At 71.3% G+C, this 917593-nt stretch carries 810 protein-coding genes, 17 pseudogenes and 1 riboswitch (2 of these 828 only partly in view); of the genes and pseudogenes, 395 read left to right on the top strand and 432 right to left on the bottom strand.

Features of this window, described 5'->3' with window-relative positions; genetic code table 11:
- The 4 genes in view from OG505_RS09025 to OG505_RS09010 are tightly spaced (at most 19 nt apart) and all read right to left on the bottom strand, a layout consistent with a single transcriptional unit that may run on beyond the window.
- Positions 1-351, bottom strand: partial view of an acetyl/propionyl/methylcrotonyl-CoA carboxylase subunit alpha gene (locus tag OG505_RS09025; RefSeq protein WP_405432476.1) — the 5' end (the start) only. The gene continues 1092 nt to the left of window position 1, outside the view; only the first 351 of its 1443 coding nucleotides appear in the window; the start codon lies at positions 349-351; its stop codon lies beyond the left edge, outside the window.
- A gap of 19 nt (positions 352-370) precedes the next feature.
- Entirely contained in the window at positions 371-1051 is a 681-nt protein-coding gene (locus OG505_RS09020) for an acetyl-CoA carboxylase biotin carboxyl carrier protein (protein WP_405432474.1), read from the bottom strand.
- Positions 1048-2802, bottom strand: a complete 1755-nt coding sequence (locus tag OG505_RS09015) for an acetyl-CoA carboxylase carboxyltransferase subunit alpha (RefSeq protein ID WP_405432472.1) — start codon at positions 2800-2802, stop codon at positions 1048-1050. Before OG505_RS09015 ends, OG505_RS09020 begins: the two co-directional genes overlap by 4 nt.
- The gene (locus tag OG505_RS09010) at positions 2799-3137 is read right to left on the bottom strand and encodes a TcmI family type II polyketide cyclase (protein ID WP_405432471.1); all 339 of its coding nucleotides are present in this window, start codon (positions 3135-3137) and stop codon (positions 2799-2801) included. The genes OG505_RS09015 and OG505_RS09010 overlap by 4 nt, the downstream gene beginning before the upstream one ends.
- Before the next feature lie 444 nt (positions 3138-3581).
- Between OG505_RS09010 and OG505_RS09005 the strand changes: the two genes are divergently transcribed.
- The 5 genes and pseudogenes from OG505_RS09005 (at position 3582) to OG505_RS08985 (ending at position 8880) form a co-directional block, all read left to right on the top strand.
- Positions 3582-4394, top strand: a complete 813-nt coding sequence (locus OG505_RS09005; RefSeq protein WP_405432469.1) for a BTAD domain-containing putative transcriptional regulator — start codon at positions 3582-3584, stop codon at positions 4392-4394.
- Between the two features lie 93 nt (positions 4395-4487).
- Positions 4488-4835 carry a TcmI family type II polyketide cyclase gene (locus tag OG505_RS09000; protein WP_405432468.1) on the top strand — a complete coding sequence of 116 codons (348 nt, stop codon included), beginning with the start codon at positions 4488-4490 and terminating at the stop codon, positions 4833-4835.
- 24 nt (positions 4836-4859) lie between these two features.
- Positions 4860-5970, top strand: a pseudogene (locus OG505_RS08995) (FAD-dependent oxidoreductase).
- Positions 5971-6301: 331 nt separating this feature from the next.
- Positions 6302-7354: a hypothetical protein gene (locus tag OG505_RS08990; RefSeq protein WP_405432467.1), complete on the top strand. Its 1053-nt coding sequence runs from the start codon at positions 6302-6304 to the stop codon at positions 7352-7354.
- A gap of 320 nt (positions 7355-7674) precedes the next feature.
- Positions 7675-8880 (top strand): low temperature requirement protein A, encoded by a 1206-nt coding sequence (locus tag OG505_RS08985; RefSeq protein ID WP_405432465.1) that lies wholly within the window; start codon positions 7675-7677, stop codon positions 8878-8880.
- Between the two features lie 41 nt (positions 8881-8921).
- Here the strand turns inward: OG505_RS08985 and OG505_RS08980 are convergent, their stop codons facing one another.
- Complete coding sequence (locus OG505_RS08980; RefSeq protein WP_405432464.1) at positions 8922-9749, bottom strand: hypothetical protein; 828 nt, start codon at positions 9747-9749, stop codon at positions 8922-8924.
- Positions 9750-9998: 249 nt separating this feature from the next.
- On the opposite strand from OG505_RS08980, the gene OG505_RS08975 reads away from it, so the two are divergent.
- Both OG505_RS08975 and OG505_RS08970 read left to right on the top strand, forming a co-directional pair.
- Entirely contained in the window at positions 9999-10205 is a 207-nt protein-coding gene (locus OG505_RS08975) for a hypothetical protein (protein ID WP_405432462.1), read from the top strand.
- Between the two features lie 299 nt (positions 10206-10504).
- Positions 10505-11464, top strand: coding sequence for a TIGR03557 family F420-dependent LLM class oxidoreductase (locus OG505_RS08970; RefSeq protein ID WP_405432461.1), 960 nt, complete (start codon positions 10505-10507; stop codon positions 11462-11464).
- Positions 11465-11853: 389 nt separating this feature from the next.
- Here the strand turns inward: OG505_RS08970 and OG505_RS08965 are convergent, their stop codons facing one another.
- Positions 11854-12756: a LysR family transcriptional regulator gene (locus OG505_RS08965; RefSeq protein ID WP_405432459.1), complete on the bottom strand. Its 903-nt coding sequence runs from the start codon at positions 12754-12756 to the stop codon at positions 11854-11856.
- Positions 12757-12857: 101 nt separating this feature from the next.
- Here OG505_RS08965 and OG505_RS08960 point away from each other — a divergent pair, with 101 nt between their 5' ends.
- Positions 12858-14069, top strand: a complete 1212-nt coding sequence (locus OG505_RS08960; protein WP_405432458.1) for a M20 family metallopeptidase — start codon at positions 12858-12860, stop codon at positions 14067-14069.
- A 408-nt stretch (positions 14070-14477) separates the two neighbouring features.
- Here the strand turns inward: OG505_RS08960 and OG505_RS08955 are convergent, their stop codons facing one another.
- The 4 genes from OG505_RS08955 to OG505_RS08940 form a co-directional block, all read right to left on the bottom strand.
- Positions 14478-16571, bottom strand: coding sequence for an amino acid transporter (locus OG505_RS08955; protein ID WP_405432457.1), 2094 nt, complete (start codon positions 16569-16571; stop codon positions 14478-14480).
- Between the two features lie 99 nt (positions 16572-16670).
- The gene (locus OG505_RS08950) at positions 16671-17057 is read right to left on the bottom strand and encodes a hypothetical protein (RefSeq protein WP_405432456.1); all 387 of its coding nucleotides are present in this window, start codon (positions 17055-17057) and stop codon (positions 16671-16673) included.
- A gap of 479 nt (positions 17058-17536) precedes the next feature.
- Positions 17537-18307, bottom strand: a complete 771-nt coding sequence (locus OG505_RS08945) for a DUF5995 family protein (RefSeq protein WP_405432454.1) — start codon at positions 18305-18307, stop codon at positions 17537-17539.
- 134 nt (positions 18308-18441) lie between these two features.
- The gene (locus OG505_RS08940; protein WP_405432452.1) at positions 18442-21339 is read right to left on the bottom strand and encodes an AAA family ATPase; all 2898 of its coding nucleotides are present in this window, start codon (positions 21337-21339) and stop codon (positions 18442-18444) included.
- Between the two features lie 192 nt (positions 21340-21531).
- Here OG505_RS08940 and OG505_RS08935 point away from each other — a divergent pair, with 192 nt between their 5' ends.
- Positions 21532-23742: an AAA family ATPase gene (locus OG505_RS08935; RefSeq protein WP_405432451.1), complete on the top strand. Its 2211-nt coding sequence runs from the start codon at positions 21532-21534 to the stop codon at positions 23740-23742.
- 4 nt (positions 23743-23746) lie between these two features.
- Here the strand turns inward: OG505_RS08935 and OG505_RS08930 are convergent, their stop codons facing one another.
- Together OG505_RS08930 and OG505_RS08925 are read right to left on the bottom strand one after the other, a co-directional pair.
- Positions 23747-23938, bottom strand: coding sequence for a hypothetical protein (locus OG505_RS08930; RefSeq protein ID WP_405432450.1), 192 nt, complete (start codon positions 23936-23938; stop codon positions 23747-23749).
- Positions 23939-23970: 32 nt separating this feature from the next.
- Positions 23971-24537: a dienelactone hydrolase family protein gene (locus tag OG505_RS08925; RefSeq protein WP_405432448.1), complete on the bottom strand. Its 567-nt coding sequence runs from the start codon at positions 24535-24537 to the stop codon at positions 23971-23973.
- A 586-nt stretch (positions 24538-25123) separates the two neighbouring features.
- Here OG505_RS08925 and OG505_RS08920 point away from each other — a divergent pair.
- The 6 genes from OG505_RS08920 to OG505_RS08895 all read left to right on the top strand — a co-directional run bounded on the left by OG505_RS08920 (position 25124) and on the right by OG505_RS08895 (position 30199).
- Positions 25124-25882 (top strand): class I SAM-dependent methyltransferase, encoded by a 759-nt coding sequence (locus OG505_RS08920; protein ID WP_405432446.1) that lies wholly within the window; start codon positions 25124-25126, stop codon positions 25880-25882.
- Between the two features lie 37 nt (positions 25883-25919).
- Positions 25920-26396, top strand: coding sequence for a fluoride efflux transporter FluC (locus tag OG505_RS08915; protein ID WP_405432444.1), 477 nt, complete (start codon positions 25920-25922; stop codon positions 26394-26396).
- Positions 26393-26755, top strand: coding sequence for a fluoride efflux transporter CrcB (crcB, locus tag OG505_RS08910; protein WP_405432443.1), 363 nt, complete (start codon positions 26393-26395; stop codon positions 26753-26755). The genes OG505_RS08915 and crcB overlap by 4 nt, the downstream gene beginning before the upstream one ends.
- A gap of 89 nt (positions 26756-26844) precedes the next feature.
- Positions 26845-27369, top strand: a complete 525-nt coding sequence (locus OG505_RS08905) for a PadR family transcriptional regulator (RefSeq protein ID WP_405432441.1) — start codon at positions 26845-26847, stop codon at positions 27367-27369.
- Entirely contained in the window at positions 27366-28046 is a 681-nt protein-coding gene (locus tag OG505_RS08900; protein ID WP_405432439.1) for an ABC transporter ATP-binding protein, read from the top strand. Before OG505_RS08905 ends, OG505_RS08900 begins: the two co-directional genes overlap by 4 nt.
- A complete protein-coding gene (locus tag OG505_RS08895) occupies positions 28043-30199 on the top strand; it encodes an FtsX-like permease family protein (protein ID WP_405432437.1) in 2157 nt (718 codons plus the stop codon). The genes OG505_RS08900 and OG505_RS08895 overlap by 4 nt, the downstream gene beginning before the upstream one ends.
- 3 nt (positions 30200-30202) lie before the next feature.
- Here the strand turns inward: OG505_RS08895 and cobA are convergent, their stop codons facing one another.
- The 13 genes from cobA to OG505_RS08830 form a co-directional block, all read right to left on the bottom strand.
- A complete protein-coding gene (gene cobA, locus OG505_RS08890) occupies positions 30203-31876 on the bottom strand; it encodes a uroporphyrinogen-III C-methyltransferase (protein ID WP_405432435.1) in 1674 nt (557 codons plus the stop codon).
- Complete coding sequence (locus OG505_RS08885; RefSeq protein WP_405432434.1) at positions 31873-32469, bottom strand: precorrin-8X methylmutase; 597 nt, start codon at positions 32467-32469, stop codon at positions 31873-31875. The genes cobA and OG505_RS08885 overlap by 4 nt, the downstream gene beginning before the upstream one ends.
- Entirely contained in the window at positions 32466-32663 is a 198-nt protein-coding gene (locus tag OG505_RS08880) for a DUF362 domain-containing protein (RefSeq protein ID WP_405432433.1), read from the bottom strand. The genes OG505_RS08885 and OG505_RS08880 overlap by 4 nt, the downstream gene beginning before the upstream one ends.
- On the bottom strand, positions 32651-34375 hold the full coding sequence (cobJ, locus tag OG505_RS08875) for a precorrin-3B C(17)-methyltransferase (protein WP_405432431.1): 1725 nt from the start codon (positions 34373-34375) through the stop codon (positions 32651-32653). Before cobJ ends, OG505_RS08880 begins: the two co-directional genes overlap by 13 nt.
- Positions 34363-35724 carry a precorrin-6y C5,15-methyltransferase (decarboxylating) subunit CbiE gene (gene cbiE / locus OG505_RS08870; protein ID WP_405432430.1) on the bottom strand — a complete coding sequence of 454 codons (1362 nt, stop codon included), beginning with the start codon at positions 35722-35724 and terminating at the stop codon, positions 34363-34365. Before cbiE ends, cobJ begins: the two co-directional genes overlap by 13 nt.
- On the bottom strand, positions 35721-36872 hold the full coding sequence (locus OG505_RS08865) for a cobalt-precorrin-5B (C(1))-methyltransferase (protein WP_405432428.1): 1152 nt from the start codon (positions 36870-36872) through the stop codon (positions 35721-35723). Before OG505_RS08865 ends, cbiE begins: the two co-directional genes overlap by 4 nt.
- Positions 36869-37702: a precorrin-4 C(11)-methyltransferase gene (cobM, locus tag OG505_RS08860; protein WP_405432426.1), complete on the bottom strand. Its 834-nt coding sequence runs from the start codon at positions 37700-37702 to the stop codon at positions 36869-36871. Before cobM ends, OG505_RS08865 begins: the two co-directional genes overlap by 4 nt.
- Positions 37699-38520, bottom strand: a complete 822-nt coding sequence (cobI, locus tag OG505_RS08855) for a precorrin-2 C(20)-methyltransferase (RefSeq protein ID WP_405432424.1) — start codon at positions 38518-38520, stop codon at positions 37699-37701. The genes cobM and cobI overlap by 4 nt, the downstream gene beginning before the upstream one ends.
- Positions 38517-39872, bottom strand: a complete 1356-nt coding sequence (locus OG505_RS08850; RefSeq protein WP_405432422.1) for a cobyrinate a,c-diamide synthase — start codon at positions 39870-39872, stop codon at positions 38517-38519. The genes cobI and OG505_RS08850 overlap by 4 nt, the downstream gene beginning before the upstream one ends.
- Positions 39866-40477, bottom strand: a complete 612-nt coding sequence (cobO, locus tag OG505_RS08845; RefSeq protein WP_405432420.1) for a cob(I)yrinic acid a,c-diamide adenosyltransferase — start codon at positions 40475-40477, stop codon at positions 39866-39868. Before cobO ends, OG505_RS08850 begins: the two co-directional genes overlap by 7 nt.
- A gap of 73 nt (positions 40478-40550) precedes the next feature.
- Positions 40551-42809 carry a VWA domain-containing protein gene (locus OG505_RS08840; RefSeq protein WP_405432419.1) on the bottom strand — a complete coding sequence of 753 codons (2259 nt, stop codon included), beginning with the start codon at positions 42807-42809 and terminating at the stop codon, positions 40551-40553.
- The gene (gene cobN / locus OG505_RS08835) at positions 42806-46474 is read right to left on the bottom strand and encodes a cobaltochelatase subunit CobN (protein WP_405432418.1); all 3669 of its coding nucleotides are present in this window, start codon (positions 46472-46474) and stop codon (positions 42806-42808) included. The genes OG505_RS08840 and cobN overlap by 4 nt, the downstream gene beginning before the upstream one ends.
- A 282-nt stretch (positions 46475-46756) precedes the next feature.
- Positions 46757-46886: riboswitch (cobalamin riboswitch) on the bottom strand.
- A gap of 97 nt (positions 46887-46983) precedes the next feature.
- A complete protein-coding gene (locus tag OG505_RS08830; RefSeq protein ID WP_405432416.1) occupies positions 46984-47130 on the bottom strand; it encodes a hypothetical protein in 147 nt (48 codons plus the stop codon).
- Between the two features lie 65 nt (positions 47131-47195).
- On the opposite strand from OG505_RS08830, the gene OG505_RS08825 reads away from it, so the two are divergent.
- Together OG505_RS08825 and OG505_RS08820 are read left to right on the top strand one after the other, a co-directional pair.
- A complete protein-coding gene (locus OG505_RS08825) occupies positions 47196-47495 on the top strand; it encodes a DUF5919 domain-containing protein (RefSeq protein WP_405432415.1) in 300 nt (99 codons plus the stop codon).
- A complete protein-coding gene (locus tag OG505_RS08820; RefSeq protein WP_405432414.1) occupies positions 47492-48295 on the top strand; it encodes an inositol monophosphatase family protein in 804 nt (267 codons plus the stop codon). The genes OG505_RS08825 and OG505_RS08820 overlap by 4 nt, the downstream gene beginning before the upstream one ends.
- Positions 48296-48316: 21 nt before the next feature.
- Here the strand turns inward: OG505_RS08820 and OG505_RS08815 are convergent, their stop codons facing one another.
- Positions 48317-48652 (bottom strand): hypothetical protein, encoded by a 336-nt coding sequence (locus tag OG505_RS08815; RefSeq protein ID WP_234589536.1) that lies wholly within the window; start codon positions 48650-48652, stop codon positions 48317-48319.
- A gap of 131 nt (positions 48653-48783) precedes the next feature.
- Here OG505_RS08815 and OG505_RS08810 point away from each other — a divergent pair, with 131 nt between their 5' ends.
- From OG505_RS08810 to OG505_RS08790, 5 genes are all read left to right on the top strand, one after another.
- Positions 48784-49356, top strand: a complete 573-nt coding sequence (locus OG505_RS08810) for an RNA polymerase sigma factor (RefSeq protein WP_405432413.1) — start codon at positions 48784-48786, stop codon at positions 49354-49356.
- On the top strand, positions 49349-50089 hold the full coding sequence (locus OG505_RS08805) for a hypothetical protein (protein ID WP_405432412.1): 741 nt from the start codon (positions 49349-49351) through the stop codon (positions 50087-50089). The genes OG505_RS08810 and OG505_RS08805 overlap by 8 nt, the downstream gene beginning before the upstream one ends.
- A gap of 65 nt (positions 50090-50154) precedes the next feature.
- Entirely contained in the window at positions 50155-50703 is a 549-nt protein-coding gene (locus OG505_RS08800) for a hypothetical protein (protein ID WP_405432411.1), read from the top strand.
- Positions 50704-50828: 125 nt separating this feature from the next.
- Positions 50829-52991, top strand: a complete 2163-nt coding sequence (helR, locus tag OG505_RS08795; protein WP_405432409.1) for an RNA polymerase recycling motor ATPase HelR — start codon at positions 50829-50831, stop codon at positions 52989-52991.
- Positions 52992-53009: 18 nt separating this feature from the next.
- Positions 53010-53672, top strand: a complete 663-nt coding sequence (locus OG505_RS08790; protein WP_405432407.1) for a hypothetical protein — start codon at positions 53010-53012, stop codon at positions 53670-53672.
- 67 nt (positions 53673-53739) lie between these two features.
- Here OG505_RS08790 and OG505_RS08785 read toward each other — a convergent pair whose 3' ends face one another.
- Positions 53740-54636 carry an aldo/keto reductase gene (locus tag OG505_RS08785; RefSeq protein ID WP_405432406.1) on the bottom strand — a complete coding sequence of 299 codons (897 nt, stop codon included), beginning with the start codon at positions 54634-54636 and terminating at the stop codon, positions 53740-53742.
- Positions 54637-54709: 73 nt separating this feature from the next.
- Positions 54710-55996: an MFS transporter gene (locus OG505_RS08780; protein WP_405432404.1), complete on the bottom strand. Its 1287-nt coding sequence runs from the start codon at positions 55994-55996 to the stop codon at positions 54710-54712.
- A gap of 162 nt (positions 55997-56158) precedes the next feature.
- Between OG505_RS08780 and OG505_RS08775 the strand changes: the two genes are divergently transcribed.
- Positions 56159-57148, top strand: a complete 990-nt coding sequence (locus tag OG505_RS08775; protein WP_405432402.1) for a LacI family DNA-binding transcriptional regulator — start codon at positions 56159-56161, stop codon at positions 57146-57148.
- A 79-nt stretch (positions 57149-57227) separates the two neighbouring features.
- A complete protein-coding gene (locus tag OG505_RS08770) occupies positions 57228-57962 on the top strand; it encodes an alpha/beta hydrolase (RefSeq protein ID WP_405432400.1) in 735 nt (244 codons plus the stop codon).
- A 4-nt stretch (positions 57963-57966) separates the two neighbouring features.
- Here OG505_RS08770 and OG505_RS08765 read toward each other — a convergent pair whose 3' ends face one another.
- On the bottom strand, positions 57967-59091 hold the full coding sequence (locus tag OG505_RS08765) for an FUSC family protein (RefSeq protein WP_405432398.1): 1125 nt from the start codon (positions 59089-59091) through the stop codon (positions 57967-57969).
- A 387-nt stretch (positions 59092-59478) separates the two neighbouring features.
- Between OG505_RS08765 and OG505_RS08760 the strand changes: the two genes are divergently transcribed.
- The 17 genes from OG505_RS08760 to OG505_RS08680 all read left to right on the top strand — a co-directional run bounded on the left by OG505_RS08760 (position 59479) and on the right by OG505_RS08680 (position 76152).
- Positions 59479-60285 (top strand): LppM family (lipo)protein, encoded by an 807-nt coding sequence (locus tag OG505_RS08760; RefSeq protein WP_405432396.1) that lies wholly within the window; start codon positions 59479-59481, stop codon positions 60283-60285.
- A gap of 144 nt (positions 60286-60429) precedes the next feature.
- Positions 60430-60765 carry a hypothetical protein gene (locus OG505_RS08755; protein WP_357497067.1) on the top strand — a complete coding sequence of 112 codons (336 nt, stop codon included), beginning with the start codon at positions 60430-60432 and terminating at the stop codon, positions 60763-60765.
- 11 nt (positions 60766-60776) lie between these two features.
- Positions 60777-61385 carry a glycine zipper family protein gene (locus tag OG505_RS08750; protein ID WP_405432394.1) on the top strand — a complete coding sequence of 203 codons (609 nt, stop codon included), beginning with the start codon at positions 60777-60779 and terminating at the stop codon, positions 61383-61385.
- A complete protein-coding gene (locus OG505_RS08745) occupies positions 61382-62080 on the top strand; it encodes a carboxypeptidase-like regulatory domain-containing protein (RefSeq protein WP_405432392.1) in 699 nt (232 codons plus the stop codon). The genes OG505_RS08750 and OG505_RS08745 overlap by 4 nt, the downstream gene beginning before the upstream one ends.
- A 23-nt stretch (positions 62081-62103) precedes the next feature.
- Positions 62104-63339, top strand: a complete 1236-nt coding sequence (locus OG505_RS08740; RefSeq protein WP_405432390.1) for a phage tail sheath family protein — start codon at positions 62104-62106, stop codon at positions 63337-63339.
- A 3-nt stretch (positions 63340-63342) separates the two neighbouring features.
- Positions 63343-63825 carry a phage tail protein gene (locus OG505_RS08735; protein WP_354862842.1) on the top strand — a complete coding sequence of 161 codons (483 nt, stop codon included), beginning with the start codon at positions 63343-63345 and terminating at the stop codon, positions 63823-63825.
- Positions 63800-65158: a hypothetical protein gene (locus OG505_RS08730; RefSeq protein ID WP_405432388.1), complete on the top strand. Its 1359-nt coding sequence runs from the start codon at positions 63800-63802 to the stop codon at positions 65156-65158. The genes OG505_RS08735 and OG505_RS08730 overlap by 26 nt, the downstream gene beginning before the upstream one ends.
- Positions 65158-66060, top strand: a complete 903-nt coding sequence (locus OG505_RS08725; RefSeq protein ID WP_405432386.1) for a hypothetical protein — start codon at positions 65158-65160, stop codon at positions 66058-66060. The genes OG505_RS08730 and OG505_RS08725 overlap by 1 nt, the downstream gene beginning before the upstream one ends.
- Positions 66057-67679, top strand: coding sequence for a contractile injection system protein, VgrG/Pvc8 family (locus OG505_RS08720; RefSeq protein WP_405432384.1), 1623 nt, complete (start codon positions 66057-66059; stop codon positions 67677-67679). Before OG505_RS08725 ends, OG505_RS08720 begins: the two co-directional genes overlap by 4 nt.
- Positions 67679-68017, top strand: a complete 339-nt coding sequence (locus tag OG505_RS08715) for a hypothetical protein (RefSeq protein WP_405432382.1) — start codon at positions 67679-67681, stop codon at positions 68015-68017. Before OG505_RS08720 ends, OG505_RS08715 begins: the two co-directional genes overlap by 1 nt.
- A complete protein-coding gene (locus OG505_RS08710) occupies positions 68014-68445 on the top strand; it encodes a GPW/gp25 family protein (protein ID WP_354862851.1) in 432 nt (143 codons plus the stop codon). The genes OG505_RS08715 and OG505_RS08710 overlap by 4 nt, the downstream gene beginning before the upstream one ends.
- Positions 68442-71105 carry a putative baseplate assembly protein gene (locus tag OG505_RS08705; RefSeq protein ID WP_405432380.1) on the top strand — a complete coding sequence of 888 codons (2664 nt, stop codon included), beginning with the start codon at positions 68442-68444 and terminating at the stop codon, positions 71103-71105. The genes OG505_RS08710 and OG505_RS08705 overlap by 4 nt, the downstream gene beginning before the upstream one ends.
- On the top strand, positions 71086-71643 hold the full coding sequence (locus OG505_RS08700) for a phage tail protein (protein ID WP_405432378.1): 558 nt from the start codon (positions 71086-71088) through the stop codon (positions 71641-71643). The genes OG505_RS08705 and OG505_RS08700 overlap by 20 nt, the downstream gene beginning before the upstream one ends.
- The gene (locus OG505_RS08695) at positions 71640-72572 is read left to right on the top strand and encodes a hypothetical protein (protein WP_405432376.1); all 933 of its coding nucleotides are present in this window, start codon (positions 71640-71642) and stop codon (positions 72570-72572) included. Before OG505_RS08700 ends, OG505_RS08695 begins: the two co-directional genes overlap by 4 nt.
- Positions 72569-73027 (top strand): hypothetical protein, encoded by a 459-nt coding sequence (locus tag OG505_RS08690; protein ID WP_405432374.1) that lies wholly within the window; start codon positions 72569-72571, stop codon positions 73025-73027. The genes OG505_RS08695 and OG505_RS08690 overlap by 4 nt, the downstream gene beginning before the upstream one ends.
- An 87-nt stretch (positions 73028-73114) precedes the next feature.
- Complete coding sequence (locus OG505_RS08685) at positions 73115-73867, top strand: hypothetical protein (RefSeq protein WP_405432372.1); 753 nt, start codon at positions 73115-73117, stop codon at positions 73865-73867.
- A gap of 50 nt (positions 73868-73917) precedes the next feature.
- Positions 73918-76152 (top strand): hypothetical protein, encoded by a 2235-nt coding sequence (locus OG505_RS08680; protein WP_405432370.1) that lies wholly within the window; start codon positions 73918-73920, stop codon positions 76150-76152.
- A 26-nt stretch (positions 76153-76178) separates the two neighbouring features.
- On the opposite strand, the gene OG505_RS08675 is transcribed toward OG505_RS08680, so the two are convergent.
- From OG505_RS08675 to OG505_RS08650, 6 genes are read right to left on the bottom strand one after another with little or no spacing between them, the layout of a single operon-like run.
- The gene (locus tag OG505_RS08675) at positions 76179-77129 is read right to left on the bottom strand and encodes a PmoA family protein (RefSeq protein ID WP_405432369.1); all 951 of its coding nucleotides are present in this window, start codon (positions 77127-77129) and stop codon (positions 76179-76181) included.
- Positions 77126-77815, bottom strand: coding sequence for a hypothetical protein (locus OG505_RS08670; protein ID WP_405432367.1), 690 nt, complete (start codon positions 77813-77815; stop codon positions 77126-77128). Before OG505_RS08670 ends, OG505_RS08675 begins: the two co-directional genes overlap by 4 nt.
- The gene (locus OG505_RS08665; protein ID WP_405434432.1) at positions 77799-78698 is read right to left on the bottom strand and encodes a carbohydrate ABC transporter permease; all 900 of its coding nucleotides are present in this window, start codon (positions 78696-78698) and stop codon (positions 77799-77801) included. Before OG505_RS08665 ends, OG505_RS08670 begins: the two co-directional genes overlap by 17 nt.
- Positions 78698-79681 (bottom strand): carbohydrate ABC transporter permease, encoded by a 984-nt coding sequence (locus OG505_RS08660; protein WP_405432365.1) that lies wholly within the window; start codon positions 79679-79681, stop codon positions 78698-78700. The genes OG505_RS08665 and OG505_RS08660 overlap by 1 nt, the downstream gene beginning before the upstream one ends.
- Before the next feature lie 31 nt (positions 79682-79712).
- On the bottom strand, positions 79713-81059 hold the full coding sequence (locus OG505_RS08655; protein WP_405432363.1) for an ABC transporter substrate-binding protein: 1347 nt from the start codon (positions 81057-81059) through the stop codon (positions 79713-79715).
- A gap of 19 nt (positions 81060-81078) precedes the next feature.
- Positions 81079-82209 carry a LacI family DNA-binding transcriptional regulator gene (locus OG505_RS08650; protein WP_405432361.1) on the bottom strand — a complete coding sequence of 377 codons (1131 nt, stop codon included), beginning with the start codon at positions 82207-82209 and terminating at the stop codon, positions 81079-81081.
- 238 nt (positions 82210-82447) lie between these two features.
- Between OG505_RS08650 and OG505_RS08645 the strand changes: the two genes are divergently transcribed.
- The 8 genes from OG505_RS08645 (at position 82448) to OG505_RS08610 (ending at position 92055) form a co-directional block, all read left to right on the top strand.
- Positions 82448-83776: a Gfo/Idh/MocA family protein gene (locus OG505_RS08645; RefSeq protein WP_405432359.1), complete on the top strand. Its 1329-nt coding sequence runs from the start codon at positions 82448-82450 to the stop codon at positions 83774-83776.
- Between the two features lie 25 nt (positions 83777-83801).
- The gene (gene uxaC / locus OG505_RS08640) at positions 83802-85235 is read left to right on the top strand and encodes a glucuronate isomerase (protein WP_405432357.1); all 1434 of its coding nucleotides are present in this window, start codon (positions 83802-83804) and stop codon (positions 85233-85235) included.
- Positions 85232-86536 carry an enolase C-terminal domain-like protein gene (locus tag OG505_RS08635; protein WP_405432354.1) on the top strand — a complete coding sequence of 435 codons (1305 nt, stop codon included), beginning with the start codon at positions 85232-85234 and terminating at the stop codon, positions 86534-86536. Before uxaC ends, OG505_RS08635 begins: the two co-directional genes overlap by 4 nt.
- A complete protein-coding gene (locus OG505_RS08630) occupies positions 86527-88020 on the top strand; it encodes a mannitol dehydrogenase family protein (RefSeq protein ID WP_405432352.1) in 1494 nt (497 codons plus the stop codon). Before OG505_RS08635 ends, OG505_RS08630 begins: the two co-directional genes overlap by 10 nt.
- A gap of 55 nt (positions 88021-88075) precedes the next feature.
- Complete coding sequence (locus tag OG505_RS08625) at positions 88076-89251, top strand: Gfo/Idh/MocA family protein (RefSeq protein ID WP_405432350.1); 1176 nt, start codon at positions 88076-88078, stop codon at positions 89249-89251.
- A gap of 212 nt (positions 89252-89463) precedes the next feature.
- Entirely contained in the window at positions 89464-89796 is a 333-nt protein-coding gene (locus OG505_RS08620) for a hypothetical protein (RefSeq protein WP_405432347.1), read from the top strand.
- A gap of 111 nt (positions 89797-89907) precedes the next feature.
- The gene (locus OG505_RS08615) at positions 89908-91263 is read left to right on the top strand and encodes a polysaccharide lyase family 1 protein (RefSeq protein ID WP_405432345.1); all 1356 of its coding nucleotides are present in this window, start codon (positions 89908-89910) and stop codon (positions 91261-91263) included.
- Between the two features lie 69 nt (positions 91264-91332).
- Positions 91333-92055, top strand: coding sequence for an HD domain-containing protein (locus OG505_RS08610; protein WP_405432342.1), 723 nt, complete (start codon positions 91333-91335; stop codon positions 92053-92055).
- A gap of 38 nt (positions 92056-92093) precedes the next feature.
- Here OG505_RS08610 and OG505_RS08605 read toward each other — a convergent pair whose 3' ends face one another.
- The 16 genes from OG505_RS08605 to OG505_RS08530 form a co-directional block, all read right to left on the bottom strand.
- Complete coding sequence (locus tag OG505_RS08605) at positions 92094-92900, bottom strand: BTAD domain-containing putative transcriptional regulator (protein ID WP_405432340.1); 807 nt, start codon at positions 92898-92900, stop codon at positions 92094-92096.
- A gap of 138 nt (positions 92901-93038) precedes the next feature.
- Positions 93039-94166 carry a hypothetical protein gene (locus tag OG505_RS08600; RefSeq protein ID WP_405432337.1) on the bottom strand — a complete coding sequence of 376 codons (1128 nt, stop codon included), beginning with the start codon at positions 94164-94166 and terminating at the stop codon, positions 93039-93041.
- A gap of 13 nt (positions 94167-94179) precedes the next feature.
- Positions 94180-96525, bottom strand: coding sequence for a hypothetical protein (locus OG505_RS08595; RefSeq protein ID WP_405432334.1), 2346 nt, complete (start codon positions 96523-96525; stop codon positions 94180-94182).
- 11 nt (positions 96526-96536) lie between these two features.
- The gene (locus tag OG505_RS08590) at positions 96537-97973 is read right to left on the bottom strand and encodes a baseplate J/gp47 family protein (protein WP_405432331.1); all 1437 of its coding nucleotides are present in this window, start codon (positions 97971-97973) and stop codon (positions 96537-96539) included.
- A complete protein-coding gene (locus OG505_RS08585) occupies positions 97966-98469 on the bottom strand; it encodes a hypothetical protein (RefSeq protein WP_405432329.1) in 504 nt (167 codons plus the stop codon). The genes OG505_RS08590 and OG505_RS08585 overlap by 8 nt, the downstream gene beginning before the upstream one ends.
- Position 98470: 1 nt before the next feature.
- On the bottom strand, positions 98471-98794 hold the full coding sequence (locus OG505_RS08580) for a hypothetical protein (RefSeq protein WP_405432327.1): 324 nt from the start codon (positions 98792-98794) through the stop codon (positions 98471-98473).
- 10 nt (positions 98795-98804) lie between these two features.
- On the bottom strand, positions 98805-100832 hold the full coding sequence (locus OG505_RS08575) for a hypothetical protein (protein ID WP_405432325.1): 2028 nt from the start codon (positions 100830-100832) through the stop codon (positions 98805-98807).
- Complete coding sequence (locus OG505_RS08570; protein WP_405432323.1) at positions 100829-101470, bottom strand: hypothetical protein; 642 nt, start codon at positions 101468-101470, stop codon at positions 100829-100831. The genes OG505_RS08575 and OG505_RS08570 overlap by 4 nt, the downstream gene beginning before the upstream one ends.
- Positions 101470-101970, bottom strand: coding sequence for a hypothetical protein (locus OG505_RS08565; RefSeq protein ID WP_405432321.1), 501 nt, complete (start codon positions 101968-101970; stop codon positions 101470-101472). The genes OG505_RS08570 and OG505_RS08565 overlap by 1 nt, the downstream gene beginning before the upstream one ends.
- Positions 101971-101972: 2 nt before the next feature.
- Positions 101973-103448 (bottom strand): hypothetical protein, encoded by a 1476-nt coding sequence (locus OG505_RS08560; protein WP_405432319.1) that lies wholly within the window; start codon positions 103446-103448, stop codon positions 101973-101975.
- Positions 103445-106795, bottom strand: coding sequence for a hypothetical protein (locus tag OG505_RS08555; RefSeq protein ID WP_405432316.1), 3351 nt, complete (start codon positions 106793-106795; stop codon positions 103445-103447). Before OG505_RS08555 ends, OG505_RS08560 begins: the two co-directional genes overlap by 4 nt.
- Positions 106796-106797: 2 nt before the next feature.
- Entirely contained in the window at positions 106798-107052 is a 255-nt protein-coding gene (locus OG505_RS08550; RefSeq protein WP_088989350.1) for a hypothetical protein, read from the bottom strand.
- A gap of 30 nt (positions 107053-107082) precedes the next feature.
- A complete protein-coding gene (locus OG505_RS08545) occupies positions 107083-107511 on the bottom strand; it encodes a hypothetical protein (protein WP_234582446.1) in 429 nt (142 codons plus the stop codon).
- Positions 107512-107527: 16 nt separating this feature from the next.
- Positions 107528-108697: a hypothetical protein gene (locus tag OG505_RS08540; RefSeq protein WP_405432314.1), complete on the bottom strand. Its 1170-nt coding sequence runs from the start codon at positions 108695-108697 to the stop codon at positions 107528-107530.
- A 37-nt stretch (positions 108698-108734) separates the two neighbouring features.
- Positions 108735-109676, bottom strand: a complete 942-nt coding sequence (locus OG505_RS08535) for a hypothetical protein (RefSeq protein ID WP_405432312.1) — start codon at positions 109674-109676, stop codon at positions 108735-108737.
- A gap of 457 nt (positions 109677-110133) precedes the next feature.
- Positions 110134-110583 (bottom strand): ribonuclease domain-containing protein, encoded by a 450-nt coding sequence (locus OG505_RS08530; protein WP_405432310.1) that lies wholly within the window; start codon positions 110581-110583, stop codon positions 110134-110136.
- Positions 110584-110844: 261 nt separating this feature from the next.
- On the opposite strand from OG505_RS08530, the gene OG505_RS08525 reads away from it, so the two are divergent.
- The 5 genes from OG505_RS08525 to OG505_RS08505 all read left to right on the top strand — a co-directional run bounded on the left by OG505_RS08525 (position 110845) and on the right by OG505_RS08505 (position 115589).
- Positions 110845-111618 carry a hypothetical protein gene (locus tag OG505_RS08525; protein WP_405432309.1) on the top strand — a complete coding sequence of 258 codons (774 nt, stop codon included), beginning with the start codon at positions 110845-110847 and terminating at the stop codon, positions 111616-111618.
- 221 nt (positions 111619-111839) lie between these two features.
- Entirely contained in the window at positions 111840-112418 is a 579-nt protein-coding gene (locus tag OG505_RS08520; protein ID WP_405432308.1) for a carboxymuconolactone decarboxylase family protein, read from the top strand.
- A 75-nt stretch (positions 112419-112493) separates the two neighbouring features.
- The gene (locus OG505_RS08515) at positions 112494-113657 is read left to right on the top strand and encodes a M20/M25/M40 family metallo-hydrolase (protein WP_405432307.1); all 1164 of its coding nucleotides are present in this window, start codon (positions 112494-112496) and stop codon (positions 113655-113657) included.
- A 47-nt stretch (positions 113658-113704) separates the two neighbouring features.
- A complete protein-coding gene (locus OG505_RS08510) occupies positions 113705-114856 on the top strand; it encodes a glutamate--cysteine ligase (RefSeq protein ID WP_405432306.1) in 1152 nt (383 codons plus the stop codon).
- A 133-nt stretch (positions 114857-114989) separates the two neighbouring features.
- Complete coding sequence (locus OG505_RS08505; protein WP_405434430.1) at positions 114990-115589, top strand: nitroreductase family protein; 600 nt, start codon at positions 114990-114992, stop codon at positions 115587-115589.
- Here OG505_RS08505 and OG505_RS08500 read toward each other — a convergent pair.
- From OG505_RS08500 to OG505_RS08470, 7 genes are all read right to left on the bottom strand, one after another.
- A complete protein-coding gene (locus OG505_RS08500; RefSeq protein ID WP_405432303.1) occupies positions 115573-117117 on the bottom strand; it encodes an NAD(P)-binding domain-containing protein in 1545 nt (514 codons plus the stop codon). The two genes, OG505_RS08505 and OG505_RS08500, sit on opposite strands and share 17 nt — an antisense overlap.
- A 124-nt stretch (positions 117118-117241) precedes the next feature.
- Positions 117242-119374, bottom strand: a complete 2133-nt coding sequence (locus OG505_RS08495; RefSeq protein ID WP_405432301.1) for a DEAD/DEAH box helicase — start codon at positions 119372-119374, stop codon at positions 117242-117244.
- A complete protein-coding gene (locus tag OG505_RS08490) occupies positions 119371-120414 on the bottom strand; it encodes a ParA family protein (protein ID WP_405432300.1) in 1044 nt (347 codons plus the stop codon). The genes OG505_RS08495 and OG505_RS08490 overlap by 4 nt, the downstream gene beginning before the upstream one ends.
- On the bottom strand, positions 120411-121589 hold the full coding sequence (locus tag OG505_RS08485; RefSeq protein ID WP_405432299.1) for an ATP-binding protein: 1179 nt from the start codon (positions 121587-121589) through the stop codon (positions 120411-120413). Before OG505_RS08485 ends, OG505_RS08490 begins: the two co-directional genes overlap by 4 nt.
- Before the next feature lie 14 nt (positions 121590-121603).
- On the bottom strand, positions 121604-122917 hold the full coding sequence (gene brxD / locus OG505_RS08480; protein ID WP_405432298.1) for a BREX system ATP-binding protein BrxD: 1314 nt from the start codon (positions 122915-122917) through the stop codon (positions 121604-121606).
- Positions 122914-125646: a BREX-2 system phosphatase PglZ gene (gene pglZ, locus OG505_RS08475; RefSeq protein ID WP_405432296.1), complete on the bottom strand. Its 2733-nt coding sequence runs from the start codon at positions 125644-125646 to the stop codon at positions 122914-122916. Before pglZ ends, brxD begins: the two co-directional genes overlap by 4 nt.
- Positions 125643-129407, bottom strand: a complete 3765-nt coding sequence (locus OG505_RS08470; protein WP_405432293.1) for a hypothetical protein — start codon at positions 129405-129407, stop codon at positions 125643-125645. The genes pglZ and OG505_RS08470 overlap by 4 nt, the downstream gene beginning before the upstream one ends.
- Before the next feature lie 265 nt (positions 129408-129672).
- On the opposite strand from OG505_RS08470, the gene OG505_RS08465 reads away from it, so the two are divergent.
- The 3 genes from OG505_RS08465 to OG505_RS08455 are packed head-to-tail and all read left to right on the top strand — an operon-like array spanning position 129673 to position 132159.
- Positions 129673-130287 carry a hypothetical protein gene (locus tag OG505_RS08465; RefSeq protein ID WP_405432292.1) on the top strand — a complete coding sequence of 205 codons (615 nt, stop codon included), beginning with the start codon at positions 129673-129675 and terminating at the stop codon, positions 130285-130287.
- A gap of 25 nt (positions 130288-130312) precedes the next feature.
- Positions 130313-131608, top strand: coding sequence for a hypothetical protein (locus OG505_RS08460; RefSeq protein ID WP_405432291.1), 1296 nt, complete (start codon positions 130313-130315; stop codon positions 131606-131608).
- Positions 131609-131658: 50 nt separating this feature from the next.
- A complete protein-coding gene (locus OG505_RS08455) occupies positions 131659-132159 on the top strand; it encodes a Pycsar system effector family protein (RefSeq protein WP_405432289.1) in 501 nt (166 codons plus the stop codon).
- Positions 132160-132189: 30 nt separating this feature from the next.
- On the opposite strand, the gene OG505_RS08450 is transcribed toward OG505_RS08455, so the two are convergent.
- From OG505_RS08450 to pglX (OG505_RS08415), 8 genes are all read right to left on the bottom strand, one after another.
- Complete coding sequence (locus tag OG505_RS08450; RefSeq protein WP_405432286.1) at positions 132190-133797, bottom strand: GMC oxidoreductase; 1608 nt, start codon at positions 133795-133797, stop codon at positions 132190-132192.
- Between the two features lie 23 nt (positions 133798-133820).
- Positions 133821-134519, bottom strand: coding sequence for a hypothetical protein (locus OG505_RS08445; protein ID WP_405432285.1), 699 nt, complete (start codon positions 134517-134519; stop codon positions 133821-133823).
- On the bottom strand, positions 134509-134976 hold the full coding sequence (locus tag OG505_RS08440; protein WP_405432284.1) for a hypothetical protein: 468 nt from the start codon (positions 134974-134976) through the stop codon (positions 134509-134511). The genes OG505_RS08445 and OG505_RS08440 overlap by 11 nt, the downstream gene beginning before the upstream one ends.
- A 122-nt stretch (positions 134977-135098) precedes the next feature.
- The gene (locus OG505_RS08435) at positions 135099-136145 is read right to left on the bottom strand and encodes a hypothetical protein (protein ID WP_405432282.1); all 1047 of its coding nucleotides are present in this window, start codon (positions 136143-136145) and stop codon (positions 135099-135101) included.
- A gap of 202 nt (positions 136146-136347) precedes the next feature.
- Positions 136348-136965, bottom strand: a complete 618-nt coding sequence (locus OG505_RS08430) for a restriction endonuclease (protein WP_405432279.1) — start codon at positions 136963-136965, stop codon at positions 136348-136350.
- Positions 136966-137191: 226 nt separating this feature from the next.
- A complete protein-coding gene (locus tag OG505_RS08425) occupies positions 137192-138505 on the bottom strand; it encodes a hypothetical protein (RefSeq protein WP_405432277.1) in 1314 nt (437 codons plus the stop codon).
- On the bottom strand, positions 138495-139727 hold the full coding sequence (locus OG505_RS08420; protein ID WP_405432275.1) for a hypothetical protein: 1233 nt from the start codon (positions 139725-139727) through the stop codon (positions 138495-138497). The genes OG505_RS08425 and OG505_RS08420 overlap by 11 nt, the downstream gene beginning before the upstream one ends.
- Entirely contained in the window at positions 139724-141733 is a 2010-nt protein-coding gene (gene pglX, locus OG505_RS08415; protein WP_405432273.1) for a BREX-2 system adenine-specific DNA-methyltransferase PglX, read from the bottom strand. The genes OG505_RS08420 and pglX (OG505_RS08415) overlap by 4 nt, the downstream gene beginning before the upstream one ends.
- 54 nt (positions 141734-141787) lie before the next feature.
- Between pglX (OG505_RS08415) and tnpC the strand changes: the two genes are divergently transcribed.
- Complete coding sequence (tnpC, locus tag OG505_RS08410; protein WP_405434428.1) at positions 141788-143152, top strand: IS66 family transposase; 1365 nt, start codon at positions 141788-141790, stop codon at positions 143150-143152.
- On the opposite strand, the gene pglX (OG505_RS08405) is transcribed toward tnpC, so the two are convergent.
- The gene (gene pglX / locus OG505_RS08405; RefSeq protein ID WP_405432271.1) at positions 143112-144806 is read right to left on the bottom strand and encodes a BREX-2 system adenine-specific DNA-methyltransferase PglX; all 1695 of its coding nucleotides are present in this window, start codon (positions 144804-144806) and stop codon (positions 143112-143114) included. The genes tnpC and pglX (OG505_RS08405) overlap by 41 nt on opposite strands.
- A gap of 72 nt (positions 144807-144878) precedes the next feature.
- Positions 144879-145118, bottom strand: coding sequence for a winged helix-turn-helix domain-containing protein (locus tag OG505_RS08400; protein ID WP_405432270.1), 240 nt, complete (start codon positions 145116-145118; stop codon positions 144879-144881).
- 318 nt (positions 145119-145436) lie between these two features.
- Between OG505_RS08400 and OG505_RS08395 the strand changes: the two genes are divergently transcribed.
- Both OG505_RS08395 and OG505_RS08390 read left to right on the top strand, forming a co-directional pair.
- Positions 145437-145715, top strand: a complete 279-nt coding sequence (locus tag OG505_RS08395) for a DivIVA domain-containing protein (RefSeq protein ID WP_405432269.1) — start codon at positions 145437-145439, stop codon at positions 145713-145715.
- The gene (locus OG505_RS08390) at positions 145712-146014 is read left to right on the top strand and encodes a hypothetical protein (protein ID WP_405432266.1); all 303 of its coding nucleotides are present in this window, start codon (positions 145712-145714) and stop codon (positions 146012-146014) included. Before OG505_RS08395 ends, OG505_RS08390 begins: the two co-directional genes overlap by 4 nt.
- Here the strand turns inward: OG505_RS08390 and OG505_RS08385 are convergent.
- From OG505_RS08385 to OG505_RS08355, 7 genes are all read right to left on the bottom strand, one after another.
- Positions 145995-146276 (bottom strand): hypothetical protein, encoded by a 282-nt coding sequence (locus OG505_RS08385; RefSeq protein ID WP_405432264.1) that lies wholly within the window; start codon positions 146274-146276, stop codon positions 145995-145997. The two genes, OG505_RS08390 and OG505_RS08385, sit on opposite strands and share 20 nt — an antisense overlap.
- Before the next feature lie 130 nt (positions 146277-146406).
- A complete protein-coding gene (locus OG505_RS08380) occupies positions 146407-147090 on the bottom strand; it encodes a hypothetical protein (protein ID WP_405432263.1) in 684 nt (227 codons plus the stop codon).
- A 12-nt stretch (positions 147091-147102) separates the two neighbouring features.
- On the bottom strand, positions 147103-147279 hold the full coding sequence (locus OG505_RS08375) for a hypothetical protein (RefSeq protein ID WP_405432262.1): 177 nt from the start codon (positions 147277-147279) through the stop codon (positions 147103-147105).
- A 13-nt stretch (positions 147280-147292) separates the two neighbouring features.
- On the bottom strand, positions 147293-147991 hold the full coding sequence (locus tag OG505_RS08370; protein ID WP_405432260.1) for a hypothetical protein: 699 nt from the start codon (positions 147989-147991) through the stop codon (positions 147293-147295).
- 66 nt (positions 147992-148057) lie between these two features.
- On the bottom strand, positions 148058-148294 hold the full coding sequence (locus OG505_RS08365; protein ID WP_405432258.1) for a hypothetical protein: 237 nt from the start codon (positions 148292-148294) through the stop codon (positions 148058-148060).
- A gap of 308 nt (positions 148295-148602) precedes the next feature.
- The gene (pglW, locus tag OG505_RS08360) at positions 148603-153021 is read right to left on the bottom strand and encodes a BREX system serine/threonine kinase PglW (protein WP_405432256.1); all 4419 of its coding nucleotides are present in this window, start codon (positions 153019-153021) and stop codon (positions 148603-148605) included.
- Positions 153022-153167: 146 nt separating this feature from the next.
- Positions 153168-153650 (bottom strand): MarR family winged helix-turn-helix transcriptional regulator, encoded by a 483-nt coding sequence (locus OG505_RS08355; RefSeq protein ID WP_405432254.1) that lies wholly within the window; start codon positions 153648-153650, stop codon positions 153168-153170.
- 91 nt (positions 153651-153741) lie between these two features.
- Here OG505_RS08355 and OG505_RS08350 point away from each other — a divergent pair, with 91 nt between their 5' ends.
- The 4 genes from OG505_RS08350 (at position 153742) to OG505_RS08335 (ending at position 157131) form a co-directional block, all read left to right on the top strand.
- The gene (locus OG505_RS08350; RefSeq protein ID WP_405432253.1) at positions 153742-154317 is read left to right on the top strand and encodes an NADPH-dependent F420 reductase; all 576 of its coding nucleotides are present in this window, start codon (positions 153742-153744) and stop codon (positions 154315-154317) included.
- A gap of 123 nt (positions 154318-154440) precedes the next feature.
- A complete protein-coding gene (locus OG505_RS08345) occupies positions 154441-155343 on the top strand; it encodes a dioxygenase (RefSeq protein WP_405432251.1) in 903 nt (300 codons plus the stop codon).
- Positions 155344-155605: 262 nt separating this feature from the next.
- Entirely contained in the window at positions 155606-156199 is a 594-nt protein-coding gene (locus OG505_RS08340; protein WP_405432250.1) for a TetR/AcrR family transcriptional regulator, read from the top strand.
- A 74-nt stretch (positions 156200-156273) separates the two neighbouring features.
- Positions 156274-157131, top strand: coding sequence for an alpha/beta fold hydrolase (locus OG505_RS08335; RefSeq protein ID WP_405432248.1), 858 nt, complete (start codon positions 156274-156276; stop codon positions 157129-157131).
- Between the two features lie 14 nt (positions 157132-157145).
- Here OG505_RS08335 and OG505_RS08330 read toward each other — a convergent pair.
- From OG505_RS08330 to OG505_RS08320, 3 genes and pseudogenes are all read right to left on the bottom strand, one after another.
- A pseudogene (locus OG505_RS08330) lies at positions 157146-157376 on the bottom strand (ABC transporter ATP-binding protein); the annotation flags it as partial.
- 1558 nt (positions 157377-158934) lie between these two features.
- Complete coding sequence (locus OG505_RS08325) at positions 158935-161169, bottom strand: MMPL family transporter (RefSeq protein ID WP_405432246.1); 2235 nt, start codon at positions 161167-161169, stop codon at positions 158935-158937.
- 650 nt (positions 161170-161819) lie between these two features.
- Complete coding sequence (locus OG505_RS08320; RefSeq protein WP_405432245.1) at positions 161820-162143, bottom strand: transposase family protein; 324 nt, start codon at positions 162141-162143, stop codon at positions 161820-161822.
- 156 nt (positions 162144-162299) lie between these two features.
- Here OG505_RS08320 and OG505_RS08315 point away from each other — a divergent pair, with 156 nt between their 5' ends.
- The 6 genes from OG505_RS08315 (at position 162300) to OG505_RS08290 (ending at position 166857) form a co-directional block, all read left to right on the top strand.
- Positions 162300-162752 carry a hypothetical protein gene (locus OG505_RS08315; protein WP_405432244.1) on the top strand — a complete coding sequence of 151 codons (453 nt, stop codon included), beginning with the start codon at positions 162300-162302 and terminating at the stop codon, positions 162750-162752.
- Between the two features lie 98 nt (positions 162753-162850).
- Positions 162851-163903 carry a sensor histidine kinase gene (locus tag OG505_RS08310; RefSeq protein ID WP_405432242.1) on the top strand — a complete coding sequence of 351 codons (1053 nt, stop codon included), beginning with the start codon at positions 162851-162853 and terminating at the stop codon, positions 163901-163903.
- A gap of 2 nt (positions 163904-163905) precedes the next feature.
- Positions 163906-164565 (top strand): response regulator, encoded by a 660-nt coding sequence (locus OG505_RS08305; RefSeq protein WP_405432240.1) that lies wholly within the window; start codon positions 163906-163908, stop codon positions 164563-164565.
- A gap of 53 nt (positions 164566-164618) precedes the next feature.
- A complete protein-coding gene (locus OG505_RS08300) occupies positions 164619-165332 on the top strand; it encodes an ABC transporter ATP-binding protein (RefSeq protein ID WP_405432238.1) in 714 nt (237 codons plus the stop codon).
- Positions 165329-166132, top strand: a complete 804-nt coding sequence (locus OG505_RS08295; protein ID WP_405432237.1) for a hypothetical protein — start codon at positions 165329-165331, stop codon at positions 166130-166132. Before OG505_RS08300 ends, OG505_RS08295 begins: the two co-directional genes overlap by 4 nt.
- The gene (locus tag OG505_RS08290; protein ID WP_405432235.1) at positions 166129-166857 is read left to right on the top strand and encodes a hypothetical protein; all 729 of its coding nucleotides are present in this window, start codon (positions 166129-166131) and stop codon (positions 166855-166857) included. Before OG505_RS08295 ends, OG505_RS08290 begins: the two co-directional genes overlap by 4 nt.
- A 151-nt stretch (positions 166858-167008) precedes the next feature.
- Here OG505_RS08290 and OG505_RS08285 read toward each other — a convergent pair whose 3' ends face one another.
- Positions 167009-168787 (bottom strand): ABC transporter ATP-binding protein, encoded by a 1779-nt coding sequence (locus tag OG505_RS08285; RefSeq protein ID WP_405434426.1) that lies wholly within the window; start codon positions 168785-168787, stop codon positions 167009-167011.
- A 94-nt stretch (positions 168788-168881) separates the two neighbouring features.
- On the opposite strand from OG505_RS08285, the gene OG505_RS08280 reads away from it, so the two are divergent.
- A complete protein-coding gene (locus OG505_RS08280) occupies positions 168882-169310 on the top strand; it encodes a MarR family winged helix-turn-helix transcriptional regulator (protein ID WP_405432232.1) in 429 nt (142 codons plus the stop codon).
- A 201-nt stretch (positions 169311-169511) separates the two neighbouring features.
- Positions 169512-171296 carry an N-acetylglutaminylglutamine amidotransferase gene (locus tag OG505_RS08275; protein ID WP_405432231.1) on the top strand — a complete coding sequence of 595 codons (1785 nt, stop codon included), beginning with the start codon at positions 169512-169514 and terminating at the stop codon, positions 171294-171296.
- Positions 171297-171306: 10 nt separating this feature from the next.
- Here the strand turns inward: OG505_RS08275 and OG505_RS08270 are convergent, their stop codons facing one another.
- From OG505_RS08270 to OG505_RS08260, 3 genes are all read right to left on the bottom strand, one after another.
- A complete protein-coding gene (locus tag OG505_RS08270) occupies positions 171307-172440 on the bottom strand; it encodes a glutamate--cysteine ligase (protein WP_405432229.1) in 1134 nt (377 codons plus the stop codon).
- Between the two features lie 123 nt (positions 172441-172563).
- Positions 172564-173772 carry an RNA polymerase sigma factor gene (locus OG505_RS08265; protein ID WP_405432227.1) on the bottom strand — a complete coding sequence of 403 codons (1209 nt, stop codon included), beginning with the start codon at positions 173770-173772 and terminating at the stop codon, positions 172564-172566.
- Positions 173773-173774: 2 nt separating this feature from the next.
- On the bottom strand, positions 173775-174128 hold the full coding sequence (locus OG505_RS08260) for a YciI family protein (RefSeq protein WP_405432225.1): 354 nt from the start codon (positions 174126-174128) through the stop codon (positions 173775-173777).
- A 278-nt stretch (positions 174129-174406) separates the two neighbouring features.
- On the opposite strand from OG505_RS08260, the gene fxsA reads away from it, so the two are divergent.
- Genes fxsA through OG505_RS08245 form a run of 3 tightly spaced genes read left to right on the top strand, consistent with a single transcriptional unit; the run spans position 174407 to position 177527 of the window.
- A complete protein-coding gene (gene fxsA / locus OG505_RS08255) occupies positions 174407-174598 on the top strand; it encodes an FxSxx-COOH cyclophane-containing RiPP peptide (RefSeq protein ID WP_354859636.1) in 192 nt (63 codons plus the stop codon).
- A 2-nt stretch (positions 174599-174600) separates the two neighbouring features.
- The gene (locus OG505_RS08250; RefSeq protein ID WP_405432224.1) at positions 174601-175830 is read left to right on the top strand and encodes an FxsB family cyclophane-forming radical SAM/SPASM peptide maturase; all 1230 of its coding nucleotides are present in this window, start codon (positions 174601-174603) and stop codon (positions 175828-175830) included.
- On the top strand, positions 175827-177527 hold the full coding sequence (locus tag OG505_RS08245; RefSeq protein ID WP_405432222.1) for an aKG-HExxH-type peptide beta-hydroxylase: 1701 nt from the start codon (positions 175827-175829) through the stop codon (positions 177525-177527). Before OG505_RS08250 ends, OG505_RS08245 begins: the two co-directional genes overlap by 4 nt.
- Before the next feature lie 260 nt (positions 177528-177787).
- Here OG505_RS08245 and fxsT (OG505_RS08240) read toward each other — a convergent pair whose 3' ends face one another.
- Entirely contained in the window at positions 177788-181699 is a 3912-nt protein-coding gene (gene fxsT / locus OG505_RS08240; RefSeq protein ID WP_405432221.1) for an FxSxx-COOH system tetratricopeptide repeat protein, read from the bottom strand.
- A gap of 12 nt (positions 181700-181711) precedes the next feature.
- Complete coding sequence (locus OG505_RS08235) at positions 181712-182953, bottom strand: TIR-like protein FxsC (RefSeq protein ID WP_405432219.1); 1242 nt, start codon at positions 182951-182953, stop codon at positions 181712-181714.
- A 133-nt stretch (positions 182954-183086) separates the two neighbouring features.
- On the opposite strand from OG505_RS08235, the gene OG505_RS08230 reads away from it, so the two are divergent.
- Complete coding sequence (locus OG505_RS08230) at positions 183087-184409, top strand: flavin monoamine oxidase family protein (protein WP_405432218.1); 1323 nt, start codon at positions 183087-183089, stop codon at positions 184407-184409.
- A 110-nt stretch (positions 184410-184519) separates the two neighbouring features.
- On the opposite strand, the gene OG505_RS08225 is transcribed toward OG505_RS08230, so the two are convergent.
- Entirely contained in the window at positions 184520-187159 is a 2640-nt protein-coding gene (locus tag OG505_RS08225) for a discoidin domain-containing protein (protein ID WP_405432217.1), read from the bottom strand.
- Positions 187160-187413: 254 nt separating this feature from the next.
- Positions 187414-188616, bottom strand: a complete 1203-nt coding sequence (locus tag OG505_RS08220; protein WP_405432216.1) for an ROK family protein — start codon at positions 188614-188616, stop codon at positions 187414-187416.
- Between the two features lie 237 nt (positions 188617-188853).
- Here OG505_RS08220 and OG505_RS08215 point away from each other — a divergent pair, with 237 nt between their 5' ends.
- The 10 genes from OG505_RS08215 (at position 188854) to OG505_RS08170 (ending at position 198859) form a co-directional block, all read left to right on the top strand.
- Positions 188854-190152: an extracellular solute-binding protein gene (locus tag OG505_RS08215; RefSeq protein ID WP_405432215.1), complete on the top strand. Its 1299-nt coding sequence runs from the start codon at positions 188854-188856 to the stop codon at positions 190150-190152.
- A gap of 70 nt (positions 190153-190222) precedes the next feature.
- Complete coding sequence (locus OG505_RS08210) at positions 190223-191215, top strand: carbohydrate ABC transporter permease (RefSeq protein WP_405432214.1); 993 nt, start codon at positions 190223-190225, stop codon at positions 191213-191215.
- The gene (locus tag OG505_RS08205; protein WP_007460899.1) at positions 191208-192047 is read left to right on the top strand and encodes a carbohydrate ABC transporter permease; all 840 of its coding nucleotides are present in this window, start codon (positions 191208-191210) and stop codon (positions 192045-192047) included. The genes OG505_RS08210 and OG505_RS08205 overlap by 8 nt, the downstream gene beginning before the upstream one ends.
- 29 nt (positions 192048-192076) lie before the next feature.
- Complete coding sequence (locus OG505_RS08200; RefSeq protein WP_405432211.1) at positions 192077-193453, top strand: GH1 family beta-glucosidase; 1377 nt, start codon at positions 192077-192079, stop codon at positions 193451-193453.
- A gap of 158 nt (positions 193454-193611) precedes the next feature.
- Positions 193612-194109, top strand: a complete 498-nt coding sequence (locus OG505_RS08195) for a 2Fe-2S iron-sulfur cluster-binding protein (RefSeq protein ID WP_405434424.1) — start codon at positions 193612-193614, stop codon at positions 194107-194109.
- Positions 194106-195089 carry an FAD binding domain-containing protein gene (locus OG505_RS08190; protein WP_405432210.1) on the top strand — a complete coding sequence of 328 codons (984 nt, stop codon included), beginning with the start codon at positions 194106-194108 and terminating at the stop codon, positions 195087-195089. Before OG505_RS08195 ends, OG505_RS08190 begins: the two co-directional genes overlap by 4 nt.
- Positions 195086-197176, top strand: coding sequence for a xanthine dehydrogenase family protein molybdopterin-binding subunit (locus OG505_RS08185; protein WP_405432208.1), 2091 nt, complete (start codon positions 195086-195088; stop codon positions 197174-197176). Before OG505_RS08190 ends, OG505_RS08185 begins: the two co-directional genes overlap by 4 nt.
- Before the next feature lie 28 nt (positions 197177-197204).
- Positions 197205-197570: an ArsR/SmtB family transcription factor gene (locus OG505_RS08180; protein WP_405432207.1), complete on the top strand. Its 366-nt coding sequence runs from the start codon at positions 197205-197207 to the stop codon at positions 197568-197570.
- A complete protein-coding gene (locus tag OG505_RS08175) occupies positions 197570-198211 on the top strand; it encodes an SRPBCC family protein (RefSeq protein WP_405432205.1) in 642 nt (213 codons plus the stop codon). Before OG505_RS08180 ends, OG505_RS08175 begins: the two co-directional genes overlap by 1 nt.
- Positions 198212-198343: 132 nt before the next feature.
- On the top strand, positions 198344-198859 hold the full coding sequence (locus tag OG505_RS08170) for an NUDIX domain-containing protein (RefSeq protein WP_405432204.1): 516 nt from the start codon (positions 198344-198346) through the stop codon (positions 198857-198859).
- Positions 198860-199077: 218 nt separating this feature from the next.
- Here OG505_RS08170 and OG505_RS08165 read toward each other — a convergent pair whose 3' ends face one another.
- Complete coding sequence (locus tag OG505_RS08165; protein ID WP_405434422.1) at positions 199078-201024, bottom strand: ABC transporter ATP-binding protein; 1947 nt, start codon at positions 201022-201024, stop codon at positions 199078-199080.
- A gap of 182 nt (positions 201025-201206) precedes the next feature.
- Here OG505_RS08165 and smpB point away from each other — a divergent pair, with 182 nt between their 5' ends.
- The 5 genes from smpB to OG505_RS08140 all read left to right on the top strand — a co-directional run bounded on the left by smpB (position 201207) and on the right by OG505_RS08140 (position 205011).
- Positions 201207-201698: an SsrA-binding protein SmpB gene (gene smpB / locus OG505_RS08160; protein WP_405432203.1), complete on the top strand. Its 492-nt coding sequence runs from the start codon at positions 201207-201209 to the stop codon at positions 201696-201698.
- 128 nt (positions 201699-201826) lie between these two features.
- On the top strand, positions 201827-202252 hold the full coding sequence (locus OG505_RS08155; protein WP_405432202.1) for a molybdopterin-binding protein: 426 nt from the start codon (positions 201827-201829) through the stop codon (positions 202250-202252).
- Positions 202249-203040: a molybdate ABC transporter substrate-binding protein gene (gene modA, locus OG505_RS08150; protein ID WP_405432200.1), complete on the top strand. Its 792-nt coding sequence runs from the start codon at positions 202249-202251 to the stop codon at positions 203038-203040. The genes OG505_RS08155 and modA overlap by 4 nt, the downstream gene beginning before the upstream one ends.
- 43 nt (positions 203041-203083) lie before the next feature.
- A complete protein-coding gene (locus tag OG505_RS08145) occupies positions 203084-203920 on the top strand; it encodes an ABC transporter permease (RefSeq protein WP_405432199.1) in 837 nt (278 codons plus the stop codon).
- Complete coding sequence (locus OG505_RS08140) at positions 203917-205011, top strand: ABC transporter ATP-binding protein (RefSeq protein ID WP_405432197.1); 1095 nt, start codon at positions 203917-203919, stop codon at positions 205009-205011. The genes OG505_RS08145 and OG505_RS08140 overlap by 4 nt, the downstream gene beginning before the upstream one ends.
- A 53-nt stretch (positions 205012-205064) precedes the next feature.
- Here the strand turns inward: OG505_RS08140 and OG505_RS08135 are convergent, their stop codons facing one another.
- The 3 genes from OG505_RS08135 to OG505_RS08125 form a co-directional block, all read right to left on the bottom strand.
- Positions 205065-205478, bottom strand: coding sequence for a type II toxin-antitoxin system Phd/YefM family antitoxin (locus tag OG505_RS08135; protein WP_405432195.1), 414 nt, complete (start codon positions 205476-205478; stop codon positions 205065-205067).
- A 42-nt stretch (positions 205479-205520) separates the two neighbouring features.
- On the bottom strand, positions 205521-206093 hold the full coding sequence (locus OG505_RS08130; protein WP_405432193.1) for a GNAT family N-acetyltransferase: 573 nt from the start codon (positions 206091-206093) through the stop codon (positions 205521-205523).
- A gap of 158 nt (positions 206094-206251) precedes the next feature.
- The gene (locus OG505_RS08125) at positions 206252-207517 is read right to left on the bottom strand and encodes a hypothetical protein (RefSeq protein ID WP_405432191.1); all 1266 of its coding nucleotides are present in this window, start codon (positions 207515-207517) and stop codon (positions 206252-206254) included.
- Between the two features lie 170 nt (positions 207518-207687).
- On the opposite strand from OG505_RS08125, the gene OG505_RS08120 reads away from it, so the two are divergent.
- Positions 207688-209247 (top strand): NAD(P)/FAD-dependent oxidoreductase, encoded by a 1560-nt coding sequence (locus OG505_RS08120; RefSeq protein WP_405432189.1) that lies wholly within the window; start codon positions 207688-207690, stop codon positions 209245-209247.
- A 31-nt stretch (positions 209248-209278) separates the two neighbouring features.
- On the opposite strand, the gene OG505_RS08115 is transcribed toward OG505_RS08120, so the two are convergent.
- The 5 genes from OG505_RS08115 to OG505_RS08095 all read right to left on the bottom strand — a co-directional run bounded on the left by OG505_RS08115 (position 209279) and on the right by OG505_RS08095 (position 215171).
- Complete coding sequence (locus tag OG505_RS08115) at positions 209279-209704, bottom strand: hypothetical protein (RefSeq protein ID WP_405432187.1); 426 nt, start codon at positions 209702-209704, stop codon at positions 209279-209281.
- Positions 209705-210002: 298 nt separating this feature from the next.
- The gene (locus OG505_RS08110; protein ID WP_405432185.1) at positions 210003-211226 is read right to left on the bottom strand and encodes a cellulose binding domain-containing protein; all 1224 of its coding nucleotides are present in this window, start codon (positions 211224-211226) and stop codon (positions 210003-210005) included.
- 35 nt (positions 211227-211261) lie between these two features.
- Positions 211262-212740, bottom strand: coding sequence for a cellulose binding domain-containing protein (locus OG505_RS08105; protein ID WP_405432183.1), 1479 nt, complete (start codon positions 212738-212740; stop codon positions 211262-211264).
- Complete coding sequence (locus tag OG505_RS08100; RefSeq protein WP_405432182.1) at positions 212737-213717, bottom strand: pectinesterase family protein; 981 nt, start codon at positions 213715-213717, stop codon at positions 212737-212739. The genes OG505_RS08105 and OG505_RS08100 overlap by 4 nt, the downstream gene beginning before the upstream one ends.
- A gap of 206 nt (positions 213718-213923) precedes the next feature.
- The gene (locus OG505_RS08095; protein WP_405432181.1) at positions 213924-215171 is read right to left on the bottom strand and encodes an MFS transporter; all 1248 of its coding nucleotides are present in this window, start codon (positions 215169-215171) and stop codon (positions 213924-213926) included.
- Between the two features lie 122 nt (positions 215172-215293).
- On the opposite strand from OG505_RS08095, the gene OG505_RS08090 reads away from it, so the two are divergent.
- The 4 genes from OG505_RS08090 to OG505_RS08075 all read left to right on the top strand — a co-directional run bounded on the left by OG505_RS08090 (position 215294) and on the right by OG505_RS08075 (position 219514).
- On the top strand, positions 215294-216226 hold the full coding sequence (locus OG505_RS08090) for a LysR family transcriptional regulator (RefSeq protein ID WP_405432179.1): 933 nt from the start codon (positions 215294-215296) through the stop codon (positions 216224-216226).
- A 215-nt stretch (positions 216227-216441) separates the two neighbouring features.
- Entirely contained in the window at positions 216442-216816 is a 375-nt protein-coding gene (locus OG505_RS08085; protein ID WP_405432177.1) for a YciI family protein, read from the top strand.
- Entirely contained in the window at positions 216816-218069 is a 1254-nt protein-coding gene (locus OG505_RS08080) for an RNA polymerase sigma factor (protein ID WP_405432175.1), read from the top strand. Before OG505_RS08085 ends, OG505_RS08080 begins: the two co-directional genes overlap by 1 nt.
- Positions 218070-218278: 209 nt before the next feature.
- Entirely contained in the window at positions 218279-219514 is a 1236-nt protein-coding gene (locus OG505_RS08075; protein WP_405432173.1) for a cellulose binding domain-containing protein, read from the top strand.
- A gap of 125 nt (positions 219515-219639) precedes the next feature.
- Here the strand turns inward: OG505_RS08075 and OG505_RS08070 are convergent, their stop codons facing one another.
- Together OG505_RS08070 and OG505_RS08065 are read right to left on the bottom strand one after the other, a co-directional pair.
- Positions 219640-220122 (bottom strand): hypothetical protein, encoded by a 483-nt coding sequence (locus OG505_RS08070; RefSeq protein WP_405432171.1) that lies wholly within the window; start codon positions 220120-220122, stop codon positions 219640-219642.
- A 54-nt stretch (positions 220123-220176) separates the two neighbouring features.
- Positions 220177-220953 (bottom strand): group II truncated hemoglobin, encoded by a 777-nt coding sequence (locus tag OG505_RS08065; protein ID WP_405432169.1) that lies wholly within the window; start codon positions 220951-220953, stop codon positions 220177-220179.
- 71 nt (positions 220954-221024) lie between these two features.
- Between OG505_RS08065 and OG505_RS08060 the strand changes: the two genes are divergently transcribed.
- From OG505_RS08060 to OG505_RS08050, 3 genes are all read left to right on the top strand, one after another.
- Positions 221025-221363: a winged helix-turn-helix transcriptional regulator gene (locus tag OG505_RS08060; RefSeq protein ID WP_405432167.1), complete on the top strand. Its 339-nt coding sequence runs from the start codon at positions 221025-221027 to the stop codon at positions 221361-221363.
- An 85-nt stretch (positions 221364-221448) separates the two neighbouring features.
- Positions 221449-222318 (top strand): maleylpyruvate isomerase N-terminal domain-containing protein, encoded by an 870-nt coding sequence (locus tag OG505_RS08055; protein ID WP_405432166.1) that lies wholly within the window; start codon positions 221449-221451, stop codon positions 222316-222318.
- 64 nt (positions 222319-222382) lie between these two features.
- Positions 222383-223024, top strand: a complete 642-nt coding sequence (locus OG505_RS08050) for a DUF7003 family protein (RefSeq protein ID WP_405432165.1) — start codon at positions 222383-222385, stop codon at positions 223022-223024.
- 373 nt (positions 223025-223397) lie between these two features.
- On the opposite strand, the gene OG505_RS08045 is transcribed toward OG505_RS08050, so the two are convergent.
- The 5 genes from OG505_RS08045 to OG505_RS08025 are packed head-to-tail and all read right to left on the bottom strand — an operon-like array spanning position 223398 to position 226550.
- On the bottom strand, positions 223398-223586 hold the full coding sequence (locus OG505_RS08045; protein WP_405432164.1) for a hypothetical protein: 189 nt from the start codon (positions 223584-223586) through the stop codon (positions 223398-223400).
- On the bottom strand, positions 223583-224269 hold the full coding sequence (locus tag OG505_RS08040) for a hypothetical protein (protein ID WP_405432163.1): 687 nt from the start codon (positions 224267-224269) through the stop codon (positions 223583-223585). Before OG505_RS08040 ends, OG505_RS08045 begins: the two co-directional genes overlap by 4 nt.
- Entirely contained in the window at positions 224262-224648 is a 387-nt protein-coding gene (locus OG505_RS08035; RefSeq protein WP_405432161.1) for a hypothetical protein, read from the bottom strand. The genes OG505_RS08040 and OG505_RS08035 overlap by 8 nt, the downstream gene beginning before the upstream one ends.
- Positions 224649-224708: 60 nt before the next feature.
- Complete coding sequence (locus OG505_RS08030) at positions 224709-225536, bottom strand: hypothetical protein (protein WP_405432160.1); 828 nt, start codon at positions 225534-225536, stop codon at positions 224709-224711.
- A gap of 15 nt (positions 225537-225551) precedes the next feature.
- Positions 225552-226550 carry an NADPH:quinone oxidoreductase family protein gene (locus tag OG505_RS08025; RefSeq protein ID WP_405432158.1) on the bottom strand — a complete coding sequence of 333 codons (999 nt, stop codon included), beginning with the start codon at positions 226548-226550 and terminating at the stop codon, positions 225552-225554.
- 107 nt (positions 226551-226657) lie between these two features.
- Here OG505_RS08025 and OG505_RS08020 point away from each other — a divergent pair, with 107 nt between their 5' ends.
- The gene (locus OG505_RS08020; protein WP_405432157.1) at positions 226658-227281 is read left to right on the top strand and encodes a TetR/AcrR family transcriptional regulator; all 624 of its coding nucleotides are present in this window, start codon (positions 226658-226660) and stop codon (positions 227279-227281) included.
- A gap of 212 nt (positions 227282-227493) precedes the next feature.
- On the opposite strand, the gene OG505_RS08015 is transcribed toward OG505_RS08020, so the two are convergent.
- Positions 227494-227715 (bottom strand): hypothetical protein, encoded by a 222-nt coding sequence (locus tag OG505_RS08015; protein WP_405432155.1) that lies wholly within the window; start codon positions 227713-227715, stop codon positions 227494-227496.
- A gap of 208 nt (positions 227716-227923) precedes the next feature.
- Here OG505_RS08015 and OG505_RS08010 point away from each other — a divergent pair, with 208 nt between their 5' ends.
- The 6 genes from OG505_RS08010 to OG505_RS07985 all read left to right on the top strand — a co-directional run bounded on the left by OG505_RS08010 (position 227924) and on the right by OG505_RS07985 (position 231366).
- The gene (locus tag OG505_RS08010) at positions 227924-228736 is read left to right on the top strand and encodes a GntR family transcriptional regulator (protein WP_405432154.1); all 813 of its coding nucleotides are present in this window, start codon (positions 227924-227926) and stop codon (positions 228734-228736) included.
- The gene (locus tag OG505_RS08005; protein WP_405432153.1) at positions 228733-229458 is read left to right on the top strand and encodes a PP2C family protein-serine/threonine phosphatase; all 726 of its coding nucleotides are present in this window, start codon (positions 228733-228735) and stop codon (positions 229456-229458) included. Before OG505_RS08010 ends, OG505_RS08005 begins: the two co-directional genes overlap by 4 nt.
- 32 nt (positions 229459-229490) lie before the next feature.
- The gene (locus OG505_RS08000; RefSeq protein WP_405432152.1) at positions 229491-230027 is read left to right on the top strand and encodes a DUF6817 domain-containing protein; all 537 of its coding nucleotides are present in this window, start codon (positions 229491-229493) and stop codon (positions 230025-230027) included.
- Positions 230020-230460 (top strand): pantetheine-phosphate adenylyltransferase, encoded by a 441-nt coding sequence (coaD, locus tag OG505_RS07995; protein WP_405432151.1) that lies wholly within the window; start codon positions 230020-230022, stop codon positions 230458-230460. Before OG505_RS08000 ends, coaD begins: the two co-directional genes overlap by 8 nt.
- A complete protein-coding gene (locus tag OG505_RS07990) occupies positions 230454-230798 on the top strand; it encodes a cupin domain-containing protein (protein ID WP_405432149.1) in 345 nt (114 codons plus the stop codon). Before coaD ends, OG505_RS07990 begins: the two co-directional genes overlap by 7 nt.
- 61 nt (positions 230799-230859) lie before the next feature.
- Positions 230860-231366, top strand: a complete 507-nt coding sequence (locus OG505_RS07985) for a GNAT family N-acetyltransferase (RefSeq protein ID WP_405432147.1) — start codon at positions 230860-230862, stop codon at positions 231364-231366.
- A gap of 22 nt (positions 231367-231388) precedes the next feature.
- On the opposite strand, the gene OG505_RS07980 is transcribed toward OG505_RS07985, so the two are convergent.
- The 6 genes from OG505_RS07980 to OG505_RS07955 form a co-directional block, all read right to left on the bottom strand.
- Positions 231389-231883 (bottom strand): aminotransferase class I/II-fold pyridoxal phosphate-dependent enzyme, encoded by a 495-nt coding sequence (locus OG505_RS07980; protein WP_405432145.1) that lies wholly within the window; start codon positions 231881-231883, stop codon positions 231389-231391.
- Positions 231884-231927: 44 nt separating this feature from the next.
- Positions 231928-232872, bottom strand: coding sequence for an acyltransferase domain-containing protein (locus OG505_RS07975; RefSeq protein ID WP_405432144.1), 945 nt, complete (start codon positions 232870-232872; stop codon positions 231928-231930).
- 9 nt (positions 232873-232881) lie between these two features.
- Entirely contained in the window at positions 232882-233196 is a 315-nt protein-coding gene (locus OG505_RS07970) for a hypothetical protein (protein ID WP_405432143.1), read from the bottom strand.
- Between the two features lie 225 nt (positions 233197-233421).
- On the bottom strand, positions 233422-234225 hold the full coding sequence (locus tag OG505_RS07965; RefSeq protein ID WP_405432142.1) for a sugar phosphate isomerase/epimerase family protein: 804 nt from the start codon (positions 234223-234225) through the stop codon (positions 233422-233424).
- A gap of 56 nt (positions 234226-234281) precedes the next feature.
- The gene (locus OG505_RS07960) at positions 234282-235436 is read right to left on the bottom strand and encodes a dihydrodipicolinate synthase family protein (protein ID WP_405432141.1); all 1155 of its coding nucleotides are present in this window, start codon (positions 235434-235436) and stop codon (positions 234282-234284) included.
- Entirely contained in the window at positions 235433-236584 is a 1152-nt protein-coding gene (locus tag OG505_RS07955) for a Gfo/Idh/MocA family protein (RefSeq protein WP_405432139.1), read from the bottom strand. Before OG505_RS07955 ends, OG505_RS07960 begins: the two co-directional genes overlap by 4 nt.
- Before the next feature lie 740 nt (positions 236585-237324).
- Here OG505_RS07955 and OG505_RS07950 point away from each other — a divergent pair.
- Positions 237325-238398 carry a LacI family DNA-binding transcriptional regulator gene (locus OG505_RS07950; protein ID WP_405432138.1) on the top strand — a complete coding sequence of 358 codons (1074 nt, stop codon included), beginning with the start codon at positions 237325-237327 and terminating at the stop codon, positions 238396-238398.
- Between the two features lie 52 nt (positions 238399-238450).
- Entirely contained in the window at positions 238451-238936 is a 486-nt protein-coding gene (locus tag OG505_RS07945) for a GNAT family N-acetyltransferase (protein WP_405432137.1), read from the top strand.
- 16 nt (positions 238937-238952) lie between these two features.
- Here OG505_RS07945 and OG505_RS07940 read toward each other — a convergent pair whose 3' ends face one another.
- Positions 238953-240227 (bottom strand): MFS transporter, encoded by a 1275-nt coding sequence (locus OG505_RS07940; RefSeq protein ID WP_405432135.1) that lies wholly within the window; start codon positions 240225-240227, stop codon positions 238953-238955.
- A gap of 329 nt (positions 240228-240556) precedes the next feature.
- Positions 240557-242890, bottom strand: a complete 2334-nt coding sequence (locus tag OG505_RS07935; RefSeq protein ID WP_405432133.1) for a beta-L-arabinofuranosidase domain-containing protein — start codon at positions 242888-242890, stop codon at positions 240557-240559.
- A 318-nt stretch (positions 242891-243208) separates the two neighbouring features.
- Between OG505_RS07935 and OG505_RS07930 the strand changes: the two genes are divergently transcribed.
- Positions 243209-244258 carry a S66 peptidase family protein gene (locus OG505_RS07930; RefSeq protein WP_405432132.1) on the top strand — a complete coding sequence of 350 codons (1050 nt, stop codon included), beginning with the start codon at positions 243209-243211 and terminating at the stop codon, positions 244256-244258.
- Between the two features lie 66 nt (positions 244259-244324).
- Here OG505_RS07930 and OG505_RS07925 read toward each other — a convergent pair whose 3' ends face one another.
- From OG505_RS07925 to OG505_RS07900, 6 genes are all read right to left on the bottom strand, one after another.
- Complete coding sequence (locus OG505_RS07925) at positions 244325-246064, bottom strand: IucA/IucC family protein (protein ID WP_405434421.1); 1740 nt, start codon at positions 246062-246064, stop codon at positions 244325-244327.
- A 101-nt stretch (positions 246065-246165) separates the two neighbouring features.
- Entirely contained in the window at positions 246166-246807 is a 642-nt protein-coding gene (locus OG505_RS07920; protein ID WP_405432131.1) for a GNAT family N-acetyltransferase, read from the bottom strand.
- The gene (locus OG505_RS07915; RefSeq protein ID WP_405432129.1) at positions 246804-248081 is read right to left on the bottom strand and encodes a lysine N(6)-hydroxylase/L-ornithine N(5)-oxygenase family protein; all 1278 of its coding nucleotides are present in this window, start codon (positions 248079-248081) and stop codon (positions 246804-246806) included. Before OG505_RS07915 ends, OG505_RS07920 begins: the two co-directional genes overlap by 4 nt.
- A 26-nt stretch (positions 248082-248107) precedes the next feature.
- Positions 248108-249685: a pyridoxal phosphate-dependent decarboxylase family protein gene (locus OG505_RS07910; RefSeq protein ID WP_405432128.1), complete on the bottom strand. Its 1578-nt coding sequence runs from the start codon at positions 249683-249685 to the stop codon at positions 248108-248110.
- 96 nt (positions 249686-249781) lie between these two features.
- Positions 249782-250639 (bottom strand): siderophore-interacting protein, encoded by an 858-nt coding sequence (locus OG505_RS07905; protein WP_405432127.1) that lies wholly within the window; start codon positions 250637-250639, stop codon positions 249782-249784.
- Between the two features lie 4 nt (positions 250640-250643).
- Complete coding sequence (locus OG505_RS07900) at positions 250644-251678, bottom strand: ABC transporter substrate-binding protein (RefSeq protein WP_405432125.1); 1035 nt, start codon at positions 251676-251678, stop codon at positions 250644-250646.
- A gap of 145 nt (positions 251679-251823) precedes the next feature.
- Between OG505_RS07900 and OG505_RS07895 the strand changes: the two genes are divergently transcribed.
- From OG505_RS07895 to OG505_RS07875, 5 genes are read left to right on the top strand one after another with little or no spacing between them, the layout of a single operon-like run.
- The gene (locus OG505_RS07895; protein WP_405434420.1) at positions 251824-252858 is read left to right on the top strand and encodes a FecCD family ABC transporter permease; all 1035 of its coding nucleotides are present in this window, start codon (positions 251824-251826) and stop codon (positions 252856-252858) included.
- A gap of 43 nt (positions 252859-252901) precedes the next feature.
- The gene (locus OG505_RS07890) at positions 252902-253930 is read left to right on the top strand and encodes a FecCD family ABC transporter permease (RefSeq protein WP_405432124.1); all 1029 of its coding nucleotides are present in this window, start codon (positions 252902-252904) and stop codon (positions 253928-253930) included.
- Between the two features lie 23 nt (positions 253931-253953).
- Entirely contained in the window at positions 253954-254757 is an 804-nt protein-coding gene (locus OG505_RS07885) for an ABC transporter ATP-binding protein (protein ID WP_405432122.1), read from the top strand.
- Positions 254754-256805, top strand: a complete 2052-nt coding sequence (locus tag OG505_RS07880; RefSeq protein ID WP_405432121.1) for a penicillin acylase family protein — start codon at positions 254754-254756, stop codon at positions 256803-256805. Before OG505_RS07885 ends, OG505_RS07880 begins: the two co-directional genes overlap by 4 nt.
- Positions 256795-257367, top strand: coding sequence for a GNAT family N-acetyltransferase (locus tag OG505_RS07875; RefSeq protein WP_405432120.1), 573 nt, complete (start codon positions 256795-256797; stop codon positions 257365-257367). The genes OG505_RS07880 and OG505_RS07875 overlap by 11 nt, the downstream gene beginning before the upstream one ends.
- A 117-nt stretch (positions 257368-257484) precedes the next feature.
- Here OG505_RS07875 and OG505_RS07870 read toward each other — a convergent pair whose 3' ends face one another.
- The 5 genes from OG505_RS07870 to OG505_RS07850 form a co-directional block, all read right to left on the bottom strand.
- A complete protein-coding gene (locus OG505_RS07870) occupies positions 257485-258093 on the bottom strand; it encodes a bifunctional 4-hydroxy-2-oxoglutarate aldolase/2-dehydro-3-deoxy-phosphogluconate aldolase (RefSeq protein ID WP_405432119.1) in 609 nt (202 codons plus the stop codon).
- Complete coding sequence (locus OG505_RS07865; RefSeq protein ID WP_405432117.1) at positions 258090-258257, bottom strand: hypothetical protein; 168 nt, start codon at positions 258255-258257, stop codon at positions 258090-258092. Before OG505_RS07865 ends, OG505_RS07870 begins: the two co-directional genes overlap by 4 nt.
- Before the next feature lie 3 nt (positions 258258-258260).
- Complete coding sequence (locus OG505_RS07860) at positions 258261-259277, bottom strand: sugar kinase (protein ID WP_405432115.1); 1017 nt, start codon at positions 259275-259277, stop codon at positions 258261-258263.
- A 94-nt stretch (positions 259278-259371) separates the two neighbouring features.
- Positions 259372-260025: a S1 family peptidase gene (locus OG505_RS07855; RefSeq protein ID WP_405432114.1), complete on the bottom strand. Its 654-nt coding sequence runs from the start codon at positions 260023-260025 to the stop codon at positions 259372-259374.
- Positions 260026-260106: 81 nt separating this feature from the next.
- Positions 260107-260679, bottom strand: coding sequence for a nucleosidase (locus tag OG505_RS07850; protein ID WP_405432112.1), 573 nt, complete (start codon positions 260677-260679; stop codon positions 260107-260109).
- Positions 260680-260867: 188 nt separating this feature from the next.
- On the opposite strand from OG505_RS07850, the gene OG505_RS07845 reads away from it, so the two are divergent.
- A complete protein-coding gene (locus tag OG505_RS07845) occupies positions 260868-261296 on the top strand; it encodes a Rieske (2Fe-2S) protein (RefSeq protein WP_405432110.1) in 429 nt (142 codons plus the stop codon).
- 18 nt (positions 261297-261314) lie between these two features.
- Here the strand turns inward: OG505_RS07845 and OG505_RS07840 are convergent, their stop codons facing one another.
- Positions 261315-264122: an Hsp70 family protein gene (locus OG505_RS07840; protein ID WP_405432109.1), complete on the bottom strand. Its 2808-nt coding sequence runs from the start codon at positions 264120-264122 to the stop codon at positions 261315-261317.
- A gap of 201 nt (positions 264123-264323) precedes the next feature.
- Between OG505_RS07840 and OG505_RS07835 the strand changes: the two genes are divergently transcribed.
- Both OG505_RS07835 and OG505_RS07830 read left to right on the top strand, forming a co-directional pair.
- Positions 264324-265016 carry a response regulator transcription factor gene (locus OG505_RS07835; RefSeq protein WP_405432107.1) on the top strand — a complete coding sequence of 231 codons (693 nt, stop codon included), beginning with the start codon at positions 264324-264326 and terminating at the stop codon, positions 265014-265016.
- Positions 265009-266022, top strand: coding sequence for a sensor histidine kinase (locus tag OG505_RS07830; protein WP_405432105.1), 1014 nt, complete (start codon positions 265009-265011; stop codon positions 266020-266022). The genes OG505_RS07835 and OG505_RS07830 overlap by 8 nt, the downstream gene beginning before the upstream one ends.
- An 11-nt stretch (positions 266023-266033) precedes the next feature.
- On the opposite strand, the gene OG505_RS07825 is transcribed toward OG505_RS07830, so the two are convergent.
- From OG505_RS07825 to OG505_RS07815, 3 genes are read right to left on the bottom strand one after another with little or no spacing between them, the layout of a single operon-like run.
- Positions 266034-266771, bottom strand: a complete 738-nt coding sequence (locus tag OG505_RS07825) for a class I SAM-dependent methyltransferase (protein WP_405432103.1) — start codon at positions 266769-266771, stop codon at positions 266034-266036.
- Positions 266768-267448, bottom strand: a complete 681-nt coding sequence (locus OG505_RS07820; protein WP_405432102.1) for a DUF2064 domain-containing protein — start codon at positions 267446-267448, stop codon at positions 266768-266770. The genes OG505_RS07825 and OG505_RS07820 overlap by 4 nt, the downstream gene beginning before the upstream one ends.
- Entirely contained in the window at positions 267445-268119 is a 675-nt protein-coding gene (locus tag OG505_RS07815; protein WP_405432100.1) for a glycosyltransferase family 2 protein, read from the bottom strand. The genes OG505_RS07820 and OG505_RS07815 overlap by 4 nt, the downstream gene beginning before the upstream one ends.
- 145 nt (positions 268120-268264) lie before the next feature.
- On the opposite strand from OG505_RS07815, the gene OG505_RS07810 reads away from it, so the two are divergent.
- A complete protein-coding gene (locus tag OG505_RS07810; RefSeq protein WP_405432098.1) occupies positions 268265-269758 on the top strand; it encodes a hypothetical protein in 1494 nt (497 codons plus the stop codon).
- 532 nt (positions 269759-270290) lie between these two features.
- On the opposite strand, the gene OG505_RS07805 is transcribed toward OG505_RS07810, so the two are convergent.
- Positions 270291-271355 (bottom strand): NAD-dependent epimerase/dehydratase family protein, encoded by a 1065-nt coding sequence (locus tag OG505_RS07805; RefSeq protein ID WP_405432096.1) that lies wholly within the window; start codon positions 271353-271355, stop codon positions 270291-270293.
- A 238-nt stretch (positions 271356-271593) separates the two neighbouring features.
- On the opposite strand from OG505_RS07805, the gene OG505_RS07800 reads away from it, so the two are divergent.
- Positions 271594-272961, top strand: a complete 1368-nt coding sequence (locus OG505_RS07800) for a molybdopterin-dependent oxidoreductase (protein WP_405432095.1) — start codon at positions 271594-271596, stop codon at positions 272959-272961.
- A complete protein-coding gene (locus tag OG505_RS07795; protein ID WP_405432094.1) occupies positions 272954-273487 on the top strand; it encodes a hypothetical protein in 534 nt (177 codons plus the stop codon). The genes OG505_RS07800 and OG505_RS07795 overlap by 8 nt, the downstream gene beginning before the upstream one ends.
- Here OG505_RS07795 and OG505_RS07790 read toward each other — a convergent pair.
- From OG505_RS07790 to OG505_RS07760, 7 genes are all read right to left on the bottom strand, one after another.
- On the bottom strand, positions 273454-274161 hold the full coding sequence (locus OG505_RS07790) for a RibD family protein (RefSeq protein ID WP_405432093.1): 708 nt from the start codon (positions 274159-274161) through the stop codon (positions 273454-273456). The two genes, OG505_RS07795 and OG505_RS07790, sit on opposite strands and share 34 nt — an antisense overlap.
- Positions 274158-274856, bottom strand: a complete 699-nt coding sequence (gene ribA, locus OG505_RS07785) for a GTP cyclohydrolase II (RefSeq protein WP_405432092.1) — start codon at positions 274854-274856, stop codon at positions 274158-274160. The genes OG505_RS07790 and ribA overlap by 4 nt, the downstream gene beginning before the upstream one ends.
- 58 nt (positions 274857-274914) lie before the next feature.
- A complete protein-coding gene (locus OG505_RS07780; RefSeq protein WP_405434419.1) occupies positions 274915-275853 on the bottom strand; it encodes a lysylphosphatidylglycerol synthase transmembrane domain-containing protein in 939 nt (312 codons plus the stop codon).
- A 64-nt stretch (positions 275854-275917) separates the two neighbouring features.
- Positions 275918-276742, bottom strand: coding sequence for a class I SAM-dependent methyltransferase (locus OG505_RS07775; protein WP_405432090.1), 825 nt, complete (start codon positions 276740-276742; stop codon positions 275918-275920).
- On the bottom strand, positions 276739-277767 hold the full coding sequence (locus OG505_RS07770) for a glycosyltransferase family 4 protein (protein ID WP_405434418.1): 1029 nt from the start codon (positions 277765-277767) through the stop codon (positions 276739-276741). Before OG505_RS07770 ends, OG505_RS07775 begins: the two co-directional genes overlap by 4 nt.
- Positions 277768-277829: 62 nt before the next feature.
- Positions 277830-278228, bottom strand: coding sequence for a 6-pyruvoyl trahydropterin synthase family protein (locus OG505_RS07765; protein ID WP_405432089.1), 399 nt, complete (start codon positions 278226-278228; stop codon positions 277830-277832).
- Positions 278229-278230: 2 nt separating this feature from the next.
- Positions 278231-279214, bottom strand: coding sequence for an NAD(P)-binding protein (locus OG505_RS07760; RefSeq protein WP_405432088.1), 984 nt, complete (start codon positions 279212-279214; stop codon positions 278231-278233).
- A gap of 94 nt (positions 279215-279308) precedes the next feature.
- On the opposite strand from OG505_RS07760, the gene OG505_RS07755 reads away from it, so the two are divergent.
- The 5 genes and pseudogenes from OG505_RS07755 (at position 279309) to OG505_RS07735 (ending at position 286368) form a co-directional block, all read left to right on the top strand.
- Positions 279309-280196, top strand: coding sequence for a CDP-alcohol phosphatidyltransferase family protein (locus tag OG505_RS07755; protein ID WP_405432087.1), 888 nt, complete (start codon positions 279309-279311; stop codon positions 280194-280196).
- A gap of 125 nt (positions 280197-280321) precedes the next feature.
- Positions 280322-281926, top strand: a pseudogene (locus tag OG505_RS07750) (sulfatase-like hydrolase/transferase); the annotation flags it as partial.
- A gap of 257 nt (positions 281927-282183) precedes the next feature.
- On the top strand, positions 282184-282900 hold the full coding sequence (locus OG505_RS07745; protein ID WP_405432085.1) for a DUF4386 domain-containing protein: 717 nt from the start codon (positions 282184-282186) through the stop codon (positions 282898-282900).
- 54 nt (positions 282901-282954) lie between these two features.
- A pseudogene (locus OG505_RS07740) lies at positions 282955-284112 on the top strand (choice-of-anchor A family protein); the annotation flags it as partial.
- 696 nt (positions 284113-284808) lie between these two features.
- Positions 284809-286368 (top strand): hypothetical protein, encoded by a 1560-nt coding sequence (locus tag OG505_RS07735; protein ID WP_405434416.1) that lies wholly within the window; start codon positions 284809-284811, stop codon positions 286366-286368.
- Between the two features lie 81 nt (positions 286369-286449).
- Here OG505_RS07735 and OG505_RS07730 read toward each other — a convergent pair whose 3' ends face one another.
- Positions 286450-287052 (bottom strand): helix-turn-helix domain-containing protein, encoded by a 603-nt coding sequence (locus OG505_RS07730; RefSeq protein ID WP_405432084.1) that lies wholly within the window; start codon positions 287050-287052, stop codon positions 286450-286452.
- A 74-nt stretch (positions 287053-287126) separates the two neighbouring features.
- Here OG505_RS07730 and OG505_RS07725 point away from each other — a divergent pair, with 74 nt between their 5' ends.
- The 3 genes from OG505_RS07725 to OG505_RS07715 all read left to right on the top strand — a co-directional run bounded on the left by OG505_RS07725 (position 287127) and on the right by OG505_RS07715 (position 291554).
- Positions 287127-288689 (top strand): FAD-dependent oxidoreductase, encoded by a 1563-nt coding sequence (locus OG505_RS07725; protein WP_405432083.1) that lies wholly within the window; start codon positions 287127-287129, stop codon positions 288687-288689.
- Positions 288690-288899: 210 nt separating this feature from the next.
- Positions 288900-290624: a hypothetical protein gene (locus tag OG505_RS07720; protein ID WP_405432082.1), complete on the top strand. Its 1725-nt coding sequence runs from the start codon at positions 288900-288902 to the stop codon at positions 290622-290624.
- A 153-nt stretch (positions 290625-290777) separates the two neighbouring features.
- Positions 290778-291554: a methyltransferase domain-containing protein gene (locus tag OG505_RS07715; protein WP_405432081.1), complete on the top strand. Its 777-nt coding sequence runs from the start codon at positions 290778-290780 to the stop codon at positions 291552-291554.
- Between the two features lie 130 nt (positions 291555-291684).
- Here OG505_RS07715 and OG505_RS07710 read toward each other — a convergent pair whose 3' ends face one another.
- From OG505_RS07710 to OG505_RS07700, 3 genes are read right to left on the bottom strand one after another with little or no spacing between them, the layout of a single operon-like run.
- Positions 291685-292458 carry a nucleotidyltransferase domain-containing protein gene (locus OG505_RS07710; protein WP_405432079.1) on the bottom strand — a complete coding sequence of 258 codons (774 nt, stop codon included), beginning with the start codon at positions 292456-292458 and terminating at the stop codon, positions 291685-291687.
- A 49-nt stretch (positions 292459-292507) separates the two neighbouring features.
- Entirely contained in the window at positions 292508-293902 is a 1395-nt protein-coding gene (locus OG505_RS07705) for a hypothetical protein (protein WP_405432077.1), read from the bottom strand.
- Positions 293903-293907: 5 nt separating this feature from the next.
- Positions 293908-294384 (bottom strand): hypothetical protein, encoded by a 477-nt coding sequence (locus OG505_RS07700; protein ID WP_405432076.1) that lies wholly within the window; start codon positions 294382-294384, stop codon positions 293908-293910.
- Positions 294385-294485: 101 nt separating this feature from the next.
- Here OG505_RS07700 and OG505_RS07695 point away from each other — a divergent pair, with 101 nt between their 5' ends.
- From OG505_RS07695 to OG505_RS07685, 3 genes are all read left to right on the top strand, one after another.
- Positions 294486-295301 (top strand): copper resistance protein CopC, encoded by an 816-nt coding sequence (locus OG505_RS07695; protein WP_405432075.1) that lies wholly within the window; start codon positions 294486-294488, stop codon positions 295299-295301.
- A 250-nt stretch (positions 295302-295551) separates the two neighbouring features.
- Entirely contained in the window at positions 295552-295821 is a 270-nt protein-coding gene (locus OG505_RS07690) for a hypothetical protein (protein WP_405432074.1), read from the top strand.
- Positions 295818-296228 carry an RICIN domain-containing protein gene (locus OG505_RS07685; RefSeq protein ID WP_405432073.1) on the top strand — a complete coding sequence of 137 codons (411 nt, stop codon included), beginning with the start codon at positions 295818-295820 and terminating at the stop codon, positions 296226-296228. The genes OG505_RS07690 and OG505_RS07685 overlap by 4 nt, the downstream gene beginning before the upstream one ends.
- A 91-nt stretch (positions 296229-296319) precedes the next feature.
- Here the strand turns inward: OG505_RS07685 and OG505_RS07680 are convergent, their stop codons facing one another.
- Complete coding sequence (locus OG505_RS07680) at positions 296320-296706, bottom strand: DUF2267 domain-containing protein (RefSeq protein WP_405432072.1); 387 nt, start codon at positions 296704-296706, stop codon at positions 296320-296322.
- Positions 296707-296797: 91 nt separating this feature from the next.
- Between OG505_RS07680 and OG505_RS07675 the strand changes: the two are divergent.
- From OG505_RS07675 to OG505_RS07665, 3 genes and pseudogenes are all read left to right on the top strand, one after another.
- Positions 296798-296884, top strand: a pseudogene (locus OG505_RS07675) (SAM-dependent methyltransferase); the annotation flags it as partial.
- Positions 296885-297221: 337 nt separating this feature from the next.
- A complete protein-coding gene (locus OG505_RS07670) occupies positions 297222-297554 on the top strand; it encodes an STAS domain-containing protein (RefSeq protein WP_405432071.1) in 333 nt (110 codons plus the stop codon).
- On the top strand, positions 297554-297979 hold the full coding sequence (locus OG505_RS07665; protein ID WP_405432069.1) for an ATP-binding protein: 426 nt from the start codon (positions 297554-297556) through the stop codon (positions 297977-297979). Before OG505_RS07670 ends, OG505_RS07665 begins: the two co-directional genes overlap by 1 nt.
- A gap of 10 nt (positions 297980-297989) precedes the next feature.
- Here the strand turns inward: OG505_RS07665 and OG505_RS07660 are convergent, their stop codons facing one another.
- A complete protein-coding gene (locus OG505_RS07660; RefSeq protein WP_405432068.1) occupies positions 297990-299534 on the bottom strand; it encodes a PP2C family protein-serine/threonine phosphatase in 1545 nt (514 codons plus the stop codon).
- Between the two features lie 191 nt (positions 299535-299725).
- Between OG505_RS07660 and OG505_RS07655 the strand changes: the two genes are divergently transcribed.
- Positions 299726-300103 (top strand): nuclear transport factor 2 family protein, encoded by a 378-nt coding sequence (locus tag OG505_RS07655; protein WP_405432066.1) that lies wholly within the window; start codon positions 299726-299728, stop codon positions 300101-300103.
- A 23-nt stretch (positions 300104-300126) separates the two neighbouring features.
- Here the strand turns inward: OG505_RS07655 and OG505_RS07650 are convergent, their stop codons facing one another.
- Together OG505_RS07650 and OG505_RS07645 are read right to left on the bottom strand one after the other, a co-directional pair.
- Positions 300127-300597, bottom strand: a complete 471-nt coding sequence (locus OG505_RS07650) for a molybdenum cofactor biosysynthesis protein (protein WP_405432065.1) — start codon at positions 300595-300597, stop codon at positions 300127-300129.
- Positions 300598-300697: 100 nt separating this feature from the next.
- Positions 300698-301318, bottom strand: a complete 621-nt coding sequence (locus OG505_RS07645) for a hypothetical protein (protein ID WP_405432064.1) — start codon at positions 301316-301318, stop codon at positions 300698-300700.
- A 62-nt stretch (positions 301319-301380) separates the two neighbouring features.
- Between OG505_RS07645 and OG505_RS07640 the strand changes: the two genes are divergently transcribed.
- Positions 301381-301506 carry a hypothetical protein gene (locus OG505_RS07640; protein WP_405432063.1) on the top strand — a complete coding sequence of 42 codons (126 nt, stop codon included), beginning with the start codon at positions 301381-301383 and terminating at the stop codon, positions 301504-301506.
- Between the two features lie 18 nt (positions 301507-301524).
- Here OG505_RS07640 and OG505_RS07635 read toward each other — a convergent pair whose 3' ends face one another.
- Both OG505_RS07635 and OG505_RS07630 read right to left on the bottom strand, forming a co-directional pair.
- Positions 301525-301833, bottom strand: coding sequence for a hypothetical protein (locus OG505_RS07635; protein WP_405432062.1), 309 nt, complete (start codon positions 301831-301833; stop codon positions 301525-301527).
- 18 nt (positions 301834-301851) lie between these two features.
- Positions 301852-302226, bottom strand: coding sequence for a cupin domain-containing protein (locus OG505_RS07630; protein WP_405432060.1), 375 nt, complete (start codon positions 302224-302226; stop codon positions 301852-301854).
- A gap of 437 nt (positions 302227-302663) precedes the next feature.
- On the opposite strand from OG505_RS07630, the gene OG505_RS07625 reads away from it, so the two are divergent.
- From OG505_RS07625 to OG505_RS07615, 3 genes are all read left to right on the top strand, one after another.
- A complete protein-coding gene (locus OG505_RS07625; protein WP_405432058.1) occupies positions 302664-303377 on the top strand; it encodes a hypothetical protein in 714 nt (237 codons plus the stop codon).
- A 65-nt stretch (positions 303378-303442) separates the two neighbouring features.
- Positions 303443-303847: a hypothetical protein gene (locus OG505_RS07620; RefSeq protein ID WP_405432057.1), complete on the top strand. Its 405-nt coding sequence runs from the start codon at positions 303443-303445 to the stop codon at positions 303845-303847.
- 787 nt (positions 303848-304634) lie between these two features.
- Positions 304635-305870 carry an IS110 family transposase gene (locus OG505_RS07615; protein WP_405427134.1) on the top strand — a complete coding sequence of 412 codons (1236 nt, stop codon included), beginning with the start codon at positions 304635-304637 and terminating at the stop codon, positions 305868-305870.
- Positions 305871-305947: 77 nt separating this feature from the next.
- On the opposite strand, the gene OG505_RS07610 is transcribed toward OG505_RS07615, so the two are convergent.
- Positions 305948-306328, bottom strand: coding sequence for a hypothetical protein (locus OG505_RS07610; protein WP_405432056.1), 381 nt, complete (start codon positions 306326-306328; stop codon positions 305948-305950).
- Between the two features lie 164 nt (positions 306329-306492).
- Positions 306493-307680, bottom strand: coding sequence for an LLM class flavin-dependent oxidoreductase (locus tag OG505_RS07605; protein ID WP_405432055.1), 1188 nt, complete (start codon positions 307678-307680; stop codon positions 306493-306495).
- A 193-nt stretch (positions 307681-307873) separates the two neighbouring features.
- Here OG505_RS07605 and OG505_RS07600 point away from each other — a divergent pair, with 193 nt between their 5' ends.
- From OG505_RS07600 to OG505_RS07575, 6 genes are read left to right on the top strand one after another with little or no spacing between them, the layout of a single operon-like run.
- Positions 307874-308851, top strand: a complete 978-nt coding sequence (locus OG505_RS07600) for an aliphatic sulfonate ABC transporter substrate-binding protein (protein ID WP_405432054.1) — start codon at positions 307874-307876, stop codon at positions 308849-308851.
- Positions 308848-309681: an ABC transporter permease gene (locus OG505_RS07595; protein WP_405432053.1), complete on the top strand. Its 834-nt coding sequence runs from the start codon at positions 308848-308850 to the stop codon at positions 309679-309681. Before OG505_RS07600 ends, OG505_RS07595 begins: the two co-directional genes overlap by 4 nt.
- Positions 309654-310385: an ABC transporter ATP-binding protein gene (locus tag OG505_RS07590; RefSeq protein WP_405432051.1), complete on the top strand. Its 732-nt coding sequence runs from the start codon at positions 309654-309656 to the stop codon at positions 310383-310385. Before OG505_RS07595 ends, OG505_RS07590 begins: the two co-directional genes overlap by 28 nt.
- A 15-nt stretch (positions 310386-310400) precedes the next feature.
- A complete protein-coding gene (locus tag OG505_RS07585) occupies positions 310401-311807 on the top strand; it encodes a selenium-binding family protein (RefSeq protein ID WP_405432050.1) in 1407 nt (468 codons plus the stop codon).
- A complete protein-coding gene (locus OG505_RS07580) occupies positions 311804-312433 on the top strand; it encodes a hypothetical protein (RefSeq protein WP_405432048.1) in 630 nt (209 codons plus the stop codon). Before OG505_RS07585 ends, OG505_RS07580 begins: the two co-directional genes overlap by 4 nt.
- Positions 312434-312475: 42 nt before the next feature.
- On the top strand, positions 312476-313492 hold the full coding sequence (locus OG505_RS07575) for a methyltransferase (RefSeq protein ID WP_405432047.1): 1017 nt from the start codon (positions 312476-312478) through the stop codon (positions 313490-313492).
- Positions 313493-313577: 85 nt separating this feature from the next.
- Here OG505_RS07575 and OG505_RS07570 read toward each other — a convergent pair whose 3' ends face one another.
- A complete protein-coding gene (locus tag OG505_RS07570; protein WP_405432045.1) occupies positions 313578-314429 on the bottom strand; it encodes an alpha/beta fold hydrolase in 852 nt (283 codons plus the stop codon).
- A 225-nt stretch (positions 314430-314654) separates the two neighbouring features.
- On the opposite strand from OG505_RS07570, the gene OG505_RS07565 reads away from it, so the two are divergent.
- The 5 genes from OG505_RS07565 to OG505_RS07545 all read left to right on the top strand — a co-directional run bounded on the left by OG505_RS07565 (position 314655) and on the right by OG505_RS07545 (position 320158).
- Entirely contained in the window at positions 314655-315521 is an 867-nt protein-coding gene (locus tag OG505_RS07565) for a metallophosphoesterase family protein (RefSeq protein WP_405432044.1), read from the top strand.
- Positions 315522-316209: 688 nt separating this feature from the next.
- Positions 316210-316728 (top strand): NUDIX domain-containing protein, encoded by a 519-nt coding sequence (locus OG505_RS07560; protein WP_405432043.1) that lies wholly within the window; start codon positions 316210-316212, stop codon positions 316726-316728.
- A gap of 192 nt (positions 316729-316920) precedes the next feature.
- Positions 316921-317817, top strand: coding sequence for an alpha/beta hydrolase (locus tag OG505_RS07555; protein ID WP_405432041.1), 897 nt, complete (start codon positions 316921-316923; stop codon positions 317815-317817).
- Positions 317818-318099: 282 nt separating this feature from the next.
- Complete coding sequence (locus OG505_RS07550; protein ID WP_405432040.1) at positions 318100-319086, top strand: hypothetical protein; 987 nt, start codon at positions 318100-318102, stop codon at positions 319084-319086.
- Entirely contained in the window at positions 319076-320158 is a 1083-nt protein-coding gene (locus OG505_RS07545) for an alpha/beta hydrolase (protein ID WP_405432039.1), read from the top strand. The genes OG505_RS07550 and OG505_RS07545 overlap by 11 nt, the downstream gene beginning before the upstream one ends.
- Positions 320159-320165: 7 nt before the next feature.
- Here the strand turns inward: OG505_RS07545 and OG505_RS07540 are convergent, their stop codons facing one another.
- The 3 genes from OG505_RS07540 to OG505_RS07530 all read right to left on the bottom strand — a co-directional run bounded on the left by OG505_RS07540 (position 320166) and on the right by OG505_RS07530 (position 324754).
- Positions 320166-323105: a phosphatidylglycerol lysyltransferase domain-containing protein gene (locus tag OG505_RS07540; protein WP_405432038.1), complete on the bottom strand. Its 2940-nt coding sequence runs from the start codon at positions 323103-323105 to the stop codon at positions 320166-320168.
- A 373-nt stretch (positions 323106-323478) separates the two neighbouring features.
- Complete coding sequence (locus OG505_RS07535) at positions 323479-324630, bottom strand: helix-turn-helix domain-containing protein (RefSeq protein ID WP_405432036.1); 1152 nt, start codon at positions 324628-324630, stop codon at positions 323479-323481.
- Entirely contained in the window at positions 324617-324754 is a 138-nt protein-coding gene (locus tag OG505_RS07530; protein ID WP_405432034.1) for a hypothetical protein, read from the bottom strand. The genes OG505_RS07535 and OG505_RS07530 overlap by 14 nt, the downstream gene beginning before the upstream one ends.
- Positions 324755-324951: 197 nt before the next feature.
- On the opposite strand from OG505_RS07530, the gene OG505_RS07525 reads away from it, so the two are divergent.
- Both OG505_RS07525 and OG505_RS07520 read left to right on the top strand, forming a co-directional pair.
- Positions 324952-325701, top strand: coding sequence for a helix-turn-helix domain-containing protein (locus OG505_RS07525; RefSeq protein ID WP_405432032.1), 750 nt, complete (start codon positions 324952-324954; stop codon positions 325699-325701).
- 26 nt (positions 325702-325727) lie between these two features.
- Positions 325728-326198 carry an NUDIX hydrolase gene (locus tag OG505_RS07520; RefSeq protein ID WP_405432031.1) on the top strand — a complete coding sequence of 157 codons (471 nt, stop codon included), beginning with the start codon at positions 325728-325730 and terminating at the stop codon, positions 326196-326198.
- Here OG505_RS07520 and OG505_RS07515 read toward each other — a convergent pair.
- Positions 326186-326743, bottom strand: a complete 558-nt coding sequence (locus OG505_RS07515) for an HD domain-containing protein (RefSeq protein WP_405432030.1) — start codon at positions 326741-326743, stop codon at positions 326186-326188. The genes OG505_RS07520 and OG505_RS07515 overlap by 13 nt on opposite strands.
- A 115-nt stretch (positions 326744-326858) precedes the next feature.
- On the opposite strand from OG505_RS07515, the gene OG505_RS07510 reads away from it, so the two are divergent.
- Positions 326859-328457: a restriction endonuclease gene (locus OG505_RS07510; protein ID WP_405432029.1), complete on the top strand. Its 1599-nt coding sequence runs from the start codon at positions 326859-326861 to the stop codon at positions 328455-328457.
- 486 nt (positions 328458-328943) lie between these two features.
- On the opposite strand, the gene OG505_RS07505 is transcribed toward OG505_RS07510, so the two are convergent.
- The 3 genes from OG505_RS07505 to OG505_RS07495 form a co-directional block, all read right to left on the bottom strand.
- Positions 328944-329606, bottom strand: a complete 663-nt coding sequence (locus tag OG505_RS07505; RefSeq protein WP_405432027.1) for a tetratricopeptide repeat protein — start codon at positions 329604-329606, stop codon at positions 328944-328946.
- A gap of 130 nt (positions 329607-329736) precedes the next feature.
- The gene (locus OG505_RS07500) at positions 329737-332124 is read right to left on the bottom strand and encodes a discoidin domain-containing protein (protein WP_405432026.1); all 2388 of its coding nucleotides are present in this window, start codon (positions 332122-332124) and stop codon (positions 329737-329739) included.
- Between the two features lie 188 nt (positions 332125-332312).
- On the bottom strand, positions 332313-334166 hold the full coding sequence (locus tag OG505_RS07495) for an adenylyl cyclase (RefSeq protein WP_405432024.1): 1854 nt from the start codon (positions 334164-334166) through the stop codon (positions 332313-332315).
- A gap of 172 nt (positions 334167-334338) precedes the next feature.
- On the opposite strand from OG505_RS07495, the gene OG505_RS07490 reads away from it, so the two are divergent.
- Entirely contained in the window at positions 334339-334980 is a 642-nt protein-coding gene (locus tag OG505_RS07490; RefSeq protein WP_405434415.1) for a GNAT family N-acetyltransferase, read from the top strand.
- Between the two features lie 15 nt (positions 334981-334995).
- On the opposite strand, the gene OG505_RS07485 is transcribed toward OG505_RS07490, so the two are convergent.
- Positions 334996-335754, bottom strand: coding sequence for an alpha/beta fold hydrolase (locus OG505_RS07485; protein ID WP_405432022.1), 759 nt, complete (start codon positions 335752-335754; stop codon positions 334996-334998).
- A 59-nt stretch (positions 335755-335813) separates the two neighbouring features.
- On the opposite strand from OG505_RS07485, the gene OG505_RS07480 reads away from it, so the two are divergent.
- On the top strand, positions 335814-338855 hold the full coding sequence (locus OG505_RS07480) for a BTAD domain-containing putative transcriptional regulator (RefSeq protein WP_405432020.1): 3042 nt from the start codon (positions 335814-335816) through the stop codon (positions 338853-338855).
- Between the two features lie 15 nt (positions 338856-338870).
- Here the strand turns inward: OG505_RS07480 and OG505_RS07475 are convergent, their stop codons facing one another.
- From OG505_RS07475 to OG505_RS07465, 3 genes are all read right to left on the bottom strand, one after another.
- The gene (locus OG505_RS07475) at positions 338871-339425 is read right to left on the bottom strand and encodes a dihydrofolate reductase family protein (RefSeq protein WP_405432019.1); all 555 of its coding nucleotides are present in this window, start codon (positions 339423-339425) and stop codon (positions 338871-338873) included.
- A 73-nt stretch (positions 339426-339498) separates the two neighbouring features.
- Positions 339499-340065 carry a hypothetical protein gene (locus tag OG505_RS07470; protein ID WP_405432018.1) on the bottom strand — a complete coding sequence of 189 codons (567 nt, stop codon included), beginning with the start codon at positions 340063-340065 and terminating at the stop codon, positions 339499-339501.
- Positions 340066-340270: 205 nt separating this feature from the next.
- The gene (locus OG505_RS07465; RefSeq protein WP_405432016.1) at positions 340271-340840 is read right to left on the bottom strand and encodes a DJ-1/PfpI family protein; all 570 of its coding nucleotides are present in this window, start codon (positions 340838-340840) and stop codon (positions 340271-340273) included.
- A gap of 52 nt (positions 340841-340892) precedes the next feature.
- Here OG505_RS07465 and OG505_RS07460 point away from each other — a divergent pair, with 52 nt between their 5' ends.
- Positions 340893-341837 (top strand): GlxA family transcriptional regulator, encoded by a 945-nt coding sequence (locus OG505_RS07460; protein WP_405432014.1) that lies wholly within the window; start codon positions 340893-340895, stop codon positions 341835-341837.
- Between the two features lie 204 nt (positions 341838-342041).
- On the opposite strand, the gene OG505_RS07455 is transcribed toward OG505_RS07460, so the two are convergent.
- A complete protein-coding gene (locus tag OG505_RS07455; RefSeq protein ID WP_405432012.1) occupies positions 342042-343442 on the bottom strand; it encodes a cellulase family glycosylhydrolase in 1401 nt (466 codons plus the stop codon).
- Positions 343443-343554: 112 nt separating this feature from the next.
- Entirely contained in the window at positions 343555-344418 is an 864-nt protein-coding gene (locus OG505_RS07450) for a hypothetical protein (protein WP_405432011.1), read from the bottom strand.
- A 126-nt stretch (positions 344419-344544) separates the two neighbouring features.
- Between OG505_RS07450 and OG505_RS07445 the strand changes: the two genes are divergently transcribed.
- Complete coding sequence (locus tag OG505_RS07445) at positions 344545-345522, top strand: aldo/keto reductase (RefSeq protein WP_405432009.1); 978 nt, start codon at positions 344545-344547, stop codon at positions 345520-345522.
- A gap of 19 nt (positions 345523-345541) precedes the next feature.
- On the opposite strand, the gene OG505_RS07440 is transcribed toward OG505_RS07445, so the two are convergent.
- From OG505_RS07440 to OG505_RS07430, 3 genes and pseudogenes are all read right to left on the bottom strand, one after another.
- On the bottom strand, positions 345542-345811 hold the full coding sequence (locus tag OG505_RS07440; protein WP_405432008.1) for a DUF2071 domain-containing protein: 270 nt from the start codon (positions 345809-345811) through the stop codon (positions 345542-345544).
- A 21-nt stretch (positions 345812-345832) separates the two neighbouring features.
- Positions 345833-346089, bottom strand: a pseudogene (locus OG505_RS07435) (DUF2071 domain-containing protein); the annotation flags it as partial.
- 142 nt (positions 346090-346231) lie between these two features.
- On the bottom strand, positions 346232-347365 hold the full coding sequence (locus OG505_RS07430; protein ID WP_405432007.1) for an epoxide hydrolase family protein: 1134 nt from the start codon (positions 347363-347365) through the stop codon (positions 346232-346234).
- 64 nt (positions 347366-347429) lie between these two features.
- Between OG505_RS07430 and OG505_RS07425 the strand changes: the two genes are divergently transcribed.
- Positions 347430-348428: a helix-turn-helix transcriptional regulator gene (locus OG505_RS07425; RefSeq protein WP_405432005.1), complete on the top strand. Its 999-nt coding sequence runs from the start codon at positions 347430-347432 to the stop codon at positions 348426-348428.
- A gap of 65 nt (positions 348429-348493) precedes the next feature.
- Here the strand turns inward: OG505_RS07425 and OG505_RS07420 are convergent, their stop codons facing one another.
- Positions 348494-350077, bottom strand: coding sequence for a DHA2 family efflux MFS transporter permease subunit (locus tag OG505_RS07420; protein ID WP_405432004.1), 1584 nt, complete (start codon positions 350075-350077; stop codon positions 348494-348496).
- Between the two features lie 207 nt (positions 350078-350284).
- On the bottom strand, positions 350285-351115 hold the full coding sequence (locus OG505_RS07415; protein WP_405432002.1) for an AraC family transcriptional regulator: 831 nt from the start codon (positions 351113-351115) through the stop codon (positions 350285-350287).
- 50 nt (positions 351116-351165) lie between these two features.
- Here OG505_RS07415 and OG505_RS07410 point away from each other — a divergent pair, with 50 nt between their 5' ends.
- Positions 351166-351588, top strand: coding sequence for a DUF2000 family protein (locus OG505_RS07410; RefSeq protein ID WP_405432000.1), 423 nt, complete (start codon positions 351166-351168; stop codon positions 351586-351588).
- Positions 351589-351716: 128 nt separating this feature from the next.
- Here OG505_RS07410 and OG505_RS07405 read toward each other — a convergent pair whose 3' ends face one another.
- Together OG505_RS07405 and OG505_RS07400 are read right to left on the bottom strand one after the other, a co-directional pair.
- The gene (locus OG505_RS07405; RefSeq protein ID WP_405431998.1) at positions 351717-354251 is read right to left on the bottom strand and encodes an FtsX-like permease family protein; all 2535 of its coding nucleotides are present in this window, start codon (positions 354249-354251) and stop codon (positions 351717-351719) included.
- Positions 354248-355006 (bottom strand): ABC transporter ATP-binding protein, encoded by a 759-nt coding sequence (locus OG505_RS07400; protein ID WP_234583728.1) that lies wholly within the window; start codon positions 355004-355006, stop codon positions 354248-354250. Before OG505_RS07400 ends, OG505_RS07405 begins: the two co-directional genes overlap by 4 nt.
- 147 nt (positions 355007-355153) lie before the next feature.
- On the opposite strand from OG505_RS07400, the gene OG505_RS07395 reads away from it, so the two are divergent.
- The 9 genes from OG505_RS07395 (at position 355154) to OG505_RS07355 (ending at position 365374) form a co-directional block, all read left to right on the top strand.
- Positions 355154-356356: a sensor histidine kinase gene (locus OG505_RS07395; RefSeq protein ID WP_405431997.1), complete on the top strand. Its 1203-nt coding sequence runs from the start codon at positions 355154-355156 to the stop codon at positions 356354-356356.
- On the top strand, positions 356353-356991 hold the full coding sequence (locus tag OG505_RS07390; protein WP_405431994.1) for a response regulator: 639 nt from the start codon (positions 356353-356355) through the stop codon (positions 356989-356991). The genes OG505_RS07395 and OG505_RS07390 overlap by 4 nt, the downstream gene beginning before the upstream one ends.
- A 106-nt stretch (positions 356992-357097) precedes the next feature.
- Complete coding sequence (locus tag OG505_RS07385; protein ID WP_405431992.1) at positions 357098-358123, top strand: fibronectin type III domain-containing protein; 1026 nt, start codon at positions 357098-357100, stop codon at positions 358121-358123.
- A 53-nt stretch (positions 358124-358176) separates the two neighbouring features.
- Positions 358177-359580, top strand: coding sequence for a Si-specific NAD(P)(+) transhydrogenase (gene sthA / locus OG505_RS07380; protein WP_405431990.1), 1404 nt, complete (start codon positions 358177-358179; stop codon positions 359578-359580).
- Between the two features lie 72 nt (positions 359581-359652).
- Positions 359653-362400: an AAA family ATPase gene (locus OG505_RS07375; protein ID WP_405431988.1), complete on the top strand. Its 2748-nt coding sequence runs from the start codon at positions 359653-359655 to the stop codon at positions 362398-362400.
- 46 nt (positions 362401-362446) lie between these two features.
- Positions 362447-362731, top strand: a complete 285-nt coding sequence (locus OG505_RS07370) for a hypothetical protein (RefSeq protein ID WP_405431986.1) — start codon at positions 362447-362449, stop codon at positions 362729-362731.
- A complete protein-coding gene (locus OG505_RS07365; protein ID WP_405431984.1) occupies positions 362728-363261 on the top strand; it encodes a hypothetical protein in 534 nt (177 codons plus the stop codon). Before OG505_RS07370 ends, OG505_RS07365 begins: the two co-directional genes overlap by 4 nt.
- Before the next feature lie 47 nt (positions 363262-363308).
- Positions 363309-363899, top strand: a complete 591-nt coding sequence (locus OG505_RS07360) for a hypothetical protein (protein WP_405431983.1) — start codon at positions 363309-363311, stop codon at positions 363897-363899.
- Positions 363900-363916: 17 nt separating this feature from the next.
- Positions 363917-365374, top strand: coding sequence for a hypothetical protein (locus OG505_RS07355; protein WP_405431981.1), 1458 nt, complete (start codon positions 363917-363919; stop codon positions 365372-365374).
- A 64-nt stretch (positions 365375-365438) separates the two neighbouring features.
- Here the strand turns inward: OG505_RS07355 and OG505_RS07350 are convergent, their stop codons facing one another.
- The 9 genes from OG505_RS07350 to OG505_RS07310 all read right to left on the bottom strand — a co-directional run bounded on the left by OG505_RS07350 (position 365439) and on the right by OG505_RS07310 (position 378989).
- On the bottom strand, positions 365439-366866 hold the full coding sequence (locus OG505_RS07350) for an endo-1,4-beta-xylanase (RefSeq protein WP_405431979.1): 1428 nt from the start codon (positions 366864-366866) through the stop codon (positions 365439-365441).
- 33 nt (positions 366867-366899) lie between these two features.
- Positions 366900-368240, bottom strand: coding sequence for a PHB depolymerase family esterase (locus OG505_RS07345; protein WP_405431977.1), 1341 nt, complete (start codon positions 368238-368240; stop codon positions 366900-366902).
- A 254-nt stretch (positions 368241-368494) separates the two neighbouring features.
- A complete protein-coding gene (locus tag OG505_RS07340; protein ID WP_405431975.1) occupies positions 368495-370633 on the bottom strand; it encodes an alpha-glucuronidase in 2139 nt (712 codons plus the stop codon).
- Between the two features lie 43 nt (positions 370634-370676).
- The gene (locus OG505_RS07335; protein ID WP_405431974.1) at positions 370677-371363 is read right to left on the bottom strand and encodes a hypothetical protein; all 687 of its coding nucleotides are present in this window, start codon (positions 371361-371363) and stop codon (positions 370677-370679) included.
- The gene (locus tag OG505_RS07330; protein ID WP_405431972.1) at positions 371360-372892 is read right to left on the bottom strand and encodes a GH39 family glycosyl hydrolase; all 1533 of its coding nucleotides are present in this window, start codon (positions 372890-372892) and stop codon (positions 371360-371362) included. The genes OG505_RS07335 and OG505_RS07330 overlap by 4 nt, the downstream gene beginning before the upstream one ends.
- An 80-nt stretch (positions 372893-372972) precedes the next feature.
- On the bottom strand, positions 372973-374616 hold the full coding sequence (locus OG505_RS07325) for an extracellular solute-binding protein (protein WP_405431970.1): 1644 nt from the start codon (positions 374614-374616) through the stop codon (positions 372973-372975).
- A gap of 45 nt (positions 374617-374661) precedes the next feature.
- A complete protein-coding gene (locus OG505_RS07320) occupies positions 374662-375600 on the bottom strand; it encodes a carbohydrate ABC transporter permease (protein WP_405431968.1) in 939 nt (312 codons plus the stop codon).
- Positions 375597-376589 carry an ABC transporter permease gene (locus OG505_RS07315; RefSeq protein ID WP_405431966.1) on the bottom strand — a complete coding sequence of 331 codons (993 nt, stop codon included), beginning with the start codon at positions 376587-376589 and terminating at the stop codon, positions 375597-375599. The genes OG505_RS07320 and OG505_RS07315 overlap by 4 nt, the downstream gene beginning before the upstream one ends.
- Positions 376590-376598: 9 nt before the next feature.
- Positions 376599-378989, bottom strand: coding sequence for a glycoside hydrolase family 3 N-terminal domain-containing protein (locus OG505_RS07310; RefSeq protein ID WP_405431964.1), 2391 nt, complete (start codon positions 378987-378989; stop codon positions 376599-376601).
- A 315-nt stretch (positions 378990-379304) separates the two neighbouring features.
- On the opposite strand from OG505_RS07310, the gene OG505_RS07305 reads away from it, so the two are divergent.
- The 3 genes from OG505_RS07305 (at position 379305) to OG505_RS07295 (ending at position 382802) form a co-directional block, all read left to right on the top strand.
- Entirely contained in the window at positions 379305-380339 is a 1035-nt protein-coding gene (locus OG505_RS07305) for a LacI family DNA-binding transcriptional regulator (protein ID WP_405431962.1), read from the top strand.
- A 14-nt stretch (positions 380340-380353) separates the two neighbouring features.
- Complete coding sequence (locus OG505_RS07300) at positions 380354-381364, top strand: acetylxylan esterase (protein ID WP_405431960.1); 1011 nt, start codon at positions 380354-380356, stop codon at positions 381362-381364.
- A gap of 268 nt (positions 381365-381632) precedes the next feature.
- Positions 381633-382802: a cellulose binding domain-containing protein gene (locus tag OG505_RS07295; RefSeq protein WP_405431958.1), complete on the top strand. Its 1170-nt coding sequence runs from the start codon at positions 381633-381635 to the stop codon at positions 382800-382802.
- 414 nt (positions 382803-383216) lie between these two features.
- On the opposite strand, the gene OG505_RS07290 is transcribed toward OG505_RS07295, so the two are convergent.
- From OG505_RS07290 to OG505_RS07245, 10 genes are all read right to left on the bottom strand, one after another.
- Positions 383217-383681, bottom strand: a complete 465-nt coding sequence (locus tag OG505_RS07290; RefSeq protein ID WP_405431956.1) for a MaoC family dehydratase — start codon at positions 383679-383681, stop codon at positions 383217-383219.
- 15 nt (positions 383682-383696) lie between these two features.
- Positions 383697-384845: an acyl-CoA dehydrogenase family protein gene (locus OG505_RS07285; RefSeq protein WP_405431954.1), complete on the bottom strand. Its 1149-nt coding sequence runs from the start codon at positions 384843-384845 to the stop codon at positions 383697-383699.
- Between the two features lie 60 nt (positions 384846-384905).
- Complete coding sequence (locus OG505_RS07280; RefSeq protein WP_405431953.1) at positions 384906-387020, bottom strand: LuxR C-terminal-related transcriptional regulator; 2115 nt, start codon at positions 387018-387020, stop codon at positions 384906-384908.
- 238 nt (positions 387021-387258) lie between these two features.
- Positions 387259-387870 carry a TetR/AcrR family transcriptional regulator gene (locus OG505_RS07275; RefSeq protein ID WP_405431951.1) on the bottom strand — a complete coding sequence of 204 codons (612 nt, stop codon included), beginning with the start codon at positions 387868-387870 and terminating at the stop codon, positions 387259-387261.
- Positions 387871-388148: 278 nt separating this feature from the next.
- Entirely contained in the window at positions 388149-389435 is a 1287-nt protein-coding gene (locus OG505_RS07270; protein WP_405434413.1) for an ABC transporter substrate-binding protein, read from the bottom strand.
- Between the two features lie 83 nt (positions 389436-389518).
- A complete protein-coding gene (locus tag OG505_RS07265) occupies positions 389519-390634 on the bottom strand; it encodes a branched-chain amino acid ABC transporter permease (protein WP_405431949.1) in 1116 nt (371 codons plus the stop codon).
- Positions 390631-391509: a branched-chain amino acid ABC transporter permease gene (locus OG505_RS07260; protein WP_405431948.1), complete on the bottom strand. Its 879-nt coding sequence runs from the start codon at positions 391507-391509 to the stop codon at positions 390631-390633. The genes OG505_RS07265 and OG505_RS07260 overlap by 4 nt, the downstream gene beginning before the upstream one ends.
- A gap of 28 nt (positions 391510-391537) precedes the next feature.
- Positions 391538-392260, bottom strand: coding sequence for an ABC transporter ATP-binding protein (locus OG505_RS07255; protein WP_405431947.1), 723 nt, complete (start codon positions 392258-392260; stop codon positions 391538-391540).
- Positions 392261-392318: 58 nt separating this feature from the next.
- Entirely contained in the window at positions 392319-393101 is a 783-nt protein-coding gene (locus tag OG505_RS07250) for an ABC transporter ATP-binding protein (RefSeq protein WP_405431945.1), read from the bottom strand.
- 131 nt (positions 393102-393232) lie between these two features.
- Entirely contained in the window at positions 393233-394129 is an 897-nt protein-coding gene (locus tag OG505_RS07245; protein ID WP_405431943.1) for an alpha/beta hydrolase family protein, read from the bottom strand.
- 182 nt (positions 394130-394311) lie between these two features.
- Here OG505_RS07245 and OG505_RS07240 point away from each other — a divergent pair, with 182 nt between their 5' ends.
- Complete coding sequence (locus tag OG505_RS07240; protein ID WP_405431942.1) at positions 394312-396573, top strand: catalase; 2262 nt, start codon at positions 394312-394314, stop codon at positions 396571-396573.
- Positions 396574-396757: 184 nt separating this feature from the next.
- Here the strand turns inward: OG505_RS07240 and OG505_RS07235 are convergent, their stop codons facing one another.
- The gene (locus OG505_RS07235) at positions 396758-397627 is read right to left on the bottom strand and encodes an LLM class F420-dependent oxidoreductase (RefSeq protein WP_405431941.1); all 870 of its coding nucleotides are present in this window, start codon (positions 397625-397627) and stop codon (positions 396758-396760) included.
- Positions 397628-397904: 277 nt separating this feature from the next.
- Here OG505_RS07235 and alr point away from each other — a divergent pair, with 277 nt between their 5' ends.
- Together alr and OG505_RS07225 are read left to right on the top strand one after the other, a co-directional pair.
- Positions 397905-399059, top strand: coding sequence for an alanine racemase (alr, locus tag OG505_RS07230; protein ID WP_405431939.1), 1155 nt, complete (start codon positions 397905-397907; stop codon positions 399057-399059).
- Positions 399056-400075: a D-alanine--D-alanine ligase family protein gene (locus OG505_RS07225; RefSeq protein ID WP_405431938.1), complete on the top strand. Its 1020-nt coding sequence runs from the start codon at positions 399056-399058 to the stop codon at positions 400073-400075. The genes alr and OG505_RS07225 overlap by 4 nt, the downstream gene beginning before the upstream one ends.
- Before the next feature lie 16 nt (positions 400076-400091).
- Here OG505_RS07225 and OG505_RS07220 read toward each other — a convergent pair whose 3' ends face one another.
- From OG505_RS07220 to OG505_RS07205, 4 genes are all read right to left on the bottom strand, one after another.
- Positions 400092-400616 carry a hypothetical protein gene (locus OG505_RS07220; protein ID WP_405431937.1) on the bottom strand — a complete coding sequence of 175 codons (525 nt, stop codon included), beginning with the start codon at positions 400614-400616 and terminating at the stop codon, positions 400092-400094.
- Positions 400613-402082, bottom strand: coding sequence for an ATP-binding protein (locus OG505_RS07215; RefSeq protein WP_405431936.1), 1470 nt, complete (start codon positions 402080-402082; stop codon positions 400613-400615). Before OG505_RS07215 ends, OG505_RS07220 begins: the two co-directional genes overlap by 4 nt.
- Positions 402079-402774, bottom strand: a complete 696-nt coding sequence (locus tag OG505_RS07210; RefSeq protein ID WP_405431934.1) for a response regulator — start codon at positions 402772-402774, stop codon at positions 402079-402081. The genes OG505_RS07215 and OG505_RS07210 overlap by 4 nt, the downstream gene beginning before the upstream one ends.
- 68 nt (positions 402775-402842) lie before the next feature.
- Positions 402843-403850 carry a phosphatase PAP2 family protein gene (locus OG505_RS07205; protein ID WP_405431933.1) on the bottom strand — a complete coding sequence of 336 codons (1008 nt, stop codon included), beginning with the start codon at positions 403848-403850 and terminating at the stop codon, positions 402843-402845.
- Between the two features lie 300 nt (positions 403851-404150).
- On the opposite strand from OG505_RS07205, the gene OG505_RS07200 reads away from it, so the two are divergent.
- On the top strand, positions 404151-404654 hold the full coding sequence (locus OG505_RS07200; protein ID WP_405431931.1) for a winged helix-turn-helix domain-containing protein: 504 nt from the start codon (positions 404151-404153) through the stop codon (positions 404652-404654).
- A 91-nt stretch (positions 404655-404745) separates the two neighbouring features.
- Here OG505_RS07200 and OG505_RS07195 read toward each other — a convergent pair whose 3' ends face one another.
- A complete protein-coding gene (locus tag OG505_RS07195) occupies positions 404746-409158 on the bottom strand; it encodes a S8 family serine peptidase (protein WP_405431930.1) in 4413 nt (1470 codons plus the stop codon).
- Between the two features lie 244 nt (positions 409159-409402).
- On the opposite strand from OG505_RS07195, the gene OG505_RS07190 reads away from it, so the two are divergent.
- Together OG505_RS07190 and OG505_RS07185 are read left to right on the top strand one after the other, a co-directional pair.
- On the top strand, positions 409403-410002 hold the full coding sequence (locus OG505_RS07190; RefSeq protein ID WP_405431929.1) for a winged helix-turn-helix domain-containing protein: 600 nt from the start codon (positions 409403-409405) through the stop codon (positions 410000-410002).
- Between the two features lie 365 nt (positions 410003-410367).
- On the top strand, positions 410368-411924 hold the full coding sequence (locus tag OG505_RS07185; protein ID WP_405431927.1) for an OFA family MFS transporter: 1557 nt from the start codon (positions 410368-410370) through the stop codon (positions 411922-411924).
- Between the two features lie 66 nt (positions 411925-411990).
- Here the strand turns inward: OG505_RS07185 and nrfD are convergent, their stop codons facing one another.
- The 4 genes and pseudogenes from nrfD to OG505_RS07165 all read right to left on the bottom strand — a co-directional run bounded on the left by nrfD (position 411991) and on the right by OG505_RS07165 (position 417971).
- On the bottom strand, positions 411991-413007 hold the full coding sequence (nrfD, locus tag OG505_RS07180; protein ID WP_405431926.1) for an NrfD/PsrC family molybdoenzyme membrane anchor subunit: 1017 nt from the start codon (positions 413005-413007) through the stop codon (positions 411991-411993).
- Positions 413004-414047, bottom strand: a complete 1044-nt coding sequence (locus tag OG505_RS07175; RefSeq protein ID WP_405431924.1) for a 4Fe-4S dicluster domain-containing protein — start codon at positions 414045-414047, stop codon at positions 413004-413006. The genes nrfD and OG505_RS07175 overlap by 4 nt, the downstream gene beginning before the upstream one ends.
- A 3-nt stretch (positions 414048-414050) precedes the next feature.
- Positions 414051-417326 (bottom strand): formate dehydrogenase, encoded by a 3276-nt coding sequence (gene fdh, locus OG505_RS07170; protein WP_405431921.1) that lies wholly within the window; start codon positions 417324-417326, stop codon positions 414051-414053.
- 148 nt (positions 417327-417474) lie between these two features.
- A pseudogene (locus OG505_RS07165) lies at positions 417475-417971 on the bottom strand (PrsW family glutamic-type intramembrane protease).
- 200 nt (positions 417972-418171) lie between these two features.
- On the opposite strand from OG505_RS07165, the gene OG505_RS07160 reads away from it, so the two are divergent.
- Positions 418172-418570, top strand: a complete 399-nt coding sequence (locus OG505_RS07160; RefSeq protein ID WP_405431919.1) for an NUDIX hydrolase — start codon at positions 418172-418174, stop codon at positions 418568-418570.
- A gap of 716 nt (positions 418571-419286) precedes the next feature.
- Positions 419287-420816, top strand: coding sequence for a TROVE domain-containing protein (locus OG505_RS07155; protein WP_405431918.1), 1530 nt, complete (start codon positions 419287-419289; stop codon positions 420814-420816).
- Positions 420817-420912: 96 nt separating this feature from the next.
- Here the strand turns inward: OG505_RS07155 and OG505_RS07150 are convergent, their stop codons facing one another.
- Positions 420913-421662, bottom strand: a complete 750-nt coding sequence (locus OG505_RS07150; RefSeq protein ID WP_405431917.1) for a glyoxalase — start codon at positions 421660-421662, stop codon at positions 420913-420915.
- A 164-nt stretch (positions 421663-421826) separates the two neighbouring features.
- Between OG505_RS07150 and OG505_RS07145 the strand changes: the two genes are divergently transcribed.
- Genes OG505_RS07145 through OG505_RS07130 form a run of 4 tightly spaced genes read left to right on the top strand, consistent with a single transcriptional unit; the run spans position 421827 to position 425084 of the window.
- Entirely contained in the window at positions 421827-422753 is a 927-nt protein-coding gene (locus OG505_RS07145; protein ID WP_405431916.1) for a hypothetical protein, read from the top strand.
- Entirely contained in the window at positions 422750-423202 is a 453-nt protein-coding gene (locus tag OG505_RS07140) for an ABA4-like family protein (RefSeq protein ID WP_405431915.1), read from the top strand. Before OG505_RS07145 ends, OG505_RS07140 begins: the two co-directional genes overlap by 4 nt.
- 53 nt (positions 423203-423255) lie before the next feature.
- Positions 423256-424461 carry a sensor histidine kinase gene (locus tag OG505_RS07135; protein ID WP_405434411.1) on the top strand — a complete coding sequence of 402 codons (1206 nt, stop codon included), beginning with the start codon at positions 423256-423258 and terminating at the stop codon, positions 424459-424461.
- The gene (locus OG505_RS07130) at positions 424458-425084 is read left to right on the top strand and encodes a response regulator (RefSeq protein WP_405431914.1); all 627 of its coding nucleotides are present in this window, start codon (positions 424458-424460) and stop codon (positions 425082-425084) included. Before OG505_RS07135 ends, OG505_RS07130 begins: the two co-directional genes overlap by 4 nt.
- A gap of 21 nt (positions 425085-425105) precedes the next feature.
- Here the strand turns inward: OG505_RS07130 and OG505_RS07125 are convergent, their stop codons facing one another.
- On the bottom strand, positions 425106-426896 hold the full coding sequence (locus tag OG505_RS07125) for a gamma-glutamyltransferase family protein (protein ID WP_405431913.1): 1791 nt from the start codon (positions 426894-426896) through the stop codon (positions 425106-425108).
- 177 nt (positions 426897-427073) lie between these two features.
- On the opposite strand from OG505_RS07125, the gene OG505_RS07120 reads away from it, so the two are divergent.
- The 5 genes from OG505_RS07120 to OG505_RS07100 all read left to right on the top strand — a co-directional run bounded on the left by OG505_RS07120 (position 427074) and on the right by OG505_RS07100 (position 430046).
- Positions 427074-427472, top strand: coding sequence for a YbaB/EbfC family nucleoid-associated protein (locus tag OG505_RS07120; protein WP_405431911.1), 399 nt, complete (start codon positions 427074-427076; stop codon positions 427470-427472).
- Positions 427459-427650 (top strand): hypothetical protein, encoded by a 192-nt coding sequence (locus OG505_RS07115; protein ID WP_405431910.1) that lies wholly within the window; start codon positions 427459-427461, stop codon positions 427648-427650. The genes OG505_RS07120 and OG505_RS07115 overlap by 14 nt, the downstream gene beginning before the upstream one ends.
- Positions 427647-428840: a WXG100 family type VII secretion target gene (locus tag OG505_RS07110; protein ID WP_405431908.1), complete on the top strand. Its 1194-nt coding sequence runs from the start codon at positions 427647-427649 to the stop codon at positions 428838-428840. Before OG505_RS07115 ends, OG505_RS07110 begins: the two co-directional genes overlap by 4 nt.
- Positions 428837-429184, top strand: a complete 348-nt coding sequence (locus OG505_RS07105) for a hypothetical protein (protein WP_405431906.1) — start codon at positions 428837-428839, stop codon at positions 429182-429184. The genes OG505_RS07110 and OG505_RS07105 overlap by 4 nt, the downstream gene beginning before the upstream one ends.
- Positions 429185-429815: 631 nt before the next feature.
- Complete coding sequence (locus OG505_RS07100) at positions 429816-430046, top strand: DUF4926 domain-containing protein (protein WP_405431905.1); 231 nt, start codon at positions 429816-429818, stop codon at positions 430044-430046.
- A gap of 113 nt (positions 430047-430159) precedes the next feature.
- Here the strand turns inward: OG505_RS07100 and OG505_RS07095 are convergent, their stop codons facing one another.
- Both OG505_RS07095 and OG505_RS07090 read right to left on the bottom strand, forming a co-directional pair.
- Positions 430160-430510 (bottom strand): hypothetical protein, encoded by a 351-nt coding sequence (locus OG505_RS07095; RefSeq protein WP_405431903.1) that lies wholly within the window; start codon positions 430508-430510, stop codon positions 430160-430162.
- Positions 430511-430606: 96 nt separating this feature from the next.
- Entirely contained in the window at positions 430607-431056 is a 450-nt protein-coding gene (locus OG505_RS07090) for a VOC family protein (protein ID WP_405431902.1), read from the bottom strand.
- Between the two features lie 109 nt (positions 431057-431165).
- Here OG505_RS07090 and OG505_RS07085 point away from each other — a divergent pair, with 109 nt between their 5' ends.
- Entirely contained in the window at positions 431166-431600 is a 435-nt protein-coding gene (locus OG505_RS07085; protein ID WP_405431900.1) for a TIGR03668 family PPOX class F420-dependent oxidoreductase, read from the top strand.
- Between the two features lie 15 nt (positions 431601-431615).
- Here the strand turns inward: OG505_RS07085 and OG505_RS07080 are convergent, their stop codons facing one another.
- The 3 genes from OG505_RS07080 to OG505_RS07070 are packed head-to-tail and all read right to left on the bottom strand — an operon-like array spanning position 431616 to position 433424.
- The gene (locus tag OG505_RS07080) at positions 431616-432527 is read right to left on the bottom strand and encodes a TIGR03619 family F420-dependent LLM class oxidoreductase (RefSeq protein WP_405431898.1); all 912 of its coding nucleotides are present in this window, start codon (positions 432525-432527) and stop codon (positions 431616-431618) included.
- 40 nt (positions 432528-432567) lie between these two features.
- Entirely contained in the window at positions 432568-433011 is a 444-nt protein-coding gene (locus OG505_RS07075) for a DUF2267 domain-containing protein (protein WP_405431896.1), read from the bottom strand.
- A gap of 14 nt (positions 433012-433025) precedes the next feature.
- Entirely contained in the window at positions 433026-433424 is a 399-nt protein-coding gene (locus OG505_RS07070) for a hypothetical protein (protein WP_405431894.1), read from the bottom strand.
- A 115-nt stretch (positions 433425-433539) separates the two neighbouring features.
- Between OG505_RS07070 and OG505_RS07065 the strand changes: the two genes are divergently transcribed.
- The 3 genes from OG505_RS07065 to OG505_RS07055 are packed head-to-tail and all read left to right on the top strand — an operon-like array spanning position 433540 to position 436832.
- Positions 433540-433812, top strand: a complete 273-nt coding sequence (locus OG505_RS07065) for a hypothetical protein (protein WP_405431893.1) — start codon at positions 433540-433542, stop codon at positions 433810-433812.
- Positions 433805-434416: a DUF6879 family protein gene (locus OG505_RS07060; RefSeq protein ID WP_405431892.1), complete on the top strand. Its 612-nt coding sequence runs from the start codon at positions 433805-433807 to the stop codon at positions 434414-434416. The genes OG505_RS07065 and OG505_RS07060 overlap by 8 nt, the downstream gene beginning before the upstream one ends.
- A 4-nt stretch (positions 434417-434420) precedes the next feature.
- A complete protein-coding gene (locus OG505_RS07055) occupies positions 434421-436832 on the top strand; it encodes an ATP-binding protein (RefSeq protein ID WP_405431891.1) in 2412 nt (803 codons plus the stop codon).
- A 37-nt stretch (positions 436833-436869) separates the two neighbouring features.
- On the opposite strand, the gene OG505_RS07050 is transcribed toward OG505_RS07055, so the two are convergent.
- A complete protein-coding gene (locus OG505_RS07050) occupies positions 436870-437121 on the bottom strand; it encodes a hypothetical protein (RefSeq protein ID WP_405431890.1) in 252 nt (83 codons plus the stop codon).
- Positions 437121-437420 carry a DivIVA domain-containing protein gene (locus OG505_RS07045; protein WP_405431889.1) on the bottom strand — a complete coding sequence of 100 codons (300 nt, stop codon included), beginning with the start codon at positions 437418-437420 and terminating at the stop codon, positions 437121-437123. Before OG505_RS07045 ends, OG505_RS07050 begins: the two co-directional genes overlap by 1 nt.
- A 231-nt stretch (positions 437421-437651) precedes the next feature.
- Here OG505_RS07045 and OG505_RS07040 point away from each other — a divergent pair, with 231 nt between their 5' ends.
- The 3 genes from OG505_RS07040 to OG505_RS07030 all read left to right on the top strand — a co-directional run bounded on the left by OG505_RS07040 (position 437652) and on the right by OG505_RS07030 (position 441041).
- Positions 437652-438536: a helix-turn-helix domain-containing protein gene (locus OG505_RS07040; RefSeq protein WP_405431887.1), complete on the top strand. Its 885-nt coding sequence runs from the start codon at positions 437652-437654 to the stop codon at positions 438534-438536.
- Positions 438533-438736, top strand: coding sequence for a DUF397 domain-containing protein (locus tag OG505_RS07035; protein ID WP_405431885.1), 204 nt, complete (start codon positions 438533-438535; stop codon positions 438734-438736). Before OG505_RS07040 ends, OG505_RS07035 begins: the two co-directional genes overlap by 4 nt.
- Before the next feature lie 877 nt (positions 438737-439613).
- Positions 439614-441041, top strand: a complete 1428-nt coding sequence (locus OG505_RS07030; RefSeq protein ID WP_405431883.1) for a hypothetical protein — start codon at positions 439614-439616, stop codon at positions 441039-441041.
- Positions 441042-441413: 372 nt separating this feature from the next.
- Here the strand turns inward: OG505_RS07030 and OG505_RS07025 are convergent, their stop codons facing one another.
- The 8 genes from OG505_RS07025 to OG505_RS06990 form a co-directional block, all read right to left on the bottom strand.
- Positions 441414-442100, bottom strand: a complete 687-nt coding sequence (locus tag OG505_RS07025) for a DUF6308 family protein (RefSeq protein ID WP_405431881.1) — start codon at positions 442098-442100, stop codon at positions 441414-441416.
- Complete coding sequence (locus OG505_RS07020) at positions 442097-443248, bottom strand: hypothetical protein (RefSeq protein ID WP_405434410.1); 1152 nt, start codon at positions 443246-443248, stop codon at positions 442097-442099. Before OG505_RS07020 ends, OG505_RS07025 begins: the two co-directional genes overlap by 4 nt.
- A gap of 17 nt (positions 443249-443265) precedes the next feature.
- Complete coding sequence (locus tag OG505_RS07015) at positions 443266-444858, bottom strand: protein kinase domain-containing protein (protein ID WP_405431880.1); 1593 nt, start codon at positions 444856-444858, stop codon at positions 443266-443268.
- A 45-nt stretch (positions 444859-444903) separates the two neighbouring features.
- A complete protein-coding gene (locus OG505_RS07010; RefSeq protein ID WP_405431878.1) occupies positions 444904-445692 on the bottom strand; it encodes a hypothetical protein in 789 nt (262 codons plus the stop codon).
- 26 nt (positions 445693-445718) lie between these two features.
- The gene (locus tag OG505_RS07005) at positions 445719-448778 is read right to left on the bottom strand and encodes a type I restriction endonuclease subunit R (protein ID WP_405431876.1); all 3060 of its coding nucleotides are present in this window, start codon (positions 448776-448778) and stop codon (positions 445719-445721) included.
- 164 nt (positions 448779-448942) lie between these two features.
- Positions 448943-451075: an AIPR family protein gene (locus tag OG505_RS07000; RefSeq protein ID WP_405431875.1), complete on the bottom strand. Its 2133-nt coding sequence runs from the start codon at positions 451073-451075 to the stop codon at positions 448943-448945.
- A 63-nt stretch (positions 451076-451138) separates the two neighbouring features.
- Entirely contained in the window at positions 451139-452440 is a 1302-nt protein-coding gene (locus OG505_RS06995; protein ID WP_405431874.1) for a restriction endonuclease subunit S, read from the bottom strand.
- Positions 452437-454398 (bottom strand): N-6 DNA methylase, encoded by a 1962-nt coding sequence (locus OG505_RS06990; protein ID WP_405431872.1) that lies wholly within the window; start codon positions 454396-454398, stop codon positions 452437-452439. The genes OG505_RS06995 and OG505_RS06990 overlap by 4 nt, the downstream gene beginning before the upstream one ends.
- Before the next feature lie 140 nt (positions 454399-454538).
- On the opposite strand from OG505_RS06990, the gene OG505_RS06985 reads away from it, so the two are divergent.
- Positions 454539-454850, top strand: a complete 312-nt coding sequence (locus OG505_RS06985; protein WP_405431871.1) for a hypothetical protein — start codon at positions 454539-454541, stop codon at positions 454848-454850.
- Entirely contained in the window at positions 454847-455248 is a 402-nt protein-coding gene (locus OG505_RS06980; protein ID WP_405431870.1) for a hypothetical protein, read from the top strand. Before OG505_RS06985 ends, OG505_RS06980 begins: the two co-directional genes overlap by 4 nt.
- Positions 455249-455250: 2 nt before the next feature.
- Here OG505_RS06980 and OG505_RS06975 read toward each other — a convergent pair whose 3' ends face one another.
- Positions 455251-457173, bottom strand: coding sequence for an N-6 DNA methylase (locus OG505_RS06975; protein ID WP_405431868.1), 1923 nt, complete (start codon positions 457171-457173; stop codon positions 455251-455253).
- 84 nt (positions 457174-457257) lie between these two features.
- Between OG505_RS06975 and OG505_RS06970 the strand changes: the two genes are divergently transcribed.
- The 12 genes from OG505_RS06970 (at position 457258) to OG505_RS06915 (ending at position 470619) form a co-directional block, all read left to right on the top strand.
- Complete coding sequence (locus OG505_RS06970) at positions 457258-457818, top strand: DUF4352 domain-containing protein (protein ID WP_405431867.1); 561 nt, start codon at positions 457258-457260, stop codon at positions 457816-457818.
- Positions 457819-457945: 127 nt separating this feature from the next.
- Positions 457946-458209, top strand: coding sequence for a hypothetical protein (locus tag OG505_RS06965; protein WP_405431865.1), 264 nt, complete (start codon positions 457946-457948; stop codon positions 458207-458209).
- Between the two features lie 82 nt (positions 458210-458291).
- Positions 458292-460745: an AAA family ATPase gene (locus OG505_RS06960; RefSeq protein ID WP_405431864.1), complete on the top strand. Its 2454-nt coding sequence runs from the start codon at positions 458292-458294 to the stop codon at positions 460743-460745.
- A 376-nt stretch (positions 460746-461121) separates the two neighbouring features.
- Positions 461122-461598 (top strand): hypothetical protein, encoded by a 477-nt coding sequence (locus OG505_RS06955; RefSeq protein WP_405431863.1) that lies wholly within the window; start codon positions 461122-461124, stop codon positions 461596-461598.
- A gap of 40 nt (positions 461599-461638) precedes the next feature.
- Positions 461639-463438, top strand: coding sequence for a glycoside hydrolase family 15 protein (locus OG505_RS06950; protein WP_405431861.1), 1800 nt, complete (start codon positions 461639-461641; stop codon positions 463436-463438).
- Between the two features lie 100 nt (positions 463439-463538).
- A complete protein-coding gene (locus OG505_RS06945) occupies positions 463539-464207 on the top strand; it encodes a response regulator transcription factor (RefSeq protein ID WP_405431859.1) in 669 nt (222 codons plus the stop codon).
- A gap of 4 nt (positions 464208-464211) precedes the next feature.
- The gene (locus OG505_RS06940) at positions 464212-465402 is read left to right on the top strand and encodes a sensor histidine kinase (protein WP_405431858.1); all 1191 of its coding nucleotides are present in this window, start codon (positions 464212-464214) and stop codon (positions 465400-465402) included.
- Positions 465403-465514: 112 nt separating this feature from the next.
- Positions 465515-466006: a DUF2231 domain-containing protein gene (locus OG505_RS06935; RefSeq protein ID WP_405431857.1), complete on the top strand. Its 492-nt coding sequence runs from the start codon at positions 465515-465517 to the stop codon at positions 466004-466006.
- A gap of 319 nt (positions 466007-466325) precedes the next feature.
- Positions 466326-466811 carry a DUF2231 domain-containing protein gene (locus OG505_RS06930; RefSeq protein WP_405431856.1) on the top strand — a complete coding sequence of 162 codons (486 nt, stop codon included), beginning with the start codon at positions 466326-466328 and terminating at the stop codon, positions 466809-466811.
- A 125-nt stretch (positions 466812-466936) separates the two neighbouring features.
- Positions 466937-468820 carry a Xaa-Pro dipeptidyl-peptidase gene (locus OG505_RS06925; protein ID WP_405431855.1) on the top strand — a complete coding sequence of 628 codons (1884 nt, stop codon included), beginning with the start codon at positions 466937-466939 and terminating at the stop codon, positions 468818-468820.
- A gap of 233 nt (positions 468821-469053) precedes the next feature.
- Positions 469054-469947, top strand: a complete 894-nt coding sequence (locus OG505_RS06920) for a DUF1996 domain-containing protein (protein ID WP_405431854.1) — start codon at positions 469054-469056, stop codon at positions 469945-469947.
- A 72-nt stretch (positions 469948-470019) separates the two neighbouring features.
- The gene (locus OG505_RS06915; protein ID WP_405431853.1) at positions 470020-470619 is read left to right on the top strand and encodes a DUF305 domain-containing protein; all 600 of its coding nucleotides are present in this window, start codon (positions 470020-470022) and stop codon (positions 470617-470619) included.
- Positions 470620-470740: 121 nt separating this feature from the next.
- Here the strand turns inward: OG505_RS06915 and OG505_RS06910 are convergent, their stop codons facing one another.
- Positions 470741-471637, bottom strand: a complete 897-nt coding sequence (locus tag OG505_RS06910) for an acetyltransferase (RefSeq protein WP_405431851.1) — start codon at positions 471635-471637, stop codon at positions 470741-470743.
- A 233-nt stretch (positions 471638-471870) separates the two neighbouring features.
- The gene (locus OG505_RS06905) at positions 471871-472032 is read right to left on the bottom strand and encodes a hypothetical protein (protein WP_405431850.1); all 162 of its coding nucleotides are present in this window, start codon (positions 472030-472032) and stop codon (positions 471871-471873) included.
- Between OG505_RS06905 and OG505_RS06900 the strand changes: the two genes are divergently transcribed.
- A complete protein-coding gene (locus OG505_RS06900; RefSeq protein ID WP_405431849.1) occupies positions 472031-472237 on the top strand; it encodes a hypothetical protein in 207 nt (68 codons plus the stop codon). The genes OG505_RS06905 and OG505_RS06900 overlap by 2 nt on opposite strands.
- Positions 472238-472298: 61 nt before the next feature.
- Here the strand turns inward: OG505_RS06900 and OG505_RS06895 are convergent, their stop codons facing one another.
- From OG505_RS06895 to OG505_RS06880, 4 genes are all read right to left on the bottom strand, one after another.
- Positions 472299-472670: a hypothetical protein gene (locus tag OG505_RS06895; RefSeq protein ID WP_405431847.1), complete on the bottom strand. Its 372-nt coding sequence runs from the start codon at positions 472668-472670 to the stop codon at positions 472299-472301.
- Positions 472671-472812: 142 nt separating this feature from the next.
- Complete coding sequence (locus tag OG505_RS06890; protein WP_405431845.1) at positions 472813-473253, bottom strand: DUF1801 domain-containing protein; 441 nt, start codon at positions 473251-473253, stop codon at positions 472813-472815.
- A gap of 235 nt (positions 473254-473488) precedes the next feature.
- Positions 473489-473704, bottom strand: a complete 216-nt coding sequence (locus OG505_RS06885) for a hypothetical protein (RefSeq protein ID WP_405431844.1) — start codon at positions 473702-473704, stop codon at positions 473489-473491.
- 113 nt (positions 473705-473817) lie between these two features.
- Complete coding sequence (locus OG505_RS06880) at positions 473818-474114, bottom strand: hypothetical protein (RefSeq protein WP_405431843.1); 297 nt, start codon at positions 474112-474114, stop codon at positions 473818-473820.
- 250 nt (positions 474115-474364) lie between these two features.
- Here OG505_RS06880 and OG505_RS06875 point away from each other — a divergent pair, with 250 nt between their 5' ends.
- The 3 genes from OG505_RS06875 to OG505_RS06865 are packed head-to-tail and all read left to right on the top strand — an operon-like array spanning position 474365 to position 477083.
- Entirely contained in the window at positions 474365-475180 is an 816-nt protein-coding gene (locus tag OG505_RS06875; RefSeq protein ID WP_405431842.1) for a CPBP family intramembrane glutamic endopeptidase, read from the top strand.
- Entirely contained in the window at positions 475177-476454 is a 1278-nt protein-coding gene (locus OG505_RS06870; protein ID WP_405431840.1) for a sensor histidine kinase, read from the top strand. The genes OG505_RS06875 and OG505_RS06870 overlap by 4 nt, the downstream gene beginning before the upstream one ends.
- Positions 476442-477083, top strand: coding sequence for a response regulator (locus OG505_RS06865; RefSeq protein ID WP_405431839.1), 642 nt, complete (start codon positions 476442-476444; stop codon positions 477081-477083). Before OG505_RS06870 ends, OG505_RS06865 begins: the two co-directional genes overlap by 13 nt.
- Positions 477084-477189: 106 nt before the next feature.
- On the opposite strand, the gene OG505_RS06860 is transcribed toward OG505_RS06865, so the two are convergent.
- Positions 477190-478083, bottom strand: a complete 894-nt coding sequence (locus OG505_RS06860) for an NAD-dependent epimerase/dehydratase family protein (protein ID WP_405431837.1) — start codon at positions 478081-478083, stop codon at positions 477190-477192.
- A 117-nt stretch (positions 478084-478200) separates the two neighbouring features.
- Between OG505_RS06860 and OG505_RS06855 the strand changes: the two genes are divergently transcribed.
- The 3 genes from OG505_RS06855 (at position 478201) to OG505_RS06845 (ending at position 479736) form a co-directional block, all read left to right on the top strand.
- Entirely contained in the window at positions 478201-478611 is a 411-nt protein-coding gene (locus tag OG505_RS06855; protein WP_405431835.1) for a VOC family protein, read from the top strand.
- Between the two features lie 148 nt (positions 478612-478759).
- Entirely contained in the window at positions 478760-479215 is a 456-nt protein-coding gene (locus OG505_RS06850) for a pyridoxamine 5'-phosphate oxidase family protein (protein WP_405431834.1), read from the top strand.
- Between the two features lie 101 nt (positions 479216-479316).
- Positions 479317-479736 (top strand): PPOX class F420-dependent oxidoreductase, encoded by a 420-nt coding sequence (locus tag OG505_RS06845; RefSeq protein WP_405431833.1) that lies wholly within the window; start codon positions 479317-479319, stop codon positions 479734-479736.
- A gap of 154 nt (positions 479737-479890) precedes the next feature.
- Here OG505_RS06845 and OG505_RS06840 read toward each other — a convergent pair whose 3' ends face one another.
- On the bottom strand, positions 479891-480238 hold the full coding sequence (locus OG505_RS06840; RefSeq protein WP_405431831.1) for a hypothetical protein: 348 nt from the start codon (positions 480236-480238) through the stop codon (positions 479891-479893).
- 94 nt (positions 480239-480332) lie between these two features.
- On the opposite strand from OG505_RS06840, the gene OG505_RS06835 reads away from it, so the two are divergent.
- A complete protein-coding gene (locus tag OG505_RS06835) occupies positions 480333-481280 on the top strand; it encodes a M14 family zinc carboxypeptidase (RefSeq protein WP_405431830.1) in 948 nt (315 codons plus the stop codon).
- 138 nt (positions 481281-481418) lie between these two features.
- On the opposite strand, the gene OG505_RS06830 is transcribed toward OG505_RS06835, so the two are convergent.
- Together OG505_RS06830 and OG505_RS06825 are read right to left on the bottom strand one after the other, a co-directional pair.
- Positions 481419-481610 carry a DUF397 domain-containing protein gene (locus OG505_RS06830; protein WP_405431829.1) on the bottom strand — a complete coding sequence of 64 codons (192 nt, stop codon included), beginning with the start codon at positions 481608-481610 and terminating at the stop codon, positions 481419-481421.
- The gene (locus OG505_RS06825; protein ID WP_405431827.1) at positions 481601-482401 is read right to left on the bottom strand and encodes a helix-turn-helix transcriptional regulator; all 801 of its coding nucleotides are present in this window, start codon (positions 482399-482401) and stop codon (positions 481601-481603) included. Before OG505_RS06825 ends, OG505_RS06830 begins: the two co-directional genes overlap by 10 nt.
- Positions 482402-482640: 239 nt before the next feature.
- Here OG505_RS06825 and OG505_RS06820 point away from each other — a divergent pair, with 239 nt between their 5' ends.
- From OG505_RS06820 to OG505_RS06805, 4 genes are all read left to right on the top strand, one after another.
- Complete coding sequence (locus OG505_RS06820; protein WP_405431826.1) at positions 482641-483069, top strand: hypothetical protein; 429 nt, start codon at positions 482641-482643, stop codon at positions 483067-483069.
- Complete coding sequence (locus OG505_RS06815; protein ID WP_405431825.1) at positions 483069-483317, top strand: flavin reductase; 249 nt, start codon at positions 483069-483071, stop codon at positions 483315-483317. Before OG505_RS06820 ends, OG505_RS06815 begins: the two co-directional genes overlap by 1 nt.
- Before the next feature lie 177 nt (positions 483318-483494).
- Positions 483495-484106: a hypothetical protein gene (locus OG505_RS06810; protein ID WP_405431824.1), complete on the top strand. Its 612-nt coding sequence runs from the start codon at positions 483495-483497 to the stop codon at positions 484104-484106.
- A 5-nt stretch (positions 484107-484111) separates the two neighbouring features.
- Complete coding sequence (locus tag OG505_RS06805; RefSeq protein WP_405431823.1) at positions 484112-486454, top strand: VWD domain-containing protein; 2343 nt, start codon at positions 484112-484114, stop codon at positions 486452-486454.
- A 111-nt stretch (positions 486455-486565) separates the two neighbouring features.
- Here the strand turns inward: OG505_RS06805 and OG505_RS06800 are convergent, their stop codons facing one another.
- A complete protein-coding gene (locus OG505_RS06800; RefSeq protein WP_405431821.1) occupies positions 486566-486943 on the bottom strand; it encodes a hypothetical protein in 378 nt (125 codons plus the stop codon).
- The gene (locus OG505_RS06795) at positions 486940-487317 is read right to left on the bottom strand and encodes a hypothetical protein (RefSeq protein ID WP_405431819.1); all 378 of its coding nucleotides are present in this window, start codon (positions 487315-487317) and stop codon (positions 486940-486942) included. The genes OG505_RS06800 and OG505_RS06795 overlap by 4 nt, the downstream gene beginning before the upstream one ends.
- A gap of 147 nt (positions 487318-487464) precedes the next feature.
- On the opposite strand from OG505_RS06795, the gene OG505_RS06790 reads away from it, so the two are divergent.
- Entirely contained in the window at positions 487465-490224 is a 2760-nt protein-coding gene (locus OG505_RS06790) for a BTAD domain-containing putative transcriptional regulator (protein ID WP_405431817.1), read from the top strand.
- A gap of 73 nt (positions 490225-490297) precedes the next feature.
- On the opposite strand, the gene OG505_RS06785 is transcribed toward OG505_RS06790, so the two are convergent.
- Complete coding sequence (locus OG505_RS06785) at positions 490298-492364, bottom strand: cellulose binding domain-containing protein (protein WP_405431816.1); 2067 nt, start codon at positions 492362-492364, stop codon at positions 490298-490300.
- A 422-nt stretch (positions 492365-492786) separates the two neighbouring features.
- Between OG505_RS06785 and OG505_RS06780 the strand changes: the two genes are divergently transcribed.
- From OG505_RS06780 to OG505_RS06750, 7 genes are all read left to right on the top strand, one after another.
- The gene (locus OG505_RS06780) at positions 492787-494121 is read left to right on the top strand and encodes a PHB depolymerase family esterase (protein WP_405431815.1); all 1335 of its coding nucleotides are present in this window, start codon (positions 492787-492789) and stop codon (positions 494119-494121) included.
- Between the two features lie 184 nt (positions 494122-494305).
- Positions 494306-494584, top strand: coding sequence for a hypothetical protein (locus OG505_RS06775; RefSeq protein WP_405431814.1), 279 nt, complete (start codon positions 494306-494308; stop codon positions 494582-494584).
- The gene (locus OG505_RS06770; RefSeq protein ID WP_405431812.1) at positions 494571-494891 is read left to right on the top strand and encodes a type VII secretion target; all 321 of its coding nucleotides are present in this window, start codon (positions 494571-494573) and stop codon (positions 494889-494891) included. The genes OG505_RS06775 and OG505_RS06770 overlap by 14 nt, the downstream gene beginning before the upstream one ends.
- A complete protein-coding gene (locus OG505_RS06765) occupies positions 494888-496171 on the top strand; it encodes a WXG100 family type VII secretion target (RefSeq protein ID WP_405431810.1) in 1284 nt (427 codons plus the stop codon). Before OG505_RS06770 ends, OG505_RS06765 begins: the two co-directional genes overlap by 4 nt.
- Before the next feature lie 4 nt (positions 496172-496175).
- Entirely contained in the window at positions 496176-496406 is a 231-nt protein-coding gene (locus OG505_RS06760; protein ID WP_405431809.1) for a hypothetical protein, read from the top strand.
- A gap of 41 nt (positions 496407-496447) precedes the next feature.
- Positions 496448-497002, top strand: a complete 555-nt coding sequence (locus OG505_RS06755; RefSeq protein ID WP_405431808.1) for a Uma2 family endonuclease — start codon at positions 496448-496450, stop codon at positions 497000-497002.
- Positions 497003-497045: 43 nt separating this feature from the next.
- On the top strand, positions 497046-497753 hold the full coding sequence (locus OG505_RS06750; RefSeq protein WP_405431806.1) for a vancomycin high temperature exclusion protein: 708 nt from the start codon (positions 497046-497048) through the stop codon (positions 497751-497753).
- A 43-nt stretch (positions 497754-497796) separates the two neighbouring features.
- Here the strand turns inward: OG505_RS06750 and OG505_RS06745 are convergent, their stop codons facing one another.
- From OG505_RS06745 to OG505_RS06730, 4 genes are all read right to left on the bottom strand, one after another.
- The gene (locus OG505_RS06745; protein ID WP_405434408.1) at positions 497797-498777 is read right to left on the bottom strand and encodes a LacI family DNA-binding transcriptional regulator; all 981 of its coding nucleotides are present in this window, start codon (positions 498775-498777) and stop codon (positions 497797-497799) included.
- Between the two features lie 90 nt (positions 498778-498867).
- Positions 498868-499707: a carbohydrate ABC transporter permease gene (locus OG505_RS06740; protein ID WP_405431804.1), complete on the bottom strand. Its 840-nt coding sequence runs from the start codon at positions 499705-499707 to the stop codon at positions 498868-498870.
- Positions 499704-500702 carry a carbohydrate ABC transporter permease gene (locus OG505_RS06735; protein ID WP_405431803.1) on the bottom strand — a complete coding sequence of 333 codons (999 nt, stop codon included), beginning with the start codon at positions 500700-500702 and terminating at the stop codon, positions 499704-499706. Before OG505_RS06735 ends, OG505_RS06740 begins: the two co-directional genes overlap by 4 nt.
- 52 nt (positions 500703-500754) lie before the next feature.
- Positions 500755-502050 (bottom strand): extracellular solute-binding protein, encoded by a 1296-nt coding sequence (locus tag OG505_RS06730; RefSeq protein ID WP_405431802.1) that lies wholly within the window; start codon positions 502048-502050, stop codon positions 500755-500757.
- Between the two features lie 250 nt (positions 502051-502300).
- Here OG505_RS06730 and OG505_RS06725 point away from each other — a divergent pair, with 250 nt between their 5' ends.
- A complete protein-coding gene (locus tag OG505_RS06725; RefSeq protein WP_405431801.1) occupies positions 502301-503926 on the top strand; it encodes a glycoside hydrolase family 43 protein in 1626 nt (541 codons plus the stop codon).
- Between the two features lie 33 nt (positions 503927-503959).
- On the opposite strand, the gene OG505_RS06720 is transcribed toward OG505_RS06725, so the two are convergent.
- Positions 503960-504838, bottom strand: coding sequence for a dihydrodipicolinate synthase family protein (locus tag OG505_RS06720; protein WP_405431799.1), 879 nt, complete (start codon positions 504836-504838; stop codon positions 503960-503962).
- Positions 504839-504908: 70 nt separating this feature from the next.
- Between OG505_RS06720 and OG505_RS06715 the strand changes: the two genes are divergently transcribed.
- From OG505_RS06715 to OG505_RS06695, 5 genes are all read left to right on the top strand, one after another.
- Positions 504909-505832 carry a LysR family transcriptional regulator gene (locus OG505_RS06715; protein WP_405431797.1) on the top strand — a complete coding sequence of 308 codons (924 nt, stop codon included), beginning with the start codon at positions 504909-504911 and terminating at the stop codon, positions 505830-505832.
- A 117-nt stretch (positions 505833-505949) separates the two neighbouring features.
- Positions 505950-507167 carry a chitosanase gene (locus OG505_RS06710; protein WP_405431795.1) on the top strand — a complete coding sequence of 406 codons (1218 nt, stop codon included), beginning with the start codon at positions 505950-505952 and terminating at the stop codon, positions 507165-507167.
- Between the two features lie 130 nt (positions 507168-507297).
- Positions 507298-507690: a MerR family transcriptional regulator gene (locus OG505_RS06705; protein ID WP_405431793.1), complete on the top strand. Its 393-nt coding sequence runs from the start codon at positions 507298-507300 to the stop codon at positions 507688-507690.
- Positions 507660-508007 (top strand): thioredoxin, encoded by a 348-nt coding sequence (trxA, locus tag OG505_RS06700; RefSeq protein ID WP_405431791.1) that lies wholly within the window; start codon positions 507660-507662, stop codon positions 508005-508007. The genes OG505_RS06705 and trxA overlap by 31 nt, the downstream gene beginning before the upstream one ends.
- A 134-nt stretch (positions 508008-508141) precedes the next feature.
- A complete protein-coding gene (locus OG505_RS06695; RefSeq protein ID WP_405431790.1) occupies positions 508142-510034 on the top strand; it encodes an ABC transporter ATP-binding protein in 1893 nt (630 codons plus the stop codon).
- A gap of 63 nt (positions 510035-510097) precedes the next feature.
- Here OG505_RS06695 and OG505_RS06690 read toward each other — a convergent pair whose 3' ends face one another.
- Together OG505_RS06690 and OG505_RS06685 are read right to left on the bottom strand one after the other, a co-directional pair.
- Complete coding sequence (locus OG505_RS06690; protein WP_405431789.1) at positions 510098-510604, bottom strand: PepSY domain-containing protein; 507 nt, start codon at positions 510602-510604, stop codon at positions 510098-510100.
- A 129-nt stretch (positions 510605-510733) separates the two neighbouring features.
- Positions 510734-511183, bottom strand: coding sequence for a GNAT family N-acetyltransferase (locus tag OG505_RS06685; protein ID WP_405431788.1), 450 nt, complete (start codon positions 511181-511183; stop codon positions 510734-510736).
- Between OG505_RS06685 and OG505_RS06680 the strand changes: the two genes are divergently transcribed.
- Complete coding sequence (locus OG505_RS06680) at positions 511182-512162, top strand: LysR substrate-binding domain-containing protein (RefSeq protein ID WP_405431787.1); 981 nt, start codon at positions 511182-511184, stop codon at positions 512160-512162. The two genes, OG505_RS06685 and OG505_RS06680, sit on opposite strands and share 2 nt — an antisense overlap.
- A 36-nt stretch (positions 512163-512198) precedes the next feature.
- Here OG505_RS06680 and OG505_RS06675 read toward each other — a convergent pair whose 3' ends face one another.
- From OG505_RS06675 to OG505_RS06665, 3 genes are read right to left on the bottom strand one after another with little or no spacing between them, the layout of a single operon-like run.
- On the bottom strand, positions 512199-512753 hold the full coding sequence (locus OG505_RS06675; protein ID WP_405431786.1) for a DUF5872 domain-containing protein: 555 nt from the start codon (positions 512751-512753) through the stop codon (positions 512199-512201).
- A gap of 28 nt (positions 512754-512781) precedes the next feature.
- Positions 512782-514071, bottom strand: coding sequence for an ATP-binding protein (locus OG505_RS06670; RefSeq protein WP_405431785.1), 1290 nt, complete (start codon positions 514069-514071; stop codon positions 512782-512784).
- Positions 514068-514751 (bottom strand): response regulator transcription factor, encoded by a 684-nt coding sequence (locus tag OG505_RS06665; protein ID WP_405431783.1) that lies wholly within the window; start codon positions 514749-514751, stop codon positions 514068-514070. The genes OG505_RS06670 and OG505_RS06665 overlap by 4 nt, the downstream gene beginning before the upstream one ends.
- Before the next feature lie 102 nt (positions 514752-514853).
- Between OG505_RS06665 and OG505_RS06660 the strand changes: the two genes are divergently transcribed.
- A complete protein-coding gene (locus OG505_RS06660; RefSeq protein WP_405431781.1) occupies positions 514854-515339 on the top strand; it encodes a septum formation initiator in 486 nt (161 codons plus the stop codon).
- 229 nt (positions 515340-515568) lie between these two features.
- Here OG505_RS06660 and OG505_RS06655 read toward each other — a convergent pair whose 3' ends face one another.
- Complete coding sequence (locus OG505_RS06655) at positions 515569-515730, bottom strand: hypothetical protein (protein ID WP_405431780.1); 162 nt, start codon at positions 515728-515730, stop codon at positions 515569-515571.
- Between the two features lie 480 nt (positions 515731-516210).
- Between OG505_RS06655 and OG505_RS06650 the strand changes: the two genes are divergently transcribed.
- The 3 genes from OG505_RS06650 (at position 516211) to fxsT (OG505_RS06640) (ending at position 522100) form a co-directional block, all read left to right on the top strand.
- On the top strand, positions 516211-516576 hold the full coding sequence (locus tag OG505_RS06650) for a hypothetical protein (protein WP_405431779.1): 366 nt from the start codon (positions 516211-516213) through the stop codon (positions 516574-516576).
- A gap of 48 nt (positions 516577-516624) precedes the next feature.
- The gene (locus OG505_RS06645) at positions 516625-518121 is read left to right on the top strand and encodes an effector-associated domain 2-containing protein (RefSeq protein ID WP_405431778.1); all 1497 of its coding nucleotides are present in this window, start codon (positions 516625-516627) and stop codon (positions 518119-518121) included.
- 88 nt (positions 518122-518209) lie between these two features.
- Positions 518210-522100 carry an FxSxx-COOH system tetratricopeptide repeat protein gene (gene fxsT, locus OG505_RS06640; RefSeq protein ID WP_405431776.1) on the top strand — a complete coding sequence of 1297 codons (3891 nt, stop codon included), beginning with the start codon at positions 518210-518212 and terminating at the stop codon, positions 522098-522100.
- Between the two features lie 23 nt (positions 522101-522123).
- Here the strand turns inward: fxsT (OG505_RS06640) and OG505_RS06635 are convergent, their stop codons facing one another.
- On the bottom strand, positions 522124-523998 hold the full coding sequence (locus OG505_RS06635; protein ID WP_405431775.1) for an HEXXH motif domain-containing protein: 1875 nt from the start codon (positions 523996-523998) through the stop codon (positions 522124-522126).
- A gap of 354 nt (positions 523999-524352) precedes the next feature.
- Positions 524353-525474: an effector-associated domain 2-containing protein gene (locus OG505_RS06630; protein WP_405431773.1), complete on the bottom strand. Its 1122-nt coding sequence runs from the start codon at positions 525472-525474 to the stop codon at positions 524353-524355.
- A 419-nt stretch (positions 525475-525893) separates the two neighbouring features.
- On the opposite strand from OG505_RS06630, the gene OG505_RS06625 reads away from it, so the two are divergent.
- Together OG505_RS06625 and OG505_RS06620 are read left to right on the top strand one after the other, a co-directional pair.
- Entirely contained in the window at positions 525894-526715 is an 822-nt protein-coding gene (locus tag OG505_RS06625) for a DUF6745 domain-containing protein (protein ID WP_405431772.1), read from the top strand.
- A gap of 248 nt (positions 526716-526963) precedes the next feature.
- The gene (locus OG505_RS06620) at positions 526964-527671 is read left to right on the top strand and encodes a hypothetical protein (RefSeq protein ID WP_405431770.1); all 708 of its coding nucleotides are present in this window, start codon (positions 526964-526966) and stop codon (positions 527669-527671) included.
- Here OG505_RS06620 and OG505_RS06615 read toward each other — a convergent pair.
- The 3 genes from OG505_RS06615 to OG505_RS06605 form a co-directional block, all read right to left on the bottom strand.
- A complete protein-coding gene (locus OG505_RS06615) occupies positions 527656-528120 on the bottom strand; it encodes a DUF3237 domain-containing protein (protein WP_405431769.1) in 465 nt (154 codons plus the stop codon). The genes OG505_RS06620 and OG505_RS06615 overlap by 16 nt on opposite strands.
- A 71-nt stretch (positions 528121-528191) precedes the next feature.
- On the bottom strand, positions 528192-528659 hold the full coding sequence (locus tag OG505_RS06610) for a MarR family winged helix-turn-helix transcriptional regulator (RefSeq protein WP_405431767.1): 468 nt from the start codon (positions 528657-528659) through the stop codon (positions 528192-528194).
- Positions 528656-529894: a flavin-dependent oxidoreductase gene (locus OG505_RS06605; protein ID WP_405431766.1), complete on the bottom strand. Its 1239-nt coding sequence runs from the start codon at positions 529892-529894 to the stop codon at positions 528656-528658. The genes OG505_RS06610 and OG505_RS06605 overlap by 4 nt, the downstream gene beginning before the upstream one ends.
- A gap of 259 nt (positions 529895-530153) precedes the next feature.
- Here OG505_RS06605 and OG505_RS06600 point away from each other — a divergent pair, with 259 nt between their 5' ends.
- The 5 genes from OG505_RS06600 to OG505_RS06580 all read left to right on the top strand — a co-directional run bounded on the left by OG505_RS06600 (position 530154) and on the right by OG505_RS06580 (position 534693).
- On the top strand, positions 530154-531128 hold the full coding sequence (locus tag OG505_RS06600) for an ABC transporter substrate-binding protein (protein ID WP_405431764.1): 975 nt from the start codon (positions 530154-530156) through the stop codon (positions 531126-531128).
- A gap of 6 nt (positions 531129-531134) precedes the next feature.
- Entirely contained in the window at positions 531135-531905 is a 771-nt protein-coding gene (locus OG505_RS06595) for an ABC transporter permease (protein WP_405431763.1), read from the top strand.
- Positions 531902-532717 carry an ABC transporter permease gene (locus tag OG505_RS06590; RefSeq protein WP_405431762.1) on the top strand — a complete coding sequence of 272 codons (816 nt, stop codon included), beginning with the start codon at positions 531902-531904 and terminating at the stop codon, positions 532715-532717. The genes OG505_RS06595 and OG505_RS06590 overlap by 4 nt, the downstream gene beginning before the upstream one ends.
- Positions 532710-533525, top strand: coding sequence for an ABC transporter ATP-binding protein (locus tag OG505_RS06585; protein ID WP_405431760.1), 816 nt, complete (start codon positions 532710-532712; stop codon positions 533523-533525). Before OG505_RS06590 ends, OG505_RS06585 begins: the two co-directional genes overlap by 8 nt.
- Before the next feature lie 217 nt (positions 533526-533742).
- Positions 533743-534693 carry a PaaX family transcriptional regulator C-terminal domain-containing protein gene (locus tag OG505_RS06580; RefSeq protein WP_405431758.1) on the top strand — a complete coding sequence of 317 codons (951 nt, stop codon included), beginning with the start codon at positions 533743-533745 and terminating at the stop codon, positions 534691-534693.
- A gap of 15 nt (positions 534694-534708) precedes the next feature.
- On the opposite strand, the gene OG505_RS06575 is transcribed toward OG505_RS06580, so the two are convergent.
- From OG505_RS06575 to OG505_RS06555, 5 genes are all read right to left on the bottom strand, one after another.
- Positions 534709-536415, bottom strand: coding sequence for a CocE/NonD family hydrolase (locus OG505_RS06575; RefSeq protein WP_405431756.1), 1707 nt, complete (start codon positions 536413-536415; stop codon positions 534709-534711).
- 189 nt (positions 536416-536604) lie between these two features.
- Entirely contained in the window at positions 536605-537474 is an 870-nt protein-coding gene (locus tag OG505_RS06570) for a carbohydrate ABC transporter permease (RefSeq protein ID WP_405431755.1), read from the bottom strand.
- A complete protein-coding gene (locus OG505_RS06565) occupies positions 537471-538424 on the bottom strand; it encodes a carbohydrate ABC transporter permease (RefSeq protein ID WP_405434406.1) in 954 nt (317 codons plus the stop codon). Before OG505_RS06565 ends, OG505_RS06570 begins: the two co-directional genes overlap by 4 nt.
- Before the next feature lie 71 nt (positions 538425-538495).
- On the bottom strand, positions 538496-539764 hold the full coding sequence (locus tag OG505_RS06560) for an ABC transporter substrate-binding protein (RefSeq protein ID WP_405431753.1): 1269 nt from the start codon (positions 539762-539764) through the stop codon (positions 538496-538498).
- A gap of 562 nt (positions 539765-540326) precedes the next feature.
- The gene (locus OG505_RS06555) at positions 540327-540905 is read right to left on the bottom strand and encodes a hypothetical protein (protein ID WP_405431751.1); all 579 of its coding nucleotides are present in this window, start codon (positions 540903-540905) and stop codon (positions 540327-540329) included.
- A gap of 141 nt (positions 540906-541046) precedes the next feature.
- Between OG505_RS06555 and OG505_RS06550 the strand changes: the two genes are divergently transcribed.
- The 12 genes from OG505_RS06550 to OG505_RS06495 all read left to right on the top strand — a co-directional run bounded on the left by OG505_RS06550 (position 541047) and on the right by OG505_RS06495 (position 558893).
- The gene (locus OG505_RS06550; RefSeq protein WP_405431749.1) at positions 541047-541655 is read left to right on the top strand and encodes a class I SAM-dependent methyltransferase; all 609 of its coding nucleotides are present in this window, start codon (positions 541047-541049) and stop codon (positions 541653-541655) included.
- Between the two features lie 158 nt (positions 541656-541813).
- A complete protein-coding gene (locus OG505_RS06545) occupies positions 541814-542629 on the top strand; it encodes a thioesterase II family protein (RefSeq protein WP_405431747.1) in 816 nt (271 codons plus the stop codon).
- Positions 542626-549300, top strand: coding sequence for a condensation domain-containing protein (locus OG505_RS06540; RefSeq protein WP_405431745.1), 6675 nt, complete (start codon positions 542626-542628; stop codon positions 549298-549300). Before OG505_RS06545 ends, OG505_RS06540 begins: the two co-directional genes overlap by 4 nt.
- A gap of 12 nt (positions 549301-549312) precedes the next feature.
- Positions 549313-550701, top strand: coding sequence for an MFS transporter (locus tag OG505_RS06535; protein WP_405431743.1), 1389 nt, complete (start codon positions 549313-549315; stop codon positions 550699-550701).
- On the top strand, positions 550698-550928 hold the full coding sequence (locus OG505_RS06530; protein ID WP_234591281.1) for an acyl carrier protein: 231 nt from the start codon (positions 550698-550700) through the stop codon (positions 550926-550928). The genes OG505_RS06535 and OG505_RS06530 overlap by 4 nt, the downstream gene beginning before the upstream one ends.
- On the top strand, positions 550925-552562 hold the full coding sequence (locus OG505_RS06525) for a hypothetical protein (RefSeq protein ID WP_405431742.1): 1638 nt from the start codon (positions 550925-550927) through the stop codon (positions 552560-552562). Before OG505_RS06530 ends, OG505_RS06525 begins: the two co-directional genes overlap by 4 nt.
- Positions 552559-553587 carry a 3-oxoacyl-ACP synthase III family protein gene (locus OG505_RS06520; RefSeq protein ID WP_405431741.1) on the top strand — a complete coding sequence of 343 codons (1029 nt, stop codon included), beginning with the start codon at positions 552559-552561 and terminating at the stop codon, positions 553585-553587. Before OG505_RS06525 ends, OG505_RS06520 begins: the two co-directional genes overlap by 4 nt.
- A gap of 36 nt (positions 553588-553623) precedes the next feature.
- Entirely contained in the window at positions 553624-555507 is a 1884-nt protein-coding gene (locus OG505_RS06515; RefSeq protein WP_405431740.1) for an HAD-IIIC family phosphatase, read from the top strand.
- Positions 555500-555748: an acyl carrier protein gene (locus tag OG505_RS06510; protein WP_405431739.1), complete on the top strand. Its 249-nt coding sequence runs from the start codon at positions 555500-555502 to the stop codon at positions 555746-555748. The genes OG505_RS06515 and OG505_RS06510 overlap by 8 nt, the downstream gene beginning before the upstream one ends.
- Complete coding sequence (locus tag OG505_RS06505) at positions 555745-556683, top strand: thiamine pyrophosphate-dependent dehydrogenase E1 component subunit alpha (RefSeq protein ID WP_405431737.1); 939 nt, start codon at positions 555745-555747, stop codon at positions 556681-556683. The genes OG505_RS06510 and OG505_RS06505 overlap by 4 nt, the downstream gene beginning before the upstream one ends.
- Positions 556676-557689: an alpha-ketoacid dehydrogenase subunit beta gene (locus tag OG505_RS06500; RefSeq protein WP_405431735.1), complete on the top strand. Its 1014-nt coding sequence runs from the start codon at positions 556676-556678 to the stop codon at positions 557687-557689. The genes OG505_RS06505 and OG505_RS06500 overlap by 8 nt, the downstream gene beginning before the upstream one ends.
- Positions 557682-558893: a 2-oxo acid dehydrogenase subunit E2 gene (locus tag OG505_RS06495; protein WP_405431734.1), complete on the top strand. Its 1212-nt coding sequence runs from the start codon at positions 557682-557684 to the stop codon at positions 558891-558893. Before OG505_RS06500 ends, OG505_RS06495 begins: the two co-directional genes overlap by 8 nt.
- Here the strand turns inward: OG505_RS06495 and OG505_RS06490 are convergent.
- From OG505_RS06490 to OG505_RS06480, 3 genes are all read right to left on the bottom strand, one after another.
- The gene (locus OG505_RS06490) at positions 558808-560052 is read right to left on the bottom strand and encodes an MFS transporter (RefSeq protein WP_405431732.1); all 1245 of its coding nucleotides are present in this window, start codon (positions 560050-560052) and stop codon (positions 558808-558810) included. The two genes, OG505_RS06495 and OG505_RS06490, sit on opposite strands and share 86 nt — an antisense overlap.
- A 75-nt stretch (positions 560053-560127) precedes the next feature.
- The gene (locus OG505_RS06485; RefSeq protein ID WP_405431731.1) at positions 560128-560607 is read right to left on the bottom strand and encodes a hypothetical protein; all 480 of its coding nucleotides are present in this window, start codon (positions 560605-560607) and stop codon (positions 560128-560130) included.
- Between the two features lie 182 nt (positions 560608-560789).
- The gene (locus OG505_RS06480) at positions 560790-561392 is read right to left on the bottom strand and encodes a TetR/AcrR family transcriptional regulator (protein WP_405431729.1); all 603 of its coding nucleotides are present in this window, start codon (positions 561390-561392) and stop codon (positions 560790-560792) included.
- A 142-nt stretch (positions 561393-561534) separates the two neighbouring features.
- Between OG505_RS06480 and OG505_RS06475 the strand changes: the two genes are divergently transcribed.
- Complete coding sequence (locus tag OG505_RS06475; protein WP_405431727.1) at positions 561535-562554, top strand: aldo/keto reductase; 1020 nt, start codon at positions 561535-561537, stop codon at positions 562552-562554.
- Positions 562555-562617: 63 nt separating this feature from the next.
- Here OG505_RS06475 and OG505_RS06470 read toward each other — a convergent pair whose 3' ends face one another.
- From OG505_RS06470 to OG505_RS06455, 4 genes are read right to left on the bottom strand one after another with little or no spacing between them, the layout of a single operon-like run.
- The gene (locus OG505_RS06470) at positions 562618-562809 is read right to left on the bottom strand and encodes an MbtH family protein (RefSeq protein WP_405431726.1); all 192 of its coding nucleotides are present in this window, start codon (positions 562807-562809) and stop codon (positions 562618-562620) included.
- The gene (locus OG505_RS06465) at positions 562802-565936 is read right to left on the bottom strand and encodes a type I polyketide synthase (protein ID WP_405431725.1); all 3135 of its coding nucleotides are present in this window, start codon (positions 565934-565936) and stop codon (positions 562802-562804) included. Before OG505_RS06465 ends, OG505_RS06470 begins: the two co-directional genes overlap by 8 nt.
- Complete coding sequence (locus OG505_RS06460) at positions 565933-569220, bottom strand: amino acid adenylation domain-containing protein (RefSeq protein ID WP_405431723.1); 3288 nt, start codon at positions 569218-569220, stop codon at positions 565933-565935. The genes OG505_RS06465 and OG505_RS06460 overlap by 4 nt, the downstream gene beginning before the upstream one ends.
- Entirely contained in the window at positions 569217-571607 is a 2391-nt protein-coding gene (locus tag OG505_RS06455) for a non-ribosomal peptide synthetase (protein ID WP_405431721.1), read from the bottom strand. The genes OG505_RS06460 and OG505_RS06455 overlap by 4 nt, the downstream gene beginning before the upstream one ends.
- Positions 571608-572016: 409 nt before the next feature.
- Here OG505_RS06455 and OG505_RS06450 point away from each other — a divergent pair, with 409 nt between their 5' ends.
- Positions 572017-574359 carry a BTAD domain-containing putative transcriptional regulator gene (locus tag OG505_RS06450; RefSeq protein WP_405431719.1) on the top strand — a complete coding sequence of 781 codons (2343 nt, stop codon included), beginning with the start codon at positions 572017-572019 and terminating at the stop codon, positions 574357-574359.
- Between the two features lie 110 nt (positions 574360-574469).
- Here the strand turns inward: OG505_RS06450 and OG505_RS06445 are convergent, their stop codons facing one another.
- The gene (locus tag OG505_RS06445; protein ID WP_405431718.1) at positions 574470-575543 is read right to left on the bottom strand and encodes a glycerophosphodiester phosphodiesterase family protein; all 1074 of its coding nucleotides are present in this window, start codon (positions 575541-575543) and stop codon (positions 574470-574472) included.
- 869 nt (positions 575544-576412) lie between these two features.
- On the opposite strand from OG505_RS06445, the gene OG505_RS06440 reads away from it, so the two are divergent.
- Entirely contained in the window at positions 576413-577456 is a 1044-nt protein-coding gene (locus tag OG505_RS06440) for a polysaccharide deacetylase family protein (protein WP_405431717.1), read from the top strand.
- A gap of 183 nt (positions 577457-577639) precedes the next feature.
- On the opposite strand, the gene OG505_RS06435 is transcribed toward OG505_RS06440, so the two are convergent.
- Both OG505_RS06435 and OG505_RS06430 read right to left on the bottom strand, forming a co-directional pair.
- Entirely contained in the window at positions 577640-578047 is a 408-nt protein-coding gene (locus OG505_RS06435; protein ID WP_405431716.1) for a four-helix bundle copper-binding protein, read from the bottom strand.
- Positions 578048-578149: 102 nt separating this feature from the next.
- Positions 578150-578449, bottom strand: coding sequence for a hypothetical protein (locus OG505_RS06430; RefSeq protein ID WP_405431715.1), 300 nt, complete (start codon positions 578447-578449; stop codon positions 578150-578152).
- Positions 578450-578663: 214 nt separating this feature from the next.
- Between OG505_RS06430 and OG505_RS06425 the strand changes: the two genes are divergently transcribed.
- The 4 genes from OG505_RS06425 (at position 578664) to OG505_RS06410 (ending at position 584698) form a co-directional block, all read left to right on the top strand.
- A complete protein-coding gene (locus tag OG505_RS06425) occupies positions 578664-580166 on the top strand; it encodes an FAD-binding oxidoreductase (protein WP_405431713.1) in 1503 nt (500 codons plus the stop codon).
- A 174-nt stretch (positions 580167-580340) separates the two neighbouring features.
- On the top strand, positions 580341-582416 hold the full coding sequence (locus OG505_RS06420) for a copper resistance protein CopC (RefSeq protein WP_405431711.1): 2076 nt from the start codon (positions 580341-580343) through the stop codon (positions 582414-582416).
- 245 nt (positions 582417-582661) lie between these two features.
- A complete protein-coding gene (locus OG505_RS06415; protein ID WP_405431709.1) occupies positions 582662-584128 on the top strand; it encodes a PepSY-associated TM helix domain-containing protein in 1467 nt (488 codons plus the stop codon).
- 198 nt (positions 584129-584326) lie between these two features.
- Entirely contained in the window at positions 584327-584698 is a 372-nt protein-coding gene (locus tag OG505_RS06410) for a helix-turn-helix transcriptional regulator (RefSeq protein ID WP_007461709.1), read from the top strand.
- 28 nt (positions 584699-584726) lie between these two features.
- On the opposite strand, the gene OG505_RS06405 is transcribed toward OG505_RS06410, so the two are convergent.
- Both OG505_RS06405 and OG505_RS06400 read right to left on the bottom strand, forming a co-directional pair.
- Positions 584727-585545 carry an SAM-dependent methyltransferase gene (locus OG505_RS06405; protein WP_405431707.1) on the bottom strand — a complete coding sequence of 273 codons (819 nt, stop codon included), beginning with the start codon at positions 585543-585545 and terminating at the stop codon, positions 584727-584729.
- Positions 585546-585621: 76 nt separating this feature from the next.
- On the bottom strand, positions 585622-586635 hold the full coding sequence (locus OG505_RS06400; protein WP_405431705.1) for a PaaX family transcriptional regulator C-terminal domain-containing protein: 1014 nt from the start codon (positions 586633-586635) through the stop codon (positions 585622-585624).
- A gap of 282 nt (positions 586636-586917) precedes the next feature.
- On the opposite strand from OG505_RS06400, the gene OG505_RS06395 reads away from it, so the two are divergent.
- On the top strand, positions 586918-588306 hold the full coding sequence (locus tag OG505_RS06395; protein ID WP_405431703.1) for a PHB depolymerase family esterase: 1389 nt from the start codon (positions 586918-586920) through the stop codon (positions 588304-588306).
- Positions 588307-588717: 411 nt separating this feature from the next.
- Here OG505_RS06395 and OG505_RS06390 read toward each other — a convergent pair whose 3' ends face one another.
- Positions 588718-589332 carry a dihydrofolate reductase family protein gene (locus OG505_RS06390; protein ID WP_405431702.1) on the bottom strand — a complete coding sequence of 205 codons (615 nt, stop codon included), beginning with the start codon at positions 589330-589332 and terminating at the stop codon, positions 588718-588720.
- Here OG505_RS06390 and OG505_RS06385 point away from each other — a divergent pair.
- Positions 589264-589698 carry a DNA alkylation repair protein gene (locus OG505_RS06385; RefSeq protein ID WP_405431700.1) on the top strand — a complete coding sequence of 145 codons (435 nt, stop codon included), beginning with the start codon at positions 589264-589266 and terminating at the stop codon, positions 589696-589698. The genes OG505_RS06390 and OG505_RS06385 overlap by 69 nt on opposite strands.
- An 86-nt stretch (positions 589699-589784) precedes the next feature.
- On the opposite strand, the gene katG is transcribed toward OG505_RS06385, so the two are convergent.
- Both katG and OG505_RS06375 read right to left on the bottom strand, forming a co-directional pair.
- Positions 589785-592061 carry a catalase/peroxidase HPI gene (katG, locus tag OG505_RS06380; RefSeq protein ID WP_405431699.1) on the bottom strand — a complete coding sequence of 759 codons (2277 nt, stop codon included), beginning with the start codon at positions 592059-592061 and terminating at the stop codon, positions 589785-589787.
- A gap of 23 nt (positions 592062-592084) precedes the next feature.
- The gene (locus OG505_RS06375) at positions 592085-592513 is read right to left on the bottom strand and encodes a Fur family transcriptional regulator (protein WP_405431697.1); all 429 of its coding nucleotides are present in this window, start codon (positions 592511-592513) and stop codon (positions 592085-592087) included.
- A 444-nt stretch (positions 592514-592957) separates the two neighbouring features.
- Between OG505_RS06375 and OG505_RS06370 the strand changes: the two genes are divergently transcribed.
- Positions 592958-593986: a glycoside hydrolase family 11 protein gene (locus OG505_RS06370; RefSeq protein ID WP_405431696.1), complete on the top strand. Its 1029-nt coding sequence runs from the start codon at positions 592958-592960 to the stop codon at positions 593984-593986.
- Positions 593987-594088: 102 nt separating this feature from the next.
- On the opposite strand, the gene OG505_RS06365 is transcribed toward OG505_RS06370, so the two are convergent.
- From OG505_RS06365 to OG505_RS06350, 4 genes are all read right to left on the bottom strand, one after another.
- Positions 594089-594508, bottom strand: coding sequence for a VOC family protein (locus OG505_RS06365; protein WP_405431695.1), 420 nt, complete (start codon positions 594506-594508; stop codon positions 594089-594091).
- 86 nt (positions 594509-594594) lie between these two features.
- Entirely contained in the window at positions 594595-596334 is a 1740-nt protein-coding gene (locus OG505_RS06360) for a multicopper oxidase family protein (RefSeq protein WP_405431694.1), read from the bottom strand.
- Positions 596331-596783, bottom strand: coding sequence for a DUF6220 domain-containing protein (locus OG505_RS06355; protein WP_405431693.1), 453 nt, complete (start codon positions 596781-596783; stop codon positions 596331-596333). The genes OG505_RS06360 and OG505_RS06355 overlap by 4 nt, the downstream gene beginning before the upstream one ends.
- 9 nt (positions 596784-596792) lie before the next feature.
- Positions 596793-597782: a carboxymuconolactone decarboxylase family protein gene (locus OG505_RS06350; RefSeq protein ID WP_405431692.1), complete on the bottom strand. Its 990-nt coding sequence runs from the start codon at positions 597780-597782 to the stop codon at positions 596793-596795.
- Between the two features lie 143 nt (positions 597783-597925).
- Between OG505_RS06350 and OG505_RS06345 the strand changes: the two genes are divergently transcribed.
- Positions 597926-599053: a sensor histidine kinase gene (locus OG505_RS06345; RefSeq protein WP_405431691.1), complete on the top strand. Its 1128-nt coding sequence runs from the start codon at positions 597926-597928 to the stop codon at positions 599051-599053.
- Positions 599050-599712 carry a response regulator gene (locus tag OG505_RS06340; RefSeq protein ID WP_405431690.1) on the top strand — a complete coding sequence of 221 codons (663 nt, stop codon included), beginning with the start codon at positions 599050-599052 and terminating at the stop codon, positions 599710-599712. The genes OG505_RS06345 and OG505_RS06340 overlap by 4 nt, the downstream gene beginning before the upstream one ends.
- A gap of 35 nt (positions 599713-599747) precedes the next feature.
- Here the strand turns inward: OG505_RS06340 and OG505_RS06335 are convergent, their stop codons facing one another.
- The 4 genes from OG505_RS06335 to OG505_RS06320 form a co-directional block, all read right to left on the bottom strand.
- Positions 599748-602744, bottom strand: a complete 2997-nt coding sequence (locus OG505_RS06335) for a glycosyl hydrolase family 95 catalytic domain-containing protein (protein ID WP_405431688.1) — start codon at positions 602742-602744, stop codon at positions 599748-599750.
- Positions 602745-603159: 415 nt separating this feature from the next.
- Positions 603160-604698, bottom strand: coding sequence for a polysaccharide lyase family 1 protein (locus OG505_RS06330; RefSeq protein ID WP_405431686.1), 1539 nt, complete (start codon positions 604696-604698; stop codon positions 603160-603162).
- Between the two features lie 79 nt (positions 604699-604777).
- Positions 604778-604927 (bottom strand): hypothetical protein, encoded by a 150-nt coding sequence (locus OG505_RS06325; protein ID WP_405431685.1) that lies wholly within the window; start codon positions 604925-604927, stop codon positions 604778-604780.
- A 228-nt stretch (positions 604928-605155) separates the two neighbouring features.
- Positions 605156-606475, bottom strand: coding sequence for a hypothetical protein (locus OG505_RS06320; RefSeq protein ID WP_405431683.1), 1320 nt, complete (start codon positions 606473-606475; stop codon positions 605156-605158).
- 600 nt (positions 606476-607075) lie between these two features.
- Between OG505_RS06320 and OG505_RS06315 the strand changes: the two genes are divergently transcribed.
- Positions 607076-608809, top strand: coding sequence for a cellulose binding domain-containing protein (locus tag OG505_RS06315; RefSeq protein ID WP_405431682.1), 1734 nt, complete (start codon positions 607076-607078; stop codon positions 608807-608809).
- On the opposite strand, the gene OG505_RS06310 is transcribed toward OG505_RS06315, so the two are convergent.
- Positions 608799-609827 (bottom strand): DUF1731 domain-containing protein, encoded by a 1029-nt coding sequence (locus tag OG505_RS06310; protein WP_405431680.1) that lies wholly within the window; start codon positions 609825-609827, stop codon positions 608799-608801. The two genes, OG505_RS06315 and OG505_RS06310, sit on opposite strands and share 11 nt — an antisense overlap.
- A gap of 168 nt (positions 609828-609995) precedes the next feature.
- On the opposite strand from OG505_RS06310, the gene OG505_RS06305 reads away from it, so the two are divergent.
- Positions 609996-610928, top strand: a complete 933-nt coding sequence (locus tag OG505_RS06305; protein ID WP_405431679.1) for a hypothetical protein — start codon at positions 609996-609998, stop codon at positions 610926-610928.
- 42 nt (positions 610929-610970) lie between these two features.
- On the opposite strand, the gene OG505_RS06300 is transcribed toward OG505_RS06305, so the two are convergent.
- The 3 genes from OG505_RS06300 to OG505_RS06290 all read right to left on the bottom strand — a co-directional run bounded on the left by OG505_RS06300 (position 610971) and on the right by OG505_RS06290 (position 615536).
- Positions 610971-612053: a glycosyltransferase family 2 protein gene (locus OG505_RS06300; RefSeq protein WP_405431678.1), complete on the bottom strand. Its 1083-nt coding sequence runs from the start codon at positions 612051-612053 to the stop codon at positions 610971-610973.
- A 60-nt stretch (positions 612054-612113) separates the two neighbouring features.
- On the bottom strand, positions 612114-613898 hold the full coding sequence (locus OG505_RS06295; protein WP_405431676.1) for a hypothetical protein: 1785 nt from the start codon (positions 613896-613898) through the stop codon (positions 612114-612116).
- Positions 613899-614069: 171 nt separating this feature from the next.
- Positions 614070-615536, bottom strand: coding sequence for an endo-1,4-beta-xylanase (locus tag OG505_RS06290; RefSeq protein WP_405431675.1), 1467 nt, complete (start codon positions 615534-615536; stop codon positions 614070-614072).
- 1453 nt (positions 615537-616989) lie between these two features.
- On the opposite strand from OG505_RS06290, the gene OG505_RS06285 reads away from it, so the two are divergent.
- Positions 616990-617271 carry a hypothetical protein gene (locus OG505_RS06285; protein ID WP_405431673.1) on the top strand — a complete coding sequence of 94 codons (282 nt, stop codon included), beginning with the start codon at positions 616990-616992 and terminating at the stop codon, positions 617269-617271.
- 60 nt (positions 617272-617331) lie between these two features.
- On the opposite strand, the gene OG505_RS06280 is transcribed toward OG505_RS06285, so the two are convergent.
- From OG505_RS06280 to OG505_RS06265, 4 genes are all read right to left on the bottom strand, one after another.
- A complete protein-coding gene (locus tag OG505_RS06280) occupies positions 617332-618267 on the bottom strand; it encodes a peptidase inhibitor family I36 protein (RefSeq protein WP_405431671.1) in 936 nt (311 codons plus the stop codon).
- 5 nt (positions 618268-618272) lie between these two features.
- On the bottom strand, positions 618273-619052 hold the full coding sequence (locus OG505_RS06275) for a peptidase inhibitor family I36 protein (RefSeq protein ID WP_405431670.1): 780 nt from the start codon (positions 619050-619052) through the stop codon (positions 618273-618275).
- Between the two features lie 54 nt (positions 619053-619106).
- Positions 619107-619964, bottom strand: coding sequence for a peptidoglycan-binding protein (locus OG505_RS06270; protein WP_405431668.1), 858 nt, complete (start codon positions 619962-619964; stop codon positions 619107-619109).
- 206 nt (positions 619965-620170) lie between these two features.
- Complete coding sequence (locus OG505_RS06265; RefSeq protein ID WP_405431666.1) at positions 620171-621097, bottom strand: NBR1-Ig-like domain-containing protein; 927 nt, start codon at positions 621095-621097, stop codon at positions 620171-620173.
- Between the two features lie 137 nt (positions 621098-621234).
- On the opposite strand from OG505_RS06265, the gene OG505_RS06260 reads away from it, so the two are divergent.
- On the top strand, positions 621235-621651 hold the full coding sequence (locus OG505_RS06260) for a hypothetical protein (RefSeq protein WP_405431665.1): 417 nt from the start codon (positions 621235-621237) through the stop codon (positions 621649-621651).
- A gap of 87 nt (positions 621652-621738) precedes the next feature.
- Here OG505_RS06260 and OG505_RS06255 read toward each other — a convergent pair whose 3' ends face one another.
- From OG505_RS06255 to OG505_RS06235, 5 genes are all read right to left on the bottom strand, one after another.
- On the bottom strand, positions 621739-622176 hold the full coding sequence (locus OG505_RS06255; RefSeq protein WP_405431664.1) for a dihydrofolate reductase family protein: 438 nt from the start codon (positions 622174-622176) through the stop codon (positions 621739-621741).
- A 137-nt stretch (positions 622177-622313) separates the two neighbouring features.
- Complete coding sequence (locus OG505_RS06250; protein WP_405431662.1) at positions 622314-623513, bottom strand: RNA polymerase sigma factor; 1200 nt, start codon at positions 623511-623513, stop codon at positions 622314-622316.
- A 19-nt stretch (positions 623514-623532) separates the two neighbouring features.
- Positions 623533-623886, bottom strand: coding sequence for a YciI family protein (locus OG505_RS06245; protein ID WP_405431661.1), 354 nt, complete (start codon positions 623884-623886; stop codon positions 623533-623535).
- A gap of 39 nt (positions 623887-623925) precedes the next feature.
- A complete protein-coding gene (locus OG505_RS06240; RefSeq protein ID WP_405431660.1) occupies positions 623926-624339 on the bottom strand; it encodes a DUF6069 family protein in 414 nt (137 codons plus the stop codon).
- A gap of 98 nt (positions 624340-624437) precedes the next feature.
- The gene (locus tag OG505_RS06235) at positions 624438-624650 is read right to left on the bottom strand and encodes a hypothetical protein (RefSeq protein ID WP_405431659.1); all 213 of its coding nucleotides are present in this window, start codon (positions 624648-624650) and stop codon (positions 624438-624440) included.
- 30 nt (positions 624651-624680) lie between these two features.
- Between OG505_RS06235 and OG505_RS06230 the strand changes: the two genes are divergently transcribed.
- Positions 624681-625217, top strand: a complete 537-nt coding sequence (locus OG505_RS06230) for a hypothetical protein (protein ID WP_405431657.1) — start codon at positions 624681-624683, stop codon at positions 625215-625217.
- A 119-nt stretch (positions 625218-625336) separates the two neighbouring features.
- Here OG505_RS06230 and OG505_RS06225 read toward each other — a convergent pair whose 3' ends face one another.
- Positions 625337-625771, bottom strand: a complete 435-nt coding sequence (locus OG505_RS06225) for a glutaredoxin domain-containing protein (RefSeq protein WP_405431656.1) — start codon at positions 625769-625771, stop codon at positions 625337-625339.
- Between the two features lie 222 nt (positions 625772-625993).
- Here OG505_RS06225 and OG505_RS06220 point away from each other — a divergent pair, with 222 nt between their 5' ends.
- The 3 genes from OG505_RS06220 to OG505_RS06210 all read left to right on the top strand — a co-directional run bounded on the left by OG505_RS06220 (position 625994) and on the right by OG505_RS06210 (position 628669).
- Positions 625994-627157: a hypothetical protein gene (locus tag OG505_RS06220; protein ID WP_405431655.1), complete on the top strand. Its 1164-nt coding sequence runs from the start codon at positions 625994-625996 to the stop codon at positions 627155-627157.
- A gap of 201 nt (positions 627158-627358) precedes the next feature.
- Entirely contained in the window at positions 627359-627964 is a 606-nt protein-coding gene (locus tag OG505_RS06215) for a response regulator transcription factor (protein ID WP_405431654.1), read from the top strand.
- Between the two features lie 120 nt (positions 627965-628084).
- Positions 628085-628669 (top strand): response regulator transcription factor, encoded by a 585-nt coding sequence (locus tag OG505_RS06210; RefSeq protein ID WP_405431653.1) that lies wholly within the window; start codon positions 628085-628087, stop codon positions 628667-628669.
- A 26-nt stretch (positions 628670-628695) separates the two neighbouring features.
- Here the strand turns inward: OG505_RS06210 and OG505_RS06205 are convergent, their stop codons facing one another.
- From OG505_RS06205 to lanKC, 4 genes are all read right to left on the bottom strand, one after another.
- Positions 628696-630471, bottom strand: a complete 1776-nt coding sequence (locus OG505_RS06205) for an ATP-binding cassette domain-containing protein (protein WP_405431651.1) — start codon at positions 630469-630471, stop codon at positions 628696-628698.
- A complete protein-coding gene (locus tag OG505_RS06200) occupies positions 630468-632195 on the bottom strand; it encodes an ABC transporter ATP-binding protein (RefSeq protein WP_405431650.1) in 1728 nt (575 codons plus the stop codon). Before OG505_RS06200 ends, OG505_RS06205 begins: the two co-directional genes overlap by 4 nt.
- Before the next feature lie 75 nt (positions 632196-632270).
- Positions 632271-632390, bottom strand: a complete 120-nt coding sequence (locus OG505_RS06195; protein WP_013734295.1) for a SapB/AmfS family lanthipeptide — start codon at positions 632388-632390, stop codon at positions 632271-632273.
- Positions 632391-632395: 5 nt separating this feature from the next.
- Complete coding sequence (gene lanKC / locus OG505_RS06190; RefSeq protein WP_405431648.1) at positions 632396-634990, bottom strand: class III lanthionine synthetase LanKC; 2595 nt, start codon at positions 634988-634990, stop codon at positions 632396-632398.
- A gap of 490 nt (positions 634991-635480) precedes the next feature.
- On the opposite strand from lanKC, the gene OG505_RS06185 reads away from it, so the two are divergent.
- Positions 635481-637223: an RICIN domain-containing protein gene (locus tag OG505_RS06185; RefSeq protein ID WP_405431647.1), complete on the top strand. Its 1743-nt coding sequence runs from the start codon at positions 635481-635483 to the stop codon at positions 637221-637223.
- A 103-nt stretch (positions 637224-637326) separates the two neighbouring features.
- Here OG505_RS06185 and OG505_RS06180 read toward each other — a convergent pair whose 3' ends face one another.
- The 3 genes from OG505_RS06180 to OG505_RS06170 form a co-directional block, all read right to left on the bottom strand.
- Positions 637327-637683, bottom strand: coding sequence for a DNA polymerase ligase N-terminal domain-containing protein (locus OG505_RS06180; RefSeq protein ID WP_405431646.1), 357 nt, complete (start codon positions 637681-637683; stop codon positions 637327-637329).
- A 62-nt stretch (positions 637684-637745) separates the two neighbouring features.
- On the bottom strand, positions 637746-638402 hold the full coding sequence (locus OG505_RS06175) for a response regulator (RefSeq protein ID WP_405434404.1): 657 nt from the start codon (positions 638400-638402) through the stop codon (positions 637746-637748).
- A 5-nt stretch (positions 638403-638407) separates the two neighbouring features.
- Entirely contained in the window at positions 638408-639256 is an 849-nt protein-coding gene (locus OG505_RS06170) for a sensor histidine kinase (protein WP_405431645.1), read from the bottom strand.
- Between the two features lie 112 nt (positions 639257-639368).
- Between OG505_RS06170 and OG505_RS06165 the strand changes: the two genes are divergently transcribed.
- Genes OG505_RS06165 through OG505_RS06155 form a run of 3 tightly spaced genes read left to right on the top strand, consistent with a single transcriptional unit; the run spans position 639369 to position 641466 of the window.
- Entirely contained in the window at positions 639369-640082 is a 714-nt protein-coding gene (locus OG505_RS06165) for an ABC transporter ATP-binding protein (protein WP_405431643.1), read from the top strand.
- On the top strand, positions 640079-640828 hold the full coding sequence (locus OG505_RS06160) for a hypothetical protein (RefSeq protein ID WP_405431641.1): 750 nt from the start codon (positions 640079-640081) through the stop codon (positions 640826-640828). The genes OG505_RS06165 and OG505_RS06160 overlap by 4 nt, the downstream gene beginning before the upstream one ends.
- Positions 640825-641466, top strand: coding sequence for a hypothetical protein (locus OG505_RS06155; RefSeq protein ID WP_405431640.1), 642 nt, complete (start codon positions 640825-640827; stop codon positions 641464-641466). Before OG505_RS06160 ends, OG505_RS06155 begins: the two co-directional genes overlap by 4 nt.
- A 25-nt stretch (positions 641467-641491) precedes the next feature.
- On the opposite strand, the gene OG505_RS06150 is transcribed toward OG505_RS06155, so the two are convergent.
- Both OG505_RS06150 and OG505_RS06145 read right to left on the bottom strand, forming a co-directional pair.
- Entirely contained in the window at positions 641492-642094 is a 603-nt protein-coding gene (locus OG505_RS06150; protein ID WP_405431639.1) for an alkaline phosphatase PhoX, read from the bottom strand.
- A 155-nt stretch (positions 642095-642249) separates the two neighbouring features.
- On the bottom strand, positions 642250-642966 hold the full coding sequence (locus tag OG505_RS06145) for a TetR/AcrR family transcriptional regulator (protein WP_405431637.1): 717 nt from the start codon (positions 642964-642966) through the stop codon (positions 642250-642252).
- Between the two features lie 103 nt (positions 642967-643069).
- Between OG505_RS06145 and OG505_RS06140 the strand changes: the two genes are divergently transcribed.
- Together OG505_RS06140 and OG505_RS06135 are read left to right on the top strand one after the other, a co-directional pair.
- A complete protein-coding gene (locus tag OG505_RS06140) occupies positions 643070-644053 on the top strand; it encodes an NAD(P)-dependent alcohol dehydrogenase (protein WP_405431635.1) in 984 nt (327 codons plus the stop codon).
- Positions 644054-644209: 156 nt separating this feature from the next.
- Positions 644210-645412, top strand: coding sequence for an MFS transporter (locus OG505_RS06135; protein ID WP_405431633.1), 1203 nt, complete (start codon positions 644210-644212; stop codon positions 645410-645412).
- A gap of 441 nt (positions 645413-645853) precedes the next feature.
- On the opposite strand, the gene OG505_RS06130 is transcribed toward OG505_RS06135, so the two are convergent.
- The 4 genes and pseudogenes from OG505_RS06130 to OG505_RS06115 form a co-directional block, all read right to left on the bottom strand.
- Positions 645854-646705 (bottom strand): DMT family transporter, encoded by an 852-nt coding sequence (locus tag OG505_RS06130; protein ID WP_405431631.1) that lies wholly within the window; start codon positions 646703-646705, stop codon positions 645854-645856.
- Positions 646706-646745: 40 nt separating this feature from the next.
- On the bottom strand, positions 646746-647912 hold the full coding sequence (locus tag OG505_RS06125; RefSeq protein ID WP_405434402.1) for an MGDG synthase family glycosyltransferase: 1167 nt from the start codon (positions 647910-647912) through the stop codon (positions 646746-646748).
- Between the two features lie 30 nt (positions 647913-647942).
- Positions 647943-648740: pseudogene (locus OG505_RS06120) on the bottom strand (polysaccharide deacetylase family protein); the annotation flags it as partial.
- 48 nt (positions 648741-648788) lie between these two features.
- Positions 648789-650234, bottom strand: coding sequence for an acyltransferase (locus OG505_RS06115; protein WP_405431629.1), 1446 nt, complete (start codon positions 650232-650234; stop codon positions 648789-648791).
- Between the two features lie 262 nt (positions 650235-650496).
- On the opposite strand from OG505_RS06115, the gene OG505_RS06110 reads away from it, so the two are divergent.
- The 3 genes from OG505_RS06110 to OG505_RS06100 all read left to right on the top strand — a co-directional run bounded on the left by OG505_RS06110 (position 650497) and on the right by OG505_RS06100 (position 656288).
- Positions 650497-651780 (top strand): NRAMP family divalent metal transporter, encoded by a 1284-nt coding sequence (locus OG505_RS06110; RefSeq protein WP_405431627.1) that lies wholly within the window; start codon positions 650497-650499, stop codon positions 651778-651780.
- Positions 651705-653585 (top strand): tetratricopeptide repeat protein, encoded by a 1881-nt coding sequence (locus tag OG505_RS06105; RefSeq protein WP_405434401.1) that lies wholly within the window; start codon positions 651705-651707, stop codon positions 653583-653585. The genes OG505_RS06110 and OG505_RS06105 overlap by 76 nt, the downstream gene beginning before the upstream one ends.
- 348 nt (positions 653586-653933) lie before the next feature.
- On the top strand, positions 653934-656288 hold the full coding sequence (locus OG505_RS06100) for an AbfB domain-containing protein (protein WP_405431626.1): 2355 nt from the start codon (positions 653934-653936) through the stop codon (positions 656286-656288).
- 142 nt (positions 656289-656430) lie between these two features.
- Here OG505_RS06100 and OG505_RS06095 read toward each other — a convergent pair whose 3' ends face one another.
- The 7 genes from OG505_RS06095 to OG505_RS06065 form a co-directional block, all read right to left on the bottom strand.
- Entirely contained in the window at positions 656431-657549 is a 1119-nt protein-coding gene (locus OG505_RS06095) for a Gfo/Idh/MocA family protein (protein ID WP_405431625.1), read from the bottom strand.
- Positions 657519-658229 carry a ThuA domain-containing protein gene (locus OG505_RS06090; protein WP_405431623.1) on the bottom strand — a complete coding sequence of 237 codons (711 nt, stop codon included), beginning with the start codon at positions 658227-658229 and terminating at the stop codon, positions 657519-657521. The genes OG505_RS06095 and OG505_RS06090 overlap by 31 nt, the downstream gene beginning before the upstream one ends.
- A 196-nt stretch (positions 658230-658425) precedes the next feature.
- Positions 658426-658947, bottom strand: coding sequence for a hypothetical protein (locus OG505_RS06085; protein ID WP_405431622.1), 522 nt, complete (start codon positions 658945-658947; stop codon positions 658426-658428).
- A gap of 143 nt (positions 658948-659090) precedes the next feature.
- Positions 659091-659450, bottom strand: a complete 360-nt coding sequence (locus OG505_RS06080; RefSeq protein ID WP_354855523.1) for a hypothetical protein — start codon at positions 659448-659450, stop codon at positions 659091-659093.
- Positions 659447-660010 (bottom strand): hypothetical protein, encoded by a 564-nt coding sequence (locus OG505_RS06075; RefSeq protein ID WP_405431621.1) that lies wholly within the window; start codon positions 660008-660010, stop codon positions 659447-659449. Before OG505_RS06075 ends, OG505_RS06080 begins: the two co-directional genes overlap by 4 nt.
- Positions 659977-660519: a MauE/DoxX family redox-associated membrane protein gene (locus OG505_RS06070; RefSeq protein WP_405431620.1), complete on the bottom strand. Its 543-nt coding sequence runs from the start codon at positions 660517-660519 to the stop codon at positions 659977-659979. Before OG505_RS06070 ends, OG505_RS06075 begins: the two co-directional genes overlap by 34 nt.
- Positions 660520-660529: 10 nt before the next feature.
- Positions 660530-661039 carry a hypothetical protein gene (locus tag OG505_RS06065; RefSeq protein ID WP_405431618.1) on the bottom strand — a complete coding sequence of 170 codons (510 nt, stop codon included), beginning with the start codon at positions 661037-661039 and terminating at the stop codon, positions 660530-660532.
- Between the two features lie 563 nt (positions 661040-661602).
- Here OG505_RS06065 and OG505_RS06060 point away from each other — a divergent pair.
- From OG505_RS06060 to OG505_RS06045, 4 genes are all read left to right on the top strand, one after another.
- Complete coding sequence (locus tag OG505_RS06060; RefSeq protein WP_405431617.1) at positions 661603-664866, top strand: BTAD domain-containing putative transcriptional regulator; 3264 nt, start codon at positions 661603-661605, stop codon at positions 664864-664866.
- A gap of 302 nt (positions 664867-665168) precedes the next feature.
- On the top strand, positions 665169-665828 hold the full coding sequence (locus OG505_RS06055; RefSeq protein ID WP_405434400.1) for a response regulator transcription factor: 660 nt from the start codon (positions 665169-665171) through the stop codon (positions 665826-665828).
- A 107-nt stretch (positions 665829-665935) separates the two neighbouring features.
- Positions 665936-666556, top strand: a complete 621-nt coding sequence (locus OG505_RS06050; RefSeq protein WP_405431615.1) for a TetR family transcriptional regulator — start codon at positions 665936-665938, stop codon at positions 666554-666556.
- A 123-nt stretch (positions 666557-666679) separates the two neighbouring features.
- The gene (locus OG505_RS06045; RefSeq protein ID WP_405431613.1) at positions 666680-668179 is read left to right on the top strand and encodes an FAD-dependent monooxygenase; all 1500 of its coding nucleotides are present in this window, start codon (positions 666680-666682) and stop codon (positions 668177-668179) included.
- A 27-nt stretch (positions 668180-668206) separates the two neighbouring features.
- Here OG505_RS06045 and OG505_RS06040 read toward each other — a convergent pair whose 3' ends face one another.
- The gene (locus OG505_RS06040; RefSeq protein WP_234581098.1) at positions 668207-668353 is read right to left on the bottom strand and encodes a hypothetical protein; all 147 of its coding nucleotides are present in this window, start codon (positions 668351-668353) and stop codon (positions 668207-668209) included.
- A 107-nt stretch (positions 668354-668460) separates the two neighbouring features.
- The gene (locus OG505_RS06035) at positions 668461-668844 is read right to left on the bottom strand and encodes a hypothetical protein (RefSeq protein ID WP_405434399.1); all 384 of its coding nucleotides are present in this window, start codon (positions 668842-668844) and stop codon (positions 668461-668463) included.
- A 178-nt stretch (positions 668845-669022) separates the two neighbouring features.
- On the opposite strand from OG505_RS06035, the gene nhaA reads away from it, so the two are divergent.
- Both nhaA and OG505_RS06025 read left to right on the top strand, forming a co-directional pair.
- Positions 669023-670345: a Na+/H+ antiporter NhaA gene (gene nhaA, locus OG505_RS06030; RefSeq protein ID WP_405431611.1), complete on the top strand. Its 1323-nt coding sequence runs from the start codon at positions 669023-669025 to the stop codon at positions 670343-670345.
- Between the two features lie 70 nt (positions 670346-670415).
- The gene (locus OG505_RS06025; RefSeq protein WP_405431610.1) at positions 670416-670862 is read left to right on the top strand and encodes a CBS domain-containing protein; all 447 of its coding nucleotides are present in this window, start codon (positions 670416-670418) and stop codon (positions 670860-670862) included.
- Between the two features lie 3 nt (positions 670863-670865).
- On the opposite strand, the gene OG505_RS06020 is transcribed toward OG505_RS06025, so the two are convergent.
- Positions 670866-672155 (bottom strand): SLC13 family permease, encoded by a 1290-nt coding sequence (locus OG505_RS06020; protein WP_405431609.1) that lies wholly within the window; start codon positions 672153-672155, stop codon positions 670866-670868.
- A 253-nt stretch (positions 672156-672408) separates the two neighbouring features.
- Here OG505_RS06020 and OG505_RS06015 point away from each other — a divergent pair, with 253 nt between their 5' ends.
- Positions 672409-672963 (top strand): DM13 domain-containing protein, encoded by a 555-nt coding sequence (locus tag OG505_RS06015; RefSeq protein WP_405431608.1) that lies wholly within the window; start codon positions 672409-672411, stop codon positions 672961-672963.
- A 133-nt stretch (positions 672964-673096) separates the two neighbouring features.
- Here OG505_RS06015 and OG505_RS06010 read toward each other — a convergent pair whose 3' ends face one another.
- Together OG505_RS06010 and OG505_RS06005 are read right to left on the bottom strand one after the other, a co-directional pair.
- A complete protein-coding gene (locus tag OG505_RS06010; RefSeq protein ID WP_405431606.1) occupies positions 673097-674587 on the bottom strand; it encodes an RICIN domain-containing protein in 1491 nt (496 codons plus the stop codon).
- Between the two features lie 65 nt (positions 674588-674652).
- Complete coding sequence (locus OG505_RS06005; protein ID WP_405431604.1) at positions 674653-676092, bottom strand: glycoside hydrolase family 43 protein; 1440 nt, start codon at positions 676090-676092, stop codon at positions 674653-674655.
- Between the two features lie 547 nt (positions 676093-676639).
- On the opposite strand from OG505_RS06005, the gene OG505_RS06000 reads away from it, so the two are divergent.
- The gene (locus OG505_RS06000) at positions 676640-677953 is read left to right on the top strand and encodes a ricin-type beta-trefoil lectin domain protein (RefSeq protein WP_405431602.1); all 1314 of its coding nucleotides are present in this window, start codon (positions 676640-676642) and stop codon (positions 677951-677953) included.
- 95 nt (positions 677954-678048) lie between these two features.
- On the opposite strand, the gene iolB is transcribed toward OG505_RS06000, so the two are convergent.
- The 7 genes from iolB to OG505_RS05965 form a co-directional block, all read right to left on the bottom strand.
- Entirely contained in the window at positions 678049-678873 is an 825-nt protein-coding gene (iolB, locus tag OG505_RS05995) for a 5-deoxy-glucuronate isomerase (RefSeq protein ID WP_405434397.1), read from the bottom strand.
- A 46-nt stretch (positions 678874-678919) separates the two neighbouring features.
- Positions 678920-680104, bottom strand: coding sequence for a glycoside hydrolase family 88 protein (locus OG505_RS05990; protein WP_405431601.1), 1185 nt, complete (start codon positions 680102-680104; stop codon positions 678920-678922).
- A gap of 86 nt (positions 680105-680190) precedes the next feature.
- On the bottom strand, positions 680191-680868 hold the full coding sequence (locus tag OG505_RS05985) for a hypothetical protein (RefSeq protein WP_405431600.1): 678 nt from the start codon (positions 680866-680868) through the stop codon (positions 680191-680193).
- A gap of 5 nt (positions 680869-680873) precedes the next feature.
- Complete coding sequence (locus OG505_RS05980) at positions 680874-681770, bottom strand: carbohydrate ABC transporter permease (protein ID WP_405431599.1); 897 nt, start codon at positions 681768-681770, stop codon at positions 680874-680876.
- Positions 681770-682675 carry a carbohydrate ABC transporter permease gene (locus OG505_RS05975; protein ID WP_405431597.1) on the bottom strand — a complete coding sequence of 302 codons (906 nt, stop codon included), beginning with the start codon at positions 682673-682675 and terminating at the stop codon, positions 681770-681772. Before OG505_RS05975 ends, OG505_RS05980 begins: the two co-directional genes overlap by 1 nt.
- A 76-nt stretch (positions 682676-682751) precedes the next feature.
- On the bottom strand, positions 682752-684056 hold the full coding sequence (locus tag OG505_RS05970; protein ID WP_405431595.1) for an ABC transporter substrate-binding protein: 1305 nt from the start codon (positions 684054-684056) through the stop codon (positions 682752-682754).
- A gap of 41 nt (positions 684057-684097) precedes the next feature.
- Positions 684098-686092, bottom strand: a complete 1995-nt coding sequence (locus OG505_RS05965) for a DUF2264 domain-containing protein (protein WP_405431593.1) — start codon at positions 686090-686092, stop codon at positions 684098-684100.
- A 381-nt stretch (positions 686093-686473) separates the two neighbouring features.
- Between OG505_RS05965 and OG505_RS05960 the strand changes: the two genes are divergently transcribed.
- The 5 genes from OG505_RS05960 to OG505_RS05940 all read left to right on the top strand — a co-directional run bounded on the left by OG505_RS05960 (position 686474) and on the right by OG505_RS05940 (position 694411).
- On the top strand, positions 686474-687613 hold the full coding sequence (locus OG505_RS05960; RefSeq protein WP_405431591.1) for a substrate-binding domain-containing protein: 1140 nt from the start codon (positions 686474-686476) through the stop codon (positions 687611-687613).
- Between the two features lie 94 nt (positions 687614-687707).
- Entirely contained in the window at positions 687708-689000 is a 1293-nt protein-coding gene (locus OG505_RS05955; RefSeq protein WP_405431589.1) for a serine/threonine-protein kinase, read from the top strand.
- An 84-nt stretch (positions 689001-689084) separates the two neighbouring features.
- A complete protein-coding gene (locus OG505_RS05950; protein WP_405431587.1) occupies positions 689085-690860 on the top strand; it encodes an extracellular solute-binding protein in 1776 nt (591 codons plus the stop codon).
- A 531-nt stretch (positions 690861-691391) separates the two neighbouring features.
- On the top strand, positions 691392-692885 hold the full coding sequence (locus tag OG505_RS05945; RefSeq protein WP_405431586.1) for an endo-1,4-beta-xylanase: 1494 nt from the start codon (positions 691392-691394) through the stop codon (positions 692883-692885).
- Between the two features lie 116 nt (positions 692886-693001).
- Positions 693002-694411: a ricin-type beta-trefoil lectin domain protein gene (locus OG505_RS05940; RefSeq protein ID WP_405431584.1), complete on the top strand. Its 1410-nt coding sequence runs from the start codon at positions 693002-693004 to the stop codon at positions 694409-694411.
- Positions 694412-694487: 76 nt separating this feature from the next.
- On the opposite strand, the gene OG505_RS05935 is transcribed toward OG505_RS05940, so the two are convergent.
- The 7 genes from OG505_RS05935 to OG505_RS05905 form a co-directional block, all read right to left on the bottom strand.
- Positions 694488-695507 (bottom strand): LacI family DNA-binding transcriptional regulator, encoded by a 1020-nt coding sequence (locus tag OG505_RS05935; RefSeq protein ID WP_405431583.1) that lies wholly within the window; start codon positions 695505-695507, stop codon positions 694488-694490.
- A gap of 76 nt (positions 695508-695583) precedes the next feature.
- A complete protein-coding gene (locus OG505_RS05930) occupies positions 695584-697311 on the bottom strand; it encodes an IlvD/Edd family dehydratase (protein ID WP_405431581.1) in 1728 nt (575 codons plus the stop codon).
- Between the two features lie 49 nt (positions 697312-697360).
- Entirely contained in the window at positions 697361-698245 is an 885-nt protein-coding gene (locus tag OG505_RS05925) for a carbohydrate ABC transporter permease (RefSeq protein ID WP_405431579.1), read from the bottom strand.
- Positions 698246-699187, bottom strand: a complete 942-nt coding sequence (locus tag OG505_RS05920) for a carbohydrate ABC transporter permease (RefSeq protein WP_405431577.1) — start codon at positions 699185-699187, stop codon at positions 698246-698248.
- A gap of 77 nt (positions 699188-699264) precedes the next feature.
- Complete coding sequence (locus OG505_RS05915; RefSeq protein WP_405431576.1) at positions 699265-700605, bottom strand: ABC transporter substrate-binding protein; 1341 nt, start codon at positions 700603-700605, stop codon at positions 699265-699267.
- A 104-nt stretch (positions 700606-700709) separates the two neighbouring features.
- Positions 700710-702884: an alpha/beta hydrolase-fold protein gene (locus tag OG505_RS05910; protein ID WP_405431575.1), complete on the bottom strand. Its 2175-nt coding sequence runs from the start codon at positions 702882-702884 to the stop codon at positions 700710-700712.
- Between the two features lie 169 nt (positions 702885-703053).
- Entirely contained in the window at positions 703054-703998 is a 945-nt protein-coding gene (locus tag OG505_RS05905; RefSeq protein WP_405431573.1) for a LacI family DNA-binding transcriptional regulator, read from the bottom strand.
- Here OG505_RS05905 and OG505_RS05900 point away from each other — a divergent pair.
- On the top strand, positions 703991-704218 hold the full coding sequence (locus tag OG505_RS05900) for a hypothetical protein (RefSeq protein ID WP_405431571.1): 228 nt from the start codon (positions 703991-703993) through the stop codon (positions 704216-704218). The genes OG505_RS05905 and OG505_RS05900 overlap by 8 nt on opposite strands.
- Positions 704219-704766: 548 nt before the next feature.
- A complete protein-coding gene (locus OG505_RS05895; protein WP_405431570.1) occupies positions 704767-706290 on the top strand; it encodes an alpha-N-arabinofuranosidase in 1524 nt (507 codons plus the stop codon).
- Positions 706291-706619: 329 nt separating this feature from the next.
- Here OG505_RS05895 and OG505_RS05890 read toward each other — a convergent pair whose 3' ends face one another.
- From OG505_RS05890 to OG505_RS05865, 6 genes are all read right to left on the bottom strand, one after another.
- Positions 706620-708137 carry an aldehyde dehydrogenase family protein gene (locus OG505_RS05890; RefSeq protein ID WP_405431567.1) on the bottom strand — a complete coding sequence of 506 codons (1518 nt, stop codon included), beginning with the start codon at positions 708135-708137 and terminating at the stop codon, positions 706620-706622.
- Positions 708134-709342 (bottom strand): fumarylacetoacetate hydrolase family protein, encoded by a 1209-nt coding sequence (locus OG505_RS05885; protein WP_405431565.1) that lies wholly within the window; start codon positions 709340-709342, stop codon positions 708134-708136. Before OG505_RS05885 ends, OG505_RS05890 begins: the two co-directional genes overlap by 4 nt.
- A complete protein-coding gene (locus OG505_RS05880; RefSeq protein ID WP_405431563.1) occupies positions 709339-710520 on the bottom strand; it encodes a mandelate racemase/muconate lactonizing enzyme family protein in 1182 nt (393 codons plus the stop codon). Before OG505_RS05880 ends, OG505_RS05885 begins: the two co-directional genes overlap by 4 nt.
- An 8-nt stretch (positions 710521-710528) precedes the next feature.
- Positions 710529-711359, bottom strand: a complete 831-nt coding sequence (locus tag OG505_RS05875; RefSeq protein ID WP_405431562.1) for a carbohydrate ABC transporter permease — start codon at positions 711357-711359, stop codon at positions 710529-710531.
- Entirely contained in the window at positions 711356-712309 is a 954-nt protein-coding gene (locus OG505_RS05870; protein WP_405431560.1) for a carbohydrate ABC transporter permease, read from the bottom strand. The genes OG505_RS05875 and OG505_RS05870 overlap by 4 nt, the downstream gene beginning before the upstream one ends.
- Before the next feature lie 75 nt (positions 712310-712384).
- Entirely contained in the window at positions 712385-713632 is a 1248-nt protein-coding gene (locus OG505_RS05865) for an ABC transporter substrate-binding protein (protein ID WP_405431559.1), read from the bottom strand.
- 164 nt (positions 713633-713796) lie between these two features.
- Between OG505_RS05865 and OG505_RS05860 the strand changes: the two genes are divergently transcribed.
- The 3 genes and pseudogenes from OG505_RS05860 to OG505_RS05850 all read left to right on the top strand — a co-directional run.
- Positions 713797-714585 (top strand): IclR family transcriptional regulator, encoded by a 789-nt coding sequence (locus OG505_RS05860; RefSeq protein WP_405431557.1) that lies wholly within the window; start codon positions 713797-713799, stop codon positions 714583-714585.
- Positions 714586-714642: 57 nt separating this feature from the next.
- On the top strand, positions 714643-714948 hold the full coding sequence (locus OG505_RS05855; RefSeq protein WP_405431555.1) for a hypothetical protein: 306 nt from the start codon (positions 714643-714645) through the stop codon (positions 714946-714948).
- A gap of 161 nt (positions 714949-715109) precedes the next feature.
- Positions 715110-715214: pseudogene (locus OG505_RS05850) on the top strand (RICIN domain-containing protein); the annotation flags it as partial.
- Positions 715215-715530: 316 nt separating this feature from the next.
- Here OG505_RS05850 and OG505_RS05845 read toward each other — a convergent pair.
- From OG505_RS05845 to OG505_RS05835, 3 genes are all read right to left on the bottom strand, one after another.
- Entirely contained in the window at positions 715531-716448 is a 918-nt protein-coding gene (locus tag OG505_RS05845) for an NADP-dependent oxidoreductase (RefSeq protein ID WP_405431553.1), read from the bottom strand.
- Between the two features lie 100 nt (positions 716449-716548).
- The gene (locus tag OG505_RS05840; RefSeq protein ID WP_405431551.1) at positions 716549-717742 is read right to left on the bottom strand and encodes an FUSC family protein; all 1194 of its coding nucleotides are present in this window, start codon (positions 717740-717742) and stop codon (positions 716549-716551) included.
- Between the two features lie 161 nt (positions 717743-717903).
- Entirely contained in the window at positions 717904-721089 is a 3186-nt protein-coding gene (locus tag OG505_RS05835) for a penicillin acylase family protein (protein WP_405431549.1), read from the bottom strand.
- A 344-nt stretch (positions 721090-721433) separates the two neighbouring features.
- On the opposite strand from OG505_RS05835, the gene OG505_RS05830 reads away from it, so the two are divergent.
- Positions 721434-722699 carry a prolyl oligopeptidase family serine peptidase gene (locus OG505_RS05830; RefSeq protein WP_405431548.1) on the top strand — a complete coding sequence of 422 codons (1266 nt, stop codon included), beginning with the start codon at positions 721434-721436 and terminating at the stop codon, positions 722697-722699.
- 14 nt (positions 722700-722713) lie between these two features.
- Here OG505_RS05830 and OG505_RS05825 read toward each other — a convergent pair whose 3' ends face one another.
- From OG505_RS05825 to OG505_RS05790, 8 genes are all read right to left on the bottom strand, one after another.
- Positions 722714-723925: an FAD-dependent monooxygenase gene (locus tag OG505_RS05825; RefSeq protein WP_405431546.1), complete on the bottom strand. Its 1212-nt coding sequence runs from the start codon at positions 723923-723925 to the stop codon at positions 722714-722716.
- The gene (locus OG505_RS05820) at positions 723922-725094 is read right to left on the bottom strand and encodes an FAD-dependent monooxygenase (protein ID WP_405431545.1); all 1173 of its coding nucleotides are present in this window, start codon (positions 725092-725094) and stop codon (positions 723922-723924) included. Before OG505_RS05820 ends, OG505_RS05825 begins: the two co-directional genes overlap by 4 nt.
- Positions 725091-726008: a thiopeptide-type bacteriocin biosynthesis protein gene (locus tag OG505_RS05815; protein ID WP_405431543.1), complete on the bottom strand. Its 918-nt coding sequence runs from the start codon at positions 726006-726008 to the stop codon at positions 725091-725093. The genes OG505_RS05820 and OG505_RS05815 overlap by 4 nt, the downstream gene beginning before the upstream one ends.
- Positions 726009-726078: 70 nt before the next feature.
- Complete coding sequence (locus tag OG505_RS05810) at positions 726079-727581, bottom strand: hypothetical protein (protein ID WP_405431542.1); 1503 nt, start codon at positions 727579-727581, stop codon at positions 726079-726081.
- Entirely contained in the window at positions 727578-729500 is a 1923-nt protein-coding gene (locus tag OG505_RS05805; protein WP_405431540.1) for a TOMM precursor leader peptide-binding protein, read from the bottom strand. Before OG505_RS05805 ends, OG505_RS05810 begins: the two co-directional genes overlap by 4 nt.
- Positions 729490-731121: a hypothetical protein gene (locus tag OG505_RS05800; RefSeq protein ID WP_405431539.1), complete on the bottom strand. Its 1632-nt coding sequence runs from the start codon at positions 731119-731121 to the stop codon at positions 729490-729492. Before OG505_RS05800 ends, OG505_RS05805 begins: the two co-directional genes overlap by 11 nt.
- Positions 731118-733700, bottom strand: coding sequence for a lantibiotic dehydratase (locus tag OG505_RS05795; protein WP_405431537.1), 2583 nt, complete (start codon positions 733698-733700; stop codon positions 731118-731120). Before OG505_RS05795 ends, OG505_RS05800 begins: the two co-directional genes overlap by 4 nt.
- Positions 733697-734839 (bottom strand): hypothetical protein, encoded by a 1143-nt coding sequence (locus OG505_RS05790; RefSeq protein WP_405431536.1) that lies wholly within the window; start codon positions 734837-734839, stop codon positions 733697-733699. The genes OG505_RS05795 and OG505_RS05790 overlap by 4 nt, the downstream gene beginning before the upstream one ends.
- 239 nt (positions 734840-735078) lie before the next feature.
- Here OG505_RS05790 and OG505_RS05785 point away from each other — a divergent pair, with 239 nt between their 5' ends.
- Positions 735079-735588, top strand: coding sequence for a hypothetical protein (locus OG505_RS05785; protein WP_405431534.1), 510 nt, complete (start codon positions 735079-735081; stop codon positions 735586-735588).
- Complete coding sequence (locus tag OG505_RS05780) at positions 735585-735740, top strand: hypothetical protein (protein WP_405431533.1); 156 nt, start codon at positions 735585-735587, stop codon at positions 735738-735740. The genes OG505_RS05785 and OG505_RS05780 overlap by 4 nt, the downstream gene beginning before the upstream one ends.
- 70 nt (positions 735741-735810) lie before the next feature.
- On the opposite strand, the gene OG505_RS05775 is transcribed toward OG505_RS05780, so the two are convergent.
- Together OG505_RS05775 and OG505_RS05770 are read right to left on the bottom strand one after the other, a co-directional pair.
- On the bottom strand, positions 735811-735990 hold the full coding sequence (locus tag OG505_RS05775; RefSeq protein WP_405431532.1) for a thiazolylpeptide-type bacteriocin: 180 nt from the start codon (positions 735988-735990) through the stop codon (positions 735811-735813).
- 235 nt (positions 735991-736225) lie between these two features.
- A complete protein-coding gene (locus OG505_RS05770; RefSeq protein WP_405431530.1) occupies positions 736226-737731 on the bottom strand; it encodes a SagB family peptide dehydrogenase in 1506 nt (501 codons plus the stop codon).
- Between the two features lie 301 nt (positions 737732-738032).
- On the opposite strand from OG505_RS05770, the gene OG505_RS05765 reads away from it, so the two are divergent.
- Complete coding sequence (locus OG505_RS05765; protein ID WP_405431528.1) at positions 738033-739553, top strand: class I adenylate-forming enzyme family protein; 1521 nt, start codon at positions 738033-738035, stop codon at positions 739551-739553.
- A gap of 122 nt (positions 739554-739675) precedes the next feature.
- Positions 739676-740284, top strand: a complete 609-nt coding sequence (locus OG505_RS05760) for a DNA-binding response regulator (RefSeq protein WP_405431526.1) — start codon at positions 739676-739678, stop codon at positions 740282-740284.
- 58 nt (positions 740285-740342) lie between these two features.
- On the opposite strand, the gene OG505_RS05755 is transcribed toward OG505_RS05760, so the two are convergent.
- The 4 genes from OG505_RS05755 to OG505_RS05740 form a co-directional block, all read right to left on the bottom strand.
- The gene (locus tag OG505_RS05755) at positions 740343-741536 is read right to left on the bottom strand and encodes a sensor histidine kinase (RefSeq protein ID WP_405431525.1); all 1194 of its coding nucleotides are present in this window, start codon (positions 741534-741536) and stop codon (positions 740343-740345) included.
- Positions 741537-741658: 122 nt separating this feature from the next.
- Positions 741659-742357 (bottom strand): hypothetical protein, encoded by a 699-nt coding sequence (locus OG505_RS05750; protein ID WP_405431523.1) that lies wholly within the window; start codon positions 742355-742357, stop codon positions 741659-741661.
- A 36-nt stretch (positions 742358-742393) separates the two neighbouring features.
- Positions 742394-744652 carry a TOMM precursor leader peptide-binding protein gene (locus OG505_RS05745; protein ID WP_405431522.1) on the bottom strand — a complete coding sequence of 753 codons (2259 nt, stop codon included), beginning with the start codon at positions 744650-744652 and terminating at the stop codon, positions 742394-742396.
- A gap of 1 nt (position 744653) precedes the next feature.
- Positions 744654-744845, bottom strand: coding sequence for a hypothetical protein (locus tag OG505_RS05740; RefSeq protein ID WP_405431521.1), 192 nt, complete (start codon positions 744843-744845; stop codon positions 744654-744656).
- A 287-nt stretch (positions 744846-745132) separates the two neighbouring features.
- Here OG505_RS05740 and OG505_RS05735 point away from each other — a divergent pair, with 287 nt between their 5' ends.
- The 3 genes from OG505_RS05735 (at position 745133) to OG505_RS05725 (ending at position 747652) form a co-directional block, all read left to right on the top strand.
- Positions 745133-745738 (top strand): response regulator transcription factor, encoded by a 606-nt coding sequence (locus OG505_RS05735; RefSeq protein WP_405431519.1) that lies wholly within the window; start codon positions 745133-745135, stop codon positions 745736-745738.
- Between the two features lie 133 nt (positions 745739-745871).
- Positions 745872-746834: an ABC transporter ATP-binding protein gene (locus OG505_RS05730; protein WP_405431518.1), complete on the top strand. Its 963-nt coding sequence runs from the start codon at positions 745872-745874 to the stop codon at positions 746832-746834.
- On the top strand, positions 746831-747652 hold the full coding sequence (locus OG505_RS05725) for an ABC transporter permease (RefSeq protein WP_405431516.1): 822 nt from the start codon (positions 746831-746833) through the stop codon (positions 747650-747652). The genes OG505_RS05730 and OG505_RS05725 overlap by 4 nt, the downstream gene beginning before the upstream one ends.
- Positions 747653-748096: 444 nt before the next feature.
- Here OG505_RS05725 and OG505_RS05720 read toward each other — a convergent pair whose 3' ends face one another.
- Complete coding sequence (locus OG505_RS05720) at positions 748097-749218, bottom strand: hypothetical protein (protein WP_405431514.1); 1122 nt, start codon at positions 749216-749218, stop codon at positions 748097-748099.
- Positions 749219-749557: 339 nt separating this feature from the next.
- On the opposite strand from OG505_RS05720, the gene OG505_RS05715 reads away from it, so the two are divergent.
- The 3 genes from OG505_RS05715 (at position 749558) to OG505_RS05705 (ending at position 753011) form a co-directional block, all read left to right on the top strand.
- A complete protein-coding gene (locus tag OG505_RS05715) occupies positions 749558-751018 on the top strand; it encodes a multicopper oxidase family protein (RefSeq protein WP_405431512.1) in 1461 nt (486 codons plus the stop codon).
- A gap of 72 nt (positions 751019-751090) precedes the next feature.
- Positions 751091-751930 (top strand): 2-amino-3,7-dideoxy-D-threo-hept-6-ulosonate synthase, encoded by an 840-nt coding sequence (locus tag OG505_RS05710; protein WP_405431511.1) that lies wholly within the window; start codon positions 751091-751093, stop codon positions 751928-751930.
- Positions 751902-753011 (top strand): 3-dehydroquinate synthase II family protein, encoded by a 1110-nt coding sequence (locus OG505_RS05705; protein ID WP_405431510.1) that lies wholly within the window; start codon positions 751902-751904, stop codon positions 753009-753011. Before OG505_RS05710 ends, OG505_RS05705 begins: the two co-directional genes overlap by 29 nt.
- Positions 753012-753197: 186 nt before the next feature.
- On the opposite strand, the gene OG505_RS05700 is transcribed toward OG505_RS05705, so the two are convergent.
- Both OG505_RS05700 and OG505_RS05695 read right to left on the bottom strand, forming a co-directional pair.
- The gene (locus tag OG505_RS05700) at positions 753198-753971 is read right to left on the bottom strand and encodes a hypothetical protein (RefSeq protein WP_405431508.1); all 774 of its coding nucleotides are present in this window, start codon (positions 753969-753971) and stop codon (positions 753198-753200) included.
- Between the two features lie 199 nt (positions 753972-754170).
- Positions 754171-755646 (bottom strand): endo-1,4-beta-xylanase, encoded by a 1476-nt coding sequence (locus OG505_RS05695; RefSeq protein WP_405431506.1) that lies wholly within the window; start codon positions 755644-755646, stop codon positions 754171-754173.
- 641 nt (positions 755647-756287) lie between these two features.
- On the opposite strand from OG505_RS05695, the gene OG505_RS05690 reads away from it, so the two are divergent.
- The 3 genes from OG505_RS05690 (at position 756288) to OG505_RS05680 (ending at position 759140) form a co-directional block, all read left to right on the top strand.
- Positions 756288-756866 (top strand): hypothetical protein, encoded by a 579-nt coding sequence (locus OG505_RS05690; protein WP_405431505.1) that lies wholly within the window; start codon positions 756288-756290, stop codon positions 756864-756866.
- A 255-nt stretch (positions 756867-757121) separates the two neighbouring features.
- Positions 757122-757724, top strand: coding sequence for a lytic polysaccharide monooxygenase (locus tag OG505_RS05685; RefSeq protein WP_234581010.1), 603 nt, complete (start codon positions 757122-757124; stop codon positions 757722-757724).
- 171 nt (positions 757725-757895) lie between these two features.
- Positions 757896-759140: a PQQ-dependent sugar dehydrogenase gene (locus OG505_RS05680; RefSeq protein ID WP_405431503.1), complete on the top strand. Its 1245-nt coding sequence runs from the start codon at positions 757896-757898 to the stop codon at positions 759138-759140.
- A gap of 589 nt (positions 759141-759729) precedes the next feature.
- On the opposite strand, the gene OG505_RS05675 is transcribed toward OG505_RS05680, so the two are convergent.
- From OG505_RS05675 to OG505_RS05625, 11 genes are all read right to left on the bottom strand, one after another.
- Positions 759730-761292, bottom strand: a complete 1563-nt coding sequence (locus tag OG505_RS05675) for a beta-1,3-glucanase family protein (protein WP_405431501.1) — start codon at positions 761290-761292, stop codon at positions 759730-759732.
- A 370-nt stretch (positions 761293-761662) separates the two neighbouring features.
- Entirely contained in the window at positions 761663-762409 is a 747-nt protein-coding gene (locus OG505_RS05670; protein ID WP_405431499.1) for a GntR family transcriptional regulator, read from the bottom strand.
- Between the two features lie 89 nt (positions 762410-762498).
- Positions 762499-763701: a dipeptidase gene (locus tag OG505_RS05665; protein WP_405431498.1), complete on the bottom strand. Its 1203-nt coding sequence runs from the start codon at positions 763699-763701 to the stop codon at positions 762499-762501.
- A 33-nt stretch (positions 763702-763734) separates the two neighbouring features.
- Positions 763735-764724, bottom strand: a complete 990-nt coding sequence (locus tag OG505_RS05660) for an ABC transporter ATP-binding protein (RefSeq protein ID WP_405431496.1) — start codon at positions 764722-764724, stop codon at positions 763735-763737.
- The gene (locus OG505_RS05655; RefSeq protein ID WP_405431495.1) at positions 764708-765691 is read right to left on the bottom strand and encodes an ABC transporter ATP-binding protein; all 984 of its coding nucleotides are present in this window, start codon (positions 765689-765691) and stop codon (positions 764708-764710) included. The genes OG505_RS05660 and OG505_RS05655 overlap by 17 nt, the downstream gene beginning before the upstream one ends.
- Positions 765688-766524, bottom strand: coding sequence for an alpha/beta fold hydrolase (locus tag OG505_RS05650; RefSeq protein WP_405431494.1), 837 nt, complete (start codon positions 766522-766524; stop codon positions 765688-765690). The genes OG505_RS05655 and OG505_RS05650 overlap by 4 nt, the downstream gene beginning before the upstream one ends.
- Positions 766521-767702, bottom strand: a complete 1182-nt coding sequence (locus tag OG505_RS05645) for a M24 family metallopeptidase (protein ID WP_405431493.1) — start codon at positions 767700-767702, stop codon at positions 766521-766523. The genes OG505_RS05650 and OG505_RS05645 overlap by 4 nt, the downstream gene beginning before the upstream one ends.
- Before the next feature lie 3 nt (positions 767703-767705).
- Positions 767706-768587, bottom strand: coding sequence for an ABC transporter permease (locus OG505_RS05640; protein ID WP_405431491.1), 882 nt, complete (start codon positions 768585-768587; stop codon positions 767706-767708).
- Positions 768588-768705: 118 nt separating this feature from the next.
- Entirely contained in the window at positions 768706-769659 is a 954-nt protein-coding gene (locus OG505_RS05635; RefSeq protein ID WP_405431489.1) for an ABC transporter permease, read from the bottom strand.
- Between the two features lie 31 nt (positions 769660-769690).
- On the bottom strand, positions 769691-771316 hold the full coding sequence (locus OG505_RS05630) for an ABC transporter substrate-binding protein (RefSeq protein WP_405431488.1): 1626 nt from the start codon (positions 771314-771316) through the stop codon (positions 769691-769693).
- Positions 771313-772413, bottom strand: coding sequence for a dipeptidase (locus tag OG505_RS05625; RefSeq protein ID WP_405431487.1), 1101 nt, complete (start codon positions 772411-772413; stop codon positions 771313-771315). Before OG505_RS05625 ends, OG505_RS05630 begins: the two co-directional genes overlap by 4 nt.
- Positions 772414-773055: 642 nt before the next feature.
- Here OG505_RS05625 and ygiD point away from each other — a divergent pair.
- A complete protein-coding gene (gene ygiD, locus OG505_RS05620; protein ID WP_405431486.1) occupies positions 773056-773937 on the top strand; it encodes a 4,5-DOPA dioxygenase extradiol in 882 nt (293 codons plus the stop codon).
- Positions 773938-774009: 72 nt separating this feature from the next.
- A complete protein-coding gene (locus OG505_RS05615; RefSeq protein ID WP_405431485.1) occupies positions 774010-775065 on the top strand; it encodes a zinc-binding dehydrogenase in 1056 nt (351 codons plus the stop codon).
- A 28-nt stretch (positions 775066-775093) separates the two neighbouring features.
- Here OG505_RS05615 and OG505_RS05610 read toward each other — a convergent pair whose 3' ends face one another.
- Positions 775094-775441, bottom strand: coding sequence for a hypothetical protein (locus OG505_RS05610; RefSeq protein WP_405431484.1), 348 nt, complete (start codon positions 775439-775441; stop codon positions 775094-775096).
- Between the two features lie 341 nt (positions 775442-775782).
- Here OG505_RS05610 and OG505_RS05605 point away from each other — a divergent pair, with 341 nt between their 5' ends.
- From OG505_RS05605 to hypE, 13 genes are read left to right on the top strand one after another with little or no spacing between them, the layout of a single operon-like run.
- A complete protein-coding gene (locus OG505_RS05605) occupies positions 775783-777192 on the top strand; it encodes a hypothetical protein (protein WP_405431482.1) in 1410 nt (469 codons plus the stop codon).
- Positions 777189-777785, top strand: a complete 597-nt coding sequence (locus OG505_RS05600) for a hydrogenase maturation protease (protein WP_405431480.1) — start codon at positions 777189-777191, stop codon at positions 777783-777785. The genes OG505_RS05605 and OG505_RS05600 overlap by 4 nt, the downstream gene beginning before the upstream one ends.
- Positions 777778-778134, top strand: coding sequence for a hydrogenase/urease maturation nickel metallochaperone HypA (locus OG505_RS05595; RefSeq protein ID WP_405431479.1), 357 nt, complete (start codon positions 777778-777780; stop codon positions 778132-778134). Before OG505_RS05600 ends, OG505_RS05595 begins: the two co-directional genes overlap by 8 nt.
- Positions 778134-778673, top strand: coding sequence for a hemerythrin domain-containing protein (locus OG505_RS05590; RefSeq protein WP_405431477.1), 540 nt, complete (start codon positions 778134-778136; stop codon positions 778671-778673). The genes OG505_RS05595 and OG505_RS05590 overlap by 1 nt, the downstream gene beginning before the upstream one ends.
- Positions 778670-779791: a hydrogenase expression protein HypE gene (locus OG505_RS05585; protein WP_405431476.1), complete on the top strand. Its 1122-nt coding sequence runs from the start codon at positions 778670-778672 to the stop codon at positions 779789-779791. The genes OG505_RS05590 and OG505_RS05585 overlap by 4 nt, the downstream gene beginning before the upstream one ends.
- Positions 779788-781587, top strand: a complete 1800-nt coding sequence (locus OG505_RS05580) for a nickel-dependent hydrogenase large subunit (RefSeq protein ID WP_405431475.1) — start codon at positions 779788-779790, stop codon at positions 781585-781587. Before OG505_RS05585 ends, OG505_RS05580 begins: the two co-directional genes overlap by 4 nt.
- Positions 781580-782179: a hypothetical protein gene (locus OG505_RS05575; RefSeq protein ID WP_405431473.1), complete on the top strand. Its 600-nt coding sequence runs from the start codon at positions 781580-781582 to the stop codon at positions 782177-782179. The genes OG505_RS05580 and OG505_RS05575 overlap by 8 nt, the downstream gene beginning before the upstream one ends.
- Positions 782176-782811, top strand: a complete 636-nt coding sequence (locus OG505_RS05570) for a DUF5947 family protein (protein WP_405431471.1) — start codon at positions 782176-782178, stop codon at positions 782809-782811. The genes OG505_RS05575 and OG505_RS05570 overlap by 4 nt, the downstream gene beginning before the upstream one ends.
- Positions 782812-782822: 11 nt before the next feature.
- The gene (locus OG505_RS05565) at positions 782823-783029 is read left to right on the top strand and encodes a hypothetical protein (RefSeq protein WP_354973771.1); all 207 of its coding nucleotides are present in this window, start codon (positions 782823-782825) and stop codon (positions 783027-783029) included.
- Positions 783030-783056: 27 nt separating this feature from the next.
- A complete protein-coding gene (locus OG505_RS05560; RefSeq protein WP_405431469.1) occupies positions 783057-783158 on the top strand; it encodes a DUF6893 family small protein in 102 nt (33 codons plus the stop codon).
- A 22-nt stretch (positions 783159-783180) separates the two neighbouring features.
- A complete protein-coding gene (locus OG505_RS05555) occupies positions 783181-783453 on the top strand; it encodes a HypC/HybG/HupF family hydrogenase formation chaperone (RefSeq protein WP_405431467.1) in 273 nt (90 codons plus the stop codon).
- Between the two features lie 13 nt (positions 783454-783466).
- Positions 783467-784594 (top strand): hydrogenase formation protein HypD, encoded by a 1128-nt coding sequence (gene hypD, locus OG505_RS05550; protein WP_405431465.1) that lies wholly within the window; start codon positions 783467-783469, stop codon positions 784592-784594.
- A complete protein-coding gene (gene hypE / locus OG505_RS05545; protein WP_405431464.1) occupies positions 784591-785742 on the top strand; it encodes a hydrogenase expression/formation protein HypE in 1152 nt (383 codons plus the stop codon). The genes hypD and hypE overlap by 4 nt, the downstream gene beginning before the upstream one ends.
- 38 nt (positions 785743-785780) lie before the next feature.
- Here the strand turns inward: hypE and hypF are convergent, their stop codons facing one another.
- From hypF to OG505_RS05510, 7 genes are all read right to left on the bottom strand, one after another.
- The gene (gene hypF, locus OG505_RS05540) at positions 785781-788102 is read right to left on the bottom strand and encodes a carbamoyltransferase HypF (protein WP_405431462.1); all 2322 of its coding nucleotides are present in this window, start codon (positions 788100-788102) and stop codon (positions 785781-785783) included.
- 9 nt (positions 788103-788111) lie between these two features.
- Positions 788112-788777, bottom strand: coding sequence for an SIS domain-containing protein (locus OG505_RS05535; RefSeq protein ID WP_405431461.1), 666 nt, complete (start codon positions 788775-788777; stop codon positions 788112-788114).
- A 173-nt stretch (positions 788778-788950) separates the two neighbouring features.
- Positions 788951-789193 (bottom strand): HypC/HybG/HupF family hydrogenase formation chaperone, encoded by a 243-nt coding sequence (locus tag OG505_RS05530; protein WP_405431459.1) that lies wholly within the window; start codon positions 789191-789193, stop codon positions 788951-788953.
- Positions 789190-789804, bottom strand: coding sequence for an SIS domain-containing protein (locus OG505_RS05525; RefSeq protein WP_405431458.1), 615 nt, complete (start codon positions 789802-789804; stop codon positions 789190-789192). Before OG505_RS05525 ends, OG505_RS05530 begins: the two co-directional genes overlap by 4 nt.
- A 10-nt stretch (positions 789805-789814) precedes the next feature.
- Complete coding sequence (locus OG505_RS05520; protein WP_405431456.1) at positions 789815-790225, bottom strand: helix-turn-helix transcriptional regulator; 411 nt, start codon at positions 790223-790225, stop codon at positions 789815-789817.
- A gap of 171 nt (positions 790226-790396) precedes the next feature.
- Positions 790397-791671 carry an Ig-like domain-containing protein gene (locus OG505_RS05515; RefSeq protein WP_405434396.1) on the bottom strand — a complete coding sequence of 425 codons (1275 nt, stop codon included), beginning with the start codon at positions 791669-791671 and terminating at the stop codon, positions 790397-790399.
- A gap of 141 nt (positions 791672-791812) precedes the next feature.
- A complete protein-coding gene (locus OG505_RS05510; RefSeq protein ID WP_405431455.1) occupies positions 791813-792052 on the bottom strand; it encodes a hypothetical protein in 240 nt (79 codons plus the stop codon).
- A 141-nt stretch (positions 792053-792193) separates the two neighbouring features.
- On the opposite strand from OG505_RS05510, the gene OG505_RS05505 reads away from it, so the two are divergent.
- Together OG505_RS05505 and OG505_RS05500 are read left to right on the top strand one after the other, a co-directional pair.
- Complete coding sequence (locus OG505_RS05505) at positions 792194-793483, top strand: D-alanyl-D-alanine carboxypeptidase family protein (RefSeq protein ID WP_405431453.1); 1290 nt, start codon at positions 792194-792196, stop codon at positions 793481-793483.
- 90 nt (positions 793484-793573) lie between these two features.
- Positions 793574-794620 carry a zinc-dependent alcohol dehydrogenase family protein gene (locus tag OG505_RS05500; RefSeq protein WP_405431452.1) on the top strand — a complete coding sequence of 349 codons (1047 nt, stop codon included), beginning with the start codon at positions 793574-793576 and terminating at the stop codon, positions 794618-794620.
- A 76-nt stretch (positions 794621-794696) separates the two neighbouring features.
- On the opposite strand, the gene OG505_RS05495 is transcribed toward OG505_RS05500, so the two are convergent.
- Genes OG505_RS05495 through coxB form a run of 9 tightly spaced genes read right to left on the bottom strand, consistent with a single transcriptional unit; the run spans position 794697 to position 803356 of the window.
- On the bottom strand, positions 794697-796406 hold the full coding sequence (locus tag OG505_RS05495; RefSeq protein WP_405431450.1) for a cytochrome bc complex cytochrome b subunit: 1710 nt from the start codon (positions 796404-796406) through the stop codon (positions 794697-794699).
- The gene (locus OG505_RS05490) at positions 796403-797266 is read right to left on the bottom strand and encodes a Rieske 2Fe-2S domain-containing protein (RefSeq protein WP_405431448.1); all 864 of its coding nucleotides are present in this window, start codon (positions 797264-797266) and stop codon (positions 796403-796405) included. Before OG505_RS05490 ends, OG505_RS05495 begins: the two co-directional genes overlap by 4 nt.
- Positions 797263-798048, bottom strand: coding sequence for a c-type cytochrome (locus tag OG505_RS05485; protein WP_405431447.1), 786 nt, complete (start codon positions 798046-798048; stop codon positions 797263-797265). Before OG505_RS05485 ends, OG505_RS05490 begins: the two co-directional genes overlap by 4 nt.
- Before the next feature lie 3 nt (positions 798049-798051).
- A complete protein-coding gene (locus OG505_RS05480; RefSeq protein ID WP_355392089.1) occupies positions 798052-798438 on the bottom strand; it encodes a c-type cytochrome in 387 nt (128 codons plus the stop codon).
- Positions 798438-799370: a cytochrome c oxidase assembly protein gene (locus tag OG505_RS05475; protein ID WP_405431445.1), complete on the bottom strand. Its 933-nt coding sequence runs from the start codon at positions 799368-799370 to the stop codon at positions 798438-798440. Before OG505_RS05475 ends, OG505_RS05480 begins: the two co-directional genes overlap by 1 nt.
- Positions 799367-799768, bottom strand: a complete 402-nt coding sequence (locus OG505_RS05470; RefSeq protein ID WP_405431444.1) for a hypothetical protein — start codon at positions 799766-799768, stop codon at positions 799367-799369. The genes OG505_RS05475 and OG505_RS05470 overlap by 4 nt, the downstream gene beginning before the upstream one ends.
- The gene (locus tag OG505_RS05465) at positions 799768-800397 is read right to left on the bottom strand and encodes a heme-copper oxidase subunit III (protein WP_405431443.1); all 630 of its coding nucleotides are present in this window, start codon (positions 800395-800397) and stop codon (positions 799768-799770) included. The genes OG505_RS05470 and OG505_RS05465 overlap by 1 nt, the downstream gene beginning before the upstream one ends.
- Positions 800394-802322, bottom strand: coding sequence for a cytochrome c oxidase subunit I (ctaD, locus tag OG505_RS05460; RefSeq protein WP_405431441.1), 1929 nt, complete (start codon positions 802320-802322; stop codon positions 800394-800396). Before ctaD ends, OG505_RS05465 begins: the two co-directional genes overlap by 4 nt.
- 5 nt (positions 802323-802327) lie before the next feature.
- Positions 802328-803356 carry a cytochrome c oxidase subunit II gene (gene coxB, locus OG505_RS05455; protein ID WP_405431440.1) on the bottom strand — a complete coding sequence of 343 codons (1029 nt, stop codon included), beginning with the start codon at positions 803354-803356 and terminating at the stop codon, positions 802328-802330.
- Between the two features lie 192 nt (positions 803357-803548).
- On the opposite strand from coxB, the gene ccsA reads away from it, so the two are divergent.
- The 5 genes from ccsA (at position 803549) to OG505_RS05430 (ending at position 808148) form a co-directional block, all read left to right on the top strand.
- On the top strand, positions 803549-804307 hold the full coding sequence (gene ccsA, locus OG505_RS05450; protein ID WP_405431439.1) for a cytochrome c biogenesis protein CcsA: 759 nt from the start codon (positions 803549-803551) through the stop codon (positions 804305-804307).
- The gene (locus OG505_RS05445; protein WP_405431437.1) at positions 804304-804714 is read left to right on the top strand and encodes a cytochrome c maturation protein CcmE; all 411 of its coding nucleotides are present in this window, start codon (positions 804304-804306) and stop codon (positions 804712-804714) included. Before ccsA ends, OG505_RS05445 begins: the two co-directional genes overlap by 4 nt.
- Positions 804704-806647 (top strand): heme lyase CcmF/NrfE family subunit, encoded by a 1944-nt coding sequence (locus OG505_RS05440; RefSeq protein WP_405431436.1) that lies wholly within the window; start codon positions 804704-804706, stop codon positions 806645-806647. Before OG505_RS05445 ends, OG505_RS05440 begins: the two co-directional genes overlap by 11 nt.
- On the top strand, positions 806644-807207 hold the full coding sequence (locus OG505_RS05435) for a TlpA family protein disulfide reductase (RefSeq protein ID WP_405431434.1): 564 nt from the start codon (positions 806644-806646) through the stop codon (positions 807205-807207). The genes OG505_RS05440 and OG505_RS05435 overlap by 4 nt, the downstream gene beginning before the upstream one ends.
- 62 nt (positions 807208-807269) lie before the next feature.
- Positions 807270-808148, top strand: a complete 879-nt coding sequence (locus OG505_RS05430) for a cytochrome c-type biogenesis protein CcmH (protein ID WP_405431433.1) — start codon at positions 807270-807272, stop codon at positions 808146-808148.
- A gap of 35 nt (positions 808149-808183) precedes the next feature.
- Here OG505_RS05430 and OG505_RS05425 read toward each other — a convergent pair whose 3' ends face one another.
- Positions 808184-809101, bottom strand: coding sequence for a mycofactocin-coupled SDR family oxidoreductase (locus OG505_RS05425; RefSeq protein ID WP_405431432.1), 918 nt, complete (start codon positions 809099-809101; stop codon positions 808184-808186).
- Positions 809102-809243: 142 nt separating this feature from the next.
- The gene (locus OG505_RS05420) at positions 809244-810800 is read right to left on the bottom strand and encodes a PucR family transcriptional regulator (RefSeq protein ID WP_405431430.1); all 1557 of its coding nucleotides are present in this window, start codon (positions 810798-810800) and stop codon (positions 809244-809246) included.
- A gap of 132 nt (positions 810801-810932) precedes the next feature.
- Here OG505_RS05420 and OG505_RS05415 point away from each other — a divergent pair, with 132 nt between their 5' ends.
- Entirely contained in the window at positions 810933-812195 is a 1263-nt protein-coding gene (locus tag OG505_RS05415; protein WP_405431429.1) for an NAD(P)/FAD-dependent oxidoreductase, read from the top strand.
- 104 nt (positions 812196-812299) lie between these two features.
- Here OG505_RS05415 and OG505_RS05410 read toward each other — a convergent pair whose 3' ends face one another.
- Positions 812300-813064, bottom strand: a complete 765-nt coding sequence (locus OG505_RS05410) for a FadR/GntR family transcriptional regulator (RefSeq protein ID WP_405431428.1) — start codon at positions 813062-813064, stop codon at positions 812300-812302.
- 187 nt (positions 813065-813251) lie between these two features.
- On the opposite strand from OG505_RS05410, the gene OG505_RS05405 reads away from it, so the two are divergent.
- The 8 genes from OG505_RS05405 to OG505_RS05370 all read left to right on the top strand — a co-directional run bounded on the left by OG505_RS05405 (position 813252) and on the right by OG505_RS05370 (position 820883).
- Positions 813252-814493, top strand: a complete 1242-nt coding sequence (locus tag OG505_RS05405; protein ID WP_405431427.1) for an ABC transporter substrate-binding protein — start codon at positions 813252-813254, stop codon at positions 814491-814493.
- 69 nt (positions 814494-814562) lie between these two features.
- The gene (locus tag OG505_RS05400) at positions 814563-815504 is read left to right on the top strand and encodes a carbohydrate ABC transporter permease (protein ID WP_405431426.1); all 942 of its coding nucleotides are present in this window, start codon (positions 814563-814565) and stop codon (positions 815502-815504) included.
- Positions 815501-816316: a carbohydrate ABC transporter permease gene (locus OG505_RS05395; RefSeq protein WP_405431425.1), complete on the top strand. Its 816-nt coding sequence runs from the start codon at positions 815501-815503 to the stop codon at positions 816314-816316. Before OG505_RS05400 ends, OG505_RS05395 begins: the two co-directional genes overlap by 4 nt.
- Before the next feature lie 7 nt (positions 816317-816323).
- Complete coding sequence (gene dgoD / locus OG505_RS05390; RefSeq protein WP_405431423.1) at positions 816324-817472, top strand: galactonate dehydratase; 1149 nt, start codon at positions 816324-816326, stop codon at positions 817470-817472.
- 2 nt (positions 817473-817474) lie between these two features.
- Positions 817475-818113, top strand: a complete 639-nt coding sequence (locus tag OG505_RS05385) for a bifunctional 4-hydroxy-2-oxoglutarate aldolase/2-dehydro-3-deoxy-phosphogluconate aldolase (RefSeq protein ID WP_405431422.1) — start codon at positions 817475-817477, stop codon at positions 818111-818113.
- Positions 818110-819063 (top strand): sugar kinase, encoded by a 954-nt coding sequence (locus OG505_RS05380; RefSeq protein ID WP_405431420.1) that lies wholly within the window; start codon positions 818110-818112, stop codon positions 819061-819063. Before OG505_RS05385 ends, OG505_RS05380 begins: the two co-directional genes overlap by 4 nt.
- A 34-nt stretch (positions 819064-819097) precedes the next feature.
- Positions 819098-820327 (top strand): D-mannonate dehydratase ManD, encoded by a 1230-nt coding sequence (gene manD, locus OG505_RS05375; RefSeq protein ID WP_405431418.1) that lies wholly within the window; start codon positions 819098-819100, stop codon positions 820325-820327.
- Positions 820317-820883: a gluconokinase gene (locus OG505_RS05370; RefSeq protein ID WP_405431417.1), complete on the top strand. Its 567-nt coding sequence runs from the start codon at positions 820317-820319 to the stop codon at positions 820881-820883. The genes manD and OG505_RS05370 overlap by 11 nt, the downstream gene beginning before the upstream one ends.
- Before the next feature lie 620 nt (positions 820884-821503).
- On the opposite strand, the gene OG505_RS05365 is transcribed toward OG505_RS05370, so the two are convergent.
- Positions 821504-821911, bottom strand: coding sequence for a nitroreductase family deazaflavin-dependent oxidoreductase (locus tag OG505_RS05365; protein ID WP_405431415.1), 408 nt, complete (start codon positions 821909-821911; stop codon positions 821504-821506).
- On the opposite strand from OG505_RS05365, the pseudogene OG505_RS05360 reads away from it, so the two are divergent.
- Positions 821816-822250: pseudogene (locus OG505_RS05360) on the top strand (hypothetical protein); the annotation flags it as partial. The gene OG505_RS05365 and the pseudogene OG505_RS05360 overlap by 96 nt on opposite strands.
- Here OG505_RS05360 and OG505_RS05355 read toward each other — a convergent pair.
- From OG505_RS05355 to OG505_RS05345, 3 genes are all read right to left on the bottom strand, one after another.
- Positions 822251-823045: an alpha/beta fold hydrolase gene (locus OG505_RS05355; protein ID WP_405434395.1), complete on the bottom strand. Its 795-nt coding sequence runs from the start codon at positions 823043-823045 to the stop codon at positions 822251-822253.
- A gap of 97 nt (positions 823046-823142) precedes the next feature.
- A complete protein-coding gene (locus tag OG505_RS05350; protein WP_222952845.1) occupies positions 823143-823712 on the bottom strand; it encodes a DJ-1/PfpI family protein in 570 nt (189 codons plus the stop codon).
- An 87-nt stretch (positions 823713-823799) separates the two neighbouring features.
- Positions 823800-824543, bottom strand: coding sequence for a GntR family transcriptional regulator (locus OG505_RS05345; protein WP_405431413.1), 744 nt, complete (start codon positions 824541-824543; stop codon positions 823800-823802).
- Between the two features lie 355 nt (positions 824544-824898).
- On the opposite strand from OG505_RS05345, the gene OG505_RS05340 reads away from it, so the two are divergent.
- From OG505_RS05340 to OG505_RS05310, 7 genes are all read left to right on the top strand, one after another.
- Positions 824899-826305, top strand: coding sequence for an extracellular solute-binding protein (locus OG505_RS05340; protein ID WP_405431412.1), 1407 nt, complete (start codon positions 824899-824901; stop codon positions 826303-826305).
- Positions 826306-826352: 47 nt separating this feature from the next.
- Positions 826353-827252, top strand: coding sequence for a carbohydrate ABC transporter permease (locus OG505_RS05335; protein WP_405431411.1), 900 nt, complete (start codon positions 826353-826355; stop codon positions 827250-827252).
- The gene (locus OG505_RS05330) at positions 827252-828163 is read left to right on the top strand and encodes a carbohydrate ABC transporter permease (RefSeq protein ID WP_405431410.1); all 912 of its coding nucleotides are present in this window, start codon (positions 827252-827254) and stop codon (positions 828161-828163) included. The genes OG505_RS05335 and OG505_RS05330 overlap by 1 nt, the downstream gene beginning before the upstream one ends.
- Positions 828163-829230 (top strand): ABC transporter ATP-binding protein, encoded by a 1068-nt coding sequence (locus OG505_RS05325; RefSeq protein WP_405431408.1) that lies wholly within the window; start codon positions 828163-828165, stop codon positions 829228-829230. The genes OG505_RS05330 and OG505_RS05325 overlap by 1 nt, the downstream gene beginning before the upstream one ends.
- Positions 829230-830306, top strand: a complete 1077-nt coding sequence (locus tag OG505_RS05320; protein ID WP_405431407.1) for an ABC transporter ATP-binding protein — start codon at positions 829230-829232, stop codon at positions 830304-830306. The genes OG505_RS05325 and OG505_RS05320 overlap by 1 nt, the downstream gene beginning before the upstream one ends.
- Positions 830307-830570: 264 nt before the next feature.
- Positions 830571-832031 (top strand): NAD-dependent succinate-semialdehyde dehydrogenase, encoded by a 1461-nt coding sequence (locus tag OG505_RS05315; protein ID WP_405431406.1) that lies wholly within the window; start codon positions 830571-830573, stop codon positions 832029-832031.
- Positions 832032-832169: 138 nt separating this feature from the next.
- On the top strand, positions 832170-833387 hold the full coding sequence (locus tag OG505_RS05310; RefSeq protein WP_405431405.1) for an iron-containing alcohol dehydrogenase: 1218 nt from the start codon (positions 832170-832172) through the stop codon (positions 833385-833387).
- Between the two features lie 152 nt (positions 833388-833539).
- On the opposite strand, the gene OG505_RS05305 is transcribed toward OG505_RS05310, so the two are convergent.
- Complete coding sequence (locus tag OG505_RS05305; protein WP_405431403.1) at positions 833540-833875, bottom strand: STAS domain-containing protein; 336 nt, start codon at positions 833873-833875, stop codon at positions 833540-833542.
- A gap of 150 nt (positions 833876-834025) precedes the next feature.
- Entirely contained in the window at positions 834026-835888 is a 1863-nt protein-coding gene (locus OG505_RS05300) for an NAD-binding protein (RefSeq protein ID WP_405434394.1), read from the bottom strand.
- A gap of 183 nt (positions 835889-836071) precedes the next feature.
- Here OG505_RS05300 and OG505_RS05295 point away from each other — a divergent pair, with 183 nt between their 5' ends.
- Together OG505_RS05295 and OG505_RS05290 are read left to right on the top strand one after the other, a co-directional pair.
- Entirely contained in the window at positions 836072-839980 is a 3909-nt protein-coding gene (locus OG505_RS05295; RefSeq protein ID WP_405434393.1) for a Pls/PosA family non-ribosomal peptide synthetase, read from the top strand.
- Complete coding sequence (locus OG505_RS05290) at positions 839977-841317, top strand: M1 family metallopeptidase (RefSeq protein WP_405431401.1); 1341 nt, start codon at positions 839977-839979, stop codon at positions 841315-841317. The genes OG505_RS05295 and OG505_RS05290 overlap by 4 nt, the downstream gene beginning before the upstream one ends.
- Positions 841318-841643: 326 nt before the next feature.
- On the opposite strand, the gene OG505_RS05285 is transcribed toward OG505_RS05290, so the two are convergent.
- Positions 841644-842285 (bottom strand): DedA family protein, encoded by a 642-nt coding sequence (locus OG505_RS05285; RefSeq protein WP_405431399.1) that lies wholly within the window; start codon positions 842283-842285, stop codon positions 841644-841646.
- A gap of 237 nt (positions 842286-842522) precedes the next feature.
- A complete protein-coding gene (locus OG505_RS05280; RefSeq protein ID WP_405431397.1) occupies positions 842523-843722 on the bottom strand; it encodes a low temperature requirement protein A in 1200 nt (399 codons plus the stop codon).
- Positions 843723-843894: 172 nt separating this feature from the next.
- Between OG505_RS05280 and OG505_RS05275 the strand changes: the two genes are divergently transcribed.
- Both OG505_RS05275 and OG505_RS05270 read left to right on the top strand, forming a co-directional pair.
- Complete coding sequence (locus tag OG505_RS05275; protein ID WP_405431395.1) at positions 843895-844029, top strand: hypothetical protein; 135 nt, start codon at positions 843895-843897, stop codon at positions 844027-844029.
- A gap of 250 nt (positions 844030-844279) precedes the next feature.
- Entirely contained in the window at positions 844280-845293 is a 1014-nt protein-coding gene (locus OG505_RS05270) for an RNA polymerase subunit sigma-70 (RefSeq protein ID WP_405431393.1), read from the top strand.
- Between the two features lie 48 nt (positions 845294-845341).
- On the opposite strand, the gene OG505_RS05265 is transcribed toward OG505_RS05270, so the two are convergent.
- The 3 genes and pseudogenes from OG505_RS05265 to OG505_RS05255 all read right to left on the bottom strand — a co-directional run.
- Positions 845342-845488, bottom strand: a complete 147-nt coding sequence (locus OG505_RS05265; RefSeq protein ID WP_405431391.1) for a hypothetical protein — start codon at positions 845486-845488, stop codon at positions 845342-845344.
- Positions 845485-846069, bottom strand: coding sequence for a dihydrofolate reductase family protein (locus tag OG505_RS05260; protein ID WP_405431390.1), 585 nt, complete (start codon positions 846067-846069; stop codon positions 845485-845487). The genes OG505_RS05265 and OG505_RS05260 overlap by 4 nt, the downstream gene beginning before the upstream one ends.
- 336 nt (positions 846070-846405) lie before the next feature.
- Positions 846406-846585: pseudogene (locus OG505_RS05255) on the bottom strand (IS6 family transposase); the annotation flags it as partial.
- A 212-nt stretch (positions 846586-846797) separates the two neighbouring features.
- Here OG505_RS05255 and OG505_RS05250 point away from each other — a divergent pair.
- Positions 846798-847310 carry a MarR family winged helix-turn-helix transcriptional regulator gene (locus OG505_RS05250; protein WP_405431388.1) on the top strand — a complete coding sequence of 171 codons (513 nt, stop codon included), beginning with the start codon at positions 846798-846800 and terminating at the stop codon, positions 847308-847310.
- Positions 847311-847569: 259 nt separating this feature from the next.
- Here the strand turns inward: OG505_RS05250 and OG505_RS05245 are convergent, their stop codons facing one another.
- From OG505_RS05245 to OG505_RS05230, 4 genes and pseudogenes are all read right to left on the bottom strand, one after another.
- The gene (locus OG505_RS05245) at positions 847570-848454 is read right to left on the bottom strand and encodes a glycine betaine ABC transporter substrate-binding protein (RefSeq protein ID WP_405431387.1); all 885 of its coding nucleotides are present in this window, start codon (positions 848452-848454) and stop codon (positions 847570-847572) included.
- 77 nt (positions 848455-848531) lie between these two features.
- Positions 848532-849425, bottom strand: a complete 894-nt coding sequence (locus OG505_RS05240; protein ID WP_405431385.1) for an ABC transporter permease — start codon at positions 849423-849425, stop codon at positions 848532-848534.
- Positions 849422-850669 (bottom strand): glycine betaine/L-proline ABC transporter ATP-binding protein, encoded by a 1248-nt coding sequence (locus OG505_RS05235; protein ID WP_405431383.1) that lies wholly within the window; start codon positions 850667-850669, stop codon positions 849422-849424. Before OG505_RS05235 ends, OG505_RS05240 begins: the two co-directional genes overlap by 4 nt.
- Before the next feature lie 427 nt (positions 850670-851096).
- A pseudogene (locus OG505_RS05230) lies at positions 851097-852425 on the bottom strand (NAD(P)/FAD-dependent oxidoreductase).
- A 134-nt stretch (positions 852426-852559) separates the two neighbouring features.
- Here OG505_RS05230 and OG505_RS05225 point away from each other — a divergent pair.
- Both OG505_RS05225 and OG505_RS05220 read left to right on the top strand, forming a co-directional pair.
- Positions 852560-852718, top strand: coding sequence for a hypothetical protein (locus OG505_RS05225; protein WP_405431381.1), 159 nt, complete (start codon positions 852560-852562; stop codon positions 852716-852718).
- 13 nt (positions 852719-852731) lie between these two features.
- Positions 852732-854483 (top strand): glycoside hydrolase family 15 protein, encoded by a 1752-nt coding sequence (locus OG505_RS05220; RefSeq protein WP_405431380.1) that lies wholly within the window; start codon positions 852732-852734, stop codon positions 854481-854483.
- A gap of 53 nt (positions 854484-854536) precedes the next feature.
- Here OG505_RS05220 and OG505_RS05215 read toward each other — a convergent pair whose 3' ends face one another.
- From OG505_RS05215 to OG505_RS05160, 12 genes and pseudogenes are all read right to left on the bottom strand, one after another.
- The gene (locus OG505_RS05215) at positions 854537-855547 is read right to left on the bottom strand and encodes an SDR family oxidoreductase (protein WP_405431379.1); all 1011 of its coding nucleotides are present in this window, start codon (positions 855545-855547) and stop codon (positions 854537-854539) included.
- A gap of 55 nt (positions 855548-855602) precedes the next feature.
- Entirely contained in the window at positions 855603-856043 is a 441-nt protein-coding gene (locus OG505_RS05210) for a PPC domain-containing DNA-binding protein (RefSeq protein WP_405431377.1), read from the bottom strand.
- Positions 856040-856408 carry a hypothetical protein gene (locus tag OG505_RS05205; protein ID WP_405431376.1) on the bottom strand — a complete coding sequence of 123 codons (369 nt, stop codon included), beginning with the start codon at positions 856406-856408 and terminating at the stop codon, positions 856040-856042. Before OG505_RS05205 ends, OG505_RS05210 begins: the two co-directional genes overlap by 4 nt.
- Position 856409: 1 nt before the next feature.
- Positions 856410-857498, bottom strand: coding sequence for an enolase C-terminal domain-like protein (locus tag OG505_RS05200; protein WP_405431374.1), 1089 nt, complete (start codon positions 857496-857498; stop codon positions 856410-856412).
- A complete protein-coding gene (locus OG505_RS05195) occupies positions 857495-860575 on the bottom strand; it encodes an FAD-binding and (Fe-S)-binding domain-containing protein (RefSeq protein ID WP_405431372.1) in 3081 nt (1026 codons plus the stop codon). The genes OG505_RS05200 and OG505_RS05195 overlap by 4 nt, the downstream gene beginning before the upstream one ends.
- A complete protein-coding gene (locus tag OG505_RS05190) occupies positions 860572-862365 on the bottom strand; it encodes a thiamine pyrophosphate-dependent enzyme (protein WP_405431370.1) in 1794 nt (597 codons plus the stop codon). Before OG505_RS05190 ends, OG505_RS05195 begins: the two co-directional genes overlap by 4 nt.
- Positions 862366-862499: 134 nt before the next feature.
- Entirely contained in the window at positions 862500-862682 is a 183-nt protein-coding gene (locus tag OG505_RS05185; RefSeq protein WP_405431369.1) for a hypothetical protein, read from the bottom strand.
- Between the two features lie 56 nt (positions 862683-862738).
- Positions 862739-863017: a TrkA C-terminal domain-containing protein gene (locus OG505_RS05180; RefSeq protein WP_405431367.1), complete on the bottom strand. Its 279-nt coding sequence runs from the start codon at positions 863015-863017 to the stop codon at positions 862739-862741.
- A 28-nt stretch (positions 863018-863045) separates the two neighbouring features.
- Positions 863046-863618: pseudogene (locus OG505_RS05175) on the bottom strand (cation:proton antiporter); the annotation flags it as partial.
- 199 nt (positions 863619-863817) lie between these two features.
- Complete coding sequence (locus OG505_RS05170) at positions 863818-864381, bottom strand: GerMN domain-containing protein (RefSeq protein WP_405431365.1); 564 nt, start codon at positions 864379-864381, stop codon at positions 863818-863820.
- Positions 864378-865733 carry a sensor histidine kinase gene (locus OG505_RS05165; RefSeq protein WP_405431363.1) on the bottom strand — a complete coding sequence of 452 codons (1356 nt, stop codon included), beginning with the start codon at positions 865731-865733 and terminating at the stop codon, positions 864378-864380. Before OG505_RS05165 ends, OG505_RS05170 begins: the two co-directional genes overlap by 4 nt.
- Positions 865730-866419, bottom strand: coding sequence for a response regulator transcription factor (locus OG505_RS05160; protein ID WP_405431362.1), 690 nt, complete (start codon positions 866417-866419; stop codon positions 865730-865732). The genes OG505_RS05165 and OG505_RS05160 overlap by 4 nt, the downstream gene beginning before the upstream one ends.
- Positions 866420-866552: 133 nt before the next feature.
- On the opposite strand from OG505_RS05160, the gene OG505_RS05155 reads away from it, so the two are divergent.
- Complete coding sequence (locus OG505_RS05155; RefSeq protein WP_405431360.1) at positions 866553-866990, top strand: STAS domain-containing protein; 438 nt, start codon at positions 866553-866555, stop codon at positions 866988-866990.
- A 132-nt stretch (positions 866991-867122) separates the two neighbouring features.
- Positions 867123-867740 carry an STAS domain-containing protein gene (locus tag OG505_RS05150; RefSeq protein WP_405431358.1) on the top strand — a complete coding sequence of 206 codons (618 nt, stop codon included), beginning with the start codon at positions 867123-867125 and terminating at the stop codon, positions 867738-867740.
- Positions 867741-868155: 415 nt separating this feature from the next.
- On the opposite strand, the gene OG505_RS05145 is transcribed toward OG505_RS05150, so the two are convergent.
- Entirely contained in the window at positions 868156-868530 is a 375-nt protein-coding gene (locus tag OG505_RS05145) for a DUF488 domain-containing protein (RefSeq protein WP_405431356.1), read from the bottom strand.
- Between the two features lie 431 nt (positions 868531-868961).
- Here OG505_RS05145 and OG505_RS05140 point away from each other — a divergent pair, with 431 nt between their 5' ends.
- The 3 genes from OG505_RS05140 to OG505_RS05130 all read left to right on the top strand — a co-directional run bounded on the left by OG505_RS05140 (position 868962) and on the right by OG505_RS05130 (position 871408).
- The gene (locus OG505_RS05140) at positions 868962-869390 is read left to right on the top strand and encodes a LuxR family transcriptional regulator (RefSeq protein ID WP_405431355.1); all 429 of its coding nucleotides are present in this window, start codon (positions 868962-868964) and stop codon (positions 869388-869390) included.
- 347 nt (positions 869391-869737) lie between these two features.
- Positions 869738-870166 carry an RrF2 family transcriptional regulator gene (locus tag OG505_RS05135; protein WP_405431353.1) on the top strand — a complete coding sequence of 143 codons (429 nt, stop codon included), beginning with the start codon at positions 869738-869740 and terminating at the stop codon, positions 870164-870166.
- A gap of 27 nt (positions 870167-870193) precedes the next feature.
- Positions 870194-871408 carry a globin domain-containing protein gene (locus tag OG505_RS05130; RefSeq protein WP_405431352.1) on the top strand — a complete coding sequence of 405 codons (1215 nt, stop codon included), beginning with the start codon at positions 870194-870196 and terminating at the stop codon, positions 871406-871408.
- A gap of 122 nt (positions 871409-871530) precedes the next feature.
- Here the strand turns inward: OG505_RS05130 and OG505_RS05125 are convergent, their stop codons facing one another.
- Complete coding sequence (locus tag OG505_RS05125; protein ID WP_405431351.1) at positions 871531-871689, bottom strand: universal stress protein; 159 nt, start codon at positions 871687-871689, stop codon at positions 871531-871533.
- Positions 871690-871702: 13 nt separating this feature from the next.
- A pseudogene (locus tag OG505_RS05120) lies at positions 871703-872264 on the bottom strand (transposase family protein); the annotation flags it as partial.
- 150 nt (positions 872265-872414) lie between these two features.
- On the opposite strand from OG505_RS05120, the pseudogene OG505_RS05115 reads away from it, so the two are divergent.
- Positions 872415-872732 (top strand): annotated as a pseudogene (locus OG505_RS05115) (pyruvate dehydrogenase (acetyl-transferring), homodimeric type); the annotation flags it as partial.
- A 613-nt stretch (positions 872733-873345) separates the two neighbouring features.
- Here OG505_RS05115 and OG505_RS05110 read toward each other — a convergent pair.
- The gene (locus OG505_RS05110; RefSeq protein WP_405431349.1) at positions 873346-873843 is read right to left on the bottom strand and encodes an LURP-one-related/scramblase family protein; all 498 of its coding nucleotides are present in this window, start codon (positions 873841-873843) and stop codon (positions 873346-873348) included.
- Positions 873844-874189: 346 nt separating this feature from the next.
- Between OG505_RS05110 and zwf the strand changes: the two genes are divergently transcribed.
- Together zwf and OG505_RS05100 are read left to right on the top strand one after the other, a co-directional pair.
- A complete protein-coding gene (zwf, locus tag OG505_RS05105) occupies positions 874190-875683 on the top strand; it encodes a glucose-6-phosphate dehydrogenase (RefSeq protein WP_405431348.1) in 1494 nt (497 codons plus the stop codon).
- Between the two features lie 115 nt (positions 875684-875798).
- The gene (locus tag OG505_RS05100; RefSeq protein ID WP_405431346.1) at positions 875799-876362 is read left to right on the top strand and encodes a YbaK/EbsC family protein; all 564 of its coding nucleotides are present in this window, start codon (positions 875799-875801) and stop codon (positions 876360-876362) included.
- Positions 876363-876373: 11 nt separating this feature from the next.
- Here the strand turns inward: OG505_RS05100 and OG505_RS05095 are convergent, their stop codons facing one another.
- Entirely contained in the window at positions 876374-877345 is a 972-nt protein-coding gene (locus tag OG505_RS05095) for an EamA family transporter (RefSeq protein ID WP_405431345.1), read from the bottom strand.
- A gap of 102 nt (positions 877346-877447) precedes the next feature.
- Between OG505_RS05095 and OG505_RS05090 the strand changes: the two genes are divergently transcribed.
- Positions 877448-878413, top strand: a complete 966-nt coding sequence (locus tag OG505_RS05090) for a LysR family transcriptional regulator (RefSeq protein WP_405431343.1) — start codon at positions 877448-877450, stop codon at positions 878411-878413.
- Positions 878414-879060: 647 nt separating this feature from the next.
- Positions 879061-879603, top strand: coding sequence for a hypothetical protein (locus OG505_RS05085; RefSeq protein WP_405431342.1), 543 nt, complete (start codon positions 879061-879063; stop codon positions 879601-879603).
- Here OG505_RS05085 and OG505_RS05080 read toward each other — a convergent pair.
- Positions 879593-880741, bottom strand: a complete 1149-nt coding sequence (locus OG505_RS05080) for an acetyl-CoA carboxylase biotin carboxylase subunit family protein (protein ID WP_405431340.1) — start codon at positions 880739-880741, stop codon at positions 879593-879595. The genes OG505_RS05085 and OG505_RS05080 overlap by 11 nt on opposite strands.
- 322 nt (positions 880742-881063) lie before the next feature.
- Between OG505_RS05080 and OG505_RS05075 the strand changes: the two genes are divergently transcribed.
- Positions 881064-882359, top strand: a complete 1296-nt coding sequence (locus OG505_RS05075) for a homoserine dehydrogenase (protein WP_405431338.1) — start codon at positions 881064-881066, stop codon at positions 882357-882359.
- 40 nt (positions 882360-882399) lie between these two features.
- On the opposite strand, the gene OG505_RS05070 is transcribed toward OG505_RS05075, so the two are convergent.
- From OG505_RS05070 to OG505_RS05035, 8 genes and pseudogenes are all read right to left on the bottom strand, one after another.
- Positions 882400-883377 carry an ABC transporter substrate-binding protein gene (locus tag OG505_RS05070; RefSeq protein WP_405431336.1) on the bottom strand — a complete coding sequence of 326 codons (978 nt, stop codon included), beginning with the start codon at positions 883375-883377 and terminating at the stop codon, positions 882400-882402.
- A 54-nt stretch (positions 883378-883431) separates the two neighbouring features.
- Positions 883432-883785, bottom strand: a pseudogene (locus OG505_RS05065) (amino acid ABC transporter ATP-binding protein); the annotation flags it as partial.
- A gap of 26 nt (positions 883786-883811) precedes the next feature.
- A pseudogene (locus OG505_RS05060) lies at positions 883812-884075 on the bottom strand (alpha/beta fold hydrolase); the annotation flags it as partial.
- Complete coding sequence (locus OG505_RS05055; protein WP_405431335.1) at positions 884072-884221, bottom strand: hypothetical protein; 150 nt, start codon at positions 884219-884221, stop codon at positions 884072-884074. The pseudogene OG505_RS05060 and the gene OG505_RS05055, both read right to left, overlap by 4 nt.
- A 67-nt stretch (positions 884222-884288) precedes the next feature.
- Positions 884289-885494, bottom strand: coding sequence for an IS110 family transposase (locus tag OG505_RS05050; protein WP_405434360.1), 1206 nt, complete (start codon positions 885492-885494; stop codon positions 884289-884291).
- A gap of 801 nt (positions 885495-886295) precedes the next feature.
- A complete protein-coding gene (locus OG505_RS05045) occupies positions 886296-886514 on the bottom strand; it encodes a hypothetical protein (RefSeq protein WP_405431333.1) in 219 nt (72 codons plus the stop codon).
- Between the two features lie 267 nt (positions 886515-886781).
- Positions 886782-887564: a hypothetical protein gene (locus OG505_RS05040; protein WP_405431332.1), complete on the bottom strand. Its 783-nt coding sequence runs from the start codon at positions 887562-887564 to the stop codon at positions 886782-886784.
- A gap of 471 nt (positions 887565-888035) precedes the next feature.
- Positions 888036-888524 (bottom strand): GNAT family N-acetyltransferase, encoded by a 489-nt coding sequence (locus OG505_RS05035; protein WP_405431331.1) that lies wholly within the window; start codon positions 888522-888524, stop codon positions 888036-888038.
- Between the two features lie 61 nt (positions 888525-888585).
- Between OG505_RS05035 and OG505_RS05030 the strand changes: the two genes are divergently transcribed.
- Positions 888586-889011, top strand: coding sequence for a MarR family winged helix-turn-helix transcriptional regulator (locus OG505_RS05030; RefSeq protein WP_405431329.1), 426 nt, complete (start codon positions 888586-888588; stop codon positions 889009-889011).
- A gap of 54 nt (positions 889012-889065) precedes the next feature.
- Entirely contained in the window at positions 889066-889905 is an 840-nt protein-coding gene (locus tag OG505_RS05025; RefSeq protein ID WP_405431328.1) for an alpha/beta fold hydrolase, read from the top strand.
- A gap of 284 nt (positions 889906-890189) precedes the next feature.
- Here OG505_RS05025 and OG505_RS05020 read toward each other — a convergent pair whose 3' ends face one another.
- On the bottom strand, positions 890190-891137 hold the full coding sequence (locus OG505_RS05020; RefSeq protein ID WP_405431326.1) for a helix-turn-helix domain-containing protein: 948 nt from the start codon (positions 891135-891137) through the stop codon (positions 890190-890192).
- A 103-nt stretch (positions 891138-891240) separates the two neighbouring features.
- Between OG505_RS05020 and OG505_RS05015 the strand changes: the two genes are divergently transcribed.
- The 3 genes from OG505_RS05015 to OG505_RS05005 all read left to right on the top strand — a co-directional run bounded on the left by OG505_RS05015 (position 891241) and on the right by OG505_RS05005 (position 893616).
- Complete coding sequence (locus tag OG505_RS05015; protein ID WP_405431325.1) at positions 891241-892305, top strand: saccharopine dehydrogenase NADP-binding domain-containing protein; 1065 nt, start codon at positions 891241-891243, stop codon at positions 892303-892305.
- Positions 892306-892687: 382 nt separating this feature from the next.
- Positions 892688-892954, top strand: coding sequence for a hypothetical protein (locus tag OG505_RS05010; protein WP_405431323.1), 267 nt, complete (start codon positions 892688-892690; stop codon positions 892952-892954).
- A gap of 11 nt (positions 892955-892965) precedes the next feature.
- A complete protein-coding gene (locus tag OG505_RS05005; protein ID WP_405431321.1) occupies positions 892966-893616 on the top strand; it encodes a hypothetical protein in 651 nt (216 codons plus the stop codon).
- On the opposite strand, the gene OG505_RS05000 is transcribed toward OG505_RS05005, so the two are convergent.
- Together OG505_RS05000 and OG505_RS04995 are read right to left on the bottom strand one after the other, a co-directional pair.
- Entirely contained in the window at positions 893568-893693 is a 126-nt protein-coding gene (locus OG505_RS05000) for a hypothetical protein (protein WP_405431319.1), read from the bottom strand. The genes OG505_RS05005 and OG505_RS05000 overlap by 49 nt on opposite strands.
- 155 nt (positions 893694-893848) lie before the next feature.
- Positions 893849-894415 (bottom strand): TetR/AcrR family transcriptional regulator, encoded by a 567-nt coding sequence (locus OG505_RS04995; RefSeq protein WP_405431317.1) that lies wholly within the window; start codon positions 894413-894415, stop codon positions 893849-893851.
- Between the two features lie 18 nt (positions 894416-894433).
- Between OG505_RS04995 and OG505_RS04990 the strand changes: the two genes are divergently transcribed.
- A complete protein-coding gene (locus OG505_RS04990; RefSeq protein WP_405431316.1) occupies positions 894434-895594 on the top strand; it encodes a hypothetical protein in 1161 nt (386 codons plus the stop codon).
- A 1240-nt stretch (positions 895595-896834) separates the two neighbouring features.
- Here the strand turns inward: OG505_RS04990 and OG505_RS04985 are convergent.
- A complete protein-coding gene (locus tag OG505_RS04985) occupies positions 896835-897233 on the bottom strand; it encodes a hypothetical protein (protein ID WP_405431315.1) in 399 nt (132 codons plus the stop codon).
- Positions 897226-897768: a phosphopantetheine-binding protein gene (locus tag OG505_RS04980; RefSeq protein ID WP_405431313.1), complete on the bottom strand. Its 543-nt coding sequence runs from the start codon at positions 897766-897768 to the stop codon at positions 897226-897228. The genes OG505_RS04985 and OG505_RS04980 overlap by 8 nt, the downstream gene beginning before the upstream one ends.
- Positions 897769-898021: 253 nt before the next feature.
- Here OG505_RS04980 and OG505_RS04975 point away from each other — a divergent pair, with 253 nt between their 5' ends.
- Together OG505_RS04975 and OG505_RS04970 are read left to right on the top strand one after the other, a co-directional pair.
- The gene (locus tag OG505_RS04975) at positions 898022-898330 is read left to right on the top strand and encodes a phosphopantetheine-binding protein (RefSeq protein WP_405431312.1); all 309 of its coding nucleotides are present in this window, start codon (positions 898022-898024) and stop codon (positions 898328-898330) included.
- Positions 898331-898657: 327 nt separating this feature from the next.
- Complete coding sequence (locus OG505_RS04970; RefSeq protein ID WP_405431311.1) at positions 898658-901636, top strand: AfsR/SARP family transcriptional regulator; 2979 nt, start codon at positions 898658-898660, stop codon at positions 901634-901636.
- A gap of 6 nt (positions 901637-901642) precedes the next feature.
- Here OG505_RS04970 and OG505_RS04965 read toward each other — a convergent pair whose 3' ends face one another.
- Positions 901643-903112: a class I adenylate-forming enzyme family protein gene (locus tag OG505_RS04965; protein WP_405431309.1), complete on the bottom strand. Its 1470-nt coding sequence runs from the start codon at positions 903110-903112 to the stop codon at positions 901643-901645.
- A gap of 358 nt (positions 903113-903470) precedes the next feature.
- Here OG505_RS04965 and OG505_RS04960 point away from each other — a divergent pair, with 358 nt between their 5' ends.
- From OG505_RS04960 to OG505_RS04950, 3 genes are all read left to right on the top strand, one after another.
- Complete coding sequence (locus OG505_RS04960) at positions 903471-905249, top strand: condensation domain-containing protein (protein WP_405431308.1); 1779 nt, start codon at positions 903471-903473, stop codon at positions 905247-905249.
- Positions 905250-905302: 53 nt separating this feature from the next.
- Positions 905303-906274 (top strand): TauD/TfdA family dioxygenase, encoded by a 972-nt coding sequence (locus OG505_RS04955; RefSeq protein ID WP_405434392.1) that lies wholly within the window; start codon positions 905303-905305, stop codon positions 906272-906274.
- A gap of 364 nt (positions 906275-906638) precedes the next feature.
- On the top strand, positions 906639-907409 hold the full coding sequence (locus OG505_RS04950) for a thioesterase II family protein (protein ID WP_405431306.1): 771 nt from the start codon (positions 906639-906641) through the stop codon (positions 907407-907409).
- 126 nt (positions 907410-907535) lie between these two features.
- On the opposite strand, the gene OG505_RS04945 is transcribed toward OG505_RS04950, so the two are convergent.
- Complete coding sequence (locus tag OG505_RS04945; RefSeq protein ID WP_405431304.1) at positions 907536-908150, bottom strand: LuxR C-terminal-related transcriptional regulator; 615 nt, start codon at positions 908148-908150, stop codon at positions 907536-907538.
- Between the two features lie 20 nt (positions 908151-908170).
- The gene (locus OG505_RS04940; RefSeq protein ID WP_405431303.1) at positions 908171-908773 is read right to left on the bottom strand and encodes a response regulator transcription factor; all 603 of its coding nucleotides are present in this window, start codon (positions 908771-908773) and stop codon (positions 908171-908173) included.
- A gap of 436 nt (positions 908774-909209) precedes the next feature.
- Here OG505_RS04940 and OG505_RS04935 point away from each other — a divergent pair, with 436 nt between their 5' ends.
- From OG505_RS04935 to OG505_RS04905, 7 genes are read left to right on the top strand one after another with little or no spacing between them, the layout of a single operon-like run.
- A complete protein-coding gene (locus OG505_RS04935; RefSeq protein WP_405431302.1) occupies positions 909210-910208 on the top strand; it encodes a class I SAM-dependent methyltransferase in 999 nt (332 codons plus the stop codon).
- A complete protein-coding gene (locus OG505_RS04930; RefSeq protein ID WP_405431301.1) occupies positions 910205-911020 on the top strand; it encodes a 2-keto-4-pentenoate hydratase in 816 nt (271 codons plus the stop codon). The genes OG505_RS04935 and OG505_RS04930 overlap by 4 nt, the downstream gene beginning before the upstream one ends.
- Entirely contained in the window at positions 910956-911948 is a 993-nt protein-coding gene (locus OG505_RS04925) for an acetaldehyde dehydrogenase (acetylating) (protein WP_405431299.1), read from the top strand. The genes OG505_RS04930 and OG505_RS04925 overlap by 65 nt, the downstream gene beginning before the upstream one ends.
- The gene (gene dmpG, locus OG505_RS04920) at positions 911945-913009 is read left to right on the top strand and encodes a 4-hydroxy-2-oxovalerate aldolase (RefSeq protein WP_405431298.1); all 1065 of its coding nucleotides are present in this window, start codon (positions 911945-911947) and stop codon (positions 913007-913009) included. Before OG505_RS04925 ends, dmpG begins: the two co-directional genes overlap by 4 nt.
- Complete coding sequence (locus tag OG505_RS04915; protein WP_405431297.1) at positions 913002-913229, top strand: acyl carrier protein; 228 nt, start codon at positions 913002-913004, stop codon at positions 913227-913229. Before dmpG ends, OG505_RS04915 begins: the two co-directional genes overlap by 8 nt.
- Complete coding sequence (locus OG505_RS04910; protein WP_405431296.1) at positions 913222-914283, top strand: histidinol-phosphate transaminase; 1062 nt, start codon at positions 913222-913224, stop codon at positions 914281-914283. The genes OG505_RS04915 and OG505_RS04910 overlap by 8 nt, the downstream gene beginning before the upstream one ends.
- On the top strand, positions 914280-915212 hold the full coding sequence (locus OG505_RS04905; RefSeq protein WP_405431294.1) for an LnmK family bifunctional acyltransferase/decarboxylase: 933 nt from the start codon (positions 914280-914282) through the stop codon (positions 915210-915212). Before OG505_RS04910 ends, OG505_RS04905 begins: the two co-directional genes overlap by 4 nt.
- A gap of 379 nt (positions 915213-915591) precedes the next feature.
- Here OG505_RS04905 and OG505_RS04900 read toward each other — a convergent pair whose 3' ends face one another.
- Together OG505_RS04900 and OG505_RS04895 are read right to left on the bottom strand one after the other, a co-directional pair.
- A complete protein-coding gene (locus tag OG505_RS04900; RefSeq protein WP_405431293.1) occupies positions 915592-916878 on the bottom strand; it encodes an MFS transporter in 1287 nt (428 codons plus the stop codon).
- Positions 916879-916883: 5 nt separating this feature from the next.
- A protein-coding gene (locus OG505_RS04895) for an amino acid adenylation domain-containing protein (RefSeq protein WP_405431291.1) crosses the window boundary here: on the bottom strand, positions 916884-917593 show its 3' end. It continues 6451 nt past the right edge of the window; the window shows 710 of its 7161 coding nt (coding positions 6452-7161); its start codon lies off the right edge, out of view; the stop codon is at positions 916884-916886.

Genomic DNA, 917593 nt, shown 5'->3' with positions numbered 1-917593 from the left:
GGACTTGTCGGCCAGCGCCGCCATCACCGCCGGCGGCGGGCCGATGAACGTCAGGCCGTTGTCCGCGCAGATCTCGGCGAAGTCGGCGTCCTCGGACAGGAAGCCGTACCCGGGATGCACGGCCTGCGCGCCCACCTGCCGGGCCGCCTCCACGATCGCGGCGGCGTTGAGGTAGCTGCGCCGGCTCGACGCCGGCCCGATCCGCACGGCCTGGTCGGCGAGGCGTACGGCAGCCGAGTCGGCGTCGGCGGCGGAGTAGACCACCGCCGTACGCACGCCCAGCTCCCGACACGCCCGCAGCACCCGCAGCGCGATCTCACCCCGGTTGGCGATCAGCACGGTCTCGAACATTTTTCACCCATCCCCGCCGTCAGGCCGGATCCAGCTCGACCAGTGGCTGGTCGTACTCCACCGGTTGGCCGTCCTCGACGAGGATCGCGGCCACCCGCCCGGCCCGGTCGGCGGTCACCTCGTTCATCAGCTTCATCGCCTCGACGATCGCGACCGGCTGGCCGGGGCGGACCAGGTCGCCCACCGCGACGAACGGCCTCGCACCGGGCTCCGGCGCGCGGTAGAAGGTGCCGACGATCGGGGCCCGGACCGCCGCGCGCCCGGGAACCGGCGGCCGGATCAGCGCGGCCGACGGGCCGGGCACGCCCGCGCCCGCCGACGGCGTGGCACCGGTTGGCGGCAGTGCCGGGGGTACGTCCGGCCGGCCGGCCGCCTCGTCCGGGTGCCACTGGACGTCCAGCACCGTCGTCCCGCTGCGCAACCGGATCCGACGCACCGGACCGGGGAGTTCGGCGAGCAGGTGCCGCGCCTGTCGACGCAGCCCGGCCAGCACCTCCTCGGCGTCCGCGTCGGCCCTCGGTTGCCCGTCCGCCGGCTGACGGCCGGCCGGGAGCACACCGTGGCGGGCGTCGGCGGGCTCGGGGCCGGTCTGCGCCGCGCTCCGACCGTCGGCGTCGGTGCGGCCCTCGTCGGTGCGGCGCTCGGCGTCCGGCCGACCGTTCGCGCTGTCCACGGTGGAGACCGTGGGCGCGGCGGTCATCGGGCACCCGCCCGGGCACCGGCGCGAGTGGCGCCGAACCGGCGGAACCGCTGCCGGCGCAGGCGGACCAGCATGGCGGGCGGCACGTCCAGCAGCGGCAGCAGGTTCGCCAGCAGCGCGGCGCGGAGCCGTCGGGCGGTCTCCGCGGGGTCGTCGTGGGCGGCCGTCGCCGGTTCGGGGACGATCTCGTCGACGACGCCGAGGCGACGCAGGTCGGGTGCCGTCAGCCGGAGCGCGCGGGCGGCCTGCGGCGCGGCGGAGCGGTCCGGCCAGAGGATGGCGGCGCAGCCCTCCGGGCTGATCACCGAGTACACCGCGTGTTGGAGCATCAGCACCCGGTCGGCGACGGCGAGGGCCAGCGCGCCACCGCTGCCGCCCTCGCCGGTGATCACGGCGAGGACGGGGGTGGGCAGCACGGTGAGGGTGAGGATGTTCTCCGCGATGGCGGCCGCCTGACCCTGTTCCTCGGCGCTGATCCCCGGGTCGGCGCCGGGGGTGTCGACGAGGGTGACCACCGGCAGGCCGAGGCGGGCGGCGAGACGCATCAGTCGCAGCGCCTTGCGGTGCCCGGCGGGGCTGGCCATCCCGAAGTTGCGCGCGACCAGGTCGGCGGTGGTGTGCCCCTTCTGGTGGCCGATGACCATGACGTGCCGGCCGGCGAGCCGGGCGATACCGCCGACGATGGCGGGGCAGTCCCCGCCGAGCCGGTCGCCGTGCAGCTCGACGAACCCGTCGAAGACCGAGTCGAGATAGTCCAGGGCGGTGGGTCGACCCGGGTGGCGGGCCGTGCGCACGGTGTCCCACGCGTCGCGTACCGCAGGTGTCGGGCCGTCGTCGGCCGGGCGGTGGCCGTCGGCCTCCGCCTGCCGGACCGTCGGGGCCGCGCCGGCCAGGCGTTCGTGGTGCCGCGCCGGCTCCTGACGGGGTACGGGCACACGCGCCGGACGGCCGGCGCGGGCCGCGGCCAGCAGTGCCGACAGTCGACCCCGCAGCGACCGGCGCTGCACCACCATGTCCACCTGACCGTGGCGCAGCAGGAAGTCGGCGGTCTGGAAGCCCTCGGGCAACGCCCGGCCGGTGACCTGGCGGATCACCCGTGGTCCGGCGAAACCCATCCGCGCGCCGCTCTCGGCGAGCACCAGGTCGGTGTTGGTGGCGAACGACGCCGCCACCCCGCCGTAGGTCGGGTCGGTGAGCACGCTGACGGTGAGCAGACCCGCCTCGCGCAGCGCGGCGATGGCCTGGCTGACCGTGGCCATCTGCATCAGCGACAGGGCGCCCTCCTGCATCCGCGCCCCACCGGACGCGGTGACCAGGATGAGTGGCAGGCGATCGTCCAGCGCCCGCTCGGCGGTTCGGGTGATGAGTTCACCCACCGCGCAGCCGAGGCTGCCGCCGAGGAAGCGGAAGTCCATCACGGCCAGAGCGGCCGGCTGTCCGCCGATGGTGGCGGTGCCGCAGAGGACCGCCTCGGCCAGGCCCGTGCTGACCCGCGCGGCGCTGAGCCGGTGCGGGTAGGGCACCACGTCGACGAAGTCGAGCGGGTCCGCCTCGGGCAGCCGGTCGGGCAGGAGCCGCAGGGAGCCCGGGTCCACGAGCTGCCGCAGTCGTTCCGGAGCCCCGAGCCGGGTGTGTTCACCGCACTCCGGGCAGACGTCCAGGTTGCGTCGCAGCCGCTTGCGGTAGAGCAGGCTCGCACAGCCGGCGCAGCGGGACCAGAGTTGCTCCGCATGCCCGGCGGTGGCGGTCACGAGCGCCCCCCGGTGTCCGGGGCGTCGAACCGGTAGAAGCAGTGCGCCATCGCGTCGCGCGGTGAGCGCCAGGTCGGCAGGTACGGCGAGACGTACGGCCGCAGCCGCTCGCTGACCCGGACGAACTCGGGGTGCCCACGGGCGGCCTCCACCGCCTCCTGCGCCGGATGCTCGGTGTCGAGCAGGTGCACGTAGAGGTCGTGCAGTCGGTACAGCGAGCGGTGCCGGACGCCGACCAGGCGCGGCAGCTCGGTCGCGTCCGACTCGGCGAAGATGTCGGCGACCTGTTCCTCGGCGGTCGGTACGACCTTCGCGACGATCAGCGATCGGTCCATGGCTGGGCCTCCCCCTACGGCGTCCGGGCCGGCCGGTGAACCTCCGGACGCGCTGGACGACTGCCGCCACGATGCGGCAGTCGTCGTCACGGCGGCGTCACCGCAGCGGACCGACCGTCCACGCTGCACGGTGACGCTGCGTTGACGCAACCTGTGTATGAGCTATGTGTCCCATGTTTGTCCTCCGACCCGGAGGAATGGCGTTTCAGCAGTTCAGAACTGATCTCACGGTTGCCTGCGACCGAGGGAAGGCCAATATCGGCGTTGACTCACCGTGACCATTATTGATAATCTTCACGGTGGTCAGCCCGGCGGCTCCGGCGGGCGGTGCCGCGCCTTCACAGCCGTTGTCGCATTCCATCGACGGGGTCGACGGTGGCGAGGCGGCAGCCGATCCGGGACACAGCAGACAGTCGGGACGAGCGTTCCGCAGGGGGTGCCGCCGTGGTCGTTGAGCCGTCCGTGCCGACCGCCGCAGGTTCCGGCGAGGCCGACCTCGCACTGCACCTGCTCGGCGGCTTCCGGCTCCTGCACGCCACCGCGCACATCGTGGTGCCGCGCGGCCTGCAACGGGTGATCGCGCTGATCGGGCTGCGTCCCGGCGCCACCCGCAGCCAGCTGGCCGGGCTGCTCTGGCCCGACGTGTCGGAGGATCGGGCGCTGTCGTCGCTGCGTACCGCGCTGTGGCGGCTTCGGCAGGACCCGTGCTGCCCAATGGTCGTGGCCGGCGACACGGTCCGACTGGACCCGGCGGTACAGCTCGACGTGGACGACCTCGTCCAGACGGCCGCCCGCGTCCGCAACGGCGACGACCCGCGGACCACCGCCGGTGCGCTCGCCGCCGGTCGGCACGACCTGCTGCCCGGCTGGTACGACGACTGGGTGCTGCTGGACCGGGAACGGCTGCGACAACTGCGCCTGCACATGCTGGAGCAGGTGGCCGCGCAGCACCTCGCGGCGGGGCGACACGGCGAGGCGTTGGAGGCCGCGTTGGAGGCGATGGCCGCCGAGCCGCTGCGCGAGACGCCACACCGGCTGGTGGTACGCATCCATCTCGCCGAGGGCAACGCCTTCGAGGCCGTGCACGCCTTCTACGTCTACCGCGACCTGTTGCGCCGGGAGCTGCGCCTGGAGCCCAGCCCGGCGATGAGCGCCCTGCTCGACGACACGCTCGCCCCGATCCGGGCGGCCACCCGCCCCGCGACCGTCGGCCAGGAGACCGCCGCCCGGCCGTCACCGGCCGGGCGGCGCACGTGACGGTGACGTGACACACCCTGCGGCACGGTGGGCGCAACGAGCACGTGACCACCGGCCCACGGGTCGGGATCGGGCACCGGCGGAAGGGTTCCCATGAGTCGTCTACTGATCGTCAGCCGGATCATCCCAGGCGCGGAGGAGCGGGTCGCCCAGATCTTCGCCGAGTCCGACGCCACCGAACTGCCCGGTCTGACCGGCGTCACGCACCGGTCCCTGTACTGCCTGCACGACGTGTTCGTGCACCTCATCGAAACCTCGGACGTCGACCCGGGCGCCCTCGCCGCCGCCCGCAACCACCCGCGCTTCCAGCAGGTCAACGAGCGGCTCGCGGCCCACACCTCGCCATACCTGTCGACCCGGCGCTCCCCCCGCGACGCCATCGCCGACTGCTTCTACCGGTGGGACGCGGCCGACGTGGCAGCGCCCCACCCGGCCGGCTGACATGTCCACCCCCCGCCGCACGTCCTGATCATCGGCGCCGGCACCGGCGGGCTGTGCCTCGCGCACGGGCTGCGCCGCGCCGGGATCAGCGTCGCCGTCTACGAACGCCACCACCACAGCGCCGAAGGGCTGCTCGGTTACCGGGTGGGCATCGGCCCCACCGGCAGCCGGGCGCTGCGCGAGTGCCTGCCGCCGAAGCTGTTCGCCACGTTCCTGGCCACCTGCGCCCGGCCGCCGAGCTACTTCAACGTCGTCACCCAGCGGCTGCGCCAGACCGCCTCGTTCGAGTTGCGGCCGGCCGTCGACCCGGTGCGCACCGAACACTCGGTCGCCCGGACGGTGCTGCGCCAGGTGCTGCTGACCGACCTGGGCGACGTGGTGCGCTTCGACAAGACCTTCGTCCGGTACGAGCAGCACGACGACGGCACGGTCACCGCGTACTTCGCCGACGGGACCAGCGCCACCGGCGACCTGCTGGTGGCCGCGGACGGCACGCACTCGGCGGTCCGCCGCCAGTACCTGCCACACGGGCCTGGCCCGGCCTGTCGGCGCAGACCAGCGCCGACTACATCAACCTGATCATCTGGAGCAGGGCCCGCCGTTCCCGGCCGACGTGCTGCAACGCCGAGGTGAGGACCTGAAACGCGTCGCGCTGGACCTCACCCCCAACTGGCATCCGCACCTGCGGGAGCTGTTGCGGATGAGCGATCCGGACAGCGCCCTGCCGATCAAGGTGAGCACGTCCGAGCCGACGCCGCCCTGGAAGAGCAGCACCGTCACCCTGCTCGGCGACGCCATCCAACCCATTACCCCGGGGCGTGGGGTGGGCGCGAACACCGCGCTGCGCGATGCCCGCCTGCTCTGCGCGCACCTCACCCGCGCCGCCGCCGGGGACAAGACGCTGGTGCAGGCGGTGGCGGACTACGAGGCCGCCATGGTGCCGTACGGCTTCGCGCGGGTCGCCGAGTCGCTGCACCGCAGCGGCACCAGCGGCGACGACCGAATGTACCGGCCGGTGGTGGGCCGACTCGCGCTACTCGGTGCGCGCGGGTACTTCGGAGTGACCAGCCGGGTGCCCCCGCTGCCGCGCCGCTTCGTCGACGACTTTCACACCTACGAGGGCGACCAGGACTGAACGCGGCACCACCGACCCGGGCACGGCGACACGCGCCGGCCCGGGTCACTGCGTGTGCGGCGGTCACCGCGGGAGCCCGGCCCTGGTCGTCGCGCGCACCGTTGGCGAACGGTGCGCGGGCCGACACCGGTCGCGCCCTGCCGTGGCTGCGACGCTGCGTCACCCCTCAGGCACCGCACGAGGTGACCGTCTCCGCCACGGTGCCGACGACCGGTCCTCTCGGTCGTCGGCAAAGCGCGTGTGCAAAGCTGCGGCGAGTTTTTCTCGTGACTTTTTCAACGAGCAGAGAGGGAGGTTCGCCGTGGAGTGGTCTATCGGACACTCGCTGATAGTGATACTGGCGTTGTTGCTGGGCCTGGCCGCCGGATGGTTGCTGCGCGGCCGGCAGGACACGCGGGCCAGCGGACGGGGTCAGTCGATCGTGGACGGTGACCCCGTCGCCGGCCTGGCCGTGATCGACGCTCCGGTGCCACCGGCCGCCACCGACGAGTCCACCCCGGCGGCGGCTGTGGACGCTCCCCCGGCCGCGGTCACCGAGGAGCCGGTCCCGGTGGACACGGTCAGCGCACCCGCCGCGGTGACCACGCGGGACGACTCCGCCCCGGACGCCGTCGACACGGGCGACATGGCCCTCACCGACGCCCCGCCGCTCGCCCCCGCCACCGAGCGGACCGACGCGGTCGACGAGCAGCCGGCGTTCACGGCGGACCCGGAGCCGGTCGCGGTCGACGAGCCGCCCGCCCCGGCGACGGTGATCGCCCCGCGCCAGCCGATGGACGACAGCACCGACACCCTGCCGTCCGAGGCGCCCCACACCGAGGCGCCCCACACCGAGGCGCCCCAGACCGAGGCGATCCCGGCGGCGATCACGCAGGCGGAGACCAGCCCGGCCGAGACCACCGACACCGAGGCCGGCCCGGCGGAGGTCACGCAGGCCGAGACCACGTACGCCGAGGCCAGCCCGGCCGAGGTCACGCAGGCCGAGACCACGTACGCCGAGGCCAGCCCGGCCGAGGCGACGCCGGCGGTTGCGGCGAGCGCGACCTCGGCGGACGTCGAGGACGCCGAGCCGGTGCGGGCCGCCCCGCCGGCCCGGACGGCCGACACCACGGCGACGCAGGCGGACACCGAGCCGACGGGCCCGGCGGACGACTTCCGCCGGATCCAGGGGGTCGGGCCGAAGATGGCGGCCGCGTTGCAGGCGGCCGGCGTACGTACCTACAGCCAGCTCGGCGAGCTGGACGAGCCGGCGCTGCGCGACCTGATCCGGGCCGCCGGTCTGCGTGCGGCGCCCGCGCTGGCCACCTGGCCGCAGCAGGCGCGGGTGCTGGCCGGCGCCGGTGACCAGGCGACCGCGGTATTGCCGGGCGACAGCCAGGGCTGAGTGCCGACAGTGAACCCCCGGGCGCCCGTCTTCTCGACGGTCGGGCCCGGGGGTTCCGCCGTTTCGGCGAAGCGGTCGGGAGGTTCCGTCGTTCCGGTGAAGCGGTCGGGGCCGAGCGCCAAGCCGTGATCGACCCGGTGTCGCGGAAACCGGGCCATCCAACCGCCCGGACGCACCGGCGTCAGAAAGCCGAGGCGATCAACCGCCTCCCGATCGGAGGACGACCGGACGAATCCCCACTGGCGCGGTCGGCCGCTGGCTAGCGTCGGTCGAGGTGGGCCGGACGGCTTGCCGAGTCCACCGGCACCGCAGGAGCAATCGTGCACCTCTCCGCGCCGGGGCCAGGGCACCGCAAGACCCGACCGCCGGTGCGCGACCCGGATGCCTCCCGCCGGGTGACGCTGCTCGAACTCTTCTTCGACCTGGTGTACGTGGTCGCGCTCGCGCTCATCTCGCGCGGCATGGTCAACCAGCTCGACTGGCATCGGGCCGGTCAGTCGTTGATCCTGCTGGCCGCCGTCTGGTGGACGTGGGCGATCACCACCCTCGTCACCGACCTGTACGACCCGGAACGCAGCGAGATCAAGCTGCTGGTCAGCGCCGTGATGTTCGGCGCCCTGTTGATGACCACCGCGATCCCGGAGGCGTTCGGCGCACGGGGAATCGTCTTCGCCGCCACGTACGTGACCATCCACCTCGGGCGCGGGCTGTTCCTGATGCCGGCCGTGCGCCGGGAACCGCAGACCCAACGCAGGGCCGTGCGCATCTTCGTCTGGTTCGCGGTGTCGGCGATCCCCTGGATCATCGGCGCGTTCGTCAGCGGCAACGCCCGGCTGGCGTTCTGGGCCACCGCGCTCGCCATCGACTACGGCGGCTTCCGGCTCGCGTACCCGGTGCCCGGTTTGGGGGTGGTGCCGGAGCCGCAGCGCAACGTCACGGCCGAGCACCTCTCCGAGCGGTACCAGCAGTTCTTCACCATCGCCCTCGGCGACGCCATCCTGACCATCGGCACCGGGTTCAACCTGGCCCACTCCGAGGCGCAGAAAATCGCGTCGTTCGCCGTGGCGTTCGCGACCACCCTGCTGCTCTGGCGGATCTACGTCCACAAATCCGGCCAGCTGCTGCCGACGGCCATCAAGATGTCCGGAGCGCCGGGCAAGTTCCTGTTCACCGCGCCGTACACCCACCTGCTGATGATCGCCGGAGTGGTGGTCACGACCTCCGGGTTCGACCTGGTGCTGCACGACGACCCCGGCGGTACGCCGCCGGCCTGGGCGGCGGTGATCCTCGGCGGTCCGGCGCTGTTCCTGGTCGGCCGGTCCTCATTCGAGTACGAGGTGTTCAGCCGGGTGTCGCCGTCGCGGGCCGGCGGTCTCCTGGCGTTGCTGACCATCGCACCGGCGGTGCTGTACCTGCCGCCGTTGTGCGCCTCCCTCGGCGCCCTGCTGGTGCTGGCCGGCGTCGCTTACGCCGACTATCGCCGCAGTCGCGGCAAACCGCCGGAGGCCCCCGCCCCGCCCCACTGAACCCCCCGCGCTGGGCACCACCCGGCCGACCCGGCGGTGGCTCACACCAGCGCTCCCGCGTACCCCCGGACCCGCAACCGTTGCCCGGCGGCGTCGCCCAGGCGCACCTGAAGGCCCAGCGGAGCGGCGGCCCGGCGTACGTCGTCCAGGTGCAGCGAACCGTGCCGGTCCACGGTCAGCACCGGCGGCTCCTCCAACTCGCACTCGGGCGCGTGGAAGGAGAGCAGGGTCACCGAGGTGGTGAGGTAGCCGGGGTAGGCGGCACGGGCGGCCGCCTCGTCCGGGTGGGCGAGCACCACCAGGTCGTCGAGGTGGGCGAAGTCGGCGGCGAGCGCGCCGGCCTTCCAGTGCGCCGGCTCCTCGACGGCTCCGGTGTGGTGTCGGGACCGGTTCGCCGACGTGATGTAGAGGTGATCGGTGCCGGTCTCGGCGAGCGCCCGGTCGAAGAACGTGTTGGACGGGCAGGTCAGACCGGGAGCGATCACCTGGGTGGTACGCAGGCCGCGGGCGAGCTGGGTGACGTGCTCGGGCAGCCGGACGGCGGCGGGGCCCCGGAAGCCGAACGGCCCGGCGCCGTAGAGGGCGTCCATCAGCGCCCGCACCCGGGCGATCGGCAACCGGGGCGAGATCCGGGACCAGTCGAACATTCCCGGGATCCGCCCGATGGCGGTGGTGATGCTGCCGATCTGGTGGACCGGGCGGCCCTTGGCCAGGTTGACCCGGCGGACGGTAGCCGCGTCCGGCCGGGTGACGAGCGCGTAGAAGTTGGCGAACGCCGCCGCGACGACCGCGCCGCCGGCGAGCGCGCGGGCCGCGACCGCGACGTCCTCGGGGCGGTCGATGTACAGGGATGGGGTCGGGGCGTTCATGGGTCCTCCTCGGCGGGGCCGTGAGGCAGTTCTACGTCCGGTGGCCCGCGCGGCGGCCGGGTCGGTCGGCGATCCGATAGCCGACCGTCGGGACGCGATGCGGGCGGCCGATGCCGGTGCGGTACCGACGGCGAACGGCATGGGCCGGACGGAGGATCCGGGGGTGTCGGACGCCCACCGTTAGCCGCGCGACCCGATTGGGTACAACGCCTGCACCTCAGATCCACCACATTCCTTCAGGAGGCAGCGATGCGCGGCACCTCGATACTCGGAGTCATCGTCGTGATCTGGTTGGTGATCGGCGCCATCGCCGGCGGTCAGCGGGGCTACTACGGCGGCGACGACACCAACTGCGCCGAGGCCGGCACGATCCTGGTCACGATCGTGGCCGGACCACTGAACTACATCGGGGCCAACCCCAAGGTCGACTGCAAGCTGCCCGAGCCGTCCAAGTAGGACGTACGCGACTCACCGGCCCGCGCCCGTTCAGGGCGCGGGCCGTCTGCTGCCCGGGGTCCAGGGGGCGCCGCGCCGCGTCCCGCCTACGGGTCCGGGTTCCCGGCCAGGAGCAGGTCGACGGGACGTCGGTCGCCGTCGAGCTTCAGGGAGTCCCACCAGCGATTGATGAGCGGGCCGGGCGGGCACCGCCACACCGCGCAGCGCGTCCTAGGAGGCTGGTTTGGACGCCGGCGTTTGTCGGTCCCGAAGGCGGGAACCGACCGGCGTCAGCGGGCGGACGGAATCGGGAGTGTGCCATGCAGATCGGCTACAAGCTGGCCTCGGAGGGCTTCGGACCGCAGGAGATCATCCGGCAGGCCGTCCGGGCCGAGCAGGCCGGTTTCGACTTCGTCGAGATGAGCGACCACTTCCACCCCTGGCTGGACGCGCAGGGCCACTCGTCCTTCACCTGGAGCGTGCTCGGCGCGATCGCGGCGCGAACCACCACGCTGCGCCTGGCCACCGGCGTGACCTGCCCGACCGTGCGCTACCACCCGGCGATCATCGCGCAGGCCGCGGCGACCATGGCGCTGATCTCCGACGGACGCTTCACCCTCGGCGTCGGGGCCGGCGAACGGCTCAACGAACACGTCGTGGGTCAGGGCTTTCCCAGCGTGCGGGGTCGGCACGAACGGCTGCGTGAGGCGCTGGAGATCATCCGGCTGCTCTGGCAGGGCGGCTACCAGTCATACGAGGGACGACACCTGCAACTGGAGGACGCCCAGGTCTTCGACCTGCCGGACACCCCGCCGGCGATCGCGGTCGCGGCGAGCGGAGAGGCATCGGCCCGGCTCGCCGCCGAACTGGGCGACGGGCTGTTCGCCACCGATCCGGACGCCTCGATCGTCGAGCACTACCGGCGTGCCGGCGGATCGGGCCCCCGCTACGCCGAGGTGCCACTGGCCTGGGCCACCGACGAGCAACAGGCGGTGCAGGCGGTGTTGCAGACCAGCCGGTGGATGGTCACCGGCTGGAAGGTGATGAGCGAGCTGCCGAACCCGGTCAACTTCGACGCGGCCAGCGCGCACGTGGAGGAGAAGCACATCCGCGAGCTCTTCGCCGTCGGCCCCGATCCCGAGCCGCACGTGGCGAAGGTCCGGTCGTACGTCGACGCCGGCTTCGACCACGTCGTTCTGCAGAACGCCGGTGGCGACCCCGACGGCTTTCTCGACTTCTTCGCCACCGACCTCTCCGGCCGGCTGCGCTCCCTGAGCTGACGCCGCCAGCTCAGGCGCTGGGCTGCGGGCCCCGGGGCCCGCACACGACCAACGCCGGGAGCGGTGCACGGGACCACGCCGGGAGCGTCTGGTTCCGGGTTGTGGCCGGCGCCGGGAGGAGACCGACCTGCGGATGTACCGCGCCCTGGCCGAGACGGAGGCGCCCTCGGGGGGAAGGTCACGCTGCAGGCCACCGTTCTGCGGCTGGAAGCCGCCGCGGTCGACGAGGCGCTGGACCTGTTCGACTCGCTGATGGCCACCTGGCTGATCAGTCCGGTGCGGCGGGCCACGGACGAGGCCCGGCTGGGGGTTATCCCTGGTTGGAGAAGGCGCCCGCGGCGCTGGTCGCGGTGGCCCGCACAGTGCTGGCGCTGCTGGACACCACTTGATTAGGGCAGCTCAACGGCTGGCTGATTGGTGTGCAGCGCGTCGCGGAAGGCCTGCAAGGTTGGGCCGGGTGGGCCTGGGCGGGCAAGTCGGACGAGGGCGCTGCGTCGCTGGCGTTGTTCGCGCAGGTCCACAGCGACGAGTTGCCGAGCGCTCAGCTCGGGTTCGGCGAGGGTGGGAGTGAGGAGAGCGGCACCGACCCCGCGTACCAGAAGAGTTTTTGCTGTTGCCAGCGCCCAGATTTCGACGACGGCCGGGGCAGCAGATCTGGTGGCCATTCTATGGACCCGCTGGTCGTAGTCGACCGGGAGGTCGAGGAACGGCCGGGCCGCCAGCACCGCGTCCAGGAAGTCGATGGGCTCGGGGAGAGAGGCCAAGGGGTGGGTTGGGGCGACAACTAGGAGCAGCGATTCCTGGGTGGTGAGAAGCACCTCGGCGCGGGCTGGAAGATCGTCGAGCAGCGGCGGCCACGGAGCGTAGATCGCCTCGACAGTCCGATCGGCGAGCAGCCGGCGCAGTTCGCCGGCTTCGGCCGTTAGCACGCGTAACCGTAGGTCGGGTAACCGGGAGACAAGGTCGGCGACGGCAGCCGCGAACGGTCCGGCGCTGAGCGAGGCGGTGACGCCGAGCGTGAGCGACCTACCCAAGGTGCCGGAGGTGGCTATGGAACGTCCCTCGCGCAGCGCTTCGACGGCTCGGTCTGCGTATGGCAGAAAGGCGCGGCCCAGGTCGGTGAGCTTAGCGCCGCGGGGTCCGCGGTCAAAGAGGCTGCCGCCGAGGTCTGCTTCAAGCGCCGCGATACGCGCGCTGATCGTGGGTTGGCTGACATGCATCGAGGCGGCGACCCGGCCAAAGCTGCCGGCAACGGCGACTGCGAGGAAGGTCTCGAGTGCCCGAAGATCCACTCGCGCACCTCCTGCCGCAACCGTCGGTCATAGGGATCGTTAATGGGTGGCATTCTAACTAGGCCCTGGCTGGACGGCGCGTCGCCGGGTGTGATCGATCCATGGACCACGTCATTGATGCAGGCAGAAACGACCCGGACAGCGTTGCTGATGCCATTCGGCAGCAGGTGAACCGCCACGCCGACGCCCTGATCGGGCTGAGTCATCGGATTCACGACCATCCGGAAACTGCGTTCGAGGAACACCGGGCCAGTAGCTGGCTGGCTGATGTGCTGCACTCCTCGGGTTTCACCGTGTCCGGCGCGGTAGCCGGGATGGACACCGCTTTCGTCGCAACCGCCGGGGACGGTCCACTGCACATCGCACTGTGTGCCGAGTACGACGCGCTGCCCGGCATCGGCCACGCGTGTGGTCATAATGTGATCGCGGCAAGTAGCGTCGGCGCCGCGCTCGCCCTTGCCGCTGTTGCGGACACCATCGGGGCGACCGTTACGGTCATCGGCTGCCCCGCCGAAGAGTACGGGGGCGGCAAGATTCGGCTGCTCGATGCCGGGATCTTCGATCCGATCCACGCCGCGCTCATGGTGCATCCCAGCCCGTACGATGATCCCGCGCCCCGTACCACCGCGCTGAGTGCCTTCGGAGTGTCCTACCAAGGCGTGGCGGCCCATGCCGGGGCCTTTCCGGAGCGGGGCGTGAACGCTCAGGACGCGATGACCGTTGCCCAGGTCGCGCTCGGGCTGATGCGACAGCAGCTACCCGAGGGCCGCCAGGTGCATGGCATCGTCACGAGTGGCGGCGACGCCCCCAACATCATCCCGGCCCTTGCCGCAGGCCGGTTCATGGCCCGCTCCGCCACGCTCGACGAACTCGGTTCGCTACGGCTGCGGGTGGACGACTGTTTCCAGGCCGGCGCCATTGCCAGCGGCGCTCAGCTCGATCTGCGGGACGAGTTCCCGCCCTACGCCGAGTTGCGCCACCATGCGGGGCTTACGACTCTTTACCGCGATTCGGCGACTGCGCTGGGACGGCGCTTTGACGATAGCGTGCCGCGCAGTCGGACCGGTCCGAGCACCGACATGGGCAACGTGTCCCACCGGCTGCCCGCGATCCACCCGTTGATCGGGCTCGACGCGCGCGGCGCGGTCCCACACCACCCCGACTTTACCGCCGTCGCCGCCGGACCATCGGCTGATAGCGCCGTCCTTGACGGTGCGCTCGCGCTCAGCGGGACCGTCATTCGGCTCGCGGCGCTGCCTGACCCGTACGCGTTCCTTGGCAACCAGGCGCCTCGGAATATCAGCCAATCCTGACCTCATCGGTTACCTAGGGCATGTGGACCACCCCCCGTCGCCTGCGGGAAGCCGCAGAATGTTGAGAGGTGCTGGTAGCTAAGCGTGCACAGGCATCAGAAATCATGCAGGTACTAACGCCGTCTGATCATTGGAGTGCCCCAAACAACGCCGATGAACACCACCATTCCGCGCGACCTGCAAGAACCATCGGGACCGCCGTCGAGGTCGTGCCGGGCGGTCTCCTCCTCGGTACGTGGACATCAAATGCCTGCCTTCCTGGGTACGTGACGTGACCGCGCCATCGGGGCGTGGGGTGCTCGACGTGCCGCCGACCACCAAAAGCCACCATAAGACGCAATACGGACAGGAAGGTGAACGTGAATAGTGCTGTTATTCATCTTTAACGCCACCAGACGGTGCGCGCGGTCAGCCGCCAACGTGGATGCCGGGCCGACGCAGCGGGTCCGGCTCGGTACGCCGAATGATCTCCCGTACCACCGGCGGGGTGTCCCCCCGGCCGAGGATCAGGTAGCGCAGCAGGTGCGCGATGGGGCTGCCCTCCGACCACTCGAAGTGCGCGTGCGGGCGTACCCCGGTGGCGTCGCGCAGCGCCAGCAGGATCGCGGCGATCGCGTTCGGCGCGGCCGGGCTGCTGGCCCGCAACACGCGGAAGCCGGCCACCTCGACGCCGTGCACCCGCAGCACCTGGCTGAACCCCGACGGATCCACCACGTCGATCTCCAGGAACAGCACGTCCGCGGCCCCGGGCACAGGGTTCATGCCCCGCTGCGCCCGCTCCTTGATCGTGTACTCCTTCACCGAGCCGCCCTGGCGCTTGTTCGCGATGAGGTGCAACTGCCCGTCATGAGCCAGCGACTCGGCGACGAACCGGCGGGCCGGCTCGTCGAACTCGATCCGCTCGGCGCGCAGCTCCGTCGTCCGGGTGACGCGGGAGATCAGCGACACCGCGATGATGCCGAGGATGAACAGCGCCGAGATGGTGATGCCGTCCGGCTTCTCGATGACGTTCTCCACCAGGGCGTACACCAGCACGAGCGTCAGCACGGTAAAGCCGATGGCGCCGCCGCGCTGGCGGCTCCGGACCGCCGAGATGGCCACCGCGACCGCGCCGGAGACCATCATCGCCAGGATGCCGGTGGCGTACGCGCCGGCCTGGGCGTTGACGTCGGCGCGGAAGGCGACCGTGATGGCGACGCTGACGACGGTGTAGACGACCACCACCGGGCGTACGGCACGCGCCCACTCCGGGGCCATGCCGTACGAGGGCAGGTAGCGGGGCACGATGTTGATCAGCCCGGCCATTGCCGACGCGCCGGCGAACCAGAGGATGAGCACGCTGCTCACGTCGTAGACGGTGCCGAACACCTCGCCGAGATAGGTGTGCGCCAGAAAGGCCAGCGCCCGACCGTTCGCGGGGCCGCCCGGGCGGAACTCGGCAGCGGGAATGAGCGCGGTGGTCACGAAGGTCGTCGAGATCAGGTACACCGACATGATCAGCGCGGCGGTGGTGAGCAGCCGGCGGGTGTTGCGGATCCGGACGGCCAGCCGGGCCGGCCGGTCCGGGCCGTCGGCCGACACCAGCGGCATCATGCTGACGCCGGTCTCGAAGCCGGACAGCCCCAGCACCAGCAGCGGGAACGCCAGCACGGCCGTGAGCAGGATGTGACCCGCCCCGCCGCCGGCGGTCAGCGCGGTTCTCCAGTCCGACACGATGGCGGGGTCCTCGACGATCCGAGCCACCGCGACCACCACGATCACCGCGTTGAGGACCAGGAAGACCGCCACCAGCGGGATGGCCACCACGACGGCCTCGCGGAAGCCGAGCAGGAACACACCGCCGAGGACGAGCAGCAGCGCGACCGTGACCAGCACCGGCACCGCCGGGCCGTGCAGGGAGTCCGGCAGGTACGGGTTCTCCAGCAGGTGCACGGTGGCGTCGGCCGAGGACAGGGTGATCGTGATGATCCACGAGGTGGCCACGAACCCGAGCAGCACGAGCACGAAGATCTTGCCCCGCCAGAACGGCAGCAGTCGCTCCAGCATCGCCACCGAGCCCTGCCCGTGCGGGCTCTCCTGGGCCACCCGGCGGTACATGGGCAACATGCCGAACAGGGTCAGCGCGACGATCAGCAGGGTCGCCAGCGGGGACAGCGCGCCGGCGGCCACCGCCGCGATGCCCGGCAGGTACGACAGGGTGGAGAAGTAGTCCACGCCGGTCAGGCACATCACCTGCCACCACGCGTGCCGGCGGTTCTGCCCCTCGGCCGTCTCCGGGCCCGGCGGCTGCACCTGGTGCTCGAAGAGCCACCGCCGCAGCGGGCTGGCCGGCGGCGCCGACCGGGCCGGGCTGGCGACCTGCTCGGGCACCACGACGCCCCGCCGGCCGCCCGAGTGCGGGCGGGCCGGGTCGCGGGCGGCGCGCAGGGCCGGGTCCGGTCCGGTCGGCGTATGGCGTCGTCCGCTCCAGCGTCGCGGTCTCGCCCGGTGCTCGTCAGCCATCGCCCGTCCCACCCTCGCAGGTCCTGATCCGACGGTAGGTGGTAGCCGGCGGTCCGACCGGCGAACCGGGTACGCGAATGGCCTGCTCAGGGCAGGTCCTCATCCGGCGAGCAGCCGTGCCAGGACCGGCGGGTCGGCAACGGTGACGGTGGCCGCCGGATGCCGGGGCCAGCCGCCGGGCGCCAGGGCCGGCACCGGTACGCCGAAGCGCAGGCAGACCCCTCCCGCCGTGCTGCTGCCGAAGCTCACGCCGCCATCGGCCAGCGACAGGTGGGGGCCGATCACCCGCCACCAGCGGTACGGACCACCCACCTCGGCGTCGATCACGTTGTCCCGGCCGGTGCGCAGCCGCCACGGCCCGTACCGGATCAAAAGGTCCTGGTCGGTGACGGCGACCCAGGCCGTCGCCGGCCGGACGCCCAGCAGCGCCAACGGCCAACGGAACGCCGGGTCGAAGCGGAACGGGAACCGGGCCACGGCGGTCATCGCGCACCGGGACGGGCGGCGGGTCGCGGCACCGGGCCGCCCGGCCGCAGCGGACCGGGCCGTGCGGGGCGGGGTCGGGCGGCGGGCCGGCGCCGGGCCAGGACGGTCATGGCGCGGGCGTACCCCGTACGAGCCGACCGACACCCATGGCCGGTGTCCTGTCGACGACCGCGCCCACACCGCACTCCACCACCGTGCCGTGGCCCGTCCCCCGCGTCGCCGCTGGGCCGGCCGGCGGCCCGTCCCGTCACCGTCGGCCGGCGCAGCGAGCCCGGCCCGCACCGGCTCCCCCGCCGCCGGCCGGCACCCCCCGGGCCGGCCGACGACGGCAGACGGTCGACACCCCCCGGGCCGACCGGCTGACTCCCCGCCGTCGCCGGTGAGCACCGGTCGACCCGCGGGCGGTGGAGCTGGTGGGGCGGACGCGCCCCCGCGCTCCGCCGCCCCCACGGGCGGAGCGCGGGGACCCCCCGTCCCGGCTACTGCAGGAACGCCCCGAGGGGCGAGAGCAGCAACCGGCCGAGCGCCGCGGCGTTGTCGTCCAACCGCGTGCGCTCACACTCGCGGGCCTCCGGATCGTGCCGGCACCGCCAGATCTTCTGCGCGTTGCGCCAGGCGACATCGCGGGTGTACTCGACCAGTTCCCCCTGGTACCAGTCGTCGATGTCGCCGTTGAGCATGTCGATGAGCAGCTGCCACCGCTCCAGATAGCCTCGGCGCAGGCCGGGGATCTTGTCCGCGAAGATGTTGTTGATCTCGAGGTAGTCGTGGTGCTGGTCGGTGCCGTCGACCGGCTCCGACTCCAGATGGTCGAACGTCGTCACCAACGCGAACGGCAGATCGAAGTTGATGTGCGCGTTCACACCGGCCGCCGCCGACGGCAACGGGCGGGCGTCCGGCCCGCGCATCCGCGAGAACAGACACGACCACGCCTTCGGCGTGCCGGGGCTGGAGTCGGTCCACAGCCGCAGGGCGTCGAAGTAGCGGGCCGCGAACTCGACGTCCAGCCGGGAGAGGAACGCCGGGTCGACGAAACGGTCGTCGTACAGGCCGTCCAGCACGCTGCTGGTGATCGTCAGGTAGAGCTTGTTGAAGTCGGCGAGCGGGCAGCTCGCCTCCAGCGGCGGCAGCCGCACCAGCATGTCCTGGAGCTTGGTGAGGTGATCGACCACCGCTGGCACGTCCGCCGGATGGTCGGCCAGCAGGTCGACGATGTCCCGGTGCACGGGCCCCCAGACGGGTTCGGTCATCTCTCCTCCATAGTGGTCGTGACGCCCCCGTGACGCCGTCGACGGGGCTCAGCCTCTCAGCCGCGGACCGCCGCCCGGATCAGTAGAACGACGTATCCCGGCGCGCACACGCGCCGGGATACGTACCGGTGCCGTCAGCCGCGGGAGTTGCGCAACATGATCGCGCTGGCCTGGACGCGGGTGCGGACCTGGAGTTTGTCGAAGATGTGCGACACGTGCACACCGATGGTCCGCTCGCTGATGAACAGCCGCTGCCCGATCTCCTTGTTGGTCAACCCCTCGGCGACGAGCGCGAGCACCTCCCGCTCGCGCGCGGTGAGAGCCGCCAACTCGTCGTCGACCGGCTCGGCCGACGCGGCGGCGCGCGCGCCGTCGGCGTCGCGCTCCTCCAGCGACACCCGGGCCCGCCCCGCCAACTCCCGGATCTCCGAGGTCAATGGCACCGCGCCCAACCCCTGCGCCACCCGGTACGCCTCGCGCAGCAGCTTGCCCACAGTGGCCACCCGACTGCGCCGGGCCAGCAGAGCCTCCGCCTGCCGCAGCCGGGAGTACGCCGCCGGATAGGGGTGGTTCCGACCGTCCCACTCGGCGACCGAGGTGGCCCACAGCTCCGGGTCGCTGCCGTCGAGGCGGCTCACCTCGGCGGCGCACAGGGCCAGGAAGCCCTCCACCACCGAGCGCACCGGTCGAGCCGCTCCGGCGCTCTTGCGAGCCATCCGGTCGGCGACATCCCGCAGCCGGCGTACGGCGGTCGGGTCCACGGCCACGGTGCGGCTGGAATGCGCCTCCGCCTCGGCGCGCAGCCCGTGCCAGACCAGGGCGGACAGGATCATCACGTCGTCGGAGCGGCTCTCGGTGAGGCCGCGCTGCACCGCCAGCCGGGCCATGTCGTGCCGGCCCTCCCACATCGCCAACCCGGACCGCAGCGTGAGCAGCGGGATGACGTGGCGCGCTCCACCGCCGGCGAGCAGGGTCGCCACCGCGTCGAGGTCCCGACCGGCGGCCTCAATGTCGCCGTAGCCCACCGAGAGCCGGCAGCGGGCGAGCAGCAACTCGACGGCGTCCGCGCCGGACGGTCGGTGCCGCAGGGCCACGGCGACCACCTTCTCCGCCTCGGCCCACTGGCCCACCCGGAACAGCCCGTTGATGGCGATGGCCAGCAGTCGGGTGCCCCAGGTGCGGCCCAGCCCCAGCTCGGCCACCCGCTCGGCGCCCCGCCGTGCCACCACCACGCCCTCTTCGAGGATGTTCAGCGGCCCGGTCAGCAGCTCCGCCAGGTGCAGGTAGGCGCACGCCACATCCTCTGGCTGGCCGGCGCGCTCGGCGGTGTCGAGGGCGTCGCGCATGACCGCCAGACCGGCGTCCGGGTCTTCCAGGAAGGCGTCGCTGAAGCCCAGCGCCGAGCTGGCCAGCACGACCTCGGTGGCGGAACCCTCCACGTTCTCGGCCAGCGCCAGCGCCTCGCGCGCCCGCTCGCCGGCGTCGGCGTAGCGGCCCAGGTGCAGCAACAGCTCGGCCAGCCGCGCCGCGGCGGCGGCCCGGTCCCGCGGCGAGCAGTCCGCCGCCTCCAGCGCCCGCTCGTACTCCTCCTCGGCCAGCGCCGAGCGACCGGCGGCGGCCAGGTAACGGGCCCGACGGATGTGCAAGGCGCAGCTCGGCTCGCCGCCCCGCAGCGCGGCCAACTCCTCCAGCAGGGCCAACGCGCGGGCGTGCTCCCCACAGTGGTGGGCCGCCTCGGCGGCGTTGCCGAGCAGCTCGATCCGGTCCACCTCCACCGAGCCGGAGTCGCCGGCCAGGTGCAACGCCGCCGTCCAGTGGCGGTGCGCCTCGGCGTAACCGTGCAGCCGCTCAGCCTCCTGCGCGGCGGCCACCGCCGCCGGCAACGCCCGCGCCGGCTCACCGGCCAGCCGCCAGTGATGCGCCAACCGGGCCTGGTGCAGCTCGCCCGGCGCCGCGGTCAACGCCTCGGCGTAGCGGCGGTGCAGCCCGGAGCGCTCGGCCGGCAGCAGCTCGTGCGCCAGCACCTCGGCGACCAGGCGGTGCCGCAGCCGGTAGCCGTCGTCCGCGCCGACCAGCAGCCGGTGCGCGACCGCGGCGCGCGCGGCGTCGATCAGCTCGTCCTCCGGCAGCCGCAGCACCTCGGCCAACAGCCAGTGCTGCACGGGCTCGACGCCCGCCGCCACCGCGTGCACCACAGCGTGCGCGTGCTGCGGCAGCGCGTCCACCCGGTCGAGGAAGATCTCGCGCAGCGTCTCGGACAGCCCGTCCCGCCCGTCGCGCAGGTCGCGGGCCAACTCCTCGATGACGAACGGGTTGCCGCCGCTGCGCTGCCACACCTGCTCGGCGGCGTCGGGCGCGAGCGCCCGGCCGACCACGGCGGCGGCGAGCTGCTCGGTGCCGGCGCGGTCCAGCGGGGACAGGTCGAGCACCCGGACCGTCCGCAGCCGGCGCAGCTCGGTGAGCACCCGGCGCAGCGGGTGCGCGCCCTGCAACGACTCGGCCCGCACCGCGGCCAGCACCGAGAGCTGGAGGTCACCGAGACCGGCCAGCAGATAGAGCAGCAGCTGGCGGGTGCTGCGGTCGACCCACTGGAGGTCGTCCAGGATCAGCACCAGCGGTCGCCCCTCGGCGATCAGGTGCAGGCCCCTGGAGACGCGTTCCAGCAGGGCGCCGGCGCCATCCGGGCCGCCGGTCTCGTCGGCGAACATCTGCAACAGCCCGCGCACCGACGAGGAGGTGCGCGCCTGCGCCGCGGACAGGTCCGCGTCGAAACGCCGCAGCGCCTGCAGCAACGGGTGCAGCGGCGAGGCGTCGCCGATGTCCAGGCAACTGCCGGTCAGCACCAATGCGCCCTGGTCGCGCAATCGGGCACCGATCTCACCGAGGAGGCGGGTCTTGCCCACACCGCTCTCACCGGTCAGGAAGACGGCGGCCGTCTGCCCCTGTGCCACGTCACCGAGCAGCGCCGACCGAACCGCCTGCACCAGCTCGGCCCGGCCCACGAGCGGTGCGGTGTCCACATCGCTGGCCATGGGACGCAGCCTAATCACACGCCCCCGTACCGTTCTACGGCCATCTGCCGCTTGTGGTACTCCTCGCGTCGACATTGCGACTAATGGTTGCGAGTGGCCGACATACGTCGTTCTGCCGATCCCCCGTCAGCCCAGGAATGCCAATCTCCGAAGGTCGTCAGCCATCAGCGGGGCAAGGACCGGTGCGCACCCATGATCACTATCGTCGCCGACACGCAGCGGACCGACCGCCCACACTGGCCGGTGCCCGAGGAGAGACGGACGGTCACCGTGCTGTTCGCCGACATCGTCGGCTCCACCGCACTGGTCGACCGGCTCGACCCGGAGGACGTCCGTGCGCTGCAACGGGCGTACTTCGACACGGTCGCCGCTGTGCTGCGCCGCTGGCACGGCGTGGTCGAGAAGTACGTCGGCGACGCGGTGATGGCACTGTTCGGGGCGCGACACTCCGACGGCTTCGACGCGTACCGGGCGGTGCGGGCCGGGCTGGAGATCCAGGCCGCGCTGGATCGCCGGCCGATCCTGCGCGACATCACCCTGCGGCTACGTGTCGGGGTCGCCACCGGCGAGGCGGTGGTCGACCTGGGCGGCGCGGTCAGCGGCGGCCACGGCGTCGCCAGCGGCGCGGTGATCACCACCGCGGCCCGCCTGCAGGAGTACGCCGCACCCGGCACCGTCGCGCTGTGCGCCGTCACGGCGCGGGCCACCGCTGGTCTCATCGTGCAGCGTCAACTGGCGCCGGTGTCGGTCGCCGGCCGGGTGCCGCCGATGCCGGTGTGGCATGCCGCCGGCCTGGCGCGACCGGGCGCCGACCGGCACGACGGCCCGCTGATCGGGCGACGCCGCGAACTGGCCAGCGTCACCGACCAGCTGACCCGGGCGCTGCACGATCGCGACCCGCGCTGGGTGTCCCTGGTCGGTCCGAGCGGCAGCGGCCGCAGCCGACTCCTGCACGAGCTGGCCCGCGGGCTGCGCACGGTGGACGGGATGCCGGTGCGCTGGTGCCTGGTGGGCTGCCCGCCGTACCCCGACCAGGTGCTCGCGCCGGTCGCCGAGCTGGTCCGCGGCGTCGCCGGCATCCGCCACGGCGACGGCCCGGCGGCGGTCCGTGACCGCCTGACCGACGCTCTGACACCGCTGTACCCGCCGGACCGGGTCGCGGCGGCGATGGTGGCGCTGCAATCGCTGCTGACCACCCCGGACGGGTCGACCGAGGCGCTGGCCGCCGCGGCGGTCTGCCGGGACGCGCTGCTGCGCCTGGCCGCCCACCGACCGTTGGTCGTCGCCGTGGACGACGTGGACCGTGCCGCGCCGGCCGTGAGCCACTTCCTGCACACGCTGTTCACCGCGGCGACGGCGCGCGGGCTGCCGCTCGCGGTGCTCACCGTGCATCAGCCGCAGTGGGCCGACACCCGCCCCGGCCCGGCCCGCCGCGTGCCGATCCGCCCGCTGGCCACGGTGCAGTCCGGGCGGCTGCTGCGCCACCTGCTCACCCGGGCTGGGCAACCGGTGGCCCTGGTCGACCGGCTGCTGCCACTGGTGGCGGGCCGTCCCGGCCACGCGGTGGCGTACGTGCGGTCAATCGTGGATGGCGCCGACCGGGTGACGCTCCCGCTGCCCGACGCCGTCCGCCGGGCCGTCGGCGCGGAACTGGACCACCTCGACGGCGAACGACGGGCGGTGCTGATGGCTGCTGCCACCCTCGGCGGTCCGGTCTCCCGCGCTGCCGTCGACCAGACCCTCGGTTGGGTGCCCGGCCGATCCGCACCGGCCCTACGCGGACTGGTCGCGGCCGGGCTGCTGCTCCCCCGGCGCACCGACGGGTACGTGTTCGCCGCGCCCGCGCTGCGCCAGGTCGCCGCCGAGCGGTTGCCCCGCGCGTTGCGGGCCGCCTTCGTCCGTCGTGCCGCCGAAGCGCCGCGCCCCGACACCGTCCGCCCGGACGCCCTCGACCCCACCACGGTCCGTCGCACCGCGGACCGTCCCGCCGACGTGGTGCGTCTCGACGCCGTCAGCTCCCGCGTAGACCGCCTCGACGCCGTCTTCGCGGAGGTGGCCCCGACGGTCTCATCACGCCGACGTCTCTCGACGGCGCCGATGGCCACCGCACCGGCCGCCTCGGGTCGCGGGGCCAACCGCCCGGCGGATGCCCGCCGCCTGCGCGCGGTCGCGTCCGCCAGCGACGTGCCACCGACCCGAGCGTCCGCGACGCCGACCACCACGGGCGGGCACTGGCTCGCGGACGTGGCCCGGGCCCCGGCGACGATCCGTGCGGTGCCCGCTGTGTCGGGGCCGGCCGAACGCGGCGGGCCGGTCGACGTCGGCCCACCGGCCAGAATCGTACGCGCCGCATCCCGCCCGCCGTCAATTCATTGGCCTACCGGCCTGGCCGCCGCCGCCTGAGGGGTCAGGTCGGTCGCCCGCCGAACTGCCAGTGGTGCACCTCGACGTCGGCGTACCGGCCCACGGTCAGGATGGCGCGCGTCGCGCCCGGGGTCGGCGCCCGCACCAGCGCGGCGGTGCCGAGCCAGGTGTCGCCGTCGTCGGACAGCAGCGGCCCGTACGCGATCAGCTCGTCCCGCACACCAAGCGCGTCCACCCCTGCTGAACGTCGGGCGGCCCGGCGGGCGCTCAGTCGGCGGCGAGGAAGGCCAGCACCCGGGGCCAGACCTGCGCGGCGGCGTCCGGGGTGTACTCGGCGACGTCCGGGTCGGTGAACAGGTGCCCGGCGCCGGGATAGCGGAACACGCTCAGGTCGGCGCCGGCGTCGGTCATCGCCCGCTGCCACTCGTCGACCTCGTCCGGCGTGTCGTACGGGTCCGGGTCAGCGATGTGCAGCTGCACCGGCAACCCGGGCCGGGCCGGGTCCGGCACGCCGCCGGTGCCGTGCAGCAGGAGCAGGCCGGCGGCGTCGGGGCGCTCGGCGAGAAGCGCCCCGGCGACGCCGGCGCCCATCGAGAAACCGGCCAGGACCGTCTGCGGCGGCAGGTCGCGCAGCGCCGCGCGGGCCCGGTCGAGCACCACCTCTTGGCCGATCTTGTCGAGCAGCGCGAAGCCCTCCTCGACGGTGTCGGCGGCCGGGACGCCGTACAGATCGGGGGCGGCGACCCGGTGCCCGGCGGCGCGCAACCGGTCGGCGGCGGCACGAACGGCGGGCCGCAGCCCGTACACGGAGTGGAACAGCACGACGTGTCGCATCAGGCCATCCTGCCGCAGCCGGGCGCGGGCTCGGCGGCGGCACGCGGGGCGGGCATCAGAGCAGCGCCGTCAGCCGGGCCACCAGGGCCGCCGACGGTGACATCGCGGCGACCTCCGGGCGGACCTGCCCGGCGGCCGTCCGCAGGCTCTCTCGCGGATCCTATGTCGACACCGCTGGGCGCGTTGCCCCGCTGACCGCGCGCCGCCGCGCCGTCAATGGAAGGTGGTGAGTCGCCGCTCAGCCGCGGTCGCGCTGGTCGACGATGCGGCGCATCTTGCCCATCGAACGTTCCACCGAGTCCGGGGCGAGCGCGCAGCTCGTCGATGTCGGCGCGCTCGATCGGCTCCAGCTCGTGCGGACGCGGGGTGCGGTCCTGCATCGCCTGCCTCCTTGCGCGACGGTCCCGGTGCGGGCTGCGGGTACCGTACGCCGGCCGTCGGCCGAGGGCGCGAGGTGAGGGCGCCGGGTCGGGCGGGCTGCCCGACCCGGCGTCACTCCGATCATCGCCCCGCCATCATCCTGCAATTGCAAAAGATGTGCAACAAGGTCTGGACCGGACTCGTTCGAGTAACTAGCCTGACCTTCATGAGTCCTTACATCACGGATCCGTCGGCATGGCAGGAGAGCTGGGACCGTCAGCAGGAGGCCTACCTACCGGACCGGGAACACCGCCTCGCCACCATGCTCGACACCGTCGACGCGGTCCTCGACGGCCGCCCTCCGCGGCTGCTCGACCTGGCCGGCGGCACCGGCACCATCTCGCTGCGGACGCTGGCGCGCTTCCCGGGCGCCGAGGTGACGCTGGTGGACCTCGACCCGGCACTGCTCGCCATCGCCGGCGCCTCGCTGGCCGGCCGGGCCACGATCGTCACCGCCGACCTCGCCACTCCCGACTGGCGCTCGACGCTCCCCCACCGGGAGTACGACGCCGTCCTCACCGCCACCGCCCTGCACTGGCTGCCGGCCGACCGGCTGCGCGTGCTCTACGCCGACCTGCGCGACGTGCTGCGCCCGGGTGGGATCTTCGTCAACGCCGACCACATGCCCGACGACACGCTGCCGGAGCTGACCAAGCGGCTGCTGGACCGGGCGCGGGACCGGCGCGACGCCCGCTACGCCGCCGGCTCGGTGCTGTCCTGGTCCAGCTGGTGGGAGCGGGCCGCCGCCGACCCGACGCTCGCCCCGCTGGTCGCCCAGCGACACGCCATCTACCCGACCGGGCACAGCCCGGAGTGGAACCCGCCGGTCTCCTGGCATCTGGCCGCCCTCACCGAGGCCGGGTTCAGCGAGGTCGGCACGGTGTGGCGCGGCGGGCCGGACGCCGCCGTCGCGGCGGTACGCTGACCAGCCGTCACGGCGCCCGTGCTGGTAGGAAGGACCCGTGTCAGAGCCGTTCGAGCCGCGTACCGACCCCGACGTCGATCTGAGTGTCACCGCCGACCGGCGCGAGCTCGGCGCGCGACCCGCGACGGTGCTCGCCACGATCGCGGCCGGTGGTGTGCTCGGCGCGCTGAGCCGGGCCGGTCTGCAACACGTCGTCCCGCACGCGCCGACCACTTTCCCGTGGGCGACGTTCGGCGTCAACGTGTCCGGCTGCCTGCTGATCGGCGTGCTGATGGCGGTGCTCGGTCACCTCGGCGGTGGGCACCCGCTGGCCCGCCCGTTCCTCGGGGTCGGGATGCTCGGCGGCTTCACCACGTTCTCCACCTACGCGGTGGACGTCCAGCAGGCCCTCGTGGCGGGCGCACCGGGCGTCGCGCTGGCGTACCTGGCCGCGACGGCGCTCGGGGCGCTCGTCGCGGTCGGGCTGGGCGACGCCGCCGCCACCGGACTGCTGCGGCGTCGGGCGGCCCGATGACCGTGCTGCTCATCGCCCTGGGCGCGGCAGTCGGCGCACCGCTGCGTTACCTCGCCGACCGGGCCGTGCAGTCCCGCCACGCCTCGGCGTTTCCCTGGGGCACGTTCAGCGTCAACGTGGTCGGCTCGCTGCTGCTCGGCGCTCTGGTCGGGTGGCCGGTCGACCCCGTGGTCGGCGCGCTGCTCGGCACCGGGTTCTGCGGCGCCCTGACCACCTACTCCACTTTCAGCTACGAGACCCTGCGGCTGGCCCGGGGCGGCGACCGGTTCCTCGCCCTGGCCAACGTGCTGGGCAGCGTCGCCGCCGGGCTCGCCGCGGCCGCCGTCGGCTACGCCCTGGCCCGCGCCCTCACGGGCTGACCTCTGGAAGCCATGCTCTGAGCAGGGGACCCACCGAGTACACACCAAGGGTATATACGCGAGGTATACCCTCGGGGTAGTCTCCTGGCATGAGCGTGCCACTGACTCTTCTCGGCCTCCTCGAACGGGAGCCCAGCCACGGCTACGACCTGAAGCGCGACTACGACGCCTTCTTCGGCCGAGGCAAGCCGCTGCCGTTCGGCCAGGTCTACTCCACCCTCAGCCGCCTGGCCCGCGACGGCAAGGTGGTGATCAGCGACGTCGCGCCCGGCTCCGGCCCCGACCGCAAGCGCTACGTCATCACCGACGTCGGCGCGACCGAGGTCGAGCAGTGGCTCACCCAACCGGTCGACCCGGAGCCACACCTGCAGACGGTGCTCTTCGCCAAGGTCGTGCTCGCGCTGATGCTCGACCGTCCCGCCGCCGAATACCTCGACACCCAGCGCAGCGCGCACCTGCACCGGATGCGCGAGCTGACCGAGATCAAGCGCACCGGCAACCTGGTCGACGCGCTGCTCGCCGACCACGGCCTGTACCACCTGGAGGCGGACCTCCGGTGGATCGAGATGACCGGCGCCCGCCTGGACGCCCTGCGGAAAGAGGTGCGGCCATGAGCGTGGTGATCGAGGCACGGGACGTGGAATTCGCCTTCGGCCAGACACCCGCCCTGCGCGGCGCGAGCGTCGCCGTGGAGGCGGGCGAGATCCTCGCCATCATGGGCCCCAGCGGCTCGGGCAAGTCCACCCTGCTGCACTGCCTGGCCGGCATCCTCGTGCCGGACTCCGGCGAGATCCTGTTCGACGGGGCCCGGGTCGACGCCATGCCCGAAACCCAGCGCAGCAGCCTGCGACGCGACCGGTTCGGCTTCGTGTTCCAGTTCGGTCAACTCGTCCCCGAGTTGACCGCTGTGGAGAACGTCGCACTGCCGCTGCTGCTCAGCGGCGTACACCGCAAGCAGGCGCTGCCGAAGGCGAGTGCCTGGTTCGCGCGCCTCGGGCTGGACGGCCTGGAGCACCGCCGCTCGGGCGAGCTCTCCGGCGGGCAGGCGCAACGCGTCGCCCTGGCCCGGGGCCTGGTCGCCGAGCCGCGGGTGCTCTTCGCCGACGAGCCGACCGGCGCGCTCGACTCGCTCACCGGCGAGCAGGTGATGGACCTGCTGGTCAGCGCGGCCCGCGAGCAGGGCACCACGGTCATCCTGGTGACTCACGAGGCCAGGATCGCCGCGTACGCCGACCGCGAGGTCATGGTCCGCGACGGGCGCGTCAACGCGCCGGACCGGATCGCCTCATGATCCGCTTCGGGCTCCGCCTCGCCCTGGCCGGCGGCCGGGAGGCGCTCACCCGCCTGCTCGTCATCGCCGCCGCCGTCGCGATCGGCAGCGGGCTGCTGCTGACCACCCTGGCCGGGGTCAACGCGGTCGACGCCCAGCTCACCCGGTACGCGTCGATCTATCCCCAGGCCTCCACCGCCGGCACCGCCGATCCACTGTGGTGGTCGGTCCGGGACGACTTCTTCCACGGCAAGCCGATCCTCCGGATCGACGTCGCCGCGACCGGGCCGAGCGCGCCCACCCCGGCCGGCATCCCGGCCACCCCGGGCCCCGGTGAGTTCTACGTCTCACCGGCGCTGCGGGAGCTGTTCGCGGCACAGCCGGCCGACCAGCTGGCCGACCGGTACCCGGGGCGGGACCTCGGCACGGTCGGACCGTCCGGGTTGACCTCACCGGACACGCTGCTCGCCATCGTGGGCGGCACGCCGGACAGCGTGGGCAAGCTGCCCAACTCCCGGCAGGTCGACAACATCGATGACAAGCCCGCCCTCCCCGAGACCACGGTGAACCTGATCCTGGGCGTGATCGCCGGCGGGCTGCTCTTCCCGGTGCTGATCTTCATCGGCACCGCCACCCGGCTCAGCGCCGCCCGCCGGGAGCAGCGTTTCGCCGCGATGCGCCTGGTCGGCGCGACACCCCGGCAGATCTCGACGGTCGCCGCGGTGGAGGCGGCGGCCGCAGCCGTCGCCGGCACCGCCGTCGGTTTCGGCCTGTTCTACGCCTTCCGCGAGCCGCTCGCGGGTATCCCGTTCACCGGCATGCCGTTCTTCCCCGGCGACATGTCCCTGGGCCTGCTGAACATCCTGCTGGTGGCGCTCGGCGTCCCGGCCGGCGCTGCGGTGGCGGCCCAGGTCTCGCTGCGCCGGGTACGGATCTCCCCGCTGGGCGTCACCCGCTGGGTCACGCCACGGGCACCGCGCGCGTACCGGCTGATCCCGATGGTGCTCGGCGTTGCCGTGCTGGTGTTCGCGCTCGGCTACCGACCCGAGTCGTCCGACGGCCAGACCGCGATCTTCCTGCCCGGCCTGCTGCTCATCATGGCCGGCCTGGTCCTCGCCGGCCCGTGGTTGACAATGGTCGGCGCCCGGGTGATGGCCCGGTACGCCAACCGCCCGGCCACGCTCATCGCCGCGCGACGCCTCGCCGACAACCCGAAGGCCGGCTTCCGGGCGATCAGCGGCATCATGCTCGCGCTCTTCGTCACGAGCGTGGCCGTCGGCGTGATCACCACGATCATCGCCAACCGCGGCCCGGCGCCGGTCGGCTCGACCGACGCCGGCACGGTGACCACAGTCTTCAACGAGAAGACGTCGTCGGTGCCCGACACGCTCTTCGCCGAACTGCGCGCGATCACCGGCGTGCGGTCCGCGACCGCGATCCGGGAGGCCCCGGACATCAACACCGGCGGCGAGGGCGGGGTGATCGCCTGCGCCGACCTGCCGAGCGCGTACGGCAGGTGCGCCCAGGGCGCCGTCGTCATCGAGGTGCCGATGGGTCTGAGCCGTTGGGAGGAGTCGGCGTCGTCCACAACGGAGTGGCGCGCGGCGTCGATCACGCTCGACGAGTTGCAGCGGCTGCCGGTGAGCTCGGTCGTCGTGGGCACGGACGGCTCGGCTGCGGCCATCGAACGCGTCCGCACCGTGCTGGAGGTCGCCTTCCCGACCTTCTGGACGGGGCCGAACGTGCCCGGCGACTTCGAGTCGGACTTCGCTGACACGCTGCGCGGCTGGGAACAACTGGCCAACGTCGTCATCATCGCCAGCCTGGCGCTCGGTGGGTGCAGTCTCGCGGTCAGCGTCATCGGTGGCCTGACCGAACGCCGCCGTCCGTTCAGCCTGCTGCGCCTCAGCGGCGCTCCGGTGCGGGTCCTGCGCCGGGTGGTCGCGTTGGAGAGCGCCGTACCGATGCTCGCCGTCGCCGCCCTCGCCATCGGCATGGGCCTGCTCGCCGCGCACCTGTTCCTGCGGGCACAGATGCACTACACGCTCGTCGCGCCCCAGCCGCGCTTCTACGTGATCGTCGTCGTCGGACTGGTCGCCTGTCTCGGCGTCATCGCCTCCACGATGCCGCTGCTGGAACGCGTCACCGGCCCGGAGACCGCCCGGAGCGAGTGAGGGTCACGGCCCGGTGGCCGCGACGGCGACCACCGGGCCGACGACGAAGACGGCAGGCGGGCCCACGGACTCGCGGGCGGCGGCCGCGCCGATCTCGTCCAACCGGGCCGACACCGACTTCTGGCCGGGCAGCCCCGCGTCCTGCACCGCCAGCACCGGGGTCTCCGGGGCACGACCGTGCTCGACCAGCACCGCAGCGATCTTCGCGATGGTGTCCACGGCCATCAGCAGCACGACGGTGCCCCGGGCGCGGGCCAGCGCCGCCCAGTCCACGAGCGAGTCGGGGTGCCCGGGCGGCAGATGCCCGGAGACCACTGTGACGTCGTGCGCCACGCCCCGGTGCGTGACCGGCACGCCGGCGAGGGCCGGCGCGGCGAGAGCGCTGCTGACCCCGGGCACGACCGTCACCGGCACGCCGGCCGCCCGGCAGGCCAGCACCTCCTCGTGGCCGCGTCCGAAGACGTACGGGTCGCCGCCCTTGAGTCGGACCACCCGCCGGCCGGCACGGGCGTGCGACACCAGGGCCGCGTTGATCGCGTCCTGGGCCATCGACGGGCCACGGGGCATCTTGGCGGCGTCGATGACCAGCACGTCGGGGCGCAGCCCGGCGAGCAGTCCCTGCGGGGCGAGCCGGTCGACCACGACGACGTCCGCGGCGTCGAGCAGGGCCTTTGCGCGTACCGTGATCAGGTCGTCGGGGCCGGGCCCGCCGCCGACCACGGCGACCGAACCGTGGTCGTGGTGGTGGTCGTGCCCGTGGTGATGGTGGTGGTCGTGCCCGTGGTGATGGTGGTGGCCGACCGGGTCGTCGGGGTGGTCGTGTGGGCGTTGCGGACGACCCACCTTGTCCGCGAAGCCGGGCATCAACACCCGGTACGCGCAGGTGTCGCAGTTCATCCGGATGTCCCCGCCCAGCGCCTCGGCGTGGCGTTCGAGCACCAGATCCGCCAGGGCGTCGCAGTCGCCGATCACCTCGGCCACCCGGACCTCCAGGTCGGGGTGCGCGGCGGCGAACTCCGCCGACTTGGCGACGATCCGGTCCGGCAGCACCCCGGCGAACAGGAAGTACGGCGCCACGACGATCCGCCGCGCGCCGAGCCGGCGCAACCGGTCCAGCACCGCCGGCACCGACGGCTGCGCCAGGGAGATGAAGCCCGGCTCGACGCCCGCGTAGCCGCGTCCTTCCCAGAGCAGCCGGGCGACCTTGGCCACCTCGGCGTTGGCGTCCGGGTCGGTGGAGCCCCGCCCGATCAACGCCACCCACGTGCCGGCCCGGTCGGCAGCCGCCAGCGCCGCGCCGGCCCGGTCGGTGTGGCCCAGCGCCGCGTCGATGCGCTGTTCGAGGGCGTCGTGCAGCAGCGGGTGCGGGCCGAGCGGACGTCCGTAGCGGTAGGTCAGCCCGGGGTGGCGTTGCTGCTCGCGTCCCATGGCGGCGGGGATGTCGCCCTTGCCGTGCCCGGCGGCGGTGAGCACCAGCGGCAACGCGACGAGGGCCCGGTGCCCGCGCGCGACGAGCGCGCCGACCGCGTCGGTCAGCGGCGGGCGGGACAGCTCGATGAAGCCGCCCTCGACGTCCGCGACGTCACCGCGACGGCGGACCCGCTCGACGAGCGCGGCGAACTGGTCGACCCCGGCAGCGCTGCGCGTGCCGTGCCCGACGATGACCAGACCGGTCATGACTTCTCCTCGGTGTAGAGCAGGGCGTTGAGGGCGGCGGCGGCGACCGCCGAGCCACCCTTCTCGCCCACGTTGGACACCCCGGGCAGGCCGCTGGCCCGCAGCGCCGCCTTCGACTCGGCGGCGCCCACAAAACCGACCGGCAGGCCGACGACCAGCGCGGGCGCGGCGTCCAGGGTGAGCAGTTCGACAAGCGCGGTGGGCGCGCAACCGACCACCCACACCGCGCCGGGACCGACCCGGTCCAGCGCGATCCGCACGGCGGCGGCCGAGCGGGTGATGCCGGCCGCGCGGCCCAGTTCGGCGGCGGCCGGCTCGGCGACCGGGCAGACCAGCTCCAGGCCGGCGCGGGTGATGCCGGCGGCGACCATCGCCACGTCGGTGACCACCGGCATGCCGGCACGCAGCGCGGCCAGCCCCGCCTCCAGGGCGGCCTCGTCGCAGACCAGCTCCTGGACGTACGCGAGGTCCGCGCTGGCGTGGACCACCCGTTCGGTCACCGCTCGGCTCAGCGGCGGCAGGTGCGACAGGTCGACCCGCTCGCGCAGGATGCGGTACGACTCGACCTCGATCGGATGCACCACCCGGCTCATCGGGCTCCTTCGCAGGGGTCGGGCTCGGCGACGCGGATCGCGTCGACCGGGCAGATCTCCAGGCACTCCAGGCAGCCGGTGCAGCGGTCGGCACGTACCGTCAGGCCGCCGGCAACCGGCCGGATCGCGTGCGTGGGGCAGGTCAGCAGGCAGGCGCCGCAACCCTGGCAGGCGCCGATCGTCACGAGCGCCACCGGTACCCCCGGGGCGTGACCATCCGGCCGGCGACCAGCCTGGTGTCGCTGTTGCCGACCACGACGACGCTGTACATGTCGACGATGGCCGGGTCGAGCGTGGCCAGCGTCGCCAGGTGCACCCGCTCGCCGCGGCGGCTGGCGTTGCGCACCACGCCGACCGGGGTGTCCGGTGGCCGGTGCGCGGCGAGGATGCCGAGCGCCTTGCCGAGCTGCCAGTCGCGCGCCCGGCTGCGCGGGTTGTAGAACAGCGTCACGAAGTCGCCCTCGGCGGCGGCGGTCACCCGCCGCTCGATGACCTCCCACGGGGTGTGCAGGTCGGACAGGCTCACGTAGGCGTGGTCGTGGCCGAGCGGCGCTCCGAGCAGCGCCCCGGCGGCGAGCGCGGCGGTCACCCCGGGCACACCGACCACGTCGATCCGCTCGTCGGCGTACTCCAGGGCGGGGCTCGCCATCGCGTACACCCCGGCGTCGCCGGAGCCGATCAGCGCGACCGCCCGGCCGGCGGCGGCCTCGTCGACGGCCGCGCGGGCCCGGGCCTCCTCCGCGCCCAGCCCGCTGGACAGCACCCGAGTGCCCGGCCGCAACACGTCCCGCACCTGGTCGAGGTACTGATCCAAGCCGACCACCACCGCCGCGCGACGCAGCTCCGCGACCGCGCGGGGGGTCCGCAGGTCGGCGGCGCCCGGCCCGAGCCCCACGACCGCCAGCCGGCCGCGCGGCGCGTGCCGCGCCACCGCCACGGTGGCCATCGCCGTCGCGGTTTTGCCGACCAGCAGCGTCGCGTCGGACCGGCCGTCCGGGCCGAGCAGCGCCGCGGCCTCGGCGACGCTCGGCGTGCCGACCGCCGCGCGGACCACCTCGCTGGGATTCGGCACGTCGACAGTTGCCAGCCGCGTCGCCGGCCAGGTCACCAGGGGTACGCCGAGCGCGTCGGCGGTGCTGCGGATGCCCGCCTCGTCGGCTTTCACGTCGGCGCTGGCCAGGCAGCGCAGGCTCGCCGGGTCGAGGCCGGCCTCGGCCAGCACCCGGCGCAGCAGCTCCGCCACCTCGGCGGCCGGCACGCCCCGACTCGCGCCCACGCCGGCGACCAGCGACGGTGGCCGCAGCACTGCCGTCCGCCCGTCGATCGGTACCACCCGGTCGGTGACCAGCACCCGGTACCCGTCGCCCGGCACGTCCTCGTCGACGGCCCGCACGTTCGGCGGCAGGGCGGGCAGCGGCCAGTCGGCGTCGACGATCAGCCGGACCGGTTCGCCGTCCAGGATGGCCCGGGACACGGCGGCCACCGCGCCCTGCACCGGCCAGCCGAGGGTGTCCAGGCCGGGCAGTCCGACCGCGTCGGTGGCGGTGGTGATCACCGGTCGGGCGTCCAGCAGCGCGCCGACGGCTTCCGCGAGGTCGTTGCCGCCGCCGGCGTGGCCGCCGAGCAGCGCCACCGCGTGCCGGGCGGCCTCGTCGACGACCACGACGGCCGGGTCGGTGCGCTTGTCATCGAGCAGCGGCGCGAGGATGCGCACCACCGCGCCGGTGGCCAGGAACGCCACCACGGCGTCGTAGCGCGCCCAGGCGGTCCGCAGCGCGTCAGCGACGCTCTCCCCCTCGACGACCCGCGCGTGCGGCCAGGCGGCGGCGACGGTGTGGGCGTGTCGTCGGCCGGCGGCGGTGGCCGCGACCAGGCCGACGCGGGTGGTGACGGTCAGGTCGGGCACGGGCGCTCCCCGGTGAGGACGACCACCGGGTTGGTGGCCGCGAGGCGGATCGACCCGCCGGGCAGGTCGGCGAGGCGGGAGGCGGAGAGCTGGCTGCCCTCGACGGTGTAGCCGGCGGCGCGCAGCAGGCCCACGGCCGGCGCGACGCGGTCCAGCGCGGCCAGGGTGAGCACCACCCGCTCGGGTCGGCGGGCCACCACTGCCGCGAGGACGTCGGTGCCGCCACCGCCGACGAAGACCGCGTCCGGCTCGGGCAACCCGGCCAGCGCCGCCGGGGCCCGCCCGACGATGATCCGCACGTCGACGGCGTGCGCGGCGGCGTTGTCCCGGATCATCGCGGCACTGGCGGCATCCTGCTCCACGGCGAGCACGGCGGCGCCGAGCAGCGCGCACTCGATGCCGACTGAGCCGCTGCCCGCGCCGACGTCCCAGACCAGCCGGCCCAGGCGAGGCCGCAGCCGGGCGACGACGAGGGCACGCACCTCGGACTTGGTGATCATGGAGTCGCGGTGGGCGTACCGGTCCTCCGGCAGCGCCCAGCCGCCGGCCGGCGCGGCGGCCGGCTGGTTGTCCACCCGCAGCCCAGCCGGCGTGACCAGGTCCGGCGCAGCGGTCACGGGCTCGGCAGACACGGCGGGCGCGGACACGACGGGCGCGGCGGGCGCGGCGATGCTGAGCAGGACGTGCGGGTCGGACCAGGCGCCGGCGGCGGCCTGCTCGGGGGTCACCGCGCGGACGCGTTCGGCGTCGGTGCCGAGGTGTTCGGCGACCACCAGCCGTCGGGACCAGCCGATCAGTCCGGCGCCCAGTTCGGCGGCGCCGACGCCCGGCGCGGTGAGCACCGCGACCAGTGGCAGCGCCCGGCAGGCGTTCAGGGCCGGTCGCGGGTCGCGGCCGTGCGCGGTGACCACGGCCGCGCCGTCCCAGGGCAGCCCGGCACGGGCGAACGCGGCGGCCACACTGGACACCGCTGGCGCCACCCGCAGCGGCAGCCCGGCGACGCGCAGCCGCCGGACGATGCCGAACAGGCCGGGATCGCCGCTGGCCAGCACCACGGCCGGCACACCGGCGGCCACGGCGGCGCTCAGCCGCCGTACGGCCGGGGCGAGCGGCCCGAGGACGACGGTGTCCACACCGGGCGGCACGGAAACGGTGGCCAGGTGCCGGGCCGCTCCGACGACCAGCCCGGCCCCGGCCAGCGCGGGCGCGAGCGCGGGGTGCGGTGGCGCTCCGGCCGCGTCCACCCCGACCACGGTCACCACCGGGTGCGGGGCGGCCTCGGTGACCAGCGGGTCCGGGGAAGCCAGGTTCGCCAGCGGGTCGGCGGCCGCCGCGGTCGGCCGGCTCATCGCGGCCACCGGCCCGACGAGGCGACCACCCGTGCGCCCGCGAAGTCGACCATCGCCACGTCCACGGTGACCGTCGGCCCGGCGAAGCGCCGCAGCACCTGCCCGACCCGCTGACAGAGCAGGTCCCCGGCCGGGCCGAGCAGCCCGGCGGCCTCCCACAGCTCGTACGCGTGCCGTCCGGTGTTCGCCTCGGTCACCGCGGTGACCAGCGCCGGATCACCGCCGGCGTCGGCCGTCACCGCGCCGAGCAGCGACAGGTCCACCTTCGAGCGGGTGTAGTGGGTCATCAGGATGCCGGCGGCGAGTTTGGCGAGCTTGCCGGCCATGCCGACGAAGACCACCCCGGTCATCGCGTCGCCCACGGCGGCGGTGACGGCCGCGCCGGTGAAGTCGCCCACCTCGACGAAGCACACCTCGGGCAGCTCGGGCAGCAGCGCGCGGGCGGCCCGCTCGGTACGCCCGCCGGTGCACAACACCACCGTCCGCTCCCCCTGGGCGGCCATCACGTGCACGGCCTGTACGACGCTGGCCCGCCAGGAGGCGGTGGAGAAGGGACGGACGATCCCGGTGGTGCCGAGGATCGAGATGCCGCCGAGGATGCCGAGCCGCCGGTTGGTGGTCTTGCGGGCCATGATCTCGCCCCGGGGCACGCTGATGACCACGCGGACCCCGACCTCGGTGAGGTCGACGACCTCGGCCACCGCCGCGCCGATCATCCGGCGTGGGGTGTCGTTGATGGCCGGGCCACCGACCGCGAGCCCGAGGCCCGGCTTGGTGACGGTGCCGACCCCGGGACCGCCGGCCAGGCGCAGCCCGGGGACGTCGGTGAAGTCCACGGTGGCGGTCAGCTCCGCGCCGTGGGTGACGTCCGGGTCGTCACCGGCGTCCTTCACGACCACCGCCTCGGCGCGCGCCGGTGGGCTGCCGGTCACCTCGCAGCGTTCGACCGGGAACCGCACCCGGCGGCCGGCGGGAAGGCCGATCTCCACCTCGGGCGGGGCCACGCCGGTGACGAGCGCCGAGACGGCCGCCTTGGCCGCCGCCGTGGCGCAGGCTCCGGTGGTCCAACCCGTCCGCAGCGCGGTGGGCCGGACCTTCGCCGTACGCGGCAGGTCCGGCTCGCGCAGCGGCGGCTCGGCGTACGTCACGGTGTGCCTGTTCCCCCGGCGCGGACGCCGGACTGGCGGCGCAGCTCGGCACGGGCGATCGGCTCGGCGCGACGGAAGGTGTGGAAGTGCCCGGGGTGGTACAGGTGCGAGCGGGTCCCCTCGGCGGCCAGCGCCGGCCCGACCAGAAAGAGCGTGTGCTTCCACAGCTTGTGCTGCTTGGCCGTGGCCTCCAGGGTGCCGACCGTGCAGCGCACGACCAGCTCGTCGGGCCAGGTCGCCTGGTACGCCACCACGGCCGGGGTGTCCGTCGGGTAGCCGCCGGCCAGCAGCTCGGCCTGCACCTGACCGGAGCGGGCGGCGGAGAGGAACAGCGCCATGGTGGTGCCGTGCCGGGCGAAGTCGCGGACCCGCTCGCCGGGCGGCATGGGGGTCTTGCCGCCTTCGAGGCGGGTGAGGATCACCGACTGGGCAACCTCGGGCACGGTCAGCTCCCGCCCGACGAGCGCCGCGACGGCGGTGAACGACGACACTCCGGGCACGATCTCGACGGCCAGGTCGAGCGTCCGGCACAGGTCCAGTTGCTCCTGCACCGCGCCCCAGAGCGCCGGGTCGCCGGAGTGGATGCGGGCCACGGTCAGCGCCTGCTCGGCGGCGCGCTGGTAGAGCGGGAGCACGCCCTCGATGGGCAGCTGCGACGAGTCGACGATCTCCGCGTCGGGGCGCGCGTGGTCGAGGACGTCGGCGTGCACCAGGCTGGCCGCCCAGATCACGATGTCCGCCGCGGCGATCACCCGGGCGGCCCGCAGGGTCAGCAGGTCCGCCGCACCCGGGCCGGCCCCGACGAACCACACCTTGCCGTTGCTGGTCACAGCTTTCCTCCTCGGTGGTCGCGGCGGGCGGGCACCAGCAGCGTCGACAGGTACGGCAGGTCGTGCGCGGTGTCGTCGACTCCGCCGACGTGTTCGCCGGGCAGGCCGAGGCTGCGCCCGAGAACCGCGTCGTCCAGGCGGCCCTGTCGGCGCAGTTCGGCGAGCAGCTCCGGGTGCCGCCGCCAGCCCTTGTAGGCGACCACGGTGCCCGGCCCGGCGAGGGCATCGGCGAACAGCGCCAGACCGGCGGTGGCCGGCAGCAGGGTGAGCGGTTCGCGTCCCTCGCAGAGCGCAACGCCGCTGCGGGCGGCCAGCTCCTGCATGGCGGTCACGCCGGGCACGGTCGCCACCCGCACGGTGGGGCGCAGCGCGCGGACGCTCTGCGCCAGGTAGCCGAAGGTGGAGTAGACGTTGGGATCGCCGATGGTGGCGAAGGCGAGGGACCGCGCGCCCGCGTCGACCGCGTCGACCACGCTCCGGGCGGCGTCGTCCCAGGCCGCCGTCCGGCGGGCGGTCACCCCACCCCGGTCGTCGAGGGCGAACGGCAGCCGACGCAGCCGGTCCGCCGGCACGTACTCCCGGACGGTCGCCTCGGCCCGTCCGGCCTGCGCGCCCGGTGGCGTCGCACCGGCGGTCGCGGTCGGCGCGACCCGGTCCGCCAGCACGGGTACGAAGACCACGTCGGCCTCGCGCAGGATCCGCACGGCCTTGACGGTGAGCAGTTCCGGGTCACCCGGCCCGACACCGACGCCGGTCAGCGTGGCGTCGGCGGGACACCCGTCGACGGTCGGCGTCGCGTGGGCGCGCTGCGCGCTCATCGGCACGCCTCGACCAGCCGGCGGGCCGCGCCGGGGTGGCCAGCCCAGTGGGTGTGCAGGTAGGAGGCGTGCACGCGGCCGGCGACGAAGCCGTGGTCCGTGCCGTTCCAGCGCCACGCCGGCCGCTCGCCGTGGCCCGGGTCGGTGGCGGTGCGGTGGAACTCGTGGCCGCGTACCGGCTCGCCCGCGCGGGCCACCGGGGAGTCGGTGACGGCCAGGGCCTCGCGGTAGCCGAGGGTGAGCCGGCCGGTCATCCGGGCGGTGAGGTCCAGCCGACCGCACATCGGTACGCCGTCCAGGGCCCGCCCGAGGTAGAGCAGCCCGGCGCACTCGGCCACGACCGGCCCGTCGAAGTCGGCCAGCTCGGCCCGGAGCGTGGCGTTGCCCGCGAGGGCCTCCGCGTACGCCTCGGGGAACCCGCCGCCGATCACGACCGCGCGGGTGCCGGCGGGCAGGGCCGGGTCGCGCAGCGGGTCGACGGTTACCACGTCCGCTCCGGCGGCGGTGAGCAGCTCGGCGGTCTCCGCGTACGAGAAGGTGAAGGCCGGGCCACCGGCGAGCGCGACGAGCGGGCGTTCTTCGCCGGCCGGACCGCCGACGGCGACGACCGGGTTCCAGGCTGCGGCGGTCAGCGGCGCGGCGGTGCGGGCCAGGTCGAGGACGGCGTCGAGGTCCACGGTGGCCTCCACCAGTTCGGCGAGGGCGGTGACGATCGCGAGGGACTCGGGGGCCCGCTCGGCCACCGGGACCAGCCCGAGGTGCCGGGCCGGCGCGGCGACCTCGGCGGCGCGGGTGACCGCCCCGAGCACCGGTACGCCCACCTCGGTGAGGGCGTCGCGCAGCAGCGTCTCGTGCCGGGGCGAGCCGACCCGGTTGAGGATCACCCCGCCGATGCGGACCGCCGGGTCGAAGGCGGCCATGCCGAGGGTCAGCGCGGCGGCCGAGCGCCCCTGCGCGGTGGTGTCCAGAACCAGCAGCACTGGCGCGTCGAGGAGGCGGGCGACGTGTGCGGTGGAGGCGAAGTCGCGTCGGCCCACCGCGCCGTCGTGCAGGCCCATCACACCCTCCACCACGGCGATGTCGGCGGGCGTCGGGACGCTCGCGCCGTGGCGCAGCAGACCGGCGATCCGTTCGGCCCCGACCAGGAACGGATCGAGGTTCCGGCCCGGCCGCCCGGCGGCGAGGGCGTGGTAGCCGGGGTCGATGTAGTCCGGGCCGACCTTGTGCGGGCTGACCGTCAGGCCGCGACGGCGCAGCGCGGCGAGCAGACCGGTGGCGACGGTGGTCTTGCCGTGGCCACTGGCCGGCGCGGCGACGACCACTCGGGGCAGCGCCCAGGGAACGCTCACCACTCGATGCCCTTCTGGCCCTTCTGGCCGGCGTCCATCGGGTGCTTGACCTTGGTCAGCTCGGCCACCAGGTCGGCGGCGGCGATCAGGCGCGGGTCGGCGTCCCGGCCGGTGATGACGACGTGCTGGAAGCCGGGGCGGTCGGCCAGGGTGGCGACCACCTCGTCGACGTCCACCCAGCCCCACTTCATCGGATAGGTGAACTCGTCCAGCACGTACAGCCCGTACCGCTGGGCGGCCAGGTCGCGCTGGATCTGCCGCCAGCCCTCCAGGGCGTCGGCGGCGTGGTCGGCCTCGCCGCCGCGCTGGATCCAGGACCAGCCCTCGCCCATCTTGTGCCAGGTGACCGGTGCGCCCTGGCCGGTACGCTCGTGCACCTCGCCGAGCGCCCGGAAGGCGTTCTCCTCCCCCACCCGCCACTTGGCGCTCTTGACGAACTGGAACACCCCGACCGGCAGGCCGGCGGTCCACGCCCGTAACGCCAACCCGAAGGCAGCGGTCGACTTCCCCTTCATCTGTCCGGTGTGGACGATCAGCAGTGGCCGGTGCCGTCGCTGCCGGGTCGTCAACCCGTCAGCAGGCACCACGCTCGGCTGTCCCTGCGGCATCAGTCCGTCCCCCGTCCGGCGGGCACTCCCGCGATCTTGCAGTTTCTGTTGGTCATATGCGCAGTTCGTCCCTTCATGTCGCGACAGGAACTGCAAGATCGCGGCGGTGGGAGTGGGGCTGGGTGAGGGTGGTCAGGGTGTGTAGCGGGGCGTTCAGCTGGGTGGCCAGGCGGCGGGCGAGGTTCAGGCGGATCGGGCCGGACTCGCAGTCCACGACGACGCAGGGGGCGCCCGTTGCCGCGAGGACCGCCGCCGCTCCGGCCGCCCGGTCCAGGGGGCGGGTGCCCGCCGTGGCTCTGCCGTCGGTGACGATGAGGACCAGGGGGCGGCGCTTCGGGTCACGTCGGCGCTCCAGCCGCAGCAGGTCGGCGGCGGCGAGCAGGCCCTCGGCCAGCGGCGTCCGACCACCGGTGGGCAGCTCGGCCAGCCGTGTCGAGGCGGCCAGCACCGACGAGGTGGCCGGCAGCAGCGTCCGCGCACCGCTGGCCCGGAAGGCCATCACCGCGACCTTGTCCCGCCGCTGGTAGGCGTCGGTGAGCAGCGCGAGGACCGCGTCCTTCACGGCGGTCATCCGCTGCCGGGCGCCCATCGACCCGCTGGCGTCCACCACGAACAGCACGAGGTTGCCCTCCCGCCCCTCCCGGACCGCCTCGCGCACGTCGTCCGGGCGCAGTCGCAGCGGGCCGGTCAGCCTCCCCCGGGCCGCCTGGTGTGGCGCGGCGGCGCGAATCGTGGCCGGCAGGTGCAGCGCGCCGACCCGAGCGGCCGGCACCCGGGCGCCGGTGGTGCGTCCCCGCCCGGTGCGGGCGCGCGACCGCCGCCCGGGCACGCCGTCACCGACGCCGGGCGCGGTGAGCAACCGGGCCCGCAGACCACCTCGGGGTACGGCCACCGACTGACCCTGTCCACCGGAGCCCCACTGCCGGGTCGGGTCGTCGTCGCCGGCCTGCGCCCCGGCGCTCCGACGGCGCCCGCCCCAGTCGTCGGTCGAGGACGATCCGTCGTCCCGCCCGTTCGGCGACTCGACGCGCCCGTCCGGACCGGCGTCGGCACCTGCTCCCGAGCGCTCGGCCGCGCCGGATTCGCCCTGGTCAACAGGGTCGCCACTGCCGTCGGAGCTGCCACCGTCGGGGCCGCTGCGGTCGGCGCCGCCGCCACCGCCCTGCGGACCACCGCCGTCCGGGCCACGACGGTCAGAGCCGCCGTCGTCCGGGCCGCCGCGCCCACCGCCCGGGCCGCCACCGTCCGAGCCGTCGGGGCGCGATCCAGCGGGGCCACCGTCGTGCGGGCCACCCTCGTCGTCCGGGTCGTCGGGGTGGGCGTCCTGGGCACGCTGCAACGCCTCGTCGAGGCGCTTCTCATCCAGGCCCGGCGTGTCGAACGGGTCACGGCGGCGGCGGTGCGGCAGGGCTAGGCGGGCGGCGACCCGTACGTCGTCGATGGTGACCCGGTCCCGTCCGTGCCAGGCGGCGTGGGCGAGAGCGGTACGGGCGGTGACGATGTCGGCGCGCATGCCGTCCACGTCGAACGCGGCGCACACCTCGGCGATCTGCCGCAGCGCGGCGTCCGGAAGGCGTACCCCGGGAAGCCGGCTGCGGGCGGCGGCCACCTGGGCGGCGACCTGGGCATCGGCGTCGGCCCACCGGGCGGCGAAGCCCGCCGGGTCGGCGTCGGCGGCGAGTCGGCGACGCACCACCTCGACCCGCACCTGCGGATCCCGGCTGGCACCCACCTCGACGGTGAGCCCGAACCGGTCGAGCAGCTGCGGGCGCAGCTCCCCCTCCTCCGGGTTCATGGTGCCGACCAGCAGGAAGCGGGCCGCGTGGCTGACCGAGACACCCTCGCGCTCAACGTGGCTGCGGCCCATCGCCGCGGCGTCGAGCAGCAGGTCGACGAGGTGGTCGTGCAGCAGGTTGACCTCGTCGACGTAGAGGACGCCCCGGTGCGCGGCGGCGAGCAGGCCCGGTTCGAAGGCGCGTACCCCCGCACCGAGGGCCTTCTCCAGGTCGAGCGAACCGACGACCCGGTCCTCGGCGGCGCCGACCGGCAACTCCACGAGACGGGCCGGACGGGTCTCGGCGATGGCGTCGGCCGGGTGCGGCCCGTCCGGGCAGCCCGGGTCCGGCTCGGCGGGAGCACAGCCGAAGCGACAGCCGGCGACGTGGCGGACCGGGGGCAGCAACGCGGCGAGAGCCCGCACGGCGGTGGACTTGGCGGTGCCCTTCTCGCCGCGCACGAGGACCCCGCCGATCGCCGGGGAGACGGCGTTGAGCAGCAGCGCCAACCGCATGTCGGCCATGCCGAGCACCGCGCTGAACGGGTAGGTGATCATGCTCGGTCCTCCAGGTCGCCCTCGCTGGCCAGGTACGTGTCCCGGAGTCGGTCCAGGGTGGCCGGCTCCGGCTTGGCCCACAGCCCCCGGTCGGCGGCCTCCAGCAGCCGCTCGGTGATGCCACGCAGCGCCCACGGGTTGGACTGCTCCAGGAACTCCCGGGTCGTGTCGTCGAACAGGTACGCGGCGGCCAGGTGCTCGTACATCCAGTCGTCGACCACGCCGGCGGTGGCGTCGTAGCCGAACAGGTAGTCCACGGTGGCCGCCAGCTCGAACGCGCCCTTGTAGCCGTGTCGGCGCATCGCGGCGATCCACTTCGGGTTGACCACCCGGGCCCGGAACACCCGCCGGGTCTCCTCGCCCAGCGTGCGGGTGCGCACGTCGTGCGGCATCGCCGAGTCACCCACGTACGCCTGCGGTGACGTGCCGGTGAGGTGACGGACCATCGCCACCATCCCGCCGTGGTACTGGAAGTAGTCGTCCGAGTCGACGATGTCGTGCTCGCGGGTGTCCTGGTTCTTCACCGCCACCGCGATCCGGGCGAAGGAGCGTTCCATGTCGGCGCGCGCCTCCCGCCCGTCCAGGCCCCGGCCGTACGCGTAGCCGCCCCACACCGCGTACACCTCGGCCAGGTCGGCGTCGCTGCGCCAGGTCCGGGCGTCGATCAGCGGCAGCAGGCCCGCGCCGTACGCCCCAGGCTTGGAGCCGAAGATCCGGGCGGTGGCCCGCCGCTCGTCACCGTGCTCGGCGAGGTCGGCGGCGACGTGCGCCCGCACGTAGTTGTCGTCGTGCGGCTCGTCGAGCGCGGCGACCCGCCGCACGGCGTCGTCGAGCAGCGCCACGACGTGCGGGAACGCGTCGCGGAAGAAGCCGGAGATGCGCACGGTCACGTCGACGCGCGGCCGGCCCAGCTCGGCGGTCGGCACCACCTCGACGCCGGTGACCCGCCGGGACCGGTCGTCCCAGACCGGGCGGCAGCCCAGCAGCGCGAGCACCTCGGCGATGTCGTCGCCCTGGGTGCGCATGGCGCTGGTGCCCCACACGGTCAACCCCACCGATCGGGGGTACGTGCCGGTGTCGGCGAGGTGCCGGGCGAGCAGCGAGTCCGCGAGGGCCACCCCGACGTCCCAGGCGTTGCGGCTGGGGATGGCCTTGGGGTCGACGGAGTAGAAGTTGCGGCCGGTGGGCAGCACGTTGACCAGGCCCCGGGTGGGTGAACCGGACGGTCCGGGCGGCACGAACCGCCCGTCGAGGGCCCCGAGGGTGTGGGTCAGCTCGTCGGTGGTGCGCGCCAGCCGGGGCACCAGTTCGGTGGCCGCGAAGCGCAGCACCGCGGCGACGTCCGGGATCGGTTGCCCGGTCACCTCCGCGACCACCGCGTCGACCGCATCCGCCGCCCAGTCCAGGGTTTCCATGCCGACGACCAGCCGCCGCGCGAGGCCCTCGATCAGGTCGACGGCGTCGGCGGCCGTGGCGGCGGGCCCGTCCACCGCGTCGGTCAGCGCCGTGGGCAGGACGATCCGCCGCCCGGGCGACGCGAGCAGCTCCCGCTCGTCGAGGCCGTACGCGGCGGCGAGCGCCTGCCGCAGGCCGGGCAGGGCGTGGGCGCCGCCCCAGATCTGCGGGGCGCGCAGCACGGCGAGCACCAGGTTGACCCGGGGTTCGCCGGTCGGCGCGTCGGCGAGGATGTGCAGCCCGTCGCGGATCTGCACGTCCTTGACCTCGCAGAGGTACCCGTCGAGGTGCAGCACGAAGTCGTCGAAGTCGTCGGCGTCGGGCATCGCCTCGGCGTGCAGGTCGTGGTGCAGCTCGGCGGCACGGACCAGGTCCCAGATCTGGGCCCGCACGGTCGGCACCTTGGCCGGGTCGAGGGCCTGCACGGTGGCGTACTCGTCGAGCAGTTGCTCCAGTTTGGCCAGGTCGCCGTAGGTCTCGGCGCGGGCCATCGGCGGCACCAGGTGGTCGATCACCACGGCGTGCGCGCGCCGCTTGGCCTGGGTGCCCTCGCCGGGGTCGTTGACGATGAACGGGTAGACCAGCGGCAGGTCACCGAGGACCGCGTCGGGCGCGCAGTCGGCCGCCAGGCCGAGGCCCTTGCCGGGCAGCCACTCCAGGGTTCCGTGCTTGCCCAGGTGCACCACGGCGTCCGCGCCGAACCCGCCGTCCGCGACCGACGCGGCCAGCCAGCGGTACGCGGCCAGGTAGTGGTGGCTCGGCGGCAGGTCCGGGTCGTGGTAGATGGCGATCGGGTTCTCCCCGAAGCCGCGCGGCGGCTGGATCAGCAGCACCACGTTGCCGAAGCGCAGCCCGGCGAGCACGATGTCGCCACCGTCGGTGTACAACTCGCCGGGCGGCTCACCCCAGTGCTCCCGCATCCGCTCGCGCAGCTCGGCCGGCGCCGCCTCGAACCACCGCCGGTACGTCTGCCCGGGCACCCGCGCCTCGGCGGCGGCCAACTGCTCCGGGGTGAGCCACTCCACGTCGTGCCCACCGGCGGCGATCAGGGCGTGGATCAGCGCGTCGCCGTCGTCGGGTGGCGGCGCGTCACCCAGGTGGTAACCCGCCTCGGCCAGCGCGGCGAGCAGCCGGACCGCCGAGACGGGGGTGTCCAGCCCGACGGCGTTGCCGACCCGGGAGTGCTTGGTGGGGTACGAGCTGAGCACCACGGCGACCCGCTTGTCGGCGTTGGGCACGTACCGCAGCCGGGCGTGCCGCACCGCGATGCCGGCCACCCGGGCGGCCCGCTCCGGGTCGGCGGCGTAGACCGAGAGGCCGTCGGCGTCGATCCGCTTGAACGAGAACGGCACGGTGACGATCCGGCCGTCGAACTCGGGGATGGCCACCTGCATCGCCGCGTCCAATGGGGATAGCCCGGCGTCGCTGCCGGCCCACTGCTCCCGGGTGCTGGTCAGGCAGAGCGCCTGGATGACGGGCACGTCCAGGGCGGCGAGCGCGCCGACGTCCCACGCGTCCTCGTCGCCACCTCCGGACGCGTGGGCGGCGACCGCGCCGCCGGCCGCGAGCACGGTGACCAGCAGCGCGTCACAGCGGGCGAACAGCCCGAGCGGGCCCGCGCCCGTGGTCAGGCCCCGCAGGGAGCCGCAGAAGATCGGCAGCGGGTTGCCCCCGGCCTCCCGCACGGCCTCGGCCAGGACGTCGACGAAGGCGGTGTTGCCAGCGAGGGCGTGCGCCCGGTAGAAGACGATCCCCACCGTGGGCCGCTGCGGGTCGGTCGGGTGGTCGCCGTGCACGCCGTACGCCGGGGTGGGCGCGGGCGGGGCGAACCCCTCGCCGGTGAGCAGCACCGTGTCGCAGAGGAACCGGGCCAGATGCCCGAGGTTGTCCGGCCCGCCCTCCACCAGGTACGCCAACGCCTGGGTGACCACTCCGGACGGCACCGTGGAGACCGCCATCAGCTCCGCGTCGGGCACCGCCTCACCGCCGAGCACGACCGTCGGCACGCCGCTGGCCAGCACCGCGGCGAGGCCGTCCGGCCACGCCTGCCGACCCCCGAGCAGGCGTACGACGGCGAGGTCGACCCCGTCGAGCAGGGCGGGCACCTCGTCGGCCGCCACCCGCGCCGGGTTGGCGAGCCGGTAGTCGGCGTCACTGGCGCGGGCGGCCAGCAGGTCGGTGTCGGCGGTGGAGAGCAGCAGAACGCGCACGGCAGGCTCCGGACGGTAACGTCGGCACGCTCGCGAGAGCGGCCTGGCGACGTGGGATGGGCGCAGGGTTCAGCGGAGGCCGCGGTCCGGCCGGCTCAGCGGCCTGCGGCCGGGAGCGACGGGCGGCGCGGTCCGGAACTCAGCGGTGAACGGAGTCGATGCCGATCGCGGCGACGGCACGGCCGCGGTGCGGAAGACGGCAGCAGCCGTCGATGATGGAGACGCCAAGCGTCATCGGGTCCTCCTCGGGTGTCCACGCCCTGGGGTACGTCCCGACGGCCGAAGTATCCTGGCTTCCGGATCGATGCTCTCCCCCGGCCTTCCAACCGCAGACACACGGCCGTGACTCACGAGGGGGGATCGCTCCCCGGTGACAGTGGCGGGACCGCGTCGGATTCGCACCGACTTCCTTCACTGCCGTCAGGCCGCGAATGCTGCCACACCGGTCGGCCGCCGGTCAACGCCACCCCTCCGCACGCCAACGGCCACCATCAATTGACATATTGCGATCAGAGGTCCTGCTGGCGAAGTTCACCGATCGGCCGACAGTGGCGGGGTCGACGAGTCAGAGACAGCCAGCCCAGGAAGCGCGCGTGCATCTCGGCGAGGTCGGGGTGACCGCCCAGGTTGAACTGGTCGTGGATCGCCTCGTTCATGCAGGACGCGAGATAGAGGGCCAGCGCGAGGGAGTGACCATAGAACTCGCCGACGAGATCGAGTTGTGCCGGGGCATCTCAGCGCGCTCACCGAACTCAACATTCAGAACCTGACGCGCCGGATCCGCACCCAGCTCGCGCCGGGCGTGCGTGACCGCCTCGCCGTCCGCGTGTACGACGAGTCGATCCGTGCCAACGTCCTCCTGATCGACGACCGGCTCTGCATCGTCCAGCACTATCTGCCGCGAATGCGCGGCGTCGATTGCCCGACGATGGTGATCGAACGCACCGCGCAGACCTCCGGCCTGTACGCGGTATTCGACGATATTTTCACCTCGCTCTGGGAGCGCAGCCGCCAGCTATGAACGACTACGCCGATCTCCTTCCGCTTGCACACGAGGCCGTCGACCTGGCGCGTGGCCTGATGCGGACTCTCCAGCCCGGTGCTCTCACCTTCAAGGACGACCGTGACATGGCCTCCGAGTTGGACTACACCATCGAGCGACAGGTTCGCGAGCATCTGGCCGCGAAGGCACCCGACATAGGGTTCCTCGGCGAGGAGTACGGCAGCAGCGGCAACACCAGCACACTCACGTGGGCCCTCGACCCGGTGGACGGGACCGTCAATTTCATCCACGGCTCACCGCTGTGCGCGATCTCGCTCGGTCTCGTCCACCGCACCCGGTCCGTCCTCGGCGTCATCGACCTGCCGTTCCTCGGCACCCGCTACCACGCCGCCGAGGGACACGGCGCATACGCCAACAACGACCGCATCGGCGCCAGCCGAGTCAGTGACCTGAGGGACGCCGTCATCGCCATCGGCGACTACGCCGTCGGCGCCGATGCCAGCCGGAAGAACGCCGATCGACTCGCCATTACCGAGGAACTCACCGGGCAGGTCCAGCGGATACGCATGCACGGCTCCGCCGCGATCGATCTCGCGTGGTTGGCTCAGGGCAGGGTCGACGCATTCATCATGCTCAACAACAAACCGTGGGACACCGCCGCCGGTGTGGTGATCGCTCGGGAGGCTGGCGCTCAGGTGGTCGACCTCGATGGCACTGCCCACAGCACCCGCGCGACCGCCACGGTCGGCGGCAACGAACTGCTACTGCCGGACATCCTCACGCTCGTCGAGCGGTCCCTGGCACGCGCGGCAGCCTGACCGGGACAAGAGGCCGGCGGCTCAGCGGGCGTGCCGCTCCGGGTGGGCCCGGTTCCACACGCGCATCCGCTCCGGGTAGCCGGTGCGGGCCGCCTCGTACAGCGGCACCGCGTGCTTGCGGGCGATGGCGCCCGCCGCGCGGGGTGTGCCGGTGCGGCGACGGATCCATTCGCCGTCGTGGGCGATCGCCACCACCGTGGTGTCGGTAGCGGTGGTCTCCGGTTCCAGGTAGAACTCCACCCCCCGGCGGCTGGCGACGAACGACTCCAGCGCGGCGAGGTCGTCCCGGGTGGCCTCGCGGTCCAGCTTCGTCGGGGTCGCCTCGGTGCCCCGTGACCGCCGGTTGAACCAGCCCATGCCCAGCCCCTCTCCTCGGACGCCTCTCCAGTTCAGCACCGATTCCTGGCAATACGCTGCACGCCGGGTGGGAGAAATCTGACCTGGCGGGGCGCAGACGGAACCCGGTGCGCGTGAGCGGTGTCACCAGTGTGATCGAACCGGAGGTTTCCCTGGACGACGACGTGCTCGTCACCCGCGCTCGGGCCGGCGACCTGGAGGCGTACGACCTCCTGGTCGCCCGGCACACCGCGTCCGCGCACCGGACGGCGGTGCTGCTCGGCGCGGGCTCGGACTCCGAGGACGTCATCCAGGAGGCGTTTGTGAAGGGGTACCGCAAGCTGTCCCGCTATCGGGGAGAGTCGTCCTTCCGATCCTGGCTGCTGGCGATCGTCGCCAACGAGACCCGCAACCTGCACCGCTCACGCACGCGCCGCGATGGCCTGGTCCTGCGAGCGGCGGCGATCCCGACGGCAGAGGTCGCCGAGGACGACGCGGTCGGGGCGGTCCTCGCCGGTGAGCGCCGCGCCGCGCTGGTGGCGGCCCTGCGGCAACTTCCGGTACGCGACCGTGAGGTGATCGTCTGCCGGTTCTTCCTCGACCTCAGCGAGGAGGAGACGGTGGCGACCCTGGGTTGGCCCCGGGGCACGGTGAAGTCGCGGACCTCGCGGGCACTGGCGAAGCTGCGCGCCCTGCTCGCCGACGAGGAGGTGCGCCATGGGTGACCTCGATCGGAGGGCGGGCGACCTCGAAGCGGAGCTGCGCGACCTGTCCGCCTGGCTGGCGACGCCCGACGCGCCGGACGTGACCGCGGGCGTACGGGACCGGCTCGTCAGGGGCGTACGGCGGCGTCGCCGTTGGCGCTCCTACGCCGCGGCGGCGCTCGCGGCCCTGCTGGTCGCGGTGCTGCCGCCGACGCGTACCGCCATCGCCGGCGCCCTCGGGGAGGTGCTGCGCTTCGCCGGCGTCAGCATCGCCACCTCGCCCACGCCGTCGCTGCCCACGGGCGAGCCGTCGCCGTTGCCGTCGCAGCGGACGGTCGGGCTGGACGAGGCGCGACGGGCGGTGCGCTTCCCGATCCGGATGCCGTCCACGCTGGGTCCACCGGAGCGGGCGTTGGTCGCCGACCCGGATGGCGCCGGCGCCTGTCGGGTGGCGACGTTGCTCTACGACGGCGGCAGGCTGCGCCTCGACGCGTTCGACGGTCGCCTCGACCTGATCTTCCACAAGCGGACCAACCGACCGGAAGTGACGTGGACGCAGGTCAAGGGCAACTTCGCCATCTGGGTCGACGGTCCCCACGTCGTGTCGTACGTGGACCGGTCGGGGCTGGTCCGCAAGGAGACCGCACGGCTCTCCGCCTCGACGCTCATCTGGGAGGAGGCCGACGTGACCTATCGACTGGAGGGTGAACTCAGCGAGGCCGAGGCGCTCGCGATCGCCCGCTCGCTCACCTAGGAACCTGGCCGGCCCGAGAGGTGTCTCTCTGGTGCGAGGCACCTGATTTCCGTGAAGGGAGCGCAATGGGCACTTGGGGCAGGTTCCTGCTGGGGTCGGTTCTCCTGCTGGCGGGCTGTGCGGCCGCTGACCCGACCACCACGGCGGCCGGCGGCGCGTCCACACCGGCGGCCGGCGGCGCGGCAGCACCGCCGGCCGCCACGGCATCGGCGGCGACCGGCTGCGCGTCGCGGGTCGAGACGGGGTCGCTGCCCGACTGGGCGGACGCGGGGTTCCACGGCGACACCCGCGCGCCGCACGTCTTCGGCGCGAGGGGCGACATCGTGGCGGTGCTGTTCGCTCACCCGCTGGCGCTGGCCCGGCCGGACGGATCGAACAACAAGATCCTGTGGGTGGCCCGCTCCGCCATGACGTCGCCCGACCCGAGCGCGCCGGCCACGCTGGTGATCACCGCGACGCTGGACGGCACCGACACCACTGTGACGCGGGAGGTCGCCGGCGGGCCAGGCCCGTCGATCATCGACATGCCGAGCGCGGGTTGCTGGCATTTGGAGCTCCGCTGGAGCGGGCGGACCGACACGATGGATCTCGTCTACGCCGAACGGAAGCCCTGAGGACGGGGGACAACTCTCCCCGCCATATCCAACATATATCGCATGGGGGGACTTGCGGCAAGGCCCCCGGTGTACCGCAGAATTGCCCGTCCAAGGCCAGGACCTGCGGAAACGGGAGCCAACACATGCACAAGTCGTCGGCGGCGGCCAGCGTTTTCGACCTTCCCGACAACCTCGCCGCCAAGGCCGACCCGGCGCTGATCGCCCGTGACGAGCAGCACTTCGCCGTCATCGCGGCGAGCTTGGAGGAGTCGATCGCCGACCTGTCCGACCGCCTCGACGTCGAGCGCCGGGCACCCGCCGGCAAGGGTCGCCAGGCGGTCGTGCGGGACGAGGAGATCCGCCGGCTGACCGGTCGCCTGCGTGCCCTGCGTCGCTTCGGTCTGGACCTGTGCCTCGGGCGCATCGTCAGCGCGGACGACCCCGAGCCCGTCTACATCGGACGCTTCGGCCTCACCGACGGCAACGGTCGGCGGCTGCTGCTCGACTGGCGCTCCCCGGCGGCCGAGCCGTTCTTCGGTGCGACCCACGCGAACCCGATGGGACTGGCGAGCCGGCGTCGGTACCGCTGGACGCTCGGCCGGGTCAGCGACTACTGGGACGAGGTGTTCACCTCCGACGGGTTCGAGGGGCACGCGGCGCTCGACGACCAGTCCGCGTTCATCGCCAGCCTCGGCGGCAACCGGTCGGCCCGGATGCGCGACGTGCTCGGCACCATCCAGGCCGACCAGGACGCCATCATCCGAGCCGGATCGCGGGGCGCTCTCGTCGTCGACGGTGGTCCGGGCACGGGCAAGACCGTCGTGGCGCTGCACCGCACCGCGTACCTGCTCTACTCCGACCCCCGCCTCGGGCACCGCCGCGGCGGCGTGCTGTTCGTCGGGCCGCACCAGCCCTACCTGGCGTACGTCGCCGACGTCCTGCCGAGTCTCGGCGAGGAGGACGTGCAGACCTGCACCCTGCGCGACCTTGTACCCCAGGGCGCCGCGGCGACTGTCGAGGCCGACCCGGACGTGGCCCGCCTGAAGTCCTCCGCGGACCTGGTCCGGGCGATCGAGGCGGCCGTGCGGTTCTACGAGGAGCCGCCGACCACGGCGATGACGGTCACGGCCGGCGACACCGACGTGCGGCTGAGCGCGGACGACTGGGCCCAGGCGTTCGAGGCGCCCGGACCCGGCACCCCGCACAACGAGGCGCGTGACGAGATCTGGGAGGAGCTGCTGGCGATCCTGCTCGGCAGGTACGACGGCGACGAGTCGGACGACCTAATACGCGGGTCGCTGGTGCGCAACCGGGATCTGCGCACGGCGATCAACCGCGCCTGGCCGCTGCTCGAAGCGACCGACATCGTCGCCGACCTGTGGTCGGTGCCCGCCTATCTGCGCAGGTGCGCCCCCTGGCTCGACCCCGAGGACATCCGCCGGCTCCAGCGCGTCGACGCCCGCGCCTGGACGGTGTCCGACCTGCCGCTGCTGGACGCGGCACGGCAGCGGCTCGGTGACCCGGAGGCGTCGGGGCGTACCCGCCGCCACGAGGCCACCATCGCCGTCGAACGCGCGCGCATGGCGACGGTCGTCGACGAGCTGATCGAGGCCCACGCCTACGACGACGGTGAGGGTGTGCTGTCGAGCCTGCGCCAACTGGACCTGCAGGACGCGCTGGTCGACGAGGCAGTGCTCCCCAGCGCCGACGCGGATCTGCTGGCCGGCCCGTTCGCGCACATCGTCGTGGACGAGGCGCAGGAGCTGACCGACGCGCAGTGGCAGATGCTGCTGTCGCGCTGCCCGTCGCGCAGCTTCACCATCGTCGGCGACCGCGCCCAGGCCCGGCACGGGTTCACCGAGTCGTGGCAGGAACGACTCGCACGCGTCGGCCTCGACCGGGTAACCCTGACCTCGCTGAGCATCAACTACCGGACGCCGCGGGAGGTCATGGCGGAGGCCGAGCCGGTCATCCGGGCCGTGCTCCCGGACGCGAACGTGCCGACCTCGATCCGCGGCAACGGGATTCCGGTGACCCACGGATCGGTGCGCGAGCTGGACGCGATTGTCGACGGCTGGCTCGCGGAGCACGCCGACGGGATCGCCTGCGTCATCGGCGAGCCCACATTCCAGCCGGCGACGAATCGCGTCCGGTCGCTGAGCCCGGAGCTGTCCAAGGGGCTGGAGTTCGACCTGGTCGTCCTGGTCAACCCGAAAACGTTCGGCGAGGGCGTCCAGGGGGCGGTCGACCGGTACGTCGCGATGACCCGCGCGACCCAGCGACTCGTCGTCCTCACCGGGTCCTGACCTCGTAGGCTGCCGGGCGTGTCGAAGGACGTGCGGGAGGCGGCGGCGTACGACAACGCGCGCTGGTGCGACGCCGTGTGCGCCAGCCACGGACTGGCCGGTCGGATCGACGTCGAGGCGTGGTCGGTGCCCCACCGCTCACCGCCCTGGTATCCGGACGCGGTCACCCTGCGCCCCGGCGTCGACCCCGAGGCGCTGCTGGCGCGGATCGACGTCGGGCCCGGCGCGTCGGTGAAGGACAGCTTCGCCGACCTCGACCTCTCGGCGTACGGGTTCCGGGTGCTCTTCGACGCGCAGTGGATCCACCGCCCGCCGACCGGTACGCCGGCCGTTCCGCCGCTCACCCCGGTCACCACCGGGCGAGGGCTGGCGGCCTGGGCGAGCGCGCACGGCGGCGGGGAGCTGTTCCGCCCGGCGCTGCTGGCCGATGCGGGCATCCGGGTGCTGGCCCGTTACGACGAGCGGGGCGCTGTCGTCGGCGGGGCGGTGGTCAGCGGCGACGACCCGGCCGGCGTCTCCAACGTGTTCACCCACACCGACGACCCGGACGAGATCTGGCACGCGATTGCGGCCACCCTGCCCGGCGTACCCCTGGTCGGCTACGAAAGCACCCCCGACCTGGCACCCGCCCGCCGAGCCGGCTTCCTCCCCGCGGGCCCCCTCCGGGTCTGGCTCCGATGATCATGAAGTTGTCGGCGCGTCACGCCGGCATCGGCGGCGACAACCTCATGATCACCGGGGACAGGGCTCAGGTCAGGCGGGTCAGGTCCTCGGGGGTCAGGGTCAGGGAGGCGGCGGCGATGTTCTCCCGCAGGTGGGCCGGGTCGCCGGTGCCGGGGATCGCGAGGACGTGCGGGCCCTGGTGCAGCGTCCAGGCCAGGCGTACCTGCTGGGGGGTGACGCCGTGGGCCCGGGCGACCGCCTCGACGGCCGCGCCCTGCGTGGCGCTCGCACCCGCCTCCCGACCGGTGCCGGCCAGCGCGAAGAAGGGCACGTAGGCGATGCCCCGCTCGCCGCAGGCGCGGACGAAGGCGTCCTGCTCCCGGTACGCGTCCACGCCGTAGTTGTTCTGCACGCAGACCACAGGCGCGATGCCCGCCACCTCGTCCACCTGCTCGGGCCGGACGTTGGACAGCCCGAGGTGCCGGATCAGCCCGGCGGCGCGCAGCTCGGCCAGGACGCCGAACCGCTCGGCCAGCGGCATCGCGCCCGGCCCCCGGCCGAGCCGCAGGTTCACCACATCCAGCCGGTCGCGGCCGAGGCGGCGCAGGTTCTCCTCGACCTGGGCGCGCAGCTGCGCGGGAGTCTCCGCCTCGCCGAATCCGGTCACCGGGTCGTAGCCGAAGCCGACCTTGGTGGCGATGACCAGATCCTCGGGGTACGGGGCGAGCGCCGCGCGGATCAGCTCGGTGGCGTACCTGGCGGGGCCGGTGCCCACCCGCAGGGTTCCTCCGGGCGAGACGTAGAACGCCGCCGTGTCGATGTGGTTGACGCCGAGCTCCACGGCGCGGCGCAGCAGCGCGATCGCACGCTCGCGGTCGGGGTTCGCGGTGATCCGCATCGAGCCGAAGCCCATCCGGTGCACGGTGCGGTCGCCCAGGGTCCAGCTGCCCGCCGCAGCGGCGGTGATCTCGTCGGTTGGCATCGGGCGACCGTAGCCAGCGCGGGCGCGCGACGCACTCGGCCGCGCACCCGATACCGCCACGCCGCGATCCGGGTTAGTTTTTCTGTGCTGCCGGAGCCCGCTCGTCGGCTGCTGCCGGAGCCTTCTCGTCGGCTCGCGGCTGGCGCAGCGCCGGCACCAGCGCCAGCGTCGGCAGGAGCAGCAGCGGCACCACCAGCAGCGCCCGCAGGATGCCGACGTGGTCACCGAGCAGGCCCAGCAGCGGCGGTCCGCCAAGGAAGGCCGTGTAGCCGATCACCGCGACCACGCTGACCCGCACCGCCGCGTGCGCCTCCTCGTCGGCCGCCGCGCTCATGCCGACCGGGAAGCCCAGCGACGCGCCGAGCCCCCACAGCGCGACGCCGACGATGGCCACCGGCCCCGAGCCGGCCAGCACGGCCAGACCGGCGCCGGCAGCGGCGAGCAGCAGGGTGCCGCTGAGCACCGGCACCCGACCCCAGCGGTCCAGCGCGATGGTGCCCGCGGTGCGCCCGATGGTCATACCGAAGACGAACACGCCGAAGACCGCCGCTCCGGCCGCCTCGCTCAGGTCCCGACCGTCCACGAAAGCGACCGCCAGCCAGTCGTTGGCGCTGCCCTCGGCGAACGCCGCCACCAGCACGAACAGCCCGATGAGCAGGGTGCGCGGCTCCCGCCAGGCGGCGAGCTGGGCCCGGCGGCGGCCGGCCGGGCTGGTGTCCGCCGTCTGGTTGGCCGCATCGACGGCCGGTCGGGGCAGGAACATCCGGGAGGCGAGCACGGTGCCGACGAGCACCACCACCGCCACCGCGGCGAGGTGCCCGCCGACCGGCACGTCCAGGCGGGCGGCCCCGGCGCCGAGGCCCGCGCCGGCCACCGACCCGAGACTCCAGGCCGCGTGGAAGCGAGGCATGACGGTACGCCCCAACCGCCGCTCCACCGTGGCGCCCTCGACGTTCATCGCCACGTCGCAGGCGCCGGAGCCGTAGCCGAAGGCGACCAGCCCCAGCCCGACGACGACGGACGACCCGGCGACCGTCGCGCCCAGCCCGGCCACGATCAGGCCGACCGCGACCAGCACGGTGGCGATCGTCACGGTGCGGGCCGAGCCGAGGCGCTGGGCGAGCAGCCCGGAGGTCGGCATGGCGAGCAGCGCGCCCACGCTCATCGCCAGCAGCAGGAGGCCGAGGCGCCCGGCGGAGAGGTCCAGCGCCTCGCGGACGGCCGGCACCCGGGAGAACCAACTGCCGACGGCCAGGCCGTTCAGGGTGAAGGTGACGGCGACGCCGTTACGGGCGAGCCGGACGATCCGTGCCGGAACGGTGGTGTCCGGGGCGACGGCCGGGCTGGTGGGGGCGCTCACAGGGGTGGTTCCTTCTCCTCGGGGTGATCTCCTGGCACGATCGCACACCTGAGAGCGCTACCACCACAAGCGGGCACCGCCCCTTACCGGAAACGCGCAGGCCGGGGGATGATTCCTGGCAGGTGTACGCCCGCCCCGGGCGGGCGCCGGGGGGAGGGCACGATGACGGCAGCGGCACACCGGCCGGCGACTCTGGAGGACGTCGCCCGGGCCGCCGGGGTGTCCCGGTCCACGGCCTCGCGGGTGATCGCCGGGACGGGGTTCGCCTCGCCGGACGCCCGGGAGCGCGTGGTGACGGCCGCCGACCAGCTGGGTTACGTGCCCAACCCGGCCGCCCGGGCGCTGGTGCGTGGCGGCGGCGTACGGCTGGTGGTGGCCGCCGCCGGGGAAAGCGCGGCGGTGCTGGACGACCCGTACGTCCACCGGGTCGTCGGCTCGGCCGCCCGGGTGTGCGCGCCGGCCGGCGTCGGGGTGGCGCTGCACTGGCTGTCGCTGGGCGACCCACGCGGCCTGGACCGGCTCGCCGCCGACCGCAGCGTGTGCGGCGTCGTGCTGGTCAACACCACCGAGGCCCTGCTGGAGGCCGTACCCCGGTCGCTGCACGGCCGGATCGCCTCGATCGGCATCGGCTCGGCCGAGGTGCCGTCGTTCGACGTCGACAACACCGCCGGCGCCGGCGCGGTGCTACGCCACCTGTACGCGACGGGCCGCCGCCGGATCGCCATGGTGACCGGCCCGGCGTGGCTACCGTGCTCGCAGCGCCCCGTGCAGGCGTACCGCCACCTGATGCGCCAGGCCGGCCTGCCCGAGCGGGTGGTGGACGGCGACTTCACGGCGGCGCGTGGCCGCGCGGCGGCCGGCGAGGCGCTGCGCCGCTGGCCCGACGTGGACGCGATCTTCGCGATCAGCGACGAGACCGCGTTCGGGGTGATCGCGGCGCTGCGCGACGGCGGTGTGCGGGTGCCCGGCGACGTCGCGGTGGCCGGCTTCGACGACATCCCGCTGGCCGGCATGACCGCGCCGGCGTTGACCACCGCGAGCCACCCTGTGGGTCGAATCGCCACCGCGGCGGCCACCGCCGTGCTGGCCGGCCCCCCGGCCGCACCGGTGACGCTCTTCCCGTCCGCCCTCGTGACCCGCGACAGCGCCTGAGCTGGCCGACCGTCGGTTAACCGGCGGCCGGTCGGGTAACCGCCTCGCACCTTTCGCCGACCGCGAGGAGTGGTGGCCCGTGTCCGACTCCGCGCCGCCGACCGGAGCGTCCGCGCAGGGGCCTCGGCACGGCCGGTTGACCACCCGCCCGCACCCGCCGGTGGTGTCGGGCCCCACCGGTCTCGTGCCGCTGCCCGGCGGTGACGGCGGCCGTCCGGCGATGGCGTACGTGCCGGAGCCGGCGGCCGACGGGGCCGCGTACCGGCTGGTGGTGCTGCTGCACGGGGCGGGCGGCGTCGCGCGGCAGGGCCTGGACCTGCTGCTGTCGGTGGCGGACGCGCACCACCTGCTGCTGGTCGCCCCGCAGTCGTCCGGGGCCAGTTGGGACCTGCTCGCCGGCGGCTTCGGGGTGGACGTGCAGCACGTCGACGCGCTGGTGGCCAGCGCGTTCGACGGCTACCCGGTCAGCGGTGTGACGTTGGGCGGCTTCTCCGACGGGGCCTCGTACGCCCTCTCGTTGGGTCTGGCCAACGGCGACCTGGTCGACGGGGTGCTGGCCTTCTCCCCCGGCTTCGCCGCGCCGCCGCTCGTCCGCGGCCGGCCGCGGATCTTCGTCTCGCACGGGGTGGACGACCGCGTCCTGCCGATCGACGTGTGCAGCCGCCGCTTCGTGCCGCACCTGCGCGGCCTCGGCTACGACGTCACCTACGAGGAGTTCCCCGGCGGCCACGACGTCCCCGCCCCGATCCGCGCGAGCGCCACCGGATGGCTCACCGCCCGTCGAGGGGAAGACCCGAGCGGCGGGACGCGGTGACGGGTCACACGGCGGGCAGGCCGAGGGCCTCGTCCACGCGGGCCAGAACGGCGGCGTCGTCGTCGGGGTGCACGCCCCGCAGCAGGTCGATGGCTGTCGCCCGGATCTGACCGATGATCATGGCGAGTGGGAGGGTCTGGGTCGACCCGAAGAGCTGCCCGGCCGTGTGGACGGCGGCCAGCGCCGCCTCGTCCGCCCGCGCGGCGTGCCGGTCGGCGGCCTCCTCCTGCCCGTCCAGGTCGGCGGCGAGCGCCGCGCCGGCCTCCCGAACCGCGTCGACCAGGCAGCGCAGCGCCTCGCCCAGCTCGGGCGGCGTGGGGGTTCGCAGTCGGCTGAGCGTCACCCCGGCGCGGGCCAGCACCCGGACGTTGCGGACCACGTAGTCGGTCTGCCGGATCGACTCGTCCACCGATCGCAGTCGGCCGATGTGGCGACGTCGGCGCACGTTGAGCCGCAGCGCCTCACCGGCGGCCAGCACGCCCTCGCGCAGCCCGCCGACCCGCGCGTCCATGCCCCGGGCCCGCGTCAGCGCGGCCATCGCCGCCGACTCGTCGCGACCGTCCAGCGCGTCGGCGATCCCGCCCACCAGACCGGCCAGCTCGTCGAAGGTCCGCCGCACCTCGGCGACGAGTGGGGCGAGCGGGTGCCGGGCGTCGACGAGGAGGCTGACGGCGAGCGCCACCGCGCCGCCGACCAGCGCGTCGACGAAGCGGAACGGCACCAGCGCCCCGTCCGGCGGCGCGACCACCACCAGGTAGAGCGCGGAGACCGCGGCCTGGACCAGGGTCACGCCGGTGGCGCCGAAGGCGACCGCGAGCAGGACGGTGAGCAGGATGACGGTGCCGACCGTCCACGTGCTGCCCGGGCCGAGCGCCTGCACGACCAGGTCCGCGACGAGCACTCCGGCGGCCACCCCGAGCACCACCTCGACGGCCCGCCGGATCCGCTGCCCGCGGGCCTGACCGAGCACGATCAGCGCGGCGGCCGGCGCGAAGAAGGGCTGCGGATGCCCGAGCAGGCGGGTGGCGAGCAGCCAGGCCACGGTCGCCGCGACGGTCGCCTCCAGCACCGGCCGCCAGCCCTGCCGCAGCCGGTGACCGACGACCCGCAGGCCCCCGAACCACGCCATCGCCCACCTCCGCCACCTCGACCGCACGCCGGCCCGTCCATGGTCATCCGCGCCTTTCCGGCAGCCCGGAGCGCCCCTCGCGATCGTCTACCATCGCGCGCCGGACCCGCTCACCGGGCTGCTCGACGGTCCCCGCGCCGTCCTGCCGCGCTCGGTGGTCGACGTGCCGTACGCGCCGCGGATCGAGGCCCGGATCGGCGCATCGGCCTACTGGCCCCGGCCCAAGATTCAGCTGGGGTCGGGCCCGTCGGGACGCAAAACTCCAGTTTATTCTTTCGCGCCGCTTCCCACCTCGGTCGAATGCGACAGTACGCCGGTACAATCGGCGACTGCGTTGTGACCGATCGCTGACTGCTCATGGTGAAAGCGATCACACACACTGAGCGCATGAACAGGAGAGTCAACCGCGGTAGGGCACTGCGCGTCGCGGTGTGCCTCCTGCTTCTCGCCGCGTTGAGCGGCTGCATGCAACTCAACATCGGGCTCACCGTCAACGCCGATGACACGGTGGACGGGCAGTTGTTGCTGACCGCCCAGAAGTCCCTGCTGAGCTCCCGGAACAAGAACATCCCGGCGGCCTTCGCCGAGCTGCGGCAGAACATTCCGGCGCTGCCGCCGGGCGAGGAGACCAGCTACCAGGACAGCAAACTGTTCGGCACCCAGATCAGTTACCGCAGGGCACCGCTGGCGAGCTTCGACAGCGACAGCGTCAAACTGGTCCGAGACGGCGACTTCTACCGTTTCACGTTGCCGCTGGACCCGACGAAATACGGCGGCACAATTGCCCAGCAGAATCCTCAACAACAGCAGGCTTTCCTCAAGCTGATGTCGTTCGAGATCTCGGTGACGTTTCCCGGCCGGGTGATCGACACCAATGGCACCGTCAACGGCCGGTCGGTCACCTGGAAGGTCGACTCCAACCAGGACAAGCCGATGGAACTGCGGGCCGTCGCCGAGGCGCCGCCGCGCCCCTCGGCCGCACCGGCAGCCGCCGACTCCGACTCCGGCGGCTTCCCGTGGCTGCTGGCCGGCGGCGGCGTACTCCTGCTGCTGGTGCTCGCCGCGGTGGTCGTACTCCTGCTGCGCCGCCGTCGCCCGACGGCGCCGGCCGCACCCGGCGCGACCCCACCGGGGCCGACCGCACCCGGGCCGACCTCGCCGGGCCCGCCCGCCGGCGCTCCCGGGCCCGGCTGATCCATTCGGTGGCCGGCCCCGCCGGCCACGTCCGGCCCCGGCCGCCCGCGACGACGGCGACCGGCGCCGGTGCTCCCCCCGCGGAGCACCGGACCTCACCACCACCACATCCCGGTCGCACCATCGCAGAAAAGGGGGATCGCCATGAACGATCTCTTCACCTGGGCCGCCCTGGGGACCATCGCCGGCGCGAGCGCCGCCACCCTGCTGGCCACCAACGTCATCGGCGGGCTCCTCGGCCCGAGCGGCGACAAGCTCCGCAAGTGGATCGCCATCGTCATCGCGCTGCTGCTGTCCTACCTGACCGCCGCCTTCGCCGACGAGGCCGGCGGCGAGAAGTGGGTCATCGCGTTCTTCAACGCGCTGGTGATCTTCTCCGCCGCGCTCGGCGTCAACCAGTTCCCGCCCGGCAACCGGCAGGCGACGCCCACCCAGCTCGCGAGCGGTCGCGAGCCCCGTGTCTTCCGCTCCTGGGTCTGAGGGGTGACGTCATGATCTTCGGAATTCTCAGCGCGGCGATCCAGGTCGCTGTCGGCGCCGTCCTCGGCCTCCTGGCCGGCGGCCCGGTCGGCCTGCTCATCGGCGCCGTCGTGGGCCTGCTGGTCGGCGCGGCGTTCGGCTGGGCGGTCACCTCCGCCGGGGTGTACGCGCCAGACGCCCGCGGCATCTTCCTGTTCGTCGTCGACCACACGTGGAGCCTGCTCAACACGGTCGTCGGGGCCATCTACCTGGCCGTGCACCTGATCTTCGGGCACTCCCTGGACCGGCCCACCTCGACCGGCAGCGGCCGGGTCAGCGTGGTGGAGGGCGTCTCACCCCGCTACGCCACCACCATCGGCACCGTCTGCGCCGGCTCCAGCTCGGGCATCCAACGCCACGAGGACGTGCACATCTTCCAGGCGCGTCTGCTCGGCCCGCTCTACATCCCGCTGGTGCTGGCGAACTACGTGCTGTTCACCATCGCGCCGGTCTGGCTGCTCTACCACGACCACACCAACGCGCCGATCAACCGGTTCACCCGCTACTTCGAGATCGGCGTCTACCCGCACGTGTGGAACGAGGCCATCGCGTACCGGATCCAGGGGACGCCGCCGCGATGACCACCGACGGGCGCGGACCGATCGAGACAGCCACCGCCGAGCTGGCCGCATGGCTGACCGGCGCGGCGGGGGAACCCGTCCCGATCGGCCCGCCCCACGCGGGCGTCGACGCCGACGGGTTGACCCTGTGGCCCCTCGAACTGCGCCCGGCCCGACAGACGCGCTCCAGCGGCGCGGTCCGCGAGCCGTACCGCTTCACGGTCCGCTACCTGCTCTGCGTGGCCGGACCGGCCGGGCTGGCCGTCCTGGACCGGGTACTCACCGCCGCGACCAGCGACGGCAGCTACCCGGTGGTGCTGGAGGCCGGCGACGCCGCGCTGTGGACCGCGTTCGACGCCGCGCCCCGACCGGCGCTGCTGATCGACGTGCCGACGCAGGTGGACCACCCGACGCCGGCCGCGCCACCGGTCCGGCAACCGCTGCGGCTGCGCCAGCTGTCGATGCGCACCCTCGCCGGCCGGGTGGTCGGCCCCGAGGACCAACCGCTCGCCGCCATGCGCGTCGAGCTGCCCGGCACGGCGTCCGCGACCCGCACCGGCCCCGACGGCCGGTTCCTGATCGCCGGGGTCCCGCACGACCCCGAACACCCCGGCCCGGTACGGCTGCGGCTGCGCGGGCGCGGTCTCGTGCTCACCGCCGACGTCGACGCGGACGAGGACGACATCGTCATCGTCTGCGCGCCACCGACCCACTGACGCCCACCCGCACAGGAGGATCGATGCCCAGCTACTTCTCCCCCGGCATCTACGTCGAGGAGGTCCCCAGCGGCGCCCGACCGATCGGACCGGCGAGCACCAGCATCGCCGCGTTCGTCGGCGTCGCCCCGAACCGCGGCGCCCACCTGGGCAAGGCGGTACCGGTCAACAACTGGACCGAGTTCCTGCGGCTCTTCGCCGACGGGAACCAGGTCGAGAGCACCCCGCTGGCCCGGGCCGTGTTCGGTTTCCTGGACAACGGGGGCGCCCGCTGCTGGGTGGTCAACGTCGGCGAGGGCGGCGCGATCACCGGCACCGGCCAGCGGCGCGGTGGCCTGCAACTGCTGGAGGCCATCGACGAGATCTCCATCATCGCCGCTCCGGGCTTTCACGACGTGGTGTCCCACGAGGCGCTGCTCAGCATGGCCGAGCGCACCCGCACCATGGTGGCGATCTGCGACCCGGCACCCGACATCGACGACATCTCCGCGCTGACCCGGGTCGCCACCGCGTCGTCCGGAAAGCCGCCCAAGCCCGCCGAGGGCGCGGCCACCAGCGCGGGACCCGGTGGGTCCGGCGGCGGCGAGGGACCGGCGTACCGGCCCCGGCAGTCCGAGTTCGGCGCGTTCTACTACCCGTGGATCGAGGTACGCGACCCGATCAGCGGCGAGTTGGAACTCACCCCGCCGAGCGGGCACCTCGCCGGCATCTGGGCCCGCACCGACGCCCTGCGCGGCGTGCACAAGGCGCCGGCCAACGAACCCGTGCGCGGCGCGGTCAACCTGGGCTACCTGGTCACCCGCCCGGAGCACGACGTGCTCAACCCCAAGGGCGTCAACGTGATCCGCTACTTCGCCGGCGAGGGCATCCGCGTCTGGGGCGCCCGTACGCTCGCCGCCGAGGCCAGCGAGTGGCGCTACCTCAACGTACGGCGGCTCAGCATCGCCATCGAGCAGGCCATCGCCAACGGCACCCGCTGGATGGTCTTCGAGCCGAACGACTTCACCCTCTGGCGCTCGATCCGGCGCGACATCGGGGCGTTCCTGACCCGCGTGTGGCGCGACGGCGCGCTGCTCGGGCGCAGCCCCGAGGAGGCGTTCTTCGTCAAGTGCGACGAGGAGACCAACCCGGTGGACGTCCGCGACGCCGGCATGGTGATCGCCCACATCGGCATCGCCGTCGTCAAGCCCGCCGAATTCGTGGTGTTCAAGTTGAGCCAGTGGGCCGGCGGCAACGAGACCGAGACGATCGGAGGCTGACACATGCCCACCACCGCCACCCCGCAGCCGGGCGCCCCGGTCGACCCGTACCGGGCGTACAACTTCCGGCTTCTCATCAACGGCGTCACCAACGGCCACTTCACCGAGATGAGCGGACTGGAGGTGAACATCCCCGGCCAGCCGTACCGCGAGCACGGCCCCGGACCGACGCGGATGGTCCCCGGTCAGGCCGAGTACGAGCCGGTGACCCTGCACTTCGGCCTCACCGCGTCCCGCGAGCTGTGGGACTGGGTGAACGCCACCGCCCAGGGCACCCTCAACCGCCGCAACGTGTCGGTGGTGCTGCTGGACTCCGCGGGCACCGCCGAGGTGCTGCGCTGGAACCTGATCGACGCCTGGCCCACCCGGTGGCGCGGGGCGCACCTCAACACGGTCAGCCACGAGATCGCCATCGCCTCGCTGACGCTGCGCTACGAGGGCCTGGAGTTGGAGACCGGCGGTGCCGCCGCGCCGACGCCCGCGTAGCTGGCTGGCCGGTCGGCTCCGCTCGGCGGCCGGCGCGGTGCACCGCCTCGCCGGCCTCGTCGAGAACACCGGCCTGCCTCCGGCGCCTACGCAGGAGGTGCCCCGTCGTCTCGGGGAGCCGCCCCAGCACTGGCTGAACCTGGTCGCCGCACACGCCCCCGGCCTGCTGCGCGAACTGGACCTCGACGCGACCCCTACCGATGTCGAACAGACGCCCGGCCGCGACGACCGGGGAGAAGGTGGCCTGCGATCGCCCACTCACGCTCACCCTTACGAGGTCGACGGAGGAACCGGCTCTGCCGATGAGACGTACCCGCGCTGCGCCGAGCGGGCCGGCCGCCGCGCTCGCGGCCCGGCCGCCCAGCCCGGCGGCGACGCACGCGGCATCCGGGCAGCCGGTACGACGGACGACCGCGGGGCGACGGACGGCCCGAGCACGGTGGGCGGCAGTGGTGCACCCGAGGGCCACGGCCTCAGCAGGGCCGCCGACCTCGACGCTGGAGACGGCCTCGGCCGGACAGGCGGCCTCGCCGGGACGGGCGGGCCAGACGGCCTCGCCGGGACGGGCGGGCCAGACGGCCTCGCCGGGACGGGCGCGGTGGGGCCGGACGGGAGACCGGACGGATGGCGGCCGGCGGGCCGGGCCGGGAGGTCGGGTCGGGTGCCCGACGCCTCTGGCTCGGGCACCTCGGGGATCGCCAGCACTCGTGGCGGCTTCGACGCCAGCCACCTGTCGGGCGGGCACGGCGTGCCGACGGCGTCCCCGCCGGCGAATCGGCGCTTGTCCGGCCGGATCCTGGATGCCTGGCCCGCGCGTCCGTCATCGGGGCGGGGCGCGGCGACCCGGGCGGCCACGGCGGCCACGCCCGCCGCACCGGTGGGACCGGTACGACGTGACACCACCACCGACGCACACGACCCGACCCGGGCAGGCGTGCCCGCCGCCCCGCCCAGCCGGCGCGGCTCCCCGCCCGGGATCGCAGAGCACTTCGGCCCCTCCAGGGACACCTTCGGGCCCCGGATCACCACCGCGCCCACCGCCGATGGGGCGACGGTGGGCGGCGCTGGCAGCGGATTGTGGCCCGCCCTACCGGCCGAACGAGCACAGCAGGACCGCGTACGGGCCACACAGCGCGCCGAGCCCAACCGCAGCCAGCGCGAGCAGCGTGAGCCGACTGTGGCGCACTTGTCGGTCGGCACGGTGTGGCCGGCGTCCACGGCCGTCGACCCGTGGCCGGAGCTGCCGGACGACACTCCGCTGTGGACGGCGCCCGGGGCGGCGCTCGACGCCGGCCACGTGGACCGCCTGGATCGGGAACAGGCGGGCGGCTGATGGAACGCGTCGCCTTCCTCATCGACTCCTCCGGGGAGCGGGTGGACTGCCTGCTCAACCCGGAGACCGTGCAGGTGACCCGGCTCGCCGGCGTACGTCATCGGGGCGCGGGCGGCGGACAGCTCACCGGGTCCGGACTGGCCGACGACCCGCTGGTCTTCACCGGCGGCGGCCGTACGGAGCTGGTGCTCGACCTGCTGTTCGACGTCGACTTCGTCCAGGCCCAGGTCCGCCCCACCGACGTACGGGTGCTGACCCGGCCGCTGTGGATGCTGGCCGAGAACTCCACCGCCGAACACGGGTGGCTGCGCCCGCCGCTGGTCCGGCTGGTCTGGGGCAAGACCTGGAACGTGCCCGGCGTGATCATCGCGGTGGCCGAGCGGTTCGACGCGTTCACCGGTACGGGTTCGCCCCGGCGCTCGTGGCTGCGGCTGAAGCTGGTCCGGGCCGCCGAGACGGCCGACCAGGCGCAGGCGGGATTCGCCGAGGAGTTGGCGGCGGTGAGCACCCCGGCCGCCGCCGGAGGCAGCGCCGTGGTCGCCGCCGGTGACGGTGCCGCCGAGCCGGGTAACTCCGGGGTGCGCTTCGATCTGTTGGCCAACGACGCGCTCGGGTCGCCACTGCGGTGGCGGTTGCTGGCCGAGCACAACCGGATCACCGACCCGTTCGCGGTGCCCGCCGGCACCACCCTCGCGGTCCCCAGCAGCGCGCCGGGCGGTGGCGGGCCGGAGTCGACGCTGGCCACGATGGCGCGGGCGGTGGCCGGCGCGGTGGGCGCCGGCGCGTCGTTCGTGGGCGCCTCGATCGCCACCGCGAGCTGGGCCACGCCGACCGGCACGACGATCGCCAGCACCAACCCGGACAGCACGCCGCCCGGCACCGGCCCGGGGAGTACGCCATGACCAGCGTCGCGCCCCGCGCGCTGACCGTTCTGCTGGACGGCGTGGAACTGAACGCCACGGCCCGCCAGCGGATCCGCTCGCTGCGGGTGGCCGCCCGGCTCGACCAGCCGACCCAGGCCGAGCTGGTGCTCGCCACCGCCGCCGGGAGCGGCGCTCTCGACCCGGCGACGCGGCCGGGCACGACCCTCGACGTGCGGCTCGCCGATCATCCCGACGCGCTGTTCACCGGTGAGGTCACCGCCGTGGAGGTCGAGTACTCCGCCGACGGCGCGGCCGTGCTGCGCCTGCGGGCGTACGACGCGCTGCACCGCCTGCGCAAGCGCCAGGACCTGCGGGTCTTCACCTCGGTGACGGCGGCGGAGCTGGCCCGTGAGCTGTGCGGCGAGGTGGGGCTGACCGTGACGGCGGACAGCGACGGGCCGCGACTGGAACGGCTGCTCCAGCACCGGCACAGCGACCTGGAGCTGCTCCGGGAGGTCACCGGCCGGGCCGGGCTGCACCTGGCCGTCGACGGCGACGACGTCCGGCTGATCACCCTGGCCGGCTACGGGGAGCCCGTCGCGCTGAAGTTGGGCGGGGGTGTGCACACCCTGCGGCTGTCCACCAACGCGGACCAGGCCAGCGGCGCCAGCGCCGCGCTGGGTTGGCATCCGCAGCGGGCCGAGCCGATCAGCCAGCAGGCCGACGAGGCGCGCTGTGGCCGACCGGCCGGTGACCGGCCAAACCCGGCCGACGTCGGGGCGGACGGGGTACGCACCGCCGTCGACCAGCCGGGGCGCAGCGACGACGAGTTGGCGGCCCTGGCCCAGGCACGACTGGACCTGCGCGCCGCCGCGCTGGCCACCGCCGAGGGGCTGGCCGAGGGCGATCCGGCGCTGCGGCCGGGCCGGCGGATCGACCTGACGGGTGTGCCCGACCCGCTGGCCGGGGCGTACGTGCTGACCGAGGTGGTGCACACCGTGGACGGCGACGGGCACCTGACCCGGTTCTCCACCGTGCCACCGGCCGCCGCTGCCACGGTGGCGGGTGGCACGGTGGCGGGTGGCACGGCGGCGGGCGGGGCGGTCGTCACCCTGGGCACCGTCACCGACGTGGCCGACCCCGACGGGTTGGGCCGGGTGCGGCTGACCCTGCCGGCGTACGGGGACCTGGACGCCGGCTGGCTCGGTGTGCTCTGTCCCGGTGCGGGACGCGGCAAGGGCCTGGTGGCGCTCCCCGATCCGGACGACACCGTTCTGGTGGTGCTGCCCGGCGGCGAGCCCGCCTCGGGCATCGTGCTGGGCTCGCTGTTCGGCGCCGTCGAGCCGTACGACGCGGGTGTCGACGACGGGAAGTCCCGCCGCTGGTCCCTGCGGACCGCCGGCGGGCAGTCGATCGTCGTGGACGACGTCCAGCGCAGCCTGCGGCTTGCCACCGAGGGCGGCAGTTGGCTGGAACTCACCCCCGACCTGGCCACCCTGCACGCGGCGAGCGACCTGGTGATCTCCGCGCCGGGCCGGGCCATGGTGGTCCGCGCCCGCAGCGTGGACTTCCTGCACGCCGAGGCGCCCGAGGACGCGACCACCGCGGCGCAGCAGGCCCGTTCGCTCGCCCGCGCCCATCACGAAGGAGGCGGCTGATGCGCTGGATCCACCGCGACTCGGTGATCACCTGCGACCACGACGGCCGGGTCGAGAACCAGCCCTCGCAGCGCTGGGTGACCGTCACCGCCGTGCCGGTGCTGGTGGACAACGACCCGGAGGGACGAAAGATCGTCGCCTGCCCGAACTACGGCCCGACCATCAAGCCGTGCGCGAAGACGCTTACCGTCCGGGTCGGCTACAGCGACTGGCTGCGCGTCGACGGGCACCGGGTGGTGCTCTCGCACCTGGAGGGGTTCACCGACGGCACACCACCCGGAGCGGTCCACCACCGCGTCCGCGACCCGCGACAGCGGTTTGTGGGGGCGGACCGATGAGGGCCTTCCGTTTCGTCGGCGCGGGCTTCGACGCCGGTCGGGGCGGCGGGCTGGCGCTCACCGCTGCCGGCGGCCTGGCCATGACCGAGGGCGACGAGAGCGTACGCCAGGCACTGTTTCTGTTGTTGTCCACGACGCCTGGCGAACGGCTGATGCGACCCGGGTACGGCTCCCGGCTGCACCGGTTGGTCTTCGCGCCCAACGACGACACGACGGCCGGGCTGGCCATCCACTACGTCCGGCAGGCCATCGCCCGTTGGGAGCCCCGGGTGGAGGTCATCGACACCGACGCCGGACCGGACCCGGACGACGCGTGGCGGCTGGTGATCCGGCTGGACTACCGGGTGCGGGCCAGCCTGACGCCCGGGCAGCTGGTGTTCTCCGTGGATCTGCTCCCCGCCGACGACGAACCGGGAGGACAGTCATGACACTGCCCGTGCCGCACCTGGACGACCGTGGGTTTCTCGACCTGGTCACCGAGGCCCGCGAGCGGATCCAACAGTCCTGCCCCGCCTGGACCGACCTGTCGGCGCACGACCCGGGCATGGCGCTGGTGGAGGCGTTCGCGCACCTCACCGAAGTGATGATCTATCGGCTGAACCAGTTGCCGGAGAAGGCGTACGTCTCGTTTCTGAACCTGCTCGGGGTGGCGCGGCACGCGCCCACCGCGGCCTGGGCGGACGTCGTGTTCACCCGCGCCGGCATCGACCGGGGCGCGGTGCGGATCCCGGCCGGCCTGCGGGTCGCGGCGGCGCGCGGCGCCGATCCCCGACCGGTCCTGTTCGTCACCACCGAACCGGCCGTGCTGGCGGCCGGGGAGGCGTCGGTGACGGTCCGGATGCACCACTGCGAGCCCGTCGAGGCGGAGCTGCTGGGTGTCGGCACCGGCCAGCCGGGCCAGGTGCTGCGGGCGGCGCACGCTCCCCTCACCCACACCGGCGAGCCGCTGGACCTGCTGCTCGGGGTGGAGGTGCCGGCCGGCTCGGTGGAGCTGGGGGTGGCAGCCCGCGAGCACGACGACCGCACGTTCGAGATCTGGCAGCCGGTGGACAGCTTCGCCGGGCTCGGTCCCCAGGCCAAGGCGTACCTCGTCGACCGCTGCTCGGGGACCGTCACCTTCGCCCCGGCCCTCGACCTGCGCCCGCCCGCCGGTGCGGGCGAGGCCGTCGGGCCGGGCGAGGCCGCAGGGCCCGCCGGCGCGGGCGGGGCGGTGACGGTGGCGGCGGTGCCGCCGGCCGGGCGACAGGTCCGGCTCTGGTACCGGGCCGGCGGCGGTCCGACCGGCAACGTGGCGGCCGGCACGCTGACCAGCCTGCGCGATCCACTGCCCGGGGTACGGGTCGACAACCCCGCGCCCGCGGCCGGCGGCCGGGAGATGGAGGCGCTGGAATCGGTGCTGCTACGCGGCCCGTACGAGTTCTTCGCCCAGCAGCGCGCCGTCACCGCCCGCGACTTCGAGGTGCTGGCCACCAGCTCCGGCGCGGTGGCGCGGGCCCGCGCGTTCACCCGCTCGGCCGTCTACAGCTTCGCCCGGCCCGGTGAGGTCGAGGTGGTGCTGGTGCCGTACGTGCCGCCGACGGCCCGCCCGGGCGGCCGACTGCCGGTGGCGGTGCTGCGCGAACACGAGGTGCCCGAGGCCCGCCACCGCGTCGAGGCGGACCTGGAACAGCGCCGGATGGTCGGCATCCGCTCGCGGGCCACCTGGGCCCGGTTCAAGGCGGTGTCGGTGCGGGCCCGCGTGGTGGTGCGCCGGGAGGAGGACGTGGACGCGGTCCGGCGACGCATCCACGACCGGCTGCACCAGACGCTCAGCCCGCTGCCCACCGCGCTCAACCCGACCGGCTGGCCGTTCGGTGAGCCGCTGCGCGCGTCCAATGTGTACCGGCTGTTGGAGCACGCCGAGCCGGGCGTGCGCTACGTCGAGTCGGTGCGGTTCGTGGTCGACGAGGCGCCCGACGCCGACGTCCGCGCCCTCGCCGTCGACCAGTACCAGCCGCACACCTGGTACGCCGGACGCGGCCCGGTGCTGTTCCGCTCCAGCAACGCGGGCGCCGGCTGGGAGCCGGCCGGTCGGTTCGACGACGAGACGGTGCTGCGAGTGGCGCCCGCTCCCGCGCCGGTGCGACCGGGCATCATCGCGCGCCCCGGCTCGGTGGCCGTGGTGACGCTGCGCGCCTCGGGCGGCTCCCGGGTGCACCTGAGCACGGACCTGGGTGAGACGTGGTCGCTGCTGACCGACCTGGACTCGCGCATCTCCGACGTGGCGTGGCTGGACCGCGACGGCGCCGGCGCGCTGCTGGTGGCGACCGACAGCGGCCTGTACGAGGTGTCGCTGCTGCCCGGCGCGGTGCCGCTGCAGATCCTCGTCGAGGAGTCCGACGCCGACCGGGGCTTCTACGCCGTACGCGCGTTCGTCTCCGAGCGGGGCGCGCCCGGTGTGGCGGTCGCCGCGCAGGCCGGCTTCGGGGTGTACCTGTCCACCGCCGGTGGCCGGCCGGGCAGCTTCGCACACGTGGGCCTCTCCAACGTGGACAACCGGGTCCTCGCGGTGCAGTACGACGGCCCGGCCACCCTGCTGTGGAGCGGCGCGGGCGAGCCGGACCCGAAAAAGCCCGGCCAGGGCTGCCACCGCACCCGGCTGTTCGAGTCCGACGTGCAGTGGCAGACCGTGCAGACCGGCTGGATCGGCGGGACCTGCCGGGACCTGGCGTTCGCCGGCTCGCAGGTCCTCGCCGCCACGCAGAGCGGCGGGGTGCTGCGGCTGGACACCCTCGCGGCCCAGCCGCAGTGGCAGCCGGTGTCGGTCAACTGCGGGCTGCCGCTGCGCGACCGGACCCGGTTCGTGCCGGTGGACGCCGTCGCCGTGAGCGGCCCGGCGACCGTCGGCGCGAACGGTCCCACGGCGGACGACCGACTGGTCCTGGCCGGCGGTGAACGCGGCGTGTACCGCAGTGCCGACGCCGTCAACTGGACCGCCAGCGCCAACCAGGCCACCGCCGACGTGGTGACCGTCCCGGACACGTGGCTGCTCTGCTCCGGCGAGCACGACATCGAGGTGGTGCGCCAGGATGCGACGCTCGGCGATTGAGCGGCTGCTGCCCGCCGCCTACCAGCGGGCGTGCGTGCCGGGCAGCGTGCTCTGGGCGCTGCTGGACGTCATGGAGGGGCTGCACGCTCCGGACGAGGCGATCCTCGCCGAGGTGGACGCCCTGTTCGATCCCTACCGGGCGCCCGACCACCTGCTCGTTCGATTGACCCGCTGGGTGGCGATGGACCACGTGGTGGCCTCGCCCCGACCGGACGCCCCGCTGCCGCTGCCGGTGGGCCGGCTCCGTGACCTGGTGGCCAACGGCGCGCTGCTGGCCCGGTGGCGCGGCACCCCGTACGGGATGCGCCGAGCCCTGGAGCTGGCCACCGGGTTGCCGGGGTTCGTCATCGACGAACCCGACGAGCGGCCCTTCCACATCGTGGTGCGGGTGCCGGCGTCCGCCGCCGGTCAGCTCGCCGTGATCACCCGAATCGTCGAGGCGGAGAAGCCCGCGTCGACCACCGCCGAGATCGTCGTCGCCGCTTCGTCGCCACCCACCCCGTCGAGCGCGGCACCGTCCGCGAAGGAGCCGTCATGACCACCGAATGGACCGTCGTCGCCGCCGCGTCGCAGTTCACCCTGGATGCCGCCAACCACGGCGAGCTGACCTTCACCGTCTCCAATCCGGGCCTGGCCCCGGACACCGTGGTCTTCGACGTGGCGCCCGGTGAGGGTAGCCAGCGGGCCTGGTTCACGGTCACCGAGCCGCAGCGGGTGGTCCCCGGGCAGGGCTCGGTGTCCTTCCTGGTCCGCCTCGCCGTACCGGCGGGCACCGCGCCGCGCCGCTACGACATGACCGGGTTCGCGTACTCGGCGAACACCGCGCCGGAGGAGAGCTCGCGCTCCAGCGGCCGGGTGACGTACGAGGTCCGGGCGGTCGCCGCGCCGAAGCGGACGCCGTGGCCGTGGATCGCCGCCGCGGCGGCGCTGGTGCTCGTGGTCGCCGGCGTGGTCGGCTACCTGCTGACCCGTCCCGACGGCACACCCACGCCGGGGGCGCCACGGGTCGTGACGGTGGAGGCGGAGAGTCTGGTCGACGGCGCTCGGATCGAATCCCCGGCGAATACCGCCGCGGCGGTCGGGGCGCAACCGAACTGCTGCGACGTGACCTGGTCGGGCGACAAACAGCTGTTCTTCACCGGCCTGGCACCCGGTGACCGGGTGAGCGTCACCGTCGAGCTGCCCGCCGACGCCCTCTGGCGGTTCTCCACCAAGCGCACCACGTCGTTCGACTATGCCAACACGATCTGGCAGGTCGACGGCGCGCAGCTCGGCGGCACCTTCCTCGGCTTCACGCCGAAGGTCGTCCTGCAGGACTTCACCGACGTGGGCACCGTCCGGCTCGGGCGGGGTCGGCACACGCTCACGCTGGTCGCGGTGGGCAAGACGCAGGGCTTCGACAGGTACTTCGCGGGCGTGGACCAGATCCGGTTCACCGAGGTGACCGGGGCGGTCGCGCAGCGATGAGCGGTCGGCAGAAGGTGCTGCTGGTGACCGTGGCGGCGCTGCTGGTGGCGTTCTTCGTCCTCGCCGTCGGCGTCTCCGGCGGCGACCGGGGCCGCGCGGACGATCCGCCGGGGGTCGTCGAGCGGCTGGGCCGCCTGGCCGGCGCGGGCACGAGCGTCGACCCGGCGACCGTGCAGGCCGACTGCGACCGCACCGGCGACGTGCTCAGCTTCGTCGGCGGCTGCGCGGTACGGGTCGCCGACCCGGGCGAGCTGCGGACGCTGGTGCTGCGCAGTGACCGCCCGTTCGTGGTGCGCGCTCCGGCGCCCCGCGACGCCGACCTCACCGTGCGCTCCGAGGTCGAGCCGGACGACGCCGGCGAGGCGGTCGCCCGGATCGCCGTCGACCGTGCGGTCACCGTGCTGCTGAGCTGTCCGGGAGGTGTCGGATGCACGGTCACCGTCGCCGCCGACTGACCCGTCCCCCGGCCGGGCCCGGCTCCGCGTCGGCCGCCGGCTCCGGCCCCGCGCCCGCCGGCCGGCACGACCCCGAGGAGGCCCGACATGGGTGACCTGCGCAAGCCCTTCCTGCTGCTCGCGCTGGTCGCGGTCACGCTGGTGGTCCTCGTCGAGGTCGGATCGTCACTGCTCACCGGGGGTGGGGACGCCACCGGCGCGCTGCTGGCCGGCGCGGCGGACCTCGGCGTGGAGGTGGACGCCGGCGGGATCAGCGAGCCCTCCGGGCGGGGTACGAGCTACCTGGCGCTGATCGACGTGGTGGCGCTGTGGACCACCGGCCTGTTCTGCCTGAGCCTGGTCGTGCCCGAGCGGGTGCAGGGCCGGATCCAGGGCGTGGCGACGCTGATCTTCTCGATCCTGCTCATCCTGGGCTCGCTCGTGCTGCTGATCATCGCCTTCGTGGAGCTGACCATCATGGTGTCGCTGTTCCTGGCCGTGCCGTTCGGCACCCTGGCGTACCTGGCGTTGTGGGGTTTCTTCCCGGTGGGCGAGGCGAGCCTGCTGCTGGGGCTGGCGCTGCTGCTGAAGCTGGTCTGGGCGGTGCTGCTGCTGCTCGCCCAGCCGCGGTTCGCGCAGAACAAGGGCCTCGTGCTGCTGGCGCTCACCACCGGACTCTGCACCGTCGTGCTGGAGTTCCTGCACCGGCTCGCCCCGGTCATCGTGGTGAGCATCCTCGACGACGTGGGCGCGCTGGTCTTCGCCATCGTGGCCATCATCTGGGGTCTGGTCCTGCTGATCGGCTCGATCCCCGCCATCGTCAAGTCCGTGCGGGTGACCGCCGCCCTGCCCACCCGCTGACCTTCGCGGTATCGCCAGCGCGACGGCGAATTGTCTGTGACCCTGACGGCGTGGACGGGAAGCCGGCGTGCGAGGCGGTGGAGCTCCGCGTGCACGGCATCTCCGGGGTGGGCGCGGAGCGGATCCTCGACCACCCGATGGTGGTCCGCGTCGCAGGGGACTGGCACGCGGGCTTCTTCCGACCACGCCCCGGCAGCGGTACCGCCGGCGGCGCCGCCGCCGGGGTTGCCGTCGAGGCGTACCGCTGGGGGTCCCTGACCGCCGGCGTCGCCGTCCGGACGGCCTCGATGCTGCTGTTGCTGCCGTTCATGCTGAGCAACCTGGCAATCTGGATGCGACCGCCCGGGCGGGACCGGTGGGGGCTGCTCAGCGTGCTGTGCCGCCTGCTCGCCGCCACCCTCACCGCCACCTTCGTGTTGGCGATCGTCGGCGTCACCCTGGATCTGATCGGCTGGCAGTGCGTCCCGTACCCGGGGTGCCGCGCCGGCCGTCCCTACCTGGCCTGGCTCCACTCGCTGCCGTCCGGCCCGCGGCTGGCCCTGCTGTCGATCGTTCCACTGCTCGCGCTGCGGGTTGTCTGGGCGATCGGCGCCCGGTCCGCGCGGGCGTTCGAGGGTTTCGGCCCGTCGTCCGCCCAGGACACCTCCGGCGGGACCGACGACCTCGACGACGCCGGTTTCTGGTACGACGAACAGACGGCCGGTTGGCTGCGTCAGATCCACGTCGCGCTCGGCGTCGGCACCCTGGACCTCAGTCTGCTCGCGGGCACCTCGCCGGGCGGCCTCGGCGCACCCGGGCATGTCGTGCAGTTCGTCGCAGCCGTCGGGCTGCTCGTGCTCTGTGTCGTCCTGCTCTGCCGGCCCGTACCCACGAGCACGGCACGGAGCCGGCGCCTGCTGCGGCCGCTGTGGGCGGTCGTCGTCGCGGTGACCGCGCTGTGCCTCGGCTCGGCCGTCCTCGCCGGCGGGACGCCGTCCGGTACCGGCAAACTGCCCGGCTACGAGGGCGCCGCCGCCGGGGTGGTCGCGGTGCAGGGTGTCCTGCTCGTCGTCCTGACGGCCGTCACGTACGCCCGCCAGCGCGGCGCGCAGCAGCGCGAGCACCACCGTCCCTTCCTCTACGGGCTCGGCACGCCGATCGTGGCAGCGGCGGCGGTGAGCGTCGGCGCGGCCTTCACCGCCAGCCTGGTCTACCGGACCGCCGACACCCTCGACCACGGTGACATTCCCGACCCGATCCGACCCAACGCGGCCACCATCGGCCCGCTGGAGCCGCCGGTCGCCTACTGGTGGGCGGCGCTCGCCGGCCTCGCCGCGCTGCTGATCGGCGCGGCGGCCACCTGGGCCACGCTCCTGCTGAGCCGTCGGCGGCGGCGCGGGCTGGCCGCGAGCATCATCGAACGGGACTATCCGAACGCGTCGCCGGAGGACGCTCGCCGGCTGCGGCTGGTCCGGGAAACCATCGCGCGGTCCCAGGCCGCCGAGGAGCTGGGACCGGTGCTGATCGCGTTTCTGGTGATCGCGTCGCTCGGCCTGGCCACCGTCGCCCTCGACGTGATCGGGATCGGTCCCACCCAGCTCGCCGCCCGCCTCGGCACCGGGGGTGGTGCGGCGGGGGTGCTCGTGGCATATCTGACCGACGCCGGTGTCTGGGTGATCAGCCTGCTGGTGATCAGCCTCCTGATCCTCGGTTTTCGCGCCTACCGGTCGTCCCAGACCCGGCGGCTGGTGGCGGTGCTGTGGGACCTCGGCACCTTCTGGCCGCGTACGGTGCACCCCTTCGCGCCGCCCTGCTACGCCGCCCGCGCCGTGCCGGAGCTGGCGAAACGGGTCACCGGGCTCGCCAGGGGCGGCCCGGTGGTCCTCTCGGGGCACAGCCACGGCTCGGTGCTCGCCGCCGCCACGATCCTGCAGCTACCGCCCGCCGTGCTGGCCAGTGTCTCGTTGCTGACCTACGGCTCGCCGCTGGGGCGCACGTACGCCCGGCTCTATCCCGCGTACCTGGGACCGCCGACGCTCGTCGACCTGGGCGAGCGGATCGGGTGGCGGTGGCGCAACCTGTGGCGGGACACCGATCCCATCGGTGGGCCGGTCTTCGCCGCCGACGCACCACCGCCGCGCGCCGAGCCGGCGGCCGGCGACGTCGACATCCGGCTCCGCGATCCCCGAAGCCTGACCATCGACCCGGCGGACACCGTGCCACCCCCGATCGAGCGGCACTGGCCGTACCACACGCATGCCGCGTACCAGGTGGCGATCAGCGAGATGGTTGACCGGTCCTCCTGACCGCGTGGTTGCCTCCCAGGGGTCTCCTACCGAACGGTGTGACCCCCGGACGAGCGGACCAGGGCCCCGGCGGTGGCGACGTCCAGGGCACCGTCGGCGACGACCACCCGGTGTCGGCCGCGCCGCGTCGCGCCGGCCGCGATGGTCACCGGTTGCGCGAACGCGAAGGCCACCCCCACCCCCGGGTACATGGCGGTCCGCAGGAACCATCGGTCGCCGTCGCCGAGACCATCGAAGACCAGGGTGTACGCCCGACCGTCCGGCCCGGCGCCGACGAGGGCGACCCACGGCTCGGCGGAACCGTTGACGGCCTGCTCCCCCGTCGCGCTGGCGCTGAACACTCTGGCGGGCTCGGCCGAGACCGCCCGCCAGAAGAACCCGCCGTAGCCGGCCCCGCCGGGGCGACCGTTGGTGGCCGGGCTGCCCAGCCGCACGTCCTGCCCGGCGGGGGCACTGAGCGTGTAGTCCAGCTCCAGCCGCCAGGCCGGCAGCTCCCCCGCCGGCCCCTGGCCGGTCAGGCCGACGGCGGCGAGGTGGCGGCGCTCGTCGAGCAGCACCGCCCCTTTCGGGTCGCGCCATTGCAGCCGGTGGGCCAGTCGGTCCGCGGACCGCTGCGACCAGCCGGTGTGCGCGATCCGTCCGTGGTCGTCACGCCACGTGTAGCCGACGTCGCGCACGTAGGTGCGCCCGCCCCAGAGGTTGGTGCCGTTGACGTCCGGCACGGCGAGGGACGCGCCGAGGTGCCACCCGTGGTCGGCGGGGAGCGCGTCGGTGACCACCGTGCCGCCGAGGGTGCGTACCGGGTGCAGGTACGGCCGGGGCCCGTGCCGCGCGTCCAGCGCCGGGTCCACCACGTACCGGGCCACCTCCGTCCCGCCGACCAGCAGCCGCACCGGCTCCTCGGCGGCCGTCTCGACCGGGTCGGGGCCGGTGCGGGCCGCCGCGTCACCGCCGACGGCGGCCGGGTCGGCGCTCACGGCAGCTCCGGCGGGGCGGGACTCGGCCGGGGCCCGGCGACGCCAGCCGGGACCGGCCGGCCGCCGCCGACACCGACGCGAGCCGGCCGGCGGCCGGCGACGGCGTGTAGGGCGGCCACGGTGTAGCCGACGAGGATCGGCACCGCGACCGGCGTGACCAGGACGGCGAGCAGCCCGGCCAGCGCGGTCACCCCGGTGAGCGCGGCCCAGCGGGTCGGCGCGTCGAGGCAGGCGCGGGCGGCCCAGCGGGCCGCGACCCGCCACCGCCCGCCCCCGTCGCCGCCCACCTCGACGACGACCAGCCCGGCGTACCCGGCCAGACCGGCCGCGACCAGCGCGGTCACCGCCAGCGCCGGCGGGCCGCCCGGCACCCGGCCGGCGGCCAGCGCCGCCAGGTCGGCGGCGAGCAGCCCGGCCACGACGAGCGCGAGAAGACTGACCGGCACGCCGGGCAGCACCGCGCGGCCGAACCGGCGCGCGGTGTCCCGCGCCGACGGCCAGCTGCCGGTACGCGTCCAGTCGTGCACGGCCGCGCTGGCCGTGCCGACGGCCGCGGCGGCGGTGAGCACCGGCGCCGCCGCCAGGGTCAGCAGGATGCCGAGCAGCGCGAGGTCGGCGGCGTCACGGGCGACGTCCCGCCAGTCCCGCCGCCCGACGGCGTCGACCGGTTCAGCCCTTGATGCCACTGGTGTTGATCCCCTCGACGAGCATCCGCTGGAACGCGACGAAGAACAGGAAGACCGGCAGCAGCGACAGCACCGACATGGCGAACATCGGCCCGACCGCGCTCTGACTGGTCGAGTCGATGAACAGGGTCAGCGCGACCGGCACGGTGTAGTCCTGGAGCTGGGACAGGAAGACCAACTGGCGGAAGAAGTCGTTCCAGGTCCAGATGAACGAGAAGATCGCGGTGGTGACCAGCGCGGGACGGCTCAGCGGCAGGATGATGTGCCGGAAGATGCCGTACGGGCCGGCGCCGTCGATCCGGGCCGCCTCGTCCAGCTCGCGCGGGACGCCGCGCATGAACTGCACCATGAGGAAGACGAAGAACGCCTCGGTGGCCAGGAACTGCGGGATGATCAGCGGCAGGTACGGCCACTCGCCGCCGACCAGTCCCAGGGTCCGGAACAGGATGTACTGCGGCACGATCAGCACGTGCCCGGGCAGCAGCAGCGTGCCGATCATGACGGCGAACCACATGCCGCGCAGCCGGAACCGCAGCCGGGCGAAGGCGTACGCGGCCAGCAGGCAGGAGAGCCCGTTGCCGACGACGGTGAGCAGGCTGACCATCGCGCTGTTGAGGAAGAACCGGCCGAAGGTGACGTCGAAGTTGGACCACCCGGCGGTGTAGTTGCCCGGGGTGAACCGCTCGGGCAGCAGCCCGACGTTGTTGACGATCTCCTCCTGGGACTTCACCGACGTGCCCACCATCCAGATCAGCGGATAGAGCACCACGGCGACGATCACCACGAGGATCAGCAGCCGCAGCAGGGACCGGCCGCTGGGCCGTCGACGTGCGGTCGGCGGCGCTGTGGTCGGCGCTGCGGCCGCCGGATTCACCGCCACCATCACCGGTCCTCCCCGTCGGAGTAGTGCACCCAGAACCGTCCGGTGCTGAACAAGATCGCGGTGATGACCGCGATGGCGAGCAGGAACACCCAGGCCATCGCCGAGGCGTAGCCCATGTTGAGGTCGGTGAAGCCGGTGATGTAGAGGTTCAGCGTGTACATGAGGGTGGAGTCGACCGGGCCGCCGGTGCCGTTGCTGAGCACGAACGCGGCGGTGAAGCCCTGGAAGCCGTTGATCGTCTCCAGCACCAGGTTGAAGAAGATGACCGGGGAGAGCATCGGCAGCGTGACGTTGCGGAACTGGCGGAATCTGCCGGCGCCGTCGACCGAGGCGGCCTCGTACAGCTCGGTGGGCACCTGCTTGAGCCCGGCCAGGAAGATCACCATCGGTGCGCCGAACTGCCAGATCGCGAGCACCATCAGCGTTTCGAGGGCCCAGTCGGGGTCGTTGACCCACGGCCTGCCGGTGATGCCGACGAGGCTCAGCAGCGAGTTGAACGCGCCGTCGCGGTTGAACATGTTGACCCAGACGATGGCCAGCGCGACGCTGCCGCCGAGCAGCGACGGCAGGTAGAACAGCCCACGGAACAGCCCGACACCGCGCCAGGCACGGTTGAGCAGCAACGCCACGCCGAGCGCGGCGGCCAGCTTCAGCGGCACCGCGACCAGCGCGAACGTCAGGGTGACCCGCACCGCGTGCCAGTACGACGGGTCGGCGGTGAACATCCGCTCGTAGTTGGCCAACCCCACCCACCGCACCTCGGAGAACGGGGTGAGGATGTCGTAGTTGGTGAAGCTCAGGTAGAGCGACAGCAGCATGGGGACCGCCGTGACACCCATCAGGCCGATGAGCCACGGCGACAGGAAGACGTACCCCGCCAGACCTTCGCTGTGCCGGATGCTGCCGGGCCCACGCCTGTCGGCGTGGGCCCGGTCGGATCCGGGGCCGCGTCGGGTCGGGTCGGGCGCCGTGGTCAACGCCACGAACAGCTCCTCTCCTCGCCTGGTGCGGCGGTCAGGCGATGGCGGACTTGCACGCCTCGACGAACTGGGCGGCGGCCTGCGCGGAGGTGGCCCGGCCGTACTGCACGTTCTCGGCGGCCTTGACCAGCTCGGACTTGACCTTGCTGTGTCCCTTGATCGGCACCTGCGGGGACTGGCCGAACTTCTGCGCCAGCTCGGTCTCGACCACGATGGACTGCTTCATCGCCGGGTCGGTGGTGTCGTCGCTGACCACCCGGCGCAGGTCCAGGTTGGACGGCAGGCCGCGGTCGGTGCCGAGCAGCTTGACCGCCTCCTGGTCGTTGTTCAGGAAGTCGATCACGTCGACCGCGACGTCCTTGTTCTTGCTGCCCTTGAACACCGACCAGTACATGGAGGCCCGGGCCCACTGCGCGCTGGGGTCACCGGGATAGGCGACGACCCCCAGCTCGTCCTTGGTGTTCTTCTTCAGGTCGGGCATCTGGTTGGCCCAGACCCAACTGGTGCCGGCCTTGCCGGTGACCACCAACTGCTTGGTGACGTCGCTGGAGTTGCCCTCGTGGATGACGTCGGCGGTCGGAGTGGCCTTGCGGTCCCGGGCGCCCTTCCACAGGTCGAACCACGCGGTCACGTCCTCGGCCGCGAAGCCCAGCTCGTTGCCCTGGTAGAGGTCCTTGCCCTGCTGGCGCAGCCAGATCCAGTACGCCTTGTAGTCGGCGCTCGGGTCCTGCGTGCCAGGCACACCGGTCTTCTCCGACACCTGGGCGGCCCAGGCGATGTGCTGCTCCCAGGTCATCCCGGTGGTGGGCTCGGGCAGGTTGTGCTTGGTCAGCAGGGTCTTGTTGTAGACCAGTCCCTGGGTGTTCTCCCCGGCGGCCACCCCGGCGAGCTTGCCGCCGACCACGCCGTACTCCAGCAGGCTCTTGGGGAACTTGGTGACGTCGAGCTTGCCGGAGTCCTGGTAGCTCTTCAGGTCGAGCGTGGTGCTGCGGGCCGCGTACTCGGCGAGGTAGTTGTCGTCGATCTGGAACAGGTCCGGCGGGTTGCCGCCGGCGGTGAGCGTGGCGAGCTTGTCGAAGTAGCCCTGGTTGGCCTGCCAGGTCTTCTCGAAGGTCACGTTCGGGTGCTTCCTGGTGTAGAGGGCCAGGGCGTCCTCGGTCAGCTTGGCGCGGGCGTCGCCGCCCCACCAGAAGATCGAGAGCTTGACCGGGGCGTTCGGGTCGGCGGCGCCGTCGTCGTCTCCGCAGGCTGCGGCGCCGAACATCAGCGGCGCGGCGACGGTCGCGGCGAGCAGGCCGCGCAGGAGTCGCCGCCGGGGCACCGGGGTACCGTGATGGCGCCCGACGGGCGTGTCAGTGGTGGGGGGCGTTGCGGGGTGCATGTGCGCTCACTCCTCGGCATTAGGAGGCGACGGCGTCACCGGTGGCCGCGGTCGGGTCGCCCGGGCCCGCAGGGCAATGCGGGTCCGGGCCAGGCGGCGCGGCCAGGGGACGTGCCGGTCGGGCGTGCGGGCCCGGGCCGGTCGAGTCGCGGATGACCAGGTCGGTCTGGAGCATTACCTGTGCGGTGGTACGACGGACGCCGAGCGCCGTGCCGGCACCGGGGCTCCGCGCGCCGCGCGGTGACTCGATGTCCTGTTGCAGCAGCATGTCGACGGCCGTCCGGCCGGCGGCCCCGGTGGGTGTGGCCACCGTCGTCAGTTTGGGGCGGGTGAGCCGGCTCAGGGTGATGTCGTCGACCCCGACGACGCTCACCTCCTGTGGCACCCGGACCCCGAGCGCGTCCAGCCCCTCGATGAGGCCGATCGCCATCAGGTCGTTGTAGGCGAGCACGGCCGTCACGCCACTGCGCCGCACCTGGTCGGCGACGGCGAGGCCGCCGGTCTCGGTGGGCGCGTTGGGGCCGAGCACGGTCAGCTCCGCGCCGCCGCTGCGGGCGGCCGTGGTGGCGGCGCGGCGCATCTCCCGGTTGGTCCACGAGCTGCGTGGGCCGCCGAGCAGCGCGATGCCGCGGTGACCGAGACCGATCAGGTGCTCGATCGCCGCCCGGGCACCCTGCCCGACGTCCATCAGGACGCAGGGCAAGCCGGTCACCTGGCGGTTCACCACCACCAACGGCACCTCCCGGCTGAGCTGCTCGATCAGGCTGTTGCTCATCCGCGGACTGCACAGCAGCACCCCGTCGACCTGCTTGGCGAGCGCGTGGACCAGCTCCTCCTCGGCGGTCGGGTCCTCGTTGGTGTCGGCCACGAAGACGTGGTAGTCGCGATGGCGGGCCTGGCTCTCCGCCGCCTTGATCAGCGGCGGGAAGAACGGGTTCGCGATGTCCGCGATGATCAGGCCGATGTTGTGCGTCCGCCCGGTGATCAGGGCCCGGGCGGCGCGGTTCGGCCGGTAGCCCAGGTCCTCCGCGCAGGCCAGCACCCGGACCCGGGTCTCGGGGTTGACCAGGTGCGGGGCCGAGAAGGTGCGGGACACGGTGGAGATGTGCACCCCGGAGGCGCGGGCGACGTCCCGGATGGTGACTGGCACGGCGGGCCCTTCGTCCGATGTGGCGACGGTCACGTGGGTGCCGCCAATTAATGCAAACGGTTGCGCCAGTGTCAACGGTCAATGGTTGCGGTTCTGTTGCGCCAACGCTCCACGTGGTGACCTACAACGCCGCATACACGGACATTTATCGCCGATTGCGTCGTCGCCGTTGACACCATCGCATCGATCGTGGTTACTTCACTGCAAACCTTTGCAGGGATCACCTGGGGGCGATCGCATGTCACCGAGATCCGACGGGCGAGTCCGCTACGCCGTCGTGGGCACCGGCGCACGGGCCGAGATGTTCGCCCGGGCCCTGGTGCTCGACCACGCCGACACCACCGAGCTGGTCGCCTTCGCCGACGTCAACCAGGCCCGGATGGACGCGCACAACCGCTGGCTCGCCGAGCTGGGTCACCGCCCGGTGCCGACGTACCCGGCCGGTGAGTTCGCGGCCATGCTGGACTCCGAGCGGGTCGACGTCGTGCTGGTGACCAGTGTGGACGTCACCCACGACGAGTACGTGGTGGCCGCGCTGCGCGCCGGCCGGAACGTCGTCACCGAGAAGCCGATGACCGTCGACGCCGCCCGCTGCCGGCGCATCCTGGACGCGGTGACCGAGACCGGCGGCCGGGTGACCGTCGCCTTCAACTACCGCTACAACCCGCTGCACGAGCAGGTCCGCCGCCTGCTCGCCGACGGCGCCGTCGGTGAGATCGGCTCGGTGCACTTCGAGTGGCTGCTCGACGTGCGGCACGGCGCCGACTACTTCCGGCGCTGGCACCGCGACAAGGCCACCTCCGGCGGGCTGATGGTGCACAAGGCCAGCCACCACTTCGACCTGGTCAACTGGTGGCTGGGGGCCACCCCGGTCGAGGTGTACGCCGCCGGCCGCCTGTTCTTCTACGGCGAGGACGGTCGCCGGCACGGCTACGCCCGCGACTACGAGCGGGCGTACGGCTCCCCCGCCGCCGTCGACGACCCGTTCGCGCTGCGGCTGGACGCCCACCCCCGGCTGCGTGAGCTGTACCTCGACGCCGAAGCCGAGGACGGCTACCAGCGCGACCGCAACGTGTTCGCCCCGGGCGTGAGCATCGAGGACGACATGGCCGTGCTCGCCCGCTACTCCACCGGCGCCACGATGACGTACCACCTCACGGCATACGCCCCCTGGGAGGGTTACCGGGTGATGGTCAACGGCAGCCGGGGGCGCCTCGAACTGGAGGTGACCGAGAACGACTTCGTCGACCGGGGCACGGCGGGCGCGGTCAAGGGCGCCGCGCTGCACGGCGTCGAGGCGCCGGCCGAAGGGGGCGGCGCGACGCTCACCCTGCGCCCGTTCTGGGAACCGCCCCGGCAGATCCCCGTCGAGGGTCGTACCCGCCACGGGCACGGCGGCGCGGACGCCCGGATGACCGCGGTGCTCCTGGGCGGCCAACCCGATCCGCTGGGCCGCGCCGCGACAGCCGACGACGGCGCGCTGGCCCTGCTCACCGGCCTGGCCGCCAACCGGTCCTTCGAGACCGGGCAACCGGTCCGGGTCGCCGATCTGCTCACCCCCCGCTGATCCAGGAGACGAGGAGCCCGACCCCGTGCCGACGTCCGACCACACCGACCTGCTCCTGCCCGCCGACCCCGGGCAGCGCGCGATCGCCCGAGAGCTGTACGCCCTCGCGGCGCAGCAGCCGATCATCTCGCCGCACGGGCACGTCGACCCGACCCTGCTCGCGCAGGACCAGCCCTTTCCCGACCCGGCGCGGCTGCTCATCGTGCCCGACCACTACCTGACGAGGATGCTGCTCAGCCAGGGCGTCCCCCCGTCGGACCTGGGCGTGCCGACCCGCGACGGCAGCCCGACCGAGACCGACGGCCGGGTGATCTGGCGGCGCTTCACCGCCCACTGGCACCTGTTCCGGGGAACCCCGTCGCGGCTCTGGCTGGAGCAGACCTTCCGCACCGTGTTCGGGGTGCGCACCCCGCTGCGCCCAGCCACCGCCGACACCGTCTACGACGAGATCGCGGCCCGGCTCGCCGAGCCGGACTTCCGGCCCCGGGCGCTGTTCGAGCGGTTCGGAATCGAGGTGCTCGCGACCACCGAGTCGCCGCTGAACGACCTCGCGCAGCACGCCAAGCTCGCCGCCGACGGGTGGGGCGGGCCGGGCGGCCGGGTGGTCACCACGTTCCGCCCGGACGACGTGGTGGACATGGAGTACGAGGGCTGGCCGTCCAACGTGGCACGCCTCGGCGCGCTGACCGGCGAGGACACCGGCACGTACACCGGTTATCTGGCCGCGCTGCGGGCCCGGCGGGCCGCGTTCATCGCGGCCGGAGCGACCTCCTCGGACCACGGCCACCCCACCGCCCGCACCCTGGACCTGACCCCGGCCGAGGCCGCCCGCCTGTATGACCGGGGCCTGCGCGGCGCGGCCGACGCGGCGGACGCGGAGGCGTTCCGGGCGCACATGCTCATGGAGTTCGCCCGGATGTCGCTCGACGACGGCCTGGTCATGCAGCTGCACCCCGGCGCGGTGCGCAACCACAACCGCTGGCTGTACGACCGGCACGGCCGCGACGTGGGCGGTGACGTGCCGCAGGCCACCGAGTACGTGCACGCGCTCGCCCCGCTGCTGGAGCGCCACGGCAACGACCCCCGGCTGCGGGTGGTGCTCTACACGCTCGACGAGGACACCTTCACCCGCGAGCTCGCGCCCCTCGCGGGTGGCTACGCCGCGCTGCTGCTCGGCGCGCCCTGGTGGTTCCTGGACTCCCCCGAGGTGCTGCGCCGGTTCCGGGAGACGGTCACCGAGAGCGCCGGCTTCTACAACACCACCGGGTTCGTCGACGACACCCGGGCGTTCTGCTCCATCCCGGTACGCCACGACGTGGCCCGCCGGGTCGACGCCGGCTTCCTGGCCCGGCTGGTCGCCGAGCAGCGGCTGCCGCTGGACGAGGCCGCCGAGACGATCGTCGACCTGGCGTACCGGCTGCCCAAGCGGGTCTTCAACTTCGAAGGGGTTGACCAGTGAGTGTCACCATCACGTCCGTCGAGGTGCACGACGTGCGGTTCCCGACCGCCGCGCGGGGCGACGGATCCGACGCGATCAACCGGGGCGACTACTCGGCGACGTACGTCGAGCTGGGCACCGACGCCGGGCCGGTCGGCGCGGGGTTCACCTTCACCAACGGCCGGGGCAACGAGATCACCTGCGCGGCGGTGCGGGCGCTGGCCCACCACGTCGAGGGGCGGACGGTCGAGGAGATCACCGCCGAGCCCGTGGCGTTCTGGCGTTCGCTCAGCGCCGACGTGCAGTTGCGCTGGCTGGGGCCGGAGAAGGGCGTCATCCACATGGCGACCGGCGCGCTCGTCAACGCCGTCTGGGACCTGCGGGCCAGGATCGCCGGCAAGCCGATGTGGCGGTTCCTCGCCGAGCTGCCCACCGACGAGCTGGTCGCCAGCGTCGACTTCACGCACATCACCGACGCGCTCACCCCCGACGACGCCGCCGCCATCCTCGACAAGGGATTGATCGGATCCGATGGCCGGCTCGCGGAACTCAAGCAGAGTGGTTTCCCTTCCTATACCACCTCGGTCGGTTGGCTCGGCTACCCCGACGACAAGGTGCGGGCGTTGACCCGGCAGGCGTACGACGACGGGTGGCGGGCGATGAAGATGAAGGTGGGCGGCCCGCTCGTCGACGACCTGCGCCGGGCCCGGATCATCCGCTCCGAGATCGGCCCGGACGCGCTGCTGATGATGGACGCCAACCAGGTGTGGGACGTCGACGAGGCGATCACGGCAATGACCGCCCTCGCCGAGGTGGACCCGTACTGGATCGAGGAGCCGACCCACGCCGACGACATCCTCGGGCACGCCCGGATCGCCCGCGCCGTCGACGAGCTGACCGGCGGCCGGTGCCGGGTGGCCACCGGTGAGGTCGCCGCCAACCGGGTGATCTTCAAACAGCTGCTCCAGGCCGAGGCGATCGGCGTGATGCAGATCGACGCGTGCCGGGTCGGCGGCGTCAACGAGGTCCTGGCCGAGCTGCTGCTGGCGGCGAAGTTCGGGGTGCCGGTCTGCCCGCACGCCGGCGGCGTCGGCCTCTGCGAGTACGTCCAGCACCTGGCGATCTTCGACTACCTGCGGGTGGGCACCGCCCTGGACGGTCGGATGATCGAGTACGTCGACCACCTGCACGAGCACTTCGCCGACCCGGTACGCACCCGCGGCGGTCGCTACCTGCTGCCCGAGCGCCCCGGTTACAGCGCCACCATGAAACCGGCGTCGATCGCCGAGTTCCGCTTCCCGGACGGTCCGGCATGGCGGTGACCGTCGGCGCGTCCCGCCTCGGCCTGGGGGTGCTGCGCCACCTGCCCGTCGAGTCCCGTCCCCTCGTCCGGCCGGGCACCGTGCCGACGGGCGTCGTACACCTGGGGTTGGGCGCGTTCCACCGGGCGCACCAGGCCGTCTACACCGAGGCGGCGGTCGGCGCGGCCGGCGGCGACTGGGGCATCGTGGCCGTCGCCCCGCGCAGCACCGCAGTGGTCGAGGCGCTCGCCGCCCAGGACAACCTGTTCAGCGTCAGCGCCCTCTCCGCCGCCGGCACCGCCACCCGGGTGGTGGGCGCGCTCAGCGGCGTACGACATGCTCCCAGCGACCCGGACGCCGTGGTGGCCTTGCTCGCCGACCCGGCGGTCCGCGTCGTGACGCTCACCGTCACCGAGAAGGCGTACCAGCTCGATCCGGTGACCGGCCGACTGTCCCCGGACGCCGCGCTCACCGCGGACCTCGCCGGTCATCAGGCCCCGACGACCGTGCCGGGGCTGCTGCTGCGCGGGCTGGCCGCCCGCGCCGCCGCCGACGCCGGCCCGCTGGCGCTGGTGAGCTGCGACAACCTGCCGGCCAACGGCCGGCGGCTGCGCGGTCTGGTCGACCAGGCGGTCGAGCGGGCCGCCGGGGTGCCCGCCGGGCTCGTCGACTGGGTGGTCGCCAACGTGACCTGCCCCGGCACCATGGTGGACCGCATCGTGCCGGCCAGCACCCCGGAGACCATCGACGCGGCCCGCCGGGCGCTCGGCGTGACCGACCTGGCCGCGGTGGCCGCCGAACCGTACGCGCAGTGGGTGATCGAGGACGACTTCCCCGGCGGCCGGCCCGGCTGGGAGCACGCGGGGGCGGTGCTCACCGACGACGCCGGCCCGTGGGAGCGGCTGAAGCTGCGCACCCTCAACGGCGTGCACTCGGCAGTGGCGTACCTCGGCGCGCTGGCCGGCCGGGAGACCATCGCCGACGCCCTGGAGATCCCGCACCTGACCGACGTGCTGCGCCGGCTGATCGCCGAGGACGTCGCGGCCAGCTTCACGCCGCCGGACGGGGTGCGCGTGGTCGACTACGGCGAGCAGGTTCTCGCCCGGTTCGCCAACCCGGCGATCCGGCACCGCACCCTCCAGGTCGCGGTGGACGGCTCACAGAAGCTGCCGCAGCGCATCCTGCACACCATCGCCGACCTGCGCGCGGCCGGCCGGTCCGCGCGCTGGGGCGCGCTGGTCGTGGCGTCCTGGTTGCGCTTCGCCCTGGGGTACGCCGACGACGGCGGACCGCTGCCGTTGCAGGACCCCCTCGCGGGGCCGATCCGGGCCGCCCTGGACGCCGGCGCGCAGAGCCCGGCCGGCGCGGTGGACGCCGTCTTCGCGCTGCGCGAGGTCATCCCGGCCGAGGTGGCCGAGGACGACGAGGTACGCGCCGAGGTGATTGCCTGGCTCACCGCGCTCGGTCGACACGGCGTCGAGGCGACCCTGGCCGGCGCCCGGTGAGCGGTGCCGCGCGGGCCGGCGCCCCGGGGACCTCGACAGTCTCGGCCGGCGTCTCGTGAACGGGTCGGTGCCGCCGCCGACGGTGGCGGTGATCGGGGCGAACGGGCACGGCCACTGGCACCGGCGGGTGATCGCGCCGCTGCACGCCGACGGCCGGCTGCGGCTGGTCGCCCTGGTCGACGTCCAACCGGTGCGCGACGAGCGGGAGGCGCCGGTGCCGATCGGGGTCGGGGTGTTCACCGACCACCGGGCGATGCTCGCCGTCGCCCGACCCGAGGTGGTGGTGATCTGCACGCCGCCGCACACGCACCTGCCGATCGCCCGCGACGCCCTGGAGGCCGGCGCGGACCTGCTGTTGGAGAAGCCGCCGGTGCTGTCGCTGGCCGAGCATGACGAGCTGACCGACGCGCTGGCGGCGACCGGCCGGGTGGCCCAGGTCGGTTTCCAGGCGCTCGGTTCGGCGGCGCTGACCGCGCTGACCGACGGGCTGGCCGCCGGCCGCCTCGGCGCGGTCACCGGCATCGCGACCGTCGCGACGTGGCAACGGCCGGACGCCTACTACACCCGCTCCCCGTGGGCCGGCCGCCGCAGCGTGGACGGCCGGCCGGTGCTGGACGGCGCGTTGGCCAACCCGTTCGCGCACGCGGTGATGCAGTGCCTGGCCGTCGCCGAGGCGCTGGGCGGGGCGCCACCGTGGCCGGTCGCCATCGAGGTGGAGCGCTACCGGGTGCGGCCGATCGAGGTGGAGGACACGGCGGTGCTGCGGGTGCGGTTCCGCGCCGGCCCACCGGTGCTGGCGGCGGTCACCCTGGCATCCGAGGAGTTCGTGGCGGGCGAGGTGGTGGTGACCGGCACAACGGGACAGGCCGTGCTGGAGTACCCGACGGACCGGTTGCGCCTGCCCGGTGACGTGGTGACCCGCCGCGTCCCCGGTCGACGGGGCCTGCTGGAGAACCTGCTCGCCCACCGCGTCGACCCGGCCGCAGTGCCGCTGATCGCTCCGCTGGCCCGTACCGCGCCGTTCACCGCCCTGCTGGACGCGTTGCGGGCCGCACCCGAGCCCCGACTGCTCGACGGGGAGCTGGTCGACGTGGTGGGCGACGGTGACGAGCGGGTGTTGCGGATCCGTGGCGTGGTCGCGGTACTGCGTCGGGCGGCCGAGCAGGGCGCGCTGCCCAGCGAGCAGGGCGTGCCGTGGGCCGTGCCGGCGTACCGCGCGGACCTGGCGTAGTGGTGGCGCCCTGCGGTGGCGAGGGTGCTCCGGTTGTCCTTTGCTCTGCTTCAACCGAGGCAACACTTTTGCCCCGCAGGTGTTGCCTGGGTTGAAGCAGAGCAAAGGAGGCGACGGGTCAGTGCCCGCCCCTGCTCCGGCACTCGGGGCAAACACCCGACGTCAGGAGAGACGGCCCTCGGAGCGACTGTCCGTGCGATAACGTGCGTCCCATGGGAACAGTCGACCTGGCCCTGGCCGTCGCGGTCGGCGTGGCCAACCTGGTCGTCGCCGCCGTGCTGCTCGCCATGAGCCGCGGTGGCACCGTGGCACCCCGGATCCTCGGCCGCCCGCAGCCGCTCCCCCGCCTGCGGGCCGCGATGCACGCCTGCCTGGGGCTGGGGCTGGGGGTCGGCTGGCTCGCCAAGGACATCTTCCCGCCCCACTCCACGGGCGACGCGGTGCTGTTCACCACGGTGCGAATCCTGCTGGTGACTGGCGTCGTCACCGCTCTGCTGGTCGCGTTCCGGCACGTGCGACCCGCGCGGGACGAGGCCGCACGCTAGCCGCAGGCACGACTGCAACATTCCTGCAAACAATTTATATTGACCGATACAAAACCGCGAACCTACCGTTCCTGGTGAATGCCGAACCACCACCAGCGAATGGAAAAATCAATGCGCGCACCCCTCATCGGGGCGACGGTGATCGCCGTCCTGGTCGGTGCCACACCGGCCGCCGCCGCTCCCCACCCCGACACTTCCGCCGCCGACCGGCTCTCCTGGCCGGCCCGTCACCTCGGTCGGCAGGCCCTGCCCGAGCGCGACGGCTGGGCGGCCGACGGCACCGGCACCACCGGCGGTTCGACCGCGGCGCCCGAGCGGACGCGGGTGGTTCACGATCGGGCGGAACTGGTCGACGCCCTCGGCGGTGACAACGCCAGCAACGCCACCGACGCCACTCCGAAACTGATCTTCGTGGACGGTGCTGTCGACGGCTTCACCGGGCCCGCGGGCACGCCGCTGAGCTGTGCCGACCTGGCCGACCCGGCGTACCGGCTGGATGCCTACCTGGCCGCGTACGACCCGGCGGTCTGGGGTCGGGTGGCGCCGGCCGGGCCGCTGGAGGAGGCGCGGGTGCGCTCGGTGGCGAACCAGACCCGCCAGACCCAGATCAACGTCGGGCCGAACACCACTATCGTCGGCCTGCGCGGCGCCCGGCTGACCGGTCTCACCCTCATGATCGACCGGGCGTCCAACGTCATCGTGCGCAACCTGACCTTCGTCGACGCCCGAGACTGCTTCCCCGCGTGGTCGCCCACCGACGGCGACACCGGCAACTGGAACAGCCAGTACGACCAGATCTCGGTACGCCGCAGCGAGCATGTCTGGGTCGACCACAACACGTTCACCGACGGCGACAACCCGGACAGCGCCCAGCCGAGCTACTTCGGCCGGCCGTACCAGGTGCACGACGGGTCGCTGGACATCACGCACACCGCCAGCGCAGTCACCGCCTCCTGGAACCGCTTCACCGGACGGGACAAGCTGATGCTGATCGGCTCGTCCAACACCGTCGGCCCGGACGTGGGTCGGCTGAAGGTCACCCTGCACCACAACCTCTTCGACGGCGTCCTGCAACGGCTGCCGCGGGTGCGGTTCGGTCAGGTCGACGTCTACAACAACCTCTACCGGCTGGGCGGCGACGGCTTCCAGTACGCCCTGGGCGTCGGTGTGCAGTCGGCGATCTACGCGCAGAACAACTTCTTCTTTCTCGACGCGGGCGTCGACCCGGCCGACCTGCTCTACGACTGGGGCGGCACCGCGCTCACCGAGCGGGGCTCCTGGGTGCGCCAGGGCGTCGGCCCGGCCCGGCCGGTCGACCTGCTGGCGGCGTACAACGCGGCGCACGAGCCCGACCTGGGCGCCGACGCCGGCTGGACACCCACCCTGCGCCGCGACCCGGTCCTGCCGGCGACGCTGCTCCCGCTCCTGGTGGGCCCGCTCGCCGGCGCCGACCGGCTGCCGCTGTGACGACTCGCCGTGGTCGGGTCAACGACGCACGGGCCCATCGATGGGGGGAAGATCGGCTATAAGTGACGCATGGACTTCCCGCCGCACCTGGGCAGCATGCCGATGCACGCGATCACCGAGATCCACGGCGAACCGGGCCTGCTGGAGCGCTTCCGGCTGGAGGTCCAGCGCTTCGACGACGGCGAACGCGCCCGCCTGTCCGCGGCGCTCGACCTCGCCTCCGAGCTGCACCGCGACGACCGGCGGGTCCGCGAGCCGTACCTCAACCACCTGCTCCGGGTCGCCATCCGGCTCATGCACCACTACCAGGTCCGCGACGTGGACGTGATCGTCGCCGGCCTGCTGCACGACGCGGTGGAGGACCACCCGGCCGAGCTGGCCGAGGGCGGCGGCGACCCGACCGCCGCGGCGCTGGCCACGCTCGCCGCGCGGTTCGGGCCGCGGGTGGCCACCCTGGTCGCCGCCGTCACCAATCCGGTGTACGACCCGCAGCGTGACCGCAACGACCAGTACCGGGAGCACCTGGCGGTCAGCCTGGACCGGGAACCCTGGGCGCGGGTGATCAAGGTGTCGGACTTCACCGACAACGGCGTCGGGGTGATCCACACCGTCGGGCCGAAGGTCGTCTCGTCGGCCCGCAAGTACCGGCCGCTGGTGCCGCTCTTCCGGGATCTGATCGGCCGTCCGGACACCCCGCTCTCCCCGGCGGTGAAGGCCCACATCTTCGGCCAGCTCGACCTTGCCGAGGAGCGGTTCAGCGCCATCCTCGACCGGCCGGCCCACTCACGCTGAGCTGAGCTGGCGCGCGCCCGCGACGCTGCCCCGGCGGGTCACGCCTGGGCAGCGCCGCCGACCGCCGACCTGGGCGCGGACCCGTCCCGGCGCAGGCCCTCGCGCACCAGGTGCTCCAGCCAGGAGGTCGGGGCGACACCCAACTCCCGGCCCAGGTCGGAACGGAACAGCTCCAGCCGGCGTACCGCCTCGTTGATGTTGCGTTCGGCCAGGTGCACGGCGATCAGCACGCGGGTGGCGCTCTCCCGCAACGGTTCCAACTGCACGGCGGTCAACGCCACCTGTACCGCCTCGCTGAAGCGACCCTGCGCGGTGAGCCGTTCGGCGAGCGCCTCCAGCGCGTACAGCTGGGTCTGGCGCAGCCGCTCCCGCTCGGTCAGCACCCAGTCGTCGTACCACCCGGGCAGCAGTTCGCCCGTCGCCAGCGCCGGCGCCCCCGCGCCGACACCCGCCGGCGCCCCGCCGGCCAGCAGCGCCGCGGACGCCGCGCCCAGCGTGGCGACGTCGCTGGTCACACCGGCGGCCAGGGACAGCCGGTCGTCCTCCTCGACGAGGGGCTCGGGGGTGACCCGGTGCAGCCGCCAGAGCATGGTGCGCAGGTTGGCGCGGGCCCGCTCCTCGTGCGAGCCGGGCCAGAGGGTGCCGGCAGCCTCCCAGCGGGCGCACCGCTGGCGTACGCCGAGGTAGGCGAGCAGCCGACGCGCGCCCTGCGGCACCACGACGGACCGGCCGTCGCGTTCCAGCCCGAACCCGCCGAGCAGACGCAGCGTGTACCGGGTTGGTCGCGCCGCACCGGCCTCCTGCGCCCCGGAGTGGAGGTCCTGCGTCACCTCGTGAACTGCCATCCCTGCGCCCTTCGCACCCGAACACCGGTGTGGGAGTTCCACGCTCGGGTGTGGGCGGTCGGCACGCCAGCGCAGTGTCGTCACACCGACCCGGCGAACGGCGGGGATCAGCCGTTCGCCGGAGCGACGGCCGGCCGTTCAGCGCAGCTTGCTCAGCGTCCGGGCGTAGCCGGTCCACTCGGCGGCGTCGCCGACGTCGGCGCGTACCCCGGCCTCCTTCATGATTCCGAGCACCCGCTCGGCTGGCGCCTCGGCCAGCTTGCCGAGCGTGCTGATCCCGGCGCGGGTCAGCGCCGCGCGGGCCTTGGTGGGCACCCCGGCGAGCATGGCGATGTCAGCGTCGGCGACGTTCTCCAGTTCCGCATCGATACCCAGCGCGGCGGAGACCGCCGACTGGGCGCCCGCCGTGGTCCGGACGATGGCCGCCTCCCGTTCGCTGACCTCGACGACCATCGCGTCCACGCTCGGGTAGCTGCTGTCCGCCGGCAGCACCTTGAGCACGTCGCGGATCGTCCGGCCGTCGGCCACCTGGTCCTCACCGAAGGTACGGATGAACTCCACCACCTTCACCTCGCGCGGGAAGCGCTGCCGGACGTCGGCGTTCTCGACGGCGTACCGGTCGAGGTAGGCGGCGCCCCGGACCTTCGGGCCGGCGACCACGTCCACGCCGAGGGTCTCGACGGCGGGTAGCACGATCGTGCCGGCCTTGGTCTGCCAGATGCTGACCTTCTTGTCCATGAACATCGTGGTGCCCATGTACCGGCCGAAGTCGAGCGTGCCGATGTAGTTGGGGATCTGCTCGATCTGGTACGGGCCGGGGCTGACCTTGGTCTCGTGCACCGTGGAGTGCAGGCGGTTGATCTCGGCGCGGATCTCGTCGAGCAGGTGGCGCAGGCTCACCCGCATCGCTGCCATGCAGGAGAACGCCTTGGCCAGGTCGGTGCCGAGGTGGTCGAGGTCGTGCTCGATGCGGTGGAACCGTTCGTTGAAGCCCTGCTCGCCGGGGGTCTGCCCGGCCTGGACGACGTCCTCGCCGTCGACCCAGTCGCTGTGCGCGAAGGTGCGGGCGAACGGTGGTGGCGCGCAGCCCGGCTCCACCGCCGGGAACGGCTCGGCGTAGCTGAACACCCGCTTCGCGGTGCCCACGTTCTCGTAGATCCAGGAGGAGACGAGCACGCTGGCGTCCGAGGCCGGGATGCCGTGCTTGGTGAACGCCTCGTACAGCTCGGTGACGGTCACCCCGTCGTAGTTGATCTCGCTCGCCATGGTGGTGTCCCTCTCAGAGCTGGTCGTACACGCCGCGGTGCCGGCGCTGCTGGAAGGTGCGGAAGGTGCGGGCCACCGCGGGGCGCAGCGGCTCGGCGTCGCCGTCGGCGTCGAGGTCGACGTGGTCACGCCGGATGCCGAAGGTGTTGATCTCCACGCCGAGCGGGCAGACCCTCGTCAGCGTGTTCATCAGCCGCTCGTACTGGGCCAGGGTCAACGCCACCGAATCGGGCAGCTCCACCCGGAACTCGTACGGGTCGGTCAGCCCGGTGCGCACGTAGGAGAGCGCCACCACCGCGACCAGACCGGCGTGGGTGGGGCGCAGCGTGGTCCGCGCGCCGACCGCCTTGATGTCCGCGCTGCCGCCGCCGAGCCCCACGGTGTACCAGCGAAAGCCGGTGGCCCGCCGCTCGGCCAGGTTGAGCCCGGCCTGGGGCAGTCCGATCACGCTGCACACCAGCAGCACCCGGTTGCCGGTGTCGACCAGCGGCAGCGCGGCGGCGAGATGCTGGTCGCGCAGCAGGCCGACCAGCCGGGCCAGCCGGTCGGCGGCGGTCGGCTGACCGGCGATCAGCGCGGACGCCAGCGCCGCCGGCAGCTCGATGGTCTCCACCAGCTCGTCGGGGAGCCGGTTCAGCGCGGCCACCACGGGCGCCGGGTCGCGCACGGCGGGCAGGCCGGCGGCGGCCAGCACCTGGTCGACCGGCTGCCCGGCCGGCCGGGTCGGTACGCCCGCCCACCGGGTCCGGGCCGCCGCGTCGGTCATCGGCGTCCACGCCGGCTCCCCCGCGCCCGTCCAGGCCGTCGCTGCGGCGGCCAGGCCGGCCAGCAGCAGCGCGTTGCCACCCGGATCGCCCGGCGCGTGGAACTGCGCCTCGACTGCCGCGTCGGCGCCGACCGTGGCGACCGTCGGCGCGGTCACCGCCAGCCCACGGGTGGGCAGGTGCGACAGGTACATCCTGGTGGTGCTGATCCGGTGGGCGGTCTGCACCCCGCACACGCGCCACAGCCAGGCCAGCTCACCGTCGGCGGCCACCGTGGGCACACCGGCGGCCCGGGCGGCGGCGATCAGGGCCTCGGCGGTCCGGTCGCCGGTGACCGCGCGACCGGTGTCCAGCACCCGGTTGCGCAGGTCGGTGGCCTGCGCCGGGGTCGGCCAGCTCACGTCCACGCCGAGACCCAGCTCGTACCGGCTGCCACCGGCGTCGTCCTGGGCCCGGGTCACCTGCCACACGATCGTCGAGCCGAGGGCCCGGCAGACCCGCCCGGCCCGGTCCAGCGCGGTGGCCAGCGGCGGCGCGACGGCGTGCGCGCTGTCGAAGGCGTACGACTGCCGCAGGCTGGCGCGCAGCGCCGTGACCTCGGCCAGCCGGCCGGACGGCAGCGCCCGGCCGGCGTGCGTGGTGTTGTTCGGCGGGGTGTTGGCGGGCAGCACCAGGCGGTCGCGGCGCAATTGGGCGAGGAAGTTCGTGCGGTGCTGCGGATCACCGGCGGCGACCAGCCGGATCGCCACCGCGAACCGGTCGTCGTCCTCGCGCAGCGTGAACCGGGCGCCGCCGGGCAGGTCGGCGAAGAGCCCCGCGTTCGGGTCGGTGTCCGCGCCGGGGCCGTTGAGCAGCCGGCGGATCGCGTCCGGAGTGGGCAGCAGGAACCGCCGGTAGAGCCCCAACCGGTGGGCGTACGCGGCGTCCGGTTCGCGGGCCGGCGGCGCCAGCCGGCGGGCGTACACGTCGCCGCTGGCCGGCTCGTGCACCAGCTCGTCGACGAACCGGGCCACCCCGACGTCCGCGCCGATCCGGTCCAGCGCATCGCGTCGGGCGTGCGCGAGGGTCCGGTACGCGTGCACCTCCCGGGCCGCGCGGCGCAGCCGGTGCTTCTCGTACGACACCAGGTAGAGCAGCCGGCCCAGGTTGCCCTCCAGCACGGCCAGCTCGACCAGCCCGGTGAGCGCCGCACCGGTGAGCGCGGTGGCGGCGGCGCCGTCGACGGCCCGCTCGGCTGTCACGGCGACGGTGAACGGCGCCACCAACGGCTCGTCGGCGGTGTCCGGCGCGTACGCCGGCACCGACGCCCCGGCGGCGGACCAGGGCGCGAAGACCACCGGCGGGAGCACCCGCTGGCCCGCGCCGCCGGGGTCGACGGTGACGCTCACCCGGACGGTCTCCTCGACCAGGTCACGGCGCAGCACGACGGTGAGCAGGGGGTGTCGGCTGGTCCAGTCCACCGCGGCGGCGCCGGTGGTGGCGAGCGGCACGACGACCCGGCGGACGGTCCCCGGGTAGGGGCCCTCCAACTGGTCGACGAGGTTGCGTTCGACGGACGGGTCGGCGCCGTCCACCGGCACCCGGATGTCGGTCATCGCGCCCCCGCTCAGACGATCCGGAACGGCCGGGGATCGTCCCGGTCGACGTAGACGGGCACCTGGTTGGCGGCGAGCACCGCATTGTCGCCGACCGGCAACCGCTGCACGCCGTCGCCGGTGGGCGCGCTGCCGGTCACCACCACCGCCGAGTCGGCCGGGAAGCGCACGAGGCGCAGCCCGCGTACGTCGGCGACGCCCGGCTCGTTCATCAGCGTCCAGATCACCTCGGCGGCCCGGACCGGCTCACCGAAGGGCAGCTCGTCGACGTAGCGGCGCAGCCGCGCGTGCAGCCGGGCGCGCAGCTCGGTGGCGGCGGTGGACGCGTTCACCGTCTCCTTCGAACCGGTGGGCAGCGGCAGGCCACGGATCACCAGGTCCGCCTCGACGCCGATGCCGACCTCGTCGGCCCGGTCCACCGAGGCGAAGATGCCCACCGGGCGCAGGTCCTCGATGACCGACTCGACGGCGGCGTGCAGCCCGTCCGGCCCGTCCCAGATGGCGGCGGCGGTCGGTGCGACGAGCACCGTGACGTAGTACGGGTTGCCCAGGTCGCGTTCGGTGCTGAAGACCCGCTCGATGAAGTTGAAGTTGCCGAAGATGGACTGGTTGAGGTCCAGCCCGCCCCGGCCGTCGAAGACCTGCACCTGACGTACGCCGGGGACGGTGGCCACGGCCAGGCCGATCGCCTCGGCCGTCCAGATCGAGCGGGGCGCGGCCAGCAGCAGTTGCCGGTAGCGGGCGTCGGAGACCTGCTGCTCACCCCCGGTCAGCGCGACGGTGTGGGTGATCTCGACCAGTTCCTTGCCGGCGGCCTGCTCGGCGTCGTCGAGATCGGCCAGCAGGGTGTCGGCCCGGTTCCAGCGGTCGATCCTCTGGTTGGCCTGCGTCGGGTCGAGGTTGTGCGCCGGGCCGGGATAGAAGGCGGCGACGGCCGGTTCGCGCTCGCCGACGGCGGCGGAGAGCACCACTGTCTCGTCCAGTGCCACGTGGTGCCCGCCGGGGGTGGACAGCCGGGCGCCCCGAGGCAGCGTGAGCGGGCTGTGGCCGGTGGGCAGCGCGGCCTTCAGCTTCAGTTTCACCGTGCCCCGCGCGGGCAGGTACGGCCGGGCGATGCCGAGTTCCTCGCCGAGGCGGGTCAACGCGTCGGCGGTCGCCGACACCACGTACGAGTTGTCGTAGACGGCGCCGAGCGCCGCCCACAGCCGGGCGTCCTCCAGGGCGGCCAGTTCGAGGACCTTTCGCAGCACCGCACCGCTGGTCAGGTCGACGTCCTCGCCGAAGAGCAGTCGGGCGGTGGCCAGCTTCTCGGCGAGCAACCGGGCGAAGGACTTCGGCACGAAGCCGCTCTCGACGATGCCGAAACCGGTCGAGCCGGTGGCCCGCAGTGCGGCGGCGTCGACGGCCAGGACGTCGGCCAGCTCGGCCGGGAGGGTGGGATCAGACACTGGGCAGCTCCCCGAGATGCACCGAGAGCCGGTCGTCGGTGATGGTTTCGAACTGGACCTGCACCTGGAGGGTGCGGGACGAGCGCAGCGCGGCGGCCGCCGCGTCGTCGGCACGGCCCGCGCCGAGTCGGCCGTCGTCGAGGTTCACGTCGACGATCTTGCGGACCCGGGGGTCGCGGTCGAGCAGCGTGATGATGCCGATGCGGACCTGCTCGCGGATGAGGTTCGGCTCGATCTGCTCGGCGAGGGCGTTGAGCCCGTCGAAGCCGAAGGTGGCGTCGAAGACGTTCGAGCCGCGCAGCGTGGTCAGCGCCACCGCGAGGCTCTGCGCCACGTTGCCGGTGCCCTCGACTAGGGCCAGTGCCCGGCCGTTCGGGCCGTCGTCGAAGACGATGTCGCGGGCCAGGTCCACCCCTGCCATGGTGGGTTCGAAGGCGAGGCCCCAGCCGAGGTAGCGGCGCTGGGCAGCCTGCCGTTCGCGCTCGGTGCGGTCCATCTCAGACCGCCTTCAGTTTGCTCTGCCCGGCGGTGGCGGCCAGTCCGGGGCTGGAGCCGTCGGTGGCGCCGCTGAGCGAGTCCAGCGCCACGGCGACGCTGCCGACCGTGAGCTTGCCCGCTGTCCCGGTCGCGGACGTCACCGTGCTGCACTGCTTGGTGGAGTTGCTGGTGGTGATGGTGCAGCCGGCCACCGACCTGCCGTTGATGCCGTCGAGGCGGACCACCGGCTTGTGGTCGACGGTCAGCCTGCCCTGCCCGGTCGGAGAGACCTTCCCCTGGTTGGGGCAGTGCACGTTGCTCGACGTGGTGAGCACGAATGCCATGTCGCTCTCCTCAGTGGACGTTCATCGCGTTGTCGACCTGGACGTCGACGTCGTCGGCGGCGATGTTGACGGTGCCGCCGCTGATGTTCACCGCGCCGTCGCCGGCGTCCAGGTCGATCCGGGTGCCGGTGATGGTGATCGAGCCGTCCTGCTTCATGACGATCGACGATCCGCCGGCGGCGTGCTCGATGGTGATGCTGTCGGCCACGTCAGCGCGTGGCGGGCGCTGCCCGCGCCCGTGCAACTGGGCGCGGCCCACCCGCACGGTCAGCTCGCCCAGCTCGATGACCCGGTTGCCGTCGCCGTCGGTGAGGTCGTGCGTGACCTTGCCGTCGTGGTCGGCGGGCACCACCGTGTCGCCGATCGACGAGCGGCTGTTCGTGGCCACCCCGACCGGCAGGGACAGCCACCAGTCCCCCGGCTGCGACACCGGGGCGTGCCCGGTGGGCCAGAGCGCGCCCACCTCGACGGGGTCGTCGGGGGCGCCGTTGCGGTAGGCCAGCGCCACCCGGGTGCCCGGGTAGCGGGGCAGGATGAGCCCGCAGCCGCCCCACGCGAACGGGGTCAAATAGGTCACCCCGGGCAGCGGCGCGGGCTGCTCCCGGCGTACCGGCAGACGGCGGGCGGCGTTGGGCCGGCCGTCCGGGCGGACCAGGCCCTCCCACACCGTCTCGGTCTGCGCGGGCGGCTCGACCGCGCCGCTGGCGTTGGTGGCGGCGGCGCGCACCTCGCCGATCTCCAGGCCGCGCGTCTCGCCCCGGGCGGCGCGGGCCGCGCGGCGCACCGCCTCGGCGGCGGCCACCCCGGGCGACGACGCCGGGCCGGCGGGCTCGGCGACGGCCACACCGGACGCGTCGCTCCAGGTGTCCCACGCCTGGGCGCCCGAGGTGACCTCGACGCCCTGCACGACCGTGACGAACCCGGCGGTACGCGAGAGGGTGTGCCGGGCCGCGCTGAGGTAGAGCACCTTCGCTCCCGCGCCCAGCTCCCCCGTCGACGGGGCGAAGGGCGCGGCGAACGAGCCGAGCAGCGCCGCGCCGACACTGCCCAGCGTGGTGGCCTCGTCGGTCGCCGGCGGATCGAAGCGCACCAGGTCGCCGGGCTTCAGGTCGGGGCGGCCCTTGAGGGTCAGCGTCCACGCCCTGCGCCGCGGTGCGGCCGTGCCGCCGGCCTCGGTGGCCGCGTACGGGTCGGTGTCCTGGGTGCCGTTCTCGGTGCACTCCAGCAGGCCGGTGGCGAGGGTCAGCGGCTTCGGCTCCCCCTGCGGGTACGGGATCGGCCGCTTCCCGACGTGCACGGTGCCGTCGCGGATCAGCAGCATCCCCCGCCCGTACGCGTTGAGCGACTGCTGCAACGCGCCGCCGATGCGCTCCAGCGCGGCGCGGTAGAGCAGCCCCGCCCCGAAGGCGACCCGCTCGTCGCCGGCCGCCTCGGTGGCGCCCCGGGTCATCGTGCCGTCGGGGTTGGCGCCCCACCCGGTCACGTCGACCCGGGTCCGCTCGCCGATGGCCTGGATCGCGGCGCTGAAGGTGGCCGCCTCGAACCGTTCGGCGACGCGCTGCCCGAGCCGGGCGTACGCCTGCTCGACGAGGGTCAGCTCGGTGTCGTACGTCCGCTCGCCGGTGAGCCGGCGCACCTTCGTCACCCGCAGCACGGCGACCAGCGCCTGGGTCAGCTCGGCCGGGGTCGGGCCGGCGTTGACGCCGACCAGGTTGGTGAAGAACGCACCGACGGAGGTGTTGGCGTCGCGCCAGTACAGGTGCAGTTTCGCCACCAGCGGCGGCTGCCCCTCGGCGGTGCGCAGCGCGGCGAAGTGCTCGTCGATCAGCCCCTGGACGGTGATCGTGTACGCGCCGGGGCCCAGCCCGTCGGGCAGCGCGGCGTCGATGGCCGCGTAGTAGTCGGCGCTGGACAGGGTGAGCGCGACGTCGGGGCTGAGCCCGGTCGAGGTCTCCCGGTGAAACGTCAGGGTCCAGCCGGCGTCGTTGCCGACCGCGCCCTGGCGCACCTGGCCGGTCTGGAACGGCGTGAGCGTCACCGCAGCACCCTCCGCATCTTCTTGTCGAGCAGGTAGCGGTAGCGCAGCCTGCCGGGGCCCAGCTCGGACTCGACGCGCTGCGCGGGTGGGCGGCGACGCCAGACGAACTCGTTGATCGGCGGCGGTCCGAAGGTGTCGACCGCGCGGTCGGCGGGCCGCCAGGCCACGGTCAGCGTGGAGCCGTAGTCGCCGGAGCCGCGTACCGTGCCGGCGTGCAGCAGCCAGGCGAGCACGACCACCTCGACGGCGACCCCGGTGGTGCCGGTCGAGGCGCCGGCGTCGGGGCAGACCCGGCGCAGGCCCGCGGCGAGCGGCACCGAGCCGAGGATCCGGGTGCCCTGGCGGACGACCAGGCGCAGCGGCACCCGACCGACCAGCGCCGGTGGCCGGGGCACGGCCGGGGGCGCGGGTCGGGGCGTCAGGTCGTCGGCGGAGGTGCTCACCACGGCGAGCGGGTCGGTGTTCAGCCACTGCCGGGCCAGCCCGGTGGGCAGGATCAGCACCGCGTGCACGCCGGCGCCCAGCTCGACGCGGTGCGGCAGGCCGGCGGTGAGGCTCTGCCGGACCTCGGTGAACCCGGGGGGCACCTCGATGGGCGTCTCCGGCAGCAGGTAGCGGTCGATCGGGAACGGTGGCATCAGTTGCCCAACCCGTCGGCGAGCGCGCCGACTCCGATGCTGGCCACGTCGAGCAGCTTGCCGAGCAGGCTGGGACGGGGCACGTGGACGAGGGTGATGGTGGTGTCCAGGACGTCGCGGCGGGCGGCCGAGGCGTTGAAGGTCAGTGACTGCACCTGCATGTCGGTGCGGATGGTCATCGACGTGACGAGGATGAGCCCGCCGAACTTCCCCCCGGAGTACGCCGCGAGGGCGGTGCCGCGCTTGCTGGCCTCGGCCATCGTCTCCAGGGCGAACTTCCAGGCGTAGCGTTCCGCGCCGACGAGCACCCCGGTCAGCGTGATGGTGTCGTCGTGGGTGGCCACGATGGCCTTGTGCGCCGTCGAGCCGATCGGCGGCAGGTGGTAGGTCTGGGCGAGGGAGATGGAGGTGACCGCCCAGAGCGGGATCGGCAGCACCCCGTCGCTGATGATCGCCGACGGCACCGTGTCGTACCGCATGAAGCTGCTGGTGATGGCCATGCTCAACGCCCTCCGACGGGTGGCAGCGGCACCGGCGTGCCGGTGGGTTGGACGGCCAGGCCCAGGTCGCGCAGCGCCTGGGTGATCTCGCGGACCTCACCCGCGGCACTGGTGACCCGCAGCCGCAGCCGCCGTTCCGCCAACGCCGCGCTGATGCGGGCGGGTCGGGTGGACGCGGAGCCGCGCCGGTTGATCCGGTCGATCTCGGCGGCGGCGTCCTCCATCCGGGAGATCGCGTCGAGGATGCGCGGGTCGGGGGTGAAGCCGGGGTCGTCGCGTTGCAGCCGCGCGATGGCGTCGCGGAAGTCGGCGGCGTCGCGGCGCAGGTTGACCACGAGGTTGTCGGTGAGGGCGCTGACCCCGGCGACGCTGCTCGAGCGGTGCGACTTGTCGTCGAGGAGCCACACCCAGCCGTCGTGGCCGATGCCGACGAGGTCGGTGCCGGCGACCTTGACGTTGGCGTCCGGTCCCTTGAGGAACAGCTCGATGCTGCTCAGCGAGAACGCGGCGCTGTACTCACCCAGCACGCCCCGGCCGTAGGTGACCATGTCGTGGCGCAGGTAGGCGCGGAAGCCGGGGCCGTCGTCGGCACGGCCGCCCCGGTCACGGAACCGCCGCCACAGGGTGGCCAGGGCCTCCGGGTTGTGCACGGCGAGCTGCTGGGTGAGCCAGACGTCGCCGCCGGCCACCACGGCCCGCAGCTCCGGGTCACCGATGCGGGCCAGGGCCTCGGCGAGACGGGCGTCGCTCATCTGCAGGCCGCGCGAGCGGGCCCGACCGAGGTCGTCGACGGCGGTGCGCAGCCGGGCCAGCTCGTCGGGGGTGAGCCGGCCGCCGAGGCGGGCCTGGAGGTCGGCGACGGCGGCCCGCTTGCCACCCTCGCTCTCGGCGGCCACCGCGCGCCAGAGCGCGGCCGGTTCCAGCTCGGCGGCGCGGCGCAGCGCCGCCTGCCGGTCCGCCGGCATGGCCCGGAACGCGTCACCGACGATCGCGGCCGGCTCGGCGTGCCGGCCGGCCGCGCCGCCGCCGTCGAACTCGCGCAGCAGCGATTCGGCGTACGCGCCAGCGTCGTCGGCCAGCCGCAGCGGCGCGTCACCGACGATGCCCTCGCGAGGTCGGCTCAGCTCGCGCATCTCGGTGCTGAGCTGGTCGAAGTACTCCCCGAGGGTCGCCACCCGCACCCCGTCGGGCAGGGTGCCACCCTCCAGCACGTGGTCGAGGATCGCGGCGATGTTGTCCCGCAGGACGGCGATGCGTTCCAGCCGGTTGAGCGCGTTGCCCAGGTGCAGGTCGCCCACGTCGTCGACGATGCGGCGGATGAGGTGCTCCAGCAGCCGCTGGGACCGCACCTCGCCGGCCTCGCTGTGCTCGGCGATCGTCCGCATGAACCGGCGCAACCGGGGGTTCGCGTCGGCGGCGGCGTGCACGGCGGCGGCGTCGAGGAACCGGCCGGCGCGGAACCGGCGGGGCCCGGTCACGGCCGCACCACCGGCACGCGCGGGCCGGACGCGGCGGCGTGCTGCGAGTCGAGCACCATGAGGATGAACCGGGCACCCTCCGGGCCGCCGACCGCGCCGCTGAGCATCGCCTCCCGCTCCACGTACGCGAGGATCGGCTCCATCAGCTTCTGCACGACCCGTTCCAGCACCTCGTTGAGCAGGATCTCGGTGAGGAACCCCTGGAGCAGGTCGCGGGAGGCGGCTTCGACGATCTGCCGGGTGACCCGGCGTACCACGTACCCCCGGGCGGCGCGCAGCCCGGCGCGGACGCCGAAGCGCAGCGCGACCCGGCCGCCGCGCACGGCCGCGCCGCCGATGGTGCCGGCCTCCGGGATCAGCGACAGGGCCAGCCCGAGGTACGCGGCGAACAGCTCGACCTCGACCTCGGTGCGGGTGAGCACCAGCTCCGGGTCGAGCATGGAGGAGTAGAGGCGGGCCCGCTGGTGGGCGTGCGCCACGTCGACGGCGGCGACGGCCACCCCGACCACGAAGCCCAGCGGCGGGCAGAGCAGCGACAGCGCGATGATCCCCACCATGATGGCGAACGCGCTGAGCGCCTCCCGGCCCAGTTCGGTGCTGAACAGGCTGTCGACGCCGGTGGCGTAGTAGAGGTTGCCGCCGAAGAACTCGCCGATCTGCTGGTGCGTGACCAGGTGGATGCCCTGCAACGCGAAGCGTCCGCCGGCGATGGTGGCCGACGGGATGTGCTCGCTGATCCGGCTGGACCGGAAGGCGAAGCGCGCGTCGGTGCGGGCGCGGCCCAGCATCTCGGTGTTGGTGCGCCGCATGTCCTGCAGTACCCGCCACAGCTCGTCGCGGATCGCCGACCGGTTGCCGGCGAAGCGGGCCAGCACGTCGGGCAGGTCGGTGATCTGCTTGACCAGCGGGTCGACGCCCTCGGCCTCGCCGCGTTGGATGACCAGCGCCTGTTCGATCTCGGCGAGGGTCCACAGCACCGCGTGGGAGTCGCGGATGCGCGGGACGCCGTCGCGTTCGACGATCTCACCGGCCGCGCCGGGGCTGGTCAGGGCGGTCTCGGTGGCGAGGAACGCGGTGGAGATGGCGCGGGCCGCGCCGTACCAGGCGGTGGACGGGTTGGCCATGCTCACGGTGGCGAGGACGCCGCCGCCGGCGTCGGTGTGCTCGGCCGTCCACCGGGCCGCCTCGTGCCGGCGCAGCCGCTCGCGCAGCCCCTGCAGTTCGGCGTAGTCGGTGAGCTGGGAGACGATCAACCGCTCGAAGATCGGCGCGTACCGGTCGAAGTGGGTGATCCGCGCGTTGATGCCGGTCTGCGAGCTGAGCAGCAGTTGCACCAGCATGGCCTGGCTGCCGACGATGAACAGCTGCCCCACCGCGGCCTTGACGGCCGGGCTGAGCGCCTGGACGAAGTGCAGGTTCCAGGAGGCGGACGTGTCGATCCAGCCGCCCTGGACGCGGGCGAAGTGCTCGGGTTGGCTGTAGCGGCGCATGACTAGTTGGGCGAGGTGGTCCAGGCGGGGCACCACGCCGGCCAGGTGGCGCAGGAACTGCACGGCCGGTGAGGCGACCGGCCGGAAGTCCAGCGGCCCGAGGCGGCCGGAGCCCTCGGGGACGGGTCGGGTGAACGCCTCGCGCTCGGCCGCGCCGACGAGCAGGCTGATCGCCGCGGCCCGGCCGCGCAGCACGGCGGCGGCCTGGAGGCAGAAGTTCGCCGGATAGCGGCACGGCTCGCCCATCTGCAGCCGGAACGCGATGTCGTCCATCAGCCGACGCAGCTCGTCGCCGTCCGGCCCGAGGGCGGCCAGCTCCGGCTCGCCGTTGAATGCCGCACACGCGGGCATCGTCGAGTGCCCGCCCCCGACGACGGGGAATCGGCTGCCCTCGGCGCCGGCCGGCGCGCTCGGGCTGCTCGGGTCGAAGACGAACCCGCCCCGCCGAGCGCCGCCGCTGCCGTCCCCGGTACCGCCGGCGCCACCACCCGGGCCGGTGCCGGTGCCCGGGCCGCCGGGGCCGCCGGGGCCGCCGGGGCCGCCGGGGCCGCCGGGGCCGCCGGGGCCGCCGGGGCCGCCGGGGCCGCCGGGGCCGCCGGGGCCGCCGGGGCCGCCGGGGCCGCCGGGGCCGCCGGGGCCGCCCGACCCGCTGCCGGACCCGGTGCCCGTGCCCGCCCCGGTGCCGGTGCCCGCGCCCGCGCCCGTCCCCGTGCCGGTACCCGTGCCCGCGCCGGTGCTCGTGCCGCCGCCGGGTGGCGCGTTCGGGTCCGGCGGGGGCGCCGGGTGCTGCTCGATGGTGATCGGCAGCAGGTTGGCCGTGCCGGTCCAGTGCAGGGTGGCGTCGGTCTCTTCGGTGCCGACCAGCAGCAGGGACACCCCGCCGATGCTGACCACCACCAGGCACGTCGGCGTCGCCCCGCCCACCGAGGCAAGGATCGCGTCGACCCGCCGGGTCACCTCCGCGTCGACGGCCCGCTCGATCTGCGCCTGGTACTCCTCGGCGCTGGTGGTCTCGCCGCGCGGCGAAGCGGTCCGCAGCCGCTGCCGGATGTCGGCGCTCAACTCCTCGTCCACCATGGCGACCAGCGCGCTCCGATCGGCGACCGGCCGCCGCTGCACCGTCCCGGGCTGCGGGCTGGGCACCCGCTCCTCCACTTCGAAGTGCGGCTGCGGGGTGGCCCGGAACACCGTCTCGCCGAAGCGCTCGAAGGTGAGCGCCGACCAGGGCGTGGTGTTCACCATGATCGCCCAGACCGGGCGTCCGTCCGAGCCGACGACGCGGGCGATCACTCCCTGCGGGGTGCCCGACGGCAGGCCGCCGTGCTGGCGTACCGCCTCCCGGCCCAGCTCGCCGAGGTGACTGGCCAGGTAGGCGGCCGGGCGCAGCAGCCACTGGTAGGTCACCCGGGGCGGCTCGTCGCCGTCCACCGGCACCTCGGCCGCGTCACCACCGTCGTCGTAGGACGGCACCCGGTAGACGGCCAGCAGGTGCCGCATCCGCTGCGGGTCGAACAGCTCGGTCGCCGGTCGGCTCAGCGGCGCGGCCACCCCGGCGGGTAGCCCCGGGTCCAGCCGCGCCGCGCCGACCACCTCGTCGATGCGCCGGCGCAGCCGGGCCTCGAAGGCCCGCCGGTCGTCCGGGGACACCCGCTCGGCGGCCGCGCCGGTCCACCGGAAGTCCGGCGCTTCGGCGCGTACCTCCAGATAGCCGCCGCGCGGCGCGACCACCTCCTGCCGGGAGCGTTCCAGGGCGCGGGCCAGGGCCGCGCCGAGCGCCTCGGTCACGGCCGCCGGCCGCTCGGTCACCGACCGGGCGACCAGCCGGATCCGCACCGGCACGTGCACCGAGATGGCCACCGTCAGAACCGCCCGTCCAGGTGCTCAGCGAGGCGGGCCAGCGCGAGGTCGGCGAGCGCGTCGGCGTCGAGGGCGCCTCCGGCCGCGACCACCTCGATCTCCACCGGGAAGTGGTACGCGATGACCGCGCGATCGTCCTCGGCCACCTGCTCGGCCTCCGCCTCGCTGCCGGCCGCCGGCAGCACCAGCTCACCCGCGTGCACCAGGGCCAGCCCGGTACGGGTGACCCGGGCGGCGCGGCCAGCTCCGGTCGCCATCTGCTACCTCCGGTTCCTCGTCGGTGTCGGTTACGGCAGGACGGACGGGTCGCCGGTCTTCGGGTCGACCGAGGCGGCCAGGCTGAAGCCGCTGAAGGTCGCCGCCGGGGCGCCGGAGATGGTGGCGGTGGTGGGTGTCGCGCTGGTGATCAGGCAGTCCCGCAGCACGAAGGACGAGAACGCCCAGTCGTCGCCGGTGTGCTCCAGCAGCGCGATGTCGAACAGCTCGCCGTCGAGCGCCAACTTGGTGAGCCGGCCGGCGACGTCCCCGATCGCCTTGACGGTCATCGTGAAGTTCATCGACACCGGCGCGTGGATGACGCCCATGTGCGTCACCTCGCACGAGTGCAGCGCCTCGACGTTGAGCGAGAAGGACGGGCTGAACGAGTCGATCGGGCTGATCAACACCGTCTCGGTGCCCTTGGTGTACTGCACCGCGAGGCGGGTCTTCCACTCCATGGTCTGGTTCCTCCGGTCAGAACTTGGCCACGAGCGTGACCAGCAGGCGGCTCACGGCCGGGCCGTACGTGACGGTGACGACCAGGTCGACGGTGCGGTCGGCCCGGGCGGCGGTGACGATCGAGGTGTCGGTGGCGGTACGGGCGGCCTCGGGGATGGTGAGGATGTCGAGCACCGGGATCTCGACGCGGTAGTCGTCGATCACCGCCTGCCGCTTGAGCGGGCCGAGGATGCCGTCCACCTGGGTCTTGAGCAGGGTCATGCCCGGCTTGGTGATGCGGGCGTCGCCGACCAGGCCGATGAGACCGGCGCGGAGCATGAACTCGATCGCATCGAGGGTGCGGACCAGGTCGACGTGCAGCAGGCTCGCATCGGTGGTGAACAGCCGCCCGTCGGCGAAGTGCAGGCTCTCGCCGGTGATCAGCGTCGGGTCGATGATCGGGGTGAGGTTGGCCTCGGAGAGGCCCTTGATCTCGGCCGGGCTGTACTGCTTGGCCACACCGATGGCCACCCCACGGATCTTCTTCAGCACGATGCTGTGGTGCACCGGCAGGCCGGCCACGGCCGCCATGGCGGCGGTGGCGGCGTCGCCGTCGGCGCCCCGGGCGGCGATCATCACCATCCGGCTGGTGCTGCTCTTGAGCGGGTTCGCCGCGGTGGTGATGTCGGTGACGTAGCTGGGGCTCTTCTCGGTGGCCGGGTTGACCATGGCGAAGCCGATCCGCCGCTGGCCGGCGGCCGACATCGTCTCGACGTGCGCCTTGAGCGCCTGCAACCCGGTGGGCGCTCCGGCTCCGGCCGGGTTGCCGACGGTCGACTCGTTGGCCAGCGACACCATGGTCACGTCGTCGGCGGCCTCCAGACCGCCGAGCGCGGCGGCGTAGTCGTCGCCGGCGACCTTGACCCCGTACACCTTCGCCGGCCGTGGGTCCTGCAGGAACGCCAGTTCCAGGGAGTTGTAGAGGGCGTTGCGGACCACGTTGCCGGCCTGCCGGCGGGCGAAGTTGGTCACGGCGTCGTCGAGGGTCTCGATCCGGACCGGCGTGTTCGCCGGGGCGGAGCCACCGTCGGCCGTGGACGGCGCCTTGCCCACCACGGCGATGACGCCCGGCGAGCGCTGGGCCAGCGGCGCCGGTGGCGGCACGATCCGGACCTCGATGAACGGGAATGCTGCTGTCGGTGCCACGGGTCCTCCCGGACGAAGTTGCTGCTGGTCTGGGTTCTCAGGTCGTCACGGCGGCCAGTCCGATGCCGCTGCGGGCGAGCCACTGGCCGGCGCGGGCGAACCGGGTGGCCCGCTTCTGCGCGGCGGTGCCGGCGTCACCGCCGGGCCAACCGTCGTCGTCGAACGTCTCGATGGGGACCACCCAGACGGCGACCACCCGGTGCCGCCGCCGGACGTCGTCGGGTGCGGACACGTCCAGGCCCAACTCCTCGGCGCGGGCCCGGACCAGCCGCGTCTCGACGAGCAGGTCGGCGAGGGAGAAGCCCCGGTCGCGGATCAGCACGGCGGCGGCGAACGGCAGCGGACGGGGTGTGGGCGGCGCGGCCGGCGGCGCCGCGTAGCGCAGCCGTACGGTGGCGCCGGCGGTCTGCCCGCGCATCCGCGCCACCAGGTCACCCGCGTTCGCGGCGCCGACGCCCGCGAGCAGCCGGTCCAGGTGCGCGTCGGTGAACGCGGCCGGCTGGTGCAGGCCGGCGCGCAGCCGGGCCACCAGTCGGGTACGACGCTCGGTCTCCAACAGCGCCGGGTCGGTCGGCAACGCGCCGAGGTCGGCGATGATCTGCGGGTCGACGTCGAAGGCCGGCACCGCCACGTCGAGGTCCTCGACCCGGTCCCGGGCGAGGCTCGTGCGCACCACCAGGCTGCCCCGCCAGAGCGCGTCGATGCGCAGCGCCGACCCGCCGAGGCCGTGCAGCCGGACGCGCAGTTCGGTACGGGTGGTGCCGCCGGAGCCCAGCCACTCCCCCTCGGCCAGGGTCGCGGGCGCGGCGGCGAAGCCGAGGGTCAGCTCGTCGAAGACCGCCGCGTACGGGGGCGCGACCGGCATCGCCTCGGTGTCGTACGCGGCCTCGACCAGGTGGGCCAGCGACGCGTCGTCGAAGACGGTGGCGCGGGTGCCCGGATCGGCCAACCGCACCAGCACCCCGTCGACGAAGTCCACCGCACCGGCCTCCCCGCTGCCCCGGCCAGGGCACGCCGCCCGGCTGGGCACGAGGATCGCGAAGGGGCCGTCACCCGAGCGTCACCACCACCGTCACCGCGCCTCGCAGGCGGCCCCGACTGTCGGAAACTGAGCACCCGCACAGTCAGCGGCGGCTTTTCGGCTGGCTGTCCTCAGCCCGGCCGTCCTCGGCCCATCGGCTGGCTGTCCTCGGCCCGGCCGTCCTGGCGTGGTCTCGCCACGAGGCGCGATCCGGTGCCCCCGGCACTGTCCGGCCCCGATCACTCCTGAGAGCGACATACCGCAGAGTCATATTCATTCCGCAGAGTCATAACGCTCATCGGAGCAACCACCCCGACGGCCGTCACCGACCGCGACCGGCCGTATGTGCCTCCCGATCCGGCCGGGGCGACGCCTCGAGGGCCGGCCGACCGCGACCGGCCGGCCCTCGGGTCGGTCAGAGCCGGTAGAAGTCGGTGTAGTGGTTGGGCGAGAACCAGGTGACCCCGGTGCTGCGGTTCACCACGATCCGGTACGCGTCGCGGGCGGCGCCCTGGGTACGCGGGTACACGTCGTACTCGTAGTAGGTGGCGTTGGCGGGCAGTTGACCCTCGTTGTTGTAGAACCGGCCGCCGGCGAAGTTGGAGAGCCCGCCACTCCAGGAGTACCAGCCGCGGCTGGTCGGGAAGCCCTTGGCGGACCAGCCGGAGCGGGCGGTCACCGCGTCCGCGCAGCGGCTGATGGTGCAGGAGCTGTAGACCGCCGCCGACGCGGAGTCGGTCAACCGTGGGGCCACCACGGACGGGCCGACCAGCGCGGCGGCGACCATGGTGAGGAGCAGGGCGAGGGTGGTGGTACGCCGGCGGATCGCGCCGAGCGTGGCCAGCGGGGACACGAGGGTGGACACAGGCTGCCTCCAGACCATCCGATCCATTGATCCGCGTGATTGGCGGACGGGACTCAGTCTCGCCGGTGCCGGCCGTCAGCGACAGCCCGCGCCACCCAACTGCTCCACAATGATCGGTGAACCCCGGACGATGGGCCCGCACCAGCGGGCGCACCGCGCGCATCCCCGCGCCGACCCAACCGGGGCCATCGGCGCGGCTACGGGCATATCGGTCATTGGTTGTTAGCGTGGCAAGCGGATCGGTGACCGTGAAGGGGTGCCATGACGGACGCTCCCGAGGAGAGGCCGAGGCCCGCGGATCTGTGGCGTCGGCGGGGCGTGCGTGGGCTGACCATCGTCTGGGACGTGAGTGTCCGGGGTTGGCGGTGGTGGGCACGGACGTGGGATCGGCTGGTGGCGGCGCTCCAGGACGAGGCACCCGTCGGGGCCGGGGCCGGACCGTCCCCACCGGGTCCGCTCATCGAACAGCGCGACGCGCCTCGGCCGATCGCGGTCCCCGCGCGGGGATACGTCTACTCGTTCTACGTCCGGGCCACGTTCGCCTGGTCGTCACCGGCCAGCCTGCGCGCCGAGGTGTTGAGCTGGTACGTGCAGTACTTCCAACCGAACGCCATCCAACGGCTGACCCGGCTCGCCGCCGACGCCGCCCGGGACCTGCCGCCGCACCGGGCAGCCGACCTGGAGGTGGCGTTGCAGCGGGCGCTCGCCGACGAGCCCGAGTGGCGCTACCAGCGCGGTGACGTCCTCATCACCTGCCGACCGGACGCCGCCGTCCGGCTCGACGAGCGGATCATGCCGGCGCTCCAGCCGCACGTCGACCGAATGGTGAAACTGGAGTACCAGTTCGACGAGCAGTTGCGCAGGGCGACGTACGCCGAGGAGCTGAGCCGACGGTGGACGACGCTCCTGGGCGACCACCTCGACGCGGACGCCGACCAGGAGGTGGCCGACGCCCGCCAGCACCTGCTCGCCGCCCAACGGGAGGCCGCGCGGTGGATCGGCGAACTCCTTCATCTCCGCGCTACCAAATCTTGAACTGGCCGGCATCGGCACCGACAGCTAACCCACTCCCATCCATGATCGGCGCGCCGTCCGGGTCGGTCGTGGGAAAGAGCATGAATGAAGAAAGACCTTCGTCGGACGGGATGAGATCGTGGCGGCGCGGCGCCTGTCACGCCGCCCCGCTCGGGCAGTCGTCGCCGGCCGAGGCGTCCTCCGGAGTCGGGCCGCGGTTCACGGCTGGAGGGCAGATCACCATGGCGCACATCGATCTCGGGATCGACGAGAAGGAGTTTCCCGGCGTCACCGGACCGATGCGGTACCGTCCGGAAACGGCGAAGCCGCTCAACGAGTTGGCCGAGGTGCTGCTGCGCGCCCCGCACACGCTTCCGCCCGGCGAGCGCGAGCTGATCGCCGCGTACGTCTCCGGGCGCAACGAGTGCACCTTCTGCTGCGCGTCGCACTCGGCGTTCGCCGCCGCGCAGCTCGATGAGGGCATGACCCTCGTCGACCAGGTACGCGCGGATCTCGACAGCGCCCCCATCTCGGCCAAGCTGCGGGCGCTGCTGCGCATCGCCGGCGCGGTGCAGATCAGTGGCCGCAACGTCACCACCGAGCTGGTCGCCGACGCCCGCGCCGAGGGCGCCACCGACCTGGAGATCCACGACACCGTCCTGATCGCCGCCGCGTTCTGCATGTTCAACCGGTACGTCGACGGGCTCGGCACGTTCGCACCCGAGGGCCAGGAGGCATACGCCGGGATGGCACACCGGATCGTCGACTTCGGCTACGGGTCGGAGCCGAGACACCGGCCCTCTGAGCACAACCACGGGTGACCGCACCCTGATCCCCCTGCGATGGTCGATGGGCACGCCTGATGAAACCCGTCGGCCGTGCGGTTGGAGGGATCGATGGACCATCCCCGCTTCCTGCTCGACGCCGCCCAGCGGCTCCGAGCTGACATGGTCGACCGGCTGAGCACACTCGTTGCGCGCGAGTCGGCGCCGGGCTCGCTGCCTGAGCTGGAGTCCTGTGCCGACCTGCTCGCCGACTGGGGCAAGGACGTGCTCGGCCGGCCCGCCCACCGGGTCGTGATCGACGGCCTGCCGCACCTGCTGTGGCCGGCCGTCGACCAGCGCGTGCTGCTGCTCGGCCACTTCGACACCGTCTTTCCGGTGGGCACGATCCGGTCCCGGCCCTTCACCGTCCGCGGGGACGTGGCGACGGGGCCCGGGGTGTGCGACATGAAGGCCGGCATCGTGCAGATGTTCACGGCCCTGAGCCTGATCGAGGACACCTCGTCGGTCGGCGTGCTGCTGACCTGCGACGAGGAGAGCGGGTCCGGCACGTCGCGGCACCTGATCGAGCGTGCGGCGCGGCGCTCGGGCGCGGTTCTCGTCTGCGAGGCGGCCACCCCGGACGGGCACCTGAAGGTGGCCCGCAAGGGTGGCTCGGTCTACCGGCTCACCGTCTCCGGTCGGGCGGCCCACGCCGGCGTCGAACCCCAGCGCGGCGTCAACGCGACGGTCGAGGTCGCCCACCAGGTGCTCACCCTGGGCACGCTCGGCGCGGCCGACAGCGGCGGCACCTCCGTCACACCGACCCTGCTCTCGGCCGGCACCACGACGAACACGGTGCCCGAGCGCGCCAGCCTGGCCGTCGACGTCCGGGCCTGGACGAGGGACGAGCTGGAACGCGTCGATCACGCCATCCGCGGGCTCGTCCCGTTCCTGCCCGAGGCGACGCTGGCCGTGCAGGGTGGGATCAACCGCTACCCGATGGCCCCGGAGCTCGCGCGGCCACTGTTGGAGGTGGCCCAGTCGATCGCCCGCCGGCTGGGCATCCCGCGCCTGACCGGCGCGTACGCCGCCGGCGCGTCCGACGGCAACTTCACCGCCGCGCTGGGCGTACCGACCCTCGACGGCCTGGGCGCGGTCGGCGGCGGAGCGCACGCCGCCGACGAGTACGTCTGCCTCGACCGGATGCCCGAACGGACGGCGCTGCTCGCCGGACTCATCGACGCGCTGTCCACGATGGAGCATTTCAGGGCGCGACCCATCGACGACATACCGTAACGTGCTTCTCGCCGGTGCGTGACCGGCAGCGAGGGGCCGGCGTCGGCATGCCTACGGGACAGCACTCGGAATCGCTCATTCCCCCGCTCGGCGTCGAGGAGGAATTCCTCGTCGTCGACGCCGACCGGGGCGAGGTCGTACCGGCGGCGGCCGCCGTCGTCGACGGTGCGCGCCCGATGCTCGGTCCTCGGGTGGGCGGTGAGATCACCACGCTGCAGCTCGAAACCCGCACCGACCCGTGCCAAAGCCTCGACGATCTCGCCGCACAGCTCGTCGAGGGCCGGACCGCCATCCAGACCGCGGCCCGTTCGGCGGGCCTGCGGGTGATCGCCAGCGGCTCACCGGTGCTGGGCCGTGCCGTGCCGCCGCCGCTGACCGAGGGGTCACGGCAGGATCGGGGCACCGCCACCTTCCGTGGGCTGCACGACGAGCTGGCGATCTGCGCCGTGCACGTCCACGTGCAGCAGCCCGACCGGGACCGGGCCGTGCTGATCGGCAACCACCTGCGCGCACACCTGCCGGTGCTCATCGCCCTGACCGCAAACTCGCCCTACTGGGCCCAGCGCGACACCGGCTACGCGAGTTGGCGCAGCGTCACGTGGGGGCGCTGGCCGGTGGCCGGCCCGCCGCCGTACCTGACGTCCGCGCGGCAGTACGACGACCACGTGGACATGCTCCTCGACGCGGGCGCGCTGGTCGACCACGGCACGATCTTCTGGGATCTGCGTCTGTCCGCACACCACCCCACGCTTGAGGTACGGGTGGCCGACGTCCCCGTCACCGCTGCCGAGTCCGCGGCGCTCGCCGCCCTGGTGCGGGCCCTGGTGGTCGTCGCCGGGGAGGCCGTCGATGAGGGCGACGAGGGGCCTCGACTGGTTCCCGAGCTGCTGCGGCTCGCGTACTGGCGGGCCGCCCGCGACGGGATGGGTGGCCACGGCGTCGACGTCGGCACGGGCCGGCTGCTGCCCGCGGCCGCCCTGGCCGAGCGGCTGGTCGAACGCGCCCGGCCGGCGTTGGACGCGGCGGGTGACCGCGAACGGGTGCAGGCCTGGCTGAAGCGGCTCGACGTGGACGGCGACGGCGCGACCCGTCAGCGTGCCGCCCAGGCGGTGCGCGGCCGGCTGACCGACGTGGTCGACGAACTCGTCAGCCGGACCGCCCCCGACGTGCCCGCCCAGAAAGAGGGCACGCCTGCGTAACGACAGGCGGCGTCGGCTTCGAGATGCTGGACGAACCGGAGACCGGCACACCTCATCACGGAGGTCACAGGTGAACGACATCGACCTGGTACCCAGGGTCCCCGTCCAGCACCACCGCCGGCCGCCGGCCGAGATGGTGCGCGAGGCGGAGGCGTTCGCACAGCGGATGGCGCAGCGCCGGTCGGTGCGGGACTTCGCCAGTGACCCGCTGCCCGACGGGGTCGTCGAGGCCGCGATCCGGGCGGCGTCGACCGCGCCCAGCGGCGCCAACGTGCAGCCGTGGCGGTTCGTCGTCCTGACCGACCCGGCCCGCAAACGCCGGCTGCGCGAGGCCGCCGAGGCCGAGGAACAGGCGTTCTACGACCGCCGCGCCTCGCCGGAGTGGCTGGGTGCGATCGCCGGGCTCGGCACCGACTGGCGCAAACCGTTCCTGGAGACCGCACCGGCCGTCATCGTCGTGTTCGAGGTGCATCAGGGGCCACACAGCCCGAAGCCGTACTACGTCAAGGAGTCCGTCGGCATCGCGGTCGGCCTGCTGATCACCGCGCTGCACCACGCCGGCCTGGTCACGCTGACCCACACGCCCAGCCCGATGCGGTTCCTCAACGAGGTGTGCGAGCGACCTGCGGAGGAGCGCCCGTACGTCGTGATGCCCGTGGGTTATCCCACCCCGGACGCCCACGTCCCCGACCTGGCCCGCAAACCCCTCGACGAGATCATGATCCGCTGGTGAGATCCCCGGTCAGGAACTCGACCAACGGCTCGACGTGCCGGTCCGGGCGCCGCCACTCGGCCAGCAGATCCTCCAGCAGGTGCTGCTCGTGGACGAGGTCCGAGCCGCGGTAACGCCGGATCACCGGGTGGATGAAGGCGCTCTCCCGGGCCCGGTCGGGCGTCGGGTGCCGGTCGATGGCGAAGACGTCGCCGTAGTCGTCGCGGCCCCACCGCAACGCGAGCGTGTACCACTGCGTGGCCGCCGCGAAGCGCTCCACGGCGTAGTCCTCCGGCAGGTCCTCGTAGTGGTGGATGTCGCCGGTCGCGTCGTCGCGGACGAAGACGTCGCAGAGGTACTCGAACTGGGTCCACAGCGCCGACGACCAGTTGACGCGGTCGAGCATCAGCTTCGTCAGCGACACGGGATCGGCCGGCGTCGTCGCGTACGACAGCGGCGCGCCCTCGTAGCGCTCCCGCAAAATGCGGGTGAACGTCCGCAGGTTGTACCGGAAGCCGTCGATGAACGGCGACGACGCGTGCTTCGCGTCCCGCGCCTGCGCGATCGTTCCGGCGAAGTACAGGTCGTCGATGTTGCTGGACTGCCAGTCGGGGCGCAGGCCGGGCATGCGGCCGTCGCGCACCAGGTCGGGTCGGGACGTCTCGTCGAACATCGTCGTGTCCATCCGGAACCCGGTGCACCGCAGCACCGTGTGGTAGTCCAGCTCGGCGGTCTCCCCTTCGGCGTGGGTGTACGTGATGGACACCCGGAACCGCCCGTCCACGGGCCGGATCTCGTCGATCGTGCAGTCCAACACCGAGTGCAGCGTCTTGAACTGGTAGCTGTCGAGGATCGCGCCGTACTGGCCACGTACGTCCCCGGGGTGCTTGGTGTTCCACGCCAGTCGCAGGGGCTGCCGGCTGGCGAGGTGCACCATCGACGCTCGGCCGAGGATGGCCGACGCGGTCTCGAAAGCCGAATTGCCCTTACCGATGATCAGAACCCGCTGACCGTCGTACGCCGTGGGGTCGACGACCATGTCCTCGTACCCGATGGCATGCTCGATGCCCTTGATGGCCGGCACGAAGGGCCGGCCCCAGCCGGTCGCGACGACCAGGCAGCGCGCGCGCACCTCTCCCTGGTCGGTGCCCACGACGAAGCCGTCGCCGCTGCGCGTGATCCGCTCGACAGTCGTGCCGAACCGGATGTTGAGCGCATGGACCCGCTGGAACTCGGCGAGATAGCGCACCAGGTCGTCGGCGGCCGGCAGGTACTCCTCGCTGAAGCGCGGAAACAGCAGATCCGGGGAGTCGTTGAGCAGCGAGTTCCAGTCCCAGCGCAGGCGGATCTCCGGATCGGTGCTGTCGGTGTGCACCTTGTTCAGCGAGATGAGCCGACGGTGGCGCGGGAACCGCCGGAAGAAACCGCCGGGCTCGTCGCCACTCTCCAGCGTCAGGTAGTCGGCGCCGTGCTGCTGGAGGTAGTAGCTCAGTTGAAGGCCGGCGGGTCCCGCCCCGACGATGACGTACCGGTGTTCACTGCTGAGCATCCTGCGGCCCTTCGACGGAGGGATGGATCCATCGACCATGGGATGCCAAGCGACACCTGTCAATGCCACCCATCGACCTGCATTGGTCGCCGAGAGCGGCACCAGCGCGTGGTCGCCGGCTCGATCATGCGTAGGGGAAGTGCGTCATTCGAGTGGGTTGAGTGAGCACCGAACGGGCCGCGGGGATGTCCGCCAGTCGAGTGGCCAGTGTGGCGACGGCGAGCCGGTCCGGCAGCGCTGCACTGAACTTGAGGCCAGCAACCGCCCTGTCGGAGACCTCTGGCAAGCAGATCCGCTCGGCGGCGTCCGCCAGTGCCATTCGCATCGTCTGGTTGTCGACGTCTGTCCGCAGCCGAATCGACGCGTCGTCGTATCGCTGGGTTGGGTCGACGAGTTCGCTCAGCGTGGCGATAAGGGTGGCGTTCGCACGAAAGCCAGCCCAGGTCCACCACCTCACCTCGTCATCGCCGTCTCTGGCGATCACCGTGCCAGCGGGATGTACGATCGACGTCGCGCCGTCCCGGAGATCGGCCAGTCTGGTCTTCGCCCGGCCAGTGAGGGCGACAGGCGGTTCGGCGCCGAGCAACACGTCGCGCATGGCGCGGACCATCTCGTACGACAATCCCTGACGGGACCCATTCGTCATCCACAGGGCCTTCCCGCCGCCGTCCGCGGGCTCGACGAAACATCGGCGACGTTTCCAGTCGACGTGGGTAACCCGCCAACTGCGGCCGGCGAGTAACAACAGCCGAGGGCCAGACACCTTCGCCGTCAAGAGCGCGGGATCGGTTCGGCCGATCTCGGTACGACCAGCCAGAACGGTGAACTGCGGTGGGGCGGTGAAAACCGCCAGCATGTCCATGAAGTGCCGGCGCCCAAAGCGCAACTCCGCCTCCGGGCCGATGAAGAGCATCCCGGAGTCGATATCGAGGTACCCATGCTCAACGAGGTGCCGCACGATCACGTCCGCGCTCTCGTCGAATGGCGTCAGCCCGTTCCACTCCTGGGACCAGAGGTTGTCGCCGATTCGATGTCGCTGCAGGGACAGCGCCAACATCTGCTGCGCGACGATGTGTCGTGGTTCGGGTGGGGGCACGACTGCCTCGACCCAACCCTGCGCCCAGAGGTTCAGGAGGCCGGCGGCGTGCAGCAGTCCTTCCTCGTTCAGTGCCAGGAACAGACAGTTGCGGGTGCTGCCGGGACGCCGACCCGTCCGGCCGATCCGCTGCAGGAAGGCAGCGACGCTGCGCGGAGCGTTGATCTGGATTACCCGATCAAGGTCGCCGACGTCGATGCCCAGCTCGAGGGTGCTGGTGGCGACGATGACGCACTCGCGCTCCTGAGCAAAGGCTTCCTCCGCCCGCCGCCGCTCGTCGACCGAGAGAGACGCATGGGAGAGGAACGTCGTCACGTTGAGGGCGCGTAGGCGTTGACCAAGGTCCTCGACCAGCGCACGAGAGTCGCAGAAGACCAGACGTTTCTGTCCGTGATGAAGTGCGGCGATCACCTTCGCCGCGTTGTGCACAGACCCGACGTAGTCCAGCTCAACCTCGCCGACGAGGGGTGGCACGGGCGTCGCCGAAGCCGTCGCGGGGGGAAGGTCCGGTGCCACCACCCGCGCGGGCCTCTGGCCACGACCCGAGCCCTGCAACCATGCCAGCAGTTGATCCGGGTTGCCGACCGTCGCCGACAGGCCGATTCGCTGCACCGATCGCCCCGCCACCCGGCTGAGACGTTCCAGCACGGCCAGAAGGTGCCAACCCCGATCATCACCGGCAAACGCGTGCACCTCGTCGACGACGATCGCCTGGAGCTGACCGAAGAACACGTCGTGGTCGACGACTGAGCTGACCAGCATCGACTCCAGAGACTCCGGGGTCGTCAGCAGGATGTCCGGACGCTCGCGCAGGATCGCCCGACGCCGCCCCGTCGTCACATCACCATGCCAGAGCGCCGCCCGACGCCCGAGCCAGGCCGTGTAGGTCTCCAGCCGGGGCAGAAGGTTGTTGAGGAGTGCCTTCAACGGGCAGACGTAGAGGACGGACGTGCCTGACCAGCTCTCCTGCGCCATCCGGGACAGGAGCGGGAACACCGCCGCCTCGGTCTTTCCACCGGCGGTGGGCGCGAGGAGAAGCGCATCCTCTCCCGCCAGCAGTGGCTGCACGGAAGCGTCCTGCAGTGGCCGCAATGCCGGCCACTGCAGAGAGTTCACGACGTGATGCAGTACGACCGGGTGCAGCAGATCCGCGCCGGTCATGAGGTGTGTGCGGGCAGATCGTCGAGCCGCTCCAATACCTTCTCACTCAAGGACTTGAAGTCGTGGTAGCACCGTTGCACCAGGGTCTGGGTGCTGCCAAGAGCGCCATCGGCCGAGCGGAGATCAAACATCGGCTTTCGTGCATCGTGGGCCAGCGGCATCAGACTTTGGTAGTTGCGCAGCGTTGCAACCTCGTACGAGCCGCTACTCACCGCACTTGGCTGGTTCAGGACTGAGCTCGAGAAGACGACCGGCACCCGGTCGAGCCAACGCTGGTATGCCTTGACCGGCCGGTCAAGCCTCATTTTCGGCTGCATGACCACGTAGCCCAGGGGTGTCATGGTTCCGCGAGGGGCTGAGATGTCTGGTGGGACATGAGGGAGAACGTTCGTCTGCCATACCCGCCGCCAGTCGCGTAATGCGGGGCCCAGGTTGCGTAGACCCCGCAGTGAGAAGAGGTCGGCTGCCAGGGGCATCAGGACCGTGTCGGCGGCAAGCAGCGCCGCTCGATTGATCGCGCCGAGATTTGGGCCGACGTCGACCAGCACGATCTCGGCACGCACCCTGCGAGCGGCATCAGTAATCAACCGGTGAAAGGCCGTGGTCGTCCGAAGAGCCGCAGGATCGCCAATTAGACTGTTTGGCCATGCCGCCGAGAGCTTGTCCTCGAAGGCACTCAGGTTGAGATCACCGGGTACCAGCCAGAGCCCGTCGATGATGGTGATCGGGTCGTTGAAGCGGACATCGCCCAGACCCTGCATGATCGGCTGGACCGCTGACGCCACCGTGCCCGAATCACGGTACGCACGCAGGAGAAGTTTTTGTTGGCCCTCCGCAAGCGGCCAGTTCGACTCGAGTCCTTCCTGCCAGATCTCGCTCAACTCATCCTCGTCGAGGAAGGCCGCGGTGAGGTTTGACTGCGGGTCCAGATCCACCGCTAGTACGCGATGCCCCAGACGCTGGAGCATGTGCGCGAGGTGGTAAGTCAATGTCGTCTTGCCGACGCCACCTTTGTTGTTGAACAGCGCAACGGAGATCATGAGGCGCTCCCGACAACGACGGTCCAGGAGGAATCGTCGACCAGGAACTCGGGCGGAGGGTTGGCGTTGCGCGCGAGGGATGCTCGAATCCGGCCGATACCCCGTCCGAACTGGTTCACATAGCCCAACGACTTCATTGCAGCGGCCAGCGACGGGTTCCGGTAGTCATTGACTCGGTCGAAGTTGTCGGCCCGAACCTGACCGAATGGACCGCCGGGGTTGGTCACCTCGACGCGGTCGTCGAACCAGGCGATACGTACGGGCGCGTTCGAGGACTCGTAGTTACGGTGCATCAGGGCGTTCATGCAAACCTCCCGCAGCGCCTCGATGGGATAGTTCGGGCGCTGCTCCTCGCGAAACCCGCTCACCTCGACCAGGCGGGTCCGGAGGTGCCCCTTCAAGACGCTCTCGAGTCGCTCGGCGACATCAATGACGTTGATCCGAAGCTCGTGCTCGTCCTGAATGGCACCGCCCACGTCGGTGCCCTCGTACCGGACGAACTGGAGGTAGGCGCCGGGAATTCGGTTGGTCGGATCGAGGCCAACGAGCAACAGACCGAGCACCGTCGGGGAACCGTCCGGGTCGGCGAGGCGGAGAGACGCGAGCTGTTGTGCCGTCGACCGGTGGTTCTCCTCGATCACAGACGCGTCAACCGCCTGACGCAGGTACTCGGATCGAAACAGCTCCAGGTCCAGTTCGTCGAGCGTGCCACCGACGATGGGGCGGACGTCAAACGGGGTGTCGTAGGCGCGGCGCCGCTCGGAGAGCACTCGCTCGTCCGTGCTGCTTGCCGTACGGGTGGAGGGGCCCGGCCGGACGTAGACGACGTTGTCGAATCGGACCGGCGGCGTATGGGAGGCGTTCACCCGTATCCGGATGACCTGTTCGCCCCGGTAGGGCTCGCGGGTGACGACCATCGACGGCCGGTCGAGGATGCGCCCCTCGTCACGGATGTTGGTGAAGGTCAGCAGTGCCTCGTCCGAGGTGTCCACCCCACTGACCGGCTGGCCGTGTTTGTCGACACCAATGAGCAGGTCGCCCCCTCCGAGCTGCGGCAAGTCGTTCGACAGCGCGCAGATCGCCTTCCTGATCGCGTTGCGATCCTTCGCTTCCCGCTTGAACTCGAGTGCGGCGTTCTCCTGCGTGCCGAGGAGTGAGGCGAGGTCGTTGCTCATGAACTGATTCTTTCCTAGAGGTCGAGCGAGATCTCGTCGGCGCTCATGGCGTTTCGCTCGACGTCCGTCAGCTCGGCCGTGGCCAGGGTGAGCGCATAGTGTTGCCGAGGGTCGAAGTCGGGAAACTGGTCCACCCGGTCAAGCACCTCTCCCACAAGCTTCTTCAGGAACAGGCGTGGCGCCACCCCCACCTTGCCGCCCAACCCGCCGGCGACCGCACGGGCCAGGGCATCGAGGTACGCATCGTCGACCAGCGCGGACACCCGCTCCGGCGCCGCCGATCCGTCCGCGTACAGGTCGCGGACGCGACCGCCCAACTCGATGAGCGAGTCGACGCTGAAACCCGGCAGACGGATCTGCACCGCGCGCGGGTTGTCGAAGCGCGGTTCGGTGGTGAAGTCGACCGCGAGCCGCTGGGCCAGCGGTGCGAGCCGCTGCACGCCCTGCGGGCCATCGTAGAAGGCCGGGGTGCCGGTGATGACCAGATACAGCCCGGGGAACCGCCCCGAGTGCACCTCGTCGATGAGCTGCCTGAGCGCGTTCAACGCCTTGTCGCGGGCGTCCGACCGGACCCGTTGCAGCGTCTCCACCTCGTCCAGCACCAGCAACAGACCGGGATGGCCGCTGTCACGCAGCACCGCGAGCAGGCCCTGCAGGAAGCTCAGTGCCGCGAAGTGGTCGAGGTCGCCACGGACACCGGCGACCCGCCGAGCGGCGGCGGCGACGTGCGGCTGTCCGCCGAGCCAGGCGAGCACCGCGTCCGCGGTAGCCGAGTCGCCCAGTGCGGTGGCGGCCCGGTAGCCGCGAAGCGCCGCGGCGAAGGCGGGGGCGCTGCGGCTGACCGTCGCGAGGCGCTGGTCAAGCAGGCCCTCAACCGCCCGGTCGAGGGCGGAGGTGTCATCGGGCGCGACGTCCCCCGCTGCCAGGACGTCTTCTTCCAGCGCGTAGAACCATCCGTCCACCACCGGTCGCAGGGCACTGGCCGAAAACGTTGAGGTGGTGAGCCGCTCGGTGAGCCGCCGGTAGACCGTCTCAAGCTTGTGCAACGGCGTCTCGTTCTCCGAGACCTGCACCTCCGCGGTCGCGAGGTTGGCCCGTTTCGCCCGCTCGGCGATCCACCGCGTGAAGAACGTCTTTCCGGATCCGTACTCGCCACGGACCGCCTTGAAGACGGAGCCGCCGGCGGCGACGGTGTCCAGGTCCGCCCCGATCGCGGCACCGAACCGGTCCAGCCCCACGGCGAAGAGATCCAGTCCGGCCGACGGCACCGCACCTCGCCGGAGTGCGTCGATCACCTCACGCCGGCGGGCCGGGCTGACCGCACTCACGAAGACCCTCCGGGCAGCCGAAACTGCTCCCGCAGCAGGCGGATGTCCAGCCGGACGGTCCGATTGTTGTCGGTCAGCGACAGCACCGGGTAGTTGTCCACGTTGAAGATCCGCTGCAGGGTGGTGGCGAATCCGGTGGCACGAGCCGGCACCTCACCGGCCCGCTGGGCCAGCACGGCCACCGGCAGCACGCCCTTGGCGTCCACCAGCGCCCGCAGCGCCGCCTGAATCTTCTTGACCTCCAACCGGCGCGGGGTCAGGCCATGCTGCGCCTCGAACAGCTCGGTGGCGAGCAACGCGCCCACCAGGTCACCGTCGCCAGCAGCCGGCGCCGCCGCGGGCGCGGGGGTGCTTTCGGGTACGTCGAACAGCGCCTCGCCTGCGGCCGCGGGTGCCTTCCGGCGCGGCTTCGGTACGGACGTCTGCCGCGCCGAAGCTACCGGCACCGGATCCGCAGTCGTCGGTTCCCACCAGTCCGGCCGGCGCTCCTCGACGGGCGCCCAGCCGGCCGGCGGCTCGGTCACGTTGGGCAGCAGGTAGGCCAGCAACGGAATGGTCACCTCGGCCAGCGAGGCGCCGCCGTGGTAACCGGCCTTGCTCGGGCGGTACCGCAGCAGCGGATCCCACAGCGCGATGATGCGGCTCCCGTCGGCGACGACGCGGGGGCCGGTCAGCTCGACCTCGCCGGAACCGGCGGGCCCTGCGCCGGTGCGGTGCCGCGCGGAAGCGGCGTCGAGCGCCTTGACGTGCTCGCCGCCCCGCTCGAGCACGTGGCCGTGGTCGCTGGTGATGACGACCGCCCGCCCGGAGGAACGGGCCTGGTCGAGCAGGCTCCGCAGGAAGCCGAGGTCATCGAGCTGCCAGCCGCCCTCGTTGCCCTCCCGACCGTACGCCAGGGAGTCGTCCACCGTGTTGATCACGACGGCGACGACGGGCGCCGGGCCAGCCACCGCCTCAGCCAGGCCGCCGGCCAGCACCTCCCCCGCTCCGCCGCGCGCCGGGCCCTTGTGGAAGATCCGCGAGTCCCTGCCCCACCGACCATCGGCGAAGAGCCTGATCTCGTGGTCCTGCTTACCGGCGCGCAGCGCGCCGGCGAAGAGCGACGTGCGGGAAACCGCGGTCAGCGTGGGCAGGGCGGCCACGATGCCCCGCCGCCGGCCCCCACCGAGCGGGTCGTACTCCACCCAGTGCGGGGACAGCTGATCGGCCAGTTGCACGGCGACCGCGGCGCTCATGCCGTCGAGCACGACGAGCAGCACCGGCCGGTCCGCGCGGATCAGCGGGTCGATCACCCGCGGGAGCAGGTTCTCCACCGTCAGCAGGCCACCGTCGTTGCCGGGGCCCGCGGTGGCCCAGGCAGCCAGCCGGCCGGCGAAGGCGCCGTCGAGGTCGCGGCGACGTTGTTGCGCCCGCTCATGGATCTCCCGGAACGCGTGCTGCAGCTCCGGGTGGACCTCCTCGCCGGCCCAGACGTGGTTGAGCGCGAGGTCCACCCAGCCCCATTCGGCGATCTGCCGGTCCACGCCGTCCGCGACGCTCTCCGGCGCTGCCACCGCCGTGCCCAACCAGCGGACGAGCCGTTGCGCCATCCGGATGCGGCGGACCCGCTCGGCCTCGGCGTCGGCGAGCCGGTGCCCGGCGAGGTGCTCGACGGCCTGGTCGAGGGTCGGGTCCGCCGGGTCCCGCAGACCGGCGAGCAGCGCCTGGGCGGCGGCGGCGATCCGCCGGGTGAACCCGGTCCGCAGGATCGGGCTGTGGCCGGCGCTGCCGACCGCGTTGAACTGGATGAGCAGTTGCTCGGCGCGGTCGAGGACGGCGTGCCCCTGTCGCTGCACCTCCGGCACCGGTGCGCTGAGCAGCGCGCTGACCACTTGCACTGTGGCCGCCGCGAAACCGCGCAGGGTCGAGTCGTCGTTGAGGTTGCCGAAGTACTGGTCGACGCGCCCCTGGGCGCGTACGGCGTCGGCGCTGTCGGTGCTCCAGAGCGCGTCGCAGACCAGGCCCAGCGGCAGCGCTTCCGGCCCGTGTCCGGCCGTGATGAGCGCGAACAGCGCCTTGGCCGGTCGGCCGAACTGCTCCACCAGCCAACGGGCAAGCCCGTCCCGTTCGGCCTCCCGCAGCAACCCGTACGCCTCGACGGCGCCCGGTTCCGCGCTCCAGCGCAGCAGGGTCGTCACATCGAGGTCGTCCGGGTCCTCACCCCGACGATCCAGGCCGAGACGCACCGCGGCGAGGTGCCGCAGCGCGACGTCCCGGGTCAGCACGCGGGTAGTGAGCTTCGGCCAGCCCGCCGGCGGCATCGCGTCGAGCAGCGCCACACCGGCCCACGACTCGCGTTCCAGCGCGCTGTCCGGCAGCTGCGCGCCGAACGCGTCGACGACCAGGTCCCACGGCTCGACGCTGATGACCCGCTGCCGGAAGATCCGGCTCCGCACGCCGTGGTGCAGCACGGACTCCGGAATGTCGGTGAGCAGGACCAGCACCTCGTCGCCCCGCTCGGCGACGAGATGCTCCCAGACGGCGAGCGGCGACACGCACGGCACGACCCGGACCGGACGTCCATCGGGCAGCAGCACCATGGGGTCGTGCGGCCACGCCGGTTCGGCCCGCACGACCAGCACCGGGTACGCGTCACCGTTGCGGTGCCGTTCGAGCTGCTGCGCCACCTTCTGCCGCAGCGCCACCGGGTTGATCCGCAGCGCCTGAGCGGCGGCAGGTGCCTGAGTCACGGCACGATTCTCCAGGTCACCTCGATGCTCGCGTCACCCTGGTCAGCGGCGAAGGCACGCAACTGCTCCACGGCTCGGTCGAGGTCGCCGGCCGTCACCGAGACACGACCGCTCGGCTTGTCGACAGCGAACTCCGGATCCCGAGGGGTGTGCTGGTCAATTGGGCGGCGCGGTTGGACGAATTCGGGCTTGTCCTGGTCACCTTCGGGAACGTCGACGACTGGCACCTTGCGGGTGGCGCGACGCAACAGTGCGGTCGCGTCGGCCTGGGCGCGGCGCAGGGCCGGGGCGAGTGGCGCGGTCAGCTCGTCAGCCTGCGCCACCCGGCGCAGCTCGGCGAAGATCGCAGCCGCTTCGGCCGCGTGCGGCTCAGGCAGACCAGCCACGATCTCGAAGGTGTCCCAGGGCGCGGCGGCCAACGCCGCCGACACCTGCGAAGCACTGCTGATGCTTCGACCGGTGCGGTCGGCGGGGCCGGCGAGTTCCGCGCGGGCGAGCCGTTCGACCGCCTCCACCGCCGACCGTCCGTTGACCAGCGTCTCCAACAGGTCAGCGGCGGCCCTGGCCGTGGCGAGCCGGCCGGACTCCTGATCCATCTTCAGCCAGCTTGCGTGCTGCTGTAGACGGGCGACCAGCCCGTGGGCGGCTTCACGATGACGAGTCGCATTGGTGACCAGGTCCCGGCCGAACATCGCCACCAGCCGACCCCGGCGCAGGGCGAGCGGCTGAACTCCGAAGACCGCGGCGGACCGGGCGCGGGCGATGTCCCAGTCCTCCTCGCCGGGCAGACGCTGCTCGCGCAGCGTGTGATCGGCGGTGACCCTGCCTGGTTCCGGAGCGGGGATCACCTCGCTGCCGTGCAGGTGGAACGCACGGTCGGTCTGCTCAGCGAAGGTCGCCACCACCAGCTGCGCGACGATCGGGTCGAGGCCCCGGGGGCTCGGGTCGTCGATCCAGCGCAGGAGGTCGGCCACCCGCAGGTCGCCCGTGATGCCCTCGGCGGCGGCCCGGCGGTGGAAGTGCTGGGTCCACTGCCCCTCGATGACGAACGCCGCCTCGTGCATGGTGCCCAGCTGAAGCGGGTTGGCGATCCGGCGGAGGATCTGGCGGTTTGCCCGGTCGACCTCGACGCGTCCCTCCGGTGACTCGACGGCCCGCCGGACGTGGTCGAGGACGACCTTGACGTCGGGCAGGCGTACGGCCTCGCCCTTGCGGTCGGGGTCGAAGTCCGGGTGGGCCGGGAACTGCTGGCCGAGCATCTGGTCGCCGATGCTGCGCAGCGCATCGTTGAAGGTGGCGCCCATGGGCAGCTTCGGCTCCAGGGCGCGGGTGAGCGACTGGAGGTGGTCGTCGAACCCGAGCTGCACATCGGTTGGCTGCTTGCCCGCCAGCCCGTACGCCTGGCGCAGCACGGCCTGCATCTTGGCCAGCAGCGCGCTGCGCTGGTTGGTCAACGCGGCGTGCGCCCGGCGCCGGTCGTCGGGGTTGAGGTGCTCGGCGTGGCTGTCGAAGCGCTGCCCTTCGAGCAGCTTGTCGATGATGACGAGCTTGCCCAGCTCGGTACGGCGCTCGATGGTCAGCGCGGCGGGGATCCAGCAGACGGTGCGCGGGCTCATCCGGCTGGTCAGCTCCTGCACCCGCTGCCGGTCGTCGGCCGGGCCGTGGCTGCCGTCGTCGAACGGGTAGTCGATGATCATCCGCCAGCCGGCCGGGTCGTTCGGGTGGAACGCCTCGTCGCGGATGTCGTGCGGGTCGCGGACGTTGCCGTAGACCAACTCAATCGTACGGCGACTCCCCCGCCAGGTCAGCCCCGCCTCGGCGAAGAACGAGTCGCTCCACGGCACGCCGAGTTGCTGCCAGAGCAGCCGCTGGACGATGTGCTTGCGGGCGCCCTCGTTGTCGTAGTGCTTGGCGGTGGCGAGGACGCTGTCGACGTCCACGCCGACCAGCTCCAGCGACACGATCGGGTCGTCGCCCTCGCCGATGCGAATCTCGGCGAACCGGCCGGCCCAGTCGGCGAGCTTCCGATTGACCTGGGCGACCTCACCGCCGGGGATCGGGCTGGTGATGCTGCCGTGGTTGAGCGCCGAGAGGCGTCGGGCGGTGAGGTTGCGCAGCGCCGGAACGCTGGGGGCCAGGGCGGCGAGCAGCAGCGTCTTGATCAGCCGGTCGTCGCCGGTGAAGGCCCGGATCCGCCCGGCCATCTCGGCGGGCTGTACGTCGCCGCGGCGGGCGGCGTCCAGGTCGTCGTCGGTGAGGTCGTACTGGCCGAGCAGGTAGGGGCGCAGCTTCAGGTCGTAGAGCTTCTGGGCCATCTCGAACTCGGCCTTGAGCTTCTCGGTGAAGGGCTGGTCGCCGCCGCCGCTGATCACGTCGTAGAGGTCGCCGAGCGGGACGAGCTGACCGAGGCGCAGGGTGTCGCGGCGGTCGACCAGGAGCTGCCGCATCAGCTTGAGCGCGGTGCGGGAGCGCTGCAGCGCGCTGGAGACGTGCACCAGCGTGGAGAGGAACGCCGGGCTGAACGGGTACGTCGACCGGAAGGCGTCGATGTCGGCGCCGCTGCCGGAGTCGGTGCCGAGCAGGGTGTCGAAGACCTCCCGGCGTACCTTGGTGGTGGCGTCGAAGGCCCTGCCGATCGCCTCGCCAGCCGTGGTGTCGCGGGGTTTGAGCAGCCGGCGACGGGCGATCTCGGGGAGGTTGCGGTCCTCCAGCTTGATGACGTCGAACCGGCCGCTGGCCAGGTTGAGGGTGTCCTGGTAGCTCAGCTCGTTGGCGCCGGTGACCTCCTCGCCGACGAGTTCGCGCAGGTCACGCTGCCGGGCGATGAAGCTGACCACCGGAATGGGCCGGCGGGTGTCGCCGCCCTCGACGAAGTTGGTGATCTTCTGGATCTCGCGGGAGACGAACTGCTGGTCGCCGATGGAGTTGGCCAGCCAGAGGATCAGCTCGTCGAGGAAAAGGATCAGGCCGTGGTAGCCGAGTTCCTTGGCGTGCCGGCTGATCTCGGTCAGGCCCCGGTCGAGCGAGACGAACGCTTCGGCATCCTCCCGGGCGTTGCTGAAGAAGCCCTTGTTCCAGCTGGTGAGCAGATCGTTGACGAGCTTGCGGCGCAGCTCGTCGGAGTACGCGCCGGCGAACGCCTGGTCCAGCCGCTCGGACGTCCAGAAGGTTTCGCTCTCGCCCCACTCGTCCTCGGCGTCCCCGCCGGGCAGGCCGTCGATGAACTGCTTGTCGCCGATCTTCTCGCGCAGCGAGGCGGCCTGCTCCAGCAGCGAGTCGGTGCGGTGCACCGCCGGAATGGGCGCGTCGGGATGCAGCGCGCGGACCCGGTCGACGTAGCCACCGAGCACCCGCTGCTCGAGCGAGCGGGCGTCGAGCAGGTGATACGGCACCAGCAGGAACTTGCGCCCGTCCAGCCAGACGCTGTGCTTGGCGACCAGCGGGGCCAGCTCGTCGCGGCCACGGGCGGCTGCCTCGCCGCGCAGGAGCGCGTGCAGCACCGCCATGAAGTGTGACTTACCGGAACCGAAGGAGCCGTGCAGGTAGGCGGCCTTCGACGCGTGTCCCTCGATCGCGGAGCGGATCAGCCCGAGCGCCTCGTCGAAGTTACCGACCAACCGATCCGTGACGACGTAGTCGCGCAGGGTGGCATCAGCGTCGGCGACGCTGTCGGCGAGCTTGAGCACGAAGTCGCTCATGCTCGTGCGCTCCGGGATGTCGATGAACTCCCGGAGCAGCGGCGCAGGGCTGGGCGAAGACATGCCGCTCACCGTATCCCGCGTGACCAGCCACAGTGAGGGCGGACGGGCCGACGGTGGGCAACGCTTCGACAGGCCCGGCCCTGGGCATTCGGTGATTCAACCTCGGCCGACATGCTCAGACCATCGCGGTGCAAGCCTCTTCTCAGACGTATCCACTGTGGTCCGAGCGGGGGGTGACCGCGCCGCACTCCAGCCGATAGCATCACCAGCGAGTCTATGCACCTGCCCGAAGCCCAACCCGCCTACTGCGTCCAAGGGGAGCAATATGCCAGAGTCGTACTCGTGGAATTTCTTCGGAGATCCCAGTGAGACCGAGCCGTCGGACAGGCTGCCGTCCGACGTGAAGATCGAACGTTTCGCGCTCAGCTTCATTCTGGTTCCGTTCAACAACTTCCCGGCTCCGAGCATCACGGCGGTAAACATTCATCCGGACACCTGGAACACGCTGATGTTCCCCTATGGAGGGCTCCGGCTCGACGACGCCGAAGTAGCATCGGACGCAAGCACCTTCCACGATCTCTCGGCGGTCCTGCGCCGACTGATCGGCGCAAATCTTGACGATTACCTCTCGGGTGCCCGCACGGAACTCGCCGAGTACTATTCGCAGGTCCCGGACCTGAAGGACCTCGCCCCGGTCTATCGCAATTTCTCGTTGAAGTTCTCGAAGTCTGCCGAAAAGTGGACCGCCTACATCTTCACCTACCATCCCTGTCCGCTGTCGCAACTCGCGGTCCCCGACGTCGCACGGCGCGAGATTCCCCTCACCAAAGACCGGATCGGCGAGGCCCTCAAGACAAACCAGGTCGAGGGCGTGTCGCTCGAGGAGAACGTCGCAGCACTCCTCCGCACAAGGATCGTCGACTTTTGGTCGCAGGACTGAAAACCCACTGACCTCCGAGGTTATCGTGGCATACCACCTCCTTGACGACCTGCCCGACGAACTCACTCTAGTTCCGCGCCCAGTGCAAGTGTGGATTCTCCTGACCCTGGAGATAGTAGTCAAAACCCCCTCGGGGCGATTCATGGTGGCCAAGCAGCCGTACTACTCGGACGCCGCCGATCCAGAATCGTTGTTCGAAGGGGCCTGGGCCCCGCCATTCATAGGAGTACCGGTACCGCAGCGGTACGACGTGGCCGGTTCCCCGAAGGTGCTGCGTCAGAGGTTCACCGAAGTCGAACAGAACATACGACCGATCGAGCTGATCGAGCAGTTTCTCTATGAGATGGGCATCGAGAACCCGGCGATCGAGGAACGGTCATCGTTCGCGGAAATAAAGAGTTCGCCGCGCAACCCGCACGTCGTGAAGGCCTACAAGATCAGGCGGTTCTCGGTCCGCAGCGACCTTTCCACCAGCAAGAGCAATCTGGCGGATCCGGACGGACGCAAGGGATTCGTATTTATTCCCCTCGACGAGATGGACCGGTATATCGTTCAAGGTAGGGCCGCCGACGGGAAGCCCCTGTGGACCTTCCTGGGTCTCCCGCTGATGACAAACCTCGCGACGGTACTCACCTGGCCCTCCGAGATCAACCGACTCCGAGCCTCGGCAATCGAGATCGCACCGGAATACTTCTTCCATGATCAGTCGGGGCTGGTGGTCGTCCTGGACCTCAGCGGGTACGGACGCACGGTCCGCTACGTCACGGAAAACATGAACAGCCTGGACGCGAGCGGGGTCGAGCTTGCGGATTTCTTCCGCGCCAAGCTCGCCCAATGGTTCGCCGAACTCCTCGGTGCCATCGGCGCTAGGCAGATCCAGCATGCCGGCGACGGCTTCGTGTGCGGGCTGAACCACGTCAGTGAGCGCGGTCTTACGACCCTGGGTGCCGAGCTGAGGGCATTCCAGGACCGGATAGACGGCATCAGCGCGAGGCTCCCCCGCGAGTACCAGCTCGGGACACGTCTCGCAATCCACAGCGGCCAGTTCCGCTATGGGCGCGTGGGCGGTCCGCTGTCCGCCGTACCCGGATTCGACGGCGAGACGATCGTGACCGCGGTCCGGTTGGAGCAGGCGCTGGCCGTACAGGCTCAACGCCATGCCGTTAAACACGTTGCCGTCACAACTCTGGACGAGGCCGCCGAACTGCTGCTGTTCGACGGCGCCGACTGGTCGCCCACCCCTGAAGAGATCGAACTCAGCTCAAAGGAGTTCACGACCCGTACCCGGGTCTGGCTCCGGGGTGCCCAGGTAGCTCCGTGAAGTCCCCTCCGCGCGTTCCCGCCCGGAGCGGCGGGTTGATGGGAGAGCCGATGCCGGAAGACCTCAAAGCTGCCTTTGTCGCCAGGCTTCTCGATGAGACGCGACAGGAGCTGATCAGGGCGGAGGGCAAGACGAGCCTGCTCCTGGCGGCGCTGATCGCCGGAGGTGGCGCGGTACTCGGGGGCATCACGGCACGGGCGGCGACCCCCCTGGAGCATCCGTGGCCCGTCAGGGTGACGGCCTTCTGCGCTCTCGCCGCCGTCCTCGCCGGCGCGGTCAGGTTGGCCTCAGCCGTCTGGCCACGTCTCGGGCGCTCGCCGGGCGGGGCCGTCGACTACTTCGGCGACGTGGCCAGCCTCAGCGACGTCACCTCCGTCGCTCAACGTCTAGACATTGACAAGGCCGAGATCGTGGACCGCGACACGCGACAGCTGTGGGCCCTGTCAAGGATCGTCATGGCCCGGTACCGGGCGATCAGAACCTCCATGCAGCTGATCGGGCTGGGAATCGCCTTCGGAACCTGCTCACTGCTCATCATCGCCTTCCTCTAGACAGGCAAGGGGGTTTGCCGCTGTCCACGGCTATCCGGCGCCGCTGGCAAGCCGAGCCCCGAGGTCCTGTGCGAGGGCGACCATGGTCAGGGTGGGGTTCCACGAGCCGGCCGTCGGCCACAGAGCGCCACCGGTCACGTACACGTTGTCCGTACCCCGGAGTCGGTAGTTCAGGTCGACCGGATCATCGTGGCCGGGGCCGATCCAGAGTGTTGATCCTTCATGTACCAACCCTGCCAGGCGCCGGTCACTCACCGACGGCCGCTGACTCGACCAGTGCCCGTCAAAGGGACCACCGTGCCAGTACTGAGCACCACCCGGCGCACCATCCGACACCACCCGCTCGATGACGCCGAACATGGCGGCGTCCATCGCGTTCCAGGTCAGCCTGTCTCGCTCGCTCAGCTCAAGGTGCACCCGTACGCCTGAGGCGGCCAGCGCCAGGCGGCACCTGCCATTCGGACTGCCGACTTCACCCACAGCGGCACCCGTGAACACCACGAACTCCTCCGACCCGAGCAGCTGTCGCCGCACCGGAAACGCATAACAGTCGGGGGCATGGTGGCGGAGGGCCTGATACGCCTGCGCCGGCACCTGGCTCCGGACCGCAGTGAGCTGCACGTGGTATTGCGACCTCTCGCACTTTCCCGCCACATACAACGCAGCCAGTTCCGACGGCTCGAGCCCCGCCCCGAAGCGGAAGTTCTCCACGGGCACCCGCGCGGTCAGCCGGCTCAGGAAGTGCGCGGTGAGTCTGGTGCCCGCATTGGGGACCATGGGTAGGTCCCTCATCACCAGCTCCGCCGACGGTATCGCTCCAGCCGCCAGGATGAGCCTGGCTCTGCCCAGCGGCAGCCGTCCCCGCGACGTTTCAAGAGCGACGGCCCTGCCCGACCTCTGTTGGATCCGCTCCACGAGACAACTTGTCGCGACGGACAGAGATGATCCGGCGCCCTTCGCCGCCAACGCCCTCTGCCTATGGGCCAGTCGAAGCAGCGGGACCGGAACCGCAAACTTCTTGAAGAGACCAACTGCCCCGCCAGCGCCGACCGCCAGGTGGGCAGGCTCGGCTCGGGTCATGGTGGGGACGCGATCGAGGTTCTGCACCAGCATGTCCTGCAGACCGCGCTGCAGACGACCGTAGACCGGGACGTGACCTGCCGGGCCGCTGGCAGACGGGCCATCCCCGATCCGATCGGCAGGGATGACGCCAAGGAAGTCCTCGGCTTCCCCGAGGCGCTTCTCGACCGCCGCCACCACCTGCGCCGGCCAGCCCTCCAGCTCCGCGATGCTAGGGCGGGGGCACCAGCCGCTCCACGTGATGCTCTTGCCGCCCAGGTACGGCAGGACGCCACGAATCCAGAGCGCATCCGCAGTGTCGTCCGGCACCTCCCACGGATAGACCTCGGATGTCTCCCCGAGGAGTGGGGCGAAGACCTCGTCCAGGCCCTGCAGGTTCTCCGGCAGAAGGAAACGCCCGCGCTCCAAGAGCAGGACCCGCGCCCGGGGGTCGATGGTCGTTGTCGCGGTCGCGAAGGCCAGCGCGCACGGTCCGCTGCCGATGACCACGTAGTCGAAAGCCGGGTTACTGCGGACGCGGCTCCACTCGGTGTCGGAGAGGAAGAAGACGTCCTCCATGAGCGTCGGTCCGCTGGCTGCGGTCACCGCGCGGCCATGGCAGCGTTGAACTGCGCGGTCAGTTCCCGAAGCTCCTCCCTGGCGACCATGGGACGGACCCGGCGGGCACCCCGGAAGCCAGGTTTTCCGACGAGGATGTCAGCCACGCCGGGAAGGTGCGGACTCAACACCGCCAGCGTGGCGCAGAACGTGTCCACGGGAATGGGCGTCGAGTGGAACACGCCGGCGGGAAGATCGTGCCAACTCCCGGACGAGAAGATCAGGTCACTGTCGAAGAGCGGCCGGGCGACCATCGGACGATCGCCTTCCTGGACGATGTCCGGCCCGCCGCGTCCCGTGGGAGCCACCTGATACGTACGAAGGTGATCATCGGCTGAGTTCTCCCGCTCGCGGTTCACCTCCGAGATCTCGAACTGGTTTTCCAGATAGGTCCCGCAGATAATGCGTGAATAGAGATGGAACGAATGCTGGTGGATCTCCGGATGCCCGTCGAGCGCGGGCCGTAGGTGCTGTGGCCAGACGTGGAGCCGGATCAGGCCCAATCCCTCGACGAACTCGACCTCGAAGACAGCGAAACCGTTGGGGTGCCAGCTTCCGGAGACGGTGGCACCACTGAGGAACCCACCCAGCGAACCGAACCGCTCGCTCACGGCACGCTCGGCGACCCTGAGGAAATCAAGGTATTCGTCACGGCTCTCCTGGCCGGCAAGGTCATCGGACACGCGACTGATCCTTCCGTGTGGCGAACGGACAACTTCCCTGCGTGAGCAGTTCGACGGCGGCCGCGACGAAAAGCGCTCCCGGCCGGTAGTTGGCGTATCCGCGGCCGTCGAAGACAGGCGGTGGATCTTCGGCCGGAGGACTGTAGAGCACCTCGCCCAGTGCCAGTCGCGGCCCCGCGGGCGGGGGTGCGTGTTCTGGCCGGGCAACTGCCACGGTGATACTGTCCAACCCTTCGCGCAACGCGGCGAGGCATCGGTGCATGCCGTCAAGGAGCACCAGCTCTCCCCGGTATGGCTCGACGATGGGGCTGATCAGGATGCTCAGCTCACCTCGCACGTCGATCTGAACCGGAGCGTAGGGAGCTACCGCTTCGGCGAGGTATAGCCTCAGCAGCTGCTCGGCGTCCCGTGCCCGACGACTGGAGGCCATCGGGATGACGGTGGCGATCTCGTTCAACGAGAGCCGTTGGTGCGCCACGCGGACATCGACGTACTGGGGCCAATGCCGCAGCATTGACGTCCGGAGAGCACCCGCTGCGACGGCCGCCGACACAGGCCGCAACTGTCGTGCGGCCCGGCTCAATAGGGCCGCCAAGGCGGCGTCAACAGTCTGGAGCTGTCACCGTCCAGCACTGACAGCGCCAGGTAGGACCCGGATCCGTCGGTGATCTCCACGAGAGAACCGTCGAACGCACCGATATCACCGGTGAACAGTTCTCCACGGGACCGCAGGTGACTGATCACCACAGCGAGGGAGTGTCCTTTCGGGAGCGTGCCGGGCAGGTTGGACTCGATGACCTCCACGGTCAACACGGTCGGCATGTAAGCGTTGTGAGTGTCATCCACCACCCTCCCCCGGACGTGCACGTCGTCGCACCGCGTCCGTACGTTTCGCAGACCCCGCAGTGCCACCTCGCGGCGATCGGCGTAGCGGAAGAAGGAACAGAGCAGCCAGCCGTCCGCCCTGATCCGAATCTGCCAACCTTTGCCGTACTCGTAGACTCTCGTCTCGGAATTCGTGCGTGTTGCCGCGCTCATCGCGCCGACAAGTTCGGAGATGTCCGCCGTCGAGCCGGTGAAGACGAGGTCGACGTCGTTCGGCCTCTGACCATATTCCGCTTCCGGCACGAGGTTCAGTGAGCCGGTCACGGCGACACCGACGTTGTCGACTGTTCCGCCGAGCAAGGCACGGGCAGATCGCCACGTGCTGGCAACAGCCTCGAGTGCGGCGACCTGACCGGTCTTCTGCCCGATCCCCTCGGCGCAGGGGAGGTAGCGCTTGATGCGGTGCACCCCGATGATCGACTTCGCCCGGAACATTTGGGCGTCGTCGAAGAACGATCCCGTGGCATCCCGAATCCGGTAGCGGCGCTCCTCGGGCAGGCCCAGCCCGTCCCGTACGTATGCCTTTCGGTAGTTGCGGCCCAGGAGCCGCTGGCGCCCGGCGTCGTCCGGTAGGTAGGTGACCTCGCCGACGACGAAGCCGGGCGGGTGGTGCCACCCGTGCACGGCAACGATGGTGTCGTCATCGAGCAGAAGATGGTCCTGGTCGACCGGGCAGCCAACCATCCCCTCAGCAGCAGGGCTCGTTGATGTGACCAGGCCCTGGTCCTGGCGATCCGCCACTGCCTCCTCCTTTGGCCACTGCTGCACCCGTTGACGGTGGCGGTGACGAAATCGGTGAGCCAGACAATGCATCGTTAGTCGTCGATAGTAAGCCGACGGTGAGCGAATGAATCCCCAGGGCCGCTGTCAGCTATCCGTCACCCGTAGGCACACTGCCCCACCGTCGCGTCTGGGCCGCGTGCCCTTGGTGAGGTGGGTCAGGTCACGCGATCCCCCTCGGCGGCGTCCCCGTCCACGCCCACATCTCCAGGGCGTGCCGATCGACCAGCGTGATGTTGAGCTGCCGGGCCAACTGGATGCCGTCGCCTGCGGTGAAGTAGCTGTTCGTCACGAGCATGCAGATCTCGCCACCGTGGATGTCCCGGCAGGTGCCGGCGAACCGTTGGATCGCGGCACTGCCCACCCGGTTGGTGAGGCTCTGCCGTTTGCACTGCACCACCACGCGGCGGCCGTCGGGGGCGATCGCCGTGACGTCCGCTCCCCGGTCAGCGGAGCCGCCACACACCTGCACCTGCCGAAACCCGGACGCGACCAGGATTCGCGCGAACCACTGCTCGAACTCGGGCCCGCTCACCGCATCGGTCACCGCGATCAGCCTGTCCCGCTGGGCCTGGTCGGCCCGCTCGCGGGCACGCTGCTTCGACACGAAGTAGGCCACCGCGACCGCCGCCGCGACGACGAGGCTCGCCAGGAAGACCGACCAGTACGGATGCCGCTGTATGAAATCCACGACCATTCCGAGCACCACGACGACGGCGATGGCACCCAGCACCAGCCCCCAGCCGTTGGCCGACCTGCCACCACCGGACACGTGACGCACCGTCGATCTCCGCCGAACACTGCCGGGGCGCCGCCTGCGGTAGTGCGCCCGAACCCGGGCGCCGTTCTTCCTGGTGTGTGACCTGACGTACGGCACGAGGCACCTCCCGGGTCGAGGGAGCCTCAGTCTCGCGGCCGGATCCGACAGTTGGCGTGCACGTGCGCCGATATTGTCAGGTACCCGTCAGTTCAGTGCCGCTCACGCCCGACGTCAGAGAGTCGTTCAGTCAGGCAGCGACTGCGGGGAACACTACGAGCGATCCGTCGCTGCTTCGTTCGATCTCAATGGCAACGTCAGCTTGGTGCACTCCCACGTTGAGGCCATCACCCAGGGCGCGAAGGCGGTAGGCCGCTTTGAGCAGGTCGTCGACCTCTCCCTGCGTGAACATGATGCTTCGGAAGCCGCCGGGGCGCTTCAGCTCGAGAGTCGACAGTCGAAGCAGGACTGAGTTGACGCCTGAATCCAACTCGTCGACGCGGCGCTCGTCGTCGCGCAGGGTCCCGATAAAGCTCTTGAACGGATTGTTCGTTCCCGCCTGCTGGGCGTGTTCAACTGCTTGAAGTACGAGCACTCGGCGTTTGAGCGCAATGGCGAGTCGCGCGAACTCCACGTGTGCGCGGAATGCGCCACCTTCCTCGTCGATGCCCGGGAACGACTTCGTCAATGGGCCGATCTCCACCGGGCCGTCAGGCAGCGCAGCCAGCGCACCTTGCCATTTTGCGAGCCGACGCTTGGTTCGTTCGATCGCCGTGTTGATCGCGTACGACGAGGAATCCAGCCCTAACGACAGGCCGATTCTGCCCTGGTCGAGGAGAACGGACGTCGCCTTGTCGATCGCGTCTCGGCAACCGTCCAGCTCGCTGCGTTCGTCTTCGAGTTTGTCTTCGTGCAACTGCTCCAGGAGGTCGGTGATCCGCTCGATCGCTTGCTGACGTTGGTGATCAGCGTAGGCGCTGACGCCGACCGCGACGGCCATCAGCACAAGTGGCGCGGCCACTGTCAGCGCTCCGGCGCTGGCCGCGGCCACACCGGCGGTGGTGGCCGAACCGGTTGCCGCGCCTGCGACAGCGGCCCTGCCACAGACCGGCACGAACGTGGCCTGGCCTGCGATGCCGGTGGAGTTGACCAAGGCGCTGTGAATGCCTCCTGCAGCTGCCTTCGAAGCCATGGGCTGGACAAGTCCTTTACCGACCTGCGCGGCGACCTTCGCCGGCACCACCATTCGGTAGAGCACCTCACCGGTGGAAGCGGCGTTCAGCGTCGGAGTCGCCGACTTCGCTGTCTGCGTCACGAGTTGCGACAACTGCTGGGCGAGCGGGCTGGCTGCATGAAGTTGAATACCACCGTTCCGATCGCGCCTGGTCGAGATCGGATGCGCTTCCAGCGTGGCGATGGGGGAATCGGCCAGTGCTGCCAGGACTGTTCTCAGTTCTGCCAGTCGGGCCGGTGTCATGCCCCGGTCGCCCAGCACGTCCGGCACGCTCACGGACTCCGTGGCGAGTGTCCATACCGGCACGGGTGCCTTGTCATCAGTGGTCACGTCTTGTCCCCTCCCCAAACTGACATTCACCATAGGCATCGGGCTGGCGGCCTTTCGTCGGCGCAGCCGTCCAGTCCGAAGTGCCCTGACCGTGTAGCAGGATGACGTGGTTGTCTCCGCAGATGGCCGGCCACGCCCGGTCCGTGCATCTCGATACGACCAGGACGGGCGTCGCATCGATGCCGTGCGCCGCGAGGCGGTGGCGGTATTCGAGGACCTGACCGAGGCCCAGCCGGAGCTGCTCGACCTCGTTGTCCCCGACCACGCTCTTCACCTCGGCGATGAACTGCCGCCCGTCGGCGTCCCGCCAGGCCAGATCCACCGGTACGCCGTGCAGCCCCGCTCCGACCCGCACGCCGAGCCCGGCGAGGTGGTCGATCAGCGCCAGGCACAGCCGATCGTGCTCACTCACCCCGGCCCGGTAGGCGTCCGCGTCGAACGACCGCTGCGCCGGCAGGTCCGCGCTCACCGTTGACGTGGTGTACGGGCGGTCGAAGCCCTGATCCTCGCTGTCAGCAGGGAAAGCATCGACGTCGAGCAGCGATTCGGCCGCCAGCCAGGCCCGAGCCACCGCCTCGGGCTGATAGTCGCGGGCGAAGGGGAAGGATCCGGCGGACACCCAGGCGTTGAGCATCCTGGCGGCGGCTATCACGGATGGCTGGCTCAGTAACCACGTCGCCGTGGCGATGTCCGGACAGTCCAGCACGAACTTCGCCTCGGCGAGGGTCTTCAGAGCATCCTCGTTGGCTTCCACCCCGCGCTCGGCCCATGTCTCCAGGCGAACTGCCCCGGCTTCCAGGGCGAGGCCCACCGGCACCGAGGCGATCCTCAGGACGACCCCGTTTCCGGCCTCGTAGATCCGGAGTGTTTCCAGTCCGCCGACGGTCAGCCGCAGGAACGGGTCACGGCCGGCATGCCGCAGCAGGAGCCAGTGCTCCCCGGCGGTGCGGGCTGCCTCGGGCACGGTCATCCGTATGAACCAACCGGCCAACGCCCATGCCGCCTGTTGCTGTTCGTTCAGTCCGTCCCGCCAGTAACCGTCGAAGGCAGCCGGAGCCGGGTCGAGCGGCGTCGGCTCCGGTTCGGCGAAGGCCCAGGCGGCAATCTCCTCCGGAGCCACCAGATTCCACAAACGAGAGTGGCGACGGGAGGCCAACCATTCGGCGACATCTGCCACGTCTTCGGCAACCCACCAGTCGGTCGACACCGCCTCTGTGGTCACGACTTCGCCTTGCGGCCACGGGTGGCCTTGGCCGGGCGCCACGACGTGAGCGCGTCGTCGGTGAGGTGCAGGCGGTTGGTGGTCTCGGCGAGGAAGCCGGCGTAGATGTCGGCCGGCGAGGCGCCCCACTCCGGGTCGAACTCGCCGTGCCACTGGCGTACCCAGGGCAGGATCTCGCGCAGCCCCGCGACCAGCGGCAACAGCCGGTCGATGGCCCAGCCGTCCTCCTGCTCCCGGGCCACGATCAGCGTCGCGAGGGCCTGGGCCTGCTCGCGGTGGTCCCAGCCGGCCCAGCCGACCAGCAGCGACGGGTCACCGTCGCGGCTGGCACCCGGGTACGACACGAACCGCTCCTTGGGTACGTCGAGCTTGCCCCGGTGCTTCCAGTAGCTGGTCTTGAGGAAGTCCGCCGAGGTGTACTTCGGCGGCACCGGGATCTGCTTGCGGAACTCCCGCTTCGCCGCCTCGTCGGGCAGCGCGTCCTCCTGCCGCTGCAGATCCCACACCTGCTCCCAGTCGGTGCGCTTGCTCAGGCCGGAGTCCTTGTAGCGCAGCGCGGCCAGGTGCGGCACGTGCTCGTCGGCGACCAGGTCGGCGATCACCTTGCCCAGGTCCTGACCGGGCGCGTAGAGGTTGGCGACGGTGAGCACGTCGGCGTCGCGGCGCAGCTCGTCGGCGAGCTGGGCGGTGGTCAGCGGACGCGGCTGCTCCAACCCGTCGACGTGCTGGTACCACAGCTCCCGCGCCTCGCACCGGTCCAGCAGCCAGTCGCGCAGCGCCTTCGCCTGCATCGCGTCCCAGCCCTCGCTGGCCCAGCGTCGCTTGCACTCCGGCCGCTCGATCAACCCGATGTTGCGGTTGCCCTCGATGACCGCGATCCGCCGCTCCACGATCGCCCGGTACTCATCCGACCAGTGCGCCGGCAGCTCCGTGATCGGCATTGAGGAGTGCCGGGCGAACCACTGCGTCTCCGTCTCACCCGCGGCCACCTTGCGGGCGAGCACGATCTCGAACGCCCGCTCCCCCAGCTTCAACTCCGGCACCGAGCCGGCCGGGGCGGTCAACTCCTCGTCCAACAACCCGTAGAGCGAGTAGACCTGCCAGTCCAACTCCTCCTGCAACGCAATCATCCGCGCCCGGACCGAGTGCCATTCTTCGCGGGCGGCAGCCAGCCGCTCGCGGGTAGGAACTCCAGAATCCGCGGCCGCCGCCGGGCTCACGGTGGCGAGCCGCTGCGCCAGGCCGTCGATCTCCCGGCTCAGTTCGAGGGGGTACGCCGACGGCAGCGGAAACTCCTGCAACTTGGTGCCAGTGAACTCGAAGAAGTGTTCCCACTCATAGCGGGCGGTCGAACGCTCACCACCCCTATTGCCCTTGTCCTGACTAACCTGCTTGAGCCAGAAGCAAGCCGTCGAACTATTCAGCATTCCCAACAGCCGAAGGTGTTCATCTTCTGATGCGCCACTCGGAAGTTTGATCACGGGCGCGGTGCGGTTGAAGACTCTTCCAGTACGGTCTAGGGAGAACTGATTGTGCGTCGCTACAAACGACATTCCGATTCCCATCCGGACCGAAAATCGCTCCGGATGCCAACGGCTCCACTCGAACCACGTGAGACCGATGTCCTCATGCGTTCCCCCCGGCTCGCGCCTGAGGGAAAGCGGTCCTCTCGTCAGCCACAAGAGGCGATGAACCGCGTGATCCTGGATCGACGCCTTGAGGGTGGTGTCATATGGGAAAAGCGATTCCGTTACAGGGGCAAGCTGCCAGTCACGTACCGAATCCCCCTCAACCACCTGTACAATCGATTGCACATCGACCCCATATCTCGGCCACGTATCGAGAGGTGCGAAGTAGCTCTCATCGGAACCAGTGTGAGTGACACGACCAACGGCCCGAACCAGGTGACCCACTTTGGTGACTTCAGCCGAAGCGAGGTACGTGTTCAGCTTGAGGTGAGTCGCTGATCGGGTCTCGATGTCCACTGTGGTTGTGTTGGGTGGCATGATCCTTGGGTGTCCTCCCAGCCGCAGCAGCCTTCGTATGAGGACCTGGTGGGGATGCTTGTTGAGCTGCGGGTCAGGGTTGAGCGGCTCGAGGCGGAGAACGCCGAGTTGCGGCGTCGGTTGGGGTTGAACTCGACGAACTCTTCCAAGCCGCCGTCCTCGGATGGGTTGGGCAAACCGAAACCGCGTTCCGGGAAGGGTTCTGGTCGGCGGGCAGGTAAGGAGCCGGGTTCGCCGGGTTCGACGCTTGCGTTGGTGGCGGACCCGGATCACACGGTGGTGCATCGACCGGACCGGTGTGTGAACCCTGTTTGCGGCGCGGATCTTGGTGGCGGTGTGGAGTACGGGCGTCAGCGGCGGCAGGTGTTCGACCTGCCGGAGCCGAAGCTGGTGGTCACCGAGCATCAGTTCGTGGCGGTGTTGTGCACCTGTGGGCAGGTCAGCCAGGGCGAGGTGCCGGCGGGGGTGACCGGCCGCGCGCAGTACGGGCCGGGTGTGAAGGCCGCGGCGGTGTATGGGCGTGGTGCGCAGTTCCTTTCGTTCGCGCGGGTCGCGGGGCTGCTGGGTGACCTGTGCGGCGCGTCGGTGTCGACCGGTTTCGTGCACGCGGTGGTCACCGAAGCGGCCCGCCGGTTGGGCCCGTTCACCTCCCACCTGGCCGCGTTGCTGCACGTGGAGCGGGTGTTGCACGTTGATGAGACCCCGGCCCGGGTCGATGGCGGGTTCAAGTACGTGCACGTGGCCTGCACCCCGATGCTGACGTCGTTTCACGTCGGCGGCCGCGGCAAGGCCGACATCGACGCCGGTGGGGTACTACCCGGCTTCGACGGCACCATCGTGCGCGACGGCTACGCCGCCTACCAGCATCTGAGCGACGCCGAGCACGCCTGGTGCGGCGCCCACCTGATCCGTGACCTACGCGGCGTCCACGAGCAGGACCCGGCCGGGCAGGCATGGGCGGAGGTAATGGCCGACACGCTGCTGATGGCCAAGACGATGACCGAGCAGGCCGTCGCGGCTGGCCGGGAAGCGTTGACCGACGCGGAGATCAGCCACGTCCGGGCCTGCTACGCCGGCGCGATCGCCTACGGCCGTCAGCAGAACCCACCCGATCGTCAGGGCGAGGTGTCGAAGGCCGGCAAGCTGGTCGAGCGCTTCCACACCCATCGCGGCATGATTCTGCGGTTCGTCGTCGACCTGGCCGTGCCGTTCACGAACAACCAGGCCGAACGTGATCTTCGTCCGGTCAAGCTTCAACAGAAGATCTCCGGCACCTGGCGCACGCTGCAAGGACTCGCCGACTTCGCCGCCGTCCGGTCCTACCTGTCCACCGCCGCGAAACACGGCCAAGACGCCCTCGACGTACTCAAACAGCTGTTCACCACCGGCCCGTGGATCCCCGCTGCTCTCTCAAGCTGAATACGTACGAAGCGAGCTGTTCCATTACATCTGCGGCACCTCCGCCCGAAAGACTCACGGGGAATTTCTGAAGGGCAGCACGAGGAACATCGACTGAACTAATCCAAGACGACTCCGTTCCTGGGCGATTAACTTGGTCGACAATCGCTTGCCATACTAAACCCAGCCTTGGGTCCGCCGGGACGCCTGACTCGCCACGGATTCCGAGCAACGCGCGGATCTTATCCGATCTATTACGCTTGCGGGCTCTTCCCATAAGAATTACCGTCGGCGTGCCATGCCCCGGGATGTAGGCACCAGAGGTATCCACAATGTGTGTCAGATCAACTTCGTGGGCAAGGTATCCTTCAATCAACTTCTTGCCAAACTCACGCTTCATGAACGAGTTGGCAGTGATCTGGCCGACGTACCCCGCGCCACGACCATCAGCACCCGAGGGCTTCGCCAGGTCGAAGAACCGCTGCACAAACGGCACCGACAGCGCGTATTGGCGGTGGCAAACCTGAGGATACGCCCGGCGATAGCGTCGGTTAGCCGCATCGTCGCTCGGCGCAATGTAGGGCGGGTTGCCGACGACGACGTGCCACTGGCCCTCTCCAAGGATGCCGAGGTGCTCCTGCACATCCTCAGTAGAGTAGTTCCACTCAATCACCTCGCCGGTCTCACTGATCATTGCCAACTGCTCCTCCCTGTCGAGGGAGTCACCGACCGCGAGGTGGATCGGCAAGGCGTATCCAGCCGCGTCAGCTAGCGTCTTGAAGCCACAACCACCAAGGGCAGCAATGAGGAGGCGGAAGCGGGCGACGGCTACCGCGAACGGATTGATGTCGACGCCGTGCACAGCGTCGAGGGCGAGGCGCACTCGCTCGTGAGGGTCGCGGTTGGGGGCGTGCAGCTCCCACTCCTTGAGGAGGCGGTGGAAGGCGCCGAGGACGAAGTGGCCGGAGCCGCAGGTGGGGTCGATCATCTTGACGACGTCGTGGCCGAACTCGGCGATGGCCGGAGTCAAGGTCAGGTCGAGGATGAACTCCTCGACGAACTCCGGGGTCTGAAGCAGCGCGTAGGTCTTGCGGGCCGCCTCGGAGAGGTCCTGGTAGAGGTCGCCGAGGAAGCGGGTGTCCCGCTCCGGGTCGGTGAAGTCGTGAACCAGGTTGCCGGCCTCGCCGCGCCGACGCCAGAAGCCGATCAGTTCCTTGGCCGCGTCGTGCGACAGCGGAACCTGATAGAGCGGGTTGTGCCGCTTGTCGAACAGCGACTTGCCGGCCTGGGTGCTGGCGATGGCGTCGAAGCCCCGCTCCAGCCAGCCGCGCAGCGTTTCCTCGGGCCGGTCGCGGAAGAACTGCGCCTCGGCCTCCTCGGCCAGCACGAGGCGGTCCCCCGGACCCGCCAGATAGGGGTCGGGCAGCAGGCCGTTGTCCTCGCAGAAGCGTACGAAGACGGTGCCGAGCACCCAGGCCACGGCGACCTGGGTGACCCGCTCGTCTCGCCAGGCCGCCCAGGTGGCGGCGGTACGCCCGACCTTGAAGGCGTGGTCGTACTCGCCACGCAGTCGGAGGCGCACCTCCTCGACCGACTCGGCCTGCTCCCGCAGGTCCTTTTCCAGGTTCTTGACCTGCTTCTGCAGGTCGGACAAGAGCAGCTTCCGGTCGATCACGCGACGACTCTAGTCGTCCCACCGACGGGACGGTGCTACCCGTAAAGCCCGTTTCGGCCGACGGCCCGCTACCTACGGCTCCCGCATCCAGAGCTTCGGGTCGTTGACGAAGACGCCCTTGCCCTGATGCCGCCAGATCACGCGCAGCGCTTCAAGCCGGACGTAGACCTGCTTGACCGTCGACGGACTGACCTTGTGCGTCGCGGCGAGCTGGGTGATCGAGGGCAGCTTGTCCCCCGGCCTGAGCCTCTTCGCCCTGATGTCGGCGACGATCTCGTCGGCAATACGGATGTAGTCGGCGGTAATCGGCATGACTCCCCCTGCGTGGCACGCCAATTCGATCACGCAAGGACACCCGGCAACAACTCTATGTTTGACTCAGGCGACTGGGACAGCTAAGTTGGCTTCTGCCTCTCCCCTTGCGTGGCAACAAGGAGCAGAGGCATCCCCCTGGTCGGGGCGGGTGCGCTTGCCCGCCCCGACCCGTCGGACTGCTCTGCCGTCGTACCGCTGAATTGAGCTGCGGCGGCCAAGCGGGCCGGTCGCCCGCGGCCCCCGCGCGGACGGCCCGCCCTTCCACACCCCTGCCGGGAGCCTCCGCGCTCCCGCCTGCCCGCAGAGAGGATCGTCGTGGCTCAGGTGTATCGAGGTGGCCAGCCCTACCCGGCCGGTCATCCGGGCCGGTTGACGCCCCACGAGGTGCGGACCCGCGCGTTCGCCGCGCGCCGGCGCGGCATCGACCCCGATGAGGTACGCGAGTTTCAGGCCCGGGTGGCCGACGAGCTGGCCATGCTGAACGAGTCGGTACGGCTGCTCAGCCAGGAGAACGACCGGATCAGGCGGGCGCTTCGTGACTGGCAGACCATGCACGCCCGAGAGTGCCGGCCACCGAACTCCGGCCACTGGTGACCGCGCGCCCCTCCCCCGGCGACCTGCTGATCGTCGACGGCCGTGCCTCGGTGCAGTTCGCCGGGGACCGCGCCCTGACCTTCCGCGTCGTGTCGGTCTCCGACCAACCGACGTACCACGGCTGGATCTGGCTGACCGGCTACCTCCTCAATCGGCGCGGCGACGCGACCGCCAAGCGCGAGGTCTACGTCCTGCTCGCCGGCCTCCGCCCCGCGCCCGAGCCGGTGGCCGAGGGGAGTACGACGCCGGGTCGGAACAGGTCACGCGCTCCGGTCAGGGTCAGAAGCGCCAGTCGTTGAGGGAGATGTCATCCGTCCAGTCGGAGCCGACCAGCGTCCCGTCGGGAAAGGCGGTGGCTGCCTCGTCCGGCTCAATGCCGGCGTCGAGAAGTTCGACGATCGAGTCGTACAGCCCTGACAGCTGCCCCTCGCTCGCCTGCCCCACCCTGGCGGCGACGTCCCTGCGCAGGCCGACACGGAAGTTGAGCAGGCCAAAATGGGAGGTGAGGTAGCGCTGGTCCCGCACCTGCGGAGTTCCTGTGGCGATGACGATCTCGCCCATGCCCTGCCCGTGGTGAACAGGGCATGGGCGAGATCGTCCGTCGTAACTCCAGAACCGCGTTTGGTGAGATCAGCCCTGCGGGGAAACGCAATGGCGCGGCAGGAGGCCGTGAACCTGTTCCGATGCGGCATCACGCACCCACCACGTCCGCCGTCCTGGGCCTCACCTGGTCGACCTGCACCGCCAGCCAGCGGAAGTCGCCGTTGCGGCCGTTCAGGCGGGCGAAGTCCCGCCAGATCAGCGGGTAGTCACCGAGCAGGTCGCGCTGATTCGCCGCGAAGTAGCTGCCCTCGGTCCCCCAGCGGAGCCTGCCGCGAAGCCTGCGCCCCTCGTGCAGGCGGAACTCGCCGTCCCGAATCGGCCGAGAGCCGGCCGGCGGGCTCCACATCCCACGGTCGTTGGTGAGCAGGACGGCCAGACCGTTCATCGGGGCGGGGCCGGGACGGCAGAACCGTTCCAGCCGGGCGACGTCGACCACGAAGCCGAGCCGGGCCAGGTCCGGGGCGCCGTGGTGGCGCAGCCGGAACTTCTCGCCGGTGCGAGGGTCAACGCCGTCCCAGAGCGCGGTGAAGTACTTGAACTCGATCGCCGTCCGGCCATTCGGGCCACAGCAGAGCAGATCCAGGTACGCGTTCTCCTCCTGCCGGACTTCGAGCCGCACCTGGACCTCGTTGTCCAGGCAGTGCACCGCCCAGGCGAAGGCGTGCTGGAAGTCCGCCTCCGAGTGGAACACGGTCCGCTCGGCCCGCAACGCGTCCATCACCACCGCCAGCGGGAGCGATCCAGCGATTCGCAGCTCTGCCTGCTGATCCACGGTCCTATACCGTCAGCGGTGGTTGTGGTTGCCGGCGGCGGGCTTGCCACCGACTCCGCGGCAGGTCGGGCAGGTTTCGTCGACGTAGTAGGCGTTGCCGCGGTCCATGCGCGTACGACGCACGACACCGGTGCCCCGGCAGGTTCCGCACTTCATGCAGTTGTCGCAGTTCGGGTCATAGCCAGGCATGGTTCCTCCGTCGTCAGATGCTCGGTCGGGGAAGCGGGAAGTAGGGCTCCAGCTCTGCGCTCACCCAGTGGGGCGGTGACTGCAGCGCCAGGCCGACATTGACGAAGACCTCGTAGAGCGAGGCGGCCTGCTTCCACTGCCTGCGGGAGCGGGTCGGGTCGTCGTCGCTGTACGGGGCGTCGATCAGGGCCAGGTACGCGCCCGAGCCGTCGCGGCAGACGTGGATGGTGTTGGAGTCACGGTCCGCGGTCATCGTGGCGACGTGGCGCACCTCGCCCGGTGCCAGCTCACGCAGCCCGGACCGCTCCGACGGCGGCGGCGGGATCGTCGGGAGCCAGTTGTTGACATCGCCGCCGGTGTCGACCCACCGGCTCCACTCGTAGCCGCGTACTCGCAGGGGCGGGACGCCATGCTGCCGCAGGAACTGGATGCCCCCGTCTAGCACGGCCTTGGCATCGACGCCCTCGAAGCCCAGGCCGACCAGCTCGGCCACGGCCCGGCTCGCCCCGTAGGCGGCCCAGCCTCCGATCGGAGTCACTTGCCGGGCCAGCGCGGCGGTCAGGCCAGCCGGATCCGACTGCCTCAGCGGCCACAGCGTCGACAGCATGCCCCATGCCTCTTCGGGCCCCAACCCACTGCTCTCGCCGTACCACTCGTAGCGTCCGAATTTGTCCATCATCGACACGATCTGCGCAGGCAAAGCCGAGGACATTCAGATCTCCTCATTTCCTTTGCTCATTTCCGCATTTCTCCCATCGTCGCGGCGCGCGGTTGGCGTTCACCCACCTCGGCGGGTGAAGACGACAGGCGGGGCCGGACGCCCCCGGGCAATCCAGAGGATCAGGGTGATCGGCCAGAACATCGCGGCGATGGCAGTCCGAGCGACCCACTCGATACCGAGTCCTCCATCTCCCACCAGTTTGTTGCCCTGCCATCCCAGCCCGGCACGGTGGCGGATCACCATCACGGAGATGAACCAGCCCACGAGATAGACCAATAGCAAGGTGCAATCCATTATCGACCTCCGATGCATTCGCGCCGGCAAGTCATCCTCTCGGCTCGATCCCGCTCGTCGCTCTGAGCAATCAGGACGAATGGCGTGGTCGGCAATGAGGAAGAACTCGGGTGACCGCGGGGCATCACCGTAAGGCAGCGGATCGACCGCGCTCAAGGTCTTCGGCCGACTACAGTCTGATATGGACGATCCGGTCCCGTGGATGAGACCGGATCAGGTGTGCGGGGGCATTCCTCGGTCAGGGAAAACTGGCCGAACAGACAACGCCAGGGCCCACCCGCCCTACCTGATGCACCCGGCCAGGGCGATCAGACGACGGCGCTGCGGTGGGCGTTGACCACCCAGGCGTCCGGCAGGGCGATCCACTCGTTGTCGCCCACCCGCACCACCGCACCGTCCAGTTTGGGCAGCAGCGCCGGGTCCTCCATCGGGCAGAGCAACCACACGCCCCCCGCCCCAGCCCGTGCCGCGTCGGCCAGCTCGTAGAGCCGGTCCATCGCCCGGTACCGCGCCAGCACCGCCGCGTCGTGCAGCAGCACCGGCCCGTCACCGACGCGCAACTCCGCCCGCAGCGAAGGCACGGTGAGCTGCCACGCCTGCTCGACGTACTCCCCCAGCTTGATCGCCGCCCGGGAACCCTCCTCGGCGATGTCCGCGCCGAGCACCGTCTCCCAGGTCGGCTTCGGCCGGGCGTCGACCAGCGCGTGCAGGTGGTCCAGGAAAAGCGCTGCCACGTTGACCGGCCGAGCGTCGAAGCGCCGGGCCAGTTCCTCCCGTGCCAGCCCGTACCGGGACAGTCGTACCGTCAACGCCCGGAACCCGCCGGCGGACCTCGCACCGGTCAGCCGCTCCTCGGCCCGCATCGCCGCCGCCAGCTCCGGCGACTCGGCCGTCCACCGGCTCGGCGCGGCGGTCACCGACGGCCGCCGCTGCAGGATCGACACCGACGACGAGGCGGCTCGCGGCGGCGGTGGCACGTACCTGTCGCGGTCCCAGCGCAGCTCGAAGCCGGCTTCGGCGAGCAGCCGGTCCAGCTCGGGATGTGGCGGCAGCGGATCCAGCTCCGGGAAGCGGGCGGTCACCCGGTCGGCGACCTGCGTCGGGGTGAGCCCGCGCCGCCCTTCGCTGGCGGGGGGCACCACGCCGGCCTGGGCCAGCCGCAGCGCCCGTACCGGATCCAGGTCGCGCGGGTAGAGCTCCAGCCGCGCGGTCGCGGCGGCCCGCTCCGAGGCCACCGCGGCGAGCAGCACCCGCCGCCGTTCGTCGATCGCGTCGGCCGCGCCGCCGGGCGCGGTGACCGCCGCGAGGGTACGCAGCACCGTCGCCGGGCTGGGCAGCACCTCGCTGGCGGCGAGCTTGTCGGCGGCCTTGCCGAGCGCGTCGGCGTAGTCGAGCAGGGCCGGCGCGGCCGGGGTGTCCGGCGCGTCGTCCTCGGCGGCCTCCAGCGCGACCAGCAGCCGGTCGCCGCGCGGGTGCGGCTTGCCATTGATGTCGGCGCGGGCGTGCCGGCGCAGCAGCAGGCGCGGCTCCTCGGCGAGCGCGTCGACCTCCACGGCGGCCCGCACCGCCGCGACCGCGACCGCGAGACGCAACGCATCCCCGGTACGCACCGAGCCGCGGCTGCTCAGCAGGGCCGCGGCCAGCTCGGCGACGCCCATCACCCGGCCGCCGTCGCGCAACAACTCGACGATCTGGGTACGCACGCTGCCGACCACCGGGATGTCGTCCCAGCGTTTGCGCTGCTTGCCGAGGATCTGCGCGATCCGGGCGGGAGTGACGCCGAGCGGCTTGGCCACCTGCGGGTGCTGCGGCCACAGTGGGAGGTCCGGCAGGGCGCCGGTGGCGTCGGGCAGGTGCAGCGCCAGCCGGGTGGCCTCGACGTCGTTGGGGTTGCGGCTGGCCGGGACGAGCAGGGTGGCGATCGCGTCCAGTCCGACGCGTACCAGATCGGGGTCGCCGTCCCCGGCGGCGGCCTCGGTGGCAATCTCCTCCGTCGCGGCCTTGCGGGCGGCGGGCGTGGTGGGAATGGTCTCCCGCTCCCCCAGCCGGCCACGCCACTCCTTCACCCGGCGCTGCAGCTCCTGGCGGGTCTTGGCGCCCAGGCCGGGCAGGTGGGCGAGCTTGTTGGCGACGGTGAGCAGCTCGGCGACGGTGGTGGCGTCGAGGCGGTGGGCGGCGGACACCGCGCGTGGGGTGAGCCCGGCGGCCTCCAGAGCGGTCGCGCGGGTCGCCTTGGTAGCGGCCTCGTCGCGGGCGGCCTCGGCCGCCTTCTCGTCCGGTTCGTCGGCCTCGATCTCGGGGTGGTCGGTGCCCACCGGGGCGCTCGCGTCGGAACGGCGGAACACCTGCTGCCATGCGTCGCGCAGGTCCTTGAGCGAGGCGAACCGCTGGCGGTGGTCGCGGTGCAGGGCGCGCTGGAGGAACTCGACCAGGCCGTCGCGAACCGCCGGGTCGAACGCCTCGACGGCGAGCACCGGCCGGCCCTCGGTCAGCTGCGGCTCGGTGCCGCCGTCACCCCAGACGGGCAGCTCACCGGAGGCCATCTCGTGCAGGGTGACCCCGAGCGCGTACCACTCGGCGTGCTTGTCGTAGACCTGCCGAGTAGCGGTGCCGAGGAACGGGTCGAGGTAACGCGGCGTGCCGGCGTTGATCTCCTTGACCGAGACCCCGGCCAGGGAGAAGTCGAAGAGCACCAGCTGCCGGGTGCGATTGGGGCGAATCCGGATGGCGATGTTGTCGGGCTTGATGTCGCGGTGGTAGACGCCCTCACCCTCGAGGTAGTCCAGCGCGCCGAACAGGTAGTCGCTGTAGGTCTCCAGCTCGTCGACGGTGAGCCGGCCGTCGTCGCGCAGCTTGCGGGCGAGGGTACGGTCACCGGCGTGCTCCAGCACCACGACGGTGCGGTTGCCGATCTGCAGCGGCTCGGGCCGGGCCAGCCGGATCACCCGGGAGTCGGTGAGCGGGCCCAGCACCCGGGCCTCGTGAGCCAGTCGAGCACCCTTCTCGTCGGAGAGCCCGACCTTGAGCACCTCCTCCCGCCGGGTGCGCTCGTTGAAGCCGAGGAACGCCCGGCAGGTCGAGCCGGTGCCGAGGCTGCGAACGATCTTCCACTCGCCGACCCGGTCGCCGCCGCGCGCTTCGAGAGGGTCGACCTGCTCGGGCTCCGGCTCCTCTGGGTGCACCGAGGCCGGCGGTGGGGCGGTCAGCTCGTCCTCGACGACCTGGAGCATTTCGACGAAGTCGGCGACCGTGGTGAGACGCTGGGTCGGCACCGGAGCGGTAGCGGCCTGGATCAGCTCATCGGCGAACTCGCTGATGCCGTCGGCGACCGCGGCGGCCCGCAGGCCGTTGTCCCGGGCCAGCCGGGCGAGCAGCTCCGGGCGCTTGGCCGCCGGCGGCTGGCCGGTCAGGATCAGGTATGCCAGCGCGCCAAGTCCGAAGACGTCCATCGCGACCGCGTCGGGCTTCGGAGCGGTCAGCTCGGGCGCGAGGTACGCCTCCGCCGAGCGCTCGATGTGCGAGGCCGCGTGCGAGGAGAGGGTGATCGGGTCACCACTGCTGCCGCCGCTGGTGTCTGCGCCGCGGGTCGCTGCCTGCCAGTCGCTGATCTGCAGCTGGGGCATCAGCCAGGCTTCGTCCTCGCTGCCACCTCTCCTGACGCGCCCCGGGCTGACCAGCACGCTGCGGGCCGACAGGGCTCGGTGGTGCAGCCGCCGGCGGTGCGCGTACGCCACGGTCTCGGCGAGCTGGCGGATCATCGCCAGCCGGCTCAGCGCGTCCAGGCGGTCACCGTACTGGGCCATGTAGTGGTCCAGGCGCACCGAGCGGGGGTCGTACCGGAAGATCAGCGCGGGGCCGGCCTCGTGCGACTCCATCGAGTCGACCTGCACGATGCCCGGGTGGTTGATGCCGTGCAATGCGAGCATCTCGCGCTTCGCGGCGCGTTCGATGCTGGCCCGCTCGGTCTGCACGGCGTTGCGTTCGACCAGGTAGATCCGCACCCGGCGGCGCTCCCGCTCCAGGTCGCGGTGCCGGGCCTGATGGTCCTGCCACGTCGGGCCGACGTCGAACGGACGGGTCTCCAGGTCCCACGCGCCGATCTGGTAGTGCCGGCGGCTACGGGCGATGCCAACAGCCTTGAGGAGCTCCGGTAGCGCCGCCGACATCTCCTTGGTGACCCGCTGGCGCTCGTCCTGTGGGGGCCGCTGCAGCAGCGAGCCGACCGTCGGCAGCGAGCCGGGCTGGTGGCCCGGTGCCGGCTCCGGGCCGAAGATGCCGTGCAGGTGGTGCTCGGAGAGGCCGACGTGCAGGCCAGGCTTCGACAGGAAGACCGCCGCCTGCACGAACGGGATCCTGACCGGCGGCCCCTTGCGCTGGGTCGCGGCGACCTGGAGCAGGGACTTGAGCTTCTTAGCCTTCATGTCCGCCAGGTGCAGCGGGTTGTCGAAGGTACGGGTGCCGCTCCCCGACGGTCCCTGCAGGATCCAGTTGGAGCCGCTGGAGATCAGTCGACCGTTCAGGCTCTTGACCTCGATGAGGTAGAGCCCACCCGGGGCGGCGACCAGCAGATCAACCTCGTACGGGTGCCCGGTCTGGGCCGTGAACGTGAAGTTCGACCAGGCGCGGTAGGGCTCGGTGTCCGGCAGTAACGCCTGCACGTGCGCCAGCGCCTCCCGCTCGTGCGCGAACTGCGACGGCGTGATCGTCGTCCACCGGCCCTCCTGCATTCCAGAGATCCTAGGGCCACGTGACCAGGCGGCCGTTGCCCGGCGCTCTCCCATCGGTCAGCCTCATCGGGTCAGCGGCCACGTTCGCCGTACGCCTGCGGCGCGCCACCTCAAGCAGGACGTCGTAGACGTGCGGCGGTGCGGCGCTAATACGGGGCGGTCATCACACCGCCGGGGTCCAGCCGGTCGAGGATCGCGTCGGTGATCCCGGCCAGCTGCGCAACCTGCTCCGGCGACAGCACCTCGAACACGTGGTGCTGGACGTTGGCGACATGCCCGGGCGCGGATGCCTCCACCTTCTGCCGGCCTGCCTCGGTCAGCCGGGCGTTGGTGGCCCGCCCGTCCTGCGGGCAGGGGAACCGCTCGACCAGGTCACGGTCCTCCAACCGCCGGACCGCGTGGGACAGCCGCGGTAAGGTGGCGTTAGTACGCGCGGCGAGGGCGGTCATCCGCAGCGTGCGCCCGGGTGCCTCCGACAGCATCGCGAGCACCATGTACTCGAAGTGGGTCAGCCCGGCGTCACGGCGCAGCTGCGAGTCCAAGGCGCCGGGGAGCAGTTCCATCACCGCGACCAGTTGCACCCATGTCGTCAACTGCTCGCTGGTCAACCACTGCTTGTGCTTCTCCACTCTCACACCCTACCCAAATAGTTGACAGCGCAAGTAAATCTGCTATGGTTTTACTTGAAGGTTCAACCATCTGTTTCGAGAGGAATTCCCCGTGGCACACATCTCCATCATCGGCGCCGGCAACATGGGCCAGGCCATCTCCAGCGTCGTCACCAAGAGCGGCAACACCGTCGAACTGCTCGGCAGGGCCGACACCGACCAGCCGGTCACCGGCGACATCGTCGTCCTCGCGATCCCCTACCCGGCCGTCGACCAGGTGCTCGCCGAACGTGGTGAGCAGCTCGCGGGCAAAATCGTGGTCGACATCACCAACCCGCTGAACTTCGAAACCTTCGACTCCCTCACCGTCCCCGCCGACAGCTCCGCCGCCGCCGAGATCGCCGCCAAGCTGCCGGGATCCCGGGTGCTCAAGGCGTTCAACACCAACTTCGCCGGCACGCTGGCCGCCGGCACCGCCGGCCCGTTGACCACGACCGTCCTGGTCGCCGGCGACGACGCTGACGCCAAGTCCACCCTCATCGGTGTGATCAGCGCGGCCGGCCTGAAGGCCCTCGACGCCGGCGCGCTCAAGCGGGCCCGGGAGTTGGAGGCCCTCGGCTTCCTGCAGATCGGCCTTGCCTCGAACGAGAAGGTCTCCTGGACCGGCGGCTTCGGCATCGTGGCCTGACCCGCCCGGACGCCATCTGGCCGCGTTGGCCCACTGGCGCCGGCAGTCAGGACAGGGGTCAGGCCCGTGACGCCATCACCCACCAGGTCTCGACCACACCGCACAATCTCCGAGGAGACACTGATGGCCAACCACGCCGCCGGCACCACCGCGGCCGCCGACAAGCTCATCCCCGCCCAGCACCCGTTCACCACGCACCTGCAGCGGGCCGCCACCGTCGAGGCCGCTCAACGGCACCGGCGGTGGACACCGGCCGACGGGCCGCTACCCGCGCTCTACCTCAGCCACGGCGCCCCGATGCTGTTCGAGATGACCGACTGGATGACCCAGCTGCACACCTGGGCTCGGGCTCTGCCCAAACCGCGGGCGATCCTGATCGTCTCCGCGCACTGGGAGTCCGCGCCGCTGAGCATCACCAGCACCCGGCCGGTCGATCTGGTCTACGACTTCGGCGGCTTCCACCCGATGTACTACCGGATGCGCTACGACACTCCACCCGCGGTGGACCTCGCCCAGCAGGTCGTCGCGCTGATGCCGGACACCGAGAAAGTCCACGAGCACCACAACCGCGGTCTGGACCACGGCGCCTGGGTGCCGCTGAAGATCATGTACCCAGACGCGGACATCCCGGTATTGCAGCTGAGCATGCCCACCCATGACCCGGACCGGCTGATGGCGCTGGGCCGACGGCTCAGGACGCTGCGGGAGTCCGGAGTGCTGGTGATCGGGTCGGGCTACATGACCCACGGGCTGCCGTTCATCGACTGGCAGAACCTCGACAAGGTGCCCGGCTGGTCGTCTGACTTTGACCACTGGGCTGCCGGGGCGCTGGCCCGCGGTGACGTTGACGAGCTCGCCGGGTTCCGATCCAATGCCCCGGGCATGCCCTACGCCCACCCCACCGTCGAGCACTTCACCCCGCTGTTCGTCACCCTCGGCGCCGCCACCGACCCCACCGCAGCACCGACCACGATCATTGACGGCTACTCTCTCGGCCTGGCCAAGCGGTCCCTCGAGGCCGTCTGACCCCGGCCGCCTCGCGCGGGGCGGCCGGCCGCCCCGGCCGACATCGCGGAGTTGGCCCTTTTCCTGAGCCGCCCGCACGGCCGGTTCGGACCGACGACGAGGTCCTCGCGTCGGACGTGCGCGGTGCGCCGCATGGAGCCTTCAACCTCCTGGCGGCCCTGGCCGTGCGGGCGGGGCTCACCGTCGACACGGAGGAACGGGGCGGGAGGTGTTGGGTGCGCCAGCCTTGCCAAATCCGTACGACCGTGCTTTTGTGTTTCCCATGGGCAAGGGGGACGAGACGCGACTCGCGGTGCTCGACCAGGCGGTCGAGGTCGCGCGCCGGGTCGGTTTGAGTGGGCTGACCATCGGCTCACTCGCGGAGCAGACGCAGCTCTCCAAGAGCGGGCTGTTCGGGCACTTCCGCTCCAAGGAGGCGCTTCAGCTCCAGGTCCTCGAGCATGCCCGCGCCGGGTTCGAGGACGCCGTGGCCCGGCCGGCCCTACGCGCCGCTCGTGGCGAGCCGAGGGTGCGCGAGCTGCTGGACCGGTGGCTGGAGTGGGACGCCCGACCCGGTGGCTGCCCGTTCGTGGCGGCCGCGACCGATTTCGACGACCAGCCCGGTGCGGTGCGCGACCGGCTGGTCCACGATCAACGCGACATGTTCGACATGATCGCGACGATCTTCCGCGGCGGCGTCAGCGATGGCCAGTTCCGCGTCGACGCCGACCCGGAGCAGTTCGCTCAGGACTTCTACGGCGTGATCCTCGCCTGTCACCACGCGCTCCGGCTGCTCGGCGACGAGCGGGCGGAGAGCCGGGCCCGACGCGCCGTCGAGGCGTTGCTGGTCGCAGCCCGCACGACACCATCCCCCTGAACAGACCCCGCACGACCCATCTCCCCCGAACGGAAGAGGTATCACCAGTGGTCTCCGTGGCTCCGCAGAAAAGCATGACCGTTCGTCTTTTTTCCGCGCCGACGCCGGTCCGTGCCAGCTTCCGGGTGCTGGAGCACGCCGCACCGGCGATCGGTGCCCGGTGGGCCGAGCGGATCTGGTTCACCCTGCCCCGTCCGCGCGACACTCCGGCAACCCGACCTGGCCTACCCGCACCGGGCGACCCCTTCGCCGTCGAAGTGGACGGGCACCAGGTGGTCGGGGAGGCGTGGGGTGCGGGACCTGTCGTCTACCTGATGCACGGATGGGCCGGCCGGTGGGAGCACCTCGCCCCGTTCGTGCCGCCGCTGGTCGCCGCCGGCCACCGGGTCGTGGCCTTCGACGCACCCAGCCACGGCCGATCGGCCCCGGGCCGGTACGGGGCGCGCTCGTCGTCCATTCCCGAGTTCGTGGCGGCGCTGGCCGGGGTCGTCGCCCGACACGGGCCGGCGCACGCCGTCATCGCACACTCCATGGGTGCCACCGCGGCGGCGGTCGCGCTCTGCGACGGCCTGCCCGTCGGCCGGGTCGCCCTGCTCGCCCCGATGGCCAGCCCCGCGTCGTACGCGCGGCAGTTCGCGGCCGTACTCGGTCTCGGTGAACGCACCCACCGGCGGCTCGTCGCCCGCATCGAGCGGCGGGTGGGCGCACCGATGCACCACTTCGACGTGCCCCTGCTCGGCCGGGGGGCCACCGTGCCGCCGGCCCTGATCGTCCACGACCGCGACGATGCGTCCACCCCGGTCGCGGACGGCGAGGCCATCGCGGCGGCCTGGACCGGCGCCCGGTTGCACGTCACCTCCGGCCTCGGACACCGGCGCCTGCTGCGCGATCCCGCCGTGGTGGCCGAGGTGGTCGACTTCGTCCGCCGCTGAGTGCCGAACCCGGCTCAGGCGGCGAGGGTCGCGTAGCGGCCGTTGCGGTGCAGCAGGCTGTCGTGGGTGCCGGCCTCGACGATTCGGCCGTGGTCGAGCACCGCGATCTGGTCGGCGTCGCGGACCGTGGACAGGCGGTGGGCGATGGTGACCGTGGTGCGCCCCTGCGCGAGCACGTCGAACGCTCGCTGCACGGCTCGTTCGGTCTCGGTGTCCAGCGCGCTGGTGGCCTCGTCGAGGACCAGGTCGCGCAGCACGGCGTCACGGCGCGGTTGACCGGCCGCGAGCTGCGGGTAGCGGCGAGCGATCCGGTCGACCAGCCAGTCGTGGAAGCCCTCCCGGTCGGGATCCCAGTAGCCGGCCGGGACCAACACCGGTACGGGTGTGTCCGGTTCGCGGTGCACGGGCAACTCCCGGGCCATCCGCAGCGCGAGGATCGACTTGCCGGAGCCGGCCGGGCCCAACAGCAACAGCCGCCCAGAGGGTACGTCCGGTAGCAGCTCCACAGTGACTCGTCGCCGCCGGCGAGGTCCACCGGGGCGGCGGCGCTGGATCGGCCGATGGCCCGCCAGGAGGGGAGGAACCGATCGGGAACGGTGCGCCACCGCACCGGCAGCGGATACGGCTCGTCGACGGTACGCAACAGCGCCTCGTCCGTCGGGACGCGACGGATCAGCCCCACCAGTTCGTCGGCGGCAGCGCGCCGGTGGGCAGCGGCCTCGGCAAGACCGGCCGTGTCGGTGCGGAAGACCTGATCCAGCAGGACGTAGACGGCGGTGACGACGCCCCAGGTCCAGTTGACCTTCTCGAAGTCGTACCGCAGCCACACCCACGCCGTGCCGCCGACCGCCAGCGCGGCAACGACGCTCAGCGATCCCCACTTCCACCCGCGACGCCGCACCGCACGATTGTCATCGACCAGGGCCCGCCAGGACACCCCGCCCGCTTCGTACAACGAGAATCACGTGATCCTGGTTTGACGTCCGCGCTGCCGCCACCCACGACGAGCAGTTCGGAAACGACAATCGAGATTGCTCTATCCCCATGGCGGACTGCACTATCCATATAGGTGCGGATGCCGGAAGCACGTTGTCCTAAAACTGGTTCGGCATGCGGAACTGGTTGTGCAGAGGTGCGGCAAAACTGCAGCTCGTCCGCGAGGCGCACCGCCGTTATCTCCATTGACCGGCCCGGGTAGGAATGGCAGCAGGCTCCGGCGAGAATGTGACGCGCTGCGGCGGCAAAGAGAGCCTGGCCCGTCCGGTCCCATACAGAGCAGGATCGAGTGCCCCGTTCCCGGACAGTCGTATTTCGGCGGACACGCCGAACCCGTAACCACGGAACTCGTTGATCATCGAGTTTATGTCCAGAGTGTAGAACCGGACATGGTCGACAGTGAGGTTCTGGAACGAGCTCATGGTCGGATTTCCCCCTCGGCCGGAGACGGCCGGACGCGGCCGGTGAATCGATGCGTGACCGACCCGCCGTTCCACGTTGAACGGCTGCCGACACTGGCATTACGAATTCGGACGCCGGACCGCGGAGGAATGGAAATGCGGCTATTCAGCGCCGCTTTCCCCACGACCAGGCATGTTCTGAAGGATGTGCCGCGCCAATACAGGGCACCTCACAAACCGCGTAAGCGCACCCCACCTTGCAACACGGTGATCGGCCCGAACAGTCGCCAATCAGCGGCATGTCAAACCGGCGATATCACATTGGCCTTTCTCGCCTTCGGGGCCAACCATAGACACAGAATCCCGGCGTCGACAAGGGGGGCTCCCCAGGGTCGGGAGCCCCGGGTCAGCCGCCCCCGTGGCGGCGCACCGCGTCTGCCGGCGCCCGATTCTCGACGGTCTGCGGCACCGCCGGCGGCACTGGCGGCAGGGTGCGCTCGCGCAGGCCGAACCGCTCGTGCAGCCGACGCAGCGGCCGCGGCGCCCACCAGTTGGCGCCGCCCAGCAGCGTCATCGTCGCGGGCACCAGCAGGCAACGCACGATCGTGGCGTCGATCAGCACCGACAGGGTCAGGCCCAGGCCGAGTTGCTGCACACTGCCAGTGCGCCCACTCGCGAAGCACACGAACACGATGACCATCAGTAGCGCGGCCGAGGTGATGATCCGGCCGGTCTGCTGCAGCCCACGGCGCACGGCGGTGTCACTGTCGTGCCCAGCGTCCACGTACTCCTTGATTCGGCCGAGCAGGAACACCTCGTAGTCCATCGACAGGCCGAAGGCGAACGCCACCACGATGACGATGACGAACGGGTCGAGACCGCCCACCACCAGCATGTTCAACGGTCCGGCCAGGTACCCGTGCTCGAAGACCGCCACCATGACGCCGAAGGTGGCGCCCAGCGAGACCGCGTTTGCGAGCACCGCCTTGATCGGCACACTCACCGACCCGGTCATCGCGAACAGCAGGACGAGCATGGCCAGCACCGTGATGGCTATGCCGAGCGGGAGCGCCTTGCGGATCACCGACAGCGTGTCGACCAGCACCGCGGTGTCCCCGATGACCCACGACTGGCCGCCGTCCGGTCGGTCGGCCCGCAGCCGGTGCACCAGGCCCTGGGCCTCGGCACTCTGCGGCTCGCCCTTCACCTCGAACTGGACGCTGGCCAGTGTGTCGCTGAGGGGCTGGGCGACGCCGACCGCGGCGACGGCCGGATCCGCGGCCCAGCCGGTCGCCCATCGCTGCAGGTCGGCGGCGTCACCCGTGGCCACTACCCGCACGGCGGGTCGTTGCGCGACGTTGAAGCGGTCCTGCAGCGCGGTGGCGACCTGCTTGGCCTCGATGCTGTCCGGCAGGTTTTCGAGCTGCGGGAACTTGATCACCGCACCGAGCAGGGGCGAGCCGGCGAGCAGCAGCAACGCAACGGTCAGCGCCGCCACTACACCGGCACGCCGCTGTACCAACCGGGACAGCACGGCGAAGAACCCGCGTTCGTCGGACGCCTCACCGGCCGCTACTTGGCGCTGCCTGTGGCGCGACGGCTTGATCCACCGGCCGACCAGCCCCAGCAGGGCAGCGGTGAACGTCAGCGCCGTCAGCATGGCGACGACCGCGATCGAGATGCCGGCGGCGGCGAGCGCACGCAACTGGGTCACCTCGAACGCGAGCAGCCCGGTCAGCGCTCCGGCGACGGTCAGCGCGCTGAACATGATGGTCCGCCCGGCGGTGGCCCAGGCGCGCGAGACCGCGACCTCCACCGACACCCCGGACAACAGTTCCTCACGGACTCGCGCCACCAGCAGCAGCCCGTAGTCGATGGAGAGGCCCAGGCCGAGCAGGGTGGTCACCGTGACCACGTTCTGGTCGAGGTCGACGAAGGTGCTGAACCCGAGCAGGAGCAGCATCGACCCGGCCATCGAGACCACTGCGGCGAGCACCGGCATTGACGCGGCGACGATGCCGCCGAAGACCACGATCAGCACCAGCAGGGTGATCGGCAGCGAGATGAGCTCGGCCCGCTGCACGTCGGACTGGACGGCCCGGTTCGTCTCCCGGTTGAGCGCGGCGTTGCCGCCTACCTTGACGACGGCCGACTGCTGACCGGCAGCGCGCAACTCCTCCTCGACACTGTGCAATTGCACAGTCAGGTCGTCGATCGCGGCGCTCTTCGCCGCCGGATCGGCGGATTTCAGGACGATCGTCACGATCAGCGCCCGCCGGTCGGCGGCGATCTGGCGGGCGGCCTGCGGCGTCTGGGCGTACGGCGAGTCCACCCGCAGCACCGCCGGGTCCTGCCCGAGGTCGCCCACCAGGCGGTTCACCACGTCACGCACCCCGGCGGACGGGACGTCGACACCGTCGATCAGGGCGAGGACCTGGCCGCCATCAGCCGCGCCGACGGCGATCCGCCGCAACCCCTCGGCCGACTCGGTCGAGCCGGAGGCGGTGGCGTCGGCGAGCCGGCTGAACACCGGCCCGGAAGCCAGGGCACCACCCAGCACCGCCACGAGCCACAGGCTCACCACCAGCCAGCGATGCCGGAAACACCAATGCCCCACCGCCGCCACGAAGCCGGATGCCATGCGCGCGATCCCCTCCTTTTCACAAGTCCTGCGGTGCCGCGGGCACAGATTCATTCACGACCGCAATCACCCCCGGACCGGCTTGCGCCGCCACAGTACCGCAGCCCACATCGGAAATGTCGGACTCCTATCGGTACGCATTTTGCGTTTCCCGGTCGACATGGAGGCCGATCCACAAAATCGATGACCGTGGCTGATCTGGTCGAGGTTTCCGCGCTGACGCGGCGCGGATCGCGCAGGTCAGCCCGGGGCCCGGGGGTCAAGGACAGCACCCAGACCGGTGCAGGGCAGACGGCTTCGGGGTGACGTCGCCGCCGCTGGTCTCGATGAGAACCCGACACGCCGCGCCGCACGCGGTCGCCTACTGGGCGCCGGGCTCGGTGCGCCCTGACTCCACAAGCAGCGCGGCAGCCACCATCTGATCCCCGCAATGACCAGCGACTATCAGCAATACGGCGGCCCGGCGAGCTTGGACGTGCGGACGCCGCATGCACAAAGCGACCCTCCACGTGTGACATACGTCATTGACAGACGGCGATCAGACTAGACAATTCTGCGCCCGATCGGCTAGTCCTCGGCAATCCGGAAATAGGCCCGAAATCAACTGCGAGGCTCTTGCGGCAATCATCTGGCGCTATATTGAGGTGATCTCAGCGACTTTCCGGTAGGTATTTGTACTCGAAGTGGGTTAGGTGTAGCGCGGCGGCGACGATGTCACCGATGCGGCGTGGGCTGATTGTCGTGTGGCGTAGGGTTTTCCAGCGTCCGATCAGGATGGCGAAGCCGCGTTCTCCTTGCCAGCGCAGGCCGCGTAGCAGTCGGTTGTAGGCGCGGTTGTCGGGTGCGAGCCGGCTACCGTCGGCGGGTTGCTTGATCGGGGTTTTGATGCCGTGGCCTGCGCTTTTGTAGCCGGAGTCCAGGCTCCGGCCACCGTCGGCGAGACGCCACGACAGCTCACCGTCGATTCCGGACAATCGGCCACCATCGGCGCGTGTGACTGCGACCGGTGCGAAGTGGACCTTCGTATCAAAGTCGACGGGGTCACGTCATTCGACGCACGGATCTCTGCGACCCCGGATTTCTGGACGCTGAGTAATCTCAGCTCCGTCGCATCGATAACCGTCATGAACATGGACGACTGGTATCAGTACGTGCTGGTCGAGCCGCGGCGGATGTCCATGCCCGTGCCGTTCGAGGTGGCGCAGATCGAGCTGACGGCGCTGCCGGACGGGCCGAAACTGGCCGTCTTCGGTCACGAACCGCAGTACTACGCGGCGCAGGTCCGCCCGCCGACCACCTGCGCGACTACGACCCGGCGCCCACTGCTGGACCGGGAGGCCACTTACTACACCGTGCTCAAGGAGCTCAGCAAGGATCGGCTGAACGGCATCATGGAGACCAGCCTGCCAACGTCTGCCGAGATCGCCGAACGGCTCAGCCCCACCCACGGCAGCATGACCAGCCGGGCCGTCGACGCGCACATCAAGTATGTGAGCGACAAGCTGCGCCTGCCCAAGGGCGCCAACCGGGACGCCCTGGTCGCGTTCGCGATCCGGTCCAGCCTGGTGAGTCTGCACCCCTGACGTCACAGTCCGCCGAGTACGGTGTGGTGGTGCAACGGCGCTCCCCAACCGGCCGTGCAGGACCCCGATGGCCACTGGCCGACGGTGCGGCAGCCCTGGTGGTGATCGCGGTGTTCTGGCTGTCCCCCCTGGTCGCGGCGGGCACCTGGCCGCGAGCCGCCCTCGGCGCCGCACTGGCGCTGGTCACCGCCGCGTGCGTGCTGCTCCGGCAGCGGTTTCCTGCGGCGGTGACCGCGGGAGCGGGAGTGGCCACCGTCGCCGGCGGCCTGCTCGGCGTCTGTGCGGACCCGATGCTCGCCACCGCCTGGTGCCTCTACGCCCTGGCGCGCAAGCGGTCCGTGCGAATCCGTAACAGCGCCGTAGCCCTGGTCTGTCTGTTCGCCCTGCTGCTGGCGGTGACCGGGGTGGACACCGGCAGTCCGGACCAGCCCGGCAGCCGGGTGGTGCTCGCCGCCGCCGCGCTGACCGCCGCCTGGCTGCTCGGCACGGCGGTCGGCCGAGAGATGGAGTCCGCGCGGGAGGCCGAGCGCGCCCGGGTACAGCTGGACGTGGCGCGGGAGGTGCACGACGTGGTCGGCCACGCCCTCGGGGTGGTCTCCGCGCAGGCCAGTGTCACCCGCAGCCTGCCCGACGCCGACGAACGGGAACTGCGCGGCACGCTGGGGGACATCGAGACCCACGCCCGGGAGGCCCTGCACGAGATACAGGCCCTGGTGCGGGGCCTGCGGAATCCCGGGACCATCCAGGGCGGGCCCGGCCCGACCGGTCGCGTCCCGAGCATCGCCGAACTCTCGCCGATGATCGACGACGCCCGTGCGGCCGGGCTCACCATCGACGCCCACCTCGACGTCGTCCCGGAGGCGGGCGACGGCACCCGGTTGGTGGTGTTCCGCATCGTCCAGGAGGCCCTGAACAACGTGATCCGTCATGCCCCCGGCGCCCGATGCTCGGTCCGGGTCAGCCACGCCGACGAGGAGATCCAGGTGTGGGTCCGCGACCACGGCTCGTCCATCCCCGGCGCGGGCACCGGGTCCGGGCTCGGGCTGCAGGGTATGCGTGAGCGTGCGGCGCTGGCGGGTGGGACCGCGTCCTGGCGGCGGCCACCGGGCGGTGGGTTCGAGGTCAGTGCCCGGCTGCCGGTGGCGGGGTAACGATGACGGCCGAGGTCACCGTCTTCCTCGCCGACGACGACGCGGGGTTCCGGCAGGCGTACCGGAGGCTGTTCGACCGTACCGACGGCTTCCGGGTCGCCGGGGAAACCGGCGACGGCGCCGAGGCGGCCCGGCTGATCGCGGCCCGGCGGCCGGCCGTGGCGCTGCTCGACGTACAGATGCCGGGAATGGACGGTCTCGAGGTGGCGCGGGGCGTCCTGGCCACCACGTCCACGAAGGTGATCATGCTGACCACCTTCGACCTGGACGAGTACGTGCACACGGCGCTGTCGCTGGGCGCCTCTGGGTTCCTGCTGAAGAACGCGGCACCGCAGGAGGTGCTGCAGGCGGTGCGGACGGTGCACGCCGGTCACGCCATGCTCGCGCCGGAGGTGACCGGGCGGCTGCTGGAACGACTGGCCCCGCCGCCGCCGGAACGCGCCCACGCCTTCGCTGGGCAGGTGCTCTCCGAACGTGAGCTGCAGGTGGTCCGTTTCGTGGCGCGCGGCTACTCCAACCAGCAGATCGCTGACGAGCTGTTCCTGAGCCTGGAGACGGTGCGGACCTACCTGCGGCGGATGTTCGCCAAGCTGGGCGTCAACGACCGGACCCACCTGGCCGTGCTCGCCTACGAGGCGGGCCTGCTGCGCGATTCGCGGTAGGTGTCTACTTCCGGGTGACGCGGGCGGCGGCCGCGGCGTCGCATGCTTTCGTCGTGATCGAATTCAAAGGCGTGACCAAGCGGTACGGGAAGAAGGTCGCCGTCGCCGAGGTCACGTTCTCGGTGCGGCCCGGCAAGGTCACCGGGTTCCTCGGGCCCAACGGCGCCGGCAAGTCCACCTCACTGCGCGTGTTGCTGGGCCTGGACCACGCGACGTCCGGCACCGCGCTGATCGACGGCAAACGCTACCGGGATCTGCGCTACCCGCTACGTACGGTTGGGGCGCTGATCGACGGCGCCCAACCGGCCCCGGACCGTCGCGGCGTCGATCATCTGCTCTGGATCGCCCGGTCCAACCGGATCCCCCGCTCCCGGGTCGGGGAGGTCCTCGACGCGGTCGGTCTCACCGACGCCGCCAAGCAGCGAGTGAGCAAGTACTCGCTGGGTATGCGGCAGCGGCTCGGCATCGCCGCCACCCTGCTCGGTGACCCTGCCGTGCTGATCCTCGACGAACCGGTGAACGGCCTGGACCCGGACGGCATCCGCTGGATCCGCAACTTCCTGCGCGACTACGCCACCCAGGGCCGGACCGTGCTGCTCTCCAGCCACCTGATGACCGAGATGGCCGACACCGCCGACGACGTGGTGGTGATCGCGAACGGTCGGATCGTCGCGGACGGCTCGCTGCCGGAGATCACCGCGGGCCACTCGTCCCTGGAGGCCGCGTTCTTCGCCCTCACCGGCGAGCAGAAGCAGGTGTGGGCATGAGCGTGCTGTTCGCCGCCGCCGGGGCGGAGCTCTCCAAAATCAGATCATCGCGGATCGTCTGGCTGATCACCGGTGCGGTCATCGCGCTGCACCTGCTGATCGGCCAGGCGAACCTGCGCAACACCTCGACCGCGGTCGAGGGCATCACCCCGGACGGGCTGATCGAGATCTTCGCCGATGAACGCCAGCCCGCCGGAGAGGCGCTGATCGACCTGCTCGTCTCCTTCTCGCTGCAGATCGTGGTGATGTTCCTGCCGATCATCGCGGTGGTGATCGCCGGGCAGGAGTTCCGGGCAGGGCAACTGGCCCAGTCCGTCCTGGCGGTGCCACGGCGGGGCCTGCTGATGGCCGCGAAGGCGATCGCGCTTGTCGTGTTCATGGCGGGGGTCGCGATCCTGGTCGAGCTGATCAGCAACGCCTACATGTTCCTGGCCGTCAAGGACTGGGATCCCGGTCTGCTGCTCGGCGCTGACACTCTCGCCGATCACGGCAAGCTGCTCGCCCTCGCGGTGCTGGTCTCGCTGGTCAGCTTCGCGATCACCACGCTGACGCGCAGCACCCTGATCGGCATCGTGGTGTCGGTGCTGCTGATGGCCCTGGCGATGACGCAGGTGCTGGCGCGGACGGTTCCGGCGGTGGACGCCCTGCTGCCGGTCAGCGCCGGGCGCAACCTGCTGCTCGACCCTGCCGACGCCGACCTGTCGTCGAGCGCGGGGTACGCCGCCATCGTCCTGGTGGCGTGGGCGCTGCTGTCCACCCTGGCCGCCGGTCTCCTGCTGAGCCGCCGGGACGCCCGATGACCGCCGTGGGCACCGTTCGGCCGGCGATCCGGATGACCGATCTCGTGGCGGCGGAACTCACCAAGATCCGCAGTCTGCCAGCGACGTGGATCTCTTTGGCCGTCGCGGTGGTCGCCAACGCCGCGCTCGGCTTCATCGCGGCCACCGACGTGATCCGTCTCGCCGGTGACAGCAGCCCGACCAGCATCGCCCAGATCGGCACGCTGATGCTGGCGCCGGTCTACGCGTTCCTGGCGATCGCGGTCTTCGCGGCCGGCACCGAGTACCGGGGCGGGCACTTGCGCCTGAGCCTCGCCGCCGTACCCGGCCGCAGCCGCTTCCTCACCGCCAAACTGCTGGCCGCACTGGCGGCGAGCCTGGTCGCGGCGGTTCTGGTGGTGCTTCCGAGCCTGGTGCTGCGGGACGCGCTGGGCGAGCTCGGTCGCTACCTGGTGGCGTACCTGCTGTTGGCGCTGATCGGGTACGGCCTCGCGTTCACCGTCCGCTCGGTGGTCACCCCGATCGCGGTTCTCTCCGCCTTTCCGATCCTGATCTCGACCACGCTGGGCGGTCTCTGGCCGGAGGCCGTCCGGCTGCTGCCGCACGAGGCGGCGCTGAGCCTGTTGGACATGCCGGCGGACCCGGCCACCGCGCTCAGCCCGGGCGCCGGCCTGCTGGTCCTCGCGGCGTGGGCGGCCGGGTCCGTGGCGACCGCTTGGATTCTGGTGACCCGGCGCGACGTCTGACCCGGCCTTCCGTCAGAGCGCTCGCCATGACGGTCGATCACGAAGTTTCACTTCCAGCCGCCTCCGACGCGGACATTTGCGTGGACAGATCCGAAGCGGTGACGGTGAGCGGGGCCGTCGGCCGTCGCCACCTGGCGGTAAGAGCCGACGCTCAGGCCGCCAGTGTGGCGTAGCGGCCGTTGCGGTGCAGCAGGCTGTCGTGGGTGCCGGCCTCGACGATCCGGCCGTGGTCGAGCACCGCGATCTGGTCGGCGTCGCGGACCGTGGAGAGCCGGTGCGCGATGGTGATCGTGGTGCGTCCCTGCGCGAGCACGTCGAACGCTCGCTGCACGGCTCGTTCGGTCTCGGTGTCCAGCGCGCTGGTGGCCTCGTCGAGGACCAGGATGCGCGGGTCGCGCAGCAGCGTACGGGCGATGGCGAGTCGTTGCTTCTCGCCGCCGGAGAACCGGTGCCCGCGGGAGCCGACCACCGTGTCGTACCCGTCGGGGAGGCCGGCGATGAGGTCGTGGATCTGGGCGGCGCGGGCGGCGGCCTCGATCTCGGCGTCGGTGGCGTCCGGCCGGGCGTAGCGCAGGTTCTCCCGGACGGTGGTGTGCAGCAGGTACGTCTCCTGGCTGACGACGCCGACGATCGCGGCCAGGTCGGTCAGGCGCAGGTCGCGCAGGTCGACGCCGTCGATGGTGATGCGGCCTGCGGTCGGGTCGTGCAGGCGGCTGACCAGCCCGGCGAGGGTGCTCTTGCCGGAGCCGGTCTCGCCGACCAGGGCGAGGCTGGTGCCGGCGGGCACGTCGAGGGTGATGCCGGCGAGCGCGGCGGTGTCGCTGCCCGGGTAGCCGAAGGTGACGTCCTCGAGGCGCAGGTGGCCGCGGACCCGGGTGGGGTCGAGGCGGACCGGCTCGGTGGGGTCGGCCACGTCGACCGGCAGGTCGAGGTATTCGAAGATCCGGGCGAACAGCGCCAGCGAGGCGGTCAGCGACACGCCCACGTTGAGCAGGCCCATCAGGGGCCGGAACAGACCGCCCTGCAGGGCGGTGAAGGCGACCAGGGTGCCGATGCTCAGCGTGCCGGCGGTGCCGGGCAGGCCGGCGGCGAGGTAGATGACCGCCGGTACGGCGGCGAAGATGATGCTCATCGAGGCCATCCGCCAGCGGCCGGCCAGCTCGCTGCGCAGCTCCAGGTCGACGAGTCGGGCCGACGAGGCGGTGAACCGGTCGATCAGGGCGGGGCCGGTGCCGAGGGTCTTGGCGAGCTGCACGCCGCTGACCGACAGCCCCTCCTCGACGGTGACGTTGAGGTCGGCGAGTTCGCGCTGGCGCTGGTCGGTGATCTCGCGGCGCATCCGGGCGACCCGGCGGGTCAGCCAGACGGCCGGCGGCAGCACCACGAGCGAGACCAGGGAGAGCTGCCAGGAGAGCGCGACCATGGCGACGGCTGTGGCGACCACGGTGGTGAGGTTGGCGGCGACGGCGGTGGCGGTGGAGGTGACCACCGACTGCATGCCGCCGATGTCGTTGGTGATGCGGGACTGCACCTCGCCGGTGCGGGTACGGGTGAAGAAGCCCAGCGACTGCCGTTGGAGGTGGCTGAACACGTCGGTGCGCAGCCGGTGCATGACCCGCTGCCCGACCTGGGTGGAGATCCAGGTCTGCACGACGCCGAGGGCGGCGGTCACGGCGGCCACGGCGACCATGCCGACGACCAGCCAGACCAGCAGGGTCACGTCACCCTGCGGGAGGGCACGGTCGATCACGGCACGCAGCAGGAACGGGCTGGCCATCGCGACGATCGAGGAGAGCACGATGATCACGGTGACGATGACCAGGGCGGGTCGGTGTGGGGTGAACAGGCGGCCGATGCGGCGCAGGGACACCTGGCGGGCCTGCGTCTTCTCCTCCGCGCTGACGGTGCGGTGGCCGCGGTCGCGGCCCATGGGGGTGCGTTCCAAGGGGCACTGCCTTCCAGTCGGATATGCTGAGGTTACCTCAACATGAGGGAACAACAGTATCGGCTGCTACCGTATTCCGGTGACCGAGGACACCAGCGACAGCGGCGACGAGAGCCTGGCCGAGACGTTCTGGGCGGTCGCGTCCCGTCTGCGCCGACAGACCCGGGAGTCGTTGGCGCCGTGGGACATCACCCCCAGCCAGTCCCGGGCGCTCGGGGTGCTCGGCCGGCACGGGGAGGTACGCCCCGGCACGCTCGCCGAGCACCTGCACATCGCGCCCCGCTCGGCCACCGAGGTCGTCGACGACCTCCAGACCCGGGGCCTCGTCGAGCGCCGACCCGACCCGGCCGACCGCCGGGCCACCCTGGTCGCACTCACCGCCGAGGGCAACCGCGTCAGCGCCGCCATCCGGGCCGCCCGCCGCGCCGAGGCCGACCGCTTCTTCGGCCACCTGCCCGACGCCGACCGCGCCGAGCTGGCCCGCATCCTGCGCACCCTGCGCGCCTGATGCAAGGAAGGGCACCTTATTAACGCCTGGTGTATAGGAAGGGGCCCTTCCTAACGCTGCGACCCACTGCCGCACGGTTTAGCCAGCCGGTGTCCGGGTAGCCAGGCGCTCCGTTCGCCCTCGCCGGGACCGGCCATGACCGGCCGGGGCGACGTGACAGGAGGCGCCCATGTCTGCCCTGAACCACCACCACCGCGCCTGATGTGCGGGATCAGCGGGGAGGCGCGGTTCGACGGCCGGTCACCCGACGCGGCGGCGGTCACCCGGATGACCGAGGCGATGCGTTCGCGCGGCCCGGACGACGAGGGCCGGTACGCCGACGACTGGGTGATCCTCGGGCACCGGCGGCTGACCATCATCGACCTGTCCGATGCCGGCGGTCAGCCGATGGTGCGCGACGATCTGGGCCTGGCACTGGTCTTCAACGGGTGCATCTACAACTACCCGCAGCTGCGCGAGGAACTGCGGAACGCCGGGTACTCCTTCCACTCCACCAGCGACACCGAGGTGATCCTGGTGGCGTACGCCCACTGGGGTGAACGCTTCGTCGACCACCTGGTCGGCATGTTCGCGATCGGGCTGGTCGACCGGCCCCGGCGGCGGCTCGTCCTGGCCCGCGACCGGCTCGGCATCAAACCGCTCTACCTCGCCGAGACCCCCGGGCGGCTCCGGTTCGCCTCCACCCTGCCCGCGCTGCTGCGCGCCGGCGACGTCGACACCGGCATCGACCCGGTGGCGCTGCACCACTACCTGTCCTGGCACTCCATCGTGCCGGCGCCCAGGACCGTGCTGCGGGGCGTCCGCAAGCTGCCGCCCGCCACGGTGCGGGTGATCGAGGCCGACGGGCGCGGCCGAGAGCAGGTGTACTGGCAGCCCGACTACGTGCGGGAGCCGGCCGACGCCGGGATGGACGCCGCCGACTGGCGGGCCGCCATCGGAGACGCGCTGCGCGCAGCCGTACGCCGGCGGCTGGTCGCCGACGTCCCGGTCGGGGTGCTGCTCTCCGGCGGTCTGGACTCCAGCCTCATCGTGGCGTTGCTCGCCGAGGCCGGCCAGGAGCACCTGCGCACGTTCAGCATCGGCTTCGACAGCCGGGGCGACGAGTCCGGCGACGAGTTCCACTACTCCGACCTGGTGGCCCGCGCGTACGGCACCGACCACCACCGGATCCGGCTCGCCGACGACGACCTGACGCCCGCCGTACGACGGGCCGTGCTGGCCATGACCGAGCCGATGGGCAGCCACGACGTGGTCGCCTTCCACCTGCTGTCGGAGCAGGTGGCGCGGCATGTGAAGGTGGCGCAGTCCGGGCAGGGCGCCGACGAGGTGTTCGCCGGCTACGGCTACCACCAGCCGCTGACCGGGACGCCCCGCCACGGCGCCGCCGAGACGTTCGCCGCCGCCTTCTTCGACCGTGACCACGACGAGCTGCGCGCCATCGTCGGCCCGGCGTACGAGCTGAAACACGACGCCAGCCGTGACCTGCTCACCGGTCACCTCGCCACGCCCGGTGCGCAGACCGCGCTGGACGCCGTCCTGCGCCTGGACACCCACCTGATGCTCCCCGACGACCCGGTGAAGCGGGTGGACAGCATGTCCATGGCCTGGGGGCTGGAGGTGCGTACGCCGTTCCTCGACCAGGACCTGGTCACCCTCGCCGCGCACTGCCCACCGGAGCACAAGGTGGCCCAGGGCGGCAAGGGTGTGCTCAAGGAGGTCGCCCGGGAGGTGCTGCCGGCCGAGGTGATCGACCGGCCGAAGGGCTACTTTCCGGTGCCGGCGCTGCGCAACGTGGACGGGCCGGTGCGCGAGCTGGTCGCCGAGGCGTTGCAGGCCCCGGTCGCCCGCGAGCGGGGCCTGTTCCGCCCCGAGTACGTGGCGCGGCTGCTCGCCGAGCCGGACCGGGCCGAGGCCGCGGCGGGCAGCAACAAGCTGTGGCAGCTCGGCCTGCTGGAACTGTGGTTGCAGACTCACGACATCCGTTGAGAACGGCCCGTCAGCTTGCGGCGGTGTGGGTGGCGAGGTCGTCGATGACCGCGCGCAGGTCGCCGGTGTGCTCCAGCACCCGTCGCTGTCGGGTCGCGCCGGTGCCGTCGCGGCGCAGCCGGGCCAGTTGGGCCAGCACGTAGCCGAGATCGCCGTGGCGCAGCAGCGCCGGGGCGATCGCCGCCATCAGCTCGTCCACCAGATCCCAGGCCGGTCGGGTGCCGCCGGCGCGCAGGTCGATCAGCTCGCCGTCCAGGCCGTCGTGGGCCGCCCGCCAGTGCGCGGCGGCGACGAGGCAGTCGCGCACGGGCGGGGCGAGCACACCGGCGCGTACGTCGTCGGCCAGTGTCGCGACCAGGCTGCGGACCAGGGCGGCGACCAGCACGGCGTCGTCCACGGTCGGACAGACGTCACCGACACGGACCTCCACCGTCGGGTACGCCGACGACGGCCGGGCGTACCAGTAGACCATCGCCGCGTCCAGCATGATGCCGGCGGCGATCAGCTCGTCGACGGTGCGGTCGTAGTCGGCGGCGGAGTCGAAGTGCGGCGTGGGGCCGATGCTGGGCCAGCGTTCCAACTGCATCGACCGCCAGCTGGCGTGGCCGGTGTCGTACCCGTCGTGCAGCGGCGAGTTGGTGGTGATCGCCTGCACCACCGGCAGCCACACCCGCAGGTGGTTGCAGACCTGCACGGCCAGCTCCCGATCCGGCAACCCCACGTGCACGTGACAGCCGCAGACCGCCGGGTCGTGCGCCACCGGCCCGTACCGGCGGGACATCGCGTGGTAGCGCGGCCGGTCGGGCACCGTCCGGTGCGGCTCGGCCACCGGCGTGGCGCCGACCGCCACGAGCCGGGCCCCGGCCGCGGCGGCGGCCTCGACGGCGGATCGGCGCAGCGCCACCAGGTGGGTGCGCAGCTCGGCGAGATCGGCGCAGACCGGGGTGACCATCTCCACCATGCTGTGCCGGAACTCCTGGCGGCTCTGGTCGCGGGCCGGGCCGCGCAGCGCGGCCAGCACCTGGTGGGCCACCGGCAGGTTCCGGCCGCTGTCCGGGTCGAGCAGCAGGAACTCCTCCTCGACGCCGAGGGTGAGGATGCCGAGGGCGGGCACGGTGTCGACGGTCGTCGGACGGTACGCCATGGCCGCCTCCATCCGCTGCTGCGGCCACGGGTGGACACCCCGGCCGACGGGCGGCTCGGTTTCCCGGCCCGGGCCGGGAGCAAACGCGCGGTCGGCCCGGCGACACGGCCGACAGGCGCGCGGTCAGTCCGGCGACACCGCCGCCGCCCGAGCGGTAAGGAAGGCCCGTTCAGCCGAATTGTCGGTCAACGCGGCGGCCGTCCGGTACGCCTCGACGGCCTCGCCGCCCCGGCCCAGCCGGGCCAGCAGGTCGGCGCGGACGACGTGCCGCACGTGGTAGCCGGGCAGATCGAGGCGGTCCACCTCGGCCAGCGCCGCCGCCGCACCGGCGACCTCGGCGAGCGCGACGGCCCGGTTCAGCGCCACCACCGGGCCGGGGGCGACCATCGTCAGGTGGTCGTACAGGGCGAGGATCTGACGCCAGTCGGTGTCGGCGGCGCGCGGCGCGGCGCTGTGCACGGCGGCGATCGCGGCCTGGATCTGGTACGGGCCCGGCCGGTCGCGGCGCAGGCAGCGACGCACCAGCGACTGCCCCTCGGCGATCAGGGCGCGGTCCCACCGGTCCCGGTCCTGTTCGGGGAGCGGCACCAGTTCGCCGTCCGCCGTGGTCCGCGCGCCCCGGCGGGACTCGGTGAGCAGCATCAGCGCGAGCAGGCCCAGCGCCTCCGGCTCGTCCGGCATCAGCTCGACGAGCAGCCGGGCCAGCCGGATCGCCTCGACGCACAGCTCGGCACGGACCAGGTGCGGGCCGGCGCTGGCCGTGTACCCCTCGTTGAAGATCAGGTACAGCACGGCGAGCACGGCGTGCAGCCGGTCGGGCAGGTCCGCGTCGCGCGGCACCCGGTACGGGATGCGGGCGTTGCGGATCTTCGACTTGGCCCGGACCAGTCGCTGCGCCATCGTCGCCTCCGGCACCAGGAACGCGCGGGCGATCTCGGCGGTGCGCAGGCCGCCGAGCAGACGCAGGGTGAGCGCGACGCGGGTGGCCGGGGCGAGCGCCGGATGGCAGCAGGTGAAGATCAGACGTAGCCGGTCGTCGCGCACAGGCCCCTCCTCGTCGGGTGGGTCGGCGGCGTACAGCAGGGCCGCCTGGGCGTGCCGGTCGGCGCGGGTCGCCTCCCGGCGCAGCCGGTCGATGGCCTGGTGGCGGGCCGTCGTGATGATCCAACCGGCCGGGCTGGGCGGCGGGCCGGTGTCCGGCCACCGTCGCAGCGCGATGGCGAAGGCGTCCTGGACGGCCTCCTCGGCGAGGTCGATGTCGCCGAGGAGGCGCACCAGCACGGCGACCGCGCGGCCGTACTCTGCGCGGAACACCGCCTCCACGTCGGGCACGGTCAGTCTCCGGCCCCGGGCCGGAAGGGGCGGACCTCGATCGGCAGGGTGGTGGCCAGCGCGTAGCGGCGACCCCAGTGCAGGGCGGCGTCCAGGTCCGGCACGTCGATGATGGTGACGCCGCCCAGGTACTCCTTGCCCTCCACGAACGGTCCGTCGGTGACCAGGACGTCACCGTCGCGGGCGCGCAGCACCGTGGCGGTTTCCGGCCCGTGCAGACCCTGACCGAAGACCCAGGACCCGGCGGCTGCCAGCTCGTCGTGCAGCTCGCCGACGTCGCGCATCACCTGGGCCAGGAACTCCGGCTCCGGCACCCCACCCTGCGGCTGGTGCATGCTGAGCAGGTACAGCGTCATCGTTCCTCCTCGTGGCGGCCGGCGCGGCGCCGACCTCTCATCCTCCATACGAACGACCACCGCCCACCTCGACAGGCTGGCCGGAAAAAATCGGCCGCCCGTCCGCGGGTGTGCGACAGTGCGCCGGCGGCCCCGGTCGTACGCCAGGTAACGGCACGGTGGCCAGCGCGTACGGGCTGCGGTGTCGCGCCGTCCGGGGCCGGGTGCGATGGTGTAGAAAGGCGGAGTGAGCGCAGCGGTGACTCAGGTGCCGGTCTTCGACCGAAGGACGGTCCACGGTGGCTGACCACGACCAGCCGCCCATCGGACGCACTGTCGGCACCGCTCTGGTGCAGCTCGGCGACGTACCTCTGGCGGATTTGCTGGCCGGCGCCGGTGACGGCGTCCTGGCCCACGTGCTGGGCACGCTGGCCGCCGAGAGTGAGCCGGGCCGGCCCGGCGACGTGTCGGCGTTCGAGTCGAGCTTCTGACCGTGCCGGCCGACGCCCCGCCGTCGGCCACCCGACACCGCCCTGCCGTGGCCGCGCCCCGCATCCGCCAGGTGGTGCTGAAAATTCACTCACGGTGCAACCTGGCCTGCGACTACTGCTACGTCTACCGTCACGTCGACCAGGGTTGGCGGACTCGGCCACGGGTCATGGCCCCCGGCACCGTAAGCCGGGTCGCCGACCGGCTCGCCGCCCACGTGGCCCGGCACGGCACCGACCGGGTCCGGGTGGTGCTGCACGGCGGGGAGCCGCTGCTCGCCGGCCCCGCCGTGCTCGACCGGACGGTACGCACGCTGCGCGCCGCGATGCCCTCCGGCGTCGTACTCGACGTGGCGATGCAGACCAACGGGCTCCTGCTCGACGAGGCGGCGCTCGACCTGTGCCACACGCACGGCATCGACGTCGGGGTGAGCGTGGACGGCGACCGCGCCGCCAACGACCGCCACCGCCGCCACGCCGACGGCCGGGGCAGCTTCGCCGAGGTGGCCGCCGCGTTGCGTCTGCTGGCCCGGCCCGAACACCGCGCCCGCTACGCCGGTCTGCTCTGCACCGTCGACCTGGCCAACGACCCGATCGCCGTCTACGAGGGCCTGCGGGAGTTCGACCCGCCCCGACTGGATCTGCTGCTGCCGCACGGCAACTGGAGCGCTCCCCCACCCGGGCGCCACCCGGACGACCCGGCCACCCCGTACGCGGACTGGCTGATCGCCGTCTTCGACCGCTGGTACGCCGAGACGCCCCGGCGTACCGGCATCCGGCTGTTCGAGTCAGTGATCGCGCTGCTGCTGGGCGGACGCAGCGGCACCCAGGCGCTGGGCGCCGCCGAGCCGGACGTCATGACGATCGAGACCGATGGCACGATCGAGGGCACCGACACGCTCAAGACGACCACCGCGTCGGCGATGCGGACCGGCTTCGACGTCTTCCGGCACAGCTTCGACGAGGCGTTGCGTCACCCGTCGCTGGCCGGGCGTCCCACCGGGACCGCGGCGCTCGCGCCGGCCTGCCGGGCCTGCCCGGTCGTCGACGTCTGCGGTGGCGGCCTGTACGCGCACCGCTTCCGCGACGGCACCGGCTTCGCCCACCCGTCCGTCTACTGTGTCGACCTGTTGCGGCTGATCCAGCACGTGCGGACGGTGGTGACCGCCGACCTGGACGCGCTGCGCCGTCGCGTCGCCGGGGCGAGCGTGCCGACGCCGGTGGCACGCCCGTGACGGGCCCGCTGTCGGCGGTGCAGCTCGCCGGGCTGGCCGGGGGCCACGGCGACGCCGCAACGGTCGCGGTGTTGCGGTGCGGGCAGCTCGGTCGCCGTCGGCTGCTGACCGTCGCCGCGGCCCGCGCCTTCCGTGGCGAGCCACTGGTGCGGCAGAGCCTGGAGCTGCTCACCCGCGCCGAACACGCCGACCCGGCGACGGTCGCCGCGATGCTGACCCATCCACCGGTGACCGGATGGGCCCGCGCCGCGCTCGACGGCACCGCCGGTCCCGCCTACCTGGCCGCTCTCGCGGCGGCGGCGGCGACCCGCGCCGGCCTGACGTTCACGCTGACGCTGCCCCGGCCGGCCGACGGTGTGCTGCCGCTGCCCACCGTCGGCGCGGCGACGGACCTGCCCTTCGACAGCCCGGTGCGGCTGTCCGGCGAGGCCGGCACGCTGCGGATCGACGCCGCCAGCGGCGACGCGGACGGGGTACGGATCGAGGCGGGCGGTGGCCGGCTGCTCGACGCGGGCGGTGGCGGGACCGGCTGGCTGCCGGTCCGCAGGACCACACCGTTCGACGCGGTCGAGGTGCTGGTCGACGACCAGGACCCGTGGCGCGACTGCTACCACCGGCCGTCGGCGCCCCGACTGGACGACGTGTCGGCCGACCGACTGGCCCGGCTCGCCGCCGAGGCCGGGCGGTGGCTGCGTGCCCATCTTCCGGCGCACGCCGACGCGCTGGCCGGGCTGCTGCGCACACTCGTGCCGCTGCGACCGCCGTCCTCGGGCAACCCGGTGAGCGCCACCAGCAGGGACGCGCTCGGGGCCATCGCGCTCTCGGTGCCCGCCGACGCGCGGACCCTGGCGCTGTTGCTCGTGCACGAGTTGCAGCACACCAAGCTCGGCGCGCTGGTCGATCTGGTCCCGCTGCACCGCCCGGGTGGGCCGGCCCGCTACCGGGCGCCCTGGCGACTGGACCCACGCCCGGTCGGCGCGCTGCTGCAGGGCGCGTACGCGCACCTGGGGGTGGCCGAGGTGTGGCGTTGCCGGCGGCACGAGGGCACGGCCGCAGCGTTCGAGTACGCGTACTGGCGGGAGCAGACCATCCGCGCGGTCCGGCAGCTCACCGACGCGGCCGAGCTGACCGCGGCCGGCCGGTCCTTCGTGGCCGACATGGCGAGCACCCTGCGCGGCTGGCGTGACCCGGCCGACGGCGCGGTCGAGGCGGCGGTGCGGGACGTGGCGGACGCCAGCGCGGTGCGCTGGGGCCTGGCCAACCTGCTCCCCGACCCGGACGGGGTGGCCCGCCTGGCACACGCGTGGCGACAGGGCGTGCCGCCGGAGGCCGGTCGCGCGGCGTCGACAGTCGTCCCGGCCGCGGCCCGCCCCGCCCTCACCGTGGGCAGCGGTCCCGAGGGCGCCGTCCGCCATCGACTCCTGGGCACCGGCGGACCGCCCGCGTCGAGCCCGAGCGACCAGGCGTACGCGGCGGGCAACTCCGAGGACGCGTTGGCCGGGTACCGGCGACGTGTCGCCGCCGACTGCGGGGACGTCGACGCCTGGGTGGGGCTGGCCCTGACCGCCCACCACACCGGGCAGCCGGTCGCGGCCGGGGTGCTGACTAGCCGGCCCGAGCTGGTGCGGGCGCTGAGCCACGCGCTTCCCGACGCCGACCCGCTCGCGCTCGCGGCCTGGCTGGCGCAGCCCGCCTGACCGGTCGGCTGCGGACAGTAACGCCGCCCCGCCCCGCCCCACCCCGCCCCGGCCCGCCCCGGCCCGCCCCGGCCCGCCCCGGCCGCGAGGCCAGGGGGCAGTTGCGTCCTTTGCTCTGCTTCAACGGGCGCAACACTCGCGGCCAAGCGGTGTTGCGTGGAGTGAAGCAGAGCAAAGGACGCACGAGAGATGGCCGACGCGGGACCGCGGCGGGGCGGCGCGGGACGGCGGGACGGCGCGGGACGGCGGGACGGCGCGGGTCAGAGCAGCGCCGGTTCGATGTAGGCGTTGGAGCGTTCCCGTTGGCGGGCCTGCATCACCCGGGGGTTGTCACCGCCGAAGAGCTGCACCAACTGGCCGAACGCCTCGTCGTAGAGCGCCCGGCCGGCGTCCGCCTCGCTCTCGGTGGCCTGCCGGCTCAACGCCAGGTTGACCGAGGCGGACAGCGTGTCCGGGTGCTCGGCGCCCAACGCCCGGGTCAGCTCCACGTACGCGGTGGTGTCCAGCAGCAACGCGTTGTCGCGGTCACCGAGGGCGAACAGGTCGTTGGCCAGGTTGAGGGTGGCCAGCAGGGTGTGCGGGTGCCGCTCGCCGAGGTTGGTCAGCAATTGGTCGCGGACCCGCTGGGACAGCTCGCGGGCCTGGGTGTGGTCGCCCTGCTTGCGCAGCAGCACGCCGAGGTTGTTCAGGCAGGCCAGGGTGATGGCGTGCGACTCGCCGAGCACCTCGTTGTAGCCGTCGCGCAGGCGGCGTGCCACCCGCAGGGCGGTCTGGTTGTCGCCCACCGCCGACCAGGTGGTGGCCAGGGCCATCTCGGCGGAGAGCGCGTCGGCGTGCTCACCGCCGAGGGTGCGCTGGTAGCGGACCACGGTCCGTTCGATCAGCCGGTGCGCGTCGGCGAAGCGCCCGAGCTGGCGCAGGGTGAGCGCCAACTCCTTCGCCGTCCGCAGGGTCTCCGGATGGTCGGCACCGATCACCTTCTGCTGGGTGGTGTAGGTGCGTTGCAGGACGCTGTGCGACCGCCACAGTTCGCCGGTGTCACGCAGGCCGCGCCCGTAGTTGCTGGCCGAGGCCAGGGTGGACGGATCCTCCTCACCGAAGCGGTCCCGCCGCCGCTCGTGGATGTGCTGGTCGAGGGCGGCGGCGCCACGGAAGTCGCCGACCAGGCGCAGCGACACGGCGAGGTTGTTCTCCGCGGTCAGCGTACGGCCGCTGTCGTCGCCGAAGCTGCGCACGCTCAGCTCCAGGGTGCGCCGGTCCTGTGCCTCGGCCTCGTGGTACAGGCCCTGGGCGCGCAGGTCCGCACCGAGGCTGCGGGCCGTCATCAGGGTGTAGAGGTGCTCCTCGCCGAAGATCCGCCGTTGCCGGTCGTAGACGTCCCGGTCGATCTCGTACGCCCCGTCGAAGTGGCTCTGCGCGCGCAGGACGTTCGCCAGGTGGAAGCGCATCCGCAGCTTGGTGGGGTCGTCCTCGTCGGTGTCGCGCCACGCGGTAAGCGACTCCTCGGCGAGCGCGCGGCTGGTGTCGTAGTCACCCCGACGGTAGAGGTAACGCACGATGTCCACGACCAGCTGCCGGGCCTCGTCCATGGTGGACAGGTGCAGGCCGCTGGGGCGTACGTGCGGCCACAGCTCGGCGTACCGCGGCCAGTTGACCGGCTTGTCGGGGTCGTGTGGGCTGGCGGCGGCGAGCAGCAGTTGCGCCTCCCGGCGGGCCTGGTCGGGGTCGGCCAGCTGGTCCTGGATGACGAGCTGGACCAGCCGGTGGATCCGCACCGAGTTGTTCTCCGCGTCGACCTGGGCCAGGCCGTAGCGGCCCAGTTCGGCGGTGACCAGGCCCTGCAGGATCGGGTCGGTCAGCGTCGGGTCGATCGGGGCCATGAAGCTGGCGAAGCGGTCGCCGGTGAGCATCGCGACCGGGATCGGCTCCGGCGCGTAGAACGAGCACAGTTCCAGGAGCCGGGCCGCCGCCGGCTTCTCCTCGCGCAGCTGGCCGAGGGTGAACAGCCAGGTCGCGGCGAGCGCCTTGGAGTAGCCGGCGGACTGCCGGCCGTCGAGGATGCGCAGCAGGCCGGGGGTGTCCAGCGAGCTGAGGTACTTCTCGACCTGCATGGCGCTGGCCCGCAGGTACGCCGCGCCCTGCTCGACGGCGAGTGGCAGGTCGCCCAGCTTCTCGGCCACCTGGGCGGCCTCGGCGTCGGTGAGCCCGCGGACCCGGTCGCGCAGCAGTTGGACGCTCTCGGCGCGGTCGAAGACGGTCAGCTCGGTCGCGGTGGCGTACTCGCTCCAGCTCTGGTCGCGGGTCGTGAGCAGGACGTGGCCGGGCCCCTGCGGCAGCAGCGCCCGGGTGGCGCGGGTGGGCTTGTCGGCGTTGTCCAGGACGATCAGCCAGCGCCGGTCGGGCCCGGCGCGGCGCAGCGTGTCGAGCACCCGGCGGGCCGCCTCGGCGCCGCCGCCCGTGCCCAGCCCCAACGCCTGGCCGAGGTCGGCCAGACCACCGCGGATGCGGTCCTCGCTGTCCGCCGGGATCCACCAGACCAGGTCGTAGTCGCGGCCGAAGCGCAGCGCGTACTCGGCGGCGAGCTGGGTCTTGCCGACGCCGCCGAGGCCGTGCACGACCTGCGTGGCCGAGTCCGGCGAGGTGGTGAGCCGGTCGCGCAGCGCCTCCAGCTGGGCGGCGCGGCCGACGAAGGGCGTGCCGTGCTGACGGACGTTGGAGATCGCCGGGAACGGGCCGGGGAACCGGCCGACCCCGCGGCCGCCGGCCGTGACCGTCGCCGTTCCCGCCGCCTCCAGCAGCCGGGTCCGCGCCGTGGACGGGTCGCTGTCGGTGAGGTCGACCGGGCTGTGCTCGCTGTACGGGGCGGTGAGCCGCGACTCGTCGACCCGCAGCGGCACCAGCACTCCCCCGCCGCCGAGCTGGTCGCGGCCGGTGGCGGTCTTCCACACCTCACCCGCGAGGGGGGTGCTCGCGTAGTGCCGGGTGAGCACGGCCAGGACCCGGCTGGCGCCGCTGACCGCCCGGTCGAACTCGGCCCGCCCGCCCGCGAGCAGCGGCACGTCCAGCGCGCGCCGGTCCACCCGCAGCCCGGCGTCCTCCAACTGGTCGGTGATCCACTCGGCCCAGAGCCGGTCGGCGGAGGCGTAGCTGAGCAGCACGGCCTGCTCGGCGGTGAGCCGGCTCCGTTCGAACTCGGCCAGCGAACGGCGACGGTCCGTCTCGCCGATCGGGTGCAGCTGGGTGATCCGCCCGTCGGTGATCACCGAGGCGAGCTGCTCGTACGCGGCCAGCAGGGTGCCGACCTGCTCGGGCCGGTCGCCGAACGCGGCGAGGATCTCCTCGTACGCGTAGAACGTGCGGTACGGCACCTCGATGGTGTTCCAGTAGCGGGCGGCCGCCGCGTCGGAGAGGTGATCCAGGAACGGGGCGAACTCGGCGCGGACCAGGTCCCGGCCGGTCTCCAGCTTGCGCAACTCGGCGTCCTCCACGCGCATCGGCACCGGCAGCAGCAGCGGCGGGTCGTCCGGGCGCTGGCTGCGGATGGAGCGGGCCACCGCCGCCGCGCCGCGGATGCTCTGGGTGGACATGGTGAAGCAGTTGACGACCAGGTCGGGCAGTTGGACGGTGCAGATGCCGGCGACGTCGCTGAGGCCGGTGCGGCTGTCGATCAGCACCACGTCGTACTCGGCGCGCATCTGCGCCCGGACCGCGTCGATGAACGACGCTCCGCCCTGCCGCTCGTAGAAGTTGGCCCAGTCGAAGGTGCTCACCAGCCGGGAGTACGCCGAGTCCTGCTGCCCTGCGGCCACAAAGTCGATCACGCCGCCGTGGCTGAAGTCCCAGTTCAGCGAGACCGCACGACGTTGGATCTTGGCATGACCGGTGAGGAGTTCCTGGGAGTCCTCGTCGCGGTTGCGCTGCATCGTGGCGATCGAGTAATCCCAGATCATCTCGATGACGCCGGGGGTGGCGCGCAGCTCCTTGTCGCGCAGGAACGGATGGAAGTAGCGGTGCAGGCCCGGAGACTCCAGGTCCCAGTCGACGACCAGCACCTGCAACCCCTGGCTGGCCAGGATCCAGGCCACGTTGGCCAGCGCCATCGTGCGGCCGGTGCCGCCCTTGTACGAGTAGAAGGTCACGATCTGGCCGCGTGCCGTCTCGTTCACCGCCATGGCGTGCCTCCCCTAGGGACCTTCGAGGATCGGGCGAAGACCGGAGCCGTCGGTGGGCGGCTCCTGGTAGACCGTGCCCGTGCGGTAGATCCGGCCCTGCTCGACCACCAGCACGTCCTCCAGTTCCTCCTGGAAGCGTGCGGAGGTCGCGATCTCGGTGCGCCACACGTCGCGGGTGTTGTGCAGCACGTGATGCGGAAGCACCCGGGCCAGGGTGTCCCACATCTTGCGGTTGCCGCCGGCGGCCGCGTCGTCGGCGGCCGTCCACGGCACCAGCACCGGCGCCCGCGGCGAGTCCACGTCCCGGTCGTAGCCGATCAGGCTGACCTGGTAGCGCGGCAGGTCGGCCGACCAGACGTCGACCACCAGCACGACGATCTGGTTGTGCGCCCGCGCCCACTCCCGGACCGCCGCCAGCTCCTCGGCGTCCTCCACCGTCCAGCCGTAGCTCTTGGTGGTGGCGATGGCCCCGGCCCAGCTGCCGATCGGCACCTCCAGCTCGGGCCGGTACGGCCGCCAGTCCCGCGAGACCGCGCCGTAGCGGTCCTCGGCGCCGGGCCGGCTGCCGGCCAGCTCGGCGGAGCTGCCGGCGACCAGCACGATGTGCACGTGCCGGGCGCTGGTGGCCCGCTGCACCGCCGTCGACACGCTTGGGCCATGGTGCGCCTGCGGCCTCGCCGGCCGGTCGAAGGCACTGGTCACCTTGGACAGCACGGGACGCTGCGCCGGCCGGCGCAGGGTGTGGTCGCGCGCGGTCTGCACGATGTGCCGGGCGAGCGCGTCGACGAAGTCCTTGTAATCGTCCTCGTGCCGTTTGCGCTGCTTGAGGGTGAGCAGGCCGTCCTGGGCGTAGGCGGTGCCGGTGTGGAAGTTGCGGTACTGGAAGTCGGCGACCGCCCTGGGCAGCCGGTCGCACGGGAGCCACTGCACCGGCACGATCGCGGGTGGACGAACGTGGAACTGCCGCTCGTGCTCGTCGATACGGTCGACGAAGACCTGGAACTCCCGACCGCAGTAGTCGCTGACGACGTACCGGGGCGAGGTGAGCGCGATGAGGCAGGCGCTGGTGGACAACGCGTCGGACAGGGTGTCCGGCCAGGTGCTGCCGAGCGGGATGCGCCCGTCGACGAACCCTGCCTCGTCCCAGTGGAGGGCGGCCAGCCCGGCCACCGCCTCGCTGAGGTCGACGAAGAACTCCTGGATCTGGCTGTTGCGGTTGTCCTCCTGGGCGTAACTCAGGAAAAAGAGTGGCACGCCCGCCTCCGCTCACGGGTTCCACGACCGGTAGGCACAGTATAGGACCGTCGATGCCACCCCACCCGGGCCGCGATCATCGCCGCACGCCCGTGGAGAGTCATATGCCCGACGCTTTGGGGTAGACCCTGGCGTGTCCGAGGGCATCCGGGTGGTCGTGGTCGGCGCCGGCTTCTCCGGTCTCGCCGCCGCGTCGGCGCTGCACCGGGCCGGCGCGTGCGTGCGGGTACTGGAGGCCCGTGACCGCGTCGGCGGGCGGGTGCTGACCCGGTGGCTGCCCGACGGGACCCAGCTCGACCTGGGCGCCCAGTGGATCGGCCCGATCCAGGACCGGATGTACGCGCTGGTCGCCGAGCACGGGCTGGTCACCTTCGCCTCGGCGGCGCTCGGCGCGTCCACCCTGCTGTGGGCCGGCGAGCGGCGACCCGACCCGCCGGCGCAGGTTGCCCGGGTGCTCGGACTGCTCGACGAGTACGCCTCCGGCGTGGACCCGGCCGAGCCGTGGCGGGCGCCGCAGGCCGCGCGGTGGGACGCGACGACGCTCGGCGGTTGGTTGCGCGTCACGGCCGGAGACGCCGACACGGCCGACTACCTGGGGCGGCTGCTCGCCGGCGGGCTGCTGGCCACCGGCGCGGACGAGCTGTCCCTGCTGCACCTGCTGTTCTACCTGCGCAGCGCGGGCGGCACCGGGCCACTGCTGGGCATGGCCGGCGGCGCGCAGCAGGACCGGATCGTCGGCGGCCCGCCGGCGCTGGCCGAGCGGATGGCGGCCGGTTTGCCGCCGGGGACGCTGCGGCTGGGCGCCGCGGTGCGCACGATCCGGCAGGACGCGGACGGGGTGACGGTGTGCACCGACGACGGGCGCGTCGACGGCGACGCCGTGGTGGTCGCGCTGGCGCCGGCGCTGGCCGGCCGGATCCGGTACGACCCGCCGCTGCCGGCGTCGCGCGACGGCCTGACGCAGCGGATGCCGATGGGGTCGGCGTGGAAGGTGCACGCCGTCTACCCCGAGCCGTTCTGGCGTGCCGACGGGCGCTCCGGCGTGTCCACCAGCAGCGCCGGACCGCTCACCGAGACGGTGGACAACTCCACCCCGACCTCGCCGCGCGGCGTGCTGACCGGGTTCAGCTACGCCGGCGACGCCGCCGCGCTGCGGGAGATGTCCCCGGCACGACGGCGGGAGTGCGTGCTGGACGCGTTCGCCGCCGTGGTCGGGCCGCGCGCGGCTGATCCGGTGGCGCTGGTGGAGTACGACTGGTCGGCCGACGAGTGGACGCGGGGCTGCTTCGGCGGCGTGCTGACTCCGGGGGCGTGGCGCACGTACGGGCCGCGGTTGCGGGCGCCGGTCGGGCGGGTGCACTGGGCGGGCACCGAGACGGCGACCCGCTGGGCCGGCTACCTGGAGGGGGCGGTACGCGCCGGTGAACGCGCGGCGGCCGAGGTGCTGGCGTACTGAGGCAGGACCGTGGCCGGCCCGGTCTTCGGCGGGACCGGGCCGGCTCGGCCCTCGGTGCCACCCGCGCCAGTCCGGTCGCTCGCGCGAGCGGGCCGGCGCGGGCGCCCCGGTCAGGGGTAGGTGGTCAGGTACACCTGCTGGGTGGCCGCGTTCGCGGTCCCGCCGGCGTTGTTGATCACCCGGTTGATGGTGCCGACACCGCCGAGCGAGACGGTCACCATGTTGGTGAACCGCACGTTCGAGGTGGTGGGCGCCTCGATGGCCCGGTCCGCGACGACGGCCGGGTTGACGTTGAAGTAGCAGTAGCTGCCCAGGCCCCACGCCCCGTGGCTGGTGACCGAGTCGGCCACCTTGTACGCGGCGTACCCCCGGGTGGACCCGTTCATCCAGGCGGCCTGGTTGGGCGGGTCGTACGGCATCTCGTTCTGGTAGAAGTACGTCCGGCCGCCGTTGCCGTTCCAGACGGTCTGGTACTTCTGGTAGTGCTCGACGAAGAGGCCGTACATGGTGACGTTGTCGCCGTTGACGGTCAGTCCGGTGTCGGCGGTGTTCAGGGTCCACCCGGTCGGTACGCCGCTGGCGGCGTGGTCGGCCCGCCACAGCCACATGTGGTCACCGATCACGTTGTCGCTGTTGACGGTCAGCGTGTTGGTGGCCTTGCCGACGTGCGGCCCGCCGATGCGGAAGAACACGTCGTGCAGCGACGTCGGGTTCGTGGCGTGGCTCGCCGTCGAGCCGGACGGCCCGACCTCCATGAGCACCGGCGAGTTGGTCGTGCCGGCCTCGAACATCAGGCCGGCGACCTTGACGCCGTCCACATCGGCCACCCGCATGCCCACGCTGCCGTTGTCGGCCTGGATGGTGGCCAGGCCGAGGCCGAGCACGACCGTGTCGGCCCGGTTGACCTGGATCGGCTCGGTCACGTGGTGCACGCCCGGGGTGAAGAGCAGGTGCCGACCCTGGGCGAGGGCGGCGTTGATGGTGGCCGCGCTGGTGCCGGGCTGGACGACGAAGAACTGCGACAGCGAGATCGACGAGCCGGCCGGGGTCCTGTTGTACCAGCTGGTGCCGGTCGAGTTGGTGCGCAGGGCGGGCACGAAGACCCGGTACTCACCGGTGCCGTCGACGTACAGGAACGGCTTCTCCCGCACCTGCGGGGTCTGCGCGATAACGGTGTGCGACGGGTTGGGAAAGCTCGGCGCCGGGGCGCCGTTGACGCCCTGGAAGACCATGTTCCACACCGAGCCGGTCCAGCCGTTGCCGAACTCGCTGTTGCGGGAGTACCACTGCTGCTGCGAGCCGGAAACTACCAGGCCGTCGATGCGGGTGTCGGCCAGCAGGCCGCCGCTGGACCAGCCGTCGCCGCCGTTCCAGAGCTGGATCTGGTTCTGCGCGCCGCGCAGGTGCATCCGCCGGTACGGCGCGGCCTGCGACACCGCCCAGCGCTCCACGGTCTGCCCGGCGGGCAGGGTGACCGAGAGGTTCTCCGCGGCCCGCCAGAAGTTCTGGGTGGCGTTGCCGCCCATCCAGAACGCCTCGGTGCGGACGTGGCCGTTGAGGTTGACGTCGTCGGGGCTCATGCCGAGCCCGGCGACCTGGGTGAAGAAGCCGAGGTTGACATCGGCGGTGTAGGTGCCGGGCTTGAACAGCACGGCGTAGCGCTGCGGGCCGAACTGGTTGGTCTCCTGCTGGGTGAAGAGGGTGTTCAGTCGACTCTGGATCGTCGACGTCGGCGTGCCCGGGTCGAAGACGTACGTGTTCGGCCCGAGGTTGGGGTTGTACGGGTCGGTGGCGCCGACCGGGGGTTCGGTGGTGCCGCCGCCAGTCGTGTTGACCGCCAACTCCCACAGTGAGTAGCCGTAGGCGGTGCCCCGGGCGGTGCCGTACACCCGCAGGTAGCGACCGCTGCCGGTGACGGTGAGGCTCTGCGTGCCACCGGTGGCCGTCGTGGTCGAGTAGATGGTGGTCCAGGTGGACCCGTCCGCGGAGGTCTGGAGCTGGAAGGCCCGGGCGTACGCGGCCTCCCAGGTGAGCGTCACCCGGCAGATCGTGCGGGTGCTGCCGAGGTCGACGCGCAGCCACTGCGGGTCGCTGGCGGCGCTGGCCCAGCGGGTGCCGGTGTTGCCGTCGACGGCGGCGGACGCCGGGGTGCCGGCGTTCTCGGTGGACGAGGCGGTCACCGGGCTGCCCTGCGCGACGTTGGCGCTGCCGCAGGTGGACGTGTCACCGCCGGTCTCGCCGTAGACCTGGAACTCCCAGAGCGAGTAGCCGTAGCCGGTGCCCCGGGCGGTGCCGTACATCCGCACGTACCGGCCGGCGCCGGTGACGGTCAGGTTCTGGGTGCCGCCCGCGCCGGTGGTGGTCGAGTAGATCGTGGTCCAGGTGGCGGCGTCGTCGGAGGTCTGGAGCTGGAAGGCGCGGCCGTAGGCGCCCTCCCAGAGCAGGTTGACCTGGCTGATGGTGGCCCGCGCGCCCAGGTCGACCTGGAGCCACTGGGGGTCGCTGAAGGCGCTGGCCCAGCGGGTGCCGGTGTTGCCGTCGACAGCTGCCGACGCGGGGGTGCCGGCGTTCTCAGTGGACGAGGCGGTCGCCGGGCGTCCCTGCGACAGCAGGGTGGGGGCGGCCTGCGCCGGGGCGGTGGCCACGGCCGGGGTCAGGGCCGCCACCAGGGCCACGGCGACTCCGGCCAGGAGGTGCCGGACGGTCCGCCGCCGGGGACGCGGGCGTACGGATGTAGCACGAGATGTCATGACATCGCCTGTCGATAGGGCGTTACGGACGCCGGGGTGGGGGATCGGTGTTCGCCCGTGGTGCCGTGGGTGGTGCCGCCGATGCGACGCCGCGGGGAGGAGAGCGCTCTCGTAGGAGTGTTGCGGCGAGATTGCGACGGCGTCAAGACATCGATCTATAACTTCGTTATTTATCCCGAGGATCAGGTTTTGTGTAATTCCCACCCCCGACCACCGTCCCCCGACCCCAACCACTCCCCGAGGAGGAGGCAGGGTCAGGCGCGGCGGACGCCGCCCTCGGTGAGGAAGCGGACGATCGGGAGGGTCGCCGCGCCCAGGGCCACCGCGTCCACGCCGAGGCGGCACAGCTCGATCGACGCCTGCTCGTACGGCTGGCGCAGCGCCTGCCGACCGGCGGCCTCGCGCACGGCCGGCAGCAGGTCGCCCAGCGCCATCGCGGCCCACCCACCGAGGACGACCCGCTCCGGATTGAACAGGTTGATCAGGTTGGCCACCCCCGCGCCGAGGTAGCCGGCGGTGTCGTCCAGCACCCGGCGGGCGGTGGCGGACGACTCGGCGGCGGTGACCAGCGCGGCGAGCTGCGACTCCTCGTCCTCGCCCGGCACGGCGCGACCCCGACGCGCCTCGCGGTAGCGGTCGATGATCGCCTCCGCCCCCACGTACGCCTCCAGGCAGCCGCGCGCGCCGCACCGGCAGGCCCGGCCGCCGTACACCAGGGTGGTGTGCCCCCACTCCCCCGCGCTGCTGGACGCGCCCCGGTAGGTGGCGCCGTTGGTCACCACGGCCGCGCCCACGCCGGAGCCGACCAGCGCGAAGACGGCGTGCCGGGCGCCGCGCCCGGCGCCGAACCACATCTCGGCCTGGCCGAGGGTCTTCGCGCCGTTGTCGATGTGCAGCGGCAGGTCGGTGCCGGCGCCGATGAGGCGCTCCAGCGGCACCCGGTCCCAGCCGAGGGCCTGGGCGTGCACGACGGCCTCGACGCCCTGCTCGACCACGCCGGAGACGCCGATACCGACGCCGAGCACGTCGGCGGTGGCCACCCGGGCCTGACCGGTCACGGCCTCGATGCCGGCCAGCACGTGCCCGGCCACCACGTCGGGCTCGGTGCGCGCCGGGTCGAGCGGGTACTCGATGCTGGCGAGCAGGGTCATCGCGAAGTCGAACAGCTCTACCCGGACCCGGGTCTCGCCGACGTCCACGCCGATCACGAAGGCGTACCGGGGGGCGACCCGCAGCAGCATGCTGGGGCGACCGCCGTCGGACTCGGCGGCGCCGGCCTCGGCGACGATGCCCTCGTCGAGCAGGTCGGCCACCACGTTGCTCACCGCCGGCTGGCTCAGCCCGGTGCTGCGCACCAAATCCTGCCGGGTGAGCGGGGCATCGAGGAAGAGCTTCGTCAGCAGGGCGGACCGGTTGCGCAGCCGGACGCTCCGGTTGGTGGCACGCGCCAGCTCCACTCGTCACCTCGTTCCCGTCGGCCGTTGGTGGCGACTGTAACCGCACCGTGCTTGACGGCCCACCGGCCAGCAACTTTAATGACGACATTCATTAAGCCGTGATGTAACTCGCGGGAAACGCCGACGGACCCCCGACGGCGCCTCCGGAGAAACCCCGTCCGCAGCCGGCAACCGTCGCCGCACCCCTATCGACGACGGCGGTCGGCGGACCCCCACCACGCACCGGAAGGGCTGACCGTGTCGAGACGACACCTCGGGATATTCACCGCCGCCGTACTGGCCGCCGCATCGCTGACCGCCTGCGGCGGCTCCGGCGACGACTCCGCCGCATCGCCCAAGACCCTCACCTACTGGGCCAGCAACCAGGGCGCCAGCCTGGAGGCCGACAAGACCACCCTCCAGCCGGAGCTGGACAAGTTCGAGAAGCAGTCCGGCATCAAGGTCAACGTCGAGGTCGTCCCCTGGTCGGACCTGCTCAACCGGCTGCTCGCCGCCGCCGCCTCGGGCAAGGGCCCGGACGTGGTGAACATCGGCAACACCTGGTCGGCGTCGTTGCAGGCCACCGGCGCGCTCGTCGAGTTCGACGACGCCGCCCTGCAGGCCGTGGGCGGCAAGGACCGGATCGTGCCCGCCGCGCTCGCCGCCGCCGGCGCCCCCGGCAAGCCGCCGGCCGCCGTGCCGCTCTACAGCATGGCGTACAGCCTGTACTACAACAAGAAGGCGTTCGCCGACGCCGGCATCACCGCGCCCCCGACCACCTGGGAGCAGCTCGCCGAGTACGGCAAGAAGCTCAGCACCGGCGGCAAGTGGGGCCTGGCGATCGAGGGCGCCAACCCGTCGGAGAACGCGCACCACGCCTTCACCTTCAGCCAGCAGTACGGCGGTGAGTGGTTCGACTCGGCCGGCAAGCCGACCTTCGACACCCCGCAGAACGTCTCGGCCATCAAGCGCTACATCGACTTCATGGCCGCCGACAAGATCACCAACCCGAGCAACGCCGAGTACGCGCAGAACCAGTCGGTCTCCGACTTCGCCAACGGCAAGGCCGCCATGCTGCTCTGGCAGTCCGCCGGCTCGAACCTCAAGACCCAGAACATGCCCGCCGACGCGTACGGGGTGGCCCCGGTGCCGTTCCTGGCCAGCCCGCCGGCCGGCGGCAAGAAGGTCAACAGCATGGTCGCCGGCATCAACATGGCGGTCTTCAAGCACACCAAGAACAAGGACGGCGCGCTGAGCTTCGTCAAGTTCATGACCAGCGACGAGGAGCAGACGATCCTCAACAAGACGTACGGCTCGCTGCCGGCGGTCAAGACCGCGGCATCCGATCCGGCGTTCAGCGCCCCGGAGCAGAAGAGCATCCAGGAGACGCTGGTCACCACCGCCGCCCCGCTGCCGCAGGTGCCCGACGAGAGCACCTTCGAGACCCTGGTCGGCACGGCGATGAAGGAGTTGTTCGCCGACGCGGCGAGCGGCAAGCCGGTCACCGAGCAGTCGGTGAAGGCGAAGCTGACCGACGCGCAGCAGAAGATGCGCTGACCCACGCAGCGCCGGTGGCCGTGGTCGGGCGACGAGCCCGGCCACGGCCACCGCCTCCGAGAGGACCCCGATGGCAACCAGCACCACCGCGCCGGACGCCGACCGGCGCGTGCCCCGGGCCGGGTCACCCGCCCGGGGGGCCGCCCGCCGACCGCGCGGCCCCCGCCGCTCGCTCCTGCCGTACCTGCTGCTCGCCCCGGCCATCGTGCTGGAACTCGCCATCCACGTGATCCCGATGGTGGTCGGGGTCTGGATGAGCCTGCTGGAGCTGACCCAGTTCCACATCCGGGACTGGTCCACCGCGCCCTTCGTCGGGCTGGAGAACTACCGCGCCACGCTCGATCTGAACTCCGCCGCCGGCAAGGAGCTGCTGCACTCGTTCTGGGTGACCCTGATCTACAGCGTGCTCTCGGTCGGGTTCGCCTGGCTGCTCGGCATCGCGGCGGCCGTCGTGCTGCAGAAGCCGTTTCGCGGGCGGGCCATCCTGCGGGCGCTGTTCCTCACCCCGTACGCCCTGCCGGTCTACACCGCAGTGATCACCTGGAGCTTCCTGCTGCAGCGCGACACCGGCCTGGTCAACCACGTGCTCGTCGACCAGCTCGGGCTGCTGGGCGAGCGGCCGTTCTGGCTGATCGGCGACAACAGCTTCGCCTCGCTGCTGGTGGTGTCGGTCTGGCGCAACTGGCCGTTCGCGTTCCTCTGCCTGATGGCCGGCCTGCAGAACGTGCCGGGCGAGCTGTACGAGGCCGCGGCGATCGACGGCGCGGGATTCTGGCGCCGACTGCGCTCGGTCACCCTGCCCATGCTGCGGCCGGTGAACCTGGTGCTGCTGCTGGTGCTGTTCCTGTGGACGTTCAACGACTTCAACACCCCGTACGTGCTCTTCGGCGGCTCCGCACCCGAGCAGGCCGACCTGATCTCCATCCACATCTACCGCAGCTCCTTCAAGACCTGGGACTTCGGGTCGGGCTCGGCGATGTCGGTGGCGCTGCTGCTGTTCCTGCTGGTCGTCTCGGCCGCGTACCTGCTGATCACCAACCGCCGGAGGGACGACCATGCGTGAGACCGCCGGTGAGCGCTGGGGCCGGCGCATCGTGCTGACCCTGCTCACCCTCTTCGTCGTCATTCCGCTCTACGTGATGGTCACCTCGGCGGCGAAACCGCTGCGGGACGTGCAGAACGGCTTCACCTGGTGGCCCAGCCGGCCCACCCTGCAACCGTTCGTCGACATGTGGAGCACCGTTCCGCTGGCCCGCTACCTGGTCAACAGCCTGGTGGTGTCGAGCGTCGCGGCGGTCTGCTCGGTGGCCGTGGCGATCTTCGCGGCGTTCGCCGTCAGCCGGTACCGCTTTCGCGGCCGGGGTGTCTTCTCGGTGACGGTGCTGTCCACCCAGATGTTCCCCGGCATCCTGTTCCTGCTGCCGCTGTTCCTCATCTACGTCAACCTGGGCAACGCCACGGGCATCGAGCTGTACGCCAGCCGCACCGGCCTGATCATCACGTACCTGACCTTCTCGCTGCCGTTCTCGATCTGGATGCTGGTCGGCTACTTCGACTCGATCCCGCGTGGGCTGGACGAGGCGGCGCAGGTCGACGGGGCCGGGCCGCTGCGCATCCTGTTCCGGGTCATCCTGCCGGCCGCCGTGCCCGGCGTGGTCGCGGTGACCGTGTACGCGTTCATGACCGCCTGGGGTGAGGTGCTCTTCGCCTCCGTGATGACCGACGAGGGCAGCCGCACCCTGGCCGTCGGCCTGCAGGGCTACTCCACCCAGTTCAACGTCTACTGGAACCAGATCATGGCCGCCTCGCTGGTGGTCAGCATCCCGGTCGTCGCCGGATTCCTGGCCTTGCAGCGCTATTTCGTCGCCGGCCTCACCGCCGGCGCGGTCAAGTGAGTCACCCCATCCCAGAGGAGAGCCTTCCCGTGCCCGACCTGTCCAAGCTGCCACCCGACTTCCTCTGGGGCGTCGCCACGGCGGCGTACCAGATCGAGGGGGCCGTCGACGTCGACGGCCGGGCGCCGTCCATCTGGGACACCTTCTCGGCCATCCCCGGCAACGTCGACAACGGCGACACCGGCGCGGTGGCCTGCGACCACTACCACCGGTGGCCGCAGGATCTCGCGTTGCTGCGCCGGCTCGGCGTGGACGCGTACCGGTTCTCGGTGGCCTGGCCCCGGGTGCTGCCCGACGGCGTCGGCCGGGTCAACCCCGCCGGGCTGGACTTCTACGACCGGCTCGTCGACACGCTGCTCGCCGACGGGATCCGGCCGTTCGTCACGCTCTACCACTGGGACCTGCCGCAGGCCCTCCAGGATCGCGGCGGTTGGCCGGAGCGCGCCACGGCCGAGGCGTTCGCCGACTACGCGGCGGTGGTCGCCGCCCGCCTCGGCGACCGGGTGGCCGACTGGAACACGGTCAACGAGCCGCTCTGCGTGTGCTGGATCGGGCACCTGGAGGGAAAGATGGCCCCCGGCGAGCGGGACCTGACCCGCGCCGTGCACGCCTCGCACCACGCGCTGCTCGGGCACGGCCTGGCCACCCAGGCGATCCGGGCCAACGCCGCCCGACCGGCGTCGGTCGGTCTGGTGCTCAACCTCAGCCCGATCGAGCCGGCGACCGACCGACCCCAGGACGTCGCGGCGGCCCGGCGGGCCGACGGGCACGTCAACCGCTGGTGGCTGGACCCGATCCACGGGCGCGGCTACCCCGCCGACATGATCGACACGTACGGGGTCGAGCCGCCGGTGCGCGGTGACGACCTGGCGGTGATCGCCACGCCGACCGACTTCCTCGGGGTGAACTACTACTTCCGGCAACTGGTCGTCGACGATCCGACCGGCCCGGCGCCGTACGCGAAGCAGGTGCCGGTGCCCGGTTCGGTGGAGACGGCCATGGGCTGGGAGATGTACCCGGCGGGCCTGGAGCGGCTGCTCGTCGACGTGCACGAGGAGTACCGGCCGGGCCGGATCATCGTCACCGAGAGCGGCTCGGCGTGGCCGGACGAGGTCACCGCCGACGGCACGGTCGAGGACAAGGAGCGCACCGACCACCTGGAGCAGCACCTGGCGGCGTGCGCGTCGGCGGCGGCCCGGGGGGTGCCGCTGGACGGCTACTTCGTGTGGTCGCTGCTGGACAACTTCGAGTGGGCGTACGGCTATGACAAGCGCTTCGGACTGGTGCACGTCGACTACGCCACCCAGCGGCGGACGGTGAAGGCGAGCGGCCTGCGCTACGCGGAGCTGATCCGCGCCCACCGACACCTCGCCCGCGCCACCGACGCCGCCGCGCCGGTGGCCTGAGGCCGCGAGTCCCGGGCGCCGCAGCCGGCGGCGCCCGGGGCGCACCACGGCGGGCTCTCTGCGTAATTCGTCCGCTTATGTCCGGCTGCCGCTAGTCTGGGCCGGTGCGGGGCGGACCGGAGAACGAGACGACGACCGACGAGCGTCACTCGTCCCGGGTGGCGTTCGAGGTGAACGGCGACCGCCGTGAGCTGACGCTGGACAACCGCACCACCCTGCTCGACGCGCTGCGCGAGCACCTGGGCCTGACCGGGGCGAAGAAGGGCTGCGACCACGGCCAGTGCGGCTCCTGCACGGTGCTGCTGGACGGTCGCCGGGCCAAGAGCTGCCTCGTCTTCACGGTCACGGTGGACGGCCGATCGGTGCTGACCGTCGAGGGGCTCGCCGGTCCGGACGACCTGTCCCCGTTGCAGGCCGCGTTCGTCGCGCACGACGCGTTCCAGTGCGGCTACTGCACCCCCGGGCAGCTCTGCTCGGCCCGGGGCATGCTCGACGAGGTCGCCCGGGGCTGGCCCAGCGCGGTCACCGACGACCTCGACGCGCCACCCGAGCTGACCGACGCCGAGATCCGCGAGCGGATGGCCGGCAACCTCTGCCGCTGCGCCGCGTACCCGCACATCGTCGCGGCCATCCGCGAGACGGCGACCACGTCGTGAGGCCGTTCCGCTACCACCGGCCGGCCGACGTGGCCGACGCCGTCGCCGTGCTGGCCGGCCAGCCGCACGCGGCGTACCTGGGCGGCGGGACCAACCTGGTGGACCTCATGAAGCTCGGGGTGCAGCGGCCCGAGCTGCTGGTGGACGTGACCCGACTGCCGCTGGACACGGTCGAGGAGCTGCCCGACGGCGGGCTGCGCATCGGCGCGACCGTGCGCAACAGCGACCTCGCCGCCCACCCCGCGGTTCGCCGCGACTACCCGGTGCTGGCCCGCGCCCTGCTCGCCGCCGCGTCCGGTCAGCTACGCAACCTGGCCACGACCGGCGGCAACCTGTTGCAGCGCACCCGCTGCGTCTACTTCCAGGACACCGGCAAGGCGTGCAACAAGCGCGACCCGGGCAGCGGCTGCGCCGCCCTGCACGGGCAGAACCGCGACCTGGCCGTGCTGGACTGGTCCGAACAGTGCGTGGCCACCCACCCGTCGGACCTGGCGGTCGCCCTCGCCGCGCTGGACGCGGTGGTGGAGGTGCACGACGCCGACGGCCCCCGGGACGTCCCGCTCGCCGAGCTGTACCGCTCCCCCGGCGCGCATCCGGAACGGGAGACGACTCTGGCGCGGGGCGCGCTGATCACCGCCGTGCGGCTGCCCGCGTTGCCGGCCGCGCGCCGTTCGGCGTACCTGAAGGTGCGCGACCGGGCGTCGTTCGCCTTCGCCGCCGGCTCGGTGGCCGCGGTGCTCGACCTCGACGGGGACGTGGTCCGCGACGTCCGCCTGGCGTACGGCGCGGTGGCGCACCGGCCGTGGCGGGCGTACCGGGCCGAGGAGGAGCTGCGCGGTCGGCTGTTCAGCCCGGAGCTGGCCGCGCGGGCCGCCGACGCCGAGTTGACCGAGGCCCGGCCGCTACGGCACAACGGCTTCAAGCTGCCCCTGACCCGGGCCATCACGGTGCGGGTGCTCAGCGAGTTGGCGGCGTCGTGAACACCGGCGCGGTCGGTCGGGCGCATCCCCGGCTGGAGGGTCGGGAGAAGGTCACCGGCACGGCCCGGTACGCGGTGGAGTACCCGGTGGACGGCGTCACGTACGGCTGGGCGGTGCCGGCGGCAGTGGTCCGGGGCCGGATCACCCGCGTCGACACCGAGGAGGCGCTGGCGTCGCCCGGCGTGCTCGCCGTACTGCACCACGGCAACGCGCCCCGGATCGCGCCCGGCCCGCAGCCGGAGCTGTGGTTGTTGCAGGAGCCGGCGGTGCACTACCGGGGGCAGTTCGTCGCGGTGGTGGTGGCCACCAGCCTGGAGGCGGCCCGCGAGGGTGCCCGACTGGTGCGGATCGACTACGACGCCGCGCCGCACAGCACCGTGCTCACCGACGACCACCCGGGCCTGTACAAACCGGAGCACGTCAACCCCAGCTATCCGACGGACACGGCCGAGGGGGACTTCGACGCCGGGTACGCGGCCGCGCCGGTGCGGGTGGACGTCACCTATCGGACACCGGCGTACCACAACAATCCGATGGAGCCGCACGCCACGACGGCGCGGTGGCACGACGGGCGGCTGCTGGTGCACGACTCAACCCAGGGCGCCGTGCCGGTGCAGACCGCGCTGGCCGAGCTGTTCGAGCTGCCCCAGGAGTCCGTGCGGGTCATCGCCGAGCACGTCGGCGGCGGCTTCGGCAGCAAGGGCTCCGCCAAGGCGGCGGTGGTGCTCGCCGCGCTCGCCGCCCGGCACGTGGACCGCCCGGTCAGGCTGGCGCTGACCCGCCAGCAGCTGTTCGGGCCGATCGGCTACCGCACGCCCAGCATCCAACGGATCCGCCTCGCCGCCGACACCGACGGCCGGCTCACCGCGGTCTGTCACGACGCGATCAGCCAGACCTCGACCGTCCGGGAGTTCGCCGAGCAGATCGCCGTCTACACCCGCAGCATGTACGCGGCGCCGCACCGACGCACCACTCACCGCCTGGTCCGCCTCGACGTGCCCACGCCGTTCTGGATGCGCGCCCCCGGCGAGTGCCCCGGCGCGTACGCCCTGGAGTCGGCGATGGACGAACTGGCCGTCGCCGTGGGGGTCGACCCGGTGGAGCTGCGGATCCGCAACGACGCCCAGGTCGACCCCGACCAGGGGGAGTCGTTCACCAGCCGCAATCTGGTGGCCTGCCTGCGCGAGGGGGCGCAACGGTTCGGCTGGACCGGCCGGGATCCCACGCCCCGGGCCCGGGGCGACGGGCGGTGGCTGATCGGCACCGGCGTGGCCGGGTCGAGCTACCCGGCCCGGGCGAGACCATCGTCGGCGGCGGCCACCGCCCGGCCCGACGGCACCTTCCTGGTACGGATCGACGCCACCGACATCGGCACCGGCGCCAGGACGGCGCTCTGGCAGGTGGCCGCCGACGCGCTGGGGGTGCCGCCCGAGCGGGTCGAGATCCGCATCGGCGACACCGATCTCCCGGTGGCTCCGGTGGCCGGGGGCTCGATGGGCACCGCCTCGTGGAGCTGGGCCGTGATCCGGGCCTGCGAGGCGATGCGCGGGAAGCTGCGCGAGGGCGCACCGCCGGGTACCGAGGTCAGCGCCGAGGCGGACACCACCGACGAGGTGAGCGGGCAGCCCAGCCGACCCCGGTACGCGTACGGGGCGCAGTTCGTCGAGGTGCGGGTGGACGCGGACACCGGCGAGGTGCGGGTGAACCGGCTGCTCGGGGTGTTCGCCGCCGGCCGGGTGGTGAACCCGACGACGGCGCGCAGTCAGCTGATCGGCGGCATGACGATGGGGCTGTCGATGGCGCTGCACGAAGAGGGCCTGCTCGACGAGCGCTACGGCGACTGGGTCAACCACGACCTGGCCACGTACCACATCACCGGCTGCGCGGACGTCGAGGCCGTCGAGGCGTACTGGCTGGATGAGCGGGACGACGAGCTGAATCCGGCCGGGGTGAAGGGCATCGGCGAGATCGGCATCGTCGGCACCGCGGCGGCGGTCGCCAACGCCGTCCACCACGCCACCGGCGTCCGCATCCGGGACCTGCCGATCCGGTTGGACAAGCTGGTCGGAGTTTCAGGCTTGGCTTAAATAAGCTGGTAGTGATATAACTGTCGCCGTGCACGCCTTCGACGTGCTGGGCGATCCGGTCCGGCGCCGCATCCTGGAGCTGCTCGCCGACGGCGAGCAGACCGCGGGCGCGGTCAGCGCGGTCATCCGCGACGAGTTCGGCATCTCCCAGCCCGCCGTGTCACAGCACCTCAAAGTGTTGCGGGACAACGGCTTCGCCACCGTGCGACCAGAGGGCGCCCGGCGCCTGTACGCGGTCGATCCACGCCCGTTGCGCGAGGTCGACGGCTGGTTGGAGCACTTCCGCCGGTTCTGGGCGCCACCCCTGGCGGCACTCGCCACCGAGCTGGCCCGGGGCCGACGCGAACGTCGCCTGCACGGGCCCGCCGATCCATCCGAGGAGAGGAACACCTGATGTTCGACGCGACCGAGCAGATCAACGCCGTCCAGCGGCAGGTCGGCAGCCGCACCCTGGCCGCGGGCGAGGCCCGGGTGACCACGATCAGCCAGACCTACCAGGCGACGGCCGAGGACCTGTGGGACGCCTGCACCAACGCCGAGCGCATCCCCCGCTGGTTCCTGCCGATCAGCGGCGACCTGCGGCTGCACGGCACGTACCAGCTTCAGGGCAACGCCCACGGCACCATCGAGAGCTGCGAGCCTCCGCACCGCTTCACCGCCACCTGGGAGATGGGCGGCGAGGTGAGCTGGATCGAGGTGCGGGTCACGCCGGTCGGCGACGAACGGGCCCGCCTCGACCTGGACCACATCGCGCACGTCGACCAGGACCGGTGGGCACAGTTCGGGCCGGGCGCCGTCGGCGTCGGCTGGGACCTGGGCCTGCTCGGTCTTGCCACCTACCTCTCCGGCGACGGCGGCGGCGTCCGACCGGAGGACAGCGCCGAGTGGATCGCCTCCGCCGAGGGACGACGCGCCATGGAGCTGAGCAGCCAGCTGTGGTGCGAGGCGAGCATCGCCGCCGGCACCGACGCCGACGAGGCCAAGGCCGCCGCCGAGCGCACCACCGCCTTCTACACGGGCGCCCCGCAAGCCTGAGCGGCTCCGCCGGCGGCGGCCGACGCGCCGCCGTCGTCCGGCGCACTGGTCTCCGCCATCCGAGGTGGGCGGCTGCGATCCCCGCCCGACGGCGCCGCTGACCGCGCGGGGGCCCGGGTAACGTGCTGCGGCATGACCGGCATGGCGTACTCGCACTGCTCCTACTGCGGCACCGCCTACCCGGCGGCGGCCGGATGGCCGCGGATCTGCGCGGTCTGCGGCGAGACCGTCTGGCGCAATCCGCTGCCCGTCGCGGTCGCGGTGCTCCCGGTCCGCACCGCCGAGGGCCTCGGGGTGGTGGTCGTGCGCCGGGACATCGAACCGGCCCGCGGGCTGCTCGCGCTGCCCGGCGGCTTCATCGAGTACGGCGAGGAGTGGTCCGACGCGCTCGTGCGTGAGCTGCGGGAGGAGACCGGGCTGATCGCGGCGGCCGAGGACGCCCGGCTCCTGGCCGTGCACGGCGCCCCGGCGGGCGGCACCATGATGGTCTTCGGAGTGCTGCCCGAGCGGGCCGTCGAGGACCTGCCGCCGTCGGCGCCCACGGAGGAGGCCACCGAGTGGCTGGTGCTCACCGACCCGGTCGAACTGGCGTTCTCCACCCACACACGGGTCCTCGCGGATTTCCTCAAGGGTGCCCAGCCCGCCTGACGGGCGGGATCCTCGGCTGTCGCGTGGACCTGGGCGTCGGACCGCGAGCAGAGACCTACGCGTCGCCTCCTTTGCTCTGCTTCAACCCACGCATCGGATCCGGACACCGGGTGTTGCGCGGGTTGAAGCAGAGCAAAGGACGGCCTGGACCCACCCGCTGTGGCAGAGCCCCAGTGATCGATTGATGAGCAGGAGTCGGGGCGCACGATGGGGTGGAGTCAGTGGTTTGCGGCGTCGGTGGCGCCGGCTCGGTAGCCGCTGGCCTGCAACTCGAACAGCTCGCGGTAGAGGCCGCCGGCCGCCATCAGCTCGTCGTGGTTGCCCTGCTGGACGAGGCGACCCCGGTCCATGACGAAGATCCGATCGGCGTGCCGGACGTTGGCCAGCCGGTGGGTGATCAGGACGACGGCCCGGTCGGGCCGACGGCGCAGGTGCTGGAACAGGGCATGTTCGGCGCGGGCATCCAGGGCTGCCGACGGCTCGTCGCAGATCAGCAGGGCGGCGTTGCGGTAGAGCCCGCGGGCGGCGACGAGCCGCTGCCACTGCCCGCCGGACAGCTCGTGACCGTTCTTGAACTCCCGGTCCAGCAGGGTGTCGTAGCCGTGCGGCAGACCGACGATCATGTCGTGGGCGGCGGCCGCGGCGGCGGCCTCCTGCACGTCGGGGCCGGGCTGGTCGGGCGTACGGTCGTGCCGGCCGACGCGGATGTTCTGCCCCGCGGTGAACGGGAACTTCCAGTACTCCTGCGTCATCACGGCCACCTGCGCGCCGAGCGTCCGCGGATCCAGTTCGGCGGCGTCGACGTCGTCCCAGCGGATCGTCCCGCCGGTCGGCTGGTAGAGCCCGGCGATCAACTTGGCCAGGGTGGTCTTGCCGGAGCCGTTCTCGCCGACCAGCGCGATCACCTCACCGCGTCGGATCGTCAGGCTGACCCGGTCCACCGCGGGCGCGTCGGTGTCGGGGTAGCGCAGGCTCACCTCATGCACGTCGATCGTCTCGACGCCGTCGACCACCTGGTCGCCGCCGACGGGCACCCGGCCCTGCGCCCGGGTCAGGAAATCCCGGTAGTCCTGGTAGTAGAGGGCGTCCTCGTACAGCGAGTTGGTGGCGACGACCGCGACGCCCAGGCTGGTCCGGGCGGACTGCAGGGCGAGCAGGGCGGTGGCCGCGGCGGCGAGGGCGACCATACCGGCCAGCAGCAGACCGCCGAGCACGGCGTACACCCCGAAGGTGGCCAGGCCCGCCACGCTGGCGCCGGCCACGCGGGTGCCGGCCTGCGAGCGCACCAACCGCAGTTGGGCGCGGGTCTCGACAGCCATCACGCCGCAGTACTCGGCGAGCAGGAAGTCACGCATCTGGTAGGCGCGCACCTCGGCTGCGGTGTGCCGGTTGGCCATCAGGTGGGCGAGCATCCACATCCGCCGGCGGCGGGTGATCCGGGCCAGCATCGCCAGGTACTCCCGGCGGGCCATCCGCACCGCCGTGATCGCCTGGGGCACGGCCGCGAGCAGCAGGCACGGCAGCAGCAGCGGCTGGATGACGGTGACCGCCACGGCGGTGGCGAGCATCCCGACGACGCCGGTGACCAGGTTGACGGTGTGGTCGACGATCCACGCCGCCTCGCCCATCCCCCGGTCGCGGACCCGGTCCATCTCCTCGGCGAACCCGGCGTCGTCGAACGCGGCCAGATCCACGGCGGTGGTGGCCTCGAACAGCCGCAGCTCCACCTGGTAGTTGATCTGCGGGGTGAGCCGTGCCTGGGCCCAACCGGCCGCGATCGTCAGGCCGCCGCGCGCCGACACCGCCGCCGCGGCCACGACCAGCGCCGGCAGGGCGGAGCGCACCCGGTCCGGGGTGGGACCGGCGGCGAAGAGTTCCCGCAGCACGCTGGTCGTGGCGAGCAGGCCGAAGGTGGTCATCACGCCGGCGGCGACGTTCAGGCCGATGGAGGCGACCGTGTCCATGCGGTTGGTGGCCCAGGCCAGCGCCACCGCCTCCCGCACCAACCTCGGCAGACGTCGGGCCACCGCCCAGAAGCTGGTGTGCGCGAACGTGTTCGCGTGGTGCATCCAGGCGGCGTCCTCCAGCTCCGGAAGCATGGAGCCGTCGCTGGGCGGGTCGATCGGCTGGTCGTCGTCGTGGGGCGCGGTGCGCGGGCGGGCCATCGAGTCCACGGACGCTCCTCGGGGGGCGGGAAGCACGAACGCCGCCCGAGACTACTGCCAGCGACCGTTCGATGTCTTTAGGTAGTCGGCGCGTCGTACGGGTGTTTCACAAAGTCGGCGCGACGTCCTCGGCGATCGGCAGCAGCACCCAGCCCCAGACCCGTGCCGGATATCGTCGCCGGGTGAGCCCGTCCAAGCAGCCCGAGCGTCGACTGATCGCCTCGAACAAGAAGGCCCGGCACGAGTACACCGTGCTGCGCACGTACGAGGCCGGCATCGTGCTGGTCGGCACCGAGGTGAAGTCGCTGCGCGAGGGACGGGCGTCGCTGGTGGACGCGTTCGCGCACGAACGCGACGGCGAGATCGTGCTGTACGGGCTGCACATCGCCGAGTACAGCTACGGCACCTGGACCAACCACGCGCCGCGCCGCAACCGCAAGCTGCTGCTGCACCGCTCCGAGATCAGCCGGATCCTGGAGAAGGTCCGCGAGGGCGGGGTGACGCTGGTGCCGTTGTCGATGTACTTCGACAACGGCTGGGCCAAGGTCGAGCTGGCCCTGGCCAAGGGCAAGCGCGCGTACGACAAGCGGCAGACCCTCGCCGAACGTGACGCCAACCGCGAGATCGCCCGGGAGTTGGGCCGACACCTCAAGGGCCACCCCCGCCGCCACTGACCGGCATTTCTCCGCGCGGCACGCCACCTGACGGATAGCAGATGCTGGCATATCGAGCGGCAAAGCCACGCGAATGCGGGTGGCGTGGGGCCTATACCCTCGCGGATGCGGGCCGCTAGGGTGAGGCGGTGACGACGTTCCGGATCGGCGCGGCGGCCGAACTGCTCGGCGTCAGCGCCGACACCATCCGCCGCTGGGTGGACGCCGGGCGGCTGCCCGCCGGGCGGGACGAGCACGACCACCGGATCATTGACGGCGTCGACCTCGCGGCGTTCGCCCGCACGCAGGCCGCCGACCCGGACGCGGGCGCCGAATTCTCCTCGGCCCGCAACCGGTTGCGCGGCATCGTCGTCGACGTCCGCAAGGACACGGTGATGGCCCAGGTCGACATCCAGGCCGGCCCCTTCCGGGTCGTGTCGCTGATGAGCCGGGAGGCCGTCGACGACCTCGACCTGAGGGTCGGTTCGGTCGCCGTCGCCGTCATCAAGTCGACCACCGTGGTGGTGGAGCGCGCCGCGCCCACCACTCCGGCCGGAGCAAGGGGGGTCGGATGAGTCGTCGGACCAGATTCGTCGCGGTGGCGCTGGCGGTGACCGTGCTGGCGACGGCCGGCTGCGACCGCACCGGCGACCCGGCATCCGGGGGCGACACCCGGGACGGTCGGGCAGCGGGCACGGTGACCGTGTTCGCCGCCGCCTCGCTGACCGAGTCGTTCACCCGGATCGCCAGCGACTTCGAGGCCGCCAACCCGGGCGTCACCGTCACCCTCAACCTGGCCGGCAGCTCCGCCCTGGCCAACCAGATCGCCCAGGGCGCTCCGGCGGACGTCTTCGCGTCGGCCGCGCCGAAGAACATGGCGACCGTGACCGAGGCCGGCGACGCCGACGGCACGCCGTTCGTCTTCGCCCGCAACCAACTGGTGATCGCGGTGCCCAGCGGCAACCCCAAGGGCGTGACCGGTCTCGCCGACCTGGCCCGCCCGGGAGTGAAGGTGGCGCTCTGCGCCGACCAGGTGCCCTGCGGCGCGGCGGCGCGGACCGCCCTGACGGCGGCAGGTGTCGGGCTGACCCCCGTCACCCTGGAACAGGACGTCAAGGGAGCGCTGGCGAAGGTCAAGCTCGGCGAGGTCGACGCGGCCCTCGTCTATCGCACGGACGCCCGCGCCGCGAGCAGCGACGTGACAGGTGTCGAGTTTCCCGAGTCGGCGCGGGCGATCAACGACTATCCGATCGTCGCGCTGAAGGACGCGCCGAATCCGGCCGGCGCGCGGGCCTTCGTCGCGTACGTCCGCTCGACGCCGGCACAGACGGTCCTCGCCGCAGCCGGCTTCCAGGCGCCATGAGACGGGCCTTCCCGGCACCGTGAGGCGAACCCTTCCCAGCGCCGTGCGACAGACCCTTCCCGACAGCGCGCGGCGGCTTCCCGACGTCGCGCCGCGCCGACGGGGGCGGGTGCCGGCGGCGCTGCTGATCCCGGCGGGGCTGGGCCTGCTCTTCCTCGTCCTGCCGCTGGCCGGGCTGGTGGTCCGGGCGCCGTGGACGACGCTGCCGCAACGGCTCACCGCGCCGGGGGCGCTGACGGCGCTGCGACTGTCGGTGCAGACCGCGACCCTGGCCACCCTGTTCTGCCTGCTGCTCGGGGTGCCGCTGGCCTGGCTGCTGGCCCGGGTCGAGTTTCCCGGCCGCCGGCTGGTCCGCGCCCTGGTCACCGTGCCGCTGGTGCTGCCACCGGTCGTCGGCGGCGTGGCGCTGCTGCTGGTCTTCGGCCGCCGCGGGCTGCTCGGCGGCTGGCTCGACGCCACGTTCGGCGTCACCCTGCCGTTCACGACCGCGGGCGTGGTGCTGGCCGAGGCGTTCGTCGCCATGCCGTTCCTCGTCATCGCCGTCGAGGGTGCGCTGCGCGCCGCTGACCACCGCTACGAGGAGGCCGCCGCGACCCTCGGCGCCGGGCGGTGGACCACCTTCACCCACGTCACGCTGCCCCTGGTGGCACCGGGTCTGGCCGCCGGCGCGGTGCTGTGCTGGGCGCGGGCGCTCGGCGAGTTCGGCGCCACCATCACCTTCGCCGGCAACTATCCCGGGCGTACGCAGACGATGCCGCTGGCCGTCTACCTGGCGTTGGAGACCGACCTGGAGTCCGCGATCGTGCTCAGTCTGGTGCTGCTGATCGTCTCGGTGAGTATCCTGGCCGCGCTGCGGGACCGCTGGCTGGCCAGCCCGTGACCGCGCCGCTGGACGACGAGACCAGCAACGCGCCGCTGCTCGACGCCCGGCTCGTCGTCGACCGGGGCGCCTTCCGGTTGGATGTGCCGCTGCGGGTCGCGTCGGGCGAGGTCGTCGCGCTGCTCGGGCCGAACGGCGCCGGCAAGACCACCGCGTTGCGCGCGCTGGCCGGGCTGCACCCGCTCACGGCCGGGCACGTCACCCTCGACGGTGTCGACCTGGATCGGCCGGCGAGCCGGGGCTGGGTGCCCACCGAACGCCGCCCGATCGGCGTGGTCTTCCAGGACTACCTGCTCTTTCCGCACCTCAACGCGCTGGACAACGTGGCCTTCGGGCCGCGCCGGCACGGCGTCGACCGACGGGCGGCGCGGGCCACGGCCCGGGGCTGGCTCGACCGGGTGGGTCTGGCCGGCCACGCGCACCGCCGGCCCCGGCAGCTCTCCGGCGGGCAGGCGCAGCGGGTGGCGCTGGCCCGCGCGCTGGCCGTCGGGCCGTCGCTGCTGCTGCTCGACGAGCCGCTCGCCGCCCTGGACGCCCGCACCCGCCTGGACACCCGCGCGGAGCTGCACCGCCACCTGGCCGCGCACCCGGGCGCCACGGTGCTGGTCACCCACGATCCGCTGGACGCGTTGGCGCTGGCCGACCGCCTGGTCATCGTCGAGGGTGGGCGCGTGGTGCAGGAGGGGGACGGCCCGAGCGTCACCGCCCGCCCGCGCACCGACTACGTGGCCCGGCTGGTCGGGTTGAACCTCTATCGGGGTCGGGCGCAGGGCCACACGGTACGTGTCGCGCCGAAGCTGACCCTCAGCGTGGCCGACCGGCTCGACGGGGACGCGTTCGTCGCGTTCCGCCCGGCGGCGGTGGCCCTGCACCCGGCCCGGCCCGACGGCAGCCCCCGCAACACCTGGGCGGGCACCGTCACCGGCGTGCAGCGCCACGGCGACAACGTACGCGTGCAGGTGGACGGGCCGATCGGCGTGGCCGCCGACGTCACGCCGGCCGCCGCGGCGTACCTGCGGCTGATCCCCGGCCAGCCGGTCTGGGTCGCGGTCAAGGCGACCGAGACCCACGCCTACCCGGCCACGACCTGACACCCGCGCTGCGCGATGTGCCGGGGCCGGCGACGGCCCTCGACGAGCGGCGGTCAGTCGGTGAGCAGGTCGGCGTGCGCAGCACGCAGCCGGGACAGCGCCGGGTCGCTGCCCGGGACGACGCGGCGGTCCAGCTCGGCCCACACCTCGGCCAGCGCCGCGCGGACCGCCCCCAGCTCGGCGGCGTGCCGCTGGCTGCTGCGACGGTGCTGCTCGTCGAGGCGGCGGGCCCAACCGGCGGTGACCGCGGCAAGCCGGTCGGCGTCGGCGCGGGCCTGCGCGCCGCTGCGGGCGGCGGCGGCGGGAACGATCGCGGCGACCGGACGGGGATCGCCGTCGCGGGTGACGACGGTGACGGCGTCGGTCAGCTCGGCCAGCGCGACGAGCTGGCTGAACCGGGTGCGCGCCTCACGCAGCGGCACGGAACGCGGCGGGTCGGATCCAGGGGTGAGCGCGGGGACGGCCATGAATGCATGGTGCCGCCCGGGTACGACAGAAATCCGCCGTCGTCACTGGACGGCGGGCGGTTGCGGTGTGGGCTGGGCCAGCCACTCGTCGGCCAGCACCGACCAGACCTCCAGGTCGATGCGCCCGCGTGGGCTCGGGTAGACCTGGCGCAGGGTGCCGTCGTGGCGCAGGCCGAGCCGCCGGGCCAGGGCGATGCTGCGGGTGTTGGCCGCGTTGGTACGCCACTCGACCCGCTGGATGCCGCGCTCGCGGACCGCCCAGTCGACGATCCGGCGAATCGCGGGGGCCATCATTCCTCGCCCCTGCGCGTCCGGTTCCAGCCAGCAGCCGACCTCGCAGACGCCCAGCGTGACGTCGAACGACACGAACATGACCCCGCCGGCCAGGCTGCCGCGCCACCACAGGCCCCAGATGCCGCCGGCGTCGGTGGCCCAGCGGTCGGCGTAGCGCTGCAACACCGCGCGGGCCGACGGCAGGTCGGTGGCGACGAAGGACGGCGACACCCAGGGGCGGATGTGATCGCGGGCCCGGTCCAGGTGGGCGAGGAACTCCTCGGCCCGCCACGGCTCCAGCGGGCGCAGCTCGACGTCCTCGGTCAGCGGCAGGGCGAACACCAGGCCTCCCCCGAACGTTGATTGCACGACGGGTAGCAGGCTCGCACAGGTCCGCCGGCTCGCACAGGCCGGGTCTTGATCAGCCAGGCGCCGAGATCGTCGAGGCGCACCCGTGCCTCGGTCATCGCCTCATCCTGCGCCGACCGGCGGCCACCCAATCAGATGATCATATGGGTCCAGTAGGTGAGCCAGAGCACGAACAGCGCACCCTGCACCACGGCGAGGGCCGCCGTCAGCCACACGTCGACACCGGCGCGACGGGCCCAGCGGGTCAGCACCAGCGCCACCGGGAACGCCGCCAGCAGGTAGCGCAGCAGGCTCTTGTAGACCGCCGGGCCCATCGACAGCGGCACCAGCACCATGAGCACGCCGTAGACCAGATACGGCAGCTCCCGGCGACGGAACCCGGCGACCAGCACGGCCAGCACGACCAGGGCGAAGAGGACCCGTCCGGCGTCGCGCGGCTCTCCGGCCAGAGCGTCCACCACCACCGGCACCGGGTTCTGCGCCTCGACCCCCCAGCCGACCTGTTGGGCGTGCTGGTAGGCGAACCAGTCCCCGCCGCGCCACCGACAGAACGCCATGAAGGTGAACCATCCGGCGGGCAGCAGCAGCAAGGGCCAGCCGATCCGCAGGTATCCGAGCAGGGCGCGTGGGCCCAGCCGCCAGTCGTGCTGACGCAGCAGCACCAGCGCCAGCGGCAACGCGACGAGCAGCCCGAGAGACCGGCTCGTCGCCAGGAAGTAGCCGAGCACGCCGACCAGCAGCCACCGCCGTCGCTCGGCGTAGTAGAACACGGCCAGCGCGAGGCAGACGAACAGCGACTCGGTCAGCGCGGCCTGGAAGAGGAAGGCCGTCGGCAGCAGCACCAGGTAGCGGGTGAACCGACGGGCCGCGTCCGGGTCGCCGAGCAGCAGCTCGGCCAGCCGGTAGCCGTACACCAGGGCGCCCAGGAACGCGACGTTGCTGATCACCAGCAGGGCCAGCGCGTTGTCGCCGCCGAGCAGCGCGCCGACCGGCCGGGCGAGGAAGGGGTAGAGCAGCGGGAAACCGAAGTCGCCCCATGGCCGGCCGGCCAGCGGCAGCTCGCTCAGCCGCAGGTAGAGCAGCGCGTCCCAGGCGAACCAGAAGGAGATCCACCGATGGCCGGAGACCTCCCGCTGCTGCGCCCACATCATCGCCTCGTCCGGCGGCGGCGCACCCCCGATGCCGTCCCAGGCATGCAGGACCAGCAGGCCGAGCAGGGTCAGCAGCAGCTTCGCGCCGAGAAAGAGCCCGATGAGGTACGGCCAGGGCGCCGGAACGCGGCGGGCCAGCCGCGCGCCCGCTCCGGCCGCGCCGGCCAGCCGGGCCGCCCCCGCCACCCCGGCGGGCCGGGCAGCCAGCATCGCTGCGTGCCGCCGGCCGCTTCGCCACCGGTGCATCCGCCCCGCTCCCCCGGTCCGCCGACCCACCCGCCGCGTGAGGGTGCCGCCCCTTTCGTTGTACGCCCCGGTGCGCCCCGCCGGGGCGAAACGACCACGACCAGCAGGTGACATCCCGGGCATAACGGGTACGCGCCGCGCCTCAACCATCGGCAGGGAGTACAGGCGGCATGAGCGAACAGCACGGAACGGTGGTCATCGGCGCGGGGCCCGCGGGGCTCACCGCGGCGTACGAGTTGCTCCGGCACGGGCGGCCCGTCCGGGTCTTCGAGGCCGACGAGGTGGTCGGCGGGATCAGCCGGACCGTGGAGCGCGACGGGTGGCGCTTCGACATCGGCGGGCACCGGTTCTTCACGAAGGTGCCCCGGGTGGAGGCGTTCTGGCACGAGATCCTGCCCGACGAGGACTTCCTGACCCGCCCCCGGATGAGCCGGATCTTCTACCGGGGCGCCCTGTTCAACTACCCGCTGAGCGCGACGAACGCGCTGCGCAACCTGGGGCTGCCGGAGGCGGTGCGCTGCCTGGGCTCGTACGCCCGGGCCCGCCTGCGCCCGCCGAAGGACCAGTCGCACTTCGAGGGCTGGGTGTCGGCCCGGTTCGGCTGGCGGCTGTACTCGATCTTCTTCAAGACGTACACCGAGAAGGTCTGGGGCATGCCGGCGGACCGGTTGCAGGCCGACTGGGCCGCGCAGCGGATCAAGAACCTGTCGCTGGCCACGGCGATCCGCAACGCGGTGCTGCCCCGCCGCCGTAGCACCGACGTGACCAGCCTGATCGAGGAGTTCCAGTACCCGAAGTACGGGCCGGGGATGATGTGGGAGCGCTGCGCCGAGGAGGTGCGTCGGCGCGGCGCGGAGGTGTCGACCGGCACCTGGGTGACCGCCGTGCACCGCGACCCGAAACGACGACGGGCGATCAGTGTGACGCTCAACGGAGCGGGCGGGCAGCGCACCGAGCCGGCCGACGACGTGATCTCGTCGATGCCGATCTCGGAACTGGTCGCCGCGCTGCGTCCGCCGGCGCCCCCGGAGGTGCTGGCCTGCGCCGCCGACCTGCGCTACCGCGACTTCCTGACGGTGGCCCTGGTGGTGCCGGCCGAGTTCTCGTTCCCGGACAACTGGATCTACGTGCACGACCCGGCGGTGCGGGTGGGCCGGATCCAGAACTTCGGATCGTGGTCGCCCTACCTCGTCAAGGACGGGCGCACCTGCCTGGGCCTGGAGTACTTCGTCTTCGAGGACGACGAGATGTGGCGTACCCCGGATGCCGACCTCGTGGCCCTGGCCACCGCGGAGCTGGAGCGGTTGGGTTTGGTCCGCCCCGGTGTCGTGGAGGCCGGGCACGTGGTGCGGATGCCCAAGGCCTACCCGGTGTACGACGAGCGCTACCAGCACAACGTGGACGTGATCCGGGCCTGGCTGGCCGAGGCCGTGCCGAACGTGCACCCGGTGGGGCGCAACGGCATGCACCGCTACAACAACCAGGACCATTCGATGCTCACCGCGATGCTGACCGTCGAGAACATCGCCACCGGCGCCACGCACGACGTCTGGTCGGTCAACGTGGAGCAGGACTACCACGAGCAGTCGGCCGGGAGCGGCGGTCGGCGGGGCACGGGCCGCGACGCGCCGGTGCTGCCCAGCCGGATCGTCACCGCCCCGATCGCCGCTCCCGAGGGCGCCCGCGCGGCCGGAGACGGCGACCGATCCGCGCAGGCGCCGCTGGTCTGACGGACCGGAGCTCGTTACACGAACGCTGGCGTCAGATCGGGCCGCTGGTGTAGATCACCGTGCTGCTCTCGTTGCCGATGAACGGCTTGTTGACGGCCCACAGCAGACCCTTTTCGTACTCCGGCACGTCGAAGTCGCACATGACCCAGCCGGCGTCGGCTCCGCTGCTGTTGAAGCACTGCCGACTCCAGCTCGGTCCCTGGATCGTGCCGGCGGCGGACGCGCCGTTCGCCTTGGTGTCCTTCACCCAGACCCGGTCCCCGTACGCGGCGAAGCACGCCTTGGCACCGGTCGTCGACACGCACCACACGTCGACACCATTGGCCGCCGGCGGCGCACCGCTCGGCTTGCCCGTGGCCGCCGACGCCGCCGAGGCGGTTCCGACCAGAACGAGGGCCACGGTCGCCGGCACCATGATCAGAGCACCGGCCCGCCGCATATTCGGCTTCTTGCGCATTTACGTCAACTCCCCAGCATTCGCCATGATCGTCTTTCCGGTGCACCGTAGCAGCCGGGCTACTGGCGAGCGAAGCCGATGTGGACGGTGGCTCACCGTGGGCGTGCACCGACCGGGCTCCGGCGTAGCAGTTCGTCCCGACGACAGGCGCAGAGGATCCGAGGCCGACGGTGGCCGCGTTGTCTGGCCGTAGGTTCACCGGGTGACCGGGTACGACATCGCCGCCACTGCCCTCGATCGAGGTGCTGCTCCTGTCGTCTGCGAGCGCGGCCCGGTCACGCCGCCACAGGGGTGGCTGTCACTTCAGGTGGGCGGCGAGCGGGATGTTCTGCGCCCTGAGGGCGGTGGCGATCAGGCCGGCGATCTGTCTGGCGCCGGCGGCCTCGAAGTGGGTGTGGTCGTTGCAGAAGAACGCGCCGACCGCGCCCGTCGAGTAGTCACCGTTGTTCGGGCAGAGCCTGAGCGTGTTGTAGAGCGCCACGCTCTTGGCGTGCAGGTCGATGACCGGTACGCCGTTGGCGGCGGCCGCAGCCGTCGTCTCGGTGACGAAACCGCGATTGCCGACGGCGGTGCCGCCGCTGCACGTGATCGCCGCCACCGGGGTGACGAAGATCGGCTTCACCCCTCTGGCTTTGGCAGCCGTCGCCATGACGCCGAGCAGTTCCTTGAAGCGATTGGCGCCTACGTGTCGCGGGCAGGCCGAGTCACCGTCGTTGATGCCGAACTGGATGATCAGATAGTCACCGGGCTTGAAGCCGCTGCCGGTGTCCAGCATCGCCGACCACCGCGCGCTGTAGGCAGTCGAGCTGAGCGTGCACTCGCCGGCCGAGTTCTTGGTGGAGGTCACATTGCCCTCGTACAGCCACGTCTGGATGCTGCGACCGCCGACGGCACTGTTCTGCACGGTGACGTTCGAGGTGAAGTAGGACGCGAACTGGCTGCCCCAGCCGATCGGACAGGAACTGGCATTCATCATCGTGGAATCGCCGGCCATCCACACCTTGATCGGCGCGGGTGCCGATGACGTGGAAGGGGTCGCCTGCGGTGTGCTCGGCTCGGGGCAGGGCGTTGGCCCCGGCGTCGGTGTCTGTGCGGTGGGGGTCGCTGCCGGTGGGCCGGCACAGGTGATGCCGTTGAACGAGAACGACGACGGCACCGGGTTGCTGCCGCGCCACGAGCCGGCGAAGCCGAAGGTGACCGATGCGCCGGAGCCGACGGCACCGTTGTAGCTCACGTTGGTGGCGGTCACCGCCGTGCCGGTGACCGTGACGGTGGCGTTCCACGCCTGCGTCACGCCCTGCCCGGGGGCGAGACTCCAACCCAGGGCCCAGCTGGTCACCGCGTCACCGAGGTTGGTGACGACGACATCGGCTCCGAATCCGCCGGTCCACTCGCTGGTCACCCGATAGACGACACCGCACGCCGGGGTGGCGGCCTGGGCGGTGGCGATGCCGAGCCCGCCGGCCACGACGGTCAGGACCGTTGCCGCCAGGACCACGAGACGCGATCGGCCAACCTTCATCGGGTTACTCCTGCCTTGATCGGAGACGCTCGCCGTCAGGTGGTGGCGGCGCACGGGGAGCCGTTGAGGGCGAAACCGGTCGCTCCGCCGAGCGGGCTGTCGGTGACAAATCCGAAGCTGGTCGAACCGGCGGCCGGGATCACCGCGTTCCAGGAGGCGTTCACCGCCGTGGCCGCATTGCCGGACTGGGTGACGGTGGAATTCCAGGACTGCGTGATCCGCTGACTGCCTGGCAGGGACCAGGTCAGTGTCCAACCGTCGACCGGGACGGTGGAGGTGTTGCTGAGCGTCACGTCGAACTGGGCACCCGTACCCCAGTCACCGGTCTTGCGGTAGGTGACCGCGCAGGCCCCGCCCGCAGGAGTGGTCGGCGCAGGAGTGGTCGGCGCAGGAGTGGTCGGCGCAGGAGTGGTCGGCGCAGGAGTGGTCGGCGCAGGAGTGGTCGGCGCAGTCGTGGGGGCCGGGGTCGTGGGGGTCGGGGTCGTGGTCAGTCGTGCGCCCAGGACCGGGGCCAGCCGGTCGGTGATGGCCTGGTGGCCCGCGTCGTTCGGGTGCACCGAGTCGCTCAGGCCGCCGGACGGCAGCCAGCCGGTGGTGTCCACGTAGAACACGTTGGCGTCACCCGCGGCGTTGCGTGCCCGCACCGCCGCCTCCGTCTCCGTGGCATAGCGACCGATGAACGTCCGCATGGCGAAGAGCTTGGCGTTCGGAAACCTGGCCCGGATCCTGGTGAGGAAGGTGGTGTACGTCGCCTGGAAGGCCGCGGCGCTCACGCCATGGCTCTTGTCGTTGGTCCCCAGGTTGATCACCACGCCGTCGGCCGTGTAGCGGGAGAAGTCCCACGGGTCGGTGCCGGCCTGGCCACCTGACGACATCCAGTAGCGTGTCTCCTGCGCCCAGCATCCATCGGTCGTCTCGGCCAGACACATGCCACCGATCGCGATCTGGGTGTGGTCGTAGCCGAGCCTCTCACCGACCTTGAAGCCGTAGTCGGTCACGGCGAGCTGACTGCTCGTGGCGCCCGCGGTGATCGAGTCACCGACGAACTCGACCAGCTTGGGGCGGGCCGGTGGCGCGAATGTGCCCGCGCCCGACTCCAGGATCAACCCCTGGAAGACCGCGTCACCGGTGTACGAGCCGGCCACCTGCCGGTAACTGACGATCAACGTGTGGTTGCCGGCCGCCAGCGCGGTCGGCGTCAGGTTGATCGTGCCGGAGCCGGTGAAGGACGTGAACGCCCTACCGTCGATGCTGGCCCACAGCTGGATGGTGTTGCGCTGCCGGAGCTTCACCGTCTTGCCGGTGAACCCGACCCGCAGGTACGCGCCGGCCCAGTAGGGCACGTAGGCCGAGGCGTTCGTCTTGTTCCACCGGCCGACGAAGCTGATGTTCGAGTCGGTCGGCGTGCCGTCACCGACCGCGGCCTGGGCGTTGAGGGCCGGCAGACCTGCGGCGAGCACCCCCGCGGCGACTGCGATGAGGGCCGCGGTACGCAGGGAACGAATCTTCGTCATCGGATGGGGTTCCAGCCGTCGTTACCCGCCAGGTAGGCGGTGGGTGTGTACTGGGTGGCGGTGGAGGCGCTCATCTGGGGGCGGTCGGCGTTGATGACGGCGCCAGCCCCGGTGCTGCTGTACTCGGCGAACCGGGCGGTCCTCCACGAGAAGCCGGACATGTCGGTCCAGGGATCGTTGCGGATGTGTGCGCCCATCGCGACGCCCCGGTAGAGGACCTGACCGCGGGCGTTGACGTCGCCGCTGGGATGCCAGGGCCGGCCGAGATAGACGGTCCTGGCGGGCGCGTTGCTGGTCAGTGTGGTTCCCCAGAAGAGGAAGCCGAACTTGTTGTTGATGTCGGTGGCCGCGGCGGTGAGGTAGCCGTTGTTCGACGACGAGCCCCGGGTGAGCGAGTGCACGGTGCCGTTCTGGAAGACCATCGTGCCCCGCCCGAAGATGAAGTCGACGTCGCCCTCCACGTAGGAGTTACGGACGTAGAGACGCCGGACCGAGCTGACACTTGGTGCGTTGACCAGCAGGGTGTCCTGGTTGCCGAGGATGCGGACGTTGTCGAACTGCACCCGGTCGCCGGAGGTGTTGACGGCGACGGCCTGCTCGGCGTCGAGGGTGTTGGCGGCCTCGTTGAAGTCGTTCGACATGGTCAGATTGCTGATCATGGTGTCGTTGGCGTTGACGAAGACCGAGGCACTGCCGGACGTGCCGTACGTACCGCCCCCGGGCTTGGTTTGGCCGGCCGCGTGCCCTTCGACGATCACCACCTGGGCGGCGGAGCTGCCGGCGCCGGCCAACGTGAGGTGGGGCTTGTTGGCGGGAATGGTGACCACGCCCCGGTAGGTGCCGGGTTTGATGGTGATGGTGACCGGAACGCCGTTGTTCGCCGCGACACTGTCGATCGCCGCCTGCACGGTCGTGTAGTTGCCGCTGCCGTCGGCGGCGACGGTGATGGTGGCGGACGCGGACGCGGCAGAAGCCATCGAGACTGCGGTGGCGAGAGCGCACACCGTCACCACCGCCACCGAGCGCACGCGAAGAACCCTGCCGGATGTGGTCATGAGCGTTCTCCGATCTCACCGGGCCTCCGCCGAAGATCATGCCGACCGGCGAACGACGGAGTTAAGTTAACGTTAACATCGATGACTGGAAATATGAAGCTGGCGGGCGCGGAGGGTGAGCCACCCGTTCACCCGACCTGAACGTCTCTGGCGGACGCGGCGGGTTCGGTGGCGACCGACGGTGTCCTCCTGGGCAGCAGGAGCGGGGTGGCGAGCAGGAGAACGCCGGAAATGGTGATCGCCGCGAGAGGGCTGGTGCGGGTCGCGAGGACGCCCCAGATCACCACCAGGGCCGCCTGGACGAGTCTGCTGACGGCACTCCACGTCGTGAGGACTCGGACGGTGTGGCCGAGCGGGGTGCGGTGCAGTCGTTCGGTCGCGTAGATCGGGTTGAAGACGCCCATGCAGGTGATCAGCAGGCCCTCGACGACGATCACGGTGAGAAGTCCGGGGATGCCCGGCTGGACGAACGCGAGGCCGAGGGGGAAGACCGAGCGCAACCACCCGGAGACGATCATGACGCGGTGCCGGCCGTGGCGAGCCACGAGGCGGGCGGACAGGCGGGCGCCCACCAGCCCGCCGAGCGCCGGGACGCCGAAGGCGAGGCCGTACTGCCAGGCCGGGAGGTGGTACTGGCCCAGCAGGAGGACAGCCAGGAGCGGGGCGGTAGCCATGATGAGGCCGCCGACCAGGATGGAGTTGAGGAACAGCCCTCGCAGGGCACGGTCGTGCAGGATGAACCGCCAGCCGATGAGAAGATCGGCGCCGCGCAGCCGGCCGGCACGGTCCTGGGGCAACGCGACGTCGCCGCCACGGATGCGCAGGACAGCGAGCGCCGACAGCACATAGCTCAGGGCGTCGGCCGCGACGGTGACGACCGGGCCGAGCAGCCCGACGAGCGCGCCACCGAGGGGCGGGCCCACCGCGATCGCCGCCCAGTTCGTGGCCTCGAACCGCCCGTTCGCCACCACCAGGTGATCGCTCTGGACGAGATACTTGAGGTACGCGCCGGACGCGGCGGCGAAGGCGATGCTCGCCGTCCCGGAGAGGACCGAGACGACCAGCAACTGGCCGTACGACAGCAGACCGAAGGCGTACGCGAGCGGGACGCTCGCCATGGCCACGAACCGGAGCAGGTCCATGGCGACCAGCACCGGTCGCTTCGCCCGGCGCTCGACCCACGGACCGAGCGAGAACGCCACGACCGCCGCGACGGCCGGTCCGGCCGCCGCCAGGATCGACACGGCGAACGCGGGCGAGTGCAGGACGCGAACCGCGATCAACGGGAACGCGCCGAAGGCTATCCACGTGCCGTACGTGCTGACGGCGTAGGCCGACCACAGCCAACCGAAACCGGACCCCAACCGCGCGCGCATCTGCCCCCTCGTGACAACCGACGTTCGGGTCCGGGCAGCAGACCAGCGCCGCCGACGTCGGCGCAAACAACCGACGTCTGGGCGTGTCACAACCATCTGTTGTGCAGGTGGATGATGGCCCGGTGGATACCGAGGCGGTGCGATCGTTCGTCCGGGCGGCCGAGTTCGGGCAGTTGCAGCACGCGGCCGAGGAGCTGGGCGTGACCCAGCAGGCCGTGTCGAAGCGGATCGCGGCGCTTGAACGCGCCCTCGACGTCCGGTTGTTCACCCGTACTCCCCGCGGGGTCGAGCTGACGCTCGACGGCCAGGCATTCCTCCCGCACGCCCGGGGCATCGTGGCCGGGATGGACCGCGCCCTCGCCGCGATCAGACCGGGCTCGCGGGCCCTGCGGATCGACGTTCTCGGCCTGCGGTCCGCGCAGGCCGTCGTCCTGCACGACTACTGGCGGTCACATCCGGAAACCAAGCTCGACGTGGTGACCCTGCGGGTCAACGACCCGCGCGCGGCGGTCGCCGCCGTCCAGGCGGGTGACATCGACGCCTCGTTCCGCTCGGTCACCGACCCGACCACGCTGCCGCGCGACGTGCGGATGATCCACGCGTTCGACTCACCCCTGGAGTTGCTCGTCGGCCCGCGACACCCTCTCGCCTCCGCGCGCACTCTGACACCGGCCCAGCTGCGCGGGCACCGGATCTGGGTCCCCGGCATCGCGCCGGGAAGCGAGTGGTCGGACTTCTACGACCAGCTCGCCACCGAGTTCGACCTGCGCATCGACGCCGCCGGCCCGAACTTCGGCAACGAGGTGCTGCTCGACATCCTCGCGGACTCCGCTGACGTGGCGACCTTCGTCGGCACGCGCGACAGGTACGTCTGGCCGACGAACCACGACCTGCGCCGCATCCCGATCGGGAAGCCCACGCTCGCGTACCCGCTCTCGCTCATCCTGCCGCGTGCGAACCCGCACCCTGGGTTGCGGGCGGTCATCGACCACTGCGCGAGCCTGGCGCCGCTGCCCGCCACGACCTGGCGGCCGTCCTGGGCGCCGACGCGGTGACACCGGCGATATGTCGCACCGGCAGATCCGGTGCCGGTCAGCGTGGACTCCGCCCGCTGCCGAGCTGCGACAATGCGCGTTCGGCGGCCACCGCAGCGGGGCTCGTCGCGGCGGCGCGACAAAAGATCTTCCGGGGCCGTGTCGATACGCCGGCCGCCCGTTCGACAGGTGAATGCGCAGGTCGAGAGGCGGCCCTGCCGGAGGAGGAGAACGCGATGTCGACGTACATGCTGATCATGCGAGGCACCGACGAGTCGAACGCTGCCATGATGGCCTCGATCGACGAGGCGATGGCCACGACCCGCACGTTCATCGAGGAGATGGTCACCGCCGGCGTCCTCCTCGCGGCCGAGGGGCTGGACGATCCGGCCCGGGGTGTCGTGGTCGACTTCGGCGGCGAGGCCCCGGTGGTCACGGACGGGCCGTACGGCGAGACCAAGGAACTGTTCGGCGGCTACTTCCTGCTCGATGTCGCCTCGAAGGAGGAGGCGGTGGAATGGGCCCGGAGGTTCCCGGCGGTCCGCGGATCCAAGATCGAGGTCCGTCGGGTGGCCGGGGCCGACGAGGTCCCGGGCGACGGTCAGCCCTGATGGGCACGGCCGACGTCGAGGCCGTCTGGCGGATCGAGTCGGCGCGGATCGTCGCCGCGCTGACCCGGCTCACAGGCGACTTCGGGCTGGCCGAGGACGCCGCCCAGGAGGCGGTGGCCGAGGCGCTGGTGTCGTGGCGGCGCGCCTTGCCGGCCAATCCGGCCGGTTGGCTGATGGCCACGGCCCGCCGGCGGGCCATCGACGCGATCCGCCGCCGAAGCGCGCTCCGGGAGCGGTACGCCCTGCTGGCGGTCGACGCGGCGGTCGACTCGGCAGTCGGCTGGGCGGCGGGCTCGGGGCTCGACGAGGACATCGACCCCGACCGGATCGACGACGACGTGTTGGCGCTGATGTTCGTGAGCTGCCACCCGGTGCTCTCCCCCGAGGCCCGGGTGGCGCTGACCCTGCGCGTGGTCGCCGGCCTGTCCAGCGAGGAGATCGCCCGCGCGTTCCTCGTGCCCGTGCCGACCGTGCAGGCCCGCATCACCCGCGCCAAGAAGACCATCGCGGCGGCCCGGGTGCCGTTCGAGCTGCCGCCGGCCGCCGAGCGTCGGGAACGGCTCGGAGGCGTGCTCAGCGTCCTGTACGTGATCTTCACCGAAGGGTCGACGGCCACGTCGGGCGACCGGTTGCTGCGCCCCGACGTCGCGTACGAGGCGATCCGGCTGGCCCGTACGCTGGCCGCGCTCGCGCCGGACGAGCCGGAGGCGCACGGTCTGCTCGCGTTGTGCGAGCTGACGGCCGCGCGCTTCCCGGCCCGGACCGGCCCGGACGGCTCGCCGGTCCTGCTGGAGGACCAGGACCGACGGCGGTGGGACGTCTCCGCGATCCGTCGCGGGCTGGCCGCGCTGGGCAGGGCGGCGTCGACGCGTGGGCTCGGCCCCTACGGTCTGCAGGCCGCGATCGCCGCCACCCACACGTCGGCGCCGTCGATCGAGGCGACCGACTGGGACCGGATCGTCGTGCTCTACGAGGCTCTCGGCCGAGTCGCGCCCTCACCGGTGGTCGACCTCAACCGGGCCGTCGCCGTGGCCATGGCCTCGGGCCCGGCGCCGGCTCTGGCCATCGTGGACGAGCTGATCGCCGCGAACCGGCTCCCCGGATCCCACCTGGTCCCGACCGTACGCGGCGAGCTGCTGGCCCGGCTCGGACGGCGACCGGAGGCGCGCGCCGAGCTGGAGCTGGCCGTCCGCCTGTGCGCCAACCAGCGCGAACGCTCGGTGCTGCTGCGCAAGGCGGCCACGCTGGGTTGACGTTATATTGACACTTTTCGTTACGGCAGTGATAGTAACTGCGTACCGCTCCCATCGGATCGCCTGTGGGGACCCCGCCGGGTGGTCGACGCGTTCGCCTCGACCTGGCCCGTGGCCTGCGCTGACCCTTGCGGTCGCAGCGTGAACGAGCAGCCACCACCGCCGCCGCCGCCGCGGGGAGCCCACCGCGACATCCGTTGGAGGGGTGCATGAGAAGGAGATCGAAGATCTACGCGGGGCTGGTGACAGTCGTCGTCCCGGTCGCCTCGGTGATCATGGCGCTCGGCGCGACGCCGGCCGATGCCGCCGTCGGTGGTTCCGGACCCTATCCGGCCGACTACGAGACCTCGGCCAGCCTGGCCAACCACACGATCTTCCGGCCGCAGACGCTCCCGTCCGAACGCCTGCCCATCGTCGTCTGGGGTAACGGCGGGTGCTCAGCCAACGGTCTGTCCCAGGGTAATTTCCTGCGCGAGATCGCCTCGCACGGCTTCCTGGCCATCGCCAACGGCGCCCCGAACGGATCCGGCTCCACCACCTCCCAGATGCTCACCCAGTCCATCGACTGGGCCGTCGCGGAGAACTCCCGGCAGGGCAGCAAGTACTTCAACAAGCTCGACACCACCAAGGTCGCCGTCGCGGGCTTCTCCTGCGGAGGGCTCGAGGCGTACGCCGTCTCGGCCGACCCGCGCGTCACCACGACCGGGATCTTCAGCAGCGGCTTGCTGAACGACGCCGACGACTACCAGCTCAGGCGGCTGACCAAGCCAATCGCCTACTTCATCGGGGGGCCCAGCGACATCGCCTATCCCAACGCCATGGACGACTGGGGCAAGCTGCCAGCCGGGCTGCCCGCCTTCATGGGCAATCTGAACGTCGGTCATGGCGGCACCTACGACCAGGCCAACGGCGGCGAGTTCGGCCGCGTCGCGGTGCTCTACCTCAAGTGGCGCCTGAAGGGTGACACCACCGCCGGCGCCAACTTCGTCGGCCCCGACTGCGGCCTGTGCCGCAGCCAGTGGACCGTGCAGCAGAAGAACCTGACGCTCGACGGCGGCACGCCGCCCACCACGCCGCCACCCACGACACCTCCGCCCACCACGCCGCCACCCACCACGCCCCCGCCGACCACGCCGCCGCCCACCGGCACCCCGGCCTGCACCGCGGTCTACGCCGTCCAGGACCAGTGGAACGGCGGATTCGTCGCCACCGTGACAGTCACCGCGGGGACGTCCGCGCTCACCGGCTGGCGGGTCACCCTCACCCTGCCGAGCGGAGCTTCGGTCAGCTCGCTGTGGAACGGCGTGGCCAGCGGTAGCAGCGGCACCATCACCGTCGCCAACCAGAGCTACAACGGACGACTGGCGGCGGGTCAGGCCACGAGTTTCGGGTTCCAGGGCACCGGCAACGGCAGCGGTGCCACCGCGACCTGCACCGGCAGCTGACGCTTGTTGGCTCGGCGCGGGGGCGCCGGCCGCCGAGATCCACTCGGCTTCCAGGAAGTCGGGGTGTCCGCTGACCGGGGATGACCGGTTTCACGGAAGCCGAGTGGATCACGCGGCGGGACAGGTCAGTTCTGGCGCCACACCTGGAACGTCTGCTGCACTCGCCACGTGCCGTCGGGTTGCCGTGCCTCGTTGCGCCAGCGGAACTCGTCAGCGCCGATGTCGGAGAAGGTCCACCGCAGATCGCCGCCGTCGAGCACGATCTGCTCGCCGACGCGGGCCGCCCGAAAGGTGTGCGTCCGATGCCGGCCCGGCCCCACCCAGGTCGAGCGCCAGATCCCCGGACCGGCCGTGGGGTCGGGGAACCGCACGCTCACGCCATGTTCGACTCCGGGCAGGATCCAGACATCAGTGGTTGCCCGACCGGCCAACGCGTACCCGAAGTGCCACTCGCCCCGGCGGACGGTCGAGGAACCGTCGGGGTCGTACTCGGTGCAATCCAGCGCCCAGGAGCCCGTGAACTGCCCGAACAGGCTGAGGTCGACGCCATCGGCCGGCCCGTCCGCGAGGAAGGCGGTACCAACGGCGAGGGATGCGGGGCGCGGCATGCCCCGAACGATAGCCAGCGGGGCGGACACCCGCCCGCCGACGCGGGCACGCTCTCAGGAGGGCTGCGGGCTGAGGTAGGGCGGGGCCACACCCCAACCCCACAGTGGTACGGGCGCCTGCCGCACCGGGTCCGCGTCCGGCTGCGAATTGTGTACGGCCAGCCGCGTGCCCCACTCCAGGTAGCTCGTGAAGGCGGCCCGGAACTCGGGATCGTCGGGCAGGTCGGCCTCGTCGGCGGCGTCCATCATCAGGTTGACCCACCGTCGACGCTGCGCTTCGCTGATCGCCCTGCCCAGATGCTTGCCGACCATGTGGCGGTAGCCACCGCGCTCGGTGGTGTAGGCAGCCGGCCCACCGAAGACCTCGGCGAGCCAGATTGCCACGTACCGGGCGTGGTCCGGATCCATGCGGGCGAACATCGGCGCGAGGAGGTCGTCGGAACGGACCAGGCGGTAGAAGGCGTCGCACAGCTTCGTGAACGCGTCGGCGCCACCGGCCCACTCGTACAGGCTCGGCGGAGTGGCGCCACCGGAGCCGGCGACCGAGGTTCGGGCGTAGTGCCGCATCTCCTCGATGTCCTCGACGTACGGCCTGATCGCGGCGATGAACTGCCCGAACACCGGGCCGCCCCGGAATCCGTTCAGGTGCCGGTCGACCGATGTCCAGGTGATGCGCAGCACGTAGCAGGCGGTGTCGTCCAGGGAGTGGCTCAACTCGTAGTCCACGCATTCCGGCGCCGCCCGCAGCGCGGCAGCGGCCCGCTCGTACGCCGCCTCGAAGCCCTCCAGCCGCTCCGGCGGCACGCGGTACCTGATGTACTCGATGACCATGGGCACAGCCCAACACCCGCGACGACGATGATCAAGTACGCACCATCTGGTGCGTACCGAAGGAGACCACGATGGCCAAGCGTTACCACTGCCCCGTGGAGTACGCCGTCGACGTCATCGGCGGCAAGTGGCGACCGGTGATCCTGGCCCACCTCAAGGAGGGCGTGCACCGCTATGGCGAGCTGCGCCGCCGGATGCCCGACGTCAGCGAGAAGATGCTGACCCAGCGGCTGCGCGAGCTGGAGGCCGACGGGCTGATCCTGCGACACGACCACGGGACGACGCCACCGCACGTGGAGTACCGACTGACCGAGGAGGGCCTCAGCCTGGCCCCGGTGTTGCAGGCCCTCTACGACTGGGGCGCCGCGCGGGCGGCACGTACCGGCACCACCATCGAGGAGACCGCCTGAGCGGTTCCACCGGCTCTGGTGCCGTGGCGGATGAGCGCACGTTGGAAGAAGTCCCCGGCGGAGCGAATGCTCGATACTGCTCGACGTGAGTGAGACCGCAGGCCCGGCCCGCTGGAGTCTGGCCAACGCGGCGCTGCGGGCGGCTGCCGACCGGTTCACCGACCTGGTGGCCACCGCGTCCTCCCCCACGGTCAGGGTCACCGCCGACTGGACCCTGGCCGACACCGTCGCGCACGTGGTGTCGATCGCGGTGCTGTACGTGTCCACACTGGAGGGCACCGGTGTTGCCATCCGGATGCCGGGCCTGGAGGACATGCTCGCCGTCACGAACGTCGACACGGTCGCCGTCGTCAACCGCCACGTGCTCGCCCACTTCACCGAGCGCGATCCGGAAGTCCTGCTGTCGCAGCTCAACACCGCTGTCGCCCGCCTCCTGGCCACGACCACGGATCCGCGGTCGACGGTGAGCTGGCTGGGCAACGCGCGGGTGACGGTCGGCGGCCTGTTCGCCCATCTGACAAACGAACTACTCGTACACGGCTGGGACATCGCGCGGGCGCTGCGCCGACCGTGGCCGATGCCGGACGCACACGCCGCGCTCTACTGGGACCTGTTCATGTTCGACATGCTGCGTGACTCGTACGGGGTGCTGCTCAACACCGCGCTGCCGATGCCTCGCCACCCCGTGTCGGTGCAGTTCCGATCGCGGTTCACGTCGACGACGACGCTGACGCTTGGCGACCGCAGGGTGTGGATCGCGCCTCCCGACGGCCCGTTCGACGTGCGCGTGCGGTTTCGGCCCGCCCGGTTCAACCTGATGATGTTCGGCCGGATCAGCATCGCTCAGGCGGTGCTGCGGCGCGACGTCGTCATCGGCGGGCCGAGGCCGTGGAGGCTGCCCGCCTTCCTCCGGGTCGTGCACATGCCCAACGGTCGGCTCGCGCCGAGGCCATGATCTTGCGTCGCGTCAGACCGCGCGCCTGATCGTGCTGGAGAATCCGCGGCTAGACTGCGCGACCGTGCGCTCCGGCGAGATTCTCGACCAGCTCGACGCCGCGGCCGGAGACTTCAGGTTCCCGGACCTGGGCCACGGCTACTACTACGCGGTGGATGCACGGCTGCACGCTTTCCGCGACGCGCAGCGGTGGGCGCTCATCGTCGAGGCGGTTGGTTACTCGCCCAGGGCCGGCAACCTCGTCGACGTCCTGTATGTCTTCGGCAACTGTCTCACTGAGGGGCAGCCGGGCCACGGCAACGTGGACTTCCTCGATCGGGTCGACAACCCCGACGAGATCGAGGACATTGACGAGCCCGAGATCTACTGCGGAAACCCGATTGTCGTACACGGCCGGCGAATGCCGGTGGCAGCCGAGCCGGGCGAGGAACTGGTCGACGTGCTTCGCCGGCTCGTACCGGAGCACCGGGAGTTGCTCCTGGCCGACGAGGTCGAGCTGCGGCGGCGGATTCCGGCCGACCTCCCGGAGATCCTGCGGTTGGATCAGTGGCACCACCCGGACCCCGCCCAGGACGCCCTGCCCAGTCGATCAGTGACCTTCCGCCAGCTCGCCGACGTGCTGGCGACGGGAGATGTGCGACGGTACGCACCAGCCCTGCCACCCAACACGCACTGGTCGAACTGGCCGGAGTCCGGGAACCTGTAGCCCTCGGGGCCGTGCCGTACGGAAGGCGTGCCGGCGTGCCCCCACACCAACTCGACTGGGGCGACTGACCTGGCCCACTGTCGTCGGCGTGTGGGTGCGCCGGGCGCCGGGCGCGAATCAGGGTCGGGACGCGTCTGCAATGGTGGTGCTCTCCTGCTCGTCACGTCGACCGGCTTACGGTTCAGCGTCCGGTCGACCGGAGGCGACGCGGTGAAGTGCGCGTGCAGTTCGCTGCGGCTACGCAGCGGCGGCGGGTTGAGCGGGTGGAACGGATGCGTGACATGGGTTTGCTCGGCGTACAGATCGGCCAGGTCCTCGTACGGACCGTCGCAGACGCCGTTCACCAGTCGGAGGAAGGTTTCGCGTGGGCTGCTCATGCCAGGCTTCCCTCTGCTCGGTCGATGTCGATGACGGGAAAGGCACGGCGCACGTCTGCCAGGAACTCGTTCCGCCGCGCGGCGTAGGTGCTGACGGCCGCCCAGAGCGCCTCCAACGCGGCCTGCAGGGGGTCCGACTCGCCGGCTGCCACGAGTGCCGGCAGCGCCATCGCGACCGGGTTCACCGGGGCGTCGAGAGCCGCGCCGAGCGGATCAGCCGGGCCGTGACCGGCCGGACGCAACGAGACGACGGCGTACGTGACGGGTGGCTCGCCCAGGATCCGCGTCCACAGCGCTGTGGGGTCGGCGAACTCGGCGGGCAGCGGCCCGCCCGATCCAGGGCCGCCCACGCCGGTGCCATCCAGTCGAGGTCCGCGAGCCCGGCGACGGTGAACGCCCGCCGCGCCGCCCAGATCGCGATCTGCCGCTGCGTGGCGGCGTCGGCAGCCGCCACCCCGTCGACCAGGTCCCGGTCCAGCAGGACGAGGCCCTGAATATTGCCGCGCACCTGTCGGAGCCGCTCACTCGGCAGACGGCCGCCCCAGCGCCGCAGCTCATCGCGCCTGCGGTACTCCTCGTCGCGACGCTCTCGCTCCAACCGCCTGAGCTGTTCGGCTTCGACCTGCTCCCACAGGCTCGGCGCGGGCGGTAACCCGGCTGCCCAGCCGTGCCAGTAGGCAGCGGCTTGGCTGGTCTGGCGCAGGATCGCGTCGGCGCGTGCCACGGCGTCGCTCGGGTCGTCGCCCGTCGAGCCCTCCGGCCAGAAGCACAGCAGGTAGCGGTCCGGCCTCCGATCCATGTACGTGTAGTCGCCGTCGTCCAGCTCGTCGGGGTCGAGCCCGCCGAACAGGTCGCTCCCCTCATCCATGCCCCCGGGCGCAGTACCGCACGCGGTAGGCCAGCAGCCGGCCGGTGTCCTGCCCTTCGGGGATCAGCGGCAGCTGGGCGAGTGGCTCGTCGCCCCAGGGAACCAGGTCGACCACCGCGTCCCTCGGCCGAAACGACAACTCCACCACCTCCTCCCACTCCTCCGTCGCGGCCGACGGCTCACCGTCGTACACCTCAATCCGGAAGTGGACCCGCCCAGAGTGCGTGCCGGTCATCAGGAGCAGCGCGCCGGGGTCGCCGGCCCCGCAGAGGCCGTTCGCCTGCCCGGCGAACGCCCCCTTCATGTTCGGCAGCTCTCGGCTCGTCACGTAGATCTGCCCGTAGTCGACCGGAGCCGGGCCGTCGAAGAGAACGCGCATCGGCCGATGCCGCCACCGACCGGCGGGCGTCCGCTGCCCCCGTCGGCCGTCCGAGCACTTTCACCCTCGGTGGCGTGGCAGGTCCGTCCAGTGGGCCACTGTGGCATCGTCCGGGACCTGAGCGTCAGGCCCAGGGTCCATCTGGGCTTCGGCCTGCCGGACGCGGTCGATGACACCGGACGGGCCGTGGGCGGTGAGCAATTCCAGTACGCCGGGCCAGTTGGTCAGACCGTACGGGCTGACGATCCGGCTGGCGCCGTTGCTGAGCAACGCGATTCCGTTCAGGTCGTCAAGGGCGTGGCTGCCGGTCACCGCCTCCTGTGCCGCGCGCGGGTCGTCCTTGGCGATCCAGTAGCCGCCCGGCCGGTTGCGGCGCGCGCGCAGGGCCTCGGCGCAGGAGGCGCGGACACGGTCGTACGCGGGAGTTCCGGGTGTGACGCCACTCAGCGGCGCTGAGCACTCCCGCCTGGCGATCACCTCGCGCTCGTCGGTGACCAGCTCCGGGCCACCGCCCACCTGGTCGAGGACCAGGAACGAGTCCGCGAGCAGGAGATGCTCCAGGCGTCCCCGGTGGGCGCGGACCATCAGGACGGTGGCCTGCGGGCTGCACGGGTTCGCGATGTCGCAGCTGGCACTGTGCGCGACGGCGATCTCGCCGATGGCGGCGGCGAGGATGCCCGCGAGGTCCCGTCCGTCGTCTCGCGACAGGCCACCGAGCAGCGTGCTGCCGAGACGGTGGGTGTACCAGGCGACTCCGTGCGCGCAGAGCCCGTCGGCTCCCGGAATGCCGGCACCGTCCAGCAACACGACGGCTCCCGGGACAGCACCGACGAAGTCCTCGTTCGGCCGGGCGGCCCTACCGGCGCTCGTGGCCAGGCTGACGTGCACTCGTGGGCTCCTCGCTCAGAGTCGTAGCGCGAGCTTGCCCACCGTAGTCCGTGCTTCCAGTTCCGCGAGTGCCTTCGGCCCTTCGGCGAGCTGGTAGGTGGTGGGCTGCCCGGGCCCGAGCACCCCGGCGGCGATGAGTCCGAACAGCTCACCCATGAGCTCACCGAAGATGTGCGGTGCGGCCTGAATGAGAATGCCGATATTGAGGCCGATGACGTGGAGCTGGTGCCTGTAGACCAGGTCCCAGTTGGTGATCGCGGCCTCTCCGCCAGCCAGGCCATAGACGACGACCCGACCGGTGACCCGCTTGGCCGCGGCCAAACTGGCGTCAAGGGTTGCTCCACCGACCGACTCCAGCACCACATCGACGCCCGCGCCTCCGGTCAGTCGCAGGACGTCGGTGGCCAGGTCGGTGCTACGGGAGTCGACGACGTGGTCGGCGCCCAGGGCTCGTACCGTCTCGTGCTTGGCACGTGAGGCAGTGGCAATCACTGCCGCGCCGTAGTGCTTGGCGATCGTCACCGCAGCTTGACCGGTTCCGCCGGCAGCAGCGTGGATCAGCACGGTCTGTCCCGCAACGAGGCCACCCAGGGGCTTGAGCGCAGCGAGTGCGGTCGGCCAGTTCACCAGCAGGCCCAGCGCCTGCTCGTCGGTCCAACCCGGCGGGACGGGGACCGCTGCGGCCGCAGGCAGCACCATGTACTCGGCAAATGCGCCACCGCCGATCGAGACGCCGACGACGTGAGTGCCGATTTCCAGACCAGTCACTCCTTCGCCGACGGCGGTGACTTCACCGGCGCCTTCGATTCCGGCTAGATATGGCGGCTGCGGGCCGCCCGCGAACCTGCCGTGAGCCTGCGAGATGTCGACGAAGTTGACGCCGGCGGCGACGACCCGGAGCAAGACCTCGCCCGGGCCTGGCTTCGGTACGGGCGCGTCACTGATCAGGCGCAAATCTTTAGGGCCAGTCAGGGACCTCTGCTGGAGGGCGCGCATGGTCGGGGCAGTGCTCATGGCAACGGTCTCCTTATTGGTCGATCGACCAACAAATCCTGCATGGCACCGCCGTGGCGGTCAAGGTAATCTTGGTCGGTCGACCAAAAACTTCGGAGAACCGTCTGATGGCAGCACGCGGCAGGCCGCGCACCTTCGACCCGAACACGGCGCTGCGCCGGGCGCTGGAGGTGTTCTGGGAGCGGGGCTACGAGGGAACCTCACTGAGCGACCTGGCGCAGGCCATGGGAATCGCCTCGGGCAGCATCTACGCCTGCTTCGGCAGCAAGGAAGATCTGTTTCGCAAGGTCATGGCGCTCTACGGCACGACCTCAGGCGAGCCGCCCCGACGCGCGCTGCAGGAGCAGCCGACCGCCCGGGCCGCGATCCACGCCATGCTGCGCGCCACCGCTGATGAGATCACCCGCTCGGCGAAGCCGCACTACTGCATGCTCGTCCTGGCTGCGCCCACCGGAGCGGCGGAGAACCATGCGGTCCGGGAGTTCCTTGCCGACGGACGGCGCGGCCAGCACAGTGCCATCAAGGAGCGGCTTGCGCGCGGTGTCGCCGACGGTGAGTTCACCACGTCGTCCGTCGAGCTCGACGCCCTCGCCCGCTACTACGCCACGGTGGTGCAGGGCCTGTCCGTACAGGCGCGCGACGGGGCCACACGCGCCGAGTTGGAACGGGTCATCACCTGCGCAATGGCCGCATGGGACGCATTGACATCCACCAGCCCGTCTCGCACCTAGGAATCCAGGACCGAGATTCAGGTTCCGAGCTGATGCACAGAAGGCGGTGCCCTCCCCAGGAGCAAGCCGACCTCGTCGCCTACCTCGCCAGCCCAATCTCCGGCCACCTGACCGGCGCCACCCTCCGGATGGACGGTGGCAGGTACGACCGGTAGCCGCGGAGGACGCCTCCCACCACCGACGTGTCGTCGACGACGGCGGGGCGGTGCAGGTCAGAGGTCTTGCCTGACCTTCGCGATGTCCAGATCCAGCAAGGGGCCGAAGAACCTGGTGAATTCCTCCAGGGAGTCCGATCGGAAGATCTCCCCCGTACCGTCCAGGATGGCCATCGCGCCCGAAGGAAGGTCGAACAGGTACCCGACAACCTCGTCGTCCCTCATGAGAACGAAGACCTGCGGCACGTCCGCCACGACAACCGTCGGGATCTCCGGCATCGACGGCTTGCTCGTGGGACGCAGCTCTTCTGGCTCGCCGCAATTTCCTGTCACGGACATCCTCTTCCCTGAGACACCCACTGCGCAGGTTCGATGGGCGACCCGACCTAGGCCCTCCCACGGGATTGTCTGGGGACAATCTTCAAGAGATAGTGTGGGGACGATCTGAGTCAGAGTCAAGGATTGTCTTGGGACAACCGGGAAGGGCGTGGACGTGCCGGTGCACTCGCGCTACCTGAACATCGCGTCCATGATCCGAGAGCGGATCGAAGCCGGAGAATGGGAGCCGGGTGCGCGGCTTCCGACCCTCAACGATCTCGCGGCCGAGTACGACGCCAACCGCGACACCGTCGGCCGGGCCATCGCCCTCCTGGAGACCGAGGGCTACGTGTGGGCCGTCCAGGGTCGGGGCATTGCCGTTCGATACGGCACGATGCGGCCACGTCGACCCCGCGGCGACCTGGTCAAGCGCAACGAGCAGGCATCCGGCTACTCGTTTCCTTCGGCGAGCAGCCAGGAGGTATGGCTTCGCCACGGAACGGCCGTCAACGCACCCGCCACACTGGACGATCCCCGCATCGCCAAACTGCTTGGCGTGGAGCCGGGGACCGAAGTGCTTCGCCGCTTTCGGGTTACCGGGCCAGCGTCCGAGGCCCCATTTCAGATCAACATCTCGTGGATTCACCCACGCGTCGCTGCCATCGTCGCCGACCTGGACGCGAGCCCGGCGGCTGGCGAGTGGCTGCACCACATCGAGAATGCCGGCCACTGGCCCATCAGTTGGATGGAGATTCATCGCGCCCGGATGCCCAGCAGAGACGAAGCAGCCCTCCTGGAGATTCCCACCAACCTGCCCGTCCTGGAGATCGTGCGGGTCGGCACCTCGGGAGGCGACAAGAAGCCGGTCGAGGTGACCGAATACGTCGTGGCGAGCGACCGAGTCGAAACGGTCCACGTCCTGCACCGCGACACGAACGCCAAGGAGCCGTGGCCCGACGCCGGACCGGTAGAAGGGTCATGACCGTGGCCCTCAGCATGGGAGCCGCCAGCCGGACGCACCAGGGCCTCGTTCGCAAACGGAACGAGGACTCCCACAGCCAAGGACAATGGCTCTACGTCGTTGCGGACGGCCTCGGCGGCCACGTCTCCGGTGATGTCGCGAGCAGCACAGTCATCGCCGCCGTGCAGGCGTACGACCGCCTGGTGGATCCGGAGGATCTTGCGGACTTCCTGGGACGGGCCATCCGCGAAGCGAGTGAGGCGTTACGCCGGAAAGTCCGCGAGGATCCGAAGCTGGCGGGGATGGGAACGACATTTGTCGCCTTGCTGTGCTCTGGCAGTCATGCGGTCGTGGCGAACGTTGGGGACTCCCGCGCCTACCTGATCCGACGCCACGGCTCCCATGACAACGCCCTGATCCAGATCAGCGAGGATCACACCTACAAACATCTCATCGCCGGCGCTGACGCGGTGCCCAACCTCCCCGAGAAGCTGGCCCGCTTCCTCGACGGACGGGACGACGGCCGGTCGGCCGACCTGACGCCTCTCCAGCTTCAACCCGGCGACCGAGTCCTGTTGTGTTCTGACGGACTGAGTTCGTACGTGCCACACGAGCACATACGAGCTGCGCTCGACTCCCAGGGCGAGCCCGGGGAGATCTCCGACCGACTCGTGACCCTGGCGATCGACCAGGGTGGGCACGACAACATCACCGTAATCGTCATTGACGTAACCCAGGGCTGACGAATCCGACCGCCAATCCCTACAGTCGGGCCATGAGCACCGACGACGGCGTACGGGTCTGGCTCCGCCGGCAGGGAGCGGAGCAGATCGCGCATCCCGGCGGCAACCTGTACGCCCACCTGTGTCGGGTCAACGAACGACTGACCCTGCTCGGCTGCGGCAGTGACGTGCAGGCGGCGGGCCTCACCCACGCCGCCTACGGCACCGACGGCTTCGATCGCGCTCTGCTTGATCCGGCCGACCGCGCGGTGTTGCGGGATCTCGTCGGCGCGGACGCTGAGCAGCTTGTCTATCTCTACGGCGCCTGCGACCGTGGGCGTAGCTGGCGGGCGCTGGCCAGGACCGGCCAGGTGTTCGACCGCTTCACAGGTCAGGTGCGAACGCCGGATCCGGCTCAACTGCAGTCTCTCGTGGACCTGAGCATCGTCAACGAACTGGACGTCATCGAGCAGGATCCGGCCGTGGCGGGCCGGCACGGCGCCTACTTCCGGGAACGGTTCGCCTCCTGGGCCGCACTGGCCAGCGAGCAGGTCATCCTCGATGCGCAGCGGGTACTGCACAGTGACTGACGGTCGCGCACCCATACGAGCCGTCTACCCCGGCAGCTTCGACCCCTTCACTTCGGGGCATGCGAACGTGGTGAACCGAGCACGCAAGATCTTCGACGAGGTGATCGTGCTCGTCGCCGTCAACAGCTCCAAACATCCGGGACTCGACGTAGAGGAACGAGCGGCCGCGGTCCGGGCAATTCTGCCGGCCGGCTGGACCTCCGTCACCGTTGCGGCATGGAGTGGGCTGACCTCCACCTACTGCCGTCGCCACGACATCGGAGTAATAGTCCGCGGCGTACGGAACACGACCGACCTTCAGGCCGAGTATCAGCTCGCCGTGATGAACCAGGCATTGCGGGTCCCCACGGTGTTTCTGCCCGCGCAGCCCGAACTGGCCGCGGTGTCGTCGACAGTGGCCCGCACCATGAAGGGAATACTTCCGCCATGCTGATCATCGAAGGCGCGGGGCGGTGGACCGCACCCGCCGGAGCCGCCAACGACTGGGTCGAGCAGCTGAGAACGCCCGACCTGTCGGTCGGAACGTACTGCATCCCGGCGGGCGGTCTCGACGACCAGAGCCCGCACACCGAGGATGAGATCTACGTGGTCACCGCGGGACAGGCCCGGATCGTGACCCCGGATGGCACGGCCGAGGTGGGGCCGGGTTGGGTGATCTTCGTGCCGGCCGGGGAGGAACACCGGTTCGTCGACGTGACCGAGGACCTGGCGCTGCTGGTGGTGTTCGGCCCGGCCTACGGCTCGCGCGCTCCGGGCCGGCGAGCCCAGTAGGCGGCCGTACCTCGGAATTGCTTGTGTTGGGCCTGCCCGCAACGATGGGTAGCCTGCCGGGATGGTAAAGGTTGTCACCTACCTGGAGATGAACGACGCCAAGGACCTGCGTCCTGGGAAAATCGTGCCGGAGCTTCTCCTACGGCGCGTTGACGGTGGCCTGCCGCTCGTGCGCGCCACACATGCTCAGGTCGGATCCCCCTACGGGTGGCGCAGTGCGTCCCGCACGAACGACGAGTGGCAGGAACTGGTGCGGTGTCGTCCGCTGCGCCAGTACTGGTTCATCACCCTGAAGGACGAGACCGTGGGCGTCGCCAATGTGGAACCTCAGCCTGGCGGAGATGTGGAGATCACCGCCTTTGGGCTGTTGCCGGAACATGTCGGGAGGGGTCTCGGCGGCCATGCGCTGACGCTGACCATCCGGCAGGCCTGGGACAGTGCGGCAGTGGAATCCCCGGCTGTCCGCAGGGTGTGGCTGCACACCTGCTCGTTCGACCATCCGAATGCCTTACCCAACTATCAGCGACGCGGCTTCACCGTCTATCGCACCGAGGTCGAAGCCGAGTGATGTCGGGTGCCGCACCGCAGCGCTACTGACGGTAGGTGGAGAGGAAGGTACGGATCCGGGAGACGGCGTCGTCGAGAACGTCCGTGGAGGCCAGGAAGACCAGGCGGAGGTGGTCTGGTGTGTCGAGGTTGAAGCCGGTGCCGTGGGAAATCAGGAGGTGCTGCTGCTCCAAGAGGTCGATCACCAGGCGCTCGTCGTCGTGGATCTTGTGAACTTTGGGGTCGAGACGGGCGAAGAGGTAGAGGGCGCCGGCCGGCTTGACGCAGTCGACGCCGGGGATGTCGACGAGGCACTGCCAGGCGTGGTCGCGCTGCTCCAGCAGGCGACCTCCGGGGCGGGCCAGCTCCTCGATGCTCTGGTAGCCGCCGAGCGCCGTCTGGATGGCGTGCTGGGCCAGCACGTTCGGGCAGACGCGCATGTACCGCACCAGAAGCACCCACGGCACCAGCCGGAACGCGACCAGGCGCCCCCAGGCCCGCATCCAGTCCGTGACCTCCGGGCCTTCGACGGCTCGCACCGGATCAGGGCGGGCATGAAACGCCGTTGTGCCTACGGGCCCGCTCAGATCGCGAAGCGGCCCTGACGCCACTGCCAGTGACGGCCGGCCGTCAGGTGGTCGACGATCGCCCGTTGCAGGGCGGTGCGGCGCGGTAGTTGGTCGAGCGGCGTGCTCAGGGTGCGGAACACGAAGCGCCGCACCTCGACGTCGGCGTCCAGCCCTTCGGGCTCCTCGTAGGGCTCCAGCTCGAATCGTCGTTGGAAGCGGATGATGTTGGAATCCTCGGGAAGGTAGTCCCGCAGCTGCGGGTCGAGCAGCCACGAGCCGCACGAGAACGCCGTGTAGCGCTCGTCGGGAAAGTGGCGCGGGAAGAAGGCGCGGGCCTCGTCGAGCGACGCCGAGACCGCTTCCGGGGTCAACGGCCCCGAGTCGGGGATGTGCAGGCCGATGGCGCCGTCGCCGCGGTGGTGCTGCAACCGGCCCAGCTCGTAGACGGCGCCACGCATGTGCAACGTCAACCAGCTCTGCATGACGGGCCACCCCTCGCGACGCATCCGCCGGTCGATGGCGAGGTTGCGACCCAGGTCCGCGAGGGTCACCCAGGACACGGCGTCGGGGATGCCATGGTCGCGGTGGTAGTCCCGGACGACACCGACGAGGGCGAGGTACGCGTACACGTAGAGATGCTGCCAGGCGGGGCCCCGTTCGCGTGGCAGCTCCGGGCCGGGCGGCAGCCACACGTAGCCGCCGAGATCGGCGCGGACCAGGGCGATCGAGCGGTCGAGCAGCCAGCGCAGCTCCGGAGTCCACAGTGGCAAATCGGGGTCGGGCCAGCCGGCCATGATCTCGGCGGCGTCGTCCGGGCGGACCGCGAGCCGGTCGAGCATCGCGAGCGCGTCGGCCCTGGCGGGCAGCGGAGCCGACGGCCGGTCGCCGGCGAGGCGGTGCACACGCTCGACCGCCTCGACGGGCACCCCGAGCCGGGCGGCGGTATCGTCCACGTCCACCGGGCGACTCTACCGCCGGCCGGCGGTCCCGCGCGGCCGGCATCTCCTCGCCAGCGTCACGCGAGACGCCTCCAGAGCAGAGTGAGCATTGCGGGCCAGGCCGAGCAGTGGGGCGACGCCGATCCCGGCGAGCGTGCAGGCGACCGCGACCAGCGCCGGCGGCAGCCAACACCAGGCGGGCACCCTCCGCGCGGTCCGGCCGCGGCGGCGGGCCACCGCCTCGGTCGCCATCGGCACCACCAGCACCGGCAGCGCGGCGGCCAGCAGCGTCAACCAGGGCGGCGCGAGACGGTCGAAGCCACAGGCCGGCACCCGCGAGCACACCCAGCAACGCCGGCCCGATCAGCAGCCCCACACACCAGGCCAGGTCCCGCCGCCGGGCGAGACCCACGCTGAAATCAGGCCGGGCGGCCATCGCCGCACCGAGCACCAGGGTGGCCGGCGCGGTGCCGATGCCCAGCCAGGCGCCGGCCGCCGACGGCCAGCGCCGTCCGTGCGTCGTCCCGCGAGGACGTCCGCGCGCCGGTCGGCCCGCCGTCGGACAGTCGCTCAGACAACGTGGCGCAGGTAACCGGCGATCGCCGCGTCCAGCACCTGCGCGCCGGGACGCGCCCACACCTCGGCGGAGAAGACCTCCACCTCGATCGGCCCGCGGTAACCGGCGGCGTCGACCGCCTCGCGCAGCCGGCGCAACTCGATGCACCCGTCGCCGGGCAGCGCCCGGCCGAGCAGCACCCCCTCGGGCAGCGGGGTCACCCAGTCGCAGACCTGGAACGCGGCGATCCGCGCGCCGGCCCGCGCGATCTGCGCGTACACCGTGTCGTCCCACCACACGTGGTATGCGTCGACGACCACGCCGACCACCGCCGGGTCGAACCGCTCAGCGATGTCCAGTGCCTGGCCGAGGGTGGCGATCACGCACCGGTCGGCGGCGAACATCGGGTGCAGCGGCTCGATGGCCAACCGGACGCCGGCCGCGGCCGCGTGCGGGGCCAACTCGCCGATCGCGTCGGCGACCCGACGCCGGGCACCGTCGATGTCCCGACTACCGGCCGGCAGACCGCCGGAGACCAGCACCAGCTCGGGTGCGCCCAGCGCGGCGGCCTCCTCGATGGCCCGCAGGTTCTCCGCACGCCAGTCGTCCGCGGAGAAGAAACCACCCCGGCACAGGGACGTGACGACGAGGCCGGCGTCGCGGACCAGTTTCGCCGAACGGGCCAGCCCGTACCCGGCCACCGGCTCCCGCCACAACCCGATGCCCGGCACGCCGGCCGCCACACAACCGGCGACCACGTCGGGCAGCGCCCAGTGCTGTGCGGTGGCCTGATTGAACGAGAAGCGCGCGAGACTCACTGGGCTGATCGTCGCTCGCGACTGCGGGGCTCGCAAACCCGGCTCGATCCTCGCGCTCACTGGACGACCCCGGCCACGGTGAAGAACGCCCGCGCGCGGGCGGCGGCCAGGTCGGCGTCGGGCAACAGCCCGGCCGCGTCGGCCAGGGTGAGCAGGGTCGCCAGGTGCGCCGGGGACCGCCCGGACTGCGCGCCGCCGACCATGGTGAAGTGGTCCTGGTGACCGGCCAGCCAGGCCAGGAACACGATCCCCGTCTTGTAGTGCCAGGTCGGCGCCGCGAACAGGTGCCGGGCCAGCGGCACGGTCGGCGCGAAGATCTCGTCGTACGCCGCCAGGTCACCCCGGTCGAGGGCCGCCAGCGCGGCGGCGGCGGCCGGCGCGATCGCCGCGAACACCCCGAGCAGCGCGTCGGAATGGCCCACCTCGTCACCCCGGATCAGCTCCGGGTAGTGGAAGTCGTCGCCGGTGTAGAGACGTACCCCCGCCGGTAGCCGGCGGCGCAGCGCGACCTCCCGGCCGGCGTCCAGCAGCGACACCTTGATGCCATCCACCGTGGACTGGTGCGCCTTGATCAGCTCGACGGCCGTGTCGGCGGCCAGATCCAGATCGGCGGATCCCCAGTAGCCGGTCAACGCCGGGTCGAACATCGGCCCCAGCCAGTGCAGCACCACCGGCTCGCCGGCGGCGGTCAGCAGCTCGTCGTACACCCGCAGGTAGTCCTCGGGGCGGCGGGCGGCGGCGGCCAGGTGCCGGCTGCACATCAGCACCGGCCGGGCGCCGGCCGCGCGGACGTCGTCGAGCTGTTCGCGGTACGCGGCGACGACCGCCGCCAGGGTGGCCGGGCCGGCCGGCAGCTGGTCGGTGCCGACACCCGCGACGATCCGGCCGCCCACGGCGCGGGCCTCGGCGGCGCTGCGCCGGATCAGCTCCCGGGTGGCCGGGTAGTCCAGCCCCATCCCCCGCTGGGCGGTGTCCATCGCCTCGGCGACCCCCAGCCCGTACGACCACAGGTGCCGCCGGAACGCGAGGGTGGTGTCCCAGTCCACGACCGCCGGGGCCCCCGGCCCGTTCTCCGCACCCGGGTCGGCGACCACGTGCGCGGCGGCGTACGCGATCCGGCCGGTCGCCGGGGCGGCCGGGCGGGCGAAGCGGGCCCCCCCGGCCAGCCGGTGTCGCCGCCCGCCCGGCAGCACCACGTCGGCGGCGCTCATGCGCGCAGCTCCGGCACCTGGACGCGGACGCCCTCGCGGGCCGCGCGCAGCCCCAGCTCGGCGAGCTGTACGCCGCGCGCGCCGGCCAGGAAGTCCCACTGGAACGGCTCGCCGGCCACGACGTGCCGCAGGAACGCCTCCCACTGCACCCGGAAGCCGTTGTCGAACTCCTCGTTGTCGGGCACCTCGGTCCACTGGGCGCGGAAGTCCTCAGTGACCGGCAGGTCCGGGTTCCACACCGGTTTCGGGGTGACCGCCCGGTGCTGCACCCGGCAGTTGCGCAGTCCGGCGACGGCGCTGCCCTCGGTGCCGTCGACCTGGAACTCCACCAGCTCGTCGCGGTACACCCGCACGCCCCAGGACGAGTTGATCTGCGCGATGATCCCGCCGTCGAGTTCGAAGATGGCGTACGCGGCGTCGTCGGCGGTGGCCGCGTAGGTGCGGCCGTCCTCGTCGACGCGCTCGGGCACGTGGGTGGCGGTCACGCAGGAGACCGCGTTGACCCGGCCGAACAACTCCTGGAGCACGTAGTGCCAGTGCGGGAACATGTCGGACGTGATCCCGCCGCCGTCCTCGGCCCGGTAGTTCCAGGACGGGCGCTGGGCCGGCTGCCAGTCGCCCTCGAAGACCCAGTAGCCGAACTCGCCCCGCACCGAGAGGATCCGGCCGAAGAAACCGCCGTCGATGAGCCGCTTGAGCTTGCGCAGACCGGGCAGGAACAGCTTGTCCTGCACGACGCCGGTGCGGACGCCGGCCGCGTCGGCGGCCCGGGCCAGGTCGAGCGCGCCGGCGGTGTCCTCGGCCAGGGGCTTCTCGGTGTAGATGTGCTTGCCAGCCTCGATCGCCTGACGGATCGCCTTCTCGCGCTGCTGGGTGACCTGGGCGTCGAAGTAGATCTCGACGTCGTCGCGGGCCAGCGCCGAGGTCAGGTCGGTGGTCCAGTCGGTGAGGCCGTGCCGTTCGGCGAGCTCGCGGAGCTTCGTCTCGTTGCGCCCGACCAGGACCGGTTCCGGCCAGATGGTCGTGCCGTCGGCCACCGTCACGCCGCCGGACTCGCGGATGGCCAGCAGGGACCGGACGAGGTGTTGGCGGTAGCCCATCCGTCCGGTCACGCCGTTGACGATGATGCCGATGGACCTGCGGGTCATGGTGCTCCTTCCGTCATGCTGGTCGTGCCGATCCGCGTTCAGTGGTTGGCGGACGTACTCCCGGGCGGCGACGAACCACCAGGCGACGAAGAAGGCGACCAGCACCAGCGCCGGTCGCCACAGCGAGTCGGCGAGGGCCGCCGCGCGCCGACCGAGCGTCGGGCGTGGTGGACGGCCACCGCCGGGCGGCGTTGCACCACCCTGGACGACGTCAAGCCGTCGACGACTGCCGCACCGACTTTTCCGGGTGTGGAGGCGGCTGCCCGCGCACCGCTCGCCTGGTCGGCGGCGGCCGGCCGGCCCGCCGTGTCCAAAGAGTTCTCGGTCACGCGGAACCTCCTCGGGGCCGGGCACGACACTCGTGGAGCGGGCCGGTCGGCGGATCAGGCAAACGCTTTCCTGGAGCGTAGGCGGCCCCCGCACACCGGGCAAGGCCTTTCCTCGAGCGTCAGCAACGGCTGGCGCAGCGCGATCGCGGCGGCGTGGAGCGCGGCCAGCGCCGCCGGCCCGCCGGACCGCAGCGCCGAGAAGCCGGTCACCGCCGGCGGTACGCGGCGCGCACCTCCGCGCCCGGCGCTCCCCCGTCAGGCAGCGCCGCCGCCGCGGCGTACGCCGCCGGATCGGCCAGCACCTCGGGTGGGAAGGTCAACACCGGGCCTCCCTGCGGGAAAGGGCTTTCTCTGCGGTACGGTGACTAGCCGGCGCGGCGAAACGCCGTCAACAGACCGAGGGGGCGGGCCATGGCGACCCTGTCCGACGTGGCCCGCCGCGCGGGCGTCTCACCCGCCACCGCCTCCCGCGTCATCAACGGCAGCAGCAAACCGGTCACCGACGAGCTGCGCGAGCGGGTGCTCGCCGCCGTCGCCGAGTTGCAGTACGTGCCCAACGCGCACGCCCAACTGCTGGCCCGCTCGCACCGCAGCGCGGTCGGCGTGATCGTGCACGACGTCTCCGACCCGTACTTCGCCGAGATCACCCGAGGGCTGCAACGGGTCGCCACCGACCAGGGCCGGCTGCTGATGATCTGCAACAGCTACCGCGACCCGGACCGCGAGCTGGAGTACGTGGAGCTGCTGCGCGGCCACCAGGTGGCGGCACTGATCCTGGCCGGCTCCGGGTACCACGACGAGGCGTTCACCCGGCAGCTCAACGAGAAGCTCGCCGCGTACGAGGCCACCGGCGGGCGGGTCGCGGTCATCGGCCGCCACGAGCACTCCGGCGACGCCGTCATGCCGGACAACCGGGCCGGTGGTCACCTCGCCGGTCGCGAACTGTGCGAGCTGGGGCACCGGGCGATCGGCGTGGTCGCCGGCCCCCGCATCCTCACCACCACCACCGATCGGCTGGCCGGGCTCCGGCAGGCCCTCGCCGAGCAGGGCCGCGAGCTGCCCGAGCGCCGCGTCCGGTACGCCGAGTTCGACCGCGACGGCGGCGCCGAGGCCACCGCCCGGCTGCTCGACGCCGACCCCGGGTTGACCGCGATCGTGGCCCTCAACGACTCGATGGCCATCGGCGCCCTCGCCACCCTGCGGGCCCGCGCGCTTGCGGTGCCGCAGCAGGTCTCCGTGATCGGCTTCGACGACATGCCGATCGCTCGGGACGTGACACCCGGGCTGACCACCGTGCGGCTGCCGCTCGTCGACATGGGAGTCCGGGCGATGTCCCTGGTGCTCGGCGCGGAGGCGCCGGCGCCCCGGGTCGAGGTGCTCCCCGCCGAGCTGATCCGCCGGGACACGGCCGGGCCGGCGCCGGCCCATCGGCGCGAGACGTCCGCGTCGGCGCCCCGCGCCCGGCGAGCCGACGCCGCCTCCTGACCGGGGTCGGCCCCCGCGGCGTCCCCGGAGCGCCCCGCGTAGCCTGCGTCCCGTGCGGATCCGTGAGTTCGACGACCAGGACTGGTCGCAGGTGTGGCCGATGATCGAGGACGTGGTCCGGGCACAGGAGACCTTCCCCTACGACCCGGACATGACCGCGGACACGGCGTACCGCGTCTGGGTGGAGGCCCCGCCCGGGCGGACCGTCGTCGCGATCGACGGCGAGCGGGTGCTCGGCACCGCGAAGATGGGCACCAACCGGCCCGGGCCGGGCGCGCACGTGTCCACCGCCAGTTTCCTGGTCGCCGCCGACGCGCGGGGCCGGGGTGTGGGCACCGCGCTGTGCCGCGACGCCCTGACCTGGGCACGGCGACGGGGGTACGCCGGCATGCAGTTCAACGCCGTGGTGGAGAGCAACCGTGCGGCGGTCGAGCTGTACCGCAGGGAGGGCTTCGACGTGGTCGGCACCGTACCGGGCGCGTTCCGCCACCCCACCCTCGGCCGGGTCGGTCTGCACGTCATGTACCAGGAGTTCTGACCGCCCCCGCCGGTGGTCAGCCGGCCTGACCCACCGGGACGGCCGGAGGCGACAGATGCGTCTGCCCGCCAGCGCGGCAAATCGGGGTGAACAGCCCGCCGACCGCTACCAGCAGGCAGCCCGCTCCGGCCACGAACGCGACAGCCGCGACGCCGTACCGGCCGGCGGTCCAGGTCAGGATCGCGGCGCCGGCCGGCCCGAGGGCGTAGTGCGTGCTCCAGAACGCCGAGGTGACCCGGCCGAGCAGATGGTCGGGGGTGATCTCCTGGCGCAGCGACATCGAGCAGATCCCGCCGACGCTGAGACAGCACAGGTAGACGGCGGTCAGCGCGATGACCGCCGGCACGGTCGTCGCCATGCCGGCGCCCGCCACCGCGAACCCGCAGACGGCGTGCGCGCCGATCCAGGTGGCGCCGAAGCCGCGCCGGCGACGCAGCGGGGCCACCAGCAGCGCCCCGGCGACCGTGCCCAGCGCCGCCAGGCCGAGCACCGCGCCGACCGTGCCCTCGGTGCCGCCGAGGTCGTGCGTGACGTGGTAGATCAGCACGTCGGTGAAGCCGTAGGTCAGGAAGATGAACACCGACAGCAGGACGGTCAGCGCGCGGAGCACGGGCTGTCGCCACAGGAACCGCGCCCCGGCCAGGAACTCGGCCAGCGGGCGTTCCCGGGGCAGCGGCACGACGTCGGCGGCCGGAACGCCGCGCAGCCGGACCAGCCGCAGGCCGGCCGCCGAGAGCGCGAAGCTCGCCGCGTTGACGGCGATGGCGACCGCCGGGCCGAAGCGGGTCGACACCACACCGGCGAGCAGCGGCCCGAGAACGGCGGCCGCCGCGAACGTCGCCTGGAGCCGGCCGTTGGCCTCGGTGAGCCGGTCGGAGTCGACGAGGTTGCGCACCGCGGTCACCGCCGCGACCTGGAACAGCATGCCGGCCGCCTCGCAGATCGGCAGCACGACGAACAGCAGCCAGACCTGCGGGCCCGCGAGCCAGGCCAGCGGCACCAGGGCATAGAGGACCAGACGGGCCAGGTCCGCGACGATCATCAGCGTACGGCGGTCGTACCGGTCGACCAGCACCCCGCCGAAGATCCCGGCGACCACGGACGCCGCGCCGGCGACGGCGGTGAGCAGGCCCATCTGCGCCACCGACCCGGTCGCCTGCAACACCAGCAGCGGCACCGCCAGGTAGGCGAACGCGTCACCGGCCGCGGAGAGCGACTGCGCGATCCAGTACGTGCCGAAGGAGCGGTCCCGCCACAGCGGAACCCGCTGAGGGCGGGCAGCTCGGCTCATCCCGCCGAGAGTAACGGCGCTCGTGGTGCCGTGCTGACCGTCCCACCGGCGCCGCCCACGACGTCTGGGCGAACAGAGACGGCCCCGAAAAGGACTCCCGGGGCCGTCCTGGGGCGTACGCGGGGGCGGGTCAGCCCTGACGCAGCGGCGCGAGCGCGGCGCTCCAGGCCACGATCTTCAGCGCACCCGAGGTCGAGCCATCTCGCCGCCGTACGTCGGCGGTTCCTCCGCCACGTCGAGGGCCTCGACCTGGCCCAGCTGGCCCACGCGTTCGGGCGCGCGGGGACGGCCGACTGAGCGAGGCCGGGCCCTCGACGTGGCGACCACCGCTAGGCGTTGGCCACGAGCCGCCAGCGGTTGTCCGCGCTGCCGTTGTCGGAGTCCTGTACGGCCTGCGCGCCACGCGCGGTGGACCCGTTGAGGATGCCGAGCAGCTTGCCGCTGTTGACGTTGCGGATCTTGTAGGTGCCGTCGCCGTTGTCCACCAGGGTCCACCGGTGGTCGGCGGTGCCGTTGTCGGCCCACTGCAGGACGCGGGCGTTGTCGGCGGTGGACATGTTCTCCACGCCGAGGACCTTCCCGCTGTTGACGTTGCGGAACCGGACGGCGTTGCCGTCGGTCACCACCACCCAGTTGTGGTCGGCGGTGCCGCTGTCGTCCCACTGCAGAGCCAGCCCACCGTCGGCGGTGGACATGTTCTGGATGCCGAGCACCATCCCGCTGCCGACGTTGACCAGCCGGTGGCTGCCCCCACCGCTGCTGCCGCTGGTGTTCCAGTAGACGGTGTAGTTGAAGCCGTGGGCGTCGTGGAACGGCCCGAGGTTGACGGTGGACCCGTTCGCGGTGGCGGTGAACGCCAGCGAGCTGGTGCTGGTCCGCGCGATGGACGAGACGTTGAGTGCCGGCGGCGCGCTCAGCGTGGTGTTGCCGTAGTTGCCGCAGAGCACGCTCGGGCCGTAGGTGACGGCGGCGATGCTGGGGTTGTCGTTGGTCGGCTGCACGACGACACGCATCGGCAGACGCACCGTGATGGTGTCCCCGGCGGCCCAGGTGCGCGTGACCGTGGCGTAGCTGCCGGGCGTCGTGGTGACGGACTGCGCCACCCCATTGACGCTGATCGTCGCGCCGCTGGTCCACGCCGGAATGCGGACGCGGACGCTCCACGAGCCGCTCATCGTGCCGCCGAGGGTGAGCGTGGTGGTGTCGCTCACCGGGTACGTGGTGCTCTGCGTGACCGTGATCCCCCGCTGCGACCAGTCCAGCTCCGAGGGCACGAACAGGTTCACGGTCAGCGTCGTGCCGCTGTAGAAGTAGATGGAGTCCATCAACTTCGTGTTGATCTCCACGCCGGTGCCCTGGCAGCACCAGAACGAGTTGTAGTCGGTGCTCCAGGTGCCGCCGCCCCACGCCGGGCCCACACCCCGCCGGCCGCCCGGCTTGAGCGGGGTGAAGTAGGTGATGTGACCGTGGCTGTCGGCCGGGTTCTGCGCGCCGATCAGGTGGTTGATCGTGGCGCGCTCGTAGTAGTCGAAGTAGTCGGTCCGGTTCGGGTCGAGCAGCCACAGCTCCCGCGTCAGCTTGAGCATGTTGTAGGTGTTGCACTGCTCGCAGGTGTCGTTGCTGAGGTACCCGGCGATCGCGTTGGGCGCCCGGAAGTGTTCGGCCTGGCTGTTGCCGCCGATGACATAGGAGTGCGCGCCGACGGTGATGTTCCACGCGTTGCTGGCGATGTCCCGGTAGCGGGTCGTCCCGGTGGCCTTGAACTCGCGGGCGGCGCCGACCCACTTGGGCACCTGCGTGTTGGCGTGCAGTCCGTTGAGCTGGTCCTGGTTCGAGGCCAGGGGGTTGAACACGGCGGCGTGGTCGAACCGCTGGGCGGTGGTGAGCCACCGGGTGTCACCGGTCTGCTGGTAGATGTCGGTCAGCACCTCGTTCATGCCGCCGAACTCGGTGCCGAGCATCGACTGCATCTGGCTGGAGCTGAGCCGGGACGTGCGGGTGTCGACCCAGCCGGCGAGGGCCAGCAGCACCGTGCGGGCCTGGGTGTTGCCGGTGTAGCGCCAGACGTCGAGCAGGCCGGCGAGCGTCTTGTGGATGCAGTAGTAGGGCACGTTGCCGTTGGACAGCGTCCGTGCCTCGAGCGCGGTGAAGTCGGACTCCGGGAAGCCGGAGAGGTATCCCGAGCCGAACCCGGCCGCGCCGTTGTTCGCCTGGCACTTGGCCATCTCGGCGACCATGTAGTTCGCCTTGTCCCGGCAGGTGGTGTCGCCGAGCACCGCGTAGGCATGGGCCCACGCGGTCAGGAAGTGCCCCTGCATGTGGGTCCGGAAGGGGAAGTTCGGCGCGTCCCAGCCGCCGTTGGTGGCGGCGCCGTTGGTGGAGAGCCGGTGGTTGGCGCGGAAGTTGTAGAGCATCCGGTCGACGTCGACGATGCGCAGATAGTTCAGGGTGCGGGTCTGGTTGTCCAGCCAGCGGCCGGCGGTCAGTCGCACCTGACCGAAATCGAAGGGGTAGGCGCCGACGCCGATGTCCGACCGCGCTGGCGGGACCACGGCAGCGGCGGCGGGACCCGCGCCGAGCGTCGTGGCTCCGGTCGCGGAGAGCACGGCGGTGGCGCCGGCCGCCTGCAGCACGCGGCGTCGGCTGAGGGGCAGGGACGACATGGGACCTCCAGATGAGCGCTACCGGCGACGGGCGACAACCGGGCGGGACGGGCTCGGTGGGATGCAGGGGTCCGAACGTTAGCGTTCACATCCGTGTCCGGCATGTTACGGCCCACCGGCCCACGAATTCAAGATGGTAACTGTAGTCGTACGCCGTACACCTGTACACGAGCTGCAAGAGCGGGCGCGGCAAGGGGATGCGGTAGGGCGTTCCACCTCGTGTTATCGATAACACCCAGGGAACACGGCAAGGCCGGTCCCGGGTCAGCGCACCCGAAACGGGATGCGCGCCGAGGGCGTCGCTGGTGGAATCTCGGGATGAAGCATGATCTTGTGAGTCCCCCGAAGGCACGACCGGGTGACCGCATCGCGGTCCTGTCACCGTCCTTCGCCGCGGCCGGCGCGTACCCCGAGATCCACGAGCAGGCCATGCGACGGCTCGCCGACCTGACCGGCCTCGTCCCGGTCGAGTACCCGACCACCCGCACGGTCGGCGCGAGCGCGCAGGCGCGCGCGGCGGACATCAACGCCGCCTTCGCCGATCCCCGGGTACGCGCCATTCTCGCCGTCATCGGAGGCGAGGACCAGATCACGGTCATCCCCCACCTGGACGCCGGCCTCGCCCGCGCCGACCCGAAGCCGTTCCTGGGCACCAGCGACAACACCAACCTGCACCAGTGGCTCTGGGGGCTCGGCATCGCGAGCTTCTACGGAGGGTCCTCTCAGGTGCACCTCGGCCCCGGGCCCGCCGTGGACGACATCCACGCCCGGTCGCTGCGGGCCGCGCTCCTCACCGGCGAGCGGTTGGAGATCACCGATCCGGGCGAGTCCGAGGACATCGGGATCGACTGGGCCGACCCACGGGCGTTGCAGTCGTTCGGGGAACGCGAACCCACAAAGCCGTGGAGCTGGTACGGGCCGCGCCGCACGGTCACCGGCCCGGCCTGGGGTGGGTGCCTGGAGGTCCTCCAGTGGACCCTCACGGCGGGACGTTTCCCGTTTCCTCCGGAGGTTCTGCGCGGCGGCGTGCTGATCATCGAGACGTCGGAGGAGCTCCTTCCCGCCCGCGAGGTCGGTTGGATCGTCCGCGCGATGGGTGAACGCGGTCTCCTCGGCGCCATCGACGCGGTCCTGCTCGCCCGTCCCCCGGTCTCCGACCACACTCGTCGACCCGCCGCCGAGCAGAGGACGCGTCTACGCGAGCAGCAGCGCGACACGGTCGTCGACGTGGTGAACCGCTACAACCCGGAGGCGGTCGTCTGCGTCGGCGTCCCGTTCGGCCACACCAGGCCGCAGTGGATCCTCCCCCACGGCGGCCCGATCACCGTCGACGGCGTGGAACGGCGGATCGTCGCCGACTACCGATGAGGAGGTACGCCGTCCACGGACCGGCCGGCGGTCGGACTCTCGGAGCCCGCCGGGACGCGGACGGCGTCAGCGGGCCGGAGCGTGGGCGGCCAGCGGATTCGTGAGGGTGCCGACGAACTGAAGGGCGGCCGACGGGTCGGCCAGGTCGATCATCTGCTGGTTGTCGCGCAACTGGAGGCGGTTGAGGCAGGACAGCGCGAATTCGGGGGCGAACAGGTCGTAATGGCGGACCCGCTCGGCCAGGTGCGGCACCCGCTCGAAGTAGTCGGCGGCGCAGGTCGCGACCGTGCCCCAGAAGGCGCCCTCGGTGAGCACGCCGGCCTCGACCAGCACCGCGTTGAGGTGCCGCAGGAAGCAGTCGACCACGTCGGTGAAGATGGTCAGCAGCTTGGTGTCGTCGGGCACGTCGACCCGGATCCGCTCCACCGCCTCCGGAAGCTCGACGTCGGCGCTGAGCACCGCGATCTCCTCGGCGATGTCCTTGAAGATCACCCGCTGGACGATGTCGTGCTCGTCCAGGACCAGGATGACGTTCTCGCCGTGCGGCATGAAGGCCAGGTCGTGGGCGTAGAAGCTGTGCAGCAGCGGGGTCAGGTAGGCGTCCAGGTAGCGGCGCAGCCACACCTCGGGTGCCAGGCCGGACCGGTCGATCAGCGCCGCCGCCAGCGAGCCGCCGGCGTCGTCGACGTGCAACAGCGCGGCCATCGTGGACAGCCGCTGCCCCGGGGCCAGGCCGGGCACCGGGCTCTCGCGCCACAGCGCGGCCAGCATCTTGCGGTACGGGGAGGTCCGCTCGGTGGCCGCCTCGTACTGCCGGTGCCGGTAACCGACCGCGGCCCGCTCCCGGATGACGGTCAGCCCGGTGCCGGTCAACACCTCGTCGCCGGCGATCAGGTCGGCCAGCCAGTCGTTGATCGCCGGGGTCGCGGCCATGTACGCGGCCGACAACCCGCGCATGAAGCCCATGTTCAGCACCGACAGCGCGGTCTTGACGTAGTGCCGGCCCGGCTCGGTGACGTTGAAGAAGGTCCGGATGGACTGCTGCGCCAGGTACGAGTCCGGCCCGGGGCCCAGGTGCACCAGCCGACGCTGGGCCACCTCCCCCGCGAACGTCACGGCCAGCCTGTTCCACCACTGCCACGGGTGCGCCGGGATGAGGTGGTAGTCGGCGAGGTCCAGGCCGAGGTCCGCCATCGTGGCGGCGAACCGGGCCCGGGTCTCGGCGTCCAGCTCGCCGGCGATGAGCGTGTCGTAGTCCAGGCCTGCGGCGCTGCTGAACGTCGAATGGTCCCGGTGCGCGGCCAGCCATTCCAGGCGTACCGGGGTGGCGGCCTCGGGGGCGTAGCGGTGGTACTCGTCCACGCCGAAGCCGAGCCGGCCGTTGTTGGCCACGAAGCAGGGGTGGCCCTCGGTCATCGACGTCTCGATGGCCTGGAAGTCCGCCCCGGCCAGCTCGGCGGCGCTCGGCAGGGACCGGGCCAGCTTGTACGCGGTACCGGCGAGGGTGGAGGTGATCTCCTCCAGATAGACCGGGAGCACCCGCGCGGACAGGCCGAGGGTGCCGCGCAGCTCGACGATCAGGTCCACGGCGTCGGGTGGCAGCGCGACGCCGTCCCGGTGCCGGGTGATGCTGTCGGCGTCGACCTGCCAGTGGGCCAGGGCGAGCACCCGGGCGACGAACCGGTACGTGACGGCGCCGTCGTCGCTGCGGACCTCGTACCACTGCCGGTCGTCGGGGCCGGGCACGGGCACCGGGGTGAGCAGCCGTTCGTGGGTGAACTCGGCGAGCGCCTTGCGGACCAGCATCCGGTTGGCCCGCGCCCAGCGGTACGGGGTGAGGTGCGCGACCGGGTCGCCGGGGGCGGCCTGGCCGGCTGCGGTCGGCGGGGTGGGGACGGCGGTGCTGGTCACGCCGGGGCTCCTTCGTGTCGGGTGGCGGCAGCGGGCTCGGCGGCGGCGGTGGGCCCGGCGGCGGGCTTGGCGGCGGCGGTGGGCCCGGCGGTGGCCTCGAACTGGGCGCGCGTGCAGACGCTGAGCAGCGCGTCCTTCTCCGGCTTGGCGATCGGGCCGACGACGGCGAAGCCGACGGTGGCGTTCAGCGCGTGCACGGCGGTGTTGCGCACGTCCGGCTCGACCACCACCCGCACGGTCGCCAGGTCGGCGAAGAGCCACGCCATGACGGTACGGATCACCGCGCGGGTGAAACCGTGCACGGGAGCGCTGGCGGGCGCGCACAGGAAGTGCATGCCCACGTCGCCGGGCCGGGCGTCGTACCGGCCGACCAGTTCGACGTGCGCCGGGTCGTAGCGTTCGGCCAGGAAGGCCGGTTCGCCCCGCCACAGGCCGAGGTACGCGTCGTGGTGCGGGTGGGCGGCGATACGCCGGTACTCCTCGACGACCTGGGCCTCGTCGGCGTCCTGCATCAGCCAGAACGCCGCCTTCGGGTGGGTCACCCAACCGTGCAGCAGCGGGGCGTCGGCCTCCGGATCGAGGGTACGCAGGGCGAACGCGCCGAGCCGGTCGTCGACGCGGGTGAAGACCACGCTCACGAAATCACCCCGAACTCCTGGAAGGTGATGCTCTTCTCGATCGGGTAGTGCTCCCGGCCGAGCAGCTCGCGGATGATCCAGGAGTTGCGGTACGCGCCCATGCCCAGATCCGGTGAGGTGATGCTGTGCGTGTGGGTGCCCGCGTTCTGCAGGAAGATGCCCCGCCCGCTGTGGTCGATGCTGTAGTTGCGGGCCACGTCGAAGCGGCCGTGCGCGTCCCAGCGGATCCGTTCGCGCACCGGGGCCAGGAACTCCGGCACCCGGTAGTGGTAGCCCGTGGCCAGCACGAGTCCCTCGGTGCGCAGGGTGAAGTCCCGCTCCTGCTCTACGTGCCGCAACCCGAGCGTGTACTCCCCGTCGCGGTGGACGGCGTCGACCAGTTCGGTGTTGGTCAGCAGCCGGGTACGCGCCGGCCCGTCGACGGTGTGCGCGTAGAGCAGGTCGAAGATGTCGTTGATCAGGTCGGCGTTGATGCCCTTGAACAGGCCCTTCTGCTCGGCCTCCAGCCGGTAGCGGGTCGCCTCGGGCAGCGCGTGGAAATAGTCCACGTAGTCCGGTGAGGTCATCTCCAGTGTCAGCTTGGTGTATTCGAGCGGGAAGAACCGGGGCGAGCGGGTGACCCAGTTCAGCTGGTAGCCGTACCGGTCGAGGTCGCCGAGCAGGTCGTGGTAGATCTCGGCGGCGCTCTGCCCGCTGCCCACCACCGTGATGCTGCGCTTGGTGCGCAGCGCGTCCCGGTGCTCCAGGTAGCGCGAGTTGTGCACGGCATCCCCGCTCAGCCCGGCGACGGCGGCCGGCAGGTGCGGCGGGGTGCCGGTGCCGAGCACCAGGTGCCGGGCCCGGTAGGTGACGGTCTCGGACTCGCCGGTGGTGGCCCGCACCACGTACCGCTCGTCGGCGCTGTCGTACTCCACCGTGGTCACCGTCTGGCCGAAGCGCAGGTTCGGCAGCTTCGCCGCCGCCCACCGGCAGTACGCGTCGTACTCGCTGCGCAGCGGGTAGAAGCTCTCCCGGATGTAGAACGGGTAGAGCCGGCCGATCTCCTTGAGGTGGTTGAGGAACGAGTACGGCGAGGTCGGGTCGGCGAGGCTCACCAGGTCGGCGATGAACGGGGTCTGCAACCGGGCCGACTCCAGCAGCATGCCGGGGTGCCAGGCGAGGCTCGGCCGGGCCTCCAGGAACACCCCGTCCAGCTCGTCGATCGGCGCGGTGAGACAGGCCAGGCCCAGGTTGTACGGGCCGAGCCCGATGGCGACGAAGTCGTGGGTGGACATCTTCTTCTCCTGGCGCGGGTCCGGGGTCAGCCGACGGGGCAGGTCAGGTCGGCGGCGACGTTGTCGCGCACGTACCGGCCGGCGTGGCTGGCGATCAGTTCGAGCACGTGGCTGACGTCGTCGACGGTCGTGGCCGGGTTGAGCAGCGTGAACTTGAGGAAGTGCCGGCCGTCCACCCGGGTGCCGGCGACCACGGCGAGTCCGGAGGCGGCCAGCGCCTCCCGGGCGTACAGGTTGGCGCCGTCGGCCAGCTCGCGGCCCGGGCCGGTGGGCAGGTAGCGGAAGACCACGGTGCTCAACTGCGAGCGGGTCTCCACCGCGAAACGCGGGTCCTGGCTGACGAGCTGCCAGGCCTCGGCCGCAGTGTCGACCACCTCGTCGAAGAGCGCGCCGAGCGCGTCCGGGCCCATCACCCGCAGGGTCAGCCAGAGCTTGAGCGCGTCGAACCGGCGGGTGGTCTGCAGGCTCTTGTCGACCTGGTTGGGGATCTGCTGCTGCACCATGCGCGCGGGGTTGAGGTAGTCGGCGTGGTACGTGGCGTGCCGCAGCGTCCGCCGGTCGCGGACCAGCAGGGCGCTGGAGCTGACCGGCTGAAAGAACGACTTGTGGTAGTCGACGGTCACCGAGTCGGCCCGTTCGATGCCGTCGAGCAGGTGCCGGCGGGTCGGCGAGACGAGCAACCCGCAGCCGTACGCGGCGTCGACGTGCAGCCAGACGCCCGTCGCCGCGCAGATCCCGGCCAGCTCCGCGAGCGGGTCGATGGAGCCGAAGTCGGTGGTGCCGGCGGTGCCGACGACGGCCATCACGGACAGTCCGGCCTGCCGGCACCGGGTGATCTCGTCGCGGACGGCGGCGGGCCGGATCCGCCGCTGCGCGTCGGTGGGTACCGTGATCACCGCGTCCGGGGCGAGACCGAGGAGCTTGGCGGACTTCTGCACGCTGAAGTGCCCGGCGGCGGACGTGAGCACGCGCAGTCGGGGCAGCAGCTCCAGGCGGGCCGCCGGGGTGATCACGGCGGCGCACGCCTCCTCCCGGGCCAGCAGCAGCGCCTGGAGGTTGGACTGGCTGCCCCCGCTGGTGAACACGCCGTCGGCGTCCGGGCCGAGGCCGACCCGGGCGGCGGTCCAGTCGATCAGTCGACGCTCGATGAGCGTGGCGCCGGCGCTCTGGTCCCAGGTGTCCAGGGAGGAGTTCACCGCGCTCAGCACCGCCTCGCCGAGCAGCGCCGGGATGACCACCGGGCAGTTGAGGTGGGCCAGGTAGCGAGGGTGGTGGAACCAGACGGCGTCGCGCAGGTAGGCGTCCTCCAGCTCGTCCAGGGCCGCGCCGGCGTCGCCCAGGGGCCGGTCCAGGTCGACGGTGTTCACGAGGGAGGCCAGCTCGGCGGGAGCGACGCCGGTGGCGGGCCGGTCCACCGTGGCGACCCGGCGGGCGACCCGGTCGACGCCGTCGGCGATCGCCCGCCGGTACTGCTCGACCGAGCCGTCGTGCAGCAGCTGCGCCCGCGCCGCGGGCAGCACGCCGGTCGAGACCGGTGGTGCGGCGGCCTGCGCGCCGGTCGGCACGGGCGGGTCGGTCTCGACGGGGTACGTCGGCACGGTCACGGGAGGTCCTCCACGTTCTCGACGATGGGCAGCCGGAACCCTCCCCGGGCGCGTCCGCGTGCCGGGGGACATGCTGCGTGTGTGGTGGGGCGCTACTCAGGCGGTGGCGCCGGCCAGCGCCTCGGCGCGCAGGTCCTCCTCGGAGAGCCCGCGCCGCCAGTAGCCGGCGAAGGTCACCCGTCGACGGTCGAAGCCGCGCTCGCCGACCAGGTGCCGGCGCAGCGCCCGCACCACGCCGGACTCGCCGGCGATCCAGGCGTACGGGGTGCCGGCGGGCAGCCGGGCGGCGCGGAGCGCGCTGAGCAGCAGGTCACTGCCGGGCGTCGTGCTGCCGCGTACGATCCAGCGGATCTCCGCGTCGGCGTCGGTGGGCAGCTCGGTGATGTCCGCCGCGTCCGGGACCTCGATCCAGGCACGCACCCGGGTGCCGGCGGGCAGCCAGGCCAGGATTCCGGCGGTGGCCGGCAACGCGGTCTCGTCGGCCGCCAGCACCACGAGATCGGTGTCGTCCGGCGGGCGGAAGCAGACGCTGCGGTTGTCGTACACCGCAGGGCCGAGCAGCAGCACCCGGTCACCGAACCCCGCCAGGCTGGCCCACCGCGAGGCGGGACCGGTGCCGCCGTGGCCGACGAAGTCGATGTCCACCTCGCCGGCCGCCGGGCGGTGCTCCCGGATGGTGTACGAGCGCATGACCGCACGGACGTCCGGCGCAAGGGCCCGCCAGGCGCCGAACCAGTCCCCGCCCCGCTCGACCGGGACGACCGGGGCGTCCTGACCCGGGTGCGGCAGGAACAGCGAGACGCTCTGGTCCCGCCCGCCGCCGGCGAAGTCGGTCAGCTCCGCGCCGCCGAGGGTGACCCGGATCAGCGAGGCGCCGACCCGCCGGGCCCGCACGACGTGCGCGGCGAAGAAGCGGTACTGCAGGGCGACGGGTTCGACGGTGCTGGCGCTCATGGTGTCAGCCGACCTTCTTCGCGTTCCGGATGGCGGTGGCGAGGTTCTCCAGCAGCGGCGCGGCACCGGCGTACGAGAAGCGGGGCACCGCGTCCCACGGGGCCACCTGGTTGGCCCGTACGGCGGGCAGCTGCTGCCAGGTCGGCTTGGCGGTGAGGTCCTTGGGTTGCAGGGCGGTGCTGCGGTTGTCCAGCAGGATCAGGTCGGCGGGGAACTTGCCGGCGTTCTCCCAGCTGAGCGCCTCGAAGTAGTCGCCGGCCTCGAGCTTGGTGGGCACCACGATGTCGACGCCCAACTCGGCGAAGTACATGAGGTCGGTGCTGACCTTGGGGTTGGAGACGTAGAACAGGTCGGGGCTGCCGGAGCAGGCCATCACCTTGATGCCCGGGTTGGCCTTGACGGCCTGGCGGACGGCGTCGGCGGCGGCGGCGAAGCGGGTCTTCGCGTCGGTGACCTTCTTGGCCGAGAGGTCGGCGCCGAGCGACTGCGCCAGCTCGGCGTACCGCTCGATGGGCTTGGTCATCGGCACCCGGGCGGTGGTGATCGCCACGCTGGGCGCGAGCGGCAGGATCTTGTCCTTGCTCTCGTCCGGCACGTACCAGAGGGCGTCCGGGTCGTACATGTGGGTGACGAGCAGCTCGGGGCGCAGGGCGGCGTACTTCTCCAGGCTGAACTCGCCCCAGGAGTTGCCGAGGATCTCGACGCCCTCGACGTTCAGGTCGCCGGCCTGCGGATCGGCCGTGCCATCGGCCCGCTTGGTCTCCCCGAACACCCCGACGAGCTGCTTGTCGAGACCGAAATCGACCAGTGCTGCCGCCACTCCGGTGAAGGCCACCACGCGCGCCGGGCGGGCCGGCGCCTCGATCTTCTTGGTGCGGTCGTCGGTGAACGACCAGGGGCCACCAGCATTGCCGCTGCCAGCGGGCTTGGCGGCGTCGTCCTTGCCGCAGCCGGCCAGCAGCGCGGCCAGCGTGGCGGCACCGCCGGCGGCCAGCAGGCCACGACGAGAGAGGCGACGGGCGGACAGTGCATCGGGCATGGTGTCGTCTTTCGATCAAGGGAAGGTCGGGGTCGACCGGGACAGCGGAGTTAGGTTAGCCTAACCTCGGTCGTTGTCAACAGCGGTTCGCCGTGTCGCCACACCCCCGGAGCCCACACTGGACGCCACACCCACCGTCACCGCACTGGCACCCTCCGTGCCGAACAGGGCGACGGCACCTCCCCCGCAGCGACACCGGGCGGCCCGCGCCGTCGGCCTGCTCTGCGCGGCGGCGCTGCTCGGCGTGATCCTGGTGCTCAGCATCGCGGTCGGCGCGAAGTCGTTGCCGCTCACCGACGTCTGGTCCGGGTTGCTGCACCGCGACGCCGCCGAGTACGCGGTGGTGCACCGGATGCGCCTGCCCCGCACCCTGCTCGGGCTGCTCGCCGGCACGGCGCTCGGAGTGGCCGGCGCCGTGATGCAGGCCCTCACCCGCAACCCCCTGGCCGACCCCGGGCTGCTCGGCATCAACGCGGGCGCGTCCGCCGCCGTGGCCACCGCCGCCGCCTTCCTGGGCGTCACCGCCATCGGCGGGTACGTCTGGTTCGCGCTGCTCGGCGCCGCGCTGGTCACCGCGCTGGTCTACGCCGTGGGCGGCGGACGCGGCGCCACCCCGGCCCGCCTCGCGCTGGCCGGCGCGGCCCTCAACGCCACCCTGTACTCGTTCGTGAGCGCGGTCATGCTGCTGGACACCGCCTCGCTGGACCGGCTGCGGTTCTGGACGGTCGGCTCGCTGGCCAGCGCGGACTCCGCGACCGTGACCCGGGTCGCGCCGTTCATCCTGGTCGGCCTGCTGGTCGCGCTCGGCGCCGCCCGGCCGCTGAACGCCCTCGCGCTCGGCGACGACGCGGCCCGGGCCCTGGGCGCCCGACCGGCCCTGATCCGGGCCGCCGTGATCGTCGCGGTCACCCTGCTCTGCGGCGCGGCGACCGCGGCGTGCGGCCCGATCGTCTTCGTCGGCCTGCTGGTGCCCCACCTGGTCCGCGCGCTGACCGGGCCCGACCTGCGCTGGCTGCTGCCGTACTGCGCGGTGCTCGCGCCGGTGCTGCTGCTCGGCGCCGACGTGCTGGGCCGGGTGCTCGGCCGGCCCGGTGAACTCCAGGTCGGCATGGTCACCGCCGTGCTGGGCGGCCCGCTCTTCCTCTGGCTGGTCAGCCGCTCACGGGTGGCCCACCCGTGAGCGCGCGTACCAGCGGTCGCGCGCCGCGCAGCGGAGCGGTGACGTGACGGTCATCCGTACCCCCGGTGGGTTGTCGGTGCGGTTCCGCCCCCGCGCCCTGGCCGTCGGCGTCGGCGCGGCGGTGCTCGCCGCCGGCCTCGGTCTGGTCGCGATGGGCAGCGGCGACTACCCGATGGGCCCGACCGACGTGCTGCGCACCCTGACCGGCGGCGGCAGCGCGGCGGAGCAGTTCATCGTGACCGAGCTGCGACTGCCCCGACTGGTCACCGCGCTGCTGGTCGGCGCCGCGCTGGCACTGGGCGGCACGGTGTTCCAGTCGCTGGTCCGTAACCCGCTGGGCAGCCCGGACATCCTCGGCTTCACCCAGGGCGCGTCGACCGGCGCGCTGGTGGTGGTCGTCCTGGGCGGCGGCAGCCTGGCCCTGGCCGGCGCCGCGGTCGTCGGCGGGCTCGCCACCGGCCTGCTCGTCTACGCGCTCGCCTGGCGGCGCGGCGTGCACGGCTACCGGCTCGTCCTGGTCGGCATCGGCGTCGCCGCGATCCTCACCGGCGTCAACGGCTACCTGCTGACCCGGGCCCCGCTGATGGACGCCGCCCGCGCGGTGCTCTGGCTCACCGGCAGCCTGGACGGGCGGGGCTGGGCCAACGCCGGGCCGCTGCTCGCGGTGACCGCTGTGCTGGCGCCGCTGCTGCTCGTCGTCTGCGCCCCGGCGCTGCGGATGATGGAGCTGGGCGACGACACGGCCAACGCGCTCGGCGTGCCGGTCCGCCGGCTGCGCCTGGTGCTGCTCGCCGCGGCCGTGGTGCTGGTCTCGTTCGCGGCGGCCGCCGCCGGCCCGGTGTCGTTCGTGGCGCTCGTCGCACCGCACGTGGCCAAGCGGCTGACCCGGGCGCCCGGCCCGAACCTACTGCCGTCGATGGCCCTCGGCGCGGCCCTGCTGGTCGGCGCCGACCTGCTGGCCCAGCGCGCGTTCACCGGGCACCAGCTTCCGGTCGGTGTGGTGACCGGAGTGCTCGGCGGCGGCTACCTGGTCTGGCTGTTGGCCGTCGAACGCCGGGCCGGCCGGCTGTGAACACCCCTTTCGAAGGAGCCTTCATGACGTCCCGCCTCGGCGGCACCGCGCTGACCCTCGCCTACGACCGGCGCACCATCTCCGAGGATCTGACCGTGGCGGTGCCCGACCGATCGTTCACGGTGATCATCGGGCCGAACGCGTGTGGCAAGTCGACCCTGCTGCGCGCGCTGTCGCGGATGCTGCGCCCGAGCGCCGGCGCGGTGCTGCTGGACGGTCGGGACATCCACGACCTGCCCGCCCGCAAGGTCGCCCGCACCCTCGGCCTGCTGCCGCAGTCGTCGATCGCGCCGGACGGGATCGGCGTCGCCGAACTGGTCGCCCGGGGCCGCTACCCCCACCAGGGCCTCCTGCGGCAGTGGTCGCGCGAGGACGAGCGGATCGTCGACGAGTCGATGGCCGCCACCGGGGTCGCCGACCTCGCCGACCGGCCGGTGGACGAGCTGTCCGGCGGCCAGCGCCAGCGCGTCTGGATCGCCATGGCGCTGGCCCAGCAGACGCCGCTGCTGCTGCTCGACGAGCCGACCACGTACCTCGACATCGCCCACCAGATCGAGATCCTGGACCTGTGCGCCCGGCTGCACGAGGAGCAGGGCCGTACGCTGGTCGCGGTGCTGCACGACCTCAACCACGCCGCCCGGTACGCCACCCATCTCATCGCGATGCGCGACGGGCGGGTGGTGGCCGCTGGCGACCCCCGCGAGGTGGTCACCGCCGAACTGGTGGCCGACGTGTTCGGGCTGCCCTGCCGGGTCATCGACGACCCGGAGACGGGCACCCCGCTGGTCGTTCCCGCCGCCCGTCGGCGCGCGACCGAGCCGGCATGAACGCGCGGCTCTTGCGCGACCCGTGGGGCGTGCCGCACGTACGCGCCGACGACCCGCTGGCCCTCGCGGCGGCGCAGGGTCGGGTGACCGCGTACGACCGGGCGTGGCAGATCGAGGTGGAACGGCACCGGGCGGCGGGCACCAGCGCGGCCTTCCTCGGCGTCGACGCGCTCGCCTGGGACCGCTTCGCCCGCCAGGTCCGGCTCGACGACACCGCCCGTCGTTGCCACGCCAACCTGGACGAGGCGACCGCCGAGTGGGTGGGCGCGTACGTCGACGGGGTGAACGCCGGCCTCGCCGCCGGGGCGGCCCGCTCGCCGGAGTTCGCCGCCACCGGCCTGGCTCCGGGCCGGTGGGAGCCGTGGACGCCGCTCGCGGTGTGGCTGGGGCACCACATCCTGTTCGCGGGGTTCCCCGGCAAGCTCTGGCGTGAACACGTCGCACAGTGCCTCGGCCCGGCGGCGGTCGAGGTGTTCGCCACCGACGGGCCGGCCGTCGCCGGCAGCAACGGGTGGCTGCTCGCCGGTTCCCGCACCGCCACCGGTGCCGCGCTGCTCGCCGGCGACCCGCACCGGATTCTGGAGGACCCGGGCGTCTACCAGCAGATCCGGCTGGCCTGCCCGGAGTACGACGTGGTCGGCCTGGCCGTGCCCGGCGTCCCGGGCATCGCGCACTTCGGTCACACCGGCACGGTGGCGTGGGCAATCACCAACGCAATGGCCGACTACCAGGACGTCTACGCCGAGCGGCTGCGCCGGCATGGCACGGGGGTACGGGCGCTCGGCCCGGACGGCTGGCGCGAGGCGCACCGCCACGTCGAGACGATCGAGGTGGCCGGCGCGGACCCGGTTCGGGTGGAGGTGGTGGAGACCGAGCGGGGGCCGGTGATCGCCGGCGGGCCGGACGACGAGACGGCGGTGAGCCTGCGCTACCCGCCCCGGGTGCGCGGCGAGCTGGGCTTCGCGGCGCTACCGGAGCTGCTGCGCGCCCGTGACGTGTCCGATGTGGACAATGCTTTGCGGCACTGGGTGGAGCCGGTCAACGTGGTGCAGGCGGCGGACACCGCCGGCGGGCTGCTGCACCGGGTCGCCGGGGTGGTGCCGCTGCGGCATCCGGACAACGGCCGCCGGGTGGTCCCGGCCTGGGAGGCCGCGTACGCCTGGCGCGGCTGGCACGGGCCGATGCCCCGCGCCGAGGTGACCGGCCGGGCGGTGATGGCCAACGAGCGGGGGCTGGCGGCGCCACTCGGCGTCGAGTTCGCCCCACCGCACCGCGCGCGCCGGATCACCGAACTGCTCGACGCCGGCCGGGACTGGACGGCCGCGCAGATGGCCGCCGTGCACACCGACACGCACCTCGGCTCGGCCGGGCCGCTGCTCGCGGTGCTCGACCGGTTGACCGGGCTCGGCCCCGCCGCCGCGCTGCGCGACCGGCTGCTGCGCTGGGACCGCCGGATGAGCGCCGACAGCGTCGACGCGGCGGACTTCGCCATCCTGCGGGCCGCCGTCGTCCGCCGGATCGCCACCCACCCGGCCCTGGCCGCGCTGGCCGAGCCGCCCGCGTACCCCGAGGTGTTCGCGCCCTGGTTGGCGCTGACGCCGCGGGTCGGCTACGCGCTGGAGCACCTGCTCGCCGGCAGGTCGTTGCCCGGTGTGGACGCGGCGGCGGAGGTACGCGCGGCGGCCGAGGAGGTCGCCGGTGCGGCGGCCGACCCGGTGCGCTGGGGTGACCTGCACCGGCTGGCGGCCTGGCGGGCGCTTCCCGACCCGGACGCGGCACCCGGTCCCCGCCTCGACGGCGACCACGACTGTGTGCTGGCCACCTCCAGCGTGCCCGGGGTCACCCACGCGTGCTTCCGGGGGCCGGCCGCGCGGTTCGTCTGGGACCTGGCCCGCCGCCAGGACAGCCGGTGGGTGGTCCCACTGGGCGCCAGCGGCGTACCCGGCGACCCGCACCACGACGACCAGCAGCCCGCCTGGCTGGCCGGCGAGCTGCTGCCGGTCACCACGGACTGGGACCGCCTCACCGAGGAGCCCGATGAGCATTGACGGTCAGCACTACCGGCGCGACGTCACCGGCTTCGGGGTGGTCACCATCCGCCCGGTGCGCCCGGACGAGGACGCCGACCTGCTGCACGGCTGGGTCACGACCGAGCGGGCCCGGTTCTGGGGGATGCGCGAGGCCAGCCGCGAACGGGTGCACGGGATCTACGCGTACCTGGATGCGCTGACCACGCACCACGCGTACCTGGCGCACCGCGACGGCGGGCCGGCGGCGCTGGTGCAGACGTACGAGCCGGGGGCCGATCCGGTCGGCGAGTGCTACGAGGTACGCCCCGGCGACATCGGCGTCCACCTGCTCATCGGGCCCCCGGTGAGCGCCGAGCGGGGTTTCACCGGCGCGTTGTTCGGCGCGATCCTGGAGTTCGTCTTCGCCGACCCGACCCGACTGCGGATCGTGATGGAGCCGGACGTCCGCAACGACCGGATGCTGCGGCGGCTCCTGCGCAGCGGGTTCCGGGCCGGCCCGTTGATCGAGCTGCCGGAGAAGCAGGCGCGGCTGCACTTCCTCGACCGTCCGGAGGACACCGGCGTCGCCAACGCTGGCTGAGCCCGCGACGCCCGGTCCTCCCGCGCCGATCTTGCACTTACTGTCGTCGATCTGCCCCGAATCACGACTTTCGTCGGGACAGAAAGTGCAAGATCGGCGGGGGGAGAGGGGTGGGGGTCAGGGTTGGTGGTTTGTCAGCTTGGCTAGTTGGTCCAGCTGGGTTGGGTCGGAGAGGGCTGAGCCGACGGCTGCCACCCGTACGCCCGCGTCGAGGAACGCGGCGGCGTTGTTGGCGTCGAGGCCGCCGGTGGCGACGAAGCGCAGCTGCGGCAGGGGGCCGGCCATGGCCCGGAACCAGGCCGGCCCGAGGGAGATCGCGGGGAACGCCTTGAGCCAGGTCAGGCCGTGTCGCAGCGCCTGCTGCGCCTCGGTGGGGGTGGCCACGCCGGGCAGGTGCGGCAGGCCGCGCGCGGCGGCGGCGTCGGCGATCGCGAGGTCCAGACCGGGCGCGACGGTGAAGGCTGCGCCCGCGTCGGCCGCCGCCGCGACCTGCTCAGCGTCGAGCACGGTGCCGGCGCCGACGATCCGGCCACGCGCCGCGCCCGCCTCGACGGCGGCGCGCAGGGCGGGCACCGCGTCGGGGGTCGCCACCGGCACCTCCACCACGACGATGCCGAGGTCCCAGGCGCGCTCGGCGAGCCGGACGGTCTCGGCGACCGGCAGGCCGCGCAGGATCGCCATCACCCGGGCGCCGCCGAAGATGTGCTCGAAGTCCGCTGTGGTCATGGTCCACTCCATCCGAGGTCACGGGAGATCTGCTGGGTGGTGGCCAGCAGTCGGGGTAGCAGGCGGCGCAGGTCGGCAAGGTCGGCGGCCACACCACCGAGCTGCGCGGGCTCGCGCGCCAGCAGTTCCAGCACGCGCATCGCCCGGTCGACGCCCTCGGACACCCCTCAGCCCTCCGCTCGTACGCCGGTCAGGTCGGGTGGTGACCAGGGGCCGTCGAGCAGCCGCTGAAACCAGGCCCACGGTGGCAGCGGCGCGTTGTCTCCGGCGCTGCCCAGCGCCTGCGCGGCGACGAGGTGACCGAGGCGCAGGCGCCGCGCCGGGTCGAGGTCGCGCAGCAGCCCGGCCAGGTAGCCGGCGGCGAACGCGTCTCCGGCGCCGACCGACTCCACCACCGACACGCGGGGCGCCGGGACGACGACCGGTGCGGCGTCGCGGCACAGAGCGGTCGCGCACACCGCGCCGTCCTTGACGACCACTGCCTGCGGGCCGGGCAGCAGCCGGCGTACCGCAGCCGCGTCGGCGGCGCCCCAGAGGGCGTACGCCTCGTCCTGGCCGACGAAGACCAGGTCGCTGCGGTCGGCGAGGTCACGCAGCACCGGCGCGGCCTGCTCGGCGGACCAGAGCCGCGCCCGGTGGTTGACGTCGAAGCTGACCAGCGCGCCCGGCAGCGGCCGGTCGGTCACCGCGTGCTCGACCAGCGCCCGGCAGGAGGCGGAGAGCGCCGGGGTGATCCCGGACAGGTGCAGCACCCGCGCGCCGGCCAGCCGTGGGTCGGCCAACGCGCCGGGACCCATCCGGGACGCGGCCGAGCCCGCCCGGTAGTAGTGCACGGCGGTGGTCGTCGGGCCCGGATCCTTGAGGTAGAGGCCGGTCGGGGCGGCCGGGTCCACACCCACCAGGTCGACGCGGGCGCCGGCGTCGGCGACGTGCCGGACGACGGCCCGGCCGAAGGGGTCGTCGCCGACCCGGCTCACCCAGGTCGCCCGGTGGTCGAGGCGGGCCAGGTAACCGGCCACGTTGGACTCCGCGCCGCCGACCGAGACGGCGACCCGCTCGGCGTGCTCCAGCGGCTCGCCCGGCGGTGGGCACAGCACGACCATGGTCTCCCCCACCGTGACCACCTCGGCCGGCGGGAAGCCGGCCGCGGCGGCAGCGGGGTCGGGTCGGGGCTTGCTCGACATGGCGGCACACGTCCTCGGGGAGGGGTCCGGGGCGCCGCCGAGCCTAGGCGCGTTGTGCCAAGCGAGCAACCCGTTGCGCTGAGCGCAACGCAGGTCAGGGCAGGGTCAGGCCGTACGCGGCCAGCACCGCGGCGATCGGCTGGTAGTAGGTCGTGCCGCCGGAGGTGCAGTTGCCGCTGCCTCCGGAGAGGATGCCGATGATGGTGCCGGTGGACGCCACGTACAGCGGGCCGCCGCTGTCTCCCGGCTCGGCGCAGATGTTGGTGCGGATCAGGCCGTAGATCACGCCGGTGGCGTAGTTGACGGTCTGGTTGAGACCGGTGACGGTGCCGCAGCGAACCCCGGTCGTGACGCCGCTGCGGCACACCGCCTGACCGACGTACGCGTTGCCGGGGCCGTTGATGGTGAGCAGCCCGGGATATGTGTAGACGGCACTCGGGTGGGCGATCCCGCTGGTGTAGCGGATCAGCCCGTAGTCGTTGCCGGGATAGCTGGTGGCGGTGCGGACGCCGAGGACGGTGGTCTGCGCGCTGTCGGCGTACCAGGTGGCGGCGGCCGATCGACGGTGAGGGTCATCCGGCCGATTGCGGGGTCGAGGCCCCAGGCGGTGCCCGCGGTGCGTACGCCGGTCAGCAGGGCGGCCGGGTCGGCGGCGGGCGCGGCGGCCCGGTCGGAGACGGCGGCATCGCCCGGCGTCCGACGCCGTGGCAACCTCCGGCTGCCCTCTTCCCCACGTGGTGCGTGGCATCGTCCTGGTCTCCCAGCACGGCGTGCCAGGAAACCACGCGAGGGCTCCAACCACGAGGGCCCGCCGGATGACCCTCGACGGTCAGGCGAGGTGCCGACCGGCCCAGTCGGCGAGGTCCCGGGCGCAGGCGTCCACCGACTCCCGCCACGTCCGGGCCGCGCCGTCGCCCGCCTCGTCGCTGACCTGCTTGATCAACCGACAGGGCACACCGGCCTGGGCGGCGGCCCACGCCACCGCGTACCCCTCCATGTCGACCAGGTCGGCACGCTGGGCCAACCGGTCCCGCGCGTCGTCGTCGGCCACGAACGTATCGCCGGTGGCCAGCACCGCCCCCTCGGCGGCAAGGGCCAGCGGCGCCCCGTAGGTCTCGCCGGTGAGCGTGCGCAGCAGGTCGGTGTCCAGGTCGTGTTGGAGCACGGTGGCGACCTCGTGGATGCCCGCCCATCCGGGGCGCAGCGCCCCGGCCGTGCCCAGATTGAGCAGCAGGCTGGGGCGCGGCCCCGCGGCCAGCACCGCCGCGACCCCGCTGGCGGCGTTGACCTTGCCCATGCCGGTGAGCAGCACCGGCAGGTCGGGCGGCAGGTAGCGGGCCTCCTCCCCCACGGCGAGCACCACCAACGGACGATCAGCGCGGACCGTACCCCGAAGAATCACCGGAGCATCCTAAGGGCCGTCGTCGACGGCCCGCTGTGCACCCAGTCACCATCCAGGTTCGTCTCACCGCACGTCCAGGCGGGCGCGGCAGGCTGGTCCCGCGACCATCGGATTCACCCGCCCACATCGCCGCCGATCACCGGCGACGCCGCCGGGGGTCCGGGCCACCGACGAAAGAGGTGACGAGGGTGTACGACGGACAGGAGTTCCTCCGCGACAAGCGGTGGTGCCTGAGCAGGCGGACGCTGCTGACCGGAGCCGGCGCACTCGGCGCGGCGGGGCTGCTGAGCGCCTGCGGTGCCGGCGACAGCTCCGCCGACGAGGCGGCTGCCGCCCCCGGCACCGTGCTGGCCCGCACCGGCGACGTGCCGGTCGGCGGCGGCACGGTGGTCGACGGGGTCCTGATCGTCCAGGCCGAGGCCGGCACCTTCACCGCGTACGACGCGACCTGCCCGCACCAGGGCGTACGGGTCGGCGCACCGCGCGACGGAGTGATCACCTGCCCGGCGCACAACTCCACGTTCGCGGTCGACGGCTCCCGCCTGGGCGGGCCCGCCCGCCGGGGACTCACCGAGATCCCCGTACGGGTCGACGGCGCCGACATCGTCCGCGCCTGACCGCTGCCTCGCCGGTGGTCAGTCGTCGGTGAACCGGTACAGCACGAAGTCCTTGTCCGCGCCGCACGCGATCACCCGCGTGTTCCACGAGCAGGACGCGCTGCGCACGTCGACGAGCTGGCCCAACTCGTCGACGGTGCCCGACTCGGCCCACACGCCGGCCACGCTACGGTCGTCCGCCACCGTGCTGGTCGGCTGGGCGAAGACGAGCAGGTTGCCGGCGTCCAGTCGGGCCGCCACGCCGGGGCGGTCGGCCAGCACCGCCTTGCCGGCGGCGTCGAAGAGGGTGACCGTCGCCTTCGGGTACTCCCGTTTGGTGAGCACCTGCTCGCCGACCGGAACCAGACCGGTCGCGCCCGGCGCCGACCAGGAGATCGCCGACTTCCCCTCGGTCGCCGCCACCACCTCGGTGCGCTCGGCCTCGCTGTTGCGCACCTGCACCAGGCACGCCCGCCGCTCGCCGCAGGCCACCAGCGCCTTCGGCCGGTACGCCGCGTTCTCGGCCCGGTAGAGAACCACCGGCGCCGCGTCGGAACCCAGGTCGTACGCCAGCACCTGGTACCCACCGTCGGTGGGGGCCACGTAGAGGCGGTCCTCGTGCGCCACCACCAGGTCGTCGAGGTCGGCGACGTTGCCCCACTCGCGCAGCACCGAGCCGGAGGACATGTCGAGCAGCCGCGCCGAGCGGTCCGCCCCGATCTGCACGAGTCGTCGCCCCTTGCCCGTCCACGGGTCGCGGGCGCCGCCGTCGAGGTACGCCGGCCCACCCGCCGCCTCGTCGGTGCCCACCGGCCGGACGACGGTACGCGCGCCGCCGTACTGGTCACGCGGGTTGGGCTTGCTCCACTTGTCGGTGCCGTCGCTCAGCTTCAGGCCGACCAGCCGCCCGGCGGCCCGGTCCACCAGCACGGCGGTGTCGTCGGAGAAGTAGACGTCGTCGTCGCCGCGGACCGCCCGGTGCCAGCGCTGGGTGCCGGAGCGGGCATCCAGGACGGCCAGTTCACGTGGTGTGCTGTCGCCCGGCGCGTCGGCGAGGACCGCGACCGCCCCCGGTACGGCGACCAGGCCGGCCCAGTCGTCGGCGGTGACGCCGGTCTGTCGGCGCCACAGCTCGTCGCCGGTGCCGGTGTCGACGGCGACCACCTCGAGCCGGTCGTCCGGCAGCGGGTACCCGAGGTAGGCCCGGTCGCCGAGCACCGCGGTCCACATGCCGCTGGGCCGCTCGGCGCCGGCCGGCAGCCTCGACAGCTCGCGCAGCGTTCCGAACTCCAGGTCCGGGTAGCGGTCCCGCAGCAGGTAGAGCGTCGCCGCGGTGGCCACCCCGGCCAGGGCGAGCACCGCGCCGAGCACCACCCACCGGGCCCGCCGCCAGGTCGTACCGCCGGGCGGGGTGGGCGTCGGCGGGGCACCCGCCGCGCCGACCAGCGTGCCCGCGACGCCCGGCGGCTCCGGCAGGGTCGGCGCGAGCGCTGGCGGCCACCCCGGGCCGCCCGGCCGGTCCGCCGCCGGCCCGGGTTGCGACGGCACGGTCGGCGCGGTCGACGCCGCAGCCGAAGCGGCCGGGCCCGCGAGAGCCGGCGCGGACGGGGCGGCCGGCCCCGCGACAGCCGGCTCCGGCGGGCCCGCCGGAGGCGGTACGGGCAGCGCGGGCGGAGCGGCCTGCGGTCCCGCGTACGCCGGCAGCGCTCGGCGCAGCGGAAGGTCCGTCAGCGCGCCCTCGGCCACCGGCAGCTCCGGCTGGTCCAGCACCGTCGGCGCCACTCCCAGCTCGGCGTGCAGCATCCGGGCGACCAGCGGAATCCGTGACGAGCCGCCCACCAGGAACAGCCCGGCGAGCTGGTCAGGGCGGAGGCCGGCCGCGGCGATGACCTCCCGGGCCCGCTGCACCGCCCGGCGCAGCAGCGGCGCGGCCACCCGCTCGACGTCTTCCCGCGTCAACCGCACCGCCTCGGCCACTCCCGGCACCGCGACCGGGGCCACGGCCGAGCGCGACAGCGTCTCCTTCGCACCCCGCACCTCGTCCCACAGCCGGACCTGGTCGCGGCGCTGCGCCGGATCCGACGGCCGGACCAGCCGGGCCCACCGCCGGGCGTGCCGCTCGCCGAGCAGCTCGCCCACCCGCTGCACCAGCGCCGCGTCCAGATCGAGACCACCCAGGTCGGGCAGGCCGCCGTCGGCGACCACGCGGAAGCCGGAGTCACCCCACGGGTCCGCGCCCTCGTTGCGTAGCACCGCGACGTCGAGCGTTCCGCCGCCGAAGTCGAACACCGCGATCGCGCCGCCGACCGGCACCGGCCGGTGCAGCACCTGCGTGTAGTAACGGGCGGCGGCCACCGGCTCGCGCAGCAGCCGGGTGCCCGGCGGCGTCGGCCCGGCGAGGGTGTGCTCGGCCGCCTGCGGCCAACCCGCCCGCAGCAACGCGTCGGCGAGCACCTGCCGGCGCGTGTCGTCCCAGGCCGCTGGGCAGGTGAGCACGGCCGGAGGCAGGAAGCCGACGGCGTCCACCGCCGCCCGGCCGACCGCCGTCAGCACCGCGGCGAGCAGCTCCGCCGGAGGGTACGCGCGGTCACCGAGCTGCACGGTCGGCTCGTCCACCCGGCGCTTCGGGTTCGCCTCGAACCGGGCCGGGTCGGCCTGCGCCAACCGCCGGGCGTCCATCCCGACGTGCAGGGCGCCGTCCGGGTCGGCGTACACGGCGGACGGGCTGACCGGCTGACCGTCCATCAGCAGCGGACGGGTCCGACCGTCCGGCCACCGCAGCACGGCGACCGTGTTGGACGTACCGAGGTCGACACCGAGGGCGTAACCCTCGTGCTGGCCTGCCATTTGCCGATACCTCCGCCGGGACGAGGGAAACTCAGCCCCGCATCGTACGCAGCCCGCGCCGCCGGACCGATCGGCCGGTGCAGTGACCGCGTTCCGCCGATCCGCCGGCCATGGTGGTACGGCCTGGACGTAAGCGAACCGCAAGATCTCCCGGGTCGGGGCCGTCGACTCCGCTGGCTAGGCTGGCCCGGGAGGTGGCCGGTGGCGCAGCGGGTGCTCGTGGTCGACGACGATCGCACCGTCAGCGACGTGGTGTGCCGCTACCTGAAACACGCCGGGTACGAGGTGAGCCACGTCGGGGACGGGCTGGCCGCCCTAAAAGCCGTCCAGGACCGGCCGCCGCACCTGGTCGTGCTGGACCTGATGCTCCCCGGGCTGGACGGGTTGCAGGTGTGTCGGCGGCTGCGGGAGCGACCGGACGGCATACCCATCATCATGCTGACCGCACGCGGCGACGAGGCGGACCGGGTGCTCGGCCTGCAACTGGGCGCCGACGACTACCTGGGCAAGCCGTTCTCTCCGCGTGAGCTGGTGCTGCGGGTCGGTTCGGTGCTGCGCCGGGCCGGTGAGCCGGCCGCGCCGGCGGCCGAGTTGCTGGCCGACGCGGGGCTGGAGGTGGCCACCGGGCCACGGATCGCCCGGCTGCACGGCCGCGAGCTGGCCCTGACATTGCGCGAGTTCGACCTGTTGGCACACCTGATGCGGCACCCGACGCGGGCGTTCAAACGCACCGAGCTGCTGGAACGGGTGTGGGGGTGGAACTTCGGCGATCAGTCCACGGTGACCGTGCACGTGCGGCGGCTGCGGGAGAAAATCGAGGACGACCCGGCCGAACCGCGACGGATCGTCACGGTCTGGGGCGTCGGCTACCGGTACGAGCCGGCCGATGCGTGACCTGGCGCTGATCTTCGGGGCGGCGCTCACGGCCGCGCTCGGCGTGGGCCTGCTGGGCGCGCTCACCCTGCGGCTGCTGCGCCGCCGGTCGATCACCGTGCACGTGTGCGTCCTGCTCACCGTCACCGTGGCCGCCGTGGTGGCCGGGGTGGTGGTGGTCGCCCAGGCGATGTTCCTGTCTCCGCACGACCTCCAGGTCGTCCTGCTCACGGTCGCCGCGGCGGCGGCCGTGAGCCTCGGCGTGGGCTGGTACTTCGGGCGTCGACTGGCCGTGGCCGCGGTCTGGGCGGCCCAGGCCCGGGAGCGGGAACGCCGGGTCGAGAAGGGCCGACGGGACCTGGTGGCCTGGGTGTCACACGACCTGCGGACGCCGCTGGCCGGCCTGCGGGCGATGGCTGAGGCGCTGGAGGACCGGGTGGTCGACGACCCGGCGACGGTCGCCGAGTACCACCGGCGGATCCGCCTGCAGACCGACCGGATGACCCGACTCGTCGACGACCTGTTCGAGCTGTCCCGGATCAACGCCGGGGCGCTGCGCCTGACACTGTCGGCGGTGCCGCTCGGTGAGGTGGTCTCCGACGCGTTGGCCGGCACCGCGCCGCTGGCCAAGGCCCGCCGCATCCGCCTGGTGGCCGCCGAGTCGGGTTGGCCCACCGTGCTGGCCAGCGAGCCCGAGCTGGCCCGGGTCGTGGGCAACCTGCTGCTCAACGCGGTGCACTACACGCCGAGCGACGGCACGGTGCGGGTGGACGCCGGGTGCGAGAGCGACGCCGCCTGGCTGGCGATCGCCGACACCTGCGGCGGCATTCCGGAGGACGACCTGCCCCGGCTGTTCGACGTGGCGTTCCGGGGTGAGCCGGCCCGTACGCCCCGCTCCGGCGGGGAGGGCTCCGGCGGGCTCGGGCTGGCGATCGTGCGCGGGCTGGTCGAGGCGCACGGCGGCCGGGTGGACGTGCAGAACGTCGTCGGCGGCTGCCGATTCGTGGTCCGCCTCCCGACGGCCTGACGCCCACGGCGTCAGCGGCCCGCCGCCAGCTCGCCGAACCAGCGTCGCCCCCGCCGGAACACGTCCCGCACCGCCAGCCCGGCGGCGTCGGCGACCGGGTGCACGGCTCGCGCGTCCAGCCGGGCCCAGCGGAAAGCCGGGCCGAACAGCATCCGGCCGGCGCGCTGCTCGGCGGCCACCCGGGCCAGGCCCTGCCACAGCCCCGCGCCGGGCGGCTCCAGCTCGACCAGCACCGTGCCGCCGGGCGCGAGCAGTTCCCGGCAGCGACGCAGCAGCGCGACCGGTTCGCCGCCGATGCCGATGTTCCCGTCGATCAGCACCGCGTGTGCCCACCGGCCCTCGCCGGGCAGCGACTCGAACAGGTCACCGTGCACCGCCACCGCGCCCCGGGCCCGCGTCAGTCGTACCGCGGTCGCGGAGACGTCCACGCCGACCGCCGTCCGCCCGGCCCGGGTCAGCGCCACGGTGAGCCGCCCCGGCCCGCAACCGAGGTCGAGTGTCGGCCCGGCGCACCGCTCGACCAGCCCGGCGACCGCCGGCTCGGCCGGTCCGTGCCAGCGGTCCACCGGTAGCCGGCTGTGGACACCGTCACCGTGCACCAGCCACCGCCCTCGGGCCGCGCCCTCGGCGAGGGCGGCAGCGAACGGATCCGCCACCGTGCCCGCCGCCGACCCGTCGTGCCCCCGCGCCGGCGCCGCGGACGGCCTCGTCGACGCCGCCTCGATCGGGGCGGTGTCGACGGGGTTCACCGCCGACCTCCCGGCAGCAGGGCGAAGCGGACCGCCGCGACCTGTCGGGCGAACCGGCCCTCGGGCGCCTCGACGGCCACCGCGAGGGCGTCGGACCACTCGTCGACGTCGCGCAGCACCGGCAGCGGCGCGGTACGCAGGCCGCGTCCGGTCAGGGCCGCCCACGTGTCGTGGCCGGTGTCCGGCGTCGACATCGGCACGTCGCGCAACACCCGGGCGTGCCGGGGGTCGCGCAGCCCCAGCGACCACCAGCCGCCGTCGCGCGCCCGGCCGAGCACCGCGTCGGTGGCATCCAGCCGCACGACCGCCGCGGCCAGCCCGGTCGGCGTCACCTGCGGGGTGTCCATCCCGATCTGGAGCACCGGCCGTCCCGGGTACGCCGCCGCGACCTCGGCGTACGCGTTGGCGAGCCGATCGCCCAGGCCGACGCCGCGCTGGTCGAGGACCGTCCAGCCGGCCAGCGCGGCGGTCAACGCGTCGGCGTCCTCCGCCTCGGTCAGCCGGCCCGTCCAGGCCAGCACCGGCGTGACACCGGGGGTGGCGCGGACGGCGTCGAGGGTGTCGCGCAGCGCGGCGGCGGCGATCCGGGCCGCCTGCGCCGGGGTGGCCGGTGGGCAGAGCCGCGTCTTCACCGCCCCCGCGACGGGTGCCTTGGCCACCACCAGCAGAACGGTCACCGGGGCCCCTCCACGGTACGCAGCACGCCGGCGAAGTCACGGGTCGCTCGCAGGGTGCCCCGCACCGAACCGGACACCTTGGACCGGGTGCCGGCGGCCCGGGGCGCGTAGGTGACGTCCAGCTCGTGGATCCGCCAGCCGGCGGCGGCGGCCCGGATCAGCAGTTCGAGGGGGTAGCCGAAGGCCCGATCGGTGACGCCGAGGTCGAGCAGCGCCTCGCGGCGGGCCACCCGGATCGGACTGAGGTCCCGCAGCGGTACGCCCCGACGGCGCAGCAGCGCGGCGACCAGCGCCGTACCGGCGCGGGCGTGCCACGGCCACACCCCGGCCCCGACCGGCCGTCGCCGGCCCACGCTGAGGTCGGCGGTGCCCGCCAGCACCGGCGCCACCAGGGCCGGCAGCTCGGTGGGGTCGAACGAACCGTCGGCGTCGAGGACGCACACCACCTCGGCGTCGGCGGCCTCCAGGCCGGCGTGCACCGCCGCGCCGTAGCCGCGCCGGGGCTCGTGCACCACCCGGGCGCCGTGCCGGGCGGCCACCTCGGGCGAGCCGTCGCGCGAGCCGTTGTCCACCACGATGGCCCGGTAGCCGGGCGGCAGCCCGGTCAGCACGCCGGGCAGGGCGGCCGCCTCGTCCAGGCAGGGCAGCACCACGTCGATCTCAGTCGGCATACCGCCGACGCTAGGGCGGCAAGCCCGCGGTGGAGGCCGAAATGTGCTTACCGAACCCTTACCACCTGGGCATTTCTTACCGTCCGGTGACGAGCCGCCGATTGGCGAGCGCGGAGGCGGGCTGTCGCCGTACCGTCCGGTGGTCATGGCCTCGACCACCGCTCTCGCCGCCGCCCCCGGGCGGACCCCGCCCCGCCGCCGGGCCGGGGACCTTCTGGTGCTGGGCGTGGAGGCGGCGCTGCTCGCCGCCGCCGTGCTGGTGGGCGCCCTGCTCAACGCGCGTGGCGCCGGGCTGCACGCCGACGCCGCTCCGCTGTACGCGACGTGGCGGCCGCACGTCGGCTGGGGCAGCCCCGCCGCACTGGCCGTAGCGGTCGCGGTGGTGGGCTGGGGAGCGCGGTGGGCCCGCACCGCCCGGTGGGGTGTCCTGCTGGCTGCCGCCTGGTTGACCGCGGTCGCCTGGACGTTGTCGTTGGCCCTGGTGGACGGCTGGACGGCGGGGCTGACCCGGCGGCTCACCCCACAGGCCGAGTACCTGCACGAGGTCCCCGGGGTGACCGACATCCCGGCGATGCTGGCCGGTTTCACCGGCCGGATCGTCGACTTCCAACCCGACGCGTGGTCCACGCACACCGCCGGGCACCCTCCGGGCGCGCTGCTCATCTTCGTCTGGCTGGCCCGCATCGGTCTCGGCGGAGGCGCCGCCGCCGCGCTGGCCTGCGTGCTGGTCGGCGCCACGGTCGCGGTGTCGGTGCCGGTGACCCTGCGGGCGCTCGGCGCGTCCGACGCGGCCCGCGCGGTGCTCCCGTTCCTGGTGCTGCTGCCGGGGGCGATCTGGGTGGGTGCCTCGGCCGACGGCATCTTCGCCGCCGTGGTCGCGGCCGGCCTGGCGCTGCTGGCGGTCCGTGGCCGCGTCGCCGCTCTGGCCGGCGGGCTGGTGCTCGGGTTCGCGCTGTACCTGTCGTACGGGTTCCTCCTGGTCGGTGTGCTCGCGCTGGCCGTGGTGACGCTGCGCCGTACGCACCGTTGGGGCGCGCTGCTCGCCGCCGCCGTCGGGGTCGCGGCCGTGACGGCGACCTTCAGCGCGGCGGGCTTTCACTGGTGGGTCGGCTACCACCTGGTCGTCGAGCGGTACTACCAGGGCTGGGCCGCCGACCGCCCGTACGCCTACTGGGTGTGGGCCAACCTGGCCGCGCTGCTGCTCAGCGCCGGGCCCGTGCTCGGGCCGGCGCTGCGCCGCGTGCTGTCGGCCGCACGGTCGTCGTGGCCGGGGCTGCGCGCGGCGCTGCCGGCTTCCGCTCCCACCCCGGCGGGCGGACCGGCGCCGGGTGGGCCGCGCTTCGGGCCGGGCGCGGCCGCGGGCGGGTGGCGGGCCGTCGGCCGGCTGGCCACGCCTGCGGCAGCAGCGGTACGCGCAGCCGGGCCCACGGTGCTGCTACCGCTGGCCGCCCTGGTGGCGGTGCTCGGCGCGGACCTGTCCGGGCTGAGCAAGGCCGAGGTGGAGCGAATCTGGCTGCCGTTCGTGGTGTGGCTGCTGGTGGCCGCCGCCCGCCTGCCGGCGGGTTCCCGGCGCTGGTGGCTGGCCGCGCAGGCGCTCACCGCGCTGGCCGTCAACCACCTGGTCTGGACGGTCTCCTGACCGCCCGGCCGCACCGCCGCACCGCCGCACCGCCCGGCCGCACCGCCTGGCACGCACCGCCGCACCGCCGCGCCGCCCGGCCGCACCGCCTGGCACGCACCGCCGCATCGCCTGACCGCGTCGCCTGACCGCGTCGCCTGACCGCGTCGCCCGTCTCCGGCCACCCTGCCATTCCGTTGAGCGGTATGACTGTGAGTCATAAATATTCCTCACAGTCATACCGCTCATTGGCGGTACCGGCCCGTCGCCGCGCGCGCCAACCGCCGCGAGCACCACCGCCGGAGCAAGCACCACCGCCCGAGCCAGCACCACCGCCCGAGCCAGCACCACCGCCCGAGCCAGCACCACCGCCCGAGCCAGCACCACCGCCCGAGCCAGCACCATTGCGCCGCGCGAGCATCACCACCGCGTGCACCGCTCGGCGTGGACGGGCGGCGGGCCGTGGCGACGGACGGCGGGCGGCGGGCGACGGACGGCGGGCGGCGGGCGACGGACGGCGGGCGGCGGGCGACGGGCGACGGGCGGCGGGCGGTCAGCCTGCGACGGCGGCTGGTTCCCGTAGCGGGTCGGTGGCGAAGCCGGCCACGCCCTCGGCGAAGCCGACGCGGGCCGTGTAGCCGAGCAGTTCCACGGCCCGGCGGGGGTCGGCGACCACGTGCCGCACGTCGGCCGCGCGGGCCCCACCCACTACCTGCGGGGCCGGCCCGCCCATCGCCTCGGCCAGGGTGACCGCCAGCTCCCCGACCGTGTGCGGCTCGCCCGAGCAGACGTTCACCGGCACCAGCGTGGCCGGGGGCGCGCTGCTGGTGAGGGCCAGCAGGTTGGCCCGCGCCACGTCGGTGACGTGCACGAAGTCGCGCCGCTGCCGGCCGTCCTCCAGCACGCGGGGCGCCACGCCGGCCGCCAGCGCCGACCGGAAGATCGATGCCACTCCGGCGTACGGGGTGTCGCGGGGCATCCGAGGGCCGTAGACGTTGTGGTACCGCAACGCCCACACCGCGCCGCCGGTCTGCCGGGCCCAGGCGGCGGCCAGGTGCTCCTGGGCGAGCTTGCTGGCGGCGTACGTGCTGCGGGGTTCCAGCGGCGCGTCCTCCGGCACGAGCACCGGATCGAGTCCACGGCCGCAGTGTGGGCAGGTCGGGTCGTACCGACCGGCTGTCACGTCCTCGGACCGGCGGGGCGCGGGGCGCACCGTGGCGTGCTCGGGGCAGGCGTAGCGACCCTCGCCGTAGACCACCATCGAGCTGGCCAGCACCAACCGGCCGATCCCCGCCCGGTGCAGCGCCGCCAGCAGCACCGCGGTGCCGTAGTCGTTGTGCGTGACGTAGTCGGGGGCGTCCGACGGGTCGAGGCCGTGGCCGACCATCGCCGCCTGGTGACAGACCGCGTCCACGCCGACGAGCAGCCGGTCCAGCAGGGGGCCGTCCCGGACGTCGCCGCGGACCACCTGGTGCCCGCGTGACCAGGCGGGCAGTTCACCGCCGTGTGCCTGGGGCAGCAGCGCGTCCAGCGCCACCACCTCGTGGCCCTGCTCGACGAGCAGGTCGACGACCTGCGACCCGATGAACCCGGCCGCGCCGGTGACCAGTACGCGCATGCCGGTCACGGTAGGACGGACGGGACGCCCGGCGGGCCGGTTCGGCGGACCCGTAAGGAGTTCGCAACAGCTCTGCGGGCGCCGACACCCCGGTAAGCGTTCGGTAATGCGGTAAACCCGGCCCAGCCGTACCACTGCGGTCTAACCTGCCGGCAGTGCCCGCCGCCGGCTTCGCATGCCCGGCCGGGCCGACCGGTGTGGACGACGACGGCGCGTGACGGCGAGGAAGGAGCAGCGGGTGCCGGTTAGCAGACCCGGCCCGAGCGGCAGCGAAACCCGGGCAACGGACGCGGACGGCTACGGCGCTCCGCGCCGGCTCTGGCGAGGGCTGGCCCAGCACGGCCCACCGGGTGTGGACGCCGTCAAACGAAGCTGGCGCAGCCCGTTGCGCGGCCCCTGGCTCACCGCCGTCTACGGGTCGGTGCTGCTGGTGGCGCTGCCACTGGTGATCATCACCGGGCTGCTCGACTACGCCGCCTACGGCCCGCAGTTCGACCAGGCGTTCCCGATGAACGTGGGCTGGCTGCGGCTGCCCGCCTTCGACTGGCCGACCCGACCGTCGTGGCTGTTCCGGGTCACCCAGGGGCTGCACGTGACGCTCGGCATCGTGCTCGTCCCGGTGGTGCTGGGCAAGCTGTGGTCGGTGCTGCCGAAGCTGTTCGACTGGCCGCCGGCCCGCTCCCTGGCCCAGGTGCTGGAACGACTGACCCTGCTGCTGCTGGTCGGCGGGATCCTGTTCCAGATCGCCACCGGCCTGCTCAACATCCAGTACTCGTACGTGTTCGGCTTCGACTTCTACACCGCCCACTACTTCGGGGCCTGGATCTTCACCGGCGCCTTCGTGGCGCACGTGATCATCAAGTTTCCCCGGCTGGTGACCGCGCTGCGGTCCCGCCCGCTGGGCGCGGAGCTGCGCACCCCGCGCGCCGCGACACGACCCGAGCCGCCCGACCCGGACGGCCTGGTCGCCGCCGAACCCGGGCCGGCCACGGTCAGCCGGCGCGGCGCGGTCGGCCTCGTCGGCGGCGGGGCGCTGCTGCTGGCCGTCCTCACCATCGGGCAGACCCTCGACGGCCCGCTGCGGCGCACCGCGCTGCTGCTGCCCCGCGGACGACAGCCCGGCACCGGGCCGAACGGCTTCCCGATCAACCGCACCGTCGCCGCCGCCGGCGTACGCCCCGAGCAGACCGACGCGTCCTGGCGGCTGACGCTGCGGGGCGGCGGCCGGACCGTGACCCTGGACCGGCCCGGCCTGCTGGCCATGGCCCAGCACACCGCCGTCCTACCCATCTCCTGCGTGGAGGGCTGGTCGACCCTGCAGACCTGGACCGGCGTCCGTCTTCGTGACCTGGCCGCGCTCGCCGGGGTCGCGGACCCGGCCTCGGCGCGCGTGTCGTCGCTGGAGCGGGCCGGGCTGTTCCGCACGGCGGTGCTCGCCCCCAACCAGATCCTCAATCCGGATTCGCTGCTCGCCCTGCGGGTCAACGGCGTCGACCTCGCCCCCGACCACGGCTACCCGGCTCGGGTCATCGTGCCGGCCCTGCCCGGGGTGCACTGCACGAAGTGGGTCTCCGAGATCGACTTCCGGGGTCAGGCCGATGGCTGAGCGGGCCGGGCCGCCCGAAGGACGGGAGGGGCCGACAAAGGGACGGGCCGGGCCGACGGCCGGGCGGGCCGGGCGGTTGTGGGCCGCCTACGGCGCCGCGCCGTGGCACCTCGTCCTGGTGACGGCGGCCATCGTGCTCGCCGGCTGGGTGGCGCTGCGGCTGGCGCAGGAGGCGACGTTCGGCCGGATGCTGCTCTGGTTCGTCGGCGCGGTCATCGCCCACGACCTGGTGCTGTTCCCGGTGTACGCGAGCGCCGACCGGGTGCTGCGCGCGGTGGTACGCAATCGTGTCACGCTGCTCAACCACCTGCGGGTGCCGGCGCTCGGCACGGCGCTGCTGTTCCTGGTCTACTCCCCCGGCATCCTGCGGTGGGGCGAGACCACCCACGAGGCGGCCAGCGGCCAGACCCAGCGGCCGTACCTGGTGCGCTGGCTCGTGCTCAGCGCGGCGCTCTTCCTGCTCAGCGCGATCGCGTACCTGCTGCGCCGTCGTCAGGCGTCGCGGCACCGGTCGGAGAGCGCGTAGCGCAGCAGCACCACGTCGCCGATCTGGCGAGCCTCGGCCAGTCGGGCGCGGCGTCCCGGGTGCCAGGGGAAGCTCCCCTCGCCGACGAACCGGGGCGCCCGGCGGTCGCCGACGAAGAACGGGGCGACCACCAGGTGCAGCTCGTCGGCGAGACCGGCGGTGAGGAACTGGGCGTGCACCGTCCCGCCCCCCTCGACCATCAGCCGGCGTACGCCCCGCGCCGCCAGGTCGGCGAGGATCCATGCGAGGTCGACCGGCTCGCCCCCGTCGACGACGGTGGCCAGCCGACCGACCCGCTCGCGGGTCTTGTCCAGCACCCCGCTGGCGCAGTAGACCAGCCGGTCGGGATCGCCCGCGGTGAAGAACCGGGCGGTCGGGTCGAGGTCTCCCCGGGCGGTCAGGGTCACCTTCGTGGGCGAGGCGGGCCGGCCGCACGCCAACCGCTCGGCCCGGCGTGACGCGGACCGCACCAGCAGGCGGGGATCGTCACGGCGGACCGTGGCGGCGCCGACCAGGATCGCGTCGCAACCGGCCCGGACCGCGTCGACGCGGTCGAGGTCGTCCTCGTTGGACAGCAGCAGCCGCTGCTCGGAGGCGTCGTCGATGTACCCGTCGATACTGGTGGCGCAGCTCAGCAGCACGTACGGCCGTGGCGACGCCGGCCGGCAGCTCATTGGGAGACGGGCCGGTCAGGGGTACGACCCACCGGCGCCTGCGCCGCCTCGGCCTCCGCCGCCTCGGCCTCCGCCGCCTTGGCGGCCTTCGCCGCGAGGTACTCGGCGTTGGCCGGGGACAGGAAGATGCTGGTGGGGACGCGTTCGACGACGTCCACGCCGAGCCGAGTCAACTGCTCGGCCTTGTCCGGGTTGCTGCTGAGCAGGCGTACGCGCGGCACGCCGAGGGTGGCCAGCATCTGCGCGGCGGCTCTGTAGTCGCGCTCGTCCTCGCCCCGGCCCAGCGCCACGTTGGCCTGGTAGGTGTCCAGCCCGGCGTCCTGCAGGGCGTACGCGTCGAGCTTGGCGTACAGGCCGATGCCCCGACCCTCCTGGCGCAGGTAGAGCAGGAACCCGCCGGTCTCGGCGATCCGCTGCACCGCCTCGCGCAGCTGCGGCCCGCAGTCGCAGCGCTGGCTGCCGAACACGTCGCCGGTGAGGCACTCGCTGTGCGGGCGGACCAGCGGCGGATCGCCACCGGCGTCGAGCCGGTCCAGCGCCCCGGCCCAGTCACCCAGGCCGAGAGCGAGGTGTTCCCGACCGTCGACCAGGCCCTTGAACGTGAACACCCGGACGGTGGTGGTGTAGCCGTCGGGAAACGCCAGCGGCACCGTGACCTGCGTACGGACCGTGGCGACCGGCAGTGCTTCGGGCATGGGACTCCTTTGTCCGGCGCCGTCCTGGGACGGCGGCGCGTACCGTCTCACCACTGACTCAACAGCCACCGCGCAAGGCGGCTTCCCGAGTGGTGGCGGGATTGCGGGCCCGCCGGGCGAGCAGCACGGCCGCGCCGGGCAGGCTGGCCACCAGCACGAGCGCGCCGTAGACGGTGGCGGTGGCGACACCTTCGGCCGCGCTGAGTCCGGCCGCGCCGAACACCCACGCGGCCACCCCCTCGCGGGGGCCGAACCCGGCGACGTTCAGGGGCAGACCCATGGCGAGCAGGGCCAGCAGGGTCAGTGGCAGCAGCCGGGTCAGCGGAGCGTCCGAACCGGCGGTCCGTGCCGCCACCAGGAAGGTGGCCAGATGCCCGGCGACCATCACGGCGGAGGCGACCAGCACGCCGAGCCAGGTCCGCCGGGCCAGCAGCCCGGATCGCACGTCCGCCACGGCGGTGCGTACGCCTCGGGCCCACCGGGACCGACCGGCGCTGGGCAGGCGCCGCGCCAGCAGCACGACGGCCAGCCCGCCCGCGAGCAGCAGGGCGGCGGCGGCCGGCAGGTACGGCCGCACCGGCGACGGGAACGCCGCCAGCACCACCAGCGCGACACCCACCAGGACCACCTGACCGGCGGTACGCTCCCAGACCACCGCGCGGATGCCCCGGCTGACGTCGCCGGCGTCGCGGCCGTGGCGTACCGCCCGGTGCACGTCCCCGAGCACCCCGCCGGGCAGCGTGGCGTTGAGGAACACCGCCCGGTAGCAGTGCGCCACCGCGGTCGCCAGCGGCAGTCGTACGCCGAGGCCACCGGCGACGAGGCTCCACCGCCAGGCCGCGCAGACCGTGGTGAGCACGCCGATGAGCAGGGCCGCCGCCAGCGCCGGCGCGTTGATCAGCCGTACGCCGGCGAGGAACGGGCCGCCGCCCACCTGCCACAGCAGGGCGGCGAGCAGGCCCACCCCGCCAACCACTCGTGCCCAGGCCCACACCATCGACGCCGGTCCTCCCTGAAGATCGTCCACTCTCTCTAGTGCACGTACCCTGGGCTTCGACGGTTCATCCGCCGGCCAGAAGGTCCCGATGCTCGACCAGCACGCCGAGCCGGCCGGCGGCGGCGTCGGCAAGCCGGCGCTGGGCGTACGCCCGGGTTGCGCCGGCCAGTTCCGGGCGTTGCTCGCAGGCCGCGCCCAGCCAGCCGCGGAACCACTCGGCGGACAGGTCGGCCTGCTCCGGGCCGAGCCGCCACGGGCTGGGCCGCTCCCGCACCGGCACGCCCCGGCGGGCGAAAGCGGCGGCGGTGGCGTCGGGGGCGTCCGGGCCGAGCAGCCGGCGGCCGTCGACGGTACGCCGCTGATGCTCGTTGAACGCCTCCTCGACGGCCGCGTCGAGCGGGTCGGCCGGGGTGAGCCGGACCCGGCCGGTGACCGAGACCGCGAACAGGGCGGGACGGCCGGCGTCGACGCAGGCGGCCACCACCCGTTCGACCTCCTCGGCGGTCAGCATGTCCAGCAGCGCGGACGCGGTGACCAGCGCGCCGTCGGACAGGTCGGCGGCGCTCAGCCGGGTCAGGTCGCCGCAGCGGGTGTCGACGGTTACCGGCGCTCCGTCGGCGGCGGTCATTCCGGCCATGCCGTCGGCGGCCCGGGCCAGCAGGTCGGCGTCCCGGTCGTGCAGCACCCAGTGCTGCGGCCCGGTCAGCCGGGCCGCGAGCCAGCGGCTCATCGAGCCGGTGCCGCTGCCCAGGTCGTGGATCAGGATCGGGTCGTGGCCGGCCAGCCGGGGTCGGACGGTGTCCACCAGGTCCTCGGCGCGGGCCGCCGCGTCGGCCGGCTCGCGCAGACGCAGCCAGTCGGCGAACGGCAGGGTCTCCTCGACGGTCATTTCGCCACCTCCTCCAGCACAGCGGCCAGGCGCGCGGTCGTCACCGGCCAGTCGGTCAGGGTGTCGCGCCGGGCGAGCACGGCCTGACGCAGCCGCGCCCGCAGCTCGTCGTCACCCCACCACCAGCACAGCGCCGCGGCCAGGGCGGCCGGGTCGTCCGGCGGAACCAGCAGCCCGGGCAGGTCACCGTCGGGGGCGCGGCCCAGCGCCTCCGGCAGGCCCCCCACCTCGGTGGCCAGCACCGGCACGCCGCGGGCCAGCGCCTCGGTGACGACCATCCCGTACGTCTCGCCCCGCGACGGCAGCACCAGCAGGTCGGCGGCGGCGTACGCGGCGTCGAGCGCCGGGCCGGTCAGCGGGCCCGCCAGCCGGACCCGTTCCGACAGGCCGGCACCGGCGAGCCGGTCGCGCAGTCGGTGCACCAGTTCGGGCTCCCGGGTCAGCGTGCCGGCGCAGACCAGCGTCCAGGGCATCTCGGCCAGCACGCACAGGGCGTCGACCAGCACGTCGTGACCCTTGTGGCGGGTGACCGCGGCGACGCAGAGCAGCCGGTGGCCGGCTGCCGAGCCGGGCGGCGCCGGCGGTGCGGGCGTCACCCCCGGCGGCGCGACCCGGACGCGGTCGGCCGGCAACCGGTGGCGGGCCAGTAGGCGACGGCGGGTCCACTCGCTGGTGGTGACGACCACTCGCGCGGTGGCCAGCGCCCGGCCCTCGGCCTCGTCGTCCAGGGGCATGTGCACCAAAAGGACGAGGCGCAGCCGTGTCGCGTGCGGGGCGAGCAGGTCCGGCACGGTCGAGGCGATCAGGCCGTCGACGAGCACCACGGCGTCGTCCGGGGCGGCGGCGAGCAGCCGGGCCAGCGCCGCGAGTGCGGCCGGGTCGGGGTGCGGCCACGCTCCGGGCACCGGGTGCTCCTGCACCACCCAACCGCGCTCGCCGAGCCCGGCGCAGACCCGCCGGTCGTACGTGTTGCCGCCGCTGGGCGCTGCCGGGTCGTCGATGTCGCCGGGCAGAACGACGTGCACCGTACGGCGGCGCGGGCCGACGACCCCGGCGGCGTGGGCCGGCGTCGGCCGGCCCGCGTCGATCACAGCGACCGCTCGTAGCTGGCCCAGGCGACGTGTGACTCGTGCAGCGTGACGGTGATGCCGGCCAGCTCACGCGCCCCGGGGCCCAGCTCACCGGCGTGCACCCGATCGGCCAGGCGGTCGGCGACGGTACGGGCCAGCACCTCCGTGGTGGTGTTGATCCCGGCGAACGCGGGCTCGTCGTCGAGGTTGCGGTAGGACAGCTCGCCGACCACGGCCCGCAGCTGCTCGGTGGCCAGGCCGATGTCGACGACGATGCCGTCGGCGTCCAGGTCGGACCGGCGGAACGCCGCGTCCACCACGAACGTCGCGCCGTGCAGGCGCTGGGCCGGGCCGAACACCTCGCCCCGGAAACTGTGGGCGATCATCATGTGATCCCGAACGGTCACGCTGAACACGGTCACTCCCCGTCGTCGTAGGTGATGAGGTGGCAGAGCGCGGGCAGGTCACCCGTGCTCAGTCGAGCGAGTACGTCGGGCAGCTCGGCGAACCGGGACGCGCCGGTGATCAGCGCGTCGAACGCCGGGTCGTCGAGCAGGTCCAGGGCCAGCGCCAGCCGGTCGGCGTAGCTGCGGCGGCCCCGCCGCGCGGGCGCGACCATGCCGACCTGGCTGCTGCGCACGGTGAGCCGTCGAGAGTGGAACGCCCCGCCCAGCGACACCTGCACCGGGCGGTCGCCGTACCAGCTCAGCTCGATCACCGTGCCCTCGGGCGCGAGCAGGTCCAGCGCCTGTTGCAGCCCGGCGGACGTGGCGCTGGCGTGCACGACCAGGTCCCGGTCGCCGGTCGCGTCGCCCGGCCGGGCGAACTGGACACCGAGCGCCCCGGCCACCCCCGCCCGGCGTGCATCGGTGTCGATCAGCTCGACGTCCACGCCGGGGAAACGCGCCAGCAGCGCCGCGACGCAGCAGCCCACCATGCCCGCACCGACCACGCTGACCCGGTCGCCGACCAGGGGCGCCGCGTCCCACAGGGCATTCACGGCGGTCTCCACCGTGCCGGCGAGCACCGCGCGGGCGGGCGGCACGTCGTCCGGCACCGGCACGACGGCGGTCGCCGGCACGACGTACGCGCTCTGGTGCGGGTGCAGGCAGAACACCGTACGCCCGAGCAGCTCCGGCGGGCCCTCTTCGACCACGCCGACGCTGAGGTAGCCGTACTTCACCGGGCCGGGGAAATCACCCTCCTGGAACGGGGCGCGCATCGCCGCGTACTGGTCGGCGGGCACCCGGCCGGCGAACACCAGCGTCTCGGTGCCTCGGCTGACGCCGGAGTAGCGGGCTCGCACCAGCACCTCGTCCGGCCCCGGCACGGGCAGCGACACCGGCTGGATCTCCGCCGCGCCGGGCTCGCGCACCCAGCAGGCGTACGCCTCGCGGATCACCCTCGCACACCTCACCTTTTTGTCCCGGTCGAACCGAACGGCCCTGATTTCCGTGTTCCCTGTCGGGGTCGTCGATCATAAACACGGAGGTACGGTGCCCACAGTTCGAAGCGGTCCGGTGATCGGGCTGAGCGCGCAGTTGGTCGTGCTGGCGGCGCTGGCCGCCACCGTGGGTCTGAGCATGGCGGGCTGGCTGGCCGGCGCCGGCTACGCGGCGTTCACCTGCCTCGCGTTGAGCCGGGGCCTGCACCTGTCCGGCGCGTCGCGGCTCGGCCCCGCCGACCGGGTCACGCTGGCCCGGGCCGTCCTGGTCGGCGCGGTCACCGCGCTGGTGGTGGACTCGTTCGGCCACCCGACGCCGGTGCGGCTGCTGGTCGCGCTGAGCGCGGTGGCCCTGCTGCTGGACGCGGTGGACGGTCAGGTCGCCCGGCGCACCGGCACGGTCAGCGCGCTCGGGGCCCGCTTCGACATGGAGGTCGACGCGTTCCTCATCCTGGTTCTCGGCGTCTACGTCGCCCCGGCGGCCGGGAGCTGGGTGCTGGCCATCGGCGCGATGCGGTACGCCTTCGTCGCGGCCAGCGCCGTGCTGCCCTGGCTGCGCGGTACGTTGCCGCCGCGCTACTGGCGCAAGGTGGTGGCCGCCGCGCAGGGCGTGTTGTTGACGGTCGCCGCCGCGCGGGTGCTGCCGGAGCCGTGGACCACAGTGGTCCTGGTGACGGCGTTGGCGCTGCTGGTCGAGTCGTTCGGCCGTGACGTGGCGTGGCTGTGGCGTCGCCGCCCGGCCCCTCGGCGGTCCCACCCGCTGCCGGTCGCGGCGATCACCGCCCCGCCGCCGATCACCCCGATCGCCGCGCCGGTGGCGGTGCCCCTGCTGGCGCTGGGCGGGCACACGCCCGTCGTCGTACCGCCGCTGCTGCCGGTGCCCACGCCCGCGCTGGCGGCCCGCTCGGGCGGTACGGTCCACTCCGACTGGAGGCCGTGATGGCCCTTCCCGCCCGGCTACGCCGGCTGACCGGCCGGCAACGCCCGCGCCCCGCGTCGACCGGTGCCGCGTCGGCGCGTACCCCCGTGGTGTCGCCCGTGCGGCGCGGCCGTGCGCGGCGGGCGTGGAGTGCGGCCGGCGCGGTGCTGGCGGTTCTGCTGGTGTACGCCGTCCTGGTCGGCCCGGACCGGCTCGGCGAGCTGACGCCCGGCGCGTTCGTGCGGATCCCGCTGGAGGGTCTGCTGGTCGCGGCGCTGCTGCTGGCGTTGCCGCCCCGGCCACGGCGGGTGGTGGTGGCCGTGGTCGGCCCGCTGCTGGGCCTGCTGGCCATTGTGAAGCTCGCCGACCTGGGTTTCCGCACGGCCCTCGACCGGCCGTTCGATCTGGTGCTGGACTGGCTGCTGCTGGACGACGCGTTCGGTTTCGTGCGGGATTCGGCGGGGCGGGCCGGCGCGGTCGGCGCGGTGGTCGGCGTCGTGCTGCTGGTCGGTGGGCTGCTGCTGGTGGCGACGGTGGCGTTGCGGCGGCTGGCGGCGCTGCTGGTCGGCCACGAGCCGGTGGCGACCCGGGCGGTGGCCGCCCTGACGGTGGCTTGGGTCCTCTGCGCCGTCGTCGGCGTGCGGATCGTCCCGGGCGTGCCGGTGGCCGACGCCGGGACCACCGCGCTGGTCGGCGCGCACGCCGAGCAGGTGGACGCGCGGCTGCGCGACCGGGAACGGTTCACCGCCCAGATCGACGCCGACCCGTTCCAGGGTGTCCCGGGTGACCAGCTGCTGACCGGGCTGCGCGGCAAGGACGTCGTCGTCGCCTTTGTGGAGAGCTACGGGCGCGACGCCGTCGAGGACCCGGAGTTGGCGCCGCAGGTCAACGCGGTGCTGGACGCCGGCACCGAGCGGCTGCGCGCGGCCGGGTACGGCGCGCGCAGCGGTTTCCTCACCTCTCCGACGTTCGGCGGGGGCAGTTGGTTGGCGCACGACACGCTGCTGTCCGGCCTGTGGACGGACAACGAGCAGCGTCATCGCAGCCTGCTGGCCAGCGACCGGCTCACCCTCAACGGCGCGTTCCGTCGGGCGGGCTGGCAGACCGTCGGGGTGCTTCCGGCGGCCACCCAGCCCTGGCCGGAGCAGGGTTTCTTCTCCTACGACCGCTACTACGACGCCGAGGCGCTCGGCTACCGGGGCCCGAAGTTCAGCTACGCGCCGATGCCCGACCAGTACACGCTGTCGTTCTTCCAGCGGCGGGTCCGCGCCGGCGCCGACCGTCCGATCATGGCGGAGATCCCGCTGATCTCCAGCCACTCGCCGTGGACGGCGGTGCCCCGCATGATCGGCTGGGAGGAGGTGGGCGACGGCTCGATCTATCACGGCGACGCCGGCGCGAAGGACGACGGCGACGCCGACGACCGGGACACCGGCCGGATCCGGGCCGGCTACCGGCAGGCCGTGGCCTACTCGCTGGAGACCCTGATCTCGTACGTGCAGACCTACGGTGACGACGATCTGGTGCTTGTCTTCCTCGGTGACCACCAGCCGGCCCCGGTGGTGACCGGCGAGGGCGCCAGCCGGGACGTGCCGATCACCATCGTGGCGCGGGACCCGGCGGTGCTGGACCGGGTCGCGGGTTGGGGCTGGCAGGACGGGCTGCGGCCGGGCCCGCAGGCGCCGGTGTGGCCGATGGACGCGTTCCGCGACCGGTTCCTGACCACCTTCGGGCCGTCGACGTCCAACTGACCCGACAATTCCGACCATTGCTGTTCCACCGTCGTGCGCGTACGGTTCAGGTCCAGCAGCCCGCCATACGCCGCGTCTTCGCGCAGGCGGAAAGCCCTTCAGATGGCTGCGATTCGTCTCTTCCCTCATTCGCCGGCCTCAGCACCGGAAAGAAGAGCCATGGAAATCGCACAGGTACGCGATGGTGACAGACGCCCCGGGGCACGCCTCGTATTCTCGGCGCTCGCACACCCGGGCTCGGCCCGCGACGGCTCGACATGAGTCCGCTGCGGAAGACCGCGCTCGTCGCCGGCGTGCTCTATCTCCTCACGTTCGTCTCGATCCCGATCCTCGGCCTGTACGCGACGGTGCTCGATCCCGAATCTGTCGTCGACGCGGGCGCAGTGACGGGCGTGGCCTGGGGCGGCGTCCTGGAGATGGTCGTGGCTCTCGCGTGCATCGGCACCGCTGTCGTGCTGTACCCGGTCGTCAAACGACAGAACGAGACACTCGCGTTGGGCTTCGTCGGCATCCGGGTCCTGGAGGCGGCCACCATCATCGCCGGCATCGTGGTCATCATGTCACTCGTCACTGTGCGGCAGGCCGAACCCAGCCCGGAGGTGACGGCCACCGGTGAGGCGCTGATCGCCCTGCACGACTGGACGTTTCTCACCGGACAGGGCTTCCTGCCGGCCGTGAACGCCGTCCTCCTGGGCACGCTGCTCTACCGCTCTCGCCTCGTTCCGCGGGCGCTTCCGGTACTCGGATTCATCGGGGCGCCCCTGCTCACCACCACCTTCGTCGCCACGGTGTTCGGCTTCTGGACACAGGTGTCGTTGGCGTCGGCCCTGCTGACCATGCCGATCGCCCTGTGGGAGCTCTCGCTGGGCATCTGGCTGATCGTCAAGGGCTTCCGGCCCTCCCCCGTCACTGCCGACCTGCCCGCCAGCCGCGTCCCGAGCCAAGAGTCGTCGATTCGGACAAATACCGCATAGTTTGACATTTACCTCGCTACGCTCCCCTGGCACATCGGACACAGCGGGGGCGTGATGAGGATTTCTTCGTGGGGTAGCCGCAGGACCCGCGCGGCGGCGCTGACCGCCGTCGGCGCCATCCTGGCGGTCAACGGTCTGCTGGCGCCGACGCCGGCCGCGCCCCTGCCGAATCGGATACTGACGGCGGCCGAAGACGTCGGGCCGGTGGACCCGGTCGCCGAGGCGCTGAGCTTCGGGGTCATGACCGAGGGCAACGCCACCGTGATCAACGACGAGAACGAGGGCACCCTCGCCGTCGGCGGAGACCTCACCTTCGGCAACTACCAACTCGCCGGCGCGACCGCCGGTTCGTTCGTCGTGCCGGGCGACGCCCGACCGAGCGCCCTCGTCGTCGGCGGGCGCGTGAACTTCGCCGGCAGCGTCGGTGGAACGCGTCTCCAGGTGCTCTCCAGCGGGTACGCCAAGGTCGGCAACCTGACCGGCACCGTCGTGCGCGACACCGACAACAACGGCGCCCAGGTCAACACGCGGATCCTGCCGTCGGACGACTACGACGCCTCGCCCCGGGTGGAACTGGTCACCCGGCAGCCCGTCCCCAGCGTCGGGCCCACCTCGCCGATCAACTTCGCGGGCGCCTTCGCCGCCTTCCGCGACACGACCGCCGGCCTGGCCACCTGCGACAACACGGTGGTGCTCCGGACACCGAACGGCGACGTGCTCCCCCGGCCGATCCCAGCGGGCAGCAACGCCGTGGTCACCCTCACCCCGGGCGTGACCAACGTGCTGAACCTGACCGCCGCCGACCTGGCCAACATCCAGACGCTGACCTTCGCCAGCCAACCCACCGCCAGCACCCCGCTGCTGGTCAACGTGGACACCACAGGCGTCGGCAACACGTTCGACTGGACCGCCCCGAACTTCTCCGGCATCGGCGGTCCGCAGGCGCGCTACGTCCTGTTCAACTTCCCGACCGCGACCGCGCTCACCCTCACGCCGGGCGCCGCCACGGTCGAGGCCACCATCTACGCCCCCAACGCCAGCCTCACCGACCTGTCGTCCAGCAACACCGAGGGCAGCGTCATCACCCGTACGCTGGACCACCGCGGCGGTGAGATCCACTACTTCCCGTTCAGCACCACCCTGTCCTGCGCGGGCGCGAGCCCGGCCGGCATCGATCTGATCAAGGCGTCGACCACCACGGTGATCACGACCGTCGGCCAGCAGGTGCCGTACTCGTTCCACGTGGTCAACACCGGCGGCGTTCCGCTCACCACCATCTCAGTCACCGACCAGCAGACCCCGCCCTCGTCGAACGCCAACCTCGGCCCGATCACCTGCCTCGCCACCACCCTCGCGCCGGGCGCGAGCACCACCTGCACCGCCACCTACACGGTCACCCAGGCGGACCTCGACAACGGCGGTGTCACCAACATCGGCACCGCCCAGGGCTCCCCGCCCACCGGCCCCCCGGTGGTGTCCGATCCGGACACCCTGACCATTCCGGCACAGGGGCTCACCGCGGCCGTCACCGTGGTGAAGTCGTCCACCACCACGTCCATCACCTCCGTGGGCCAGCAGGTGCCCTACCGGTACCTGGTCGCCAACACCGGCGGCCTGACCCTCACCAACGTCGGTGTGACCGATGTGCAGACCCCACCCTCCTCGAACGCCAACCTCGGCCCGATCACCTGCCTCGCCACCACCCTCGCGCCGGGCGCGAGCACCACCTGCACCGCCACGTACACCGTCACCCAGGCCGACCTCGACAACGACCGGGTCGTCGACACCGCCACCGCGCGGGGTACGCCACCCACCGGCGCACCGGTCACCTCGCCACCGTCCACATTGACGATCCCCGAATCCGGGCTGGTCGCCGCGATCTCGGTGGTCAAGGTCTCCGACGTCACCATGATCGGCAAAGTCGGGCAGCAGGTGCCCTACCGGTTCCACGTGGTCAACACCGGCGGGCTCACCCTGACCAGCGTCAACGTCACCGACGTGCAGGCCCCGCCCTCGTCGAACACCAACCTCGGCCCGATCACCTGCGCGACGACGACCCTCGCACCGGGTGCGTCCACCACCTGCACCGCCACCTACACCGTCACCCAGGCCGACCTGGACAACAACGGGGTCACCGACACCGCCACCGCGCACGGCACCCCACCCGAGGGCACGCCGGTGAACTCGCCGCCCTCGACGCTGACCATCCCCCAGACGGGGCTCGTGGCCGACATCGAGGTGATCAAGTCGTCGACCACGGTGGCGATCACCGCGGCGGGCCAGCAGGTGCCGTACACCTTCCTGGTGGTCAACACCGGCGGCCTCACGCTCACCGGGGTGACCGTCAACGACACCGTCCTGCCGCCGTCCCCACGCGGCGAGCTCGGCGAGATCACCTGCGGCCCGCAGAACATCCCGAACGGAGAGGTGACCCTGACACCCGGCGCCTCCATCCAGTGCCGGACGACCTACACCGTGACCGAGGAGGACTTCGCCGGCTCGTCGCTGCGCAACGTCGCCACCGCCACCGGCACGCCACCGTTCGGGCCGCCGCCGGTCTCGCCGCCGTCCCCGTTGGACATCCCGATCCCGCACCCGGCGATCACCATCACCAAGTCGGCCACACCCACAGTGGTGTCGACGGCCGGTGACGTGGTCACCTACCGGTTCGTGGTGACCAACACCGGCAACGCCGCGCTTGGCGCCGTGACGGTCGACGAGACGGAGTTCTCCGGCACCGGCACGCCCGGCGCGATCACGTGCGGCACCCCGCCGGTCGCCAACGGCAGCGTCACCCTGCCCGCCGGGGCGAGCACCACCTGCACGTCGACCTACGCCGTCACGGCGGCGGACATCGACGCCGGCACGATCACGAACACGGCCGTGGCGGCCGGCACGCCGCCGACCATCCCCGGCCAACAACCACCGACGCCGGTACGCTCCGGACCGGCCACCGCCGAGGTCACGGCCACCCGGGGTGCGGCCATCACGGTGGTGAAGTCCAGCAGCACCGAGAAGATCACCCGGCCGGGTCAGCAGGTGCCGTTCCAGTTCGCGGTCACCAACACCGGACGCGTGGCGCTGACCGGCGTGACGGTCACCGACACGCTGACGGCACCGGCCGCAGCGGCCAACCTCGGCCCGATCACCTGCGGCCCGGACCGGACGCCCAACGGCTCGATCACCCTGGCCGCCGGTGCGGCCGTGACCTGTGCGGCGACGTACACGGTCAGCAAGGCCGACTATCACCACGGCTCGGTGCGCAACAGCGCGACAGCGACCGGCACCCCGCCGGAGGGCCCCGCGCCGGTGGCACCGGAGTCCACCATCACCATCCCGGTGAAGGGGAAGCTGCCGGTGACCGGCACGTCGTTCCCGATCGGAGGCTGGATGGCGGCCGGAGTGCTCGCGGTGCTCCTCGGTGCCACGTTGCTGCTGGTCGTCCGGCAGCGCCGGATCCGCGCCTAGCGCGCAATGCTCGCGAGGGTCGGACCGGAGGGGAACCGGTCCGGCCCTCGCGGCACGTCACCAGCACCGATCTCGTGGTGATCAGCGCTCGGTCCCCCGGTCCCCGGTGGCGGGGCGGGCGCGGACGTGCAGCCGCTCCCCCTGCGGCCCGAAGAGGCTGAGCGCCTCGGCGGTGCCGGGGCCGGGATTCAGGACGAGGTGCGGGACGCGGGTGTCGAACTCGGCCACCTCCCCGGGCGTCAGGATGAGGTCGCGGTCACCGAGCACCAGGCGCAGCCGGCCGGAGAGCACGTAGAGCCACTCGTACCCCTCGTGGGCCTGCGGGGTCCGTCCCCCGGCGGACGGGTCCGGCGGGAAGATCTGCTTGAACGCCTGCAGGCCGCCCGGTCGACGGGTCAGCGGCAGGTATGTCACACCGTGCATGACGATGGGCTTGGGGCGGACGCGGGGGTCGCCGGTGGCCGGGGCGTCCACCAGCTCGTCCAGCGCCACCTGGTACGCCCGCGCGAGCGGGAGCAGCAGTTCCAGGGTGGGCCGGCGGGTGCCCGACTCCAGCCGAGACAGGGTGCTCACCGAGATGCCGGTCAGCTCGGCGAGCTGGGTGAGCGTGGTGCCGCGCTGGTGGCGCAGGGCACGCAGCCGGGGGCCGACGGCCGCCAGCGCGGCACTGTCCTCGTTTGCCATAACGGCAAGGATACTTGCCACCCGGGCTACGGCGGCGGATGGTGGGCTCAGCCGACAAGTAGGGGGACATTCCGGTGGACGAGACATACGACGTGGTGGTGGTGGGCGGCGGCGCGGCCGGGCTCAGCGGGGCCCTGGCGCTGAGCCGGGCCCGGCGGTCGGTGCTGGTGATCGACTCCGGCGAGCCGCGCAACGCGCCGGCCGACCACGTGCACAACTACCTGGGCCGGGAGGGGACGCCGCCGGGCGAGCTGCTCGCGGCCGGACGCGCCGAGGTGGCCGGGTACGGCGGGCAGTTCCGCGCCGGCCGGGTCCAGGCCGCGACCCGCGACGACGACGCCTTCCGGCTCGCCCTCGCCGACGGAAATTCGGTGCGGGCCCGCCGCCTGCTGGTGGCCACCGGCCTCACCGACGAGCTGCCCGACGTGCCCGGAATGGCGCAGCGGTGGGGCCGTGACGTGCTGCACTGCCCGTACTGCCACGGCTGGGAGGCGCGGGACCGGCGGGTCGGCGTGCTGGCGACCGGGCCGATGTCCGTGCACCAGGCCGAGATGTGGCGGCAGTGGACCTCCGACGTGCTGCTCCTGCTGCACGACGCCCCGACCCCGGACGAGGAGACGGCCGAGCGGCTGGCCGCCCGGGGCATCGCGGTGGTGCCCGGCCCGGTCGCCGCGCTGGAGGTGAGCGGGGACGCGCTGAACGGCGTACGGCTCGCCGACGGCCGGGTGGTGGCGCTCGACGTGGTCGTGGTCGCGACCCGCACGGCGCCCCGCGCCGACCTGCTGGTGGGGCTGGGCCTGGCACCGGAGGAGGTGACGATGGGTGGGCACGTGATCGGCACCCAGATCCCGGCCGACGCGACCGGGGCGACGACCGTGCCGGGGGTCTGGGTGGCCGGTAACGTCGCCGACCTGCGTGGCCAGGTCATCACGTCCGCCGCCGCCGGCCTCACCGCCGCGGCGGCGATCAACGCCGACCTCATCGCCGAGGACACCCGCGACGCGGTGACCGCGTACCGGCAGTTGGTGGCCACCACCTTCGAGGAGCCGGCGTGGGAGGAGCGGTACCAGGCCAAGCCGGCCGTCTGGAGTGGGCGCCCGAACCCACAACTGGTCGCCGAGGCCGCTGATCTGGCCCCGGGGCGGGCGCTGGACGTGGGCAGCGGCGAGGGCGCCGACGCGGTCTGGCTAGCCGAGCGCGGCTGGCGGGTGACCGCGGTGGACATCTCGACCACCGCGCTGACCCGGGCCGTCGAGCACGCCGAGACGGCCGGGGTGGCTGACCGGATCGAGTTCACGCACGCCGACCTGCGCGACAAGCCGCCCGCCGAGGAGGCGTACGACCTGGTGTCGGCGCAGTTCATGCATTTGCCCCCGACGCAGCGGCGGGAGTTGTTCGCCCGGCTGGCCGACGCGGTGGCCCCGGGCGGCGTGCTGCTGATCGTCGGGCACCACCCGTCGGACCTGTGGACGTCGGGGCACCGGATGCACATGCCCGACATGATGTACACCGCCGAGGACGTGGCCGCCTCGCTGGACCCGACCCGGTGGGACGTGCTCGTCACCGAGACCCGCCCCCGTCCCGGGCCGCAGGACGTCGTCCACCACGACGCGGTCCTGCTGGCTCGCCGCCGCTGAACCGGTCGATCGTGGAGTCGCGGTGAATGACAAGAGCCGCGGATCAGGGCCTTTTGGGCACCGCGGCTTCACGATCGGGCACCGTGTGGAGCGGAGGCGGGACGGGCCTTCGCACCGGGGTGGGCTCGGCGGTAGCGTTGCGCCACACTCACGGCCCGCAGGGGCGGTTGACCGCCGGCCCTGACGCCCCGATCGTACGGAGGATGGTGCATGTCCATCGGCGCTGAGCCGCTCGCAGCACGCGACGACGCGGCCTCGCGGCCGAGCTTCGAGCTCACCCTGCGCGGCTACGACAAACGCCAGGTGGACCGACACCTGGAGCAGCTCGACGGCCAGATCGCGATGCTCAGCGGCGAGCACGGACGCTCCGCGGTGCGGGTTCGTGAGCTGACCGCCGAGGTGCAGCGGCTGCGCGCCGAGCTGGCCGAGCTGCAGGAGCAGCCGGTGCAGGTGGACCGCGCCTCGTTCCAGGATCTGGGCCCGATGGTGGGCGAGATCCTGACCCTCGCCGAGAAGCAGGCCGCCCTCATCACCGAGTCGGCCAGCGACCGGGCCAACGAGCTGCGCACCGAGGCCGAGCGGATCCTCGCCGACACCCGCGAGCGGGCCGCGCAGGCACGCCAGGACCTGTCGGAGGAGCTGGCCGCGCGGCGCACCGAGCAGGAGCAGGCGTACGAGGAGCGGCGTGCCGTGGCCGAGGCCGAGCTGACCGCGATCCGGGAGCGCGCCGAGCAGTTGCGCGCCGACGGCGAGGCCGCGCACGAGCGCGCCCAGCACGAGGCGAAGCGCATCACCGAACAGAGCGCGCAGCAGCTCAACCAGACCCGGGTCGCCGCCGATGCCCTCATGAAGTCGGCCCGCACCCAGATTCAGCAGGAGGTCCAGGCCGCCCGGGCCAAGAACCAGCAGGAGATGGCCCAGTGGCAGGCCGGGGTGGAGCGCGAGGTCGCCGAGCGACGCAGCGCCGCCGAGCAGGAGATCGTCGAGTTGCAGGCTGCGGCGGCGGAGGAGCTGGCCGAGCAGCGCAGCTCCACCGAGGAGCAGATCGCCGCGCTGCTGGCCGAGGCGCAGCAGCACGTGACCGAGCTGCGTAACCGGGCCGACGAGCAGGCGGCCAGCCAGCAGGAGCAGCTGACCGCGCTCCAGCAGGAGATCGAGGAGCGCCGGCAGGAGTCGGACCAGCTGCACGCCGAGTTGCAGACCGCCCAGCAGCAGCTCGCGGAGGTCCGCCAGGAGGGCGAGACCCTGGAGAACGAGCTGTCCCGCGTCCAGCAGCGGTTGGGCGAGGTGCGCCGGGACCTGACCGCCGAGGCGGCCCGGCTGGACGAGGCCCGGCGGGCCGGTGATTCCGCCGAGCGGCACGCCAAGGAGGTCCGCGCCCGGGTGCAGCGCGAGGCGAAGCGGGTGGCGGACCTGGCCGCCGCCGCCGTGATGGCCGCCGCCGCCGGCGGCACGGAGACCGCCGAGTACCCGATGGTCGGTTCCCGATCGCACCCGTCCCGCACGAATGTCGATCTGCTCCCCGTGGACCGGCCCGCGGGCGACCGCGCCGAGGCCGACCGCGCGAACTCCGACCGGGCCGACGCACACCCGGCCGATGCCGACGACGTCCGGGCCGACCAGACCCGGGCCGACGTCGAGCATGCCGAGGTCAGGCACGCCGACGCCACGCACGCCGGTGGCGAGCAGGCCGAGGCTGAGCACGCCGGTGACGAGCACACCGGTGGTGCACACGCCGAGGCCGAGCACGCCGATGGTGAGCGGCCCGGTCGGCCGCCCATGCGGTACCCGGTCGAGCCGGCCGATCGGACGGCCACGTCGGGGATGACCGCCAACGACGCCGAGCGGATCTTCACGCGGCCCGAGGCCCCGACGCCCGTACCGTTCCTGGCCTTCGGGCAGCCGGTCAGCGACAACGGCACCGCCCGGCACTGACCTCGCCGTCCGTTGACCCGGGCCCCGGGCAGAGGCGCGGGGCCCGAGCTCGCGGTTCGGCGCGGCCGGGCCGAACCGTCGACGACGGTGGCCTACACCGAATCTGCGCGCCGTGTTCGCGATACGCCCACAATCCGCTGTTTGGATGGGCCGATGAGCCACCGCACGAGTGCGACGCCCACCGCCGCCGACCAGATCGCGTACCTCGACACGGCCGCGGCCACCGCGGTCGGACGCGACTACAAGAGGCGTGCCCTCGACGCCCTCGGCCTGCGGCCGGGGCACGCCGTGGTGGACATCGGCTGCGGCCCGGGGACCGATCTCGGGCGGCTGGCCGACGCCGTCCAGGCCGGCGGCCGGGTTGTCGGAGTCGACCGTGACGCGCGGATGCTCGCGGAGGCTGGTCGGCGGCTGGCCGACCGGCCGACGATCGACCTGCGCGCGGGCGACGCGCACGCACTTCCGCTGAACGACACCAGCATGGACCGGGCCAGGATCGACCGGGTCCTCATGCACGTCGCGGATCCCGCGACGGTGCTGAGGGAGGTTCGTCGGGTGCTGCGCCCAGGTGGTGTGCTCGCGCTGGCCGAGCCGGACTGGGACACCCTCGCGGTCGCCGACGAGGACGTGCGGACGAGCCGCCGCTTCGCCCGCTTCGTCGCGGGGCGGGTACGGAACGCGACGATCGGGCGGGATCTGGTCCGGCTGTCGGCGCAGACTGGCCTGCGGGTGCGATCGGTCGAGGCGATCGCCGTCGTCTTTCAGGACTTCGACACGGCGGACCGGATTCTGGGGCTGCGGCGCAATTCGGCCCGCGCCGTGGCGGCCGGCGAGCTCACCCACGCGGACGTTCAGCCGTGGCTGCGACGTCTCACGGACGGTCCCCTGCTGGCGGGGTTCACCCTGTACCTGGTCACGGCCGAAGCCTGACGCCGCGCGGCGGACCGGTCCCGACTCGGCGTCGCCCCCGTCGTCGGGCACGACAACCTGCTCTTCGCGTCGCTGAAGTCCCGCCCGGTGCGCTGAGCTGAGCTGGCCCGGCGACGCCGCCGAGCAGATGTCAGCGGTGGGCGGCGATCTCGGCGCGTACCCGCTCCTGGAAGGCATGCGCCTGGGCTCCCGTGGGCGGTGGCCCACCGTGGCGCGCGGCGATCGCCCGGCGGATCACCTCATCCGGGTCGCCGGTGTCGACGAGCCGCCGGCCGGCGGCCACCTTGGACAGCCACTCACCGTCGCGGTGGCGCACCAGCGAGCGGCAGGCGCCGAGCACCGCGTCCTCCGCGCCGGGCGCGGGCCGGTCGCCCGGTGGCGTCGGCAGGGCCAGCCACCAGGTCAGCGCCTCGATCAGCAGGCGGCTCAGGTCGGCCGGGGTGAGGTCGGCGAAGACCTCCGCCGCCGGCGGCCCGAGCAGCGCCATCCCGCTCTGGTGCAGAATGCTGCGGTCCAGCCCGTACCAGAACCGGCCGTCGGCGCTCGGGCGGTCCGCCGGGTCAAGGGTACGGCGGAACGGCATCGCGCGCCCGGTGTTCAGCTCGACCTCGAAGCCGGGCTCGGGGCTGCCGGCCGCGGCCACGGCACGCTGGTACACGACCAGTTCCAGCCCGCGCGCCGGGCAGGGCAGCGCCTCGTGTCGCAGCCGTGCCACCAGCGTCCGCTTGGCTGCCTCGGTCAGCGGACCGGCGCAGACCAGCGCCACGTCCGCGTCGCTCCGGCCAGCCTGGTACGCGCCGAGTCCCACCGAACCGGCCGCGTACGCGCCGACGAGGTCTGCGCCGAGCACGTCCCGGGCGGTGTCCACGAGGTCGTCGAGGTAGTGCCGAAGAGCAGAGTCCACGCCCCATCCTCACCCGTGGGCGCGGGCGCGTCGGTACCGGGCCGGCGACCTAACCGGCGTAGAGCAGCAGCAGGCCGGCGACGGTGTACGCGACCATCAGCGCCAGCAGCGGGAGCTGACCGGCCACCGCCCGCGCCCGGGGGAACAGGTACAGGGCGCGGTCGTGGGCGAGCAGCGTGCCGAGCAGGTGCCCGACGATGATGACGGTGATCTGGAGATTGGCCACCCCGGACGGGGTGACCAACCCGGTGTGCGGTTGCCAGCCCGCCGTGCCGAACCAGTCCGCCCCGGTGTCGCGTGGGTCGGACAGCAGGGCGACGGTGCGTTGACCCTCCAGGATCAGCAGCGAGTAGTAGTGCGCCACCACGTAGCCCACGGCGATCGGCACGATCGAGTGCGCGAGTTCGCGCGGCACCCGCGGCGACTCGGCACCGCCCGCGGCGTCGGCCGGCCCCACGGCGTTTGGCGGCTCCACGGCGTTGAACGGTGTGACACGGCCGACGCGGGCGGCGGCGCCGGTGGCGAGGAGGTACGCCACGGCGACGACGCCGATGACCACGACCAGTCCGGCGCTGCCGGTGACCGCCGGGGGCAGGCCGTTCTCCTGGGAGAAGCGCAGCCACACCGGCGCGTTGGAGAGGCTGTCGAACATGGTCGAGCCGAGCAGCACGATCACCACGGCGACGAGCCCGGGACGGGGCCGCAGTCCGGCGATCCCGTCGAGCGGGTTGCGCCACACCAGCACACCGTCGGCGGCCCTGCCGATCGGGGCGAGCTGGCCGACGAGCGCGCTGTAGACCTCGAACGGGTCGGCCCGGTCGAACCAGCCCGCGCCGAACAGCGCGGCGCCGCCCAGCATGACCACGGCGTACCCGGCCAGCCACGCGGTGATGACCGGCAGGGTGGCCCGGTCCGGCGCGACCAGCTCCAGCCAGACGAACCCGAACAGGGTGAGCGCCGCCGGCCAGAGGCCCAGGCCGGTGGGCAGCTCCCGGACGCCGCGCGCCGGCTCGCGCCGCGCCGCCCGGGCGACGAGCAGGTGCACGGTACGCAGCGGGTTGACCGCCCGCCAGACCGGACCGAACAGCAGTGCGGCGGGTACCAGCCCGACCCAGAGGAGCACGTAGAGCGCGCCGGCCGTCGGATTGTCCGGGGTGTCCGGCCCGGCGAGCAGGCCCACGCAGAACCAGCCGGCGGCGAGCAGTCCCAGTCCGCGCAGCGTCCACCGGAACGCGGGGGCGTCGACGAGGCCGGCCAGCCGGTCGGGCACCGGCCGGCCACCGGCGGCGTCCCGGTCGAGGCGTGGCTCGCGCCAGAGCAGGCCCAGGGCGACGAACGTGACGACCAGGGTCAGGGCGGCGGCGACGACGAGTTCGGGCAGCGTGATCGGCAGGTCCTGGCGGCCGCCGACGCCGTGCGCCAGCAGCGCGGGAGCGGCGGACATCCCGCTCAGCGGACGACGAGCTGGAACAGCACCAGCTCGGTCTCGTGCGTCTCCACCTCGAACAGCCCGGTCTTCTCGGCCCGGAACTCCACCGAGCCGGGCGTGCCGGCCGGCAGTCGGGCCCCCAGGTCGTAGCCGTGCACGTGCAGTTCGTCGGCCACGTCCGAGGTGACCGTGATCCGGACCAGTTGACCCTTGGTCACGGTCACCCGGCCGGTGGGCGGGCTGACCCGTCGTTTGGCGACGGTCACGGTGATCTCCCGGTCGACCGCGGGCGTGCTGGCGGCGGGAGTGGGACTGCCCGCCGAGGCGGGCGCGGAGGAGGTCGGTGCGGCGGCCGACGTGGCCGGCGTCGAGGGTGCGGCCACCGACGGGTCGTCGTCCTGCCCGCAGCCGGCGGTGAGCAGGGCGCTGAGCAGGCCGGTGGCGAGGAGGGCGGCGGGGACGGCGGTGCGGCGGGCACCGGGGGCGCGGACGTGCACGGGTGACTCCGAACGACGCGGGGGGACGGGGTGTCGAGCTGATCGTCGGAGGGTGAACTCTACGTCTTGTTCGGCGGTGGGGAAATGACCATGATAAACGAATGCGATCGAGGCTGGTCACTGTCTGTCACGTTGTGTGCCGTACCGTCGCGGTGCTGGCGGCGCTGCTGGTGGTGTCGCTGGCGCTGCCCGCCGCCCCGGCGTCGGCGCACGGGCAGTTGGCGACCTCCACGCCGCTGACCGGCACCGTCGTCCGCAAGCCGCTGGCCCAGATCGGGTTGTACTTCACCGAAAAGCCGGCCTCCAACGCGCACTTCACCCTCACCGGGCCGAACGGGTCCCGGGTGGACAGCGGCTGGTCGTACGGCGAGCCGAAGCGCCTGGACAAGCCAGTCCAGGAGTACTTCATGGTCAACGGCACCTTCGAGCCGCGGCTTTACCACACCGGCTTTCCCGCCATGGTGACCGTCGCGCACTGGCCGGCGAAGGGCCGCTACACCGCCAGCTACCTCACGGTCGCCTCGGACGGCGAGGCGGTGCGGGGCACCGTCACCTTCGACTACCAGGGCCCGAGCACGCCTGCCCCGGCCGGCTGGACGGCACCGACGAACGGTCCCGAGCCCGCCCTCCTCGCCCAGGCCGAGGGCACCCCGTCGGTCTCCGCCGTGCCGGCGGCGACACTTCCTGCGGACGCCACCCCCGCGGCCGCGCCGTCGGCGTCCCCACCGGCGGGAGGGCTTCCGCCCTGGGTGGTGCCCGCCGCCGTCGTGCTGGTCGTCGGCACGATCATCGTCGTGGCTGCCCGCCGCCGGCCGGCGCAACGCCCGTCCGGCGGCACCGCCCGTCCGCGCGGCGCAGCGTCGCGTCCGCGAGGCGGGACGAACCCTCGCCGGCCGGCTCGTCGCGGCCGCCGCTAACACGGACGGGCATCTCCGGGCATTCGAGGACAAGCACCGCGACCTTTCGCACGAACATCGGGAACTTTTGGTGTATCGATGCAAAGGCATGGACAGTTCGATCGAAACCCCTTAATGTCTCGACCCATCAACCCGGTGTTTCCGGATCGTCACTCGTCGGCGTCGAGGGCGTTACGGACCGGGCCGGCGGCCACCGCCTCACATCGCTGCACGCCGGCCGTCGGTCACTCCTATCCTCTGTGGAGGAACGATGGGCACACCGCTGCTGCGCCGATTCCGCAGTCCCGTCCTGGGCGCGCTCGCGCTCGTCCTCGCCGTCGGCTTCTGGGCCGACCCGGCCGACGCCGCCCCCGAGCAGGAACCGGGCGTCACTCTGCGCGTCTACGACGTCCAGGTGCCGCTCTCCGAGATCTGCACGCTCAAGCCCGCGCAGACCCCGACGACGCCGCCTGGAACACCCGGGACTTCACGATCGCGTCCAGCCCCGACGGCACGAGCTGGACCACCCGGGCCACGGTGACCGGCAACACGGCGAGCACCACGACGCACGACGTCACCGCGCCCGGCGCCCGCTACGTCCGGCTGGCCGTCACCGCGCCGACCAGCACCAGTGACACCGCGGCGCGCATCTACGAGTTGGAGGTGTACGGCAGCGCCGCCAGCGGCGCGGGCAGCATCATCGGCATCGGTGGCAAGTGTCTCGACGTGAACAACGCCGGCACCGCCGACGGCACGAAGGTGCAGTTGTGGACCTGCAACGGCACCGGCTCGCAGGTGTGGCAACCGCAGTCCGACGGGTCGATCCGCAACCCGCAGTCGGGCAAGGTGTTGCAGGCCGCCGGTGGCGGCACCGCCGACGGCACCCAGATCCAGATCGGCACGTACACCGGTGGCGCGCACCAGAAGTGGGTGATCACCGCCGGCTGACGCCCGTTCGGGGCGCGGTCTGGCCGCCGGCCGGTCAGACCGCGCTCCGCGCCGTCCATTGGTCGGCCAGCCCGACGGGACACGGCTTCGATCAGGGGCCGTGCGGCAGGGGTTGGGCCAGTGCGCGCAGGTCCGCCGGGAGTTGGGACAGGGCGTCGGAGAACTCACGGTGCCCCACGACCCGGTGCATGGTCTCCAGGACCGCCCGTACGCCCCGTTCGGCGCCGGGCCGGTCCGTCCCGGCGCGGTCGGCGACGCGGCGCAGGAACTCGTCGTACCCGAAGGCTTCCGGCGGCTCGGCGGCCTTGACCAGCAGGGGGCTCAACTCGGCGGCCAGGTGCGGAGCGAGCGCGGCGGCCTCGCCGCCGCTGAGGCGCTCGGTGAGCGTCCGCAGCACGGCCTCGGTCAGCGGGCGTGCCTGCGCGGGCGGGATGCCCGCCCGTGCCGCGACCTTGTCGACGAACGCCAGATCGGCCATGGTCCCGCCCTTTCCGTTGCCGAGACGCGTGGCTACCCGGGTCCACCGGCGGCAAACCCGGGTGCGCCCCAGGGTGCGGACGTCCGTTTTGGTGCGCTTCCTCGCCGGTGGGACGGGGATCCGCCAGTTCCTCGACGTCGGCACCGGGCTGCCGACCGCCGACAACACCCACCCGATCGAGCTGCGCTACCGGTGCACCCTGCGCGACGGCCTGATCGGCGCCCTGGACATCCGCCCGTAGCGACCGAGCCGCCCATGCGGAGCAGACGTCGTGCCACGAGTCTGGCTCGTCACCGGTTGCTCGCGAGGGCTCGGCCGGGCGCTCACCGCCCTGACCCCCTCGAAGGGCGAATGCCGACCCGTGCCCGACGCTCCGCGTCCCGTCGTCGTGCCTCGGAAGCGGACCGGACGGCTTCCCGTGATCACCCGCCGAACGGACGACGTGGTCAGTCGGCCGGCAGATGACATGATGTGCCGACAACAGCTGACGCTACGAGGAAGGGTGCTGCTGTCTGATGGCGCACTTCGAGGCCCGCACGTCCACGGCACCCGGGCGGATCGTGGTCACGCTGACCGGTGAGTGTGACCTGGCCGCCCAGGCTGAGCTGACGGGCGTGCTGTCCGCGGCAGTGCGCGCCGCGCCGGTGGTGGTGGTCGACGTCGGCGGGCTGCGGTTCCTCGACTCCACCGGCCTGCACGGCCTGGTGACCGCCCATCAGGAGGCCCGCGCGAGCGGCCGACATCTGTACGCCGTGAACGCCGTCGGCCCGGTCGCGACCGTCCTCGACATCACCGGCATCGGCAACCTGCTGCGCCCGCCCGCCGACGACTCACGGCTGGCCGGCTGATGGCGGCCGACCGGCGGGAGACCCGCGCCGTGGCCGAGCAGCCCTCGCCCGCCCTGCGGACGGACACCATGGCGTACGAGGTGGCGACCGACCTGCGGGCGCTGCGGGCGTTCGTCTGCGCCGGCGCCATCGCCCGGGGCCTGCCGGCCGAGCGGGTGGAGCTGCTGGCGCTGGCGGTCAGCGAGCTGGCCACGAACACGTTGCAGCACACCGCCGACGGTGGCCGGGTCCGGCTCTGGGCCGAGGGTGGCCAGTTGTTCTGCGACGTCGTCGATCGGGGCCCGGCGCGGGCGCTCGGCCGGGCCATGCCGGCCGCCGACGCGGTACGGGGTCGCGGGCTGGCCATCGTCGAGCAGATCTGTGACGAGGTGGCCGTGCTGGCCGCCAGTGAGGGCACCGTGGTCCGGATCCGGCTGGCGCTCTGAGCGCGGCGGCTCAGGGCAGCACGCGCACGGCCAGGGTGCACGTGTCGTCGTCCGGGCTGGGATGGTTGAGCAGGTCACGCAGCCGAGCGAGGGGCTGCTCCCCCGGCGTCGCGGTGAGCGCCGAGAGGGTTTCGCGCACCTGCCGCAGCAGGTCCTGCTCGGGCGCGCGTCGCTCGATGAGCCCGTCGGTGTAGAACAGCACGAGGTCGCCGGGGCTCAGGCGCGGGGCGAGCACCGGGTACGCCGCGTCGTCCCCGGCGCCCAGCAGCAGACCCGGGGGGCGGTCGAGCGGGTCGGTCTCGCCGGCGCGGGACAGCAGCGGCACCATGTGCCCGGCGCGGCCCCAGCAGAGCACCCGGGTGGCCGGGTCGTACACCGCGACCACGGCGGTTCCGGTGATCGAGAGCTGCCCGCAGAGCCGGTTGAGGTGCCCCAGCAGCACCGACGGGTCCCGGATGCCGATCGACAGCCAGGCCACCAGGGCGAAGCGCAGGTGCGCCATTCCGCTCGCCGCGTCCAGCCCGTGACCGGCGACGTCGCCGACGGCGAGCACGACCTTTCCGTCCGGCAGGGACTGCGCGTGGTACCAGTCCCCGCCGACCCGCGCCGCGCTCTCGGCGGGCAGATAGTTGACCACCGCCTCCAGGCCGGCCAGCGGAAACGGGTCGCGGGGCACCGGCTGGATGAGGTTCTGCAACTGCCCGGCCAGCCGGTGCTCGGCGAGGGCGGTCATCTCCCGGGTCCGCAACTGGTCGCTGAGTCGCTCGATGGCGGTCCGGGAGTCCACCCGGGCGGTCACGTCCTGCACCACAGCGTGGATCTTCAGCGGTGCGCCGTTCGCGTCGCGGGAGACGTCGGAGAGGATCCGCAGATACCGGACCGCGCCCGCGGCCTGGAACCGGACCGTCACGTCCGAGGAGGCACCGCTGTCCAGCGTCTGCCACGCCGTCTCGCGCAGCATGTAGTCGTCGGGGAGCAGGGCGGCCGCCTGTTCGGCGCGGGACAGCGGGCCGAGCGACGGATCACGCTCGAAGATGCGGTACATCCCGGGTGACCACTGGCTGACCCCGCTGGCCAGGTCGTACTCCGCCCAGCCGAGGCTGCCCAGCAGCTCGGTGCGGTCCATGCGCCGGCGGTCCTCGTCGAGGCGTTGCCAGGACACCAGCAGGCCGCCGAGGACGCGGTGCACGTGGATGTCGAACAGCGAGTCGGCGACGACGCCGGTGCGCTTCTGCACGTACCGGAAGTCGGCCAGGCGGCCGGACGAGCCGGTGGCGAGGACCTGCTGGTAGAGCTGCCAGAGCGGGCCGCCGACCATGCTGGGGTACAGCTCGCTGAGCCGGGCGCCCACCCGGTCGACGCCCCGCCCGTAGATGTCGTGGCTCTGGCCGCTGGTGGCCGCGATCCGGAAGTCGGCGACCGCCCGGTGGTCGTCGGGCACGGGCAACAGCCACGTACACCCGGCCGGGACGACCGCGAGGATCTCCCGGACGACCGCCTCGACCGGCCGCGTCGCTTCGGCGGCGTGCGCGCCGGGACCACCGTGGTCCGCCATGGCACGAAGCCTAGTCACCGACCGGCGAACGGCACACGGCCGGCGCATCGCGGTGGCGCTCCGACCGGGTGGAAGCCACGGTGGGACGAGACGCGCCGCCGCGCCGATGCGCCCACGTCGAGGCGTGCCGACTGTCACAATGCGGTCAGTCCGGACGGTGGCGCCGGACGACGAAGACCAGGAGGACGGCCATGCCGGACAGCGCACGCGAGGCGGAGCTGCTCGACGCCGAACGCACCCTGCAGGCCGCGCAGCGGGCCGGTGACGTCGCGGCCCTCGATCAGTTGCTGGTCGACCAGCTCATCGCGATCGGCCCCGACGGCCGCCAGCACGGCAAGGCCGAGGACCTGGCCGCGCACCGGGACCGGACCTCGGTGATCGAGGAGCTGGTCGAGGAGGAGCTGGACCTGCTCGTCGTCGAACGGACCGGTGTGACGTTCTTCCTGGGCCGGGTGGCCGGGGTGTTCAACGGTGAGCCGTTCGCCGCGCGGCTGCGCTACACCCGGACCTGGATCCACGACGATCCGCACGGCTGGCGGATCCTCGCCGCACACATCAGCCCGGTCTGACCCGCCGGGCCGGGCTGTTTCGCTCAGCTCACGGTGGCGTCGATCGGGCCGACGCGCAGCAAACCGTCGTTGATCGGGGTGCAGCGAATGCCGCCCGTGGTGCGCAGCGCCTTCCAGGCGCCCGGACCGACCGTGACGTCCATCCAGGCGCACGGGCGAGCCGCCCGGTTCACCCGCAGGCTGACCGGGCCGTCGCCGGAGTCCAGGATCAGGACCCGGCCGATCAGCTCGTCCACGGCGATGCCGGCGGTGAGGATGTTGCGCCGCACCTGCGCGAGGCCGATGCCGGCCGGCAGGGACTCCTGGGCGATCACGGTCACGCTGGCGTCGCGGTGCGCCGGCTTGCCGAAGTAGCGGTCGCCGACGATGCCGAGGCCGGCGCGGAGCGCAACGGTGTCGACCAGCTCGCCGGGCGGGGCCGGCGCCGGGCCGTCGGCGGGCCGGCCCCGGAAGCGGTGCACGGGCGAGGCCAGCAACTCGACGATCTGCGGCATGGCACGGATTCTACGAACCGGACGTGCCCTGCGGGCCGGCTCGGCCGACGGGGTGGGGTGCCGGGGACGACGGCACGGTGGCCGCCGTCCCCGGCGGGTCTCAGGCCGGTGTGCCCGTGATGGTGAGGTTGCGCAGTCGGCCGACGTTGTCGAACGAGCCGAAGCCCACCCGCCCCGAGCCGAAGGTGGTGTCCTTCGCGGTGAGCAGCGGGTCCCGGTGCCCGTCGACGTAGACGGCGATCTCGCCGGTGGCCGGCAGGTGCACGACGCGTACCCGGTGCCAGTCGGCGTCGGTGATCGCCGGGTTGGCGCCACGGGAGCGGCCGTTCCACTGGTGGTCGATGCGCTCCCGGTCGGCGTTGTTGACCTTGAAGATGCCGTTGTGCGGATAGATCGTGTTATCGGTGGAGAGGTGGGCGTAGTAGAACTCGGTGTCCGAGCGCCAGCCAAAGACGATGATCACGTCGCGGTTGCTGATCTCCACCGGAGTGTCGAGTCGTACCCGAGCGTCGAGGAGGACCGACGACCACGCCGGGCCGGCGGTCAGCACGGCGTACTCGAAGGGCCGACGCGGGCCCGGCCGGCTCTCCCCGGCCTCGGCGAGGATGACCTGGTCGCGGGTGAACTGCCACTTCGCGGGCGTCACCGGTGCCCAGTTCGCGGCGCCCGACGTGTGGCGCACGGTGGTGTCGCCGACGTCGCCGCTGGCGAACTCCCTCATGCCGGTCACCTTCCAGATCGTGCCGTTGGCCTTGGCGACGAGGTACAGCTCGCCGGCTGCCGATGACCGAGATGGGCCGCACCGCGCTCACCCTCGCCCTCAAGCCCCGCTCGGCGCGGCCCCGCCGCCGCGCCACCGGCCACCTGCTGGTCGTCCGCGACTCGACCGGCCCCGCGCCGACGACCTGAGAGGTAGCGGGGGTGCGGTCAGACCGCCAGGGCCGCCCGGACCTCCCGCTCCGCGGTGACGCCGCCGTCGCCGTCCGAGGTGACCCGGCCGGATTCCAGCACGTGGTAGCGGTTCGCCGCGCGCAGCGCGAAACCCAGGTGCTGCTCGACGAGCAGCACGCTGAAGCCGGGCTGCCGGGTCAGCTCGACGATCCGCTCCTGGATCTCCGCGACCACCGACGGCTGGATGCCCCTCGGTCGGCTCGTCGAGCAGCAGCAGACGACCTGGTCGCCCGCCTCGACCCGGCCGGTCGCCGCAGCCACGTCGACGCGGCCGGCCCGCGCCACTGACCCGATCCCGGCAGGTCACTCCACCTTGGTGAGAAGCGGTTTACCCTTCTCGACGACGTAGGTGGCCAGTTCGACGGCGACGCCGTCGCCGACGTTGCGTGCCTGGTGGTGGACGCCGTACGGCACGGTGAGAGCGTCACCGACGTTGCACACCATCGGTGGCTGGCCTTCGAGGGTGTACTCCAGCGATCCCTGTAGTACGCAGATGATCTCTTCGCCCGGATGGAAGTGCTTGAACGGCGGAGAGTCCGGCGTGAACTCCACCCGACTCTGGACGACCTCACGGCCCTCGATGCTGAGATCGTGTCTCTGGAGATCGACACGCCACAGACCGGGCGCACCCTCCACGGCTGTCGGACTGATGCCGTCGGGTCGATCTTTCCCACTCATCACGGCCTCCTGTGAGCCGTCATCCGAACGGCGGTCGCTCCGGTTGGCAGATCCCTCGAGGATAGGAGGCTCCCAAGCCCGGCGGAGCCGAGATGCCGAACAACGGGCCGACCAGGGGCCCACCTACACACGGGCTCTCCGGTGGAGATCGGCGTGTCCGGCTCGCCGTCGGCTCCGTACGGAGCCGCGCCGGGCAGCAGCCACCCGGGGACGAGCTGGAGTCACACGACCGCCGGAACCACCGTCGACGGGCAACAGTCCGTTCGGGATCGGCGGCGACGCCGCGGCCCGTCGGATAGCCGACTCGTCCCCGCACATCCTCGCGGTGTGCGGCACCTGGCGCACGTGCGCGCCGATGGGATCATGTCAGGGCGGGTGCTTCCCGTCGTCCGCCCGCTTCCGCGCGACCGGCGCGACATCCACAGTGGAGGAACCCGTTGGGAGAGTCGACGACGCCGTCCGCAACGAGCGGCAGCGGCGATCATCGGATCCGGACGCTCGCCGTGATCGGCGTGGCGGCCAACGTCCTCGGTGTGGTGACCGCTGTGGAGAGCGTGCTGCGCCGGGACGTGCTGCTGTTCGTCCTCACCCTCACCGCGGTCCTGCTGCTCGCCGGGTTCTGGCTGTGGTACCGGCGGACCCGCCTCGCGGTCGCGCTGCTGGCGCTGGGCTGCCTGCTGCTCGGCGGTGTCGTGGCGACCCAGCTCAGCCGCCAGTCGACAGCACCGCCCACCGCCGGCTCCCCGACGGGGACGTCGGCCGCCGCACCCCCGCTGACCACCGGCCCCGCCACGCCGTCCGCGGGGCAGGCCACCGACGTCGACCGGCCCGATCAGCAGGTCGTCGCGAACCACTCGAACGGGGCGACCGACGGGCTGGACCTGTACCACGACTGGGGGCAGGTGCGCTCGGACAACATCCAGGTCGCCAACGCGCCGAACGTCTACCCGTACTCCGGCGGCAACCCCGTCCAGACGTACGCGGGCTGCGTCGCGTCGGGCACCGGGTCGGCGCGGGCCTCGTTCACGCCCGGCGCCGACTTCTGCTTCCGTACCTCGGAGGGGCGGATGGGGTTCGCCACCATCACCACCACCCGGGTGGATCAGGCGTTCGTCGTCCACGTCGTGGTGTGGGACGCCACGGGCGCCTGACGCTGGGCTGTCGACGGGTACGGGTACTCATTCCCGCGCGAGTCATTGCGGGAGATGATCGGCCGATGACGGCGATGAGGCGTACGCACGCACTGTTCGGTGCGCTGTTTCTGGCGGTGGCCACGGTCGGGGTGTGGCTGCTCTGGCTGGGCTGGGACACCGGTTACACGGTCGACGCGCGGACCGGCGCGACCAGCGGCCCGTACGAGCCGTGGCAGGTGATCGGCTGCGTGCTGACGCTCGTGCTGTTGGCCGCCCTGGCCGCGTGGCGACTCAGCCCGTGGCTGGTGGCCCCCGTGATGACGGTCGCCTTCACCGCTGCCTGGTCACGCCAGGCCGCGTCGCGCGACGACAGCGGGCTGTGGGTCGTCGGGGCGGTGCTGGTGCTGGTCGGGATGGCGGTGGGCAGTACGGCGGTGAGCCTGGCCGCACGCCGGGTTGCCCGTGGTCGGGTCGCCCGTTCCGACTAGACGAGTAAGTCCTAACCCTGGTCAGTGGTCGTAGGCGATCAGGGATCGGGTGACGGGTTGGCCGGTGTTGCGGTTGTGCCAGTAGGTGTTCGTCGGGGCGTGGGGTGCGGTTGCGGTATGACGGTCGCAGAAGCCGCGCATCATCGGTCCACAGGTCGGTGTCCGCGGCTACCGCCCGGATCGCCCGCTTCAGCTACGGCGACGCCGGACCGCACCCCGAGCAGTACCTGCGCCACGGCCAGGGTCAACAACTCGGCATCGGTCAACCGCGGCGGCCGTGCGACCCGGGCAGGGCGTCCGAGCCAGTCATCGATCTTCACATACCAGTGCGGTGAGAAGGGTGTTGATGATCCGCTTTGGCTGCCCGCCGCGTCGATGTGCTGTCGAGCGGTATACCTCAGAGGTATGAATATGACTCTGAGGTATACCGCTTACGACCGCATCCGCCCCCACGGAGGTGACTGACGGTCACCGCCGGCCGCCGGCTACGCCCACCGCCCCAGCCAGGGTTAGGAATTACTCGTCTAGTCTTTTTCGCCCTGGTGGGCGGCCCGTTCCTGGGCTGAAAATGGGGGTTCGGTCGCCCGTTGACGTCGTTCCTCCTTGGTCGTTCAGGCCGTCGTCTAGTCGGGCGCTGGGAGTCACGTTGTGGGCCCTTCACTGTTGCTTCGAGCACGCGGATTAGCTTCGCTCCTGTCCCTGTGACTCCTGCGGGCGGCCGGCCCGGATGGTGCTTCGGCGTGGGAGGTTCACGGTGTTGGAAGAAACCCCAGACGACGCGCGGGCCGTGGAACGGGTCGCGGCATTGGATATCGGCAAGGCCGAGGTGGTGTGTTGTGTGCGGGTGCCCAGCCCGTCGGGGTCCGGGCGGCGGGTGCAGGAGGTACGTACCTTCACCACGATGACCCGGTCCCTGCAAGCCATGGGTGACTGGCTGGGCGGGCTGGGCGTGACCCGGGTCGTGATGGAGGCGACGTCAGACTATTGGAAGCCGCCGTTCTACCTATTGGAGGCGGCCGGGTTCGACGTGTGGCTGGTCAATGCCCGGGAGGTCAAACATCTGCCGGGTCGGCCGAAAACCGACAAACTCGATGCGGTGTGGCTATGCAAGATCGCGGAGCGGGGCATGGTCCGGGCGAGTTTCGTGCCGCCGGCCCCGATCCGTCAACTGCGGGATGTGACCCGTTACCGCGTTGATCTGGTCGGTGAGCGGGGTCGGGAGAAGAACCGGGTGGAGAAGCTGCTGGAAGACGCGCAGATCAAACTGTCGGTCGTGGCCAGCGACATCTTCGGGGTGTCCGGCCGGGCGATGATGGACGCCCTGATCAGCGGGCAGCGGGACCCGAAAGCCTTGGCGCAGCTGGCCCGCACCCGAATGCGCACCAAGCTGCGGGATCTGGAAGAGGCATTCGTCGGCCGCTTCGATGAGCACCACGCGTTCCTGCTGGCCCGGATGCTGGCCCACATCGACGCGATCAACGCCGACATCACCGCGGTCGAGGACCGGATCGAGGAACTGGTGGCCCCTTTCGCGCAGGCGGTGGCGAGGCTCGATGACATCCCGGGCATCAGCGTCACCACCGCCCGGGCCATCATCGCCGAGGTCGGTTTGGACATGACGAGGTTCCCCACCGCCGCGCATCTGGCCTCGTGGGCGAAGTTCGCTCCCGGAGTGAAGGAATCCGCGGGCAAAACCAAGGGCAACGCCTCAACCGGGCACGGTAACCGCTACCTGGCCCGGGCCTTGGGAGAAGCCGCCGTCGGCGCCGCGCGCACGAACACGTTCCTCGGTGAGCGCTACCGCAGGATCGCCCGGAGGCGGGGGAAGAAGAAAGCCATCGTTGCTGTCGGCCGATCCATCCTGGTCATCGTGTGGCAGCTCCTGGCCACCGAACAGGCCACCTTCACCGATCTTGGCCCGGACTACTACGACAACCGCGGCGGCACCCAACGCGCCGTCCGCAACCACATCCGCGGCCTGCAAGCCCTCGGCTACCAGGTCACCCTTCAAGCCGCCGCATAACCTCACCACCAACCCGAGCCCGGCGACGCTGCGCGCCGCCAGGCGCTGCCGCACGTCAACTCAACGTCATTTTCGGATTAGTGTCCTGCGCCGGGAATTCGTTGAAGATATGAGGCGAGTCGGTCGAGGATCTCGTCGGCGGTCTTGTTCCAGGTGAAGGGTTTGGGGTAGCCCGCGCCGAGGCCGAGCAGCCTGTTTCCACGCTCCCTCTTGCGGTTGGACAGCGTCGCCGCCTCGATGCGTTCCCCATGGGTGACCCACCACGGCACCGCGTCCGGTCCGTCGGCGACCTCGGCCGCGTCGACCGGGTCGCCGACGTCGAGCCAGTCGATGTCGGCCCGCGTGCTGTCGGGCTCGTCGTCTCCGAACAGCAGGTCATCGTCGGCGGGCGACGCGGACCACCGATCGCGATACCCCGGACGATCGTCCGCGACCTCGATCGGGTCGTCGTCGAACACGTCCGCCAGCCGCGGACGGGATGCGCGTCGAGGCAGCGGCCCGTCGTCGGGTGCGGGCGCGTCGGCTGCCCATTCGTCCACGCGATCACCACCAGCTCGCGGATGTGCCTCCGTGATAGCACGGCCCGACAAGTCCGACGGCCCCGCAGCCGCAGGTGGGCCGGTCAGCGGACCGCCGCGGGCTCCGGCGCCGGGCGGGGTGTCGACGTCCCGGCGAAGGGGATGTCGACGTCGTCCGCCGGGCCCTGCTGGCCGTCGGGGTGCCGCCACAGCCCGCGCTCGCGCAGGATCGGCAGGACGCCCTCGCCGAACCAGTACGCCTCCTCCAGGTGCGGATAGCCGGAGAGGATGAACTCGTCGATGCCGAGCGCGTGGTAGTCGGCGATCCGGTCGGCGATCTCGCGGTGGCTGCCGACGAGGGCGGTGCCCGCGCCGCCCCGGACCAGCCCGACGCCGGCCCACAGGTTGGGCGAGACCTCCAGGCTGTCGCGGGAGCCGCCGTGCAGGTCGAGCATCCGGCGCTGCCCCTCGGACTCGCTGCGGCGCAGCCCGTCCTGCACGGCCCGGATGTCGGCCTCGGCGATGCCGTTGAGCAGGCGGCGGGCCTGTGCCCACGCCTCGTCGGCGGTGTCCCGGGCGATGACGTGCAGCCGGATGCCGAACCGCAGGTCCCGGCCGGCGTCGGCGGCCAGCGCCCGCACCCGGTCCAGTTTGTCGGCGACCTGGGCCGGCGACTCGCCCCAGGTGAGGTAGACGTCGCTGTGGCGTACCGCCACGGGCAGGGCGGCGGCGGACGAGCCGCCGAAGTAGACCGGCGGTGCCGGGTCGGGCAGCCGGTGCAGCCGCGCCTGCTCGACGCGCAGGTGCGTGCCGTGGTGGTCGACCGTCGCACCCCGCCACAACGCGCGGACGACGTGCAGGAACTCGTCGGCCCGCGCGTACCGGGCGTCCTTGTCCAGGAAGTCGCCGTACGCCCGCTGCTCCGGTGACTCGCCGCCAGTGACCACGTTGAGCAGCAGGCGGCCCCGGGACAGCCGCTGGAAGGTCGAGGCCATCTGGGCGGCGAGCGTGGGCGAGGTCAGGCCGGGCCGGAAGGCCACCAGGAACCTGAGGCGTTCGGTGACCTCGGTGAGCATCGCCGTGGACAGCCAGGCGTCCTCGCACCACGCGCCGGTCGGGGTGAGCGCCCCGACGAAGCCGAGCTGCTCGGCGCTGCGGGCGATCTGCCCGAGGTACGCCACGCTGGCCGGGCGGGCGCCTCCGGCGGCCCCGGTCGGCACGCCGTGGCCGCCGCCGACGATGTCCCGGCTGTCGCCGTTGGTGGGCAGGAACCAGTGGAAGGTGAGGGTCATCGCGGCTCTTTCCTCCAGTGCGCGGCGGAGCGGGTGCGGGCGGCGCGCGCGGTGAGGCGGGCACCTCCTGAGGGGTGGGACGATCCCGCAGACAGCCTACCCATAAAACCTATCGGGTTAGTAGGCTACCGCCCACGCTCACCGCACGCCGGTCGATGCGGCCCGGCACACCTGCCCGACCCAAGGAGCCGCCATGCGCACCCCCTCGACGCCTCATCCCCCGCGTCGCCGTCTGCTGACGGCCGCGTTCACCGCCGTGGTCCTGCTCGCCACGGCCAGCGTGAGCGCCTGCGGCGGGCCCGCCGACGCCGAAGGCCACGCGGGCAAGCTGCGGATCGGCTACCAGCGCTTCGGAGGGCTGAGTCTGGTCAAGGCCCGCGGCGAAACCCCGGGCGTCGAGTGGTCGCTGTTCGAGAGCGGGCCGGCGCTCACCGAGGCGCTCAAGGCCGGGTCGATCGACATCGGACAGGTCGGCGAGGCACCACCCGTCTTCGCCGCCGCCGGAAAGATCCCGTTCTCCATCATCGGCACCTCTGCGCCGATCCCGCAGGGCGAGGCGGTGCTGGTCAAGGCCGACAGCGGCTACCGCAGCTTCGCCGACCTCAAGGGCCGGACGATCGCCCTCAACAAGGGCTCCAACGTGCACTGGCTGCTGGTCCGGCTGCTGGAGACCAACAAGATGACGTTGAAGGACATCAAGGTCAAGTACCTCAAGCCGGCCGAGGGACGGCCCGCGTTCGACAGCGGGCAGGTCGACGCCTGGGTGATCTGGGACCCGTACTTCGCGCTGGCCGAGCAGCCGGGCGTCCGGGTGCTCGCCGACGCGACCGGCCTGGCCAGCAACCGCGAGTACGTGCTGGCCGCCCCCGACGCGCTCGCCCAGCGCTCGGACGACATCCGGGCGTTCCTGCGGCGCTACCGCGAGGTGACCGACTGGGGCATCGCGAACCCACAGGAGCGGGCCCGCACGCTGGCGCCGGAGCTGAAGATCCCGCAGGACATCACCAGCCGCGCCCTGGACCGCAGCGCCAAACCGCTCGCCCCGGTCACCCCGGCCATCGGCGACGAACTCCAGGCCATCACCGACAGCTTCATCGCGCTGGACCTCATACCGGGCCCGGTCGACATCAGGAGCCGGGTGGACGACCGCTTCAGCGCGGTGTTCCAGTGAGCCGTACACCTCTGCTGGAAACGCCGCCGGAGGTCGCGGCCGTCGCGCCGCCCGCCCCTCGGCACCCCCGGCCGACCCGGCGGTGGCGGCGGCTGGTCAGCCCGGTCGTGCTGGTGCTGGGCTGGGAACTGGCCGCCCGGACCGGGGTGCTGGCGTCGGAGAAGCTGCCCGCGCCGAGCGACGTGCTCGCCACCGGCTGGCGACTGTCCCGCGACGGAACGCTCGCCGTCCACCTCGTGGACTCCCTCACCCGGGCCGGAGCGGGGCTGCTCATCGGCGGCGTCCTGGCGCTGGTCCTGGGCACGATGGCGGGGCTGATGCGACTCGGCGACGACCTGGTCGACCCGCCGGTGCAGATGGCCCGGATGCTGCCGCACCTGGGCCTCGTGCCGCTGCTGATCATCTGGGTCGGCATCGGCGAGTCGCTGAAGATCAGCCTGGTGGCCCTGGGCGCGTTCTTCCCCATCTACTTCAACACGTACGCCGGCATCCGGGACATCGACGAACGGTTGGTGGAGGCGGCCCGCGCCTGCGGGCTCGGGCAGGCCGCCCGGCTGCGCCACGTGGTGCTGCCCGGCGCGCTCCCGTCGCTCTTTCTCGGCCTGCGCCTCGCGATCGGGGCGGCCTGGCTCAGCCTCGTCGTCGGCGAGCAGGTCAACGCCCAGAGCGGCATCGGCTTTCTGATGATGGAGGCGCGGGAGTTCAGCCAGACCGACGTCGTGGTCCTCGGCCTGCTCGTCTACGCGCTGCTCGGGCTGATATCCGACCTTGCCCTGCACGTTGCGGAGAGGAGGATGTTGACATGGCGACGCGGACTGCGAGCCACCTGATCGGCGCGACGCCGGTGCTGACCGCCCACGCGATCCGCCGGTCCTTCGGGCCGACGGTCGTGCTGGCCGGGGTCGACCTGACCATCGCGCGGGGCGAGGTGGTGGCCCTGCTGGGCTCCAGCGGTTCCGGCAAGAGCACCCTCCTGCGGGTTCTCGCCGGCCTGGACCGCGACGCCAGCGGCGACACCGTCGTGCACGGCACCGCCGCAGTGGTCTTCCAGGAACACCGGCTCCTGCCCTGGAAGCGGGTGGCCGCCAACGTCGGGCTCGGCCTGTCCGGCCCGGACACCGCCGGCCGGATCGATCGGGCGTTGCGCGAGGTCGGGCTGGCCGAGCGGCACCGGGCCTGGCCGGCCGAGCTGTCCGGCGGGCAGGCGCAGCGGGTGGCCGTCGCGCGGGCCCTGGTCCGCGAACCGGACCTGCTGCTGCTCGACGAACCGTTCGGAGCCCTGGACGCGCTCACCCGACTGCGGATGCAGGTGCTGCTGCGCCGGCTGCGCGCCGAACACGGCTTCGCCGCCCTCCTGGTCACCCACGACGTGGAGGAGGCGTTGCTGCTGGCCGACCGGATCCTGCTCCTGGACGACTGCCGCATCGCCGCGGAGTTGCCCGTCGACCTCGCACCCACCCGTACGCCGGACGACCCGGGCTTCGGCGCGCTGCGCCGCCACCTGCTCGACCGACTCGGCGTTCCCACCACCTGAGGAAGCGGAGACCCGATGACCCGCTGGACGCCCGACCCCACCTTCTACCCGTCGCCCGGCGAGGCGGCGACCGCCCCGGCGGAGAAGCTCGCCTACGTGGCGGCCTTCGACCGTACGGCCAGCCGCCCGGACGCCATCGCGGTGCTGGACACCGATCCCGACTCCCCCGACTACGGCCGGGTCGTCGGCTGGACCGACCTGCCGCACCTCGGCGACGAGGTGCACCACTTCGGGTGGAACGCGTGCAGCAGCGCGCTCTGCCCGACCGCCCCGCACCCGCACGTCGAGCGGCGCTACCTGATCGTGCCCGGCCTGCGCTCGTCACGGATCCACGTTCTCGACACCCAGCCCGACCCGCGCCAGCCGCAGATCGTCAAGGTGATCGGGCCCCAGGAGCTGGCGAAGCGGGCCGGCTACTCCCGGCCGCACACCGTGCACTGCGGCCCGGACGGCATCTACCTGTCCGCCCTCGGTGGCGCGGACGGCGCCCAGGGCCCGGGTGGCATCGCGATCCTGGACCACACCACGTTCGACGTCCGCGGGGCGTGGGAGGCCGACCGGGGCCCGCAGTTCCTGGCGTACGACGTGTGGTGGCACCTCACCCAGGACGTGCTGGTCACCAGCGAGTGGGGCACCCCGTCCATGATCGAGGACGGGATCATCGGTGAGCTGCTGCTGGGCCGCCGCTACGGCCACGCCATCCACTTCTGGGACCTCGCGAAACGCCGGCACGTGCAGCGGGTCGACCTGGGCGACGCGTACCAGATGCCGCTGGAGCTGCGTCCGGCGCACGATCCGAGGAAGTCGTACGGGTTCGTCGGGGTGGTGATCAGCGTCGAGGACCTGTCCGCCTCGGTCTGGCTGTGGCACCGCGACGGGGGCGCCTGGGCGGTCACCAAGGTGATCGACATCCCCGCCGAGCCGGCCGACCCGGCGGACCTGCCCGACCTGCTCAAGCCGTTCGGCGCGGTGCCGCCACTGGTGACCGACATCGACCTGTCGGTGGACGACCGGTTCCTCTACGTCTCCTGCTGGGGCACCGGAGAGCTGCGCCAGTACGACGTCAGCGACCCGCTGCACCCGGTGCAGACCGGCTCGGTGCACCTCGGCGGAATCGTCCGCCGCACCGCCCACCCGTCCGCACCGGACGAGGCCCTCGCCGGCGGTCCACAGATGGTCGAGGTGAGCCGCGACGGGCGGCGGGTCTACGTCAGCAACTCGCTCTACGGCTCGTGGGACGACCAGTTCTATCCGGACGGGGTGGGCGCCTGGCTGGCGAAGCTCGACGTGGACGTCGAGGCCGGCGGGCTCACCCCCGACGTGCGGTTCTTCCCGCACGGTGACGAGTTCCGGGGGCTGCGGGTGCACCAGACCCGGTTGCAGGGCGGGGACGCGTCCTCCGACTCGTACTGCTTCCCGTGACCCTCGGGACGCTCGCGACGCTGGCGGCGCTCGGCGCGTTCCACGGCCTGAACCCGGCGATGGGGTGGTTGTTCGCGGTGGCCCGGGGCCTGCAGGAGCGCAACCAGGTGGCGCTGCTGCGCGCCCTGCCGCCGATCGCCGCGGGGCATCTCGCCTCGGTGGCGATCGTCGCCGCCCTGGTCACCGCGACCAGGTCGGTGACGGCGAGCACGGCCCTGGCGGTGGTCGGCGGCGTGCTGCTGGTCGGCTTCGGGTTGTGGCGGCTGCTCTCCGAGCGGCACTTCCGCTGGGCGGGGATGCGGCTGTCCGCGGCACAGCTCGCCGGCTGGTCGTTCCTCATGTCGTCGGCGCACGGCGCGGGGCTGATGCTGCTGCCGGTGCTGGTCGCCGAGCCGGTGCCCGCAGGTCACTCCGGGCACCTGGCCGCCGCGCCGGTCGGTGCGCTGCCCGGGTTGGCCGCGGCGGGCGTGCACACCGTGGCGATGCTCGGCACCGCAGTGGTCGTGGCGGTGCTGGTCTACCAGGTGCTCGGGGTCGGGGTGCTACGTCGGGCGTGGTTCAACGTCGATCGGCTCTGGGCCGGGGTGCTGGTGGCCGCGGGGTTGGTGACGCTGATCCGGACGTGACCGTCCATCGTGGAAACGTGTGATGTGTGATCTCATGTCGCCATGGTCACTCCGACTCCCCTCATGCAGCTGGTCGCCGGTGTGTGGGGGTTCAAGACCCTCGCGGCCGGCGTCGACCTCGGTCTGTTCACTCGGCTCGCCGGTGGGCGCACGATGACAGTCGAGCAGGCCGCGGCCGAGTTCGGGCTGCCGGACCGGCCGGCGGACCTGCTGCTCGCCGCGTGCGCCTCGCTCGGCCTGTTGGAAAAGGCCGGCGACGGCTACCGCAACACCGAGCTGGCCGAGCAGTTCCTGGTCGAGGGTCGTCCCTACTATTTCGGCGCCCAGATCCGCTACTCCGACCTGCGCACCTACCTGCCGTGGCACCGCATCGGCGAGGCGCTGCGCACCGATCGACCGTTGACCTGGGACCCGGAGTCCCAGCAGTCCATGTTCGACACCGCCGACCCGGAGATGCTGGCGCAGTTCTGGGACGCCATGTTTTCGACGTCGAGCTTCACGGCGAGCGCGCTGGCCGAGGCGTACGACTTCTCCGCGTACCGCCGACTGCTCGACGTGGGCGGCGGGGCCGGCGCGTTCCCGATCGAGTTCTGCCGCCGGCTGCCCGAGCTGCGGGCGACCGTCCTGGACCTGCCGCACGTCTGCGTACGGGCGCGGGAGCGGATAGCGGAGGCCGGTCTGACCGGTCGGATCGACGCGGTGCCCGGCGACTTCCTCGCCGATCCCGCGTTGCCGGATGGGCACGACGTCATCCTGCTCAGCATGATCCTGCACGACTGGGACGAACCGACGAACCGGGCGCTGCTGGCCCGCTGTCACGCGGCGCTGCCGCCCGGCGGCGCGATCGTCGTCTGCGAGCTGCTGCTCAACGACGAGCGCACCGGGCCACCGGAGGCGGCTCTGATGGGCATGAACATGTTGGTCGAGACCGAGGGCGGCCGGAACTACTCGGCGGCCGAGTACGGCGCGTGGCTCACCGACGCCGGGTTCGTCGACGTCCGTACCGTGCCGTTCGATGCTCCCGGCGCCAACGGCGCGGTCGTGGCCCGCCGGCCCTGAAACGCCGACGGCACCCGACCCGTGGGGAGGGTCGGGTGCCGCGGTGTCATCGTGACGCTGGCGTCCGATCGGCTACCGGTACCGCTCAGGCGCGAGCCTTGACCGGCTGCTTCATGAAGTCCATGATCGCCTTGTTGATCTCGTCGGCGTGCGTCCACGGGATGCCGTGCGGTGCGCCCTTGAGCGTGATGAGCGTGCCGGTCGGCATCATCGGGCCGAGTCGCTGGCCGGTCACCGGGTAGGGCAGCACCCGGTCCTGGTCACCCTGCACGATCAACACCGGAATATTGATCTTCGGCAGGTCCTGCCGGAAGTCCTCCTGCCAGGCGTTCACACTGTCGTGGGTGGCCTTGCCGGAGGCCATCGCACCGATCTGCCAGTGCGCCCGGTACGCCTCTTCGCTGACCCGCTTGCCCATGTTCTGGTCGGGGTTGAAGAACGCGTCGCAGAACGTGGTCAGGTAGGCGAAGCGGTCCTTCATGATGGCGTCCTGGAAGCCCTTGAAGAGTTTCCGGTCGACGCCCTCGGGGTTGTCGTCGGCCTTGGCCAACATCGGTTGCAGCGGGCTGAGCAGCACGGCCCGGCTGACCCGCTGGGAGCCGTAGTTGCCCAGATAGCGGACGACCTCTCCGGTGCCCATCGAGTGACCGATCAGGGTGGCGTCGCTCAGGTCCAGCTCGGTCATCAGCACGTCGAGGTCCGCGGCGAACGTGTTGTAGTCGTAGCCGAACGCCGGCTGCGCCGAGTTGCCGTTACCGCGTCGATCGTAGGTGATCGTCCGGTATCCGGCGTTCAGCAGCGCGCTGGTCTCCTTCTCCCACGTTGCCCCGTTGAACGGGAAGCCGTGGATCAGCACCACGGGCTTACCGGACCCGTGGTCCTCGTAGTACAGGTCGATGGGTGCGGAGTTTTCCGTACCCACGGTAATGAAAGGCATGTTTTACTCCTGCTCCGGTCTGGGCTGTCGGACGCCCCGCGCTTTCCCGTCGGGTCGCCGGATATGCGGCCGACCGCCGTCGCCCCAGGCCAGCCGCCCCGCTCCGGGCGACCGGTCCCGGCATCGACAGTTATCGACCTCATCGGTAGGGGCGGAGAGCGGTTGGCCGGTGACGCGACCGGATCGGGGTGCCCCGATCCGGCCGCGGCGGCCTAGCCTCGAACGGTGAGCCCTTCGCCCCGGCTGCGAGCCGTCAGCGACCTGCACATCAGCTACGCGGAGAACCGCGCGTTCGTCCAGGAGCTACGGCCGGACCACCCCGGCGACTGGCTGCTCGTGGCCGGTGACGTGGCCGAGCGGTACGCCGACATCGAGTGGGCGCTCGGCCTGCTGAGCAGCCGGTTCGCCAGGGTCGTCTGGGCGCCCGGCAACCACGAGCTGTGGACGCCGCCCGGCGACCCGGAGCACCTGCGCGGCGAGATCCGCTACCGCGAGCTGGTGGAGCTGTGCCGACGGCTGGGAGTCGTCACGCCCGAGGACCCGTACCCGGTCTGGGACGGCGAGGGCGGCCCGGCCACCATCGCCCCGCTCTTCGTGCTGTACGACTACACGTTCCGGGTGCCGCAGGCGAACACCAAGGAGGAGTCGCTGGCCCTGGCGTACGCGGCCGGGGTGGTCTGCACGGACGAGGCGCTGCTGCACCCCGACCCGTACCCGAGCCGGGAGGCGTGGTGCGACGCCCGGATCACCGAGACCGAACGCCGGCTGGCCGAGCGCGACCCGGCGCTGCCGACCGTGCTGGTCAACCACTACCCGCTGGTGCGCGAACCCACCGACGTGCTGTGGTTCCCGGAGTTCGCCCAGTGGTGCGGCACCGTGCGCACCCGCGACTGGCACCTGCGCTTCGGCGCGTCCACGATGGTCTACGGGCACCTGCACATCCCCCGCACGACCTTCTACGACGGCGTGCGCTTCGAGGAGGTCTCGCTCGGCTACCCACGCGAGTGGCGGCGACGCGGCCCGGTCCCGGACCCGGTGCGCACCATCAATCCGGCCGACGACCTGCGCCGGCGCGAGTCCGTCAGCGGGTGAGGCCGACCAGCGTCGCCAGTCGCGCCACGCCGGCCGGCGCCGGCTACGCGCGAGCGACATCGGCGATGAGAGTACGTGCCAACGGCCGGCCCCGGCCGGCAACGTGCTGCTCGTCCGCCTCGGTCGCGTCCGTCGCCACCCAGTTGGTCACCCGACCCGACTGTCAGACGTTGAAGCGGAACGTGGACCGGCCGACTCGCGCAGCAGGCCGGGCAGGTCACCAAGGGTAGCGATCGCACGTCCGCCCCAGCTTGGGTCGGTGTCGTTGTGCTCAGTGGTACGAAGCACGGTCATACCGACTGCTGCCGCGCCGGCCAGCTCGCCGGAGCCGCACTGCGGTGCCTGGGCGACCTGCATCTCTACTCGCAGGCCCTTCGATACGCTCCCGACGCGCTCACCCTGGCCAGCCAGAACACCCGCACGCGTGCCCTGCACACCGCGCTCGTTGCCATGACTCATGCCCGCGCCGGGGGACACCGACGCCGCCTGCGCCTGGGGCCGGAAGTTGGTACAGCACGCCGCGGGCATCCAGTCGGCGCTTGTTCACCAGCGCGTTCACGAACTCACCGCTACGCTCAGCGCTCAGCAGGCGTCGCCCCAGGTCAAAGAAGTCCTGCATACTCTCGCGGCCATGCCAGCAGCCAGATAGAGCCGGAGCCGCCTGACCCCGTCCGCTAGCGTCACCGAGGTGACCTGGACGGAGCCCGCAACGTGGTACGCCAACCTGGCGTCCTTCTACGCCGCAGCCGCCGCCTTCATCACCGACCCGGACGGCAACGTGCTGCTCGTCAAACCCACCTACCGCGACCACTGGGCCTTCCCCGGCGGCTACGTGGACGATGGCGAATACCCCCACGATGCTTGCGCCCGGGAAATCCAAGAGGAATTGGGGATCTCAGTCGTGGTGGGCGACCTTCTCGTAGTCGACTGGGCACCGCCCGCTGGGGAGCGACCACGCACGATCATCAGCTTCACGTTCGACTGCGGGTCCATTGCCAACCTCGACGGCATTACTTTGCCAAGGCAGGAGTTGGAGGACGCCGCCTTCTACTCGCCCCGAGGGGCCGAACAGTGTCTTCCCGACAATGTCGCTTCGCGAGTTCGTGCGGCCATGAGCGCTCGTAACCGACACGCTCCGCTGTACCTTGCTGGTGGCTCGGTCGCCCCCTGCCCTCCGTCCGTGGAGTCGAAGCCGACCACGAAGTAGGCACAGACTGCGTAACACAATCGCGCGCGAACGCTGGTCAACCGGTTGCGGCACGAGCGGCACCGCCCCCTAGGCGACGGCTCTGACCAGCGCTGCCAATGATTCTTCGCCGATTGTTATGGCTGGGCCGAGAAGCGCAGCTCGGTCAAGTTCACCACCCCCTGTTCGGAGCGCAGCCACTACGGTGACCGGATGCCGATCGGTCGACGCCGATTCCTCCAGTTGGTGGCCGCCGGGGGCGGCGTCACCGCGCTCGGCGCGGGCGGCATCGCCCTGGTCGATGCCGAAGTGCTGCCCGGCCGGTCGGTGCTCGACCACGCGCTAGGCCGCTGCGACGCCGCACCTCCGACTGTGCCGCAGGGCACGCCGCAGCCGCCGGTCACCGGCAGCTTCCGCTCGACGGCACGCCGCCGGGAGGTCGGCTTCGCCATCTCCTACCCACCCGGGTACGCCCCGGGCACGCGGCTGCCCGTCTGCCTGGCCCTGCACGGGTACGCGGCCGACGCCCGCTCCGCCGTCACCGCCGCCCGGTATCCGGAGTTCCTGGCCGGCGCGCTCGCGGCAGGGGTGCCCCCGTTCGCGCTGGCCGCACCGGACGGCGGCGACGGCTACTGGCATCCGCACGCCACCGACGACCCGCTCGGCATGCTCGTCGACGAGTTCCTGCCGCTGCTGGCGGGGCGCGGCCTGCGCACCGACCGGGTCGCGGTGGCCGGCTGGTCGATGGGCGGGTACGGCGCGCTGCTCGCCGCGCTGACCCATCCGGACCGGTTCCGGGCGGTGGTGGCCACCTCACCGGCGATCTTCCGCTCGTACGCCGACGCGGAGCGGGTCAACGCCGGCGCGTTCGACGATCCCGACGAGTGGGCCCGGTACGACGTGACGGCCCGCGCCGCGCAGTTCGCCGGCCTGCCGGTACGGATCGCGATCGGCGCGGCCGACCCGTTCGCGGGCGCGGTCGAGACACTGCGGGACCGGCTGCCCGACCCGGGGGTGGTGACTGTCGGGGTGGGCTGCCACGACGGCGACTACTGGGCATCGGTCGCCCCGGCGCAGGTGCGGGCGATCGGCGCGGCGCTGGCCGGCTGACCCGTGGCCGTCGTCAGCTCGGTTCGGACCGCGTCGGGAAGGTCGCCGACGGCCCGGCCGGCGCGGTCACACTCGCCGGAGAACTCGTACGTCGGGTCGGCGTGGGCGTGGCTCACTACGCTGAAGGAGGCCAGCAGGTCGGCGTCCCGGTCGTGCAGCGCCCCCCGGCGCGCTCAGCACAACCTCAGCGCACGGTCAGGTGGCGTGCAGGGTCGGGGCGGAGAGTCCGAGGGGCGGGTCTTTCGCTGATCGATGCTCGTGGTCACGATGGGGGCGGACGCGATGAACGTGACCGATCTTCGGCTGGTCGTCGCCGTCGGTGCCGCCGCCGCCGCCGCGGTGGCCTACGCCGTCACGGTGTGGCGACGCCAACCACGGCCGAGGGTGCTCCTTCGAGCCGGTGCGGTGCTGCTGGCCGAGCTCCTGGTCGTGACGGCGGCGGCGCTGGTCGTGAACCGCGTGGAGGACCTCTATCCCACCTGGGCGGCTCTCGGGCAGCGCGGCCCCGTCATCCAACGCCAACCGACGACACCGGGCAGGCTGGACGCGACAATCGGACGGTTGGCACGCGGCTCACCGGGGCCTGTCGCGCTGGCGTGGCGGCCGGCTTTCCTGGCCTCGTGGCCGCACGCCGCCGCAACGGTGGTGACGCCGGCAGATTATCCGCAGCACCCCGAGTGGCGCTATCCGGCGGTGCTGGTGCTGTCGTCGACGGGGGACGGCTGGACCGACGCGACGGTGCTCGCCGCTGCACGCCGAGCGGGCCCCGCGGCGGTCGTCGTGGCCGTGCGTGTCCCGGGGGACGGCGACCCGTCCGCCCTGGCGTTGCAGGTGGCGCCGGACCTGGAACGGGACGTGCGTGTCACCGGGCACCACTGGGGCCTCGTGGCGTCCGCCGGGATGCAGCCGGTGGCGCGGAATGTCGTCGGCCGCGACGCCGTGCGCTTCCCGGTGCTGGCGGTCGCCGGGCGGCCGGGAGAGATCACGCCGGCCCAGGTCGGCCCGCCGTCGGCTGCGTTGCCCGCCGGCGTGCTGGCCGTGCGGGTCGGCCCCGCCAACGCGGGCACCGCTACCGAGGGCGCCGCACCACAGGCCCAGCTCGTGGCGGCTCTGCACTGGGTGGGCACCAAGCTCCCCGCCCCTCTCGCGGCACCGGCGTCGGTGCTCACGCCGCCGGCCGCCCCGCGACCGAAGCCGCACCGTGCGGTGGTCCACGGCACCCCGACCCCGGGTGCCGGGTCCGGAAGCGCTGGCCGCCATGGCCCCTGACAGCCCCCTCCTGCTGGGCCTGCTCGCGGTCCTGACCGTGGTCGCGCCGGTGCTGACGGCGGTGGTGTGGGATCGCGGCCGTCGGTGGCGGCGCCTCGCGCGGCGGGCGACAGGGATCGCGCTGTGCCTGGTCACGCTGGTGTCGGCGGTGCTGGTCGCGGCGAATCGTCAGGCCGAGACGTACGCGTCCTGGTCGGATCTGCTCGGCCCGACACCGGAAAGTCAGGCCGTGCCGGTCGACTCGCGATCGGCGCGGGACGGGTCGGCGGGACACTTCGTCACCATCAGAGTGGCTGGAGCGGCCAGTGGCGTGAGCCTGCCCATGATTGTCTATCTTCCGGCTGCCTACGACACCCACCCCGGCCTCCGCTTCCCCGTGATCGAGGCGTTCGACGGTTTCCCCGGCTCCCCGGGGAGCTGGATTAGGGGGCTCGGGGTGGCCGGCCGTCTGGACGCCGAGATCAGCGCCGGACGGATGGCGCCCACCGTCGTGCTGTTCCCTGCACAGACGATCGATCCGGCGGTGGACACCGAGTGCACGAATCTCACCGGCGGCCCACAGATCGAGTCGTTCCTGACCGTGGACGTGCCGGTCGCGGCGCGTGCGCAGCTGCGCGTGGCCGAGGACCGCGCCGGGTGGGGCGTGATCGGCTACTCGGCGGGTGGCTACTGCGCCACCAACCTGCTGCTGCGTCATCCCGACCGCTACGCCGCGGGCGCGAGCCTGTCCGGGTACGCCGAGCCGGGCATCCGCGTCGGGGACGGCAGCGAGAACACCACGAACAACGACCTCTGGCGGCTGCGGCATCTTCCGGTGCCGGCCGTCAGCCTGTACTTGGCCTGCCCGCGTACGGATGCGCACCCCGCGCGGGACACGGCGGCCCTGGCGGCGGCCGCACGCCCGCCGATCGACCTCACCACGGTCTTCCTGCCGGTGGGTGGGCACAACATGCAGACGTGGCGCGCGTTGGAGCCCGCGGCGTTCGACTGGCTGTCGGGTTCGCTGGCCGCACCTCGGCCCAGCGGTGTGGGCGCCACGGCCGTGACGGTACGGCCGCTGCCGTCGCGGTGACGTCGTGTCACCCGGTCGGTGGCGACGCGGCTTCGCGGACGACCCGGTCGCGTCTCGTGCGACGGCCGGGCAGCTCCAGCACCCCCTCGGCGGCGGCGATGGCGAGGCCCTGGAGTGGCGCGTTGCCCAGCCCGGACAGGATCACGTACCTCGGCCGCCACACCGGGTGGTACTTCTCGTTGTACCGCCACAGCGACGCCATCTGGGTGTCGGCGCCGAGCCGGGTGAGGACGCGGCGCTGCAGGGCTCCGAGGGGTCCGCTGGACCGTTCACCCGCCAGGACGGCCCGCATGACGGCGAAGTTGAGGGCCAGACCCCACTGTCCCTGCGTCCGCAGGTGTTGGATGGTTTCGATGATGACGAAGTCGGTCAGCCCGTTGGGCACCTCGGCGTCGGTGCGGCGACGCATCAGGTCCAGCGACCAGCCGGCGATGTCGGCTGCCGGCACCCAGTGGCAGAAGGCGTCGGGGCGCCCCGTGGGGTCGTAGGCGACGCTGAGCAGCAGGCCGGTGTCGCGGGGATCGAACAGCCGCGACAGGGTCATCGAGAAGCCGCGCTCGGCGTCACCCTGGCGGCTGTGCGCGGCCAACTGCCGAAGCTGGTCCGCCAGCGTCACGGGAATGGTGGCCGGATCGTGGAACCGCACGGTGTAACCAGCGCGGGCGACCTTGTGGTAGCCGTTGCGCAGACCCTTCATGGGGCGACCTTCGAGGGTGAAGGCGGTGCAGTTGACGATCGCCTCGTCCCCCAGCGGGACCGCGCGCATGCCGGCGGCCTGGTACACCGGCAGCCACCCCTGCGCCGCCCCCACCACGGCCACCGGCCATCCGTGGCGGTCGGCGTGACCGAGGAACTGCGTCCACGCCTGCACCCACTGCTGGGCCGGCCCGATCGGGTCCGGGGACACCAGGCACACACCGTCGCGTACGTCGTAGGCGATCACGCAGTCGCCCTCGAAGAAGAACGACTTGTCGTCCCGCAGCGCGAAGTAGGCGAGTGTGTCGCCGCCGTGCCGAGCGACGATCTCCCGGGCGCGAGCGAGGTCCGCCTCCCGGTGCCCAGCGGTGGCGGCCCTCAGTACCCGTGGGCGCAGCAGCAGCCACCCGAGCACGACCAGAAGGCTGAGGCCCAGCGCCGCCAACGCCGGCGTGATCATCGGTGCCGTGGTCGGAAGCGGTGCGGCGGTGTCACCGATCAGCCGTCCGACGGCGGCTTGCAGCGTGGCCTCCACCGAGGCGCCGGCGACCCGAGCCACCAGCAGCGACAGCGCCGTGACCGCACCCGTCGCGCCCAGCAGCACCAGCGCGGCGATCCGAACGTGGCGGCGCTGCGGATGGGCCGGAAATGCCGACCGGCGCCACACCAGCCACCCGGCGGCGGCCAACGCAACGAGCGCCTCCTCGACGTCGAGTCCCTTCACCAGGTGCAGCAGGGCCGAGGCCACGAGCAGGCCCACGGCGGCCGCACAGGCCACGCTGCGGCCCCGACGCAGACCCCACGCGACCACGAGCAACGCGACACTGGCGAACACCGTCGCCGCCGCCGCGGCCTGCGGCCCCTGCACCGGCATCAGCAGCAGCAGCGCCGCGAGCCGGGGCCGCAACGGGGGCAGCACGGCCGAGACCAACCCCCACACACCGACGGCCATGACCACGACGGCCGCCACCAGCCTGGTGCGCCGACTGTGCGCGTACCGGCGCAGCGCTGGCTCCGGCAGCGGCCACACCCCGTCACCGGGCAGCGACGCCACGACCCGCGCCGAGCCGTCCGTGGCTCGGTGGCCACGGATGAGACGTCGCTCCAGCCACGTCGCCTCCCCGGCGCACACCTCGCCGTGTACGAGCCGGACCCGCAGGTCACCCGCGACGTCCAGCTCCACCCAGCTGCACCGCAGCACCGCCTGGAAGACCGGCGGCAGCAACCACCAGGACCGGCGGGCCACCACCACCCGCGCCGCGCAACCACTGTTGGCGTAGAAGCCGTCGACCAGCCGGGTCAGCTCCGGCTGGTGCGTGTGCCCGGTGATCAGCCCCGCCCAGCCCCGCTCACACCAGGCGGCGGCAGCGGTCCGCGGCACGGCGTTCAGCCGCGCGCCGCGCGCACCGAATCGGCTGGTCGCGAGTGCCGCGTACACGCCACGGGCCACCAGCACGCCAACGAGCACCAGCGCCAGCACATCCAGGACCAGCCCCACCCCGATGACCAGGAACCACCGCGGTACCGCGTCGGCGACCCGCCATCGCGCCGACGCCGCCACGGCCACCGGAACACGGCCCACCAACGCCAGGACCAGCGGCGCGAGCAGCCACCATGCCCGCGGCGCCAGCTGTCGGTACACCAGACGCGACGCCAGGAAACGGCCTACCTCGTTCGGGTCGGTCAACGCCCCGACATCCGCCAGAAACGGCGTCTTCCGCAGCTCCGGCACGACCTCCTGCACGATGTGCTGCCCCAACGGAGAGTCCAGCGGATTACGCGGATCCCGCAACGCGTTCGCCGGATCGAACGCGTGCCCGTGCTCACAGCGGACCTTGCGGGGGCCCGCCGGAGTATCGAACACCAGGTCCACCGCCAACGCGCACTCGGCGCCCAACCGCTCGCGCAGCGTGCGGGCCGCGTCGCGGTCCCACGCCAACGCCGCGTCCTGGTTACCCACCACGACCAGGAGCCGACGCTCTGGCCCGTCGGCGAAGGCCCGCAGCGTCGCCGCGAGGCGCGGATGGGCGTCCAACGCCCCCGCCACCGTGCCACCCGGTTCGGCCCACAGCTCCACCATGTCGCCGTTGAGGACGACCACTCCCGGGCCCGACCACCGGTCCAACCGTGCGATCAGGTCCCGCTCCAGGGACGCCGATGTCGCGGACATCTCCTGCCCCAGGTGTAGGTCGCTGAACACCGCTACCGTTCCGGACGGCGGCACGTCCACGGTGAGGCAGTCGGGAGCCACAGAGGATGCGTCGATGCTGCCTGACCCGACATCGGTCGGGTGTTCGTGAGCGGTCATTCCGTCTCCCGCGTCCGCGCCTGTCAACCCCGGCGAACCGACATTCCGGCGCCATACCGGTCAACGGTCGGACCTGGCGGCGGACACCCGGACGCCCGGACGCCCACATCGTCGGCGACCGTCCTGTGTTTCGGCCGCACGTCAGCTGACCGAAGCCTGTGAGGTTGCGCGGATATCCGACCGGAGGGTCCGCGACAACCGTCGCACAGGGCAGTCGGGTTTCCGGGGTCTGCTCCCGGCTCGGCGGGCGAGTTGATGGACCGGCGAACGGCCCGCTGGATGGCCTGGCACTGGTCGACGGCCCGGCGCACGTCCGTCAGCGGGTGAGGCCGACCAGCGTCGCCAGCCGCGTCACGCCGGCCGGCGCCGGGTTCGCGCGGGCAACATCGGCGATGAGGGTACGCGCCAACGGCCGACACCGGACCTCCGCCGGCGCGACACTGTCCGCGTCGACCATGGCACGCGCCGCCCCACGCAGGTCACCCACCAGCAGGTACACCCGCGCGACGTCCAGCAGATAGGCACCCCGGTACTCGGCCGGCAACCGCCGCCACGCCTCCCGCCGAACGACACTCACATGCCGTCGCACCGCCTCATCGGCGTCACCCCGATGCGCCGCCACCAGCACCCGCGCCAACTCGACAGCGACCGGCCCGAAGCTGGTGCGGTACTGATCGTCGTACCCCCGCAGGCTGGCGGCGACGCCCGCGGCCCGGTCGGTCAGCTCGTCGGCGCGGTGGTGCTCGCCGCAGCCGGCGGCGGCCAGCGCGGCCTGGATCAGCAGCGTCCCACCCACGGCCCACTCCCCCGGCGACCGCTGCGGCCGGACGCGGTTCGCTGCGGCGAGCGTTGCGGCAAGGGCGAGACGGTCGCGGCCCGACGCGCGCAGCGCCTGCCCGACCGACACGGCCGCCGTCGCCGCGAGCGCCGAATCGTCTCCGGCGGCGGCCACCGCCCGATCGGCGGCCAGCCACCCCAGGTCGGCCTCGCCGAGTTTGACCAACAGGGCGGAGGTAATCCGGTACGTCTGCACCCGCACCTCCGGTGACCGCGCGCCCTGCACGACATCGAGCAGACTCGGCAGCACCCGCACCAACTGCGCGTAGTGCGCGTGCTGGTAGGTCAACCAGGCGTACCCGACCTGCCTCCTTGCCTCTTCCGTCGCCTGCGGTGCGGCCCCCGGGGCGTCGTAGCGGGCGAGAGCGGCCCGAATGTCGTCCACCCCTTCGAGAGCGCCGACCGGCGTCCGCTGCGACTGCTGGCCAAGCAGCACCTCCGGATCGACCCGCAGCACATCGGCCACCTCCTGGATCACCGAGTACCGGTCCAGGGCGCGCACACCCCGCTCCACCTTGTCCACCCAGCTCTTCGACCTGCGCAGCCGGTCGGCGAGCTGCTGCTGCGTCATCGACCGCCGCACCCGCCAGCGCGCGACCCGGCGGCCGATCGGGAGGTCATCGCTGGTCACGCCGCCACCGCCGGTCCGGGACCGCACGCGTCGTGTCCTCAACCGGTACGCGGTCCGCCTCGGCCTGCTCGCCCTTGCTCGCTGTCTCGTCGCCCTGCATTCCCACCTCCGTCAACCGGCGCACGACAAGTCCTCCCTCTGTAGGGCGCGTCAGACTCTGGCCGGGCCGCCCTTGTCCTGTCTGGACGACAGGTCTTGCAGAACCACGCTCCGCCGATTGGTAGTGACGACTTCACCGCGAGTCACGGACGAGTGGGGACGTCCTTGTTAGGGTGAGTCGTCCCCGATGCCGTCCCCAAATCCCGGTGAGCAGGAGACGCCATGCCGAACGACCGTCTTCGCAACGGGATGCTCAAGAAGGGTCTGACGGCATCGGCGCTGGCCGACAAGCTGGGTGTCGACCCGAAGACTGTCGAGCGGTGGGTGACGCAGACTCGCAACCCGTACCCGCGCTATCGCCACTCCATCGCCGAGCTGCTGAACGAGAGCGAGTCGTACCTCTGGCCGGACGCGCTACCGACGCAGCGAGCCGTGCAGATCAGCCAGTCGGAACTAGTCCAGATATACCCGCGCCGCGGAGCCGTTCCTACCGACCTCTGGCAGCATCTCTTGGAGCAGGCCAGCCGACAGGTCGGCGTCCTGGTCTACGGAGGGTTGTTCCTGCCAGAGTTCAACCATCGCTGGATCCCGACGCTTCGCGAAAAGGCGTTGGCCGGGGCGCAAGTCGAGTTGCTATTCGGCGACCCGGAGGGCGAGCACATCGCCGAACGTGGAGACGCCGAGGGCATCGGTCCAGCCATGTCGAACAAGATCCTCAACGCGCTGGCCTTCTACAAAGAACTTCGAGACCTGGACAACGTCGGGATCTACTACCACGACACGATCCTCTACAACTCCATCTACCGCTTCGACGACGAGATGCTGGTCAACACGCACCTGTATGGCACGCCGGCCGCGTATGCGCCGATGCTGCACCTGCGACGGCTCGGCGGTGGGGACCTGTTCGACAGCTACGTCGCCAGCTTCAACCGAGTCCTAGGGAAGAAGCGGGCCGTCTGGCCTGAACACTGAGCCGCCAACCGAGAAAGGCTGAGGACATGGCCCGGATCGAGCATTTCAACAACCCGAACGCACCGAAACCGAACAGCATCGTTGTAGCCGTGACCGTCTTCGTTCAGGACGAGCAGGGACGCTTGCTGCTCATCCAGCGCACCGACAACGGCCTCTGGGCGTTGCCCGGCGGCGCGCAGGACTTCGGCGAGTACATCGCTGAGACGGCTGTCCGGGAGACGCTAGAAGAGACCGGCATCGAGATCGCGGTGACTGGCGTGGTCGGGATTTACAGCAACCCAAACCACGTCGTGGAGTACAGCGACGGCGAGGTGCGACAACAATTTTCGGCCTGCTTTCGCGGCCGCTACCTGAGTGGGAAGCCTGCGGTAAGCGACGAGTCGTCAGCAGTACGGTGGGTCGCACAATATGAACTTGACGACCTACTCATCCACCCGTCGATGCGACTCAGAATTGACACTGGCTTTGAGCGACGCGGTGAGCCTTACATCGGGTAAGCGGCCATCCGGCACTGCGTCCGACTCACTGCACCTAGCAAAGCCGGCTCAGCTCTGCGCCAGAACCGCGTAACGATGCTGTCAGGCCCGTACCGTTCGCGGATCTCGGCAAGCCTTTCTTCCACCGAGAGGTCCTGGCCGTCTGGTCCCGTAGTCATGTCTGCATACCAAAGGGCGTCGGACGTAGGCGACTCCTCTTGAAAGAACTCCGAGCGTAGGACCTGTCCCAAGCCCCACTCGTCTGCTTCGTACGAAGCGCAGGAGTGATGGGCGACCAGGCTTGCAAGCCTCAGATCGGCGGCAGCATGGCGAAGTAGCCAACGAGCACCGTCGAGCGAGTGAAAGCCCGTCGCGACGATGTCAGGCGCATAGCCCATGTCGTGCAGCCAAGCAGCGGCGACAAGGGCCTCCGCATCGTCACCAACCAACGGGCTGAGCTGATGAGCCTTTGCAGCAACCGAACGGACATGTTGCCAACGCCGAGGTAACGCAGGTGCGAGGTATCGTTCAGCCAGTCTAGCCGCCCACTCGACGGTCCCTACCATGTCGAGAGCGTAGGGCTCGCGGACCTCAGGGGCTAGCTCAATCCCCTCTTCCAAGATGGACAGACGATACCTAGAGTAGCGGGATCGGCAGTTTCCGTAGCGGCGGAGGTGACGCGTGGCTCAAGGTGGTCGTTCAGATCAGGCACGTCAGATGGCGGCGGAACGGCGAGAGGCTGACCGGTTGGCACGGGAAGTTGCGCGTCAGGCCAGAGAGCAGCAAAAGGCGCGACAGGCAGAGCATGCCACGAAGCAGCAGCGCCTGGCCGAGATGAGAACCGAAGCCGTGGCCGAGGAAATTGAACTACTTGAGAAAATCCTCCTGAATGCCCTAAATCACCCAACCTTGTCTTTTGCTGGACTCAAAGTAAAGTTTGAACCGCCGGCTTTTCAGCCGGGAACGCTGGCGACACCTCTGACTGAACCGATTTGGCAGCAGTACGCCCCTGTGGAACCCCGAGGTCTTGGACGATGGTTCGGCGGCATGAGTCACTACCATCGGACCCTCGCCCAGGCGCGACGCTCATTTGAAGCTGCAACCGCAGACTTCCAGCGTACCGAGGGCGAACGTTTGCGTAAGCTAGCGGCGGCCCAAGCTGAGCACCATCGAAAGGCAGAGGAGGCGCGCGCCGGCGCTGAACTCTATAACAACAATCTGGATGCACGCCGACAAGGATTCGCGCTCGGAGAGGCCGAAGCTGTCGAGTGGTTTGTAGATAAAGTACTCAGAGCTTCTATGCATCCGAAAAGCTTTCCACGTAAATGGCAGGTCGCATATCGACCCGAAAACCGAGACGTGGTCATTGAATTCGAGTTGCCGGCGCAGCAAGTAGTGCCGAACGTCCGAGAGTACCGTTACGTAAAAAGCCGCGGGTCTGTGGATCCTGTTCCTAGGCCGGCAACAGAGGTCAAGCAGCGGTACGCGCGCCTCATCGCGTCTATGGCGCTCAGGACGCTACACGAGATTTTCCGCAGCACACCGGCTGAGGTCGTCGAAGCTGTCGTCTTTAATGGTCGCGTCAGCACTACAGATAGGGCCACCGGCAAGAACGCTCGCCCACACCTCATCAGCGTCGAGGCTGAGAGATCCGCATTCTCCGATCTAAATTTAGCCAAAGTGGATCCTGCTGCGTGTCTCAAGTACCTCAATGCGTTGGTATCGCCGAACCCATTTGACCTGGAAGCGGTCGAACCGTTTATTACATTTGATCTCAAGAGATTCAGGTTCGTTGAGGCTACCGACGAACTAGCGGGCCTCGACTCTCGGCGGAATTTGTTGAAACTTTCGCCAACCGAGTTTGAGCATTTGGTCAAGGACCTTTTCGCGGCGATGGGGGCAGAGGCTTGGCGGACGGTGCCCTCAAAAGACGGGGGCGTCGACGCTGTCGCGACAAGCAAGAATCTGTTCTTTGGCGGGGTTTGCCTAATTCAGGCCAAGAGGTGGACCAAGCTTGTTGGGCTTGACGCTGTGCACGCGCTCACCGGCGTGATGACTGACCACAACGCCACCACCGGTGTACTCGTAACTACGTCATGGTTTAGCCGGACCAGCGAACAGTTCGCGCAGCGGAACCGAATCACTTTGATCAACGGTGCCGAGTTGAAACACCTAATCAAACAGTACTTGGGATTCGATGTAATCCCGGGCACACGTCCGCCGACTAGGATCCGGGCATCCGACAACAATCAGACTGGCCGACCCGGGCCAGCTGGGTAGATAAACGTTGCACAATTGACGGGCCACTCGGCGCCGCCCGACCGGAGGCCAGCCCAGAGGCCGCCGCTCGGGGCCTGCTGCCAAGGCGCAGCCGCCAGCCACCCCTGCAGCTTCGACTCCCTCCGGACTTAGACCGATCGCCTCCTCCTGCCTTTCTTCATCGATCGGCCTCCCGCAAGCGCATCTCACACCAGAGCCGGCCATAGACTTAATTTGCTTAGGCGAAGGCGCTCGGAAGATTTGGCGAGAAGCGCTTTTGCACAGCACAACAATCTCGCTGCTTATAAGGCCTGCGGAATCCATTCGCCGGGCAATCTCGGCAATATCTGCGCCGGGGAACGACTTGAGTTTCTTTGGAAGATCGGAAACCAGCAATCCACCAGCCCGGGATCGTGATGCAGGCCGTGGTCGATGGCTGAGGTGACCTCGATCGCGGTCCTGTTCGGGCTTATGTTGGCAGCTTGGGTAGCTGGCGTGATTGCCTGCCTAGATTTGTGTTCTTGCCTGCTCGATTTGCCGCACGATGGCATGGGCGCCGTGGGCTTGGGCGATGGCGTTCGCCTCGTCGAGTGTCGCGAGCGCGTCCGCATGGCGGTCCTGGGCAGCGGCGATGTAGGCCAGGCCGACCATGTTGGCGGCCACGCCCGGCAGCGCGCCCACCTCTCGGCGCAGCCGTGACGACTCCTCCAGCCGCTCGCGCGCCTCGACCAGTCGACCGGCTGTGTGCGCCGCGATGCCCAGGTGTCGAAGTGCCTCGGCCTGGGTCGGCTTGTCGCCGACCTGCGTCGCCAACTGGTGGGACCTTGCCAGGTGCGGAACCGCGGTCTCGTTGTCGCGCCGGATCACCTGATGCAGGCAGCCGATCCAGAACAGCGCCTCGGCCTGACCGCGCGTGTCGCCCAGCGCCTGGTACAGCTCGATCGCACGCTCAAACAACGGCAGTTCAGCCGGATCCTCGACGGGTGACGAGCCGCTGATGGCGCGTTCATTGAGGAATCGCGCATGCAGGATCCGCCCCCGGGCCAGCGCGGCGTCGGCCTCCACCGCGTCCAGGTCCCGTTCGGCGTCGGCCAGTACGCCGGCATCGCCGCTGAACACGGCATGTTCGTAGTGGACCCTGGCCCGTTCGATGCGATCTTCGGCGCTCATCGCCGCCCCCGTCCCGGCATCGCCACTGCGTGCCGGGTCAGCAGTCTAGTGGTCGGGAAAGGTGCTGCGCCCCGTTCGTCGGATGGGTGGCGGCCGCCGGTCGGCGTCCGGCGGCCGCCCCCACAACCGGTCAGCTGGCGTACACCTCCAGTGCCGCCAGTTGCCCGGCCGGCCAGCCGGTGTTACCGGTCACGGTGATGCGCACGTAGCGGGTCTGCGCGGCGCTGAAGGTCAGCGCCACCTGGTTGCCCGTCGAAGGGTCGAACGTACGCCCCGCCGAGGAGACCAGCGTCCCGAAGCTGCCCCCGTCGGTGCTGCCCGACACGGCAAGGGTCTGCGTCCGGGTCGCCCAGGCCGACGACGGCGGCAGCTTCAGCACCACCCGCCCGACAGTGCGCGTCGCGCCCAGGTCGACCTGGACCCACTGGGGGAACGCGTTGTTGGCGCTCTCCCAGTAGCTGTTCGCGTCGCCGTCCACCACGTTGCCCGACCCGTAGCTCTGGACGTGGCTGCTCTCGCTTGTGGATCGGCCGCGGGCGAGGTCGGCGTTGGCCGGGGCGTCGGTGGTGACGGTGACCGCGTTCGAGGCCGCCGAGGTGTTGCCGGCGGCGTCGCGTGCGGTGACGGTGAAGGTGTACGAGGTGGACGCGCTGAGGCCGCTCACGGTCGCCGTGGTGCCCGTGACCGTGCTGACCACCGTGCCGCCCTGACGCACCTGGTAGCCGGTCACCCCGTTGTCGTCGGTGGACGCCGTCCAGGCCAGGGAGACGCTGCTCGACGTCCGGCCGGTCGACGTGAGGCCGCTCGGCGCGGTCGGTGGGTTGTCCGTGGTGCCGCTTGAGGCGTACACCTCGACCTGGGAAAGCTGGCCCGCCGGCCAGCCGGTGTTGCCGGCGATGCTCAGCCGGATGTGGCGGGCCGTGGTGGTCGTCAGCGTGCGGGTGACGGTGTTGCCGGTCGCCGGGTCGAAGGCGAACGCCGAGGCCGCGGCGATGGTCGAGAAGGAGCTGCCGTCGACGCTGCCCAGCACGGTGATGGTCTGGGTCCGCGCGCCCCAGCCGACGGGCAGCCGCACCACGAGCTTGTTGACCTGGTGGCTGGCGCCGAGGTCGACCTGCCACCAGTGCGGGAACGCGCCACCGCCGCTTTCCCAGTAGGTGCCGGCGTCGGCGTCCACCGCGCTCGACGCCGGGAACGGGCCGTTCTGGCTGCTCGCCGAGGTGGGTCGACCGGCGGCCAGGTTCCCGCTGGCCGGTGGCGGCGTCCCGACCATCGGCGGCGTCGGACGTACGGCGGTGAGGGCGAGCTGTCCCTTGAGCATCCGGCCGCCGTCGGCGGTGATGCGCAGGTAGTAGTCGGAGGAGCAGGCGACTCCGTCCTCGTCCAGGGCGCGGATGTTCGCGCCGGCCGGGGTGGTGGCCTGGGTCTCGGACGTCTTGGCGATCTGGTTGCCCTCGTTGTACTCGTCGAACATGGACACGTAGAGGCCCTGCGAGCCGAGCCGGACCATGTTGTAGATGTGCCGCCAGTAGAAGTCGCCGTGCCTGCGGTGCCCACCGGCCAGGTCTCCGGGCATCACGCAGGGCAGGTAGTCGATGCCGCGCGCCGCGCAGTCGGCCATGTCGCCGACGTTGACGTTGTTGTAGTACGAGTCGAGTTCCTCCACCGTCCGGGCCCGGTAGACCATCCACGGCGAGATCGCGTGGAACGCGTGGTAGACGTCGAGGAAGCCGGAGCGGGAGTCCTCGATGCCCTGCCGCCACCAGGTGGGCACGCCACCGATGACGTAGCAGCCCTGCGCCTTGAACCAGTTGACGACCTCCAGGCACGGCCCCGGGGCGAAGGGCCGGCTCGGTTCGCTGAAGCCGAAGCCCCAGATGCAGACGACCGGCTTGCCGTTCTGGCGGGCGTACGCGCCCGACGCGGTGTGCGCGGCCATCTTCGTCGTCCAGTCGGTCTTGATGTCCGTCTGCATGGTCAGCCAGTCGGTGACGTCGTACATGATGTAGAACTTGCGGCCGTAGCGTTCGGCCGCCGAGCGGACCTTCTGCGTCATCGCGTCGCGGGTCGGCCCCTCGCCGCCGGTCGGATTGAACCGTTGCAGCGCGGCGGTGTCACAGCCGTACTCCTGCATCCAGCGGAAGTGGGTGTCCACGGTCTGCTGGTCGTAGGAGGAGAAGAGGCTGGCCGGCGAACCGTTGCCGAGGTTGGGGTACGCGGTGGGATAGCTGCGCGTGTACTCGCGCATGTCCGGCCAGGACACGATTGTGGTGTTGGACGGCGACGGCGGCTGGAAGCGGTCGCGGCTCCAGTGCCACCAGCCGCCGATGGGCGCGGAGTCACCGGGAGCGCTGAACCAACCCTGGTAGCCGACCGTCACCTTGCCGACCACGTCCCCTACCGGGCTGGCGGCGGACGCCGGGCCGGCGAGGGTGGTGAGCAGCTCGGTGGTGGAGGTGGCGGCGAGGGCGGACCCGGCCAACACGGACGTGACGAACCTGCGGCGGGAGACCGCCATGACGACCACTCCTTCTTCGACGGAAGGCATTGACGGTCATCGTGGCAGCACTAAATACCAACCCGCAAGAGTACGACTGATCGATGAAATATTCGTCCACGTTGCCGGAAGGAGGCGACCAGACGCGGATCGCACGACGGGGGCGGAGCCGGTGCGGCTCCGCCCCCGTTTGCGCTGGTCCCCGACCGCTACGAACTCGGGTACTGCGCGAGGTAGACCGGCACGCCGACCTTCGTCATGTCGGCCGCGTCGCCGACGCCGTTGACGACGTGGCCGATCGTGCCGGCGCTGAGGTTGACGGTCATGATGTGGTGCAGCCGCACACCCGGCCGGTTCGGCACCTCGAAGCCGTTCTCGGTGTGGATCGACGGGTTGTTCTGGTTGAAGACGTACACCCCGCCGCCGTAGAGGTCGTGGTGGCGCACCCGGTCGCCGACCTTGTAGCCGGCCCAGCCCTCGACCGGGCCGTTCATCCAGTCGGCCTGCGTCGGCGGGTCGTACGGCAGCTCGTTCTGGTAGAGGATCGTGGTGCCGTGCTCGCCGTTCCAGACCGTGTTGTAGCGCTGGAAGTGCTCGACGAACAGGCCGGTGGCCGTCACGTGGTCGCCGTTGATGACCGCGCCGTAGCGGCCGGTGTTGGTCCGCCAGCGGTCGGTGTCGCCGTTGACGCCCTTGGTGAAGCCCTCCACGCCGTGGTCGCCGCGCCACACCCAGGTGTGGTCGATGAGCACGTTGTCGCTGTTGACCTCCAGCGCCGTGTTGGTCCGGCCGATGTGCGGGCCGCCGACGCGGAAGTACACGTCGGACAGCGTGGTCGGGTTGGCCGGGCTGCTGGCGTCGCGGCCGTGCTGACGGCCCACCCGCAGCAGGGCCGGCGACTCGACCGTGCCGGCGTCGATCGTGACGCCGGCGACGATCACGCCGGGCACTCCTGCGACGTCCAGCGGGACGGCGCCGTTCACCGCGGTGAGGGTGGCGTGGCCGATGCCGAGCACGACCGTGTTGGCGCGTCGGATCTCGATGCTGCGGGCGATGTCGTAGACGCCGGGGGTGAGCAGCAGGTGCTTGCCACGCGCGAGTTGACTGTTGATCACCTGCACCGGGTCGGACGGCTTGGCGATGAAGAAGTCGTCGATCCCGATGGTCCGTCCGGGCGTCAGGCCGTCGGCCCACGAGACGCCCCGGCTGTCGCGCTGCGCCGCCGGCACCCGCACGTTGTAGCGGCCCTTGCCGTCGACGAACAGGTACGGCTTCTCCCGGCTCAGCGGCGTGGTGTCGAGGGTGGTGTACGGCGGATCCGGGAACGTGGCGTCGTCCGGTGCGCCCTCGACGCCCGCGAAGACCTGGTTCCACACGGCGTTGGACCACCCGGCGACCTCGCTGTTGCGGGTGAGCCACTGCTGTTGGGAGCCGTTGGTGGTGGCCGGCAGCCGCGAGTCGGCGATGAAGCCGCCGCTGGCGTACTGCGGGCCGGCCGTGCAGTAGTCCATCAGGGACAGCCCGCCGCCGGTGATGTTCAGCCGGCGCATCGAGACCGCCTGGGACACCGCCCAGAAGTTCGCCGTCGACCGGCAGCCGTCCTGGCCGGCCGCGTTGACGGTGAGCGAGAGGTTGGACAGGGTGCGCCAGAAGTTGACCAGCGCGAGGCAGTTGCCGGTGCCGCCGTCGGCCAGGCAACGGTTGTAGACCTCCAGCTTGCCGTTGACGGCGACGTCGGTAGGCGACGCGCCCAGGCCGGCGACCTCGGTGTAGTAGCCGACCTTGGCCTGCAACGGCTGCTCGGCCGTGCCGTACGCGCCCGGCTTGAACAGGTAGGCGTGCCGCTCGGTGCCCATCTCGTTGTCGACCTGCCGGGCGTGCGCGGCGTCGAGGGTCCGCTGGATCTCGCTGACCGGCATGGTCGGGTCGAAGATCGTCACGTTCGGCCCGAAGTCGGGTGCGCCGTGCGTCGGGCGGCCGGCGGTGGCGGCGGTGCCGGTCGTCGTGAGGGCGGTGGTGACCAGAAGCGTGAGCAGGAGGGTACGTCGGGACGGGGTTGTCATGTGGTTCGTCCTCTCCGCGACGGGGTGGTACTCCCGGCGCAGCTGGGGCCGTGAGAGCGCTCTCTGGTGTTTCTACCCGGTCCGGCGGCCCCACGCCATGACCGGGGACGGCGAACTTCGGACCGGGCCGGTGAGAATGGACGGTGGCGCGCAACTCAAGGAGGCGACGATCGTGGGTGGCACGTTGGCCGACATCCTGGACGCGGCGGCACGCGGACACTTCCCGCCGCCGGACGGCGGGACCACCATCGTGCCGCAGCACAACCGCCGGGACGCCGGAGTGATCGCGTTCACCGCCCACTCCGTGGTGTTCACCGACGAGGACCCCGACTGGGTCCGCCGTACCCTGGCCGCCCTCGACTGCGACGCACTGGCGGCCACGATGAATCCGCGTTTCCTGAGCGCGCTGCTCGACCGCACCGGACGGTCGACGGACACCATCGACCTGCTGACCGTCGCCTCCCCGCTCGCCGGAGCGCCCCCGCTGGCGCTGCGCGAGCTGACCGACGCCGATCACCCCCGCGAGGCCAGGGCGCGCAGGCGTCGGGACGACGTCCGCGTCTGGGCGGCCGAAGGCGGCGTGGTCGTACTCGGCCGTGGCGTGGCGGGTCGCTGGGAGGCGGCGATCGAGGTCGACGAGGACGCTCGCCACCGGGGCCTGGGCCGGGCGCTGGCGACGGCCGCCCGGCACCTGGTGCCCGACGGCCAGCCGGTCTGGGCACAGCAGGCCGCCGGCAACGCGCGCAGTGTGCGTGCCTTCCAGGCGGCCGGCTTCCGACCCGTGGGCGCCGAAGCGCTGCTCCTGGAGAAGTAGCCTCTCCGGGCGCCCCTACCGGTCCGCGCTCAGGAACTCGTCGATCATCGGGGCCAGCCAGTCGGCGCGCTGCGGGATCGTGGTGTGGGTGGTGCCCGGCAGGATGGCCAGCCGGCAGGCCGGCAGGCCGGTCAGGTCGCCGGGCACCCCGCCGCCGAGCAGCCGGAACATCCGCACCGCGTGCTCGGGCTGGACGATGTCCGAGTCGGCCAGCACGATCATGGCGGGCGCGGCCAGGGCCCCGATCTGCTCGGGCGTCCACCGCGGCAGGTTTGCGTCCAGCACCTTCATCTTGGTGACCAGGTTGGCCCAGCCCGCCGGGTCCGGCGCGGTCCGCAGGTACTCCTCGTGGAACTCCGAGCCGTGCAGGTGCTCCGGTCGCAGATCCTGGATCCCGTCGAGCAGCCCGGGGTGCAGGCCGGCGTCCTCGAAGCTCACCGAGGCGAGGACCAGCCGCCCGACCCGCTCGGCGTGGTCGGTGCCCAGGCGCAACGCCACCGCCGCGCCCATGCTCCAGCCGAACACGTCCGCCCGCTCGACACCCAACCGGTCCAACAGCTCGACCACGTCGGCGGCGAAGTGCTCCACGGTCAGCGGACGGTCGGCGTCCGGAGTGTGGCCGTGCGCCTGCAACTCCACGGCGATCACCCGCCGCGACTTCGCCAGCAACGGCAGGATCGTGCCGAACGAGGTGCCGATGCCGGAGAGCGCGCCGTGGATGAGCACCAGCGGCCGGCCCTCGTCACTGCCATGTGTCTCGTGATAGATCTCCATGCCCACACGGTGCGCCGCCCCGCTTACGGTCTGCTTCAGGTCGTCTTACCGGCGCTAAGATGTCCGCCGTGCAGTTCGGGGTGCTCGGGCCGCTCGCCGTCACCACGGACGCCGGCGAGCCGGTGGTCGTGCCCGGCGCCAAGGTGCGCGCCCTCCTGGCCGACCTGCTGACCAACCGCAACCAGGTCGTCTCCGCCGACCGGCTCATCGACGACCTGTGGGGTGACGACACCCCCGCCAACCCCGCCGGCGCCCTCCAGGTGCGGGTGTCGCAGCTACGCAAGGCGCTCAACGACGCCGAGCCGGGCGCCCGCGACCTGGTCGAGTCCCGCGCTCCCGGCTACCTGCTGCGGGCCGACACGGTCGACGCCGACCGGTTCGCCGAGCTGGCCCGGCACACCGACGTCGACCGGTTGACCGAGGCCCTCGGGCTGTGGCGGGGCGAGGCGTACGCCGACGTGGCCGACGCCGAGTTCGTCCGCGCGGAGGCGACCCGACTCGCCGAGCAGCGCCTCGCCGTGCACGAGCGGCTCGCCGAGGCCCGGGTGGCCCGGGGTGAACACGACCTCGTCGCGGCCGACCTGGCCGAACTCGTGGCCCGACACCCGCTGCGCGAGGGCCTGCGGGCGGTGCAGCTGCGCGCGCTGTACGCCGCCGGTCGCCAGTCTGAGGCGCTGGACAGCTACGCCGACCTGCGGGACCGGCTCGCCGACGAGCTGGGCCTCGACCCCGGCCCCGAACTGGTCGCCCTGCACCGCAGGATCCTCGAACAGGACGCCGGCCTGAGCGCGCCACCGAAGGCCGCGATCATCCGCAACAGCCTGCCGGCCCAGCTCGACGAGCTGGTCGGCCGGGCCGAGGCGCTGACCGAGCTGCGGGCCCTGCTGCCCGCGCAGCGCCTGGTCACGCTGATCGGGCCGGGCGGCGTCGGCAAGACCCGGCTGGCCACCGAGACCGCCCGCGCCCAGTCCTTTCCGGACGGCGTTCTGCTGGTCGAGCTGGCGCCGCTGCCGGCCGGCGACCCGGGCGTCGCCGAGCAGGTCCTCGGCGCGCTGGACGCCCGCGAGGCCGCCGGCACGAGCCTGTCCGCCACCGACCGACTCGTCGCGGCGCTGCGGTCGCGGCACCTGCTGCTGGTGCTGGACAACTGCGAACACGTCATCGAGCAGGTCGCCGCGCTGGTGGCCCGGCTGCTGCGCGACGCGCCCGAGGTGCGCGTGCTGGCCACCAGCCGGGAACCGCTCGGCCTGACCGGGGAGCTGCTCTGGGAGGTACCCCCACTGTCGTTGCCCCGGGACAGCGACCCGGACGCGGTCCGACGCTCGGCGGCGGCCCGGCTGTTCGCCGCCCGCGCCGCCGCCCAGCACCGCGGATTTCGTCTCGACGAGCACACCGCGGCGGCGGTCGCCCAGCTCTGCCGTCGCCTGGACGGCCTGCCGCTGGCGTTGGAGCTGGCCGCGACCCGCGTCCGCGCGCTGGGCCTGCGGGGGGTGGTGGACCGGCTCGACGACCGGTTCCGGCTGCTCACCACGCAGCAGCGCGACGTGCCGCCGCGACAGCGGACGCTGACCGCGGTGATCGGCTGGAGCTGGGACCTGCTCGACGACGGCGACCGCGCGGTGCTGGCCCGGCTCGCGGTGTTCGGCGACGGCTGCACCCCGGAGGCGGCCGAGTTCGTCTGCCGGACCGACCTCGACACACTGGCTCGCCTGGTGGACCGGTCGCTGGTGGTGCTGGACGACTCCGGCACCGGCCCCCGTTACCGGCTGCTCGAGTCGGTCGCCGCGTTCGGCCTGGACCACCTGGTCGACGCCGGCGACACCCGGGCGCGGCACGCCGCGTACTACACCGACCTGGCCGAACATGCCGACCCGCGGCTGCGCGGCCCCGACCAGCAGCGGTGGCTGGCGCTGCTCGACGCGGAGACGGTGAACCTGCGCGCGGCGCTGGCGCACGGCGGCGGGTTGCGGCTGGCCGTCGCGCTGAGCTGGTACTGGTACCTGCGGGGTCGGCTCAGCGAGGCGCGGCGAGCCCTCGCGACGCCCGGCGACCCGGCGCAGGAGAGCCGCGCCGCAGCCTGGCGGATCGGTTTCGCGCTGTTGCAGGGCGAGCAGGTCCCTCCGGCCGAGGTGCGCGCCGCCCTGGCCGGTGTCACCGACGCCCGAGCCGTCTGGTTCGCGGCGAACGCGGTACTCGAGAGCAGTGACCTGCCGCTGGCGTCGGAGCTGCTGCCCACCGCCGCCACCGATCCGTGGACCGAGGCCGCGGTGCTCAGTTCCCGGGCCATGATCGCGCACGCCGGCGGTGACCTGGCCGCGTTGGAGAGCGCAGCGACGCGCAGCACCGCGCTGTTCGCCGAGGTGGGTGACCGGTGGGGCCGCCTCCAGGCGAGCGACTGGGTGGGTGGGCTGGCCGAGATTCGCGGCGAGTACGAACGCGCGGCAGCCCTGCACCGGGAGGGGCTGCGCTGGGCCGAGGAGCTGGGGCTGTGGCCGCACGTGGGCGGCAAGCTGTCCTGGCTGGCCTGGCTCGCGGTGCAGACCCGCGACTACGCGCAGGCCCGGGAGCTGGCCGAACGCGCCTACCAGCTGGCGGTGGAACAGGGCTCGCCGAGCGCGATCGTCTTTGCCGAGCTCGGCCTCGGCTTCGCCGCCCGCCGCGACGGCAAGCTCGACCTGGCCACCACCCACCTCACCCGCCTCGCCGAGCAGGGACGCAGCGAGACCCAGCCGGCGCTCTACCTGCCGATGGTCCTCGTGGAGCTGGGTTACGCGGTCGAGCAGAGCGGCGACCCTGCCGCCGCGCTGGCCCTGCACCTCGAGGCATTCGACGTCGCCGAGGCGATGGCCACCGCGCGCGATGCGCTCGGCCCGCTGGAAGGGATGGCGTCGGCGGTGCGTTCGCCCGAGGTCGCGGCCCGGCTGCTCGGCACTGCGGCCGCCGCCCGGCAGGCCGCCGGCACCCCAGCGGCGCCCGCAGAACGCGACGACACCGACCGGGTGACCGAGCGGGTGCTCGCCGCGCTCGGCCGGGAACGGTTCGACGCGCTGGTCGCCGAGGGCGCGAAGCTGAGCCCGGGCGAGGCCCGGGCCCAGCTCTGATCGCCGCTCAGTCGCTCAGCTCGCCGACGTCGGCCGGTACGAGGCGATGATCACGCCGCTCTTGTGCACCCGGGTGTCGATCAGCTCGAACGACGCCTTCACGTCGGTGAGCGGGGTGCTCAGGTTGGCGCCGCCCTCCAGCACCGGGTGGATCCAGAACCGGACCTCGTCGATCAGACCCGCCTTGACCAGCTGGGCGGTGACCGAGCCGTAGCCGTACTGGATGATGTCCTTGCCGTCCTGGGCCTTGAGCTTCGCGACCGCCTCGATCAGGTCCCCCTGGAGCACCTCCGTGTTGTTCCAGGTGGGGTTGGTGAGGGTGGTCGAGGCGACGTACTTCTTGACGTTGTTGAAGTAGGCCGCGCCGGTGGTCGGGTCGCTCTCGTCCATCGCCGGCCAGGCCTGGGAGAAGCCGTCGTAGGTGGCCCGGCCCATCAGCAGCGCGTCGGCGGATTCGGTCTGCGAACCGGCGAGGGCGGCGGCCTCCTCATCGAAGTAGGGCGCGGTCCACATCGGGTTCTCGATGACGCCGTCGAGGGTGAGGTAGGTCGAGTTGATGAGCTTGCGCATCGGAATCTCCTGGGTGTGTGTCGTGTGCTCCGGTGACACCCAGAACTTTGCCGAGCCCCGCTTACGATTCGCTTCAGGTCCCCTTGCGGGGGTCCGAAAGCGGGTCCGAAAGCGGGTCGGTCAGCGGGATCGGCAGCGCCTGCGGGGCCGCCGTGCCGCCACCGGGCGAGTGCGCCGGCGCGGGCCGGTCGCCGGTGCGGCTGTGCAGGCGTCCGCGCCCGGCCGGCCCGGCGCGGCGGGTCACCTCGACGGTTACCATCCGCACCGGCGGTGGCGGCGCGGTGAAGCGGCCCACCCCCCAGCGCACCCAGATCGGGATCCGGCCGGCGTCCGCCTCGGCGGTCAGTTTCTGCACCGTACGCGCCCGGTCGGTGTGGTCGACCTCGATCACCACCGGTGGGCCGTCCGGTCGGGCGCACGCCACGTCGAGGACGGAGTGCCGCTGCTGCATGGGCGGCGGCAGCGGCACGACGCTGGGCGCGCGCCGGTAGACCCGCCAGCCGTGCCCCTGCCCCCACCGCGCCACCTCGTCGATGATCCGCGCGGTCACGTCGTCGGTGTCCAGGTCGACGAAGGTCACGTCGGCCAGCCACCGGCCCAGGTCGGCGGCCAGCCGCTCACCCTGCGCCGTGACGTCCACCGGCGCAGGATAACGCCTCAGCCGACGGTGGCCGCCGTCGCGGCGAGGTGCCGGGTGAGCCAGGCGGTGGTGGCCGTACGCGCCGTCTCGGCGTTGTCGCGGGCCAGGAAGTCGTGCAGTCATCGGCGACAGGTCCCGCAGCAGGTCGGCGCGCGCACCGACGGCGGCGCTGCTGATCCTCTTCGGACAGCGCGGTCTCTCCGAACTAACGGCTCGGGGTCCGTGCGTACTCGATGGTCGCGGCGACCTGGTCGGCCGTGCCGGCGCCGAGTTCCCGTTCGGTGAGCCACAGTCCCAGATCGAGCCCGGCCGTGAGCGCGCCCGCCGTGACACGGTCGCCGTCGTCGACGACGCGCTCGTCGAGGACTGTCACGTCGTAGCCGCGCAGTTCGTCGTACGCGTGGCGGTTGGTGGTCGCCCGCCGGCCGGTCAGCAGGCCGGCGGCCGCGAGGAGCAGCGCGCCGGTGCACACCGACGCCATCCACCGCGTCGATGGCGCCAGCGCGGACAGCTTCGCCGCAAGCTCACCGCGCTGTGCCTGCGCCCAGGCGCCCTCGGCGGCCCGGTTGAGCCATCCGCCGCCAGGGACGATCACGCCGTCGGCCGGACCCAGCACGTCGGGGACCCGGAGCTCGACCCCACGCATGCTGGTGACCCGGCCAGGCCGCTCGACGGCGACCAGTCGCACGTCGAACCCGGCGATCGAGAGCACCTCGAAAGGCCCGAAGACGTCCAGTTCGTCGAAGCCGTCGAACACCACGATGTCAATTCGCACCCGGTCAGGATCTCTCGTCGGCCTGGGGGTGACGAGTGGCATCCTTGCCATCATGCGTAAGAGTTCCGCCACGCATCGGGTCGCCGTTCTCGCTCTCCCCAGGGTCGTCGCCTTCGACCTGACCATCGCGACGCACGTCTTCGGCCACGAGGGTCACGGCCGGTACGCGACGACGGTGTGTTCCCTGGACGAGGGGCAGGTCGTCACCACAACCGCGGGTCTGAACCTGACCGTCGCGGCGACGATCGACGCCCTCGGCGACGCCGACACGGTGATCGTGCCCGGATTCCGCCGCGGGCCGGCACCGGCGCGCGCTCTCCAGGCGCTGCGACTGGCACACCGTCGGGGCGCGCGCATCGCGTCGATCTGCACCGGCGCGTTCGCGCTGGCTCAGGCCGGCCTGCTCGACGGCCGCCGTGCCACGACCCACTGGGTGCACGCCGAGGCGCTTGCCCGCGAACACCCCGGGGTGCTCGTGGACGCCAACGCCCTCTACGTCGACGAGGGCCAGGTGCTCACCAGCGCCGGACTCGCCGCGGGCCTCGACATGTGCCTCTACCTCGTCGGTCTCGACCATGGGCAGGCGGTCGCCATCGAGCGGGCCCGTCACATGGTCACCCCACTGCACCGAGCGGGCGGCCAGGCGCAGTTCATCCCGGTCGGGGTGGCGGGTGAGGACGATGAGCTGGCCGCGGTCACCGCCTGGGCGAGCAGCAACCTGCGGCATCCGATTACCGTCGCGGACCTCGCGCGACAGGCGGTGATGTCCACCCGCACGCTGCACCGGGCGTTCCAGAGCCGTTTCGGCATGGGTCCGCGAGCCTGGCTGATCCAGCAACGGCTGCGCGCCGCCTGCACCCTGCTCGAGGACAACGGGATGAGCGTCGACGAGATCGCTCGGCGCACCGGGTTGGGCACGGCCACCAACCTGCGTGCGCATTTCCAGCGGGCCTTCGCCACCACCCCTACCGCGTACCGGCGAGCCTTCACACCGTGAACTGACGCTCGGGGGTGGATCTGGGCGAGAGCCGATATACCGCAGAGGTATGAATATGACTGACAGGTATATCGGCCACCGAAGCGACCGCCCCAGCGAGGGCCGCGCGTGGGTGATCGACGCGCGATCGCCGATGTCGGGGTGTCCTGACCAGCTGGACACCCCGACATCGGTGATCTGGAGTTGATCAAGAGCGCGGCCAGGTCACCTCATGTTGGCGACCACGAACGGCGCGTGGCCGTGCAGGTAGTTGTTCCACCCGCCGGTCACCGGCGCCCCGGGGCTGAGCAGGTTGGTGGTGTCGGTGCCGACGTCGAGCTTCCAGGCGGTCCAGGAGATGCCGTTGGCCTTCATCCAGTCGATCCAGGACTGCGCCTCCGGCAGGCAGGCCCGGCCGTCGAGGCCGCCGTCGGCGTTGCTGGCGCCCCACTCGGTGACGAACAACGCGAGGCCCGCCCGGATCGCCGCGTCGCCCTTGGCGCGCAGTGACCCGCCGTGGGTGCACGAGTAGAAGTGCAGCGTGTACATGAGGTTGATGCCGGAGACGGGGCTGGCCGCCGCGGCGTCCACGTCCTGCGACCACGTCGGCGTCCCGAGCACGACGATGTTGTCCGGGTCGGCGGCGCGGATCGCGGACACGACCGCCTGGTGGTACGGCTTGATGACGCCGGTCCAGCTGAACTGCAACGGCTCGTTCCACGTCTCCCAGATGACGTTGGGCAGGTGACCGTAGCGGCGTGCCAGGTCGCCGAAGAACGCCACCGCCTGGGACTGGTTGTTCTGCGCCTCGTGCGCGTGCCAGTCGACGATCACGTACACCCCGGCGGTGACCGCGTTGTTGATGATCGTCTCCACCTGCGCCCGCGCTTTGCCCGGGTCACTCAGGTACGCCCCGGCCGGCTCCACGCCCATCGCCGCGCGGATCACCTGGAGGTTCCAGTTGTCGCGCATCCAGGTCAGCGCGGACAGGTTCTCGGCGTACGGAGCGGTCTCCCAGTTGAGCCACATGCTGCTGACGCCGCGTAACTGCACCCGCGCGCCGCTCTTGTCGCACATCGTCGTGCCGCAGACCCGCAGTTGCCCGTACCGCTGCACTGGTGTGCCGGTCGTCGGCGGCGGAGTGGTGGGGGGCGGAGTCGTCGGCGGCGGCGTCGTGGGCGGCGGGGTCGTCGGTGGCGCGGTGGTGGGCGGCGGCGTCGTGGGCGGCGTGCCGCCGGTGCAGGACACGCCGTTGCCGTTGACGGTGCAGTTCACCGGAGTGCCGGAGCCGTTGACGAGAAAGCCGAACGACGTCGAGGCGCCGGCCCCGAGAGTGCCGTTCCACGACACGTTGCTGAAGGTGTAGTGGTTACCCGAGGTCACCTGCTGGGCGTTCCACGACTGGCTGATGCTCGTGCCGGCCGGCAGGTCGAACTCGACCCGCCAACTGCTGATCGGCGCGGAGGTGTCGTTGGTGACCGTGACCTGACCCTGATAGCCACTGCCCCAGTTGTTGGTCACGGAGAACACGACAGTTGCCGCGCTGGCCGGCGTGGCGATCATCGCCACCGCGCCGGCGAGGAGGCCGGCGACGGCCAGCGACGTGACAAGTCTCAGTGTGCGCATGCGGAACCCGCTTCGGATCGACGGTGATGGTCTGAGGCGGGGCGGCGCCTTCACGCAGAGTATCGATCACCAACGATGCCGTGCAAGCCGGGGCGCACGGCTGCCCGGTAGGTCAGCCCCGCCGCCAGCCCCACCGCCGCGAACCGGTCGCACCCCCCGACCCGCCCTTCTCCCGGGCCAGCATCTCGGCCGCGACCCGCAGCTTCTGGGCGGGCTCCGCGGCGGCCGGGCCCAGCGTCTCCACGAAGCGGTTGCCCATCGCCAGCACCATTGCCGCTCGGTCGAGGTCGCCGATCAGCACCAGGCACTGGGCGTACACCCCGTAGGTGTTGGCCATCTCCCAGAAGGTCAGCGGACGGGCCAGGTCGAGCAGCCCCTGGCGCAGCTCGCAGGCCCGCGACGCCGCCAGCGCCGCCTCCTGGGCGCCGGCGCCCGACGACGGCCGCGTGCGGTGCCGGTGCAGCAGCGCCGTCGCCTGGTTGTGGTAGGCCGTGCCCATCGCCTCGCGGGTGCGGGGCCCGGCGGACGGCGGAGACCCGGCGCAGGTCAAACCCACCGTCACGGCCCGTTCCAGCAGGTCCCTGCGCGTGGCGGGCTGACCGGCGGCGAACGAGACCTCGGCCAGGTCCACCAGTGCGGTGATCAGCTCGGCGAGGGCGTCGTCCCGGGGTGCGGCCGCCACGTTCCCGCCCTCGGCCGCCACGGCGTCGTACACCCGCTCGAAGACGACCACCGCCTCGCCGCCGGGGGCCATCCCGTCGGCGGCCCTGCCGCGCGCCGAGAGCAGCATGCTGTGCCGCCACAACGCCCGGGCCAACTGCTGCTGGTCCTCGCGGACCCCAGCCGGACCGCGCACCGTCTCCCGGTACGCCCCGATCACCCGGACCCACAACCGGTCCGCCTCCGCCCAGGTGTCCTGTCGCGCCGAACGCTCCCGCGCCTGCTCGAACAACCGTCGCCGCTCGTCCGGTCCCATCGTGCGCACCGCCTTTCAAGGTCACCCCCAGCCCACACCACCAAAAGCAGTGAGACCCGTCGATTCTAGGTCGCCCCGATGGTCACCACCCGCGCGGCAGGCGGACGGCGGTCGTAGCGTGGTGCCATGAGAACCACCACGCTGGGCAGCGCAGGGCCCGAGGTCGGCGTCATCGGTCTCGGGTGCATGGGCATGAGCCACGGATACGACATCACCGGCCCCCGCGACGACGACACCTCGATCTCAGTGATCCGCCAGGCGCTGGACCTGGGCGCCACGCTGATCGACACGTCCGACGTGTACGGGCCGTACACCAACGAGGAGCTGGTCGGCCGGGCGCTGGCCGACGGCCACCGGGAGCGGGCCGTCCTGGCGACCAAGGTCGGGCTGGTGGCCACGTCCCTGACCGGAGGCCCCGGCAACTCACCGAAGATCGGCAACAACGGCCGGCCGGAGCACATCCGCACCGCGATCGACGACAGCCTGCGCCGCCTCGACACCGACCATGTCGACCTCTACCAGCTGCACCGCGTCGACCCCGAGGTGCCCATCGAGGAGTCCTGGGGCGCGATGGCGGAGGTCGTCGCGGCGGGCAAGGCGCGGCAGATCGGCCTGTCCGAGGTGACGGTGGACCAGATCGCGCGAGCCCAGACCGTGCACCCGGTGGCGTCGGTGCAGTCCGAGCTGTCACTGTGGACCCGGGACCCGCTGGCCGAGGTCCTGCCGTACTGCGTCGCGCACGGCATCGCCTTCCTGCCGTTCTCCCCGCTGGGCCGGGGCTTTCTGACCGGCCGGTTCTCGTCGTTCGACGACCTGCCGGCCGACGACTTCCGACGCGGCCTGCCGCGCTTCCAGCAGGACACGCTGCGGGCCAACCTGGCCATCGTCGCCCGGGTCCGGGAGATCGCCGACCGGGCCGACGTCACTCCCGCGCAGGTCGCGCTCGCGTGGGTGATCGCCCAGGGCGACCGGGTCATCCCGATCCCCGGCACCAAGACACCGAAGTACCTGGTGGACAACTGCGCGGCCGGCGACGTGCGGCTCGGCACCGAGGAACTGGCCGACCTCGACGCGCTGCCCGCCCCCGAGGGCGGACGCTACTGAGCATCCGGCGGCCCGGCGCTCAGCCGGGCCGCCGGACCGTCACGGGCGGGCCGAACCGCACCCCGACACCGGGCGAGTAGAGCACGCTGACCGGCGGTCCGACCGGCGCCGGCAGCCCGGCGGCGGCGACCAACCCGTCGTCCAGGTGCAGGAGCTCGGCCCGGTGCAGCGGCCAGCGGGGATGCCAGTTCGGCAGGTGCAGCGTGCGACCGTACGCCCGGGTGTGCAGCCCCCACCGGGCGGTGAGGAAATGGTCCAGAGGGGCGGGGTCGGCGATCGGCTCCCCCACCCGGAGAGCCGGACGTTCGTCTCGGCGAACGTGCCGAAGTACGGCACTCCCGGCCCGCGACCGAAGCCCAGCCCGACCATCCGAAAGCCGATCAGGCCGACGAAGCTCACGCCGTCCAGCGTGTCCGGACGAGTGCCGGCGGGCAGCAGCGGCGCGACGAGTTCCGGAGCGACCGCCCAGTGCAGGAAGGTGAGGTCCTCCCAGCGCTGCCGCAGGATCGTCTGGACGAACGTTCGGCGGGGCGCGTCGTCGACCGGTTCGATGTGCACGCCCCTCATCCTGACTCAGGCGTGCGGACCGACACGCACCGTCCCGACGGTCAGTGCGGCGTCACCCTCCAGGATGTGGGCCGATCCGCTCGACCTCCTCGGCCAACTCCCGCCGCCGACCGGCGCCGAGGGCCCGCCCAGCTCACGTCGGTCATCGCAGGCTCGCGAAGAAGGCGCGGATGTCCGCCGCGTGCGCCAGCGGCTCGTCCATCGCCACGAAGTGGCTGCCCGGGTTGCCCTGGGGCCAGTGGACGATGGTGTTGTCCCGTTCGGCGAGGCGGCGCATCAGCGCGGTCCCGCCACCGTAGACGCCCGACGGCACCCGCCGCTGCCCCTGGGGCCAGGCGAAACCGCCGTCGTCGGCGACGGTGAGCCGCTCGTACATCGGCCACGAGGAAGTTCCCGAGGTGCCGGTGAACCAGTAGAGGCTCACGTTGGTGAGCAGATGGTCCCGGTCGATGGCCTGCTCCGGTGTCGGTACCGTCATGGTGAACTCCTTGAACTTCTGCATCATCCAGGCCAGCAGCCCGACCGGCGAGTCGGTCCAGGCGTACGCGAAGGTCTGTGGCGCGGCCCGCAGCAGTGCGTGGTGGTCCACCCCACCGCTCATCCACCGCTGCATCTGCTCCCACTCGGCGCGTTCCGGCTCGCTCAGGTCCGCCACGTCGGCGGCGGTCGGAAAGCCGAAACCACCGTCGATGTGCACGCCCACCACCCGCTCCGGGGCCACCGTCGCCACCCGGGGCGCGACGTACGCGCCGAGGTCGCCGCCCTGGGTGCCGTAGCGGTGGTAGCCGAGGCGGGCCATCAGCTCGGCCCACATCCGGGCGAGCCGGTCGATCGTGAACCCGGCCGGTGGCGCCTGCGAGAAGCCGAAGCCGGGCACCGACGGCGCCACCACGTGGAACGCCTGCGCGGGGTCCCCGCCGTGGGCACGCGGGTCGGTCAGCGGGCCGATCAGCTCGGTGAACTCGACCAAAGAGTTCGGCCAGCCGTGCGTCAGCAGCAGCGGCAGCGCGTCGGGTTCCGGCGAGCGTACGTGCAGCAGGTGCACGTCCAGGCCGTCGATCTCGGTGACGAACTGGGGAAAGTCGTTCAGGCGCGCTTCGTGCGCCCGCCAGTCGTAGCCGTGCGCCCAGTGCTCGGTCAACTCGCGGAGGTAGTCCACCGGCACCCCTCGGTCCCAGCCGGCACCGGGCAGCGAGCGGGGCCACCGGGTGCGAGCGAGCCGGTCGCGCAGGTCGTCGAGGTCGGACTGGGGAATGTCGATGCGAAACGGTGTCATGCCGGGGAACGCTAGGGCCGATATAGGTCAGGATCTGGCACACATCGCTGGCATGGTGGAGGCCATGTCCGACACCCCCGCCCGACTGCTGGGCCTGCTGTCGCTGTTGCAGACCCCCCGGGAGTGGCCCGGCAGCGAGCTGGCCGCCCGGCTCGGCGTCAGCCTGCGCACCATTCGCCGCGATGTGCAGCGGCTGCGCGACCTCGGCTACCCGGTGCAGGCGACGATGGGCGTGATCGGCGGATACCGCCTGGTCGCGGGCAAGGCGATGCCGCCACTGTTGCTCGACGACGAGGAGGCGGTGGCGATCGCAGTCGGTCTGCGTACCGCCGCCGGTCACGCGGTGGTCGGCATCGAGGATGCCTCGGTGCGGGCGCTGGCGAAACTCGAACAGGTGCTGCCGTCCCGGCTGCGTCAGCGCGTCAGGGCGCTGGGGGCGGCCACCGAACCGCTACTCACCTGGGGTCCGCCGACGGTCGACCCCGAGCACCTGAACGCCCTGGCCGCCGCCGTCAACGGCCGCGCGCAACTGCGGTTCACCTACCGCCGCCGCGACGGCGTGGACGGCGAACGGCTCGTCGAGCCGTACAAGCTGGTGTCGGCGGGCCGGCGCTGGTATCTGGTGGGCTACGACAACGATCGCGCCGACTGGCGGATCTTCCGGGTGGACCGGATCACCGACCCGCGGCCCACCCGCACCCGAGTCGCCGCCCGTCGACTGCCGGCCACCGACGCGGCGTCGTTCATGGCGGAGAAGCTGCTCGAGCTGACGCCCGTCTACCGCGCGGTGGTGACGCTGCACGCGCCGGTCGAGCGGATGGCCGGCCCGCTCGGCGGCGCCGGGGTCGACCTGGAGCCGATCGACGGCGCCTCGTGCCGGTTGCGCAGCGACGCGGACACCCTGGAGTGGCTGGCGTGGCGCCTGCTGACCCTCGGTTGCGACATCGAGGTGCACGAGCCGCCGGAGTTGATCGCGTACCTGCGGCAGATCGGCACCCGGGCCACCCGCGCCGCCGGCCCGCAGGCTGACCCCGACGGGCCCGGCGACGGTCCGCTGCGCTGACCAACACACCGCCGCGCTCGACACCACGATGGGCGTCGAGCGCGGCGGGTGATCGAGCGCGTCGGTCAGTGGATGACGACGGGCGCCTTGGCCAGCTCGGCCTGCTCGTCGCCGAGCTGCTGCGCGGGCGTGCGCCGGCGCGGCAGCAGGGCGGCCGGGATGAACGTGGCCAGCACCAGCGCGAATGCCACCCAGAACGTGTGGGCGAACGATTTCGCGGCGAAGTCGAGACCACGTTCGATGATCGACGGATCCACCGGCATCTGCTGGAGCAGCTCCGGCCGCTGCTGGGCGGCGATGGCCAGCCCGGCCTCGGTGATCGGCTTGCCGCTCGGGTCCACCGCGCCGGGGATCGGCCGGGAGCCGTTCAGCTCGTTGGTGAGGATCACCGACATCACGGCGGCGCCGACCGAGCCGCCGATCTGCTGGAGGATGTTGACCAGCGTCGAGCCGCGCGCCACCTCCTGCGCCTGCAACGTCCGCAGCGCCGACGTCATGATCGGCATCATCGTGCCGCCCATGCCCAGGCCCATCACGAACAACGACCCACCGAGCAGCCAGTACGAGGTCTGCGGGTCGACCTGGGTGAAGCCGAAGAACCCGGCGACGATCAGCGCCAGCGCGAACGGGACGGTGCGACCGATGGGCACCCGGTCGGCGAGCGTGCCGGCGATCGGCATGGTGATCATCGCGCCCAGGCCCTGGGGCGCCATCAGCAGGCCGGCGGCCAGCGTCGACTCGCCGCGCACCTGCAGGAAGTAGCTCGGGAACAGCAGGCCGGCGCCCATGAACGCGATGATGAACACGAACAGCGTCACCGAGGCGATGGTCAGGTTGCGGTTGCGGAACAGCCGCAGGTCGAGCAGCGGGTGCCGGGGCTTGAACGAGTAGAGCACGAACGCCACCACCAGCGCGCCGCCGACCAGCATCGGGGCCCACACCTTGGTCGCGGAGAAGGTGCCCGCCTCGGGCAGCGACGAGACGCCGTAGAGGAACAGCGCGAGGCCCGGGGAGAGCATCAGCATGCCGAGGAAGTCGAAGGACTCCGACGGCTCGGGGGCGTCCTTCGGGAGCGCCATCTGCGCGTAGATGAGGGCGACGACACCGATCGGCAGGTTGATCAGGAAGATCCAGTGCCAGCTCGCCGTGTCGATCAGCCAGCCGCCGAGGATCGGGCCGCCGATCGGGCCGAGGAGCATCGGGATGCCGAGGACGGCCATCAGCCGGCCGATCCGGTGCGGCCCGGCCGCCCGGGTCATGATCGTCATGCCCAGTGGCATGAGCATGCCGCCACCGAGCCCCTGAAGGACGCGGTAGCCGATCAGTTCGCCGATCGAGTCCGCGGTGGCGCAGAGGCCGGACCCGATCGTGAACAGGGCGAGCGCCACCATGTAGAGGCGCTTGGTGCCGAACCGGTCGGCCGCCCATCCGCTGAGCGGGATAACCGTGGCCAGGGCGAGCGTGTAGCCCGTCATCGTCCAGGCCACGCGGGCGTAGGACGCGTCGAACTCGCTCTGGAACGTGGGCAGCGCGACGCTGACCACCGTCACGTCGAGGATCGACATGATCGCGCCAAGGACGACGACGCCCGCCACCTTGAGCACCGCGGCGTCGAGTTTGTCCGATGTCGCGACGGATTGCTGTGTCACTGACTCTCCTGAGGTCGGTTGATCCGGCGGAAGGTGGGCGGTGGCGGCGTATGCCACGCCGACCAGGCGCGGGACGCGACGTGCCGGGGCGACGACGCGCGGAGGGCAGACTATCCGGGGACTGTGACGGATTGCCGCCGGATTTCGTGACGACCGGGTTGCGGAACCGATCGGCCGCCCGATCGGAACCGGTAGTCGGGGTGTTGATCAGCCGGCGGACCGACCCGCCACGAGAGGCGCGGGGGCCGCGTAATGGGACGGGCTGACGCCCAGGTGCCGCCGGAAGTGGCGGGTCAGGTGCGCCTGGTCGAAGAACCCGGCGGCGGCGGCGACCTCGGCGGGGCGCTGCCCCGCGAGGAGCAGACGGCGTGCCAGTTCGACCCGACGACCGGTCAGGTACGAGTGCGGTGGCAGCCCGTGCGTGTGGGTGAACGTCCGGACCAGGTGGGTCGGGTGGGCGTGCAGCAGCTCGGCGGCCTGCCGCAGCGTGAGGCCCTCGACGGTCCGGGCGTCCAGCAGCTCGCGTAGTCGCACGGCGAGGCCGCGCGCGGCCGGCGGGACGCCGGCCGGGGAGCGCTGACGCAGCCGTTGGCGCAGCCGGTCCAGGATGAGCGCGAGCCTGCTGTCGGCCTCGAACTCGTCCCCCGGCGCGGCGAGCACCCGGTGCAGCTGGTGGATCCGGTCCCGTAGGCGCGGATCGGCCAGGTCCGGCCGGTCGACCGCCGGACCGACCAGCGCGGCGTCGAGCGCCGTGGTGTCGAGGTACAGGACCCGTTTGCGGAAGCCGTGCGGCGTGGCGGACCGGCCGTCGTGCGGCACGTACGGCGGCAGCAGCGTGACCGACGTCCGCAGCGCGCCGTGGCGGTGCCGGTCCAGGTCGAAGCGGACCGCGCCGTCGTCGACGATCAGCAGCGTCCACACGTCGTGGGTGTGCAGCGGGTACGCGTGATCCGGGAAGTGGGCGTGGAACACCTCGGCGACGCCGGCGACGGCGGGTCGCCACGCGCTGACCTGTGCGCCCGTCGGTCGGGTGACCACGCTAAGAACGTACAAGAACGGCCGGGTGCCGGACGGGCAGGCTCGACGGCATGACCGAACCGATCCGTTTCCCCACCAAGATCGCCGTGCTGCTCCGCAACGACCTGGCGGGCTGGCAGCGGCTGAACGTCACCGCCTTCCTGGTCAGTGGTGTCGCGAGCGCCCAGCCGGAGCTGCTCGGCGAGGAGTACCGCGACGCGGACGGCACCTCGTACCTGCCGATGTTCGGCCAGCCGGTGCTGGTCTTCGCCGGTGACCGGGCCACCCTCACCGCCGCGCACTCGCGGGCGCTCACCCGTGGGCTGCGTCTGGCGATCTTCACGTCCGAGTTGTTCGCCACCGGCAACGACCGGGACAACCGGGCGGCGGTGCAGGCGGTCGGCCGGGAGAAGCTCGACCTGGTGGGGCTGGCCCTGCACGCGCCGCGCACCGTGGTCGACAAGGTCCTCAAGGGCGCGGCCATGCACCCGTGAGCGCGACCGGCAACAACCTCTTCGTCGCCGGGGAGACGCTGACCCACGCGAGCAACCCCAACTGACCGCGCCGCGGCGGGCCGACGCCGAACCCTCTCGACGCCGGCCCGCCCCGCACCTGGGTGCGCTCAGCCCTCGACGCCCAGCGCCACCACCGGGCTGACCCGCGACGCCCGCCGCGCCGGCAGCACGCCGGCCAACGCGGTCAGCCCGACCAGCGCCGCGAAGAGCCCGACCAGCGACAGCACCGGCAGCGACAGCGGCGCGTTGAGCCCGAGCGCCCGCACCGCCAACCAGGCGTACGGGACGCCGAGCAGCAGACCGAAGCTCGCCCCGATCACCCCGTAGAGGCCGGACTCGACGGTCAGCATCGTGCGCAGCCCCGCCCGGGACAGGCCGACGGCGCGCAGCAGCCCGGACTCGCGGACCCGCTCGACGACCGACAGCGCGGTCGTGGAGCCCACACCGACCACCGCGATCAGCACGGTCAGGCTGACCAGGCCGGCAGTGATCCAGACCAGGGCGTTCAGCACCGCGTCGTTGCGGTCCCGCTCGTCGGCGAGCACCGTGATGCCCAGCCCGGCGCCGTTCCCGATCGCCTGCCGCAGCGCCCGCACCCCGGCGGTGCGGCCGTCCTCGCCCGCCTGCGCCGCGTCGGCCAGCAGACCGGTGTACGCCGTCGGCCCGCCGATCCGGTCCAGGTCGGCACGGTCGGCGACGATGCCCGCGTACAGGGGGCCACGGTCGGGCAGGACCGCCGACACCCGTACGTCGACCGTCCGCCCGCCGCGGGCCAGCGTCACGGTGTCACCGGCGCGCAGCCCGGCGTTGCGGGCGACCCAGTCACCGAGCACGATCCGGCCGGGTCCACGGTCGGCGAGAGTGCCCTGTGCCACGTCCAGGGCCGCGGTGGTCGGCAGCGCCGACAGGTCGAGGTCGGTCGTCGAGTACCCGGACTCGGCGTCGCCGAGCCGATCGGTGCCCCGCATCAACGCGACGTCGTGGACCATCCGGTACGGCACCACATGGGTCAGCACGCCGCTCGCCGCCCGCGCCCTCGTCACCACGGCGACCGGCAGGGTCGTGTCGTCACCGGAGGACACCTCGAAGTCGGCCGGCGCGGAGAGCGCCATGTCACGATCGGCGACGACCCGCATCGACGCGCCGCCGATGACCACCCCGGAGATCAGGGTCACGCCGAGCGCGACCACGACGGAGACGGCGGCGGCCCGTCGCGGCGTTCCACCGATCCCGCCGACCGCCAGCCTCCCCAGCGGGCCGACCTGGCGCAACGGCCAACCCGCCACGGCCAGCACCGGGCGCACCAGCAGCGGCCCGAGGGCGACCAGGGCGAAGAACGCCAGTGCTCCCGAGGTGACCAGCAGCAGCAGCGGCGTGCTCGGGTCGTAGGACTCCTGACCCGGCGTCGGCAACCGCCGCACCGCCGCGACGGCGGCCAGCAGCGCGCCGAGGACCAGCAGCGCGCCGGACACCAGACGCGGCGCTCCGATGCCGCGCCGCCCGGCGGTCACGCTCGCCGCCCGCAACGCCTCCAGGGGCGAGACCCGGGCGGCGGAGAACGCCGGCGCCAGCACCGCCACCACGGTGAGCACGACCGCGCCGAGCACCACCGCGACCGCCGCCCCCAGCGACAGCCCCGGCGACGAGACCGCCATGCCCGAGGCGCGCAGGACCATCGGGAGGACCTGCCCGGCGGCGAGGGCGCCGACGACCCCCACGACACCCGCGACCAGCCCGGTCAGGGCACCCTCGGCGGTCAGCGCGACCACCAGCCCGCTCCGGCCCGCCCCCACCGCCCGCAGCAGCGCGAGGTGCTGCATCCGCTGGGCGAAGACGATGCGGAACGTCGAGGTGACCACCAGCGCCGCGGCGACCACCGCGACCGCGACGAACATTCCGACCAGCGCGAACAGCCTCCCCACCTGCTCGGCCGCCGCATCGGCCTCGGCGTCGCGCACCTCGGCGCCGGAGCGGACCGGCTGATCGGCCGGGACCACCGCGGCCACCCGGTCGCGAACCGCCTCCGCCGCGCCGGCAGCCGCGCGCAGGTCGATCCGCTCCACGGTGCTCAGGTGACCCCACGCGGCCACCGCGTCGTCCGGGGCGTACGCGTCGAAGCCCTCGTCGTCGGGGGTGTCGACCACGCCGGTGACGGTGAGCGGCGCCCCGGTGGTGAGTTCGCCGCCCGTCCCGGTGGTCACGGTGCCGACCGCCAACCCCAGCCGCTCGACCGTACGGCGGGTCACCGCGATCTCGCCGGGCTGGTCCGGGTAGCTGCCCTGGATCAGGCGGACCGTCGTCAGCGGGCCGGCGCCCGGGTCGGTCCGCAGGTTGAGGTAGCCCTCGGCGAGGGAGACACCGACCGTCGTCCGGCCCACCGCCTCGGTGACACCCGCCACGGCGCGGACGGCACGCAGCGCCGCCACGGTGGGCGGCGGCTGCTGCGGGTCACCGATGACCAGGTCGGTGGCGGCCGGCGTGCCGCTGAGGTTGTCCCGCGCGGTCCGTTCGGTGATCTCCTGCGCCAGCACGGTGCCGAAGACGACGAACGACGCGACGAGGATCGCCAGGCCGGTCAGGATCAGCCTCCCCGGGCGTCGGGCCGCGGCGCTCACCTGGGTACGCAGCACCGTCGCCCTCACGCGGGAACCGCCAGCTCGCGCAGCGCGTCGGTGACCGAGCCCTGGTCCGGCTCGTCGATCTCGCCGGCGACCCGGCCGTCGGCGAGCAGCACCACCCGGTCGGCGTACGCGGCAGCGATCGGATCGTGGGTGACCATGACGACCGTCTGACCCAGGTCGCGTACCGAGTCGCGCAGGATGGTGAGGACCTCCGCCCCGGAGCGGGAGTCGAGGTTGCCGGTCGGCTCGTCGGCGAAGACGACCTCGGGCCGCGACACCAGGGCCCGGGCCAGCGCCACCCGCTGTTGCTGGCCGCCGGAGAGTTCGCTGGGCCGGTGCCCGAGTCGCTGCCCGAGGCCCAGCACGTCGACGAGGCGCGCGAGCAGGTCACGGTCGGGTTCCCGGCCGGCGAGATCCAGCGGCAGGGTGATGTTCTGCGCGGCGGTGAGCTGCGGCAGCAGGTTGAACGACTGGAAGACGAAGCCGATCCGGTCGCGGCGTGCGCGGGTCAGCGTGCGGTCGGACTGACCGGTCAGCTCCGTGCCGCCGAGCAGGACCCGGCCGGAGGTGGCCGTGTCCAGGCCGGCCAGGCAGTGCATCAGCGTCGACTTGCCGGACCCGGACGAGCCCATGATCGCGGTGAACTCGGCTCGACCGAAGCCGACCGAGACGCCGTCCAGGGCGCGGACCGCGGTGTCGCCGCTGCCGTACACCTTCACCAGGTCGACCGCGGCGACGGCGGCCTGCCCGGTCGGCGGCGGGGCGTGGGTTGTCATGGGTTCCTCCAGTGGCTGCGATGTGACCCGGGAAGCCTCGCCCGCGCCGGGCGGGAGCCGCATCGGCCCGCGGTCGGGGAACGCCCGCGCCGGGTCTGTCTTTCGGCCGATCTGCCCGCGCCGGCCGCCTGGCTACGCTGGGTCACGATGAACGCGCCGGGATTCTCGACATGGTGGGTACGCCTGGGTCAGCTCGCCGGACTGGCGGCGCTGGCCCTGCTCGGTGCCTTCGACCTGCGGTACGGCCTCTACACCGGGATGGGCGTGGCCGAAGCCCTGCGCGCCCTCGTGCAGGTGGGGTTGGCGCTGATGACCGCGGTGGTCTGGCTGCCCGTGCACCGGCAGGGATCCCGATCCCTGCCGATCGCGGCGCTCGTGCTCGGCACCATCTCACTCGCCGTCACGTTCGGCTTTCTGGTGCTCAGCACGAGCGGCAGCTATTTGTTGGGCGGCAGCTGGGGGCTGGCCGAGTCCGCGGGGATGATCGCGGTGGTGTTCGTGGTGACCCGGTGGGCCGCCGCGCGGCTCGCTCCATGGGCGGCGGTGCTCGCCGCGCTCGCTGCCGCCGCGCTGCCGCTGCGCGCCGGCGCGGACTACGTCTACGTGATCTTCGGGCTGCTCCAGGCGCTCGCCGCGGTCGGCGCCGCCGCCGTCGGGATCTACCTGCGCGTCGTCGCCGCCGGGCGGGAGCGGGCCATCGCGCTGGTACGCGCCGAGCAGCGCGCCGAGTTCGCCCGCGACCTGCACGACTTCATCGCCCACCACGTGACCGGCATCGTGGTGCAGGCGCAGGGCGCCCGGTTCGTCGCCGAGCAGGACCCGCGACGGGTGATCGTCGCCCTGGAGCAGATCGAGCGGGCCGGCGCCGAGACGATGGCCTCGATGCGGCGGATGGTCGGCGTGCTGCGCAATCCGGATGCCCCGCCGGACGCCCCGCTGGCCCCGCTGGCCGGCGTGGCCGACCTCGCACCCCTGTTGGAGGGCCACAACGACACCACGAACGCGCCGGCCCGGCTGTACGTCGACGGCCCGCTCGACGAGCTGCCGGTGGAGGTGTCCACCTCGGCGTACCGGGTGGTGATGGAGGGGCTGACCAACGCCCGCCAGCACGCCCCGGACGCCCAGTCGGTGGCCGTGTCCGTGCGTCGTACGCCGGACTGGCTCCTGGTCCGGGTCGCCGACGACGGCGCGACCCCGCGTACCGCTCCCGCCCGAGGGCACGGCTTCGGCCTGCTCGGCCTCACCGAGCGGGTACGCGCCCTCGGCGGCACGATCACCGCCGGGCCGGGCATCTCCGGCGGCTGGGTCCTCGACGCCGCGTTCCCGCTGCGGTCGGCGGTGGCCCGATGATCCGGGTGCTGATCGCGGATGACCAGGCGATGGTCCGGACCGGCTTCAGCATGATCATTTCAGCGCAGCCGGACATGGCGGTGGTCGGCGAGGCCGCCGACGGAGTCGCCGCCGTCGAGATGGTCCGGCGGCTACGCCCGGACGTGGTGCTGCTGGACATCCGGATGCCCCGCCTCGACGGCCTGCAGGCGTTGCGCCTGCTCGCCGGGCCGGGTGTCGCCGACCCGGCGCGGGTGGTCGTGGTGACGACCTTCGACCTCGACGAGTACGTGCACACCGCGCTGTCCAACGGCGCCTGCGGTTTTCTGCTGAAGGACTCCGGCCCGGCGCTGCTCGTCGAGGCGGTCCGCGCGGCCGTCTCCGGCGACGCGCTGATCAGCCCGTCCATCACCGTACGACTGCTGGAGTACCTCAGTCCGCCCACCGCGCCGCGCGACGACGCCGGCCTGTCCCCGCGGGAACTCGACGTCGTGAAGCTCGTCGCCCGGGGCCTGACCAACGCGGAGATCGCCGGTCAGCTCTTCATCGCCGTCGGCACCGTCAAGACCCACCTCGCCAGCGTGCAGACGAAGCTCCCGGCCCGCAACCGCGTCGAGATCGCCGCCTGGGCCTGGGAACGCCGCCTCGTCGGCTGAACGACGACCCGACCGGCGGCGGGGCATCCTCCCGCTCCTGGGTGACCTAGCATTGGCGGCAGTGAATCACCGGCCCGCTGCGGACAACCGGAGGCGAGGATTCATCGTGCGTGATCATCCAATCCGACGAAGGCCCCGGTCGAGGGCCGTCGCCGCGCTGGCCGTCGCCGCGCTGATGAGCGCTTTGGGCGCGAGCCCGGCGTACGCCGCCGCGGACGACACCGAGCGACCCACCGCCCCCGGCCCGATCACGGTCACCGCCATCGACACCACCTGGGTGGAGCTGACCTGGACCGCGTCGACCGACAACGTGGGCGTGGTCGGCTACGCGGTCTCGGCGCTGTTCGAGGACACCGGGCGGGCCTACTCGACCGACACCACCAGCATCCGCATCACCGACCTGCGCCCGTCGCGCACGTACACCCTCAGCGTCGCGGGGCTGGACGCGGCGGGCAACCGGTCGGTGTCGAACCCGACGCTGCGGTTGACCATGCCACCGGGTGACGACCAGGCGCCGAGCGCACCGGGCCAGCCGGTCGCGTACGACGTCGCCGCGACGCTGGTGTGGCTGCGCTGGGCCCCGTCGACCGACAACGTCGTGCTCGACCGGTACGAGGTGTACCGGGTCGACGCCGGTGGTGCGCTGACCCGGGTCAGCGAGGTCTACCAGAACCCGCCGGGGCGCACCAGCACCCAGGTCAGCGGGTTGACGCCGAACACGACGTACACCTTCGTGGTCCGCGCCCGCGACGAGGCGGGCAACTGGTCGGCGCTGTCGCCGCCGGTCACCGTGACCACCCTGCCGCCCCCGCCGAGCTGCGCGGTCCGCACCGTCGTCCGACAGCGGTCGGACGGCTTCGTGGCGTACCTCGCGGTCGAGAACACCGGCACCACGGCGGTGAACGGCTGGACGATGACCTGGCGGTTCTGGGCCAGTCAGGAGTTGCGGGCCCTCTGGGGCGCGCAGGTCGTCGACCGGCCGAACAACAGCTACCTGCGGGTGCGCAACACCAGCCACAACGCGGTGATCAGGCCCGGCGGCACCGTGTCGCTGGGCGTCGTCGCCACCGGCACGCAACTGCCGGAGGAGGTCACGCTGAACGGCGGCATCTGCGTGGTGGCAGACAAGTAACGCTCACGTCCGGGGTCTGGCGTCGACGGCGACATCTTGCGACGCTAACGCTCGTGTATGACTACGACCTGTTGGTGCTGGGCTCCGGACCCAGCGGTCAGAAGGCCGCGATCGCCGCCGCCAAGCTCGGCAGGCGGGTCGGCATCGTGGACCGCCGCGACATGATCGGCGGGGTGTGCATCAACACCGGCACCGTCCCGTCCAAGACGCTGCGTGAGGCGGTGCTCTATCTGACCGGCCTGAGCCAGCGCGACCTGTACGGCAGCAGCTACCGGGTCAAGGAGGAGATCACGGTCAGCGACCTGGCCGCTCGCACGCAGCACGTGATCACCCGACAGACCGACGTCATCCGCAACCAGCTCGCCCGCAACCGGGTCGCGATGATCACCGGGACCGGGCGCTTCGCGGACGCGCACTCCATCTGGGTCGACGCCGGCTCCGGGCGCGAGTCGAAGGTGACGTTCGACAAGGCCATCATCGCGGCCGGCACCCGCCCGGCCCGCCCGGACAGCGTCGACTTCGACGACCGGACCATCGTGGACTCCGACGGCGTCATCAACCTCCAGGCCGTCCCCCGCAGCATGGTCGTGGTCGGCGCCGGTGTGATCGGCATGGAGTACGCGTCGATGTTCGCCGCCCTCGGCACCAAGGTGACCGTGGTGGAGCGCCGCGAGCGGATGCTCGAGTTCTGCGACGACGAGGTCGTCGAGTCACTCAAATACCACCTGCGCGACCTGTCGGTGGCGTTCCGCTTCGGCGAGGAGGTCGCCGCGGTAGAGAAGCACCAGACGGCGGCGCTGTGCATTCTCAAGAGCGGCAAGAAGATCGTCGCGGACACCGTCATGTACTCGGCCGGCCGGCAGGGCCAGACCGACGACCTGGCGTTGGAGGCGGCCGGGTTGCAGGCCGACCGACGCGGCCGGATCGCGGTCGACGCCAACTACCGCACCCCGGTCGACAACATCTACGCCGTCGGCGACGTGATCGGCTTCCCGGCGTTGGCGTCCACCTCGATGGAGCAGGGCCGGCTGGCCGCGCAGCACGCCTGCGGCGAACCGATCCGGGAGATGCACGGTCTGCAACCGATCGGCATCTACACCATCCCGGAGATCAGTTTCGTCGGCCAGACCGAGGCCGAGCTGACCGACGCGTCGACGCCGTTCGAGGTGGGCATCGCGCGCTACCGCGAGCTGGCCCGCGGCCAGATCGTGGGCGACTCGTACGGGATGCTGAAGCTGCTCGTCTCCCCCGCGGACGGCCGGCTGCTCGGGGTGCACGTGTTCGGCACCGCGGCGACCGAGATCGTCCACATCGGTCAGGCGGTGATCGGCTGCGGCGGCACGATCGACTACCTGGTCGACGCCGTGTTCAACTACCCGACCCTGGCCGAGGCGTACAAGGTGGCCGCGTTGGACGCGTCCAACAAGATCCGCAACATCACCCGCATCGACGGCTAGGGCCTGCGGGCCATCCCCAGTCACCCGTTGGCGGGATGCCCCGGCGTCCGTCTCCAGTGCCAGAATTTCCCCATGCGACACACCATCGTCGGGCGGGACGAGGTGTTCGACCGGGCCTGGCAGCAGCTGGCCCGATCCGGGCCGGTGCTGGTGGAGGGGCCCGCCGGCATCGGCAAATCCGAACTCTGGCGGGCGCTGGTCGCGCAGGCCACGCAGGCGGGTTGGCTGGTGCTGAGCTGCGCGCCCACCGAGGCCGAGGCGGAGCTTCCGTACGCCGCCCTGGCCGATCTGCTACGCCCGCTCGCCGACCGGGTCGCCGCGCTGCCCGAACCGCAGCGGACCGCGGCCGAGGTCGTGCTCCTCGCCGGCGACGTTCGGGAGGCCGTCGACGTACGGGTGGTCGGGGCGGCGACCCGCTCCCTGCTGGAGGCCGCGGAGCAGGACGCCCACCCGGCGACGCTGGTGGCCGTGGACGACGCGCCCTGGCTGGACCGGCCGAGCGAACGCGCGTTGCGGTACGCGCTGCGCCGCGTGGCCGGCCTGAGCGTGCTGGTGAGTCGCCGACGCGGCCGGGGCGACCCCGAGAGCGTGCCACTCGGGCTCGACGAGGGCCGCGACGGCAGCCGGCTCGACCGGGTGGAGCTGCCGCCGCTCGACGTCGGCGCGCTGCACCACGTCCTGCGCGATCAGCTCGGCGTCACGCTCACCCGACCGATGCTGGTGCGGGTGGCGCGGGAGGCCGAGGGCAATCCGCTGCTGACCATCGAGGTGGTCCGGGCCATCCAGCGCCTGCCGCGCCACCCCTCGCCCGGCGACGACCTGCCGGTGGCCGCGTCCATGCACCACCTGCTCGCGGACGTTGTCGCCGGGCTGTCCCCCGCCAGCCGCGACGCGGTACGACTGGCCGCGCTGCTGACCGTGCCCACGCTTGTCGACCTGACAGCGGCGGGGGTGTCCGCCGCCGCGCTGGACGCTCCCGAGGAGGCCGGGCTGATCGTCGTGACACCGACGAGCGTGCGGTTCACCCACCCGGTGCACGCCGCCGCCGTACGGGCCGGCATCCCGCCGGGGGTCCGCCGCCGGCTGCACCACCGACTGGCCGACCTGGTGGCCGATCCGGACGAGCGGGCCCGGCACCTCGCGCTGTGCACGACGGCAACGGACCCGGCGGTCGCGGACGCCCTCGCCGCCGCAGCTGACCGATGGCACAGTCGGGGGGCACCCGACCTCGCCGCCGATCTGCACGACCGCGCCGGCCAGCTCACCCCGGTGCACGACCAGGTGCGGCTGGGCCAGCGGCGGCTGGCGGCGGCGCGCTGCCGGCTCGACAGCGGTGACCTTCCGGCCGCCCGGCAGGCGGCCGAGGCGGTCGCGGCCGACTTCCCCGGCGACCTACGGGCCGAGTCCCTGCTGCTGCGCGCCATCGTCGCCTGGTCCAGCGGCGAGGCCGGCCAGGCGGCGGTGGAGTTCGGCACCCGGGCCCTGGCGGCGGCCCAACCCGACTCGGCCCTGGCCGGCCGCATCCACGCCCACCTGGCCGTCTTCAACGACCACACCGAGCCCGCACGGGCGCACGCCGAGGCCGCCGCCACCCTCTTGGACGGTCGCGACGGCGAACACGACCTGCTCGCGGCCGCGCTGGTCCTGCTCTTCTTCCAGGAGGTACGCCTCGGCCGGGCACCGCGCACCGACCTGCTGGAGCGGGCTCTGACCCTGGAGGGCGACGAGCCGGCGTGGCTGGCGAGCACGGTGCCCGCGATCTGGTGGAAGTCGATGGACGACGCGGAACGTGCCCGCAGTCGACTGCACCGGATGCTCGGGCGGGCTGAGGCACGCGGGGACGAGCCCCTGCAACACGAGTTGCTCACGCACCTGGGCGAAGCCGAGTTGCTGGCCGGGCGGTGGGACGAGGCCGAACGGCACATCGCCGCCGCGCGGGACCTCGGTGACCAACTCGGCAGCGGTCTGGTCGCCGAGACCTGGCTGGCCGCCCTGCTCGACGCCCACCGGGGCCGGCTGGTCGAGGCGGCCCGGGTGGCCGAGTCCGGCCTGCGGCTCGCCGAGGATCTCGACGACGACTGGTGCCGACGCATCCACCAGCAGTTGGCCGGGTTCGTTGCCCTGTCGGCCGGCCGGATGGCGGAGGCCGCCGCCGCCTACACCGCTCTGGCCGCGACGATCGACGCGCGGGGTCTGGTGGAGCCCCTCTCCATGCGCTTCGAGCCGGACTGGATCGAAGCGTGTGTCGGGGCCGGCGAACTCGACCGGGCGAGGGCGGTGCTGGAGCGGCTGAACGCCCGACACCGCCGGCTGCCGCGGCCCTGGACGATCCTGGGCACCGCACGGGCTCGCGTACTGCTGGACAGCGCCACCGGCCAGGATCCCGGCCCGGCGCTCGACGCGTTGGCGGCGGCGCGGGACGCCGTAGCGCCGGATGTGCTTCCGCTGGATCGCGCCCGCTGCCTGTTCGTGGCCGGGATGGCCCACCGGCGGTCCCGCCGGAAGTTGCCGGCCCGGCAGGCGCTGGAGGCAGCGGTGGCGGACTTCAGCGCGATCGGCGCGGCGGCGTTCGCCGAGCGTGCCCGGGCCGAGCTGGCGCGCGTCGGCGGTCGCGCCCCCACACCACGGCACCTCACGCCCACCGAGGAGCGGGTGGCCCGGTTGGCGGCACGCGGCCGGACCAACCGCGCCATCGCCGACGAGTTGTTCGTCAGCCCGAAGACCGTCGAGGCGAACCTCGCCCGGGTCTACCGCAAGCTCGGCATCTCCACCCGCGCCGAGTTGGGCGCGGCGATGACCAGGGCGGACGCGCAAGCATAGGGAAACACCCGATTCCTCGCCGCCCGTCGGGACCTAGCGTCAGGTCATGGCCAACCACCTGTTCGTCCTGGAGCAGTACGACTGTTCCTTCGAGGCGGGCATGGCGGCGCCGCTGATCACCGCTCCGGGTTGTCGGCTGGTCGCCGCCATCCGGTTGCCCACCGACGATGTCGTGATCGCGCTGGTCGAGGGCCCCGACGCGGAGGTGGTGGCCGCGGCCGCCGCCGACAGCGCGTGGCGGGTCGACCGGCTGATTCCGGCCCGGTGGATCCGTCCACCTCAGTTCAGCTCCACCAACCCGGACCTCCCCCGACAGGTGAAGGAAGCATGACTGTGCGCCGACTGATCGCACCTCTGTGGTGCTCGCTGCTGCTGCTACCGCTCGTCGCCTGCGGCCCCGACGACACCGGCGGCGTCGACCCCGCCGCCGGAGCCGGTGTCGGGGTCGACGCCGAGGGCAACGGCGACGGCGCCCTGCCCGACGTACCCCGGCCGGCGTGCCCGTTCAGCGCGGCCCAGGTCACCGACCTCGTCGGACAACCGATGGAGGACAAGGGCAACTGCCTGTTCGGCGACGGCAAGGGCGTCGCCTCGCTCACCATCACCACCGCCTCGCCGCTCGCCGGTGAGAGCACCTACGCCTACCAGCGCGAGCAGGCCACCCAGGTCTACCGCGAGGTGAAGGACGTCGACAAGGGCCGCAAGGCGTACCTCGCGGTGAAGGACATCGAGGGCGAGGCCGTCGTGGTCAGCGACAAGGGCAGCTACACCGTGATCCTCAGCAGCTTCGAGCGGATCAGTGCCAAGCCCGGCGGATACGAGTCGACGTTGCGCACGGTGCTCGACGCCCTCCCGCTGTGATGCAGCGCCCTGGACCGGCTGTTTCTGCTACAGGAAGTGGAGCCACGATGACTCACCTCGGAATCGGCAAGCGGCAGCGTGTCCCACTCCTGGCCGCCGCCGTGGTCGCCGTGGGGACGCTCACCGCGCTCGGCGGCTGCGGAATGGTCGGCGGCAAGGACGACGGCGGCGGTGCCCCGGCGGCCGGCGCGGGACAGAGCGCGGCCGCCACGCCCGAGGGCGACCCGGCCGCGGCGCCGTCGGCGGAGGCGCCACCGGCCGCGGCGAAGGTCGACGCCTGCGCGGTGGTGACCAAGGACGAGGCCGAGAAGCTGGCCGGCACCCCGCTGCAGGACCCGCTGGAGAAGCCGGAGGACCGGGACTCCTGCACCTACACGGGACCGGTGACCGGGCCGACCGCCCAGGTGGAGGTGTACGTGGGCGATGGCGCGAAGAAGTTCCTCGACATCGACCGCGAACTCGGGCACAAGCTCACCCCGATCAGCGGTGCGGGTGATGAGGCGTACGCCGAGGACGGCACGGTCTTCGTCAGCAAGGGCGGGGTGTGGGCCTGCATTCGGCTGGTCCGCAGCGAGGACCCGGCGACGTACCGCACGGCTCTGGAAACCGCGGCTCGCGCGGCCGCCGGCCGCCTTTGAACGGCGAGGGAAGCGACGTGGTGGTGCCTGGTTCGTGGCGTCGCCGGACGACGGCCGCGCTGCTCGCGGTGACCCTGTTGCTTCTGGCAGCCTGCGAGCGGGGTGCGGCGGGGCCGGAGCCGCCCGGCGACACCGGTGGGGACCAGCGGTACGGCGCGGCGCCCGCGCCGGACCCGGAGGTGACGTACCAGCCCGACGTGGTGTTCGTGGGCGGCGGGGGCGGGTCCGTGCGCGGGCTCTCCGAGGACGCGTTGACCTGGCGCATCGACCCGGACGCCGACGGTGCGGACAAGCTCGCCCGGGGGAAGGTCATGTTCCTCACCGGACGGGCGGTGGGGCGGGTGCTCGACGTCCGCCGCGACGGGGACGACCTGGCGGTGCTGCTGGGGCCGGTGGACATCACCGAGGTGATTCGCGACGGCACGTTCAGCGGTGACCGCCCGGTGTCGTTGCAGAGCCCAACCCGCTACGACGCCGGCACGCCCTTCTGGGCCGAGTACGACGCCGAGGGCGGCGGCACGGGCGGCGGCACGGGGTCGGTGACGCCCGTGTCGACGGTCGCCGGGGCCGGGCAGGCGGGTGGGGCGGCCACGTTCGGCGTGACGCGGCGGGCGAGCGGGTTGGGTGAGCAGCGGGCCGCCGGGTTCGCGATCAGGCCGATCTGCTGCGCGGGCGGTGTCGGGGTGCAGTTCAGCTACGACGGCGGCGGGCTCCGCCTCGAGGGCACGGTGCAGTTGGTGATGAAGAGCCCGTCGGCCCGGTTCCATCTGGAGATCCGCGGGGCCACGGTCCAGCGGGCGGAGCTGCGGATCTCCGGGTTGGCCGCACTGCGGGTCGGGATCGCGGGCGCCACCGACCGGGGGCAGAACATCAACAAGCGCATCCCGATCCCGCTGGACTTCAGCGTGCCGGTGGGCCAGATCCTCGGGGTGCCGTTCTCCGTCACCGCCACGCAGCTCATCGGGGTGCAGACGGCCTTCACCGCGAAGGACGGCAACATCAAGGCGAGCGGCGAGTGGTCGCTGGGCGGCTCGGTCGGGTTCGGGTACGCCAACGGCGAGTTCGGCGTGACCGAGCCGTGGAACCTCTCCGTCCGCAACAGCATCACCGATTCGATCTACGGCCCGTCGGTCGGTGTGAACGGCATCATCGTCCACTACCAGGCGGCCTTTCGGGCTGGCCTGGGTGCGTTCGGCTTCACCGCCGGGCTGTACACCACAGTCACCGCCACGGTCGGGCTGACGGTCGGGTCCGCGCTGGGTGCGCCGCTCGCGCTCTGCCGCAGCACACAGCTCGGCCTCTTTTTGGACTACGGCGTCGGCTACAGCATCCCCGCCGGCCTGGCGAAGGCGATCAACGTGTTCCTTCGGCTGTTCAACGCCGGATCGATCGAGGCGAAGGGCGGGGTCGGCCGGGTCGACAACGTGTTCAACAAACTGGACGTCCAGCCGGACAAGAAGATCTGCCGCGGTTGACGGGGGGCGGCAGCCGGCCGGTGCGGAGGGTTTCGGGTGACCCTGCGCACCGGCCGGTGTGGCGTCAGCCCGCCGCGCAGCTCGCGCTCAGGCTGCCGGCGGTGCCGGTGCCCTGGAACCCGAACTCGATGGTCTGCCCGGCGCCGATCTGCCTGTTGTAGTCGACGCTCGTCCAACGCGTGGTGCCGCTGTCACCACTGCGGTTGGCGCTCCACCCGTTGGTCACCGTGGCACCCGACGGCAGCGTGATCGTCACCGTCCAGGAGTTGACTGCCGCGGATCCCGCCGTCACCCGTACCGATGCGACGAAACCGCCCGGCCACTGGTTCACCGAAACCGTCGAGGTGCAGGCACCCGAAGGCGGCGGGGTGGTCGGCGGCGTCGTCGGCGGCGGGGTGGTCGGCGGCGGCGTGGTCGGCGGCGGGGTCGTGGGCGGCGGCGTGGTCGGCGGCGGGGTCGTGGGCGGCGGGGTCGTGCCACCCGCGTTCAACGCGGCCAGGACCGAGTCGTACGCCGCCTTCTTCGAGCCGTTGCTGTTGAACAGCAACGGGGTCTGCTCGGACCGCCACGAGTCGCTGTCGCGGATGCCCCACACCGTGATCCCGTTACAGCGGGGCACGGCGAGGCAGTCCTCGACAACACTGCGGTACGTCGATGCCGGAGCGCCCTGGATGTCCAGCTCGGTGATCTGCACATCCACGCCCAGCGCCGCGAAGCTCGACAGCGTGGTGCGGTAGTTGCTGACATACGGCGAGTCGTTGTTGAAGTGCGACTGGAAGCCCACGCAGTCGATCGGCACGCCACGGGACTTGAAGTCGCGCACCATGTTGTAGACGCCCTGGGTCTTGGCCCAGGTCCAGTTGTCGGTGTTGTAGTCGTTGTAGCAGAGCTTCGCGCCCGGGTCCGCCGCTCGTGCGGCGCGGAACGCGGCCTCGATCCAGTCGTCGCCCGTGCGCTGGAGGTTCGAGTCGCGGCGCCCTCCGGAGTTGCCGTCGGCGAACGCCTCGTTCACCACGTCCCACGCCACGACCTGACCCCGGAAGTGCGTGGCGACCTGCGTGATGTGGTTGAGCATCGCCTGCCGCAGGGCGCTACCACTCATGCCCTGCATCCACCCCGGCTGCTGGCCGTGCCAGGCCAGGGTGTGACCCCGCACGTTCATCCCCTGGCTGCGCGCGTGGTTGACGATCCGCTCCGCCGCGCTGTAGCTGAACTGACCCTGCTGCGGCTCGGTGGCGTCGATCTTCATCTCGTTCTCGGGCGTCACCATGTTGAACTCACGGTTCAAAATCGTGGTGTACGCGCTGTCGGACAACCTGCCCGACGCCACCGCCGTACCGAAGTAGCGACCCTTCTCCGCCGCGGACGCACCCAGGGTGGTTCCGGCGGACGCGGGCGTCACCAGGACCATCGCCATGCCGGCGGCGAGAGCGCCCGCGCCGGTCAGCGCGATCACGGCTCTCGATGCCGCCTTCCATCTCGTTCTACTCATCCTGCGACTCCGTTTGTCGATGGTGGTGCTCGGTCAGGAGACCGCGCAGGTGGCCCCGTTGAGCGCGAACGACGAGGGTTTGCCGGTGCCGCCCTGGTGGGTGGCCTGGAACCCGATCTCGACCGACGCGTTCGGGGCGATGGTGGCGTTGTAGGAGACGTTGCGGGCGGTGACCGCCCCGCTCGTCGGGGAGTAGGTGGCGTTCCAGCCGCTGGTGATGGTCTGGCCGCTGGGCAGCGTGAAGATCAGCGCCCACCCGTTGACGGCGGCGGTCCCGGTGTTGGTGATGGTCACGCTCGCGGTGAGACCCGAGTTCCAGGCGTTGACCGTGTATCCGACGCGGCACGCACCCGCACCCGGCGGCGGCGTGGTCGGCGGCGGCGTCGTCGGGGGCGGCGTGGTCGGCGGCGGCGTGGTCGGCGGCGGAGTCGTGGGCGGGGGCGTCGTCGGGGGCGTCGTGCCGTCCAGCCCGAAGAAGCGGATCACCTGGGCGGCGTCGACGGGAATGTTGTGCGTGACGCCCTGCATGCTGATCGCCTCGACCGGCGCCATCGGGCCGCTGCTGCCGTACCGGGTGCGGGTGTACCCGGACTGCGGGGAGTCGGTGTACGTCGGGGTCTGGCTGAGCCCGTGCACGTTGGTCCACTGCTTGATCTGCTCACCGAAGTTCGGGTAGCGCAGGGTCTCGTCGCTGGTGCCGTGCCAGATCTGCATCCGCGGTCGCCGGCCGGTGTAGCCGGGGTACGCCCCGCGCACCAGGTCCCCCCACTGCTGGGCGGTCTTGATGGACTGCCCGTTCGCGCACTCGCTGTTCCACTCCGAGGTGCCCCCGGTGGCGAAGCAGGCGAACGGCACCCCGGCGAAGGACGCGCCCGCCGCGAACACGTCCGGGTAGTCGCCGAGCATGACGTTGGTCATCATCGCGCCCGACGAGGTGCCGGTGGCGAAGACGCGGTCCGGGTCGGCGGAGTACCGCTGCTTGACGTAGTCGATCATCGAGATGAGCCCGACCGGGTCGCTGCCGCCACCTCGGCGCAGCGCCTGCGGCGAGGCCACGTCCCAGCACTTGCTGCTGCGGGTCACCGACGGGTAGATGACGATGAAGCCGTACCGGTCGGCGAGGGACGCGTACTGCGTGCCGGAGTAGAAGGCGGGGCCCGTTCCGGTGCAGTAGTGCAGGGCGAGCAGGATCGGCGGCCGGGACGCCAACCGGTCCGGGACGTACAGATGCATCTGGAGGTTTGTGGGGTTGTTGCCGAAGCCGGTCACCTGGGTGAGCGTCGCGGCCGACGCGGGGGTGGCGAATGTCAGCGCGGCGGCGGCGACTGTCGCGACCGCCGTGAGGACGCCGAGCAGCCTTGTCTTTAATGTCATGGTTCGCGATTCCTCGGGAGAATGGCGCATGGAAGGGGGTGAGTCGAGGGCTGCCCTTCGCCCGACCGTGACCGCGGCTCGCGTGACCGTTGTCAGCTTCAATCGAGCACACTCGATTGTCAAGGTTCCCGGAAACCTTTCGGCGCAACGGATTGGGCGGTCACCTGCGCACACGCCCCGCCCGGCGGGACCGTTCACCACCGGCCGACGGCGGGCTATTATCGGCATGTTCCCGATAAGCAGTGCCGAACGGATCAGTGGATGCGACGCCCCCGCGCGTCGGGCACCCCGGACTTGCGGAAGAAGTACGTGTTGATCTGATCCCGCCACTCGGCGGCGCAGCGCACCTGCTCGTCGAGGCGTTCGGCCACCCGTTCGTACACGGCCGGATCGATCATTCCGTTCAGGGTCTGCCACCGCCGCCGCATCACCGCCACCTCCTCGACGCCCGCGAAGTGGGTGTCGTAGATGTGCTGAATGACGGTGGAGCCGCTGTGCAGGACGTGGGTGTACGGGACGTGGTGGAAGAAGAGCAGCAGCTCGTCCGGGCACGTCCGGGGCGACTCGTACACCTCGGCCCAGTAGGGCGGGTACTGGCCGGCGAAGCCGGTGCCCGAGGCGCGACTGCGGTCCACACCGACGCCGTCACGGTCGGCGAAGTGGTAGGTGCCCCACCGCGAGTACTCGTACCCGTCGACGTCGGGGCCGTAGTGGTCGCCGGGATGGACCATGAAACCGACGCCCAGCGGGGCGGTGTACCGCTCGTACGTCCGCCAGGAGTCGTCCATGATCTCGTGCAGCGTCCGCCGTACCAGCTCCGGCTCGGCGGTCGCCGACGGCGGGAACGTCAACGTCATCCACTCGTCGAGGACCGCCGTCGGGTCGAGGCGCGGATCCCAGGCGAGCCGGCCGAACGTGTACAGGTTGGCCTGTGCCAGCGGGTGCCCCGTCCAGAAGGGGTCGTCGCCGGTGTTGGCGACGGCGACCAGGCCACCGCCCTTGCCGGCCTCCCCGGTGACCACGTCGGCGATCGTCCGCCCGCCCGGGCCCCAGGGTTCGAAGCGCAGCACGTCGCTCCAGCACGGCCCGAGGTGGCAGACGTGCCGCTGCTGACCCGTGTACTCCTGGGTGACCTGCAACTCGACCGCGATCCGGGTGGCCGGCATGGCGGCGAGCACCGGCGAGACCGGCTCGCGCGTCTGGAAGTCCACCGGGCCGAACTTCACCTGAAGGACCACGTTGGTGCGGAACCGCCCGTCGAGCGGGACGAAGTGGTCGTACGCGGCCCGCGCCCGGTCGGTGGAGCGGTCCCGCCAGTCCTGGTGGTGGTTGTAGACGAACGCCCGCCAGTGCACCACTCCCCCGTACGGGGCGAGGGCCTCGGCGAGCAGGTTCGCCCCGTCGGCGTGGTCGCGCCCGTAGGTGAACGGACCGGGTTGCCCCTCGGAGTCGGCCTTCACCACGTAGCCGCCGAAGTCGTCGATCCGCTCGTACACCCGTCGGGTGGTGGTCGCCCACCAGGCGCGCACCTCCTCGTCGAGCGGGTCGGCGCTCGACAGTCCACCGAGGACCACCGGCGCGGCGAAGGTGACCGACAGGTGCACCCGGATGCCGTACGGGCGCAGCACGTCCGCGATCTGGGCCACGTCGCCGAGCCGGTCGGTGAGCAGCAGCGCCTCGGCGCGACCCACGTTGACGTTGTTCACCGAGATCGCGTTGATCCCGCTGGCGGCCAGCAGCCGCCCGTACTCCCGGATCCGAGTCAGATCCCCGCGCGGACGGCCATCGGCCCAGAAGATCGAGCCGCCCGCGTACCCCCGTTCGACCTGACCCGTCACCGGGTGCACGGCCACGTTGTCCCAGTGGTTCAACATCCGGCGGCGCAGCGCGGGCCGGTGCAGCTCGGGTGGACGGGCCGGGTCGAACGCCGCCGCGCAGAGCCGTACGACGTGGAAGAGCCCGTACAGCAGGCCGGCGGGCGCGTCGGCCAGCACCACGGTCGTCTCGCCGGAGCGGGCCAGCAGGAACCCCTCGTCGCCGAGCGGCGCACCGTCGCCCAGATCGACGAGCGCCGCCACCCCCGCCGACCGCGCCGCCTCGACCGCTGAGCTGGGCAGCTCGTCGGCGGCGCGCAGGGTGAGCACCAGGTCGACGTCGACGTCCCAGGAGGGGGAATGCCAGACCCGCCCGCCGTAGCGCGTGCAGGCACGTGTCACCTCGTCGAGGACGGTGTCGACGAGCAGCCCATCGCCGTGCACGAGGACGCGGCGCGCGCCGAGCGCACGGAACGCCTCCGGTGGAAGCCAGGCGGGGTGCACGCGCGGGTCCTCGATGTCGGGCGGCTCTGCCACGAACACCGGCTCCTCCAGGTGCATCGACTCGTGCGCGTTCACGAATCCTCCCGGCCGAAGCGCACCTCGGCGGTCGCGAACAGGCTCATGCGGTGAACTCCTTCCGAATCAGGTGGATCATCGGGTCGCCGACGCGCAGGACCGCCAGGACCACGACCGAGGCGAGCAGCGCCAGGACCGCCTCGGAGAAGACCGCGGTGACCCCGGCCGCCGCGGCGAGCAGCAGGGCGTTGCCGACGGTGACCCCGGGGGTACGGACGAGGAAGTGCACGGCCAGACGCAGGACGTCGCGGGTGCGGAACTCGAACAGCGAGGTGATCACCAGCGCGTTGGCGGCGCAGAGGGTCACCCCGACCGCAATCAGGACCAGCGGCACCACCCACCACCTCCCGAGACCGACCGCACCCCGGTAGGCGAGGTTCAGCGCGAGCACGGTCAGCCACAGCAACGTCGGCGCCCAGACCCGCAGCGCGCCCGTGGCGTTGATCCGGTAGCCCCTCCAGAACAGGGCGGCGGGCCGCAGATCCGTCAGGTCGGGCCGCTGGTGGCGCAGGGCGTACAGGGCGGCGCAGACCGCCGGACCGACCGGCAGCAGCAGGAGGGCGACCAGCGGCAGGTTGCTGGGGTCGCGGCCGAGCAGCAGCAGCGGGAGCAGGCCGGGCAGCGTGGTGACGAGGAGCAGCACCTCGACCACGAGCAGCGTGTAGACGCGGGACGCGAACCGGGACAGGGGCCCGTCGCCGAACTGCCGCCAGGCGTGCGCGGCGCTCATCGGTGGTCTCCCGGCTCGGCGCCCAGCAGGCGGCCGGCGTCCCACCACGGCGGAGTCTCGTCCGCCACCGGAGTCAGTTCGACGAGGGTGACCTCGTGCCGGGTGAGGGTGAGGTCCACCTCGACCCGCCCGGCGACGACCGGCAGGGCACGGTGCGTCCGCGACGGTTCCGCCGCCTCCCGCAGCGCGTCGAGCTGTCGGAGGCCCGGCGAGCGGGGGCGGCCCATCTCGGCCCACGCCGCCCAGGCGTTGCCGGCCTCCTCGCTGACCGACGAGCGGAGCAGGAACGCCGAGGTCGTCGCGGGCGTGCCGAGCGGAATCGACAGCGCCAGGGGGTGTCGGTCGGGTGCCGGCGACCGTCCGGTGACGTCCACCGGCGCCCACGCCAGCACGGCGACGCGCCCGTCGGCATGGCGGGTGACCAGGTGGTCGTCGCCGCGCGCCAGCACCTCCGGGCCGAGGCGGGCCATGAAGGCGTACAGGTGGTAGGTGGGTTTCTTGATCTGGCGGTGGGTGAGCAGGCCGAACCCGCCGTGGAACAGCGCGGTCGGGATCCCCGCCTCCTCGAACACGTCGCTGAAGGTCCAGTACGCGAAGGAGTCCACGAGGTCGCCGCCGGCGGCCAGCACGGGTGCGAGGTAGGCGGCGTGGAACGCCGTGTCGTGGATCGGGTTGTCCGGCCGGTAGGAGGAGTTGAACTCGGTGATGTGCACCGGACGGTCCGCCAGCGCGGTGCCGGCCAGGTGCCGGCGGGGCGCGGCGAACTGGGTGAGCAGGTCCGTGGCCGGGGCGAGGGTCTGGTGGGTGCCGAACGGCACGTGCCGCGCCGGGCCGGAGGTGTACGCGTGCCGGCTGACGAAGTCGACAGGCACCTGCCGCTCGGTGACGAACTCGGCGAACGGAGCCAGCCACTCGTCCGCCCCCGGTGAGATCGCCGGGCCGCCGACCTGCAACGACGCGTCCACCTCCTTGACGGCGTGCGCGCTCACCTCGTACAGGTGGTGGTACGCGTCGCGGTCGGCGCCCAGCCAGAAGGGCTCCAGGTTCGGCTCGTTCCACACCTCGATCGGCCAGCCGCGGACCTCGTCGAGCCCGTACCTGTCGACGAGGTGGGCGACAGTGGCGCGGACCAGGTCGGCCCACTCCTGGTGGGACTCCGGCGGCGTGACGTTGCCCCGCCACCAGAACACCGTCTGGTCGCCCGACGCGAGACCGGTGGGCATGAACCCCAGCTCCACGAACGGGCGGATACCCAGGTCGAGGTACGCGTCGACGACCTGGTCGACGTAGGTGAACGAGTGGTGCACCCGGCGCTCGCCGGCGTACTCGTACGGGCGGTGCACACCGACACCGTCGCTGAGCAGCCCATGCCCGCGGATGTGCCGAAAGCCGATGTCGCGTTGGATGAGCGCCAGCGAGTCCTGGTAGTCGCGGCGCAGGGCCAACTCGAAACGGCCGGTGCCGACGGCGAAGCGCCAGGCATCGGACAGTCGGCCCTGCGGATCCGCCGACACGGTCATGCGCGTCATCTCGTCCTCTTCGGTGCGGTGCGCGGCTGACGGAGCTCGGCCGGTCCGGTCGTGACGGGCACCACCGGACCGGCCGACGGTCAGCCGTGGTCCTTCTGGTACCGGTCGTACGCCTTGTTGACCGTGGTCAGGTAGGTCTCCATGTTCTTGCCCTTCAACTCGGCCAGGTACGCGTCCCACTGGGAGAAGTCGCGCTGGCCGAGTGCGAACTGCAGGGTCGCCTGGTAGACGTGGTCACGCAGCGGTGTCTCCCACAGTGACGCCTGCTCCCGTTCCTCGTCGGTCAGGGGGTGCGGCGGCGGCACGGCGACCGGCGGACGGGCGTTCAGCACCTTCTGGAACTCCTGCTCCTCCGGGGAGAAGAAGCCCTGCACCAGCTCCGGCTTGCCGCCGTAGGCGAACACGCCGTTGTAGAAGCCGAAGTCCTTCTGCAGATGCTTGGACGCCGTCGGGTTCAGGCCGATGACGTTGACGTCGGGCGCCAGCTTGGGCTTGCCGGCGGCGTCCCGGACGAACGTCGTTCCCTCGACGCCCCACTTGGCGAACTCCTGACCGGCGTCGGAATACCAGAGCCAGTCGATGAACTGCATCATCGCCACGAAGTTCTTGCTCTCGCGGGCCTTCGAGGAGATCATCACGCCGTTCTCCAACCGGCTGGCGGGGTTGACCTCACCCGCCGGCCCGATCGGCAGCGGGATCTTGGCGATCGTCGCCTTGGGGTTGGTCTTGGCGAGGTCGGGCCGGTAGTCGTTCACGACGGCCTGCGCGTTGGCGCTGATCACGAAGGACTTGCTGTTGGCGAGCTTCTGCCGGGCCTGGTCGTCGGTCTGGGTGAAGCTCTCCGGGTCGAGCAGCTTCTCCGACACCAGCTTGTTGAGGTACTGGAGCATCTGCTTGTACTGCTCCGTGGCGCCGGTGTAGACGAACTTCTTGGCGCTCGCGTCCCAGGAGGTGTGCTGGAAGTTCCAGCCCGCGCCCTGCAGCCCGTACGACACGGCCAGGATGTTGAGCAGGTTGCCGGCCGGGTTGGGCTTGCTCCACCGGTCGGAGAACGGATACACGTTCGGATACTTGGCCTTCATGGCCTTGAGCACCGTGTACAGGTCGTCCCAGGTCTTCGGGGCCGTCAGGTGCAACTCGTCGAGGATGTCCGTCCGGATCGCCAGCGAGTAGTCCTGCCAGGGCTTCTCGTGCAACCCCGGCAGCAGGTAGAACTTGCCGTCCTCCTGGCGCCGCGTGTCGAGCTCGGGCTTGAGGTTCCACCGCGAGATCTTGTCCTGGAGGTTGGGCATGAGGTCCAGGTAGTCGCTGACCGGCAGGACGGCCCCGGAGGAGACGTAGGCGTCCTCCTGGCCGGGGTACGTCTTCGGGATGATCATCGGAGCGTCACCGGCGCCGATCAGCAGGCTGCGCTTCTGTTCGTAGTCGCTCAGCGGCACGGCGACCGGCGAGAGCGTGACGTTGGCCCGTGACTTCAGCTCATTCCAGAAGAGCCAGTCCTCGCGCAACGGGTAGTTCGGATGGTTGTTGTAGAGGATGGAGAACGAGACTGGCTCGCTCGCCTTGAACTGCTTGCCGATGCCGTAGTCGGCCATCGCACCGACCCGGTTCTCCGACAGGTCCTTTTTGTCGGACGGGTCATCGCTACAGGCGGCGATACTGGTGGCCGCGAGCAGAGCGGCTACTGCCGCTGTCGCGGCGCGGCGCCACGATCGGTGGAGCATGGCGGTCCTTTCGGGTTCGGTGAAGGGAAATGGTGGACGTGCCGGTCAGCCCTTGACGGCGCCGAGCATCACGCCGCGAACGAAGTACCGCTGGACAAAGGGGTAGACCACGAGGATGGGCAGGGTCGTGAGCACGATCGTCACGGCCTTGAGCGTCGCCTCGGCCTGCACCTCGTCGGCCTCGGCGATCGCGCCGACGTTCTCCGCGCCGGTGGCCCCCGCGATCAGGTTGCGCAGATAGACGGTCACCGGCCACAGCTCCTGCTGGTCCATGTAGAGAAAGGCGGCGAACCAGGAGTTCCAGAAGGCCACGGCGTAGAACAGCACCATCGTGGCGACGATCGCCTTCGACAGCGGCAGCACGATGCGCAGCAGGATGCCGTACGTGTTGAGCCCGTCGACGGCCGCGGCCTCTTCCAGGTCGGTGGGCAGACTCTCGAAGAACGCCTTCATCACCAGCAGGTTGAACACGTTGATCGCGTTGGGCAACGCGATGGCCCAGACGGTGTTCTTCATGCCCAGGCTGGTGACCAGCACGTAGTTGGGGATCAGGCCGCCGGTGAAGAACATGGTGAACACCGCGATACCGATCAGAGCCGTACGACCCCGCAGGTTCTTCTTGGACAGCACGTAGGCGTAACACGTGGTCAGCACGATCGAGATGACCGTGGCGACGACCGTGTAGAAGACGGTGTTGCGGTAGTTCGTCCAGAACAGCGAGTCGTTCAGCACCAGCCGGTAGGTGTCCAGGTTGAACCCGCGCGGCACGAGGTTGACCTTGCCGGCGATGAGGTACCGCTCGTCGCTGAGCGAGCGGGCCACGACGTTGACGAACGGGAACAGCGTCACCGCCACGACGATGGTGAGCACTATCGCGTTGCACGCCTGGAACACGCGGTAGCCGCGGGTCGGGCGGATTCCGCGCGGCCGGGCACGGGCGGGTAGGGCGCTGCCGCTGGCCGTGTCGGTGGCGTCGACGCTCACCACAGGCTCGTCCCCACGCTGCGGCGGGCGATCAGATTCGCCGTCAGGACCAGCGTGAGCCCGATGACCGCCTCGAACAACCCGATGGCGGCGGCGTAGCTGAAGTTGCTGGACCCGAAGCCCATCCGGAACAGGTACGTGGAGAGCACGTCGGCGGTCGGATAGGTCAGCGGGTTGTAGAGCAGCAGGATCTTCTCGAACCCGACCGCCATGAAGCTGCCGATGTTGAGGATCAGCAACGTCACCATGGTGGGGCGGATGCCCGGCAGCGTCACGTGCCAGGTCTGCCGCCACCGGTTGGCGCCGTCGATCCGGGCCGCCTCGTACAGGTCGTCGTCGACGGTGGTGAGCGCGGCGAGGTAGAGAATGGTGCCCCAGCCGACCGTCTGCCAGACCTCGGACGACACGTAGATGGTCCGGAACCACTCGGCTCGTTGCAGGAACGGCACCGCGTCGCCGCCGGTGGCCTGCACGATCTGGTTGATGGTGCCGTCGACCGAGGTCAACTGCATGACCATGGCCGCCACGATCACGATCGACAGGAAGTGCGGCAGGTAGGACACGGACTGGACGAACCGCCGCAGGCGACGGGCGCGCACCTCGTTGAGCAGCAGCGCCAGGACGATCGGCAGCGGGAAGCAGAACAGCAGGGTCAGCGTCCCGAGCACCAGCGTGTTGGTGAAGACGTCCCAGAACGTCGGGTCGGCGAGGAACATCCGGAAGTACCGCAGCCCCACCCAGTACTCACCGAAGATGCTGCCGCCGGGCTTGAACCGTCGGAACGCGATGATGTTGCCGATCATCGGGAGGTACCGGAAGACCAGGAAGAACAGCAGAGGCAGGATGGCGAGCGAGTAGAGCTGCCAGTCCCGGCGCAGCGCCTGCCGCCAGGTGCGGCGACGGCGCGGCGCGCGCGGCGCTCCGACGGCGGCCTCCGCCGGAGCGCCGGGTGGCGCCGGTGGCGGTGGCCGTAACGTTCCGGATGTCATCCTCGCCTCCTATCCGGAGTGCGGTACGGCCACCAGGGGCTCGATCCGCACCGACGTGAGTAGTTCCCGCTGGTGGCCGACCTCGCGCTCGGCCCCGGTCAGCCGCAGCGCCACGGCCGCCGCCATCTCCCCGCTCGACCGCCCGAACCGCAGCTCCACCGCGCCGGGCTCGACGATGCGCCGACCGGACCGACCGGTGAACGACGCGATGTCGGCCGGTACGCCGAACGTCACCTGCGCCTCCGCCCCGGGCTCCAGGGGCACCCGGGCGAAGCCGACGAGCCGGATCACCGGGCGGGTGGTCTGCGCCACCGGATCGTGCAGGTAGAGCTGCACCACCTCGGTGCCGGCCCGGTCACCCGTGTTGCGGACGGTGATCCGCACCCGTACCTCGCCGTCGACCGGCCAGGCCGTCGTCTCGCCCCCGGTCCCGTCCGCCGACGGCTCGACCGTGGCGTCGGACCACTCGAAGCGGGTGTAGCTCAGGCCGTGGCCGAACGGGTATGCCGGGGTCGTGTCGATCGAGGACACCTTGCTGCGGTGCCCGAGCGGCGGCGACAGGTAGGTGCCCGGCAGGCCGCCGGCGTCGCGGGGGACGCTGACCGGCAATCGCCCGGACGGGTTCACCGCGCCGATGAGCACCTCGGCGAGCGCCTGCCCGCCGAGCTGGCCGAGGAAGAACGCCTGCACGACGGCCGCCGCGGCGTCGAACTCCGGGCCGAGCGCGTACGGCCGGCCGGTCATCAGCACCAGCACGACCGGGGTGCCGGTGGCGAGGACGGCTCGGACGAGGTCGGCCTGCACCCCGGGCAGCCGCAGGTCGGCGGCGTCGCAGCCCTCACCGGAGGTGCCCCGGCCGAACATTCCCGCCCGATCGCCGACGGCGAGCACACACACGTCGGCTGCGGTGGCCGCGGCGACCGCGGCCGGGATGCCCGAGGTGTCCTCGCCGGTGATGGCGCAGCCCGGCTCGTGGGTGAGCAGGGGGACGCGGCGGGCCAGTTCCTCGCGCAGCGAGGCGATGTCCAGGCCGACGCCGTGGTCGCTGTGGTTGACGCCGACGTGGTTGGGAAAGGAGTAGCAGCCCAGCATGGCCATCGGATCGTCGGCGACCGGGCCCACCAGGGCGACCCGGCTCGCGAGGGGCAGCGGCAGGACACCGTCGTTGCGCAGCAGGACGACGGACTCGCGAGCCAGGCGTACGGCGACGTCCCGGCTGGCCTCGTCGTCGAGGCGCAGGTCCGCGACGTCGTCGGGCACCTCGTGCCAGTCCTCGTCGAGCAGGCCGAGCTCGATCTTCTGGATCAGCACCCGACGCAACGCCCGGTCGATCAGCGCCTCGTCGATCTCGCCGGCGCGGACCGCCTCCACCAGCGCGCCGCCGAAGGCGTCCACGGTGGGCAGCTCGACGTCGATCCCGGCGCGCAGGGCCAGGTGGGCGGCGTCGGCTGCGCCCTCGGCGACACCGTGCAGGGTCTGCAGGAACCGTACGGCGAAGTAGTCGGCCACCACGGTGCCGGTGAAACCCCACTCGTCACGCAGCAGCCCGGTCAGCAGGTGCTCGTCGGCGGCGGCCGGCATGCCGTCGATCTCGGCGTAGGAGTTCATCACCGACCGCGCGCCGCCGAGGCGCAGGGCCATCTCGAACGGCGGCAGGATGACGTCGGCCAGCTCGCGGCGCCCCATCGACACCGGGGCGAGGTTGCGGCCACCCCGGGAGGCCGAGTAGCCGGCGAAGTGCTTGAGGGTGGCCACCACGCCGGCGTTCTCCAGGCCCCGCACGTACGCCGCGCCGGTCGTCCCCACCAGGTACGGGTCCTCCCCGATCGTCTCCTCGGTGCGGCCCCAGCGGTAGTCGCGGGTGACGTCGACGACGGGCGCGAGCCCCTGGTGCACGCCCGCGGCGCGCATGGACCGGCCGATCCGGCCGGCCATCTCCTCGACCAGGTCGGGGTCGAAGGACGCGCCCCAGCCCAGCGGGGTCGGGTAGACGGTGGCTCGCCAGGCCGCGAACCCGGTGAGGCACTCCTCGTGCACCTGGGCGGGGATGCCGAACCGGCTGGCGGCGACGATCTGCGCCTGGGAGGCCGCCAGCGACCGGGCGCCGAGCACCGGGTCGACCGGCGCGGTGCCGAACGGCCGGGTGAGCTGGCCCAGCCCGTGGGAGATGACGTCGTCCCAGGCCGGCGTCTCGGCGACCATGTCGGACTGGTGGGGAGCGACGCCCTCACCGGAGGCGTCGGCGCCGACCCAGACGCCGACGAGCTGGGCGATCTTCTCCTGCACCGACATCAGCGGGAGCAGCGCCTCGGCCCGCTCGGCCGGTGACAGCCGCGCGTCGCGCCACGGTGTGACGTCGCGCGACGCGGGTTCGCCGTCGGCGGGCAGCTGACTTCTCATGCCGAGACCCCTTAGCTCCGGCCACGTTCCCGCACCCTCGTGGGATCGGTCCGTGGCGGACGTGTGCGATCCGAAACTTTCCGGAAACCCAAGCAACCTTTTCGGCAACCTAAGTCCACCGCCCGGATGTAGTCAAGGGGCTCGATCGGCCGCGGGACGACTCCTTCGTACGGCCAGTGGCACCGGTCATTGCGCTCAGTCATGACCGAGCCCGGGAACCGTCGCCACCCCGCCCGATCCATGGTCACATCGACCGTCCTGACCGGCTGATCGTGTTAAGGTCTTCCGAAAATTTCGACGCTGCATGAGGCTGCGATGACAGAGCACCGCCCGCTCGACCCACCCGCCTCCACCACCATCGCGACGATCGCCCACGACGTCGGCGTGTCGGTCGCCACGGTGTCCAAGGTCCTCAACGGCCACGAGGATGTCGCCCCCGGCACCAGGGCACGGGTCGAGGAGAGTCTCGACCGTCACCAGTACCAGCGCCGTGCTCGGCGATCGCCCGGCGCGGGACGGATCGATCTCGTGTTCCACGAGTTCGACACCGGCTGGGCGATGGAGGTCCTGCGCGGCGCCGAGGCGGTGACCAGCGTCGCCGGCATCGGCCTCGCGGTCTCTCAACTCGACGGTGCGCACCGGCCACCGCAACGGTGGCTCGACACGCTGCTCAGCCAACGCCCGCTGGGTGTGCTGCTCGTCCTGTGCCACCTGGCCGAGACGCAGCAACAGCAGTTGCGACGCCAGGGCGTCCCGTTCGTCGTGATCGACACCGACAGCGCGACCTCGGCCTCCGTGCCCACGGTCGGGTCGAACAACTGGAACGGCGGCCTGCTCGCCGCTCGACACCTGCTGGAGCTGGGCCACCGACGAAACGCCGTCATCTCCGGGCCGCCCGACGTGCTGTGCAGCCGGGCCCGAGCCGCGGGCTTCCAGCACGCGCATGAGGAGATCGGGTTGACCGTCGACCGCGCGCTGGTCCGCTACGGCAGCTTCTCGGCCGGCGCCGGCCACGCCCACGGGCTCGAGTTGCTGAAACGGCCGGACCGGCCCACGGCGATCTTCGCCGGCTCGGACACCCAGGCCATGGGGGTGCTCCGGGCCGCCCGGCAGTGCGGCCTGCGGATCCCCGAGGACCTCTCCGTGATCGGGTACGACAACCTGCCCGTCGCCACCTGGACCGACCCGGCTCTCACCACCATCAACCAGCCGCTGCGCGACATGGCGGGCATCGCCACCCAGATGCTGCTCGACCTGGTCGCCGGCACTGCCCCGGCGACCAGCCGGATCGACCTGGTGACCGAGCTGGTCGTCCGGGAGAGCACCGCACCCCCCGCCCAGCAGCCCTGACCCTGCGAGGAACCGTGCCGTACTCCGACCCCGCCCTCGACGAGCTTGAGCGATACGTGCCGACCGTCGCCGAGCCCGAGGACTTCGACCAGTTCTGGCGTGGCACCCTCGCCGAGGCGGCCACCCGGCCGGTGCTCGTGGACGTCCGCCCCGAACCCACCGACCTGCGCCTACTCGACTCCTGGGACGTCACGTTCGCCGGCTTCGGCGGTGACCCGGTGCGAGCGTGGTACACCCGCCCCGCGGGCGTACGCGGACCGCTGCCCGCCGTGGTGGAGTACGCCGGCTACGGGCGCGGACGCGGCCTGCCGCACGAGCGGCTGACCTGGCCGGTCGCCGGGTACGCGCACCTGTTGATGGACAACCGGGGCCAGGCGGGGCAGCACGGCGTCGGTGACACCGCCGACCCGCACGGCAAGCCCGGCGGCCCCTGGCCGGCCACCTGGGGAATTCTCGACCCGCACGACTACCACTACCGACGTCTGATCACCGACGCGGTCCGGGCCGTCGAGGCGGTTCGCGCCCTACCCGGGGTCGACGCGGACCGGGTCGCCGTGGTCGGCAACAGCCAGGGCGGCGGCCTGGCCCTGGCGGTGGCCGGCCTCGTCGACGACCTCGCGGCGGTGCTGACGACGGCCCCGTTCCTCTGCGACGTCCAGCGCGCCATCACGCTCAGCGACGTGTCGCCGTACGGTGAGATCGGCCGGTACCTGGCGGTGCACCGGGAGGCCGAGGCCGCGGTCCGGCGCACGTTGTCCTACGTCGACGGGGTGACCTTCACCCGGCGGGCGACCGCGCCAGCGCACTTCGGCATCGGGCTGCGCGACACCGTCTGCCCGCCGAGCACCGGCTTCGCCGCCTACAACCAGTACGGCGCCGCGACCGGACGGCCCGTCCCGCCGCAGCGGGAGATGCACGTCTACCCGTTCAACGGCCATGAGGGCGGCGAGGCCGTGCACGTCCGGCGGCAGTTGCGCTGGCTCGCCGCGCGGCTCGCGCCGACCGCCGCGATGGGCCGGGACTGACCGCTTCGCCCACTCTCGGCCATCGTCGGCATTCGATCCATTGCCGGTGTTAGCGATAACAAGCTATGGTGCGTCCAGGCGGGGTGCAGGGCACATCCCGACCAGGGCTCATCGATCCGTCGTCTCCGACCGTCGATGACCAGAGCGTTCGACCAGCGGTGATGACGTCCGGGTTCCTGGTGCTCGCGCAGCTCACTCTCGCGTACCGCGCGGTTCCGCCTCGTCGGTGGGCCGCCGCTGTCGTGCTCCCACCACCTGAGGAAGCCCCATGAGCAGACCGACCCTTGGCAACCCCGTCCCCCCAGCGCCCGCCACCACCGCGACAACGCCGAGGCCCCGCCGGGCCCGACTGTGGTGGGCGGCCCTGGCCGCCGTCGCGGCCATGACCGCGGCCGTCCCGATGGCGACAACGCCCGCGAGCGCCGAGTCCAACGGCGGGGTGCGTGTCATGCCCCTCGGCGACTCGATCACCGACGGCTTCAACGTCGCCGGCGGATACCGGATCGAACTCTGGCAGCGGTTCGTCTCCGGCGGATACCGGATCGACTTCGTCGGTTCCGGGTTCAACGGCCCGGCCAGCCTCGGTGACCACGACCACGAGGGCCACTCCGGGTGGACCATCGCCCAGATCGACGCCAACGTCGTCAACTGGCTGCGCGCCACGAACCCGCGGACCGTACTGCTGCACATCGGCACCAACGACATGTACGGGGACACCTCCGGTGCCCCGGCTCGCCTGGCCACCCTGGTCGATCGCATCACCAGCACCGCACCGAACGCGGAGGTGTTCGTCGCGACGATCATTCCGAAGTCCGGCGCGGACACCCAGGTCCGCGGCTACAACGCGGCGATCCCGGGGATCGTGCAGACCCGGGCCGCCGCCGGCAAGCGCGTCCACCTGGTCGACATGTACCGCGCGCTGACACTCAGCGACCTGGCCGACGGCGTACACCCCAACGCCACGGGTTACCGCAAGATGGCCGTCGCCTGGTACGACGCGCTGCGCACGGTGCCCGGCAGCATCGGGGGCGACACGCCACCCACCACCGCACCGCCCACCACCGCACCGCCGACCACCGCACCGCCCACCACCGCACCGCCCACCACGCCCCCGCCGTACGGGGGATGCCGGGTCACGTACACGGTCAACGCCTGGAACAGCGGGCTCACCGCGGCCGTGTCGGTGACCAACACCGGCAGCAGCGCGGTCAACGGTTGGGCCCTGGCGTTCACGCTGCCCAGCGGCCAGACCATCACCAGCGGCTGGAACGCCAGCTACTCCCCGTCGAGCGGGGCGGTGACCGCGCGCAACGTCTCCTACAACGGCACCATCGCCCCGAACACGTCGGTCGACATCGGCTTCCAGGCCACCCACACCGGCGACGCCGGTCGGCCGTCCGCCTTCACGCTCAACGGCACCGCCTGCGCGGTCGCCTGACCCTCGTACCGGCAGCAGAACGCGGGGGCCGCGCACACCTTTCCCACACCCTTTGCTCTGCTTCAATCCACGCAACACAAACGGGCTCTCACTGTTGCGTCGGTTGAAGCAGAGCAAAGGGCCCGCGGGTGGTCCTTGACCCTGCGCCGGTAACGCCAGGCAGCGCAGCGCAACCAGCGCAGCGCAACCAGCGCAGCGCCGCTTGGGGCCGGGCAGACGACGGGCTGCGGGGGCGGCGACGCAGGTCGCCGCCCCCGCACGGACGGATGGGTCAGGAATCGGCGCAGGAACGCGGTCAGGCGAGCCAACACGGGAAGGTCGCGTGGTCGGGGCCGCGCACTCCCCGTCGGGTGGGGCTGCGGTGGGAGCGCAAGGTCCGGAACTGTTCCAAGGCCGCTCGGCCGACGGGAACGGTCAGCGGCCTGCCTCGCGATAGAGGCGGCTCACCGTCTCGGCGACGCAGACGGGCTTGCCACCGCCGTCGCTCTCCACGGTCACCGCCGTGACCATCTGCACCCCACCGCTGACCGGTGACACCTCCGCGATGACGGCGGTGGCCCGCACGGCGGCGCCGACCCGCAGCGGCGCGGGGAAGCGCACCCGGTTCAGCCCGTAGTTGACTCCCATTCCGACCCCTTCGACGCGGTACAGCTGACCGGCCAACGCCGGCAACAGCGACAGGGTCAGGTAGCCGTGCGCGATCGTGGCGCCGAACGGCCCGGCCGCCGCGCGTACCGGGTCGATGTGGATCCACTGGTGGTCGTCGGTGGCGTCGGCGAAGAGGTCCACGCGGTCCTGCTCGATCCGCTGCCACGGGCCGGGCCCGAGGGTCTCGCCGACCGCGGCGGTCAGCTCGTCGACGGAGGTGAAGACTCGCATCCGGTGTCCTTAGAGCTAGAAGGCGTTGACGCCGGTGAGCGCGCGTCCGATCAGGAGCTGTTGGATCTGGCTGGTGCCCTCGTAGAGGGTGGCGACCCGCGCGTCGCGCAGGTACTTGCCGACCGGGTATTCGTCGATGTAGCCGTACCCGCCGAAGACCTGGACCGCGTTGTTGGCCGCGCGGACGGCGGCCTCGCTGGCGAAGAGCTTCGCCATCGACGCCTCGGTGGCGAACGGCTGGTCGCGGTCGATCAGGTCGGCGACCTGCCAGACCAGCAGGCGGGCGGCCGCCGTGTCGACGGCGATGGCCGCGAGCAGCTGCTGGACGAGCTGGTGCCCGGCGATCGGCTTGCCGAACTGGGTCCGCTGCGCGGCGTAGCCGACCGCCGCGTCGAGGCAACCCTGGGCGATGCCGACGCAGCCGGCCGCCACCGACATCCGCCCCTTGGCGAGGGTGGCCAGGGCCAGCCGGAAGCCGGCGCCCTCGGCCCCGAGGCGGGCGGCGTCGGGCACCCGCACGTCGTCGAGACGCAGCTCACCGGTGGCCTGCCCGCGCAGGCCGAGCTTGCCGTGGATCTCGCGGCGGGTGAGGCCCGGGCTGTCGGTGGGCACCAGAAACGCGGTGATCCCCCGGTGGCCGGGACCGCCGGTGCGGGCGAAGATCAGGGCGACGTCGGCGGTCGTGCCGTTGGTGATGAACGTCTTCGTGCCGGTGAGCAGCCAGTCGTCGCCGTCGCGGACCGCGCGGGTGCGCAGCGCGGCCGCGTCCGATCCGCTGTCCGGCTCGGTCAGCCCGAAACAGCCAAGCGCGGCCCCGGAGCAGAGCCGGGGCAGCCACTCGGCTCGCTGCGCCGCCGACCCGTGGGCGGCGATCGACTTGGCGACCAGGCCGAGCGAGACGGAGACGATGCCACGCACGGCCGAGTCGCCCCGGCCAAGCTCCTCCAGGACCAGGCAGTACGCGAGGTGGTCGCCGCCGGAGCCACCGTCGGACTCGGCGATGGTCAGCCCGAGGAAGCCGAGGTCGCCGAGCTTGCCGACGATGGCCGGGTCGACCGACTCCTGCCGATCCCACCTGGCGGCGTGCGGCGTCAACTCCCGGTCGGCGAACTCGGCGGCGAGCTGACGGACCGCCGTCTGCTCGGCGGACAGGGTGAGCTCCATGACGAATAAACTAGCGGTGATAGTTTACGCCGTCCAGACCGGACCGTCCCCGTGCCGCGCTCACCGCTCGGAGGCCAGACCGGCGTGCGGCTCGGCGGCGAAGGTACGGGCCAACTCGGTACGGGAGCGGATGCCCAGCCGGTTGAAGACGTTGCGCAGGTGGTGGTCGACCGTACGGGTGGACAGGAACATCCGGGCGGCGATCTCCCGGTTGGTCGCGCCCTCGGCGACCAGTTGCGCGATCCGCAGTTGCTGACCGGTCAGCAACCGCGCCGCCGGCAGGTCCGGCGGCCCGACCGACTCCCCGGCGGCGCGCAGCTCGGCCGTGGCCTGCTCGGCCCAGCGATCCGCGCCGAGCAACGTGAACGTCTCCCGGGCCTGGTGCAGGTGCCCCCGGGCATCCCGCGGACGCCGGCTGCGCCGCAGCTCCTGACCGAAGAGCAGCTCCGTGCGCGCCCGTTCGAAGGCGCCATCCTCCGTCGGGTGCAGTCGTAGCGCGGTCCGGAACTCCTGCTCCGCCTCGACACCGCCCCGGGGCGCGAGCAGCGCGTGACACCGGGCCGAGAGCGCCCGCCGCAGCGGGCTCGCGGTGCTGCTCGCCCACCTGTCGAAGGCCGCGAGCGCGGCCGTCGCCGCCGGCCGGTGCGGCAGGTGGGCCGCCGCCTCTACCAGGTACGGGGTGGCCATCACCTGGACGAGCACCTGGCCCCGGCCGGTGCCGAGCCGGGCCAGCGACGCCAGTCGGGCCGCCGCCTCGGCGTGCCGACCGTCGACGAGGTCGAGCACGGCCAGCGCCCACCCGGCGAGCGCGTGTGGTCGGCTGCCCGGCGTCGGCGTCGGGCCGATCTCGCGGATCCGCCGCAGGCTGGCCTCCCGGTCGGCCCGGACGGCGGCCAGCACGGCGAGCAGGCCCAGGTGGACGTTGGCGCAGTTGAACTGACCGGTGGCGCGGGCGACCCGCAGCCCGTCGCGGGAGGTCTCCGCCGCCGCCTCGTGCCGCCCCAGCCAGTACTCGGCGACCGCGCGCAGCTCCAACGCCCGGGACAGCATGGACAGCTCGCCCCGCTCCCGCGCCAACCCGACGGCGCGCTCGGCGAGCCGGTGCGCGGCGCCGTCCACGGCCACCACCAGCCCGGCCGCCGCCGCGCAGGTGAGCGCGGTCGGAGTCAGCGCCGGCCCGGCCAACCGGCCGCCCAGCACGACGGCTCGGCGCAGCGCGGGCCCGGCCCGCTCGTGGTCACCCCGCAGCGTGGCGGCCACCCCGGTGACGAGGCAACCCGTCAGCTCCACGACCGGCGGGTCGGTCGGGTGCCGTAGGGCCGCCGCGCGGCGGCCGACCTCCGCGTACCGGTACTGGTCGCCGGCGAAGCACACGGCCTCGCCGGCCCGCGCCAACGCCTCCATGGCCACTGCGCGGTCGGTCCCGGCCACCGTACGCGCGGCGGACAGCAGCGTGGCTGCCGCGCCGGCGGCGTCGTCGCAGCGCAGTTGCAGCTCGCCGCGCAGCAGCCCGGCGTGCCCGGTGACGGTCGGGTCCGCGCAGGTCGCGCGGAGCCGGTCGAGCAGGAGCCGGGCCTGGCCGGGCTGCCCGGCGGTCCAGGCGTAGCGGGCGGCGGCGAGCAGGCGCGCGGCGGCGTCGCTCGGGCGGTCGCTGAGCGCGGCGGCCTGGCACAGCGCGGCCGACGCCACGGCCCAGCCGTCACGGCCACCGGCCGCCGCACGCTCCAACTCCTCGGCGAGGGCCGGATCGGCGCCCGCCGTCGCGGCGGCGAGGTGCATCGCCCGCAGCAGCCGCTGCCCGTCCGGGTCGAGGACGTCCGCGAGCAGTCGGTGCGCCGCCCGCCGCTGGGCCAGCGGCGCACCGGCCGCGACCATCGTGCGGGCCAGCGGCTGCGCGAAGGTGACGCCCCCGGGCTCGACACGAACCAGACCGGCGGCCTCGGCCGGGGCGAGCGCCTCGACGGCCAGGCCCGCGGCGTCGGCCGCGCGAACGAAGGTCGCCGGTTGGTCCGACTCGTCGAGCGCGGCGAGCAGCAGCATCCGGCGGGTGTCCGGCGGCAGCCGGTCGAGGCGGGCCCGGTAGGCGCGGGCGAGGGCGCCATCGGCCGGCGGCGCGGCCGGCAGGGGCTCCTCCCCGCGCCACTGCCCGGGACTCAGCACCTCGGTGAGGTCCACGAGAGCCTGCGGGTTGCCGCCACCGACCGCGGCGAGCGTGGCCGCGACCGGCGCGGCGGGCCGCTCGGGTAGTCGATCGGTCAGGACGGCGATGCTGTCCCGCTCGTCCAGCGGCGGCAGCCGGTGTGCCGCGATGCCGTCGACGGTGGCGGTGACGTCCGCGGTGAGCAGGACGGCGGCCGGCAGGTGGCGAAGCCGGCGGGCGAGTCACCGGATGGAAAGAGGGGACGAGCCGGGATCAGTCGGTCGTGACCTCGGCCAGCAGCGCGCCCACCGTCCGGGACATCACCGCGCGGGCCTGGTCCACGCCCAGCCCCAGGCCGTAGCGCAGCATCGACCAGGCCGGCCACATGCTCGCCGCCACCAACGCGTTGAGCAGTTGCTCGCGCCCCCGCCCGGCCTGCGTCAGCTCGGCGGCGAAGAGGTGCTCGACCTCGTCGCGCACCCGGTCGATGTGCTTGAGGCGGTTGCGGTGCAGTTGGTCGGAGACCGGCTCGCGCATCTGCGCGGCCCGCGCCGACGGCGCGATGAGCTGGAGCAGTCGCGCCCGCTGCCGGCAGTACGCGTCAACCCGCTTGGGCAGCGGCAACGCCGGCGAGATCGGCCGGTAGGCGGCATCCTGCTGGCGCAACACCTCGGCGCCGCTCGCCTCGAAGAGCGTCTCCATGTCCTTGAAGTTGGTCCAGAGTGTCCGCAGTGAGATGCCGGCCCGTTCGGCGATGCGCTCCCCGGTCGGCCGCAGGTCGCCCTCGGCGATCAGCGCCAGGTGCGCCTCGACGATGGCCGCCCGGGTGCGCTCGGCCCGGGCCGTCCGCCCGTCCACCCGCCCCGGGGCTTCGACCCTGTTCATCCGCCCCCGCCCCTTCACCACGACGTCGCCCGGCTCCCCGCCGAGTCTAGACAGGCGACGATCAGGCCCCTTCGAGCATGCGGCCGCGACTGGCGCCGGTGACGATGGCGACCCGGCCCGCGAGTCGACCTGAAATTGCATCCACAGTGCAGATAGTAGGAGGACTGATCGGTGTCGGTCAACGGCCGGCGTCCGTCGACACGGCGCACGGAGTCCGGGCACGCCCGGACGACCCGGAGGTGGTGACCCCCGGGTCGTACGCGGCGATGGCAGGCTCGTCAGGAGACGGTCGGCACCCCGTTCGCCGGCGGCGCGACCGGCGGGGCGGTGTACTCGGTGACCGGCCCGTCCCCCTCGTCGGTCTCGTACGTCGGCCCGAAGTAGCTCTGCACTCCCCCGCTCACCCGGCTCAACCGCTGCCCGCCGTAGCCGGAGTGGTCGTCGGCGGAGAAGCGCAGCGGCGCGAGCCCGGGGCCCTGGAAGCCGCCCTTCTGGACCGCGTCGAGCACCTTCTCGCGGGTGACGTCCTTGCCGGCGGCGAGCAGCACCTGCACGAAGAGGTAGCCGACCGACATGCCGTAGACGGTGTTGCCGTCGAACGGCGCGTCACCGTTGTGCGCCTTGTTGATCTTCGTGAAGAGCTGGATCCACGGGTTCGCGGTGTCGTTCTGCATCGGCAGGTAGTTGGTGCCGACCATGCCCTCCAGCAGCGGGGCGGCGGCGCCGAGCTGCTTGGCCAGGGTCGGGTGGTCGGCGCCGACGTTGGAGACCAGCCACTGCGGCTTGAAGCCCAGCCGTGCGGCGGTGCCGATGGACAGCGCGGTGAAGCCGGGCACGGTCGCCAGCATGACGACCTGACAGCCGGCCGCCTTGAACGCGCCGATCTGCGGCGCGACGTTGGTGTTGCTGGTGACGTACGTCTGCTTGACGGCCACCGCCCCCGGGCCGAGCACCTTCTCCACGCCGGCCAGGCTGTCGCGGCCGAAGTCGTCGTCCTGACCGAGGAAGCAGACCTTGCGGCCGGCCAGGTTCGCCTTCGCGTAGTTGGCCAAGATCTTGCCCTCGATCGTGTAGTCCGGGTTGAAGCCGAACGTGCCGGGATACTTGTCGGGCTGGTCCCAGCTGCGGCTGCCGGACGCGACGAAGAGATCGGGCACCCGGTTGCTCTTGAGGAAGTCGAGCACGCCGGTGTGCGTCGGCGTGCCCAGGCCGTTGAGGACGGCGAAGACCTTGTCCTGCAGGACGAGCTGGCGTACCACCTGCTGGGTGTTCGCCGGGTTGTAGCCGTCGTCCATGACCTTGTAGGTGATCTTCCGGCCGTGCACGCCGCCGTTGGCGTTGACGTAGTCGAAGTACGCCTTCGTCGCCGGGGCGATCTTGGAGTAGCCGGCCGAGGCCGGCCCGGTGAGCGGCATGTGGGTGCCGACGACGATCTCGGTGTCGGTGACCCCCGGCACCGACCCCCCGCCGGAGGTGGGGCCGTCGTCGCCGCTACAGCCCGCGGCGGTGACGAGCAGGGCGATGGTGCTGGCGATCGCGAGACCGCGTCGTGCCGTACGGTGCATGTCAAACACCGACCTTTCTCGGTCCGGTTCGGTGGGAACGGTGTGGTGGTGAGGCGCCCGGCCGAGGCCGGGCCGGGGACAGCTCAGGAACGCCGCGTCGGCCAGCGGGCCAGCAGGGCCCGGCCGAGACGGGACAGCAGACCCTGCACACCGCCGGGGGCGGCGATCATCACGACGATCAGCGTGCCGCCGAAGATCGCCAGCGGGAGGTTGCCCTCCAGCCGCTGCGCCACCGCCGGCGAGAGGGTGAGCAGCTCGGTCACGGAATGGGTGAGATCGGGCAGGGCGACCAGCAGCACGGCCCCCCACAGCGCGCCGGCGAGGCGACCGAGGCCACCGATCACCACCGCCATCAGCAGGAAGAGCGAGAGCGTCAACGAGAACGCCCCGGGCGAGACGCTCTGCGCGAGCATCGCGAGCAGGCCGCCGCCGAGCCCGGCGGTGGCGGCGCTGACCACGAAGGCGAGAACCTGCGTGCGGGCCACGTGGATGCCCGCGAGCCGGGCCGCCACCTCGTCGTCGCGGACCGCCCGGAAGGTCCGCCCGTACCGGCTGCGGACCAGGTTCGCCACCAGCAGCAGGGCCAGCAGGGTGGCAGCGCCCGAGAGCCAGAGCTGCCACCGCTCGTACGGGAAGTACGCGCCGAGTGCCAGCGGTGGCGGCTCCACCGGCACCGACAGCCCCTGCTCGCCGTTGAACACGCCGTCGAAGGTGACAGCCAACGCCGGCACCACGACGGCGACGGCGAGCGTCACCCCGGCGAGGTAGGGTCCGCGCAGCCGGGCCGCCGCCACACCGACCACCGCGCCGACCGCGACCGTGCCCAGCACCGCCGCGACCAGCGACAGCGGCAACAGCCAGCCGCCGGTCAACCCCCGGTCGGCGAACGCGTTCTGGCACAGGGCCACGGTGTACGCGCCGGTCGCCATCAACGCCCCGTGCCCCAGCGACAGCTGACCGTTGAGCCCGGTGAGGACGGTCAGCCCGGCGGTGGCGCAGAGATACGCCGCCACCGTGGCGAGCTGGAAGTTGCGGAACGGCTCGACGGCGTAGCTGACCGCCACCAGCACCAGCCCCACGGCGAGCAGCACGGCGAGGTGCCGCAGCAGCGTGGAACCGCGGCGCCCGCGGTCGAGGGGACGATCGCCGGTCTCGGCCGCCCGCTGCCTCGGCGGCAGGGCCGCCCGGGTGGCGCTCACACTCGCCTCGCCGCGACCGGGGCGAACAGTCCGCCGGGCCGGACCAGCAGCACCGCCAGCAACAGGACGAGCACGGCGAGGGGGGTGAGGTCGCTGCCGGCGTACCCGCTGACGTAGGAGAGCAGCAGACCCACCACCAGGCCACCGACCACCGCCCCCGGTGGACTGTCCAGACCGCCGACCACCGCCGCGGTGAACGCCGAGACGAACACCAGGTCCATGGCGTGCGGGTGCAGGCCTAGCTCGGTCGGGATGACCAGCATCGCGGCGAGCGCGCCCACGCCGGAGGCGAGCGCCCAGCCGAGCGTCAACATCCCGCCGACGTTGACCCCGAGTAGGCGGGAGACCTCCGGCGCGAAGGCCGCCGCGCGCATCCGCAACCCGACCGCGGTACGCGCGAACATCCACGCCAACGCGCTGACCACCACCCCGATCGTGGCGAAGACGAACAGGTCGTACGGCGACAGCACGGCGATCCCGCCGACGGTGAGGGCGGATCGGCGGAACGGGACGTCGGCGGGGCGGAACTCGTTGCCGTACACCATGCCCAGCACGGCCTGGAGCACCAGCACCAGCCCGAGCGCGACGATGACCGGGTTGAGCGGCGACGCGTGGTCGACGTGCCGCATCACCACCCGGTCCACCAGTGCGCCGAGCAGCAGGCCGGCGACGATCGCGGCCAGGAAGCCGAGCCAGTAGGAGCCGGTCGCGGCGGACACCGAGTACGCGACGTACGCGGCGGCGACGGCCATCGCTCCCTGGGCGAAGTTGACGACCCGCGCCGCCCGCCAGATGAGCACCAGCGCCAGCGCGAACGCGGCGTACACCGCGCCCCGCGACAGACCGTCGACGGTGAGGAAGACGAAGCGGTCCAACAGTCCTCCCTCCAGGGGACGAGGTGGGTCAGAAACCGAGGTACGCGTGGCGCAGGTCGTCGTCGTCCCGCAGCGTCGCCGCCGGAGCGGCGATCACCACCTGGCCCAGTGACATCACGACACCCTGGTCGGCCACCGCGAGCGCGCTGCGCACGTTCTGCTCGACGAGCAGCACGGTCAGGCCCGTGCGGTCGCGCAGGTGGCGCAGCAGCGCCATGGTCCGGGCGACCACCCGGGGCGCCAGGCCGAGCGACGGCTCGTCGAGCAGCAGCAGGCGCGGCCGGCCGACCAGCGCCCGGCCCAGCGCGAGCATCTGCCGCTCGCCACCGGAGAGCTGGTGGCCGAGGTGCCGGCGACGCCGGGCGAGCGGCTCGAAGAGCTGGTAGACCTCGTCGAGGGCACGGCCGGCGTCCGCCCGGTCGCGCCGCCACAGCCCGCCGAGCCGCAGGTTCTCGTCGACCGTCAACTCGCTGATCACGCCCCGCCCCTCGGGCACGTGCGCCATGCCACGCCGGACGAGCTGCTCCACCGGCGTACCCCCCAGGTCCTCCCCCGCGAGCACGACCTGGCCGGCGGCCGGACGGATCATGCCGGAGAGCGCCCGCAACAGTGTTGTCTTGCCGGCGCCGTTGGCGCCGACGACGGCGGCGATCGTGCCGGCGGGCACGGTGAGGTCGACGGCCCGCAGCACCGGCGCGGCACCGTAACCGGCCACCAGCCCCCGCACCACGAGCAGATCGGCCGCGCTCACGGTGTGCCTTCCTTCGGTCGCGACCGCCCGGCTCGCGAGCCGCGCGCACGCCCCGCGCTCACGAGGCCTCCTCGACGAGGGCGCCGAGGTAGGCGTCGGCGACCGTCGGGTCGTCGCGGATCTCGTCCGGCGTGCCGGCGGCGATCACCCGGCCGAAGTCGAGCACCACGAGCTCGTCGCAGACGGCCATCACCAGGTCCATGTGGTGCTCGACGAGCAGCACCGCGCACGGGTCGGCGTCGCGCCGCGGAAGCTGCCGCACCAGCTCCGCGAGCTCGGCGATGTCGTCGGCGCCGAGGCCGCCGGCGGGTTCGTCGAGCAGCAGCAGCCGGGGCCGCGCGGCGAGCGCGCGGGCCAGGGCGACCCGCTGGCGTACGGCGAAGGGCAGTGTGCCCGGCGCGGCGTCGGCGTGCCGGGCGATCCCCAGGTCGTCGAGGACGTCCAGGGCGTGCTCGCGCAGTCGGCGCTCGTCGCGGTCGCTGCGGGGCAGCCCGAACAGCGCCGACGCGAAGCCGGCGCGGGCGGTGTGCGACGCGCCGGTCATCACGTTCTCCAGGACGCTGAGACCGGCGAAGAGCCCGGTCCCCTGCAGGGTCCGGGCGATGCCGAGTCCGGTCAGCCGGTGCGGCCGTGGTCGCAGCGGACGACCGTCCAGGGTGAGCGCACCCGCCTCGGGCGTCACGAAGCCGCAGATCACGTTGAACAACGTGGTCTTGCCGGCGCCGTTGGGCCCGATCACGCCCACCACCCGGTTGGGTGGCACCCGTAGCGAGACGTCGTCGAGGGCGGTGAGGCCGCCGAAACGGACGCCGATGCCGTGCAGTTCGAGCCCGCGTTCCATCACCCATCCCTCTGCCGTGGCGGGTGTTATTTACACTCGCAGTGTACATTTCTCGGTTACGGCGTCAAGACCTTCGATGCACCGACGCGACCGGGGCGGTCGCCGCCGGCGACCGCCCCGAACCGACCCGCTCAGTAACTGGGGCAGGTGTTGCGGTACTCCTCGATCGCCAACCCGCTCGGGCCCGGGCAGAGGAACTGCTCGTAGCGGGTGTCGTCGTCGACGAACCGCTTCAACCAGGCCACCATCTGTCGAGCCGTCGGCGTGTTGACCGTCTGCGGGAAGAAGTGGCTCGCGCCGTTCAACTCCAGGTACGCCTTCTCGGCGGAGGCCGGGATGCTGGTGTAGAACGGCACCGAGTGCGACGCGACCGGCGCGACCGTGTCGCTCTCGCCTCCGATGATCAGCGTGGGCACCCGCAGCTCGGACCAGCTCTTGTCCAGGTTCCACGGCGCCAGCGGCACGGCGGCCTGGAGCGACGGCCGGGCCGACGCGGCCTCCAGGGTGCCACCGCCGCCCATCGAGTGGCCGGCGACCGCGAGGCGACTGCTGTCGATCCGGCTGCGCACCGAGCTGCGTTCGGTGAGGTAGTCGAGCGCGGCGAGCAGCTGCCGGCCACGGCTGTCCGGCTGGTCGAGCCGGGTGTTGGTCTCGATCCCGATCACCACGAAGCCGTGCGAGGCGATGCGCGGTCCGAGCCAGCTGATGCTGGACCAGGCGGCCGTGTAGCCGGGCGAGATGGCGATGGCGCCGAAGGTGCCTTCGCTGGTGCTGGTCGGGTAGTAGATGACCCCGCCGCCGAAGCCGGTGACGCTCAACGAGGACACGCTCTGCGAGGCGGTGGCGAAGGGGCCGCGGCTGGCCTCCAGGATCGCGGTGGTCGGGGCGGGGCCCCGCTCGTACGGGCTGGCCGCCTGCGCGGGGGCGGGTCCGGCGAGGACGCCGGCGGCGAGCAGGGTGGCGGCCAGCGCGAGCCGGACGGCCCGAGCGGGTGCGGAACGGGGACGGGTGGTGGTTGGTGACGACACGTCGGGCACTCCCTAGAGTCGAGCGATATCGACGTTCGTCAGTCTTCGCCGCTTCGCTCGACCCCCGCATCGGTGAAATCACCAGTCCCGCCCGCAGATCGGACCTTCCGCGCGTTTCGACCCTCCGACCAGGGGTAGGGGTGCAGGGGCCTGCCCAAACGCTCCAGGGAGAGGTTCAGCCAGTGGATTCCAGCAAGCCCGCCGAGGCGGTCAAGAACGTCGTGAAGACCGCCTCCGAGAAGATCGCCGACGCTCTGACGCCCGAGGTGCCCGGCGCCCCGGGCAGCGCGCCCCCACCCGTCGAGGAACCGACCTCGCCCCACGACCCGCTGCCGCCGAAGCCGGAACAGGGCCAACCGCAGACCCGTACGCCGACCGGCGCCGAGACCGGCGTGCCGCCGACCGCGAAGGGCCAGCAGGGCGCGTACCTCACCACGGCGAACGGGGCGCGACTGCGCGACACCGACCACTCGCTCAAGGCCGGGCCCCGGGGGCCGGTGCTGCTCCAGGACCACCACCTGCGCGAAAAGATCACACACTTCGACCACGAGCGCATTCCGGAGCGCGTGGTGCACGCCCGGGGCGCGGGCGCGCACGGGGTGTTCACGGCCTACGGCACCGCCGAGGCGGTCACCAGGGCCGGCTTCCTCAAGAAGGGGCGCGAGACGGAGGTCTTCGTCCGGTTCTCCACCGTGCTCGGATCGCGCGGCTCGGCCGACACGGTCCGGGACACCCGTGGCTTCGCGACGAAGTTCTACACCGACGAGGGCACCTTCGACCTGGTCGGCAACAACATGCCGGTCTTCTTCATCCAGGACGCCATCAAGTTCCCCGACATCATCCACGCCGCGAAGCCGCACCCCGACCGGGAGATCCCGCAGGCGCAGAGCGCGCACGACACCTTCTGGGACTTCGTCTCGCTGCACACCGAGGCGCAGCACCACGCCATGTGGAACATGTCCGACCGGGGCATCCCGCGCTCGTACCGGACGATGGAGGGCTTCGGTGTGCACACCTTCCGCCTCGTCAACGAGGCCGGGGAGACGGTGCTGGCGAAGTTCCACTGGAAGCCGAAGCTCGGCGTGCACTCCCTGACCTGGGAGGAGGCGCAGATGCTCGGCGGCATCGACCCCGACTTCCACCGTCGGGACCTCTACGACGCGATCGAGGCCGGCGCGTTCCCCGAGTGGGAACTCGGCATCCAGGTCTTCCCCGACACCCCCGAGGAGACCTTCGCCGGGATCGACCTGCTGGACGCCACCAAGATCGTTCCGGAGGAACTGGCGGAGGTGCAGCCGATCGGCAGGCTCGTCCTCAACCGGACGCCGACGAACTTCTTCGCCGAGACCGAGCAGGTCGCCTTCCACCTCGGCCACCTGCCGCCGGGCATCGACGTCACGAACGACCCGCTGTTGCAGGGCCGGCTCTTCTCGTACGTCGACACGCAGCTCACCCGCCTCGGCGGGCCGAACTTCGCACAGATCCCGATCAACCGCCCGCACGCCGCCGTCAACGACATGCTGCGCGACGGCTTCCACCAGCACGCCGTGCACGCCGGAGTGGCGCCGTACCGGCCGAACTCGCTCGACGGTGGCAACCCCTTCCCGGCCGGCGACGCCGAGAACGCGTTCCTCGACGTGCCGGTGACCGTGGCGCAGGCGCCCAAGGTGCGGGCCAACCCCGCGTCGTTCGACGACCACTACAGCCAGGTACGCCTGTTCTGGCTGAGCATGTCGCCGATCGAGAAGGAGCACATCATCCGGGCGTACACCTTCGAGCTGGGCAAGTGCTACCACCAGGCGATCAAGGAGCGCCAGCTCCGGTGCCTCGCCAACATCGACCCGGTGCTGTGCGAGCAGGTCGCCACCGGCCTGGGGCTGCCCGCGCCGCAGCCGACGGTGCCGCTGGCCGACGTCGCGCCGAGCCCGGCCCTGTCGCAGGTCGGCAAGGCGTGGCCCGCCGACGGTCGCATGGTCGGGATCGTCGTGGACCCCGACGGTGACCTGGACGGCGTCGGCGAGGTCCGCCGGGCCGTGTTCGAGGCCGGCATGGTGCCGCTGCTGATCGCCCCGCACGGGGGCATGGTGGGCGACCTGCCCGTCCAGCGGACCTTCGCCACCGGCCGGTCGGTCGAGCTGGACGCGCTCCTGCTGGCCGGGGCGCCGGTGCCCGCACCGGACGCGCTGCCCGCCCGTGACGCCAAGGCCGGCCGACCGGACGCGGCGACCGTCGATCCCCGCGTGCTGCTCCTGGTCGAGGAGTGCTGGCGGCACGCCAAGGCGATCGGCGCCTGGGGCGCCGGCGTCACCGTGCTGGAGCAGGCCGGAGTGGCGGGCACCCCGGGCGTCGTGTCCGCCGGTTCGGGCGCCGAGGCGCTGACCGGAGTGCAGCAGTTGATGGCCGCGCACCGGGTGTGGGAGAGGTTCCCCGCCTCGGTCGGCTGATCGATCACCGACAAGGGCCGTCCCCCGCTTCGGCGCGCGGGCGGCCCTCGTCGTCGCGGGCGAGCAGCCGGCTACTCGTTTCCCCATCCGACAAATTCGCCCTGGCCGAGAACTCCAGAACTTCATGCCGATCGGTGACAAGAAGGGGCGAGATATGTGTTCACTATGGTCGGCCGCGCCCGCGTCAGCCGATGTCGGCCAGCCGCGGCAGCACCTCGTCGCCGAGCCGCCGGGCGAACTCCACGGGGTGCCGGTCCGGCGTGACCTGCACCTCGGTGACACCGAGCGCGGCGTAGTCGGACACCTCGGCGAGGAACGCGTCGCGATCCTCCAGCGGCGGCTTGGAGGCCAGCATGGTTTTGGTGACGCTGTCGTAGTCGCGGCCCTCGGCGGCGCAGTGCCCCCGCAGCACGTCCAGCTTGTGCGCGATCCCCTCAGCGCCCGTGCCGAACAGGTTGCAGGCGTCGGCGTACCGGGCGACCAGCAGCAGCGTCTTCTTCTCGCCGCTGCCGCCGATCATGATCGGCGGGTGCGGACGACGCAACGGCTGGGGCGAGTTGATCGTCTCCGTGAGCTGGTAGTGCCGCCCGTCGAACGGCCCGTTGTTGTCGCTCCACATCTGCCGGCAGATCCGCAGCGTCTCCTCCAGCCGCTCGAACCGCTCGGCGACCGGCACCACGGGCACTCCGAGCCCGCGCTGCTCCCGCTCGTACCAGGACGCGCCGATGCCGAGCCGGGCCCGGCCGCCGGAGAGCACGTCGAGGGTCGTCACGGTCTTGGCCAGCAGCCCGGGATAGCGGTACATGACACCGGTGACCAGCACACCGAGCGTCATTCGACGGGTCTGCGCCGCGACGTAGCCCAGCGTCGTGTACGCCTCCAACATCGGCTCTTCGGCCGAGGCCAGCGCCTCCATCTGGAAGTAGTGGTCCATGACCGTGAACGAGGCCACGCCGGCCTGTTCGGCGATGGTCGCCGCCTCGGTGAGGGTCGGCGCGATGGTGGCCGGATCGGCCGGAGTCGAGAAATTCCAGTAGTGCAGCCCGAGCTTCATGTTCGGCACCTCCGCGATCGAGCCTGGTAGCGCTCCCCCGGTTCCCAACGCGTCGCCGGCTCGATGGTCGTGGTCCCGGTACGACGATCCGGCGGAGTCCATTACCGGTTCATGACAATTCGTGGATCGGGCGCGGATATCCGGCTGGCACCTTCTGCTGAGTGATCCAAGAGCTGTCTTTCACCGGTTCGCGACCCGACGGGTACGACGCCGACAGGCGCGTCCGGTTCCGCCACCGACGGCGGCTCCCCGGCACGCGTGGCCCGGTGGTGGCCGGATGAGCGCGCTGGCCGAGGCGGTGATCGACCTCGGGGCGATCGCCGACAACGTACGCACGGTCGCCGCGGTCACCGACACCGAGCTGATGGCCGTGGTGAAGGCGGACGGGTTCGGCCACGGGGCGGTGCCGGTCGCCCGGGCCGCGCTGCGCGCCGGCGCCACCTGGCTGGGGGTGACCTCGGCGTCCGAGGCGCTGGCCCTGCGTGCCGCGGGCATCACCGCGCCCACGTTGAGCTGGCTGCACCGACCGAACGACGACTTCGACAAGTTGATCAACGCGGGCGTCGACGTCGGCGTCTCGACGATTACCCACCTGCACGCCGTGGCCGACGCGGCCCTGCGCCTCGGCGTGCCCGTGACGGTGCAGCTCAAGGCCGACACCGGCCTGACCCGCAACGGCGCCGGCCGCGACGACTGGCCCGACCTGGTCACCTGGGCCCGAAAGTACGAGGTGGAGGGTGCGGTCCGGGTGCGCGGCGTGTGGTCGCACCTGGCCGACGCGGACGTGCCCGGCACCCCGGGGCTGGCCCGTCAGGTGCGAACGTTCTCCGAGGCGCTGCACATCGCCCGCGGCGCTGGCCTCGATCCCGACCTCGTGCACCTGGCCAACTCGGCGGCGGCGCTGTCGGCGCCCCGGACCCGCTTCGACCTCTGCCGGATCGGGCTGGCCCTCTACGGCGTCGACCCGTTCGGCGCGATCGGTCCCGGCGCGTTCGGTCTGCGCGCGGCCCTGACGCTACGGACGACCGTGGTCAACGTGAAGCGGGTGGCCGCCGGCACGGGCGTCTCCTACGGGCCGGAGTACGTGACCTCCGCGCCGACGACGCTGGCGCTGCTGCCGCTCGGGTACGCCGACGGGCTGCCCCGGGCCACCGAGGGCCGCGCCGAGGTGTGGCTCGGCGGCCGGCGCTGCCCGGTCGTCGGGCGCATCGCCATGGACCAGTGCGTGGTCGACGCGGGTGACCTGCCGGTGACCATCGGCGATCCGGTCGTCGTTCTCGGCCCCGCAGCGGCCGACGCCACCCCGCCGACCGCCACCCCGCCGACCGTCGCCGAATGGGCGCGCTGGGCCGGCACCAACCCACACGAAATCTTGACCGGCATCGGGGCCCGAGTGGGCCGCGACCATCTCCAGGAAAGGGACGTCGCATGACAACGCGACTGGCAGTGCTGTACGGCGGACAGAGCGGCGAGCACGAGGTGTCGCGGCGCTCGGGGGAAAGCATCCTGGTCGGGCTGGACCACGAGCGGTACCAGGTCACCGAGGTGCTCATCGACACCGACGGCGGGTGGCACGTCGGCGGCCGTCCCACTGCCCTGCCGCAGGCGTTACGGGTGCTGCGCGCCCAGGACGTGGTGTTCCCGGCCCTGCACGGTCCGTACGGCGAGGACGGCACGGTCGCGTCGCTGCTGGAATGGCTCGGCGTGCGGTACGTCGGCAACGGCGTCTTCGCCAGCGCGGCGGGCATGGACAAGGGCGTCACCAAGCGGCTCCTCGCCGCGGACGGCCTGCGGGTGAGCCCGGGTGTGACCCTGCGACCCGGGGAGCACCTGTCGCCGGTCGAGCGGCAGCGACTGGACCTGCCGGTCTTCGTCAAGCCGGCCCGGGCCGGCTCCAGCCTGGGCGTGGTCCGGGTGACGGACTGGGCGGCGCTGCCCGCCGCGGTCGAGCAGGCCCGCAAGGTCGATCCGAAGGTGCTCGTCGAGCAGGGTGCGCGCGGACGGGAGATCGACGTCGCCGTTCTGCAGCACCCCGACGGCCGGGTGCAGGCCGGGCCGCCCCTGGAGATCCGGGTGAACGGCGCCGGCTTCTTCGACTACGACGCGAAGTACGACGGCGGGGCCGTCTTTCAGATTCCCGCCCCGCTCGACCCGGCCACCACCGAGGTGCTCCAGGACCGGGCCATTCGCGCCTTCCACGCCCTCGACTGCCGAGGTCTGCTGCGGGTCGACTTCTTCCTCTCCGGCGAGGGCGCGGAGCCCATCGTGAACGAGGTCAACACCTTCCCGGGATTCACCGCCGCGTCGCAGTTCCCGCAGATCTGGCAGCGGGCCGGGATCGAGTTTCCCGCCCTGCTCGACATCCTGATCTCCGGCGCGCTGGTCGACCGTCCTCGGGCCACCCCGTCCGGGCTGCCCCGGCCGGCGCGGGCGGTCGATCTGGTGTGAGCGGCGTTCACCCCGGTCACTCGAGCGGGCAGGGCCAGGCCGGCCGGGTGCCGTCCGGCCCGACGAGGGTGACCGGGGTGGCATCCCTTCCCGGCATGGCGAACACCACGGTGCAGATGATCTGGTTGGCCGCGACGGTCGACAGCGGCAGCACGGCGCCCGACATCGTCACCGTGATGCCGGGCTCGTCGACACTCGGCGCCACCTTTGCCGGCGCGGCGTCGGATGGCACCTCGCTGCTGAGCCCCGCCTGCCGCTCGGTCGGGGTGGGACCGGCCGCGAGCAGCGCGAGCGCATCGGCCGGCGACGAGGGACCGGGGCCGGGTTTCGTGGCGCGCAGGACCAGCGCCAGCTCGCCGTGCGAAATCAGGTAGAGGCGCACGCCTGCGGACGGCCCGCTCACCGCGGAGCGGCCGGTGATGACGCCGCTGGGCCGCACTCCGCAGCCCGCCGTGAGCAGGGTGAGCAGGAGCCCGCCCGCGAGCAGCGTCCGCGCCACGCGTCGGCGCGGCACCGCACGCGGCCGGCACGCGCCGTTCACCGTACGCCTCCGGCGTCCACGGTCTCTGACGCCATCCGGGGCAGGCGCAGCGTGAACACCGCGCCGCAGTCGGGGGTGTTGCCCGCCACCAGGCTTCCCGACTGGCCGGCGTGCCGGTGCAGGCGCGCGTTCTCCCAGGCGATGGCGAGGCCGAGGCCGCTGCCCTCGGAGCGGGTCCGCGCGGTGTCGGCCTTGTAGAGGCGGTCGAAGACGTGCGGCAGCACCTCCGGGTCCAACCCCGGCCCGTGGTCGGCGACCTCGATGGTGATCCAGTCCGGTTCGGCACGCAGGCGTACGGACACCGGGTCGGTGCCGTGCCGAAAGGCGTTGCCGACCAGGTTGGCGACGATGACGTCCAGCCGGCGGGGATCGAGCCGGGCGACGACACCGGATGGCAGATCCGTCTGCACCCGATCGGCCCACCGCCGCAGCCGCAGGGTCGCGTTGACCGCCGCGGCGACGTCGACGTCGTCGAGGGCGAGCCGGGCGGTGCCGGAGTCGAACCTGCTGACCTCGATGAGGTCGTTGACCAGTTGGGTGAGGTTCTGCGTCTCCTGACTGACGAGCCGGGCGGCCTGGCCGGCGTCCCGCGGCAGCCGGTCCGCCTCCTCGTCCAGCACATCGGTGACCGCCGTCATCGCGGCCAGGGGCGTACGGAGTTCGTGCGACACGTCGGCCACGAAGCGCCGCGCGTCGGCCTCCATCCGCCGCAGCTCCCCGACCTGACGCTCCAGGGTTCCGGCGGTGTCGTTGAAGGTGCGGGCCACGTCGGCCAGTTCGTCGACTCCCCGCACGGTCAGCCGGGTGGACAGGTCACCCTCGCCGAGCCGGCGTGCCGCGCGGCCCAGTTCCCGTACCGGCCGCAACACGCCCTGCGCGGCCAGCAGGGCCAGCAGGACGGCGAGGATCAGGGAGAGACCGCCGGTCACCCACGCCAACATGGCGAGCCGGTCGATGCTCTGCTGTTCGGAGGCGAGGCTGCGCACCGAGTAGACCTCCACGCCCGACGGCACGGACGTTCCGTCGGACCGGTCGAACCTGAGCTGCGTGCCGATGAGCAGCAGGGGCTGTCCGTGGCGATCGACACGCTGCCAGGCGATGTGACCGTCCGCCACCTCCTGCCGCAGCTCCGGGGTGAGCACGTCGGCCTCGTCGACGACGCTCTGCGCCCACAGATCCCCGTAGCGGACCATGGCTTCCCCCTCCCGGTCGGAGAGGCGCTGGGCCAGCAGGTCGAGTTCCTCCTGGTTCGGCGGCAGACTGACGACCGGGTACACCTTCGACAGCTGGTCGGTCAGCGACGCCACCGCCGCGTCCTGCGCCTGCTGGAGGATGACCGTCCGGGCCTGGAAGTAGCTTCCGCTGGCCACCACCGCCGTGGTGGTCACGCCCAGCAGGGCGAAGGCCAGGAGCAGGCGGACGCGCAGGCCCAGTGCCACGGCGCGGGCCCAGTGCCAAGGGGTCACAGCGGCCCGAACCGGTATCCGAAGCCGCGTACCGTCTGGATGTAGACCGGCGCCGACGGCTCGTCCTCGATCTTGGCGCGCACGCGCTGGACGCAGGCGTCCACCAGCCGCGAGTCGCCGAGGTACCCGTGCTCCCACACGGCCTCCAGCAGTTGCTGGCGGCTGAGCACCTGGCCCGGCGTGTGCGCGAGTTCGAGCAGCAGCCGCAGCTCCGTCGGGGCCAGGCTGACCGGTGCCCCGTCCTTGCTGACCACCAGTGCGGCCCGGTCGATGGTCAGGGCGCCGTGCTGGTGCAGCCCGGGCCGCTCGGGGCCGGGGCGCCGCGAGTCGCCGCCGGTGCGTCGCAGCACCGCCCGGATGCGCGCCTCGAGCACTCGGGCCTGCACCGGCTTGACCACGTAGTCGTCGGCGCCCGCCTCCAGGCCGGCAACCACGTCCATGTCGTCGTTGCGGGCGGTGAGCATGATGATGGGCAGGTCGCCCTGCTGCCGAATCCGGCGGCACACCTCGAACCCGTCCATACCGGGCAGCATGAGATCGAGGACCACCACGTCGGACGCCGCCGTCCGCAGTCGTTCCAAGCCTTGTTCACCGGTCGCCACGGCGACCACCGAATGACCCTGCCGGGTGAGCGCCAACTGCAGTCCGTCGCGGACCGTCTGGTGATCTTCGATCAGCAGGACCTGTGGCATGCCGTCCAGTATTCCATCATGAGAGTTGTTCGCCTTTGGTCGATGTCTCGCGCTCGGATATCGACCCGTCAGCGCCCTGCCGTCCGGCTGTCCGTCGCCAGCAGGCGCTCCACGGCCCCCGGGTGGGCCGCCCGCCGCTGCGGCGGATCCACCGGCCCGGTGAACTCCACCGATCGCACCAGGAAGACCGCCAGGCCCACCGCCAGCGCCGTCAGCCCGGCCGCCGCCAGGATGGCCACGAGCGGCCCCCACGGCAGTGCGGCGGCCAGACCGGGCAGCAGCACCCGAACCACCCCGCCGAGCACGATCAACCCCACCACCCCCTCGGCGAACGGGCGCCAAGCGCGACCGGCGACCGGCGTGGCACGCGGGCGCGGCGCGGCGCCGCCACGTCGGACCGTCAGCGCCGCCGCGGCCAGGCAGAACAGCGCCGCACTCAGCAGGACGCCACCGAGCACGTCACTGAACCGGTGCCAGCCCGCGATCATGGTGGCCGGGCCGATCACCGACACACCCGCCGCGCCCGGCACGACCAACCACCGTCGGGCCCAGCCCGGCAGGACCAGCAGGTAGGCCAGCACCAGAGCCGTCGCGACCGCGACGTGGCCGCTGGGAAAGCTGTTGTGGGTGGTCGAGCCCTCGATCGCGAAGTCCGGACGGGGCAGTGCCGACTTCACCGCACCGGCCGTCGCGACCGCGCAGAGCACCATGCCCACGCCCACGACCCCGGCCCGCAGCCGGCGACCGAGCAGACCCACCACCAGCACCCCGCCGAGCAGGGCAGCGAGCAGCGTCGGCCGGCCGAAGTGCCGCAGGACGACCGTCGCCGGCCCGAACAGATCACCGGGCTGCTCGTATCCGCCACCCCGTTCGGCACGCGGCAGGAGCAGCCCGTCGACCCACTGACCCCGGTCGGTCCACACGAACAACAGGCCGGTGAGGCCCAGGGCGAGCAGGAAACAGACAGCCGCTGCGAGCAGCCGCAGGCCCGGCGGGACGGCGGCGCGGCCGGACGGCACCGCCCGCGCGGGGTCGGGCGAGGACCGACTGACGGGGTACGACGATCCGTGCGGCATGTCGACCATGTTCGGCCCGCCAGGTCCGGACGCCGTCCGTGGATTGTCTTCGTTCTGTCACAACCGCCGGTCACCACCGAAAAAACCGAGCGGTCCCGCTCCCCGAACTCCCGCCGACCCTTTTTGTCGCCAAGCCGTCCGCACGGCCGCGACGTCCACACACATTTACATGCTTACATGAAACTATGTTTTACCCAGCCGAGACGAGCCACCACTAGGGTCAGGACGCCGATCGATGGTCGTCCTCGGCGGTGCGAAAACCATCCGGAGTGATCGTGGGGAACCGGAAGGGGTTGGGCAATGCAGGGAATTCCGGTCGCCTCGCTGGTCATCGGCATCGCGTCCTCGCCGGCCGAGCGCCGGCAGTTGGCCCGCCTGCTCGGCGGGACCGACGCCTTCCTGATCGTCTCGAACGTGGACCAGGCGCGGGAGTTCCTCGGGGTGGTCGAGATGCCCCCCGTCGCACCGCTCCCCGTCCAGACCGTGCTCGCGGAGGTGGCGCCGAGCCCGCAGCCACCGCCGGATCTGAGCGTCGACTCCGACCGTCGGGTGCTGCGCTGGCGGGACCAGGAGATCGACCTGACCCGACTGGAGCACGACGTGCTGCTCTGCCTGGTCGACGCTCCCGGCCAGGTCTGGACCTACGAGCGACTGCACCTTGAGGTCTGGGGCAACCGGCACCTCGGCCGCGGGTCCGACATGCACTCCGTGGTTCGTCGGGTGCGTCGCAAGCTCGCCCGACTCGACGCCGCCACCACGATCCACGCGGTCCGCGGCGTCGGCTTCCGGCTCGCGCCCGTCTGAGCGCACGCCGACCGTCGCGAAGGCCGGTCCGGCCCGCCTGGTCGAGGACCAGGCGGGCCGGATCAGTGCGCTACCGCCTACCGCTGCGGTGTCAGCACCGGATGGGTGCCAACCCGAAGTTCTCCACCGCGGGAGTCGCGGTGTCGATCCTCGTCTGACGGGTCTGGGGCTTCCAGCCGTCCTTGGCGACGATCATCGTGAGCGGGTTGTTCCGACGGTCCACCCAGTAGGCGTACCTGCCGGCGCTGTCGGTCGCGAACGTCCACGACATCGCCCACGAGTCGACCTGGACGACCGCGCCGGCGATCGGCGAGGTCGCGCCCTGGCAACTGGTTCCGGTCACCGTGCCCATCAGCTTGCCCCAGGTCTTCGGGGGCGTCGCCGTCATGGTCACCGCCACCGGCGCCACCGAGTACGGCGTGTTCTCCTTGATCGTGACCGCACCCGAGTAGGTGCCCGGCTGGTCCACGTTCGCCGTCATCGCGACGGCGACCGTGACCTTCTCCCCCGGCGCGAGGGTGACTGTCGACTTGTCGATCGTCATCCAGCTGACGTCGGCCGCCGCCTCGACGCACCCCTCGAAGCCCGGCAGCACCTCACTGTCCGGTGCCGCGTTGAAGCTGCCCGACGAGCCACCGATCTTGTAGAAGCCACACGCCGCGCCGCCCCGGTACCGGGCGGTGTTGGCGTTCGGCAGGTTCGACCACGAGCTGGTGGCCGGGTCGTAGGCGAAGCCGGCGTTGCTGATGGCGCCGCCCTGCGAACCGCCCACGACGAGGAGCTTGCCGCTGGCCACCGCGTACGAGCTGGCCCAGTTGTCCGTCGGCGCGTCCGCGATGGCGGTCCACGTGTTGGCGCCCGGGTCGTAGGCGTAGCTGGCCTTCTGCGCCGCGGTGCCATCGTTGCCACCGGTGCAGTAGAGAACGCCGTCGATCCCGCCGCAGGAGGCGAAGGCCACCGACTTCGGATAGTTCGCCAGCGTCTCCCAGGCGTCGGTGCCCGGGTCGTAGCGGACCACGGTGTTCGACATCGGCACACATGCCGAGGTGGTGCAGCCGCCGACGGCGTAGAGCTTGCCGCCGACGACGGCCTGCCCGGCCGCGGACCGCGGCGCCGGGTTGTCGGCCAGTTCGGTCCAACTGTTGGCCCCCGGGTCGTACGACCAGGTGGCGGCGTCGGGGCCCTCGGCGCCCCAACCACCCGTTGCGATGATCTTCCCGCCGACCACGCCCACAGTCAGCGCGTTGCGGGCGCCGGGCAGGTCGGCCGCCGCCGTCCAGGTCTGCGCGACCGGGTCGTAGGCGTAGGTCTTCGCGGTGGAGGCGCTTCCGTCACCACCACCGATCGAGTACACCTTGCCGTCCAGGGTGACCACCCGGTTGTCCATGATGTTGGTCGGGAAGTCGGTGATGTCCGTCCACGGTGCGGCCTGCGGGCCGGGCGCGGCGGTGGTCGCCGACGTCGCCTTGCCGGACGCCCTGGCCGCGAACGACGTCGGGACGCTCAGCCGCTGCTCCGGTGCGCCGGCCGCGCCGAGCACCTGCTGCCGGGTCACCCGGGAACCGTCCGCCCGCAGCAGCTCGAAGCCGTTGTCCCGCTCACCGAAGCCGACCTCGACCGGCGCTCCGCCGGTGTTGGTCACGGTGAACGTCCTGGTGGCCTTGCCGCTGGGCATCTGGACCGTCGCGCTCAACTGGGTGGGCGTCACCGACAACCGGCCGGCCGCGAGGACGAAGTTCGCGGCGGTGGCCCAGTCGGGTTCGACGTCGACCTGCTTGCTCTGGCTGTCGTAGTTGCCGGCCGTCGCGGTGAACTTGTGGGTGCCGGTCAGCGTCGAGTAGATCCAGTAGAACCCGTCGGGCAGTCCCGGGTCGTCCGGGGTCGACACGGTGACCGCCTTCTCGGCGGGCCGGTCGTTGCTGGTGACGGTGGCGCCGTTGACGTAGCTGTTGTCGTTCTTGTCGCGGACGTTGCCCACGACCAGGCCACCGTCGACCGGCACGCAGGTGACCTGGCTGCCGATGAGGACGTTGTCGACCTCCCACCACCACTCGTACGAGGCGTCGTAGTAGCGGAACCGCACCTGGACCTGCGCCTTGCCGGCCGCCTGCGGGATCGGGATCTCGGTGAGCTTCGGGCCCCGGACGTCGGTCTCCTGTCGGAGGACGTTCGTCCAGGTCGCGCCATTGTCGATGCTCAGGTCGACGTCGGCGGTGTCGTCGTTGAGCTGGTTGAAGTCCTGGTTGAACCGGATGACCGGGGCCGTGACGCCGGTCAGGTCGACCACCGGGCTGACCAAAGAGGTGTCCTGGCTGGTGCCCGCGCCGTAGTCATCGCTGTCGATCATCGCGAAGTTGCCGGTGCCACCGGTCAGGTTGCCCCGGCCGCCGTCGTCGGTGAACTTCCAGACCTGACCGCTGCCCGCGTTGTCCACCACCGTCCAGCCGGCCGGGGTGGTCGTCGCGTCGAAGGTCTCGTACTCGCCGTCGGAGCCGAACGTGTAGCCGGGCGCCGTCGTGCAGGTGGTGGTGTCCACCGGCACCGCGACGTTGGCGGTCACGTTGCGGGTGCCGACCACGACCTCCTTGGTGACCCTCTGGTAGCCCGGGTACTGCGACTCGTACGTCAGGGTGTACGTCTGACCGGCCGGCAGCGTGATGCTGTATCGGCCGTTCGAGGGCGTCGTGTAGTCGTACACGCCGGACGGGCCGCGCACGCTCACCTTCGCGTACAGCGGCCAGCCGTGGCCGGAGCCGTCGGTGACCGAGCCGGTGACGTTGACGCGCGGCACCGCCGTCAGGGCGACGTTGAGCGTCGTGGTCGCGCGGTTGGCGACCGTCGCGGACTTCGTGGTGCTGCCGTAGCCGAACGCCGACACGACGACCTGGTAGTCGCCGGTCGGGACCTGGGTCGAGTAGGTGCCGTCGGCGCCGGTGGTGATCTCACGCGAGGTCGGACCGGTGAGGGTCAGGGTCGCGCCGGCGATCGGTGCGCCGGTGGCCGCGTCGGTGACCGTGCCGGCCAGGGTGCCGACATCACCGGTCGGGGCGGCGTTGAGCAGCGCGAGGGCGTCCAGTCGACCCTCACCGTAGACGTTGTTGTCCGCGGCGGTGCCGCCGCACTGGTTGTCGGCCTTGTCGATCGCGGTGCCGTTGAGCAGCGCACGGGTCCCGTCGACGTCACCGATCAGCGACGGCGCCGCCGAGTACAGCAGGGCGATCGCACCCACCAGGTGCGGGGCGGCCATCGACGTGCCGCTGGCGGTGCCGTACCCGTTGCCGGGAACACTCGACCGGACGTTCACGCCGGGAGCGGAGATGTTGGGCTTGATCTCGCCGTTCTGCCCGGTGCCCCGGGCCGAGAAGCTGGCGATGGTGTTGTTGATGTCGTACGCGCCGGTCGAGTAGTTGCTGGCGAGGCTTCCCGGTGAGCCGCTGGTCTGGCACGCCGGTCCGCTGTTGCCGTTGGACCACACCCCGAAGATGCCCGACGCGGCCCAGGCCAGCGTCACGTCCTCCATGAAGGGCTCGTTGGACGGGTCCCGGGTGCCCCAGGAGTTGTTGATGATGTTCGGCCGCTTGCTGGCGTCCGGGTTCTGGCCGCGCAGGTCGGTCGGTTCGAGCATCCACTGACCGGATTCGATCAGCGCCGCGTCGGTGGGGCAGCACCCGTTCGCCGCGATCCACGTGACCCCGGGCGCGACACCGATCTGGTTCGCGCCGGCGGAGCCGGCCATGGTGCCCATGGTGTGCGTACCGTGGCCGTCGTCGTCGCAGGGCGCGTCGGCGCACGTCCCGGCGGCGTTGAACCAGTTGTAGTTGTGGTCGAACGTGCCGTCGCCGTTGTTGCCACGGTAGGAGTTCACCAACGCCGGGTGGTCGTACTGCACACCGCTGTCGATGCTCGCGATGGTGACGCCCTCGCCGGTGACGCCGTACCGGGACCACACGTCGTCGGCGTTGATGTTGGCAACGCCCCACTCGACGGCGTTGACGGTCTTCTCGTCGGTGCCCTTGGTGAGTTCCGGCAGCTTGTAGGCGACCGGGGCGTAGAGGCCCTCGACCTCGGCGTGGGCGGCGAACTTCTGCGCCATCGCCAGGGAGCCGCTGTTCACCTTGATGGCGTTGGTGGCCCAGAAGGTCTGGTACTTGGTACCCGAGCTGTCGAGTTCGGCGCGGATCCTGCCCTGGCTCCCGGCGGCGGTCTCCCGCAGCGTCTGCGCGACGGCCGCGCCGCGCTTCGTCCAGTCCTTGATGGCACTGGCCTTGCTCAGGTCGGCCCGGTCCTTGAACCGAATCCAGAAGTCCCCTGCGCCCTTGGCCGCAAGCTGGCGGGCGAGCTCCGGTCGGATCTTGTCCCCGGCGGCGGTGCCCGCTCCCAGCGAACCGGGCGCGGCCTGCGCGCCGGAGCCGACGCTGGCCAGGCATGTGGCGGCGAGGATCATCGCCGCGCTGGCGCTGACCAGCGATCTGGCCGTGCGTCTCCATTGTGGACGTCTGATCATCGGTGCTGCCTCCCTCAGAACGACCCAGGGGTGTAGTGGGCCATGGTGAGAAGTGCGCGAGATCCGGCTCGATGGAACCGAGCGAACGGACCCCCTCATGCCTCCCCATGCACCGCGCGGGTCACGCCGGTTGCCCGAGTGGACACTATGATCGAGAGGAAAGGACGATCAAGAACTTGCTGTGAGCAACTTGTCGCTAACGGTTGCCCTGCTGGCGGCGCACTTGCCAATCATTGTCAGGACCATGACGACAGCTGGGCAGGGATGTCCATCAATCCCGGGCGGTGTGGTGGCCGAGGACGACGAGACGGCGGCGGACGGGACTGACCCGGCCGACGAGCCGTTTCCGTTGCTGATCGCGGTGACGCCGTCGCCGACCGAGCGCATCCGGCTCGCGGAGCGTCTCGATGGGATCGCGCCGCTGCTGCTGGTGGCCGACCTCGACGAGCTGCGCCGGCTGATCGCGGTGCCGCAGCAACGAGCCGGCCCCCTCGGCGAGCCACCGTCGAGCCCGACGCCCACCGCCGAGCCCGAGCCCGCCCTGGTCATCGACTCGGCCCGGTCCACCGCACGGTGCGGGGGTCGCGAGGTCGACCTGACCCGACTGGAGCACGACCTGCTGACCTGCCTGATCACCGAGCCGGTCCGGATCTGGAGCTACGCCGAGCTGCACCGGTCGGTCTGGCACGACGAGGGGCGCGAGCGCAGAGCGGACGTGCAGTCTCTGGTGAAGCGGCTGCGACCCAAGTTGCGGGACCTCGGCGCCGGTGTCACGATCGAGGCCGTGCGCGGTGTCGGGTTGCGCCTCACCGGCCGGCACGAGCCGCGGATCGGGCGTGCCTGACGGCTGCCTGATGTGGGCAGTTCATCGCCAACGTCCTGCCGCACCCGCACCACCGGCGGACCTGTCGACGCCGGCGCGGGGGCATCTCGGCGGTCGACCAGCGCGTTTTCCCGTAATCGCGAGCGGCGGTCCGGCGACCACGTAACGTGAGCTACAGCCGATCAACGGCGAACGCCGAACGTGCGTCGGGCCGCCAGGTGGCGGCGCAAGCCGCTCGGTCATCCGCCGGGAGTCCGGTGCGATTCCCCGGCCCGGTGCGATCCGGGCATGCGCGGATTCCGCTCAGTGGGCGATGCGACGGTACGAGGGCTCCGCACAGCTTCGCCTCGCCGCCTGCCCACTCAGCCGCAGGAGGTACGGACCCCATGCTGTCGGTATTCGACCCTCGGCACACCGTCGCTCCCCCGGGATACAGCCGCTGGCTCATCCCGACCGCGGCGCTGGCCGTGCACGTCTGCATCGGCCAGGTCTACGCGACGAGCGTCTACAAGAACTCCCTCATCGCGCACTTCGACGCCAGCCAGACGGCGATCGGGGCGATCTTCAGCATCGCCATCGTCATGCTGGGTTCGTCGGCGGCCGTGGGCGGCCGGTGGGTGGAGCGCAACGGTCCCCGCCGGGCCATGTTCGTCTCCGCCTGTTTCTGGGCCACCGGGTTCCTGGTCGGCGCGCTCGGCATCGCGACCCAGCAGCTCTGGCTGCTCTACCTCGGCTACGGCGTCATCGGTGGCATCGGGCTGGGCATCGGCTACATCTCGCCCGTCTCCACGCTGATCAAGTGGTTCCCGGACCGGCCGGGTCTCGCCACCGGTCTGGCGATCATGGGATTCGGCGGTGGCGCCCTGGTCGCCGGCCCGCTGGCGCGTCAGTTGCTGTCGCTCTACGACCCCGCCTACAACCCTGGCAACCCCGCCGCCGTGGCGTCGGGGTCCGCGCTGGTGGGGCTCTTCGTCACGTTCGGCATCGGCTACTTCGTGATCATGATGTTCGGTCCGTTCAACGTCCGGGTTCCTCCGCCGGACTGGCGGCCCGCCGGGTTCGACCCCGCTCGCGTCGCCACCCGGTCGCTGGTGACGAGGGCGAGCGTGTCCGCGTCCAACGCCGTGCGGACCCGTTCGTTCTGGCTGCTGTGGATCGTGCTGTTCTGCAACGTCACGGCGGGTATCGGCATCCTGGAGCAGGCCAGTCCGATGATCCAGGACTTCTTCCGGGACAACGGCTCCACCGCTGTCTCGGTGTCGGCGGCGGCCGGTTTCGTGGGTGTGCTGTCGCTGTTCAACATGGCCGGTCGGTTCGTCTGGTCGACGACGTCCGACCTCATCGGCCGCAAGCCCATCTACATGGTCTACCTGGGCGTCGGCATGGTGCTCTACGCCCTGCTCGCCGTGGCCGGGCAGGCCGCGACCGCCGTCTTCGTGCTGATCGCCGCCCTGATCATCTCCTTCTACGGCGGCGGCTTCGCCACCATGCCCGCGTACTTGCGGGACCTCTTCGGCGCCTTCCAGGTCGGCGCCATCCACGGCCGGCTGTTGACCGCCTGGTCGGCGGCGGGCGTCGCCGGGCCGTTGATCATCAACCGGATCCTCGACACGCAGGGAAAGCCCGGCACGCTCACCGCGTCGGCGTACCGACCCGCGCTGTTCACCATGGTCGGCGTCCTCGCCATCGGCTTCGTGGCCAACCTGCTGGTCCGCGCCGTGCCGGACCGTTTCCACGAGCCCGACCGGGGCCCCACCTCGCCCGTGGCGCGCGCCAGCGTCACCGATCCGGTCGCCCTCGGCCCGGAGAGCAGTCCACCGGTGCCCGAGCACGTCGGTGGCCAGACCGGTCGGCTCTGGTTGTCCTGGCTGCTCGTCGCGGCGCTGCTCGGCTACGGCATCGTCCAGACCGCCATCACGGCCGCGAAGCTGTTCACCGGCTGAGGCGGCGGCCGGGCCGCGTCGCGCACGGGCAGTGCCCCGAAAGGGCGCTGCCCGTCCGCGATTCGCTCAGCGTCGGCCGTCGTCCACCGTCGGCCCGTGCTCGGCGAGCCTCTCCCGCTGGGGCACGACCGTGTACTTCGGATCGCGCGCCGAAACCCGACCCGCCTCGAAGACACCGAATCGGGTGGCGACCGAAGAGGCCACGAGGGCCGCGCCGGAGATCGCCGCCAGAAGCCGGCTGCGGCGGCTGACCAGCGCCGCGGCGGTGCCCACGGCGAGCAGCACCCGCCCCGCGGTGACCAGTCGCCCGCTACGGCCCTGCCGGTACGGCTCACCGGTCAGACCCAGCCGCTCCAGCCGCCGTCCGCCGATGAGCTCGACGGTTGCGGCGGCGAGGGCGAGTCGCCGCAGCGGGGCGGTCTGCGTGGCCGGCGCCGCGATCAGGCCGACCCCGGACGCGGCGGCGAGCGCGCTCCCGGCGAAGACGAAGGGCAGCGACGGGTAAGCGTCGTGCCAGGACGGCACGGCCGTGTCGGCGAGGAGCACCCCGGTGTACGTGGCCAGCGCCGGCGCGACAGCGGCGGCGGCCAGACCGGCGGCGTGGCCGACCGGGGGCGCCAGCCGGCGGGCGAGGCCGAGCACGCCGTGCTGTGGGATCAGCGGCGCGAGTTCGGCGACCGCTGCCACCCCGGCCAGTGGCCCGAACGCGGCGAGGATCCAGGTGCCGACGGACATGGGTGAGGTCACCTTGGCGACCCGGAGCATGTGGTGGAACCGGCCCGGCCGCCCGAGGTCGTGAATCAGCAGGTACGTGCTGGCGGTGACACCGCCGAGGGCCGTCCACCGGCCGACTGTGCGCAGCTCGGGACGGCCGGTCACCTGGGCGCCCGCGCCGATCAGCGAGCCGCCGGCGGCGAGGCCGCCGGTGAACAGGTAGCCCGCGATGTCGTGCTTCCAGACCGGTGGTTTGAGCACCGGCCGGCCGTAGTAGGAGCTGAAGTCGGCCGGCGGCACGGTGAGCTGTTCGCCGCCCCCGCCGCGTCCCCGCCGCCGGTGCCCGTCGACCCGTGTCGTGTCGGTCATGGCCGCCGGCCCAGAAACGCGAGCGCCGTTACGGCCGCCATCGTGAGCGCGGCGAGGCCGGCGCGTTTCCACATCGCCGGCAGGTCCCGCGTCGTCACCACCGGATCCGGCGGCAACCCGTACACCTCGGGCTCGTCCAACAACAGGAAGAACGCCCCGTCCCCACCCACACCGTCGTTCGGATCATGCCCGTACAACCGCGCCTCGGGAACTCCGCGTTCGTGCAACGTCGCCACCCGCGCCGCCGCCCGCTCCCGCAACTCATCCAGGGGCCCGTACTGAATCGACTCCGTCGGACACGCCTGCGCACACGCCGGCGTCATCCCGGCCCCTAGCCGGTCATAACACAACGTGCACTTCCACGCCCGACCATCACCCTTACGCTGATCGATCACCCCGTACGGACACGCCGAAATGCAGTACCCACACCCATTACAGATGTCCTCCTGCACCACCACCGTCCCGAACTCCGTCCGGAACAACGAACCCGTCGGACACACATCCAAACAAGCCGCATGCGTGCAGTGCTTACACACATCCGACATCATCAACCACCGAAAATCCGACCGCTGCTCCACACCAGTACCCCGCCCCGGCGGCTGCCCACCCGGCATACCCAGGAACTCCGGCCCACCCGACATGCGGGCCGCCGCGACCGGCGAGCCGGGTGGCAGACCCGGATCCGTGCCGGTGTCGGCGCTGGTCCGCGCGCCCACAGCCGCCGTCACCGGGCTGACCGCCGGCCCGTCCGGATAGCCCTCGAACGCCGGCAGCTGCGGGCCGACCGAGCGCGGCTGCTCGACGAACGCGACGTGCCGCCACGAGTTCGCGGTCAACGCCCCGGTGTTGTCGTACGACATGCCCAGCAGATCCAGGCCGCTGTCCGGAACGCCGTTCCACTCCTTGCAGGCCACCTCGCACGCCTTGCACCCGATACACACACTCGTGTCGGTGAAGAACCCCATCCGCGGCGGCGCGTCCACATAACCGGCGTCCGGCGCCGGATCGAGCGGCCCGTACAGGGCGTTGGCGTGCGGCATCGGTCAGTCCTCCTGGTCGCTGCTGCTGTCGGCGACGTCGGTCGTGACCAGCGGTGGATAGCGGTGGCTCAGGTTCCCCGACCGTCGCCGGTAGTCGACGACGAGGTTCAGCAGATCCTGACCCCTCGGGCGTCGGCCGGGCCGCACGTCGCACGTGCCGACCTTGCTCTCCTGGATGAGGACGTTGGGGTCGAGGGTGATGCCGAACAGGTCGTTCGCCGAGTCGCCGGTGATCAGACCCTCGTAACCGAAGTGGTACGGCAGCCAGACCTGGTGGATGATCCGGCCGTCCACCCGCAGCGGGGTGATCCGGTCGGTGACCAGGACCTTCGCCTCGATGGCCGCGCGGGTGCTGACCAGGTGCGCCCAGCCCAGGTGCGTCAGGCCGCGTTGGGCGGCCAGCTCCGGCGACACCTCGACGAACATCTCCGGTTGCAGCTCGGCGAGGTGCGCGACGGTCCGGCTCATGCTGCCGGCGGTGTGGTGCTCGGTGAGCCGGCTGACCGTGAACACGTACGGGAAGACGTCGCTGTGCTGCTCTGGAGGGCTCGGGTTGAGGGTGTTGATCGGGTGGGTGTAGACCTTGCGGGTCGGGTTGGCCTGCTGCCGGTAGAGCGGGTTGCGCACCGGCGACTCGACCGGCTCGTAGTGGGTCGGCAGCGGCCCGTCCAGCACGCCGCTGGGCGCGTAGAGCCAGCCCTTGCCGTCGCCCTGGAGGATGAACGGGTCGTCGCCCGCGATGCCCGCCACGCCGGAGGTGTTCGGCTCGGGCCGGTACGAGGGCGCCTTGTTCTTCTCGAAGTCCGGCACGTCGTAGCCGGTCCACTCGGCCTTCTCCGCGTCCCACCACACGTACTTCTTGCGCTCACTCCACGGCTTGCCGTCCGGGTCGGCCGAGGCACGGTTGTAGAGGATTCGGCGGTTTGCCGGCCACGCCCAGCCCCACTCGAGCGCCACCAGGGACTGCTCCGAGCCGGGCTTGCGGCGCGCGGCCTGGTTGACGCCGTCGGCGTACACGCCGGTGTAGATCCAGCAGCCGCCGGCGGTGGTGCCGTCGTCCTTCATCTCCGCGTAGCTCGACAGCGGTCGGCCGCTGGCCACGTCGTACCCGTTGATCTCGTACAGCACCGACTCGGCGCTCGGCTCGACGTGCGGACCGTGCGTGGGGTAGTTCCAGTTCAGGTCCAGCAGCGCGCGGTCGCGGGGCCGGGTCGACTGCGCCAACCGTTCCCTGATGATCCGGCCGAGGTGATAGAAGAACCACAGTTCGGAGCGGGCGTCGCCCGGCGGCTCGACCGCCTTCTCCCGCCACTGCAACAGCCGCTGCGTCTGCGTGAAGGTGCCCTCCTTCTCCACGTGCGAGGCGGCGGGTAGGAAGAACACCTCGGTACGGCACTCCTCGGGCACGATCTCGCCGGTCTCGATCTCCGGCGCGTGCTGCCAGAACGTCGCGCTTTCGATCATGAACAGATCGCGGACCACCAACCAGTCCAGGTTGGCCATGCCGAGGCGCTGCGCCCGGCCGTGCGCCGAGCCGACCGCCGGGTTCTGCCCGAGCAGGAAGTACCCCTTGACCTTCCCGTCGATCATGTTCAGCACCTGCTGGTAGGTGCCGTGATCGCCGGTCATCCGGGGCAGGTAGCCGTAGCAGTAGTCGTTCTCCGGTGTCGCCGCGTCCCCCCAGTACGCCTTGAGCAAATTCACGCCGTAGGCGCGCGCGTTGCCCCAGAAGCCCTTCTGGCCGGGGTGCCGGATGCTGTCCACCCACTCGTCGAAGGTCGGGTGGTCGGCGTGGTGCGGCATCGGCAGGTAGCCGGGCAGCAGGTTGAACAGCGTCGGAACGTCGGTGGAGCCCTGGATGCTCGCGTGGCCCCGCAGCGCCATGACGCCACCACCGGGCCGACCCATGTTGCCCAGCAGCAACTGGATGATCGCGCCGGCGCGGATGTACTGCACGCCCACGCTGTGCTGCGTCCACCCCACCGAGTACACGAGCATGCTGGTCCGCTCCCGGCCGGAGTTGGCAGTCCACGCCTGGGCCAGTTCGAGGAACTTCTCCTGCGGGATGCCGCAGACCCGCTCCACCATCTCCGGCGTGTAGCGGGCGAAGTGCCGCTTGAGGATCTGGTAGACGCAGCGCGGATGCTGCAACGTCTCGTCCCGCTGGGTGTCGCCGCCGACCTGCGCACCGTGCGACTCGTGCTCCAGCCCGGCCGCCGTCTCCCGCTGCGTCTCGGTGTCCTGGGGGGAGATGTTCTCCTCGGCGCCCTCGTACTGCCAGCTGCTCTGGTCGTAGCTGGCGTTGTCCTCGGTGAAGCCGGAGAAGAGCCCGTGCAGGTCCTCGGTGTCCCGGTATTCCTCGGTCACGATGGTGGCGGCGTTGGTGTACGCCACGACGTACTCGCGGAAGTCCAGCTCGTTGTCGAGAATGTACCGGATCACGCCGCCGAGCAGGGCGATGTCCGTGCCGGCCCGGATCGGCAGGTACGCGTCCGCCACCGCGCTCGTACGCGTGAACCGCGGATCGACGTGGAACACCTTCGCCCCACGACGCTTGGCCTCCATCACCCACTGGAAACCCACCGGGTGCGCCTCGGCCATGTTCGAACCCTGGATGACGATCATGTCGGAGTTCGACAGGTCCTGCTGGAACTGGGTGGCGCCGCCGCGACCGAAGCTGGTCCCCAGACCGGGGACGGTGGCGGAGTGTCAAATACGGGCCTGGTTCTCGATCTGCAGCGCCCCCATCGCGGTGAACAACTTCTTGATGAGGTAGTTCTCCTCGTTGTCCAGCGTCGCCCCGCCCAGACTGGAAATCCCCAACGTCCGGTTGAGCGGCCGGCCCTCGTCGTCACGGTCTTCCCAGGTCTCGTCCCGGGCAGCCAGGACCCGGTCGGCGATCATGTTCATCGCCGTGTCGAGGTCGAGATCCTCCCACTCGGTGCCGTACGGCCGCCGGTAGCGGACCGTCGTCTGCCGCAACGGACTGGTCACCAGACCCTTGCTCGCCGAACCCTTCGGGCAGAGCCGGCCCCGCGAGATAGGGCTGTCCGGATCACCCTCGATCTGTGTGACCTGCCCGTCCTTGACGAACACCCGCTGACCACAACCCACCGCGCAGTACGGGCACACCGAGCGGGCGACGCTGTCCGCGGTCTCGGTGCGGGCGGTCAGCGACAGTGACTGGGCGGACTTGGCCGCCGCGCCCCGCCCGAGCGGGTCGGTGCCGGTGAGCTGGCGGTAGAGCGGCCAGCTCTCGACCCAGCGGCGCACCCCCATCGCTGCACCTTCCCGACGAAAGCCACTAAATGTGAACAGTCCGACAGTAGATCAGGTGCCGGCTTGGCCGCAGCGGGATCAGCAGAGCGATGCCTGCCCCGGCCATTTCGCGCTGGCCGCAGGAGCCCTGGTGCAGAAGGAGCCGCGATCAGCTCGACGGACGCTGGACCACCAGGCGATCACCGAAGGTCCGGTAGCGGTGCAGCTGCCAGAACAGCCAGCCGATGCTGACGGTCGCCAGCACGACGAAGACCAACGAACCGGAGAACGTGTCCCAGAGTGTGTGCAGGACGACGACGCCCAGGAAGGTGCCGAGGAACCCGAACAGCCGGCCGACGCTCGGGCTGGCCAGCAGCGCCCACAGCGCTCCGGCGGTGAGCCCGGTCCACGCGGTGTGCCCGGCGGGCGCGGTCAGGCCACGGATGAACAGGGTCTGCTCCACCGCGCCGATGTCGCCCTGCGAGCCCAGCAGCGCGGTGAAGGCGTACCCCATCGTCTCCAACGCGACGAAACCATGCCGGCGGCCACACCGATGACGAGGCCGTAGGACGGCAGGCGGCGGCGATGCTGCGCCAGGGCCGTGAACAGCAGCATCACGGGGACGATCAGCTTCGCCGACTCCTCGATCAGTGCCACGAACAGCATGGGCAGGGCGCCGAGGCCGCGCAGGGTGTCGTACTCCAGGGTGCCGGCGACCACCGTGCCGAAGACCAGCCTGGGCGCCGAGATCCCACGACTCCGCCCGCGAGCTCGGCGGGCGAGCGACTGATACGGCGGCCGCTCCAGGCCCGGTCAGAGCACGTGCAGCAGCCGGAAGCGCCGGCCAGCGTGGCAGGGTCTCGTGCATGGCCACCTACGACGTCGCCCTCGTCCTGCTCGTCGACCGCGTCGGGGCGGTGCTGATGCAGCATCGCGACGACAGCACTCCCGTCTCACCGAACCAGTGGAGCCTTCCCGGCGGCCACGTCGAGCCCGGCGAGTCGCCCGAGCAGGCGGCCCACCGTGAGCTGTTGGAGGAGACCGGCCTGACAGCCGGCGAGCTGCACCTGCTGTGGAGCGGTCCGCGCCCGTACGAGGCGGACTTCCCGCACACGGTGACGGTGCATGTCTTCCATGGCGCCACCACCGCCCGACAGGAGGACGTCGTGCTCGGCGAGGGCCAGGCCATGGTGTTCGTCCCGCGCGAAAAGGTGTTCGATCGGGAGCTGGCGGCCTCGACCGCGCTGGTCCTGTCCATGATCTGAGGCCCCGGCTCCTCGGCAGTTCCACCGTCCGGAGTCCCCGAAGGCGATACGTAATGGGGTTGCCGGCGTGGCAAGGCGGCCCTACCGTCATGGGGCACCTCCCGGTGCGCAGGCAACGGCTACTTCCGCATCCAATCGGGGAGACGTGGGTTCGAATCCCACCGCCACTTCGGTGGCGTCGACCAGCGGCCCAGGTCACCTTGGCCCGCGAGGGCCGGTCGCCGTCGCCGCTTCGATCTCGGGAGGTGTTCTCGCCGCACGCCCGGTGCGACGGATACGGCTACTTCCTGGTGAAGGCCCCGCAAGGGCCTGCGGTTCGAATCCGCGAGCACCGTGTCCACTTCCGATCTCGGGCGTGCGGTGCGACCACACCGCCTCCGATCACAAGATCACAAACCCTGTTGCCCATCCGCAACCGCTGCCGCTACGGTCGTGACCGCACTTCCCGGTGCGTAGGCGACGGTTACATCTGGAGGGGTTCCGGCCCCGGTGAAGGACATCCGTCGCCAACCTCGATCTCGGGAAAGCGCGACCACACGCATACCCGGTGCGCAGGCAACGGTTACTTCCCGGCTCCGCAGATGGGGGTTCGAATCCCCCCGACGCCTTCGGGTGGGTGGTTCAACGGACAGAACGGCGGACTAGTCCGTGGCCGACTCTGATCTCGGGTGTGCGCTGTGGTGGCGTCTTCTCGGCCGACTGACGTGGGGGACGTCATGGCCAAGTTCAACGTCAAGCTGCGCACGGGCCGGCATCGACCGGTGACCGGCGAGGGCGCACCCGGTTTCGTCCGTGAGCCGCGCCTCGAACTGTTCCTGCTCGCTGTCTCGAAAATGGTGGGCGAGGCCAGCTTCTACGAGCGCGCCACCGACCGCGACCGCCGCTTCCGAAACCTGGTCGCCACCGTCGCCGTCGCTGATCCCGACTGGTTCGCGCGCTTCGTACCGTGGCTTCGCACCGGAGCGATGATGCGCTCAGCGTCCGTGGTGGCGGCCCTTGAGGGTGCCCGCGCCCAGGTAACGGCGGGAATTCCGGGTTCGCGCGCGGTCGTGGATTCGGCGTTGCAGCGTGCGGACGAGCCGGGCGAGGCGCTCGCGTACTGGCTGGCTCGTCGTGGCCGGGCACTGCCCAAGCCGGTGAAGCGGGGCATCGCCGACGCGGCGGTCCGCCTCTACACCGAGCGGAGTCTGCTCAAGTACGACTCCAGCGCCAGCCAGGTGCGCTTCGGTGACGTCATCGAGCTGACCCACCCCGCCGCTCGTAACGAGCGACAGGGCGACCTGTTCCGGCACGCGCTGGATCGGCGGCACCGGCGGGACAATCCGGTACCCCCGTCCCTGCGGATGCTCAGGGCGCGGGACGCCCTCATGGCGATGCCGGTCGAGCAGCGCAGGGAAATCACCGATCCGGCGATGCTGGACGCTGCCGCAATGACGTGGGAGGCGCTGGCCGGCTGGCGACAGAGCGCGATGGACGCGGTGGCATGGGAGTCGGTCATCCCGACGATGGGCTACCTGGCGCTGCTGCGTAATCTGCGCAACTTCGACCGGGCCGGGGTCAGCGACACCGTCGCGGAGACCGTGGCCGCCAAGCTCTCCGACCCCGCGCAGGTGGCGACTTCGCGGGTGCTGCCGATGCGCTTCTTGTCGGCGTACAACGCCGCGCCGAGCCTGCGCTGGTCGTACCCGCTGGAGAGGGCGTTGCAGCACGCCTTGGTGAACGTGCCCGCCCTGGACGGGCGGACGCTGATCCTCATCGACACGTCCGGCTCGATGCGGAGCCCGTTCAGCAAGGACGGCACGCTGCTCTGCTGGGACGCCGCAGCGGTGTTCGGTCTCGCGCTGGCCGCCCGCGCGCAGTCGGCGACTGTGGTGTCGTTCTCCAATGACAGACTGGTGTTTCCCGAGGTCGCGGGCGAGTCGGTCCTCGGGGCGGTGCGGCGGTTCAGGGAGGGCGGCTACTTCCTCGGCAGGGGAACCGACACCGAGAAGGCGGTCCGCGAGCACTACGACCGACACGACCGGCTGATCATCCTCACCGATGAGCAGGCCCAGTGGCACGGTTCGACGAATGTCGTCGCGGCGGTGCCGGCGGAGGTGCCCGTCTACACCTGGAACCTGGCCGGATACCGGATCGGGCACACGCCGACCATCACGAATCGGCACACCTTCGGCGGACTGTCCGACGCCGCGTTCGCGATGATCCCGCTGATCGAGGCCGGGTCCGACGACCGGTGGCCCTTCTGAACCGAGTGCTGCGGGGCTGCGCCTGCCCCGCAGCCCGGGTCAGGGTAGGAACTCGCCGGTCAGGGCCCTGTCCGGCCCGACCCCCGGTCCGGGCGGTCAGTGCGGATCGGCCCACCAGGGTTCGAGGACGACCGGGTCGGCGACGTAGGCCCGCACCTGCGTACGCTCCGACTCGGTCAACGTGAGCGCGCGCAGTTGGGCGCCCCACTCGGGCACCCGATCAGTCTTTCCCAGCGCGATCGACAGCTCGATCAGGCCGGCCAGCGCCGTGGCCTGCTCGACCGTCGGAGCGTCCTCGGCACGACGACGCATCCCCGAGTCGAGCGCCCGGTAGGCGGCCCGGTCGTCCATCTTGAACTCGCGCAGGATCCGCGCGTTGTCGAGCACCCGGGCCAGCCCCTGCAAATCCTTCGACCCGCCATACTCCAGATCGTTCGGCTCGTCGCGTTCGATGAAGATGACGGTGTTGCCCGACGGGTCGACGACGCTGAACCGCGACGCCCCGGCACGGTAGCGGGTGATCCGGGGCAGGCCCTTGACCAGCACCTTGCCGTACGCGCTGCGCATCGCGTCGACGAACGCCGCGTGGTACGGCGCGACCGCGTCGACCATCACCAGGCAGCCGCCGGTCTGTTCCTTCGCCGGGTCGAGGTTCTTCGGCGCGGGCCCGTAGTGCAGGGCGAACCCGCTCCACTGAACGACCAGATACACGTACGGCCTCATCTGCTCGTAGGGCACCTCGAAGCCCAGGGCACGCCAGAAGGCCAGGGTCTCGTCCGGCGCCGGGCAGGGCAGCAGCGGCACTGTGGTCTCGTTCGGCTGGACACGGTCCTCGTTGGTCGTCATGGTCACTCCGGTCCGGTCGGCAGGTCGGCCATTGTGCCAGCACCGGCGGCGGGCCGCCCCGATCGCGCCTCCTACCCAGGGAGGAGATGCGCTCCGACTCCGGGCCGCAACCGGGGCCCGCGGTCGGACGCGACCGGCGGGAACGGCCACGAACATCTACTGGCATGACAACCGTTCTACGTCGGGCGACACACTGGAACCGCCCCCTCATGATTCTCGTCTGCGCGATGGCGGTGCTCGCCGTCATCGCCACCGTCGGCATCCTCGTCGACCCGCGCGTCCTCACCGGGGCGCCGATCTGGCTCAAGCCGTTCAAGTTCGCGGTGTCCTTCGTGCTGTACGGCGTGACACTCGCCTGGATGCTCTCCCTGCTGCCCCGGCGCAGCCGGATCGCCGAACGAGCGGTCACGGTCATCGTCGCGGTGGCGGTCGTCGAGAACGCGTGGATCGTCGGCCAGGTGATCCGCGGGCAGGCCAGCCACTTCAACGACAGCACCCCGCTGAACACCGCCCTGTTCGCGGCGATGGGCGCGGCGATCATGGTGCTGTTCTTCGCGCACCTCGTCATCGGGATCGTCGTGCTGATCCGGCGGATCCCTGACCGGGTCGCCGCGACCGCCGTCGGGTGGGGGCTCGGCCTGTCCCTGCTGGGGATGCTCGCGGCGGTACCGATGGCGCTGCCGATGCAGGACCCGGGCATCGAGGGCATCTCCGGGGCACACAGCGTGGGCGTGGCCGACGGTGGGCCGGGGCTGCCCGTGGTCGGCTGGAGCACCACCGGCGGCGACCTGCGGATCGGGCACTTCGTGGGGCTGCACGCCCTGCAGGCCCTGCCGATCCTGGCGATCCTGCTGACCCGGTTCGCGACCCGGCTCGACGCGCGCACCCGCGTCCGGCTGCTGGTCATCGCGGGCGGTGCGTACGGCGTACTCACGATGCTGTTGACCTGGCAGGCCCTGCGCGGGCAGCCGCTGCTGCGCCCGGACGCCCGCACGCTGGTCGCCGTCGCGGCCCTGGTGGTCGCGACGGCGACCGCCAGCGGCCTGGTCCTGGCCCGCCGACGCCGCCCGGAACTGGCGCTCGCGGCATGACCGCGACGCTGTTCTCCCTGACGTTCGCGGTGGCCGCGCCGTTCTGGGCGCTGATGATCCTGTTGCCGCGCTGGTCCTGGACCACCCGGATCATCAGCTCACCGCTGATCGTGCTGCCCGTCGTGGTGATCTACGCGCTGCTGGTGGTCCCGGCGTTCGGCGAGGTGCTGCCCGCCGTCGCGTCGCCGACCCTGGCCGGGGTACGCGACCTGCTCGGCACGCCCGACGGCGCGGCGGCGGGCTGGGCGCACCTGATCGCGTTCGATCTGTTCGTGGGCCGCTGGGCGTGGTTGGACAGCCGAGAACGGGGGGTGCCGGCGCTGGTCATGGCTCCGGTGCTGGTGCTGACCATCCTGCTCGGGCCGCTCGGTCTGGCCGCCTACCTGGGCGTACGGACGCGGTGGCGGCGGCCGGCGGTCGCCGCCACCGACCGTGAGCACCTAGGCTGACGACCGTGGGGTGGCGGGGACGACTGTTCGACACGTGGGACGCGCGCGTGCGGATGGTACTGCTCGACCTGAGCGGGTTGAGCTATCTGCTTCTCGTGCCCCACTCCGGCCCCGCGCCGACGCCGACGCAGTGGACCCTCGCGCTGGCCGCGTTCGCCGTGGCGCTCCTGGCGTACCGCCGGCCGGTGGTCAACCTCGTGGTGCAGGCGGCGTTGCTGGCGGCCGCGATCTGCCTGATCGACGACATCACGATCAACCAGGTGGGGGCGAGCTGGGCCCTGCTCGAGGTCACCATGCGGGCGGGTCGCGCCCGCACCATCTGGTTGGGCGCCGGGCTGCTGGCCGTGGTCGACCTGACCGACTCGATCGGCGACCCGCTGCGCCAGGTCGCCTCCGGGGTCGTCGGGCTGGGCCTGGAGGTCGGTGTCCCGGTGCTGCTCGGCCTGGTCATCCGCACCAACCGGGAGCTGGGTCGGCAGGCCGTGGAGCGGGCGCTGGCCGAGCAGCGGCGCCGCGAGTCGGAGAGCCGCGCGGCGCGCGCCGACGAGCGCAGCGCCATCGCCCGCGAGCTGCACGACGTCGTCGCCCACCACGTGGCGTCGATGGTGCTGCGGGTCGGTGTGGCGCGGCACGTCCTCACCGACCTGGACCCGCGGGTGGACGAGGTGTTCGACGACGTGCACGGCACGGGCACCGCGGCCCTGGCGGAGCTGCGCCGGCTGGTCGCGGTGCTGCGCAACCCCGACGGGGTACGCGGTGACGCCGCGCTGACCGCGATCGAGCCCTCGGCGCTCCCCTCGGCGCTCGGCGCCGCCGTCGACCGGGCCCGCCAGGCCGGCATCACCGTGGAGGCCGACATCGACGCGGCGATCGGCTCACTCGACGCGGTACGCGGCCTGGCGGTGCTGCGGTTGACCCAGGAGGCGCTGACCAACGTGGCACGCCACGCCGGGCCGGCCGCGCGGGCGCACCTGGTGGTGGCCCTGCGCGCCGGGGCCGTGCACTGGGAGGTCACCGACGACGGGGGTGGCGCCGACGGCGACAGCGCGCCGACGGCCGTGCCGGCCGGCGGCGGCCACGGCATCACCGGCATGTCCGAACGCGTCGAGGTCCTCGGCGGCCGGCTGGAGGCGGGCCGGACCGGCACGGGCTGGCGCGTGCGGACCGTCCTGCCGAACACGCTGCCCGCGATTCCCGCCGATGCGGCGCCCCGGGCCCGCGCGGCCCCGGCCGGAACACCCACCCGGAGACCGGCGTGATCCGCGTCCTGCTGGTCGACGATCAGCACCTCATTCGCGCGGGCCTGCGCATGCTGTGCGACGCGCAGCCCGACATCGAGGTCGTCGGCGAGGCCGACAACGGCCGCGAGGCGGTCGTCCTCGCCGCGCGGCTCCTCCCCGACGTCGTCGTCATGGACCTGCGCATGCCCGGCGTCGACGGAATCACCGCGACGTCGCGGATCCTCGCCGAGCGTCCCGCCACCCGGGTACTGGTGCTGACCACGTTCGGCGACGACGACCACCTCTACCCCGCGCTGAGCGCCGGGGCGTGCGGCTTCCTACTCAAGGACGCGCCCCCGACCGAACTGCTGGACGGCATCCGCCGGGCCGCCGCGGGCGACAGCCCGTTCACCCCGGAGGTGCTGCACCGCCTCGTCCAACGCGCGGTGCACGCCCGGGCCGAGCCGCCCCGACCCGCGCAGGGGCTGACCGCCCGCGAGCAGGACGTGCTGACCCTGGTCGCCGAGGGCCTGTCCAACAGCGAGATCGCCGAACGCCTCCACATCGGCGTCACCACCGTCAAGACCCACATCACGAGCCTCATGAGCAAGACCGACAGCCCCAACCGGGTACGCCTGGCCCTGTTCGCGCGCGGCGCCTGACCGCCCGCCGTTCGGTGCCCGCTACCGGCCGCACGCGTAGCCCTGCATGCCTCTCGGGTTCGCGCCGGCGGCGAGCACGCGGTTGCCCGGGTCCCGGCTCACGGCGCAGAGCCGGCCCAGACTCCACGCGTCGGTGAGCCGCACCTCGTGCCCGTACGCCCGCAGGGCCGTCACCACGTCGGCGTCGAACCGGTCCTCCACCAGCAGGACGCCGGGCTCCGAGTCGCGGGGATAGAACGACGCCGGCAGGCTGACGGTGTGCCACGCGGGCGCGTCGATGGCCTCCTGCAGGTGCTGACCGCCGACGAGGTGGCGCAGCAGGAAGGGCACCTGCCACTGGTCCTGCTGGTCACCACCGGGCGTGCCGCACGCCAGGATCGGCTCCCCGTCGCGGTGCACCATCGTCGGGCTCAACGTGGTGCGCGGTCGGCGGCCCGGGGCGAGCGACGAGGGCAGCCCCTCCTCCAGCCAGAACATCTGCAGGCGGCTGCCCAGCGGAAAGCCGAGTTCCGGGATCGTGGGCGAACTCTGCAACCAGCCACCACTCGGCGTCGCCGAGATCATGTTGCCCCAGCGGTCGACGACGTCCACGTGGCAGGTGTCGCCCCGGGTCACCCCGTCGGAGCGCACCGTCGGCTCCCCCGTGGTCGGGTCCGACGCATCGACGCGGCTGCCGGCGCCGGGTTGGACGTGGGCCGGCAGGCGCGGTTGCGTCCCGTCGGGACGCCCGGGCCGCAGCTCGGTCGACGCGTGGTCACCGATCAACCCCGCCCGCTCCCGCGCGTACGCCGGGGAGAGCAGCGCCGTGGCGGGCACGTCGGCGCTGTCGCCGTACCACGCCTCGCGGTCGGCGAAGGCGAGCTTGAGCGCCTCGACCTGGGCGTGGACACCGGCGGCGGTGGCCGTCTCGTACGCGCCGTCGTCGTCGAGCGCGTCGAGGACAGCCAGCGCCTGGAGCAGCACCGGGCCCTGGCCCCAGAACCCGGTCTTCGCCACCGAGTAGCCCTGCCAGTCGAGGATGGTCGGGGCCTCCCAGGTCGCCGAGTACGCGGCCAGGTCGTCGCCGGTGACCAGCCCGGCGTGTGCGCGTCCGCTGGAGTCGCGAAACGGCCGCCGGCTGAACTCGTCGATCGCCTCGGCCACGAAACCCGTACCCCAGGCTCGGCGTGCGGCCTCGATCTGCGCCTCCCGGTCCGCGCCGGCCGCCTGCCCGGCCTCGACGAGTCGGCGCAGAGTGCGCGCGTACGCCGGGTTGGCGAACCTCTCCCCCGCCGCCGGTGGCCGGCCGTCGCGCAGCCAGAGCTGGGCGGACGTCGGCCAGTGCTCCTCGAACAGCGACCGCACGGCCGCCACCGTCGCACCGACCCTGCCCACCAGGGGGTGACCGGCGGCGGCATAGCCGATCGCCGGTTCGAGGACGTCGGCGAGGGCGAACGTGCCGTGCTCGCGCAGCAGCAGGAGCCACGCGTCCACCGCGCCGGGCACGGCCGCCGCGAGCGGGCCGGCCCCCGGGATGAGATCCATGCCGAGGGACCGGAAGTGGGCGATGGTCGCGGCGGCCGGCGCCGGGCCCTGCCCGCACAGCACCTTCGGGCGAGGATCCGCAGCGGTCGCCACGATGGCCGGCACCTCGCCCCCCGGGCCGTTGAGGTGGGGTTCGACGACGTGCAGGACGAACCCGGCGGTCACCGCGGCGTCGAAGGCGTTCCCGCCACGTTCCAGGACCCCCATCGCGGACTGGCTGGCGAGCCAGTGCGTCGACGACACCATGCCGAAGGTTCCCTGCAGGGTTGGTCTGGTGGTGAACGGCATGACAACACCTCACTGGGGCCGGTGGCGGTGGGAAGCGACTCCCCAGCGCGCAATGCTAGGGCGCGTCGTACGCGTGGCAGTCCCCCGTTCAGGGGCCAGCACGGAGCGCCACCAGTTGGTAACGTGCCGGTGATCCCGCTGGCTGCCGTCGGCGGTGGTCCCCTGGGGAGGGTCAACATGTGGGCGGACGAGGCTGCGCTCGACGCGGCCGGACGGCGGCTCGACGAGTGGGAGTCGTCGCTCGCCGAGCGGGCGGAACGAGCGAAGACGCTGTCGGCGCGGATGCAGCAGCTGACCGGCACGGCCCACAACACCGACCGGACCGTCGACGTCACCGTCGACGCGGCTGGCCTACTGAGCGACCTGCGGCTCGACGAACGCATCCGGCAACAGTCCGCGGCGCACACCGCCCGGCAGATCCTGGAGACCACCAGAGCCGCGCGCACCGACCTGCTGAGCCAGGTCCGTGAGGTGACTGTGGAACTCCTCGGCGACGACGCGAGCGCCCGAGCCATCATCGACTCGTACCGCGGTCGGCTGGCTGGTGACCCGGGTTCGAGCGATGCCGACCGGTGACGGCATCCACGTCGACCCGGACGACCTGACCGCTCACGCCGCCCGCCTCGATCGCTGCGCCGGCAGCCTCGACACCGCCCAGCAGGCGGGCCAGCACGTCCGGTTGGGCACCGACGCGTACGGTCAGCTCTGCGCGCTGATGCCGACACTGCTCGACGGGGTGCGGCAGCGCCCGTGACGTCCAACCCGCTCGTCGCCGCCACGGCGGACACCCCGCCCAGCGCCTGGGCGGGTGTGTGGATCTGCGAAGACATCGAACTCATCGCGCAGGGCATCCGCAACGGCAGTTGGATCGACGGCAGCCTCGGTGTCGTCAGTGCCGGCCTCGACGCCCTCGCCTTCGTCTCCGACCCGGTCGGCGCCCTGCTCCAGTACGGGATCGCCTGGCTCATCGAGCACGTCAAACCACTCAGCGAAGCGCTCGACTGGCTCGCCGGCGACCCCGCGCAGATCACCGCACACGCCCAGACCTGGCACAACATCGCCGCCTCGCTCCGCGACGACGCTGCCGAACTGGCCCACGCCGTCCGCAACGACGTCGCCGGCTGGGGCGGCAGCGCAGGCCCCGCCTACCGGGCCTGGGCCACCCAACAACACCAGTCCATCACCGGCCTCGCCCAGGGCGCCGACACCATGGCCGCGATCACCGAAGGCGCCGCCGGCCTGGTCGCCGCCGTCCGGCTCCTGGTCCGCGACGCCATCGCCGCCTGCGTCTCCCGCCTCATCACGTACGCGGGCGAACTCGTCGTCACCGGCGGACTGGCCGCACCGCTGGTGGTGGAACAGGTCACGACGCTGGTGGCGTCGTGGGGGGCGCGGATCGCGCGGTTGTTGCGGGGGCTGCTGGCCAGCCTGCGCAGGTTGATCCCGACGGTACGCCGGCTCGGCGACCTCATCGAGAAACTCAAGCAGGCGCTGGGTCGACTCCAGAAAGGAGAGTCGCCATCAAGCCGGAACACGCCCGAACCTGAGCCGCCTCGTGAGCCCTCAACGCCTGCGGCGACGGAGCAGCAGCGGATACACGATCTCGGCATGGATCCGGCGACCGGGAGGTTCCGTCCGGGCGAGGCGGAGACAGCGGTCCGGCTAGAGCAGGAAATGAGCGTGACACTCCACCGCGCTCCCCCGGCCTCCTCTGCCGACTGGGTCGACGAGGCTGGACGGACCTACGATGCGGTGGGCAACTTCCCGGCGCAGTTCTTTGACCGTCAGTGGCCCCAGTTGCAGTATCAGATCGAACGACACTTGGACAAAGCTGACCTGGTGCCGGTGGACGTGTCGCAGTTCATCCCGGAACAGGTTGCCCGGATCGAACAGTTCATCACGGATCGAAACCTCGGTCCGCGAGTATTCATTGTAGGGAAATGATGGCTGGCCTCATCGTGCTGAAACCCGGCGTCGACTGGACCTCATCGGGAGGGCTGTTTGACTGGACGCTGGAGTTTTTGATCTCCCGCCTCTCAGACAGACAAACCGCTAACCGCTTGCAGGAGATCGTCGACAACAACCTCGGGTCGTTGTGGGTCGACGACCTGCCCGCGGCAGCACAGCTGGAGATCGTCAGTCATTGGCGAAACGACTTGGTGACGACTGGCGAACGGCAACTGCCGGAGACCGAGCACAAGGTCGACGTCATCCGCCATCTTCAGGAGCTCGTGGACGCAACCTACTCAGCCGGGTTCCCCGGCTCGAGCAATCCTGGTAGTCGATGACGCTGCGCCGTCCCATCACCGCAGGAGTTGGGCGCCGAACCGCTACGACGCGCCCACAAGGTCAGCGGCGTCAGGCCCGTTCCCCCGGTCGTGATGCTCGCTAACCTGACGGCAACGATGGCCTGCACGGCCTGGAGTCGGCCGACCGTGCGGCCGCCGCGAACTCCCGCACGTCGTCCCGACCTGGCGTGCCTCGGCGGGTGCGTGCAGATGCCTCGCCGGGGTCGGGGCGACCGGGCCGTCCCCGTATGCCAGGATCTTGCTCGGAGGCCCACGAGAGCGACGTCACGACGGGGTTGGTGGCGTGCATCTGGGCCAGGTACCTGGTCCAACTCCCCAGGGCGCCCGGGCCGGGCCATAACAGCCGCCTTGCCTGTGGGGACGACCTCGACAGCCCGTTCGGCACGACTTAGTCGTGGTTCTCCTCGTCCCTATCGTCGCTGGTATCTAGGCCAACCTCTCGCGCTAGTTCGCTGGCGGTCATCCGTTGATCCGCGGCCGCGCGGCCAGCATGGTCGAAGCGCACGACCTCGCTCTCCAGGACGATTCGTGGATCGTCACGGCGTTGGGGGTCAGGCCAGCGGATTCGCCGAGATCGCGTCTGGAGAACGGCGCATCTGCACCTCGGACGGTGACCATCTCGTTCCGCCAGAGGAAGGCTGACATGTTCGAGCTGTACGACGTGGTTGAGCTCCGAGAAGCCATTCCGGGAGAAGACCTGCCTGCCGGGGCAGTGGGAAGCGTCGTGCATGTCTTTGACGGCCCCCCGCCTGCGTACGAAGTCGAGTTCGCCGACGCCGACGGCCGTACGGTCGCCATGGTCACACTCCGGACAGACCAGATAACCCATCCCGACGGGTAGTTCGGAGGCAGCGGGCTGGTCACGGCTGGCGAGCGGCAACTGCCGGAAGCCGAGCACAAGGTCGGTGTGGCTCGCTCAGGGCGGTGTCCCAGCGGAACATCTTGCCCCCAGGTTCAGCGGGGGCGACTCAGCCACTCCCAGGCGTGGCGGAGGCCCACCTGCACCGGGTCGTCACCCGCGGCCTCGGCCCTTCTGGCCGGCGTGTCCTCGCTCGGCTCGTGCATCTCGGCACCGGGTACCGACAGCACGACCCCCCGCTCGTACAGGTCGGCGATCTGCTCCCGGTGGGCGAAGCGGTGGGACTGTTCCGATCCCGGCGGTGCCACGATGATGCCGTGGAAGATGTCCTTCGGTTCGTCGGTCAGCATGTGCTCGACCACGCCGACGGGTGCCGAGTCGACGTCATAGACCCGGGTGCCGACGGGGAGCGCGAGATACGAGACCTTCGCGCCGAGATCCTCCACGACGTTCACCGTACCCGCCGCGTGATCACCAGGGGTCCGATCACGATGGTTGGTCTGGCCGTGACCAGGGCTGCCGGCGGGCGCCGATCGTGTGGCTCAGGCGGAGGCTGACCGACCCATCTCGGCGAGGATCCCGGTGCCCTGGCCGAGCTCGATCAGATAGCCGTCCGGGTCGCGCAGGTAGCACCGGATCTCGACGCCATGATCCTTGGGCTCGGTTAGGAACTCCCCACCCCGGGACCGCCACTGCTCGTAGACCGCCCGGACGTCGGTGACCCGGACGTTCATCGCGCTGCTGAGCGTGTTCGGATCCGGCGGCGCCTTCGCCTGCACACCCGGCTTGTCGTCGGTCGGACCACCCTCGTCGTTGATCACGATGTAGCTGTTGTGGAACCGCAGGATCGCGGGCTGGCGTTCCCGCACCACCGTCGCGCCCAGCACCCGCTGGTAGAACTCCCGGGAACGGTCCACGTCCCGCACGATCAGCAGGTGCGTGAGCACCAGCCCAGCCTCGGGCTGGAAGTAGTCGGGCGCCTCGCTCGCCATCACGCCTCCCCCGGGGTCAGGTCGGCAGGGCATACCCGCCGGCAGCACCGACACACCCCACGGCAACAACGAGTCACCATGACGGGTGCCGGCTGTTACCGTCGGGCCCGTGCCCGCCGACGACATCCGGCACCGGGTCGGGCCGGCCCGGGTGGCCCGGCTGACCACCGTCGGAGCGGACGGACGTCCGCACCTCGTGCCCGTGTGCTTCGTGCTGCTCGACGAGGTCGTCTACCACGCGGTGGACGAGAAGCCCAAGCGCCACCGGCGGCTACGCCGGCTGGAGAACATCCGGGCGACGGGGCATGCCTGCCTGCTGATCGACGAGTACGACGAGGACTGGTCGCGGCTGTGGTGGGTCCGGTTGGACGGGCACGGTCGGCTGGTGGAGGACCGCGCGGAGGAGGCCGCGGCCCGCGCGGCGCTGGCCGACAAGTACCCGCAGTACGTCCAGCAGCCACCAGCCGGGCCGGTGATCGCGATCGCGGTGACCGGCTGGTCGGCGTGGTCCGCGGCGGACGCGGCAGCCGACCCGGCCGGGTGAGCGCCCGCCGGGGTGTCAGCGGGTCGGAGCGAGGGCGTCGAGCACCTCGTCGGCCCGGCGCAGCGACGCCTGCGCGTCGGCGCGAGGTGAGCCGATCTCCGGATCGAAATTGAGGTCGACGAACACTTCCGTGATGCCGGCTTCGGCGAGTCTGCCGAGATCCGACCGGATCTGCTCGAGCGTGCCGGTGAGCGGCTCGCGCTCGGCCGGGCCCGTCGGGCGTACGCGGACCGCGCCGCGGCAGACGAAGCGCAGTGCGCCGGGATCGCGGCCGGCCTCCGCGGCGGCGGCCTTGACGGTCGCGACCGCCTCGCCGATGCCCGTCAGGTCCGCCTGGCTGCCACTGACCCAGCCGTCGGCGAGCCGGCCGGCCCGGCGCAGCGCGGCGGGCGCCTGGCCGCCGAGCAGGATCGGCGGGTGTGGTCGCTGCACCGGCTTCGGCTCCAGACGCGTCGGCGGGACCTGGTAGAACTCGCCGCGATGCTCGGCGACGCCGTCCTGCCAGAGAGCGCGGAGAACGGCGAGGAACTCCTCGGCCCGATGGCCCCGCCGATGCTTGCTCACCCCGGTCGCCTGATACTCCTCGTCCGCCCAGCCGAGGCCGAGTCCCACGTCGAGCCGTCCGCCGGCGAGGATGTCGAGGGTCGTGGTCTGCTTGGCCAGCAGCACCGGAGAGATGAACGGCATGTTGAGCACCGCGACGCCGAGCCGGATCCGCGTGGTGTGGGCCGACAGGAACGCCAGCGTGGTCAGCGGGTCCTGGACGCTGTGGTAGGTCTCGCTCCAGTCGAGGTCGGCGGGGACCAGGAGCCGCTGGAACGTCCAGAGCGAGTGGTACCCGAGCTGCTCGGCGCGGCGGGCAACGTGGATCATGTTCTCCGGTGTGGCCCACGAGCCGGAGACGGGCGGGGCGAATCCAACCTCCACCCGCGCACCGTACCCGGACCGGGCCAGGAATTGGCTCGGTTCAGGCCCGGGCGCCGCGGCCCACCGGGCGCAGCAGCCGCCGGAAGTCCTTTGGCAGTTCGGATTCCAGGTTCTCGAGGTCTTCCGCGCTCACCGCCTCGCGCAGGGTCGTCAACACGGCGCGGGCGCCCTCAGCGGTCCGCTCGTCATCCGTTCCCGCGCGGACCCCTACCTCATTGAGGAACTCCACGAGGTCGATCCGTTCGGCGAAGTCCACGTCCTTGTGCAGGTACCCCGCAACTCCTCGGGGACCTGGGTGGCCAGGTGCCGCGCCTCGCCACCACTGACCCCTTCCGCCAAGGTCGACGGCGCAGGCCGGGATTGGATCAGGGGGCAATACTCCTTGAGCGCACCGAACTCGGCGCGGTTCTACTGACCGCCCGTGCCTACCAGGCCAACAGCGAAGCCGGGCGCGGCGTCGAGAACGGCGGCAACGATCGTTCACTTCGGTACGCAGCGTCAGTGCCGCGTGGGACGGTCGCCGAGATGGATACCGCCGTGGACGTCACCTGCCTGCACTACCGGCCCGTGCACCTCGCCGGACACGGAGTTGGCGACACGGCCGGCACCTTCGGCGATGGTGGCCTCGACCTGCGACCACCGAGCTCGTAGCTCAGCGCCGAATGCGACATCGCGGCGCGACTCCCGATCGAGCAGTTCGGCGAAGCGTCCGACCGCCTCCGGCGAAGGCTGCCGCAAAGCGCCCTCAATGACGGCACGCGACGCCGGCTCGTGTTGGAATCGGGTACGCAAGAATCCGATGAGGGAGCACACGGCCGCCCGGCCACCCTGGGCCAACTCGGTGGTCGCCCATGCGACGAGCGTCGTCGCTGCGGTCACCATGATCGGGTCGGTCACAATTCCGCCTCCCGCCCTCGCGCCCGGATCCTAGCGACGAACACGGACGCCGATAATCAATCTGCCTCGATGTTACCGTGGGTGCTCGCGCGGACACCTGACCTCGGAGGTCACCATGAGCGAACAGCGCTGGGAAGCGGACCCTACCGCCGAGCTCACCCGCCGCTGGGGTAAGTCCTCCCACGAGCTGGGCAACACCTCCGGCGACGGCAGTTGCCCCGACGTCTGGGAGTTGAGCAACGGCGACATCGCGGTGATCGGGCAGGACCTCACCGAGGCCTACCAGGGACGGCTTCCCGCCGATGTCTCGGTGGATCCTGGCGAGCGACTTATCATCGTTCCCCGGTCGACAATGATCGCGGCGAAGGTGGACATACCTGATGCATGACCTGTTCCGCGGGGATCCTGGCGAGCGGCTCCGGCTGGACGACTACTGGGCGGACTTCGACGATCGGTTCTGGCGGACCGGTGCTCCGGGCTTCTGGAAGCTGGAACGGCAGCAGACCTTCAAGGAGCCCGGCGACGAAGGGTGGCAGGCGTTCGCCGACGGGCGATGGGAGGATTCGCTGCGAATCCTCGACGCACGCCGCTCCGAGTTCCAGAGCTACTACCGACGGATCGCGGAGGACGGGTTCGCCACCCGCCGGGTTCGAGTCGTCCAAGAGCCACTCGCGCCGTACCTTCGGTGGGAGCTGCACGTGCTGCGGCTGCGGCACGAATATGGCGGTCTGACCCACGTGGTCGGCGCGGACGCGGTCGCACCAGCCGAGTCGGGCGGTCAGCTGCCGGAGATCTACACCCTCGGCACCGAGGTGATGTACGAGGCCGTCTACGACGCCGACGGCGTGTTGGCAGCCGCCCGCCGCTGGCGCGACCCCGAGTTGGTGGCAAGCTGCCAGTCCTTCATCGAGTCCCTCTACCACCGCGGTGAACCCCTGGACGAGTACTTCGCCCGTGTAGTGGCACCGATGGGGCCTCCCCGCGCGGGGTGACGAGGTGGACGGCGTCGGTTCGGACGAGCCCGGGCAGCGGCCGGCTCAGGTGAACCGGTCCGAGCTGTCCGGTCCGGCGGAGCTGGTCCAGGCCCGCGACGTGTACGGCGGTGTGCACTTCCACGGCGAGGTGACTTCGCAGGAGCGACCGCAACAGCTCCCCGGTGACGTACGCGGTTTCGTCAATCGGGTGGAGGAGCTGCGGACGCTCAACCGGCTGTTGACCGAGGGGGATCAGAGCGTCAATGTCAGCCTGTCAGTGATCACCGGGACGGCTGGTGTCGGTAAGACCTCGGTTGCCCTGCGCTGGGCGCACAGCGTCCGGAGCAGGTTCTCTGACGGGCAGCTCTACGCCAACCTGCGCGGTTACGATCCGGGCGAGCCGGCGCAGCCGGATCAGATCCTCGACCGCTTCCTACGGGCTCTCGGTGTTCCGCCCTCGGCGGTGCCAGCGGATCTGGATGGTCGGGCGGCGCTGTACCGCTCGCGCCTGGCCGGCCGGCGCGTACTGGTGCTGTTGGACAACGCCGCATCGGCCCGGCAGGTGCGCCCGCTGCTGCCGGGCACGGACCGCTGCCTGGTCGTGGTCACGAGTCGGAATCTGCTCTCCGGGCTGACCACGCGCGACGGCGGTCGACGGCTGACGCTGCGCATCTTGACCGAAGACGACGCCGTCACTCTGCTACGCGACATCACCTCGCCTTACCGAAGCGGCGACGACCCGGCCGAGCTGACCGAGTTGGCGCGACTTTGCGCCCGGTTGCCGCTGGCGCTGCGCATCGCTGCCGAGCGAGCGGCGAGCCGGCCGTTCATGCCGCTCGGCGAGCTCATTCAGGATCTGCGCGACGAGTCGGCCCTGTGGGACGCCCTCACTGCCGAGGAGGACGAGGAGTCCGATGCCGTGCGGGCAGTCTTCGCCTGGTCCTACCGCGCCCTGAACCCGACGTCCGCGCGGCTGTTCCGGCTGCTCGGGCTACACCCCGGGCCGGATTTCAGCGCCCCTGCCGCCGCCGCGCTGACCGGTGTGCCGCTACCCCAGGTACGGCAGCCGCTCGACGCTCTGGTCAACGCGCATCTATTGGAACAGAGTTCTCCGGGACGCTACCAACTCCACGACCTCCTGCGCGCCTACGCGGTCGACCAGGTCCGGCACCTGGAGAGCACGGAGGGTCGGCCAGCCGCGCTGCGCCGTGAGTTGGACTGGTACTTGCACACCGCCGACGCCGCGCTGACCCGCACGCTGCCGTTCTACCGGACCGTACCGTTGGATCCGCCGGCCGACGTCACGCCGCTCACCTTCGCGACCAACGCCGAGGCGGACGCCTGGTTCGGCGCCGAACGGGACAACCTGGTAGCGGCAACCCGCGCAGCCGCCGAGGCGGGCCTACCGCGGATCGCCTGGCAACTGGCAGCGGTGCTGCGCAGCGTCTTCATGCATCAGAACGCCTTCGAAGGCTGGTTCACCACCGCCCGGATCGGGCTGGCGGCAGCTCAATCGCTGGGCGACCGGCATGGCGAGGCGGAGGCGCTGGAAAGCCTCGGCAAGGCCCACTTCCAAGCTCGCCAACTCACCGAGGCCGCCGTACACCACCGGGCCGCGTTGGTCATTCGACAGGAGATCGGCGACGAGTACGGCACAGCCGTATCGATCAACGCGCTCGGGCTGCTGGGCCTCCGCCACCGTCACCTCACCGGGGCGCTCAGCCACTTCGGCGAGAGCCTGGCGATCTTTGAAAGACTCGGCAACCAGCGGTGGCAGGCCCTGCTCATCAGCAACCTGGCCGAGACTCGCTACGAGCTGGGTGAGCTGACCGAGGCGGCGGCGCTGTTGGAACAGGCACTCGCGGTGCAGCGGGAGATTGGCGACCGGGGGCAGGAGGGCAACTCGCTCTTCTTCCTGAGCATGACCCTGCGGGAACTCGGCCGTACCGAAGAGGCTCTTGCCGCGATCAAGTCGGCCATTGCCATCGCCGAGGGCGTAAGCCAGGTCTGGCTGGGGCACTGGCTGGTGGAGTACGCACGGGTGCTGCGCGCCCTCGGCCGACCCGCTGAGGCACTGGAGGCCGTGCACCGGGCGGCCACGATTCAACGTCGGCTCGGTGACCGCAGCCGCGAGGCGATGGCCCTCGACGGCGCCGGTGAGGCGTACCGGGAGCTGGGGCAGGCGGACGAGGCGGTCGCCTTCCACCTGCGCGCGGCGGCAGTGCACCGGCAGCTCGGGGACGATTGGCAACTTGCCCTGACGCTGGACCATCTGGGTGGCGCCCTGACAGCGGCAGGTCGCGCCGAGGAGGCCGGCCAGCACTGGCGCGAGGCTCACACCCTGCTCGCCGGGTTCGACGACGCGCGTGCTGCCGCGCTTCGCGAAGGCATCGCGGCGTCGTTTCTGTCAGCGGCGGACAGGTCCGTCGAGTGATGGCCTGCGATGGATGAAAGCGCAACGGTCGAGCCCCTCATCGACGCAGGCGGCGGGAGCAGTCGCCGTCGTGGCCGTCGCGCAGGAGGCAGCGCCGGCCGCCCGGCATGAGCAGGTCGCAGAAGACCCGGTGGCGCAGGAACTGCTGGTCCTCCTCGGAGACGGTCGTCTCCCCCGGGTCGGCCATCGGCAGCACCAGCATCCATCGGCCGATGACCCGGGCCAGGCGTTGCGCGGCAGACAGGTCGGTGGCAACGACGGGCAGGTGGACGACGTACCGCCGGCTCATCAGGCCCGGCCCTCCTCGTTGCGGGCGCCGGCCTGGTCGGCCTGCCGGCGACGCAGGCCGGCCTTGATCCGGGCCGTCTCGAGGCGGCTCTCGGCGAGAGCAGCGTAGACAGCGGCCATGTCGGCGGCGACCCGGTCGAGGAAGGCGTACACGTCGTCCGGGTTCAGCCCGCGACGTCCGAGACCGGTCGGTGGAAAGCGGCGCTCGCGCACCTGCCACGGCAACAGACTGGTGTACGCGGTAGAGCGGTAGGTCGCACCACCACTCGCCGTCCGTGGTCGCTGGTTTCTGGCGTTCATGTCTGCCTGCCTTCCTGACGCGGAGGGGCGAGGGTGTTCGGGGAAGCACGGCAGCCGTTCGGGGGGACCGGACGGCCGCCGTGCTGTGATCAGCCTGCGACAGTCCGCAGTGGAAACGCAACGTTCTAAACCGCAATTTCGCCGTTGTGCATTGACTTTCTTTGCTGAAACCCGTAGGAGTTGCAGGAGCAGGTCACGCAGCGTTGCGTCACGGAACCAAGGAGTGTGCGGATGCCCGACGACATCGGATCGACCGTGCCACGCCGGCAACTCGGTCGGCTGCTGCGACAGTTCCGCAACGAGGCGGGGGTGACGCTCGACGCCGCCGCTGAGGCCCTCGAATACAGCCGGCAGAAGATCTGGCGCCTCGAATGCGGCCAGGGCTCAGTCCGTGTCCTCGACGTCAAGGCGATGTGCGAGCTGTACGGGGTGTCGCCCGAAATGACCGAGGCGATGCGCGGCCTGGCCGCGGAGACGAAGTCGAAGGGCTGGTGGCACGCGTACGGCGATGCGGTGCCGAGCTGGTTCGAGCTGTACGTGGGCCTGGAATCCGCCGCCGCCCACCTCCGCCGCTACGACGAGTCCCTGATCCCCGGGCTGCTTCAGACTCGCCAGTACGCGCTGGGACTCTTTCAGCCAGGCAGTCGGCTCAGCGTCGAAGAGCGCGAGCGCGCGGTCGATGTCCGGATGCAGCGCCAGGCTCTCCTGACCCGCCGCCTGCCAAAGCCGCCTCGATTGGAGGCTGTGCTGGCGGAAGCGGTCCTCCGACGCCCGGTCGGCGGCTCGTCAGTCATGAGCGCTCAACTTAGCCATTTAATCAGGGCCGCCGAGCTTCCCAATGTGTCCATAAGGGTCGTCCCCTTGGCCGCAGGACCCCATCCGGGCGCAGTCGCCGGCTCGTTCGTCATCCTCGACTTCCCCGCCACCAAGGGCGGCCGGGCGGCTCCCGAGCCGTCGGTCGTCTACAGCGAGTCGTTGACCGGGGCCCTCTACCTGGACAAGCCGGAGGAGTTGGCGGCTTACGACAACACCTGGAAGGGCGTGGATGCGCTCGCCCTCGGCGAGGCAGAATCGATGGACATAATAAGGCGCATCATGGGGGGAGACGCGGCATGACTGACCTGACCGGCGCCGTGTGGCGCAAGAGCACTCGCAGCGGCGACAACGGCGGTGACTGCGTCGAGGTTGCCACCAATCTCTGCGACGGGGTCGCTGTCCGCGATTCAAAGGATCCGGACGGGCCATGCCTCCTCTTTTCATCTACTGAGTGGGTCTCCTTCAACTTCGCCATCCGAAGGGACGCCCTGACGCGTTGAGACCTACGATTGGCGCCACGGCACGGGCGGTCTCAGCAACAGGCGCCGCCCTTGCCCACTTCCTCGCCCTACCTCAACTCTTCGTCTGGTTTGGACCAGCCGCCCGGAAGACGTAAGCAGTCCGGCCGGCCCTATCCCCCCTTCTCGTCTGTCGCATCAACGACAGAAATCTTCAACCTCGTCGTCACAGACAGGAATGTCTTCAAAACCGAAGGTGATTCTCCCTCGGACATTCTTTCACTAGACGCAGGGGGTCGATGTGGTTTCGAGTCTCGAGCGCACCTCAACCAAGCAGGACAGAGGTCATCAGCAGACCCCCCATACAGATGAGGCTTACCGGATCACAGCCTCGGGCTCCCTGCCCTCACCTCAGTCCACCTTCCTGATCTGCATGGCACTAATACTCTTGTTCGTCTTCGTCATCGCCGGCACACCGCCAGCGTGGGGCGGAGTCGTCAGATGGACCACCCGAGCACTCGCCGGTATGTTCTTGGTGCTTCTGCTGGCCTGGCACACCCGACGTCGCTACCACCGCCCCCAGACACGCTCGCACCGACCCACCAAGGTGTGGCGCCTGCCGGATAACCAGGTGAATGTCCTTCAGCGCAGCGCGGGTCAGACCAAAGCGCTCACTCGCTTGAACGAGGCGGATTCGGCGCGCGCTCGGGAATTCACTTCTGCGATCATATTTCCCTCGACCGTACGACAAAGAATTACCGAGCGTTATCAGCCGAGCCAGCGAACGCTCACACAGCGGGTCACAATCGACGCGCAGCTTGATCCGCGCGTGGTGCGGCAAATTTTGCACCCGAGAGCCAGCAGCGTCCCCCACCAGTCGCCGGTTCCGCCCCAGCGACAGTCCGGGACAGAAGGAACCTTGGCGGAAGGCAGTGCTTCATCGAACGACGTGGCGGACCGCTCTGGCAGTGTCCGCGAACAGCCCGTAATCCTGTTTCCCGTCCTGGTGCCCCGCAAGGGCGAGATGGTGGACAACCTTCACGTTCTTGCAGCCGACGGGAGCGCCCTGCCAGTCCTTTCGTACCGACAGTACCTTCAACTCGTGGCCCAGGTCCTCAGGACTCTACTTGACATCGCATACGGCACCGACATTTCTAAGAGCACCCACGGCAAGGCCTTCGACGCAGAGCAGATTGCACTCCGGGCGGTGATGCGCCGAGCCGGGATTATCGACCGGGACGACGACGATTCCGCCAGCGATGAGCTCGACCGGGCGGCGAAGTCGGCAGACGGTCCAGATGTGGTCAACCCGGCCGCGCTCCGACTCGCCCAACAACTCGTCAAGAAGCTCACCTCGAACTATGCGGTCGTCGCGGCGGTTCCCTGTCCGCCGGACGGTCGCTTCGTCGTGTCCTATGAGCGGATGATGACTCCGGCCCTCGAACTCGCGCCATTCAAAAATGGAGTCTTGAACTGGCTGAAGGCTAGGGCGCGGCTCCTGCTCGGCTCTCGCCCGGTAGACTTTTCCATAACACTGGACAACGCGTGGACGACGCAGAGCTATCACCTCTTGATCGACGCACAGGATGGAGTTTTCGTCGGCGTTCAAGAATCGGAAGAGCTGATCGACTATCTCGACGCGCACTGGAAGCGCCGTAAGGAGATCCGCCGGGAGGACGCCAAGAATCGGCGGTTCAATTCATCGACTACCGGCGGCTCCACCGTCGACACGACCACGCCGCCCCCGTACTACCGCTTTCGGCGCCGTGCAGGCCAGCGCTACGCGCACTTCTACACTCGATTCTTCCCAGAGCCAATGGAGGAACTCAAGAAGGAGCATGGCATCCCGAACGTCCGTTTCCGTTTCTACGAAGTTCCACCCGGCTCTGTCTTCCGGGCCGTCATAACGGCATCCGCCGCCGCGTTGCTGATCTGGCTGATCGGTTTCGTGGCCTCGCGGAGGGCCGACCCGGGCACGGACGTTCCCGCCTTCCTCTTGGTGTTTCCAGCGGTGGCCGCCGCCTGGCTGGGCTTCGACGGCCAACCCCAACGTCTTCTTGAGGGGACACTTGCGGCCAGGATCTCCCTGGTCACCACGGTTCTCTGCTCCATCGCCGCGAGCGGCCTATTCATGATCTACAAGGCCGACCTTCCGTACTTCCGCTGGGAGAACGTGGCGGACATGCAGATCTTGGGAATCAAGTCCGTGGCCTGGAGCGCGCTGACGGTCCTGGCGACTCTGAATGCGGCCGCGATCGGGTACGCGTACCTTGCACGCACTTGGGAGTTCATTCATCTCTCCGGCAGGGCCGACAACTTCGGGAGCGCAAAGGAGAACCTCCACTGAGGTGACACCCCTGCTACACTCAGCGCCACCTCAGCAGCACTGGACGCGACGGGCCTGCACCGAGAAGCACCTGCACGAGCGTCTCTCAGTTGATCCTTCCGATCATCTGACACGTATCACAGGAAGGAGCACCGGCATGGGGCTGTGGATAGGAGAAGACAACGCGATGGCGACCGACTCGGAGTATCACATCTCATCACATGACTGGCCGGCAGGATCGGAAGCGAACGATCTCACGTTCGAACAGGCGAACCAGGTCTTCGATCTCTTTGACAGCTATTACCCTTTGGCGGTCCAAGGTCTATCGTCAGTCACGATCCCCGTTCCACAGGAGACCGACGACTAATGTTACACACGCGGCCGCGTAAGCCACTAGCGGTCGCTGCCGGGAAGCCGAATGCCGCGACACCTGTAGCCCGTGTGTTCGTCGCGATGACGCATCCACATGACGACATCGAGCACCCTGATGATACTGATAGTGCTCGGCAGGCTGGCCTGACTCCGGAGGTCGGCCAGGCGCTGGGCTAGCAACCCGTCTTGATCATGTAAACGACCGTTCAGCCAGCACCAGAACCTTTTGCCTGTCCGGAAGGCACAGGCGACGACCTCGTCGTAGACCGGTACGAGCTGAGGCCGCTTGCGTGCAAGCAACTTCCCTGCCACAACCCAGCCGATCCCGTCGGCATTGCGGAGCAAGCGCCAAGCCAGGTCGGCTCGTCCTCCTCTGTCGATGAAGGGCGTGGCCGTGGGGTGGCCCAACGGAACATCTGTCGGTATCTCGCGTAGCTCGGCCGTCACGGCCTTTCCCAGCGGGCCCTGCAACAGGTTGAGAGCGGTACGTGGTGGCACCCGGACGCTGAGCAACTCGACCGCGATCAAATCCTCCGCCGTGATGATGTTGCAGGTCTCCAGCCGATCGCCGCCGCCTCCGAGCCGCTCGAACTGCCCGCCCGTGAACGCCGACCCGCCCGCGACTCCGAAGTACCGCTGCAGGTCGGTGACTGACTGCGGTTCGTCCAGGACGGCAAGAATCTGCGGGAGGGTCAGTGAATGTCTCACACTTCACCCCCGATTGCGACCCGCCGCCGGATCTCCTTGAGCGACACCACGTCGCCGGTTCGGGCGTCCTCCGCCGACCAGAAATCTAGTCCATCGGTGGCTCGCCGAGCGGCGGTGATTGACGTGCCGTACACCTCGGTCTTCACCGCCTCACCAGCCGCGCTCGGGGATCCGAGAGTCCGTCCGCCATAGCGGATGCTGCCGTCGGCGAGCAGCTCGGCGACATACTGCTTGCCGAGGTACTTGCCGTAAAGCCGGCTGCCCGGGCGCAACCGGCCGGCCCTGATCAGGTCGATCACCTTCAGCGCGCGTTCGGCGTCCGACACGGGCCGCTTGGGCACACGCCTTCTGCCGGGACCGACCGGCGGCAACTGCTGAGGCAACGTGGGAGTGGCGGCCACGTGCGCCGCGTGTACCGGCTCGACGTGCTCCACAATTGAGACGGGGCTGACAGTCGTCACGCTGGTGGGTGCTGCCGACGACGGGAAGTCGAACGTGGCACGGACCCTGATGAGACTGGACCGGATCTCGTCGCGGCTCAGTCTGGACAGGCGACGGTCAAGCATCGCCACCAGATCCGCCGCCGGCTCCCCGTCACCGAAGAGTTCGAGCAGCTCCCCGTGAACTTGGCGATCGACGAAGTAGCCCTTCCAAAGCTCTTCAATGCGGTTGTCCCGCATATTGTCCTTGCTCAGCAACGACAACATCTCCACCGCGTCGTCGAGGTCCTCCTCTAGGCGGACGGCGCGGAACAATTTGTGCTCGATGGGCACGGGCGCGTGGGCGTTGTAGATCCGCCATTCTGCGCCGTCGGTCAGCGCTACCCATTCGACCCCCGCCACCGCGGCATAGCTGATGGTCTGGTTGGCCCACCGCGGATCGTCCAGGTTCTCCCCGAGGCCTTTAGCCTCGATGAACAGCCGTGGTGTTCGCAGAAGAAGGAGGGCGTAGTCGACAGGGTTGTCCCTGCCACGTCGGCGATACTCACGGTGGACCTCGTCCGGGTCAAACAGGTCCCACCCGAGGGCCCCGATGACCGGCTCGATGAGCCCGGCCTTCGTGTTCTGCTCACCGATTCGCTGGTGCTGACGGCGGAAACGCGCCATCCGTTCGACACACTGCTTGAGCGCATCTTCCAGATCGAACATGCTCACCGTACCTCTCGTCATGCATCTACCTCGCCGGTCACGCTCTCGCCCAGTCGATCGAGATGTACCAGCAACATCTCGATCTCCCTCGCTGCGGGTGACTGCGGTCCGTGCAGCTCGGTGACGCTTCTATGCAGATCTGCGAGCTGGCGGCGGGCGGCGGTCACTTCGCCAACGCCGGCGGCGAGCATGGCGATCTGTTGCCGCAAGGGGAACAGCTCCGGCGAGCCCACCGGCATCACCTGCTGCTCCTCCGCGAGCAGTGAGCGCAACTCGGCCAACGCCGACGTCGCCTCGCCTAGCTCCGCCTGGCAGACCGCCGCCTGCTGCCGGCACTGCCAGATCAACTCCTGATCCGGGACCGGCCGCTCGGCCAGGTCGGGGATAAGCCGCTGGAACTCCGGCAACGCCTGCCGGAATGCCCCGGCCAGGACGTACAGGTTGGCCAGTTTGAGTCGCAGCTCCAGGATGCTCGGCTGCTTAGCGCCGCGTCCCTTCCTGAACGGACGCAGTGCCGTTTCGAGCAGTTGAGCAGCCTGGGTGAACCGCTCCTCCTCGGCGAGCTCCCAGGCGCGCTCTTCGACCTCGGTCAGTTCGTCGAGGGACAGCGGCTCGACAACCTCCGGCGCCGAGCGCGGCCGGACTATGTCCACCCTGGTCGGCTCCATCGGCGCACGGGGCGGTAGCGGACCGAACGGGTAACGGTGGGGCATGGTCGGGTCGACGGATTGACCGTTGGCGACCGTCACCGCCAGGTCGTCGGCCACGCCGGGCTCGACCACTCCGAGCGGCGCCAGGAGCTCGTACACCTCGGCGGCGGACCCGGGCCGGTCCTGCGGGTCCTTGGCGAGCAAGTGGGCGACGAGCCGCACGAGCACGTCGGGCACACCGGCGCGATGTTCGGTGACCGACGGGATGGGGTCGTTCATGTGGCGGTGCAGCAGGCCGAGGGCGCTGTCCGCGCGGTACGGCGGCTCGCCGGTCAGCAGCTCGAACAGCACGCAGCCCAGCGCGTATAGGTCGGCCCGCGGCCCGACCGCGCTGTTGAGCGCCTGCTCCGGGGCCATGTAGGTGGGCGTGCCGAGGGTGTGGCTGGTGGCGGTCAGCCGGGGCACGTCCGGGCCGAGCAGCGCCGCCACCCCGAAGTCGAGGACCTTGACCGATCCGGTCGGGGTCACCATCAGGTTCTGCGGCTTCAGGTCCCGGTGCACCAGGGAGGCGGCGTGCGCGACGGCGAGCACCGAGCAGATCTGCGCGCCGACGGCGGCTGCCCACGGCACGGCGAGCCGGCCACGCTCGGCGATCAGGTCAGAAAGGAGCAAGCCCGGTACGAGCTGCATGACGATGTAGACGTCGTCACCGTGGTGGCCGACATCGTGGACGCTGGGCACCCCTGGGTGGTCCAGCCGGGCCGTCACCCGGGCTTCGCGCATGAAACGCTCGACCGCGTTGTTCCGCTCGTTCTCGGGGATGGTGAGCTTGCGGAGGAACTTGATGGCGACGGGCCGGTCGAGCTTCTCGTCGAAGCCACCCCACACCTCCCCCATGCCGCCATGGCCGAGCGGGTACGTCAGCTCGTACCGGTCGGCCACGCGCTCCTGCGCCCGCATCCGTCTCCCCCTGTTCCCCGCAGCTGATTCCCTTGGTTCGAGCAGCTAGAACCGCTCGCCGTACACTTCAGCCAACTCCCGATACGCCTCGCGAACCGCGTCGAGGGCGGCCGGGTCGTGATCGGCGTTCTCCGCAGCCAAGGCCGCAAGCTCAAGGGCGGTCTGGATCCGGGACAGGTCTGCCTCGATCTGATCCCACAGCGCCCTCGCTTTCTCCCGCTGTTCCGCCAGCAAGTTCACGGCATGACTGTTGGGCGACGCGATCCGCGTCGGCTGGTGCTCCTGGCGAACGACCTGGGGACGAAGCTGCTGCCGACGACCGAGAACGTCAGCGGCCTCCCACAACACCTGGGCGAGCAGCTGCCCTCCCTCAGCCGGGTCGATTATTTTCTGAACGGCGGGTAGGGCAACACCGGCTCGCTCGGCCAACCCCATGAGGCCGAAGAATTCTTCGCGCTCCTCCACCCTCTCGAGCGTGTGGTGTAGTTCCGGGAACGCCGCCTGATCGGGCGCCACCACCTGGGCAGACGGCGTGTTCGACACGGTCGCCGCCAAGCCCAAGCCCAGCACGAGCGTGGCCAGAATGAAGACCACCAAGAAGGGCGCACCGTTGAGGGACAGCCCGAAGGCGCCGAGCACGACCAGCGTGGCGAGCACGATGATGCCAGCCACATTGGGAGAGTTCTGGCGCACCGGTACGGCTCGCAGGTGCGTGATACTTCCCCACTCATTCTTCACTCGCGCCCCGGACACCCTGAGCGGTGCGAGCGCCGCGACAGTCCTCGTGGCGTCGCTGCCGATCCAGAGGTGGAAGGGGTGGTCGGACGGGGACAACCGTCCTCCTCTCGAGAGGTATTCAGTTAGGCGATGCCCTTGCGGCGGCGGATCATCTGGTAGGCCTGCCGGCGCGCGAACTGGTTGAGCTGGGAGCGCAGGCTGTCGTCGTCCAGGTAGCGCTGCATCAGCTTGCCGTTGTCGTCGTGCCGGGACAGGATCACGTCCTCGATGCGCTTATCGCAGACCACGCCGAAGTTGCTCTCGTCGTTGACCATCGCGGCGGCTTCGAGGGTGCCGTCCTCGGCGAGGGCGACAATCTGCTGCTCGACCCAGACCTTGTCCGACTCGCCCAGCCCGATGCCGAACCTGTCATTGAACGCGTCGATCAGCTCGGACAACACGACCTTCTCCAGGTCACGCTGCCCGCCCGCTGCCCCGCCGAGGAAGCCGGGCAGCATCTGCTCGCCCTCGGGTGACAGGGACGCGTCATGCTCGCCGGTCTTGCTGACCCGCAGGTGGGTCAGCTGCACCTCACCGATGTCGACGCTTGGATCCTGTCGGCGGGGCAGCCGGTTGAGCAGCGCCCGCCCGTACAGGTAGAGCCGTTCCAGGTCCTCGTCGTGGTAGGGCACGACCTGGCTGAGGAACGCGTACATCCGGGTGTAGTCGCGCAGGGCGGACCGGAAGGTATCCGCGGCCTCCGGGTCGTCGGCGGCCAGGGCGTTGAAGCGCTGTACGGCCGGTTCGGTGAAGCGGTAGAGAGCGGCATGTGCCCGTTGCAGGCCCGTGTCGGTGGTGGCCTTCGCCTCGGCCGCGAGCAGAGCGTCGACGTACGCCTGCATCTCCGAGGTGACCAAAACCGGGTAGGCCGTCACCGCGTTCTGGGCGGTGTAGAGCAGGTTGGGGTCGGTTGGCGTGGTGGCGGCAGTTTCGAAGTACGGCTTGAACTGCTCGGCGATGTCGCCGGCCTCGTTGACGAAGTCGAGGACGAACACGTCACCCTGGGCCTTGAGCGGGTGGGTGCGGTTGAGCCGGGACAGGGTCTGCACGGCGGCAACGTTCTTGAGGAGCTTGTCGACGTACATCGTGGTGAGCAACGGCTGGTCGAAGCCGGTCTGATACTTCTCGGCGACGACCAGGATCCGATATTCGGTCGGCTGCTTGGCCTTCGGCGTGCCAGCGTGCTTGTCATCGGCGGCGGTGTAGGCGAACCGCTCGGGCAACTCGCCCTCGCTGAAGCCGTTGCTTCGCGCCTCGGTGTGCTCGACGCCGTCGACCTCCAGGTCGCCGGAGAAGGCGACCAGGGAGTCGCACCCTACGTAGCCCTGCATCTCGACGTACTTCTTGATGGCGGTGTGCAGGCGGACTGCGGCCTCGCGAGAGCTGGTGACCACCATGGCCTTGGCGCGGTTACCCAGGCGCGGCGCGGTGTGCTTGCGGAAGTGCTCGACGATGATCTCGGCCTTCTGCGCCTGCATCGTGGGGTGCAGGCTGGCGAAGCGGGCGAGCTGGGCGCCGGCCTTCTTCGGGTCGACCTCCGGGTCGTCGGGGTTGGCGTTGGCCAACTTCCAGTACGACTTGTAGGTCAGGTAATTGCGCAGCACGTCGAGGATGAAGCCCTCGTCGATGGCCTGCCGCATCGAGTAAGTATGGAACGGCTGCGGGTTGCCGGTGACTGGGTGTGGCGTGCCGAACAGCTCCAGGGTCTTCGGCTTTGGCGTGGCGGTGAACGCGAAGTACGACAGCGTCTCGTGCCGGCCCCGGGCCAGCGCCGACGCGGTGAGTAGGTCGCCCGACTCGTCCACGTCGTCGCTACCGAGCTTGAGCAGCACCTTCTTCAGCGCGGCGGCCGAGTCACCGGACTGCGACGAGTGCGCCTCGTCGACGATGACGGCGAACCGCTTGCCGCGAAGCCCCTGCACCTTGTCGAGGATGTAGGGGAACTTCTGCATCGTGGTGATGATGACCTTGGCGGTCTCGCCCTGGAGGGCAGCGGCGAGCTGGGCGGAGTCCTTGTCGATCCGCTGCACCACGCCGGGCACGTGCTCGAACTGGAAGACGGTGTCCTGCAACTGTCGGTCCAGCACCACCCGGTCGGTGATGATGATGACCTTGTCGAAGACCGGCTCGTTGGGACGCAGACCCTTAGCCCGGGCGTCCTCGTCGAGCGTCGGTGCGGTGTGCAGGCTGGAGAGCCGGTGCGCCAGCCAGGCGATGGTGTTCGACTTGCCCGACCCAGCCGAGTGCATGACCAGGTAGTTGTGGCCTGACCCGTTGCGGGCGGCGTGTTCGGTGAGCTGGGTGACGGCGTGCCACTGGTGGTAGCGCGGGAAGATCAGGTTCCGCGATTCCTTGTCGGTGTGCAGGAACCGCCGGACCAAATCCATCCAGGTGTCCGGGTGCCAGATCTGCTCCCAGAGGTAGGAGCTGCGGTAACCGGATGCACCCGCCGGCGGGTTGCCGGCACCGCCCGAGACGCCCGGCCCGTCGGAGCCGGTGTTGAAGGGCAGGAACCGAGTCTTGTCGCCCGCCAGCTTCGTGGTGACGAAGACCAGGTCGGGATCGACGGCGAAGTGCACGAGGGTACGCCTCGCGAAGAGCAGTTCCTTCGGATCGCGGCTTTCGCGATACTGCTTCTTGGCGTCCTCGATGGTTTGGCCGGTGAGCGGGTTCTTCAGCTCGGCCGTGGCGAGCGGGATGCCGTTGACGAAGAGCACCAGGTCCAGGGCGTTGTTGTTGCTCGTCGAGTAGGCAAGCTGACGGGTGACGGTGAGGCGGTTGGCCCGGTAGAGCTTGAGCGCGTCGTCGGTGATGGCGTGGGCAGGCTTGAAGTAGGCCAAGCGGATCAGGACGCCCTTGTCCTTGACGCCACGGCGGAGGACGTCGAGGGGGCCGCGCTCATCGATCTGCTTGGCGAGGTACCGCGCGAAGTGGCGCTGCGCCTCGTCCGGGTTGTTCCCGTGGTAGGCCAACAACCTCGACCACCCGTCGGGCTGGCTCGCGCCAACGAAGGCGAACAGTTCGGCGGTGTCGAGCCGGAGGTGCCGGTGATAATTGCTGGGCGTGCCACGTTGCCACCCTGAGCCGAGCAACGCACCCTGAATCGCGGCCTCGAACGCCGACTCCTGCTGAACAAACTTCACGTGCAGCCCCTTGCAATGACGTTACTGATGTTTTCTCAGGGCAGCCCTTGATCGCTGCATCACGACGCAAAACCAGCCGTTCTCCACAACTCGTTCGGACCGCAAGACGGGCACGTCACATCCATGCCGCCCTCACCATCGGTACCGCCTCCCCGAATCCTCGGTCAGTCTGAATCTTCCAGCTTATTGAGGGTATGGTCCGCGAGTTCGGCCAAAGATTGGCCTCCGGGGACGAACCAGCGGGTGGGCCCCTGTACGGCCTTCGGCCGGCCGCGCTCCCAGCCAGCCAAGTCCCACATTCGTTGCACCAGACCGGTCGGTGTGTACTGCCGTCCATCGACCCCCCATAACAATGGCCGAACTCGGTCGTTTACCCATGAAGCTTGAGCGCGCCGCGGGTCGTCCGCGAGCCACGACTCCAAAGCTGTCCGTTCGGGTCGATTTTGTCCCTGATAAAACAGAATCGTGCCGTCTTTGATTGCGCCCGCCTCTACGAGGGTCGGCACGGCATTGGGGCGACGAGCCGGGCGCGCCGGAGGGTAGATAGACAAGATGTCTGGGCTCGCGCTGCCCGCAGCCAGACTTGCAGAAACCGCTGCTGCCAGGAGCGTCAGACGTTTAGGGTTGGCAAAGGTGTTGGTGATCGACGATGTGGGCCCGAACTCGTCGTCGATAAATTTCACCACCCAAGCCGATACGAGAGGAACAAGCTGAGGCACGTCCGAAAGTGCCCGATCGAGATCGAACTCGGGTTTGGCGATATCCTGTAGCTTCAGTTCCCGCATTACCAGATGCGCGATTAAGAGTTCGCCCTGCTCTAGGACGGATTCCACGCGTCCCCGACGATTATTGCGATTATCTGACAGCACTGCCATAATGGCACGCAGCAAAAGCACCGTACGCCAAATCTCCAAGGCGGCGCGGGGCCGCCTCCGGAAAAGGATCGCATAGGCACCTTGCGGCCCTCGCTCCCACAGTAAGTCGAGATCTGCAATTGCTCGGGTGACAACTTCCGGATCCGGGTGAAGGCAGGCCAACGCTTCGGCAGCTTCTTCTACCGAACACCCCTCATCGGGGCGGACCTTGTCACCACGCATCACGACGTAACGCTGCGGTAGGGAGAGGCGAAAGTCTTCCTCGATGTCAGCCTGCGCTGGATCGAGCGCAATGAAGTCCCGGAGTTCGACCTTATTTTGCTTGTTAGTGGCCTGGGTAATCTGCAAGCCTAATTCGGATGGCGCATCCCGCAGCGAGATTACCTTCACTGACACGTATCCCACTCGTGTTGCTTTCGAATCCTGACGCGCAGCCTCGCTGACTGCCGAAACAGTCTGGGCCCCGTTGACAACGCTCGCGCCAGTGATCCTCAGTTTCACCGGACTCTCGGCGTCGTTCGGATCCCATACATCCGGTTCAACTGATTCGCAGAGCATGGTGATGCCATTGTTCAACGCGCAGAAGTTTGCCGGTTCGCGGAGCAGCGTGTTGACCATGCCCAGGTTCACCTCGGTCTGCCCGAGCGGCTTGCGAAGGTTCCGTTCGAAGAGACGATCACCGTGCTGCTCGTGCCAATCCGCAATCGAGCCGACCGCAACCTCGCCCTGCCAAGCTTCAAGCCGGCCGGACATCTTATGCCATGTACTCATGCTGACAGTAAGCTCAATAGGCGCTTCCCGCAGATCCTGCTGGAGAATCTGCCGGATGTCCCTCATCAGGAAGATCTCGTAGGCCAGCACGGGCCGATCCTGGTTGAATCTGTTGAACTCAGTGACTAGAGCGTCCAACCGACGTCTTACATCCCGCGAGACTGGCTGCGAGCCCATGATGACGAGGACGAGGGTGATTCGGCGCTGCGGGTTATCAAGGACTTTGGTAAGTTGCGGCTCAAGCGCCCGCAGTCGGGGATTGAAGTGCGAAAAGTCCCGTTTGGTAATTAGCCGAAATCCGTCGATGAAGCTATTGACCTCACCGACGGAAATACCCTTGTCGCCGTGATCACTCCACTTGCTTTGCACCAGCCACATCTGGGCGCTGCCGTCGGCGGCGACCGCATCGATGCCCTCGTCATGGAAACCATCCACCACTGCTCGGCCAGCGGTTACGCTGTCACAACCGGACAAACTGCGGAGTGCCAACGCCGCCGCCGCCCGGCTGCGGAACATTTGATCATTAGCGTCCCGGCGACCCGCTTCATCACTCATGTCGATCAGGCCCGTGAACTCTCGCTCCAGCGCCTTGCGGATTTGCCATGCCGCGAGCGGAACGTTGCCCTGTTTTGAGCCGTTCGATTCGTTCAAGGTTCCTCCCCCAGGAAGCTGACCACAAGCCAACTGCAGCACACCCGCTCAGCGGTCAAGGCTTCAGCATTCGATCGCCGTCTTGAAACTCCGCTTCTGATGCGCTGAACGCATACCTCCACTCCCCGCTGCCGTAACGTCGATCTGTCCGGTCACAGCGGCCGCGATCAGCGCCTGCCGTCGCTCGTGCATTAGTCGGAGGCCATCCCCGATCCTCCGCGCGGCGTCAGCGTGCTTTTCCTGCATTGAGGTGACTTCTGCAGTGAACGGGCCGAGGAGGTTGGAGGGAACACGGGGCACGAGGATGTCACCCACGTCCTGACCTCGCAGTTTGATAGTCTGCCCTGACTGGCCTCTCAAGAGCAGCGACACCTGCTCGCGGACCGGACGGCTGCCGAGGACGCAAGCAACAAACGAAGCCGGCCACTCGGGCTGAAGCCGTAGTCTGTAAAGAAGGTCACTTAACAAGAGATGCCGACCGCCTGTATCGGCAACGGTGGCGACCCCGACCATGGCAGGGGAGCCACTTCCCCGTGTCAGGAGCAGGTCTCCGTCGTTGACGACATAGCGCAAGTCCGGCTTGACGTCGGCCGGAAGGCGCTTGTGCGCCAAGGGATTGAAGATTCCGGTGCTGACGGCACTCGTCTTCAAGACGGCCCAAGTGTCGGGATCAGCAGGCACGTCCTCGCACTGGGGGCTCCACCCCTGTTCGATGCCTGACCAAATACGACGCAGAGGGACGGTGCCGTACTCGCTGAACCGATCAGATATCGCGGACGCCACCATCGCTTCAGACCGCTCGGTCAACAGCCTGATTTGGTCCTCCCTAGCCCGGGCTAGGGCGTCCATACGGGCCAACTCCGCATCTAGGAAGTCGGCGATTCGTCGCTGCTCGTCAATCGGAGGAAGATCTAAGGGAAGTTGCCGCACCCTATCCGCGCTCAGGTGGTAGATGTTGGCGCCACCCGCAATGGACGCGAACAAGCCCATTGCACGGGCTGCCTGAGCCCACCAAGCCAAGAAGCGGCCGTCCATCACTTCCGGCCTCGGCCGCACTCTCAGAAGCGTGTTTTGAAAGCAGACCGTACCTTCGATCTCACCACGCCATACGGCAGACGCGCCCACGACTGAACGACTACCGCTTCCTTCCGTCACCAACACATCTCCAGAGCGAAGCCCAAAATTCAGCTGCTCCCTCGGCGTGAAGTTCATCTCGAGGACATCCTCGAGGTCAAGGTTTCCATCTTTAACGTTGGCAGCGCGCAAGTACGGGACCATGTCGGGTCCCATAGCGTGCTGCGGAGCCCGCTGACGGCCAAGTACTACCTCCGCCGCTGTACGAAGCGTCGTGGCCTTCCAGGTCATCCCGTCACCTCGCCGAGCAGCGCCTGAATCTCGGCCTCCAGAGCTTTGATCTCGGCATCGATCTCAGCCAGCTGACGTGGTGGCTGGTAAAGGTAGAAGTGGCGAGTGAAGGGAATCTCGTACCCGATCTTCGTCTTGGTCTCGTCGATCCAGGCGCCCGGCATATGCGGCAGCACCTCGCCCCTGAGGTACTCGTGGATGTCTTCGTCGAGCGGCACATTCTCGTTGTCCCGCAGGTCGACGTCCGACAGCGGATTGCCCTTGCGGTCGGTCTGCACCTCCCCTTCCGGGTCGTTGACCGAGAACGCCTCCCACACCGCCTTCTCCACCGGCGCTGGCAGCTTTCCGAGCCCGTTCAGCTTCATCGCGAACTCAGCCCGCGTCGCGGACGAAGTGCCGATCAGCGACTTCGCCGCCGCCAGGAGCGACTCCCGCTCCGCGTACTTGAGGACCGCCCGCGCCTCCGCGAGCAGCGCGACCGTCTCCTCCGTGACCTCGAATCGCAGCCGCAGCGGACGCTCGACGGTGATCCGCTGGTAGCCGAAGTCGGTGGTCTTGAAGACCTTCACCTTGGCGTGCTGCGGGTGCTCCGGGTCGTCCGCGATGGACAGTGCCTCGACGTACGCCCGGGTCAGCTCGGCGATGTGCTCGTCGGTGAGCATCTTGCGCTTGTCGCCGAGGCTTTTGCGCATCTTGGTCCAGTAGCCGCGGCCGTCGAGCAGCACGACCTTGCGCCGGCGGGCCGGCTCCTTCCGGTTGGTGAGGATCCAGAAGTAGGTGGAGATGCCGGTGTTGTAGAAGAGCTGATCGGGCAGCGCGACGATGCCCTCCAGGAGGTCGTTCTCCAAGATCCAGCGGCGGATCTCCGACTCCCCCGACCCTGCGGCACCGGTGAAGAGCGGCGAGCCGTTGAAGACGATCGCGAGGCGGCTGCCGCCGTCCTCGGGGCGCTTCATCTTCGAGATCATGTGCTGGAGGAAGAGCAGTGAGCCGTCGTTGATCCGGGGCAGACCGGCACCGAACCGGCCAGCGTGGCCGCGAGCGTGCTCGGCCTTGATGAACTTCTCGACCTTCTTCCACTCCACCCCGAACGGAGGGTTGGCGAGCATGTAGTCGAACCGCTCGTCCTCGTGGCCGTCCTGGCTGAACGAGTTGCCGAAGGCGATCTTCGTCGGGTCGCCGCCCTTGAGCATCATGTCGGAGCGGCAGATTGCATACGTCTCGCCGTTGAGTTCCTGCCCGTACACCTCGACGGTGGCGTGCGGGTTGTGGGCCTGGATGTGGTCCTGGGCTTCGCTGAGCATGCCGCCCGTGCCGCAGGCCGGGTCGTAGACCTTGCGGACGATGCCCGGGGTGACGAGGTCGTCCTCGTCAGGGGCGAGGAGAAGGTTGACCATCAGCTTGATGACCTCGCGCGGGGTGAAGTGCTCACCGGCGGTCTCGTTGCTGATTTCGGAGAAGCGGCGGATCAGGTCCTCGAAGACGTAGCCCATCTGGTGGTTGGACACCACCTCCGGGTGCAGGTTAACTTCGGCGAACTTGGCGACCACCTGGTAGAGCAACCCTGCCTCGGCGAGCCGGCTGATCTGGGTGTCGAAGCCGTACTTGTCGAGCACGTCGACCGCACCGGGCGAGAAGCCGCCAATGTAGGCGCGCAGGTTGAGCGCGACGTGGTCCTGGTCGCCGAACGACGTCTTGAAGGACAGCTTGCTGGTGTTGTAGAACGGCAACCCGGCGGTCCGGCGCAGCACCGGTTCCATGTTCTGCACGCCCGCATCCTTGAGCTGCTGGTGCCGGGCGAGCACCGCGTCCTTCGCCGGTTCGAGCACGCAGTCGAGGCGCCGGAGCACGGTCAGCGGGAGGATCACCCGGCCGTACTCGGACTGCTTGTAGTCGCCGCGGAGCAGGTCGGCGACCGACCAGATGAAGTTCGCGAGCTCTTGGTGCTTGGTACTCACCAGTTTCCTTTCGATTGCCTTAAGTCAGGAGTATTGCTGCTGGCCCGCGTCGTCGGGGTCCCCCACTTGGGGGAGATGATCAACCGAGTGTCAGCGGGTCGTCGCTGACGGAGGATTCATACTTCGCTAGGCTCGCGAGTATGAGTCGGCGTGTGACGATCTCCGTCCCTGATGACGTGGCCGAGCAGCTGGATGCGCTCCCGGCCCGCCAGGTTTCCGCGTATGTCACCGAAGCGCTGCGCCGCCGTCGGATATCCGACGACATGCGGGCCGCTCTGCGGGCGGCCGGGCACGGCGAGTTTCCGTATGACCCAGCGGGCGCGGCACGGCGACTGGCGGCCCGCCAGGTGACACCGGAGATGCGCGAGGCGGCGATCGCCCGGGTGGCGGAGCTGTTGGAGCGTCCGGTCGACGAGGTCCGCGCCGACTTCGACCGGCCGAGTGCGGCGTGAGCGCACCGGTCTACGTGCTCGACACCGGCGCCCTGATGGCGTACGCCCAGGGCGTCGAGGCCGTCGGTGAGGCGATGGTGGGGGCGGCCGACGCCGATGCGACTGTCGCCGTGCCGCTGGTCTGCCTGCTCGAGGCGTACAGCCTGCTCGACCACACCGAGCACGAGTACCTGGCGATGCTGCGTCGCAACCCGGCCGTCCAGGTCCTCACGCCGGCCCTGCACGTCGACCGGGCCGACGACTGCCCGGTGATCGGGGGCATGGCCCGGCAGACCGGCCGCCTCGGTGCCGGCCACGCGGCGTTCCTCGCGATCAGCAGTGCTGCCGGCCTCATCACGTCTCGGGCTGATCAGGTGCGCAAGGTGCTCGGCTACGACTGGCCCATCGTCGAGGTCTGAGATCACTGCGGGTCGTCCGGGCGGATCGAGCCGCGCGCCAGGCCGTCCGCGGTGAGTTGTGCCAGCTCAGCACCCAGCGACGCGGCCTGCCGGATCGCCGACTCGAACGCGTCGAGACGCCGGAACGCATTTCCGTGCACCCGCTGCTCGTCGACCGACAGCCGCCGCATCTGCGCCCGTCTGATGTCGAACCGCATGGTGCTCGACAGACTCGACGTCTGCTTCTCGTTCGCCGACGTGCGCAGCTGGCCAGCCAGAAACCACGGATCCAGCGCGGACGGGTTGGGTCGCAACAGGTAGAGGTTGCGCCCCAACAACGCCCCCTCTTCGGTGATCACCCGAGGGATGAGCTGCCGCGCGATCACCGGCACCACCACGTCCCCCACCGCGAGGGGGATCTCCTGCCCGAAGCGGTCGTCAACCCGCCCGGACGCCGCCACCCCGGCGAGCACGTCCTGGACGGTGAGCACTGGTGGCCCGTCCGGTGCGGGTGTGGACGTGCCGGCGCGGACCGGGCCGATCAGTTGCAGTGCCCCGCTCTTCGCCAGCTCCCCGACCGTGAGGAAGAGTCCGTCCGGCCCGTCGGGTGCCGGCGTGACCTGCGGCAGTAACGCCGGCAGCTCGCCGACGATGGCGGCCAGTCGTTCTCTGGTGCGTACCAGATGCTCTCCGGAAGCCTCGCCCCCGACGGCGGGTTGCCGGCGGGCGGGGGTGAGGTCGACTTCCTCGTCGAGCAGTTCGATGACCGGGACCGCACGGGCGAACCCGGCCTCCTCGACGTCGCCGCCCGGGGCGGCGGCGAAGGCCCGCCACGCGGCCAGCACGCGCGGCGCGGTGTCGGCCAGGTCACCGCCGGCGGCGTCGATCAGCAGCGCCCGCGCCGGTGGCGGCGCGTCGGTCGCGGCCCGCCGCAGCACCCACAGATGCAGGGGTACGCCGTGCGGCGCCGCCACGCCCGGTGGGAGGGCGATGACGGCGCGCAGGTGGCCTCGGCGCAGCAGTTCGCTGCGAATGCGTTTGCCGGCGCGGCGGCTGGCGACCGTGGGTGGCATCAGCAGGACGGCGTGCCCGCCGACCCGCAGGTGGGCGAGGGCGTGTTGCGCCCAGGCCAGCTCAGGTTCGGTACGGGGTGTGGTGCCGACGATCCAGCGGGGGTCGTGGCCGAGTTCGTCGTCGCCCCAGTTGGTGGCGCCGAACGGTGGGTGGCAGACGACGGCGTCGACGGCGCGGCCGGCGAAGGCGTCGGCGCGCAGGGTGTCGCCGGCGCAGACTTCGCCGGGTACGTCGTGCAGCGCCAACCACAGGCCGGCGAGTTTGGCGAGGCCCTCGTCGAGTTCCTGCCCGTAGACGGAGGTGCTGCCGGCGCGGACGGCGGCTCGCAGGATGGCGCCGGAGCCGGCGGCCGGGTCGAGCACTGAGCCGCCGCCGACGCTGGCCAGCCCGATCATCAAATCGGCGAGATTGTCGGGGGTGGCGAAGGGGCGGCCGGGGCCGGGTGCGGAGAACCGCTGCCACAGCTCGTCGAACGCGCCCTGCGCACCCAGCTCGTCGGCGAGGGCGTCGACGTCGGGCAGCAGTGGCGCGAGTTGTGCATCGGGGTGGCCGCTGCGGGAGCCGCGCTGTCGGGCCAGCAGGAAAGCGCCGACCGCGGCGAGGCCGGCGGCCGGGGTGTCACTGGCTGCGGCGAGGTGTCGCCAGAGCCGGTCAGCGGCGGCCAGCTCGGGGAGCTTGCCCTGGGCGCGTAGCCACTGCTCGACCTGGATCAGGTCGAACTCTGGGCTCGCCGCCGTCCCACCCACCGGGGCGGGGAAGTCGGAGTGCCGTTTACGCCAGTTGCTGACCGCAGCGCGACCGACACCGGCGAGCCGGGCGATCTCCGCTGCCGTGATGGTCGGGTTCTCCTGCACCTCGAAAGTCTCGCACATCTGTCAAGCACGAGATTGTCTGTTGACACTGTTGTCAGACGATGCTCTTATTGACCCCGCAACGCTCACTTCAGGAGGACAACGATGCGCAAGACCACGACTCTCGCTTTGCTCGCCACCGGCCTCATCGCCCTGGGCTGCGGCTCCGGTGCCGCCGACAAGGCGAGCGACTCCAGCAGCGACAACAAGGCGAGCAGCTCCACCGGCGACGAAGGCGGTGCCAAGGCCGAGGAGAAGCCGGCGAAGACCGCCAAGATCGGGCAGCCGGCCCGGGACGGGAAGTTCGAGTTCACGGTCAAGTCGTCCAAGTGCGGCGTCGCCAAGATCGGCACCGACGTACTCGGCGCGAAGGCGCAGGGTCAGTTCTGCCTGGTCACGGTCAACGTGAAGAACATCGGCAAGGAAGCGCAGATGTTCGACGGCAGCAGCCAGAAGGCGTACGCGGCCGACGGCACCGAGTACTCCGCCGACTCCGGTGCGGCGATCTACGCGAACAAGAACGCCGAGACGTTCCTCAACGACATCAACCCCGGCAACCAGGTCAACGGCGTCGTCGTCTTCGACATCCCGAAGAACGTCAAGCTCACCAAGCTCGAGCTGCACGACTCGATGTTTTCGGGCGGCGTCGACGTCACCTTGGGCTGACCTCTCCCCCACCGACCGGGGCGGGCAGTCCACGCCCGCCCCGGCTGTTCACAGCCAACCTGTTCACAGAAGGACGGCCCTCCTGCTCTGTCCCACCTACCCGTACGCGAAGAAGTGGCGCGAGGCGGTGAAGCGCGGGCAGGCCGACGTGGACCTCGCAGCCCAGGGTCGGATCTTCGGCGAGGGCACGTTCCGCGTCGGTAAGGAGATCAAGCCCGGCACGTATGTGACCACCGACGTCGACGGCTGCTACTGGGAGCGACAGAACGCCTCAGGCGACACGATCGACAACTACTTCACCAACAGCGCCCGCCGGGTCCAGGTGACCATCCGCGCCTCCGACTACGCCTTCAGCTCCCAGAACTGCGGAGAGTGGCGCCCGGCGCGCTGAGCCGAAGCACCAACTTCCACCGCTCATCCCGGGCGGACCGACGACCCGTCGGTCCGCGGACACCACACGCCTGGAGACGACCATGACCCAACCTCCGCAGCCCACCACGCCCCTGATCGAGCTGATCTTCGACCGACTGGCCGCCGCTGACGGCGTCCCGACCGAGACCGCCGAGCTGGTCCTCGCCGCCCTCACCAGCGAGGACGACCTGACCGCCGCCCTCGCCGGCACGCCCACCCGGCTCGACTCCCGCTCCCCCGCCGAAGACGGTCCAACCGAACGGATCTGGCTGAAGTCGGTGACCGTCGCCGGGTTCCGCGGCGTCGGCCCGGAGCGGACCCTCCAGGTCGACCCGGGCCCGGGCCTCACCCTGGTCGTGGGCCGTAACGGCTCCGGCAAGTCCAGCTTCGCCGAGGCCGTCGAGCTCGCCCTGACCGGTGACAGCGCCCGGTGGGCCGACAAGACGAGCGTCTGGCGTACGGGGTGGCGCAACCTGCACAGCCCGGACCCGTGCTGGGTCGACGTGGAGTTGCGGGTCGACGGGGTGGCCACGCCGACGCGGGTGAACCGTGCCTGGCCGGTCGGGGCCGAGCTGGCGGACGCCGAGGTGACCGTCACCAGCGCCCAGGGTCGGCACACCGGCCTCTCCGAGCTGGGTCTGGCCCGCCCGCTGGAGCTGTACCGGCCGTTCCTCACCGCCGCCGAGCTGGGCAAGCTCGCCGCCGGCACGCAGAGCCAGCTCTTCGACGCGCTCTTCGCGATCCTCGGCCTGGACGCGCTCACCGACGCCGACCAGCGTCTGCTGCGCGCCGCCCGGCCGCACGACACCACCATCAAGGAGGTACGCGCACAGCGTGCCGCCCTGGCCGACGCGCTTGCGGGGATCGCCGACGACCGGGCCCGGCGGACCGCCGCGCTGCTGGGCGGCCGGGGTGCGGTCGACCTCGCCGCGGTGACGGCGATCCTCGACGAGCCGGACGAGGCGACCGCCGACCGGGAGGTGCTGCTCTGTCGGGAGCTCGCCGACCTCGCCCCGCCGCCGGTCGACGAGGTGACCCGGCTGGTCGGCCAGCTGCGGGAGGCGGCGGCCGAGGCGCTGCGCTACGACGGTGGCCGGTCCCGGGCCGCGTTGCGCAGCGCCGAGCTGCTTCGGCTTGCCCTGGAACACCACGAGGACGAGGGCGATGGGTCCTGCCCGGTCTGCGCCACCGGCACCCTCGACGGTGGCTGGCGTGCCGCCGCCGCGCAGTCGCTGACCGATCTTCGGCAGCGCAGCGTCGCCGCCCAGACGGCGACGACCCGGCTGACGGCCCTGCTGCGGCAGGCGCACCACCTGATCGACGACCTCGCGGTGCCCCAGGGCTCCGGGTCGGAGCCGACGGTCGAGGCACTGCGCGACGCCGTGGCCGCGCTGCGGGGCGTACCCGGGAAGCCAGCCGACCTGGCCAACCACCTGGCCGCGCGGTACCCGGCGGTGGTGACGGCGGCGGACGCGGCCCGCGCGTACGCCGAGGGGTTCCTGCGGCAGCGCGACACCGGCTGGCGGGCGGCGGCGGCCGACGTGCGCGAGTGGATGGCCGCCGCCGACGGACTGCCGGGGCGGGAGGCGACCCTGACCCGGTTGAAGGCCGCGCGCGCCTGGCTGAAGGACGCCGGTACGCACATTCGCAGCGAGCGGGTCACGCCGTTCGCCGGGCACTCGCAGCGGATCTGGGCGCAGCTGCGGCAGGAGAGCAACGTCGAGTTGGGCGCGATGACGCTGGAAGGCGCGAACACCCGACGGCGAGTGGTCTTCCCGGTCAGCGTGGACGGCGCCGACAACGGCACGGCCCTCGGGGTGATGAGCCAGGGTGAGATGCAGGCGCTCGGGCTGGCGACCTTCCTGCCGCGCAGCTGCGCCCCGGAGAGCCCGTTCCGGTTCATCGTGGTCGACGACCCCGTGCAGAGCATGGACCCGTCGAAGGTGGACGGTCTCGCACGGGTGCTCGCCGAGCTGGCCGAGCAGCGGCAGGTGGTGGTCTTCACCCACGACACGCGCCTGCCGGACGCGGTGCGCCGACTCGACATCGGCAAGGCGCGGATCATCGAGGTGACCCGGGCGGAGAAATCGGTGGTGACGCTGCGGCCCGGCTCCGACCCGGTGACCCGCTACCTGGACGACGCGTACGCGCTGGCGCGGAACGAGGAGATCCCTGCCGAGGTGCGCGGGCCGGTGGTCGCGGAGCTGTGCCGCTCGGCGGTGGAGGCGGCCTGCCAACGGACGGTCTGGCGGACCCGAGTGGCGCGGGGTGTTCCGCACGCCGACATCGAGGCGGCCATCGTGGACGCGTCCCGTCGGCTGGCCACCATCGTCGCGATGGCGCTGTTCGACGACCCCGATCGGGGCGGTGACGTGCGCAACGAGCTGCTGCGCCGGCACGGAAGGCGTCCGGTGAACGCGTACCAGGCGTGCCGGGAAGGCGTGCACGGCGCGTACCTGGCGGACCTGCCCGGCCTGGTCGCGGACGCCCGCCTCCTCGCGGCGGCGCTGTCGTGACCGCGCCGACGCCGCAGCGCTGCCTGGCGGCGGCCGACCAGTTGTTGCGCGGGTCCGGTCTGCTCGGTGCCGCGGCGGTCAGCGCCGGTTGGTGGCCGCGACGGCGGCGGAACTGCGACGCCTGCACACCGAGGTGAGCGTCCTGCTCACGCACCTCCAACCGGCAACTCAACCGCACTGACCGGCTGCCCCCGTCCCGCCGCCAACTTGTCACGGGATGTCTGGGCGAGCAGGTCAGTGCGACAGGTCCGGTGGCTTATGGTGAGAAACCGGGCACCCGGTGGGCGGGTGTCCGGTCCGGGCCGTGGGATTCACGCTGCTCAGCCGGAGGGTGGACCGATGACCGAGAACGCCCGCGACGTCGACGACTGCTGAGATGGACTGGGCCGGATGGGCGTTGTTCGGGTTGGTCGCCACTGCGGCGCTCACCGCGGCGATGATCACCGCTCAACTGGCTGGCCTGACTCGGCTCGACCTTCCCCTGGTGCTCGGGGCCTTCGTCACCGAGGACCCCGATCGGGCGCGGGTCGTCGGGTTCATTTTCCACCTGTGCGCCGGTCAGGGTTTCGCCCTCGGTTACGCGACCGCGTTCGCCCTGCTGCACCGTGCCACCTGGTGGATTGGGGCGCTGTTCGGGATTGTGCACGTCGGGATCGCGCTGACCGTGATTCTGCCGCTGCTTCCTGGGGTCCACCCGCGCATGGCCTCGCAGCGGGCGGGGCCGGCCAGCACGGCGGTGTTGGAGCCGCCCGGTCTGTTCGCCGTCAACTACGGCATCCAGACCCCCCTGGTCACGGCCGTCGTCCACGTCGTCTACGGGGCTTTCCTCGGGCTGCTCCTGCAAGCCAGGTGACCCGCTGTTCGCCAACGCGGCTCGTCGAGGAGCGTTCTCCATGACCGATGGGCCACCCATCAGCGACTACGGCCTGCTGAGCGACACCCGTACCGCCGCCCTGGTCGCGAGTGACGGCGGCATGGACTGGCTCTGCGTGCCACGCTTCGACGGCGATCCCCTGTTCGGCCGACTGGTCGGTGGCCCGGACGCCGGAACGTTCCGGGTCGGCCCGGCCGGGCCGGCCACTGTCGTCGAGCGACGTTACCGGCAGCACACCGCCACCTTGGAGACGACCTGGGCGGTGGGCGGCGGCCAGCTCCGCCTCACCGAGGCGATGGTGGCCGAGGTCAGCGGTCGCCTGCTGCCCACGACACTTATCGTGCGACGGCTGTCGGCCGAGCAGACAGCCCTCGACGCGGTGGTGGAGTTCGATCCCCGCCTTGGCGCACGGCACCGCCGGCCCCGGGTCCACCACCGACGTCAGGCCCTCGTGTGTGAGTGGGGGCCGCTCGCGGTCGCGCTGGACAGCACGCCCAGGTTCCGAATCGAACCGGGTCGGCCCACCTCGATCACGGTCCGGCCAGGCCGGCCGGTCACCTTCGTGCTGGCCGTGGCGCACCGCGAACCGGTGATCCACGTCGAGCCGACGGCCGCCTGGGACCTGCTCATCGAGGACGAGGCCCGGTGGCGGGCCTGGACCGCGGAGATCGACGAGCGGCTGCCTTTCCGGGAACACGTCGTACGAAGCCTGCTCACCTTGCGGCTGTTGACCTACTCACCCTCGGGAGCGCCGGTGGCCGCGCCCACCACGTCATTGCCCGAGGATCCCGGTGGGGTACGCAACTGGGACTACCGCTACGTCTGGCCCCGTGACGCCAGTATCGGCGTCAGCGCCTTCCTCAGCATCGGCAAGACCGACGAGGCCCGAGGCTTCCTCGCGTGGCTGTTGCACGCCAGTCGGTTGCAGCGGCCACGCCTGCCGGCGCTGCTCACCCTGCACGGCCGGCACGTGCCAGCGGAACGAGAACTGTCCGGTTGGCCCGGCTACCTCGACAGCCGTCCGGTGCGGATCGGCAACGGGGCCGCCGGCCAACACCAGCTCGACGGCTACGGCTGGGTGATCGACGCCGCCTGGGCGTTCGCTCAGGCCGGACACCGCCTCTACCCCGAGACGTGGCGGGCGGTGCGCGGTTTCGCCGACGTGGTCGCCGGTTGCTGGCAGGAGCCGGACGCCGGCATCTGGGAGGTACGCGAGCCCGCGCAACACGTTCATTCCAAGCTCATGGGCTGGCTCGCCCTGGACCGCGCCCTGGCCATCGCCGACACGCACCCCCTGCCGGACCGCCAACGTCGACGCTGGCAGAAAGCCAGAGATGCCATCGCCGCCGAGGTCCGGACCCGTGGCTTCGACCCGACGGCGGCCAGCTACGTCCGCAGCTACGGATCCCAGGAGCTCGACGCGGCTCTGCTCGTGCTGCCACTGCTCGGCCTGGACCGGACCGAGTCACCCCGGGTACGGGGCACCATCGACGCCATCCAGGGCCGGCTGTCCGCCGGCGGTCCACTGCTCTACCGCTACCCGCCCGGACATGACGGCCTCCCCGGCACCGAGGGCGCGTTCCTGCCCTGCTCGTTCTGGCTCGTTCAGGGACTTGCCAGCACCGGGCGTCGCCGCGCGGCCGTCGAGCTGTTCCAGGCCATGGTTGAGTACGCCAGCCCACTCGGCCTCTACCCCGAGGAGGTGGACCCCGCGACGGGTGCCCACCTCGGCAACTACCCCCAGACGCTGACCCACGCCGCGCTCATCCAAGCCGCACTCGCCATCCGAGACGCCCCCACGGGTGACGGGTCTGCCTGAGGGACCGTCTGGGCGGGAGGCTCGCGGGCCAGGATCCGGCGGTGTACGAGGAGTTTTGAGCGTCCCGGGCGGGGTCGTGGTCAGGGGGAATACTGGGCGGGTGGAGATTGACCGCCCGCGCCTGCTGCTGGTCGAGGACGACGGCGCGCTGAGCGCGCTGCTCACCGACCTGCTCACCGAGGAGGGGTACGAGGTCGAGGTGGCCGGCGACGGGCAGAGCGGGCTGCACCGCGCCCTGGCCCGCGACTACGACGTGCTGGTGGTCGATCGAGGGCTGCCCGTGTTGGATGGGCTGGGGTTGGTCACCCTGTTGCGGGCGCGGGGTGTGACGTGCCCGGTGTTGCTGCTCACCGCCCGGGGCGCCCTGGATGACCGGGTGGAAGGGCTCGACGCGGGCGCCGAGGACTACCTCGTCAAGCCCTTCGAGGTCCCTGAACTGCTGGCCAGACTGCGGGCGCTGCGCCGTCGACACCAGGACGCGGCGGGTCGGCTGCCGCTGGGGCGGCGACGGTGGCTGGACGTGGGAAACCGGCGAGTGCTCGACGACGACGAGGAGATTCCGCTCTCCGCCCGCGAGTTCGCCGTGCTGCGCGCCCTCGCCGGCCGGCCGACGAAGGTCTTCACGCGGGCCGAGCTGCTGAGTAGCGCGTTCGACCACGCCGACGCACCGGGCAGCGTCGACGCCTGCGTGCATCACCTGCGTCGCAAACTGGGCCGGGGCGCGATCCGTACGGTGCATGGTCTCGGCTATCGGATCGGCGCGGTCTGACGGCGTGGACGAGGCCCGACTGGTCCAGGCTCGACGGCGCAGTGTGGCGCAGACCGCCGGGGCGATCGGCGTGGTGCTGCTGCTGGTCGGCGCGCTGATGTTCGTCCTCACCAGCCGGCAGGAATCGCGGGCGCTGAACACCGAACTGGCTCAGGTGCTCACGGTGGCCGAGGACACCGACGACCCGCCGCCCGGCGAATTCCTGGCCCACCGGGCGGCCAGGTCCGGTGCCGTCGAGGTGACCGCAAGCGCCTCGCCGGAGCTGACCCGGGTCCTCAAAGACGCGGTGGGACGCCAGCCGGGGCGATTCGACACGGATGCGGGAGATGACCATCCGGTACGGGTGTTGGTCGCCGACCGAGCGGACGGCAGCCGCTGGGCCGTCGCCGCCGACCTCGCGCCGCTGCGCCAACGCCAGGGGCAGCTCGGCGTCGCGCTGCTGGTCGCCGAACTGGCCGGCCTGACGGGGGCGCTGCTGGCCGCGACGCTGCTCGCCCGACGGGCGGTCGCGCCCCTGGCCACCGCGCTGACTCTGCAACGCCGTTTCGTCGCCGACGCCTCGCACGAGTTGCGCACCCCGCTCACCGTGTTGCACACCCGTGCACAGGTGTTGGCCCGACGATCCCAGACGCAGCCGGCGGCACGACTCACCGACCAGCTCGACCAGCTCGTGGCGGACACCCGGGCGCTCGGCGACGTGGTCGAGGACCTGCTGGTGTCCGCCGCTGCCGAGCATCAGCCGCCACCGTCCGCGGTCGTCGATCTGAGCGAGGTGGCCCGCGAGGTGGTCGCGAGCATGCAGGAGTACGCCCGGGAGCGGACGGTCGAGCTGCGCGTGGAGACCTCCGGCCCGGCCCCGGTGCACGGGGCGCGCACGGCGCTGCGCCGAGCGACCACCGCCCTGGTGGACAACGCGATCGGGCACGTCGACGCTGGCGGGCATGTCGCCGTGACCGTGCGACGGCACGCCGATCAGGTGGCCGTCGAGGTCACCGACGACGGTGTGGGCCTCGACCCGGCCGAGGCGGACCGGCTCTTCGAGCGCTTCGCGCACGGCACGGCCGGGGCTGGCCGCCGGTTCGGGCTGGGCCTGGCGCTCGTGCAGCAGGTCGCGCACGCACACCAGGGGTCGATCACGGTGGCCGGCGCTCCGGGTGCGGGTGCCACCTTCACGTTGCTGCTGCCGGCATCCTGAGCGACCCACCGACGCCGCCGCTGATTCGGATGACGTTCGAGGACGCAAGAACTTCGCAAGAAATCGGCAATAAGGTGACGGGCAGTGACATCCCGAACGCCGAGGAGACCCCGTGCCCGACACCGTCAACGGACTGCCACTGCACCCACTCGTCGTGCACGCGGTGGTGGTTCTCCTGCCGCTGGCCGCGCTCGGCGTCGCCGCGCTGGCCGTACGACCGTCGTGGCGGGGCCGCTACGGCGGGCTCGTCGTCCTGATCACCGCGCTGGCGACGGCCGCGATCCCGCTCGCCACCTCCAGCGGGGAGAGCCTGGAGCGCCGGGTCGGCGACCCGGGTGAGCACGCCGAACTCGGTGACACGCTGATCTGGTTCGCCCTGCCCCTGCTGGTCGCCGCCGTCGCGCTGGTCTGGCTGCACCGCCGCGACACCCGCCCGAGCGGTTCCCGCCGAACGCCGAGGGCGCTCGCGGTGGTGATCGCGGTGCTGGCCGTGGTCGTGGCGGTCGCGAACCTGGTGCAGGTCTACCGGGTGGGTGACTCCGGGGCCAAGGCCGTCTGGGGCAGCGCCCCGGCCGCCTCCGTCGGGCACGGCGACGACGACTGAACGCCGCCAGGAGGCACGGCCACCCCGGGCGCGGGTGTGTGTCACGGGGCGTGACGCCCGCGGGCTCGGGCGTGACGACAAGCGGTATGACTCAGAGTCATAAATATTCCGGTGAGTCATACCGTTCAACGGAGCATCCCGTCCTGCCGCGGCACCCGGGCCAGCAACGACCCGGGTGCCGCGGCTCGGGCCTGAAGTACAAGAAGGACTGGCTGCCGTGCTCGCGTAGTTGAGGCGATCCCGAGGGCTGACACGTCCACGCGCGACCGATAACGTCCTTTCCGGACGATCGACGTCCACCCCTACGGAGGAGACGCCGATGTTCGAGGATTTCATGGGCGTCCCCGCCCACCCTCTCGTGCTGCACGCCGCGGTCGTGTTCGTGCCGCTGCTGGCCCTCCTGACGGTCGCGTACGCGCTCGTCGCGCCGATCCGGCCGCACACACGCTGGGTGCTGGGCCTGCTCGCCGTGGGCGCTCCGGTCGCCGCCCTGCTGGCGAAGCTCACCGGTGACGCGTTCTTCGCGCGCATGCGCTCCGCCAACCGCGTCACGCCCGAGTTCGTTCCGAAGCTGGAGGCGCACCAGGATTTCGGCGACCTCACCCTCTACGCCGCGATCGGGCTGGGGGTCGTGGCGCTGGCGCTGGTCTGGTTCGTCGCGCCGCGCGACGCCGAGACCGCACGCGCCGGTCGGGCGCTGACGCTGGTGTTGCAGGTGCTGTCGGTGGTGGCCGCCGGCATCGCCGTGTACTACGTGGTCCGTACCGGCGACTCCGGCGCGAAGGCGGTCTGGGAGGGCCAGTAACGAGCGCGGGCGCGGCCCGAGGGGATCGACGCGACGCCCACTCGCACCTAGCATGGCGGCGAATGGATCTTCGCGATTGGTCCGTGCCGAGACCCGGCAGCCAGCCCGACCGAAGGGAGACGCGCATGCGTCGACCCCGCCATCTCGCACTTCTCAGCGTCGGCGTGTCCGGTGCCCTGGTGCTGAGCGCAGCCCCGACCGCGGCCGCCGCTTCGCCCACGCCTCCCACGCCCACCGGCATCGTGGTGGCCGACGGCATGACCCAGCCGGTGTTCTCGCTCGCGGACGCCATCGAGGAGCGGGTGTACGTCCAGACCCCGGTGGACACCGACCATGACGGCCGTCCCGACCGGGTGGCGATCGACATCTCCCGGCCCCGGGAGACCGCCACCCAGGGCTTCAAGGTGCCGGTCATCTTCGAGCACAGCCCGTACCGCAGGGGCACCTGGGGTGACGTGCCGTACCCGAGCGTGCTGGTCGACGACCTGCCGCAGAACGGCCGGACCGACCGCTCCGGGCGGCGGGCGCTCGAGGTGGAGGCCCAGCGGGCGCAGGCGAAGGCCAACCTGCCCGGCTCGCTGGACGACTACTACGTGCCCCGCGGGTACGCGGTGGTGCTCGGCCAGAGTGTCGGCACCGGCGACTCGGACGGCTGCCCGACCAGCGGCGACCAGGCCGAGACGCTCGGCACCAAGGCCGTCATCGACTGGCTCAACGGGCGGGCCAGGGGGTACGACGTGAACGGCGCCCCGGTCACCGCCGGCTGGACCACCGGCGCGGTCGGCATGACCGGCGTCTCCTACAACGGGACGCTGCCCAACCAGGTGGCCACCACCGGGGTCAAGGGCCTGAAGACCATCGTGCCGGTCTCCGCGATCAGCAGCTGGTACGACTACTACCGGGCCAACGGCCTGGTGGTGGCGCCGGGCACCTTCCAGGGCGAGGACCTGGACATCCTGGCCCAGTACACGGCCGGGCAGGCCCGCGCCGAGGGGCAATGCGCCGACGAACTGGCGACGATCACCCAGGAGCAGGACCGCATCACCGGTGACTACTCGACGTTCTGGAAGGACCGCGACTACCTGGACGCGCGCGACGTCAGGGCGAGCGTCTTCGTCGTGCACGGCCTCAACGACTGGAACGTGAAGACCGAGCACTTCGCCGGCTGGTGGGACCAGCTCGCCAAGCGCGACGTGCCGCGCAAGATCTGGCTGCACCAGGGCGGGCACGGCGGGCCGGGCAGCAACGCGTCGGTGACCCTGCCGGACGGCCACACCTGGACCTACAAGCAGACTGAGAACCGCTGGTTCGACTTCTGGCTGTGGAACGTGCGCAACGGCATCATGGACGAGCCAACCGCGGTGCTCCAGCGCGAGGACCGGGCCTACACCACGTACGCCAACTGGCCCGACCCCGCCGCGCGTGAGGTCGGGTTGCGGTTCGCGGCGACCGACGCCGCCGCGCCGGGCGCTCTGACCACGGGCAAGCCGCCGAAGGCCAAGGTCGAGCAGCGCTTCGTCGACGAGGGCCGGACCATCCACCCGGACACCCTGGTGGCGAACCCGGACACGGCCAGCGCCAACCGACTCGCGTACCGCTCCCCCACGCTCACCCGGGACGTCCGCTTCTCCGGCCGCCCCGAGATGCGGCTGCGGATGGCCATCGACAACAAGCCCGACGCGAACCTCACCGCGTACCTGGTGGACTACGGGCCGGCCGGGTCGAGCTCCGCGCCGACCGTGGTGACGCGCGGCTGGATGGACCCGCAGAACCGCAAGAGCGCCGACCGGACGTCGCCGGTACGGCAGGGCAAGCTGTACGACTACCGGTGGACGATGGAGCCGAAGGACTACATCTTCCCGGCGGGCCACCGGATCGGCGTGGTCGTGTTCTCCACCGACCAGGAGTACACCCTGCTGCCACGGGGCGGCACCGAACTGCGGGTCGCGCCGAACGACAGTGAGCTGCGGCTGCCCGTGGTCGGCGGGCGGGCCGTACTCGGTTTCTGACGTCCTCGTCCCACGGGAGGGGCGGTCCGACACGTCGGGCTGCCCCTCCCGTCGCGTTTTCCACCAACTGCGTACGTATTGACAACTGTCGACATCGGGAACAGTCTGATGTGGTGAGAGCGCTCTCTCGCACCGGTTCACGGGCCACCACCCCGTCTGGCCAGGACACCCTCCGACGTCTTTCGGCGGCGGCGTTGGAGCTGTCCCTGACCCGTCCCCGACAGGAGTAAGAGATGGACAGGGCCGCACCCCTCTCCCACGTCCCCCGCCGGCTACACCTCGCCACGGCGATCGGCGCCCTGCTGACGCTCCTCGGCACGTACCTGGTCTCCACCACCGACCGGGCCGACGCCGCCCCGGTCGCCAACGTCATCCGGGTCGCCGAGTTCCCCGCCGACTGCGCGTACAGCCACCGGCTGCCCGACGACCCGATCGTCTTTCCCGGGCTGCCCGGGGCCTCACACATGCACAGCTTCTTCGGCAGCACGGTGACGAACGGCAACACCACGCTTCCCGACCTGGTGAAGTCCACCAGCACCTGCAACCCGGCGGTGGACGTCTCGTCGTACTGGGTGCCGACCCTCTACCGGGACAACGTCGCGGTGGAACCGGCCATCGCCACGTTCTACTACCTCGGTGAAGGTGTCCGCGCCGACGTCGTCGCCAACACCCAACCGATCCCGCAGGGCCTGCGACTCGTCGCGGGCAACGCGAAGGCCACCGGGCCGAACGACAGCATCGCCCGCTGGTCCTGCCTGCACGCCGGGCAGGTGCCGCCGTCGAAGGACTTCGTCAACTGCCCCGCCGGCACGATGCTGGAGTCGTACCTGGACTTCCCGCAGTGCTGGAACGGTCGGGACCTGGACTCCCCGGACCACAAGAGCCACCTGGCGTACCCGGTGAACCAGGCCTGTCCGAGCACCCACCCGGTGCACGTGCCGAAGTTGCGGCAGGTGCTGCGGTACCCGGTCAACGGCGACCCGTCGCACTTCCGGCTGGCCTCCGGGCCGGGCTACACCATGCATGGCGACTTCTTCAACGCCTGGCCGATTGCGGAAATGGCCCGCCGGGTCCAGGACTGCATCCGGCCGGTCATCAAGTGCGGGCACGACGGCCGGCCGATCTGAGCCGACACCGTCGTACCCGAGAGGCGGGTCCGGTCACGCCGGGCCCGCCCGCCACGGGCGGAAGGAGGCCGTATGCGCGCTCACGCCGCGCTGCTCACGGCGGCGGTGCTCGTCGCCGGCTGCGCCGGCGGGTCACCCGCGGACAGCGCCGAGCCACCCACTGTCGCGCCGGCCGCATCCACACCGTCGAACGTCGAATCGGCGGGCTCCTTCAGCCCCACCGACATCGCCTGGCTGCAACTGACGGCCGCGATGACGGACCGGCTGCTACCGGTGCTGGACCTGGTGCCGACCCGGACCACCGACCCCGCCTGGCGACGGCTGGCCGCCGAGGTGCGGGCCAGCAACCGTGCCGACCTGACCCGGTCCCGCCAACTGCTGCGCGAGGCGGGAGCGCCGGCGACCAACCCGCACGAGGGCCACGACATGCCGGGCATGATCACCACCGACGAGCTGACCGCGCTGCGGTCGGCCACCGGGAAGACGTTCCACCGCCTGCTCGCCGCGCACCTGCGCGCGTACCTCACGCAGACGGTCCGGGTCGCCACCGCCGAACAGAAAAGCGGCGTCCATCCGGCCGCCACCACCCTGGCCACCACAGTGATCCAGTCCAACACCACCCACCAAACAAACCTGAACAACCTAACCCCCACCCCCACCCCGACTCGGTGATCAAGAGGTTTGCGTCATCCCACTGGCGTGTCGTGACGCGAACCTCTTGATCACCGCAGGAGGCGGCGTTGCCGCCGGTGCGGGGTGCGGCCCGGGTGACGCGGGGCGCACCCCAGAAGGGCTACGCCTTTTCGGCCGGCGGCGCGAACAGCACACGCGCGCGGAGCTGCCGGAACCCGGTGCGCTCCAACTCGGCGAGCACCGCGACGCGGTGGGCGTCCACGTCGGCGATCACCTCCCGGGCGCCTCCGGCGGCGAGCACCCGGACCGCCTCGGCCAGCAGCTCACCGCGCGCCGCGTCGTCGAGCAGGCCGAGGTACGCCAGCAGTGGATAGCAGGCGTCGCCGGCCGTGCCGACCAGGCCCACCGGCTGCCCGGCCTGCACCCCGACGCGCCACTGGTCGGTCGACTCCCCCAGCCAGGCCAGCGGATCGGTGGCTAGGTCGACGCCGCCGACGGCACGCGCGATCTCTGCGCCGGTCAGCACGTCTGGTTCGGCGACCCGGGCGACCAGGGCGTTGATCTCCGCCCCGTCGACGGGCGGTCGGAACGTGTACCGGCCGGAGGTCGTCGGCAGCGGCGTGCCCGTCCACGAGCATCGCAGCCGCTCACCCACCTCGACCAGGCCAGCGAGTCGGGCCGCCTCCATCGGCGCGGTGACCACGGCCAGCACCTCGGGTCGACGCCGCCAGTGCGCGGGCAGGGCCGCGTAGTACCGACCGGGACCTCCCAGCGCCTCGTGGGCGGCGTGCAGCAGCGCGGCCCCGACCTCCGGCTCGGCGGCCAGGTCGAACCGCTCCAGCCAGGGAGCGCCCACCGCCCCGGGCGGGAAGAGCCAGGCCGCCCGTCCGACCACCCGGCCGCCGAGCAGGGCGATCCAGGTGTTCTCGGGTCGGTAGCCGCCGCCGGTGATGCCGTCGGCGTACGCGATCTGCCGCAGTTGGGGCAGCGGATCGGTCATGGAGTCGAACAGGTTTTCCTCGCCCGCGACGAGCGGGCGGATGACCAGAGTGGTCATGGCGGACCTCCGGAAAGCGAGCGCCCCGGGTCAGATCCGCGTGGACGCCGGTGCGCGGAGGGGGCGCAGAACATCGGACATTGTTCTGACCTCCTCTCGGCTCGACGGCGTGCCCGCCAACATACGCGAGGCGCCATCAGCCCACAACGCTTTTCCGGGCCGGTTCACAACGTCGGGTTGGTCTCCGAGCCACCGAGCACCAGCGCGCCGACCGCGTTACCCGCCGAGGCGGCTCACAACTGGTCGACGTGGTCGCGCCACGAGTGCCGGGGCTCGTAGCCCAGCACCCGCCGCGCCTTGTCGATGCTGAGCAGGGTCCCGTGCTCGCCGAGGTCCTTGCGGATCTCGACACCCGGGTAAACCTCGGCCATCAGGCTGGCGCTCGATGAGGTCATGACGGTGTCGGCGTTGGCGATGATGAACACGTCCGCGCCCAAGGACTACATCTTCCCGGCGGGCAACCGGATCGGGGTGGTCGTCTTCTCCAGCGACCATGAGTACACCCTGCTGCCACGGGGCGGCACCGAACTGCGGGTCGCGCCGAACGACAGTGAGCTGCGGCTGCCGGTCGTCGGCGGGCGGGGCGCCCTCGGGTTCTGAGTTCGCGTCCGCGCCGCGGGTGGGGCGGCCCGACATGTTTGGGACTGCCCCACCCGCGCGTTTAGGTCCGGTCGCTGGTCGCGCGGAAGATAGCGGGCTGGGTTGTTGTTGCGGGACCTGCCGGGGGTTCGGCGTGCTCGCAGGCCGGAGTGCCGGCGCCGGGAACGGTCCGGCCGGCACAGGCGGGGGGCCGAGGCGGACCGGCGACGCTCAGGCGGCGTAACGGGCGGCGAGGTCGACGGGCGGCGAACCTGCCGTCGGGCAGGACCACGATCCCCGAACCCCGCAGGTGCGCCTCGGCCACCGCCGCCAGCAACTCCTCGGCGCGGGCGACCTCCCGGGGCAACGCCCCGGCCGCGTCCGCCGAACGCGGCGGCGACGACTGACCCCGCACGGCCCGGTCAACCGCGCCGGCAGCGCAGCCCCGCCGCATCCGGCAGCCCAGCCTGAACGATACGCAGCGTGACGTCCGCATGAGCGGAGGTCACGACGAGCGTGATGACTCAGGGGCATATTTATGCCTGTGAGTCATCACGCTCACCGGCACACCCGCCGCCCGACCAGGACGCGGAGCCTCAGCGTTGACTGGCCCGGTTGACACCCTTGTGCACCCGCGCCGTGCGGTCGATCAACTCGCGCAGCGCGCTCCCGTCGACGTCGTCGAGCCGCTTCAGGTAGAGGCATCCCTTTCCGGCGCGATGTGGACCGAGGCGGGCGAGGATCGGGCCGTACCGTTCCTCGAAACCACCCACCAGGTAGACGACGAGATGCTGTTTGCGCGGCGAGAAGCCGACCAGCGGCGCCTCGCCCGTACGCCCGCTGTCGTAGGTATAGCGATACCTGCCGAAGCCCACGATGCTCGGGCCCCACATCACCGCCGACTCGCCGGTCACCTCGCCCATGACCGCGCGGAGCCGCCCCGCGTCGGCCCGCTTACGTTCGTCGGGGATGGCTGCCAGGAGATCGTCGACGCTGACCTCGGTCGGGACCGTCACTGGCTGCTTCGATGTGCCCATCAGCTAATGCTGTCACGCGACTACGACGAAGAGTCGCCACACCCGCCCGCTCCGACAGCGAAGCGGCTCTCCAGAGATTTCGACGTGTCTCAGGGGTGGGACGTCGCCGCGCGCGGTCAACCTGACCATGCCGACCCATGCGGCTTGAATCGAGACCACGGTGGGTTGCTATCGACCGCTCTGCGACATTGGCGGGGTGTCCGCTTCTGCCGAGCGGTCGCTGCCGGACTGGAGATCAGAAGACGTCGTCGTATCCCTGCTGCCAGCGGTCGGCGTTACGGCGCCAGATATCCCGGGTCACCCACACGAACAGACCCCCGCCCAGGCCCGGCAGCACGATGACCAGGAGAGCCCAGTCACGCGTCGCAGCGGTCATCAGCAGAGAAATCGCCGTGAAGATTGCCGAGATGGCAACGCTCGGTTCCGGCCGCCGCAACCAGTAACGCAGCATCCCAGGCCGAGGCCGCTGTCCGCGCCGAGGAGTCGCACGATCCTTGAACTTTGGCAGCCGCTGACGCCCTCTGCGCTGGCGTCTCTTCCTTTTCCCCGGCCCCGACACACGACTCACCCGCGCAACAGCGGAGGCACCCGCCGGCCGAGCAGGTCGATCCCGCCGTGCGGAGTCAACCCGTGCGGGTTACCGAACTCCACCCGGCTCGCCCCGGCGTCGAACACCTCCGCGGCCTGGCCCGCGACGTGCTCGGGGGTGCCGGAGAAGGCGAACAGATCGAGCAGGTCGTCACCGATCAACGCGCCGGCCAGATCGTCCTCCCGGCGGGTGACGTGCTGCTGGATCCGCGCCAACAGGTCCGGATCCAACTCGATCGTCGGGTCGAGGGCGGCCACCACCGCAAGGTACATGGCCACCTCCCGGCGGCCAGCGTGCCGTCCTCGTCGACGACGGTGACCGCCCGATTTCGGCGTCTTCGGCTGGCGGCTGGTCACCCGCTCACGCCGCACCACCCTCCGGCGGCATCGCCGCTGCTCGTCTTGACACGCGCGGAACGCGGCGCTGACCGGGTGTAGAAAAGTGCAGCAGAACCGGGTGGCTGGGTGCAGCGCGTAGCGCCGGCCCGGCCGGCATCGTCGAGGCGTGTTTGATGAGCGAACGATGCCGTCTCTGGCATACGCGGAATCCCGACTGGGCGCGGCGCACCCCCGGATGCCGTTGGTGATCTTTTGGTTCTACCTGACGACCTGCGTGGCCGCGGCACTGTTCGGGCTGGTGCAGCCCACCCTGGCGATCGACCCGGTGATCATCCAGCTCAACCAGTTCGGGCCCGCTGTCGGTGTGCTGGCGGTGTTGCTGGCCTGGCGGCGTTGGCGACTTCCGCTGGCCACCGGGTTCGGCCTGTCCCGCGAGGTCCTGATCCGGCTGGTCGTCCTCGTTGTGCTGGCGGGAATGATCTTCGCTGTGTTCGTGGGAATCACCGAGCTGGCCGGTGTCTCGCGGCGCGGCATCCTCCCGGGGCAACTGCCGTACCCGTTCGGGCTGATTCTGGCCGCGCAACTGATCGGCGCCTGCGGCGAGGAGTTCGGCTGGCGGTGCTTCCTCCAGCCGTACCTGCGGGCCCGCTTCGGGGTGCTCGCCTCGGGCACCCTCGTCGGGTTGCTCTGGGGAGTGTGGCACGTCCAGGTCTTCAGTCGGGGGCCGATGTTCACCGCCAGCTTCCTGGCCATGGCGGTCGCGCTCTCGATCATGCTCGCCGTGCTGCAGGAGCAGTCCCGCCATGGAGTTTTGATCATCGCTGGTGGCTTCCATATGCTCGTCAACATCGGCATGCTGCTGCTGACCAGCGACTCAGATGGCGACGCCGTCCAGTTGTCTCTCACCGCGGCGTGCGTGCTCACCGCGTGCGGCGTGCTTCTCGTCGCCGCACGGCGTGGCATCGCGCTCACCCAATTCGTGGAAGGAGACCGGGCGTGAACGACATCCTTGCCTCGGAGCGCACCGACTGGCAGGCCCGGCTCGCGGCTCCCGGACGTGGCCTCGTGCTCGTCGGCCTGGCACTGGCCGAGGCCGTCGTGGCCTGCGTGGTCGCGGCCACCGCCACGCTGATCCCGCTCGGCATCGGGCTGTATCTCTTCCCGACCTCGGTGGCCTGGCTGTCGGGCCTGGCCGGCCGCTCCCGCGAGTATGCCGAGCGGTGGTCCGCGGTGACGGTGGCACGCCCCGAGCCGGCCCGGCCGGCCGTGCCCGCCGGGCTGCTGGGGCGGGTCGGCTGGTGCTGGCGAACCCTCACCGACCGCGAGTTCTGGTACGAGTACCGCTGGTCACTGATCGACCCGATCGTCGGGGCGTTCGTCGCCGCTATCCCGTTCTCGCTCGTCGTCTACGGCGCCTTCGGCGCGCTGGTGCAGCCGTTCGTCTGGCAGCCCATCGACCGTGCCGGCGGGAGCAACTGGTACGCGGTTGTGCACGTCAATACCGGGACCCGGGCTCTGCTAGCGGTGCCGATCGCAGTGGCAGTCACCGTGCTCGGGTTCTGGTGCGGACCGTGGCTGCTGCAGGTGCATGCCCGGCTGACCCGGGCGTTGCTCACCCTCGACCGGACCGAGGAGCTGACCCGCCGGGTCGAGCAGTTGGCCGAGACCCGGGCCGCAGCCGTGGACACTTCGGCCGCCGAGCTGCGCCGTATCGAGCGGGACCTGCACGACGGCGCGCAGGCCCGGCTGGTCGCCATGGGCATGAGCCTGAGCAACGCCGAGCGGCTGATCGAGCGCGACCCCGAGACGGCGCGCGCCCTGGTCGCGGAGGTGCGCCTGAACTCGTCGAAGGCGTTGCAGGAACTACGCGACCTGGTCCGGGGCATCCACCCGTCGGTGCTCGCCGACCGTGGCCTTCCGGACGCGGTGCGGGCGCTCGCCCTCGACAGTCGGCTGGATGTTCAGGTGGACGCCCGACTGGCACACCGGCTGCCGCCGCCGCTGGAGTCGGCGGTCTACTTCGCCGTGAACGAGCTGCTGGCCAACACGGCCAAACACTCCGGAGCGGACCGGGTCAACGTCGCCATCGCACTGAACGAGGGACTGCTGCGCATCCGGGTACGCGACGACGGGTGCGGTGGTGCGGACCCGTCCCGAGGGAGCGGATTACGCGGGGTGCAACGCCGGCTGGCTGCCTTCGACGGGACGCTCCGGGTAGAGAGCCCGGCCGGCGGCCCGACCTTGATCGAGTTGGAGATGCCGTGCGGGTCGTGATCGCGGAGGATCTGTTTCTGCTGCGGGACGGACTGGCCCGGCTGCTGCGCGACGGCGGGTTTGAGGTCGACGCGGTGGACAACGGCCCCGAACTCCTTGACCTGCTGCTCGACGATCCTCCCGGCGTGGCGGTCGTCGACGTACGGCTGCCGCCCTCGTTCACCGACGACGGGCTACGTGCGGCACTCGCTGCCCGTCGACGCCACCCCGGTCTGCCGATCCTGCTCCTGTCGCAGTACGTCGAGCAGCTTTACGCCCGCGAACTGCTTGACGACGGCGCCGGCGCGATCGGGTACCTCCTCAAGGACCGGGTCTTCGACGCCGAGCAGTTCCTCGACACGGTCCGGCGGGTGGCCGGTGGCGGAACCGTGCTCGACCCGGAGGTCATCACCCGGCTGCTGCGCCGCAACGACGCCAGAGGAACCGTCAGCGCCCTGACCGGGCGGGAACGTGACGTGCTCCAGCTGATGGCCGAGGGCCGCTCGAATTCGGCGATCGCCGCTCAGCTCCACGTCAGCGACAGCGCGGTCACCAAGCACACCGCGAGTATCTTCGGCAAGCTCGATTTGGCACCGTCTACCGACGACAATCGCCGGGTGCTCGCCGTGCTTGCTTACCTCAATCAGTGACCAGGCAGCAGCGAACGTGACCACTATCGAGAGTTGGGGCCGCGCCGTGCCCGCCGGGCGGGCGGACGTTGCACGGCGCGCCTACCAGGCGGCCCGCTGAGGACGACTACGTCTGATCCACGTGGTTCCGCCAGGAGTGGCGCGGCTCGTACCCCAGCACCCGGCGGGCCTTGTCGATGCTGAGCAGGGTCTCGTGCTCGCCCAACTCCTTGCGGATCTCGACGCCCGGGTAGACCTCGGCCATCAGGCTGGCGCTGGACCTGGTCATGACGGTGTCGGCGTTGGCGATGATGAACACGTCGGCGCCGGGCTGGTCGTGGGCGAGCGCGCGCTCGACCGCCTGCGCCCCGTCGCGGGCGTCGATGTAGCCCCACAGGTTCCACCGGCGCAGCGTCGGGTCGGCGTCGAAGGAAGGGAACGGAGCGTAGTCCTCGACGTCCATCACGTTGGAGAACCGCAGACCCACCATGACCAGTGCCGGGTCCCAGCGGCAGAAATGCCGCGCCATCTCCTCCTCAAGGGCCTTGTTCAACGAGTACGTCGACTCGGGCCGGGGCGCGTACGCCTCGTCGACCGGCGCGTACGGCGGTGGCGTGTCGAACGGCAGCCCCAGGACCGTCTCGCTCGACGCCCAGACGACCCGCCTGATCCCGGCCGCCCTGGCCGCGGCGAAGACGTTGTACGTGGCGGCGGAGTTGTTCGCGAACGTCGCCGCGTTGGACAGCAGCCCGGGCGCCGGAACGGCGGCCAGGTGCACGACCGCCTCGACGCCGCCGGGATGCTCGTCGGCGCCTCCGGTGAACGCCTCCACCACCTGCCCGTAGTCGGTCAGGTCGACGAGGAGGAACTCGCCGTCGACGTCGCGGGGGTCGCGCCCGCCGACGCGGTCCACCGCCAGCACGTCCACGCCCAGGCCGCGCAGGTGGGCGACCACGGCACGGCCGAGCTTGCCGGTGGCGCCGGTGACGACGACGCGTCCGGGGAGTACGGGATCGGTCATGGCCCCATCCTCTCCGGCTGGCTCGGGCATCCCGCACGCGGGTGCGTCCGCGCCCGGCAACCGCATCGATCAGGAATCGAGAAGTACGGGCCGAGGGCCCTGCCTAGCATGGCCAGCATGGACATCACCATTCACACGACAGTTCTTCCGCACGTCGACCCGGACGCCTCGGTGGCCTTCTACCGCGACGTCCTCGGCTTCGAGGTCCGCAGCGACGTCGGTCGGGGCACCATGCGGTGGATCACCGTCGGCCCGGTCGATCAGCCCGGCACGTCCATCCTGCTGGCGCCGCCGGCGGCGGACCCGGGCATCACCGAGGACGAGCGGCGCACCATCGCCGAGATGATGGCCAAGGGCACCTACGGGTGGATCCTGCTGGCCACCCGGGACCTGGACGGCACCTTCGAGAAGGTGCAGGCCCGCGACGCCGAGGTCGTCCAGGAGCCGACCGAGCAGCCGTACGGCATCCGCGACTGCGCCTTTCGCGATCCCGCCGGCAACATGGTCCGCATCCAGGAACTGCGCTGAGCCGTGTGTCTCGCCGCCTGGGGGCGCGCACGCGCCGAGGAACAGCGCCTGAACGACCTCGCCCGGCTGCGTCACGTCCCGGACGTGCCGTTGGTCGCGGCGGGGGCGACCGAACCGATCAGGATTCACGAGGTAAACGGGGGGAGACATGGCGAGCATGCCACCGCGGGGGCGTGAGGAGCGGCTCAGAGACACGCGCAGGAGACTGGAGAACGACGTCGACCTCTGGGTCGCCACGTCGGGTTCCCCGGACGGCGTGCACCTCATTCCGCTCTCCTACCTCTGGGACGGGAGCGTGTTTCTCATCTCGACGCCGCGCGCTTCGGTCACCGGCCGCAACCTGTTGGGGGACGGTCGGGTGCGACTCAGCCTGGGGACGACGCGCGACGTCGTCATCGTCGAGGGCGCCGCCGAGCCGGTGGACACCGCCGACCTCGGCCACGACCGGCGTGCGGCGTTCGCCACCAGGACCGGCTTCGACCCGAGCGGGATCGCCGAGCCCTACCAGTACTTCGTGATCCGGCCGCGGCGCATCCTGGCTTGGCGGGAGGCCAACGAGCTGCGGGGACGCGTCCTCATGCGCGACGGTCGTTGGCTCGACTGAGCCCTTCGGCCGCCCGCACGCCGCGATCCGCGTCCTGCCGTGCGCGGGCCGGGCGGGTGCGTACCGTGCAGGGGTAAACGCTCATGCGAGGAGGAGCCTTCATGTCCAAGCCACCGCTTCCCGAGGCCGCGGTCGAGATGCTGCGCAAGCCGAACCCGGCCGTCATGACCACGCTTCGCAACGGTGGTCAGCCGGTGTCCGCCGCGACCTGGTACCTGTGGGAAGACGGCCGGATCCTGGTCAACCTGGACGAGAGCCGCCGCCGGTTGGAGCACGTCCGCAACGATCCTCGGGTCTCCCTCACGGTGCTGGACGAGGCCGGCTGGTACACCCACGTCAGCATCATCGGGCACGTCGCCGAGCTGCGCGCCGACGAGGATTTCGCGGACATCGACCGGCTGTCCCGGCACTACACGGGCAATGCCTATCCCCGGCGTGATCGCGGTCGGGTCAGCGCCCTGATCGAGATCGATCGCTGGCACGGCTGGGGCTCGCTCAAGGACAACAGCCAGGTCGGCTGACCGTCCGCCGCGGGGACGGCGGCAGACGACGACAACGCCACCCTGACCAAGACGATCGGCCTCGGCCTGACGACCCGGTAGGCACGCGACGCCCGTGATCATGCGATGACCAGCGGTTGAACCGGAACGCCGACAACCACTGCGCATCACGTGATCACGGGCGCTGCCCATTCTCGGGGATCACCGCACGCACCGCGGCGTCGATGAGGGCGGTCACCTGAGCCATGTCCCGCGCATGGTGGACGTCCACCTCGGCTGACCAGCCGGGGTGGTCGAGCTGGACCGTCACGTCCTCCCGGCGGTGGGTGAGCCAGCCGGCGATCGCCTGAACCAGCACCATGACGGCGCCGGCGTCGTCGACCACCACACCCAGGACGTCGGACGGGGTCGTGGTCACCCCGTCCCGCAGACGGTCCTCGGCGCGCAGCCAGGACGCCAGCGAGCGCCGCGCATCGGCGGACGGAAGATCCGGACGGACCGAGAGCGTGATCGTCTCCGGCACGGCCTCCCCTTTCCAGACGACGACAGGCCACCCGCCATCCTGCCAGCCGGACCCGGCCCCGGCATCCCCCGCAGTCATCGGTGTCAATCAGCCCTTGACCGCCGCGTCGGCCCGCCCCATCGTCGCGTCCGTTCCGGATGGCCCCCCGAAGCGACTGGCGGGTGCCGCCGCCGTCGCGCTCCTGCTCGGTCTGACTCCCCTGCTCGGCGGCACTCCGGCCGCGAGCGGCGCTCCACCGTCGAGATGCAGCACCGACCCGAGCGCACGGCTGGGCGGCGTGCCCACCCCGAAGGCGGTGCTCGGCTTCCCTCTCGGGACAGGACAGGAGCGGGTTGTCACCAACGACGAGGCCCGCACCTACCTCGGGGCCGTCGACAGGGCCTCCGACCGGGTCGTCACGGGCGTGACGGCCACCAGCGTGCTCGGCCAGCCGCTGCCGTACGCGGTGGTGTCCAACGAGCGCCACGTGCGGCCGTCCGCGCTGCGAAAGATCGCCGACGACGTACGGGACCTGCGTGACCCCCGACGGACGAGCGCCCGGACGGCCGCGCGGACGGCGAAGGACAGCCCGGCCATCGTCTGGGTCACCGCGAACGTGCACGGCGGTGAGAAGAGCGGCACCGACGCGGCGCTCAAGACGCTGTACGAGTTGGCCGCCGGCCTGTCCTGCGAGGTCGCGCGGCGCAACGACAACCTGGTCACCATCATTGTCCCGACCCAGAACCCGGACGGCCGCGACGCGCCCCGGCGGCAGAACGAGTTCGGCTTCGACCTGAACCGGGACTGGTTCGCCCGCACCCAGCAGGAGACGGACGGCAAGCGGATCCGGGAGTTCGATCATCTGGGACCCGGCTCAGGTCTACGCGAACGACGTGGTCCGGATGGAGATCTGCGGGGCGATCGGTCCTACGGACTACTCGGGCTACTCCTGCAACTACACCACCTTCCGCAGCATCGACGGTTGACGGAAAGCGCTCGCCAGCACCGAGGATGCCGACCACGTCGCCCCGCGTCGGCATCCGGCCGACCCGTGGGGCGGTAGTGGAGTGCGGAAGCTGTGGAGCTGATGTCGTCGACGAATCAGGCGCGGGACGCCGTTGATTCATGCGCGAGATCAGCTCCACGGCGTCCATTCGATGGTGCCGCCCTCCCGTACAGGGGGGAATCATCCGTCCGCCGGCTACGACCGGTCGGCGACCTCGACGACGAACGCCCGCCACGACGCCGGCCCGAAGACCAGGGCCGGCCCGTCGGGGTCCTTGGAGTCCCGCACACCGACGATGCCGGGCAGATTGTCCGCAACCTCGACGCAGTTGCCGCCGCCAGAGCCGCTGCGAGTGGATTTACGCCACCTAGCGCCGATCAGGTCCATGACGTCACGACATCCTTCATCAGCTCGATCGACTGCCGGCGGGGAAGCGCTTCACTGCGAACCATCTCCCACCTCGACATGAGAGTATCCACATCGTCGTCTCGGTCGATGACGACCCCGCCGAGCTGGTTCTCCATCTCCCCCACCCACTTGTGCTCGGGCAGGCGTGCCAGGCTGAACGGCCCGGTCAGGCCGACGTGCATGCTGACCTCGTCCGGCAGCAGGTGAACGTTGATGTTTGGCCGCTCCGCGAGGGTGGTCAACTGCTTGATCTGCCCCGCCATGATGTCGCGGAACTCCGTGCCGGCGCGGCGGAGCACCGCCTCGGCGATGACGGCGACCAGATGCGGGGCGTTTGCCTTCGTCAAGATCGCCTGCCGGTCGATCCGGTGCGCCAGCCGCTTCTCGACCTCGTCATCGCTCAGCGTTTCGTTGCAGCGGATGACGGCCCGGCCGTAGCTCTCCGTTTGAAGCAGGCCCGGAACGAGGGTCGGTTGGAAAGACCTGAGTTGGGTCGCCGTGCGCTCCGCGTCGAGCCACGGCAGGAACCACGACGGTGCGCCGAGCTTGCCCACCATGCGCTCGAACAAGCCGCCGTTGGCGAATGCACGGTCGGCGCCCTTGATGAAGTCCATCGTCAGCGCTCGCGTCTCGCCCTCCACGGCGCTGACATGCGAGGCACTGAAGCCGGCACCTCGGCCGAACGCCTCCTGCGTCATCCCGGCGGCCCCTCGGGCTCGACGGATCTCGCCCACGATGAACGCGGCGAGCGGATGCGGTAAGTCGGCCATTCAAAGCTCCCCAAGCCGGAAGATCAATTACTCACGCCACTGCCCGGCGTGGAACGTTTCGCCAGCTCAGCCCGAACCGGCGAACCACCTTCCGAGCGTAGTGGACTCCACAGCAGAGTGTCACCAGCGGCGCGGCCGGTGGAGGACCCGAGACCCGGCGGACGCGTTCGTACCGGGGCCGCCCCTCTGGGCGAGCACTCACGGGGCGGCCCCTCCCAACGCCTGCCAGGGGGATGACCATGCCCATCGACCAGACGCCGCAGGTGCGATCCGGTGATCTGTTGCACCTGACCCGCGCCGCGAGCCCGCAGTTCGCCCGCCCCATCACGGTCCGCGTGATCCGCGCCCTCACCGACCGGCACACGTACCACGGTTGGTTGTGGATCGACGCCTACCAACTCGGACCAAACGGCGACGCCGTCGCCCGCCGCGAGCTGTACCTGATGCCGTCCGGCGCGCGCTGGCTCACCTCCCCACCAACCGCGCCCTCGCGGCCCACCGTGCCAAGGGGCCCCGTCGCGAAATCTACGCCAGCCGCGGCGACCCGGCCCGCCGCTCCACCCCGGCCCGCCGCTCTACCCTCGCCCGCCGCGCAACCCCGGCCCGCCGCGCAACCCCGACCCGCTGCCCGGCGACCCGTCCGGCGCGGTCCGATGCGGGTCGGCTGATGGCCCGTCGCGCTCCCGACCACCGACCGGTCCGTCCGACGTGGCGCTGCGGCACGTGTGGCATCGCCTGGCCCTGCTCGCCCGCCAAGCTCCGCCTCCTCGCGGCCTACCGGCTGGATCGCCCGGCTCTGCTGGCCCACCTGTCGGCGCTTCAGGCGGAAGCCGCCGCCCACCTCGCAGAGCTGAACCCGAGCACCCCACCCACCGACCTGACCGATCGCTTCACCGCCTGGGCCTCCGCCCGGTAGCCAACCGCGCTCCCCCGCCAAACCCCCGCAGATCTTGGACAGTTTCCGTTAGCGCCTGCCCCTCCCGTCGGCTACCGGACATCCGTCGGGCCGGATGACGACAGCGGCCACCGCACCTGCGGGGCAGGCTGGCCGGTATCGCCGACGACGGACGTCGGTCGAGGAGGCGCGCGGCCCATGGGCGTACCCCGGACAGGGTTGGCAGGGCGGGCGGCGCTCGCCGGCTGCCTCGCCGTGCTGCTGCTGACCACGGCGGTCGGATGCCGCCGGTCGCGTCCCGCGCCGGGCCCCTCGGGCGGTACGGCGACGGTCGGGCTCACCGCCACGGCGTCGCAGCCGGCGTACCGGGTGGGTGAGCAGGTCAACGTCCGGCTCAAGCTGGTCAACAACCGGGACGCCGAGTGCCGGCTGAGCCGAGTGGCGGACGGTGCGGTGACCGTGCTGTCGCTCACGCGCGACGGAGCGCCGGTCGCCCCCGCCATCGGTGCCGCCGCCTACTACCGGGACTTCACGGCGTACCTCGTCGAGAACCTGGTCCCGGTCCCACCGCGCGGTTCGGTGGAGCTGACTCTCGGCAGTGACCCGCAGAGCCCCGTCGGGGCGGCGCTGACCACCTCCGCCTCCGACGGGCGCGGCGGCGCCACCGTGACGTGGTGGCCGGTGGACCAGCCTGGGGCGTACCGGCTGGTGGTGGGCTACCTGCGGGCACCCCTGCCGGGGGTGCCGGCGGACGCCTGCGCCGCCACGGCCGAGCAGGGCACTGTCGACTTCGAGGTGAGGGGCGGGTGACCGGCGTGCGCGCGATTCGTCTGGGCGTGGTCCTGGCGGGGGTGCTGGTGCTGCTGGCGCCCCAGTCGGCGTCCGCCGTGGTCACCGTCAACTCCGACGTGCAGACGGAGTACGCGGGCTGCGTCGGGCAGATCCGCGGCTCGGGCAACGGCGCGGTGCTCGACGCGTTGCAGGCCCACCAGAAGACGATCAAGGTCCGCAGGCCGATCTTCGGCAAGGAGAGCGAGACGACGACGTACGTCCCGGGCAGCGATGTGCAGATCAACTGGGTGCCGGAGAACGACGGGCGCTCGTTGCCGGGCGAGGGGGCGGGTTTCACCGAGGACCAGTGCGCCACCCTCATCCACGAGATGAACCACGCCCTCGACCTGGCCAACGACACCGATCGGGGTCAGTTCTGCACCCAGGGCGGCCAGTTCGCCAGCGGCGTGGATCCGGCCGAGGTGCACGCGGTCCTGGCGGAGAACGCGTACCGCAGAGCCGCCGGATTGCCGCTACGCACGACGTACAGCGGTAAGAAGCTGCCGGCGAACGGCAAGGACTGCGACCCGCCCACGCCGCGACCGCCCTCCGGTGGGGGTTGCTCGACCTCCGTGATCGGCAAGGGGTACCGCTGCGCGAACAGCAACGGTGACCCGCATCTGCTCACCTACGACGGTCTCCGATACGACTTCCAGGCCGCCGGGGAGTTCGTGCTCAGCCGCTCGACAAAGGACGACTTCGAGGTCCAGAGCCGACAGACGATGTTCCCGGCCAGCTCGACCGTGGCCGTCAACTCCGCAGTCGCGGCGCGGGTGCACGGCGACCGGGTCGGCGTGTACGCGACGCCCGGCGGCCCCGCGGTCCGGGTGAACGGCGCACCGCCGGTGCTCGCGCCGACCGGGACGAAACTGCCGCGCGGCGGCACGCTCACCACCTGGGACGACCGCACGGTGACGGTGGACTGGCCGGACGGCACGCGGCTGATCGCGCACCCTCTCGGCGTGTGGGGGTTGAGCGTGAGCGTCAGCGCGCCGGACGCCCGGGCCGGGACGCTGGAGGGCCTGCTCGGCGACCACGACGGTGACCCGGGCGATGATCTGACCGTCCGCAACGGTAAGCGGGTGGCCCAGCCGCCCACGTTCGAAGCGCTCTACCCCGGCTTCGCCGACAGTTGGCGCGTCGAGGCTCCCCGGTCGCTGTTCGACTACGAGCCGGGCCAGGACACCGGCACGTTCACCGACCGGCGCTTCCCCGACCGGCTGCTCACCGTCGGCGACCTGCCCAACCGGGCCACCGCCGAACTCGTCTGCCGGCGGGCCGGCGTCACCGACCCGCAGACCCTCGCCGACTGTGTGCTCGACGTCGCCCTCACCGGGCAGGTCGCGTTCGCCACCGACGCCGCGCGGGCCCAGCGGGACGCCCCCGGCGCCGGTGACGTCACCCTGGAGGTCACCCGACCCGGCGCCACCGCCGCCCTGAAGGTGCCCGGCCGAGCCGGCCAGAAGATCTTCGTCGAGGTGCCGGCCGCCACCACGACGGACCGGTGCGGCATCCTGCTGCTGCTCGACCCGCAGGGACGCCAACTGGCGACCGGCTGTGTCATCTCCGGTGTCGGCTTCATCGACACCACCACGCTGACCGAGACCGGCGACCACCAGGTGGTGCTCGACCCGTGGGGCGCCGACCTCGGCCGCGCGACGGTACGGGTCGTCACCGTCACCGACGAGGAGAAGACGCTCACCCTGGACGGGCCGGCGGTGCGGGCGACCCTCGCCCAGCCGGGGGCGGTGAGCCGCCTGGCGTTCGACGGGCGCGCCGGCCAGAAGGTCTTCGTCCAGGTCACCGCCGCGACCCTGCCGGACCGGTGCGGCCTGCTGCGCCTGCGCGACCCGGCGGGCGCGGAGGTGGCCACCGGCTGCGTGATCGGCGGCCAGGGCAATGTGGACGGCTTCGTCCTGCCGGCCACGGGCCGCTTCGTCCTGGAGGTCGACGGGACTTCCACCGACACCGGCTGGGCGGACGTGCGGCTGCGCGACGCGCACGACGAGCAGGCCGACACCGTCGCGGACGGGCGGGCCGTCACGCTGACCGTCGGCCGGCCGGGCGCGGTGAGCCGGCTGCGGTTCCCCGCCGACGCCGGTCGCCGCGTCACCGTCGAGGTGACCGGCGCCAGCCTGTCCGACCGGTGCGGGATCCTGCTGCTGAACGGTCCGGACGGCGCGACGGTGGCCACGGGCTGTGTGATCGGCGGAAGCGGCAGGTTCGAGGCGGGCCCACTGCCGAAGAAGGGGACGTACACCCTCGTTCTCGACCCGTGGGCGGACGACACCGGGTCGGCCACGGTCACCCTGCGCCAGGCCGGGTGACCGTGCCGTTGAGCCCGTGGCCGTCACCGCCGGCCCGGCCCCGACCGACGACTCTGGCCGGGGCCGGCCGGTGATCGACCTCCGCCCAGGCAGCGGCCTGCCGCGGTGGCGCTACGCGACTCCGGTCCGCCACCGGTCGCAGGTGTCCGTAAGCCAGGCAGGCTGGTCCACGCAGGAGCGGAACCGGACGGTACGCCCCTCGCCGAAATTGTGGTCCCACTGCGAGCAGTCGCCATTGCTGCCCGGGTTGTAGTGCGACCCGGTCTGCAGGGACCCATCGATCCGGACGTACTCGTACGCGACGTACGAGATGAGGCCGTCCTCTCCCGTGTCGCAGTTCTCGAACTTGTCTCCGTAGCTGATGAACCTCGACCATGAGCCCGCCACCGAGGACGACGCGTCGGTTCCGGCATACGCGCTGCTGCCGGTCGCGAGGATCGTCGCTGCCGCGGCAGCGGCCACTACACTGAATTTTCCGATCTTGTTCATGCGACACCAACCACCCATACGCTACAGGGATCCGGGATCGGTCCCAGCAGGTCGACGCAGGCCCGGAACGTGACGCTACGACCCTCGCCGAAGTTGTGGTCGTACGTGGCGCAGGTGCCGCTTCCGAGGCCGTTGTACTCGTTGTCGTGCTGGAGACTGCCGTCCTTGCGGATGTACTTGTACTCGTTGTAGACGTTGAATCCGTCGGTCTCCGTGTCACAGACCTTGAACGAGTCGCCGTAGCTGGTGAAGGTCACCTTCGCGCCCGGTCCCGTGGCCACCCGGTCCGTGCCGGCCTGGGCGGCGCCGCCCGTGCCCACCAGTACTGCCGCGGTCGTCGCGGTGACGACGAGCGGTCGTTTCAGCCATGTCATCCCGGCTCTCCCCAATCTCTTCGCCAGCCCCGTTCTGGGCTGTCCCCTGACTATCGATGGCGGGTCTGGGACGGGTCTGGGACGGACCTGGTATCCGCTGACAGCACCGGGGTAATGCATAGGCGGTGGCCTCGGTGAGGAGATGCGGTGGCGGTGCGATTCGGCTTGCTCGGGGATGTTGTGGCGACTGTCGACGACCATCCGGTCGCCCTCGGGCACGCGCGACAACAATGCGTCCTGGCCGCCCTGCTCGTCGACATCAACCGGGCCGTCTCGGTCGACCAGCTCATCGACCGTGTCTGGGGTGAGAACCCGCCGCGGCGCGCCCGCGACACTCTCTACGGCTACCTCTACCGCCTGCGCCGCAGTCTGGCCGACGCGCCCGACGCGGCGATCACCCGCCGCCCGGGTGGGTACCTGATGGCCGCCGATGAGATGGCGGTGGACCTGCACCGATTCCGCCGTCTGCGTGACGAGGCCCGCGCCGAGCGGTCGGAGGACGACCGCCTCGCGTTGTTCGACCAGGCGCTCGGGCTCTGGCGCGGTGACCCGTTCTCCGGCCTGGATGCCTTCTGGCTCGACACCGTGCGGACGGACCTGGAGCAGGAAAAGCTGACGGCGGAACTCGAACGCGTTGATGCGGCGCTGACCGTCGGCCAGCACGATGCGGTGCTCGCGGACCTTTCGCGTCTCACCTCGGACCAGCCCGTGAACGAACGCCTCGCCGGCCAGATGATGCTGGCGCTGTCCGGCAGTGGCCGCTCGGCCGAGGCGCTGGAGCACTACCGGCGGTTTCGGGACCTGCTGGTCGAAGAGCTCGGCGTCGAGCCGAGTTCACACCTTCAGCAGCTACACCGGTCGATCCTGGCACCGGACATCGCCGCGGGTTCAGGTGAAATCGGGTCACCCGTTCCCCGTCAACTGCCCATGCCGTCCGGGTCGTTCACCGGCCGGTCCGGCGAGCTGGCACAGCTCGACGCGGCCCTGCGGACGTACGGCGGGACGACCGGAGCCGCGGTCGCCGTGAGCGGCACCGGTGGGATCGGCAAGACCTGGCTCGCGCTGCGCTGGGCCGCCCTCCACCTGGACCAATATCCGGATGGCCAGCTCTTCCTCAACCTCAGCGGTTTCCACCCGACCGAGCCGCCGATGACACCGGCGACCGCGATCCGGGCAATGCTGGACGCGCTCGATGTCGCCCCGAGCGCGGTGCCTGCGGATCTCGCCGCCCAGATCGGCCTGTACCGGAGTCTGGTGGCCGACCGACGGATGCTGGTCGTGCTCGATGACGCCCGGGATCCGGATCAGGTCCGCCCGCTGTTACCCGGCTCTGCCAGCTGCGCCGTCCTGGTGACGAGCCGGAACCAGATGTCCGGCCTGGTAGCCACCGAAGGAGTGCGTCCGCTGCCGCTCGGCTTCCTGAGCCGGGCGGAGGCGCTTCGCCTGCTCGCCGACCGCCTCGGGCCGGCAAGGGTCTCGGCAGAGTCTTGCGCGGCGGACAACATCGTGCGGGCGTGCGCGGGGCTGCCGCTCGCCCTGTCGATCGTCGCCGCCCGGACCGCCACGAATCCGGCTCTGTCGCTCGCGGACCTGGCCGACGAACTCCTCGATCAACACCACGGTCTGGACGCGCTGGCCGATCGCGATGCCGTCGCCGACGTGCGCTCGGTCTTCGCCGCGTCCTACCGGTCGCTCGGTGCTCCGGCGGCGACGCTGTTCCGGCTGCTCGCGCTGTATCCCGGACCGGACATCAGCCTGCCGGCGGCGGCCAGTCTCGTCGGGCTACCGGTCCCTCAGGTCCGCGAACCGCTCGACGAGCTGCTCGGTGCGCACCTGGTGCGTCTGACCGGCCCGGATCGCTACGCATGCCACGATCTGCTGCGGGCGTACGCTGGCGAGCTGTCGAACGAGACCGAGCGGACAGGCGCGGCCCGCCGGCTGCTCGACCACTATCTGCACGGGGCTTACGCGTCCGCGCTGACGATCGAGCCGCATCGGGACCGGGTGGACCTGCCGCTGCCGGCGGCGGGAAGCACCGTGACATCATTCGCCGACCACGAGCACGCACACCGGTGGCTGGACACCGAGCGACTCGTGCTCCTCGCCGCGGTCGAGCAGGCGGCAGCATCTGGGTTGGACGGTCACACCTGGCGGCTGGCCTGGGCTACGGCGACCTTCCTCAGCAGGCTGTCGCGCTGGACGGATCTGGCGACGGCCCAGCGCACCGCTCTGACCGCGGCGCGACGTGCGGACGACCTCGCCGGCCAGGCACACGGCCACCGCGATCTCGGCCTGGCGCTGCACCAGCTCGGCGAGCTGGACAACTCCCTGAGCCACCTCCACCGCGCCGGTGAGCTGTTCGGGCGTCTCCGCGACCCGGCTGGCGAGGCGTACGTCGCGCTCCATCTGGGCTGGGTGCACGAGGGGCAGGATCAGCACCACGAGGCGCTGGAGTGTGACGAGCATGCCCTCGCTCTCTTCGGCGAGGTCGGTCACCTGGTCGGGCAGGCGAAGGCCCTCAATGCCATCGGCTGGGACCATGCGCGCCTCGGCGACCAACAGCGGGCCGTGGATCACTGCCGGCGGGCCCTCGCTCTGCATGAAGAGCTGGGCAACCTGACCGGGGCGGCCAAGACCTGGGACAGCCTCGGCTACGTCCATCATCAGTTGGGCGACGCCGACGATGCCGGCGCGTGCTACCGGAAGGCGCTCGATCTCTACGAACAGTCGGACGATCGGTGGGGCAAGGCCGAGACATTGACCCGTCTGGGCGACGTGCTGCATGACAACGGTGACGTCGAAGCGGCCCGGCGCAGTTGGCTCCGGGCGTTAAGCCAGCTCAACGAGGACAATCGGGCGGAGATCGCCGAGCTGCGCCGACGGCTCGCCCGGGTCGCTTCGGCGTAGAGCCGCCTGCCGCGCCTTGGCGTGACGGTAGTGGTCCGGCCGGCCCGGCGAGCGGGCCAGCCGGACCGCGGTGTCAGCCGGTCGCGCAGACGGTGCCGTTCAGGGTGAACGCGGTGGGCAGCACGTTCGGCCCGCTGTACGCGCCGACGAAGCCGGCGCTCACGCTCGCGCCCGGGGCGATCTGCCGGTTGTCGTCGGTCGGGGTGACGCGCACGGCAGCGCCGACCTGCTCCCAGGTGGCGCTCCAGCCGCTGCTCACCTGCTGCCAGCCGGTCGGCCAGGTCCAGGTGAGCGTCCAGCCGGTGAGGGGCCTCGTCCCGTTGTTGGTGATCTCGACGCCCCCGATGTAGCCGTTGCCCCAGTCGTTGCCGGCGGTGAAGCGGACCGTGCACGCGCTGGTCGCCGGGCTGCCGGTGGCGAACGTCAACGGCGGTGAGGCCCAGGACACCCGGCCGGCCGTGTCACGGGCCAGCACGTTGACGGTGTACCTGCTGCCCGGCACCAGGTTGCCGACCGTGAACGACGTCGTCGCCGTCTCGCCGAACTGCTCGCTGACCGCACCGTTCTGCCGGTACACCTCGTACTTGGCGATCGGGCTGCTGCCGGCGGTGGCCGCCGGCCAGGTGATCGTCGCGCTCCGGTCGGTGACGCCGCTGGCGGTGGGCTGGCCCGGGGCCGACGGCCGTCCGGCGGTCGCGCCGGCCGGGCGCAGCACCAGCGTCGTCAACGAGTACGGCGGCAGCGTCCGGCTGGTCGCCGAGCCGGACTGGCCGGTGGCGATGCCCGTCGCGCCGTTGGTGAGGGTGGACACCGTCGGCGCGGCTGTCGACGGCGTGAACCCGGCGTAGTCGATGGCGACGTCGTGGGCCGCCTCCGGGTCCTTGTTGATCAGCAGCACGGCAAGGTCGCCGTTGCCCCGCCGAACGGCGTGCGCGCTGATGAGTGGCTCGTCGGTGCCGGCGCGCACGAACTGGTCGCCGGTCTTGGCGAAGAGCTTCATCATCGTCAGAGCGTGGTACGGCGCGAACGGCGTGTTCAACGGCGGCTCGCACACCGAGCCGTCCGCCGTGCAGCCGCCGCTGGACAGCATGCCGAAGTCGCCGTAGTCGGTCTGGCCCGCCACCTCGCTCACCGTGCCGATGCCGTTGTGCACGTTCCACCACTGGGCGGTGAAGACGCCGTTCTCCAGCAGCCCGCTGTACGCGTCGGCCAGGAACAGCGCCCCGGGCTGGGTGTTCTGGCCGGCGCCGACGTTCAGCTCGGTGAAGCTGATGCCGATCCGGTCGGCGTTCGGGCCCGCGTACCGGCTGAGCTGCTGCCGGAGCAGGTAGGTCGCGTCGGGGAGCTGGTTGGTGCGGGTCAGCGACTCGGCGGCGGTGCCACCCGGGTACCAGTGCACGTCCACGAAGTCGATCTTCGGGCCGGCGAGGGAGAGCACCGTCTGGTTCCAGGAGCCGGGGTCGCTGCCGGCGGTGATCCCGTCCGGCCAGTTGCCCGGCATCGTGAGCACCGCGCCCACCCTGATGCTCGGGTCGACCGCCTTCATCGCGTCGGCGTACTCGACGACCAGCCGCGCGTACTGGCTGGCGCTCTTGTCCGGGTGGTCGTCCGCCTCCCACGCCGACCCGTAGAGCCCGTTGCCGTAGTTCTCGTTGCCGATCGTCCAGTACCTCGCGCCGTAACCCTTGGTCACGTTGGCGTAGCGCACCCAGTCGGCGGCCTCGGCCGGCGTACCGGTGCCGTAGTTCGCGATGATCATCGGTTGGGCGCCGACCCGCCTGACCGCCGCCATGAACGTGTCGAAGTCGGTGTTCGGGGCGACGTATCCGCCGGGTGCGGTGTGGTCCTTCCAGTGGTAGATGTCGGCGTACGAGCCGCCGGGATAGCGCATCATCTGCACACCGGCGTCGCGCAGCAGGTCCGACGTCTCGGCGGTGCCCAGGTTCTGGTCCCAGATGGCGTGGTTGACGCCCAACGCGGTGTCGGACACCCGCGCCAGTCCGGCGCGGGCGTTCACGGTCACGGCGACGGCGCCGGGGTCGGCCGCCGCCATCGCTGTCGGAGGGTGGATGCCGGAGAGTGCGCTCGCGGCGAGCAGCACGCCCGCCAGGAGCGCCGCGCGGCGGTTCGGTATCTGCATGGCTGGGTTCCTTCGGGAAACGACAGTGAGTCACCCGGCCGGCAGGGAGCGACGCGGCGGCGGGCGGACTCGTGGACGGACAGGCCCCGGCGCCCCATCGCTCGTGCTCCGTCCCCCGGGATCCGTGGTCCGGTCCCGGCTGCCCAGTGGACGGGCGTCAGCCCCGCGCGCAGCGGGTTATCGACGGCCAAGAATGTCATGGTCGAATCGGGGATCTCAAGTGGACCCGCCGAAGCAGGCGCTCCCACGAGTGAACTGACGTCATACGTTACGTCTTGACGAACGACATGTTATCGCTCACAGTCGATGCGAGGCGCGCCGCGTCCACGGCTCACCGGGAGAGCCCGCGCTGGTCAGGGCGCCCTTCTTCCCGCGCGGCACCCCCCACCACCACCGCTGCACTCACTGTGAAGGAATCGCCGATGAGATCAAGGCTCGCACTGTTGGCCGCCGGTTTGGCGACGGCTCTGGCGACGATGACGGCGGTGGTCACCGTCGCTACTCCGGCGTCCGCCGCGACGCTGACCCAGGTGACCAATTTCGGCACCAACCCGACGAACCTGCAGATGCATCTGTACGTGCCGGACCGCGTCGCGGCCCAGCCGGCTCTCCTGCTCGCGCTGCACTACTGCGGCGGCAGTGGCCCGGCGGTCCATTCCACTTTCGGACTCAGCTCGCTGGCCGATCGCTATGGCTTCATCGTGATCTATCCGTCGGTGACCCGCAGCAGCAAGTGTTGGGACGTCTCGTCGGCGCAGGCGCTGCGCCGAGACGGTGGCAGTGATCCGATCGGCCTCAAGTCCATGATCGACTACGTTCGGAGTCGTTACCCGGTCGATTCGAGCCGGATCTCCGTGGGCGGGTTCTCTTCCGGGGCGATGATGACCAACGTCATGGTGGGTCTCTATCCGGACGTGTTCAACGCGGGGTTCAGCTCCTCCGGGGTTCCGTTCGGCTGCTTCGCCACCACGAATGGTTCGGAGTGGAACAGCGAGTGCTCCGGCGGGCGGATCGTCAAGACGGGGCAGCAGTGGGGTGACCTGGTGCGCAACGCGTATCCCGGATACTCGGGCAAGCGTCCGAGGTTCCAGATCTGGCACGGCACCACGGACACCACGCTGAGCTACGTCAACTTCGGCGAGCAGATCAAGCAGTGGACCAACGTGCTGGGCGTCTCCCAGACCCCCAGCTACACCGACTACCCCCAGACCAGCGCCACCCGCACCCGCTACGGGGGCACCGGCGGCACCGCCCCCGTCGAGGCGATCAGCTTCCAGGGTTACGGCCACTCCATCCCCTTCGACGCCGCCCAGGCCATCCGCTTCCTCGGTCTCGACACCACCAGCCCCACCACCCCGCCGCCGGGCGGCACGGCGGCACCGCTGCGCAACGTCAACGCCGGCCGGTGCCTGGACGTCCCGTCCAGGTCGCAGACGAACGGCACCCAGGTGGCGTTGTGGGACTGCAACGGCGGCACCAACCAGCTGTGGACGTCGACCACCAGCAAGCAACTTCAGGTGTACGGCACCAAGTGCCTGGACGCCGAGGGCGCCGGGACGACCTCCGGCACCCGGGTGATCATCTGGGACTGCAACGGCGGCGCCAACCAGCAATGGAACCTCGGAACCGACGGCACGGTCACCGGACTCCAATCGGGCCTGTGCCTCACCCCGAACTCCGGGGGCACCGCCAACGGCAGCCCGGTGGTCCTCTCCACCTGCAACGGCGGGACCAGCCAGAAGTGGACCAGGAGCTGATGCGGTAGCCCGATCGGTTTCACCGGCGACGTTGCGGCCCGGCCCCGGGATCCTTCCCGAGCCGGGCCGCCCTGCCGGCCGCGTGGTCAACGCGTCGCAGCGGTGCCGCGTAGTCCAGTCGCGAGCACCGCGGGGGGCGACACACAGCGCCACCGGTTGGTAACGTGACGACGGCTCGACGGTGATGGACGCCGATGTTTTCCGGGGGGTCGGCATGTGGGCGGACGATGCCGCGCTGGACGCGGCGGGGCGTCGCCTCGACGAACGGGTCCGGCAGCACTCCGCCGCACACACCGCCCGACAGATCCTGGAAACCACCACCGCCGCTCACGCCGACCTGCTGCGGCAGATCACCAACGCCACCGCCGAGACCCTCGGCGACGATGTGAGCGCTCAGGCCATCATCGACTCCTACCGCAGCCGACTCCGGCCCGACCCGGGTTCGAGCGATGCCCGGCGGTGACGAGATGCGGGTCGAGCCCGACGCCCTGACCATCCACGCCGCCCACCTCGACCGCATAGCCGACCGCGTCGACACCGCCCGTCAGGCCGGTCAACACGTCCGGCTGGGTGCCGACGCGTACGGGCAACTCTGCGCGATCATGCCCACCCTGCTGGACGGACTCCAGCGCAGCCTGGTCGGCGGCGTCGGCGCCGCCGCCGAATCCGTGCGGGACACCGCCGGGAGGCTGCGTGTCGGCGCCGACCGCTACCGGGCCTCCGACACCCGTGCCGAGCAACGTCTGCGTCACCCCGAGGGCGGACGGTGACGGTCAACCCGCCCGTCGCATCCGCCACCGCCACGACACCCACGGCCTGGGCCGGCATCTGGATCTGCGAGGACATCGACCTCATCGCCCAGGGCGTCCGCAACGGCAGCTGGATCGACGGCAGCCTCGGCGTCGTCAGCGCCAGCCTCGACGCCCTCGCACTCGTCTCCGACCCAGTCGGCGCACTCCTGCAGTACGGCATCGCCTGGCTCATCGAACACGTCAAACCCCTCAGCGAAGCCCTCGACTGGCTCGCCGGTGACCCGGCCGCGATCACCGCCCACGCCCAGACCTGGCGTAACGTCGCAGCCTCCCTGCACGACGAGGCCGCCGCGCTCGCGGCCGCCGCCCGTGCCGACGTCGCCGGTTGGGGCGGTAGCGCCGGCCCCGCGTACCGGAACTGGGCCGCCGAACAGCGACAGGCCATCACCGGCCTGGCCCAGGGCGCCGACACCATGGCCGCGATCACCGAGGGCGCCGCCGGCCTGGTGGCCGCCGTTCGGCTCCTCATCCGCGACGCCATCGCCACCTGCGTCTCCCGCCTCATCGTGTACGCGGGCGAACTCGTCGCCACCGCCGGCCTCGCCACCCCGCTGGTCGTGGAACAGGTGACGACCCTCGTCGCGTCCTGGGGCGCGCGCATCGCCCGACTGCTGCGCGCGCTGCTGGCCAGCCTCCGCCGACTCGTCCCGGAGATCCGCCGCCTCGGCGACCTCATCGAAAAGCTGAGACACGCCCTGGGTCCGCTGCAAGGTGGAAGCCCTGGCCGGTCGGCCAGGGCTCGCGCGGAGCAGCTTGATGTCCATGGCGGTCACAGCACACGTCCCCGCGACGTCGATGACTACGGACGGCAAGAACGCTGGGCAGGAGAGGCGTATGACGCGATCCGTCAACACGACGATGTCGGCACGATCGCTGATCATCTCGGGGCTGCCTCTCGTCTCGACGGCTCCACGGGCTTCACCCGGGAGGAGGTAGCGCAGATCCGGCGACACGTTTTCTTCGACGAACATCCGATGGACGACTATTCGGGCGGGATCATCCGTCAACGGTACGATCCGAGCGCACCGATGGCTGAGGCGTGGCTCCGGCTGCGGCGCGGCGATCCGTTACCGCAGGACTACGTTCTTCTGGAACACGAACTGGCCGAGCTGCGGTACTACGAGACACATCCCCAGGCGGATTACCGGGAGGCGCATCTGGCCGCCAACAAGGTCTCCAACTGGGAGTCGTCGATTCCCGGTCCCACCTACGAGGACTACGCGACCAAGGGAGGTTAGCGCCATGGGCATGATGGTGGCCGCGAGGCGGATCGACGCCACCGCGATCGAAGTCCGCTATGAGTTCGGATTCGAAGACAGGTTCGATCGGATTCTCACGATCGACCCCAGCACGCTTGAGGCACACGTCGAGGATGGTGACTTCAACTCGGCTGCCAGCGCGATCACGGCGAAGATCGTCAGCGCCTGGCGTTCAAGCGGCGAATTCCCTCCGAGGATGCTGTTCGCCAGTTGAGGCAGCCGCTGTTCTGCACCACAAACCGGTACGATGCGTGCATGAGTTCCGAGGCGGTCGGCAGGTACATGCCCCCTGTCGTGACGCTCGACGACCTCACCGCGATGATGGCCGCAGACGAGAACCACCGGTATGAAATCAGCCCCGAGGGAGTCGTCTCGATCATGCCGCCGCCGGGATACGCCCACGCGATCATCGCGACCCGGCTCATGGTGTGGCTCGCGCAGGGCGGTGTTTCGGCGGATCGCGTCGCCCAGGCGGTCGGGCTTCGAATCCCCGGTCGCGATGGCGGTGTCGGTGGACGCATTCCGGACCTGGTCGTGTGGAGCAAGGCTCAGACGGACGCTGTCTGGCTCCCCGTCGCCGACGTGCTCCTCGTGATCGAGATAGTCTCGCCGGGCTCGGAGGGTGTCGACACGGTGACCAAGCGCAATGAGTACGCTGCTGCCGCCATCCCTCAGTACTGGGTGGTCGATCAGGATTCGACACAGACCGTCACCATGCACCGTCTGGAGGGCGAGCACTACGTTGCCCGCGCGACCATGCCGCTCGCCTGGGTCCTCAACACCGCCCCGGAGGAGCACGACCTCGGCTGAACCCGGGCCCGTCGTCACACCGCGGTCCGCATACCCTCGCGGGATGCGGAGACGACTCGGCGCGGCCAGGCGGTGGCACACGGAGCATCGGCGGCTCGTCCGTCGTACTCTCTTCGGGTTGGTGGTGGGTGCGGTGGTGCTGGCCGGCGGCACCGTGGCCAGCGTGTCGTGGGTCCGCGGCGAGTCGGACGGCCACCTCTACAGCGAGGCCGATGTGCCGGCGGCGCCGGTGGCCCTGGTGCTCGGCACCAAGGTGGACGCCGACGGTACGCCGTCGCCGATCCTCGCGGCCCGGTTGGAGATCGCCCAGCGGTTGTTCGAGCGGGGCAAGGTGATTGCGATCCTGGTGTCTGGCGACAACATGAACGCCGACTACAACGAGCCCGAGGCGATGCTGCGCTGGTTGGTCGACCGGGGGGTGCCGGCGCGCAAGGTGGTCCTCGACTACGCAGGTTTCGACACGTACGACTCCTGCGCGCGCGCCCGGCAGATCTTCGGCGTGGAACGGGCGACGGTCGTGACCCAGTCGTTCCACCTGCCCCGGGCCGTGGCGCTGTGTCGGCGTCTCGGCATCGACGCCCAGGGGGTGGGCGACGACAGCGCGAAGCAGTACTCCCGGACGTGGCGGTTCGGTTCCCTACGGGAGAACGGCGCCTGCCTGAAGGCTGCGCTGGACGTGCTGTCCGGCCGGGAGCCCGCGCACCTCGGTCGCCACGAGACCGGCGTCGAGGACGCCCTGCGCGACGTCTGAGCACGGTCGGCGTACCACAAAACAAGCCGCGACGGCCCCGCGGTCAGCGGGGCGGGCGGGCGCTGTCGCGGACGACGAGTTCGGTGGCGAGTTCGATACGCGGGCTCTCGGTCTTCTCGCCCCCGGCGAGCCGCAGCACGGTTCGGGCGGCCAGCATGCCCATCTCGGCCAGGGGCTGGCGGACCGTGGTCAGCGGCGGGGAGCACCAGCGGACCTCCGGCAGGTCGTCGAAGCCGACCACGCTGATGTCGTCGGGCACCCGCAGGCCGCGTTTGCGGACCGCCTCGTAGACACCGAGCGCCATCTGGTCGCTGGAGGCGAAGATGGCGGTCGGCGGGTCGGGCAGGGCCAGTAGTTGCGTACCCGAGGTGAAGCCGGCCTCGTGGTAGAAGTTGCCGGGCCTGATCAGCGCGTCGTCGACGGCGACGCCGGCGGCGCCGAGCGCGGCGCGGTATCCGTCCATCCGGGCCCGGCTGCACATCAGGTGTGGTGGCCCGGCGATGAAGCCGATGCGGCGGTGGCCGAGGCCGAGCAGGTACTGGTTGGCGCTCAGGCTGCCCGCCCAGTTGGTGGCGCCGATGGTGGGCGACTCCTGCGGGTCGACACCGGCGGGGTCGATGATGACCACTGGCAGGTGCAGCCGGCGCAGCTCCGCCTGCAGAGGTGGGTTCACCATCGAGGTCACGAAGATGACGCCCTCGGTGGATCGGGTCCGCATGTTGTCCAGCCACTGCTTGGCCGAGGAGATCCGCCAATGGATGGCGGAGACGACGGTACCGACGCCACTGGCACGGGCGACGTCCTCCACCCCGCGGATGATCTCCACGGCCCACGGGCTGTCCAGGTCGTTGAAGACCAGGTCGATCAGCGCGGCCTCGGTCCGCCGGGCCTGGGTGCGGCGGCGGTAACCGTGGTGGTTGAGCAGCCGCTCGACGCGCTCCCGGGTCTCGGGAGCGACGTCGGAGCGACCGTTGATGACCCGGGAGACCGTGGGCACGGACACACCGGCCAGTCGCGCGATCATCGCGATGGTGACGTTTCGGCCGTTGTCGGAGCCCACGGTCCGCTCCTTTGTTCGGCGGGACGCTTCAGGTGGGTTGACGATCCGCTGCCGTCACCCCTTGACGCTGCCGGTCAGGCCGCCGATGAGTTGGCGTTCGGCCACGGCGTAGAAGCCCAGGGCGGGAATCATGGACAGCACGACGTAGGCGAGCACCCGGGCGGTGTCGTCGGCGTACTGGCCCTGGAACGCCTGGACCCCGACGGGGAGCGTCCACCAACTCTGGTCGCTGAAGACGACCAGCGGGAGCATGAAGTTGTTCCAGCTCGTCACGACGGCCAGCACCGAAACGGTGGCCAGGGCGGGACGGGCCATCGGCAGCAGGACCCGCCAGAAGAACCCGAAGGAGCCGCAGCCGTCGAGGACGGCGGCCTCCTCGACCTCGGCGGGGATGGTCCGGAAGAACTGGCGCAGGATGATGATGGTGATCGGCAGCCCGAACGCGGCCTGGGGCAGGATGACACCGAGTGGGTTGTCCAGCAGGCCCAGGCCGCGGAGCAGGACGAACAGCGGCAGGATCGCCACCGCGAACGGGAACATCAGGCCGATCGCGAACAGGGTGACCAGGAACTCGCGGCCCCGGAATGCGTAGCGGGCGAAGACGAACGCCGCCATCGCCGCCGCGCCGACCACGATGATGGTGCTGCTGACGGCGATGAGCAGGCTGTTGCCGAGCTGTCGCCAGAACACCCCGGAGGCGAAGAGGTCGGTGTAGTTCTGCGGCACCCACGGATCGGGCAGGCCCAGTGGGTTGGTCGACAACTGGCCGTTGTCCTTGAAGCCGCCGATCACACCGAACCAGACCGGCACGACGATGAGCGCGCCGACGCCGATGCAGATGAGGTGCAGGACGAGGCTGCGGGTCCGCTGGGCGTTACTGGTCGTGGCGGTCATCGCTGGCCTCCCTGGTTGGTGATCGCGCCCGCGGTGTCCCGACGCAGGACGATGCGCTGGTAGAACAGGGCGAAGACGAGGCTCAGCAGGAACATGACCATGCTGATCGCGCTGGCGTAGCCGACCTCGAAGCGGCGGAAGCCGTACTGGTACATCGTGACGGCCATGGTTTCCGAGGTGTGGATCGGGCCACCGCCGGTCAGCACCCACACCATGTCGAACAGTTGGATGGTGCCGATGACCGACAGGAAGATGCTGATGCGGATCGTCGGGCCGAGCAGGGGCAGGGTGACGTGCCGGAACGCCTGCCAGGCGGTGGCGCCGTCGGTGACCGCGGCCTCGGACAGCTCCTTCGGGATGCCCTGACGGGCGGCCAGGAAGAGCATCATGTAGAGGCCGAAGTACTTCCAGGACACCACCAGGAAGACGGCGAACAGCACGGTGTCCGGGTCGGCGAAGATGGCGCCCGCGTCGGCACCCAACCAGCGCGAGACCGACTCGCCCAGGCCCCGGTTCGGCGAGAACACCAGGGTGAACAGGACGGCCGTGGTGACCTCGGAGAGCACGTACGGGGCGAAGAAGATCAGCCGGTACGCGGCCCGGCCGCGCAGCGGCTGGTTGAGGAGCATGGCCAGGGCCAGCGCCGCGGGCAGTTGCACGGCAAGGGACAGCAGCACGAGCACGAGGCCACGCCACAGGTCGCCCCGGAAGGTCGGATCGCCGAAGGCGCGGGTGTAGTTGTCCAGCCCGACGAAGTTCTCCGGCAGCCCGAAGCCGTTCCACTTGTAGAGGCTGGCGTAGCCGGCCACCAGGATGGGCGCGACCACCAGCAGCAGGAACAGCGCCAGGGCGGGCGCCAGGAAGACGGCGAGGACGCCACCCCGCCCCGGCCGGGGCTGGCGGCCACGCTGTCGCGTGGTGCCCGGCCCCGGTGCCGGCGGATCGGTCGCCGTGTCGCCGCGCCTCGTGTCCGACACGGTCGATGGCCTGGTCATGCCTGCTCCACTCGGTTTCTATCGCCGGCTACGGATGGATACGGGGTCACGCTCAGACGGTCTTAGCCACCTGCGTGATGTCCTTGAGGATCGCCGCGGGCTGCTTCTTGCCGGCGATGATCTCGGCGACGCTGTCGTTGATCTGCTGCCCGAGCGCGGGCGCGTACGCCTGGTCGAGGTAGAGCTGGAAGCCGGTGTTCTTGGCCAGGGTCTCCGCGACGACCTTGTTGTTGACGTCGGTGATGGCGTCGGTGGCGTCCTTCACCGTGGGCAGCACCGCGCCGGTCTTCGCGGAACGGCGCTGGTTGTCGACACTCAGCAGGAACTTCAGGAAGTCGATGGTGGCGGCCGGCGCGTCCTTGCCGACGGCGAAGCCGTTGCCACCGCCGAACACCTCGGTGGCGGTGCCCTTGCCACCGTCGACGGACGGGAACGGGAAGAAGCCCAGCTTGTCGCCGAGGCCCTTCTTGCTGGTGGAGCTGGACGCCTGCACCGCCGGTGCCCACTGCCCCATCAGCTCCATGGCCGCACCGCCGTTGCCCATCGTGGCGGCCTGCCCGTCCGGGGAGCCGTACTCGGCGCCGAGGAAACCCTTCTGGAAGGGCTGCAGGTCGACGAGTTCCTTGAGCCGCTCGCCCGCGGCGACGAGGTCGGGGGTGTCGAAGTTCTTGTCGTCGACGGCCTTCTGCAGCGCGCCGACGCCGCCGATGCGCATGGCGAGGTAGGACCAGTAGAAGTGGGCCGGCCACTTGTCCTTGCCGGCGATGGCGACCGGGGTGATGCCGGCGGTCTTGAGCTTGCGGACCGCGTCGAGCAGGCCCGTCCAGGTGGTGGGGGGCTCGGTGATGCCGGCCCGGGCGAAGAGGTCCTTGTTGTACCAGAACCCGACCATGCCGATGTCGAACGGGATGCCGTAGATCTTGCCGTCGATCGTGTACGGCTGCATGGCGGCGGGCAGGATGCCGCCGACCAGGTCCTTCACGTCGTCAGTGAGGTCCTTGACCAGGCCCGCGTCGACCTGCTGCTTGAGCACGCCGCCGCCCCAGGACTGGAACAGGTCCGGCGGGTCGCCGGCCTGGGTGGCGGTGGTCAGCTTGGCCTTGAACGCCTCGTTCTCCAGCGGCTGGATGGTGAACGTGACGTTGCTGTGCGCGGTCTTGTACTCGTTGGCCATCGCGGCCCACACCGGCAGCATCGGCTCGGTGTTCTGGATGTGCCACCAGTTGATGGTCTGCGGGGCGTTCGGGTCGCTGGACTTCTCGTCGCCACTACAGGCGCTCAGCAGGTAGGCGCCGGCGCCTGCGCCGGCAAGGCCGAGCAGCGATCGGCGGGAAAGGTGCGCTGTCATGATCCATCCCTTCGGGGGACTCACGGGGTGCTCGGACGCCGGCCGAGCCGGCAAGGGTTCGAACCTGGATCTCCGGAACTTTCATTGCTTCGTCGGTATTACCGATCGATGGCCGGGACGCTACGAGTAGTTGCCCCAGCGGTCAAGACCCCTGTCCTATCGCGATAAGACCGGCTACCGTACGAGGGGCTTCCAGTGATCTGGTCCCCGCAAGTTTCCGGAAGTTTCATAGCCGCACAGAGGAGCCCCCGTGTCGACCGACACCGCTGACGTGGCGACCGCTGCCTGGTCGATCCGCAACCCCGTCCTCGCCGGGTTCCACCCGGATCCGTCGATCCTGCGCGTCGGCGATGACTTCTACCTGGCCACCTCGACGTTCGAGTGGTATCCGGGGGTTCGCGTGCACCACTCGCGCGACCTCGTCAACTGGCGCCCGTTGGGCGGGATCATCACCGACCGCCGCCTGCTCGACCTTCGGGGCTGCGGCGACTCCAACGGTGTGTGGGCGCCCGACCTGACGTACCACGATGGGGAGTTCCACCTCGTCTACAGCGACGTGGCCAGCTTCGCCAGTGGTTACTGGGACCCGCAGAACTTCCTGATCACCGCGCCCGACATCGCCGGCCCCTGGTCCGATCCGGTGAAACTGCACGGGCGCGGCTTCGACGCCGCTCTGTTCCACGACGACGACGGCACCAGCTGGCTGCTGAGCATGAGCGCCGACTGGCGACCCGGCCGCGACCGCTTCGGTGGCATCGAGATCCAGCAGTACGACCGAGCGGCGCGTCGTCTCGTCGGCCGGCCCCGCATCCTGTTCACCGGCACGCCGGTCGGAGTCACCGAGGGCCCGCACCTGTACCGCCACGACGGCTGGTACTGGCTGATCACAGCCGAGGGCGGCACGAGCTGGGAGCACCAGGTCACCGTGGCGCGCTCGCGGGAGTTGTTCGGTCCGTACGAGGTGGACCCGGACGGGCCGTTGCTCACCTCCGTCGGTCGTCCGGACCTGCCGTTGCAGAAGGCCGGTCACGGCAGCCTGGTCCAGACCCCGGACGGCGGGTGGTACCTGGCCCACCTGGTCGGCCGCCCCTACTCACCGCTGGGCAACTGCGTGCTGGGCCGGGAGACGGCGATCCAGCGGGTCGAGTGGTCCTCGGGCGGTTGGCCCCGGGTTCCCGGAGGGGTGCCCGCCGAGGAGGTCGCCGCTCCCGACCTGTCCCCGCATCCGTGGCCCCAGGAGCCCGCCACCGACGACTTCGACGCCGCCGAGCTGGGTTCCTGCTGGTCGACGCTGCGCCGGCCGGCCACCGCGGACTGGGTCGACCTGCGGTCCCGCCCCTCGCACCTGCGGGTGCACGGTGGGCAGTCGCCGGTGGGTCGACAGGCGCCGAGCCTGGTCGCGCGACGTGTCGGGGCGACGCACTGCTCGCTGGAGACCGTGGTCGAGTTCGACCCGCTCGACCACCGTCAGCTCGCCGGGATCACCGCGTACTACAACACCCTCAACTGGCATCACCTCTACCTGACCCGCGCCGACGACGGCCGTACGGTGCTGGAGCTGCTCAGCTCCGACAACGGGCGGCGCACCCCGTACCCCGAGCTGACCGTCGATGCCAGCGGCGTCGACCGGGTCGGTCTGCGGGCGGTGTTCGACGGGCCCGTGGTGCGCTTCGAGTACGACCTCGGCGCGGGCTGGCAGCGACTGCCGGTCGACCTGGACGCGACCATCCTGTCCGACGAGCACGCCGCTCTGATCATCGACGGGGAGCCGGCGGCGTGGGGCTTCACCGGAGCGTTCGTCGGCCTGTGGGTGCAGGATCTCGGCGGCGACGGGGTGTACGCCGACTTCGACCGGGCCACCTACCGGGAGCACTGACCACGCGGACGCGGCCCGGCGGGTGCCGTCCGGTCACCTCGACGCGCTCGTCAGCTCGTTCAGGCGCCGGAGCGCCCGCCGCGCGGCGTCCGGACCGGCGGGCACCAGCGGCAGCCGTACGGCGGCCGTCGGGATGCGACCCTGTGCGTGGAGCACCGACTTGATCACTGTCGGGTTGGGTTCGGCGAACAGCGCCGCGGACAGGCCCGCGAGTCGATTGCCGAGCGCCCGCCCCCGCACGAGGTCCCCGGCCTGCCAGTGCGCCACCAGCTGGACGAAGTCCGCGGTGGCGACCTGGGCCGAAGCCGCGATGGCGCCGTGCGCGCCGAGGGCGAGCAGCGGCGAGATGAGCGGGTCCTCGCCACCGAGCACGGCGAAGCCGGGCCGGATGTCGGCGAGGAAGTCGACGGTGTCGCCGTCGATCCCCCCGGTGGCGTACTTGATGCCGATGACGCCGGGCAGGCCGGCGAGCTGCCGAAGGTCGTCCGGGCTGAGCTGCTGCCCCGTGCGGTACGGGACGTGGTAGACGACCAGCGGCACCGGGCTGGCCTGGGCGAGGTGGGCGAAGTGGGCGAGCACTCCCGCGCCGCCCGGCCGCAGGAACGGGGGCACCAGGCAGAGCGCCGCGGTCACCTCGGGCCGGTCGGACAGGGCACGCAACGCCTCGACGCTGTTGGCGCCGACGAGCAGGTGCGCGCGGCGCGCACGGCAGACCGCGGACAGGACGTCGAGCACCGAGGCGCGCTCGTCGTCGCTGAGGGCGGCCGGCTCCCCCGTCGTGCCGAGAGCGACCACACCGGCCGCGCCGGCGTCCAGGGCGTCGTTCGCGAGGGCCGTCAGCGCGTCGACGGCGATGCCTCCCGCGAGGTCGAATGGCGTGATCAGCGGAACGTACAGGCCGGTCAGGGTCATGCCTCCACTCTCGGCTGAGCGACCAGGAAGGTCCAGTTCCGATTGCTCCACCCATCCGTAAGCTGAGCTGATGCTTGATGTCCGCCGCCTGGTCCTGCTGCGGGACCTGGCCCGCCTCGGCACCATCGCCGCGGTCGCCCAGGCGCACGCCTACACGCCGTCGGCCGTCTCGCAGCAGCTGGCCGCCCTGCAACGGGAGGCGGGCACCCGGTTGCTGGAGCGCACCGGACGCCGGGTCAGCCTCACGTCGACCGCCACCGCGCTCGTGCAGCACACCGAGGTCATCCTCGCCGCGCTGGAAGCCGCCGACGCGACAGTGGCGGCCGCCCGAACCGGTCTGCGCGCGAGCGTACGCATCGGGGCCTTCCCCAGCGCCGTACGCACCCTGCTGCCGGCAGCCCTGGCCACCCTGGCCCGCGACCATCCCGCGCTCGACCTCATGATCAGCGAGCTCGACCCGGTCGACATGCCGGCCGCCCTGCGGAGCCGACAGCTCGACGTCGCGCTGCTGCACGACTACGACATCGCGCCGACCCTGCCCGATCCAACGGTGAACTCGATCGCGCTGCTGGAGGAGACGGTCTTCCTCGCCGTGCCCGGCAGCACCGCCGACAACGCCGCCGCCGAGCCGATCAGCGCGGCACGCGACGCGCAGTGGATCCTCGGCAGTCCGGGCACGCTCTGCCACTCGGTCGCCCTGCACGCCTGCCAGCTGGCCGGCTTCACTCCGGCGGTGCGGCATCACGCCGACGATTTCACCGCCATGCTCGCTCTCGTGGCCGCCGGTCAGGGCGTCGCCCTCATTCCACAGCTCGCCATCGCGCAGCCCTCCCCGCAGGTCCGGCTTCTGCCCCTGGCCATGCGCCGCCGCACGCGCGTCGCCTACCGCAGGGGCGCGGGCGGGCACCCCGCGGTGCTCGCGTGCGTCTCCGCGCTGCGCGGCGCCACCACCGCCTTCCGCGATTGGTCCCGCTTGTCGCCATCGGACAGTTGATCGACGTACCACTATCTGTTAATACTGTTTTCTGAAGCTCGCGGTGCCCGCCGGGGCCGATCGCCGCGCCGGGCATTGACCGGCCGGCGGCACGCCGCCCCTTCCCCGAGGAACACCATGGTGCGCAAGAGAACAGCCGCCTACGTCGTGGGCACCCTGCTGATCGGCGTCGCGGCGGTCGGCTACGGCCTGCCGTCGGCCAGCGCCGCGACCGCCGGCCCGATCACCGGCCTCGGCGGCAGGTGCGTCGACGTCGCCGGCGCCAATCCGGCCAACGGCACGCCGGTGCAGCTCTACGACTGCAACGGCAGCGCGGCCCAGAGGTGGACGGTCGGCAACAGCGACAGCTCGATCCGCGCGCTCGGCAAGTGCCTCGACGTCACCGCCGCGTCGACCGCCAACGGCGCCAAGATCCAGCTGTACGACTGCAACAGCACCGGCGCCCAGAAGTGGACCGCCGCCAGCGGTGGCGCGCTGGTCAACACCGCATCGGGCAAGTGCCTCGACGTGACCGACCGGAGCACCGCCAACGGCGCCCGACTGCAGATCTGGACCTGCGGCGGCACCACCAACCAGCAGTGGACCCTTCCCGGCGGCGGCACCCCCACCCCCACGCCGACCGCCACCATCCCGGCCGGCACCAACCTCGACGACCCGGCGAAGAAGGACGTCGCCATGCAGCTCGTCTCGGCGGCAGAGAACTCCTCGCTCGACTGGCGCGCGCAGTTCTCCTACATCGAGGACATCGGCGACGGTCGCGGCTACACCGCAGGCATCATCGGCTTCTGCTCCGGCACCGGGGACATGCTCGAACTGGTCCAGGCGTACACCACCACCAAGCCGGGCAACGTGCTGGCCGGCTACCTGCCGGCGCTGCGCGCCGTCAACGGCACCGCGTCGCACGCCGGCCTCGACCCCAACTTCCCCCGCGACTGGCGCACCGCCGCCAACGACTCGGTGTTCCGGGCCGCCCAGGAAGCCGAGCGGGACCGGGTCTACTTCAACCCGTCGGTCCGCGACGGCAAGAACGACGGGGTACGGGCACTCGGCCAGTTCGCCTACTACGACGCGGCGGTCATGCACGGGTACGAGGGGATGCGCCAGATCCGCAGCCGCGCCCTCGCCCGCGCGAAGCCGCCGGCCCAGGGTGGCGACGAGCGGACCTGGCTCAACGCGTTCCTCGACGAGCGGGTCATCGAGATGCGCAAGGAAGAGGCCCACTCGGACACCTCCCGCGTCGACACGGCCCAGCGGGTGTTCCTCAACAACGGCAACTTCAACCTGAACACGCCGCTGACGTTCGCCGTCTACGGTGAGCAGTTCCGCATCGGCTAGCACCCTTCCGGCACGCACCGACGCTCAGGGCGCCGCCTCGCGGCGCCCTGAACCGTGCCCGGGCCCGGCCTTGCCTTGACGCTGACGACAAGGTTTAGCGTGGTCGCGACGGGCTGGTCGAGGAGGTCTGATGCTGATCGGCGAGCTGGCTGAACGAGCCGGCACGAGCACCCGGACGCTGCGCTACTACGAGGCACACGGGTTGGTACGCCCGCAGCGCTCGGCCAACGGCTACCGCGTCTACGACGAGGCGGAGCTGCGGGTCGTCCGGGAGATCCGGGCGCTGCTCGACGTCGGCTTCGGCCTCGACGACGTCCGACCGTTCGTCGCCTGCCTGCGCGCCGGCAACGCGTCCGGCGATGTCTGCCCGGATTCCGTGCTGGTGCTGCGGCGCAAGCTCGCCGAGGTCGACGACTACCTCGATCGGCTCACCGAGGTCCGTCAGCAGTTGCGTACCCAGCTCACCCACGCCATCGCGCACCGGGAGAAGACATGCCCCAGGAAACGACCGTCCGCCCCCTGATCACCATCACCGACGCCACGTTCGCCGAGCTGGTGCTGGCCAGTGACCGGCCCGTCGTGGTCGACTTCTGGGCCGAGTGGTGCCCGCCCTGCAAGATGATCGAGAAGAGCCTCGTCGAGCTGGCGCAGGAGTTCGGCGACCGCATGATCATCGCCAAGCTCAACTCCGACGACAACCCGCAGACCACGCGCCGCTACACGGTCATGTCCCTGCCGACGCTGCTGGTGTTCCGTCGGGGCGAGGTCGTCGGCTCGGTCGTCGGCTCCCGGCCGAAGCTCCACCTGCGGCAGAGCCTGACCCTGCACGCGGGCCTGTGACCGGCCGGCGCCGGTCGAGTGCCGCCTCCAACCTCGTTCGGTCCGTGCCCGCGCCTTCCTGACGCGGGGCGGTCCCGCGCGCCGGCTTGACCTCAACCTCGCACGAGGTTCTAGCCTCATCGCGGAGGTACGGCATGAGCATGGAATTTACCGCGTGGACGTCTCTGCACCACGCGATGAACGCGAAGGAAAAACGACCGCTGTCCCGTGTCACCCTGAAACGCATCGTGGAGTTCGCGCGGCCGCACCGGACCCTGATCGTCAGGTTCCTGCTGTTGAGTGTGGTCACGGCGGTCCTCACGGTGGCGGCACCGGTCCTCGCCGGACGGGTGGTGGAGGCGATCGTCGACGGCGCCGACAGCGGCGTCGTGATCCGGTTGGCGGTGCTGATCGCCGTGATCGCACTGGCCGAAGCCGGCCTGGGTCTGGTGACACGGTTCCTGTCCGCCAGCATCGGTGAGGGGCTCATCGTCGCGCTGCGGACGGCCGTCTTCGACCACGTGCAGCGCATGCCGGTGGCGTTCTTCACCCGCACGCGTACCGGTGCGCTGGTCAGCCGCCTGAACAACGACGTGATCGGTGCACAGCGAGCCTTCAGCGACACTCTGTCCGGAGTGGTCGGCAACGCTGTCACCCTGGCGCTGACGCTTGCGGTGATGCTCAGCTTCTCGTGGCAGATCACGGTGCTCGTGCTCGTGCTGCTGCCCATCTTCGTCCTCCCGGCGCGCCAGATGGGTTCGAGGCTCGCCCAGTTGCAGCGTGAGGCGGCCGAGCACAACGCGGCCATGAGCACGCGGATGACGGAACGCTTCTCCGCGCCCGGCGCGACCCTGGTCAAGCTCTATGGGCGGCCGGCGGAGGAGTCGGCCGAGTTCGCGGCGCGGGCGCGTCGGGTGCGGGACATCGGCGTCCGCACCGCCATGCTCCAGTGGGTCTTCATCACCGCGCTGACCGTCGTCGGCTCGCTGGCGCTGGCCCTGGTCTACGGGCTGGGCGGTCTCTACGCCCTCCGGGGCAGCCTCGACGCCGGGACCGTGGTCGCCCTCGCGCTGCTGCTGTCGCGCCTCTACGCACCGTTGACCGCGCTGGCCAGCGCGCGGGTGGAGGTGATGAGCGCGCTGGTGAGCTTCGAGAGGGTGTTCGAGATCCTCGACCTCACGCCGCTGATCCTCGACAGGCCCGACGCCCGCCGGCTTCCCGACGGGCCGGTCGCTGTGGAGTTCGACGGGGTACGGTTCGGCTACCCGTCAGCGGACAAGGTGTCGCTCGCCTCCCTCGAGGACGTGGTGAAGCTCGACGCCCGCGGCGGCGAGGAAGTGCTGCATGGGGTGTCGTTCCGCGCCGAGGCGGGGCAGATGGTCGCCCTCGTCGGCTCCTCTGGGGCGGGCAAGTCGACTATCGCGCAGCTCGTCCCCCGCCTGTACGACGTCGAGGACGGCGCGGTGAAGCTCGCCGACGTCGACGTACGCGACCTGTCGGCCGAGTCGATCCGGACGGCGCTGGGCGTGGTCACCCAGGACGGTCATCTCTTCCACGAGAGCATCCGCGCCAACCTGGCGTTCGCCCAGCCGGACGCGACGGAGGACGAGATGTGGGAGGTGCTCCGGCGGGCCCGCCTCGACGACCTGATCCGCACACTTCCCGATGGGCTCGACACCGTCGTCGGTGAACGCGGCTACCGGCTGTCGGGCGGGGAACGGCAACGGCTCACCATCGCGCGGCTGCTGCTGGCCCGTCCTCGCGTGGTCATCCTCGACGAGGCCACCGCGCATCTCGACTCCACCTCCGAGGCCGCGGTTCAGGAGGCCCTCGCCGAAGCCCTGACGGGCCGCACGAGCGTGGTCATCGCGCACCGGCTCTCCACCATCCGGGCGGCCGACCAGATCCTCGTCGTCGAGGACGGACGCATCGTCGAGCGTGGGCGACACGGCGATCTGCTCGCCGCCGGCGGCCGGTATCAGGAGTTGTACCGCACCCAGTTCGACCAGGACCAGCCGACGATCCAGGAGCAACGCGTCGCCGTCTGACGCCGCGACCAGAGCCGCCGCCCGCCTCGGGGGATCCCCGTGACGGGCGGCGGCACCGGACGGTCAGTCGTCGTCGTCCGTGTCGTCGGCGTCACTGCCGTCGTCGTCGACCGGCTCCTGCTCGGCCTTGACCACCGAACCGTTGTCCCGGTCGACGTCCACCTCGTGCTCGGTGTCGCCGGCGACGATCTCGACGCTCCACACCGGCCGGCCGTGCTCCTGCTCGGCCTCGACCTCGACGATCCGGCCGCCACCGGCCCTGGCGAGGGCGATCTCACCGGCGCGCTGCTCGTCGACAGCGCTGCCGGCCGGCGTGGTGCCGGCGGACGGCGTGCCGCTCGACGGCGTACCCGATGGGGTCCCGGCGGACGGCGTGCCGCTGGTGCCCGGCGCGGCGCTTGTGGCGCTGTCGTCCGGCGCGTCCGTGCCCGTCGGGGCGACGGTCGCCGCGGCGAGCGCCGTGTCGCCGGTCCGCGTGTCGTTCGCGGCGGCGACGCCCAGCGCGACCCCGGCCACCGCCAGCACCGCCGAGCCGCCGACCGTCGCCAGAAGCAGATTGTTGCGCTTCATCGTGGTGTCCACCTCTCCTCGGTTGTCGACTCCGAGGATCGGCTGAACGGGGATAGCGCCGCGCTGTCCAAACGCTAAGGCCGGGTTAAGCCCGCGCCGAGCCCCGGAACCCGCGTTGGCCGGACGTGGTCAGAGCGTCATCTTCATGAAGACGTCGGCGCGGGCGTACGGCGGCAGCGGGATCTCTTCCGGGCTGACGTGCTGGAAGCCGGCAGCTTCGTAGAGGTGCACCGCGTTCGCGAGCTTGGCGTTGCTGCCCAGGAACAGGGTGGCCGCTCCGAGCTGGCGGGCGCGCTCGATCGCGGCCTCGATGAGCTGGCGGCCGAGGCCCTTGCCGCGCGCGGCCGGGACCACCGTCATCTTCGACAGTTCGAAGACGTCGTCCGAGCTGCGGACCAGGGCGACACAGCCGACGATCTCCCCGCCGTCGCGGACGATAAGCACGTCGCCGCCCGGCTCGACGATGGCGGCGAACGGGTCGTTGAGCGTCTTGCGGTCCGACTCCTCGATGGTGAAGAAGTGGGAGATCCACTCTTCGTTCAGCGCACGGAAGGCCTCGGCCTCCTCGGCGGTCGTCATGGACGTGACGGTCAGCGTGCTCGAATTCATGGTTCGATTCTCCGGCCGCCACCATCCGAACGTCCAATATCTTGTTCCGGGTCATTCGTATCCTAGAGGTATGGAACCTGAGTTGCGTCATCTGCGCTACTTCGTCGCAGTCGCCGAGGAGCTGCATTTCGGCCGGGCCGCAGTGCGGCTGCGGATGGCCCAGCCACCGCTGTCGCAGCAGATCCGCCAGCTTGAGGCGATGATCGGCACGCCGCTGTTCGTGCGTACCTCCCGGTCGGTGGCGCTGACACCGGCGGGCGAGGCGTATCTGGACCGGTGCCGGCGGGTGCTGGCCACCGTGGCCGATGACGTGCACGAGGCGGGCCGCATCGGGCGCGGCGAACAGGGGCGCTTCGACATCGGTTTCGTCAGTTCGGCGATCCAGCTCGGGCTGGCGGGGCCGATCCGTCGTTTCCGCGAGCGCCATCCGGCCGTCCACCTACGCCTGCACGAGGCGTACACGTCGCACATCGTCGACCGGTTGTTGAACGGCGAGGTCGATCTCGGCGTCGTTCGGGACGCGGACGACGACGACCTGGTCGGCGTCACGTTTGCCACCGAGTCCTTCGTCGCCGTCCTGCCGGCCGATCACCCGCACGCGGGAGACCGCGCGATCAGCGCCGCGGTGCTGCGGGACGACCCGTTCGTCTTCTTCCCACGAGTGGCCGGCGAGCGGGCCTACCAGCGCAACCTCCGGCCGTGCTTGGAAGCCGGCTACACACCGCGCATCGTCCAGGACGCCACCAGTTGGGCCACGGTGGCGCACCTGGTCGCGGCCGGCCTCGGGGTGACGATCGCACCGGCGAGCGTCTCCGCCGTCGTGCCCGCTTCGGTGGGAGTGCTGCCGTTGACCGACACCGAGGCCACCACCGAGGTGCGGATCCTGCGCCGCCGCGATGACGGCCGGATCACCTCGACGGGCTTCGGGACCGCGGGGCACGCGTCCTGATCTGCTCGGTGCGGAACCAGCCGTACCCCGGCGCGGCTAGCCGCGCCTGTTGAGTTCCGCTTCGAGCCGCTGCACGAGCGTCTTGCGGTCCTTGCCGGCGTGCTCGTTGCGCAGGGCGGTCCTGAGTTCCCGCGTGTCGAGGCCACGGACCAGCTTGGCGGCCTCGGCGACCGACATCTCCGACATCCGGCCGGCGGTCGTGGCGTCTCGACGCGCCTTCTTCGCCGGCCCGGTGTTCGCGACGTACTGCCTGCCGGCGCGGGAGGCTTCCCGCTTCTTGGTGTCGGTCGCCCGCTTCTGGCTCTCCGACATCTCGTCCCAGGCCTTCTTGGGCAGGTAGCGGCTCGTCGTGCCGTCCTTGCGCGCACGGGTGTCGCCCTCTTTGGTCTGCCACTTCTCGTTGCCCCAGCGCTGGAGCGCTTTCTGCCGCTCGTCCTTTTCGCCCAGGAAACCGCCGCCGCGCTTCTTGTACTCCTGGGTGACCAGCTGTGACTTGCGTGCCGACCACTGTCCCGGCCGGCCGCCCTTGTCGGATGCCTTGATCTCTTCCTTGATCTGCTCTCTGAGCTCGGGTTTCGTATACCGCGCCATAGGTGGCAGCTACCCGGCGTCGCAGCGGCTATCCCTCTCGCCGCGACGTTGGCGGGCCGAGCCGGAGCAGCACCTGCGCCCCGCCCTCCGGACCGGACCGCAGCTGCAGCCGACCCCCGCCGGCCTGCGCGGCGCGACGGGCGATGTCCAGGCCGAGCCCGGTCGACCCGGCGGCGCTGGCACCCCGTCGGACCGATCCCGCCGGCATGCCCGGTCCCTCGTCGGCGACGGTGAGCAGCACCTCGCCGTCGCCGCGTGCGAGCCGGACGGTGAAGGGCGTGCCGTCGGGGGTGTGCGCGAAGACGTTGCCGAGCAGGGCGTCCACGGCGGCCGTCAGGTCGTCGGCGGGCACCCCGACGGTGAGGGGGCCGGGGACCAGGTCGAGGTGCACGGCCCGACCGGTGTCCTCGGCCAGCACCGACCAGAACGCCACCCGGTCCGCGACGATCGCGGCAGCATCCGACGCGGCCGACCCCGGCGTCGGCGCGCGACGCCAGCGGGCCTGCTGGATCAGACCGGTGACCGCCCGTTCGAGCCCGTCGGCGGCGGCGGCGATCCGGGCCGCGTCGTCCGGGTCGCGCAGCGACTCCGCCTCCAGCCGCAGCGCCGTCAACGGTGTCCGCAGTCGGTGCGACAGGTCGGCGACCTGCTCGCGCTCCTGCCGCAGGAGAACCTGGATCCGGGCCGCCAGGTGGTTGAGAGCACCGGCCACCTCACGCAGCTCCGCCGGGCCGGCGGGCGTCACCCGGGCGTCCAGCTCGGCGTTCGCCAGCCGGTGCGACACGGCGGAGAGGTCGCTGATCGGCCGTACCAGCCTGCGCGCCAGCCGGTCGGCGACCGCCAACCCGATCAGCACCAGCACCACACCCAGCAGCGCCAGCACCACCCAGGCTCGGGTCACCCCGGCGGTCAGCTCCTGCCGCGGCACCACGATCCGGATCACGCCGGTGCCGTCCGCCCGACCCTGCACGGCGATGACCACCTCCCGGCCGGCCGCCGACTCCCCGGTGAGGCTCTGACCGCGCGCCGCCAGGGCCACCGCGGGCGTACGGGGGGCCTGGGCGCCGAGCACCGTGCCGTCGGGCAGGAAGACGCTCACCTGTCGACCGGACTCCGCGGCGAGCTGCTCGACGGTGAGTCGGATGGTCGGCGCGTCAGCGGTGCCGACCACCGGCACGAGACTCTGCGCGTCGGCGGTGGCCCGCACGGTGGCCCGGTCCTGGGCGACGGTGCGGACCAGCAGCGCCAGCGGCACCAGGAAGGCGACGAGCGTGAGCACGCTGACCGCCGCGACCAGCAACGCGAGCCGTGCCCTCACGGCGCCTCCAGTCGTACCCCGACGCCGCGCACGGTGTGCAGGTAGCGGGGCTGCTGGGCGCTCTCCCCCAGCTTGCGGCGCAGCCAGGACAGGTGCACGTCGACCGTCTTGTCGGCGCCGCCGTACGGGATCTGCCAAACCTCGGTGAGCAGCTCGCGTTTGGTGACCACCTGGCCGGGCCGCCCGGCCAGGTGGTGCAGCAGGTCGAACTCGCGCGGCGTCAGCTCCACCACCGTGCCGTCCAGGGTGACCTGCCGGGACCGGCTGTCGACACGCAGCCCGCCCACGACGAGGGACACCTCCTGCGCGTCGGCGCTGGCGGGGCCCCGCCGCAGCACGGCCCGGGCACGGGCGTCGAGCTGCGCGGCGGTGAACGGCTTGACCACGTAGTCGTCGGCGCCCGCGTCGAGGACCCGGACGATCTCGGTCTCGTCGTCGCGGGCGGTGGCGACGATGACCGGCACCGAGCTGACCGCGCGCAGCATCCGCAGCAGCTCGCGTCCGTCCAGGTCGGGCAGGCCCAGGTCGAGCACGACCAGGTCGGGTCGGTCCTCCAGCGCGTCGCGCAACCCGGCCATCGCGGTCGAGGCCGCGGCCACCGCATGGCCGCGTTCCCGCAATGCTCGGATCAGCGGCGTACGGATCGTCAGGTCGTCCTCGATGAGCAGCAGGCGGGCCACAGCAGGCAGGCTAGCCGCTGCCGCTGCCGGCGAGACGCACGTTAACCGTGCCTTAGCCTCCGGATGTGCTGGCGACAACCAGCGATCGGGGATAGTCGGTGCATGAGCCGTCGTTCTGTCCTCGTCGCCACCGGGTGGGTGGCCACGGTCGCCGTGGCGACCCTGATCGGGCTGGGCGCGATCCGACTGGTCGGCGAGAGCATCACCGGCACCCCGGGCGGGATACGCAGCGAGGCGGAGATCGAACGGGCGCTCGCCTCGGAGCCGGCGCCGGCGCCCACCGACACCACCGGCAACGGCCCGACCGCGCCCGGCACCGCGCCGCCCGGCACCGCCACAGCGAGCGCCGCGTCGCCGGGCCCCGGGGTCCGCCGCAGTTTCGCCACCGGCGGCGGCACGGCCGTGGCCGAGTGCGGTGCCCGCGGCGTACGCCTCGTCTCCTGGGCGCCCGCGCAGGGCTACCGGGTGCACGAGGTGGACCGGGGTCCGGACGACGACGTCGAGGTCACGTTCGAGGGGTCGGCCGGCAGGCACGAGTTGAAGGTCCGTTGCATCGGCGGGGAGCCGGTGGCCGTCGCCGACGACTAGCCGCAACGCCAACGGCCGCAAAGTTGACTGGCCGGTCAGGCCCGGTCTACCAGCGAAAGCGGCCCGCCACGGCGCCGCCGGGAACGAGGGCGGACGGTCGAGCATGACTCCCCGTTGATGTCCACCGTGATCAGTTGTCATGCTCGCCATCCCCGAATTACGAGCCATCGATGTATTGACCCGGGTGTGGCGGTCCAGACACGGACCGCAAATATCTGGACAGGCAGGCTCAGTCGACGCCGATCCACGGCCGGGTCAGGTGGGCGGTCGCCAGCACGGCACCCCGGGCGCGCGCCTCGGCCAGCACCCACTCCCGGCTGCGTCGGGCCGCCACCGGATCCGCCTCGAACCGGTAGCCCACGCCCGGGTCGACCAGCTGCACCGCGTGCACGGACTCATGTGCACCCGTTCGCCCAGCGACCGCAGCGACAACTGCTCGTGCAGGTGCCCGCGCATCCACTCCAGCAACTCTGGTAGCGGGTCGCCGGGCGGGGATCCGAGCGGCGCGTCGACGAACTGGGCCTGGCCTCCGCTGCGGTAGCCGGCGCGTACCCTGGCCCGGCACTTCCACCGGCTCACCGGGATGTGCGCACACCAGTGGCTCACCCGGGAGCGGGTGCTCGCCGCCCAGCGCATGCTGGAGGCTCCGACCGGGACCGCCTGAGCGCCTGCGGAGGCCGGCCCGACGGGAGGCCGCAGAGCGGGCGACGCCGCAGGTCAAGGCCGAGCAGCATCGAGATCTGTCAAGTTGGCGACACTTTGTCGATCACACGGTTCCGGCCTCGACTAATACCATAGGGCCATGTCACCAAAGGTCTCGATTGTCGTCACGGACCGCCACCGTGATCTGGGCCCGAGAGCCGGTGCCGACGTGACCTTTCTGCCGCTCGCCGAGGACGACGGCGTCCCGGTCTACCCCAACGCGACCCCGACGCTGATGCGGGAGCTGGCGGCCGCGGGTTTGGTGGCCGAGACCTGGCATCCCGCCGCGGAATGCGAGTTCGTCGCGTCGCGTGGCCCGGTAACCGACACTCTGCTCCAGATCGTCGCCGGGGTCGGCTCCTCCGCAGGGTGGTACGCCCTGCTGTCGCTGCTGCGCCGGCGCACCGGGCAGGTCACCGTACGCGCCGTTGTGGACGACGGCGTCCAGCGGCGGCGCGTGGAGGTGACCGGCGAGGCCGCCGACGTCGTCGAGGCGCTGGGGATGCTCGACCCGTTCCGGTCGGAGCCCTCCTGATGGCGCTGGCCGGGATGACCCGCCGAGTCCCCGCCAGTGAGCGGTGACATGAGGCCCGCTCGGGAGGCCTCGCGGCGCTACTCGCCGGCCGTCGTAGAGGAACGCCGCCGGCTCGTGGGGCAGATCGCGACAGCCATGGAGACGTCCTCGGTCATCCGTGACCCGGGCAGCCGGCAGTTGCTGCTCCAGGAGCTGAACCACGCGTTGGCCGGCGCCCTGGGCTACCGCGAGCTGAGCCTGCTGCGACCCCAGATCGTCGAGCTCGTGACGGTGTGCGTGGATCGCCCGGGCGGGCTGCGCCGCCTCGTCGACTGCATGGAGCTACTCGACCCAGGCAGCGAGCACACCGTCACGCTGCTGCGCCTGGCCGACGAGTGGCACACGGTCGAGCTGTTCATCGACTACGACTTCCCCTGGCTGCGCGACGTGCTGTCGGCCGTCGACGTGACCGGGGAGCTGCGGCGGTTCGTCGCCGAGACCCGCGCGACCCCGCCCCCGCCCTGGTGCCGGACGGCCTGGGATCTTCTCACCCACCTCGCGTCGGCGAACTCGCACGCCTCGGTGCCGCCGTGGCTGACGCTGCTGGACAGGTTGACACCGGCCGTACCGGAGACGGTTCAGGAGCGGATGCGCGACTTGGTCGCGCAGTTGGCCCGGGACTGGGGAGTCACCGAACAGATCGAGGCGTCCCAGCCGGATCTTCCAGCGCCCGTCGGCACCGCCTACCTGGTCATCCAGTTCGAGAAGTACGGCGGCGACGACGACAGCTACATCATGTCGCACTGGTATCAGTGGTCGTCCCCGGTGTGGCAGCCGATTCGCGGCGAGGACCGGCGCGTCTGGTACGGGGAGCTCGAGGCGGCCGTCGACCAGGTCATCAACGAGACCGAACGCCGGTGGGCGGATCAGAGCGGTGCGGTGACCATCGAGTTCGTGCTGCCCTGGCAGCTGATCAACGAGCCGGTCGACACCTGGCGCAAGGAACTCCAGTCGCCGCTGCCCAGCCCGCTGACGACGGAATATCCGCTGGTGATCAGGAGCCTGGACCGCATCCGCGCCGGCCACTGGCACCGGGTCTGGCGCAACCGTTGGCAGGGCCTACCCAGAAGTGACGGCGACCGGCAGCTGATCCACTGCGCGTCGCGGCACCAGGTCGACGTCCAGCTCCAGGCGGCCCTCAACAGCAAGAGCAGCGTCGCGGTGCTGGTGCTCAGCGAAACCCCGACCGCGAACAGCGACGGTGAGCGGCAACTGCTCGTCGGACTGCGGTCCGGAGTTCCGGCAATCGTCTGGCACCGGAACGCACCATCCACTAAGGACCTGTGCGAGACTGTCGCGTCGATGATCGGCGATCAAGTGTCCGGCCGAGGGGTGGTCGAGCTTCCGCGTCATGCCGCGCGCCTGCGGCAGCTCGCGTGGAGTGAGGACCCCGACGTGCTCGGCCCGCACGTGGGACACGGCTTGGTGATTTTGTTCGACGACCCGGACCGGCAGCCAGGACGCACGGCCGCCACCGACGACGGCAGGCGAAAGGTCTTAGCATGAGCGGCACCGACCACCGGACGTGGTGTGCCGCCGACGGGGCCCGCCGCCAGCGATCGGCGCGGCTCACCTCCACCTCGGCGGGTACGCGATGAGCCGGCCGGCCTCGGCGACCGCCACCGCGGGGAGTCGGCAGGCCGAGGCCCTCGGGCTCGTTCCGGCACGCGGCGGGCGCGAGCTCGTCGTGGTCGTCGACCACGACCCGGTGATGGAGTTCTGGGCCGACGAGGTCTCGACGTTCGTCGCGGTGCTGCGGGCCCAGCACGCCTTCGCCTCGGTCGAGGTGATGCGCCTGACGGTCGACGACGGCGCGGTGTGGGTGGCCGGCGAGTCAGGGGCGGGCAAGGCCCCGCCCGCCAGCCTGGTCGACTCCGCCGGCGAGCGGGTCATCTTCCTGGTGACGCACGGCGGGTCGGACGCCTGGCGGACCGGACTCGTCCATCCCGTACTGGCCGCGTGGGCCGGCAGCGTGCCCGTCGCCGTGGTCAATCTGCTGCCGCAGCAGCGCTGGCGCGAGCGGGGCATGGAAACGACCGAGGTGGCGTGGCGCCTCGACGGCGCGGGATCGGCGACCGCCCGGTCGCCCTGGCGGCTCAGCGGCCCGGATCTGCGCGCCCCCGACCATTGGGACGACGCCCGGCCGACGGCCGTGCCGGTCATCGAACGTGGCATGGACTGGTTGCAGCGGTGGAGCCGACTACTGGCCGAGCCGTCGGCGGGCGAGCTGCGGATGCCCGCGCTGCTCCTGCCGCCCGACGAGCCGACAGCCCGCCGACCGGGCCGGTCACTGACCGCTCACGATCTCGTCGCCCGGTTCCGGGCCACCGTGTCGCCCGCCGCGTTCACGCTGGCGACACGGCTGGCGGCCGCACCGCTCAACGTCCGGGTGATCCGCGTCGTGGCGCGCACCACGGTCCGCTCCGGACCGGAGCAGGTGACCGAGGTGCTGACGAGCGACCTGGTACGCCCGGTTCCGCGCACGGCAGCGGCCAGCGGCGACACCAGCATCAGGTACGAGTTCGTGCACGGCGCACGCGAGCGGCTCCTCACGCTCGGATACCGCGACCGCACAATCGAGGTCCAGCACCTCGTCGAGTACGAACTCGCACACGACGTGGAGGCGGTGCGCAACCTCACCCTCCGCGTCAAGGACCCGCGGAACGCGTCGTACGAGCGCGTCACTCCGGTCGCCGAGCCCTACCTGCGGGTCGAACTGGCTGTCCACCTCTCGCTGGGCGGGCCGAACCTCGTCGCAGCCGCACGGCTGGGTGAGTCGCTCGGCTCTCCCATCCCACGGCAGGTACGTCGAGTACTGCACCCGCCTTCCGTTATCGCCCACAGGACCATGGAGTCCGGAATGTCTGACAGAGTGAACTCGCCGGACCAGGGGGGCTCGTTCGGCAGCGCGCCCCACCTCACGCTGGACGCCGAGCGGGGCATCGTCCCGAGCAGCCGACCGACCAACGACCTGCAGCCCGCGCAATGGCTCGACGGGCAGCCGCCGGCCATCGTCGGCAACCTGCCGCTGCGAAACACCAACTTCACCGGGCGACGGGAGCTGCTCGACGGCCTGCACCAGCGGCTGAGCGCCGGCACCACCGCCGTGTTGCCGGAGGCGCTGCACGGCGCCGGCGGGGTGGGCAAGTCCCAGCTCGCCATCGAGTACGTCTACCTCCATCAGCAGGACTTCGACCTGATCTGGTGGATCCCGGCCGAACGACCGGCCCAGATCCAGTCCGCGCTGGTCGAGCTGGCGGCACGCCTGGAGCTGCCGGTCCCGTCCACCGCCAACACGGCGGTACCTGCGGCCCTGGATGCACTACGCATCGGGCGCCCGTACTCCAACTGGTTGCTCGTGTTCGACAACGCCGAGGACCCGGAGAGCGTCGAGCAGTTCTTCCCCAAGGGCGGTCCCGGCAGCATCGTCGTCACCTCCCGCAACGGCTCGTGGCGGGACGTGGCCAACAGCCTCCCGGTCGACGTGTTCGAACGGCAGGAGAGCATCGATCTGCTCCGCCGTCGCGGGCCCGACCTGGCCGTCAACGACGCCGACCGGCTCGCCGCGGCGCTGGGTGACCTACCGCTGGCCATCGAGCAGGCGGCGGCCTGGCGCGCGGAGACGCGGATGCCGGCCGACGAATACCTGGAACTCCTCGACGCCAACCGGCCGCTGCTCGACGACGAGAGCGTCCAGCAGGACTATCCGGAGCTCGTCGCTGCGGCGTGGAACGTGTCGCTCAACTGGCTGCGCGACCAGGACCTGCCGGCGCTGCGGCTGCTGCAGATGTGCGCGTTCTTCGCGCCCGAGCCGATCGGCAAGGTGCTCCTGTCGAAGCCGCGCGCGCTGCGCATCCATCCCGATCTCGATCTCCTCGTCCGCAACCCGGTCCGCCTCAACCGGGCGATCCGCACGATCGGCCGGCTCTCGCTGGCGCGCATCGACCACCGGACGAACTCCTTCCAGATGCACCGCCTCGTCCAACGGGTGCTGATCAACCAGATGGACCCGCAGGACCGGGACGCCCTGCGGCACGGCGCCCACATGCTGCTGGCCGGCAACGACCCCGACCAGCCCGACGACGCCGACCACTGGCCGCGGTACGCGCAGCTCTACCCGCACATCGTCGCCTCCGGGGCGGAGCGGTGCGGGAACGAACTCGTCCGGGACATGGTGCGCAACGAGGCCCAGTACCTCTGGCGGTGGGGCGACCATCTCGGCGCCCGGGACCTGGCCAAGCGTGCGTGGACGGCCTGGCGGGTCGACGGCAACGAGGCCGACCCGGACAGCCTCCGGATGGCGAGCTGGCTCGGCTTCATGCACTTCGTCGTGGGCGATTACGCCGCCGCGGCCAGCCTGAACGCCGAGACCCTCAAGCTCTACCGGCAGACCCTCGGCGAGGACCAGGAGGAGACGTTGGACGCGCTCGGCGCGGTGGCCGCCGACCACCGCGTCGCCGGCGACTTCGCCGGTGCGCTGGACCGCTCGCTGGTCGTCTACGAGCAGGCGAAGCGGAATTTCGGTGAGGAGGAGCCGTTCACGCTGCGCGCCGCGCACAACCTCGCCGTCAGCATGCGGTTGTCCGGCCTGTTCGGCCGGGCACTCCAGCTCGACGAGCAGTCCTACCAGCGCCGGGTGCAGATCTACGGCACCGACCACCTGGACAGCCTGAGCACCTTCGGCGGCATCAACCTCGACCGCCGGGAGTTGGGTGACTACGTCGCGGCGCACGCCAACCAGGAGACGGTGGTAGCCACGGCCCGCCGGATGCTGAGGTACGACGACCACCCGGAGGTCCTGCGGCAGAGCCACATGCTGGCGAGCTTCAGGCGCAAGGCCGGCCACCACCACGACGCCCTCGACCTGTCCAGCGACGTGCTCCGCCGGTTCCGTACCCGCTACGGCGACGACCATCCGGACACCGTGCTCGCGACGCTGACCTTCTCCATCGACCAGCGGCTGACCGGTGACCTGCGGGCCGCCCGGGAAGCGGCGGAGGTGGCGGTGGACGGGCTGCGCCGGCTGTACGGCGAGTACCACCCGCACGCGGCGGGCGCGCAGGTCGACCTGGCCGTGACGGTGCGCCTGCTGGGCGAGTGCGAACAGGCCCGCGAACTCGACGAGGCGGCGCTGGACCGGCTGACCCGGCGGCTCGGCGATTCGCACGCCCTGGTGCTGGTCGCCCGGATCAACCTGGCGAGCGACCACTACGACCTCGGCGACGCCGCCGCGGCGCGGGCCCTCGACGCGGACACCCTCGAACAGTGCCGTCGGGTGCTGGGCACCACGCATCCCACCAGCCTCGTGTGCGCGCTGAACCTCGCCATGGACCTACGCGATCTCGGACGCGACGCGGAGGCCGGCGCGCTGTTCGACACGAGCCTCGAGCAACTCCGGCAGACCCTCGGCGTCCGGCACCCGGCGGTCGCGGCGATCGGCGCCGGCGTGCGGGCCAACTGCGACATCGACCCGCTGCCGCTGTAGCGGCCGGTGTCCTCTCCGGCGGGTCAGGCAGTAGGCCAGCCCGCCGGATCTGCGCTGTCGAGCTGCCGGTCCCCCAGCCCCGCACCGATCCAGCCGGCCAACTCCAGAGGATCCGGGATGACCGCGGCCGGTCCGCGTGACCGCAGCCCGTGGAGCACGGCCAGGACGAGTTCCGGCCGGCCCAGTAGGGCCCGCGTCACCGGATCGCCGGGCTGGTCGACGTGGGCGAGGCCGAGACCCACCCAGCCGTGCACGCTGAATGGGTCCCGCCGCAGTTCGCCGAGGTAATCGGCACGCGCCCGTTCGACGTCGCCGGCCACGAGGGCCAGGTCGGCCGGGGTGGCGCCGGCCACCGTCGCACCAACATCGTCGGGCTGGGCGGCCAGCCGGTTGAAAGCGTCCGGGTCGAACAGCAGGTACCGGCTCAGCACGGCCCGCGCGTCGAGCAGGCCCACCGGCGGTTCGGCCCGCACCTTCGCGGTGCCGACGGCGTGGACCGCGTCCGCTGCCCGGGTACCGCGCCGCCAGGCTGCCGCGAGCGCGTCGTGGTCGGCGCGGTCGAGGACGATGTTGTGACCCCGCCACAACGCGTGGTGGTCCACGGCGGCGGCGTGCGCCACATCGCCGGCGGCGACCGACACGGGCTCGTCCTGGCATGCCGTCAGCTCCGCGGACAGGGTGTCGACAAACCGCTGACCATGCCCGGTCAGCCGACCGGACGCCGCGAGCACCCGCAGGATGCTCAGGGTCTGTCGCCGCCACAGCGCGAACTCGAAGTCGGCGGCTGCCCGCTGCCCCGGCGCGGCCCGCCGTCGGTGGACCCGCCAGAACTGGGTGATGCCGGCGAACGCGTACGCACCCTGTAGCAGGCCGGGAAGCGGCCTGGGATCGTCCCGCCAGGGGGCGTAGTAGCGGAGGCGGCCGTCGGCCTCGCAGAGGGTGAGCAGGTGGGTCAGGGCACCGAGCTTCTGATGCTGGGACTCGTGCACCAGGGTCACCGCCAGTTGCAGCGGGTCGTCGGGTCGGGAGAGCAGGATGCCGCCGAACGCCTCGGTGCCGGAGGCCGACAGCGGGCGGAACCGCTCGCGGGACGGCACCGGCGTGAAGGTGCGCACGATGCCGCCGATCGCCTCGGCGGGGCCGGGTTGCTCGTCGACCAGCAACGCCCAGGCGCGGGCGAGGTCCGCGCGCCAGCCGGCGATCTCGGACTGCGACAGCTGGTGCGGCGGCGTGGGGCCGCGCAGGTCGCGGTACAGGTCGCGGTCGAGCAGTTCGACCCGGAGCCCGGCGCCGCCCGCGCGGACCTCGATGACGACGGGTTCGTGCCAGTCCGGGTCGCCGGGTCGGCACCGTACGGTGCGGGCGCCGGTCTCCAGGTCGACCTCTCCCCCACCGTGCGCCCGGACCCGGACGACGTCGACCTTCGGCGGTACCGACGCGGCGCCCACGGTGGGCAAGACCGCCGTCCCGTGCCGCGCCGGGATGTCCAGTTCGAACGAGAGGCCGGCCCGGACGGCACTCGCCGCCGCGAGTGCGTGCAGGTAGCCGACGTCGGGCCAGGACGGCGCCGGGTCGCGGCTAGTACGCAGCTGGCGCAGGGTGTGTGCGGCCCAGCTGCCGACCTGCGGCCGGGCCAGGATGTCCTCGGTGATCTCTGGTGCGGCGCCGTACGCCCGGACCAGCAAGTCCCAGGCGTCGCTGGCGGGGGCGAGCGGACCGCAGGCGTCGGCCCGGTTGGCGCAGATGTCCAACAGGGCCCGCAGCACGATCAGCCGCCAGCTGCGCTCGGAACGCCAGAGCGCCGCGATGCTCTGGTCGTCGCCGGCCCCGGTGGCCAGGGCGTGGAAGTGTGCGTGTGGGAGGCGGGTCGGACCTAACGGGGGGGAATCAAACGACATGCTCCTCCGAATCCGGCCCGGCGGACCGTATCCGGCTCGGGAAGGAGCCGCTGTAGCCACTGATGCTGCCCCCCGAGTCAGCGACCCTTTCCGCTACCCGCGAGATCGCCGCAGTCATGCCGGTGGGGTCAAGGGATCGCAGCGTCGCCACGGTCACCGCCGACAAGTCAGGCAGCTCAGACTCGATACCGGCGAGGCGTTCCTCCATGTACGGCAACCCCCAAGTGATGACAGTCGATAGCGACATTATTACGTACCGCTGCATGCGGCGAAAGCGGCGAGCGACGGGCACCACAGGATGAAACGGGTTCCCGGCTTCCGATGTGGACGTCCGGCGAAACCCGCGCCGGGCGGTCAGGGCTTCGGTACCAGCCGCGCGGCGGCGTTCTCGACCCGGGTCATCGCGGCCTCGTCGGTGGCGAAGAAGCGGACCGCCTCGACGAGTTCGGACAGGGCACCCGGATACCGCAGGCAGGTCCGCACGACACTGATCGCGTCGAGCCGCGCCGCGCTGCTACGCCGGATGGCCGCGTACACCTGGCCACGCAGCAGGCTCAGGATCTCCTCACGGTCATTCGGCCGCAGGAACTCCGGTACCTCGAGCAGTGCCTCCACGAACGGACGCAGCAGGGCCGGGGACGGCGGCGCCGGAGCTGGTGGCGGCGCGCTCCCGGCCGCGGCCCCGTGCAGGACCAGGCCCTCGTCGCCGAGGGCGTTGCGGTGCCAGAGGTAGGTCGGGGTCTGCGCGGTCAGCCCGTTCGCCCGGAGCGCGGCGAACCGCTCCCGCAGCAGGGCCATGAGCCGCTCCGGCTGCGCGAGGCCGCCGGCCTCCCCGCCGTCGAGCAGTCGCAGGACCTCCCGGCTGAACAGCCCGGTACGCCGCACACCCAGGTTGGCCGCGACCTGGCCGAGACCGGCGGCGAACAGGACGTCCTGCTGGCGGCCGGCGACCGGCGCGCCAACGGGAAAGGTCTCGCTGCCGGGCACGTGAGCGCCGTCCGGTCGACCGTGCAGCTGGCACGCGTCGATGATCCACACCTGCCGGTCGCATGCCGGTACGAGGTCCGAGGCGTACGAGGCGAGCATGGCGTCGAGGTCGAGGGAGCCGGCATCGGTGACCGTGGCATCGGCGTAGTAGAGCTGCCGGTGCCGGTCGGTGTCGACCTGGCCGTGCCCGCCCCAGATCACGTAGAGGATCGGCGCCCGCCGCGCCGGCAGGTCGCGCAACAGCACCTCGCGTACGGTCGCCCGGTCGGCCGGACGCCGCACGACTCCCGGCGCGAGGGCGTCCGGGCCGGGATCGGGCGAGGACAGCACTGTCACCTGCCCGGGCGGCACGTCCCGGGCCACGAACCAGCGAGCGAACCGGACGGCGTCGTCGACCGGCCCGGCCAGGCTCCACTCGGGGCCCGCCGCGTACCGGTCGATACCGACCACGACCACGTGCACATCGCGCGGATCGCGGTCACGGTCCATCGTTCACCCCTCATCTGCGGTGCGGTCGGTGAGCCGTTCCAGGGCGGTCCGGGATCCGGTGCCGGTCGGTCCGCACCGCGGGGCACCTGTGCCGGTTCCGCCGGGGACTCCCGCCACAGTAGTGAGCGGTGGGCCTGCCGGCCACCCGCAGCGCCGGACGGCGGCCCCGGCCCGACCGGCGGTTTCGGTCGCGCCTTCGGCGCGATCTCCCGGTTCCGTCGCACCTCGGCGCGATCTGGCGGGCTCGGCCGCGACCCGGCCCGATCTGGCGGGCGCCGGGACGGGTGGGAGACCCGCTTGCGCCGGTGCCGCGGCGCGGGGCAAGGTCTGTCCATGATCTCGTACCGAAAGGGCGGCGACGCCCAGGCGCAGTGAGCGCCCCAACGCGGCGCGACGACGCCGCGAAACCATCGCACGCCGTGCGCGGCGGCAACCCGCACGAGCTGTGGCAGCAGGCCATCCGGATCCGCCAGGAATGGCTCGACCACGCCCTGTCCGCCCAGCCGGCCGACACGTCCACCGCCGAGCGGTGCCTGGCCGCCGTCTACGCCAGGGCGGGCCGGCCGCGACCCCGGTTCGAGTGGGTCGACTCGCCGGACAAGGCACGCCCGCTGATCACCGGCTGGCCCACCCTCGACCAGCTCTCCGCCCGCATCCGGGCCCCTCGGCCGCGCGGCACACCACCGCTGGCGTGCGACATCGCCATGGTCGTCTCCCAGTTGCGCGGCGCGCTGAGCGCGGGCGTCACGCACACCGACCCCGAACTGTCACCCCTGCGCGCGGGGCGCACCAAGGAACCGCGGCCCGAACTGACGCCGGCCCAGGCGTTCGACCGGGGCGCGCCGCTCGCCGTGGTGCTGCACCAGGGGGTACGCACGGCCCTGCACCGCAGCCTCGCGCACGGGTTCTACCTGCCCGTGCGGGCCGCGCTCGCCGGCGACGGCCCGGTGCCGGTGTGCTGGTACGGGCAGCAGGACGCGTCCTGGATCGCCTACTACGACATGCTGCACCGGCTCGGTCTCGCCCGGTACGGGCCGGACGAGGCCGCACACCTCGACGTCTGGGCAGGGCTGGCCCGCTCCTGCGGCTGGTGGTGGCCCGGCGAGGACGTCTGCGTGGTGGTGAACCGCCCGCAGGAGATCCGTACCGAGCCGGTACCCGGCACGGCGCACGACCAGATCCGACTGTCACCTCGCGGCGTGCGCTACCGCGACGGCTGGCAACCACTCCTGAGCAGGTGACCTGAGTCGCCGGCCGGGATCGGCACCGCTGCCGGTCCCGGCCGGCGCACCCTCCGCGCCGGCCCGCTTGCCGGCCCGCTGCACCATGGGCTCGGCGAGAGAGGAGCTGCCCATGAGGCGCCGTCCGGTGCGCAGGCGACCGCGCCGTCCGTCGCCGGCCCGAGCGAGGCACGCTGACGGACTGGCTGCAGGGCGTCTCGTCCCTGCTCGCGGTGCTCCTCGCGGCCCCGGCGTTGGTGGTGGCGATCGTGACGTACCGCGATCAGCAGCAGATCAACCGGGCGCAGCTGGACCTGACCCGGCTAAAGCGCCAGCGCTACGACCAACGCTTCGCGTCGCGCGTGGCCGCGTGGCAGGTCAGACGCGCGCCCACCTCCCCGAAGGACCCGGTGGACGTGCGGGTGCAGAACCGGTCGCCGGTTCCCATCAAGCGGCTGTACATCGAGGCCCGCTCCGAAGACGAGCCTGAGTGGCGCGACGGCCCATGGACCTTCGAGGCCTCGGTGGACGTACCTCCCTGCTCACTCCTGACGTTCCGGCTGCACGGCACACTGAATGGACGGCTCCTGGCGGTCCCGATGATGCGGATCAGCGTCGTGCTCTGGTTCGTCGACCCAGTCGGTTACTGGCAGGTCGGCGCGCACGGGGTGGTGCCGGCCCAGGCGGACGACTTCACCGCCTTGCCCAAGCGGGGCCGGGGCGGGAACGCCTCGACCACCGTCGGGTTCACCGCCACCGGCAACGGCGCCACGCCGGCCAGCAACCTCACCTGCACGGGCCCGCAGGGCGGTGGGTCCGCCCGCAGGAGGCGGGCGCGCGAGCCGCCGGGCCACGCCGCCTCGAAGCGCCCGGCCGGTGCCCCCTCGGCCGGGTCGCCGCCGGTGAGCCGCCGCGAACGCCTCGGGGCACCCGGCCCTGCGCCCCGCTCCCCAGGGACCGGCTACGTGACGCGGTAGGCGGTGTAGCGCACCCGGTCGGCCTCGCGGATCGCGGACGCCACGAAAACGCTCTGCTCCAGGACCGCCAGCGCGGGCACCGAGGTCTCCAGCCGTACGCCCAGGCGGAAGTAGTACTCGGCGGGGTCGACCGGCTCGCCGCGGAGCAACGCTTCGAGGATCTCCGGGCGTCCGCTGCGGACGCCGAACGTACGGAGGTAGATGTGGCCACCGTCGGCGGTGCGCGCCGAGTAGCGTGTGTCGATCTCGATGGCGCCGTCGGGGCGGACCACTTGCCAGTCGGCGCCGCCGGGGAGGATCTCCGCCTCGAACAGGCCGGTGATCTGACCGCCGACGATGGGCACGACGCGGCGGTGGCCCGCGCGGGTCACCCCGTGGTCCTGCAGCGCGCCGAGCCGGGCCGCCACCTCGAACGCGGCCTGCAGGCCGGGAACCGCGGGGGCGCTCACCGGGTCCCGCGCGGCGGCTCGACGTGGCGGCGGCGGAACTCGATGGGGCGGCGGCCCCGGTTGAGGCGTACTCATGGGGTGTCTTTGGTGTGCGCGAGGGCGTCGCGGAGGCCTTCCAACGCGGGCACCGCGGCGGCGAGGGCCGCCCGGTCCGCCGCCGACAGGGTGGCCGCGGCGCGGGCGACCAGGTCCCCGCTCACGAGGTCGAAGCGGTCGAACAGGTCGAGGGCCTTCGGGGTGGCGAGGACCTCGACGTGGCGGTGGTTACCGGGACGGGGGCGGCGCTGGACGAGACCGTTGCCTTCCATCGTAGTGAGGAGGTTGCTGACCGTCGAGCGGCTTAGCCGGAGTCGTTCGGCCAGCTCACCGGGACCGGACACGGTGCCCCGGGGCAGAGCCCGCACGATCTCGATCTGCGAGTCCGGAATCTCCGGCAGCTGCTCGGCGGCCCGGGCGGCGGCGAGCAGCGTGCGGCGCAGCGGTGAGATCACCGACGCCAGTCGCGCCGCGTCCAGCTCGGTCGCTTCCGGCCCGGTCACTGTAGAACGCCCGAGAAGACCGTCGGCGTCAGGGAGGGCCGTTCGTTGAGGTCGGCGGGCAGGAAGCCAGCCGCCTTTTTGTAACCGGTGGCGATCTCGTTGAGCTCGTCCGGGGGGATGACGTCGTGGATGTGCGCGAACCCGTCGGGGGCCCGCTCGTGAGCGAGCACCATCACCTGCTCCGGGCCGTGCCGCCGGTTACTCAGCACGAGCGCGGTGGTCGCCGGCCGCCGGTCGGTCTCGTAGGCGTCGAGCGCCTGCCGGACCGTCGAGGCGGTCGCGAGGTGGAAGGCGAGCGTCCGGGCGTCCAGGATCGCCTGCGACGCCCCGTTGGAACCGTTCGGGTACATCGGGTGGGCGGCGTCGCCGAGCAGTGTCGTGTTCCCATGGGTCCAGGTGTCGATCGGGTCCCGGTCCACCATGGGGTATTCGAGGATCTCGTCGGCGGCGGCCAGCAGTGCCGGCACGTCGAGCCACGGGAACCGCCAGCCGGCGAAGAGTGCGACGACCGGCGCGGGGTCGACGGTCCGGTTCCAGTCCGCGTTCGGCCCGGCGAAACCGGGACCGCGCCGCTCGGCCACCACGTTGATCAGGCCGGGAGCGATCGGGTACGCGACGAACTTCTGCTCCGCGTCACCGGCCATGATCATGGTCCGTCCGTCCAGGAAGCCGGGTGCCCGCACCGATCCCCGCCACAGCGTCAGCCCGTTCCAGACCGGCGCTCCCTCGCCGGGATGATGGTGCCGGCGCAGTATGGAGTGGATACCGTCCGCTCCGACGATCAGGTCGCCCGTGACGCGGACCTCCCCGGCCGCCGTTTCGAAGCGGGCGACGCCGTCCTGCACGCCGACGAGCCGGTGACCGGTGTGCACCGCGTCGGCGCCCAGCCGGTCCCGCACCACGGCGAGGAGTTCCAGCTGGAACCGGCCGCGGTGCACGGAAAGCTGCGGCCAGCGGTATCCGGCGTCCAGCCCGCGTGGCTCCCTCCAGATCTGCTGGCCGCGCCGGTTGTAGTAGGCCAGCGCGCCGGGGGCGACCCCCAGCCCCGCCACGCGCTCGCCGAGGCCCAGCTCGGTCAGCTCGCGAACCGCGTGCGGGAGGAGGTTGATGCCGACGCCAAGCGGGCGTAGCACGGCGGCGCGCTCGTAGACGGCGATGTCCCGGAACCCGGCCTGGTGCAGGCTGAGCGCGGTGGTGAGGCCCCCGATACCGGCGCCCACGATCACGATCGCCACATCGTCGTCCCCTCCGCGGCCGCCCAACCAACCAACCAACCGCACAGTTTGGTCACCAAATTGTCGCCCGTCAAGGCGCTTCCCAGTGGAATCTTTCGAAGAGAGGCGCCAGGTTAATCGCACCGCCACAGGCGATATTTACATTCTTGACAATCAATCTCGGGTGCATGACGCTGATCGACGCGGTCGGCCGGGCCCGCCGCACCTCACCGGCCCCGCTCCTCGGAAGCACCAGCGCTGCGCACGGAAGGGCTCGTCCATGAAGAAGGTCACCGCCCTCGCTGTTCTCGCCGGCGTCACGATCGCCCTGACCGGTTGTACGGATTCCGACGCCACCGATCCGTCGTCCGGAGCGAGCGGCGAACTGCGGAAAGTCCGCGTGGCGGCGCTGCCCATCAGCGAGACCGCCGCGCTGTGGGCCGGCATCAAGGCCGGCATCTTCCGCGAACAGGGGCTCGACGTGGAGGTGCTGCCCGCCCAGGGCGGCGCACAGGCCATCCCGGCTCTGATCAACGGCGACATCGACTTCGCCATCGGTCAGCCGTTCGGCCCATTCCGGGCCGACCTGCAGAACCTCGGCGTGGTGATCGTCGGAAACTACGCCTCGTCCTACGCCGACGGTGACGACATCAACGCCGTGGTGGCCTCGGCGAAGTCCGGCATCACCCGGCCGGCCCAACTCGCCGGGCGCAAGGTGTCGGTCAACAGCCTGGGCGCCGCCGGAGACGTCACCATAATGGCGGCGGTCGAGAAGGACGGCGGTGACCCCACCAAAATCAAGTTCGTCGAGGTCGCCTTCCCGGACGCGCCGGCCCAGCTCTCGGCCGGCAACATCGACGCCGCCTGGGTGACCGAGCCGTTCATCACTCAGCTGCGCAAACGCGGCGACGTGCTGGTCGTCGAGCCGTACCAGGCCACCGTCCCCGGCCTGGCCACCCTCACCACGATCACGTCGAGCAAGCTGACGGAGTCCGACGCCGCGCTGGTCACGGCCTTCTCGTCAGCCATGAAGAAGACGCTCACCTGGGCCAAGGACCCGGCCAACGAGACGAACCTCCGGCAGGCCATCAAGGACAATCTCGAGCTACCGGACGCGGTCGCGGACTCCGTGCGGCTGCCCGCGTTCGGCTGGGAGCTCGACCGGGCGAGCCTGGAGCAACTGGCCACCCTCGCCCAGAAGTACCGGGTGCTTGACCGGCGGCCCGACTTCGACCGCCTCATCCAGCAGCAGTAGCCCGCCGTGCGTAAGGTCCTGCTGGGCGCCACCGGTCTGCTGGGGTTCCTCGTGGTGTGGCAACTGGTCCCGACGCTGGGACTGGTCGACCCGCAATACCTGCCGTACGCCACGGACGTGCTCGGGTGGCTCGTCCAGGAGCTTCGCGACCTGGCGTTCTGGCGACGGCTCTCGCTCACCATGACGTCGTGGGCCATCGGCCTGACGGTGGCGACGGTCGCGGCCGTCGTCCTAGGGACGGGGATCGGGCTGGTGCCGGTCCTGCGCCGCGCGACGCACACCATTGTCGAGTTCCTGCGACCGGTGCCGTCGGTCGCGCTGATCCCGCTGGCCGTGCTGATGTTCGGCCTGCAACTGCGCGCCGCGCTGGTCATCGTCGTCTACGCCGCGTTCTGGCAAGTGTTCGTGCAGGTGATCTACGGGGTCGCCGACGTCGACACGGTCGCCCGGGACACCGCTGCAAGCTTCGGCCTCACCCGCCGCGAGCGGCTGCGGTACCTCGTCCTGCCGACCGCCCTGCCGTACCTGATGACCGGTCTGCGGCTCGCCGCGGCGGTCGCCCTCATCCTGGCCGTCACCGCGGAGATGGTGATCGGCAACCCCGGCCTCGGGCGCATGATCGAGCTGTCCCGCTCTGCCGGGGACGCAGTCGGCCTGTACGGCCTCGTCGTGGTCACCGGACTACTCGGTCTGCTGGTGAACGTCGTGTTCCGCGTCGTCGAACGCCGCTTGTTGGCCTGGCACCAGTCGGTCCTCGCGGACGAGGTGACCCGATGACCACCGCCGGCGCGGGAAAGGCCCGGCCGCGCGGCCCGATCCTGCGGGCCGTCGAGACCGTCCTGTTCGCACTCGGGCTTCCCGTGCTCACCGTGCTGCTCTGGGGCGTCTGGTCGACCGGATCGACGAACCGGTTCTTCGTCGGCCCGCTCGCCATCCTCGACGCGTTCCGGCGTACCTGGGTCGGCCCGGCGATCATCGACGACGTCCTGCCGAGCCTGTACCGGCTGACTGTCGGCCTGATCGCGTCGGTCCTGCTCGGCGTCGGCGCTGGCGTCGTCATCGGCCGGCTCCGCCCGCTGCGTGAACTGCTCGAGCCGCTGCTGGAGTTCTTCCGCGCGATCCCGCCGCCGGTGCTGATCCCGGTCGGGATGCTCGTGCTCGGCATCACCGACACGATGCGGGTGGTCGTCATCGTGTCCGGCGCCGTCTGGCCGATCCTGCTGAACACGATCGAAGGCGTCCGGGCCACCGACAGCGTGATGCGGGACACCGCCGACGCGTTCCGGATCACCCGGTGGGAGCGGCTGTGGCTGCTGGTACTGCCCGCGGCGAGCCCACGCATCATGACCGGCGTACGGCAGGCGCTCTCGGTGGCCCTGATCCTCATGGTGATCTCGGAGATGTTCGCGTCGTCCGCCGGCCTCGGTTACCGGATCGCCTACTTCCAGCGGAACTACCTGGTCGCCGAGATGTGGAGTGGCATCCTCCTGCTCGGCCTCATCGGCGTCCTCCTCGCGGTGGCCTTCGGCTTCGTCGAGCGTCGGGTCCTGCGCTGGTACCACGCAATGAAGGAGGTCACCCGTGCCTGACGTCAGCGCGCTGCTGAGGGTCGAGCACCTGCGGAAGGTCTATCCCTCCGCCCGGGGCGAGGTCGAGGCGATCGGCGATCTGAGTTTCACCATGCGTTTCGGGGAACTGGTGTGCGTCGTCGGTCCCTCCGGCTGCGGCAAGACCACCCTCCTGAAATGCCTTGCCGGCCTGCTCCGGCCCACCAGCGGCCTCGTCGAGATGGAGGGGTCGCCGGTGACCGGCCCCAGCCCCGCGATGGCCGTGGTCTTTCAGGAGTACGGCCGCAGCCTCTACCCGTGGCTGACCGTCCGAGGCAACGTCGAGCTGCCGCTTCGCCACAAGAAGCTCTCCCGCGCCGAACGCGGCCGGCTGGTCGGCGACGCCCTCGACGCGGTCGGCCTGGCGCAGTCGGCGGGTAGTCATCCGTGGCAGCTCTCCGGCGGGATGCAGCAACGGGTGGCGATAGCGCGGGCCCTCGCATACCAGCCCGAAGTGCTGATCATGGACGAGCCGTTCGCCGCAGTCGACGCGCAAACCCGCGGGGACCTGGAGGACCTCGTACGCCAGCTGCACCGCACGCGCCGGATCTCGACGATCTTCGTGACCCACGACATCGACGAGTCGGTGTATCTGGGCGAACGCGTGCTCGTCCTGTCCAACTCCCCCACCCGAGTGCAGGAGGACCTCGCGATCGATCTCCCGCCCGAGCGCGACCAGCTCACCACTCGGGCCCTGCCCCGCTTCACCGAGCTGCGGACCCGCGTCTACGAGCAGATTCAGCGGGCCAAGCGCGGGCCGGTCCCCCCGGGGCCGGCCCGTCGTCAGTAGACGCCCGTCCGGCTCGGCCCGGACCACAGGCCCGCGATCGGACCGACGGTCATTGAGGACAATGCCACCGGGCACCGGCGTTCGCCCGTCCGCACGGGCCTCGCAGCGGGCGGCGCGGGCCGGCTGGGCACCGACCGGGCAGCGGGGGCGCCGCGCATAATCATTCACCTGGCGACGTTGCCGACTCTGGCCCGATTCTGAACACCGGAGCGCATCAGTGGTGATCCCGTACGAGATGGCGGACGTCGTCCCCGACGTCGCCGGCTCCGTGCGGTTGCCCCGTCGTCAGGCGGGCAGCTCGCCGCAGGGCCTGGCGACGACGTTGATCGCTGACTACACCGCGCGTACGCGGGCCTGGCTGCCCTCGGCGTCGATCGTCGCGCTGCTCGCGGAGACCGGGGTCAGCACCGCCGGCGGCCGCACCGCCATCAGCCGGCTGGCCCGCCGGGGAGTCCTCGAGAACCACCGGGACGGCCGGCGCAGCTCGTACCGGCTGACCCGGACCGCCGCCGACGAACTGCTGGGCGGCGGGGCCTGGATAGCCGGATTCGCCGCCGGGGACGACTCGTGGGACGGGTGCTGGACGCTGGTCGCCTTCTCCCTACCCCAGGAGGCCAACGGTCACCGGCGCGCGCTGCGCGACCAGCTGCGCTGGCTGGGGTTCGCGTCGCTGTTCGACGGGCTGTGGATCTCTCCCGACGCGCTGAACCCGACCGTCGAGAACCGCCTCCGGGCCTTCGGCGTCGGTGCCATGAGTATCTTCCGGGCCCGGCACGTGGATCTGGCGAGCACGAGCGACCGGTCGCCGCTTGAGGCGTGGGACGTGGCCGCCATCGCCCACCAGTACGAGACGTTCATCCAGCGCTGGCGGCCGCTGCTCCCGCAGATCCGGACCGGGCGGATCACCGGCGCCCGCGCGGTCGCCATCCGCACCGAGGTCATGGACACCTACCGGCGGTTCCCCATCCTCGACCCGCAGCTGCCGATCGCGCTGATGCCCGCCAGCTGGCCCCGGGGCCGTGCCCGGGAGCTGTTCGTCTCGGTCTACGACGGCCTCGCCGCGCCCGCCGAGGAACACGTGCGCGCGGTCGTCGCCCGGTTCGCCGACTCCCCCGACCCGGGCATCCGCGCCCACACCACCGGGGATCTCCGCGCGGGCGCCGCCTGACGGCCTGACGCCGCGTCAGCCACGCCCGCCGCCGGTCGCCGGTGCCCGCGCTGCCGCCCGGACCGGCAGGTCGATCCGGGACGGGTGGGCGGGGTCGTGGGAGATCTCCTGCTCCGCCCGGACGGTGGTGGCCGCGGTGGCGGCCGGTTCGCCGGTGCCCGGATTGCGGGCGTAGCGCGGATGCGCCCCCGAGCTGACCTGCACGGCGATCCGGTGGCCGGGGGCGAAGCGGTGGAAGGCCGGCCACAGCGGCACGTCCAGGGTCACGAAACCGTCCCCGTCGGGCGGCGGGTCGGTGGCCGCCGTGCCGACGCTGCCGATGCGGCGGATGCCGTCGCAGACGCTCATCGAGCGGCCGTCGGGGTGCACGTCGCACATCCGCACGAACACATCGGCGCTGGCGGCCGTCGAGCGGAACCGGACCCGGGCGACCGGCTCCCCGGCGAGGACGACCGGGTGTGCCAGCGGTGGGCTGCGGAAGACGACCACGTCCGGGCGGCGTTCGTGGGCGCTGGTGTCGACCGGTCCGCAGCTCGGGCCCATGTCGGGGCCACCGAGCGCCGGTGTGGGCCGATCGGGGTCGTAGCTGTAGCAGGTGGTGCCCCCGGCGGGGATCGCCGGGTCGAGCAGCCCGGACGGGTGCAGGTACCAGCGCCGCGTCGCGGCGCCCGGGGGCGGCCACACAGGTAGGTCGTGCCACTGGTCCGCACCCGTGAGGAAGGCGCGCACGGGCGCCGGCCGGGTCGCGGGAGCGCCGGCGAAGTGTTCCTTGAGGAACGCGATCGACTCGGCGAGAAAGGGGCTCCGCTCACCGCGGTGGCCCCACGGGCCGATGGTCAGCCGGGGCGGGCGGCCGGCCGCGACCAGTTGGGCGTAGTTGCGCAGCTGCCAGGGCAGGAAGATGTCGTACCAGCCGGTGGCCAGGTAGACGGGTGCGGTCACGTCGGGCACCGATGCGGTGTGCGACTGCCGGGTCCAGTAGTCGTCGGTGAGCTTCTCGTGCGCCAGCCAGTCCTGGTACCAGCCGATCGGGTGGCCGACCACTGCGGTGTCGCCGCGAGACAGGGGCAGGACGTCGAGAGCCTCGGCCAGCTTCCGATCCGGGCGCCGTGCGAGCCGCGCCCGGATCAGGGCGCCGCGCGGGCCCCGCAGGGCCATCCGGCGCGACCAGCCGAGCGAGCCGCCCAGCGAGAAGGCGCCGTTGGTCCAGGTGACCGGACCGAGGCCGGCCATGGTGACGTTCAGGCACAGGGCGTCCGGGGCGTTCCCGGGGTCGTCGCGGCACATCCGTCCGGCCACCGCCCACTGGGTGTAGCCGAGGTAACTCTCCCCGTACGTGGCGACGGCGCCGGTGAACCACGGCTGGCGGCGTACCCACCGGTGGGTGGCCATGCCGTCGCACTCCTCGTCGAGCTGGGGCCGGAAGGTGCCTCCGGAGCCGCCCGTGCCCCGGCAGCTCTGCACCAGCACGGTGAACCCGGCCCCGGCCAGCGCAGGCGCGTGGGTGAGCGAGCCGTGCCGGCCGTACGGCGAGCGGACCACGATCGTGGGCAGCGGCGGTTCCCCGGCGCCGACCGGTTGGTACAGGTCGGCGACCAGTTCGACGCCGTCGTCCATCGGCACGCGCAGCCTGCGCCGCACGGTGAACGGGTAGGGCGGCCCCGGGGTCGAGCGGCGGGCACGTCGGAACAGGCCGGCCAGCCGGCGGCGGAGACCGGTCATCGCCCGTCCCTGTTCGGCCTCGGTCGCTGTGGTCAGGAAAACCGCATCACGCCGGCCTGGACGGGGCCGTCCTCGGACGGCTCCGGTTGGGTTCGATCGTATTCGCGCACGACTACCTCCCCTTGGGGCGAGCGACGGTGGGGCGGGGCCGGCGGGGGTGCCGGCCCCCGCAGTGGTGGGCCGGGCACCTCAGCCCTTGAACGCGCCTTCCATGATTCCCTGCACCAGCCGGCGCCCGACGAAGACGAAGAGCACCAGCAGCGGAATGGTGGCCAGGAACGAGCCGGACATGGCCAGGCCCAGATCGATGTCCCGGTTCTGCTGCAGTGCCTTGATGGCGATCTGGGCGGTGTAGTTCTCCGGCGACTTCAGCACGATGAACGGCCAGAGGAAGTCGTTCCAGGCGTAGACGAACGTGAACAGCCCCAGCACGAACGCCGCCGGGCGCACCAGCGGGAACGCCACCCGCCAGAAGATCTGCCAGGTGGTCGCGCCGTCCACCCGAGCGGCGTGCATCAGTTCGTCGTCAATGGTGTTGCCGATGTGCTGGCGCATCCAGAAGATGCCGAACGCGCTGACCAGCCCGGGAACGATCACCGCCTGGAGGCTGTCCACCCAGTTGAGGCGGGAGATGATCAGGTATTGCGGCACCACGGCCAGCTGAGCCGGCACCGTCATGGTCAGCACGACGATGAGGAACAGCGTGTTGCGGCCGGGGAAGGACAGCTTGGCGAAGGCGAAGCCGGCCAACGCGCAGAGCACCGCCTGCCCCACGGCGATGGTGCTGGCCACGATGAGGCTGTTGAGCAGGGACTGCACGAACGGCACGATGGTGAAGACCAGCTTCGCCAGGTGCAGGAAGTTGCCGCCGGGGGTGAGGTGCGGCGGGAGGGTCGTGGCGGTGGCGGAGTCCGTCGTGGCCACCACGAACATCCAGTAGAGCGGGAAGACGCTGACCAGGCTCGTGAGGGTGAGCAGGAGGTAGACCGTTGTCGGGACGCGGTCGGCGTGAGGCCGCCGGGCCCGATTGGGTGCGGCGGTCGAGAGTCCGGGCTTCATGGATGCTCCGAGCGGATGCGGGTGGCCAGCAGGTAGTTGAGGCCGGCGAAGGCCACCACGATGACGAAGAGCGCGACACCGACCGCCGCGCCGTAGCCGAAGTGGAACTGCCCGAAGGACTGTTCGTAGAGGTAGAGGGTGACGGTCTGACACTGCCGCGCCGCCCCGCAGGTGAGCCCGCCCACCGGGTTGGCCAGCAGAGGCTCGGTGAAGACCTGCAGGCCGCCGATGGTCGACGTAACGACGGTGAAGGCGATGATCGGCCGCAGCGACGGGATGGTGATGTGCAGGAACTGCTTCCAGCCGTTCGCACCGTCCGCCGCGGCGGCCTCGAACAGTTCTCGGGGGACCGCCTGCAACGAGGCGAGGTACAGCAGCGTGTTGTAGCCGGTCCACCGCCAGGCGATCATCGTGGCGATCATGACGTGGCTGCCCCACAGCGAGGCGGTGAAATCGATGTGCTCGAAGCCCAGCAGGCCGAGGAACCAGTTGATCATGCCGTAGTCCCGGTCGAACATCTGGGCGAACACGATAGTGGTGGCCGCCACCGAGGTGACGTAAGGAACGAGCACCGACATCCGGAACAACGTGGCCAGCCGCAGCCGCGCGTGGTTCAACACGTGCGCCAGGCCCAGGGCCAGGAGCAACTGCGGCACCGTCGACAGCATCCAGATGCTGAACGTGTTGCGCAGCGCGCCCCAGAAGCGCGGGTCGTGCACGAGGTCGGAAAAGTTGTCCAGCCCCACGAAGCGGTGTTCACCGATCGGATCCCAGTCGAACAGGGAGATGTAGAAGGTGAACAGCAACGGGAAGAGGCCGAAGATCAGGAACAGGATGAAGAAGGGCGAGATGTACGCGTACGGAGCCAGCCGCTCCCGTACGCTTTGCCGGATCTGGCGGTTGCGGCTGGGCCGTGGGAGGTCCGGTGCGGCGGCGGCCGGGCTGAGCATGGTGGTCAAGGCGTCACCTTCCCGACGCGCGGCAGCCGGGCCGGACCCGGCTGCCGCACATCAACCGTCCGTCATTCGCGTACCGCGTTCTTGACATTGGTCAGGGCGGTGTTCCAGGCGTTGGCCGGGTCCACCTTGCCCTGCTCGACGCTGGTGAGGGTATTGAGCAGTTCGGTGCCGATGGGCCCGTCCTTCGGGCCGAAGTAGAAGGGCTTGATCCCGACCACCGACTGGGTGTAGATCTTGCCGATCGGCGCGTTGTTGAAGAACGGGTCGGTCTTGCCGACCAGCTGCGGGTCCGAGTAGACCGACGGCGTGGTGGGCAGCGATCCCTGCGACAGGAAGTGCGCCAGCTGGCCCTTGGGCGACTGCATCTCGGAGATGTAGTTCCACGCCGCCTTCGCGTTCTTGGCGCGCTTGGGGATGGCGAGGAAGCTGCCACCCCAGTTGCCCGAGCCGCCGGGGATGGTGGCGATGTCCCACTTGCCGTTGGTCTCCGGGGCGTTCGTCTTCATCTGGCTGAGCATCCAGGACGGCGAGCACACCACCGCGTAGTCGCCCTTCTTCATGGCGGCGGTCCAGCCGGACGAGAACGATTCCTGCTTGGCGGAGATGCCCGCGGTGAAGGCCTTCAGCGTCACGTCGAACGCCGCCTTGACCTGGTCGTTGTCGTAGTCCAGCTTACGGTCGGCGCTGTAGTAGCGCTGGCTGCCCTGGTTGACCGCCTGGAAGAAGACGCTCGTCGGCGTGTTGTCCACGAACGGCTTGCCGGTCGTCTGGACGTAGGTCTTACCGACGTTGATGAAGTCGTCCCACGTCGGCCAGAGCTTGGCGACCGCCTCCCGGTCGGTGGGCAGCCCGGCCGCCTTGAACAGGTCGGTGCGGTAGGCGACCGCCAGGCCGCCGACGTCGGTCGGCACACCGATAATCTTGTTGTCCTTGGTGGTCGACTGCGCCATCACCCAGTCGAGGTAGTTGCCCTTGATGTCGCCCGCGCCCAGCGTGGTGAGGTCGACGAAGTTGTCCGGCGACTGCATGAACTTCGGCAGGTCGTCGGCCTGGATCAGCACCAGGTCGGGCACCTTGCCGCCGGCCAGCGCGGCGGTGAGCGCCTGGGCGGTCTCGGTAGTGGTGCCCACCTCGGTGAGCTTGACGCGCACATCCGGGTGCGCCTTGGTGTAGACGTCGACGTCGGCCTTCTGGTTGATGTTGGCGAATGACCAGAACTCGAACGTCTTCGTGTCGGCCGAGCTGGACGTGCCATCCGATCCCTCACAGCCGGCCAGGAGGAGGGCGGCTGTGGCGACGATGGCTGCGGCGGTGGTCCGGACGCGTTTCAACGGCCCTCCATGCGGTAATCGTGCGGGGCGGTGGTCGGGTGACCGCGGTGGATCGGAGCGACGGGCTTGCCGGCTGCGGGCACCGCAGGCAGCGGCTGACGGGCGGTCTCAGCGACGGGTCAGCTCTGGCCGCGTCGTAGGCGAGATCGTCGGTTCTCATCTCCGAAATCTATCGAGACTTTTACATGTCATGATTTCGTGCGCTGAGGCTACTAACTGCCACGTCATCCGTCAACGACTCTGCTGCCAGCAGGACCGCCCGCTGGCGGGGGGAGCTTCCCGCCCTCACCGCGCCGAAAGTTTCAGGTACCAGCAACCCGCCCGGGACCGGCGGAATCCGGTGGCGGCGGGATCGCTGCTGCGGGGCACGCAGGGTGCCGACGCCGAGGCGTACCAGCCGGTGGGCGACCTGTGGATCAGCTACCTGGACAGGGACGGCCCGGCCGGGGCGACCTACCGGCGCCGGCTCGACCTGCGCGACGGCGTCGCGGCGCTGGCGCGGGGCAGCCCTCCGGCAGGAGTGTTCGCGAGCGTCGGGCACCGCCAGCACCGATCAGCAGGATCAGACTACGGTTTCCACGCTGACCGGTGGTCGTCGCAGCGCCGGCGCGAGCGCCACCAGCATGCACAGACCGCCGACGGGCAGCAGGTCCAGCGTGACGGCCGGCAGGACGATGCCGACGAGCAGCACGGCGACGCTCCACCACGGCAGCCGCCGGTGAGCGGCGAGCATGCCCGCGAGGACGACCAGGCCGAGGAAGAACAGCTGCGGTACGACGTCGTAGAAGGCCACCTCGACGCCGGGAACACCCTTGAAATCCGCGCCGAGCGCCGACATCTCCGCCCGGTCGGCGGCCAGCAGCCCTTCGACGATGTCCGCGGCGAACTGCACCATCGTGGCGGCGAGCCCGACCATCGTGACGGCCACCACCGCCGTGCGCCACGGGCTGCGGCGCAGCAGGCCGGCCAGCGCCAGGACCACCGGCACGAAGCACACCATGCCCGCGAGGCCGACCAGGTGCGCTGCCTGCCAGTCGAACCCCGGGCCGTACGTCCCGTCGGACTTCCCCCACAGGCGTACGAGCCCGTAACCCACGATGCAGGCCGGCCCGGCGATCACGAAGAATGCGGCGCGTCTCATGGCAGTCATCGTCCGGTGGGCGGCGCTCGGCTGGCCTCCGGGCACAGCCCCGGTGCGGCCCCGGTTTCCGCCTCAGGTCTTTCACCGAGCAACCCTGAACCCATCACCGCCGCGACGGCGGGTAGCTCCTATAGTCGGGCGGTGGGCACCGAACAGGTACGGCAGGCGTACGCCGCGGTCGCGGATCTCTACATCGAACTGATCGGCACGCGGGAGAAGGTGGACCCCGACGACCTCGACCTCATCGGCCGGCACCTGGGGGGCCGACCCGGTCCGGTGTTCGACCTGGGCTGCGGCCCGGGTCACCTCACCGACCACCTTCGGTCGCTGGGTGTCGACGCCACGGGCATCGACGTGGTCCCCGAGTTCATCGCCCACGCGCGGGCGACCCACCCCGGCGGCAGCTACCGCCTCGGGTCGCTGGACGACCTCGACGTCGCCGACCACTCCGTCGCCGGCATCCTGGCCTGGTACTCGCTGATCCACCTGCCGCCGCAGCGCCTCGACGGCGTGCTCGCCACGTTCCGGCGTGCCCTGGCCCCGTCCGGGCGGTTGGTGCTGGGCCTCTTCGCCAGCGACGAGGTGGACGCCTTCGACCACAAGGTCATGACCGCCTACCGGTGGCCCGTCGACGAGATCTCCGAGCGACTGACGCGCGCCGGCTTCACCGAGGTCGAACGCCTGGAACGCCCCGACGGTGGCGTCCACCGGCCGCACTTCGCCATCGCGGCGGTCACCACCGACGGATGAGCGTGTCGGGAACACGCCTGCCCGCCAGCGAGCCGCCCCCACCACGGCCGCACGCCTGCGCACGGATCGCTCGCTCGGGCCGCGCGCAGCGGACACCCCGAGGAACCCTCAGCCGACGCTAAGACCGCTGTCACGGCCCGTTCCTAGCGTGTGCGGGCATGGCGACACCACACGTATACCTGCCGCCGACCGCCACCCGAGCGGCCGGCGCTGCAGCCTGGCTGAGCTGCGTCGCGCCGCGCCCGGCCGCCCGGCTGCGGCTGGTGTGCCTGCCGTACGCCGGTGCCGGCGCTGCCGCGTACCGCCCCTGGGCCACCCTCCTGGGCGACGACGTGGAGGTGTGGACCGCGCAGCTGCCCGGTCGTGAGCGTCGGCTGGCCGACCCGCCACTGAGCACGATGGACGAGCTGGCGCCCCCGCTGGTCGAGGCGATCGTCGAGCGGGTGCCGGGGCCGTTCGCGATCTTCGGCCACAGCATGGGCGGCCTGATCGGGTACGAGGTGGCCGCCCGCCTGGTCGCGCGGGGCGGTCCCGTACCCCAGCGTCTGGTGGTCTCGGCGGCCCGTCCGCCGCGCACCGCCGCGCCGCTGGGCGCGGCGCACCGCCTCGACGACGCGGCGCTGACCCGGTGGCTGCACGACCTGGGCGGGATCCCGGACGAGGTGCTCGCTGACCCGGGCCTGCTGGAGCTGATCCTGCCCACCGTGCGGGCCGACCTGACGGTTGTCGCGTCGTACCGGCCGGCGGCCGTGCCGCCACTGCCGCTGCCGGTGGACGCGGTGGCGGCGGCCGACGACCCCCTGGTCAGCCCGGACGAGGTCGCCGGCTGGGCGGCCTGCACCGACGCCGGTTTCTCGCTGACCGTCGTGCCCGGGGGTCACCTCTACCTGCACGACTCCCCTCCCCCGCTGTCCCGCCTGCTCGGCGGCGGGCCGGCCGCCGACCGCGCGTACGTCGAAGGGGCCACCCGATGACCCAGGACCTGCACCCGGACCTCGCCGACCTCACCCCCGAGCAGCGGGAGCTGCTGGCCCTGCGGCTGCGCCGAAGCCGTGCCAGCCAGGACCGTGCCAGCCAGAGCCGTGCCAGCCAGGCCCGCGCCGGCCGCCCCGACACCGCCGTGCCGACGCCCCGATCGGGCGGCGTACCGGCCAGCTATCCGCTCTCGTTCACCCAGGAACAGCTCTGGTTCCTGGACCGGCTGGAGCCGGGCACGCCGGTCTACAACGTGCCCTTCGCCGAGCGGATCACCGGTCCCCTGGACGTCCCGGCGCTGCACCGGGCGATCGACGCGGTGGTGGCCCGGCACGACGCGCTGCGGATCGTGTTCGCGAGCGTCGACGGCGTCGTCACCCAGCGGGTGTCGGACGCCCTGGAGGTGCCGCTTCCGGTCCTCGACCTGACGGCGCTGCCGGAGTCGGAACGGCAGGCGGCGGTCGACCGGGAGGTCGCCGCGCACGCGGCCGTCACCTTCGACCTCACCAGCGGGCCGCTGCTCGCCGTCCGGCTGCTCGCCCTCGCCGACGACGAGCACCTGCTGCTGGTGACCGCGCACCACATCATCTTCGACGCCTGGTCGGCCGGCGTGTTCGTCGAGGAGCTGGTGAGCTGGTACGGCGAGTTCGCCGCCGACGTGCCGGCCGGGCTGCCCGCGCTGCCCACCCGCTTCGTCGCGCACGTCGCCGCCCGCCGCCAGCCGGAGGCGGAGCGGGAGCTGGCCGGTCACCTGGCGCACTGGCGGGAGCGGCTCGCCTCGGCGCCGGCCCGCTCGACACTGCCACCGGACCGCCCCCGGCCGCCGGTGCAGACCCACCGTGGCCGGAGCCTGCCGTTCACCGTCGACGCCGAGGTGGCCGCCGCCCTCGCGGGACTGGCCCGCAGCGCCGGCGCGACCGTCAACGCCGTGGTCCTCGCCGGGCTGACCGCTCTGCTGCGGCAGGCCACCGGCCAGGACGACCTGCTGCTCGGCATGCCCGCCGCCGGCCGGGCGAGCACCGACCTGGAGCCGCTGATCGGCTGCTTCGCCACGATGCTGGTGCTGCGGGTGGACACCGGCGGCGACCCGAGCGTGCGCGACCTCGTCCGCCGGGTGCACCGCACGGTCAGCGAGGCGTACGCCCATCAGGAGGCCCCGTACGCGCGGGTGGTGGAGGAGGTCCGGCCGGTCCGCGATCCCAGCGTGAACCCGCTGTTCCAGGTGCTGGCGACCATGACCGACGGCGGTGTGCAGCAGCGGCGGGCCGCCGGGGTCACCTTCCGGCCGGTGCCCGCCGAGAGTGGCCTCACCGACTTCGACCTGTTCGTCAGCCTGACCGCGCACGGTGACCGGATCGACGGCGCGGTCGACTTCAACGCCGACCTGTACCTCGACGAGACGATCGCCGCGACCGTGGGTCGGCTGCCGGAGCTGCTGCGCGTCATGGCGGACGCGCCGGACCTGCCGCTGTCGGAGGTGACCGGGCTGCGCCGCCACCGCATCGCCCTGGCCGCCACCTTCACCGTGGACCCGCTGCGCGATCCGGTGGAGTTCTGGCTGCGCTTTCTGCGCGTACCCGCGTCGGTGGAGCTGGCCGGGTACGGCCAGCTGGTGGCCCACCTGCTGGCCGGGCCGACGGCCGACGCCACGGTCTGCCTGCTGCGGTTCCAGGACTGGCTGCGCCGGCAGGACCACACCGCCGTGGACGCCGCCCTGGACGCGGCGCTGGACGACCTCGACGCGGCGGTGGCCGCGTACCGACGGCGGACCGACGCACCGCTGCTGCTGGTGGTCTGCCCCGGGTCGCCGCGCGCCGCCGACCGGATCGGCCAGCGGTCCGGCCGCCTCGACGACCGGCTGGCCGCGTTGGCCGCCCGCACCCCGGGGGTCCACGCGGTCTGGGCCGCCGACCATGCCGGCGCCTACCCGGTGAGCGAGGTGAGCGACGAGCGCGCGGACGAGTTGGGCCACGTGCCGTACACGGGCGAGTATTTCGCCGCGCTGGGCACGACCGTGCTGCGTGAGCTGCGACGGCTCGTCGGCCAGCCGCGCCGGCTCGTGCTCGTCGACGGCGAGCGGCTGCCCGTCGACCGGCTCGCCGACGCGCTGCCCGGTCACGAGGTGCGGGCGTACACGGCCGCCGCGCTCGCCGACGCCGACCCGGCCACCACTGTGGTGCTCGACGCCGACCCGCAGGCGGTCGCGGCGCTGCGCGAGGCGCACCCCCGGGTGCTGGCGCTGGCCGTGCCCGCCGGGTGGGACGAGCTGCGCCGGCTGCTCGCCCACGTCTGGCCGCTGGACCCGCCCGTGCCGGCGCCGGCCACCGGGGCGAGCGGGTTGCACACGGCGATCGGGTCGGAGCGGGCCGCGTACCTCATCGAGGAGTTGAGCACGGCTGCGGCGGTCGCCGACCGGAGCCGCCCGGCCCCGGCGGCTGTCGCGGCGGCCGACGGCGAGATCGTCGCGCCGCGCACCCCGACCGAGGAGCGGCTCGCCGGCCTGTGGGCCGCCGCGCTCGGTGTCGAGCAGGTCGGTGTGACAAGCGACTTCTTCCACCTCGGTGGGCACTCGCTGCTCGCCACCGGCCTGCTGTCGCAGGTGCAGGCCGAGTTCGGTCGCGAGGTGTCGCTCTACACCCTGTTCACCAACCCGACTGTGGCCGGGCTCGCGGCCGTGCTGGACGCCGACCCGGACGCCACCGCGCTGGCCCCGCTCACGCCCGCCCCGCCGGGCGTGCCCGCGGTGGCCTCCTCGGCGCAGGTGCGGCTCTGGGCCCTCGACCAGCTCGGCGACGACGTCGTCCGGCACAACACCACCGCCGCCGTGGAGCTGCGCGGCGATCTCGACACGACGTCGCTGCGCCGGGCGTTCGACGACGTGCTGGCCCGGCACGAGGTGCTGCGGACGACCTTCGCCGACCGGGGCGGCGAACCGGAACCCGTGGTACGCCCGCACGTCGACCCGTGGCTGGAGACACTGGACCTGACCGGGCTGCCGGCGGCCAAACAGGCCCGGGCGCTGCGCCGGGCGGCCGCCGAGCTGGCCGCGCACCGGTACGACCTGGCCGCCGGCCCGCTGGTGCGGGCCCGCCTGCTGCGGCTGCCCGACCAGCGCTGGCACCTGCTGCTCGGCATGCACCACATCGTCTGCGACAACACCTCGTGGAGCATCCTGCTCGACGACCTCGCCGCCCGGTACGCCCACCACGCCACCGGCGTCGACCGGCCGCTGCCCCCGCTGCCGGTGCAGTTCACCGACTACGCCCGGCACCAACGCGACTGGTTGGCGTCGAGCGCCGTCGAGCCGCACCTGGCGTACTGGCGGGAGCGGCTGGCCGACGCGCCGCCGCTGCTGGACCTGCCCACCGACCACCCCCGCCCCGAGGAGCGTTCGGACGTCGCCGGCTACCAGGCTCAGCGGCTGGGCACCGGGCTCGGCGCGGCGGTGCGGGAGCTGGCCCGGGCGGAGGGGGTCACCCCGTTCGCCGTGCTGCTGGCCGGCTTCGCCGCCCTGCTGCACGCCGAGAGCGGGCAACCGGACCTGGTGCTCGGCGTCCCCACCGCCGGCCGGGAACGCGCCGAGCTCGCCCCGCTGATCGGCTGCTTCGCCGACCTGCTGCCGCTGCGCCTGGACGTGGGCGGCCGGCCCACCTTCCGGCAGCTCGTGACCCGGGCGTACCGGACGGCACGGGAGGCGTACCGGCACCAGGGGTTGCCGTTCGCGACCATCGTGGAGGCGCTGCGGCTGCCCCGGCAGGCCGCGTACCACCCACTGTTCCAGTGCGTGCTCAACGTCCTCGACGGCGCCGACGAGCTGCCGGAGTTCGCCGGGCTGGCCGCCACGCCGGTCGAGGTGCCGAGCGTCGGTGTCGACTTCGACCTCTTCCTCAGCGTCACCTGGCAGGGCGACGACCTGCACGCCGACCTGGCGTACCGGGCCGACCTGTTCGGGCCGGAGCGGATGGTCCGGCTGCTGACCGGGCTCGCGAAGGTGCTCGACGACGGGGTTCGCCGCCCGGACGCCCCGCTCGCCGGGGGGCGGCGCCCGTCGGTCCCCCGCCGCCTCGCCCCGCTGGCGCCCCGGCTGGTCGTCGGCGGCACCGTCGAGGTGCCGGGGCTGGCGGCGACCGTCCGCTTCTGGACGGGGCTGCTGGGCCTGCCGCACGCCCTCGAACAGCTGCCGACCGGCGCGCTGCTGCGGCTGCTGCGCGACCCGGCCGCCGGCCTGGCGACCGGGCGACGGGACCACAACGTGCTGATGCTGCGCTGGCAGGACCGGCGGACACCCGGTCCGCTCGGCGCGGGCATCGTCGGGCTGCGCGACTTCCACACCGAGCTGCTGGCGGCTCTGGACGTCCACCGGGGGCACAGCGCGGCGGCGCTGACGCTCGTGGTGTGCCCGCCGTCGCCGGCGTACCGGACGTCACCGTGGAGCGCGGTCTTCGCCGAGCTGACCGCGCGGCTGGCCGAGGCCCGGCCCGACGTCGACGTCGTCGCGGTGCAGGCGTGGGCGCGACGCTACCGGGTGCCGGAGCTGTCCGCCGGCGACGCCTGGTCGCCGGAGCTGGCGGCGGTCACCGCGACCCTGGTGGTGCGGCGGGCGGTCCGGCACCCGGCCCTGCGCCGGCTGGTCGTACCGGCCGGGCCGGCGCACCGGCAGGCGGAGCTGGCCCGGCTGCTCGCGGCCCAGGCCCGCTCCGGGCGCGAGGTGCTGCTCACCACGACGCCGCAGGGCGCGGACCTGTCCGCGCTGGTCACCGCCGGGATCATCGGGTACGCCCCGACCCCGCCCACCGACACGGCCACGCTGGTCCTGCACCCGGCCGCCGAACCCGCGCCGCCGGACGCCCCGGCGCTGCCCTTCGACCCGGCGAACGGGCCGGTGGACGTGCTGCGTGGCCTCTGGTCCCTCGACGCGGACGTCTCCGAGGCCGCCGACGCGCCGGTCGACCGGATTCCCGCCGGCCTGCTCGCCGAGGTGGCCACCGAGCTGGGCGACGCGGCGGCGCTGCGCGGCGCGGTCACCGACGGGTACCGGCGCTCGGCCGACCGGGCCGCCGCCGCGCCGCGCACCGACCGGGAACGTCAGCTCGTGGCGATCTGGTCGGAGCTGCTGCGCACCAACCAGCTCGGCATCAACGACGACTTCTTCGCCGTCGGCGGTGACTCACTGCTCGCGATGCAGCTCGTCGCCCGCTGCGCGACGGCCGGCATCCAGGTCACCCCGCGACAGCTCGTCCGCCACCCCACCGTCGCCGAGCTGGCCGCCAGCCTCGGGGAGTCGACGGTGGCGCTGGACGCCGAGCAGGGCATGGTGCACGGCGACGCGCCGCTGACCGGCGCGCAGCGCTGGTTCACCGACCTGGTCGCCCCCACCATGGGCCGGCCCTCCCTGTTCAACCACCCCTACTACCTCCAGCTGGCCCGCCCGCTCCCGGCCGACCTGCTCCGCGAGGCGGTCCGCCGGCTGGCGGCCCAGCACGACGCCCTGCGGCTGCGCCTGACCCGAGCACCGGACGGGAGCTGGCGTCAGCACCACGCCGACCCCGCCGACGCGGTCCCGTTCGTCAGCCACGACCTGACCGGGCTCGGTGTCGACGAGCGGGAGGCGGCCGTCGAGGCCCGCTGCGCCGAGGCGCAGACCGGTCTGGACCTCACGGCCGGCCCGCTGGCCCGGGTGGCGCACTTCCGGCTCGGCCCGGAGCTGCCCGACCGGCTGCTGCTCGTCAACCACCACCTCGTCGTCGACGCGGTCTCCCGGGGCGTGCTCCTGGCCGACCTGGAAACGCTCTGCGACCAGCTCGAACGCGGCGTCGAGCCGGCGTTGCCCGCGAAGACCACGTCGTACCGGGCCTGGGCGCGGCGACTGGCCGAGTACGCGGGCTCGCCGCACCTGCGCGAGCAGGTGCCGTTCTGGCTGGCGCAGGCGGACGAGGGTGTGCTGGCCCGACTGGCCGACGAGCCGACCGCCGCGCCGTTCCGCCTCGGTGACCTGGGTCTGGCCACCGTCACGTTGGACGAGGCGGCGACCCGGGGACTGCACGCCGCCGCCCGCCGGCTGCACGCCAGCGTGCGGGACCTGCTCGTGTGGGCCGTGGTGGCCACGGTCGCGGGGCGTACCGGGGGCGCGGTCACCGTCGCCACGACCGGCCACGGCCGGGAACCACTCTTCGAGGACGTCGACGTCAGTCGCACCACGGGATGGTTCCAGGTGCTCTATCCCCTGCGGCTGGAACTGCCCGCCACCACCGACGCGGCGCGCTCGGTCCGCTCGGTGATCCGCCAGCTCGGCCGGGTCCCGGACAACGGCATCGGGTATGCGCTGCTGCGCCACCTCTGCCCCGACGACGACGTACGCGCCCGGTTGGCCGCGACGCCGCCGCCGCTGGTCGCGGTCAACTACATGGGCGGGTTCGGCTTCGACGACGTCGCCCCGGCCAACCAGCTCCTCGATGTCTGCGCGGCGCCGTTCGGGCCGACCGAGGACCCCGACGGGCACTGGCCCTTCCCCTTCGACGTGACGGGGTCGCTCACCGGCCCCGCGCTGCGCGTCGATCTGAGTTACGCCACTCCGGCCTTCCGGCCGGAGACCGCTGAGAACCTGCTCGACGGCATCCGGACCAGCCTCTTGCGCCTGGTCGGGAACCACGGGCAACCGCCACGGCAGTAGGAGGAGACCCCCATGGCGTTCCGACGCCCGTCCCGGTTCGCCGGGTTCACCACGATCTGGTTCGGCCAGCTGCTGTCGGCGCTCGGCACCCGGATGACGAACTTCGCCCTGAGCATCTGGGTGTGGGACGCCACCGGCCGGGCCTTCGACCTGACCATGCTGATGGCGTTCGCGTTCGGCGCGACCGTGATCTTCAGCCCGATCGCCGGCGCGCTGGTCGACCGGTGGGGGCGACGACTGACCATCGTGCTCAGTGACGTCGGCTCGGCGATCACCACGGCCGCCGTGCTGCTGCTGTTCCTCACCGGCTCGGTCGAGGTGTGGCACCTGTACCTGGTCAACCTGGTCACCGGCGCGTTCCTCGCGTTCCAGCTGCCGGCGTACCAGGCGACCATCACGGTGATGATGGAGAAGGGCCAGTACCCGAGGGCCAACGCGATGATGTTCGCGGTCCGGACCATCCCGGTGATCTTCGCTCCCGGCTTCGCCGCCGCGCTGCTCGGCCTGATGGACATCAAGGTCATCCTGTTCATCGACGCGCTGTCCTACCTGGTGGCGATCGGCGCGGTGCTGCTGGTGCAGCTCCCACCCGTGCCCCGCTCGACGCAGCAGGACGAGGGCGGCTTCTGGTACGACACGATCTACGGCTTCCGCTACATCATGGCCAGCCGGGCGTTCACCGGGCTGGAGGCGATCATGTTCGCCATCAACGTGCTCGCCGCGGTCGGCTTCGCCCTGCTGGTGCCGCAGATCCTGGCCCGCACCGACAGCAGCACCAACGCGGTCGGCCTGGTGCAGACCATCGGCGCGGTGGGCGGTGTGGCCGGCGCGCTCCTGCTCGGGCTGCTGCCCAACACCCGCCACAAGATCCGCCGGATGCTCATCGCCATCCTGGTCTTCAGCGTCCTCGGCCGGATCGTCTACGGCGTCGGGGACAGCATCATCGTCTGGTCGATCGCCCTGCTCTTCCTGCACCTGTCCATCCCCTTCATCGACGGGTACGCCCAGTCGGTGTGGCAGGAGAAGGTCGAGCCGTCGCACCAGGGCCGGGTGTTCGCCGCCCGCCAGTTCATCGAGGACCTCGCGTACCCCGGCGGCACCGCCCTGGCCGGTATCGCCGCCGACCGCTGGTTCGAGCCGATGATGCGCGACGGCGGGCCCGGCGTGCCGTACTTCGGCTGGCTGGTCGGCAGCGGACCGGGCGCCGGAATGGGCCTGATCTTCGTGATCGTCGGCCTGTTCGGCATCGGCGTCGCGGCGGCCGGCTTCGCCTCGCCGAGCATCCGCCGGATGGAGGTCGACCTGCCCGACTACGACGAGCCGACCGACCCACCCGCCCCGCTGCCGTCGCCGAGCGGCACCGACGAGCTGACCGACGACCGCGCGGTGGTGGCGAAGTGACGCTGACCGAGGTGGTGGCCGGGGTCCTGGAGGTCGACCCGGCCGAGGTGACCGACGAGTCCGGGCCGCAGACCATCGGCACCTGGACGAGCCTGCGGCACCTGCAACTGGTGGTGACCCTGGAGGAGGTCTACGGGCTCTCCTTCGCCTTCGAGGAGATCCGCGACGTGCGCAGCGTCGGCGAGCTGCGCACCGTGCTGCGCGCCAAGGGCACGGAGACCCGATGAGCGCCGATCTGTTCGCCCGACGCACCCGCTGGCAGGCGCTCACCCGCCAGCGGCCTGCGCCGGCGCTGCGCGTCGCGCTGCTGGCCAGCTACACGGTGGACCCGCTGGTGCCGTACCTGGGCCTGGGCCTGCACGACACCGCCCTGCCCGCCACGCTCGCCGTCGGCCCGTTCCAGCAGGTCGTGCAGCAGTGTCTCGCCACCGACGGCTTCCTCGCCGAGGCGCGACCCGACGTGCTGGTGGTGGCGCAGCGCCTGGAGGAGGCCGGCGACCCCGGTCCGGCCGGCGACGCGTGGGCGGCGGAGCTGCTGGCCGGGGCCGAGGCGGCCGTGACCGCCGCGCGCCGGCACGGGGCCCTGCTGGTGTACGTCCTGCCGGCCGTCCCCGTCTCCCGACCATACGGGTCGGCCGACGCGATGCACGCCGACGGGGTGACCGCCAGCGCCACCGCCGTCCGGCAGCGGCTGCGCGACCGGCTGGCCGGCGATCCGTGGGTGCTGCTCATCGACGCCGACGAGGCGGTCCGCGCCGTCGGTGACGAGCGGGCGTACCACCCGGCGCTGTTCCGCTTCGCGAAGGTGCCGTACACCGAGGAGGTCTTCGCGCGGCTCGGCGCCACCGCCGCCGCGCTGGTGGCCGCCTGGTTCGGCGCGGGCTGCCGAGCGCTGGTGCTCGACGGCGACGCTCTGACCGCGGCGGCGCACCTGCTGCCGGCGCTGCGCGAGCTGCGCGCCGCCGGCGTACGCGTGGCGCTGCGGGCCACCGGCGCCGACTGGTGGTCGAGCGCCGACGCCACCGACCTGCTGAGCGTGCTGGACGGCTGGGTCACCGACGAGCGGCCCCTGGCCGACCAGCTCGCCGAGATCGCCGACGAGCTGGACGTCGCGCCGGCCCAGCTCGTGCTGGCGGGCACCAGCCCGGCGCAGGCGCCGCCGCGACACGTTCCGCTCGGCCCCGATCCCGCGCTCTGGTCGGACGAGCTGCGGGCGGCGGGACTGACCGACCGGCTGCCGGTCCGACGGTGGACCGGCGGCCCGTCCCGACCTGCCGTCACGCCCGCCGAGCTGTCCCTGGACGACTTCGTGGCCGGCCTGGACGTGCACGTCGACTACCGCCCGGTGGCCGCCGACAGCGTCGCCGAGGTGGCCGAGGTCGTCGCCCGGGCGCACGACTTCGCGCTGGCGCCCGCCCCACCGGCCGCCGCGTTGGCCGAACGGGCCGCCGACCTGCTGGCGATCCGGGTACGCGACCGGCTCGGCGACTACGGCACCTCGGGCCTCGTCGCGCTGGACCGGACCGTCGACCGCTGGACCGTCGACGTCTTCTCCCTCTCCTGCCCGGTGCTCGGCAAGGGCGTCGAGGCGGCCGTGCTGCGGGAGGTGACCCGGCGGGCGGGCGCGGCCGGCGCTGGCGAGGTGCTGGTCCGCTTCACCGACACGGGCCGCAACGGCAGCGCTCGACGTTTCCTGTCCGAGTTGGACGGTGTCGCGCCCGCCGACCCCCGGGTCCGGCTGCGCGCCGCCCACCCATCCGACGACGACCCGCCGCCGCCGACAGCGACAGCATCGACGCCGCCGACAGCATCGTCGGCGACGGCAGCAACGGCAGCGACAGCCACGGCGGTACGGCGGTGAGCGCGCCGCCGGTCGGCGTCGGGGTGGCCGCCCTGGCCCACGTCCTCGGCGAGCCGGTCGACGTGGCGGCTGCCGCGGCCGCGTACACCCAGGATCTGGACCGGTTGCGGTCCTGGGAGTACCGCGCGTTCCACCGGGCCGGCCCCGGCGTCGGGGTGACCGACCTGGCGGTGGTGGCCGGCGGCACGGCCCTGGACCGGGCCGGGCTGAGCGCCGCCGACGTGGACCTGGTGGTGCTGGCCATCCCCGACCTGGCCGAATACCTCTACTGGGACCCGGCCGCGCACACCCAGGCCCGACTCGGCGCGCACCGGGCCGAGGCGGTGCTGCTCAACCAGGCGTGCGGCGGCGGGGTGGCCGCGTTCGACACGGTGGCCGGGCGGTTCGCCACCCACCCCGAGTACCGGACGGCGCTGCTGATCGGCGGGAACCGGGTGTGCGAGCCGTACTGGAACCGGATGGAGGTGAACACCAGCGTCTTCTCCGACGGAGCGGCGGCGGCCGTGCTGGTGCGCGACCACGACCGGTGCCGTTGGCTGGCCACCGAGACGATCACCGACGGCCGGTACGCGGGCTTCATGCGCATGCCCGTCGGTGGCGCGGCGCAGCCGTTCACCCCGGACGGCGGCACCCCTCGCGTCGGTGACCCGGCCGACCGGCTCAACGAGTTCTTCGCCGGGGACGTACGCCGGATGTTCCGGTTCGTCGCCACGATCCGGGAGCGCAACCGGCAGGTGGTGGAGACGGCGTGCGCCCGGGCGGGTGTGACGCTGGCCGACGTCCACCGGTTCGTGCACTTCCACGACAACGCCCGGCAGTTCGCGGAGCTGGCCAAGGACCTCGGCGTCGGGTTGGAGCGGACCAACGTCGAGCTGGCCCTCGCCCACGGTCACATCGGCTGCGCCGACCAGCTCATCGGCCTGGAACGCCACCTCGACAGCGGCGAGCTGACCGACGGCGACCTGGTCGCCCTGACCAGCACCGGCAGCGGCATGCACTGGGTCTGCACCCTGCTACGGGTCTGACCGGCCGCACCATTTCGACGGGAAGGAACACCGAACATGAGAGTCGAGGAGGTCCTGCACCGGATCCGCCGGCTGCGCCGACCCGACGCGGCCGCCGATCCGGAGCTGGCGCCCGGCCTGGTCCACCTGGACGACGCGGCGGTCACCACCGTCGCGTCCGCCGGTCGGCTGCTCGCCGACGTGCCCGTCGAGAAGCTGGCCAGCCCCGACTTCCCGCTGCGTCCGCTGCGGGTCGCGGTCACCGGCACGTTCACGCCGGGCACGCTGGAACCGCTGCTGCGGGTGGCGCTGCTGCGGATCGGCATCGCCGCCGAGATCCACGTCTCCGGCTTCGACCAGCTCGTGCTCGACCTCAGCGACCCGCGCTCGGCGCTCGCCGAGTTCCGGCCGGACGTCACGCTCTGCCTGCTGCACGACGGCTGGTTCCTGCCCGCCGAGTGGGACCCCGGCGACCTGGCCGGCCTCGCCGACGTGCTGGGCGAACGGGCCGGCGTGCTCGCCGCCGCGCTGCGCGGGTACGCGGCGCGCAACGAGGGCGCGGTACTGCTGCACACCGTGCCGCTGTCGCCGTTGGAGCACCGGGGCCTGGTGAGCTTCCGAGGCCGGGCCGAGCTGGGCCGCATCTGGCGGGAGCTGAACTCCCAGCTGTTGGAGCTGGGCGGGCGGGACACGACGTACACCCTGGATCTGGAGACGCTGCTGGTGGACCACGACGGTCCGGTGCGCGACGAGCGCCTGTACCGGTTCGCCAGCATGGCGTGGACGCCCACCGTGGAGCGCCGGTACGCCCACGAGGCCGCCACCTTCTGCCGCGCGGTTCTCGGCCGGACGGCGAAGGTGCTCGCGCTGGACCTGGACAACACCCTCTGGGCGGGCGTGCTCGGCGACGACGGGCTCACCGGCATCCGGCTGGGCGCCGACTATCCCGGTAACTGCCACCGGGACGTGCAGCGTCGCGCCCTGGCGCTGCGCCGGCAGGGCGTACTGCTCGCGGTGTGCAGCAAGAACGACCCCGACCTGGTGGCCGAGGCGTTCACGCAGCACCCGGACCTGCTGCTGCGCTCCGACGACTTCGTCGCCCAGGCGGTGAACTGGGGACGCAAGGACGAGAACCTGCGCCAGCTCGCCACCACCCTCAACCTGGGCCTGGACGCCGTCGTGTTCGCCGACGACAGCCCGTTCGAGTGCGACCTGGTACGCCGCGAACTGCCGACCGTACGGGTGGTGGAGTTGGCCGGCGACCCGGCGGGTTTCCCCACCCGACTGCTCACCGAGGGGCACTTCACCGTGCTGGCCACCGGCGCCACCGACCGGGAACGCACCGAGCTGTACCGGGCCCGCGCCGGGCGTGAGCGCTTCGCCGCCACGTTCGACTCGGCGGCCGACTACCTGCACGAGCTGAAGCTGCGCGTCACCGTCCGGGAGGTCGACGAGCACAGCCTGCCGCGGCTCGCGCAGCTCGGGCTGCGCACCAACCAGTTCACCATGACCGAGCGCGCGCACACCGAGGCGCAGACCCGGGCGCGCGCCGACTCCCCCGAGCACCTGGTGCTCACCGTCGAGGTGACCGACCGGTTCGGCGCCGAAGGGCTGGTGGGCGGCCTGTGGCTGGACCGGACCGACCCGGACGCCTGGGTGATCGAGAACTTCGTGCTCAGCTGCCGGGTCTTCTCCCGCGGTGTCGAGCAAGCGGCGCTGCACCGGGTGGCGGAGCTGGCCCGAGCCGCCGGCGCGACCCGGCTGGAGGCCCTGTTCCGGCCCACCGCCCGCAACAAGCCCGGCGGGGCCGTCTGGCCGTCGGCCGGCTTCACCGTGGCATCCGTCGACGACGGCACCACCCGGCACGTGTTGCCGCTGCATCCCCCGCCCCGGCTGCTGCCGGCGTGGATCGCCCTGGAGGAGGGAGACATCCGTGCCTGACCTGTTCACCACCGTCGCGGACCTCATCGAGCAGGTCGCGGACGTACCGGCCGAGGAGATCTCGCCCGACGTCCGGTTCGCGTCGCTGGCCAACTGGACCAGCCTGGAGGCGCTGCGGCTGCTCTCCGCGCTGGAGGACGACCTCGGCGTACGCCTGGACCTGCGGGCGTACCTGGCGGTGAACGCGGTCGGCGAACTGGTCGACCTGGTCGCCGGCGAGCTGGACGGGGCCTCCCGGTGACCGCCACCCGCACCGAGGCGCCGCCGATCGCGCCGACCCGGCTCGCCGACGCCGACCTGGACCTGTTGCTGCTGATCCGGCACTTCGAGCTGGCCCTGCTGGACATGTTCGGCCGGGGTGAGCTGCACGGCACCACCCACACCTGCCTGGGCCAGGAGTACGTGCCGGTGGCGCTGCGCCCGCTGCTCACCGACGGCGACTTCGTGTTCAGCAACCACCGGGGCCACGGGCACTACCTGGCCCGGTTCAACGACCCGCACGGCCTGCTGGCCGAGGTGATGGGCCGCGAGGGCGCGGTGTGCCAGGGTGTCGGCGGCAGCCAGCACATCCTGCGGGACCGCTACCTGTCGACAGGCGTGCAGGGCGAGAGCGTGCCGGTGGCCGCCGGGGTGGCGTTGCACCTCAAGCGCACCGAGCCGGGCCGGCTGGCGCTGGTCTACCTGGGCGACGGCACCTGGGGTGAGGGCGCCGTCTACGAGGCGCTCAACATGGCCGCGCTGTGGGGCCTGCCGCTGCTGCTGGTGGTCGAGAACAACGGCATCGCCCAGTCCACGCCGACCGACGCGCAGCTCGCCGGCAGCATCGGCGGGCGGGCGCGGGCGTTCGGCGTGGACCACCTGCGGGTGACCTGCACCGACACGGAGGTGGTCCGGGCCGCGCTGACGCCGGTGCTGCGCCGGGTCCGCGAGCGGTCCACACCGTACGTGGTGGAGCTGCTCACGCACCGGGTGGGACCGCACAGCAAGGGCGACGACAGCCGTCGCCCGGACCAGATCGCGCACGCGCGGGCGCACGACTGGTACGCCCGCTACGCGCAGGCGTACCCGGAGCAGTTCGGCGCGCACGACGAGCGGCAACGGGCGTACGTGGCGCAGGTGGTCGCCGACGTCGCCGGCCGGCCGGCGAGCAGCTGGGCGGAGGCCGACCGTGGCTGAGCGGGTGGTGGAGAACCTCAACCAGGCGTTGCACGCGCTGCTGGCCGACGATCCCGCGCTGACCGTGCTCGGGGAGGACCTGGTCGACCCGTACGGCGGGGCGTTCAAGGTGACCCGGGGACTGTCGACGCGCTGGCCGGAGCGGGTGCTGTCCACCCCGTTGAGCGAGGGCGGCATCGTCGGCGTGGCCGGCGGGCTGGCCCTGGCCGGGCAGAGCGCCATCGTCGAGATCATGTTCAGTGACTTCGTGGCGCTGGCGTTCGACCAGATCCTCAACTTCGCCAGCAAGTCCACCGCCATGTACGGCCGGCGGGTGCCGATGCGGCTGGTGGTGCGCTGCCCCACCGGCGGCAACCGGGGGTACGGCCCGACACACAGCCAGAGCCCGCTGAAGCACTTCATCGGCATCCCCGGCCTGAGCGTGCACGAGGTGTCGCCGTTCCACGACAACCGGACGGTCCTCGCCGGCATGCTCGCCACCGGCCGGCCGGGACTGCTCTTCGAGGACAAGGTCCTCTACACCACCCGCATGTACGCCGACGGCGTCGTGGACGAGCTGTTCCGCTACGACCTGATCGGCCCGGACGCCGACGTCGCCCGGGTCCGGGTGGACGAGGAGGAGCAGGCCGACTGCGTACTGGTCGTACCCGGTGGGTTGGCCGCCCGGGCGGTGTCGGTGGCCCGGGAGTTGCTGCTGCGCGACGACATCGTCTGCCAGGTGCTGGTGCCGTCGCGGCTCTGGCCGCTGGACGTGGAGACCCTGCTGCCGCCGATCGCGCGGGCCGGGCGGGTGGTGGTGGCCGAGGAGAGCACCGCCGGCGGCACCTGGGGCGCGGAGCTGGCGCAGGTCGTACATCGGCGGCTCTGGGGATTGCTGCACGCGCCGGTACGCCTGGTGCACTCCGCCGACAGCGTCATCCCGACCGCCGCGCATCTCGAACGCACCGTGCTGGTGCAGGACACCGGCATCCGCCAGGCCGTGAAGGAGGTCGTCAGTGGTGACTGACCTGGTCGTCCCCAAGCTCAACAACAACGACACGACGTACGTCCTGCTCGACTGGCTGGCCGAGAACGGCGAGCAGGTGCGCGTCGGCGAGCCGATCGCCGAGGTGGAGACCTCCAAGGCGGCCGAGGAGCTGCTCAGCGACGGCGACGGCGTCCTGCACCGGCTCGTCGAGGTCAACCAGGAGTGCGCCCCGGGTGACGTGATCGGTCGCGTCTTCGACAGCGAAGAGGCCCGCCAGCACTTCCTCGCCGAGGCGGTCGCCCCGGCTGTCGTACCCCTGCCGGACGGCTCCCCCGGCGGGCCGGTGCTCACCGACTCGGCCCGGGAACTCGCGGCGGCGCACGGTCTCGGCGACGACGAGCTGCGCGGCCTCGGCAAGGCGGTCGTGCGGCGTACCGACGTGGAACGCCTGCTGGCCGACCGGTCGGCGGCGCCCGCGGCGACGACCGAGCCGGTGGTGGTGGCCGCGGCCGCCGCGCTGGCGACCGGCGACGGCCCGGAGCCGGACGATCCGCGCCCGGTGCACGCGCTCTCCCGTGCGCAGCGCGCGGTGGCCGCCGTGGTCACCGAGTCGCACCGGGAGGTGCCGGCGGCGCTCGCGGTGATCAAGGTCCGGGCCGACGCCGCCCTCACGGTGGCCCGTGACCTGACCCGCGCCACCCGCACCCTGGTCGGCCTGCCGGAACTGCTGGTCAAGGCCATCGGCGGGTTGCGCGAGGACCACCCGTTGCTCTTCGCCTCCCCCGGCGACGGCAGCAGCGTACGACTGGCCGAGGCGGCCCACGTCGGCGTCACCATCGACGTCGGTACGGGGCTGTTCATCCCGGTGGTCCGGGACGTGGAGGAGCTGACCTGCGCGGAGATCGCCGAGACGCTGATGGACTTCCGCTCCCGGGCCGGCGGTGAGGGTTTCCGGGCGGGTGAGCTGGCCGGCGGGACCATCGTCGTCTCCCTGCACACCGACCCCGACGTGGTGCTCGCCGGGCCGATCGTCTTCCCCGGCCAGACCTGCGTGGTGGCGATCGGCGGCACGCAGGATGAGTTGGCGCTGGACACCGACGGTCGGGTGGTGACGCGCCGGTTCGTCAACCTCAGCGCCGTCTACGACCACCGGGTGGTCAACGGCCGGGAGGCGGTCGCGTTCCTGCAAGCCGTGAAGGCGGCCCTGGAGTCCCCGGAGCACCTCGCCTCGGACCTTCCGTGAGCAGGGGCGGCAGCTCCGCGCGGCGGGACAGGCTGGCAGCGGCGGTCAGGCAGAGCGCGGCGGCGGCGACCAGCGGTGGACGGCCGCCGAGGTGGACGGCGGCGGAACCGAGCGGGATCGCCAGGACGAGAGGCCCGAACATCACCGTGTTGGCTGTCGCCGCGACCCGGCCGAGCAGCGCCGGCGGGGTGTGCGTCTGCACGGCGGTCACCGCCGCGACCAGGGTCCACGGCAGCCCGATGCCGGCGATCGCGGCACCCGCGACCGTGGCTGGCCACCAGGGCAGACAGCGCGCCACGCAAGCCGCGGCGAACAGCACGGCCCCGGCAACGCCGACGGCGGCCGGTCCGCGTCGGGTGAGGAGCCGTCCGACGAGCAGTCCACCGAGGATCGAGCCCGCGCCCTGCGCGCTGGCCAGGACTCCCAGGAACGTGCTCGGCAGGCGTAGATCGGTGATGACTATCGCGTAGACGGCCGCGGTCGTGAAGCCGGACATGGCGATCGACACGGCCGCGAGCACGAGCGGTACACGGGTCGTCAGCTGTCCCGACAGGACCGACAGCCCGGCGCGTGGGCCCTGGTGCCGCGGGGTCGACCGCTCGGGCGGGATCCGGTTCAGGCGCACCGCCAGGTACAGGACGGCGACCAACAGCGGCATGGCCGCGCTGAGGACGGCGACCGCGTGGCCGCCGTGCCAGGCGTAGAGGCCCGCGCCGACCCCCGGGGCGACGAGCTTCATGCCTTCCTGGGCGCTGGAGCGCCACCCGTTCACATCGCCGAGGTCCGTTGGCGAGAGCGCGGACGGCAGCAGCGCAGTCTCGCCCGCATCGACCAGGACGTAGCTGACACCGTAGGCACACGAGACGGCGAAGATCAGCCAGGTCTGGCCCGGGCCGCGTACCGCGAGGAGCGTCAGCAGCGCGGCCGCCAGCAGGAGGTTGACGGCGATCACCAACGGTCGTCGGGGCGCGTGGTCGAGCAGGCCGCCCAGCCATGGCCCGGCGAGCACCGGGGCGTACACGCAGAGCCCGGCCAGGGCGGCCAGGCCGGTGGAGCCGGTGAGGTCGAGAATCCACATGCCGGATACGAGGGCCATGGCGCTGCTGCCGAAGCCGGACAGTACCGAGATCGCCACGAACAGGCTCGCGTTGCGCCGCATCGGCCCTCCAGGTTGAGTCGGATCGACTCACATCCTGATTCTTGAGCCTGGCCCCGGCAATACCGACAACTGACGTCAATGATGCGTTGACAATGCCGTGCCCATCGTCGTCGCCACCGCCCGCACCGACGGTGGCAACCGGTCGCCCGCGGCGTCGAGGTCGGCACGGAGGTGCAGGGCCAGCGCGTAGAGCGAGCCCGGGTCGGCGTCCAGAGCGGCGTCGACGGTGCTCCGCACGAGTGCCGCCCGGTGGAACCGCGAGTCCCACCGCCGGTCCGTCGCGATCCAGCGGCCCAGCTCGGCCACCGCGCCCCGCAGCGTCACGATCTGCGCCGCGTAGTCACGGTCCAGGTCATGCCGCCGAGCACGTCGAGCGGCCAGAAGGCGCTGCCTGCGTTGCTCGGCGGCCTGCCGACTGCCGAGCCCCAGCGCCGTCGCGATCTGCGCCCAGGTCGCGCCCTCGTGACGCGCCCGGTCGATCAGCTCCGCCTCCCGCTCGTCCAGGTGCGTACGAGCGGCACGGACCCCGGCCAAGCCGGCCAACGGCGTCGTCATTCGTCAACATTACATTGACAGTTCGACGACGAGGACGCCTGACCGCTGGGGTGCACCTGACCTCCGGGCGACGCTGTAGAGCTGCCCCAGATATGGGGCAGCGAGCCCACCTCATATCTGGGGCAGCTCTACAGGCAACAGAGAGGGGCCTGCGGCCTCAAGGCCGACGGGCACGACGGTGGCTAGTGGACGCTCAGCCCGGCGATGAGGATCTTGACCATGCGGCGCGCGTCATAGCGGGGGTCGCCCGCGCCGATGCAGAGGTTGCCGACGCCGCGCAGCAGCTCGACGGCGCTCAGGTCGGTACGGATCTCGCCCGCTGCGGCGGCAGCGTCGAGCAGTTGGGAGCACACCGGCACCAGGCGGTCGAGGAAGTAGGTGTGCAGGGTCTGGAAGGCGGCGTTGTCGGACTGCAACGCCTCGGCGAGACCGTGCTTGGTGACCAGGAAGTCGACGAAGAGGTCGATCCACTGCGCGAGGGCAGCATGCGGCGTGCCAACGGTGGCCAGCAGCCTAGGACCGGCCTCGGCGCAGGCCTCCACCTGGTGCCGGTAGACGGCCACGATCAAATCCGCGCGCGTCGGGAAGTGCCGGTAGATCGTGCCGACCCCGACGCCCGCCGTGGCGGCGATCTCGCGAACGGGAACGTCGACGCCGGACGCCACGAAGGCTGCGGCGGCGGCGTCCAGGAGCGTCGCCTCGTTGCGTCGCGCGTCCGCCCGCTTCCGTGGCGCCGGCTCCCGCGGCGACGCCGCTCCCGTCGATCCGCCGTCGATGTCGGCCACCGCGCCCCGACCTCCCATGATCAGTGTTGGCAAACGGAACCATGTTCCGTATATTGGTTAGCGGAACACGGTTCCACTTGTTCAGGATGCCAGAACGGGTGGGCCACGACCAGCCACACCCCTTGAGCACGGAGGATCAGCAATGCAGTACCGCACGTTGGGTCGTACCGGCGTCCAGGTCAGCACACTCGTGCTGGGCGCCATGAACTTCGGCAAGCTGGGCCACACCAGCCAGGACCAGGCCACCGCGATCGTCGACGCCGCCCTGGAGGGCGGGATCAACCTGATCGACACCGCCGACATGTACAGCCAGGGCGAGTCGGAGGAGATGGTCGGCCGGGCGATCGCCGGCCGCCGCGACGACATCGTCCTGGCCACGAAGGCCGGCATGCCGATGGGCGACAGGCGCGACCACCGGGGCAGCTCACGCCGCTGGCTCGTCACCGAGCTGGACAACAGCCTGCGCCGCCTCGGCGTCGACCACGTCGACCTCTACCAGATCCACCGGTGGGACCCGACCACCAGCGACGAGGAGACGCTGTCGGCGTTGACCGACCTGCAGCGGGCCGGAAAGATCCGCTACTTCGGCTCGTCGACCTTCCCCGCGTACCGGATCGTGCAGGCCGAGTGGGCCGCGCGGGAGCACCACCTGAGCCGGTACGTCACCGAACAGCCCAGCTACTCGATCCTGCAGCGCGGGATCGAGAGCCACGTCCTGCCGGTGACCGAGGAATACGGGCTCGGCGTGCTGGCGTGGAGCCCGCTCGCCTCGGGCTGGCTCTCTGGCGCGGTCCGGGCGGGCCGGGAGATCACCACCAGCCGGTCGGCGATCCTGCCGGAGCGCTTCGACACCGCCCTGCCGGCCAACCGGGCCAGGATGGATGCCGTCGAGCAACTGGCCAAGGTCGCCGACGGGGCCGGCCTCACCATGATCCAGCTCGCGCTCGGGTTCGTCACCGCGCACCCGGCCGTGACCAGCGCGATCATCGGTCCCCGTACGATCGACCACCTGCACTCCCAGCTCGCCGCCGCGGACACCGTGCTCTCCGCCGACGTGCTGGACGCGATCGACGCGATCGTCGCGCCGGGCGTCGACCTCGCCGCACACGAGAAGTTCGACACCCCGCCCGCCCTGCTCGACCCGGCCCTGCGCCGCCGCTGACCCCGACGCGGGCACCACGTCGGTGCGCCGCCGACGTCACTCGCCTGTTCGGTGACCCACCGCTCAGCCGGCGGCGAGGTGTTCGCGGACGCCACGGGGACGCATGTCGGTCCAGGTGCGCGTCACGAACTCCAGGCACTCCTGGCGGCTGCCGGCGCAGCCGGCGTCCCGCCAACCGTCCGGCACCTCCTTGTGCCGGGGCCACAGGGCGTACTGCTCCTCGTCGTTGACCACCACGCGGTGTTCGTCAGCCATCGGGGTTGCCTTCCTCGTGTCGGGCCAGATGCAGCTCGCGGGCGAGACTCTCCGGGGACAACGCCCGGATCTCCGCGAGCAGGTCGGTGAGGTCGCCGTCCGTCGGCGGGGAAACCGCCGGGGGTACGGCGGGAGCCGGCCGCGCCAACCCGGCGACGGTACGGGCCAACGCGGCGGGCGTGGGCGACTCGAAGATCGCGGCGGGCGGCAGGTCGACGCCGAGCGCGTCGCGCAGTCGCGCCACCACCCGGGTGCCGAGCAGCGAGTGCCCGCCCAGCTCGAAGAAGTCGTCGTCGGGGCCGATCTCGTCGACGCCGAGCAGATCCAACCAGATCCGCCGCACCACCTCGTACGGCTCGTCGCTCGGCGCGGTCGCCGTCGAGGCCGCCGCCGATTCCGCCGAGACCGGTGGCGGTGCCACGGTGACCGGCGTGACCTCGCCGGCGGGTTCCGGCCGGTACGCGTCGACCCAGTGCCGCTCACCGGCGAACGGGTACGTGGGCAGGGGCACCCGCCGTCGTCCGTCGGCGCGACCGTCGGGCCAACGCACCGGTGCCCCGGCGAGCCAGAGCCGGCCGACGGCCAGGGCGACTTCGTCGTCCTCACCGGTCGGGGTGCGATCGGCGGGCAGGCTGGTCAGCACCGGCACCCCGCGTGCGGCGTCATGCTGTCGGACGAGGGTGGCCAGGGTGCGACCCGGACCTACCTCCAGCAACGCGTACCGCTCACCGAGCAGCAGGTCAGCGGCGGCGGTGAAGTTGACCGGGCGGCGCAGCTGCCGCACCCAGTAGTCGGGGTCGGTGGCCTCGTCGTCGGTGAGCCAGCCGCCGGTCACGTTGGACACGACCGGCAGCCTGGGCGGACGCAGCGGTACCTCCCGCAGGTGCGCGGCGAAGCCGGCCAGAGCCGGGTCCATCAGGGCCGAGTGGAACGCGTGGGAGGTGCGTACCTCCCGGCAGGCCACCCCTTGCCCGCGCAGGTCGGCGGCGAGCGCGGCGACGGCGGTGGTCTCGCCGGAGACGGTGGTGAGGTGCGGCGCGTTGGCGGCGGCCACCTCCACCGCGGCGGGCAGCAGCGCCGTCACCTCGTCGACGCCGAGGGCCACCGAGAGCATCGACCCGGGGGCCTGGGCCTGCATGAGCCGGCCGCGGACGGCGACGGTGGCGAGCGCGTCGGGCAGGGTGAAGACGCCGGCCAGGCAGGCGGCCACGTACTCGCCGAGGCTGTGTCCCGCCAGCGCGGCCGGGTGTACGCCGTGGTGGCGCAGCAGTTCGGCGAGGGCGTACTCGACGGCGAACAGGGCCGGCTGGGTGAGCCGGGTCTCGTCCAGCTCGGGTACGGCCGGCACCGCGTCGCCGGGTGGGCAGAGCAGGGTCCGCAGGTCCACGTCGAGGTGCGGGCGCAGCAGGTCGGCACAGCGGTCGAAGGCCGCCCGGTAGACCGGTTCGGTGCGGTAGAGGGTGCGGCCCATTCCCGTGTACTGCGCGCCCTGGCCGGGAAAGAGCAGCGCCACCCCGGCCGGCGTACCGCTGGCGACGCCGGTGCGGACGAGCGCCGAGTCGCGGTCGGCGAGCTGGGCGGCGGCGGTCGTGGCGTCGCGGGCGACGGTGGCGAGCCGGTGGCCGAACTCCCGTCGGGTGCGCGCGAGGGTGTACGCGACGTCGGCCAGCGGCACGTCGGGGTGCTCGCTCAGGTGGGTGGCGAGCTGGTCGCGGGCCCGGTCGAGCGCGTCGGCGTCCCGGGCGGAGAGCACCAGCAGCTGCGCGGACCCGCGGTCGTCGGGGCGGTGATCCGCCGGTTCGGCGGCCTGGAGCACGACGTGGGCGTTGGTGCCGCCGATGCCGAAGGAGCTGACCGCCGCGCGGGACGGCGTGCCCAGGTCGGGCCAGGGCTGCGCGGTGGTCGGCACGTGGAACGGTCCACCGGTCAGCTCGGGGTGGGGCTCGGTGCAGTACGGGCTGGGCGGCACCACCCGGTGGTGCAGCGCCAGCGTGGCCTTGATCAGCCCGGTCACCCCGGCGGCGACGTCGAGGTGACCGAGGATCGACTTGACCGAGCCGAGCGCGCACCGGCCCCCGTCGGCCTCCCGACCGCCGTCCGCGCCCGGTCTCGCGTCTGCGGCCCGGAACGCCTCGGCCAGGGCGCGCAGCTCGATCTGGTCGCCCAGCTCGGTGCCGGTGCCGTGCGCCTCTACGTAGCCGATGGTGGCCGGGTCGACCTCGGCAACCTCCTGGGCGGCCCGGATCGCGGCGACCTGACCGTCCACACCGGGAGCGGTGAAGCCGACCTTGACCCGGCCGTCGTTGTTGATCGCGGAGCCACGGATGATCGCGTACACCGTGTCGCCGTCGTCGCGGGCGTCCGCCAGCCGGCGTAGGACGACCACGGCGGCGCCGTCGCCTCCCACGGTCCCGGTGGCGCGCACGTCGAAGGGGCGGCAGTGCCCGTCGCGGGACATGATGCCGCCGGCCTCGTGCCGGTAGCCGGTGCCGGTGGGCAGCAGCACGTGCGCGGCGCCGGCGAGCGCGACGTCGCACTCCCGGGCGAGCAGCGCCTGCGCGGCGAGGTGCACGGCGACCAGCGACGACGAACAGGCCGTCTGCACCGCCACGGCGGGTCCGCGCAGGTCCAGGTGGTACGCCACCCGGGTGGGCAGCGAGTCCTTGTCGTTGGCGAGCATCAGCTCGTACTCGGAGACCGAGTCGAGCCGCGGGTTGCGGAACAGGTGGTGCAGGAGATAGCCGCTGGCCGCGGCGGCGGCGTACACGCCGACCAGCCGGTCGGGGTTCCCGGCGAGGTGACCGGCGCGTTCCAGGGCGGTCCAGGCGGTCTGCAGGAAGAGCCGCTGTTGCGGGTCGAGCAGCCGCGCGTCACGGGGCGAGTAGCTGAAGAAGCCGGCGTCGAACCGGTCGATGTCCGCCAGCGCGCCGTGCGCCGGCACATGATCGGGGTGCCGCCGCTCCTCTTCGGTGAGGCCGGCGGCCGCCAGCTCCGCGTCGGTGAACCGGGTGATGGTCTCCTCCCCGGCGAGGATCCGCTGCCACAGCTCGTCGACATCGGCGGCGCCGGGAAAGCGGCCGGCCATCCCGACGATGGCGATCTCCAGTCCGGTCTCCTGGTCGGTCACGCTCGTCCCTCCCCCGCCGGCACCGGGCGGGCCCGGCGAGCCCGGTCGGCCAGCGCCTGTTTGCGTTCGTCTCGTCGCCGGCCGCCGGCCGGTGGGGCCGTCGGGGCGGCCGTGCCGTCGAGGAACCGGGCCAGCAGCGCGATGGTCGGGTAGCGGAACAGCTCGACGGCGGGCACCGGTCGGCCCAGCCGTTCGGTGAGCCGGGTCTGCACCCGCGCCAGCAGCAGTGACGTGCCGCCCAGGTCGAAGAAGTTGTCGTCCGCGCCGACGTCGTCGACGCCGAGCACCTGCCGCCAGGTGTCGGCGATGGCGCGTTCGACAGCGCCGTTGGGTGCCACGTACGCGGCGCCGAGGTCGGCGCGGGCCACGGCGGGGGCAGGCAGCCGGGACGGGTCGAGCTTGCCGCTGGCCGTCACCGGTAGGTCGGGGACCACCACGAAGGCGCTCGGCACGAGATAGCGGGGCAACCGCCGCAGCAGGCTCTGGCGCAGCTCGTCGATCGCCAACCCGTCGCCGACGAGGTAGCCGACCAGTCGTCGACCGCCGGGCGCGTCGGTCCGCACCACGGCGGCGGCCCGGCGCACCCCCGGGCACTGCCGCAGTTGGGCCTCCACCTCGCCCAGCTCGATCCGATAGCCGTTGATCTTCACCTGGTTGTCCGCCCGGCCGAGGAAGACCAGTTGCCCGTCGGCACGCCAGCGGACCAGGTCGCCGGTGGCGTACATCCGCTCGCCCGGTGTCGGCGCGTACGGGTCGGGCAGGAAACGCCCGGCGGTGAGCGCGGGGTCGCCGTGGTAGCCGCGGGCCACTCCGGCGCCGCCGAGGTGCAGCTCGCCGGGCACCCCGGGCGGCACCGGCCGCAGCTCGGTGTCGAGCACGTAGGCGCGGACCCCGGTCAGCGGCCGGCCGATCGGCAGCTCGGCGTCGGCGGGTGCGCAGCGGGCGGCGGTGGCGGTGACGGTGGCCTCGGTCGGGCCGTACCCGTTGATCAGGAGCCGGTCGCACGACCAGGCGGCGGCGACGTCCGGGGCGCAGGGTTCGCCGCCGACGGTGAGTATCCGCAGCTCGGGCACGGCGGCGGGGTCCAACGCGTCGAGGACCACCGGCGGCAGGTCGGCCACCGAGACACGGTGCCGGGTGAGCGCGGCGGCCAGGTCGGGGCCGGGGGTGCGCTCGTCCGGGCCGAGCAGGCGCAACGTGGCGCCCGCCGTGAGCGCGGTGACCACATCGGACAGCGCCACGTCGAAGCTGATCGAGTGGAACTGCAGGACCCGGTCGTCGGCCCGGACGCCGACCAGCCGGGCCTGCGCCGCGGCGAGGTTGCTCAGCCCTCGGTGGGTGCCGACGACGCCCTTGGGCAGTCCGGTCGAGCCGGATGTGTAGATCAGGTAGGCGGCGGCGTCGGGGTGGACGGCCGTCGGGAGCGGGGCGTCGACTGCCTGCGGCTGCTCGTCGAGGCGCAGCAGCGGCACGCCGGTGGTGGGCAGCGCCAACTCCGCGTCGGCAGTGGTGACCACCAGCGCGGCGGCGGAGTCGGCGAGCAGGTGCGCCAGCCGGGCCGCCGGCAACTGCGGGTCCAGGGGCAGGTAGACCCCACCGGCCCGGAGTACGGCGAGGAAGGTGACCACCCAGTCCGGGCCGGCGGGCAGGCAGACCCCGACGGTCGTCTCGGCCCGCACGCCCCGGGCGGCGAGGGTCCGGGCCAGGCGGTCGGCCCGCCCGTCCAGCTCCCGGTAGGTCAGGGCCTGATCGCGGTACGCCAGAGCGATCGTCTCCGGTGCCGCCGCGGCCTGGCGGGCGACCAGCTCGCCCAGGCTCGGCTGGTCCCGCGGCGCGGACGCGGCGGCGGCCCAGCGGTCCACCAGCTCCCGGCCGGCGGTCGCGTCGAGCAGCGGCAGCCGGTCCACGGGGGTGTCCGGGGCGGCGAGCGCGGCGGTGAGCAGGGTGTCGAGCTGGGCGGCGAGCGCCCGGGCGGTGGACTCGTCGAAGAGCCGCGTCCGGTACTCGATCCGCCCGTCGATGCGGCCCTCGTACGGGATGACGGTCAGCGTCAGGTCGAACATGGACGTGCCGGTGTGCGTCTCACCGCTGGCCAGGACGCTCACCCCGGGCAGGGTCAGCCGCTGCTCCCAACCGTCCTCGACGGCGAACATCACCTGGGCGAGCGGGTGGCGGCCGGCGTCGCGGACCGGGCGCAGCTCCTGCACCAGGGCGTCGAACGGCACCGGATCGGTCAGCGCGGTCAGGGCGGAGTCCCGCAGCCGATCCAGCAGCGCGGCGAAGGTCAGTTGACCGTCGACCCGGCTGCGCAGCACCAGGGTGTTGACGAAGAAGCCGACCGCGGTCTCACTGTCGAGCGTCTGCCGGTTCGCCACCGGGGTGGCGATCAGCAGGTCGGGCTGCTGGCTGCGTCGGTGCAGCAACGCCGCCCAGGCCGCCGCGAAGATCATGTACGGCGTCGCGCCGGTGCGGCGGCCCGCCTCGGCGACCCGGTCGGCCAGCTCCGGTGGCCAGGAGAACTCGATCTCGTGGCCGGCGTCCTCCAGCTCGGCCGGGCGGGGCCGGTCGGTCGGCAGGTCGAGCCCTGGCGGGGCGCCGGTCAGCGCGTCGCGCCACCAGTTGAGGCGCCGGGCCAGCTCGGTCGGGCCGAGCAGCCGGTCCTGAGCCAGCGCGGCCGGCACGTCCCGGGGCGCCGGCGGCAGCGCCGGACGCCGCCCCTGGAGCAGGGCCGCGTACGCCGTCGACAGCTCCTCGAACAGCAGACCCATGCTCCAGCCGTCGCACACCACGTGGTGCAGGGACAGCAGCAGCGTGAAGTCGGTGGGGCCGGTGCGACACAGGGTGGCCCGCACCAGCGGCCCCCGGGCCAGGTCGAACGGGCGTACCGCCTCGGCCGCGGCGTACTCGTCGATCCGCTCCGGCGCGACGTCCTCGACCACCAGCGGCAGGCCGGTCGGCGGCAGGACCAGCTGGTACGACTGCCCGTCCAGCGGCACGAACACCGTGCGCAGCGCCTCGTGCCGCGCCACGACCTCGTCGAGCGCGCCGCGCAACGCGGCCACGTCCAGGTCGCCGCGCAGGTCCACCCGGTACGGCACGTGGTAGGCCGGGCTGTCCGGGCGGAGCTGCGCCAGCAGCAGCATCCACTCCTGGGCGGCGGTGAGCGGGTGGATGCCGTACCGATCGCCGTCGGCGCGGATCGCGGCGAGGAACGCCCGCCGCCGCTCGGGCGGCAGGGCGTCCACGCGCTGGCGCAACTGCACGGGTGTGCGGGCTCCGATCATCGGGCGATCCCCTGTTCGAGCTGGTCGAGCAGGCCGGCGAGGTCGGCGGGTGGCGGCCCGTCCGACGCGACCGGCACTGCCGCTTCGGTGGGCTCGACCGGCACCCCGCCGATCTCGTCGGCCGCGGCGGCCAGCTCGGCCACCGTCGGGTGGTCGAAGATCAGCCGGAGCGGCACCTCCGCGCCGATCGCGGCGGCGAGCCGGGAGCGGACCCGGGTCGCCTTCAGGGACCGCCCGCCAAGGTCGAAGAAGTCGTCGTCGCGGCGGCGCACCGGCACGCCGAGGACGTCCTGCCAGATCTCGGCCACCGTCCGCTCGGTGGGCGTCCGCAAAGCGTCGTCGTCGTCGCCCTTCGCGGCGGTGTCGGGCGCGGGCAGCGCCGCGACGTCCACCTTGCCGTTGCGGTTGAGCGGCAGCCGCGGCACCACCACGAACACAGCCGGCACCAGGTGGTCGGGCAGTTGCTCGCGGGCCCGCTCCCGGACCGTCTCGACGCGCACCCCGTCGTCGGGCACGACGTAGGCGACCAGCCGGGCGTCGCCGGCGGCGTCGCGGTCGGCGCGCACGATCGCGTCCCGCAGCAGCCCGCCAGCGCGCAACGCCTCGGTCACCTCGCCCGGCTCCACCCGGTACCCGCGGATCTTGACCTGGTGGTCGGAGCGGCCGACGAACTCGATCAGCCCATCCGGGCGTTGCCGGACCACGTCGCCGGTGCGGTAGAGCCGACCACCGGTGCGCGGCCCGAACGGGTCGGGCACGAACTTCTCGGCCGTCGCGTCGGGGCGGCCGAGGTAGCCACGGGCCACCCCGTCCCCGCCGATGAACAGCTCACCGAGCACCCCGGGCGGCACCGGTTGCAGGAGCCGGTCCAGCACGTACACCCGGGTGTTGGCGACCGGGCCGCCGATCGGCACGATCGGGTCCGCGGCGGTGAGCCGGGCGCAGTCGTACGTCGTGGTGTAGGTGGTGGCCTCGGTCGGGCCGTACCCGTTGACCAGCGTCGTGTCCGGGCAGGCCGCCCGGAGCCGGTCCACTGCCGTCCGGTCGGCCTGCTCGCCGCCGAACGTCAGGTAGCGCAGCGCGGCCAGGGCGTCCGGCGCCTCGGTCGCCACCTGCCGAGCCACGGACGTGGTCAGGAACATCATCGTCACGCCGGTGTCGCGCAGCCGGGCGCGCAACCGGTCCGGCACGATCACGTCGTCGATGTCCAGGTCCGCCAGGCAGGCGCCGTTGAGCAGGGCGCCCCACACCTCCAGGGTCGCCGCGTCGAACGACATCGTGGCGGCCTGTCCCATCACGTCGTCCGGGCGTACGTCGACGAAGTTGGTGTCGCGGACCAGCCGGACGATGTTGCGGTGGCTGACCCCGGTGCCCTTGGGGCGGCCGGTGGAGCCCGACGTGTACATCACGTACGCGAGCTGGTCGGGGTGGATGGTCACCGCCGGCGGGTCCGCGGGGCCGTCGTCGTCCGGCAGCCGGTCCACGACGATCCGGGGCGTGCCGTCGTCCGGGAGCCGGTCGGCCAGCGCGGCGGTGTGCAGGATCGCTCCCGGTGTGGCGTCGCGGCACATCAACGCCAGCCGCTCCGGCGGGTATCCGGGGTCCAGCGGCAGGTACGCGGCGCCGACCTTGAGCGTCGCCAGCGCGGCGATCACCCAGGCGGTCGTGTCGGCGAGGCAGATGCCGACCAGCGTCTCGGCGCCGATCCCCAGCCGGCGCAGCCGCCCCGCCAGGTGGTTGGCACGCCGGTCCACCTCCCGGTAGGCGAGGACCCTCTCGCCGTCGCGTAGCGCGGGCGCGTCCGGGGTCTGCCGCACCCACTGGGCGAACAGGTCGGGCACCGACTTTTCGCGCGGATAGTCGGTGTCGGTGGCGTTCCAGTCGATCACCACCTGCCGTTCCGTCGCCGGGTCGAGCAGCGGGAGGTCGGACAGGCGTGCTGTGGGCCGTTCCTGCGCCCGAGTGAGGAGCACGGCCAGCGCCGCCCCGATCGACGTCGCGTGCGGGTGGTGGCTCACCGTGGCCGCCGGCCGTTCGTCGGTGTCGTCGATCAGCAGCCGCACCGCACCCCGATAACCGGAGGGTGCCTGATCCGAACTAATCGATACCACCGGCCGATAGTCGGGAACCGTTTCGGGCAATTCCGCGTCGTGCTCCCGGGCCTCGCGCAGAGCCGTTCGGACCAGGTCCCGCAGCTCGGTCCACGTGGGATCCTCGGGCAACCGGACCCGCACGGGCAGCCAGCGTCCCGAGCCGGTCGGCGCGGCCGGCGTCTCGGCGAGCAGGTCCCGGCCGCCGGCCCAGCGGTGCAGCAGCGCGAACAGGCCAGCCAACGAGCTGACCTGCGGCTCGACCGAGTCACAGGGCAGATTCGCACGGGTGTCCACGGCAGGGGCGGTCGGTGGCGCGAAGGGCAGGTCCGGCGGCTCCGGGAGGTCCGTGAGCTGTCGTTCCCAAAAGGCGGAAAGGCCAGGGAAAACTGTCTGTTCGGTCATCGGATCTCAGCTCCGATCGGCGGGTGACACGCAATGCCGGGAAGTCTGGACCGCGCCCGTGCCAGTTGCTTGTAGGGGCCGTTCGGGTGCCGTTGCGGCGGTCTGAGGGAAACCTGAGTGCGCCTTTATGCCGATAGCGCATTGCAGTCAGTAAGTACACCGACTCTTTTGGTTATGGCGATGCCGCTCGATGAAGACAATGATCGTGCCCGGGGGGAAGCCACGCCGGGGGCGACGACTCGTAGTGCCCGGTTGTCTCTTCGCTCGCCTGAGCCTCCACGAGAGAACACAGGAGCGGTGCATGTCCGGAGACAATGTCAACCATGCCTGGCGCCCGTCGACGCCGGCTCGCAGCGAAGGTGGGGACGAGGCATCGACAGCAGAACGACACTCTGCGGCTGGTGACCCGGGGCGGGCGCTGCGTCGCCTCGCCGCCGCCGGTGACCGCGCGGCCGCGCACCTGTGGCTCGCCACCCAGCCCGACCTCCTGGCCGCGACACCCGACCCGGCCGACGCGCCGGTCGCGGAGATCTGGCGCGCGGCGCTGCGGCACCACCTCGCCGGAGAACCGCACCTGGCGGCGGCCCGCCTGGCGACCGCGCCGATCGGCGCGACCGGCCCACACGCCGTGCAGATGTACTGCCACGCGGCGGTGCACCATCTGCTCGACGACGACATCGAGCGGGCCAGCGCCGACGTCGAGGAGGCGGCGCATGCCGCCCACGCGTGCGGCGTCCCGACCGCCCACCAGGCGTACGCCCGGGTGGTCGTGCTGCTCGCCGCCGCCACCGGCGACGCGGCGGCGACCCACGGGCGCGCGGCGGCGACCCACGGGCGCGCGGAGGCGACCGACGGACTGCGCCGGGCGGACGCCGACCTGCTGCGGTTGATGGTCCACCTGGACCTGGCCGGTCACCTGCTGTGGGCTGGCGACGCCGCCGACGCGCTGCGGCACGCCGAGGCGGCCGTCCGACTGACCGAGGTGGCGGGTGACACCGGTTTCGAGCCGTACGCGCTGACCCTCGCCGCCGTGGCGAAGTGTCAGCTCGGCCGGTTGGAGGAGGCCCTCGCCGACGGCGCCGCAGGGCTTCGCCTGCGGGAACTGGCGGGAGTCGCCGCCGACGAGGCGATCTCGTTGGCCGCCCTCGGGATGGTGCACCGCCGCCGGCGGGAGCCGCGGCAGGGCCGGCAGGCGTTGGAGAGCGCCCTGGCCGCGGTGGGCAGCGGTCAGCCGCGCATCGTCTCGCCGGCCTGGGTCCTGGCCGAGCTGGCGCGGATCCGCGCGGCCGACGACCTGTGCGCCGCGCAGGATCTCGCCGAACGGGCGGTCACCATGGCCCGGGAGCCCGAACGGCCGTACGCCCTGCTGGCCCGCGGCTGGGTGGCGCTGCTGCGCGGTGACACCGCCGCCGCCCACTTCGACGCCGCCGAGGCCCGCACCGGCGCGACCGTCGGGCGGCGACGCGCCACCCTCGTCGAGGCGCTCCAGCTCACCGTGCTCGCGGCGGACGACCCGCGCGCGTCCGCCGGGCTGCTCGACGACGCCGCCGCGCTCTGCCGGGAACTGGGCGACCCGGCCGAGGAGGCCACCGTCCAGCTGATCGCCGCCCGGCTACAGGGGCGGCAGGCCCGCCGCGGCGCCGAGGGCGCCGAGCAGAAGCTGCGCCGCTGCGGGGTACGCCTGGACCCGGGCGTCGCCGACGGGCTCACCGCGATCACGCTGCGCGTACCGGCGGTGGTCATCCACACGCTGGGCGACTTCCGGGTGTTCCGGGCCGGCGCCGTCGTCCCGTACGGCGAGTGGCAGTCCAAGAAGGCACGGGACCTGCTCAAGATCCTCGTCGCGCACCGGGGACGCGCCGTGCCCCGGGCCAGGCTGATGGAGCTGCTCTGGCCGGACGAGTCACCGTCGCGTACCGCGAACCGGCTGTCGGTGCTGCTGTCCACGTTGCGCCGGGTGCTCGGCACCGGACGCCGCACCAGCGGCCGGGGCGCGGTGCTGGCCGACCGGGGTTCGGTGGCGATCGACCTGGACGTGATCGACGTGGACGTCGAGACGTTCCTGACCGCCGCCGAGGAGGCGCAGGTCGCCGTGCGGGGCGGACACCCGGACACGGCCCGTGCGCTGGTCCGCGCCGACGAGCTGTACGGCGGGGACTTCCTCGCCGACGACCCGTACGAGGACTGGGCGCAGCCGCTGCGCGAGGAGGCGCAGGTCGCGCACACGAGCGTGCTGCGGGCTCTGGCCCAGCACGCCTCGGACACCGACCAGAAGCTGGTCTACCTGATGCGGCTGGTGCACCGGGACCCGTACGACGAGGACGCCCACCTGGAGTTGGTGCAGGTGCTGCGCGCGGCCGGGCGGCACGGCGAGGCGCAGCGGCGGTACCGCACGTACGTCGAGCGGATGCGGGAGTTGGGCATCGCGCCGGCCGGCGGCGAGGCGACCGGCCCCGACGCGGGGCCCGCCGGGGCCGGCGGCGGGCAGCACGTCGACTCGTCGGCCGGGGCGCTGGCCCGGTGGCGGGCGCCGGCCGCGCAGGCCCGGCCGTGGACGACGGAGTTGGGCGGCGCCCACCGCCCGACCGGCGTCCCGGCGCAGCGGACGGGCAATCCGAGGAGGCTCATTGAGCATCCGGCCTGACCGGGCTCACCGACCGTCGCCAGCCGCGCCGAGGCACTCCCGCCGGACGGAACCGGCCCCGCGAGCGCGCCAGGCAGCTCACGGGACCGGCCCCGGATCGGGCGTGCGGGTCAGTGGCGGGGCTGGTAGCTCTTCGGCAGCCGCATGCCACGCTCGGCCATGATCGCCCGGACCCGGTTGGGGTAGTTGGTGATGATCCCGTCGACGCCCATGTCCATCAGCGCGGACACGGTGGCCGGGTCGTCGCAGGTCCACGGAATGATCTTCAGGCCCCGGGCGTGCGCCTCGGCCACCATTGTCGCGTCCGGGTAGAAGCGGAAGTTCGGGTCGCTGATGGTTCCGTTCTGCGGGAAGCCGTAGTTGGGCGACAGGGCGGTGACGCCGGGGATGGCGGCGGCGGCCCGCACGAAGTCGCCGTCGTAGTCGTCAACGTCGATCCCGCCCAGCCAGGGGGACGCGCCCGGCTGGCCGACCTGGAGGAAGTCGTAGTTCGTGAGGGCCACCAGCGGCCACTTCGGCGCGAGCCGGTGCATCTGGCTCAGCGCACCCCAGTCGAACGACTGGATGGTGACCTGCTTCTCGATGCCCGAGGAGTGGATCTCCTCGAAGACCCGCCGGACGAACAGCTCACGGGGCGCGGTCTGCTCGGGCGCGCCCGCCTCGACCTTGGTCTCGATGTTGAGGGTGATCTGCTTGGCCTGGTAGCTCTTGACCAGGCCGAGGACGTCCTTCAACTCGACCATGCGGAAACCCTTGACCTGCTCCTGCTCGGGAAAGCCCGGAAGCTGCTGGTAGCCGCAGTCCATGGTCTTGAGCTGGGCGAGGGTGAGGTCCTTGATGTACTTGCCGACGTACGGGTACATCGGGTCACCGGCCCTGACCGGTGCGGTGTCGGCGCATTTCTGAGCGCTGATCTGGCGGTCGTGGTTGACGACCACCTTCTGGTCCTTCGTGATCTGGGTGTCCAGCTCCAGCGTGGTGACACCGAGGCGCATCGCCTTGCCGAAGCCCTCCAGCGACTCCTCGGTGGTCATGCCGATGCCGCCGCGGTGGGCCTGGAGGTCGAAATGGGTCTTCTGGGGGTGCAGCGCGCTGGCGGTGTCGACGGTCGACGCGTGCGCGGCTACCGGAGCGGCGAGCGCGGGCAGAACGGCGAGGCCCGCCAGAACGTGACGCAGGGACATGGTGCAAACCTCAGCTCTTGGGGTGCAGATGCCCCGGCGAGGCTAGGTGGGAGGTGATCCGGCACGGTGAAACCGCCACGTGCGGGGTGTGAACGCTCGCCGAACCCTCGACGGCCGTGGCCGCGACACGACGGACCTGACGGGCAGCACGTTCCGCGCCGGGAGTTCACCGACGGGTGCCCACGGTGATCCGATCCGGGGGCCGGACCGCCCCAGCCCGCCGTGCGGGGCGATCCGGCCGGCGGTCAGCTCGCCCTGCGGGAGACCGTTGACCCAAGGTGCGGCCGGCTGCCGTCGCCGCCCGGCAGACCAGGTCGCCGCGAGCGACCCGAATCGACATCCGTCAAGGTGTGTCGATGGCGGAAGTATTGGTAGCACCTTGGCGCAGTGTCAACGTTTATCGGAAACATTGCGAGACCACCTGGCGAGCCCTGCCCGCCGCACGGCCCGTCGAGCCTGGCCAAAGCCCTGATCAATCACTCAACAACCGGGGTCTCGGCGACGGCCGCCGCCGATTGATCGGATCTCCGGCGAGAGTTCCGGGAGATTTCCGGATCATGCCATCGTGGACGCCGGAAACGAGGGCGACCAGCTCGGACCGTCGCGGCCGGCGGATCGCCATTGTGGAGACATCCCGGCTGCTCCCGCCTCGGGTCGAGCGCGAGAGCGGCTCCTGATGGCTCCGGCGGGGGTTCCGGAAATTGTTGACGCGTCGGAATTCTCGCTGCAATACTCCGATCCATTCTGGTCGATGCGATCCCGCTTCCGGCGGGCTTCGGTCGATCTCCCCACCCACCACCCACACGTCCGGACCGGACCGTGCCGCCCGCACACACCGGGGCACGTCCGACCCGGTAGAAGGGGCACAGATGAGCACTGTCTCCGCTGGCACGCTCGTACGGTCGAGGCGACTACGCGCGGTGCTGTCCATCCTCGCCACCGCCGTCGCGACGTGCGGCGTCGTCGTCGTGGCCACCGCGACGCCGTCGAGCGCCGCCACCTGCAACGGCTACGTCGGGCTGACCTTCGACGACGGTCCGACCGGCAGCACCAGCGCTCTGCTGAACGTGCTGCGCGCCAACGGCGTACGGGCCACCATGTTCAACATCGGGCAGAACGTGCAGAACAACAGGTCGGCGGCGCAGGCACAGGTGGCCGCCGGCATGTGGGTCGGCAACCACAGCTGGAGCCACGCCCACATGACGTCGATGAGTCAGTCCCAGATGCAGTCCGACCTGTCCCAGACGAGTTCGGCGATCCAGTCCGCGACCGGCAGCCAGCCGCAGCTCTTCCGGCCGCCGTACGGTGAGACGAACTCGACCCTCCAGTCGGTCGCCTCGTCGCTCGGGATGCGGCAGGTGATCTGGGATGTCGACTCACAGGACTGGAACGGCGCGAGCGTCAGCCAGATCGTGTCGAACGCCAGCCGTCTCCAGGCCGGCCAGGTCATCCTCATGCACGACGGGATCCAGAACACCCGGGACGCCATCGGCCAGATCGTGGCCAACCTGACCAGCCGCAACCTCTGCCCCGGCATGATCTCGCCGTCCACCGGTCGCGCGGTCGCACCCGACGGCGCGACCCCGCCACCGGGCAGCACGACTCCCCCGCCCAGCAGCACGACCCCGCCGCCGTCCGGCAGCTGCACGGCGACGGCAACGACGCCGAACGTCTGGGGTGACCGGTACAACACCTCGGTCACCGTCAGCGGCACCAGCACCTGGACCGTGGTGGTCGCCCTCACCGCGCCGCAGAAGGTCTCGACCATCTGGAACGGCAGCGCCACCTGGGACAGCAGCGGCTACGTGATGACCGTACGCCCCAACGGCAGCGGCAACACGTTCGGCTTCACCACGATGTTCAACGGCAACAGCAGCGCCCGACCGCAGATCCGCTCCTGTACGACCGGCTGACACCGCGACGGTCCTGCGTGGCGCCGGCCGGACGCCACGCAGGACGCGTAACTTGACCCGGTCACACCGTAAGGATTGCCGCTGGCCGCCAGTCGACTCCGTCCCAGGCCGTACGTCCTGGGCCAACCGCCGACCACGCCGCGCGGCGCCCGAGCCGTCGGGGTCTGGCGCCGCGTTCCGTTCTCAGCTCATGGTGGCCAGCAGGTCCCGGCAGGCCCGCTCGCAGGCGCGACACGCGTCGGCGCAGACCCGGCAGTGCTCGTGCTTGTCGGCGTGCCGGGCGCACTCGTCCCCGCACGACCTGCACGCGGTGGCGCACGCCTCCAGCAGGCTGCGCGTCAGGTTCGCGTCGTAGCCGGTGTGCCGGGACAGCACCCGGGCCGTGGTCGTGCAGATGTCGGCGCAGTCCAGGTCCGTCCGTGTGCACTTGGTCAGGTCCGCGACCAGGTCCTCGCTGAGGCAGGCGTCGGCGCACGCGGTGCAGGCCTGGGCGCAGTCGGTGAGGGCGTCGATCGTCGCCGCCAGCTTCGCCCGGTCCAGGTTGATTGATTTCGGGTACGTCTCCAGCATCGGCGTCGTGGTGCTCGGCATTCGGGAGGCCCCTTCTCTCGGCTGCCTGGGCCCTACCCGAATTGTCCCGATACACACCCGTCGCCGGCCGCCGATGCCCGGTCTCGTCCACGTCGCCGCCAATCAGTCCGCCACGACGAGCGCCTGCGGCGCAGCGGACTTCATCCGCGTACGCAGCCACTTGAGCTGGATGGCGGTCTCCCCCTCGCACTCGCGCACCACCGCGAGCAGGTCCTTGTCGCGCACGCCGTAGGCGGCCTGGCCCACGACGGTCCAGGTGATGTCGCACTCGGCAGCCATCAGGTAGAGATCCTGCAGATCTCGGAGCAGGCCGATGCCCCCGGTGCGGGTGCCCGTGAACAACTGCGAGTGCAGCCGGTCGGGTTCGTCGGGCGCGTCCTCCCGACCGCGCCGTGCCGACACGGCGTGGAAGGCTCCGCGCGGCAGCGGCCCGACGTTGGAGCGGCGGCCGGGGCGCATCGCCGCGTGCCGCTGGTCCGGCCGATCACCCGACCGAGTTTCCGGACAAAAAGGCTCATCTCCGAAGAACTCTCCCGTAATACCGTGAGGTTCGTGCCACCGGACCAGGATCGTTCTGGTCGATCGCTGGCGGAACCCACATCGAGAGGATCGGACCATGCGCGACCTATCTCGTCGCGAAGTACTGAAGGCGACGGCGGCCGTCGGCGCGGGCGCCGCGGTTTTCCCCGGCATCGTGGCCGCCGGCACCCCCGGGTTCGCGGCCGACGGCGGCCCGGGTCCGTCTACCACCGCGGAGTGTCCGCCGGCGGAGCTGACCGGCCGCATCGTCCGCCCCCAGGATCCCGGGTACGCGAACGCGAGCCTCGGCTGGGACGAGCTGTTCGTCCGCTACCCGCTGGTCATCGTCTTCGCACAGAACACCCAGGACGTGGTCAACGCCCTGACCTGGGCGCGGCAGAACGACGTCGCGCTGCGGGTCCGCAGTGGCCGGCACAGCCTTGAGGGCTGGTCGAACGTCGACAACGGCATCGTGATCGACGTGAGCGAGCTGAAGTCGACACACATCGACTATGCGAGCCGCACCGCACGGGTGGGCGCCGGGCTCAACCAACTGGAGGCGGTCACCGCGCTCGGCGAGCACGACCTCGCGGTGACCACCGGGACGGAAGGCAGCGTGGGGCTGTCCGGCGCGACCCTCGGCGGCGGTCTGGGATTCCTCACCCGCTACGTCGGGATGGCCTGCGACAGCCTGATCGGTGCGGAGATCGTCATCCCGTGGGGCAGCAACGGCGCGAAGGCGATCGAGGTGGACCTGCACAACCACGAGGACCTGCTCTGGGCCCTGCGCGGCGCGGGCAACGGCAACTTCGGGATCGTCACCTCGCTCACCTACCGGGCGACGCCGCTGCGCAGCGTCGCCTACGTTCAGGCGACCTGGGACGGCCTCGGCGACCTGGAGGAAATCTTCGACACCTGGCAGCGCGTCGCTCCCTTCACCGACTACCGCCTGGGGACCCAGGTCGAGATCCACAAGTCCCAGATCCTGCTGTTCGCGGTGCTCGCCGACGGTCCGGAGGTGGAGGCGAGGGAGCTGCTGGAGCCGATCCTCTCGATCGGCAGTCCCGAGGTCACCGTGCAGACCGGGGGCTGGGGCGAGATCTACACGGGCTTCCAGATCCCGACCGAGGACGAGCCCGCCAAATGGAAGTTCTTCTCGCAGTTCTCCAACAGGCCGTTCCCGCGCAAGGCGATCAGCGTGGTCCGCGCCTTCATGGAGGAGGCACCCACGGACGACAGCAACTTCTTCCTCCAGGCGTTCGGCCGTGGGGCCCAGGCGCACGAACCCCGTGGCGGCTCCGCGTTCCCGCACCGCGACGCGCTCTTCTACTCCGAGCCGGGCGTCGGCTGGGGCACGCGCGGGGAGCCGGACAGCGGAGATGCCCTCACCCCGATCGCACAGACCTGGATCGCCGAGTTCAGCCAGGCCCTGCGGCCGTACGTCGACGGCGCCTACGTCAACGTGCCGAACATCGGGATGGCGGAGTGGGAGTCGGCCTACTGGGGGTCCAACTTCTACCGACTGCGCAAGGTCAAGGCGAAGTACGACCCGCACAACGTCTTCCAGTACGAGCAGAGCATCCCACCCGCGACCTGCTGAAGCGACGGCCCCGGGCCACGCGTGGGCGTGGTCCGGGGCCGCGGCGCGCGGCGACAGTAGTGGCCTCTCGCGGAGTGCGCCAGCCAGAGCGAGCAAAGCGGCGCCACCTTTTGCCGTCCGTGAAAAAAGATCAGCTCCTTGTGAAGAAAGCCTCACCCCGGTGAGGATATTCGGATGCGTCGTCTCCCTCAGAGTCTCGGCCGGCTGGTCGCGGGCGTGCTCGCGCTCGCCCTCGCCACGGCGGTCACCCTGCTCGCGTCCGCTCAGCCCGCCGCAGCTCACGGGACGCTCGCGATGTCCACTCCCGAGAGCGGCGCCACGGTGCAGGGGCCGTTGACGTCGGTGGCGCTGTACTTCACCGAGAAGGTCGGCGCCAACGCCTACTTCACGGTCACCGCGCCGAACGGCGTCCGCGTCGACAACGGCTGGACGTACGGGGAGCCGAAGGCGCTGACCAAGCCGGTGCGGGAATACTTCCTGGTCGACGGCCAGTTCCAGCCACGGGAGTACACGACGGGGTTTCCGGCGGTGGTGTCGGTCGCGCACCTTCCGGCCGCTGGCCAGTACTCGGTGAGCTACCTGTCGGTGGCCTCCGACGGTGACGCGGTGCGCGGCACGATGACGTTCCGCTACACCGGCCGGGCGACCAAGGCGCCGCAGGGTTGGCAACCGCCGACCCAGCAGCCCGACCCCGCGCTTCTGGCCGCCATCGACCAGCACGCGTCCACCGGGCAGCAGCCGGTGGCCTCGGCGGCGCCCGCCGGCTCGCCCAGCACGGCGCAGGCGGCGCCCGCCGTGCCCTCGGATGGGCGAAGCGGCCCGGGCGCGCTGCTCTGGGTCGGTGGGGCGGTCGCGGTCCTGGCGGCGGTGGCGGGATTCGTCCTCTGGCGTCGTCGCTCGTCGCCCGCGGGTGGACCGCCTGGCCGGGCCCGCGCGTCGAAGGCTCCGGCGGGCCGGGGCAGTCGCGTCGCACCGTCGGCACGCAAGCCCGTCGCCAGCAGGAACGCGGCAACCGCCGCCAAGAACGCGGCAACCGCCGGCAAGAACGCGGCAACCGCCGGCACGAGCGCGGCAACCGCCGGCGGCGGTCGCGCGGCCGGTGGCAGACAGCGAAGCGCCGCCGTACCCGCGGCGCGCAGCAGCGGCGCGCTCGCCAGCGCGCGGAATCCGGTCGTGGTGGAGCCCGCGCCGGCGGGACGGCCGGCGCCCTCCGCGCAGGCCCTGGCCACACCGGAGGAGGCGTCGCCCGCCGACCGGTCGCGGCCCGAGGCGCAGGACAGCACAGTGGTACGCGGGTCACGGCTGACCAACACCCACCTGGCGCTGCTCGTCGGCGGGCTGGTGGTGGCTCTGCTGGCCGGCTTCGGGCTCGCCCGCATCGGCACCGGCGACGCGTCGCCGTCCGGTGACGCTCGTCGGCCCGCGGCCGCCGGCGGGGTGCCGACCGGTTCCGGGGAGGCCCTGTCGGCCGGTTCCGGGCACGACCACGCGCCCGGGACCGGGCCGCACTCGCATCCGGGGGACGTCGGCGCGGGTGAGACGCTGGCGACCGGGACGACGGTCAGCGCGGGCGGTTACACGTTGCAGCCCCTGGAGCGGACCCAGCCGCCCGGCGTACGCGCGGACTACCGGTTCCGGATCGTCGGGACCGACCGGCAGCCGGCGACGCGTTTCGCCATCGTGCACGAAAAGCCGTTGCACCTGATCGTGGTGGGGCGCGACCTCGGCGGCTACCAGCACCTGCACCCGACGATGGCGTCCGACGGCACCTGGAGCGTCCCCCTGACACTGGCCCGGCCGGGTGGCTACCGCGTCTTCGCCGACTTCTCCGTCAACGCCGCCGACGGTCGACAGGTGCCCCTCGTGCTGGGCGTCGACCACCACGTGCCGGGCGCGTACGCCCCGGCCGCGTTGCCACCGGCCCAGGCGCAGGCGACGGCCGGGCCGTTCACGGTGTCGATGACCGGGACGCCCACCGCCGGGGTGACGGCGCCGGTGCGATTCCAGCTCACGCGCACCGACGCCGCCGGGCCGGTCCAGCCGCAGCGGTACCTGGGCGCGTACGGGCACCTGGTCGTCGTTCGCGAGGGTGACCTCGGGTACGTGCACGTCCACCCGGAGCAGGAGCTCGTCGACGGCGCGGTCGCGTTCTGGCTGACCGTCCCCAGCGCCGGCCGGTACCGGGCCTTCTTCGACTTCCAGGTCGACGGGAAGGTCCAGACCGCCGAGTACACGATCAACCTGCCCTGACGGCTGGCCCAGGCGGGCGGGCGGCACCGGAGTCACCCGGATGTCGCCCGTCCGCCGCCTCGGCGGTGCGGCTCACCCGCCGGTGTGCCCTCGTGCCCCGGTCGCTCCGGAAAGTCGCGGGAACCACACGGGCTCACGCCCCGACTACCTCACCGGGGCCGCGACCACGCGACAGAGCACGCCGGGCGAATTGCCAGCACGAGGAGTGCCCTCGGGCACCTCCCGACAATCCCGATGGGACAACCATGTCTTTGACCGAGCTGTCCGGCACGCCGACGCCGGAACCCTCCCCCGCGGCGGGGCCCCCGGCCCAGCCGACCCGGCGTGCCTCGCCGTTGGGCGCGCTGCTGCTCCGGCTGCACTTCTACGCCGGCATCCTCGTCGCACCGTTCCTGGTGGTCGCCGCGCTGACCGGGCTCGCCTACACGGTCGCCCCGCAACTGGACGGCGCGCTCTACGGCGACCAACTGACCGTGGGCGCCCACGGTGACCGTCCACTCCCCCTCGCCGACCAGATCGTCGCCGCCCGCGCCGCGCATCCCGCCGGCAGCATCGCCACAGTCGTGCCCGGGGACGACGACCGGACCACCCGGGTGGCGTTCTCCCTGCCGGAACTCGGCGAGAAGGTGCACACCGTCTACGTCGACCCGTATACCGGGGAGGTCCGGGGCCAGCTGACCACCTGGTTCGGCTCCACACCGGCCACCACCTGGTTGGACGATCTGCACCGCAACCTGCACCTGGGCGTGGTGGGCCGACACTACTCGGAGCTGGCGGCGAGCTGGCTCTGGGTGCTCGCTCTCGGCGGGCTGGTCCTGTGGTGGCGACGACGCAGCGCCTCCCGGTCCACCGCTCGGCACCTGTTCGTGCCGAACCTGTCCACCGCCAGGGGTGTCCGCCGCACCAGGGGGTGGCACGCCACCACCGGAGTCTGGCTGGTCGTCGGTCTGCTGTTCCTGTCGGTGACCGGCCTGACCTGGTCCCGCTACGCCGGAGCGAACTTCGGTGCCGGCCTCGACGCCCTCGACGCGCGCTCCCCCGAGATCTCCACCAGCCTCACCGCCGGCCCGACCGAGAACGGGGGTGGCCACCAGCACGGCGACGCCCCGGCGGACGGCGTCGTCGACCCGGCGGCCTTCGACCGGGTCCTGACGGCCGCCCGTACGGCCGACCTCTCCGGGCCGGTCGAGATGACCCCGCCACAGGAGCCGGGCGCCGCCTGGATCGTCACGCAGATCGACAACACCTGGCCGGTCGCGAAGGACCGGGTGGCCGTCGACCCGGCCGGTGCCACGATCACCGCCCGCAGCGACTTCGCCGACTGGCCGCTCCTGGCGAAACTGAGCGGCCTCGGCACCCAGGCCCACATGGGTGTGCTCTTCGGTCCGGTCAACCAGATCCTGCTCGCCGCGCTCGCCCTCGGGCTGCTCTGCGTCGTCGTGTGGGGTTACCGGATGTGGTGGCAGCGCCGTCCGACCCGCGCCGACCGCCGGGCGCTCGCCGGCACCGCACCGGCCCGAGGCGGTGTCCGCGGGCTGCCACTCTGGACCGCGCTGATCGGCGTGCCGGTGGCCGTGGCGGTGGGTTGGGCCATACCCCTGCTCGGCCTCAGCCTGCTCGCCTTCCTCATCGTCGACGTCCTGGTCGGCGCGGCGTCTCGCCGTCGACGCCCCGCCGCGACACCCGTCTCCCCGGCACCGGCTGGGCGCTGACCAGACCGGCCCGATCCCGGCCCACCGTGATCAAGACGGGCCGGCCTCAGCTCGACGGGAGGGCGTCGCGGTACGCCCTCCCGTCAGCGCACCGAGGGCGCGACGGCCGCGACACGCGTCGATGGTGTCGTGATGAGCACAGCATCGGCTCGGGGATTTGTCCGGTTCCGCCGGTCTGTTCCCCAGATTGGTGGAACGATGGCTGTCGTGGGAACTGCCGAGACTGCCATGCCTGCCATCTCGCCGCTCGCCGGCGAGCCGATCAAACGCGCGGATGCCGAACGGCTCGCGGGGGTGCTGAAGGCGTTCGCCGATCCGGCCCGCCTGCGGCTGCTCAGCCTGATCCAGGCCGCCCCGGAGGGCGAGGCCTCGGTCACCGACCTCACCGCGCCGCTCAACCTCTCTCAGCCGACCGTGAGCCATCACCTGCGGATTCTCACCGAGGCCGGTCTGATCGAGCGCGAGAAGCGCGGCGTGTGGGCGTATTACCGCATCGTGCCGTCGGCGATCGCGGCGATCGCCGACCTGCTGACGCCGCCCCGCAAGCGGCCGACGAAGAAGACCCGCTGAGCGACCGCCGCGTCGGTGGCGGTCGTCGTCACCGGACCCGGGCGACGGCGGCGTTGAACGACACGTCCTGTACGGACGGCCGCGGCTGCGGCGCGTCGTCAGCGTGCCAGCGCGCCACCGACACGACGCCGGGCTCGACGAGCTCCAACCCGTCGAGAAGGGCCGCGAACTGCTCGGTGGTCCGGGCCTGGAACCGGCCGTCGCGGTTGTTGGCTTCGAGCTGGGCGGTGACGGCGGGCGGCAGGTATTCCCAGGTCACGTGCGAGGCGACCACGTAGCTGCCGGACGGCAGCGCCGCGATGAGCCGATCGAGGATGCCCTTGGGGTCCTCGTCGTCGCGGATGAAGTGCAGGATGGCCACCAACATCAGCGCGACGGGCTGGGTCAGGTCCAGTGTCGTGCGCAGATCGGGATGGGCGAGGATCGCGTCCGGCTCCCGCAGGTCGGCGTCGAGGTAGGCCGTCCGCCCCTCGGGCGTGCTGGACAACAGCGCGCGGGCGTGGGCCAGGACGATCGGGTCGTTGTCGACGTACACCACCTGTGCCGACGGGTCGATGCCCTGGGCAACCTCGTGGGTGTTGTCGGCGGTCGGGATGCCGGTCCCGATGTCCAGGAACTGCCGGACGCCGTGCCGCGCCAGGAAGCGCACCGCGCGTTGCAGGAACATCCGGTTCTCCACGGCGGAGAGCCGGATGGTGGGCATCGCGGCCGCGAGCGCGTCGCCGGACTCCCGGTCGGCGGCGAAGTTGTCCTTGCCCCCCAACAGGTAGTTGTACCTGCGGGCCGGGTGCGCGACGGAGGTGTCGATCCGGTCGGTCGCCGAAAGGTCTGCACCGCGTGATGTCATCCGGCCTCCCCAGTGCTGCGCGTCTTCCACAAGGTACACACCTCGTCGCCGGTGGGCAGACCCCGTCAACCCCCGTTCAGGTCGCGCAGCTCCCGACAGTCGCCGACGCGCCGCCCGGGTCCGGAGCCGGCTCCGCGCCGCATACCCCGGCGAGGAGGTCGGCGGTGGTGTGCGCCTGAATGCCGGGCTGCGTGCCGTCGGCGAACCGTGCGACGACCGACCGGACGTGGCGCGCGGCGGGCTCGGCGAGGCCGTCGTAGACGGCTTCGAACAGCTCCCGGGCCGGCTGTCGGAGCCATCCGGGCGGCAGCAGGTCCAGCGGCAACCGGGGGTCGAGGGTGGGAAACCGCCGGAAAGTGTCCATGACCTCGGTACGCGCCCGCACCGCCGCCGCGCCGTCGACGGCTCCGGATCGCAGCATCGGCACCAGGGGCGTCCACCGTTGCAGGAACTCCTCGTAGTGCCGTCCGATCGCCTCGATGTCCCAGGCGTCGATGGGAGCGCGCTGGCCGATCACGTCGAGCGCGGCCTGTCGCCCGCGAAACACCGTGACGGCGCCGAGGGTGAATCGGGCAAGCTGCGCCCTGCCCCGCGCGCTCAGTTCGTACGGCGAGATCCACAGACCGTCGTACAACGGCGCGTACCCGAGCCAGCGGAGCTGGCCACGCAGGGCCCGTCGCTGGGTGCTGTGATCCTGCGGCAGGGAGAAGGCGACGATGGTCCAGCATCCGTCCCACGTCGTGACCTCGGTGGTGGCGGCCAGGATCCAACTGCCGCCGCTGGACAGGTTCGCGGCGGCGGCGCGGCTGATCCGGTAGGAGCTGCGCCGCCCCTCCCGGCTGCCCTCCAGCACACCCCGACGGGCCAGGCGGCTGATCGCGGCGCGTGCGCCGGCAGTGCTCACCCCGGCCTCGGCGAGCAGCGCGACGAGGGCTGCGGACGGGATCCGCGCGCGGTTCCGCAGGGTGTAGTCGGCCAGCAGGGTCACCGCGAGATCCTGCGGCGAGCTGCCGGCCTGCCGCCGGGGCAACCGCGGCGGGTCGTCCCCGTCGTCGGGATAGATCTCCTCGATGGTGAAGGGGCTTGCCACAGGCGCTCCCGGCTCGACTCAGGGACGGTGCACCGACTGTAGACGGACGGCCCGCGCCGCCGGGCCCGTCGCGGCGGGCACGACCACCCATGCAATTGAGATCCGTCGATTGACACTTCGGCGACCGCGAGGAACACTATCTGCTACGCGACGCCGCACGGAGCCGGGCACAGGGCAAGCACACGTAGTGGGCGAGGCGCGATCACCACGGGCAGTCGGCCGCACCCGTGACCGCCGCGCGACCACACGCAACCCGCACAGGTGATCGAAGGAGTCGTCCCCGTGAAGATCCGAAGAAAACTGCTGCTCGGCCTGGTCACGTCGCTGGCGGCGGCCGGCCTGGTGGCACCCGCCCTCCAGCCCGCGTACGCCGCGTCCCTCACCGAGGTGACCAGCTTCGGCGACAACCCCGGCCGGATGCGCATGCACGTCTACGTGCCCGACACCCGCCCGACCAGGCCCGCGATCGTGGTCGCCATGCACGGCTGCGGAGGATCGGGCCCCGGCTTCTACTCCGGCAGCGAGTTCGCCGCCCAGGCCGACCGGTACGGGTTCATCGTGATCTACCCGACCGCGACCCAGCAGGCCGGGTTCGGCAACTGCTTCGACACCTGGTCGGATGCCGCCAAGCGCCGCGGCGGCGGCAGCGACCCCGTGTCGATCATCTCGATGATCCGCTACGCCCAGCAGCAGTACGGCGGCGACCCCGACCGGGTGTACGCCACCGGCAGCTCGTCCGGCGGCATGATGACCAACCACATGCTGGCCCTGTATCCCGACGTGTTCAAGGCCGGCGCGGCGTTCATGGGGGTCCCCTACAACTGCTTCGCCAACGCGGCGGACTATCCGCCCGGGAGCAGCCAGTGCACCGGCGGGAACATGAACCGCACCCCGCAACAGTGGGGTGACGCGGTCCGTCAGGCGTACCCCGGCTACTCCGGCCCCCGCCCGCGCGTGCAGTTGTGGCACGGCACCAGCGACACCCTCGTGCCGTACTCGCTGCTGCAGGAGGCCATCGAGCAGTGGACCAACGTGTTCGGGCTCAGCCAGACACCCACCTCCACCGACACACCGCAGACCAACTGGAACCGGCGTCGGTACGCCGACGCGAGCGGGACCGTTCAGGTCGAGGCGTACAGCATCCAGGGCGCCGGGCACACCCTGCCCGCCGGCGGTATGGCCGCTGCCGCGGTCGCCTTCTTCGGCCTGACCGCCCCGCCGAACCCGACCACGCCGCCGCCCAACCCGACCACGCCGCCCCCGAACCCCACCACGCCGCCGCCCAACCCGACCACGCCGCCCCCGAACCCCACCACGCCGCCCCCGAACCCCACCACGCCGCCGCCGGGTTCCGGCGCGTGCCGGGTGAGCGTCGCCATCAACGCCTGGAACACCGGCCTGACCGAGAACATCACCATCACCAACACCGGTGCCAGCGCCGTCAACGGCTGGTCGCTGGTCTTCACCCTGCCCGGCGGGCAGAGCGTCACCTCGGGCTGGAACGCGACCTACTCCCCCGCGTCCGGCCAGGTGACGGCCCGGAACGTCGCCTACAACGGCAGCATCCCGCCGAGCGGATCGGTCACCATCGGCTTCCAGGCCACGCACACCGGCAACACCGCCCAGCCGAATTCGTTCACTCTCAACGGCGCGACCTGCACGATCGCCTGACCACGGGCGACAACCCGGGCCGAGCTGTCCGAGCCCGTACGAGATCGAGCCGGCCTCGTCGCGCGCAGCGACGGGGCCGGCTCGGAGCAGGCGTCGGGTGGCCGAGTCGACTAGACGAGTAATTCCTAACCGTGGCTGGGGCGGTGGGCGTAGCCGGCGGCCGGCGGTGACCGTCAGTCACCTCCGTGGGGGCGGATGCGGTCGTAAGCGGTATACCTCAGAGTCATATTCATACCTCTGAGGTATACCGCTCGACAGCACATCGACGCGGCGGGCAGCCAAAGCGGATCATCAACACCAAGCGCACCCCACGCCCCGACGAACACCTACTGGCACAACCGCAACACCGGCCAACCCGTCACCCGATCCCTGATCGCCTACGACCACTGACCAGGATTAGGACTTACTCGTCTAGTTTCCCGCGGGCACCTGGTCCTTGACCTCGTCGTAGCCGACCGCGCCGGGCGCGTCGGTCGGCGCGTAGATCACGCGGAGCACGCCGGTCGGGAACACCTCGGTCGCCGTCACCCGCAGGTGGTACGGCGTGTCACCGTCGTCGAACAGCCGGCGGCCCTTGCGCGCCGCCACCGGGTGCACCAGCAGGCGCAGCTCGTCGACCAGCCCGGCGGCGAGCAGCTGCTGCACCACGGAGATCGACCCGGGAATGAGGATGCCCTTGATCCCGGCGTCGGCCTTGAGCGCGGCGACGGCCGCCGGGAGATCGCCGTCGATGATCTCCGAGTTGCGCCAGGAGAACTCCAGCGGCTGGCGGGAGACGACCACCTTGCGCACGTCCCCGAGCTGCTTGGCGAACCCGGCGTCCTCGCCACCCGCCGCCTCCCGGTCGGGCCAGGCTCCGGCGAAGCTGTCGTAGGTCACCCGGCCGATGAGCAGCACGTCGGACGTGTCGTAGTCCTCGGTGACGGCGCGGCCCATGTTGTCGTCGAAGTACGGGAAGTGCCAGTCGGGGTCGATCTCGGCCACGCCGTCGGCCGAGATGAACAGCGTGGAGATGACCTTCGCCATCGGAGTGCTCCTTCAGGTCAGGTGCAGTCGGCAGAGAGACGGCCACAGCATCCCAAATTCGTCGGCCACCCACCGCCTCTCGAACCGCGCGCCGCCCAACCGAACCCGCCGAGAACAGCGGAACCTGTCAGGGTCGGTGACTTCCACTGGACGTTCCGCCTGGCTGAACGGCTCCTGCACGACCCGCACGACCTGGTCCGCAAGGCGGTGGGCTGGATGCTGCGCGAGGTGGGCAACCGCGACCGGGCGGCCGAGGAGGAGTTCCTGGCCCGGCACCACCGGGTCATGCCGCGCGTCATGCTGCGGTACGCGATCGAGAAGTTCGAGCCGCAGCGACGCAGCGAGTACCTGTCGGGGCTGGGCTGACCGCCCTCCCGTGTTCGCCGGCAGGACACGGACGAGCCCCGGTCGATCGCTGACGGATCGGCCGGGGCTCGTCGGTGAGCGCAGGATCAGGCGAGATCGAACCGGTCGAGCTCCATGACCTTCGCCCAGGCCGCGACGAAGTCGTGCACGAACTTGTCGCGCCCGTCCTGGCTGGCGTAGACCTCGGCGAGGGCCCGCAGCTGCGAGTTGGAGCCGAAGATGAGGTCGACCGCGGTGGCGGTCCACTTCACCTCGTCGGTGGCCAGGTCGCGGATCTCGTACACGTGCTCGTCGGACTTCGACGCGTTCCACCGGGTGCCCGGGGAGAGCAGGTTGGCGAAGAAGTCGTTGGTGAGCACACCGGGCCGGTCGGTGAGGACGCCGTGCTGGCTACCGCCGGTGTTGGCGCCGAGCGACCGCAGACCGCCGACGAGGACGGTCATCTCGGGCGCGGTCAGGTTCAGCATGTAGGCACGGTCGACGAGCAGCACCTCCGGCTGGGTCTTCTCGCCCGGCCGCAGGTAGTTGCGGAACCCGTCGGCGCGCGGCTCCATGACCCGGAAGGACTCGACGTCAGTCTGCTCCTGGGTGGCGTCGGTGCGGCCCGGCCGGAACGGCACGGTCACCTCGACACCCGCGTCGCGCGCCGCCTTCTCGACCGCGGCCGAGCCGGCCAGCACGATCAGGTCGGCGAGCGAGATCTTCGCCCCACCGGCGGCGTTGAACTCCTGCTGGATGCCCTCCAGAGTGCTCAGTACCGACGCGAGCTGCTCGGGCTGGTTGACCTCCCAGTTGCGCTGCGGCTCGAGTCGGATCCGCGCGCCGTTGGCGCCACCGCGCTTGTCGGTGTACCGGAAGCTCGCGGCGGACGCCCAGGCGGTGGAGACCAGCTGGTCGATCGTGAGACCGGCCTGGAGGACCTTCGCCTTGAGGGCGGCGATGTCGGCGTCACCCACCAGCTCGTGGTCGACGGCCGGCACCGGGTCCTGCCAGAGCTGCGGCTCGGCCACCCACGGTCCGAGGAAGCGCTCGATCGGGCCCATGTCGCGGTGCAGCAACTTGTACCACGCCTTGGCGAAGGCCAACGCGAACTGGTCGGGGTTCTCCAGGAAGCGCCGCGAGATCTTCTCGTACGCCGGGTCGACGCGCAGCGACAGGTCGGTCGTGAGCATCGTCGGCTTGTGCTTCTTCGCCGGGTCGTGGGCGTCCGGGATGATCGCCTCGGCGTCCTTGGCGACCCACTGCTTCGCGCCACCCGGGCTGGTGGCGAGCTCCCACTCGTAGCCGAAGAGGATCTCGAAGAAGCGGTTGCTCCACTGCGTCGGGACGTCGGTCCACGTCACCTCGAGACCGCTGGTGATCGTGTCGGCGCCCTTGCCGCTGCCGTGGGTGCTCAGCCAGCCGAGGCCCTGCGCCTCCAGCGGGGCGCCCTCGGGCTCCGGGCCCACGTGGCTGTCGGCGACGCCGGCACCGTGGGTCTTGCCGAAGGTGTGACCGCCGGCGATGAGGGCGACGGTCTCCTCGTCGTTCATCGCCATCCGGCGGAAGGTCTCCCGGATGAAGTGCGCCGCCGCCGCCGGGTCCGCGTTGCCGCGGGGGCCCTCCGGGTTGACGTAGATGAGGCCCATCTCCGTCGAACCGACGCCGGGCGCCATCTCCTTCTCGGAGGCGTACCGCTCGTCGCCGAGCCAGGTGTCCTCCGGGCCCCAGAAGATCTCCTCAGGCTCCCACACGTCCTCGCGACCGAAGCCGAAGCCGAAGGTCTTGAAGCCCATCGACTCCAGGGCGACGTTGCCGGCGAGCACGATCAGGTCGGCCCAGGAGATCTTCTGGCCGTACTTCTGCTTGACCGGCCAGAGCAGCCGGCGGGCCTTGTCCAGGTTGGCGTTGTCGGGCCAGCTGTTGAGCGGGGCGAAACGCTGACCGCCGTCGCCGGCGCCACCGCGACCGTCCTCGATGCGGTAGGTGCCGGCGGCGTGCCAGCTCATCCGGATCATCAGGCCGCCGTAGTGGCCGAAGTCGGCCGGCCACCAGTCCTGCGAGGTGGTGAGGACCTCGACGATGTCGCGCTTGAGGGCCTCGACGTCGAGCTTGGCGAACTCCTTGGCGTAGCTGAAGTCCGCACCCAGCGGGTTGCCCTTCGACGAGTGGGCGTGCAACACCGAGAGGTCAAGCTGGTTGGGCCACCAGTCCCGGTTGGTGCGCGGACGACCACCGGTCTTCGGGGTCGGCGAGTCGATCGCCGGGTTCTCGCTCTCGCTGCCGTGTGCGGTCACCGAGTCGTGCGCGACCGGGCAGCCGGCCGCGGCCTTCTCGTCCACGCCCTGCGCGCTGGTGGGGCGGTTGTCCTGGGTGTCGCTCATGTACTTCCTTCCGAACTGGCGGATCACTGGGAGGTGCGAGCGGCCGCGCAACCGGGGCAGGTGCCCCAGTAGACGACCTCCGCCTCGTCGACCACGAACCCGTGGTCATTCGAGGCGGTGAGACAGGGGGCGTGGCCGACGGCGCACTCGACGTCGGCGATGGCACCGCAGGAGCGGCACACGACATGGTGGTGGTTGTCCGCCACCCGGGACTCGTAGCGGGCGGTGGCGCCGGCAGGCTGGATCCGGCGTACCAGACCGGCGTCGGTGAGCACCCGCAGTACGTCGTACACGGCCTGGTGGGACACGGTGGGATGCTCCGCCCGCGCCAGCGCGATCACCGCGTCGGTGCCGACGTGGGGGTGGTCACGCAGGGCCGCGAGCACCGCCAGCCGGGGCCGGGTCACGCGCAGCGAGGCGGCTCGCAGTTGCGCCTCGAAGTCGGGCATCACCCGACGAACATTAGCTCACTTTTTTGGAACGGATCAAGTTTCAGCCGATCCGGCCCGCCGAAGTGGCGGTGACCTCTCCCGGGACCCACTTCCCGCGCCGCCCGCTGGCTGAGGTCCGGAAAGTCTTCGGAAATTTCGGCGACTTCCGGCCGAGGTGGGGCCTGCTAGCGCCGGCAGTCGTATGACGATACCGAACTCTGACTGACTACTGACCTGGATTGACACACTTCCCTTCCGCAGGCGGAGGCGAGAGCGATGCTGCCACGGCGTTTCCGGAAATTGTTGACAAGTGGACGACCGGGTTAATACGGTCGCCATCGACGACGTTCAATCAGCGTCAGCACCAGCCACCACGGCCCACTCCTCCGGTCGTCGTGCAGGACGACCGGCCAACCACCACCACGCGGCACGACGCCGTGGCCGTTACGAGGAGGAACCACCCACATGACCGACACCAGCCACACCCCCACCAGGCGAGGGAGGCGCGGCCGCATCCGGCTGCTCCTGGGCGCCGCATGCGCCGCCGTCCTGGCCGTCGCCGGCACGGTGACGGCGACCAACGCGTACGCCGAGGCCGACCGGACGCTCACCTCGAGCCTGACCGGCACGCACAACGGCTACTACTTCTCCTTCTGGAAGGACGGCGGCAACGCCAGCATGACGCTGCGCGCCGACGGCCGATACTCCAGCAGTTGGGACCGCAGCACCAACAACTGGGTCGGCGGCAAGGGCTGGGCCACCGGCTCGCGGCGGACGGTCAGCTACTCGGCCAACTACAACCCGGGGAACAACAACACCTACCTCGCCCTGTACGGATGGACGCGCAACCCGCTCATCGAGTACTACGTGGTGGAGAACTTCGGCAGCTACAACCCGAGCAGCGGCGCCCAGCGGCTGGGCACGGTGACCACCGACGGCGGCACCTACGACATCCTGCGCAGCCAGCGGGTCAACGCCCCGTCGATCGACGGCAACCAGACGTTCTACCAGTACTGGAGCGTCCGCCAGCAGAAGCGTTCGAGTGGCACCATCACCACCGCCAACCACTTCGACGCCTGGGCCCGCGCCGGCCTCAACCTCGGCACCAACCACAGCTACCAGATCATGGCCACCGAGGGCTACCAGAGCAGCGGCAGCTCCGACGTCACCGTCCAGGAGGGCAGCGGCGGTAACCCGACCTCCGGGCCCACGACCGGTAACCCCGGGACCGGCACCTGCAACGCGACGCTCTCCGCCGGTCAGCAGTGGGGCGACCGCTTCAATCTCAACGTCGCGGTCAGCGGCACCAACAACTGGGTCGTCAGACTCGGCCTCGGCGGCGGCCAGAGCATTCAGAACAGCTGGAACGCCTCCGTCAGCGGCACCAGCGGAACCGTCACCGCCAGGCCGAACGGCAACGGCAACAACTTCGGGATAACGATCATGGCCAACGGCAACTGGAACTGGCCGACGGTCAGCTGCGCCACCGGCTGATCCCGACCGACACCGCGCACCGACACCCGGCCCCGCCGCCACGCGACGGGGCCGGGTGCTGCGCCTGCCCTTGGTGCGACCCCGTCGGCTCCAGCCGGTGGGTCAGAGCCCCTGTCCGATCTCCACGAGATAGCCGTCGGGGTCGCGGAGGTAACAACGGATCTCGGTGCCGTGGTCCTTCGGCTCGGTGAGGAAATCCGCGCCACGGGCCTTCCACTCGGTGTAGAGCGTGCGGATGTCCCGGACCCGGACATTCATCGCACAGCTCAGGGTGTTGGCGTCAACCGGGGCCTTGGCCTGGACCGTCGGCTTGTCGTCCGTCGGGCCGCCCTCGACGTTGATGATGATGTAGCTGTTGAAGAACTTCATGATCAACGGGTTCGCGTCATGGACGCACGTCGCCCCGAACACGCGCTCGTAGTATTCCCGCGACCGATCGATGTCCCGGACGATGAGCAGCGTCGCCAGGAACATGCCGTCTTCAGGCTCGAAATAGTCGGGAGCCGGGTTGGCCAGGGTCATAGCCACCTCTTCGTCGCCTGCCTCCGCTGGATGGGCGCGACGGGGTTCCCGCCAGGGTGGGGCCGAAACCGGGAACGGCCGGGAGATCACGAGTACATCAGGTGCAGCGTCATCCCGGCGTCGGCGTGCCCCAGGTTGTGGCAGTGGTTGGCCCACATTCCCGGATTGTCGGCCCGGAACGCCACCTCCCACACCTCACCCGGCCGGACGTCGAACGAGTCCAGCCACAACGGACTTCCGATCGCCGCCTTTCGGGTGCGGGACAGCACGAGGACGTGGTGGCCGTGCAGATGCCACGGGTGCACGGTCTGCGACCGGTTGACGATCGTGAAGCGGACGACGTCGCCACGGCGGACAACTTGCGGTGGGATGTCCGGATCGGCCGCGCCGTTCACGGTGTGGGCGTAGCGCGGGAGCAGTCCGTGCAGGTCGAGACCACGATCGAGGACGATGGTGAACTCCCGGTCGAACCGGGTCCACGGCGCGGGAGCCGGCACGCCGTAGGTGAGCGGGTCCAGGACGGGCCACCCGCCGGTCGCCGTCGACACCTCCCCGGTGGAATAGACCAACCGTGCGTCGACGAACAGCGCCACCGGGGTGGCCGGCGCGGTGAACACCAGGTCGTAGCGGCCTCCGGCCGGGATCAGCACGGCGGTGTCCGCAAGCGGCGTCGGACCCCGCAGATCAACGCCGTCGATCGCGGCCACCCGGAAGGTGGTCCCGGCCAGGGCGTAGCGGTGCGTCGTGTTGTCGGTGTTGATCAAGCGCAGCCGTACCGGCACACCGGCCTCGACCCGCTCCACTCTCGCCGTGGGCAGCGGACGACCCGCCAGGGTGTGCACCGGCACGGTGACGTCGTTGCCGGTTGTCGGCCCCGGGCGCACCACCAGGACGCCGTAGAGGCCCATCCGCACACCGACGTCGGACACCGCGTGGGTGTGGTACCAGTACGTCCCGGCCTGATCGGCACGGAACCGGTAGACGAACTCCTGGCCGGGCAGCACCGCTGCCTGCGTCACACCGGGCACCCCGTCCTGACTGTTCGGCACGTCGTACCCGTGCCAGTGCAGGGTGACGCCCCGCCCGATGTCCCGGTTGCGCAGCGTCACCTCCACGACGTCGCCGACGGTGGCGGTCAACTCCGGCCCGGGTACCTGAGCGTTGAACGCCCACGCCGCGACGTCGCGGCCACCCACGTTCACCCTGGCCGTCCCGGCCGTCAGGGTGAACCGCCGAGTGGGTTCGTCGGTGGTCCGGATCTGCGGATAGCCATGATCATGCGGTACGGCGGGCGCGGTGTCCGGGGCGACGGCCAGCCCGGTTCCGGCCAGCAGGGCCGCGACCGTCACCACGGTGGCCGCGCGGGACACCATCCGGGACGGGCGCGCGTCGAGAAAGCGCCACGAGACCGCCGCCGCCGTGCCGACGCCGGCGACCGCGAGCAGCCCCGTCGACGCCGACGCCGGATAGCCGTGCAGGATCGTCACGAGCAGGGCGCCGCTCACGGCGTACCCGGCGTGCAGGAGCGGGACCGCGGCGGACCGGATGTCGCCCGCGGCCCGCAGCAGCCGCGGCCCAGCGACGATCACCGCGGCGAGCGACAGGGGCGCGGCGATGAGGACCTTCTCCGCGGCGAACCACCAGCCGGCGCGGGCGAGCGCGATCACCGCGAGCGCGCGGCCGAGCGTGGCGAGCAGCGCGACGGCGGCCAGCCCGAGTGCGAGCGGACGGCGCCGGACGGCCGCCGCTACGCCGCCACCCAGCCACCCGGCGGCGGTGAGAACGGCGAGCACGAGGTCCGCCACGAGCAGCGAGCCGGTGGTCATGCCGGCTCCCCCTCCCGGACGGCCTCGCGGGTGTCACCCACCGGCACCGGACCGCCCAGCCTCCGCGCTGCCCGCAGGACGCCGACCACGACGTGCACCGCGACGATGCCGTTGAGCGCGTGCAGCCCGCCGAGGGTCAGGCCGAACGCGGTGCTGACTCCGGCGGCGTCGGTGGACGCGTTGGCGAGCATGGCGAGAAGCGCCTGCACGACGACGAGGCCGAACGGCAGGATCGCCAGTCCGACGAGTCGGCCCGGCGCCTTCGCCAACGCGGCGAACAGGGCGGTGAGCAGGGTGAGGACGGGGATCACGGCCATGCCGTTGGCGCTGTGCAGGGCGTACGCGCCGTCGCCTCCGGGCTTCGTGAACGCGCCGACGGCGGCGAAGACGAACTGGACGGCGAACGCGACGAGCAGCAGGGCGGCGCTGACGACGAATGCCTTACGCATGGTGAGCTCCTAGAGGTGCGCCGAGGCCAGGGCCTGGGCGACATGGTCGGTGGCGGTGATCGCTCCGTACGCGACCAGCCGGACGAGGTCGGCGTCGGCGGGGTGCGACAGCCGCCAGAGGGCGACGTCCCCCACGCTGATCGCGCTGGGCGCGAACGCCGCCAGCAACGCGATCCGGGTTCCGATGCGGTCCCTGCCCGGCACGTCCCGGACCAGGTCGACGGCCCAGTCGGCGGGCCGGGCCGGAATCCGCCCGTCCTCCCAGCGCGCGGTGGCCGTCACGGTCTGGCGGGCCACGTCGCCCAGCAGGTCCCCGCCCCGGGTGGCGGCGGTTCGCAACGAGGCGTAGGCGACGCCGACCGGGCTGTCCCCCGCCCAGGCCGGCGGCGGCGTCGGACCCGCCTCGAGGAGTGGGAGACTGCGACCGGGTGCCCTCGGCTCCCGGGCGGCCCTGGCGTACAGCCGGCCCCCGACCGAACGCACCAGCGGTGAGCGTTGCAGGCCGCCGGGGAGCAGGTCGGGGTCGAGCAGCGCCGAGACGATCCGGTTGATGAAGTGGAAGGCGAGCAGGGTGCCGGTGACCTCCGGGCGGTACGGGCTGCGCCAGTCGGCGGCCCGCGGGCTGCGGCTGTTCTGGGCCCAGCGGGCGAGTTCGGCGTGCCTCGGGTCGGATGGCGTCCCGCCCCGGGCGACGACCTCGGCCAGCCCGTGCTCGCCCAGGGCGTGCAGCAGCAGCACGTGGGCGTCGACGCAGAACTGACAGCGGTTGGCCCGGGACACGGCCGCCGCGACGAGTTCGCGCTCGACCCGGGACGTGTCCCCGGCGAGCAGGGCCTCGCGCAGCAGCGACCAGGTCGCGGCCAGCACCTCCGGCACGGCCGAGAGCACCTGGAAGGTGGGCAGCGGCCCGAGGAAGTCCTCACGCGACTGCTGGTAGACCTCCGCGGTGCGGCCGGTGGCCGCCTTCGTGGGGATGGGGGTGAAGAAGCGGTATGTCATGAGGTCGATGCTTGCCGCGGCGGGCTGGGAAAACGTCGTTCCGCCGCAGACACTTGCGCCGGCGCGATACCACGCCAGTGGTACGTCTGATCTACCGCACGCGCGGGATGCTCCACGGACGACGGCCGTTCTACAGTGCGACCATGCGCCGCGACCTGCCGTACGCCCTCAGTGGTCTCGCCCTCGGCGGCCTGCTGCTCGGCAACGCCGCGCTCGCACCGGACGCCGCGACCGTCGGGGCCCTCGACGTCGCCCTGGTCCTGTCCATGGCGGCGGCCCTCGCGGTGTGCCGGCGGTACCCGGTGGTCGCGCTGGGCGTGGTGACCGCCGCCATGCTGGCCCTGCACATCCGGGTGCACTCCGGGGTGTCCGCCGCCTTCCCCGTTCTCGGCGTGGTCTACCTCGCCGCCTGGCGGGGTCGCCGGGCGGCCGCCGCCGTGGCCAGCGTCGCCTTCCTCGGTGGCTTCCTGGCCCGCGACGTCTCGGTGGCGCCGGCCGACCGCCCCAACCAGCTGATCGTCGAGCGGACGGCGCTGCTGCTGGGATGGTTCGTGGCGGCCAACGTCGCCGGGCTCGTCGGCCGGCAACGCCGGGCGTACCTGGAGCAGGTCGAACAGCGGGCCATCGAGGCCGAGCGCACCCGCGAGGAGATGGCGTTGCGGCGTGCCGGGGAGGAGCGTCTGCGCATCGCCCGCGACCTGCACGACTCCCTGACCCACAGCATCTCGGTGATCAAGGTGCAGGCCGGGATCGCCGTGCACCTGGCCCGCAAGCACGGCGAGGAACCCTCGGCCACGCTGCTGGCGATCCAGGAGGCCAGCGGTGCCGCGATGCGGGAGCTACGCACCACCCTCGACATCCTGCGCGCGCCCGAGGACGACCGCGTCGGGCTGGCCCGGGTGGACGAACTCGCCGAGCGGACCCGGGCGGTCGGCGTGCCGGTCCAGGTCACCGTCAGCGGTCGGCCCCGGAGCCTGCCCGACGAGGTCGACCAGGCCGGCTACCGGGTCGTCCAGGAGGCCCTGACCAATGTGGCCCGCCATGCCGGCCCCGCTACCGCGCACATTCACGTCGAGTACGCCCCGGCCGGGCTGACCGTCGCGGTCACCGACGACGGGCGGGCGTCACCGGCGCGGCCCCCGACACCGGGGGTGGGACTGCGCGGTATGCGGGAACGGGTCACCGGACTGGGCGGCACACTGCAGGCCGCCGCCCGCGACGACCACGGGTTCACGGTGCGGGCCACGTTCCCCCTGGACGAGCCGGCATGATCCGGGTCCTGCTCGCCGACGACCAGGCGCTGATGCGAGCCGGGTTCCGGGCGCTGTTGGAGGCCGAGGACGACCTGGAGGTCGTCGGCGAGGCCACCGACGGCACGTCGGCCGTGCACCTCGCGCGACGCCTGCGCCCGGACGTCGTGCTGATGGACGTGCAGATGCCGGGGCTCGACGGCATCGAGGCGACCCGGCGCATCGCCGCGGATCCCGACCTTGCCGCGATCCGGATCCTCATCCTCACCAACTACGGGCTCGACTCCTACGTCTTCGCCGCCCTGCGAGCGGGCGCCAGCGGTTTCCTGCTCAAGGACGCCGACCCCGCCGACCTGCTGCAGGCCGTCGCCGTCGTGGCGCGCGGCGACGCGCTGCTCGCGCCGACCGTCACCCGTACGCTGATCAGCGAGTTCGTGGCCAGCCCACCGCCAGCCGTGCCGGCGGCGGGTCGGGACGTGCTGACCGCCCGCGAACAGGAGATCGTCGAGCTGGTTGCCCGAGGGATGACCAACGACGAGATCGCCCTGCGCATGGTGATCAGTCCGTTGACGGCCAAGACGCACGTGAACCGGGCGATGACGAAGCTGCACTGCCGTGACCGGGCCCAGCTGGTCGTGTGGGCGTACGAGTCGGGACTGATCACGCCGCGCCGCCGGTGACCGTGCCGTCCCGGCGGCGCGGCGCGAGCCCGGTGTCAGGACCCGATGGCGATGGCGAAGACGTGCATGGTCGGCACGTTCGCGGCGGCCCGTGCGCTGATGTTGGGCAGCACGACCTGGGTCACCGCCTTGCTCTGCAACGCGACGCCCACGTAGTAGATGCAGGCCGCCGTGGCCTGGCGGGCGTTGTTGGGCCGGTTCTGGTAGGCGGACACGATGGCGGCGGTCGCCCCGGACTGCGGCCCGCCGTACCAGTCGGGGGTGCTCAACGTGAACGTCTGGCGGGTGCCGTCGGCGTACACCACGGTGCCCGTTCCCGACACGGCGCCGTAGGTGCCGGTCAGGAGGAAGCCGAGCGTGCTGCCGGTGCCGCTGACGCCGATGGTCTGGCCCGAGGCGATGGCGTTGTCGGCCGTACCGGGGCTGACGTTGGGCCAGCGGAAGTTCACTCCGTTGCGGCTCACCGTGCCGCCCGGGCTGGCGCCGGCCTGTGCCAGGGCCTGCGCGGAGAGACTGGCACCGTTGCCGTCGAAGTTCGCGACGTTGGTGTTGCTGTCGTTGCTGATGCCGGCGTTGGTGAAGCTCTGCTCCAGCGTCGGCGTGGCGGCACCCGTGCTGCTGACCCGGTAGGTGCGTCCCGCCTGCACGGTCACCTCGACCAGGTCGGACTCGATCCGGGTGACCCGGGGCGACGTCCCGTCGGCGGTGTCGACGACGCTCACGGTGCCGGTCAGGAACCGCGACCGCAGGCGGACGGTGCCGGCGCGGTCCGGTCGCACCAGCACCTCGGTGGCCGTGCCGCTCGCCCACGTGATGCTGACCGTGTGCCCACCGCGGCCCCGCAGGCCGGTCACCCGGCCGCTGGGCCAGGCCGGCGGCAGCGCGGGCAGGATGTGCAGCTCACCGATGTGGCTCTGGAGCAGCATCTCGGCGATGCCGGCGGTGGCGCCGAAGTTGCCGTCGATCTGGAAGGGCGGGTGCAGGTCGAACATGTTGGGGGCGAGCCGGGCGGTGGTGGCGAGGTAGCGGATCAGGTCGTGGGCCCGCTTGCCCTCCTCCATCCGCGCCCAGAAGTTGATTTTCCAGGCCAGCGACCAGCCGGTGCCGTCGTCACCGCGCAGCGCCAGCGTGCGGCGGGCGGCCTCGAACAGCTGCGGGGTGCCGCGCTTGGTGATCTGGTTGCTGGGCGCGAGCCCGTAGAGGTGGGAGATGTGCCGGTGGTTGGGCTCGGTCTCCACCCAGTCGTACAGCCACTCCATGATGTTGCCCCGCGAGCCGATCTTCATCGGCGCGAGCCGGTCCCGGGTGGCGCGGACCTGGGCCCGGAAGGTGCTGTCCACGTTGAGGATCTCGCTCGCGCGGGCGCACGCGTCGAACAGGTCGCGCAGGATCTGGTTGTCCATCGTGGGACCGGCGCACACGCTGGCGTTCGCGTGGTGGCTCAGCTCCGGCGAGTTCGACGGGTTGGTCACCAGATAGCCGAGGGTCGGCTCGGTCACCAGCGTGTCGAGGAAGAACTGCGCGGCGCCCTTCATGGCCGGGTAGTTCGCCCGCAGGAACTCGACGTCACCGTTGAACAGGTAGTGGTCCCAGATCAGCGTGGACAGCCAGGCACCGCCGGTCTGCCACATGCCCCAGAACGCGCCGTCCACGACGGCGGTGGCCCGCCACGCGTCGGTGTTGTGGTGGGTGACCCAGCCGCCCGCGCCGTACTGCACCTGGGCGGTACGGGCGCCGGCCACCGACAGGTCGCGGACCATGTCGAACACCGGGTTGTGGCACTCGGCCAGGTTGGTCGTGTTGGCCGGCCAGTAGTTCATCGGCAGGTTGGCGTTGATCGTGTACTTCGAGTCCCAGGAGGGGGTCAGCGAGTCGTTCCAGATGCCCTGGAGGTTCGCCGGCTGGGTGCCGGGCCGGGACGACGAGATCAGCAGATACCTGCCGAACTGGAAGAGCAGCGCGGAGAACTGCGGGTCGTTGACGCTGTTGTGCTGCGCGATCCGGACGTCGGTGGTCTGGTCGGCGGCGGAGGTGCGGCCGAGGTCGAGGGTCACCCGCCCGAACAGCGCCTGGTAGTCGGCGACGTGCCGGCTGCGCAGCTGGTCGTAGCTGGAGGCGCGCGCCGCGCTGAGGCGCTGCCGGGCGATACCCCCGTAGTCGCCACCGACGTTGCGGTAGTTGACATAGCTGGAGCCGATCGAGATGAGCAGGGTCACGCTTGTCGCGTTGGTGACCCGCAGGGTGCCGCCGGAGCTGGACACGGTGCCCCCGCTGACGGTGGCGTTCGCCAGGGCGAGGAAGCGGACCTGCCCGGTGACGCCCTCCTGACTACCGGAGACGCCGTCGAGACCGATCGTCGTGCCGTCCGGGCTGGACACCGTCGTACGTTGCGGGCTGTCGAAGGTGGCGGTGAAGCTGATCGATCCGCTGCGGTCGGCGGTCAGCCGCATCGCGATGACCTGGTCCGGCGCGCTGGCGAAGACCTCACGCTGGTAACGGATGCCATTCAGGACGTACGACGTCGTGGCCGTGGCGGTGGTGAGGTCGAGCGTGCGGTTGTGCTGGGACGCCCCGCTGGCCGAACCAAAGGCCAGCCGGAGGTTGCCGACGGTCTGGTACGCCAACTGCCCGCCGGGGTTGCCCATCATGGTCTGGTTGATGAGGTCCTGGGCCTGGGTCCACTGGTTCGCGTTGACCAGTCGCCGGATCTCCGCCAGCGCGGCGGCGCCTCTGGTGTTGCTGGGGTCGTGCGGCCCGCCGGCCCACACGGTGTCCTCGTTGAGCTGAAGTCGCTCGGTGTCGGCGTTGCCGAACACCATGGCGCCGAGCCGGCCGTTGCCGATCGGCAGGGCCCGCAGCCAGTCGGTGCCGGCGCCCTCGTCGTACCAGAGGGCGAGGTCGTTGGCCGCCAGCACCTGCGGCGGTGCGACGGAGTCAGCTTGGGCGGTGGCCGTCCAGGGCAGCGGCAGCAGGGCGCCACCCGCGCCGGCCGCGCCGATCTTGAGGGCCTGCCGCCGGGTCAGGTCTGACATCGATCCTCCAAACGGTGACCGATGCGGCCACCCAAGCGCGACAACGACGACCCCCGATGGTGGATCCGCGCGGTGACGCCGGCCTCGCTGCGCAGCCGTTGGCAGACCCTCGGACGGCCAAACGTCCGATGTGTTTCGGGAAGATTACTCCGGTGTCACGCAATAGGCAACGGTCGATCGCCGGGAGGATCGCGGGTGGCGACCCGACCCTTATCGGGAGAGTTCGGACTAGCCCGGGACGATGGCGGAGGCCGGCGACCACGGTGAGCATCCGCACCACCGACACACCTCGCCTATACATCCGACGATTCCTGTCGGGCCAGTTCTCGTCCTGACCGACGCGGTCCGGCCCGCGTCCTTCGTGGACACGGTGGTGGCGGGAGCGGTCCGGCCGCCGCCCCCGCCCATCCGATGGCTAACTGGCGTACGTCTCGAACTCGCCGACCCGCGGCGTACCGCTCGAGCTGTTGATCCTAAAGGTGATTTTGCTCAGTGCCGTCGCGGCGAAGGTGATCACGCCCGCGCCACTGCCGGAGGCCAGGACCGCGCCCGTGTCGTGGTTGACGAGCTGCCAGGAACCGATGGAGCCCTGGGTCCCGGAGGGCTCCCGAATGATCACTCGGGACACCCGGGTGGCCGATCCCCACTTGATCGAGATGGAGCCGGTCGATCCGGCCGGCGACCAGTAGGTGCTGATGTCGCCGTCGCGCACGTTGCCGTAACTGGTCCCGCTGGCCTTGCTGGAGCCGTCGGCACCGGCACCCAGACTGAGGTTGGTCCCACTCGTCGGCGGCGGGGTGGTCGGCGGCGCGGTGGTCGGCGCAGCCGTGGTCGGCGGCGGCGTCTGCGGCGAGCAGCTCCCGTCGGAGACCCGCAGGCCCGTGTTGGCGCCGGCCGTCTGCCGGACGACATCCGGTACGCAGCTCGCGCCGTCGAGGCGGTACGCGTACGGGATGCTGACGGTGGTGTTGGACGTCGGGTTGGGGCCGGCGGGGTAGTTCTCACTGCCGGCGCTGGACCAGGTGACGTTGTCGAAGGTATTGCCGCTGACCTGCCAGTAGCCGCGCTCGTTGGTGTAAAAGGTACCCAGGACGTCCTTCGAGTTCCGGAAGTAGTTGTTCTCCACCTTGGCCCGCGCACCGGCCCGGGAGTTGATGCCGGACTCGTGGAGGCTCACGTAGTGGTTGTTGTAGATGTGCGCGATGCCGCCGCGCAGCAACGGCGTACGGGAGTCGATGTTCTCGTACAGGTTGTGGTGGAACGTGATGAAGCCGTTCGAGAGGTCGCTCTCGCTGGAGCCGATGAGGCCGCCACGACCGGAGTTGCGCAGGATGCTGTACGACAGGGTCACGTACTGGGTGTTGTCCTTCATGTCGAACAGGCCGTCATAGCCCTGCGACTCCCCGCCGGACGCCTCCAGGGTGACGTGATCGACCCAGACGTTACGGACCGTGCTCTCCATGCCGATGGCGTCTCCACCGTTGGAGGTGGGCGAACCCGACTTCTTGACGTTCCGGACCGTCACGTTCTGGATGATGATGTTGCTGGAGTCGCGGATGTGGATGCCCAACTGATCGAAGATCGCGCCGCTGCCGACCCCGATGATGGTGACGTTGCTGATCTGCTTGAGCTCGATCACGCCGTCGGCGGTGTTACAGCTCGAACCCGACACCTTGCTGGTGTTGCCGTGGTTGATCGTCCCCGTCACCTCGATGGTGATCGGCGTGCTGCTGCTGGCTCGCCCGCACAGCGCCGCGTGGATCGCGGTGCCCGTGCTGGCCCGTACCGTCTGCCCGCCCGCGCCGCCGGTGGTCCCACCGTTCTGGGTGGCGTAGCCGGTGGCGGCGCCGGCCGCCGCCGACGCCTGCGGGATGGACAGTGTTCCTCCGACCGCGATCCCGACAGCGGCCGTGGCCAGCGCTGCCTGAAGTCGCAGTGCGACTGGTCGTCTCATGTCGCGTCTCCTTCGTCGTCGTCTCGATGTGCCGACGGCAGCGGCGATCGACGCGTCGACCCTTTGCGGGTACGCGATTTCAGTCGATCACTGGGCATTGGCGGAAATCAATCGCCTGCTCATCGCCGAGAATGTCGTCGCCCTGGCGTGCGCGGCGAAACCGCTGGCCAAGCGGCACGTCGTCGGAAGCGCATCCCGATACGCGCCCGTCCAGTTCGAGGTGAAACATCGATGCAACGCAATCGTAGGAAAGCGGTTTCCCTCTGGGCAAGGGTTAGCGTTTGCAGGTTTTTTGCAGACGTTGGTCGCGCCGGGGCGCACCGGCCCGGGTCAGCCGGTGCAGTCGGTTCGGCCCGGACGACTCATGGCCGTCCGGGCCGCATTGTCGACGAGCAGGTCCTCGGCCGTTCCCGCGCGCCCTCGGGCCCGAGGGAACCAGCCGGCAGCACCTCGTCGGTCAGCAGTTGCGCAGGCAGCGCACGAGAAGGTGCTCACGACCATCGCCCGGGTCGACGCCCAGATCCGTCGCGCTGGAGCGGAACACGATCCGGGCCCCGTTGGCCGAGAGCGTTCCGTCGAAGCTGTCGCCGTTGCCGGTCGCGCCGGTGGCGGTGGCGCTGACCGCTGTCGTCCGGCCGGTGGAGAGATCGCGCACGAAGACGTCGCTGACGAGGCCGTTGCCGTCCTGCGGGACGAGGTCCGAGGCCCACGAGTAGAACGAGACGAAACGACCGCCGGCCGCGAGTCGACCGGAGGTGCTGGAGCTGTTGCCCGCGCCCGTGCCCCTGCGGTTGGCGCTGGCCAGCACGGTGGTGTCGGCGATCAGATCACGGACGTAGACGTCCCCCGTTCCGTTGGTGTCCGCCGGCAGGTACGGCTCGTACGACTCCCACGACACCTTGGTGCCGTCCCTGCTGATGCTCGGGTTCGTCCCGCTGAGGAACGCGCCCTCGGCCGCCGGCAGATTGACCCGGACCGTCGCGCCGGACCGGAGGTCGCGAACGAAGATGCCGGTACCGCTCCCGCCGTCGCCGATCCAGTCACCCGACGCGCTGAACACCACCCGCTGCCCGCTGCCCGAGATGGCGACCTGGTACACCGAGAGGTCCGTGCCGCCGTCGGCCTGCTGGCTGACCCGGGTGGTCCTGTCGAGCTGCATGTCGTGGACGTACGCCACCTGCCCGTAGAGCAGGTGGCCCTCGTCGTCCAGGTCGCCGGTGAACGTCGTCACGATGAAGGCGGTGTAACGGCCGTTGTCGGAGATCGTGGCACCGCTGCTGCTGCCCCGGATCTGCCGCCCGCCGGCGAAGGCGCTGACCCGGGTGGTGACCCCGGTCTGGCGGTCGTGCACGAAAACGTCGCGTTCGTTGTTGGTGTCGCCGGGCACGAGGTTCGACGCGTACGAGGTGAATGCCACGTAGCGACCGTTGCCGGAGATCGCCGCGGTGTACGTGGCCCCGTCGTCGGCCGGCTGCCCGCTCCGGCCACCGCTGACCAGGGTGGTGGTGCCGGTCTGGGTGTCCCGAACGAAGACGTCCGTGTTGTCGTTGACGTCGCCCGGGACGAGATTGTCCGAGGTCGAGGCGAAGGCGACGTACCGCCCGTCGCTGGAGATGGCCGAGCCACCGACCCCGCCGTTGCCGGGCGTGCCGTCGGGGGCCACATCGACCAGGGTGACCGCCCCGGGCCCGGCAGCGAAGGCGGGCGCGGGCGTCAGAAGCAGGGTGGTCACACCGACGATCGCCACGAGGGTACGGGCCCCCAACGAAGTACGCATGGGCACGGAGCCTAGCGATCCGCGCCCTCCGACGATGTCCCGTGCCGGCCTAGCGGTGGACGGACAGCGCCCGGGGCCGTGACGCCCCGCCTCCTGCTCGCCTACGCGTGACGCATTGACAGGCACCACTTGACGAAATAAATTCCTGGCAACAAGAAACTGTTTCGCACGCTCGCTGTGCGGCACTCACCCGCGAGCCCGCGAATGAGCAGCGAGGCCGGCCCCGCTCCAGGAACCGGCCGACAGAGGAGGGTGCCACAGTCCCGCTGGACCCGTTCGCCGCACCATCGCAGCCCCGCCGTCGCTCGCGCATCCGCGACCGATGGCACGAGGCCCGATCTGGTGCCGACATCCCGGCCGCCGCACCGGCGTTCCCCGGTGTTCCCTCCGCGCCCGTCTGCGCGACGCGAGGGTCGGTGACCGGCAGGTGGTGTCGAGGGTTGCCACGCGGGGCTGAACTGGACAGGCGAATTCTCGACAACGCCCCGCCGCGCGCTTGGGAGCGCTCCCGAGCAATCTCACGAGGTACCGCCTGACGCTCTGCGAACGACCGATCCACCGGATGCGTCGGCCGCCACCACCCCCTTCAGGAGAAGTCTCATGAGAAAACGAAGAGTGACCAACGCCGCCCTGGTTTCGGCCGGCGCCGTCCTGCTGGCATCGACCGCTGTCGCCCTGGCGGCGCCGGCCGGTGCCGCAGCCGCCGGCTGTGCGGTGGACTATGCCGTGTCGTCGCAGTGGCAGGGCGGCTTCGGCGCGAACGTCACCATCACCAATCTCGGCGACGCGGTCAGCAGTTGGACGCTGGCCTGGTCCTACAGCGCTGGCCAGACGGTCACGCAGGCGTGGAACACGACTCTGACCCAGAGCGGCGCCGCGGTCACCGCCAAGAACGTCAGCTACAACGGGGCCATCCCCACCAACGGCACGACATCGTTCGGGTTCAACGGCTCGTGGACCGGCAGCAATCCCGATCCGTCCAGCTTCGCGCTCAACGGTGTGACCTGCACCGGCGGCACGACGCCGACCACGCCGCCGCCGACCACGCCACCCCCGACGACACCGCCGCCGACCACGCCGCCACCCACCACCCCGCCACCCACCGGGCCGGCGGACATCACGGTGAACAGCGCCACCCGGTACCAGACGATCGACGGCTTCGGGGCCGCGCAATCCATCTGGGGCAGCGCCTGGTCGACGACCGACACCCAGACCCTGGTCGGGTTGGGCCCGAACCAGCTCGGGCTGTCCATCGTGCGCACCGGCCTCTCACCGGTGTCCAGCGAATGGTCGACCCACGTGAACTCGTTGAAGACGGCGAAGTCGTACGGGTCCGGCGTGAAGATCCTCGCCTCACCGTGGACGGCGCCGGCGGCGTGGAAGACCAACAACAGCCGAACCAACGGCGGCAAGTTGAAGACCGACTACTACGACGACTACGCGAACCACCTGAACAGCTATGTCCAGTACATGCGCGGCCAGGGCGTCACCATCGACGTCACGTCGGTGCAGAACGAGCCGGACTGGCACCCCGACTACGACTCGATGGACTGGAGCGGCACCGAGCTGCGCAACTTCGTCCGTGATCAGGGCACGAAGGTGCAGAACAGCAAGCTGATGGTCGCCGAGGCCGTCAACATGAACTACGGCTACACCGATCCGACCCTGAACGACGCGACCGCCCGGAACAACATCGGCTACATCGGCGGGCACCTGTACGGCACCGAGGCCTCGGGCCGGCTGGCGCCGTACCCCCTGGCGGCCCAGTACAACAAGCCGGTGTGGATGACCGAGTGGAACTACCACGAGGCGGACGGCAGCGGTTCCAACATCTGGGGTAACCCCGCCAACCTGGCGGTCTGGAACGAGACGCTCGACGACATCATGCGCACGGTGCACAAGTCGATGGAGGCGAACTGGAGCGCCTACATCTGGTGGTACGGCAAGCGTTACTACTCCTTCATCGGCGACGGCGAGGCGGCCTACGGGACCACGGCGGGTGCTCCGCTCAAGCGCGGGTACGCGTTCTCGCAGTACGCGAAGTACGTCCGGCCGGGCTATCAGCGGGTGGCCCTGACCAAGAGCTCCAAGGCCTCGCCGCTGGAGGTGACCGCCTACCAGGGCGACGGCAAGATCACGCTGGTGATCCTCAACCGGTCGAACAGCGCGGTCACCAACGCCGTGATCCAGGCGCCGCAGAACGTCAGCAAGGCCGAGTACTACCTCACCTCGCAGAACGCCAACGCGGCCAGCCAGCCGACCAGCGTGAACGGAGGACAGGCCACCATCAACGTCGGCGCACGCAGCATCTCGACCCTCGTGTTCACTCTCTGACCGCTCCCGGGAGTCGGTCGCGAGGCGACCGGGCGTGGGGGTGTGAGCGACCGCGCGCTCCCCCACGCCCCACCCCGCCAGCGCGCCGGCGTCGCAGGGCCAGGTCCACGGCGGCGTCGGGCCACCACGGATGATTGAACGTGAAGCCCGCGGCGGAGAGCCGGCCCGGGGCGACGCGCCGGCTCTTCAACAGCAGTTCGGTGTCCGACCGGAGCACGAACGCGCCGATCTCCGCCATCAACCTGGTGGCCGGCAGGCCGACCGGCATCCGCCAGGCCGACCGCAGCGCCCGCATGAGTTCCCGCTGTGGCACCGCGCCGGGCGCGGCCAGGTTCACGGGCCCGGCGAGGTCGTCACGGTCGATCAGGAAGCACACCGCGCGAACGAAGTCCTGGTCGTGGATCCACGAGACGTACTGCCCACCGCCCGCGACCGGGCCGCCGAGCCCGAGCCGCGCGAGCCAGCTCAGCACATCGAACACGCCACCGCGGTCGGGGCTCATCACCATGGCCGAGCGCAGCGCGACCTTGCGCGTGTGGGGAGTCACCGCCCGCTCCTGCGCGGCCTCCCAGTTCTGGGCGATCTTGACGCTGTACGACCAGTACCCGGGCACCCCGTGCTCGCCGCCGCCGAGCACGCCGCCGCGCTCGTCGTTGGCGCCGTCGAAGCGGTGCGCGTAGATGGTCGCGGTGCTCATCTGCATCCACACCCGGGGCGGCCGGTCGGCCACGGCGATGGCCTCGCCGACAACCCGCGCCGACTCCACCCGTGAGCGCATCATGGCGTCGAGGTTCTCCGGGGTGTACCGACAGCTCACGCTGCGCCCGGCCAGATTGATGACCACATCGCTGCCGTTGATCTGCCTGGCCCAGTCGCCGAGCGTGACGCCGTCCCAGCGAACCTGACGCGCGCCCCTGGGCGAACGGGTCAACAGCACCACTTCGTGACCCTGCGCGGTCAACGCCCGGTCCAGGATCGCGCCCACCTGGCCGGTGCCGCCCGGAATGACGATCTTCACGGTCGACCCTTGACCGACACGAGTTTTTGAACATGTTCAACCATGCTCCGAGCGTACGACTGAACAGCCGCAGGATCAAGATCGATCGCCGCGGCTCCCTCGCTGCGGGGAGCGCCTTCCCCGACAGGAGGGGACCGCTCCCGTCGGAGCCCCGCGAGGATCGGACGCATGACGACACCGGCAGCGATCGCGCGCAGGAGCGGCAACGGCCTGACGTACGCCGTACTCGCCTGGGCCGTGACCTACGGCGGCGTACGTCTGGCGTGGACGATCGGAGAGGCGCCGGAGTTCGGCCCGTTCGGGTCCGATCTGCTCGGCTTCACCGGCTGGCGGTCGGTGGCGTTGTGCCTGGCCGCAGGCGCGTCGGCGGTCGCGCTGGACCGGGCGGCGACCTGGCGGCCGATGCTCGCGGGATTCGCCTGGGCCCTCGGCGGGGCGCTGGTCGCGGCCGCCGCGATCCTGCTGCCGGAGTTGGTGAGCCTCCTGCTGTTCGCCCCCGGCCCGTCCTTCGATCCGGTGGCGTTCGCGAGCCGACTCGGGTGCGTCACCGGAGCGGCCCTGCTCGGCCTGGCCACCGCCCGCTACCAGCGGCGCACCCGGGGCGACTGCCCGGACTGCTGCCGGACGGGCCGACCCGGCCGCCGGCGTTCGGCCGCGCCGTGGGCACGCTGGGCCGCGTACGTGGCGGTGGCCGGCCTCGTGACCCGGTTCGCGGCCCAGGCGGTGGTGGGCTTCGACAGCCTCACGCGGGACGCCTCGGTGATCGGGTTGGAGATCGGTCTGGTGCTGGCCGGGGTGCTGTTACCGCTGGCACTGGTGCGGCACTGGGGTGAGGTCTGGCCGGGATGGGTGCCGCTACTCGCCGGCCGTACGATCCCCCGCCGGCTGCTGCTGGTGCCGGGCTTCGGGCTCGGGGCGGCCACCGTCGCCTATTTCGGCATGGGGCTGGCGCAGGTGGCGTCCGGGTCGGCCAGCGAGTTCTCCGACGCGTTCCTCTGGGTGGCCATGTCGGCGTACTGCCTCCTGGGGCTCGGCCTCCTCGCCGCGTCCAGCGACTACCACCTGCGCACCCGCAGCGCGTGCCGGTCCTGCGGTCGCTGACCCACCGCACCCCGGCACACGCCCGACATCCGCCGGTCCCGGTCAGCCGGGGTCGCGGTCGTGGACCTCCCGTCGGCGGGGCGCAGGAGCCCGGCCGAGGGAATCCTCCCGGGCCGGCACCGTCCGCTGGCCGCGTGCGGCCGAGCGTGGCGCGGGCGGAACCGGCAGCCGTGGCGCCTCGCCGGCCTCCGCGCGCAGGTGCTCGGTCTCCTGCACCAGGTAGTGCGGTCGACGCTTTGTCTCGTAGTAGATCCGGCCGATGTACTCCCCGATCACGCCCAGGATCGTCATCTGGATGCCGCCGAGCCCGATCACACTGACGATGATGGTGGTGTAGCCGGGAACGTCGATGCCCTTCTCAACGGCGTCCGCGACCACCCAGGCCATGTAGACCAGCGCGATGAGCGTGAGGAACAGGCCGCCGTAGATCGCCAAACGCAGTGGCCGGTTGTTGAACGACAGCAGGCCGTCGAACGCGTAGTTGAAGAGCTTGCTGAACGTCCACCTGCTCCGCCCGGACTGCCGGGTCTCGTTGGGGTGGGCCACCACCGCCGTCCGGAAGCCGATCCAGGAGAACAGTCCCTTGGAGAAGCGGTTGTACTCCGGCATCGCCAGGATCGCGTCCACCGCGAGTCGGGACAGCAGACGGAAGTCACCCGCCCCGTCCTGCAGGCGCACGTCGATCCACCAGTTGATCACCCGGTAGAAGGACCGCGAGGCGACCATCCGCACGAACCGGTCACCGCGCCGGTCCCGACGGGCGATCACCTGATCGAAGCCCTGCTGGTACAGCATCACCATCTCGGGCAGCAGCCGCGGCGGGTGCTGCAGGTCGGCGTCCATGATGACGACCGCGTCGCCGGTGGCCCGCTGCAACCCGGCGAGCATCGCCGCCTCCTTGCCGAAGTTCCGGCTCAGCGACGTGTAGCAGACAGCGGGGTCCGCGGCGGCGAGCCGACGCAGCGCCGCGAGGGTGCCGTCCTCGCTGCCGTCGTCGACGTACACCACCTCGACGTCCACGTCGGGCAGCTCGGCGAGGGCGGCGCACACGGTCTCGTGCAGCCGCTCCACCGACGCCTCCTCGTTGAAGCAGGGCACCACGACGGACAGTCGCACTGTCGTCACCCCTTTCCGCCCGCACCCGGGCAATCGCCGCCGACGCCGGCCGGCCCGGCGCCCGCGCGGTCAGAGGTGGTAGACCAGCGTGCCATCGAGATCCTCCCGGGTGATGCCCAGCCCGTCGATGGGCCGCGCCGCGATGCCCTCCCACGGCGTCCCCGCGGCGCGACTCGGCACGAACAGCACCGACCGCACGCCTATCCCCCGCAGGTACGCCACGCTGCCCGCATCGGGGAACGACGCCACCGCCGTCCGGGTCTGCGCCTGGCTGACCGGCTCGAAGCCGGCCAGACCGTTGGTCACCCGGGGGAACCCGTCGGTCGTCCACAACATGTACGTCAGATCGCCCAGGCCACCGGCTGGCAGCACCAGGATCGGTTCCTGCACCGTCCGCATCGCGGCCGGTGGCTGTGGCACGGTCGGGTGGGGTGTCCGGTTGACGCCCTCCAGGGTGACCATGGTCAACGGCACCAGCAGGACCAGCGGCGTGAGGATCCGCGTCCACTGGCGGGGCGAGGACTCGCGCAGCGATTCGGCCAGCGCCGTCACCGCACCGGCGGCCAGCACCGCCAGCAGCAGGCTCGTCCAGTGCATCATCCGCCCGGGGGTGCGCAACGCGTCCCAGCCCGGCAGGAGCGTGGACAGTGTCAGGTAGCCCGGGTCGCCGTCACCGCCGAGCGTGGCGCCCAGACCCAGCAGCACCGTGCCGACCACGCCGAGCCCGAGCGCGACCCGGTGCCGCAGCGGATACGCCGAGAGGAACAGCCCGGCCGCGGCCAACCCGATCAGCATCATCCCCGGCAGCAGCGCCATCTCCGGCGGCCAGGACAACTGTTCGCGTGCGGCGGCGTGCCGCTCGCCCCACAACCACGAGTCCGCAGGCGCGGTGACGAACCCGATCAGCGGAGGCGAGAACATCTTCGTCCAGTCCAGCGTCCGCTCGGCCTGCGGGTTGAGATCGACGACGCGCAGGTAGACCATGCCCAACAGCAGCGTCACCGCGCCGAACGCACCCCCACCGACCAGATCCGCGAGCAGCAGCCGCCGGCCGAACGGCGGGCGCTCCCGCCGCCGCCACCAGGACCAGCCGTAGCAGCCCGCCGCCACCAGCACCGCGGCCAGCAGGAAGTACACCAGCGGCAGGCCGATGCCGAAGCCGAGGGTGACCTGCCAGGCGGCGACCAGCCACCCGGCCAACGCCCAGCCGGGCCGGCGGAGCTCCGGCCGGTAACCGTGGCGCAGCGACCAGCCGTGACCCCGGGCCAGCATGGCGAGCGACAGCGCGATTCCCGCGCTGGACAGGATGTTCAGGTGCCCGGAGTGCGCCAACCGCCAGGGCGCGTACGCCCACGCGATCGCGGCGACCGCCCCGCCCCACCGGTTCGCGCCGAGCTGCCGCGCCAGGGCGTACGCCCCGAGCGACGCCAAGGCGTGCAGCAGCACGTACAGCACGTTGTACCGGATCACGGCGGCCTCGAAGCCGGACCCCAGCATCCCGATCGGCGCGTAGCCGAGCAGGGTGTCGCTGTAGGCGTACGTGTACTTCTCGGGGTAGAACGTGTTTGAGTGCCAGAGGTCGGCCGGGTTGCTGAGCAGAGCGTGCCCCGACCAGGCGACCTGCCACGCCTGCAACAGCGGGTCGCCCAGGTCACCGGGGATCGTGCTCGCCGGGTGCCGCAGCGTCGGCCAGGTCAGCACCACCGCCACCAGCAGGCTCGCCAGGACCGCCACGGTCCATTCGGAACGGGCCCAGCGCCATCGACCCCAGTCGGCCGGTGGCCGGTCGGCGGAGATCGGCTCGAGCGGCGCGTTCTCCGTGATCGGTGGCGGGGTGGCGGACCGGATAATCATGAAATAGATGCTCTCCAAGAGTGCTGCCCTTGTCCATCCGCTGTCCGAAGCGTGGGTGCGCGGGCACTGGGTTCAACGGTCCGATACCGATGGGTGTCGCGGTCAGCGGCGACGGTGGCGCGGACGAGGTGCGTCCGCGCCACCGCGCTGCCGGTTCAGCGGGTCAGGTGGCTACCCGACACGGACCAGTTGCCACTGCTGGTTGTTGCCGCCCCAGTCGGCATACTGCACGATGTTGCCGCCGTCGGCGGTCGACGCGCCCTGCACCTCGACGGCCTTGCCGCTGTTGCGGTTGATCAGGCGCAGGTAACCGCCGGAGGACTCGGCCAGCCGGAACTGCTGGTTGGTGCCGTTGCCGTCGCTCCACTGCACGATCGCCGCGGAGTCGGCGGTGGAGAAGTTGTAGACGTCCAGCACCTTGCCGGAGTTGCGGGACTTCAGTCGGTAGTAGCCGCCACCGGAGTCAACGAACTGCCACTGCTGCCACGCGCCGTCGTTGCGGGCCCACTGGTCGATCCGCGCGCCGTCGGTGGTCGCCCGCTCGTACACGTCGAGCGCCTTACCGCTGTTGCGGTTCACCAACACGTACCAGGCGGTGGTGTCCACCCCGGTGCCCGGCGGAGGCGTGGTGGGCGGGGTGCTGCCCCCGTTGAGGGCGTTGAGGACGGAGGTGTACGCCGCCTTCTTGTTGCCCGAACCATCGAACAGCAACGCGTTGTCGGACCCGCGCCACGAGTCGCTGTCGCGGACGCCCCAGGTGGTGATGCCGGTGCAGCGGGCGACGGCCAGGCAGGCGCGGGTCACCGAGGCGTAGATGTTGGCCTGGTTGGAACCGGTCATCACGTCGAGCTCGGTGATCTGCACGTCGACGCCGAGGTCGGCGAAGCGCTGCAGGTTGGCCTGGTAGTCACCGGCCAACGTGGTGCCCAGGTGGGACTGGAAGCCGACGCAGTCGATCGGCACGCCGCGGGACTTGAAGTCGCGCACCATGTTGTAGATGCCGGTGGACTTCGCGTTGATGCCGTCGGTGTTGTAGTCGTTGTAGCAGAGCTTGGCGCCCGGGTCGGCGGCGCGGGCGGCGCGGAACGCCGCCTCGATCCAGTCGTTGCCGGTGCGCTGCAGGTTCGAGTCCCGTCGCCCGCCGCTGCCGCCGTCGGCGAAGGCCTCGTTCACCACGTCCCAGGCGTAGATCTTGCCCCGGTAGTGGGTGGCGACCTGGGTGACGTGGTTGATCGCGGCGTTGCGCAGCGCGGTGCCGGACATGCCCTGCGCCCAACCCGGCTGCTGGGCGTGCCACAACAGCGCGTGCCCCCGCACCCTCATGCCATTGGCCTGAGCGTGACTGACCAGACGATCACCACCGCTGTAGTTGAACCCACCCTGGGACGGCTCGGTGGCGTCCCACTTCATCTCGTTCTCGGGGGTGACCTGGTTGAACTCGCTGTTGAGGATGCCGACGTACTGGCTGTTGGAGAGCTTGCCCGTCGCGACGGCGGCGCCGAAGTAACGGCCCTTCTCGGCCGCCGAGGCCTTCAACGTCGTTCCGGCGCTGGCCATGGGCGCCAGCGCCATGGTCATACCCGCGGTCAGCGCGACCGCGAGGGTCGCCGTCGCCAGCAGAGCTTTCTTGGGTCTCATGTCGTTCCTTTTCAGTGGTTGCATCGGTGGTGGTGATGTGCCACTTCACTCAGGACGGACTGGTCCCGACGGCGGGCGCCGGCGTGAGCCGAGGAATCCGGAACGATCATCCTGGGCACTGCGCACCAGCGCACGCAGCCTGGCCGGCGCTCGCCGGCGACCACGCGAGTCCTGAGACGACGTCCGCTGCCCGGGGACGCCGTGCTTCGAGGCGCGACCGCAGGACTCGCCCGGTGAGTCACCGACGCCGCCGACCTCTGCATCGAGAGTGAGCGATAACATGCTGTTCGTCAAGACGTAACGGGCCGGCCACATAGCCGCCCGGCCGAATCGCTTCGCGGAGCGTGCCCCATTGCCAACTGTCGACGTCCGGGCGGGAACGCGTCGACGATCCGTGCCGCCCCGACGTGGTAGGTGCACCGCGCAATGGTCTTGTTATCGCTCACAGTCCAGGTCACCTGCCCCGCGTACCACGAAGGCGCGCAGCGGGGGTCCTCGCGCCGCGCGCGCCCGGCGAAGCTGGACCGGCGCGGTGGCCGCGGATCTGCCCGCGACAGGTGTAACCCGAGTTACCCGGGGGCAACAGTCCGCGCATGGATGGGACGGCGTGAGGCGGCCGAAGCGGTGTTCGCCGCCGTCGACGCTCAACGCAGCGGCGTTCGGAGCGGCAGCACTGGGGGCGGCAGCACTGGGGGCGGCAGCACTCGGCGCGGCCCTGGGCGCCGAGCCCGCGCACGCCGCCCCGTCGCCGGCACCGTCACCGACCACCCGCGCACCGGCAAAAGACGCCACCGCACCGGGGATCGTCGGGTCGCTGCTGCACGACGTGGTCGAGACACCGCTGGACGTCGGCCAGTCCCTGCCGACAGCCGTCCCCCTACCCGTGCCGACGACCGTCCCACTGCCCGTGCCGACGGCCGTCCGACTGCCGCTGCCGAGCGTCACCGCTGCGCTGTCGGTCGAACCGTCCACCGCCGCGCCAACCCGACGACCCCGGGCGCGACAGTCGTCCCCGCCGCGCGTTCCCTCGGCCTCGGCCTCGCCGGCCGCACGCACCACCGCGCCACCGTCGCCACCGCCGCCAACCCACGTGACAGCGCGAGCGTCCCGGGCCAGCCTCCCCGGCACCGTCGACGGTCGCGTGCCGACTCGAACGCTGGCGACGTCGACCGCTCGACCGCTGTCGGCACCGACCCCTCCCGCCGGCCCCCTCCCGGGGCAACCGGCATTGGTGCTGGCATTCGTGTCCGCACCCGCCGGCGCCAGCGCCGGCGAGCCCGACCAGAAGGCGTCGGCGACGAACGGGCCGCCGCCCGGCGCAGCGCTGCGCCGGGGGCGTGCCGTCCTCCCCTTCGACAACCACGCCACCAGCCGGCCCGTGGAGCGGGGTCCCCCACCGCCACGGCAACTCCTGATCTGTCACCCGCGTCCACGACGTTGATCAGGAGAGATCATGGAACTAGCCGTTATCTGGGTACCGGCCGACATCGAACCGTCGGAGCACGCCATCGCGGCGTGTCTGACCCACCTCCGCCGGCATGACTACCGACTGAACGGGATCACGCGGGCGCCGTGGGAGGCCGTCGAGCAGAAAATGATCGACGGGGAGGTGGACGTGGTCGTGATCGCCGACCGCGCTCATCTTCCGCCGGACCGGTCGCCCCGGATCGAGGTGGCCGCCCCGGCGTCGAGCGCCGACGAGGCCGGACCGGCGCCCGGCACAGACCTCGACTGAACCGACGAAGCACCCCGTCCATGCCGGACGGGGTGCTTCGTCAACGGTTGACGCGGGACGTCAGGAGATGACCACGTCGCGGTAGTAGTAGCGCAGGATCGCCTGGTAGCTGCTGCCCGAGTTGGCGAGGTCACGCGAGCCGTACTGCGACAGCCAGTCCCCGTCCACCCAGCCACCGCACGCGGTGGTGGTCGCGCAGTAGTGCGCCCGCAGGATGTTGCCGCTCCGGGTCATCCGGGTCGACCAGGTCCGGTCCACCGCCGCCGACGTCGACGTCTGCGCCGACGACGGCCGGTAGACCTGATCGCCCGTGTCGTCACGAACGTCGTAGCACTGGCCGCCGGAGGTCTTTCGGGTCGAGTGCAGCGCCCAGTACCAGCCATAGCTCTTCACGGCCATCGCACCGGCGTCCAGCGAGGCAGCCGGCCAGCTCGTCACCCACTCGTTCGGGAGGACGTTCTTGACGTACGTCTTGAAGTCGACCCGGTCGACGCGCCCGAGACTGACCCGGTAGACGAGGATGGTGCTCGGCAGCTTGCTGTTGGTGCCGTCGGTGCTACAGCCCGTCGGCCCGCTCACCAGCTCGTGCGAGGCGTTGTTGTTCTTCAGCGTGGCGTTGAGGTTGCCCTTCGCCCCGGCCGCGAAGTCCTGCGTCGCACCGGCGAAGTTGCTGTTGAAGTAGACCCGCACGGTCTTGCCGGTCCGGTTCCACACCGACGCCGCGTTGTTCTTCACGCACAGGCCCTTGCCGGCGCCCGCGCCCTTGAAGTCGTAGCAGGTCGGTTGGGTCGTGCCGTAGTCGTCCAGCGAGTCGGTGAAGTCGGAGACCGAGCCGGCCTGGTCGCTGTTGTAGTAGTAGCAGAACTCGCCGCTGTCGCAGCCGCCGTCACGATCGGCGGCGGACGCCGCACCCGGCGCCACCGCGACGCCGACGAGTACCGCCACCAGGACGGCCAGGATGCCCGGAACTGCTCTGAACGGTGCGTACGCACGCATGCCGGTCACCAGCTGCTCGGGACGTACGCCCAGCCCAGGTAGTCGGACCGGTCCCGGAACGTGCTGGTCTGGTAGACGGTCGGCCCGGTGCTGATGGCGCTGTTGCCGCCGATGGAGAGCATCACGTGCCCGGCCGACGTGGTGGACGTGAAGAACACCGCCGTTCCGGCCGGAGGCACCGAGCCCGTGTGGATGCGCCCGTTGTCCTTCTGCCACTGGTAGTGCGTACGAGCCGTGGCGAACCGGCCGCTGGTGCCGAACGCCCGCTCGACGAACAGCTCGCATTCGTTGTTCCAGTCGGTGTGCCCGAGCCGCGCCTTCGCGAACGCGACGGCCTCGGCCGCGCGCGGGTCGGCCGGGTTGCTGCCACCGGTGCCGCCGATGTTGTGCGAGGCGTTGTTGTTCTTCAACGTGGCGTTGAGGTTCGCCTTCGCCCCGGCCGCGAACGACTGGCTCGCTCCGCCGTAGTTGCTGTTGAAGTAGACCACCACCGTCTTGCTGGTGCGGTTCCACACCGACGCGGCGTTGTTCTTCACGCACAGGTCCTGACCGTTGCCCGCGCCCTTGAACTCGTAGCAGGACGGCTGGGTCGTGCCGTAGTCGTCGATCGACCCGGTGAAGTCGGAGATCGAGCCGGCGTGGTTGCTGTTGTAGTAGTAGCAGAACTCGCCGCTGTCACAGACTCCGTCGCGCGACGCCGCCTGCGCCGGTGAGGCGACCGCCACGATGGACGTGGTCATGGCGAGTGCGGCGCCGACGACGGCGAGGTTCCTACGGATTTTCATGGGTGTCCTCTCGGGGACGATGAGCGATGGTTGGTGAGTCGGTTCGGGTGCGGGTCACTGCCCGCGCTGGTACTGCTCCCAGGTCTGGATCGGGATCCGGGGGCCGTCGTCCCGGCCACGGTCGGCCAGGCCGTTCATGCCGAGGTGGTAGTCGCCGGTCTGGTGCTGCGCCTGGCTGGACAGATCCGTGTCGCTGATCGCCGCGGCGTGGATGTGCCACGGCCAGTCGCCCTGGCTCGGGCTACGGACCCAGGCGGCGAAGCCGACCTGGCGGAGGGCCCGGACGACGGCGGTGCGCCGGGCCGCGGTCATGCCGGTGACCGCGATGTCCACCACGCCCCCGCCGTCATGCGTGCCGGCCGAGGTCGGGTCACCCCCGGGGTTGTACGAGCCCTGCTCGAGCACCAGGGTCTGGCCCAGCAGGCGCTGCGCCTCGGCCAACATCGCCTGGGTTCGGGCGTCGACGACGTACCCGTCGCGCGGGACCTTCGCGCCCGGTCCGATCGTGTTGGCGACCGTGAAGCGGTTCTGCCCGAGCTTCGTCAGCGACGTCGCCCCGGGCAGGCCGTTCGCGGCCAGACCGGTGTAGCCGAGCGAGCGCTGGTAGGCGGCGTACGCCGAGACGGTCTCGGTGCCGAAGTAGCCGTCGACCCACTGCGCGTTCAGCAGGTTCGAAGCCTGAAGTGCCTGCTCGACGGCGAGCACGGAACTCTTCGCGCCGGGAGTCAGGGTGTGGTCCGCGCGGCGGGGGTCGATCTGAGCGGCCAGGACGGTGGCCTCCATGTCCACGACAGGCCGCGCGGCCGTGGCGGCGGTCCGCTGCGCTGTGGCGCCGGATGCCGCCGCGTGGGCCGGGACGCCGACGGCCACGCAGAGCGCGGCGAGGCCGACGGTTAACCAGGGACGGCGCAAGATGGGTCCTCCTCGTAGCTGGTGAGTCGTTCTCGGTGCGACATCACCCTGCGAGAAGTGCCCTGCTGTTCGGTACCCCCGGTGTCCTGTCAGATCCGTCAGACCGTCACCGACCTCGATGAATGCGGTGTTGTCAGTTTGGGTCGAAGCCCGTGCCTGACATCGAACGTTCGCATCGGGGCGACGCGGCGCCCGCGACCTGACCCTCAGGCGGTCACGGTAACCATGAAGTACACCGGCCGCCGGGTGGGGAAGTACGCCCGCCCGGCCTCGTCGACCATCTTCCAACTGACCCAGCACTTGCCGGGGCGGCTCGGCGCGATGACCCGAACACGGATCATCACCTGCTCGCCGGGCGGCGTGTCACCGATCGGCACCCGATCCGGCGTCTGGCAACCGTCACCGTCGGCGGTCGGGTCCATCCGCGCCAGGTACCGGTTGTGCCAGTCGACCTTTCCCACGTTCTCGAGAGCCCACACCTTGTCGAACTGGGCGTTCACCTTCACCTGGGTGCCGTCGGGGATGGTGACGTCGGCGACGAACCTGCTCGAGTCCCCGGGTATCAGCGAATCCGAGAACGCCGTCGTGGACGGCGACGCCACCGGTGGCGGCGAGGCGGTAGGTGTGCCGAAGCCGTCCCGAGCCGACCGGCCACGAACGGTCACGCCCAGGACGGCGGCCACCGCCACCACCAGCACCACCGCGGCGGCGTTGAGCCACGGGAGGCGACGCCGCCGCGTACTCACGACGCCATCCTCGGCCCGCGGATACTCCACGACCTGCAACACGCCCTGCTCCGTCGGCGCAGACGCGGCGATGACCGGCGCGAGGTCACCGTCCTCGCTGGGCTCGGGGGCCATTCCCGGGCGCTGCGCGTCCTCCCATCGGCGCCGCCACAGGACCTCGTCCGCCTCGCAGGCTCGGACGAACTCCCGCGTGGTCTCCCACGAGGGAAACCTGGTCCCGGCGGCGGCCTCGTGCAGGGTCGTGTGCGAGATCCGACCTGATCGTCCCGCCATCTTGCGGAACGACGGGTCTCCCGCGGCGCTGCGCAGTGCCCGCAACTGCTCGGCGAACCTCTCGGCGGCCCGTCCGTCCTGACTCGACTCCGCGGCAGCAGGCTGGTCTTTCATCCGTCCCCCATGTCAGACGACTCCGTCAGACGTTGTCAGAGCGTGTCAGAGGCTACCGAACGGGCCACGGCGAGCATCAATGTGGTGCATCGACGACACGGGGATCGACGGTCCCGGTGCATTGAAGGAGGTCATCGATGAAGAGCCTTTCCCGACACGGCGTACGCATCCTCGCGGCCGCTGGGCTGGCGGTGCCCGCGACGTTGGCGTTCGCCGGCCCCGCGCACGCCGAGACGAACCCGCGCTGCGCGGGCTCGGTGCAGATCGGCGCGACCGCGTACGTCACCGTCGGCGGGCAGACCGCCGCCTCGGTCAAGCAGTACAAGGGCTGCGGCAAGAACTACGCCTACACGTACGTGTGGCAGCAGTACCGCGCCAGCCACGGCTCCTACCAGGTCTGCACCTCGATCGTCACCGGAAGCACGCTTCGCGACCTGCAGTGCTCAAGCGGCCCGGACGTCTGGTCGCTGGGCGCCGACACGCTGACGGTGTGCACCCGGGCTCTCGGTGGGATCTCCGACGTGGCGCAGAAGGAAACCGAGGTGCGCTGCTGACCGGCACGGGTGGGCGTCCGGTGCCGCGGGCCGGGGATCACCAGGCACGGCCGGCGGCACCGCGCCACCGTCGGGTGGCGGGACAATTCAGGTGTGCAGGGTGGGTCGGTAGATGAGTTCCTGGGAACGGCCGTCGAGCGTCCGGCTCTCGATCAGCTCCAGGTCGTAGTCGGCCGTTCCGTGGAAGATCGGCTCCGTTCCGGTCTGACCGGTGACCACCGGAAAGAGCGTCACCTGGATGAGGTCGACCAGCCCGGCGGCCAGCAGTGCCCGGTTCGTCGAGAGGCTGCCGTGTGACCGCAACGGCACCTCGGACTCCTCCTTGAGCTGGGCGACGACGTCGACGGCGTCACCGCGCACGACGGTGCCGTCCGGCCAGTCCAGGGGCCCCTGCACCGTGTTCGACACGATCGTCGCCGGAAGGTTGATCATGCGGGTGACCCAGGCGTCCCGCACGTCGGACTCCTCGGTGCTGTCGGCCAGCATTCCCACGAATATCCGGTAGGTGCCGGCGCCGAAGACCATGCGCTGGTCCTCGCCGTACGTGGCGAGGCGGCGCTCCAGCAGCTCCGGGCCCTGCTTACCTCAGTAGCCACCCCAGTTGCCGGTGGTGCTGCCAAAGCCGTCGAGGCTGGTGAAGACGTCGAAGGTGTAGGTGGCGGTCACGATGGTCTCCTCGGGTGGGTGAGTTCGGTACGACGCGTCCGCAGGAAGGCACGCTCGGTCTCGTTGCTGGTCAGCGCGATGGCCTGGTCGTAGGCGGCGCGGGCCTCGGAGTCGCGTCCGAGCCGGGCCAGCAGCTCGGCACGGGTGGCGGGCAGCCGGTGGTAGCCCGGGAGGTCGATGTCCTCCAACGCGGCGAGGGCTACCGCCGGCCCGTGCACCTCGGCGACCGCGACGGCACGGTTGAGCGCGACGACGGAGGTCGGTGCGAGCGCGAAGAGCTGGTCGTACAGTGCCAGGACCTGCGGCCAGTCGGTGGCCGCGCCGTCGGTGTGCACCGCGCCGATCGCGGCCTGGATCTGGTACGGGCCGGGCCGGTTGCGCCGCAGGCAGCGCCGGACCAGGTCGTGACCCTCGGCGATCAGTGCCCGGTTCCACAGTGACCGGTCCTGGTCGGCCAGGAGCACCAGGTCGCCGGTCGTGCCGAGCCGGGCCGGGCGACGTGCCTCGGTCAGCAGCAGCAGGGCGAGCAGGCCCAGGACCTCGGGCTCGTCGGGCATCAACGCGGCCAGTTCGCGGGCGAGCCGGATCGCCTCGGCGCACAGGTCCGTTCTGATCAGCGGCCCGGCGGTGGACGCGTAGCCCTCGTTGAACATCAGGTAGAGCACGGTGAGCACGGGCGGCAGCCGGTCCGGCAGCTCGTGTTCGGCGGGTACCCGGTACGGGATCCCCGCGTCCCGGATCTTCTTCTTCGCGCGCACGATCCGCTGCGCGATGGTCGTCTCCTGCACCAGGTAGGCCCGGGCGATCTCCGGTACCTCGAGACCGCCGAGCAGACGGAGCGTGAGGGCCGTCCGCGCGTCCGGGGCGAGTGCCGGGTGACAGCAGGTGAAGATGAGTCGCAGCTGGTCGTCCTTCACCGGTCCCACCTCCTGTGGCTCGTCCTGTTGATGGAGCAGCAGGGCCTGGGCGTGCCGGGCCTCGCGGGTCGACTCCCGGCGGAGCCGATCGATGGCCCGGTTGCGCGCGGTCGTCACGATCCAGGCGCCGGGGTTGGGCGGCAGGGTCTGCCACTTCTGCAACGCCGTGGTGAAGGCGTCCTGGACCGCCTCCTCGGCGAGGTTGATGTCACCGAGGAGGCGGGCCAGGGTAGCGACGCAGCGGCCGTACTCCGCGCGGTAGATGCTCGCCAGGTCCATGTCGGGCGACGGCTCCCGCTCAGGCTTGGGACAGCTCGTCGAACGGGCGCACCTCGACCGGGCCGCAGGCCGTCGCGCACCGCTCGGCCCAGGCCAGCGCCTGGTCCAGGTCCGCGCACTTGATCACCCAGAATCCGGCGATGTGTTCCTTCGTCTCGACGAACGGCCCGTCGCTCATGGAGGTGGCGCCGTTCTCGACCCGGACGACGGTGGCGCTGTCAGGTGACGTGAGCCCGCCGGCGAAGACCCAGGCGCCCGCGGCCTGCATGTCGTTGTTGATCCGCCCGGTCTCCCGGAACATGACCCCCATCTCCTCGTCCGACGGCGTCGGCGCGCCCTCGACGACGTGCACGGACAGCAGGTACTGCTTCATGATGATCCTCCGATAGTTCGACGATGAGTGGGGAACAGGTCAGGCGGCCAGGCGGCGCGCGACAGCCGGGATCACGATCGCGGCCGCGACCAGGTGGGTGAGCATCAGCAGCGCCCTGGTGGCCGTCCCGGCGTCGGCGAGCACGTCCGGCACCAGGGACAGGACCGTCAGCACCACCGTCGTACGGACGAACGCGCGCCGCGGGCGCTGCGCGAAGCGGGACAGCAGCACGGCGAGGAGCACGCCGATCGACGAGAAGACGGCGGTCAGCACGCCGAACCCCGGCACCGGAATCGGGGCGCCGCTCACGTCGAGGCTGATTCCGGCCGCGTGGCCGGCGGCGGCGACCGTCATGGTGGCGGCGCTCGCGGCGACCGTGGCGATCGCACCGGCCCCGATCAGCGCGCCGAAGGCCGACGTGGTGGTGCGGGTGGTCTGCGCGGTGGTGGTCATCGTGCCCTCCAGCGGGGTGTGGCCCGTCTCGATTCCGGGCTCTCACCATGGCTACGAAGAGAGCCGGTCCCGATCGACAGGCGCACCCACAATATTTTCTACTGCGAGGTGGTTCGCTGGTTCCAGTCCGGCGCCGACGAGATCGTCGACGTGCAGTGCCACCGGCCCGGCGGCACGCGCGAGGACACCCCGTTCACCGTGCTCTGGACGACCAGTTCGGGCGTGCTGCCGGCCGGCACCTCCCACGCGTACGTGCAGTGGGGCGGCGGCGTGGTGGTGCAGTCGTACAACTCGACGGGCGTGGTGAACACGGTCGGGCCACTGGGGTCGGGCAGTACCTGGTGCGGCTGCCCGGGGTCGGGTTGGCCGGGGTACTCGCCGGCGACGTGCAGGTCACCGCCGTACAGCCCAACGCCGGCCCCCGGCGGTGCAAGGTCTACTCCTGGGCCGCGGTCGGCAGCGACGTGCAGGTGTACGTCTTCTGCTACGACCAGGCCGGCGCGTTCACCAACACCGACTTCGCCCTGTCGTACCACCGCCGGCGACCGGTGATCGGCTCCCTCGCGCCGCCGTCGTACTTTGGTTACCTGGGCACCGCCGTCGGTGGGCCGACCAACGACAACTCGGTGCTCGGCGTCGGCGCGAACACGGTGGCGCCGCTGGTGCCGGCCGGCCGCTACCTGGCGACCTTCCCCCAGATCGGGCTCAAGGAGACCCACGTCCAGGTGGTGGCGCAGGGCGCCGGCAGCAACTACTGCCACCTCACCACCCAACCATGGACGTACACCACCAACGCCGACGTCGACGTGATCTGCTTCGACAACGCCGGCGTCGTCACCCCGCACCGCTTCCTGGACACCTTCATCTCCCGGCTCTGACGTCACCACCGCGCCGGCGGTGGCCGCTCGCGGTCGCCGCCGGCACGATGAAGCCGCGCCACCCGACCGAGCCCCCAAGATGCGGGCCATGACGGGGCCCTCGCCCGGGGGCGGGAGCGTCAGAGCGAGCGGAGCCGCTCGCGGAGCCAGGCGCGGTCGGGGTTCACCACAGCCTGACCGCCGAGCACGACGGTGGGCACCGTCTCGTTGCCGCCGGTTATCGCCCGAACGGCGGCGGCACCCGCCGGGTCGTGCCAGATGTCCACCCAGTGTGCCCGCCGAGCGAGCCGGCCAAGTGAGAACCGGAGCTGGAGGCAGTAGCGGCAGCCGGGGCGCCAGTACACGATCGGCAGCCCGTCCGCCGCGCTGGCCCGTTGCGCCTCGGCGGCGCCCACCGAGCGGGGGAAAGCCCACGGCGACAGCAGCAACGCCAGCACCAGGAAGATCAGGAACTCGACACTGCCGACCACGGGTAACCCGGCGGCCAGTTGAGACACCAGGACCGCCACGCCGAAGGTCGCCATTCCGACTGTCAGGGCCCACCGCCGCGCCACTCTGGGGACACTACCGAACGAGCGGCTGCGCGTTCTCGCCGACCTGGTCGGGACCTCGGGTCGCACCCCCGGCAGACATCGCGGGCGCGGTGGCCGAATCCGGCCGACGACCAAGCGCATCACCAGGTGCAAATATGTGAGTGCATCGCTACTATGGGTCAGCAATCCAGAGGGATGGGGGGTAGTGCCCGCGTGCGAAGTCCCGTCAACGGAACCGCGACGATGTCTGTGCCAAGCCGGCCGGCTGCGCTCGTGGCCGGCCGACTACGCGGGCTCGCCCGCCGGTTGGTGCTGATCGCGGCTGCCGTCGGGGCCGGCTTCCTCCTGGCCGCCCTGTTCCAGGGGCCGGCCGCCGCCGACGGGATACGCAGCGACCACGGCGACGAGCCTCATCGGCAGATCCGCGCCCTGGTCGAGCCGATCGCACGGCTCACGGTCACCGAGCGCTCCGCGGGTGAGCGCCCGCGCGTCGTGCGGGCCGACGAGCCCCGCCAGGATCGGCCCCGCGCCCCGCTGGCAGGGGCCATCGGCAGCGTCGTCGACCCCCGTGACGTGACCCCCTCGATGCCGCCTCGTCGGTCGACGGCCGCATCGCCCGGGTCCGTGCCGCTGCCCCGGGTCGGCGCAGCCGTGCCGCCCGGGGCCGCCGAGCGCGCAAGGCTCCGGCCCGACTCCCCAGCACCCGAGGCTCATCGTCCAGTTCGCCGTGGGCACCCGTCCCGGCCGGACGCCGATCCGATGCCGCGGCCGGTCCCCGCCGCGGCCAAGGCACACGCGTTGCCCGTACCGGCCGGATCTCTCGCGGTGGGCCTGATCACCACCCCACTGCCGCGCGTCATCACCATCGTGCGGACCGTGCCGATCCAGCCTGTCATCGTGGCACTTCTCCGTGTCACGGACGCCCTTCTACCGCCCGCTCCCAGGGCGGTGATCCCTCCGGCGACACCTCCGCTGACCGCTCCCCCGGCGCCCGGCCCGGCCACCATGCCGGTGACCGTCTCGCCACCCGCAGCGGCCGTGCCGACACCACCGGCGCGCTCGCTGATGTCGCCCGTCCGCGCCGCGCCGGTGGTCGTATGTGCCACGGCAGCGCCGCCTCCCGTCGCGTCGCCGCCGATGTCCGTCGCCGTCCCCGCGCGTCCCACGGCCTCGACGGGGCACCTCGACGCGCGCCCGGCCCCGTTGGCCGCGACCGGCGACCTTCCCGGCCGACCCGTCGTACCGGTCGACCAGGATGCCGCCGGCGTCGACGATGGATCGACGGCGGGGCCGGGTCTGATCCGGCCGGTCGACCGGCAGTCGCCCCTCGCATCCGAGGTGCCCTGCGAACTCGTGCCACTCCTCGTCGAGCGCCACGCTCCGTCTGCGATCGCCCGCCCGGGCTGAGGCGGCTCGACCGACCCGGATGGCCGGCCGACACGCTCGGACCCATCCGCTGGCCTGGTCGATCAGTGCCCGTGCCCGTCTGCCGTGACGGTGCCACGGGCCCATGCCTATCCGTCCGTCGCGCACGCCCCTACTGACCAGCCCGTGGACGTTCCGGGAGCGGTGGCCGGTGTGACGCGTACCTGAGATCGGAGAAACGTGGTGATCCACGTTGTCGTCGCCGAGGACATGGGTTTACTTCGCGGTGCGCTCTGCGCAGCGCTGTCAGGTGAGGAGGACATGAAGGTGGTCGCCGACGTCGAGGGTGTCGGCGAACTGTTGACGGTGGTGCGCCGGTGCAGACCCCAGGTGGTGGTGCTGGCGCTGACACCGGAGTCGCCCGACCCGGTGGAGATGGTCACCCGGATCAGCGCCGAGGCGCCGCACGCCGCCGTGCTGGCGATGAGCCCTCGGTGGAGCCCCGCCCTGGTGGAGGCCACGCTGGCGGCCGGCGCACGCGGCCTGCTCGGAAAGGACAGCTCCCTGGTGGAGCTGGTGCGGGCGATCCGCGCGCTCGCCGCCGGGGAACGGGCGATCGACCCGGCCGCCGCGGTGGCGGTGCTGAGCCCTCCGGAGATCCCGTTGACCCCTCGGGAGATGGACGTGCTGCGGATGGCGGCCGAGGGTCTGCCCCTGAAGGAGATCGCGGCCCGCCTCTACCTGGCACACGGGACGGTGCGCAATCACCTCTCGGTGATCCTGCGCAAGACCGGTGCTCGAAACCGGTTGGAAGCGGTCTGGCGTGCGCGGAGTAACGGCTGGTTGTAGCCGTTGGGGGCGGGGCCGGCGAAGGTGTCCGGAACCGCCCCCGTCGCCGTGCGGGCCCCACCGATGCGTGTTTGAATATCGACGTAGTGTGATCGCCTTCGGAGTGCGGAAAGGTTCATCGTGATCCGTACCCTGCTCGCCTTGGACGGTGCCCTGGTGCTGGGCGCGCTGTCGTTCGTCCTCGCCGCCGAGGACGACATCCGTGTCGTGGCGGAGGTGGATCGCGGCGACGCGGTCTCCGCGGCCGTCCGCGCCCAACGCCCCGACGTGGTGGTGGCCGACCTCGACGTCGTCGAGGGAGTCGATCCGAGCCGCTTCGGTCGGTGCCCCGTCCTGCTGCTGGCCCACCCACATCGGGCACGGCGACTGCGCGGCCTGTTCTGCCCGACCCGGACGGTCGGCATCCTGCGCAGCGACGCGGGCCCCCAGCGGGTCATCGACGGGATCCGCCGGCTCGCCCGCCGGGAGCCCGTGCTCGACGCGGATCTCGTCGTCGCTGCGCTGCGCTCGAACGGCCCGCTGACCAGCCGCGAGACGCAGGTGTTGACGCTGACAGCGGCCGGGGCGCCGGTCGCGGAGGTGGCGGCGTCGCTCGGGCTCAGCCGGGGCACCGTCCGCAACCATCTCGGTCGCATCACCCGCAAGGTGGGTGCGCGCACCCGGGTGGAGGCCGTACGGATGGCACGCGAGGCCGGCTGGATCTGACGGCGCCGTCGGCTCGGGCGCGCGGTTCAGCTCAGCCGCGCACCCGTTCGGGACAGCGCCACCGGATCGTCCCAGCAACCGACGAGCGCCCGGTACGTGGCCGAACGGGCCATCAACTGCTCGTGCGTACCCACCACGGGCTCGTCGCCGTCGAGGACCAGCACCCGATCGGCCCGCAGCGCGGAGCTGATCCGGTGCGCGATCACCACGAGGCTGCCGGGCCGCCGGGCGAAGGCACTCTCGACGGTCGCCTCCAGCGCCGGGTCCAGGTGACAGGTCGCCTCGTCGAGGACCACCAGCGGGACGGGTGCCAGCCAGGCCCGCACCGCCGCGATGAGCTGCCGTTCACCGGCGGAGAGCAGAGCCGGCACGACCGGCGCGTCCAGACCGCCCAGGCGGGTCGCCAGGGGGCGCGCACCGAGTTCGGCGAGGGTGACCTCCAGCAGGTCGTCGTCGGCGTCCGGTCGCAGGTAGCGGAGGTTGTCGGCGAGGCTGCCGGTGAAGACGTACGCCTCCTGCGGCACCAGCACTCTCATCCGGGCCAGGTCGGCCGGCTCGGCGTCGGCCACCGTCGCGCCGGCCAGGCGGACCGTGCCCGCCTGCGGCGGCACCAGACCGGCCAGCAGGGCGGCCAGGGTGGACTTACCCACGCCGCTCGGGCCGACCACGGCGAGGTGATCCCCCTCGGCCAGCGTCAGTGCGAAGTTCCGGAGAACGGGCCGGGCGCGCGGGCCGTAGCCGAAGGTCAGTCCGCGGACCTCGACGGCCGGTGAGCCGTCGACCGGACGGGCCGGCGGGCGGGCGCGTGGCGTCCGGGCGGTGGGAGCGGGCAGGTGGGGTTCATCGGACACCGGACCGGCCCGCAGGATGTTCTCCAGGGTGACCGCGTACCGCAGCCCGCCGCCGCCGATGCCCTGCACCAGCGTGTGCAGTGCCGGTTGCAGGCCGGTGGAGACGTAGATCAGCGCCCCCAGCACCGCGCCCGCCGTCAACCCGCGTTCGACCAGCCACGGGGCGGCCGAGAGCAGCACGACCAGCGGCAGCCAGCCGCCGATGGCGAGGCTGAGGCTGCGGATCACCGCCATCCGGGCGAGGGCGCGCTCGGCGGCGGCCTGTGCCGACACCTGCCGTTCCACGTCGGCCGTGACGCGTGCCTGCGCGCCGCAGGCCAGCACGTCGCGGTGACCGGCCAGCGCGGCCGACGCCGACTGGCCGAGTTGTTCACCAGCCCGGACGTACGCGCGCTGGTGCCCGGCCATCGCCGGCAACGCGGCGAGGAACACGACCAGGCCGGCGACCAGCGGCGCGGCGGCCAACGCCGCCACCACCGGCGCCAGGGCGAGCAGACCGAGCAGGGCCGCGCCGGCGGAGAAGAGGAAACCGCGGGTCACCATCAGCAGACCGGCGAAGGTGTCGCGGACGATCTCCATCTGGTGGGTCAGCCGGGTCACGGCCCCGCTGTCCGGGCGACCACCGGCCCGGGTGGCGTCGCGCAGGGCACCCCGGACCACCTGAGCGGCCACCTCGTCGCGGAACGGCTCGACCACGGCGCCGAGGCTGCGGTACGTCCGACCGGTCGCCGCCGCGCCGACCAGCACGGTCACGGCGAGTACCCCCAGCCACGCCAGGCCGTTGAGGAGCCGGCCGGCCAGGAAGCCGTCGTCGACGGCGCGCGCGACCAGGAGGCCGGCGAGCAGCGCGGGCAGCGCCTCGACGAGCGACCAGCCGCAGAGCCGGGCGAGGTCGCGCCGGCGGGCCCGCAGCGCCCGCCAGGTCACCCGTCGTACGCTCAGACGGCTCACAGCCCACCGCCGGCCGGCTGGAAGAGAGCACGGTAGTCCGGGTCGGCCCAGAGTCGCCGGTGCGGCGCCAGGCCGCGCAGCCGACCGCCGTCCAGCCAGGCGACGAGGTCGGCCGCAGCGGCCGCCGCGATCCGATGGGTGATCACCAGTCGGGTTCGCTCGCCGCCGCGTCCGAGAACCGCCTCGGTGATCCGGTGCTCGGTCGCGGTGTCCAGGCTGGACATGGCGTCGTCCAGGATGAGCAGCCGCTCGGCGGCGAACGCCCGGGCCAGGCCGAGGCGTTGGGTCTCGCCTCCGGACAGCGGTGTGTCCACCAGTGGGGTGCGGTAACCGTCGGACAGACGGTCGATCACGTCGGCGACCGCTGCCCCGCGGGCCCCCGAAAGGACCGCCGGCGAGGCGGGTCTCCCGTCGGCCGGCGGCGTCGCGGACTCGACCGGCAGCGCCAGACCGATCGCGTCATGGACTGTCGCGCCGATCAGCACCGGCTGGTCGAACGCATAGCCGACGGCTCGGCGCAGCGCCGCCCCGTCGAGGTCGCGCAGCGGCACGCCGTCCAGTCGCACCTCACCGCCGTCGGGGTCGTGCAGCCGTCCCGCCACGGCGGCCAGGGTCGACTTGCCGGCACCGGACGCTCCGACGACGGCCACGATCGCGCCGGCCGGTACGTCCAGGTCGATGCCGTCCAGGATGGGGCGGCCGTCGTCGGCGTGCACGCGTACCCCGCGCAGTCGCAGGGCTCCGCCGCCGGGTGGAAGGGGTCGCTCGCCCGCCGGCGCGGCGGGCTCTGTCAGCAGCTCGGCGACCCGGTGTGCCCCCGCGCGGCTGCGGACCAGGTGGTTCAGGGTGGCGAGCACCCCACCGAGGCCGGCGCCCATGGCCGCGTACCGGACGGCGGCGACCAGTTGGCCCGGCGTGAGCCAGCCCGCGGTCAGGGCGTACCCGCCGACCGCGATGACGCTGAGGTTCAGCAGCGGCGCCACGGCGGAGGTACGCGCGCTCGCCCGGGCCAGCAGTTCCCACGCGCGCCGCCCGTGCAGGCCCAGCTCCGGTAGGGCCGCCAGCACCCGGTCCTCCTCACGGTGGACGGTGGCGGCGGCGGCGATGGTCCGGGCGCCGGTCAGCGACTCCAGCAGTCGGCCGGCGATGGTGCCGAGCACCCGCTGGTATCCGGCGGTGGCGGCCGAGGCGTCGGCCACGAAGGCGCGCATGAGGACGGCGAGCAGGCCGAGGCCGGCGAGCAGGGTGATCCCCAGGACCGGCTCCATGATGGCGAGCGCGACGACGCTGCCGAGTGGTGGAAGCACCGCGACGATGGCCAGGACCACGGCGTTGCCGGCCTGTCCCGCGTCGGCGGCCTGGCCGACCAACCGGCCGACGAGATCACCCACCGGATAGCGGCGGGTGGTGCGGACATCCACGGCGAACAGGTGACGCAGCAGGCGCCGGCGCAGTCCGGCGGTGGCGCGTGCCGCACCGAACCCGCTGGCCAGGTCGGTGAGGGTGTCGACGCAGACGAGGACGACGACCAGGGCGCCGGCGACCACCGCCCACCAACCGGAGCCCCCGGCGAGGGCGGCGTCGACGGCACGGCCGAGGGCCGCGGGCAGCAACAGTTCGGCGGCCGCGCCGAGCAGCGCGACCGCCGCGAGTCCACCGGTCCAGCCGCCGCCGGCCAGAACCGTCCGCCTCAGCAGCCGGTCCCCCGCCTCGAACGTCGGCATCGGTCCTCCCAGTGCTACGCGGTCGCCCTGGGTGGGCACGTCTGCCCGCCCAGGGCGACCGCGTTCTGCGATGGATCAGTTGCAGGTCGTGACGGAGAGCGAGCTGTCGCCGCAGAGCAGCAGGCTCGCCCGGCTACCGCCACCCGTGCGGTCGGCCGGAGCCATCTCCAGGCCCTGGAGGTCCAGAAGCGCCATGTCGTTCACCTCCCTTCCATCCATTCGTCGATCCTGTCGCCCCCGCTGTCGCGAGGGAGTCTCTGCGCGCCCGACAGGGGCGCGAGGAAGGGCAGCACCGGCGGCTCGTCGTGTCGCGCACAGGCCAGCGCGTAGAGCACGCCGGCGGTGCCGGTGCCGAAGTCCATGGAGAGCCGCAGCAACTGCTCGCCGGGGAATGCGGTCCCGTCCCGGTACGGCAGCGCGTGCCAGGTCAGCCGGTCCACCTGTGCGGCGAGTTCCCGGCGGTCGACATCGTGGGCCGAGGCGGCGAGGTAGGCGATGATGCCGGCACGGCCGGCGAAGAGCCCGGACTGTGCGTAGAACGGTGACCGCGCCGCGCGGCGGATTCCCGCGCTGGCCTCGGCGAACCGGTCGTCGGCCCGGTGGCGCAGGTACGCATCGAGGACCAGCCCGATACCGACGCTGCCGTGCGCCAGGTACGGCATGGTCCGCCAACCCTCGTTGACCTCCAGGGCGCCGTCCGGCCGCAGCACACACCGGCGCAGATCCTGGCGCAGCGCCGTGGCGGCGTGCCCGAGCAGTTCCTCGTCACCGCTGAGCTCGTAGAGCCGCAGCAGCATCAGCGCCGGTCCGGTCCGGCCGCGCAGCAGCCCGGCGTACGGGTTGCGTCCGCCGCTGACGTCCGGGCCCGGATCGTCGGCCAGTTGCCCGATCACCCGCTCGGCGGCCCGCCAGGCGGCGTCGCGCAACGACGCCTCCCCGGTGCGCCCGGCCAGCTCGGCCAGGTTGAGCGCGATCCCGGACAACCCGCTCGCCAGGCTGTGGTCGAGCCCGTCCAGGGGCTCGCGCAGGCAGATGTCGAGCACGTCCAGCGCGTCCTGGCGGCGTCCGAGGTGATCGAGGGCGTAGGCCACACCGTGCAGGCCGTCGTAGAAGCCGCAGCGGGTGCCGGACGGTGGCGCTGTCGCTCGCCGCACCAGCCAGTCCTCGTGCTCGGGCCAGCGACCGGCGCCGCTTTTGTCGAGCGCGTACAGCACTCCGGCCGCCCCGTGGGCGAGGTTGAGGCCGCCGCTGCGGAACTGCTCGATGTCGCCGGGGAAGAGCCGGTCGTCGCGCTCGGGGGTGGCGCTCGCCAGGATCGCCGTGGTCAGTCGGTCCCGCGTGGTGGGCCACTCGTCCGCGTCGGGAGCCCCGTCCGGGTCGGCGACCTGGGGGCCACCGGTGATCTCCTCGACGGCCGGGTCGAGGAAGGACCTCGGCACCGGGAAGTTCGCGGCGATGATGTCGGCCAGGTGAGCCGCCTTCGCCGGAGCGAGCCGCACCAGCTGGGTCAGGGGGAGGAACAGCGCCAACCGCAGGCACGCCAGGGCGTACCGGTCGACCGCTGGGCCGGTTCGGTCCCGCGGTGCCGCGAAGCCCTGGTTGCGCAGTCCGGGCCGGCGGTGCCCGGCGATCGGGGCGGCCACCTCGAAGTCGACCAGGGCGACCTGGTCGTCCGGCCGGATCATGATGTTGAACAGGTGCAGGTCACCGTAGACCAGGCCGCGCTCGTGGATCGCCGCGACGAGGGACTCGACCTGCTCGTGGATGTGCCGGGCCCAGCGGGCGTACGCCGCCCGGTCCTCGTCGGTCGCGTCGGCGTCGATCAGCGGGTACCGGTCGACCAGCACCTTGTTCAGCGGCCGACCCTCGATGAACTCGAGCGCGAGGAACCGGTGCTCGCCGAGGGCGAACTCGTCGTGCACCCGCGGCACCTGCGGCAGGTCGGCCAGTTGCCGCAGGGCCTGCGCCTCGCGGGCCAGCCGGGCGACGGCGTCCGTGCCGTCGGCGTCCAGGCCGGCGTGTGGTCGGGCCTCCTTCAGCACCACCTCGGTGTCGGTACGCAGATCCCGGCCCACGTACAGCCCACCGCCGTTGGAGAAGTGGATCACCCGCTCGATGCGGTACGGCACCTGGTTGGTGCTGGTGTCATTGCGGGCGGCCAGGTGCGGGCCGAGGAAGTCGGGCAGGGTCACCCAGGACGGGACGTGGAAGACGGGCTCACGGCGATCCGGCACCAGCGCGCCGGAGTCGTCCTCGATCGCCGGCACCACCTGACCGTCGGGTGAGTGGCAGTAGCGGGCGGCGAAGCCGCCGTAGCGCACGTGGACCGGGCCGTCGCCGTAGCGGAGGTCGCTGAGGATGTACGGTCCGGTCTCGCCGGTGAGCAGCTCGTCGAGCTCCTTGCAGACCAGCTCCAGTTCCGCGTCCTCGCGGGGGTAGACCGTGATGAACTTGCCGCTGGCGGCCCGCGCGGCGTACTTGGAGTTGCGCAGCAGCAGCGTGCGGGGCCCGCGGAGGAACTTGAAGGACAGGCCGCGGGGGACGCAGTAGTTCCAGACGGCGTCCAGCACCCGCTCGGCGTTCGCCAGGCCCGCCGACACGTGGATCTTCCAGCCCTGTTGCGGCAGCGAGCCGCCGTCGGGCGCGTAGATCAGCCAGTCGTCGAGCGGCTCGCGACGCCAGCCGGTCGGGATGGGGCGCTCGGCGGCCGGGAAGACGGGCTGTGCGACGGCGCTGCCGAGCGAGTCGTAGAACAGCCGATCCGCCGCGCAGTAGCTGTCGTAACGTTCGTCCACCGTCCCGCCTCCTCTCGAACTCGGCCGGGCTGGTTGTTCCGGCGTTGAATCGAGTTTCATCGACGGGTGGTGGTGCGCCCCAGTGCGCTTAGTCACGGACTTCGATGCAGGGCGCATCGGTACACATGACATTAGTCAGGCCCGTGAGGCCGGCGCCGCGATCACCGCCCACCGGCCCGCACCCGAGGACGCCCGCGAACCTCGTTGGCGCTTTCGCGGCCTGGCGAGCCCCTGACCTGGGACTACTTCGATGTGGTCGGTGACGCAACGCGTTCGTCCGCTCACCGGCCTGCTCGTTCTTGACCCTCGACGCGAGCGGAACTTAGACTCCGGTGATTGTTAGCGTTAACAGTCACGTCACTCGATCGAAATCGGAGAGGTCATCGCCACCGGGGTCACCGTCACTCTCGGTGGCGGCGCTGCGAACCGGTGCCGACCGGGCCGATGGGACCGCGACGGCGCGTACCACCACCAGCCAGGAGGACGAGACATGACGAACGATCAGAACAAGCCGGTACGCGACGAGCCGAGACTGCTGAGCCGACGAACCATCCTGACGACGATGGGGGCCGTGCCGGTCGCGACGGTCGCGGCGGTCGCGGGGGCCACGGAAGCCTCGGCGGCGGCGGCGACCATCAACCTGTCGGCACAGCGGCAGACGATCCGAGGCTTCGGTGCCATGGCCCACGCCGCGTGGATCGGCGACCTGACAGCCGCCCAGCGGGAGACGGCGTTCGGCACCGGCGAGGGCCGGTTGGGGTTCTCCCTGCTGCGGATCCCCGTCGGCGAGAACCAGGCGGACTGGAGCGCTGACCTGGCGACAGCTCAGCGCGCGGCCGAGCTCGGCGTGACCGTCTTCGCGTCGCCGTGGAATCCCCCGGCCAGCATGATCGAGACCTTCACCCGCGGCGGTCAGACCAACGCCAAGCGCCTCCGGTACAGCTCGTACGGCGCCTACGCCCAGCACCTCAACAACTTCACCACCCACCTGCGCGACAACGGGGTGAACCTGTACGCCATCTCGGTGCAGAACGAACCCGACTACGCGACGGAATGGACGTGGTGGACGTCCACGGAGATGGTCCGCTTCCTGCGGGAGAACGCCGGCTCGATCAGCACCAGGGTCATCGCCCCCGAGTCCTTTCAGTACGTGAAGTCCATGTCGGACCCGATCCTGAACGACTCCACGGCCCTGGCCAACGTCGACATCATCGGGGCGCACCTCTACGGCACGTCGTACTCGAACTTCCCCTACCCCCTGTTCAAGCAGAAGGGTGCGGGCAAGGAACTCTGGATGACGGAGGTCTACTACCCGAACAGCAACACCAATTCCGGCGACGCCTGGCCCGAGGCGCTCGACGTGGGCGAGCACATCCACCACGCCATGGTGGACGCCGAGTTCCAGGCGTACGTCTGGTGGTACCTCCGGCGCAGCTACGGCCCCATGCGCGAGGACGGCCAGATCAGCAAGCGCGGCGCCATGATGGCGCACTTCGCCAGGTTCGTCCGCCCCGGGTACGTGCGGATCGACGCGACGGCGAACCCGGCGTCGAACGTCTACGTCTCGGCGTACCGGGGCGGCGACACCGTCGTGATCGTCGCCGTCAACAAGAACACCTCGTCGGTGAGCCAGCAGTTCACCCTGTCGAACACCTCCGCGTCGGGCAGTGTCACGAACTGGCTGACGGACGGGAGCCGGAACGTCGCGCCCCAGGGCGCGCTCACCATGTCGAACGGCTCCCTGACCGTCACGCTGCCCGCGCGCAGCGTGATGACCCTCGTGGCGAACGTGAGCGGCGGCACCAGCACCGGGGACACCTACAAGCTGGTCCACGCCGATACCGGCGTGGTTCTCGGCGTGCAGAACATGTCCACGGCCGATGGCGGCCTGGCCGTGGTGTGGGGCGACACCGGCACCGCCGACCACAACTGGGGCAGGGTCACCGACGGCAGCGCGTTCCGGTTCCGCAACGCCAACAGCGGCAAGGTCCTCGGCGTCGAGAACATGTCGACCGCCGACAACGCCCGCGTTCTGCAGTGGAGCGACAACGGAACCGCCGACCACCGCTGGACCCTGGTGGCCAACAGCGACGGCTCCTACCGGATCCGCAACGTCAACAGCGGCAAGGTGCTCGCCGTCCTCAACGGCTCCAGCACCTGGGGCGCCCAGGCCGTCCAGTACACCGACAACGGCAGCACCAGGAACAACTGGCGCCTGGTACAGGTCAGCTGACCATCTCGCAGCACGGTTCCGGGCCGAGGGCATCCGGTCGGCCCGGAACCGCCGCCTCGACAGTCCACGCTGACCTGCCCGGGCCACGGGGCCCGCGTGAGCCTCAACCCGGTGGCTGCTCCTTCGTCAGGTGCAGCAGCCACCCCTCGCCGGTACGGATGAGCGCGTACCGCCTGCGGTCGGTGCGCCCGTGCAGCGTGAACAGCATCCGACGGTCGGTGCGGTCGTGCTCCTCCCAGGTGCCGATGTCGGCGATCGACTTGTCGGCATCCTCGTAGGTGAGGTGATCAAGGTGGTGATCGGGCACCGCGATCGCGAGCCGGTTGTCGCTGGGACTGTCCGGCAGACCACGGGGAACCGCCCACGAGCGCAGCACGCCGTCCTCCTCGAGCCGCAGGTCGAAGTGCGGTCGGGGTTTGCGGTGGTGGTGCAGGACGAAGGCGGGGCGCACCCTTGCCATTGTCGACGACCTCCGGCCCGGCCGCCGGTCAACCGGGTCCGTGACGAGCACCGCGTTCGGGTTCAGCCGCGCGGCCGCACCAGCCCCGCGTCGAACGCCGCGATCACGAGCTGTGCCCGGTCCCGCACGGGGAGCTTCGCCATCAGGTGCGTGATGTGGGTCTTCACCGTCTTCACCGAGATCGCCAGGGCGGTCGCAATCTCGTCGTTCGACAAGCCGCCGGCGATCAGCGTCAGCACCTCGATCTCACGGCCGGTCAGTCGCCGCATCGCCGGCGTCGGCCGATTGGGTCGGGGCGCCGTGACGTAGTGCGCGACGAGCCGGGTGAGGATCTTCGGCGCGAACAGCGATTCACCACGGTGGGTACGGCGGATCGCCTCGATCAGCTCGTCGGGGTGAGCGTCCTTGAGCAGGAAACCCGACGCGCCCGCGTGCAACGCCTCGTAGACGTACTCGTCCAGCTCGAACATGCTCAGGACCAGGACACGGGCGGTGGACAGCGCGGGGTCGGCACAGATGCGACGGGTGGCCTGGAGGCCGTCGAGGCGCGGCATCCGCACGTCCATCAGGACAACGTCGGGGCGGGTGGCGCGGGCGCACACCACGGCATGCGCGCCGTCGCCGGCCTCGCCGACCACGGCCAGGTCGGGCTCGTTGTCGATGATCGTGGCGAGGCTGCGTCGGAGCAGCGCCTGGTCGTCCACCAGAAGCACGCGGATGCCGCTCACGCCGCCTCGTCCCGGATCCGCGCGGTAAGACGGAAGCCCGCGTCGACGTGCTCCGCCGACAACGTGCCACCGAGACCGCCCACCCGCTCCCGCAACCCGGCCAGCCCGTGGCCGGCACCCGGTGAAGCGCGCCATCCGTCGACGGACGGGCCGGCGTCCGCCACCGTGACCACCACGTAGGTGTCGTCCCGGTACACCCGCACCCGCACGTCCGTCGGCCCCGCGTACCGCGCCGCGTTGCTGAGCGCCTCCCGCACCGTCTTGCACACGGCGAGCTGTACACCCTGCGACACCGGGCCGAGCGGCTCGACCGTCAGCCGTGCCCGAATACCGGCGAGCGACGCCCCGTGCACGATGCCGGGCAGGTCGTCGAGGTTCTCCACAGGCGCACGGCGGTCGGCGGCCGACGGCTCACGCAGGACCGTGAGCATGCGGCGTAGCTCGGCCGTCGCGTGCCGGCTCGCGTCCTCGATATCGGTGAGCGCCACCGCCACCTCGGCAGGCTTGGGTAGGTGCCGGGTGGCCGCCGCGCGGACCGTGATCAGACCCAGGCCGTGCGAGACGATGTCGTGCAGGTCGCGGGCAATGCGCAGCCGCTCGGCGAGCACGGCCTCGGACGCTGCCCAGGCGGTCAGTCGCGACTCGTAGGCGACTCGGTCGGCGCGGGACCGCCGCACCGCCCATATCGCGGCCGCGACAGCGACGCCGACTATCAGCGGCGGCAGTATGACCGCGACCGGGCCCTGCGCGCCGACCGTACACATGACCATCACCAGCACGCTGACCGCCACGGCGACCAGCGGCACGGCCCTGGACCGCCCGGAGGGGCGCGGATGGGCGTTCACCACCCCGACTGTAGTTCTCAGACCAGGGTCTGACGGTCCACGGACCGACCGGGCCGTGCGGATCCGAGAACGGTCCGATGTGTGCGGGCCGGATCACCTGTTCACTCGATTCATGATCACTATTGATCGCGTCAGCAAGACCAAGGGCAGGACACAGATCCTGTGCGACGTCACCTTCGAGGCACGACCCGGCCGGGTCACCGGCTTCCTCGGGCCGAACGGAGCCGGCAAGACGTCGACGCTGCGTATCCTCCTCGGCCTGGACGAGCCGCAGAGCGGGACCGCGCTGATCTGCGGGCGCCCCTACCGGCAACTGCAGCGTCCGCTGACGACGGTCGGCGCGCTGCTCGACGGCAGCGGGGCGCACCGGGCCCGCACGGCCCGCGCCCACCTGCGCTGGGTGGCCGCCAGCAATGGCCTGCCGGATTCCCGCGCCGAGGAGGTCCTCGAGGTCGTGGGCCTGACCGGCGAGGCGCGCAAGCGCGCCGGCCGTTTCTCCCTCGGGATGAGCCGCCGGCTCGGGCTCGCCACCGCGCTGCTCGGCGACCCTGCGGTGCTGGTCCTGGACGAACCGGTCAACGGTCTCGACCCGGCCGGGATCCGCTGGATGCGTGGGTTCCTCCGCGACAGCGCCGCGCAGGGCCGCACGGTCCTCCTCTCCACCCACCTGATGGGGGAACTGGCGGAGATCGCCGACGACGTCATCGTGATCAACAAGGGCCGGATTCTGATCCAGGGCAGGCTCGCCGACGTCACCGGCGATCACCGTACGCTCGAGGACGCCTTCTTCGCGCTGACCGCCACCGAGGCGGGTGACCCGTGGTGAGCCTGGTCCGCGCCGAACTCCGTAAGCTGCTCGGCCTGCCCACCGCCTGGGTCGGCCTGGTACTGGGCACGTTGACATCACCCGTGGTCGTCCTGCTGAACGCGCCGTACACCCGCCGTGCGATCGCCGACGGCACCCTCACCGACACGTCCGATCTGGGTCTACGCGACCTGGGTATCGGCCTGATCGGTCCGCTGGTCCTCGGTGTGATCGTGGTGAGCAGCGAATACACATCCACTGGTCAGGATGCTCCCGGCAGCCGCCAACTCACCGCGACGCTCACCGCGGTTCCCCACCGGCTGCGTCTGCTCGCGGCGAAGACCACAGCGCTCGTGCTGGTCGTCACGGCACAGGCGGCGGTCACCGTAGCCGCCACCCTCACCCTCACTCAGGTGCTGCACGGCGCACACGCGCCGACACCCGCCCCGATCCGAGTCGCCGCCGCGATCCTCTACTGGACGCTGACCGCGCTGCTGGCGTACGCGATGGTGCTGATCACTCGCAACGGCATCGTGCCGCTGACACTGCTGATCATCAACAGCTCCGTCGTGTCCGTGTCGTACCTGCTGACGAAGGTCACCGACCTCGCCGTCTACCTGCCGGACATCGTCGGAGCGCAGATGTTCATCCGCAGCGCGGACTTCCCCGTCGAGGTCGCTCCGGTGACCGCCGGTCTGGTGATGACGGCCTGGGTCGTCGCGTTGCTCGCGGTCGGCGCCGTTCTGTTTCAGGGGCGGGACGTGTGAACGCCGCCCGCGCAGAACTGGTCAAGCTGCTGACCCTGCCGTCGCTGCGCCGGACCGCACTGCTGACCTGGACCGCCAACCTCCTGCTGACGTGCGCGTACGCTTCCGCCGAATCCCGCGGTGAACCGCTCGGTGGCGACGCCGCACTGGCCCCGCTCGGCTACACCCAGGCCGGCTTCCTGGTGCTCGGCGTGCTGGCGGCCTCGTCGGAGTACCAGGAGGGCGGCCAGATCCAGACCACACTGCTCGCGATGCCCCGGCGCCTGTCACTGCAGGCGGCGAAAGCGCTCGCGCTGACCGCTCTGACGCTCCCGCTGGCCGCCGCGACGGCGGTCACCAGCACCCTGCCAGCCGACGGGGTCACCTGGACACCCGTCGCGACCGCGTACCTCACACTCAGCACGCTGCTGGCGGCTGCTGTCGCCTGCATTGTCCGCCGGGCTGTGCCCGCCGTGGTCCTGCTGCTCGGCCTCTACTTCATCGCCGGCCCGCTGCTGCGGGCCGGCGCCCGCAGCAGCGCCGCCTACCTGCCGGACACCGCAGCCCTCGACCCGGCCCACGGCGCCGCCGCCACGATCACGTGGACGCTCTGCGCGCTGACGCTCGCCGCTTTCGTGTTCCACCACCGCGACGCGTGACACCCAGCCGGTCGGTCTGGCGCGGTCAGCCCAGGTACTTTTCCCACGGGCCGGTGATGGCCAGGGTGAGGCCGGGGTCCTGCATGTTGACGAAGAGCACCTTGCCGTCGGCGCTGAAGGTCGGCCCGCAGAATTCCGAATCGTTGAGCTGGTTACGGGCGATCGGGTATGTCGGGCCGCCCGGGATCGTGCTGAGCACGTGCGAGGCGCCCGAGCCGTCCTCGGCGAGCACGAGGCTGCCCCACGGGGTGACGGTGACGTTGTCCGGACCGTCGAAGGTGAGGTCGGTGTACTTGAGGTCGATCTCGTGGTTCTGGATCAGGGTGTAGCGGCCGTGGCCGGCGTCGTAGACGGCCATGCCGTCGTGGTCCGACGGGGTCGTGCCCTGGCCACGGTCGAGTCGGGTGACGCCGGTCCGGGTGACCACGGTGTAGCTGAAGCCCTCGGGCAGGGCCAGGATCCCCTTGGGGTCGTCCACCAACGGCGGGAAGGGCAGGTGACTCCGCAAGCCCTGCGAGTGCGGCCGGCTGGGGCTGGCCTGCGCCAGGGAGGGCAGGCCACCGGCGACGGCAAGGCCCACACCGGCGGCGGCGCCGCCAGCGAGGAAGGTACGACGGGAGGAAGGCACGCGGATCAGCTCCTGGTCACGGCAAGTGCGACGGCTGAGAGCCAACTCCGGCCGACGGACATCAACACGTCACCCGGGGGGGTCGCGTGGTGACATCGGAGTGAAGAATCAGGGGCGCGCGCCACCTCGCCGAGCCGGCGGTGCGGGCGCTCGCTTCACCGGGCTCGCCGTGGCGATGTCCAGCCCTGCTGATGGAGCCGTTCGATGCCGTCGAGCAGCAGGTCCAGCGCGAACTCGAACTCGAACTGGTCATCGCAACCCTGCCCGACGACCGACTGGTCGTCGTGGGACGCCGCCCCGGCGATCTCCGCCAGGTGCGGGAACTGGGCGGCGAACTCCGGCGGCAGGTCGGCGGGCGGTTCGGTGCTGGTGGTTCCGGAGCGACCGGCCTGGCGGGAGGCGTCGAACAGTTCCTGGCTGAAGCCCAGGACCCGGCTGCCCATCGTGTGCATCACGTGGTGGGCGAGGTTGGCGGAGAACCCGCCGGCCTTGAAGGTCGCGACCACCGAGTCGAGGTAGGCGAGGATGGCCGGCGTCGCCATGTTCCGGGACTCGATCGCGAGCGCCGCCCAGGGGTGCCGGCGCAGCACCTCCCGCGCCGAGAGGATGCGCCGGCGGATGGCGTCCTTCCAGTTGGTGTCGGACGCGGGCGGGTCGATCTGGCCGACGATCACGTCGATCATGCCGTCGAGCAGTTCGTCCTTGTTGGCCACGTGCTTGTAGAGCGCCATCGGCACGACGCCCAGATCCTGGGCGAGGTTGCGCATGCTGAGGGATTCGATGCCGGCTTCGTCGGCGAGCGCCACGGCGGCACGCAGGACGCGATCCCTGCTCAGCGGCGTCCGGCGCAGCGTCTCAGCCTGCTCAGCCATCTCGTCCTCGTCCTGTCCGGCGGTTGTTGAACCATAACCGCCTTGACAGGTGTACGGCGTACACCTACCGTCAGTGTACGCCGTACACCCCTCGGGAGGGATCATGAAAGCGATCGTTCAGGACCGATACGGCCCGCCGGAAACCCTCGCGCTCGCCGACGTCGCCACGCCGACGCCCGCCCCGGGCGACGTGCTCGTACGGGTCGAGGCGGCCTCGCTCAACGCGTACGACTGGCATGCCATGCGGGGTGATCCCCGGATGGCGCGGTTGGCGATGGGCCGGACGCGGCCCCGGGCGCGCATCCGTGGCCGCGACTTCGCGGGCCGGGTCGAGGCCGTCGGCGCCGACGTCCGGCAGGTACGGCCGGGCGACGCGGTGTTCGGCGACCTCGGCGAGGCCAACGGGGCGTTCGCCGAGTACGTGTGCGTGCCCGAGACGATGGTCGCGGCGATGCCGGCGAACCTGACCCCGCAGCAGGCGGCAGCCCTGCCGCTGGCCGGCGTCACCGCGCTCATGGGGCTGCGCGACGCCGGGGGCGTCGGGCCCGGCCACCGCGTCCTCATCAACGGCGCCTCGGGCGGCGTCGGCACTCTCGCCGTGCAACTGGCCAAGGCGCTCGGCGCCACCGTGACCGGGGTGTGCAGCACCCGCAACGTCGACCTGGTCCGCTCGCTCGGCGCCGACCACGTCATCGACTACAAGCGCGACGACTTCGCCCACGGCGCGGACCGCCACGACGTCGTGTTCGACCTGGTCGGCAACCGCTCACTCAGCGAGCTGCGGCGGGCGCTGACACCGACCGGGACGCTGGTGCTCTCCGGCGGCGGCGTGTACGACGGTGGCAGCCTCATCGGCCCGGTCGGGCTGATCGCGCGCGGACGGCTGCTGGCCCCGCTGGTCCGACACCGCATCGTCACGCTCGCGACGACACCGGGCCGGCAGCACCTCGACGCGCTGGGCGCTCACGTCGAGGCCGGTCGTCTCACCCCGGTCATCGACCGTACGTATCCCCTCCACGAGGTGCCCGCGGCCATCCGGTATCTCGAAGGCGAGCACGCGCGGGCGAAGGTCGTCATCACCATCTGACGGCCACCGCTCGACGACATTCTCCGGTGACACCAGCGGCGCGACGCGGCCCAACGGAGGGTCGTGCCGCGCACCGCGACGGCCCGGCCAGCATGAGTGGAGGCAGGGCCGTCGATTACGGTGACCATGAACGGGGGGTGGGCCATGGTGTGGGAGGTGTCGCCGCGAAGGGCCGGGGCCGTGCTCGTCACGCTCTCCCTCGCCGCGTTCGCGTTCATCACGACGGAGTTGCTGCCCGTCGGCCTGCTGACCCACATCGCACCCGACCTCGACCGGTCCCGCTCGCAGGTGGGTCTGCTGGTCAGCGGGTACGCCGTCGTGGTCGTGCTGGCATCCGTGCCGCTGGCCCGGCTGACCCAGCGGATTCCCCGGCGGCACCTGCTCGGCGCCACCATGTTCCTGTTCGCCGTCGCGAACGCCGCCGCCGCACTCGCCCCGACCTACGCGGTGCTTGCCGGCTCGCGCCTCGTGACCGCTCTCGCCCAGGCGCTGTTCTGGTCCGTCGCCACGGCGACCGTGATCGGGCCTTTCCCGGTCGCGGTGCGCGGCCGGGTGGTGGCGCTGTTCGCGACCGGGGCGACGCTCGCCCCCGTCCTCGGCGTACCCCTCGGCACCTGGCTCGGGCAGCAGGCCGGTTGGCGCGCGGCGTTCGCCGTGCTCGCCGGAGTCGGTCTGGTGATCGCCGCCGCGGTGGTCGTCCTCCTGCCCTCGTATCCCCCGGCGGCGGGCGGCGCCGCCCGGGGAACCGCACCGGACGGGCGGCGCTTCGCCGTGCTGCTGATCGCCACCGCCCTCGGCATCGGCGGCTTCATGACCCTGCAGACCTACATCACACCGTTCCTGCTCGACATCAGCGGCTTCGCCGACGCAGCCCTCGCGCCGCTGCTGTTCGCCGCCGGCACCGCGGGCGTCCTCGGCACCCTGGCCGCAGCCCGAACTCTGGACACCCGGCCCATCGGCTCCCTGCTGACGCCGCTGAGCATCGGTACGGCCGCGTTGTTCGGCATGTACGCGCTCGGCACGCTCCGGCACGGCACTGTCGCATTCCTCGCCGGGATCGGCCTCGCCTACGCGGCGTTCGGCTCCGCCGTGCAGAACCGGATGCTGCAACTGGCTCCCGGCAGCACCGACATCGCGTCGGCCGGCGTCAGCACCGCCTTCAATGCCGGCATCGCTGGCGGATCGCTGCTCGGCGGCGCCCTCCTGCCCACCTCGGGGGCACGCCCGCTGGCGCTCGCCGGTGGACTGCTGACGCTTGCCGCCCTCACGCTGCTCGCCGTGGACACGCGGCTGCGCCACAGTGGCGGGTCCGCGCCGACCATCGCCCGCCCCCCGGCCAGCCGCGCAGTTACGCGGTAGGGCGGTAGGGCGCACCCGCCCGGACGGGTACGGCGTTCGACGATCGGCGGAGCGAGTCCTCGCGCCGGCTCGGGGAGGGCACTTCGGCGGACTGCCGGCCCCGGCAGCACATGCTGTAGGGCGACGGGTCGGTCGACCTGGCACGGAAGGCGTAGGCACCGCCTTCGACCAGACCGGAGAGGGCTGCCGTGGTGACCGCGAATCGGGCAAGATCGTCCATACGAAGGCCGTCCACGACGGATGGTGACGGCTACGGGTCCGTCCAGCGATCTAACTGTGCTTCCGGCCAGACCCGCCAGGCGTTGTGCCTGCTGAGGAGGGTCCCCGTTTACCCGGTATTCGGCGTGACACACCTGCCGCTGAACGTTTGGCTGGTCCTGCCGCCGGCAAGGAGATGGCGGTCTGAGGGATGCGCCTCAGCGCCGCGTCGTCGCGCGCTTGCTACCGGTGTCCATAGCGCCGGTGAGTGGTGGCGGCCGTGGCAGCGAGCCAGACACCTACGGCGGTGGTGATGGCGGCCAGGACGAGTCCGGTGACGCGGATGGGTGAGGTGGTGAGCGTTTCCCGGAAGACGGTGATCCCGATGACGACGCTGGTGATGGGGTCGGTGAGGGTGAGTGCGGTCAGGGGTGCGGCGAGGCGGCCGTGCTGGAAGGCGGTCTGGTTCAGCAGCAATCCGATGGCCGCGACGCTCACGAGGGCCAGGGATGTCCAGCTCAGCAGGGTGTCGATGAGGTTGCCGTGGTATCGGCCGGTGAGGTCTTTGACGAGGGCTGCGGCGAGGCTGTAGGCGAGGCCGCTGGCGGTGCCGAGTACCGCACCTTGTGCGGCGCCGGTGAGACGGTGCGCTGCCACGACGCAGATCGTCATGACCAGTGTCACACAGAGGGCCGGGCCAGCCCAGGATGTGGCCGGGGCAGTGGCGAGTCCAGCGCGGGTGTCGGCGAGAAGGAGGAAGGCGGTCAGTCCGGCTATCCCGATCGCGGCGGCGAGCAGGTCGCGGCGTGCGATGCGTCGGCGGATGAGGGTGGCTTCAATCAGGATTGCCATGAACAGGCCACTGGCCATGACGGGTTGGACGACCGCGATCGGTCCGAGTCGAAGCGCGGCGACTTGGAGTGCGACGCCAGCGGAGTCGGGAATCCAACCGGAGAGCCAGAGCCGGCTTCTCAAGAGTCGCAGGAGCAGCCGAGGGTCGAGGGCGCCGTGTGGTGGCTGCTGCTGCGCAGCGCGTTGGTGTAGTGCGGAGGAGAGGGCGAAACAGAAGGCCGCAGCGAGCGCGAGTGGGATCATGCTGGGGTCGTCCGGGAATTGTGGTCGGCACCCGAGCGGATCATCGTTGGTAGTCGGTCTCGATGGCGTCTGAGACGAGGGTGGCCATATCGGTGGCGGTGACGGGAGGGGCGGCTGGGTTTTCCTCGGTGGCGTTCAGCGCGTACAGCACCGGTCGTAGCTCAGTAGGTGTGGTGACGTAGGTGGTGAGTCCGGCGTCGGCGAGTACCTGGGCGTTGGCGCGGCCGTGTCCGGCGATCGGCCGGTAGGTGACGGTCGGGAGGCCGCAGGCCAGGGATTGTTGGCAGGTCAGTCCGCCGGCGTTCTCAACGACGAGGTCGACCGCCCGCATGAGGGTGGGCATGTCGTCGACCCAGCCCATGACGTGTCCGGGGAAAGTGTGAAGTCGGCGACGTAGGTCGTCGTTGCGTCCGCATACGACGACTGGTGTGACGCAGCCGGTGGCGAGGACCTCCGCAGCGGTGCGGGCCACGTCACCCACGCCCCAGGACCCGGCGACGATCAACGCCAGTCGGTCCTGCTCGGGCAGGCCGAAACGGGCACGAGCAGCGCGTTTGCATAGGGTGTACATCGATGCAAACTTGCTGGAGATCAGGGGATCGACCAATCGGACGTGGGATGCTCCGCGTGCGGTGGCCTGCTGCTGCGTCGCGTTATGGATTACGCAGTAGGTGTCGATGCCGGGTGACACCCAGGTCGGATGGACCACGAAATCCGTGACATAGGTGAACACCGGTGCGGTGAGCTGTCCCGCCCGGCGCATCGGCCCGAGAAGCTGGTTGGCGAACGGAAAGGTCGTCACAACGAGGCAGGTGTCCGACGGTATCCGCGACAGCATCCGCGGTGCGGCCATCCGCAGCGCGGCCCGGATCGCGGTGACCGCCAGCGACGAGCGGTCAGTGATCGTGAAGAGCGCGTCATAGCCCCAGGGGACCCACTGGAGCATGGCGCAGTAGCCCTCCCGGACGACCGCGTGCAGAGGCCTCGGCAGAGCCGCGAAGAAATTGAGATGCTCCACGACGATCTCGTCGGCGGCGAGCCGGTCGGCCAGCTCAGTGGCGGCGGCGTCGTGGCCCGCGCCGATGTCGGCGGATACGACCAGGATTCTCTTCCGGCCCGGGCTGCCCCCGGGCTTGTCGCGCCTGGCAGGACTAGTAGGCAGCGCCCCGTCGGCGTTGGGCGGCCCGGGCCGAATGCCGTCCATCATGACAGCATCAAAGGCTGGGCGTCTCCCGTATGCCGTGGGTTCACCGGACGCGGTTACCCGCCCTGTCCGTCCCCATGCCACGGCGTGCCGTGGCCGGTACGGTGCCGTTTCGGTCGCCCGCGGTGTCGGTGCCCCCTGATGGGCGCCAAGCGTCCCGAGTATCAGCCCTCGATCACGGGCCCAGGTGATGAGGCGGGGCAGGACGGCCAGGGCGCCTCGCCAGGCGCCCGGGGTGGACGCACAGTCCGAATCGTGCAGCAGTACGGTGCCGCCACCGTAGAGATCCTTCCGGATCGTTTCCCAGATCGACTCCGGAGACCGGGTGGATTCCCAATCGCGTCCCCACGCCGTCCACAGGCGTGGAGTCAGGCCCAGCCGCCGGCATGCCAGCAGCGCCGACATCGTTAGCGCCCCGTACGGCGGCCGATACCACAACGGTGACGTGCCGGTGACGGCGGCAATGCTGTCCCGGGCTCGTGCGATGTCGGTGTAGGTCGCGGCGGGTGATCGCCACAACAGGTTCCGGTGTTCCCATCCGTGTACCGCGACCTCATGCCCGGCCGCGACCAACTCGCGGCCGAGCCCCGGATCACGGTCGAGCATACTGCCGAGCAGGAAGAACGTGGCTCGCACACTCTCGCGCTCCAACACCCCAAGAAACAGTGGGGTGGAGGCGCGGTCGGGTCCGTCGTCGAAAGTCAACGCAATCCGGCCGGCCGTACCCACACCGGCCAGACGCGGCCAGCACAGGCGACGCACCGCTCCGTTGGCGGTCACCACCGGCAGCGTTTGTACCGCCGCCCCACCGGCGGCGACCATTCCCGCCATCCATGGCCGCATGTCGGCCTCCCTAGTTGCGGCACTCGCTGGTTCCCGTTACCCATTTCTGTCGACGTCAGGCGGCGCGGCGGCGAGGTGGTTGGCCGACTCGGTCGGAGCTGATCGGAGCAGTCGTAGGATGCCCGCACCGATCAGGTAGACCACCAGCGTGGCGGGTGGTAAGCCGAGAGGCTCAGGTCTGGACATCGACACCATACTGTTGATCAAGAGGCCCATCACCAGGCCGGCGTAGCCGACAACGGTGAGGGCCGTGCGAAGGACCGGCGTCAACCGCCCTGCGGCCATGGCGGGACGCGAGGCGGGGCGGCGGCGTGCGGCGCGGGCCTCGATCCGTCCGAAGACTGCTACCAGCGCTGTCAGGATCACCGCCAACGCGGCAAGCCAGGGCAGCCGCCACGCCCACCATGCGCCGGTGCCCACCGACGCCGGGGGCAGCCAGTGCACAAGGTTCAACCCGCCGACGAGCAGCACGACAGCGCTGAGATGCCACAGGAAGACGGTGAGAACGACAGCATTGGCGGCGACCACCACCCGCCACGGGCCAGATCGAAGCAGCCACCGCTCGGCGCGGTGTCGGACCAGCAGGATGAGCCCGAGCTGCCCGGCGGCCAGCGCGAGAAGCGCGAGACTGGGAGGTGACGAGTTGTCCAGACGTTCGCCCGGCACGGTGATCATGCTGACCGGGTAGGGACCCACCACGGTGAGCAGCAGCAGGACACCGAACCCTACAAGGAACAGCAGCCCAGCGGTGGTACGCCCAACGGGCAACCGATGGGACAGCAGCCCACGCGATCGATCCTGGCCGGCCAGCGGCCTTGTCTCTCTTTCGGCGGCGTACGAGTCGTACCAGGCGAACCCGATCTGGTGGATGGCGAGCCAGCCGAACAGGAAGTTCCCGCCGGACAGCGGCCCGTGCCCGAGCAGGCGCCCGACGTCGCCGACGGCCACGAGTGCCACCAGCGTCAGCGGTACGACGAACCCGAGGCGCAGGTGCAGCCGGTACATGACCGGCGTGAACGCGACCACCGCTATGTAGGCGCTGAGGAACCACAGCGGAATGGTGGCGAACCCGACCACGGTGCGGATCTCGGCCGAATCGCCGCCGGCCAACCGACCGACAAGGCTTCCGGCCGCGAGCACGAGCAGCAGCACTGTGGTGGGGCGGACCAGTCGTTGACTGCGGGTGAGCAGCCACTGCGTCGCGGTCTGCCCCCGCCCCCGGCTGCTGGCCAGCGACGCGGCGTTGGCGAACCCGCCGACCAGGAAGAACACTGGGATTACCTGGAACAGCCAGGTGACAAGTCGGACCCACCGCAGCTCGTCCAGTGCCGAGAACCCTGTCAGGTCACCGGTGCCGTACGTGACGACGGTGACGGTCCAATGCCCCAGCACCACCAGACTGATCGCCAACGCACGCAGGAAGTCGACGTACCGATCCCGCCCCGCCGGAGTCCGTTCGGCCAGCATGCGCAGCTGACGCATGCGCCCCACCCTAGATCTCCGACCGCCGACAGCAGCCGCGTTTCGCGTGAAATCGGCTCCGATGGGTACCACCCCAGCAGGTGCAATCCCTTACGGTCGGCTTTACAGCCCGGCATGTGGACCAGCGAGGGCGAGAAGAGAGCCCCTGCGCCAGATCACCGATCCCGGCACTACAGCAGCCGGCCTGACCCAGAATGGGAAGACGTGGTGGGCCCCGCGCCGGTGGGGACCCGCGCGGTGCCCGCCTGCGAAAGAAGAGCGCGTGACCAGGCAACCCCCATCGCGACCGGACACCGCCGACAACCGGAAACCGCATGGCAGAGGCCGACGGCGTTTCCGCCTCCGGCAATGGGGTCCGGGCCTGATCTCCGGCGCGGCGGACATCGACCCCACCACGGTCGCGACCCTCGTAGTGGTCGGCGCGAGCACCATGTTCGGGCTCGCCTGGCTGACGCTGCTGATGATGCCGGCACTCGTGATCGTGCAGATCCTCGCCACCCGCGTCGGCGTGCTCTCCGGCCGCGACCTCCAGCAGGCGGTCCGTGACGGCTACGGCCGAACCGCCAGCGCCCTGCTGCTGATCTCCATACTCGGCGTCAACGTCGTCACCATCGCGGCCGACATCGCGGCCGGCGCCGCCGCGATCGGCCTCCTGAGCGGAGTCGACTCACCGTTGCTGGTCCCTGCCTTCGCCGCCGCCGCGCTGGGCCTCCTCCTCATCGGCAAGTACGCGAAGGTCGTACGAGTCTTCAAGGTGGTGATGGTCGGCCTGCTCGCCTACGGCGCCGCCGCAGTCCTGGCCCGCCCCGACTGGCTCGCGGTCGCACGAGGCAGCCTGATTCCGTCCATCCCGTTCACCCAGGCCCACCTCGCTGGCGCACTGGCCATCCTCGGTACCACCCTGACCAGCTACATGTACGTGTGGCAAACCGTCGAGCAGGTCGAACAACCCTGCCCGCGCCGACAACTCAAGATCCGCGAGTTCGACGCGGTAACCGGTGCCGGCCTGGCCGCAGTGATCTTCTGGTGCATCCTGGTCGCCAGCGCCGCCACCCTCGGCAGCCACCACGAACAGGTAGCCACCGCCGAAGAAGCCGCCCGCGCACTGCGCCCCCTCGCCGGACCCTACGCCAGCGACCTGTTCGCCATCGGCCTACTCGCCTCCGCAGTCATCGCCGTACCCGTCATCATGGCCACCGGGGGATACGCCACCGCCAGCGCCTTCGGATGGGCCCGCGGCCTCAACCGAACACTCCGTCAAGCACCCCGCTTCTACGGCATCGTCATCGCACAAACCATCGCCGGCACCGTCGTCGCCCTCAGCGGCATCGGACCCATCAAGCTTCTGTTCCTCGCCAGCCTCATCGCCGGCATCGCCACCCCACTCGGACTGGCCATGCTCACCCTCGCCGCCGGTAACCCTGCCCTTGTCGGCACAGCCCGCATCCCACGACCGCTACGCGCCGCCGCCTGGCTCATCACCGCCCTGATCACCGGCGTCAGCCTGCTCTACCTCACCCAACAACTACACCTGACCGGCGGATAGAATCACCCTCTCCTCCCGGCTTCGACCCGGGCGGCGTCCCGGTCAGCCCGAGCACGGCCCTCGCCGGATTCGTCAACGCTCTCGCGGGCCCGGGCGCCCGTCCGCCGACCGCCCTGGATGAGCAGGTCGCTCGATATCGCAGTCTGCTGGGCGGCCGGCGGGTGCTGGTCGTCCTCGACAACGCCGGCGACGCCGACCAGGTACGCCCGCTGCTGCCGGGCGCGCCGGGCTGCTTCGTCCTCGTCACCAGTCGGGACCAGTTCCTGGGTCTGGCCAGCGTGAACGGCGCTCACCCGATCACCCTGGACGTCATGTCCGGGGCCGACTCCCGCGAACTGCTGAGCCGACGCCTCGGCGCGCAGCGCGTCACCGCCGGGCCCGAGGCCGTCGACGCCATCGTCAGCGCCTCCGCCGGGCTGCCCCTGGCGCTGTCCGTCGTCGCCGCCCGGGCGGCCATCCACAGTGGGTTCCGCCTGATGGACCTGGCGGCGAGTCTGCGCTCGGTGACCGGGCGCCTGGATGCCTTCGACGGCGGGGAACCGGTCACCGACCTGCGGCTGGTCATGTCGTGGTCGTACCGGACCCTCGACCCGCACACCGCCCGGCTGTTCCGCTTGCTGAGCGTCCATCCGGGCCCGGACTTCGCCGTCGCGGCGGCGGCCAGCCTCGCGGGGATCACGCTCGCGCAGGCCGACCGCCACCTGGCCGAGCTGACTCGGGCCCACCTGCTCACCGAACACCGCCCCGGGCGGTACACGTACCACGATCTGCTCCGCGCGTACGCCGCTGAGCTGACGGCGGCAGAGGACAGCGACGCGAACCGTCACGCCGCCCGGTCCCGCCTGCTCGACCACTACCTCTTGGTCGCGTACGCCGCCGACGAGCTGGTCTATCCGCAGCGGGACCGGCTGCCGATCGACCCGCCGGGGCCCGGGGTCGCGCCGGTGGCGCTGGCCGATCGCGACGCGGCCATGTGGTGGTTCACCGACGAGCACCCGGTGCTGCTCTCGGCCCTGCGGCTGGCGAGCAGCCACGGGTTCGACCGCCACACGTGTCACCTCGCCTGGGCGATCACCACCTACCTCAACCAGCGCGGCTACTTCCAGGACTGGACCAGCAGCCTGCGGACGGCGCTGTCGGCGGCCGTCCGGCTGGCCGACGACCGGGCCGAGGCGTACGCCCACGGGGTGCTCGGCTTCGCCGACATCGCGCTTGCGCAGTACGCCGACGCGCAGCGCCACCTGGAGCTGGCGTACGACCGGTATCGGCGGCTGGGCGACCTCGCCGGGCAGGCCCGGGTCGAACTCAACCTCGGGTGGATCCATGACCGGACCGGGCAGCCCGAGCAGGCCCTCGCCCACGCCCTGGAAGCGCTGCGCCTGCACCGGCAGGCCGGACACGTCACCGGCCAGGCCTTCGCGCTGAACGCGGTCGGCTGGTCGCACAGTCAACTCGGTGACCACCACGCCGCGATCGAGAGCTGCGAGCAGGCACTGGCCCTGTTCACGTCGGTCGACAACGTTCTCGGCCAGGCGATCACGTGGGCCAGTCTCGGGCACGCCCACCTGCAGCTCGACGCGTTCGCGGAGGCGGTCACCTGCCACCAGTACGCCGTCCGCCTGCGTCGCGAGATCGGTCATCGACGGCTGGAGGCGGATGCGTTGGTGAGCCTCGGCGACGCCAACCTGGCCGCAGGCGACGCCGGTTCGGCCCGGGTGGCCTGGCAGCGGGCGCTGGACATCCTCGTGTCCCTGCGGGAGGCCGACACCGGCGCGATCGAGGCCAAGCTCGCCTCGCTGCGCTGAGGGGCCCCGAAGTGCCGGCCAATCTCCGGTCCGGCTCCTGTCCCGGCTCCGCGGCGGACGAAACGATGGCGAGGCAAGCCGCGCGACGCAGCATTGCGCGTGCGACCCACACCTCGACGACGATCGAGGGCAAACCACGGGCACTGACGATCAACAATTGACTGAGTGGCCGGGGTGCCTCTATAACGTTGTACGGGTGGTGATGGATGTCGATCGGATCACCATCGCCTGTGGGAGGAAATCCCGCCGACTTCCGCCGTCCGCGTTCGAGAAGCCACCCGATGCCCACCGCCCGCGCGCTGCGGGCTCAGCTGCACGGCCCGCGGCGACCCGCCCCTCGGAGACGGCATGACACGTCAGGTCCCCGCCCGCCCCGCCCTGCCCCTACTGCTCATCCTCACCCTCGTCGTCGGCGTGTTCGCCGCACCGGCCCGACCGGTGCAGGCCGCCCCGGCCAAGACACCGCCACTGACCACCCCGTGGACCAGCCAGGCGCTGGCCGGGACGCCCCTGCCGGAGTACCCGCGACCACAGATGACCCGACCGGACTGGCTCAACCTGAACGGGGAGTGGCAGCTGCGCCAGTCCGGCACCGACGACGCCCCGCAGTTCAACACCGATCTGCCCGAGCGGGTCAACGTGCCGTTTCCGGTGGAGAGCGCCCTCTCCGGTGTCCAGCGGGCCGCCAACGACAACCGCAACTACCTGTTCTACCGGCGCACCGTCACCGTCCCGCCGAACTGGTCGGGCCGGCGGACCCTGCTGCACTTCGGCGCGGTGGACTGGCAGAGCACGGTCTGGGTCAACGGCGTGCGGGTCGGCGCGCACACCGGCGGCTACGACGCCTTCACCTTTGACGTGACCCCGCAGCTCAACGGCGGCCTGAACGAGATCGTGGTGAAGGTGTGGGACCCGACCGACACCCGGCAGAACGGCAGCCTGCCCCCGATCGGCAAGCAGACCAAGCAGCCCGGCGGGATCTTCTACACGCCCAGCTCCGGAATCTGGCAGACGGTGTGGATGGAGCCGGTTCCCGCGGCGTCGATCAGCAGCGTGGACGTCTACCCGAACCTGGGCACCAACACCCTGCGGGTCCGGGTCTTCACCCGCGGCGACGTGAGCGGGCACAGCATCCTCGCCGAGGCGCTCGACGGCGCTACGGTTGTCGGCTCCGCCACCGGCGCCTTCACCGACTTCAGCGTCCCGGTGCCCAACGCCCGCCGCTGGTCACCCGACGACCCGTTCCTCTACAACCTGCGGGTCCGCCTGCGCAACGCCGGCGGCGCGACGGTCGACCAGACCACCCACTACTTCGGAATGCGGGAGATCACCACCGGCATGGTCAACGGGGTGCTGCGACCGAAGCTCAACGGCCAGTTCGTCTTCCAGGTCGGCACCCTCGACCAGGGCTTCTGGCCGGACGGGCTGTACACCGCGCCGACCGACGCCGCTCTCGCCTTCGACCTGCAGAAGCACAAGGACCTGGGCTTCAACATGGTGCGCAAGCACATCAAGGTCGAACCGCAGCGCTGGTTCTACCACGCCGACCGGCTCGGCCTGCTGGTCTGGCAGGACATTCCGTCGCTGACCGCGCAGAACATCGACCCCACCGATGCCCAGCAGGCGCAGTTCGAGAGCGAGGCACGCGAGATCGTCGACGAGCACCGCAGCTCCCCCGCGGTCGTCGCCTACACGCCCTACAACGAGGGCTGGGGCGAGCGCACCCTGGCCGACACCCGACGTGTGGCGCAGAACATCAAGAATCAGGACCCCACCCGGCTGGTCAACCCGCACAGCGGGCACAACTGCTGCCAGTCCCTCGGTGACCCCGGCAACGGTGACATCGACGACTGGCACGTTTACCTGGGTCCGGACTCACCCTCGCCATCGAGCGGCCGGATCGCGGTGCTCGGCGAGTTCGGCGGCCTGGGCCTGCGCACACCGGGCCACGAGTACAGCCCGAACGGGCAGTTCTTCGCCTACGAGTGGCAACCCACCTCCGCTGCGCTCACCGACCGGTACGTGGGGCTGGTGGAGGGTGCGCAGAACCTGATGCTCGGCAAGGGACTCAGCGCCTCGATCTACACCGAGATCGCCGACCAGGAGGGAGAGTTGAACGGCTTCCTCACCTACGACCGGCAGGTGGTCAAGATGGATCAGGCCCGCGTCCGCGCGGCCAACACCGCCCTCGTCAACGCGTCCAGGACGATCGGTAGCTCCGCCCCCGTCGCCCTGCCGGTCAACACCCGGCGTTCACTGCAGGTGACCACCCCCGGCTACACCAACCGGTACCTGCGCCACCAGAACAGCCTGGCGTACACGGAGGTGGTCGACGCGGGCAGCTCGGAGCTGCTCAAGAACGACGCGACGTACACCATCCGGCCCGGCCTGGCCGACGGCGCCTGCTACTCCTTCGAGTCGGTCAACTATCCCGGCCAGTACCTGCGGCACCAGGACTCCCGGGTCCGCAACTCGCCGAACGACGGGTCAGCGCTCCTGCGGGCCGACGCCACCTGGTGCGCCCGGGTGGGGCTGACCGGAAGCGGCGTTTCGTTGGAGTCGTACAACTTCCGCGGCAAGTACCTTCGGCACTACAACTCGGAGGTCTGGCTCAGCAACGGCACGGGCGGTGACGCCTACAACAGGCCCACCCTCTGGGCGGCCGACAGCACCTGGAACATCGCCGCCCCCTGGGCTCCCTGACAGCGGCCGACCGTGCTCTGACCGACGGTGCGGGCCGGCGGAGAGCCGCCGGCCCGCACCGGGTCACGTGTCGGCCTGCGCGTCGCAGAGCACGTCGATCTGCACGATCCTCGACGTGCCTTGGCCGCCGGCCGCGGGGACGTCAGCGTCCGTACGCGTGACTTCCCTTCCAGTCGTCCACCGGAGTGAGCGGAACCGGCGCCGGCCGCTGCACCGCCGTCGTCAGCTCGATCCGCCGGCCCTCGGCCACCGAGGTGAGCAGCGAGGTCATCGTTTCGAGTACGTGCAGCGCGACGTCGCCGCCGGCGCGGGGCGACCGCCGACCGTCGGCGCTGACCAGGTCGATCAGCCCGATGCCACGGGAGCCCCCGACGTAACCGGCCCGTGGTGCGAGAACGCGCCATCCGGTGCCGCCCAGCGGAAAGACACGGACGTCCCCGTCGAAGGTGTTCGGATCGGGTACGGCGAGCGTGCCGGTCTCCCCCTGCACCTCGATCGGCGCGGCCGTCGTCGCGACACCGTCGAAGCTGGTGGTGATGGTGGAGAGAGCACCGTTGGCATGCTCAAGCACACCGGTCACGTGAGTGTCCACCCGCGCCGGGATGCGCTGGCCGTTTCGGGGGCCCGAGCCGATGACACGCTCGGCGCGCAGACGGCTGGCGGCGCCGACAACCGCGCGAACCGGCCCGAGCAGATGGATGAGCGCCGAGATGTAGTACGGCCCCATGTCCAGCAGCGGGCCGCCGCCCGGGGCGTAGTAGAAGTCGGGGTGGGGATGCCAGCGCTCGTGTCCCGGTGTGACCATGACAGCCGTCGCCGACAGCGGGCGTCCGATGAGCCCGCCGTCGATCGCCGCCCGCGCCGTCTGCGTACCTGTGCCCAGCACGGTGTCCGGCGCGCACCCGACGTGGACGCCAGCCGTCAAGGCCCGCTCGATGATCGAGCGACCGTCCGGGAACGTCACGGCCAGTGGCTTCTCGACGTACACGTTCCTGCCCGCCTCGATTGCGCCGAGTGAGATCTCGGCGTGCGCCGCGGGGATCGTGAGATTGAGAACCGTCTGCACGTCTGGGCGAGCGAGCAGACGTTCGACGCTCATCGACTCGGCGCCGGGGATCGCGGCCGCTACCGAGGCCGACCGGAGGGCGTCGAGGTCGGCCAACGCGACGATACTCACCGCGGGGTGGTTCGCGAGGGTGTCGAGGTACGCGCGGGAGATGACCCCGAGACCTACGATGCCGACGCGGTGCGGGTCGCCCACACCATCCCCCTCTCGATGACGGTACGAACGTCCGCGTGCTCCAGCACGTCGAGGCTGTGCCCCGGCGTCGTCACGACGATGCGCCCGGCACCCCAGCGTCGCGTCCAGATCGCCGGCGAGGTGACCGGCCGGTGCCATGGATGCCACGCCTGCGTGGGGTGGGTGGTGACGGCCAGGACGTCGATCAGGTCGTCGTGCAGCACCCAGTACTGCTCGGTTACCAGGTCGAAGTCCTCGATGCCCGTGGTGATCGGATGCTCCCGGCCGAGGTCGGTGATGCGCACGGTGTGCGGCAGGAAATTGTCCTCCGGGCCGCCGTGGCGCTCGCACGGCTCCTTACCCGGGTGGGTCGCGAACTGGCCGCCCACCAGATGCAGGTATTCGGACGACGCACGGAACGCGTCCACGATCCCGCCGTGCCAGCCGGTGAAACCCGTACCGGCGATGACCGCGGCGCTCAGGCCGGCCACCTGGGCCGAGGTGATCTCCGACATCGTCATGCACTGCACGACCAGGTCGGTGTCGGCCATCGCGGCGGCATCGGCGTAGATCTCCGTCGACTCCTCGACCCGTACGGCATAGCCGCTTCGTTCGAGGAAGGGGAGGAACAACTCCGTCGCCTTGACCGGCTGGTGCCCCTCCCAGCCGCCCCGAACCACGAGTGCTCTCGGCTGCGCCACCTTCGCTCCCTTCCACGCTCCGTCGCCACCGGGCCGGCCGTTTCCGCCCCGGTGACGTGCCATCGGTGCCCGTGCTTGTCGAGCACCGAAACCGTACCCGTGATCGCGGGCCGGGTCGGAGTCGCGAAGCAGTCGCGGAGTGTGGACGGGGTCGCGCTGGTTCGGCCGGGGCCCCACGTCGGGCCCCGGCCGAACCTCAGATCACGGACGTCACGACCACCGCCATGGCCGGCAGCAACGCCGTGGCGACCGCCGCGGACTGCACCAGCCGCCGTGGCCCGGGACGCCCCAGGTCACTCACGCTTCCACGACCGGCGAGAATCGCCACGACCAGTGGACCGGTGAACGCGCCACCGAACACCAGCCCGCTCCACTGCGGAGCGACGTTGAGCAGCGCCGCCACCAGCAGCACCCAGGTCGTCGCCGACACCCGGAACGTGCTCCACATGAGCCCGGTGTCCAGGCCCCAGATCATCGGCGGAACCCACCACGGGAGGTTCTCCCGATGGCCCAACTCCTTGGACGTCTGTCGGCGAAGCCCGGGGGCGTACGAATCCGTCCGGATCGCGTGTACGTCGAAGGACGCCGCCACCAGTGCCGCCACGAGACACAGCCCCACTGTGAGCTGGGCATCGAGCCGCCCGGCGAACAGTGTGCCGACCTGGTACAGCGACGCGGTGACGAAGCCCGCCATGGCGATGTGCGCGACGGACAACACGGCGACGAACCGCAGACCGCTTCGGACGAGACGGGACGAGTCCCCTTGCACGAAGGGGCGGATGACTCCGATGAAGGACTGGCCTCAAGGGCTGAAGAGCTGGGCGAAGCCCGCCACCGCGGCGAGCACGATCGTCCACAGAACTACCATACGTACCAGATCGAGCAGGCGAAGGGACCGGACCAGCACGAGGTTTTGCTCTTGCTGCACTCACCGCAGCCGTACGTGCGGCTGCCGCTGGTGCAGGTCCAGAACGTGCGGTAATAGCCCGACGGGCAGGTGTAGCGATCGGGTTCGACCGCGTAGTGGCACCGGGTGCAGCTGGCCAGCGAGCAGCAGGGCGAGCCCAGGCAGTCGGCCACCGCCGGGGATGCCTTCAGTACGGTGGCCAGGCCGGCGACGACCGCGGAGGCCGCGCCCATGAGCGCAAATCGGCGGCTACGACGGCGGTCGGTGAGCACCGCCGTCTCGGTCGGTGTCACGCACTCCATCTGATTGGTCATAGCCGTACGGTTCCTTCCTTGGCGACGGGCAGGCGGGACGGGACGGTGCGGGCGTTCAACAGCGGTTGCAGTTGCCGGAATGACGGCAGTGTCTGGGCCAGGAAGGCCTCACCCGAGCGGTAGAGGACCACCGACGGGACGGTGTCGATGCCGATCGCCCGCGCGACATGTTCGTCGACATCGATGGTCGCCCGGTCGATTGGCATGTTCAGTCCTTCGAGCCAGGCGCGGCCCTCCTGCTCGGAATGCGCCTGCTGCAGGACGATCCACACCAGTTCCAGGTCTTTGCGGCGTAGGCTCTCCGCGATTGACCGGCAGGTCGTGCAGGACACGGACAGGAAGAGCAGCGCGAGATGCGGCTGCTCGTCGAGCCGTGCCGGGAGCCCGACCAGGGAGGGTCTGATCGAGTCGTCCATCGGGATCGGGATCGGCGACGGGTTGTCTTCGAGCTTGAGGGACGTACGGATCAGTTCGAGGGTTTGATATTGGTCGATCAGCGCCAACACGCAGATCCCCATCAGCACGCTCAATGCGGCGACGACGACCCAGAGGAAGCCCATTGACTCTCCAACACTTTGAGGTAGCTCCAGCTCCGCAGGGCCAGAGGCAACAGCTGACGGACGACCGTCGCCAGGCACAGCACCAGCGCCGTCACCGCGACGGCGTCCGGACCGACGAGCAGATCCGATGAGTCACGGTGCGCCGTCCAGGCGACGGCGAGCCAGAGCGGGAGCAGCGCGAGCTGCGTCCAACCCAGCTTCGCCTCGGACTTGCCGCCGAAGCAGGCACAGCGCACCGAGGCGCCCCGTACCAGAGCGATCGACGCCGCACCTGCGAACGACGCGCCGAGCGCGATGACCAGGCCCGCTGTCACCCAGGCACGCGGTGCGGTCAGCAGGAGGACCGCGGTGACCAGCTCCACGCCGCTGACCAGCACGGCCAGGACGCGCGGACGCGGCATCCTGAGCGCGACGAGCGTGCGACGGAAGGCAATGGGCGCGGCGAGCTTCTGACCCGCGGTGTAGAGCAGGACAGCCGCCGCGACGATCCGCACCGTTGCGTCGATCATCGGCACCAGCTCAGGCCGGGACGACCGCGAGGACCTGGGCGTCGGCCAGTTCCGTGTCCAGGACGCAGACCCGCACACGTCGTGCGGTCCGCTTGTCGAGCAACGGCGAGGCGGCCAGCCGCTGGCCCGCGACCGCATAGCCGCTGCCGTCGCGCTTCGGCACTCCGGTAACCCAGTGCACCACCGGCACGGCGGCTACGGCGAGGTCGGGCCACAGGTCGGTCACGGTGACCAGGTCACCCGGTCGTGGGGTGATCCCGTCCGGGAAGCCGGCGAACGGAACACGCTCCGCGGCCCGGAGCGCGGTGCGGTTCGCCACCTTCGGCGTGCCCACCACGGCGCCGCCGGCCGCTACCGCTGACACGCGGGCCAGCTCACCGCGCGAGCCGGCCTGTGCCGCATCCGTCCCCGGGTCGGCCGATGCCGACTCGCCCGAGACGGCCACCACGGCCACTGTCGATCCCACCACGGCGCCAACCCGTAGGATTTGCCGCCGCGATAATCCCTTTTCCTGGTTCATGCGTACTCCTCGGTTTCTGGTCCATGAGGACGATGTACCGGTATCGGCGCCCGAATCGAGCGAGAACCCGCGGGTCCGGAGCCACACCGCGGCGGGACTGGGGCTATTCGGTCGACCACCCCGCGGGGGTCGCCTCGACCGTGCTGCTGATCGACCCCCCCGGGGCCGCCCCGGGGCGCTCCGGATGGTCCTGACACGACGGTGCCTCCCAAGGTGGTGACGACGGCGTCCGGACGATCGGCAACATCGAAGCGTCTCCGGACATCGATGCTGCTCGAGCTAACTGCCACCACCGTTTCAAGAGAACAAATCAGGGGTCCAGATCCCGGCGGTGTTCTTGAACAGATCTTGACCAAAGCAACCACGGCACGTGGTGGCCACACCGAACGCACCTATGTGGACTCCTGAGCCCCAAGGGCGTCGAAGCGTCGCAGGAACGTGGACGGCGCGGTGATCGGCGGACCCGGACGGCGGATCCGGTGTGGACGTCGACGGGCCGTCGGGGGCGTGTGGATGGTGAGATCATTCCCAACGTCGTGGATTCCTACGGATCGGACCGGGGCGTGGACCAAGTGGAGGAGGGCCTGCAGATCCGGCTGCTGGGTCCGGTCGGCGTGTGGCACGGCGCCCGCTGGCTGGGTCCGTCGGCCGCGCAGCAACGCACCGTGCTGGCCATGCTGGCGTTGGACTGCGGAAACATCGTTCCCATCGATCGCCTGGTGACGGCACTGTGGGGCACGGCACCGCCCGCATCGGCTCGTAACGCGGTACAGGGCTGCGTCTCCCGGCTACGGGCCCTGCTCAACTCGGTTGACCCGCCGCCACGCACGGCCGCGCTGGTGGGGGTGGGGACCGGCTATCGGCTGACCGTCGACCGGTCCGCGGTGGATCTGCACGACTTTCGGGATCTACTGCGGTCCGCGCGCACGTGCGAGCCGCAGCGGGCTCGTGAGCTGGTCGACCGCGCTCTGCGCCGATGGCGGGGGCCGGCGTTGGCGGACGTCGCCGGCCCGTGGCTGGACGAACTCGTCGCCCCGCAGCTGAACGAGGAGCGGTTCGCGGCGGTTGAGCTGCGAGCCGACCTCGACCTCCGGCTGGGCCGGTACGGTGACATCGTCGACGATCTGTCCGACCTCATCGCCGACAACCCGGCCCGGGAGCGTTTGGCGCTGGCAGTGCTCATCGCGCTGCACCGGTGCGGCCGTCGGGTCGACGCGCTGACCATGTTCCGTCGGGTCCGCGAGAACCTGGTCGAGAGGCTCGGCATCGAGCCGGGCGAGGAGCTCCAGCGGGCCTATCGCGCAATGCTCGCCGGCGCCGAGCCCGCCGCGGAACCCGCGGGGCAGCGGGTGCGGGAACCGACGGGCGTGGTGCCGCGGCAACTGCCGGCGGCCACACCCGGCTTCGTCGGCCGCCAACGCGAACGGGCCCTCCTCGACGAGGTGCGCAAGGAGCGGACGACACCGGTCGTCGTCGTCTGCGGCCCAGCGGGGGCAGGGAAGACCAGCCTGGCGGTGCGGTGGGCGCACGACGTCCACCACCATTTCCCCGACGGACATCTGTTCGTGGACATGCGCGGGTTCCACCCTCGTCCACGCCGGACCCCCGGTGAGGCGCTGCCGCTGCTGCTGGACGCGCTGGGCGTCCCCGCCGACCGGATACCGGCCGAGCCGGACGCGCAGGTCGCGCTGTACCGTTCGGCGCTCGCCGGTCGGCGCGTTCTGCTCGTACTGGACAACGTCGCCGACGCCGACCAGGTGCGGCCACTCATTCCGGGCGGCCCGGACTGCCTGGTCGTGGTGACCAGCCGGGACAGGCTCAGCGGCCTGGTCGCCCGGGACGGTGCCGCTCGGCTCACTCTCGACGTCCTACCTGCCGCCGACGCGGTGGAACTGCTCGTCGGCACCGCGGGGGCCGAGCGGATCAACGCCGACCCGGCCGCTGCTCGGGAGCTGGCCGAGATCTGCGGGCACCTGCCGCTGGCTCTGCGCATCGCCGGCGCCCGCCTGGCCGACCGGGCGCACGTGAGCGTGCGCAGGCACCTCGACGAGCTGATCGCGCGGGGCCGGGTCGCGCAGCTGCGGGTCGAGGGTGACGACAGCACCGCCGTACGGGCCGCGTTCGACCTGTCGTACCAGGCGCTCCCCGCCCCAGCGGGTCGGGTGTTCCGGCTGCTCGGGCTGGTGCCGGCACCGGCCGGCCTCGCCGTGCCCGCGGCCGCGGCGTTGACCGGCCTGCCCTGCGACGACCTCGAACCGCTCATCGACACCCTCGCCCGACTGCACCTGATCCGAATCACCCGGGCAGCCCGGATCGTCAGCCACGACCTGCTGCTCGAGTACGGAGCGCAGCTCGCCGCCGAACATGGCGACGCGGCCGACAATGCCGCCGCCGTGCACCGGCTGCTGCACTTCTACCTGCATGCTGTCGCCCGGGCCAGCGCCGCGCTGAACGGCCCGTCGCGGCTACGGCTGCCGCCGGATCCACCGCCGACCGGCGTACGGATCCCTGAGCTCGACGATCAGGCACACGCCCGCGAATGGCTCGTTGCGGAGATGGCGAATCTGGTGGCGGCGCTGGAACACGCGGCTGCCGACGGCCGAGACCGGATGGCGTGGCAACTCGCCCACGTCCTGTACGACTTCCTCCGCATGCGTACGCCGCTGAGCCAGTGGCGGTCGATCGCCCGGACCGGGCTCAAGGCGGCCCGCCGCGACGGCGACCTGCGCGGCGAGGCGGTGTTGCGACAAAGCCTGGGACTGCTGCACTGGCGTACCGGCGATCTGCATGCCGCCCGCGCCGAGTACGAGGCGGTCGCGGCGCTCGCCGCCCGAGCCGATTGGCAGGTCGGCGCCTCGGCGGCACACTGCAGCATCGGCATCGCACTGGCCCAGCTGGGCCAGCCCCGGGCCGCGATCAGCCGGTTCGAGCAGGCCCTCGTCATCGATCGGGAGATCGGCGACCGCCGAGCCGAGGCCGGCACGCTGGCAAACCTGGCGGCCGCCTGCGAGGAGGTGGGCGAGTTGGCCGCGTCCGCACGGCACGGCGAACTGGCGATGAGGTTGCTGCGGGCGACCGGCCAACATCTGGGCGCCGCCGTGGCCAGCGAGAACCTCGCGCTGGTGGCCCGGGAGCTCGGCCGACTCGACGAGGCGCGGACGGCAGCGGAGGAGGCGGTGCGCGTCGGTCGGACGATCGGCGCCCGGCACGAGGAGGCCGCTTCGCTCACCACGCTCGGCCGCGTGCACAGTGACGCGGGACGCTGCGCGGAGGCCGAGGAGGTGCTCCATCTCGGCCTCGACATCGTCCAGGGACTGCCCGACGGCCGACTGGAGGTGGTCACCCAGACCGCGCTCGCCGAGGTACTGCTTCGGCAGAACCGACTGGCGGAGGCGAGCCGCCGGCTCGATCTGGTGCTTGACATGGCGGATCGGATCGGCAACGAGCGCACCCGGGTCGAGGCGCTGATGCTGCTCTCCGATCTCAGCGCGGCCCGCAAGGAGTTCGACAGCGCCCACGAGCACGCCACCGGTGCGATAGCGGCGGCCCGCGCCGGTGGGTACCGGCTGGTGGCCGGTCAGGCGCGCAGCCGGCTCGCCGCCGCGAGACTGGGCCTCGGCGATCCCGCGGGGTGCCTCGTCGAGGGCCGTCAGGCGCTGCGCGTCCAGCACCGGGCAGGGCAACGTCTCGCGTACGCCCGCACGTTGATGACCGTCGGCGGCGCGTACGCGGCGCTGGGCCGTCCGTCGGCGGCTCAGACCCGATGGCGGGCGGCACACGAGCTGTTCCGGAAGATCGGCGCCGCCGAGGCGGCACCGCTCGGCTAGCCGGGACGCCGATCAAGACTCTCTCAAGTTCGATCGCGACGCCTCGACTGCGAGTCCATCAACCGAACAGTATTTCGTGCGGAGCAACCATGCCTCGCGTCCTCGACGTCCGCTCGTCCGATTGCCGCCTCAGCCAGAAATCAGCGCCGGCTCAGCGCTGTCGGCTGTTATTCGCGGCGGAACGTCCCCCCGCCGTTCGGGACTGACGAGGTGCGTCGACGACGTCGCCGGCCGCGCTGGCCGCTGGCGATCCCGCTCTCGCCGCGCGGCGGGTGGGCGCCGCGACGACGACAGGCGGGGCGATGCGGATCTTGCTTGTGGAAAACGACCGGCGGATCTCTGCGGTCACGGGTTCGACACTGCGCCGGTGCGGTTATCAGGTGGAACACGCGTCGACCGGTGCCGCAGCGCTCGTGGCGGCCCCCTGCGACCTGGTCCTGTTGGATCTCGGTCTGCCGGACGGCGACGGATTCGCCGTGTGCCGGGCACTGCGGGAACGCAGCGCCGAGCTGGGCATCATCGCGGTCACCGAACGGGGCGAAGAGCGCGGCGGCATCGTCGGCCTGCGGATGGGCGCCGACGACTACGTCGTCAAGCCGTTCGCGATGGACGAGCTTCAGGCGCGCGTCGAGGCGTTGCTGCGACGAACCGCACGGCAGGGTCCGCAACCGTCCGACGTCATCGACGTCGGTGGGTTGCGGATCGACCTCTCGGCCCGCACGGTCCACGTGGACGCCCGGCCGGTGTCGTTGACCCGCAAGGAATTCGACATCCTGGCCTCGCTCGCCCGTCGGCCCGGCCTCGCGCTCGCGCGCGAGCGCATCATGCTGGACGTGTGGCAGACCACCTGGTCGGGCCGGCACACCCTGGCGGTCCACGTGGCGGCGCTGCGCGCCAAACTGGGTCGGCCCGAGCTGATTCAAACGGTACGGGGACTCGGCTACCGCCTCCCCACCGAGTGAGTGAGGCCGCCCAGTCACCGAGGATCGGGGCACCGGCGCGACAAGCGACCATCAGTTTGCGTGACACGCATATTTGCGGGGCGCGCAATTAATGCTAGGGTGGTGGCATGACGGGGCTGCGGGAGCGCAAGAAGGCCGAGACGCGGGCGGCGCTCGGCTGGGCCGCGATCCACCTCACCGCGGAGCGCGGCTACGACAACGTCCGCGTCGAGGACATCGCCGAGGCGGCCGGCGTCTCCCCGCGCACCTTCAACAACTACTTCTCCAGCAAGGCCGAGGCGATCGCCTCCCGTCACCTCGACCGCAGCCTGCGCACCGCCGCCGCGCTGCGCGAGCGCCCCGCCGACGAGCCGCTCTGGGCGGCGCTCACCCAGGCCTCGCTGGAGCAGTTCACCCGCGGCCCCGAGGTCGACGCCATGCCGTCGCCCGCGCATGCCCAGTGGGTGGCCGGCGTACGCACCATGCTCGCCGAGCCCGCCCTGCAGGGCGAGCGACTGCGTGCCGTCGCGATCGCCGAGGCGGAGTTGGCGGCCGCAGTCGCCGAGCGCACCGGCACCGACCTCGCCACCGACATGTATCCGAGGCTCGTCGCGGCCGCCGCCAGCGCCGCCGTCGCCGTCGCCATGCAGCACTATCTCGACAGCCCCGACCCGCCCGCCCCGATCGAGCACCTCATCACCGACGCCTTCACCCAGGTCGCCGCCGGCCTTCCCGCGCCGCCCCGCTGAGGCCCCGCCCCTCGCTCACGGCACCACCCCAGCCACTTCTTCAGCCGCGTCACACCCCACGGCGGGCCGGCCGCGTTCCGCGCCTGCCGGGGCGACGACGCACGCCCCGAAGGGATCACTGCCATGATCGATGTCCTCATCGTCGGAGCCGGACCCAACGGCCTCATGCTCGCCGGCGAGCTGGCCCTGGCCGGCGTCCACCCCGTCGTCCTGGAACGCCACGCCACACCCACCGGCGAGCCCCGCGCCAACGGCCTCGTCGGCCAGGTCGTCCGCCTGCTCGACCGGCGCGGCCTCTACGCGCGGCTCAGCGGCGAGAGCGCCCCGCCGTCCCCCCAACCAGCCTTCACCTTCGGCGCGTTCCCGCTGGATCTCACGGTGCTCGCGGAGAATCCGCACTACGTGCTCGGCGTGCCGCAGGCCCAGCTGGAGGCCACCCTCGCCGCCCGCGCCGCCGAGCTCGGCGTCGACCTGCGCCGCGGCCACGAGGTCGTCGACCTCCGCCAACGCCCCGACGCGGTCGAGGTTGACCTCGCCGACGGTACGCAGCTCACGTCCCGTTTCCTCGTCGGCGCCGACGGCGGCCGCAGCGTGGTGCGCCGCCTCGCGGGCATCGAGTTCCCCGGCGTCACGAACGACCGGTCGGTCTCCCGCACCGCCACCGTGACCGTCCCCTCGTCATCCCTCGATCCCGAGACCGGCGGCCTGCGCGTCCCCGGCTACGGCCTCGTACCGCCGTTCCAGCACACCCGCACCGAGCGCGGCCTGATCGCCTGGGCCCCGTTCCCCGGCCGGCCGGCGATCCTGAGCACGACGGAGTGGCCCGACGCGCCGACGGGCGACGAGGCCCCGATGAGCCTGGCGGAGCTACGCGCGAGCGTCGCCCGGGTGCTCGGCGCCGACGTTCCGCTCGGCGAACCGGACGGCCCCGGCCTGCTGCGACGGCTGGCCGGCCAGAACACCCGCATCGCCGCCCGCTACCGCGCCGACCGGGTGCTGCTGGTGGGCGATGCCGCGCACGTGCACCCGGCGATCGGCGGCCCCGGGCTCAACCTGGGCCTACAGGATGCCGTCAACCTGGGTTGGAAGCTCGCCGCCACCGTGCGCGGCTGGGCGCCGCAGGGCCTGCTCGACACGTACGAGACCGAGCGCCGCCCCGTCGCCGAACGGGTCGTCATGTCCACCCAGGCGCAGTCCGCGCTCATCGGCCCCGGCGACGAGATCACCGGCCTGCGGGAACTCTTCGCCGAACTGCTGCGCAAGCCGGAGGTGACCGGGCACATCGCGGCGCTGATGTCCGGCGCGGACATCCACTACCCCGCCGACCCCACCGATCCGTTGGCCGGCCGGTACGCCCCCGATGTGGCCGTGCACGCCGATCACGGCACGGCACGCCTCGCCGAGCTGACCCGCACCGCCCGGCCGTTGCTACTGGATTCCACGGGTGTCTACGCCGAGGTGGCCGCGCCCTGGCGAGACCGGGTCGACGTCGTCGCCGGCGCGTTGCGGGGCACAACCGCGACCGCCCTGCTCGTACGCCCCGACTGCTTCGTCGCCTGGTCCGCCGGGGATGCGGACACGCTGCGCGCCTCGCTCACCCACCACTTCGGTCTGCCCGGCTGACCGGCCACCGACCACACCGACGAAGAATCAGCCGGTGATCACCGGCCAGGCGTAGGCGAGCAGGGCGCAGGCGGCGCCCAGCAGCGCGAACGAGACACCCCGAGTGGGCAGCGGCAGTGCGGCGAGCACGATCAGGATGACCGCGATGATGTAGAGAAATGCCTGGGCCGACATGGGACTCTCCTCGCTCATGTGAGTTGATGGGGACCGACGTTGACCGCCGGGGTGACGCCCCGCTCCTGCGCGAAAGCCGCACGGGCGGGCCGGGCGCGCGGGCTTGATCAGCCGTCCGGCGTGAAGAGCCCCTGAATGCCGACGACGATCGCGATGAGACCGAAGATCGCGAGCAACAGGCGGACGCCGGTCGCGCCGTCCGACCGCTCCTCGCGTGACGCCGGCCGGCCGGTCAGCCGGCCCCACAACAAGGCGAGCCCCACACCGATCCCCACCACCTCGAAGTGGAACACCCGAGGGCCGGACACCATGTGGACGATGAGGTAGTAGCCGCCGGTCACGAGCGCCACGAGACCGACCACCCACGCGATCGGGGCCGCCCGACCAGCGAGGCGACCCAGGTCGTCACCGACGCGTGGCAACAGCCGCAGCACAGAGACGGCGAGCAGGAAACCACCAACGATGTTGGCGAGGTCGAGCAGCAGAGCCATGATCACGAGGTTCTCCGTCGATCGAATGATCAGCCGGTGGGAGCGTACCCACGGACCCGGTCGGTTGAAACGAGATCTGGCGGCCGACGGCGTCCCGCCGACGGTCGGCGGTCGAGGGACCTGTGGCGAAAGGCCCCGGTACGATGGATTCCGGTGCGCCGGGAAGTCTGGTCGGCAGATGGTTCCGACCCGTCTTTCGAAAGTTGGCCCGCTTGTGCCGTCGAACACCCAGTCGCCCCCTCGTGTCCTCGGCCGTGGTTCCTGGGCTGAGGCCCGCCGCATCGCCGACGTGCTGCGCAAGGAGACGATCGGTGGCGCGCTGCTGCTGATCGGTGCCGTCGTGGCGCTGATCTGGGCGAACTCACCCTGGGCCCACCGTTACCAGGCGATGACGGCGCTCACCGTCGGGCCCCACGCGCTGCACCTTGACCTGTCGCTGGCGATGTGGGCGGCTGACGGGCTGCTGGCGATCTTCTTCTTCGTCGCCGGTCTCGAACTCAAGCGCGAGTTCGTCGCCGGCGATCTGCGTGATCCGCGCCGGGCCGCGGTTCCGGTCGCCGCCGCGGTCGGCGGCGTACTCGTGCCGGCTCTGCTGTACGCGCTGGTGAACTGGGGCGGCGCGGTGAAGGGCTGGGCGGTTCCGACCGCCACCGACATCGCGTTCGCCCTCGCCGTGCTGGCGGTGATCGGCCGGCATCTGCCGAGCGCGCTGCGCACCTTCCTGCTGACCCTGGCGGTGGTGGACGACCTGCTGGCGATCGTCATCATCGCGGTCTTCTACACCGCCCACCTGTCTCTGCTGCCGCTGCTGGCGGCAGTGCTGCCGCTGGGCTTGTTCGCTCTGCTGGTGCAGCGTCGGGTGCGCTCATGGTGGCTGCTCCTGCCGCTGGCGTTCGCAACCTGGGCGCTGGTGCACGCCTCCGGCGTGCACGCCACCGTCGCCGGGGTGCTGCTCGCCTTCGCCGTACCGGTGCTGCGCTCAACAGGGGCCGGCCCCGGGCCCGGCCTGGCCGAGCACTTCGAGCACCGATTCCGGCCGATCTCCGCCGGCGTCGCGGTGCCGGTGTTCGCGCTGATGTCCGCCGGAGTGGCCGTCGGCGGGCTCAACGGCCTGGCGCAGGCGGTCATGGACCCGATCGCCGTGGGCATCACACTAGGTCTGGTCGTCGGCAAGCCGATCGGCATCCTGCTGGCAACCTGGCTCGTCGCCCGGTTCACCCGGGCCCGACTGGACTCGGGGCTGGCCTGGATCGACGTGGTCGGCCTGGCCGTGCTGTCCGGCATCGGGTTCACCGTCTCGCTGCTGATCGGCGAACTCGCCTTCGGTATCGGCACCGACGCCAACGGCCGGGCCAAGATCGCCGTGCTGGCGGGCTCCGTGCTCGCCGCCGCGCTCGCCACGATCATCTTGCGGACACGCAATCGCGCGTACCGGCAGATTTACGAGGCCGAGCAGATCGACCGTGACCGTGACGACGTTCCCGACGTCTACCAGGAATAGGTCCGCCGCGCACGGGCTGCCAGGCCGCATCAGCGCGGGCGACGCGGCGTCCCGGGCGTATCGTCGGTGCGTGCGCGCGAGCGATGTGGCCATCCCGATGGAAACCGTCACCGAGGACATGCCGGCCCGAGAGGCCGCGCGGATCCTGGCGGCGCAGGACCTGCCCGGCCTGATCGTGGTGGACACCAAGGGCCGCCCATCGACGGTGCTGGCCGGCACGCAGGTGCTGCGGATGGCGCTGCCGTCCTACTGCCAGGACGATCCGGCGCTGGCCCGGGTGATCGACGAGGCCGCCGCCGACGTGATCCTGGAGGGCATCGGCGACCGCACCGTCGCGGACCTGCTGCCCCGCAACCGTCCGGACCTGCCGGCGGTCGGCGCCGACGCCACCCTGCTCGAGGTCGCCTCGGTGATGGCCCGATCGAATGTGCCGCTGGTCGCGGTCGTCGACCGCGACCAGGTGATGACCGGCGCGATCACCCTGGACGGGCTGCTCGACCGGATGCTCGGCACCTGAACGTCAGAAGAATCGCAGCCACAGATACGGCACCGCGATCGCCACCGAGATCACGGTGACGATCAGACCGTACCTGGTGAAGCCCCAGAACGTGATCTTGTGCCCCGCGCGTTCGGCGATGCCGAGCACCACCACGTTCGCCGACGCGCCGACGGCAGTGGCGTTGCCGCCGAAGTCAGCTCCGATGGCGAGCGCCCACCACAGCACCTGAGCCTTACCGAGCCCACCTTCGGCGTTCACCAGCTCGCTCACGATCGGGCTCATCGTCGCCACGTACGGGATGTTGTCCACGATCGCCGACAGCCCCGCCGACGCCCACAGCAGCAACATGGTGGCTGGCCACAGCTTGCCCCCGACGGCGTCGGTCGCCGACCGGGCGACGCTGTCGATCACCCCGGTGGCGACCAGGGCGCCGACCATGACGAACAGGCCGGCGAAGAACACCAGCGTCGGCCACTCGACGTCCTTGACCACGTCTTCCGTGTCCAGCCGCGACAACGCCAGCAACAGCAGGCCACCGAGCACCGCCACCACCGAGGGCTCCAGGTCCAGCACCGTGTGCAGGCTGAACGCGAGCAGCACCGTGCCGAGCACCACCAGGCTGATCACCACGAGGCGACGGTCGCGAATCGCGTCCGCCTCCCGCAGCGCCATCACCCGGGCCGCGCGCTCGGCGTCGTAGCGGAACGCCGTGCGGAACATGATCCGACACAGGCCGATGAACACGACGAGCACGATCAGCACCAGCGGGGCCATGACGTTCAGGAAGTCGGTGAAACTCAGCCCCGACCGGCTGGCGATGATGATGTTCGGTGGGTCGCCGACCAGGGTGGCGGCGCCACCGATGTTGGACGCCATCACCTCAGCGATCAAAAACGGGATCGGCGGCACACCGAGTCGCTCGCACACCAGTAGCGTCACGGGCGCCACCAGCAGCACGGTGGTGACGTTGTCCAGCGCCGCCGACACCACGGCGGTCACCACAACCAGGATCACCATGATCGGGAACGGACGGCCCCGGGCCTTCTTCGCGCTCCAGATCGCCAGATACTCGAACAGGCCGGTGCGTTTCAGCACACCGACGATCAGCATCATTCCCAGCAGCAGGAAGATGACGTTCCAGTCGATGCCCGCCTCTTCGGAGAAGAACGCGTGCTCGGCATCGGTCGCCCCGATCGCCAACATGATCGATGCGCCGCCCAGGGCCACCGCCACCCGGTTGATCTTTTCGGTGGCGATCAGGACGTAGGCGGCGACGAACACGGCCACCGCGATCCAGGCCAGGATGCTCATTCGGCGCTTCTCCGGTTCTGGTCAGCCGTCATCGCAGCGCCGACCAGGCTTCCCGGCACACCTGCGGTCAACCTATCAGTCTGGGTGATCGGCAACGGGTTGGTGTGCCGGCCTGACCGACCCGCCACGGCACCGCACCACCTGTTCACCGACGACGACTGACAGGGGGTGGAGCGGGCGACCCGGAATGCCGTAAGAGTTCCGAAAGGGCTCGCGACCAGCTCGACGGCTGCGGTGGTCGTACGCTGCGGGTGTGGGAAAATGGATCTTCCGGTCGCGGGTGGCGTGGGCCGGTCTCGCCACCGCTGTCCTCGTGACGGCTCTGGCCCTCTACTGGTTCCAACCATGGAAGCTGTTCACCGACACGTACGTCGACGAGGCGGTTCCCCCCGTGGGAACGACGTCGACCGCGCCCACGTCCGCGTCCACGGCTCCGGCGGCGACACCGGCCGGGAACACGATCCTGACCGCCGGTGAGTTCGTCACCCACGAGCACCGGACGACCGGCAGTGCCGAGATCCACCGGCTCGCCGACGGGCGCCACCAACTCGTCATCCGGAACCTGAACACGTCGAGCGGGCCGGACCTGCGGGTGTGGCTGACCGACCAACCGGTCACCCTCGGCAAGGCCGGGTGGCGGGTGTTCGATGACGGCGAATGGGTAGAACTCGCCAGGCTCAAGGGCAATCAGGGCAACCAGGTGTACGAGATACCGGCATCGGTCGACCCGCGCGACTTCCGGAGCGTCTCCATCTGGTGCAAGCGATTCGCCGTCTCCTTCGGCGCGGCCGACCTCAGGGTCGTCTGACGCGCGGACCGGGGACTCACCCGTTGCGACGCCGGCGGATGCGGCGTCGGTACGGCACGCCCCCGGCACCGGTCACCAGCTCGGTACCGGGGGTGCGGACCACTGTGGATCCCTCGTCGCGGTGGGACGAGTGTCAGACGGCCGTGCGCGACCACTGCTGGTTGGCGCCGGTGTTGCACGGATACTGCTTGAGCACCACCCCGTCCGCCGTCGACGCGGCCGGTACGTCCACGCACTTGCCGCTGTGGCGGGCGCGGAGTTGGAAGTAGCTGCCGTTGGTGACCATCTGGAACTGCTGGTTGGTGCCGGTGCCACAGGTGTACTGGACGAGTTCGGCGCCGTCGGCGGTCGACGCGCTCACCACGTCGAGGCACTTTCCGCTGTGTCGGCTGACGATGCGCCAGTAGCCACTGCCGGCGTCCTGGAACTGCCACTGCTGCCACGCGTTGCCGCCGTACGTGTACTGGCCGACGCGGGCTCCGTTGTCGGTGTTCGGTTGCTGCACGTCCATGGCCTTGCCGCTGTGGCGCACGTTGACCCGGTAGAACGTCCCCGTCGTGGGCGGAGGCGTCGTCGGGTCGCCGCCGCCGATGGTGTCGCCCCATGCGTACCGGATCCGGTCGGCGCCGGAGGTGTTACGGACGGTCAGGTTGAGGTCGGTGCCGCTGCCGGTGAGGGCGAACATCGAGTACCAGTCGTAGCCGATGCTGCCCGTCTTGCCGCCGAGGGCGGGCCAGTAGGTGCCGCCCATCTGGTTGTCCCGCATGACCTGCGCCATGGCACGGATGTAGCGCACGAAGTTGTCGGTGCTGCCCGCGTCGGCGTAGTTGCGACCGTCGTTCATGGGTGCGCCGAACTCGGTCGCGACCGCGCGGGAGGCGCAGTTGCCGAGGCGTTCCCGGATGTGGCTGCGGAAGCCGTCGTAGGTCATCGCGCCGTAGAAGAACGCGTAGTAGTGAAAGGACAGCAGGGTCGAGTTGAAGCGGCTGTCGTTGCAGATGTCCCGCAGGTCCTGGCTGAAGCCGGTGCCGCCGATCAGCACCCGGCCGGGCACCGCCGAGGTGTGGTAGCTGAGCCAGTTCGCGGCGACGTTGCGCCACTCCGTCGAGCTGTAACCGTGCGGCTCGTTCATCGGCTCGAAGTAGACGTTGGTGTTCGAGCCGTACGTGTTGGTCACCGTGGACCACATCGTGTTCCACGCGGCGAGGTTCGTGATCCGGCCGCCGGAGGCGGCGCCGTCCTCCCAGTAGGCGAGGATGACTTTGAAGCCGCGGGCGGTGGCGGCGTCGATGGCGCCTCGGTAGGCCTCCCACCACGCCGTTCCGACCGTGTGGGTGTTGATGGGCAGCCGGACGGTGTTGACCCCCATGGTGGACGCCATGTCGTCGTAGAGGGCATTGGCCTTGGCCCGCACTGTCGCGTTGCTGTCGGACGAGCTCAGGCCCTGCACGACGAGCGGGGTGGTCTTGAAGTTGTCACCCAGCACCGCCCAGTTCATGCCGCGGAACTGGCTGGTGGCGGCAGTGGCCGGCGACGACGTCACGACGACGATGCCGACCAGCGCGGTCATCGCGCTCACCAGAGCGATCAGGAGCCGGCGCAGCGGCCGAGTGCTCGGCGGCACGTGTCCGTGAGACAGCCTTTTCCGTTTCATGACAGATCCAATCGGTGTGGGGAGACGGGCGGTGTTCAGGTGGTCAGGCGGAAGGTGGCGTCGGCACGGCTCTGCGCATCGCTGACCGGGTCGAGCCGGAGCAGGTAGTTGTAGTGCCGGATGTAGCGGTCCGGGTGGCTGTATGCCTGGAAGGACGTCCAGGAGGAGTTGGCGAGGCCGGCGACCTGCCGGAAGGTGGCGTCGGCGGCGAAGGTGGCGGTGCCGTCGTTGGCTTCCAGGCGGAAGTCGAACCCGTAGTGGCGCAGGTAGTAGCCCGGGTAGTTGACCGACTGGATGGAGACCGTCCCGGAGCCGACCAGCCCGGGCACCAGCCGCCACTGGCCGTCCTGGGCGGGGCTGACGTTCGGGTCGATGCGGACGTCGTAGTCGTAGTGCCGCACGTACCGGTCCTGGAGGTTGTACGACTGGATCCGGTTCACCGCCGTGACGGGCCAGCGCGCGAGCACGCGGTTCTGCTCGGCGGCGGTCAGGTTGAGGATCGAACCGTGCCGTTTCCTGGTGCCGCCCATGTCGTACGAGCCGGACGCCGGCAGCCGGAAGCTGGCCGGGTTCGACGGATTGGTGGTCAGGACGGGCAGGTAGCCGCGCCCGCTGGCGTACTGGTCGAGGTAGAGAACCCATTCGTTGCGGGAGTTGAACCGCATCCACATCGGGCCTTCGACCTGGGAGCCCGTCAGCCCGATGCCCGACAGGTTCCCGAGCGTGGCCCAGGTGCCGAGGATGGAGTTGCTGCCTTCGAGGGTGATCTGGCCGTCGCGAGACGCCCGGACGTAACGGTAGCCGCCGACGCCAGGCGGCACCTCGACGATCTGGGTGTCGATGATCTCCTGGCTGCCGGGCCGGCTGAGGTAGACCTGCGGCGTGGTGACGCTGCGGAAGTCGGCCGTGCGCGCGTAGTAGATGCGATGCTTGGTCACCCCGTTGAGCGGGACGTTCGTCGCCCAGTAGAGGACGTAGTCGCCGGTGGCCGGGTTCCAGATCGCCTCCGGCGCCCAGGCGTTGCGTCCGTCCGGAATCGCGCCGGCGACGTTCAGCAGCCACGGCGCGGACCAGGTGACCAGATCGGTGGACTCCCACACGACGAGGTTGCGGCTGCCGTTGTTGACCGCGGTCGACCAGTCCTGGCCGCAGCCGATGCACAGGTCCGTGGCGATGATCCAGTAGCGGTCACCGGCGGGCGAGCGGACCAGGGCGGGGTCGCGGACGCCACGGGTGCCGACGGTGGATCGCAGCACCAGCCCGCCGTTGTTGAGGTCCGTCCAGCGTAGGCCGTCGGCGCTGTGCGCGAGGTAGATCTGTTGACCGGTCGCGGACTCGCCGGTGAAGTGCGCCATCAGGTAACCGACGGCCGGGTCGAGCGCGAGGGCTTCCTTCGGCGTCGCCACCGACCAGGTGGTGAACAGCAGGCACGCGGCGAGCGACACCGCGTAGAGCCGGGCGAGGACTCTCGACATGGGTCCTTCTCCTTCGCGGAGGGGCGGGCGACAACACCCCGAGCCGACCTACATGTGAGCGTTAACAGCGACGAGGGGGCGCGTCCCAGGGCCGCGCGGTTTAAAGCGGTGGGTGACCTGCCGTGCCGGTGTCGCCGACGAGGCAGACGCCATGTGTCCAGATCATTAAGTACGTGTTGCGGACAAGTGTTAGCGATCGCATCTGGAGTGTCAAGGCATCGAAGATGCTCGTTCGACTTGGCCGAACAGAGCGCCCCGAAGGGTGAAACCGCTCTGCGGGCCTGCGCCGGAGTAATCGCGGACGTCATACGTCACACCATGATGCTAGTCTATGTGATGCGTGGCTCACCGCCGGCCGACGCCGCGGCGACCAGAACCGGCCGCCGCGGCGTCGGCACCGCCCTCGACGGTCTGCGAAGGACCGTCGCGCGGCTCTCTCGCCGGTCGGTGACGCCCCACGCCCACACCACCAATGGATCTTCGTCCACCACAAGGAGGCGCAGCTGTGCCACTTCGCAAACTCACCAGCCCCTGGATAGGGGCCGCCATGGCGGTCCTGGTTCTCGTCGCCGTCGGGGCGTACGTCATCATGGCTGGCGGATCGGCCTCGGCCGCCACCACCGCCGGCTGCGGCAAGGCGCCCGGCCTGAACAGCGGCACCCACACCATCCAGAGCAGCGGAAAGACCCGCAGCTTCATCCTTCGGCTGCCCGACAGCTACAACAACACCTATGCCCACCGGCTGGCCTTCGGGTTCCACTGGTTGGGGGGCACCGCCGAGCAGGTCGCGTCGGGCGGCACCGACGGAGCCCCGTGGGCCTACTACGGCATGCTCTCCCATTCGAACAACACCACGATCTTCGTCGCGCCGCAGGGCATCGGTAACGGCTGGGGCAATTCCAACGGCGAGGACGTGACGTTCACCGACGACATGGTCCGCGTCATCGAGAACGCGCTCTGTGTCGACACGACGCAACTCTTCTCGGTTGGGTTCAGCTACGGCGGCGCGATGAGCTACTCGTTGGCGTGTTCCCGGCCGACCGTGTTCCGTGCGGTCGCGGCGATCGCGGCCCCGGGGGCGATCAGCGGCTGCAGCGGCGGCACCCAGCCAGTGGCGTACCTGGGGATTCACGGCGTCAACGACAACATCCCGAACGGACGGGCGCTGCGCGACAGGTTCGTCCGGAACAACGGTTGCGCCGCGCAGAACCCGCCGGAACCGAGGGCGGGCAGCCTGACCCACATCACCACCGCCTACTCGTGTCAGGCCGGCTATCCCGTGGTCTGGGCCGCGTTCGACGGCGGCCACCAGCAAGGTCCGGTGGACGGGTGTGCCGGCTGTGAGAGCGGCGCGCGGAGCTGGGTCAAGCAGGAGGTGTGGCGGTTCTTCACCCAGTTCGGGTCGACCGTGCCGCCGACCAGCCCTCCGCCCAGCACTCCCCCGCCCACCACTCCCCCGCCGTCCGGCCAGCAGAACGTGCTGATCGTGGGTAACCAGTCCGGCCGCTGTATCGACGTCCCCGGCTCCAGCACCACCAACGGAGCCCGTCCGGCGTTGTGGGACTGTCACGGTCGCACCAACCAGCGCTGGACCCACACCGCCGGCCGCACCCTGACCGTCTACGGCAACAAGTGCCTGGACGCCAGCGGGGCGGGTAGCAGCAACGGCACGGCGGTCATCATCTGGGACTGCAACGGCCAACCCAACCAGCAGTGGAACCTGAACTCCAACGGCACCATCACCGGAGTCCAATCGGGGCTCTGCCTCGACGCCGTCAACTCCGGCACGGCCAACGGAACGCAACTGCACCTCTGGGCCTGCCAAGGCAGCGCCAACCAGCAGTGGAGCACGCGCGCCTAGAGCCGCATCCGGCAACGCTGAGCCTGCCGGAGACGCGCCGCCCGGGTCCTGTCCCGGGCGGCGCATGGCCGTCCGGCCGTGCGGGGCAGGCATCGTTACAGCCCCACACTGCGCAGGGTCGGCACGGACTTGCCCACCCAGGCGAGGTCGGCGTCCTCGCGGGCGCCCTGGGTACGTTGTGTGCCGGCCAGGAACCACAGGAAGTACGTCGTGTAGCCGGGCGCGCTGACCACGGTGTGGTACCCCTCGGGCATCATCTGCATCACGTGGTCGCGGATGGTGACGTTCTCCTCGTACCCGTCGTCGGTGTAGACCCGGCTGATGCCGAACCCGTTCGCCGGGTTGACGCGGTAGTAGTACATCTCCTCGTGTGCGGCCTCGGCGGGCAGGTCGTCGACCTTGTGCCGGTGTGGCGGGTAGGTGCTCCAGTTGCCCGAGGGCGTGTACGTCTCGCCGACGATGAGCCGGCGGGCGGGCAGGTCCGGTTGGGCGATCTCGGTGAGGATCTGGTGGTAGGTACGGCCGAAGTTGGCCGCTCCCCAACGGCCGGTCGCGACCTCCTCCGGCGCGATGACATACGGGTCGGTAGCCAGCTCGCTGGGGGCGCTGGGGAGGGCGATCTCGGTGTCGGTGACGGCCTCGACGGTGATCGAGGAGCCGGCCGGCAGGTAGACGGAGTGCGGCTTGCCGGAGAACACGTCCGGACGACTGCCGACCTGTGGGAAGTGGTGGCCGGCGACGGTGAAGCTGGCCGTGCCACCGAGGATGACGGCCAGGATCTCCCGGTCGCCGGACTCGCCGGTCCAGGACTCGCCGGCCGACAGCCGCAGAAGGGTGAAGTCCAGCAGGCGGCAGGGATTGAAAGGCAGCGCGTTCCGGCCGTGGGCGGCGGGAATGGAGCAGTGGTAGCGGTAGTCCATGGTCACCTCTCGGAGGATGCGGGGCGGTGCGGGTCGGTCGCGGTGGTTACCAGGGGCTGGTCCAGCCGGGGATCGTGGCGCGGGTGAGGGCTTCCAGGTAGAAGTAGTCGCCCCACAGGGTTCCCTCGTCGACGCCGACGCCCTTGGGTTTGTCGTAGACGCCGTGCAGGATCAGCGCGTTCGAGACCGGATGGCCACCTGTGGAGTAGTTGTCGATGAGCGAGCGCAGGATCTCCGCCGCGGCTGTCCGGTACCGGCCGGCGCTGGTCGGGTCGGTCAGGCTGTCGGCGAGTTCGACCAGGCCGCAGGCGGCGATGGCAGCGGCCGAACTGTCCCGCTCCTGACCGCTGCCGTCGCCGAACTCCAGGTCCCAGTACGCGACGTGGTCGTCCGGCAGGCTGGCGAGGAAGCGGTCCGCGCAGATCCGCGCGGCGGCGAGCAGCGCCGGGTCTCCCGTGTGCCGATGGTTGAGGCTGAACCCGTAGATTCCCCAGGCCTGGCCACGGGCCCAGCAGGAGTGGTCGGCATGGCCCTGCTCCGTTTCGCCACGGAGTGGCGCGCCGCTGGCGGGGTCCCAGTAGAAGGTGTGGAACGTGGTGCCGTCCGGGCGCAGGATGTGCTGGCGCAGCTGGGCGGTGTGCCGGCGGGCCGCGGCGGCGTAGCGGTCGTCACCGGTGGTATCGCTGGCCCAGAAGAGCAGCGGTGTGTTCATGAGGCTGTCGATGATGGTGCGGCCCCGTTGGCGGGGGTCGTTCAGGTCGCCCCAGGCCTGGATGATTCCGGCGGGTTCGAGGACGCGCGTCATCAGGTGGTCGGCGGCGGCGAGAGCCGCGTCTCGAGCCCGCGGATCGCCGGTACGGCGGGCCGGGGTGACGCAGGCCAGGGTGTAGAGGAACCCGAGGTCGTGGGTGTCCAGATCGATGCCGTCGGTCATCCGGGCCGCGAAGCTGTCCACGTGGGACAGCGCGGCCCGACGGTGGCTCTCCGCACCGGTCAGGTCGTGCGCCAGCCAGAGCATCCCGGGCCAGAAGCTGGTGGTCCAGCCGACGTTGGCGCCCTCGGGCTGGCCGGCGCTCGGTGGCCGGAGCGGGTAGCGGTTGGCGGCTGTGGTGTCCGCGGGGTAGCGGTCGCCGAAGGTGGCGATGTTCGCGTCGACGGTGCGTATCGCGGCGGCCACCGCTGCCGCCGTGGCCTCTGCGTCGGAGCTGGGACGGACGTCGGTCGCCGTCATGGATGCTGTTCTCCCTCGTGTGTCCGGTCCGGTGCCGGGCAGGTGTGTCATCGGCGTCCCGGCTCGCCGGCCGGGACGTGTGGTGTTCAGGTGCGCTGGGGTGCGGTCGCCGGTGGGTCGAGGGCGGCGCGCAGGGTGAAGCGGCTGTTGGCCCATACGACGTAGAGCAGTGGCGCGGCGGCGAGACCGAGCGCGATCGCGGGGCGGGCCGCCAGGATCTGGGCGAACAGCGCAAGCACGAGCAGAGACGCGGCGGTGAGGTACCACCGGCGGACCGCCAGATACGGGCAGGCGCGGGCCACCTCGCGCAGCGGCGCGGTGGGCCGGTCGGCGACGGTCACCAGAGCGAGCAGCGTGGTCGCGACGGTGAGGACAATCAGGGTCGCCAGGATCGGCAGGGCGAGTGCGCCGACCCGGTGGCCCCACGCGACGCGGGCGTCGACGACGAGCACGACCAGGGCGGCAATGGCTACCGCCGTCCAGAGCATCGCCGGCCGGGCTGTCGCTCGCCAAGCCCGGCCGTAGGTGCGCAGCACGCCGCCCGAGTCGCCCGCGGAGTAGGCGGACATGACGGCGAAGACCGCACAGAGCCCGGGCGCGCAGAGCGGGGCGGTCAGCGCGTACAGCGGCCAGGAGCGCGCCGCCTCGGTGGTGAACGCGAGCGTCACCAGTGGCAGGCAACCGAGCACCAGCAGCAGGTTGGTGACGAGCGCGGCGTAGATCCCGTCGAAGATGGCGGTGATGGTGTGGTGGCGCGAACGCATGGGCCTCAGCCCTTCAGTCCGGTCGAGGCGATGCCCTCGATGAAGTAGCGCTGGCCGAGCAGGAAGATGACCACGACGGGCAGCACGGACAGCACCGAGCCCGTCATGATCAGCGCGTACTCGGCGTTGTACTGGGAGATGAAGGTGTTCAGCCCCAACTGGATGGTGCGCAGCTCCGGACTGCGCAGGTAGATCAGTGGGCCGAGGTAGTCGTTCCAGGTGGTCGTGAACATCAGCAGGGCCAGGCTGGCAAGTGCCGGTCGGGACAGCGGCAGGATGATCCGTCGGTAGATGCCGAACTCGCTGAGCCCGTCGACCCGGGCCGCTTCGCTGAGCTCCTCGGGGATCGTCTCGTAGAACTGCTTCATCAGGAACACGCCGATCGCGCCGAACGCCTGCACCGCGACTATCGACCACAGCGTGTTCGACAGGTGCAGCTTCGACATGAGGATGAACTGCGGGATCATGTACGACTGCCAGGGCACCGCGATCGTCCCGACGTACGCCAGGAAGAGCAGGTTGCGGCCGGGAAAACGGACGCGGGCGAAACCGTAGGCGGCGAAGCTGCCGGTGAACACCTGTAGGAAGGTGACGGTCACCGACAGCAGCAGGGTGTTCCACAGCCACGTCGTCAGGTCCGAGCGCTGCCAGATGTCGACGTAGTTCCGCCACACCACGGGATCGGGAAGCCAGGTGATCGGGATGGTGAAGACGTCGTTGTTGGTCTTCAGCGACGCCACCACCATCCAGAAGAACGGCAGCAGCAGCCCGGCCGCCGCGAGCACGAGGGCGGCGTACCCGACCAGCCGCCAGACCCGGGACCCGACACGTCGGGCGGACGCTCTGCGGTTGCCGGGCGCGGCGATGGCCGGGGCGGGCGTGGAGAGGTCGGTCGCGGTCATCAGCTGTTCCCCCGCTTGTTGACCATGAACTGGATGACAGTGATGCCGAAGCAGATGGCGAACAGGACGATGGACACCGCCGAGGCGTAACCGAACTGGTTCTCCTCGAAGCCCTTCTGGTAGATGTACTGCGAGAGCACGAGTGTGGACTGGCCAGGGCCGCCGCCGGTCATCACGAGGATGAGGTCGAAGACCTTGAAACTCTCGATGGTGAGCAGCACCGTGACGAAGAAGGTGGTGTGCCGCAGACCGGGGACTGTCACGTGCACGAACCGCTGCCACGGTGAGGCGCCGTCGGTCTCGGCCGCCTCGTAGAGCTGGGCCGGGATGGTCTGCAGGCCAGCCAGGAACAGCAGCATGTAGTAGCCCATGTACCGCCACGTGCCGACGATGATGACCGCCGGCATCGACCAGGTCGCCGACGCGGTCCAGCCCGGCGGGTTGTCCACCCCGACGGCGCCGAGGAGAGCGTTGATCGGGCCGTACTCCGGGCTGAACAGCTGGTTCCAGACGACCGCGATCGCCACGATCGAGGTGATGTAGGGAAAGAAGGCGACGGTGCGGAAGAACCGCACGCCGCGCAGTTTGCGGTTGAGCAGCAGCGCCAGCCCGAGTGCTGCCGCGAGGGTCAGCGGGATGTGGAAGACGGCGTAGTAGACAGTGTTACGCAGCGCGGTCCAGAAGCTCGCGTCGCCCCACATCCGCCGGAAGTTGGCGGTGCCGGTCCAGTCGGCCACCCCGAAGACGTTCCAGTCGGTGAACGCCACGTAGAACAGCACCACGACGGGTAGCAGGGTGAGCACGGCGAAGCCGACGAAGTTGGGCAGGATGAACGACCAACCGGCGACCGTGTTGCGCCACGCAAGGCGCCGGTACCTGGGCCGCGTGCGCGGCAATGTTGCCATGGGAAGTCTCCGGAAGCGTTCGGCCTGGCGGCGGGTCCGGCGTGCGGCACAGAGGCACGCCGGGCCCGCCATCAGCTCACTGGTTGAGGACCTCGTTCTTGGCGCGGACCTGCGCCTTGCTCAGCTCCGCGTCGACGCCCTTGCTGTCGGAGAGGATCGCTGAATGCGTCTCGTTGAGGAGGTTTTGCAGACCGGCGGTGTGCTTCGACACGGGGTTCTCCGGCTTGATGGTGTGCGTGGCGTAGGCGAACTTCGACAGGTCGTCCTGCGGTACGCCGTCCAGGTTGAACAGCGTCGCCGTGACCGCGTCGGTGACCTGTGCCGGGGTGATGCCGATCCCGGCCAGTGCCTTGCCCGCATCCGGGCCGGCCGCGTACCTGAGGAATTCCTTGGCCGCGGCGGCCTTCGACTTGCTGATCTTCGGGTTGATCCCCAGGGCGGTCGGATCACCGAAGGTGACAGGCGTGGCGGACGTGCCGGTGGTGGACTTGTCGAGCTGCGGCGCTGGTGCCATGCCCCACTGGAACGTGTCGGCGTCACCGCTCTTGCGCTGGCTGAGCAGCGTGGCCACGTACCAGGTGCCCATCAGCAGCATCGCCGACTGCTGCTTGCCGAACTGCGCCTGGTAGGTGAGTTTGTTGGTCTTCGCCGTGCCGAAGGTCGGCTGCGCGCCGGCCGCCTGCAGGTCCAGTGACCGCTCGTAGTACGGCTTCAGGTAGCTGAAGTCCCCGGAGAGCAGGTCCGCGTTGGGGGTCTGGGCGAGCGCGAATCCCTGCACCGTCGACTGGAAGGTGTGCTGGTAGGCACCGCTCGCCTTCGAGCCGGCCGCCTTCAGGCCGGTGCTGAGCCGCTTCGCCGCGCCGGCGTAGTCGTCCCAGGTCCAACTGCCGTCCGGCGGCACCACCTTCGCCTTGGCGAACAGGTCCTTGTTGTAGTAGAGCACCCACGAGTCCTGCCGGTACGGCACCGCGTACGCCTTGCCGTCCACCTGGTACGACGCGAGCGCCGGCACCGAGCCGAGACCGGAGGTGACGTCGGAGACATCGAGCAGCTGACCACCGCTCTGGTACGTGTAGAAGTTCTTGAGGGTCTTCATGACGTAGACGTCCGGGGCAGTGCCGGCGGCCAGGTCCGTGATCATCTGGGTGTCGTAGTCGTTGCCTGCGGCGTACTCCTTGAGCTCCACCGTCACGTTCGGGTGGGTCGCCTTGAAGCCGTCGGCGAGCGTCTTGAACTCGGGGGTGGACGACAGGCTCCAGCCGGCCAGGGTGATCGTCACCGGGGCATTGGGGTCGACTGGCTCGTCTGCGCCGCCGCAGCCGCCAAGAACAAGCGTCAGGGCCGTCGCGGCGCTGATGACGGCCGGTATCGCACGCTTCATCCCTTTCTCCTTAGGTCAGGGGCCCGAACGGGCCCGCGCTGCTACCAGGTCGCCTGGCTGGGCCTGGCGTACTCCGTGTCCAGCTGGGTCGATGTGCTGATCCCGTCGGGCCAGTCGACCACCGCGTGGAGGCCGAGGGCGTCCTCGGCGACCACGGCCTGGCACGCCTGCCCGACCGTCGCCGCCGGCGTCGTGGACAGCTCGATGAGGGTGGCGGCCCATGCGCCCGGCCGGACGGAATGGTCCAGCCAGGGCACGACCAGCCCGCCAGCCAGGGGTCCGCCGTCCGGAACTGTTGTGGCGTCGGCGGTTCCGCCGCCGTGCAGGCTCTCGAGCCGACTGGTCAGGCCGGCGCCGGTCACGGCCGCCGCGCTGCCGCGAAGGGTTGTCGTCGCATCCCCGGCAATGGCCCAGCCACCGATCCGGAGCCGCAACGCAGCGGCGTCGACGCCGTCGGCGAGGCCGTCGACGCGGGTCAGTCGTAGCTCCCAGGGACCGCGGACCAGCGAGTACACGGTGAGGTGCCCGGCCGGTCGGGACGGGCCCACGCGGCCGCCGCCGTGATCGCGTTGGCCCGGATCCGGGTCGACCCAGTGGGCGAGGGCACGTGACCCGGCCACGCCCACGCCGTCTGTGGTGACGTGCACGGTCAGCAGGCGCATGCCGGCGCGGTGGGTGACCCGGCCCGCGTCGTCGACGAGAGTGACGGACTGGTCGAGCGGGCTGGTCCAGCCGCTGTCGTCGAGGACGGGGCTGGTGGCGGTGGAGTAGCCCAGCCGGGCGTAGAGCGGGGAGTCACCGACGGTGGCGCCTTCGACGGCGTGGTCGGTGCCGTGGTTGACGACGCGGACGATGCCGTCGGCGCGAGTGCCGGAGACCAGCCAGCCGGGCGCGTGTATCGCCCGCACCTCGTCCCGCTCCTCGATTGGCAGCGGCTCCTCGGGAGTCGTCCAGACCGGATGGTCGGCGGGCAGCGCGATGCCGAGCAGGCCCTTGCTGGCCCAGTACGGCGAGCCCGGTCCGGAGTACGACTGCGCCAGTCGCGGCCACGGGCCGTGCCAGCCGAGGGTGAGCAGCCCTCGCTCGTCCAGGGCGTCGTTGGCGACGAAGTGGCGCACGATGCGGGTGGCCGCGCGGCGCAACCGGCCTAGGCTGACCGAGGGCACGCCGGCGATCGCGCCGGCCCAGAACGGCGCCGCCGCGGCGAAGCGGTAGATCAGGCTTCGCCCCTGGATCAACGGTGACCCGTCGGCGCCCACGAGCGCGACCGCGTCGCTGAGGAAGCGGTCGAGGCTGGCCAGGTCGCGTTCGCGGCGCTGCTCGGCCAGGTCCGCGGCGCCGGCCATGCGCGCCCACAGCGTCGGATACAGGTGCAGGGCCCAGCCCGCATAGTGGTCGTACGCGCGGTGCGGCCCGTCGGACATCCAGCCGTCCCTGCGGGCGAAACCGTCGTGCGTGCCCAGGTCGGCGGCCATCTCGTCGAGCGAGTGCGGCCCGCCCACGGAACGCAGGAACGTCTGCACGACCAGCCGGAACCAGACCCAGTTGATCTGTGGGTACGTGTCGTCGCCGACCGCCGGGCGCAGGTAGTCGACCACCCGCTCGTGCACGGCGGACGGCAGCCGGTCCCAGATCCACGGGCGGGTCATGTCCAGGACCAGCGCGATGGAGGCGGCTTCCACCTTCGCCTGGGGGTGCTCGTCCAGGCGCACCCAGCGGTCGGGAGAGCTCGGGTCGGTGCCGGCGGCGATGCCGGCCGCGTACCTGTCGACGAGCTCGTCCAGACCCACTCCCTGGGCCCCCGCGATGCGGAAACCGGCCAGGAGGAAGGTGCGGGCGAAACCCTCGAGGCCGTCGACGGCACGCCCGTAACCGCCCTCCGACCCGGGAAGGTTGACGAGGGCGTGGCCGGGCGACGCGAACGGCCGGACCGCGGCGAGCATCCGGTCGGCGAGGGCCAGCCAGTCATCCCGGCTCCAGGTCGCGGCATCCGAGGCCGTCCCCGGCGTCAACCGGCCGGTCGTCCCGGTCGTCATCCCAGGTCCTGTCGCATCGATCCGTCTCCGTGGAATGTGGCGAGCGGGGCGCAGCCATGAATGTGACGCGCCGGCGTCCGCCGGGTTTCCGAAGTAAAACGCTCACATCCGAGCAAGTCAATGCTGTTCTCAAACCAGACGAACACATACGATCAAAAGGGCACACGTCATCACCCGTGACCGACCGCGACCGGGACCACCGATGCACGCTCCAAAACGGACCGTCCAGGGTCTAATGCTCCAGCTGGAGCTCGCTTGCCCGGCCCGCGCGACCCGTTCGACCCCGGCTCCCACAGCGAGCGGTCGGTACCTTCAACTCCATAACTGATCTGATACGATCAGAATCGTTCATAATCGCTCGGTGAGCCCGAGAGGTCCCCCATGACCAAGGACAGTCCTGTCGTCGCCACGGCGGAGACTTCCCGCGCGCCGCTTCAGGTCGCCCGCCGCCAGCAACTGTTGGCAGCCCTGCAACGCGACGGCTCGATGCGCATCTCCGACCTGTCGCACGTGCTTGGCGCCGCGCCGGTCACCATCCGGCGCGACATCGCGGAGCTCGCCGCCGAAGGGTTGGTCCGCCGGGTCCACGGTGGGGTCGCCCTGATCCTGCCGGACGACGTCCCGGCAGCCGACGAGCCGCCCGCCGCGGGTCTGAACCCGCTGGTCGGGCGCGCGCTCGGCATGCTCGTGCCCTCATTGGACTACTACTGGCCGGACGTGGCGCGCGGCGTCGAGAGCGCCGCCCGCGAGCTGGACATGCGCGTGGTTCTGCGCGGCTCCTCGTACGACGCCGAGGACGACCAGCCGCAACTGGCCCGCCTGGTGGAGCGGATGGGCGTGGACGCGCTGATCATCGCGCCGAGCATGGACGCGCCGACCGCCGAGCGCACCATCGAGTGGCTCGACCAGGTCGGCGTCCCGGTCGTCCTGTTGGAACGCACCGCCACGGTGGGCAGCCATCACGCTGTCCTGGAGTCGGTGGTCACCGACCACGCGCTCGGCGCGGCCATGGCGGTGCGCCACCTGACCTCGCTCGGACACCGCAAGGTCGGCCTGGTGCTCGACGCCAACAGCCCCACCAGCCAGCACGTGCGGCGCGGCTGGCTCGACGCCACGACCGAGTGTGGCCTCGATTCGGACGCGACAGTGGTGGCCGTCGTGCCCGACACACGGTCACCGGAGCGAGACACGGTGCTCGACGGCGTGCTCGACAGGTGCCAGGCGACCGGGACGACGGCGCTGCTGGTGCACGCCGACGCCGAGGCGATCGCGCTGGTGCAGCACTGCGAGGAGCGGCACCTGTCCGTTCCCGGCGACCTCTCCATCGTGGCGTACGACGACGAGGTCGCCGGGCTCTTCAGCCCGCCGCTGACCGCGGTCCGGCCGCCACGGCGCTCGATCGGACGGGCCGCCGTGCGTCTCGTCGCCGACCGGCTCGCCGACCCCGACCGCCCCACCCACCGGGTCGTCATCAGCCCATCGCTGCGAGTCCGGGAGTCGACCGCGCCGCCGCCCGCGTAGGTGGCCTTCCAGCCCTCGGTCCCCCGCGACGGACATGGCACGATGGCCGTGTCCTGCGCCGCCGGTGGCCGGGCACGACGCTGATGGAGTCGGGATGTCAGAACTGGCCGGCACGCCGGTGCCAGGGTTGGCGAAACTGTGGACGCACGATCCGGTCACCGCCGGCCCCTATCGGCTGGTCGGCCGGCTGGGCGCGGGTGGGCAGGGGGTCGTCTATCTCGGTGAGGACGACGCCGGTGACCGGGTCGCGGTCAAGATGGTCAACGTCGATCTGAGTGATCCCCGGGCGCGGTCGCAGTTCGTGAAGGAGATAGCCGCCGCTCGCCGGGTCGCTCCGTTCTGCACCGCGCAGGTGCTCTTCGCCGAGGTCGACGGCGAGCGGCCCTACGTGGTCAGCGAGTTCATCGAGGGCCTGACCCTGCACCGGCACGTCCGCGAGCGCGGCCCGGTGACCGGAAACGCCCTGCACCGGCTCGCGGTCGGCACCGTCACCGCGCTCGCCGCGATCCACAGTGCCGGGGTGGTGCACTGCGATCTGAAGCCGGACAACGTGGTGCTGGGCGCGGACGGTCCCCGGGTGATCGACTTCGGCATCGCCCGCGCGTTGGGCGTCACCGAGACGGCGTCCAGCAGGATCATGGGAACCACGGCGTACATGGCACCGGAGCGGTTTCGCAACGACCCGGTCGGTCCCTGGTGCGACGTCTTCGCCTGGGCGGCCACGATCGCCTTCGCCGCCGGTGGTCGACCGCCATTCGGCAATGATTCGCTCTTCGCCGTGATGCACCGGGTGTTGAACGATCCGCCCGACCTGCCGGCGCTGCCTCCCGTTCTGGACGAGCTGATCCGGGAGTGCCTGGCCAAGGATCCGGCGGACCGGCCGGCCGCCGAGCGCGTGCTGGTGCGGCTGCTCCGGCAGGACGGCAGGGTCAGCGAGCCGCTACGTCGGGAAAACCTGCTCGAGGTCGGCAACGAGACCGCCGGGGCGCCGACGCCGGACCACCCGCTGCCCCCGCTCCCGCCGACGGCACCGCAGCCGCACCCGACGCAGATACCGACACAACCGACTGTGCCCACCCAGCCGCTGACGACACAGCTGGCGCACCTGCCGGTGACGACGCAGCCGGCGCACCTGCGGGTGACGGAGCCCGGCGTCGGTGCCGGAGGTGGTGGTGGCGGCGGGTGGCTGCGGCTGCGTCGTGAGGCCCGCGACGCCTGGGGCATCTCGACCGCCATCTTCCTCGGTTCGGCTGGTGCCGCCGCCGGCTACGTCGCGTCGAGCGCGGTCGGCCCCGCAGCCGCGGCCGGGGCGGTCACCTTCGTCGTGGTCTACCTGGTTCGGCTGCTGGTCGCGACGGCGGTCGGGGGCCGACCCGACCACGGGTGACCGGCGCGCTGGGGTCAGGGTCGCCGGCTGGCACCGGATCGATAGGTTGACTGCCACCAGCCGCCCGCCGAGGAGGACGTCCCGATGGCCCCATCCGCTACGCGTACGCGGCAGTGGTTGCCGTACACCGCCGCCGTCACCGCCGGGCTGGTGGTCATCGCCGGGGCGTTCGTGTTCGTCCGGCAGCGCGAAGCGGGCGCCGCCGACTGCGCCACCACCCTCCAGGTCAACTCCTCGACCGAGAAGGCGGCTCTGCTGGTCGAGCTGGCCGAGCGTTACAACCGCAGCGACCGGTCGATCGGCGGCGGCTGCGCCCAGGTGCACGTCAGCGCGCTGAACTCGGGCAAGGCCACCGAGGCGCTGGCCACCGGGTGGACCCACACCGGCCTGCCGCAACCACAGGTCTGGCTGCCGACGTCGAGCCTGTGGACCGGCCAGCTCCGGCTGCTCGACCAGGCCGCCGGGCGGGAGCCGCAGACCCCGGACCGCTACCCGTCGGTCGCCAACAGCCCGCTGGTGATCGCCATGCCGCTGCCCAAGGCCGAGCTGGTACGCAAGCGTGGGCCGTTGGGCTGGGGAGAGATCCTGGGTCTGTCCGGACGGGACGGCTGGGCGGGCTTCGGCAAGCCGGAGTGGGGCCGATTCACCTTCGGCAAGGACAACCCGAACCTGTCCACCTCCGGGCTGGCGGCGACCATCGCGACCTACTACGCGGCGGTGCAACGGTCCAGCGACCTGACCCGGTCCGACCTGGCCGACCCGGCGGTCACCCAGTTCGTCCGCCGGATCGAGGCCAACGTGTCGCACTACAGCGACGACTCGGTGGACCTGCTGCGCAGCCTCGCCGAGGCGGACCTGGCCGGCGGGGCGGGCAGCACGGACGACATGAGCGCCATCGTCCTGCAAGAGGAGTTGGTGGACCTCTACAACACGGGTGCGTTGAGTCCCCGGCAGGACGGGCAGGAGCGGGGTCGCCGGCCAAACGTCCCGCTGGTCGCCATCCATCCCAAGGAGGGCACGTTCAACCTGGACCACCCGTTCGTGGTGCTGCCCTCCGCCGATGAGCGGCAGCGCGCGGCAGCTGCCGACTTCCAGAAATTCCTGACCGAGGACGCCCAGCAGGAGAGCTTCGCCCGCCTCGGCTTTCGGGACCACGAGCGCCGTGCCTCGGCGGAGCTGCTCGCGAGCGTCGGCGCCGAGCCCGCCGCGGGGCTGAGCTACTTCGAGCCCCCGGACCCGCAGGTGGTCGGCGCGATGCTCGACGGTTGGCGCACGCTGCGCAAGAAGGCCAACATCCTGATCGCCCTGGACACCTCGGGGTCGATGCAGGCGATGGTCGGCACCCGTACCCGCTTCCAGGTTGCCTCGGCGGCGGCGGGCAAGGGCCTCGCGTTGCTCAACACCGAAGACCGGGTGGGGCTCTGGTCGTTCTCCTCGGAGACCAAGCAGCGGCCGAAGGGTCCTTACCGGGAGGAGGTCCCGCTCGGCGAGTTCGACCAGAAGCGGGTCAACAGCAGGATCGCCGGCCTGCATGTCGAGGGCGGCACCGCGCTCTACGCGACGGTCCGGGCCGCGCACCGGGAGCTGCTCGACCGATACGACCCGCAGCGGATCAACGCGATCGTCGTACTGACCGACGGCAAGAACGAGTACAGCAAGGACAATGACCTGGCCCGGTTGCTCGCCGAGGTCGCGCTGGACCCGCAGCGTCCGGTGAAGGTGTTCTGCATCGCCTTCGACCGGGAGTCGGACTTCGCCACCCTGGATCGGATCGCCAAGGCATCGTCGGGCAAGGCGTTCGACGCCACCGATCCCGCCAAGATCGACGAAGCATTCGTAAAGCTGGTCAGCAGCTTCTGACGCCTCCCCTGGCCGCACCGGGGCTGGCGCGGCGCTGGGCGGCAGTCCCGGTGCGGCGGTGCGGCGGGCCTGCACCGTCCCACGTCCTGCGCTCTCGCTGGTGACGGCCGGCCTCCGAACGACCTGGCGGTAGCGCTCGGTCGATCCGTAACAGGCCCGAAACTACCGGTTGAAAAACCTGGAACTTTCTGCGAGCCTGAGAGCCATCGATCGCTGTGAACGTTAACATGATCCACTCAGCTCTGGAGGCGCCGCACGCGACCGTCAGGCCCACCCGTCCGCCAGGCAGCCAGGTCCACCACCGGGAGCACCCAACGCCCCGCACCCACCTCCCGGCCGGCGACCGGGACTCTCATCACCACCCTTTATCCGCTGGTCAGACGGCCCCCACCGGCTCAGCTGCGGAGTGCACGCCGGAGCTGGGGTCCCGGCCCGGCCGGGCGGGCTCAGCATCGTGGCCCCGCCATTCGAGCGGGGCCTCCCCGTCGAACGGCGACAGTGATTTCCTACCCCCACCACCGGAGGATCAGCATGATTTCCCGGAACCGTCCCCGCGGGCGTACCCGACTCCGAACACGCACTTTTTCCGGAACAGCCGCGATAGTTGCGGCTCTGGTCGTGTCGATGCTGCCCAATCTCGCCCAGGCAGCCGAGACGACCCTCGGCGCCGCCGCGGCCCAGTCCGGCCGGTACTTCGGTGCCGCCGTCGCCGCGAACAAGCTCAGCGACAGCGCCTACACGACGATCCTGAACCGCGAGTTCAACGCCGTCACTCCCGAGAACGAAATGAAGATCGACGCGACCGAGCCGCAGCAGAACAACTTCACGTTCGGCAACGCGGACCGGATCGTCAACCACGCCCTCTCCCGGGGTTGGAAGGTGCGCGGGCACACCCTGGCCTGGTACTCGCAGCAGCCCGGCTGGATGCAGAGCATGGAGGGCAGCGCGCTGCGCAGCGCGATGCTCAACCACGTCAACCGGGTGGCCGGCTACTACAAGGGCAAGATCTACTCGTGGGACGTGGTGAACGAGGCGTTCGAGGACGGCAACAGCGGCGCCCGTCGTAACTCGAACCTCCAGCGCACCGGCAACGACTGGATCGAGGCGGCGTTCCGCGCCGCCGACGCGGCGGACCCGAACGCGAAGCTCTGCTACAACGACTACAACACCGACAACTGGACCTGGGCCAAGACCCAGGCCGTGTACAACATGGTGCGCGACTTCAAGTCCCGTGGGGTGCCGATCGACTGCGTCGGGTTCCAGTCGCACTTCAACGCCAATTCGCCGTACAACAGCAACTATCGCACGACGCTGTCCAGCTTCGCGGCCCTCGGTGTGGACGTGCAGATCACCGAGCTGGACATCGAGGGCTCCGGCACGACGCAGGCCAACACCTACCGCAGCGTGGTCAACGACTGTCTTGCCGTGGCTCGCTGCAACGGGCTCACCGTCTGGGGAGTGCGGGACTGTGACTCGTGGCGCTCGGGCGGCACGCCACTGCTCTTCGACTGCAGCGGCAACTCCAAGGCCGCCTACACGGCCGCCTTGGAGGCGCTGAACAGCGCCGGCCCCGGGACCACTCCCACGCCCACCACGCCGGGTCCGACTCCCACCGTCACGCCTACCGCGCCACCCGGCTCCGCCAGCGAGATCGTCGGCACGCAGTCGGGCCGGTGCATCGACGTGCCCAACGCCTCGACCAGCAACGGCACCCGGGTGCAGCTCTACGACTGCAACAAGCAGACCAACCAGGCATGGACCTACACGTCGGGCAAGCAACTACGGGTGTACGGCACCATGTGCCTCGACGCGGCCGGCACCGGCAACGGCGCGGCGGTGCAGATCTACAGCTGCCACAGCCAGAGCAACCAACAGTGGAACGTCAACTCCAACGGCACCATCAGCAGCGTCCAGTCCGGACGATGCCTGGACGTCTGGAGCACGACCAACGGCGCGCAGATCCAGCTCTACGACTGCCACGGACAGACCAACCAGCAGTTCCGGCTCGCCTCGCTCGGTGGCTAGCGGCCGGGTCTGCTGACGCTGCAACGCTGACGATCGGACAGCGTCGGGGCGGGCAGGTTCGGCACACGACCGGGCCCGCCCGCCCCGCACTCATCCACCATTAGGAGGTACCGACAGTGCGACGACCCGCAGACCATCCCCCGACCTCGGGCGACTCCCCTGCCGACCGAACGTCCTTGCGTTCTCGCGGACGGCTGCTCAAGCTCGCCGCGGCCGGGCTCGCCGCCGCGGTCGGGTTGTTCACCATGACGGTGGCGACCGGGTCGGCGTCGGCCGCCGACAACCCGTACCAGCGGGGACCGGACCCCACCGCGGCCAGTGTCACCGCCGTGAACGGCCCCTTCGCCAACACCTCGGTCAGCGTCCCGACCGGGTACGGCTTCAACGGTGGCCGGATCTACTATCCAACCGACACGAGCCAGGGCACCTTCGGAGCCATCGCGATCTCGCCGGGTTACACCGCGTTGTTCTCCGCCGAACTGGCCTGGATGGGCCCGTGGCTGGCCTCCCACGGCTTCGTCGTGATCGGCATCGAGACCAACAGCCGCAACGACTTCGACACGGCCCGGGGCACCCAGTTGCTCGCCGCGCTGGACTACCTGACGCAGCAGAGCCCGGTACGCGACCGGGTCGACCCGAACCGGTTGGCGGTCGCCGGTCACTCCATGGGCGGCGGTGGCGCGTTGAGTGCAGCCACCCGGCGTCCGTCGCTGAAGGCGGTCGTCGGTATCGCGCCGTACTCGCCGTCGTCGAACCTGGCCAACGACCGGGTGCCCACCATGATCTTCGCCGGCCAGGCGGACACGGTGGTCACCCCGTCCTACGCCACCGGCCTGTACAACAGCCTCCCGACCACGACCGAGAGCACCTACCTGGAGGTCGCCGGCGCGGACCATGGGTTCATGGTCGGGCGGTCGAACCCGGTGCTGGTCCGGACCATGCTGCCGTTCGTCAAGATGTTCATCGACAACGACGCCCGGTACAGCCAGTTCCTCTGCCCGCTGCTGGACTCCAGCGGCGTGGTCACCTACCGCAGCACCTGCCCGCTGCTGCCCTCGACGCCGAGCAGTCCGACGCCGACCACCACTGGAACGAGCACCCCGACACCGACGCCCAGCGTCACGCCCACCACCGGACCCGGCTCCGCCAGCCAGATCGTCGGCACGCAGTCGAGTCGGTGTCTCGACGTGCCGAACGCCTCCCGCACCAACGGCACGCGGGTGCAGCTCTACGACTGCAACAGGCAGACCAACCAGGCATGGACCTACACCTCGGGCAAGCAACTACAGGTGTACGGCACCATGTGCCTGGACGCGGCAGGCACCGGCAACGGCGCGGCGGTCCAGATCTACACCTGCCACGGCCAGACCAACCAGCAGTGGAACGTCAACTCCAACGGCACCATCAGCAGCGTCCAGTCCGGACGCTGCCTGGACGTCTGGAGCACCGCCAACGGCGCCCAGGTCCAGCTCTACGACTGCCACGGACAGACCAACCAGCAGTTCCGGCTCGCCACCCTGAACTAATGATCATGGTTGGACCGAACCGGGCGGGCTCGGCGTCACGCCGGGCCCGCCCGGGCGTGCGGCGGGTTACCGTCGCTCACGTGCCGGTCCCGGTCAGTGGCGCCGTGCTCGCACGCACCACGAGCTTGGGGACGACCAACGGCAGGGACTGCGGCACCGAGTCGTCGATGGCCTGGGTGACGGCCGTGATGGCCCGTTGACCGACCGCGCCGAAATCCTGCTGGATCGTGGTCAACGGCGGAATCAGGTACGCCGCCTCGGGGACGTCGTCGAATCCGACGACGGAGATGTCCTGGGGCACTCGCCGCCCCCGTTCATGCAGCGCGCGCAGCACGCCGATGGCCATCTGGTCGTTGGCGGCGAAGACCGCGGTGGTCCCGGGCATCTCGCAGATCCGCAGTCCGGCGACATAGCCGCTGTGAGCCATCCAGTCACCCTGGACCGGCTCGGGCGGGCGTAGGCCCGCCGCACTCATCGCCGCACGCCAGCCATCGCGTCGGGCGCGGGCCTCCGCCCAGTTGAGCGGACCGGACACATGCACGATCTCCTGGTGCCCGAGGCCGAGCAGGTGGTCGGTCGCCATCCGGGCGCCGAGCACCTGGTCGACGCCGACGGTGACGCTGGCCCTGGACAGATCACCCTCCACGACCACGAAGGGGACGCCGGATCGGGTCATCCGCACCACCTCGAGAGCCTCGTCGTTGCCGGCGATCATCACGACGCCCTCCACGCCGACGCGCATGAGATGTTCGGTGGCGTCGCTGAGCGCCCGCACCGTCACCTCCGAGAGGCTCACCGAGGTGGCGAAGTAGCCGGCAGCGCGGGCGGCATCCTCGACACTGCGGTGAATGCTCGTCGGACCGAACAGCGTCCTGGCCGTGCCGATGATGCCGATCATCCCCGAGCGTCCGCGAACCAGCGCGCGGGCGGCGGTGTTGGGGCGGTAGTCGAGCCGTCGGATGGCCTCGAGAACCCGCTCCCGCGTCTCGCGCCTGATGGCGGGTGCCCCGTTGATGACCCGGGACACCGTCTGGTGCGACACGCCCGCCAGGCGGGCGACGTCCGCCATCACCGGTGGCCGATGGGCGGCAGTCACCGCTTTCTCCGCGTGAACTCGCACTGGCGGGCCGTCCGTTCTTCCATGAGTCGTTTCCTCGTACGTTCCTGGGCCGTCAGTGTGAGTGACGGGGCACTGCGCTGCCGCTGCCGCCGACGAGGAAGTCGAGGTCCGCGCCGCTGTCGGCCTGGAGAACATGCTCGCTGTACAGCCGCGTCCAACCTCGGTCGGCCACCGGCGGTGGCGGTTCCCAGGCGGCACGGCGTTCGGCGAGTTCGGCATCGTCGACCAGGAGGTCCAGGCGGCGCGTGGTGACGTCGACTCGGACCAGGTCGCCGGTGCGCACCAGCGCGAGAGGTCCGCCCACGGAAGCCTCCGGCGCCACGTGCAGGACGCACGTGCCGTAGCCGGTGCCGCTCATGCGGGCGTCGGAGATCCGCACCATGTCCGTGATGCCGTCGGCGAGCAACCGGCGGGGCATGGGCACGTTGCCCACCTCCGGGAAGCCGGGGTAGCCGCGTGGTCCGGCATTGCGGACGACGATCACCGTGTCGGGGGTGACGTCGAGGTCCGGGTCGTCGGCGGCGACGACGTACTCCTCGATCCGGTCGAAGACGAGCGCCGGGCCGGTGTGCGTGAGGAGGTGGGCGGAGGCGGCGGAGACCTTCAGCACCGCGCCGGACGGCGCGAGCGACCCGCGCAGCACGACGGTGCCCGAGCCGGCGGGCTGGAACGGCTCCTCCAGGGTGCCGATGACGTCCCGGTTCCAGCACTGGACGCCGTCGACGTTCTCCGCCACGCTCCTGCCACTGACGGTGACGTGGTCGGTGTGCAGCAGCGGGGCGAGCTCCTTCATCACCACCGGAAGGCCGCCCGCGTAGGCGAAGTCCTCCATCAGGTACGCACCGGACGGCATGAGGTTGACGAGCATGGGCACGTCGGCGGTGAGGGTGTCGAAGTCCTCCAACGACAGGGGCACGCCGAGGCGTCCGGCGATCGCGAGCAGGTGCACGACGGCGTTGGTGGAGCCACCGATCGCCGCGTTGACCCGGATCGCGTTCTCGAACGCCTCCCGGGTGAGCACCGAGGACAGCCGCTGGTCCTCGTCGACCATGGCGACGATCCGGCGGCCGGCGGCCTGCGCGAGCGCGTACCGCCGGGAGTCGACCGCCGGCACAGCGGCGGCCCCCGGCAGTTGTACGCCCAGCGCCTCGGTCACGCACGCCATCGTGGAGGCGGTGCCCATGGTCATACAGTGGCCCCGGCTGCGGGACATGCCGACCTCCGCCTCGGCGCAGTCGGCCGCGGTCATCCGCCCGGCCCGCATCTCCTCCGTGAAGCGCCAGACGACGGTGCCCGAGCCGATGTCCTGGCCGCGGAACTTGCCGTTGAGCATCGGCCCGCCGGTCATCATCAGCGTCGGCAGGTCAACGCTCGCCGCCCCCATCAGCAGGCCGGGAGTGGTCTTGTCGCAGCCGGAGAGCAGGACCACCCCGTCGAGCGGGTTGGCGCGGACCGACTCCTCCAACTCCATCGCCAGCAGGTTGCGGTAGAGCATGGTGGTGGGTCGCATGAGCGGCTCGCCCAGGCTCATCGCCGGGAACTCCAGCGGCAGACCGCCGCTCTCCCACACGCCCCGCTTCACCGACTCGGCCAGGTCGCGCAGGTGGGCGTTGCAGGGCGTCAGCTCCGACCAGGTGGTGGCGATGCCGATCACCGGGCGGCCGTCGAAGACGTCGTCCGCGAAACCCTGGTTGCGCATCCAGGACCGATGGATGAACCCGTTACGGCCTTCCGCGCCGAACCACTGCCCGCTGCGCAGCGATCGATTCGTCGTCGACATCAGCACACCTTTCTGTTCATCCGCCCGCCTAGCTGGTGGGAAGGGCGGCCTACCGGAGGCCTCCGACGGACAGTCCGCCGCGCCAGTGTCGTTGCAGGCTGAAGAACGCGATGACCAGTGGGATCACGGACACGAGCGAGCCCAGGATGATGAGGCTCCACAGCGAGGTGCCTCCCGAGTTGTTCGCGGAGGCGATCCCCTGCCAGAGGCCGAGGCCGACGGTCACCGGGAAGAGCCGGTTGTCCGAGAGCATGGCCAGGGGCAGGAAGTAGTTGTTCCAGGACGCCACGGCCGACAGGAGCAGCACGGTGACCACCGCGGGGCGCATCAGCGGAAGAGCGATCTGGATGAACGTCCGCACCTCGCCCGCGCCGTCGACCCGCGCCGCGTCCAGGAGTTCGTCCGGCACCGCGTCGCGTGCGTACACGTGCATCAGGTAGACGCCGAACGGGTTGAGCAACGACGGGAGGATCACCGCCCAGACCGTGTTCGTCATGCCGAGCCGGGAGAACATGATGAAGGTCGGGATGACCAGGGCGGTGGCGGGCACCATCAGCGCGCCGAGCACGACGGCGAAGCTGAAGCGCCGCGCGGCGAACCGGTACTTGGCGAAGCCGTAGCCGGCCATGACCGAAAGGACCGTGGCGCCGATTCCGCCGGCGATGGCGTACAGGGTGGAGTTGAGGATCCACCGCAGGTAGATGCCGCCGTCGTAGGTGAAGAGCTGCTTGAGGTTGCCGAGGTAGTCGACCTGGTCGGTGAACCAGAGGGTGTTGCCGCCACCGAACAGGCCCGGCGCGTCCTTTGAGCTGTTGACGATGACCCACCAGAACGGCACGAGGAAATAGATCACCAGGAAGCCGAGGAGGATCTGCAGAGGGAGATAGCGCTGCGGGCGGCGAGAGCCGGCGCGGACGCTGACACGGTCGGTCATCTACAGGAAGCTCCTCCGCTTGCGGGTGAAGAACAGGAAGGCGTACACGCAGATGAACACGATGCCGCCGAGGGCGAACGAGATCGCCGACCCGTAGTTGAAGTTGGCGAGCGAGAACGCCTGCTGGTACGCGTACATGTTGGGCGTGAAGTCGGACCCGATCGTGCCCGCGGCGAGGTAGCGCAGGATCTGCGGTTCGTTGAAGAACTGCAGGGTGCCGATGAGCGAGAAGACCAGGATCAGGATCAGCGCGGGCGCGATGAGCGGGATCTTGATGCGGGTCGCGATCTGCCATCGTCCGGCGCCGTCCATCCGGGCGGCCTCATAGAGCGTCGGGTCGACTCCCTGCAACGCCGCGTACAGGATGATCATGTAGTAGCCGGCCCACTGCCAGGTGACGACGTTGAGCAGGCCATAGAAGATCAGGTTGCTGCCCAGGAAGTCGGGTGCGGTGGCGCCGAACAGCCCGAAGATGTCGGTGAGCGGGCCGAAGCCCTTGCTGTAGAGGAACCCCCACATCACCGCCCCGATGACGGTGGGGATCGCGTAGGGAAGAAAGATCATGAGGCGGGAGAAGCGCGCGAACAGGGTGGTCACCGCGTCCAGAATGAGGGCCATCACCAGCGCGAGGACGATCTGCAGCGGGATGGAGACGAGCGAGAAGCGGATGACGAACCACGCCCCGGACAGGAAGCTCGGGTCGGTGAACGCCTTCACGTAGTTGTCGAAGAGGACGAAGCTGGTGCCGCCGATCAGCTTCTTCTGAAAAAGGCTGAGGTACAGCGCGTACGCCAGCGGCGCGATGAGGAACGCCAGGAAGACGACCCCGAATGGCCCGACGAAGAGCCACCCCATCAGGTGCTCGCGGAGGTGCACCTTGCCACGGATCTTGCGCGTCTCATTCTGGGGACGCCGTGCGCGCTTCTCGGTCAGAGGTGTCATCTTTGGTCTCCGGGACGTGGACGCTGGGGATCGTGGGTGGGCCGGCCGACCGGTGCCGGCGCGGCCCACCCATCCGGTCACTGAACGGTGAAGCCCTGTTCCTTGGCGTACTTCGCCACGTCGTCCTGGAGCTTGTCGGCAGCCTGTGATCCGGTGACGGAGCCCTTGATGATCTCGCTGACCTGCTTGGTCATGGCGTCGAGGTAGTACTGACCGAAGGGCGCGTAGGCGACACCCTTGTAGGCCTCGGCGGCGGGGAGGTAGACCTCCTTGTTCGCCTGCTGGCCGTCGAAGAACGCCACCTTCAGGTCGACGAACGCGGGATCCTTGAGCGCCGTGAGGTTCAGCGGGAAGATGATCTGGTTGGTCCAGCCGTCGGTGAGTGACTCCTTGTCGGCGTAGAGCCCGTAGGCGACCTTCGCCGCCAGCTCCGGCTTCTTCGCCTGCTTGGTCACCGAGAAGGCCGATCCGCCCCAGTTCACCTGCACCGGGTTGGCCGAATCCCACTGCGGCAGCGGCGCCACCGCGAACTTGCCGGTGTCCTGGCCCTTACCGACACCCGCGCCGGTGAGGTAGCCGGGCGCCCAGGCCGCCGAGATGTACGTCGCGTAGTTGCCGTTGATCACGCCGGAGATGTACTCCGGGGTGAACTGGTCCTGCGTACCGATCAGGCCCTTTTTGGCGAGGCCGCCCCAGTAGTCCAGCACGTCCTTGGACGCCTGGTCGTTGAGCTTCACGCCGATCGACTTCGGCTGCGCCGGATCGAAGGTGAAGGGCGCGGCGCCCTTCTGGATCTGCAGCGCCATCAGGACCGCCGGGACGTTCGCGCCGAGATCCCCGAACAGCGGACCACCGGCGTCCTTCACCTTCTGCGCGGCCTGCTCGTACTCGGCCCAGGTCTTCGGCGGGGTGATCTTGTACTTGTCGAAGATGTCCTTCCGGTAGATCATGCCCATCGGGCCACCGTCGACCGGGACGCCGTAGACCGCGTCGCCGACCGACACGTCCTTCCAGGCGCCCTCGCCGTAGTTGGCCTTGACCGCGTCGTAGCCGTACTGCTTGATGTCGACGAGCGCGCCCTGGATCTGGAAGGTCGGGATCCGGTCCGCCTCGACCATGATCACGTCGGGCGCGCCGGTGCCCGCCGAGATGGCCGTCTGGAACTTGTCGTACTCGTCGCCGCCCTGCCCGACGTTGGTCCAGCAGACCTGCACGTCGTCGTGCAGCTTGTTGAAGTTGTCGACGACGAGCTGCGTGTTGGGGTACCACCCCCACATCGTCACGACCGGCACGTTCTGCTTGGTGATGGTGTTCGTGCAGTTGCTCGCGTCGCTGCCGCCCTCGTCCGAGGAGCAGGCGACCAGGCCGCTCCCGGCCGCGAGCATGGCGACCGTGGCGAGTATGCGTCTTCTCTTCATTGAGATGGTTCCCTTCGGAGGTGGCGGTGCACAGGCATCGATGCGCTGGCGGGCGCCACCGGGGAAGGAGACCCTGCTCCCGGTGGCGTCGCCTGGGAAGGCTCCTAGCGCTTGAACAGACGCGGCGCCAGGTCGATGAGGTTCTTCTGCCACACGTCCCAGCCGTGCGGGCCGGGGGTGACGCCGTCGAACTCGTAGCGGATACCGAGGGTGTTCAACGTGGTCAGCGACGCCATGAAGCTCGGGTACACGAAGTCGGTCTGGTCGCCCACGTACAGGCGCAGCATCTTCGTCCCGTTGTTGATCGCCGCAACGTCGACGCCGGTGCCGCTGCCGAAGCCGGCCGAGAGGGCCGCCACGTAGGCGAACTCCCCCGGGTAGGCCCGCAGCACGCCCAGCGCCTGCCCGCCGCCCATCGACAGGCCGGCCAGCGCCTGCTGGGACGGATCACTGGAGATGTGGTAGCGGGCACGGGCCGTCGGCACGATGTTCTCCAACAGCTCCTTGTTGAAGTTCGACGAGTTGCCGTTGCCCATCACCACGACCATGGGCGTGAGGTCGCCGTCGAGGAACTGGTGGTCGAGGATCTGCTTGGCGCGTCCCATCTCGACCCAGTCCGTGTAGCTCTGGCCGCTGCCGTGCTGGAGATAGAGGACGGGATACGGCTGCGCCCGGCCCGGGTCGTACCCCGGTGGGGTCCACACCAGCGCGGTGCGATCCTGCCCCGCCACCGTGCTGGTGTAGGTCATGCTCTCGACCTTCCCGCCCTGGCCGGTCCGCACGTCCGACAGCAGTCGGGCGCCCGGCCCCGGGAGGAGGAAGGTGCTCCACATCGGTTCGGAGGTCACCTTCGTCGGGTTCGAGACGTCCTTGAACGGAACCCGGTCGACGATCAGCCGGTAGTAGTAGAACCAGGGCTTCAGCGGCCCCACGGTCGCCCGCCACCGGTCGCCGTCACGCGTCATCGGCACGCGCAGCCAACTGCCGCCCGGCGCGATGTTGGCCCACACCGTTACGTGCTGAGCGTCCGTGAAGTCCGTGGTCGTCTCGAAGGTGACGAACCCGCCCTCGCTGACGAACGGCGTCGGGGTGGTGCCGGCCGGCGGCGGGCTGAACTCCCGCTGCAACGGCTGGTGACCGGCACTCGGCCCGTGATCCGCCACGTGCCGGAACAGCCGCGGCAGGAAGTCGACCAGGTTCTCCTGCCAGGTGGTCCAGTTCGCGCCGCCGTCCGGGTTGACCCCGTCGAACTCGAACCTGACATCGGCTCGATCCAACGCCTTCATCAGCCGGTAGGTGGCGTTGTACGCGGGATCGGTGACGTTTCCGGTGTAGAGGCGCAGCAACCGGACGTCGCGGTTGATCGCCTTGGCGTCCTTCCGGTCGATCGCCGGAGCCGCCGTGCCCGAGAACCAACCGACGTAGCCGAACTGACCCGGCTTGGCGAGCGCGGCGGCCAGCGCCTGCGTGCCACCGTCGGACACCCCCGCGATCGCCTGGTGCGCCGGATCGCGAAGGACCCGGTAGTTGTCAGCGACCGCCTTCCGCAGGTCCTTCAACTCCCGATCGTCCGCGCTGTCGGCGATCACCACCACCATCGGCTGCATGACGCCGGCCGCCGAGATGTTGTCGAGGATCTGCTTCGTGCGGCCGAGGTCGAGCCAGTCGGTGGCGACTACACCGTCACCCGACTCCAGGAACAGCGTGGGGTAGCCCTTCGGCTTCTTGGCCGCGTAGCCGGGTGGTGTCCAGACCAGGGCCGAGCGCTGCTCGCCGCGGACCCGGTAGGTCAACGTCCCGACCGTGCCGCCGGCACCGGGAGGGGCGTCGGCCAGCCAGCGTGCCGAGTCGCCCGCGACCAGGAAGGTACTCAGGAGCGGGTTGGACGCCACGCTCGTGCTGTTCGTCGGGTCCTTGATGGTCTTGGTGTCGTCGGCAGTGAGCTGGTACTGGTACAGCCCGGGCTTCAGCGCGCCGAGCACACCGGACCACACGTCACCGCGACGGGTCAGACCGAATTCCGCCCAGGTGGCGGACGGACCGAAGTTTCCCTCGACGACGACCTGCGAGACCGCGCCCAGGTGCTCCTGGACGTACGCGGCCGGAACGGCGAACGAGGCGTAGCGGTCCTGGGAGACGTCCAGCCACGGCGAGTCCGCCGTCGCGGGTTGCGGCGCGACCAGGGCGGCCGCGATGGCGACGACTCCGGCGGTGAAGGCCGCCGAGAGCCGGCGTACGCCCAGACGGCGTAAGCGCCCGTGATAATGTTCGGTTGTCACGCTCCACTCCTTTCATGTGCCGGCAGCGGATGCGACCCGCTGGCCGGCTCAACTCATCGGTGGATCTCGCCGTGCTGTTGCGTGCACCCCCTTCCGGCTCTCGCCACCGGCGCACCCGACGTGACCACTCCAGCGGGAGCGATCCGGCCCTGGTGCCCGTGGACGGATGTCACGGTCGTGCCGCGCTCTTCGGTGCTGCGGTCGAGCTGCGGACCACGAGGCTGGTCGGAAGCACTATCTGGTTCGGTTCGTCCCACTCGCCCGTCACCAGTGACTTGAGCATCCGCGCGGCTTCGTAGCCGAGCTGATACATCGACTGGTCCACGGTGGTCAGACCCGGCTCGGTCAACGCCGACTCCGGAATGTTGTCGAACCCGACGACGGACAGGTCCCCGGGGACGGAGAGCCCCAGCTCCCTGGCGACCTCCAGGACCTTGAGGGCCATCCCGTCGCTCGCCGCGAAGATCGCCGACGGCGGATCCGCTCGTCGTAGCAGGGCGCGCGCCAACGGGGTCGCGGACTCGGGGTTGAAATCCCCCCTGCCGATCAACGTCGGGTCGACCGGGACGCCGGCCTCGGACAGCGCCGCCCGGTAGCCCTCCTCCCGCGACCACGCCGAGGCCAGGCTGTCGCGGCCCGCGATGAACCCGATGCGCCGATGGCCCAGGCCGAGCAGATGCTCGACCGCGGTGGTGGCGCCCACGAGGTTGTCGGCGGTGACCGAGGGCGCCGTCGAGCCCCGCACCGGGTCGATGGCCACGACCGGCGTCCGGCTGCGCACCTCGCCCCAGGGCGTGACGACGATGCACCCGTCGGTGAGGGTGCCCGACAGGCGGGTCAGGTGCCGCTGCTCCCAACCCTCCGAGTATGACCCGTAGAGGTCGCTGTTGGCGTAGATGATGAGGTCGAAGCCGGAGCGACTCAGAGCCTTCATGACCCCCTTGAGCACCTCTGCCGTGTACGACTGGAAGCTGTGCGCCACGAGGCCCAGAACGTTGGTGCGGCTGCGTCGGAGGCTCGACGCCACCAGGCTCGACTCGTAGCCGAGCTGCTCGATGGCGGTACGGACCCGAGCGATCGTGCGGGCGCTGACGCCGTAATGCCCGTTGACCACGCGCGAGACGGTGGCGGTGGAAACGCCGGCGACCCGGGCGACATCACTCATTGTTACCGGCGCATTGGCTTCAATCATGCCGCTCTCTCTGGACTGCAATCGTTATCGGTTACGTTTCCAGGATGTTGCCAACGTAACCGACAACGATTACGAACACAAGACCTTTTCGGGCGCACGCAACCCTCGATCGGAAGGTCCTAACGGGATGCTCGCACGGTGAACTTCCCACCGTGGCAACCGATCCGAAGAACGCGATCGGTTGCCACTACCGGCGGCCGATGTGGACGGCGATATGTGCGCCAGCTCTACCCGTCGACAACGGGACGGCACTCTCCGTAGGAACCATTCCCGGACGTCGGTGAACGCTCACAGACGTGACCGTCGACGGTCCCGGGCGGCAGCGGCGCCCGGGACGGGCGTGCGGGCACGACATCCACACCCGCGGGGGGGCGGCGTGCTGCGGAGCCGCCCGACGCGGAGATTGACCACGGGCACCGTGTTCCCCTACGCAAACGTAATCGGTAACGTTTACATAGATCGAGAACGTAATCGATGATCATGGCGATGTCCAGAGCTCGCACCGACCCGCCACCCCTCGGTCCCGGCGCCGCGATGCAGATCTCGACGTCGGGGCCTCGCACGAAGGGAGCCCGCCCTGAACACCCACCTCGACGAAGCGCCGGAGCGCTCGGCCGGCCGCACGAACCCACTCCCCCACCGCGCCGCGCCGCCGGTCCGACCCGGACGCAACCAGCAGGGAGGGCTGTCGTGAACACCGCGCGACTGCTCCTGGATCCACGTCGACGCGTCGCACCGGTGCCGCGCCGGCTCTTCGGCTCGTTCGTCGAGCACCTGGGTCGCTGTGTCTACACCGGAATCTACGAGCCGGACCACCCGAGCGCCGACGCGGACGGCTTCCGAGGCGACGTCCTCGCGCTCGTCCGCGAGCTGGGCATCACCACGGTCCGATACCCGGGCGGCAACTTCGTCTCGTCCTACCGGTGGGAGGACGGCATCGGCCCGGTCGACAAACGACCGGCCCGGCTCGACCTCGCCTGGCACAGCCTGGAGACCAACGCGTTCGGGCTGGACGAGTTCATGCGCTGGGTCGGCAAGGCGGGCGTCGACCCGATCATGGCGGTCAACCTCGGCACCCGTGGCACCGCCGAGGCCGTCGACCTGCTGGAGTACGCCAACCACCGCGCTGGGAGCCACCTCGCCGACCAACGCCGCGACAACGGCGCTGTCGACCCGTACGGGATCCGGCTGTGGTGCCTGGGCAACGAGATGGACGGCCCGTGGCAGGTCGGCCAGCGCAGCGCGACCGAGTACGGGCGGCTCGCGGCGCAGACCGCGAAGGCGATGCGGCGTTTCGACCCCGATCTCGAACTCGTCGCCTGCGGCTCGTCCTACCTCGGCATGCCGACCTTTGGCAGCTGGGAGCGCGACGTGCTGACCGAGGCGTACGACGACGTCGACCTGATCTCGCTGCACGCCTACTACCAGCCGGTCGACGACGACCTGCCCAGCTTCCTCGCCTCGGGCGAGGACATGGACAGGTACATCGACGCGGTCACCGCCATCGCCGACTCGGTCGGCGCGATCCGCCGGTCGACCAAGAAGATCATGATCGCGTTCGACGAGTGGAACGTGTGGTACCAGTCGGCGGCGCCGTCCACGCCGCCCAGCGGAAAGGACTGGCCGGTCGCGCCGCCCCTGCTGGAGGACCACTACAGCGTGGCCGACGCCGTCGTCGTCGGTGGCCTGCTGATCAGCCTGCTGCGGCACAGCGACCGGGTGACCGCCGCGTGCCAGGCCCAACTGGTCAACGTCATCGCACCGATCATGACCGAACCGGGAGGCTCGGCCTGGCGGCAGACCATCTTCCACCCCTTCGCCCGCACGGCCCGGCACGCACAGGGCGCCGTCCTCGACGTGCTCCTCGACGGGAGCACGACGAGTACCAACCGCTACGGCGCGGTCGGCGCGGTCGACGCGGTCTCCACCTGGGACGACGGCACCGGCGAGATGACCGTGTTCCTCGTCAACCGGGTCATCGACACCGCGGCCGAGGTGACCGTCGACGTCGCCGGCGCCCAGGTGGGCGGGATCATCGAGTGCGTCACCGTCGGCGGCGCCGACCTCGACGCCAAGAACACCGCCGACGGTCCGGACCACGCTGAGCCGCGCGCCAACGACACGGTCCGGGGCAGCGGCGCCAGCGTCCAGCTGACTCTCCCGCCCGCGTCCTGGACCATGCTGCGACTCCGCGCCACCGACGTGACCCCGTAAGCCACCCCGGCCGCGCAACCCTGGCATCCACCAGGGGTGCGCGGCCGGGGCTTCCCCACCACAGGGAGTACGGAGTCGAGCGTGGCCCTACCGGGCGTCGACTTCGACCCGGCGAGCGCTAACAACGTTGCCTGCCGAAAACAGCACCATGAATTGCATTGATGGTCAAGATGGGTTCGGGGAACGGGATCAGAAAGTGCCGTCTAAAACAATTCTGGCACGCTTCAGCGGCGCCCCAACGGCTGGCGCGCGAATTCAGTTTCATCAAGAAATTCGCGCGCCAGCCCCGGTTACCCACAAAGGCCCCCGAAGGAGACCGGCAGACGCGGTTATTGGGCCGCTGGCGCCAACCTCCCATCGACTCGCCGGGGAATGGCGGTGTACTCGTCGCGCAACTCCTCGGGAAGGACCCAGGCCGGGGCGTCTTGCCACGCCAAGGGGCGGAGGAACCGTCGGATCGAGGTGGCGCCCACCGACGTGTGCACGGCGTTCGTCGACGGCCAGGGTCCACCGTGGTGCTGGGCCCACGACACCCGGACACCGGTGGGATAGCCGTCGAAGACGATGCGACCCGCGCGGGCGGCGAGCACGTCGACCAGCCGGCGTACGACGTCGGCGTCGTCACCCGAGCCACGATGGACCGAGCCGGTCAGCGACGGGGGCACGGCGTCCAGCGCGGCGTCGAGTTCGGTGGCGTCGTGATACCGGACCACGACCATGAGCGGACCGAAGCACTCGTCGGCGATCTCGGCGGTCAGGCCCGGCAGATCGACCTCCAGGAGCCTCGGTGCGGCGGTGAAGCCCGTGCCGGCATCGGCCTGGCCCCGTGCCGAGACCCGGGCACCGGCCCGCTCGAACTCCGTGGCCCGGCTCTCGTACGCGTCCCGGATGCGCTCGTTGAGCAGGACCGTGCCGCCCGAGTTGGCGACCTTCTCCCGCAGGGCGTCGACCAACTGGTCACCGCCCCGGTCCGCCGGGATGAACGCCAGGCCGGGCTTGGTGCACAGTTGACCGCCGGAGGCGGTGAAGGAGGCGAACAGACCCTCGGCGATCTGGTCGCCCCGGTCGGCGGCCGCGGCGGGCAGGACGACGATCGGGTTCACGCTGCTCAGTTCGGCGTACAGGGGAATGGGGTCGGGTCGTTCGTCGATGGCCGCCTGGATGGCGCGGGCGGCGTTGACCGAGCCGGTCAGGGCGGCCGCGCGGATCGCGGGGTGACGCACCAGCGAGCGGCCCGCCTGCTCCCCGTACACGATCGCGATGACACCTTCGGGCCCGCCCAGGTCGCGGACGGCCGAGGAGATCGCGGCGGCGGAGGCGTGCGAGGTCAACGGGTGCGACGGGTGGGCCTTCAGGACCGTGGGACAGCCGGCGGCCAGCGCGGCGGCCGTGTCACCGCCGGCGACGGAGAAGGCGAACGGGAAGTTGCTGGCGCCGAAGACGGCGACCGGCCCGAGGGGTACGAGCATCCGCCGCACGTCCGGGCCAGGTCCGAGCGGTGTGTCGGCTGCGTGGTCGATGGCCGCCTCGACGTACGCCCCGTCGCGCAGCACCTCGCCGAACATCCGGAACTGGACCGCGGCCCGGGTGAGTTCCCCGTCGAGTCGCGCGTGGCTCAGCCCGGTCTCCGCCTCGGCGGCAGCGACCAGATCCACCCGGTGGGCCTCCAGCGACGCGGCGATCGCGTCCAGCAGCTCGGCCCGGCCACGCCTCCCGAGATCGGCCAACCACCGCGTCGCCCGGGACGCCTGACCGGCGATCGTCTCCAGCCGGGACTCGTCGGTCTCGGTGAGATCCGTCGCGCGACGCTGACCGTCGCGCGGATCGACAGTGCTGACCACGTTCACAGCAGTCCTCTCCTTACCAGATTGCCCATGAGATCGCGGACGCCGAAGTGCCAGGGCTCGCACTCCTCCGCGTGCCGCACCCGGTTGACCAGAGTGCCGAGTGCCGGGCAGCTGATCCGTACCACGTCGTCGACCTTGTGGGTGAAGCCCTCGCCGGGGCGGTCGCGGTCCTGGATGGGCGCGAACATGGTGCCGAGCATCAGGGCGGCCCCGTCGGGATAGTGGTGGTGCGGACCGATCAGCTGCCGCACCAGCTCCTCCGGGTCGCGCGACATCTGGGTCATCTCCGAGACCGCCTCCAGCAGGAAACCGTCCTCACCGTGGACCTCCAGGCGCACCTCGAGTTCGCGTACCCGATCCATTCCGAACCGGTCGTCGAAGAGCCGGATCAGCGGACCGAGCGCGCAGGAGGCGTTGTTGTCCTTGGCCAGGGGAAGCAGGAGCGCCGAGCGGCCCTCGATGTCGCGCAGGTTCACGTCGTTGCCGAGGGTGGCGCCGACGATCCGGCCGCTGGACTGGACGACGAGCGTGATCTCGGGTTCCGGGTTGTTCCAGGTCGACGCGGCGAGCACGCCGACCGGAACGCCGGTGCCGACGGCGCTGAGGATCTGCCCCTTGGTGAAGATCTCGGCGTCCGGGCCGATCCCCACCTCCAGGTACTGGCTCCACATGCCCTCGGCGACCAGCAGGCTCTTGAGCCGGTCCGCCTCGGCCGAGCCCGCCTCCAGGTTGTGCAGGTCGACACCGATGTCGGCGAACATCCGTTGCCGAATGTCGGCCGCGAGCGCCAGATCTCCCCGTGCCCGCTCCTCGATGACGCGTTCGATCATCGAGATGGGGAAGGTCACGCCGGCGGCCTTGAGCGCCTGGAGGTCCACCGGGGCGAGCAGCCAGGGCCGATTACGGTCCCGGGTCGCGGCCCCCGTGTTGGCCAGGATCTCCCCGAAGTCGCCCACCCGCGCCCCGTCGAGCCCGGCCACGGTCGCGGCGGGGTCGGGCAGCTCGCAGATGTCCCGTACGGTCGGGAACCGGTGGCTGAGGTCGATGACCTCGCCGTTCCGCACGGCCACGGGCGTGGGGCCGTCGACGGACGGGTCCCAGATCCGGCCGATCAGAACAGCGTCCACATCGTCCGGCAACGCCTCGGCGGCGGTCCCGGCCCAGTCCGCGCCGGCGGCCCGCCCTCGGGGCCGTGGGACCGTCATGAGCCGCTCTCCAGATTGAAGAAGGACCGCTCGTCCCGGGGACGGATGTCGTAGACGGCGTCCTGGAACATCCGCAGCGGGTGCGGTGTGAACGGATGCTGTTCGATCGCGGCGAGATCCACCTCGATGCCCAGACCGACACCGGTCGGGATGAGGATGTCACCGTCGGCGGTCAGCACCAGTCGCTCGTTGGTGATCTCCGGACGCCAGGGCACATCCGTCGCCATGATCTCCAGGTACCGGAAGTTGGGCAGCGTCGCCCCGAGTTGCAGGGTCGCGGCGGTGCTCAATGGCCCGCTCGGGTTGTGCGGCGCGAAGCCCACATAGCTGGTCGCGGCGAGTGTCGAGATGAAGGCCAGCTCCGCGATCCCGCCGGCGTGCGTCACGTCGGGTTGGACGAAGTCGACCGCCTGGCGGGCCAGCGCCGGCGCGAAGCCCTGCCGGCCGTACCACCGCTCCCCCGCCGCGATCGGCACTGGCGACGCGCGGCGGATGTCGACGAGCGCGTCGAGGTTGTCGGGTGGGCAGGGTTCCTCGAACCACACCGGGTCGAACTGGGCGATCTCCTTGGCGACCTTGATCGCGTGGCGGACGTCGAAGCGGCCGTGCCCCTCGACGAACAGCTCGACATCGCGGCCCACCGCCGCACGGACGGCGTCGATCTGGGCGAGCACCCGGTCCAGCTGCGCGGTGCTGATGGTGAGGTCGTAGTTCTCGAACGGGTCCCACTTGAGGCCCCGGAAACCGGACTCCACCGTCCGGCGCGCGGCGGCCGCGTAGTCCTCCGGCGTGACGGCGCCGGAGAACCAGCCATTCGCGTACGCCCGGACCCGGTCGCGGGTCGCGCCGCCGAGCAGTCGGGAGACCGGTACGCCGAGCTCGCGCGCCGAGATGTCCCAGAGGGCCATCTCCAGCGAACTCAACGCGGTCATGATGACCGGCCCGCCTCGCCAGTACCAGTCCCGCGCGGTCTCGTAGAGGATCTTCGAGATGCTTGTGGGGTCCAGGCCCACCACCGCCTCGGCCAGCTCGGTGATGGCGCCCTGGACGGCCCGTTCCTTGCCCTCCAGGGTGGCCTCACCGAGCCCGACGATCCCCTCGTCGGTGTGGACCCGCACGATCACGAGGTTCGTGCGGTAGAAGTCGACGACCAGCGTGTCGACAGAGGTGATTTTCATAGTTCGGCTCAACCCTTCACCGCGCCGGCGGTCATGCCGGAGACCACGTACTTCTGCACCAACAGGTAGAAGGCGACGGCAGGCAACGTGAACAGGAAGGCGACGGCCATCACCGTCTGGATCGGTGTGCCCAGTTCGCCGATGAAGCCCGCGATGCCGACGGAGGCGGGCTGCAGGTCGGGGTTGAAGATGAACGTCACCGCGAACACGTACTCGTTCCAGGCGTGGAAGAAGGCGATGACCGCGGTGGCCGCGATCGACGGCGCGATGAGCGGCACGTTGATGCGGGTCAGGGTGGTGAAGGGCCGGGCGCCGTCGGCACGCGCGGCTTCCTCCAGCTCCTTCGGGATGCCGTCGATGGCGCCCTTGAGGATCAGGGCGACGATCGGCAGGACGAAGGCGGAGTTCACGAGGATGAGGCCGGTCAGCGAGTCGAGCAGGTCGAAGCGGCGGAACAGCGCGAACAGCGGGACGACCATGAGCGCCTCGGGAAGCATCTGCGTGAACAGCAGCACGACGGTCAGCACCGCCTTGCCCCCGAACGAGAACCGGGACAGCGCGTAGCCGAGCGGGATGCCCAGGCCGACGGAGAGAACCATCGTGCCCACGGCGATGATCAGGCTGTTCAGCAGCCACCCGGCCGCCTTGCCCTCGGCCAACGCGTCCACGAAGACCCCGAACTGGCCGAAGTCGGGCATGAGCCGGGGCCGATCGGCGAAGAGGTCACTGTTGCTGGACAGCGCCGTGACGAACATCCAGTACAGCGGGAACACCGCGACACCCAGCACGGCGAGCACGGCGACGACCCGCGCGGTGACACCGAAACGGAAGCGCCTCATCGGACGTCCCCCTTCTCCACGGCACGGGCGACCAGGCGACTGCCGATGATGACGATGAGCGAGATGACGACGCCGACCATTCCGATGGCCGCCGCCGATCCGAGTTCCTTCGAGTCGAAGGCCTGCGAGTAGAGGTCGATGACCAGCGTCTCGGTGGAGCCGACCGGCCCACCCTTGGTCATCAACCAGATCAGCTCGAACCGCCGCAGCGACCAGATCGTCATCAGCAGCGCCAGCAGACCCACGGTCGGCTTGATGACCTGCCAGGTGACGGCGCGGAAGGTGGCCCACCGTCCCGCGCCGTCCACGGTCGCGGCCTCGTTGAGCTCCTGCGGGACGGACTGCAACGCGGAGAGCAGCACCACGGAGGTGAACGGGAACAGCTGCCAGATCGTCGTCGCGAGCACCGCCGGGAGCGCGTACCGCGGGCTGTCCAGGATGGCGCCGCCGGGCACCCCGAGCCCGACCGCGTCGAGGAAGCGGTTCACGATGCCGTACTGCGCGTTGAGCATCCAGGTGGCGACGAGCGCGACCGCGATTCCCGGGGCGGCCCAGGGGACGGTCACGAGCGCACGCGCCACACCACGGCCCCGGAATTTCCCGTTGAGCAGGAGCGCGACGACGAGCCCGGCGCCGATGGCGACGACGACGCAGGTGATCACGTAGACGACGGTGATCAGCAGGGTGCGGTGGAAGTCCGGGTCACCGAAGACGCGGTTGAAGTTGTCGAGCCCGACCCATTCACTGCGAGTGGGGTTGAGCAGCCTCGTCCTGGTGAAGCTGAGGTACACCTCCTGAACGAGGGGTACCGCCTGGAAGACGAGGATGAACAGGGCGGCGGGCGCCAGGAACAGGTACGGCGTCCACTTGCTGCCCAGCGGGCTGGGCCGACGCCCGGCCCGGCCTGGGGGTGTTGTCTTCGGCGTTCCGGTCTGCTCGACCACAGTCATCGGGTTCGATCCTCCTGAGGAAGGACGCTGCCGGCGCAGGAACTGTCGCGCCGGCAGCGTCGCCGCGTCGAGCTGTCAGCGGACCAGTTCGGTCGCCTGCTGCTGGGCGCGATCCAGCGCCGACTTGAGGTCGGCCTTGCCCTGCAGTGCCGCGACCACGTTCTGCACGACCACCTTGCGGATGTCCGGCGTCTTGGCCTCGAACCCCAGGACGATCTGCGGCAGGCCGCTCTCGGTGAGCCCATCGAAGACGGGAAGGAACGGGGTGGTCTTGAGCGTCTCCGCGCTGCGCTGCGTGGTGGTGGCGACGCTGCTCGCGCCGAGGATCTCCTGGAGCTTGACCTGGTTCTGCGGCTCCAGCGCCCACTTGATGAAGGTGGCCGCCTCGTCCTTGCCCTCGCTCGCCTCGTTGATCACGATCGGCGCGAGGAGCGCGCCCTGCTTACGGACCGGGAACGGGATCGGCGCGACGTTGAAGTTCAGCTTCGCATTCTGGCCGCGGGTGGCGGTCACGTACCCGCCGTTGTTGAGCTCCATCCCGACCTTGCCCTCGGCGAACATCCGCCGGAACGTCGCCGCGTCCGCCCCGCGCGGGATCACGTTCGCGTCGTACAGGTCCTTGAACGCCTGCAGGCCCTTGAGGTTCTCGGGCGAGTTGATCGTCAGGTTCTTGCCGTCGGACCACGCGCCGCCGAAGCCGTAGACGTAGTTGAAGATGTCCTGCCAGACGCCGGCCTCCTCGGCCTCCGTCTGGCGGAACGCCAAGCCGAAGACATCACCCTTGGTCAGCGACTTCGCCGTGGAGGCGAACTGCTCGTAGGTGGTCGGCGGCGTCGGGATGAGGTCCGCGTTGTAGAACATCGCGTAGTTGGACGCCTCGAAGATGACGCCGTGCCGGACCCCGTCGTGGACCATGAACTGGTCCGGCTGCTTGAGCAGGTCGTACTTGCTGGCGTCGACGAGCTTGTCCAGCGGCGCGACGAGGCCGGCGTCCGAGGCGGCCTCGAACTCGGGCATGTCGAAGCGGACCAGGTCGGGGCCCTTGCCGCTGCCCATCTGCGTGAGCACGGTCTGTCCGAAGGTCGGGTACGGCACCGCGGCGGCCGAGACCTGGATCTTGGTCTGGCTCTGATTGAACTCGTCGAGCCACTTCGTCAACTGGGGCCCGCGGCCGGGGTCGCCGAAGGTCGAGGCGGCGAAGGTCAGTTTGGTGACCCCGTCGCCGGAACCGCCGTCGGAGCCGCAACCGGTCAAGAAAGTGGCGGCCAGACCGAGGGCACATGCCGCCCTGGCGAGGCCGAAACGAGCGCGCTGCTTACCCATCGTTACTCCAGTGTTACGAATCGGCGTCGAGCTGAGGAAATTGCAACGATCGTAGCGACATGTGCAACGGTGTCAAGTGGCGGTTGCGCATCACGTCAACTACATTGCACATGATGCAATGGCAGCGACGGTGTCGTACCGTCGCCCCGAGGGGAGACAGAGCCTTGGCGCAATCGATTCGCCGCGCGATCGACCTCATCCGTCGAACGGCCGAGCACCCGCTGTCCCTCACCGAGGCTGCGGACGTGCTCGGCGTCCACAAGTCCACGGCCCTGCGGATCCTGCAGACACTGGAATCGGCGCGCTTCGTCCGCCGGACCGGAGCGGGCACCTACGTGCTCGGCAGTGGACTCATCGAGCTGTCCGAGCTCGCGCTGGGCTCGATGGACCTGCGCCAGCCCGCCGCCGCGCACCTCCGGGCGCTGCAACGCGAGACCGGCCACACCGTCCACCTGGCACAGCTGACCGGTGACGAGATCATCTATATCGACAAGGTGGACAGTCCCGCGTTCGACGCCGTCAAGCTGCCCTCGCGGATCGGGCGCGCGGTGTCCATCTATGCGAGCGCGGTGGGCAAGACGATCCTGGCCTACCTACCGCGGGAGGAACGCGACCGTCTCCTCTCCCACGTCCTGTTCGAGAGATTCACCGCGACCACCTTCACCGATCACGACGCCCTCGAAGCCGAACTCGCCCGCGTCCGGGAGTGCGGCTGGGCCGCGGACAACGGCGAGCACGACGCCTACGTGATGTGCGTGGCCGCACCGATCAGGGACTCGCGAGGTCAGGTCATCGCCGCCGCTTCGATCACGGCGATCGAGGTCATCGCGAGCCTCGACCAGCTGAAGCGCAACCTCCCGCTCCTCCTGGAGACCGCCAGCCAGATCTCGTACGAGCTCGGCTACCCGCGGCCCTCCGCGAACCCGGACGGTGACGGCCGGTCCGCGACCTGACCGGGCGGTCACCACACCGAGCCTGCCTCCGCGGCGCACCGCTGATTAGATGTGCTGATGGATCCGTGGGAAGCAACACTGCTCGTCATCGCCACGATCGGGGCGGTCGCGGCTGCGATCGGAGGCTGGTCCCAGGACAGACGCAGCTCGGCGGCCCAGCTCGCGGCGTTGGAGCGCAAGCTCGACCTGGTGATGGATCACCTGGGCATCGCCGCGCCCGTGGAACCGGAAGTGCTCCGGCACCTGGAGAGCGGCCGCACGATCGAGGCGGTTCGCGCCTACCGCAAGCAGACCGGCACGAGCCTGGTCGAGGCGAAGCAGGCGGTGGACCGTATCGCCGACCAGCTCCATCTTGAGCGGTAGCGCGCCTTCGCTCGGATTCCGGCCGGGATGCCGAGTCGGCATCGGCCATGTTGACCGCGTTTCCCGGACCCTCGATCGAGGGCCCCGTCGACGAACTTTCAAACCTCCCTTCCCGGGACTGACCCTCGAAGACGCTCGATGCGCTCTGGCGTAATCCCCAGGCCAACCGGTGCCTCGACATCCCCGCGTCCACCCCGACCAACGGGCGGCAGTTGCAGATCTACGAGTGCACCGGCACCGCCGCGCAGAACTGGACCCTGCCGTGACCCGTCCGCCCACACCCCCGCAAGGAGCCCTCATACGCGGGCGCCTCATCGCCGTTGCCGCCGGACTCGCCGCCACCAGCGTCCCGGCAGCAGGTGCGCGGCTCTTCACCCGCACGGTGGGAGGCGAGGACATCCACACTGGCCCCCCCGGCGGCGGCTGTGAAAATGGGGGCGGTTGGCCGTGCCTCGATCCGGTAGGACACGACTCTTCGCCAGGTTCGTCCGTCGCGGCACCGGGCTCAAACCCGCGAGGCGGCGTCGTAGTCGCCGCAGGCGTGCGGTGCCGTCGCCCGCTCGGCCGCTGTCCCCCGAACCCTTACGAGCGAGCGCGGATGACCGTCTTCCCGGTGATCCGTTCGGTCGGATTGAGAGCGGCGACGGCGTCATCGAGGTCCGCGACGTTGCCGATGTTCGTCCGCAGTCGCCCGTCCCGTATCCGCCGGACGATCTCCCCCAGTTGGGCGCGGTCAGGCGTCACGACGAAGTCGATCGCCAGGCCGTCCGCGGGCCGTACCTCGGGCGGCCCGACGACGGAGACCAGGATTCCTCCTGCTCGAATCAGGCCTGCCGACCGCTTCCCGATGACGCCGCCGATGACGTCGAAAACCAGATCGATTCCACCGACGGCTTCGAGGACGTCGTTCTCGAGGTCGACGAACTCCTGCACGCCGAAGTCGAGCGCCTTTTGACGGTCGGCAGCCCGCCCGGTGCCGATGACGTAGGCGCCGAACTCACGTGCGAGCTGCGTCACCATCGAACCGACTGCGCCGGCCGCGCCATGCACGAGGACGCTCTGCCCGGTCTGAAGGCGGCCGTGCTCGAACAGTCCCTGCCAGGCGGTCAGGCCAGAGATCGGCAGGCTCGCGCCGACCGTGAAGTCGACGTCGCCGGGTAGCGGCGCGAGGTTGCGTGCCTCGACGGCCACGTACTCCGCCAGGGTGCCGTCCCGGGTCCAGTCCATGAGGCCGAACACCCGCTGTCCCACCGTCAGTCCCGCCGTGCCATGCCCGAGAGCGGTGACCACTCCGGCCAGCTCGTGCCCGGGTATCGACGGCGTCCGGTCACGTCCGAGGCGATCGGTCCAGGTCGAGGGCCACGCCGTCTCGGTCGGGACGAACCCCGACGCATGAACCCGAACGACGACGTCGTTGAGGGCCGGTTCCGGCTCAGGCCGCTCCACCAGCGTCATCCCGGCTGTTCCCGCAGCCTCGTCCGTCACCACAATCGCCTTCATCAGATACCTCCCTGTATCCAGCGGCGGCGCTGGAACACATCAAGTCGTTCCTCGTGCGGCCGGTCGGTGAGCCGACCCGTGCGTCGTCACCGCAGTCGCGTCAGGCCGGGTTGGCGCCGGCCTGGCCGAAGCCCTCCTGGGCCGCCCCGCGTACCAGGCTGTTGGCCCGCTCCGGCTCGTACCCGCTCGCCCGGAGCAGGTCGCTCGCCGCCGTGCGCAGCTGGGTCACCATGGCGGCACTGTAGGGCCGCAGGCCCTCTGCGTCGGCTTGTCCGGCCAGGCGCCCGATGTCCAGGGCCGCCTGCTGTGTCTGCTCCGGGGCCTTACCCTTGCGGACGTCCTGACGAAGCAACCGGAGCCCGTCGGCGAGCCGCTCCACGGCGGTCGCGAGCTGCTTGGGCACCGGTTCGTCGTATTCCAGGCTCGTGGTGGCCCAACGGGCCAGTTCCTGGGACTCGATCGCCACCCGCTCGAAGTGCTGCATACCGCGCTTGTAGCGCTCCACATCGTGCCGGCGCCGCCACCGTGCCGGCGCGAGGATCACCACCTCGTCGGCGCCGGACAGCGCTTCGTGCAGCCGATCAAGGTCGGGCCCCACGCCCCGGAGCCGGTCGAGTGCGTGTCTCGCGAGGTTCGGGTCGCGTTGTCGCAGTGCCTGTGCGACCTGCCGCAGTTGTGCGGAGAGCGTTTCTGTCACTGGCGCGGCGGTGTGGTCGAGGACGCGCATCGGGTTGACCGGCAGCAGCAACCCCACCACCGCCAGTCCCACGACGCCACCCACGACAGCGTCGAGGATCCGGGGCATCTCAAGGTCCCGCGTGGTCGGCGACAGCGTGGCGATCAGTACCGCGGTACCGCCGGCATGCGCGACCAGCGCGCCACTGCGTCCGGTCAGCAGCAGCGCCACGATGATGGCGAGCGTGACCACCAGGCCGATCTGCCAGGGCCCGAACCCGATGGCGAGGATCAGAAGGTCACTGGTCAGCAGGCCCAGCCCGACGCCGACCATGAGTTCGAACGTTCGCCGGGCGCGTTGCCCGAGGGCGGCGACGATCGTTCCGACCGCCGCGCTGGGCGCGAAGACCGGCGCCGACCTGTGCAGCAACTCGTGTGCGATCACCCAGGACAGCGCGGCGGCGAGTCCGGACTGGACGGCGAGAAGGAGCATGATTTCGAGTTGGCGTACCCGGGACCTGCCAACCTCACCGCCCTGGCGACGGGCTCGTCCCGCGATCTCCTGGGCCTGCACACCGAGAACGTCGTGGGCCGGCCGGCCCTTTCGGTCGGAGGACATTGCCGTGGTTACCCCGGTTGTTCCTCACGAACCTCGGCGGGAACGGCATCTTCGTCACCACTGCAAGGTTTGTCCAGGTCACACCGGGCTTCGGCCATGGTGCTGCACACACCCGGGAGGGGCCGGCCGAGTGCTACCCCGCCGGCCCCTCCCGGGTGAGATCACCGTCCGTACAGCTCGAATTCGTAGAGCGAGAAGCCGTACGAGGTGGCCCGCTTGACCCCGTACACCCGGACATAGCGGGCGGTGACCGGGGCGAAGGTGGCGTTGTCGACGCCACCGTTGCCGGTGGTGGTGGCGAACACCGGCGTCCAGGAGCTGCCGTCGCCGGAGACCTCGATCCGGTACGAGGTGGCGTACGCGGACTCCCACCGCAGCACCGCCCGGCTGACCGTGCGGGCCGCGCCGAGGTCGATTCGCAGCCACTGGTTGTCGTTGTAACTGCTGGCCCACCGGCTGCCGAGGCTGCCGTCGACCGCCTTGTCCGGGGTGTAGCTGGTCAGGAACTGGGTACTCGACGCGGCGGTCGGACGACCCTGCGCCAGGTTCGCGACGTCGTCGCCCCGACGTGCCGGGAACGAGACGACCTGCTGGTAGGTGGGGCGGTTCTGCCAGGCGATCAGGGGGTGGGTGATGCCGCCGAGCCCGGACTGGGCGATCGAGTCGGCGCACCACTGGTCGCCGGCTCCACAGGACTTGTCTCCGGGGTAGACCGTGGTGGCCGGCACCGCGGCGGCCTGGCCGAGCGTGTCGAGCAGGGCCTGGCGGCACCTGCCGAGGTTGCCGTTGCCGCAGTACCCGCGGCCCAGCCCACCGGCCACCGGCTCGCCAAGGACGGTGCGCAGGTCCTTGTCGACGTAGCCCCACCAGCCGTACTGGAACGACGAGCCCTTGTGCGCCTGCCCCTGCGACGCCCAGCTCGCCGTGCCGTCGCGAGCGCCGTTCTGGCCGCCCGACGGCGCCTCGTTCACCTCGATGGCGTCGACAAGCGCGGCGTAGAGGTCCGGACCGAGGCCGGGGCGGAACTGCGCCGAGGCCAACAGCGGCCACCAGGCGTCGAAGATCCGGATGGCGTCGGCGTGCTGGTAGACCTTGGAGCCGGGGGACGTCTCCACCCGGCGGACCCCGGCCTGCTGCCAGGCGCGCAGCTTGCCCACCGCGTCGGCCAGCGCCGGGTCCGTGACGGGCGTGCTGTCCAGCACCCGCAGCAGGTCGCCGAGAACCTGCTGGCCGCGCAGGTCGGTCACCGCCGCATCCGCCATGATCTTGACGACGTCGGCGCGGCCGAGCTTGCGCTGGGCGATCGCGGCACGCACCGGACCGTCGAGCAGCTGAGCCCGGTGTACGGAGCCGAAACTGAAGTTGCCGTCCGCGGCTCCGAAGTCCCGCGCCTGCTTGTTGTTCCAGCTCACGTAGTAGTCCTGGTTGACCGACTGCGGGTGGGCCGACGCCGGGGTGTAGGTGGCGTCGTTGGTGTCCGGGTTCCAGCCGGCCCACTCGTACGCCGGTTCGGCCTTGGCCGGCAGGTTCGGATCGGCGGTGGCCGGACGGACCGGGTTCGAGCCGGAGTTGAAGTACGCCGCCTCGGTCGAGTTGACGTAGAACCAGTTGAACGCGTACCCGACGCTGGCGGCGGACGCCTGGAACGCCGCCGCGCTGCCCATCGCCGACGGGTCGTTGTAGGCCTGGAAGCCGATCGCCGAGTCGGCCTCGTGTCGGTAGGTGGACCGCAGCTTGGTGAACGCGGTCGGCTGCCCGTCGACCAGCCCTCGGTACGCGACCAGCCCGTACCTGGTGCGCAGCGCGCGCAGCGTGTACGACCCGGCCGGGGTGGAGTCGGCGAGCGTCGGCGACCAGGAGTTGCGCTGCTCCAGCGCCTCCATGGCGAGGCACTGCCCGTGGTAGAGGTAGCGGTTGGTGCGCAGCGTCGGGGCGCTCCCGTCGATGGTGCACAGCGGCACCGCGTACGTGTCGGTGAGGTCCTGCGCGGCGGAGGTCGCGCTCCACGCGTAGTCCTGGCCCCGGCCGAGCAGCACGTAGAGGTTGAGCCCGGCGAACGCGGCGCCGCGCGCGCTGATTCCCGGCCCCTGCAGCTCCTGGAGCATCAGCAACTGCGGCGCGAAGTAGCCGGTCTGCGGCCCGAACACGGCGACCGGGTTGCCGGTGGTGGTGTGCCGCCCGGAGACCACTACCGCGTTGGACATGCCGTGCGCGCGCAGGTTGGACACGCCGCCGAGCAGCCCCTGGGTGGCGGTGCTGACGCCGGTGCGCGCGGCGGCCCCGCCGCTGGCGCCGTAGGCGAGGGGCTCGGCGACCACCGTGCCGGCGTCCGGGAGCACCGCGCTGGTCGCGCCCGGCGGCGTCGCCCCGTACGGGAAGCTCTGCCCGTCGTGCAGGGTGAGTACGGTCTCCGGGTCGTTCTGCGACCGGAACGCCGTCCACACCCGGTCCCCCTCGGTGGTGCCGTACTTGGCCCGGGCGGCCACCCGGACCAGCGCGGACTGGATCTCGCTGCCCCCTCCCCCGCCGAAGAGCCCGCCGACCACACCGGCGGTGGCGATCAGGTCGGTCATGGTGAAGTGCGTCGGCTTGCCGGCGCCCGCGAGCACGTACTCCCCGGGGTAGTTGTCGTCGGCGATCGACCTGTCGACGTAGGCGTTGATGCCGGCGATGTAGTCGCCCACGTCGGTGTAGAGCTGCTGACCCCGGGCGCCCTTGGTGCGCAGCGCGTCCACCTGGGCCTGGAGGTCCGCCTCGGAGTAGGGCGAGGTGGCCCAGATGCTCTGCTCCAGTTCCCGGTTGCCGGGAGCGCCGCCGGCGAACGAGGTGAGCGTGCCGCGACCGGCGTGGCGCAGCAGGTCCATCACCCAGAGCCGGTCCTGGGCCCCGGCGTACCCGGCGCCGAACATCGTGCCGGCGCGGGTGGTGCCGGTGACGTGCGGGACGCCGGTGGCCTTGTCCCGCACGATGGTGACGTCCGCGCGCGGCGAGACGGTGCTCTCCACCTGTGCGGCCGGGACGCCGAACGAGGCGTCGTTGTAGAAGTGGGCGATCTGCTCGTCGGTCAGCCCGGCGTAGTTGTAGACCAGGTTCGCGTACTCGTCGAGCTGGTCGCTGGAGTGCGCCGGGCGGGTGCCGAGCGCCTGGTGCGCCAGGATGGCGACCAGTGTGGCGTTGCCGTTCTGCCCGGGGGGCAGGATGTCGGCGCACTGGCCGAGGCAGTAGTCGTTGGCGGCGAACGTGCTGGCGGCGAACGCCGGTGCGGGCGGTGTCACCGTCAGGACGCTCGCGGTCAGGGCGGCGGCGGTGAACGCCGCGAGCCGGTTACGGAGAGCGGGACGAGGCATGGCGATCCTCCGGGGACGCGGAGTCGGGCCGTTCGGTACGCCCGGCTTCCGGTGCCGACGTCTCGCCCTCCGCGCCCGGGCGTTACACCAGGAGGTGAGAGTGACTCATGTCTATCTCCGGGCAATGATCGACGCAGGAGGCCCGTTCCGGATAGCCGTCGTTCACCACGCGCCAATGCCGACGTTTCACCGCCTTTCACTCCCGGCGCGCGGTCCCTCCCGCCCCAACTCCGACGACCTCGGGCTCCCTGATCACCCGCAGTGGCACCGGTTGCCAGCGGATCTCCACGGCGTTACGTTGAGATGTCATCGACGATCGTCTACACCTCAGGTACGGGGGCCGCATGTCCACGTCTGTCACTCGCCGCAGCGTCCTGGCAGGTGGCGCCGGCGCCGCCATCGGCCTGGCGCTGCCCGGCGCCGTCGCCCACGCCGGTGGCCGCCACAGCACCAGCGTGAGCTTCACCCTCGACGCGAGAACGCTCGACGGCGGTGAGCAGGTCACCTCGGTCACCCTCGACACCAGCCGGCTCGGCCCGATCGACCCCGCCGGCCTCACCCCCGGCACGTTCACCGTGCATGCCAAGGCCACCAGCCCGATCCCGATCGCTCCCGGCGATCTGATCTTCAGCGAGTACGACCTGGACCGCACGGTGACAGCGGCCCGGCTCGACCGGCACGGGAACATCGTGCTGGAGCTCAGCACCGCCGAAGGTCAACTCGGCGGTGGCACCCTCGGCTACATCGTGAGCAGGGGCCGCAACGTCCGGCTGGACCTCGTCTACACCATCACGCAGAACAACCCGCTCGTCCGGCGACACGGCCCGCCGGTCACCATCACGCGCTTCGTGCAGGGTCGACTGTCGAACCCCGAGGTGGACGCCTTCAGCCACCACGTCTCGGGCTCGGGGCTGAAGTACCGGTTGTACTCCCCCAAGCGATCGCCCCGCCACGGTCGGCAGCCACTGATCCTCTGGCTGCACGGCGGCGGCGAGGGCGCCTCACTGCCCGACGACTACTACGACAACGAGACCACGCTGCGCGCCAACCGCGGCGCGCTGGGCTTCGCGACACCGGAGGCTCAACGGATCTTCTCCGGCGCGTACGTCGTCGCTCCGCAGAGCACCTCCTACTGGATGGAGGACGGCCCCCGGTTCGCCCCGCTGATCCGCGAGATCGTCCAGGACCTCGTACGCCGCAAGCGGATCGACCCCGACCGGATCTACGTGGTCGGGTGCAGCAACGGCGGCTACATGTCCCTGGAGATGACAGTCGCCTATCCCGACCTGTTCGCCGCGTCGGTGCCGATCTGCGGGGTCGTCGAGCCGCTCAGCGGGGAGGGCCCGCCGCTGATCACCGACGCGGAGCTGTCGAGGATCCACACCCCGACCTGGCTGGTCGCCTCGCGCGACGACGACACCGTGCCACCCGAGACCAACACGATCCACGCCCACGACCTCATCGAAGGATCACTGATCACCCTGTACGACCACGTCGTCTGGAACGGCTACCAGTTCCCCGGGCACTGGTCCTGGATCTACGTGGCCCGCAACGACCCGAGCCGCGACGGCACCCACATCTGGCAGTGGATGGCCCGCCACCGTCGGTGATCCGTCGCACGAGGTCAGCGTCCGGGTCGCGGACACCCCACTCCGCTGCTTCCGCGGCAGCCAGCCAGGTCATCGAGGGTGGCCCCGGCCTGCTCGGCGTCGGGGTCGTGGCCGTAGAGCCATCGGAGGTGACTCAGGTCGACCTGCCGGGCAAGTTCCTCGTCGCGGGCGCGCTGCGCCGGCCCGTCGGGCAGGTGGAAGAGAGCGGCCCGGTGCCGGGCCTGCCGGTGCACCTCCGCCACCCGGGGGCGGCGCGCCCGCTCGTACCGGTCGAGGGCGGTGACCGGGTCCGCAGCGAGCAGGTCGGCGACGAGCAGGGCGTCCTCCAGCGCCTGGTTGGCGCCCTGCGACAGGTACGGCAGGGTCGGGTGCGCGGCGTCGCCGAGCAGCACCAGCCTGCGGCTGTGCCACGGCCCGGTGATGTCCCGGTCGTACAGGCCCCAGCGGCTGACCCCGCGGGCCGCGCCGATGACCCGGCGCACCTCGGGATGCCAGCCGCCCAGTGCGGCGGTCAACTCCTCGACGGCCACGTCACCGGTCTCGGCGCTCCGCGCGCAGACCGCGCTGACGTGCACCGTACGTCGGGCGGCGATCGGGTAGTACGTGACGTGGGCGTCGGGCCCGAACCAGAAGAGCACCCGGGGTACGCGGCCCAGCGCGGGCACCTCGTCCACCGGAAGCAGGCCGCGCCAGACGGCGTAGCCGGAGTAGCGCGGACTGTCGTCGACAAGCGCGGGACGCACCACGGAGTGCACACCGTCGGCCCCGATGACCAGGTCGGCGGTGTCACTGGTGCCGTCGGCGAGGTGCAGCGTGGCCTGCGTCTCGTCCTCGCTGACGCGCACGACGCGCCGGCCGAGCCCGAGGTCGGCGGCCGGCAGGAGCCCGACCAGGCCGCGCTGCAGGTCGGCACGGTGGATGAGCACGTACGGGGCGCCGAAGTCGGTCACGCACGCGTCGCCGTGTGGGACGGCGCTGAGGAGTCGGCCGTCATCCCAGCGTCGGATCTCGATCGATTCGGCGGCCACGCCGTGCTCGCGCAGCGTCGGGCCCACACCGAGGCGGTGCAGGATCCGCACCCCGTTCGGGGAGAGCTGGATGCCGGCGCCGACTGCGGCGAACCGGGCCGACTGCTCGTAGATGCGGTACTCGATTCCGTGGTGGCGCAGCAGCGCGGCGACTGCCAGTCCGGCCACCCCACCGCCCACGATCGCGATCCGTGTCATGCCGCCACCCCGCCCGGCTCGTACCCGTACAGCCAGGCACGGGCGTCCAGGTCGGCGGCCTGGCGCAGCGCCACGTCACGGGTGGCCTGGTCGGGGCCGTCGGCGAGGTGCATGTGCCGAGCCTGCGCGCGAGAGGCGCTCTGCACGGCGGTGGCCCGGGGCATGCGCTGGCGCTGGTAGCGCAGCAGCCGGTCGGGGGCGTCGGCGCGGGAGGCGCCGCTGAGGCAGGAGGCCAGCTCGACGGCGTCCTCGACTGCCTGATTGGCGCCCTGGGCCAGAAAGGGCAGCATCGGGTGGGCGGCGTCGCCGAGCAGTGTGACCCGCCCGACGGACCAGGCGGTCAACGGTTCCCGGTCCCACAGCGCCCAGTACCGGACCTCGCGGGCGGCTCGCGTGACGGCGGCGACCGGGGCGTGCCAGCCGTCGAAGGCGGCGACCAGTTCACCCGGATCCACTGTGGCCGACCACGATTCGACTGGCGGCTGGCGCAGGGGGGCGATGGCGGCGAAGGCGAGCGCCCGGCCGCCGCTCACCGGATAGCAGACGAAGTGCCGGCCCGGACCGAGCCACATCCGGGCCACCGGCGTACGGGCGCCCGCCGGCAGTCGGTCCATCGGCACCAGCCCACGGAACACGCCCAGGCCGGAGAAGACAGGCGTGTCCGGGACGAGCGCCGCGCGGACCGCCGACCGCAGCCCGTCCGCGCCGATCACCACGTCGGCCCGGTGGGTGCGGCCGTCGGCGAAGGTGAGCACCACCTCTTCGCCGTCACGGTCCACCCTGACCAGTGGTCGGCCCAGATGCAGTCGGGTGGGGTCCACCCGCGCGTGCAGTGCGTCGCGTAGGTCGGCACGGTGCATCCCCAGGTACGGCGCGCCGAAGCGCACCTCGCAGGCCGCGCCGAGTTCGGTGCGGGCCACCGGCCGGCCGGACCAGCCGTGGATCTGCGTCGCGGCGAGTCGGACGGCCCGGGCGTCGAGCGTGGGCCGCAGGCCGAGCCGGTGCAGGGGCCGGACCGCGTTCGGGGAGAGTTGGACGCCGGCGCCGACCTCGGTGAGCCGGTCGGCCCGCTCGAAGACGTCGTAGGCAGTGCCTGCCGCGTCGAGGGCCGCGGCCAGGGCCAGCCCGCCGATGCCGGCGCCGACGACCGCCACCCGCGGGCTGCTCATGACGGGTTTCCGTCCGGGTACGCCGCGGCGAGCCAGGCGTAGGTGCGCAACTCCTCGAAGAGGCTGCGGCCGAGCCGGTTGTGCAGCATGTGGACGTGGGAGAAGAGGATCTGGGCGGGCGGCGTGTCGCCGCTGGCGGTGATCTGCTCGGCCAGCTCCGCGATCGCGGTGTGCCAGCTGCGGAACGGGCCGTGCGCGTCCGGGTCGGGGACCGGGCCGGTGGGGTCGACGGCGCAGAGGGCGGCCAGCTGCTCGGGCGTGGTCCCGGAGTTGCCGGCCCACACCCGCCAGGCGTCCATGCTGCGGCGGTAGAACTCGGCCTGCCGTTCCCGGCCGCCGAGGGCGGCCGCAGCGGCGATGGTGCCGCGCAGTCCCAGGCCGGTGCGCAACCCCTCGGAGGGCCGACTGGGCAGCACGGCGACGACGAGTTCGCTGGACAGCTGGAACAGCCGCTCGGTGGCGGGCATCAGCGACCGACCGCCGTAGCGCAGGTGCTCCGGCTCGTAGACGGCCCGGTGCACACCCGGCGGCATCAGGTCGAGCACCTGCCGGTCGGCGCCGCGTTCGGTGGCGGCGAAGGTCACCGCGCCGGCCCGGTAGCCGGCCTCGTCGAGGGGCTCCTCGTCGTCGGCCAGCCGGCCCGCCTCGGCCAGCCGGTCGCGTAACGCCTCCTCCACCCGGTGGTACGCCGCGGAGTCCAGGTCGCCGACCCGGAATCGCAGGTGGGTGCCGGCCTGCCAGAAACGCATGAAGAACCAGGGCCGACCGTCGAGTTCGGCGGCCACGGGCCGGATCACCTCCTGGATCACCCGGTCCTGCACGGAGCGGGCGTCCGAGGCGAGGTGCAGGTGCCACGAACTCCACTCGGTGGGCCGGATCGCGGCGGGGTCGGGGCGGAGCACGGTCTGGGTCACGGCATCTCCTCTGTTCTCGATTGCGGGGTTCGCAGACCCGGGTCACTGCACGCGCTCACGGCACCTCTTCTCACAACCTGATGTCGAGCAGCCCGCCGCTTGCATGCCGCGGGGTGCCCACCACCGCGGCGAGCGCGATCATCTCGTCGCCGGCCAGGCCGAGCAGGTCCCGTGTCGCGTTCTCCACGAACGCCCGGACCGGCCGGGCGAACAGGTCGGCCGCGCTGGCCGCGAGGGAGAGGCCGTGCGCGGCCCAGCCGACTGCGTACTGGGTGGCCGTCCAGGCGGTCGGTCCGTAGGCGGCGTGCAGCTCCCGGGGGCGGACCGACAGGAACCACACCATTGAGGCGTGCCGGACGCCGCAGCCGTCGGTCGGGGTGAGCGGGTAGCCGTACGTCGCCTCCAACTTCGTGGTGATCTCCGGGTCGGCCCGCTGCAGGACGAGCTCGCCGTCCGGCCCGACCCGGTGCACGCCGTCGGCGTACCCGTCGATGTCGCGCAGGGCGACCGAGACGGTGATCCCGTCGCGGACGGCGGCCAGGGTGGGCCCGGGTGCCGGCACGGCCAGCCAGCGTGTGATGTCGTGCACGACAGCCGCCGGCAGCCGCCGACGGCGGGAGTCGAAGCCGGGCCGGCCCGCAGGCATCCGCCCCGAGTTACGACGCCAGCTCAGCTCCGCCCAGTCCGGCGCGGTGGGCGCGGCAGCCGCGCCCACAGGTACGCCGGAGCCGAGGCGGGCGGGTGGGTCGGTGAACGCCTGCTCCCGGTTCACCCCGGCCACCTCGGCGAGGACCGGATCGGGCGACTCGGCAGGCGGGTCGACGGGCGACTCGGCGGGCGTTGGTCCGGGCACCTGAGGGGGCGCACCCAACCCGACGGTGACCGGCAGCGACCACTCCCCGACGGGGTCGAGCCCCACCTCGGCGAGCACCGCGGTGGCCTCGGCGTCGGGCAGCCGCACCCACGCCGGCACCCCGAAGTGATGCAGGCCGATGGCGAGCGCACGCAGCGCGTAGCCGGTCTCGATGGCGACCAGCGAGCCACGGAACCAGCGGTAGCCACGCGGGATGCGGGTGTAGCGGCCGGTCAGCGCGATCTGCCGGGCCCGGGGCGAATGCCCGGGTACCGACAGGGTGGTCAGCGCGTGCCGGTCGGGATCCAACAGCGCCCAGTGCTCCCCGTCGTCGGCGAAGACCTGCACCGGGTACAGACAGCGCGGCGAGGCGTAGCCGCGGTGGGGGTTGTAGACGTTGTCCGGGTCGTACCACTGCGGTCCGTACGCGGCGACCAGGGCGTGCCCGATCGGGTCGGCCACCTCCCCCGCCACCTGCCCGTGCGGGTACGCGGTCCGCCCCAGCAGCTCCGCCGTTCCGTAGGGCAGTGGGCGGCGGGCGCCTCCCATGGCGGCAGCCGGGGTGGGCGGGTGGACGTGCGTCTCCATCGGAGGCACCGGCTCGGACAGCCAGGGCGGGATCACGGTCTCGTCCGCCCCGGCGGCGTACGCGTGCCAGAGCGACTCCCGGCCGATGGTGTGGTCGGTGTACGGGGCGGGAACCCGCAACCCGGCGCTCACGGGAACGGGTGGGGATCGTAGGGCAGCGGACGTCCGGCCTGGGCGGTGCCCGCGAGCGCGGCGGCGAGCCGGGGCTGGCCCAGCAGCCGCTGCTGGGCGTGGCCGAAGCACATCGGCAAGATGCCGGGTACGACCATCTTGACCACCGAGATGCCAACGTCGCGGTGCTCCCGGGTGCTCTGGTCGACAAGCACCATCCGGTCCATGCCGGCAGCCGCGTAGAGCTCCCGGACGTGGTCCAGGGCGCCCCGGACGTCACCGGCGGCGGCCCGGTCGAGCTGGCCGGGCCAGTCGCCGAACGCCTCGGCGATCGTGGTCTCCGGGCCACCCAGCACGGCTGTGGCACGGGCCAGCGTGGCCGGATGCATGTAGTAGCGGGGGTGATGGACCAGCTCCTCCATGTTCCACGGGTCGGCCAACATCGGCTCGATGTCCGAGGTGTCCGGGTCCTGCGGGTCGGTGACGAGCTGGGCGACCTCCCGTAGGGCGCCCCGGATGGCGGTGGCCGGGTTGGCGCCGGACCCTCCGGAGTGGAAGGTGGCCGGGAATCCGCCGGTCCGGTTGACGGCGAGGGTCCACACGATCGGCAGGGCCACGTCGTGGGTGGCGACGAGGATGTGGACGTCGAAGCCGCGGGCGTGGATGAGGTTGATCAATGCCTGACTGTCCGGGTCGGTGATCGTCGAGGTGGGGATGACCGGCAGCGGGGTGGCCCGGTGCCAGGCGATCAGGAAGGCGTCCCGCTCGGCGAGTTCGAGCAGCGAGTGCAGGGCCGCCTCCTCCAGGCAGGAGCCCGCCGCGCAGCCGCTGGAGGAGTCGTAGAAGTGCTTGCGGTTCTCCCGCGGGTTGGCCCGGCGCGCGGCGCGGGCGGCCCGACGGTTCAACTTGTACCGGTATTCGTACTGGTAGAAGCCGATCTCCGCGGGCACGAGCACCGGCTGCCCGGTGCCGAGGTCGTGGCCCCACACCCAGTCCATCGGGCTGTCCGGATGCACCGGGAGCACCCGGGCGGTGGGGTGGGCGAGCTGCTCGTCGGTGTGCCCGCCGAGGGTGGCCGGGTCGAGGGCGTGGTCGGCGACCTGGCGGTAGGTCAGCCCCTGGAGCACCGGCGCGTCGAACGGGAAACCGCCGAGGCGCTCGTAGAGCTCGATGAGACCTACCGGTTCGGCCTCCCGGAAGGTCATCGCCCGGCCGTGTCCCCACGCCGGCGCGTCCGGCATGATCGACATGCTCATGGCAAAGGGCGCGGCCGACTCCAGAATGATCTTCTGGACCGGGCCGAACCGCTCATTGACGACCCGGTCGCGCAGAGCCCCCGGAACGACCAGGCGGGCACCGTCCGCGGCCCGCGTGGGGTCGCCCGGTGCGGCCGGGTGACTGCGCAGGGCCAGCGGCTCCGGCCGCCAGTCCAGGTCCGGCTGGAAGCGCGGTGCGCAGGACGTGCAGTAGAAGTGCCGCGGGATCCGGTGCCGCCGCACCCCGGCCGGGCCGACCACAGCGAGCTCACCCGGGGCCAGCGGCACGTCCGCCAGGTTCCGGGCAGCCGCCGCCAGCAGATCCGGCAGCAGCGGGTCGCCGGTGCCCGTCCGCCAGCGGTTGAGGTCCAGGCGGGCCTGCAACGGGTGCTCCAGCACCGAACGCTCGCGGGACTCGGCGCAGACCGGGCAGCCGGCGTCGGTGCCCGGTACCCAGCGCGGGCCGATCTGCACCTCGTCGTCGTACACCCGCACCGACAGGTGCTCGCGGCCGTCGGCGGCGCTGCGGCGCCACTGCTCGGTCTGCCAGGTCAGGTGGAATCCGCGGTCGAGCGTCACTGTGGCGTGGACCGCGAGCAGGGGGGCCAGCGCGGCGAGCCACTCGTCGACGGCGTCGACGGCGAACCCCGGCCCGAGGTCGGGCCGGTCGGTGTCAGTGCCCATCGGTCTGCTCCTCGATGTCGCCGGTCACCTCGACCGGGCCGTACCAGAACGGAAGCTCACCCAGCACGGGATCGGCGTGCCGGGCGCGGCCGCGGAACCGGCGGCCGGTTGCCGCAGCCAGCGCGGTGACCTGCTTGCGCAGCGCGTCCACCACGCCGTCACCGGCGAGCAGCAGGGCGTCGGTGTGCAGGGCGGGTGCCGGCTCGCCGCCAGCCGCCCGGACCTGCTCGGCGATGACAGCCACCCCCACGGCGGCCCGGACGGCGGTGTCCGCGTCCGGCCCCCATGCCACGCCGAGCGTGTCACCGTCCGGTGTGCACACCCGGGCCAGCCGCCAGTCCAGGCCGGGGACCGCGCGCAGGTCGACGACGTGCGGTTGGGCGCCCAGGCTCTGCCGGATCCGGTGCGTCTCCGGGTCCAGGTCCGCCGGGTCCACCGTGTGGGCCGGCTCGGCTTCCGCGGCGAGCAGCCGCAGTGCGCCGTCGAGCAGCCACGTCTCCTCGGTCAGTCCGGCCGCGCCGCCGTCGGCCGCCCGCCGCATCCCCTCGATCGCCGCCGCGACGTACGCGGTCTGGAGGTCGGGTCCGCCGGCGAAGACCGAGCCGGTTCGGCCGTCGCGGTACGCCAGCTCGCGCTGTGACAGCGGTAGCTGGGGCAGCTCCGGTTCCCGGTCACCCCGGGTGTACGGACCGGTCCAGCGGGTGGTGAGGGCGGAGACGGCAGGGGTCAGGTCGTCGATCGTGGGCAGCGGAACGGGGTGGGCGTCGTCCAGCAGGTGCCAGCGCTCGTCGTCGGCCAGCGGCGTTCCCAGCACCACCCGATCGGCGGTGAGCACGTCGGAGTGCACGACGTGCGCGTCCCTGCGGGTGTCCTGACCTGCGATGAGCGTGAACAGCAGGTGCGCGGCGAGCGCACCGGCCAGCGCGTCGGCGACCGGACGGGCGGCTGGCGGCACGGCGTCGGCCACCGCCTGGCCCAGGACCCGGTCCCGCCACGCCGACCAGACGGCGGCGGTCGCGGTGTCGGTCACCACCGGCCCGGCCACAAGCACCCGGTCGTCCAGCAGCACGGGCAGCACCGGCGCCGCGGCCGGCTCGGGCGCCGCGCCGGCGACGAGGCAGCGGATCACCGCGTCGAATCCGGTCAGGTCGTCGGCCGCGTCCCGCGCCTCCACCGCACCGATCCCGGCCCGCAGCAGCCCCCGCACCGCCGGCCCGGTGACCTCGACCGGGCCCACCACCGCGACCCGCGCCGCCCGCACCGCCGTGAAGGCGGCGTACGGATCCGCGGAGACCGCCTCCAGGTACGCCAGCGGGCCGGCCCACCGCCGCCGCTCGGCCTCGTCCGGCTCGGCGACTGTGTGCGCCGCGAAATCCAGGAGCAGGTTGTGCCGCCGTAGCTGGTCGACCAGGTGGCGGACGACAGGCCGGGCCCGCTCGGTGCCCAGCGCGGTCACCATCTCGTCCTCGGTCGTGCCGACGTCCAGCAGCGGCACACAGGTGTCGGCGACCCGGAACAGCAGCGTTGAGCCCCGCAGGACGAGCTGATCGCGGCCCCCGGCGAGGTAGACGCCCTCGGGCGTCGGCGCGTAGTGCAGGTACGGTCGCGCGCGCAGTCTCATGACTTCTTCCCTCCGTACTGGAACAGGCCGCCGGGGCGCCTGCCGATCTCGACCACCCACTCGTGGGCGTGCGTGCCGTCGACCACCCCGGGAAGCGCCTCCTCCAGGTAGTCCACGGCCTTCCCGTCCGCCCGACGCTCGAGCATCCGCGGCAGCACCCGGGTGCCGAGGGCGGAGGTCAGGTCGACGTACTGCGGCTTCTGCTTCTGCCGGCGGGGCATGATGTCGGCCGGGCGCAGCGACCGGGGCGCCTCGTCGTCGAAGGCGGTCTTGACCACCACCTCCTCCGGTACGCCGTACCGGCCGCGCCAGCCGGTGAGGGCGAGCAGCCGCTCGGGGCCCTCCGGCGCGGCCAACGCCCCCTCCAGCTCGGCGCCGCCGTACCAGCGGCGGCGGCTCACCACCACATCGCCGACGGCGATCCGCGGCGCGATCCGGGTACGGGCCCGGTCCCACGGGTTGCCGCCGTGCCAGAGATCCAGCAGGTAGTTGTTGAGTCGGCCGCCGGTCGCCAGGCAGGACGCCACCGACAGTGGCGGTGGGAACAGCCCCGGGTGGCCGGTGCCCAGCGGCAGCACCCGCAGCCGCTGCCCGTGGGCATCGGTGACCGCGAGGGTGTCGGTGTCCGGATCGTGCGCCAGACGCAGGGCGTACCAGTCGTCCGGACCCAACCCGTCCGGCAGCACGCGGGGATGGGCATTGACGTTGAGTCGGTGCAGCCCCAGGTCCTCCACGACCCGCGCGCCGTCCCAGCCGAAGCGCTCGGTGAGCCGGTCGGCGAGGTACGGCAGCGCCCGCCCGCCGAGCCGCCGGTCGCCGTCGAGGAAGCGGGAGTAGAGCATGCCGTGCCCCGGCAGCCCGTCGTTGACGACAAGCCGGTCTCCCGCCCACTGCGTGAGCACCCCGTAGCTGAGCGGGTCACGCCGGAACTCCTCGGGCAGCTCGGCGACGAGCTCGTACGCCTGCTCGGCGGACCACCGCACCTCGGGCTCGCCCGCCTCTGCGGCCCGGGTGATCTCCGCCCGGGTCCAGGCCATGATCCGGCGGCGCAGCGCGTAGAGGCGCAGCAGCGGGTCGTTGCCGACCGGGCTGTCGTCGGTGAGCGTGGCGGCGTACTCCCCGGCGGCCACGGCCTGCGCGGACACCGCCTCGACGAGTTCGTCGGCGTGGTCGGCGAGCGGGACGCCGGCGCCGACGCCGAACCGCCCGACGAAGGCTCGGGTGGTCATCATGCGAACGTCGTGCAGCCAGTCGAAGACCGACAGCAGCTCCACCGCCGCGCCCAGGTCGCTCAGGTTGCCCCGCACCGGCTCGGTGTTCACCGTGGCCGGCGGGAGGAGGTAGTCCTCCTCCACCATCACCTGGGCCGGCCGCTGCGCCAGCCCGCTGACCCGGGCCAGGTCGGCGCGCAGGGTCGCCAGGTCAGCGCCCCGCTCCAGCACCGGTCCGTCGGCCAACCGGGACAACCCGGCACGCACGTCGGCGAGGGCGTCGGCGGCCGGGGTGTCCGGCCGGTCCAGCTGCTCGGCCAGGTCGGCGTCGCCGTCCTCGGCCTCGTTGAAGGTGCACAGGATGCCGCTGTCCAGTGCCCGCAGCACGATCTGCTCGGCGTCGGGCAGTGGGCAGCCGGCGTGCGTGGACACGTACGCGGCCACCGCCCGGGCCGGACGCGGGCCCATGGCGATCGCGTCCATCAGCAGCTTGATCGGGCCCCGTAGCGGCGCCGAGAGGCGCTGGTAGCCGCCCTCGGTGGGGCGCAGGAAGAACAGCGCGCCCTGCTCGGGCTCCACTGCGGAGGTGGGTGACAGCCCCACCCAGGCTCCGAGCCGTGCCGCGCCCACCGGGGGGTTCAGCCCGCCCAGCACATAGGCGATCATGACGCGGTCCAGACTGGGGAAGGAGTGCGCCCCGGTGAACGGCACGCCGCGCGGGTCGACCCCGTCGGCGCCCGGCACCGCGATGCCGACAGCTGTGAACCGGGCCAGCGGGCTGGTCCGGACCATGGCCCGGGTGACGTACTGGATCAGGCCGCGCTCGGACTTGCGGGCGCGGGCGGCCACAGGTTGGCCGGTGGCCACGACGGCCCGGTAGCGCTCGGCCTCCTCGTACACCTCGGGGGCGAGCAGAGCCAGCGAACGGCGCAGGTCCTCGTCGCCCAGCAGCCCGGCGAGCGTGCCCCGTTCCCGCTCGGCCGCCGCCGGGTGCTCGGCGATGAGTCGGGCCCGCAGCTCGTCGCGGCGGTGCCGGGCGGCGACCCAGGCGGCCACGGCGGGCAGATGCGTCAGGTCCGTGCGGGGCTCCCGGTCCCGGGAGATGGCGCGGCGGGCCTCCACCAGGCGCTTGCGTTCGGTCTCGTCGGAGCTGGCACCGATCAGCCGGTAGAGATCGTCGGCGCAGCGGGCGGCGCTGTCGGACAGCGCCCGGTCCACGTCGGTCAGGTCGGCCAGGAGCAACCGGAGCGTCGGGTCGGCGAGGCGGGCCCGGCGCAGCGGGTTGATCCGCAGCTGCCAGAGGGGCTCCGCCGGCGAGGTGGTGGTGCTCGGGGCGAGAGGCGCCGGGGCGGCGGGGGCGAGGGTCATGCCGCCCTCCCCGCGGCCGCGACGACCCGGACCCGGTCACGGGTGAGCCGGTCCTGCCAGCTCTCACCGAGCACCTCGTCGACCAGCTCGCTTATCGCGTAGCACATGTAGTAGCGCTGCATCGGCGACACGGTGAGCAGCGGAAGCTGCTGGTAGAAGAGGTTGATCAGCACGCGGTAGGCGGCGAACCACTGGGTGGTCCGGTCGTAGGCGCCCGACGCGGCGACCCTGCGGTGGAACTCCGTGTCCGGCTGGTCGCCGGTCGGCACCACGTCGGGGGCGCTGGGCGGGCCCATCGCGGCGGTGTCCACGCTGCCGGTGATCTCGTCCAGCAGGTCGAGGCTGAGCGTGCCGTCGGTGACGGCCGCGTCGAAGGTGCCGGCGCAGTAGGCGAACGCCGTCCGCCAGGCCGCCGCCGGGCCGCTGGGTGTGCCGGCGAGCCGCTGCTCGACCACCGGGCGCAGCACCGCAGCCTCCCGCGCCAGCCGCTGCGCGAAGACCGGGCGTACGTCCCGGGTGGGCCGCGCCCAGGCCAGGAACGCCTCGACGTGTGACCGGAACGAGTAGACGCCATGCGCCAGCCCCAGGAAGTAGGAGTCGGCGAGCGCCGCGAAGGCCTCGCCGAGGCGGACGGTGCCCTGCTCGGGCCGGCGCGCCAGCTCGTCCACAGTGTCCAGCAGCGGCGTGGTCAGGACGCTCTGCGCCACCTCCCAGCCGGGCAGGGCGCGCAGCGCCGGCTGCTGGGGTCCGGTGTCCTCCCGGCGGAGCAGCCGCACCGCGCCATGCTCGGCCATCGGCAGGTACGGCGGGGGCACCGCTTCCAACCGGCCGAACTCGCGCGCCTGGGTGAGGTAGTCCTCCTCGCTGAGGGCACGTGCCGGGTCCAGTGGACCGGCGTCCAGTTCCGCGGCGACTGTGGCCCAGTCGGCCGCGCCCCCGGCGCCGCCGTAGGCGACGACGTCGACGTGGGGACCGTGCCGCCAGCCCCGGCGGAGGTGGACGACGGCATTGCCGTCGCCGTGCAGCGCGCGGGCCACCGGCACCACGGATCGTGCCAACCAGGGAAGCGTCACGGGCCCCCTGGTATGGAGCCGCACACCGATCACGTCGGTGGCCGGCTCATACGCCTCGGTCGTCATGTCGACGCACCTTTCCGGAATTGTCTCGACGAGCAGGAAATTCGCTGGTAATTCGATTCTCGACCCGCGCGGCGATTGCACAAGAATGTTGCTGACAACTGTCAGCAATCCGCTGACGGCTCGTCCCGGCGGGTGGTTTGCGCCTTTTGAACGACCTACGCTAGGGTCTACTCATGTCAGCTGACACCGGCGCACGTCAATTGGGCGGCGAGTCCGTGAATCGCCGAGGCCCGCTCGCCATGGGCGTCGTCACAATGATCGTCTACGGGTTGCTCTGGCTGATCGTGGGTGTGAGCGGCCTACCGGTGCCCACAGGCGTCCGGCTCGCCCTCGACCTGGCCGCCGTGGTCGTCGCGGGCGCCCTCCTGGTGGCCGGCCGGCGGCTGCGGGCGCGCGGTCCGTCCCGGGTCCGCCGCGTCCACCCGCATTCGATGCGCTGGTTCCACCTGATCAACCTGGCCCAGACCGTGTTGATTCTCGCCGCCGTCTTCGGGCTGCTCCGGGCTGGTTCACCAGGGCTGATCGTCGTGGCCGTCTGCCTGGTCGTCGGCCTGCACTTCCTGCCACTGGCCCGGATCTTCGACGTTCCCGGCTACCTGTGGACCGGCGCACTGCTGATCCTGGTGGCAGCAGTCGGCGCGACGGCGTACGGTTTTGACACGGGCAACGAGACCGTACGCGTGGTGGTCGGCCTGCCGGCTGCCGTCGCGCTCTGGTCAACCGCGCTGGACGTGTCCCGGCGCGGATGAACGAGGGCCAGGCGCACCGACGTCGGCTGCACTCGTCCAACTTCGACTTGGACGAGCACAGCCGACGTCAGCCGTGTCAGCAGGTGCTTGGCGAGCGGGTGGGTGAGGGAGACGGCGCCCCGGTGCGGTCGCTCGACGCGCCCGCCGGCTGACTCTCGCCGTCCTTCATCCACTGTGTTCCGTCGCCGGTCCGGCTGGTGTCGGTCCGACCGTGACTGTCGTTCAGCAGGTGCTGGACGAGCAGGTCGAGGAGGAGGACGAGGTGCCGATGCTGCCGCTCGACGCGCCCAGCTCCGGCAGGGCCACGCCCTGGGCGACCTCGAGGACCTCCAGGTCGGCGATCTCGAACGAGTCGAAGGTCTTGTCGTCCTGGGCGGTCGCGTTGGTCTCGTCGATGCTCATGTCATTTCTCCTTCTGCTGTGAAGGGCTTTTCTTCAACCCTTCCGGTGAAATCAATTCTGGCCTCGCCCACCGATCGTGTCCATGCTTTGTCAGCGCCTGCTGACACATATCACGGTGGCAATTACACACGCGCCACCCCGTTATCGCGATAGGGCCGCCCCGGGCGACGTGAAGGCCTCTCGGAAAAGGCCCGCACCAGGCCGGGACGGCCCCACGCAGCGCGGTTTCGGCAGGTCATCGGCGACCCAGCTCCTCGCCGGCCCGCAGCGCCCACTCCGCGCCGTTGAGCAGCTGCCAACCGTCCTCGGTGCGCCAAGTGCCCAGCTCACCCGCCGGCTGGCTGCCGAGCAGGAAGTCCCCCACCGACGTCTCGCGCAGCCAGTCCAACCGCAGCACCCGGGCGGCCAGGTCGGCGTCGCCGATCCCCAGCCCGCACGGCGCCAGCCCCATCGCCGTCGCCACGAGGTACATCGTCTGGTAGACCACCCCGCAGTGCCGCAGCGTCATCCCGTAGGCGATGCCCGCGTACTTCCAGGACAGCCGCTGGAAGCGGGAGGTCAGGGTGATCAGCACGTCACCGTCCGCCTCGCCGCCGGTGGCTCCCGCGGCGACGTCCAACATCGCCGCCTGGTCCGCCGGGTCGTCGTTGACCAGCACCAACCGGTGTGCCACGGAGTCGTAGAACCAGATGCCCGGGTCCAGGCCCGCGCAGCGGCGCACGGTCAGGTACAGCTCGATCTCGTACGCCGACCCGCCGGTCGGATAGGGCCGCCCCACGATCTCGTTGCCCGTCGGGTCACCCTCGGCACCGCGCAGCACCCGGACCCGACCCACCCGGTAGAGGAACTCGCCGAGCTGGCGCAGGGTGAGCGGCTCCGCCCCGTAGGAGCGGATGGACCTGCGGCCCTCCAGCGCCACTGTGAACGCCGGGTCCCGGGCCAGCACCTCGTCGAGGTCCGGCCGGTACAGCTCCACGGTGCGGCCCGCCGGCGGCTCCTTCACGGCCGGCAGCGGCGGGATCTCCCCCCGGTGCGGGTAGATCCCGCCGATCGGGTCGTCGTAGCGACCGGGGCGGGTGCGCGAGTGGAAGAGCAGGTCGTGAAAGGACCACTGCCGCAGTGTCACGTCCGTCTCGGACTCGAAGCCGCCGGCGCCGTCCGCCGCGTCGACGAGCCCCGCTCCGACGAGATGACCCAGGAGCGTGCCGACCGCCGCGACGTCGAGGTCGTCGCCGGCCAGCTCCATCGGGGTACGCGGGGTGCCCAGCTCGGCCACCAGCCGTCGGGCCGCCGGATGCACCAGGAGCACCCGGTGCCGGGCCAACGGCGACTCCAGCACGAGCGCGCTTTCCCGGGAACGGCAGAAGGCGAAGCGGGACAGCCGCACCCGGGTGGTCGGGGCCACTGCGGCAGCCGCGTACTCCGTTCCCGGCGCGGTCCGCTCCAGCCGCAGCATCTCGCGGTCACCCGCGACGACCCCCCGGGCGAGCAGGTGGGGCGCCCGGTCGAGAAACCCGCGCAGTTGGGCGGCCTCCCGCCCGGTCAAACCGCTGAGCAGGTCGGCGGGGTCGACCGGCCCGTCGGCGAGCCGGCGTAGCGCCGCGCCGAGCCCGCTGCCGACCTGCCGCATCGCGACCACACCGGCGGGGCTGGTGAGGACGACCCGGCCGGCTTCGAACTCCGCCCGGACGTCGTCGCGGAACCCGACGACCGTTCCGTCGGTGAGGGGTGTCGTCTGCATGGTGCACTCCGTATCCGTCGCGGGGCTGGGTCCTGGGTCTCGCCGCCACGGATTCCGGACCTCGCCGGACACGACGCAACGAGGCGCCGCCGCCACTGTCACCGCCCTCCCTGGCCGCTGTCATCGACGGATGACGCGCGCACCGCGCTCCGGTGACACAGGTCATGCGGGGTTCGTGACACCCGTACCGGCATCCGTGACGGACATCGTGGTGGTGCTGGCGAGGCGTTCGCCCGGGGCGGAGGCTGGCCGGGCCCCCTCCTGCTCGGCTGCGGGCGGAGGCCGCGGACGGGAGGTAACTGTGGAGACCGGCGAGGCGCACTACGTACGGCGGCTGCTGGACGCCCTGCAACGGCGGCCCGGACGGCCCGTCCTGCACCGACCGGAGGGCGCGACGACAGCCGGCGCGCTCGCCGCGGCGATCCTGTCGACAGCCATCGGGCTGACCCGCGCCGGCGTGGCCCGCGGGGAGACGGTGGCCGTGCTTACCGAGCCGAACGTGCCGGCCATGCTTGTCACCCGGTACGCCGCACACCTGCTCGGCGCCACAGTCACGCACGTGCGCTCGATGAACGCCCGCGCCGACGGCGAGCATCTGTCGACACTCGCCCGCCTGCGGGTGCTGCGCGCCACCGGCGCACGCACCCTCGTGGTGGACGCGGCGAACGCCGCGCGGGGTCGGGAGTTGGCCGCCACGGCGCCGTCGCTGACCGTACTGGCCGCCGACGAGCTGCGCCGGCACCTGTCGGGTCGCCTTCCGAGCGCCGCCTGGAACCCGACCGACATCGCTGTTGTCGACCTGACCAGCGGCAGCTCCGGTGACCCGAAGCTGGTGCAGCAACCGTTCGGCGCCCGCGACACCCGGATCCGGGTGTCCGCCGGCGACGGCTCGCCGGACTGGCCGGTGACCATGCTGTCCGTGACCCCGGTCAGCCACGCCACGTCGACAATGGTCGACGCGGTCCTGATCGGCGGGGGCGCAGTGGTGCTCCGCGACGGCTTCGGCCTGGACGAGGTGGTCGACGCCGTCGTCCGGCACCGGGTGACGGACGTCTACCTGGCGGTGCCGCACCTCTACCAACTGGTCGACCGCCCGGAGGCCGCCCGGCGGGCGCTGCCCTCGCTGCGCCAGGTGCTCTACAGCGGCACCTTCGCCGCTCCGACCCGGATCGCCCAGGCGGTGACGCTCTTCGGCGAACGGCTGACCCAGCTGTACGGCAGCACCGAGGCCGGCGGCATGTGCACCCTCACCCCGCTCGATCACGCCGAGCCGGAACTCCTGCCAAGCGTCGGCCGTCCCTTCTCCTGGGTGGATCTGGACATCCGGGAGGCCGACTGCCGTACCGCGACGCCTCGGGGAACCATCGGTGAGGTCTGGGTACGCGCGGCGACCACGATGGCCGGCTATCTCGGCGACCCGGCCCTGACCGCGCAGACGATGCACGGCGGCTGGTTACGCACCGGCGACCTGGCCCGCCTCGACCGCTACGGATACCTCCACCTCGTCGGGCGCATCGGCAGCGTGATCAAGGCGAACGGCTTGAAGATCCACCCGTCCACCGTGGAGCGGGTCCTCCTCGCCCATCCGGCGGTGGCCGACGCCGTCGTGTACGACAGACGCGACCCGCGCCACGGCGAGACCGCCCACGCCGCGGTGCAGCTGCGTCCGGGGGTCCGGTGTGGCGCCACCCAACTGCGCGACCACGTCGCAGCAGGTCTCTCGCCGGCGCACGTGCCGGCCGGCTTCTCGTTCCTGGACAAGCTGCCGCTTACCGTGTCGGGAAAACCCGACCGCGTCGCCCTCCGCGCCGCCGCTGACTGACAGCCCGTTCAGCCGGATTGGCACGTCCGGTTGGTCGCCGCGTGACGACGGTTGGCCGGAGAGTAGCGATGGTAGGACGAGTGGCCCCCTAACGCCGGCGCCGTTGATGCGAAGCTGGCCGGGTGACGATCAGGGTTCTGCTCGCCGAGGACATGAACATGGTCCGCGGCGCTCTCCTGGCACTCCTCGCCCTGGAGCCCGACATCGACGTCGTCGCCGAGGTGGCGTCCGGTGACGACATCCTGCCGGCGGCGCTGGCGCAACTGCCGGATGTCGCGGTGCTCGACATCGACCTACCGGGAATCAACGGGCTGACCGCGGCAGGCCTGCTGCGCGAGCAGTTGCCGAGCTGCCGCTGCCTGATGCTGACCAGCCTCGGCCGGCCGGGCAACCTGCGCCGGGCGATGGCGGCGCACGTCGCCGGCTTCATCCTCAAGGACGCCCCGCCGGAGATCCTGGCCGACGCCATCCGGGGGGTGGCGGCGGGCCGCCGGGTGGTCGACCCGCAGCTGGCGCTCGCCGCCTGGGACAGCGCCGAATGCCCGCTTACCACCCGCGAGGCCGAGGTGCTCCGGCTCACCGAGAAGGGCGCCGAGCCGACCGAGATCGCCACGCGGCTGTTCCTGTCCCCCGGGACCGTCCGCAACTACCTGACCACGGCGGTGACCAAGCTCAACGCCCGAAACCGGATCGACGCGATCCGGATCGCCCGCGACGCCGGCTGGCTCTGACCCCGGCCGCCCGACCCGGCCTGTCGACCCCGCCTCCCGGACCGGCCGCCCGGACCGGTCAGGACGCGAGCTGCGTGGGCGCCTCCACGGCGGCGGGCAGGCTGACCGGCAGCTCCGCCCGGAGCCGGAACCAACCGTCCGGCGAGCAGCTCGTGACCAGGCGGCCGCCGAGCGCCCCGGCCCGGTCGGAGAGGTTGCGCAGCCCGCTGCCCCCGTGCTCGGAGGGCTGGCCGAGCCCCTGGTCGGCGCCGTCGTTGGCGATGGTGAGCAGCACGCGCCCGCCCTGCTCGGTGACCAGCACCTCGCAGTTGCGCGCCCTGCTGTGCCGCAGCAGATTGGTGACCCCCTCGCGGAGCACCGTGGCGAGCACTGTGCTGACCGCCTGCGGCAGCTCGGGGTGGTCGATCTCCATCCGTACCCGGATGTCGGCGGCGACCAGCACCGACCGCGCCGCGCGGGCCTCGTCGCCCAGCGACATGTCGCGGTAGCCGCTGGCGAGCTGTCGGACGTCAGCCAGGGCCTGCCGCGAGATGCCCAGGATGTCGTCCAGTTCGGCTAGCGCACGGTCCGGGTTGCGGACCACCAGCCGCCGGGTCAACTCGCTCTTGAGGGTGACCGCGGAGAGGCTGTAGCCGAGCAGGTCGTGCAGGTCACGGGAGAAGCGGAGCCGTTCCCGGATCACCGCCAACCGGGCCAGTTCGGTGCGGGTCGCGTGCAGTTCGCGGACCAGGATGGACATCTGGGACAACCCGTAGACGATAAGGCCGGTCAGCACCGTGGACACCGTCGTGTACGCGACGAGCAGGACCTGTGTGGTCATCGCCGACTGGATCACCATGGTGCCGAACACCGTCGCCGCGAAGGCCACCACCGAACGAGGAGGTGCGAGCATCAGCAGGAAACTGCCCGCGACGAAGCCCGGCATCCCGACCCAGGACTGGCCGAAGACGAGAAACGGGAGAAAACCGAGCAGCGACTGGGCAACGAGCAGCCCCAGACGGGCCGGCCCGGCGAGCCGACGGGCCCGATCGGTCAGGAAGAACAGTTGCAGTGACAGGAGGCCGCTCATCGACACCAGGGCGAGCACCACAGCGCGGGGCTCGTGCACCGACTCGACGATATTGAGCAGCGCGACCAGGCTGAGCCCGGTGACGACTGTGGCGACCACGACCCGGGCCAGTCGCGACGCCGTCGGGCCGGTGCGAAGGTCGTCGTTGAGCGGTCTCGAATCGTCTGGTGGTGTCTGGTCCATGTGCACGCCCCCCGAGCGCCGATCTTCCCCGCGCGAGCCTGTGCGTTCGGACCCTCGCGGCGGCTCCGCGATGACGGCGGAGTTCGATGGTAAGGTCTGCGTCGCCCGCGCGGGGGGCAGCATCACTCGTGCGTCCGCCCCGCCGACCGCGCGTCCACACCTGTCGCCACCGCACGCTCGGTAGGCGTAACGGTGACCGCCACGCCAGTGGCGAGCAGATGTGCCACCGCCTCACCGACCAGCGCCGCCGGCAGTCCGGCGGCCGTCGTCAGCGCCGCCACGGTGCTCGGCGCGGCCAGCGCCTCGACAAGCGGGCCGCCGTTCGGACGGTGCAGGACGACCCGGTAGGCGCCGCCGGGAATCTCCAGCACCAGGCTGCCCGAGTCGCGGCGCGCCTGGACCGCCGGGGAGAGCCACACCTGACGGTCCGCGGGCTGCGGCGTCACCCGGAACACCGCCCTCGGGGTCAGCGGTACGGCCGAGAGCCACGGACCGAGCCCGTCGTCCAGGCCCACCGACCGGACCACCACGTGCTGAAGGCCGTCCAGCAGCGCGGACAGCCGGCGGCGCAGGTCCTCGACGCCGTCGTCGGCGACACCCCGGAGAACGTTCTCCAGGGATACCGGGCCGAAGCTCATCCGGCGCAGCGACTCCACAGTCGTCGGGTCCGGATCGGTCACCCGGATCTCACCCCACCGGGTCAGCAGCAGCACGCTGCCGTCCGGGGCGCCGGTCTCCACGAGCACGTCCTCCGGAAACGACCAGAGTGCGACCGTCCTGACCTGGTGGCCGGGTTGCCGCCACGACATGTGGCTGTTCACCTGGGCCCTCCTCACTCCGGCAACGCGCAGGATGGATCAGACGAAGATCGGGATCGGGTTCAGGTCCTCGTACCGGGTGGCGTGCTCGACCCGTCCGAGTTGGACGGGCAGGTCGTAGAGGCGCCCCGGTGCGAACCTGGCCCAGAAGTGCCGCAGTCCGGGTACGAGCACCTTCACCACCGGCAGGCCGATGTCCGGGCGCGTCTGGTCGAGCACCAGCAGCTCCAGGCCGCGCGCCGCCACCGCCCGCTGCACCGTACGGATGTCGTCGCGCAGGTCGGTGCCCGGGACGTAGCCGTAGTCGGCGGGTGTGCGGGCCGACACGTCGGCGTTCGGCCTCAACCAGGGTTGGTTGGCAACTGTCGCGCTGGCCCACCAACGGCGGGCCTCCGGGTCGTCGCAGGCGTAGCCACGCCCCTGGGCGTCCACCTCCACCACGGCGGGCAGCAGCTGGTTGACCTCCGTCAGTGCCCGGCGCAGCGCCACCGCCGGGTCGAGATGCGCGCCGAAGCCGAAGACGATGTCCTCCGCCGGCTTGTCCGTCCGACGGGACAGCGCCACGAACGTCGGCACACCCAGGTCGGCGGTCAGGTCCAGGGCCCACACCTCACGGTGCAGCCGGCGGTGCACCTGCCGCAGTTCGACAATCCACCCGTCGGCGAAGGCGTCCAGGTCCACGCCCGGCTGCCGGGTGCGGTTGTACCACCACAGCGCCACCGCGTCCCGCTCCACCAGCTCGAAGAAGCCCTGGCAGATCGCGTCCTCCAGGCTGGCGCCAGCGGCGTTGCCGTTCGAGTCGGCCCGCAGGCAACGCTGGCTGGCCTCCGCCGGGGTGCCGTAGTAGAGCAGGGCGGTGGGGAGCAGGCGCTGCCGCCCGGCGGTCAGCGACCACACAGGCGTCCAGTCCAGCTCCACCTGCTCGTCGAAGCGCGGACCGATGTACTGGAACGCCGAGTGCCGGGTGTTCCAGGCGGCACGGCCGGCGTACTGGCGATCGTCGAACAACTGCACCGAGTTGGGGTGGACGGCCTCGTCGCCCAGGTCGGCGAGGCGAGCCCGGATGCGCAACTCGTCGCCGTGGAAGGTGCCCGACTGGCGCTCCAGCGCCTCACAGAGCGCGCTCACCCGAGCCTGCTCGGCGGTGGCGCCCTTGCCACCGTGCTCGCTGCGCAGACCACGGCGCAGGTCGTCCAGGCCGCGCACGTCCAGGGCCAGGTTGGCGCCGGCACGGTAGGAGTGCAGGAACTCCGGCCCGTGTGTGTCCCGGCGGATCTCCCGAACCAGCCCGGTGACCGGGCTGACGAGGTGCTCGTACCGTTGCCACACCTGCTCCGCGGAGAGCGCCCGGTGCCCGCCGCCGTCGGTCGACGCCTTGGGCCGGCTGACCGTAGTGACCGGGCGGCGTGTGCGCTCGCGGACCAGCTGCGGGTCGCCGCAGGAGGGGCACTGCGGGCGGGCCCTCAGCTCATGATGCCGCCCCTGGAGGGTGAGGGTGTCCACAGTCCACACCGCCTGCTGGCCGGCGTAGCGGTGGCCGGCCAGCCACTTCGTCGCTTCGAGGGCGACGAGTTGGGCGGCGACGGCTGTCGACGACGGCACGGCGGCGACGGGACGGGGCACCGGCCCGTTCCGTCCCAGGACACGCTGCACGTACGCCTCAGCCCGCCGATGCAACCAGAGCCGGTGCGCAAGGCAGTGCCAGCAGGCCTGACCCGGTCGCAGCACCGGGCCGATCCAGAGCTGGGTGCCGACCGGGCGGGCCAGCAGCCAGGGCCGAGCGGTCTCGCGCTGCCGCCGGTTGACCGCGGCCAGCTCGGCGTCGAGGTAGTCGGCGCAGAGCACCACGTCCAGGTCGGCGGCACCCTCGCCGGTCGTCGGGGCGAGGCCGGCAGTGGCGCAGGCCTCGCGTACCGCGGTGTCGTCGACCCCGCCCACGGTCTGGATCCGGACAGTGGCACCGGTCAGGGCGGAGGTCGCGGCATCGCTGTCCAGCCCGGCCGACTCCCAGTACGCCACGGCCCGCCGGTCATGCTGTCCGGCACCTGTCGTACGGGCGACGAGCAGCCCGGCCTCGGCCAGGTCGCGGACCAGGCCCGCGCACTCCGCCGGGGCGTCCCGCAGGACTGTCGCCACGTCGCGGGTGCCGTCGAGCAGCGGGGTGAGGTGTTCCATCCGGGCCGCCTGGACGGCAGTCACACCGTGCTCCGAAAAGAGGTACGTCGCCTCGCCGGCGACAACCTCCGGGCGCAGGTGCCGCCGGAAGCCCACCAGCGACGGCTCCGCGACCCCTGTCATCTCAGGCGACCCGCTCGTCGTGGGCGGCGTCCGCCAGGCAGATCCAGGTGAAGGCGGCGGCCGCGGTGTCGGAGGTCGTCCACGTGTCGTGCTGGCTGATTCGCAGGCCGGAACCCGCACCGGCGGGGCCGCGGAAGACGTTGGCAGTGCTCGCCACACGGGAGTCGCGGTCGGGTGCGGTTGAGTGCGCCATGGTGATCCTCGTTCCAGGTGGGGCAGGGGATCAGGCTCGCCCTGCGATGGAAAAATGGTGTCGTCGCGGGGGGTGGCCCCGCCAGTGCCGACGTCACCGACCCGACGTGAAAAAAGCACATCGACGCGACATGAGAATTTCAGGTCCGCCGACTGTGCAAATCTCATGTTCGCCTCGGGATCGGCGCACTGTTCCGATCACGGCCGCGCCGCCATGCTTTTGGGCAACGTCGGAATGGCTCCGCAACACCGGCCAGCGACGAATCCTCTCACCAGCGGGGTGGCCCAATGAGCATTCGAATTGTCGTCTGCGACGACCACGCTCTGGTCCTGGACGCGTTCGCGGAGACTCTGCGGACGGTCCCGGGCTTCGAGATCGTCGGTCTCGTCAACGGCGGCCAGCACGTGGTCGCAACGGTCCGGCAGCTGCGTCCCTCCATCGTGATCCTGAGCATGGGGATGGCCGGCGCCGACTGCCTCCAGCTCGCCCGTCAGGTACGCGAGGCACTCCCCTCCTGCGGTGTCGCTCTGATCGCCGGCGCGCCCACCCGAGCCCTTGTGGATCGCGCGGTGGAGGCGGGCGTCCTCAGCGTGATCCCGAAACACGCGCGCCTGTCCCACCTGGTCGGCGCGGTCCGCGGCGTGGCTGCCGGTTGTCTCACCATCGACCCGGCCCTGATCGGGCCGCCCGGGGCGCGGGCGCAGGCCCTGTCCCACCGCGAGAGGGAGATTCTCAGCCTCACCGTCGGCGGCGCCTCGGTGAAGGAGATCGCGAAGGAGCTCTTCCTCTCCGCCGGGACAGTCCGCAACCTCTCCTCGTCGGCGATGCGCAAGCTCAAGGGGCGCAACCGCTTCGACGCCGCCCGCATCGCCTACGAGCAGGGCTGGCTCTGAAAACGGCGCTGTGACATCTGTCCCGGTCCGCGGTGATGTCGGTAAGCGACGCCGCTCTCCGGCCGCCGGACGCCCTAGCGTCCGGGAAGACCAATCGAAAGGGAAGAACCGTGACAGAACCAGAGCACCCCCGATGAGCGCGCTTGTCGTGGACGGACTGCGCAAGCGGTACCGCGACCACGAGGCCGTGGCCGGCATCGGCTTCACCGTCGAGCAGGGGGAGATCGTCGCCCTCCTCGGCCCGAACGGCGCCGGCAAGACCACCACACTGGAGATCCTGGAGGGCTTCCGCAGCCGCGACGCCGGCCGCGTGGAGGTGCTGGGGCGTGACCCGGGCGACCGGGCCGAGCGACGCTGGCTGCGGGAGCGGGTCGGCCTGGTGCTCCAGGACATCGCCGTGGAACCGCACCTGCGCGTGCGGGAGACGATCGCCCGCAGCGCCGGCTACTACCCGGCCCCCCGTGACGTGGACGAGGTAATCGAGCTCGTCGGACTCGGCGAGAAGCGCGACGCCAAGGTGAAGGACCTCTCCGGCGGGCAGAAGCGCCGGCTGGACCTCGCCCTCGGCGTGATTGGCGACCCGAAGCTGCTCTTCCTCGACGAGCCCACCACCGGCTTCGACCCGACCGCCCGCCGCGGCGCCTGGGAGGTCGTCCGCAGCCTGCGCGATCTCGGCACCACAGTCGTGCTGACCACCCACTACATGGACGAGGCGCAGGCGCTCGCCGACCAGATCGTGGTGCTCAACGCGGGCCGCGTGGTGGCACAGGGCACCCCGGAGACGATCGGCGGCCGAGACACCGCCCGGACCCGGATCCGCTTCGCCCGACCCGACGGCGTGGCACTTCAAGAGCTGCCCGTCGTCCCCAGCGAGATCGACGAGACGACCGTGACCCTGGAGGTGGACGACGCCACCGAGGTGTTGCACCGGCTGACCGGCTGGGCGCTGGCACGCGGGACGTCGCTGCACCAACTGGCGGTGGAGCAGCCCACCCTCGAGGACGTCTACCTGAGCCTGACCGGCGACGCCGCTGGCCGGCCCGAAGCCGCGCCCACGTCACGTCGGCCGCGCCGCAGGAACCGGAGGGCAGCATGACCACGTTGAATCCCGTCGCCGTCGGCGTCACCGACGAGACTTCCGACCACCCGCGCCGCCGCCGTGGCGACCTGGCCGTGCTGCTCCACCAGATTCGGTACGAGCAGCTGTCGTTCTGGCGCAACCCGCAGGCCATGATCTTCACGTTCGTCTTCCCGATCGCGTTCATCGCCATCATCGGTGCGGTGTTCGGTGGCGGGGAGGCCAGTGACTTCTTCTACGGCCGCACCGGCATGCAGTACTACACGGCGACGATCGCCGCCGTGTCGGTCCTCGGGGCCTGCTACGGCCAGCTCGCCATCGCGCTCGCCGCCCGACGGCAGACCGGCGTGCTCAAGCGCCTGCACGCCACCCCGCTGCCGGCCTGGATCTACTTCGCCGGGCTCCTCGCGCACTGCCTGATGGTCAGCGTCATCGACGTCATCCTGGTGGTGAGCGTGGGCGCGTTGTACGGCGCGCCGGTGCCCGCCGACTGGGCGTCGGTCGGTGTCACGCTGCTGCTGGGCTCGGTCTGTTACTGCGCCCTGGGTGCGGCGGTCGCCTCTCTGGTCAGCAACTCCGAGGCGGCGCCTGCGGTGGTGCAGTTCGTGCAGTTTCCGCTCGTCTTCATCTCCGGCAGCTATTTCCCCATCCACTCCGACACGTTGAACACCCTGGCTGGGCTGCTGCCCGTGAAGCCGTTCAACGACGCCCTGTTGTCGGCGTTCACCACCGGCGACGGCCTGCACTGGAAACAGCACGGTGTCCTGCTCGCCTGGGGTGTGCTGGGCACCCTGATCGCTGTCCGTCGGTTCCGCTGGGATCCGCGCCCGGAGTGATCCGCGGCCGTACCGGCCCGCCAGCACGGCGGCGTCCGGACGGTGAGTTCCGGCCCTGGTTCCGGAGCTCGCCGCCTGGACGTCGCCGTTTCCGCGTACGACTGCTGCGGCTGCTGGGGCTTCCTGGTCGGTGCAGGGGCGCGGCACGGCGTGGACGCGGGCGCCCGGTCAGCGGTGTGCACGCAGCTGGATCGCTCACTGTGGCACCACAGGCCCCCTCGGTGACCCTCCCGCGTCCGCCGGGGGCCGCACGGCCGCCTGGACGCACGGCATTCGGCACTGATGGATGGTGGGCGGGGTGGGGCCTCCCCGGTCCGCGTGCGGGCCGCGCCAGCCACAGTCGTGCGGCGTCCGGCACAGCGACTGCGCCCGACCCTCGGCCGAGGCCGTGGATCGGGCGCAGTGGATCGGGCGCTGTGGATCGGGCGCTGTGGACGCCGGGTGTCAGTGGGCGAAGGCGGTGAGGTTCCAGCGCTGGCTGCGCAGTCGCTCCTGCCAGGGCTCTCCCAGCACGTCATCGACGGTCTCCGCGATCGCGTGGCACATGTAGTAGCGCTGCAACGGGGACACGGTCAACAGCGGCAACTGCTGGTAGAACAGGTTCGTCAGCAGGCTGTACGAGGCGAAGAACGGCGACGGAGACTCGGTCACGCCCGACTCCCCCACCGCCCGGTGGAAGTCGCTGTCCGGTTCACCGGCAAGGCGCCGTCGCGGTCCACCGTCCGGGCCCACCGAGTCGACCAGGTCCGGGGTGAGCACCCCGTTCGCGGCCGCGTTGTCGAGTGCGCCGGCGCAGTAGCCGAGCGAAGCCCGCCAGCCCGATGCGGCTGGGGACGGCGCGTCGGCGAGCCGGTCGGCCACCACCTGCCGGATCTGGTCGGCATCCTTGGCGAGACGGTTGGCGAATGTGGTCCGGACCTTGCCGGCCGGCTTCGCCCAGGCCAGGAATGCCTCCGCGTGCCAGCGCAACGAGAGGGCCCCGTACGCGGTGCCGAGGGCGTGTGTGTCGGCGAGCGCGACGAACGCCTCGGCGAGGCGTACGGTCGCCCGTTCCGGGTGGGCCGACAGCTCGTCGACCAGGCGCATAAGCGGCCGGCCGAGCATGCTGCGGACCACGTCCTTGAGCTGGTTGAACGTCGGCGCGGGCTCCTCCATGCCGGCGGCCCAGAGGAACTCCACCAGGCCGTGCGTCCGCAGGGTGCCGTACGGGTGTGGCAACCCCTCCAGCCGGCCGAACTCCTCGGCCTGAGCCAGGTACACCTCCTCGGTGAGCGCGGTGGCGGGGTCCAGCGGCCCGGCGTCGAGCCGCGCGGCGATGGAGTGCCATGGCGGTGGCGGGCCGAAGGCGCGCCGCGCGATGATGTCCACGTGCGGGCCGTGCAGCCAGCCCCGCCTGAGATAGACGATGCGTCCACTGCCCTCGGCGAGGGTCCGCGCGACCGGCACGACGTGGTCGGCGAGCCATGGCAGGCTCACCGGCCCACGTGTGTACAGGCGCAGACCGGTCACGCCCGTGGTGTCCAGTTCCACTGTGTGCGGCGGCACGGCGTCAGCCAGCATCTTCATGACCTCCCATAGGCATCGGAAACCGTCCACTGGTGCCGGTTCGGATGAGCGGTTCCGCCGACTGCCGGCGGCCGTTCCGCTTCGGATCATCCGGGCCTGCGAGCGCTGCGGGATAGTGCTGGAAACGATCCGCTGACAAGTGTCACCCCGCTTTGTGCGCGGCCGTGAAAAACGCACATGACGGAACGTCAGCGGGACGATGACAAGTGTCCCCGACCGACCCACCGACACCTTACGGATGGCCTTTCGCGCCCCATCATCAAGGCGTGGCGCAATGGCCCGGACCGGGCCGCCGGACGCACCGGAATTCGCACCACCCCGTTTCAGGAAAGGACCACCGTGTCCACTCGTCGTCAGTTGCTGCGCCTCGGTGCGGCGTCGGGCATCCTCGGCGCGACCGGTGGCCTCGCCTGCCTCGCCGACCGCCTGGCCGACACGCCAGCCGTGGCTGCCACCGTCGCGCCGCCGGTCGCCGTCCCGGCGCCGTTCACCGTTGCGCTCACGGTGCCTCAGACACTGCGGCCGGTCCGTCGCACGGCCACCACCGACTACTACTCGGTCACCATGCACCGCCGCCGGTTGGAGATCCTGCCGGGCACCCGCACCGAGGTCTACACCTACAACGGTGAGCTGCCCGGCCCCACCATCCGGGCCCGCTCCGGTCGCCGCGTGGTGGTCCGGCAGCGCAACCGGCTCGACATGCCGACCGCAGTGCACCTGCACGGAGGGGCCACCACGCCGGGCGACGACGGTTCCGGCGGTGTGACGATCGCCCCCGGCGGGGAGCGCGTCTACACCTACCCCAACCACCAGCCGCACGCCACGTTGTGGATGCACGACCACACCCACCACATGGAGGCCGAGCACCTCTATCGCGGGCTGAGCAGCCTCTACCTGCTCACCGACGCCACCGAGGAGGCCCTGCCGCTGCCGCGCGGCTCCTTCGACGTCCCGCTGGTGTTGCGCGACGCCCACTTCGGCGCTGACGCGCAACTGGTCTGGACCATGGACGACGTCGAGAACCGGAACACCATTCTGGTCAACGGCCGGCCGACGCCCCGCTTCACAGTGCAGGCGCGGCGGTACCGGCTGCGCCTTGTCAACTCCAGCAACATGCGCATCTTCCTGCTGCGGCTCGCCGACAGCGGGATCTTCAACGTGATCGGCTCGGACGGCGGGCTGCTGGAGACGCCTGTCGACACGCCGTACCTGCTGCTGTCCCCGGGGGAGCGGTTGGAGGTGGTGGTCGACTTCGCCCGCTACGCGCCGGGCAGCTCGGTGGTGCTGGAGAACCTCATGGGCCCGGGGCCGACGGGCCAGGTAGGCCAGGTCATGCGCTTCGACGTCGTACCGGCGGCAGCGCCGGATCGCAGCGCGGTGCCGGCCCGGCTGCGCACGCTCCCGACGCTTCCCACCCCGACCGTACGGCGGCAGGTGGAGTTGCGGATGGACGAACCGGGGACGGGCCACCGGGCGTACATCGACGGAAAGGTCTTCGACCCGGCCCGGATCGACACCACAATCGCGTGGGGCACGACCGAGGAATGGACGGTGACGAATGCGAACACCACCATTCCCCACAACTTTCACATGCACCTGGTGCAGTTCCGGGTGCTCGATCGCGGGCCCAATCCGGCCGACCCCACCGAGTTCGGTCTGAAGGACACCGTGACCATCTTTCCCGGCCAGTCGGTGCGCCTACAGGCGACGTTCAACACCTGGCGTGGTGTCTACCCCTATCACTGCCACATGGTTGACCACAGCGGGATGGGCATGATGGCCCAATTCAGAGTCGTCTGATCCTGACCTGCTCGAAAGAGACTCCCGGCCCACCGGACCGGGCCGCACACCTTCGGGACAGGAAGGATGAGAATGCCACTACACAGCCACTCGGCACGGTCGTTGCGGCTACGCCGACTGCACCATCACAGCACCGCCGGTCTGGTCGTCGCGCCTGTCGACCACAGCATCGCAGACGGCCCGGTGGTGACGCCGAGCCAGCCCATCGACCGGCTCGTCGGCCAACTCGCCGGCGGCGGTGTCGACGCGGTCGTGGTGCACAAGGGCAGCATGCGACACATCAGCCCGGACCGGTTCGCCGACATGTCGCTCATCGTGCACCTCAACGCGAGCACCAGCCAGGCGGCCGACCCCGACGCCAAGTACGTCGTCACGGCGGTGGAGGAGGCGATCCGCCTCGGCGCCGACGGGGTCAGCGTGCACGTCAACCTCGGCTCCCGCCAGGAGCACCAGCAGATCCAGGACCTGGCCCGGATCGCCGACTCGTGCGACAGGTGGAACCTGCCGCTCATGGCGATGATGTACCCGCGTGGGCCACGAATCGACGATCCCCGTGATCCGGCCCTGCTCGCACACGCGGTCACCATCGCCGCCGACCTCGGCGCGGACCTGGTCAAGACCGTCTATCCCGGCTCGGTGGCGGGGATGCTCGACCTCACCAGCATCTGCCCGATCCCGGTCCTGGTCGCCGGAGGGCCGCGACGGGGCAGCGAGACCGAGCTGCTCCGCTTCGTCGCCGACGCGCTGGCCGGTGGGGCCGCCGGAGTGGCGATGGGTCGCAACCTCTTCCAGGCCCACGATCCGGAGCAGCTGGCGCGCAGGGTGGCGCGGCTGGTGCACCGCTACCCGATGGAACAGATCGACGACCTAGAGGGAGGACACCATGACGGGCAACAGACTGTGCTGGCTTGACATTCGGGCAGCCGGCGGGGCGACAGCAGCCATTCTCGAGGAGGCCGTACACCAGGGTCTGGACGCCGTGGTGGCGTCCGACCCGGCGGCCTTCGCGGGCCTGCCACCGACGCTGGGCAAGGTTCTGCTGGTGCGCGGCACCGAGTTGCCGGACGACCTCGGGGAGGCGGACACGGTGGTGCTGCCCGGCCCGCGCGCGGAGCGGGCTGCGCAACGGAAGGCGCATCCCGGCGTCCGCTTCGGTCGGTACGTCGAGATCGTCGACGCGCCGACCCTCGACGAGGCGTGTACGGCGGCCCGCGACGAGCAGCTCGCGGTCCTGGACTTCCGCGACCCCACCAAGATCCCGCTGGAGATCGTGCTCGCCGCGGCTGCCGAGTCCGAGGGGACGATCGTCACTGTTGCCCACGACGTGCCCGAGGCCGAGATTCTCTTCGGGGTGCTGGAGGTCGGTTCCGACGGGGTGCTGATGGCCGCCCGGTCGGTGGGGGACGCCACCGCCCTGCGCCGCGCGGCGACCGGCCAGCACGGTGAGATCCCGCTGGTGGAGCTGGAGGTCACCCAGACGCGGCACGTGGGCATGGGCGAACGCGCCTGCGTGGACACCTGCACGTACTTCGGGCAGGACGAGGGGATCCTTGTGGGTTCCCACTCCAAGGGAATGGTGCTCTGCGTCAGCGAGACGCACCCCCTGCCGTACATGCCGACCCGGCCGTTCCGGGTGAACGCCGGCGCCATCCACTCGTACACCGTCGCGGCGGACGGACGGACGCACTACCTGAGCGAGCTGGAGGCGGGCAGCAAGGTGCTCGCTGTGACCACCAAGGGTCAGACCCGGCTGGTCACTGTCGGCCGAGTGAAGATCGAGACTCGGCCGCTGATCTCCATCGACGCGGTCGCGCCGAACGGGCAGACGGTCAACCTGATCCTTCAGGACGACTGGCACGTGCGGGTGCTCGGGCCCGACGCGGTGGTGCTCAACTCGACCGAACTGCAGCCCGGGGACCGGATACTGGGCCACCTGCCCACCGCCGATCGGCACGTCGGCTACCCCATTGAGGAGTTCTGCCGCGAACAGTGAGTGACTGTCGCGCGCAGAGGTACGCCCCGCAGGGCTTCACTGACTGCGGGGCGTACCTCTGCGCGACGACCCGGGCAGGTCTCACCGCCACGGGCAGCGGGATGCACCGCCGCGCGACGTCGGCGCGCAGACGGCGTCAGGACGCGGCGACCTACCAGAGCGAGGAGCCGCAGGGTGCCTACCAGGTCAACAGCCGAGCCGTCTGCTCGACAGGGCGATATCGTCGACCCAGAGGTCGAACTCGCCAGGTGTCGTGCCGCCCTGGTAGAGCTGCCAGCCGATCTTCACGGTGTCGACAGTCGGCAGGACGAAGGGAACGTCGTTGCCGCCGTGGTCGCTCGTGGAGGCGGTCAGCTCCGGATTCGCCACGCCGTCGATCCACACCGCGACGCGGTTGTCCGCCGCGTCCATCTTCCACTCGACGCACTGCCAGGTGTCCTCGACGACCGGTGCGGACTCCCGCCAGTTGGTCCAGTCGCCGGTCGGACCGCCGTCGGCGCCGACCCCCCAGAAGGTTCCGGGGACCGTGGGCGCGTACTGGCCGCCTACCGGACGGACGACCTCCCCACTGCCGGCGCCTGTCGCTTCCACAAGTGTGAAGTGCGCCCAGTCCGGGGCGGTGGGGAAGGCATCGACGCGCAGGCGCATCCGGCCGTAGAAGCGATTGCCCGGCGCGGCGAAGTCGTCGACGCGCAGGAAGGCGCGTCCGTTGTCAACGGTGTGGATGTGCAGCACCTGGTTACCGCGACGGGCACGTTCGACGGTGAGCGTGCCGTGGCGGGTGTCGACACCCCAGTTCACCGTGCTGGGCCCTCCGGGAGGCAGTCGCTCGAAGTCCTCACAGAAGAGCAGGCCGCGGGGGCACGAGGACTGAGGGCCGCCCGACGCGCCGGCTGGAACGCCGCCGGCTGCGGCGCCGAGGATCAGGGCGGTGCTGAACACCGCGAGAAGATTGCGCATGGTCATCCTCCATGACGGCTGGTCCCCCGCCACACGGGCCGGACCAGCAGGAACATTCGGCATGGCTTCGGTCGGCCGGCAACCGGCCGACCGAAGCACAGCGGGTTCGACCTACCACTGCCGCACACCCGGGCCCGGAGCCGGGTGGCTCCGGGCCCGGGTCAGCGTGCTGAGGCGGCGCGCTGGTGCGTGTCGCCGGTCAGGGGCTGGTGCAGGAGAGGCTGCCGGGCGCGGCGTTGCTGCTGCCGTTGACCAGGAAGCCGAAGGTGGTTGAGGCGTTCGCGCCGAGGGACCCGTTGTAGTCGGCGTTACGGACGCTGACCGTCCCGCTGGTGCCGGTGTTGATGCCGTTCCAGACGTTGGCGATGCTCTGCCCACTGGCCAGCGTCAGCCGTACGGTCCAGCCGCTGAGGGCGGCGGACCCGTTGTTGGCCACGGTGACCTCGCCCTGGAAGCCGCCGCTCCAACTGTTGACCATGCGGTACGTCGCGGTACAGGCACCCGGCGGCGGCGTGGTCGGCGGAGCCGTCGTTGGCGGAGCCGTGGTCGGCGGAGCCGTGGTCGGCGGAGCAGTCGTCGGCGGAGCAGTCGTCGGTGGGGTCGTGGTCGGCGGCGTGCCCGGCACTGTGGTGGAGGCGGCGTTGAGAGCGTTCAGGACGGCGGTGTACGCCGCCTTCGGGTTGCTGTTGCGGTCGAACAGCAGCGGGTTCTCGCTGCCGCGCCAGGAGTCGCTGTCCCGGATGCCCCACGTCGTGATCCCGACGCAGCGGGGGACGTTCATGCAGGCCTGAGTCAGGCCCTGGTACTGGCTGGTCGAGGCGTTGGTGACGTCGGCCTCGGTCAACGCCACGTCAACCCCGAGGGCCGCGAAGCTGGACAGCGTCTGCTGGAAGTTGCCCGGCAGCGAACTGCCACCGGTGAAGTGGGTCTGGAGACCGACGCAGTCGACCGGGACGCCCCGGGACTTGAAGTCCCTGATCATGTTGTAGACGCCCTGCGTCTTGGCGTACGTCCAGTTCTCGATGTTGTAGTCGTTGTAGCACAGCTTCACGCTCGGGTCCGCGGCGCGCGCGGTCCGGAACGCCACCTCGATCCAGTCGTTCCCGGTGGACTGCAGGTTCGACGACCGCCGGCTGCCGTTCTCGGCGAAGGCCTCGTTCACCACGTCCCAGTAGGCGAGCTTGCCCTTGTAGTGGGCCATCACGCCGTTGATATGGCTGATCATCGCGGACCGCAGGGCGCTGCCGCTGAGGCTGCCCCAGAATCTCGGCTGCTGGGCGTGCCAGGCCAGGGTGTGACCACGGACCCGCATGCCGTGCTGGGTGGCCCAGTTGTAGATCGCGTCACCGTTACGGAAGTCGAACTGACCCTGGTTGGGCTCGGTGGCGTCGGGCTTCATCTCGTTGACGGCCGTCATCATGTCGAACTCGCGGTCCGCGATGGTCAGGAAGCCCGAGTCGTTGAGACGGTCGGCCCCCATGGCGGCACCGAAGTACCGGCCGCTGCGCTCGGCGGCGGCCTGCAGTGTGGTCCCGGGCGGGCCGCTGAGATCGGCGCGGGCGAAGGTCGCCACGGCCATCGAGGACACGATGACCGCCAGGGAGCAGGCCCCGCCCAGAAGCAGCCTGGCGGCGCCTCTGGTTCGGTGTCTGGGTCGAGCGGGTACGTCGTTCATCTGCGTTTTCTCCTCGGTGTGACCACCGGCCGCTGCCCGGTCCGCCCGGTGGATGAAGCGCACCGGCGTCGTACGCCCGTGCGGTGTGACCCTGCCCTGCCGCGATGTTATATCGAATCAATTCGATCTGCGCGTCCGGCGGTCGATAGTGTTGACGCATCGTCCGGCGAGCGACGAGCGGGACACCGACGGCGACGTGACGGGATCGCTGCGGTAATGGCGATGCGGCGGAATCTGCTGGTGCCCCCGCACTCGCCAGGATGGCCACGTCACTGAGCATCGACGGGCTGCGCTTCCCCGGCCCGCCCGGGCCGAATCCACACTGACGCTCGCCAATGTTGCCAGAGTGGACGCAGACGTGCTGGAATGGCTCATATCGCCGCAGCACGGGGGCAACCGCGCTGAGAACGGCCAGTACGGGAGCATCGTAGGGGCGGCAGCGCGTCTCTGTGACGGACGCTCGCATGCCCCATCGCCGGGCCATCGCCAGGACGGCGGGCACTCTGCCGGGTAGGCATTTCCCCGCCACACGTATCCCCGGCACGCGACCCCGATGGCCGACGCGCTCGACGGCTGAGATGCCGGAGCGTCCGATTCGGCCTGCCAACGCACCAGAACCGGCGACGAGGTGAGAAGCGATCATGGATTCCCGAGAGAGTTTCGCGGAGCGGTACGGCCGCCGCCCGCTCTGGGCGGCGGCGGTCCTGCTGGCGGTGTTGGTCGGCGCGGTCGTACTGGTCACTCGGGCCGGCCCGGAGGCGGAGCCGGCGGATCTGCAAGCGCAGATCGTGGCCCGGATGCGGACCACGCTCGAACAGGCGGACCCGGGGCAGCACAACCACGCCGGACACAGCGCCCAGCAGGGGGACGCCGCGGAGAAGCCGCCTATCATCTGCGGGGTTCGCGTCTACGGCTTCGAACCGGCCGAAGCCACCGCTCTCGCCGACGTCCAGAAGGTCTACGGCTTTCACCTCTGTGGAGTCGCCGAGCAGAAGCGCCCCTGGGACGTGGCGGTCAAGCTGGCCGGCCCTCTGATCATGGACATGTCCACCGACCCTCCGGGCATCCAGGTCGTCGAGGCGACAGCCGACGTCAGGTTCGTCGACCGACTGCGGGAGATGTTCCCGGCCAAGTACGCGACGTTGGCACAGGAGGAGGCGCTGACCCCCGCGGAGATGGCCGACCAGCGGCGCCGGTACGACGCCGCAGCCGGGCTCTGACCACGGCGGACGGCCGAGCAGGGTCCGTGGACCCGTCATCGATCCGGCGATCTCGGACAGCTTGCTTCACATCCCCCTATAGATAGATCAGCATTGATATTTGAGTTAATAGATGCAACAGTGGCTTTGGGAGCGTTCCCATGCTGATCTCTCGTACCGAGGAACGGAGGATGAACAGTGCGTTCACACACGTCCGATCAATCCGGCGGACGACCCCGGTCAACCGTCCGGCGGTCCCTCCAAGCGCTCGTTCTGATGTTCGCCATGGTGGTCGGCACGCTGCCCTGGACCGGCGCGGCCCAGGCCCACGGCACCGTCATCAGTCCGGCGACTCGCGCTTACCAGTGCTGGAAGACCTGGGGCAACCAGCACACGAACCCGGCCATGCAGCAGCAGGACCCGATGTGCTGGCAAGCGTTCCAGGCGAACCCCGACACCATGTGGAACTGGATGAGCCAACTGCGGGACGGCCTCGCTGGCCAGTACCAAGCCCGCACGCCGGACGGGCAACTGTGCAGCAACGCCCTCTCCAGGAACGACGCGGTGAACCAGCCCGGACCGTGGAAGGCGACCACCGTCAGCCGCAACCTCACGGTCCAGATGTACGACCAGGCCAGCCACGGTGCTGACTACTTCCAGGTCTACGTCACCAAGCAGGGGTTCAACCCGGCCACCCAGCGGCTCGGGTGGGGCAACCTCGACCTGATCGCGACGACCGGGCGCTACGCGCCAGCGCAGAACATCTCGTTCAACGTCTCGCTCCCCGCACGCAGCGGGAACCAAATCCTGTTCGTGATCTGGAGGGCGTCGCACCTGGACCAGACCTACATGTGGTGCAGCGACATCACCATCACCTGATCGGCAGGTCCGACCGGCACGGCACCACTTCGGCCCAGGGCGCGTTGGCACCCTGGGCCGGAGTGCCCTTCCGGTAGCACCAGGAGCCGATGAGCCATAAATCGACTCATACCGAGGTTTTGTGGAACGTTCCCCGACCGCGCCTCCACCCACCTGCTCGAGGAGCTGAACATGCAGCGACGGCGTTATCGCCCGGCCACCATGCTGGCCGGGCTGCTCACCCTGGCCCTGTCCGCGCTTCTGATGCCACCGGCGTCGGCCGCCAGCACCGCGGCAGCCGGCGCATCGCACACCAGTGCGGCACCACTCGCTGAGCTGACCGTGGTGTCCGAACGGGTGGCGTTCGGTCTGCAACGTCCGATCGCGCTCACCGGACTGCCGGACGGTCGGATGCTGATTGCGGAGAAGAACGGCACCGTCCGCGCGTACCACCCCGACACCGGCCTGGCGGCAGCGCCGGTGCTCGACCTGACCGCCCGCATCGACACGTCGGACAACGAGCGCGGCCTCCTCGGCATCACGCCGGCGCCGAACTTCGCGCGGACCGGGCTCCTCTACGTGGCCTACACGAGCCTGCCGGCCGGCACGCTGACCCTGGCGCGAGTGCCCCTCGGCGCTCCGGACCGGCTGCAGGTGCTGCTCACCCAGGAGCACGCCGAGTACGGCAACCATAACGGCGGACAGGTGGCCTTCGGCCGCGACGGCTACCTGTACTGGTCCCTCGGCGACGGCGGCAACGCGAACGACCCGTTCAAGAGCGGTCAGAACCTCGGCACACTGCTCGGCAAGATTCTGCGGATCGACGTCAGCCGCACCTGCGGGAGTAAGCCCTACTGCGTGCCCTCCGACAATCCGTTCGTCCGCACGCCGGGTGCGCGGCCGGAGATCTGGGTCTACGGGCTGCGCAACCCGTGGAAGTTCTCCATCGACCCGGTCGACAACTCACTGTGGATCGGCGACGTCGGCCAGGGCCTGATCGAGGAGATCAACCACATCCGCCCGGCGCAGCGTGGCGCGAACCTGGGCTGGTCCTGCAAGGAGGGCACGCCGGTCTTCGACCAGACCCAGTGCCGGCCGGGTGTGCGGCTCACCGACCCGGTCGTCGAGTACGAGCACTACCTGACGGAGAACTGCTCCATCATCGGCGGCCTGGTGTACCGGGGGTCCGTCACCCCCGAGGCGCGGGGGACCTACATCGCGAGCGACTACTGCTCGACCCGCGCGTTCGCCGTGCGTCCAAAGTCCACGGGTGGCTACGAGTCCGCTGAGATCGGCACCTTCCCCACGCAGCCGACGGCGTTCGGCGCGGACGTGAACGGCGAGCTGTACGTGCTCAGTGACCTCCCGGGATGGCTGAGCAAGGTGCGGTTCGAGCGGGTCCCGCCAGCCGCTGGCACCGGAGTGACGAACCGCTGAACCGCGGGGCGATCCCTCCGCGTCCGGGACACGAGTGTGGACGGCCGCACACGGGCGGCCGTCCACGCCGGGCCCGACCCCCACCGCTTCGCCTACCGCCCCACCCGGCTCCGCCAGTGAGATCGTCGGCACGCCGTCCGGCCGGTGCACAGCCAATCGGCACTGCCGGGATGAGAAGACAGTTCTGGTGGGAGTCATGCGGTCCAGACGCGGTTTCCGCGGGCGGCGTCCGCTACAACGATCACGAGTGGCGGACCGGGCCCCTCTGGGAGTTCTCCGGTAAGTGACCGTGTCCGCTACCCTCTGCCCGCGTTCAGGGCTGCACCGAAAGCTTCGACGCTGGGCGTAGCAACTCAGTGAGACACCCAGGTACGCGGCAGGGGCCGTCTCGGTAGACCGAGACGGCCCCTGTGGCGGCATCACGGATCATCAACGCCCGCCGCCGCATCCGCATCGCGGACCCCGTGATCGCATGGCGCGAACTCCTTCAACCTTGCTGGACCCGGGGTCCAGTTCGCCGAGCGTAGGACGCTGGGGACGGGCGCCCGAGTACGTGCTCCTTTGGGCACCCGCCCCCGGCGGGGGTTGGTCAGCCGCGTCGCCACTTCTGGTTGGCGCCGCCGTTGCAGGTCCACAGCTGCAGGACCGCGTCGTTGTTCGGGTCCCAGTCCTTGATGTCGACGCACTTGTTGGCCTGCGGATTGACCAGGTCACCGGCGCCGCTGAGAACGAACTGCTGCGCGGGGTTGCCGGAACAGGTGGCGATCTGGATGGCGGCACCGTCGGCAGTGGAGCCCCAGGCTACGTCCATGCACTTGTTGTTCTGGGTACGCAGCGTGCCGCCGACGAACTCCCAGCGCTGGTTCGTGCCGTCGGTGCAGTTCCAGACGATCAGGCGTTGACCGTCGTTGAAGTTCCAGTTCGGTACGTCGATGCACTTGTTGTGCCAGTTGCTGACGATCCGGCTGGAGTCGGTGGCCGGGGGCGGCGTGGTGGGCGGCGGGTTGCCGCCGGTGAAGGGCGAGAGAATGATCGCCGCCGAGCGGGGGTCGCCGTGGTGCACCAGCGACTCGAAGCCGCCGACGTCGTCGTAGGCGAAACCGTACGCCTTGCCGTCGGCCATGTTGGCGTGGACGATCCGCGAGTAGTGGTTGGGCGCACTGTTGCGGTAGAACTGGTTCGCATCCAGCACCGGCTCCTGCGACGAGGTGCCCAGGGTGCCTCGGTTCAGCGCTGTGCACAGCGTCCGCTTTATCTCCGGCTCGATGAACGGTGGCGTGTTCGGGGCGTTGAACACCCCGTCGCAGCCCCAGACGTTGGCCGTGCTGGGCTTGGCCACCGTGGCGACCTGAGCGCCGGCAGAGTCGGTGAAGACCATGGTGTTGCCGTTGGTCCGGCCGAAGAACCGCCGGTTCGGCTCGTTGACCCGGGGCACGACGGTGAGGGTTCGGCCCGTGTAGGCGTTCCACGCCGAGGTGATGTATCCGTCCAGGTAGTTCGGGCTCATCAGGCCGGCGTCCATCGCTTTGCCGGGCGCGAGGACCCGCAGGACGGTGCCGTCGGAGCGGGTGTACACGGAACGGGCGAAGTCGCCGTTGGCCCGGATCTGGTTGATCACGTTCTCCCGGCCGTTGGCGACCGGGTCGCCGGTGCGGATCGTCTGCCCGTCGGCACCGGTGACGCTCACGCCGTGCGGGACGGCGAACATGTCCACCTGGGAGCTGTTCAGCCACAGACCCGAGTCGTTGTAGGTGAACTCGGACCAGTCGAACAGGATGTCCCGGTTCGGGTCCCCGCCGGCCCAGGGTGCGGGTTGGACAAGCCCGTCGGGGCTGAGACGGAAGTCCAACTTCCGGCCGAAGGAGAAATAGATCCGGGCCGAGATGAACCGCGGGAAGCGTACGGTGACGCTGCCTCCATTGCCTGGGCCCGAGATCGCGACGTCCGGCGCGGGGGTCGGCGGCAGGCCACCAGCGGGCCAGGCAGAGAACTGTCCGGCGGCGTTGACGTAGCCGAGCCGGCCGCCGGGGCGAATGTCCTGCCCCAGGATGTAGAGGAACACCGCCTCACCGCGACCGGAGTTGTTCGTGACGGTGACGGGTAGGACATCAGGCCCCACCGCGTCGGCCGGCTCCGGCCTGACGGTGACCATCGGAACAGCGGTGACAAGGACCGCCGCGGCGACGCCGAGAGCCACCCTGAGGCGGCCTAGCATCGACAAGCTCTTGTTCACCCGGAACCTCCTGACATCGGCCTGGCCCATCCTGACGGCCAGAATGAGTCCGAGAGAGCGCTCTCACAGCCTGATAGTCATCGATGGCAAAGTCAACGGCAACCGTTAACTTTGTTGCCTTATGGTGCGGAGGTCATCAGATCCTCGACCAGGCCGAGCAGCCGAACTGACGAGCACGGCACCGGTGGATCCAGATATCAAGATCCGCAAGGGGTGCCGTGCTCGCCGTGTCATCATCGCCCATGGTCTCGGCCGGTCGCGCTGCGGCTGATCTGACCGCTGTCGGCGCTCACCGCGCCGGCTGGGGCTCCACTCCCCGACTGATCCGCAGGGTCAGCACATCGGTGCGGACCGTGATGTGCCCGTGGAAGAGGGCTGCGCCATCCGTCCCGTAACCGATCTGGGTCGCGGTGACCAGCGGATGCCCGACCGCCACGCCGAGCCGGGCGGTGGATTCCTCGTCGGCGAGCACGGCGGAAAGTTCGATCTCCGCCCGCCGCACCGGCATGCCGGTCGCGCTGGCGAGGAACTCGAACATGTCCAGGTCGATGCTGACCAACCCGGACGGGTCGAGGTCGCGGCCGTCGAAACGGAGCGGCAGATGGTCACGGATCCAGGCCGCCGCGACGCCGTCCACGGCGAAGAGCCGGTCGACCCGCCACACCGGCGAATTCGGCTCCAACCCGAGCACCTTGGCGCAGTCAGCCGGGCAGTTCGCCCGGCTGACCGCCGCGTCCTGAAGCGTCGGCTGGTGGCCCGAGGCGGTGATCCGGTCCCGCAGCGCGGTCACGTCACCGATCGACACCGGCACCCGCTCGGCGCCGTCGTGCACGAAGGTGCCGATCCCCCAGGTACGGGTCACCACTCCCTCGACGGCGAGTTGGCCCAGCACCTCACGCACGGTGGCCCGGCTGACCTCCAACCGGTCGGCCAGGTCCCGCTCGTTGGGCAGCTTGTCGCCCGACCGGAACTCACTGCCGATCAACTCCCGTAGCCGACCGTGCGCGGCCTGTAGCGCGGTTTCGCGCCGAGCCATCCGCCCTCACCTCATCGCTCTCCGTTGCCGCCAGCGGCGTACGGAGTGTAGTTCGTCGGTGCCCTCTCGGCCGATCGGCCAGGAGCGCATTACCAGACCTGTTCGAGCACCCGGATGGTGTTCCCGCCGATCACCTTGGCGATCTCGTCGTCCGAGTAGTCGTGCGTGACCAGCCAGCCGACGATGTTTCCGAACGCCTCGCCCGGGTTCTCCAGCCCGGACACGTACTCCACCCGAGGGTGCTCCGGCCGGTTGCCGGCGTCGTGGGCGTAGTTGCCGGCGTACGTGTTGTGTACCCCGACGTGGTCGCCGAACATGGTATCCGGGCCGAACGTGACGTGGTCGATGCCAACCAGGTCGACGCAGTAGGTGAAGTGGTCCATCACCGACTCGATCGAGTGGTGCTTGTGCGCCTCGGAGAGGGTGGTGTGCGGAGCGGCCTCGATGCCGATCACGCCACCCCGCTCGGCGCAGGCCCGGATCACCTCGTCCGGCTTCATCCGGGAGGTGTTCCAGACCGAACGGGCACCGGCGTGGGTGATGAACACCGGCACCCGACTGGCCTCGATCACGTCCAGGCAGGTCTGGTCGCCGGAGTGCGAGATGTCGATGGCGATGCCGAGCTTGTTCATCCGGTCCACCGCGCGCCGACCGAAGTGGGTCAGTCCACCATCGTGCTTCTCGGAGAGGCCACCGCCGAGCATGTTCGCCTGGCTGTACGCGATACCGAGCTGGCGGACACCGAAGCCGTACAGGATGTCGATCCGGTCCAACTCGTTCTCGATCGGGCTGCTGCACTCCAGGCCGGCGACCAGGGCCAGCCGACCGTCCCGCTTCGCGGCGTGGATGTCGGCCAGCGAGGTGGCCAGGAAGACGTGGTCCTGCTTGTAGAGGTCGCTCATCCGCATCCCGAGGGCGTAGATGAGGTCGTTCCACTTCCAGCCGTTCTCGCTGGTCACGCAGGAGGCACCGGCCATGAAGTTGTCGAAGACCGCGGTCAGACCGGAGCGGGCCAGGCCCTCGTAGCCGGTGCGCTGGCGCGCGGTCCGGTTGTAGGCCCGCAGTTCGCGGACGTCCTCGGGCAGGATCACCGGGTGCTCGTGCAGCGAGATCGCGGCGTGCTCGGTGAGCAGCCGGGTCACCCGCTCACGCTGGGCGTCGTTCAGTCCGAGGTCGTGCTCCGGTACCCGACCGACTTCCTTCGCCAACGTGAACACCCGGTAGTCCGTGTGCGGCTCCAGGTACGAGTACGACCTGTGGCCCTGGTGCCGGGGGGCGGGTTCTTGCAGCAAGAAACTTTCTCCTTTGAGGACGGTCACCGGCCGTTACGCGGCCAGCGGGAAGTGACAGGCAACCGGATGCTCACCGACGGCCAGCAGCGGTTCGGTGGTGGCACAGGTATCGGTCGCCTGCCAGCAGCGGGTCCGGAACCGGCAACCCGACGGCGGGTTGACCGGGCTGGGCGGGTCGCCGGCCAGCAGGATCCGCTGTCGCTGCTGGCGGCCGGCCGGATCGGGCACCGGCACGGCGGAGAGCAGCGCTTTGGTGTACGGGTGCCGGGGCGATTCGTAGAGGTTGATCTCGGGACCGGTCTCCACCAGCTTGCCGAGGTACATCACGGCCACCCGGTCGGAGATGTGGCGCACCACCGACAGGTCGTGGGCGATGAAGACATACGCCACACCAAGCTCCTCCTGGAGCCGTTCCAGCAGGTTGACCACCTGGGCCTGGACCGACACGTCCAGCGCGGAGACCGGCTCGTCGCAGACGATGACGTCGGGGTTCAGCGCGAGCGCCCGGGCGATGCCGATCCGCTGGCGCTGCCCGCCGGAGAACTGATGCGGGTAGCGGTCCAGGTGCAGGCTGGCGTCGAGACCGACCAGGTCGAGCAGTTCCTTGATCCGCTCGATCCGGCGCCGGCGGTCCAGCACGTCGGGGTGGATCTCGAAGGGCTGGAGCAGGATCTCCCGGATGGTGCGGCGGGGGTTCAGCGAGGTGTACGGGTCCTGGAGCACGATCTGGATCCGTCGGCGCAGCGCCCGCAGCTCACGCCCCTTGGCCTGGTGCACCACCGACGTGCCGAAGCGCACCGCGCCCGAGGTGGGCTGCTCCAACCCGACCAGCATCCGGGCCAACGTGCTCTTGCCGCAGCCGGACTCGCCCACCACGCCGAGCGTCTCGCCTCGGCGCAGGTTGAAGGAGACCCCGTCGACGGCCTTGACCACCCCGCCGGAGGTGAACGGAATCCGCCCCTTGACCGGGAAGTGCTTGACCAGGTTCTCGACCCGTAGCACCACATCATCGCTGGGTGGCACCGAGCACCTCCTCGTGGTGGTGGCAGGCGCTGGCCCGGTTGGCCGGCAGTGCCCGCAGCGGCGGCAGGGTCCCCAGGCATTCGTCGGTAGCCCGGGGACAACGCGGGTGGAACGGGCAGCCGGCGGGGAGCCGGGCCGGGTTGGGCGGGACGCCCGGGATCGCGTAGAGCTGCTCGTCGCGCCGGTCCACCCGGGGCATCGAGGCGAGTAGCCCTTCGGTGTAGGGGTGGGCCGGACCGGCGAAGATCTGCTCGACCGTGCCGCGCTCGACGATCCGGCCGGCGTACATCACCGCCACGTCGTCGGCGACCTCGGCGACCACCCCGAGGTCGTGGGTGATCAGCAGCAGGCCCATTCCGCTGTCCCGCTGGATCTCCGCGAGCAACTCCATCACCTGGGCCTGCACGGTCACGTCCAGGGCGGTGGTGGGCTCGTCGGCGATCAGCAGGTCCGGCTCCAGGCAGACGGCCAGCGCGATCATGATGCGCTGGCGCATACCGCCGGAGAACTGGTGCGGATAGTCCCGGATCCGGTCCTTGGCCGCCGGTATCCGTACCCGGTCGACCAGCTCGATGGCCCGGCGCCGGGCGTCGCCCTTGGACATGCCCCGGCGGACCCGCAGCACCTCCATGATCTGGTGCCCCACGGTGAAGACCGGGTTGAGCGCGGCCATCGCGTCCTGGAAGACCATGCCGATCTCTTCACCACTGAGCCGGTCGCGCTGCTTGCGCGGCAGGGTGAGCAGCTCCCGGCCGCGCAGCTGGACCGAGCCGGTGATCGTGGCCGGCGGCACGTCGAGGATGCCCATCACCGTCTGCGCGGTGACGCTCTTGCCGGAGCCGGACTCGCCGAGGATGGCCAGGGTCTGTCCGGAGTCGACCTGGAGCGACACCCCGTTGACCGCCTTGACCGGCCCGCTCGGGCCGGGGAACGCGACCTGCAGGTCGGCGATCTCCAACAGGGTCATCGCAGCACCCCGGCTCTGCCCAGGAAGTCCCGCACCAACTGCTGGAACTTCTCGGGCTCCTCAAGCTGCGGCGAGTGGCCGGACTTCTCGAAGACCACCAGCTCGCCATTCGGGACCAGGTCCGCGATGACCTGCGAGGCCTCCACCGGGGTACGCCAGTCGTGCCGGCCCACGGTGACCAGGGTCGGGCAGGTGATCGACGGCAGCTTCGGCTTGAGGTCGTAGCGGGGCATGTTCTGCCCGAAGGCCGCGTTGTGGGTTCGGTAGTGGAACCGGGTGGCGGCCAGCCGCGCCTCGTCCTTGGCCGGGTCGTGCTGGTGGTCGTAGAGCGGCAGGATGGCCTTCCAGTACTCGCGCAGCTGCTCGTTGCTCTCGAACCGGCCGGTGCCGATCCGGTCGATGGCCCACTCTGGAATCACCCCACGGTCGGTGTTGCGGGCCCGCTCGACCGCCAGGTAGTCGAACGCGGTGTCCGCCGCGGTGTCCCGCAGCACCAGCGCGGAGACCCGGTCCGGGTGGGCGATGGCGTACTCCAGGGCGATGAACCCGCCGTACGAGCCGCCAGCCATGACAATCTTCTCGTAGCCGAAGTGCTCCCGGATGGCATCCACATCGGCCACCCACTGCTCGTGCGTGAACGGCTCGTCGTCGCTGGACTCGCCGGATCCGCGGGCGTCGAAGACGATGACCCGCATCCGGTCGGCGAACGGGCCGAACGAACGTTTCGGTTCGTTGCGCGAGCCGAGACCGGGCGCCCCATGGTGCACGATCATCGCCGGTGCGTCGGTCGGGCCGAACGCCTCGACGACCAGTTCAGCGCCGTTGATTTTCATCGGACCCCCTCGATGACGTTGGATGCCAGGTCGCGCGGGTAGCCGGTAAGCCGGCGCGGACCGGCCTCCTGCACCAGGACCGTGTCGGAAATGCGGTAGCCGGCGTGGCCGGGAACGTAAACACCGGGCTCGCTGGAGAGCAGCATCCCGGGCGCGAGCACGGTGTCGTCGCCGTCCTCGACCCACGGCGCCTCGTGGTTCTGCAGCCCGATGCCGTGCCCCTGCCGGTGCCGGATGTAGTCGCCCAGTCCCTGCTCACGCAGCACGTCCAGGCAGATCTTGTTGACCTCGGCGCAGGTACGACCGGCGATCATCGCCTGGGTGCCGACCTCCTGCGCCTCCCGGTCGGCCTCGTAGTAGCGCACCTGCTCGGCGGTGGGTTCACCGATGATGAAGGTGCGCTCGCTCTCCACGAACCGGCTGGCCACCGCCGCGCCGAGGGAGAGGATCAGCGTGTCGCCCGGCTGGATCCGCCGACGGGTCGGCAGGCCGTGCGGCAGGGCCGAGTTCGGACCGGCGTAGACCAGCCCGCCGGCCAGCTTGGTGGTGTAGAGGACCAGGTCGTACTCGGCGTACATCCGGTCGGTGCCGTACCCGATCACGTGCCGGGCGATCTCGTCCTCGCGGGGCAGCGATCCCCCGCTGGCCAGCGCCTCCTCGATCAGTGCCCGCCCGGCGCCGAGCATCTCGTCGCAGATCCGCGCGGCGGCCTCGTGGAACGGGATCTCCTCGGGGAACTTGCGCAGCCGCAGCTTCGCCACCGCGTCGGTGGTCTCCAGGGTCGCCCCGGCGATGGCCTGCGACAGCGCCTTGAACGCGCCGACCGACACCCCGGCGCTCACCCCGACCCGGCGGACCGGGCCGCCGGGACGAGACAGCGCCGAGGCGAGCGTCTGCTCGGCGGTGACCACGCCCGGGTACTCGAAGTAGGTGACCATCGGGACGGTCACGCCCTGCTGGGCGGCGTACTCCTCGTCGAGGCGCGGGATCACCAGCAGCGGGTCTCCCGCACGCGGCATCCAGAGGTAGACCGGACGCTCGGTGGCGATGTAGAAGAAGCCGCTGAGGAAGGCGACGTCCGCTGGGGACGTGGCCAGGAAGCCATCCAGGCCGCGGGCGTCAAGCGCCTCGCCGAGTCGGCTGCGGACGCTGGTGTAGAAGGTTTCCGGCAGTCGCATGGGTCAGCCTCCGTTGCGGCGCGGGTCGCGGGTGTCGTTGAACCGCGTACCGGCGAGGGTCGCGGCCAGCACCAGGAACAGAATCGCCAGGGACGGGAACAGCGTCTGCCACCAGGCGATCGCGATCGTGCCGCTGCGTTGGGCGTTGAGCAGGATGCGTCCCCAGGACCAGACGTCCGGGTCACCGAGGCCGAGGAAGCTCAGGCCGGCCTCGGAGATCACCGCTCGGGAGGCGGTGATCAGCACGCTGACGACCATCAGCGAGACGACCGCGGGCAGGATCTCCCGGGTGACGATCCGCCAGCCAGTGGCACCGAGCACCCGGGCCCCGTCGATGTAGGGCATCGAGCTGATCACCAGGCCCTGCGATCGGATCAGCCGGGCCACCTCCGGCCAGGCGAAGAATCCGATGATCAGGGTCAGCGTCCAGACGCTCGGGTTCACCACCGCAGCCAGCATGATCATCAAGGGCAGGGTGGGCAGCGCGAGCATCACATCGGTGATCACCATGGCGACCGAGTCGATCGGACGGAAGTACGCCGCGGCCAGGCCGATCGCGGTGCCCATAACGATCGCGATCAGCGAGGCGGCCAGGCCGATCACCAGACTGGTCCGGGTGCCCCAGACCACCTGGGCGAAGATGTCCTGCCCGAGGTCGTCGGTGCCGAACCAGTGCGCCCCGGACGGGGGTTGCAGCACGTCCGGGCCGGCGCCGCTGGGCTCGTCGGCGATCACCGACGCGAAGACCGCCATCAGCACCATCACGAGCAGCACCAGCACCGACAGCGCCACCGTGGGCTGACGCAGGTAGCCGGACCAGGAGGACCGCTTGGGCGCGGCCGAGGCCGGCGGCAGTGCCTGCTCGGTCAGCACGGGGGCGCTCACGGCACCCTCCCTTCGTTGGTGGCGGCGAACGGGTCCGGGCGACGCGCACCGGCCGGGGCGCTCGCGTCGAGTTCTGTGTTCGCGGAGGCGGGGATCCGCCCCGCCAGGCTCCGCGCGCTCACAGCCGGATCCGGGGGTTGAGGACCGCGTAGAGCATGTCGGTCAGCGCGTTGGCGATCACCACGGTGACGGCGAGCATGATGAACGCCCCCTGGATCACCGGGTAGTCCTGCTGCCCGACCGCCTCGTAGATCAGCCGGCCAACCCCTGGGAAGGCGAAAACCGTCTCGGTCAGCACCGCGCCACCGACCAGGGTGCCCAACTGCAGACCCATCAGGGTCAGCGCCGGCAGGATCGCGTTGCGCAGGCCGTGCTTCCAGACTCGACGCCGGGCCGAGAGACCACGGGCCTGCGCGGCGCGGATGTAGTCCTCACCGAGGACCTCGATCATGTTGGTGCGCAGGGTCAGCGCGTACGGGCCGAGCTGCACCAGGACCAGGGACAGCACCGGCAGCACCAGGTGGTGGGCCAGGCTCAGGTAGGCCGCCACGCCCCGGGTGTCCGGGTCGATCGCCCCACCGATCGGGAACCAGCGGAGCTGTGCCCCGAAGAAGACCAGCAGCAGGATGGCGACGCTCGGCACGAAGAGCGCGTTCGCGCTGATCCCGAAGCCCTGCAACGCGCGGTCGAGCCACTTGCCGCGGTTGACGGCGGCGGTCACGCCGATCGGGATACCGACGGCGATGGTGAGGATGAAGGCGCTGCCGGCCAGCAGCAACGTCCAGGGCAGCCGCTCGAGGATGATGTCGGTGACCGGCTGGATCTGCCGGAACGAGATGCCCAGGTTGCCCTGGACCAACTCGCGCAGGTACGACACGTACTGCTCCCACAGCGGACGGTCCAGGCCGTACGTCTTGAGCAGTGCCGCCTGCATCTCCGGCGTCATGTCTCCCTCGACCATGAGGGTCGTGGGGTCCCCCGGCAGGAGCCGGAGCAGGAAGAACGTCGAAGTGATCGCAATCCATATGGTCAGGACTGCCTTCAGCGCCCGGCTGAGTACGAAACGCACCATGGGGGACCCCTCCTTTCCCTCTAGTTCTGGGTTACTTGACCGGGGTGACCTGGGCCAGCGAGTACGCGGTGACCATGCCGAGCAGGTCCGACGGCGACGGGACGAAGCCGGTGAACTTGCTGGCGTTGTAGGCGAACTGGAAGTTCTCCACGTACAGCGGGGTCAGGTACGCCTGCTCGTGCACGACCTTGTCAAGGTTCTTGATCTTGGTCTTGAACGCCTCAGGGTCGGTGGTGCCGGCCGCCTCGTTGATCAGCGCGTCCACTTCCGCCGACTTGAGCAGGTTGTAGTTGATGCCACCCGGGTTGCTGGACAGGTAGGTGCTGCGCAGCTGGTCCATCGGGTTGTCGAACACGCCCCACTGCGAGGCGTCGATGTCGTACTCGCCGTTCTTGGTGCGGGTGAGGAAGGTGTTCCGCTCCACGCACTCGTTCTCCAGCTTGATGCCGGCCTTGGCCGCACTCTCGCGGAAGAGCTGCACCACGCGGGTGAGGTTCGCGTTGGACTGGTCGCACGCCACACCGAACTTCAGCTCGTCGAAGAAGCCGTCGTTGTTGGCGTCCTTGTAGCCCGCCGCGCTCAGCTTGGCTTTTGCGCCCTCAGGGTCGAACGGGTACGGCTGAATATCGGTGTTGTCGTACTCCGAGAAGATCGGCGAGATCGGACCGGCCATCTGCTGGCCGTCGCCCTGAAGCACGGCCGAGATGATCGACTTGGTGTCCACCGCCATCGACAGCGCCTGCCGGACCTCCTGGGCGGCCAGGTTCTTGTTCTTCATGTTGTAGGTCAGGTGCGCGAAGCCGAGCGCGCCGACCTTCTTCAGCTTGATCTTCTCGTCGTTCTCGAAGGTCTTCGCCGCCGAGATCGGCACCGGGGTGCCCATCATGTCGATGTCACCGTTGCGCAGCGCCAGCATCATGGTGTTCACGTCCGGGTAGACCCGGTACTCGACCTGGCTGACCGCGGCCTTGCCGTTCGGCGCGAGCGGGTAGTGCTCGTTGCGCTTCATGACATAGCGCTGACCCTTGGTCATGCTCTCCAGCACGAACGGCCCGGCACCGACCCAGTTCGAGTCGTTGGGGAACTTGGACAGGTCGCCGGCCGGCTCGAAGATGTGCTTCGGCACGATCGACATCCAGAAGCCGACGCCCTCGGCGAACGGCGCATACGGCTGGGAGAGCTTGAACTTGACCGTGGCCGCGTCCGGCGCCTCGATCGACTCGACCCAGGTCAGCTTCGCCGCGACGTTGCCGAGCTTGTACTTCATGATCATCTCGGCGCTGAACTTGACGTCGTCCGCGACCACCGGCTTGCCGTCGGTCCATTTGAAGTCGTCGCGCAGCACGAAGACCGCGGTCTTGCCGTCGTCCTCGTAGCGGTACTCCTTGGCCAGCTCCGGCGCCTTCTTCGCGTTCTCGTCGATCCGCAGCAGGTGCGGGTACATCGCGTTGAGAATCCACGAGTCGGTCTTGCTGAGCGACTGGAGCGGGTTGAAGTTGCTCACGTCGGTGGTGGTGCCGATCCGCAACACCGAGTCCGACGGCGAGCTGCTGGAGGACGAGTTGTCCTCGTTCAGACCGCAGCCGGAGATAGCCAGCGTGGCCGCCACGCCGAGCGCGACAGCGAGCCGCCACCGACCTTTGACTGTCTTTTTCACCAAACCTCCTGAAGAACCCGGATGATGTTGCCGCCGATGACCTTGGCGATCTCGTCGTCGGAGTAACCGTGCGTGACCAGCCACCCGACGATGTTGCTGAAGCACTCCGCCGGGTTTTCCATGCCGCTCACGTAGGGCACCCGGGGGTGGTCCACCACGCCGTGGGCCTTCCCGATCGCCAGGTGCTGGGTAAAGCTGTCGTGCAGCCCGACGTGGTCACCGAAGTTGGTGTCCGGGCCGAACGCCACGTGGTCGATGCCGACCAACTCGACGCAGTAGGTGAAGTGGTCCATCACCGACTCGATCGAGTGGTGCTTGTGCGCCTCGGAGAGGGTGGTGTGCGGAGCGGCCTCGATGCCGATCACGCCACCCCGCTCGGCGCAGGCCCGGATCACCTCGTCCGGCTTCATCCGAGGGGTGTTCCAGACCGAACGGGCACCTGCGTGGGTGATGAACACCGGCACCCGACTGGCCTCGATCACATCCAGCGAGGTCTGGTCGCCGGAGTGCGAGATGTCGATGGCGATGCCGAGCTTGTTCATCCGGTCCACCGCGCGCCGACCGAAGTGGGTCAGCCCACCGTCGCGGTCCTCGGAGAGGCCGGATCCGAGCATGTTCGCCTGGCTGTACGCGATGCCCATCTGGCGGACGCCGAAGCCGTACAGGATGTCGATCCGGTCCAGCTCGTTCTCGATCATCGTGGCCGCTTCCAGACCGGCCACCAGGGCGATCTGGCCGTTGCGTTTGGCCTCGAAAATCTGTTCCAGCGTGGTTGCCACGACCACGTGGTCCTGCTTGGCGACGTCGGCGAAGCGCAGGCCGATGTCGTAGATGACGTCGTCCCACTTCCAGGCGTGCTCGCTGGTCACGCAGCCGGTGCCGTTCATGAAGTTGTCGAGGACCGCGGTCAGGCCGGACCGGGCCAGGCCCTCGAAGCCGAACGAGTTGCGGCCGGTGCGGTTGTAGTCGCGCAGCTGCGACACGTCGGCCGGCAGGATCTTCGGGTGCTCGTGCAGCGAGATGGCCATGTGCTCGTGCAGCAGCCGGGAGACCCGGGCTCGCTGGTCGTCGCTCAGGCCGAGGTCATGTTCTGGCACCCGGCCAATCTGTGGCGCGAGCTCGAAGACCTTGTAGTCAACGTGCTCCGTCAAGTAGTCGAAGGACCGGTATCCGGCATAGCGGGGGGCGGGTTCCTGCACTCGTCAACTCACCTCGTCAGGTTGGAGGCATGAGGAATGAGGTCTGACCTCATGCCTTGGCTGAAGTTAGCGAGAGGCACCCAGCCTGGGAATACCTCGTGACCTGACCGTTACCGGAAACCGCCAACCCTCCCGCTGGTCGGGACGGGGTCAGGGAACCGCAGCGGTCGGCGGAGTCGAATCACCCCGAACGCGGCGTCGCGGTCGTGCGGTAGCGCTCGACCTCCGCGGGGGTTAACCGATGCATCCACACCGGAGCAGGGTGCCGTGATCGCCTGAGGTGCGCCCGGTGGTTGCAGGTCACCGGGGCCCGCCACGAGGCGGCGCTCGCGCTGGATCTGCCGAGGGTGGCCGACTCGGGCTACGAAGGCGCTGGCCAGAACATCTACGCCCGCGCGTGCGAGACGCCGAATCGACCAACCCTCCTCCCCCTCCGGGGCCGATCCGGAGTTCGCTGTCGACCGGCCCGCAGGGGTCTACTCTGAAGATCTACCCGACACTCGAGGTGACGCTCCGACGGCAACTCCGGAAGGGCCCGACGTGACCGCAGAGACCCCCGGCGGCTCAGATGCACTGATGCCCGCCGCATTCATCGGCCATGGCAACCCCATGAACGCTCTCGAGGTCAATCGATACACCACCTCGTGGAAAGCGTTCGGCGCCGCGGTGCCGCGGCCCCGTGTCATCCTGGTCATCAGCGCGCATTGGTACACCAACGCCACCGCCGTCACCGCGATGCCCCGGCCGCGGACCATCCACGACTTCTACGGCTTTCCGCAGGCGTTGTTCGAGGTGCAGTACCCCGCGCCCGGGCTGCCCGAGCTGGTTACGGAGATCAGCGACGCCGTTCACCCGACCTGGGTCGGTGCCGACCTCGACAGCTGGGGCATTGACCACGGCACCTGGTCGGTATTGACGCACGCTTTCCCGGACGCCTCGGTCCCGGTCGTACAGCTCAGCATCAACGCCGACAAGCCCTTGGACTACCATTTCCAGCTCGGCGCCAAACTCGCTCCACTGAGACAACGCGGAGTGCTCATCATCGCCAGCGGCAATGTCGTGCACAACCTACGCGGCATGGACTGGAAGCTGACCGACGACGGCTACGACTGGGCCCAGCGCTTCGACGAGGACGCCAAAACCCGGATGTTGACCAATCCGGGCGAGTTCGCGACGCTCGACACCCACCGCGACTTCCGCCACGCGGTGCCGACACCGGATCACTTCATTCCCGCGCTCTACCTCGCCGGTCTGGCCGCCACCGCCGACGCGCCGGACACCGACGTCCTCGTGGACGGCTACGCCTACGGATCGTTGTCGATGACGGCTTACACCCTCGGGCTCCCCTGCCCCGACGCCGCTGGCGAAGGCGGATCCCCACAGCCGCCCGACGACCTGCCGGCCGACGGCTCGAACATCTAGGGTTGTGCGCGACCTGACGGCAAGCGACTATTCGGCGCCGCGCCCGCGATCACGCTGCCAGAAGGAGCCTCCATGGTGACCACCGATCGTTATCTTGCAGTCGCCGGTCCACGCGAGCTTCGCGAGGGTGCCGTCACCACCACTGGGCCGCGCCCCGGCCACGTCCTGGTGGACATCACCTACACCGGCATCTGCGGCACGGATGTCCACGGCTACACCGATGGCCACATGCTGCCACCGGCGGTGTTCGGCCACGAATGGACCGGCTCTATCTCAGCCGTGGGAGACGGGGTGCAGGGGCTGCGGGTCGGCCAGCGGGTGGTGGGCGGCGTGGGGCCGGCGTGCGGCCACTGCCTCCAGTGCGTCGCCGGCCACACCAGCAACTGCGACACGGTTTTCGCCGAGGCCAACGGGGTCGACGCCGACGCGCCGGCGTACGGAGCCTTTGCCACCCAGGTGCAGGTCTCGGCGCGGCGGGTGATCCCGGTCCCGGAGGGCCTCTCGGATGTGGAGGCAGCGCTCGTGGAGCCGACCGCGGTCACCTTCCACGCGGTGCGGCGTGTGGCGGCGGAGTACGGCGTGACCACCGTCGTCCAAGGTGCCGGCCCGATCGGTCTGCTGACCGCCCAGAACGCGCGCAATGCTGGAGCCGGGCCGATGATCATCTCTGAGCCCTCACCGGTCCGGCGTGCGCTGGCCACCAGGTTCGGCTTCACCCAGGTGGTCGAGCCCGCGGAGCTCCGGCCCGCGCTGGACGACCTCACGCGAGGCATGGGTGCCGACGTGGTCTATGAGTGCACCGGCGTTCCCTCGCTGTTCCAGCCGTCGGCAGAACTGGTACGGCGGGGTGGCACGCTCGCGTTGCTCGGCTATCCGTTGGAAGACTCAAGCGTCAGCTACGGCGACTGGCAGAGCCGCGAGCTGACGGTGATTGGCTCCCTCGCCTACCACCACGAGGACTTCGTCGGCGCCATGCGTGCCATCGCCGCGGGTCGCATCGACGTGACATCACTACATACGGGCACCTTCGGTCTGTCGTCGCTGAAGGACGTCCTCGAGGAACTCGACACGGGCAAGAGCGAACACGCCAAGGTGCTGATTGATCCGAAGCAGAAGGGCCAGAACTGACCTGCACGTGTAGGGGCCAGCACGGCGGCTACATCCAGATGTACTCCTCAGCGATGGCGCCGTCGCGCCATTTCGCTACTGTCACCATCCGGCTGCCGTCTTCGAACTCGCCCACCACGCAGGTCCACTCCCCCGACCCGAAACCGATGGGGTGCGACTTGATCTGGACCGGCCTGCCCCCGGTGCTCTCGGCGAACGCCTGCATGGCGTCGATGTGCTCCTGGGCGCCGTGAGTCTGCGGTTGCCCTTTCAAGTCCACGAGCACATCATCCGTGTGGTAGCGGGCGAACACTCCGTTCCAGTCCGCCGGGTTCCACCCCTTGAAGTCCAGTTCGTCCATGCTCTTCAGGTTACGGGTGACCTGGTCGTCGCTCATGACACGATTCCCTTCCAAGGCCGATCGGCGGGTACGTCCCAGAGCAAGCCTATGGAAACGTACGGGAGCTATCAGGCGAATCGTGACGCCTGTTGCCTCAAGTCCGTGATGTGGCGACCTTCCTCGATCAGCCGCCGGCTCCAGCAGTCCCGTACCGAGGATGCTGGTGCCGCTGCTGGTAGCCGCTGACCTCGATGTCTGCCGCCGGGTCACCTGGTCCGGTGAGTGCGCTCGGCACCTACCGGCGGCACGCACTTACGGCCGCCAGGTGGGACGGGTTAGACCAGGGTGACCGCTTGCCGCAGCGGGTTCCGAGCAGGCCCTGAAGGGGGTTGAGCACCGTGCCGACCGATCGCCCCAGTTCCCGGATCGACCGCGCCGAGGCGGTCGCGGACGCGATCCTGTACGAGGGCTATCTGCTCTATCCCTATCGGCGCTCATCGGGCAAGAACCGGGTCCGCTGGCAGTTCGGGGTCCTGGTGCCCCCGATCTGGGCGGCGGCGCACGGCCTGGTCGACAGCGGCGTGGCCGGCTCCGCGGAGTCGCCGTGGCAGCAGACCGAGTGCCTGCTGGAAGCGCCAGACCCGGCAACCGTCCGGATCCGGCTGCGGTTCCTGCACCTGCAACGCAAGCTGACCGAGCAGCGGACGGCCGGCGGGTACCGGCCGGTCGACCGGATCGAGGTCGGTGGCCGCACGGAGCTCAGCTTCGACGAGGCGGTGCCGCGGGAGTTCGACATCGAGGCGTCGGTGGGTGACCTGCGGCGGGGCCGCCGGCTGGACGTCCGGCTGCCGGGTGGGGAGGACGTCGAGCCGCTGGTCGACGACCGGGGCGAGCCGGTCGGGCGGGTGGTGCGCCGGCGCTGGCCGTTGTGCGCGTCGGTCACCGTCTCCGCCGCCCCGGCCGAAGCGCCGTTCCCCTTGCTGCGGCTCGTGATCCGCGTCGAGAACACGGAGGGGACCATCCCGCCGGACAGCCCGCGGGACGAGACGTTGCGCCACTGCCTGCTGGCGGCCCACACGCTGGCCACGGTCAGCCTGGGGCGGTTCCTGTCCCTGCTCGACCCGCCAGAGTGGGCCCAGTGCGCAGCCCGGGAGTGCCGCAACGTGCACACGTTCCCGGTGCTCGCCGGCGAAACTGGCAGCGCCGACGTACTGCTCTCGTCGCCCATCATCCTCTACGACCACCCGCAGATCGCGCCGGAGAGCCCCGGCGACCTGCACGACGCGGCCGAGATCGACGAGATCCTCTCGTTGCGGACGCTCACGCTCTCCGACGCCGAAAAGCGAGAGGCGCGGGCCACCGATCCCCGGGCCGCCGCGATCGTCGACCGGGTCGAGGCCATGCCGCCTGCGGTGTTCGAACGGTTGCACGGCGCCATCCGGGCCCTGGCACCCGTACGCCCGGGTGGCGATGCCGCCCCCGACCCGGAACGGCCGTGGTGGGAGCCCGGCGCCGATGACGCGATCGCGCCGGAGACCGAGACGGTGCTGGTCGCGGGCGCTCTGCTGGCGCGGGGCAGCCGGGTCCGGTTACGGCCCCGCCGGCGGGGCACGGACGCCCACGACATGTTCCTGGAGGGCCGTACCGCCCGTGTGGAGCAGGTTCTGCTCGACGTGGACGGGTCACGATTCCTGGCCGTGACGGTGGACGACGACCCGGGCGCGGAGCTGCACCAGTGGTACGGGCGCCTGCGCCACTTCCGTCCCGAGGAGGTCGAACCGTTGACCGGAGAGGTGGCGACCCCGTGAGCGGCGCCGTGAGCAGCCCCGACGGCGGACGGATCCTGGTCGCCGGCATCGGCAACATCTTCCTCGGCGACGACGCGTTCGGCGTCGAGGTCGTCCGGCGGCTGAGGGAGGCGGTCCTCCCACCAGGGGTGGATGTGTCCGATTACGGCATCCGGGGGATGCACCTGGCCTACGATTTGCTGGACGGCCGCCACGACGTGCTGGTCCTGGTGGACGCGTTGCCGATGGACGAACCGCCCGGGACGTTGGCCGTACTCCAGGTGGACCTCGACGATCCGGGCTGGACGCTACGGCCGGCCGACGTGCTGGACGCGCCCGCCGCCGACGCGCACGGCATGGATCCCGAATCGGTGCTGCGCCTGCTGCGCGGCCTGGGCGGGAGCGTCGACCGGGTCCTCGTGGTGGGTTGCCGTCCCGCGGCCCTCGACGAGCGCATGGAGCTGTCGGCTCCGGTGGCCGCCGCAGTCGACGAGGCGGTCCGGACGGTGACGGGCATTTTACGGGAGGAAGCCGCGCGGCTGGGGCGCGGCGAGGGGCCGGCACCAGGCACGCCCGCAAACGGCAGCGAACGGGGGGTGAGCACACATGCATGAAACGGGTCTGTCCGAGGCGATCGTGGCGGCGGCGGTACGGCGGGCCGCCGGCCGCCGGGTCACCGGGCTGCGGGTGCGCATCGGTGGTCATCCGGTCGACCGCGACGTCGTCACGCAGGGCATCCAGCTGGCCGCGGCCGGCACGGTCGCCGCGGACACCGCCGTCGACCTGGTACTCGAACCGATGACGGTGGCCTGCAACGGCTGCGGCCGCAGCGGGCCGGTCGACGACCACCTCGCAATGGTGTCCTGCCCCCAGTGCGGGGGCGTCGACATCGACGTCACCGGCAGCGACGACGTCGTACTGGAATCGATCACGTTGGACAGCGCCGGACGGGGGGCGGCCTGATGGACGCCACGGAGTTGCTCCGGCACGACCACCGCGTGGTGGAGCAGCTGTTTCGGGACTATCGGGCAGCGGAATCGGACGCGCAGCGCCGCGGCGTCGTGGAGATCCTCATTCGCGAGCTGTCGAAGCACGCCGCACTGGAGGAAGTTCTCTTCTACCCGTTCGCCGCGAAGGTCCTGGCTGACGGCCAGGTCGACCGGCACCTCTCCGGGCACCGGCCGATCAAGGAGTTGCTCCTTGAGCTGGACCGCAGCCGGACCGGTGATCACGCGCAGGACGAGCTGATGGAGCGGCTGGCGTCCGCCGTCGCCCGGCATGTGCGGGACGACGAGAACGAGCTCATGCCGCAGCTGTGCGCCCGGGCCGACGAGCAGGCCCTCCGCGAGCTGGGCCAGGAGATCGACCACGGCAAGCAGCGGGCCCCGACGCGCCCGCACCCGCACGCGCCGGACAAGCCGCCGGCGCTAACCCTCGCGGTGCCGGTGGCGGCCATCTACGACCGGCTGCGGGATCGGATGCAAGGGAGGCCACGCACATGACGCAGGGCACGGGCGACACCGCGATGATTCCGCAGGAGAACGGGTTCGACGAGGTCACCATTCTCTGGATCTCCGAGGGCATGAGTTGTGACGGCGACACCGTGTCGATGACGGCCTCCGGTCAGCCGGCGATCGAGGACGTCGTGCTCGGGCTCATTCCCGGCCTGCCGAAGGTCAACCTGCACAACAAGGTGTTGTCGCCGACCGCCGGCGGCGAGGAGTTCCTGGCGCCGTACCGGAAAGCGGCCCGTGGGGAGATGCGCGAGCCGTTCATCCTCGTCATCGAGGGTTCGGTCCCGAACGAGAACATCAACGGCGACGGATACTGGACGTCGTTCGGCAACGACGAGACCACCGGCGAGCCGCTGACCGTGAACTGGTGGATCGACCAGTTGGCGCCGAAGGCGTGGGCGGTCGTCGCCGCCGGCACCTGCGCGACGTACGGCGGCATTCACGCCATGGCGGGCAACCCGACCGGCTGCATGGGCCTGGCCGACTATCTCGGGTGGGACTTCCGGTCACAGGGCGGTCTGCCGATCGTCAACGTGCCCGGCTGCCCGATCCAGCCGGAGAATTTCATGGAGACCCTGACCTGGGTGCTCTACCACGCCGCCGGCTCGGCACCACCCCCGCCGCTGGACCACATGCTGCGGCCGCAGTGGCTGTTCGGCAAGACCGTGCACGAGGGCTGCGACCGGGCCGCCTACTACGAGCAGGCCGACTTCGCCAAGGACTACAACTCGCCCAAGTGCCAGGTGAAGATCGGCTGCTGGGGGCCGGTCATCAACTGCAACGTCCCGAAGCGCGGCTGGATGGGCGGCGTGGGTGGCTGTCCCAACGTCGGCGGCATCTGCATCGGCTGCACCATGCCGGGCTTCCCCGACAAGTTCATGCCGTTCATGGACATGCCTCCCGGTGGCAGCCTCTCCACGCTGATGATCAAGCCGTACGGCGCCCTGATCCGCCGCCTGCGCAGCATCACCAACGTGACCGCCAACAAGGAACCGAAGTGGCACCACAACGGTCCTGAACTCACCAGCGGCTACAACCCCCGGTGGCGCCCGTACGCCCCAGCAGATCCCCGTCGACAGGCGGCAGTGGAGAGGAACAAGCCGTGACCGCGACGAAACCGAAGCCGGCCGTTGGCCAGGAACCCAGCGAACTGGTGGAGATGGCGTGGGATCCGATCACCCGGATCATCGGCAACCTCGGCGTCTACACCAAGATCGACTTCACGAATCGGGTGGTCGCCGAATGCCACACCACGTCGTCGCTGTTCCGCGGCTACTCGGTGTTCATGAAGGGCAAGGACCCGCGGGACGCCGGCTTCATCACCAGCCGGATCTGCGGCATCTGCGGCGACAACCACACGACCTGCTCGGTGTACGCGCAGAACATGGCGTACGGCATCAAGACCCCGCCACTGGCCGAGTGGATCATCAACCTCGGCGAGGCCGCCGAGTACATGTTCGACCACACCCTCTTTCAGGACAATCTCGTCTTCGTCGACTTCTGCGAGGCGATGGTCAAGCAGACCAACCCGAGCGTGCTCGCCCTGGCGGAGAAGACCGCCGCGCCCGGCCGGGACATCCACGGTTACCGGACGATCGCCGACATCATGCGGGCCTACAACCCGTTCGAGGGTGAGGTCTACAAGGAGGCGCTGAAGGTCAGCCGGACGACCCGGGAGATGTTCTGCCTCATGGAGGGCCGGCACGTTCACCCGTCGACGGTCTACCCCGGTGGCGTCGGCACCATGCCGCAGCCGTCGCTGTTCACCGACTACCTGAGCCGGCTGATCAGCATCCTGGACTTCGTGAAGAAGTCCGTCGCCCTGAACGACGACATCTTCGACTTCTGGTACGAGGCGCTGCCCGGCTACGAGGAGGTCGGCCGGCGCCGGGTCCTGCTCGGCTGCTGGGGCGCATTCCAGAACCCCGATGTTGTCGACTACCGGTACGAGACCATGACGAACTGGGGACGGGCGATGCACGTCTCGCCCGGCATCGTCGTCGACGGCAAGCTACTCACCACGGACCTGGTCGACATCAACCTCGGCATCCGCATCCTGCTCGGCAGCTCCTACTACAAGGACTGGGTGGGCGAGGAAGAGCCTTTCGTCAAATACGACCCGCTCGGCAATCCGGTCGACATCCGCCACCCGTGGAACCAGACCACCCTCCCGGATCCCGGCAAGCGCGACTTCGGCGACAAGTACAGCTGGGTGATGAGCCCCCGCTGGTTCGACAAGAACACCGGGGACCATCTCGCGCTGGACACCGGTGGCGGCTGCTTCGCCCGGCTGTACACCACGGCGCTGGCGAAGATGGTCGACACCCCGTATGTGAAGTCGACCGGGCAGAGCGTGCTGATCTCGCTCCCGAAGAGCCAGACCCTGCCCGAGATGACGCTGGAGTGGAAGATTCCGAAGTGGTCGAACGCCCTGGAGCGGGACCGCTCGCGGGCCTACTTCATCGCGTACGCGGCGGCCATGTCGCTGTACTTCCTGGAGCGGGCGATGGAGCGGATGCGCGCCGGGGACATGCGGGTCTTCACCGAGTTCGACGTGCCGGACGAGGCCATCGGGTGCGGCTTCCACGAGGCTGTACGCGGCACCCTGTCGCACCACCTCGTGATCAGGGACCGCAAGATCGCCAATTACCACCCGTATCCGCCTACGCCGTGGAACGGCAGTCCCCGCGACAGCTACGGCACCCCAGGGCCGTACGAGGACGCGATCCAGAACATGCCGATCTTCGAGGAGAACGGCCCGGACAAATTCAAGGGCGTCGACATCATGCGGGCGGTGCGCAGCTTCGATCCCTGCCTGCCCTGCGGCGTGCACATGTACGTCGGCGGCGGCCGCACCCTCAAGAAGATCCACTCGCCGATGTTCGGCGCGTCGCATGGGTGAGCAGCCGGACCTCCCGCGGCTCGACGATGCCGCCGTCGAGCCGCGGCTGGCCCGCCTGGACGCCGTGCTCGCCCAGCTCGAGCAGACCCCGGGCCGCACCGCCGAGCTGGCGCTGGAGGCCGTCGAGGTGCTGACCGAGGTGTACGGCGAGGCGCTGGCCCGGGTCACCGACCTCGCCGCCGGCAGCCCCCGCGCGCTCGACCGGCTCACCGACGACGAGCTGCTGCGGCACCTGCTGCTGTTGCACCGCGTCCATCCGGATCCGCTGGACCGGCGGGTGGCGCGGGCGGTCGACGACCTCCGGCCGCAGCTGCACGCGCAGGGTGCCGAGATCGCGCTGATCGGTGTTCAGGACGAGGTGGCGCGGATCAGCCTGTCCGCCAGGTCGTGCGGCGGTGGCGGCGCGGCCCTGGGGGATCTGGTGCGGGAGCAGGTGCTGACGTTCGCGCCGGAGCTGTCCGCCGTCGACGTGGTGGCGCCCGCGCCGGCTCCGGCACTGATCCCGGTCACCGCTCTGTGGCAGCGGCCGGACCGGCCCGAGGCGGCGACGACGCGCGCCGCCGGGCCGCTGGCGTTGGGTGGCGCGACATGACCACGGGCGCGCTGCAGCGGGCGATCCGCCGCGCCGGGCAGCGCGCGGCCACGGTCGACCGCTGCGGCATGTGCGCCGGGCCGGTCCGCCCCGAACACCGGCACGTGTGGGACGAGCAGGACGGGGAGCTGATGTGCGCCTGCACCCCGTGCTCCCTGCTGTTCGAACGCGAGGCGGCCGGCGGCGGCCGGTACCAGCTCCTCCCCACCCGGGGCAGGCGGTTGACCGGGCTGTCCGCCGACGAGCTCGGCGTGCCGGTCGGCCTGGTGTTCTTCGTGAAGCAGCCGGACGGCCGGGTGCTCGGGCACTACCCGAGCCCCCTCGGCACGACCGAGTCGGAGATCCATGCCGGCGCCTGGCGGGCCATCGAGGCACGCTCACCCGCGCTGGCCGAGCTGACGCCACGGTTGGAGGCGTTCCTGGTGTGGACCGGCACGCCGCACGGCGGCGGCCAACAGCGGCACGGCGGCGACCAACAGTGGGTGGTGCCGCTCGACGACTGCTTCCGGCTCGTGGCGCTCATCCGGCAGCACTGGACGGGCATGTCCGGGGGAAGCGCGGTGTGGCGGGAGATCGCGAAGTTCTTCGACGATCTCGGCCGACGGCATGGTCGGCCATCCGGTAACGACTGATGGAGGGAACGGTGATGGGCGAGATCCGAGTGGGCGATCCCGATGTCGAACTCGACGCGCCGGCGCACACCAAGGGCGTCGAGGAGGGCAACTCGCGGAGAAGGAAGCAGTCGGGCCATCACGATGACGGGACGGTGGATGCCCGCCGCTCGACCGGCATCCGGCCCAAGAAGCACGGCCCGATCCTGCCGATCATGCCGAACCTGCCGCCGGGTTGAGCCGGCGTGGTCCGAAGGAGGTGAGCTGTGCGAAAGCTGTTGGCGTTGGTGGCCGGCGTCGCCGTGGTGGGACTGTTCTGGAAGGAACTTCCCGCGCTACGGCGCTACATGAAGATCGAGAGAATGTGACCGGGGAAGGACGAACGAGCCGATGTGCCTAGGAATCCCCGGCGAGATCGTCGAAATCAAAGCCGGCCGCGACGACCTCGCCATCGTGGACGTCGTCGGCGTCCGGCGGGCGATCAGCATCGGCCTGCTCGGTCCGGATCAGGTAGGCATCGGAGACTGGGTGCTCGTCCATGTCGGGTTCGCCATGTCGAAGATCGACGAGACCGAGGCGGCCGCCACGTTGGCGATGCTGGCCGGCCTCGGGCAGGCGTACACCGACGAGCTGCAGGCGCTCGCCGAATCCGACATCACCTAGGAGCGGTGGTTCCATGCGTTTCGTCGACGAGTACCGCGACGCGGACAAGGCCCAGGCGTTGGCCACCCAGATCGCCGCATTGTGCGAACCGGGACGGCAGTACAAGTTCATGGAGGTCTGCGGCGGTCACACGCACACCATCTACAAGCACGGGATCGAGGACTACCTGCCGGAGCAGGTCTCACTCGTGCACGGGCCGGGATGCCCCGTCTGCGTGATCCCGATGGGCCGGATCGACGACGCCATCGCCCTGGCCCACGAGCCGGACGTCATCATGACGGCGTTCGGCGACATGATGCGGGTGCCCGGCGGCACCGGCTCGTTCCTCGACGCCAAGGCGGCCGGCGCGGACATCCGGATGGTGTACTCACCGTTGGACGCGCTGAAGATCGCCCGAAACAACCCGGACCGCCGGGTGGTCTTCATGGCGATCGGGTTCGAGACCACCTCACCGTCGACCGCGGTGACCGTGCTGCGGGCGGCAGCCGAGGGGATCGACAACTTCTCGGTCTTCTGCAACCACGTCACCATCCTTCCGGCGATCAAGGCGATCCTCGACTCACCGGACCTGCGACTCGACGGCTTCCTCGGGCCCGGGCACGTCTCCACCGTCATCGGCTGCCGACCGTACGAGTTCATCGCCCGCGACTACGGCAAGCCGCTCGTATGTGCCGGGTTCGAACCGCTGGACCTCCTGCAGTCGGTCTTCATGCTGCTCAAGCAGCTCGCCGAGGGCCGCTGCGAGGTGGAGAACCAGTACACCCGGGTGGTGCCCTGGGACGGCAACCTGCGGGCGCTGGAGGCGATCGGCCGGGTCATGCAGCTGCGACCGTACTTCGAGTGGCGCGGCCTCGGCTTCATCTCGCACTCGGCCCTGCGGATGCGGGACGAGTACGCGGCGTACGACGCCGAGCGGCTCTTCGACGTGCCCGGGGTACGGGTGGCCGACCCGAAGGCCTGCCAGTGCGGCGAGGTGCTCAAAGGAGTGCTCAAGCCCTGGGAGTGCAAGGTGTTCGGCACCGCGTGCACGCCGGAGACCCCCATCGGCACGTGCATGGTCTCCTCGGAGGGCGCGTGCGCGGCCTACTACAACTTCGGCCGCTTCACCAGGCAGCGGCTGACAGATGCGGTCCGGGCATGACGACCGAACGCACCGCCGGGCGGGCCGAGCGCCCGGTGGCCGAGACGGAGGCGACGACCGAGCGCGAGCCGGGGCGGCTGTCGCCGGAGCAGCAGGTGCTGAAGCGCATCGAACGGGCCCGCCGGCGCGCGCCGAAGATTCGGGAGAGCCGGATCACGCTCGCGCACGGCGCGGGTGGGAAGGCGACGCACAGCCTGGTCGAAGGGCTGTTCGTCGAGGCGTTCCGCAACCCGACGCTGGAGGCGCTCGAAGACTCCGCCGTGCTCTCCGTGGGCACCGGCCGGCTGGCGTTCACCACCGACTCGTACGTGGTGTCGCCGCTGTTCTTCCCGGGCGGGGACATCGGCGACCTCGCGGTCAACGGCACCGTCAACGACCTCGCGGTCAGCGGTGCCCGGCCGCTGTACCTGTCGGCCGGGTTCATCCTGGAGGAGGGCTTCCCCGTCGCCGACCTGCGGCGGATCACCGCCTCCATGGCCGCCGCCGCGGCGCGCGCCGGAGTCCAGGTCGTCACCGGCGACACGAAGGTGGTGCAGCGGGGCAAGGCCGACGGCTGCTACGTCAGCACGGCCGGCGTCGGGGTGCTGGAGCGGCCGCTGAGCCTGGGCGCCGCGCACATCCGCCCGGGTGACGCGGTCGTCGTCTCCGGGCCGATCGGCGACCACGGAGTCACCATCATGCTCGCCCGCGGCGAACTGGACATCGCCGCCGACCTCGCCTCGGACACCGCGGCGCTGCCCGGACTGGTGGACGCCCTGCTGGACGCGGCTCCCGGGGTGCGGCTGCTGCGCGACGCCACCCGCGGCGGTGTGGCGACCGTCCTCAACGAGATGGCGCAGGCGGCGCAGGTCTCCGTCATCGTCGACGAGGCGTCCGTACCGGTGCGGCCGGCCGTGACCGGCGCCTGCGAGCTGCTCGGCATCGACCCGCTCTACGTGGCGTGCGAGGGACGCCTGGTCGCCGTGGTGGACGGCACGCAGGCGGAGGCCGCTCTGGCGGCACTGCGCGGCCACCCGCTCGGCGAAGGTGCGGCGGTGATCGGCCGCGTCGCCGCCGACCCGCCCGGAATGGTGCTGCTCAGGACCGCGTTCGGGGGCACCCGAGTGGTCGACATGCTGGTCGGCGACCCACTCCCCCGCATCTGCTGACGACGGTCCGAACGCGCCTACAGCCTCCCGGCCGGGTGTTAGGAAGGGCCCCCTCCTATGCAAGAAGCGATAGGAAGGGGCCCTTCCTTACACGCGGTCCGGGCGGCGGCCACCACCGCCTGGCCGAGCGAGATACCACCGTCGTTGGGTGGCACCCGCGAGTGCACCAGCACCCGGAAGCCGTCCCGCTCCAGCCCGCTCACCACCCGGTCGAGCAGCAGCACGTTCTGGAAGACCCCGCCGGAGAGCGCGACGGCGGTCAGGCCCGTGTTCTCCCGGACGACTCCGGCCGACCGGACCACCGCGTCCGCCAGGCCATGGTGGAAGCGCGCGGCGATCCGGCCGGGATCCACGCCGGCGAGCAGGTCGTCAACCACGCACCGGACCAGCCCGCGCCCGGCCTCCAGGAGCGGCACGGGGCCGCCCGCCTCAACCGGGTAGCCGCCGCGCTCGTCACGGTGGGCCCGCTGCTCCAGGGCGATCGCGGCCTGCCCCTCGTACGTGACACGGTCGTGCAGGCCGAGCAGCGCCGAGACGGCGTCGAAGAGCCGGCCGGCGCTGGAGGTACGCGGCGAGTTCGTCACGGTCCGCGCCAGCGCCACCACCGCGGGCCACTGCCGCTCGTGTCGGCGCAGCACCGGCAGCTCCGGTACGGCGTCGCCGTAGATCTCGTCGAGGTAGGCAGCCGCCATCCGCCACGGTTCGCGTACCGCCGCGGCCCCACCCGGCATCGGCAGCGCGCCGAGGTGACCGACCCGCTCGAACCCGGTTAGGTCCGCGACGAACAACTCCCCGCCCCAGAGGGTGCCGTCCGGGCCGTACCCGAGACCGTCGAAGGCGACGCCGATCACCGGGCCGGGGTCGCCGTTGTCGGCCAGGCAGGACGCGATGTGGGCGTGGTGGTGCTGGACGCCGAGCAGTTCGACGTCATCGCGCTGCAGGGCGTACTTCGTGGACAGGTACTCGGGATGCAGGTCGTGGGCGACGACCTGCGGCCGGACGTCGAAGAGCCGGGTGAAATGCGCGATGCCGTCGGTGAACGCCCGCAGCGTCTCGTAGTTCTCCAGGTCGCCGATGTGGTGCGACACGAACGCACGCCGTCCCTTCGCCACGCAGAAGGTGTTCTTCAGCTCCGCGCCGCAGGCCAGCACCGGCCGGTCGAACCGCCACGGCAGCGTGATCGGGGCGGGCACGTAACCGCGGGACCGCCGGACCGGCAGTTCCCGGCCGCGGAACACGCGGACCACCGAGTCGTCGGTCCGGACGTGGATCCGCCGGTCGTGCACGAGGAAGCCGTCGGCGATCGGCGCGAGCCGCCGACGGGCGTCGTTGTCGCGGTGCGCGATCGGTTCGTCGGAGACGTTGCCGCTGGTCAGCACGATCGGCATACCCAGCCGCCCGAGCAGCAGCTGGTGCACCGGCGTGTACGGCAGCAGCACCCCCAGTTCGCGGTTGCCCGGCGCCACCGACCCGGCGACCGGGGCGTCGGCGCGGCGGGGCAGCAGCACCACGGGACGGCGGGGGCCGGTGAGCACCGGCTCGACCGCCGGCGCCACGTCGACCAGGGTGCGTGCCGTCGGCAGGTCGGCGGCCATCACGGCGAACGGCTTCTCCTCGCGGTGCTTGCGGGCGCGCAGCGCCGTGACGACCCGATCGTCGTCGGCTCTCGTGGCAAGGTGGTAGCCGCCGAGGCCCTTGACCGCGACGATCCGGCCGTCCCGCAGCCACCGTACGGCGGTGTCCAGGGGGTCACCGGGGACCGGGGCGCCGTCGGCGGTGACGAAGCGGAGGGCGGGACCGCAGGCGGGACAGCACACCGGCTCGGCGTGGAAGCGGCGGTTCCCCGGGTCGGCGTACTCGGCGGTGCACTCGGCGCAGAGCGGGAACCCGGCCATGGTGGTGGTGCGCCGGTCGTACGGGACGTCCTCGACGATCGTGAACCGCGGGCCGCAGTTGGTGCAGTTCGTGAACGGGTAGCCATGGCGTCGGTCCGCCGGGTCGGCCAGCTCGGCGAGGCAGTCCGGGCAGGTGGCGGTGTCCGGGGAGATCAGGGCGTCCCGGCCGGCGCCGGTGACGCTGCTGACGATGGCGAAACCGGGCCGGCCGGTCGGCGGGACCGGCTCGGTGGTGAGCCGCTCGACCTCGGCGAGGGTCGGCGCCCGCCGACCGAGGTCGGCCACGAAGGCAGCCAGCCGTTCCCCGTCCCCTTCGACCTCCACGAAGACGCCCGCGGTGTCGTTGCCGACGAAGCCGGCCAGGTCGTACTCGGTGGCGAGCGCGTGCACGAACGGCCGGAAGCCCACCCCCTGCACGATGCCCTCGACGCGGACGTGCACCCGCCGCACGCTGGCCAGGTCCATGACGACCGGTCAGAGTTCGTCGGCCAGCGCCTGCTGGGTGAGTTCCCAGAGCACGTGGTAGACCGTCGTCTGCGCCTCCTGGACCCGGTGCACCGATGCCGACGGCACCACGAACAGGTGGTCGACGAACTCGGACTCGGCCATCCGGCCGCCGTCGTACCCGGCGAGCCCGATGGTGAGCATGCCGCGCCGGGACGCCTCCTCGAATGCGCGCAGCACGTTGTTCGATCCGCCGCTGGTGGACAGCCCGACCGCGATGTCCCCGGCCCGGCCGAACGCCGCCAGCTGCCGGGCGAAGACCACCTCGAACCCCACGTCGTTGGAGAGTGCGGTGATCAACGCGACGTCGTGGGCCAAGGAGATGGCCGGCAACGGGCGGGCGACCGCCGGTGGGTGCAGGAACAACTGCGTGATGTCCTGCGCGTCGGTGCTGCTGCCGCCGTTGCCGAACGCGAACAGCGTGCCGCCGGCCCGGAAAGCCGCGGAGCACCGGCGGGCGCAGTCGACCAGCTGCTGCCCGTGCTCGGCGACAAGGGATTCGCGCAGGGCGACGATCTCCGCCGCCTTCGCCGCCGTGGACTGCGCCACCTCGGCGAGCACCGCGTCCACGTCGGTCGGTCGGGTGTCCAGGAACGGGTAGAGCGCTCCGATCGCGCCCTCGATCCCGGCGCTCACGGGGCCACCGCAGTTCGCGACTGCGGGGCTCGCAGACCCGGCGCACTCCTCGCGCTCACGGGGCCACCGCGGTTCGCGACTGCGGGGCTCGCAGACCCGGCGCACTCCTCGCGCTCACGGGGCCACCGCGGTTCGCGACTGCGGGGCTCGCAGACCCGGCGCACTCCTCGCGCTCACGACCGCTTCTCCACCACGGCGATGGCCTCCTTGGCGTGCACCAGCACCACGTCGCCCGGTCCGGCGTCGACCAGGGCCACGCTGACCTCCTCCGGCCCGGCGTCCGTGTCGACAATCGCCAAGCCGCCGGCCAACACCTCCCGTATCCGGACGGCGACCGCCGCATCGGAACAGGTGATGCACACGTCGTCGTGGCACTCGGGCACGGCCCGGGTCGTCGTCGCCGGCTGCGGGTTCACCGCACCAGCTCCGGCTCCAGCAGTCCGGGCTGCTCGAACAACACATGCACCAACTCCCACAGGATGTGATAGATCGTCACGTGCACCTCCTTGACGATGCACGGGTCCTCGGAGCGTGCGACGACGACGTGGTCGGCGATTGCGTCCCGAGCGATGTCACCGCCATCGCCACCGAGGAGTCCGACGGTGAGGAGACCGAGGTCGCGGGCCGTCGCCAGACCGCGCCGCACGTTGGCGCACCGGCCATCGGCGGACAGGCCGAGCGCGATGTCCTCCGGGGCGGCGAGCAGGCGCAGCTGAGCCGCGAACACCTCGTCGAAGCCCTCCGCCCGGGCGATCCCGGTGAGGGTGGCGGCGTCGTTGGTCAGCGAGATCGCCGGCAGGGCCCGTTTGCCCACGATGACCGGGTGAACGAACTCCACCACGATGTGCTGGGCATCGGTCGCCGGCCCGCCGTTGCCAAAGACGATCAGCTTTCCGCCGCGGTGGAAGCGGATGGCCATCTCGTAGCAGGCACGGGCGATCTGCGGCGCGTCGCCGGCGAGCGCCTGCGCCGGGGCGACCCGGCGGGCGAACGCGCGGCCAACCGCCGGCATCACAGGGGACTCCATGCTCCTCCGTTCAGTGGGCCGCGGCGTACCGGTCGGTGGGCAGCGGCGTACCGGTCGGCGCCCCGGGACGCGCCTCGCGGAAGGCGCCGGCCGAGCGGCGCAGGCAGGCGCCGATGACCTGGTCGAGCTGCGCCAGCCGGACGGTCCACGACCGGAGATCGTCGCCGCCCTTGGCGGTGAGCCGGTAGCACCGGCGGGCCGGCCCCGCTCCGGCGGTCTCCCACACCGAGATCAGCGACCGGTCGCGCTCCAGGCCGCGCAGCACCCGGTAGACGTGGCCGGGTTCCACATCGGCCATTCCCAGATCCCGGAGCCGGTCGATCAGGTCGTACCCGTGGCCGGGCCGTTCGAAGATCAGGAGCAGGAGGAACGGATGCAGCAGACCGCGCAGCTCACGTCCGTGCAGCTCACGTCCGTGCATGCCAATCCCTTCCTGGCGTAGGGCACCCGCGTTTCATGCAGCTAAGCACACTTTCTTCCAATAAGTGCGGAATGCCCGATTGTTTCGAACCAGATCAACGCCGCGGCCTGCGGCCGGAGAGCGTCCGGAATCGCAGGCCGCGGCGCGATCGTGCGAAGGCGTACGCCCGGATCAGCCGCCGCTGTTGGAGCGGGCGGGGGCGGGCGCCGACCCGCCGGCCACCGGTCCCGGCTGCGGCGTGGCCGTGACCGTGACCGTGGGCCTCAGCCCGACCGGTACGGGCAGCGCACTGCCCTTGGCGAACTCGTCCCAGCCGACATTCCAGGCCGTCCAGCCGTTGCCCGGATCCAGCGCCACCTCGGTGCCCTTGACCGTCACCAGGTCGCCGACCTGTGTGATCCCCATCAGCCAGTCGGCGTTCTCGTTGGAGACGTTGGTGCAGCCGTGCGAGACGTTGGCGTTGCCCTGATCCCCCACCGACCACGGTGCGGCGTGGATGAACTCGCCGCCGTTGGTGAGCCGCTGGGCGTCCTCGACGTCGACGATGTAACCGCCATTCGGGTCACCCATGGTGTTGAAGGTCGTGTAGTCGAACTTCTCCATGATCACCATGGTGCCGCTGGAACTCGGCGTGCTCGGCTTGCCGAGACTGACCGGAATCTTCCGCAGCAGCTTGCCGTCCTGGTAGACCGCCATCTGCTTGGTGGCGTTGTCGATGTCCAGCGACACCTGCCGGCCGATCTTCGAGGTGCCCGACCGGTCCGCGTCGCCGATGGCGTCCTTACCGATCGGCAGCCCTTCCAGCGCGCTCCGCACGCTGATCTTCGTGCCGGGCTGCCAGAAGTCGGGCGCCCGGTACTCGACCTGCTTGCCGTCGTCCAGCCAGGACCAGGTCCCCGGCTGGGGCGGATCCGTCTTCACGAACAACCGCCGCTGCACGTCCGCCCGGGCCTCCTTCGGAATCGCCGGGTCGAACGTGACCACCACCGGCATGGCCGTCCCGTACGTCTGGTCTGCGGCGAAATTCAGGACGGTGGTCACGGCCTGTCTGTTGTCCGGTTTCGCCATTGTCCTGAACGTCGCTTTCTGCGTGGTCGTCCGCCCCTTGCCACCGGTCGCGGTCACCTCCGCCGTGTACGTCCGCGAATTCTGCAACGGCTTGGCCGGCACCCAGCTCGACCCGTCCTCCCGCGGCTCGGCCGGCACCTGCGCACCCTTGTCGTCGGTCAACCGCACCGAGGTGATCTTCCCGTCCTTGACGGTGGCCCCCACCTCCGCGCTGACCGGCACGTCCCCCGCGTGGTCGCCGGGTGTCACGGTCAGTTGCGGCGGTGCCGTGTTCACCTGTCGGGCTCCCGGCAGGCGGTCGGCGGTGCATCCCGCCAGGACCAACGGTGTGGCCGCGATGGTCACCGACAGCAGCCTCAATCGCTGCCTCAGTTCCATATTGTCCCCCCGTTCATGGCTTTCCCTCCGCCCACATTTTCGCCATAAACGAGAGATGTCTGCGGCGATTTCAGCGGAACCGTCGAGCAAAGCTCCGGAAACCTTTCCCCGCGCATTCACTTATGGCGTGAACCGGCCCGGTCATTTCCGTTCGTGACCATTCCGACCACAGTGGGTACGCCACTGCTCGCCCATCCCGTCCCGGCCGCGTTGCGCCCGGCGCTTCCGCTTACGGCGACTCGGCCCGGGAGGCACCCGCAACTCCCGGCTGATCCGGATCGAGCGCGACTGCACCGCCGTGCGCCGGTTCGCCAGCAGCGCACGGATCGCCGTCGGGCCGGGCACCTCCGGCAGGCACTCCGCCGCCCTCCCGGCTGCCATGAAACCGGACCGTCGGAAGAAAGCCTCGCGAAGAAGCAGAAGGAACGCGAGCCCGCTGCGGTGGCGGATTTCGAGCTGTCGCTGGACTACTTTCGGCAACCCGGCCGGGCTCGCCAGATTGGCGAATTACGGTGCATTGACGTGACCATCATTCGCGTTACCGCCGTAGCACTCAGCGCCTTTTTGGCCACGCCGGTTGTGGTGGCCGGGTCACCGACGCGGACGGCCGCTACGCCCGACCTGCCCTGCCCGGCCGTGAAGCCGGCGGTGCCGCCGCCCGCCGTAGCGTCTCCACCACCGGTCGGTGCCGCCGATCGGGCGGTCGGCGGCGCCGCGCTGGCCACGACCGGCCTGGCCATTCCGGTGGGTGCGCCGACGGCGCCGGCGGTGACGGCCACCTCGTGGCTCGTGGCGGACCTCGACAGTGGCGCGGTGCTGGGCGGGTGCGGCCCGCACGAGCTCCGCACGCCCGCCAGCGTGCAGAAGATGCTGCTGGCCGCGGCCCTGATGCCCCGCCTGGACCCGACCCAGATGGTCGAGGTGACCCGGGCTGATCTGCAGGATCTCGATCCGGCCAGCTCGCTGATGGGGGTGGTCGAGGGTGGCCGCTACTCGATCGAGAGCCTGTGGCTGGGGCTGCTCCTCAAGTCGGGCAACGACGCGGCCAACGTGCTGGCCCGCGTCGGCGGCGCCGCCGCCGGCCGGCCGGGCGGGGTGCAGGCGATGAACAACGAGGCGCACCGGCTGCGCGCGAATCAGACCCACGCGGCGACGCCCTCCGGTCTGGACGGTCCCGGCCAGTACACCAGCGCGTACGACCTGGCGCTGATCGCGCGGGCCACCTACGCCCGCGAGGACTTCCGGCGGTACATCGCGACCCGGGTGGCCCAGATAGCCGGCGACGCGGGCACCCCGGGCTTCGCCATCACCCATGACAACACGCTGCTGGACCACTACCCGGGAACGCTCGGCGGAAAGACCGGCTTCACCGACCTGGCTCGACAGACGTACGTCGGGGTGGCCGAGCGCAACGGGCGGCGGCTCACGGTGACCCTGCTCGGCGCGGAGACCGCGCCGCTGGGCAGCCTGGGCGAGGCGGGAGCCCTGCTCGACTGGGGCTTCGCCCTCTCCCCCGGCGCGTCCGTCGGCCGCCTGGTCACCCCGGGTGAGAAGACGGACGACCATGCCGCGTCCGCCGGCGAGGGCGAGCACCACGGTCAGGCCGGGGACCGGTCGCTGCTGTCCTTCCCGGCGGTCCTCGGCCTCGGCGCCGCCGCGGCCCTGGCCGTCGTGCTCCTGGCGGCGCCCCGGTGGCGCAGGGCCGTGCGGCAAGCATCGCCTCGGCCGCCGGCTCGCCGTCCCGCACCACGTAGCCGCGCGCCGCGTCGAGCGGCCGGATCACCACCCGGTCCGGACCGACCAGGAAGCTGACTTCGGCCGTCGCCCTGCCAACGTCCCCGCGATTTCCCGCTCGGTCACCCCCCGTTGGGCGCGGTGCCGGCGCATGTGAGGATGCGACGCATGCGTGCCGTGATCTTCGACGAGTTCGGTGTCCGGCCCCAGGTCCGCGACGTTCCGGACCCGGTGCCGCCGCCCGGGGGCGCCGTCATCCAGGTCGAGGCGACCGGCTTGTGCCGCAGCGACTGGCACGGCTGGCAGGGGCACGACCCGGACGTCCGCCTGCCGCACGTGCCCGGCCACGAGTTCGCCGGCGTGGTCACGGCGGTCGGCGCCGGCGTACGCGGCTGGCGCTCCGGCGACCGGGTCGCCGTGCCGTTCGTCTGCGCGTGCGGGCAGTGCCCGGCCTGCCTCTCCGGCGACCAGCAGGTCTGCGAGCGGCAGACCCAGCCCGGCTTCACCCACTGGGGCTCGTTCGCTGAGTACGTGGCCGTGCAGCACGCCGACGTCAACCTGGTCCGGCTCCCCGACGAGCTGGGCTACCCGGCCGCGGCGGCGCTCGGCTGCCGGTTCGCCACGGCGTTCCGCGCGGTGCTCGGCCAGGGGCGGGTCGCCGCGGGCGAGTGGGTGGCGGTGCACGGCTGCGGCGGCGTGGGGCTGTCCGCGGTGATGATCGCCGCGGCCTACGGCGCCCAGGTGGTGGCGGTCGACGTCGCCCCCGGCGCGCTCGAACTGGCCCGCCGTTTCGGGGCCGCGGTGTGTCTGGACGGCGCTGCCCTCACCGGGCCCGGCGCGGTGGCCGCGGCCGTCCGGGAGGTGACCGGCGGCGGCGCCCACCTGTCGCTCGACGCCCTGGGCAGTCACGCCACCTGCACCGCCTCGATCGAGAGCCTGCGGCGGCGCGGACGGCACGTGCAGGTCGGCCTCCTCCCCGCCGCCCAGGGCCGCCCGGCCCTGCCGATGGATCTGGTGATCGCGTACGAGCTGGAGCTGCGGGGCAGCCACGGCATGGCCGCGCACGCCTACCCGGAACTGCTCCGGCTGGTCACCACCGGCGTGCTGCGCCCCGCGGAGCTGATCACCCGCACCATCGGGCTCGCCGAGGTGCCCGACGCGCTGACCGGAATGGACCGGCCCGCCCCCGGCGGGATGTGCATCGTCCAGCCCTGACCAGGACGACGCTCGGGTCGGACAGCGGACACGTCCCCGGTACGCGTAGGCCGCGGCGTAGCTCGTCGCCGCGGGATCAGTCTGGATCGCGTCGTCCCGGCCGGCGGCGGTCTCGCCGGCGCTGGAGCAGCGCCGCGACGAGCAACGACCCGGCGGCCGCCGCGCGCCCCCAGCGGCGCAGGGCCGCCCGGACTGGCCGGGTCGGCGGCGGGGGCGGTCCCGGCACCACCACCCGGTCCATGCCGGGGTACGCCAGCCGGGCGGCCTCGACCGCTTCCTCCTCCGACCTGACCGCCCGGTTGGCGGTGAGGGTCAGCCCGGCCTCGTCCCGGTAGCGCCACCGCCACACCTCCCCCACCGGCCACAGCTCGATCCGCTCCCCCGGCCGGTCCAGGGCGGGGACCTCGGGTTCGTCCTCGCCGCTCGGGCGACGGGGCGCGGGACGGGCCGCCCGGCGCAGGTCGGCCCGGGTGAGTTCGCCGAGCGAGGCCGCCTCCCCGCGACGCAGCGCCCGGGCGATGAAGAACGCGAGCGCACCGGTCAGGAGCGGCAGGACGAGCACCAGGACCCGGAACAGCGACAGCAGATCGTAGACCGGCACCCGGAGCAGCCGGGCGAGGATGTCGTCGCCCGCGGCCACCACGAGGACCACGAAGAAGGTCAGGGCGCCTACGCCGATGCCGAGCCGGACCGGGTGGTCCCGGGGCCGGTCGAGCAGTTGGTGCTGGCGGCGGTCGCCGGTGCGCAGCCGTTCGGCGAACGGCCACAGGTAGAGCGCGGCGAAGGTCAGCCCGCCGAGGACGACGCCGGGGAAGAACGGCTGCGGCACCAGGTACCCGCCGATGCGGAACTCCCACGACGGGAACAGGCGCAGCGCGCCGTCGCCCCAGGCGATGTACCAGTCCGGCTGGGCCGGTGAGGTGGACTGGGCCAGCTCGAACGGGCCGTACAGCCAGACCGGGTTGATCTGGACCAGCCCGCCGAGGGCGAACAGCACCGCCAGCAGCCACAGGAAGAGGGCGAGCGAGCGCAGGGCGTACCCCGGCCAGAGCCGTGATCCGACCACGTTGTGCTCGGTCCGACCCGGGCCCGGGAACTGGGAGTGCTTCTGCCGCACCAGGATGCCCAGGTGCAGCGAGATGAGAGCGACGAGGACGGCCGGTACGAGCAGCACGTGGGCGACGAACAACCGGGGGATCATCGCGTCGGAGGGGAACTCGCCGCCCAGAGCCAGCGCGGTCAGCCACGTACCGACCAGGGGGATGGACTCCACCACCGAGGTGAGGATCCGCAGACCCAGCCCGGAGAGGAGGTCGTCGGGCAGCGAGTAGCCGGTGAAGCCGTTGGCCAGGGCGAGGGTGAGCATGGTCACGCCGATCAGCCAGTTGAGCTCGCGCGGCTTGCGGAAGGCCCCGGTGAAGAAGATCCGGGCCAGGTGCAGCACGATCGCCGCGACGAAGACCAGTGCCGCCCAGTGGTGGGTCTGCCGGATCAGCAGGCCGGCCCGCACGTCCCAACTCAGCCGCACCGTGGAGGCGTACGCGGCGGAGGTGGTCGCGCCGTCCAGCGGGGCGTAGGAGCCCTGGTAGACCCGGTCGGCGGAGCTGGCGTCGAAAAAGAAGGTGAGGTAGACGCCGGTGAGGATCAGCGCGACGAACGAGTAGAGCGCGAGCTCGCCCAGCATGAACGACCAGTGGTCGGGAAAGACCTTCGCCAGCGCCCGGCGGGTGATCGGGGAGAGCCGGAGTCGGTCGTCCAGTGCCCGGGCCAGGCTGTCGATGATCATGGCCGGCTCCAGAATCCCGCGCCGGGTGGCGAGGTGAAGTCGTCGGTGGCGCGGAGGAAGCCGTCCGGGCCGACCTCGATCGGCAGCCCTGGCAGCGGCCGCGCCGCGGGGCCCGCGACCGGCCGGGCACCGGCCAGCAGGTCGAACGACGACTGGTGGCAAGGGCAGAGCACCCGTCCGGTGCCCTTCAGGTAGAGCCGTACCGGACAGCCGGCGTGGGTGCAGAGCACCGACCAGACGACCAGTCCGCCCAGGTGCCCACCGGCGGGCTGGCGGGTGAACCGCTCGGGGTCGAGGCGGACCGCGAACGCGGGGGCATCCCCGACGTCGAGGTTTCCCTCGGGGAAGACCCCGACCAGCGTGTCGGCGGGGACGTCCGCCGGCCGCAACGGCCGTCCCTCGCCGTCGACCAGCCGGACGCCCGGCCCCCACGGGGTGTCCTTCAGCGCCCGCGCCGGGCGTTGCCGGTCCCACGGGAGCAGGGAGCGCAGCGGGAACAGCGCGGCGACGCCGAGGGCGGTCAGCGCGAACCCGAGCGCCGCGAGCAGACCCCACCGTCGGGTCGGGCTGTCCGGCTCGTGGATCACGGCTGCGGTCATCGCCTGCTCGGCCGGGGTCGGGGTGAAACCCTCGTGCTCCTCGACGTAGCCGCCGGTCGGGATCAGCCGCCGGGACCAGACCGCGAGTCCCACCGCGAGGCCGGCGAAGGCGACCGCCAGGCACACCCCCTCCCACTGGGTGTCGCCGCCCAGCCCGTACGTCACCGCGAAGCCGACCGCCCCGGCGGCGCTCACCAGGAACGCGCCGACGATCCGACGGCTCGCAGCCCGCTCGGCCCGCGACGGAGTCCGACCCCTCACTGTCCCGCCCTCCGGCCCAGCCACCGCACGGCACCGACCAGCAGCGCGAGCACCACCACCCAGGCGAGCAGCCCCTCGGCCAGCGGACCCAGCCGGCCCAGCGGCTCGCCGCCCCGGTCCAGCCGCTCGCTGCGCAGCCGCCGCACGTAGCCGGTCAGGTCGTCCACCTGCCGGTCGGTGAGCACCTGGCTCGGGAAGGCCGGCATCAGCCCGGGCCCGACCCGGACCGCCTCGGCGACCTGGACGGCCGAAGCGTCGTACAGCGGCGGCGCGATCCAGCCGTTGGTGAGTACGGCACCCGAGCCGGTCGCCCCGTGACAGGGCGCGCAGTTGGCGGCGAAGAGTTCCCGGCCGGACACGATGTCGCCGGGCGCGACGCGGGGGATCTGCGGGCCACCGCCGCCGAAGCTGGCCACGTGGCCGACCAGCGCCGAGATCTCCTCCGCGGAGAAGACCGGCGGCCGGCGTTCGGCCTGTGGCACCTCCTGCGACAGGGGCATCCGGCCGGTGGAGAGCTGGAAATCCACCGAGGCGGGGCCGACGCCGAGCAGGGACGGTCCCCGCTGCGACCCCTGCCCCTGCGGGCCGTGGCAGCTCGCGCACTGCTCCAGGTAGAGCTGGGTCCCCAGGTCGGTGGCGGGGGTGGCGGCCGGGGCCGGGGTGGCCGGGCCGGGCGCGGGCGTGAACGCCACCGGACCCACGGCGAGCACCAGGACGGACCCGGCCGCAAGAATCCGGCGCGGGTGCAGGGCGGGCAGGGTCACCTCTCGTCGTCGCCGCATCCGTCAGTCCAGGGTGTAGAGGTACGCGGCGATGTCCTGCGCGTCGATCGCGCTGACGCCCAGGTTCGGCATGGCGGTACCCGGCTCGACGGCCTGCGGGTCGGTGATCCACCGTTGCAGGTTGTCCGCGTTGTTGGGCAGCTCCCCGGCAACGTAGGAACGGGCGCCGAAGCGGGTCAACGGCGGCCCCACCAGCCCGTCGGCCCGCCCGATGCCGGGGATGGTGTGGCACGAGCCGCAACCGTACTGGGCGATCAGCTGCGCACCCCGGTCCGGCCGGCCGGCGCGGGACTCGGGCGGCGGTGGTGGCGACGTCGACGCGCAGCCGGTCGCGGCGACGACCGGCAGCGCCGCCAGCAGGGCTCCCAGCATCCAGAGACGACGGCTCATCAGGACTCCTTCAACTGGGAGGACGTCAACGCACCATCCCTTGCGTGTGCGGCGCCGGTCGCCGCGGGCCGGCCCGGGCGTGCCGCGACGAGGCGGTCGGGTCGCTCCCGCTCCAGGCGCAGCAGCCAGCCCAGGAAGACCGCCAACGCCGCCACCAGCACGACCAGGTCCATCGGTGCCCACATCAGCAGCCCGGCGAGCTGCTGGTCGGCCAGCGGTTCGGGGCCGAGGACGCGCGCCGGATAGACCGGTTCGGGGGCGAAGGTGAGGGCCGCGCCGAGGGCGGAGGCGGGCAGCATGGTGCCGACCAACAGCAGCACCGACACTGGCGCGGGGGTGTGGTGCCGAGCCGCGCCGAGCACGGGCACCCACAGCAGCCAGGCCGCCGTCACGAGGCTCAGGTGCTCCGCGGCGTGCACGACCGGGTGGTCCACCGCGGCGACGTACGGGCCGGGCAGGTGCCACAGCCACAGGGCGGCGGTCTGCCCCGCTCCGGCCAGCAGGGCGTACCGGGCCGGGCGGCGCAACCAGCGCAGCGGCCCGGCGGCCCGCCAGCGGGCCAGCAGCCGGCGCAGCGACCGGGGCGCGGCCAGGGTCAGTGGCAGCCCCGCCGTGCCGGCCGCCAGCAGCGGGCCGGCCACCAGCACGAACAGCATGTGCTGGGTCATGTGCCCGGCGAAGGACGACTCCGCCAGCCGGTGCAGCGGCCCCTGGTCGGCCGCCAGCACCACCAGCAGCCCGCCGGCGAACGCGGCCACCCGCCAACCCGACACGATCCGGCCCCGGCCCCGGCGTGCCCACAGCTCCTGCACGCCCCGGCCGTAGCCGGCCGCGATCAGACAGAGCACGGCGACGACCAGCATCGTCAGCAGGCCGTCCGCGACGTCGCTCGGGCCGGGCCCGTGGGCCCCGTAGGCCCCGTAGCCGCTCACCCTTGACATGGTGGAAACACCAGCACGGCGACCCCACCGAGCACGATGATCGTGAGGAACATCAGGTTCGCCCAGAGGCCCACCACGGCGAGCATCCGGGAACGGCCGATCGCGCGGTCCTCATCGCCGGCCGACTGCGCCTGCGCGGTCCGCCGCCAGATGAGCGCGGCCACCAGGAGCGATCCCGCGGTGGCCACGGCCGGAACGACCACGGCGATGCCGACGGCCTGCCAGAGCGGCAGGCCGGAGACCCGGTCGGACCCGGCGGCGCAGGCCAGTTCGTCCAGGCTCCAGGCGGCGAGCAGGTGCACCGCCCAGGCGACGGCGCCGCCGAGCACGCCGTACCAGAGCAGCAGCCCGCCGGCCAGGCGGACCCGGGGACCGGGCTGGACGCTCATCACAGCCGCGGGGAGAGGTAGATGGTGAACAGAATGGCTACCCACACCGTGTCGACGAAGTGCCAGTAGATGGCGACGTTGCGGACCCGTTCGTGGCGGTGGGCGCCGAAGCTGCCCCCGCGCAGGGAGGCGGCGAGCAGCCAGCCGATCATGGTCAGGCCGACCAGGACGTGCAGCCCGTGGAATCCGGTGACCACGTAGAACAACGAGCCGTAGACGTTGGTGGTCATGGTGAAGTGCGCCAGGTCCTCGTGGTACTCGATGACCAGCAGGGCCATGAAGGACAGCCCCATCACCAGGGTCGCGGCGAGGCCGGCCCGCAGGCGCCAGCGCTGGCCACGCCGGATGCCGTGTTCGGCCCAGACCACGGGCAGGCTGCTGGGCACCAGCACCGCGGTCATCACCAGCGGGATGAGCAGCTTCGGCTTGTCGATGCCAGCGGGCGGCCACTGCGGGCCGTACTGGAAGCGGAGGTAGAAGTAGCTGCCCAGCAGGCAGGCGAAGAGGGTGGCCTCGGTGGCCACGAACATCACCATGCCCCACCAGCCGGTGGGCCGGCCGACCGGCAGTTCCGTGCTCAGCGCCTCGGCGCCGGTGGCCGCGGTCACGATGCCGCCCCGGTCCGTCATGACGCGACTCCGAGTTCCTCGTCGGGGCAGTGCGCCGGCCAGAGCCAGGCCGCGATGGTCGTTAGCACCGCCAGCGCGGCGATGATGGCGATCGGATACCAGGCCAGCAGCAGAGCGACGAAGAAGACCAGCAGCGCGCCGGCGAGTATGAGCGGTTTGAAGGTGGACTCCGGCATCTCCACCGCCCGCTCGGGGCGCGCGTCCAACTCGCTGGTGAACAGGGTGCGCCGGCCGTCGCTGAGGATCCGGTCCTCGGTCGCTCCGGAGGTGATCGACTCTGTGGTGCGCTCGTCCCAGACGGGATGCAGGCTGTGCACCCGAGGGATCACCGGGAAGTTGTACGGCTCGGGCGGTGAGGCCGCCGACCACTCCAGAGTGTCACCCTCCCACGGGTCCGCCGGCGCCGGCCGGCCCCACCGCACCGTGTGCACCACCCCGATGAGCACCAGCAGCAGGCTGACCCCGAGCAGGTAGGCCCCGACGGTGCTGATCAGGTTTCCCACATTCCAGCCCAGGTCGCCACCGTATGTGTAGATCCGCCGGGGCATGCCGAACAGGCCGTACAGGTGCATGGGGAAGAACGTGACGTGCATGCCGATGAAGAACAGCCAGAAGGACCACCGGCCGAGCCGCTCGTTGTACATCCGGCCGGTCATCTTCGGCAGCCAGTAGTAGAGGCCGGCGAGCATCGGGAAGACGGCCCCGCCGATCAGCACGTAGTGGAAGTGGGCCACCACGAAGTACGAGTCGGTGACCTGCTGGTCGAATGCGGTCAGCGCGAACATGGCGCCGGTGAAGCCACCGAGCACGAAGGTCACGATGAACCCGATGACGAACAGCAGCGGCACCCGGAGCACCAGCCGGCCGAGCAGCATGGTGGCCAGCCAGGCGAAGATCTGGATCCCGGAGGGGATGGTGATGACCGTGCTGGCCGCGCTGAAGAAGCTGTACGACAGTTGCGGCAGCCCGGTGGCGAACATGTGGTGCACCCAGACGCCGAACGAGATGACGGAGATCGCGACGATCGCCAGCACGATCAACGGGTAGCCCACGACCCCCCGGCGGGTGAACGCGGGCAGCACGGCGGAGACGATGCCCAGCGCCGGCATCACGATGATGTACACGTCGGGATGCCCGAAGATCCAGAACAGGTGCTGCCAGAGCAGCACGTTCCCGCCGGCGGACGGGTCGAAGAAGTGGGCGCCGAACCGGCGGTCGAGGAAGAGCAGCGCGTTGTCCGCGTTCAACGCCGGCAACGCGAAGACCACCATGAACGCGGTGGCCACGATCGCCCAGACGAACAACGGCACCCGGTTGAGCGACATCCCCGGCGCGCGCAGCTTGAGCGCGGTGACGATGAAGTTGATCGCCGCCGAGGTGGTGGAGATGCCGAGGAAGAGCAGGCCGAGCGTGTAGACGTCCATGTGCAGGCCGGGGTTGTTGCGTACGTCGCTGAGCGGCGCGTACGCGAACCAGCCGTTGTTCGGCGCCGCCCCTAACGGCAGGCTCGCCCACATGAACAGCCCGGCGAAGAGGAACACCCAGTAGCCGAAGGCGTTCAGCCGCGGGAACGCCATGTCCCGGGCACCGATCATCAACGGGACGAGGAAGTTGCCGAAGCCGAACAGCATCGGGGTGGCGAACAGGAAGATCATCGCCGTGCCGTGCATCGTGAAGAGCTGGTTGTACTCCTGCGGCGACAGGATGCCCGCCTCGGGCCTGGCGAGCTGCGTACGCATCATCATGGCGCTGAGCCCGGCGAGGGCGAAGAAGAACCCGGCCGTGACCAGGTAGCGCCGACCGATCTTCTTGTGGTCCACGGTGGTGAACCAGGCGCGCAGCGACCGGGGCTCGTCCCAATGCTCGGTGAGCCGGGCCAGGTCGTCCCGGCTGACGCCGGACGGTGTGCTGGTGGTCGTGGACATGGCCACTACTCCAGTGACCGCAGGTAGACGATGAGGTCGGGCAGCCGGGCGGCGTCGACGGGCTGCGGGGGCATGGCGTTGCCCGGCTTGACGGTCTGGGAGTTGGCGATCCAGCCGCCGAGGTGCCCGGCGTCGTTGGGCACCGCGCCGGCGCCGATGCTCCACCGGGAACCTACGTTCGACAGGTCGGGCCCCACCCGCCCCTGGGCGCCGCTACCCCGGATGGAGTGGCAGGCGGCGCAGGTGCCCTGCACGAAGGTCTGCTGACCCCGCCGTTCGGCGTCGGTCCGGGGCGCCGGGGCCGGGGCGTCCAGCCGGGCCCGCCAGGTGTCGAAGTCGGCCCGGGGCTGCGCCACCACGAGGAACGCCATGTGGGCGTGCTGGGTGCCGCAGTATTCGGCGCACTGGCCACGGTAGCGACCGGCCTGGCGTGCCTCCAGCCAGGTCTCCCGGGTCTCGCCGGCGATGAGGTCCGTCTTCGGCATCAACTGCGGCACCCAGAAGCTGTGCAGCACGTCGTCGGTCCGCAGACGTATCCTGACCCGCTCCCCCACCGGAATGTGGATCTCGTTGGCAGTGGCTCCGGAGGAGCCCGCGTAGCGCACCTCCCACCACCACTTGTGCCCGGTGACCTCCACGGTCAACGCGTCCCGGCCGGGGCCGGCACCGAGCGCGGCGAGATCCCGCAGGCCGACTCCGTAGACGGCCACCAGGATGATGAACGGCAGCCCGGCTCCGGCGACCGCCACGAACCGCAGCGGCTGGCTGTGGCGCACCCGGGCGGCGCCCCGCCGGAACACCAGAGCCCAGGCGAGCAGCGCCATGACCTCGGCGAACACCGCCACGGAGATCCAAAACAGCAGCCACCAGAGGCCGTTGACCCGGGTCGCCCCGGCGCCGGCGGGATTCAACGCCGACGGACTGTTGCCGGAGCAGCCGGCGAGCAGCAGCACGCCGGACAGCAGCGGAAGCACCGGCCGGGGTCGGCGCTGCCGCCGGGCCGGGCGTGAACTGGTCTCCGCCGTCGTCTTCACCGGGGAGAACCCTAGCCGCAGTCGCCCGACTTCACCCTTTTTATTCCGAATGCAAAGGAATAGGGGGTTGAGAACCTTATGGTGGGCTCCAGTCCCACCTTCGGTCAAGCGCCTCCGGGACGCGGACAGCGGTACAGCGCCCTCGGGACGCGGACAGCGGTACAGCGCCTCCGGGACGCGGACAGGGAGATCATGCAAGCCTCCACGGTGGACCTGGCCGCGGACACCGCCAGAGCGGCCGCCGCGCGTCGGACGATGGCCTGGGCCGCCGGTGGGCTTGCCGCGGCGGCCACGGTGGCCGGCGGGTGGCTCGCACCCCCCGACCAACTGCAGGGCGACGCGCAGCGGCTGATGTACCTGCACGTCCCCGCCGCCTGGGTGGCGTACGCCGCGTTCGCGGTCGTGCTCGCGGCCAGCGGGGCGTACCTGATGGGTGGTGACCTGCGCTGGGACCGGTTCGCCCGGGCGGCGGCGGAGCTGGGGGTGGTGCTCACCGCCGCCGCCATCGCCACCGGCTCCCTCTGGGGGCACCTGGTCTGGGGCACCTGGTGGGCCTGGGACCCCCGCCTGGTCAGCACGGCCCTGCTGCTGCTCGCCTACGGCGGCTACCTGGCGGTGCGCCGGACGCTGGTCGAGCGGACGGGGGCGCGCGACGGGGGTGACCACCGGGTGGCGAAGCCCGCCGCCGTCGTCGGGGTGGCCTGCTCCCTCCTCATACCCGTGGTGCACTTCTCCGTCGTCTGGTGGCGTTCGCTGCACCAGCAGGCGACGATGCTGGCGCCGCACCGGCCCCCGATGGACCCCCGGATGGCCACCGCGCTGCTGCTGGCCGTGGCCGCCGCGACCCTCGCCGGCTCCTCCGTCCTGCTGCACCGCGTGGTTCGCCTGGAGCGCCGCCTGGGTGCCGAACCCTCCCCCGCCGCCGAGCGCATTCCGATGGACGTCGGATGATGCGCCGCAGGGCGGGCCGGGTCGCCCTTTTCGCGGTGCTGCTCGCCACCGGCGGGCTGCTGGTCACCAGCGCGCTCCGCGACACCGTCACGTACTACCGGACGCCGGGCGAGCTGCTCGCCGACCCGGACGTCGCGCGGCACCGGGTCCGCCTCGGCGGCGACGTGGTGCCCGGATCGCTGCGCCACGACGGTGACCTGGTCGTGTTCCGCCTCGCCGAGGGCAGTCACGAGATCACCGTCGAGCAGCGCGGCGCACCTCCAGAGACGTTCCGGGAGGGCACCGAGGCGATCGTCGAGGGCAGCCTGTCCACCGACGGCGTGTTCCGCTCGGATCGGGTGGTGGTCCGCCACGGCAACGAGTACCGGCCGTCGTCCGCACCTGCGGCTCCCGTCGATGCTCGGTGACCTCGGCACCGCCGGGCTGGCCGTCGGGCTGGCCTGCGCGACCCTGACCGCGCTGCTCTGGCTGCGGGTAGCCCTGTTCGGCACGGCCGTGCGCACCGCCCGGATCGGCACCGCCGCCAGCCTGGCCGCGGCCGCCCTGGCCTGCGCCCTGCTGGAGACGGCGCTGCTACGGCACGATTTCAGCGTACGGTTCGTAGCCGAGAACGGTGGCCGGCACGTCCCGCTCTACCACACGGTGACCAGCCTCTGGTCCGCCCTGGACGGTTCGCTGCTGCTGTGGCTGCTGGTCCTCGGCGGGTACGCGGCGCTGCTGGCCCGGCGCGCGTACCCGCCCCGGCTGCACGCGTACGCCATGGCGGTGGTCAGCGTGATCATGCTCTTCTTCTTCGCGCTGTCCACCTTCGCCGCGAACCCGTTCCGCCCGATGAGCCCGGTCCCGGTCGACGGCCCCGGGCCGAACCCGCTGCTGCAACAGCACCCGGCCATGGGTGTGCACCCGCCGCTGCTCTACGCCGGCTACCTCGGCCTGGCCGTACCGTTCGCCTTCGCGCTGGCGGCGCCGCTGGCCGGGCGGGAGGGCGCGGGCTGGGTGCGGGCGGCCCGCCCGTGGGCGCTGGTCGCCTGGGCCGCCCTCACCGGCGGCATCGGCCTGGGGGCCTGGTGGTCGTACGCGGTACTGGGCTGGGGTGGTTACTGGGCGTGGGACCCGGTGGAGAACGCCTCCCTGCTGCCCTGGCTGACCGCCACCGCGTTCCTGCACACCACCCTGGTACGCGGCCGGGCCGCCTGGCACAGCGCGCTGGCCTGTGCCAGCTTCCTGCTGGTACTGCTCGGCACCTTCCTCACCCGCTCCGGCGCGGTGGCCAGCGTGCACGCCTTCACCGACTCGCCGCTAGGCCCGATGCTGCTCGGCTTCGTGCTGCTGGCGGTGCTCGCGTCGACCGTCCTGACCGGCCGTCGGGCCCCCGAGCCGGCCCGTCCTGGGCGCCCACCGGCGCTGTCCCGCCCCACCCTCGCGCTGGTCAACGGCGTACTCCTGGTGACCATCGCCGCGGTGGTGCTGATCGGCACGATCCTGCCGCTGCTGTCCGCCCCGGTCAGTGGCACGGGCGCCTCGGTGGGGCCCGCCTACTACCAGCGGACCGCGGTGCCGCTGGCGGTCGTGGTGCTCCTGGTGATGGGCGTGGCGCCCGCGGTGCGGGTCCGCGACCGCTCGGCGGCGCTGCGGCGGCTCGCCGTTCCCGTCGGCGCCGGCCTGGGCACCGTGGCCCTGGTCGGCCTGCTCAGCCGGCCCGGTCTGGCCGCGCTCACCGCGTTCGGTGCGGCGGGATTCGTCCTCACCGGCCTGACCGGGGAGGCGGCTTACCGGCTGCGGCGGCCCGGCCCGCACCGGCGACCCGGCCGGCTCGGCGGGCTGGCCGCACATGCCGGGCTCGCCCTCGTCGCGGTCGGCGTGGCCGGATCGTCGGCGTACGCCCGGGACGCGGAACAGACGCTGCGGGTCGGCGAGACCCTGCGAGTCGGCGACGTCGCGGTCCGCCTGGACGGCGTGGAGCGCACCGGCGGCAAGGAAACCATGACGGTGCGGGCCCGGCTGGCGGTCACCGCATCGGGCCGGGCCGCTCCGGCGCTGACCCCGGCGCTGCGCTACCACCCCGCCCGGGACACCGCCGTCACCGTGCCCGCGATCCGCGCCGGCCTGCTGGGCGACACGTACGTCACGCTGATCGCCGTCGCCGCGGACAGCGGCAGCGCCACCGTACGGCTGGCGGTGAACCCGCTGGTCGGCCTGCTCTGGGCCGGCGGCGCGCTGACCGCCGCCGGCGGGTTGCTCGCGGCCGTCGCCACCACCCGCTCGCGGACCCGCCCGGCCGGCCGCGGCGAGCGCCCACGGCCCACCCCGGTGGCGGCCGGCGCCGGAGCCGAGACGTGAGGCGCCCGACCCTGCGGCGCCCCGGGTGGCTGCGGGCGGGTCCGGCGATGGTGCTCGCGCTCACGGTCGCCGTCGGCGCGCTGGTCGTCGTCGGCCTGCGCGCGCCCGACCCGTCGAATCCCGAGCAGACTCCGGCGGTGGCGGGCAGGCCCGCCCCGGCATTGTCCGGAACCACCCTGGACGGTGGCCGTTTCGCGCTCGCCGATGTGCGGGGCCAGGTGGTGCTGGTCAACGTATTCGCCTCCTGGTGCGGGCCCTGCCGCGACGAGCTGCCACTGCTGGTGGACGCCGAACGGACCTGGTCCACGCGCGGCCTGCGGCTGGTCGGGCTGAACATCCGCGACGGCACCGACGCGGTCCGGGCACTGCTCGACGACACCGGCGCGACGGGGCTCACCGTGGTGCCGGACCCGGACGGCACCCGGGCGGTCGAGTGGGGGGTGCGAGGCGTACCGGAGACGTTCGTGGTGGGCCGCGACGGCCGGCTCGTCGACCGGCGGCAGGGCGTGGTGACCCGGCAGTGGCTGGAGCAGCGGATCACGCCGCTGCTGGACGGATGAGCTGGCGGCGCGACTTGCGGCCCGCCTTGCGAATCTCGACAGGATCCAGGCGACATTCCCTGGTGGCGTTCGTGCTCAGCGCGCTGGCCGTCGCGGCCGGCGTGGGGCTGGCCCGCTCGGCGGACGACCACGGCCGGCCGGACCCGGTCCTCGCGGTCGCCGCCGAGCTGCGTTGCCCGGCCTGCCAGGGCGAGTCGGTGGCGGACTCCCGGTCACCGATCGCCGCGGCCATGCGGCAGGTGGTGACGGACCAGGTCGCCCAGGGGCGGGACCGCGACGAGATCCGGCGGTGGTTCGTCCAGCGGTACGGCGCGGACGTGCTGACCGATCCGCCGGCTCGCGGGGTCCGGCTGCTGCTGTGGGGCGTACCCCTGCTGGCCCTGCTGGGCGGCGGTTGGGCGGCCCGGCGGACGCTGCGGCCCGGCGCCGCCCGGGCCCGTCCCGCCGCGCCCTGGCGACCGGACGCCCGGGGCGCGCGGCGGGTGTGGCGGGTGGCGTCGGTGGGCGTGGTGGCGCTCGTGGCGTCCGTCGCGGTCGTCGCCGACCGGCTCGACCCGCCCGCCCGGCCGGCCCCGGCCGACCCGGTCGCGGTAGCCCTCCAACTCGCCCACGACCTCGAGACGCAGAACCGGTACGACGCCGCGGCGCAGATGTACCAGGAGGCGTTGCGGGACCGGCCCGACGATGGGATCCGGCTGCGGTTCGCCTTCGCGCTGCTGCGGGCCGGCGACGGCGGCGGCGCGCAACGAACCGCCCGAGAGGTCCTGGCCCGCGAGCCGGATTCCCCCGACGGCCTGCTGGTGCTGGGGCTGGCGCAGCGGAACAGCCGGTCCGCCGAGGCGGACCGGACGCTGCGGCGTTTTCTGACCGTCGCACCGGCTCATCCGGCCGCCGCGGAGATCAAGCGGCTGCTCGCCGCAGGTCAGTCCACCGGGCGCTGACAGCCCGTGACGCAATCACCGTCGGTCGCGGGGAATCAGAACTTCGCGAGCAGGCCCGCATCCACGGGAATCGCGACCCCGGTGACGTAGCGGGACTCCTCCGACGCCAACCAGAGCATCGCGTTGCTCACGTCCTCGGGCTCCACCCACGCCACCGGTAGCAGGGCCAGGCCGCCGAAGACCCGGGCCACGTCGTCGAGGGTCGGGGTTTCCACACCGGGGATGTACGCCCTCAGCAGGCGTTCGTTCATGGCCATCTCGGTGTTGACCATCCCCGGGTTGACGGTGTTCACCCGGATGTTGTGCTCCCCCAGCTCGTTCGCGAGGGTGCCCATGAGCCCCTGGAGCCCATGCTTCGACGCGGTGTAATGGGCCTGGTTCGGAGCGCCGATGAGCCCGGCCGTGGAGCTGATGATGACGACCGATCCGCCGCGGCCACGCTCGATCATCCCTGGCACGACGGCCTTGACCGCGTGCCAGGCGCCGACGAGGTTGACTGCGAGGATGTCCTGCCATTGCTTGTCGGTCAACTCGAGCGCGGGGTTCTGGTTCGCGATGCCGGCGTTCGAGACGAGGATGTCGATCCCGCCGAACTTCTCGGTCGCCTCGGCGACCGCGGCATCAAGTGCACCCTGGTCACGCACGTCGGCTGTGCGTGCGATGATCCGCCGACCCGCAGCCTCGACCAGGGCGGCGGTCTCGGCAAGATCTGCCGGCGTGCCCTGGCGGTAATCGAGGTCCGGCTCGTTCCGGGCCAGGTCGACCGCGACGATGTCCGCGCCCTCCTGAGCAAGCCGCACCGCGTGCGCCCGACCCATGCCGCGCGCCGCCCCGGTGATGAACGCTGTCTTTCCCTCAACGCGCCCCATGGCGGTTCGTCCTTTTCCTGGTAGGTAGGCGAAGCTCGCCCACCGATGTTGGTACTCGCACACCCGAGACAACGTGATCCCCACAACCCGTCCGACGAAACGGCAGCGCCGGAAGGCGTCTGTCGGGCTCGTGAAGCAGGCAGCCGCCCCATTGACCCCACGCACCTCAGAGCCACCCGGCAGGTGACAGAAGGGACGCTCCCCGCGTCCGCTGCCGAGCCGGCCGTCAGGACCCTGGCCGCCGCGCCGCGAGCTGGATCTGCAGCGCCAGCCGGGTACGCGGCGACTCCAGGTCGATGTGGGCGACCTCGGCGAGGCGGCGCATGCGGTGCCGGAGGGTGTTGGGGTGCACGTGCAACTGCCGGGCCGCCTTGTTCGGGTCACCCTGCTGCTCGAGCCAGGCGGCGACCGTGGCGACGTAGTCGGTGCCGTGCCTGCGGTCGTGGGCGACGAGGGCGGGCAGCGGCCCGCCGACCAGCAGGTCGGGCTGCGGTACGGCGGTGACCACGCGGTGCACCACCACGTCGGCCCAGGCGTCCTCGAACCGCAGTACGGATCCGTGCTGCCGGGCCGAGCCGCGCAGCGCGAGCAGCTCCGCCGCCTCGGCGCGTGATCGGGGCAGGTCGGTCAGCTCGGCGGCGACGCCGCCGGACCCGGCGCCCAGCCCCGGGTCGTGCACGGCGATGTCGCGGATCAGCCGCTCCAACCAGAGCCAGGAGCCGGGCAGCTCGCCCCGGTCGACCACGACGGCGAACAGGACGTCTCCGACGTCGGCGATCAGCGGTTGGCGCCAACCGTGCCGACGGGTGATCGACTCCCACAGGGCCAGGTTGTGCACGATCTCCTCGGTCCCCCCGTGCGCCCCGAGCGCGACGACCCGCCACGGCCCCTGGGGCAGGCCGAGTTCCTCGCGGCTCATCCGGGCAGGGGCACGCAGGGCGGCCTTCAGTCGCTCGGCGGACACCCGGCGGGCGACGTCCGCCTGCACCCGGAGGCGGAGCAGGTGCAGCGCCAGCACGGACGCCGTGCCTTGGAGATCGCGCAGGCGCTCGTCCGGCACCGGGCCGTCCACGACAGCCCAGATCGAGCCGAGCAGCTCACCTCCGGCGCGGATCGGGATCACCAGCCGGGGCAGCGTCCCGTCCGGACCCTGCGGCACGAAGATCAGTTGCCTGCCCTTCGCCAACTCGCGGAAGACGCCACGGGAACGGAAATGTGCGATCACATCACCGGGAACCCGCCGTCCGACGATGGTCGAGACCCGCGCGGGGTCGGTGCGATCTTGACGCGACGAGTAGGCGATCACCCGGTACTGGGCGTCCTCGATCGTCACCGGCGCGTCGACGATGGCGGCGGTCGCGTCGGCGAGCGCGAACAGCTCGTCGTACACCCCGGTTTCCCCGGTCTCCAGCGAGCCGGGCGCGACGGGCCGGTCGATCACACCCCGGAGCAGCCACACGAGTTGGGTCCACGACCCGTGGCTCTGCAACTCGACCAGGGTCAGGTCACGATCGGCGGCGGACGACGTCACGTCGGGGTGCGAGGCGAGCGGCGGCTTGAGGACGAGGCCGGCCGCCGCAGCCGCCGCGCAGCGCTCGATCACGGCAAGGGCCTGATCCGGGGTGGCGATGCCCGCGCCGAGGACGAGGTCGCCGCTCTGACCGGTCGGCGCTTCGTCGAGTTCGGCGAGGGTCACGTCGCGGACCTCCGCCGCTTTGGCGGCGACGACGACCTTGAGCAGCGCGGCGCCGACGGCGTCGACGATGCCAGCAACGGTGATCATGACCGAATTGTGCCTCGGCATTGTTCGTTTCGACCAATCGTACGGACGAGCATTGGCCTGGCGGAACAATGACGTTCCGCCGCACTGGAGACAGGATGGGGCCGATCTCAGTTGCCGTGAAGGAGACAACGGATGTCTGCCATCGAGTCCGCGCCCAGCCCTCAACGCGTCGCCGTCATCGGTGCGGGGATGGTCGGGCTGGCCACCGCCTGGTTCCTGCAGGAGCGGGGGGTCCAGGTCACCGTGTTCGACCGCACGGGAGTGGCGGCCGGCGCCTCCTGGGGCAACGCGGGCTGGCTCACCCCCGGCATCACCACTCCCCTGCCGGAGCCGGCGGTGCTCCGCTACGGCCTGCGCGCCGTCCTGAGCCCGTCGTCGCCGGTCTACGTGCCCCCGCGCGCCGACGCTCGGCTCCTGCGGTTCCTGGCGGGCTTCACCCGGCACAGCACCGCGGCCAAGTGGCGGACCGCGATGCGGGCGTACATCCCGATGAACCGCCGCGCGTTCGAGGCGTTCGACGCGCTGACGGCCGGCGGGGTCGAGGCGACGACGCACGAGGCGAAGTCGTTCATCGCGGCGTACCGGACCGAGGCCGAACGGTCGGTCCTGCTCGATGAGCTGGCGCACATCCACTCCGCCGGCCAGGAGATCGAATTCGACGTCCTGACCGGGGCGGAGGCACGCGAGGTCGAGCCTTCGCTGTCGGACGGCATCGGCGCCGCGATCCGGCTCCACGGCCAGCGGTTCATCAACCCCGGGGAGTACGTGCACGCACTCGCCGAATCCGTCCGGGCGCGCGGTGGCGCGCTGGAGATCGGGGCGGAGGTGGTGACCGTTCACGACGAGGGAGCCGGGGTCCGCGTGGTGACCTCGGCCGGCGCGGACGAGCGCTACGACGCGGTGGTGCTGGCAACCGGCACCTGGCTCGGCGACCTGGCCCGGCGCTTCGGGGTCCGGACCGTCGTGCAAGCCGGCCGCGGCTACAGCTTCAGCATCCAGCTCGAGCACGTCCCGGCCGGTCCGGTGTACTTCCCGGCACAGCGCGTCGCCTGCACCCCGCTCGGTGACCGGCTGCGCGTCGCGGGAATGATGGAGTTCCGCAACGCCGAGGCGCCCCTGGACCGTCGCCGTGTCCTGGCCATCGCCGAAGCCGCCCGACCGCTGCTGCGCGACGCCGACCTGGACGCCCGCACCGACGAGTGGGTCGGTTCCCGCCCCTGCACTCCGGACGGGCTGCCGCTGATCGGCGGCACCCGGTCGCCGCGGGTCTTCGCCGCCGGCGGCCACGGCATGTGGGGCATCACCCTCGGCCCGCTCACCGGCAAGCTGCTCGCCGAGCAGATCACCACGGGCCGCCAGCCCACGGAGCTGCACCCCTTCGACCCGCTGCGCTGAGCCCTGGTCGGTCCGTCGGGCGAGTGGCTGGTCGACCTGACCGGTGACCTGATCACCTGGCGGCGCGCGCACGAGAAGGCCGCCGTCGCCGTGCGCGGGCCTGCTCAGCCCCGCTCGGGTTCGCCGGTCTGCTCCCACATGGACTTCATCTCGCCGAACGCCTGCTCCATGATCTGGACCATGGCGGCGCGGGCGCGGTCGCCGTCGCGGCGCTGGATCGCCTGCGCCACGTCGGCGTGCAGTTGGAGGGCCTGCTCGTGCGGGTAGTGCGGCATCAGGTCGTAGTGGTGGCGGCCGGTGAGCACCTCGGCCACCAGGTCCTGCAGCTTGACGAACATCTCGTTACCCGAGGCGACCAGCACCCGCCGGTGGAACTCGATGTCGAGGTCGAGGAAGCGCTCCTCGTCCCCGGCCTTGCCGGCGGCCCACATCTTGGCCGCCAACCCGACGAGATCGCTCGCGTCGTCGTGGTCGACGCGGCGGGCTGCCAGCCAGGCGGCGTGCGGCTCGACGGCGGTCCGTAGTTCGGTGATCGAGCGCATCTGCGCCATCCGGCCCTCGGAGGCCAGTCGCCAGCGGATCACCTGCGGGTCGAAGACGTTCCAGTCGCGTGCCGACCGGATCATCACCCCGACCCGCCGGCGGGTCTCGATGAATCCCATGGCGGCGAGCACCCGCAGGACCTCGCGGACGACCGAGCGGGACACGCCGTACCGGTCGACCAGCTCGTCGATGTTCAGGACGGAGCCCGGCGTCAGCTGACCGCCGCAGATGGCGGTGCCGAGGTGGTCGAGAACTTGTGCGTGCAGCCCGGCCTCGGCAGGGGCCTTCTGTTGGACAGCTGCAACCCCTGATGAAGACCGGTCCACGCCATGGAGCGTATCAGTTGAACATCACCCCTTGAATAAATCCGCTTTATCGGCCTAGCATCCGGACGTTAAGCGGACGTTAACTGCGAGGTCGCGCTCCACCCCCGAAGCGGCGACCAGGACAGAAGGAGAGATGGACGTGCGGCGTCGATCGATATTGGGAACTTCTCTGGCCGTGGTTGCCGCCATGGGCCTGTCGGCGTGCGGCGGCGGCGGTGACGACAGCGCCTCGTCGAAGACCGTGCGGGTCACCCTGGCGAACCACGTGTGGACGGAGAACATCAAGCAGGCCCTGCCCGAGTTCGAGAAGCAGACCGGCCTGAAGGTCGAGATCACCCAGCTCGGCGAGGACCAGCTCTCCGACCAGTACAACGTGAAGCTCAACGCGGGCTCCAGCGACCTCGACGTGATGATGTACCGCCCCCTGCAGGAGGGGAAGCTGTTCGCCAAGAACAAGTACCTCGCCGACCTGTCCGAGAAGGTGAAGGCCAACAAGGACTGGGACTTCAGCGACTTCCAGGCCGGCCCGGTGGACGCCACCTCGTACAAGGACAAGGCGGTCGGTGTCCCGATCATCACCGAGCAGGAGGTCCTCTACTACCGCAAGGACCTGCTGGGCAAGGCCGGTCTGACCGCTCCGCCGAAGACCCTCGACGAGCTCAAGGCGGCCGCGGCCAAGATCAAGGCTGCCGACCCGAGCATGGCGGGCTTCGTGGCGCGTACCGGCAAATCGCCGGCCGTCACCCAGTTCTCCAGCTTCCTCTACAGCTTCGGCGGTGACTTCGTCGACAGCAGCGGCAAGGCCGCCGTCAACAGCGAGCAGGCCAAGCAGGCGTACGCCTACTACGGCGGGCTCCTCAAGGACCACGGCCCGGCGAACGTCAGCACCGACATGAGCTGGCCCGAGGCGATGGCGATCTTCACCCAGGGCAAGGCCGCGTTCTACACCGAGGCCAACTCGCTCTACAAGAACGCCACCGACCCGGCCAAGTCGAAGGTCTCCGACACCGTCGGCTTCGCGCCCTTCCCGGCCGGCCCCGCCGGTTCGAAGCCGTACAACATCCCCTCCTGGGCGCTGGGCATCAACGACAACTCCGAGAACAAGAGCAACGCCTGGAAGTTCGTGGAGTGGGCGACCAGCAAGGAGCAGACGCTCGCGCAGCAGAAGTCCGGCGTGCCGGGCGCGCGTAGCTCGGTCTGGGCCAACCCGGAGGGCACGGCCACGTACCCGAAGGACCTCGTCGAGGCCATCGCGGCCAGCACCAAGGAAGGCGTGGGTCACGACCGCCCGCTGGTCAACAAGGTCGCCCAGGCCCGCGAGATCGTCGGCCAGCCGATCGTCGACGCCATCGCCGGCAAGGATGCGACGGCGGCGGCGAACGCCGCCAACGAGGCGTTCCAGAAGTTCCTGGACGACGAGGCCAAGTAAGCCTGGCGCGGGGGTGGCCGGGCCGTCCGGCTCCGCCACCCCCGCCCGGCCCGCCCACCCGGAGATCTCATGGCAGCAGTGACCACCCCCACCAGACCCCGCGCCTCCGCCACGCCGGACACGCCCGGCTGGGCCCGCTGGGCCAACGACCATCGCAAGTGGCTCTTCGCGGCGCCGGCCATGGTCTTCGTCGCCGCGCTGATCGTCTTTCCGCTGGCCTGGACCGGATACCTCAGCCTCACCGACGCCGAGGGCTCGGTTCGTGCGGAATCCGAGTTCGTGGGCTTCCAGAACTACGTCGAGGTGCTCTCGGACACCGACCGGTTCTGGCCCGCCGTAGGCCGGACCGCCGCGTTCACCATCGTCGCGCTGCTGTTCGAGGTCGTCCTCGGCATGGCGGTCGCGCTGCTGCTGTGGCGGCCGTTCCGGGGTCAGAAATGGGTCCGGGTCGCCATCCTGATGCCACTGGTCGCCACCCCGGTCGCGGTCGGCATGATGTGGCGGCTCATCTTCGACCCGAACATCGGCATGGCGAACCAGGTCCTCGGCTGGGTCGGCATCGGACCCCAACCGTGGCTGGCCGGCCAGCACTCGGCGCTGCCCACGACGATCTTCATCGACGTCTGGCAGTGGACCCCGATGGTGGTGCTGATCCTGCTCGCCGGCCTGACCTCGCTCTCCGACGAGCCTCAGGAGGCCGCGCGCATTGACGGCGCCAGCGCCTGGCAGCGGTTCCGGCACGTCACCCTGCCGCTGGTGATGCCGACCGTGATCGTCGCGATCCTGCTGCGCGGCATCGACGCGCTGAAGACCTTCGACATCCTCTACGCCACGAAGGGCCGTGGCGGCGGCTCCTTCCACGAGGTCGAGACGCTCAACGTGTACGCCTACGGCCTGAGCTTCGACTACAACGAGTACGGCATCTCATCGACGGTCCTCATCGTCTTCTTCCTGATCATCATCGGATCGATGTGGGCCCTGACGTCGCGTAGGAAGGAGGCCCAGCGATGAAGTCCCGCCCCGCCTACCGGGCGTTCCGCCTGGTGGCGCTCACCGTCGTGGTGATCGCGCTGCTCGCACCGCTGATCTGGATGGTCGCCGCGTCGTTCAAGACGAACGTCGACATCTACGACACGGGCAAGGCGCTCGTCTTCTCACCCACCCTGGACAACTACGCGAACGTCCTGGAGCAGGCCAACTACGTCGAGTTCATCGGCAACAGCCTCTGGGTGGCCTTCGCGGCCACCGTGCTCTCCATCGTCCTCGGTGTGCCCGCCGCGTACTCGATGAGCCGCTTCAACATGCGCAAGTCCGCGCTCGTGGTGCTGATGGCGCGGGTCATCCCCGGCGTCTCCCTGCTGGTGCCCTGGTACTACGTCTTCTCCAACCTGAAGATGGTCGGCGGGTTCAGCGTGCTCATCCTCAGCCACATGTTCGTGTCGCTGCCGCTGGTGGTCTACATCATGATGGGCTACTTCGACAGCCTCCCCATCGAACTCGAGGAGGCGGCGCTCGTCGACGGGCTGACCCACATCGGCGCATTCCGCCGGATCACGCTGCCGCTGTCGATTCCGGGCGTGGCCACCGCCGGCATCCTGTCGTTCATCTTCTCCTGGAACAACTTCATGTTCGCCCTGGTGCTCTCCGGCGCCGACACGAAGACCCTGCCCGTCGCGATCTTCGACTTCGTCGGCTACGCCAGCATCGACTGGGGCGGCCTCATGGCGGCGGCCAGCGTCGTCACCCTGCCGATCATGCTGATCGCCCTGTTCGTGCAGAAGTACGTCGTCTCCGGCCTCACCGCTGGCGCGACGAAGGGCTGAGGACATCGTGACGACAATCGCTCGGGTCGAGACCTTCCTGGTCGCCCCCCGCTGGCTCTTCGTCCGCGTCGAGACCGAATCCGGGATCGTCGGCTGGGGCGAGGCGACCTGCGAGGGCCGCTCGGAAACCGTCCGCACCGCCGTGCAGCAGCTCAGCGAGCTGCTGATCGGCCGGGACGCGCTGCGGATCGAGGACCACTGGCAGACCATGACGAAGGGCTCCTTCTACCGGGGCGGCCCGATCCTGGCCAGCGCCGTGTCCGGTCTGGACCAGGCGCTGTGGGACATCGCCGGCAAGCGGTACGGCGCCCCGGTGCACCAACTGCTCGGCGGCCCGGTCCGGGACCGGATCCGGGTCTACGGCTGGGTCGGCGGCGACGAGCCCAGCGAGGTCCGCGACCACATCGCGGCGCAGGTCGAGGCCGGGCTGACCGCCGTCAAGATGAACGCCTCGGGGCGGATGAGCCCGATCGCGTCGGTCGCCGAGCTTAACGGGGTGGTCCAGCGGGTCGCCGCCGCCCGGGAGGTGCTGGGCGACGAGCGTGACGTCGCCGTCGACTTCCACGGCCGGTTCACCCTCGCCAACGCCCGTCGCGTCGCCCCGCTGCTCGAGCCGTACCGGCCGCTCTTTCTCGAAGAGCCGGTCGTACCGGAGAACTCCCACCTCATCGGCGACTTCGTGCGGTCCACGACCACGCCTGTGTCGACCGGCGAGCGGCTCTACAACCGGCAGGAGTTCCTGCCCGTCTTCCAGGCCGGCATCGCGGTCGCCCAGCCGGACCTCTCGCACGCCGGCGGGATCTCCGAGGTACGCCGGATCGCCGCGCTCGCCGAGGTGTACGATGTGCAACTCGCTCCGCACTGTCCACTCGGGCCGATCGCCCTCGCGGCGTGCCTGCAGATCGGCTTCGCCACACCCAACTACCTGATTCAGGAACAGAGCATCGGCATCCACTACAACCTCGGCGCCGAGGTGCTCGACTACGTCGTGGAGACCACGCCGCTGCTCTTCGTCGACGGGCACATCGAGCGGCTCACCGCGCCCGGGCTCGGCATCGAGATCGACGAGCAGGCGGTTCGGGCCGCGGACAAGCGTGGGCACGTTTGGCGCAGCCCCACCTTCCGGCACCCCGACGGCTCCTACGCGGAATGGTGAGCATGACCCTCGACCTGACCGGCGAACTCGCCGCGGCGCGCGTACTGGGGATCATCCGCGGCACCGACACGGCCGCCGCGATCGCCACCGGCGTGGCCCTGCTCGACGAGGGCGTACGCGTCATCGAGGTGGCCCTCACGACGCCGGGAGCGTTGCGCGCCATCGACGCCATCCGGGCGGCCGCGCCGGCCGGTGCGCTGGTCGGCGCGGGGACGGTGCTCACCGCCACCGACGTCGCCGACGTGGCCGCCGCCGGAGCGCACTTCGTCGTCACCCCGGCCGTCGTCGAGTCCATCCCCGAGGCCGTACGCCGCGGACTGCCGGTCGCCGCCGGGGCGCTCACCCCGACCGAGGCGTACACCGCGGTCCGGATGGGGGCGTCCGCGGTGAAGCTCTTCCCCGCCTCGCTCGGCGGCCCGGCGTACCTCAGGGCGCTGCGCGACCCGTTCCCGCAGCTTCCCCTCGTCGCGGTCGGCGGGGTGGGCCTGGCCGAGATGCCCGCCTACCTGGACGCCGGGGCCATCGCCGTCGGCGTCGGCGGCCCGCTGGTGGGCGACGCCGCGTCCGGCGGCGACCTCGACGCGCTGCGCGCCCGGGCGCGCGCCTATTTGGCGGCGGCGACCCACCGGCCGATCTCATGACCGCAGTCGACGTGCTCACCTTCGGCGAGTCCCTGGTGTCGCTGCGCACGGCCGGACCGCTGGCCGTCGGGGGTGCCCTGACCATGCACCTGGCCGGCGCGGAGTCCAACGTCGCGATCGGCCTGGCCCGGCTCGGCCACCGGACCGCCTGGGTCGGCCGGGTCAGCGGCGACGAGCTGGGCGAGTACGTGCTGCGGCAACTGCGCGCCGAGGGCGTACGCGTCGACGGCGTGACCACGGATCCCGCCCGGCCCGCCGGGCTGATGTTCCTGGAACGGCGCACCGCCGACGTGACCCGGGTGCGGTACCACCGGGCCGGCTCGGCCGGGTCCGCCCTGAGCGTCGAGGACGTGCGCACACCGGTCGCCGAGGGCGCCCGGGTGCTGCATCTGACCGGGATCACCCCGGCGCTGTCCGACAGCGCCCGCGAGGCCACCACCTGGGCGGCCGAGGTGGCCTCCCGGTCTGGGACGCTGGTCTGCCTCGACGTCAACTACCGGGCCCGGCTCTGGACCCGGGAGGCGGCCCGCGCGGCGCTCACCCCGTTGGCGGCGCACGCGTCGCTGGTCATCGCCTCGGCCGACGAGCTGGACCTCGTCGACGAGCCCGGGGCGGACGAGTCCACCGTCGCCGCGCGTCTACTGGCGCGCGGCGTGCGGACCGTCCTGGTCAAGCTCGGCGTCGACGGCGCGCGGGCGCACACCCGCGAGGGCGTCCGGCACGTCGCGGCGGTGCCGGTGACAGCGGTGGACACGGTCGGGGCCGGTGACGCGTTCAGCGCCGGCTACCTCTCCGGCCATCTCGACGGGCTCGACCTCGACGGCCGCCTGCACCGCGCGGTCACCGTCGGCGCCTTCGCCGTCGCCGGTCACGGCGACTGGGAGGGTCTGCCACGCCGTGATGAACTGTCCCTTCTCGACGGACACGAGACTGGAAGCACCATCCGCTAAACCCGCCCAGCGCGGCACCTGAGAAAGGCACCCCGTGAAGATTGTCGCAGCGGACGTCATCGTCTCCAGCCCGGACCGCAACTTCGTCACCCTGAAGATCACCACCGACGACGGGGTCACCGGTCTGGGCGACGGCACCCTCAACGGGCGGGAACTGTCGGTCGCCTCGTACCTGCGCGACCACGTCGTGCCGCTGTTGATCGGGCGCGATCCACACCGCATCGAGGACACCTGGCAGTTCCTGTACCGCTCCGCGTACTGGCGACGCGGCCCGGTGACCATGGCGGCGATCGCGGCCGTGGACGTCGCGCTCTGGGACATCAAGGCCAAGGCCGCCGGCATGCCGCTCTACCAGCTGCTGGGCGGCGCGTCGCGGACCGGCATCATGGCGTACGGCCACGCCTCCGGGCGGGACATCCCCGAGCTGTTCGACTCGATCCGCCACCATCTCGAACTCGGCTTCCGATCCATCCGGGTCCAGACGTCCGTGCCGGGCATCAACGCCGTCTACGGGGTCGCCGCGCAACCCAGCGCCGACGGCAAGCGGTACGACTACGAGCCGGCGCAGCGCACCCCGCTGCCGGCCGAGGAGGACTGGGACACCCGCTCCTACATGCGCCACCTGCCCGGCGTCTTCGAGGCGGTACGCAACGAGTTCGGACCCGAGCTTCCGCTGCTGCACGACGGTCACCACCGGATGACCCCGATCCAGGCCGCCCGGCTCGGCAAGGACCTCGAACCGTACGACCTGTTCTGGCTCGAGGACTGCACTCCCGCCGAGAACCAGGAGGCCCTGCGCCTGGTCCGCCACCACACGACCACGCCGCTGGCGATCGGCGAGGTCTTCAACACGGTGTGGGACTACCAGACGCTCATCCGCGAACAGTTGATCGACTACGTCCGGTCCGCCGTCACCCACACCGGCGGCATCACCGCCATCCGCAAGCTGCTCGACTTCGCCGCGCAGTACCAGATCAAGTCCGGCATCCACGGCCCGACCGACATCTCACCGGTCGGCATGGCCGCCGCCCTGCACCTCGACCTGGCTATCCACAACTTCGGCATCCAGGAGTACATGCAGCACGGCGCTCTGACCGACGAGGTGTTCCGGCAGTCCTTCACGTTCGCCGACGGTTACCTCCACCCGGGCGAGCAGCCGGGCCTGGGCGTCGAACTCGACGAGGAGGCCGCCGCGAGGTTCCCGTACGTGCCGGCCTACCTGCCGTTCAACCGGCTCAAGGACGGGACCATCCATGACTGGTGAGCAGGGCGCCGCGGCCAGCCGGCACCAGCCGCCCCGGCATGTCGTCGTGATGGGCGTGTCCGGGGCGGGCAAGACGACCGTGGCCAGGGGAATCAGCGCCCTCACCGGGCTGACCTTCGCCGAGGCCGACGAGTTCCACTCCGAGGCCAACGTGGCGAGGATGCGCTCCGGCGTACCCCTCGACGACGACGCCCGCTGGCCCTGGCTCCGCGCCCTCGCCGACTGGATGGCCAGCCGTAACGCCGAGGGCGTTTCGACGGTGCTGGCCTGCTCGGCGTTGAAGCGGTCCTACCGGGAGGTGCTCCGGCAGGGGCCACCGAGCGTGGACTTCGTCCACCTGGACGGGACGGCGGAGGTCATCCGGGAGCGGATGGCCCAGCGCGCCGGGCACTACATGCCGGCGAGCCTCCTCGACTCTCAGCTGGCCATCCTGGAACGGTTCGAGCCGGGCGAGCCGGGGCTGGTGCTCGACGTCGCGCTGCCTCCGGACGAGCTCGTGTCCGCCGCGGTGAACCGTCTCGGGCTGGGCGCCGGAGCCGCCGCCGTGGACGGGTAGCCGTCCGATCTCCATCTGGGTGACGGCCTGACGGCCGGCTGACGCTCTGCGACCCCCCACCATGGGTGCTCCGTGTCCATGTCCCCAGCGCTGAAGCTGGGCACCGTGGGCAACGGCGCGTCACACGGCTGCGGACATCGGGATGACCGGACCGTCGTCGTTGATGTCCGGTCCGAAGAACGTGAACACCACCAGGTCCTGATGGCCCGGGGTTCTCCACGATCGAGTAGACGCCGTGCCGAGCGCCCCGGCCGGTCCCGTCATCAATACGACGACGTCACCGTGGCGATCCCCAGAGAAGCGTCCCGCCGCTGGTCGGCGGCCCCGCCTCGGGTTCGATGCCAGGTTGGAGGAGCCCCAGTGGTGACGACCAAGCTCGGGGCACACTCCGCCGACAGCAGGCCCGGCTGCGCTGTCAAACCCGGTGCGGGACAGCGTCGCGTGGAGGTCAAGGAATGGCTCGACCGATGGGCCGGACTGCGGCTGGAGATCTAGCGCTCACGCCAAGCGAAGGAAGGGTAGCCCCGACAGGACGTCCTCTTCACAGCTACCTGAGCGGATACGCGCCGGATCAGCGGCGCGGCCCGCACGGGCGGGCAATGGGGTTGTGCCGACTCTGCCTACGCCGCAGGTTCCAGTACGACGACTGGGATCTGGCGGGTGGTCTTCTGCTCGTAGTCGGCGAAGCCTGGATAGGCGGCCTTCTGCGCGCTCCAGATCCGTTCCCGCTCGTCCCCAGTGGCAACTCTGGCGACCAACTCGACCTTGTCCGTACCGATCTCCGCTTGGACCTGCGGGTGAGCGAGCAGGTTGTGGTACCAGTCGGGATTGGTGGGCGCACCGGCCTTGGACGCGAACACGGCGTAGCCGCCGTCCACCTTCTGGTACATCATCGGGTTCACGCGGGGCCGGCCGCTCTTGGCGCCGATCGTGTGCAACAGCAGCAGCGGCGCCCCAGCGAACTGACCGCCGACCTGCCCACCGTTGGCGCGAAACTCGACGATGATCTTGTCGTTCCAGTCGCTCATGCCTTCTCCTTGCCTCCGCGAACCGGCTCCTTAAACACGATTCTGACAGTCTCAACCGGTCGTGACACTGCGAGCACGCAGCAACGAGCGCGGCGGCGACAATGCGTAGCGTTCGGTTCGCGGCAGGTGCGGACGTCGAAGGCTGCGGTGTTTGGCTTCCGGGCGGCCGAAGATACCGGCCGGCTCAGCTCTTACAAGTCCTCGGGACGCGCAGAACACCCATGTCGATGTGGCTGGCCGCAACATCACCGGAGGGCGGAGGGCATCTTCGAGTTCCAGGAGCTGTTCGATCAGCTCCATGGCGCCCTTTGTCGCTGGGACGTGTGGGCGGCTGCGTACCTAATCGGCGGGGGATGCTCGGACGACAGGTTCATGGATTTCCGGGCGGGAGTCATCGCGCTCGTCCCGGCGGAGGAAGCACGACAGCAGTTGCCTGAACTCGTGCGGGTGCTCGATCGCCGGCACGTGCCCGCATCGGCCGAGCACGTGCAGACGGACATCGGCGAGGTGTTCGAGCAGGGGCTGAGCTGCCGTCCCGAGCGGGGTGACTCGGTCCTCGGCGCCGTGCACGAGCAGCACGGGCGCGCGGATTGCTGCCAGCGTCTGTGCCGAGAGGGTGAGCTCGTCGACCCATCGTGCCCTGGGTGGAGGGAACAACGACGCGAATGCGGCCGCCCCCGCTCGCATCGCGGTTGCACGGGCATCGACGGCCGCATCGGTCACGAGCGCCTGGTCGAGGACGAGGCGACTCAGCATGTCTCGTGCCCCGATCGGGCCGGCGGGGGCGGCCCAGATCGCGTCGAGCTCGGCGGACAGCGGCGCCCCGGGGGCGCCCATCGTCGAGACCGCCACGACACGGGTGACCTGCTGGGGGCGGGCGGCCGCCAACGCCAGCGCGACGGCGCCGCCCATGGAGTGACCCACCACGGCGTAGGACTCGATACCGAGAGCATCCATCAGGCCCGCGGCCTGTTCCGTCCACAGCCGGAGCCCACCCCTGGAGCTCGCCGGGACAGGTGTACGGCCGAACCCCGCCTGGTCAGGAGCCACCAGGTGCCAGGACGTGCCCAGCGCCTGCGCCGTCGTCGCCCAGGCGCCGGACCCGGTCGTGCCGGGTCCGGAGCCGTGCAGCATCAGCACCGCGGGCCCGGTGCCGCTCTCCAGGACGTGGACGGGGGAACCGTCGACGGTGACGGTCCGAAGTGCCGTCACCGGGGCAAACCAGGTGTGCTCATGCCGATGCGGAGTTGACGGACTTCGAGAAGAGCTCCATCATCGCCCTGCCGAATTGCGGCATGTCGGGCCAACCCCGGCAGGAGACGAGGTTGCCGTCCACGACGTCGGGAGCGTCGATGACCGTCGCGCCCGCGTTCTCCATGTCACCGGTGATGGGCGGGAAGCACGCCGTCTTTCGACCCTTGAGCAGCCCGTACACCGCTGGCACCTGCGCGCCGTGGCACACCAGCGCGATGGGGAGGTTGCGCGCGAAGAAGTGCTCGGTGATGCGCCTGACGTCGGCGTCGACCCGGATCCACTCGGGGGCGCGTCCACCGGGGATGATGAGGGCGTCATAGCGCTCGACGTCGACCTCGGCCCAGGGCACGTCGACCGGCAGCTTCCGGCCGTTCTTCTCCACGTAGGCGTCGGAGTTGGGGTCGAACTCGTGGATGACCAGCTGCACGTCACGCATCGTCCGTGACGAGACGTCGACGTCCCAGCCGCCCTCCTGCACGCGATAGTAGGGATACATGGTGTCGAGTTCCTCGGCGGCGTCGCCGGTCAGGAGCAGCGCTCTGGGCACCTGCTTCTCCTCGCATGTGGGACGGGTGAGGTGGATCAGATCCAATCCGATCTGATCGAGTTAGCATTCCTCGGCCCAGCCCGCCCGTCAACCCTCCACCGCCATTGGGTCCGCGTCCTTGACCTCGTCGAACAATCGCCGGAAACGCTCGCCGGACCGCAGGATGTGCCGACGCATCGCGTAGGCGGCGGCGTCGGGGTCACGCGCGGCGATCGCGGCCACGACTTCCTCGTGCTCGGCCATCGCGAGGTGAGTGACCTGGGTGTCGTGGTGCAGCCGGAAGAGGTGCACGTGGCTGTGCAGGCGAGCAAGCGTTTCACGGATGACCTGGTTCTCCGCGCTCTGGGCGACGAGATCGTGAAAAGCGGCGTCGCGTAGCCCGAAGGCGCCGTAGGCCAGCAGCCCGCTGCCCCCCTGCAGTTCCGCCATCTCCTCCAGCATTCGTCGCAGACCGGCCACCTGCTCCGAGGACGCCCGTTCGGCGGATCTGCGCGCCGCCGCCGGCTCGAGGAGCAGGCGAACCTCGAGCATGTCCTCGAATCGGTGACGAGTGATCTGGGGCGGAATGCGGTAGCCGGCATGGGGCACACGCACAACCAGGCCCTCGGCCTCCATGCGGTTCAGGGCGTCTCGGATCGGCGTCTGCGAGACCCCCAGTTCCCGCGCCAGGACGTCGATCGTGACGCGGGAACTGGGCTCGATCCGTAGCGACATCAGCTGTCCGAGCAGCGTGTCGTACACCTCGTCGGCAAGCCGGCCGCGAGATCTTTTCGGCGGCGTTCCACCCGGCACGGCCCTACGGCCCCGCCCGATCATCGCTTCGTCGTCCATCGTGACCTGAGGTCCTTTCTTGCGCCTTCGAGAACCTGTTGACACCAGTCACAACGCTGCGGCATGCTGACGCCCCCACCGGATCGTATAGGAAATGTGACGGATGATCTTCATCCTCCACCATCGCGGCACCACCCGCCATGGCGACTTCGATCACCTGGAGGACTGCTCGACGGCCTGAAGACCCAGCACATCGCGGCGTACTCGTGACGCCGCTCCCGGGTCGGCCCCCGCGACAGCCCAGTAACACGCCTGAACGACCCAGCAACTGCTCGGCGAAGCACATAGCGAGGCTCTAGAAGTTCCCACCCAGAAAGCAGGCGAGAAGATGCGAAATCCGAAGCGAGTAGGAATAATGTCCGTTCCCGGCCGAAAGGTGCGGCTGGCGGCGGCGGCCATGCTGCTGGTCGCCACGACCGTGACGGCATGCGGCGATGGTAAGGACGACGGCGGGAAGGCGAGCGCCCCCAAGGCACCGGCGACCATCCCGGAGCTCACCAAGGACCCGCTGACTCTCAGCTTCATCTGGTTCGACTGGCCCCCCGCCAAGGCACTGGAGACCTTCGCGAACGCCGAGTACAAAAAAGAGCGGCCGAACGCGACCATCAAGGTCAACACCGTGCCGAACGCGAACTGGCACGACTCGATGTTCACCCAGTTCGCCGCGCACAAGACCGACTTCGACATCGCGATCCTGGACTCGCAACACATCGGCGAGGCCGTGACGAACGGCAACATCCTCGACCTCACCGACTTCGTCAAGCAGAACATCGACGTCAATGCCTACAACCCGTACCTCCTGGCGGCCTACGGCCAGTTCCCCCAGGCGGAGACGGGCAAACGCGACGAGAACGCCAGCCTGTACGGACTGCCGCTGCTCGGCGACACCTGGACGATGATCTACCGCAAGGACCTGATCGGCGACAAGCCACCGCAGACCTGGGACCAGATGATCTCAGTCGCCGAGAAGTGCCAGGCGGAGAATCCTGGCGTCAGCGGGCTGGCTTTCCACCAGGCCAACGGCTCGGACGCCGCGGCCGTCACCTACAACACGGTCAACGGCGTCTACGGCGGCAACCTCTGGGACGCCAAGGCCCGCAAGATCGACGGCGTCCTCAACGACGCCGCGGGCCAGGAGGCGATGGACGTCCTGGTCAACAAGATGAAGCCGCTGACCGCCAAGGGCTCCGGCAACTGGTTCATCGACGAGGTGAACGCGGCGGTCGCCCAGGGCAAGGCATGCATCGCGTTCAACTGGATCGCCGCGAGCGGTGGCCTGCTGGACCCGAAGCAGTCGACGCTCGGCACCACCCGGGAGCAGATTCTCGACAAGCTGGGCTTCGCCACCCTGCCGAGCCAGAAGACGAACCTGGTCCCCCTCGGCGGTATGGGGATGCACGTGTCGGCCTACTCCTCCGCGGCGAACCAGGCCGAGGCCCTGAACTTCATGAAGTGGTTCGAGCAGGCTGACATCCAGAAGAAGTGGGCCGCGGCTGGCGGCGTGCCATCGCGTACGGACGCCCTGGAGTCGCCCGAGTTCCTCAACGCCGGGCCGTTCAACCAGGTGTACACGGACTCGGTTCCGCGGATGCGGGACATGTGGAACGTGCCCGAGTACGCGCGCCTCGTCGACATCGAGAACACCAACGTGAACGCGGCTCTCAACGGCGCGAAGAAGCCGAAGGATGCGCTCGACGACATCGCCAAGGAGCAGCAGGGCGTGCTCGACTCCGGCGGCCGCAAGGGCGGCGGCGGACTGTGAGTGACCCCGTCCCTCTGACGACCGACAACCCCGGGCAGGTGGCGTCTGTGCCGCCACCTGCACCGGGTCGGTCCCGTCGGCTGACCGACCGCGGGCTCGCCGTGGGCTTCATCTCCCCCGCGCTGCTGCTGTTGCTCGCCATGTCGGTGTTCCCGTTGCTGTGGGCGTTGTACCTGTCTTTCACCGACTACTCGGCCACCCGCGGAGGGCCCGCCCATTTCATCGGGTTCGGGAACTACACCGCCATCCTGACGTCGGCGCAGGTCCACCAGAGGGCCTTGACGACGTTGATCTACGTGATCGGCGCGGTCGGCCTGCAGACCGTGCTCGGTTTCGGCATCGCCTACCTGATCTCACGGCGTACGCACGGGCGAGGACTGCTGACCACTCTGTTCCTGGTCCCGATGATGCTGTCGCCGGTCGTGGTCGGGCTGTTCTGGCGATTCATGCTCGACGCGCAGTTCGGCGTGATCAACAGCATGCTCGGCTCGTTCGGCCTGGGGCAGGTCGAGTGGCTCACCCGGCAGCGAACGGCATTGATTTCCCTGGTCGTGGTCGACACCTGGCAGTGGACGCCGTTCATCATGCTCATCGCACTCGCGGGCCTGACCGCGGTTCCCAAGTATTTGTACGAGGCCGCCTCGATCGACCGGGCGTCCGAGTGGTTCAAGTTCCGCACCATCACTCTTCCACTGGTGTGGCCGCTGCTTCTCATTGCCGTGATGTTCAGGGCCATCGAGGCCTTCCGGCTGTTCGACCTCGTCTACATCCTCACCAACGGAGGCCCGGGTGTCTCCACCGAGACGTTGTCGTTCCACGTCTACAAGGTCGCGTTCCTGGGCTTCAACACCGGAACCGCCTCGGCGTACGGGATCCTCATGGTCCTCGTCGTCATCGTCCTCACGCAGTTGTACCTGCGCTACCTGAACAAGCTCAAGGAGGACTGATGGCCGTCTCCGTCGACGAGGCCGTGTCCACAGGTCCTGCCCGGGATCACTCGCCCCCCGCGCGCCGCCTCGGCGGCCGGGGCCGCTCCGGGCTGGAGGTCGCGCTGCTGATTGTGCTGGCCGTCGTGATGCTCTTTCCGGTGCTGTGGATGATCGAGACGTCCATCAAGGAAAACCGGGACGTCTACGCCATCCCGGCCAAGTTCTTCGGCTTCAAGGTCACGATGGACCATTTCAAGGACGTGTTCGTCGCTCCCGGCGGCGGTCGCTCGGCCTTGTCCGTCTCGTTTCTCAACTCCGCCGTGGTCGCGGGGGCCTCCACGGTGCTGGCCACCGTGCTGGGGGTCCCGGCCGCCTGGGCCTACTCACGCTTCGGCGTGAAGGCCAAGAAGGACCAACTGTTCTTCATCCTGTCCACCCGCTTCATGCCGCCCGTGGTGGTCGTGATCCCGATCTTCCTCATGTACCGCCAGGTCGGACTCATCGACAGCAAGCTCGGGCTGATCCTCATCTACGCCGCGTTCAACGTCCCGTTCACGATCTGGATGATGAAGGGGTTCGTCGACGAGGTACCCGCCGAGTACGAGGATGCCGCCATGCTCGACGGCTACACCCGTCTGCAGGCGTTCTGGAAATTCACCCTTCCCCTGCTCCTGCCCGGCATCGCCGCGACGGCGGTCTTCGCACTCATCTTCTCGTGGAACGAGTTCGTGTTCGCCATCTTCCTCACCTCCAGCGACGGCGTGCGGACGGCTCCGCCCGCCATCGCCGGCCTCATCGGTGGCACCACGACGGACTGGGGTCTCGTGGCCGCCGCCTCCGTGGTGTTCGCCCTACCGGTGCTCGTCTTCGCCTACCTGGTGCGCAAGCACCTCATCGCCGGTGTGACGCTCGGGGCGGTGCGACGCTGATGGCAGGCATCGAGGTGACCGCCCTGCACAAGCGCTACCCGGACGGGACGGTAGCGGTTGATCACGTGGACCTGTCCATCGGTGATGGCGAGCTGTTCGTGATGCTCGGCCCTTCGGGTTGCGGCAAGACGACCACGCTACGGGCCATAGCCGGCCTGGAAAGGCAGACGACGGGCGACATCCGCATCGGCGACACGCTGGTCAACGACCTGGCGCCCGCCGAGCGCGACATCGCCATGGTGTTCCAGTTCTACGCTCTGTACCCGCATCTGAGAACCCGCGACAACCTGGCGTTCCCACTGCGGGCCGAGGGGCTGCCCAAGCCGGAGGTGCACAAGCGGGTCAACGAGGCCGCCCGGCTGATGCGGCTTGGTCCGCTCCTGGACCGGCGACCGCGCCAGCTGTCCGGCGGAGAGCAGCAGCGCGTCGCGCTCGCTCGCGCCCTGGTGCGGCGACCGCGCGCATTCCTCATGGACGAACCTCTCACCAATCTGGACGCGGAGCTGAGGGCGGACATGCGCACGGAGATCAAGCACCTGCAGGGTGAGCTGGGGGCGACGATGGTCTATGTCACCCACGACCAGGTCGAGGCGATGTCGCTCGGTCACCGAATCGCCATCCTCAACAAGGGCCGCGTCGAGCAGATCGGCACGCCGCTGGAGGTTTACGACCGTCCGGCGAGTCTTTTCTGCGCCGCGTTCATCGGCTCCCCGCCGATGAACCTGGTTGAGGTGGAGGTGGCCGACGGGAAGCTGCGCAGTCCGGGCGGACTGGTCCTCACGCCACCGCCAGGCCTGCCGCGCGACCGTCGCCTGGTCGCAGGCGTCCGGCCGGAGGCGCTGGAAGTCACCGAACCAGGGGCGGAACGTTCGGTCCCGGCCCGCGTGGTCTCGGTGGAGTGGCTGGGTGACGAAATCATCTACGTGGTCGACCACGGCGGCGAGCGCGACGTACGGGTTCGGATGCCACCGACTGTCCGTTTCGCCGCTGACGCAAAGGTCGGGCTGCGGCACACCGGCGGGACTCCGGCGGTCTACGACGTGCGCACGGAAGAGCTGGTGGCCTGATGGGAACCGTGTCAGCGCACGGGCTGAGCAAGTCCTTCGGGAAGGTCCAGGCCCTGGACGGGGTGACGCTGGACGTGCCGGACGGCTCGTTCTTCGTCGTGCTCGGGCCCTCCGGGGCAGGCAAGACCACGACCCTGCGAGCGATCGCCGGCCTGGAGAAACTCGACGCCGGGTCGGTGCACCTGGACGGGAGGGACGCGACCGGTGACACCCCGGCCGCACGCGACCTGGCCATGGTCTTCCAGAGCTACGCCCTCTACCCGCGACACACGGTGTACGAGAACATCGCTTCGCCGCTGCGGGCACGCCGCTGTTCTTCGAGTGAGATCGCCGCAGCCGTCGAGCAGATGTCGAGCCTGCTGCACATCGAACGTCTGCTGCAGCGTCGTCCCGCACAGTTGTCTGGCGGTGAGATGCAGCGGGTCGCCCTGGCCCGGGCGCTGGTCCGTCGCCCGCGCGCGTTTCTCATGGACGAGCCGCTGACGAACCTCGACCTCAAGCTCCGCGTCGAGATGCGCACCGAGCTCACCCGCATCCACCGGAGCCTCGGAGCAACCTTCGTCTACGTGACCAACGACCAGGTCGAGGCGCTGTCCATGGCCGACCAGGTCGCGGTCCTCAAGGAGGGGAAGGTGCAACAGGTCGGAACGCCGACCGAGGTGTACGAGCGTCCGGCCAACCAGTGGGTCGCGGGATTCGTCGGGAGCCCGCCGATCAGCCTGCTCGCCTGCCGCGCCGAGGGAGATCGTCTGGTCGGTGCGGAAGGCTGGACGCTGCCGCGGCCCCGCTGGACCACGGCCGAGGACGGTCGTGCGCTGCTGCTGGGCCTGCGCGCGGAGGACCTGTCCGTCGAGCAGCGTGGGGACGCGTCGTTGTCCGGGGAGCTCTACGGGCTCGAGCCGCTCGGTGACCGAACGCTGGTCGACGTCCGAGTGGGGACGAAGATCGTCAAGGTCAAGGCACGACCCACCGTCACCGGTACGCCGGGCGAGCGGCTGCAGGTCACGGTCGACCTGGACCGTGCGCACCTGTTCGACGCGGACACCGGGCTGTCGCTGTCGGAGGCTGGGAGGTAACCGCGCCGGGTGGGGACGGCACCATGCGTCCGTACGCGGCAATCGAGCCTCGGCGGACCGTCACCGGTGAGCACCGCCCGACGACGCTGAGACGGCCGTGGCGATCGGTGGTGCCGGGCGTCGCCCCGCGGACCGGGCCAAGTCCACATTCGACGGGCTCGGCGAACCTCGCCCGACGAGGGCGGGTGACCCGTCCGTCTACGCGCACAGCGCGATCGCTGCGGCACGCCGGACATCACCAAGAAGATCACAGGAGGCGACGCGATGAGTGACCCGATGAACGCCCTGGCCCCCGAGCACCGGCGGCTCCGGATCGGCGACGCCTGGCGCGACGCCGCAAGCGGAGCCACCTTTGCCGTCGAGGACCCGGCCACCGGCAAGACCATCGCCGAGGTGGCGGACGCCGACGTCGTCGACGGGCTCGCCGCCCTGGACGCGGCGAGCACGGCAAGGGCGCAGTGGGCGGCGACCCCGCCGCGGAAACGGTCGGAGCTGTTGACCGCGACGTACCGGGCACTGACCGAGCGATCCGAGGAGGTCGCCCGGCTGATAACGCTCGAGATGGGCAAGCCGCTCGCCGAGGCTCGGGCCGAGGTGTCCTACGGCGCCGAGTTCTTCCGTTGGTTCGCCGAGGAGGCGGTGCGCGTCGAGGGGCGCTACAACACCGCTCCCGCAGGTGGGTATCGCATCCTCACCGTGCCGAAGCCGGTCGGACCGTGCGTCTTCGTGACGCCCTGGAACTTCCCGTTGGCCATGGGGGCCCGCAAGATCGCTCCCGCGCTGGCCGCGGGTTGCACGACGATCACCAAGCCGGCAGGCCAGACGCCACTGACCATGCTGTTCCTGGCCCGCATCATGGAGGAGGTGGGCGTTCCCCCGGGCGTCGTCAACGTGGTGACCACCAAGCGTTCCGGCGCGGTGGTCTCCGCCCTGCTTGCTGACAGTCGGACCCGCAAGCTCTCGTTCACCGGGTCGACCGAGGTCGGGCGCGTGCTGCTCCGACAGGCGGCGGACAACGTGCTGCGTACGTCCATGGAACTGGGGGGCAACGCGGCCTTGATCGTGTGTGCGGACGCCGACCTGGACGTCGCGGTCGACGGCGCCATGGTGGCCAAGATGCGCAATATCGGGGAGTCCTGCATCGCGGCCAACCGGATCTACGTCGAGGAGCCGGTGCGCGAGGAGTTCACGGCCCGCTTCGCCGAGCGGATGGGCGCGCTTTCGATGGGCCATGGTCTCGACGACGGCGTGGACGTCGGGGCGTTGATCGACGATGCCTCGGTCACCACGATCGACGAGCTCGTCACCGACGCGGTCGATCGCGGCGCCCGGGTCGTGGTGGGCGGCGAGCGTCCGGATGGGCCGGGCCACTTCTACCCGCCCACGGTCCTCGTCGACGTGCCCGACGATGCGCGGATGCTGCGGGCGGAGATCTTCGGCCCGGTGGCGCCGATCATCTCGTTCACGTCCGACGACGAGGTGCTGGCGAAGGCCAACGACACCGAGCATGGCCTGGTCGGATACATCTTCACCCGGGACCTGCAGCGGGCGCTCCGGTTCGCCGAAGGGCTGGATACGGGAATGATCGGCATCAATCGTGGCCTGATATCGGACCCGTCAGCTCCGTTCGGAGGCGTGAAGCAGTCCGGGATCGGCAAGGAGGGGTCGCACGAGGGCATCCTCGAGTACCTCGACCTCACCTACGCGGCGATCGACCTACCGTGACCAGGCTGCTGCTCCGGCCACCCGGCGCCCGCGCCTGCGCCACCCGGGCGGCCAACCCTGACGACGCCGTCGGGGTCTCGCAGGTGACCTGGAGGTCCCCCCAACACATCGCCGCCGACGTTCGAGAGAGGCACTGACATGCTTGAGACCGTCCGCGGACCACGCCAGCTGATAGTGGGCGAAGGGGTCGCGCAGAACATCCCACGAGTGGTGGCCGAGAGTGGCTCGCGAGTCCTCATCGTGACCGATGAGGTTCTCCTACGGCAGCCGGGCGTGGCCGAGATCGTGGCCGCGGTGCGGGAAAAGGTCGAGATCGTCGGGGTGTTCTCCGACGGAACTCCAGACGTGCCACTCGCCGATGTCGCCCTGGCCGTCTCGGCCGCCGCCGAGGTGGACGCCGACGTGATCCTCGCCATCGGGGGTGGCACGGTGATCGACCTCGCCAAAATCGTCGGCGTCATCCGCCGTCACGGCGGGACGCCGCGCGACTTCTACGGCGAGTCGAAGGTGCCGGGGCCGACGATTCCTCTCGTCGCGGTCCCGACGACGTCAGGCACCGGCTCCGAACTCACACCCGTCTCGGTGTTGACCGACCCGGACCGCGAGCTCAAGGTGGGGGTTTCCAGCGTCCACATCGTGCCCGACTTCGCCATCGTCGACCCCGAACTCACCTACACCTGCCCGGCGACCGTCACCGCCCACTCCGGCATCGACGCGTTCTGTCACGCGGTGGAGAGCTACACCGCGCGACCCCGGGCCCACGGACCGCGCGACCCGGTGGAGCAGGTCTTCCTCGGCCGCAACCCGATCACCGACCACTACGCGCTCCGGGCCGCGGAGCGGATCGCCCGTAGCTTGCGTCGCGCTGTCCGGAATGGCGGCGACACGGACGCGCGCGCGGACATGTCCTATGGGTCCATGCTCGCCGGGCTCGCGTTCTCCCACGCGGGCAACGCGGCCCCGCACGCTCTCCAGTACCCCATCGGCGCGGCCACGCACACGCCGCACGGCCTGGGCGTCGGGCTGCTACTGCCCTACGCGCTGGACGCGGCGAGGGATGCCATCGGCGACCGGTTGGCCATCCTCGCCGGGGTGTGCGGGCTCGACGTGACCGACGCCTCGGATGCCGAGGCCGCGGACACGTTCCTCACCTGGCTCGACGGGCTCCTTGCCGACATCGGCATCCCTGCCACCCTGGCGGACATCGGCGTGGCACGCGCCGACCTCCCGCGCTTCGCGGAGATGGCCGGTGGCGTCACCCGCCTGATCCAGAACCATCCAGGCCCGACCGACACCGCCAGCCTGACCGCGATCCTCGAAGCGGCCTGGACCGGGGACCGGACCCGACACTCCTGACTCCGACACCAGGACCAACGTCGATACCGGCCGGCGCTGGGCGTACGCGCTCGCCTCTCCTGCTCACGCTATCGGTGACGCCATCACGGTCGACCGCACAGGGCGGTCACCACAGTTGGCGTAAGCCGTCAGCCCGGTCGGGACGAAGTTGGTCAGTCGTGGCCGGTGCCGATGTGGCGCAGGCGGTGGGCGGGTATGCCCGCCGTCACCAATTGATTCGCAATGGTGGTCGAGGGGTGATCCAGGAAGACGGCGACACATTGGTCATCGCCGAGGTTGCAGGCAGCGGCGAAGGTGCCGACGTTGATGGGATCGAGTCGGTGGACCTCGCGCAGGTCGATGACCAGCCGCAGCGGTCGGTCATGCCGAATGGCCCGCACGACGGTGCGACGGAGGTCGACCGCGTCGTCGACGTCGAGCGATCCGTGTGGTCGTATGACAAGGGTGCCGTCCGAGTTGGTGTCGACGGCGACCGTGGCGCCGGCCATCGCGTTACCTTTCGTCACCTGATGTTTCCCGAGCGGTCAGGTTAAGGGCTGCGAGACGAACGGTCGATCCGTTGGTGCGAATGTTCACCCGGTCACGGTCAGATCACGAGCGCGGCCGCGATCAGCACGGCGACCGCGTCCGACCACCGTTCATCCACGCTCGCGTGGTGCCGGCGCAAGCAGCCGCATGGGCGCGACGTCGGCCAGTGGTTTGGCGTCGGGGCTGGGTACGCTGCGAGGCAGCAGCGCGGCGAGGCCAGCGCGGGTGGCCAGCACGATCAACCGGTCCGTGCGGACCAGTGGCCGACGTTGCGGCAACGACCAAATGGTCTGTCCCGCCCGACCGGTCCGCACCGCGATCACCCACACCGTGCCGGGCTGAGTGACGTCCTGGCAGTACCGGCCCTCGAGTTCGGACCCGGCGCCAACGGGGAGCTCGGCCACCAGCAGTACCCGGCGGCCGACCGAAATGGTGTCGATAACCTGCTGTCCCATCATGGCGGCTGCGAACGCCGGCGCTGCCAAGGATGAAACGCTACGTGACTCGTTGATGCCCAGAATGCGCTGCGTGCGCTCCGCGAAGCCGTCGTCGAAGAGCCGTAGCACCAGCCGCAATGAGGGCTTGGACGCTGTCGAGCGTGCTCGGTGCGCCTCGTGCGAGGACCGCCCGGACAGGGCGGTCTCCAGGTTGGTGACATCGTCGTCGGTCAGCACCACCAGCGCCCGGGAGGTGGGTACGGACGCGGCTCGTAGTGTCTCGGGGCGGGTCGCGTCGCCGACAATCACCGGCAGGCCCAGCTCACGGGCGACACCGATGCCGCGCGCCGACTCCAGGCGGTCGACGGCGACCACGGAGATGCCGACAGAATGCAGTTCTTCCAGCACCCGCGTGCCGATGTTGCCAAGCCCCACCAATACGACGTGGTTGTCGATCGGCCCGATCATGCCGCCAGCGGCGACCGCCAGCCGGGCGCGCACCAGCGAGTCCACCACCAGGGCCGTGACGGTGGGAAGTAGCGCCACTCCGGTGGTCACCAGCACCGCCGCGGTCACCTTTTCGGTGAGCGGTGCGGCGGAGTCGGCCTCGGCGCCTCCCATCGCTGTCAGCAGCGCCAGGTAGAAGGCCTCCGCGAGGTTCACCCCGCGGGTGTACGCCAGCAGGATGCTGGCCGCGGCGAGTAACGCGGCCGTGCCGGCCAACGCCAGCCGAAGATTGCGGCTGAACACCAATCCGAGGGCTCGAAGCAGGCGTGGCCGTCGACGCGCCGGTTCCATCCGGGGCCGCCCGTACGCGCGGACAAGCACCAGGTCCGCCGAATCCTGGTCCGCTGGAAGGACGACCGGCTCCGAGCCCGTCGTATCGGCCAGACCGCACACCACATCCACACCGACCGGGTCGACGGCGCTGCGCATCGCGGTACGCAACAGCTCACCGTCGGGCAGCCGCAGGTACGTCGGCGTGGCGTCCCCGAGCGTGGCGGCGACGAACGCCGGTGCGGCGATCTCGGATCCGGAGAGTACGGCGCAATCCCCGAGCATCGAGGCCACGCCCTCGCCGAGCACCGGGTTGAATAGTCTGACCACCAACCGGACATCCGGAGCCAGATCCTTGATGATCATGGCGGCGTCCACATTGCTCACATCATCGCCACCAACCAACGCCACGGCCGCAGCCTCCCGGACTCCAGCCTGACCGAGCACCTCCGCGGTCAGGCGCCGAGCGGTGATGATCTCCGGCTGTCCCTCCGCCGCCCTGAATTCCGAAGCGAGATCGGCAGGGTCGGGTACGTGGTCGCTCGACGACGGTAGGACCACGGTGACCGGGACGCCGTAGCGGTCCACCAGTTCGGTGACCAGACGGCGAGCCACCGCACCGTCCCCGCAGACGACGAACCGCTGTCGATCCGGCTCGGCAGCGGAGCTCTGTGTGGTGTCATCAGACACAGTCGAAGGGTAGACCGGCGTCGCACGCGGACCCGGTTGAGCGCCGGCCGTCGAGCACAGCCCGAGCATGGCGGTCACCGCCGCTCGGTGTCCTCGGATCACATCGGGTGTGGCGGTGGACACGAACCGTTGGCTCCGCCGTCACATCCGGGCAGTGCGACGTAGCGTTGAGGGCTGGCCAGGGCGGGCTCGCATGCCGCACGCCTGGATCACGCCAATCCGCGAGGTGAAGATGGTGAACACCCGGTGCCCGTGACGAGTGGCCCGCAGGTGGTCCCGCTGCCGCCGGTGGTCACCGCACCGGTGACCCCGGCGGTGTTCCGATCCCCCTCGGCCCCGGCCCGCCGCACGCTTGTCGACATTCTCGACGACTCCGTGCGCGCGCACGCCGACGCGGTTGCGATCGACAACGATGGCACGGCACTGACGTACCGCGACCTGGCCGATGAGGTCGAGGCCGTACGGAGATCGCTGGCCGGGCACGGCATCGGTGTCGGTGACCGGGTGGGCATCCGGATCGCTTCCGGCACGGCCGAGCTGTACCTGGCGATCCTCGCCGTTCTCGCGGCGGGCGCGGCCTACGTGCCGGTCGACGCGGACGATCCCGAGGAACGCGCCGAGCTCGTCTTCGCCGAGGCAGGGGTCGTCGCAGTGCTCGGTGACGGCTTGGCGGTGTCGCTCCGGCGTACCCCCGGGGGTCGGACCGGCCGGCCTGATCCGGACGACGACGCCTGGATCATCTTCACCTCCGGCTCGACGGGCACCCCGAAGGGTGTAGCGGTCAGCCACGGCGCGGCGGCGGCCTTCGTGGACGCCGAGGCGCAGGTGTTCCTCGCCGACGACGCCAACGAGGCGATCGGCCCGCAGGACCGGGTCCTGGCCGGGCTGTCGGTCGCGTTCGACGCGTCCTGCGAGGAGATGTGGCTGGCGTGGCGGCACGGCGCGTGTCTGGTGCCGGCCGCGCGGTCGCTCGTTCGCAGTGGCGTCGACCTTGGTCCGTGGTTGGCCGAGCAGCGCATCTCGGTCGTGTCGACCGTGCCGACACTCGCCGCGCTGTGGCCGGTCGAGGCGCTGGAGGAGGTCCGGCTCCTGATTTTCGGTGGGGAGGCCTGCCCACCGGAGCTGGCGCAGCGCCTGGCCGTCGAAGGTCGCGAGGTCTGGAACACCTACGGACCAACCGAGGCGACGGTGGTCGCCTGCGCCGCACGGATGACCGGTGAGGGACCGGTACGCATCGGGCTGCCGCTGGCCGGCTGGGAGCTTGCCGTAGTTGACGCCTCCGGCACCCCGGTCGCCATGGGTGAGAGCGGCGAGTTGGTGATCGGCGGGGTGGGGCTCGCCCGCTACCTGGACGCGGGCAAGGACGCCGAGAAGTTCGCGCCGCTGCCCGCGCTCGGCTGGCAGCGGGCGTACCGCAGTGGTGACATCGTCCGGGCGGAGCCCGAAGGGCTCCTGTTCGTCGGCCGCGGTGACGAGCAGGTCAAGCTCGGCGGACGCCGGATCGAGCTGGGTGAGATCGACGCGGCACTGCAGTCACTGCCCGACGTGGCCGGTGCCGCGGCGGCGGTGCAGCGCACCGCCGCCGGCAACCAACTGCTGGTGGGGTACGTGGTTCCGCACGACGGCGTCGCATTCGATGCCGCGGCGGCGGCGCTGCGGATCCGTGAGCAGCTGCCGGCGGCGCTCGTGCCGCTGCTGGCCGTGGTGGACGCGCTGCCGACCCGGACGTCCGGCAAGGTGGATCGGGCCGCGCTGCCCTGGCCACTGGCCACCCCGCAGGCCACGGCGGCTGAGCTGACCGCCACGGAGGAATGGCTCGCCGGTGGTTGGGCAGAGATCCTGGGCGTACGCCCCACCGAGGCGGACGCTGACTTCTTCACCCACGGCGGCGGCAGCCTGAACGCGGCGCAACTGGTGGCCTGGATCCGGCGCCGGCACCCGCGCGTCTCGGTGGCCGACATCTACCTTCACCCGAAACTGTCGCGGCTCGCGGCCGTGCTCGACGCGCTCGACACCACGGCGGCGACGCGCCGGGAGGTCCGGCCGACGCCGAGGCGTGCCGGGCTGATCCAGGCCGCGATGATGGTTCCGATACTGGTGCTGGTCGGGCTCCGCTGGCTGACCGTCCTGGCCGCCCTCGGCAACGTCCTCGCCCTGCTCGCGCCAGCACCCTGGGCGCCGGCCGTGTCCTGGTGGTGGGTGGCGCTGGGCTGGCTCCTGCTGTTCAGCCCGCCGGGCCGGATCGCCGTGGCTGCCGCGGGAGCTCGGCTGCTGCTGCGCGGAGTGCGCCCCGGCAGCTACCCGCGCGGTGGCGGCGTGCACCTGCGGCTGTGGGCCGCCGAACGCCTCGCCGAGCTGACCGGCGCCACCAGCGTCGCCGGAGCATCCTGGATGATCACTTATGCTCGGGCCCTCGGCGCGCAGATCGGAGCCGACGTCGACCTGCACTCCGCGCCGCCGGTCACTGGCCTGCTGAAGCTCGGCCGCGGCGCGGCGATCGAGCCGGAGGTCGATCTGTCCGGCCACTGGGTCGACGGCGACGTCGTCCGCATCGGCAGGGTTCGCGTCGGTGCGGACGCCCGGGTCGGGTCCCGCAGCACCCTGATGCCGGGCGCTCGGATCGGCAAGGGCGCCCGCGTCGCCGCGGGCTCGACGGTGGCCGGCGCCGTACCGGCGAACCGCCATTGGGCCGGCTCACCGGCCGCAGCCGCTGGCAAGGATTCGGACGGGTGGCCCGCGCAGCGTCCCCCTCGTTCGCGGGTGGGGGCACGCCTCTGGCCGCTCGCGTATGGGGTGACCGCCCAGTTGCTGGGGCTGGTTCCGGTCGTGGCGGCCCTACCGGCGCTCGCACTGCTCGGCTGGACGCTCGCCGTCCGCCCGGCGGTCGGCGCGGTGCTGGCCGCCGTTGCGGTGGCGACCGTCGCCTACGTCGTGAGCTATGCGCTGCTCGTGCTCGGGGCCGTCCGGACGCTCAGCATCGGCCTGGGCGCCGGGTATCACGCGGTGCAGGGGCGGGTGGCGTGGCAGGTCTGGACGACCGAGCGGCTGATGGGGATGGCCCGGGTCGGGCTGTTCCCGCTCTACGCCAGCCTGTTCACACCGGTGTGGTTACGGCTGCTGGGCGCCAAGGTGGGGCGCGGCGTGGAGGCTTCCACCGTGCTCGCGCTGCCGGCGATGACCACGGTCGCCGACGGGGCCTTCCTGGCCGACGACACCATGGTCGCGACATACGAGCTGAGCCACGGGTGGCTGCGCGTCGCCCCGGCCCGCATCGGTAAGCAGGCATTCCTCGGCAATTCAGGAATGGCGGCGCCGGGGCGTTCGGTGCCGAAACGTGGCCTCGTCGGTGTGTTGTCGTCGGCGCCGTTCAAGGCGAAGAAGGGCTCATCGTGGCTCGGCGCACCGCCGATGCCGCTGCGCCGGACCGTCGAAGCGGCTGACACCAGCCGCACCTTCGACCCGCCGGTCCGGCTGAAGCTGGCCCGGGCGGCGATCGAGTTGTGCCGGCTCGTCGCGGTGATGTGCGCCGCCGCCTTGGCGATCGGCGTCCTGGCCGTACTCGCGCTCGTATGGCGGGCCGCCGGATGGTGGGCGGCCGCGCTCGCGGCCGGGCCGGTGCTGCTGGGCGCGGCGATCGTCGCCGCCGCCATCGCGACGGCCGCGAAATGGCTGCTGGTCGGGCGCTTCCGCGTCACCGAGCGCGCGCTGTGGACCTCCTTCGTCTGGCGCAACGAACTCGCCGACACGTTCGTGGAGGTCCTCGCCGCGCCGTGGTTGGTCCGCCTCGCGACCGGCACGCCACTGCTGACGGCATGGCTGCGCGCGCTCGGTGCGAAGATCGGCCGGGGCGTCTGGTTGGAGACCTACTGGCTGCCCGAGTACGACCTGGTGCGGCTCGGCGACGGCGCGACGGTGAACCGCGGTTGTGTCGTGCAGACCCACCTGTTCCATGATCGTGTGATGAGTATGGACGAGGTGACACTGGGCGCGGGAGCCACGCTGGGCCCGCACGGCATCATCCTGCCGGGCGCGAGCATCGGCGCGCGGACCACCGTCGGCCCCGGTTCACTGGTGACCCGCGGCGACGCCGTGCCAAGCGACAGCCGATGGCTGGGTAACCCGATCACCACCTGGCCGGCGCCAGCGGCACGGTCGGCATGAATCCGAAGGCGTCGACGTCGAGCGGCGCAACGCCCGGTGCCGCCCGCTCCGGCGACTCCTACCTGCCCGAGCACGGCAACGGCGGCTACCGGGTGCGGCACTACGACCTCGACCTCCACTACCGGGTCGTGTCGAACCGCCTTGGTGGCCGGGCGAACCTCACCGGGGTGGCCCTGCAGTCGCTGTCGCGGTTCACTCTCGACCTCGCAGGGCTCCGCGTCCAGGACGTTCGGGTGGACGGGCACCCGGCGAAGTACCTGCACCGGCCGAACAAACTTCAGATCAAACCCGAGCGGCCCATCGGCGCCGGGGACACTTTCCGGGTGGAGGTCCGGTACGCGGGAAGGCCGGCGCCCATCCCCGGCCGATGGGGCGACATCGGATGGGAGGAACTCACCGACGGGGTGCTGGTGGCCAGCCAGCCCAACGGGTCACCGTCGTGGTTTCCGTGCGATGACCAACCCGGCGCCAAGGCCACCTTCCGGGTGGCAGTCACGACCTCCTCCCCGTACACCGTGCTGGTGACCGGTGATCCGGTGCTCCAGCGGCGGGGTGCGGGCGGCACGACCTGGGTGTACGAGCGGCGCGAACCCACCTCGCCGTACCTGATGAGCGTCCAGATCGGACGCTATGAGTTGCTGGATCTGGCGGTCGGTCAAGTGGTGCAGCGAGCCGCGATCCCGCCCGCGCTGCGCCGGAACGCCGCCCATGACTTCAGCCGGCACGGCGAGATCATGACGGCGCTACAGCGGCTCTTCGGACCTTACCCATTCCGGGAGTACGTCGTCGTGGTCGCCGACGACGACCTCGACGATCCCGTCGAAGCGCAGGGCATGGCCATCTTCGGGCGGAACCACGTGGACGGGCGGCGCACGCACGAGCGACTTCTCGTCCATGAGCTGGCCCACCAGTGGTTCGGCAACAGCCTCACGGTGGCGGACTGGCGGCACATCTGGCTCAACGAAGGCTTCGCCACCTACGCCGAGTGGCTGTGGTCCGGCGTTGGCGGCGACCTTCCAGCGGACGCCTTGGCCGCGCAGTGGTACGCATGGGTCGCGGATCGGCCGCACAGGGTCATCATCGCGGATCCCGGCGTCGACCGGATGTTCGATCCGCTGGTCTACAAGCGCGGCGCGCTCACGGTGCACGCCCTGCGGAAAAGGGTCGGCGACGAGGCGTTCTTCGCGCTGGTGCGGGCCTGGGTCGCCGAGCACCAACACGCGACGGTGACGACCGAGCAGTTCCGGCTGCACGCCCAACGCTTCGCCCGCGAGCCTCTGGATGATCTGTTCGGCGCCTGGCTGGACAGCCCGACACTGCCCCCACTACCTCTCTGACCCGGCCGGGACGAACAGTCTCGCGAATCCGAATGCGGGTCTCCGGAACGACCGACGCCGGGCGCGGCCCGTCCGACGTAGACCCGTGTCGGCGGGCACCCGCCAGTCGTGTGGTCGGCGTGGGCTTGTCGTCGGCCAGCAGCAGCCGGCGTCGTCGACCGTGTCGTGCAGCCGCCGACACTCCCCCATCTGGGCCGATTCCCGCGGCTGGCGGCCGGGTCACCGGAGCTGTCGTTGCTCCGCTGCGCGTTCGCCGGTGGCGAGTACTTCAGCCGCGCAGGCGTCGGCGGCGTCGAGGTTCCCCGAGAGCGCCAGGATGTCGGCCGTCACTGGGCCTCGTCGGTTCCTGCACGGGCCCGCTCGCGGCGCGCAGCCCGCCGGCCACCCCAGATCCGTGCCGCGATCACCAGCGCCACGACCGCGAACAGCACCTCCCCGCCCAGGCCGAGCCGCCGCTCCAGCAGCCCATACGAGGCGCCAGCCAGGTAGCCGAGCGCGGCCACCGCCGCTGCCCACAGCGCCCCGCCGGTAACGTTGGCCAGTGTGAACGTGCGCTGCGGTATGCCGCTCATGCCCGCCAGGCCCGGCACCAGCGCCCGCAGCGCGGCCGCCCAGCGGCCGAGCACCACTGCGGCGGCGCCCCGCCGACGGATCAGGTCAAGCGCACGACGCAGCTCACCAGATCGAACGAACCGGCGCGGCGTCCGGTCCAGCAGCCGCCGGCCGTAACGGCGGCCAACCAGATAACCCACCTGGTCGCCGAGGGCCGCCCCGGCCAGTGCCACAACCACCACCGCCCACAGCGGCAGCCTCCCGTCGTGGGCGAGGACTCCGCCGACCAGCACGGCCACCTCCCCCGGCACCACCAGGCCAAGGAAGGTCGACGCCTCCAGCGCCGGGAGGAGGAACGCCAAGACGAGCACCAGGGCGGGTGGCAGCGCCACCAGCAGGTTGAGCACCTGGTCCATCCGGCAATTGTCACCCCATGACCAGGGTCTGGGCGCGGTGACAGCCAGACCCCTCCCTCCGCATCTCTGGCAGGACACCGGCAGCAGAGCTTTCACGATCGCCGTCACCGCACTCGCCTCGGCATCGGCCCGCTATCCGCCGGCACTGGCCGCCGCGTCGCCACCCTCGTCGACCTGAGAAGCTCTGGAAGAAGATCGCCGCCAGCGCCGTCTGGGTACGACGCACAGGGGTACGCGTCAACGTGGCGGCGAGGCCTGCTCCAGTGGGCGTCCGTTGGCTCGGATCGCGTCCGAGACGGCGACGCCGAGCAGGACGGCGGCAGCTGCCGCAGCGACACTGAGTGGCGGCAGGCCGACCATCACCGGCGCTATGGCCACGAGGGCGAGGATCCCGATCGGCCGCGGTCGGGACACGCGGGCGAAGGCCACGTGCTCGAATAGTGAACGCCCGGCGAGGTAGAGCGTGGGCCCGCCGAGGATGGCGCCGACCCAGGCGGGTCTGGCGTGTCCGGATGGATCTATCAAGACGATCTCGGAGCCGGCTGAGGTGACGAGGATGCCGGACACCATCAGCAGGTGAGAGAGCTCGGCCGACCGACCGAGTCGGCCTGGGTCGCCGGATGCCCCGATGGCCTCGCCCAAGATCTGGCCGGCTCGGTAGAAATAGATCCGCCACAGCAACACCGTGGTGAGGAACGACAATGTAAGAGCCAATGTTCGTTCATCCACAATCGGACCACGTAGAAGACTCGAGCCGGAGGTCAGGATGGTCTCACCAAGCGCCACGATGACGAGCTGCCAGTAGCGTTCGGCCAGGTGCTCGCCGGCGACGGCCCACGGGGACACACGCGAGCGGCCCAGCCCCGGTACCGGCCAGCCGAGTCTGCCCCCCAGGTAGTCGATCGCCAGGGCCAGCGCCCACAGCGAATTGCGCGTCAACTCTGGTTCGAAGGCGCCGGCGAGCCACGGCACGGCCGACGCGCCGAACCAGACGAGCGCCAGCATGTTGACGCGGCGCAGATCGTGGCCCCGCAAGGTAACGACGAAGAAAAGGGTTCGGCCCACCTGAATCGCGACGTACGTGCTCGCGAAGAGTAGGCCGGTCTCGGTGAGAGCCCCGGATATCGCGACCGCCAGGAGCAGACTCCCGAACATCGTCGCGAGGACAACGAACTGGATCTCCGGCTGGAACGGGTCAAATCTGCTGGTCACCCACGCCGTCTGGGTCCAGATCCACCAGACGGCCAGTAGCAGCAGCAGAGTCTCGCCGTTTTCGGCAAGGGTAGTGGTCAACGTCTCGGCGACGTGACCCCTGGTATAGTCCAGCACCAACTCGTGCACGATCCGGGTGAGCGCGAAGACGTACACGAGATCGAAGAACAGTTCCAGGAAGGTCGGCCGCTGCGGACTCTCACGCCGGCGCAGCAGATTGGCCACTCTTCTCGTCGTCACCGGCCCGCCTGCTTCGTCGGCTTGTCGTTGAAGCAGTCGTACCACGTGGCCGCGCCGTCCACAGATAAGACGCACTCCCGATGACTGAATTCCTGACGGCCGATGAGGGCTGCGGGTCGACCTGGCCCGCGACCTCGTGGGTTACCGGCAGAGCGGAATGCACCTAACCGACGAGGAGTTGCTCGAGCTGATCCGCGACCTCGGCGAGGTCCTGGCACCGCGACTGGCCCTGCCTCCGTCGCCCGAGCGGACCCGGCGGATCCTCACCACGATCCTCGTCCCGTCGACCTGAGTCTTCACTGATGATGGGACCGGCAGGCGCAGGCCTGGCCGTCAACATGCTAGAGCAGGCCGCGCGAAACCCCTGGTCCTCCCCCACAACCCGGCAATCAACCGCAGGGGGTGCCTGAACCGGACCACCTTCGCTGGATCGACACGACCCATCCGCCCTGACGAACGGCGAGGTGTCAGCGGATTACCGATCAGAAACCCCCCGCCCCGTCGTCAGTTCTGGTAGCCCCCTTGCACGGATGGAAGGATTCATGACCATGACCGACGCTAGACCGCGGGGCGCCGACGAGGCCACGTTCATCGCAGCGGTCCGCTCAAGGGACACGGCGCGGTTCGCGCAAATGACGGAGCGTCACCGCCGTGAATTGCTGGTGCACTGCTACCGGATGCTCGCGAACTACGAGGACGCCCAGGACATGACGCAGGAGACGTTCCTGCGAGCGTGGAACAAGCGAGAGTCGTTCAAGGGCCATGCGGCCCTGCGGACCTGGCTATACCGGATCGCGACGAACGCCTGCCTCGACTTTCTGGAGAAGCGCAACGACCGCACGCCCGTGACTGCCGAGCTGCCGGGCGCGGGCTCGGAAGTGCGCTACCTGCAGCCCTACCCGGACCAAATGCTCCCGGAGGACCCGCAGGAATCGGTGGTGGCGCGGGAGACGATCGAGCTGGCCTTCATCGTCGCCGTCCAGCACCTGCCGCCGCGGCAGCGGGCGGTGTTCATCCTGCGCGACGTCCTCGGCTGGCCGGCGTCGAAGGCCGCCGACGCCCTCGAGCTGACCGTCGCATCGGTGACCAGCGCACTGCAGCGGGCGCGCGTGACGATACGCGAGCAGTTGCCCGACCGCCGCCTCGACTGGCGGAGCCCCGCAACGCACGAGCTGTCGAAGGACGAGCGCGCCGTGGTGAAGTCGTATATCGATGCCCATGAGCGCAACGACCTCGACGGGCTGACGGCTCTGCTGCGCGACGATCTGCGCTTCGCGATGCTTCCGAAGCCGGGCACCTTGATCGTCACGGCCAAGGACGCGGTGGACGGCTGGGTCTCCAATGGGCTCTTCCAACGCGGCTACGACGACTGGCGCTGTATCACCACGACGGTCAACCGCATGCCTGCGGCCGTGCTGTACCTCCGCACCCCCATCGACCCGAGGTACCGGCTATTCAACATCGCGGTCCTGCACATCGTCGGCGGGAAGATCGCCGAGCTCACTGGATTCGACGCCACCGACAAACCATGGCTGGACCTGCCCCCGACACTGTGAGCACACAAGTTCCCATCGTCGACGACGCACCGGCCAGCGTCACCGAAGTCACCGCGGAATGAGCACCCCGACCAGCTGGACACCAACGCGACAACGCGAGCACCACCGCCCCGCCAGCGTTGCCGGCGGGGCGGTGAGCACGTCAGGAAGGATGTCGACCTGGCCGTACGAGCCGAGCACTCGGCTCGTGTTCATCGCCTCGTCTCGTATCGGGCCAGCACTACGCCGCCGGAGAAGGTCCGCGTCTCCACGAGGTTCAGATTCACCCAGGTGTCCAGCGCGGTGAAGAACGGCGTGCCGCCGCCCACCAGGACCGGGTGGGTGACCAGGGCGTATTCGTCGATCAGCCCGGCCCGCATGGCCGCCCCGGCAAGCGTCGCGCCAACGATGTCCATCGGGCCGCCGTCCTCGGCCTTGAGCCGGGTGATCTCGGTGGCCGCGTCTCCGGTGACCAGGCGCGTGTTCCAGTCGACCGTGCTGGTCGTCGAGGAGAACACCACCTTCGGCATGTCCCGCCAGCGGCGGGCGAACTCGATCTCCGCCGGTGTGGCGCCGGGCTGCTGGTCAGCGGTCGGCCAGTGAGAACTCATCGCCTCCCACAGCTTGCGCCCGTACAACGCCAGGCCAGTCACCCCCACCCGGTCGGACCACCACTGGAACAGCTCGCCGCTCGGCGACGAGTCCGGTCCCTCACCCTCACTCCAGCCAAGGTCGCCGCCGGGTGCGGCGATGTAGCCGTCCAGGGTCACATTCATCGCGAAGGTCAGTTTCCGCATCCTGCCAGCCTCCTGTGGGTTGATCTCGCAGGTACAGACGGGCGCGGCGCGGAAACCTAATCGGTCGGAGCCCCACGCTCCCTCACCGCCCACCGAAGGTTCCTGGATCAGGTGGCAACTTCACTGTGTCGCGTTCTCAATGCGCAGCGATCAGCGGATACCCGGCCCTCGGCGGCCCCAGAACCTGCTCGGCCCGCGACTGATCTATCGGCGTGGCCGCCCCTGACTGGGGCGAGCGGGCACACACCGTCGTCGCGCCGCTCCGGCCACACACCGGAGATGAGCTCGCAAAGCACCGCGGAGCGGCGACGGCCTACAGGCAGGTACCGCGAGGCACCGATCGCCGCCGGTTCGGCGGCAAAACCGGGCGGCATCGGCCAGCAGCGGTATGAACCGCTGCACCCACCGGAACACGGTGACGTGATCGACCTCGACGCCCCGTTCGACCAGCAGCTCCTCCACGTCCCGATACGAGAGGTTAAAGCGTAGATACCAGCGGACCGCGACCACGATCACCTCTGGCGGGAACCCGAACCCGGGATCACGCCGGACAGCCCACCGGAAAGGTTGACTCCAAGACCGTCATCTACGGCGCAAGTGTCCAGTGCGACGGGTCCAGCGCGGTGAGCCGCTCCCACCTGGCGGCCCGGCCGGCGGGCCCCGTTTCAGTCGTCCCCTGTATCCGGTCCACCCGACGATTATGCGTGCATCCGTGCAATCATTTCTGGGTGAAACTGTACGTGGAGGGCGGTCCTTCGTCGACCGCGGAGCACGATCGGCTGGTTGACGGCTTGTCCGCGCTGAGTCGCGCCCTGGTGGGGATTACCGCTCGGGCGCTGGGCTCACTGAACGCCGAGGTGACCCTGTCGCAGTACCGGACACTGGTCATCCTGGCGTCCTCCGCCCCGCTGCGCACCGTGGATCTGGCGTCCTCGCTGGGAGTGCACCCGTCGACCGCGACACGGACGTGCAATCGCCTGGTACGCCGGGCACTGGTGGCCCGGCGTCATCGGCATGACGACCGGCGGGTCGCCTGGTTGACCCTCACCGAGGCCGGCAAGACGCTCGTGGGCGACGTGATGCGGCACCGGACCGCCGAGATCCGGCGGCTCCTCAAGGCAGCCGAAGTCGAACGCCCGCAGACACCCACAGATCTGATCAACGCCCTGGTAGTCGCCGCCGAAGAACCGACGGAGGAGTCCTGGTGGCGACGCTGGGAGCAGTCCAGCGCCAGCCCCTGACGGCCCCGGCAAGCGCTCTCATCACGCTGACGCTGGTGGCACTGGAACTGCACATCGGGCGGGAGGTCCGGCTGCGGGTGCACGCGTCGGAGGACGGCGAGCAGGAAGCCCTCGAGGGGAGGCCAGCCGGTGGCGGCAACGTCACCTCTGATCCGACCGGTGCCGTTAGCGCCAGGTCCGCGCGGGCGACGGCGGGCCGGGCCGACGGAAATGGTGACGGGCCCCGCCGAACCGGCGGGGCCCGTCAGGTGGCCGACGTTCAGGAGAGGGTATTCAGGAAGTCAGGATTGGCCTTCAACCACTCATCGACAGCCTTCTCCTCGTCGCCCTTGTGGGTGTTGAACATCAGGTCCTCAAGGGACGCGAGCTGCTCACCGTTCATCGTGAACTTCTTCAGCATGGCGGTGACGTCGGGGAAGTCCGCGCTGAAGCCGGTACGGGCGAGAGTGTTGATCTGCTCGGCCTGGCCTAGGGTGCCCTTGGGGTCGGCGAGGTCCTTCAGGTCGTACTTGGCGTAGGCCCAGTGCGGATGCCAGAGGGTGACCGCGATCGGCTTCTTGTCGGCGAACGCGCCATCCAGCGCGGCCAGCATCGCCGGGGTGGAGGAGGTCTTCAGCTTCATCTTGCCGTCCAGCCCGTACTCCGGGATGACCTTCTCCTGGGTGGCCTTGGTCAGGCCGGCGCCCGGCTCGATGCCGATCAGCTGGCCGTCGAAGGTGTCGGCCTTACCAGCCAGGTCGGCCAGCGAGTCGACGCCCTCGACGTACGTCGGGACCGCGATGCTCAGGCTGGCGTCGTCGTACCAGACGCCGAGCTTCTCCAGCTTGTCGCCGTACTTCTCCAGATAGGAGGCGTGCGTCTGGGGCAGCCAACTGTCCAGGAACAGGTCGATGTCGCCGTTGGCGAGCCCGCCGTAGACGAGACCGGCCTCCAGGTTCTTGAGCTCGACCTTGTAGCCCTTCTCCTGCAGGATGTCCTGCCAGAGGTGGGACGCCGCGATCGCCTCGTCCCAGGCCATGTAGCCGATGGTGATCTTCTTGCCCTTGTCGGAGGCGTCGTCCTGTTCGCCGCAGGCGGCGGCGCCGCCCAGCGCCAGGGTGGCGGTGACGGTGAGCGCGAGGGCGCGCTTCAGTGTCGCTAACAAAGGGGTGTCCTTTCCTTGCTTCGGGTATGCCGGCGGGCCCGCGTACGCGGGTGGAGAGTGCCGGCGCGGAGCGATGGTCAGGCGGCCTGTCGCGCGAGGCGTTGCGCCCGCGCGGACGGGAAGCGGTCGCCCGCCGAGTCGGTGAGCCGGTCGAGCACCACGGCGAGGATCACGACGGCGATCCCACCTTCGAAGCCGCTGCCCACCTCGACCTGGGACAACGCGAACATGATCACGTCGCCGAGGCCGCCGGCGCCCACCATGCCGGCGATCACCACCATGGACAGGGCCAGCATGATGACCTGGTTGACGCCGGTCATGATCGTGGGCAGGGCCAGCGGCAGCTTGGTCCGCAGCAGCACCATCCACGGTGGCGCGCCGAACGACTCGGCGGCCTGGACGATCTCCTTGTCGACCTGGCGCAGACCCAGCTCGGTCAGGCGGACACCCGGTGGCATGCTGAAGACCAGGGTGGCCAGCACGCCCGGCACGGTGCCGATACCGAAGAAGAAGATCGCCGGAATGAGGTAGACGAACGCCGGCATGGTCTGCATCAGGTCCAGCACCGGCCGGGCCACCGCGGAGGCCCTCTTGTTCTCGGCGACGAGCACGCCCAACGGGATCGCCATCAGCAACGCCAGGGTGCTGGCCACGAGCACCTGCGCGAGGGTGCTCATGGTCTCCTTCCAGTACGGCATCCCGGCCACCAGGCCAAGGCCGACTGCCGTGCCGAGGGCGAACTTCCATCCGCGCAGCCACCAGCCGAGTCCGGCGAGCAGCAGCACGACCACCACCGCCGGTACGCCGTTGAGCAGGTCGTCGAGCGGTCGCACCAGCGCCTCGACCACGGCGGCGACGCCGTCGAAGAGCGGGCCGAGGGTGGCGGTGGCCCAGTCGACGGCGGCCTCGGTCCAGGCGCCCAGCGGCACCCGGGGCAGCCAACTGTCCAGCGGTGACCGGGTCAGACTCACGCCGGCTCTCCCTTCCTCGCGACCAGTTCCGCCTGGTCCTGGTCCGGCGTCGGCTCGTCCGGAGTCGCGGCGGAGAGCGCGCTGAGCAGGGTGATCCGGGGAATCACCCCGATCAGCCGGTCGCGCCCGTCGAGGACGGCCACCGGGTGCTGGCTCTGCGCGCAGTCGGCGAAGAGGTCGGCCACCGCCGTGTCCGCGGTGACCGTGCGGACCCGCTCGGTCGACACGTAACCATTGAGGTGAGGGCGGCCTTCGCGGAGGGCGCGCAACACCTCGTCCTCGGTGACCGTGCCGAGGAACTTCTTCATCGGTCCGGTCACGTAGACCACCGAGGTCTGACTCTCCCGCAGCGCCTTTGCGGCGACCCGGGGACCGGCGTTGACGTCCAGCACCTGCTGGGGCTTTTCCATCACCGACGCGGCGGTGAGGATCCGGGTCCGGTCGACGTCGGCGACGAACTGCGCCACGTAGTCGTTGGCCGGGTCGGTGAGGATCTCCTCGGCGGTGCCGATCTGGACTATCCGTCCGTCCCGCATCACCGCGATCCGGTCACCGAGCCGCATGGCCTCGTTCAGGTCATGGGTGATGAAGATGATCGTCTTGCCCAGCTCGGCCTGTAGTTCCAGGAGTTGGTCCTGGATTTCCCGGCGGATCAGCGGGTCCAGTGCCGAGAACGCCTCGTCCATCAGCAGGATCTCGGTGCCGGCCGCGAGCGCGCGGGCCAGCCCGACGCGCTGCCGCATGCCACCGGAGAGGTCGTGCGGCAGGTTGTCCGCCCACTCGGTCAGACCCACCATGCGCAGCGCGTCCATGGCCCGCTCACGTCGCTCGGCCCTGGGCAGCCCGGCGACCTCCAGCGCGTACCCGGCGTTCTCCACCACCGTCCGGTGCGGCATGAGCGCGAAGTGCTGGAAGACCATGCTGATTTTTTCGCGGCGCAGCTTGCGGAGCGCTGCCGGCTTCAGCGTGGTCAGCTCGACCCCATCGACCCGCACACTGCCCCGGGTGGGGCGCAACAGACCGTTGAGCATCCGGATCAGGGTCGACTTCCCGGAACCGGAGAGGCCCATGACGACGAAGATCTCGCCGGGGCGTACCTCGAAGTTCGCGTCGATCACGGCGGCCGTGGCCGGCAGCCCGGCCAGGGCCTCGGCCCGGGGCCGGCCGTCCGCCAGACGTCGTACCGCCTCGTCGGCTCGACCGCCGAATATTTTGTAGAGCGACTGCACTGTGAGCGCGGACACGATCCCCCTTTCGACGGAAACCGGCTGGCGTACCGCGCCATCGGTGCCATCTTCGCGTCTCATCGTCGATGTCAGCATCGATCACGTTCAGCGGGCCACGTGGGTCCAGCAGCGAAACATACCGACGCCATCGCAATACATCCAGTCGGAGCCGCAGATTGTGTAATCGCACACAGGAAGCTGGGCCGCACCGGTGCGGAATGCGCCGTCCACCAACGCCGGCCAGCCGCCCGTTGACATCGCAGGACCGGCGACATTCGCTGCGCTCCGCGCCGATTGTCCTACTCGCCGGCATCCCATCGGCCGGGTCAGCACCTCATTTTTGGGGGGATCCAGAATTTGACGGGACTGACAGAGAACTGTCATGAAGCTGTCATATTCCGGCGCAGGCCGACCCCAGCATTTCGCCCGCTGAAAGGATGACGGCTCACCGGTGCAGGTGGGCCGGAGACGAGCGACCGCCAGCGAATAGCTGCCGCACGCCTCTTACCACAGCCCTTTTCGGCGGTCTGCGCTCCACCGCTATTCTTGATCGGGTAAGGGTTGTACCGGACGGGCCGCCAAGGCAAAGGGAGGGAACCGTGCGGTGGCGGGACCCAACCGCCAGTGGCCGGCGCTCTCGTCGTGCAGCAGAGCGGCGAAGCAGGCCGGCGAGTCGAACCCGGGGCAGGCACACCCCCCCGAGGTCCACCACGAACCCGAGGTCGCGGTGCCGGTAGGGCCGGCGCCGGCCCACCCCGTACGACGCGGCGATGTTGTCCGCGGCGAGCCGTCCCTGCCGTACGGCGTGCTGGGCGGTCATCGGGGTGATCTCCCCCGGCCGGGACGGGTCCGGCACGGCGGCGGCGTCGCCGCACGCCAGGATCTCCGGGTGACCGGGCGCGGCGATATACTCATCGACGGTGATCCGCCCGCTCGTCACGGGCAGGCCGGTGGCCTCGACCAGCGGGTCGGGCCGGACCCCGACGCACCACACCAGCGTCCGGGACGGCACGAACCGGCCGTCGCTGAGCCGCACGCCGTCGGCGTTCGCCTCGGTCACCGACGTGCCCAGACACACCTCGACGCCACGCTCGCGCAACACCCCCTCGGCGGCTGCGGGCATCCGGTCGGCGAGACCGGGCAGAAACCGGTCGGCGGTGTCCAGCAGCAGCCAGCGGGGGCGTACCCCGCCCAGCCCTGGGTGGCGGCGTGCGATCTACGCAGTGAACAACTGCCCCTGCGCGGCGACCTCCGTGCCGGTGCAGCCGGCGCCGACCACGACGAACGTGCAGCGGGTCTCCCGCTCGGCCGGGTCCTCGGTGGCGTCGGCGAACTCGATCTGCTGGATCAACCGCTCGTGCAGGTGCGCCGCCTCGGGGATGCCCCGGAACCCGTGCGCGTGATCGGCCACTCCGGGGATGGGCAGCAGCTTGTTGACGCTGCCCGCGGCCAACACCAGCCGGTGGTACGCCAGCCGCCCCTGGCGCCCGTCCACGTCGGTGTACGACAGCGTTCGCCCGTCCACGTCGACACCGCCGACCTCGCCCACCACCAGCTGGAACCCCGGGCAGCGTGTCCGCCAGCGGCACCGCGACCCGGTGCGGGTCCAGCACACCCCCGGCCACCTCGGGTAGCAGGGGCAGGTACAGGAAGTAATCGGTCGGATTGACCAGGACCACGTCCGCGGCGCCCCGGGCCAGTCGGGCCAACCGGCGTGCGGCGTGAAGCCCGCGAAGCCGGCTCCGACGATCGGGATCACAGGTCGCCACGACATTCTCCATCCGTCGAGCTTCCGTCTCCTGTCCCCTTCAGACCGCTACCCGCGTCGAGGTGCGGGAAAACGACGATCTGATCCGGCCGTACCCGTTGGTCCGTTTCAAGGCGCCGACGATGGGAAGACGGTGACCCATGCCGTCCGAGGGCACCCGCCGGTACGACGCCGACGTCGGTGCGGGACACCGGATCCACCACGCCCCGGACCGGGGAATTCTGCCGCCACCGGTGAGTGACCTGCCGCCGGCCGGCAACCGGGGCGGCGGTGCCAGGGACAACGCCCCGACCCCGTGACCGGAGGCCAACTATGCCAGCCTCGGAGATTTCCCCGGCGGTACTGCGGGACTACGCGCTGCTCGCCGACGGACATCGAGGTGCCCTCATCGGCCCGGATGGTGATGTCGGCTGGCTCTGCGCACCCGGCTGGTGCGACCCGCCGCTGTTTTCGGCGCTGCTCGGCGGTCCGGGTCGTTTCCTCGTAACGCCGGCGACGGAACGCTTCGTCTGGGGCGGGCACTACGAGCCGGGGTCGCTGATCTGGCGCAGCAGGTGGGTCACCACCGACGGGATCATCGAGTGCCGGGAGTCTCTCGTCGCACCGGGTCAGGAGCACCGGCTGGTGCTGTTGCGGCAGGTACGGGCGGCGGAGCGACCGGCACGGGTGCGTGTGGTGCTGGACCCGCGCGGCGACTTCGGCCGCCGCCCGGTGCGCGAGGTCAGCCGGCACGCCGACAGGTGGACAGCCCGCGCCGGGCCGCTGTACCTGCGGTTGCACGGTGGTTCGGGCTTGAGCTCCGCCGCCGACGGCTCCCTCACCGGCGAGCTGGTCGTTCCGGCCCGGGGCTCGTACGACCTGATGCTCGAGGTGTCGACGGCGCCGCTGGAACAGCCCGGTGAGGAACCCGGGGAACTGTGGCGGACCACCGAGCAGCACTGGAGCTCGGTGGTGCCGGAGCTGACCGGGCCTGCGCACCGCGACGCCACCCTCGCGTACGCGGTCCTCCGCGGCATGACCCGTCCGGGCGGTGGCATGGTGGCCGCCTGCACCACGGCGCTGCCCGAGCGGGCGCTGGCCGGACGCAACTACGACTACCGGTACGCCTGGATCCGCGACCAGTCCTTCGCCGGGCAGGCGGCTGCGCTGGTCGGCCGGTACGACCTGCTTGACGACGCGGTCGCGTTCCTGACCGCGCGGCTGCTGGCCGACGGGGACGCCTTGGCCCCGGCGTACACCGTGAGCGGCGAACCGGTGCCGCACCAGCAGCGGCTCGACGACCTGCCCGGCTACCCGGGCGCCAAGGTCCGTACCGGCAACTGGGTACGCGAGCAGTTCCAGCTCGACGCCTTCGGCGAGGTTCTACTGGTGCTCGCGGCGGCGCAGCGGCTCGATCGGCTCGACAGTGACGCCTACCGCGCGATGCGACTGGCCGCAGCGGTGATCGAGCGGCGCTGGTCGGAGCCGGACTCCGGCATCTGGGAGTTACCCCCGCGGCAGTGGACGCATTCCAAGCTGACCTGTGTCGCCGGGTTACGCGCCGCCGCGCGTGTCGGCTCTCGGGACCTGGTCGGACGCTGGTCCGCGCTGGCGGACGGAATCCTCGCCGACGCCTCCGCTCACGGCCTCGGTCCGGGAGGCCGCTGGCAGCGCGCCTACGACGACCCGCGCATCGACTCCGCGCTGCTGCTGCCCGGCATCCGAGGCGCCCTGGCGCCGGACGACCCCCGTACCGAATCCACCCGGCGGGCCGTCCTGGCCGAGCTGACGGAGGACGGCTACCTCTACCGCTTCCGACCCGACCGGCGGCCCCTCGGCGACGCGGAGGGTGCCTTCCTGCTCTGCGGGTTCATGGCGGCGCTCGCTGCCTGGCAGGCCGGGGACGCGGTGAGCGCCAACCGCTGGTTCGAGCGCAACCGGGCCGCGTGTGGGCCACCCGGGTTGTACACGGAGGAGTACGACGTCCGGCAGCGGCAGTTGCGCGGCAACCTGCCGCAAAGCTTCGTGCACGCGCTGATGCTGGAGACGGCGGTCACGCTGGGCCAGGTCGACCCCTGCCGGTGACAAACGGGCCGGTCGAGCGGGACCGGTGGCGCCGCGACACCCGGACGCCGGGTTCAGTGCCGACGCCAGGCGGCCAGGCCCGCCGCCGTCCCGGCCAACCCGGCCGCGATGAGGCGACGGTGGCGCGACAGCCATGCCTGCGGGCTGTGCCCGTGGGACCGGCCGGCGAAGCCGCCCCGTGCCCCGTAGTCGCGCCCGCCCGGCCCGTCCAGCGGATGCCACAGGTTGTTCGGCCGATCCGGGTCGGCGGGGCGGCCGGTCTGCTGGGACCGGTAACCCGTGCGGGCCAGGTAGCGGTCGAGCAGCCCCGGCGCGACCCGGTTGCCGAGGATGGTCAGCACCGTCGAGGTGCCCACCCAGTACTCCCGCCGGTAGGGTCGGTCCGCGGCACCGACGATCGCTCGGGCCGCCACCTCCGGCTGGTAGATCGGTGGCACCGGTTCGGCGTGCCGAGGCAGCCGGGACAGCAACCAGTCGAACTGCGGGGTGTTCAGCGCCGGAAGCTGCACCATCGTCACCCGCACCCCGCTGCGTTCGTGCAGCAGTTCGCAGCGCAACGACTCGGTGAATCCCACGATCGCGTGCTTCGCCCCGCAGTAGGCCGTCTGCAGCGGGATACCCCGGTACGCCAGCGCCGAGCCCACCTGCACGATGGTGCCCCGGTCGCGGGGGGTCATGTGGGAGAGGGCGACACGGGTGCCGTGCACGTACCCCAGGTAGGTGACCTCCGTGGCCCGCCGGAACTCTTCCGGGCAGGTTTCCTGGAACGGCGCGAAGACGGAGCTGAACGCGTCGTTGATCCACAGGTCGATCGGCCCCAGTTCCGCCTCGATCCGTCGACCGGCGTCGACCACCTGTTCGTAGTCGGCCACGTCGACCTCGATCGGCAGCGGTCGGCCGCCCGCGCTGCGGACCTCCTCGGCGGCGGCGTCCAACCCGACCCGTCCCCGCGCCAACAGCGCGACGGCGATACCCCGCTGGGCGAGCAGACGTACCGTCGCCCGCCCGACCCCGGCGCTCGCGCCGGTCACCACCGCCACCCGCACGTCACGTCCCTTGGCCATGTCGACTCCCGTCGCCTCGTGCCTCCTGGCCACCGGCCGGGGCCGGCGACCAGCGCTACCGGCCGGGGCCGGCGACCAGCGCCAGCCCCGTCTCCGGATCCACCCGCTTGCTCAGTTCGGGCGCGACCTCGCTGACGATCACCTCGAGCGTCGGCCACACCCGGGCGGACAGCAGGTGCCCGCCGACGGTGCTGCCGTCCTCGCGGCCGAGCACCGCGTGCACGTGCAGCACGGGCTCGTCCTGATGGGCGGCCACATCACCCACCAGGGACAGCACCTCCACCTGCTGCCGCACCGGGATACGGCGGTAGTCGCGCGCCTGCCGGTCGAACCAGCCGACCTCCGCCTCCTGGAAGCCACCGACGGCGGTCACCCGGCCGGCGCGCAGGTCGTACCGGCGCAGCGCCGAACCGATGACGCTCACCGGCTCCTCGCCCGGATCGCACACGACGACCAGTACGCGGCCGGTCGGTTGGTGCAGTTCCTGCGTTCTCATCGGTCCCCTCGATCTCGTGCGACGACGGCCCCCAGCACCGCCCAGGCGGCGGCGACGGCGGCGTCGGTCAGGGCGGCGGGCCGTTGCCGACGGTCGACGGCGGCCAGGGCGAGCGCGGCGACACAGTGAATGGCGTCGACCGCCGCCCCGCCGGCGAACACGCCCCGGGTGGGCCGCCAAAGGGTCACCACTGTCTGGGCGACGTGCCGGGCACCGAGCACCCGCAGCGTCACCACGGCCGTGGTGGTGACGGGATCCACCGGGCGCAGCAGCCAAACGGGCGCGAGCAGCAACAGACCACCCCAGGCCAGCCTGAGCCCGACCTCCACGCCCCCCAGTGGCAGCCGCCCGATCAGGTCAGCCATGTCAGGCCACCCGGTACTGCTGGGCGAGATCCGAGCGGAACTGCACACCGTTGCCCGGCCGGTCCAGCGGTACCCGCGCCGCGCCGCCAATCGCCGGCTCCGTGCCGTCGAAGAGCATCGACTCGATCCGGACGTGGTCGTGAAACCACTCCAGGTGTCGCAGGTTCTCGACGCCGGCGGCGACCGGCAGGTGCTGGTGCGGGGCGCAGTGCCCGGACACCTGGAGCCCGGCCGCGGCGGCGACCGCGGCGGCACGGAGGAACTCACTGATCCCGCCGCAGCGGGTGACGTCGATCTGCAGGCAGTCCACGAACGGCGTCATCCGGTGGAAGTAGGTCAGGTCGAAGCCGTACTCCCCCGCCGCCACGTCCGGCAGGACCTGGTCGCGGACCAGCCCCAAACCGGCGAGGTCGTCGGAGCTGACCGGCTCCTCGTACCAGCGCACGTCCAACTCGGCCGCGGCATGTGCCACCCGGATCGCCTGCTTGCGCTGGTAGGCGCCGTTGGCGTCGACGTACAGCTCGGCGTCGTCGCCGATGGTGCGCCGGGCCGCCGCCATCCGGGCGAGGTCCCGGGGCACCTGCGTGCCGCACGACTCCCCTATTTTGATCTTCACCCGAGGTATGCCCTGCTCGTGGACCCAGCCGGCGAGTTGCCGGTGCTGGCGCTCGTCGTCGTAGGTGGTGAAGCCGCCGCTGCCGTAGACCGGCACCTCCCGGCGGACGGTGCCGAGCATCCGGGCCAGCGGCAGCCCGTGCCGGCGGGCCTTGAGATCCCACAGCGCGCAGTCCGCGGCCGACAGGGCGAGCCCGGCGACGCCCGGCCGGCCGGCGTTGCGCAGCCTGCGGCGCATGCTTGTCCAGGCCGCCGGTACGTCGTCCGGGTCGAGGTCGGCGACCAGCGGAGCGAACAGATCCGCCACCACCGCGACGACGGCCGCTGGCCCGTACGTCCAGCCCAGCCCGGTCTCTCCGTCGGCGTCGGCGCGTACCAGCACCAGGGTGGTGCTGGTCCACGCCAGGGTGCCGTCTCCCTCCGGGGCGTCGGTGGGCACCCGGTACGCCTCGGCGGTGAGCCGGATGCGGCTCACCGCGTCCACCGCCGCAGCAGGGTGCCCAGCCCGGCGAGCGCGGCGACGCCGACCACCCCCGCCGCCGTCCAGCGGGCGAGCACCGACGGCGGGTGGGGCCGGTCACCCCAGTGGCGCTCCGGCCGACGCGGCACGGTGCGGTCGTGCAGGCCCGCGCGCAGCAGCTCGGCCAGGTGGAGGGCCGACCGTCCGCCGGAGGCGCTCTGTTCGACCTGGGTGCGGCAGCTGAACCCGTCGGCGAGAATCACGTCGGTCTCGGCGGCGTCCCGGACGGCGGGCAGCAGCACCCGCTCCGCGCATGCCTCCGACACCTCGAAGTGGCCCTTCTCGAAGCCGAAGTTTCCCGCCAGACCGCAGCAGCCCGAATCCAGGAACTCGGCGTCCACCCCGGCGGCGGACAGCAGCGCCTGGTCGGCGGCGGTGCCGAGAATGGCGTGGTGGTGGCAGTGGGTCTGGATCAGGGCGTGTGCCTCGACCCGCGGCGGCTGCCAGCCCGGGCTGTGGTCGTGCAGCAGCTCCGCGAGGGTGACGGTCTGCTCCCGCAGCCGGGTCACGTCGTCATCGGCCGGGAACAGCTCGTGCGCGTCACTGCGGAACACCGTCGTGCAGCTCGGCTCCAACCCCACGACCCGCGTGCCGGCGCGCAGGTGCGGGCGCAGCACGTCGACGGTGCGACGCAGCACCCGCTTGGCGACGCCGAGTTGCCCGGTGGAGATCCAGGTCAGCCCGCAGCACACCGGCTGTTCCGGCACTCGTACCCGCCAGCCCGCGGTCTCCAGGACCTCCACCGCGGCGCGCGCCACCCCCGGGTGGAAGTAGTTGGTGAACGTGTCCGGCCAGAGCAGCACCTCCCCGCGCGAGCCGTCGCCGCTGGGGGTGCGGTGGGCGAACCAGTGTTGAAACGACTCCGGGGCGAACGCCGGGATGTCACGGCGTTTGTCGATGCCACCGACGGTCTTCGCGAGCCGGTTCAGCCCGGGGGCCTGAGCCAGCGCGTTGACCGTACGTGGCAGCCGGGCGGCGACGGTAGCCACCAGCGGCAGCCAGCCCATCGAGTAGTGGGCGCGGGGGCGCAGGCGGCGGGCGTAGTGGTGGTGCAGGAACTCGGCCTTGTAGGTGGCCATGTCCACGTTCACCGGGCAGTCGGCCTTGCACCCCTTGCAGGCCAGGCAGAGGTCGAGGGCGTCGCGCACCGCCTCCGAGCGCCAGCCGTCGCCGATCGTGCCGCCACGGGCGGTGCCGTCGAGCATCTCGAACAGCAGCCGGGACCGACCTCGGGTGGAGTGTTCCTCCTCTCGGGTGACCATGTACGAGGGGCACATCACTCCCCCCTCCTGGCGGCGGCACTTGCCGACTCCCACGCAGCGCAGCACCGCGTTGCCGAAGCTGGCCCCGTCATCGGGGTAGGCGAAGACCGTGTCGACGGCGCCGTGGTCATAGTCGGCACCGAGCCGTAGGTGACTGTCCAGCCGGTACGGCGGCACCACCTTGCCGGGGTTCATCCGGTCGTCCGGGTCGAAGATCGCCTTGAACTGACCGAACGCCCTGGTCAGCCGATCGCCGTACATCTTGGGCAGCAGTTCGCCTCGCGCCTGCCCGTCGCCGTGTTCCCCGGAGAACGAGCCGCCGTAGGAGACCACCAGATCGGCGGCGCGTTCGATGAAGGACCGGAAATCCCTGATCCCGTCGGCCGTACGCAGCTGGAACGGAATGCGGGTGTGCACGCACCCCTGCCCGAAGTGTCCATACAGGGACGCCTGCTCGTAGCCGTACTCCCGGTAGAGGCGCTGCAGGTCACGCAGGTAGTCGCCGAGCCGCCGCGGATCGACCGCGGAGTCCTCCCAGCCGGGCCAGGTGTTGTCCGCGTCCGGCACGTGCGCGGTGGCGCCGAGCGCGGACTCCCGGACTCCCCACATCCGTTTCTCGTCGGCGGGGTCGGCGAACTCGTGCACCCGCGGCCCGCCGTCCCGACGGACCGCGGCGATGAGACGCTCGGCCGCCTCCCGCGCCTGCTGCGGCGTCTCGCCGCCGAGCTGGACCATCAGCCAGGCGCCGCCGGGAGGTAGCTCCTGCAGGGCGTGCGGGTGCAGGCGCTTGCGCCGCTCGAAGCTGACCAGCTTGTCGTCGATGCCTTCGAGCGCGATCGGCTGATGCTCCAGGATCCGCGGTACGTCGTCTCCGGCGGAGGCGATGTCCGGGTAGCTGAGGAACACCATCGTCTGCGCCTTGACGATCGGCACCAGCTTCAGTCGCGCCCGCAGGATGGTGACCAGTGTCCCTTCGGAGCCGACCAGGGCCTGGGCGACGTGGAAGGTCTTCTCCGGCAGCAGGCTGTCCAGGTTGTAGCCGGAGACCCGACGCGGAATGTCCGGATAGCGGGTGCGGATGTCGGCCAGGTACTCGTCGCGCAGCGCCCGCAACTGCCGGTAGATGTGCGCCTTGCGGCCACCGTCGCGCTGGATCCGGTCGTACTCGTCGTCGGTGGTCTCCCCCACCCACATGCGGGTGCCGTCGTAGAGCAGCACCTCCAGCTCCACGATGTTGTCGACCACCTTGCCGGTGCGCTGGGCGGTGGCACCGCAGGAGTTGTTGCCGAGCATGCCGCCCAGCGTGCAGTGGTCGTGGGTGGCCGGACGCGGTCCGTACTCCAGCCCGGTCGGCTTGAGCTCGGCGTTGAGTTCGTCGAGCACGATGCCCGGCTCGACCAGGCAGGTCCGCGTCTGTTCGTCGACCTCGATCAGCCGGTGGCAGTACTTGGACCAGTCCAGCACCACGGCCGTGTTGGTGCACTCACCGGCGAGGCTGGTGCCACCGCCGCGCGAGGTCAGCGGCGCCTGGTGGCGGCGGCACACCGCGACGGCGGCGACCGCCGCCTCCACGGTGCGGGGCACCACTACCCCGAGCGGCACCTGCCGGTAGTTGGAGGCGTCGGTGGAGTACGCGGCGCGCGACCCGGCGTCGAAGCGGACCTCCCCGTCGACCGCGTGGCGCAGGTCGGCGGCGAGGGCGTCCAGGTCGATGTCGTGAGCGGGTTCGGGCGGACGCAGGGCCGGTTCCGGCAGCAGAACCTCGCTCATGAACGCAGCTCGTTGAACTTGTCACGGGCGACGGTGGCGAGGGTGGCGACCTTGTGCGGTTGGCCGCGCAGGAACGCCTCGGTGAAGTGTTTGGCCTGGTCGTATTTGATCTTGCCGGGCATCGGCGGTTCATTGGGATTGACGTCGCAGTCGACCAGCGCCGGCCCGGGGTGCGCGAGCGCTTCCCGGATCGCGCCCGGCAGGGCCTTCACGTCGGTCACCTTGACCCCGAACGCGCCGCAGCCGCGCGCCCACGTCGAGAAGTCCGCCTCCGGCTGACGGTGCCGCACCGCGTACTCGGGGTAACCGAGGATGATCTGCTCCCACAGGATCTGCCCGTACGAATTGTTGTTGTTGATCACCACCTTGATCGGCAACTCGTGCCGGACCGCGGTGAGGAACTCGGCCATCAACATGGCGAATCCGCCGTCACCGACGAACGCGATCACCTGCCGGCCCGGGTAGGCGTGCTGCATGGCGATCGCGTAGGGCAGGCCGGGCGCCATCGTGGCCAGGTTGCCCGACAGGTAGAACTCCCGGTCGCCGCGGATGGTCCAGTGCCGCGCCGACCAGGTGGCGATCGTGCCGGAGTCACAGGTCAGGATGGCGTCGTCGGCGGCGGCCTCGTCGATGCAGCCCATCAGGTACTGCGGCGCGATCGGCGACCGCTGCGGGTCCACCAGGCTGGTCATCTCCGCGCGCCATTCGTCCATCTTGCGCTGGTACTTCTTCAGGAACGAGCGGTCCGGGCCGTGGTCGAGCATCGGCAGCAGGTCCCGCAGCGCCAGCCGGGCGTCCGCGCAGACCGGGGCCTCGACCGGCAGCCGCATCCCGATCAGGCTCGGGTCGACGTCGATCTGCACCACCTTCGCCTGCCCCGGACCGGGCAGGTACTTCGCGTAGGGGAAGGAGGTGCCCACCATCAGCAGCGTGTCGCACTCCTCCATCAGCTCCTCGCTCGGCGCGGTGCCGAGCAGACCGAGCCCACCCGTGGTCAGCGGGTGGTCGTCGGGCACCACCAGCTTGCCCGGCAGCGTCTTGACGATGGGGCTCGCGAGGGCCTCGGCCACCGCGAGGACCTCCGCGCGGGCGGCCCGCGCACCGACACCCACCAGCATGGCGACCTTCCGGCCGGCCTTGAGCACCTCGGCCGCCTTCGCCAGCTCCCGCGGGTCCGCCGGTAGCTGCGGGTACGACACCACCGCCGCGCTCATCGGCGGCTTGCCCGGGCTGACGTGCCGGTACGGGTCCTCGTCGGCCGCCGCGACCTGGACGTCGTTGGGGAACGTCAGGTGCGCCACCGTCCGCTTGCTCAACGCGTTGCGGATCGCCAGGTCCACCACCGCCGGCATCTGCTGCGGGTTGGTGACCATCAGGTTGTACGACGCCACGTCCTGGTAGAGCTGGGTGGTGTGCACCTCCTGCTGGTAGTGCGAGCCCAGCACCGAGGTCTCCTGCATGCCGGTGAGCGCCAACACCGGCACGTGATCGAGCTTCGCGTCGTAGAGCCCGTTGAGCAGGTGAATCGCTCCGGGGCCGGAGGTAGCGCAGCAGACCCCCAGCCGGCCGGTGGCCTTGGCGTAGCCGGTGGCCATGAACGCCGCCGCCTCCTCGTGGTGCACCAGCACGAACCGCAGCTTCTCCCGCTGCCGGCGGAAGCCCTCCATCAGGCCGTTGATGCCGTCGCCGGGCAGGCCGAACACGGTGTCGACCCCCCACTCCACCAGGCGTCGGGCCAGGCTCTCGCCCACGATCTCCTGCACGTCGTCCTCCTCGTTCCGGGGGTTCATCCCGTCCTCGGCCCGTTCCCGCCGCCGGACGGCAGCCGTCCTCGACCTCGGTCACGGCAATGCGCACGGTGTTAGATCCACTCGCGTACCCCGCCGCCCCGGAGATCCGCCGCCTGCTCGGCCGTTGAGCAGCGTCAGGACCGGCGCCGGGACCGGGCCACCAGGTAACCGAGGAGCAGTCCGCCAGCGAGCAGGGCCACCGCGCGCGGCGTGATCGCCGAACGCAGTTTCCCGAGGCCCGCCTTCGGGTCCACCACGCTGCCGGCGACGTCACCCGCCGTTCCCACCACCACGTCACCGAGCTTGCCGAGATTCACCCGACCCACCACCTTTCCGAGGCCGCCGGCTACCCGGCGGGCCGCCCACGAAACACTCACTCGTCCCGACCGGTAAATACCCGCTCCGCGGCGGGCTGTTCACCGCCGACCACCAGCACCTCGTCGCCGGCCCGCAGCACCGTCGCGCGCCCGAGCCGGACCTGCTCGCCGTCGCGGCTGACCGGGCTCACCCACACGCCCTCGTCCCGGCTCAGCTCGAACAGCGGCCGGCCGTCGGCCGGGGCGCCGGACGCGACCGTGTAGTGCCGCAGCCCGACCGGCTCGCCCTGCACCCGGATGCCCACGGCCCACGGTTGCAGCGGCGTGGTCCGCATCGGCACCCGGCACCAGCGGGACCAGCCCGCCCTGCACCACGATCGAGAACGCGACCACGGCGAGAACGATGTCGAACAGTCGCAGGTCCTGCTCCAGGTCGGCGGTGAGGATGAAGGTGCCCAGCAGGATCGGCACCGCGCCCTTGAGGCCGGACCAGACCACGAAGATCCGCTCACCCCAGCGCAGGCGGACCGCGGTGAGCAGCCCGCCGACCACGATCGGCCGGTTCACGAATGTAAGCAGCACGGCCAGTGCCAGGCCGGTGAGCCAGGCGCGCTCGGTCACCATGCTGCGCAAGGACACGATCAGGCCGATCAGGCCCGAGCAGGCCGGGATCTCGCCGAGGCTGGCCAGGGCGCCGTGGAAGCGTTGGATCTCCCGCTTGAAGGGCGCGCGGGCGTCGCCGACGACGATGCCGGCAAGGAACGCCGCGAGGAACCCGGAGCCGCGGGCCAGGGTCGCCACGCCGTAGATCGACACGGCGGCGAACAGCACCTGGAGCGGGTAGAGACTCTCGTCCGGCAGTGATACGCGGCGCATCAGTTGCAGGATGAGCGGACCTGACCGACGGGACCCTGCTCGTGCTGTCGGAACGTCCATCCGAACTGGCTACGCCGCAATCGGTGAGCGTACGGGGCACGGTGACGTCGTTTTCCCACCGCGCCCTCGCATACCGCTATCGCCTTGGATCTGCAGGACCGTACCGGGCTTTCGAAGGAGGGCGAGCCCTCGTGGCGCAGGAGGTGACAGTGTGGGACTGAGCACCTCGTCGTGGTGAAGCTGCCGCGTGGGGCTGAGATCAACGAGGGTTGATCAGTGGGGTGTAGTCGGCGCGGACGAGGGGCTGGTCGGACAGCGAGCCGTCGGCGCGGGGTACGGCCAGTGGCTTGCCGTTGCGCAGGAATGTCACGGAGGTGACGTCGTCGCGGCTGGTGAGGGTGCAGACGATCTGCCCGAAGGCGAGGACCTCGTCGCTGCGGCCGGCATCGTCGCCGGGTTCGTCGACCGCGACCTGGGCCTGCGTGCCAGTCACTGTCACACCGGCGGCGTTGACTGCCCCCGGCAGCGCGCTGGTGAGGTCCTTGGCGCGTTCCGCGGCGGTGGGTCCGCCGAGCAGATCCCGCAGCTGGTCTCCGATCGTGGCTGGGCGGTCGGCGCGTCGGGGCACCGGGATGATCCGATTGCCGCGGACCATGCAGAGCGTTTCGCTGGCGGGGCCGGCCGGCGCGGTGGCATCGGCGGGGGTCGACCTCTGAAACGGGCCCGGCGGGGGTTGCACGGTACGGGGCGCGTCATCGGCCGGGATGCCACAACCGGTCAGCAGCGCGACGAACGCCACCGCGACGAGACGACGATGGTTCATGTCAGGCAGTCCATCAGGGTGATGCGGAAGCGGGCGCCGCCGCCGGGGCGGTCGGTGACGGTGATGTGGCCACCGTGCGCGGCGGCGTGCTGCGCGATCAACGCAAGGCCGAGACCGGTGCCGTCACCGGCACCACGGGTGTGGGCGGCTCGACCACGAACGAAGCGTTCAAAGATCACCTCGCGGTCCTCGACAGGCACCCCCGGGCCTCCGTCGTCGACCTCGATCACGCCAGCGCTGCCGTCGTGACTGAGCACGACTGACGTCGGGCCGCCGCCGTAGGTCACGGCGTTGTCGAGCAGATTCGCCAGCACCTGCGCGAGGCGTCGCCGATCGACCCGCCAGGTCGCGGGCGTGGCCGAGGCGAGGTGAACGATCGAGCCCGGCAGGTCGAGGGTGTGGCAGGCGTCGCGGGCCAGCGCCGCCACGTCCACCGAAGTGCGGTCGGCAGGCTGGTCGCTGCGCGCCAGGTCGATCAGGTCGTTGACCAGCCGCTGGAAACGGTCGATCTCGTCGGCGACGAGCCCGGCCGCGAGAGCGGTTCGCTCGTCCTGGTGTTGTCGGCGGCGGGCCAGGACGCTTGCCGCCGCGGCCAGGGTCTGCAATGGCGAGCGCAGCTCGTGGCTCACGTCGGCGGCGAAGCGGCGATCGCGTTCGATGCGGTGGGCGAGCCGGTCGACCATCTGGTTGAACGAGGACGACAACCGGGTCAGGTCGGGGTCCGTAGCCGGGTCGAGGCGGGCGGTGAAGTCACCGGCGGCGATCTTCTCAGCAGCGTCGGCGACCGCCGTCAACGGCCGCAGGCCGTGCCGGGTGGCGTACCACCCGAGGGCGGCGCCGGACCCGGCCACCATGATCGCAACGGTGGTCAACGCGAGGGCCAGCACTCGGAACGTCTGCTCCAACTCGAGCAGTGAGTTGACCTCGAAGTACGTCGCCGTCGCGGACAGGGGCACCCCGACCACCAGGGCGGTCTGGCCGTTGACGCGGACACGCTGCACCGCCGGCTTACCAGCGGCGACGACCTGTCGCAGGTCGGCCGGGATGGCGGTGGTGGTGCCCGGGTCGGCGGTGCGGGCGTACCACTCGCCGTCGAGGTGCAGCACAGGCCGCCGGCTGCCGCCGGTGTCCAGCGACCGGAGCACCTCCACCACGTCGGGTGTGTCGGTGTCCAGGCCGGCGCGGACGACGGTGGCGTCGAAGTAGGCGGCGCGTAGGGCGGTGCGTTCCCGCTCGTCGATCAGGGATCGGCGGGTCAACTCGTAGGAGACGAGAGCCATCGACGCCGCGAGCAGGAGCGCGCCGACGGCGAACGCCGCCGTGACCCGGGTGCGCAGGCCGAGACGTCTCATCGCTGCAGCTTGTAGCCCAGACCCCGCAGGGTCACCAGGTGCTTCGGGTTCGCCGGATCCGGCTCGATCTTCTGCCGCAGCCGGCCGACATGCACGTCGACGAGCCGTTCATCACCGTTGTCGTACCCCCAGACACGGCTGAGCAACTGCTGGCGGGACAGCACCCGGCCGGCGTGCTCGGCCAGCTCGCAGAGCAGCCGGAACTCGGTGCGGGTGACCGGTACGGGCTGGCCCGCGCAGCGGACCTCGCCCGCGTCGGGGCTGATCTCCAGTTCACCGAAGGCGAGCACGGGCACCGGCTCCGGCACCTGCCCCGAGACGGTGCTCCGGGCACGGCGGCGCAGGGCGCGCAGTCGGGCGGTCAGCTCCTTGATCGCCACCGGCTTGACGACGTAGTCGTCGGCGCCGGCCTCCAGGGCGGCCACGATGTCGTGGGTGTCGTCGCGGGCGCTGACCACCACGATCGGCACGTCGTCATCCCGGCGGATCTGCCGGATGCACTCGAAGCCGTCCAGGCCGGGCAGCATCAGGTCGACCAGCACGTAGTCGGCCGGGGCACGGCGTTGGGCGCGCAGGCCCTCTTCGGCGGTGGCCGCACCGACGGCCTCGTAGCCCTCGTCCTCGAGGGCGAGCAGCAGCGCCAGGCGGATGCGGTCGTCGTCCTCGATCACCAGTACGGCCGTCATACCCGGCATCATCCCCAGACCAGGGGCCCGCCAGCCAACCCTGACGACCGGCCGACGGATTTGTCACGTAACTGTCATATATCCGCGCGGTGACCGCCAAGTGGGCACGGCACGGTCGTAGGCGACTGGGTCCGTGAATGGGAGGGGCACGCCTGTGACAGGGCCACTGGCGCCTACGCCGTGCACGCTACCGCTGGTCGAGGTAGGCGTCACCGAACTCGACCGGAACTGCCTGCCGGCGGCCGGAGCCGTATTCGACCAACTGCTGGCCCTGCATCCCCAGCGGGTCATCATCGACCTGTCGAGGTGCCGGCACATTGACGCCGCCGCGATCGGCCTGCTGCTCGAGGTGCACCGGCGGTTGGCGCGTGCCGACGGTGTCCTCACCATCCGTGACCCGAATCCCCGTATCGCGCGCATCCTGCACAACGCCCGTCTCGACCGGGTCCTGCAGATCGTCACCAGCTCCCCGTCGTGCGCGCCCGTCCCACCGACCGAGGGGCATCAGCCTGATTCGGCACAGCCGGCGCTGGTCGCTCATGGCCGAGCGTCGGTGCAAGGCCCGCGCTGACGAGCCCGGTAGTCAGATCGGCGTGGGCACGCTTCTCGCCTCCGCCATTGACGACAGACGGCGTCGTTTGCGCCTGACTCCTTACGCGCGGGCTTCCAGAGCATCAGTCCAACCCCCCGGAAGGACACCAGAATGACCGTCGTCCCGGACGACCACCTGATGACACTGATCTGCGACACCTGCGGCGATTCCGTCCGGGCCAGCGCGTGCGTGCTCCCCGACGCCGAGGTCGTCTGGACCTTGGTATCCGAGCAGGGCTGGAGCGGCTCCCCCTTCGCCACCGGTCCGCACCGCTGCCCGCACTGCAGCCTGCTGCCAACTGCCAGCGGCGGCACCGCGCAGTGCGACAACCACGGTCCGGGAGGCATCCTCGGCATCGACCACCTTGACGACGTGACCGTCGTCGTCGCCACTGGCGACATCTCCCTCGACACCGGTGACACCCTGCGCGCCGCCCTGCGCCACGCGGCCGACATGGGGGGACACGTCGTGGTCGACCTCACCCAGGTGCACGTCATCGACTCCACCGGTCTCGGGCTCCTCGTCCGCGCCCACTGTGATGCCCGCGACCGTGGCGTCACGCTGTGTCTGGCCGCGCCGTCGCGGTTCATCCGCACGGTCCTGCACACCATGCGCCTGGAGGCGGCGTTCCCGATCTTCGACAGCCGTGACGATGCCCTCGATCAGCTGTCTGGCGGGGCGCTGTCGGGTTCTCTGGCCTCCCCGGCCGCGACAACCGCTCGCTCCTGATCGCAGCCCTCAACGGTGAGCTAGCCGATGAGACCAATATTGGCTCGACACGGGCATGGAATACCAACTGCGGATTCCGCACCGCTCAACCACAGGGAGTCCCGTTTAATTGCACTGCCCGTTACCAGGCGAGAACTGGTTTGCCGACGACTCGGACCAGCCCCAACCGGACCGCGAGGATCTGCGGATCGAGGCGCTGGTCGCCCAACGCCTGAGCGGCGACTGGACCACCCGGCAGCAGCAGATCATGGGCCCTCTTGTAGAGACACCGCAAGGCGAAAACCCATTAAAGCCCTGACCAGCATTCTTACACGCTCGGCGCCGACTGGACCGCCCACCACTCCTGGTCCCTTTCACTAGCCGTCGTCACGACCTGGCGCCGCCGCGAGGAGCTCACCACGTCGGTGCATGGACATCATCGCCGGTCTGCAGGCCATTGCCGCGCAGAAGGTCGATGAGGACTGCTGCCTGACTGTGTTCGATGTCCTTGCTGGCAGTCAGGCAGCGTGATCGGAGTGGTGCTGGCCAGCTTCCGGAGCCGCTCGATCGTCACTTGCGACTGAACGTCTTGCAGTTCGATCAGGTAGCGGCGCCGGAACTCGACGAATCGCTCGGGTTGGTGGCCGTACCAGCGGCGCAGCGGGGTGGACGGCGCGATGTGCTTGATCCACTCGTCCAGGTAGACCGCTTCCTTGGTCAAGCCACGCGGCCACACCCGATCGACCAGCACCCGAACGCCGTCATCGGGCGAGAGACCGTCGTAGACCCGTCGAATGGTCACCGCCTTCATCGGTCCTCCTTGATGTGGATGCGCTGATCGCTCGCGACTACCACGGCGACCACCGTGTCAGGGTCCCGCCAATCTTCGCGTGGTGCGCTCGTCGCGGGACAGATGTCTGGCAAGCCGGTGTCGTGATCACCGCACTGCCGATGGTCGGCAGGTTGGGGCGGTCGACGTGACTGGTGACGACACCTGTGCAGGTCCGAGGCACAGGCAATCATTGATCGTGGTCGAGGCAACGTACGCGGTCGGGCCTGGTCGGCAAGGAGCCGCCACAGTCAGCGTCGGTGGTCAGGTCACGCCCTCCCCCAGCGCACCGCCGGCACCAGCGGCCCTCCGAGCAGCGTGGTCACGACGATCCGAGCGCCACCGTGACAACCGGTGGTAGCCGCGGGAGCCGTCGCCGACGTGATCGCCCGTGAAACGAGAAGGAGTTAGTGATGGAGAAGTTGTCGTTGACCGCGATCGCCGATGGGCTGCTGAGCCATGAACTCGGCGCGTCGAGTCGCTTGGGCATGCGCATCGTTGATGGTGGACGTCTGCGTCCGCTCCGCCAGACCGTGATCGCGTTGACCCGTGGCGAAGAGTTGGACGAGCACGAATATCGCGCCAATGCGACCGTGCAGGTGCTGCGCGGTCGGGTACGGGTCACTGTCGGCGATGACACAACGGACGGCTTCCCCGGAGAATTGCTGGTTGTGCCCGGAACATGGCACACGGTGATCGCGCTGGACGACACGGTCGTGCTGCTCACCGCGGCTGAACCCACGCCGTCGATCGCGGCTGACGAAGCGAATACCGATCGGGCCGCTTCCTGTCAGCGTCGGAGCAGGAGTCAACGCTGGCCTGTGAACACACGTCTGCGCTGACCAAGACGACGCATCGTTGGGAACGTGCGGCCGTACAGGTCGGTCGCGGCCGTTGACGTCGATGATGGCCAGACCCATGGTGTCGCTGCGGCCCGCCGATACCCGCAGTGGCTACGCCCCGCGGCTACTTGGCACTCGGCCACGTACTCAACGGTGGCCGGTGCCCACGGTTTCCCGCACCGAGGTTTCCCGCGGTGGACTCGCGCCGCCTCGGAGGCCAGCCACGAGTCGACCGCTAGCTGGGCCTCGGCCGGCACATCCTCAGGCTTCCGTCTCCGCGGGTGCGATCTCCGTGACACCTCCCATAAAGAGGAGTCTGGGATTCTCTTTATCGGTAGGGTTGCGATGTGCGGCTCAACAGATCCACAGACATCAGTCTTCGCATCCTCATGCTCGGTGCGGCGTGCGACGACCGGCTCACCATCGACGAGCTGGCCGAGGCACTCGTGGTCCCTCGGCATCACTTGGCCAAGGTGGTGCAGCGGCTGCAACACCTGGGCTTGCTGGAGACCGTCCGCGGCCGCAGCGGCGGCGTCCGCCTCGCCGCCACCGCGCACAGCACCTCCATCGGTGGCCTGGTGCGTGAGCTCGAGGGCGAGACCGAAGTCGCCGACTGTGAAGGCGAGCGGGCCTGCCCGCTGAGCCAGGCCTGCCGGCTGCGCGGAGCGCTGCGCCACGCCCAGGAGGCGTTTTACGCCACCCTCGACCCGATCACCGTCGCTGACCTGAGCGCACCGCCTGCCCGGCAGGTGCTGCTCAGCCTCGGCCGCCGGTAACCGTCCCACTGCTCGCCTGGAGGAACCATGCTGTCTACCACCAGTGTCCCAGTCATCGAGGCCACCCTGCCGATCGTCGGCAGGCACCTCGACCAGATCTCCGGAATCTTCTACGACACGATGCTCGGCGAGAACCCGGAGCTGCTCAATCTGTTCAGCCGCAGCGCGCAGGCCACGGGTGAGCAGAAGAGCGCCTTGGCCGGCGCGGTGGCCGCGTTCGCCACGCACCTCGTCGGAGCGGGACCGGACGCCGTGGTCTTCGACCACCTCGTCGAACGCATCGCGCAGCGGCACTGTGCGCTGGGCATTCGCCCGGAGCAGTACACCACGGTCGGTCGCTACCTGATGGGCGCCGTCGGCGCCGTCCTCGGCGACGCGGTCACCCCGGCGGTCGCCGCCGCCTGGGACGAGGTCTACTGGCTTTTCGCCGCCCGGCTGATCGGTCGCGAGGCACGCCTCTACGCCGAGGCCGGAGTCGACGGCGCCAACCCGTGGCGCGAGTACGTGGTAGCGAAGAAAATCGCCGAAGCGCACGACACGGTGTCGTTCATCCTGACCCCCGCCGACGGGCGGCCGACTCCCGCCTTCCTGCCGGGCCAGTACGTGACGGTCGCCGCCGACCTGCCGGACGGCAGCCGCCAGCTGCGGCAGTACTCCCTCTCCCAGGCAGCCACCGGCGGCACCCTGCGGATCACCATCCGCCGGGTACGCGGCAGCGGAGGCACCCCGGACGGCGTGGTCTCCAACTTCCTGCACGACGGGGTGAGGGCCGGCTCCCGGCTCCGGCTGAGCCACCCGTACGGCGACCTGACGCTGCGCGACAGCACCGCGCCGCTGGTCCTGGTAAGCGCTGGGGTGGGCATCACCCCGATGGCCGCGATCCTGGATCATGTGGCCCGCACCCAGCCGACCCGCGAAGTCACCACCGTGCACGCCGACCGCAATCCCGAACGACACCCGCTTCGACAGGACATGCACAGCCACGGCTCCCGGCTGACATCCTTCACCGCGGTCGTCTGGTATGAGGAAGCGAGCGACGCCCCGGGTGCGAACCAGGGCTTCATCGACACCGACAGCATCCCGCTCGACCCCGGCGCCGACGTCTACCTGTGCGGCCCGGTGCCATTCATGCAAGCGGTGCGCGCCGGGTTACACCGCCGTGGGGTGAACGACGAACAGATCCGCTACGAAGTCTTCGGCTCGGAACAGTGGCGGTCCACCCCGATCCCCGCAACCGTCTGATCAACACTTACTGATAGACGCTGCCGCCGGAGCTGATCGGCATGGTTGACGCATCCGGGGCGGGACGAACCTCGTCGGAGGTTGTGTCCCACGCCGGAGCTGCCATGCTTGGCCTTGACCTGTCAATCCGCGTCGCGGTCCGAGGGGACCACCATCACCGGGCACGGCGCATGATCGATCAGGCTACGCGACGTTGATCCCATCACCAGTCCACGGAAGCCGCCCAGGCCGCGCGAACCGACAACGAGCAGACTGGCCGAAGTTCGACGGCTGAGAGTCATCAATGAGCCATTTTCATCCTGCGTAGCGGTTCGCTTCGGTGTGGTGCAGGACGAGGATGGCCTGCACGATCGGGGTGGCGCGGCGTGGGCAGCAGCGCAGCTTGGTCAGAATCTTCCAGGTCTTGAGGGTGGCGATGGCGCGTTCGCCGCGAGCGCGGATTCTCGCGTGCGCCCGGTTCACTGCCTTCTGCCGGCGTGACAGCTTCGGCCGGAAGCGGCGCCGCTTGAACGGTGTGCGCACGCTGCCGCGGGCGCCCTGGTATCCCTTGTCGGCGAAGGTCATCACATCCACGCTGGTCAGCGCGTCGATGATGCCGTGGATGCGGGCGGCGGTGAGGTCGTGCGCCGAGCCGGGCAGTGCCGGTGAGACCCACACGAGCCGACCGGCGGCGTCGGCGATGACCTGCACGTTCACGCCATGGCGCTTGTGTTTTGGCCAGGTCCTCGGCGACCGCGGCGAGCAGCACGATTGCTTCCTGTACGTAGCGCCAGGCGGTGGCGATGCCGACCTCGAACCCGGCGGCGAGCCGGGTGTAGGTGTCGCCGTTGCGCAGGTGGGCCAAGGCAAGCAGCGCGGGATCGTCGAGGGGTAGGACAGCACAGGCGAGGCTCCCGGTCGGGGCATCGGATCTTGGTCGACTGCTGTCTTACCTGGAGCCTCGCCCTCATCGATCTCCGGGCTCGCTACACCCGCCCTAAGCTGCAAGATCAGCTTGGAAAGGGCTCAGGGGATCACCGAAGCCGGTTCCACCGCGTCGTGGACGGCCGTCGGCACGTCCTACGCGACCCACGGCGAACCGATGATCCCGCTGTACATCTTCTACTCGATGTTCGGGTTTCAGCGCACCGGCGACGGCCTCTGGGCGGCCGCCGACCAGATGACCCGCGGCTTCCTGCTCGGCGCCACCGCCGGCCGGACCACGCTCAACGGTGAGGGCCTGCAACACCAGGACGGCCAGTCGCTGCTGATCGCCTCCACCAACCCGGCCTGCCTGGCCTACGACGCGGCCTACGCGTACGAACTCGGCCACATCGTCCGAGACGCTGCGCCGCCACTTCCGTATCGATGGTCCTTCAATCGCTCTACGCGTGATCCAGGAGCTGACGGCGAGTGGAGCAGTGGAATCAGACACGCTCCGCAAGGCATCCGCAACCTTCGGCCCAATCCCCGACGACGACGCGGTATGAGCTCGCGGTTCTTCGCGCGACTGGCAACGCCTTCTCAACAGTACGGACCGCGATTGGGCAGCTGGCATGGTGGACGTGTCGGTACGCGGAGACGCCCAGAACCGTTCCCGCGCGCACCTCGGGTCCGCGGCGCTGGAACTGGTCAAGGTCACGGCGCAACTGTCAGCCGACGTACTACTGCTCACCTGCTGAAAGGCAGAGGAAGGCGTACCCCATGCAGTCGACCCATCTCGACACGCCAGTACGTCACCAAGTGCCTGGAGCACATCGCGATGGGCGACATCTACCAGGTGCAGATCGGCCACGAGTTGCGGGTCGAGAACGACGTGCCGCCCGGGTGACCGGTCCTCGTGAGTGCCGTGCCTTCGCCGATTCACCCAAGGGCGAAGTCGGCGAAGGTCAGTTGGTCGACGGCCCGCGCAGGGCCTGACCGTCCCGACCACGAGCGATCCGGCTGCCGTCCGGGGGTCAGTCCTCGTCGTCCTTTTTCTTGTCGCGGTTCATGGCCAGGTCGAGCGCGAGGACGCTGCCGATGATGAGCAGCGGGTCGACGCCGGCGCTGACCTGCACGGCGTAGGTGTCCCGGATTGTCAGCCACCGCTTGGACACCGTGGCCACCTCGGTGCCGTCGCGTTCGATGACGTACTCGTGGTTGAGCAGGTCACCCTTCATATCCAGGTCGTCGGGCCCGGGCACGTCGATTGTGAACTTGTCGCGGAACGGCGTGAGCAGCCTCTTGCGGACCTCTGCGGCCTTCTCGCCGCCGATCCGGATCTCGTACGTGGGACGCAGCGCCACCAGGTGCCGGTGCAGCGTGGCGACCTCATGCCCGGCGGCATCCTCGATGACGACCTTGTTGCGGACGCTGAGCACCTTGCCGTCGACGTGGAAGACCTTGGTGCCGTGCTCGTCGAGCACGTCGAAGTCGTCGCCGATTGAGAAGAATCGCTCCCTGATGACAAACATGATTCGATTCTCCCCCACCGAGCACCGACCTGCCGGCCGCGCTGCGGCGGCTTCGGCCGGTGCGTCACGACGATCACCTGGTCATCCTGGTGGTCCCCGGTGCGACCGTCGGTGAGCCCCGGTTGACCTCCGCGGGCTGCCTGGCCACGATCATCTTTACCACCTCGTACGCCGGCAGACCGCACCGAAGCGCCTACCCGTAAGCCCGGCATGCGACGCTCAAGCTCCGCGACCAACGGGCCACGCCGCGTGGCCCCCGGACACCACCGCCACAGCCGCACAATTACCGACATGACCGCACGACACCCCCGATCCCACACCCCTTGTGCCCGGAGGAACGTAGACAATGGACCACGCAACCCAGCTCATCCAGGAGCGGAGTGCCCCGCCGGCCACGCTGGTGATCTTCGGTGCCTCTGGTGACCTGACCCGGCGTAAGCTGCTGCCCGCTATCGAGAGCCTGGCTCGGCACGAGCGGCTCCCGGACCAGTTCGCGGTGGTCGGCGTCGCGCGCACGTCGATGACCGACGAGCAGTTCGCCGAGAGCGCCCTGGGCGACCGCACTCTCGCCAGCAGGCGCCAACTCCAAAGTGGCGTGCGGTACGTGGCCGGCGGCTACGACGACCCGGAAACCTACAAGCGGCTCGTGGAGACCCTCGACGAGTTGGACGCACAGCGGGGCACGTCCGGCAACCGGCTCTTCTACCTGTCCACCCCGGCCGGGGCCTTCGAGCCGGTGATCAACGGACTGGCCGGTGTCGGGCTCAACCAGCCACGCGAAGGCTCCTTCTCCCGCCTGGTCATCGAGAAGCCGTACGGGCGCGACCTGGCCACGGCCCGCGAGCTCGACGGCGTCGTGCACAGCGCGTTCGACGAGCACCAGGTCTTTCGCATCGATCACTATCTGGGCAAGGACACCGTCCAGAACGTGCTGGCGCTGCGCTTCGCGAACTCGATCTTCCAGCCCATCTGGGATCGCTCCTGGGTCGACCACGTGCAGATCACCGTCGCCGAGACCCTCGGCGTCGGCAGCCGCGGCGGCTTCTACGAAGACGCCGGCGCGATGCGGGACATCGTGCAGAACCACGTACTCCAGGTCCTCGCGCTGGCACTGATGGAGCCACCGGCCTCATTCGAGGCTGAGGGCCTGCGCAACGAGAAGGTGAAGCTGCTGCAGGCGATCCGGCTCCCCACCGACCGGGACATCGCCGAGGCCGCGGTCCGGGGACAGTACACCCGGGGCGGCACCCGCGAGGAGCTGATGGCCGGCTACCGCGAGGAGACCGGCGTCGACCCCCTGTCGCGGACCGAGACCTACGCCGCCATGCGGCTCAACGTGGACAACTGGCGCTGGGCCGGGGTGCCGTTCTACGTACGCACCGGCAAACGCCTGCCGGCCCGGCTCACCGAGGTGGCACTGCAGTTCCAGCGACCGCCGCACCTGCCGATCCCGACCGACCAGCTCACCGGCCTCGATGCTGACGCGCTGATCCTGCGAATCCAGCCGAACGAGGGCATCTCGCTGCGCTTCGGTGCCAAAGTGCCGGGCCACTCCTTCCGGGTCCGCACCGCCACGATGGAGTTCTCCTACGACCAGACGTTCGCCGAGGAGTCCCCGGAGGCGTACGAGCGTCTGCTCCTGGACGCGCTGATCGGTGACGCGTCGCTGTTCATCCGCAGCGACGAGGTGCAACAGTGCTGGCGGATCGTCGACCCGATCATCGACAACTGGAAGCAGGACAACTCGCCGATTCCCACCTACGAGGCCGCCTCCTGGGGCCCGACCGACGCCGACCGGCTCATCGGCCGGCACGGCCGCACGTGGCGCAACTCCGCGTGACCCCGCCAGACTGGGTCCGGTCGATGCACGTAGCTCGATCGGTAGACGGGCATGGATCGAGTGCGGCGGTACCCGTCTGACCTGACCGACGCCGAGTGGGGCACTAAAGTATGGAATGCACGAAGAACTCCGGCTCGCACCTACCGGCACAGATGGCACGGACGGCACCGTCGAGCAGCGGCTGATCGCGTTGCTCGACGAGGGAGGCGCCGACTACCGTTCCCTCGATCACCGGCCGGAGGGGCGCACCACCGAAGTCAGCGCCTTGCGGGGCCACCCCGCAGGGCAGGCGGCCAAGTGCATAGTCGTGCGCCTCAAGATCACCAAGAAGGAGTCCCGGTACGTCCTGGCGGTCGTGCCCGGGGACCAGCGCCTGAACCTCGACCGGCTGAAGGAGCAGTACCAGGCGCGGCACGCCATGTTCGCCGATGCGGCGACGGCCGAGCGGTTGACCGGGTCGGCAAGCGGCACCATCGTGCCCTTCGCCTTCGGTCCGGAGCTGGACCTGATCGTCGATCTCGGGCTGCTGGAGCACGAGAAGATTTTCTTCAACGCGGGCTCGCTGGAACGCTCCGTCGGCCTGCGGACCGCCGATTACGTCCGACTGGCGCAGCCTTCGGTGCACGCCATCGCCGAGCCGGAGCCCGAGGTACACCGGACCGGCGAGCCGCCCTGGTAGAGGGCGGCGGCCTACGGCAGACGCCGCGCCGTGAGGACCGGAACGGCGTCGTCGGTTCCGCGGACCGGCACGGTGGCTTCGGACGACGTGGCTTCGGACGACGACGGCCGCGGTAGGCGCACCGCACCGACCGCGACCCCGGAGATGACCAGCACGCTGGCCAGGATCGTGACGGCGGTAAGGGGCTCACCCTGGAAGACGGCCGCGGCGCCCAGACCGAACACCGGTATCAGCAACGCGTAGGGGGCCACCGCTGTGGCTCCGTGGATCCGGATCAGGTATCCCCAGATCGCGTAACCTAGCAGCGTCGCCACCCAGGCCACGTACACGGCGGCGACCACACCGGACACCGACAGCGAGCGCAGCGCGGCGAGGTCTTCCTGAACGCCCTCGAAGACGGCCGAAAGGATCAGCAACGGAAGGGGAGGAACCACGCTCACCCAGACCATGAACCGGAACATGTCCGGCGGGTTGGCCTTGCGGGTCGCGATGTTCGCCAGTCCCCAGCAGGCGGCAGCAGCCAGCACCAACAGGAACCCGGCGACCGGCGTCGTCCCACCGAGCCGCGTGCCCACCAGGACGATCCCGGCCATGGCGACGCCCAGGCCGGCCAACTGCACCACCCTGGGCCGCTCGCGCAGCAGCAAAGTGGCGAGAACAATGGTGAACGCCGCCTGACTCTGCAACACCAGGGAAGCAAGTCCGGCCGGCATGCCGACGTGCATCCCGATAAAGAGGAAACTGAACTTCAGCACGCCGAGCACTATTCCGACGACGAGAACCCACCGCCAGGCGACCCGTGGCGAACCGACGAAGAAAACCGCCGGTATCGCGGCGAGGATAAAACGCAGAGCGGAGAAGAGCAGCGGCGGGAAGTCTTGCAGGCCCACATCGATGACAACGAAGTTCACGCCCCAGACCGCCGCGACGAAAACGACCAGCCCGACATGAGTCGGCTTCATCGCGATCTCCTCACCGCCCAACCTCCTACCCGGCACGCGCCACCGGACCCGACCCATGATGTCTCATCCGGCGTCGCCGCCAAGGACCCGAAGGCTGACACTTTCTAATGGGAGTTCGTTAGCATGGCTTCATTACACGATCTGGGCCGGCTGCGTGCGCTGCACGCCGTGGCGACCTTCGGTTCCATCAGCGGGGCCGCGTCGGCGCTCGGCTACACACCGTCCGCCGTGTCACAGCAGATCGCCAAGCTGGAGCGGGAGGCCGGTGCCCCCCTTCTCGACCGCGAGGGACGCCGGGTGGCGCTGACCCCCGCTGGGCAGATCCTCGCGCAGACGGCGGGGGAGGTGCTGGCGGCCCTGGAGCGGGCGGAGACCCGACTGAAACTCCAGCACGGAACGCCGACTGGCCGCCTCGCGCTCGCCGCCTTCCCGACGGCCTGCCGAGGACTCCTGCCGGACGTGCTGGTGCAGCTGACCCGCCGGCACCCCGGCCTGGACCTCCGCGTGTCGGAGGTGGACCCGCTCCGCGGCGTCGACCTGGTGGCCGAGGGAGAGGTGGACGTCGCCGTCGTACACGACTGGCACAACACCCCGCTGGTCGTCCCCGACGGCTTGCGGTGCACCCCGTTGGGCGACGACGTCGCCGACGTGCTCCTGCCGGCCGGGCATCCACTGGCAGGCCGGGACGAGGTTTCCGCCGATGATCTGGTCGCCGAGCGGTGGATCAGCCAGCGGCCCGGATCGATGTGTCACGCGTGGCTGCTGCGAACTTTCGCCGAGCGGGGCCGGCAGCCCGACATCACCTGCCAGGTGGACGAGTACCAGTCCCAGGTGTCGTTGGTGGCCGCCGGGCTGGGCGTCGCGTTGCTGCCCCGGCTGGGCCGTGTGCGCCTGCCGTCGGAGGTCGTGACACTGCCGCTGCGGCCAACCAGCTCCCGGCAGATCATGGCCGCGTGGCGGGCGAGCACCAGCGACCGGCCGGCGATCACCGCCGCCCTCGACGCGTTGCACGAAGCATCCGCTGCTTGGACCGTCCACTTCGATTCCCCGAATGTCGCGATGTCCTCACGACGTTCGACGACTGGCTGACCAGGAGCCTTTCGGCCATTTCCGATAGGTCGAAGTGATGCGCTTGGGCGGGGCCAGGTTCAAACTCCGAGATTGCGACTTGACCACCTGGCACTCCCTCCCCCATTGTAGGGATCGAACGGGTTGTCGGACGGGGGCGCAATTGAGGTTCAATCACAAGGCCGCTCCATGGTGGGCCGCCGATGTCATTGCCGATGCTAAACGAAGTCTCATCCGATAGCTGTTCGGCTTCTCATTTCCCGGGTCCGGTCGTGACGGACGACGACAATCACCCGATGCCAGAAACACCGTAAAGGCACGCCATATCCGTACGCCCGGGCAATTTCACCGAACCGGCTGCCCGAACCGGCGTCGCTCAACCGCAACGTCGTCCTCGTCGCCTACGGCGGCGGCAAGGACAGCTCGTACACCCTCGCCTTCGTCCGGGCGATGCAGCTCGTCCTCGCCGAGATCTACGGCAGCACCTTCCGGATGCTGAGCGGGCCATCACCACCGACGTCCGCACCGATCTTCAGTTCTTCTCCATCTACGACGACACGGCATACGCCTCCGGGGACCACTGGGATCTGCTGACGGAGTTCCTCGGCTTCGTCTTCGACGACGTCGCCTTCAGCTTCACCGAGTCCGACTGCGGCAACCCGGCGCTCATGGCGCACCTGCGGGCACTGAAGACCGAGCGACGCCACGGCCGGACGTACGCCGAGGGCCTGGCCGAGTACGTCGACTTCGCTCTGGGCCTGATGCGCCAGAAGGAGTTCCCCGACCGCCTCATCACGGTGATGCGGGAGCGCTACTCCGGTGCGGCAGCCGTGGCCCGGATGCGCTCGGCGATGCAGGCGTACGCGATGGAGGCGTACGGCCTGACCGACGAGCAGCTCGTCGCCATGGTGTACGCGCCGTTCACGGAGAAGGGCCTGCACCTGGACCGCTACCTGAGCAATGAGCAGCCGGATCTGGTGAGCGCAACCGAGACCATCCACGAACTGCTCGCCGAGGACGTGGCGCCGCCGGCCGGGGACGTGGCGGCCCTCGCCGACCGGCTCCAGCGCGTCGCCGGACTCACCCTCGCGCAGCTGCGGTTGCTCTATCACAGCTCGCTGCGGCTGCCGTCCACCACGCCGGTCAAGGGCGAGCTGATCGACGCGATCCTGGAGGGCGACCCGCACAAGAAGGTCGTCCTCAGCCTGTAATCGCGCCGGGGACCAGCCACCCCGGCAGGACAAGCTTGAGCACCGACGGGAGTTCGCAGCGGTCGGGCAGCGCCACCACCCTGCCCGCGCGGTACGGCAGGCCGAATCCGGCCACCGGCCGGATGTGCTCCTCTCCGACGAAGCCCAGCTGCTCCGGCTTCATGCCGGCGGCGAGGCCGAGGCACAGCTTGTCGGGCAGGAGACCGGTCGCCGCACCCGCATTGGTCATGGTGAAGTGCCCGCCGGCGCGCGCGGCGATCTCGTTGAGCTGGAGTCTGCCGTCCACGTCGCCCCACACCTCGGCGTGGAACGAGGACGTCCGGACGTTGGGCAGGGCCGCCACGACCGCCTCGACGATTTCCACCAGGCCACGCCCGACGGCCGAAGCCGGGTCGAGCATGACGGAACCGAAGGAGCCGACGTGCTCGCCCACAGCGCGCCCGGTCCCGAAGCCGTAGTACTGCGACGGGATGAGGTAGAGGAACTCGCCGTCGTGGCGCACTCCGTCGACGTGGTACATCACCGAACCCGCCATCGGCTCGACGACGCTGTGCGCGGGCACATCGGCGGAGAGCCGGCCGAAACAGTCCGACGCTGCCTGCCGCGCGCCTGATTCGTCGTAGACGAAAGCCGCGGTCTCGCCGGCCCAGGCGGACCGGGACTTGAGGACGAGAGGATATCCCAGCTCGTCGACGGCATTCCAGAAGTCGACCGCGTCGTCGACGCGGTACGAGGGCCAGACGTCGAGACCGGCGGCGGCGACCCGCCGCTTCATCTCCAGCTTGTCGCGGTACGCCCGTGCGCTCTCGACGTTCTGGCCCTCGATACCGAATTTCTCGCGAATACGCGCGGCTCGTACGACGTCCCCCTCTCGCGGGGCGAACAGGAGGTCGTACGAGGAGTTCCGGAGCAGTTCCATGACCCGTCGCTCGACGGCCCCGGGGGTGTAGTAGTCGGGCACCTCCTCGAGGAGTTCGACCTCCTCCGGAACCCCACCCGCCAACCTGTCCCGCACACCCTCCCTGGTCAGCACGGTCAGGCTGAGGTCGCCGTGTCGTCGGGCGACATCGGCGTAGTCAGCGATCATGGCGGCATTGACGTCCAACGACAGGGCGCATTCCAGGACGAGGACCCGCACCGGGCTTCCTCCAAGACGATGGCGGGATGGCTGCGCGGCCGGCACGCCGAGCAGCGCTCCTCATCCCAGCACGCCCGGACAGCGACCAGTAGTGACGTTTTCTTGGGGCAGACATAAGTACGGCTTTACGGCCGATCCGACCGAAGCGGCGTCCCCACTGCGGTTCGGGTGGTCCCGCGGGTTCTGCCTGTTCCGACCGACTCCCCGCCGACGGCCGTCGAGCGCCCGCGCAGAAGATCTTTTCTTTGCGGCCGGTTTCACCATCCAAGACGGCGCAGCAGAGCGGCGATGACCGGACGATGCAGGCGTATATGCTCCCGCCATGGATCGTCCCGTGAACGTGGGTATGCTCGGTTGCGGCAACGTCGGAGCGGCTTTCGCCGAATTTCTCCTGGGTCGGGCTCCCGATATCCAGGAAATCAGCGGCATCGATCTGATCCTCAAGCGCATCGCCGTACGGGACGCGGGGAAGAAGCGCTCGGGCCTGCTGGCCCCGCTCATCACCGACGACGTGCGGGCGATCACCGACGCCGACGACATCGACGTGGTGGTCGAGGTGATGAGCGGCATCGAGCCCGCCCGCGCGTACGTGCTCGCCGCGCTCCGCGCCGGCAAGCCGGTCGTCACCGCCAACAAGGAACTGATCGCCAAGCACGGCCCGGAGCTGTACTCCGCGGCCGACGCCAGCGGCGTCGACCTCTTCTTCGAGACTGCCGCCGTCGCGTCCGTGCCGATCCTGCGCGTACTCCGGGAATCGTTCCTCGGCGAGGACATCACCAGCGTCCTCGGCATTGTCAACGGCACGTCCAACTACATGCTGACGCGCATGTCCGAAGAAGGGCTCGGCTACGCCGAGGCCCTGCGCCAGGCACAGGAGGAGGGCTACGCCGAGCCCGACCCCACGAACGACGTGACGGGCGCGGACTCCGCGTCGAAGCTGGCCATCCTCGCCTCGCTCGCCTTCAAACGCGCGATCGCCGTCGACGACGTCGAGCGCGAGGGGATCGACAAGCTCGATCGCGACGACTTCGACATCGCGGCGCGTTTCGGATACGTGATCAAATCGATCGCCAAGGCCGAGGTCTTCGGGGCGGCCGGCTCCGGCGAGCGCGAAATCGGCGTCCAGGTCTTTCCCGCCCTGGTGGACAAGAACCATCCCCTCGCCAACGTGCGCCACACGTACAACGCGGTGTTCCTCAAGGGCGGCGCGGCCGGCGACCAGATGTTCTACGGTCACGGCGCGGGACGGTTGCCCTCCGCGTCCGCTTTGCTCGGCGACCTGGTCACCGCGGCGGACCACCTGCGACGCGGCACCCACCGGAGGGTGCCGCTCGGCAGCTCCGCGGTGCTGCGACCGACTGAACGGCTGGCGCACCCCCACTACCTCAAGTTGGAGGTCACCGACGCGCCGGGCGTCCTGTCCGAGGTGTCGGGGGTGCTGGGCCGCCACCAGGTGTCCATCCGCTCCATCACCCAGGAGGACCGTGCCTCGAAGGCGCGCGTCGTCTTCATCACGCACCGTGCCGAGGAAGGCGCGATGCGGCAGGCCGTGGCGGAACTGTGCAGCCTCGACAGCGTCCTCGGCGTCGGCGGCATTCTCCGCATCGTGGAGGCTTGAGCTGTGCCCCGCTCGGAAAGTGGGGCACAGCGACCAGGCGTCAGGACCGGGGGATGCCCGGCGGGTTGACCTCCGACTTCGGCAGGGCCTCCGCCTGTAACCCCCACCTCTTGAGCACCTCGGTGTAGGTGCCGTCGGCCATGACGACGTTGAGCGCCTTGGCGACGGGCTCGATCAGGCCGTTCTCCTTGCGCACGGTGGCGCCGATCCGCCCCTCCAGACCATCGCCACTGCTGGAGAACGTGCCGATCACCTTGGTCTTGCCGCTCGCGGCGGCGTGGTAGGCACCCGCCGGGCCGGGGCCGAGGTAGGCGTCGACCCGGCCGGAACCGAGCGCCAGGTAGTAGTCGGCGGGATTCTGGAAGTTCTTCCCGGTGACCGCATCGAGGTTACTCGCGCGGTTCTGCCGGTCCCACGTCCGCAGGAGCTGTTCCTGGTTGGTACCGGCGGTCACCGCGATGGTCCGGCCGGCGACGTCCTTCGGGCCGCGCACGGCCCAGTCCGCGTCCCGGGGCGCCTCGAAGGCGACCTCGTCGGCCCGGTAGGTGGCGAAGTCGTACTTCTCCTTGCGTTCCTCGGTCACCGTCACGTTGGTCATGGCGAGTTCGTACTTGCCGCTGTCCAGTCCGATGAAGATGTTCTCCCACGACACCGTGTGGAAGCGCGGCTTCAGGCCAAGCACGTCCGCGACCAGGGTCGCCAGATCGGGCTCCACACCAATCACCGTCTGGTTGTCGGTGGCGTAGAAGCTCAGTGGCGGCTCGGTGCCGGCGAGGTTGACGATGTCCAGGAACCCGTCCTCGCGGACCGGCTCGGGCACCGAGTCGGCGATGGCCGCGACGCGCTGGGCGTGCAGCCTGTCCTGACTCGGGGACAGGTTCATCTGGGTGCCGTCGGCAGCCTTCGCCGGGGGCGCGGCCTTCTCGGACTCGGGGTTCGCGCAGCCGGTCACCACGAGGGCGAGGCAACAGGAGAGGGCGGTGAGGGCTGCGGCGACGCGCCCTGACGGGTGTCTCATTCGCGGATCCTGACGTTGGTGTCGGATGGTGCAGGTCATGGGCGGGTGGAGCGGTCAAAGGACCTTGGCGAGGAACGCCTGGGTGCGTGCGTGGCGAGGGGCGTCGAGGAGTTGCTCGGGCGGACCCGCCTCGACGACGACCCCGCCGTCCAGGAAGATCACCGTGTCAGCGATCTCACGGGCGAAGCCCAGTTCGTGCGTGGCCACCACCATCGTCGTGCCTTCCCGGGCGAGGTCCTTGATCACCGTCAGCACCTCGTTCACCAGCTCCGGGTCGAGCGCCGAGGTGGGTTCGTCGAAGAGGAGGAGGACCGGCTCCAGGGCGAGGGCCCGGGCGATGGCGACGCGCTGCTGCTGCCCGCCCGACAGTTGACGCGGATAGGCCCCGCCCCGGTCGGCGAGACCCACGCTCGGCGGTCGACTCCCCCACCGTCGAGCGCGAATCCGGCGACGTACACGAGATGGGCCACCCCGCGCAGCCCAGTCGCCACCGAACCGCCGTAGGAGTGGCCGAGGACCACGGGCGGCTCGGGCAGCGTGTCGACGAGCCGCTGGACGTGGACGGTGTCGGCGGCGAGCGAGCCGCGCTGGAGCCGCGGCGTGTGGACGGGGATCCGGTGGCGCCGCAGCGCGGCGCGCAGCGGCCCGAAATGGCGCGGGATGTGCCAGCGCCCCGGCAGCAGGACGACGGGAGTCATCCGCTCGGCCGCTCCGCGAACCGCTGCCGCAGTAGCCCGCCGAAGGTCAGCAGCACCGCGTCGGTGTCGGCGAGTCCGTGCAGGACCACGTCGGCGCCGGCCGCCGTCAGCCCTCCCGCGTCTGCCGGGTAGCGCGCCACTCCCACCGCCCGGACTCCATGCTCACTGGCCACGGCCATGTCGCGGGGGGGGGGGGGTGTCCCTATGGTTTTGTCAAGCGGCGACGGTTGCGGTAGGCAGCGGGCGTTGCTGGTAGGGGACCTTGTCGCGGAGCATCGCGAACAGGACGTCGACGCGGCGTCGGGCGAGGCAGATCAGGGCCGCGTTGTGGCGTTTGCCTTCGGCGCGTTTCCGGTCGTAGTAGGCGCGGCTGACCGGGTCGGCCAGGGCTGCGAACGCGGCGAGGAAGAAGGCGCGTTTCAGCTGTTTGTTGCCGCCCCGGGGTGGGTGTTCACCGCGGATGCTGCTGCCGGAGCGGCGGGTGACGGGTGCCAGGCCGGCGTAGGCGGCCAGATGGCCTGGGCTGGCGAACGCGGTGCCGTCGCCGACTTCGAGCAGGATCCTCGCAGCGGTCCTGACGCCGATGCCGGGCATCGAGGTCAGGACCTCGGAAAGAGGGTGCGCATCAAGCATCCTGTCCACCTCGACGGCGACCTGGTCGCGCTGTTTGAGCACGTCGCGCAGGCTGTCAGCCAGCCGGGGCAGGACCGTTTCCGCAGCGGCCGTGCCCGCGACGACCACGGTCTGCTCGTCCAACGCGGTCATGACCTGCTCGATGAGACGTTCGCCCATGCGGGGCGCGTTCTTGCTGGCGATGGCGGTGAGTTTGCGGCGGCCGGCCTTGCGCAGCCCGGCCGGTCCGCCGCAGCGCGACAGCAGCTCCAGGACGGCTTTGTGCTGCACCTTCGGTCCCAGCACCCGTTCCAGAGCAGGGTGGATTTGCGTGAGCAGCCCGCGGATGCGGTTGGCGACCCGGGTGGCCTCGCCGGCCAGGTCGTCGTCGAAGCCGACCAGGACCTCGAGTTCGGCCAGGGTCTCGTCGCCGACGTCGACGCGGCGCAGCGTGTGCGGCAAGGTGCGGGCGGCGTCGGCGATCACGTAGGCATCGCGGGCGTCGGTCTTGGCGCTGCCGGGGTGCAGGTCGGCGATCCGTCGCATCGCGAGTCCGGGCAGGTAGGCCACTTGATGACCGCACGCTCGGGCTACCGCGACGGGCAGCGCGCCGATCGTCGCGGGCTGGTCGACCACGACCAGGACGCGGCCGTGGCGGCCGAGCTTGTCGAACACCTGCCGCAGTTTCGCCTCGGTGTTGACCAGCGCCGCGTCGTGCAGCCGTTTGCCGTCCCGAGTCAGCGCGACGGCGTGGTGGCCGTCCTTGCCGACATCGAGACCGAGAAACACCTGGTAGTCGCCGTGCACCGCATCGCCTCCCCGCGACGTCACCCGTCAACCCGGTCGATCAGGCGTCGACTGCCGGCAGCCACGTTACGAAGAGACCTACCCCAACAAAACGGGTGGCCGTGTCCCTATCAGCGGTCCATCGGCGCCACCCGGCCCGGCGACAACACCCCCCGGATCATCCGTACGACAGGGGCAGTAAGTCATACCGAGCCGGGCGACCGAGCAGTCCCCGGCTGGGGACGATCAAAAAGGTAACGGGGGGGGGGGACCCCCACGATGATCACTCGGGCCGGCGGGCAGTCGACGCCGAGGACCCGCCGGGCCCGCTCCCGAGCCGGCGGTAGCAACGCGGCGCGCTCCTCGGCCTCGTCGCCGTACGCCCGATGGCCAGGTCCAGATGCCGGTCGAGGCCGAAGGCGCGCAGCTCTTCCCTAGACAAGAAGATCATCGACCAAGGGCTGTTTCCGTGATCGGTCAGGGTCCCCACAGGACCCTCGAAGGTTAAAAAAGCGAGTTCACGAACACCGCAACACCGACCTCTGCGACCCGGCGTCCCTGCGCGATCTCACGCTTTGCCCGGGTTGAGCAGTGTGCGCCGCGAGAGCGGCCAAGCCACGTTGGCCGCATGCCGTGCGACACCCCACGCCGCTGGACGTGCCGGCTCACCAGCCGCCCGCCATGGCCTTCGGCGCTGCCATCACCCCGTTCTTTCCCACTCGGGGAGGCCTCTACAAGAGCCGGGGCGGCTCAACCAACCGGCGGCCCAATTCCTCACCACGACCCCGATACGACCGGGCATCCCCGGTTCGGCTGGGGATGTCAGGCAGCAGCGTCCCGGTCAGCGGAACCGCAGTTTCGTCTCGTCACTACATCGCGCAGCGCCCTGACGAAGAACCAGAGTGCGATCAGGAGCACCGGCAGGACGGCCCACGACCGCCAGCTTCTCTCGGCGAGAACGTCGGGCGTGCGGATACCGGCGAGAAGGAGCATCAGGCCGGTGATGAGCAGCCGCACCCACGGGTTGGATTTCTTCACCATGCCCAGCTCCGTCGGTAGGAGACACCGCGACACGAGGACCACGACAGCCCGCGGGTCCACTGGTTGAGCGTGGCGCACATGCCGTTGTAACCTCTCGCTCCCCAGTCGTGGGTGCGGTCACGCCAGAATCGGCCTGCCGTCTTGAGATTGTCCCAGTCGCCGCCGATGGTATCGGCGAAGCCGGTCTTGTAGCCTTCGCCAAAGACACGCGAGCCGCACTTGCGCCAGTTGCTCCGACATCCCTTCCAGCCGATCCTGGCCACCCGCTTACTGACCTTCCAGCCGGCCTTCCCCAGTGGTGGAGGTGCTGGCGGCGAGGTCGCCGTCGGGACCACAGACGTTGCGGGTCACGTCGCCGGTGGCAGTGTCCTCGACGATCCACCGTGGCTTGTCCGAATCGTCGCCGTAGTGGTTGAGCGTCGTCGTGGCATTGGACCACGACCCGTCGGTCTCCGTCTCGACGGTGACCGCGCGGTACCGGTGGGCGAGGTCCAGTGTCCAGGTACGGCGGCTGTCACCGAGCTGCTGACGATGGATCAGGTCGTTGGCGTAGTAAGTGTTGGTCATGCCGCCCGGCAGATCGGTGATCCGACCGAACGCGTCGTAGACGTATCTGTTGTCGGTCAGCCGATCAGCCGTGCCGTACGCGTGTGTGTCATGCGCCTGGGTCACGTCCTCCTGGCAGTCGCCCGCCGCGTCCGGGCCGTAGACCCACTTGCCCTTCCGGTTGGAACGGTTGTCGTACTCGTAGGACCGGGTGACGCAACCGTCGCTGGTCGCGCTGCTGTGCTGGGTTTTGACCAGCCGACCGATCCGGTTGTACTGGTGGTTCTTGCTGCCTCCGGTGTAGGTGTCACGCACCACCTGGCTGGCGTTGTTCTGCACAACCGACTCAAAGTAGATCATGGCCCCGTCGGAGTCCCGCGTGTACGTGCGCTTCACCGGTTGCAGATTGGCGTCCAGTCGGTCGGTCCGGGTCAGTCCGCCGGGATACCTCAGCTCGGTCAGCTGTCCGTCGGGCGAGTACCGGGCGCTGAAAGTGCCCGCCATCCCAACCCTTCCAGCGCCCACACAGCCGGCTCCGGCATCGGCACCGCCACCCACATAGGTGGCTCGCTCGCCGAAACGAACTGCTGCGGTCCACCAACGCAGCCGCTCATAACCGCTGCGCACAGTCTGACCTGTACGAACGAGAAGCCGCGGGTGGAGGCAGGTGCAGTTGAGCGCCGTGGTGCGCTATTGGTGTGGTGCAACGGCGTTCAGGACCCTTCGTTGCTCCCACCCTGCTCCCTGAATCCGGGGCCCGTGACCCTGGCACCGCCCAGGCACCTCGGGACTCCGCTTCGGCACGTCTTCACCGAGCAGCGCGAGGCCGCGCTTGGCCTACGCGACCGGGCGCCAAGGCGCAGCGCGCACGGTCAGCGCCAGATCCGGGTACTCGGCCGCGATCTTGAAGACCCAGGGCAGGATGATTCATCACCGAGCGTGTAATCCATACCGGGCTGATCGGAAGGCCCGCGTTTACCGGACGCGCTTCTCGCAACGCCGGCACGCGACGGTGACGGGGGTGGTGCCGGCTTCGGCGGGGTAGTCCAGGGCCGCCACGTCGCGCCAGCCGCTGCGGGCGTAGAACCGGCGGGCCCGGGTGTTGCCGACCGCGACCGCGAGCCAGGCGGTGTCGAATCGTTCGGCGACGGCCTGTTCGGCGGCGGCGAGCAGCGCATCGGCCACCCCGATACCGCGGGCCGGCCTGGCGACGTACACCTGCTCCACCTCGTCCCGGCGGACGGTGACGAACCCGACGAGCCGCGCATCGCACTCGCCGACCGTGGTGGTGTGCAGGCGGGGCGGCACCCGGTCACGGAAGTCGGCGAGCCGCCGGTGCCGGTGCAGTGCGGCGGGGACGTGTCCGATGTGCCCGTCGCGCCAGCCCGCGTACCACAGCACGGCAATCGCCTCGATGTCGTTAGGTTGCGCGGGGCGCAGTACGAGACCAGCGGCATGAGCCATCTCGTGCCTCTTTCGTCGCCAGAGACTTGCATTGCTAACTTAGGGTGCTAAGATATCGCTCATGAACCATCCGAACAACCTCGGGCTGGAGCTACACACGCTGGTGTCCCGCCTGGAGCGTGCCGGTGACCGCATCCTGCGCGCCGACCACGGCATGTCCTACCGGCGGTTCATGGTCCTGGTCATGGTCGGCGAGCTCAAGGCATGCACCCAGCGGGCGCTGGCCGACAGCCTGGCGGTGACCGAGCCCTCGATCAGCCGGATGATCGCCGCCCTCGCCGGCACCGGTCTGCTCACCGTGACACCGGACCCGGCCGGCGGCAACCGGCGCCGGATCGCCCTCACCGACGCTGGCCGAGAGCTGGTCGAGCGGGCGGGCACCGAGCTGATCGGGCGGCTCACCGAGCTGGTGGAGTCCAGCGGCGTGCCGTTCGACGCCTATCTCGCGCACACCCGACGGCTGAACGCCGCCCTGGGCGGCGGCTGAGACACCGGCGCACGCGCCACCACACCAACCCGGACCACCATGAGGAGTTTCGCCATGCCGACCACCTCCACCGCGCGGACGGTCAGCTCCGCCGACGGCACCACCATCGCGTACCACACCACGGGTGCCGGCCCCGACCTGATGCTCGTGCCCGGAGCGCTCAGCGACGCCGCCGACTTCGCCGGGCTGGCCGAGGCGCTCGCCGGCACCTTCACCGTGCACACGGTGCAGCGGCGAGGCCGCCGGGGCAGCGGCCCGCTCGGACCCGGATACGGCATCGAGGCCGAGTGCGCCGACCTCGCCGCGGTCCGGGCGGCCACCGGTGCCCGGTACGTCTTCGGCCACAGCTTCGGCGGGCTGGCGACGCTCGAAGCGGCCCGCCGGGACCCGGGCTTCGACAAAGTGGCCGTCTACGAACCCGGAGTCAGCGTCGATGGCCTGATTCCCACCGGCTGGATCCCACCGGCCCGCCAACTTCTGGCCCAAGGCCGCCCGATCGACGCGTTCGCCACGTTCTCCATCGCCACCGGCCCGAGCGCGGCGCGCCGCAACCCCCGCTGGCTGATGGCCGCCATCCTCCGGCTGGCCTTCCGCGGCGAAAAACGGACGAAGGTCGTCGAGCTGCTCGAACCGGCCCTGCACGAGCACGCGGAGGTCGGCCGGCTCGACAACAGCTACCCCCACTACCGGGAGGTCTCCGCCGACGTGCTGCTGATGACCGGCGGCCGGAGCGACCTGGCGCACGTCGCCCCCGCCATCGCCCGGCTCACCGAGGTGCTCCCCTCGTCACGGGTACTCACCTTCGGGAAACTGAACCACTTCGGACCGCACCACCGAGGCGAGACCGAGGTCGCCGCGGCACTGACCACGTTCCTGCTCGACACCAACAATTAACGGTCGCCGGGGTGGAGGGCCCGGTCAGGGCAACGCACGTGGGATCGATGTCTCGAATGACGGAGCTGGGGCGGACTCCGGCAGGCTCACCCGCAACGCTCCACATCGACCTGTGCACGCCTACGAACGTGGCCTCTACGAATGCCTGGTCGCCCTGACCGACTGAGCGCAGCGGCACCGCGTAGCCATCACCGCCTGCGCGAGGCGTATGACAACGGGCGTCGACCCGCCGGAGACTGATTCCCATGCGGGTGTCGAAGCCCCATCCGGCGCACCGGTGACGGTCATGCCCTGAACGTGCGGCGGTAGGTGTCCGGCGGCACCCCGACCGAGCGTTGGAAGTGGCGGCGCAGCGTCGTCGCGGTGCCCATGCCAGCGGCCGCCGCGATCGCGTCCACGCCGTCGTCGGTGGTCTCGAGCATCTCCTGCGCGCGCCGGACCCGCTGGATCAGTAGCCACTGCAGCGGGGTGGTGCCGGTGACCGCGTGGAACTGCCGGGTCAGGTGGCGGGCGCTCAGGTTCGCCTGCCGCGCCAGGTCCGCCACGGTGAGCGGCTGGTCCAGCCGCCGCATCACCCACGGGATCAGATCGGCCAGCGGATGGTCGTCCCGAACCGGCACCGGCGTGGTGACGAACTGGGCCTGGCCACCCGCCCGGTGCGGCGGCACCACCAGGCGACGGGCGACGATGTTGGCGACCGCCGACCCATGGTCACGCCGGACCAGGTGCAGGCAGAGGTCCATCGCCGCGGCCTTGCCCGCCGAGGTCAACACCTCGCCGTTGTCGACGTAGAGCACGTCCGGGTCGACCGTCACCCGGGGATGACGCGCGGCCAGTTGCCCGGTGTGTGCCCAGTGTGTGGTCGCCCGCAGGCCGTCCAGCAGCCCGGCGGCGGCGAGCACGAACACCCCGGTGCACAGGGAGACGACCCGGGCGCCCGCCCGGTGGGCCACGCGTACCGCCGCAACGAGGTCGGCCGGCGGGTCGGCGTCGACGTCCGCGAGCGCGGGGACGATCACCGTGCCGGCGCGGGCCAGGTCGGCCAGGTCGCCGTCCGGCTCCAGCAGGAACCGGCCGACCCGCACCGGCCTCGTGCCGCAGACGCTCACGTCGTACCAGGGGCCGGGGACGGCGTCGGGCGGCGAGCCGAAGACCTCGTAGGCCAGGGCCAGTTCGAAGTGGAGCATCCCGTCGGTGGCGGCGATGGCGACGGAGCGCGGGACGACAGCCATGTCGGGAATTGTATGGGGCGCGTCCTTCCAGACACTGGCGGCGATCATCCGGCCCGATGAGGATCTCTGGCAGTGGATCACTTCGAGGCACAGGGAGCTGGACATGGCGACGATCGGGAACATCGCGGTCTATGGCGCGTACGGGCACACCGGGCGGTTCGTGGTGGCCGAGCTGCGCAGGCGCGGGCTGGTCCCGCTGCTGCTCGGCCGGGACCGGGACCGGCTACTGGCGCTGGCCCAGGACCATCCGCATGCTGAGGCACGACCGGCGTCGGTCGACGATCCGGCCTCGCTCGACCGGGCCCTCGACGGCGCGGACGCCGTGATCAACGCCGCCGGGCCGTTCGCCTCGACCGCCGGCCCGGTGGTCGAGGCAGCCCTGCGCGCCGGCATCCCCTACGTCGACGTGGCGGCGGAGATCGAGGCGAACCTCGACACCTTCGCGCACCACGCCGAGCGCGCCCGCGCCGCAGGTACCCTGGTGGTGCCCGCGATGGCCTTCTTCGGCGGCCTCGGTGACCTGCTGGCCACCGCCGCGATGGGCGACTGGACGGCCGCGGACGAGGTGCATGTCGCGTACGGCCTGACGAGCTGGCACCCCACCGGCGGCACGCTGGCCTCGGGTGCGGTCTCGACCCAGCGGCGCGGTGGCCGCCGCCTCCGCTTCACCGGCGGCCGGTTGCGTCACCACGACGACGCGCTGCCCACCCTGGAGTGGCCCTTTCCCGCCCCACTCGGCCCGCGGCCCGTGCTCGGCGAGTTCACCATGGCCGACGTCGTCACCATCCCCAGCCACTTGGCCGTGCCCGAGGTCCGCACCTACATGACCACCCAGGCGGCCGCGGACCTGGGATCTCCCGAACCCACCGCGCCGACCGCCGTCGACGAGCGGGGCGGCTCCGCGCAGACGTTCGTCGTCGACGTCCTCGTCCGGTCGGGCGACATGGAACGCCGACTGGCCGCTAGCGGTCAGGACATCTACGCCGTCAGCGCGCCGCTTGCGGTGGAGGCCGTTGACCGCATCCGCACCGGGCGTACCCGGACGAAGGGTGTCGTCTCCGCGGGCGCGGCCTTCGACGCCGTGGACTTCCTCGACGCCCTCTCCACGCACCTCACGGTGCACCGTCCGGCGGACGTCCGTAGCCGGTCGCCCCTCTCGAGGGGGTAGCGTTGGCGCACCGCCGGATCGGCGGCGGCGCCGCCTCAGCTAACGGCTGCGTGCAGCATCTGTGGCGGCAGGCGCAGCCACCAATGCGCCACCATCAGGGCCAGGGCCGGAAACGGCGGATCTTCCGGTCCGGCCTCGATGCCACCGAGAAGCTCGTGGAGGCCGTCGGTGGCTCTCCGTAGGTCAAGGCTCGCAGAATACCCACATCCAGCGCCGACCGGATTGGGCCCAGGGAGCATCGATCAGACGGGGCTCACGAGGGGTGACCATGTCTTGCATGCTGTGTGGCATGCGGTCACCGGACGACCACCGCTCCCGATCGAGGACCAGACGCGACGAGCGGGGACGAATCATCATCGATTCCTGGACCCACCCTCTGCCTGTGGCGCTCCTGGCCGGACTCTGCTCGTTGATTCTGCTGATGCTGGCACGCCTGACCCTCGCCGGACGTGCCGCGTCGGTAGTGACCGGCCTGCTGGCGGTGGTTGTCTACTGGGCTCTGCCCTACGCCTATCTCGGGCGGGAGCACTCCGTTCGTGAGGACAGCCGTCTGCTAGGAAAGGTACGAGTACATGACGCGCTGAGCGTCGGGGATGTTCCGACCCACCCTTGGTGGTGGAAAGAAAGTGGCGAGCCGGCCGACCGCTGATCCGCCTGGCCGTGCTGGCGACCGTGCCGGTCAGCATTGCGTCCCTGGCCTTCCACAGCTGGGTGATCAGCACGGCCACGATGATCCTTCCGGACCATTATTCGTATCTCCCCGTTGAAGATGGTGACCTGCCCACGCTGCTGTGGGGCACGGGTTGGCTGGCGTCGTTCGGCGCACTGTCCTGGGCGCGCTCGACGCGACGCAGAGCCTTCCGGGACACCGTTGACGCCCTGGTCGAGCGGGAGAACCTCGATCCCCACCTGTCGGAACGGAACCACCTCCACCGAGAGACCACAGAGCTGAACCGCCAGCGAACGGAACTCGGCAGCATCGTGGAGAGCCTGCGGGATACCGACGACGCAGCGCGTTCCGAGGGGGTGCCACCGGGCCTCAGAACCACCCTCGATCGTCTTGTGCGGCTGACCGAAACGGCCCTCAGCAGCACCGAGACAATTCTGAAACGGGACCAGGAGGCCACCGAACGAGCTGATGCCGAGAGGCGGCAGAGCGTCCGCCGCGAGCGGTGGATGCTCGTCATCGGAGCCCTCGCCGGTCTGCTCCTCGCCATCCTCAGCCACCAGTTGGGGCTTACCTCAGGGCCCCGGCAAAGTCGTCAGGTGATGCCGAGCAGTGCCAGCGGGCGGGTGCTGTCGCGGGCGTGATGCCGGCTCGCGGCGGCGATGTTGGTGATGCCGGCGGTGCGGAGTGCGCCGATCGCGGCGTTGCGTAGGGCGGCCATGACCTCGGGTCCGGTGCCGGTGCGGCCGCTGTTCAGAGTGCCGCGGAAGTTCGACGAGGGTCGGTGGGGTCGATGTCTGACGGTCTCGGAGCATTGTTCGGGAGTCTCAAGATTACGAGCACAGTTTGGGCCCGTGGGGATGGCCCGAGATCGCACTACGCATCAAGGGTTGCCTGCAGCGTGGCGAGGGTGCTCTCGATGATGTCATAGAGCTTGCGGTCGTCGTCGGTCTCGAGCCATGCGGTGACCGACACGTACATCAGGGTCGCCGACGTCTCGGCGAGCAAGGCGGCCCGGGTCGGATCGAGGCCGCGGGCGTGGAGACCGTTCCGCAGCGCGGCGGCCAGCGTGGCCCGCTTCTGCAGCTCACGCTCGCGCAGGCCGGCGTCGGTCGCGACGATGGCTCGCCATTGCCGGATGGTGTCCTTACGGCCCTCGAACCGAGCCTCGGCGACGGCACGCAGACCCTCCAGGATGATGGCCAGCGGGCTGGTGTCGGCAGGCGCCTCGGCGACGAGTTGCTCGGCGTATGCGGGCAGTTCGGCCTCGTCGGCGAAGAGCACCTCGCGCTTGTCGGCGAAATGCCGAAAGAACGTGCGCGTCGTCAGGCCGGCCCGCGCGGTGATCGCCGGCACGGTGGTCGCGGCGAAGCCCTGCTCGGCGAAGAGATCGAGGGCCGCCTGCTGCAGCCGTTCGCGCGCGTCGGGTTGCCATCGTGCCATCCCGGAATCATACCCACGATGACATGGCGTGTCATTGACGATATAGTCATGACACGGCGTGTCGTCACTGGGACGCTCGCCGCACCAGGGCGGAGCTGTGCCATGACAGACGTGTGGATTCTCGGCGGGACCGGCCGCAGCGCCCGGGCGATCGCCGCCGAACTACAGAACCAGGGCATCCGGCCGGTACTGGTCGGTCGAGACGCCGGACGGCTCGCGGCCGCGGCAAACGGCCTGCCGACGGTGGTGGCCGGATCCGTCGACGAGACGGCGGACGCGATCCGGCGGGAACGGCCGGCCGTAGTCGTGAACACGATCGGGCCGTTCACCGACACCGCCACGCCGCTGCTGGACGCGTGCCTGCCGTCCAGCGACTATCTCGACCTGGCCAACGACCTCGCCGCGGTATCCGCGACCCTCGACCGCGGCGACGCGTTCGCGGCCGCCGGGCGCACCGCTGTCACCGGTGCCGGGTTCGGCGTGACCGCCACGGAGAGCATCGTGGTGAAGCTGTGCGACGGACGCCCGATCCCGCGGCGGGTCCGAGTCGACATGGTTCCATCGCTGATCGTCGAGGCCGGCGTCGTCGGCGACGCGCTCGCGGGCACCCTCGTGGAGGGCCTGCCAGGGGTTGAGGGCGGCAGGAGGTTCCAGGGCCGGCGGTACCGCGATGGCCGACTCGTGCCCGACAAACTCGCCGGCGACCCGATCCGGCTCGTCCTGCCAGACGGTTCGACCGTCACCACGGCGAGCATGCCGCTCGGCGAGCTGATGGCCGCCCAGCGGGCCAGCGGCGCCGCGGACGTGGTCGCCGCGTCCAGCGAGGCCCCGGCATCGCCGGTCGTACGCGCGATCCTGCCAGCGGCGACCGCGCTGCTGAACATCGGGCCGGTCCGCGCCTTCGCGCGCCGGCGGCTGGCCGCGGTGCGGTTCAAGGCGACACCGAAGCCTCGCGAGCACTCGTGGGGCCACGCCGTCATCGAGTGGGCGGACGGCAGCACGCGCGAGGGCTGGCTGCGCGTCGGCGAGGCTCAGGCCTGGACGGGCGCGGTGCCGGCCGAGATAGTCCGCCGACTACTCGGCGGACAGAGTAAGCCAGGCGCGTACACCCCGGCGGCGCTTTTCGGCCCTAACCTGGCCGAGTCCTGCGGCGGCGAGTACCAGATCCTCGAAACATAGCCGCCGCCAGCGCCAAAGCCGGGACAGCCTGGGTGTCCACCGGGAAACCGCTCACGGCCGGATCACCGGCACCACTTGGCCACGCCGACCCCTCGCACGTTGATCAACCACCTGCTGCCCGCGTTCGACCCCGGCTAGGTGCTCCGGCTGCTGTTCACCCGGACAGCCAAATCAGCCTGAGTAAGACCCAGCGAACCACGCCGTTCGGCAAGCTTCGCCCCGAGTCGGCGCTTTGCCTCCTGCACCTGCTGCGGATCGATCGATCACGGACTCTCGACCTCCACGAGCGCGCCGCCGAACCTGGCGGGCCCAGCCGACACAGAGCGAAACCCACCGTAACCGACCACGCACGCCCGCGCGAAGATCAGCGACTTGGCGTCGCCACGGTACGCCACGCCGCCGCTCGGGAACGCGCAACGCGATCGCGTCGAGCCGGTCACCGTTGCCGAGCGTCGGCAATCCGGGGCGGTGGGATCCACAACGTGTCCCACAGGACAGCGCACACCTCCGAGCACCACGACCGCTGTTGTCGTCTCCGATCGTGGCGACGCAGCGCGATCGGCCAGATGTGCAGACGGCGATGTCGAGCTGGGTTGTTCCCGGGCAACCGCATGATCCTGCCGTTGACCGGCAACTTGCCGGCCCGGAACAGGAGGCGGCGGCCCTGTTTCCCGGGCGACGGAGGCGGCCAGGCTATCAGTCACGTGATCTCACCGGCACATGCCTGCGCCGGCGAACACCCAATGCTCCTGTCAGAGAGGCGAGGATGAACTTGTCGAACGCGCTGACTGCGCAGGACCTGATCGGATTCTCCGAGCAACGTGGCGGCCACCGTGTATCAATTTTCCTGCCCACTCCGCGGGCGAAAGCGGCGGCTGACCGTCATGGCCTTCGCATCAAGGGCCTGCTGAGACAGGCTGGCTGAACTACCAGCCTGAAACGCAAACGGTACTGTGCCTTTGGCGCGCTTTCGGTCGGTCGACGTGCCGGCAGCCGTAACGCTCGCGTTCTTCGGAACTTAGCGCAGGAGGTTCACCGCTCTCATTCAAGCCTGCGCTGGTCACCGCGCCGACGAGGGCCGGAGCCTGCTGGCGCACAAATCGTTTAGCCATATTGAGTACGTCGAGCGGCCAGCCTCAGCCTCGCTGTCATGTTGCGGTGGCCGCCAAGTCGTTAAGGGCCGCGTTGATCACGGGCCAACACAAGCTGACGGTATCGCGGTCTGGAGCATGGCCGATCTTCACCTGCGGACGACCGCGAGGTCAGCGTCGCGAACGATGTCTGCCATGGCCACGTGGAGCATGACGCCCGGTGACTGCTGCTCTTGGTTCTCTGGCTGCTTATCGGGACGGATGAGGGGCCGCCCCTGGTTGTGTGCGATCTCGAAGCCTTCGATGGCGAGGACGCTGTTGAGTAGCTCGGTGACCTCGGCGGCGGCCAAGGGCTCGTTGCGCTGAACGTATTCACCTCGGTCAGCAAGGCGGCAGACGAGCGCGTCGATGGCCCCGGGTGCGTCTCGACGTTGACGGAGCTGGTTGGTGAGCCAGCTCCGGCGCTGCTCGCCGTTGTTTGGCGCGACGGTCTCCCAGCCGGCTTGTTGAAGAAGCTTGGGCAGCTCGGCCCCACGCCGCCTACTCAACTACCTGCTGCTGCAGTACCCGAGGTTCGCTCAGAAGGCCGGCGACGCCGCGGATGTGGTAGGTGCTCATAAAGTCGTAGACGTCCAGCGCCGTGCCGAACTCGTCCTCGATCTTCGCAAGGACCTCGACCGCAACAATCGAGTCGCCGCCGAGGTCCAGAAAGTCGTCGTGCACGCCGATCCACTTGAGGTTCATGGTGCTGGCCCAGATCGACAGGAGCCGCTCTTCGACGCCGTCGACCGGACCTTCGAACAGGGTGCACGTGCCGGCGATGACGGCGGACCGGACGTATTCGGTGTCGAGCATGTTGCCGGCGAGCGGCATGGTGTCGACGAGCAACACACCGTCCAATCCACAGCCCGCACCGAGGCGGTCCCACACGTAGCCACGAAGCTCCGGCCCGCTTACGTACTGGGAAAACTCGACCACGCCGATCGTGACGTCCCGATCGTCGTGGCGGATCGTCGTCGCCCGGGCATCACGCACGGCCGGATGCCCCAGCAGGGTGGATGCGAGCTCTGCCAAGCCAACCATCAACCGCTCCTTCAGTAACGGCGGCAATCCGAGCCGACGGCGCGGATTGACAACAGTCGCCAATGTGCCACGGAAGCTTGAGTGGTCGCAGAGAAGAATCGGCAGAAGTTCCGGAAGTGGTTGACTGCCGTTGCTTCTTACCGCCTATCCTTGCCCGCGCCGGCGGAGGGAACCACAATTCTCCCGAGGGTGGCGAACCTGCGACTGTTCGCTATTCGACGCCATATTGTCACCGGCCAGGGGGTAATGGACGATGAACGAGATCAGCTATGCACAGTCGTCGCTCGTCGAAGAGGACAGGCCAAGCACTACTACAGAGCGGGCCATCGCCGAGGTGTGGGCCGAGGTACTGAATCTCGACGAGGTCGGGCGACACGACAACTTCTTCGACCTCGGCGGCCATTCGGTGCTCGCGACGCAGGCCGTGGCCAGGTTGTGCGTCGCCCTGGACCGGCAGCTGCCGGAGCGGGCCTTGTTCGACTGGCCGACCGTCGCGACTCTGGCCTCGGCCCTGCCCGGCTACCCCGTCGCCGAACAGATTGCGCCCATCAGGCGCCGGTGAGCGACAGGTCCGGTGGGCTCCGGGACCGAAGCAGCGCTGCCTCATCCCGCGGGTCGGACAAACCGATCAAGCCGGAACCACACGACATGCCGGATCCTCACGACATCGAGCGACCAAACTATCGTTCAGAATTTACCGGGGTTTCGTCCGTCACAGCTCATCAGTAAGACGATCTGTAACCGGTCAAACCGCCTCCCGACGAATTGAGGTTACTCGCGGTATCCCTGCTCCGCGGCCCCGCTCGAGTGCGCCCGGTTGCCGCCCGAACGACTTCCGGAACAAACGTGATTGATGATCGTCGTTCCGTGATACCGTATGCTGGCCGACATGGTGCGAGTCGAGTTCCGGGTTCTCGGAACATTGGAAGCCGTGGTCGATGGTTCCCCCGTGCCGATAACCTCCCCGCGGCAACGTATAGTGCTGGCCAATTTGCTGATGGCCGCCAACCATGTCGTGACCGTGGAAAAGCTGATCGGCGCAGTTTGGGACGATTCCCCGCCGACCAGCGCGCGTGGTCAAATCCAGATCTGCATCTCCGCGTTGCGCCGGGCTCTCGGCAGTCCGGAGATCATCGACACCAGCCCACTCGGGTACTCCATCCGGGTGGACCGTCAGCAGCTCGACTACCTCATGTTCGACGACGCTCTCGCCCGGGGCCGGTCCGCCGCAGCCAAAGGTCGGCTGGACGAGGCGCTGACGTACCTGGACCGCGCGATCGACATCTGGTCCGGACCGGCGTTGGGCGGGGTGCCCGGCCGGGCCGCCGAAGTCGTCTCCCACCGTCTGGAGGAGCGGCGGATCATGGCGCTGGAGGACCGCGCCGAGATCCGTCTGGGCCTGGGCCGTCATCGGGAACTGGTCGAGGAACTGGTCGCGTTGACCACGGAGTACCCCCTGCGGGAACGCCTGTGGGGGTTCCGGATGCTCGCGCTGTATCGGTCAGGACGGCAGGCAGAAGCGCTGGCGACGTACCGTACGGCCCGCACCAACCTGGTGGGCGAGCTCGGCATCGAGCCGAGCCAGTACCTGCGCAAGCTGGAACGCGCGATCCTCAGCCAGGACAGCAGCATCAGCGGCGAAGTGGACGACAAGCGAACCGAGACCGCCACGAGCGTGCACCGTCCGCAGGAGTTGCCCGCAGATCTGCCGGACTTCGTCGGCCATGCGGCGCTGATCGAAACCCTGACCGCCACGCTGACCAGCGAGGACACCAAACAGGTGCCGATCGCGGTCATCACCGGCGCGCCGGGCTGTGGAAAGACCTCGCTGGCCCTGCACGTCGCGCACCTGTTGCGCGCCAAGTTCGTCAACGGCAGCCTGTACGCCTGCCTCTACGGGAGCACCACGCAGCCACGCTCGACCGAAACCGTACTCAGCGACCTCCTGCACGGACTCGGCGTCGCCCCGGCGGCGATCCCGGTCGCACCCGGCCAGCGGATCAACCTACTACGGAGCCAGCTCGCGACGCGGCGGCTGTTGATCGTGCTGGACGATGTGGGCAACGAGGACCAGATCGCCGACCTGCTCCCCGGCGTGCCAGGCCCGGCGGTGCTGATTACCAGTCGCCGCCGACTCGCCGGCATCCCGGGCGCCCGAGCCGTCGACGTCGACATGATGTCGGCCGACGAGAGCCTTACCCTGCTCGGCCAGATCTGCGGAGAGCAGCGGGTCGCCGCGGCGCCCGAGGCCGCGGCGGCGCTGACCGAGATGTGCGGTGGCCTGCCCCTGGCCGTGCGGATCGCCGGGGTGCGACTGGCTGCGCACCCGCACTGGGCCGTTGGCACCCTGCTGGACCGACTGCGCGACGAACGGTCTCGGCTGGACGAACTGTCCCACGGTGACGTCGCGGTCCGCTCGCTGCTCGCTGACGTGTACGAGTCCCTCACCGTGCCGGCGCAGACTTTGTTCTGGCTGCTCAGTGCATTGGAGCTACACGAGTTCAGCGCCTGGACCGCGGCGGCTCTGCTGGACTGCGATTCGAGGCAGGCCACGGCGCTCCTCGACGAGCTCGTGGACGTTCGGCTGCTGGAGGCCCACCTTTCCGCGCTCACCAAGCAACCCCGCTACCGATTCCACGAGCTGGTGCGGGTGTTTGCGAGCGAGCACCGGCTGACGCAGGACGACCGGGAGACCTGCATAGTGGCGGTCACCCGATCGCTCGGTGCCCTGCTCGCCTTCGCCGAGGAGGCTCATCATCGAATCTACGGGGGGCGGTTCGCGGTTCTGCACGGCACGGCACCCCGATGGGCCGGCGCACGTGCCGAATTCGACCGCTTCCTCGGCGATCCCACCGCCTGGTTCGACGAGGAGCGCATCACGCTGGAGGTGGCGATCCGCCAGGCGGCAGAGCTGGGGCTGGACGAACTGTGCTGGGAGTTGGCCACCGTATCGGTTGCCATGCATGAAAGGCGCGGCCTGTTCGCCGAATGGCGTACGACTCACAACATCGCGCTGGAGGCCACCAGCAGGGCCGGCAATCGCCGGGGCAAGGCCGCCGTGTTGGCGTCACTCGGCTCGCTGGGCGTAGCCCAACACGCCGAGGACGATGGCGAGAACCTGCTGCATGCGATGAGCTTGTTCGATGCGGTCGGCGATCAGGCAGGGGTGGCATTGACGCTGCGCAACCTTGCGCACCTGGACCGGATCCAGGGTCGACCCGACATGGCGGTGCTGCGTTACGGGCAGGCGCTGGAGAAGTTCCGGGCAGTCGGCGACCTGGGCGCACAGGCCCATGTACTGAGTGGACTCGCGCGTAGCCACCTGGATCTCGGAGCCCCGGAGCGGGCCGAGATCCTGGCGAAAGAGTCGCTCGCACTGGGTGAACAGCTGGGTAACCGGCGCCTTCAGGCCCAGGCGTTGTACCGGCTCGGTGAGGTGTTTGCCGACTCAAAGCAGTCGCTGGCTGCGAAGGCTGTCTTCCAGTCGGCACTGGATCTGGCTCGGGCGCAGGACGACCGTATCGGCCAGTCCTACGCCCTGATCGGCCTCGGCGGGGCCATGTTGGAGCAGAACGAGTTCACCGCCGCCGAAATTCACTTCAGCGAGGCGGTCGAGATCTGCCGGATGACGCAGGAGCGGAATGTTCATGCACACGCCCTGTTCGGCCTCGGCCGGGTGTACCAGGGCCGGGGTGAGTTCGATACCGCGGAACATCTCTTCGTGCAGGCCGCGAACGCGTTCGCGATGCAGGAGAACAACCCGTGGCACTCACGTTCCATCGACGAGCTGGGCGCGCTGCGCCGGGCCGCCGGCCGGCTGATGACGCAGAGCAACAAGAACGAGCCGGCCGGCGAGGTGAAGACCTGACCGCGATCAGCCCCGCTGGCCGGCCAGCCGCCAACGTTCGAGCTTCCCGGCGGCCGAGCGCGGCACCTGATCGACGAACGTGACCCGCGTCGGCACCTTGTAGTTGACCAGACCAGCCCGGCAGTGCGCCATCAGCTCACCGGTACTGACCGAGGCTCCCGGCCTGCACACGACGTAGGCGCCGACCGTAGAGCCCAGCACCTGGTCCTCGGCCGCCACCACCACGGCGTCCAGCACCGCGGGGTGTTCCAGCAACTGCGCCTCGACCTCGTTGGGGTAGACCTTCTCACCGCCCACGTTGATCACGTCGTGCCGACGGGGGGTGAGGAACAGATAGCCGTCCGCGTCGAGCCATCCGAAGTCGCCGACGCTGGCGAAACCGTCGGCCGTCGTTTCGAGCACCTGGCTGCCCAGGTAGGCGTCTCCTCTGGAGACCCGACCGGCGCGCATGAACACCTTGCCGGTCTGTCCCGGGCCGAGCCGGTTCCCGGCGTCGTCCCTGATGCTGATCTTCGTAAAGAATCCCCGGCCCACCGTGCCCGGCCGCTGTTGCCATTCGTCCCCCCGCACCAGGGTGCCGCCGATGTTCTCGGTCGAGCTGTACACCTCGTACAGGTGTTGCGGCCCGACCAGCTCGATCCACCGCTTCTTGGTGAACGAGTCGCACGACGCAGCCGTGTGCATCACCGTACGCACGCTGGCGAAGGACGCCGGGTCGGGCTGGAGGAGCATCAGGATCGTGCGCATGTGTGCCGGGGTCAGCTGGATCCATTCCACGGCGTAGCGCTCGACCAGCTCCACCGTCCAGGCCGGCAGGAAGTACGGCGGCAGAATTGTGGTGTTGCCGTCGAGGAGCCCGTCCAGCAGCGTGGTGAACGGGGCCGCGTGGTGCAGCGGGCCGAGAATCAGTTGCCGCTGACCGGCCCGCCAGCCGGCGCGACGGCGCAGGGGCAACGGCACCTGGTGCGGATCGTAGCCGAGTGGTCCGGGCCGAATCGCGATCTTCGGCCGGCCGGAACTGCCGCCGGTGGGCAGCAGGTAGGCGATCCGGCTGGCCATCGCCGCCGGCGACCGCGCCGGTCGTCCCGCGTCGGCGTCGGCGTCGGCGTCGGCGTCGGCGTCGGCGTCGATGAGTTGGGCCTGTCCGTACGTCTGACCGATGAAGTTGAGGAGCTTTTCCCGCTCGGGTACGGGTGAGGCCGGGTTCAGCGGCAGCAGTGGCAGTTCCGCGGAGAGGACGGCCACGATGTCGACCACCGACTGGATCGTGTTGTTCGCCTCGATCGCGACCACGCCCGGACCGGTCTCCCGGGCGGCGGCGTCCACCAGTGCGTCCGCCCGTCGACCGCTCCGCTCGGCCAGCTCCCGCCACGTCAGTACCTGCTCGACGAAGTTCTCGTCGAAGCCGACGACCGCAGGCCGATCGGCTGACATCTCCGCGATATCGGTGATCCGCTGACGGATCGATACGCTCATTCGAGCCTCCCACAATCGAGTGCGTCGTCATCCACCCGGCGGTCGGCGACCTGCCGGACGGGCCGGCCGAGTGGACGAACGCAGACCCACCCGGCAGACCTGGCCGGCGCACACATGATGGACGCAGGTCGATGATGGCCCGCCAGGGCCGGCACACGCAGAGAACAACCGGCAGAACAACGCACACGACCCAGCCCCGAGTCGCTGCCGGTCCTTCTCTACTGCGCGGCGTGGCGCGCTCAATAGCCTGGCGCACATGGTCTCACCAGGGCACATCGACAGTGCCGCGCCGAGCACCCGGACGACGCGGACCCACCAGGCAGCCGGAACCCGCGCGCCCCGGCGTCGGGGGCGATCGGTGAGCCTGGTCCCACGGCCACCGGTGACCGTGCGGTTCCACGGAACGCGATCGGCCGAGGGGCCCCTCAACATCGGCCAGTACAACATTCTGCAGTGGCTGCGTCGTGAGTCGGAGCAGTTCTTCGCGGCCGTCGCGGGGGAACTCGATGTTCCGGCCGCGACCGTGGTCGATGACGTCGCCCGAGCACTCGCGGTCCTGATCGAGCGGCACGAAGGACTACGTACGACCTACGTGGACGGCGTCGAACCGCAGCAGTTCGTGCAGGCCACCGGCGAGCTTGTCGTAGAGGTTTACGCGATCGAGGCCGCTGACCCACAACTCGTCGACCGGGCCAGCCTGGCCAGGGACCTTACCCGGCGGTTGCGCGCCGCGGGGGCGTACCGCATCGGCGAACTGCCGGTCCGGGTCGCCCTCGCGGTGTCATCCGGTGACGCGTCCACCAGCTTCGCCGGGGTGGTGCAGGCCGCGGTGATCGGCTGCTCGCATCTCGCGGTCGACTATCAGGCCATGGAGATCATCAAGCGGGAGTTCGCGGACCTGATCCGTGACCGCGATGCACGACCGGCCGGCGGACCACCAATCCAGCCGTTGGACCTGGCCGCCCTGGAACGTTCGCCCAAGGCCCTGCGGCACGAGGAATCGGTGCTGAGCTACTGGAAAGACCGGTTCTCCCGCATGCCGCAGTGCCTGTACCCGGTCCCGCGGGTCGCCGCCGGCACCGAGTCGGTCTCCGTCGAGATGACCTCCGCCGCAGCCGGGATGGCGTTGCGAGCGGTGACGGCGCGCACCAGGACGAGTCGCGCCAGCGTCGTGCTGGCGGCGATCGGCGCGGTGCTCTCGCACCGGACCGGCGTACGGGAACTCGTGCTCCCCACCCTGTCGGCCAATCGTTTCGAGCCGCACCTTCGGCAGCACGTCGGCAGCCTCGCGCAGCTCGCGTCGATCACGCTCACGATCAGTGACACCACCTTCGACCGGCTGGTCCGGCAGGCGTGGGCTGCCGTGGTCGACGCGAGCCGGCACGGCCGTTACGACGTGGACCGGCAGAGTGCCATCGCACGCCGCATCGAGCACGAGCGCGGCGTCGTATTCGATTGCGAACCGCTGTTCAACAACCTTGTCATCGAGTCCGGTCGGGCGGCAGGACGGGCCACGGCACCGGTACCCACGCCGGATGAACTGGTCGCCGCGCGACGCACGACGCAGCTGCGGCGGCAGCCGATGCCCGCCGGGACCACGCTGATCCGCTTCGATCTCTACGGCACCGACGGACAGTTGCGTCTCGGCTGTTGGAGCAGCGACACCGGCCGTATCCCCGACGACGAGGTCGAATCGCTGCTCCTGGCGGTCGAGAACCTGTTGATCGCGGCCGGGTCCGCTGACCTCGGCGCCCGAGGGATCCGCGACTCGATCCCGCTCAGCCCGGTGCAGCGGGGCCCCGGCTGGCTGCTCGTGGACGGCTGCTGGATCGAGGTGGCCGAGGTGCAACGGTTGCTCGACGACAGCCTGCCGTCGACCGGTGCCAGGATCTTCGCGGAGGTGGACGGCCTGCCGTTGGTCGCTCATCTGGCGCGGACCGAGGCCATTCGCACCCCCGAACAGGCCCACGCCGCTTGCCTGGCAGCGGTGAAGGCGTATCCGACGGCGATGACACCACGGCGCTACGTCATCTGCGAACGCGTCCCGGACAACCCCGACGACCCGGGCGCCTGGCTCGACGTGTGCCGCCAGGGATCCGGCCGAAACGTCGGAGCCGGCGACCCGGGGTCCTGCTGATCCGACCCGACCACCAGATGCGATGAAGGGAGCCGACGGTGACCACGAGCAACATCACGCCCGTACGCCTCATACCCGCGGTATCAAGCGATGAGTCGACACTGCCCGCTGTGCTGACCGCGCCCAGCAGTGGCGTACCGGCCGAGAGTCAGATCGCCGGGATCCGGGAATCGGTCCGTCGGCAGCTGCACACCCACGGCGCGGTCCTGCTGCGCGGCTTCGACATCGGCAGCGTCAGCGGGTTCGAACGGGTCGTCCGGGCGGTGTCCGGTGCGCCGCTGTCCTACGCCGAGCGGTCGTCACCGCGTAGCACCATCGAGGGCCAGGTCTACACCTCGACGGACTACCCACCGACCGAGGAGATCTTCCTGCACAACGAGAACTCGTACCAGGCGACCTGGCCGCTGACGCTGTTCTTCTACTGCATCACCCCGCCCGACACGCAGGGTGCCACGCCGCTGGCCGACACCCGCCGGATCCTACGGTCGATCGATCCGAGCGTGCTGGAGGAATTCACCCGGCGCGGCTGGACGGTGGTACGCAACTTCACCGAGGGCTTCGGGGTGCCGTGGCAGCAGGCGTTCAACACCACCGACCGGACGGAGGTCGAGCGCTACTGCGCGCGTAGCGGTGTGGAGGTCCAGTGGGTCGGGCGCAACGGCCTGCGTACGACGGCCCGCCGCCGGGCGGTGCACCAGCACCCGGTGACCGGCGAGACCGTCTGGTTCAACCACCTCACGTTCTTCCACGTGACCACGCTGCCCGAGGAGGACTGCGAGGGGCTGCGGGAGATGTTCGACGAGGCGGACCTGCCCACCAACACGTACTACGGCGACGGCGGGCGAATCCCCGACGAGGTCGTGGCGCACCTGCGCGACTGTTACCGAGCCGCCCAGCGCCGCTTCGACTGGGAGCGCGACGACGTACTGGTCGTCGACAACATGCTTGCGGCTCACGCCCGTGAGCCGTTCACCGGGCCACGCAAGATAGCCGTGGCGATGGCCGAACCATTTCCGGCTTCGTGAGAAAGGTGGCACCTGACCGACGGAGGGACACCGCTGCGGCGGCCCTCCGTCGGCCTGCCCGGGAGAGGCTGATCAGCCCCACGGCGTGTCGCCGGCAACAGCGACCACCGACATGGCCGACGGGACGATCAGGCGCGGACCGGAAACCATTGAAACTAGCAACTCAGTACCCCTTGTCTGCTTCGGTTCTTGTGCCGGCTGCCGCCGACAGAAACGAAGCTATGGCCGGCCGTTTTCGGCTCCCCATCACGACGCTTTCCTCGCCGGCCGCTGCCTACCCGATCGGCGATAGCGGTGTGAAGGTGCCCGGGACGACGGTTGAGCAAGAATTGCCTACTCTCCGTCAACGAAGGCGACCCTCCTCATGGCCTCATGGTTGGACCAGCGGACCGCTCCGCATGTCGGCACCGCAACGCTGATCTGCATACCCAGCGCCGGTAACGGTGACTTCCAGTTCGACCGATGGCCCGACACCGTCGGCCCATGGTGCGTTGTCCGCCCGCCGGTCGTCGGCGACCTGGGCGGCCAAGCACCGGGAACGCGGTCTGCGGCCCAGCCCCCTTCAGGGTTGCCGGAGCGGGCCGCGGAGCTCGTGGCGGACCTCAAGCGCCGAGGGGTCGAGAAGTTCGCGTTGTTCGGCCACGAGGGTGCCGCGCTGCTCGGCTACCAGGTCGCGGTCGAGCTGGACCGGCGGGGCGCGCCGGCACCGCTGCGCCTGTTCATCTCGGGCTGTCCCGCACCCCAGTACCTCAGCCGCTATGCCGGCGAGGCGCACACCGAACCGACCGACGACGAACTGACCGAGCGGGTGCTGGCGACCGCAGTGGCCATGGGCACCATCCCGCTGCCGTCGATCGTCGCGGCCGGCGCACGGGCACTCCGGGCCGAACTGGCCGCGTTGCGGGCCTATCAAGTGCCCCACCCGGCGCCGCTGCGCTGTCCGCTGACCGCGATTCGGTGGCTGGACCAGGGCATCGAGGCGGAGGTGGTGGCCGGCTGGTCGGCGTACGGGGACACCGATCTGGTGCAGTTGCCCGGGTCCGGATTGAGCTATGCGACCGAGCCGGCCGATCTGTTGCGGGTCATCGGTGACCAGATGCCGGCCGCTGACCGCCGTCGGCCAGCCGAGTGGTGACGACGGCACGGTCGCCTCGCCCGCGCAGCCTCCGCTGATCCGCTGCCGACCGTGGGAACGACCAACCGCACCCGAGTGACACGTCGTCCGTGGCTGCACGCCGGTGTGCACCCACGGACGACGGACTCAGATCAACCCGGCCGCTACCCCACAGGCCACGGCGTGGGCGCGGTTGCGAACCTGCAACCGCGCCATCATGTCGTAGATGACGTTCTTCACCGTGTGGTTGGAGCACAGCAACGACCGAGCGATCATCGCGTTGTCCTGGCCCTCGGCCATCAACGCGAGCACCCTCGTCTGACGGGGCGTCAGCGGCGACCGGCCGGCCGTCCAGGACGTTTCGGCCTGGTTCGGCGTACCGGTGCCACCAAGCACCCCGACCAGTACCTCGTGCGGCAGCCGGACCTCCCCGTCCCGGGCGGCCTGCACCGCAGCGGCCAGTCGGCTCGGTGTGACGTCGGCGAAGCGGAGCATCACCAGAGTTCCCGAACGCAGTACGCGTACCACGTCCGTCGGTGAGAAGCGGTCGGCGACCAGCAGCGTCCGCTGCGCCATGGACCGCGGCCGCGCCGGGCACGCCGTCAGCGCCTCGTGCACCGTGTCGACCGCCGTGACGATGACGGTGTCCGGTGATTCGTACGGGTCGGGCACGGGTGTGACGCCGGCACGCCGCAGCGCGGCCAGCACCTCGGCCCGGATGGTCGCGTTCGGGGCCACCACGTGTGCAGTCAATGCCATCATGATCTTCTCCTGTTCGCCGTTCACAACATCCCGGCCCGCAGGGCGAAGGCCACCGCGTGGGCCCGGTTGCGCAGCCGGAATCGTCGCGTGATGTCATGCACGACACTGGTCACCGTTCGCGTCGAGTAGCACAGCTCCTTGGCGATCTCACCGGTCTCCCGGCCCTCGGCGATCAGCCGCAGCACCGCGCGCTCGCGGTCGCTGATGTTCGGCGCCAGGGTGCCGGCCGGAACCGCCGGCGCGGCGAGCAACCGGTCGAGCATGTCCGGCGAGACCGTGCAGTCCCCCTCACCGGCGGCCAGCACGGTGCGGGTGAGCCGCTCCGCGGTCGCCTCCCGGCGCCGAAGCAGGCCGCGCGCACCCGCCGCGATGGCTCGCAGCGCGTCAGCCGGCTCCACCTCGGGCACGACGAGCACCACCTCGGGCCGGTCCGCGGCGGTGCGGACGGCCCGCACCGAATCCAGCGCGTCCTGGCCCAGATGGTCGACCACCAGAACCGTGACCGCCGCCTTCTCCCGCGTCGTCACCACCGCGATGTCCGGGCACCCGAGCATCGCGCTCGTCACGCCCGCCTCCAGCACGGGGTCGGTCGCCATGACGTTGACCCACATCGGTTCGCCCATCACGCCTCCTTCGTCGTCACGCCGGGGCGTGGCGTCGGAATGTCCTGGCCGGATGGTTCCGCGACGAACTAACAGGTCGCTGTCGACTCGCTGTCGACTCGCTGTCGGCCGCCGGCGCAGCCTGATAGCGGAGCATCGACTCGCCATCGTCGCGTCAGCGCCGGTCGTCCTACCCGTAAGGCGACGGCCGGCTGCGCCGGCGGCCGACCCGGTGGCGGCAGCCTTCCCGTATGTCTGCCGACTCTTCTCTGCAGGCGATCCGTGTTTCCGTGGCACATTGACAACCGTTGTAGATCCGTGCCGAGAACGTCGATTGCCGCCGTTACGGAAGGAGCGGTTGATGGAGGCCGTCAGCTCATCTCCGGCCCTCCTACCTGGACGGACACGAATCGGAAAAGCAAGGGTCGGTACCGAAAAATCGCCGAATCAGCAGGACGTGGGTGAACCAGTGATTAGTTCTGACGTCAGTGACATCGCCGCAGACCTTGCGGCGAACGCCACTCTTCTGGAGATCGCCGAGAATCTGGGACTTTCGCCGCTACTCGATCGCGGGACGCCGTTCACGCTGGCCGAGGCAACGACCGCGACCGGCGTTCCCGAAGCTCGCGCTCTCCTCTTCCTGCGCGCCATGTCCGTCGCCGGGCTGCTGGAGCGCGACGCCGAGACCGGGCCGTTCACGCCCTGCGCGGAGCTCGCGGACCGGCGGTACGAGGCGGGCTACCTCTCCTGGTCGCTCAGCGCGAACCGGCCGTACATCGATCACGCGGAGCGGTTTCTGCGTGAGCCGGACGCGGCCGGCCGCCAGCACCAGCGCGACGGCAGACGGGTGGCGGTGTCGTCCCGCTGGATCGGCTCGCGCGGTTTCTATCCCGGAGTGCTGTCCGAGATCATCAGCCGCAAGCCCCGACACATCGTCGATCTCGGCTCCGGCGCGGGCGCGCTGCTGATCCGGCTGCTGACCGAGCTGCCCACCAGCACCGGCGTGGCCCTGGACCTCAGCCCGGCAGCGTGCGAGGAGGCCGAACGCGCCGGTCGCCACGCCCAGGTGGACGACCGGCTCACGGTGGTCAACCGGTCCGTCGAGACGCTCGTCGACGACCCCGCTGCACTCGACGGCGCGGACATCATCCATGCCGGCTTCGTCATGCACGATGTCGCTCAGCATCCCGAGGTCTTCGCAGGCGTCCTGCGGGCCTGCCGCGAGCACCTCGCCGACGGCGGCTGCCTGGTGGTCACCGACGCGGTGCCGTACGTGGACACGCCGGGCGAGCGCGCCTTCAGCGCCCTCTTCAGTTACCTGCACGAGAGCTCGATGGGCGTACGGCTGCCGACCGAGGACCGGTGGTGCGAACTCTTCCGGCAGGCCGGTTTCTCCGAGGTGGCCAGCACCGCCCTGGGAATGCCCGGCAGCCGCCTCTTCGTGGCCACGCGATGAGCCGGAACGGCGGAGCAGCGACGCTGGCGGAGCACGACGCCGAGCGCATGGCCATGGCCCTGTACGAGGCGCGGAGCAACCGCGTGCCGATCGCTCCGTTCACCGACGCCTGCCCCACGCTCGACGCGGCCGGCGGATACGCCGTCCAGCGCCGGCTGACCGAACTGCTGATCGCCGACGGCGAACGGGTGATCGGCTACAAGGCCGGGCTCACCTCCGCCTCGATGCAGGAGATGTTCGGGGTCCACGCCCCGGACTACGGCCCGGTGTTCGCCTCGACCGTCCGCGCGGACGGTGCGTGCTTCGCTCGCGGCGAGTTCATCTCGCCGAAGGTGGAAGCCGAGATCGTCTTTCGGCTGGCGAGGCCGTTGACCGGTCCTGGCGTCACCGTGGAGCAGGCCCACGCGGCGATCGGAGAGGTCATCGCCGGTCTCGAGATCGTCGACTCCCGGATCACGGATTGGCGCATCCGGTTGGGCGACACGATCGCCGACCTCGCCTCGAACGGCGCGGCCGTGCTGGGACGCTCGATCCCGGCCAGCGCGGAGCTGGACTACCGGCTCGTGCGAATGGCCTTCCGTCGCAACGGGGAGTTGGTCGCGTCCGGTCAGGGCGCCGACGCCCTGGGCAACCCGGTGGCGGTGGTGGCGCTGCTGGCGAACCTGCTGGGCGAAAGTGGCGTCACGTTGGAGGCCGGCCAGTTGATCATGACCGGCGCCCTGCACGCCGCGGTCCCGTTGAGCCCCGGTGACACCTACACCGCCGAATTCGATCATCTGGGCTCGGTCACTCTGCACGTCACCAATACGTAGTCCCGACGCGGGTAGGAAGGCGATCTCCTCGATGAATTCAGAACGACGGCTGTCAGCTGGGGTGCTCGGCGCCGGGCTCATCGGCGTCGACCTGGCGGTGAAAGTCGAGCGCTCCGCTGCACTAGACCTTCGCCTCGTCGCTGGTCGGACGGCCGACAGCCCGGGCCTCAAGCGGGCTGCTCGGCTGGGGCTGCCGGCCGCCAGCCGGGGTCTGTCGTCACTTGCCGACCTCGACGAACCGCTCGACGTGGTCTTCGACGCCACCAACGCCGGCTCGCACGCCGAGCACGCCGAGGCGCTGGCACCGCTCGGCACGCTGCTGATCGACCTCACACCCAGCCGGATCGGGCGCATGGTCGTCCCCACGGTCAACGGCGCGGAGGCCGCCGCTCACCGCGACCTGAACATGGTGAGTTGCGGTGGGCAGGCATCGGTGCCGATCGTACGAGCGATCACCCGAGCGCACCGCATCGACTACGTGGAGGTGGTCGCGACCGCCGCGACGCTCAGCGTCGGCCGCGGGACCAGGCTGAACCTCGATGAGTACGTGGAGACCACTCAGGACGCGCTCCGCGAGTTCACCGGCGTCGGGGACGTGAAGGCCATCCTCAACGTCAGTCCGGCTCGTCCTCCGGCGACCTTCAGGGTGGCCATGTCGCTGGTCGGCGAGGGCCTGACCCACGAGTCGGTGCACCCGCTCGTGGCGTCCGCCGCCGCCGACGTCCGTGCGTTCGCCACCGGCTACACCGTGACGAGTTGCATCGTGAACGACAACAAGGCGTTCATCGCCGTGGAGGTGACCTCCGCAGGCGACCAGATACCCGCCTACGCGGGCAACCTCGACATCATCAACTCGGCTGCGATCCGGGTCGCCGAGCGTTGTGCGGTGCAACGCCGACCGATCGAGGCCATGGAGGTCGTGTCATGAGCCAACAAGCTGCGGAAAGTTCGCCGAGACAATCGATCCTGATCCACGACCCGACGCTGCGCGACGGGCACCACGCCGTCCGCCACCAGCTCGGGCGGGAGCAACTTCGGGCGTACGCTGCCGCCGCCGACGCCGCCCGGGTACCCGTCGTCGAGGTGGGACACGGCAACGGCCTGGGCGCCTCGTCCCTGCAAGCCGGCCGAGCCCTGCTCAGCGACGAGGCGATGCTGTCGGTGGTCCGGGATGCGTTGACCACCACCAAGCTCGGCGTCTTCATGCTGCCGGGCTGGGGCACGACCGAGAGCATCCGGCTGGCCGTCTCGTACGACGTCGACCTCGTCCGTATCGGCACTCATTGCACCGAGAGCGACCTGGCCGAGCGGCACCTCGGGCTGCTGCGCGACGCGGGCGTCGACGCACACGGCGTGCTGCTGATGAGCCATATGGCCAGTCCCGAGCGCCTGGCCGAGGAGTGCACGCGGCTCGTCGAGTTCGGTGCGACCGGCGTCGGCATCCTCGATTCCTCCGGCCACTACCTGCCGCAGGACGTGGGCACGCGGATCGCGGCCATCCGGTCCGCCGTCAGCGTGCCGGTGATGTTCCACGGGCACAACAATCTCGGTATGGCGGTGGCGAACTCCATCGCCGCCGCCGAGGCGGGCGCCACCATCCTGGATGCCTGCGCCCGGGGGTTCGGCGCGGGGGCCGGCAACACGCAGCTGGAAGTTCTCGTGCCCGTGCTCGAACGGCTGGGCTATGACACCGGCATCGATCTCTATCGGCTGCTGGACGCGGCGGACATCGCCGAGCGGGAGCTGATGCCCGCGCCGCCCACCATCGACTCGATCGGCGTGGTGAGTGGTCTCGCCGGAGTGTTCTCCGGGTTCAAGAACCGGGTGCTGGACGTCGCCGCCCGCGAGGGCGTCGACCCGCGCGACGTCTTCTTCGAACTGGGCCGCCTACAGGCGGTGGCCGGGCAGGAGGACCTCATCGAGGACGTGGCGCTCGCGTTGCGTGCCGGGTCCACGGGTCAGCTTGAACGGACGACAAGCCATGTTTGACCAACTCAAGACCATCCTGGTCGAGGATCTGCAGATGCGGACCGAGGACGTCGTGGCCACGGCCGATCGCGTCGAGGTTGGCCTCGACTCCCTCGCCGTGGTCGAGCTGTCGGACCTGCTCAGCAAGCGGCTGGACATCCACATCTCCGACTACGAACTGCTGGAACTCGCGACGGTTGGCGATATCGCCGAGCTGGTCGCGGAGCGCTGTCGTGCGTGAGGCCGCGGGGCCGACCGCCGGAAGGTCCCATGCCGTCACCCGGGCCCTGTCGCGCAACGAGTCACCGCACGGCCCGTTGCCGGACATCGTCGCCGCGGTCGCGGCGAGCAGCCGGGACGTCAACCGCTATCCCGACCCGGCGTGTACCGACCTGACCGTGGCGCTCGCCCGGCGGCACGGTGTCGAACCGGATCGGGTGGCCGTCGGCGCCGGATCCTGTGCGTTGCTCCAGGCGGTGTTCCAGCTCGCCGGGCCGGGTGCGACGGCCGTCTACGCCTGGCGTTCCTTCGAGTACTACCCGATCCTCGCCGGCCATCTGGGGGTCCACTCGGAGCGGGTGCCACTCGCCGACGACGTGCACGACCTCGCCGCCATGGCCGATCGCATCACCGCCACGACCCGGCTGGTCGTCATCTGCAACCCCAACAACCCCACGGGTACGCTGCTCGGCCTGGACCGGCTGCGCGCGTTCCTCGATCGCGTCCCGCCGACCTGCCTGGTCGCCCTCGACGAGGCGTACTTCGAGTACGTCGACGAGCCGATGGGAACCGGCGGTCTCGCGTTGTGCGACAGGTATCCCAACCTGGTGGTGCTGCGCACGTTCTCGAAGGCGTACGGCCTGGCCGGGCTCCGGGTCGGCTATCTCATCGGCGCGGCGCGCATCGTGGCGTCGCTGCGCGAGATGACGCTGCCCTTTGCGGTGAGCGCGCCGGCCCAGCAGGCGGCGGTCGCCGCCCTCGCCCTTGAGGACGTGCTCCTGACGCGGGTCCGGCAGACGATCGCCGAGCGGACCCGGGTGCGGGCTGCCCTGCTGGCCGACGGCTTCGCGGTCCCGGCCAGCCAGGCCAACTTCCTGTGGCTCGGGCTCGGCGAGAACGCGGACCCGTTCGGCAGTTGGTGTGCCCGGGTCGGAATCGAGCTGCGGGTCTTCGACGGGGAGGGCGTCCGGGTGTCGCTCGGTTCGCCCTCGGACAACGACGCGTTCCTCGCGGCGGTACACCAGTGGCGCGTCCGCAACGCACCGGAACTACTCACGACTGGAGCGCTGAGATGATGTCCGAGATCACAGCCCTTCACCGGAAGGTGATCGTCGCGCCGGGAATGTGCAGCGGCGGCTCTCTGATCTTCGGGCGGATCGGCGACTGGACGTGGGAATCGGTGGCCGAGACCTGCCGCACCAACGTGCACGCCGCCCGTACCGCCGAAGGCCAACCGACCTACCTCTCGTTCTACTACTACCGGGTCCGGGGCGGGAAGGTCGTTCATCCGCACGGCCTGGCCTTCGGTGACGAGCTTGAGGTGACGTCGAGGGTCTTCCAGTTCGGCAGCGGCTCGGTTCTGACGTTGCACCGGCTCGCGCCCGCCGGCTCCGGCCTCGGCACCGCGTTCCTCGATCCGGCGGAGGTCTACGAGACGCCGGACCCGGAGTGCATGTACGCGGAGACGCTCAACCGGTGGATCGCGCGCGGCAATCCGGGCAGCAACCGGGTTCTCTCCGAAACCGTCCCCGACGGCTTCGACAACGCCGACCTGCCGCGACTCCCCAATCAGTTCTCACCGCGTACGCTCGTCGGCCGCGCCCGCGGTGCGGGCAGCTTCCTCACCCCGGCGCCGCCGGGATTCGCGGTCGCCGGGGGCGAGCTGTCCTTCGAGTACGCACTGGACGCCGTACGGGACATCAACGGCGCCGGGCTGGTCTACTTCGCCTCGTACTTCTCGATCTTCGACACGGCGCTGTTGCGTCTGTGGCGTGGGCTCGGCCGCACCGAGCGGCAGTTCCTCCAGCGGCGGGTGGTCGATCAGAAGGTGGGCTTCTTCGGCAACGCCGACTTGGGCTCGCTTTTCACCGTCACCGCCCGGAGATGGCAGAACGTCACCGACCCGCTCTCCGAGATCGCCGACCTGGAACTGCGCGACTCCGCCAGCGGTCGGCTGCTGGCCGTCGCGGCGATCGAGACGGAAACCCCTTCGACGCTGGCCTGAGGACGGCGTCGACCCGACAGACTGCGAGCCCGGCCGGCACCCCACCGGCCACGCTGATGGGCGCGGTTGCGAACCTGCAACCGCGCCCATCAGCGCATAGCTGACCTTCGTTAACCGGGTGGGCCGCACTTGCGCACCGCGTCCTCGCAACCGCCCGCACCGGGTGGGCGTCACACCGCACCGGCCGGACTGAAGCTCTGCCCTTGAGCTACGCCCGCGCGATCGTCGTCGGAGGACCGGGCACCAGGGCGCTTCCTCCGCGTCATCACACGGTGCTGTCCGGGCCGACGTCGGCCCGGACAGCACGTCCTTCACATCTGTCGGGTGAACCGTTCCGCGAGGAACCAACCCTGGTTCGCGGGCACTGGGCCCGAGCGGGCTACCCAGCAGCTGCCGTCGCAGGCTCGGGCTGCGGGCTGGTCAGCGCCACCGGATTGAAGTGCCGCAGTGCCACCACCAGGTTGACCGCAGCGAGGGTGGACAGGGCCGCGAGGACGAGCAGGGTCGTCGTCACGCCGAAGCGGCCGATCGCCATCCCGCCGGCCAAAAAGCCCAGCGGGCCGGCGATGTTGCTGATGGTCATGACCGCCTGGATCACCTTCGCTCGGATGTCCGCCGCGAACCGGGTGGCCAGGATGCTGAAGAACGGAGCGTTGGACAACGGAAGCGCCGCACCGGACACCGCGAGCGCGGCGACCAGGACCGGCACCGGCACGTCGAACAGCAGCACCCACCAGGGCAGGACGAGCTGGAAGGCTGCCAGCCCGAAGACCATCGTCGGGGACAACCGGCTGCCGATCAGATAGCTGACGGCCGCCCCAGCAATCGCGCCGGCACCGAAGCCGGAGAGCAGCAGCCCACCGACCCTGGCATCGCCGGCGAAGCGGGCGAACGCCAGCAGCGGCAGCGCGAGCATCAGGACCCGCATGAGGAAGCCGAAGCTGACAGTCGTGACCATCACCCGTCGCAGGAAGTCGTCCCGGAGCAGTGCGCGTACCCCGGCCAGGATTCCGGAGTGGTCCGGGGTCTGCCGCTCCTGCGGTGCCGGCGTCGCCGGCTCCGTCCGCCGCGTGCGCGGGACGAACCGCCACAACAGCAGACCCGACACCGCCGAGGTCACGGCGTCGAACAACAGCACCTTCTCCGCGCCGAGCGTCGCGATCAGCACGCCCGCTATGGCCGGGCCGGTCAACGCGGCGATGTTGAAGCATCCTTCCAGCACGCTGTTCGCCCGCATCAGCGCCTTCGGGTCCGGACCGGCGAGTTCGGTGGCCAGGTCGCGTTGCGCGGCGAAGTAGGGCACTCCGAGTACGCCGATCACCGCGACGATCGTCAGGAGCAGGGGAAAGCTGAGCAGGCCCACCGCGGCCAGCGCGGGTATCGACGCGATGGCCACGAACTGCGCGAAGTCGATGACCACCATGGTTCGGCGTGCGCCGTACCGTTGGATGACCTCGCCGCCCGCGAATCCGAGCACCGCCATGGGGAGCACCGACACGGCGAAGACCAGACCCGCCCGCGGTGCCGAGCCGGTGCTCTCCAGCACCAGCCACGGCAGCGCGAGCGTCGTCATCTGGGTCCCGACGGCGGACCCGGCGCCGGCGGCATACACCGCCGCAAGGGCCCGTCTGGTGGTGCCCGGTGCGGGAGACGGCGCGGTCGACATAGCGTTCACCGTCGGCCGGCCGGCTTGTCGATCAGCCCCGTCAGAATGCCGGCGAGGTCCGGCACGTATTCCTTCATGACCGAGAAGTGCTCACCCTTCGTGCGGTGTACCCCCAGCCCGGCGGTCCGCTCGCGCCACCGTTGGAGGTAGTCGTGGTAGCTCTGGCCGGAGCTGACGACCTCGTGCTCGCCCAGCGCCAGCTCGTCGCTGACGATCAGATCCAGGTGACCGGCGTACGGGCGGTCCCGGTAGGACAGCACCATTTCCATCACCTCCTCCCACATCCGCGCGCCGGGCAGCCACATCGTTCCCGCGCCGCGCTCGGGGAGCGTGATCCCGTCGTTGCCGACGATGTCGTCCACGATGTGTTCGAGCAGCGCCAGCGTCTCCTGCCGGAGCACCGAGGTGTCCTCGTCCGGCGGCGCCGCGTCGAGCCGCTCCAGGTTCGTCACACACTGCTTGATCAGCCCGTACTCCGACCAGAGGTGCTCCTTCTGCCAGGCGTCCTGCCCCGGGTCGAGCAGGATGAAGGTGACCTCCTCGCCTTCGGCCATCAGTCGGCTGGCCATCTCGGTGCTCACCCCGCTGCCGCCACACCAGCTGAAGATCCGGTACGGCCCCTGCGGGACCGCCTCCCGCAACTCCGCGAGGTAGCGGGTCGCCATGTCCTCCGTGGACGGCACCGAGCCGGTCGACGGGTCGCGGCCCGGCCATT

This window comes from Micromonospora sp. NBC_00617 (genome assembly GCF_045161355.1).
Classification (GTDB): Bacteria; Actinomycetota; Actinomycetes; order Mycobacteriales; family Micromonosporaceae; genus Micromonospora.
This window is presented reverse-complemented; position numbering and strand designations above follow the sequence as displayed.

What these genes read in the sequence shown, in the direction of transcription:
- OG505_RS06260 (WP_405431665.1), top strand. Translation starts at nt 621,235, where the DNA reads ATGAAGAGCCTTTCCCGACACGGCGTACGCATCCTCGCGGCCGCTGGG.
- OG505_RS06795 (WP_405431819.1), bottom strand. Translation starts at nt 487,317, where the DNA reads ATGACATGGCTGAAACGACCGCTCGTCGTCACCGCGACGACCGCGGCA.
- OG505_RS05170 (WP_405431365.1), bottom strand. Translation starts at nt 864,381, where the DNA reads ATGAACCATCGTCGTCTCGTCGCGGTGGCGTTCGTCGCGCTGCTGACC.
- OG505_RS07500 (WP_405432026.1), bottom strand. Translation starts at nt 332,124, where the DNA reads ATGGCGGTCTCCCGCCGCAGGTTCGTCACGTCCGTGTTGGCCGGGTCC.
- OG505_RS07705 (WP_405432077.1), bottom strand. Translation starts at nt 293,902, where the DNA reads ATGTCCGCCGCTCCCGCGCTGCTGGCGCACGGCGTCGGCGGCCGCCAG.
- OG505_RS07960 (WP_405432141.1), bottom strand. Translation starts at nt 235,436, where the DNA reads ATGAGCGCCGCCGACGTGGTGCTGCCGGGCGGGCGGCGACACCGGCTG.
- OG505_RS04990 (WP_405431316.1), top strand. Translation starts at nt 894,434, where the DNA reads ATGACATGGCGTGTCATTGACGATATAGTCATGACACGGCGTGTCGTC.
- OG505_RS06555 (WP_405431751.1), bottom strand. Translation starts at nt 540,905, where the DNA reads ATGAGACGCGCCGCATTCTTCGTGATCGCCGGGCCGGCCTGCATCGTG.
- OG505_RS06685 (WP_405431788.1), bottom strand. Translation starts at nt 511,183, where the DNA reads ATGACGACCGCCGAGGAGGCCGAGGCCTTCCGTGCGCTGAACGAAGAG.
- OG505_RS06660 (WP_405431781.1), top strand. Translation starts at nt 514,854, where the DNA reads ATGAGCCGTCGTTCTGTCCTCGTCGCCACCGGGTGGGTGGCCACGGTC.
- OG505_RS06845 (WP_405431833.1), top strand. Translation starts at nt 479,317, where the DNA reads ATGTCCAAGCCACCGCTTCCCGAGGCCGCGGTCGAGATGCTGCGCAAG.
- OG505_RS05180 (WP_405431367.1), bottom strand. Translation starts at nt 863,017, where the DNA reads ATGCGGACCACGCCGCTGCAACCGTGGGCCGTGGGCATCCGGGTGCAG.
- OG505_RS08705 (WP_405432380.1), top strand. Translation starts at nt 68,442, where the DNA reads ATGACACTGCCCGTGCCGCACCTGGACGACCGTGGGTTTCTCGACCTG.
- OG505_RS05290 (WP_405431401.1), top strand. Translation starts at nt 839,977, where the DNA reads ATGAATCCGAAGGCGTCGACGTCGAGCGGCGCAACGCCCGGTGCCGCC.
- OG505_RS08270 (WP_405432229.1), bottom strand. Translation starts at nt 172,440, where the DNA reads ATGGCGTACCGTCCGACGACCGTCGACACCGTGCCCGCCCTCGGCATC.
- OG505_RS07210 (WP_405431934.1), bottom strand. Translation starts at nt 402,774, where the DNA reads ATGCCACAGGTCCTGCTGATCGAAGATCACCAGACGGTCCGCGACGGA.
- OG505_RS06800 (WP_405431821.1), bottom strand. Translation starts at nt 486,943, where the DNA reads ATGAACAAGATCGGAAAATTCAGTGTAGTGGCCGCTGCCGCGGCAGCG.
- OG505_RS08600 (WP_405432337.1), bottom strand. Translation starts at nt 94,166, where the DNA reads ATGGCGAGCGAGATCAACTACGACGGGGTGACCGTCACCGAGCTGTAC.
- OG505_RS07600 (WP_405432054.1), top strand. Translation starts at nt 307,874, where the DNA reads ATGCGCACCCCCTCGACGCCTCATCCCCCGCGTCGCCGTCTGCTGACG.
- OG505_RS06525 (WP_405431742.1), top strand. Translation starts at nt 550,925, where the DNA reads ATGAGCGCCGATCTGTTCGCCCGACGCACCCGCTGGCAGGCGCTCACC.
- ccsA (WP_405431439.1), top strand. Translation starts at nt 803,549, where the DNA reads ATGCAAGCCTCCACGGTGGACCTGGCCGCGGACACCGCCAGAGCGGCC.
- OG505_RS04950 (WP_405431306.1), top strand. Translation starts at nt 906,639, where the DNA reads ATGGCCTCATGGTTGGACCAGCGGACCGCTCCGCATGTCGGCACCGCA.
- cobI (WP_405432424.1), bottom strand. Translation starts at nt 38,520, where the DNA reads ATGAGCGCGCAGCGCGCCCACGCGACGCCGACCGTCGACGGGTGTCCC.
- OG505_RS08470 (WP_405432293.1), bottom strand. Translation starts at nt 129,407, where the DNA reads ATGTCTTCGCCCAGCCCTGCGCCGCTGCTCCGGGAGTTCATCGACATC.
- OG505_RS06755 (WP_405431808.1), top strand. Translation starts at nt 496,448, where the DNA reads ATGAGTTCCGAGGCGGTCGGCAGGTACATGCCCCCTGTCGTGACGCTC.
- OG505_RS05225 (WP_405431381.1), top strand. Translation starts at nt 852,560, where the DNA reads ATGCCGTCCGAGGGCACCCGCCGGTACGACGCCGACGTCGGTGCGGGA.
- OG505_RS07495 (WP_405432024.1), bottom strand. Translation starts at nt 334,166, where the DNA reads ATGACAACCCCGTCCCGACGTACCCTCCTGCTCACGCTTCTGGTCACC.
- OG505_RS05395 (WP_405431425.1), top strand. Translation starts at nt 815,501, where the DNA reads ATGAAGTCCCGCCCCGCCTACCGGGCGTTCCGCCTGGTGGCGCTCACC.
- OG505_RS06245 (WP_405431661.1), bottom strand. Translation starts at nt 623,886, where the DNA reads ATGAAGCAGTACCTGCTGTCCGTGCACGTCGTCGAGGGCGCGCCGACG.
- OG505_RS08500 (WP_405432303.1), bottom strand. Translation starts at nt 117,117, where the DNA reads ATGCTCAGCAGTGAACACCGGTACGTCATCGTCGGGGCGGGACCCGCC.
- OG505_RS07930 (WP_405432132.1), top strand. Translation starts at nt 243,209, where the DNA reads ATGAAGCATGATCTTGTGAGTCCCCCGAAGGCACGACCGGGTGACCGC.
- OG505_RS07140 (WP_405431915.1), top strand. Translation starts at nt 422,750, where the DNA reads ATGACCGCGACGCTGTTCTCCCTGACGTTCGCGGTGGCCGCGCCGTTC.
- OG505_RS07225 (WP_405431938.1), top strand. Translation starts at nt 399,056, where the DNA reads ATGACAACGCGACTGGCAGTGCTGTACGGCGGACAGAGCGGCGAGCAC.
- OG505_RS07665 (WP_405432069.1), top strand. Translation starts at nt 297,554, where the DNA reads ATGGCGGCCGACCGGCGGGAGACCCGCGCCGTGGCCGAGCAGCCCTCG.
- OG505_RS06125 (WP_405434402.1), bottom strand. Translation starts at nt 647,912, where the DNA reads ATGATGGACGGCATTCGGCCCGGGCCGCCCAACGCCGACGGGGCGCTG.
- OG505_RS08325 (WP_405432246.1), bottom strand. Translation starts at nt 161,169, where the DNA reads ATGGCATCCGGCTTCGTGGCGGCGGTGGGGCATTGGTGTTTCCGGCAT.
- OG505_RS07555 (WP_405432041.1), top strand. Translation starts at nt 316,921, where the DNA reads ATGCCGATCGGTCGACGCCGATTCCTCCAGTTGGTGGCCGCCGGGGGC.
- OG505_RS07695 (WP_405432075.1), top strand. Translation starts at nt 294,486, where the DNA reads ATGCGATCGAGGCTGGTCACTGTCTGTCACGTTGTGTGCCGTACCGTC.
- OG505_RS07900 (WP_405432125.1), bottom strand. Translation starts at nt 251,678, where the DNA reads ATGCCCGATGCACTGTCCGCCCGTCGCCTCTCTCGTCGTGGCCTGCTG.
- OG505_RS08285 (WP_405434426.1), bottom strand. Translation starts at nt 168,787, where the DNA reads ATGGGCCGCGACCGCGGCCACCGCACCGTCAGCGCGGAGGAGAAGACG.
- OG505_RS07345 (WP_405431977.1), bottom strand. Translation starts at nt 368,240, where the DNA reads ATGACATTAAAGACAAGGCTGCTCGGCGTCCTCACGGCGGTCGCGACA.
- OG505_RS06830 (WP_405431829.1), bottom strand. Translation starts at nt 481,610, where the DNA reads ATGGACCTGATCGGCGCTAGGTGGCGTAAATCCACTCGCAGCGGCTCT.
- OG505_RS06140 (WP_405431635.1), top strand. Translation starts at nt 643,070, where the DNA reads ATGAAAGCGATCGTTCAGGACCGATACGGCCCGCCGGAAACCCTCGCG.
- OG505_RS05315 (WP_405431406.1), top strand. Translation starts at nt 830,571, where the DNA reads ATGAGTGACCCGATGAACGCCCTGGCCCCCGAGCACCGGCGGCTCCGG.
- nrfD (WP_405431926.1), bottom strand. Translation starts at nt 413,007, where the DNA reads ATGACCGACACGACACGGGTCGACGGGCACCGGCGGCGGGGACGCGGC.
- OG505_RS07720 (WP_405432082.1), top strand. Translation starts at nt 288,900, where the DNA reads ATGTCCATCGGCGCTGAGCCGCTCGCAGCACGCGACGACGCGGCCTCG.
- OG505_RS05915 (WP_405431576.1), bottom strand. Translation starts at nt 700,605, where the DNA reads ATGAAGAGAAGACGCATACTCGCCACGGTCGCCATGCTCGCGGCCGGG.
- OG505_RS06630 (WP_405431773.1), bottom strand. Translation starts at nt 525,474, where the DNA reads ATGGACCGTGACCGCGATCCGCGCGATGTGCACGTGGTCGTGGTCGGT.
- ribA (WP_405432092.1), bottom strand. Translation starts at nt 274,856, where the DNA reads ATGCCCGAAGCACTGCCGGTCGCCACGGTCCGTACGCAGGTCACGGTG.
- OG505_RS06370 (WP_405431696.1), top strand. Translation starts at nt 592,958, where the DNA reads ATGACCGACACCAGCCACACCCCCACCAGGCGAGGGAGGCGCGGCCGC.
- OG505_RS05465 (WP_405431443.1), bottom strand. Translation starts at nt 800,397, where the DNA reads ATGACGGACCGGGGCGGCATCGTGACCGCGGCCACCGGCGCCGAGGCG.
- OG505_RS06145 (WP_405431637.1), bottom strand. Translation starts at nt 642,966, where the DNA reads ATGGCTGAGCAGGCTGAGACGCTGCGCCGGACGCCGCTGAGCAGGGAT.
- OG505_RS06035 (WP_405434399.1), bottom strand. Translation starts at nt 668,844, where the DNA reads ATGGCTCTGCTGCTCGACCTCGCCAACATCGTTGGTGGTTTCCTGCTC.
- OG505_RS08495 (WP_405432301.1), bottom strand. Translation starts at nt 119,374, where the DNA reads ATGACCGGCGCGGATCTGCTGCACCCGGTCGTACTGCATCACGTCGTG.
- OG505_RS06675 (WP_405431786.1), bottom strand. Translation starts at nt 512,753, where the DNA reads ATGGCGCGGTATACGAAACCCGAGCTCAGAGAGCAGATCAAGGAAGAG.
- OG505_RS05820 (WP_405431545.1), bottom strand. Translation starts at nt 725,094, where the DNA reads ATGAGCAGCCCGCGGGTGGCGGTCGTCGGCGCCGGCATCGGCGGGCTG.
- OG505_RS07840 (WP_405432109.1), bottom strand. Translation starts at nt 264,122, where the DNA reads ATGGCAGGCCAGCACGAGGGTTACGCCCTCGGTGTCGACCTCGGTACG.
- OG505_RS08725 (WP_405432386.1), top strand. Translation starts at nt 65,158, where the DNA reads ATGGAACGCGTCGCCTTCCTCATCGACTCCTCCGGGGAGCGGGTGGAC.
- OG505_RS08315 (WP_405432244.1), top strand. Translation starts at nt 162,300, where the DNA reads ATGGACGACTGGTATCAGTACGTGCTGGTCGAGCCGCGGCGGATGTCC.
- OG505_RS08505 (WP_405434430.1), top strand. Translation starts at nt 114,990, where the DNA reads ATGGTGCGCGAGGCGGAGGCGTTCGCACAGCGGATGGCGCAGCGCCGG.
- OG505_RS07680 (WP_405432072.1), bottom strand. Translation starts at nt 296,706, where the DNA reads ATGGCCGATCTGGCGTTCGTCGACAAGGTCGCGGCACGGGCGGGCATC.
- OG505_RS05950 (WP_405431587.1), top strand. Translation starts at nt 689,085, where the DNA reads ATGGCCCCATCCGCTACGCGTACGCGGCAGTGGTTGCCGTACACCGCC.
- OG505_RS08645 (WP_405432359.1), top strand. Translation starts at nt 82,448, where the DNA reads ATGTCACCGAGATCCGACGGGCGAGTCCGCTACGCCGTCGTGGGCACC.
- OG505_RS05190 (WP_405431370.1), bottom strand. Translation starts at nt 862,365, where the DNA reads ATGAACCCCCGGAACGAGGAGGACGACGTGCAGGAGATCGTGGGCGAG.
- OG505_RS05755 (WP_405431525.1), bottom strand. Translation starts at nt 741,536, where the DNA reads ATGGACCAGACACCACCAGACGATTCGAGACCGCTCAACGACGACCTT.
- OG505_RS06910 (WP_405431851.1), bottom strand. Translation starts at nt 471,637, where the DNA reads ATGACCACTCTGGTCATCCGCCCGCTCGTCGCGGGCGAGGAAAACCTG.
- OG505_RS05210 (WP_405431377.1), bottom strand. Translation starts at nt 856,043, where the DNA reads ATGAGAACGCAGGAACTGCACCAACCGACCGGCCGCGTACTGGTCGTC.
- OG505_RS07375 (WP_405431988.1), top strand. Translation starts at nt 359,653, where the DNA reads ATGCGACACACCATCGTCGGGCGGGACGAGGTGTTCGACCGGGCCTGG.
- OG505_RS05270 (WP_405431393.1), top strand. Translation starts at nt 844,280, where the DNA reads ATGACCATGACCGACGCTAGACCGCGGGGCGCCGACGAGGCCACGTTC.
- OG505_RS08615 (WP_405432345.1), top strand. Translation starts at nt 89,908, where the DNA reads ATGCGCGCACCCCTCATCGGGGCGACGGTGATCGCCGTCCTGGTCGGT.
- dmpG (WP_405431298.1), top strand. Translation starts at nt 911,945, where the DNA reads ATGAGCCAACAAGCTGCGGAAAGTTCGCCGAGACAATCGATCCTGATC.
- OG505_RS06335 (WP_405431688.1), bottom strand. Translation starts at nt 602,744, where the DNA reads ATGTCAGACCTGACCCGGCGGCAGGCCCTCAAGATCGGCGCGGCCGGC.
- OG505_RS07775 (WP_405432090.1), bottom strand. Translation starts at nt 276,742, where the DNA reads ATGACCGTCGAGGAGACCCTGCCGTTCGCCGACTGGCTGCGTCTGCGC.
- OG505_RS07590 (WP_405432051.1), top strand. Translation starts at nt 309,654, where the DNA reads ATGGCGACGCGGACTGCGAGCCACCTGATCGGCGCGACGCCGGTGCTG.
- OG505_RS08800 (WP_405432411.1), top strand. Translation starts at nt 50,155, where the DNA reads ATGGGCACTTGGGGCAGGTTCCTGCTGGGGTCGGTTCTCCTGCTGGCG.
- OG505_RS06050 (WP_405431615.1), top strand. Translation starts at nt 665,936, where the DNA reads ATGACGGGGCTGCGGGAGCGCAAGAAGGCCGAGACGCGGGCGGCGCTC.
- OG505_RS05365 (WP_405431415.1), bottom strand. Translation starts at nt 821,911, where the DNA reads ATGAGCGACTGGAACGACAAGATCATCGTCGAGTTTCGCGCCAACGGT.
- OG505_RS06705 (WP_405431793.1), top strand. Translation starts at nt 507,298, where the DNA reads ATGCTGATCGGCGAGCTGGCTGAACGAGCCGGCACGAGCACCCGGACG.
- OG505_RS05220 (WP_405431380.1), top strand. Translation starts at nt 852,732, where the DNA reads ATGCCAGCCTCGGAGATTTCCCCGGCGGTACTGCGGGACTACGCGCTG.
- OG505_RS06200 (WP_405431650.1), bottom strand. Translation starts at nt 632,195, where the DNA reads ATGCCGACGTTCGAGGCGGGGGACCGGCTGCTGAGGCGGACGGTTCTG.
- OG505_RS07115 (WP_405431910.1), top strand. Translation starts at nt 427,459, where the DNA reads ATGCCGACCGGTGACGGCATCCACGTCGACCCGGACGACCTGACCGCT.
- OG505_RS08700 (WP_405432378.1), top strand. Translation starts at nt 71,086, where the DNA reads ATGCGACGCTCGGCGATTGAGCGGCTGCTGCCCGCCGCCTACCAGCGG.
- OG505_RS06860 (WP_405431837.1), bottom strand. Translation starts at nt 478,083, where the DNA reads ATGACCGATCCCGTACTCCCCGGACGCGTCGTCGTCACCGGCGCCACC.
- OG505_RS08760 (WP_405432396.1), top strand. Translation starts at nt 59,479, where the DNA reads ATGAACAGGAGAGTCAACCGCGGTAGGGCACTGCGCGTCGCGGTGTGC.
- OG505_RS06470 (WP_405431726.1), bottom strand. Translation starts at nt 562,809, where the DNA reads ATGGCTGACGAACACCGCGTGGTGGTCAACGACGAGGAGCAGTACGCC.
- OG505_RS06070 (WP_405431620.1), bottom strand. Translation starts at nt 660,519, where the DNA reads ATGATCGACGCAACGGTGCGGATCGTCGCGGCGGCTGTCCTGCTCTAC.
- OG505_RS07395 (WP_405431997.1), top strand. Translation starts at nt 355,154, where the DNA reads ATGAACGCGCCGGGATTCTCGACATGGTGGGTACGCCTGGGTCAGCTC.
- OG505_RS08450 (WP_405432286.1), bottom strand. Translation starts at nt 133,797, where the DNA reads ATGGAGGACGTCTTCTTCCTCTCCGACACCGAGTGGAGCCGCGTCCGC.
- OG505_RS06600 (WP_405431764.1), top strand. Translation starts at nt 530,154, where the DNA reads ATGAAGAAGGTCACCGCCCTCGCTGTTCTCGCCGGCGTCACGATCGCC.
- OG505_RS06445 (WP_405431718.1), bottom strand. Translation starts at nt 575,543, where the DNA reads ATGTCCCTGCGTCACGTTCTGGCGGGCCTCGCCGTTCTGCCCGCGCTC.
- OG505_RS05730 (WP_405431518.1), top strand. Translation starts at nt 745,872, where the DNA reads ATGAGCGCGCTTGTCGTGGACGGACTGCGCAAGCGGTACCGCGACCAC.
- OG505_RS05400 (WP_405431426.1), top strand. Translation starts at nt 814,563, where the DNA reads ATGGCAGCAGTGACCACCCCCACCAGACCCCGCGCCTCCGCCACGCCG.
- OG505_RS06960 (WP_405431864.1), top strand. Translation starts at nt 458,292, where the DNA reads ATGACCCAACCTCCGCAGCCCACCACGCCCCTGATCGAGCTGATCTTC.
- OG505_RS05930 (WP_405431581.1), bottom strand. Translation starts at nt 697,311, where the DNA reads ATGTCGACGACGAATCGATCGCTGCGCAGCGGGCAGTGGTTCGGCGCG.
- OG505_RS07485 (WP_405432022.1), bottom strand. Translation starts at nt 335,754, where the DNA reads ATGGAGATCTATCACGAGACACATGGCAGTGACGAGGGCCGGCCGCTG.
- OG505_RS08020 (WP_405432157.1), top strand. Translation starts at nt 226,658, where the DNA reads ATGGCAGCACGCGGCAGGCCGCGCACCTTCGACCCGAACACGGCGCTG.
- OG505_RS05275 (WP_405431395.1), top strand. Translation starts at nt 843,895, where the DNA reads ATGCACCTAACCGACGAGGAGTTGCTCGAGCTGATCCGCGACCTCGGC.
- helR (WP_405432409.1), top strand. Translation starts at nt 50,829, where the DNA reads ATGCACAAGTCGTCGGCGGCGGCCAGCGTTTTCGACCTTCCCGACAAC.
- OG505_RS06710 (WP_405431795.1), top strand. Translation starts at nt 505,950, where the DNA reads ATGGTGCGCAAGAGAACAGCCGCCTACGTCGTGGGCACCCTGCTGATC.
- OG505_RS07250 (WP_405431945.1), bottom strand. Translation starts at nt 393,101, where the DNA reads ATGGAACGCGGGCTCGAACTGCACGGCATCGGCGTCCGTTTCGGCGGC.
- OG505_RS08775 (WP_405432402.1), top strand. Translation starts at nt 56,159, where the DNA reads ATGACGGCAGCGGCACACCGGCCGGCGACTCTGGAGGACGTCGCCCGG.
- OG505_RS08065 (WP_405432169.1), bottom strand. Translation starts at nt 220,953, where the DNA reads ATGGTCATCGAGTACATCAGGTACCGCGTGCCGCCGGAGCGGCTGGAG.
- OG505_RS08485 (WP_405432299.1), bottom strand. Translation starts at nt 121,589, where the DNA reads ATGAGCAACGACCTCGCCTCACTCCTCGGCACGCAGGAGAACGCCGCA.
- OG505_RS05020 (WP_405431326.1), bottom strand. Translation starts at nt 891,137, where the DNA reads ATGGCTGTCGTCCCGCGCTCCGTCGCCATCGCCGCCACCGACGGGATG.
- OG505_RS06485 (WP_405431731.1), bottom strand. Translation starts at nt 560,607, where the DNA reads ATGACGACGCCGTTGGCCGGCTTGGCCGGGGTCCGTGCCGCTCGTACG.
- OG505_RS06265 (WP_405431666.1), bottom strand. Translation starts at nt 621,097, where the DNA reads ATGAAAGACCAGCCTGCTGCCGCGGAGTCGAGTCAGGACGGACGGGCC.
- OG505_RS07135 (WP_405434411.1), top strand. Translation starts at nt 423,256, where the DNA reads ATGGTACTGCTCGACCTGAGCGGGTTGAGCTATCTGCTTCTCGTGCCC.
- OG505_RS06930 (WP_405431856.1), top strand. Translation starts at nt 466,326, where the DNA reads ATGTTCGAGGATTTCATGGGCGTCCCCGCCCACCCTCTCGTGCTGCAC.
- OG505_RS07150 (WP_405431917.1), bottom strand. Translation starts at nt 421,662, where the DNA reads ATGACGACCAACGAGGACCGTGTCCAGCCGAACGAGACCACAGTGCCG.
- OG505_RS07310 (WP_405431964.1), bottom strand. Translation starts at nt 378,989, where the DNA reads ATGAGAAGTCAGCTGCCCGCCGACGGCGAACCCGCGTCGCGCGACGTC.
- OG505_RS07550 (WP_405432040.1), top strand. Translation starts at nt 318,100, where the DNA reads ATGAACGTGACCGATCTTCGGCTGGTCGTCGCCGTCGGTGCCGCCGCC.
- OG505_RS06760 (WP_405431809.1), top strand. Translation starts at nt 496,176, where the DNA reads ATGGGCATGATGGTGGCCGCGAGGCGGATCGACGCCACCGCGATCGAA.
- OG505_RS05985 (WP_405431600.1), bottom strand. Translation starts at nt 680,868, where the DNA reads ATGCGTTCGCGCCACCACACCATCACCGCCATCTTCGACGGGATCTAC.
- OG505_RS05415 (WP_405431429.1), top strand. Translation starts at nt 810,933, where the DNA reads ATGTCTGCCATCGAGTCCGCGCCCAGCCCTCAACGCGTCGCCGTCATC.
- OG505_RS08980 (WP_405432464.1), bottom strand. Translation starts at nt 9,749, where the DNA reads ATGAACGCCCCGACCCCATCCCTGTACATCGACCGCCCCGAGGACGTC.
- OG505_RS05615 (WP_405431485.1), top strand. Translation starts at nt 774,010, where the DNA reads ATGGTGACCACCGATCGTTATCTTGCAGTCGCCGGTCCACGCGAGCTT.
- OG505_RS07275 (WP_405431951.1), bottom strand. Translation starts at nt 387,870, where the DNA reads ATGAACAGGGTCGAAGCCCCGGGGCGGGTGGACGGGCGGACGGCCCGG.
- OG505_RS06305 (WP_405431679.1), top strand. Translation starts at nt 609,996, where the DNA reads ATGACGACACCGGCAGCGATCGCGCGCAGGAGCGGCAACGGCCTGACG.
- OG505_RS08655 (WP_405432363.1), bottom strand. Translation starts at nt 81,059, where the DNA reads ATGCACCCCGCAACGCCCCCCACCACTGACACGCCCGTCGGGCGCCAT.
- OG505_RS04995 (WP_405431317.1), bottom strand. Translation starts at nt 894,415, where the DNA reads ATGGCACGATGGCAACCCGACGCGCGCGAACGGCTGCAGCAGGCGGCC.
- OG505_RS08580 (WP_405432327.1), bottom strand. Translation starts at nt 98,794, where the DNA reads ATGGCATTCGTGCTCACCACGTCGAGCAACGTGCACTGCCCCAACCAG.
- OG505_RS07455 (WP_405432012.1), bottom strand. Translation starts at nt 343,442, where the DNA reads ATGCGCACACTGAGACTTGTCACGTCGCTGGCCGTCGCCGGCCTCCTC.
- OG505_RS06355 (WP_405431693.1), bottom strand. Translation starts at nt 596,783, where the DNA reads ATGCGTAAGGCATTCGTCGTCAGCGCCGCCCTGCTGCTCGTCGCGTTC.
- OG505_RS05770 (WP_405431530.1), bottom strand. Translation starts at nt 737,731, where the DNA reads ATGCAGACGACACCCCTCACCGACGGAACGGTCGTCGGGTTCCGCGAC.
- OG505_RS07690 (WP_405432074.1), top strand. Translation starts at nt 295,552, where the DNA reads ATGGGCACACCGCTGCTGCGCCGATTCCGCAGTCCCGTCCTGGGCGCG.
- OG505_RS06815 (WP_405431825.1), top strand. Translation starts at nt 483,069, where the DNA reads ATGGCCCGTCGCGCTCCCGACCACCGACCGGTCCGTCCGACGTGGCGC.
- OG505_RS07120 (WP_405431911.1), top strand. Translation starts at nt 427,074, where the DNA reads ATGTGGGCGGACGAGGCTGCGCTCGACGCGGCCGGACGGCGGCTCGAC.
- OG505_RS08720 (WP_405432384.1), top strand. Translation starts at nt 66,057, where the DNA reads ATGACCAGCGTCGCGCCCCGCGCGCTGACCGTTCTGCTGGACGGCGTG.
- OG505_RS07195 (WP_405431930.1), bottom strand. Translation starts at nt 409,158, where the DNA reads ATGATCAGACGTCCACAATGGAGACGCACGGCCAGATCGCTGGTCAGC.
- OG505_RS08545 (WP_234582446.1), bottom strand. Translation starts at nt 107,511, where the DNA reads ATGGAGTGGAAGACCCGCCTCGCGGTGCAGTACACCAAGGGCACCGAG.
- OG505_RS07350 (WP_405431979.1), bottom strand. Translation starts at nt 366,866, where the DNA reads ATGAGTAGAACGAGATGGAAGGCGGCATCGAGAGCCGTGATCGCGCTG.
- OG505_RS07160 (WP_405431919.1), top strand. Translation starts at nt 418,172, where the DNA reads ATGGCCACCTACGACGTCGCCCTCGTCCTGCTCGTCGACCGCGTCGGG.
- katG (WP_405431699.1), bottom strand. Translation starts at nt 592,061, where the DNA reads ATGAGCGACACCCAGGACAACCGCCCCACCAGCGCGCAGGGCGTGGAC.
- OG505_RS06340 (WP_405431690.1), top strand. Translation starts at nt 599,050, where the DNA reads ATGATCCGGGTCCTGCTCGCCGACGACCAGGCGCTGATGCGAGCCGGG.
- OG505_RS08120 (WP_405432189.1), top strand. Translation starts at nt 207,688, where the DNA reads ATGAGCGAACAGCACGGAACGGTGGTCATCGGCGCGGGGCCCGCGGGG.
- OG505_RS05885 (WP_405431565.1), bottom strand. Translation starts at nt 709,342, where the DNA reads ATGACGGTCCCACGGCCCCGAGGGCGGGCCGCCGGCGCGGACTGGGCC.
- OG505_RS05875 (WP_405431562.1), bottom strand. Translation starts at nt 711,359, where the DNA reads ATGAGGCGCTTCCGTTTCGGTGTCACCGCGCGGGTCGTCGCCGTGCTC.
- OG505_RS07870 (WP_405432119.1), bottom strand. Translation starts at nt 258,093, where the DNA reads ATGACCACAGCGGACTTCGAGCACATCTTCGGCGGCGCCCGGGTGATG.
- OG505_RS08520 (WP_405432308.1), top strand. Translation starts at nt 111,840, where the DNA reads ATGGCGCACATCGATCTCGGGATCGACGAGAAGGAGTTTCCCGGCGTC.
- OG505_RS08110 (WP_405432185.1), bottom strand. Translation starts at nt 211,226, where the DNA reads ATGAAGGTTGGCCGATCGCGTCTCGTGGTCCTGGCGGCAACGGTCCTG.
- OG505_RS07790 (WP_405432093.1), bottom strand. Translation starts at nt 274,161, where the DNA reads ATGAGCTGCCGGCCGGCGTCGCCACGGCCGTACGTGCTGCTGAGCTGC.
- OG505_RS05370 (WP_405431417.1), top strand. Translation starts at nt 820,317, where the DNA reads ATGACTGGTGAGCAGGGCGCCGCGGCCAGCCGGCACCAGCCGCCCCGG.
- OG505_RS07780 (WP_405434419.1), bottom strand. Translation starts at nt 275,853, where the DNA reads ATGGTGTGGGCCTGGGCACGAGTGGTTGGCGGGGTGGGCCTGCTCGCC.
- OG505_RS05000 (WP_405431319.1), bottom strand. Translation starts at nt 893,693, where the DNA reads ATGGCCGCCCTACGCAACGCCGCGATCGGCGCACTCCGCACCGCCGGC.
- OG505_RS05265 (WP_405431391.1), bottom strand. Translation starts at nt 845,488, where the DNA reads ATGAACACGAGCCGAGTGCTCGGCTCGTACGGCCAGGTCGACATCCTT.
- OG505_RS05340 (WP_405431412.1), top strand. Translation starts at nt 824,899, where the DNA reads ATGTCCGTTCCCGGCCGAAAGGTGCGGCTGGCGGCGGCGGCCATGCTG.
- OG505_RS07105 (WP_405431906.1), top strand. Translation starts at nt 428,837, where the DNA reads ATGATGGCTGGCCTCATCGTGCTGAAACCCGGCGTCGACTGGACCTCA.
- OG505_RS05215 (WP_405431379.1), bottom strand. Translation starts at nt 855,547, where the DNA reads ATGGCCAAGGGACGTGACGTGCGGGTGGCGGTGGTGACCGGCGCGAGC.
- OG505_RS05960 (WP_405431591.1), top strand. Translation starts at nt 686,474, where the DNA reads ATGACCAAGGACAGTCCTGTCGTCGCCACGGCGGAGACTTCCCGCGCG.
- OG505_RS07585 (WP_405432050.1), top strand. Translation starts at nt 310,401, where the DNA reads ATGACCCGCTGGACGCCCGACCCCACCTTCTACCCGTCGCCCGGCGAG.
- OG505_RS05870 (WP_405431560.1), bottom strand. Translation starts at nt 712,309, where the DNA reads ATGACTGTGGTCGAGCAGACCGGAACGCCGAAGACAACACCCCCAGGC.
- OG505_RS08900 (WP_405432439.1), top strand. Translation starts at nt 27,366, where the DNA reads ATGAGCGTGGTGATCGAGGCACGGGACGTGGAATTCGCCTTCGGCCAG.
- OG505_RS05700 (WP_405431508.1), bottom strand. Translation starts at nt 753,971, where the DNA reads ATGCGCAATCTTCTCGCGGTGTTCAGCACCGCCCTGATCCTCGGCGCC.
- OG505_RS07735 (WP_405434416.1), top strand. Translation starts at nt 284,809, where the DNA reads ATGATCGGCAAAGTCGGGCAGCAGGTGCCCTACCGGTTCCACGTGGTC.
- OG505_RS05865 (WP_405431559.1), bottom strand. Translation starts at nt 713,632, where the DNA reads ATGGGTAAGCAGCGCGCTCGTTTCGGCCTCGCCAGGGCGGCATGTGCC.
- cobA (WP_405432435.1), bottom strand. Translation starts at nt 31,876, where the DNA reads ATGACCGGTCTGGTCATCGTCGGGCACGGCACGCGCAGCGCTGCCGGG.
- OG505_RS06055 (WP_405434400.1), top strand. Translation starts at nt 665,169, where the DNA reads ATGCGGATCTTGCTTGTGGAAAACGACCGGCGGATCTCTGCGGTCACG.
- OG505_RS05775 (WP_405431532.1), bottom strand. Translation starts at nt 735,990, where the DNA reads ATGAGCATCGACGAGACCAACGCGACCGCCCAGGACGACAAGACCTTC.
- OG505_RS06975 (WP_405431868.1), bottom strand. Translation starts at nt 457,173, where the DNA reads ATGTGCGAGACTTTCGAGGTGCAGGAGAACCCGACCATCACGGCAGCG.
- OG505_RS06985 (WP_405431871.1), top strand. Translation starts at nt 454,539, where the DNA reads ATGAGTCGGCGTGTGACGATCTCCGTCCCTGATGACGTGGCCGAGCAG.
- OG505_RS06785 (WP_405431816.1), bottom strand. Translation starts at nt 492,364, where the DNA reads ATGCAGATACCGAACCGCCGCGCGGCGCTCCTGGCGGGCGTGCTGCTC.
- OG505_RS05075 (WP_405431338.1), top strand. Translation starts at nt 881,064, where the DNA reads ATGGATCGTCCCGTGAACGTGGGTATGCTCGGTTGCGGCAACGTCGGA.
- OG505_RS07815 (WP_405432100.1), bottom strand. Translation starts at nt 268,119, where the DNA reads ATGCCGACTGAGATCGACGTGGTGCTGCCCTGCCTGGACGAGGCGGCC.
- OG505_RS06635 (WP_405431775.1), bottom strand. Translation starts at nt 523,998, where the DNA reads ATGTCGTTTGATTCCCCCCCGTTAGGTCCGACCCGCCTCCCACACGCA.
- OG505_RS07880 (WP_405432121.1), top strand. Translation starts at nt 254,754, where the DNA reads ATGAACGCGCGGCTCTTGCGCGACCCGTGGGGCGTGCCGCACGTACGC.
- OG505_RS08455 (WP_405432289.1), top strand. Translation starts at nt 131,659, where the DNA reads ATGCCGGAAGACCTCAAAGCTGCCTTTGTCGCCAGGCTTCTCGATGAG.
- OG505_RS07235 (WP_405431941.1), bottom strand. Translation starts at nt 397,627, where the DNA reads ATGAAGCTCGGGCTGCACTACTGGAATTTCTCGACTCCGGCCGATCCG.
- OG505_RS05840 (WP_405431551.1), bottom strand. Translation starts at nt 717,742, where the DNA reads ATGTCCTCCGACCGAAAGGGCCGGCCGGCCCACGACGTTCTCGGTGTG.
- OG505_RS05025 (WP_405431328.1), top strand. Translation starts at nt 889,066, where the DNA reads ATGCCGACCACCTCCACCGCGCGGACGGTCAGCTCCGCCGACGGCACC.
- OG505_RS08015 (WP_405432155.1), bottom strand. Translation starts at nt 227,715, where the DNA reads ATGCCGGAGATCCCGACGGTTGTCGTGGCGGACGTGCCGCAGGTCTTC.
- OG505_RS07035 (WP_405431885.1), top strand. Translation starts at nt 438,533, where the DNA reads ATGACTGACCTGACCGGCGCCGTGTGGCGCAAGAGCACTCGCAGCGGC.
- OG505_RS06690 (WP_405431789.1), bottom strand. Translation starts at nt 510,604, where the DNA reads ATGAAGCGCAACAATCTGCTTCTGGCGACGGTCGGCGGCTCGGCGGTG.
- OG505_RS07460 (WP_405432014.1), top strand. Translation starts at nt 340,893, where the DNA reads ATGCGTAAGAGTTCCGCCACGCATCGGGTCGCCGTTCTCGCTCTCCCC.
- OG505_RS06045 (WP_405431613.1), top strand. Translation starts at nt 666,680, where the DNA reads ATGATCGATGTCCTCATCGTCGGAGCCGGACCCAACGGCCTCATGCTC.
- OG505_RS08100 (WP_405432182.1), bottom strand. Translation starts at nt 213,717, where the DNA reads ATGGCTTCTGCCGCGTCCGCGTCCGCCACCATCACCGTCGCCGCCGAC.
- OG505_RS07630 (WP_405432060.1), bottom strand. Translation starts at nt 302,226, where the DNA reads ATGAGTGGGAAAGATCGACCCGACGGCATCAGTCCGACAGCCGTGGAG.
- OG505_RS05790 (WP_405431536.1), bottom strand. Translation starts at nt 734,839, where the DNA reads ATGACGACCGAGGCGTATGAGCCGGCCACCGACGTGATCGGTGTGCGG.
- OG505_RS06720 (WP_405431799.1), bottom strand. Translation starts at nt 504,838, where the DNA reads ATGACCCTGACCGGCCTGTACGTTCCGCTGATCACGCCATTCGACCTC.
- fxsT (WP_405432221.1), bottom strand. Translation starts at nt 181,699, where the DNA reads ATGGCGGTGAACGAGACGGCACGCGGCCAGATCGTGACCTTCTACTCG.
- OG505_RS06715 (WP_405431797.1), top strand. Translation starts at nt 504,909, where the DNA reads ATGCTTGATGTCCGCCGCCTGGTCCTGCTGCGGGACCTGGCCCGCCTC.
- OG505_RS06410 (WP_007461709.1), top strand. Translation starts at nt 584,327, where the DNA reads ATGGCTGTCGTGGGAACTGCCGAGACTGCCATGCCTGCCATCTCGCCG.
- OG505_RS05780 (WP_405431533.1), top strand. Translation starts at nt 735,585, where the DNA reads ATGAACGAGGGCCAGGCGCACCGACGTCGGCTGCACTCGTCCAACTTC.
- OG505_RS06775 (WP_405431814.1), top strand. Translation starts at nt 494,306, where the DNA reads ATGGACGCCGATGTTTTCCGGGGGGTCGGCATGTGGGCGGACGATGCC.
- OG505_RS06570 (WP_405431755.1), bottom strand. Translation starts at nt 537,474, where the DNA reads ATGAAGCCCGGACTCTCGACCGCCGCACCCAATCGGGCCCGGCGGCCT.
- OG505_RS05085 (WP_405431342.1), top strand. Translation starts at nt 879,061, where the DNA reads ATGGCGCACCTGCGGGCACTGAAGACCGAGCGACGCCACGGCCGGACG.
- OG505_RS06435 (WP_405431716.1), bottom strand. Translation starts at nt 578,047, where the DNA reads ATGCCGAGCACCACGACGCCGATGCTGGAGACGTACCCGAAATCAATC.
- OG505_RS06885 (WP_405431844.1), bottom strand. Translation starts at nt 473,704, where the DNA reads ATGCTGCGTTACTGGTTGCGGCGGCCGGAACCGAGCGTTGCCATCTCG.
- OG505_RS06745 (WP_405434408.1), bottom strand. Translation starts at nt 498,777, where the DNA reads ATGATCGCGCGACTGGCCGGTGTGTCCGTGCCCACGGTCTCCCGGGTC.
- OG505_RS06390 (WP_405431702.1), bottom strand. Translation starts at nt 589,332, where the DNA reads ATGGCGAAGGTCATCTCCACGCTGTTCATCTCGGCCGACGGCGTGGCC.
- OG505_RS05310 (WP_405431405.1), top strand. Translation starts at nt 832,170, where the DNA reads ATGCTTGAGACCGTCCGCGGACCACGCCAGCTGATAGTGGGCGAAGGG.
- OG505_RS08755 (WP_357497067.1), top strand. Translation starts at nt 60,430, where the DNA reads ATGAACGATCTCTTCACCTGGGCCGCCCTGGGGACCATCGCCGGCGCG.
- OG505_RS06850 (WP_405431834.1), top strand. Translation starts at nt 478,760, where the DNA reads ATGGCGAGCATGCCACCGCGGGGGCGTGAGGAGCGGCTCAGAGACACG.
- OG505_RS05160 (WP_405431362.1), bottom strand. Translation starts at nt 866,419, where the DNA reads ATGACGGCCGTACTGGTGATCGAGGACGACGACCGCATCCGCCTGGCG.
- OG505_RS05705 (WP_405431510.1), top strand. Translation starts at nt 751,902, where the DNA reads ATGACGGGCAACAGACTGTGCTGGCTTGACATTCGGGCAGCCGGCGGG.
- OG505_RS05830 (WP_405431548.1), top strand. Translation starts at nt 721,434, where the DNA reads ATGTCCACGTCTGTCACTCGCCGCAGCGTCCTGGCAGGTGGCGCCGGC.
- OG505_RS05955 (WP_405431589.1), top strand. Translation starts at nt 687,708, where the DNA reads ATGTCAGAACTGGCCGGCACGCCGGTGCCAGGGTTGGCGAAACTGTGG.
- OG505_RS07155 (WP_405431918.1), top strand. Translation starts at nt 419,287, where the DNA reads ATGGCCAAGTTCAACGTCAAGCTGCGCACGGGCCGGCATCGACCGGTG.
- OG505_RS04940 (WP_405431303.1), bottom strand. Translation starts at nt 908,773, where the DNA reads ATGGGCGAACCGATGTGGGTCAACGTCATGGCGACCGACCCCGTGCTG.
- OG505_RS07410 (WP_405432000.1), top strand. Translation starts at nt 351,166, where the DNA reads ATGACCGAACCGATCCGTTTCCCCACCAAGATCGCCGTGCTGCTCCGC.
- OG505_RS08710 (WP_354862851.1), top strand. Translation starts at nt 68,014, where the DNA reads ATGAGGGCCTTCCGTTTCGTCGGCGCGGGCTTCGACGCCGGTCGGGGC.
- OG505_RS08940 (WP_405432452.1), bottom strand. Translation starts at nt 21,339, where the DNA reads ATGGCCAGCGATGTGGACACCGCACCGCTCGTGGGCCGGGCCGAGCTG.
- OG505_RS08975 (WP_405432462.1), top strand. Translation starts at nt 9,999, where the DNA reads ATGCGCGGCACCTCGATACTCGGAGTCATCGTCGTGATCTGGTTGGTG.
- OG505_RS09020 (WP_405432474.1), bottom strand. Translation starts at nt 1,051, where the DNA reads ATGACCGCCGCGCCCACGGTCTCCACCGTGGACAGCGCGAACGGTCGG.
- OG505_RS06970 (WP_405431867.1), top strand. Translation starts at nt 457,258, where the DNA reads ATGCGCAAGACCACGACTCTCGCTTTGCTCGCCACCGGCCTCATCGCC.
- OG505_RS07860 (WP_405432115.1), bottom strand. Translation starts at nt 259,277, where the DNA reads ATGTCGAGCAAGCCCCGACCCGACCCCGCTGCCGCCGCGGCCGGCTTC.
- OG505_RS08175 (WP_405432205.1), top strand. Translation starts at nt 197,570, where the DNA reads ATGTTCGACGCGACCGAGCAGATCAACGCCGTCCAGCGGCAGGTCGGC.
- OG505_RS07060 (WP_405431892.1), top strand. Translation starts at nt 433,805, where the DNA reads ATGCATGACCTGTTCCGCGGGGATCCTGGCGAGCGGCTCCGGCTGGAC.
- OG505_RS05980 (WP_405431599.1), bottom strand. Translation starts at nt 681,770, where the DNA reads ATGACCGCGACCGACCTCTCCACGCCCGCCCCGGCCATCGCCGCGCCC.
- OG505_RS08895 (WP_405432437.1), top strand. Translation starts at nt 28,043, where the DNA reads ATGATCCGCTTCGGGCTCCGCCTCGCCCTGGCCGGCGGCCGGGAGGCG.
- OG505_RS07045 (WP_405431889.1), bottom strand. Translation starts at nt 437,420, where the DNA reads ATGAACGCCAGAAACCAGCGACCACGGACGGCGAGTGGTGGTGCGACC.
- OG505_RS08830 (WP_405432416.1), bottom strand. Translation starts at nt 47,130, where the DNA reads ATGAACGAGGCGATCCACGACCAGTTCAACCTGGGCGGTCACCCCGAC.
- OG505_RS07020 (WP_405434410.1), bottom strand. Translation starts at nt 443,248, where the DNA reads ATGTTCGATCTGGAAGATGCGCTCAAGCAGTGTGTCGAACGGATGGCG.
- OG505_RS08370 (WP_405432260.1), bottom strand. Translation starts at nt 147,991, where the DNA reads ATGTCCTCGGCTTTGCCTGCGCAGATCGTGTCGATGATGGACAAATTC.
- OG505_RS08570 (WP_405432323.1), bottom strand. Translation starts at nt 101,470, where the DNA reads ATGCCACCGTTCCCGATCGACCGCTACCTGCTGCCGGAGACGCCCATC.
- OG505_RS05690 (WP_405431505.1), top strand. Translation starts at nt 756,288, where the DNA reads ATGGATTCCCGAGAGAGTTTCGCGGAGCGGTACGGCCGCCGCCCGCTC.
- OG505_RS08740 (WP_405432390.1), top strand. Translation starts at nt 62,104, where the DNA reads ATGCCCAGCTACTTCTCCCCCGGCATCTACGTCGAGGAGGTCCCCAGC.
- OG505_RS04900 (WP_405431293.1), bottom strand. Translation starts at nt 916,878, where the DNA reads ATGTCGACCGCGCCGTCTCCCGCACCGGGCACCACCAGACGGGCCCTT.
- OG505_RS08465 (WP_405432292.1), top strand. Translation starts at nt 129,673, where the DNA reads ATGCCAGAGTCGTACTCGTGGAATTTCTTCGGAGATCCCAGTGAGACC.
- OG505_RS05110 (WP_405431349.1), bottom strand. Translation starts at nt 873,843, where the DNA reads ATGTTTGTCATCAGGGAGCGATTCTTCTCAATCGGCGACGACTTCGAC.
- nhaA (WP_405431611.1), top strand. Translation starts at nt 669,023, where the DNA reads ATGGTTCCGACCCGTCTTTCGAAAGTTGGCCCGCTTGTGCCGTCGAAC.
- OG505_RS08745 (WP_405432392.1), top strand. Translation starts at nt 61,382, where the DNA reads ATGACCACCGACGGGCGCGGACCGATCGAGACAGCCACCGCCGAGCTG.
- OG505_RS08765 (WP_405432398.1), bottom strand. Translation starts at nt 59,091, where the DNA reads ATGGCGTGGTTCGGGGGCCTGCGGGTCGTCGGTCACCGGCTGCGGCAG.
- OG505_RS05100 (WP_405431346.1), top strand. Translation starts at nt 875,799, where the DNA reads ATGCACGAAGAACTCCGGCTCGCACCTACCGGCACAGATGGCACGGAC.
- OG505_RS07175 (WP_405431924.1), bottom strand. Translation starts at nt 414,047, where the DNA reads ATGCCGCACGCCAACGCCCTGTACGGGCCGCTCGATCCGGCGCCGGAC.
- OG505_RS07805 (WP_405432096.1), bottom strand. Translation starts at nt 271,355, where the DNA reads ATGCGCGTACTGGTCACCGGCGCGGCCGGGTTCATCGGGTCGCAGGTC.
- OG505_RS08605 (WP_405432340.1), bottom strand. Translation starts at nt 92,900, where the DNA reads ATGGCAGTTCACGAGGTGACGCAGGACCTCCACTCCGGGGCGCAGGAG.
- iolB (WP_405434397.1), bottom strand. Translation starts at nt 678,873, where the DNA reads ATGGACTACCGCTACCACTGCTCCATTCCCGCCGCCCACGGCCGGAAC.
- OG505_RS06285 (WP_405431673.1), top strand. Translation starts at nt 616,990, where the DNA reads ATGGAACTAGCCGTTATCTGGGTACCGGCCGACATCGAACCGTCGGAG.
- OG505_RS06695 (WP_405431790.1), top strand. Translation starts at nt 508,142, where the DNA reads ATGAGCATGGAATTTACCGCGTGGACGTCTCTGCACCACGCGATGAAC.
- OG505_RS07830 (WP_405432105.1), top strand. Translation starts at nt 265,009, where the DNA reads ATGCGTGACCTGGCGCTGATCTTCGGGGCGGCGCTCACGGCCGCGCTC.
- OG505_RS05800 (WP_405431539.1), bottom strand. Translation starts at nt 731,121, where the DNA reads ATGAGACTGCGCGCGCGACCGTACCTGCACTACGCGCCGACGCCCGAG.
- OG505_RS07905 (WP_405432127.1), bottom strand. Translation starts at nt 250,639, where the DNA reads ATGAGCGCCAGCACCGTCGAACCCGTCGCCCTGCAGTACCGCTTCTTC.
- OG505_RS07270 (WP_405434413.1), bottom strand. Translation starts at nt 389,435, where the DNA reads ATGCACCGTACGGCACGACGCGGTCTCGCGATCGCCAGCACCATCGCC.
- OG505_RS06730 (WP_405431802.1), bottom strand. Translation starts at nt 502,050, where the DNA reads ATGACAGCGCACCTTTCCCGCCGATCGCTGCTCGGCCTTGCCGGCGCA.
- OG505_RS06255 (WP_405431664.1), bottom strand. Translation starts at nt 622,176, where the DNA reads ATGGTCTTCGGCGCCGGCACCTACCGGATATTCGTGGGAATGCTGGCC.
- OG505_RS05385 (WP_405431422.1), top strand. Translation starts at nt 817,475, where the DNA reads ATGACCCTCGACCTGACCGGCGAACTCGCCGCGGCGCGCGTACTGGGG.
- OG505_RS05655 (WP_405431495.1), bottom strand. Translation starts at nt 765,691, where the DNA reads ATGACCCTGTTGGAGATCGCCGACCTGCAGGTCGCGTTCCCCGGCCCG.
- OG505_RS07200 (WP_405431931.1), top strand. Translation starts at nt 404,151, where the DNA reads ATGCAGGGAATTCCGGTCGCCTCGCTGGTCATCGGCATCGCGTCCTCG.
- OG505_RS05570 (WP_405431471.1), top strand. Translation starts at nt 782,176, where the DNA reads ATGACCACGGGCGCGCTGCAGCGGGCGATCCGCCGCGCCGGGCAGCGC.
- OG505_RS08490 (WP_405432300.1), bottom strand. Translation starts at nt 120,414, where the DNA reads ATGATCTCCGTTGCGCTGTTCAACAACAAAGGTGGCGTCGGCAAGACG.
- OG505_RS05945 (WP_405431586.1), top strand. Translation starts at nt 691,392, where the DNA reads ATGATTTCCCGGAACCGTCCCCGCGGGCGTACCCGACTCCGAACACGC.
- OG505_RS05520 (WP_405431456.1), bottom strand. Translation starts at nt 790,225, where the DNA reads ATGCACGGACGTGAGCTGCACGGACGTGAGCTGCGCGGTCTGCTGCAT.
- OG505_RS08935 (WP_405432451.1), top strand. Translation starts at nt 21,532, where the DNA reads ATGATCACTATCGTCGCCGACACGCAGCGGACCGACCGCCCACACTGG.
- OG505_RS04975 (WP_405431312.1), top strand. Translation starts at nt 898,022, where the DNA reads ATGAACGAGATCAGCTATGCACAGTCGTCGCTCGTCGAAGAGGACAGG.
- OG505_RS07425 (WP_405432005.1), top strand. Translation starts at nt 347,430, where the DNA reads ATGTCCGACACCCCCGCCCGACTGCTGGGCCTGCTGTCGCTGTTGCAG.
- OG505_RS07885 (WP_405432122.1), top strand. Translation starts at nt 253,954, where the DNA reads ATGACGTCCCGCCTCGGCGGCACCGCGCTGACCCTCGCCTACGACCGG.
- OG505_RS06425 (WP_405431713.1), top strand. Translation starts at nt 578,664, where the DNA reads ATGCGCGACCTATCTCGTCGCGAAGTACTGAAGGCGACGGCGGCCGTC.
- OG505_RS08340 (WP_405432250.1), top strand. Translation starts at nt 155,606, where the DNA reads ATGGGCAAGGGGGACGAGACGCGACTCGCGGTGCTCGACCAGGCGGTC.
- OG505_RS06280 (WP_405431671.1), bottom strand. Translation starts at nt 618,267, where the DNA reads ATGCGTGCGTACGCACCGTTCAGAGCAGTTCCGGGCATCCTGGCCGTC.
- OG505_RS06490 (WP_405431732.1), bottom strand. Translation starts at nt 560,052, where the DNA reads ATGCGGCGCAACGCGAGCCTGTTCGTGGCGATCTCGGTACTGTCCGGC.
- OG505_RS08550 (WP_088989350.1), bottom strand. Translation starts at nt 107,052, where the DNA reads ATGGCGACCGGAGCTGGCCGCGCCGCCCGGGTCACCCGTACCGGGCTG.
- OG505_RS06350 (WP_405431692.1), bottom strand. Translation starts at nt 597,782, where the DNA reads ATGACATACCGCTTCTTCACCCCCATCCCCACGAAGGCGGCCACCGGC.
- OG505_RS06365 (WP_405431695.1), bottom strand. Translation starts at nt 594,508, where the DNA reads ATGACCCTGGCCAACCCGGCTCCCGACTATTTCGAGCCTGAAGACGGC.
- OG505_RS05495 (WP_405431450.1), bottom strand. Translation starts at nt 796,406, where the DNA reads ATGATCATCGACAGCCTGGCCCGGGCACTGGACGACCGACTCCGGCTC.
- OG505_RS08960 (WP_405432458.1), top strand. Translation starts at nt 12,858, where the DNA reads ATGGACCACGTCATTGATGCAGGCAGAAACGACCCGGACAGCGTTGCT.
- OG505_RS08305 (WP_405432240.1), top strand. Translation starts at nt 163,906, where the DNA reads ATGACGGCCGAGGTCACCGTCTTCCTCGCCGACGACGACGCGGGGTTC.
- OG505_RS05680 (WP_405431503.1), top strand. Translation starts at nt 757,896, where the DNA reads ATGCAGCGACGGCGTTATCGCCCGGCCACCATGCTGGCCGGGCTGCTC.
- OG505_RS06005 (WP_405431604.1), bottom strand. Translation starts at nt 676,092, where the DNA reads ATGTCGAGAGTCCTCGCCCGGCTCTACGCGGTGTCGCTCGCCGCGTGC.
- OG505_RS05975 (WP_405431597.1), bottom strand. Translation starts at nt 682,675, where the DNA reads ATGGCAACATTGCCGCGCACGCGGCCCAGGTACCGGCGCCTTGCGTGG.
- OG505_RS07515 (WP_405432030.1), bottom strand. Translation starts at nt 326,743, where the DNA reads ATGGTAGGGACCGTCGAGTGGGCGGCTAGACTGGCTGAACGATACCTC.
- OG505_RS04930 (WP_405431301.1), top strand. Translation starts at nt 910,205, where the DNA reads ATGAGCCGGAACGGCGGAGCAGCGACGCTGGCGGAGCACGACGCCGAG.
- OG505_RS07605 (WP_405432055.1), bottom strand. Translation starts at nt 307,680, where the DNA reads ATGACCCTCACCTTCCACTGGTTCCTGCCCACCAACGGCGACAGCCGG.
- OG505_RS06895 (WP_405431847.1), bottom strand. Translation starts at nt 472,670, where the DNA reads ATGCGGCGGGGCTGCGCTGCCGGCGCGGTTGACCGGGCCGTGCGGGGT.
- OG505_RS05330 (WP_405431410.1), top strand. Translation starts at nt 827,252, where the DNA reads ATGGCCGTCTCCGTCGACGAGGCCGTGTCCACAGGTCCTGCCCGGGAT.
- OG505_RS08750 (WP_405432394.1), top strand. Translation starts at nt 60,777, where the DNA reads ATGATCTTCGGAATTCTCAGCGCGGCGATCCAGGTCGCTGTCGGCGCC.
- OG505_RS05650 (WP_405431494.1), bottom strand. Translation starts at nt 766,524, where the DNA reads ATGAAAATCAACGGCGCTGAACTGGTCGTCGAGGCGTTCGGCCCGACC.
- OG505_RS07620 (WP_405432057.1), top strand. Translation starts at nt 303,443, where the DNA reads ATGACGGCGATGAGGCGTACGCACGCACTGTTCGGTGCGCTGTTTCTG.
- OG505_RS06915 (WP_405431853.1), top strand. Translation starts at nt 470,020, where the DNA reads ATGCGCGCTCACGCCGCGCTGCTCACGGCGGCGGTGCTCGTCGCCGGC.
- OG505_RS06740 (WP_405431804.1), bottom strand. Translation starts at nt 499,707, where the DNA reads ATGACCGCCACGACCAGTAACGCCCAGCGGACCCGCAGCCTCGTCCTG.
- OG505_RS05740 (WP_405431521.1), bottom strand. Translation starts at nt 744,845, where the DNA reads ATGGCGCACTCAACCGCACCCGACCGCGACTCCCGTGTGGCGAGCACT.
- OG505_RS08565 (WP_405432321.1), bottom strand. Translation starts at nt 101,970, where the DNA reads ATGGCCATCACCAGCAGCTTCATGCGGTACGACACGGTGCCGTCGGCG.
- OG505_RS05695 (WP_405431506.1), bottom strand. Translation starts at nt 755,646, where the DNA reads ATGAACGACGTACCCGCTCGACCCAGACACCGAACCAGAGGCGCCGCC.
- OG505_RS05735 (WP_405431519.1), top strand. Translation starts at nt 745,133, where the DNA reads ATGAGCATTCGAATTGTCGTCTGCGACGACCACGCTCTGGTCCTGGAC.
- OG505_RS07295 (WP_405431958.1), top strand. Translation starts at nt 381,633, where the DNA reads ATGAGCAGACCGACCCTTGGCAACCCCGTCCCCCCAGCGCCCGCCACC.
- OG505_RS07015 (WP_405431880.1), bottom strand. Translation starts at nt 444,858, where the DNA reads ATGCGGGCGCAGGAGCGCGTGGCCGACCGGTACGAGCTGACGTACCCG.
- OG505_RS07445 (WP_405432009.1), top strand. Translation starts at nt 344,545, where the DNA reads ATGAGAACCACCACGCTGGGCAGCGCAGGGCCCGAGGTCGGCGTCATC.
- OG505_RS08375 (WP_405432262.1), bottom strand. Translation starts at nt 147,279, where the DNA reads ATGCCTGGCTATGACCCGAACTGCGACAACTGCATGAAGTGCGGAACC.
- OG505_RS08095 (WP_405432181.1), bottom strand. Translation starts at nt 215,171, where the DNA reads ATGCGCGCGCGGTTGGGGTCCGGTTTCGGTTGGCTGTGGTCGGCCTAC.
- OG505_RS06320 (WP_405431683.1), bottom strand. Translation starts at nt 606,475, where the DNA reads ATGCGTACTTCGTTGGGGGCCCGTACCCTCGTGGCGATCGTCGGTGTG.
- OG505_RS05720 (WP_405431514.1), bottom strand. Translation starts at nt 749,218, where the DNA reads ATGAAGATGCTGGCTGACGCCGTGCCGCCGCACACAGTGGAACTGGAC.
- OG505_RS06900 (WP_405431849.1), top strand. Translation starts at nt 472,031, where the DNA reads ATGACGGTGTCGGCGTTGGCGATGATGAACACGTCCGCGCCCAAGGAC.
- OG505_RS08070 (WP_405432171.1), bottom strand. Translation starts at nt 220,122, where the DNA reads ATGCCGCGCCCCGCATCCCTCGCCGTTGGTACCGCCTTCCTCGCGGAC.
- alr (WP_405431939.1), top strand. Translation starts at nt 397,905, where the DNA reads ATGAGCGCGCTGGCCGAGGCGGTGATCGACCTCGGGGCGATCGCCGAC.
- fxsT (WP_405431776.1), top strand. Translation starts at nt 518,210, where the DNA reads ATGAGCCGGCCGGCCTCGGCGACCGCCACCGCGGGGAGTCGGCAGGCC.
- OG505_RS07935 (WP_405432133.1), bottom strand. Translation starts at nt 242,890, where the DNA reads ATGTCGTCCCTGCCCCTCAGCCGACGCCGCGTGCTGCAGGCGGCCGGC.
- OG505_RS08970 (WP_405432461.1), top strand. Translation starts at nt 10,505, where the DNA reads ATGCAGATCGGCTACAAGCTGGCCTCGGAGGGCTTCGGACCGCAGGAG.
- OG505_RS06295 (WP_405431676.1), bottom strand. Translation starts at nt 613,898, where the DNA reads ATGATTATCCGGTCCGCCACCCCGCCACCGATCACGGAGAACGCGCCG.
- OG505_RS08715 (WP_405432382.1), top strand. Translation starts at nt 67,679, where the DNA reads ATGCGCTGGATCCACCGCGACTCGGTGATCACCTGCGACCACGACGGC.
- OG505_RS08085 (WP_405432177.1), top strand. Translation starts at nt 216,442, where the DNA reads ATGTCGACGTACATGCTGATCATGCGAGGCACCGACGAGTCGAACGCT.
- OG505_RS05300 (WP_405434394.1), bottom strand. Translation starts at nt 835,888, where the DNA reads ATGCTCGGGCTGTGCTCGACGGCCGGCGCTCAACCGGGTCCGCGTGCG.
- OG505_RS07520 (WP_405432031.1), top strand. Translation starts at nt 325,728, where the DNA reads ATGGCCCGGATCGAGCATTTCAACAACCCGAACGCACCGAAACCGAAC.
- OG505_RS07330 (WP_405431972.1), bottom strand. Translation starts at nt 372,892, where the DNA reads ATGACGCGCATGACCGTGTCGGCGGATCCGCAGGGCCGACTGTCCGAT.
- OG505_RS08060 (WP_405432167.1), top strand. Translation starts at nt 221,025, where the DNA reads ATGGCCAAGCGTTACCACTGCCCCGTGGAGTACGCCGTCGACGTCATC.
- OG505_RS08040 (WP_405432163.1), bottom strand. Translation starts at nt 224,269, where the DNA reads ATGGATGAGGGGAGCGACCTGTTCGGCGGGCTCGACCCCGACGAGCTG.
- OG505_RS08955 (WP_405432457.1), bottom strand. Translation starts at nt 16,571, where the DNA reads ATGGCTGACGAGCACCGGGCGAGACCGCGACGCTGGAGCGGACGACGC.
- cbiE (WP_405432430.1), bottom strand. Translation starts at nt 35,724, where the DNA reads ATGAGCCGGCCGACCGCGGCGGCCGCCGACCCGCTGGCGAACCTGGCT.
- OG505_RS06405 (WP_405431707.1), bottom strand. Translation starts at nt 585,545, where the DNA reads ATGACATCACGCGGTGCAGACCTTTCGGCGACCGACCGGATCGACACC.
- OG505_RS07430 (WP_405432007.1), bottom strand. Translation starts at nt 347,365, where the DNA reads ATGACACCGTTTCGCATCGACATTCCCCAGTCCGACCTCGACGACCTG.
- OG505_RS05485 (WP_405431447.1), bottom strand. Translation starts at nt 798,048, where the DNA reads ATGCGGCGACGACGAGAGGTGACCCTGCCCGCCCTGCACCCGCGCCGG.
- OG505_RS05585 (WP_405431476.1), top strand. Translation starts at nt 778,670, where the DNA reads ATGACGCAGGGCACGGGCGACACCGCGATGATTCCGCAGGAGAACGGG.
- OG505_RS06130 (WP_405431631.1), bottom strand. Translation starts at nt 646,705, where the DNA reads ATGATCCCACTCGCGCTCGCTGCGGCCTTCTGTTTCGCCCTCTCCTCC.
- OG505_RS06995 (WP_405431874.1), bottom strand. Translation starts at nt 452,440, where the DNA reads ATGACCTGGAAGGCCACGACGCTTCGTACAGCGGCGGAGGTAGTACTT.
- OG505_RS06415 (WP_405431709.1), top strand. Translation starts at nt 582,662, where the DNA reads ATGTCTTTGACCGAGCTGTCCGGCACGCCGACGCCGGAACCCTCCCCC.
- hypE (WP_405431464.1), top strand. Translation starts at nt 784,591, where the DNA reads ATGACGACCGAACGCACCGCCGGGCGGGCCGAGCGCCCGGTGGCCGAG.
- pglW (WP_405432256.1), bottom strand. Translation starts at nt 153,021, where the DNA reads ATGCAGGAGGGCCGGTGGACGACGATCACGCCGTCGCAGTTCGCGCAC.
- OG505_RS07480 (WP_405432020.1), top strand. Translation starts at nt 335,814, where the DNA reads ATGTCCGCCGTGCAGTTCGGGGTGCTCGGGCCGCTCGCCGTCACCACG.
- OG505_RS06545 (WP_405431747.1), top strand. Translation starts at nt 541,814, where the DNA reads ATGGCGACACCACACGTATACCTGCCGCCGACCGCCACCCGAGCGGCC.
- OG505_RS05595 (WP_405431479.1), top strand. Translation starts at nt 777,778, where the DNA reads ATGCATGAAACGGGTCTGTCCGAGGCGATCGTGGCGGCGGCGGTACGG.
- OG505_RS05440 (WP_405431436.1), top strand. Translation starts at nt 804,704, where the DNA reads ATGCTCGGTGACCTCGGCACCGCCGGGCTGGCCGTCGGGCTGGCCTGC.
- OG505_RS08335 (WP_405432248.1), top strand. Translation starts at nt 156,274, where the DNA reads ATGACCGTTCGTCTTTTTTCCGCGCCGACGCCGGTCCGTGCCAGCTTC.
- OG505_RS09010 (WP_405432471.1), bottom strand. Translation starts at nt 3,137, where the DNA reads ATGGACCGATCGCTGATCGTCGCGAAGGTCGTACCGACCGCCGAGGAA.
- OG505_RS05070 (WP_405431336.1), bottom strand. Translation starts at nt 883,377, where the DNA reads ATGAGACACCCGTCAGGGCGCGTCGCCGCAGCCCTCACCGCCCTCTCC.
- OG505_RS05970 (WP_405431595.1), bottom strand. Translation starts at nt 684,056, where the DNA reads ATGAAGCGTGCGATACCGGCCGTCATCAGCGCCGCGACGGCCCTGACG.
- OG505_RS05015 (WP_405431325.1), top strand. Translation starts at nt 891,241, where the DNA reads ATGGCGACGATCGGGAACATCGCGGTCTATGGCGCGTACGGGCACACC.
- OG505_RS07400 (WP_234583728.1), bottom strand. Translation starts at nt 355,006, where the DNA reads ATGACAACCCACGCCCCGCCGCCGACCGGGCAGGCCGCCGTCGCCGCG.
- OG505_RS08805 (WP_405432412.1), top strand. Translation starts at nt 49,349, where the DNA reads ATGGGTGACCTCGATCGGAGGGCGGGCGACCTCGAAGCGGAGCTGCGC.
- OG505_RS05510 (WP_405431455.1), bottom strand. Translation starts at nt 792,052, where the DNA reads ATGGCAGCCGGGAGGGCGGCGGAGTGCCTGCCGGAGGTGCCCGGCCCG.
- OG505_RS08515 (WP_405432307.1), top strand. Translation starts at nt 112,494, where the DNA reads ATGGACCATCCCCGCTTCCTGCTCGACGCCGCCCAGCGGCTCCGAGCT.
- OG505_RS08295 (WP_405432237.1), top strand. Translation starts at nt 165,329, where the DNA reads ATGAGCGTGCTGTTCGCCGCCGCCGGGGCGGAGCTCTCCAAAATCAGA.
- OG505_RS05130 (WP_405431352.1), top strand. Translation starts at nt 870,194, where the DNA reads ATGCTGTCTACCACCAGTGTCCCAGTCATCGAGGCCACCCTGCCGATC.
- hypF (WP_405431462.1), bottom strand. Translation starts at nt 788,102, where the DNA reads ATGGACCTGGCCAGCGTGCGGCGGGTGCACGTCCGCGTCGAGGGCATC.
- OG505_RS07125 (WP_405431913.1), bottom strand. Translation starts at nt 426,896, where the DNA reads ATGCCGTTCACCACCAGACCAACCCTGCAGGGAACCTTCGGCATGGTG.
- OG505_RS07050 (WP_405431890.1), bottom strand. Translation starts at nt 437,121, where the DNA reads ATGAGCCGGCGGTACGTCGTCCACCTGCCCGTCGTTGCCACCGACCTG.
- OG505_RS09000 (WP_405432468.1), top strand. Translation starts at nt 4,488, where the DNA reads ATGAGTCGTCTACTGATCGTCAGCCGGATCATCCCAGGCGCGGAGGAG.
- OG505_RS05305 (WP_405431403.1), bottom strand. Translation starts at nt 833,875, where the DNA reads ATGGCCGGCGCCACGGTCGCCGTCGACACCAACTCGGACGGCACCCTT.
- OG505_RS06540 (WP_405431745.1), top strand. Translation starts at nt 542,626, where the DNA reads ATGACCCAGGACCTGCACCCGGACCTCGCCGACCTCACCCCCGAGCAG.
- OG505_RS06825 (WP_405431827.1), bottom strand. Translation starts at nt 482,401, where the DNA reads ATGGCCGACTTACCGCATCCGCTCGCCGCGTTCATCGTGGGCGAGATC.
- OG505_RS08585 (WP_405432329.1), bottom strand. Translation starts at nt 98,469, where the DNA reads ATGGACCGCACCGAGCGCGAACGGCAGGCTGCCCAGCGCCGCTACCTC.
- OG505_RS06275 (WP_405431670.1), bottom strand. Translation starts at nt 619,052, where the DNA reads ATGAAAATCCGTAGGAACCTCGCCGTCGTCGGCGCCGCACTCGCCATG.
- OG505_RS08000 (WP_405432152.1), top strand. Translation starts at nt 229,491, where the DNA reads ATGAGCACCGACGACGGCGTACGGGTCTGGCTCCGCCGGCAGGGAGCG.
- OG505_RS08735 (WP_354862842.1), top strand. Translation starts at nt 63,343, where the DNA reads ATGCCCACCACCGCCACCCCGCAGCCGGGCGCCCCGGTCGACCCGTAC.
- OG505_RS06440 (WP_405431717.1), top strand. Translation starts at nt 576,413, where the DNA reads ATGAGCACTGTCTCCGCTGGCACGCTCGTACGGTCGAGGCGACTACGC.
- OG505_RS06735 (WP_405431803.1), bottom strand. Translation starts at nt 500,702, where the DNA reads ATGACCAGGCCATCGACCGTGTCGGACACGAGGCGCGGCGACACGGCG.
- OG505_RS08385 (WP_405432264.1), bottom strand. Translation starts at nt 146,276, where the DNA reads ATGGGCGAGATCGTCATCGCCACAGGAACTCCGCAGGTGCGGGACCAG.
- OG505_RS05260 (WP_405431390.1), bottom strand. Translation starts at nt 846,069, where the DNA reads ATGCGGAAACTGACCTTCGCGATGAATGTGACCCTGGACGGCTACATC.
- OG505_RS04945 (WP_405431304.1), bottom strand. Translation starts at nt 908,150, where the DNA reads ATGATGGCATTGACTGCACACGTGGTGGCCCCGAACGCGACCATCCGG.
- OG505_RS06475 (WP_405431727.1), top strand. Translation starts at nt 561,535, where the DNA reads ATGCAGTACCGCACGTTGGGTCGTACCGGCGTCCAGGTCAGCACACTC.
- OG505_RS05855 (WP_405431555.1), top strand. Translation starts at nt 714,643, where the DNA reads ATGGATCCGTGGGAAGCAACACTGCTCGTCATCGCCACGATCGGGGCG.
- OG505_RS06360 (WP_405431694.1), bottom strand. Translation starts at nt 596,334, where the DNA reads ATGACCACCGGCTCGCTGCTCGTGGCGGACCTCGTGCTCGCCGTTCTC.
- OG505_RS06185 (WP_405431647.1), top strand. Translation starts at nt 635,481, where the DNA reads ATGACGAACGATCAGAACAAGCCGGTACGCGACGAGCCGAGACTGCTG.
- OG505_RS08365 (WP_405432258.1), bottom strand. Translation starts at nt 148,294, where the DNA reads ATGGATTGCACCTTGCTATTGGTCTATCTCGTGGGCTGGTTCATCTCC.
- OG505_RS08275 (WP_405432231.1), top strand. Translation starts at nt 169,512, where the DNA reads ATGTGCGGGATCAGCGGGGAGGCGCGGTTCGACGGCCGGTCACCCGAC.
- OG505_RS07670 (WP_405432071.1), top strand. Translation starts at nt 297,222, where the DNA reads ATGGCGCACTTCGAGGCCCGCACGTCCACGGCACCCGGGCGGATCGTG.
- OG505_RS05575 (WP_405431473.1), top strand. Translation starts at nt 781,580, where the DNA reads ATGGGTGAGCAGCCGGACCTCCCGCGGCTCGACGATGCCGCCGTCGAG.
- OG505_RS06565 (WP_405434406.1), bottom strand. Translation starts at nt 538,424, where the DNA reads ATGCTCAGCCCGGCCGCCGCCGCACCGGACCTCCCACGGCCCAGCCGC.
- OG505_RS05285 (WP_405431399.1), bottom strand. Translation starts at nt 842,285, where the DNA reads ATGGACCAGGTGCTCAACCTGCTGGTGGCGCTGCCACCCGCCCTGGTG.
- OG505_RS05195 (WP_405431372.1), bottom strand. Translation starts at nt 860,575, where the DNA reads ATGAGCGAGGTTCTGCTGCCGGAACCGGCCCTGCGTCCGCCCGAACCC.
- OG505_RS07525 (WP_405432032.1), top strand. Translation starts at nt 324,952, where the DNA reads ATGCCGAACGACCGTCTTCGCAACGGGATGCTCAAGAAGGGTCTGACG.
- OG505_RS06020 (WP_405431609.1), bottom strand. Translation starts at nt 672,155, where the DNA reads ATGAGCATCCTGGCCTGGATCGCGGTGGCCGTGTTCGTCGCCGCCTAC.
- pglX (WP_405432273.1), bottom strand. Translation starts at nt 141,733, where the DNA reads ATGCCACCCAACACAACCACAGTGGACATCGAGACCCGATCAGCGACT.
- OG505_RS06290 (WP_405431675.1), bottom strand. Translation starts at nt 615,536, where the DNA reads ATGAGACCCAAGAAAGCTCTGCTGGCGACGGCGACCCTCGCGGTCGCG.
- OG505_RS06180 (WP_405431646.1), bottom strand. Translation starts at nt 637,683, where the DNA reads ATGGCAAGGGTGCGCCCCGCCTTCGTCCTGCACCACCACCGCAAACCC.
- OG505_RS08945 (WP_405432454.1), bottom strand. Translation starts at nt 18,307, where the DNA reads ATGACCGAACCCGTCTGGGGGCCCGTGCACCGGGACATCGTCGACCTG.
- OG505_RS07795 (WP_405432094.1), top strand. Translation starts at nt 272,954, where the DNA reads ATGGCTGAGCGGGCCGGGCCGCCCGAAGGACGGGAGGGGCCGACAAAG.
- OG505_RS06325 (WP_405431685.1), bottom strand. Translation starts at nt 604,927, where the DNA reads ATGTTTCACCTCGAACTGGACGGGCGCGTATCGGGATGCGCTTCCGAC.
- OG505_RS08905 (WP_405432441.1), top strand. Translation starts at nt 26,845, where the DNA reads ATGAGCGTGCCACTGACTCTTCTCGGCCTCCTCGAACGGGAGCCCAGC.
- OG505_RS06250 (WP_405431662.1), bottom strand. Translation starts at nt 623,513, where the DNA reads ATGGACCTGGCGAGCATCTACCGCGCGGAGTACGGCCGCTGCGTCGCT.
- OG505_RS08075 (WP_405432173.1), top strand. Translation starts at nt 218,279, where the DNA reads ATGAGAAGGAGATCGAAGATCTACGCGGGGCTGGTGACAGTCGTCGTC.
- OG505_RS06040 (WP_234581098.1), bottom strand. Translation starts at nt 668,353, where the DNA reads ATGTCGGCCCAGGCATTTCTCTACATCATCGCGGTCATCCTGATCGTG.
- OG505_RS06450 (WP_405431719.1), top strand. Translation starts at nt 572,017, where the DNA reads ATGTCCGGAGACAATGTCAACCATGCCTGGCGCCCGTCGACGCCGGCT.
- OG505_RS05470 (WP_405431444.1), bottom strand. Translation starts at nt 799,768, where the DNA reads ATGAGCGTCCAGCCCGGTCCCCGGGTCCGCCTGGCCGGCGGGCTGCTG.
- OG505_RS08400 (WP_405432270.1), bottom strand. Translation starts at nt 145,118, where the DNA reads ATGCCGATTACCGCCGACTACATCCGTATTGCCGACGAGATCGTCGCC.
- OG505_RS05040 (WP_405431332.1), bottom strand. Translation starts at nt 887,564, where the DNA reads ATGGCGGGCACTTTCAGCGCCCGGTACTCGCCCGACGGACAGCTGACC.
- OG505_RS07915 (WP_405432129.1), bottom strand. Translation starts at nt 248,081, where the DNA reads ATGTCCACCCACGACTTCGTCGCCATCGGGCTCGGCCCGTACAACCTG.
- OG505_RS06575 (WP_405431756.1), bottom strand. Translation starts at nt 536,415, where the DNA reads ATGACCGGTCTCCGCCGCCGGCTGGCCGGCCTGTTCCGACGTGCCCGC.
- OG505_RS07570 (WP_405432045.1), bottom strand. Translation starts at nt 314,429, where the DNA reads ATGCCTTTCATTACCGTGGGTACGGAAAACTCCGCACCCATCGACCTG.
- hypD (WP_405431465.1), top strand. Translation starts at nt 783,467, where the DNA reads ATGCGTTTCGTCGACGAGTACCGCGACGCGGACAAGGCCCAGGCGTTG.
- OG505_RS08595 (WP_405432334.1), bottom strand. Translation starts at nt 96,525, where the DNA reads ATGACCGACATCCGGGTGCCGGTGGACGGCGCCGACCCGTCCGTCGAA.
- OG505_RS08920 (WP_405432446.1), top strand. Translation starts at nt 25,124, where the DNA reads ATGAGTCCTTACATCACGGATCCGTCGGCATGGCAGGAGAGCTGGGAC.
- OG505_RS06750 (WP_405431806.1), top strand. Translation starts at nt 497,046, where the DNA reads ATGCGGAGACGACTCGGCGCGGCCAGGCGGTGGCACACGGAGCATCGG.
- OG505_RS05670 (WP_405431499.1), bottom strand. Translation starts at nt 762,409, where the DNA reads ATGGCTCGGCGCGAAACCGCGCTACAGGCCGCGCACGGTCGGCTACGG.
- OG505_RS07290 (WP_405431956.1), bottom strand. Translation starts at nt 383,681, where the DNA reads ATGCGAGTCTTCACCTCCGTCGACGAGCTGACCGCCGCGGTCGGCGAG.
- OG505_RS06115 (WP_405431629.1), bottom strand. Translation starts at nt 650,234, where the DNA reads ATGCGTCAGCTGCGCATGCTGGCCGAACGGACTCCGGCGGGGCGGGAT.
- OG505_RS05710 (WP_405431511.1), top strand. Translation starts at nt 751,091, where the DNA reads ATGCCACTACACAGCCACTCGGCACGGTCGTTGCGGCTACGCCGACTG.
- OG505_RS06780 (WP_405431815.1), top strand. Translation starts at nt 492,787, where the DNA reads ATGAGATCAAGGCTCGCACTGTTGGCCGCCGGTTTGGCGACGGCTCTG.
- OG505_RS06820 (WP_405431826.1), top strand. Translation starts at nt 482,641, where the DNA reads ATGCCCATCGACCAGACGCCGCAGGTGCGATCCGGTGATCTGTTGCAC.
- OG505_RS07985 (WP_405432147.1), top strand. Translation starts at nt 230,860, where the DNA reads ATGGTAAAGGTTGTCACCTACCTGGAGATGAACGACGCCAAGGACCTG.
- OG505_RS08620 (WP_405432347.1), top strand. Translation starts at nt 89,464, where the DNA reads ATGGGAACAGTCGACCTGGCCCTGGCCGTCGCGGTCGGCGTGGCCAAC.
- OG505_RS06195 (WP_013734295.1), bottom strand. Translation starts at nt 632,390, where the DNA reads ATGGCGCTTCTGGACCTCCAGGGCCTGGAGATGGCTCCGGCCGACCGC.
- OG505_RS05675 (WP_405431501.1), bottom strand. Translation starts at nt 761,292, where the DNA reads ATGGTCACCGTCAGGCCGGAGCCGGCCGACGCGGTGGGGCCTGATGTC.
- OG505_RS08170 (WP_405432204.1), top strand. Translation starts at nt 198,344, where the DNA reads ATGACCGGCATGGCGTACTCGCACTGCTCCTACTGCGGCACCGCCTAC.
- OG505_RS06515 (WP_405431740.1), top strand. Translation starts at nt 553,624, where the DNA reads ATGAGAGTCGAGGAGGTCCTGCACCGGATCCGCCGGCTGCGCCGACCC.
- OG505_RS08005 (WP_405432153.1), top strand. Translation starts at nt 228,733, where the DNA reads ATGACCGTGGCCCTCAGCATGGGAGCCGCCAGCCGGACGCACCAGGGC.
- OG505_RS06950 (WP_405431861.1), top strand. Translation starts at nt 461,639, where the DNA reads ATGACCGATGGGCCACCCATCAGCGACTACGGCCTGCTGAGCGACACC.
- ctaD (WP_405431441.1), bottom strand. Translation starts at nt 802,322, where the DNA reads ATGTCCACGACCACCAGCACACCGTCCGGCGTCAGCCGGGACGACCTG.
- OG505_RS06955 (WP_405431863.1), top strand. Translation starts at nt 461,122, where the DNA reads ATGGACTGGGCCGGATGGGCGTTGTTCGGGTTGGTCGCCACTGCGGCG.
- OG505_RS07640 (WP_405432063.1), top strand. Translation starts at nt 301,381, where the DNA reads ATGACCGAGATGGGCCGCACCGCGCTCACCCTCGCCCTCAAGCCCCGC.
- OG505_RS08685 (WP_405432372.1), top strand. Translation starts at nt 73,115, where the DNA reads ATGGGTGACCTGCGCAAGCCCTTCCTGCTGCTCGCGCTGGTCGCGGTC.
- OG505_RS04915 (WP_405431297.1), top strand. Translation starts at nt 913,002, where the DNA reads ATGTTTGACCAACTCAAGACCATCCTGGTCGAGGATCTGCAGATGCGG.
- OG505_RS05785 (WP_405431534.1), top strand. Translation starts at nt 735,079, where the DNA reads ATGGGCGTCGTCACAATGATCGTCTACGGGTTGCTCTGGCTGATCGTG.
- OG505_RS04980 (WP_405431313.1), bottom strand. Translation starts at nt 897,768, where the DNA reads ATGGTTGGCTTGGCAGAGCTCGCATCCACCCTGCTGGGGCATCCGGCC.
- OG505_RS05090 (WP_405431343.1), top strand. Translation starts at nt 877,448, where the DNA reads ATGGCTTCATTACACGATCTGGGCCGGCTGCGTGCGCTGCACGCCGTG.
- OG505_RS05345 (WP_405431413.1), bottom strand. Translation starts at nt 824,543, where the DNA reads ATGGACGACGAAGCGATGATCGGGCGGGGCCGTAGGGCCGTGCCGGGT.
- OG505_RS06590 (WP_405431762.1), top strand. Translation starts at nt 531,902, where the DNA reads ATGACCACCGCCGGCGCGGGAAAGGCCCGGCCGCGCGGCCCGATCCTG.
- OG505_RS07745 (WP_405432085.1), top strand. Translation starts at nt 282,184, where the DNA reads ATGAGTCCGCTGCGGAAGACCGCGCTCGTCGCCGGCGTGCTCTATCTC.
- OG505_RS08665 (WP_405434432.1), bottom strand. Translation starts at nt 78,698, where the DNA reads ATGGTGGCGGTGAATCCGGCGGCCGCAGCGCCGACCACAGCGCCGCCG.
- OG505_RS05920 (WP_405431577.1), bottom strand. Translation starts at nt 699,187, where the DNA reads ATGACACCTCTGACCGAGAAGCGCGCACGGCGTCCCCAGAATGAGACG.
- OG505_RS06905 (WP_405431850.1), bottom strand. Translation starts at nt 472,032, where the DNA reads ATGACCTCATCGAGCGCCAGCCTGATGGCCGAGGTTTACCCGGGTGTC.
- OG505_RS05145 (WP_405431356.1), bottom strand. Translation starts at nt 868,530, where the DNA reads ATGAAGGCGGTGACCATTCGACGGGTCTACGACGGTCTCTCGCCCGAT.
- OG505_RS05835 (WP_405431549.1), bottom strand. Translation starts at nt 721,089, where the DNA reads ATGCCTCGTCCCGCTCTCCGTAACCGGCTCGCGGCGTTCACCGCCGCC.
- OG505_RS05645 (WP_405431493.1), bottom strand. Translation starts at nt 767,702, where the DNA reads ATGCGACTGCCGGAAACCTTCTACACCAGCGTCCGCAGCCGACTCGGC.
- OG505_RS07810 (WP_405432098.1), top strand. Translation starts at nt 268,265, where the DNA reads ATGGCCTCGACCACCGCTCTCGCCGCCGCCCCCGGGCGGACCCCGCCC.
- OG505_RS05925 (WP_405431579.1), bottom strand. Translation starts at nt 698,245, where the DNA reads ATGACCGACCGTGTCAGCGTCCGCGCCGGCTCTCGCCGCCCGCAGCGC.
- OG505_RS05380 (WP_405431420.1), top strand. Translation starts at nt 818,110, where the DNA reads ATGACCGCAGTCGACGTGCTCACCTTCGGCGAGTCCCTGGTGTCGCTG.
- OG505_RS08690 (WP_405432374.1), top strand. Translation starts at nt 72,569, where the DNA reads ATGAGCGGTCGGCAGAAGGTGCTGCTGGTGACCGTGGCGGCGCTGCTG.
- OG505_RS08135 (WP_405432195.1), bottom strand. Translation starts at nt 205,478, where the DNA reads ATGGCCGTCCCCGCGCTCACCCCTGGATCCGACCCGCCGCGTTCCGTG.
- OG505_RS04965 (WP_405431309.1), bottom strand. Translation starts at nt 903,112, where the DNA reads ATGAGCGTATCGATCCGTCAGCGGATCACCGATATCGCGGAGATGTCA.
- OG505_RS08035 (WP_405432161.1), bottom strand. Translation starts at nt 224,648, where the DNA reads ATGCGCGTTCTCTTCGACGGCCCGGCTCCGGTCGACTACGGGCAGATC.
- OG505_RS06770 (WP_405431812.1), top strand. Translation starts at nt 494,571, where the DNA reads ATGCCCGGCGGTGACGAGATGCGGGTCGAGCCCGACGCCCTGACCATC.
- OG505_RS05965 (WP_405431593.1), bottom strand. Translation starts at nt 686,092, where the DNA reads ATGACGACCGGGACGACCGGCCGGTTGACGCCGGGGACGGCCTCGGAT.
- OG505_RS06875 (WP_405431842.1), top strand. Translation starts at nt 474,365, where the DNA reads ATGCCGTCTCTGGCATACGCGGAATCCCGACTGGGCGCGGCGCACCCC.
- OG505_RS05635 (WP_405431489.1), bottom strand. Translation starts at nt 769,659, where the DNA reads ATGGTGCGTTTCGTACTCAGCCGGGCGCTGAAGGCAGTCCTGACCATA.
- OG505_RS06420 (WP_405431711.1), top strand. Translation starts at nt 580,341, where the DNA reads ATGCGTCGTCTCCCTCAGAGTCTCGGCCGGCTGGTCGCGGGCGTGCTC.
- cobO (WP_405432420.1), bottom strand. Translation starts at nt 40,477, where the DNA reads ATGCCGCAGGGACAGCCGAGCGTGGTGCCTGCTGACGGGTTGACGACC.
- modA (WP_405432200.1), top strand. Translation starts at nt 202,249, where the DNA reads ATGAGTCGTCGGACCAGATTCGTCGCGGTGGCGCTGGCGGTGACCGTG.
- OG505_RS08125 (WP_405432191.1), bottom strand. Translation starts at nt 207,517, where the DNA reads ATGCACCGGTGGCGAAGCGGCCGGCGGCACGCAGCGATGCTGGCTGCC.
- OG505_RS06920 (WP_405431854.1), top strand. Translation starts at nt 469,054, where the DNA reads ATGGACAGGGCCGCACCCCTCTCCCACGTCCCCCGCCGGCTACACCTC.
- OG505_RS05035 (WP_405431331.1), bottom strand. Translation starts at nt 888,524, where the DNA reads ATGGCTCATGCCGCTGGTCTCGTACTGCGCCCCGCGCAACCTAACGAC.
- OG505_RS06810 (WP_405431824.1), top strand. Translation starts at nt 483,495, where the DNA reads ATGGGCGTACCCCGGACAGGGTTGGCAGGGCGGGCGGCGCTCGCCGGC.
- OG505_RS05990 (WP_405431601.1), bottom strand. Translation starts at nt 680,104, where the DNA reads ATGACGGCGACCGACGTCCGTCCCAGCTCCGACGCAGAGGCCACGGCG.
- OG505_RS06080 (WP_354855523.1), bottom strand. Translation starts at nt 659,450, where the DNA reads ATGACCAATCAGATGGAGTGCGTGACACCGACCGAGACGGCGGTGCTC.
- OG505_RS07925 (WP_405434421.1), bottom strand. Translation starts at nt 246,064, where the DNA reads ATGCTGGTCCGCAAGGCGCTCGCCGAGTTCACCCACGAACGGCTGCTC.
- OG505_RS06535 (WP_405431743.1), top strand. Translation starts at nt 549,313, where the DNA reads ATGGCGTTCCGACGCCCGTCCCGGTTCGCCGGGTTCACCACGATCTGG.
- OG505_RS07365 (WP_405431984.1), top strand. Translation starts at nt 362,728, where the DNA reads ATGACTGTGCGCCGACTGATCGCACCTCTGTGGTGCTCGCTGCTGCTG.
- OG505_RS07475 (WP_405432019.1), bottom strand. Translation starts at nt 339,425, where the DNA reads ATGCGCAAGCTCATCAACTCGACCTACCTCACCCTCGACGGCGTCATC.
- OG505_RS08610 (WP_405432342.1), top strand. Translation starts at nt 91,333, where the DNA reads ATGGACTTCCCGCCGCACCTGGGCAGCATGCCGATGCACGCGATCACC.
- OG505_RS05140 (WP_405431355.1), top strand. Translation starts at nt 868,962, where the DNA reads ATGGAGAAGTTGTCGTTGACCGCGATCGCCGATGGGCTGCTGAGCCAT.
- OG505_RS05555 (WP_405431467.1), top strand. Translation starts at nt 783,181, where the DNA reads ATGTGCCTAGGAATCCCCGGCGAGATCGTCGAAATCAAAGCCGGCCGC.
- OG505_RS06330 (WP_405431686.1), bottom strand. Translation starts at nt 604,698, where the DNA reads ATGAGACGACCAGTCGCACTGCGACTTCAGGCAGCGCTGGCCACGGCC.
- OG505_RS08025 (WP_405432158.1), bottom strand. Translation starts at nt 226,550, where the DNA reads ATGAGCACTGCCCCGACCATGCGCGCCCTCCAGCAGAGGTCCCTGACT.
- OG505_RS05745 (WP_405431522.1), bottom strand. Translation starts at nt 744,652, where the DNA reads ATGACAGGGGTCGCGGAGCCGTCGCTGGTGGGCTTCCGGCGGCACCTG.
- OG505_RS07505 (WP_405432027.1), bottom strand. Translation starts at nt 329,606, where the DNA reads ATGAGCGCCGAAGATCGCATCGAACGGGCCAGGGTCCACTACGAACAT.
- tnpC (WP_405434428.1), top strand. Translation starts at nt 141,788, where the DNA reads ATGCTTGTTGAGCTGCGGGTCAGGGTTGAGCGGCTCGAGGCGGAGAAC.
- OG505_RS05320 (WP_405431407.1), top strand. Translation starts at nt 829,230, where the DNA reads ATGGGAACCGTGTCAGCGCACGGGCTGAGCAAGTCCTTCGGGAAGGTC.
- OG505_RS07655 (WP_405432066.1), top strand. Translation starts at nt 299,726, where the DNA reads ATGCCGGACAGCGCACGCGAGGCGGAGCTGCTCGACGCCGAACGCACC.
- OG505_RS05045 (WP_405431333.1), bottom strand. Translation starts at nt 886,514, where the DNA reads ATGGTGAAGAAATCCAACCCGTGGGTGCGGCTGCTCATCACCGGCCTG.
- OG505_RS06345 (WP_405431691.1), top strand. Translation starts at nt 597,926, where the DNA reads ATGCGCCGCGACCTGCCGTACGCCCTCAGTGGTCTCGCCCTCGGCGGC.
- OG505_RS05590 (WP_405431477.1), top strand. Translation starts at nt 778,134, where the DNA reads ATGGACGCCACGGAGTTGCTCCGGCACGACCACCGCGTGGTGGAGCAG.
- zwf (WP_405431348.1), top strand. Translation starts at nt 874,190, where the DNA reads ATGGACCACGCAACCCAGCTCATCCAGGAGCGGAGTGCCCCGCCGGCC.
- OG505_RS07730 (WP_405432084.1), bottom strand. Translation starts at nt 287,052, where the DNA reads ATGGCAAACGAGGACAGTGCCGCGCTGGCGGCCGTCGGCCCCCGGCTG.
- OG505_RS06645 (WP_405431778.1), top strand. Translation starts at nt 516,625, where the DNA reads ATGAGGCCCGCTCGGGAGGCCTCGCGGCGCTACTCGCCGGCCGTCGTA.
- OG505_RS07855 (WP_405432114.1), bottom strand. Translation starts at nt 260,025, where the DNA reads ATGCCACGCACCACGTGGGGAAGAGGGCAGCCGGAGGTTGCCACGGCG.
- OG505_RS08115 (WP_405432187.1), bottom strand. Translation starts at nt 209,704, where the DNA reads ATGCGCAAGAAGCCGAATATGCGGCGGGCCGGTGCTCTGATCATGGTG.
- OG505_RS05805 (WP_405431540.1), bottom strand. Translation starts at nt 729,500, where the DNA reads ATGGGCACTGACACCGACCGGCCCGACCTCGGGCCGGGGTTCGCCGTC.
- OG505_RS05515 (WP_405434396.1), bottom strand. Translation starts at nt 791,671, where the DNA reads ATGGAACTGAGGCAGCGATTGAGGCTGCTGTCGGTGACCATCGCGGCC.
- OG505_RS06460 (WP_405431723.1), bottom strand. Translation starts at nt 569,220, where the DNA reads ATGATCGGAGCCCGCACACCCGTGCAGTTGCGCCAGCGCGTGGACGCC.
- OG505_RS07305 (WP_405431962.1), top strand. Translation starts at nt 379,305, where the DNA reads ATGACAGAGCACCGCCCGCTCGACCCACCCGCCTCCACCACCATCGCG.
- OG505_RS04905 (WP_405431294.1), top strand. Translation starts at nt 914,280, where the DNA reads ATGATGTCCGAGATCACAGCCCTTCACCGGAAGGTGATCGTCGCGCCG.
- OG505_RS07645 (WP_405432064.1), bottom strand. Translation starts at nt 301,318, where the DNA reads ATGAGGGAGTTCGCCAGCGGCGACGTCGGCGACACCACCGTGCGCCAC.
- OG505_RS06075 (WP_405431621.1), bottom strand. Translation starts at nt 660,010, where the DNA reads ATGGGCTTCCTCTGGGTCGTCGTCGCCGCATTGAGCGTGCTGATGGGG.
- OG505_RS08345 (WP_405432251.1), top strand. Translation starts at nt 154,441, where the DNA reads ATGGCCAACCACGCCGCCGGCACCACCGCGGCCGCCGACAAGCTCATC.
- OG505_RS05880 (WP_405431563.1), bottom strand. Translation starts at nt 710,520, where the DNA reads ATGAAAATCACCTCTGTCGACACGCTGGTCGTCGACTTCTACCGCACG.
- OG505_RS07145 (WP_405431916.1), top strand. Translation starts at nt 421,827, where the DNA reads ATGACAACCGTTCTACGTCGGGCGACACACTGGAACCGCCCCCTCATG.
- OG505_RS06220 (WP_405431655.1), top strand. Translation starts at nt 625,994, where the DNA reads ATGTCTGTGCCAAGCCGGCCGGCTGCGCTCGTGGCCGGCCGACTACGC.
- OG505_RS06065 (WP_405431618.1), bottom strand. Translation starts at nt 661,039, where the DNA reads ATGAACCAGGAAAAGGGATTATCGCGGCGGCAAATCCTACGGGTTGGC.
- OG505_RS07875 (WP_405432120.1), top strand. Translation starts at nt 256,795, where the DNA reads ATGAGCATTGACGGTCAGCACTACCGGCGCGACGTCACCGGCTTCGGG.
- OG505_RS07360 (WP_405431983.1), top strand. Translation starts at nt 363,309, where the DNA reads ATGACTCACCTCGGAATCGGCAAGCGGCAGCGTGTCCCACTCCTGGCC.
- OG505_RS06855 (WP_405431835.1), top strand. Translation starts at nt 478,201, where the DNA reads ATGGACATCACCATTCACACGACAGTTCTTCCGCACGTCGACCCGGAC.
- OG505_RS05420 (WP_405431430.1), bottom strand. Translation starts at nt 810,800, where the DNA reads ATGATCACCGTTGCTGGCATCGTCGACGCCGTCGGCGCCGCGCTGCTC.
- OG505_RS04970 (WP_405431311.1), top strand. Translation starts at nt 898,658, where the DNA reads ATGGTGCGAGTCGAGTTCCGGGTTCTCGGAACATTGGAAGCCGTGGTC.
- OG505_RS07065 (WP_405431893.1), top strand. Translation starts at nt 433,540, where the DNA reads ATGAGCGAACAGCGCTGGGAAGCGGACCCTACCGCCGAGCTCACCCGC.
- OG505_RS05355 (WP_405434395.1), bottom strand. Translation starts at nt 823,045, where the DNA reads ATGCTGCACGGCTCCGGACCCGGCACGACCGGGTCCGGCGCCTGGGCG.
- OG505_RS06165 (WP_405431643.1), top strand. Translation starts at nt 639,369, where the DNA reads ATGATCACTATTGATCGCGTCAGCAAGACCAAGGGCAGGACACAGATC.
- OG505_RS07285 (WP_405431954.1), bottom strand. Translation starts at nt 384,845, where the DNA reads ATGGAGCTCACCCTGTCCGCCGAGCAGACGGCGGTCCGTCAGCTCGCC.
- OG505_RS08510 (WP_405432306.1), top strand. Translation starts at nt 113,705, where the DNA reads ATGCCTACGGGACAGCACTCGGAATCGCTCATTCCCCCGCTCGGCGTC.
- OG505_RS08525 (WP_405432309.1), top strand. Translation starts at nt 110,845, where the DNA reads ATGACGGACGCTCCCGAGGAGAGGCCGAGGCCCGCGGATCTGTGGCGT.
- OG505_RS08925 (WP_405432448.1), bottom strand. Translation starts at nt 24,537, where the DNA reads ATGCGACACGTCGTGCTGTTCCACTCCGTGTACGGGCTGCGGCCCGCC.
- OG505_RS07660 (WP_405432068.1), bottom strand. Translation starts at nt 299,534, where the DNA reads ATGGCGGACCACGGTGGTCCCGGCGCGCACGCCGCCGAAGCGACGCGG.
- OG505_RS07650 (WP_405432065.1), bottom strand. Translation starts at nt 300,597, where the DNA reads ATGCCGCAGATCGTCGAGTTGCTGGCCTCGCCCGTGCACCGCTTCCGG.
- OG505_RS08290 (WP_405432235.1), top strand. Translation starts at nt 166,129, where the DNA reads ATGACCGCCGTGGGCACCGTTCGGCCGGCGATCCGGATGACCGATCTC.
- OG505_RS05125 (WP_405431351.1), bottom strand. Translation starts at nt 871,689, where the DNA reads ATGACTCTCAGCCGTCGAACTTCGGCCAGTCTGCTCGTTGTCGGTTCG.
- OG505_RS07950 (WP_405432138.1), top strand. Translation starts at nt 237,325, where the DNA reads ATGGCGACCCTGTCCGACGTGGCCCGCCGCGCGGGCGTCTCACCCGCC.
- OG505_RS06240 (WP_405431660.1), bottom strand. Translation starts at nt 624,339, where the DNA reads ATGACCACCACCGCGCAGACCACCCGCACCACCACGTCGGCCTTCGGC.
- OG505_RS08225 (WP_405432217.1), bottom strand. Translation starts at nt 187,159, where the DNA reads ATGACATCTCGTGCTACATCCGTACGCCCGCGTCCCCGGCGGCGGACC.
- OG505_RS06100 (WP_405431626.1), top strand. Translation starts at nt 653,934, where the DNA reads ATGACACGTCAGGTCCCCGCCCGCCCCGCCCTGCCCCTACTGCTCATC.
- OG505_RS05405 (WP_405431427.1), top strand. Translation starts at nt 813,252, where the DNA reads ATGGGCCTGTCGGCGTGCGGCGGCGGCGGTGACGACAGCGCCTCGTCG.
- OG505_RS08165 (WP_405434422.1), bottom strand. Translation starts at nt 201,024, where the DNA reads ATGGCCCGCCCGCGCACCGCGCCCCACGACGACGACCAGCCGATCGAC.
- OG505_RS08105 (WP_405432183.1), bottom strand. Translation starts at nt 212,740, where the DNA reads ATGACGAAGATTCGTTCCCTGCGTACCGCGGCCCTCATCGCAGTCGCC.
- crcB (WP_405432443.1), top strand. Translation starts at nt 26,393, where the DNA reads ATGACCGTGCTGCTCATCGCCCTGGGCGCGGCAGTCGGCGCACCGCTG.
- OG505_RS05325 (WP_405431408.1), top strand. Translation starts at nt 828,163, where the DNA reads ATGGCAGGCATCGAGGTGACCGCCCTGCACAAGCGCTACCCGGACGGG.
- OG505_RS08840 (WP_405432419.1), bottom strand. Translation starts at nt 42,809, where the DNA reads ATGATCACCTACCCGTTCAGCGCGGTGCTCGGCATGGCCGACATGCGG.
- OG505_RS05845 (WP_405431553.1), bottom strand. Translation starts at nt 716,448, where the DNA reads ATGAAGGCGATTGTGGTGACGGACGAGGCTGCGGGAACAGCCGGGATG.
- OG505_RS07715 (WP_405432081.1), top strand. Translation starts at nt 290,778, where the DNA reads ATGAGCCACCGCACGAGTGCGACGCCCACCGCCGCCGACCAGATCGCG.
- OG505_RS05165 (WP_405431363.1), bottom strand. Translation starts at nt 865,733, where the DNA reads ATGAGACGTCTCGGCCTGCGCACCCGGGTCACGGCGGCGTTCGCCGTC.
- OG505_RS06880 (WP_405431843.1), bottom strand. Translation starts at nt 474,114, where the DNA reads ATGTACCTTGCGGTGGTGGCCGCCCTCGACCCGACGATCGAGTTGGAT.
- OG505_RS07185 (WP_405431927.1), top strand. Translation starts at nt 410,368, where the DNA reads ATGCTGTCGGTATTCGACCCTCGGCACACCGTCGCTCCCCCGGGATAC.
- OG505_RS07990 (WP_405432149.1), top strand. Translation starts at nt 230,454, where the DNA reads ATGCTGATCATCGAAGGCGCGGGGCGGTGGACCGCACCCGCCGGAGCC.
- OG505_RS08695 (WP_405432376.1), top strand. Translation starts at nt 71,640, where the DNA reads ATGACCACCGAATGGACCGTCGTCGCCGCCGCGTCGCAGTTCACCCTG.
- OG505_RS08260 (WP_405432225.1), bottom strand. Translation starts at nt 174,128, where the DNA reads ATGACGCTGTACCTGCTCAGCATGCACCAGCCGCAGGGTGGGGTGCCG.
- OG505_RS07390 (WP_405431994.1), top strand. Translation starts at nt 356,353, where the DNA reads ATGATCCGGGTGCTGATCGCGGATGACCAGGCGATGGTCCGGACCGGC.
- OG505_RS05610 (WP_405431484.1), bottom strand. Translation starts at nt 775,441, where the DNA reads ATGAGCGACGACCAGGTCACCCGTAACCTGAAGAGCATGGACGAACTG.
- OG505_RS08080 (WP_405432175.1), top strand. Translation starts at nt 216,816, where the DNA reads ATGGGCACGGCCGACGTCGAGGCCGTCTGGCGGATCGAGTCGGCGCGG.
- OG505_RS07545 (WP_405432039.1), top strand. Translation starts at nt 319,076, where the DNA reads ATGGCCCCTGACAGCCCCCTCCTGCTGGGCCTGCTCGCGGTCCTGACC.
- OG505_RS08815 (WP_234589536.1), bottom strand. Translation starts at nt 48,652, where the DNA reads ATGGGCTGGTTCAACCGGCGGTCACGGGGCACCGAGGCGACCCCGACG.
- OG505_RS07450 (WP_405432011.1), bottom strand. Translation starts at nt 344,418, where the DNA reads ATGGGACCGGACGAGCGGCGACGGTTGTTCGAGCAGGCGCGGGAGCGT.
- OG505_RS07370 (WP_405431986.1), top strand. Translation starts at nt 362,447, where the DNA reads ATGGCCAACCACCTGTTCGTCCTGGAGCAGTACGACTGTTCCTTCGAG.
- OG505_RS07190 (WP_405431929.1), top strand. Translation starts at nt 409,403, where the DNA reads ATGACGACAGCTGGGCAGGGATGTCCATCAATCCCGGGCGGTGTGGTG.
- OG505_RS07315 (WP_405431966.1), bottom strand. Translation starts at nt 376,589, where the DNA reads ATGACATCCGGAACGTTACGGCCACCGCCACCGGCGCCACCCGGCGCT.
- OG505_RS08205 (WP_007460899.1), top strand. Translation starts at nt 191,208, where the DNA reads ATGCGTGAGACCGCCGGTGAGCGCTGGGGCCGGCGCATCGTGCTGACC.
- OG505_RS05030 (WP_405431329.1), top strand. Translation starts at nt 888,586, where the DNA reads ATGAACCATCCGAACAACCTCGGGCTGGAGCTACACACGCTGGTGTCC.
- OG505_RS07335 (WP_405431974.1), bottom strand. Translation starts at nt 371,363, where the DNA reads ATGAGCGCCGCGCACGCCTGGCGGCAGTTCGGCGACGGGCCCCTGTCC.
- OG505_RS06000 (WP_405431602.1), top strand. Translation starts at nt 676,640, where the DNA reads ATGGCGGTCCTGGTTCTCGTCGCCGTCGGGGCGTACGTCATCATGGCT.
- OG505_RS06890 (WP_405431845.1), bottom strand. Translation starts at nt 473,253, where the DNA reads ATGGGCACATCGAAGCAGCCAGTGACGGTCCCGACCGAGGTCAGCGTC.
- OG505_RS05445 (WP_405431437.1), top strand. Translation starts at nt 804,304, where the DNA reads ATGATGCGCCGCAGGGCGGGCCGGGTCGCCCTTTTCGCGGTGCTGCTC.
- OG505_RS07955 (WP_405432139.1), bottom strand. Translation starts at nt 236,584, where the DNA reads ATGACCCGCAGGTCCATCGGCATCATCGTCAACGGCGTGACCGGACGG.
- OG505_RS07325 (WP_405431970.1), bottom strand. Translation starts at nt 374,616, where the DNA reads ATGCTCCACCGATCGTGGCGCCGCGCCGCGACAGCGGCAGTAGCCGCT.
- OG505_RS05825 (WP_405431546.1), bottom strand. Translation starts at nt 723,925, where the DNA reads ATGACACGGATCGCGATCGTGGGCGGTGGGGTGGCCGGACTGGCAGTC.
- OG505_RS05525 (WP_405431458.1), bottom strand. Translation starts at nt 789,804, where the DNA reads ATGGAGTCCCCTGTGATGCCGGCGGTTGGCCGCGCGTTCGCCCGCCGG.
- OG505_RS06315 (WP_405431682.1), top strand. Translation starts at nt 607,076, where the DNA reads ATGAGAAAACGAAGAGTGACCAACGCCGCCCTGGTTTCGGCCGGCGCC.
- OG505_RS08630 (WP_405432352.1), top strand. Translation starts at nt 86,527, where the DNA reads ATGGCGGTGACCGTCGGCGCGTCCCGCCTCGGCCTGGGGGTGCTGCGC.
- trxA (WP_405431791.1), top strand. Translation starts at nt 507,660, where the DNA reads ATGCCCCAGGAAACGACCGTCCGCCCCCTGATCACCATCACCGACGCC.
- OG505_RS07090 (WP_405431902.1), bottom strand. Translation starts at nt 431,056, where the DNA reads ATGGCGAGCGAGGCGCCCGACTACTTCCAGCCCGAGGCTGGGCTGGTG.
- OG505_RS07205 (WP_405431933.1), bottom strand. Translation starts at nt 403,850, where the DNA reads ATGCCGCACGGATCGTCGTACCCCGTCAGTCGGTCCTCGCCCGACCCC.
- OG505_RS08210 (WP_405432214.1), top strand. Translation starts at nt 190,223, where the DNA reads ATGGCAACCAGCACCACCGCGCCGGACGCCGACCGGCGCGTGCCCCGG.
- OG505_RS07040 (WP_405431887.1), top strand. Translation starts at nt 437,652, where the DNA reads ATGCCCGACGACATCGGATCGACCGTGCCACGCCGGCAACTCGGTCGG.
- OG505_RS08885 (WP_405432434.1), bottom strand. Translation starts at nt 32,469, where the DNA reads ATGAGCCGGGTGGTGCATCCGATCGAGGTCGAGTCGTACCGCATCCTG.
- OG505_RS06925 (WP_405431855.1), top strand. Translation starts at nt 466,937, where the DNA reads ATGCGTCGACCCCGCCATCTCGCACTTCTCAGCGTCGGCGTGTCCGGT.
- OG505_RS08820 (WP_405432414.1), top strand. Translation starts at nt 47,492, where the DNA reads ATGAACGACTACGCCGATCTCCTTCCGCTTGCACACGAGGCCGTCGAC.
- OG505_RS05480 (WP_355392089.1), bottom strand. Translation starts at nt 798,438, where the DNA reads ATGAGCCGTCGTCTCTGGATGCTGGGAGCCCTGCTGGCGGCGCTGCCG.
- OG505_RS05205 (WP_405431376.1), bottom strand. Translation starts at nt 856,408, where the DNA reads ATGGCTGACCTGATCGGGCGGCTGCCACTGGGGGGCGTGGAGGTCGGG.
- OG505_RS05795 (WP_405431537.1), bottom strand. Translation starts at nt 733,700, where the DNA reads ATGACCCTCGCCCCCGCCGCCCCGGCGCCTCTCGCCCCGAGCACCACC.
- OG505_RS08950 (WP_405432456.1), bottom strand. Translation starts at nt 17,057, where the DNA reads ATGACCGCCGTGGCCCGGTTCCCGTTCCGCTTCGACCCGGCGTTCCGT.
- OG505_RS05725 (WP_405431516.1), top strand. Translation starts at nt 746,831, where the DNA reads ATGACCACGTTGAATCCCGTCGCCGTCGGCGTCACCGACGAGACTTCC.
- OG505_RS06680 (WP_405431787.1), top strand. Translation starts at nt 511,182, where the DNA reads ATGGACGTGACGGTCAGCGTGCTCGAATTCATGGTTCGATTCTCCGGC.
- OG505_RS05500 (WP_405431452.1), top strand. Translation starts at nt 793,574, where the DNA reads ATGCGTGCCGTGATCTTCGACGAGTTCGGTGTCCGGCCCCAGGTCCGC.
- OG505_RS05150 (WP_405431358.1), top strand. Translation starts at nt 867,123, where the DNA reads ATGACCGTCGTCCCGGACGACCACCTGATGACACTGATCTGCGACACC.
- OG505_RS07575 (WP_405432047.1), top strand. Translation starts at nt 312,476, where the DNA reads ATGGTCACTCCGACTCCCCTCATGCAGCTGGTCGCCGGTGTGTGGGGG.
- OG505_RS07940 (WP_405432135.1), bottom strand. Translation starts at nt 240,227, where the DNA reads ATGAGCCGAGCTGCCCGCCCTCAGCGGGTTCCGCTGTGGCGGGACCGC.
- OG505_RS05685 (WP_234581010.1), top strand. Translation starts at nt 757,122, where the DNA reads ATGTTCGCCATGGTGGTCGGCACGCTGCCCTGGACCGGCGCGGCCCAG.
- OG505_RS08785 (WP_405432406.1), bottom strand. Translation starts at nt 54,636, where the DNA reads ATGCCAACCGACGAGATCACCGCCGCTGCGGCGGGCAGCTGGACCCTG.